Annotated in this window: 778 protein-coding genes, 11 pseudogenes and 2 riboswitches (1 of these 791 cut by a window edge); of the genes and pseudogenes, 402 read left to right on the top strand and 387 right to left on the bottom strand. The window is 61.0% G+C overall.

Translation table 11 applies throughout. The features are described from left to right. The 9 genes in view from KUA23_RS14200 to KUA23_RS14160 are tightly spaced (at most 17 nt apart) and all read left to right on the top strand, a layout consistent with a single transcriptional unit that may run on beyond the window. On the top strand, window positions 1-83 hold the final stretch of the coding sequence (locus KUA23_RS14200; protein WP_080758240.1) for an integrative conjugative element protein, RAQPRD family. Its footprint begins 253 nt before the window's first position; 83 of the gene's 336 nt are visible here — the last part of the coding sequence; its start codon lies beyond the left edge, outside the window; the stop codon is at window positions 81-83. After that, window positions 80-319, top strand: coding sequence for a TIGR03758 family integrating conjugative element protein (locus KUA23_RS14195; RefSeq protein ID WP_034103319.1), 240 nt, complete (start codon window positions 80-82; stop codon window positions 317-319). Before KUA23_RS14200 ends, KUA23_RS14195 begins: the two co-directional genes overlap by 4 nt. A gap of 17 nt (window positions 320-336) precedes the next feature. Continuing rightward, window positions 337-708 carry a TIGR03745 family integrating conjugative element membrane protein gene (locus tag KUA23_RS14190; protein WP_034103321.1) on the top strand — a complete coding sequence of 124 codons (372 nt, stop codon included), beginning with the start codon at window positions 337-339 and terminating at the stop codon, window positions 706-708. Window positions 709-715: 7 nt separating this feature from the next. Then, on the top strand, window positions 716-1129 hold the full coding sequence (locus tag KUA23_RS14185; protein WP_034103322.1) for a TIGR03750 family conjugal transfer protein: 414 nt from the start codon (window positions 716-718) through the stop codon (window positions 1127-1129). Beyond that, window positions 1126-1767: a PFL_4703 family integrating conjugative element protein gene (locus tag KUA23_RS14180; RefSeq protein ID WP_034103324.1), complete on the top strand. Its 642-nt coding sequence runs from the start codon at window positions 1126-1128 to the stop codon at window positions 1765-1767. Before KUA23_RS14185 ends, KUA23_RS14180 begins: the two co-directional genes overlap by 4 nt. Next, on the top strand, window positions 1764-2576 hold the full coding sequence (locus KUA23_RS14175; RefSeq protein WP_252994185.1) for a TIGR03749 family integrating conjugative element protein: 813 nt from the start codon (window positions 1764-1766) through the stop codon (window positions 2574-2576). Before KUA23_RS14180 ends, KUA23_RS14175 begins: the two co-directional genes overlap by 4 nt. Beyond that, window positions 2566-4083 (top strand): TIGR03752 family integrating conjugative element protein, encoded by a 1518-nt coding sequence (locus KUA23_RS14170; protein ID WP_252994184.1) that lies wholly within the window; start codon window positions 2566-2568, stop codon window positions 4081-4083. Before KUA23_RS14175 ends, KUA23_RS14170 begins: the two co-directional genes overlap by 11 nt. Then, complete coding sequence (locus tag KUA23_RS14165; RefSeq protein ID WP_213569591.1) at window positions 4046-4462, top strand: TIGR03751 family conjugal transfer lipoprotein; 417 nt, start codon at window positions 4046-4048, stop codon at window positions 4460-4462. Before KUA23_RS14170 ends, KUA23_RS14165 begins: the two co-directional genes overlap by 38 nt. Then, window positions 4462-7221, top strand: coding sequence for a conjugative transfer ATPase (locus KUA23_RS14160; RefSeq protein WP_252994183.1), 2760 nt, complete (start codon window positions 4462-4464; stop codon window positions 7219-7221). The genes KUA23_RS14165 and KUA23_RS14160 overlap by 1 nt, the downstream gene beginning before the upstream one ends. A gap of 209 nt (window positions 7222-7430) precedes the next feature. Here the strand turns inward: KUA23_RS14160 and KUA23_RS14155 are convergent, their stop codons facing one another. Then, window positions 7431-8774 (bottom strand): hypothetical protein, encoded by a 1344-nt coding sequence (locus KUA23_RS14155; RefSeq protein WP_252994182.1) that lies wholly within the window; start codon window positions 8772-8774, stop codon window positions 7431-7433. A 168-nt stretch (window positions 8775-8942) separates the two neighbouring features. After that, window positions 8943-9215 carry a LasR-specific antiactivator QslA gene (locus KUA23_RS14150; RefSeq protein WP_034103336.1) on the bottom strand — a complete coding sequence of 91 codons (273 nt, stop codon included), beginning with the start codon at window positions 9213-9215 and terminating at the stop codon, window positions 8943-8945. A gap of 157 nt (window positions 9216-9372) precedes the next feature. Between KUA23_RS14150 and KUA23_RS14145 the strand changes: the two genes are divergently transcribed. From KUA23_RS14145 to KUA23_RS14125, 5 genes are all read left to right on the top strand, one after another. Next, on the top strand, window positions 9373-9627 hold the full coding sequence (locus KUA23_RS14145) for a helix-turn-helix domain-containing protein (protein WP_003235912.1): 255 nt from the start codon (window positions 9373-9375) through the stop codon (window positions 9625-9627). 115 nt (window positions 9628-9742) lie between these two features. Continuing rightward, the gene (locus KUA23_RS14140) at window positions 9743-10699 is read left to right on the top strand and encodes a TIGR03756 family integrating conjugative element protein (protein WP_034103339.1); all 957 of its coding nucleotides are present in this window, start codon (window positions 9743-9745) and stop codon (window positions 10697-10699) included. Next, window positions 10696-12078, top strand: a complete 1383-nt coding sequence (locus KUA23_RS14135) for an integrating conjugative element protein (RefSeq protein ID WP_252994181.1) — start codon at window positions 10696-10698, stop codon at window positions 12076-12078. Before KUA23_RS14140 ends, KUA23_RS14135 begins: the two co-directional genes overlap by 4 nt. Window positions 12079-12081: 3 nt before the next feature. Then, on the top strand, window positions 12082-12390 hold the full coding sequence (locus tag KUA23_RS14130) for a hypothetical protein (RefSeq protein ID WP_034103343.1): 309 nt from the start codon (window positions 12082-12084) through the stop codon (window positions 12388-12390). 10 nt (window positions 12391-12400) lie between these two features. Then, the gene (locus tag KUA23_RS14125; RefSeq protein WP_252994180.1) at window positions 12401-13939 is read left to right on the top strand and encodes a conjugal transfer protein TraG N-terminal domain-containing protein; all 1539 of its coding nucleotides are present in this window, start codon (window positions 12401-12403) and stop codon (window positions 13937-13939) included. Window positions 13940-13955: 16 nt separating this feature from the next. Here KUA23_RS14125 and KUA23_RS14120 read toward each other — a convergent pair whose 3' ends face one another. Further along, window positions 13956-14339 (bottom strand): DUF3742 family protein, encoded by a 384-nt coding sequence (locus KUA23_RS14120; protein WP_080758241.1) that lies wholly within the window; start codon window positions 14337-14339, stop codon window positions 13956-13958. Between the two features lie 453 nt (window positions 14340-14792). Here KUA23_RS14120 and KUA23_RS14115 point away from each other — a divergent pair, with 453 nt between their 5' ends. Further along, a complete protein-coding gene (locus KUA23_RS14115) occupies window positions 14793-15122 on the top strand; it encodes a hypothetical protein (protein WP_034103347.1) in 330 nt (109 codons plus the stop codon). Between the two features lie 133 nt (window positions 15123-15255). After that, window positions 15256-16218 carry an ArdC family protein gene (locus KUA23_RS14110; protein ID WP_213569586.1) on the top strand — a complete coding sequence of 321 codons (963 nt, stop codon included), beginning with the start codon at window positions 15256-15258 and terminating at the stop codon, window positions 16216-16218. Window positions 16219-16352: 134 nt separating this feature from the next. Here KUA23_RS14110 and KUA23_RS14105 read toward each other — a convergent pair whose 3' ends face one another. After that, entirely contained in the window at window positions 16353-16547 is a 195-nt protein-coding gene (locus KUA23_RS14105; RefSeq protein WP_025214500.1) for a DUF7740 domain-containing protein, read from the bottom strand. Window positions 16548-16780: 233 nt separating this feature from the next. Between KUA23_RS14105 and mobH the strand changes: the two genes are divergently transcribed. From mobH to KUA23_RS14045, 13 genes and pseudogenes are all read left to right on the top strand, one after another. Continuing rightward, window positions 16781-18505 carry a MobH family relaxase gene (mobH, locus tag KUA23_RS14100; protein WP_346356408.1) on the top strand — a complete coding sequence of 575 codons (1725 nt, stop codon included), beginning with the start codon at window positions 16781-16783 and terminating at the stop codon, window positions 18503-18505. 292 nt (window positions 18506-18797) lie between these two features. Beyond that, entirely contained in the window at window positions 18798-19448 is a 651-nt protein-coding gene (locus tag KUA23_RS14095) for a hypothetical protein (RefSeq protein WP_213569584.1), read from the top strand. Next, a complete protein-coding gene (locus KUA23_RS14090; protein WP_252994178.1) occupies window positions 19445-19828 on the top strand; it encodes a hypothetical protein in 384 nt (127 codons plus the stop codon). The genes KUA23_RS14095 and KUA23_RS14090 overlap by 4 nt, the downstream gene beginning before the upstream one ends. 132 nt (window positions 19829-19960) lie before the next feature. After that, entirely contained in the window at window positions 19961-21385 is a 1425-nt protein-coding gene (locus KUA23_RS14085; RefSeq protein ID WP_252994177.1) for a hypothetical protein, read from the top strand. Beyond that, window positions 21375-22460, top strand: coding sequence for a hypothetical protein (locus KUA23_RS14080; protein WP_252994176.1), 1086 nt, complete (start codon window positions 21375-21377; stop codon window positions 22458-22460). Before KUA23_RS14085 ends, KUA23_RS14080 begins: the two co-directional genes overlap by 11 nt. A 52-nt stretch (window positions 22461-22512) precedes the next feature. Continuing rightward, window positions 22513-23349, top strand: coding sequence for a hypothetical protein (locus KUA23_RS14075; RefSeq protein WP_252994175.1), 837 nt, complete (start codon window positions 22513-22515; stop codon window positions 23347-23349). 325 nt (window positions 23350-23674) lie between these two features. After that, window positions 23675-24007: an IS66-like element accessory protein TnpA gene (tnpA, locus tag KUA23_RS14070; protein WP_252994174.1), complete on the top strand. Its 333-nt coding sequence runs from the start codon at window positions 23675-23677 to the stop codon at window positions 24005-24007. After that, window positions 24004-24339 carry an IS66 family insertion sequence element accessory protein TnpB gene (gene tnpB / locus KUA23_RS14065; protein WP_004409766.1) on the top strand — a complete coding sequence of 112 codons (336 nt, stop codon included), beginning with the start codon at window positions 24004-24006 and terminating at the stop codon, window positions 24337-24339. The genes tnpA and tnpB overlap by 4 nt, the downstream gene beginning before the upstream one ends. Before the next feature lie 83 nt (window positions 24340-24422). Beyond that, window positions 24423-25949 (top strand): IS66-like element ISPsy43 family transposase, encoded by a 1527-nt coding sequence (locus tag KUA23_RS14060; protein WP_252994173.1) that lies wholly within the window; start codon window positions 24423-24425, stop codon window positions 25947-25949. A 286-nt stretch (window positions 25950-26235) separates the two neighbouring features. Beyond that, window positions 26236-27396: pseudogene (locus KUA23_RS30310) on the top strand (HAMP domain-containing protein); the annotation flags it as partial. Then, entirely contained in the window at window positions 27397-28272 is an 876-nt protein-coding gene (locus tag KUA23_RS30305; RefSeq protein ID WP_370661146.1) for a methyl-accepting chemotaxis protein, read from the top strand. It abuts the pseudogene before it with no gap. Window positions 28273-28680: 408 nt separating this feature from the next. Beyond that, window positions 28681-31656 carry a TrlF family AAA-like ATPase gene (locus KUA23_RS14050; RefSeq protein ID WP_346356411.1) on the top strand — a complete coding sequence of 992 codons (2976 nt, stop codon included), beginning with the start codon at window positions 28681-28683 and terminating at the stop codon, window positions 31654-31656. A 153-nt stretch (window positions 31657-31809) separates the two neighbouring features. After that, complete coding sequence (locus KUA23_RS14045) at window positions 31810-33411, top strand: hypothetical protein (RefSeq protein ID WP_252994171.1); 1602 nt, start codon at window positions 31810-31812, stop codon at window positions 33409-33411. Between the two features lie 13 nt (window positions 33412-33424). On the opposite strand, the gene KUA23_RS14040 is transcribed toward KUA23_RS14045, so the two are convergent. Beyond that, window positions 33425-33877, bottom strand: a complete 453-nt coding sequence (locus tag KUA23_RS14040) for a DUF3800 domain-containing protein (RefSeq protein WP_252994170.1) — start codon at window positions 33875-33877, stop codon at window positions 33425-33427. Between the two features lie 57 nt (window positions 33878-33934). Between KUA23_RS14040 and KUA23_RS14035 the strand changes: the two genes are divergently transcribed. From KUA23_RS14035 to KUA23_RS14010, 6 genes and pseudogenes are all read left to right on the top strand, one after another. Further along, window positions 33935-34144, top strand: a complete 210-nt coding sequence (locus KUA23_RS14035; RefSeq protein WP_213569578.1) for a hypothetical protein — start codon at window positions 33935-33937, stop codon at window positions 34142-34144. 51 nt (window positions 34145-34195) lie between these two features. Then, window positions 34196-35650, top strand: a complete 1455-nt coding sequence (locus tag KUA23_RS14030) for a hypothetical protein (RefSeq protein ID WP_346356407.1) — start codon at window positions 34196-34198, stop codon at window positions 35648-35650. Then, complete coding sequence (locus tag KUA23_RS14025) at window positions 35640-35954, top strand: hypothetical protein (RefSeq protein WP_252994168.1); 315 nt, start codon at window positions 35640-35642, stop codon at window positions 35952-35954. Before KUA23_RS14030 ends, KUA23_RS14025 begins: the two co-directional genes overlap by 11 nt. A gap of 21 nt (window positions 35955-35975) precedes the next feature. Then, window positions 35976-36563, top strand: a pseudogene (locus KUA23_RS14020) (phage exclusion protein Lit family protein); the annotation flags it as partial. Between the two features lie 18 nt (window positions 36564-36581). Continuing rightward, window positions 36582-37085: a GIY-YIG nuclease family protein gene (locus KUA23_RS14015; protein ID WP_252994167.1), complete on the top strand. Its 504-nt coding sequence runs from the start codon at window positions 36582-36584 to the stop codon at window positions 37083-37085. A gap of 3 nt (window positions 37086-37088) precedes the next feature. After that, window positions 37089-37607, top strand: a complete 519-nt coding sequence (locus KUA23_RS14010) for a hypothetical protein (RefSeq protein ID WP_213569574.1) — start codon at window positions 37089-37091, stop codon at window positions 37605-37607. 122 nt (window positions 37608-37729) lie between these two features. On the opposite strand, the gene KUA23_RS14005 is transcribed toward KUA23_RS14010, so the two are convergent. The 3 genes and pseudogenes from KUA23_RS14005 to KUA23_RS13995 form a co-directional block, all read right to left on the bottom strand. Continuing rightward, a complete protein-coding gene (locus KUA23_RS14005) occupies window positions 37730-37951 on the bottom strand; it encodes a DUF2274 domain-containing protein (protein WP_252994166.1) in 222 nt (73 codons plus the stop codon). A 32-nt stretch (window positions 37952-37983) separates the two neighbouring features. Further along, a pseudogene (locus KUA23_RS14000) lies at window positions 37984-38354 on the bottom strand (TraB/TrbI/VirB10 family type IV secretion system protein); the annotation flags it as partial. Window positions 38355-39247: 893 nt separating this feature from the next. Then, complete coding sequence (locus KUA23_RS13995) at window positions 39248-39829, bottom strand: hypothetical protein (RefSeq protein ID WP_139372222.1); 582 nt, start codon at window positions 39827-39829, stop codon at window positions 39248-39250. 485 nt (window positions 39830-40314) lie between these two features. Between KUA23_RS13995 and KUA23_RS13990 the strand changes: the two genes are divergently transcribed. Next, window positions 40315-40527, top strand: a complete 213-nt coding sequence (locus tag KUA23_RS13990; protein ID WP_078828273.1) for a hypothetical protein — start codon at window positions 40315-40317, stop codon at window positions 40525-40527. A gap of 495 nt (window positions 40528-41022) precedes the next feature. Here KUA23_RS13990 and KUA23_RS13985 read toward each other — a convergent pair whose 3' ends face one another. Next, window positions 41023-41970 carry a hypothetical protein gene (locus KUA23_RS13985; RefSeq protein WP_078828272.1) on the bottom strand — a complete coding sequence of 316 codons (948 nt, stop codon included), beginning with the start codon at window positions 41968-41970 and terminating at the stop codon, window positions 41023-41025. Between the two features lie 772 nt (window positions 41971-42742). Between KUA23_RS13985 and KUA23_RS13980 the strand changes: the two genes are divergently transcribed. The 26 genes from KUA23_RS13980 (at window position 42743) to KUA23_RS13855 (ending at window position 59090) form a co-directional block, all read left to right on the top strand. Next, on the top strand, window positions 42743-43405 hold the full coding sequence (locus KUA23_RS13980) for a site-specific integrase (protein ID WP_252994165.1): 663 nt from the start codon (window positions 42743-42745) through the stop codon (window positions 43403-43405). A gap of 105 nt (window positions 43406-43510) precedes the next feature. Beyond that, window positions 43511-44350 (top strand): abortive infection family protein, encoded by an 840-nt coding sequence (locus tag KUA23_RS13975; RefSeq protein ID WP_252994164.1) that lies wholly within the window; start codon window positions 43511-43513, stop codon window positions 44348-44350. Window positions 44351-44590: 240 nt separating this feature from the next. Next, on the top strand, window positions 44591-45565 hold the full coding sequence (locus KUA23_RS13970) for a toxin-antitoxin system YwqK family antitoxin (RefSeq protein WP_252994163.1): 975 nt from the start codon (window positions 44591-44593) through the stop codon (window positions 45563-45565). Between the two features lie 98 nt (window positions 45566-45663). Further along, complete coding sequence (locus KUA23_RS13965) at window positions 45664-46050, top strand: hypothetical protein (RefSeq protein ID WP_252994162.1); 387 nt, start codon at window positions 45664-45666, stop codon at window positions 46048-46050. Window positions 46051-46063: 13 nt separating this feature from the next. Next, a complete protein-coding gene (locus KUA23_RS13960) occupies window positions 46064-46708 on the top strand; it encodes a hypothetical protein (protein WP_252994161.1) in 645 nt (214 codons plus the stop codon). 76 nt (window positions 46709-46784) lie between these two features. Next, on the top strand, window positions 46785-46961 hold the full coding sequence (locus KUA23_RS13955; RefSeq protein WP_252994160.1) for a hypothetical protein: 177 nt from the start codon (window positions 46785-46787) through the stop codon (window positions 46959-46961). An 87-nt stretch (window positions 46962-47048) separates the two neighbouring features. Next, window positions 47049-47495, top strand: coding sequence for a MarR family winged helix-turn-helix transcriptional regulator (locus tag KUA23_RS13950; RefSeq protein ID WP_078828265.1), 447 nt, complete (start codon window positions 47049-47051; stop codon window positions 47493-47495). Window positions 47496-47565: 70 nt separating this feature from the next. Beyond that, on the top strand, window positions 47566-48762 hold the full coding sequence (locus tag KUA23_RS13945; protein ID WP_078828264.1) for an FAD-dependent monooxygenase: 1197 nt from the start codon (window positions 47566-47568) through the stop codon (window positions 48760-48762). A 288-nt stretch (window positions 48763-49050) separates the two neighbouring features. After that, window positions 49051-49257 carry a helix-turn-helix domain-containing protein gene (locus KUA23_RS13940; RefSeq protein WP_256997325.1) on the top strand — a complete coding sequence of 69 codons (207 nt, stop codon included), beginning with the start codon at window positions 49051-49053 and terminating at the stop codon, window positions 49255-49257. Between the two features lie 172 nt (window positions 49258-49429). After that, entirely contained in the window at window positions 49430-50473 is a 1044-nt protein-coding gene (locus KUA23_RS13935) for a hypothetical protein (RefSeq protein WP_078828262.1), read from the top strand. A 29-nt stretch (window positions 50474-50502) separates the two neighbouring features. Continuing rightward, window positions 50503-50976 (top strand): hypothetical protein, encoded by a 474-nt coding sequence (locus tag KUA23_RS13930; RefSeq protein ID WP_139372220.1) that lies wholly within the window; start codon window positions 50503-50505, stop codon window positions 50974-50976. An 88-nt stretch (window positions 50977-51064) separates the two neighbouring features. Beyond that, complete coding sequence (locus KUA23_RS13925) at window positions 51065-51505, top strand: VOC family protein (RefSeq protein WP_078828261.1); 441 nt, start codon at window positions 51065-51067, stop codon at window positions 51503-51505. A 156-nt stretch (window positions 51506-51661) separates the two neighbouring features. Then, a complete protein-coding gene (locus KUA23_RS13920) occupies window positions 51662-51889 on the top strand; it encodes a hypothetical protein (protein WP_078828260.1) in 228 nt (75 codons plus the stop codon). 419 nt (window positions 51890-52308) lie between these two features. Beyond that, window positions 52309-52743, top strand: a complete 435-nt coding sequence (locus KUA23_RS13915) for a hypothetical protein (RefSeq protein ID WP_078828259.1) — start codon at window positions 52309-52311, stop codon at window positions 52741-52743. A 27-nt stretch (window positions 52744-52770) separates the two neighbouring features. Next, window positions 52771-52911, top strand: coding sequence for a hypothetical protein (locus KUA23_RS13910; protein ID WP_176152410.1), 141 nt, complete (start codon window positions 52771-52773; stop codon window positions 52909-52911). 110 nt (window positions 52912-53021) lie between these two features. Then, entirely contained in the window at window positions 53022-53426 is a 405-nt protein-coding gene (locus tag KUA23_RS13905) for a hypothetical protein (protein WP_078828258.1), read from the top strand. A gap of 497 nt (window positions 53427-53923) precedes the next feature. Continuing rightward, window positions 53924-54226, top strand: a complete 303-nt coding sequence (locus KUA23_RS13900) for a hypothetical protein (RefSeq protein ID WP_078828257.1) — start codon at window positions 53924-53926, stop codon at window positions 54224-54226. Between the two features lie 16 nt (window positions 54227-54242). After that, entirely contained in the window at window positions 54243-54434 is a 192-nt protein-coding gene (locus KUA23_RS13895; RefSeq protein ID WP_078828256.1) for a hypothetical protein, read from the top strand. Between the two features lie 98 nt (window positions 54435-54532). Further along, entirely contained in the window at window positions 54533-54859 is a 327-nt protein-coding gene (locus KUA23_RS13890) for a hypothetical protein (RefSeq protein ID WP_024669702.1), read from the top strand. A 25-nt stretch (window positions 54860-54884) separates the two neighbouring features. After that, window positions 54885-55565, top strand: a complete 681-nt coding sequence (locus KUA23_RS13885; protein WP_078828255.1) for an AbiV family abortive infection protein — start codon at window positions 54885-54887, stop codon at window positions 55563-55565. 278 nt (window positions 55566-55843) lie between these two features. Beyond that, complete coding sequence (locus tag KUA23_RS13880; RefSeq protein WP_078828254.1) at window positions 55844-56296, top strand: GIY-YIG nuclease family protein; 453 nt, start codon at window positions 55844-55846, stop codon at window positions 56294-56296. 15 nt (window positions 56297-56311) lie between these two features. Further along, on the top strand, window positions 56312-56884 hold the full coding sequence (locus tag KUA23_RS13875) for a hypothetical protein (RefSeq protein WP_078828253.1): 573 nt from the start codon (window positions 56312-56314) through the stop codon (window positions 56882-56884). Window positions 56885-56979: 95 nt separating this feature from the next. Further along, window positions 56980-57309 carry a hypothetical protein gene (locus KUA23_RS13870; protein WP_078828252.1) on the top strand — a complete coding sequence of 110 codons (330 nt, stop codon included), beginning with the start codon at window positions 56980-56982 and terminating at the stop codon, window positions 57307-57309. A 176-nt stretch (window positions 57310-57485) separates the two neighbouring features. Then, on the top strand, window positions 57486-57704 hold the full coding sequence (locus KUA23_RS13865; RefSeq protein ID WP_078828251.1) for a hypothetical protein: 219 nt from the start codon (window positions 57486-57488) through the stop codon (window positions 57702-57704). 189 nt (window positions 57705-57893) lie between these two features. Continuing rightward, a complete protein-coding gene (locus tag KUA23_RS13860) occupies window positions 57894-58526 on the top strand; it encodes a hypothetical protein (protein WP_078828250.1) in 633 nt (210 codons plus the stop codon). Window positions 58527-58583: 57 nt separating this feature from the next. Next, on the top strand, window positions 58584-59090 hold the full coding sequence (locus tag KUA23_RS13855; RefSeq protein WP_078828249.1) for a hypothetical protein: 507 nt from the start codon (window positions 58584-58586) through the stop codon (window positions 59088-59090). An 80-nt stretch (window positions 59091-59170) separates the two neighbouring features. On the opposite strand, the gene KUA23_RS13850 is transcribed toward KUA23_RS13855, so the two are convergent. From KUA23_RS13850 to KUA23_RS13840, 3 genes and pseudogenes are all read right to left on the bottom strand, one after another. Continuing rightward, window positions 59171-59422 carry a hypothetical protein gene (locus KUA23_RS13850; RefSeq protein ID WP_012724084.1) on the bottom strand — a complete coding sequence of 84 codons (252 nt, stop codon included), beginning with the start codon at window positions 59420-59422 and terminating at the stop codon, window positions 59171-59173. 700 nt (window positions 59423-60122) lie between these two features. After that, window positions 60123-60454: pseudogene (locus tag KUA23_RS13845) on the bottom strand (DUF6124 family protein). Between the two features lie 601 nt (window positions 60455-61055). After that, a complete protein-coding gene (locus KUA23_RS13840) occupies window positions 61056-61352 on the bottom strand; it encodes a DUF7660 family protein (protein WP_078828247.1) in 297 nt (98 codons plus the stop codon). A 166-nt stretch (window positions 61353-61518) separates the two neighbouring features. Here KUA23_RS13840 and KUA23_RS13835 point away from each other — a divergent pair, with 166 nt between their 5' ends. Continuing rightward, a complete protein-coding gene (locus KUA23_RS13835; RefSeq protein WP_078828246.1) occupies window positions 61519-62955 on the top strand; it encodes an IS1182 family transposase in 1437 nt (478 codons plus the stop codon). 346 nt (window positions 62956-63301) lie between these two features. Here the strand turns inward: KUA23_RS13835 and KUA23_RS13830 are convergent, their stop codons facing one another. Further along, window positions 63302-65311 carry an AAA family ATPase gene (locus KUA23_RS13830; RefSeq protein WP_078828318.1) on the bottom strand — a complete coding sequence of 670 codons (2010 nt, stop codon included), beginning with the start codon at window positions 65309-65311 and terminating at the stop codon, window positions 63302-63304. A gap of 250 nt (window positions 65312-65561) precedes the next feature. Between KUA23_RS13830 and KUA23_RS13825 the strand changes: the two genes are divergently transcribed. The 3 genes from KUA23_RS13825 (at window position 65562) to KUA23_RS13815 (ending at window position 66628) form a co-directional block, all read left to right on the top strand. Further along, a complete protein-coding gene (locus KUA23_RS13825) occupies window positions 65562-65777 on the top strand; it encodes a death domain-containing protein (RefSeq protein WP_078828245.1) in 216 nt (71 codons plus the stop codon). A gap of 201 nt (window positions 65778-65978) precedes the next feature. Continuing rightward, the gene (locus tag KUA23_RS13820) at window positions 65979-66269 is read left to right on the top strand and encodes a type II toxin-antitoxin system ParD family antitoxin (protein ID WP_078828243.1); all 291 of its coding nucleotides are present in this window, start codon (window positions 65979-65981) and stop codon (window positions 66267-66269) included. 2 nt (window positions 66270-66271) lie between these two features. Next, window positions 66272-66628, top strand: coding sequence for a type II toxin-antitoxin system RelE/ParE family toxin (locus KUA23_RS13815; RefSeq protein WP_029290773.1), 357 nt, complete (start codon window positions 66272-66274; stop codon window positions 66626-66628). Window positions 66629-67387: 759 nt separating this feature from the next. Here KUA23_RS13815 and KUA23_RS13810 read toward each other — a convergent pair. Together KUA23_RS13810 and KUA23_RS13805 are read right to left on the bottom strand one after the other, a co-directional pair. Next, window positions 67388-69835 (bottom strand): NERD domain-containing protein/DEAD/DEAH box helicase, encoded by a 2448-nt coding sequence (locus KUA23_RS13810; protein WP_078048400.1) that lies wholly within the window; start codon window positions 69833-69835, stop codon window positions 67388-67390. A gap of 238 nt (window positions 69836-70073) precedes the next feature. Further along, window positions 70074-74081: an nSTAND3 domain-containing NTPase gene (locus KUA23_RS13805; protein ID WP_252994159.1), complete on the bottom strand. Its 4008-nt coding sequence runs from the start codon at window positions 74079-74081 to the stop codon at window positions 70074-70076. 400 nt (window positions 74082-74481) lie between these two features. Between KUA23_RS13805 and istA the strand changes: the two are divergent. Further along, window positions 74482-75980 (top strand): annotated as a pseudogene (gene istA, locus KUA23_RS13800) (IS21 family transposase). After that, the gene (istB, locus tag KUA23_RS13795; protein ID WP_252994158.1) at window positions 75973-76776 is read left to right on the top strand and encodes an IS21-like element ISPsy20 family helper ATPase IstB; all 804 of its coding nucleotides are present in this window, start codon (window positions 75973-75975) and stop codon (window positions 76774-76776) included. The pseudogene istA and the gene istB overlap by 8 nt, the downstream one beginning before the upstream one ends. Window positions 76777-76922: 146 nt before the next feature. Here the strand turns inward: istB and KUA23_RS13790 are convergent, their stop codons facing one another. Genes KUA23_RS13790 through KUA23_RS13775 form a run of 4 tightly spaced genes read right to left on the bottom strand, consistent with a single transcriptional unit; the run spans window position 76923 to window position 94229 of the window. Further along, the gene (locus tag KUA23_RS13790; protein ID WP_252994157.1) at window positions 76923-77288 is read right to left on the bottom strand and encodes a hypothetical protein; all 366 of its coding nucleotides are present in this window, start codon (window positions 77286-77288) and stop codon (window positions 76923-76925) included. 24 nt (window positions 77289-77312) lie between these two features. Then, window positions 77313-77522 (bottom strand): hypothetical protein, encoded by a 210-nt coding sequence (locus KUA23_RS13785; protein WP_223204516.1) that lies wholly within the window; start codon window positions 77520-77522, stop codon window positions 77313-77315. A gap of 3 nt (window positions 77523-77525) precedes the next feature. Continuing rightward, window positions 77526-92474, bottom strand: a complete 14949-nt coding sequence (locus tag KUA23_RS13780; RefSeq protein WP_346356406.1) for a two-partner secretion domain-containing protein — start codon at window positions 92472-92474, stop codon at window positions 77526-77528. Between the two features lie 33 nt (window positions 92475-92507). Continuing rightward, the gene (locus tag KUA23_RS13775) at window positions 92508-94229 is read right to left on the bottom strand and encodes a ShlB/FhaC/HecB family hemolysin secretion/activation protein (protein WP_306428788.1); all 1722 of its coding nucleotides are present in this window, start codon (window positions 94227-94229) and stop codon (window positions 92508-92510) included. Between the two features lie 442 nt (window positions 94230-94671). On the opposite strand from KUA23_RS13775, the gene KUA23_RS13770 reads away from it, so the two are divergent. Then, the gene (locus tag KUA23_RS13770) at window positions 94672-95088 is read left to right on the top strand and encodes a VOC family protein (protein ID WP_252994153.1); all 417 of its coding nucleotides are present in this window, start codon (window positions 94672-94674) and stop codon (window positions 95086-95088) included. A 125-nt stretch (window positions 95089-95213) separates the two neighbouring features. Here KUA23_RS13770 and KUA23_RS13765 read toward each other — a convergent pair whose 3' ends face one another. Further along, window positions 95214-95675 (bottom strand): anti-virulence regulator CigR family protein, encoded by a 462-nt coding sequence (locus KUA23_RS13765; protein WP_252994152.1) that lies wholly within the window; start codon window positions 95673-95675, stop codon window positions 95214-95216. A 239-nt stretch (window positions 95676-95914) separates the two neighbouring features. Here KUA23_RS13765 and KUA23_RS13760 point away from each other — a divergent pair, with 239 nt between their 5' ends. From KUA23_RS13760 to KUA23_RS13720, 9 genes are all read left to right on the top strand, one after another. Next, complete coding sequence (locus KUA23_RS13760; protein WP_252994151.1) at window positions 95915-98335, top strand: TonB-dependent receptor plug domain-containing protein; 2421 nt, start codon at window positions 95915-95917, stop codon at window positions 98333-98335. A 62-nt stretch (window positions 98336-98397) separates the two neighbouring features. Further along, complete coding sequence (locus KUA23_RS13755; protein WP_252994278.1) at window positions 98398-100008, top strand: ABC transporter substrate-binding protein; 1611 nt, start codon at window positions 98398-98400, stop codon at window positions 100006-100008. Further along, window positions 100005-100955 carry an ABC transporter permease gene (locus tag KUA23_RS13750; RefSeq protein WP_252994150.1) on the top strand — a complete coding sequence of 317 codons (951 nt, stop codon included), beginning with the start codon at window positions 100005-100007 and terminating at the stop codon, window positions 100953-100955. Before KUA23_RS13755 ends, KUA23_RS13750 begins: the two co-directional genes overlap by 4 nt. Before the next feature lie 3 nt (window positions 100956-100958). Further along, window positions 100959-101858 carry an ABC transporter permease gene (locus KUA23_RS13745; protein WP_100490721.1) on the top strand — a complete coding sequence of 300 codons (900 nt, stop codon included), beginning with the start codon at window positions 100959-100961 and terminating at the stop codon, window positions 101856-101858. Beyond that, complete coding sequence (locus tag KUA23_RS13740; RefSeq protein ID WP_252994149.1) at window positions 101855-103477, top strand: dipeptide ABC transporter ATP-binding protein; 1623 nt, start codon at window positions 101855-101857, stop codon at window positions 103475-103477. The genes KUA23_RS13745 and KUA23_RS13740 overlap by 4 nt, the downstream gene beginning before the upstream one ends. A 116-nt stretch (window positions 103478-103593) precedes the next feature. Continuing rightward, on the top strand, window positions 103594-105000 hold the full coding sequence (locus KUA23_RS13735) for a hypothetical protein (RefSeq protein ID WP_252994148.1): 1407 nt from the start codon (window positions 103594-103596) through the stop codon (window positions 104998-105000). A 204-nt stretch (window positions 105001-105204) separates the two neighbouring features. Then, window positions 105205-106446, top strand: a complete 1242-nt coding sequence (gene mexE / locus KUA23_RS13730) for a multidrug efflux RND transporter periplasmic adaptor subunit MexE (protein WP_252994147.1) — start codon at window positions 105205-105207, stop codon at window positions 106444-106446. Between the two features lie 15 nt (window positions 106447-106461). Next, window positions 106462-109641, top strand: coding sequence for an efflux RND transporter permease subunit (locus KUA23_RS13725; RefSeq protein ID WP_252994146.1), 3180 nt, complete (start codon window positions 106462-106464; stop codon window positions 109639-109641). Continuing rightward, window positions 109638-111053: an efflux transporter outer membrane subunit gene (locus KUA23_RS13720; RefSeq protein ID WP_252994145.1), complete on the top strand. Its 1416-nt coding sequence runs from the start codon at window positions 109638-109640 to the stop codon at window positions 111051-111053. Before KUA23_RS13725 ends, KUA23_RS13720 begins: the two co-directional genes overlap by 4 nt. Window positions 111054-111249: 196 nt before the next feature. Here the strand turns inward: KUA23_RS13720 and KUA23_RS13715 are convergent, their stop codons facing one another. Further along, window positions 111250-114765: a hypothetical protein gene (locus tag KUA23_RS13715; RefSeq protein ID WP_252994144.1), complete on the bottom strand. Its 3516-nt coding sequence runs from the start codon at window positions 114763-114765 to the stop codon at window positions 111250-111252. Between the two features lie 196 nt (window positions 114766-114961). Continuing rightward, complete coding sequence (locus KUA23_RS13710) at window positions 114962-115978, bottom strand: AraC family transcriptional regulator (RefSeq protein WP_078048382.1); 1017 nt, start codon at window positions 115976-115978, stop codon at window positions 114962-114964. Between the two features lie 130 nt (window positions 115979-116108). On the opposite strand from KUA23_RS13710, the gene KUA23_RS13705 reads away from it, so the two are divergent. The 5 genes from KUA23_RS13705 to efeO (KUA23_RS13685) all read left to right on the top strand — a co-directional run bounded on the left by KUA23_RS13705 (window position 116109) and on the right by efeO (KUA23_RS13685) (window position 121834). Continuing rightward, the gene (locus KUA23_RS13705) at window positions 116109-117503 is read left to right on the top strand and encodes a J domain-containing protein (protein ID WP_252994143.1); all 1395 of its coding nucleotides are present in this window, start codon (window positions 116109-116111) and stop codon (window positions 117501-117503) included. 106 nt (window positions 117504-117609) lie between these two features. Beyond that, on the top strand, window positions 117610-118455 hold the full coding sequence (efeU, locus tag KUA23_RS13700) for an iron uptake transporter permease EfeU (protein ID WP_252994142.1): 846 nt from the start codon (window positions 117610-117612) through the stop codon (window positions 118453-118455). A gap of 10 nt (window positions 118456-118465) precedes the next feature. Further along, window positions 118466-119668 carry an iron uptake system protein EfeO gene (gene efeO, locus KUA23_RS13695; protein ID WP_252994141.1) on the top strand — a complete coding sequence of 401 codons (1203 nt, stop codon included), beginning with the start codon at window positions 118466-118468 and terminating at the stop codon, window positions 119666-119668. Between the two features lie 14 nt (window positions 119669-119682). Then, a complete protein-coding gene (gene efeB, locus KUA23_RS13690) occupies window positions 119683-120987 on the top strand; it encodes an iron uptake transporter deferrochelatase/peroxidase subunit (protein WP_078050918.1) in 1305 nt (434 codons plus the stop codon). Between the two features lie 28 nt (window positions 120988-121015). Then, window positions 121016-121834, top strand: coding sequence for an iron uptake system protein EfeO (gene efeO, locus KUA23_RS13685; protein WP_078048378.1), 819 nt, complete (start codon window positions 121016-121018; stop codon window positions 121832-121834). A 62-nt stretch (window positions 121835-121896) separates the two neighbouring features. On the opposite strand, the gene pssA is transcribed toward efeO (KUA23_RS13685), so the two are convergent. Beyond that, the gene (pssA, locus tag KUA23_RS13680; RefSeq protein WP_252994140.1) at window positions 121897-123240 is read right to left on the bottom strand and encodes a CDP-diacylglycerol--serine O-phosphatidyltransferase; all 1344 of its coding nucleotides are present in this window, start codon (window positions 123238-123240) and stop codon (window positions 121897-121899) included. Window positions 123241-123365: 125 nt separating this feature from the next. On the opposite strand from pssA, the gene KUA23_RS13675 reads away from it, so the two are divergent. Beyond that, window positions 123366-123929, top strand: coding sequence for a TetR/AcrR family transcriptional regulator (locus KUA23_RS13675; protein ID WP_078048376.1), 564 nt, complete (start codon window positions 123366-123368; stop codon window positions 123927-123929). Window positions 123930-123983: 54 nt separating this feature from the next. Further along, on the top strand, window positions 123984-124463 hold the full coding sequence (locus KUA23_RS13670; RefSeq protein WP_078048375.1) for a nuclear transport factor 2 family protein: 480 nt from the start codon (window positions 123984-123986) through the stop codon (window positions 124461-124463). A gap of 71 nt (window positions 124464-124534) precedes the next feature. Here the strand turns inward: KUA23_RS13670 and KUA23_RS13665 are convergent, their stop codons facing one another. Both KUA23_RS13665 and KUA23_RS13660 read right to left on the bottom strand, forming a co-directional pair. Beyond that, complete coding sequence (locus KUA23_RS13665) at window positions 124535-125692, bottom strand: PQQ-dependent sugar dehydrogenase (RefSeq protein ID WP_100490732.1); 1158 nt, start codon at window positions 125690-125692, stop codon at window positions 124535-124537. Between the two features lie 12 nt (window positions 125693-125704). Then, complete coding sequence (locus KUA23_RS13660) at window positions 125705-126019, bottom strand: hypothetical protein (RefSeq protein ID WP_078048373.1); 315 nt, start codon at window positions 126017-126019, stop codon at window positions 125705-125707. A gap of 186 nt (window positions 126020-126205) precedes the next feature. Between KUA23_RS13660 and ku the strand changes: the two genes are divergently transcribed. Together ku and ligD are read left to right on the top strand one after the other, a co-directional pair. Then, window positions 126206-127039: a non-homologous end joining protein Ku gene (ku, locus tag KUA23_RS13655; RefSeq protein WP_252994139.1), complete on the top strand. Its 834-nt coding sequence runs from the start codon at window positions 126206-126208 to the stop codon at window positions 127037-127039. 3 nt (window positions 127040-127042) lie between these two features. Further along, window positions 127043-129529: a DNA ligase D gene (gene ligD, locus KUA23_RS13650; protein ID WP_252994138.1), complete on the top strand. Its 2487-nt coding sequence runs from the start codon at window positions 127043-127045 to the stop codon at window positions 129527-129529. Between the two features lie 15 nt (window positions 129530-129544). Here ligD and lpxO read toward each other — a convergent pair whose 3' ends face one another. Continuing rightward, complete coding sequence (lpxO, locus tag KUA23_RS13645) at window positions 129545-130444, bottom strand: lipid A hydroxylase LpxO (RefSeq protein WP_252994137.1); 900 nt, start codon at window positions 130442-130444, stop codon at window positions 129545-129547. A gap of 258 nt (window positions 130445-130702) precedes the next feature. Continuing rightward, complete coding sequence (locus KUA23_RS13640; protein WP_252994136.1) at window positions 130703-132046, bottom strand: LPS O-antigen chain length determinant protein WzzB; 1344 nt, start codon at window positions 132044-132046, stop codon at window positions 130703-130705. 282 nt (window positions 132047-132328) lie between these two features. Here KUA23_RS13640 and KUA23_RS13635 point away from each other — a divergent pair, with 282 nt between their 5' ends. Beyond that, window positions 132329-132718, top strand: coding sequence for a TIGR03067 domain-containing protein (locus KUA23_RS13635; RefSeq protein WP_252994277.1), 390 nt, complete (start codon window positions 132329-132331; stop codon window positions 132716-132718). 31 nt (window positions 132719-132749) lie between these two features. On the opposite strand, the gene KUA23_RS13630 is transcribed toward KUA23_RS13635, so the two are convergent. After that, window positions 132750-133562 carry a class I SAM-dependent methyltransferase gene (locus KUA23_RS13630; protein WP_252994135.1) on the bottom strand — a complete coding sequence of 271 codons (813 nt, stop codon included), beginning with the start codon at window positions 133560-133562 and terminating at the stop codon, window positions 132750-132752. A 154-nt stretch (window positions 133563-133716) separates the two neighbouring features. Here KUA23_RS13630 and KUA23_RS13625 point away from each other — a divergent pair, with 154 nt between their 5' ends. The 3 genes from KUA23_RS13625 to KUA23_RS13615 all read left to right on the top strand — a co-directional run bounded on the left by KUA23_RS13625 (window position 133717) and on the right by KUA23_RS13615 (window position 138083). Next, on the top strand, window positions 133717-134955 hold the full coding sequence (locus KUA23_RS13625) for an MFS transporter (RefSeq protein ID WP_099491278.1): 1239 nt from the start codon (window positions 133717-133719) through the stop codon (window positions 134953-134955). Between the two features lie 142 nt (window positions 134956-135097). Then, window positions 135098-136684 (top strand): ABC-F family ATPase, encoded by a 1587-nt coding sequence (locus KUA23_RS13620; protein ID WP_028616043.1) that lies wholly within the window; start codon window positions 135098-135100, stop codon window positions 136682-136684. A 223-nt stretch (window positions 136685-136907) separates the two neighbouring features. After that, window positions 136908-138083, top strand: coding sequence for an MFS transporter (locus tag KUA23_RS13615; protein ID WP_078048296.1), 1176 nt, complete (start codon window positions 136908-136910; stop codon window positions 138081-138083). On the opposite strand, the gene KUA23_RS13610 is transcribed toward KUA23_RS13615, so the two are convergent. Both KUA23_RS13610 and KUA23_RS13605 read right to left on the bottom strand, forming a co-directional pair. Then, window positions 138077-139114 carry an alpha/beta hydrolase family protein gene (locus KUA23_RS13610; protein WP_078048295.1) on the bottom strand — a complete coding sequence of 346 codons (1038 nt, stop codon included), beginning with the start codon at window positions 139112-139114 and terminating at the stop codon, window positions 138077-138079. The genes KUA23_RS13615 and KUA23_RS13610 overlap by 7 nt on opposite strands. Before the next feature lie 207 nt (window positions 139115-139321). After that, a complete protein-coding gene (locus tag KUA23_RS13605) occupies window positions 139322-139933 on the bottom strand; it encodes an FMN-dependent NADH-azoreductase (protein WP_252994134.1) in 612 nt (203 codons plus the stop codon). Between the two features lie 86 nt (window positions 139934-140019). Between KUA23_RS13605 and KUA23_RS13600 the strand changes: the two genes are divergently transcribed. After that, window positions 140020-140175, top strand: a complete 156-nt coding sequence (locus KUA23_RS13600; protein ID WP_252994133.1) for a hypothetical protein — start codon at window positions 140020-140022, stop codon at window positions 140173-140175. On the opposite strand, the gene KUA23_RS13595 is transcribed toward KUA23_RS13600, so the two are convergent. Then, window positions 140157-141083, bottom strand: a complete 927-nt coding sequence (locus KUA23_RS13595) for an AraC family transcriptional regulator (protein WP_078048293.1) — start codon at window positions 141081-141083, stop codon at window positions 140157-140159. The genes KUA23_RS13600 and KUA23_RS13595 overlap by 19 nt on opposite strands. Window positions 141084-141240: 157 nt before the next feature. Here KUA23_RS13595 and KUA23_RS13590 point away from each other — a divergent pair, with 157 nt between their 5' ends. The 3 genes from KUA23_RS13590 to KUA23_RS13580 all read left to right on the top strand — a co-directional run bounded on the left by KUA23_RS13590 (window position 141241) and on the right by KUA23_RS13580 (window position 143994). Further along, entirely contained in the window at window positions 141241-142620 is a 1380-nt protein-coding gene (locus KUA23_RS13590; RefSeq protein WP_214498215.1) for an NAD-dependent succinate-semialdehyde dehydrogenase, read from the top strand. A gap of 112 nt (window positions 142621-142732) precedes the next feature. After that, window positions 142733-143641 (top strand): LysR substrate-binding domain-containing protein, encoded by a 909-nt coding sequence (locus KUA23_RS13585; RefSeq protein WP_078050915.1) that lies wholly within the window; start codon window positions 142733-142735, stop codon window positions 143639-143641. Further along, on the top strand, window positions 143638-143994 hold the full coding sequence (locus KUA23_RS13580; protein WP_099491236.1) for an MmcQ/YjbR family DNA-binding protein: 357 nt from the start codon (window positions 143638-143640) through the stop codon (window positions 143992-143994). Before KUA23_RS13585 ends, KUA23_RS13580 begins: the two co-directional genes overlap by 4 nt. Before the next feature lie 774 nt (window positions 143995-144768). On the opposite strand, the gene KUA23_RS13575 is transcribed toward KUA23_RS13580, so the two are convergent. Both KUA23_RS13575 and KUA23_RS13570 read right to left on the bottom strand, forming a co-directional pair. Beyond that, window positions 144769-145152, bottom strand: coding sequence for a DUF1294 domain-containing protein (locus KUA23_RS13575; RefSeq protein ID WP_078048290.1), 384 nt, complete (start codon window positions 145150-145152; stop codon window positions 144769-144771). After that, on the bottom strand, window positions 145149-145979 hold the full coding sequence (locus KUA23_RS13570) for an undecaprenyl-diphosphate phosphatase (protein ID WP_078050914.1): 831 nt from the start codon (window positions 145977-145979) through the stop codon (window positions 145149-145151). Before KUA23_RS13570 ends, KUA23_RS13575 begins: the two co-directional genes overlap by 4 nt. Window positions 145980-146199: 220 nt before the next feature. Here KUA23_RS13570 and KUA23_RS13565 point away from each other — a divergent pair, with 220 nt between their 5' ends. The 4 genes from KUA23_RS13565 (at window position 146200) to KUA23_RS13550 (ending at window position 150639) form a co-directional block, all read left to right on the top strand. Next, on the top strand, window positions 146200-147834 hold the full coding sequence (locus tag KUA23_RS13565) for a methyl-accepting chemotaxis protein (RefSeq protein WP_252994130.1): 1635 nt from the start codon (window positions 146200-146202) through the stop codon (window positions 147832-147834). Window positions 147835-147982: 148 nt separating this feature from the next. Beyond that, a complete protein-coding gene (gene pnuC, locus KUA23_RS13560; protein WP_252994129.1) occupies window positions 147983-148546 on the top strand; it encodes a nicotinamide riboside transporter PnuC in 564 nt (187 codons plus the stop codon). Continuing rightward, window positions 148543-149064, top strand: coding sequence for an AAA family ATPase (locus KUA23_RS13555; protein WP_100490833.1), 522 nt, complete (start codon window positions 148543-148545; stop codon window positions 149062-149064). The genes pnuC and KUA23_RS13555 overlap by 4 nt, the downstream gene beginning before the upstream one ends. Before the next feature lie 69 nt (window positions 149065-149133). Continuing rightward, entirely contained in the window at window positions 149134-150639 is a 1506-nt protein-coding gene (locus KUA23_RS13550; protein WP_252994128.1) for an FAD-dependent oxidoreductase, read from the top strand. Here the strand turns inward: KUA23_RS13550 and KUA23_RS13545 are convergent. Together KUA23_RS13545 and ggt are read right to left on the bottom strand one after the other, a co-directional pair. Further along, complete coding sequence (locus KUA23_RS13545; protein WP_252994127.1) at window positions 150636-151430, bottom strand: exodeoxyribonuclease III; 795 nt, start codon at window positions 151428-151430, stop codon at window positions 150636-150638. The two genes, KUA23_RS13550 and KUA23_RS13545, sit on opposite strands and share 4 nt — an antisense overlap. A gap of 123 nt (window positions 151431-151553) precedes the next feature. Then, a complete protein-coding gene (ggt, locus tag KUA23_RS13540) occupies window positions 151554-153278 on the bottom strand; it encodes a gamma-glutamyltransferase (RefSeq protein ID WP_252994126.1) in 1725 nt (574 codons plus the stop codon). A gap of 161 nt (window positions 153279-153439) precedes the next feature. Here ggt and KUA23_RS13535 point away from each other — a divergent pair, with 161 nt between their 5' ends. Continuing rightward, complete coding sequence (locus KUA23_RS13535; protein ID WP_078048283.1) at window positions 153440-154087, top strand: TetR/AcrR family transcriptional regulator; 648 nt, start codon at window positions 153440-153442, stop codon at window positions 154085-154087. A 121-nt stretch (window positions 154088-154208) separates the two neighbouring features. Here KUA23_RS13535 and KUA23_RS13530 read toward each other — a convergent pair whose 3' ends face one another. From KUA23_RS13530 to KUA23_RS13515, 4 genes are all read right to left on the bottom strand, one after another. Next, complete coding sequence (locus tag KUA23_RS13530) at window positions 154209-157736, bottom strand: molybdopterin cofactor-binding domain-containing protein (protein WP_252994125.1); 3528 nt, start codon at window positions 157734-157736, stop codon at window positions 154209-154211. Window positions 157737-157741: 5 nt separating this feature from the next. After that, complete coding sequence (locus KUA23_RS13525) at window positions 157742-158224, bottom strand: (2Fe-2S)-binding protein (RefSeq protein WP_252994124.1); 483 nt, start codon at window positions 158222-158224, stop codon at window positions 157742-157744. A gap of 288 nt (window positions 158225-158512) precedes the next feature. Then, window positions 158513-158947 carry a MarR family winged helix-turn-helix transcriptional regulator gene (locus KUA23_RS13520; RefSeq protein WP_034108832.1) on the bottom strand — a complete coding sequence of 145 codons (435 nt, stop codon included), beginning with the start codon at window positions 158945-158947 and terminating at the stop codon, window positions 158513-158515. 103 nt (window positions 158948-159050) lie between these two features. After that, on the bottom strand, window positions 159051-160103 hold the full coding sequence (locus tag KUA23_RS13515; protein WP_100490837.1) for a 2,5-dihydroxypyridine 5,6-dioxygenase: 1053 nt from the start codon (window positions 160101-160103) through the stop codon (window positions 159051-159053). 307 nt (window positions 160104-160410) lie between these two features. On the opposite strand from KUA23_RS13515, the gene KUA23_RS13510 reads away from it, so the two are divergent. The 6 genes from KUA23_RS13510 to KUA23_RS13485 all read left to right on the top strand — a co-directional run bounded on the left by KUA23_RS13510 (window position 160411) and on the right by KUA23_RS13485 (window position 166557). Continuing rightward, complete coding sequence (locus KUA23_RS13510) at window positions 160411-161544, top strand: FAD-dependent monooxygenase (RefSeq protein ID WP_252994123.1); 1134 nt, start codon at window positions 160411-160413, stop codon at window positions 161542-161544. Continuing rightward, the gene (locus KUA23_RS13505; protein ID WP_078048280.1) at window positions 161541-162338 is read left to right on the top strand and encodes an alpha/beta fold hydrolase; all 798 of its coding nucleotides are present in this window, start codon (window positions 161541-161543) and stop codon (window positions 162336-162338) included. The genes KUA23_RS13510 and KUA23_RS13505 overlap by 4 nt, the downstream gene beginning before the upstream one ends. A gap of 14 nt (window positions 162339-162352) precedes the next feature. Continuing rightward, window positions 162353-163105: a maleate cis-trans isomerase family protein gene (locus KUA23_RS13500; RefSeq protein ID WP_010210656.1), complete on the top strand. Its 753-nt coding sequence runs from the start codon at window positions 162353-162355 to the stop codon at window positions 163103-163105. 83 nt (window positions 163106-163188) lie between these two features. After that, window positions 163189-163821, top strand: a complete 633-nt coding sequence (locus KUA23_RS13495) for an N-carbamoylsarcosine amidohydrolase (protein WP_252994122.1) — start codon at window positions 163189-163191, stop codon at window positions 163819-163821. 320 nt (window positions 163822-164141) lie between these two features. Then, entirely contained in the window at window positions 164142-165452 is a 1311-nt protein-coding gene (locus KUA23_RS13490; protein ID WP_078048278.1) for an MFS transporter, read from the top strand. A gap of 28 nt (window positions 165453-165480) precedes the next feature. Beyond that, window positions 165481-166557, top strand: coding sequence for a nucleoside hydrolase (locus KUA23_RS13485; RefSeq protein ID WP_252994121.1), 1077 nt, complete (start codon window positions 165481-165483; stop codon window positions 166555-166557). A 70-nt stretch (window positions 166558-166627) separates the two neighbouring features. Here KUA23_RS13485 and pdxR (KUA23_RS13480) read toward each other — a convergent pair whose 3' ends face one another. Continuing rightward, window positions 166628-168004 carry a MocR-like pyridoxine biosynthesis transcription factor PdxR gene (pdxR, locus tag KUA23_RS13480; protein ID WP_346356405.1) on the bottom strand — a complete coding sequence of 459 codons (1377 nt, stop codon included), beginning with the start codon at window positions 168002-168004 and terminating at the stop codon, window positions 166628-166630. Between the two features lie 131 nt (window positions 168005-168135). Between pdxR (KUA23_RS13480) and KUA23_RS13475 the strand changes: the two genes are divergently transcribed. Genes KUA23_RS13475 through KUA23_RS13460 form a run of 4 tightly spaced genes read left to right on the top strand, consistent with a single transcriptional unit; the run spans window position 168136 to window position 170840 of the window. After that, entirely contained in the window at window positions 168136-168612 is a 477-nt protein-coding gene (locus KUA23_RS13475) for a carboxymuconolactone decarboxylase family protein (RefSeq protein ID WP_252994120.1), read from the top strand. Beyond that, a complete protein-coding gene (locus KUA23_RS13470; RefSeq protein WP_252994119.1) occupies window positions 168605-169045 on the top strand; it encodes a GNAT family N-acetyltransferase in 441 nt (146 codons plus the stop codon). The genes KUA23_RS13475 and KUA23_RS13470 overlap by 8 nt, the downstream gene beginning before the upstream one ends. Next, window positions 169042-169635, top strand: coding sequence for an FMN-dependent NADH-azoreductase (locus KUA23_RS13465; protein WP_252994118.1), 594 nt, complete (start codon window positions 169042-169044; stop codon window positions 169633-169635). The genes KUA23_RS13470 and KUA23_RS13465 overlap by 4 nt, the downstream gene beginning before the upstream one ends. A 59-nt stretch (window positions 169636-169694) precedes the next feature. Beyond that, the gene (locus KUA23_RS13460) at window positions 169695-170840 is read left to right on the top strand and encodes a MalY/PatB family protein (RefSeq protein WP_252994117.1); all 1146 of its coding nucleotides are present in this window, start codon (window positions 169695-169697) and stop codon (window positions 170838-170840) included. A 60-nt stretch (window positions 170841-170900) separates the two neighbouring features. Here KUA23_RS13460 and KUA23_RS13455 read toward each other — a convergent pair whose 3' ends face one another. Further along, a complete protein-coding gene (locus KUA23_RS13455) occupies window positions 170901-175172 on the bottom strand; it encodes a hypothetical protein (protein ID WP_346356404.1) in 4272 nt (1423 codons plus the stop codon). A 345-nt stretch (window positions 175173-175517) separates the two neighbouring features. On the opposite strand from KUA23_RS13455, the gene KUA23_RS13450 reads away from it, so the two are divergent. Next, window positions 175518-178868, top strand: coding sequence for a hypothetical protein (locus KUA23_RS13450; RefSeq protein WP_252994114.1), 3351 nt, complete (start codon window positions 175518-175520; stop codon window positions 178866-178868). Window positions 178869-178986: 118 nt separating this feature from the next. Here KUA23_RS13450 and KUA23_RS13445 read toward each other — a convergent pair whose 3' ends face one another. Beyond that, a complete protein-coding gene (locus tag KUA23_RS13445) occupies window positions 178987-179202 on the bottom strand; it encodes a TOBE domain-containing protein (RefSeq protein WP_003173733.1) in 216 nt (71 codons plus the stop codon). 318 nt (window positions 179203-179520) lie between these two features. Here KUA23_RS13445 and KUA23_RS13440 point away from each other — a divergent pair, with 318 nt between their 5' ends. From KUA23_RS13440 to KUA23_RS13430, 3 genes are read left to right on the top strand one after another with little or no spacing between them, the layout of a single operon-like run. After that, window positions 179521-180477 carry an aliphatic sulfonate ABC transporter substrate-binding protein gene (locus tag KUA23_RS13440; protein WP_078048269.1) on the top strand — a complete coding sequence of 319 codons (957 nt, stop codon included), beginning with the start codon at window positions 179521-179523 and terminating at the stop codon, window positions 180475-180477. Window positions 180478-180487: 10 nt separating this feature from the next. Then, window positions 180488-181309: an ABC transporter permease gene (locus tag KUA23_RS13435; protein WP_078048268.1), complete on the top strand. Its 822-nt coding sequence runs from the start codon at window positions 180488-180490 to the stop codon at window positions 181307-181309. After that, entirely contained in the window at window positions 181306-182022 is a 717-nt protein-coding gene (locus tag KUA23_RS13430) for an ABC transporter ATP-binding protein (protein ID WP_078048267.1), read from the top strand. The genes KUA23_RS13435 and KUA23_RS13430 overlap by 4 nt, the downstream gene beginning before the upstream one ends. A gap of 83 nt (window positions 182023-182105) precedes the next feature. Here KUA23_RS13430 and KUA23_RS13425 read toward each other — a convergent pair whose 3' ends face one another. From KUA23_RS13425 to KUA23_RS13410, 4 genes are all read right to left on the bottom strand, one after another. Beyond that, window positions 182106-183032 (bottom strand): FecR domain-containing protein, encoded by a 927-nt coding sequence (locus tag KUA23_RS13425; RefSeq protein ID WP_252994113.1) that lies wholly within the window; start codon window positions 183030-183032, stop codon window positions 182106-182108. After that, a complete protein-coding gene (locus KUA23_RS13420; protein WP_252994112.1) occupies window positions 183029-183547 on the bottom strand; it encodes a sigma-70 family RNA polymerase sigma factor in 519 nt (172 codons plus the stop codon). The genes KUA23_RS13425 and KUA23_RS13420 overlap by 4 nt, the downstream gene beginning before the upstream one ends. A gap of 92 nt (window positions 183548-183639) precedes the next feature. Then, on the bottom strand, window positions 183640-184257 hold the full coding sequence (locus KUA23_RS13415; protein ID WP_078048264.1) for an LbetaH domain-containing protein: 618 nt from the start codon (window positions 184255-184257) through the stop codon (window positions 183640-183642). Window positions 184258-184299: 42 nt separating this feature from the next. Further along, window positions 184300-185376: a sigma-54 interaction domain-containing protein gene (locus KUA23_RS13410; protein WP_078048263.1), complete on the bottom strand. Its 1077-nt coding sequence runs from the start codon at window positions 185374-185376 to the stop codon at window positions 184300-184302. A gap of 403 nt (window positions 185377-185779) precedes the next feature. On the opposite strand from KUA23_RS13410, the gene KUA23_RS13405 reads away from it, so the two are divergent. From KUA23_RS13405 to KUA23_RS13375, 7 genes and pseudogenes are all read left to right on the top strand, one after another. Continuing rightward, a complete protein-coding gene (locus tag KUA23_RS13405) occupies window positions 185780-186847 on the top strand; it encodes an ABC transporter substrate-binding protein (protein ID WP_078048262.1) in 1068 nt (355 codons plus the stop codon). A 14-nt stretch (window positions 186848-186861) separates the two neighbouring features. Next, entirely contained in the window at window positions 186862-188088 is a 1227-nt protein-coding gene (locus KUA23_RS13400; protein ID WP_100490854.1) for an alpha/beta hydrolase family protein, read from the top strand. A 12-nt stretch (window positions 188089-188100) separates the two neighbouring features. Then, complete coding sequence (locus KUA23_RS13395; protein WP_100490855.1) at window positions 188101-189306, top strand: LLM class flavin-dependent oxidoreductase; 1206 nt, start codon at window positions 188101-188103, stop codon at window positions 189304-189306. Window positions 189307-189310: 4 nt separating this feature from the next. After that, a complete protein-coding gene (locus KUA23_RS13390; protein WP_100490856.1) occupies window positions 189311-190867 on the top strand; it encodes an ABC transporter substrate-binding protein in 1557 nt (518 codons plus the stop codon). Between the two features lie 153 nt (window positions 190868-191020). Further along, window positions 191021-193582, top strand: a complete 2562-nt coding sequence (locus KUA23_RS13385) for a TonB-dependent receptor plug domain-containing protein (RefSeq protein ID WP_252994110.1) — start codon at window positions 191021-191023, stop codon at window positions 193580-193582. Window positions 193583-193601: 19 nt separating this feature from the next. Further along, window positions 193602-194687 carry an LLM class flavin-dependent oxidoreductase gene (locus KUA23_RS13380; RefSeq protein WP_252994109.1) on the top strand — a complete coding sequence of 362 codons (1086 nt, stop codon included), beginning with the start codon at window positions 193602-193604 and terminating at the stop codon, window positions 194685-194687. A 200-nt stretch (window positions 194688-194887) separates the two neighbouring features. Beyond that, window positions 194888-195010, top strand: a pseudogene (locus KUA23_RS13375) (REP-associated tyrosine transposase); the annotation flags it as partial. 83 nt (window positions 195011-195093) lie between these two features. On the opposite strand, the gene KUA23_RS13370 reads toward KUA23_RS13375, so the two are convergent. From KUA23_RS13370 to KUA23_RS13340, 7 genes are all read right to left on the bottom strand, one after another. Beyond that, on the bottom strand, window positions 195094-196872 hold the full coding sequence (locus KUA23_RS13370) for a dipeptide ABC transporter ATP-binding protein (protein ID WP_078048256.1): 1779 nt from the start codon (window positions 196870-196872) through the stop codon (window positions 195094-195096). After that, window positions 196869-197678: an ABC transporter permease gene (locus KUA23_RS13365; protein ID WP_078048255.1), complete on the bottom strand. Its 810-nt coding sequence runs from the start codon at window positions 197676-197678 to the stop codon at window positions 196869-196871. Before KUA23_RS13365 ends, KUA23_RS13370 begins: the two co-directional genes overlap by 4 nt. After that, the gene (locus KUA23_RS13360) at window positions 197675-198733 is read right to left on the bottom strand and encodes an ABC transporter permease (RefSeq protein WP_078048254.1); all 1059 of its coding nucleotides are present in this window, start codon (window positions 198731-198733) and stop codon (window positions 197675-197677) included. The genes KUA23_RS13365 and KUA23_RS13360 overlap by 4 nt, the downstream gene beginning before the upstream one ends. Further along, on the bottom strand, window positions 198726-200282 hold the full coding sequence (locus KUA23_RS13355; RefSeq protein ID WP_252994108.1) for an ABC transporter substrate-binding protein: 1557 nt from the start codon (window positions 200280-200282) through the stop codon (window positions 198726-198728). Before KUA23_RS13355 ends, KUA23_RS13360 begins: the two co-directional genes overlap by 8 nt. 3 nt (window positions 200283-200285) lie before the next feature. After that, a complete protein-coding gene (locus tag KUA23_RS13350) occupies window positions 200286-201473 on the bottom strand; it encodes an LLM class flavin-dependent oxidoreductase (RefSeq protein ID WP_252994107.1) in 1188 nt (395 codons plus the stop codon). Window positions 201474-201610: 137 nt separating this feature from the next. Further along, a complete protein-coding gene (locus tag KUA23_RS13345) occupies window positions 201611-202342 on the bottom strand; it encodes a class II aldolase/adducin family protein (protein WP_078048251.1) in 732 nt (243 codons plus the stop codon). Window positions 202343-202357: 15 nt separating this feature from the next. Continuing rightward, window positions 202358-203401: an ABC transporter substrate-binding protein gene (locus KUA23_RS13340; RefSeq protein ID WP_252994106.1), complete on the bottom strand. Its 1044-nt coding sequence runs from the start codon at window positions 203399-203401 to the stop codon at window positions 202358-202360. 360 nt (window positions 203402-203761) lie between these two features. On the opposite strand from KUA23_RS13340, the gene KUA23_RS13335 reads away from it, so the two are divergent. The 13 genes from KUA23_RS13335 to KUA23_RS13275 all read left to right on the top strand — a co-directional run bounded on the left by KUA23_RS13335 (window position 203762) and on the right by KUA23_RS13275 (window position 221658). Continuing rightward, on the top strand, window positions 203762-204994 hold the full coding sequence (locus tag KUA23_RS13335; protein WP_252994105.1) for an acyl-CoA dehydrogenase family protein: 1233 nt from the start codon (window positions 203762-203764) through the stop codon (window positions 204992-204994). Between the two features lie 76 nt (window positions 204995-205070). After that, window positions 205071-206837: an ABC transporter ATP-binding protein gene (locus KUA23_RS13330; RefSeq protein WP_214498192.1), complete on the top strand. Its 1767-nt coding sequence runs from the start codon at window positions 205071-205073 to the stop codon at window positions 206835-206837. Beyond that, on the top strand, window positions 206830-208674 hold the full coding sequence (locus KUA23_RS13325; protein WP_252994104.1) for an ABC transporter ATP-binding protein: 1845 nt from the start codon (window positions 206830-206832) through the stop codon (window positions 208672-208674). The genes KUA23_RS13330 and KUA23_RS13325 overlap by 8 nt, the downstream gene beginning before the upstream one ends. A gap of 503 nt (window positions 208675-209177) precedes the next feature. Beyond that, window positions 209178-210329: an LLM class flavin-dependent oxidoreductase gene (locus tag KUA23_RS13320; RefSeq protein WP_100490863.1), complete on the top strand. Its 1152-nt coding sequence runs from the start codon at window positions 209178-209180 to the stop codon at window positions 210327-210329. 19 nt (window positions 210330-210348) lie between these two features. Then, window positions 210349-211398 (top strand): ABC transporter substrate-binding protein, encoded by a 1050-nt coding sequence (locus tag KUA23_RS13315; RefSeq protein WP_078048244.1) that lies wholly within the window; start codon window positions 210349-210351, stop codon window positions 211396-211398. A 107-nt stretch (window positions 211399-211505) separates the two neighbouring features. Then, entirely contained in the window at window positions 211506-212564 is a 1059-nt protein-coding gene (locus KUA23_RS13310; protein ID WP_078048243.1) for an ABC transporter substrate-binding protein, read from the top strand. Window positions 212565-212886: 322 nt separating this feature from the next. Continuing rightward, on the top strand, window positions 212887-215127 hold the full coding sequence (locus tag KUA23_RS13305; protein ID WP_078048242.1) for a TonB-dependent receptor: 2241 nt from the start codon (window positions 212887-212889) through the stop codon (window positions 215125-215127). Between the two features lie 133 nt (window positions 215128-215260). Continuing rightward, complete coding sequence (locus KUA23_RS13300; protein ID WP_252994103.1) at window positions 215261-217726, top strand: TonB-dependent receptor plug domain-containing protein; 2466 nt, start codon at window positions 215261-215263, stop codon at window positions 217724-217726. A 203-nt stretch (window positions 217727-217929) separates the two neighbouring features. Continuing rightward, complete coding sequence (locus KUA23_RS13295; RefSeq protein WP_252994102.1) at window positions 217930-218682, top strand: ABC transporter permease; 753 nt, start codon at window positions 217930-217932, stop codon at window positions 218680-218682. A gap of 10 nt (window positions 218683-218692) precedes the next feature. Then, entirely contained in the window at window positions 218693-219454 is a 762-nt protein-coding gene (locus KUA23_RS13290) for an ABC transporter permease (RefSeq protein WP_252994101.1), read from the top strand. A gap of 11 nt (window positions 219455-219465) precedes the next feature. Continuing rightward, the gene (locus tag KUA23_RS13285; protein WP_252994100.1) at window positions 219466-220245 is read left to right on the top strand and encodes an ABC transporter ATP-binding protein; all 780 of its coding nucleotides are present in this window, start codon (window positions 219466-219468) and stop codon (window positions 220243-220245) included. Window positions 220246-220315: 70 nt separating this feature from the next. Next, on the top strand, window positions 220316-221281 hold the full coding sequence (locus tag KUA23_RS13280) for a threo-3-hydroxy-L-aspartate ammonia-lyase (RefSeq protein ID WP_252994099.1): 966 nt from the start codon (window positions 220316-220318) through the stop codon (window positions 221279-221281). Then, window positions 221278-221658, top strand: coding sequence for a RidA family protein (locus KUA23_RS13275; RefSeq protein WP_078048236.1), 381 nt, complete (start codon window positions 221278-221280; stop codon window positions 221656-221658). Before KUA23_RS13280 ends, KUA23_RS13275 begins: the two co-directional genes overlap by 4 nt. Here the strand turns inward: KUA23_RS13275 and KUA23_RS13270 are convergent. Continuing rightward, entirely contained in the window at window positions 221646-222272 is a 627-nt protein-coding gene (locus tag KUA23_RS13270; RefSeq protein WP_099491264.1) for a helix-turn-helix transcriptional regulator, read from the bottom strand. The genes KUA23_RS13275 and KUA23_RS13270 overlap by 13 nt on opposite strands. Before the next feature lie 70 nt (window positions 222273-222342). Between KUA23_RS13270 and KUA23_RS13265 the strand changes: the two genes are divergently transcribed. Further along, window positions 222343-223440, top strand: coding sequence for a DSD1 family PLP-dependent enzyme (locus KUA23_RS13265; RefSeq protein WP_252994098.1), 1098 nt, complete (start codon window positions 222343-222345; stop codon window positions 223438-223440). A gap of 210 nt (window positions 223441-223650) precedes the next feature. Here KUA23_RS13265 and KUA23_RS13260 read toward each other — a convergent pair whose 3' ends face one another. The 7 genes from KUA23_RS13260 to KUA23_RS13230 form a co-directional block, all read right to left on the bottom strand. Beyond that, window positions 223651-225264 (bottom strand): GMC family oxidoreductase, encoded by a 1614-nt coding sequence (locus tag KUA23_RS13260; RefSeq protein ID WP_078048233.1) that lies wholly within the window; start codon window positions 225262-225264, stop codon window positions 223651-223653. A gap of 27 nt (window positions 225265-225291) precedes the next feature. Beyond that, a complete protein-coding gene (locus KUA23_RS13255; RefSeq protein WP_078048232.1) occupies window positions 225292-226509 on the bottom strand; it encodes a mandelate racemase/muconate lactonizing enzyme family protein in 1218 nt (405 codons plus the stop codon). A gap of 1 nt (window position 226510) precedes the next feature. After that, window positions 226511-227821: an MFS transporter gene (locus KUA23_RS13250; protein ID WP_252994097.1), complete on the bottom strand. Its 1311-nt coding sequence runs from the start codon at window positions 227819-227821 to the stop codon at window positions 226511-226513. A 76-nt stretch (window positions 227822-227897) separates the two neighbouring features. Next, window positions 227898-229322, bottom strand: a complete 1425-nt coding sequence (gene aldA / locus KUA23_RS13245; protein WP_252994096.1) for an aldehyde dehydrogenase — start codon at window positions 229320-229322, stop codon at window positions 227898-227900. A gap of 122 nt (window positions 229323-229444) precedes the next feature. After that, complete coding sequence (locus tag KUA23_RS13240; protein ID WP_078048230.1) at window positions 229445-230890, bottom strand: mechanosensitive ion channel domain-containing protein; 1446 nt, start codon at window positions 230888-230890, stop codon at window positions 229445-229447. A 166-nt stretch (window positions 230891-231056) separates the two neighbouring features. After that, entirely contained in the window at window positions 231057-231923 is an 867-nt protein-coding gene (locus KUA23_RS13235; protein WP_078048229.1) for a pirin family protein, read from the bottom strand. Between the two features lie 76 nt (window positions 231924-231999). Then, window positions 232000-233205, bottom strand: a complete 1206-nt coding sequence (locus tag KUA23_RS13230) for a multidrug effflux MFS transporter (protein ID WP_078048228.1) — start codon at window positions 233203-233205, stop codon at window positions 232000-232002. 103 nt (window positions 233206-233308) lie between these two features. On the opposite strand from KUA23_RS13230, the gene KUA23_RS13225 reads away from it, so the two are divergent. The 4 genes from KUA23_RS13225 (at window position 233309) to KUA23_RS13210 (ending at window position 242794) form a co-directional block, all read left to right on the top strand. Next, entirely contained in the window at window positions 233309-234415 is a 1107-nt protein-coding gene (locus KUA23_RS13225) for an efflux RND transporter periplasmic adaptor subunit (protein WP_252994095.1), read from the top strand. Between the two features lie 2 nt (window positions 234416-234417). Further along, window positions 234418-237501 carry an efflux RND transporter permease subunit gene (locus tag KUA23_RS13220; RefSeq protein WP_099491274.1) on the top strand — a complete coding sequence of 1028 codons (3084 nt, stop codon included), beginning with the start codon at window positions 234418-234420 and terminating at the stop codon, window positions 237499-237501. 131 nt (window positions 237502-237632) lie between these two features. Continuing rightward, entirely contained in the window at window positions 237633-242435 is a 4803-nt protein-coding gene (locus KUA23_RS13215; protein WP_252994275.1) for an RHS repeat-associated core domain-containing protein, read from the top strand. Beyond that, window positions 242432-242794, top strand: a complete 363-nt coding sequence (locus tag KUA23_RS13210) for a hypothetical protein (protein ID WP_214497692.1) — start codon at window positions 242432-242434, stop codon at window positions 242792-242794. Before KUA23_RS13215 ends, KUA23_RS13210 begins: the two co-directional genes overlap by 4 nt. A 213-nt stretch (window positions 242795-243007) precedes the next feature. On the opposite strand, the gene KUA23_RS13205 is transcribed toward KUA23_RS13210, so the two are convergent. The 3 genes from KUA23_RS13205 to KUA23_RS13195 all read right to left on the bottom strand — a co-directional run bounded on the left by KUA23_RS13205 (window position 243008) and on the right by KUA23_RS13195 (window position 246058). Beyond that, window positions 243008-244237 (bottom strand): M20/M25/M40 family metallo-hydrolase, encoded by a 1230-nt coding sequence (locus tag KUA23_RS13205; protein WP_252994094.1) that lies wholly within the window; start codon window positions 244235-244237, stop codon window positions 243008-243010. Between the two features lie 47 nt (window positions 244238-244284). Next, window positions 244285-245343 carry a diguanylate cyclase gene (locus tag KUA23_RS13200; protein ID WP_100490876.1) on the bottom strand — a complete coding sequence of 353 codons (1059 nt, stop codon included), beginning with the start codon at window positions 245341-245343 and terminating at the stop codon, window positions 244285-244287. An 82-nt stretch (window positions 245344-245425) separates the two neighbouring features. After that, a complete protein-coding gene (locus tag KUA23_RS13195) occupies window positions 245426-246058 on the bottom strand; it encodes a LysE family translocator (RefSeq protein WP_252994093.1) in 633 nt (210 codons plus the stop codon). Window positions 246059-246181: 123 nt separating this feature from the next. Here KUA23_RS13195 and KUA23_RS13190 point away from each other — a divergent pair, with 123 nt between their 5' ends. Next, window positions 246182-247594 (top strand): aminotransferase-like domain-containing protein, encoded by a 1413-nt coding sequence (locus KUA23_RS13190; protein WP_078048219.1) that lies wholly within the window; start codon window positions 246182-246184, stop codon window positions 247592-247594. A 67-nt stretch (window positions 247595-247661) separates the two neighbouring features. Here the strand turns inward: KUA23_RS13190 and KUA23_RS13185 are convergent. Further along, window positions 247662-247987, bottom strand: a pseudogene (locus KUA23_RS13185) (sigma 54-interacting transcriptional regulator); the annotation flags it as partial. 249 nt (window positions 247988-248236) lie between these two features. On the opposite strand from KUA23_RS13185, the gene KUA23_RS13180 reads away from it, so the two are divergent. Further along, complete coding sequence (locus KUA23_RS13180; RefSeq protein WP_078048218.1) at window positions 248237-248977, top strand: response regulator; 741 nt, start codon at window positions 248237-248239, stop codon at window positions 248975-248977. Beyond that, the gene (locus KUA23_RS13175; protein ID WP_099493821.1) at window positions 248974-250278 is read left to right on the top strand and encodes an ATP-binding protein; all 1305 of its coding nucleotides are present in this window, start codon (window positions 248974-248976) and stop codon (window positions 250276-250278) included. The genes KUA23_RS13180 and KUA23_RS13175 overlap by 4 nt, the downstream gene beginning before the upstream one ends. 467 nt (window positions 250279-250745) lie before the next feature. Here KUA23_RS13175 and KUA23_RS13170 read toward each other — a convergent pair whose 3' ends face one another. Next, window positions 250746-251675 carry a LysR substrate-binding domain-containing protein gene (locus KUA23_RS13170; protein WP_078048216.1) on the bottom strand — a complete coding sequence of 310 codons (930 nt, stop codon included), beginning with the start codon at window positions 251673-251675 and terminating at the stop codon, window positions 250746-250748. Between the two features lie 235 nt (window positions 251676-251910). Here KUA23_RS13170 and KUA23_RS13165 point away from each other — a divergent pair, with 235 nt between their 5' ends. The 6 genes from KUA23_RS13165 (at window position 251911) to KUA23_RS13140 (ending at window position 259291) form a co-directional block, all read left to right on the top strand. Then, on the top strand, window positions 251911-253554 hold the full coding sequence (locus KUA23_RS13165; protein WP_252994092.1) for an ABC transporter substrate-binding protein: 1644 nt from the start codon (window positions 251911-251913) through the stop codon (window positions 253552-253554). 43 nt (window positions 253555-253597) lie between these two features. Then, window positions 253598-254551, top strand: coding sequence for an ABC transporter permease (locus KUA23_RS13160; RefSeq protein WP_099493384.1), 954 nt, complete (start codon window positions 253598-253600; stop codon window positions 254549-254551). Continuing rightward, window positions 254548-255384 (top strand): ABC transporter permease, encoded by an 837-nt coding sequence (locus KUA23_RS13155; RefSeq protein WP_078048214.1) that lies wholly within the window; start codon window positions 254548-254550, stop codon window positions 255382-255384. Before KUA23_RS13160 ends, KUA23_RS13155 begins: the two co-directional genes overlap by 4 nt. Before the next feature lie 2 nt (window positions 255385-255386). Continuing rightward, window positions 255387-257027 carry a dipeptide ABC transporter ATP-binding protein gene (locus KUA23_RS13150; RefSeq protein WP_252994091.1) on the top strand — a complete coding sequence of 547 codons (1641 nt, stop codon included), beginning with the start codon at window positions 255387-255389 and terminating at the stop codon, window positions 257025-257027. Window positions 257028-257112: 85 nt separating this feature from the next. Next, window positions 257113-258282 carry a hypothetical protein gene (locus tag KUA23_RS13145; protein ID WP_078048212.1) on the top strand — a complete coding sequence of 390 codons (1170 nt, stop codon included), beginning with the start codon at window positions 257113-257115 and terminating at the stop codon, window positions 258280-258282. 133 nt (window positions 258283-258415) lie between these two features. Beyond that, on the top strand, window positions 258416-259291 hold the full coding sequence (locus KUA23_RS13140) for a LysR substrate-binding domain-containing protein (RefSeq protein WP_252994090.1): 876 nt from the start codon (window positions 258416-258418) through the stop codon (window positions 259289-259291). On the opposite strand, the gene KUA23_RS13135 is transcribed toward KUA23_RS13140, so the two are convergent. The 4 genes from KUA23_RS13135 to fae all read right to left on the bottom strand — a co-directional run bounded on the left by KUA23_RS13135 (window position 259238) and on the right by fae (window position 263817). Then, on the bottom strand, window positions 259238-260614 hold the full coding sequence (locus KUA23_RS13135) for an MFS transporter (RefSeq protein ID WP_252994089.1): 1377 nt from the start codon (window positions 260612-260614) through the stop codon (window positions 259238-259240). The two genes, KUA23_RS13140 and KUA23_RS13135, sit on opposite strands and share 54 nt — an antisense overlap. A gap of 215 nt (window positions 260615-260829) precedes the next feature. Then, window positions 260830-262263, bottom strand: coding sequence for an NAD-dependent succinate-semialdehyde dehydrogenase (locus tag KUA23_RS13130; protein WP_214497680.1), 1434 nt, complete (start codon window positions 262261-262263; stop codon window positions 260830-260832). Then, a complete protein-coding gene (locus KUA23_RS13125) occupies window positions 262260-263294 on the bottom strand; it encodes an aldo/keto reductase (protein ID WP_252994088.1) in 1035 nt (344 codons plus the stop codon). The genes KUA23_RS13130 and KUA23_RS13125 overlap by 4 nt, the downstream gene beginning before the upstream one ends. 10 nt (window positions 263295-263304) lie before the next feature. Beyond that, window positions 263305-263817 carry a formaldehyde-activating enzyme gene (fae, locus tag KUA23_RS13120; RefSeq protein WP_099493383.1) on the bottom strand — a complete coding sequence of 171 codons (513 nt, stop codon included), beginning with the start codon at window positions 263815-263817 and terminating at the stop codon, window positions 263305-263307. A gap of 321 nt (window positions 263818-264138) precedes the next feature. On the opposite strand from fae, the gene KUA23_RS13115 reads away from it, so the two are divergent. Both KUA23_RS13115 and KUA23_RS13110 read left to right on the top strand, forming a co-directional pair. Next, window positions 264139-265389, top strand: a complete 1251-nt coding sequence (locus KUA23_RS13115; protein WP_005788524.1) for a ribonucleotide-diphosphate reductase subunit beta — start codon at window positions 264139-264141, stop codon at window positions 265387-265389. 150 nt (window positions 265390-265539) lie between these two features. Beyond that, window positions 265540-266028, top strand: coding sequence for a DUF1289 domain-containing protein (locus KUA23_RS13110; protein WP_078048206.1), 489 nt, complete (start codon window positions 265540-265542; stop codon window positions 266026-266028). 123 nt (window positions 266029-266151) lie between these two features. On the opposite strand, the gene mdeB is transcribed toward KUA23_RS13110, so the two are convergent. Beyond that, a complete protein-coding gene (gene mdeB, locus KUA23_RS13105; RefSeq protein ID WP_252994087.1) occupies window positions 266152-268818 on the bottom strand; it encodes an alpha-ketoglutarate dehydrogenase in 2667 nt (888 codons plus the stop codon). A 191-nt stretch (window positions 268819-269009) separates the two neighbouring features. Between mdeB and KUA23_RS13100 the strand changes: the two genes are divergently transcribed. The 3 genes from KUA23_RS13100 (at window position 269010) to KUA23_RS13090 (ending at window position 271753) form a co-directional block, all read left to right on the top strand. Continuing rightward, window positions 269010-269924, top strand: a complete 915-nt coding sequence (locus KUA23_RS13100) for a class I SAM-dependent methyltransferase (RefSeq protein WP_078048204.1) — start codon at window positions 269010-269012, stop codon at window positions 269922-269924. A gap of 149 nt (window positions 269925-270073) precedes the next feature. Then, the gene (gene pcsA, locus KUA23_RS13095) at window positions 270074-270790 is read left to right on the top strand and encodes a phosphatidylcholine synthase (protein ID WP_078048203.1); all 717 of its coding nucleotides are present in this window, start codon (window positions 270074-270076) and stop codon (window positions 270788-270790) included. 183 nt (window positions 270791-270973) lie between these two features. Further along, window positions 270974-271753, top strand: a complete 780-nt coding sequence (locus KUA23_RS13090) for a TSUP family transporter (RefSeq protein WP_078048202.1) — start codon at window positions 270974-270976, stop codon at window positions 271751-271753. Here the strand turns inward: KUA23_RS13090 and nudC are convergent. Further along, window positions 271721-272554, bottom strand: a complete 834-nt coding sequence (nudC, locus tag KUA23_RS13085; protein ID WP_078048201.1) for an NAD(+) diphosphatase — start codon at window positions 272552-272554, stop codon at window positions 271721-271723. The two genes, KUA23_RS13090 and nudC, sit on opposite strands and share 33 nt — an antisense overlap. A gap of 5 nt (window positions 272555-272559) precedes the next feature. Then, window positions 272560-273372, bottom strand: a complete 813-nt coding sequence (locus KUA23_RS13080) for a crotonase/enoyl-CoA hydratase family protein (protein ID WP_252994086.1) — start codon at window positions 273370-273372, stop codon at window positions 272560-272562. Between the two features lie 192 nt (window positions 273373-273564). On the opposite strand from KUA23_RS13080, the gene KUA23_RS13075 reads away from it, so the two are divergent. The 4 genes from KUA23_RS13075 to KUA23_RS13060 all read left to right on the top strand — a co-directional run bounded on the left by KUA23_RS13075 (window position 273565) and on the right by KUA23_RS13060 (window position 277423). Further along, window positions 273565-274821: a chloride channel protein gene (locus KUA23_RS13075; protein WP_252994085.1), complete on the top strand. Its 1257-nt coding sequence runs from the start codon at window positions 273565-273567 to the stop codon at window positions 274819-274821. Window positions 274822-274895: 74 nt separating this feature from the next. Next, entirely contained in the window at window positions 274896-275450 is a 555-nt protein-coding gene (locus tag KUA23_RS13070; protein WP_099492734.1) for a UPF0149 family protein, read from the top strand. A gap of 294 nt (window positions 275451-275744) precedes the next feature. Then, window positions 275745-277001 (top strand): 3-phosphoshikimate 1-carboxyvinyltransferase, encoded by a 1257-nt coding sequence (gene aroA, locus KUA23_RS13065; RefSeq protein WP_078048196.1) that lies wholly within the window; start codon window positions 275745-275747, stop codon window positions 276999-277001. A 32-nt stretch (window positions 277002-277033) separates the two neighbouring features. Further along, entirely contained in the window at window positions 277034-277423 is a 390-nt protein-coding gene (locus tag KUA23_RS13060) for a hypothetical protein (RefSeq protein WP_010210708.1), read from the top strand. Window position 277424: 1 nt separating this feature from the next. Here the strand turns inward: KUA23_RS13060 and KUA23_RS13055 are convergent, their stop codons facing one another. Then, entirely contained in the window at window positions 277425-278024 is a 600-nt protein-coding gene (locus tag KUA23_RS13055; protein WP_252994084.1) for an NAD(P)H-dependent oxidoreductase, read from the bottom strand. Between the two features lie 69 nt (window positions 278025-278093). Between KUA23_RS13055 and KUA23_RS13050 the strand changes: the two genes are divergently transcribed. Beyond that, window positions 278094-278690, top strand: a complete 597-nt coding sequence (locus KUA23_RS13050; protein ID WP_078048194.1) for a TetR/AcrR family transcriptional regulator — start codon at window positions 278094-278096, stop codon at window positions 278688-278690. A 108-nt stretch (window positions 278691-278798) separates the two neighbouring features. On the opposite strand, the gene KUA23_RS13045 is transcribed toward KUA23_RS13050, so the two are convergent. Both KUA23_RS13045 and KUA23_RS13040 read right to left on the bottom strand, forming a co-directional pair. Then, window positions 278799-279464: a GNAT family N-acetyltransferase gene (locus tag KUA23_RS13045; RefSeq protein ID WP_078048193.1), complete on the bottom strand. Its 666-nt coding sequence runs from the start codon at window positions 279462-279464 to the stop codon at window positions 278799-278801. Between the two features lie 21 nt (window positions 279465-279485). Then, the gene (locus KUA23_RS13040) at window positions 279486-280391 is read right to left on the bottom strand and encodes a LysR family transcriptional regulator (protein WP_252994083.1); all 906 of its coding nucleotides are present in this window, start codon (window positions 280389-280391) and stop codon (window positions 279486-279488) included. A gap of 112 nt (window positions 280392-280503) precedes the next feature. Between KUA23_RS13040 and KUA23_RS13035 the strand changes: the two genes are divergently transcribed. The 3 genes from KUA23_RS13035 to KUA23_RS13025 all read left to right on the top strand — a co-directional run bounded on the left by KUA23_RS13035 (window position 280504) and on the right by KUA23_RS13025 (window position 284984). Continuing rightward, window positions 280504-281706 (top strand): MFS transporter, encoded by a 1203-nt coding sequence (locus KUA23_RS13035; RefSeq protein ID WP_252994082.1) that lies wholly within the window; start codon window positions 280504-280506, stop codon window positions 281704-281706. A gap of 93 nt (window positions 281707-281799) precedes the next feature. Continuing rightward, a complete protein-coding gene (locus KUA23_RS13030) occupies window positions 281800-282651 on the top strand; it encodes a CAP domain-containing protein (protein WP_078048190.1) in 852 nt (283 codons plus the stop codon). 152 nt (window positions 282652-282803) lie between these two features. After that, a complete protein-coding gene (locus KUA23_RS13025) occupies window positions 282804-284984 on the top strand; it encodes a GAF domain-containing hybrid sensor histidine kinase/response regulator (RefSeq protein ID WP_252994081.1) in 2181 nt (726 codons plus the stop codon). 1 nt (window position 284985) lies between these two features. Here the strand turns inward: KUA23_RS13025 and KUA23_RS13020 are convergent, their stop codons facing one another. The 4 genes from KUA23_RS13020 to KUA23_RS13005 form a co-directional block, all read right to left on the bottom strand. Further along, on the bottom strand, window positions 284986-286113 hold the full coding sequence (locus KUA23_RS13020; RefSeq protein WP_252994080.1) for a GGDEF domain-containing protein: 1128 nt from the start codon (window positions 286111-286113) through the stop codon (window positions 284986-284988). A 90-nt stretch (window positions 286114-286203) separates the two neighbouring features. Then, window positions 286204-288441: a 1,4-alpha-glucan branching protein GlgB gene (gene glgB, locus KUA23_RS13015; RefSeq protein ID WP_252994079.1), complete on the bottom strand. Its 2238-nt coding sequence runs from the start codon at window positions 288439-288441 to the stop codon at window positions 286204-286206. After that, complete coding sequence (gene treS / locus KUA23_RS13010) at window positions 288438-291785, bottom strand: maltose alpha-D-glucosyltransferase (RefSeq protein ID WP_252994078.1); 3348 nt, start codon at window positions 291783-291785, stop codon at window positions 288438-288440. Before treS ends, glgB begins: the two co-directional genes overlap by 4 nt. A 134-nt stretch (window positions 291786-291919) precedes the next feature. Further along, a complete protein-coding gene (locus KUA23_RS13005) occupies window positions 291920-293908 on the bottom strand; it encodes an alpha-1,4-glucan--maltose-1-phosphate maltosyltransferase (protein WP_099492719.1) in 1989 nt (662 codons plus the stop codon). A gap of 205 nt (window positions 293909-294113) precedes the next feature. Between KUA23_RS13005 and KUA23_RS13000 the strand changes: the two genes are divergently transcribed. Continuing rightward, window positions 294114-294272, top strand: coding sequence for a hypothetical protein (locus KUA23_RS13000; RefSeq protein ID WP_170856115.1), 159 nt, complete (start codon window positions 294114-294116; stop codon window positions 294270-294272). A 179-nt stretch (window positions 294273-294451) separates the two neighbouring features. Further along, window positions 294452-295801 carry a M10 family metallopeptidase C-terminal domain-containing protein gene (locus tag KUA23_RS12995; RefSeq protein ID WP_346356403.1) on the top strand — a complete coding sequence of 450 codons (1350 nt, stop codon included), beginning with the start codon at window positions 294452-294454 and terminating at the stop codon, window positions 295799-295801. Window positions 295802-295810: 9 nt separating this feature from the next. Here the strand turns inward: KUA23_RS12995 and KUA23_RS12990 are convergent, their stop codons facing one another. Next, window positions 295811-296299, bottom strand: coding sequence for an MgtC/SapB family protein (locus tag KUA23_RS12990; protein WP_252994076.1), 489 nt, complete (start codon window positions 296297-296299; stop codon window positions 295811-295813). Window positions 296300-296420: 121 nt separating this feature from the next. Here KUA23_RS12990 and KUA23_RS12985 point away from each other — a divergent pair, with 121 nt between their 5' ends. The 3 genes from KUA23_RS12985 (at window position 296421) to mapR (ending at window position 299756) form a co-directional block, all read left to right on the top strand. Continuing rightward, window positions 296421-296660, top strand: coding sequence for a DUF3203 family protein (locus tag KUA23_RS12985; RefSeq protein ID WP_078048182.1), 240 nt, complete (start codon window positions 296421-296423; stop codon window positions 296658-296660). Window positions 296661-296844: 184 nt separating this feature from the next. Further along, window positions 296845-298254, top strand: coding sequence for a cytochrome c oxidase accessory protein CcoG (gene ccoG, locus KUA23_RS12980; protein ID WP_252994075.1), 1410 nt, complete (start codon window positions 296845-296847; stop codon window positions 298252-298254). Window positions 298255-298346: 92 nt separating this feature from the next. Continuing rightward, window positions 298347-299756: a GntR family transcriptional regulator MpaR gene (mapR, locus tag KUA23_RS12975; protein ID WP_078048180.1), complete on the top strand. Its 1410-nt coding sequence runs from the start codon at window positions 298347-298349 to the stop codon at window positions 299754-299756. A 101-nt stretch (window positions 299757-299857) separates the two neighbouring features. Here mapR and KUA23_RS12970 read toward each other — a convergent pair whose 3' ends face one another. The 7 genes from KUA23_RS12970 to tpx form a co-directional block, all read right to left on the bottom strand. Beyond that, window positions 299858-300604 carry an SDR family oxidoreductase gene (locus KUA23_RS12970; RefSeq protein WP_078048179.1) on the bottom strand — a complete coding sequence of 249 codons (747 nt, stop codon included), beginning with the start codon at window positions 300602-300604 and terminating at the stop codon, window positions 299858-299860. Between the two features lie 54 nt (window positions 300605-300658). Then, window positions 300659-302755, bottom strand: coding sequence for a putative bifunctional diguanylate cyclase/phosphodiesterase (locus KUA23_RS12965; protein ID WP_100490899.1), 2097 nt, complete (start codon window positions 302753-302755; stop codon window positions 300659-300661). Between the two features lie 275 nt (window positions 302756-303030). Continuing rightward, window positions 303031-304611: an efflux transporter outer membrane subunit gene (locus KUA23_RS12960; protein ID WP_252994074.1), complete on the bottom strand. Its 1581-nt coding sequence runs from the start codon at window positions 304609-304611 to the stop codon at window positions 303031-303033. Then, complete coding sequence (locus KUA23_RS12955) at window positions 304608-307715, bottom strand: efflux RND transporter permease subunit (protein ID WP_252994073.1); 3108 nt, start codon at window positions 307713-307715, stop codon at window positions 304608-304610. Before KUA23_RS12955 ends, KUA23_RS12960 begins: the two co-directional genes overlap by 4 nt. Continuing rightward, entirely contained in the window at window positions 307712-310813 is a 3102-nt protein-coding gene (locus KUA23_RS12950; RefSeq protein WP_078048176.1) for an MdtB/MuxB family multidrug efflux RND transporter permease subunit, read from the bottom strand. The genes KUA23_RS12955 and KUA23_RS12950 overlap by 4 nt, the downstream gene beginning before the upstream one ends. Continuing rightward, complete coding sequence (locus KUA23_RS12945) at window positions 310810-312114, bottom strand: MdtA/MuxA family multidrug efflux RND transporter periplasmic adaptor subunit (protein WP_034104732.1); 1305 nt, start codon at window positions 312112-312114, stop codon at window positions 310810-310812. Before KUA23_RS12945 ends, KUA23_RS12950 begins: the two co-directional genes overlap by 4 nt. Before the next feature lie 231 nt (window positions 312115-312345). After that, entirely contained in the window at window positions 312346-312846 is a 501-nt protein-coding gene (gene tpx / locus KUA23_RS12940) for a thiol peroxidase (protein ID WP_078048174.1), read from the bottom strand. A 158-nt stretch (window positions 312847-313004) separates the two neighbouring features. Between tpx and KUA23_RS12935 the strand changes: the two genes are divergently transcribed. The 11 genes from KUA23_RS12935 to KUA23_RS12885 all read left to right on the top strand — a co-directional run bounded on the left by KUA23_RS12935 (window position 313005) and on the right by KUA23_RS12885 (window position 324888). After that, window positions 313005-314294 carry a glycosyltransferase gene (locus KUA23_RS12935; protein WP_252994072.1) on the top strand — a complete coding sequence of 430 codons (1290 nt, stop codon included), beginning with the start codon at window positions 313005-313007 and terminating at the stop codon, window positions 314292-314294. A gap of 72 nt (window positions 314295-314366) precedes the next feature. Next, window positions 314367-315272, top strand: a complete 906-nt coding sequence (locus KUA23_RS12930; RefSeq protein ID WP_078048172.1) for an AraC family transcriptional regulator — start codon at window positions 314367-314369, stop codon at window positions 315270-315272. 355 nt (window positions 315273-315627) lie between these two features. Continuing rightward, window positions 315628-316911 (top strand): ABC transporter substrate-binding protein, encoded by a 1284-nt coding sequence (locus KUA23_RS12925; RefSeq protein ID WP_371857080.1) that lies wholly within the window; start codon window positions 315628-315630, stop codon window positions 316909-316911. Between the two features lie 160 nt (window positions 316912-317071). Next, window positions 317072-317998, top strand: coding sequence for a carbohydrate ABC transporter permease (locus tag KUA23_RS12920; protein WP_078048170.1), 927 nt, complete (start codon window positions 317072-317074; stop codon window positions 317996-317998). 10 nt (window positions 317999-318008) lie between these two features. After that, window positions 318009-318839 carry a carbohydrate ABC transporter permease gene (locus KUA23_RS12915; protein WP_003173672.1) on the top strand — a complete coding sequence of 277 codons (831 nt, stop codon included), beginning with the start codon at window positions 318009-318011 and terminating at the stop codon, window positions 318837-318839. Window positions 318840-318877: 38 nt separating this feature from the next. After that, complete coding sequence (locus tag KUA23_RS12910; RefSeq protein WP_078048169.1) at window positions 318878-319981, top strand: ABC transporter ATP-binding protein; 1104 nt, start codon at window positions 318878-318880, stop codon at window positions 319979-319981. Window positions 319982-319997: 16 nt separating this feature from the next. Further along, window positions 319998-321479, top strand: coding sequence for a mannitol dehydrogenase family protein (locus KUA23_RS12905; RefSeq protein WP_078048168.1), 1482 nt, complete (start codon window positions 319998-320000; stop codon window positions 321477-321479). Window positions 321480-321620: 141 nt separating this feature from the next. Then, window positions 321621-323102, top strand: coding sequence for a xylulokinase (gene xylB / locus KUA23_RS12900; protein WP_214497662.1), 1482 nt, complete (start codon window positions 321621-321623; stop codon window positions 323100-323102). 13 nt (window positions 323103-323115) lie between these two features. Beyond that, window positions 323116-324054: a carbohydrate kinase family protein gene (locus KUA23_RS12895; protein WP_099492699.1), complete on the top strand. Its 939-nt coding sequence runs from the start codon at window positions 323116-323118 to the stop codon at window positions 324052-324054. Between the two features lie 87 nt (window positions 324055-324141). Then, window positions 324142-324411 (top strand): DUF2790 domain-containing protein, encoded by a 270-nt coding sequence (locus tag KUA23_RS12890; RefSeq protein WP_092249050.1) that lies wholly within the window; start codon window positions 324142-324144, stop codon window positions 324409-324411. A 78-nt stretch (window positions 324412-324489) separates the two neighbouring features. Continuing rightward, a complete protein-coding gene (locus KUA23_RS12885; RefSeq protein ID WP_078048164.1) occupies window positions 324490-324888 on the top strand; it encodes a hypothetical protein in 399 nt (132 codons plus the stop codon). On the opposite strand, the gene KUA23_RS12880 is transcribed toward KUA23_RS12885, so the two are convergent. Together KUA23_RS12880 and ilvA are read right to left on the bottom strand one after the other, a co-directional pair. Further along, the gene (locus KUA23_RS12880; protein WP_078048163.1) at window positions 324885-325154 is read right to left on the bottom strand and encodes a DUF1652 domain-containing protein; all 270 of its coding nucleotides are present in this window, start codon (window positions 325152-325154) and stop codon (window positions 324885-324887) included. The genes KUA23_RS12885 and KUA23_RS12880 overlap by 4 nt on opposite strands. A 234-nt stretch (window positions 325155-325388) precedes the next feature. Continuing rightward, a complete protein-coding gene (gene ilvA, locus KUA23_RS12875) occupies window positions 325389-326411 on the bottom strand; it encodes a threonine ammonia-lyase, biosynthetic (RefSeq protein ID WP_099492698.1) in 1023 nt (340 codons plus the stop codon). Between the two features lie 273 nt (window positions 326412-326684). Here ilvA and KUA23_RS12870 point away from each other — a divergent pair, with 273 nt between their 5' ends. Further along, window positions 326685-326885 (top strand): ParD-like family protein, encoded by a 201-nt coding sequence (locus KUA23_RS12870; RefSeq protein ID WP_003190946.1) that lies wholly within the window; start codon window positions 326685-326687, stop codon window positions 326883-326885. After that, entirely contained in the window at window positions 326885-327640 is a 756-nt protein-coding gene (map, locus tag KUA23_RS12865; protein ID WP_078048161.1) for a type I methionyl aminopeptidase, read from the top strand. Before KUA23_RS12870 ends, map begins: the two co-directional genes overlap by 1 nt. Before the next feature lie 52 nt (window positions 327641-327692). Here the strand turns inward: map and KUA23_RS12860 are convergent, their stop codons facing one another. Beyond that, window positions 327693-328631, bottom strand: coding sequence for a magnesium transporter CorA family protein (locus KUA23_RS12860; protein WP_252994071.1), 939 nt, complete (start codon window positions 328629-328631; stop codon window positions 327693-327695). Window positions 328632-328638: 7 nt separating this feature from the next. After that, a complete protein-coding gene (locus KUA23_RS12855) occupies window positions 328639-330225 on the bottom strand; it encodes a RimK family ATP-grasp domain-containing protein (RefSeq protein ID WP_100490908.1) in 1587 nt (528 codons plus the stop codon). 94 nt (window positions 330226-330319) lie between these two features. Between KUA23_RS12855 and KUA23_RS12850 the strand changes: the two genes are divergently transcribed. Continuing rightward, a complete protein-coding gene (locus KUA23_RS12850; protein ID WP_252994070.1) occupies window positions 330320-331426 on the top strand; it encodes a GNAT family N-acetyltransferase/peptidase C39 family protein in 1107 nt (368 codons plus the stop codon). Here the strand turns inward: KUA23_RS12850 and sfnG are convergent. Continuing rightward, a complete protein-coding gene (gene sfnG / locus KUA23_RS12845; RefSeq protein ID WP_078048157.1) occupies window positions 331410-332495 on the bottom strand; it encodes a dimethylsulfone monooxygenase SfnG in 1086 nt (361 codons plus the stop codon). The two genes, KUA23_RS12850 and sfnG, sit on opposite strands and share 17 nt — an antisense overlap. 254 nt (window positions 332496-332749) lie before the next feature. Here sfnG and KUA23_RS12840 point away from each other — a divergent pair, with 254 nt between their 5' ends. After that, a complete protein-coding gene (locus KUA23_RS12840) occupies window positions 332750-333982 on the top strand; it encodes an acyl-CoA dehydrogenase family protein (RefSeq protein WP_252994069.1) in 1233 nt (410 codons plus the stop codon). A gap of 777 nt (window positions 333983-334759) precedes the next feature. On the opposite strand, the gene KUA23_RS12835 is transcribed toward KUA23_RS12840, so the two are convergent. Together KUA23_RS12835 and KUA23_RS12830 are read right to left on the bottom strand one after the other, a co-directional pair. Then, window positions 334760-335545 (bottom strand): sulfite exporter TauE/SafE family protein, encoded by a 786-nt coding sequence (locus KUA23_RS12835; protein ID WP_100490910.1) that lies wholly within the window; start codon window positions 335543-335545, stop codon window positions 334760-334762. Between the two features lie 91 nt (window positions 335546-335636). Continuing rightward, window positions 335637-336407, bottom strand: coding sequence for a class I SAM-dependent methyltransferase (locus tag KUA23_RS12830; RefSeq protein WP_252994068.1), 771 nt, complete (start codon window positions 336405-336407; stop codon window positions 335637-335639). Window positions 336408-336546: 139 nt separating this feature from the next. Between KUA23_RS12830 and KUA23_RS12825 the strand changes: the two genes are divergently transcribed. Genes KUA23_RS12825 through KUA23_RS12815 form a run of 3 tightly spaced genes read left to right on the top strand, consistent with a single transcriptional unit; the run spans window position 336547 to window position 338300 of the window. After that, entirely contained in the window at window positions 336547-337068 is a 522-nt protein-coding gene (locus KUA23_RS12825) for a DUF3455 domain-containing protein (protein ID WP_078048153.1), read from the top strand. A 51-nt stretch (window positions 337069-337119) separates the two neighbouring features. Further along, window positions 337120-337635, top strand: coding sequence for a sigma-70 family RNA polymerase sigma factor (locus KUA23_RS12820; RefSeq protein WP_252994067.1), 516 nt, complete (start codon window positions 337120-337122; stop codon window positions 337633-337635). Next, window positions 337632-338300 carry an anti-sigma factor gene (locus KUA23_RS12815; RefSeq protein ID WP_252994066.1) on the top strand — a complete coding sequence of 223 codons (669 nt, stop codon included), beginning with the start codon at window positions 337632-337634 and terminating at the stop codon, window positions 338298-338300. Before KUA23_RS12820 ends, KUA23_RS12815 begins: the two co-directional genes overlap by 4 nt. Here the strand turns inward: KUA23_RS12815 and KUA23_RS12810 are convergent, their stop codons facing one another. Together KUA23_RS12810 and KUA23_RS12805 are read right to left on the bottom strand one after the other, a co-directional pair. After that, a complete protein-coding gene (locus KUA23_RS12810; protein ID WP_078048150.1) occupies window positions 338301-339602 on the bottom strand; it encodes an ATP-binding protein in 1302 nt (433 codons plus the stop codon). A gap of 3 nt (window positions 339603-339605) precedes the next feature. Beyond that, complete coding sequence (locus tag KUA23_RS12805; RefSeq protein ID WP_078048149.1) at window positions 339606-340307, bottom strand: response regulator; 702 nt, start codon at window positions 340305-340307, stop codon at window positions 339606-339608. Window positions 340308-340623: 316 nt separating this feature from the next. Here KUA23_RS12805 and KUA23_RS12800 point away from each other — a divergent pair, with 316 nt between their 5' ends. From KUA23_RS12800 to KUA23_RS12750, 11 genes are all read left to right on the top strand, one after another. Further along, the gene (locus tag KUA23_RS12800; RefSeq protein ID WP_078048148.1) at window positions 340624-341781 is read left to right on the top strand and encodes an efflux RND transporter periplasmic adaptor subunit; all 1158 of its coding nucleotides are present in this window, start codon (window positions 340624-340626) and stop codon (window positions 341779-341781) included. 18 nt (window positions 341782-341799) lie between these two features. Then, window positions 341800-344892, top strand: coding sequence for an efflux RND transporter permease subunit (locus tag KUA23_RS12795; protein WP_078048147.1), 3093 nt, complete (start codon window positions 341800-341802; stop codon window positions 344890-344892). 130 nt (window positions 344893-345022) lie between these two features. After that, complete coding sequence (locus KUA23_RS12790) at window positions 345023-345418, top strand: hypothetical protein (RefSeq protein ID WP_100490913.1); 396 nt, start codon at window positions 345023-345025, stop codon at window positions 345416-345418. A gap of 127 nt (window positions 345419-345545) precedes the next feature. After that, window positions 345546-346187, top strand: coding sequence for a DUF1345 domain-containing protein (locus KUA23_RS12785; RefSeq protein ID WP_252994065.1), 642 nt, complete (start codon window positions 345546-345548; stop codon window positions 346185-346187). A 73-nt stretch (window positions 346188-346260) separates the two neighbouring features. After that, a complete protein-coding gene (locus KUA23_RS12780) occupies window positions 346261-347100 on the top strand; it encodes an AraC family transcriptional regulator (protein WP_252994064.1) in 840 nt (279 codons plus the stop codon). Window positions 347101-347154: 54 nt separating this feature from the next. Next, window positions 347155-347742, top strand: a complete 588-nt coding sequence (locus KUA23_RS12775) for a LysE family translocator (RefSeq protein ID WP_100490914.1) — start codon at window positions 347155-347157, stop codon at window positions 347740-347742. Window positions 347743-347850: 108 nt separating this feature from the next. Further along, the gene (locus KUA23_RS12770; protein ID WP_306428785.1) at window positions 347851-348864 is read left to right on the top strand and encodes a LacI family DNA-binding transcriptional regulator; all 1014 of its coding nucleotides are present in this window, start codon (window positions 347851-347853) and stop codon (window positions 348862-348864) included. A gap of 128 nt (window positions 348865-348992) precedes the next feature. Continuing rightward, window positions 348993-349775: a sugar phosphate isomerase/epimerase family protein gene (locus tag KUA23_RS12765; protein WP_252994062.1), complete on the top strand. Its 783-nt coding sequence runs from the start codon at window positions 348993-348995 to the stop codon at window positions 349773-349775. Further along, window positions 349768-350709, top strand: coding sequence for a sugar kinase (locus KUA23_RS12760; protein ID WP_252994061.1), 942 nt, complete (start codon window positions 349768-349770; stop codon window positions 350707-350709). The genes KUA23_RS12765 and KUA23_RS12760 overlap by 8 nt, the downstream gene beginning before the upstream one ends. Window positions 350710-350754: 45 nt before the next feature. Further along, entirely contained in the window at window positions 350755-352047 is a 1293-nt protein-coding gene (locus tag KUA23_RS12755) for an MFS transporter (protein WP_078048139.1), read from the top strand. Next, window positions 352044-353021, top strand: coding sequence for an NAD(P)-dependent oxidoreductase (locus tag KUA23_RS12750; RefSeq protein ID WP_252994060.1), 978 nt, complete (start codon window positions 352044-352046; stop codon window positions 353019-353021). Before KUA23_RS12755 ends, KUA23_RS12750 begins: the two co-directional genes overlap by 4 nt. A gap of 130 nt (window positions 353022-353151) precedes the next feature. Here KUA23_RS12750 and KUA23_RS12745 read toward each other — a convergent pair whose 3' ends face one another. Further along, window positions 353152-354777 carry a methyl-accepting chemotaxis protein gene (locus KUA23_RS12745; protein WP_078048137.1) on the bottom strand — a complete coding sequence of 542 codons (1626 nt, stop codon included), beginning with the start codon at window positions 354775-354777 and terminating at the stop codon, window positions 353152-353154. A gap of 236 nt (window positions 354778-355013) precedes the next feature. On the opposite strand from KUA23_RS12745, the gene KUA23_RS12740 reads away from it, so the two are divergent. Together KUA23_RS12740 and KUA23_RS12735 are read left to right on the top strand one after the other, a co-directional pair. Beyond that, window positions 355014-356441, top strand: a complete 1428-nt coding sequence (locus KUA23_RS12740; protein ID WP_252994059.1) for a nucleobase:cation symporter-2 family protein — start codon at window positions 355014-355016, stop codon at window positions 356439-356441. 13 nt (window positions 356442-356454) lie between these two features. Next, window positions 356455-356916 (top strand): LEA/WHy family protein, encoded by a 462-nt coding sequence (locus tag KUA23_RS12735; protein WP_033900377.1) that lies wholly within the window; start codon window positions 356455-356457, stop codon window positions 356914-356916. A gap of 46 nt (window positions 356917-356962) precedes the next feature. Here KUA23_RS12735 and KUA23_RS12730 read toward each other — a convergent pair whose 3' ends face one another. Further along, window positions 356963-357889 carry a carbon-nitrogen hydrolase family protein gene (locus KUA23_RS12730; protein WP_252994058.1) on the bottom strand — a complete coding sequence of 309 codons (927 nt, stop codon included), beginning with the start codon at window positions 357887-357889 and terminating at the stop codon, window positions 356963-356965. Window positions 357890-357971: 82 nt separating this feature from the next. On the opposite strand from KUA23_RS12730, the gene KUA23_RS12725 reads away from it, so the two are divergent. After that, complete coding sequence (locus tag KUA23_RS12725; protein ID WP_078048134.1) at window positions 357972-358865, top strand: LysR family transcriptional regulator; 894 nt, start codon at window positions 357972-357974, stop codon at window positions 358863-358865. Here KUA23_RS12725 and KUA23_RS12720 read toward each other — a convergent pair. Then, window positions 358858-359112 carry a hypothetical protein gene (locus tag KUA23_RS12720; protein ID WP_003190904.1) on the bottom strand — a complete coding sequence of 85 codons (255 nt, stop codon included), beginning with the start codon at window positions 359110-359112 and terminating at the stop codon, window positions 358858-358860. The two genes, KUA23_RS12725 and KUA23_RS12720, sit on opposite strands and share 8 nt — an antisense overlap. A 163-nt stretch (window positions 359113-359275) precedes the next feature. On the opposite strand from KUA23_RS12720, the gene KUA23_RS12715 reads away from it, so the two are divergent. Next, window positions 359276-359596: an ElaB/YgaM/YqjD family protein gene (locus KUA23_RS12715; protein ID WP_016979401.1), complete on the top strand. Its 321-nt coding sequence runs from the start codon at window positions 359276-359278 to the stop codon at window positions 359594-359596. 36 nt (window positions 359597-359632) lie between these two features. Here KUA23_RS12715 and KUA23_RS12710 read toward each other — a convergent pair whose 3' ends face one another. Both KUA23_RS12710 and KUA23_RS12705 read right to left on the bottom strand, forming a co-directional pair. Then, entirely contained in the window at window positions 359633-360670 is a 1038-nt protein-coding gene (locus KUA23_RS12710; RefSeq protein WP_252994057.1) for an Ldh family oxidoreductase, read from the bottom strand. 458 nt (window positions 360671-361128) lie between these two features. Then, window positions 361129-361398 (bottom strand): PepSY domain-containing protein, encoded by a 270-nt coding sequence (locus KUA23_RS12705; RefSeq protein WP_099492653.1) that lies wholly within the window; start codon window positions 361396-361398, stop codon window positions 361129-361131. Between the two features lie 151 nt (window positions 361399-361549). Here KUA23_RS12705 and KUA23_RS12700 point away from each other — a divergent pair, with 151 nt between their 5' ends. From KUA23_RS12700 to KUA23_RS12670, 7 genes are all read left to right on the top strand, one after another. Beyond that, window positions 361550-362548: a FecR family protein gene (locus tag KUA23_RS12700; protein ID WP_252994056.1), complete on the top strand. Its 999-nt coding sequence runs from the start codon at window positions 361550-361552 to the stop codon at window positions 362546-362548. Window positions 362549-362877: 329 nt separating this feature from the next. Continuing rightward, the gene (locus KUA23_RS12695; RefSeq protein WP_078048130.1) at window positions 362878-363327 is read left to right on the top strand and encodes a hypothetical protein; all 450 of its coding nucleotides are present in this window, start codon (window positions 362878-362880) and stop codon (window positions 363325-363327) included. Continuing rightward, on the top strand, window positions 363327-363878 hold the full coding sequence (locus tag KUA23_RS12690; protein WP_099492648.1) for an adhesin: 552 nt from the start codon (window positions 363327-363329) through the stop codon (window positions 363876-363878). The genes KUA23_RS12695 and KUA23_RS12690 overlap by 1 nt, the downstream gene beginning before the upstream one ends. Before the next feature lie 66 nt (window positions 363879-363944). Continuing rightward, window positions 363945-364688, top strand: a complete 744-nt coding sequence (locus KUA23_RS12685; RefSeq protein ID WP_252994055.1) for a hypothetical protein — start codon at window positions 363945-363947, stop codon at window positions 364686-364688. A 61-nt stretch (window positions 364689-364749) separates the two neighbouring features. After that, window positions 364750-365430, top strand: a complete 681-nt coding sequence (locus KUA23_RS12680) for a C39 family peptidase (RefSeq protein WP_078048127.1) — start codon at window positions 364750-364752, stop codon at window positions 365428-365430. A 38-nt stretch (window positions 365431-365468) separates the two neighbouring features. After that, complete coding sequence (locus KUA23_RS12675) at window positions 365469-366212, top strand: hypothetical protein (protein WP_078048126.1); 744 nt, start codon at window positions 365469-365471, stop codon at window positions 366210-366212. Window positions 366213-366261: 49 nt separating this feature from the next. Next, on the top strand, window positions 366262-367566 hold the full coding sequence (locus KUA23_RS12670; RefSeq protein WP_099492644.1) for a hypothetical protein: 1305 nt from the start codon (window positions 366262-366264) through the stop codon (window positions 367564-367566). Window positions 367567-367666: 100 nt separating this feature from the next. On the opposite strand, the gene KUA23_RS12665 is transcribed toward KUA23_RS12670, so the two are convergent. Then, window positions 367667-368992 carry a sigma-54 dependent transcriptional regulator gene (locus KUA23_RS12665; protein ID WP_078048124.1) on the bottom strand — a complete coding sequence of 442 codons (1326 nt, stop codon included), beginning with the start codon at window positions 368990-368992 and terminating at the stop codon, window positions 367667-367669. A gap of 342 nt (window positions 368993-369334) precedes the next feature. Between KUA23_RS12665 and KUA23_RS12660 the strand changes: the two genes are divergently transcribed. Continuing rightward, entirely contained in the window at window positions 369335-369595 is a 261-nt protein-coding gene (locus KUA23_RS12660) for a DUF1652 domain-containing protein (protein ID WP_078048123.1), read from the top strand. Window positions 369596-369661: 66 nt separating this feature from the next. On the opposite strand, the gene KUA23_RS12655 is transcribed toward KUA23_RS12660, so the two are convergent. Genes KUA23_RS12655 through gnd form a run of 3 tightly spaced genes read right to left on the bottom strand, consistent with a single transcriptional unit; the run spans window position 369662 to window position 372986 of the window. After that, window positions 369662-370486 carry an HAD family hydrolase gene (locus tag KUA23_RS12655; RefSeq protein WP_252994054.1) on the bottom strand — a complete coding sequence of 275 codons (825 nt, stop codon included), beginning with the start codon at window positions 370484-370486 and terminating at the stop codon, window positions 369662-369664. Beyond that, the gene (gene zwf / locus KUA23_RS12650) at window positions 370483-372006 is read right to left on the bottom strand and encodes a glucose-6-phosphate dehydrogenase (protein WP_078048121.1); all 1524 of its coding nucleotides are present in this window, start codon (window positions 372004-372006) and stop codon (window positions 370483-370485) included. The genes KUA23_RS12655 and zwf overlap by 4 nt, the downstream gene beginning before the upstream one ends. After that, window positions 372003-372986 (bottom strand): phosphogluconate dehydrogenase (NAD(+)-dependent, decarboxylating), encoded by a 984-nt coding sequence (gnd, locus tag KUA23_RS12645; RefSeq protein WP_034104618.1) that lies wholly within the window; start codon window positions 372984-372986, stop codon window positions 372003-372005. Before gnd ends, zwf begins: the two co-directional genes overlap by 4 nt. Window positions 372987-373256: 270 nt before the next feature. Between gnd and KUA23_RS12640 the strand changes: the two genes are divergently transcribed. The 4 genes from KUA23_RS12640 (at window position 373257) to KUA23_RS12625 (ending at window position 378062) form a co-directional block, all read left to right on the top strand. Then, window positions 373257-373436 carry a DUF6026 family protein gene (locus KUA23_RS12640; protein ID WP_143523178.1) on the top strand — a complete coding sequence of 60 codons (180 nt, stop codon included), beginning with the start codon at window positions 373257-373259 and terminating at the stop codon, window positions 373434-373436. Between the two features lie 159 nt (window positions 373437-373595). After that, window positions 373596-375353 (top strand): phosphoethanolamine transferase CptA, encoded by a 1758-nt coding sequence (locus KUA23_RS12635; protein WP_099492638.1) that lies wholly within the window; start codon window positions 373596-373598, stop codon window positions 375351-375353. A 114-nt stretch (window positions 375354-375467) separates the two neighbouring features. Next, window positions 375468-377696 carry a TonB-dependent siderophore receptor gene (locus tag KUA23_RS12630; RefSeq protein WP_346356402.1) on the top strand — a complete coding sequence of 743 codons (2229 nt, stop codon included), beginning with the start codon at window positions 375468-375470 and terminating at the stop codon, window positions 377694-377696. 144 nt (window positions 377697-377840) lie between these two features. Then, window positions 377841-378062 carry a hypothetical protein gene (locus KUA23_RS12625; protein WP_078048118.1) on the top strand — a complete coding sequence of 74 codons (222 nt, stop codon included), beginning with the start codon at window positions 377841-377843 and terminating at the stop codon, window positions 378060-378062. A gap of 109 nt (window positions 378063-378171) precedes the next feature. Here the strand turns inward: KUA23_RS12625 and KUA23_RS12620 are convergent, their stop codons facing one another. The 4 genes from KUA23_RS12620 to KUA23_RS12605 all read right to left on the bottom strand — a co-directional run bounded on the left by KUA23_RS12620 (window position 378172) and on the right by KUA23_RS12605 (window position 381059). Next, window positions 378172-378663 carry a GNAT family N-acetyltransferase gene (locus KUA23_RS12620; protein ID WP_099492636.1) on the bottom strand — a complete coding sequence of 164 codons (492 nt, stop codon included), beginning with the start codon at window positions 378661-378663 and terminating at the stop codon, window positions 378172-378174. Between the two features lie 172 nt (window positions 378664-378835). After that, window positions 378836-379939: a cell division protein ZapE gene (zapE, locus tag KUA23_RS12615; protein ID WP_252994053.1), complete on the bottom strand. Its 1104-nt coding sequence runs from the start codon at window positions 379937-379939 to the stop codon at window positions 378836-378838. Window positions 379940-379954: 15 nt separating this feature from the next. Further along, the gene (locus tag KUA23_RS12610) at window positions 379955-380290 is read right to left on the bottom strand and encodes a nuclear transport factor 2 family protein (protein WP_078048115.1); all 336 of its coding nucleotides are present in this window, start codon (window positions 380288-380290) and stop codon (window positions 379955-379957) included. 52 nt (window positions 380291-380342) lie between these two features. Beyond that, window positions 380343-381059, bottom strand: a complete 717-nt coding sequence (locus tag KUA23_RS12605) for a helix-turn-helix transcriptional regulator (protein WP_252994052.1) — start codon at window positions 381057-381059, stop codon at window positions 380343-380345. A gap of 160 nt (window positions 381060-381219) precedes the next feature. On the opposite strand from KUA23_RS12605, the gene KUA23_RS12600 reads away from it, so the two are divergent. Continuing rightward, window positions 381220-382266, top strand: a complete 1047-nt coding sequence (locus tag KUA23_RS12600; protein ID WP_214497640.1) for an aldo/keto reductase — start codon at window positions 381220-381222, stop codon at window positions 382264-382266. Window positions 382267-382320: 54 nt separating this feature from the next. Here the strand turns inward: KUA23_RS12600 and pepN are convergent, their stop codons facing one another. From pepN to KUA23_RS12570, 6 genes are read right to left on the bottom strand one after another with little or no spacing between them, the layout of a single operon-like run. Continuing rightward, window positions 382321-384978, bottom strand: coding sequence for an aminopeptidase N (pepN, locus tag KUA23_RS12595; protein WP_252994051.1), 2658 nt, complete (start codon window positions 384976-384978; stop codon window positions 382321-382323). 13 nt (window positions 384979-384991) lie between these two features. After that, the gene (locus tag KUA23_RS12590; protein ID WP_078048111.1) at window positions 384992-385822 is read right to left on the bottom strand and encodes a DUF2797 domain-containing protein; all 831 of its coding nucleotides are present in this window, start codon (window positions 385820-385822) and stop codon (window positions 384992-384994) included. Then, on the bottom strand, window positions 385819-386079 hold the full coding sequence (locus tag KUA23_RS12585; RefSeq protein WP_016972751.1) for a YeaC family protein: 261 nt from the start codon (window positions 386077-386079) through the stop codon (window positions 385819-385821). Before KUA23_RS12585 ends, KUA23_RS12590 begins: the two co-directional genes overlap by 4 nt. Window positions 386080-386093: 14 nt before the next feature. Continuing rightward, the gene (locus KUA23_RS12580; RefSeq protein WP_252994050.1) at window positions 386094-386963 is read right to left on the bottom strand and encodes a rhomboid family intramembrane serine protease; all 870 of its coding nucleotides are present in this window, start codon (window positions 386961-386963) and stop codon (window positions 386094-386096) included. Next, window positions 386960-387934: a metallophosphoesterase gene (locus KUA23_RS12575; RefSeq protein WP_177409511.1), complete on the bottom strand. Its 975-nt coding sequence runs from the start codon at window positions 387932-387934 to the stop codon at window positions 386960-386962. The genes KUA23_RS12580 and KUA23_RS12575 overlap by 4 nt, the downstream gene beginning before the upstream one ends. Next, window positions 387931-388821, bottom strand: coding sequence for an NAD(+) kinase (locus KUA23_RS12570; RefSeq protein ID WP_003217892.1), 891 nt, complete (start codon window positions 388819-388821; stop codon window positions 387931-387933). The genes KUA23_RS12575 and KUA23_RS12570 overlap by 4 nt, the downstream gene beginning before the upstream one ends. Window positions 388822-388966: 145 nt before the next feature. Between KUA23_RS12570 and KUA23_RS12565 the strand changes: the two genes are divergently transcribed. Next, window positions 388967-389914, top strand: a complete 948-nt coding sequence (locus tag KUA23_RS12565) for a DUF1853 family protein (RefSeq protein ID WP_100490928.1) — start codon at window positions 388967-388969, stop codon at window positions 389912-389914. On the opposite strand, the gene KUA23_RS12560 is transcribed toward KUA23_RS12565, so the two are convergent. From KUA23_RS12560 to cobW, 4 genes are all read right to left on the bottom strand, one after another. Next, window positions 389911-390510, bottom strand: a complete 600-nt coding sequence (locus tag KUA23_RS12560) for a vWA domain-containing protein (RefSeq protein WP_100492477.1) — start codon at window positions 390508-390510, stop codon at window positions 389911-389913. The genes KUA23_RS12565 and KUA23_RS12560 overlap by 4 nt on opposite strands. A 53-nt stretch (window positions 390511-390563) precedes the next feature. Beyond that, window positions 390564-391562 (bottom strand): magnesium chelatase ATPase subunit I, encoded by a 999-nt coding sequence (locus tag KUA23_RS12555; protein ID WP_252994049.1) that lies wholly within the window; start codon window positions 391560-391562, stop codon window positions 390564-390566. 187 nt (window positions 391563-391749) lie between these two features. Next, a complete protein-coding gene (gene cobN / locus KUA23_RS12550; protein ID WP_252994048.1) occupies window positions 391750-395511 on the bottom strand; it encodes a cobaltochelatase subunit CobN in 3762 nt (1253 codons plus the stop codon). Between the two features lie 3 nt (window positions 395512-395514). Next, window positions 395515-396576 (bottom strand): cobalamin biosynthesis protein CobW, encoded by a 1062-nt coding sequence (gene cobW, locus KUA23_RS12545; protein WP_078048105.1) that lies wholly within the window; start codon window positions 396574-396576, stop codon window positions 395515-395517. A gap of 93 nt (window positions 396577-396669) precedes the next feature. Continuing rightward, window positions 396670-396869, bottom strand: a riboswitch (cobalamin riboswitch). An 827-nt stretch (window positions 396870-397696) separates the two neighbouring features. Beyond that, window positions 397697-397901, top strand: a riboswitch (cobalamin riboswitch). Between the two features lie 96 nt (window positions 397902-397997). Between cobW and KUA23_RS12540 the strand changes: the two genes are divergently transcribed. The 4 genes from KUA23_RS12540 (at window position 397998) to cobM (ending at window position 400107) form a co-directional block, all read left to right on the top strand. Beyond that, window positions 397998-398186: a CbtB domain-containing protein gene (locus KUA23_RS12540; protein WP_012723860.1), complete on the top strand. Its 189-nt coding sequence runs from the start codon at window positions 397998-398000 to the stop codon at window positions 398184-398186. Window positions 398187-398197: 11 nt separating this feature from the next. After that, entirely contained in the window at window positions 398198-398902 is a 705-nt protein-coding gene (locus KUA23_RS12535; protein ID WP_252994047.1) for a CbtA family protein, read from the top strand. After that, window positions 398899-399291: a cobalamin biosynthesis protein gene (locus KUA23_RS12530; protein WP_214497630.1), complete on the top strand. Its 393-nt coding sequence runs from the start codon at window positions 398899-398901 to the stop codon at window positions 399289-399291. Before KUA23_RS12535 ends, KUA23_RS12530 begins: the two co-directional genes overlap by 4 nt. Before the next feature lie 69 nt (window positions 399292-399360). Next, complete coding sequence (gene cobM, locus KUA23_RS12525) at window positions 399361-400107, top strand: precorrin-4 C(11)-methyltransferase (protein WP_252994046.1); 747 nt, start codon at window positions 399361-399363, stop codon at window positions 400105-400107. A gap of 247 nt (window positions 400108-400354) precedes the next feature. On the opposite strand, the gene nfuA is transcribed toward cobM, so the two are convergent. The 3 genes from nfuA to KUA23_RS12510 form a co-directional block, all read right to left on the bottom strand. Then, window positions 400355-400939, bottom strand: a complete 585-nt coding sequence (gene nfuA / locus KUA23_RS12520) for a Fe-S biogenesis protein NfuA (protein ID WP_003173594.1) — start codon at window positions 400937-400939, stop codon at window positions 400355-400357. Window positions 400940-400998: 59 nt separating this feature from the next. Next, the gene (locus KUA23_RS12515) at window positions 400999-402021 is read right to left on the bottom strand and encodes an acyltransferase family protein (protein ID WP_252994045.1); all 1023 of its coding nucleotides are present in this window, start codon (window positions 402019-402021) and stop codon (window positions 400999-401001) included. A gap of 87 nt (window positions 402022-402108) precedes the next feature. After that, window positions 402109-404400 carry a fatty acid cis/trans isomerase gene (locus KUA23_RS12510; RefSeq protein ID WP_252994044.1) on the bottom strand — a complete coding sequence of 764 codons (2292 nt, stop codon included), beginning with the start codon at window positions 404398-404400 and terminating at the stop codon, window positions 402109-402111. Between the two features lie 166 nt (window positions 404401-404566). Here KUA23_RS12510 and metH point away from each other — a divergent pair, with 166 nt between their 5' ends. Beyond that, window positions 404567-408277, top strand: coding sequence for a methionine synthase (metH, locus tag KUA23_RS12505; RefSeq protein WP_252994043.1), 3711 nt, complete (start codon window positions 404567-404569; stop codon window positions 408275-408277). Window positions 408278-408281: 4 nt separating this feature from the next. Here metH and KUA23_RS12500 read toward each other — a convergent pair whose 3' ends face one another. Then, window positions 408282-408824: an NEL domain-containing protein gene (locus tag KUA23_RS12500; protein ID WP_252994042.1), complete on the bottom strand. Its 543-nt coding sequence runs from the start codon at window positions 408822-408824 to the stop codon at window positions 408282-408284. Between the two features lie 456 nt (window positions 408825-409280). Between KUA23_RS12500 and KUA23_RS12495 the strand changes: the two genes are divergently transcribed. The 4 genes from KUA23_RS12495 (at window position 409281) to KUA23_RS12480 (ending at window position 416853) form a co-directional block, all read left to right on the top strand. Next, entirely contained in the window at window positions 409281-413999 is a 4719-nt protein-coding gene (locus KUA23_RS12495; RefSeq protein ID WP_252994041.1) for a dermonecrotic toxin domain-containing protein, read from the top strand. 94 nt (window positions 414000-414093) lie between these two features. Then, complete coding sequence (locus KUA23_RS12490) at window positions 414094-414312, top strand: DUF2970 domain-containing protein (RefSeq protein WP_078048097.1); 219 nt, start codon at window positions 414094-414096, stop codon at window positions 414310-414312. A 404-nt stretch (window positions 414313-414716) separates the two neighbouring features. Further along, window positions 414717-416375, top strand: coding sequence for a nitrite/sulfite reductase (locus tag KUA23_RS12485; RefSeq protein ID WP_100490937.1), 1659 nt, complete (start codon window positions 414717-414719; stop codon window positions 416373-416375). Continuing rightward, entirely contained in the window at window positions 416359-416853 is a 495-nt protein-coding gene (locus KUA23_RS12480) for a DUF934 domain-containing protein (protein ID WP_048727764.1), read from the top strand. Before KUA23_RS12485 ends, KUA23_RS12480 begins: the two co-directional genes overlap by 17 nt. Window positions 416854-416893: 40 nt before the next feature. Here KUA23_RS12480 and KUA23_RS12475 read toward each other — a convergent pair whose 3' ends face one another. Then, a complete protein-coding gene (locus KUA23_RS12475; protein WP_252994040.1) occupies window positions 416894-417298 on the bottom strand; it encodes a MerR family transcriptional regulator in 405 nt (134 codons plus the stop codon). A 71-nt stretch (window positions 417299-417369) separates the two neighbouring features. Between KUA23_RS12475 and KUA23_RS12470 the strand changes: the two genes are divergently transcribed. Together KUA23_RS12470 and poxB are read left to right on the top strand one after the other, a co-directional pair. Next, entirely contained in the window at window positions 417370-418602 is a 1233-nt protein-coding gene (locus KUA23_RS12470) for an NADH:flavin oxidoreductase/NADH oxidase family protein (RefSeq protein WP_100490939.1), read from the top strand. 77 nt (window positions 418603-418679) lie between these two features. After that, window positions 418680-420404 carry a ubiquinone-dependent pyruvate dehydrogenase gene (poxB, locus tag KUA23_RS12465; protein ID WP_078048093.1) on the top strand — a complete coding sequence of 575 codons (1725 nt, stop codon included), beginning with the start codon at window positions 418680-418682 and terminating at the stop codon, window positions 420402-420404. 114 nt (window positions 420405-420518) lie between these two features. On the opposite strand, the gene KUA23_RS12460 is transcribed toward poxB, so the two are convergent. Then, window positions 420519-421076 carry an NADPH-dependent FMN reductase gene (locus KUA23_RS12460; RefSeq protein ID WP_252994039.1) on the bottom strand — a complete coding sequence of 186 codons (558 nt, stop codon included), beginning with the start codon at window positions 421074-421076 and terminating at the stop codon, window positions 420519-420521. A gap of 227 nt (window positions 421077-421303) precedes the next feature. Between KUA23_RS12460 and KUA23_RS12455 the strand changes: the two genes are divergently transcribed. Then, window positions 421304-421540, top strand: coding sequence for a hypothetical protein (locus KUA23_RS12455; protein WP_252994038.1), 237 nt, complete (start codon window positions 421304-421306; stop codon window positions 421538-421540). A gap of 61 nt (window positions 421541-421601) precedes the next feature. Here KUA23_RS12455 and KUA23_RS12450 read toward each other — a convergent pair whose 3' ends face one another. Beyond that, the gene (locus KUA23_RS12450; RefSeq protein WP_078048091.1) at window positions 421602-421943 is read right to left on the bottom strand and encodes a hypothetical protein; all 342 of its coding nucleotides are present in this window, start codon (window positions 421941-421943) and stop codon (window positions 421602-421604) included. Window positions 421944-422052: 109 nt separating this feature from the next. On the opposite strand from KUA23_RS12450, the gene KUA23_RS12445 reads away from it, so the two are divergent. Beyond that, window positions 422053-422961, top strand: a complete 909-nt coding sequence (locus tag KUA23_RS12445; RefSeq protein ID WP_078048090.1) for a LysR substrate-binding domain-containing protein — start codon at window positions 422053-422055, stop codon at window positions 422959-422961. 56 nt (window positions 422962-423017) lie between these two features. Here KUA23_RS12445 and KUA23_RS12440 read toward each other — a convergent pair whose 3' ends face one another. From KUA23_RS12440 to KUA23_RS12420, 5 genes are all read right to left on the bottom strand, one after another. Further along, window positions 423018-423599, bottom strand: a complete 582-nt coding sequence (locus tag KUA23_RS12440) for a GNAT family N-acetyltransferase (RefSeq protein ID WP_099493921.1) — start codon at window positions 423597-423599, stop codon at window positions 423018-423020. 8 nt (window positions 423600-423607) lie between these two features. Beyond that, window positions 423608-425863: an Orn/Lys/Arg family decarboxylase gene (locus KUA23_RS12435; protein WP_078048088.1), complete on the bottom strand. Its 2256-nt coding sequence runs from the start codon at window positions 425861-425863 to the stop codon at window positions 423608-423610. A 186-nt stretch (window positions 425864-426049) separates the two neighbouring features. After that, window positions 426050-426790, bottom strand: coding sequence for a DNA polymerase III subunit epsilon (dnaQ, locus tag KUA23_RS12430; protein ID WP_177409512.1), 741 nt, complete (start codon window positions 426788-426790; stop codon window positions 426050-426052). 81 nt (window positions 426791-426871) lie between these two features. Continuing rightward, window positions 426872-427324 (bottom strand): ribonuclease HI, encoded by a 453-nt coding sequence (rnhA, locus tag KUA23_RS12425; protein ID WP_003173571.1) that lies wholly within the window; start codon window positions 427322-427324, stop codon window positions 426872-426874. A gap of 30 nt (window positions 427325-427354) precedes the next feature. Next, window positions 427355-428113: a class I SAM-dependent methyltransferase gene (locus tag KUA23_RS12420; protein ID WP_078048086.1), complete on the bottom strand. Its 759-nt coding sequence runs from the start codon at window positions 428111-428113 to the stop codon at window positions 427355-427357. Window positions 428114-428178: 65 nt separating this feature from the next. On the opposite strand from KUA23_RS12420, the gene gloB reads away from it, so the two are divergent. The 11 genes from gloB to KUA23_RS12365 all read left to right on the top strand — a co-directional run bounded on the left by gloB (window position 428179) and on the right by KUA23_RS12365 (window position 443361). Continuing rightward, the gene (gene gloB, locus KUA23_RS12415) at window positions 428179-428946 is read left to right on the top strand and encodes a hydroxyacylglutathione hydrolase (RefSeq protein WP_214497622.1); all 768 of its coding nucleotides are present in this window, start codon (window positions 428179-428181) and stop codon (window positions 428944-428946) included. Window positions 428947-429044: 98 nt separating this feature from the next. Further along, window positions 429045-430460 (top strand): lytic transglycosylase domain-containing protein, encoded by a 1416-nt coding sequence (locus KUA23_RS12410; protein WP_100490943.1) that lies wholly within the window; start codon window positions 429045-429047, stop codon window positions 430458-430460. A gap of 294 nt (window positions 430461-430754) precedes the next feature. Further along, on the top strand, window positions 430755-432584 hold the full coding sequence (locus KUA23_RS12405) for an extracellular solute-binding protein (RefSeq protein WP_252994037.1): 1830 nt from the start codon (window positions 430755-430757) through the stop codon (window positions 432582-432584). Next, entirely contained in the window at window positions 432581-434419 is a 1839-nt protein-coding gene (locus KUA23_RS12400) for an extracellular solute-binding protein (RefSeq protein ID WP_099493926.1), read from the top strand. The genes KUA23_RS12405 and KUA23_RS12400 overlap by 4 nt, the downstream gene beginning before the upstream one ends. Beyond that, window positions 434420-435496 (top strand): microcin C ABC transporter permease YejB, encoded by a 1077-nt coding sequence (locus KUA23_RS12395; protein ID WP_252994036.1) that lies wholly within the window; start codon window positions 434420-434422, stop codon window positions 435494-435496. A gap of 1 nt (window position 435497) precedes the next feature. After that, complete coding sequence (locus KUA23_RS12390) at window positions 435498-436517, top strand: ABC transporter permease (protein ID WP_012723835.1); 1020 nt, start codon at window positions 435498-435500, stop codon at window positions 436515-436517. 1 nt (window position 436518) lies between these two features. Beyond that, entirely contained in the window at window positions 436519-438120 is a 1602-nt protein-coding gene (locus KUA23_RS12385; protein WP_214497619.1) for an ABC transporter ATP-binding protein, read from the top strand. A gap of 185 nt (window positions 438121-438305) precedes the next feature. Further along, window positions 438306-438827 carry a sigma-70 family RNA polymerase sigma factor gene (locus tag KUA23_RS12380; protein WP_078048079.1) on the top strand — a complete coding sequence of 174 codons (522 nt, stop codon included), beginning with the start codon at window positions 438306-438308 and terminating at the stop codon, window positions 438825-438827. Next, complete coding sequence (locus KUA23_RS12375; protein ID WP_252994035.1) at window positions 438824-439774, top strand: FecR domain-containing protein; 951 nt, start codon at window positions 438824-438826, stop codon at window positions 439772-439774. Before KUA23_RS12380 ends, KUA23_RS12375 begins: the two co-directional genes overlap by 4 nt. Before the next feature lie 97 nt (window positions 439775-439871). Further along, window positions 439872-442334 (top strand): TonB-dependent siderophore receptor, encoded by a 2463-nt coding sequence (locus KUA23_RS12370; RefSeq protein WP_252994034.1) that lies wholly within the window; start codon window positions 439872-439874, stop codon window positions 442332-442334. Between the two features lie 133 nt (window positions 442335-442467). Next, window positions 442468-443361 carry an AraC family transcriptional regulator gene (locus KUA23_RS12365; RefSeq protein WP_252994033.1) on the top strand — a complete coding sequence of 298 codons (894 nt, stop codon included), beginning with the start codon at window positions 442468-442470 and terminating at the stop codon, window positions 443359-443361. Here KUA23_RS12365 and KUA23_RS12360 read toward each other — a convergent pair. Next, window positions 443303-443890 (bottom strand): LysE family translocator, encoded by a 588-nt coding sequence (locus tag KUA23_RS12360; RefSeq protein WP_078048075.1) that lies wholly within the window; start codon window positions 443888-443890, stop codon window positions 443303-443305. The genes KUA23_RS12365 and KUA23_RS12360 overlap by 59 nt on opposite strands. 65 nt (window positions 443891-443955) lie before the next feature. Here KUA23_RS12360 and KUA23_RS12355 point away from each other — a divergent pair, with 65 nt between their 5' ends. The 3 genes from KUA23_RS12355 (at window position 443956) to KUA23_RS12345 (ending at window position 445904) form a co-directional block, all read left to right on the top strand. After that, window positions 443956-444294, top strand: a complete 339-nt coding sequence (locus KUA23_RS12355; RefSeq protein WP_252994032.1) for a Rossmann-fold NAD(P)-binding domain-containing protein — start codon at window positions 443956-443958, stop codon at window positions 444292-444294. 109 nt (window positions 444295-444403) lie between these two features. Further along, window positions 444404-445246, top strand: a complete 843-nt coding sequence (locus KUA23_RS12350) for an alpha/beta fold hydrolase (RefSeq protein ID WP_078048074.1) — start codon at window positions 444404-444406, stop codon at window positions 445244-445246. 64 nt (window positions 445247-445310) lie between these two features. Continuing rightward, window positions 445311-445904: a TetR/AcrR family transcriptional regulator gene (locus KUA23_RS12345; RefSeq protein ID WP_252994031.1), complete on the top strand. Its 594-nt coding sequence runs from the start codon at window positions 445311-445313 to the stop codon at window positions 445902-445904. Here KUA23_RS12345 and KUA23_RS12340 read toward each other — a convergent pair. Both KUA23_RS12340 and KUA23_RS12335 read right to left on the bottom strand, forming a co-directional pair. Then, window positions 445897-447585: a phospholipase D-like domain-containing protein gene (locus KUA23_RS12340; protein WP_252994030.1), complete on the bottom strand. Its 1689-nt coding sequence runs from the start codon at window positions 447583-447585 to the stop codon at window positions 445897-445899. The genes KUA23_RS12345 and KUA23_RS12340 overlap by 8 nt on opposite strands. A 53-nt stretch (window positions 447586-447638) precedes the next feature. Continuing rightward, on the bottom strand, window positions 447639-448073 hold the full coding sequence (locus tag KUA23_RS12335) for a winged helix-turn-helix transcriptional regulator (protein ID WP_078048071.1): 435 nt from the start codon (window positions 448071-448073) through the stop codon (window positions 447639-447641). Window positions 448074-448191: 118 nt separating this feature from the next. On the opposite strand from KUA23_RS12335, the gene KUA23_RS12330 reads away from it, so the two are divergent. After that, window positions 448192-448890, top strand: coding sequence for an SDR family oxidoreductase (locus KUA23_RS12330; protein WP_078048070.1), 699 nt, complete (start codon window positions 448192-448194; stop codon window positions 448888-448890). Here the strand turns inward: KUA23_RS12330 and KUA23_RS12325 are convergent. After that, window positions 448880-449752, bottom strand: coding sequence for an NAD(P)/FAD-dependent oxidoreductase (locus KUA23_RS12325; RefSeq protein ID WP_078048069.1), 873 nt, complete (start codon window positions 449750-449752; stop codon window positions 448880-448882). The genes KUA23_RS12330 and KUA23_RS12325 overlap by 11 nt on opposite strands. 144 nt (window positions 449753-449896) lie before the next feature. Between KUA23_RS12325 and KUA23_RS12320 the strand changes: the two genes are divergently transcribed. After that, complete coding sequence (locus tag KUA23_RS12320) at window positions 449897-450334, top strand: Rrf2 family transcriptional regulator (RefSeq protein WP_078048068.1); 438 nt, start codon at window positions 449897-449899, stop codon at window positions 450332-450334. On the opposite strand, the gene KUA23_RS12315 is transcribed toward KUA23_RS12320, so the two are convergent. Together KUA23_RS12315 and KUA23_RS12310 are read right to left on the bottom strand one after the other, a co-directional pair. After that, the gene (locus KUA23_RS12315; RefSeq protein ID WP_100490950.1) at window positions 450331-450960 is read right to left on the bottom strand and encodes a ribonuclease T2 family protein; all 630 of its coding nucleotides are present in this window, start codon (window positions 450958-450960) and stop codon (window positions 450331-450333) included. The two genes, KUA23_RS12320 and KUA23_RS12315, sit on opposite strands and share 4 nt — an antisense overlap. 37 nt (window positions 450961-450997) lie before the next feature. Continuing rightward, on the bottom strand, window positions 450998-451978 hold the full coding sequence (locus tag KUA23_RS12310; protein WP_099493936.1) for a Gfo/Idh/MocA family protein: 981 nt from the start codon (window positions 451976-451978) through the stop codon (window positions 450998-451000). A 127-nt stretch (window positions 451979-452105) separates the two neighbouring features. Between KUA23_RS12310 and KUA23_RS12305 the strand changes: the two genes are divergently transcribed. Next, window positions 452106-452468: an NUDIX hydrolase gene (locus KUA23_RS12305; protein WP_078048065.1), complete on the top strand. Its 363-nt coding sequence runs from the start codon at window positions 452106-452108 to the stop codon at window positions 452466-452468. Here the strand turns inward: KUA23_RS12305 and KUA23_RS12300 are convergent. The 5 genes from KUA23_RS12300 to KUA23_RS12280 all read right to left on the bottom strand — a co-directional run bounded on the left by KUA23_RS12300 (window position 452454) and on the right by KUA23_RS12280 (window position 455256). Next, on the bottom strand, window positions 452454-453167 hold the full coding sequence (locus KUA23_RS12300; protein WP_099493937.1) for a transporter substrate-binding domain-containing protein: 714 nt from the start codon (window positions 453165-453167) through the stop codon (window positions 452454-452456). The two genes, KUA23_RS12305 and KUA23_RS12300, sit on opposite strands and share 15 nt — an antisense overlap. 291 nt (window positions 453168-453458) lie before the next feature. Next, window positions 453459-453926 carry a periplasmic heavy metal sensor gene (locus KUA23_RS12295; protein ID WP_099493938.1) on the bottom strand — a complete coding sequence of 156 codons (468 nt, stop codon included), beginning with the start codon at window positions 453924-453926 and terminating at the stop codon, window positions 453459-453461. Further along, window positions 453923-454354, bottom strand: coding sequence for a hypothetical protein (locus tag KUA23_RS12290; protein ID WP_252994029.1), 432 nt, complete (start codon window positions 454352-454354; stop codon window positions 453923-453925). Before KUA23_RS12290 ends, KUA23_RS12295 begins: the two co-directional genes overlap by 4 nt. Beyond that, entirely contained in the window at window positions 454351-454929 is a 579-nt protein-coding gene (locus tag KUA23_RS12285) for an RNA polymerase sigma factor (RefSeq protein WP_099493940.1), read from the bottom strand. Before KUA23_RS12285 ends, KUA23_RS12290 begins: the two co-directional genes overlap by 4 nt. Window positions 454930-454944: 15 nt before the next feature. Continuing rightward, window positions 454945-455256, bottom strand: a complete 312-nt coding sequence (locus KUA23_RS12280; RefSeq protein ID WP_252994028.1) for a YXWGXW repeat-containing protein — start codon at window positions 455254-455256, stop codon at window positions 454945-454947. Between the two features lie 213 nt (window positions 455257-455469). Between KUA23_RS12280 and KUA23_RS12275 the strand changes: the two genes are divergently transcribed. Further along, window positions 455470-455610 carry a hypothetical protein gene (locus KUA23_RS12275; protein ID WP_177409459.1) on the top strand — a complete coding sequence of 47 codons (141 nt, stop codon included), beginning with the start codon at window positions 455470-455472 and terminating at the stop codon, window positions 455608-455610. On the opposite strand, the gene KUA23_RS12270 is transcribed toward KUA23_RS12275, so the two are convergent. Further along, window positions 455607-455855 (bottom strand): DUF1652 domain-containing protein, encoded by a 249-nt coding sequence (locus tag KUA23_RS12270; protein ID WP_078048059.1) that lies wholly within the window; start codon window positions 455853-455855, stop codon window positions 455607-455609. The genes KUA23_RS12275 and KUA23_RS12270 overlap by 4 nt on opposite strands. A 247-nt stretch (window positions 455856-456102) precedes the next feature. On the opposite strand from KUA23_RS12270, the gene KUA23_RS12265 reads away from it, so the two are divergent. Next, window positions 456103-457047 (top strand): GGDEF domain-containing protein, encoded by a 945-nt coding sequence (locus KUA23_RS12265; protein ID WP_100490953.1) that lies wholly within the window; start codon window positions 456103-456105, stop codon window positions 457045-457047. 258 nt (window positions 457048-457305) lie between these two features. Here KUA23_RS12265 and KUA23_RS12260 read toward each other — a convergent pair whose 3' ends face one another. The 5 genes from KUA23_RS12260 to KUA23_RS12240 form a co-directional block, all read right to left on the bottom strand. Further along, entirely contained in the window at window positions 457306-457566 is a 261-nt protein-coding gene (locus KUA23_RS12260; RefSeq protein WP_252994027.1) for a hypothetical protein, read from the bottom strand. A 4-nt stretch (window positions 457567-457570) separates the two neighbouring features. Next, complete coding sequence (locus KUA23_RS12255; RefSeq protein WP_252994026.1) at window positions 457571-458017, bottom strand: GNAT family N-acetyltransferase; 447 nt, start codon at window positions 458015-458017, stop codon at window positions 457571-457573. A 74-nt stretch (window positions 458018-458091) separates the two neighbouring features. Continuing rightward, the gene (locus KUA23_RS12250) at window positions 458092-459000 is read right to left on the bottom strand and encodes a helix-turn-helix transcriptional regulator (RefSeq protein WP_252994025.1); all 909 of its coding nucleotides are present in this window, start codon (window positions 458998-459000) and stop codon (window positions 458092-458094) included. Between the two features lie 36 nt (window positions 459001-459036). Further along, window positions 459037-459732 carry a fumarylacetoacetate hydrolase family protein gene (locus KUA23_RS12245; protein ID WP_100490955.1) on the bottom strand — a complete coding sequence of 232 codons (696 nt, stop codon included), beginning with the start codon at window positions 459730-459732 and terminating at the stop codon, window positions 459037-459039. Window positions 459733-459798: 66 nt separating this feature from the next. Continuing rightward, window positions 459799-460851, bottom strand: a complete 1053-nt coding sequence (locus KUA23_RS12240; protein ID WP_214497607.1) for an AbrB family transcriptional regulator — start codon at window positions 460849-460851, stop codon at window positions 459799-459801. A 109-nt stretch (window positions 460852-460960) separates the two neighbouring features. On the opposite strand from KUA23_RS12240, the gene KUA23_RS12235 reads away from it, so the two are divergent. Further along, window positions 460961-461860 carry a LysR family transcriptional regulator gene (locus KUA23_RS12235; RefSeq protein WP_078048052.1) on the top strand — a complete coding sequence of 300 codons (900 nt, stop codon included), beginning with the start codon at window positions 460961-460963 and terminating at the stop codon, window positions 461858-461860. 4 nt (window positions 461861-461864) lie between these two features. On the opposite strand, the gene KUA23_RS12230 is transcribed toward KUA23_RS12235, so the two are convergent. After that, complete coding sequence (locus KUA23_RS12230) at window positions 461865-462194, bottom strand: hypothetical protein (protein ID WP_034104451.1); 330 nt, start codon at window positions 462192-462194, stop codon at window positions 461865-461867. Between the two features lie 92 nt (window positions 462195-462286). After that, complete coding sequence (locus KUA23_RS12225) at window positions 462287-462727, bottom strand: carboxymuconolactone decarboxylase family protein (protein WP_100490957.1); 441 nt, start codon at window positions 462725-462727, stop codon at window positions 462287-462289. A 183-nt stretch (window positions 462728-462910) separates the two neighbouring features. Between KUA23_RS12225 and pdxR (KUA23_RS12220) the strand changes: the two genes are divergently transcribed. Next, a complete protein-coding gene (gene pdxR / locus KUA23_RS12220; RefSeq protein WP_252994024.1) occupies window positions 462911-464296 on the top strand; it encodes a MocR-like pyridoxine biosynthesis transcription factor PdxR in 1386 nt (461 codons plus the stop codon). Window positions 464297-464376: 80 nt separating this feature from the next. Next, window positions 464377-464958: an LOG family protein gene (locus KUA23_RS12215; RefSeq protein WP_252994023.1), complete on the top strand. Its 582-nt coding sequence runs from the start codon at window positions 464377-464379 to the stop codon at window positions 464956-464958. 59 nt (window positions 464959-465017) lie between these two features. Here KUA23_RS12215 and KUA23_RS12210 read toward each other — a convergent pair whose 3' ends face one another. Beyond that, window positions 465018-467522 (bottom strand): TonB-dependent siderophore receptor, encoded by a 2505-nt coding sequence (locus KUA23_RS12210; RefSeq protein ID WP_346356401.1) that lies wholly within the window; start codon window positions 467520-467522, stop codon window positions 465018-465020. Window positions 467523-467775: 253 nt separating this feature from the next. On the opposite strand from KUA23_RS12210, the gene KUA23_RS12205 reads away from it, so the two are divergent. The 6 genes from KUA23_RS12205 (at window position 467776) to KUA23_RS12185 (ending at window position 475179) form a co-directional block, all read left to right on the top strand. Then, window positions 467776-472539: an RHS repeat-associated core domain-containing protein gene (locus KUA23_RS12205; protein ID WP_252994022.1), complete on the top strand. Its 4764-nt coding sequence runs from the start codon at window positions 467776-467778 to the stop codon at window positions 472537-472539. 3 nt (window positions 472540-472542) lie between these two features. Beyond that, on the top strand, window positions 472543-472962 hold the full coding sequence (locus KUA23_RS12200; protein WP_252994021.1) for a hypothetical protein: 420 nt from the start codon (window positions 472543-472545) through the stop codon (window positions 472960-472962). Window positions 472963-473327: 365 nt separating this feature from the next. Further along, window positions 473328-473621 carry a hypothetical protein gene (locus KUA23_RS12195; RefSeq protein ID WP_252994020.1) on the top strand — a complete coding sequence of 98 codons (294 nt, stop codon included), beginning with the start codon at window positions 473328-473330 and terminating at the stop codon, window positions 473619-473621. 60 nt (window positions 473622-473681) lie between these two features. Further along, window positions 473682-474191: a DUF6896 domain-containing protein gene (locus KUA23_RS30300; RefSeq protein WP_428847433.1), complete on the top strand. Its 510-nt coding sequence runs from the start codon at window positions 473682-473684 to the stop codon at window positions 474189-474191. A 191-nt stretch (window positions 474192-474382) separates the two neighbouring features. Then, window positions 474383-474799, top strand: coding sequence for a hypothetical protein (locus KUA23_RS12190; protein ID WP_252994019.1), 417 nt, complete (start codon window positions 474383-474385; stop codon window positions 474797-474799). Then, window positions 474796-475179 (top strand): hypothetical protein, encoded by a 384-nt coding sequence (locus KUA23_RS12185; protein ID WP_252994018.1) that lies wholly within the window; start codon window positions 474796-474798, stop codon window positions 475177-475179. The genes KUA23_RS12190 and KUA23_RS12185 overlap by 4 nt, the downstream gene beginning before the upstream one ends. A 7-nt stretch (window positions 475180-475186) precedes the next feature. Here the strand turns inward: KUA23_RS12185 and KUA23_RS12180 are convergent, their stop codons facing one another. Next, window positions 475187-475624 carry a DUF3995 domain-containing protein gene (locus KUA23_RS12180; protein WP_078048046.1) on the bottom strand — a complete coding sequence of 146 codons (438 nt, stop codon included), beginning with the start codon at window positions 475622-475624 and terminating at the stop codon, window positions 475187-475189. A gap of 93 nt (window positions 475625-475717) precedes the next feature. Between KUA23_RS12180 and KUA23_RS12175 the strand changes: the two genes are divergently transcribed. Both KUA23_RS12175 and KUA23_RS12170 read left to right on the top strand, forming a co-directional pair. After that, the gene (locus KUA23_RS12175) at window positions 475718-476107 is read left to right on the top strand and encodes a DUF2946 family protein (RefSeq protein WP_252994017.1); all 390 of its coding nucleotides are present in this window, start codon (window positions 475718-475720) and stop codon (window positions 476105-476107) included. Between the two features lie 95 nt (window positions 476108-476202). Further along, window positions 476203-478329 carry a TonB-dependent receptor gene (locus KUA23_RS12170; protein WP_346356400.1) on the top strand — a complete coding sequence of 709 codons (2127 nt, stop codon included), beginning with the start codon at window positions 476203-476205 and terminating at the stop codon, window positions 478327-478329. Between the two features lie 129 nt (window positions 478330-478458). Here KUA23_RS12170 and KUA23_RS12165 read toward each other — a convergent pair whose 3' ends face one another. After that, on the bottom strand, window positions 478459-479475 hold the full coding sequence (locus tag KUA23_RS12165) for an ABC transporter substrate-binding protein (RefSeq protein ID WP_252994016.1): 1017 nt from the start codon (window positions 479473-479475) through the stop codon (window positions 478459-478461). A 133-nt stretch (window positions 479476-479608) separates the two neighbouring features. Continuing rightward, the gene (locus tag KUA23_RS12160) at window positions 479609-480058 is read right to left on the bottom strand and encodes a hypothetical protein (RefSeq protein ID WP_052211095.1); all 450 of its coding nucleotides are present in this window, start codon (window positions 480056-480058) and stop codon (window positions 479609-479611) included. Between the two features lie 418 nt (window positions 480059-480476). Between KUA23_RS12160 and KUA23_RS12155 the strand changes: the two genes are divergently transcribed. From KUA23_RS12155 to KUA23_RS12145, 3 genes are all read left to right on the top strand, one after another. Next, complete coding sequence (locus tag KUA23_RS12155; RefSeq protein WP_214497601.1) at window positions 480477-480752, top strand: hypothetical protein; 276 nt, start codon at window positions 480477-480479, stop codon at window positions 480750-480752. Window positions 480753-480862: 110 nt separating this feature from the next. Continuing rightward, the gene (locus KUA23_RS12150; RefSeq protein ID WP_078048040.1) at window positions 480863-481093 is read left to right on the top strand and encodes a hypothetical protein; all 231 of its coding nucleotides are present in this window, start codon (window positions 480863-480865) and stop codon (window positions 481091-481093) included. Window positions 481094-481160: 67 nt separating this feature from the next. Next, the gene (locus KUA23_RS12145; protein ID WP_028615869.1) at window positions 481161-481397 is read left to right on the top strand and encodes a DUF2789 domain-containing protein; all 237 of its coding nucleotides are present in this window, start codon (window positions 481161-481163) and stop codon (window positions 481395-481397) included. Between the two features lie 7 nt (window positions 481398-481404). On the opposite strand, the gene KUA23_RS12140 is transcribed toward KUA23_RS12145, so the two are convergent. The 13 genes from KUA23_RS12140 to KUA23_RS12080 all read right to left on the bottom strand — a co-directional run bounded on the left by KUA23_RS12140 (window position 481405) and on the right by KUA23_RS12080 (window position 497097). After that, window positions 481405-481608: a hypothetical protein gene (locus tag KUA23_RS12140; RefSeq protein ID WP_028615868.1), complete on the bottom strand. Its 204-nt coding sequence runs from the start codon at window positions 481606-481608 to the stop codon at window positions 481405-481407. 115 nt (window positions 481609-481723) lie between these two features. Beyond that, a complete protein-coding gene (locus KUA23_RS12135; RefSeq protein WP_428847459.1) occupies window positions 481724-482956 on the bottom strand; it encodes a methyl-accepting chemotaxis protein in 1233 nt (410 codons plus the stop codon). 545 nt (window positions 482957-483501) lie between these two features. After that, the gene (locus KUA23_RS12130; protein ID WP_010564800.1) at window positions 483502-483906 is read right to left on the bottom strand and encodes a TraR/DksA family transcriptional regulator; all 405 of its coding nucleotides are present in this window, start codon (window positions 483904-483906) and stop codon (window positions 483502-483504) included. Between the two features lie 338 nt (window positions 483907-484244). Beyond that, a complete protein-coding gene (locus tag KUA23_RS12125; RefSeq protein ID WP_252994014.1) occupies window positions 484245-485267 on the bottom strand; it encodes an ABC transporter permease in 1023 nt (340 codons plus the stop codon). A gap of 26 nt (window positions 485268-485293) precedes the next feature. Further along, window positions 485294-486847, bottom strand: coding sequence for a sugar ABC transporter ATP-binding protein (locus KUA23_RS12120; RefSeq protein WP_078048037.1), 1554 nt, complete (start codon window positions 486845-486847; stop codon window positions 485294-485296). A gap of 65 nt (window positions 486848-486912) precedes the next feature. After that, a complete protein-coding gene (locus KUA23_RS12115; protein ID WP_078048036.1) occupies window positions 486913-487842 on the bottom strand; it encodes a sugar ABC transporter substrate-binding protein in 930 nt (309 codons plus the stop codon). Window positions 487843-488194: 352 nt separating this feature from the next. Continuing rightward, window positions 488195-489223: a Gfo/Idh/MocA family protein gene (locus KUA23_RS12110; protein ID WP_252994013.1), complete on the bottom strand. Its 1029-nt coding sequence runs from the start codon at window positions 489221-489223 to the stop codon at window positions 488195-488197. A gap of 153 nt (window positions 489224-489376) precedes the next feature. Next, a complete protein-coding gene (iolG, locus tag KUA23_RS12105) occupies window positions 489377-490387 on the bottom strand; it encodes a bifunctional inositol 2-dehydrogenase/D-chiro-inositol 1-dehydrogenase (protein WP_078048034.1) in 1011 nt (336 codons plus the stop codon). An 18-nt stretch (window positions 490388-490405) separates the two neighbouring features. Continuing rightward, window positions 490406-492337, bottom strand: a complete 1932-nt coding sequence (iolD, locus tag KUA23_RS12100) for a 3D-(3,5/4)-trihydroxycyclohexane-1,2-dione acylhydrolase (decyclizing) (protein ID WP_252994012.1) — start codon at window positions 492335-492337, stop codon at window positions 490406-490408. A gap of 130 nt (window positions 492338-492467) precedes the next feature. After that, window positions 492468-493289 (bottom strand): TIM barrel protein, encoded by an 822-nt coding sequence (locus KUA23_RS12095; protein ID WP_099493440.1) that lies wholly within the window; start codon window positions 493287-493289, stop codon window positions 492468-492470. A 26-nt stretch (window positions 493290-493315) separates the two neighbouring features. Continuing rightward, window positions 493316-494104: a 5-deoxy-glucuronate isomerase gene (gene iolB, locus KUA23_RS12090; protein WP_078048031.1), complete on the bottom strand. Its 789-nt coding sequence runs from the start codon at window positions 494102-494104 to the stop codon at window positions 493316-493318. Further along, window positions 494101-494994, bottom strand: a complete 894-nt coding sequence (iolE, locus tag KUA23_RS12085; protein WP_214497597.1) for a myo-inosose-2 dehydratase — start codon at window positions 494992-494994, stop codon at window positions 494101-494103. Before iolE ends, iolB begins: the two co-directional genes overlap by 4 nt. 165 nt (window positions 494995-495159) lie before the next feature. Continuing rightward, complete coding sequence (locus KUA23_RS12080) at window positions 495160-497097, bottom strand: bifunctional 5-dehydro-2-deoxygluconokinase/5-dehydro-2-deoxyphosphogluconate aldolase (protein WP_252994011.1); 1938 nt, start codon at window positions 497095-497097, stop codon at window positions 495160-495162. Window positions 497098-497381: 284 nt separating this feature from the next. Here KUA23_RS12080 and KUA23_RS12075 point away from each other — a divergent pair, with 284 nt between their 5' ends. Continuing rightward, window positions 497382-498290 carry a MurR/RpiR family transcriptional regulator gene (locus KUA23_RS12075; RefSeq protein ID WP_012723775.1) on the top strand — a complete coding sequence of 303 codons (909 nt, stop codon included), beginning with the start codon at window positions 497382-497384 and terminating at the stop codon, window positions 498288-498290. A gap of 601 nt (window positions 498291-498891) precedes the next feature. Here the strand turns inward: KUA23_RS12075 and KUA23_RS12070 are convergent. Further along, window positions 498892-499797: a hypothetical protein gene (locus KUA23_RS12070; RefSeq protein ID WP_099493444.1), complete on the bottom strand. Its 906-nt coding sequence runs from the start codon at window positions 499795-499797 to the stop codon at window positions 498892-498894. Window positions 499798-500234: 437 nt separating this feature from the next. Between KUA23_RS12070 and KUA23_RS12065 the strand changes: the two genes are divergently transcribed. Both KUA23_RS12065 and KUA23_RS12060 read left to right on the top strand, forming a co-directional pair. Further along, window positions 500235-500918: a response regulator transcription factor gene (locus tag KUA23_RS12065; RefSeq protein WP_010564812.1), complete on the top strand. Its 684-nt coding sequence runs from the start codon at window positions 500235-500237 to the stop codon at window positions 500916-500918. Next, a complete protein-coding gene (locus KUA23_RS12060) occupies window positions 500896-502287 on the top strand; it encodes a sensor histidine kinase (RefSeq protein ID WP_252994010.1) in 1392 nt (463 codons plus the stop codon). The genes KUA23_RS12065 and KUA23_RS12060 overlap by 23 nt, the downstream gene beginning before the upstream one ends. 177 nt (window positions 502288-502464) lie before the next feature. On the opposite strand, the gene KUA23_RS12055 is transcribed toward KUA23_RS12060, so the two are convergent. From KUA23_RS12055 to KUA23_RS12045, 3 genes are read right to left on the bottom strand one after another with little or no spacing between them, the layout of a single operon-like run. After that, window positions 502465-502881, bottom strand: coding sequence for an SRPBCC family protein (locus tag KUA23_RS12055; protein ID WP_078048026.1), 417 nt, complete (start codon window positions 502879-502881; stop codon window positions 502465-502467). Between the two features lie 29 nt (window positions 502882-502910). Then, on the bottom strand, window positions 502911-503708 hold the full coding sequence (locus tag KUA23_RS12050; RefSeq protein WP_100490974.1) for an SDR family NAD(P)-dependent oxidoreductase: 798 nt from the start codon (window positions 503706-503708) through the stop codon (window positions 502911-502913). A 17-nt stretch (window positions 503709-503725) separates the two neighbouring features. Continuing rightward, on the bottom strand, window positions 503726-504730 hold the full coding sequence (locus KUA23_RS12045; protein ID WP_252994009.1) for an aldo/keto reductase: 1005 nt from the start codon (window positions 504728-504730) through the stop codon (window positions 503726-503728). 113 nt (window positions 504731-504843) lie between these two features. On the opposite strand from KUA23_RS12045, the gene KUA23_RS12040 reads away from it, so the two are divergent. Beyond that, a complete protein-coding gene (locus KUA23_RS12040; protein WP_100490976.1) occupies window positions 504844-505737 on the top strand; it encodes a LysR substrate-binding domain-containing protein in 894 nt (297 codons plus the stop codon). Between the two features lie 120 nt (window positions 505738-505857). On the opposite strand, the gene KUA23_RS12035 is transcribed toward KUA23_RS12040, so the two are convergent. Genes KUA23_RS12035 through KUA23_RS12025 form a run of 3 tightly spaced genes read right to left on the bottom strand, consistent with a single transcriptional unit; the run spans window position 505858 to window position 509617 of the window. Next, window positions 505858-507150, bottom strand: a complete 1293-nt coding sequence (locus tag KUA23_RS12035; RefSeq protein WP_100490977.1) for an NAD(P)/FAD-dependent oxidoreductase — start codon at window positions 507148-507150, stop codon at window positions 505858-505860. Further along, on the bottom strand, window positions 507147-508235 hold the full coding sequence (locus KUA23_RS12030) for a polyamine ABC transporter substrate-binding protein (RefSeq protein ID WP_078048021.1): 1089 nt from the start codon (window positions 508233-508235) through the stop codon (window positions 507147-507149). Before KUA23_RS12030 ends, KUA23_RS12035 begins: the two co-directional genes overlap by 4 nt. 23 nt (window positions 508236-508258) lie before the next feature. After that, entirely contained in the window at window positions 508259-509617 is a 1359-nt protein-coding gene (locus KUA23_RS12025) for a glutamine synthetase family protein (protein ID WP_078048020.1), read from the bottom strand. A gap of 139 nt (window positions 509618-509756) precedes the next feature. Between KUA23_RS12025 and KUA23_RS12020 the strand changes: the two genes are divergently transcribed. After that, window positions 509757-510653 carry a helix-turn-helix domain-containing protein gene (locus tag KUA23_RS12020; protein WP_100490978.1) on the top strand — a complete coding sequence of 299 codons (897 nt, stop codon included), beginning with the start codon at window positions 509757-509759 and terminating at the stop codon, window positions 510651-510653. A 54-nt stretch (window positions 510654-510707) separates the two neighbouring features. On the opposite strand, the gene KUA23_RS12015 is transcribed toward KUA23_RS12020, so the two are convergent. The 3 genes from KUA23_RS12015 to KUA23_RS12005 are packed head-to-tail and all read right to left on the bottom strand — an operon-like array spanning window position 510708 to window position 513831. Then, complete coding sequence (locus KUA23_RS12015) at window positions 510708-511811, bottom strand: acetoin dehydrogenase dihydrolipoyllysine-residue acetyltransferase subunit (protein WP_099493795.1); 1104 nt, start codon at window positions 511809-511811, stop codon at window positions 510708-510710. Beyond that, window positions 511808-512827, bottom strand: coding sequence for an alpha-ketoacid dehydrogenase subunit beta (locus tag KUA23_RS12010; RefSeq protein ID WP_252994008.1), 1020 nt, complete (start codon window positions 512825-512827; stop codon window positions 511808-511810). Before KUA23_RS12010 ends, KUA23_RS12015 begins: the two co-directional genes overlap by 4 nt. A gap of 23 nt (window positions 512828-512850) precedes the next feature. Further along, a complete protein-coding gene (locus KUA23_RS12005) occupies window positions 512851-513831 on the bottom strand; it encodes a thiamine pyrophosphate-dependent dehydrogenase E1 component subunit alpha (RefSeq protein ID WP_078048017.1) in 981 nt (326 codons plus the stop codon). 298 nt (window positions 513832-514129) lie between these two features. On the opposite strand from KUA23_RS12005, the gene KUA23_RS12000 reads away from it, so the two are divergent. Next, window positions 514130-515992 carry a sigma-54-dependent Fis family transcriptional regulator gene (locus tag KUA23_RS12000; RefSeq protein WP_099493796.1) on the top strand — a complete coding sequence of 621 codons (1863 nt, stop codon included), beginning with the start codon at window positions 514130-514132 and terminating at the stop codon, window positions 515990-515992. 121 nt (window positions 515993-516113) lie between these two features. Here KUA23_RS12000 and KUA23_RS11995 read toward each other — a convergent pair whose 3' ends face one another. Next, entirely contained in the window at window positions 516114-516893 is a 780-nt protein-coding gene (locus KUA23_RS11995; protein WP_252994007.1) for an acetoin reductase, read from the bottom strand. 184 nt (window positions 516894-517077) lie between these two features. Here KUA23_RS11995 and KUA23_RS11990 point away from each other — a divergent pair, with 184 nt between their 5' ends. Continuing rightward, window positions 517078-519231, top strand: coding sequence for a TonB-dependent siderophore receptor (locus KUA23_RS11990; protein ID WP_252994006.1), 2154 nt, complete (start codon window positions 517078-517080; stop codon window positions 519229-519231). A gap of 3 nt (window positions 519232-519234) precedes the next feature. Here KUA23_RS11990 and KUA23_RS11985 read toward each other — a convergent pair whose 3' ends face one another. Next, the gene (locus tag KUA23_RS11985) at window positions 519235-519672 is read right to left on the bottom strand and encodes a carboxymuconolactone decarboxylase family protein (RefSeq protein WP_078048013.1); all 438 of its coding nucleotides are present in this window, start codon (window positions 519670-519672) and stop codon (window positions 519235-519237) included. A gap of 382 nt (window positions 519673-520054) precedes the next feature. Beyond that, a complete protein-coding gene (locus KUA23_RS11980; RefSeq protein ID WP_099493800.1) occupies window positions 520055-520963 on the bottom strand; it encodes a LysR family transcriptional regulator in 909 nt (302 codons plus the stop codon). A gap of 204 nt (window positions 520964-521167) precedes the next feature. Between KUA23_RS11980 and KUA23_RS11975 the strand changes: the two genes are divergently transcribed. Further along, window positions 521168-521566: a helix-turn-helix domain-containing protein gene (locus KUA23_RS11975; RefSeq protein ID WP_099493801.1), complete on the top strand. Its 399-nt coding sequence runs from the start codon at window positions 521168-521170 to the stop codon at window positions 521564-521566. Between the two features lie 58 nt (window positions 521567-521624). Then, window positions 521625-524387, top strand: a complete 2763-nt coding sequence (locus KUA23_RS11970; RefSeq protein WP_252994005.1) for an ATP-binding protein — start codon at window positions 521625-521627, stop codon at window positions 524385-524387. On the opposite strand, the gene KUA23_RS11965 is transcribed toward KUA23_RS11970, so the two are convergent. Continuing rightward, window positions 524334-525857, bottom strand: coding sequence for an ATP-binding protein (locus KUA23_RS11965; RefSeq protein WP_346356399.1), 1524 nt, complete (start codon window positions 525855-525857; stop codon window positions 524334-524336). The genes KUA23_RS11970 and KUA23_RS11965 overlap by 54 nt on opposite strands. A 95-nt stretch (window positions 525858-525952) precedes the next feature. Then, window positions 525953-526903, bottom strand: coding sequence for a GlxA family transcriptional regulator (locus KUA23_RS11960; protein WP_078048008.1), 951 nt, complete (start codon window positions 526901-526903; stop codon window positions 525953-525955). Window positions 526904-527083: 180 nt separating this feature from the next. Here KUA23_RS11960 and KUA23_RS11955 point away from each other — a divergent pair, with 180 nt between their 5' ends. Next, on the top strand, window positions 527084-527806 hold the full coding sequence (locus KUA23_RS11955) for a pirin family protein (protein ID WP_078048007.1): 723 nt from the start codon (window positions 527084-527086) through the stop codon (window positions 527804-527806). Window positions 527807-527952: 146 nt separating this feature from the next. Then, window positions 527953-528417: a hypothetical protein gene (locus KUA23_RS11950; RefSeq protein ID WP_082224460.1), complete on the top strand. Its 465-nt coding sequence runs from the start codon at window positions 527953-527955 to the stop codon at window positions 528415-528417. A 170-nt stretch (window positions 528418-528587) separates the two neighbouring features. Here KUA23_RS11950 and KUA23_RS11945 read toward each other — a convergent pair whose 3' ends face one another. Then, window positions 528588-529547 (bottom strand): GlxA family transcriptional regulator, encoded by a 960-nt coding sequence (locus KUA23_RS11945; protein ID WP_078048005.1) that lies wholly within the window; start codon window positions 529545-529547, stop codon window positions 528588-528590. 108 nt (window positions 529548-529655) lie between these two features. Here KUA23_RS11945 and KUA23_RS11940 point away from each other — a divergent pair, with 108 nt between their 5' ends. The 5 genes from KUA23_RS11940 (at window position 529656) to KUA23_RS11920 (ending at window position 534240) form a co-directional block, all read left to right on the top strand. After that, window positions 529656-530192, top strand: a complete 537-nt coding sequence (locus KUA23_RS11940) for a thioesterase family protein (RefSeq protein WP_252994004.1) — start codon at window positions 529656-529658, stop codon at window positions 530190-530192. Window positions 530193-530495: 303 nt separating this feature from the next. Further along, the gene (locus KUA23_RS11935; protein ID WP_252994003.1) at window positions 530496-531224 is read left to right on the top strand and encodes a winged helix-turn-helix domain-containing protein; all 729 of its coding nucleotides are present in this window, start codon (window positions 530496-530498) and stop codon (window positions 531222-531224) included. After that, entirely contained in the window at window positions 531217-531912 is a 696-nt protein-coding gene (locus tag KUA23_RS11930; protein WP_214497586.1) for a YuxH family protein, read from the top strand. Before KUA23_RS11935 ends, KUA23_RS11930 begins: the two co-directional genes overlap by 8 nt. A 31-nt stretch (window positions 531913-531943) precedes the next feature. Continuing rightward, a complete protein-coding gene (locus tag KUA23_RS11925) occupies window positions 531944-532603 on the top strand; it encodes a winged helix-turn-helix domain-containing protein (protein WP_252994002.1) in 660 nt (219 codons plus the stop codon). A gap of 245 nt (window positions 532604-532848) precedes the next feature. Continuing rightward, window positions 532849-534240 carry an undecaprenyl-phosphate glucose phosphotransferase gene (locus tag KUA23_RS11920; RefSeq protein WP_252994001.1) on the top strand — a complete coding sequence of 464 codons (1392 nt, stop codon included), beginning with the start codon at window positions 532849-532851 and terminating at the stop codon, window positions 534238-534240. Window positions 534241-534279: 39 nt separating this feature from the next. Here KUA23_RS11920 and KUA23_RS11915 read toward each other — a convergent pair whose 3' ends face one another. The 20 genes from KUA23_RS11915 to KUA23_RS11820 all read right to left on the bottom strand — a co-directional run bounded on the left by KUA23_RS11915 (window position 534280) and on the right by KUA23_RS11820 (window position 556033). Continuing rightward, window positions 534280-536355 carry a YjbH domain-containing protein gene (locus tag KUA23_RS11915; RefSeq protein WP_346356398.1) on the bottom strand — a complete coding sequence of 692 codons (2076 nt, stop codon included), beginning with the start codon at window positions 536353-536355 and terminating at the stop codon, window positions 534280-534282. Further along, on the bottom strand, window positions 536352-537119 hold the full coding sequence (locus tag KUA23_RS11910; protein ID WP_214497583.1) for a capsule biosynthesis GfcC family protein: 768 nt from the start codon (window positions 537117-537119) through the stop codon (window positions 536352-536354). Before KUA23_RS11910 ends, KUA23_RS11915 begins: the two co-directional genes overlap by 4 nt. Further along, a complete protein-coding gene (locus KUA23_RS11905) occupies window positions 537116-537769 on the bottom strand; it encodes a YjbF family lipoprotein (RefSeq protein ID WP_428847430.1) in 654 nt (217 codons plus the stop codon). Before KUA23_RS11905 ends, KUA23_RS11910 begins: the two co-directional genes overlap by 4 nt. Before the next feature lie 12 nt (window positions 537770-537781). Beyond that, window positions 537782-538894 (bottom strand): polysaccharide biosynthesis/export family protein, encoded by a 1113-nt coding sequence (locus KUA23_RS11900; protein ID WP_058425522.1) that lies wholly within the window; start codon window positions 538892-538894, stop codon window positions 537782-537784. A gap of 87 nt (window positions 538895-538981) precedes the next feature. Further along, window positions 538982-539221, bottom strand: coding sequence for a hypothetical protein (locus KUA23_RS11895; RefSeq protein WP_058425523.1), 240 nt, complete (start codon window positions 539219-539221; stop codon window positions 538982-538984). Between the two features lie 180 nt (window positions 539222-539401). Next, window positions 539402-540811 (bottom strand): mannose-1-phosphate guanylyltransferase/mannose-6-phosphate isomerase, encoded by a 1410-nt coding sequence (locus KUA23_RS11890; protein ID WP_214497582.1) that lies wholly within the window; start codon window positions 540809-540811, stop codon window positions 539402-539404. 23 nt (window positions 540812-540834) lie between these two features. Next, window positions 540835-541293 carry a GDP-mannose mannosyl hydrolase gene (locus tag KUA23_RS11885; protein ID WP_252994000.1) on the bottom strand — a complete coding sequence of 153 codons (459 nt, stop codon included), beginning with the start codon at window positions 541291-541293 and terminating at the stop codon, window positions 540835-540837. Between the two features lie 5 nt (window positions 541294-541298). Beyond that, window positions 541299-542507 carry a glycosyltransferase WbuB gene (locus KUA23_RS11880; RefSeq protein WP_252993999.1) on the bottom strand — a complete coding sequence of 403 codons (1209 nt, stop codon included), beginning with the start codon at window positions 542505-542507 and terminating at the stop codon, window positions 541299-541301. Further along, a complete protein-coding gene (gene fcl, locus KUA23_RS11875; protein ID WP_252993998.1) occupies window positions 542507-543484 on the bottom strand; it encodes a GDP-L-fucose synthase in 978 nt (325 codons plus the stop codon). Before fcl ends, KUA23_RS11880 begins: the two co-directional genes overlap by 1 nt. 2 nt (window positions 543485-543486) lie before the next feature. Then, window positions 543487-544608, bottom strand: coding sequence for a GDP-mannose 4,6-dehydratase (gene gmd, locus KUA23_RS11870; protein WP_252993997.1), 1122 nt, complete (start codon window positions 544606-544608; stop codon window positions 543487-543489). 69 nt (window positions 544609-544677) lie between these two features. Continuing rightward, complete coding sequence (locus tag KUA23_RS11865) at window positions 544678-545613, bottom strand: glycosyltransferase family 2 protein (RefSeq protein WP_214497577.1); 936 nt, start codon at window positions 545611-545613, stop codon at window positions 544678-544680. Next, entirely contained in the window at window positions 545610-546179 is a 570-nt protein-coding gene (locus KUA23_RS11860; RefSeq protein WP_252993996.1) for an LbetaH domain-containing protein, read from the bottom strand. The genes KUA23_RS11865 and KUA23_RS11860 overlap by 4 nt, the downstream gene beginning before the upstream one ends. Further along, the gene (locus KUA23_RS11855; RefSeq protein ID WP_252993995.1) at window positions 546176-547321 is read right to left on the bottom strand and encodes a glycosyltransferase; all 1146 of its coding nucleotides are present in this window, start codon (window positions 547319-547321) and stop codon (window positions 546176-546178) included. Before KUA23_RS11855 ends, KUA23_RS11860 begins: the two co-directional genes overlap by 4 nt. Before the next feature lie 31 nt (window positions 547322-547352). Continuing rightward, the gene (locus tag KUA23_RS11850; RefSeq protein WP_214497574.1) at window positions 547353-548675 is read right to left on the bottom strand and encodes an O-antigen ligase family protein; all 1323 of its coding nucleotides are present in this window, start codon (window positions 548673-548675) and stop codon (window positions 547353-547355) included. After that, on the bottom strand, window positions 548653-549885 hold the full coding sequence (locus KUA23_RS11845) for a glycosyltransferase family 4 protein (protein ID WP_214497573.1): 1233 nt from the start codon (window positions 549883-549885) through the stop codon (window positions 548653-548655). Before KUA23_RS11845 ends, KUA23_RS11850 begins: the two co-directional genes overlap by 23 nt. 1 nt (window position 549886) lies before the next feature. After that, window positions 549887-550480: an acyltransferase gene (locus KUA23_RS11840; RefSeq protein WP_306428783.1), complete on the bottom strand. Its 594-nt coding sequence runs from the start codon at window positions 550478-550480 to the stop codon at window positions 549887-549889. Next, window positions 550470-551771, bottom strand: a complete 1302-nt coding sequence (locus tag KUA23_RS11835; protein ID WP_252993994.1) for a lipopolysaccharide biosynthesis protein — start codon at window positions 551769-551771, stop codon at window positions 550470-550472. Before KUA23_RS11835 ends, KUA23_RS11840 begins: the two co-directional genes overlap by 11 nt. 8 nt (window positions 551772-551779) lie before the next feature. Next, the gene (locus KUA23_RS11830; RefSeq protein WP_252993993.1) at window positions 551780-553117 is read right to left on the bottom strand and encodes a UDP-glucose dehydrogenase family protein; all 1338 of its coding nucleotides are present in this window, start codon (window positions 553115-553117) and stop codon (window positions 551780-551782) included. 73 nt (window positions 553118-553190) lie between these two features. Then, window positions 553191-555413, bottom strand: a complete 2223-nt coding sequence (locus KUA23_RS11825; RefSeq protein WP_252993992.1) for a polysaccharide biosynthesis tyrosine autokinase — start codon at window positions 555411-555413, stop codon at window positions 553191-553193. Between the two features lie 170 nt (window positions 555414-555583). Continuing rightward, window positions 555584-556033 (bottom strand): low molecular weight protein-tyrosine-phosphatase, encoded by a 450-nt coding sequence (locus tag KUA23_RS11820; protein ID WP_214497569.1) that lies wholly within the window; start codon window positions 556031-556033, stop codon window positions 555584-555586. 220 nt (window positions 556034-556253) lie between these two features. Here KUA23_RS11820 and KUA23_RS11815 point away from each other — a divergent pair, with 220 nt between their 5' ends. Both KUA23_RS11815 and KUA23_RS11810 read left to right on the top strand, forming a co-directional pair. After that, the gene (locus KUA23_RS11815) at window positions 556254-556562 is read left to right on the top strand and encodes a phosphomannomutase (RefSeq protein WP_250883603.1); all 309 of its coding nucleotides are present in this window, start codon (window positions 556254-556256) and stop codon (window positions 556560-556562) included. Beyond that, window positions 556559-556891, top strand: a complete 333-nt coding sequence (locus KUA23_RS11810; RefSeq protein WP_252993991.1) for a hypothetical protein — start codon at window positions 556559-556561, stop codon at window positions 556889-556891. Before KUA23_RS11815 ends, KUA23_RS11810 begins: the two co-directional genes overlap by 4 nt. Here KUA23_RS11810 and KUA23_RS11805 read toward each other — a convergent pair. Further along, on the bottom strand, window positions 556843-557499 hold the full coding sequence (locus KUA23_RS11805) for a hypothetical protein (RefSeq protein WP_252993990.1): 657 nt from the start codon (window positions 557497-557499) through the stop codon (window positions 556843-556845). The two genes, KUA23_RS11810 and KUA23_RS11805, sit on opposite strands and share 49 nt — an antisense overlap. Window positions 557500-557754: 255 nt before the next feature. On the opposite strand from KUA23_RS11805, the gene KUA23_RS11800 reads away from it, so the two are divergent. Beyond that, window positions 557755-558837, top strand: a complete 1083-nt coding sequence (locus KUA23_RS11800) for an LLM class flavin-dependent oxidoreductase (RefSeq protein WP_078048003.1) — start codon at window positions 557755-557757, stop codon at window positions 558835-558837. A 966-nt stretch (window positions 558838-559803) separates the two neighbouring features. Here the strand turns inward: KUA23_RS11800 and KUA23_RS11795 are convergent. Together KUA23_RS11795 and KUA23_RS11790 are read right to left on the bottom strand one after the other, a co-directional pair. Next, window positions 559804-560598, bottom strand: coding sequence for a class II aldolase/adducin family protein (locus KUA23_RS11795; RefSeq protein WP_078048002.1), 795 nt, complete (start codon window positions 560596-560598; stop codon window positions 559804-559806). A gap of 233 nt (window positions 560599-560831) precedes the next feature. Further along, entirely contained in the window at window positions 560832-561737 is a 906-nt protein-coding gene (locus KUA23_RS11790) for a LysR family transcriptional regulator (RefSeq protein WP_078048001.1), read from the bottom strand. A gap of 217 nt (window positions 561738-561954) precedes the next feature. Between KUA23_RS11790 and KUA23_RS11785 the strand changes: the two genes are divergently transcribed. The 7 genes from KUA23_RS11785 (at window position 561955) to KUA23_RS11755 (ending at window position 569689) form a co-directional block, all read left to right on the top strand. Beyond that, window positions 561955-562566 (top strand): cysteine dioxygenase family protein, encoded by a 612-nt coding sequence (locus tag KUA23_RS11785; protein ID WP_025856214.1) that lies wholly within the window; start codon window positions 561955-561957, stop codon window positions 562564-562566. Beyond that, a complete protein-coding gene (locus KUA23_RS11780) occupies window positions 562563-564146 on the top strand; it encodes a rhodanese-related sulfurtransferase (RefSeq protein WP_099493808.1) in 1584 nt (527 codons plus the stop codon). Before KUA23_RS11785 ends, KUA23_RS11780 begins: the two co-directional genes overlap by 4 nt. A 309-nt stretch (window positions 564147-564455) precedes the next feature. Then, the gene (locus KUA23_RS11775; protein ID WP_099493809.1) at window positions 564456-565433 is read left to right on the top strand and encodes an ABC transporter substrate-binding protein; all 978 of its coding nucleotides are present in this window, start codon (window positions 564456-564458) and stop codon (window positions 565431-565433) included. A gap of 13 nt (window positions 565434-565446) precedes the next feature. After that, window positions 565447-566811, top strand: a complete 1365-nt coding sequence (locus tag KUA23_RS11770) for an LLM class flavin-dependent oxidoreductase (protein ID WP_099493810.1) — start codon at window positions 565447-565449, stop codon at window positions 566809-566811. Beyond that, window positions 566808-567491 carry a peroxiredoxin-like family protein gene (locus tag KUA23_RS11765; protein ID WP_078047997.1) on the top strand — a complete coding sequence of 228 codons (684 nt, stop codon included), beginning with the start codon at window positions 566808-566810 and terminating at the stop codon, window positions 567489-567491. Before KUA23_RS11770 ends, KUA23_RS11765 begins: the two co-directional genes overlap by 4 nt. 78 nt (window positions 567492-567569) lie before the next feature. Then, a complete protein-coding gene (locus tag KUA23_RS11760; protein WP_252993989.1) occupies window positions 567570-568748 on the top strand; it encodes an acyl-CoA dehydrogenase family protein in 1179 nt (392 codons plus the stop codon). Next, on the top strand, window positions 568745-569689 hold the full coding sequence (locus tag KUA23_RS11755) for a D-isomer specific 2-hydroxyacid dehydrogenase family protein (RefSeq protein WP_214497564.1): 945 nt from the start codon (window positions 568745-568747) through the stop codon (window positions 569687-569689). The genes KUA23_RS11760 and KUA23_RS11755 overlap by 4 nt, the downstream gene beginning before the upstream one ends. Before the next feature lie 141 nt (window positions 569690-569830). Here the strand turns inward: KUA23_RS11755 and KUA23_RS11750 are convergent, their stop codons facing one another. The 5 genes from KUA23_RS11750 to KUA23_RS11730 form a co-directional block, all read right to left on the bottom strand. Further along, complete coding sequence (locus KUA23_RS11750; RefSeq protein WP_252993988.1) at window positions 569831-570598, bottom strand: energy transducer TonB; 768 nt, start codon at window positions 570596-570598, stop codon at window positions 569831-569833. Then, window positions 570595-571041: a protein TolR gene (tolR, locus tag KUA23_RS11745; protein ID WP_252993987.1), complete on the bottom strand. Its 447-nt coding sequence runs from the start codon at window positions 571039-571041 to the stop codon at window positions 570595-570597. Before tolR ends, KUA23_RS11750 begins: the two co-directional genes overlap by 4 nt. A 15-nt stretch (window positions 571042-571056) precedes the next feature. Continuing rightward, window positions 571057-571749, bottom strand: a complete 693-nt coding sequence (tolQ, locus tag KUA23_RS11740) for a protein TolQ (protein WP_252993986.1) — start codon at window positions 571747-571749, stop codon at window positions 571057-571059. Between the two features lie 46 nt (window positions 571750-571795). Continuing rightward, complete coding sequence (locus KUA23_RS11735) at window positions 571796-573661, bottom strand: phytase (RefSeq protein ID WP_252993985.1); 1866 nt, start codon at window positions 573659-573661, stop codon at window positions 571796-571798. A 142-nt stretch (window positions 573662-573803) separates the two neighbouring features. Further along, window positions 573804-576317 carry a TonB-dependent receptor gene (locus tag KUA23_RS11730; RefSeq protein WP_252993984.1) on the bottom strand — a complete coding sequence of 838 codons (2514 nt, stop codon included), beginning with the start codon at window positions 576315-576317 and terminating at the stop codon, window positions 573804-573806. A gap of 389 nt (window positions 576318-576706) precedes the next feature. On the opposite strand from KUA23_RS11730, the gene KUA23_RS11725 reads away from it, so the two are divergent. Both KUA23_RS11725 and KUA23_RS11720 read left to right on the top strand, forming a co-directional pair. Continuing rightward, complete coding sequence (locus KUA23_RS11725; protein WP_078047989.1) at window positions 576707-577621, top strand: GGDEF domain-containing protein; 915 nt, start codon at window positions 576707-576709, stop codon at window positions 577619-577621. A gap of 1 nt (window position 577622) precedes the next feature. Beyond that, a complete protein-coding gene (locus KUA23_RS11720; protein WP_099493818.1) occupies window positions 577623-578660 on the top strand; it encodes an AraC family transcriptional regulator in 1038 nt (345 codons plus the stop codon). Here the strand turns inward: KUA23_RS11720 and KUA23_RS11715 are convergent. The 5 genes from KUA23_RS11715 to KUA23_RS11695 form a co-directional block, all read right to left on the bottom strand. Then, on the bottom strand, window positions 578647-579528 hold the full coding sequence (locus tag KUA23_RS11715; protein ID WP_078047987.1) for a LysR family transcriptional regulator: 882 nt from the start codon (window positions 579526-579528) through the stop codon (window positions 578647-578649). The two genes, KUA23_RS11720 and KUA23_RS11715, sit on opposite strands and share 14 nt — an antisense overlap. Before the next feature lie 181 nt (window positions 579529-579709). Continuing rightward, window positions 579710-580327 carry an isochorismate family cysteine hydrolase YcaC gene (gene ycaC, locus KUA23_RS11710; protein ID WP_078047986.1) on the bottom strand — a complete coding sequence of 206 codons (618 nt, stop codon included), beginning with the start codon at window positions 580325-580327 and terminating at the stop codon, window positions 579710-579712. A 23-nt stretch (window positions 580328-580350) separates the two neighbouring features. After that, a complete protein-coding gene (locus KUA23_RS11705) occupies window positions 580351-582189 on the bottom strand; it encodes an amidohydrolase (protein WP_252993983.1) in 1839 nt (612 codons plus the stop codon). Beyond that, window positions 582186-582776: an antibiotic biosynthesis monooxygenase gene (locus KUA23_RS11700; protein WP_078047984.1), complete on the bottom strand. Its 591-nt coding sequence runs from the start codon at window positions 582774-582776 to the stop codon at window positions 582186-582188. The genes KUA23_RS11705 and KUA23_RS11700 overlap by 4 nt, the downstream gene beginning before the upstream one ends. A gap of 874 nt (window positions 582777-583650) precedes the next feature. Further along, window positions 583651-584121, bottom strand: coding sequence for an Lrp/AsnC family transcriptional regulator (locus tag KUA23_RS11695; RefSeq protein WP_078047982.1), 471 nt, complete (start codon window positions 584119-584121; stop codon window positions 583651-583653). Window positions 584122-584244: 123 nt separating this feature from the next. Between KUA23_RS11695 and KUA23_RS11690 the strand changes: the two genes are divergently transcribed. Together KUA23_RS11690 and KUA23_RS11685 are read left to right on the top strand one after the other, a co-directional pair. Beyond that, on the top strand, window positions 584245-585480 hold the full coding sequence (locus KUA23_RS11690) for a methionine gamma-lyase (RefSeq protein WP_252993982.1): 1236 nt from the start codon (window positions 584245-584247) through the stop codon (window positions 585478-585480). Between the two features lie 156 nt (window positions 585481-585636). Then, window positions 585637-586308, top strand: coding sequence for a response regulator transcription factor (locus KUA23_RS11685; protein WP_099492504.1), 672 nt, complete (start codon window positions 585637-585639; stop codon window positions 586306-586308). Between the two features lie 132 nt (window positions 586309-586440). Here the strand turns inward: KUA23_RS11685 and KUA23_RS11680 are convergent, their stop codons facing one another. From KUA23_RS11680 to pvdP, 5 genes are all read right to left on the bottom strand, one after another. Beyond that, window positions 586441-588399, bottom strand: a complete 1959-nt coding sequence (locus KUA23_RS11680; protein ID WP_078047980.1) for a MacB family efflux pump subunit — start codon at window positions 588397-588399, stop codon at window positions 586441-586443. Window positions 588400-588402: 3 nt separating this feature from the next. Beyond that, window positions 588403-589554 (bottom strand): macrolide transporter subunit MacA, encoded by a 1152-nt coding sequence (gene macA, locus KUA23_RS11675; protein WP_099492444.1) that lies wholly within the window; start codon window positions 589552-589554, stop codon window positions 588403-588405. Window positions 589555-590065: 511 nt separating this feature from the next. Then, window positions 590066-601360 (bottom strand): non-ribosomal peptide synthetase, encoded by an 11295-nt coding sequence (locus tag KUA23_RS11670; protein WP_252993981.1) that lies wholly within the window; start codon window positions 601358-601360, stop codon window positions 590066-590068. Further along, window positions 601357-614184 carry a non-ribosomal peptide synthetase gene (locus KUA23_RS11665; protein WP_252993980.1) on the bottom strand — a complete coding sequence of 4276 codons (12828 nt, stop codon included), beginning with the start codon at window positions 614182-614184 and terminating at the stop codon, window positions 601357-601359. The genes KUA23_RS11670 and KUA23_RS11665 overlap by 4 nt, the downstream gene beginning before the upstream one ends. Window positions 614185-614495: 311 nt before the next feature. After that, window positions 614496-616121, bottom strand: coding sequence for a pyoverdine maturation tyrosinase PvdP (pvdP, locus tag KUA23_RS11660; protein WP_214497552.1), 1626 nt, complete (start codon window positions 616119-616121; stop codon window positions 614496-614498). A gap of 142 nt (window positions 616122-616263) precedes the next feature. On the opposite strand from pvdP, the gene pvdM reads away from it, so the two are divergent. Genes pvdM through pvdO form a run of 3 tightly spaced genes read left to right on the top strand, consistent with a single transcriptional unit; the run spans window position 616264 to window position 619798 of the window. Further along, window positions 616264-617613 carry a pyoverdine-tailoring dipeptidase-like protein PvdM gene (pvdM, locus tag KUA23_RS11655; protein ID WP_252993979.1) on the top strand — a complete coding sequence of 450 codons (1350 nt, stop codon included), beginning with the start codon at window positions 616264-616266 and terminating at the stop codon, window positions 617611-617613. 18 nt (window positions 617614-617631) lie between these two features. Beyond that, the gene (gene pvdN, locus KUA23_RS11650; RefSeq protein ID WP_078047974.1) at window positions 617632-618903 is read left to right on the top strand and encodes a pyoverdine-tailoring periplasmic protein PvdN; all 1272 of its coding nucleotides are present in this window, start codon (window positions 617632-617634) and stop codon (window positions 618901-618903) included. A 34-nt stretch (window positions 618904-618937) separates the two neighbouring features. Continuing rightward, window positions 618938-619798 (top strand): dihydropyoverdine dehydrogenase, encoded by an 861-nt coding sequence (gene pvdO, locus KUA23_RS11645; protein WP_346356397.1) that lies wholly within the window; start codon window positions 618938-618940, stop codon window positions 619796-619798. A 123-nt stretch (window positions 619799-619921) separates the two neighbouring features. Here the strand turns inward: pvdO and KUA23_RS11640 are convergent, their stop codons facing one another. Further along, complete coding sequence (locus KUA23_RS11640) at window positions 619922-620752, bottom strand: formyl transferase (RefSeq protein ID WP_078047972.1); 831 nt, start codon at window positions 620750-620752, stop codon at window positions 619922-619924. Window positions 620753-620952: 200 nt separating this feature from the next. On the opposite strand from KUA23_RS11640, the gene KUA23_RS11635 reads away from it, so the two are divergent. Together KUA23_RS11635 and KUA23_RS11630 are read left to right on the top strand one after the other, a co-directional pair. Continuing rightward, complete coding sequence (locus KUA23_RS11635) at window positions 620953-622605, top strand: cyclic peptide export ABC transporter (RefSeq protein WP_099492452.1); 1653 nt, start codon at window positions 620953-620955, stop codon at window positions 622603-622605. A 154-nt stretch (window positions 622606-622759) separates the two neighbouring features. Then, entirely contained in the window at window positions 622760-625141 is a 2382-nt protein-coding gene (locus KUA23_RS11630; protein ID WP_306428782.1) for a TonB-dependent siderophore receptor, read from the top strand. A 138-nt stretch (window positions 625142-625279) separates the two neighbouring features. On the opposite strand, the gene KUA23_RS11625 is transcribed toward KUA23_RS11630, so the two are convergent. From KUA23_RS11625 to KUA23_RS11615, 3 genes are read right to left on the bottom strand one after another with little or no spacing between them, the layout of a single operon-like run. Continuing rightward, window positions 625280-635695, bottom strand: a complete 10416-nt coding sequence (locus tag KUA23_RS11625) for an amino acid adenylation domain-containing protein (protein WP_428847428.1) — start codon at window positions 635693-635695, stop codon at window positions 625280-625282. A gap of 10 nt (window positions 635696-635705) precedes the next feature. Then, window positions 635706-643487: a non-ribosomal peptide synthetase gene (locus KUA23_RS11620; protein WP_306428781.1), complete on the bottom strand. Its 7782-nt coding sequence runs from the start codon at window positions 643485-643487 to the stop codon at window positions 635706-635708. Between the two features lie 3 nt (window positions 643488-643490). Continuing rightward, window positions 643491-654491 carry a non-ribosomal peptide synthetase gene (locus KUA23_RS11615; RefSeq protein ID WP_252993977.1) on the bottom strand — a complete coding sequence of 3667 codons (11001 nt, stop codon included), beginning with the start codon at window positions 654489-654491 and terminating at the stop codon, window positions 643491-643493. 210 nt (window positions 654492-654701) lie between these two features. Between KUA23_RS11615 and KUA23_RS11610 the strand changes: the two genes are divergently transcribed. Continuing rightward, a complete protein-coding gene (locus KUA23_RS11610) occupies window positions 654702-654953 on the top strand; it encodes a type II toxin-antitoxin system HicA family toxin (protein ID WP_214497546.1) in 252 nt (83 codons plus the stop codon). Continuing rightward, complete coding sequence (locus KUA23_RS11605; protein WP_078047963.1) at window positions 654950-655315, top strand: type II toxin-antitoxin system HicB family antitoxin; 366 nt, start codon at window positions 654950-654952, stop codon at window positions 655313-655315. The genes KUA23_RS11610 and KUA23_RS11605 overlap by 4 nt, the downstream gene beginning before the upstream one ends. Here the strand turns inward: KUA23_RS11605 and KUA23_RS11600 are convergent, their stop codons facing one another. After that, window positions 655316-656488 (bottom strand): MFS transporter, encoded by a 1173-nt coding sequence (locus KUA23_RS11600; protein ID WP_252993976.1) that lies wholly within the window; start codon window positions 656486-656488, stop codon window positions 655316-655318. A 141-nt stretch (window positions 656489-656629) separates the two neighbouring features. Between KUA23_RS11600 and KUA23_RS11595 the strand changes: the two genes are divergently transcribed. Beyond that, window positions 656630-657217 (top strand): TetR/AcrR family transcriptional regulator, encoded by a 588-nt coding sequence (locus KUA23_RS11595; protein ID WP_252993975.1) that lies wholly within the window; start codon window positions 656630-656632, stop codon window positions 657215-657217. Here KUA23_RS11595 and KUA23_RS11590 read toward each other — a convergent pair. From KUA23_RS11590 to fmdA, 5 genes are read right to left on the bottom strand one after another with little or no spacing between them, the layout of a single operon-like run. Further along, on the bottom strand, window positions 657201-658556 hold the full coding sequence (locus KUA23_RS11590; RefSeq protein WP_252993974.1) for an MATE family efflux transporter: 1356 nt from the start codon (window positions 658554-658556) through the stop codon (window positions 657201-657203). The two genes, KUA23_RS11595 and KUA23_RS11590, sit on opposite strands and share 17 nt — an antisense overlap. A 37-nt stretch (window positions 658557-658593) precedes the next feature. Continuing rightward, window positions 658594-659577 carry an AAA family ATPase gene (locus KUA23_RS11585; RefSeq protein ID WP_214497544.1) on the bottom strand — a complete coding sequence of 328 codons (984 nt, stop codon included), beginning with the start codon at window positions 659575-659577 and terminating at the stop codon, window positions 658594-658596. A gap of 3 nt (window positions 659578-659580) precedes the next feature. Beyond that, complete coding sequence (locus KUA23_RS11580; RefSeq protein ID WP_078047958.1) at window positions 659581-660624, bottom strand: aliphatic amidase; 1044 nt, start codon at window positions 660622-660624, stop codon at window positions 659581-659583. 15 nt (window positions 660625-660639) lie between these two features. Further along, a complete protein-coding gene (locus tag KUA23_RS11575; RefSeq protein ID WP_078047957.1) occupies window positions 660640-660987 on the bottom strand; it encodes an FmdB family zinc ribbon protein in 348 nt (115 codons plus the stop codon). 2 nt (window positions 660988-660989) lie between these two features. Next, window positions 660990-662219, bottom strand: coding sequence for a formamidase (fmdA, locus tag KUA23_RS11570; RefSeq protein ID WP_025855695.1), 1230 nt, complete (start codon window positions 662217-662219; stop codon window positions 660990-660992). 234 nt (window positions 662220-662453) lie between these two features. Here fmdA and KUA23_RS30295 point away from each other — a divergent pair. Together KUA23_RS30295 and KUA23_RS30290 are read left to right on the top strand one after the other, a co-directional pair. Continuing rightward, window positions 662454-662969 (top strand): annotated as a pseudogene (locus KUA23_RS30295) (MCP four helix bundle domain-containing protein); the annotation flags it as partial. Window positions 662970-663035: 66 nt separating this feature from the next. Beyond that, the gene (locus KUA23_RS30290) at window positions 663036-664094 is read left to right on the top strand and encodes a methyl-accepting chemotaxis protein (protein WP_410896881.1); all 1059 of its coding nucleotides are present in this window, start codon (window positions 663036-663038) and stop codon (window positions 664092-664094) included. On the opposite strand, the gene KUA23_RS11560 is transcribed toward KUA23_RS30290, so the two are convergent. Continuing rightward, window positions 664091-664822 carry a GntR family transcriptional regulator gene (locus KUA23_RS11560; RefSeq protein WP_177409514.1) on the bottom strand — a complete coding sequence of 244 codons (732 nt, stop codon included), beginning with the start codon at window positions 664820-664822 and terminating at the stop codon, window positions 664091-664093. The two genes, KUA23_RS30290 and KUA23_RS11560, sit on opposite strands and share 4 nt — an antisense overlap. A 113-nt stretch (window positions 664823-664935) precedes the next feature. Here KUA23_RS11560 and KUA23_RS11555 point away from each other — a divergent pair, with 113 nt between their 5' ends. The 3 genes from KUA23_RS11555 to KUA23_RS11545 all read left to right on the top strand — a co-directional run bounded on the left by KUA23_RS11555 (window position 664936) and on the right by KUA23_RS11545 (window position 669160). Beyond that, the gene (locus KUA23_RS11555) at window positions 664936-666291 is read left to right on the top strand and encodes a class-II fumarase/aspartase family protein (protein ID WP_100491012.1); all 1356 of its coding nucleotides are present in this window, start codon (window positions 664936-664938) and stop codon (window positions 666289-666291) included. Between the two features lie 164 nt (window positions 666292-666455). Then, window positions 666456-667760, top strand: coding sequence for a cation:dicarboxylate symporter family transporter (locus tag KUA23_RS11550; RefSeq protein ID WP_252993973.1), 1305 nt, complete (start codon window positions 666456-666458; stop codon window positions 667758-667760). Between the two features lie 11 nt (window positions 667761-667771). Continuing rightward, a complete protein-coding gene (locus KUA23_RS11545) occupies window positions 667772-669160 on the top strand; it encodes a class II fumarate hydratase (protein WP_099492466.1) in 1389 nt (462 codons plus the stop codon). A gap of 98 nt (window positions 669161-669258) precedes the next feature. Here KUA23_RS11545 and KUA23_RS11540 read toward each other — a convergent pair whose 3' ends face one another. The 6 genes from KUA23_RS11540 to urtA form a co-directional block, all read right to left on the bottom strand. Beyond that, window positions 669259-670371, bottom strand: a complete 1113-nt coding sequence (locus KUA23_RS11540) for a hypothetical protein (RefSeq protein WP_252993972.1) — start codon at window positions 670369-670371, stop codon at window positions 669259-669261. A gap of 281 nt (window positions 670372-670652) precedes the next feature. Beyond that, entirely contained in the window at window positions 670653-671342 is a 690-nt protein-coding gene (gene urtE / locus KUA23_RS11535; RefSeq protein WP_078047950.1) for an urea ABC transporter ATP-binding subunit UrtE, read from the bottom strand. Window positions 671343-671352: 10 nt separating this feature from the next. Continuing rightward, entirely contained in the window at window positions 671353-672111 is a 759-nt protein-coding gene (gene urtD / locus KUA23_RS11530) for an urea ABC transporter ATP-binding protein UrtD (RefSeq protein WP_025855702.1), read from the bottom strand. Continuing rightward, on the bottom strand, window positions 672108-673271 hold the full coding sequence (gene urtC, locus KUA23_RS11525; protein WP_099492469.1) for an urea ABC transporter permease subunit UrtC: 1164 nt from the start codon (window positions 673269-673271) through the stop codon (window positions 672108-672110). The genes urtD and urtC overlap by 4 nt, the downstream gene beginning before the upstream one ends. A gap of 10 nt (window positions 673272-673281) precedes the next feature. After that, on the bottom strand, window positions 673282-674199 hold the full coding sequence (gene urtB, locus KUA23_RS11520; RefSeq protein WP_069023195.1) for an urea ABC transporter permease subunit UrtB: 918 nt from the start codon (window positions 674197-674199) through the stop codon (window positions 673282-673284). Window positions 674200-674371: 172 nt separating this feature from the next. Next, complete coding sequence (gene urtA / locus KUA23_RS11515; RefSeq protein ID WP_065906042.1) at window positions 674372-675580, bottom strand: urea ABC transporter substrate-binding protein; 1209 nt, start codon at window positions 675578-675580, stop codon at window positions 674372-674374. 302 nt (window positions 675581-675882) lie between these two features. Here urtA and KUA23_RS11510 point away from each other — a divergent pair, with 302 nt between their 5' ends. Then, window positions 675883-679266, top strand: a complete 3384-nt coding sequence (locus KUA23_RS11510; protein WP_346356396.1) for an ATP-binding protein — start codon at window positions 675883-675885, stop codon at window positions 679264-679266. Next, window positions 679241-679906 (top strand): response regulator, encoded by a 666-nt coding sequence (locus tag KUA23_RS11505; RefSeq protein WP_078047946.1) that lies wholly within the window; start codon window positions 679241-679243, stop codon window positions 679904-679906. Before KUA23_RS11510 ends, KUA23_RS11505 begins: the two co-directional genes overlap by 26 nt. Window positions 679907-680040: 134 nt before the next feature. Here the strand turns inward: KUA23_RS11505 and KUA23_RS11500 are convergent, their stop codons facing one another. After that, complete coding sequence (locus tag KUA23_RS11500; RefSeq protein WP_252993971.1) at window positions 680041-680871, bottom strand: IclR family transcriptional regulator; 831 nt, start codon at window positions 680869-680871, stop codon at window positions 680041-680043. Window positions 680872-681114: 243 nt separating this feature from the next. On the opposite strand from KUA23_RS11500, the gene KUA23_RS11495 reads away from it, so the two are divergent. The 7 genes from KUA23_RS11495 to KUA23_RS11465 are packed head-to-tail and all read left to right on the top strand — an operon-like array spanning window position 681115 to window position 687554. Next, on the top strand, window positions 681115-682143 hold the full coding sequence (locus tag KUA23_RS11495) for an ABC transporter ATP-binding protein (RefSeq protein WP_252993970.1): 1029 nt from the start codon (window positions 681115-681117) through the stop codon (window positions 682141-682143). Further along, window positions 682140-682985, top strand: a complete 846-nt coding sequence (locus KUA23_RS11490) for an ABC transporter permease (protein WP_069023183.1) — start codon at window positions 682140-682142, stop codon at window positions 682983-682985. Before KUA23_RS11495 ends, KUA23_RS11490 begins: the two co-directional genes overlap by 4 nt. Window positions 682986-682989: 4 nt before the next feature. Further along, the gene (locus KUA23_RS11485) at window positions 682990-683784 is read left to right on the top strand and encodes an ABC transporter permease (protein ID WP_078047942.1); all 795 of its coding nucleotides are present in this window, start codon (window positions 682990-682992) and stop codon (window positions 683782-683784) included. Beyond that, a complete protein-coding gene (locus KUA23_RS11480) occupies window positions 683784-684074 on the top strand; it encodes a (2Fe-2S)-binding protein (RefSeq protein ID WP_078047941.1) in 291 nt (96 codons plus the stop codon). Before KUA23_RS11485 ends, KUA23_RS11480 begins: the two co-directional genes overlap by 1 nt. Further along, a complete protein-coding gene (locus KUA23_RS11475; protein WP_252993969.1) occupies window positions 684071-685414 on the top strand; it encodes an FAD/NAD(P)-dependent oxidoreductase in 1344 nt (447 codons plus the stop codon). Before KUA23_RS11480 ends, KUA23_RS11475 begins: the two co-directional genes overlap by 4 nt. Further along, window positions 685411-686508, top strand: coding sequence for an NAD(P)/FAD-dependent oxidoreductase (locus KUA23_RS11470; RefSeq protein WP_252993968.1), 1098 nt, complete (start codon window positions 685411-685413; stop codon window positions 686506-686508). The genes KUA23_RS11475 and KUA23_RS11470 overlap by 4 nt, the downstream gene beginning before the upstream one ends. 14 nt (window positions 686509-686522) lie before the next feature. Further along, window positions 686523-687554 (top strand): ABC transporter substrate-binding protein, encoded by a 1032-nt coding sequence (locus KUA23_RS11465; RefSeq protein WP_078047938.1) that lies wholly within the window; start codon window positions 686523-686525, stop codon window positions 687552-687554. Here the strand turns inward: KUA23_RS11465 and nadE are convergent, their stop codons facing one another. Genes nadE through KUA23_RS11450 form a run of 3 tightly spaced genes read right to left on the bottom strand, consistent with a single transcriptional unit; the run spans window position 687555 to window position 690242 of the window. After that, window positions 687555-688364 carry an NAD(+) synthase gene (gene nadE, locus KUA23_RS11460; RefSeq protein ID WP_214497533.1) on the bottom strand — a complete coding sequence of 270 codons (810 nt, stop codon included), beginning with the start codon at window positions 688362-688364 and terminating at the stop codon, window positions 687555-687557. A 1-nt stretch (window position 688365) separates the two neighbouring features. Beyond that, entirely contained in the window at window positions 688366-689583 is a 1218-nt protein-coding gene (gene pncB / locus KUA23_RS11455; protein WP_099492477.1) for a nicotinate phosphoribosyltransferase, read from the bottom strand. An 11-nt stretch (window positions 689584-689594) separates the two neighbouring features. Beyond that, window positions 689595-690242: a nicotinamidase gene (locus tag KUA23_RS11450; RefSeq protein ID WP_252993967.1), complete on the bottom strand. Its 648-nt coding sequence runs from the start codon at window positions 690240-690242 to the stop codon at window positions 689595-689597. Window positions 690243-690388: 146 nt separating this feature from the next. Between KUA23_RS11450 and KUA23_RS11445 the strand changes: the two genes are divergently transcribed. Next, on the top strand, window positions 690389-691081 hold the full coding sequence (locus KUA23_RS11445; RefSeq protein WP_078047934.1) for an NUDIX hydrolase: 693 nt from the start codon (window positions 690389-690391) through the stop codon (window positions 691079-691081). A gap of 42 nt (window positions 691082-691123) precedes the next feature. Here the strand turns inward: KUA23_RS11445 and KUA23_RS11440 are convergent, their stop codons facing one another. Both KUA23_RS11440 and KUA23_RS11435 read right to left on the bottom strand, forming a co-directional pair. Beyond that, window positions 691124-691897 carry an L-iditol 2-dehydrogenase gene (locus KUA23_RS11440; protein ID WP_099492480.1) on the bottom strand — a complete coding sequence of 258 codons (774 nt, stop codon included), beginning with the start codon at window positions 691895-691897 and terminating at the stop codon, window positions 691124-691126. 18 nt (window positions 691898-691915) lie between these two features. After that, a complete protein-coding gene (locus KUA23_RS11435) occupies window positions 691916-693175 on the bottom strand; it encodes an ABC transporter substrate-binding protein (protein ID WP_371857082.1) in 1260 nt (419 codons plus the stop codon). A 260-nt stretch (window positions 693176-693435) separates the two neighbouring features. On the opposite strand from KUA23_RS11435, the gene KUA23_RS11430 reads away from it, so the two are divergent. The 3 genes from KUA23_RS11430 to KUA23_RS11420 all read left to right on the top strand — a co-directional run bounded on the left by KUA23_RS11430 (window position 693436) and on the right by KUA23_RS11420 (window position 696520). Next, on the top strand, window positions 693436-694374 hold the full coding sequence (locus tag KUA23_RS11430; protein ID WP_252993966.1) for an AraC family transcriptional regulator: 939 nt from the start codon (window positions 693436-693438) through the stop codon (window positions 694372-694374). A 155-nt stretch (window positions 694375-694529) separates the two neighbouring features. Then, window positions 694530-695477, top strand: a complete 948-nt coding sequence (locus KUA23_RS11425) for a nucleoside-specific channel-forming protein Tsx (protein WP_078047930.1) — start codon at window positions 694530-694532, stop codon at window positions 695475-695477. A 14-nt stretch (window positions 695478-695491) separates the two neighbouring features. After that, entirely contained in the window at window positions 695492-696520 is a 1029-nt protein-coding gene (locus KUA23_RS11420; RefSeq protein WP_078047929.1) for a purine-nucleoside phosphorylase, read from the top strand. Window positions 696521-696563: 43 nt separating this feature from the next. Here the strand turns inward: KUA23_RS11420 and KUA23_RS11415 are convergent, their stop codons facing one another. The 3 genes from KUA23_RS11415 to KUA23_RS11405 form a co-directional block, all read right to left on the bottom strand. Next, the gene (locus KUA23_RS11415; protein ID WP_252993965.1) at window positions 696564-697523 is read right to left on the bottom strand and encodes a quinone oxidoreductase family protein; all 960 of its coding nucleotides are present in this window, start codon (window positions 697521-697523) and stop codon (window positions 696564-696566) included. A gap of 30 nt (window positions 697524-697553) precedes the next feature. After that, window positions 697554-697727, bottom strand: a complete 174-nt coding sequence (locus KUA23_RS11410; protein ID WP_078047927.1) for a DUF1427 family protein — start codon at window positions 697725-697727, stop codon at window positions 697554-697556. An 89-nt stretch (window positions 697728-697816) separates the two neighbouring features. Further along, entirely contained in the window at window positions 697817-698581 is a 765-nt protein-coding gene (locus KUA23_RS11405) for an AraC family transcriptional regulator (RefSeq protein WP_100491024.1), read from the bottom strand. A gap of 116 nt (window positions 698582-698697) precedes the next feature. Between KUA23_RS11405 and KUA23_RS11400 the strand changes: the two genes are divergently transcribed. Together KUA23_RS11400 and KUA23_RS11395 are read left to right on the top strand one after the other, a co-directional pair. Continuing rightward, window positions 698698-698940 carry a DUF6555 family protein gene (locus KUA23_RS11400; RefSeq protein WP_069023127.1) on the top strand — a complete coding sequence of 81 codons (243 nt, stop codon included), beginning with the start codon at window positions 698698-698700 and terminating at the stop codon, window positions 698938-698940. 14 nt (window positions 698941-698954) lie between these two features. Continuing rightward, window positions 698955-699227 (top strand): hypothetical protein, encoded by a 273-nt coding sequence (locus tag KUA23_RS11395; RefSeq protein WP_025855728.1) that lies wholly within the window; start codon window positions 698955-698957, stop codon window positions 699225-699227. Window positions 699228-699551: 324 nt separating this feature from the next. On the opposite strand, the gene KUA23_RS11390 is transcribed toward KUA23_RS11395, so the two are convergent. From KUA23_RS11390 to KUA23_RS11380, 3 genes are all read right to left on the bottom strand, one after another. Then, entirely contained in the window at window positions 699552-699722 is a 171-nt protein-coding gene (locus KUA23_RS11390; protein WP_078047924.1) for a metallothionein, read from the bottom strand. A gap of 88 nt (window positions 699723-699810) precedes the next feature. Continuing rightward, the gene (locus tag KUA23_RS11385) at window positions 699811-700263 is read right to left on the bottom strand and encodes a DMT family transporter (protein ID WP_252993963.1); all 453 of its coding nucleotides are present in this window, start codon (window positions 700261-700263) and stop codon (window positions 699811-699813) included. A 4-nt stretch (window positions 700264-700267) separates the two neighbouring features. Beyond that, window positions 700268-700756 (bottom strand): DMT family transporter, encoded by a 489-nt coding sequence (locus tag KUA23_RS11380; protein WP_078047922.1) that lies wholly within the window; start codon window positions 700754-700756, stop codon window positions 700268-700270. A gap of 118 nt (window positions 700757-700874) precedes the next feature. Between KUA23_RS11380 and KUA23_RS11375 the strand changes: the two genes are divergently transcribed. Further along, complete coding sequence (locus KUA23_RS11375) at window positions 700875-701807, top strand: LysR family transcriptional regulator (protein ID WP_078047921.1); 933 nt, start codon at window positions 700875-700877, stop codon at window positions 701805-701807. A 222-nt stretch (window positions 701808-702029) separates the two neighbouring features. On the opposite strand, the gene KUA23_RS11370 is transcribed toward KUA23_RS11375, so the two are convergent. The 3 genes from KUA23_RS11370 to KUA23_RS11360 form a co-directional block, all read right to left on the bottom strand. Further along, the gene (locus tag KUA23_RS11370; protein WP_078047920.1) at window positions 702030-703352 is read right to left on the bottom strand and encodes an Nramp family divalent metal transporter; all 1323 of its coding nucleotides are present in this window, start codon (window positions 703350-703352) and stop codon (window positions 702030-702032) included. Window positions 703353-703393: 41 nt separating this feature from the next. Further along, on the bottom strand, window positions 703394-704947 hold the full coding sequence (locus KUA23_RS11365) for a DUF726 domain-containing protein (RefSeq protein WP_100491025.1): 1554 nt from the start codon (window positions 704945-704947) through the stop codon (window positions 703394-703396). A 103-nt stretch (window positions 704948-705050) separates the two neighbouring features. Continuing rightward, window positions 705051-705848, bottom strand: a complete 798-nt coding sequence (locus KUA23_RS11360) for an AraC family transcriptional regulator (protein ID WP_078047918.1) — start codon at window positions 705846-705848, stop codon at window positions 705051-705053. Window positions 705849-705955: 107 nt separating this feature from the next. Between KUA23_RS11360 and KUA23_RS11355 the strand changes: the two genes are divergently transcribed. The 5 genes from KUA23_RS11355 (at window position 705956) to KUA23_RS11335 (ending at window position 711171) form a co-directional block, all read left to right on the top strand. Further along, the gene (locus tag KUA23_RS11355) at window positions 705956-706741 is read left to right on the top strand and encodes a crotonase/enoyl-CoA hydratase family protein (RefSeq protein ID WP_078047917.1); all 786 of its coding nucleotides are present in this window, start codon (window positions 705956-705958) and stop codon (window positions 706739-706741) included. 80 nt (window positions 706742-706821) lie between these two features. Then, window positions 706822-707781, top strand: a complete 960-nt coding sequence (locus tag KUA23_RS11350) for a diiron oxygenase (protein ID WP_099492483.1) — start codon at window positions 706822-706824, stop codon at window positions 707779-707781. Between the two features lie 45 nt (window positions 707782-707826). Beyond that, window positions 707827-709731: an asparagine synthase (glutamine-hydrolyzing) gene (gene asnB, locus KUA23_RS11345; protein ID WP_099492484.1), complete on the top strand. Its 1905-nt coding sequence runs from the start codon at window positions 707827-707829 to the stop codon at window positions 709729-709731. A 53-nt stretch (window positions 709732-709784) separates the two neighbouring features. Beyond that, on the top strand, window positions 709785-710687 hold the full coding sequence (locus KUA23_RS11340; RefSeq protein ID WP_078047914.1) for an EamA family transporter: 903 nt from the start codon (window positions 709785-709787) through the stop codon (window positions 710685-710687). A gap of 82 nt (window positions 710688-710769) precedes the next feature. Continuing rightward, window positions 710770-711171, top strand: a complete 402-nt coding sequence (locus tag KUA23_RS11335) for a RidA family protein (RefSeq protein ID WP_100491029.1) — start codon at window positions 710770-710772, stop codon at window positions 711169-711171. Here the strand turns inward: KUA23_RS11335 and KUA23_RS11330 are convergent. Next, window positions 711161-712057: a LysR family transcriptional regulator gene (locus KUA23_RS11330; RefSeq protein ID WP_252993961.1), complete on the bottom strand. Its 897-nt coding sequence runs from the start codon at window positions 712055-712057 to the stop codon at window positions 711161-711163. The genes KUA23_RS11335 and KUA23_RS11330 overlap by 11 nt on opposite strands. A 32-nt stretch (window positions 712058-712089) precedes the next feature. Next, on the bottom strand, window positions 712090-712395 hold the full coding sequence (locus tag KUA23_RS11325; protein WP_122726305.1) for an XRE family transcriptional regulator: 306 nt from the start codon (window positions 712393-712395) through the stop codon (window positions 712090-712092). A gap of 186 nt (window positions 712396-712581) precedes the next feature. Here KUA23_RS11325 and KUA23_RS11320 point away from each other — a divergent pair, with 186 nt between their 5' ends. Both KUA23_RS11320 and KUA23_RS11315 read left to right on the top strand, forming a co-directional pair. Continuing rightward, on the top strand, window positions 712582-714390 hold the full coding sequence (locus tag KUA23_RS11320; RefSeq protein WP_078047910.1) for a monovalent cation:proton antiporter-2 (CPA2) family protein: 1809 nt from the start codon (window positions 712582-712584) through the stop codon (window positions 714388-714390). Window positions 714391-714462: 72 nt separating this feature from the next. Beyond that, window positions 714463-715017, top strand: a complete 555-nt coding sequence (locus KUA23_RS11315; RefSeq protein ID WP_252993960.1) for a DcrB/PsbP domain-containing protein — start codon at window positions 714463-714465, stop codon at window positions 715015-715017. A 132-nt stretch (window positions 715018-715149) separates the two neighbouring features. Here KUA23_RS11315 and KUA23_RS11310 read toward each other — a convergent pair whose 3' ends face one another. Genes KUA23_RS11310 through KUA23_RS11295 form a run of 4 tightly spaced genes read right to left on the bottom strand, consistent with a single transcriptional unit; the run spans window position 715150 to window position 717832 of the window. After that, on the bottom strand, window positions 715150-715869 hold the full coding sequence (locus KUA23_RS11310; RefSeq protein WP_252993959.1) for an alpha/beta hydrolase: 720 nt from the start codon (window positions 715867-715869) through the stop codon (window positions 715150-715152). Window positions 715870-715880: 11 nt separating this feature from the next. Beyond that, window positions 715881-716636 (bottom strand): precorrin-6A synthase (deacetylating), encoded by a 756-nt coding sequence (gene cobF / locus KUA23_RS11305; protein WP_252993958.1) that lies wholly within the window; start codon window positions 716634-716636, stop codon window positions 715881-715883. A gap of 45 nt (window positions 716637-716681) precedes the next feature. Next, the gene (locus KUA23_RS11300) at window positions 716682-717236 is read right to left on the bottom strand and encodes a histidine phosphatase family protein (RefSeq protein WP_214497522.1); all 555 of its coding nucleotides are present in this window, start codon (window positions 717234-717236) and stop codon (window positions 716682-716684) included. 47 nt (window positions 717237-717283) lie between these two features. Beyond that, entirely contained in the window at window positions 717284-717832 is a 549-nt protein-coding gene (locus KUA23_RS11295) for a DUF4865 family protein (RefSeq protein ID WP_252993957.1), read from the bottom strand. Between the two features lie 93 nt (window positions 717833-717925). Here KUA23_RS11295 and KUA23_RS11290 point away from each other — a divergent pair, with 93 nt between their 5' ends. Continuing rightward, window positions 717926-718798: a LysR family transcriptional regulator gene (locus tag KUA23_RS11290; RefSeq protein WP_252993956.1), complete on the top strand. Its 873-nt coding sequence runs from the start codon at window positions 717926-717928 to the stop codon at window positions 718796-718798. A gap of 286 nt (window positions 718799-719084) precedes the next feature. Here the strand turns inward: KUA23_RS11290 and KUA23_RS11285 are convergent, their stop codons facing one another. The 15 genes and pseudogenes from KUA23_RS11285 to KUA23_RS11215 all read right to left on the bottom strand — a co-directional run bounded on the left by KUA23_RS11285 (window position 719085) and on the right by KUA23_RS11215 (window position 734248). Further along, window positions 719085-720062: a LysR family transcriptional regulator gene (locus KUA23_RS11285; protein ID WP_252993955.1), complete on the bottom strand. Its 978-nt coding sequence runs from the start codon at window positions 720060-720062 to the stop codon at window positions 719085-719087. Between the two features lie 50 nt (window positions 720063-720112). After that, window positions 720113-721054: a peptidylprolyl isomerase gene (locus KUA23_RS11280; RefSeq protein ID WP_252993954.1), complete on the bottom strand. Its 942-nt coding sequence runs from the start codon at window positions 721052-721054 to the stop codon at window positions 720113-720115. Then, complete coding sequence (locus KUA23_RS11275) at window positions 721051-721503, bottom strand: YbjN domain-containing protein (protein WP_177409460.1); 453 nt, start codon at window positions 721501-721503, stop codon at window positions 721051-721053. The genes KUA23_RS11280 and KUA23_RS11275 overlap by 4 nt, the downstream gene beginning before the upstream one ends. A gap of 20 nt (window positions 721504-721523) precedes the next feature. Further along, complete coding sequence (locus KUA23_RS11270) at window positions 721524-722150, bottom strand: DNA repair protein (RefSeq protein WP_078047901.1); 627 nt, start codon at window positions 722148-722150, stop codon at window positions 721524-721526. Between the two features lie 18 nt (window positions 722151-722168). Beyond that, the gene (locus KUA23_RS11265; RefSeq protein ID WP_100491037.1) at window positions 722169-723869 is read right to left on the bottom strand and encodes a putative porin; all 1701 of its coding nucleotides are present in this window, start codon (window positions 723867-723869) and stop codon (window positions 722169-722171) included. A gap of 43 nt (window positions 723870-723912) precedes the next feature. Beyond that, window positions 723913-724617 carry an energy transducer TonB family protein gene (locus KUA23_RS11260; protein WP_252993953.1) on the bottom strand — a complete coding sequence of 235 codons (705 nt, stop codon included), beginning with the start codon at window positions 724615-724617 and terminating at the stop codon, window positions 723913-723915. A 3-nt stretch (window positions 724618-724620) separates the two neighbouring features. Further along, complete coding sequence (locus KUA23_RS11255; protein WP_252993952.1) at window positions 724621-725046, bottom strand: ExbD/TolR family protein; 426 nt, start codon at window positions 725044-725046, stop codon at window positions 724621-724623. Window positions 725047-725057: 11 nt separating this feature from the next. After that, on the bottom strand, window positions 725058-726857 hold the full coding sequence (locus KUA23_RS11250) for a DUF2341 domain-containing protein (protein WP_252993951.1): 1800 nt from the start codon (window positions 726855-726857) through the stop codon (window positions 725058-725060). A 24-nt stretch (window positions 726858-726881) separates the two neighbouring features. After that, window positions 726882-728465: a ShlB/FhaC/HecB family hemolysin secretion/activation protein gene (locus KUA23_RS11245; protein WP_078047897.1), complete on the bottom strand. Its 1584-nt coding sequence runs from the start codon at window positions 728463-728465 to the stop codon at window positions 726882-726884. A 59-nt stretch (window positions 728466-728524) separates the two neighbouring features. Next, entirely contained in the window at window positions 728525-729118 is a 594-nt protein-coding gene (locus tag KUA23_RS11240; protein WP_099492500.1) for a transposase, read from the bottom strand. A gap of 246 nt (window positions 729119-729364) precedes the next feature. Further along, window positions 729365-730571 (bottom strand): annotated as a pseudogene (locus KUA23_RS11235) (DSD1 family PLP-dependent enzyme). 56 nt (window positions 730572-730627) lie between these two features. Beyond that, window positions 730628-731959: a D-arabinono-1,4-lactone oxidase gene (locus tag KUA23_RS11230; protein ID WP_252994272.1), complete on the bottom strand. Its 1332-nt coding sequence runs from the start codon at window positions 731957-731959 to the stop codon at window positions 730628-730630. Window positions 731960-732032: 73 nt separating this feature from the next. Beyond that, window positions 732033-732389 carry a c-type cytochrome gene (locus KUA23_RS11225; RefSeq protein ID WP_078047893.1) on the bottom strand — a complete coding sequence of 119 codons (357 nt, stop codon included), beginning with the start codon at window positions 732387-732389 and terminating at the stop codon, window positions 732033-732035. A 145-nt stretch (window positions 732390-732534) separates the two neighbouring features. Next, window positions 732535-733287 carry an outer membrane beta-barrel protein gene (locus KUA23_RS11220; RefSeq protein WP_100491045.1) on the bottom strand — a complete coding sequence of 251 codons (753 nt, stop codon included), beginning with the start codon at window positions 733285-733287 and terminating at the stop codon, window positions 732535-732537. A gap of 133 nt (window positions 733288-733420) precedes the next feature. Further along, on the bottom strand, window positions 733421-734248 hold the full coding sequence (locus tag KUA23_RS11215) for an arylamine N-acetyltransferase family protein (protein ID WP_100491046.1): 828 nt from the start codon (window positions 734246-734248) through the stop codon (window positions 733421-733423). Between the two features lie 120 nt (window positions 734249-734368). Between KUA23_RS11215 and KUA23_RS11210 the strand changes: the two genes are divergently transcribed. After that, window positions 734369-734605, top strand: a complete 237-nt coding sequence (locus KUA23_RS11210) for a DUF6555 family protein (RefSeq protein WP_078047890.1) — start codon at window positions 734369-734371, stop codon at window positions 734603-734605. 516 nt (window positions 734606-735121) lie between these two features. Beyond that, window positions 735122-736105, top strand: a complete 984-nt coding sequence (locus tag KUA23_RS11205) for an LLM class oxidoreductase (protein WP_078047889.1) — start codon at window positions 735122-735124, stop codon at window positions 736103-736105. Window positions 736106-736520: 415 nt separating this feature from the next. Here the strand turns inward: KUA23_RS11205 and KUA23_RS11200 are convergent, their stop codons facing one another. The 6 genes from KUA23_RS11200 to KUA23_RS11170 all read right to left on the bottom strand — a co-directional run bounded on the left by KUA23_RS11200 (window position 736521) and on the right by KUA23_RS11170 (window position 743445). Continuing rightward, window positions 736521-736823, bottom strand: coding sequence for a putative quinol monooxygenase (locus KUA23_RS11200; RefSeq protein WP_078047888.1), 303 nt, complete (start codon window positions 736821-736823; stop codon window positions 736521-736523). Between the two features lie 228 nt (window positions 736824-737051). Next, entirely contained in the window at window positions 737052-738152 is a 1101-nt protein-coding gene (locus KUA23_RS11195; protein ID WP_252993950.1) for a low temperature requirement protein A, read from the bottom strand. Between the two features lie 98 nt (window positions 738153-738250). Further along, a complete protein-coding gene (locus KUA23_RS11190; RefSeq protein ID WP_078047886.1) occupies window positions 738251-738790 on the bottom strand; it encodes a DsbA family protein in 540 nt (179 codons plus the stop codon). Window positions 738791-738801: 11 nt separating this feature from the next. Beyond that, a complete protein-coding gene (locus KUA23_RS11185; RefSeq protein ID WP_252993949.1) occupies window positions 738802-739344 on the bottom strand; it encodes a redoxin domain-containing protein in 543 nt (180 codons plus the stop codon). Between the two features lie 512 nt (window positions 739345-739856). Then, the gene (locus KUA23_RS11175) at window positions 739857-742097 is read right to left on the bottom strand and encodes a putative bifunctional diguanylate cyclase/phosphodiesterase (RefSeq protein WP_252993948.1); all 2241 of its coding nucleotides are present in this window, start codon (window positions 742095-742097) and stop codon (window positions 739857-739859) included. A gap of 457 nt (window positions 742098-742554) precedes the next feature. Beyond that, window positions 742555-743445: a LysR substrate-binding domain-containing protein gene (locus tag KUA23_RS11170; RefSeq protein WP_252993947.1), complete on the bottom strand. Its 891-nt coding sequence runs from the start codon at window positions 743443-743445 to the stop codon at window positions 742555-742557. A gap of 104 nt (window positions 743446-743549) precedes the next feature. On the opposite strand from KUA23_RS11170, the gene KUA23_RS11165 reads away from it, so the two are divergent. Together KUA23_RS11165 and KUA23_RS11160 are read left to right on the top strand one after the other, a co-directional pair. After that, on the top strand, window positions 743550-744407 hold the full coding sequence (locus tag KUA23_RS11165) for an NAD(P)H-dependent oxidoreductase (protein WP_252993946.1): 858 nt from the start codon (window positions 743550-743552) through the stop codon (window positions 744405-744407). 109 nt (window positions 744408-744516) lie between these two features. Beyond that, window positions 744517-744693 carry a DUF1330 domain-containing protein gene (locus KUA23_RS11160; protein WP_252993945.1) on the top strand — a complete coding sequence of 59 codons (177 nt, stop codon included), beginning with the start codon at window positions 744517-744519 and terminating at the stop codon, window positions 744691-744693. A gap of 268 nt (window positions 744694-744961) precedes the next feature. Here KUA23_RS11160 and KUA23_RS11155 read toward each other — a convergent pair whose 3' ends face one another. Next, complete coding sequence (locus tag KUA23_RS11155) at window positions 744962-745327, bottom strand: hypothetical protein (protein WP_252993944.1); 366 nt, start codon at window positions 745325-745327, stop codon at window positions 744962-744964. A gap of 474 nt (window positions 745328-745801) precedes the next feature. Between KUA23_RS11155 and KUA23_RS11150 the strand changes: the two genes are divergently transcribed. Beyond that, window positions 745802-747559 (top strand): sensor domain-containing diguanylate cyclase, encoded by a 1758-nt coding sequence (locus tag KUA23_RS11150; protein WP_252993943.1) that lies wholly within the window; start codon window positions 745802-745804, stop codon window positions 747557-747559. A gap of 434 nt (window positions 747560-747993) precedes the next feature. Further along, window positions 747994-748425 (top strand): tetratricopeptide repeat protein, encoded by a 432-nt coding sequence (locus KUA23_RS11145; RefSeq protein WP_078047880.1) that lies wholly within the window; start codon window positions 747994-747996, stop codon window positions 748423-748425. 189 nt (window positions 748426-748614) lie between these two features. Here the strand turns inward: KUA23_RS11145 and KUA23_RS11140 are convergent, their stop codons facing one another. From KUA23_RS11140 to KUA23_RS11130, 3 genes are all read right to left on the bottom strand, one after another. Then, complete coding sequence (locus KUA23_RS11140) at window positions 748615-749346, bottom strand: hypothetical protein (RefSeq protein ID WP_078047879.1); 732 nt, start codon at window positions 749344-749346, stop codon at window positions 748615-748617. Window positions 749347-749566: 220 nt separating this feature from the next. Then, the gene (locus KUA23_RS11135) at window positions 749567-750208 is read right to left on the bottom strand and encodes an ankyrin repeat domain-containing protein (protein ID WP_157806790.1); all 642 of its coding nucleotides are present in this window, start codon (window positions 750206-750208) and stop codon (window positions 749567-749569) included. Window positions 750209-750708: 500 nt separating this feature from the next. Further along, window positions 750709-751119: a hypothetical protein gene (locus KUA23_RS11130; protein ID WP_252993942.1), complete on the bottom strand. Its 411-nt coding sequence runs from the start codon at window positions 751117-751119 to the stop codon at window positions 750709-750711. A 217-nt stretch (window positions 751120-751336) separates the two neighbouring features. Here KUA23_RS11130 and KUA23_RS11125 point away from each other — a divergent pair, with 217 nt between their 5' ends. Beyond that, window positions 751337-751783 (top strand): hypothetical protein, encoded by a 447-nt coding sequence (locus tag KUA23_RS11125; protein WP_078047876.1) that lies wholly within the window; start codon window positions 751337-751339, stop codon window positions 751781-751783. Window positions 751784-751948: 165 nt separating this feature from the next. Here the strand turns inward: KUA23_RS11125 and KUA23_RS11120 are convergent, their stop codons facing one another. Together KUA23_RS11120 and pdxR (KUA23_RS11115) are read right to left on the bottom strand one after the other, a co-directional pair. After that, the gene (locus KUA23_RS11120; protein WP_012724084.1) at window positions 751949-752200 is read right to left on the bottom strand and encodes a hypothetical protein; all 252 of its coding nucleotides are present in this window, start codon (window positions 752198-752200) and stop codon (window positions 751949-751951) included. Between the two features lie 339 nt (window positions 752201-752539). After that, window positions 752540-754057, bottom strand: coding sequence for a MocR-like pyridoxine biosynthesis transcription factor PdxR (gene pdxR / locus KUA23_RS11115; RefSeq protein ID WP_252993941.1), 1518 nt, complete (start codon window positions 754055-754057; stop codon window positions 752540-752542). A gap of 83 nt (window positions 754058-754140) precedes the next feature. On the opposite strand from pdxR (KUA23_RS11115), the gene KUA23_RS11110 reads away from it, so the two are divergent. From KUA23_RS11110 to KUA23_RS11100, 3 genes are all read left to right on the top strand, one after another. After that, window positions 754141-754803: an FMN-binding negative transcriptional regulator gene (locus KUA23_RS11110; protein WP_252993940.1), complete on the top strand. Its 663-nt coding sequence runs from the start codon at window positions 754141-754143 to the stop codon at window positions 754801-754803. Then, window positions 754788-755552 carry a sulfite exporter TauE/SafE family protein gene (locus tag KUA23_RS11105; RefSeq protein WP_099493897.1) on the top strand — a complete coding sequence of 255 codons (765 nt, stop codon included), beginning with the start codon at window positions 754788-754790 and terminating at the stop codon, window positions 755550-755552. Before KUA23_RS11110 ends, KUA23_RS11105 begins: the two co-directional genes overlap by 16 nt. Before the next feature lie 400 nt (window positions 755553-755952). Further along, window positions 755953-756456, top strand: coding sequence for a hypothetical protein (locus KUA23_RS11100; RefSeq protein WP_252993939.1), 504 nt, complete (start codon window positions 755953-755955; stop codon window positions 756454-756456). Window positions 756457-756938: 482 nt separating this feature from the next. On the opposite strand, the gene KUA23_RS11095 is transcribed toward KUA23_RS11100, so the two are convergent. Continuing rightward, window positions 756939-757139, bottom strand: a complete 201-nt coding sequence (locus KUA23_RS11095) for a DUF6021 family protein (protein ID WP_078047871.1) — start codon at window positions 757137-757139, stop codon at window positions 756939-756941. A 14-nt stretch (window positions 757140-757153) separates the two neighbouring features. Next, window positions 757154-757333, bottom strand: coding sequence for a hypothetical protein (locus KUA23_RS11090; protein WP_099493890.1), 180 nt, complete (start codon window positions 757331-757333; stop codon window positions 757154-757156). 113 nt (window positions 757334-757446) lie between these two features. Between KUA23_RS11090 and KUA23_RS11085 the strand changes: the two genes are divergently transcribed. Continuing rightward, window positions 757447-757968 carry a DUF3087 domain-containing protein gene (locus KUA23_RS11085; RefSeq protein ID WP_252993938.1) on the top strand — a complete coding sequence of 174 codons (522 nt, stop codon included), beginning with the start codon at window positions 757447-757449 and terminating at the stop codon, window positions 757966-757968. On the opposite strand, the gene KUA23_RS11080 is transcribed toward KUA23_RS11085, so the two are convergent. From KUA23_RS11080 to KUA23_RS11070, 3 genes are all read right to left on the bottom strand, one after another. Beyond that, entirely contained in the window at window positions 757965-758432 is a 468-nt protein-coding gene (locus KUA23_RS11080) for an MEKHLA domain-containing protein (protein ID WP_252993937.1), read from the bottom strand. The two genes, KUA23_RS11085 and KUA23_RS11080, sit on opposite strands and share 4 nt — an antisense overlap. A 16-nt stretch (window positions 758433-758448) precedes the next feature. Then, window positions 758449-759579: an MFS transporter gene (locus KUA23_RS11075; protein ID WP_252993936.1), complete on the bottom strand. Its 1131-nt coding sequence runs from the start codon at window positions 759577-759579 to the stop codon at window positions 758449-758451. A 70-nt stretch (window positions 759580-759649) separates the two neighbouring features. Then, window positions 759650-761014 carry an MFS transporter gene (locus KUA23_RS11070; RefSeq protein ID WP_099493888.1) on the bottom strand — a complete coding sequence of 455 codons (1365 nt, stop codon included), beginning with the start codon at window positions 761012-761014 and terminating at the stop codon, window positions 759650-759652. Window positions 761015-761216: 202 nt separating this feature from the next. Here KUA23_RS11070 and KUA23_RS11065 point away from each other — a divergent pair, with 202 nt between their 5' ends. Next, window positions 761217-761942 (top strand): carbonic anhydrase, encoded by a 726-nt coding sequence (locus tag KUA23_RS11065; RefSeq protein ID WP_078047866.1) that lies wholly within the window; start codon window positions 761217-761219, stop codon window positions 761940-761942. 3 nt (window positions 761943-761945) lie between these two features. On the opposite strand, the gene KUA23_RS11060 is transcribed toward KUA23_RS11065, so the two are convergent. The 7 genes from KUA23_RS11060 to KUA23_RS11030 are packed head-to-tail and all read right to left on the bottom strand — an operon-like array spanning window position 761946 to window position 765790. Next, a complete protein-coding gene (locus tag KUA23_RS11060) occupies window positions 761946-762395 on the bottom strand; it encodes an alpha/beta fold hydrolase (RefSeq protein WP_252993935.1) in 450 nt (149 codons plus the stop codon). Then, window positions 762388-763137: an HvfC/BufC N-terminal domain-containing protein gene (locus KUA23_RS11055; RefSeq protein WP_100491057.1), complete on the bottom strand. Its 750-nt coding sequence runs from the start codon at window positions 763135-763137 to the stop codon at window positions 762388-762390. Before KUA23_RS11055 ends, KUA23_RS11060 begins: the two co-directional genes overlap by 8 nt. After that, on the bottom strand, window positions 763134-763958 hold the full coding sequence (gene bufB, locus KUA23_RS11050; RefSeq protein ID WP_252993934.1) for an MNIO family bufferin maturase: 825 nt from the start codon (window positions 763956-763958) through the stop codon (window positions 763134-763136). The genes KUA23_RS11055 and bufB overlap by 4 nt, the downstream gene beginning before the upstream one ends. 55 nt (window positions 763959-764013) lie before the next feature. Continuing rightward, window positions 764014-764286: a BufA2 family periplasmic bufferin-type metallophore gene (gene bufA2 / locus KUA23_RS11045; RefSeq protein WP_016979675.1), complete on the bottom strand. Its 273-nt coding sequence runs from the start codon at window positions 764284-764286 to the stop codon at window positions 764014-764016. A 26-nt stretch (window positions 764287-764312) separates the two neighbouring features. Further along, entirely contained in the window at window positions 764313-765074 is a 762-nt protein-coding gene (locus KUA23_RS11040) for an alpha/beta fold hydrolase (protein WP_252993933.1), read from the bottom strand. Between the two features lie 18 nt (window positions 765075-765092). Continuing rightward, window positions 765093-765521, bottom strand: a complete 429-nt coding sequence (locus KUA23_RS11035; RefSeq protein WP_078047861.1) for a DoxX family protein — start codon at window positions 765519-765521, stop codon at window positions 765093-765095. After that, complete coding sequence (locus tag KUA23_RS11030; RefSeq protein ID WP_078047860.1) at window positions 765518-765790, bottom strand: BufA1 family periplasmic bufferin-type metallophore; 273 nt, start codon at window positions 765788-765790, stop codon at window positions 765518-765520. The genes KUA23_RS11035 and KUA23_RS11030 overlap by 4 nt, the downstream gene beginning before the upstream one ends. Window positions 765791-766398: 608 nt before the next feature. Here KUA23_RS11030 and KUA23_RS11025 point away from each other — a divergent pair. Continuing rightward, window positions 766399-769182, top strand: a complete 2784-nt coding sequence (locus tag KUA23_RS11025) for an ATP-binding protein (RefSeq protein WP_428847457.1) — start codon at window positions 766399-766401, stop codon at window positions 769180-769182. Window positions 769183-769470: 288 nt separating this feature from the next. On the opposite strand, the gene KUA23_RS11020 is transcribed toward KUA23_RS11025, so the two are convergent. Continuing rightward, the gene (locus KUA23_RS11020) at window positions 769471-769929 is read right to left on the bottom strand and encodes an REP-associated tyrosine transposase (protein ID WP_100491061.1); all 459 of its coding nucleotides are present in this window, start codon (window positions 769927-769929) and stop codon (window positions 769471-769473) included. 135 nt (window positions 769930-770064) lie between these two features. Here KUA23_RS11020 and KUA23_RS11015 point away from each other — a divergent pair, with 135 nt between their 5' ends. Further along, window positions 770065-770487: a hypothetical protein gene (locus KUA23_RS11015; protein WP_100491062.1), complete on the top strand. Its 423-nt coding sequence runs from the start codon at window positions 770065-770067 to the stop codon at window positions 770485-770487. Between the two features lie 31 nt (window positions 770488-770518). On the opposite strand, the gene KUA23_RS11010 is transcribed toward KUA23_RS11015, so the two are convergent. The 13 genes from KUA23_RS11010 to KUA23_RS10950 form a co-directional block, all read right to left on the bottom strand. After that, the gene (locus tag KUA23_RS11010; RefSeq protein ID WP_252993931.1) at window positions 770519-771565 is read right to left on the bottom strand and encodes an EscU/YscU/HrcU family type III secretion system export apparatus switch protein; all 1047 of its coding nucleotides are present in this window, start codon (window positions 771563-771565) and stop codon (window positions 770519-770521) included. Between the two features lie 3 nt (window positions 771566-771568). Continuing rightward, a complete protein-coding gene (sctT, locus tag KUA23_RS11005; protein WP_100491064.1) occupies window positions 771569-772381 on the bottom strand; it encodes a type III secretion system export apparatus subunit SctT in 813 nt (270 codons plus the stop codon). A gap of 6 nt (window positions 772382-772387) precedes the next feature. Further along, window positions 772388-772657 (bottom strand): EscS/YscS/HrcS family type III secretion system export apparatus protein, encoded by a 270-nt coding sequence (locus KUA23_RS11000; RefSeq protein ID WP_016969171.1) that lies wholly within the window; start codon window positions 772655-772657, stop codon window positions 772388-772390. A 10-nt stretch (window positions 772658-772667) separates the two neighbouring features. Then, window positions 772668-773321 carry a type III secretion system export apparatus subunit SctR gene (gene sctR, locus KUA23_RS10995; RefSeq protein ID WP_078047854.1) on the bottom strand — a complete coding sequence of 218 codons (654 nt, stop codon included), beginning with the start codon at window positions 773319-773321 and terminating at the stop codon, window positions 772668-772670. Beyond that, a complete protein-coding gene (gene sctQ / locus KUA23_RS10990; protein ID WP_252993930.1) occupies window positions 773318-774319 on the bottom strand; it encodes a type III secretion system cytoplasmic ring protein SctQ in 1002 nt (333 codons plus the stop codon). The genes sctR and sctQ overlap by 4 nt, the downstream gene beginning before the upstream one ends. Continuing rightward, window positions 774316-774762: a hypothetical protein gene (locus tag KUA23_RS10985; RefSeq protein ID WP_099493880.1), complete on the bottom strand. Its 447-nt coding sequence runs from the start codon at window positions 774760-774762 to the stop codon at window positions 774316-774318. The genes sctQ and KUA23_RS10985 overlap by 4 nt, the downstream gene beginning before the upstream one ends. A 444-nt stretch (window positions 774763-775206) precedes the next feature. Then, window positions 775207-776529 (bottom strand): FliI/YscN family ATPase, encoded by a 1323-nt coding sequence (locus KUA23_RS10980; RefSeq protein WP_252993929.1) that lies wholly within the window; start codon window positions 776527-776529, stop codon window positions 775207-775209. Further along, complete coding sequence (locus KUA23_RS10975; protein ID WP_078047850.1) at window positions 776526-777110, bottom strand: FliH/SctL family protein; 585 nt, start codon at window positions 777108-777110, stop codon at window positions 776526-776528. Before KUA23_RS10975 ends, KUA23_RS10980 begins: the two co-directional genes overlap by 4 nt. Beyond that, window positions 777107-777721 carry a type III secretion protein gene (locus tag KUA23_RS10970; protein ID WP_100491068.1) on the bottom strand — a complete coding sequence of 205 codons (615 nt, stop codon included), beginning with the start codon at window positions 777719-777721 and terminating at the stop codon, window positions 777107-777109. Before KUA23_RS10970 ends, KUA23_RS10975 begins: the two co-directional genes overlap by 4 nt. After that, window positions 777718-778500: a type III secretion system inner membrane ring lipoprotein SctJ gene (gene sctJ, locus KUA23_RS10965; protein ID WP_252993928.1), complete on the bottom strand. Its 783-nt coding sequence runs from the start codon at window positions 778498-778500 to the stop codon at window positions 777718-777720. The genes KUA23_RS10970 and sctJ overlap by 4 nt, the downstream gene beginning before the upstream one ends. A 4-nt stretch (window positions 778501-778504) precedes the next feature. After that, a complete protein-coding gene (locus tag KUA23_RS10960) occupies window positions 778505-778939 on the bottom strand; it encodes a hypothetical protein (protein ID WP_078047847.1) in 435 nt (144 codons plus the stop codon). A 9-nt stretch (window positions 778940-778948) separates the two neighbouring features. Next, complete coding sequence (locus KUA23_RS10955; protein WP_078047846.1) at window positions 778949-779182, bottom strand: hypothetical protein; 234 nt, start codon at window positions 779180-779182, stop codon at window positions 778949-778951. A 12-nt stretch (window positions 779183-779194) separates the two neighbouring features. Then, window positions 779195-779758 carry a type III secretion protein gene (locus KUA23_RS10950; RefSeq protein WP_078050899.1) on the bottom strand — a complete coding sequence of 188 codons (564 nt, stop codon included), beginning with the start codon at window positions 779756-779758 and terminating at the stop codon, window positions 779195-779197. Between the two features lie 48 nt (window positions 779759-779806). On the opposite strand from KUA23_RS10950, the gene KUA23_RS10945 reads away from it, so the two are divergent. Continuing rightward, complete coding sequence (locus KUA23_RS10945) at window positions 779807-780571, top strand: tetratricopeptide repeat protein (RefSeq protein WP_252993927.1); 765 nt, start codon at window positions 779807-779809, stop codon at window positions 780569-780571. 512 nt (window positions 780572-781083) lie between these two features. Here the strand turns inward: KUA23_RS10945 and KUA23_RS10940 are convergent. From KUA23_RS10940 to KUA23_RS10910, 7 genes are all read right to left on the bottom strand, one after another. Beyond that, entirely contained in the window at window positions 781084-781464 is a 381-nt protein-coding gene (locus KUA23_RS10940; protein ID WP_099493875.1) for a hypothetical protein, read from the bottom strand. 14 nt (window positions 781465-781478) lie between these two features. Then, window positions 781479-782759, bottom strand: a complete 1281-nt coding sequence (locus KUA23_RS10935; protein WP_252993926.1) for a type II and III secretion system protein family protein — start codon at window positions 782757-782759, stop codon at window positions 781479-781481. Next, window positions 782756-784891: a type III secretion system export apparatus subunit SctV gene (sctV, locus tag KUA23_RS10930; protein WP_214497495.1), complete on the bottom strand. Its 2136-nt coding sequence runs from the start codon at window positions 784889-784891 to the stop codon at window positions 782756-782758. Before sctV ends, KUA23_RS10935 begins: the two co-directional genes overlap by 4 nt. Next, window positions 784888-785223 carry a tetratricopeptide repeat protein gene (locus KUA23_RS10925; RefSeq protein ID WP_099493872.1) on the bottom strand — a complete coding sequence of 112 codons (336 nt, stop codon included), beginning with the start codon at window positions 785221-785223 and terminating at the stop codon, window positions 784888-784890. The genes sctV and KUA23_RS10925 overlap by 4 nt, the downstream gene beginning before the upstream one ends. After that, window positions 785223-785579, bottom strand: a complete 357-nt coding sequence (locus KUA23_RS10920; RefSeq protein WP_252993925.1) for a hypothetical protein — start codon at window positions 785577-785579, stop codon at window positions 785223-785225. Before KUA23_RS10920 ends, KUA23_RS10925 begins: the two co-directional genes overlap by 1 nt. Window positions 785580-785587: 8 nt before the next feature. Continuing rightward, a complete protein-coding gene (locus KUA23_RS10915; protein ID WP_099493870.1) occupies window positions 785588-786472 on the bottom strand; it encodes a SctD/MshK family protein in 885 nt (294 codons plus the stop codon). 103 nt (window positions 786473-786575) lie between these two features. Next, complete coding sequence (locus KUA23_RS10910) at window positions 786576-786737, bottom strand: hypothetical protein (protein ID WP_016969018.1); 162 nt, start codon at window positions 786735-786737, stop codon at window positions 786576-786578. Window positions 786738-787342: 605 nt separating this feature from the next. Here KUA23_RS10910 and KUA23_RS10905 point away from each other — a divergent pair. After that, window positions 787343-787804, top strand: a complete 462-nt coding sequence (locus tag KUA23_RS10905) for a winged helix-turn-helix domain-containing protein (RefSeq protein WP_306428792.1) — start codon at window positions 787343-787345, stop codon at window positions 787802-787804. A 161-nt stretch (window positions 787805-787965) separates the two neighbouring features. On the opposite strand, the gene KUA23_RS10900 is transcribed toward KUA23_RS10905, so the two are convergent. Beyond that, window positions 787966-788835 carry a Dyp-type peroxidase gene (locus tag KUA23_RS10900; protein ID WP_252993923.1) on the bottom strand — a complete coding sequence of 290 codons (870 nt, stop codon included), beginning with the start codon at window positions 788833-788835 and terminating at the stop codon, window positions 787966-787968. Window positions 788836-788973: 138 nt separating this feature from the next. Here KUA23_RS10900 and KUA23_RS10895 point away from each other — a divergent pair, with 138 nt between their 5' ends. Then, on the top strand, window positions 788974-790590 hold the full coding sequence (locus KUA23_RS10895) for an NADP-dependent glyceraldehyde-3-phosphate dehydrogenase (RefSeq protein ID WP_214497491.1): 1617 nt from the start codon (window positions 788974-788976) through the stop codon (window positions 790588-790590). A 156-nt stretch (window positions 790591-790746) separates the two neighbouring features. Continuing rightward, window positions 790747-791808 (top strand): FUSC family protein, encoded by a 1062-nt coding sequence (locus KUA23_RS10890; protein WP_078050896.1) that lies wholly within the window; start codon window positions 790747-790749, stop codon window positions 791806-791808. A 219-nt stretch (window positions 791809-792027) separates the two neighbouring features. Here the strand turns inward: KUA23_RS10890 and KUA23_RS10885 are convergent, their stop codons facing one another. Then, window positions 792028-792783, bottom strand: a complete 756-nt coding sequence (locus tag KUA23_RS10885) for a TetR/AcrR family transcriptional regulator (protein WP_078047836.1) — start codon at window positions 792781-792783, stop codon at window positions 792028-792030. Window positions 792784-793139: 356 nt separating this feature from the next. Between KUA23_RS10885 and KUA23_RS10880 the strand changes: the two genes are divergently transcribed. The 4 genes from KUA23_RS10880 to KUA23_RS10865 are packed head-to-tail and all read left to right on the top strand — an operon-like array spanning window position 793140 to window position 797769. Next, entirely contained in the window at window positions 793140-793847 is a 708-nt protein-coding gene (locus KUA23_RS10880; RefSeq protein ID WP_078047835.1) for an ABC transporter ATP-binding protein, read from the top strand. Beyond that, complete coding sequence (locus tag KUA23_RS10875; RefSeq protein ID WP_252993921.1) at window positions 793844-795061, top strand: ABC transporter permease; 1218 nt, start codon at window positions 793844-793846, stop codon at window positions 795059-795061. Before KUA23_RS10880 ends, KUA23_RS10875 begins: the two co-directional genes overlap by 4 nt. Further along, window positions 795054-796532, top strand: coding sequence for a TolC family protein (locus KUA23_RS10870; RefSeq protein WP_252993920.1), 1479 nt, complete (start codon window positions 795054-795056; stop codon window positions 796530-796532). The genes KUA23_RS10875 and KUA23_RS10870 overlap by 8 nt, the downstream gene beginning before the upstream one ends. Beyond that, a complete protein-coding gene (locus KUA23_RS10865) occupies window positions 796522-797769 on the top strand; it encodes an efflux RND transporter periplasmic adaptor subunit (RefSeq protein ID WP_252993919.1) in 1248 nt (415 codons plus the stop codon). The genes KUA23_RS10870 and KUA23_RS10865 overlap by 11 nt, the downstream gene beginning before the upstream one ends. Before the next feature lie 773 nt (window positions 797770-798542). Here the strand turns inward: KUA23_RS10865 and KUA23_RS10860 are convergent. Further along, window positions 798543-799511 (bottom strand): hypothetical protein, encoded by a 969-nt coding sequence (locus KUA23_RS10860; protein WP_252993918.1) that lies wholly within the window; start codon window positions 799509-799511, stop codon window positions 798543-798545. Window positions 799512-799684: 173 nt separating this feature from the next. On the opposite strand from KUA23_RS10860, the gene KUA23_RS10855 reads away from it, so the two are divergent. Further along, on the top strand, window positions 799685-801175 hold the full coding sequence (locus KUA23_RS10855; protein WP_078047831.1) for a PAS domain S-box protein: 1491 nt from the start codon (window positions 799685-799687) through the stop codon (window positions 801173-801175). 109 nt (window positions 801176-801284) lie between these two features. Then, window positions 801285-801557 (top strand): DUF1652 domain-containing protein, encoded by a 273-nt coding sequence (locus KUA23_RS10850; protein ID WP_078047830.1) that lies wholly within the window; start codon window positions 801285-801287, stop codon window positions 801555-801557. Here the strand turns inward: KUA23_RS10850 and KUA23_RS10845 are convergent. The 3 genes from KUA23_RS10845 to KUA23_RS10835 form a co-directional block, all read right to left on the bottom strand. Continuing rightward, on the bottom strand, window positions 801520-802713 hold the full coding sequence (locus KUA23_RS10845; protein ID WP_078047829.1) for an MFS transporter: 1194 nt from the start codon (window positions 802711-802713) through the stop codon (window positions 801520-801522). The two genes, KUA23_RS10850 and KUA23_RS10845, sit on opposite strands and share 38 nt — an antisense overlap. A 76-nt stretch (window positions 802714-802789) precedes the next feature. Further along, entirely contained in the window at window positions 802790-803098 is a 309-nt protein-coding gene (locus KUA23_RS10840; RefSeq protein ID WP_252993917.1) for an RcnB family protein, read from the bottom strand. A 140-nt stretch (window positions 803099-803238) separates the two neighbouring features. Next, window positions 803239-803655: a nuclear transport factor 2 family protein gene (locus tag KUA23_RS10835; RefSeq protein ID WP_252993916.1), complete on the bottom strand. Its 417-nt coding sequence runs from the start codon at window positions 803653-803655 to the stop codon at window positions 803239-803241. Between KUA23_RS10835 and KUA23_RS10830 the strand changes: the two genes are divergently transcribed. From KUA23_RS10830 to KUA23_RS10815, 4 genes are all read left to right on the top strand, one after another. Beyond that, entirely contained in the window at window positions 803654-804211 is a 558-nt protein-coding gene (locus KUA23_RS10830) for a helix-turn-helix domain-containing protein (RefSeq protein WP_252993915.1), read from the top strand. The genes KUA23_RS10835 and KUA23_RS10830 overlap by 2 nt on opposite strands. An 11-nt stretch (window positions 804212-804222) precedes the next feature. Next, window positions 804223-805569: a glutamine synthetase family protein gene (locus KUA23_RS10825; RefSeq protein WP_252993914.1), complete on the top strand. Its 1347-nt coding sequence runs from the start codon at window positions 804223-804225 to the stop codon at window positions 805567-805569. A gap of 17 nt (window positions 805570-805586) precedes the next feature. Beyond that, window positions 805587-806687 carry a DNA alkylation repair protein gene (locus KUA23_RS10820; protein ID WP_252993913.1) on the top strand — a complete coding sequence of 367 codons (1101 nt, stop codon included), beginning with the start codon at window positions 805587-805589 and terminating at the stop codon, window positions 806685-806687. A 147-nt stretch (window positions 806688-806834) separates the two neighbouring features. Beyond that, the gene (locus tag KUA23_RS10815; RefSeq protein ID WP_252993912.1) at window positions 806835-808694 is read left to right on the top strand and encodes a DUF3857 domain-containing transglutaminase family protein; all 1860 of its coding nucleotides are present in this window, start codon (window positions 806835-806837) and stop codon (window positions 808692-808694) included. A 24-nt stretch (window positions 808695-808718) separates the two neighbouring features. Here KUA23_RS10815 and KUA23_RS10810 read toward each other — a convergent pair whose 3' ends face one another. Then, complete coding sequence (locus tag KUA23_RS10810; protein WP_028619605.1) at window positions 808719-809609, bottom strand: LysR family transcriptional regulator; 891 nt, start codon at window positions 809607-809609, stop codon at window positions 808719-808721. A gap of 308 nt (window positions 809610-809917) precedes the next feature. Here KUA23_RS10810 and KUA23_RS10805 point away from each other — a divergent pair, with 308 nt between their 5' ends. The 6 genes from KUA23_RS10805 to KUA23_RS10780 all read left to right on the top strand — a co-directional run bounded on the left by KUA23_RS10805 (window position 809918) and on the right by KUA23_RS10780 (window position 817735). Continuing rightward, window positions 809918-811564: a GMC family oxidoreductase gene (locus KUA23_RS10805; RefSeq protein ID WP_252993911.1), complete on the top strand. Its 1647-nt coding sequence runs from the start codon at window positions 809918-809920 to the stop codon at window positions 811562-811564. A gap of 65 nt (window positions 811565-811629) precedes the next feature. Continuing rightward, a complete protein-coding gene (locus tag KUA23_RS10800) occupies window positions 811630-813255 on the top strand; it encodes an MFS transporter (protein WP_252993910.1) in 1626 nt (541 codons plus the stop codon). 227 nt (window positions 813256-813482) lie between these two features. After that, a complete protein-coding gene (locus KUA23_RS10795; protein WP_099492770.1) occupies window positions 813483-815432 on the top strand; it encodes a DNA topoisomerase III in 1950 nt (649 codons plus the stop codon). 131 nt (window positions 815433-815563) lie between these two features. Beyond that, window positions 815564-816004, top strand: coding sequence for a CBS domain-containing protein (locus KUA23_RS10790; protein ID WP_078047822.1), 441 nt, complete (start codon window positions 815564-815566; stop codon window positions 816002-816004). An 8-nt stretch (window positions 816005-816012) separates the two neighbouring features. Next, on the top strand, window positions 816013-816858 hold the full coding sequence (locus tag KUA23_RS10785; RefSeq protein ID WP_252993909.1) for an NAD-dependent protein deacetylase: 846 nt from the start codon (window positions 816013-816015) through the stop codon (window positions 816856-816858). Between the two features lie 547 nt (window positions 816859-817405). Continuing rightward, entirely contained in the window at window positions 817406-817735 is a 330-nt protein-coding gene (locus KUA23_RS10780; RefSeq protein ID WP_016977362.1) for a hypothetical protein, read from the top strand. A gap of 61 nt (window positions 817736-817796) precedes the next feature. Here KUA23_RS10780 and KUA23_RS10775 read toward each other — a convergent pair whose 3' ends face one another. Then, window positions 817797-818702, bottom strand: coding sequence for a LysR family transcriptional regulator (locus KUA23_RS10775; protein ID WP_078047820.1), 906 nt, complete (start codon window positions 818700-818702; stop codon window positions 817797-817799). Window positions 818703-818835: 133 nt separating this feature from the next. Here KUA23_RS10775 and KUA23_RS10770 point away from each other — a divergent pair, with 133 nt between their 5' ends. From KUA23_RS10770 to KUA23_RS10760, 3 genes are read left to right on the top strand one after another with little or no spacing between them, the layout of a single operon-like run. Next, the gene (locus KUA23_RS10770; protein WP_010211319.1) at window positions 818836-819534 is read left to right on the top strand and encodes a CoA transferase subunit A; all 699 of its coding nucleotides are present in this window, start codon (window positions 818836-818838) and stop codon (window positions 819532-819534) included. A 34-nt stretch (window positions 819535-819568) separates the two neighbouring features. Further along, complete coding sequence (locus KUA23_RS10765; RefSeq protein ID WP_078047819.1) at window positions 819569-820228, top strand: CoA transferase subunit B; 660 nt, start codon at window positions 819569-819571, stop codon at window positions 820226-820228. Between the two features lie 11 nt (window positions 820229-820239). Continuing rightward, window positions 820240-821421, top strand: a complete 1182-nt coding sequence (locus KUA23_RS10760; protein WP_100491088.1) for an acetyl-CoA C-acetyltransferase — start codon at window positions 820240-820242, stop codon at window positions 821419-821421. Between the two features lie 181 nt (window positions 821422-821602). On the opposite strand, the gene KUA23_RS10755 is transcribed toward KUA23_RS10760, so the two are convergent. Continuing rightward, window positions 821603-822061, bottom strand: coding sequence for a PaaI family thioesterase (locus KUA23_RS10755; protein WP_252993908.1), 459 nt, complete (start codon window positions 822059-822061; stop codon window positions 821603-821605). 149 nt (window positions 822062-822210) lie between these two features. On the opposite strand from KUA23_RS10755, the gene KUA23_RS10750 reads away from it, so the two are divergent. Then, a complete protein-coding gene (locus KUA23_RS10750) occupies window positions 822211-823074 on the top strand; it encodes a DUF4349 domain-containing protein (RefSeq protein WP_252993907.1) in 864 nt (287 codons plus the stop codon). A gap of 72 nt (window positions 823075-823146) precedes the next feature. On the opposite strand, the gene KUA23_RS10745 is transcribed toward KUA23_RS10750, so the two are convergent. The 4 genes from KUA23_RS10745 to KUA23_RS10730 form a co-directional block, all read right to left on the bottom strand. Further along, the gene (locus KUA23_RS10745; RefSeq protein ID WP_252993906.1) at window positions 823147-824232 is read right to left on the bottom strand and encodes a DUF1615 domain-containing protein; all 1086 of its coding nucleotides are present in this window, start codon (window positions 824230-824232) and stop codon (window positions 823147-823149) included. A gap of 285 nt (window positions 824233-824517) precedes the next feature. Next, window positions 824518-825492 carry a porphobilinogen synthase gene (gene hemB, locus KUA23_RS10740; protein ID WP_016977356.1) on the bottom strand — a complete coding sequence of 325 codons (975 nt, stop codon included), beginning with the start codon at window positions 825490-825492 and terminating at the stop codon, window positions 824518-824520. A gap of 124 nt (window positions 825493-825616) precedes the next feature. Beyond that, a complete protein-coding gene (locus KUA23_RS10735) occupies window positions 825617-826459 on the bottom strand; it encodes a PhzF family phenazine biosynthesis protein (RefSeq protein WP_252993905.1) in 843 nt (280 codons plus the stop codon). A 2-nt stretch (window positions 826460-826461) separates the two neighbouring features. Beyond that, a complete protein-coding gene (locus KUA23_RS10730) occupies window positions 826462-827160 on the bottom strand; it encodes a glutathione S-transferase N-terminal domain-containing protein (RefSeq protein WP_078047814.1) in 699 nt (232 codons plus the stop codon). Window positions 827161-827411: 251 nt separating this feature from the next. Here KUA23_RS10730 and KUA23_RS10725 point away from each other — a divergent pair, with 251 nt between their 5' ends. Further along, on the top strand, window positions 827412-828113 hold the full coding sequence (locus KUA23_RS10725; protein ID WP_078047813.1) for a histidine phosphatase family protein: 702 nt from the start codon (window positions 827412-827414) through the stop codon (window positions 828111-828113). An 857-nt stretch (window positions 828114-828970) separates the two neighbouring features. Here KUA23_RS10725 and KUA23_RS10720 read toward each other — a convergent pair. Both KUA23_RS10720 and KUA23_RS10715 read right to left on the bottom strand, forming a co-directional pair. Further along, window positions 828971-829723: a TerC family protein gene (locus KUA23_RS10720; protein ID WP_078047812.1), complete on the bottom strand. Its 753-nt coding sequence runs from the start codon at window positions 829721-829723 to the stop codon at window positions 828971-828973. 41 nt (window positions 829724-829764) lie between these two features. After that, on the bottom strand, window positions 829765-830016 hold the full coding sequence (locus KUA23_RS10715) for a hypothetical protein (protein WP_252993904.1): 252 nt from the start codon (window positions 830014-830016) through the stop codon (window positions 829765-829767). A 134-nt stretch (window positions 830017-830150) separates the two neighbouring features. On the opposite strand from KUA23_RS10715, the gene nhaR reads away from it, so the two are divergent. Further along, window positions 830151-831053, top strand: a complete 903-nt coding sequence (gene nhaR / locus KUA23_RS10710) for a transcriptional activator NhaR (protein ID WP_252993903.1) — start codon at window positions 830151-830153, stop codon at window positions 831051-831053. 4 nt (window positions 831054-831057) lie between these two features. Here nhaR and KUA23_RS10705 read toward each other — a convergent pair whose 3' ends face one another. Further along, entirely contained in the window at window positions 831058-832215 is a 1158-nt protein-coding gene (locus KUA23_RS10705) for an MFS transporter (protein ID WP_078047808.1), read from the bottom strand. Window positions 832216-832453: 238 nt separating this feature from the next. Between KUA23_RS10705 and sstT the strand changes: the two genes are divergently transcribed. Beyond that, window positions 832454-833674 carry a serine/threonine transporter SstT gene (sstT, locus tag KUA23_RS10700; RefSeq protein ID WP_078047807.1) on the top strand — a complete coding sequence of 407 codons (1221 nt, stop codon included), beginning with the start codon at window positions 832454-832456 and terminating at the stop codon, window positions 833672-833674. A 68-nt stretch (window positions 833675-833742) separates the two neighbouring features. Here sstT and KUA23_RS10695 read toward each other — a convergent pair whose 3' ends face one another. Continuing rightward, window positions 833743-834252, bottom strand: a complete 510-nt coding sequence (locus tag KUA23_RS10695; protein ID WP_078047806.1) for a DUF1993 domain-containing protein — start codon at window positions 834250-834252, stop codon at window positions 833743-833745. 115 nt (window positions 834253-834367) lie between these two features. On the opposite strand from KUA23_RS10695, the gene KUA23_RS10690 reads away from it, so the two are divergent. After that, on the top strand, window positions 834368-835015 hold the full coding sequence (locus KUA23_RS10690) for a YceH family protein (protein WP_252993902.1): 648 nt from the start codon (window positions 834368-834370) through the stop codon (window positions 835013-835015). A gap of 50 nt (window positions 835016-835065) precedes the next feature. Here KUA23_RS10690 and KUA23_RS10685 read toward each other — a convergent pair whose 3' ends face one another. The 8 genes from KUA23_RS10685 to pedF all read right to left on the bottom strand — a co-directional run bounded on the left by KUA23_RS10685 (window position 835066) and on the right by pedF (window position 843213). After that, window positions 835066-836529, bottom strand: coding sequence for a DASS family sodium-coupled anion symporter (locus KUA23_RS10685; RefSeq protein WP_214498446.1), 1464 nt, complete (start codon window positions 836527-836529; stop codon window positions 835066-835068). Between the two features lie 77 nt (window positions 836530-836606). After that, complete coding sequence (locus tag KUA23_RS10680; protein WP_078047803.1) at window positions 836607-837977, bottom strand: ATP-binding response regulator; 1371 nt, start codon at window positions 837975-837977, stop codon at window positions 836607-836609. Further along, on the bottom strand, window positions 837961-839124 hold the full coding sequence (gene ercA, locus KUA23_RS10675) for an alcohol dehydrogenase-like regulatory protein ErcA (protein WP_078047802.1): 1164 nt from the start codon (window positions 839122-839124) through the stop codon (window positions 837961-837963). The genes KUA23_RS10680 and ercA overlap by 17 nt, the downstream gene beginning before the upstream one ends. A 104-nt stretch (window positions 839125-839228) precedes the next feature. After that, window positions 839229-839300: a pyrroloquinoline quinone precursor peptide PqqA gene (gene pqqA / locus KUA23_RS10670; protein ID WP_010209364.1), complete on the bottom strand. Its 72-nt coding sequence runs from the start codon at window positions 839298-839300 to the stop codon at window positions 839229-839231. A gap of 234 nt (window positions 839301-839534) precedes the next feature. After that, window positions 839535-841055, bottom strand: coding sequence for an acetaldehyde dehydrogenase ExaC (gene exaC, locus KUA23_RS10665; RefSeq protein WP_252993901.1), 1521 nt, complete (start codon window positions 841053-841055; stop codon window positions 839535-839537). 14 nt (window positions 841056-841069) lie between these two features. Further along, complete coding sequence (locus KUA23_RS10660; RefSeq protein WP_252994271.1) at window positions 841070-842002, bottom strand: quinoprotein relay system zinc metallohydrolase 1; 933 nt, start codon at window positions 842000-842002, stop codon at window positions 841070-841072. Between the two features lie 2 nt (window positions 842003-842004). Then, on the bottom strand, window positions 842005-842748 hold the full coding sequence (locus KUA23_RS10655; RefSeq protein ID WP_078047800.1) for a quinoprotein dehydrogenase-associated SoxYZ-like carrier: 744 nt from the start codon (window positions 842746-842748) through the stop codon (window positions 842005-842007). Between the two features lie 3 nt (window positions 842749-842751). Beyond that, window positions 842752-843213, bottom strand: a complete 462-nt coding sequence (pedF, locus tag KUA23_RS10650; RefSeq protein ID WP_078047799.1) for a cytochrome c-550 PedF — start codon at window positions 843211-843213, stop codon at window positions 842752-842754. A 254-nt stretch (window positions 843214-843467) separates the two neighbouring features. Here pedF and exaA point away from each other — a divergent pair, with 254 nt between their 5' ends. Together exaA and KUA23_RS10640 are read left to right on the top strand one after the other, a co-directional pair. Continuing rightward, complete coding sequence (exaA, locus tag KUA23_RS10645) at window positions 843468-845363, top strand: quinoprotein ethanol dehydrogenase (protein WP_252993900.1); 1896 nt, start codon at window positions 843468-843470, stop codon at window positions 845361-845363. 57 nt (window positions 845364-845420) lie between these two features. Continuing rightward, complete coding sequence (locus KUA23_RS10640; RefSeq protein ID WP_252993899.1) at window positions 845421-846068, top strand: pentapeptide repeat-containing protein; 648 nt, start codon at window positions 845421-845423, stop codon at window positions 846066-846068. A 614-nt stretch (window positions 846069-846682) separates the two neighbouring features. Here KUA23_RS10640 and KUA23_RS10635 read toward each other — a convergent pair. Next, a complete protein-coding gene (locus tag KUA23_RS10635) occupies window positions 846683-847309 on the bottom strand; it encodes a response regulator (RefSeq protein WP_099494544.1) in 627 nt (208 codons plus the stop codon). Window positions 847310-847462: 153 nt separating this feature from the next. On the opposite strand from KUA23_RS10635, the gene KUA23_RS10630 reads away from it, so the two are divergent. Together KUA23_RS10630 and KUA23_RS10625 are read left to right on the top strand one after the other, a co-directional pair. Beyond that, window positions 847463-848002, top strand: coding sequence for a PQQ-dependent catabolism-associated CXXCW motif protein (locus tag KUA23_RS10630; protein WP_078047795.1), 540 nt, complete (start codon window positions 847463-847465; stop codon window positions 848000-848002). A gap of 27 nt (window positions 848003-848029) precedes the next feature. Continuing rightward, window positions 848030-848695, top strand: a complete 666-nt coding sequence (locus KUA23_RS10625; RefSeq protein WP_078047794.1) for a response regulator transcription factor — start codon at window positions 848030-848032, stop codon at window positions 848693-848695. Window positions 848696-848836: 141 nt separating this feature from the next. Here KUA23_RS10625 and KUA23_RS10620 read toward each other — a convergent pair whose 3' ends face one another. The 3 genes from KUA23_RS10620 to KUA23_RS10610 form a co-directional block, all read right to left on the bottom strand. Further along, entirely contained in the window at window positions 848837-850777 is a 1941-nt protein-coding gene (locus tag KUA23_RS10620) for a PAS domain-containing hybrid sensor histidine kinase/response regulator (RefSeq protein WP_078047793.1), read from the bottom strand. Further along, entirely contained in the window at window positions 850719-851864 is a 1146-nt protein-coding gene (gene nosP / locus KUA23_RS10615; RefSeq protein WP_100491097.1) for a nitric oxide-sensing protein NosP, read from the bottom strand. Before nosP ends, KUA23_RS10620 begins: the two co-directional genes overlap by 59 nt. 104 nt (window positions 851865-851968) lie before the next feature. Continuing rightward, the gene (locus KUA23_RS10610) at window positions 851969-852787 is read right to left on the bottom strand and encodes a shikimate 5-dehydrogenase (protein WP_078047791.1); all 819 of its coding nucleotides are present in this window, start codon (window positions 852785-852787) and stop codon (window positions 851969-851971) included. 156 nt (window positions 852788-852943) lie between these two features. On the opposite strand from KUA23_RS10610, the gene KUA23_RS10605 reads away from it, so the two are divergent. From KUA23_RS10605 to KUA23_RS10595, 3 genes are all read left to right on the top strand, one after another. Next, window positions 852944-853297, top strand: coding sequence for a hypothetical protein (locus tag KUA23_RS10605; RefSeq protein ID WP_068931763.1), 354 nt, complete (start codon window positions 852944-852946; stop codon window positions 853295-853297). Window positions 853298-853521: 224 nt separating this feature from the next. After that, complete coding sequence (locus tag KUA23_RS10600) at window positions 853522-853716, top strand: hypothetical protein (RefSeq protein ID WP_068931762.1); 195 nt, start codon at window positions 853522-853524, stop codon at window positions 853714-853716. A gap of 91 nt (window positions 853717-853807) precedes the next feature. Continuing rightward, window positions 853808-853990, top strand: a complete 183-nt coding sequence (locus KUA23_RS10595; protein ID WP_078047790.1) for a hypothetical protein — start codon at window positions 853808-853810, stop codon at window positions 853988-853990. A gap of 3 nt (window positions 853991-853993) precedes the next feature. Here KUA23_RS10595 and KUA23_RS10590 read toward each other — a convergent pair whose 3' ends face one another. After that, window positions 853994-855061 (bottom strand): AI-2E family transporter, encoded by a 1068-nt coding sequence (locus KUA23_RS10590; RefSeq protein WP_078047789.1) that lies wholly within the window; start codon window positions 855059-855061, stop codon window positions 853994-853996. Between the two features lie 226 nt (window positions 855062-855287). Between KUA23_RS10590 and KUA23_RS10585 the strand changes: the two genes are divergently transcribed. The 6 genes from KUA23_RS10585 (at window position 855288) to KUA23_RS10560 (ending at window position 860591) form a co-directional block, all read left to right on the top strand. Next, window positions 855288-856067, top strand: coding sequence for a creatininase family protein (locus KUA23_RS10585; RefSeq protein WP_099494540.1), 780 nt, complete (start codon window positions 855288-855290; stop codon window positions 856065-856067). A 79-nt stretch (window positions 856068-856146) separates the two neighbouring features. Next, window positions 856147-856518, top strand: a complete 372-nt coding sequence (locus tag KUA23_RS10580; RefSeq protein WP_099494538.1) for an RNA polymerase sigma factor — start codon at window positions 856147-856149, stop codon at window positions 856516-856518. Window positions 856519-856555: 37 nt separating this feature from the next. Continuing rightward, complete coding sequence (locus KUA23_RS10575) at window positions 856556-856972, top strand: Ohr family peroxiredoxin (RefSeq protein WP_252993898.1); 417 nt, start codon at window positions 856556-856558, stop codon at window positions 856970-856972. A gap of 96 nt (window positions 856973-857068) precedes the next feature. Then, window positions 857069-858502, top strand: coding sequence for a catalase (locus KUA23_RS10570; protein WP_214498436.1), 1434 nt, complete (start codon window positions 857069-857071; stop codon window positions 858500-858502). A 5-nt stretch (window positions 858503-858507) separates the two neighbouring features. Further along, window positions 858508-859248 carry a response regulator gene (locus KUA23_RS10565; protein WP_252993897.1) on the top strand — a complete coding sequence of 247 codons (741 nt, stop codon included), beginning with the start codon at window positions 858508-858510 and terminating at the stop codon, window positions 859246-859248. After that, window positions 859245-860591 carry a sensor histidine kinase gene (locus KUA23_RS10560; protein ID WP_252993896.1) on the top strand — a complete coding sequence of 449 codons (1347 nt, stop codon included), beginning with the start codon at window positions 859245-859247 and terminating at the stop codon, window positions 860589-860591. The genes KUA23_RS10565 and KUA23_RS10560 overlap by 4 nt, the downstream gene beginning before the upstream one ends. Here KUA23_RS10560 and KUA23_RS10555 read toward each other — a convergent pair. Further along, complete coding sequence (locus KUA23_RS10555; RefSeq protein WP_100491101.1) at window positions 860562-861377, bottom strand: AraC family transcriptional regulator; 816 nt, start codon at window positions 861375-861377, stop codon at window positions 860562-860564. The two genes, KUA23_RS10560 and KUA23_RS10555, sit on opposite strands and share 30 nt — an antisense overlap. Window positions 861378-861482: 105 nt before the next feature. Between KUA23_RS10555 and KUA23_RS10550 the strand changes: the two genes are divergently transcribed. Both KUA23_RS10550 and KUA23_RS10545 read left to right on the top strand, forming a co-directional pair. Then, window positions 861483-862697 (top strand): MFS transporter, encoded by a 1215-nt coding sequence (locus tag KUA23_RS10550; protein ID WP_252993895.1) that lies wholly within the window; start codon window positions 861483-861485, stop codon window positions 862695-862697. A 90-nt stretch (window positions 862698-862787) separates the two neighbouring features. After that, window positions 862788-865658: an ATP-binding protein gene (locus KUA23_RS10545; RefSeq protein WP_252993894.1), complete on the top strand. Its 2871-nt coding sequence runs from the start codon at window positions 862788-862790 to the stop codon at window positions 865656-865658. A gap of 7 nt (window positions 865659-865665) precedes the next feature. Here the strand turns inward: KUA23_RS10545 and KUA23_RS10540 are convergent, their stop codons facing one another. Then, entirely contained in the window at window positions 865666-866958 is a 1293-nt protein-coding gene (locus KUA23_RS10540; RefSeq protein WP_100491103.1) for an epoxide hydrolase family protein, read from the bottom strand. Between the two features lie 173 nt (window positions 866959-867131). Between KUA23_RS10540 and KUA23_RS10535 the strand changes: the two genes are divergently transcribed. Further along, window positions 867132-868358, top strand: a complete 1227-nt coding sequence (locus KUA23_RS10535) for an MFS transporter (RefSeq protein WP_100491104.1) — start codon at window positions 867132-867134, stop codon at window positions 868356-868358. On the opposite strand, the gene KUA23_RS10530 is transcribed toward KUA23_RS10535, so the two are convergent. Together KUA23_RS10530 and KUA23_RS10525 are read right to left on the bottom strand one after the other, a co-directional pair. Further along, window positions 868339-869298, bottom strand: coding sequence for a quinone oxidoreductase family protein (locus KUA23_RS10530; RefSeq protein WP_346356395.1), 960 nt, complete (start codon window positions 869296-869298; stop codon window positions 868339-868341). The genes KUA23_RS10535 and KUA23_RS10530 overlap by 20 nt on opposite strands. Window positions 869299-869458: 160 nt before the next feature. Then, window positions 869459-869875, bottom strand: coding sequence for an organic hydroperoxide resistance protein (locus tag KUA23_RS10525; protein ID WP_099494521.1), 417 nt, complete (start codon window positions 869873-869875; stop codon window positions 869459-869461). Window positions 869876-870072: 197 nt separating this feature from the next. Between KUA23_RS10525 and KUA23_RS10520 the strand changes: the two genes are divergently transcribed. The 3 genes from KUA23_RS10520 to KUA23_RS10510 are packed head-to-tail and all read left to right on the top strand — an operon-like array spanning window position 870073 to window position 872711. Beyond that, window positions 870073-871635, top strand: a complete 1563-nt coding sequence (locus KUA23_RS10520; RefSeq protein WP_252993893.1) for a PAS domain-containing sensor histidine kinase — start codon at window positions 870073-870075, stop codon at window positions 871633-871635. Then, window positions 871635-872006, top strand: coding sequence for a response regulator transcription factor (locus KUA23_RS10515; protein WP_099494518.1), 372 nt, complete (start codon window positions 871635-871637; stop codon window positions 872004-872006). Before KUA23_RS10520 ends, KUA23_RS10515 begins: the two co-directional genes overlap by 1 nt. Window positions 872007-872045: 39 nt before the next feature. Continuing rightward, a complete protein-coding gene (locus KUA23_RS10510; protein WP_099494517.1) occupies window positions 872046-872711 on the top strand; it encodes a response regulator transcription factor in 666 nt (221 codons plus the stop codon). Window position 872712: 1 nt separating this feature from the next. Here the strand turns inward: KUA23_RS10510 and KUA23_RS10505 are convergent, their stop codons facing one another. The 3 genes from KUA23_RS10505 to KUA23_RS10495 are packed head-to-tail and all read right to left on the bottom strand — an operon-like array spanning window position 872713 to window position 874471. Then, on the bottom strand, window positions 872713-873921 hold the full coding sequence (locus KUA23_RS10505; protein ID WP_252993892.1) for a cytochrome c biogenesis protein DipZ: 1209 nt from the start codon (window positions 873919-873921) through the stop codon (window positions 872713-872715). A 31-nt stretch (window positions 873922-873952) separates the two neighbouring features. Continuing rightward, the gene (locus KUA23_RS10500; protein WP_078047787.1) at window positions 873953-874165 is read right to left on the bottom strand and encodes a hypothetical protein; all 213 of its coding nucleotides are present in this window, start codon (window positions 874163-874165) and stop codon (window positions 873953-873955) included. Between the two features lie 42 nt (window positions 874166-874207). After that, window positions 874208-874471 carry a DUF2790 domain-containing protein gene (locus tag KUA23_RS10495; RefSeq protein WP_038845122.1) on the bottom strand — a complete coding sequence of 88 codons (264 nt, stop codon included), beginning with the start codon at window positions 874469-874471 and terminating at the stop codon, window positions 874208-874210. A gap of 224 nt (window positions 874472-874695) precedes the next feature. Between KUA23_RS10495 and trhP the strand changes: the two are divergent. Next, a pseudogene (gene trhP / locus KUA23_RS10490) lies at window positions 874696-876015 on the top strand (prephenate-dependent tRNA uridine(34) hydroxylase TrhP). Here trhP and KUA23_RS10485 read toward each other — a convergent pair. The 4 genes and pseudogenes from KUA23_RS10485 to KUA23_RS10475 form a co-directional block, all read right to left on the bottom strand. Beyond that, entirely contained in the window at window positions 876012-876173 is a 162-nt protein-coding gene (locus KUA23_RS10485; protein WP_256997324.1) for an aminotransferase class I/II-fold pyridoxal phosphate-dependent enzyme, read from the bottom strand. The pseudogene trhP and the gene KUA23_RS10485 overlap by 4 nt on opposite strands. A gap of 105 nt (window positions 876174-876278) precedes the next feature. Then, on the bottom strand, window positions 876279-877034 hold the full coding sequence (locus KUA23_RS30285; protein ID WP_371919457.1) for a methyl-accepting chemotaxis protein: 756 nt from the start codon (window positions 877032-877034) through the stop codon (window positions 876279-876281). Window positions 877035-877136: 102 nt separating this feature from the next. Beyond that, window positions 877137-877958, bottom strand: a pseudogene (locus tag KUA23_RS30280) (cache domain-containing protein); the annotation flags it as partial. Between the two features lie 137 nt (window positions 877959-878095). Further along, a complete protein-coding gene (locus tag KUA23_RS10475) occupies window positions 878096-879415 on the bottom strand; it encodes a Na+/H+ antiporter family protein (protein WP_178076901.1) in 1320 nt (439 codons plus the stop codon). Window positions 879416-879748: 333 nt separating this feature from the next. Between KUA23_RS10475 and KUA23_RS30485 the strand changes: the two genes are divergently transcribed. Further along, window positions 879749-881896: a methyl-accepting chemotaxis protein gene (locus KUA23_RS30485; protein ID WP_214498429.1), complete on the top strand. Its 2148-nt coding sequence runs from the start codon at window positions 879749-879751 to the stop codon at window positions 881894-881896. Window positions 881897-882541: 645 nt separating this feature from the next. Here KUA23_RS30485 and KUA23_RS10465 read toward each other — a convergent pair. The 4 genes from KUA23_RS10465 to KUA23_RS10450 are packed head-to-tail and all read right to left on the bottom strand — an operon-like array spanning window position 882542 to window position 885133. Beyond that, on the bottom strand, window positions 882542-883855 hold the full coding sequence (locus tag KUA23_RS10465) for a sensor histidine kinase (protein WP_099490963.1): 1314 nt from the start codon (window positions 883853-883855) through the stop codon (window positions 882542-882544). Then, entirely contained in the window at window positions 883852-884520 is a 669-nt protein-coding gene (locus KUA23_RS10460; protein WP_078047781.1) for a response regulator transcription factor, read from the bottom strand. The genes KUA23_RS10465 and KUA23_RS10460 overlap by 4 nt, the downstream gene beginning before the upstream one ends. Beyond that, a complete protein-coding gene (locus KUA23_RS10455; RefSeq protein WP_078047780.1) occupies window positions 884520-884831 on the bottom strand; it encodes a PepSY domain-containing protein in 312 nt (103 codons plus the stop codon). The genes KUA23_RS10460 and KUA23_RS10455 overlap by 1 nt, the downstream gene beginning before the upstream one ends. Further along, complete coding sequence (locus KUA23_RS10450; RefSeq protein WP_252993890.1) at window positions 884831-885133, bottom strand: PepSY domain-containing protein; 303 nt, start codon at window positions 885131-885133, stop codon at window positions 884831-884833. The genes KUA23_RS10455 and KUA23_RS10450 overlap by 1 nt, the downstream gene beginning before the upstream one ends. A 158-nt stretch (window positions 885134-885291) precedes the next feature. On the opposite strand from KUA23_RS10450, the gene KUA23_RS10445 reads away from it, so the two are divergent. The 7 genes from KUA23_RS10445 to codA all read left to right on the top strand — a co-directional run bounded on the left by KUA23_RS10445 (window position 885292) and on the right by codA (window position 892449). Beyond that, on the top strand, window positions 885292-886371 hold the full coding sequence (locus KUA23_RS10445; RefSeq protein ID WP_078047778.1) for a patatin-like phospholipase family protein: 1080 nt from the start codon (window positions 885292-885294) through the stop codon (window positions 886369-886371). Window positions 886372-887002: 631 nt separating this feature from the next. Further along, the gene (queD, locus tag KUA23_RS10440; protein ID WP_003190259.1) at window positions 887003-887359 is read left to right on the top strand and encodes a 6-carboxytetrahydropterin synthase QueD; all 357 of its coding nucleotides are present in this window, start codon (window positions 887003-887005) and stop codon (window positions 887357-887359) included. 92 nt (window positions 887360-887451) lie between these two features. Then, the gene (locus KUA23_RS10435; RefSeq protein WP_099493406.1) at window positions 887452-887892 is read left to right on the top strand and encodes a GNAT family N-acetyltransferase; all 441 of its coding nucleotides are present in this window, start codon (window positions 887452-887454) and stop codon (window positions 887890-887892) included. An 8-nt stretch (window positions 887893-887900) separates the two neighbouring features. Beyond that, complete coding sequence (locus KUA23_RS10430) at window positions 887901-888524, top strand: NUDIX hydrolase (protein ID WP_078047776.1); 624 nt, start codon at window positions 887901-887903, stop codon at window positions 888522-888524. Between the two features lie 191 nt (window positions 888525-888715). Beyond that, a complete protein-coding gene (gene codB / locus KUA23_RS10425) occupies window positions 888716-889984 on the top strand; it encodes a cytosine permease (protein ID WP_078047775.1) in 1269 nt (422 codons plus the stop codon). Beyond that, a complete protein-coding gene (locus KUA23_RS10420) occupies window positions 889981-891186 on the top strand; it encodes a PucR family transcriptional regulator (RefSeq protein WP_252993889.1) in 1206 nt (401 codons plus the stop codon). Before codB ends, KUA23_RS10420 begins: the two co-directional genes overlap by 4 nt. 27 nt (window positions 891187-891213) lie before the next feature. Then, window positions 891214-892449 (top strand): cytosine deaminase, encoded by a 1236-nt coding sequence (gene codA, locus KUA23_RS10415; protein WP_100491115.1) that lies wholly within the window; start codon window positions 891214-891216, stop codon window positions 892447-892449. Window positions 892450-892458: 9 nt separating this feature from the next. Here the strand turns inward: codA and KUA23_RS10410 are convergent, their stop codons facing one another. From KUA23_RS10410 to KUA23_RS10390, 5 genes are all read right to left on the bottom strand, one after another. After that, the gene (locus tag KUA23_RS10410; protein WP_252993888.1) at window positions 892459-894609 is read right to left on the bottom strand and encodes a lipase family protein; all 2151 of its coding nucleotides are present in this window, start codon (window positions 894607-894609) and stop codon (window positions 892459-892461) included. Between the two features lie 14 nt (window positions 894610-894623). Then, complete coding sequence (locus KUA23_RS10405) at window positions 894624-895403, bottom strand: hypothetical protein (RefSeq protein ID WP_078047771.1); 780 nt, start codon at window positions 895401-895403, stop codon at window positions 894624-894626. Further along, window positions 895396-896232, bottom strand: a complete 837-nt coding sequence (locus KUA23_RS10400) for a DUF4123 domain-containing protein (RefSeq protein ID WP_252993887.1) — start codon at window positions 896230-896232, stop codon at window positions 895396-895398. The genes KUA23_RS10405 and KUA23_RS10400 overlap by 8 nt, the downstream gene beginning before the upstream one ends. Further along, a complete protein-coding gene (locus KUA23_RS10395; protein WP_252993886.1) occupies window positions 896232-898250 on the bottom strand; it encodes a type VI secretion system Vgr family protein in 2019 nt (672 codons plus the stop codon). Before KUA23_RS10395 ends, KUA23_RS10400 begins: the two co-directional genes overlap by 1 nt. Before the next feature lie 301 nt (window positions 898251-898551). Next, window positions 898552-899538 (bottom strand): diaminopimelate epimerase, encoded by a 987-nt coding sequence (locus KUA23_RS10390; protein WP_252993885.1) that lies wholly within the window; start codon window positions 899536-899538, stop codon window positions 898552-898554. Window positions 899539-900191: 653 nt separating this feature from the next. Here KUA23_RS10390 and KUA23_RS10385 point away from each other — a divergent pair. After that, window positions 900192-901343: an MFS transporter gene (locus KUA23_RS10385; RefSeq protein WP_078047767.1), complete on the top strand. Its 1152-nt coding sequence runs from the start codon at window positions 900192-900194 to the stop codon at window positions 901341-901343. 3 nt (window positions 901344-901346) lie between these two features. Here KUA23_RS10385 and KUA23_RS10380 read toward each other — a convergent pair whose 3' ends face one another. The 16 genes from KUA23_RS10380 to KUA23_RS10305 all read right to left on the bottom strand — a co-directional run bounded on the left by KUA23_RS10380 (window position 901347) and on the right by KUA23_RS10305 (window position 916072). Beyond that, a complete protein-coding gene (locus KUA23_RS10380) occupies window positions 901347-901913 on the bottom strand; it encodes a type III secretion effector protein (protein ID WP_223204503.1) in 567 nt (188 codons plus the stop codon). Beyond that, a complete protein-coding gene (locus KUA23_RS10375) occupies window positions 901910-902257 on the bottom strand; it encodes a hypothetical protein (RefSeq protein ID WP_078047766.1) in 348 nt (115 codons plus the stop codon). The genes KUA23_RS10380 and KUA23_RS10375 overlap by 4 nt, the downstream gene beginning before the upstream one ends. Further along, a complete protein-coding gene (locus tag KUA23_RS10370; protein WP_252993884.1) occupies window positions 902254-902427 on the bottom strand; it encodes a hypothetical protein in 174 nt (57 codons plus the stop codon). The genes KUA23_RS10375 and KUA23_RS10370 overlap by 4 nt, the downstream gene beginning before the upstream one ends. A gap of 462 nt (window positions 902428-902889) precedes the next feature. Then, entirely contained in the window at window positions 902890-903876 is a 987-nt protein-coding gene (locus KUA23_RS10365) for a type III secretion effector protein (RefSeq protein ID WP_252993883.1), read from the bottom strand. 204 nt (window positions 903877-904080) lie between these two features. Beyond that, the gene (locus KUA23_RS10360) at window positions 904081-906486 is read right to left on the bottom strand and encodes a TonB-dependent siderophore receptor (RefSeq protein WP_078047764.1); all 2406 of its coding nucleotides are present in this window, start codon (window positions 906484-906486) and stop codon (window positions 904081-904083) included. A gap of 97 nt (window positions 906487-906583) precedes the next feature. Next, window positions 906584-907537: a FecR family protein gene (locus KUA23_RS10355; RefSeq protein WP_252993882.1), complete on the bottom strand. Its 954-nt coding sequence runs from the start codon at window positions 907535-907537 to the stop codon at window positions 906584-906586. A 26-nt stretch (window positions 907538-907563) separates the two neighbouring features. Continuing rightward, window positions 907564-908064 carry a sigma-70 family RNA polymerase sigma factor gene (locus KUA23_RS10350; protein WP_099493417.1) on the bottom strand — a complete coding sequence of 167 codons (501 nt, stop codon included), beginning with the start codon at window positions 908062-908064 and terminating at the stop codon, window positions 907564-907566. Window positions 908065-908155: 91 nt separating this feature from the next. Next, a complete protein-coding gene (locus KUA23_RS10345) occupies window positions 908156-908800 on the bottom strand; it encodes a CGNR zinc finger domain-containing protein (protein ID WP_346356394.1) in 645 nt (214 codons plus the stop codon). 96 nt (window positions 908801-908896) lie between these two features. Beyond that, window positions 908897-909511 carry an adenylyl-sulfate kinase gene (cysC, locus tag KUA23_RS10340; RefSeq protein ID WP_078047760.1) on the bottom strand — a complete coding sequence of 205 codons (615 nt, stop codon included), beginning with the start codon at window positions 909509-909511 and terminating at the stop codon, window positions 908897-908899. Further along, complete coding sequence (locus KUA23_RS10335) at window positions 909508-910737, bottom strand: MFS transporter (RefSeq protein ID WP_252993880.1); 1230 nt, start codon at window positions 910735-910737, stop codon at window positions 909508-909510. Before KUA23_RS10335 ends, cysC begins: the two co-directional genes overlap by 4 nt. Before the next feature lie 9 nt (window positions 910738-910746). After that, on the bottom strand, window positions 910747-911517 hold the full coding sequence (locus tag KUA23_RS10330) for a class I SAM-dependent methyltransferase (RefSeq protein ID WP_252993879.1): 771 nt from the start codon (window positions 911515-911517) through the stop codon (window positions 910747-910749). Window positions 911518-911524: 7 nt separating this feature from the next. Then, window positions 911525-912661: a Rossmann-fold NAD(P)-binding domain-containing protein gene (locus KUA23_RS10325; RefSeq protein ID WP_252993878.1), complete on the bottom strand. Its 1137-nt coding sequence runs from the start codon at window positions 912659-912661 to the stop codon at window positions 911525-911527. Next, entirely contained in the window at window positions 912658-913383 is a 726-nt protein-coding gene (locus KUA23_RS10320; protein WP_078047756.1) for an SDR family NAD(P)-dependent oxidoreductase, read from the bottom strand. Before KUA23_RS10320 ends, KUA23_RS10325 begins: the two co-directional genes overlap by 4 nt. A 10-nt stretch (window positions 913384-913393) precedes the next feature. Beyond that, a complete protein-coding gene (locus KUA23_RS10315; RefSeq protein ID WP_252993877.1) occupies window positions 913394-914122 on the bottom strand; it encodes a sulfotransferase-like domain-containing protein in 729 nt (242 codons plus the stop codon). Further along, window positions 914119-915342: a transaldolase family protein gene (locus KUA23_RS10310; protein WP_252993876.1), complete on the bottom strand. Its 1224-nt coding sequence runs from the start codon at window positions 915340-915342 to the stop codon at window positions 914119-914121. The genes KUA23_RS10315 and KUA23_RS10310 overlap by 4 nt, the downstream gene beginning before the upstream one ends. A 25-nt stretch (window positions 915343-915367) precedes the next feature. Next, window positions 915368-916072, bottom strand: a complete 705-nt coding sequence (locus KUA23_RS10305) for an HAD family hydrolase (RefSeq protein ID WP_078047753.1) — start codon at window positions 916070-916072, stop codon at window positions 915368-915370. Between the two features lie 254 nt (window positions 916073-916326). On the opposite strand from KUA23_RS10305, the gene KUA23_RS10300 reads away from it, so the two are divergent. From KUA23_RS10300 to KUA23_RS10285, 4 genes are all read left to right on the top strand, one after another. After that, on the top strand, window positions 916327-917127 hold the full coding sequence (locus tag KUA23_RS10300) for a glucose 1-dehydrogenase (RefSeq protein ID WP_078047752.1): 801 nt from the start codon (window positions 916327-916329) through the stop codon (window positions 917125-917127). Beyond that, on the top strand, window positions 917120-918946 hold the full coding sequence (locus KUA23_RS10295) for a glycoside hydrolase family 15 protein (protein WP_252993875.1): 1827 nt from the start codon (window positions 917120-917122) through the stop codon (window positions 918944-918946). The genes KUA23_RS10300 and KUA23_RS10295 overlap by 8 nt, the downstream gene beginning before the upstream one ends. Window positions 918947-918994: 48 nt before the next feature. Further along, entirely contained in the window at window positions 918995-919468 is a 474-nt protein-coding gene (locus KUA23_RS10290) for an isochorismatase family protein (RefSeq protein ID WP_078047750.1), read from the top strand. A 74-nt stretch (window positions 919469-919542) separates the two neighbouring features. Further along, window positions 919543-920457, top strand: a complete 915-nt coding sequence (locus tag KUA23_RS10285; protein ID WP_252993874.1) for an alpha/beta fold hydrolase — start codon at window positions 919543-919545, stop codon at window positions 920455-920457. On the opposite strand, the gene KUA23_RS10280 is transcribed toward KUA23_RS10285, so the two are convergent. Then, window positions 920391-921395, bottom strand: a complete 1005-nt coding sequence (locus KUA23_RS10280; protein ID WP_078047748.1) for a GlxA family transcriptional regulator — start codon at window positions 921393-921395, stop codon at window positions 920391-920393. The two genes, KUA23_RS10285 and KUA23_RS10280, sit on opposite strands and share 67 nt — an antisense overlap. 90 nt (window positions 921396-921485) lie before the next feature. Here KUA23_RS10280 and inhA point away from each other — a divergent pair, with 90 nt between their 5' ends. After that, complete coding sequence (gene inhA / locus KUA23_RS10275) at window positions 921486-922166, top strand: isonitrile hydratase (protein ID WP_252993873.1); 681 nt, start codon at window positions 921486-921488, stop codon at window positions 922164-922166. The last annotated feature ends 580 nt before the right edge of the window (window positions 922167-922746 follow it).

The following is a 922746-nucleotide window of genomic DNA, read 5'->3' as shown; positions in this document are numbered from 1 at the left end:
CTTCCCGCGCTCAGCCCCGCGACTCCATTGAATTGGTTGGTGATTACCGCCTTGACACTCCGTCAGCGGAGCCGCCGCCATGAGCATGACTGACGCTCAGAACTCCGCGTTCCAAAACGCATCCGGTTTCTCACCGCAGAGCAGTTCGACGCTGTGGCTGTCCATGGTCCTCGTTCTGGCTTTGCTGTGGTGTGCCTGGGTGATGTGGACGGCTTACCGGGGTTGGGCCGCAGGCAGCGTGCGATTCGGTGCCTTCGGTGGCAGCACTGCACGCGTGTTGCTCGCGCTGTTGGTTCTGATGTTCTTCACCCTTTCCTAAACCAGGAGATCGCCGTCATGCTCAAGTGCCTTGTCCCCCTGAAAAACAACCTGCGTGATAATGCCAGTCAGCGCTTGATTGGTCTGCTGCTGGTGCTCGGTCCAAGCCTGGCTTTTGCCGAGCTTCCTACCATGGAAGCCCCTTCACGTGGTGAAGGTTCTGGGTTGATCGAGACGATCAAAAACTACGCCTACGACGGCGGCATTCTCCTCGGCCTGCTGATCGCCCTGCTCGCTTTTCTCGGCGTAGCTTGGCACTCGCTGACCGTCTATGCCGACGTGCAGAACCAGCGCAAGACTTGGAAGGACTTGGGTGCGGTGGTCGGCATTGGAGCGCTGCTGGTGGTGATCATCATCTGGTTCCTGACCAAGGCTGCTGCGATTCTGTGAGGTCGACATGAACGACACTATCGAACGCCTTGCCGACGGCACCTTGGTTTTTCTGCCTGAGCGACTCAATCGTGATCCCGCCGTATTGCGCGGTTTGACCAATGATGAGATGTGGGTGGCGCTCGGTGTCGGCGCACTCGTCGGCTTTGTGCTGGGCGTTCCTCTGGCGATCGCCACCGCTTCCATTGCCACAGCGCCGACCGGCATGATCGCAGGCATGGCACTGGTTCTATTTGCCGGTGGCACGCTATTGCGCCGGGCCAAACGGGCTCGCCCCGAGACCTGGTTGTACCGCAAACTCGAATGGGTACTGGCTAGCCGTTGGCGCTTGGGTCGCGGCAGTTTGATCCTCCACTCCGGTGCCTGGACGGTCCGCCGTTCACGTCGGCTGCGTCCTGCCCTGTCCCGGTGGTTGCCATGAGCCGATTTCGGAACAAGGTGGACGCCCAACAGGCCCATATCTTCAGCCTGCGCCTGGCGGTGATTCTCCTCGCCCTGCTCTGTGCCGGGCTCTGGTACGGCTGGCGCTCGGCACCGACCGATCTGACCGTGCATGTACCACCAGATCTACGCTCGGGCAGTACCCGCAAATGGTGGGATATTCCCTCAGAGAATGTGTATGCCTTTGCCCTGTACATCTTTGGTCAGCTCAACCGCTGGCCCTCGGATGGTGAGAAGGACTATCGACGCGCCATCTATGGCTTGCAGTCTTATCTGACACCCTCCTGCAAGACCTTCCTTGATGGTGACTACGAATACCGCAAGGCCGCCGGCGAACTCCGCCAGCGGGTGCGTGGCGTCTACGAAATTCTGGGCCGAGGCTATAGCGAAGATCCAGAATTCAGGGTCAAGCAACTCGATCGCGATAGCTGGCTGGTCACTCTCGACCTCAACGCCGATGAGTACTACGCGGCCGAACCGGTGAAACGAGTGGTGGTGCGTTATCCCTTACGCGTGGTGCGTTTTGATCTCGACCCCGAACGTAATAAATGGGGGCTGGCACTGGACTGTTATCAGGGCACGCCGCAAAAAATCGCTGTGCCTGGAGGTGAGCCATGACGCGGATTTTTATTCTGGGACTCACCGCCACACTGATGCTGTGGGGAGTTGCAGCGCAGGCCGTCGAGTTGATGCACTGGGAACGCCTGCCCCTCGCGGTCCCGCTGGTTATCAATCAGGAGCGGGTGGTCTTTGTCGATGAGGATGTCCGAGTCGGCGTCCCCTCAACTCTGACCGGCAAGCTGCGCGTGCAATCTACCGGCGGCACGCTGTACCTGCGCGCGTCAGAAGCCATTGCACCTACCCGGTTACAACTGCAATCGGTCGCGACGGGCGAGATCATCCTATTGGACATTGCAGCCACGCCTGGCGACCAACCGCTGGAACCCGTGCGTATTATCAAGAATGCTCCGGTGCAGACTACCGAGACGGAATCCAGCACCGCCCCTGTTCCAGAACGTACGCCGATCCCTGTCGCGTTGACGCGCTACGCCGCGCAAAGCCTGTACGCGCCGCTGCGCACCGTAGAATCCCTACCCGGCGTACGCCGCGCCCCCCTCAAGCGGCGCACCGAACTACCGACCCTGCTGCCGACCGAAAACGTGTCCAGCACGCCCATCGCCGCCTGGCGACTAGGTGATTACTGGGTGACGGCGGTGAAGTTACGCAACCTTGGATCAGTGACGGTGCAACTCGATCCGCGTCAGCTTCAGGCAAAGTTGTTCGCCGCGTCCTTCCAGCATGCTTTCCTCGGGCCTGTCGGCAGCCCTGAAGACACCACGGTTGCCTACCTCGTCACCCACGGTGCCGGCCTCGAACACGCCGTGCCGCTCCCGCCCGTTGCACGAGGTGCTGACGATGAAAGCTAACGCCGTGCTCAAATGGTTGGTACCGGCTGTGCTGCTAGGCGTGGTGTTCATCATCCTGAAAACTTGGGTTGCGGGTGGTACCTCGCCTTCGTCAGACAGTCCGCCTGCTCAGGACAACCTCCAGTTATCCGCCGAGCAGGCCAAGTCGCTCGGTATTGCGGGTGATACCCCACGCGACACGGTTGCCACCTTGGTCGGCCAGGTGAAGGCCATGCGCAGCGACATGCTCGGCCTGAAAAAACACAACGATTCGCTGCAGACGGAGAACAACCGCCTTCGTGAGCGGGAAAATAGTGTCGATTCGCGCATCCAGACCGCGCTTGGCAGCGTAACCCAACAGGTCGACGAAGGCCGCCGACAAGCCAACGAGGCCCGACTCAAAGCGGAACAAGACAGTCGCCAGGCCCGTGGTCTGCTGACGCAGTTGCAGGAACAGCTGTCGGGGCTGACCGGCAAAGGCAAGGATATGCCGGTTGGATTGGGGCTTGAGCCGGGCGACGGGGCGCAGTTCGAAAGGCAGCACTCAGCCGATGATGCGCTGCAGTGGATTGAGCCCTCGGATGCTCCGTCCACCGATGCCCGAGGCAAAACCAAGACCGCGTCCGCCCTGAATCCGCCTACTGCCTTCAACTCACTGGAGGGTTTGAAGGACAACGCCATCGACCGCAGCCAGAAGCAGTTACGCGAGGTTGCCAAGAGTGAACGTGATCTAACACGCTCCGCTGATCGTACCGAAGGCGCGAAGCCGGTCTACACCATTCCCGAAAACGCGACATTGATGGGCTCAGTCGCCATGACCGCGCTGATCGGTCGGGTCCCGGTGGACGGCACCGTGAATGATCCCTACCCCTTTAAGGTGCTGGTCGGTCCGGAGAACCTGACAGCCAACGGCATCGACCTGCCGGACGTCGCAGGGGCCGTGATGAGCGGTACAGCCTCCGGCGACTGGACCCTGTCGTGCGTACGCGGACAGGTCGAGTCAATTACCTTTGTGTTTACCGACGGCAGTATCCGCACGGTGCCTCAGCCGAAGGCAGTCGCCAGCCGCAATGCATCCACCGCCCAGAGCTCGAACACCGACAAGATCCGTGGCGGGCTCGGTTACTTGTCCGATCCGTATGGCATTCCTTGCATCGCTGGCCAGCGCCGCTCGAACGCCCAGCAATACCTCGGCAGCCAGAGCCTGATCACTGCCGCCGGTGCCGGTGTCGCAGCGCTGCTCGGGGATGAGCGGAACAACAGCAGCGTGATCAGTTCGGGCGGCAGTACGCTAGGAGTCACCAGCAGCAGTGGCAATAGCGCACTGAATTCAATTCTCAGTGGTGGGGTCAGCGACATCCGCGAGTGGGTGAACAAACTGTATGGCGAAGCCTTTGCTGCCGTGTACGTGCCTCCGGCCGCCCAAGTCGCACTGCACCTCGATCATGAAATCACCATCGACTACGAGCCCAAGGGCCGGAGCGTTCGCCATGAAAAAGACCATGCCTCTCTGCCTGACCTTGATTAGCGTGTTTTGCTGGGTCCTGGCGGGGTGTTCCACCGACAAGGACACGCTGCTGCCCCATGGCGAGCAAACCATGTTGGGCATCTGGAACGGTGCCGGGTCGCAAGGCACTCAGCAGCAACTGTTGGATGCTCGGCAGCAGTTACGCCGTCCGTTGGCTCAAGCAGATTTTTCCGTTGCTCTCCAAGAACCGTATACGCGCACAGCGGAGAACGAGATTCGCAATCTGTTCCCTCGCTTGCCCAATCCCGATCTGGTGCTGTACGTATATCCGCACCTGAGTGGTACCGAGCAGGCGCCGATCCCAGGTTACTCGACCGTCTTTCCGTTCTACCAACGTGTGCAGTACGCATTGCCGGGTGAACGTCAGGAAGACTTGTAATGCGTAGCGACGATTCGGGTAACCGCACTGGCGCGTGGAAAGCCTGGCGCACCCCATTACGTCCTCGCGCCACGTTGGCCGATGACGCCGCACTCTATGCACACAACCCCAGCTTCACCGATCACCTGCCTTGGGTCGAATACCTCGATACCGAGCAGTGTTTTCTGCTTGATGACAATCGCTCAGTGGGCGCGGTGTTTGAGTTACTGCCCATCGGCACCGAAGGGCGCGAACCCGATTGGTTGATGGCCGCCCGCGATGCCCTTGAGGATGCCCTACAGGACAGTTTTGATGAGCTGGACCAAGCGCCTTGGGTGGCGCAGTTTTTCTGCCAGGATGACAACGACTTCACCCCCTACCTGACGCGTCTCACCGATTATATTCAGGACAGCGCCCGAGGCACGATCTTCACCGAGGCATACTTGGAACTCACTCGCCGTCATCTGAAGGCCATCGCCAAGCCCGGCGGGCTGTTCGAGGATAAGGTGGTGACGAGCCTGCCCTGGCGCGGCAATAACCGCCGGGTGCGCCTGGTGATCTATCGCTGGCTTGAGTCTGGCGCCGAGGAGACGGGACTCACCCCGGTGCAATCCCTGCAGCAGGCTTGCGAACGTATTGCGGCTTCGTTGCAGGCGTGCGGCGTGCAATCAGTACCAGTTGATGGCCACGGTTTGTATGCCTGGTTATTGCCCTGGTTCAATCCGACGCCCAGGCTCACCGATGAAGCGCCCGAGGATTTTTACAAACGTGTTGCCTATCCGGAGCCTGCTAATGGCGGGTCGCTGGAATTGCCCTTCGATCACGACTTCGCCGAACGGTTGTTCTTCAACGAACCGTGTTCGGATGTGCAACGAGGACTCTGGTACTTCGATGGGCAACCCCATCGGGTCATGGTGGTGGACAAACTGCGACGGGCACCGTCGATTGGTCAACTCACCGGAGAATCCCGTAAGGGTGATGCAGTCAATGCCCTGTTCGACCAGTTACCCGAAGGCACGGTGATGAGTCTGACCTTGGTGGTCAAGCCGCAGGATATGCTCGAAGACCAGTTAAACCGATTGGCGCGCAAAGCTATCGGTGAAAACCTGGCCTCGACCCAGACCCGTCAGGATGTCGAAGAGGCTCGTGCGATCATCGGTCGCCAGCACAAGCTGTACCGCGGCACGCTGGCGTTCTACGTGCGTGGTCACGATGAACAGCAACTGCACCAGCGCTCGGTCAGCCTGGCCAACGCGCTGTTGGGCGCGGGGCTGCAACCGGTACGCGAAGGCGATGAAGTCGCCGCCTGCAACAGCTACCTGCGTTGGTTGCCGATGGCCTATAACCCGGCCCGCGATACACGCAACTGGTACACCCGCCTGATGTTCGCCCAGCACCTGGCGAACCTCGTCCCGGTGTGGGGCCGAAGCACCGGTACCGGCCACCCGGGCATCACCCTGTTCAACCGCGGCGGCTCGCTATTGAGCTTCGACCCGTTATCACGCCTGGACCGGGCCATGAACGGGCATCTGCTGTTGTTCGGCCCGACCGGTGCCGGCAAGTCGGCCACCCTGGTCACCCTGCTGATGCAAGTCATGGCGGTGTACCGTCCTCGCCTGTTTATCGTCGAAGCCGGAAACTCATTTGGCTTACAAGGCGACTACTTCGCGACGCAGGGTTTGTCGGTCAACAAGGTCCAATTGAAACCTGGCGCCTTGGTCAGCCTCGCGCCTTTCGCTGATGCTTACCGTCTAGTCGAGCAGCCAGATCAGGTGGCGAGTCTGTCGATTGATGAGTGGGACGATGAGGTGGTAACCAGTCGCGAAGACCAGCGCGATGTTCTCGGGGAACTCGAAATCACCGCTCGGCTGATGATCACCGGCGGCGAGGCCAAAGAAGAAGCCCGCCTGAGTCGAGCCGATCGCAGCCTGATTCGGGAGTGCATTCTCGATGCGGCGCAGGCGTGTGTCGCGGCGGCTCGCCAGGTACTGACCCGCGACGTACGTGACGCCTTGCTGCGCACCGCCGCCGACTTGCACTTACCGGAGAAGCGTCGTGAACGGGCCCAGGAAATGGGCGAATCCATTGATCTGTTTTGTCAGGGATTCGAGGGCGATCTGTTCGATCGCGAGGGCACGCCTTGGCCCGAAAGCGATGTTACCGTTGTCGATCTGGCCACGTACGCTCGCGAAGGCTACGAAGCCCAGATGTCCATCAGCTACATCAGCCTGATGAACACCGTGAACAACCTTGCCGAGCGCGACCAGTACTTGGGCCGACCAATCATCATGGTCACCGACGAAGGCCATATCATCACCAAGAACCCGCTACTGGCGCCATTTGTGGTCAAAGGGACGAAAATGTGGCGCAAGCTCGGGGCCTGGTTCTGGCTGGCGACGCAAAACCTTGCCGACTTCCCCACTGCCGCGCAGACCATGCTCAACATGATCGAATGGTGGATTTGTTTGAACATGCCACCAGCGGAGATAGAGGAAATCGCCCGCTTCAGGAAGCTCACCCCGGCACAGAAAGCCTTGTTGCTCTCCGCCAGTAAGGAGCCCGGGAAATACACTGAGGGGGTCGTGCTGTCGAAAAAACTCGAAACGCTGTTTCGAGCCGTACCACCCAGCCTCTATCTCGCCTTGGCCATGACGGAACCCGAGGAAAAAGCCGAGCGCTGGACATTGATGCAGGAGAACGGCTGTTCAGAGTTGGAAGCGGCTTACCGGGTAGCTGAACGGATCGATAGAGCACGAGGAATAAAATCTACATCGAAATAGCTATTCAGTTACTGCTCTTTCAGAGATTTAACTCCGAAACTGCATCGCAGCTGACCAGGCGTTTGCACGACAACTGAAAAGCCGATTGTATTCGTATTCCACACTTAGCAGGCCGGTCTGTTACTGGCCATCGCGTGCGGGGCGTTTTCAGAATTTTTATTATCTGTCAGTTCAATATAAATTTTCCGCCGTTATTAATGAGACCCCGGCTACGCTCTTGCTTTCGCAGCCTTCTTCACTTCTGACTCCAAGCTGTTTATCAAATAACTCAGATCATGCTTCGAGATACGCTTCGGCCTGGCTATACGTACTGGATCATTAATTCGCATCTTTGTTTCATTCGAAAGTGCGCGATCTAGGCAAGTAGAAAACTCAATTTCATCGTCAAATATCGCTTCTACTTTTCGTGCCTCATCGTGAATCAAAAGCGCTCTTAGAGGACAGCTCTTAATGGCTTTTAACAAACCATCATCAAGCGTGGTTACAACAGGAATTATGAACTGATTACCCTTCCTTTCTGTCATCAGCGTTTCACAATGTCGAAACATATAAAGATCCCACGCAAGCGCAGAAATCCTGTTAGTCGAATCCGCGTTTGGGTTCCGCAACGCGGGCTCGTCAAAGATGGGCATTCTAGTCTGCTTATCAGCGAATCCGCTCAGAGCCTTCCAGCCAAAGTAAAGCTCCTTCAAGGGCATGGCGTCAAAATTATCAAGACAGAAATCCACTAAGCAGCGAATACCATCATCTACGCTTCGACCATTCCAGCACTCCAGCAGCGCACGTAACATTATCGATTGCATCATATCTCGCCGTTGGATGCAGGCCCATACATCCCGATTGGTCAGGAATGAATCCCACATTTCCTCAGCTGCGGATATGTAATCTTGAATCTGCTCAGCGTGCCCCTTTAGCACCCTTTCCCTGACCTCAGGGGCATGCATCATGGCATCAAACATCTTTGCAGCCGCAACTTTCTGGTACGGCCATGGATTATTAGGCTTTACCACTTCACGTAGGTTTTCCAACGATGCAAACATCCAATCGAAACCGCGTCCGCCCTGATCTTCAATAAACTGTAGGGTGGCACGCACCTTTTCGCGATGCTTCGAATTCTCATGACGAAAAAAGCCCGGTAATTCGGTAAGAAAATTTGTATCCAGTAATGAGAAGAATGGAAACTCCAACGGCGCACTACCGCTGCGCATTTGCTTCTCGATAGCATCGGAAAATGCAAAAATTCCCTTTCCAGCAAATAGAGGAACCACGGGCACATTCGGATTATCTGACCGGCCCAAACCTTGCAATGGAACCCCTCCCTCATCGCTCGCGAACAACACACGAATGCCGGAGAACGCTTCACGATCAGAAGCGACGATGTCTAAGAGGGAGTCACCTGGTGAGCGACAGAGGATGGCAGTTTTTACGCGGAGCATCTTTTTCATTTCAAAATGCAAATCGAGTTTGTTTACCATCGTGTTGTGCCCTCTTGAAGATATGCTGGTGCGGTTGCCGCGCGGAAAATAAGAGAAATCGGTGGATTGCTGGCACATATCGAGACTAATTGCGTAACCCCATGCCCACTCGCTTTCGTCGAGGGCACCGCGAGTCTCAGAGCAAACATCGGACAAAGACGCTGTACCTAAAAACCAGAAGTGATTTAGGACCGCATCCTGCTGGCCTATGCCAAGTGCTAGGACAGGCTAAATGCAATCGGGTAGTCAAGTCGATACAGGTATCCGTGTGCCGCGCTGAAGCCGCTGCTGAATCCTCAACAGAAACCCGGCTTCAAAGGCGTCCTGGCAGTCACCGATAGGAAAGGTTTTGCGCGCTTGCACCAGCTCCCACCACAGTGGGATCTCGCCGGGAGTATCGAGCCAAGCCTGGGCGCATTGCACGCCACGCTCGATCATCGGGGCAAATTCGTTGCCCCAAGGTGTCAGAAGACTCGGACAACCATCCGCCGCAGGAATTGAAACGTAATTTTCGTTCATAGACACCTTAGCTTTCGATTATTTATTAACGCTGGGTCTGTTCAAGCAGCATAGAAACAAAGCCATCAATTGGCTTGAGGATCAAAAAAGCGCCCAATCAGACCAATGTAGACTATATCCCGTGGATTGAGAGTCCCTCAAGGCGCAGTTTGCGCGCATGACTCAAGACTACGAACAGCTCCGTCTGCAACTGGCGGAAAATATCCGCTCGATGCGACGCGTGAAGAATCTCACCCAGGAGCAATTGGCGCTCATGGCCGAGGTGGATCGTACCTATGTGAGTCAAATCGAACGAGGGGTCGGCAACCCGTCGTTATTGGTCCTCTGCAAACTCGCCAACATTTTCGAGATCAAAACGGATCAATTGCTCATCGAGTCTGACGCGCTTGCTCGTAAGCTGAGCGCTGAATGACCCTCTGCTGATCTAGAAAATCGCTGTAAACCGACGATCCTGCGTTCGGCTTTCTCACTGACACCCTCCTTTCGATCATTGAACCTGTCCAGGCCATACACCCAGAGCCTGGATCATGTCTGCTGCCTGCCCGCATATTTCGCCCCAGAAGTTACATCCTTTAGTGCTGAGCATTCTGCTGGCATCGGGGCCAAGCGTAGCGCTGGATACTGGCAGCATTACCGCCTCCGTGCTCTCTCCGGACTGCCTCGAATACAAGGTCGTCGGCATCTGCTTTTGGTTGCTCTGCACCCCCTTCGGCTGCACCGTGAAAACCTCAACCAAAGTTCGTCATTTCCTTCCTGAGCTGGTGGTCTCCAGCTATGCCACCACCGGTGCCAATCCTTGGACCGAGATGGCCGCGCTCTCCTCTCCCATCAGCGGTGCGGAAGGAGGCGGTAACCTGATCACGCCGAACAACCAACGCGATAACCTGCCTCGTTTTAAAAACGTTGATGGCATTGGTCACCCCGGGGGCTGGGCCGCCACACAACTGGCCTCGCAATCCGGCTACGCCTGCGCCAGCGGCGCTACTGCGTTCATGCCCTACTACCTGAGCACTTTGGACTCACTGGCCTGGCGTCATGGCATCCCGGAAAGTCTTTACCCCGAGTCGCTCGTGCCCGGGATCCGTGAAATCGGTCGTCAGTTCGCAGGAAACATGTGGGGCAACGTCTATCCGCGGCAAGGATTTTTGGTGCAGCCCGACGATTTCAAAGCCGCTGCGGTGATGGCGCAGCGGGCGGGTGATGTGATTACCCGTAACGGACAGCCGCACGTGTATTTCCCGCTCATACCCGTACCACGCGATGGTTATTGGCCGCCTGGCCCAATCGTTGAAAACGACGCTTCGACCCACAAATGGCAATTGCTCTCCCCTCTGGTTCAACCCACATGTGCCACCTTCCCTAGCGATCCGGTGCAGAGCGCGGATGGCGGCTACTCCTGGTCGCTGTGGCGTCCCTATAGCTGCTGCAAGCGTGAGGGACAGACCTTCCTGTTCAGCATCGACTTCAAAGGTGGTACGTCATGAGTCGACTTCTCGTAGGATCATGGCTGGGCCCGATGAGTTTGTTGCTCTGCGGGCTGCTCGCCGTGGCCACGCATGCCCAGGCCGCCGAGGACGATTACCGTCTAGGCACTCAGGGCGAAGTGCTCGACGACCGGGTGATGTACACCATCGGTGGTGGCTCGGCAGCGGGCTCGCCGAGCTCGCTCTATCGCCCCAACGGACTCGGTGTCGGCGGGTCCTGGCAGGCGAACATGATGTGCGGAAACATGAGCCTCACCAACACCTTGCAAAACCAGTTGAACGGCGTCACCGAAGGGTTCCAGCAGATCATGGGCAGCATTGTGCAGAACGCGACCCAAGCGGTGATGTCGCTGCCTGCGTTGATCATCCAGCGCGCCAACCCCGGGCTTTATGAGTTGTTGAGTAACGGGGTGATGCAAGGGCGCATCGACTTCGACCGTTCCAAACTGACCTGCCAGGCCATGGCCGAGAAGATGGCTGACAAGGTCGGCCAAGCCGGCTGGGGCGCATTGGCCAAGAACCAGGAGATGCAGGGCAACCTCGAAAAAACCGGCGGTGATGCGGTGGCCGCGGTGAAAAACACCGAGGCCCGTAACGGCAATAATGGGGTGTCATGGGTCGGCGGGCAGAAGGCTGGAGGTAGCGGACAAACACCCATCCGGGCAACCTCCGATGTGGTGCGCGCGGGCTACAACCTGCTGCATAACCGGTCCGTGGACGACAGCGCCTCGATCAGTAGCAGTGATTGCCTGGGCGGCGCTATTTGCCAGGCATGGACCTCACCGCAAGAGGAATCCGAATGGGCTGTTCGAGTGTTGGGCGAGACCGAAGTCGCAACCTGCGACACCTGCGAGAGTCTGCGGGCTACCGCTGGCAGCGGACTGACGCCGCTGATCCAGGAGGCCTACGGTGAACATCTCAAGACCCTGCAAGGATTGCTGTCCGGGCCTCTGCCGCCTACCCCTGACAATCTGAGCAAAGCCTCCAGCCCGATGCTGCCAGTGACCCGTGGTGTGATCGAAGCCCTGCGCGACGATCCTGATCAGGAACTCCTGGCGCGGCGCCTGGCCAGTGAGACAGCCCTGTCCAGCGTACTCGACAAAGCGCTCCTGCTATTACGCACGCTGCTGGCAGGCAGCCACGAACCGAACATCACTTCCGCCGAACCGGCCCAAACGGCCTTGACGAAAAACATCGACACGCTGGAGCGTGAAATACGCCTACTGCAGACTGAGCTGCAGGTCCGACAAATGTTGGCTACCAATACCGCCAGCCTTGTACTCGATCGACATGCCGGAGGCGCCGATGCTTCGCGTACCGTCGAGCAAGGCGACCCTGAACTTGGCCGACTCAACGATGCTAACGCCAGGCGCAAGTGAGCCATGAAACGCCCGCAGCTATTCACTTTGCTTTCAGGTCTGGGAATTGCCACGGTGATGGTCCTGACCGCCGCACTGGTCGCCTGGATCGGCCGCACTGCGCTGGGCAGTTTCGAGATCTGGCAGCAAGCCTTGGAATCGATACGGCCTCACCTGCGGTGGTGGCGTGCCCTGCTCTACGGCGTCCTCTTAGCACTCTGGTGGGACCTGCTAAGGCGCTACCGAAATCGACCACAAGATCAACAGCGTGTGAAACGCATCGGAGTATTGGGACTCGTGCTTTCTATCTGCTTCGAGCTCACCCGATTGTGAGGTCATCACTATGCTCATGAGCACCAGCAGCTACCTGGAGTTTTACCTCTCCCTGCTGGCATGGATCATCAACAACGGTATCTGGAACGTCCTGTCCGATACTGGCCTGTTCGCCGCCCCCTTTGGTGCAATCATCTTGCAAGAATGGTTGTCGGCCCGTCAGCAAGGCGCGGATGAAGGCAACAAGGGATTGCTCTCTGTACCGCGGATCGAGAACCGGCTGTGGCTGGCTTACATCGTCGTCTTGTTCGGCTGCGCGCCGGTCTTTCCATTGAGCCTCACGTCAATGGCGTTCGATGACGCAGCGAGCCAACGCTGCGGTGTCAGTGTGGCCAAGCCAGCGGAAACCGCTTGGGGCACCACTTTCAACACCATCGGCGAACGCTCGGCCAACGTGCCGGTCTGGTGGTTTCTGGTGCATGCCTTAAACAAAGGAGTGACCGCGGCGGCTACCGCCTCCATTCCCTGCGCACCGGATATCCGGCAGATGCGCATGGAGATCGACAGTTCCCGCATCGACAGTCAGGTCCTGCTACAGGAAGTCGCTGACTTTACTCGCGACTGCTACGGCTATTCCCGCTCTCGGCTGTTCACCAATCGTCCGCAGCTGGACAAGGCGCAAAGTCATGATGCGTCCTGGATCGGCTCAAGCTATTTTCTCGACACTCCGGGCTATTACGACACCGATCGCTCACGGACATCGCGGGTCAGTTGGCCCTACGATGAAACCCGAGACATTTCCTTGCCACGGTTGGAGAATGGCGCGGGCTACCCCACTTGCAAACAGTGGTGGAGTGACAGCGGTGTCGGATTGCGCGAACGGTTGATCGAGCAAGTCGATCCTTCGCTGCTGACTCAGCTGAAAGGTTGGTTGACTGGCCGTTCGAGTAACGAGATTGAGGACGCCACCCTGCGCGAGCTGGTCAGCCCGCGCCAACAATCGATGTCCATGTCGCCCGGACAGGTGTACCAGGACTACGGCTCCAGTGCTCGCGGCGGGTCGATCAATCAGGGGCTCAACAACTTAGCCACCAACACTGGGCTAGCCCTTGGTTCGTTCAGCAACTTTCCGGCAATGAATGCGCTACGCGCCGCCCTGCCGATGGTGCAGGCTTTCCTGATCATGGGTGTCATCATCAGCTTGCCACTGATCCTGCTGGTCAGTACCTACCAGTTGAAGACTGTCATGACGGTGACGTTCGCGCTGTTCACGCTGCACATGCTGACCTTCTGGTGGGAGTTGGCCCGCTGGGTCGACTCCAGCATGCTCGACACTTTGTACAACCAAGTGTCGGCCTCCAATCAGGTGCTCTTGTCGCTGCCGACATCTGGCTTCATGGATGGGACCGTCACGGCACAGGTGATTGAGTATGTGATGGGGGCAATGTTCGTCGTCCTTCCAATGTTGTTTTTGGCTGCAATGAGCTGGGCAGGATATAGCGTTGGCTCAATCGCCGACGGCATGCTTAGCAAAGGAGCAGCTCAAGCGCAGGACGCTGGTGCAAGGGGCACTGGAGCTCTGATGTCTGCTGGAAAGGCCTTAAAGTAGGGAGTGAAGAGCTCGACTAAAGGTCTTTTAAATCAGGCTGACCGGGGGCGCGACCATACTCATACTCACCATATGGATCGCCATATGCTTTGTAACGGAGAGCATCCTTAGGTTTGATAGGTGTTCCATTCGCAATGGCCCAACACAAGGCGATAAGGATTATCACCGACACTGTGAGCCATAAGCTAACTAGAAGCAGTCCTGCAGCAACTGCCAACTTGAAGACTAAAAAACTCCCGCGAACAAGCAGCTTGCCTGCGGGCATACCTGCCGTCACCGCACGCTCCGCCGTGCGGGATTCAAATGCTTTAAACTTGCGATACTCGCGTTTTATCGACATGCCACAGGTATATGCCCATTGGTGGACGCGGGAAACCTCAACACGGTTTTGAGTCGGCATGGTCTCGACCTCTTCTGAGCGTCTTCATGGTTGAGAGAGGAGTAATAGCCTACTACCGAAAACCGTCCGTGCCTGACCGTTTATCAGTTTACCTAGCCGAAAAATCTTCACTGGAAGACAGAAGACGCAGCTCGTGCACCCGCGCCTCTATGGCCGTTGCCCCATCCATATCATCCAGCTACATAGAGGATACGGATCGCTGTTATCGACAGCACCTTCCCAGGTAGCCAGAGCCTTCAAAGCTACGTCACTCCGGTGATGGTTCCCCCCCAAGTGCGATTAGCGTTCGGTGGCTCGCACGATCACGTTTCACGGGTGATGAACGCCTACTGCTCTCCCGAGCGTATTTCGAGCTCGGCTCGTCCCAAACCCTCTTGCTTTTCTTCAACCCACTGCGGGGGAATTCTTTCCCCTATGGGACAGGTTTCTTCGCGCTATCAACGGAGGTACGCCATGTCCGACTCACTCACAAGCGAAGCACTGAACACTCTGCGCTTGCCCGTTGTGTTCACTCCAGACGCGTGGCAACAGGCAATATTGCTCGATGGTTCTAATCATCCTGAAAAACAGCAGCTCGACAGGCTGAGCAACGTCGTACGCGCAGCCTTCGAAGCTTACCTGGCCGATCCAAACGCACCCTACGTGGTGTTTGAGGTAGCCAAGTTCGTCTCAGCGAGTGATGCAGATCATGAACCATTGCTGCGACTAAGCCTCAGCCAGCTTCAGGCAGCAGACCAACCTAACGCCCTACTGATAGCGCTTGCGGAAGAGCAGCAACGCTGACCGCAAATGGCCAGACCCTACCACTGATCCACACTTAGACTGCGCGCAGTCCTGCATCCAATCCAACCAACACCCACCGGGGAACCCTCCCCGACGGGAAAGGCGTTCCTCCGTTTTCTCCGAGGAAAATGCCATGCGCAATATCTACCAAGACGTGACTGACAAGATCGTTACCGCGTTAGACCAAGGCGTAGCCCCCTGGATCAAACCCTGGTCCTCAAGTGGCCTAGCTGACGTCCGTCATCATCAACCCTACCCCATTAACGCCATCACACAGCGCCCCTATTCGGGCATCAATTTACCGTTGCTCTGGGCCGAGGCCAGGTTGCAGGGGTTCACTCAAGATCGCTGGTTGACCTTCAATCAAGCCAAAAAAGCCGGCGGGCACATCCGGAAGGGTGAGCACAGCACCCTGGCAGTGCTCTACAAACCGATGGAACGCGAGGAACAGACCGAATCAGGCCAACCCGTACTGGATGAGAACGGCCAGCCCAAGGTCGCTCACTTTGGCATTCTCAGGACGCATCTTCTGTTCAACATCGAGCAAACGGAAGGGCTCGAAACGCTCAACGAAACCGTGCTCGAGACGGAGCCGAGCGATCCCTTCTTCCCCAATGGCGCTGCAGAAAATCTGTTGTTACGTTCGGGCGCAAACATCATTCATCGATTTGCCGACGAAGCTTTTTACCACCCGATCAGGGATCTCATCCAACTGCCAACAAAAGCGCAATTTCATGATCAAGGTGGGTACTACGCCACCGCGCTTCACGAGCTGACGCACTGGACCGGACACCATTCTCGATTGCAGCGTGATGGCGTGACCTCACCTTGCCCATTCGGCTCGCCAGGCTATGCATTCGAAGAGTTGATCGCAGAAATGGGTGCTGCTTTTTTATGTGCTTATGCCGGCATTCAGGGAGAGCTGAGGCACGAGGGCTACATCGACTCCTGGCTCGGCCTGCTCAAGGCTGACAATCGCGCGATTTTCCGCGCCAGTGGCCAGGCCCGATGCGCTTCGGAGTATGTGCTCAACCTGGAGCAGCAACTGAGGCAGACGGTAATGGATGACTCGCGACGCATGAACGATGGAGCTTGATCGTCACCTCATCGCTGCAAACGCTTCATAGGGTCCAACACGAGTTGGACCCTTTTTCTATGCCCAGAAAAATCCCCACACTGCGGAGCCCTGACGCAAAGAACATGATGTAGTCCCGTAACCGCAGTACGCCGTTACGTATCCAGATTCTCCGCCAGGTAATCCACCAGTTCGAGTGGACTTCGGCTGTCGATCACCTTGTAGATCAGATCACGCTTGCTGCGCGGAAGCTTCTTGACCACGCTTTTCGCCGAGGCCCTGACGGCTTCGTCTGTTCCATGGATACGTGCTGCGAGCAGCAGCACGAGCGTGGCGTCAGTGAGGTTCATGGCAAGACCCAATAAAATTCGCACCGCAGTGTACCGACACTTTCCTTTTTCGCGCCAGCACGCGTACTCAGCAAAAAACGGCACCAGCATTAATCGATATTCCTATTGCCGCACAAACGGAAGCGCGCCAAAAGGATAGGCAAGGGTTGGAAGGGGAATGGGGATTCAAGGGTAAGAGCCCTACCCGAAAAGGCTAAAAGGCCACTGATTCCGCCATTTCCCGGGAGGCCGTGATGCTCAGTCTGTTTCGCCAAAAAAGGCAAAAACCTCCTCCGCCACCCACCGTAAACGTCGCCGAAGGCTACCTGCCCATCGAATCGCCCCAGAGCTTGTTAGCAGCCGAGCACCGCCGCCAGTTGCTTGATCGCATTTGGCAGTACACCGCCCTCTCCCATCAACAGTTCAGGCAGCTCTATTTAAATCCGATCCATCGCTACATCGAGCTGGTCCAACAACTCCCGGCCAGTGAGACGCACCATCATGCTTATCTCGGTGGCATGCTCGACCATGGCCTGGAGCTGGTCGCCTGTAGTCTGAAACTGCGTCAGTCGTATCTGCTGCCCACAGGTGCCGCCCCCGAAGACCAAGCCGCTCAGACCGACGTTTGGTCCGCTGGCATCGCCTACGGCGCCCTGCTGCATGACATTGGCAAGATTGCCGTGGACCTGTTGGTCGAACGCCAAGACGGTAGTGTCTGGCATCCTTGGCAGGGCCCCCTGAATCAGCCCTACCGTTTTCGCTACGTCAAGGGGCGCGACTACCACCTGCATGGCGCGGCCGCAGGCTTGCTCTACACCCAGATTCTCGACAGACCTATCATGGACTGGCTCAGCGGATTTCCATCACTGTGGGCCAGTCTGCTGTATGTCCTGGCAGGTCAGTACGAACGTGCCGGAGTGCTCGGTGAGTTGGTGATGCAGGCCGACCGCGTTTCCACCGCACAGAACATCGGTGGCAACCCGAGCAAGGCGCTGCAAGCGCCGAATCATTCGCTGCAACATCATTTGATCAGCGGACTGCGTCATCTGGTTCAGCACGAGTTGAAACTCAACCAGCCGGGTGCCGCGGGATGGCTCACTCAAGACGCCCTGTGGCTGGTCAGTAAGACAGTCACCGACAAGCTGCGAGCCTATCTGCTGTCGCAATCGATTGAGGGCATTCCCTCGTCCAATCTCGCGGTGTTTGACGAGCTGCAGTCACATGGATTGGTTGAGTCTACACCCGACGGCAAAGCCATTTGGACCGCGCTTGTCGCGCAAGACAACTGGCAGCAGAGTTTCACTTTTCTGCGCCTCCAACCCGCATTGATTTGGGGGAACGAAGACCGGCCCGAGACTTTCAGCGGAACGGTGAGCGTTGCAGTTTATGACCACTCGACTGACGCTCAGACATCAGCACCGACGCCCAAAGCTGTCAGTAAAGGATCAGGTCAAATCCCGTCGCAACCAGATCCCGGGCTCATGGGGGACGCCGACTATCTCGGAACACTGTTGGATATGTTCGAGTTGGAGGAGTCGGAAGTCAGTGACGCATCGTCAGAAAGCGCCCTCGAAGTATCAAGCCCGCCTTCGGACAACCCAGGCCAGGTCTTCCTGAATTGGGTCAAAGAAGGCATCCTGAGCCACACACTGATCATCAATGACAGCAAGGCCAAAATCCACACGGTGAGTGGCAGCGTATTACTGGTCACACCTGGCCTCTTCCAACGCTACGCGCAGGAGTTTCCTGGTATCTCACGGGGGGCCGATCTAGAAATTGAAGAATGGCGCTGGGTGCAGAAGCAGTTTGAGAAGCTGAAGGTTCACAAAAAGCGAGACAACGGTTTAAATATCTGGACATGCCAAGTGCAAGGCCCTAGGAAGAAAACAACCTTAAAGGGGTACTTGATTGAGAGTCCGAAGCATTTTTTTGAATTGATACCACCCGACAACCCTTTTCTTAAAATCGTAGAACATTAAATTTCCGCGGTACCACGGCGTTGTGCGCTTTCGGCCAAACGCAGCCTTTCACTCTTCAGCAGCGCCAAACCCATTCCAAAGCTACACTGACTTGGTCTCAGTTAGGCGACCGCTCGAATGTGTCGCTTCCCCCTATTGTGTGACCAAGGCCGCCAAGATCCCTCGTCGCAAGTGGCGGCCCAATGATGTTAATGTGCCTTAATGTCACTTTCAGCATAGGCAAGGAATCTCATGCTCAGTCACACATCAAGGCACCTTTCAAAGGGTGCAGAAACCATGGGGAAGTGAAATTTTGAGCTTACTCCCAGTAGCAAGCGATCGCCAAAGTGCGGTACGCCTTCTCGCCTGTATTGATGCCGCCTCCACCAATGTCACCAATGACGCTTGGGGAGCTGACGTAGTAGCAATTCTACGCGCGCAATCACGATTGCAAGCATTAGATTTCTGGATGCGCAATCCTGACTACCTTGCGAACGAATTGCTCATCGAGTTCGAGAGCACAAACGAACAATCCCTGCTAGATCTCGCCCAAAATATACTCGACTCGCGGGAACCGGATCTTCGTCGCCTACCTATGATTCGCTACCACTTTGGCGCATTTGAACCCCTGGACAATGCGCTATCAATCCTCTGTTCCGCAGGACTCGTACGCATCCGCCGACAGGGTGTCCCTGGGCATGTTCGAGAACATGTCTATTTGTTGACCGCCCAGGGACGGCAAGCGATGACAGATTTGGCGGAAAAGGCTGTAGAAATCTCTTGGTACAAGGAACGAGCCACGGTCGTTGCAAGAGTCGCTGGCGATACCGGGGGGAAAGCTCTGAAGGATCGTCAGTACCTTCAAGCCGAGTACGCCGACACTGAACTCAAGCACATCATCGCGCCCATAACGGATCGTGTTCGCAATCGCTTGAACGAAATTATGCAGGGACAAACCGCATGACCATGAGCTGGCTTGAAACTGTATCCAACCGTGCTGGTCTCTCCGTTGAGCAGGCCGAAGCCTCGTTGCATAGACGAGGCATCTCCGCAGACAGGGCCACTCGCCCGACGCCAACTCTGACTATCACTAGTGTCAAATTCCGGGGGAAAAAGCAAGGGAAGCTGACCGATCCGATTGACTTCAGTTGGTCGGACCTTTCCTCCGGCGTCTGGGCGGTTACTAGTCACGGAAACACAGGGAAATCCAACCTGGTTGGTAAGTCCAGCGTACTAGAAATTATTCTTTGGTGTTTGCGCGGCGAGCCTAAGGGCCTGCAGGACGACGTGCGCAGTTGGTTAGACTGGGTTCGGGTCAGTTTCAACCTGGATGAACGGCAGTAAGCCGTAGAATTTGATGTCACTAACAAGAAGCCAAACGGTGCACTCATAAAGTGCCGACCGGATGGAGCATTCGACGAGGTCGACCGGTTCAGCAGCGACGAGGGATTCGCTGCAGCGATGTCCAGATTCATGATGAACACCTTCGATCTAGACCCCATTCCCTCCAGACAGAAGAATGATGAAGGCGGCATCACCATCTCTCATGGATGGACCGCTCTTTCCGGCGGTCTCTATTTCGGCGGTGACCACAAGGTTCTGTTGGGAGATGTCGTCATGGGTGGTCTTCCCGCACGAATGCTCCAACTTTTTGTGGGCCTGCCATGGGCGAGTACCGTCATGCAGGCGGCAACCGTGAAGAAAGAACTGGAGCAACAGCTCGAACATGCCAGCCGCATCACGGCTGCCACCTCAGACCGTACAAGCCTGTCACGGGAAAGAATCGCCTCCGATCTAAAGATCGCGCGTGAGGTGCTTAAGTCAAACAGTTCAGAGTTGGTCACCGCGCAATCACTGGACAGACTTTCCGTCAAAATATCTGATCTATCCACACAGACACTTGCTCTTGAGCAAAGCCTCGTAAACGCGACGATAGAAATTTCAGCCCTTCAGAGCACCGCAGACGCCGATGAGCGTGCACTACGAAACCTACGAGAAAATCTGGTCACAACAGCATTTTTCAATGGCCTGTTACCTAGCTGTTGCCCCCGGTGTGAGACAGCCGTTCCCAAGGAGCGGATCCGCCGTGAAGGTGAAGATCAGAGCTGCTCTCTTTGCTCCGAGCCCATCATGCTGGATTCGGATGATCCCAGCGATGCAATTGAGGAAGCTAACGACCGCTTTGCTCTATCAAGCAACGCCCTGACCAATGCCAAGTCGTTGCTCAAACAGCTGGAGTTCAATCACAAGAAAGTCGAAACAGATTTGAAGAGCGCAAAAGGTGAGCTAGACGCAGCTACGAAAAGCAACGCATTCCAACAACGTCGTGATGCGGAATTGGTAATAGCACGTCTGGAAGGCGCACTTCAGGAGCACAACACTCCACCTGTCGGGCATCAACCTCCAGAAGACATAGTGCTGGTCAGCATCGCGCACGATGAAGCCAAGTTAGCCTTCGATGCCAGCAAAGGAGATCTCCTTGAAAAACTCAACCAAGAAATCCTTCGACTGGGAAATGCTTTCGGAGCGTTAGGCTTGGAACACATTCAACTCAGCTCAGAATCGCGGATGAGCGTTATCAAGGGTGGCCAAAAAACGTCATTCAGCAAATTAACGCCTGGCGAACGACTGAGGCTGCGTATCGCCACAGCCATCGCACTGCTGCGCATCGGTCAAGAGTGCGGAGTTGGTCGCCATCCGGGGCTACTGATCATCGATTCGCCCGGCGCAGAGGAAACCAGCGAAAGCGATCTCGCAAGCTTACTGCAGGAGCTGCGCAAGGTGGCAGATGAAACCGCTGGATTGCAGATACTGGTCGCCAGCGCCAATGCTCCTTCTGTTATCAGTGCATTGGGAGATGAGAGATGTCGTGTCGCCCCGGAAGGTGGTTATGTCTGGTAGTCACTTGGGCCACGCCACCGTATCAGTCCTAAGCCTCATCGAAGATCATCTTGAATCGGGGACTTCAATAACCGTTTCTTCTCTAGGAGGTGTAAGAGCCATTGAATCCGAAGCTGACATTGTGGCAAGAGCACCTTACCTGGATGTATTTGCCTGCTTAGCAAGCGAAGCCGAACTTCAGGATACAGAGGTGCTTGATGCACTACTGCTTCGTGGATTCGCCGAAACCGACAACGCCTGCTCATTTAGGGACGCCGCTAACACTGTTATCAGCAGCTCCTCTCTACGTGAGAGGATATCTGCTCGACTGACGAAAGCTTTGGAACTGCGGGTAGAGAACCGCTCCGAGCCAATGCAGAATCTTCTCGCTGCCTACGCGCTAGAGGCGCTATTTCGACTTGCATTGACAGGTGTCATAAGCAAATTTTCGCCCTTAAGAATTATGGCTAGTCTAGATTCCGATCCCGATGGAATCTTTGCGGCGCATGCAGCAAAGCTTACTGGGGCTGCCTTCCATGTATGGCGTGACGGTGAGTTACTTGCCACGCTAGATCGGTTACGCAATACGACAGAAGCCGAAGGGGAAGCCTCTTTTGAGCTTGGACTTGCCCACCTGTCACTAGCCTTAGATGCTGAATCTATCGACAAAGTGCTTTTGGAGTTGGAAACTGCATACACATTGCTCAAGCGAGCTCAACATACTGACGATGATCGCGCGGATGCGACCGCGTACTGCTTCGCCATTGATTTGGTTCGAGGCTTCTGGCGTGAGGCTTCTGAACTAGAACTACGCCCTTCCCTTCAGGGACTAACGAAAGCGGTCTCCGACCGAGCACGGCAACTCAATCGCTACCAGCTCCCAGATTGGTTAGAGACTCGAAGTGATCGTGATATCCAGTGGGCTAGACTGGTTATAGCCACACAGCGCGCGGCTTCGGATTTGCAGAAACCAAGCTGGCTAAAAGCTTGGTCAGTAATGGAACAGCTGTTGATCGTGTACGACGCAGACAGCTCATTCCAGACCCAAGGCGGTCTAGGCAGGCTACTCCAGCCCAATAGAAGCCAGTTTTGTTAGAGAACGTGGCCTCCTTGGGCATCTCGACGAACTGCTCAGTGAAAACAGCTGGATGCAGGTACACGCCGACACATCAAACTTGCTGCGAGCTCGCATCACCCAGCTGAAGGACGGCAGTGTGCCTGCGGGAAAGTCGTCAAGTGCCTCTCCTTATCCACAGCTGCTAAGGGCACTCAACTATGACAGGCTCCCTCCAGAAATTTCCGTTGCAGCGGCGGAAGCTCTGGAGCAAGCGCTATGTACGCGAATTGGGCGAGAACGTCGTATCGCGAACCCCATCGTCCAGAAGCTTCTTCGCGGTATGGCCATGGCACTTACTCAGTGCCTTGACTACGAAAATGAGGTTCGCGCAGATTTCGACGAGATGATGTTGCAAATCATCTTGTTCTGCCAAAGCAGACAAGATGCAGGAGTCAAAGAACTTGCTGACCGCGGAAATTACTTGCGTGACCCGGATGCTACCGAGTTCGACCTACAGAATGACCTGTGGCAATGGCTAGCCGGTAACTTTCCTTCCTGCGACCTGAAAACGGAGGTTGAAGGAGTCGCAACGGGCAGAGCCGATATCTATGCCGGCTTCGGTACCCATCGGCTCATAATTGAAATGAAGCGCCACCATGGCCATCTCGACAAGGATGCTGCTCGGAAATATTGCAACCAAGCTGGCGCTTATCAGAACACTAACGTGAAGTTGGGATTCCTGGGGACTTTGGAAATCGTGGAGCGTAGCGATCCGCCTGCCAGTCTTGAAGAGTGCGTCTGGTATGAGTCGTTTGTTCCCCATGGCAGCCAAGTGACGCGCCACCTTGTCATTTTCCGAGTACCAGGAAATCTGCGATCCCCGTCCTCGCTATCCCCAAAGACCAACAAACCAAAGAAGAAAGTCTAAGCCGTGCCCTGTGAACCTAAAGACCTAAGTGAAGAATAAGTAGGATGCAAAATTATCAAAATCATTATTACTTAAACAAGCCGTAAGCGAACAGCCAACACACCTTCCGAGTTCCCAAATTAAGGACGATCCGCACATGATGCAACAGGTGGACCATGCCAGCGGCATCGTGATGTCTGAATGACGGTTCGACTCGAGGCTGCGATGGAATGTGGAATCTTCGTAACCGTCCGGGCAACACACCTTCCTGACACCGTCGCTTGAGGCGATGGTGTCCACCCAAATATAGGTGGACACCATTTTTAGCCTTTTTAAGCGGACGCCCATGCCACAAGAACGCCGTTCCTATTCCAAGTCCTTCAAGGCCCAGGTCATTGCTGAGTGCGCCCAACCTGACACTTCAATTGCCAATGTCGCCTTGACCCACAACCTCAATGCAAACCTCGTCCATAAATGGATTCGGGTGCATGCACAGAAAAACCTGACACTTCAAACCGCCTTCATCCCGGTCAAGACATCGCCGCCGGTGCCGATGCATCAGGCCCTTCCTGCCACGATCCGAATCGAAGTGCCGCATTCAAAAGGCGTAGTCGTGGTGAGTTGGCCGGCAGAAAATGCAGCGGCGTGTTCTGCTTCCCTGCGAGACCTGCTGCGATGATCCGCATCGACTCCATCTGGCTTGCCACCGAGCCCATGGACATGCGCGCAGGCACTGAAACTGCGCTGGCGCGGGTCGTGGCGGTGTTCGGTGCGGCGAAGCCGCACTGTGCTTATCTGTTTGCCAACCGTCGTGCCAATCGCATGAAAGTGCTGGTGCATGATGGCTTGGGGATTTGGCTTGCTGCCCGGCGCTTGAATCAAGGACGTTTTTTTTGGCCGGGCGTGCGGCACGGCTCTGAAGTCGAGTTGGATGCAGAGCAACTTCAAGCCTTGGTGCTCGGCTTGCCTTGGCAACGCGTCGGTTCCGGAGCAGCCATCACGGTGCTCTAATTCGCCTGCCATGGCCTGCTTGCCAGCGCAATTGGCCCATCAGTCTATCGCCGCCACTAGCCCTCTCTGGCAAAATCGGCGGCATGACTTCGCATCCGAATCTCGATCAATTAAACCCTGAAGAACTGCGTGCCTTGGCGGCGCAGTTGATCCAGCGCGTCGAGACGATGGACAAGCAAATCACTCATCACAAATCGGTCAACGAGAAGCTGGCCCACGAGATCGCGCTGCTCAAACGCTTCAAGTTTACCAAGCGCAGCGAGCAGTTGAGCCCGGATCAAGCCAGCCTGCTCGACGACTTGATCGATACGGATATCGCCGCTATCGAAGCCGAGTTTGAGGCGCTGCAACCGGCACCTGTCGAAGCCAAAGTGCGCCAGCAACCCAAGCGCGCACCGCTGCCACCGCAGTTTCCTCGCACACTGATCCATCACGAACCGGACAACAGCCACTGCCAGTGCGGCTGCGCACTCAAGCGCATCGGCGAAGACGCCAGCGAAAAGCTCGACTACACGCCCGGCGTGTTCACAGTCGAACGCCACATCCGTGGAAAGTGGGCCTGCGAACAGTGCGAAACACTGATCCAGGCGCCGGTACCGGCGCACGTCATCGACAAAGGCGTCCCGACCGCAGGCCTGCTGGCCCACATCATGGTGGCCAAGTTTGCCGACCATCTGCCGCTGTATCGCCAAGAGAAAATCTTCGGCCGCGCCGGGCTGCCCATCGCCCGTTCGACCTTGGCGCAGTGGGTGGGCAACTGCGGCGTGCAATTACAGCCGCTGGTTGATGCGCTGCGCGAAGCCGTGCTGACGCACGACGTCGTTCACGCCGACGAGACGCCGGTACAAATGCTGACGCCTGGTGCGAAAAAAACTCATCGCGCTTACGTCTGGGCCTATGCCACCAGTCAGTTCTCCAACCTGGCGGCGGTCGTTTACGACTTCAGCCCGAGCCGCGCTGGCGAACATGCCCGAGCCTTCTTGGGCAGTTGGAACGGCAAGCTGGTCTGCGATGACTTTGCCGGCTACAAGGCAGGCTTTGAACTGGGCGTTACGGAGATCGGCTGCATGGCCCATGCCCGCCGGAAGTTCTTAGACTTGCACGCGACCAACAAGAGCCAGGTCGCCGAAAAAGCGCTGAACTACATCGCGGCCTTGTACGAAGCTGAACGAGAAGTCCGAGAGCTGGAGCCGGGTGATCGGCAGCGAATACGGCAGGAAAAAGCAGCGCCAATCGCCGACGCACTTCATACCTGGATGATCGCCCAAAGACAGCTTGTGCCTGAGGGTTCGGCCATCGCCAAGGCGCTGGATTACAGTCTCAAACGCTGGATAGCGCTGACGCGCTATCTCGATGACGGTGCCGTGCCCATCGATAATAACTGGTGCGAGAATCAAATCCGGCCGTGGGCTCTTGGGCGTTCGAACTGGCTGTTCGCGGGATCGTTACGCAGCGGTAAACGTGCAGCGGCGATCATGAGTTTGATCCAATCGGCGCGACTCAACGGCCATGATCCGTATGCTTATTTGAAGGACGTCCTCACGCGCCTGCCGACGCAGCGGGCAAGTGAGATTGCGGAGCTACTACCGCATAGGTGGCGACCGGTTTAGTTGCGCAAGACGGGATGCCCGGACGCACCTCCAACTGGTGCCATTACCGGTCTACTTAGCCTTTATGCTGGTTATCCATGCATTCCTCCCTACAGCTTCGCCCGGTTCAGCCGATAGTTTTCGTACCAAGAGAAACGCGGCAATTCGATCCTGTAACAAAGGAGAGTAAGCGGCTTTTGAGGAAGATCTCTTGGAATGCTTTCATTACCTCATACCCATAAATGAGAGATGGGCACTTTTTAACGCCTAAGAAAGCACTCACAGACCTTGAGTGATCGAGAACCCGATGAATTTATTAGCGCCTGCCCTGTTCGTTACCAACCGTGTTCGATTCCCCATGAAATTCGCAATTTTGGGATTTATTGTCCTGATTCCTCTGCTCCTGCTAGGCACCCGGGTGATGCTTTCACTGAACACGAGCATCACGGGCATCAAGCATGAACAGGTGGGTCAACAATACTTGTTGGACGTCACCCCTATCCTGCGTCTAACCATGATTCAGAGGGCGCTGACACACGGCATGCTCAGCGGTGACACCAACGCAGTAGCCAATGCAGCACGCAATGCTGAAAAGCTTAACGATGCCTATGCGACTCTTGCTGCGCAGGACGCAAAATTTAGCACCCAACTGGCAACGACAGACCGAGTTCAGACGTTGCGTACCGCTAGTGTGCAGCTGGTTGAACGCGCCAAAGCAGGCGAAGCACCTTTGGTGATCTTTTCCGCGTGGAACGACCAGTTAACCGACCTAATGAATTTCGTTTACTACATTACGGCCACTTCCGGCATGATTTTGGACGAAGAAGCAGGTTCGTTGTACCTCATCGATCTAAGCTCTATACGTCTGCCTCGGCAAATAAATCTGGTCGGACAGATTCGCGGTCTGGCCAGCGGTTTTAGCGCTGACCGTCCTCTGGACGACACCACTCGTATTTTTGCCCAGACTTTGTTGAAACATGAGCTGCTAATGCGTCAAGAGTTGCAGCAGAGCCTTTCCCTGCTTCGCCGAGAAGAGCCGAAATTATCTGGTGTAGTTCAGCCGTCTGTAACAACAGCCATTACCGACCTGGAAAATCTGCGTAAAGACCTGGTGGACTACCTTGATCCGAGCAAGCGCTCAAACGTGAATGCCAACACCTTGGGCGAGCGTGGAAACGCCGTCGTTGCTCAGTTTTACAAAGCTCAGGATCAGATGCAGGAATCGCTGCGAATTCGAATTGATGAGCGTCTGAATACACTGAGTAATGAGCGTACTTTCGGCACTGAGCTATTTATCGCCATTGCGATACTGCTGCTCTATGCGTTCGTCGGCATCTACAAGGCTCTGCGGATTGGGGTTGATGAGCTCCTAGCTGTGACGGCACGTATTGCTCAAGGCGATCTGAGCGCGCGCGTCCGAATCAACAGCCACGATGAAATCGGTGATGTAGGCGAGGGACTTAACCGCATGGTAACGGCCTTCTCTGGCTCACTGAGCCAGGTGGAGCGTAGCTCGCATTCAGTCTCAGATGCGGCAAAGCGACTAGAGATCTCCATAGGCCAAGCCAAAGCCTCAATGAACTCACAACAGGCTGAAACCGAGCAGGTTGCTACTGCCATCAACGAAATGACCGCGAGCGTTGCCGACGTGGCCCAGAATACCGAGGGCGCAGCACGTGCCGCTGAATCTGCAAGCAGTGCGTCTAACGACGGCTTGAAAGTTATGATTGAAACAAGTGCCGCTATTGAGGCGTTGGCCAACGAAGTGGAGCTCAGTGCAAGCAAAGTCGAAGCGTTAGCGACACACAGCAAAGAAATCGGTGGTGTCATCGAGGTCATCAGTACCATCGCGGATCAGACTAACCTGCTGGCCCTTAACGCGGCCATCGAGGCGGCGCGAGCTGGCGAGCAAGGCCGTGGTTTCGCGGTCGTGGCTGACGAAGTGCGGACTCTGGCCTCGCGCACACAAAACTCCACAGAAGAAATTCGACGGATCATCCAACAGTTGCAAGGCGCTACTGATGCCGCTGTTCAACAGATGAAAGCTGGGCAAACCCGAGCTAGGGAATGCATTCAGGCAGCGAGCCAAGCGTCTGGCAGCCTGAACCAGATCAATGAAGCAGTAGACGGAATTGTGGGCATGAACACTCAGATTGCAAGTGCGGCGGTGCAGCAACATTCGGTCTCAGAGGATATCAATCGCAACGTCATCGGCATTCGAAACAGCAGCTTAATCGTCATGGAAGGCGTAGAGGACAACGCCGTAACGGCTGACGAGCTTTCATTGCTCGCTAATGAACTTCGCAGCGTAGTCGGCAAGTTTAAGTTATCCAGCAACGCTTGAAAGGAATCTCAAGCGTTTCAATTGTTGATAGCACGAGAAAGTGCTTTGATCGGGTCTGACTGGGGTGATGATGCCCGGCAGTCCCTGATCGACATTGAGGGCTGAGCTTCATCGTTGCGCAATCTCGTAAAACAATAGAGCCAGCTACGCTAGATGACTTGCCCGGACGGTTACGAATCTTCGTGTACGCAGAATTGCTGAACTACTGCCGCGCCGACGTTGCAGATACCTCATCCCTCCTTCCAAAAGATCGACTTAGTTCTTGGAGAGCCGGCATTGCTGTGCCTAGCTAAGTGCTCATCCCTTCAGAAATCTTATAAAGTGTTAGAAATACGTCTGCTTCGGTCACGCCGAGCAGGTCTTCAAAGATGGTCATGAGGACGGTCTATGGCCGCCAAGGATGAGCAAATGATTGGTCGTGGGTCTGAATGGCGTCGCTGGGAACCGCACATCCATGCGCCGGGAACTGTCCTAAATAATCAGTTTGGCAGCGACTCCCCTTGGGATGTCTACCTCAAAAAACTTGAGACAGTCGCGCCGAAAATTGAGGCGCTGGCGGTGACTGACTATTATCTTACTGACACTTACGAAGAGGTGCTAAGGCAAAAGGCGGCTGGCCGTTTAAAAGATGTGCAGCTCATTTTTCCCAACGTCGAATTGCGTTTAGATGTCGCTGCAAAGTCTGGCTTCGTCAATTTGCATCTCCTAGTCAGCCCTGAAGACCCGAACCACGTCGCAGAACTGCACCGCATCCTTCAGCGCCTTCAGTTCCAGGCGCATGGCGATACCTTCAACTGCACTCGCCAAGATCTGATTTCGCTCGGGAAGAAAGCCGACACTAGCATTCTCGATGACCGTGCGGCGCTTTCGCACGGTGCCACGCAATTCAAGGTAAGTTTTGACCAGCTTCGCCGCGTTATGCGAGAGAGCGATTGGGCGAAGACCAACATCCTCATCGCGGTTGCAGGCGCGACGGGCGACGGAACTTCGGGGTTGCGCCAAGCCGCAGACGCAACCATGCGTCAGGAGATCGAAAAGTTCGCCCACATCATCTTCTCAAGTAGTACGGCACAGCGCGAGTTCTGGTCTGGTCGTAAGGGCGTGACGCTCGACCAGCTGAAGGAGCGATATGGCGGCTGCAAGCCCTGCCTCCACGGCAGCGACGCACACGACCAGAAAACCGTAGGCCAGCCGGTTGAAGAGCGTTATTCGTGGATCAAGGGTGGTCTAGAGTTCGATGCCCTACGCCAGGCTTGTATCGACCCCGAAGGTCGTGCTTATGTCGGCAGCGAATCGCCGTCCACAGCCATGCCTTCCCAAGTTATCTCGAACATAGCTATCGGAGACGCGAGTTGGGCAGCAACTCCGGACATACCACTTAATCCTGGGCTCATCGCAATCATCGGCGCGCGCGGCTCAGGCAAGACCGCGCTTGCTGACATGATTGCAGCCGGCTGTGACGCAATCACCCCAGGTAGCTGGAGTGCGAGCGCAAATATCAGCCCCTCATTTCTCGTCCGTGCCCGCCAGTTGCTTGGCCACGCGACTGCAACGCTGACATGGGGTGGAGGTGCTTCAGTCACACGCTTCCTCGACGGTCGCGATGCAAACGGTCATTTAGCCTTTCCCCGAGCGCGCTACTTGTCGCAGCAATTCGTAGAGGAGCTTTGCTCCTCTGCTGGCGTCTCCGATGGACTTATTGCGGAGATAGAGCGTGTGATCTTTGATGCCCACCCGCAGGATGATCTTGACGGCGCTATCGACTTTGCCGAATTAAGGGATTTTCGCACCGCCCGTTTCCAGCAGGCCAGAGAACGGGAGGCTGAGGCAATCGCCGATTTATCCGAGCGCATTGCCACGGAGATTGAAAAGGAAGCTGCTGTCACAGGCCTAGCGCTGCAAGTCACGCAAAAGACCGGCCAGATCAAAAGTTACAACGAAGATCTCGCCAAGCTTGTCGTAAAGGGAACTGAGGCGCAGGCCATTCGCCATACCCAGCTCGGACAGGCCGTGCAGACGCTGCGCGGCACGATCCAGGCCTACGGCAATCAGCGCCGGACATTCGTTGCTCTGCAGGATGAGGTCGTCAGCACTCGCAATACCAAGGCCCCCGAGCTGCTTCGCCAAGCCAAGGAGCGGCATGTTCTCAGCGGCCTCAATCAGGAGCAATGGGATGAATTTCTGCTGATCTATAAAGGCGATGTCGATACGAGTTTGACCAGCTATGTCACATGGTCCGATCTGCAAATTGCAGCGCTCACAGGTCCGACCACGCCGACCAGCGACCTGAACACGCCGTTCTTTCCAGATACTGCTGACCTCTCCAAATTAACCCTCAATACGCTGTTGGCTGAAATGGCCCGGCTGGAGGTCCTACTAAGCGCCGACAATATCATTCGCGGTCAGTACTCCACCCTGTCAAAGCGCATCGCCCAAGAGAACGCCGCGCTCATTACCCTTCAATCACGCCTAGCCGACGCTCAAGGCGCTGGCGCGCGTCGTAAGGAGCTCCAAAGCGAGCGCGATGAGGCTTATGGCCGAGTATTTCAGGCGATCATCAATGAGCAGAATTCGCTCTCCGATCTTTATGGACCGCTGATGGCGCGCTTGAATGCGTCCACCGGCACACTTCGCAAGCTCGGGTTCTCGGTTCGCCGCGTCGTCGACGTTGCCACCTGGGGAGCTGTGGCTGAAGAAGACCTTCTCGACCGACGGAAGGCCGGGCCATTCCAAGGCCGCGGTGCACTAATCGCTCTGGCGGACACAACCCTACGATCAGCATGGGAAACAGGGTCGGCTGCCGACGTACAGGCAGCGATGGCGAACTTCATTTCGCTATACATGCGCGACCTTCTGAGCCAGGCCCCTTTTGGCCAGAATCAACAAGTAGAGTTTCGTGGCTGGTTGAAGCAGTTCGCGCACTGGCTTTTCGCCACCGATCACATCTCGGTGCGATACGAAATAGTCTATGACGGAATGGATATCCGCAAACTGTCGCCTGGAACGCGGGGAATCGTACTTCTCCTTCTCTACTTGGCACTGGACGATGCTGACGATCGGCCACTTATCATCGATCAGCCAGAGGAGAACTTGGACCCCAAATCTGTGTTCGAGGAGTTGGTCGCCCTATTTATCGCGGCCAAGGCCAAACGCCAGGTAATCATGGTCACGCACAATGCCAACCTTGTCATCAACACCGATGCGGACCAAATCATTGTCGCCGACGCCGGACCGCATCCTGCTGGTGGGTTGCCCCCATTCAAATACACTTCTGGCGGCCTTGAGAACACTGCTATTCGCAAGGCGGTTTGCGACATTCTGGAGGGCGGCGAAGAGGCTTTCCGCGAACGCGCACGTCGATTGAGGGTTAGGCTGGATCGCTAACGGCTGCGGCATTGAGCTCTCGATGCGTAGATTGATTGTCCGATGTTTGGGAACAAACATCGGTTTTCCTCACCTTGATGCTTTGCACCGGTATGGACGCAAATTGCACCTGGGTGTAATCCCATCGACCAACGGAAGGATGCAACAGCTCCAATGACGGCCTCCGCTCCTATAGACACTACCGGCCTGCTCACCATATTGGGAGTCATCGCAGCCGTGTGGGCGCTCATCTCTCCCACTAACCGACTCCGGCTACGCTTCTGCACGACCTGGGTGGATTGGGTCGTGGGTGGAACAGTGCTTTTTCTTGTCCACTACTTGGTGTTCGCCCCGGCCTTGGTGCAACTTGGGCTGTACTACAGCTTGGGGCCTTGGAAATGGGGGCTCGACAGTTCCAGTGCGGTGTATCTGCTGCTGCTCTCGGTAGCGCTTTACTTCTTTTGGCGAACACGCTTTCCGATACTGGCCCGAGGGCGAGTTCACGTCTTTCGTGAGCTGATCGAAAATCTGCACCTGACGAAACGCTACGATGAGCTGGTGCTGCTGGTCGAACCCCAACTGCCGACACTCATTTCCCTGACCCAGCAACAGTCTTGGCTGGTGCGCTGGATCGAAAACCGGGGCAATTCCAAGAATGAACTGGCTGCGCTCCTGCGTGGGGAAGCCCCTAAATCCCCTTCAGCCTGGCGCAAACAGTGGCGCCGCGTGTTGCAAACATTGAAATCAAGATGCGCGGAGCGAGACCAGGCCAGCCTACAAGCCCGGGAGATCCTGTTGAATCTGCTCACCTCACCTGACTTGATCGTTCACTTGGCGCAGGCGCACCCACATTTCTGTCTAAAACTGCTGGAGACTGACGAAGCAATACGCTCCGACTTCGTAGCGCATTACATCGAAGCATTGCTGGACGCGCCGGGAAGCCGCCTCTATGTCGAGCTGAAAAACAATCAAAATCTTAATGGTGGAAGCCGCTTGTATTTGCCGGAAAGCAATCGGTTACTTCGCTTTTTCTTCGCTGACGCAGCCATGGCGGTGAAGAACGGCTTGGAGGCGGCAATAGGTGACTCAGTATGCCGCCGCTTGGATGAAGACCGGAATTTGGCCGGGAAGCTTAACCAGCCGCTAGGCTCCTACCAGCAGAGTGGGCGGTTTCGCTGTCCAATCAATTCCGGCATCACGCTCTTTGAGATCATGGTGCACGAAGGCATCCACCAGGGACTCCAAGACCATATGTGGCTGCACTATTTTGACGACTTCGCCGAAAATATCCTCAAGCAAATGTCCGGATCACGCGACGAAAATGCCTATCAGGAGTGGCCGACGCCCTTTCACTATATCCTCTATCGCCTCGTCAGCATCGCCACGGATTGGGCTGAGCAGTGCGCGCGGATGGATGACTCTGAAATCCCGCAGGCAACGCGTTCTGCCGGTAATTTTGATCGCCACTACATCTCCAAGGAGGCTACTAAGGTGCTTGGCGCAATGCTGCAAGACATCATTCCGAGTGAGAAACTATCTGCTTCCTTCAAGGCGTATCTGCTAGAAATCGCCATTCGCAACCATGTGCAACTCCAGGGCGATCCGAAGATGGCGGATGTTGCAGCGTCATTCCTGACCGCCGTGATCCAGGGGGCCAACTTGCCAACGAAGGCCGCCTACCGGCAAGAGCTTCGGAATGTATTCGGAAGTTTAGATCACGTTCTGAGGGGCAACGCATCCGCCTTCGAAACAGCGCTGGATGCCTCCCTGCCTTGACCCTCTACTGCGCTCAGGTGTCCGCCGCACGGGGGTGGGCCGGGCTGGTGGATGACACCAGAGTTGAATCACTCATTCGGCATGTCGGACGTTGGCTGTAGCTACTACTTGATTGAGGCCATAGCCTCTTCGCCCATCGCCCATCGCCCTCGTCGATGAGTCGCATCATGGCCTCGGGCAGTTCGCTCGACACGGGTGTGGCGGCGTCAGTGTCGCGAAAGTAGCGCATCACAGTGCTCGCAACGATGTCGGCCAGCTGCACGCCGATGGCCTCATGCGATTGCGCAAACTCGATGCTGGCTTCTTCCTCGAACCGGTAGTCAAACTGCGGGGTGTAGGGCAGATCCACGGAGCGGCTCAGGTTTTCGGCCGTCATTTTTCCCTCGCACAGAATCTTCTCCACCTCCAACTGCTGGACGTGTACCAAGCGGATGCCGGCCAAGCGCCTGCTGTAATAGCGACTCATCCTGGCATATATACTCGTGAATGACGTCAGGTTCGGAAACATCCAGACCTGTTTCGCATGTTTGCGGATATCTCTGGCGTGATCTGGTCACGGGTTGGCCTTGGCAACCTCTCGCGTCAGGTTCGGCCAATCACCTATATCCACAATCCCCTGGCACAGGCACCATTGACCGCGAATTGGGGCGTCTGGGGCCGTGAGCTCGTGACCATCCGCCAGATCGACAACTGGGAGTCCACCGACATCCTTGCCGCAGCGGAGTCCTTGTGAAGAGGGACTTGAATTCGCGCATCTGCTACATACAGGGCTAAGAGGCCGACCATGTCCGCAACAGGCGAAACTCGACTTTTCACCTTAATCAGCCAGCGCCAATTCGAGCTTTATGCCCTGTCGCTCGAGCACGGTCCCAATTTCGACCCCGCACATATTTTCAGTGCCTATCAGGCCAGAACTGGTGGCGTAACCGGCTGCATTCTTCTTGATCCGGACACAGGAGCTTTCGCATATCTGGCCATGCGCCGCCGCATCGACCACTGTTGGATCAAAGTAGATGAAAGCGGGCCCTACTCCACACCCGAGGCGGCACTAGACCGACTCACCGTCGCTATGCGTGCCAGTGATCCACCTGAACCATTGCCGCCAGGACTCAGGCGTCGCCCGCATTTGCTGAAACCGGGGCCGCGTGGGACGTCTCCTGAGTTCCAGCTGCTGACAACCACTATCAACCACCTGCCGGCGCTCATGGCGGTCGGCGAATGCTACCTCGCGCTTCCCAACCCCGACGCCAATTTCGTCTCGGATTTTCAAACCAACAACTTCGCGTCCCGCCTGTTCGAGCTCTACCTTTTCAGTTGCTTTCGTGAGCAGGGTTTGAACGTCCGACAAGACCATGTCTCTCCCGACTTCTTGATCGAGAAGGAAGGTAACGCATGTTGGATTGAGGCAGTTACAGCAAACTCCGAGCTTCCACGCGCCGGCGGCATCGGGAAATGGGTTCATGCCCCAAAGGATCGCATTGAACGGCTCACAGGCAACCCGGCGGAACGATTCGCAAAGACGCTGCGCGGCAAACTCCAGCGCAACTATCATGAACTGGACCATGTAAAAGGACAGCCGTTCGCCCTAGCGATCGCCGACTTCCATGATTTCGGCTCCATGGTTTGGAGCCGCGAGGCTCTTCCCACCTACCTTTACGGCTTACGCGCGGACGTCACCGGAGATGGCACTGATCGTCGCGCGATTGGAGTGCCGATCGCAAATCTGACGGGCCAACACAGCATTCCTGCTGGGCTCTTCCGCGACCCAAATTTCGCACACCTCTCGGCCGTCATCTTCAGTAATTCTGCAACGCTCGCCAAATTCAACCGCATGGGTTTCTTGGCAGGATGGCGACCGCCCGGGCTGACGATGATTAGGCGCGGCATTCTTTTCGACCGAACTCCGGGCGCATTAGAGCCTATCGATTTCAACCTTGCCGTCGACAGTGCCGAATACCAAGCACTCTGGCCGTGGGGCGAAGCTTGGTGTCAGGAACTGGAAGTGTTTCACAACCCATTGGCAACACATCCCATCCCGTTTGATCTCATCCCCGGCGCGACCCACTGGTTTGAACGCGATGGCGACATCGAATGCAGCACGATTTGGGCGAACTCAGTCATCTCATCGATCACTCATCTACAGATGGACGGCAAACCCGCTGTGACGAGCAAGCCGCGTGACCGTCGCCAACCACCTGCCCCCCACGAGCACAGAATAGACAACGACAATGACGAATGAGCCATCTGATCGGACGATCATCCTACATCTCCTCCGCGGCGCCGTGCCCGAACGAGCCGATGAAATCAGCGGTCTTTGGAGCCAATACGGCCATGTCGTCGAGGTCGCGCCAAGTAGAAAGGGGGTGACGATGAATGCCAACGGGAAACGTATCCAGTTCGACACTAAGACGATCGACTTGTTCTGGCTGCTTGGCTTCAGCTCGTGGCGGGCCATCGAAGTGTACGCACCAGCCTTAGTTGTCGCGACATCCAACGGGTTACCGCTCGACCAAGCCCTCAGTGTCGATGAAGAACGCGGCTAATATGAATTCGACTACAAGCAGCGCATCGCCGCCGCCCAATCGCTCATCACAGCCGAACAGACCTCAGACGTATCCTGGCCGGCGGACATCCCCCTGCCTAGCGCCGACCGTGATGGCCTGAACAACATTCAGCACATGGCGGCATTCGACCTTGTTGCGCTCGCCTTGGCCTTCGCCCTGCTACACGAATTCCAGCACGTCATGTTCTGCGCCGATAAATGCGCGCCCTCTACGCGACCTGAAGAGGAAATCGCCTGCGACACATATGCCCGAACTTTCATGACAAGCGAGCTCGCCGCCTATGCGAAGGTACACGGACACGATTTCGCCCAGGTCCAGAACAAGCGTGCGATGGGCATCACGCTCGCCGCCGTCATCGTTCATGCGATGACGCCGCCCCATGCACGTTGGGGCAATTGCGAATATCCGCCGATCACCGAACGGCTGACAGCAATGATCCGTGGCTACACTCTGCCAGCCGATTCATCATTCTGGGCCTTCACGGCCTGTGCCCTAATCGCGCTTATGCGGCAGGAAAACCTTCCGCTCGACATTGTCGCCTACTCGAACAAAGAAATGGTCGAAATGCTGCTCGACCGGCTCGGTTGAAGGCCTACGGGAAATAACTTGCCGGTCTATTTCATTGGCGAAGATGAAAACGGATGCTCTCCTATCAAGATCGGGGTGGCGAAGAACATCGAGGAGCGTAAGCGCAATCTCCAGACCGGTAACCCTCTTGATCTGAAACTGCTCGGATGGATCGAAGTAGCCGATGCCTTTCAGCTTGAACGCCAGCTTCATCAGCACTTCGAGTCGACCCATGTGCGCGGCGAGTGGTTCGCAATCGAGCCTGCAGATATCTTGCCCATTCTCATGCGCGCTGGCCTAGACGGATTTGTCGCCAAGAACGCTGATGCGTTCCAGGTCATTGGCTATGACCGTGACGCTGTGCCGGAGTATCTTGGGGTATGGGAATGGGGCGATCTTGAGATCCATGAATGCTGCCCCTACTGCGGCTGCCTGTGCGGCATGCACTTTCAAAATGCATCACAGATGCACCACTGTCTGAACTGCGACACGCTAACGGACTTTTCGGACTTGGACCCACGCAACGAATACTTGGACGACTGAGCCATGACTGACAAGGAACTTAGTGCAAGTGAACAATGGCTTGAAGCCCGAGCCCCCGGCTTTCGGCGCCTACCAGATCTTGATCGTCGCGTCATATTCGACTTCGCCTTTCTTTGGAGTCTTTTCGAGGCACAGATCATGGAGAACCACGCCCGGACTGATCGCATCCGCGATCGAATCGATGCCTGGTCTTTGGACGGAACGCTAGGAGCTGAGCTCTACGAGGGGGAGCTTGCCTATTTTCGGAACCGTTACTATGCCGACGGTGAATTGACTCACCATTTCCCTCACCTGAAACTCCGGCCCTCAGACCACCTTAGTCTCGTTCAGGAGGTTGTTGAAGGAGTGAACGACACCCCACGCGACCGAATGTTAGTTCTCCTGATGATCGTCTGGCGCCTACGCAACAATCTCTTCCATGGCGAAAAATGGGCCTATGAGCTTCGCGATCAGCGCGAGAACTTCAGTCATGCGAACAGCATTTTGATGCGAATACTCGAACGCCATGGCCGGCTCGGCTAACAGTCCAGCCGCCCTTGAGGACCGTTCCCTAGCCAAGTTGAACCGGTCCCTCGCGCTCAATCCAGGCTCCAGGATCCCCGAACGCGCAGTGTGGGACCGTAAGCCTAGTGTGTCCTACGCGGCTACTTCGGGTCGCCCTTCTTAAATCCTCTGTCCCATACCATAATGGCCTCCAGCATGTACGGAATGAGAGTCGCTGCATCGACGGTCTCGCCATACGCTTGACCGTGTAATGCCGCATAGCGGTCCAAGTCGGCTTTCAATCTCGCTGGGCACATGGTGGTCGGCTTGACGCTCTCGGTCCTGGAGAGCGGCCCCAGCCGCAGCTTGCGCGATGCGCTCATCTTGATATCCCCCGATCGAAGAACAGAAGCTGTTACGGCCCCAGAATCAGATCGCGAATGACGATGACGCGGACCGGCAATCTGGATGCTCAGTCAGCGTTGGCTGGATGTTGAGGTTGCGTCGGGTCATCTCCTGCCCCACCTCATTCACGCTGTCCTGTATGCTGTGACGCCCTGCGATGATGACGCGATCACCGTTTTGGCGATTCTCCGGTGCGGCCAACTCCGCACCGACACCCAGCAATGTCGTCAACGCAGCACCTGCAAAGATGCGATCCCAGAGCCAATCGACACCATCCTCAAGGCCAGCGTAACCAGCCGGATCAGTGCCCGCTAGGTTGTCGAGCGCGAGCGAAGAGGTGTCCGGCAAAATGATGCGACTCCATACCATCTGCACGCGGCTCGACCAACTCGGAATGTAGCGAGTCAGAAGGCACGATCACCAAGGCCGTGGCCATCCGCGCGACGAGCCGTAGTCCAAGCATGGCCTGATTCATTCTCACTCGACCGGCATGGCTGTCGTGGCAGTCGTAGCCGGTGCCATCACTGTCACGCGCGCGACGGACAGCGCGCCTAGCTACGGCTCACGTAGACCAGCCGCCTGGGTTTGCCGAGCAGCGATCAAGTTGAAAATGATAGATGCGCAAGGACGCTGTACGGTCCTAAAGTGCGCTTGACGCCCTGCCCTGGGCAACCAATCATCAGGCATGCTCCGAACAAGCCGAGACTGGCGTACACTGGAGGCCGCTGACGGCCACCCTGGTCCATGTCAGAAATCGCCATTCGCGATCGCTCGTACACCCTGTGCAATTGGGGGCATAACTGGGGGCATAACTGGGGGCATAATTCTATTTTTTCAATCTGAAACTACTGTTCTAGAGCCATGTCAAAATGTTCTTCGGAAGCTCTGTCAACATGGAGCAGCTATGACTGAGCTCTCGGCCGATTCTGTTGAAAAAGTCGGCTTCGAATTCCGCGCCAGAAAAGTACGCGCCTGAGATTGAAATCTGAATTTTTGGCAGAAGGTTCAGGACTCGGATTTCGCGTAGCAGCGTGCAACTGAGGTGTTTTCATCCCTCAATATTCGAGTGTTTCGGGAAAGCCGACTTTTTCAACACAATCGGCCAATTTCAGCCATTAGAGACCGGCAGTTAAGGGGGAGATTGTCGCCCCGTAAAAACAGGGCACGATCCTCCAAAAGCGGGCTTTGAACATTTATCAACACGTCACATCACGAGCCTCATTGGACTCAACTGTTACGTGACCATCCCCGCAGCTAATAGCGTCATTGATAGTTTACAGCTCAGGCATTTTCGGCAAAATCTTTGTTAATTTACCTACTTGTTTGTTCAAAAGTGGCTTGTTCAATCTCAAAATTAGAGATTCCACGTGACGGGGGTAATCTGAGTGATCCATTCCGCCCACGTCATAGGCCGAGATGTAACGAACCACAGATTTTCTATTCTCAGGCACAACAGCTGTCTTAGGGAAAGGCAAGTCTACCTCTCGGGCTATCGCGCTTGTGATCTCTTTCTTTAGAGAGGCGTTTGCCTTCCCAATATAAATCAAGTTGCAAAAACTATCATAAAAAGCATACACCCCCGGGTGATCAGCATGCCCGTTAAGCATTACATTGAGCTGAGGAGACAAACTTTCATTACAATCGTACTGGGCGTGCTCACAAACAACCTGAAACTCTGGTATCAGTGCCACTGCCATCACGTACCTCGCAGTGGAGACCCTCGCAACGACCACGTCGTCTACCCAATTTTTTATCTGCGCGTGAGTGTAGCCGGTAGCGATTGCGGCTTTTGGCATTTTCCCGCCAAAATAATTTTGAACAGCAAAACGAATCACAGCATTGCTATCATTTTTCATGTGAGCCTATGGTTTAAGGAGAATATTTTAAGGTTTTAAATAATCGAACCGGCTGAGTTCCAGACCAGGACTGCGGTTTAGCATGTCACTTAAAAGGCAGCCCTTCATTCTGGAGATACGCTACCTATGCTGACATGTAAAGCGTTCTTGTCAGCAATTGACTTCAGCGTGGTCCTTAAGCGCTAAGTACAAGTAGGCCTCTGCCGGGCGCCTCTGGAGGCGGCATGCCCGATGGCAACTATTCACCCCAAAGCAGATCTTTGTGAAGGGCTGATCTCTGCCGACTGCTGCCCTTCGCGGACGGCAGCTTATAATCGCATACGACCGAAACGATCCTCCCGACGATGGATTGGACATAGCCTTCTTTAATACCACCGCCAGCTCTGCCCACCAGGCATTGAGCTGCCGTTCTCGTAGCAATTTCTAAGCACGCATCAATTTGGTAAGCGCTGCTATGCTTAGGCCTTTTAGATGAGACAGCACACATGTCAGGGGAATACTCACTGCCGGATCTGCTTGAACGAATGTACGAGAATCAGCTCGCGTTAGAAGCTGCGCTGATGGAATTGACTCTCCAAAGCGAAAAGCAAGGCCTTGATGAGGTTGGCAATAACGTACGTGGTGCGCTGTTCTTGATCGGCGAAAACGCTGGGCACATCAAGCAGGGCCTGGCGAAGTTACGAACCAATCCTCTCTGACAAAGCACATCCCGATTGTGCTGGGGTATGAGACAGCTTTGGCGCTATAGCCCCGTGTTTGCTGTCTGTAACGCCTGTTCTTGCCTCCTCGCATAAACGCCTAATGGGCATTGAATGGCATGGTTTGCCCCATTTTTGCCCCATAGCCCCACCGGTGGTGCTGGCTATCCCATGAGTTCAAGGTCACGCCCGGCAAGCCAAACTATGGTCAATATTAATTCGTATAACGAACTGCTTTCGGCTAGAAGCGGTCAATCCCAAAGTAGCTGCCGTTCGTGATTTGCCAGCGGGTGTCAGCTATGCAGCGATAACTGCCGGCCATGTCTGTAAGTCGAAATACCGGTTTTAACCACATACCGGTCGTCTCGTGCAGCAAGGTAGTCGCCTGCTCGCCGACAGGTGTTAGGTATGTGGTTGTCGGCGACAAATCGGCAGCTGGCGATCTACAACGCCATATCCTGAGTAAGGTGTAGCTTGAAGTTGATGAGTTTGCCCTCATACCGCGCTTTTGGACAGATGCGCTCCGTGCGCTGGATCCAAATAGTAACTTTGAATTTTTGGGTGATGAACAATGAAATCCCACATCTCAGCATCAGATGGAAACGGCTCAAAACCATAAATTTCATCTAACTTTTTCACCACCTTTAAAAAATACAATGGTGTAGCATAGGCTCGAACACGTGGACGCTCATTAACACGGCGTTCTTGCTGAGACGCGATCATCCAAAACAATGGCCGCCACCAAGAATAAGAAAAGTCACAACGCAAGATGATTTCACGAGCGTTATCACGGCCAGTCAACATGGTAAAAAAATTAATAAGTTCGTCGAGTTTGTAGCGGTGGTGCTGCTCCTGAATGATGAATTCGTCATAGCTCTTGGAATATGTGACCTTTGACACTCTCTTCCAGCAACTTGATGGGAGAGAGAGTTGTTCTGCGACAAAAAAACGGCTCACTAAAAAATCAAAGTACTCCTTGCTGGCTACACATGGAATCAGTACGCTCATTGAAGAGTTTTTCACGTCCTGAAAATATTGGCTGCAGTACACCTGAAATAGATCTAGCACTGATCGCTCGTCCGCATGGATGGCAACTTTAAGACTGGCCCGAGCCATTTCACCGTTAGCCAAGGCTGTATCACTAATCGCACGCGCCGTGGCTGTGTTGGCTTCTGCTGTCTTCTTTAGATCATCTGCAGTCACACTCAATTCGCGCATTTGAAGATAAATCGTGATGAGTACGCCAGCACATGCTAGCCCCGCGAAAAGGGCATTAACGCTGCTGAAGGTATCTGCTAACGGTTGATTCGTCAGTTTTTTGATAAAGTCTGATGGATTGGAAACCCACCACCAGGCACCAATCCAGATACCAATTATAAGAGAAATTACCGCGATAACGGTAATTTTCCCAAGATTCAATGTTCTAAATTTCCGAGTTCTCATTATTCAACTCCATCAGGTGTTTACGCAAAAATCCTATACGACTCTCAGATACTACTATTTATCTCAAGCCGGCGATATTGCATAAATCCGATCAAACTCAAAAAGGAGCCAGCTTAGTTAGAGAACTTCGTCCGGTTAAAAATCACCTCAAGCACAGATCCTACCAAAAAGCCCACACCAAAATTCCATCTAGATGTTATGAGCCGATCTGACCTTCCGCATCGAGATCTAACGGCTTCAGCTGTTCCTGAGATTTCTACTGCGCTACTAGCGCTGCGCGTATTGCTCCCACCTCTTCCTCGGAGTGAAGTAGGTTGGGGATCCGTCGAGGTGCGCAGACGCCGGTCCACCGTATCCCTCTGACCCGAATTTCAGCTTTTGGACGAGGCTGTGTAAAAACAGTTTTGAGCGCGACCGCTACTCAAAACCGGACTGAAAATCGCGTTTCTACGCGAAATCCACATCTGCTGATGTGCCGATAAATTTCAGATTTAACGTAGGCGCGCACACTTCAATTTTGGCGAAGCGTTTTTACACACTCTGGGCCAAAAGCAGACCGCCGACACGGTTCTGGTTTAGCCCCATAGTCAATGCTTACAGCATGCGACTGCATATCTAAAGTCATTCTGGCTTATTGCTTACACCTATATCCCTATATGCCCCCTCTCATTTTCCGTGAACACCAGATACATCGAGCAGGCCGGGCTATCCCCGGCCTTTTTGTTGACGTACTATGTCAGGATTGATGGTAAATCAGCATTTAGAGTGAAGTATGCCCAAGGCGATCGTTATCGAAGATGAGCAGCTAGAACACGCTGTACGAGTCGCCAAAGTGAGCAGCCCGGAGAATGGCGGTCGTGATGCGGCGCTGCTGCTTACATGTTTTGGCACCGGCATGACCGTGACAGAGATCTGCCGCCTTCGCGTGAGCGACTACCTCACAGAATCTGGCACTGTGCTGATCGACTCCTTGGTGCGCGCAGAAATCGCCTACAACCATCGCTCCAGGCCGTTGTGCTGGACCAGCAAGAAGTTGACTAATGCCATAGACGCGCACCTTGCCGAACGCCTCGCACGTGGTCACGGCGTTTCAACCAGAGTGATGGCCTTTCGTGGACTTGATCCTGACTCGCCATTGTTCGTGTCCGGTCGCACTGGCGAGGGGTTGAAGATCAGCGCTCAGAAGCGTGACGGTAAAACGTACTACAGCGCGAACCAGCTCAGCCGACTCTATACACGCCTGTTCAGCACGGCCGGGATCGAGGGAGCCAGTGCACAGTCTGGACGCCGCACACTTGCGGTCAAGTTGAAACGCCGCGGCATCGACTTACGGCACATCAGCGAGATATTGGGCATCGAGAGTCTGGAAGCAGTCAAGAAGCTATGCGCAGGTGATCCAGCCCGTCTGGGCGACATAGTGCGGAGAATTATTTGATGTTGGTTCAAAGATTGACCCCGGAGGATTTCAAAGCCGAGTCCCTGCGCTGGAGATGGGGCGGCAAGAAATCGATCACCAACTGTATGGCCGAGTTCTCTGATTATGAATAAGTTTCCGGTACCCGCCTTCGTACTCGCCGCGGTCGCTGACGCGGTAGCAGAGGCCGAAACTCACGCAAGCTTAGATAGCTTGTTTATGTACGCAGAAGCACCTGGTGATCCTCCCGAGGGAAGCAAGCCGGTAAAGGCGCTTGACTGGTTGAGACGAATAAACAAGGAGAGTGGCGACCGCGCGCTTTCGATTATTGGGCGAATTGTCGAAAAATATCTGGATGCACCGGAACCCAGTTCCTCCTTTTGGCAACCCGAAGCTGCCGTTGAGGCGCATAAGTTGAGGGTAAAAAAAATCAAGGACGCTCTGGCCAGAGCTGGTTTCTCATATAGCTCTGGCGGAATTCTTAGCCATGGACAAGGTATTGCTACAAAATCTCTGGCAGAGCTCGTTAAGGCTCGGAACCTAGATGTGATTGATTTTGAATTCGACCGCGCTTTGAAAAATGTCGTGGCAAGCCCAAGAGAAGCAGTATCAGCGGCGTGCAACATATTAGAAACGATTTTCAAAATTTATATTGAGGAACATTCACACCTCTCAATGCCAGCCAAGCAGGACCTTCAATCAGTATGGAAGGTCGTCAAAGCAGATCTTGGACTAGACGCATCGATTGTAGAGGAGCGAGATCTTCAGGAAATTATCAGTGGGATCATGGCCACAGTGAATGGGATCGGCGCGCTGCGCACGCATGGAAGCTCAGCACATGGTCCTGTGAAGCGACCTTACAGACTAAAACCTAGACACGCCCGGTTAGCAGTGCATGCAGCACACACAATTGCCGCATTCGTTCTTGAAACCTGGGACGAGCGAGCCGCAAAGGTGGAGGACTGATTGTAATAGGCGGCGATGACTACCACGGCACGAAAGCGTGGGTCGCCATTGATCCTGATGCACCATAGGAAGCTTTTGACCATATCACCCAAAGCACTCGACCATGGCAACCGCCTTCAAATAGAAGCACCGCAAGAGCAGGCCACAATTGGTGAAAATTCAGGGTCGATGGGAAAAGTTTCGAACAGCTTTCACACATTTAGGCGTCAGCCCAGAAAGTCACGTAATAGGAGCAACATAATGAACGGAATAAAATTAGGGCTTTTTGCAGTATTTCTGGGCACCGCTCTTGTGGGATGCGGGAGTGATACCCTTGATTGGGATAACGCCCGCATATCTGGGGGCAAGATATATTCAGGCAAAGATAACAAGCCATTTTCTGGATACGTCACGAATGCTCCCATGAAGACACTTATTAATGGCCCAGAAACTGATCTGCTTGGCCTTCACTTCCGTAATGTAGAGCCAGCAAACCGCCAAGAAACCCTTCCTACTCCGTCTCTAATTTGCGACGTTGGCGCCAGTGAAGGCTTACGAGACGGAAAAATCGCTTGCAGGAGCAACTCCGGACTTGTGCGCTTGGAAGGCGAGTTTAATAAGGGTTTGGCATCGGGTAAATGGACTATCTACGACTCCAAGGGTCGGCTGAGCCTGTCCGCTGCCTTCAACGATGGCAAATTCGACGGGCGACTTGAAATTTATAACCCCAGCGGGCAAGGAAAGCTCCTGAGCCAAGGCTATAAAAAGGGCACATTAGACGGTACGGATGATCGCTGGCAGGGAAATGGTACCCAGGTATTTTCCACCGTATGGAACAACGGTAAAGAGAACGGTCTGCATCGTGAGTGGTGGGATTACGGAAAGCTTAAGATGGAGGTAACTTTCATTGATGGGAAACAAGATGGTCTTGCCACCTTCTTTAATGATGACAATAGCGTCAGCCGTACCGTTGCTCCTTTTCAAGGCGAGTATGCCAGAATAACCCGATATAATTCCACTGGAGAGACAGAACTGTATGACCTAGATAGGTCTGGCATTCAGCACCCTGTTGTACCATCAAGAAAATCTAACAATATTCAAAACATCGCCACTGCTGGAGACTGCTCTGACCAGTGGATGAATGCTTATCGTGAGGAAATGGGGGAAGAAGCGATGGTTAGGCACGACCAAATAGCTGAATGGGAACAGTGGTGCGCTGAAGGGAAAACGCCATGAAGTATCTTGAGGAACACTGAACCCTGCCGAATGCTGGGCTCAGGACGTAAGAAGTGCAGCTTTGACTGCTAATTAACCATTTTCGGTGAGACAGCACTATGCGGGCGATAGAAGAAATCATTGCTGAGTTCTTTCAAAGTTGGGACCAAAAATACGTCAGCGAGCCTGCTTTTGGAGCTTTACGCGAGCTGGCCAAGGATGGGCGCTTCGAGGAAATGACTGCCCTACTAGTTGCATGTGTTAATCAGCACGGGCGCGTTGCAATGGGCTTTGTGTTGACACATTTGCCAGGCGTTCTGCTCAGCAGTTACATCAATGAAAAAGCGGAAGTTTCAGCGCGGTTTATTGAGGAGTATTGGCGCGTCGAAGACGTGGCCAACACGATTAGAAATGCTGCATTGCGGGACGGTCAATTATCTGTTGTCGTTCCGAAAATCATCAGTGATCTTCGCGAAATAGCGGCATCGGCCTCCAACCCAAAATAGATCGGAAAAAGCGATGAAGAAACTGATGAAAGCTGACAATGCCCCTTCGCGCATTGACATCGATTTGAGCGAGCTAAAATGGCAAAAAAAGTTACCAGAGATTGACCTTGGGCTATCAGATTACCCGCCTCTCTTAAGCCATATCCTCGATGGCAATGAATACGGGCCGCTCCTTAACGGCTCCGACATCGCTAGACATAGAAATGATTGGCGTACATTCATCAGGGATATGGCCGCTTGTGTGCCTACAAACTCTGTGCTTCTAGATCGGTTTCATACCCAATGGCATGTCGGACACCACCACATCCGAGCACTTGTTGATGACGATGACCTGTTAATGGACATGCTCTGGAAGTGGTTACCTCGATACGACGGATCTGAGCTGCTCCTATATCGTGGAGAAAATTTAGATAGATTCGACCTCGGAAGAATTGGTACTGCTTGGAGTGATAAAGAGAGTGTAGCCAAGATGTTTGCCAGTGGGTTGAACGCTGAAGGGAGAGGCGGTGTGATCTTGGAAACAACTGGAACTGCGAAATCAATAATCGCCGGCCCATCAGCTCACAGCATCTATTTACAGGAGTATGAGTACACAATCGACAGGCGCAGATTGAGCACTATAAGTGTCAAATGCCATTTTTCCCCAAGACAAAGTTAGCCAGTGAACATCACCCACTTCAAAGCAATCAGCACGCTATGCTAGGTGCGGACAGGACGATAGGAAAAAGGCGCAGATGAAAGTCAAAGAGCTGATCCGACAGTTGAAGAAAATGGACCCGGATGCCGAGGTGGTGTTTCAAGACCACGATCACGGAGCCGATGAAATTAACGGTTCGGTTGACCATGTGAACGAGTCCAGCAGTGACGAGCTGATCGAGCGCATGGGTGGCCCAGTCGTCACCCTGTCCTAATCACGGAAAACGCTGATCGGGGGATGCCATTCGGATTAACTCAGCATCAGGCTAGTGATAGTCATCAATTTCCGACAAAATGCTGGCATGAACAATGACAAAGATATTCATCCCGACGCGGCTGTTGCTCCCAGCTACCTCGCGAAGCGAGCAGAACGCGTATTTCATCGCACGGTAGAAGCTACGTTAAGGTCACATGGGACATCGCTGACTTTAATCGGCCCGTTGCTATGGCTGTCTTGGCGCGGCCCTATGCTGCAGCGGGATCTCGTGAAGGCATCTGCAGTAAAACAGCCAGCCATGGTTGCGACGCTTGATAAGCTAGAAGCGGCCGGCCTGATTGAGAGGGCCGTTGTAGCGACAAACAAGCGAGCTGCGCTTGTAAGCATCACACCAAGCGGTCGGGATACTGCCGCTCTAGGACGGCATGTTTTGCTCGACACGAACGCACAAGGCGTTAATGGATTCACGCCTGAGGAAGCAGCGATGTTAGTGGCGTTACTCCAACGATTTATTGCAAATTTAGAAGGCTAGAATTAAATATCACGCGTGATGTTTTTTTGTATCATGCGTGATATTGTGTGCGGATTACAGGAGAATCTGCATGGCTAAAAAAATCCTCATCAGTGGAGCAAGCGTTGCTGGCAATACCGCAGCATGGTGGCTTTCCCAGTATGGCTTTGACGTTACTGTTATTGAAAAAGCTCCCGCATTTCGTGATGAAGGCCAAAACGTAGATGTCCGAGGAGCAGGTCGAGATGTGCTGCGAATGATGGGGCTTGAGCGGGCGGCATTAGCTCTTCGTACCTCTGAGGTAGGCACTGATTGGGTAGACGAAAACGACAATCCAATCGCGCGATTCACAGTCGATGATATTGGCGATGGTCCAACAGCTGAGTTGGAAATAATGCGTGGCGACATTGCTCGATTGATCTATGAGCCTGCGAGCAATCGATCAACCTATTTTTTCAATGAAACTATCAAGGCTGTTGAACAAGATGAAAGCGGTACCACCGTTCACTTCCAGAATCGCCCAAGTGCCCAATACGATGTTGTGATTGTGGCGGAGGGTGTAGGATCATCTACTCGCGAATTGATTTTCCCAGGAGAGAACAATCCGAAGTGGATGGACATGACTCTCGCCTATTTCGCAATACCCAAAGGTTCAGTCGATGGTGTATTCGCGCGGCAATACAATACTGTAGGTGGAATCGGAGCGACCTTAAAGCCAGGTCGTGAGGGCAATGTGCATGTATATATGGGTATGCAGAAAAAACCAGAGGGCGAAAATGACTGGCCTGTAGAGCTACAAAAAAAGTTCCTGCAAGAGAAGTTCTCCGACGCGGGATGGCACTTCCCGCGAATTCTTGACGGTATGAATAAGACTGACAACTTCTATTTTGATGTTCTTAGACAGGTAAGAATGCGTCGCTGGCACCACAATCGTGTGGTCCTTACCGGTGATTCTGCTTGGTGCGTTACCCCGTTGTCTGGCATAGGCACTACATTAGCTATAGTCGGCGGCTATGTATTGGCAGGTGAGTTAGCAAAAACAGATGATCTTCCCTCTGCACTTGCCTCTTATGAGCGCGTCATGCGGCCGTTTGTAAGAGAAGGGCAAGGCGTTCCTAAGATTCTGCCTCGCATGCTTTGGCCTCACTCTCGTACTGGACTTAAGCTGCTGAGAGGTCTAATCCGCATCGCGGGAAAACCGACGTTGCGTAAAGGTTTTTCCAATTTGTTGCTTCGAAATTCTAAAAAAATTGATCTTCCGTTGTATGTATCCAAAAGCACCGGCTGATATGAAATCTGTTTGGCAACTTCGCATGTTATTTTTTATATTAAAGGTCATGAAGCGTTAGCTAAAAAGCTCTGTTAATCAGCACAGGTATGCGGCCGGTAGTGGTTTGTCCGATTAACCCTGCATGTTGCTGCCGGAGCTAGATTGAGCCAGTTGCTGATATCTCGCTGACCCAAGCTCTTGTGATGTAAACGATCATTGGCTTTGGGTTATTAGCGAGCTGACGCAGGTCAGCGTCACGCCAGCAACAGGGTCAATTCGGCACCAACGGTCACATTGTCAGCGTTTGTGGCGGTGGTGGAGGCGCTCAGTTTTACCGAGGCCGCGAAAGTGATCGGACGCGACGCTACGATTGTTTCGCGTCGGGTCGGGCAGTTGGAAGACCGGCTAGGTATACGTTTGTTGTCCAGGACAACGCATCAGGTAATCCTAAGCCCGGCCCTCTCGCTGGGCCGAAGACGTAGAAGGGTGATGCTTTCGCTCGCCCAGGATTGAGCGATCACTATGGATGAAATTTCGCTGGAGCAAGACGGTGTCCTTCACACAGCAGCGCGACGGCAAAACGTACTACAGCGCGATCCTGCACGGCTTGGTGACATTGTGCGGAGAATTATTTAAAGGGCACCAAAGTGACACCAGACCAGTTCAAGGCGGAGTTTAGGAATTTATGAGTCGCGAGAATATTAAAATGAGCCGTCTTTGCAAATTTTTGCGTTTCGGATTCGCAACAGCTGGTTTCGTGTTGGCCTCATCTGCAATTGCAGAGCAGGCACAGCGCAGTGTCGTACCTATCCGCGAGGTCTTGATCGAGCCATCAGGCACGCCCCGCTACAGTTTAACTGTAACGATCAACGGAAGGCCGATTGAAGTGGGACTCGACACGGGATCGGTCGGACTGCGCATCTTGCCTGCGGCAACGCTGAGCGCGGGCGTCACGCAGGGCGTGCAACCGGCGATCTACAGCTATGGCAGTGGTGTACAGCTTGACGGCACCATCGCTTACACCGATATCCAGATCGGTACGGTAAAAGGCAAGATTGCGGTACAAGCTGTCGAACGGGTGTCCTGTGTAGCTGGCAAGAACTGCCCTGCAGCGACTCTGACAGCTGCTCAATATGGTCTGATGGGATCTGGACAAGCTGGGCAGGGGTTTCAAGCGATCATGGGAACCCGGCTCAATACCGGCAACGTCCCGAATCCACTGACTGCAATCGGCGTACACAGCTGGATCGTCCATCTGCCACAGCGCGGCGGGAGCAATGGGGAACTTATCCTCAATCCAGACCAAAATGATCTGGCAGGTTTCATAACTTTGCAAAGAGACACCAAAACGCCTGGCACTGTTGTCGCTTGTACCATGGTTGATCGACCAGGTGCGCTGCGTTTTTGTGGACCAACTTTGCTCGACACCGGTGCGCCCGGACTTGCAATACGGGGTGCTGAACGCCCTCCGGGTTGGCAGCCTGGAGCACAGGCACGCATCACGCTGATGAGTTCTGCAGGCGACGAGAATCCAAGCGTCGTATTTCTAGCTGGTGACAAACGCAACGGTGCTAAAACGCGCTTTGAACCTAGCAAGGGTAATGGCGTTTCCGTCAACGCAGGAACGTTGCCGTTCTATGCTTACGATGTGTTGTTCGATCAGGAACATGGTGAAATCGCCGTACGCCCGAATCGATTTGCCCAGGCTGTTCGGCCTGAATCTCGATAATTTCACTAAAATTCCCTCGGACAATTACTATGTTAAAACCACTCGGCATATTGATCGCTGCCACTGTCAGTTTATCCGCGACTGCATATGCCGGTAACACCCCACCGGTGGCCTCGGCAAGTCAACTTGAAGGTCGCTGGGAAGTCATCAGTGCTACCGTGGGCAATGGTCGCATACAGTCACTGTCCAACGATGATCCTTCTTTGATGGGCAAACGCTTGAGCATCACTGCCACCCGGTTATTCTGGGATCACGTTCAAAACGCGACCGATGCACCATGTGAAAAGCCGTCGATCAAACCAACGCGGCGCGACAACGATGCTGATGCTCGTGCGACCGTGCGCAAGGCCGGTGGGCCGGCACTGTCGGCTTTTTCTGTTGCATGTGAGAGCGGTAGCTGGGGACCGAATAAAGCACCGTCGCCGACGATTCTTGCCATGCCGGACGGATCCATTGCCATATGGTGGTTCGATAATGGCTTGTTGCGATTGCGTCGGATTTGATCGCCGCCGCTATGTGAGCTTGAGAGTTATCTAACCCTGGCTAACAGCTGAACCTTCAAACAACAGAAAATTTTTGAAAGGCGCTCGTATGAAACTCAACCATATTAATTTGTGCTCCAGCGATGTTACGGCTTTAAGCGCGTTTTTGAACCGATTCTTTGATTATGAAATCCTGCAGGCGGGCAAGGCACCTGCGCCAGCCGGATCGTCGAAGTCCGAATATGAGTACGCGATGCTCGAAGGTAGCGATCAGTCTTTTATTGTCATCACGGAAATATTGTCGCCAATTCAGCCAGCTTACCCTACAAACTTTCACTTCGGCATTATCATGGACACAGCCTTGAAGGTGCATGAAAAGCATCTTGAAATGAGCGAGGCAGGATTTCACCCAGAGGAAATCAGCAATGGTTTTGAAGTATTGGGTGTTCAATGGACAGCGTTCTATTGTCCGATAGGAGACGGGATGAAAATCGAAGTGAACCATCGGACAGGTCCGGCAGCCTTTCGCGGCAGCGTAACAGGGCATTGAAAAACACTCGCTGAATATGTGGATTCTATTCGAGGACGATGATCCGCATGTTCACTTCGCCCTCTGCTGTGACGGCGGGCCATCAGGTGTACCGCCCAGTCTGACCACGCAAGCCCGGTTCGCCGGGCGAATCCACCACATCGAAGGAATGACGACATGGCCACCGCAACCCCGGACAGCAAAATTGTCCACGCACTGGGCTTGATTGACGCCGCAGAACATCCGATGGAAGTGCGGTTTGCTACGGCGTATGCAACTGGTTATATCGAGGCGCTGTACGACGCCCAGCTGGTTGCTGCGCCGGCAGTGCAGTTGTATCGCGATGACGCACAGAAGCGCCGTGCTCGCCGGCTGACTGAGCTGGGTGTGGGAGACCAGGGCTGACCAGCCGTCACCCGTACCCAGGAAAACGCCGATGAAACATCGCTGCACCGCCAAGCTCCGCTAGTCGGGGCTAAGGCCGTAGGAGAGGCGCGGTTTTCGCGTCCGCGAAATGACCACGGGAAAGAGCATGACAGTAGAGACCATTCTGTATGTGTTTATTGGCCTACTTTTGGTGGCCGGTGTGTTCGATATCGGCTACCGCTTCGGTAAGCAACGGGGTTTGAAAGAGGCGCACACAAGCGCCTCGTGTCGCTTGGCTGTATTCGCCGGTGGGCCCAAGTCGGACCTGGAGCGGCTGGTATCAACTGATGGCCCCAGTAAGTAGGAAAACTCGCTGTACCATCAGCCCGCCATTGTCGCGGGCTTCGCCAGTAGGAGGCGGGCACTTCCGGCTCTCGGGATCGACCAGGGGGAAACACATGAAATCCAGTCTCGCTTTCGCAATACCACTATTCGCTCTGATGGTATCCGAGCAGTCGTTTGCTGAGGTAAAGCTCAGTTGTGACGCAATATGCGATACCGGGAATTACAGAGCTGCCTGCCTAATTAAGATCGAGAATGAGAAAGAGTTTAAGGAACTCTTCGAGATCAATAGAGGTGGTGGCCTTAACCTAAACACCCAGGTTTTATTAGTCGGCACAACTCCTTCACCAGAGATGTGTGACAGCGTTCTGTACCAGTCAGGTCAGTTTATCGATAGCAAATCTGTTCCGGTGATTGGCCCCGTCGCGGGTGTAATTGGTGGTACGGCTGGTTCAGTTTCGCCCGGCACCGTTTATCGCATCTGGGTGAAATATGCGCCGACGATGTCCCCTCCGAGAGTTTTAGACCCCAGTATAAAAACGAAGCTGTAATTACCAAAACATCTCGGAAAACTGACAATGCCACTGATTCAGATTGAGCAATATAACCCCGAGCTGATCGCGCAGGTGCGTAACCAGATCGAGCAGATGGTCGAGCGGATTCACAATTTGCCAAGCACGGTCATTGTCGTGGTAGCCGAGGAGTATGTTCGCGGCTAACCAAGACCACCGTGGCGGCGTCGTGCTGATATGGCAAGGCGCAGTGTATGGCTGGAAAACCGCATAGAGACGCCGATTTCGCGTCCACGATATAGCAAGGGCGATTCGATATGGCGTTAATCCAGTGGTGGACCAGCATATCTTCATCAGAACAAGCAGCTTGGATCCAAGCCGTAGGATCGGTAGCAGCAATCTGCGTAGCTGTGGCAATTCCCGCCATTACTAGCTTGAGCCAAAGACGGGCAAAGGCAGCTGACAATGCAGAAAAGGCGAAAAATGTAATCCTCAACTTCTACCCGTCGTTGCTCAGAATTAACCGATCATTAGACCGATTCATAGAAACAAGCGACTCCGCATATTCCGAGGATGATGGTGTCATCAACATCGATCCCGATGACGGCGATTTTCAAAAGCACATTCCAGATCTGTTGGCCGCAGCTTCTTCGCTCGCACAATTTTCCTCAGCCGTCGCTGGGCCTCTGAGGGAATTGTTGTATCGCTTGATAGACATGTAGCACTGGCTCGAATCCATTCCTGCAATCCAGCGTTCTGGGTCGCCAGGTTTCTACAGAAATAATCTGGATGGCATTCGCGAGCGAGCGATTGAGCTGAATGTGCTGACAGGCGAAGCGCTTGAAGCGTGCTCCACCTCGCTCCAGGAAAAACCGAATCATTGAGGAAAACGATATGTCTCAACCTCAGCATCCAAAACTCCCTGGCGATTGCACATATCTTGGTAGCAAGGGGCGATTCGATCTCTATTTCTGCTCCCAAGGGCTTCCAGCACCAATAGTGATCGCGCGCAGTAGCGTCAGGGATCAACAATGGCCGGTAGATCGTGGTTCGCGTTCGACGGTGTCGGAGCAAATCTTTATTTATGCCGTCGATCTGGCGCGTCAGCAAGGGCTACTGGAATTCGAGTAGGAAAGATCGCTGCACACCAGCGGTCCTTGATTGGGCCTTTGGCGGTACCAGGGCGCGGCTTCCGCGTCCGTGAATAAGGAACTCTGTGATGCCTTTGATCCAGATTGAGCAAGACAGCCCCGACACCATCGCGCGAGCCCGTCAATGCGTTGCCAAGATGGTCGACGAGGTGCGTCGCTATCGCCATGACTCCGCTCTTTGGTCGCCGTCGGCATCGAAGGTGACGGGCTATCTGACCGCGCTGGTTGAGCATGACTTGATTAGTTCCTCGATGACAGTGCAACTGACTCAGGAAAAGGATCAAGCCTTAAGCGATGCCCTCAAGGTTCCTAGCCAGTTACCGGAGGGCGGCGGTTTTCAGCAAGCAGTCAGTCCGCCGCCACGCTACTGAATTGCAGGAAAACGGCATGGACAAATACACCGAGCAAAACCTCGATTCGGAAATCAGCGTCAAGCTGACGCTGCGTGACCTCATTATTCTGAGCTGGGGGCATGAGTCTGTTTCGTTTGTGACTGGTAGCGAGGAAGAAACGGAGTTCCGCGACGCCGAGGCCAAGATTGACGCTACATTGGCTACCCTGCGCGCTAAACGCGCCTGACACAGGAAAGCGCGATACCGCCCAAGCCCAGCCCATGCTGGGCCGAGGCCATAGAGGAGCGCCGCTTTGGCGTCTACCCCATACGCGAAGGATTACTTATGGATTTCAAACTCACCTATTGGACGCGTCGGTGGTCAGCTAACACGACGCTCAAGGTACAAAAGATAGAAGCTGGATGGCACATTTCCCACGTCGCGATCTTTGGTGACGCTGATCGAGAAGGTGTGCCTTTCCTTGAATCGAACCTACATCAAGACCACGTGAAATTCCCCAACGACGTCGGTGCGTTCCTAGGCTTCGTATGGGAGCAGTTGGATGGCGGCGAAATCGACGAAGAACGTGCCCAGGAAATGATTCAGGAGATCGGCGACTGGATCACTGCCTGCGAGACCTCGCAGCCTGTTTGGAAGATCTGGAACAGCTAGGAATATCATGGATGACTGAATACCTATGAAGCAAACCAAACTGGAATCCTACAAAGGGCTTTTGGATTGCGCCCAGATCGCAGAAGGAATCAATGCGTCAAACGCCAATGCCCGCCGATTGGCGACTGATGCCCAGACCCTGTTGGACGCGGGAAGCTATGCTACCGCTGCATCCCTTGCTGCTCTTGCCATCGAAGAATCTGGAAAAGCTTCCATCCTCAGAGCTATCGTCTTAACGGTAGATGACAAAGCATTGAAGTTGGAGTGGAGAAGGTACCGATCCCACACAAGCAAGAACTGTCACTGGATTTTCGCTGATCTAGTAGCAAAGGGTGCGAAGCACCTTAGTGATCTACGTCCAATCTACGATGATGCCTCCGATCATCCGAATGTATTGGATCAAGTAAAACAGCTGGGCTTCTACACCGATTGCCTAGGTGCGGGAGCTCATTGGTCAGTCCCCGCCGATGTCATCGACGTAGAACTTGCCACTGCTCTGGTGAACTCCGCCAAACTTTTCAGTCAACGGTCGCCAGTAACCGAGCGCGAAATCCAGCTATGGGTTGAGCACTTGAAACCGGTTTGGAACAAAGACTTCCAGGGAATGAAGCAAGCCTTGGTTAACTGCTACAGTGCCATGCAGGTCGAAGGCTTCCAAGATGAAGGCCACAACAAGATGGAAGAATTCGTTTTAGGTCCAAGGTAAGGCGGAAAAAGGAGCAACACTGTATGGGAATGCCGAGCGAACCGCATCATGACGAATATGTTTTGAGCCTGGCACGGAAGTGTCCATTTCCAGAATGGCTTTTGCTGGAGCTACCAAATGGGAAATGGGGAGCATTCTGGCATGCAGGGCTAGAGGGAACTTGGGCTACGGCTGTTTGGGAAGGTGATTATTCAGCATGCGCCTTGGTCCATGCTGATCGATTCGAGGTGCTTCGCTATATGGAGAAGCATCAGTCCCACTAAGGTAGGAAAAGCCGAATGAGCGTTAAACAGTCACTCCGCGATTATGAAGCCGCCCTCCATGTCGCGCCGCGCAGAATCGTAGCGGAAGGCCAGAAATGGGCGAGCGACGTGCCACAGGATGCAGGTGTCTATGTTCTCTGGAGAGATGCCACCCCTCTCTACGTTGGAGAAACTTCATCTTTAAGGTCGCGAATGAGGGACTTGACTCGGGTCGAAAATCATACTTTCGCTCGGCTCACATGCAGGCAGTTCAGCATTGACGTTGGTGACCAGCCGGGATTGATCAGCATACTTTCGAAAACCTACATGCTTTCCTTCGTTTTGGTACCTTTTGGGCGAAAAGAAGTCGAGGAGTTTCTGATACTTCGGTGGCGTTCAACCCTTTTCAACAAGCCGACGACACGATTGATGAAGGGAACTCAATACGATTGGGTTTCTGAAATTGTACCCAGCCAAAAGGCTCTCTGAACTAAGAAAAAGACGATGCCCATCGAGCCTATTGAGCTTATTCAGCGAGTTGTCGCTCTTTCCCAGCATGAGGCGGCACACTGGATTATTGCGGTTGCGTTGGGTTTTGACGCGCAAGAAATCAAGTTGGAAATCCAATCGTTAGAAGCCCATAGGGGCAAAGCCAACACTACTTTTGATGCGCGGTTCGAGACGATCGAAGAGATGCGTGCTGTTGTACGGCGGCGAGCGCTAATCAAGCTAGCCGGAGCGATGGGTGAAGCCATAGATCGGGGGCAACAGAAAGTTAATGCCCAAGCAGCACAACTCATTCTTGAGGCCGGGGAAACAGGCGCCGGCCAGGATTATGCAATTACACGAGAGCTAACCGTTTTGCTCCACAATTCGTTGCCGTTCAGCCAAAGCTTTTCGTCCAGGGATTTGTTGATTGCGCTTCAGAATGAAGCATTCACTCTGGTCACCCTCAACATGAAACCAATATGCGATCTGGCAGATGCGCTGACCAAAAAGGTAATGACTGGGAAGGGGCTAGGGGAAGTCAGCAAGGCTGAGATTTATCAGCTCCCGCTCTACTGCCAATTGCCATAGAAAAAAAAGCGCCACCACCTTGCGGGCCATCACGAGATTCGTATAGTCGGAACGACCATCCCGACGTGCGGATGGCAACTCAACAGAGACAGCAAATGAAAAAAACCATCGACAACACCATTGCGGCGATCACGGACGGCCTGGAGAAATTCTCGGGTCCAACTGATCGCGCCGGCCACGCTATTGAGCGCGCCTACAAGCTGGATCAGGCAGACGTTCCCCATGACGCTATCGCTTCGATCCTGACCGCTAGCAGCAAGCGGTTGGGCAAGAACAACGAATACTCCGAGAGCGAGATTCCGACCATGGTCAAGCTGTACGACGACTGCCTGAGTGGTACTCCAATCTCGGACAAGACGACGCGTGCAGTTCTTCGCGATCAAGAAGAAGCTCATGGCTTTGACGGTAACCCTATGCCGGCTTGATTTATGCGCTGACGTGATGCGTGAGCTGGGGCACCCTCACGAATGCGTACGCGACCGATAGGGTCAAGAAGATCTAAGCCGAATTACAGGAAAAATAACTGCGCCTAAAAGCCCTCCTTACGGGCTTCGGCGGTTTAGGAGTGCGGTTTTCGCGCTCTCAAAAAAAGGGACGACACATGCCGAATGCACTAGAAAAGGCTCGCCAGTACATCAAATCAATCAAAACAGCGGTGGACGTCGAGAGCACTGAGGGTGCTTATAACACCGCGTGGGGTTATCAGCTTGCTCTCGGGGACTTTGATCTGATCACCCAAACTGAGAAAGACATGCTGGATCATGAAGCTAGTGACGCGAAAAAGGCGCGTTTGGCCGAGCTTAAAGCCGGGCGACGGTAACGAAGCCTTATCCTCGTGCAACCGACTGGAAAATCTTGAAAGACAACCCTTACGGTTGCTGCAACCACCTACGGTGGTCGCGGCAACTGGGTCGTCGCTCGCATCGATTCAGGTAAGGAAATGATCTTACCTGGAAGGGCATTGATCGTCCCTAATCATCACGATTGGTCGTAGGAAGGAAAAAACGACATGACCATCATAGTCAAAATGCAGCGCTGTATTACCCCACCCGTATTGCTCACGGCCATGGCTTTCTTGATGACCACAAACATTGCTGTTGCAGAACCAAATCTCTGGGTGTCTGCCGACCGAGTGTCGCGCCATACCTGTCCGTCCGTTAAATGCGGGGTTACCGGTCAGCTAATGTTTCGCGAGGGAGTAGAGGTTTTGGAGACGAAAGGCGCTTGGGTCCGCGTTACAAAGCCCTACTCAGGCTCTTGCTCAGGCGGTACCAGTGAATATGTGAAGAGTGGGAACTCCACGTGCGTTGCCAGCAACGGCATCGTAAACGGGATGTTCGCAGAGTGGGTACCAACAAAGTCACTTACAAAGGATAGGCCCGCCGATCCAGGTGAGGATGCCAGCGGTGACAACGCGTTGATCAAAAGCTCGGACGATTACCGTCTCTACCGTAATCAGTTCGCCAAAACAGCCCGTGAGCTCATAGATAATGGTACCTGCACTGCACGGGACTTTGAGGAAGTCGGAGGGTGGATGTCATCCCCCGCGCAAGGTCAAGGTATGTATTTCATGTACTGCGGTGGCATGACTAAAGCCAATCGACTGTACCTCGACGTGCGCTCGGGCAAGGTTAGTCGTTAGGCAACCCATGAGCGAATACCTCAACCCTCCCACCACCTGCGACAGCTTGGATGTCATATGAACGAGCACACTGTTTTCAAGTTTGCGGCAAACCTAGCGGACAGCATCACCCACCTTCGTAACGGTGGGCATAACCTTGCTGCTGTGATGCTGACCTACACAGCGATAGACCAGATGTCCTGGCTTTCAGTGGAGCCAGATAAGCATGGCCCGAGGGATTTCGCTGCCTGGGTGAACGATTACATGCTGTCAAAAAATCCTCTGCCCTGCACCGCTGATGAGCTTTGGGTTGCGCGTAACGGCATCTTGCACATGGGCACTGCCGAGGCGGCGGGTCATACGACAAACTCATCACTAAGAAAGCTCGTTTATGTAGCCGGGGATGCGAAGCTCACAGCGAAAAACCCGGCGGAATATGCCGTTATTAAGTTCGAGGATCTGTTCGGAAGCTTCCTAGCAGGCGTGATGTGGTTTACCTCCGACCTTCAAGCCAACACTGCCAAGCTTGAAGTGGCAAAGCGGAAAATGCGAAAGATGTTGAGAGACTTCGGGGCGGACAGCTGAACGACGGCAGCTTGTCGCTTGACGACTTTACGACCGCCTTTTGCGTGTAGAACGTGGCGAACGCCGGTAACGAGGAAAAGTCAGGCTACGGCCGTTCCAGCTGGGATCCAAAGATCATCGCCCTCAACATCATAGGTGCGCTGCTCGCAGCCACCGTCTTTGCAGCGGACATAGGAAAGCATACGGGTCGCGCCATCGCTGTGCGCCACCAACCAGTAGTAAGCATAACCATCATTCGAAAACTCGCTATCTGGCCAAACTTCGATACTGGGATGAAATGCGCTAAGGCGAGAGAACACTTCCGTCGATTTAATCATGGGTATGTCGGACATACTCTTTCCTGCGGTTAATTGTTTTGGGGTTCAAATTGGCCGAGTATTAAAAATATCACTAAAAGCCTGTCTCAGGTTGAACCCCTTCCGCGTGCTTCTTCTAGGTGCGCAAAATACTGGTCAGACATTAATTTTATGGCGCCGGCGGCACTTAGTTCGATCATGCACCGATAAGCGTCCGCTTTTGGCCGATTTCTGCCTGTAAGAAAGGTCAGCAGTCGACCCCAAGCTGACTGTGGCGATAGGTGGAGGTCGGCCCTAAACAGACATTCAAGAGGGGACATCATTGGGCTAGCTATGAAGCACCTCATAGGTCAATCCAGCCTCAAAATATGAAGCTCTCCATTCGAGAGATCCTGCATGTGACTCGCACAGCAAGCGAACGATACATCCAGCCTCCCCCATCGAAATCGCTTCCACCTCCGCGATATCTCCAGGAGCCGCCTCCCGGGAGTTCAGCCAATCAGAGAGCACTACCTTTGTTTGGTCAACCTCGATCAGCTTTATGATATTGCCTTTGGAAAGTGTCATGACGTCTCGCCTAACCTTGTGCCGATATCTGGTTTTTAAACGCGTTTGGAGATTTGCGGAAGGGCTGATTTTGGCCGCCAGCGGCCCTCCGCCGAACCTGAAAATCAGCGCGCCGTCCTCATGTAATGACGACGACTCGCTGATCTTCCGCGTTACAGACTTTAAAGTCTCAGTTTCCGGCTACAGCTGCTTCGCGCTCCATCAGCCTATCCATCAACAAAACCCCCAACTCACTCAACTGGTGAATCGCCAGCGCCACATCGCGCTGTTTCCCGGTCAGATCTTCCGACAGTCGAGCAGCAAGGCAGTGACTGAGGAAAAGGTTTCGTAGCTGTTGGTGATCAGGGTTTCGGTGCTGGCGTCGGCGGCGACGTTGAACAGGGTCGGTGGCGGAAGAGGTGGGGCGGTTTCTGGATTGAGGTAGTGGTCTATAGCGCGATGCGCGGCCTGATTGAGTTTCAGGTCTGGAGTACTTGGAGGGTTGGGCGTGACTTTGAACATGCTTGGAATTTCCCACTTTAGGGCCGCCACCTCTGAGCCACTAAACAAAGGGGTGGCAGCTGTGCGCAGGTTAGTAGACCGGGGATTCCAAGAAAGCCGGCGCGCCCGAGGACGCCCTGCACACAGCCACCATCAAGCGCGGACGGGACCGTCCGATAGATGAAGCTTATGCACTGACTGGAATAACCCCAGGCTACTAAACCCGATCACTGAGTTTTCAGCGACCGAGCCACCTTAGAGACGCCCACTCAAGCGCACAATCCGGCGGATTCTGACGCAAGCGTAGGCAATGGAGCAAGGCACTGTCGCCTCGGACTTTTCCGTTTCAGGGCTTGGTGTAGGACATGTACTCATTCTGCAAAACAATAGGGTCGACGCCCGTGCTTTGTGTCGTACGAATAGCGTGTAAATAAATCCGTCCCTTTAATCCCTCAATGGCTCGAAAGCGGTCATCCTCGACCGGCAGCCATCGACCCAGGCTGTGTGAAAACACCGCCGAGCAGTTCAAGACCTGCGGTTTAAAACAGTATGAGTCGATAGTGGACTTTCACGACCGGCAGCCTTCGTTCGGTCGTTGTCCTTCGAACAGCAATGGCTGGGCTCATTCATAAAATTTACCAGCCAGCAAAATGGCCGCACAGCGTTGCCATACGTTTGATCTACTGGCACTCACAGGGGAACTGCGTGAGCTGGCAGTCGCCCACGCTGCGGCAGCATCAAGAAAGGTATCAATAGAGCCGTTTTCCCACCCCAACGCCCCCGGTCCATAGGCAAACGACGGAGAGGTCTCCTCCAGCAAACGCTCCTCGGCGAAATCCATACCTAGAGCTTCAATGAAGCCGATGAATGATTGTTCGTCGTCTACGGTTTTCAGTAGCTCAGCAAGATTTATGGACATGGTGACCTTGGAGGTGCGTGATAGGTGATAGCGAAGGAGTAAATTCTCACTATGCTGCTATGCCACGAGATGAGGGGCAAGCTTACGTCCTCTTTGGGGCCAGGCTGTGAGAAAGGGCCAGTAATCGTCTAACCTTTTCATCGTCGAGATCGTAGCAGGGGCGATCATGAAGCGATTTATTGAAGGTGAGGCTCGGACGCAAGTCACCTTGCTGCCGGAGTGTCTGGACGATTACGTAGCCGAAGAAAATCCAGTGCGTGTGGTCGATGTTTTCGTTGATGAACTCGACCTGGGCGCACTTGGTTTTGAGGGCGTCGATCCTGCCGCAACGGGTCGTCCGGCCTGTCACCCAGCGGTGTTGCTGAAGATCTATATCTACGGCTATCTCAATCGGATTCAGTCCAGCCGCCGGCTTGAGCGTGAGGCTGAGCGCAACGTCGAGTTGATGTGGCTAACGGGGCGTTTGGCTCCGGACTTCAAAACCATTGCCGACTTTCGCAAAGACAACGGCAAAGCCATTCGCAGCGTATGCCGCCAGTTCGTAGTGCTTTGCCGCAACCTCAATCTCTTCTCCCAATCGATCATCGCCATCGACGGCAGCAAATTCAAAGCCGTCAACAACCGCGACCGTAACTTCACCCAGGGCAAAGTGAAGGCGCGCATGCAACAGATCGAGCAGAGCATTGATCGCTATCTGGCGGCGATGGATTCGGCGGATCGGGCAACGCCAGAAGTGGCCGAGGCCAAAGCCGAGCGACTGAAAGAAAAAATCGAAACGCTGAAACAGCAGATGCAGAAACTCAAGGAAATTGAGGCGCAGCTGCACGACAGTCCAGACCAGCAGATCTCTCTTACCGATCCAGATGCACGCTCAATGGCCACGAGCGGCCGAGGCACCGGAACGGTTGGCTACAACGTACAAACAGCTGTCGACGACAAACACCATCTGATCGTTGCCCATGAGGTGACCAACGTTGGTAATGATCGTGGGCAACTGAGCAATATGGCGAACCAAGCGCGTGAAGAAATCGAGGCTGAAACGCTAACGGTGGTGGCCGACCGAGGCTATTACAAAGGTCTGGAAATCCTTGCTTGCGAGCAAGCCGGCATCACTACCTTCGTACCGAAACCCCTCACATCTGGCAGCAAAGCCGAAGGCAGATTCGGCAAGCAGGATTTCATCTATCTTATTGCGTCGGACGAGTATCGATGCCCTGCGGGGCAGTTACTAACCAGGCGGCATTCGTCGATGGAAGACGGCATGTTATTGCATTGTTACTACTTCTCGGGCTGCCAGTCCTGCTCAATGCAAAAGCAATGTACGACGGGTAAGGAGCGCCGTGTGAAGCGCTGGGAACATGAGGCGGTAATCGACGCGATGCAGGTTCGGCTAGAACATGACCCGGGGAAGATGAAGGTTCGCCGCCAGACTGTTGAGCATCCTTTTGGAACGCTCAAATATTGGATGGGAGCCACCCACTTCCTGACCAAAACACTTCCGCGGGTAAGTACCGAAATGAGTCTTCATGTACTCGCCTACAACCTCAAACGAATGATGAGCATCTTCGGCATAGTAGGACTGCTTGAGGCGATCAGGACGTAAATCCAGCCACTTGCTCGCCCGTTAGTAGCCGTTTGGGCCGCTAACGCGGCCCAAACAGCATTACGAATGTCTATGTAGCTGACTAAGGCAATTCGCGCTTCCGTCTGCTGGTTGTCGCAGACAATGCTCGTAGTTCTCAACTTTCGACGTATTCAGTGCGTTTTCACACAGCCTGGACCCAAAGCGGACATCTGATTTCCCTCGTTTATCACTATGATGAGCCAAAGCTTCGCTACCGGAGTTAATGAGCTTTGGGCAACCTACTGCAAGTGACCATGGCCTGATAGCTCACATGGCATGAGGCCGGAACAGCAAGGTTTATGCTCTAGGTTGGCGACCAAAAAAATCAGCTCAATGCTTGGTTGATCGTCTCGAAAAGCTTCGAGAATCGCTGAATTACGTCTTTACTGATCTTCTTAGGCGGTACCGCCACATAAGCAGCAGCCACTGCAAAATGATTGTATCCAGGAGTTGGTCGAACGCTGACCTGACTGCTTATCAGCTGCTTCTCAATCCTTTGTACGATCCGATCTGCTTGCGGCAGATCCTCCAGTTTTAAGACTGTTCCAGCAAGAGCTTTGGAATAGACCTCGTTGAAATGTTCGAGATACGCTTTGGGGTCTAGGAGATCCTCGAGGTCGGTGGCAACAGCGACCGCTTCGTCCGCTCCTAGGTTTTTGAATTGTGAGAAATTAAAGACTTGTTTTTGATTTAGCAATTTTTGCTGCACCATGGCGTCGAGCTTCTGATCACTCTTGCCGCTGTAGTCATGCAGAACAGCAAATGCTAACCCATTACCTCCCAGGAGTGACACGAAGGTCGCTACGTTGCTCAAGCCCCCCACGGGGACGATCGTGATTTGGGGATCAAGTCCTACTCCTCCAGTCTCTTCGACGGCTCTAGACATCGCTTGGAGTACAGTGAGTTCCGAAATGCCCTCGACCAGCAAGTTTCGCTCGGCGATGAATAGGTTTTGAGCAATATTCCAACCTAGGGCGGCCTGCAGTGGGAAAATTGTCTTGGAATCCGACCCGGAAAGGTTAGAAGAAATCACTGTCCCTTGGCGTGGCTTGTCTTCCACTACCCTCACTTGGTACAGGCGATCTGAATTCACCATGAACGGTGAGTGAGTCGTGTAGATGACCTGGTGGGTCTCAGCAAGATCGTCGATGTAACGCAAAAAATCAGACTGAGCGAGGGCATGCAGAGCCAGGGCCGGCTCGTCCAGAAGCAGCACAAGATTTTTACTGGTTGTACTGCCGACCACGCTGAGTTGCTGCTGGACGCTGTCAAACCACACTAAAAAGCTAAAGAACCAGATGAAGCCTCGGCTGCGCTGATCGAATGGGGTGGTCACTCCACGATGTCTTTTGTTTTTGATCCGCAGGTAGAGGTTAGGCCCGTCGTTAAATGGGGCGGCATCTGACGCATCAGGCCGAATATCGATCTCGACTTCGAGGTCTTCGTTCTGCTTCCAGAATTCCAGAATCTGATCAGTTAGGTTGATCGATACCGATTCGATCTGTGCCTTCAGTTCTTCATAGGAGGTGCCATTCGAAAAGTCGTCCAGTTCAACTCCCGCCATGCGTAGTAGGGCGATCACTGCTTGATGCTTTGGCTCGATCTGCTTGTGGGCATTAGCCGGATCTTTGCTTGCGGCGGCTAAGCGATTCGCAAGATCTTTAAGATTGAGTTTTCCAGGCAGAAGGTCGTAGTCGCTGAAATAAAGAAAGCTAGGAATCTGGGGTGATAGCAACTGCCAAGCTTCGTAGGTACATACTGACGACCAGTCCGCACGGGCACCGCTCACACGGGTTTCGAGCCCTTGGACGAATTCTGTGTCAGCCTCGTTCGTCAGGCTGATGCCTTTCAGGCCTAATAGTGCTTCTCTCAGCGAAGTGGCTTTGCTGAGGACGGCTACTGCACCTTCGCTCAGCCCTACGGTAGTTGCCAAGTTTTTTAGTATTGGCGCTTCGGGAATGCTCAACCCAATTGAACTAGCATTTTTGTAGTTACGTGACACTGTGAATCTGAATCCGGCCTTTATGTCACAACCGATTTTGGCGTTGATTTCAGATGCCTCAGCGTCGTCGATTACGTAGGTTAAAATGACGGCGTCTTCAGGCGACTCCTCGTGGCGTCGCTTATATGTCAGCAGGTCTTTGCGTGGATAGTCTTCGGTGATGTCGAATTTCTCTTTGTCCAGCGCATCCTTGGCTTTATGTAAAGCTCTGAGAAAGACCGTCTTTCCGGCTTCATTCATCCCCACCAAGACAGTGACCTGGGGGTCGATCTCAGTTGTTTGCTGCTCATTGATTGAGCGGAAAGGGCCAACCTTTACAGATGTCAACAGCATGTCCGTTTGTCCTTGTTGATCGAACGCGAATGGGCACGAAGGTAAGCGAAAAGCCATCACGTCGTCTACGTAGACGTGGCTACTCTTAACGGCAGTCCGCTTTTGGCCGTCTGCTGCCTGTCGCATCGGCAGCTTTTGGCGAATGCTGACCCCTCACTCTAAGCCGTTTCATGCCCTTAACTCACGGGTGGCTCAGGACATCCGCCTCCCCCACTGCTACGCTTTCGGCTCCTTCATTGGAGTCGAAACGATGCCCACTGAATATTCACTGCCTGATGTCCTTGAGCGTCTGTACCAAAACCAGCTCGCCTTAGAAGCGGCAGTGATGGAGTTGACGTTATGGATTGAGCGCCAGGGTACGACGGACACAGGCGACAATGTCCGCGGCGCGCTACAAACGATTGGAGAGAACGCCGGACACATCAAACAAGGCTTTGCAAAACTGAAGGCCCGAGGCCCGCACTAATTAAGCTGTCCACGACGTCCCGCATGCGACAGCCTTGCTTGGACTATGTGCGCATACAGTCCGGGCCATCTGTCCGGCGCATAGGATGGCCCCACACTTTACAGTCCGTCAGATACAAATCCCAAACTATGTGCTGGCAGGTAAAATGGCATAATATGCCAATAGTCGAAAGGACCTGTATGTCCAGAGCTGGAGCTAATCATGGCGACGCGAAACGTTGTACTCACCCCTCACCAGGAACAGGTTATCCATGACCTGGTGCAGTCCGGCCGTTATCAGAATGCCAGCGAAGTGATGCGAGAAGGTTTGCGGCTATTGGAACAGCGCGTCGCCGAAGACACCGCCAAAATTGAGGCCCTGCGTCAGGCGACCTCTATCGGCATCATGGACCTTGAGCAAGGGCGCTTTACTAGGTTGAACGAAGGGGATCTGGAGCACTACCTCGAGGGCTTGAGCCTGGAGGCAACCCTACCCGCGCGCGAGAAACACTGAGCATGTCGCAGTATCGGATTTCCAACGCGGCGCGCGCCGACATTGTCGACATCCTCAGGCTCTCCCAGACGCAGTTCGGCGATCAAGCACGCCAGCGGTATCAGGCGCTAATCCTCGCCGCGCTGCAAGCGATTGCCGACACGCCTTATCGCATTGGCAGCTACGAACGCGGTGAGCTGGCACCGGGCCTTCGCAGCTATCACCTCATCTATTCACGCCAGCAGGCCAAACAGCCCCATGGGGCGGTCAAAAGCCCACGCCATATCGTGTTTTATCGTGTAGCAAGCGACGACGTGATCGAGGTCGTCCGACTCCTTCATGACGCCATGGAAGTGCAATTGCACTTGCCTAATGACTGATCCTGGCCCAAAGGCTTAGCTGTCCATGAACAGCGAAGGTAAGGCGCCCGCCTCAACATGCAACCTGAGCGCCTTCGCTGCCCGCCGACTCAGTGGCCAATTGAAGCGGGAAGTTATGGGCCCGACCGGATTATCGAGACCCACCACCAGAAGCACGATGCGCAACGTTGCCTGCCACTTTCAATACCGAACAACCGCTTCTTAAGCGCTTTCCGTGGCCAGGCGCCTGGCATTACGCTCCGGTTGTCGATGGACACGCGGATCGATCTCTCTGGCGACCGGCGCCATTGCAACATCTCGCAGAGCATGAGCATTTCACGCTGCCAATTTCAGGACAGGTGCTGAAAGGCGGCCCGGACAACTCCGATTAAGGATATCGACTCATCTAACGACCAAGAATTTTCCAGATTCGGGTTGGTCATCCAGTACACAAAGGCGCACTGAATGCCAGTCACGGCCACCCCGCTCCGGGTCAGAAATAGCCATTCGCGATCGCTCGCCCACCCTGTGCAATTGGGGGCAAAACTGGGGGCAAAATTTGTTTTTTTCAGGCTGTAAATACCGATCTAGAGCCCAGTCAAAATGTTTTTTGGCGATCCTGAGAGTCTCTAGGCGTCGTCGGGCAGGCTGTTCATCTGATCATTTTTGCCTTTCCACAAACCATGGAGCTCCATCCACTTCCAGTGGATTGGTACATTGGGGGCGCATCTGAGGGCATGCTTTGGATGGTTTGAAAAGGATGCCCCCACCTTTACGAGGCTATTGAGAATCGGTAAGCCGGTACTTTCCGGCCTCAATCTTCACCATGAGCTTCTGCCCACAGAGACTGCCTATCGCGCGGCCCGCAATGCTCTCGATGGAGTCATCTAAATCACTGGGTACCAACCCTTCCCGCAACCATTGTACTACTTGGGATTTGGTGGCAACGGTCGCCTCGTTGCGCATCCGAAACTCGACGATCGTAGTGGCGAGGAATAGGACAGGGACTTCAGTAATCCCACACACAGGGTCATTAGAGCGCGGAAATTCAAAATTGCCGACCAGTGCCGCCACCTTGATTAAAGATTGCCCGCGTTTCATTGATCGCGCAGTACCCAATTCAACCGCCTGCTGGGCGACCTCAAAAACCTTGGCCTCGTCCAATGGCTCCACGAGGCAAGTCAGACATGCGCCATACATGTTATGCGGTGTCATCGTATTGCATTCGGTGCAGGGCTTAAGATAGCCCTCTGTCAGTTCATTACGCACAACGTCGATTCCAGCTATGGGAAGACCTGTCGATAGCGATATCCACCAGCCCCAAAGCTGAACTCCGCGATTGCTCCACCTGCCGCCGCCTTCATATACCCACCGCCTCCATCGGCTTGCGTAAACAAATCCTTCGCCGAAGATTTCGTGTCTTCCGTACAAGTCGGCGTATTTTCGCATTCTGTTAACGATAAATCGTGGGGCCGGAGCACGGGCATCCTGATCGAGCACTGATTTTCGATCAATATTCTCCAAGCCTTTGCGCAGGAAATCTGATTTTACGCTGCTCTGACCCACAAGCAGTTCGATAGGTACGATGATATAGGCACGAGTGGTAGCTCGCCCGAGAGCGCAAGCCAATGTGATGTCATCCATTTCGAAGCCTGCTACGACGATGACGACTGGCGCCTCCATACCGCGATACGCCGAGATCGTGGAGCGTGGAACTTTGATCTCATCAAGCGACGAGGAGAACTGACTTAGCACGATCAAGTCCTCGTTCATCACACCTGATTTAGCAAGGCTCGCCATCATGGTCTGGATTGTCTTGGAGACATCCCAGCTAATGCTTCTGGACAAGTCCTCCACGGAGATCGGCCGAGGGCAATTCACCTCATGTCGTGGCGGTAGCATCTCCATCATCGTCTGAGTGATGCCTCCGGGATTCCGGTAGACCGTTGCCAAATAGAAGAATCGCTCGCCATAGGTATCCTCCAGAAATCGATAGGAACTGCCTTTTTCGATCCCGGGTAGGACCTGGAGCTCATCAGCAAAAACGAACTTGCGTGCGTTGGCGAAATGGTCGCGCAGCGCCAAGTGATCGGCCTCATTGAGCGCCTGGGCCTCATCGACGATCAACGCCGCGTACTGTTGATCTACCGACCCATGCAGGGCTAGGTGATGCTCGTCATAGTTGGGCTCGCCGGAGCTGTTTTCCCTGTTCCGCTTGCCCTGGGACTCGCAGTAGGAATGAAAGGTTTGAACAGTCACCGCCCGGCCAAACTGGCTCAATTGAGCGGCCACCTTATGCGTAATCTGGCGGTTCTTCAGAAGGAACAGTACCTTGAGGTCCCGAGCGACAAACTGCTCAGCAAGAGAACGCGCTATCAACGTCTTGCCGCTGCCCGAAAATCCCGCGATCAACCTTCGATCAGAGTCTACGCACAATGCCACCTGATTCGCCTGCTTTTTGTCTAATTGAAGCCACAACTCGCTGTCCGCAACAATTTTCCGGCCAAGAGCCCCGTCCCGTAATTCCCGCGGCCAGACGGAGTCGAGAAATTGTTTGATTTCATGGCTGAAATTATCCTTGATGTCGTAGTTCAGTGCGGACTTCCAGTGCGCCATCAATTGCACGATGCGCGAAGGCATGTCCTGACGGTGCTTTTGGAGGATTAGAATACCGTCGGGCAACTGCCGGTCGAGCGGCACGTATGCACTGGCGATTTGCGAGCTCTCCAGATCGAAGTCTGGAAAATGCACTGCATAACCGACTGGGCACTTCATCTGCCACGATTGCAACATATCGACGAGGACGAAAGCGTTGTCCTTGACCTGATTCAGAGGATCGATTTCATAACCGTGACGTTCGTGAATGAATCGAACGCCCGACGGCTGATACAAACCTGACTTCGTCTCTATGCAAAGCATACCCAGCTCCGCATGTAAGATTACGAAGTCCACCTCGCCAGACAGGTGCCTTCTCTCTAAGGAAACTCGCAGGTAGTCCTGCAGATCCTGCGAGTACACCCGCTTTGTCCGGCCGCGTAGCCAAGGTAGCGAATGGATGACGACAAACCCATCGTCAAGTGCCGCTAGTTCCTGAAAAAGCGTAAATTCGCCTTTGCTGCGGAATTCCGCATGATCGAGTGCTGGAAAGAATTTGGCCATGAATGGAAGAAACGCTATGTCAGTTGGGGCATAGTAAGGCACTGGATGCACCCGTGTCTTCTCATCCACCAACCTATCAATGGTACCGCTCCGATCAGCCCAGACCGGGCGGAAATTACCGAATCGATAGTCAAGTTGTACCCTACCCACCTAGGGGTTCATCGTTCGGGAAATGGATTCGCTATCGAGCACGTTGGTGACTGGTTGCAAATCGACAAGGCAACGTCGTAATCAAGGTTGTAACGGGTGGAGAAATCGATTCAGTGAACCGCTGAGCGGTCTAGCACCCGACACATTTGACGTAAGACTAATTTTCCTCAATACGATCCTTCAGCCACTCCCCTACCCGCTTGCGAATTCTGACATCGCCAAGGTCATCGAGCACGTTAGACGGTAAGAGTGTGCCGTCGTCATCAAGTAGTTTTCGAGCCGGGTGACCATCATCCAGTAGATCAAGAAGCCCCATAGCCACTGCAAGATCACGACTTTCCAGCTCGTAGACGCCCAGCAGCAGTAAGGCTCGGTGTGTCTGAGACTTCCCAATCTGCTCAAGGAAGGTGGCAGCCTCAGCGACAGGAAAATGCCGGCTCACCAAGGCCGTGAGTGAAGCAGCTAATGTTGCAGACACACTCATCAACCGCTTGGGGGTGATCTTACTCAGAATGTCTGCTTCAACAAAAGGCGCCAAAGCCAATGCCTCTGTGGCGTCGGCACGGGCCCACGGCAGTAGGTCCTTATTCTTCAATATGGCCCAAATCTGCTGGCGGATTTCGGCCTCACACAGGCTGGCAGCGGTTGTGAGTGCAATACGGCGCAAGGTGCGATCTTCGGTCGCTCTCGCCAAGTCGATAAGCTGCCTTCCATGCTCATAAGACAGCTCCCCGTACCCCTCAAGCGCATTCACTGCCTCGCGTGCAATCCGGTAAAAGGTTGGCTCGTCATAGGCTGCATTAGCTTCTGAGTAGCGATCTTTCGACATTGCCATCAAGACCGGTAAATGGTCTGCATGTGGTCGGTTGCTCAACTCGTTAACGAGTGCAAGGCGCACTCGGCTTCCTCGATCACTCTTCAGATCGAGAAACTGAAGGGGCAACGGATCCGGTAGCCTAGGTGCCAGGTATTCAAGTGCCGCACAGCGGGCGTCAGCACGGCGATGACTCAAGGCACGCCAGACGAGCGGCTCACTGTCTATTGCTATTGCCGCTTGCGCCGCTGCGAGTGCGCTCGCAGCCTCTATGCTTTCATCCAGCCAGCGCTCGATGTTACTCGTCGGCACACCGCCACTCGCAATCATGATCGGCACAATCCGAGCCAGAACGGTCAATGAACAATCTGACGCAGCAGACTCCAGCAAAGACAGCGCCGGACCTCCAACACCTTGTGAGGGGCCCGTAGCACAAAGAGCACCCAGGATTTCCGTGGCCTCAATAGGGAGAAAACGCAGGTCAAAAAGACTGCCCTCCTCCTCCTTCACCACCACGCTGAAGTCCACCAAAAGGTGAATGAGGGCCACCGGTGAACTCATGAGTGCCTTGAAGCATTCAACCAGGACTGCGGGAGCGACAGTGTAAGCACAGAGCATGAGCGAATTGCGAAGGTCTTCATCCTCAGGCAAGGAAAGCATTCGATCCAGCAACGGTTTTTCCAGCGAAGGGTACCAACGCTTGTGAGCAACTCTCCACGCGAGATCCTCACTGTTACTGCCCAAGGCAATGTTCAAAATGCTGAGTAGCTCATCCTCACCGGTTTTAAGCCTAGAGTCTTGAATGTTGCGCGCCCACTCGTTGACCAAGCTTTTGGCATGATGATGATTGGCAAGGTGCTGCCAGTATCCCGAGGAGCGCTTAGTTGAAACGTAAGTCGCAACAAGAATGCGTGAAGCCTCACCTTCATCATCTGGTCGAGAGTAGTACCATTCCTCATACGTAATGTCGTGCTCACCGTCTTCAATGGCTGTCCACTCTTTGACATTTCGCGGGTTTGGCAACCGTAACGCCTCAAGCTCTGCCAAGGCTTCGACTAACACGGCCTCGTATCCCGGCAAGTCCCTTATAGCTCCCGCGGCAATCACATGAGCATTTGAATGGAAGGGGGTACCGACTAGAGTATGCGCCACCTCGATAAAAGCCGGCGCCAACCCAGGGGCAATCCGATCAAGCTGAGGCACGAAGTGCCGACTGTACTCTCCGAAATCTTGTGACAAATACTTGCGCACGAAACGTTCCACGATCACCGCCGAGCGAGGATCGGCGCACACACGGTCGTACCACTTGTCGCTAAACGTTGGCGGCGCCCAACCATCAATGAAGAAGCCCCCGCCTCTCCTTCGCCCCTTGGTTATCCAGCGGGCAACCTCTGAAGGGATGGAGTCGACGGATCCGATATCAGCAGCGAGCTCTAGCAGAGGCATAAGCTCAGAGCGAGGATCGAAAAGCGACTCATCAAGCCATTCATCAATCGCGACTTGACTGGCATGATCCACTGCAAACACGTCATAACTGTCCGTCAGATCCTCACTGAAACTGAGCGCCTTACTCAAGACACGTGCAGCGGTCTCCAATCCCCAGTCACGCTGGTCGCCGGTCAATGAAACCAGGGCTGATAAAAGCGCATTGAGAGCGCTTTCACTGCAGGACCAGTTTTTTTTGAGAAACGTCGCAAAGCCTGCGCGAACGCTCGTATGGGAGAAGGTGACCTTACGGTTGGGCTGGCGTAAATGTCGAGCTGCAATCATCCGATCAACAGCACCGTCCAATTGCGCTCCCAAGGGAGGATCAATGCGGCGCAATCGGCGCAGGACAGCACTCAGTTGTTCTCGATCGAAATGACCACGCGCCGCCACCAGCCCCCACACCACAGCCGACAGCCCTATTTGGTCTACCGCTTTCAGGTACTTGACGACAACACCCTCGACCGCATCGCGATGAGCTAGGTCTAGTAGGCGGCTTAGAAAAGCATAATCCGGCTCGCCGGCCTCAGGACCTTCAGAGAGGTTTGTGAAAAACAGATCCAGCTCCAGTGGTGTCTCCAAGGCTGCGAGCACTTCGCGCTTGAATTCCAGAGCTTTGGGCTGCAGGGGCGTGGCGATCGCGGCCATGCGTTTCTCATAGATTTTAGCCAGTTGGCCGTCGCTGTAGTGATCAGCATTGAGTTCCATTGACCATAGTTTAAGACCCCGCTCCGCCTCAGCCTCCCTCATTACATCAGCACGTGACGTGACCACGTACTGGTTGCCAGCGCGTGCACCAGGTAGCAACTTGGGCAATTGCTCCGTCCAACTCTCAGAACCCGATCTGAGGCTGTACTGCCCCCAGGGGTCCTCCAGGTAAAATAATGTGGGACCTGAATTGACCAGGCGTCTTGTAACTGACGGACCTTCGGCAGGATTCACCGTGACGACATCAAGGCCTGGCGCCGCTAACCGGGCCCGCTCACACAGCGCAAGTGCAGCAAGTGTCTTGCCCGTCCCGGAAGGACCGGTAATGACAATGGCGCCTTGCTTACGAAAGTGGGACAGCATCGCCTCAAAATTAGAGGGTTCGACAAACGCGTCCAGCTCCGCCGCACTCGCCAGAAAGCCACCATGCTCACGTACGATGGCCAGTAGTTCATCGCGAGTCCAGACCCCAGGGCCTGTGCCACGCATGCGACGGAGTGACTCTGACCTCAGCTTCTCACGACACGCCTTCAGGCGAGAGTGAGGAATGCGCAGCAAGTCAGACAGGATCTCCCTGATCTTGAACTCTATGAGCTCGTTAGTAAGTCCTCCCCAGATGGCTACACGACCCTCTGGGGTCTTCGTCAGTGTCTGTCTGAGTGAGGGTGGAAACGAAGCCGGATCGGGTTTTTCCTCAAAATCCGAGACGAGCAGATCGCGAGTAACACCTGTCGCGTCTGCGTTGGTCACCAGCAGGAAATGGGTGTCGGGATCATCAAGGTGATGCTTGGCAGGCCGTCGTTTTTTACCGTGGTTGAGCAGGCTGGTGAAGTCCGCAACCGACCAAGGATCACCCGAACAAAACTTCACCTGCATGACCAACTTGTACCCGTTGGCCAAGGATGCCTTAGGGACTACCGGACTCGGTTCAAAGGGTTCTAAATCAGCCTCCAGATCCTCTTCATTGGCAGGTTCCAAAGTCAGGCTCGTGGCAGATTTAGTAATCAGCAGCAGCCGAAGAGCCGCCAGCTCCGATACATTGAGCTGATAGTCATAACCTGCTAGTGCAGCGACGGCTCCCGCCGAGGAGCTTGCGTTGCTGCCCGTGGCGGTATTGTTCGATGGCATGGCCTTGGCAGGATGGCTATCCAAGCTCATATAGTGTCCTTTAGTCGTTTATGGCTACGTCGTCCCTCTTCCGAGCTAAGCAGACAGCAATGAACTGCCGGCATCATCAAAGTGTTTGGCGACAACCGGTGAGGCGAAATATGGCCATTCAGTATCACAGGAATAACAATCTAACGGAACAAACCTGCTCACCATAAAGCTCTATACCAAGCCTGACCAAGGTCCCGCTGCCTGTACGGCAGTGAATTCTCAACAGATCCTTGCTGACATCAACAGTAATTTCTGAGCTGCCTATACGGCAGTGGTTCCCCACTCTGTTGCCGCTGACCGAAAGCTGACCCAGTAGAGGCTGTTCTGCCGACTGAAAACTGACCCAGGTGTTCAACTGCTTCTGCTCACTTTTCGAGCAGGAGAACACAGGGTGATCAGCATGGAAATGTTGGGAAAAATCCGGCGGATGTACTTCCGCGACAAGCTCTCGCTGCATCAGATAGCCAAGCGTACCGGGCTTTCTAGAAACACCATCCGAAATGGGTCAGAGCGCCCGAAGCCACTCAGCCGGCGTACCAACGGTGCGCAACCTTCAACAAACTCAGCCCTTTCCACGAGACGCTGGAACAGGCGCTCAAGGCCGATTCGTTCCGGCCAAAACACAACCGCAGGAGCGCTAAAGCGCTTTTCGAGCAGATCAAGGCCGAGGGTTACGACGGCGGCTACAGCCAGCTCACGGCGTTTGTAAGCTCTTGGCGAGGTGAGCAAGGCAAGTTTTTACGCGCTTTTGTGCCACTGACTTTTGCTCTGGGTGAGGCCTTTCAATTTGACTGGAGCGAAGAAGGTCTGCTATCGGCGGCCTGTTTCGACGCATCCAGGTCTCCCGCATGAAGCTGTGTGCCAGTCGTGCGTTCTGGTTGGTTGCTTATCCCAGCCAAGGGCACGAAATGTTGTTCGACGCTCATACACGCTCGTTTGAAGCGCTTGGCGGAGTGCCGCGTCGCGGCATTTACGACAACATGAAAACGGCTGTCGACAAGGTCAACAAAGGCAAAGGCCGCACGGTGAATGCCCGGTTTGCTGTCATGTGTGCCCACTACTTGTTCGATCCCGACTTCTGCAACGTAGCCTCCGGCTGGGAAAAAGGGCATCGTCGAAAAGAACGTACAGGACAGCCGGCGGCGTATCTGGCTCGATGCTCAAAACTGCATGTTCCACACCTTTGAAGAACTGAATATCTGGCTCGGTCAACGCTGCCGGAAACTCTGGAGCGAGCTGGTGCATCCGCAGTACAACGGGCTGACGGTGGCGGAGGTCTTGGAGCTGGAGCGGGTCGAAATGATGCCGATGCCGACAGCGTTTGATGGCTACGTCGAACGTACCGTGCGGGTCTCCAGCACCTGCCTGATTAGCGTGGCGCGAAATCGCTATTCAGTGCCATGTGAGCGCGTCGGCCAGTGGGTTAGCAGTCGTCTTTATCCATCCCGGATCGTGGTCATCGCCGATGAAACGGTGATTGCCAGTCACGAGCGCCTCTTTGATCGAGATCAGGCCAGTTTTGACTGGCAGCATTACATCCCGCTTATCGAACGCAAGCCCGGTGCACTGCGTAATGGCGCGCCATTTGCCGATCTACCGAAGCCGTTGCTGCTTCTCAAGCGGGGACTGAGGCGTCACACCAACGGTGATCGAATCATGATGCAGGTACTGGCTGCTGTGCCTATCGCCGGTCTCGAACCGGTGCTGGTGGCCGTGGAGCTGGTACTTGAATCGGGAAGTCTGAGCGCCGATCACATCCTCAATGTTCTTGCCCGCCTGACCTCCACGGCACCACCTCCCTGCGTAGAAACCAGCCTGCAACTCAAGGTGGCGCCTGTTGCCAATACGGCTCGCTACGACCGGCTCCGTACGACCGATGAGGAGAACCGCAATGCGTGACTTAATGACAGAACTCAAAGAACTGCGCCTGCACGGCATGGCCAGTGCTTGGGACGAACTGGTCTCTCAAGGAGCCGCCTCGACGGCTTCATCGAAATGGCTGCTGGAGCATCTGCTTCAACAGGAACAGGCGGATCGCGCGGTGCGCTCGGTGAACCACCAGATGAACATGGCAAAACTCCCCATGCACCGTGATTTAGCCGGCTTTGACTTCAGCGCTTCCAGCGCTGATGCCCGGTTGGTCAGCGATCTATCCAGCTTGGCATTCACTGAGACCGCGCAGAATGTCGTGTTCATTGGTGGGCCGGGAACTGGAAAAACACACCTGGCCAGTGCCTTGGCTGTATCCGGAATCACGACCCACAACAAACGCGTGCGCTTCTTTTCTACGGTGGATCTGGTGAATCTGCTGGAGCGTGAAAAGTACGATGGCAAGGCAGGACGGATCGCCCAGGGGCTGCTTCGCACAGACCTGGTGATACTTGATGAGCTGGGGTATTTGCCCTTCAGCCAGAGTGGCGGCGCTCTGTTATTTCACCTGCTGTCCAAACTGTACGAGCACACCAACGTGGTTATCACCACCAACCTCAGCTTCTCAGAATGGTCGAGCGTATTTGGTGATGCCAAGATGACTACGGCGTTGCTGGATCGGCTGACACACCACTGCCACATCGTCGAAACGGGCAACGAGTCTTACCGCCTTCAACACAGCACCTTGGCCGCCCAGACAAAGATCAAATCACGAGAACGAAAGCGCAAGGATGGAGATGATAACGAGGACGATCAGCCGTTTTGATCCGCGTCATAAGCGCCCTGCTGCATGCCTACATGTGGCGGGGCTTGATGCATCGTCAACCGGATCACGACTGCTAAGCTTATCCACAATTGCTGGGGCAAAAATCAGCAATCCGTCCTGGGTCATTTTTCAATCGGCAGGGTGGGTCAGTTTTCAATCAGCGCCGACATTTTGGGAACAAATCCTTTCTTGGGAATTGTAAATCGCTTTATCTCAGAGGCGCTAAGCAAATCATCAAACCCTCTAACTGTTGCTTTGACATCTATCCCTGCCTCCCTGGCCGCAGCAATACGAGTGTTGTCAATAGAGCTCAACTTCCCATCAGGCATCCTTACCACATCCACCGGATCGCCCTTCCACCCATTAGACTTCATACTTTTCACTAGATCGCTATAAGTGAAAGCTCCCCCATCTTTATCTGTCTTATTGAATGTAACGGTATTCTGCGAAAAACGAATATCGTCAGCCTTATGGGAAGTGGCATTAACTATTTTTTTTGCACCGACGGCCAAATAAAAGCCATGCTAATTAACTTACTAAACTATCCACTCCACCTCAAAATCAACTAGCTGAGCCTGAAGCCCTGCCTCATGCTCGAACCAGTAGTCAAACCCTTCAACATCACTTTTCTTCAAGTAAAGATAATACCCGCCAGTGTCGCCATCACGGTCGTCCGCAACAACAATTTCCCAACCAGAATATTCGCCAGTGATAACAATACCCTTCCGAACGATAGACATATCCATATCCTAGTCCGCATAGGGAACATGATTGTTAGAAATATATTTTCCAGTCACAGGGTCTTTAACTCCGAAATGTACATGCGGAACTCCCGGAGCGTGTGCTCCTGATATAGATCCTGAGTCGATACGGAACTCCTTAGTGCCATCAGCGCTGTGAAACACACCAGAGCCGGGCTTACCGATTTCCCTGTACTCGGGACCGAGATATTTTTGCCCTGCCGATAGAGCCTCATCGGTTGTGAGCGTCATAGAGCTCGTGAAATTTTTCTTACCAGATAGAGTTTCATTGATCACTTGATCTACACGCTGCCCAGCACCTGCTTCCAGTTGAATCTGTTTTTCAGCATTAACAAAAGTTTTCCAGTTTTCAGTAGGACCAGCTAGTGGAGTGCGTGGAGTAGCTGTTGCTTTTGCACCCCCGCCAAGTTCCGTTTCCGCTGCAGCTGTTTTCCCTGCAGTGCCCTCTGCCTTTGTGACCGCACCTGCACCGCCACTGAGAATAATGGGTGTGACTTCTTTAAGAAATCCCGACAACCAAATGTTACGCGCAATCACATAATCATGAAAGTTACTTTCTTGAAAGTCTTGAATAATGCTTTTTTCTTCTGGTCCAAGGTCTTTGTCGGAGGCGTATTGGTCCAGCGCTTTTGTAGCTCCATCGACTACCTCCAACTGTTCAAAACAGCCTGTCTCTCCGGCACATCCACCGAGTTTCGAGTTTGTCGTTTTGTCACTTATCGTCTTGTACTGCGCAGCAATATCGGTTCGGCACAATTTCGGATCTGCAGCGCTGCGACAGCCCTTCAAATCCTTGACCAAATCATCAACTTCATGGTGGTTTAGATAGTTGTATGCCGTCGCGCTTTTTGCGATATCCGCGCCCTTTTGTACATCCCCCCCGGTAGCGCTTGCCGCAGCGATCCCTACCAATTGCGATGCCACAAGCAACAAACCGGGGTTGTTGTTCACTGCTTTCGACAGTGTGGTGACCAGCGCTTCGTTGGCGCCCGCAGCAAGTGCCCCGGTTGCAAAGCTGCCGCCACCTGCCTGGCTCAACAACCCACCGACCAACGCATGCATCGCAATTTTTTCTCCTCCGGAATCTACCCACTCCTTGTCTTTGGCGTAATCGCCCACCGCGTTGAAAACAACCGCCTGCAATGTGCTTTGCAGTTGGGAGCCAAGGGCATTTTTCAGGTTATCCCCCAGACTCCCCCCTTTTATAGCGGTGCCAATCGCAGCCTGCGCGACCCCTTGAGCGCCGGAATAGGCAGCAAATTTTCCAATATCAGCTAAAGAGCCGAGGTCAAATCCCTTCGTAACTTTATTGAGGTTATCGCCCGTGACCCCAAACGCCGGATCCAGGACCCCTGCCGTAAACCCTGCCGCAAGAGCGCCAGTGAAATAACTTTTCAGTGCACTGCTGGACGTGATGTCCCCAAGCACCGCACCTAAATTGCCTCCGTTATTGATAAAGCTAATGGTAGCGTTGCTCGCAACGCTGGTTGCTACCGCAGTAAGCGCCACGTTGGCCCAGCCCGCAGCTACCGTTGAACCGGCTGCCGCGCCACCTGCAACAGCTGACGCGGATGCCGTACCCGCTGCCGCCATGGCGGTGCCTGAACCAATTTCAGCTCCCGCCCCAATCAACCCACTCGCAAGTCCCGCCGTGAAATAAGCCACCACAATTGCAATGACTAACTGCGCCCCGCCTCCTAACCCTGAATGGCTGTATTTGTAGGACTCGTGTATCTCTTTCACCAAACGCCAGTCCACATCCCCACGTTGTTCGGCTTCCTTGAGCCATGCCAGTTGGGGGTCAGCCTTCACCATCGCATCAATGGATTGGCTTACGGTCTGTTGGCTAACCTGCTTTACATCGATATGCAGACCTTCTACTGCCTGGATGACGATATCTCCCTTGGCAACCATCTGAGTCTGCCTGAAGGTTTCATCAGTGTTGCCCTTACCGCTCATGCTATTCCAGGCAAAGCTGTTTTTACTCTTGTCATGACTTTCCTGATGAAGGTCCTTCATCCCTTCAAAGCTGACTGCACCTCCACTGACGATCGTCAAATCTTCGCCACTGTCTAACCTGGCAACTTGAAACTTCTGATCGCTTACGCTTTTGATTGTAAGGTCACCACCGGACTTGATTTCACTGCCGACGTTGCTGACTTTGGTGAGTTCGTCACGTTGTGACTTCCCTGAGCCGAAGCCTCCTCCTCGCTTCATGTCGTACAGCGAGTAGTCGCGGTTTTCAGCGGACAGCAGTCCTATGTTGTTACCTGCGACCAGATAAGCCTCATCCCCAGCGCTGATACGACTGGCAATTAGCGCCAAGTCCTTACCTGCAATTAAAGTTACGTCACGACCGGCGCTTACCGTTGTACCGACTTGACTGACGTGATCTTCCTGACGTTTGGTGCTCGACGTTTTGCTGTAAGAGTGCTGTTCATCTGCACCTGCCGCCAGATACAGGTCGCCACCCGCGCTCATCGAGATATCACGCTTGGCCTCGATGTCGCTGGCGATCGCCGTGAAGTCACGCCCCGCGCTGACTTTCAGGTCACGCCCTACTTCTACGTCAGAACCGCTCTGAGTGATTTCCTCGGCACGATTACGCTTCCCGCCATTCATGGTGTCGTGCTGCTGCGCAGATATCAGGTTGACGTCACGCCCTGCAACGATCGTGGTGTCATTACCACTTTCCAGCACGCCGCCTTTGCTGGTGACATCGCGACCCGCGCCGAGGCTGAGGTCGTTCGCAGCCTCAATGCGCGCCGCACTGTCGATGTAATCAGTCTGTTTCGAAAAACCGACGTCATAACCCGCTCGGGTCACGCTGCGTTCGTTGATCACGTCGCCGTTGACGGCCGTCAACGACACATCGCGTCCGGCGATAATGCCGCCGGATTTATTGACAATGTTATTGCCCGCCAGCAGGTCCAGGCGGTTACCTGCTTCAATCAGGCCGCTGTTGATCAGGTCGTTGCCCGCGACGGCCGACAGGTTGTTACTCGCTCGCAGAGTACCGGCGTTCTCGAGGTTTTTACCGGCGATAAGGCTGACGTCCTGGCCCACAATCAATGCACCGTTAGGCGCCAATCGATTATCGGCCTGCGCCAGGTACACCACGGGCACCAGGACTTTTTCACCGTTGACCACCTGCTCTTCCAGCCACACGATGTCGTGGGTTAACGCGGCCACTTGCTGGCCCGTCAACGACACGCCTACCGACAGGTCCAGCGACTGTTTGCTGCGGATGGCGTTGTCCATCAGGTAACGGAATACCGCTTCGTCCGAGGTCTTACCGTCGATGAAGCGTTGGCCGGTGCGGTCGACAATGGCTTGCTGGATCAGTCGTTGTTCGTAGAGGCCATCGCCCAGACGCTTGGCACTGTCGTCGGGGTTGTAGCCCAGCCCTGCGAGCAGGTAATCCGAGCTCATGAACTGTTTGAGGTCGGTCAGTACCGGGTTCGTTTCGATCAGGTATTTATGCGGCTGCGAGACTACCTTGCTGCCCGGCAAGCCTTGCACGCGGTTGAGGGTTTGCCCGCTGACGGTCCCGGAAGCGCCCGCCGTTGTGGCCGCCAGAGGGGTGATGCCGGGCAGGTTGAAATCACCGGCCTGATTGGCGCTGACGCGGGTGTTTCGGTCCACGGTGGACACGCCCGGCACAACCAGGGTCGGCGTGCCTGCTGGCGTGGTCACGGCGGCGCTCGGATCGCGGTCGGAAGGGTTTAGACCCGCTAGATCAATACCGTTAACGGCGGGCGTACCCGCTTGATTGGCGGCAGTGATGCCGTCCAACCGCGTGATATCGGCGCCGGAAGTGCGGCCCGGAAGACCGGTAACGGTGTCGGCGCTGCCGGTGCCTGAGGCATTGATTGCACGGGCCTCGGCGGTGATGCCGCCAGCTTCACGCGACGCGACCGAGACTTGGCGGGTGCTGGTCGTGACCTGAGTCGCACCATCCAGCTGGAGCGTACGGCCTTGGCTTTCAGCAAGCGCCTGCTGACGCTGGGCCAGGCTTACATCGGCGCCGCCCATGGTCCAGCTTTGCGAGCCAGTGCCCGACTGAGCGGTTTGCTGGGTGGCGGTGCCTTGCCCGCTCACGCGGAACAGGCCGTTTTGGCCGCTGGGTAGGCTGAAGCCGGGCAGCGTCAGTGGGTCGACTTTGCGTTGGGCGAGGTCTGGCGGCAATTGGCGGTTGAGGTTGATGACCGTGGTATTGCCGGTGCCTGCGGCTTGGGTATTGGTGCTGCGTGGTGCGCCGGTGGCCGTGGTAACGAAAGAGCGTTCGACGCCGTTAGTGATTTTGTTGGTGGCGTTGATGGAAACGTTACCGCCAGCTTGAATGATCGCGGGTAAAAAAGTCGCCCCTGCGGCGGCAATTATCTTTTCAGCGAATGGGGTGGCACCGAGGATTTCTGCCGGTGCCTGGACGGTGACACCCGGTATGAAGTTGGCTTTAGGAACAGAAGCACCGACGCCCCCTTTCGGTCCGAAATTCAACTTGTAGGTCGCGATAGTCTGGTTGCGATCGGTGGGTTGTTTAAGCCCAACGATGGTTTCTTGCTCGGCGGCATTCCAGAAGTGAATAGTGCGGTTATACGTCGGATCATTGGCCGCGTTATAAGCGAATATTCTCGACCACAGCCCAACGCCGGGCTGCATATTTATATATTTAAGGCTTTGATAGCTCCCCAGCGAACTGGCGGTGTTATTAAAGTCAGCGACCGCAATATTGATGTCACCTACGGCAGAAACGGCCGAGTTAAAGTTTTCGAACTTATCGCCCAGCACGCTCAGCTTTTTGCCGGATACGATATTGGCGACCACCTGCTCCCCGGTGCTCTCGACATTAAAATTTTGCTGCCAGACAAGATGGGAGCTGAACACACCATTCTGCCCGGCAGAGTTGCAGCCAAAACACCGGACACCGATATTGGCAGAGACGGCGTTAGTGGTCTTAACACTAAAACTCTCCATCTTATTCGTCACAACCGCCGACTTCAGCGACATATCCCCCGTAGACTCAATCCGCCCCGACAGGTTATCCACCCGCGTCGCACGTTCAGCGCCGTTGTACCCGCCCACCTCAACCCCGACGAGGCTGTAGATATCGCTGTAGCGGTTGGTCAGTGTGCCCACTTGCAACTTCATGTCGCCGCCACTGAGCAGCAACGAGCCTTGATTCTGTCGAATGAGGTCATTGGTCAGGGTTTGTGCGTTGATCAGCAGGTTTTGCCCACTGGCCAGTGTGCCGAAGTTAGTCACATCACCTGCGTTGACGGTCAAGGCGCTGTTGGAGGTCAACCGTCCGCGGTTGGTCAACTGGCCGGCAGCGTTGATCGTGGTGGCACCGCCTGCAGCAATGCTCGCCAGTTCAGTGAGGGTCAGTTGCGCTGCCGACATATCCAGCGCTCCCACGCTGCTGACCTTGCCGTTGCCCTGATACGTGCCGGTCAACTGCAGCGCCATGCTGCCGTCACTGGCAATCAGCCCGTTGTTGGTCCAGTTGCCGCCCTTGCCTTCCAGGCGCGTGGACGCCAACAGTTGCCCGGTGTCGGTCTGGGTAAAGTTATTGACGTTGACGTTCAATCGCCCCGCCTGGATAACACTGCTGTTGCTCCAGGTGTCAGCGTTGAGCGTAAGGCCGCCCCGCGTGACGATGCTGCCACCGGCGCCGGTGACGTTTGGCAGGGAAATGTCGAAGTTGCCGTCGCCCACGTGCAGCAATCGCCCGTCGCTATTCAGGAAGCTGTTGGCCGCCAGGGTCAGGTCGGTGTTGGCGGTTTCCACCACACCGTTGCGGTTATTGAACAGGTTGCCGATCTGGAACAGCGTCTTGCCCCCGCCGCCCAGAGCGCGCAGTTTGCCAGCGCCGTTATCGACGCTGTCAGCCACCACACTCAAGGTGCTGTCGCTTTCAACCACGCCAGCGCGGTTAGTCAGCGCGCCCGTCGCGCTCAGGTCAATCACGCCACCGGCGATTTGCCCTGCGCTGTTGTCCAGCGTTTGCCCGGCCACCCGCACCAGACCTTTGGCATACACGCCGCCATTGGCATTGGCGAAAGCGCTGGCGTTGATCACGGCATCGCCTGTCTGCGCGGCGATGCGCCCGGTCTGGTTGTCGACGCGGTTGGCAATCAGGTTCAAACCTTGAGCCTGGATGATGCCGCCGCCGTTATTTAAACCGCCGGTCAGGCGCGCATCCAGCAGGCCTTTGAGGCTGGCCAGGGTGCCGCCGCGGTTATCGACATCCCCATTGATCCCCAGACCAAGCCCGGTCTGACCCTGCACATTGCCCTTGGCATTGTTCAAGCCTGCCGCGTTCAGTTGCACGTCGGCGTCCTGGCTGTAGATCAGGCCGTCCGTGTGGTTTTGCACAATGCCGGCGGTGGTGATCACCACGCGTTCCTTGCCAGCGATGGTGCCGCGCTCGCTGTTGTCCAGGCCGCCAGCGAGCAGCGTCAGCAGGCTCTGACTGATGATTTTGCCATCGGCATCGTTATAGACCTGGTTGGCACGCTGCAGCAGCAGCGGCCCGACGCTGGCGATTTTGCCGCCGCTGTTGTTGAGGTTGCCGAGCAAGTCGAGGGTCACCTGCCCGTTGCTGAGCAGGCTGCCGCCGTTGTTGGTCAGGTCGGTACCGGTGAAGGTGAAGGCCCGCTGGGCGTTGATGGTGCCCTGGTTGGCCAGCGTGGCGGCTTGCACACCCAGCGTGTCGCCGCTTTCAATCAGCCCGCCATCGCCGTTTACCAGCGCGCCGGTCACTGCCAATGTCTGCCCGGCGCCGCTGGAGAGCACGCCACTGCCGCGGTTATCCACGCTGGCAGCGCTGACATCCAGTCGACCTTGGCTGACCAACGCACCTTCGGTGTTGTTTTGCAGGGTGCCGCTCAAGCGCATATCAATCGAGCCGTTGCGGCTGACGAGCGTACCGTGGTCACGGTTGTCGAGGTTGCCGCCGCTTACGTTCAGGCCTTGCGCGCCAGACAGCAACCCCTTGGCGCTGTTGTTCAGGCTGGCGGCATTGACGCCCAGCGTCTGGCTGCTGATCAGCTTGCCGCCACTGTTGTCCAGGCTGCGCGCCGTCAGGGAAAAACCCTGCTGACTGGAGATTTCACCGTTGCTGTTATTAAGGTCACGGAGGTTGTTAAGGGTCAGGGGTCCGTTGGCGAGAATCAAGCCGTTACGGTTATCCAAATCACTGCCGTTGAGATCAAGGCTCATGCCCTGCTCACCGATAATCCGCCCCCCGGCCACGGCCAAGGCAGTCAGGCCCAGGGTCATCGCGCCTTTGGCCGAGACTTCGCCGCCGGTGCCGGTGTTGAGGCTGGCGGCCGTCAGGTTCAAGCTGCTCTGGCTGTTGATCAGGCCGCTGGCCGTGTTGTCCAGGGCCATGGCGTTGAGGGTGACGGCGCCGCCCAGCAAGCTGCCATTTTGGTTGTTCAGGTCGGCGCTGCGCACGTTCAGCGCTTGCGCCGCGTTGATCAAGCCTCGATCGCCGTTGCTCAGCAAGCCGTCACTGGTCAATCGCAGGTCGCCACGGCTGGTCAGGGTGCCGCCACGGTTGTCGACAGCCGCCGCGTGGGCGTCGAGGCTGGCGCTACCGAACAAACCTTTGACGTTGCTCAGGGCCTGATCGACGCGCACGATCAGGGCCTGATTGCTCAGCAGTTTGCCGTTGCTGTTGTCGAGGCTTTGCGCGGCCAAAGTGAAGGCCTGGCCGCTGGAGATTTCGCCGTTGTTGTTGGCAACCGTGGCAAGCCTATTGAGCAGCAACGGGCCGGCCGCATTGATCAAGCCGCCCTGGTTATCCAATTGACCGTTGTTCAGGTCAAGGCTCAGGCCTGCGTTGCTGAACAGTTTGCCGCCCTGCTGAGCCAAACCGCTGACGCTGGCGGTCAGGGCCTTGGCGCTGCCGATGCTGCCACCGTTGTTCAACTGCGCGGTGGTCAACGTCAGGGTATCGCCGCTGTTGAGACGACCGGCCTGGTTATTCAATTCGCCCGTGGTCAGCACCACCGGGCCTTTGCCGCTGATCACGCCCTGCTGGTTGCCCAGACTGGCGCTGCCCAGTGTCAGGCCGCCATCCGTCACCAACTTGCCTTGCTGGTTATTCAGCGTACCGCTGACGGCCACGCTCAAACCCTTGGCGCTGGACAGGCTGCCCTGGCTGTTGTTCAGGCTGCGCGCCTTTACATCCAATGCGCCTTCGCTGCTCAGCACGCCCTGGCTGTTATCCAGATCGCCTGCCAGCGCCAGCACCAGCGGTTGCTGGCTCAGCAGCTTGCCGCCGGTGTTGTCCAGCGAAGTGCCGGTAAGGTTCAGGCGTTGGCCATTCAATTCGCCGAGGGTGCGGTTGATCACCTGATCAACCGCAAGGCTCAAGGCTGCGCCTGCGAACACCACGCCTTTATCACTGTTATTCAACGACTGGCCGGTGACGGTCATATCGGCGTTACCCGTCAACTCGCCCGCGCGGTTGTCGATGCTGCCCACCTCGATGTTCAGCGCTTTTGTAGCGCCTGCCAGACCGTTGCGGTTATCCAGAGTGGCGCCACGCAGTTGCAGCGCATCGGTGCTGATCAGCTTGCCGTTGCGGTTGTCGAGTCGGTCAACGTTGACGGTGACCTGGGCCTTGCCGGCGATCTCGCCCGTGCGGTTATCCAGGGCTGCGCCGGTCAGCAGCAAGCTGCCGTCGGCAATCACACTGCCGCGCGTATTGTCGATCAGCTCGGAGGCGCTGAGCGTGACCTCGCCACGGCCGCTGAGCAGGCCGTCTGTGTTGTCCAGACGAGTACTGCGGGCGTCGAGGCTGGCCGCGTTGATATGACCTTTGACGTTGGCCAACAGCTGTTCCACCCGCAGGGTCAGCGCCTGGTTGCTGATCAGTTTGCCGTTGTTGTTCGTGAGGTTTTTGGCGGCCAGGGCAAATGCGTTCTGGCTGGAGATTTCGCCGTCGCTGTTATCGATACTGGCGACGTGGTTGAGCATCAGCAGCGGCGCGTTGATCAAACCGGCGTTGACCAGTTCGCCGTTATGCAAGTCGAGGATCAGCTGCGTGCTGCTTACCAGCTCCGCGCCGCCCAGTTGCGTGAGGCCGGTGAGGTTGGCATTCAGGATGCCGACGCTGGCGAGATGCCCGCTGTTGTTGAATTGGGTGGCTGTGAGGTCAAGCGTGTCGGCACTGATTACTCGACCACCGACGCCGTTATTGAACAGCCCGGTATTGAGCGTCGTGGCGCCCTGGCTCTTGAGCAGGCCTTGGCTGTTGTCGAGGCTGGCGCTTGTCAATGCGAGCGCTTGGGCACTCTCGACAGTGCCGCTGTTATTCAGCAGGTCGGTGGCGCTAGTGAGGGTCAGCGGCCCGGCGCTGGAAATGCCGCCGCCGGTATTGTCGATGCGCTGAGCTGCCAGCGTCAGGGCACCTTCGCTGCTGAGTTTGCCGCGCGTGTTGTCCAGGCCCGCCGAAAGCTGCACCGCCAGGGCGTGCTGCGCGCCAAAGGTGCCATCGGTGTTGTCCAGACGCGTGCCGGTAAAGCGTGCGTCCTGGGCGAAGACCAGACCTTTGGCCTGGTTGATCACCTCAGCCATCGCCAGTTCCAGCGCTGTGCCGGCAAGCAGTTTGCCGCCACTATTGTCGAGGTGTTGACCGCTGAGCGTGGTAGCTTGCTGGCTGGAGATTTCCCCGGCGCGGTTGTCGACGGTGTCGATCGTGAGTTTCAGCGCTTTTGTTGCCGCCAGCAGACCACCGTCGCGGTTATCCACGCTCTGGGCCTTAAGGGTGAGATCACCCTGGGCAACCAGTTGACCGTCCTGCTGGTTCAACACGCCGAGGGTAGCGTTCAGGTCATCCTGGCTGGCAATGCGGCCTTTGGCATTGTCGACGCTATCCACGGTCAGGCGCACCGGGCCGATAGCGCTGGCCAAGCCGTTCCCGTTATTTAGGGATTGGCCGGTGATGGTCAGCGCCTGCTTGCTGTTGAGCACGCCTGCGCGGTTGTCGAGTTGGCCGACTTGCAGGTTCACGTCCCGATTGGCACGCACCGCGCCGCCACGGTTATCCAGGCTGGCACTGCGCAAGGTCAGCAAGTTTTGACCGGACAAGCGGCCCGCGCGGTTGTCCACGCTACCCGCTTCAATCGCCATCACGCCCTTGGCGAGTACGGCGCCCTGGGACTGGTTGTCGAGCACACCGTCGACCTTCACAGTCAGGTCGCCGTCAGTCACCAGGCTGCCGGACTGGCTGTTGTCCAGGCTGGCCGAAGTAATATTCAAACGCTGGCCGGCACCCACGGTACCGCCCTGATTGAACAGCGCGCCGGTCGTCGTCAGGTCCAGGCTGATATCGCCCATCACTTGGCCGCCGTTGCGGTTATTCAAGGTCATCGCATTGACCACGCTGGCGCCGCCGCTGGACACCTCGCCGTGGTCATTGAGCAGGTCGGCGCCGAGTATCAGCGTCAGGTCTCTGGAGCTGCTGAACACGCCGCTGGTGTTGTCCAGTCGAGCCGCCTGGGCACTGAGGCCTGCAGCAGAAATCCGACCTTTGATATTGATCAGTGCCTGGTCGAGCGTGAGGCTCAGCGCCTGATCGCTGAGCAATGCGCCGTTGCTGTTATCCAGGCTTTGCGCAGCGACCGAGAAAGCGTGCTCGCTTGAGATTTCGCCGTTCTGGTTGGCGACCGTGGAGAGGTTCTTGAGCAGCAACTGCCCCGGCGCATGAATCAGCCCACCCGTGTTATTGAGGGCGCCATGGTTCATGTCCAGGCTCAAATCACTGAGGCTATAGAGCTGACCACCACCGCGCTGATCCAGGTCTGTAACGCTGACCGTCAGCGCCTGGTTACTGGCGATATGGCCGTCGAACCGGTTGTCCACCTGCCCTGCCGTCAGGTCCAGGCGATCGACGCCGGTCAGGCGCCCGCCGCTCCTATTATTCAGGGCGCCGGTGGTCACGCGCACGGCGCCGTCACCGGTCAGTTTGCCGCCACTGTTGTCGAGGCTGGCACTGGTAACCGTCAGCGCCATGGCGCTGAGCAGTTCACCGCTGCGGTTACTGAGGGCGCCGGAGGTGACCAGTTGCTGCGCCGCGCCACTGCTGATGCGGCCGCTGTCGTTGTTCAGTGTGGTGGTTTGCAGGGTCAGGGCGTTATCGCTACGCACGGTGCCCTGCCCGTTGTTGAGTTGCTCGAGGGTCAGGCTCAACGCGCCGTTGGCCAGCAGACGGCCGCCCGCGCTGTTGTCGAATTGTTTGCCAGTGAAGTTGAGGTCGGCAACGCTGGACACTGTGCCGCCACGGTTGTCCACGTTGTCGACAGTCACGGCCAGTGACTGACGGGCGTTGAGCACACCGTTTTCGCGGTTATCCAGCGTCGTGCCGCGCAGCTGCATAGGGCCCGCCGACACCACACTGCCGCCCCGGTTGTCCAACTGGCCGATCGAGAGGTCAAGGCGTTGACCACTGATCACGCGGCCGCCACGGTTGATGGCGATACCCGTATTGGAGACGGTCAGCAAACTGTCGCCCTGAAGCAGCCCAGCGCTGTTATCCAGTGTTTGGCTGTTGAGGGCGGTGGTAGCGCCGACGATTTTGCCGAGTCGATTGTCCAGCGCGGTGGCGACGAGCACCTTCACATCGTCACGCACCTTCAACTCGCCTTCGGCGTTGACCAGGCTGTCAGCCCGCAGGTCGAGCCCCGTCGAGGCGATCAAGCCCTTGGTGTTGTCCAGGGCTCGGGCGATACGCACGATCAGGCCTTGTTCACTGAGCAGTTTGCCACTGCGGTTGTCGAGGCTGTCGGCGGTTAAATCCAGCGCCTGGGCGCTGGAAATCTCGCCGCCCTGGTTGTCGACGCTGGCGAGGTTGCTCAGCAGCAGTGCACCCGGCGCATGAATCAAACCGCCTTGGTTGTTCAGGTGTCCGTGGTTCAGGTCCAGGCTGACGCCCGACTGGCTGTAGAGGCCGCCACCGTTGTGTTGGTCCAGGCCGCTGACGCTTGCCGTGAGTTGCAACTGGCTGCTGATACGCCCGCCATTGCTGTTAGCCACCTGGCCGGCCTTCAGGTTCAGGCTGGCGTCACTGCTGAGGGTGCCTGTGTCGTTGTTCAGCGCGCCGGACAGCGTGACAGCCAGTTGGCCCTTGGCGTTGAGGTTGCCCGTGGCGCTGTTATCAAGGCTGGCGGCGCTCACTTGCAAAAAGGTCCCGGCGCTGAACAGGCCGGCCCTGTTGAGCAGTTGTGCGGCAATGCGCGCCGTCAATTGCCCATCGCTGACCAGCTTGCCGCCGCCGTTGTCCAGGCTCGCCGCACTGATATCAAGACGCTGCCCTGCGCTGAACGTGCCCTGGCGGTTATCAATCGCTCCCAGGCTGGTGAGGTTGAGCGCGGTATCGCTTTGCAGCAGCCCTTGGCGATTGTCCAGCGACGCACTAGTGAGCGTCGCGGTACGCGCCAACAGCTTGCCGCTGCGGTTATCCAGGGCCCCGTCGATCTGTGCGATCAGGCCGTCACCGGCGCTCAACGTACCGCCTCGGTTATCCACGCTGCCCGCACGTAAATCCAAAGCGTTGGCCGATACCAGGCCCTGGGTGTTGTCGAGGGCACGGGCGATGCGCACGGTCAGCGCTTGCTCGCTTAGAAGCTTGGCACCGGCGTTGTTCAACGAATCAGCGGCCAGACTGAATGCCTGGCTGCTGGAGATTTCACCTGCCGTGTTGTCAACGCCTGCGAGGTTGCTCAGCAGCAGACGCCCCGGCGCATTGATCACGCCACCGCTGTTGTTCAGATGGCCACCGTTGAGGTCAAGGCTGACATCGCCCTGACCAAAAAGCCGGCCGTCATTGTGTTGATCAAGGCTTACGACATTGGCCGTGAGCGTCTGGCCGCTGCTGATGCGCCCGCCTGCGCTGTTGTCCACCTCACCGGCCTTCAGGCCAAAACGGGCCTCTGCACGCAAGGTGCCGTGCTGATTATTCAGCGGGCCATCCAGCTGCAGGTCGAGGTTATTGGCGACAACATTACCCTGGCGATTGTCCAGGCTGCCCAGGTTAAGGCGTGCATCGCCCTTGGCCGCAAACAGGCCTGTCTGGTTCAGCAACTGGCCGGCAATCTTCGCCGTCAATGCGCCGTCACTGGTGAGCTTGCCTTGTGTGTTGTCCAGGCTTGCAGCGGTGAGGGCCAGCGAGTTGCCTGCCGCCAACGTGCCGAGTGTGTTGGTGAGCGCGTCGCTGGTGATCGCGAGTGTGCGGTCGCCCTGGATCCTGCCGCTGCTGTTGTCCAGCGCGGCCGTTACCGACACCAGGTCAGTCGCCACCAGCTCGCCGTTGCGGTTATCCAGGCCAGACGCCGTCAGTTGGGTCGATTGGCGCGCAGCGATGCGACCGCCCTGGTTATTGACCTGGCCTGTCACGTTCAGGCTCAACGACTGCCCCGCCGACACCAGACCCGCCACGTTATCCAGCGCATTCAACTGCAACGTGACCTGCGCAAGGCTCGACAGCTCTCCCTGGCGGTTGATCAGTTGGCCGATGCCGGCCGTCAGGTTGCCGGTGCTGGTGATCAGGCCGCCCTGACTATTAAGCAGTTGAGTGGCGTTGATCCCGAGGTTGCCCGCGCTGAGGATGCGGCCCTGGTTCTGGTTATCCAGCCGCGTGGTATTCAGTTGCGCGTCACGCTGAGCACTCAAGGTGCCGCCCTGATTGGTCAACTCGCCGGTATTGAGCGTGAGGTCACGGCTGGCAATCACGGTCTTGCCGGTGTTATCGATGGCCTGCGCGCTCAGGCGCACGTCGCCCTGGGCGTTGCGGCTGTTATCGGCGTTGACGCCCGCTTCGATAATCCCGCTGTTGGTCAAGCGGCCACCGGCGTCCAGCGTGATGCTGTTTTTGGCCGCGAGGGTCTGGCTGTTGGTCAGGGCGCCTTGAGTGCTCACTGACAGATCGGAACCTGCGTAAACCGCGCCCTGCGTTTGCACACTGGCAGCTTTGACCGCAATCGCCGTGCCCGCCGAAGCCTGCCCCATCACCACATTGCCGGCGGTATCAATTTGAATGTCGCCGCCTGCAACCATGTCGCCCGACAACCGTACGCCCACGCCGGCCTCAGTGCCGATCAGCTTGACGGCGCCGACGTACATCCCGCCCAGCGCCGATGAGTCAATCGCGAGGTCCGGCGCCTGGCTGCCATCCGCCGCGCGGGCCGTGGCGTTGAGGGTGCGTGCGTCCACATCGTTGCGGCCCGCCACGATGGTGAGCTTCTTCGCCTGGATCTGCGCGTTGATCGTGGTGGCGCGGGTGATGATTTCGAACTGGTCGATGTTGCTGGCGTTCAGGCCTGCGCCTTCGATAGCGACGGTGCCCTGGTCAACCTGATAGCGGTTGATCTGGCCGTTTTCGATCACGGCCTTGCCGGTGGTCAGCGTTGCTTGCGGCGTGTTGATAAAGCCGCAACCGTTGCAACTGATGCCGTACGGGTTGGCCACGATCACATGGGCCGACTGCCCCGCCACTTCGGTGTAGCCGCGCAGTTGGCTGGGGCTGCCGCCGTTGACCTCATTGAGAATGATGTTGGCCGCGGTGCCGCGAAAATTCGGGTTGCCAACGATGATGCCGCCCAATTGGGTCGATTGGGTGCGATCCGTGGCGTTGTTGAGAATGACCCCGTTGGCGCCGACGTTGTAGTCATGAAACTGGTTGTGCGAAAGCCCGTTGGCGTTCGGTGCAGCAATATTGACGATCGGCACGCCATTGCCCGTCTGCCCGAGCGTGGTGCCCGGCGCGTTCACCACAATACCGTCCGCCTGCGCCAGCAACGGTTGCCAGAACATGGCGTTGGCCAAAATCAGCGCCACCCCGCGCTTGGGCAAGCCCAGGAAGGTAGAGCGGCTTTTCAGGGCCGCAGAAGGCTGGCGCACGAGGAAGGCAAACTGGCGAACATCCATGTCTTGTCTCTATGCCCGAAGGCGGTAATCAGGTTAAAGGAAAAAATCCAGGCGGAAATAGATCGGCGCTTCGCGTTCAGTGATCGCGTCCGGTCGTTCCAAAGAGTGTGCAAAGGTCACTGTCGCTGCGACGTTCTTGCCGCGTGCAAACAGGTCCAGGGAGTTACTGCTCATGCGCCCGTGCTGCTCGGCGTTGTAGCGGTCGTGGCTGATCACGCCGCGGTCGTAACCGAGGCTGGTGCCGTATTCGGACAACACCGGCTGCAGCCAGGCCCAGGTCACCGGGCGGCTCCAGCGCAGGTCGTTGCGCCAGTAACCGCCGCTGTCGCCGGAGAGCATCTGGTCCTTGTAACCGCGAATCGACGACTGCCCGCCCAGGCTCATGCGCTGCGGGCTGAACAGCACGTCTTCGCTGTGCTGGCCGGTCATCAAACTGCTGAAACTGAACGACTCACCCCACAGTTGGAACGGGTACAAGTAGCTCACCGTGGCGGTGTATTTGCGGTAGCGCGCATCCGGCTGGCCGGGGCCTGCGTGGCGATTGGCCTGGGCGTCGAAGGCGCCGATGCCGTCCTGCATACCCAGGTCAATGTTGAGAAATGAGCCGCCGATGCGTCGCCCGTGATTGATGCCGAACTGGGCTTCGCTGAGGCGGTTGCTGCTCAGGGCCAGCTTGCTGTCTTCGATGTAGTTGTTGGTGCGCAGGTAAGCCACGCCCGTGCTCAGCGACGTTTTACTCAAGGCGTCACGGTGTATGACGCGCTCCAGGCGCAACTGGTGGTTCTGGCTGTCACCGGTCTGCTTGAACTTGAAGTTGTTGGCTTCGGGCCGCGAGCGGTATTCGCTTTCGCTGTAGCTGTACGAGGCGGTCCACCAGCCAAACGGCAAGCTGTAATTGAGCATCGAGTTGCGTGAAGTTTTCTGGTGGTCGCTCACCGCATCGTGGCCACCGCGCAGTGAGAGTTGGTCAGCCAGACCCAGCGGGTTATCCCAATCGAGGTTGGCGCCCCACTGCTGCTCGCCCGTGCTGCGCTGGCCGCCGTTATTGCGCGAGAGCCCAACGCGCCAAGGCTTTTGCGCGGTGTTTTTGACCAACACATCGCTGCCGCCCACCGCTTTGCCTGGCGCCAGTTCCATCTGCGCCTGGTTCGATGGCAAACGGTTCAACTGGTCGACCATCTGCTCGATTTCACGCAGGTTGAGCAAGTCACCCGGCTTGCCCGGAAAACTCATCGCCAGTTGGCGGTCGGTAATGCCGCTGCCTTCGGCGCCCTTCAGCCCTTCCAGCTTGCCCTCGACCACCTGGATTTTAAGATTGCCGCTGGAGAGATCCTGTTGCGGCAGGTAGGCACGGCTGGTGACCAGGCCTTTGGCGAGGTAGCGGTCGGTGATGACCTTGAGCAGATCATTGAGCTGTGGTACGCCCAGGCACTGGCCAATGTAAGGCTTGAGCAAGTTGTCGCGCTCGCCTTCGGAGAGGGCGTCAGCGCCGGTGAGCTCGATGGTTTTGATCAGGAAGCAACGGGTGTCTGCCTGGGCTGTCGGTTTGTCGGAGGCAGCGGTTTTGCCGGGCAGATCCTTGAGTTCTTCGAGGCGGCGCTGCTGCTCTTCGAGCAGGCGATCCTGACGATCGCGGATCAGGTCGGTGACGCCTGGCGTATTCTGCAGGGGCGCGGCTTGGGCCATAACGTTTGTGCTCAGGCCAAAAAAAGCGGACAGCAGGCTGAGCCTGGTCCGACGTACCGAACGCCACATTTTTAGATCCCTCTAAATGGCCTTGTGCCACTATTTTTTCAGCGATCTTAGGGTGGCGTTTTGATGGCGTCAATTAAATGTACCAGTATGTTTCGGTTTTGATACCCGCTGCTCCTACCCAGCGCAAAAATACTAATTAATATCAACTGGTTAATGTTCTGCGTAGACGTTGTCGGAGCGCACCCTGAAACGATCTACCGCGCGTACCCTTTTTAAGTGTCGACGGGTTGATTCCGAACTGCTTGCGGAACGCCGTCGCAAAGTGGCTGGCGTTGGCGTATCCGAGGTCCGAGGTCCGAGGCGATGCGCATCACAGGCTCGTTGCCGGTCAGTGTGACTGACCCGGCAGGTGCATTTGGCAAGGCGAGGCAGAAATAAAACGAAGTGCGGCTACCCTGAACAATGTCCCATTCGACAACGGCAAGAATCAGGAGTGATGGAAATGCGCAGTTTTTCCCTTCAACGTATCGATCATGTTGTTTTGCGGGTCAAGGACATTGAGCGCAGCCTGGCGTTCTACACATCCGTGCTGGGGTGTGATGTCAAAAAACGCCGTGATGCCCTCGGCATGATTCACCTGAGCGCTGGCACATCCATGATTGACCTGGTTGATGTGAACGGGCCGATCGGGCGTCAGGGTGGGCAGCCGGCAGGCAAGCAAAGACACAATGTCGATCACGTTTGCCTGCGGGTCGAGCCGTTCGATGAACAGGCCATTCTCCAGCACCTGGCGGCGGCCGGGGTATCCGCTGAAGCGGCCGTGATGAGGTATGGCGCGGAGGGAACCGGGTTATCGATGTATCTCAATGACCCTGATGATAATCAGATCGAGTTGAAAGGCCCTGCGGTGCAGGCCTGATGGCTGGAAAGCGTCGAGCCTGAGTCATCATCCGACTGCGCCAGTGAACTTGTGCACGCACCCTTCCCGGTAAACTCAATCTGTTCGACCGCGTGCCAGTGCCCCCACCGTCAGGCTTCGGCGCCCTAATCGAAAGCCCCTTCGAGCACCTCATAAATAAGGCCGGAAGCAATAGCCACGAGGATCAGATCGCTGCCCGCCTGCCGCCATTCGTAGCCGTCATAATGCGGCAGCCTGCCCAGCAGGCGCCCATCGAGCTTCTTGGCAATGCCTGGAGGCAGCGGTTTGCCTCGCGCTAAATTCTTCTGTATGCCAGGCGGCAGTGATGGGCCTGGGCTCCAATAGTCACGATAGCCACCAAGCACCCCCAGGATGCTGCCACGGTCGATACTGGGGGCGTGCCCCCTATCATCGGCGTCTGCGCCTTTGCCCTTGTGGCCCTGGTTGCCATGTCCCTGGCCGCCTTGTGCGTTGCCCTTTGCGGAACCCTGGCCCTTGCCGTTGCCAGGGTCGGCCACCGCCGCTACTGGGCCCAGGACCAGAGCGAGGCAAGTAACAGCAACCGCCAGCGTGCGGGGTTTGAACATGATCGTCTTCTCCGTAAGGGAACGTCCCTTGGAATGTAGTCGACATTGGCGATAAGCAGCGCGCCTGTTTTTCACATAATAAAAATAGGTAATTTTATTTCAGATATAAATAATATTAACTGATAATTATCTTATTCCAAAAAAGACTTTCCACAAGGTTTTTTTATAGATATATCTTCATTTCACAGACCGACCCCATACCTGGCGGAGGACGCACCCACACCCTCCAGGTTACCTCCATGCCAGACATCGCCTTCCCCACGCACTTCAAGAAATTACCTCTTTCACTCCTGACCGGCTCCCTGCTCCTGACTGCTGCGCCCTCTTTTGCCGAAGACGCCAAGCTCGACACCGTCACGGTGATTTCAACCGGCCTGCGGGGCCAGCAGCGCACCGTGGCGGACAGTCCGGCGCCAATCGATGTGATCAACAGCGACCAGTTGCTCAAGACCGGTCGTGCCGAACTGTCCGAGGCGATTGCCAAGCTGCTGCCCTCGTTCAACTTCGGCACCAACATCGCCGGCTATAACTCGGTGGCCCGCCCGCTGAGCAACCGCAGCCTGGGGCCGGCCTACACCCTGGTGTTGGTCAACGGTAAACGCCGGCACAACGGCGCCACCGGCCAGCGCGGTTCCATCGATAACAGCGGCGCGAACGCGGTGGATATCGACTTGATTCCGGTGAGTGCCGTGGACCATATCGAGGTGCTCAAAGACAGCGCTGCCGCACAGTACGGTTCGGACGCGGTGGCGGGTGTGATCAACATTATTCTCAAGAACACCAAGAGTGGCGGCCACCTGGAAACCAGCTACGGCCAGCTGTATTCCGGCCAGGGCGAAACCATCAAGGTGGCGGGTGACCAGGGCTTTGAACTCGGCCAAGGCGGCTTCTTCCACTTTTCGGCCGATGCGCGCAAACGCGGCAGTGCCTCGTGGAACGACAAGGCCGACAGCACCGTGCGCGCCTTCGCCGACCCGGCCAAACAAGCGGCCTGGGACCGGGTGGCGATCAAGAACGGCGACCCGGACCTCAAGGCCTTCAACCTGGCCTACAACGCCGAACTGCCCCTGGAAGACTTGACGCTGTACTCCTTCTCTACCTATGGCGAGCGGGACGCCGAGGCCGCCAACTACTTCCGCTTGCCCACCGGCACGGCGGCAGTGCCTGAGGTGTTCCCCGACGGTTACTTCCCGCTCAACAACATCAAGGACCGTGACTACCAGTTCCTGTTCGGCGGCAAGGGCTTGGTTGCCGACTGGAACTGGGACCTGAGCACCACCTACGGGCGCAACAACGTGCACCACTCCAGCGACCTGAATATCAACCCGTCGCTGGGCACCGCTTCACCGACCAAGTTCGACAACCTGGCGACCTTCCGCTTCGAGCAGTGGGTCAACAACCTGGACTTCACCCGCCGCTACGACAGCCTGTTCAGCCTGACGGCGCCAGTGCAGGTATCGGCCGGCCTGGAGCATCGCTGGGAGCACTTCAGTACGTTCGCCGGCGACCCAGAGGCGTATATCACTGGCACCTACCCCGCCGCTTCCGGCGCGCAGGCTGCCGTGACGATTCGCCCCGAAGATGAAGTGAGCCTGATCCGTAACAACTACGCGGGTTACCTCGACCTGGGCTTCGACCTGACCGACCGTTGGTTCCTCGACATGGCTGGCCGGGTCGAGCATTACGACGATGACTCGGGTAATACCTTCGGCCTCAAAGTGAACTCACGCTACGAACTGACCGACACTGTGGCTGTGCGCGGCACCGTCGGCACCGGTTTCCGGGCGCCCTCCCTGACCCAGATCGGCTACACCGTGGCCGACAATCGGGTGGCGACCGATGTGAACGGCAATGTGGTGCCGGCCGTGACGCGCCTGACGCCGTCGGGCAGCAACCTGGCCAAGGCCCTTGGCGGCGATGACCTTAAGCCGGAGAAATCCCGCAACCTCGGGCTGGGCCTGACCTGGCAACCGGCGCCACGCACCAGCATCACCGCCGATGCCTATTTGATCGACATCGATGACCGCATTGCCCTGACCAGCAATATCTATGACCGTGGCAATGGCGCAATCAACGCCATTCTCGCCGCCCAGGGCGTGCCCACGGGTACCTGGGTCAACTATTACACCAACGCCTTCGATACGCGCACCAAGGGCCTGGATGTGGTGGCCGACCACACCACACCGCTGGATACCTGGGGCGATGTGCGCTGGAGCCTGGGCTTCAACTGGAACAAGACCACCATCGAAGGCACCCGCGACACGCCGAGTGCGCTGGCAGGTTCGGGCGTGACCCTGGTGGGCCGCGACCGCGAAGGTGACCTGACCGACGCATCACCCAAGACCAAATGGATCCTGGGCGCCAACTGGAAGGTCCAGGACCTGGCCGTCAACCTGCAGACCGCCCGTTACGGCGCGGTGAAGACCCTGGCCGTCAACCCGACGGGCGACCGTAGCTTCGGCGCCAAATGGATCACCGACCTGGACGTCAGTTACACCTTCGTCGACAGCCTCACCGTCAGCATCGGCGGCACCAACATTTTCGACGTACGCCCCGACAAACATGCCGTGTACAGCAACCTCGGCCTGGCGGCCTACGGCAACCCACCGTTCTACCCAGGCGGCGGCTATTGGTACACCAAGCTGGCGTACGACTTCTGATCCACACCTTGCATGCACCCGCAACGCCACATGAGGGCACCCCATTGAATACCTCCAACTTGATGAGCCGTCTGCTGGCCCCTTGCGCCTTGGCGCTGAGCCTCGCTGCTTGCTCGCCCGGGAATGACACCCAGGCCGGCAAGACTCTGAACATCGCGTTCTTTGGCGACAACACCACCCTGGTCAGTGTCGACCCGTTCCAGGTCTATTGGCTGGAACACCGGGTGCTGCTGCGCAATGTCGCCGAATCCCTGACCGACCAGGACCCGGAGACCGGCAAGATTATTCCCTGGCTGGCCAAAAGCTGGGAGGTCAGTGACGACGCGCTGACCTACACCTTCCACCTGCGCGATAACGTCACCTTCAGCAACGGCGAACGCTTCGATGCCAAGGCGGTGAAAACCGCGTTCGACAGTGACAAGGCACTGGCTACTGAACTGCCAGCGACCTTTGGCGCCACCTACCTGGCGGGCTTCGACCACGCCGAGGTGGTAGACGATTTCACCGTCAAGCTGGTGCTGTCCAAGCCCAACGCCGGCTTCCTGCAAGCCACGTCGACGACCAACCTGGCGATCCTCGCCCCCGCCTCCTACGCACTGACGGTGAAGGAGCGCTCACTGGGCAAGATCATCGGCACCGGGCCTTTTGTATTGGCCAGCTACACGCCGGAAGTCGGTGCGCACCTGACCAAGCGCAAGGGCTACGCCTGGGCCTCGGCCAATATGAAAAACCAGGGGGAAGCGCACCTGGATGCGGTGGACATCAGCTACATCCCCGAAGAAAGCGTGCGCAACGGTCTGTTCCTGCAAGGCAAGGCCGACATCCTGTGGCCACGCAACCCGTTCTCGGAAGTCGACCTGAAACTGTTCCAGTCCAAGGGTGCGACCATCCAGAGCCGCTCGCTGCCAGGGCCTGCGCTCAACCTGTACCCCAACACCCGTGGCGAGCGCATCCTCGCTGACCAGCACGTACGCCTGGCGGTGCAGAAGGCCCTCGACCGCAAGAGCTACGCGAGCACCGTCTACAACGGCGAGTTTCCGGTGGTGGACGGTATCTTCGATGTGACCACGCCTTACTTCAAAAGCCAGGGCAACAAGCTCGCCTATGACCCTGCGGGCGCTGAACACTTGCTGGACCAAGCCGGCTGGGCCAAGGGCACGGACGGTTACCGGCAAAAAAACGGCAAGCGCCTGACCCTCAGCTACAACATCAGCCCCGCCGAGACCGCTGGCGACGTCTTGATCCAGGACCAACTGCGCAAGGTCGGTATCGAATTGAAACTCAGCGTGGTCACTCGCGCCGAATGGGTCGCCAACAACTCTGCCGGCAATTACGACCTGACCATCAACTACATGACCCGCGCCGACCCGATCATCCTGCAGACCATCCTCGATCCGCGCAGCGCCAACAGCTCAACGGTGGCCACCAACACCTACGAACCGGCGGTGCTGGAAAAAGCCAAGGGCTTGTTCGATGCCGGTATCACCGCGACCCAAGGCCAACAACGCGCAGCGGCCTATGGTGACTTGCAGGACCTGCTGATCGATGAAAGCTCTGCCTTCCCGGTGTACGAGCGCGTGTGGCAGGCGGCGACGTCGCCCAAGGTGAAGAACTTCCGCTGGACCGCCGAGGGCTTCGCGCTGCTGGGTGATATCGAGATCGGCACGCCATGAGCCGTTACTTGATCGGTCGCGTTGGCCAAGCCCTGTTGGTGCTGTGGGGGGCGTACAGCATCACGTATTTCATCCTCTATCTGCTGCCGGGTGACACCTTGTCGATCATGCTCAGTGCGTCGGGCATGGAAGCCGACTCGCTGTCGGTGGAAGACCTGGCCAAGGCCCGGGCTTTCTACGGGCTGGACAAGGGCCTGTTCGAACAGTATTTCGACCTGCTGCTCGGCGCACTGCGCGGTGACTTCGGCCAGTCACTCTCGCTCAATCGCCCGGTCGCCGAGCTGCTCGCCGAACGCCTGCCGCAGACCTTGTCCCTGGCCGGCCTGGCCATCGTGCTGTCGCTGCTGGGCGGGATCGGCCTGGCCTACCTGACGGCCTATATCCGCTGGCAGCCGTTGAAGCAGGCCTTGGCGCGCCTGCCGTCGCTGGGGTTTTCGGTGCCGGTGTTCTGGATGGGATTGTTGCTGATCCAGGTGTTTGCGTTTGGCCTGGGCTGGTTTCCCGCCACTGGCAGCCGGGGTTTCGAAAGCCTGGTGCTGCCGGCCATCACCCTGGCAATTCCCAGTGCGGCGGTGTACGCCCAAGTGCTGCAACGCAGTTTCCAGGGGGTGTGGAGAGAGTCCTACATCGCCACGGCCTACGCCAAGGGCCTGAGCCGTGGCCAGGTGCAGGCACGGCATGCGTTCAAGAATGCCGCACTGCCGATCCTCACCCTGATCGGCTTGCAGGTGGGCAATACGGTGTCGGGCGCGGTGTTGGTGGAGACCATCTTTGCCCGCTCCGGCATTGGCCGCCTGGCCCAGGAAGCGGTATTGCGCCAGGACATACCGGTGGTGCTGGCAATCGTCGCGGTGTCGGCAGCGGCATTTGTACTGGTGAACCTGCTGGTCGACCTGCTCTATCCGTGGCTCGACCCGCGTATTTCTCACACGCCAAAGGTGTCCTAGACCATGACGATCCTTGAGCAGAACCTGGGCCGCAGCGCCCTCCCGGCCAGCCCGGCGCTGTGGCGCCGCCGCAGCCGCCTGCAACGCGCCACGGCGGTGGTGTTGCCGCTGCTGCGCAGGCCCGGTTTCAGCCTGGCGCTGCTGGTGGTGGTATTCGCGCTGGTGGCCGCCGTAGCCCCGCACCTGTTGAGCGGCTTCGACCCCTACGCCACGTCCCCCATCGACAAGCTCCGCGCGCCCAACCTGAGCCATTGGTTCGGCACCGATGAGCTGGGGCGCGACCTGTACACCCGCGTGGTGTTCGGCTCCAGCCTTTCGGTGCTGGCGGCGTTTCTCGCCGTGGGCATCGCCCTGCTCGGCGGCCTGGGCCTGGGCATCCTGTCGGGCTTCGCCGGTGGGCGCATTGATGCGGTGATCATGCGTTTTGTCGATGTGTTGCTCGCCCTGCCCGGCCTACTGCTGGCCCTGGCCATCGTGACGGCGATCGGCTTCGGCACCGTGCCGGTGGCTATCGCCGTGGGCATCGGCATCATTCCAGGGTTTGCGCGCACCACCCGCGCCGAAGTGCTGCGGGTCAAGACATTGCCCTACGTCGAGGCCGCGCGCCTGGGCGGTGCAAGCTGGGGCCGCACCTTGCTGCGGCACATCCTGCCCAACGCCTGGGGGCCAGTGGCGGTACTCGCGACCCTGGACTTTGGCGCGGCCATCCTGGCGACTGCGGGTCTGAGTTTCCTGGGGTTTGGCGCCGCGCCACCGGCAGCCGAATGGGGCACCTTGATCGCCAACGGACGGCACTTTCTGATCACTGCACCGTGGGTGTCGCTGCTGCCCGGCCTGTTTCTGGTGGCCGTGGTGTTCAGCCTCAACCATATCGCCCGCACCTTCGAGGAGATCCAGCGATGAACGCTTTAGTGGATGTTCGCCAACTCAGTGTCAGCTACCGCTCCGGCGGGCACGTCAATCAAGCGGTGCGCACGCTGTCGTTCGCTATCGCCCACGGCGAGACGGTGGCGATTGTCGGCGAGTCCGGCTCGGGCAAGTCGACCCTCGCCAATGCCATCCTCGGCCTGCTGCCAGACAATGCGCAGATCAGCACCGGCCAACTCTGGGTGGACGGCAACGACCTCACCCACGCCAACGAGCGCCAGAAACGCAGCCTGCGCGGGCGCACAGTGGGCCTGGTGCCCCAGGACCCGATGGTCAGCCTCAACCCGACCCTGCGTGTCGGCCAGCAGATTGCCGAGGCGCCGATCCTGGCCAAGGGCAAACGCTACCCCGCCGTGGATGCCGACATTGTCGAACTGCTGCAACAGGTGGGCATCGACAAGCCTCTGCTGCGCGCACGCCAGTACCCCCATGAACTCTCCGGCGGCATGCGCCAGCGCGTGCTGATCGCCATTGCCCTGGCCGGCAACCCACGCTTGATCATCGCCGACGAACCCACCAGTGCCCTCGACGTGACGGTGCAGCGCAAGATTCTCGACCACTTGCAACGCCTGGTCAGTGAGCGTGGGATTTCGCTGTTGATCATCACCCATGACCTGGGCGTGGCTGCCGACCGTGCCGATCGGATCCTGGTGATGCAGCAAGGCGAACTTGTCGAGCAGGGGCCGCCACGCCAGATCCTCAGCGCGCCGCAACACGACTACACCCGCGCGCTGATTGCCGCCGCGCCCGCGTTTGCCAAGCGCCGTGAGCCCTTGGTGCGCATTGACCCGGCGCAACCACCGATACTGAGCCTGCACAATGTGGGCAAGACGTTTGCGCTGCCCAAGGTCAAGGGGGAGGATTCGACGTTCGTTGCCCTCGAAGACCTCAACCTGCAGGTCTTTCCCGGCCAGACCCTGGCCATCGTGGGCGAGTCCGGATCGGGCAAGAGCACCGCGCTGCGTATCGCCCTCGGCCTGGAAAAACCCACACAGGGTCGGGTCTGGTTCGAGCAACGGGACGTCACCGACTTGAGCTGGCGCGACTTCCGCCCGCTGCGCCAGCGCCTGCAACTGGTGCAGCAAAACCCGTTTGCCGCCCTCGACCCACGCTTTACCGTGTTCGACAGCATTGTCGAGCCGCTGGTGTCATTCGGCGTGCTAAAGGGCCCGGCCCTGGAACAGGCCGCGCGGGAATTGATCAGTCGCGTGCACTTGCCCGTCAGCTACCTGGACCGGCTGCCGCGCGAATTGTCCGGCGGCCAATGCCAACGCGTCGCCATCGCCAGGGCACTGGCGTTGAAACCGGACCTGTTGCTGCTGGACGAGCCGGTCAGCGCGCTGGATGTGTCGGTGCAGGCGCACATTCTTGATCTTTTGGAAGAGCTGCAACGGGAGATGGGCATTGCCTATGTGCTGGTGTCCCACGACCTGTCGGTGGTGGCCAACTTCGCCCATGAAGTGCTGGTGCTGCGCAATGGCCGGGTGATTGAACAAGGCTCGGTGGAGCGGATATTCAATCAGCCGGCGAGTGACTACACGCGGGAATTGATTGCGGCCATTCCTGGTCGGCAGGTGACGGCGACGGCGGCATGATCACCCATTTTCAACTGCGACATCGCAATAAACTCGTCTCACAAGAGGAAAACCATGATTGAATCAGCTACAAAGCCGTGAAGGCCTTAAATTGAAGACACTTGACGGACTTAAATGTGAAAATTACTCCTATCTATGCGCCGGATTTCATGCTGATTTCGCTGCCCAACGAACTGGCGAACATCATAGGAGCGGGAGCCCAATTGGACTTGGAAAATCCAAAATTAAACTGTTTTCTCTTGCATGAGTGGCTTCATTACACCCACAACACCTCGACGATCAACGGAATGTATTGTTTTACCGCAATGATTATTCTCTGGTCTGATTTCCGCTGGAAACTCGACGCTACCGGGATATCGACGCCACTCGATACCCTTAGTTTGAACCATGCCAAGGCAGTTCGGCGCAACTACTCGCTGTTTCAAAATGGCCGCAGACCCCGAAGCAATCCCGTGGAGTTGACGCGATCGCGTAACGACTTTCAGGTTGTCAGCGCGAGGACGGTTGACGAACCTCTTCTGCAAAGCATGGATGATCACTCAGAAAAAGGCACCGTCATTAAATGTGACGTGATCCTAGGATCAGAGCCTGTGGCCTATGCGGCTGAAATAGGTGCGCTTGAGATTATCGAAGGTTTAGCCTATCTATGTGAAGAGCGCTATATGGCGATATTCAAGGATTGCCCACCCACCCCTCCTATCGCGCCTTACCAACTCATCTACAAATTGTCTCGCTACCTTGTTCCTAACATCTCCAGGGATGACGTTATTGCCTGTGCAATAACGGCTCTACAGAGCAGTGACGCACCCCAAGTATTTTTCAAGTTGATGTCTAGTCTGGGTAAAATCGACCCGTCAGTCAGGCGAAACGCATTGGCGGACTATCAGGTCAAAATTCTGGACGCCAATATCACTCAGATCCAAAACCTCGCCACCACAATGGAGGGTTACTTCCCCAAGCATGAGGAAATGGCGAGTGCAGTCAAATATATAGCCTCTCTAATGGAAAGGAATCTGCACAATCGGCGCGCCACGCCCTTTTTCGAGCTGGATGCGCTCGACCACCTGAAATCGACGTCGGAAGAAACTCGCGCGACAACATTGGGCCGAATCATCGCGGACCTGACGTGCTGCAGAATCCTAGCGGAGGGCCACGGAGACCTTGATCAGCCATGTCGCGATAAGATCGTCTTTTATGGCAACCCCCAAGACATGACTGATGAACGCAGCTTTGGCAGTCACAAACTTCATGCGGCATTTCATTATATGAAGTTGCATCTGAGTGAGGATGGCTTTATGGACACCCAAGCCGTTAAAGAACACGTTGACCCTGTTCGCAGGCGCTGTCCCTATTACACCGCATGTCACTTTGAGTTGCGAAAGCAGCAGCCGACGATGTGCAAGGAATCGCCTTGGGAGTCAATTTTAAGTCCGATGCCGGTGGGCCAGTCCTGTTGGTATCGGGAGGGCGTACAAGCTACCCGCCGCCCCGATAACGAAGGGCAGGTTTCGAGACCCGCATGAAGCGACTCAGGTTCCTTGCATGCTCAGCAACAGTCCTTTGCCATTAAGCTCATTGATAGCCCCCTAACGAAACCCCCATGCTAGAGGGCTAATCGCTCGCTTATATCATTCCGAATGATAGTTACCTTTGCTTCATTCGATTCGTGACATAGCACATCGCCGCGCATGATCCGCCCATCTCAAATACATTGGCGGATGCACCTCATGGAACAGTCACTCAAACATTTGCGCTTCCCTCTGGCGATTTTGGCCGTGGTCGTGATGAGCGCGTGCGGCAAGAGCCCGGAACAAGCGGCCGCCATGCCAGCTGCCAAAGTCAGCGTGGCCAAGGTGCTGGAACAACCGGTCAACGAGTGGGATGAGTTCACCGGTCGTTTGGAAGCCCCGGAAACCGTGCAGATCCGTCCGCGCGTGTCCGGCCAGATCGATCAGGTGGCCTTCACCGAAGGCGCCCTGGTGAAGAAAGGCGACCTGCTGTTCCAGATCGACCCGCGTCCGTTCCAGGCTGAAGTGCGCCGCCTTGAAGCCCAGTTGCAACAAACCCGCGCCGCGGCAACCCGCAGCGATAACGAAGCGCAACGTGGCGAGCGCCTGCGCCAGAGCAATGCGATCTCCGCCGAACTGGCCGACTCGCGCACCACGTCCGCCCAGGAAGCCCGCGCCGCCGTCGCCGGGATCCAGGCGCAGTTGGATCTGGCCAAGCTGAATCTGAGCTTTACCCGCGTGACCGCGCCGATCAGCGGCCGTGTCAGCCGTGCTGAAATCACCGCCGGCAACCTGGTGACCGCCGACGTCACCGCGCTGACCAGCGTGGTCTCCACCGACAAGGTCTACGCCTACTTCGACGCCGATGAGCGTGTGTTCCTCAAGTACACCGAACTGGCCCGACAAGGCCGTCGTGGTGCGACCACTCCGGTTTACCTGGGCCTGTCCAACGAGACCGGCAACCCGCACCTGGGCCAGATGAACTTTGTCGACAACCAGGTCAACCCAGCCACCGGCACCATCCGTGGTCGCGCCGTGTTCGACAACAGCAAGGGCGAATACACCCCTGGGCTGTATGCACGCCTGAAGCTGGTCGGCAGCGGCACCTACTCCGCCGTGTTGATCAACGACGAAGCTGTCGGCACCGACCTGGGCAAGAAGTTTGTGCTGGTGATGGACGGCGACAAGCCGGCCTATCGCGCGGTGGAACTGGGGCCGAAGATCGAAGGCTTGCGCATCGTGCGCAGCGGCCTGAACAAGGACGACACCATTATCGTCAAGGGCCTGCAGCGCGTGCGCCCTGGCTCGCCGGTCGCCCCGGAAACCATTCCGATGGCCAGCAAGGAAACCCTCGCCGCCTTGGCCCAACAACGACAAGCGCTTGAAGCCAGCAACCTGGAACAAGTGGCGCCGGATAAAGCCGCGCCCAAACTTGCCAGCGCTGCGACTCCACGCGGTTAAGGGATACGACTCAAGATGAATTTTTCCAAGTTCTTCATTTCGCGGCCGATCTTCGCAGCGGTGCTTTCGCTGCTGATCCTGATCGCCGGCGCGATCTCGCTGTTCCAATTGCCGATCAGCGAATACCCGGAAGTGGTGCCGCCGACCGTCGTGGTACGTGCCAACTTCCCGGGCGCCAACCCTAAAGTCATCGGTGAAACCGTGGCCGCGCCGCTGGAGCAGGCGATCACCGGCGTCGAGAACATGTTGTACATGTCCTCGCAGTCGACCGCCGACGGCAAGCTCACCCTGACCATCACCTTCGCCCTGGGCACCGACCTGGACAACGCGCAGGTGCAAGTGCAAAACCGCGTGACCCGGACTCAGCCGAAACTGCCTGAGGAAGTGACACGCATCGGTATCACCGTGGACAAGGCCTCCCCCGACCTGACCATGGTGGTGCACTTGACCTCCCCGGATCAGCGCTACGACATGCTGTACCTGTCCAACTATGCCTTGCTCAATGTGAAGGATGAGTTGGCGCGTCTGGGCGGTGTGGGTGACGTGCAACTGTTCGGCATGGGCGACTACTCGTTGCGTGTATGGTTGGACCCGAACAAGACCGCTTCGCGCAACCTGACGGCCACTGACGTGGTGACGGCAATCCGTGAGCAGAACCGTCAAGTCGCCGCCGGTGCCCTGGGTGCGCAACCAGCACCGACCGCCACTGCGTTCCAGTTGTCGGTGAACACCCAAGGTCGCCTGGTGACCGAGGAAGAGTTCGAGAACATCATTATTCGCTCCGGCGATCACGGTGAAATCACCCGCCTCAAAGACATCGCACGGGTGGAGCTGGGCTCCAGCCAATACGCCCTGCGTTCGTTGCTCAACAACCAGCCGGCCGTGGCGATTCCGATCTTCCAGCGCCCTGGCTCCAACGCCATCGAGATCTCCAACGAAGTACGCGGCAAGATGGAGGAGCTGAAAAAGAGCTTCCCGCAAGGCATGGACTACAGCATCGTCTATGACCCGACCATCTTCGTGCGCGGCTCCATCGAAGCGGTGGTGCACACGCTGTTCGAAGCGCTGATCCTGGTGGTATTGGTGGTGATCCTGTTCCTGCAGACCTGGCGCGCCTCGATCATTCCGTTGGTGGCGGTACCGGTATCGTTGATCGGTACGTTTGCGGTAATGCACCTGTTTGGCTTCTCGCTCAACGCGTTGTCCTTGTTCGGATTGGTACTGGCCATCGGTATCGTGGTGGACGACGCCATCGTGGTGGTGGAGAACGTCGAACGGAACATCGAACTGGGCCTGGAACCGTTCCCGGCTACTGAAAAGGCCATGAGCGAAGTGACCGGCCCGATCATCGCCACCGCGTTGGTGTTGTGTGCGGTGTTCGTACCTGCGGCCTTCATCAGCGGCTTGACCGGGCAGTTCTATAAGCAGTTCGCCTTGACCATTGCGATCTCCACGGTGATCTCGGCGTTCAACTCACTGACCCTGTCCCCTGCCCTGGCTGCCGTATTGCTCAAGGGCCACAACGCGCCGAAGGATGGTTTCTCCAAGTTCCTCGACAAGTTGCTGGGCGGCTGGTTGTTCAAACCGTTCAACCGCTTCTTTGACAAGGCCAGTCATGGTTATGTCGGCACCGTGCGCCGCGTGATCCGTGGCAGTGGTATCGCGCTGTTCCTGTACGCCGGCCTGATGGTCCTGACCTGGCTGGGCTTTGCCCACACGCCGACCGGTTTCGTACCGGCCCAGGACAAGCAATACCTGGTGGCCTTCGCCCAATTGCCGGACGCCGCGAGCCTGGATCGCACCGAAGACGTGATCAAGCGCATGTCCGACATCGCCCTGAAACAACCAGGCGTGGAAAGCGCCGTAGCGTTCCCGGGCCTGTCGATCAACGGTTTCACCAACAGCCCGAACAGCGGCATCGTGTTCGTGACCTTGAAACCGTTCGACGAGCGTAAGGACCCGAGCATGTCCGCCGGTGCGATTGCCGGTGCCTTGAATGGCAAGTACAGCAGCATCCAGGAAGCCTACATGGCGATCTTCCCACCGCCGCCGGTACAGGGCCTGGGCACGATTGGTGGTTTCCGCCTGCAGATCGAAGACCGCGGCAACCTGGGTTACGACGAGCTGTACAAAGAAGTGCAGAACATCATCACCAAGAGCCGCACCACGCCGGAACTGTTCGGCCTGTTCACCAGCTACACGGTCAACGTACCCCAGGTCGATGCTGCCATCGACCGCGAAAAGGCCAAGACCCACGGCGTGGCGATCAGCGACATCTTCGACACCCTGCAGATCTACCTGGGCTCGTTGTATGCCAACGACTTCAACCGCTTCGGCCGCACCTACCAGGTCAACGTGCAGGCTGAGCAGCAGTTCCGCCTGGACGAAGACCAGATCGGCCAGCTGAAAGTGCGCAACAACAAAGGCGAGATGATCCCGCTGGCGACCTTCATCAAGGTCAGCGACACCTCCGGGCCGGACCGCGTGATGCACTACAACGGCTTTATCACCGCTGAAATCAACGGCAACGCTGCACCCGGCTACAGCTCTGGCCAGGCTGAAGCGGCGATCGAGAAACTGCTGAAAGAGGAACTGCCCAACGGCATGACCTACGAGTGGACCGACCTGACTTATCAGCAAATCCTCTCGGGCAACACCGCACTGTTCGTGTTCCCGCTCTGCGTACTGCTGGCGTTCCTGGTACTGGCCGCCCAATACGAAAGCTGGAGCCTGCCATTGGCGGTGATCCTGATCGTACCGATGACGCTGCTGTCGGCGATTACCGGGGTGATCATCTCGGGCGGCGACAACAACATCTTCACCCAGATCGGCTTGATCGTACTGGTGGGCCTGGCGTGTAAGAACGCGATTCTGATCGTCGAGTTCGCCAAGGATAAACAGGCAGAAGGCCTCGACCCGCTCGCTGCGGTACTGGAAGCCTGCCGTCTGCGTCTGCGGCCGATCCTGATGACCTCGTTCGCCTTCATCATGGGTGTGGTGCCACTGGTGTTGTCCAGCGGTGCGGGTGCCGAGATGCGTCATGCCATGGGCGTGGCGGTGTTCTCCGGGATGATCGGTGTGACCTTCTTCGGTCTGTTGCTGACGCCAGTGTTCTACGTACTGATCCGTCGCTATGTGGAGCGCAGCGAAGCGCGCAAAGCGGCCAAGGCCTTGAAGCTGGAGACACAGCAATGAGCGTGAAAGTATTCCTGCCGAGCTTGCTGGTACTGGCGCTGAGCGCCTGTGCCGTAGGCCCGGACTACAAGACCCAAACCCCGGAGGCGGCCAACATCACGGCCGCTGCCGATGCCAAGAAGTATGACCATGCCAAGTTCGAAGGCATCTGGTGGCAGCAGTTCGAGGACCCGACCCTCAACCAGTTGGTGACCCAATCGCTGCAAGGTAACCGTGATCTGCGCGTCGCTTTTGCCCGCCTGCGGGCGGCCCGTGCGATCCGCGATGACGCCAGCAATGACGCCATGCCGACCATCACCAGCCGGGTCAGCAGTGACCAAGGCAAAGGCCAGATCCCAGGCCAGACCACTAGCCGCGTCAAGACCGAGCGTTACGACCTCGGCCTGGACATGGCCTGGGAGCTGGACCTGTTCGGCCGCATCCAGCGCAACCTGGAAGCCACCGACGCCGACCAGCAGGCTGCCGAGGCTGACTTGTACCAACTGCAAGTCACCATGATTGCCGAACTGGTGGACGCCTACGGCCAATTGCGGGGCGCGCAACTGCGTGAACGCATTGCCCTGGACAACCTGAAGAACCAGCAGGAATCGCGCACCATCACGGTCAGCCTGCGGGATGCCGGTGTGGGCGACCAACTCGACGTGGAGCGTGCCGACGCACGCCTCGCGGCAGTCGAAGCCAGCGTGCCGCAACTGCAAGCCGAACAAGTCCGTGAGCGTAACCGCATCGCCACCCTCCTCGGCCAGCGTCCCGACAAGCTGACCGTCGACCTGGGGCCGAAAGACCTGCCGGCGATCGCTAAGGCGTTGCCGATTGGCGACCCGGGGCAACTGCTGCAACGTCGCCCGGACATCCTCAGCGCCGAACGCAAACTGGCCGCCGCCACCGCGCGCATCGGCGTGGCAAAGGCCGACCTGTTCCCACGGGTCAGCCTCAGCGGCTTCCTCGGCTTCACCGCCGGGCGCGGTTCGCAGATCGGCTCGTCCGCCGCCAATGCCTGGGCCCTTGGCCCGAGCATCACCTGGGCCGCGTTTGACCTGGGCAGCGTGCGCGCCCGTTTGCGTGGCGCCGATGCCGAGGCGGATGGCGCCCTGGCAACCTACGAGCAGCAAGTGCTGTTGGCGCTGGAAGAGTCCGAAAACGCCTTCAGTGACTACGGCAAGCGCCAGCAGCGTTTGGTATCGCTGATCCGCCAAAGCGAATCCAGCCGCGCCGCCGCCGACCTGGCCGCAATCCGCTACCGCGAGGGCACTGTGGACTTCCTGGTATTGCTCGACGCCCAGCGTGAACGTTTGGCCGCCGAAGACTCCCAGGCCCAAGCCGAAGTAGACCTGTATCGCGGCATTGTTGCGATCTACAAGGCACTCGGTGGTGGCTGGCAGCCGGACACGGTGGTCGCCAGCGCCAAGTGATGTAAAGAGCTCCTTTGGTTGGTCGCATCCAGCCAATTTTTTGCCCCGTGGTCCATTCGGTCACGGGGTTTTTTTTGAAAGCTTTTATGTGATTCTTTCGAATAAAAATCCAACGCAGCAGTGCGTGGTGTATGCATAAAAAAAATAAAGACTGTTGAGCATCCGTGCTCGAAACATTACAAGCAACTCATGGAGTTCAAACGGTTACAGCAGTACCTTGCGAAGGAACACGTGGGGGTTGTTGGACGTACGCCTCAGTTCCGATTCCGGTATTTATCAACCCTGTGTTAGACAGCAGCCCTACCGTATCATTGGTTGTCCAGGGTTTAAATGAATTCCTGAAGTACCCATGATTACTCTTACCCGCACTAGACGCCAACGACCGGAAATTGGAAACACCTTTAGCCAAGGCTTTAGGCGCATGCGTGCCTATGCTTCTAACCCCGATAGATGTGAGACGGTACAACGCTTTACTCGTGTCTATAACAGCACCCGGTAAATTGAACATCGAGAGGGCGGCCCTACCATACTGCGCAAGTTTTGCCGCTGTCGTGGCAGCTTTTGCGGCTGCACCGACAGCACCGGCTACTACAAACAACGCCCCGAAAATTTCCAACCCGAGTCCGATTGCCCCCATCGCCATGCGTTTGGGATCGCCTGACGCGAGGTCTTCAATATTGGATTTGAAAGGAATTATCGTATTGATAATAAATGATTCGGCTGCTTCAAATCGCTTCTGAATGGCCTCATTCGTTGTTACCCCCCTGGCGCTTTCCAACATCAACTTACGATTCAGGAATAACTGATTTTCCTTGAAGGTCTTAATGAGTTCATCGGTTCTCTTGGATGAAAAGGTGTTCGGCACCTGGTTGGATTCGCTTCGATCTTGTTTATCTGCAGGAAAGTAGCTCAAGATGTCGAGGTCAGCCGGCAACTCCGGATAGCTATTTTTATAGACGCGCACCCACTTCTTATCATGGTCGGCCAGGGCTCTCATCGCCGGCAAGTACTCTGGACGCAGGACGTAGCCCTCTCCTGAGGGAAGCATTTCATAGCACTGATCGCCTGAAGTGTCCTTGGCATATATTAGAGGCCCCATTTTTTGTTGAGCCTGCGCTTGAGAGAGCTTGCTCCCGTCCGATAATTGGTAGGGGGATGCACCCACTACGAAGACCTCTCCGAACTCTAACCGGACTCTGTCTTCAAGAGGCATGTCGCTCATAATGACCCTGGCCGACTGAAGGACGAATTTTTCCAGGTGTTGGGTTCCGTCATTGAACACGTCATCGAACACGTCGCCTAAAGGCTCTAACTTTGACAACTGAGACTTTAGCGATTCGAACTTAAGCCGATCTGCGGCGCTGGCAAACTTCCATTGCACGGTGTCCACATTCTTTGCGGTCAGCACGCCCGACATATACAAATCCAAGATCGAGTGGGTGCCAACCGCATGCTCGGCCGTTGAGACGGATTTTCCATCAACAGTGGTTCCGTCCGGAACAAGTGGATGCAGAGCCTTAACTGCTTTTACGGTTTTATATATCAACGAGTCTGGTTCAGCATAGATGATGCGCTTACTGAAAAAATTCTCATTACCTGGAGACACTTTCTCTAACGCTTGCTTCGCCATTTCAGAACGGGAAATAACACCCATGCGAGCGCTATCCAGATCACTGTTCATCGCGCTGTAGTTTTCAAGACGCTGGTTGTAGCTTGTGAGTGCCCGCTTGACTGCTGATTCCGAGTAATCGTCCTCGGCGGTGACAACCCCCTGTGCAAGGGCCCAGTCATAAATAGGCCCCGCGCTCAGCGCGGTTTGCAATTCCTCATGGCTGCTGGTTATAGGCGTCAAGACACTGCGTGAGCTGACTTGCGCTACATCCATTTCCCGCGAACTGCCTTGAGAGGCCATTTCCACGAGGGCGGTCTGAATACGCAAGTTAACATGCGTCAAACTCCCCACCCGTTCCGCGCCAGCCCCCTTAACCAGGAACTCTGGAGCGACCGTCGCCAGCAAGGCATGCGTCATCAGTACAGCCTGCTCCATGGGGAGCTTTTTAGTGACACTTATGTGTTTTTCCAACTCATCCCGCACCTCAGACAGCTTTTTCCCCGCATTCGATGCTGAATACAGGTTGTAGCCCGCAATAAGATTACGTTTTTTACCCAGGTCTATATCAACGCGAAGCATATCGCGTAGCATCAGCAACTGTTGTCGATCACCGGGAGTGGCGTCCGCGATCGCGAAAGGGAGTTCGCCGTCAAACCGGGTGAGAATGGTTTGGCTACGTGCCAACCCTTCTCCTTGGCTTAACGCCTGGGCAATGAGTTTGTCGGCATTCTTACGTATTTGCTCCAAGGTTTTACCGGCCCACGGTTTAGGCGAGCAATCGAATAGGGTTAACTTTGCGTCCGGGTCATTGTCAGTCGCAGTACGGCGCACTCGGTGGCGATGGTCGGCGCTCGGCGTTTCGGAATCCGTCAGATATTCCCGGCCATAGCTGCCAAGTGAACTTCCAGGTGGGATTGGATTAAGTTTCCAGTTGATCAGGTTCCGCAGTTCCTTCACCGTGGGTGTGCTGGGAAAGTCGTCAAGTCCGGAAGCACGCAGCATCTGCACGGCGTCGGCCCTTGCTCCCGAGTTGATGATACCCCCGGTACTTTTGGCCTTTTCGATAGCGTTATCGAGCAGAGGGGCCAATACGGCATTGGCTCGAACTTGCGCGGTCACATTTTTCCACGTCCCGGATTTACCACGGCTCTTTATGAACAATTGGCCATCTACCAGGCGAGTGGGAGCATACCAATCCGCCTGGTGCGCTAGCAGAATAGAAGCCATCTGGGGAAGTTGCCTCAGCTTCTTCAATAGCTCGGGTTTTGACGAATTGGCAGAGGCAAGTGATGACCCCGGTACAATGTCCGACCGGATCGTCCCTAAATCGATTTTTTCATCGTCCGGTTTATCCTTGATAGCGCCAAGTAATGTTTTTATCAACGCGGATTCTTGCTCCGTGTCCTGATACTGGCGCAATGTTGATTGCTGAGCCATAGGTCCACGTGTGGGATTATCAGCAGCGTTTATGGCAGGGAAACCATCTCTCTTGAGTTCGCGGGCTTCGACAGTGTTGATCGGCCAGGTTCCTCCGTAGAATGCCATGACCTCTTTGGGTGAGAGTTTAGCGTTGCCATTACCAGCCAGGCCTGTACGTTGCGGGTCCAGCATGGCAGCACTCTCAATAGCTTGGCGTCCTAGCGGCCACCAACCCGACTTGTCTGACGGGGTAAACTTGACGGCGGTAAGTTTACCATCGACCCTTTTTTGTGCGGTGAGCGTGGAACCCCGAAGACGAAGTGAGTCAGGCACTAAGTTCTGCGCCTTTACCCAGGTCTGCAACGCCTCGGAGTTCCATGATTTATTGTAAAGTTTGAGCCACTGACCCACCGATGACTTATCCGACGGCCACGTCCACCATCCGATGTCTACGTGCGAATCTGCTACAGTTGCGGCCAGTTTATCGTCCTCTATTTTTGCCGCTTTAATGGCCTCGTCCACCCCCCCAGAGGAAGTTCGCGAAACAGGTTCATTAGCTGATACACCCGATTGGGCGGTCTCCTGCGGATCAGACAGCTCACGCCTGACTGTTTCATCTCGGCCGTTAGGAGAATAGTTAGGTCTCGACACGCCCCCAGTATTAACGGTTTGCACACTCATATAAGTACTCCAGTATTTAGGAGACTTCATTCTGTAAACCGCTACCTTTACATGATGTAGGAGTTGTCCTGAGCCATTCGGGCGTGTTTATCCATGTATTGCGGTTGCAAATTGAGCACGTTGCCGAGTGTTTCACTTTCGTTGGGAGGTGCGTGATTCCTATCGGATTAGTCGCATTGCCTTGTGGTACTCGGCCTCACTCAGCGCCATCCAAAATCAAGCTGCGATAGTGCCCAGGGTTGGAACCGGCCCACTTGCGGAAGGCCTTGTAAAAGGAGCTGGTATCGGCGAACCCAAGCCGCGCGGCGATCTCCGCAAAGCTGATCTGCGGTTCAGCCAGCCAGACAATGGCCAGTTCCTTGCGCACGCTGTCCTTGAGGCCTTGGTAGGTTTGCCCTTCTTCTGCCAATCGGCGCCGCAAGGTTGAGGCCGAGATGCACAGGCTGGCGGCGAGGCCTTCGGTTTCCTCCCAGGTGTCGGGGGCTCGCTGGCGCAGGTCATGCTTGATGCGAGTGGCGAGGCTGTCCGGGTCGCGGTATTTGACCAGGATGTTGGCCGGCGCATGGGCCAGGAAGCGCTTGAGTTCCTCTGTGCTGCGCTTGATCGGCAGGTCCAGGCAGTCGGCGGAGAAGATCATGCGGGTACGCGGCCGATCGAAACGCAGGTTGTCGGAAAACATCACCTGGTAGTCGTCGCAGAAGTCCGGTTTCGGACAACGCAGTTCAATCGCCAGGATCGGAATCCGCCGCCCCGCCAACCAGCACGCGACGCCGTGCACGATCATCCAGTAGGTAAAGTAGGTGAAGGCCCGATTGGGTTCGGACTCGGGTTCCAGCAATACGATCTCTGCCAAACTCTGTTGACGCACCAGTTCAGCGGGCATCCGCTCCAGCATCAGCGACAGGAACCCCAGGCCAATTTCCAGGCTGGTGGCCAGGGTGGGTTGCGCCATCGTGGCGCGACAGAGAAACGCCAGGCTGCCGGACTTGAGCTTGCGCGGGTCCATGCCAAAGAACTCATCGTCCATGCGCCGCGCCAGCAGACGCCATAGGCGCGCGTAGGTGGTGGCCGAGACCCGTGCATTGGGCTCGGCCAACAGTGCCGGATCAATCCCGGCTTTAAGCAGCACTTCGGCAGTGGCCGCCCCAGGGACGCAGCTTTGCAACAAGGCTTCGCGCACGAGGTGGAGGGAGATGGTGTCTTTTTCCGACATTGGCGCGGTCCGTGCCCTGGGTGGGGTGAAATGCCGCCATCTTAGGCAGTCACGCGATAAAAGAGTAGGCGCCGCGTAACAGGTCTCAGGTATTCTGCGCCCGGATTTTTACTGACAGGATGTTGAACCGATGAGTTGCTGGGAAGTACTTGGACTGACGCGCGACGCCGACACGCGCACAATCAAGCGCCAGTACGCGGTGTTGCTCAAGCAGCATCGCCCGGACGAAGACCCCAGCGGCTTCCAGCGCTTGCGTGAGGCCTATGAGCACGCCCTTGAGTGGCACCGCTTCGACGCGGCCGCTGATTCGCCGCAACCGGTGCCTGTCGATATCGTGCAACCGGCCACGCACGAAGCCGACACCCGTGGCGAACAGGCTCAAGCCCTGATCGCAGGCGCCACTGCCAGCGATCTCGCCAACCGCTACCGGCAGGCCATGGACAGTGACTGTGCCGATGCATTCGAGGCCCTGTTGCTGCAGCGCTGCCTGATATCGGCCGACCCGGCGTTCAGCGAATGGGCCGTCACCCACTTGCATTGGCTCAGCCCCTGGCAACGCGAAGTACCGAATTGCCTACCCGAGTACCGCCTCGGCGTGCTGTTGGAGCAGATGTTTACGCACGTCGAGCAGCGGTTGGTCGGGTTGCTTGATCAACAACAGGTCGAGGCGTTCAAGGCCGCATTGACCGAATTGAACCACACCGAATGGCTCAAGCCGCTGGCCCGTCACGCACGGATCAACGACCTGCTGGCCCGCACCCTGCTGGCGAGCCGGTTTTGGTCCGAGGCATTGTTCGACACCCTATGTGCCCAACAGGCCTGGTCCGACAAAGAGTTGGAAAACCCCTGCCCCGAACCCGAGTGGTCGCAACTCAAGGCGCGCAATGCACTCGAGCGCTTCAAGGCGCACACCTTCGCCCAGGCCAGCCTGGATTCGCGCGATGCGCAGTGTCGCGCCGCAAGGTTGTTGTTCGGCGACATGCCGCTGGAACAACGCCAGCGGTTCGCCCGACGCTTTGGCGAGCCCGACTGGAACGCCTGCCGTACGCTCAGCGAAACCCTCCTGAACCAATTCCCGTCACTCTGTGCCCTGACGCCCGGCGGTGACCCGTACTTCTGGCGCGACTGGGAACGTGCCACCCGCCCCTGGCCGATGTTCGTGGCACTGCTGGGCATGGCCGCCGGCTGGGCTGTGCGCGACCAGCAGGTGACCGACCACACGTTGATGGAAACCCTCGGCATGGCGCCGACCTGGGCGTTTCTTATTACGATACCGGCGCTGATGATCCTGGCAATCTGGCGCCCAGCCACTGATGGCTACGGCGAAATCGACGACCGACTCGCCCCGCTGTCACGCTGGCTGAGCTTTCGCCGACCGTCACCCTTGTTCATCCGCGAGATCTTGCCGTGCTGGCTGTTGGGTGCGCTGATCTGGGTCATCCTTGGCCCTTATGCCTTTATCGGCTATGGGGTGTCGCTGCAAGCCTTGGGGATCGCACAGCGTTTGTTCGGCCGGCGTGGCTGACGCGCGCCGTTCAGCCAGGGTTCAGCAAACGTCAAGATTGCTTGTTTAGTAATGAGTATCATTATGTTACAACTTAGGCTCCTATCTAGTTGTGATGCGGTGCCGAATGCTCGTTCCTTTTCTCATCATGCTGCGCGAAGGCATTGAAGCCGCATTGATCGTTGGCATTATCGCCAGCTACCTGCAACAGACCGGCCGCGGTCAATGGATGCCCGCCGTGTGGATTGGCGTTTTCCTCGCCGCCGCACTGGCCCTGCTGGTCGGTGGTGGCCTGGAACTGGTCAGCGCCGAGTTCCCGCAAAAACAACAGGAATTGTTCGAAGGCATCGTCGGCCTGGTCGCCGTGGGCATCCTCAGCTCCATGGTGTTCTGGATGCGCAAGGTGGCGCGCTCCATCAAGCATTCCCTGCATGAATCCCTCGATCACGCGTTGGCCGGTTCCAAGCACCAGGTCACCGCGCTGATCCTCATGGTGTTTTTCGCCGTGGCCCGCGAAGGCCTGGAAACCGTGTTCTTCCTGCTCGCGGTGTTCCAACAGAGTGAAGGCCCGGGCGCGCCGATTGGCGCCCTGCTCGGCTTGATCCTGGCGATCATCGTCGGTTTCCTGATCTACACCGGCAGCATGCGCCTGAACCTCGGTGCGTTTTTCCGCTGGACCGGCTTGTTTATCCTCGTGGTGGCCGCCGGCATCCTCGCCAATTCGGTACAGGCCCTCCACGAAGCCGGCGTGTGGAACCACTTGCAAACCGTGCTGTTCGACTTCAGCGCCGCGCTGCCCATGGACAGCCCGTTGGGCTCGGTGCTGGCCGGGATGTTCGGCTATCAGGAAGCGCCCACCCTCAGCACCCTCGGCGCCTACCTGATTTACCTGGTGGTGGCCCTGGTGATGTTCTTCCTGCCCTCCGTACCGTCCAAGCCTGCCGCCTCACCTTCTTCTGTTGCCAACCAGTAAGGACCGCCTCTTGTCCAACCCAACCCCTCAACCGTCCTCGCCACCCCGCGCCCTGCGATGGGCCGTGGCGGGCTCGGTGGTCGTGATGATCGCCGCCGGAGGCCTGTTCTATTACGCCTCGCAACTGGCGGCCAGCAAACGCCAGACCAACCACAATGAAATCGCCGTGACCATTCATGGCCACGCCTGTGAGCCGAATGAACTGACGGTCCCCGCCGGCCGTGCGAGCTTTCGCATCATCAACCGCTCGGACCGTGCAGTGGAATGGGAAATCCTCGACGGCGTGCTGGTGGTCGAAGAACGCGAGAACATCGCTCCCGGCCTGAGCCAAGTGATCAACGCCAACCTGTTGCCCGGTGACTATTCGATCACCTGCGGGCTGCTGAGCAACCCGCGTGGCACCTTGCACGTAACGCCCACCGCCGAGTCCGAGGCGCAGGCCAAGGCCAAACCGTCGATGGTGGCGTTTATCGGGCCACTGTCGGAGTTCCGCGTGTACCTGAGCAGCCAAGGCAGTGCATTGGTCAAGGCGGTTACCGCCTTGCAGCAGGCCATCGACAGCGGCGACCTGGCCCAGGCACAAGCGCTCTATGTGCCTGCGCGAGAGGCTTACCAGCGACTGGCCCCGGCGTCCCAGCGCCTGGCGGAGCTGGACAATGCCATCAACGCCCGCGCCGACTACTTTGAAAAACGCGAGCAGGACCCGGCCTTCAGCGGCTTCCACCGCCTGGAATACAGCCTGTTCCAGCAACGCAGCCTCGACGGCCTGGCGCCAATTGCGCAGCGCTTGCTGACCGACGTCACCACCCTCAAGCAACAATTGCTGGCCCAGTCGCTGCCGCCGGAGCAACTGGTGAGCATTGTGGTGCGCAACCTCAACAGCCTGGCCGATGTGCGCGCCATCAGCGGTGAAGAGGAACGCTACAGCCACGTCGACCTGAATGGTTTCGCTGCCAACCTGGAGGCCGCCCACAAAGTCGTCGACCTGATGCGCCCTTTGCTGACCAAGTCTGCCCCAGACCTGCTGCCTAAAGTCGACAGCGCTCTCACGGCCTTAGACAGCCAACTCAACGAATTGAAAGTCGACGGCCAGTACCGCCGCTACGACAGCGTAACCGCCGATCAGCGCAAGCAGATCGCCGACAAGGCCAAGGCTCTGGCCGCTGCACTCGATGGAATCGACCCCGCCCTTGGCCTTTCTGGCCTGCAGTGAAGACGACCGCACACATGAGTGATTCCGCACAATTTGACCTCCAACGCCGCCGTGTCCTGTTGGGCATGGCCGCCACTGGCGCTGCGATTGCTGGCAGCACCCTGACCTGCCCGGCCATGGCCGCCGCTGCCGAGCAAGTCACCACTGCGCCACGCAGCGACAAGACCCAGGACCACCACGATTTTTTCGGCAAGCACCAGAGCGGTATCGTCACCCCACGCCCAGCCTGCGGCATGCTCGTGGCATTCGATGTGCTGGCCAGCGACCGCGAAGACCTGGAGCGCCTGTTCCGCACCTTGAACGAGCGCATCGCCTTCCTGATGACCGGCGGCACCGTGCCGCAAGTCGACCCGAAGCTACCGCCCACCGACTCCGGCATCCTCGGCCCAGTGGTCACGCCAGACAACCTGACCATCACCGTGTCCGTCGGCGAATCGCTGTTCGATGAGCGCTTTGGTCTCACGGCAGTCAAGCCCAAACGCCTGAGCCGCATGGTCGGCTTCCCCAACGACGCGCTGGAACCGGCGCAGTGCCACGGCGACTTGAGCCTGCAATTCAGTTCCAACACCCCGGACACCAATATCCACGCGCTGCGTGACATCGTGAAAAACCTGCCCGACCTGTTGCTGGTGCGCTGGAAGCAGGAAGGCAGCGTGCCGCCACAGGCGCCGGCCAAACCTGGCGAGCCAGCCCAGAGCGCGCGCAACTTCCTTGGTTTCCGTGACGGCTCGGCCAACCCCAACTCCAACGACGCCAAGGCCATGGACCAGATTGTGTGGGTGCAGCCCGGCAGCGACGAACCGGCCTGGGCGGCCAACGGCAGCTACCAGGCCGTGCGCATCATCCGTAACTTCGTCGAGCGCTGGGACCGTACCCCGCTGCAAGAACAGGAGAGCATCATCGGCCGCATCAAGCCGACCGGTGCGCCCATGGACGGCGACAAAGAGACCCAGGTGCCCGACTACAGCAAGGACCCGGAAGGCAAGTTGACCAAGCTCGATGCCCACATCCGCCTGGCCAACCCGCGCACCCCGCAGACTCAGGCGAACCTGATCCTGCGCCGGCCGTTCAACTACTCCAACGGCGTCAACAAAAACGGTCAGCTGGACATGGGGCTGTTGTTCATCTGCTACCAGGCTGACCTGGAGAAAGGCTTTATCAGTGTGCAAACCCGGCTCAACGGCGAGCCCCTGGAGGAATACCTCAAGCCGGTTGGCGGCGGGTATTTCTTCACCTTGCCCGGCGTCACCGGGGCCCAGGATTTCATCGGGCGCACGCTACTCGCTGCAACGCACCCTCAAACCACTGCCAACACCTAATAAACATACCCAGAGCGGATACCGTCCCATGAAGAAGTCGACTATTGCGTTGTCGTTGTTAATGACCCTTTCGCCGTTGGCAGCGTTCGCCGCTACCGCGCCGCTGGACCTGGTTGGCCCGGTGTCGGACTACAAAATCTACGTCACCGAAGAAATCGGCGAGCTGGTCACCCAGACCCAAGCCTTCACTGACGCCATCAACAAAGGCGACCTGGCCACCGCCAAAAAACTCTACGCACCAACCCGCGTGCACTATGAGTCCATCGAGCCGATCGCCGAACTGTTCAGCGACCTCGATGCGTCCATCGACTCCCGTGTCGACGACCATGAAAAAGGCGTGACCGCCGAAGACTTCACCGGCTTCCATCGCATCGAATACGCGCTGTTCTCGCAGAACACCACCAAGGGCCTGGAAGCGCTGACCGCCAAGCTCAACACCGACGTCAACGACCTCAAGACCCGCGTCGATGGCCTGACCTTCCCACCCGAGAAAGTCGTGGGCGGTGCCGCAGCGCTGTTGGAAGAAGTCGCCGCCACCAAGATCTCCGGCGAAGAAGACCGCTACAGTCACACCGACCTGTATGACTTCCAGGGCAACATCGACGGCGCGAAGAAAATCGTCGACCTGTTCCGTGGCCAGATCGAGAAGCAAGACAAGGCCTTCCTGGCCAAGGTCGACAAGAACTTCGCCACCGTGGACAAGATCCTGGCCAAGTACAAGACCAAGGACGGCGGCTTCGAGACCTACGACAAGGTCAAGGAAAATGACCGCAAGGCCCTGGTGGGCCCGGTCAACACCTTGGCGGAAGACCTGTCGACCCTGCGTGGCAAGTTGGGCTTGAACTAAACCGTACGCCAAAAAAGACCCGGCCCTGTTGAAGGGGCCGGGTCTTTTTTTGCCGGAAGGTTTTACAGGATTCGGTACAGCAACCGCTCGATCCGCACACGGCTGACTCGCCGCAGAAACTTGCCGACCGCCTCCGGGTAGTCCGGCAGTGTCTGCAAGTCCTGGTAACGCTCGATACGCGTGGTGTGCTGGAAAATCTGCGCCAGCTCGGTCCGTCGCGGCTCAAGCCACTGGCCCTGGGGGTCGTCGATCAACAGGGCATTTTCCAAGTCAAGGCGGAACGCGCGCGGGTTGAGGTTGTTGCCGGTCAGCAAGGTGTAGCGCAGGTCGACCCACATGCCCTTGAGGTGGTAGGTGTTGTCACCGTCGCGCCACAGGTGCAGGTTCAACTGGCCGCTGTCGATCATCGGCTGATGGCGCTTGGCGAAGCGGCGCAGGCTGATTTCGTACAGGTACGGTAGCGCCGCAATGACCTTGAATGGCTCGCTCGGTGGGATGTAGAAGTCGTTGGCGGTCTTGTCACCGACGATGATGTCGATCTTCACCCCACGCGCCAACGCGCGGTTGATTTCCCGGGTGACCGGCAGCGGCAGGTTGAAGTACGGCGTGCAGATAGTCAGTTGGTGCTGGGCGCTGGCAATCAGTTCGAGGATCACCCGGTTCAGCGGGTTGTTCTTGCCAACCCCGAGCAACGGGCTGACCGACAGATGCCCGTTGGGCAATTGCCCCGTGGTGGTGTCGTAGGTCGCGTGTTTCAGGCGGCTGCGCAAGTCGCCGATATCGTTGCGCAAGCTGCGTGTGGTGGGCGGGTTGGGCAGGTCCAGGCGATTGACCGCCTTGGAGGCGACCAACCCGTGTTCCACCAGGTGCTGCATCGAATCCGCCAGGGCTTTGCTGTGGACCAGGTGATAACGGTCGAAACGGTACTTGTCGAACTTGTGCAGGTACACATTGTTCAGGCTCGCGCCGCTGTACAGCACGCTGTCGTCGATCACGAAGCCCTTGAGGTGCAGCACGCCGAACAGCTCGCGGGTTTGCACCGGCACGCCATACACCGGCACCTCGCTGCTGTGGCTTTGGGTCATGGCCTGGTACCAGGCGCTGTTGCCCGGTTGTTTGCCGGCGCCGATCAGGCCGCGCTGGGCGCGCAGCCAGTCGACCACCACCACGATGTCCAACTCCGGCCGCGCAGCCTTGGCTGCGTGCAGGGCGTCATAGATCTCCTGCCCCGCTTCGTCGTGCTGCAGATACAGCGCGACGATGTAGATACGCCGGGTGGCATGGGCGATTTTTTCCAGTAGGCAACGGCGGTATGCGTCGGCGCCGGACAACACCTCAAGGGCGTCTGGAGTAACGGGGAAACCGCGCAGTTTGGGCAACAGGGAGCGTTTGAAGAACGACGGCATAAGGCTCGCAGTGGGTCGAATCCAAAGAGTCCCCGAGCTTACACCATGGGGGTGCCCAGGTCTCGCTGTGGCGCATGGAAAAAATCTTATTGACCAAGAAGAACGATCGTTCTACTGTTGGCCACATGAACGATATTACTCAAAATGAAACCCGCGACATCATCCTCGATGTGACCGAAAAGTTGATCTATCGCCATGGCATCGCCGCCACCGGCATGGACCTTCTGGTGAAAACCGCCGGCGTCTCGAGAAAAAGCATTTACCGTTACTTCGCCAACAAAGACGACTTAGTGATTGCCGCCCTGCAACGCCGCGACGAGCGTTGGATGCAGTGGCTGCGCAATGAAGTGGAACGCAGTGAAGGCTCGGGCGAACGCTTGCTCGCGCTGTTCAGCGCGCTCAAGGCCTGGTTCGGCACCGCCGATTTTCGCGGTTGCGCCTTTATCAACACCAGTGGCGAAACCGGCGACCCGCAAGATCCGGTGCGCCTGCTGGCCAAGGCCCATAAACAGAAACTGTTCGAGTACGCACTTGAACTGTGTCAAGCACATGGCACCCCCGACCCCGAACGGCAGGCCGCGCAACTGCTGATCCTGATCGATGGCGCCATTACCGTTGCCCTGGTGATGGGTGATTCAACAGCCGCCGATAATGCGCAATGCATGGCGCGAACGTTATTGGGACTGTGACGCACAGGTCAGCGCAACTTTCGATTAAACCTTATTCCTTTGAGGAAATGCCCCATGTCATCTGCCGCTGAAACACGCCCGCCGCTGCCGCCGTTTACACGCGAGTCGGCCATCGAAAAAGTCCGCCTGGCCGAAGACGGCTGGAACTCCCGCGACCCCGAGCGGGTGTCCCTGGCCTATACCCTGGATACAAAATGGCGTAACCGCGCCGAATTCGCCTACAACCGTGAAGACGCCAAGGGCTTTCTTACCCGCAAATGGGCCAAGGAGCTGGATTATCGGTTGATCAAAGAGTTGTGGGCATTTACCGATAACCGCATCGCGGTGCGTTATGCCTACGAGTGGCACGACGACTCGGGCAACTGGTTCCGTTCCTATGGCAACGAGAACTGGGAGTTCGACGAGAACGGCCTGATGGCCAATCGGTTTGCCTGCATCAACGATCTGCCGATCAAAGCGAGTGAACGCAAGTTCCATTGGCCGCTGGGGCGACGCCCGGATGATCATCCGGGGCTGTCTGAACTAGGCCTGTAAACCTTGGCGGCGATGGCGCTGATGAAATCGCCATCGCCGCCAAGCCGGTTGCCTACGGCGGGCGTGGACCTTCAGTCCTGGTTCAGGCCGACCCGATACAGCACGCCATTGTCCTCGTCCGTCAGCACGTACAAGAAGCCATCCGGCCCCTGCCGCACGTCGCGAATCCGCGCTTTCAAACCACCGAGTAAACGCTCCTCGTGGATCACCTTGTCACCGTCGAACTGCAACCGGATCAGCTCCTGGTTGACCAGCGCGCCGATGAACACGTTGTGCTGCCAAGGCTTGAAGCGGTCTGCATCGTAAAACGCCATGCCGCTGATACCCGGTGATTTTTCCCAGACGTGATGCGGCGGCACCGTACCTTCTGCCGTCTTGCCCTTGGCTTCGGGAATCGGCGTCAGGGAATAGTTGATACCGTGGGTTGCCAGCGGCCAACCGTAGTTCTTGCCGCGCTCGATGATGTTGATCTCGTCACCGCCGCGCGGGCCGTGTTCGTTTTCCCAGATCGTGCCGCTCCAGGGATTCAAGGCCAGGCCTTGGGGATTGCGCTGGCCGTAGGACCAGATTTCCGGGCGCACCCCTGGTTGGCCGACGAAGGGGTTGTCATCCGGCACGCGGCCATCCGGGTAGATGCGCACGACCTTGCCTTGCAACTTGTCCAGGTCCTGGGCCGTCGGGCGGTCGTTGTTTTCTCCCAGGGTCACGAACAGGTAGCCATCACGGTCGAAGGCCAGGCGTGAGCCGAAGTGATTGCCGGTAGACAGCTTGGGCTCCTGGCGCAGGATCACCTTGAAGTCGGTCAGGCCACTGAGGTCAGCGGCCAGACGCCCACGCCCCACGGCAGTACCGGCCTTGCCGCCCTCGCCACCGCCCTCGGCGTAGGACAGGTAGACCAGGCGGTCCTGCTTGAAGTCCGGCGACAGCACCACATCCAGCAGACCGCCCTGCCCTTTGGCCCACACCTCAGGCACGCCCTTCAGTGGCGCCGAAAGCTTGCCGTCCGGGCTGACAAAACGCAGGTGGCCAGGGCGTTCGGTGACCAGGAAGCCTTGCTTGTCCGGCAGAAAAGCCACCGCCCAAGGGTGGTCAAGCCCTTTGGCGATCGGGGTCGCGGTGATGCTGCCTTGTTCACTGGGGAACTGCTGGGTGTCGGCAGCGAAAGCGGCCGTCATCGGCAGCAGCGTGGTTGCACAAAAGGCGGCGAGAAGGGTTTTGCGTAGCAACATAGGGCGGGATCCTTACCGGCGATTGCCGTTGGCATCATAGGTGGGGGATTTGGTTTGAGTCGCTGGGCGACTGGGGGCGGCATCGCGCTTGGGGTAACTATTGCCAATGCCACCGTTCTCCAGGGTTGGGGTGCGTGTGGTCGGCCCGGTCTGAATACCGCGAACGGCGGGCGCATTGGGCTGCGTGCCCTGCATGCTGTTCGGGTTGGCCCGGTGAATCGGGCTGTTATTGGAGTTGTTGTTGCCGGGCAGGTTTTGCGCAAGGGCCAGAGGCGCAAGGGCCAGACCCAACACCAGCGCAGCAACGTGACGCACACAGCTATTCATGACAAAGCCTCTCTGGGGGCCAAGGAGTACGTGCTTTCGATAACACGCTACGCCTTGGGTTCGGCTTTCGACACTAAATACTTTCTCATCAGGTGTAACACGATCTGTCCGCGCATCTGCCTGGGGAAACTTTTCACGCGGCGTCCGAGTCACCAGAACACAGCCTCTACTTAAGGAATCGCACATATGCCACGGTCAATCTGGAAAGGCGCCATCAGTTTTGGCCTGGTGCATATCCCGGTGTCGCTGGTCTCGGCCACGTCATCACAGGGCGTAGACTTCGACTGGCTGGACAAGCGCAGCATGGACCCGGTGGGCTACAAGCGCATCAACAAGACCACCGGCAAGGAAGTCACCAAAGAAAACATCGTCAAGGGCGTGGCTTTCGAGAAAGGTCGCTATGTGGTGCTCAGCGAAGAAGAAATCCGCTCAGCCCACCCCAAGTCGACCCAGACCATCGAGATCATCGCGTTTGTCGCCAGCGACCAGATCCCATTGCAGAATATCGACACCCCTTACTTTCTCGCCCCGGACAAGCGTGGGGGCAAGGTCTATGCCTTGCTAAGGGAAACCCTTAAAAAAACCGGCAAGGTTGCGCTGGCCAACGTGGTGCTGCACACCAAGCAGCACTTGGCGGCCTTGATGCCCCTGGACTCGGCGTTGGTACTGGTGATGCTGCGTTGGCCCGCCGAAGTGCGCAGCCTGGATGAACTGGAACTGGACAGCGACGTGACCAAACCCACCCTCGCCAAGGGTGAGTTGGACATGGCCAAGCGTCTGGTGGAAGACATGAGCGCCGATTGGCAGCCCGATGATTACCGCGACAGCTTCCAGGAAAAAATCATGGCGCTGGTGGCCAAGAAGGCCAAGGCTGGCAAGATCGAAGACGTGGAAACCAGCACAGACACTGAAGAGCGCAAGTCCGCCGACGTGATCGACCTGACGGAACTGCTTAAGCGCAGCCTGGCCGGCAAACCCGCCAAGAAGCCCGCGGCGAAAAAATCCACCAAGGCCTCTTAAGTCATGCCAAAGCCCCTTAGCGAGTACAACCGCAAGCGCGACTTCGGCGTTACCGGCGAGCCGGCAGGCAGTGCGCCCGCCGGCAAGCGCAAAGCATCGGCGCTGTCCTTTGTGATCCAGAAACATGACGCGCGCAACCTGCACTATGACTTTCGCCTGGAACTCGATGGCGTGTTGCTCAGTTGGGCGGTGCCTAAAGGCCCGAGCCTGGACCCGTCGCAGAAGCGCCTGGCCGTACACGTGGAGGATCACCCCCTCAGCTACGGCAGCTTCGAAGGCAGTATTCCGGCCGGCCAATATGGCGCGGGCGATGTCATCGTGTGGGACCGTGGCGTATGGCAACCCCATGACGACCCGCGCAAGGCCTACGCCGCTGGAAAACTCAAATTCACCTTGGTCGGTGAGAAACTTTCCGGCGACTGGACACTGGTGCGCACCCGCCTTAAAGGCAGCGGCGACAAGGAGCAGTGGCTGCTGATCAAGGAGAAAGACCCGCAGGCACGCCCGGCCGACGATTATGATATCGTCCAGGCCCAGCCGAACAGCGTGGTCAGCAACGCGTCGGTCGGCGCGCCCAAAGCCAAGCCCCCGGCGAAAACCAAGGCCAAGCCCAAAAAAGCCGCGACGTCCGCCCTCCCTGAGCAATTCGCACCGCAGTTGGCCACGCTGGTGGACCGCGCCCCCGAAGGCGACTGGCACTACGAGATCAAGTTCGACGGCTACCGTATGCTCGCACGCATACGCGATGGCGACGTGCGCCTGTTCACCCGCAACGGCCATGACTGGACCGAACGCCTGCCGCGCCAGGCCAAGGCCCTGCAAGCCCTGAAGCTCAAGGACAGTTGGCTCGACGGCGAGGTGGTCAGCCTCAACGGCGACGGCCTGCCGGACTTCCAGGCGCTGCAAAATGCTTTTGATATCGGCCGCAGCCTGGACATTGTCTATTACCTGTTCGATGCGCCCTTCCTCAATGGCCAGGATCAGCGCCAGGCACCGGTCGAAGATCGCCGTGCGGCACTCAAGGCAGCGTTGGCGGGCAGCAGAAGCAAGCTATTGCGGTTCTCGGAAGCGTTCACCGCCCACCATCGCGATATTTTTGAAAGTGCCTGTGACCTATCCCTGGAAGGCGTGATTGGCAAGCGCCTGGGCAGCCCTTACGTGTCCAGTCGCAGCGCCGATTGGATCAAGCTCAAATGCCGCCTGCGCCAGGAGTTCGTGATCGTCGGCTACACGCGGCCGCAGGGTTCGCGCAGTGGTTTCGGGGCGCTATTACTGGCGGTGAACGACAAGACAGGGCTGGTGTATGCCGGGCGTGTGGGCACGGGCTTTGATCAAGCGGCGCTGAAAGCCATCTATGCGCAACTCACGCCGCTGGAGCGCAAGGCATCGCCCCTGGAAAAACCATTGACCAGCGCCCAGGCCCGTGGTGTGCACTGGGTGGAGCCGACCTTGGTCGGCGAGGTGCAATTTGCCGAATGGACCCGCGAAGGCGTGGTGCGCCAGGCGGCATTCGTGGCGATGCGTACCGACAAACCCGCAGCCCAGATCATTCATGAGCAACCGCGTACGGCCAAATCCATGAAACCCGCAAAAAAACCCAGCGCCGGGGTGAACATCACACACCCCGATCGTGTGATCGACTCGCAAAGCGGCACGCAGAAGCAGCAACTGGCGCAGTTCTACGCGGGGATCAGCCGATGGATCCTGCCCTTCCTGCACCACCGCCCGGTTTCATTGCTCAGGGCGCCTGAAGGCATCGACGGCGAGCAGTTCTTCCAGAAACACTCTGAGCGTCTGGCCATTCCCAATATCAAGCAACTGGATCAGGCCCTCGACCCAGGGCATGCGCGCCTGATGGAAATCGACAGCGTCAAGGCGTTGATCGGGGCCGTGCAGATGGGCTCCGTGGAGTTTCACACCTGGGGCGCCACCTCGGACAAGATCGAAACCCCTGACTTGTTTGTGCTCGATCTCGACCCGGACCCGGCGCTGCCGTGGAAAGCCATGCTCGAAGCGGCGCAATTGACCCTCTCGGTATTGGATGAAATAGGCCTGCAAGCCTTCGTCAAGACCAGCGGCGGCAAGGGCTTGCACCTGGTCGTGCCACTGGCGCGCCGAGACAGCTGGGACACCGTCAAGGCCTTCGCCAAGGCCATCGCCCAGTTCATGACCGCACAATTACCGGAGCGTTTTACCGCGACCTCAGGCCCCAAGAACCGGGTCGGCAAGATATTCATCGACTATTTGCGTAATGCGCGGGGTGCCAGCACGGTGGCCGCGTATTCGGTACGGGCGCGGCCGGGCTTGCCGGTCTCGGTGCCGATCAGTCGTGAGGAATTGAAGGGGTTACGCAGTGCACAGCAGTGGACAGTCGCCAATCTGCAGCAGCGGTTGGACGGCCTGAAGGCTGATCCTTGGGACGGCTACGCCAATCGACAGAAAATCGGCAAGAAGATGTGGGAAAAACTGGGCGCCCATTCACCGGAGTGAAGGCGCCCGAAGCGGTCAGATCAGCAGGAAAATGGCCGCCAACACGGCGAAGATCGCCCACTTTTCCAGGTAGTAACGCGTGCGGTTGCGCTTTTTCAGCTCCTTGCCCCGCAAGCGGATCTTGTACAGGCGGGTAAAGGCACGATTGAGCCCGCCGGTCTTGTCGCCGGCATCGTTGGGCGAGCCGGCAGCTGCCATCACATTACGGCTGAACCAGCGATTGAAGGCCGCGGCCCAGCGGTACTTCATCGGGCGCTCGATGTCGCAGAACAGGATGATGCGGTTGTGCTGCGTGGTGTTCTCGGCGTAGTGGATGTAGGTCTCGTCGAACATCACCGGTTCGCCGTCACGCCAGTAATAGTTTTCGCCGTCCACGTTGATATAGCAGCCAGGATCGTTCGGGGTATCCAGGCCCAGGTGATAGCGGTATGAGCCGGCATACGGGTCACGGTGGCGCACCAGCTTGGAGCCCGGTGGCAGCTCGGCAAACATCGCGGCCTTGATCGAACCGATGCCCTGCACCAGCTCCGTGGTGCGCGGGCACAGCTTCATCGCCGACGGGTGGCTGTCGCCGTACCATTTCAGGTAGAAGCGTTTCCAGCCCGACTTGAAGAACGAGTTGAAACCCACATCGTTGTATTGGTCCGAGCGTTTGATCTCGCCCGCACGCATCAGGTTCTGGCCTTCCTGGCGGATTTCTTCCCAGTGTTCTTGCAGCGGGCTGAGGTCGGGGAATTCGCTGGGCGACAGGTACGGTCGGCTGGGCAGCTTGGAGAAGAGGTAGAGAAAGCAGTTGACCGGTGCCAGGAAGGTGGAATGGTCACTGAGCTGGCGGCCCAGCTTGTGTCGCACCCGGCCACGCAGGTGTACATACGCAATCGAGGCAAGGTAGAGAACAACAATGATGAGTTTCAAGGGATTTCGTCACACGTCAGAAGAGAACAGGCTGCTCCTGCGTGCCCACGACGGCCGAGGTTGGATAGCAGCACCTGAAATCACAATTCACACAATCGGCACGACCGGCTGAGTGACCATCCGGCGCGTGGCCCTTTGCAGTTATTTAGCCACAGGTTGTAACTAAAAGTTAACTAAGAATTGTGAAAAGCTGTCTTCTGACGGATGTTGCGAAGGCGCACAACCACGGGGCATGGACCGCCGTTGGGCGCGATGCTGTTACAGCAAAGGTTCATCGTCCTTGCGTTCTCGGCGGGAAAAACGCCCCTCTTCCAGCGGCGAGTAAGGTGCCGGTTGTCCACGATTCTGCACAACGTAGCGGATCAACGCGATGACCAGCCCCAGCACCAGCCCTGCAGTCAGGCTCAAGGCAACCACCAGCGCTTTCTTCGGCTTTATCGGCGCCAGCGGCTCCTGGGCGCGACGATCAATGGTCACCAGTTTGAGGTTGCTCATATCGATGTTCAAGTTGCGCAACCGCGCGACTTCGGCACGCAGCGGCTCGACATCCTGCAGGAAAATGTCCTCATTGTCGCGCCTGCGCATTACCTCGACCTTACGGTTCACCTCCAACATTTGCAATTCTTTGCCGATCTCGGCGACGCGGGCGTTGGTAAAATCGTCGTTGGTGCGTCGCTGGAGTGCGTCGCGCTCCGCTTCAAGCGCATTGGAACCCATGAAATACAGCGGGATTTTCTGGTTGTTGACTTCAGTACGCATGACCTGCCCGCTCCCACCGCGTGATGCATCCGCCATTGCCGACGGCGTCGTCGGGGTTTTGATTCCCAAGGACTTGGCAATGGCGATGGCCTCGGTCAGTTCTGCCAGCCGATCACTGCGCTCCATCTTCATCTGCAGACGCAGCGCACTGAGCTCATCTTGCAACTGGGCACGCTTGAGCCGGTCGCTTTCCAGCAGTGAGGCGATCTTCGACTCTTTCTCGTTCTCATAATTGGCGCGAGCGGCATCAATCTTGCCCTTGAGCTCGTTCAAGCGGTTATTGACGATCACCTTGAGGTCCGCGCCCACTTGCTCGCGCTCGGCGCCAATAGCGTAATCGACAAACCCGTTGAGAATCGCCACACCATCGACATCGGCCGGGTACTGCAACTCCAGGCGGATGTAACTGCTCAACGAGTCAGCCTTTTTGGGGTCAGGCAGAATGAGGTTGACCGCGTTGCGATTGAAGTCTTCGAAAGACTGCTCCAGGCTTTGGCCTGGTTTCTGAAATGCCTTGAACAATTGCTGGTGCGACTTGAAAAATTCCAGCCGTGTTTCGTAAGAGTCCAATTGCGCCCCCACCTTTGACAGCGCATCGGCGGGCGGTAGCTTATAAACCTCGGAACGGTTCAACGCGTCCAGCTCATTGAGCGCGGCAGGACGCAATACACTGCTGACCTCATAAGTCCGGGGCGCCAAAAACGCGTAACCTCCCCCCAAAACCCCCGCAATGATCGCACACCCAAGGACCAGTCTTTTTTGCCGCCAGATCGAATGAAAGAGGTGGTACAGGTCAATTTCATCTGATGAAGGAGTCACATGAAGCGGGACGTTTCGATTCAAAATTAGCTCACCTAAAAAATGACATTAAACGGCCATCACCGTAAATTTTTGGAAAGCCCGTTGAAGGGCCAGGGGCAACGCCCTGCGACACCGATGTAAAAGTCTTCGGAGCAATCTGACAACTTAGGGTAATGAAAAATCCCAACCCATTAAACTATGTTCGCCGCGCGTTGCGTAAATATTCCTACAGACATCAACGACTGGAAATATGCTTGTCATAAGAATAGACAACTTCAGTTGAATAATTGCCTTAAAACCGAAATAAACCCGAAAGGACTCTCTATGCCGATTACTCGCGATCCGGATTACCAACTGCTCCAAGGCGTCTGGGAGCAAATCGCCCTTGAAGACAACGGCGTGCCAAACCCCGTTGACGATGCCCATAGCGCGCCCGGTGCACTGACCACCATCAGCGGTGACCAATTTGAAGTGCTCACGGTCAATGGTGAAGTTCTCCTGGCTGGCCAGTTTTTCCTCGACAGCCGCACACTTCCTAAAAGCATCACTTGGATCGATTCCATCGGCGAAGATGCCGGCAAGCGATTGCCCGCAAGCTATCGCCTGGAAGGGGATGAATTCGTTTTTATCGCTGCAGATGAAGGCATGCCCAGGCCAATCATATTCAAAACCGGCCCAGGTCAAACCCTGCGTACTTTCGTGCGTCGCGCCTGACCAGCGCGTTTTTGCTTTTGGAAAAGCCCCCTCAATCAAGACGCCTGGTGACGGTCAAGGTAAAGCACATCGGCAACTGTGCAGGCTGGTGCTCGTACTGGTCGTACAGTTCTTCGCGGTTGGAATGGGGATATTCCTGCAGGTGGCCGATCTGCAACTGCGCGCCGATCGCGGCACTGACTATGTCGCCTAAGGTATGCACGTACCAATAGGAGGTCGGTCCAGCCACTTCACCCTGGCCTTCATAGACAATCGACTCCTGCAGCACGAATGGCTCGCGCCGAAAGTAGGAACTGGCCGGCAGGAATGGGTTTTGCGCCCGGGGATCGAACACTTCCAGGAACGGGTGGGTTTCATACATCACCAGCGTACCGCCTGGCTTCAAGGTGCTGGCCACGTGGCGCATGAATAACCCCACGTCCGGCATCCAGCCCAGCACGCCGATGGTCACCAGCGCGATGTCAAAGCGCTCATGCAACTGCGGCGGCAGGTGGTGGATATCACTTTCAATGAATTCAGGGCTGTGGGGCGAGACAGCCGCCAATTCGCGGGCCTGTTGGAGAAAAGCCCGGGATTGGTCCACCCCCACCACCGAGCGTGCGCCCAGGGCAAACAACGAGAGGGTTTCACGGCCATTGTTGCAACACAGTTGCACCACATCTTTACCGGCCACACCCACATCCTGCAGCAAGCCGGTCAGGGTCGGGTCCAGGCAGGAAAAATCAGCCGCACCCACGCCGTTGAGCAGCGCGTTCCAGGTGTCGGTGGTTTTGTGCAGGTTGGCGGATTGGTCCCAGGCGTCCTTGTTGCTGGCAACTGCCTGTTGAGCTGAGGGCATGTCCATTGCGTGTCCAGATATTCAATACAGCGGGGCTGAGAAAATAAGCCAAGTGTTCACGGATTAAAACCCCACAAGGCAGGCGAAACTTAACACAGGCCGCGTAGGTCATTAACGCATGCGTGTCCAGCCCTTGGACGCCGCCTGCGAAGCCTTTGCCGTGGCCAATCATTCCGACTTGCGCACTACCCTGTCCCTGGACAGCCTGAATTTCTTCCTGGCGGATGTGCGCGATGGCCTAGGCCCCTACCTCGCCATTTATTTGCTGGCCGTGCACAAATGGGACCCGGCCAGCATCGGCGTGGTCATGACACTGGCCGGTATCGCCGCCTTGCTTACCCAGGGTCCGGCGGGCGCACTGATCGACCGCACCCGCAGCAAGCGCGCCGTGATCGCGCTGGCCGCCATCGTAGTGACCGGCAGTTGCCTGCTGCTGCCCTTTGTCAGCTCATTCAGCCTGGTGGCATTGACCCAGGCCGCCAGCGCCGTCGCCGCCTCGGTGTTTGCACCGGCGATCAGCGCAATCTCCCTGGGGATTACCGGACCGCGTGCGTTCACGCGCCGCACCGGACGCAACGAAACCTTCAACCACGCCGGCAATGCCGTGGCGGCGCTGTTGGCCGGTGGCCTGGCCTACCTGTTCGGGCCAGTGGTGGTGTTCTACCTGATGGCCTTCATGGCGGCGGCCAGTATCATCGCGGTCAGTTGCGTGTCGGCTTCCGCGATCGACCATGACGTCGCACGCGGGTTCGACCCGGCGCATCACAGTGATCAGGAACAACCTTCCGGCATGCGGCTACTGCTGGCCAACCGCCCGCTGCTGCTGTTCGCGATCTGCTGCGCCCTGTTCCACCTGGCCAATGCGGCGATGCTGCCGTTGGTCAGCCAGAAGCTTTCGCAGATCAACCTGCAGATGGCCACGCCACTGACCTCGGCGTGCATCGTCGCCGCGCAGTTGGTGATGGTGCCGATGGCATGGCTGGTCGGGCTGAAAGCCGACATCTGGGGGCGCAAGCCCCTGCTGATGGCGGGCTTCATGATCCTGCCGCTGCGCGGGGTGCTCTATACCTTGTCCAGCGACCCTTACTGGCTGGTGGCCGTGCAAATGCTCGACGGCGTCGGCGCAGGGATCTTTGGCGCGCTGTTCCCGGTGATCGTCAAGGACCTGACCCAAGGCACCGGACGCTTCAACGTCAGCCTGGGCGCCCTCTCTACCGTCTTTGGCCTGGGCGCGGCGCTGAGCAGCAGCCTGGCGGGGTTCGTGGTGCAACAGGCCGGCTACAACGCCGCCTTCCTGACCCTGGCCGGCGTGGCTGCCCTGGCCCTGGCACTGTTGTGGCTGGCGATGCCGGAGACCTTGGAGAAACCTTCCTTCGCTCGACATACAACTGTCGCCTGACATATGCGACAATGCGCGCCAAATTCCAACACACATCCCCAATTTTCTGCTCAGCGACCGGGTTTCGCGCCTTGATGTCGCTGTTGACGCATGCCTGATGGCTCCTGTCGTCACGCTCGCAACCCATTGATAGGTAAAGTAATTGATCTCCACAGCTAACATCACCATGCAGTTCGGCGCCAAGCCGCTCTTCGAGAATGTCTCGGTCAAGTTCGGCGCCGGCAACCGTTATGGTTTGATCGGTGCCAACGGTTGCGGCAAGTCGACCTTCATGAAAATCCTCGGCGGTGACCTCGACCCGTCCGGCGGCCAGGTCATGCTGGAGCCGAACGTGCGCCTGGGTAAACTGCGCCAGGACCAGTTCGCCTACGAAGAATTCACCGTGCTCGACACCGTGATCATGGGCCACGAAGAACTGTGGAAGGTCAAGGCCGAGCGCGACCGCATCTACTCGCTGCCGGAAATGAGTGAAGAAGACGGCATGGCCGTGGCCGAGCTGGAAACCGAATTCGCCGAAATGGACGGCTACACCGCCGAATCCCGTGCCGGTGAACTGTTGCTGGGCCTGGGCATTCCCCTGGAACAGCATTTCGGCCCGATGAGCGAAGTGTCCCCAGGCTGGAAACTGCGCGTGCTGCTGGCCCAGGCGCTGTTCTCCGATCCTGAAGTGCTGTTGCTCGACGAACCGACCAACCACTTGGACATCAACACCATTCGCTGGCTGGAAAACATCCTGACCCAGCGTTCCAGCCTGATGATCATCATCTCTCACGACCGTCACTTCCTGAACAGCGTGTGCACCCACATGGCTGACCTGGACTACGGCGAGCTGCGCCTGTTCCCGGGCAACTACGACGAGTACATGACCGTGGCGACTCAGTCCCGCGAGCAACTGCTGTCGGACAACGCCAAGAAGAAGGCGCAGATCTCCGAACTGCAATCCTTCGTCAGCCGCTTCTCGGCCAACGCCTCGAAAGCCAAGCAGGCCACTTCCCGTGCCAAGGCGATCGACAAGATCCAGTTGGCCGAAGTCAAACCATCGAGCCGGGTGAGCCCGTTCATCCGTTTCGAGCAGAACAAAAAGCTGCACCGTCAGGCAGTCATGGTCGAAAAAATGGCCAAAGGCTTCGACGGCAAGCCGCTGTTCAAAGACTTCAGCTTCCAGGTTGAAGCCGGCGAGCGCGTGGCGATCATCGGCCCGAACGGTATCGGCAAGACCACCCTGCTGCGTACCCTGGTCAACGAACTGACCCCGGACGCCGGCAGCATCAAGTGGACCGACGCTGCAGAACTGGGCTACTACGCCCAGGACCATGCGCACGACTTCGAAGACGACGTGACCCTGTTCGACTGGATGGGCCAGTGGACCCAAGGCGAGCAAATGATCCGTGGCACCCTGGGTCGCATGCTGTTCTCCAACGACGAGATCCAGAAGTCGGTCAAGGTGATTTCCGGTGGTGAGCAAGGCCGCATGCTGTTCGGCAAGCTGATCCTGCAAAAGCCGAACGTGCTGATCATGGACGAACCGACCAACCACTTGGACATGGAATCCATCGAGGCGCTGAACCTGGCGCTGGAGAACTACCCAGGCACGCTGATCTTCGTCAGCCACGACCGTGAGTTCGTATCGTCTTTGGCCACCCGCATCATCGAGTTGAGCGCTACTGGCGTGATCGACTTCAGCGGCACCTATGACGACTACCTGCGCAGCCAGGGCGTGGTGTTCTAAGCACCGCGCGCCGAATAAAAAACCCCGTCCTACGACGGGGTTTTTTATTGGGAATGCATGCCCTGTAGGAGCCCGCTTGCGGGCGATGGCGTCGTTGAAATCGCCATCGCCCGCAAGCGGGCTCCTACAGTTTCAGGTCCATCCGGGTTTATCGTTAGGCAGCTTCCTTTTCTCTCCTCCCCTTGCCATGATGCCCTCACCGCCCGCCCGCGAACGAGTGCCCATGTCTGCCGCCGCCCCCAGTTCACTGTCGATCACCCTGCAGATCGTCTCCATCGTCTTCTATACCTTCATCGCGTTTATCTGCATCGGCCTGCCGATTGCGGTCATCCCAGGCTATGTGCATGAGCAACTGGGTTTCAGCGCGGTGGTAGCCGGGCTCACGATCGGGTCGCAATACCTCGCCACCCTGCTCAGCCGTCCCATGGCCGGGCGCATGTCCGACACGGTGGGTACCAAGCGCGCGATCGTGCTGGGGCTGGCCGGGATTCTGCTGAGTGGCGTGCTGACGTTTATCGCCACGCTGATGGACAGCCTGCCGTCGTTGAGCCTTGGCATCCTGATCGTCGCCCGGCTGTTGCTGGGCGTCGCCCAGGGGTTGATCGGCGTGGGCACCATCAGTTGGTGCATGGGCGCGGTCGGTGCCGAGCACACGGCGCGCTCGATTTCGTGGAACGGCATCGCCTCCTACGGCGCCATCGCCATTGGTGCGCCGTTGGGCGTGGTGATGGTGGCCGACTATGGCTACAACAGCCTGGGCATTGCGCTGTCGGTGTTGTCGGCATTGGGCCTGCTGCTGATCCGCAACAAGCCTTCGGTGCCGGTGGTGCGCGGGGAGCGCTTGCCGTTCTGGGCGGTGTTCGGGCGTATCGCGCCGTTCGGCGCCAGCCTATGCCTGGCCTCGATTGGCTACGGCACGCTCACCACTTTTATCACCCTTTACTACCTCAATCGCGGCTGGACCGGCGCGGCGTATTGCCTGACGGTGTTCGGCGTGTGCTTTATTCTGTCGCGGTTGGTGTTCATCTCCGCTATCAGCCGTTTCGGCGGCTTTCGCGCAGCGATTGCCTGCATGACCATCGAAACCCTGGGCCTGACCCTGCTCTGGCTGGCACCCTCGACGGGCGTGGCATTGATTGGTGCCGGGCTGACTGGCTTTGGCTTGTCGCTGGTGTACCCGGCCCTGGGTGTGGAGGCCATCAAGCAGGTGCCCAACAGCAGCCGTGGCGCAGGGCTCAGTGCGTATGCGGTGTTCTTTGACCTGGCCCTGGCGATTGCGGGACCTTTGATGGGCGCCGTGGCCCTGAACCTCGGCTACGGGTGGATCTTCTTCTGCGCGGCGCTGCTGTCGGTCACCGCCCTGGCCTTGACCCTGTCGCTCAAGCGTCGCGCTTACTGATCAGCCGTCTGCATACCGGCGCGGGTGGATTGGCCCAGGGTGTGGCTGAAAAAACGCCCCGCCTCGGAAATCAGATCACGGTGAATGCCTTCGCGGTCGACACCGTCAGCGTCGGTGCAGATCGCCGGCATCGCCGCCAGCTGATCGCTGTCGCACGGCGCCATGAACACGAAGTGCCCTGCTCCGGCCAGCAGCTTGAAGTCCGGCGGTTCCGGCAGCTTGCGCGCCAGGGCCGCCGCGTTCTTGTCCACCGCCACCAGCTTGTCGCCGTCGCCGCTGTAGAGCAGCACCGGCACATGCACGTCGGCCAGGGTGTGGCGACCGAACATCAGGCTCAGTGGCGCCATCAACATCAAGGCATGAATACGCGGGTCGGATTGCGGTTGCAGGTCGTCACGGTCCACCACCAGTTCGCCCTTGGTGGTGCAGGCGTCGCGGTCTTCCGGGCGCTCCTGGCAGTAACGGCGCAAGCGGTCGAAATCCGGCTTGGCACCGGCCAGGATCAATGCAGTCTCGCCGCCGGCTGAATAGCCGATAACCCCCACCTGGTCGACATTGACGAACGGCGATAGCATCGGATCGCCCAACGTGGCGGTGATTGCTTCGGAAATCTGGATAGGCCGTCCATACAGGTTGCTCACCGTGCCCAGTCGGCTGTGGTCCTTATAGTTGTCGCCAGGGTGCAGCACCGCCACCACGACGAAACCCTTGCGCGCCAGCGATGTGGCCAGGTCGTGCAAGGCCAGGGGCGTGCCTGTGTTGCCGTGGGACAACATCAGCATTGGGAAGCGGCCGATGGCGATCTTCGAATCTTCGGTGGCGGCGACGTGGTACGCGCCCAGTTGTGTGGTGTGCTCAAGGCCGGTGGACGGGTAAAAGGCCACGGCTTTCATCGGCTGCAGGTCCAGCGGATCAAGAAACGTCATGCGATGGAAGCCCACACTCCAATGCGGGTGCGGCGCGGGTGCAGCGTGCACTGAAATCAGGCTGCCGAGCAGGGAAAGAACCATAACAGCACAAAGACGCATCATGGGGATGTCCACCTTTGCTGCGTGAGAACCGACATATCGAAGAAACGTCCAGGTTGTTAAACCCATGCTTGCACAACCTGGGCCAAAGTAATGACAGCGCGTAAACGAAAAAACTCCGTACTCCGGTCGTTTTGAGGCGAGCAGAATACAGAGTTTAGGCGCCCGGCTTCAGATTGAAACCGAGGAAAGGCGAAATTTACACAAGCCTTACGCGGCGGCGAACAATTGTTCGTTGATCAGTACGTTGGCGTCGTTCAGGGCCTTGCTGCGCACTTCGTCACCGTAGGCCAGGCCTTCGGCACGCACGATTTCAATGTCGGTGATACCGAGGAAGCCGAACAGCAGCTTCAGGTAGCCTTCATGGGCGGCGCCGGACGCTTGACCGGCATGCAGGCCACCGGCCGTGGACACGATGATGACTTTCTTGTTGCCGCACAGGCCTTCGGGGCCGGCTTCGCTGTAGCGGAAGGTCTGGCCGGCGACGGCGATGCGATCGATCCAGGCTTTCAACTGGGTTGGAATAGTGAAGTTGTACATCGGCGCACCGACCACGACGGCATCGGCGGCGAGGAATTCAGCCAGCGACGATGCACTCAGTTCGGCTTCGTGTTTCTGCGCGGCATCACGCAGTTCGGCAGCGGTGCCCAGGGCGCCCAGGGTCGCACCGGAGAAGTGGTTGATGCCTTCGCTGGCCAGGTCGCGGTAAGTCACGTCCAGGCCCGGCTCCGCCGCTTGCCAGGCCTTGACCACAGCCGCGCTGAGCTGACGGGAGGCCGAGTTGTCGCCGAGGATGCTGGAATCGATATGCAACAGTTTCATGGGTGAACTCCAAGTGAGGATCGCGACGTGGCGATCAAGTGGAGTTGATCCTACAGATGATCCGAATAAACGATTAGAGGGCTCATATGCGACTGTTTGTCCCGCTGATGAGACAATCCAACCAGCTCTGGCTTTCAGTCGGCACCCGCTACTACAACAAGGCCAGGCTGGCGCTGAATGCGAGCACCTTCGGCGTCTCCACCGCCCATCTCGGGCACCCTGCTCAGTGGGACGACACGTAAATCGACGCCGACGTAGGCGCCGGCAATGCATAGGTGCGCTTCATCCACTGGATCTCCTCCTGGGGCGTGCGGCCAAAGAAGCGCTTGAACTCGCGACTGAACTGCGAAGCGCTTTCATAGCCGACCTTGGCACAGGCCGAGGCGGCGGTGATATCGCTGCGCAGCATCAGCAACCGTGCCTGGTGCAGGCGCGTGGACTTGAGGTACTGCATCGGCGAGGTGTCGGTGACCGTGCGAAAATGCGCGTGAAAACTCGGCACGCTCATCATCGCTTCCTTGGCCAGTTCCTCTACGTCCAGGTGCTGCTCATAGCACCCATGGATCTTGCGAATCGCCCGCGCCACCTTGCCGAACTGACCTTGGCGATTCAAAGCGGCGCGCATCGAACCGCCCTGCTCGCCCGTAATGATCCGGTAGTAGATTTCGCGCATCAGCGCCGGGCCGAGAATGTGCGCATCCATCGGCACGCTCATGGCCTCCAGGAAGCGCAACAACGACTCACTGAGCAAGTCATCCATGGGCGACGAATACATGCCCCGAGGCTTGGCTTCGACCAACGCCGGAAAGTCATCCAGCGCCACCATCAACTCTGCCGCAACGGTGAAGTCCAGGCGCAGGTACACCGCCAGCATCGGCTCGGCTTCGCTGGCGTCGGTCTCCATGGTGAAGGGCACCGGCACTGACACCACCAGATAGTGCTGGGCGTCATACAGGTAAATCTCATCCCCCAGGAAACCGCGCTTGCGCCCTTGGCAGACGATCACGATGCCAGGGTCGTACAGCACCGGCACGCGGTGCAGTGGGCGGTTGGACCGCAGGAAGCGCACGTCATCCAATGCGCTCAGGTTATAGCCTTCGACAGGCGCCAGGGTGCCCATCAGCTCGATGATTCTGTCTGTACGGTCCATGGTCGCGGGCCCTTGGGTAAAGCGCCACGGTACCGCGTGACCGGCACCGACGCTACGGACTTATAGGAATAGGCAATCAGCACATTGGAATGGATATTCGCTCGAACACCGCATGCCCGTAGCCTGAAACCGTACTTTCAGCCCTCGGAGATCCCCCATGCTTATCGTCTACAACCCTGCCACCGGTGAAGAAATCGGCCGTATCGCCAAGAACAGCGCAGACGAGGTCAAGGCCGCCGTCGACCGTGCCTGCGCCGCGTTCCCCGAATGGTCCTCCAGGCTCGCCAAGGAGCGCAGTGACCTCCTGCGCCGCTGGCACGACGCGGTGAAGGCTGACAAAGAGGCCTTCGCCGAACTGCTCTGCCGCGAAAACGGCAAATGCCTCAGTGAAGCCCGCGGCGAAATCGACTACGGCCTGGGCTTTATCGAGTGGTACGCCGAGGAAGCCAAGCGCGTCTACGGCGACACAATCCCTACCCACGACCGTAACGCGAATGTGGTGGTGACCAAGGAAGCCATCGGCCCGGTGGCCGCCATCACGCCCTGGAACTTCCCGTTCATGATGATCACCCGTAAGGTCGCCACTGCCCTGGCCGCCGGTTGCACCATGGTGATCAAACCCGCCGAAGACACCCCGCTCACCGCCCTCAAGCTGCTCGAATACGCCCGCCAGGCCGGCATCGCGGAAGGTGTGCTGGAGGTGGTGGTGGGCGATCCCAAGGAGATCGGCCTGATCCTCACGGGCGACCCGCGCATCCGCAAGATTTCCTTCACCGGCTCCACCGGCGTCGGCAAATTGCTGGCTGCACAATGCGCGGCGAGCATCAAGAAGATGACCCTGGAGCTGGGCGGCAACGCGCCATTTATCGTGTTCCAGGATGCCAACCTGGATGAGGCGGTGAAGGGACTGGTCAGCGCCAAGCTGCGCAACTCCGGCCAAGTGTGCATCTCACCGAACCGGATCTTTGTGCAGCACAGCATCCTTGAAGATTTCATCCAGCGCGTGAAGCAAGCCGTGGCCGAGATCGAAGTGGACCAGGGCCTGCGCGAAGGCTTCGTGGTCGGCCCGCTGGTCAATCAACTGGGTTTTGACAAAGTCGTGCGCCTGGTGGAAAACGCCAAGGCCGCCGGCGCCAAGGTCTTGATGGGGGGCAAGCCTCACGCCAAAGGCGGCCTGTTCTACGAGCCGACGGTGTTGACCGGCCTGCAGGACGATTCTCCGCTCGCGACCGAGGAGATCTTTGGGCCGGTGTTTGCGATCTATTCCTTCAAGGACGAAGACGAAGTGATCGCCCGTGCCAACCAGACCGAATACGGCTTGGTCGCCTATGCCTACACCAGCGCGCTGGGACGGTCGTTGCGCCTGTCGCGTCAATTGGAAGCCGGCATGGTGATTCTCAACTCAGGGTCGGTGGGCACTGCGTCGGTGCCGTTTGGTGGGATCAAGCAATCGGGTTATGGCCGTGAAGGCAGCTATTACGGGATCGAAGAGTACGTGCATGTGAAGTATGTGTTGATGGCGGGCGCGCAGTTCTAGGCAGTCCCGTCGGAAAAAAGCCAGCGCCCACAAAGTGCTGGCTTTTTTTCTGGTGGATTTGCACACGCCAGACGCGGATAGTTCGTCCCATTGACAGGACAATAGGTTGATCATGCAAGACCTTAACGACCTCTACTATTTCGCCAAAGTCGTCGAAGCCGGTGGCTTCGCTGCAGCCGGGCGCCTGCTGGGGATTCCCAAGTCGCGGCTGTCGCGGCGCATTGCCGAGCTCGAAGAACGTCTCGGTGCACGCCTGCTGCAACGTACTACCCGCCAGTTGACCCTCACCGCCGTCGGCGAGCGCTACCTGCGGCATTGCCAAGCGATGCTGCTGGAAGCGGAAATGGCCGATGAGGCGGTGGCCAGCATGTCCAGTGAACCCCGTGGACGACTGCGGGTGAGCTGCCCGGTGGGCATGGCCCAGCACATCCTGCCGGAGTTGGTCGCAGGTTTTCTCGCCGCCCACCCGCAGGTGCAGTTGGAGATGACCCTGGTCAACCGCCGTGTCGACCTGGTGGCCGAAGGCATTGATGTGGCGTTGCGGGTGCGCGAACTCGGCGATGAAGACCCGCTACTGGTCACCAAACGCCTGCGTCAGGCACAGACCGTACTGGTGGCCAGCCCCGCGCTGATGCTCGGTCGCCAGGTGGCAACCCTGGACGACCTCAAGCAATTGCCGATCCTCGGTGCGCTGGAGGCGGACCGCTTGGTGCATCAACGCATTCTCGATCCCCAGGGCAACGCTCACGACTTGGCAATGGAGGCCCGGCTGGGGATTGACGACTTTATCGTGCGCAAGGCCAGCGCCATCATGGGCCTGGGCTTTACCGTCTTGCCGATGATGTACTGTGAAGAAGAACTGGCCAGCGGCCGGTTGGTGCAATTGCTGCCGGAATGGTCCTTGCCGGGTGGCTGGCTGCAAGCGGTATACCCGCATCGCCGTGGCGTGTTGCCGGCCATTCGTGCCTGGATCGATTACCTGGAAGAAGGGTTCAAAGGGTGTGGAGACCGCCTGTTATGAAGATGACTGAAGCCCAAGTCGCGACGTTCTGCCTGAGCCTGCCGGGCGCGCGGGAAGACTACAAGTGGGGTGGTGTGCGGGTGTTTTCGATTGCGGGCAATAAGATGTTTGCGCTGCAGAATCTGCGCGGTGAGTCGTTGGCGTTCAAGGTAGACAAGGAGTTGTTCCTGGGGCATGTGGATCGCCCAGGTATTCACCCGGCGCCGTATCTGGCGCGGGCGCAGTGGGTGATTATGAATACGCCCTATCCGTTGGGGGCTGAGGAGTTGCGGGGTTTGTTGCGGCGGTCACATCAGTTGGTGGTAAGTAAGTTGCCTAAGCGTACGCAGGTTGGGTTGTTGCTGGAGGCGTAGGTATTTGGGTATGGCGAGGGGCCTGATAGCCGAGCATTCTCCAACTGCAGCCCCGCGCTCCAAATGTGGGAGCTGGCTTGCCTGCGAAGACGGCCTGACAGCCGACCACTCTCCAACTGTCGCCCTGCGATCCAAATGTGGGAGCTGGCTTGCCTGCGAAGACGGCCTAACTGCCGACCACTCTCCAACTGTCGCCCCACGATCCAAAAATGTGGGAGCTGGCTTGCCTGCGAAGGCGGCCTCACAGCCGACCACAATCTAACTGTCCCCCCGCGATCCAAATGTGGGAGCTGGCTTGCCTGCGAAAGCGGCCTGACAGCCGACCACACTCTAACTGTCACCCCACGATCCAAATGTGGGAGCTGGCTTGCCTGCGAAAGCGGCCTGACAGCCGACCTGGATGTTGGATCAGACCGAGTACATATCCGTTATTTGGGTAACGGCTGCTATGGGTTCCGCCCTTACGGCGGCTCACTTTGGAAAAGCCCCAAAGTAAGCAAAGGGCTCTTGCCCCAACACTCGGCACCTCGCTCACGCTCGGTGTGCCCGTAATCCGACAGGTATGTGGGGGGCCGCCGCCACGCGCCATCCATGGCGCGGGGCGGCTAAACCGGCATCCCTGCCGGTTTACCCCCCAAATCCCTGTCGAATTCCGGCCAGCGTGTTTGACGGGGCGCTTGAGATCAAAAGCAGGATCAAGAGCAACATCAACATCAACAGCGGCTCGCTTCGCATCGTGGTTAGCGTTGGGTGTTGTTAGAGCGTTGTGTAAGCCTATAGGACTGACCACAGCGTGCCGCCCAGGAACAGTTGGTCCAACCAGAACACTTGATGCAACAGCACGATCACCCAGAACAGCACTTGATAAGACACCTTCCGCGTCTTGTGCCGGAATACTTGCTGGGCGATCAGCGCGCCTGGCCAGCCGCCCGCGAGTTCGACGGCGTGGAGGATGTTTTCAGGGGTGCGCCAGCTGTCGCTGCGTGCCTTGCGTTTGTCGCTCCAGTAGAGGAAAAACGCGATGACGCTGACTACGCCATAGGCCGCCAGTGGGATGACGGTTTCGCCGCGTTGCCACGCCAGTACCGAGCCCAGTAATGGCGCTGCGCATAGCAGCAGAAAGATCGCCGCTTTCAGGCGTGGGTGTTGGAGGGTCATGCCTTGGCGGCCGCCCAGTCGATCCAGCCGAACTGCCAGGTGGCCAGGATCAGCAGGCCGAATGCGATGCGGTACCAGGCAAACGCGGCGTAGCTGTGGCTGGCAATGAATTTGAGCAGGCCCTTGACGGCAATCATCGCGAAGATGAAAGAGGTCACGAAGCCGATGGCGAACACCGGCAGGTCCGCGGGCTGGAACAGGTCACGGTACTTGTAGCCCGAATACACCGCCGCACCGACCATGGTCGGCATTGCCAGGAAGAACGAGAACTCGGTGGCGGTCTTGCGGGACAGGCCAAAGAGCAGGCCGCCGATGATGGTCGAGCCGGAGCGCGAGGTGCCCGGGATCATCGCCAGGCACTGGGCCAGGCCGACCTTGAGCGCGTCTTTCCAGGTGATGTCGTCGACGGTTTCGGCGTGTACTTCGTGCTGGCGGCGCTCGGCCCACAACATGATGATGCCGCCCACCACCAACGCCGTGGCCACGGTGATCGGGTTGAACAGGTAGTGGTGAATCAGGTCGGCGAATATCACCCCCAACACCACCGCCGGCAGGAAGGCGATCAACAGGTTGACGGTAAACCGCTGGGCCTTGCGCTGGGTCGGCAGCCCGCTGACCACTTCGAAAATCTTGCCGCGAAACTCCCACACCACCGCCAGGATCGCGCCCAGCTGGATGATGATGTTGAAGGCGTTGAAACGGTCGCCGGTAAAGTCGAGCAAGTCGGCAACGATGATCTGGTGGCCGGTACTGGAAATCGGCAAGAACTCGGTAAGCCCCTCCACAATGCCAAGAATCAATGCCTGAATGGCGGTCCAAAAATCCATGCTTCCCCCAAAGGTCATGCTCAACGGCATGCCTTATTAATCTTTTTTAGTGGTTCACTGACGACAGAGGCCGGTGCTGATTTTCAACGCCGGCCTGCAAAAATTTCGTGAAAAATCAGACGGTACTCAGGTTTTGCGATTACAGGCCGAAAGCCTATCAGACAAGTCGGAAAAGTCGATGCAGCCCCCACAATTATAAAAAGCACGGAGTGACAGGACGATGAACAGTTTGCGCAATATGTCGATCAGCCGGCGCCTGTGGCTGATCCTGATAGTCGCCGTGCTGATGCTGCTGGCCCTGGGTTTGCTGATGCTCAAGCAGATCCATGACGACCTGTACCAGGCCAAGCGCCAGCAGACCCAGCACGTGGTCCAGACCGCCAGCGGGATCCTGACGTTTTATCACAGCCTCGAAACCACCGGCGTGATGACCCGCGACGCCGCCCAGAAGCAAGCCTTGAGCGCGGTACGCGGCTTGCGCTACGACCATGACGACTATTTCTGGATCAACGACCTCACGCCCGTGATGATCATGCATCCGGCCAACCCCAAGCTCGATGGCCAGAACCTCTCGGCCATTCGCGACCCGGACGGGTTTGCCGTGTTCAATGAGTTCGTGATCCTGGCCAAGGCCAAGGGCGCCGGCATCGTCAATTATCGCTGGCCCAAGCCCGGGGCCGACGCGCCAGTGGCCAAAACCTCGTATATCCAGCTGTTCGAACCCTGGGGCTGGATTATCGGCTCCGGCGTGTATGTGGATGACGTGCAGTCCGAGTTCAGCGGCCAGGTGTGGAAAGCTTCGTTCATCGGCCTGGGGATCGCGCTGGTCATGGCACTGCTGGTGTCACTGATCGCGCGCAGTATCGTGCGGCCTTTGCAGGATGCGGTGAACGCCATGGGCAACATTGCCAGCGGCGAAAGCGACCTGACCCGCAGCCTCGACACCCATGGCCGGGACGAAGTCACCCAGCTGTCACAACACTTCAACAGCTTCACCGCCAAGCTGCGCCAGGTGGTGAGCCAATTGCAGGTGTGCGCCAACGCCCTGGGCCAGTCCTCGCAGGAGCTGGGCAACAACGCCACCCAGGCTCACGACCGCAGCCAGCAACAATCGCAGCAGATGGAGCTGGTGGCCACCGCCATCAATGAAGTCACCTACGGCGTGCAGGACGTGGCCAAGAACGCCGAACACGCCGCCAGCGAAATGCGCGACGCTCAGGCCCAGGCGCAACAAGGCCAGGTCAATATCGACGGCAGCCTGCAGCAGATCGACCAGCTCTCCGGCACCATCAACCAGGCGGTGGAGGTGATCCGCACCCTGTCCGCCGAAAGCACCCAGATCGGCAGCGTACTCGAAGTGATCCGCTCCATTGCCGACCAAACCAACCTGCTGGCCCTCAACGCCGCGATTGAAGCTGCCCGCGCCGGTGAACAAGGCCGTGGCTTTGCCGTGGTGGCCGATGAAGTGCGGCTTTTGGCCCAGCGCACGCAAAAATCCACTGCCGAGATCCAGGGCATGATCGAACGCCTGCAAGGCCACTCGGAAGCAGCAGTCAAGGTCATCAGCGACAGCCACAGTGCCTCGCAACTGACCATCGAACAGGCCGGCCAGGCCGGTGCCAGCCTGACTGCCATCGGCCAGGCCCTGCGCAACCTCAACGGCCTCAACGCCTCGATTGCCAGCGCCACCCTGCAACAGGCCCATGTGGTCGAAGACATCAACCAGAACGTCACCCAGGCCGCCGGTCTGTCCCACAGCACCGCGTTGGCGGCGGAACAGTCGAGCGTGGCAAGTGCGCATTTGCGCGGCCTGAGCGACCAACTCGACGGGCTCTTGCGCCAATTCAAAGTCTGACACGCCACTTGTAGGAGCCGGCTTGCCGGCGATAAAGCCCTTGAGACCCGCGCAAGACTCAAGGCCGCCATCGCGGGTAAGCCGGCTCCTACAAAGGATCATCTTTGGTTACAATCCCCGCCCTCTCCCACGCTCCCAAGGAACCCTCATGTCCGGGCTTGAACTGTTCGCCGCCGCCCTTGGGGTGATCGCCGTCTGGCTGACGGTCAAGCAGAACCCATGGTGCTGGCCCATCGGGCTGGTGATGGTGTTGCTGTACACCTGGGTGTTCTTTGACGTGAAACTCTATTCCGACATGCTCTTGCAGGTGGTCTATGCCGCGCTGCAGGTCTACGGTTGGTGGCAGTGGACCCGCGCCGGCGCGGTCAAGCAGGGCCGACAGGTGACCAGTCTGGGCGTGCCGGCCATCCTCGCCAGCCTGGCGGTGGGCGCCCTCGGCAGCCTGTTGCTTGGCGCCGCCATGGCGCACTGGACCGACGCCGCGCAACCCTGGCTCGACGCCGCCCTCACCGGTTTCAGCCTGGTGGCGCAAATGTGGATGGCGCAAAAGCGCGTTCAGTGCTGGCCGCTGTGGATTGCCGTGGATGTGATCTTCGTCGGGCTGTTCCTCTACAAAGGCCTCTACCTCACCGCCGCGCTCTACGCGCTGTTTACTGTGATTGCCGTGCAAGGTTGGCGTGAATGGCGCACTGACCCGGCGCTGCACGCATGAAGGTAGTGGTACTGGCCGGCCCGGAGTCCAGCGGTAAAAGCTGGCTGGCGGCGCAGCTGCAAGCGCAGTTCGGCGGGCTGATGGTGGGCGAATACGTGCGGTACTTCATCGATCACCATCAACGCGACACCACCCTGGCCGACATCCCGGACATCGCCCGTGGCCAACTGGCCTGGGAAGACGCCGCGCGCGCCAAGCAGCCGCAGTTGCTGATCCTCGACACGCACCTGCTGACCAACAGACTCTGGAGCCAAACCCTGTTCGGTGACTGCCCGGCCTGGCTCGACAGTGAACTGCTGGCACGTCACTACGACCTGCACCTGCTGCTATCGCCGGAGGATGTGGAGTGGACCGCCGACGGCCAACGCTGCCAACCGGAACTGGCGGACCGCCAGGCGTTTTTCCAGGCCAGCCTGGACTGGATGCGGCAGCACCACCAACCGTTCTTGGTGATCGGTGGAGATTGGGCACAGCGCCGGGTCATGGCCTTCGCCGCCGTGACGAAGTTATTGGCGTAGCGACCGACCATCGGGCCGACGCAGTTCATGGCCCTGCCCGTCAGTCAACCTTCTAAAGGAGACTGGCCCATGAATATGCGTATCGTTGCCCGCCTGATCAACCTGCCTGAAAACCGCGGTGTGCGTGTCGAGACCGCGACGCACCCCATGTTGCTGGTCCGCGTCGGCGACCAGGTCCGGGCCTTCCAGGCCGACTGCCCGCACGCGGGTGCACCGCTGGAGAAAGGCGTGATCTGCGCAGGCCGCATCGTGTGTCCCTGGCACAAGGCCGCGTTCGCCGTGGACAGCGGCGCCGTGCAGGAACCGCCGGCGCTGGTCGGGCTCAGGCAATACCCGGTGCAGGTTCACGATGGCGTGGTGAGTGTCGGTGACGAGCCCATCAGCGCCGAGCCCACGCAGCCGCGTGAGGACACGCGCTGTTTTGCCGTGATCGGTGCAGGCGCCGCCGGTGCCGCCGCCGTGGCCACCCTCAAACACCACGGGTTTGCCGGGCGCTTGCTGTGGATCGACCGCGAACAGCAGCCCGCCTACGATCGCACCGCCCTGAGCAAATTCGTGATTGCCGGTGAAATGGCCGCCGAGGACACCCCGCCCCTGCTGGACGAGAGCGCGAACATTCATGGCGAAGTGCTGCGCCTGGACGCCATCGGCAAGCGCATCGAATTGGCTGATGGCCGCCAGTTCGACTACGACGCCGCACTGGTCGCCACCGGTGGCAACGCACACCCCCTGGATATCCCAGGTGCCCAGCTCAATAACGTGTTCGTGCTGCGCAGCCGCGAAGACGCCGCGCGTATCAGCGCGGCCGCAGAACACGCCACCTGCGCGGTGATCATCGGTGACAGTTTTATCGGCCTGGAGGCGGCGTCGGCCCTGCGTCAACGCGGCCTGGTTGTGCAGGTGGTCAGCCGCCACACCATCCCGCTGGCAGCGCAACTGGGCAAGCGCATCGGCGGCGCCCTGCGCCAGTTGCACCAAGACCACGGCGTGATCTTTCACAGCAACACCGAGCCCGAACGCCTGGACGGGCATGGCGCCGTGAGTACGGTGCTGTTGAAAAACGGCAATCGCCTGGCGGCCGACCTGGTGTTGATGGGCGTCGGCGTAACACCCGCCACTGCCTTTATCGACGGCGTTACCAAAGCCGAGGACCAATCACTTGTCGTCGATGATCAACTGCTGGCTGCGCCGGGCCTGTGGGCCGCCGGCGACAACGTGACCTTCCCCTGGCAGCACCAACCCACGCGCATCGAACACTGGCGCCTGGCCCAACAGCTCGGCGTGCTGGCGGCGCGTACTATGCTCGGTGACACCCAGGTGTACGCCGACGTGCCGTTCTTCTGGACCTACCACTTCGACAAGACCTTCGAGGTGCTCGGCCACCCGCAGCACTGGAACCGACTGCACCTGGAGGGCGACCTGCAACGGCATGATTTCATCGCCCTGCTCTGCCATGACGATCAGGTGGAAGCGGTGATTGCCTGCGCACACCCGCAAGCGATGGCGCGCCTGTCACAACGCATGCAGCAGCCCCTGGGCAAGACCGAAGCCCTCGAACTGATCCGCAGCCATTAGCGTTTTTTACGTGTGCCCAGTTGAATCCACGTCGGCGCATGGTCGCTGGCGTGGGGCTCGTTGCGCACCCAGGCATCCACGCCGGCGTCTTTCAGATAAGGCGCGAGCGCCGGGTTGAGCAACAGGTGATCGATGCGCAGGCCTGAATTGGTTTGCCAGTGCTGACGGAAGTAATCCCAGAAGGTGTAGACGCGCGCCTCTGGGTAAAGGTGGCGCACCGAATCGGTCCACCCTTGGTCCAGCAGGCGCTGGTAAGCCTCGCGGCTTTGCGGTTGCAGCAAGGCATCCTTGAGCCAGGAACGCGGGTTGTAGATATCCCGGTCAGTGGGCACCACATTGAAATCCCCGGCCAGGAGCACCGGATGTTCACTGGCTTGCAGCACCTTTGCATAGGCAATCAAGCGTTCGAACCACGCCAATTTATACTCAAACTTCGGCCCGGGTTGCGGGTTGCCGTTAGGCAAATACAGGCAGCCGACCAGTACGCCATGCACGGCGGCCTCGATATAGCGGCTTTGCGTGTCGCTGTCATCACCGGGCAAACCGCGCCGGCTTTCCAGCGGCTGGGCATCCCGCGCCAGGATCGCTACGCCGTTCCAGGACGCTTGCCCCAGGCAGATCGCGCCATAGCCGGCGGCTTCGAAGTCGGCATAGGGGAATAGGCTCTCGGCGGCCTTTAGTTCCTGCAGGCACACCACATCGGGCTGTTCCCGCGCCAGCCATTGCAGCAGGTTCGGCAGCCGGGCACGAATGCCGTTGATATTGAAGGTGGCGATTTTCAGGGCTTTCATGGGGTCCGGTCCTTCCAGGGCTCTTGGGGTAGAGCCCTGGAGAGGAACGGATGTTCAATCCAACACACCACAACTGTTGGAGCGGGCTTACCCGCTCCCACCGTTTTTTTACTGCGTCAGGCCTTAATAGCCGAGCGACAGCCCGGTGTTGCGACGCGGATCATTCGCCCCATAGAAACGGTTGTTACCCACCGGCTTGCCACCCAGGGAGGGTGCGCCGACCAGGATCGCCGCCAAGTGGTTGGCGTCCTGTGGACCGGCGAACTTATGGCCCCAGCTTTCGAGGATCTTCTGGGTATCCGGGCTGACCGCGAAGGTCTCCAGGTTGGTGGTTTCCGGCATCCATTGCTGGTGGAAACGCGGCGCGTCCACGGCTTCCTGGATGTTCATTTTGTAGTCGATGACATTCAGGATCGTCAGCAAGGTAGCGGTGATGATGCGGCTGCCACCCGGCGTACCGACCACCATCACGGCCTTGCCGTCCTTGGTCACGATGGTCGGGCTCATCGACGACAGCGGCGCCTTGCCGGGTGCGATGGCGTTGGCTTCACCCTGGACCAGGCCGTACATGTTCGGCACGCCAACCTTGACGGTGAAGTCATCCATTTCATCGTTGAGGATCACCCCGGTCTTGCTCGCCATCACGCCCGCACCGAACCAGTCGTTGAGGGTGTAGGTGACCGACACCGCGTTGCCCCACTTGTCGACGATGGAATAGTGGGTGGTGTTATTGCCTTCATGGGGCGACACGCCCGGCTTGATCGCCTGGGAGTCACCGGTTTTTTGCGGTTCGATGGCATCGCGCAGTTTTGCCGCGTAGTTTTTATCCAGCAGGTGCTCGATCGGGTTCTTCACGAAGTCCGGGTCGCCGAGGTAGCTGTTGCGGTCCACGTAGGCGTGGCGCATGGCCTCGATCTGGTAGTGCAGGCCCTGGGCCGAGTGATAGCCGAGGTCGGCCATCGGGTAACCTTCGAGGATGTTCATGATCTGGCAGATCACCACGCCACCGGAGCTCGGAGGCGGTGCCGAGACCACGTGGTAGCCACGGTAATCGCACTCGATGGGCGCCAACTCGCGGGTCTTGTACTTGTCGAGGTCAGCCTGGGTGATGATGCCCTTGCCGGCCTGGCTGGAGTCCACCAGGGCCTTGGCCACCCAGCCTTTATAGAAACCGTCGCTGCCCTTGGCCGAGATTTCCTTGAGGGTCTTGGCCAGGTCTTTCTGCACCAGCTTCTGGCCCACCTGCATTGGCTGGCCGTTGTGCAGGAAGATGCCGCGCATGTCCTTGTCTTTTTCGAACTCGCCGGTAGCGGTGTGCAACAGGTCGATATCGCCCTGCTCCAGGGCAAAGCCGTTCTCGGCCAGTTTGATCGCCGGAGCGATGACCTGGGCGCGCTTGAGGGTGCCGTATTTGCTCAGGGCCAGTTCCATCCCCGACACGGTGCCCGGTACACCCACGGCCAGGTGGCCTTTGGCGCTGAGGCCTTCGATGACGTTACCGTCTTTATCCAGGTACATATTGGCGGTGGCCGCCAGCGGGGCTTTTTCGCGGAAATCGAGGAAGGTCTTGCGCCCGTCCGCCAGCTGCACGGTCATGAAACCGCCGCCGCCGAGGTTGCCTGCCGCCGGGTACACCACCGCCAGCGCATAGCCCACGGCCACGGCTGCATCGACCGCATTGCCGCCGGCCTTGAGCACATCCACGCCGACATGAGTTGCCAAATGCTGGGCCGTTACCACCATGCCATTTTCACCGGCCACCGGGGCCTGGGAAGCGGCTTGCACACCACTGACCGTCAACACCAGGGCTGTGGCAATCAAGGTACGGCTGAAGGGTTGGTATTTCATCCATGGCTACTCTAGTTATTAAGACGCACCAAAATAGCCCGACGCAGATTGAATCCCCAGCGCAATGGCGTTTTTATTACAGAACTTGTCGGTCACAGAACGGACCCGAAAAAGCCCATGCTATATTTCGCGCCCAGACTGTCTTGCAAGGCCCCTTTGACATGGCGATCAAGAAGACCGGCATCCGCGCCCAACAGGCCGACCAGACCCGCGCGCGCATCCTCCAGGCGGCGGTCAAGGTGTTCACCCGCGACGGTTATTCCGGCGGGCGCGTCGACACCATCTCCAAGGAAGCCGACTCCAACGACCGCATGCTTTATTACTATTTCGGCAGCAAGGAACACCTGTTCGTCTGCGTGCTGGAGCACACCTACGAGCAATTCAACAAAGCCGAAAGCAAGCTCAAGCTCAACCTCGACGCACCGGAGCAGGCCCTGCGTGACCTGGTGGCGTTTATCTGGAACTACTACGTCAAGCACCCGGAATTCGTGGCGATCCTGAGCATCGAGAACCTGCACCAGGGCAAACATGCCCAGCAGTCTGGGGAGATGCGCAGGTTGTCGGGGGAAGCCGTGGGCGTGCTTAAGCCGATCATCGAAGCCGGCCAGGCCCAGGGCGTGTTTCGCCAGGATGTGGACCTCAAGCACGTGTACCTGATGATTGCGTCGCTGTGCTACTTCTATAACTCCAACCGGCACACGCTGAGTTCGTTCCTTGGAGAAGACCTGGCGGACAAGGGGCAGCAGCAGGATTGGCTGGGGTTTATCAGTGATTTGGTGGTGCGTGGGGTATCTCCCATCCCCCTGTAGAAACGCAATCCAAATGTGGGAGCAGGCTTGCTCGCGAACGCGGAGTGCCAGTCGCTGCAGATGTTGACTGGACAACCGCATTCGCGAGCAAGCCCGCTCCCACAGTTTTTATCGCGCAGCGTCAGTGAGTACCGGGGTTGGCGCGCAGGTGGGCGACCTTCTGTTCCAAGCCACTCCACTGTGGCGCATTCGGCGCGAATTGCCCGCGCAGATAAGCCGCCAAATCCGCCACCTGGCTATTGGACAAACTGTCCTTGAAGCCCGGCATATACCCCAGGTCCTTGGTCGCCGGGTTGCTGATGCCTTGCAGAATTACCTTGATCAAATTATCCGGCTGATCGCTGTGCACATTGGTGTTGGTCGCCAACGACGGGCTTACCCCAAACAATTTCGGCCCCAGGCCGTCGGCATGGCAGGCCTTGCATGAGCCTTCGAACACCCGTCGGCCATTGGGATTTGGCACGGTGACGGCAGCGGCCACCTGGGCCTCGGCCGCCGCTTCGCCGTTAAGCGACGCCAGGTACACCGCCATGGCGCGGATATCCGCCTTGGGCAGTTTCGACAACTCGCTGACCACCGGCCCCATCGGGCCTGCCGCTACGCCGTGGGCATCGGAATAGCCGGTGCTCAGGTAAGTAAACAGTTGATCTTCGGTCCACGGCGTCGGCGCCTTCGACAGCCCCGTCAACGCCGGTGCCTCCCAGCCATCGACCCTGCCGCCCGCCAAAAATGCCTTGCCGCCCTTCTCCGCACCCAGCAGGTTGCGTGGCGAATGGCACGCGGCGCAGTGACCCAGGCCATTGACCAGGTAATTCCCACGGTTCCATTGCTCGCCGCGCTCAGGCTGCGGCGTGATTTCACCGCGCCGAAGATTCAGGGCGTTCCACCCCGCCATCAACGGCCGGATATTGAACGGAAAGCGCATGGCATTTGGCGTCGGCGCCTGACTCACCGGCGCCTGGGACATCAGGTAGGCATACAGCGCCTGCATGTCCGCCTCATTGATGTTGCGAAACGCCGTGTAGGGAAACGCCGGGTACAGGTTGCGCCCGTCACGGCCAATACCGTCGCGCATCGCCCGCTCGAAGGCCGGGTACGACCAGGCGCCGATCCCGGTCTTCACGTCCGGGGTGATGTTGCTGCTGCACAGCGTGCCGAACGGCGTTTCCATGGCCAGCCCACCGGCATTGGTCGCACCACCGGGCGCCGTGTGGCACACCGCGCAATCCCCCGCCGCCGCCAGTAAACGCCCGCGCTCCAGGGTGGCCTTGGACCAAGTGCCGGCGCTGGGCGGAGCAATTGGAGCGATTTCAGGGTGGAACGGCCAGGCTGTCGCCAGCACCGCGCCCAAGGTGGCGAACAGCGCGCCGAACCACCACTTCCTGCGTTTTTGCGGCGACTTGGCCGGTTCACCCAGGGTCGCGGCATTCAGTGCCGCCAGCACGCGCTCCGGGGTGATCGGCAATTCGCGAAACCGAATGCCGGTGGCGTCGTAGATGGCATTGGCGATTGCCGCCGCGCTGGGCACCGAGGCCGACTCACCGGCACCCATCGGCGGCTGGTCCTGGCGCGGCATCATCATCACGTCGATCTTCGGCACTTCGGGGAAGGTCAGGATCGGATAGCCGCCCCACTCCTTGCTCGCCACCGTCGACTCTTCAAAGGTCACCCGCTCCTTCAGCACACGGCTGGTGGACTGGATCACGTTGCCGTGGATCTGGTGCTGCACCCCGGCCGGGTTGATCATCATCCCCGAATCGTGGCCGATCACCACGCGCGTCACCGACACATCGCCGGTCTGCTTGTCGATGGCCACATCCGCCACCCACGCAGCCCAGGCCGCGCCGAACCCCGGGAACTTGCTGTGGATGTAGCGCGCGTAGGCAAAGCCACGGCCACGCAGCAGATGGTCCTCGTTGGCGATTTGCATCGGCGCGGTGCGCGGTGCCCAGTTGGCGCGTTCGGCGGTGGATTTCACCAGGTCGATGGCGCGTTCGTCCTTGAGGTAACGCAGGCGGTATTCCACCGGGTCGACGCCGGCGGCGAACGCCAGCTCGTCAATATAGGATTCGTGGGCAAAGGTGTTGGGCAGGGCCGATACGCCACGCATCCACGAGGCACGCACGATGGGTGCCATGTCGTTAATGGTCACGCGCAGGTTGTCGATGTCGTAGGGCGGGATGGACGTGCGGTCGCCCATCTCGAACATCGCCGCCACCGGCTCGACGCGGCCGGTCAGCAACAGCGCCAGGGTCGGCGCGCCGTTGGAAGGGTAACTGGTTTCAAAGTCATAGGCGGCGATACTGCCATCGGCGTTGAGGCCGCCGTCCACCTCCATCAATTGCGCGGTCCCCTTGGGCTCCCACAGATGCTCCTGCTCGCGGGTCAGCTGCACACGCACCGGCTTGCCGACCGCGCGGGACAACAGCAAGGCATCGGCGCATACATCGTCGGCGCAATTGCGCCCATAACAGCCGGCAGCCTCCATGCGGATCACATCGATCAGGCCTTCTTCGCATTCCAGCAACCACGCCAGGTCGGCGCGCAACAGGTGCGGGTTCTGGCTGCCCGACCACACCCGGCTGCCGGCCGGCGAGTAATCCGCCACGCTGCAGGACGGACCGATCGAGCCATGCATCTGGTAGGGCCACAGGTAACTGCGGGGCATGCGCTGGGAGGCATTGGCCAGGGCTGCATCCACGTCGCCCTGGTCGAGGACGGTGCGGCGCACGCGGGGGTTGTCGCGGATGGCCTGCTCGACATCGCTCATGTCCGGCAAGGCGTTGTTCCAGGGTTTCCACCGCACCTGCAGGTCGGCGGCCGCCTTGATCGCCTGCTCTTCCCGCAACGCCACCACCCCGACGAAATCGCGGATCACCACCACTGCGACCACGCCAGGGATGTGTGCGATGGACGCCTCATCCACACTCAGCAAGCTATTGCCGACAAACTCCCCGCAATCAAGCCCGGCATACGGCGGGCGAACCACCCGGCCATGGAGCATGCCCGGCACACGCATGTCATGTACGTAAGTCAGCTCACCGGTGGCCTTGCCGGGGATATCCACGCGTGCGGCGCCCTTGCCTACCAGGCGGTAGTCCTCGACGGATTTCAACGGGGCATCGCCGCTGATGCGCAGTTGGTCGTGCTGGCCGCTGACCAGTTCGCTGTAGGTGGTGGTGCGCCCGTCAGCGGCCTGGATTACGCCGGCGTCTACCTTGAGACTGCCGGTGCTCACGCCCCAGCGCCCCGCCGCCCGCGCCAGTAGAAACCGCCGCGCCTCGGCTGCCGCATTGCGCAGGGGCACTGCGGAGATCTGCAACGTGGCGCTGGCAATGGTCGCGCCCTGGTTGGGTACGCGCTCAGTGTCGCCGAGCACCATCTTGACCTGGTCCATCGCCAGGTCCAGCTCTTCGGCGACGATCTGCGCCAACGCGGTGCGAATGCCGGTGCCCAGGTCCACATGGCCATTGAACGCATACACCAGGCCGTCGTCGTTCACCGCAATGAACAGCCCCAGTTCCTTGGGTTTCACGGTGGGTGTGCCGCCCTTGGCCACCGGCCCCGAGGGCGGCAGCACGTCATCGACGATCAACAGGACGCCGGCCTTGGCCAGCCACTGGTCACGGGAAAGCGGTGTGTCGGTCATGGTCATCAATCCACAGTCATCAGGCGGGCGGCACGCAGCACGGCGCGCAGGATTTCAATATGGGTGCCGCAGCGGCAGAGGTTGCCCGACAGCGCGTTGCGTACCTCGGCTTCGCTGGGGTTAGGGTTACGGTCGAGCAAGGCCTTGGTGGTCATGATCATGCCGTTGAGGCAGTAGCCACATTGCGCGGCCTGCTCGTCGATAAAGGCTTGTTGCACCAGGTGCGGCGCATGGCGCGTGCCCAGACCTTCCAGGGTGACAATCTCGCGGCCTGCGGCACCCGACAACGGAAACACACAGGAACGGGCCGCCACCCCATCGATGATCACGGTGCACGCACCGCACTCCCCGAGGCCGCAGCCATATTTGGGGCCATTGAGTTCCAGGTCATTGCGCAGCACCAGCAACAGCGGCGTGTCCGCCATGGCGCTGACTTCGCTTTTTTGCCCGTTGACCTCAAGCGTTACCGTGATGTGCTGGCTGATCATTTGCTTCGCCCGTAACAGTTGGTGAAGTGGTCACTACATGAAACAGTCAAAAAAAAGCGTCGCGGACCTGGGGTCTCACGACACACTTGACGAATGAAGTGACTACTACATGAACTCAAAGCAAAAGCGGTGCCAGAAGGCGGATAGATACCCTGTGGTGAGCGGGCTTGCCCCGCGCTGGGTGGCGCAGCCGCCCCAATAATGCCACCGAGTTCTTCCAGATGAATGGCGGTGTCTGGTTTCAGGGCCGCTTCACGCCCCAGCGCGGGGCAAGCCCGCTCACCACAATTATTCCTGCGGGTCGTCGATCATCTTGCGCAGCAAGAACAGCACTGCCACCCGTTCGGCGGGGTTGAGGTTGCTCATGGTCAATTCGCTGATCTGCGCGGCGCGCGGCGCAGTCTGGGCGACCAGTTCGGCGCCTTCCGGGGACAAGTCCACCACCACTTTGCGCTTGTCCTGCGGGTCCGGTTCCAGGCTGATCAGTTCCTTGGCCTTGAGCCGTTCGACGATGCCGCGAATGGTCGCCTGGTCCACGGCCGTCGCCTTGACCAGCTCGGTCAGCGAACTTGCACCGTGATCGCGCAGCGCGCACAGGGTCACGAACTGCACGGCGGTGAGCTGGGAATCGCCGACATTCTGCTGAAAGATCGCCAAGTGGCGCTGGTAGGCCTTGCGCAGCAGGTGGCCAACTTGTTCAGAAAAGACGTAGGAATCAGGCACGGCGGAGCTCGAAAAATGGCTGGCGATGGGGAGGCATGATAACGGGATGTGCCGCAAACACCTACCGATGTAGGAGCCGGCGTGCCGGCTCCTAGAGGGGCGTTCAGCGGGCCAGGGAGGCTGCCGGGGCGACGACGTCACCGGCGATGACCACGGCTTCGTCATCCAGGTACACATCGCAATTGCGCAGCGGGATATCCATGTGGCACGGCGTCTTGCGTGTCCCGCCCACTTCGGTATTCGGCCCGGTGGAGAACAGGAAGTTGCCATAGAACGCCCGCGCGTCCATGCACATGCCATCGTTCTTGTCGTGCAGGCCCATCGCCGTCCACTGCGCCCGTGGCTGCAGGCCCCAGCCGATATGGGAGATGCCGTACACCTCGGGGTCGTTGAAGTACTTCATGTAGTCACGCAGGTATTCGGCCTCGAATCCCCCGTGGATCTTGGTGATGAAGCCCTTTTCGATCTCCAGGGTGATCTTCTCGCGGGTGTAGGTCTTGAACGGCAGCAGGATGTCGCCGATGTCCAGCACCAGCACGCCTTCGGCGGTTTCTTCGTTGGGCCAGGAGAACAGGAAGCCGCTCGGCCAATGGTCCCAGCGCCCCGGCTCGTCGGCAAAGCCGTATTCGGTCACCGACGGGTATTGCCCCAGGGCAGCGCGGAAGTCACTGCCGGCGCGGGATTTCACGTGGATTGAGCGTGCCTTTTTCAGCAACTGCTCGGCCGCCAGCACGCGCACTTTGTCTTCTTCGGTGGGCAGCATGCGCGCCAGCACTTCGGGCGGCTCCACGGCCAGCAGGATGCGCGTGCCAGTCTTGAGGATCTGCTCCTGCTCCGGCGAGTGCAGCAGCATCATGGTGTCGACGATCAGGTCGGCGGCTTCCAGTGCGCGTTGCGCCGCGATATTGCCGGTAAGCGCGGTGTCGCCGCAGTAGGCGGTCATGTCGTTGCCCATCGCCCTGGGATGGTTGAACGACGGCAACTCCACCGCATACACCTTGGCCCCCAGGCGCTGCGCAGCATCCATCGCAGCACGCACGGTGCGCGGGTCGGAGTAATGGCTCTTGAGCACGGCAACGCTCTGGGTCGGGTCGACCTTGGACAGCGTCAACACGTGTTCAAACATCTGGGTCAGTTCGCAATCGCTTACCGGCATTTTCCTGTCTCCTGTGGGCCTGCACCAAGTTCAAGCACTGCGCTTCACTCTAGTGCATTTTTATAGCGTACACGTCATTTAATAACGATAAGACCCGAATTGCAGACAGACTGCAAGCGGCGCGCCAAAACGTTACCTATCGAAACAATCCCCGTATTTATTGGCTACATCACGTTACACGGGATAACTATGACCAAAAAATAATTTTGCAGAGACAGGCTTCCCATTTCAAAAAATGAGCGTATACACTTTAAAAACCTTGCGGACAGACGCCGCCGAAAATCAAAAAGAGAGAGGAACACGCCCCATGGGAAGCACTCAGAAAATCGCCATCGTCGGCGCCGGCCTTGGCGGTGCCGCCGCTGCCACCCTTTTGCAGCAAGCTGGTTTCGACGTGGATGTGTATGAGCAGGCGCCGGAGTTTTCCCGCTTGGGTGCCGGGATCCACATGGGTCCCAACATCATGAAAATCTTCCGCCGCATGGGCATCGAAAAACAGCTGGACCTGATGGGCTCGCACCCCGAGCACTGGTTCAGCCGTTGCGGCGAAACCGGCGACTACCTCTCGCGCATCCCGCTCACCGGCTACGGCGCGTCCTACATCACCGTGCACCGTGGCGACCTGCATGCGCTGCAGATGTCTACCCTCAAGCCCGGCACCCTGCACTTCAACAAGCGCCTGGAAACCCTCGAGGAAACCGACACCCAGGTGCGCCTGACCTTCGCCGACGGCCAGGTGACCTACGCCGACATCGTGATCGGTGCCGACGGCATCAATTCCAAGATCCGCGAAGAACTGCTCGGCGTGGAAAAACCGCTGTACAGCGGCTGGGTCGCACACCGTGCGCTGATCCGTGGCGACCAGTTGGCCAAGTACGACCTGAAGTTCGAAGACTGCATCAAATGGTGGACCGAAGACCGCCACATGATGGTCTATTACACCACCGGCAAGCGCGACGAGTACTACTACGTGACCGGCGTTCCCCATGCCGAATGGGACTTCCAGGGCGCGTTCGTCGACAGCAGCCGCGAAGAGATGTTCGACGCCTTCAAGGGCTACCACCCCACCGTCCAGGCCCTGATCGAGTCCACCGAAAGCGTGACCAAATGGCCGCTGCGCAACCGCAACCCGTTGCCACTGTGGAGCTGTGGGCGCCTGGTGCTGCTCGGCGACGCCTGCCACCCGATGAAGCCCCACATGGCCCAGGGTGCCGGCATGGCCATCGAAGACGCGGCGATGCTCACCCGCTGCCTGCAGGAAACCGGCATCAGCGACTACCGCACCGCGTTCCAGCTCTACGAAGCCAACCGCAAGGAACGTGCATCACGGGTACAAGCGGTGTCCAACGCCAACACCTGGCTGCGCACCCAGGAAGACCCGGCCTGGGTCTACGGTTATGACCTGTACGCGCAGGAACTCAAATCGGGGGTGGCCGCGTGAGCACCTTCCTCTACGGCGGCAACGTGCAGGCCAATGGCATTCGCCAGCACTACCTGCGTTACGGCGGCAAGGGCCCGGCGCTGATCCTGATCCCCGGCATCACCAGCCCGGCGATCACCTGGGGCTTCGTGGCCGAGCGCCTGGGCGCGCAGTTCGACACCTACGTGCTCGATGTGCGTGGTCGCGGCCTCTCGTCTACCGGCCCCGAGCTGGACTACAGCGCGGACACCTGCGCCGCAGACATCGGTGCCTTTGCCGATGCACTCAACCTGCACAGCTACCACTTGATGGGCCACTCCATGGGCGCGCGCTTTGCCGTGCGCAGCGCGGTGCTGCACCCCCAGGGCGTCAACCGCGTGGTGCTGATCGACCCGCCGGTGTCCGGCCCGGGCCGACGCGAATACCCGAGCAAGCTGCCGTGGTATGTCGATTCGATCCGCCAATCCCTGGTGGGCATGGACGCCGAGGCGATGCGCGCCTTCTGCGCCACCTGGACCGACGAACAACTGCAACTGCGCGCCGAATGGCTGCACACCTGCTATGAGCCCGCCATCGTGCGCGCCTTCAATGACTTCCACACGGTGGACTTCCACCACGACCTGCCCCACCTCAAGGCCCCTGCCCTGTTGATGGTGGCCGGGCGCGGCGGCGTGATCCTCGATGAAGACATTGCCGAAATCCAGGACCTGCAACCGGCCATCCAGGTGGCCCGCGTTCCGAATGCCGGGCACATGATTCCGTGGGATGACTTCGACGGTTTCTTCCACGCCCTTGGCGACTTCCTCGAACAATAACCATGGAGACCACCATGCAGAAGCCTTACCGCATCGGCCAGATCGTGCCCAGTTCCAACACCACCATGGAAACCGAGATCCCGGCGATGCTCACCGCACGCCAGGCGATCCGCCCCGAGCGTTTTACCTTTCACTCCAGCCGCATGCGCATGAAGCAAGTGCGCAAGGAAGAACTGGCGGCCATGGACGGCGAGTCCGACCGTTGTGCCGTCGAGCTGTCCGACGCCAAGGTCGATGTGCTGGGTTATGCGTGCCTGGTGGCGATCATGGCCATGGGCCTGGGTTATCACCGCAACTCCGAACAACGCCTGCGCAAAGCCACCGCCGACAACGACGCCAACGCCCCGGTGATCACCAGCGCCGGCGCCTTGATCGAAGGCCTGAAAGTGATGGGCGCCAAGCGCATCGCGATTGTTGCGCCGTACATGAAACCGCTGACCGAACTGGTGGTGAACTACATCCGCGAAGAAGGCTTCGAGGTGGTGGACTGGCGTGCGCTGGAGATCCCGGACAACCTCGAAGTGGCCCGCCACGATCCAGCCAACCTGCCGGCTATCGTCGCCGGCATGAACCTGGAAGGTGTCGATGTGATCGTGCTGTCCGCCTGCGTGCAGATGCAATCGCTGCCAGTGGTGGCCAAGGTCGAGGCGCAAACCGGCAAACCGGTGCTCACCGCCGCCATCGCCACTACCTACGCGATGCTCAAGGCCCTGGACCTGGAACCTATCGTTCCCGGTGCTGGCGCCCTGCTTTCCGGCGCTTATTAACGGGAGCGGAGAGTTCCTTTGTGGTGAGCGGGCTTGCCGCAAAAAAAGCGCGCTCACGACAGACATGAATGAGGGGTTGAACGATGAGTGAACAATCCGCCGACGCCAACTACCAAGGCGTATGGGGCAACCGCATCGGCTTCGGCAAGAAAGCCGCACTGCTGATGATCGACTTCATGCAGGGCTACACCACCGAAGGCGCGCCGCTGTTTGCGCCGGGTGTGGTCACGGCTGTAGCTGAAAGCGTCGAGCTGCTGGCCACCGCACGCAAGCACGGGATTGCGGTGGTGCACACCAATATCCGCTACCATCCCGGCCATTTCGTCGATGGCGGGATCTGGGTCAAGAAGGCCCCGGTGATGAAAGACATGATCGAAGGCAACCCACTGGCGGCGTTCTGCGCCGACGTGTTGCCCCAGGCCGATGAAGTGGTGATCACCAAACAGTACGCCAGTGCGTTCTTCGGCAGCAGCCTGGCGCCGATGCTGCATGCCCAGGGCATCGACACCGTGGTACTGGCCGGTTGTTCCACCAGCGGCTGCATCCGCGCCACGGCGGTGGATGCGGTGCAACACGGGTTTCGCACCATCGTCGTGCGCGAATGCGTCGGCGACCGGCACCCGGCCCCCCATGAAGCCAACCTGTTCGATATCGACAGCAAGTATGGCGACGTAGTGAGCAAGCAGGAGGCGATGCGCAAATTCAAGGAGCAATAAGACGGTACTGAGAACCGCGCCATAGAGTGCGGTCTTGAACAAACTGAGGCCCGGCCTTGGAACACATTCAAATGTGGAAACCGATCCCTGTGGGAGCCGGGCTTGCCCGCGATGCAGACGCTGCGGTGTAACAGTGACACCGCGCCGATGCCATCGCAGGCAAGCCAGCTCCCACATATGCCCGGCGTCCATATGGATCGTGTCCAGGCGCCGCTCTCAGTCTTCTGACACTGCCTTTGGAAGTCGCTTCTACAGCACTCCGAAGTGCTGGAACAAAAGCGGCTGTATAAAAACCATAAGTCACCGCCAGGAGACACCCAATGCCCATTGCGAATGCAGCGCCCGCGACCACCGTCGCCGACCCGGTCAACACGCTTTACCACAAGATCACTTGGAAACTGATTCCGTTCCTGTGCTTCTGCTACCTGGCCGCCTACCTCGACCGCATCAACATCGGCTTCGCCAAACTGCAAATGCTCGACCAACTGCAGTTCAGCGAAACCGCGTTCGGCCTCGGTGCCGGCCTGTTTTTTGTCGGTTACATCCTGTTCGAAGTGCCGAGCAACCTGGTGCTGGAACGGGTCGGCGCGAAAATCTGGATCGCGCGCATCATGATCACCTGGGGCCTGCTCTCGGCCTGCACCATGCTGGTCACCTCCACCACCCAGTTCTACATCCTGCGTTTTCTGCTCGGCGCGGCCGAGGCGGGCTTTCTGCCGGGCGTGCTGTACTACCTGACCACCTGGTTCCCCACCCATCGGCGCGGGCGCATCATCGCGCTGTTCATGATCGGCCTGCCGCTGTCCAGCGTGATCGGCGGCCCGCTGTCCGGCTGGATCATGGGCCACTTCGACCACATGGGCGGGCTGCGCGGCTGGCAGTGGCTGTTCCTGATCGAAGCGGTACCCAGCGTATTGCTGGGCGTGCTGACCTTCTGGGCACTGCCCAACACCTACCAGCAAGCCAAATGGTTGTCGGCTGAGGAAAAGGCCCTGCTGGAAACCGAACTGCGCAAGGATGACGCCGACGGCGCCGGCAGCAAGCACAGCTTCCGTGACGGGTTCTTCAACCTCAAAGTGTGGATGCTCGGCGGTATCGACTTCTCGATCCTGCTCAGCGCCTATGCCATGGGCTTCTGGATGCCGACCTTCATCCGCAACGCCGGGGTCACCGACACCTTCCATATCGGCGTGCTCACTGCACTACCAAGCGTCGCCGCCCTGCTCGGCATGCTGCTGATCGGTGCCAGTTCCGACAAGCACCGCGAACGCCGCTGGCACATCATCGTGCCGTTTTTCATCGGTGCGGCGGCGATGGCCACCAGCACCTTCTTCACCCATAACGTAGCGGCCACCGTGGCGCTGTTCGCGATTGCCTCGGCGGCGATCATCGGCGCGGTGCCGGTGTTCTTCAGCCTGCCGGCGACCTTTCTCAAAGGCACTGCGGCGGCCACCGGCTTTGCCCTGGCCTGCTCGGTGGCGAATATCGCAGGCCTGGTGAGCAACTCGTTGATGGGCGTTGCGATCGACGTCACGGGCAGCAGTGCCGGTGCCTTGTGGTTTTTCGCTGGCTGCCTGATTCTCAGCAGCTTCCTGGTCATCGCCTTGCCGGCGAAACTGGTGAACCGTTGATAACAACAACTTTTTCGGATGAATCACCATGCAAGGCTTCTTGAAACGCTGTGCGTTGCTTGTGGCGGTCGGCCTGTGTGCCGGCACCGCGCAGGCCGCGGAAAAAGTCATCTTCGACACCGACTTCAATGTGCTCAACGATGACGGCCAAGCCTTCATCATGCTCGCCCAGTTGCACGCGCAAAAACGCATCGAGCTGCTGGGCATGACCCTGGTCAGTGGCAACGCCTGGGTCGACCAGGAACAGGTCGATGCCCTCAAGGCCGTGGAACGCATGGGCGTGGAGAAAGAGGTCGGCGTCTATTCCGGCGCCGCCTACCCGCTGCTGCACGACTACGCCACCTATGAGGCGGAAAAGGCCCTGTTCGGTTCCGGTTGGCCAGGGGCGTTCAAGAACCCGCGTCCTACCTCGCCCGCGCAGTTGGTCACGCCACCGGATGGCCTGGCCACGCACACGAAACTGCGCAGCGAGACGGCCGCGCAGTTCATTGTGCAAAGCGTGCGCGCCAACCCGCACCAGGTGACGATCCTTGCCGTCGGCCCGCTGACCAACGTCGCCCTGGCGATTCGCTCGGCGCCGGATATCGTGCCGCTGATCAAGCGCATCGTGTACATGGGTGGCGCCCTGGAGATTCCGGGCAACACCACGCCGGCGGCGGAATTCAATTGGTGGTTCGACCCGGAGGCCGCGAAGATCGTGTTGCGCGCGCCGATCGAACACGTGATTTTCCCCAACGATGTGTGCGAGAAAGTCACCTTCGACAAGGCGGTGTACCAACGCGTGATCGCCCAGAAAGGCCCGATTGCCGACCTGTACACGCATGAGTTCGGGCCGTTGTTCGACAAGGACCCTAGCTACCACAGCTTTACCTGGGACAGCTTGCCGGCGCTGTACCTGGTCAACCCAGAGATTGTCACGCAATCGCGCGATTTGTGGGTGGGTGTAGACGCCACCTTCGGCGCCGACTACGGCCGCGCACTGGGCTACCAGAAAGGCGCCCCGGTAGGCACGCAGAAGGCCAAGGTGGTGTTCGGTGTGGACCAGAAGAAATTCTGGGATGGCTACGTCAACCTCGTGACCCTGCCGACGCCGGTCAAGCACTGACCGGCCCGGCGCTCCCACCTTGCGTGGGAGCGCATTCTTTTTCAGTTGCTCAGCGTTGAGTACATATCCGTTATTGGTCAACGGTTATGCACTTATCAATCACATCACGCAAAACCATGGCGACCACAACCGCGTCAGACGCCGAAGCCACATTGGTAAACCCCATCAACACCCCCTGCCCCCGCCCAGCCTCAAGCGTCCAGGAAGACAGTGCCTGCACCGCCAACCCCGCTCCACCAGCGGCCTCAGCCACGACAAGGTCCGGCACATCCACCACCAACCGCGCCAGCAAATTAATCCCCCCCGCCTGCTCATCCACCCGCAGATACCCGGCACAATGCACGCGCAACGCCTCCACCAGATATGCCCTGCGCTGCGCATACAACTGGCGCATCTTCTTCAAATGCCGGGTGAAATGCCCCTGCTCGAGAAAATCCGCCGCCGTCAATTGCAACAACTGCGCCCCACGCTGCTGCAACGCCTCGGCCGCACGCTCAAACGCCGACACCAACGACACAGGCACCACCAGATACCCCAAGCGCAACCCCGGGAACAGCATCTTGCTGAAGCTTCCGGCATAGATTACTCGGTCATCCGTATCCTGGCTCTTGAGCGCCGCCAACGGCTGCCCGCGATAGCGAAATTCACTGTCATAGTCATCCTCTACCACCCAACTGCCCTGCTCTCGCGCCCATTCCAGCAAGGCCTGCCGCCGCAGCGGGCTCAACGCCACACCCAAGGGGCTCTGGTGCGCCGGGGTGACTATCGCCAGTCGCGCCCCACGCCCCCGTGCAATGCCCTGCGCGACATCCAGCCCATCGCGATCCACCGGCACCGGCACCAGTTCCACACCGCGATGCCTCAACAACTGCCGCGCATGCAAGTACCCGGGGTCTTCGAACCAGCAGCGCTGCCCCGCCATCGCAAGCGTTTCGCAGACCAGGGTGAGGCCGCCCGCATACCCGGCACACACAAACACCTGCTGGGGCGTGCACTCCACGCCGCGATACAACGCCAGGTAGCTGGCAATCGCCACACGCAGCGCCTGGGTGCCGCGCACGTCGCCCATCGCCAGGCTGTCCGCATCGGTGCGGCGCACTTGCTGGGTCACCAGGCGTGCCCACAATTTGCGCGGGAACGCATCCAGGGCGGGCAGGCCCATTTGCAACGGCCGAGGGCCTGAAGTCACCGGCAGCGCAACCGGCATGGGTTTCACCGACACCTGCGGCAGCGCCTCGGCAATCACGGTCCCCGCTTGCCCGCGCGCCTCGAAGAAACCTTCGCTGACCAGCAGTTGATACGCCGCCTCCACCGTGCCCCGCGCCACCTTGAGCTCCTGGGCCAGCGCCCGCACCGAGGGCACGCGCTCGCCGGCGCGCAATTGGCCCTGGTCGATGGCCTGGCGAAAACGCCGGTAGATTTCCTGGTATTTGGGCAGTGACGACATCGCAAGTGGCTCGGCGGGAAGACAGGCCGAAGTCTGATCATGTCCCAACCCACTTGTCCAATCATGCCCCTGTCAGGCCATCCGGCCAGCCACGAAAATGGCGCATCTCTTCACCGCAATAAGGATCGCCCATGAAACACCGTCTCGACTACGCCCTGGCCGCCCCCGCCGGTTATAAAGCCCTGGGCTCGGTGCACAGCTATATCCACGGCTGCGGCCTGGAAAAAGAACTGATCGACCTGGTGTACCTGCGGGTCTCGCAACTCAACGGCTGCGCCTATTGCCTGGACAGCCATTCCCGCGACCTGCTCAAGCTGGGCGTGAGCCTGGAAAAAATCATGTTGCTGGCCGCCTGGCGTGAGGGACTGCCACTCTACACCCCGCGTGAGCAGGCAGCCCTGGCCTGGGCCGAGGTGGTAACGCCGGTCGCGCAAACCCAGGTGCCGGATGCGGATTACGCACAGGTCGCGGCGGTGTTCAGCGACAAGGAAGTCGCCGACCTGACCCTGGCCATCGGCTTGATGAACGCCCTCAATCGTGTCGCCATCAGCTTTCGCAAAGTGCCGGCGGCAATCAAGGCTCACCTGGAGAACCACAGCCATGAATGAACACGTCGAGTTCGTCCAGATGGAAACCGAGGCCGATTGCGTCGCCAGCTTTGCAGTGATGCAGCAGCTGCGCCCGCACCTCACCGACGCCACGGCGTTCGCCGAGCAAGTCCAGCGCCAACGGCAAAACGGCTATCGCCTGCTCGCCGCGCGGGAACACGGCCAGGTGATCGGCCTGGCCGGCTACCGGTTGACCGAAAACACCCTGTATGGCCGCTTTATCTACATCGATGACCTGGTGGTAGACGCCACGTTGCAGCGGCGCCGCCTCGGTGAACGACTGCTTGACCACGTGCGTGACGAAACCCGCGCCCACGGCTATCGCTGGCTGGTGCTGGACACCGGCATGCACATGGCCCTGGCCCAACGCTTCTATTTCCGCCAGGGCCTGTTGCCCCTGGGCATGCACTTTTCCCAGGACCTCAGCCAATGACCCGCGCCCTGCTCCTCGGTTTCAGCCCCCACGGTAAAGCCGCGCAGACCTTCAAACTGGCCCGTGCCCTGCTGCGCGACCTGGTACCGGACGCCGAGGTGACCGAGCGTGACTACGGCACCCAGGCACTGCCGCCCTTGACCCGTGAATATGCCAACGCGCTGACCACCCCCGGCGCAATCACCAGCAGCGCCACGGCTCTCTCGGAACAGTTGATCGTGGAACTGGAAGCCTGCGACCTGCTGATTCTGTGCACCCCGGTGCACAATTTCACCGTGCCGGCGGCGCTCAAGGCCTGGATCGACCACGTGGTGCGCATCCAGCGCAGCTTTACGGTGAATGCGCAATTGGCCAAGGTCGGCTTGCTGGAGGACCGGCGAACCTTTGTGCTGGTCAGCTCGGGTAACGCCCGCAAAGGCCATGAACCGGACTTCCTTACCCCGTACATGACCGCGATCCTGGCGACGGTGGGTATTGAGTCGGTAGATTTTGTGTACCTGCCGGCCATGGTGCGCGGTGAAGAAGCGGTGAATCGCGCGCTGGAACAGGCCCATCGGCAACTGTCGCTCGCAATCAGCTCTGGCCTATAAAAATAATGGCGCTAGAATCAGCGCCATTCCTGCGCCTGACGCCCTGATACGAGCCCCCCATGAGCTTTGATTTCGACACGATCCACCCACGCCTCGGCACCGGCAGCACCAAGTGGAACCGCTACCCGCAAGACGTTTTGCCGATGTGGATCGCCGACATGGACATCGCCGCCCCACCCGCCGTGCTGAAGGCCCTGCACGCACGCCTCGACCAACAGGTGCTGGGCTACAGCGTCGCGGGGCCGGATGTGCGCGAGGCGATCATTGCCGACCTGTGGAACAAGTACGCCTGGCGCGTGCAGCCGGATGAGTTGCTGTTCCTGCCGGGCGTAGAACCGGGCTTCAACATGGCGCTGCACGCGTTTGTGCAGCCGGGCCAGCCGGTGGTGTTGCAAACCCCTAACTACCGGCCAATCCGCCTGGCGCCGGCACACTGGAACCTGCCGCGCATCGAAGTGCCCTTCGAGCTGCTCAACGGTGAGTACGTCACGCCGATGCCGGCCCTGCGCCAGGCACTGAACGGCGCCGGCGCGCTGCTGCTGAGCAACCCGCACAACCCCGTGGGCAAAGTCTTCCCCCGTGAAGAACTGCTGGCCGTGGCCAATGCCTGCCTGGAACACGGTGCGTTGATCATCTCCGACGAAATCCACGCCGAGCTGTGCTTCGACGGCCGCCGTCATATCCCCACCGCCAGTCTCAGCCCCGAGATCGCCCAGCGCACCATCACGCTGATGTCGGCGAGCAAGGCCTATAACGTCGCCGGCCTGAAGACCTGCTTCGCCGTGGTGCAGAACGCCGAGATCCGCGAGCGCTTCAACCAGGCCCGGTGCGGCATGGTCGACAGCGTCAGCCCCCTGGGCCTGGAAGCCACCCGCGCCGCCTACAGCGAATGCACTGACTGGCTCGAGGCACTGGTGCAGTACCTGCAAGCCAACCGCGACTACCTGCTCGACGCCGTGCAAACCCGCCTGCCCGGCGTGGTCATGCAAGCGCCGCAAGGCACCTACCTGGCTTGGCTGGACTGCAGCGCCCTGGGCCTGGATGACCCGCAGCAGTTTTTCCTCGAACAGGCCAAGGTCGGCTTGAGCGCGGGTATCGAATTCGGCGACGACAGCCAACAGTTCGTGCGCCTGAACTTCGGCTGCCCACGGGCGATGCTGGAAGAAGGCCTGCAACGCATGGAGCGCAGTCTGCAAAAACGCTGAAATTGACTGGCACTGTGTCCCGGTGCCAGTCAATCCAGGCTGTTGCTACTATCTGGTGACTCAGGCTTGGGACTTGGGACCTTCGACTTTAACACTGCTGACCTGCGCAACACGTGTGCCTGAACCCGGCTGGCGTGGCGCGTTGATTGCCATCATCACACCGTCATTGGTGATAAATGCCAACCGTGCCTTGTCACTCGTTGAATCGTTGGAGAAAGCATTCTGGATCAGCAGTTGACGTTCGCTTCCAGGTTCATCCCCCTTCAAATTTACAGTCAGGTCCCCCGAGGGGGAAACGCGCCACCCCGACACCTGTGCCGCGCTGTAGTCAAGCCTGATGATACTGTTGTTCGGGTCCTTGATGGTCACCCCCTTATCGCCTTTATTGACGATGTAGGTATTGGGGCCACCCTCTCCGACAACGGTAGCGCCGCCATTGATCACGACAACGTTGGAGCCCTTGCCGGTCAGAACCACGTCTTTCTTGCCGTTCAGGGTAAACAGATTGCTATGGTCATCGCCCACGATATAACTTTCGCCATTTTCAACCGTGGCGGCATTTGAAAAATCATGAAAATAGGCGATGGGAGAAGTACCTTCTGTTTTCGAGTCTGGCGTACTGACTGAAATCATTCCGGTCTTGAAGTCAATGACATGCCCTGAGTAGCTGGCAGTTTTAGTGTCGTTGCCTTCGGTGTAAGTGGTACTCAAACTGCCGGAAAATACCAATGTGTTACGGCCCCCGCCGCCCCAGAGCTCAGTGGCTTTTTTACTGAAACCTTTATTGTTCTGGGTAGCCCAGACCTGCTCTGCTTGCTGTCGGGTCTGACGGGCATCAGCGTTGAAGAGAAACGTATCATCAACCTCTCCCCCACTGATCAGTTTTTTCCCTCCCCCCAACAAAAAGTAGTTGGGTTTTCTGAATATTCCTGCCACCTCGTCATCGCCATCGCCCAAGTCCCAAAGCGTGGCCTTTCCTGACCCCTGTGCACCTTCCACAGGCTTGATCGACATGCCGTTCCAGGAATCGGCAGGTGCATTAATACGATCATTGCCACCCTTGATGCTGACGGACGGGACCTTCCCATCCACTTTGATCAGGTTCAGCAAATAGGTGATCGGCGCCCACCAGTGCTGGCCTGTCAAGCCCACCTTCCCCGGCACTTGCGTAACGACTACGTCTGCAGAGCCAAATACAACACGTTCAAAATGGTCTTTGCTCGGGCCGTCCAAGAATGCTTGATGGTATTCCCTCTTCTGCGTGTCGTACTCCTTGGCATATTTCGCTTCCAGATAAGGCTTTACGACATCAAATTCCGGGGCAAACCCCAGGAATGCCTTTAGGCCGACTTCGAACTTTTTCGAACCGGGCAACGGCGTGTACTCATTGATGTCCTCCACACTCCGCACGGCCGAGTAAATCGCTTGCACGCTCATCAATATTGCCGCCGCTGCAAGCCCCGCCGGCCCGGCAGCACTGGCGCCGGCCAGAAATGCGGCGCCCAAGCCTATCGAAGTCACCGCATTGGTGACCGCGAGTGCGCCGTTGACATAGTGATCCTGTGCTTCTTTACCGTTACTGCCAGCCGCTTTCTTAAACGATTCGACGGCATTGTAGATATCAAAAGGAACACTGATAGCGGTGCCGGCAATACCCGCGACCTTTCCAATCATCTTGCCTATAGTGGAGGACTGAAAGCCCATTATCGTCGGCGTCATCTTTGTGACTGCAGACTGCGCCATTTTGTTGAGGCCAACCTCCACCCCCATCCCGACATAGTCAGACGCTACAGCGCTCACGGCGATGCCCCCCGCCGTCGTATCGCCGCGTTGGAAACTCTCTATGGAACTGCGCAGCCCCTGAAATGTGCTGAACGCCTGGAAGCCGAGGCCAGCGACTTTGGTTTTACCCCCCGGAGTACTGGACGTTTGTGCCGTGGAGAAAAAATCTGCAGGCAGCGGTTTACCGCCGCGCTCCAATTCACGCATCGCAGCAGCCTGTTGTGATGTGTCACGCAGAGACTTCTGGAACGACTCAGGGACAAGACTGCCGTCGCCGCGGGTCGCCAAAGGCCCAGCGACGGGACTGCGTTGGGCCGCAATTGCACTGATGATCTGTGTCGCGCGCGCCCCGACCTCAGTCGATGAAGATTTCAAAAAAGTCAGGAGACGGTTGTAGTCGATCTCCACGTCGCCGCTGATACTTCCCTGGGCATCCGTGGGCACTGTGTCTATAAGTGCCTTGCCCTTGAGGTGCACGCCCATTTTGTAGAGTTCGACCCGACTGACGCTCATTTCCCCGATTCGCAAGGGGGCGCGGGCGTCATCAAGTGCTTGCAGGCGTTTTACTTCAGACTCGTCAATCGCCCCCACCGCTATGGTCGGTGATGTGCCCGTTTCGACCGGCAGATTCGGCTCGCTCGGTGGCTGCGTGGTGGCGGGGGGTGGGGCGTTACCTGCTGGAGCGAAAAGCCTGTTGAGTGCGGCATCGGTTTCGACATCGAGCTTTCCATCGTATAAGCGCGCAGTGAAAGACTCCTCGATAAAATCTCCTGGACTTCTGGTTGCGCGTGCGCTGACTTTGTCGCCGCCGTCGCGAAAGGGTTCCTTGTTGTTAACCACCTCAAGGAATCCTTGGGAGTCTGCTTTGTAATAGTCCAACATCCCCAGCTTTCCCGCGATCAGCGCAGCTTGTCTGGCTTGAACCTGGCCTTGCTGGCCAATTCGATCAGCAACCGTGGCGTCATTTGCAGAGGCTGGCGCAAAAAAATCATCACCGATGATCAACGTCGGCGGGGTATTAAAGTACAGCCGTGTTTGCGGTTGGTCGCGAGGGTTGGCAATAATCACCCTGACTTTGTTCCCGATAGCCTGCGCTGTGGCCGGGGCCTTCTGCGAGAGTTTCTTCAACGCCTCGTCCACGGCATCTCTCACCCGTGCAGCCCTGTCTGGGTCCCCACCACCATTGCTCTTTATATCAACGGTCTTACCCTGAATAGTTTCACTTTGAAAATGCGTCGGCTGACCGACTTTATCCTCAGCCAACCAGGCACGGTCTTTTTCCATCCGCTCAAAGACGTAGGGGTACTCAACGGGTGCAGCCGCGTCATTGATCGCATTTGTCAGGCGCTGCGCCAGTGCTTCCATGACCGGTATGAGTTTTGACGTTGGGTGACTGGCGATGAATAGTTTGATCAATTCCAGCACGCTCATTGCCTGGTGATACTGCGGCATACCTTTGCTGGCCTGCATTTTTTCCAGCCCCACTACCACCCGGTCATAATCTTCCATTGCGGTCTTTTCGGGGATATGAGTCTGAAGATGGGCGTCTTCTAACGTCGGCAACCTTGAAGCATTGAGCACGTTGACAGTGTCCAGCCCACTCAAAGGACGGTCGTACATGAACTTGATATCATTGGATGCGCCGGATATCTGCGGAATGTAATCACGATTAAACACACTGATAAGATATTTCGGCTCACCCGGGAAGCCTTTCAAGGGTTGAATGAAATGTTTCAGAGCGGGGTCGGTAAATATCTTCGCCAGTACATTTTTAAACAGTTGCTCAGACACCGACTCAGTAAAACCCGTATTAGGATCACTGAAGTAATACGTCCGCCCCCCCTTTGGGTCAACGATAACGCCAGCGGTCAGACGATGGCCCTCACTGCTGATCAAGAGCGTTTTTGTGGCAGGAGAATTGAGCAACTGGGGGGCGATATCTGTGTAGGGCGCAACCTTCACGGTGGCGGGATCATGCGCAATCCCACGATTTTTTACACGGGCCTGTACCTCGGTAATTCTCTGGAAAAACGCCTGGGACTCCGGTGTATCCGGATTGGCAACCGCGTAGTAGAGGTTACTCAGAAAAGTCTCGTGTTTCCCTTCTGCCACCGCCAGGGAAAATAAATGTGAAAACCCGGCACACTCTCCTTCCGCTAGCTGGTTGACCATGGACAGATAGTAACTTTGTGGCGCAGGAGTGACCTTTACTCCATGGGTTGAGATTACCTTCGTGAAGGTACTCAACAGGCTTTGAGTACGGTTGATAACCCGCTGTTCAGCCAAGCGCTGCAACGCGCCCATTTGCTCCGGGCTTAGTGTGTTATCCACCGCAAGCCTCATGAGCGCCACATCGCTCATTGCTCTGGAATAACCCGGCAATGCCACTGAAGCAGGCGCGTTATAACCTCGCGAGTATTCAGCACGGGTGAACTCATGTTTAGCGAATGTAACTTTTGCTTGAAACAATTCGGGAACATCCGCATCCGGAATGCCGTTGGCGTGGGTATGTCGATCATCCCTGGAAGCACCCGACACATCCCGGCGCATGCGACTGTGGTCGGGTGTTTCTTTGTATAGGGCGCGGGGAACGTCACTATCAGGCAGATTGGCAGGCTGAGTAGTCGGCAAGGCGATGGAGGATGGTATTCGCACGGTAAGTCTCACGGTCGTGTTATGAGGTTTGCCATCCCTGTAGTAAATGTTCCTGACGCTGGCCAACCTATCGACCTGGCAACATTGCGCCCATCAGAGTTTTCCGCTCACGCCTTACAGTGGTGTGTACATTTATGTCGCCGGCAGACTCAATTCACAACTTTTCGCAACGAGCGCCGAACCCCTGCTGTTACTGTTTTTGCCGACCGCCGCAATCGGCAACAGCAGGAGTTCCATGGCATGACGACCCAGCCCCTCGATCGCTCGTCCGACCCCAAAGCCCTTCCCCGCACGCCACCCAAGTCCGGCGCGCCGTTTCACGTGCTGCTCAAGAACAGCGCCAATAACAAGAAGGTCGAGGCCCACGACAAGACACCGTCCGGGCTGGATGCGAGCAAAAAGGACGGCTATGAGCTGGCCGCCAAGGATGCGACTCCACCGCCGGCCCTGGCTGACTACAAGGCCATCGGCCCACCCGATGAGGTCGGCTCCGGGTTGATTCGCTATGAGACCCAGGACGGCAAGAAAGTCATCGTCAGCGAGCACGACAGCCCCGAGCTGTTCAAGCAGGTCAGCCAGGACTTCAAGTCGCTCTCCGGCGTGGTCGCCAGCCAGAACGCTGGCTACCAGAGCCTCGGTGCCGACGGCAGCGCGCCGGCGAAACTCGCCGATTACAAATCCCTCGGCCCACCGGATGAAACCGGCCCGGGCGTGATCCGCTACGAAACCCAGGACGGCACCAAGGTCGTTATCAGCCAGCGCGACAACCCCGAGGCGTTCCAGAAGGCCAAGGAAGCCTATGAAAGCTTCACCGGCCTGGCGACCAGTGAAGACGCCGGCTACAAGCGCGCCAGTGACAATGAGGTGTGGCCACCCTACGGCGGCACCGCCGTTGGCCCTGTCGATGAAGTCGGCCCAGGCTTGATCCGCTTTGAAAGCAACGGCCAGAAGATGGTCGTGGCCCGCGATGACAACCCCAAGCTATTCGACTACCTGGCGGGCCTGCACGCGGTCTATACCGACCCCGGCAAGAAAGCCATGGTGGAAGGCGAACTCAATAACGGCGCGGTGCTGGCGGATGCCAACACCCCGGTGCCGGGCCTGAACGACTACAAGAACTTCAGTTGGAACAACGACCAGAAAGACCACATCCTCACCTACGAGCTGCATGACGGCACCAAGGTGGTGGTGTCGTCCGACGTCAGCCCCGAGCTGTTCAAAAGCGTCGCCACCGCCAACGAGACCTGGGCAAAAATCCACACCAGCGAGAGCGAAGGCTACAAGCTGGCCGGGCCGAACGACTTCCTGAAGAACACCGACATCACCTTCGGCTCCCCGGATGAGCTGGGCGATGGCCTGATCCGCTACGAAACCAGCGAAGGCAAGGTGATCGTCTCCAAGGAACTCAGCCCGCAGCTCTACGACGATGTGGCCGCCAAGTGGGAAGCTTCCAGCGCCAGTTCGGTGGACGACACCCGCGCCAAGCACAACCTGCCCAAGTCCGATGAGCTGGATGTGCTGAACATGGACACCGGCGTGCACGCCGATGAAAAGGATGACAAGTCGCCGACCCTCAGCGTCAGCGAACTGGCCACCACCCAATTGATCGACACCTACCGTGCGGGCGTGAAGGACGGCTCGATACCCAAGGACGACCCACGGGCCAAGCTGGTACGTGCCCTCGAAGCCCAAGCCGCCTACCAGAACGGCCATGGCATCACCGGCTACGAGGAAGCCAAGCGCCCGTTCAACACCACCTGGCGTGAGTTCGATGACAAGCAGACCGAGCTGACCTCGGCCGACATGCACGACATCATCGACGGCAAGGCCGTGCAAAAGCAGATCGGTGAACTGTTCAACGACCCTACCGTGCAGGCCGACTACAAGTCGAAGATGGACGAGGCGCTCAACAAACTGCCGAACAAGGACGAGATCAAGCAGAAGCTGCTGGACCTCACCTCCAACCCGGAATACGTGCTGTACCTCAAGGACCTGCAGAGCCAGGGCAAGACCTACGAGGCGCAGAAAGACCTGAGCGACACCCTCACCTCCTTGCAGCTGTTCGACCCGGAGGCGGCGAGCAAGGCGGCGCAGAATATCCAGGCCGACGGCCTGACCACTGACCTCAATGCGATCCTGGCGGACCCGAGCAAGATCTCCGACGAGAACAAGGAGTTGGCCACCAAGGACTTGTTCGGCCTGCTCAAAGGCGTGCTCAAGGGCAACGTCCTGGACTTGCCGCGTCGCACGCAGGAAACCCTGGAAAAATTCCTCAACGAAGGCCTGCAAGGCAAGGAAAAATCCGCCGCCGTCACCAAGGCCCTTGAAGAGCTGGGCGACGTGTACAAGAAAAACGGCGTGATCAGTGAAACCGACTTGAAAACCGCATTGAGCAAACCCTACATCCCCGTGGCGGATCGCGGCATGCTCGGCGAGGTGTTCAACACCCTCAACAGCAAGGGCATCCTCGGCTCGCTGGGTGCCGGTGTAAGCCTGTTTTCCGGGATTTACCAGCTGGTCGGCAAAGGCGGCAAGCTCGGTGAAACGCCAGCCCAGCGCATGACCATTGCCAAGGACTTCCTGAGTTTTGCCGGCGGCTCCAGCCACTTCGTGCGCCTGGGCGACAAAATTGGCGAGAGCCTGGGCAAAGGCGGCCTGGTGGACTTCCTTGGGCTGGACAAGACCCTGCCGGAAATCTGGGGCAAGACCGGCATGCAGGAGCCGAATTTCGAGTTCCGCGTCAGTGAATTGCCGTCTGAAGTCAAATCCAAGATCGCCACCGCGCTCGACGCCGTGCCGGACAGCCAATATGACGGCATCTCAACGCTGTTCGGCGACGGCGACAAGGCCGTCACTGAGGCCACCGAAGGCTTGGCCACGCACCTGGATGACGGCCTCGCTGCTGCGGGTGCGGCCAAGCTGGGCGCGTCCAAATCGGCGAAGATCGCCGGTTCCGTGATCAAGGTGCTCGGCCCGGCCACGGACATTGCCGGGGGGTTTGCCGACATCGTGTTGGGTGCGCTGGCGATCAAGAGCGGCGTGAAAGACAAGGACCCCTTAGCCCAGGCGGCCGGTGGCCTGCAAGTGGCCGGCGGCGCGTTCGGCGCCTCTGCCGGGGTGCTGGGGGCGGCAGCGCTGTTTGGCGCGGGCACGGCGGCGGCACTCACCGGGCCGTTGTTCCTGGTGGGCGTGGTGCTGGCGGTGGTGGGCGGGATCATCGGCTACTTTGTCGACCACAACAAAAAGCAGAAGGCCACCGAGAAGGAAAACGACTGGTACCGCGACCTGGCGGGCGACGGTCTGTTGCAGGACAACTGGGCCGACAAGGTTGAATACGCCCACTACGAGATCCACCATTACGGTGGCCGTGACGCGCCGACCGATGACAGCATCTTCCGCTTCCAGCAATCGGAGTGGGAACACTTTGACGAAACGCCGCAAAAAGGCGGCTCGTCGAGCAATCGCCTGGACGGGGGCTTGCACAAGGACTACAAGGATCCGAACGAGAAACCCAAGAACCTGCCCAGCGATGCCCCGCCGGAAAGACCGCAGCCCCATCCACCCGGCGGTTCAGGCCCGAAAATCGCCTGAGTGTACGCAAAGCAAAATGTGGGAGCGGGCTTGCTCGCGAATGCGGAGTGTCAGTCGATACATTCATCACTGATATGGCGCTTTCGCGAGCAAGCCCGCTCCCACATTGGGATTGGGTTCACAGCTTGGCGATGGACACTTCGGTGGACTTCACAAAGGCAATCACTTCACTGCCCACTTTCAATTCCAGGTCACGCACCGAGCGGGTGGTGATCACCGAAGTAACGATGCCGGACGCGGTCTGTACGTCGATTTCCGACACCACTTCCCCCAGTAGGATCTCCTTGATCACGCCCTTGAACTGGTTGCGCACGTTGATCGCTTTAATGGTCATGTCGGCTTTCCTTTTGGCTGTTGGGTCAATCCGCACGAATGCGCAGGCCCTCAAAATGCGCCATCGACAAAGATATTAAAAGGAATATATAACTCTTTATTTATTCGATACAGATATATGCAAGCTGTTGCACCACCGACAGTTGATCAACAATTTGCCCGTTCCCGCTACAGCCTTATCCTCCGCAAGCCCAGCAAACACGCGTCCGACAGAGATGGCACAGAGACTGCATATTCCTGAAAAGCATGATGGAACATGCCGATTCATTTTTCTGAATATAAGAAAAACCTTCTCTCAACGCCTTGCCGGAGCTGTTCCATGAAACCCTTCACCCAACGCTTACTCGGCGCCTGCGCGCTCGCCCTGTGCCTGCAACCCCTGGCCCATGCCGCCGAAACCGATCCCGCCGAAGTTAATCTGGACTATGCCTACTACTCGCCCGTCAGCTTGGTGCTCAAGCATTTTGGCTGGCTGGAACAAGCCTTGCCGCAATCCAAGGTGGGCTGGGTATTGAGCCAGGGCAGCAACCGTTCCCTGGAATACCTCAACAGTGGCGGTGTGGATTTTGCCTCGTCCGCCAGCCTCTCCGCCGTACTGAGCCGCGCCAATGGCAGCCCGATCAAGTCGGTGTATGTCTACAGCCGCGCCGAATGGACCGCCCTGGTGGTGCGCAAGGACTCGCCGTTCAAGAGCGTCACCGACCTGAAAGGCAAGAAGATCGCCGCCACCAAAGGCACCGACCCTTACCTGTTCACCCTGCGCAGCCTGCAAAAGGCCGGGCTGAAAAAGGACGATGTGGAACTGGTGCACCTGCAGCACCCGGATGGCCGCACCGCCCTGGAGAAAGGTGACGTAGACGCCTGGGCCGGCCTCGACCCGCACATGGCCGCCAGCGAAATCCAGGCCGGTTCGCGCCTGCTGTACCGCAACAAGGATTTCAACAGCTACGGCGTGGTCAGCGTCACCGAGAAGTTCGCCAAAGCGCATCCGCAGACCATCACCAAAGTGCTTGGCGCGTATGAAAAGGCTCGGGATTGGGCGGTGAAACACCCGGATGAATTCGCCAAGCTGCTGGCCGACGAGTCTGGCCTGCCGCTGGAAGTGGCCAAGCTGCAACTCTCGCGTACCGACCTGAGCACACCGTTCTTGAGCAGCAAGGATGTAGTGTCGTCCAAAGCGGCGGCACCGATCCTGGTGTCCGAAGAGTTAGTGCGCAAAGGCGTGAATGTGGACCAGGTGATCGACCAGTTGATCGACACCTCGTTCGGCCATTAAGGAGCGCGTGATGACCAGCAAAACCCAAGCATTGCCCCTGGCAACACCCGTGACGATCAACCGCAGTGCCTGGCCGAGGCGGCTCAAGGGCCTGGTGTTGCCGGTGCTGATCCTGCTGGTGCTGGAGGTGGTGGTTCGGGTGGGCTGGCTGCCGTCGTATCAGATGCCGGCGCCCAGTGAGATCGCCGTGACCCTCACGGATCTCGCTGAAGGGGCGTTGTGGAAACACATCAGTGCCAGTCTCGGCCGCGTGCTGCTGGGCTTCGCCATCGGCGCCAGCCTGGCGTTGGTATTTGCTGCCTGGGTCGGCTTGAGCCGTGAGGCCGAAGCCTATCTGGAACCGACCTTCGCCGGGCTGCGCTCGATTCCGAGCCTGGCCTGGGTGCCGCTGTTGCTGCTGTGGCTGGGCATCGACGAGACGTCGAAGATCGTGCTGATTGCCATCGGCGCGTTTTTCCCGGTGTACCTCAATGGTGTCGCCGCCATTCGTGATATCGACCGCAAGCTGGTGGAAGTCGGGCAAATGTACGGCTTCAGTCGCTGGCGCCTGGTGCGGCGCATCCTGTTGCCGGCCGCCCTGCCCGGCCTGTTTACCGGGTTGCGCAGCGGCTTGAGCCTGGCGTGGATGTTTCTGGTGGCGGCAGAGTTGATCGCGGCCACCAAGGGCCTGGGTTACTTGCTCAGCGATGGGCGTGAAACTTCACGGCCGGACATCGTGCTGGCGGCGATCATCGTGTTGGCACTGCTGGGCAAAGTCAGTGATGGCCTGCTCGCCGCGCTGGAGAAACGCTGCCTGGCCTGGCGAGACACGTTCCAGGGAGCAGCACAATGAGCACACGACCGCTGTTGGACATTCACGTCGCGCGCAAAAGCTTCGCCAGCACCACCGTGCTGAAAGACGTGCGCCTGGCCCTGCAACCTCGTGAAGCCGTGAGCCTGCTGGGCCCCAGTGGTTGTGGCAAAAGCACCTTGCTGCGCATCGTCGCCGGCCTGGAAAAAGACTTCCAGGGCGAACTGCGCAGCCCCGATGGCGAAGTCGCCTTTGTGTTCCAGGAACCCCGGCTGATGCCCTGGCTCACGGTGGAACAGAACATCGGTTTCAGCGATGACAAGCACTACGACAAGGCCTGGGTTACGCAACTGATCGACGAAGTCGGCCTCAAGGGGTTTGCCCAGGCGTTGCCCAAGGCGTTGTCCGGCGGCATGGCGCAACGGGTGGCCATCGCACGGGGCCTGTATTCACGCCCGCAGGTGTTGCTGCTGGATGAACCCTTCAGCGCGGTGGATGCCTTTACCCGCATGAAGCTGCAGGACCTGCTGCTGCAATTGGCCGAACACCATGCCATCGCCCTACTGTTGGTGACCCATGATGTGGACGAGGCGCTGTACCTGAGTGACCGGGTGCTGGTGATGGACAACCGGCCGAGCAGTATTCGCCAGGCGCTTGCGGTGGATTTGCCCCATCCCAGGGACCGGCGTGATCCGCTGCTGGCGCAGCTCAAGGCGCTGTCCTTGACCGAGCTGCAGCGCGCCCACGTTATCTGACCCCACCCTTGTAGGAGCCCGGCTTGCCGGCGATGGCGACCTTGAGGGCGCCATCGCCGGCGAGCCGGGCTCCTGCGGGGGGATCAGGTCAGGGATTTACGCGGTGTGAGGGTGACCCAATAGCGCGTGCGTGCGTGCAATTCCAGCCCTAGGGTCGAGGCCAGCAGGTTGAGGATGCGGTCAGTGTCGTCCAGGCGAAAACTGCCGGTAACCCGCAGGCTTTCCAGGCTCGGCTCCCAACGCAACACACCCGGCCGATAACGCTCCAGCTCTCGCAGGAAGTCACCCAGCGCCTGGTTCTGCGCGGTCAGCACCCCGTCGCGCCAGCCCAGTTGCAATACATCAAACGGCGCCCAGGCACCCAGGCCATCGGCTTTCAGCGGCGCTTGCTGCCCACCCTGCAGCGTTGCCCTGTGTCCGTTCAGGTCGCGCACCTGGACCGCGCCCTTGAGCACCGACACCAGGCAGCCGCTGGCCTGTTGGCGTACGCACACTTCGGCTTGGCTGACGCTCAACTCGCCATAGCGGGTCTGTACGGTCATGGCCGTGCCCCCCGGTAGATTCAGCGCCAGCTCCCCGTCCACCAGGGTGATGCGCCGCTGCGCCAGGTCCATATCCACCGCTGTCGCGGTATTGAGTTGCAGGCTACCGCCGTCGGCCAATGGCATGCGTTTGCGCTCGCCGGTGGCGGTGTGCAGGTCGGCGCGCCATGCCTCGATGGGCAATTGACGGCTGACCAGCCAGGCGGTCGGCACCAGTGCCGCGATACCCAAGGCACGCTTGAGCACGGCGCGGCGCCCAGGTTGCGGACGGTCGAGGCTGGCCATCGCCAGGGCCTGGGGCAAGTCGCTTAAACGCTGGCGCAAGGTCTGGGCTTTTTGCCAGGTCTGTTCATGCTGGGGATGGCTGTCGCGCCAGTGCTGCAACGCGGCGTGATCGCGCTCGGTGGCTGCGCCGGACTCCAGCAGCGCCAGCCACTGCGCGGCGGCACGGGCAACGTCGCGACTCACAGGTCCACCAGCAGGCAATGCTCGTAGGCCTGAGCCATGTAGCGTTTGACCGTGCGCTCGGACACGTCCAGGCGTTCGGCGATCTGCCGATAGCCCAGGCCTTCCAGTTGGCTCCACAGGAACGCGCGGCGCACCAGCACCGGCAGGCCATCGAGCAACTCGTCCAAGGCTTGCAGGGTTTCCAGCACCTGCCAGCGCTGCTCGGGCGACGGCACGCAGGCTTCCGGCAGGTTGGCCAAGGCATTCAGGTAGGCCTGCTCAAGGCTACGGCGCTGATGGAAATTCACCAGCAGGCGCTTGCCGACGGTCACCAGATAAGCGCGCGGCTCCTGCATCTGCGCGATCGGCTGGGCGCTGGCGAGCACCCGCAAGAATGTATCCTGGCTCAGGTCCGCAGCATCCCAGGCATTGCCCAGGCGCCGACGCAGCCAGCTCTCCAGCCAGCTACGGTGGTCGCGATACAGGCTCGACAGCGTGAGTTCGGGGGCGTGGGTCGGAACAACAGCATCATTCATGGCTAGCGACCTGCGCGGCGCGAGTGAGTCTCAAATGAGATTCATTCTATTTAATATCGTGCCGACACACCATGCCCTTTTCAACATTGCGTTTATACGCAGGCTTCTCCATCAAACACCTGCCCGCGTCCCACCACACTCCCCGGCGTGAGCACCGCCCCCGGCGCCAGTACCGCATTGGCGCCGATACGGCACTGGTCACCGAGCAACGCGCCAAATTTGTCGCAACCGGTGCGCTGCAAGGTGCCGTCGACCCGCACTCGCACTTCCTTGTCATCGCGCTCATTGCGGTAGTTGGCGACGATGCTCCCCGCCTCCAGGTTGATCCCGTGCCCCAGCACGGAATCACCGACAAAATTGAAGTGCGCCAGCTTGCTGCCGCTGAACATGAAGGAGGTTTTCAATTCGGCACCGGGGCCGATGATGCAATGCTCATCCAGCCAGCATCCGCCCCGCAACAGCGAACCGCTGGCGATAAAGCAATGCGCGCCGATGATCAGGGGCGGCTTGAGCAACGCACCTGCCTCCACGGTGGCAGTACGGTGTATGGCGATTTCATCCTGGATGACGTACTCGTCGGCGGGCAGTTCAGCCAACAACTGGCGAACGACCGCAGGCGCCTGGGTGGCCAGTGCCCAGGGCGTCAGCGCAGCCCAGGGCGCCAGCACCGAATCGGAAAAATAGGCGATGTAGTCAGCAAGTCGGATCAACGTCGAACCCTCCAGCGGTCAGGGAAGTTCGAAAACCTAGCATTACTGGCCGTCGAGTAACACCGGCTTGCCCAGTTCGCCGATTTTTTCCAGGCGCGCGCGCACGATATTGCGGCTGATATTCAGCAAGCGGCCGGTCTGCAGCTGATTGCCGTGGCAGTAGCGATAAGCCGCGCGAAAAATCGTCTCTTCGATGTGTTCGTAGAGGTCGGGAATGTTCTGCTCGAACAGAGCATTGAGCGCGCTTTCCAGGTCCACGGGCCCGCTCAGGGCCGGCGGCGCGTGGTTGGCTTCGTCCTGGCGAATGCCCGAGGAACGCATGTCCACCAGGTGCAAATCCGCCGGCTGCACGCGCTGGTTGCGGCACACCAGCAAGGCGTGGTGAATCGCGTTTTCCAGCTCACGGATGTTGCCCGGCCAACTGTGTTCGAGCATCTTGCGCTCGGCTTCCAGACTCAGGCTCGCACGGTTGTAGCCCAGGCGTTGGCAGTGTTCTTCGAGGAAGAACTCGGCCAGCGGCAGGATATCCCCCGGACGTTCACGCAGCGGTGGCAGGCGGATGGTGGCGACGTGCAAACGGTAGAACAAGTCCTCACGAAAATGCCCGGCCACCACCGCGTCGGCCAGGTTGACGTTGGTGGCCGCCACCAGCCGCACGTTGATCGGAATCGGCGTGCGCGAACCCAGGCGCACCACTTCACGTTCCTGCAGCACGCGCAGCAATTTGACCTGCATGTTCAGCGGCAAATCACCGATCTCATCAAGGAACAACGTGCCGCCATTGGCCGCTTCGAACCAACCAGCCTTGTGGGTGGTGGCGCCGGTAAACGCGCCCTTTTCATGGCCGAACAGTTCGCTTTCCACCAGGGTTTCGGCAAACGCACCGCAGTTGACTGCGACAAAGGGTTCACGGCCACGACGGCTCAGATTGTGGATATGCCGCGCGACCAATTCCTTGCCGGTGCCCGTCTCACCGATGATCAAGGTGTTGGCTTCACTGGGCGCCAGGCGCTCGATGCGCGCGAGTAATTCCTGTGAGCGCGGGTCCTTGAAGACTAGCACGGTGGCACGCACCGACTTGGTCAATTCGCGGGCGTTGGGATGGGTGATCAGCGACATGGTGCATTCCTGGCAGTAAAAGCGCGTGCTCAATAGTGCATGAAGTTTTCTATACCATTTAATTATTAATTAATATTTATATATTCTCTGATCGAATATACCAACACCCCGCCCATGGACTGCTGCTGGAGCAGCAATCGGCCAGCACTTGCGTGTTTGCACATCAGCAGCCGGGGTGAGGCGGCATCCGCGCAGCTACCGCTGAAACCCTTGCAGCATGCGGCCTAGAGCGATTTTCCCAGCGACTGGCATGCAATCTGCTCTCTTCCTGCCAACACAATTCCCGTGTAGGAGCCGGCTTGCCGGCGAGAGCGTTTTTTCAGGCGCTGCAAGGCTTAACGGTCTCATCGCCGGCAAGCCGGCTCCTACAGGGGGGTTGTCCATTCAGGTAGGGAGAACGCCCATGAAAAACCTTTGGCGCAAGACCGTCGCGGCGCTGTTCGGGGTGCTGGCATTCAGCACGGTCCACGCTGAGCCGGCCTCGGTAAAAATCGCCATCGTCGCCTTTACCCAAGGCGGCAAGCCGGTATTCGGCGGCATCGCCGGGCGGGTGATCGAAGAGGGATGGCTGGAAGCGCAATTGCGCGAGCGCGGCGTAAAGCTTGAGTGGATCGCCCTGCCCCACGCCGGCGCCGGTCCGCAGATCAACGAAGGTTTCAGCAACAACAGCCTGGACTTCGCCGTACGCGGCGACTTGCCCTCGGTGATCGCCGGGGCCGGTGGCGTGCCGGGCAAGCTGATCGTGCCCGGCGGCAGCGGCAACAACATCTACCTGGTGGTGCCCGAAAGTTCCAGCGCCAAGACCATCGAAGACCTCAAGGGTAAGCGCCTGGCGCTGCACCGGGGGCGACCATGGGAGTTTGCGTTCAGTAACTTCCTGGCCAGCAAGGGCTTGAAGCTCGACGACTTCAAGATCGCCAACCTCAACCCGCAGGTCGGCGCGGCGGCGGTGTCGGCCGGCAAGGTCGATGCGGCCGTGCTGCTCAGCGAAGCCTATGCCCTGGAAGACAAAGGCGTGGGCAAGATCATCTGGTCGACCAAGCAAGGCAGCAATGACTGGCGCCTGGTCTCCGATTTATGGGGCACCGACACCTTCGTCCAGCAGCACCCGGACATCACTCAATTACTCGCAACCGCTTGGGTCAAGGCCGCCTGGTGGATTTCCCAAGCACAGAACCAGGATGCCTATTACCAGCTGTCCTCCCGCGCCGGTACCGCCGAAAGCGTGCTGCGCCGCGACGACCAGAACGACCCAGTGGCCTGGAAAGAACGCTGGGCGCCAAAAAGCGATGCGCAACTCAAGGCCCACTACCAGGCGCTGACCGCCTACGCCCTGGCCAACCACCTGATTCGCGATACCTACGACATCGGCCCGTCTCTGGCCACCGGCTTCACTAACCAGGCCCTGATCGACCTGAAACTCACCGACTACTGGCCGGCCCTGCGCGGCCAGGTCAGCACTAATCCTTGATAGGGAAATGATTGATGAAACTGCCACACTCCTTCGCGTTCGGTCTCAGCGTACTGGCCTTGTCCATGAGCGTCTTTGCCGCCGATGTGCATGCACCGAAACCCGACCCGCTGCAAGGTGACGGCCGCGTCTCGGCGTTCTACACCTGGGAAAAAGCCATCCCGGCCACACCCGGCAAACTGCTGCGCAGCGAGCCGCTGGACAAGACCCTGAGCCTGGCAAATGCCGCCAGCGCCCAACGCATCCTCTACACTTCCACCGATGGCATCGATAACAAGACGCCGATCGTGGTCTCCGGCGCGCTGTTCCTGCCCAAGGGCAAGGCGCCTGCGGGGGGTTGGCCGGTGGCGAGCTGGGGCCATGGCACCGTCGGCGTGGCGGACGTGTGCGCGCCGTCCTGGCAAGGCCGTTCCTACCGCGATGTGGCTTACCTCAATCGCTGGCTGGAAGAAGGCTTTGCGGTGGTCGCCACCGACTATCAAGGCCTTGGTGTCCCCGGCGGCCACCCATTGCTGAACAGCCGCATGGCCGCCTACGGCATTCTCGATGCCGCCAAGGCCGTGGTCGCGGGTGTCCCCGGCCTGGCCGACAAAGTGCTGATCGTCGGCCAGTCCCAGGGCGGTGCCGGTGCCTTTGCGGCAGCTGCCTATGCCGCTACCTACGCCCCCGACCTCGGCGTCAAGGGCAGCATCGGCACGGGCGTGATCTACACCCTCGACTACGCGAAAAACCCCAGCGAAGAGGTGCGCAACAAGGTCGACCCGACCCTGGCCTACGGTTTCTACACCCTGCTCGCGGCCCAGCAATACGACCCGAGCATCAACCCGGCGGACTTCTACACCGACAAGGCTCTGCCGATCTTCGAACAGGCTCGCACCAGTTGCCTGTTTGCCCTCGAAGGCGACGTCGAAGGCCTGGGCCTGAGCATCGCCAACACCAAGAAAGACTATAAGGGCAAGCAGCTCGCACCCTGGTTGGCGCAGGTTTCGTACCCGACCCTGAAGACCTCCAAGCCGATCTTCATCGGCACCGGCGCCGATGACACCACCCCCGCCGCCGCCACCCAGGTCAAGTTGATGCAGGACGCGTGCAACGCAGGTTCCGTGGTCGAAGGCCACCTGTACAAAGGCCTGGGCCACAGTGCCACGGTCAATGCGTCGCTCAAGGACTCGATACCGTTCGCCCACAAGGTCATCAACGACCAGCCGATCACCCCGGTCTGCGCCCCGACCGCCCAGTAAGCAGGAGGCTTCATGAGCATTGAATTCTTCACTCGCCTGCCATTGCACGGTGAAACCCAGTTCCTGCCCGGCGACCCACGCAACCGCGGCGACTGGCATCGCGGCGGCGCCAACAGCACCGGCGCGGTCTCCGGGTTCAGTGTGGGCGACCACTTCACCTACATCGACTACCTGGGCCAGATTGCCAAGGCGGCTGAGATCAACGGGTTTGGCGGTGCGTTGATGGTCAACGCGCCCACCGGCGAAGAGCCGTGGACGGTCTGCTCGCTGCTGGCCCGCGAGACACGCACCCTGCAGTTCGTCACCGCGTTCCAGCCCTACCACTACACCCCGTGGGTGTCGGTGCAACAAGCGGCCACCTACCAGCGCGCCACTGGTAATCGCCTGGTGTGGAACATCATCAACGGCGGTTCGGATGCGATCCAGCGCCAGGTCGGCGACTACAGCGACCATGACGAGCGCTATGCACGCGCCACCGAGTTCATGGACGTGGTCAAGGGCTATTGGCACAACGAGACCTTCCACTACGACGGCACCTTCTACAAAGCTGACGGCGGTGGCCTGCGTGGCCCGTTGAAAAAGGCCCAGTTGCCGCTGATCTGCACCGCCGGCTCCTCGATTGCCGCGCGGGAGTTTGCCGCCAAGCACGCGGACTTCTACCTGATGCGCGCCGAGCACCCGGATGAAATCGCCGCGCTGATCGCCGACCTGCGCCAACGCGCACTCAAATGGGGGCGGACCGACATCCGCTTCGGCCTGTCGATCGACGTGATCACCCGCGAAACCGAAGAACTGGCGCGCACCGAGGCCAAGCGTTTCTTCGACGAAGGCATCGCCCGTGGCGCGGTCAAGGCCGTGGCCGCCCATGCCGGGCTGCGCACTGCGCGCAAGCTGAGCTACGAGCATGGCTTTGCCGACAAGAACGAGGCCCAGGGGTTTGATGACTTCTTCATTCACCCGAATGTGTGGACCGGCTTCGGTTACATCGGCATCCCTCCGGGCTGTGCACTGGTGGGCAGCTACGAAAACGTGGTGGCGCGGATTCGCGAGTACAACAGCATCGGCATCGATCTGTTCTTCCTCGCCGGCTACCCGCACCTGGAAGAAGCCTATCGCCTCGGCGAGCACATCCTGCCGCACTTTCGCAGCGAGCGCGCCGAATTGAGCCGCGCACAGGAACCGCTGCGTGAACTGCACTCGGCCAACGGTGGAGCCTGATGCGATGACCCTACTCTTGAGCCGCCGGGACTTTCTCGGCTACAGCGCAACGGTCGGCGGCGGCCTGCTGCTGGCCGGTTGCGGCCCCAGCGACGCGCCTGCCGTGGTGGCCGGCGACGACCGACCACGTTATGGCGGGCGGCTACGCCTGGGCATTCTCGATGGCAACCAGAGCGGCAACCTGGACGCGCACAAACCGGTGGGCAGCGGCATCGTTCGCGGCTTTGCGCTGTACAGCAAATTATGGGAGTGGGACGAGCAGATGCAACCGCGCCTGGCCCTGGCTGAACTGGCCGAGCCGAACGCCGATGCGAGTGCCTGGACCTTGCGCTTGCGTCCGGGCCTGGAGTTCCACAATGGCAAGACCATCGACGCCGACGATTTGATCTTCTCGATCCGTCGCCTCACCGACCCGCAACTGGCCTCGCCCTATGCCGCGCTGTTGCACTGGGTCGACCGCGACAACCTGGTCAAGCTCGACAACCGCACCGTGCGCCTGAGCTTCCGAGAAGGTCGCAGCTACATGCCGCTGGCGGAAACCTGGGTCAACTTCGGCGGCATCGTGCCGGTGGACTACCACCCGGTCACCAACCCGGTGGGCGCCGGTCCCTATAAGTTGAAAAGCTTCACCCCCGGCCAGCGTTCGCTGTTCACCCGCTTCGAAAACTACTACAAGGACGGCAAGCCCTACGCCGATGAGCTGGAAATCATCGACTTCAAGGACCAGGTCTCGCGCCTCGCCGCCCTGCGTGCCGGGCAGATCGACATGGCCAATGTGCTGCCCACCGAGCAACTGCCGATCCTGCAAAAAGACCCGCGCCTGCAGGTGATCAAGTCCGTGACGGGCAACTGGCTGTCCTTCGACATGAACCTGGACAAGCCACCCTTCAACGACCCACGGGTGCGCGAAGCGTTTCGCCTGCTGGCCGACCGTGAGGAACTGGTGCGTCGTGCACTGAACGGCCAGGGCCGGGTCGCCAACGACTTGTATGCGCCAAGCGACCCGACGTTCAACCACAGCCTCGGCCCACGCCCCTACGACCCGCAACGCGCGGCGCAACTGTTGAAGGAAGCCGGCCAGGAAAACCTTGAGGTGGAACTGATCACCACCCCCGGCCCCGGCCTGAGTTCCGCGCTGGTGCTGGCCGAGCAAGCCAAGCGCATTGGTGTGACCCTGAAGGTCAAGCAAGTGGACCTGGCGACGTTCCAGGGGCCACTGAAAAACGACTGGACCCTGAGCACCGGCGGCAGCATCGGCGCGCCGTTCCTGGCCAGTGCGATCCACACCGATGCGCCCTTTGCGGTATCGAACAAGACCCACTTCAACGACCCGCAGTTCAGCGAGCTGTTCCTGGCGGCCATGGCCCAGCCCGACCTGGAAAAACGCAAGGTCCTGGTGCACCAGGTGCAGCAGATCCAGTACGAACGCGGCGGCATGTTGATCTGGGGCTACGCCGACCTGCTCGACAGCGTGTCCACCCGCGTCGGCGGTGCGCAGTCGGAAGCGTCATTGTTCAGCACCTGGCGCTTCGAGAAGCTCTGGCTCAAAGACACCGCCTGACCCAATGAAACCGCACCCCCCTCTGTAGGAGCCCGGCTTGCCGGCGATGGGGCCCTCAAGCCCTGCGCCGATCAAACGGACGCCATCGCCGGCAAGCCGGCTCCTACAAAAGATCGTGCGCCCTTCACTCATTTTTTATGGGGCATTTCTGCCATGCACGCTATCGCCTTGCGTTTACCCCTGCTGCTGGCCGCAACCCTGCCGCTGCAGGCTTTTGCCGCCGACACCCAACTGCAGACCGTTACCGTGCAGGCCAGCAGCAGCGAGTCGGATGACGACGCCCTGCCCACCCGTCCACCGACCTCGGTGTATGGCGGCACCGAGACCAAGGTGCTCGACACCCCGCGCTCAGTGGTACAGATCAACGCCGAACAGTTGGCCAACGGCTCGATCCACAGTGCCGACGACCTGGTCAAGTATGCACCGGGGATCACCCGTGGCGGCGGCCAGAATGCCGGGATCGCCCCGCAGTTCCGTGCCCAGGGGTCGGAAATTTTCCAGGACGGCCAGCGCGGTTATGCCGTACGTCACCCCGCCAACTTCAATGCCTATGAAGGCGCCGATATCGTTGCCGGGCCGTCCTCGGTGACCTACGGCTCGGTGTCCGGCAGCGGCGGCTACGTCAACTACCTGAGCAAAAAGCCCAACTTCAATGAGTTCAAGACCAAGCTCAGCGGCGAACTGGGCTCATGGGTACCGGACGGCACATCGCGCAACTCCAACAAGTTCAGTATCGACAACACCGGCCCCTTGACTGACAACCTGGCCTATCGCCTGAGCATCACCAAGCAGCGCCAGCAAGACTTCTACGACAACGTCGACAACAACTTCGACGCGTTCTACGGCGCCCTGGCCTGGCGCAACGACAATGTGCGCGTGGACTGGAACGCCAGCTACGACAACTACTACGACTACAACATCACCCACGGCTGGAACCGCGCCACCCAGGACCTGGTAGACCACGGCAAGTACTACGCCGGCCGTGCCACGCCGATCATCCAGAATGGCAACACCCTGTGGTCGCCGGTACTGGCCTCCGGCGCCGCCGATGCCCCCACCCTTGGCTGGGTGCAACGCCAGCGCAATGCCCAGGGCCAGTACAGCGTGGTCGACGGCAGCTTCCAGACCGCTTCCCCCAATACCCAGGCCAACCCCGGCAGCCTGCGCGGTTGGGTGTATGACCCGACGCTGGCAGGCAATGGCGAGCAGTCCTTGTCCTCCCAGGCCGGGCAGCGCAAGGAAGATGAAAGCAGCTCGCGGCGCTTTACCACGCAGCTGCGCATCGAAGCCGACCTGTCGCCCACCATCACCGTGGCCAACAGCACGTTCTATGAACGTTCCAAGGACATTACCGATGCCGTGGGTGCCTTCCAGGTGCAATCGAAGGACACGATTTTCGATAACCGTTTCGAGTTCCGCTCGCGCAATGAAACCCGGCTGGGCGGCTGGACCCTGCGCGATGACAGCAACACCGGCCTGATCTACCGCCGCGAATTCAACCAGTCGATTGCCGCCAACAATAGCTTCGGTTCCACCATCAACGCCTACGACCTGACCCAGAATCCTTCCGGCAAAAACCCCGGCGACCTGTTGGGCCTCGACGGCAGCAACCCGGCCGGTGGCAACGGCGCGTGGATCGGCCAGCCCGGCGTGCCGCAATATTCCAACTACTACGGCTGGCTGAACCTGCCGCCGATGTACGCGGCCGGGCATGGGCTGTATGCCGAATCCCTGGCGCCCTACACCGCTGAAAGCACCTGGACCACCAAGACCCTGTTCAGCCAGCACAACCTCAAGTACGGCGATTATGTCGGCCTGAACATCGGCGCCAGTCGCAGCTGGATCGACGCCGAGATCCATAACCCTTTCACCCTCGCAGGCGGCAATCGGCGCCAGGACAGCGACAACTATCGGTTGTTTGCCTTCCAGGTCAGCCCCTACGTAAAACCCACTGAAAACACCACGCTGTACTACACCTTCGATCGCTCGCTGGCGGTCAATACCGGGTTCTTCTCCAACGGCCTGGGCTGGGGCAGTGGCGCCGGCGCCAACCAGCTCAACCCGCTGGCGTTCCAGAGCCTGAGCGTGTTGCATGAGGTCGGGGTTAAGGTCGAAGCGGTGCCCAACCAGCTGTTCATGACCTTGGCGGCGTTCAAGCAAGCCCGGGACCAGGCGCCCGACAGCAATAACAATATTGCGCGGCTGCAGATCAAGGGCGTGGAAGCCACCGTGCGCTATCAACCGGATGACCACCTGCGCAGCGGCCTCAACCTGTCCAGGCTCAGCGCCTACAACGAGTTCACCTCCCAGGCCGGGTTTGCGTCCGCCGGGTTCATCCCCGACAACGGCACGGTGTTTGGCGATAACAACAGCCTCAACCAGCGGCCTTCCGGACGCTATGACGCGGTGCAGATTCCCGAGTACACCGCCAGCGGCTATGTCGACTACCGCTTCGATTCCGGCTTTGGCGCCGAACTCTCCGGCTGGTGGACCAGCAGCTGGTACCTGAACCTGAGCAAGACGGTAAAGATCCCCAACGAGTACAACCTCGACCTCGCCCTGTACTACCGCCAGCCGCAGTGGAGCACCACGTTGCGGGTGCTCAACCTGACCAACGAACTCAACTTCGTCAGCGGCCTGGCCGGGTCCACCAACACCTTTTTGCAACCCATGCCTGGCCGCACCTTGCTGGCCCAGGTCGACTATCAATTCTGATCCACCCCAGGAGCGTCCCATGTCCATTGAATTTGTCGGCATGATTTTCCCCCGCCAGTGGTCTGAAACCCGTGGCATGCGCAGCCCGGATTTTGACCTCGACTTTATCTGCCATCATGCCCGCGCCCATGAGCATGCCGGCTTCGACCGCGTACTGATCGCCAGCGGCCCGGGCAGCGCCGACAGCCTGCAGATCGCGGCCTACGCGGCGGCGCATACCGAGCGCCTGGGGTTCATGATTGCCCACCGCCCTGGCCTCACCGCGCCCACCGTTGCCGCCCGAGCCTTCGCCACGCTGGACCACACCACCGGTGGCGGGCGCATCCGCCTGCACGCAATCACCGGGATTACCGCCGAGCCGCAGGAAGGCGACTTCCTGCTGGACAAGACCGAGCGCTACCAACGCACCGATGAGTACCTGGAGATCGTGCGGCGCACCTGGACCGCCGACGAGCCGTTCGATTTCGAGGGCAAGTACTTCAACATCAAAGGCGCATTTTCACCGGTCAAGCCGTTGCAACAGCCGCACATCCCGATTTCGTTTGGCGGGTCTTCGGACATCGCCTACCAGATCGCGGTCAAGCACGCGGATTTGTATGCGCTGTGGGGCGAGCCGTTGAGTGGCGTGGCGGAGCAGATTGCCAAGCTCAAGGCCGCCGCTGCGGCAGCGGGCGTTGAAGCGCCACGGGTGAGTTTGTCGGTGCGTTTGATCCTGGGCGCCACTGAGGAACTGGCCTGGCAACGTGCCGAACAGATCCTGGAACAGATCAAGGCCAACCCACAGTTTGCCGCCGGCAGCCCCTGGCAGAAACCCATCAAGGGCACCGGCTCGGAACGCCTGCTGGCCGCCGCAGCCTTGGGCGACCGGCACGACCGCGCGCTATGGATGCCCACCGCCACCGCCGTAGGCGCCTACGGCGACACCACCGCCCTGGTCGGCACCCCGGAAACCGTCGCGCAGGCGTTGTTGGATTATGTGGACCTGGGCGTGACCACGTTCTTGAACCGGGGGTATGACCCGTTGTACGACACGGTGGATTATGGACGGTGGATCATCCCGGCGGTGCGTGAAGAAGCGCGTCGCAGGCAGGCACGCGTTGCGTAGCGGCGCATGACGCCATCGCCGGCAAGCCGGCTCCTACAGTGGATCCTGTGTACCGATGTTTATGCGTACGACACACACCTGTAGGAGCCGGCTTGCCGGCGATAGCGTCCATCAGACACATCCAGCGCCAAAGTCTCACCTCAAATCCCCTGCCGCCGCACTATCCTTACCTGCCTGTATTCATATCAGGAGGACAAGGATTGTCCACACGCCCCCACGCTAAACACCTTCGCACTGGCCGTTACTCCGAAAGTGGTCAGATCTACATGCTCACCGCTGTCACCCAACACCGCGAGCCTGTCTTTGCAGACTGGCAAGCCGGCTTCTACATTGGATCGCGCGTACATGTGTACGACACACGCCTGTAGGAGCCGGCATGCCGGCGATCACCGCGCAGCGGTGCCCGTCACCCCAACGACGGCGAATGCTCCAGCAACGTGCGGGTATACGCCGCCTGCGGCTGGTCCAATACCTCATCCACCGCGCCCTGCTCCACTACCCTGCCCACCTTCAACACCAGCACTCGGTCCGCAATGGCGCGGACGACGCCGAGGTCGTGGGTTACGAACAACAAGGTCAGCCCTTCGCGCTGCAATTGGCGCAGCAGGTCGAGGATCGATGCCTGCACCGACACGTCCAGTGCCGAGGTGATTTCATCGCAGATCAGCAGCCTGGGTTCGCACAGCAGCGCACGGGCGATGGCCACGCGCTGGCGTTCGCCACCCGATAGGCTGTGGGGGTAAAGATCGGCCACCGAGGCCGGCAGCGACACGCGCTTGAGCACCGCCTCGACCCGCTGCCGCGCCGCAACGCCTTTGACCGCGAAGAAGTGTTCCAAGGGCGAGCTCAGCGTCTGGTACACGGTTTGACGCGGGTTCAACGCGCGATACGGATTCTGGAAGATGTATTGGATCTGGTGACGCAACCCCGCATCGCGCTGGCGTGCCTGCAACGGCAGTGGGCGGCCAGCGTAGTGCAATTCACCCAGGGCATTTTCCCCCAGGCCGGCGACGGCCCGTGCAAGGCTGGTCTTGCCGGAGCCGGACTCGCCCACCAACGCCAGGCACTCCCCCGGCTGCACCTGCAATGCAATGTCGAACAGCACCTGCCGGTCGTAGGCTACGTTCAAGCCGCGGATGGACAGCAACGGTGCTTCGGCCTGCGCGGTAACAGCCGCAATCGGTGTCAACGCGATTGCCTGCAACGGCTGGTCATGGGGGACGAGACACGCCACCGCATGGCCGGCCCCCCGGGCCTGCAACGCCGGCTCCCGCAGCGCGCACACTGAGGCAAACCGCTCGCAGCGTGGCCCGAAACTGCACCCCTGTGGCCGTTGCCCCGGTGCCGGCGCGTGCCCGGCAATCGCTTTCAACGCACGACGTCCCGCCACATCCGGGATCGCCGCCAGCAACCCTCGGGTATAGGGATGGGACGGCCGGCTGAACAGCGCATCGCGGCTGGCAGTTTCCACAATGCGCCCGGCATACATCACCATCACCCGGTCCACCAGGTCCTTGATCACCGCCAGGTCGTGGGACACATACACCGCCGCCACACCCTGGCTTTTACACAGGCGCCGCAGCGTGGCGAGGATATGCGCCTGGGTGCTGACATCCAGCGCGGTGGTCGGCTCATCCAGCACAATCAGGCGCGGGCGCAGCACGAAGGCCAGCGCCAGCATCACCCGCTGTTGCTGGCCCCCGGAGAGTTGATGGGGAAAGCGCCGCAGGAACTCCGGATCGTCCGGCAGACCGACGTCTCGCAGCGTTTCATTGATACGTTGCTGCTGAGCCGCACGATCCAGGCCCGACGGATGCACCGCCAGGGTCTCGCGCAACAGGTGACCGATGCGCAGCGCCGGATTCAGCGCGGTGGCCGGGTCCTGGGCGACATAGCCGATCAGGCTGCCACGCGCCCGGCGCAAGGCTTCGCCCTCCAGGCTCAACAGCGCCTGGCCGTCGACCTGCACCTGGCCGCCAACAATCCGCGCGCCGCGCCGCGCATGGGCGAGCAAGGCGGTGGCCAGCGTGGTCTTGCCCGACCCCGATTCGCCGACCAAACCGAGGATCTCCCCGGCCTGCAGGCTGAACGAGATGCCCGACACCACATCCACCTGCCCCGGCAACTCCACGCGCAGGTCATGCACCTGCAGGACCCCGGTGTCGATTTCGGTGATTGCGTTCATGGCTGCTTTTCTCCCATCCGTGCGCTGCGCCGGCCGATGCCTTCGGCAAGGATATTGGTGCCGTAGGCAAATACCCCGATCAGCACCGCCGGGGCCAGCACCGCCCAGGGCTGCACCAGCAGGCCGGCCTGGTTTTCATTGATCATCAGGCCCCAGTCCGCCGTGGGTGGCGCCACGCCATAACCGAGAAAACTCAAGCCCGACAGCATGCCCACGCCCCAGGTCAGCATGTTGCCGAAGTGCACCAGCAACGGCGTGAGGATATTCGGCAGGATCTCCTTGAACAGGATGCGCCAGCGCGGGTAACCCATCATCTGCGCCGCCTCGACGAACTCCTGTCCCGCCACCGCCACCGCACTGGCACGCGCCAGGCGGATCACCCCGGGAATGAACGCGATGGACACGGTCAACACAATCAGCCATGGCGCGCGGCCCAGCATCGACACGATCAGCAGCACCAGGATCAGGTCGGGAAACGCCAGGGACACGTCCGCCGACCAGGTAATCAACTGGTCCAGGCGCCGCCGCGACAAGCCCGCCAGCAGGCCCAACGTGCTGCCGACCGCCAGCGCGATACCCGCGGCGGCCACCGACATCCACAACACCGACAAGCCGCCATTGAGCAACCGCGACAGCACATCATGCCCAAGAAAATCAAACCCCAGCCAGGCAGCCCCGGCAGGCGCGCCATACACCGGGCCGACCATGTCCGTTGAACCATGGGGCGCAAGCCAAGGGCCGAACAACGCGAAGGCAACCACCAGCAATGTGGTCAGTGCGCCTTTACGGATTTGCGGCTCGTTCATGCATCACCTCGGGAACGGCGCCACCACGGCGTGATGCCCCGGCGGTTGCGTTGAATCAGCGTGACCCGGCGCGCGGTGCGCAGCTTGGGTGTGAGCAATACAGTGAGCAGGTCGGCGAGCAGGTTGACCAGCACCACCGCCAGGGTGATCACCAGCACAATCGCCTGGATCATCGGCAGATCGCGCATCTGGATCGCCGCGTTCAGCGCCGTGCCAATGCCGGGGTAACTGAAGATCACCTCGGCCAAGACCGCGCCGCCAATTAGCGTGCGCAGGGTCAGCGCCACACCCTGGATCGCCGGCACCAGCGCGTTGGGCAAGGTGTGCAGCCACACAATGCGCCGGTGCGGAATGCCGCGCAGGCGAGCGGCGATCACGTAATCGGATTCCAACGCCTCGATCATCGCCGCCCGCACCATCCGCGTTAGATAAGGCAATGCGGTGAGGCTCAGGGCCAACACCGGCAGGATCAGAAACTTGAGCTGGCGCAGCAGCGACTGGTCCGGGTCGAGGATCGACACCGCCGGCAAGAAGTCCATGTGCGGCATGGAAAACAGCAGCACCAGGCCTATCGCCAACAGAAAGCCCGGCGTGGCCTTGAGAAAGATCAACAGCGACAGGCTCCAGCGATCCAGGCGACTGTCCCGGCGCAACGCCAGCGCGACACCCAGCGCCAGCGCCACCGGCACCACCACCGCGATCACGCCGGCCAGCAATGCCAGGGTGTAGCCGAAGCGGTCCCACAGGATATGACTGACGGGCGCATTCGAATCCAGCGACACACCGAGGTCGCCACGCAAGACGGCGCCCCCCCAGCGCAGGTATTGCCACAGGATCGGCTGGTCCAGCCCCAATTGATGCTGCAGGGTAAGGATGCTGTCCAGCGGCGCATCCGGGCCGAGGATCACTCGCGCCGGGTCCGAAGGCAGTGCCTGGGTGGCGATGAATACCACCAGGCTGATGACCCAGGCGGTCAGCAGACCGTAGCCCAGGCGCCCGATAAACCACGACAGCCACGCCGGCGTGCGTGGGGTTTTGCATTGCGGCTCAGACATGGTTCAACCACAACTCGTCAAAACGCCAGGAGGCGAAGGTGGTTTGTTCAGGATTCAGGCCGCCGACCTTCACGGAAGCCGCGTCCAGGACATCGCTGAAACCCCAGATCAACAGGCCGCCGCGTTCGTGCTGGATCTGCTGGGCCTCATGCACCAGGCTTTTGCGCCGCTCAAGATCGGGTTGGGCCAGGGCCTGGCGATACAGGCTGTCGAAGCGCTCATCGTGGAAATTGCTGCGGTTGTAGATCGCCAGCGGCGCGTCGTTGTGCAGCGCCGAAGCCAGGAAGCCTCGGGCAGGTGTCGAGCCTGGCGACAGTTGCCATTGCTCTCGCTGCGGGCCATTGAACACGGCGCCGTCGACCTGGGTCACACGCACCTCCACACCGGCCTTTTTCGCCTGCTGCGCCAATACCAGCGCGGCATTCACACCTGGCCCTGGGGTGGTGGTCAGCTCCACGCGCAAATCGGTGTGCCCGGCCTGGCGCAACAACACGCGCGCCTGGTCCAGGTCGTACGGGCGCTGGGCGATGGCGTGGTTGTAGGTGGGGTCATGGGGCGAATACAGGTCGTTGGCGAGGCGGCCAAAGCCATTCAGGCCACGGTCCACCAGTTCCTGCCGGTCGGCCAGCAGGCGGAAGGCCTGGCGCACGCGCACGTCATCGAACGGCGGCTTGGCCAGGTTGAGGTTGAAACCGGTAAACGAGGTGCTCGGCGAGACGCACAACGACAGGCGTGAATCGGCCTTGAGCAACGCGCTGTGCTCGGCCTGCACGCCACTTGCCACGTCGATCTGCCCGGCGCGCAAGGCCGCCACGCGGGAGACCTGGTCCTTGAACTCGATGATTTCCAGCTCATCGGCATACGGCTGGCCGGGTTTGTAGTAGTTCTCGAACCGCGTGTACAGCGAGCGCTGGCCGGGTACAAAGCGCTTGAGCTTGTAGGGGCCGGCGCCCACCGGATTGGTGATCGGGTCGTAGTCGGTGGGCACGATGCCGCCGAAGCTGATCAGGGTTTCATCCAGCGGGAAGAAGCTCTGGCCTTGCTTGAAACGGATCTCGATGGTGCGTTCGTCCAGCTTGCGCAAGGCATTGCGGTCGATGGCGCCGACCAGCCCGGCAAAGGGTGAAGCCAGCTTGGGATCGGTGAGGCGCAAGAGTGAGAACAGCATGTCGTCGGCGCCGATGGTCTTGCCATGATGAAACTCCAGGCCCGGCTTGATGCGAATGGTCCAGGCGCTGGCGTCGGCGTTCGGCTCGGCAAACTCGGCCAGCGCCAGGCGCGTGCTGACGTCGGTGTTCCATTCCCAGAACTTGCTGTACAGCGCCCAGCCACGGATGATCCCGCCGCCCACCGGTTTGTGCGCGTCGAGGTTGCCAGACTGGTCGCCGTCGATAATGCCGATGCGCAGGCGCCCGCCCCTCACGGGTTTACCCGGCAAGGCCGTCGCGCCTTGGGTGGCCGCACCGCTGTCGCAGCCGCCCAGCAGCAAACCGCCGCCGACCACCAGGCTGTTGCCGAGGAACACTCGGCGGGAAAATCCGTCACTCATCACTCAAGCCTCTTCGCGCTGTGCAGCCTTGTGGGTCACGCCCAGGCGCGGTACGTCGAAACCGTGGTCCAGGTCCAGCAGTGGGAACAGCAGGTCGGCCACGCGGTGGGCTTCATCGATCAGCGGGAAGCCGGAGAGGATGAACGCCGAGGTGCCCTGGGCTTCATATTCGCGGATGCGCTCGGCGACCTGCTCGGCACTGCCCACCAGGTAGGTGCCAGCGGCCGGGCCGAGGATGTTGAAGCCGAACAGGCTCGGGCCGAGCCACACGTTGGGGTAGATCTCCAGTTCGCGCGCTGTGGGCAGGCGCCCGGCTCGAAGGGTCTCGACATTGCGCTGGGTTTGCGGGTCGTCGCTGTGGAAATCCTCGAAGCTCACGCCCGCTGGCAACTGGCGCTCAATGGCGTTGCGCGCGGTCTGCAGCGAAGTGCGTTGCAGCAGTTTCTCGGCGTGGGCCCAGGCTTCCTCCTCGGTCTCGCGCACGATGATCTGCAGGCGGGTGCCGAAGGTCAGTTCGCGGCCAATCTTGGCAGCTTCGGCGGCAACCTTGCGGAACTTGTCGCCAAGTTTCGGCGGGGTATTGGCGAAGCTCAGGTACACGTCCAGCAACTGCACCGAGTGCTCGACGCCAGGCCCCGATGTGCCGGCGCCCCACAAGGGAATCCCGGGTTTCTGGTAAGGCGGATGCCAACCGCCAAGGGGATGGCTGGCCGCGCCGGGCGAACGCGGGGCAAGCTTGACGTACTGGCCGTCATAACCGCGCGTGTCGCCGGCGTAGAAGCCCTGGAATGCGCGCCAGTATTCGAGGCTGAACGCATAACGCTCGTCGTGGGGGTAATGCACCCCCAGGGTGGCCAGGCCGGCGTCGTTGCCGTTGACCACGTTGAACAGCAGGCGGCCGTTGGAGAACTGGTCAACCGTGAGTGCCCACTTGGCCAGTACCGCCGGCGACAGCTCGCCCGGGTGTTGCGCCACCAGGAAGCGCAGGCGCTCGGTGGCGTCGATCAGCGAAGCGGCCACGGCCAGGCTTTCATTCGGGCTGGAGCCGAGCAACGAGCCGTAGTAGCCGAGGCGATCGCTGGCCACCGCGAGTTGCTTGAGGTGTTGAAAGTCGGTTTTCCAGCGGCCTTCGGGTTCCCATGGATAAGGTCCGTCAGGCGTAGTGAGGTACCAGAGAATTTTTACAGCCATGACAAACATCCTTGAATATATCGCCATCCCTGTAGGAGCCGGCTTGCCGGCGATAGCGGTGCATCAGGCAACATCAATGTTGGATGTACCGCCGCCATCGCCGGCAAGCCGGCTCCTACAAGGGGTTCGCGGTGTGTTTAGTTTTTGCGGTCGATAGCGGGTACAAGGCCCAGCGCGGTGGCCTGCTCGAACAACCCGCTCATCTTCCACTGCTGGGTCAGTACGCCCGGTCCGTAAGCGCGGGAGCCACCCAGCGCATCCGCGAGCAACTGCAGCTGTGCGCCCTCCTCCAGCAACAGGATGAATTCCGCGGTGGCGCGCAGCCCTTGCTTGCCCCATACAGTGGAGCCGCCGTTGGCTTCAAGGATTGCCAGGTTGAAGGGGTTCTCGGCGATCTTGTCGAGGATGAAGTCCACTTCCTGCTGGCGGCGGTCGATGTACACCGGCAGTTCCCGCGCCAACTGGTAGCGCTGCACCGGTACGTAGTGGAACGGCAAGGTGCGATGGGTCTGGGCCCAGGCGCCCAGGTACGGCGAGTGCACATGGGACACGGTGGTCACGTCGGCGTGCTGCTGGAACAGCTTGGTGTAGCGCCCCAGGCCCCCCTTGCCCTTGCCGAGGATGACGTTGCCGGCAAAGTCGGTCACCGTGGCTTGCAGCGGTTTGCGGTAGTTCCACGGGCCGCCGTAGTTCACCGACACCAGCAACTCCTGGCCGGGGACGCGCTCGATAAAGCCAACGGTGCCGTTGGCGGTAATGGTGTTGGTTTCACGGAATACGGTGAAAGCCTCTTCGGCCTCCAGCAGCACTTTGTCGACAAAGGCCTGCAGTTCGAGGCTGATGGGTTGAGCGTGGACAATGGCAGTCATGGGAGTTCTCCAGGTTCAGGCGCGGCGTTTGGCCAACAGTTCATGGGCGGCTTGCAGGGGGCGCGGATCGACCCAGTCGGCGATGGAAAAATCGCGCTCCAGGAAGCCGTGCAGGTAAAGAAATTCTTTTTGGGTGCCGAGGAAATCCAGGCGCTGGGCGGACAGGTCCGGCGCCAGGGTGGTGTGGAAATCCCCTCGATAGGCTTCGGCCACCCCGGCGCTGCCGGCGCGGGTTTCTTCTTCGAGGATGGCGTTGAGGCCGTCGCGATTGTTCGCCGCCCACTCGGCCGCACTGAGGGTTTGCGCGAGAAAGCGCACCACCAGGTCAAAGTGGTTGTCCAGCAGGCTCTGGTGCACGGTGATCGGCCGTGGCGTGCCGTTGTTGATGCGATAGCGCGGCTCGGCGATCAGGTCCAGGTCGATGCCCACCACCAGCCCCAGGCGCCGCGCGGCGTCCGCTGCCGACGCGCCCTTGACGTACACCGCGTCCACCTCGCCGCGCACCAGGTAATCCAGGCCCGACCACAGGCGTTGCAGGCCCTGTTGCGGGTCCGGGGCTTGGGACTGGTCCTGCAAGGCCACTTCCACCAGCTCGACATCGTCGAACCCAAGACCCGCCAGGCTCAGCGCGCCCTTGTAGCCGTGCAAACTCATGGCGCGAGCGATGCTGCCGGGGCGGCTGTCACCCCAGGCCGGCAGGGCCAGGCGCTTGCCTTTCAAGTCTTCGGGGCGGGTGATGCCGGAGTCCGGACGCACAAGGATGGTTTGCCATTCTTCGATCCAGGTCAGGCCGATCAGCCGGCTTGGCGCACCGGCAGCGCGGGCGGCCAGGGCGGGGACGTTGCCGCCTTCGCGAAACAGCCCCGGCAGGTCGTGATCGTAGTGATGACGGCCCAGCTGGCGAGCCTCCTGCAACGTCGACACGGGCAAGCCGTCCGGCGCGAACTCTTCGGTCAACCACCCCAGCTTGTAGGCGATGCCGGATGCCGTCGGCACCGGGCAGCGGGTAAACCAGATCTGCTCAAGCTCAGGCGTGGGCAGGACAGCGGATAGGGTCATGGGGAGCTCCATTGAATTGGGCAAGTCAGTGGAGGGAGGTATTGCAGAGGCCGTGCCAATCGGCGCGCCCCCCGGTTTACAAGGGTATTGGTGCTTGCTGGAGCAGGCGACTGCTGACCTGCCAACAGCACTGTTGCTGCGCCAGCAGCCACTTGCTCGAGCTGCTTCTCCAGCAGCACCCCAGCCTGCGCAGCCCCTGTACAGCATGGCTTTTCACATTGGCTTGGAACTTGCTCAAGCCCATTCCAACACCGCAACCCCTTGTAGGAGCCCGGCTTGCCGGCGATGGCGTTCTTGAAAACGCCATCGCCGGCAAGCCGGGCTCCTACAGGATGCGAACCAAAACAGAAGGATGAATGCATGACTACGTTTGAACAGGCGCCTATACGCCAACTGCACAGTGAAGCCGATGCCATCGCCGCGGCCAAGGAGATCGCGGTGGAGATCGCCGCCATCGCCGCCGACCCGGAGCAAAACGGCCAGCTGCCGTGGCGCCAGGCACAGCTGTTATCCGAAAGCGGCATCACCGCTATCGGCGTGCCGAAAGCCTTTGGCGGGCTGGGAGCTTCAGTGCAGACCATCGTCGAGACCGTACGGATTATCTCGGTGGCCGATGGTGGCGTCGGCCAACTGCTGCAGATCCACAACGTGATGCTGCGTGGGATTTTCAACGGCTACCCAGACGCGGTGCGTGATCGACTGGTCAGTGATGTGCTGGCCGGCAAGCGCTTCGGCAACGCCCTGGCCGAAGTCGGCGGCAAGAATAAGTTCGCGCTCAAGACCCGCGTCGAACGCCGCGAGGACGGCGCGCTGGTGCTCAATGGCAGCAAGTTCTACTCCACCGGTTCTTACCTGGCCGAATGGATCTCGCTCACCGCTGCCTCGGACGACGGCGGTGCGGGTGTATTGCTCAACCGCGATACCCCAGGCCTCACGCTGGTGGATGACTGGGCCGCTTTCGGCCAGAAGAACTCGATCAGCGGCACGGTGAATTTTGACAATATCGTGCTGGATGAAGACTACGTATCGCGTCGCAAAGGCCCAATGAAACGTACCGGGCTGACGTTCCCGCAGATCCTCCACGCCGCCATCGACACCGGCATCGCCGCCGGCGCCTTGGCCGCCGCCGTCGACTACCTCAAGCACAACGCACGGCCGTGGGTGGAAAGTGGCGTCGACCATGCCAACGAAGAGCCTCATATCATCAAGCAGATCGGCGAATACGCAGTGGCCCTGCGTGCTGCCGAATCGCTGCTGCGCGACGCCGCGCGGGTGTTTGATGCCCATGAGTTGGACCCGGAGAACAAAGAACTGCAGGACGCGTTGATCCTCTCGGTCGCCACCGCGCGTGCGCATTCCGACAGCGCTTCGCTGGAGATTTCCAGCGATATCTTCTCGTTGCTGGGGGCCAGTTCGTCGCTGAGCAAATGGAACCTGGACCGCTTCTGGCGCAATGCGCGGGTGCACACCACCCATGACCCGATCCGCTGGCGTTTGCACCACGTGGGCAACTACTACCTCAACGGGGTGGACCCAGGCGAATACACCGCGATCCTGAATGCCAAGGAAACCCAAGGCGCCACCCGCACATAAAACCCTAACGGTAGGAGCCCGGCGTGCCGGGCTCCTACCGGTTCGGCATCCTCCCGTTTATGCCTACGAGCTTTTCATGATTGAACAACACCCTCTTTTACGCAGCCTGGCGATCTACCGGGAAATGCCCTGGCGGTTCGCGCTGGTGGCGGCGCTGTACGTGGCGATCAACCTGGGGCTGGTCTGGCAGCAATGGCTGATCGGCCACGCCGTGAATGACATGAGTGCCGGCCGCGCAGTCGTCCATGCGCCTGACGGCAGCCTGGATGCCAGCCTCGGCTGGTACTGGCTGGCGCTGATGCTCGCCGTGGCGGTGGGACGCGGCGTACTGCAATACATCGCCAGTGTGCTGTCGCTGGTGATCAGCCAGGCGCTGCTGACGCGCCTGCGCGAACGCATTCTGGCCCAGGTGCAAAGCCTGCACCTGGGGTATCACTGGCAGCACGGCATGGGCGAGATGATCACGCGCACCACCCGCGACGCCGACAAGGTTCGCGACGCCTTGATCACCTTCTGGCGGCAACTGGTGGAAACCCCGCTGGTGGTGCTCGCCACCGTCGGCCTGTTGGGCTGGTATGACCCACTGCTGGGGCTGGTGCCCTTGCTGCTGACAGTCACCGGGCTGTGGATTTTCGTGCGCCAGACCGAGCGCCTGGTCAGCCTGGACCGTGCGGTCGGCAGCGCCTATGACCGCGTCAACCAAGACCTCAGCGAAGGCATCGGCGGCGTGCGTGTGATCAAGTCTTTTGGCCTGGAACAGCAGCGGATCCAGGGCTTTGCTGATCAGGTCACGGTATTCGCTTCGTTGGCCCGCCAGGCCCTGGCGTATTCCAGCTCGCGCATTCCGCTGCCTCAGGCCGTAGTTGCCCTGGGCCATGTGTGGATCCTGGTGTACGGCGCGCACCTGGTCGCCGCCGGGCAACTGGGGATTGGCGAACTGGTCACCTCGCTGCTGATCGCCACCACGCTGGTGTTTCGGATCGAAGGTATCGGCCGGGTCATGCAGACTTTTGCCGATGCGCGGGCGAGTGCCGAACGTATCTGGCAACTGCTCGATGCGCCCTCGGCGATCCTCAGCGGCAATGGCGCCCTGCCCGCTGGCCCGCTGGGGCTCAAGCTGGAGCATGTCAGCGTGACGGCTCCGGGGGGTGGCCGCGACATTCTGCATGACTGCTCGCTGACCTTGCAGCCCGGTGAAATCGTCGCACTGGTCGGCGCCACCGGCACTGGCAAAAGCCTGTTGGCCAGCCTGTTGCCGCGCCTCAGCGATGTGACCGCCGGGCGCTTGTTGCTGGGTTCGGATGCCAACGGCTGGCAGGACATCCGCGACCTGCAGCTCGGCCCGCTACGCCAACGCGTGCACGTGGTACCCCAGGAAAGTTTCCTGTTCGCCGGCACCCTCGCCGCCAACCTGCGCCTGACCGCCCCCGCAGCTACAGACGAACAGTTGCGTGCAGCCTTGCACCTGGCCGCTGCCGAAGACGTGTTGCAGCGCCTGCCCCAGGGCCTGGAAACCCCGTTGGGCGACCGTGGCGTGACCTTGTCCGGCGGCCAGCGCCAACGCCTGTGCCTGGCCCGCGCGCTGCTGGGCACCCCGGACATCCTGTGCCTGGATGACGCCACCAGCGCCCTTGACGCGATCAGCGAACGCCAGGTGCTGAATAACTTGCGGCAACTGCACGGCACCACAGTGTTGGTGATCTCCAGCAAGCTCTCGACCATTCTGTTGGCCGACCGCGTGCTAGTGCTGGACGACGGCAGGATCAACGCTCACGGCCGTCACACCGACCTGCAATCCACCCATGCGCATTACCGCGACCTGCTGGGGATCGACCATGGCTAACCCACTGCCAGGCAAAGCCTTGAGCGATATCGAAATCGAAGAAATGCTGGCCAAGAAAGCCCTGGACCGCAGCATGTTCAAGCGGCTGCTGCCCTTGCTACGGCCAATCCGTCGGCAGATTGTGGCGGTGATCGGCATCGAAATCCTGCTGGTCTTTACCGTGTTCCTGCGGCCGTGGTTCGTGCGTGAGCTGCTGGATCGGGGGCTGATTCAACAGGCCGACCACTGGCTGCTGGACGAGCGCCTGGTGCTGTGGCTGGGCCTCGGCCTCGCAGCGAGTTGGCTGGTGCGCTTCCTGCTGGCCGGCGTTTCGCAATTCGTGGCAGGCGGCGCGGCGATCCGCGTGCTGAACGCCCTGCGCGTGCAGGTGTTCGCCCATGTGCAAAGCCTGAGCGTGGGCTACTTCGACCAGACCCGCGCCGGGCGCATCATTTCCCGGGTCGACCGCGACGTTGACGCACTGGAACCGCTGGTGATCCAGGGCCCACCGGAACTGCTCGGCGCCCTGCTGCGCTGCGGCCTGGCCGCCGTGATGCTGTGGCGCATCGATCCACGGTTCTTCTTGAGCCTGGTAGCAACAGTGCCGCTGCTGGTGCTCGCCACCTGGAGCTTCAAGCGTATCTCCCAGCGCAACTGGGCCAAGGTCGCGGAAAACCGCAGTCGCTTTACCGCCCACCTGGTGGAAAGCGTCAGCGGCGCGCGCCTGCTGCAACAGTGCGCCCAGGAAGCACCGAACCTGCGGCGTTATCGCGTGCTGCTGGATGACTTCAACCAGGCGCTGATTCGCGGCAGCCTGCGCTCGTCGTGGTTTGCCCCGTTCACGGCACTGCTCAGCTCGGCGGGGATTGCAGTGTTGCTACTGGTGGGCGCGTACGGGCTGGCAGCGGGCGAAGTGAGTGTCGGCCAGGTCGCGGAAAGCCTGTTCTATGTGTTTCTGTTCCTGGGGCCGTTGCAGGAACTGTCGGACCTGTTCGAGTGCTACGCCACCGGCTCGGCGTCGGCGCAGCGGATTTTCCTGCTGCTCGATACCACCCCGCAGATTATCGACCGTCCCCAGCCACGTCTCTTGGAACGTGCACGGGGCGAGGTGCATTTTGACCACGTGGGCTTCAGCTACGGGCAAGCGCCGGTTATCAACGGCCTCAATCTGCATATTCCGGCGGGAGAAGTGCTGGCGATTGTCGGGCCCTCTGGCCATGGCAAAAGCACCCTGGTGCAGTTGCTCACGCGCTTCTACGAAGCCCAGTCCGGCGCGGTGCGACTTGACGGCATCGACGTGCGCGACCTGGCCCAGCACACCCTGCGCCGCCATGTTGGCGTGGTGTTGCAGGACAACGTGCTGTTCAGCGGCAGCATCCTCGACAACCTGCGCCTGGCCGCGCCGTTGGCCGACGACGCGACCTTGATCGCCGCTGCCCGTGAGTTGGGTGCGGATGAAGTGCTGGAGCGTTTGCCCCATCAGTACTGCACCGAAGTCGGTCCTTTGGGGGCGCATTTGAGCCACGGCCAGCGGCAACTGGTGTGCCTGGTGCGGGCGTACCTGGCGGACCCGGCGGTGCTGGTGCTGGATGAGGCGACATCGGCGGTGGATATTCATACCGAGCGCCGGATTCAGCGGGCGCTGCGACGGCTGTGCGAGGGGCGGACGGCGATCATCATCGCGCATCGATTGGCGACGATTCGCGATGCGGATCGGATTGCGGTGGTCAGGCATGGTCAGGTGGTGGAGCTTGGGCCGCATGCGGGGCTTATTGCTCAGGGGGGTGCGTATGCGGCGTTGTATCAGACGTATTTGCGCAGTGCCCATGTACGTGAGGGGGATGTGGTGGTTCTTTAGGTGATGGGGTGGATTGGAGTACATATCCGTTTTTTTGGTGATGGCGTCTTATGGTTCCGCTCTCACCCCGGCCAGCGTGTTTAACGGGGCGGCCTAGTAGCCGACCGATATTGAAAGCCGATCTCGGTCAACCTGTAGGAGCCGGCTTGCCGGCGATGGCATCACCTGGGTGAGCCTGCTGTACCGAGTCGCCTGCATCGCCGGCAAGCCAGCTCCTACACGTATCTGCCTTTGATCCAACCACTCACTTTTGATCGTAGGCGCCCCGTTAAACACGCTGGGCGGAACCCATACCCGCCGTTACCCAGATAACGGATATGTGCCCCACCCCCTGCTGCCCCCCAAACACCCACTGCTGCAAAGGTGCTGCTACAGCAGCACCCTCCCTCCAGAACCACCACCAACCCCCTGCAACCATTGCCCCCAACCCCAATGGCATGCCCGTTGCACGCATCCCTTCAATCAGGTCCAAGCCCCCTGCACGACTCAAATCAGGAGCACCCATGAGCACTGAATTCTTCTGGCGCCTACCCCTGGGCACCGACGGCCCGCAGCTGACCACCGACAAACACAACCGCGGCAACCCCAACTACCGCCCCGGCCACATCGCCCCAGGTCGCCTGCCCAACGGTGAACCCGACGACTTCACCTACATCGATTACATCGCCCAAGTCGCCAAGGCCGCCGAACTCGCCGGTTTCGAAGGCGCCCTGCTGCCCACCGGCCCCGAGCCGTGGATCGCCGCCGCCGCGCTCGCCCGGGAAACCCGGCGCATCAAGTTCCTGATCGCCTTCCAGGCCACCTGGACCCTGCCCGCCTACGCCGCACAACAGGCCGCGATCCTGCAGAACCTCAGCCGTGGCCGCCTGGAGTGGAACATCATCACCGGCGGCAACCCCGCCAGCCAACGCGCCAATGGCGACTTTCTCGAACATGACCTGCGCTACAAGCGCACCGGCGAGTTCCTCGACATCATCCAGGGCCTCTGGGAAAACGAAAAATTCTCCTACGACGGCGATATCTACCAACTGGAAAACGGTGCCCTGCCCGTCGGCCTGCACAATGAGCGCAAGCCCGGCGTGTATTTCTCCGGTTTCTCCGAGGCCGCCCTGGGCGTGGCCGCCCGGCATGCCGATGTGTACCTGAATTGGGCCGAACCCATCGACAAGCTCAAGCCGCATATCGACCGGGTACGCGAACTGGCTGACAAGCAAGGCCGCACCGTGCGCTTCGGACTGCGCGTCGACCTGTTCGCCCGCGAGACCGAAGAGCTGGCCTGGAAAGACCTGCGTCGCCAGTTCGACAAACTCGACGGCAAGACCAGCGCGGTCGCCAAGGGTTTTACCAATGGCTCGGATTCAGTGGGGGCTGCGCGGCAAACCGCTTATCACCAGAACGTCGACCGCTTTGATGACCTGATCATCGGCCCCAACCTGTGGGCCGGTTTTGCCAAGGCCAAGCCGGGTCCGACCGTCGGCCTGGTGGGCAGCCACGAAAACATCGCCGAGCGCCTGGTGGAATACCGCGACGCTGGTTTCTCGACCTTTATCCTCGCCGGTAACCCGCACCTGGAAGAAGCCCTGCGCATTGGCCAGGAAGTCTTGCCGCTGGTGCACCAACGCCCGGCGATCCAACCCTTGAAAGCCAGCGCCTGACTGCTGGGGAGACTCCTTGATGACACAACCTCTCGACACGCTCTGGTACACCCGCTGCCCCGTTCCCACTGGCCTGGGCATTGCCGTGCAGAAAGGCTGGCTGCAAGACACCGTCGGTGCCCTGGGTACCGAGGTGCAGTCGCTGCGCGAATCGAATGACAAGGCGGTGCGCGAGTCGCACTTCGACCACACCCTGCAGAACTCCGTGCGCCATGGCGGCAATATCCCGGCGATCTGGGCCCGCGCCCAGGGCCGTGAAACCCGCGTGATCGGCCTGTCCTGGGCGGATGAAGTGCAACTGATCCTGACCCGCCAGGACAGCGGCATCAGGACCGTCAAGGACCTGAAGGGCCGTACCTTCGGCCTGCCGGACTGGGCCGGCGCGCAGATCGATTTCACCCGCGCCCAGGCTTTGCGCGGCCTGGAGAATGCGCTGTCGCTGGAAGGCTTGAAAGTGGGCGATGTGAAACTCAAGAACTTCAGCTATGGCGGCACCTTCAGCGACAGCGCGGTGCGCAATGTGGCCGGCACACCGGTCAATGCACAGGTGACTGAACGCAACCTGGAGCTGATCGGCCTGCTGCGCGGCGAAGTCGATGCGATCTTCCTCAAGGGCGCCAGCGCGGCGCAGCACGCCCATGATTTCGGCCTGCACACGGTGATCGACACCGGCGCTCACCCCGACCCGCTGATCCGCAGCAACAATGGCACGCCGCGCACACTGGCAGTGGACCTGAACCTGCTGGACAAGCATTTCGACGTGGCCACCGGCATCCTCGATTCAGTGCTGCGCGCCGAGCAATGGGCCCACACCCACCCGGAAGACACCCGCCGCTACCTGGCCCGGGAAACCAACAGCAGCGAATACTGGGTGACCGCCGCCTATGGCGACGATGCACACCTGCGCCTGCGTACCGAACTGGATGAACAGGCGATCGTGGCATTGCAGGACTTCACCGACTTCCTGCACCGCTGGCGCTTTATCCCGCAAACCTTCGATGTGCGCGAATGGATCGATGCACGGCCGCTGAATGCGCTGCTCGACAACAAGACCGCACTCGCCGGCTAACCCGCCCCCTGTCGGAGCCGGCGTGCCGGCGATAGCGTGTTCAAGACCGCCATCGCCGGCACGCCGGGCGCCTACAGACGGCTTCATGGATTTGAACGAAGAATTTTATGAGCAAACCACTCGATACTCTCTGGTACACCCACAGCCCGGTCCCCACCGGGCTTGGCATCGCGGTGCAATCCGGGCGACTGGCCGAAGCCTTCCTGCCTTACGGCACCAATATCCAATCGCTGCGCGAATCCACCGAGCGGGAAGTACGCGAAGCCCACTATGACCATCACCTGCAGAATTCGGTGCGCCACGGCGGCAATATCCCGGCAATCTGGGCCTATGCCAGCGGTGTCGAAACCCGCGTGCTGGGGCTGTCGTGGAGCGATGAAGTGCAACTGATCCTGACCACCGCCGAAAGCGGTGTGAAGAGCGTGCGCGACCTGAAAAACCGGCGCTTCGGCCTGCCGAAATGGGCCAACGTGCAGATCGACTTCACCCGCGCCCAGGCCCTGCGCGGGCTGGAAAACGCGCTCAAGCTCGAAGGCCTGGAAGTCGCCGATGTGGAACTGGTGGACTACCCCTACGGCGGCACCTACAGCGACAACCAGACCTCCTACGTGTATGGCCCGGAGGTCAGCCTGGGCGTGAGCCGTTTCAGCCGGCGCAACAACGAACTGATCGGCCTGTTGCGCGGCGACATCGACGCGATCTTCCTCAAGGGTGCGCATGCCGTGCACCTGGCCAACGAGTTCGGCCTGCATGTGGTGGTCGACACCGGCTCCCACCCGGACCCGCTGATCCGCTCCAACAATGGCACGCCGCGCACCCTCACGGTGGACACCCACCTGCTGACGGAGCATTTCGACGCCAGCGTGAAGATCGTCGACACCGTGCTGCGCACCGAGCAATGGGCCTGGGCCAACCCGGACGAGACCCGGCGCTTCCTCGCCAAGGAACTCAATACCAGCGAGTACTGGGTCACGGCGGCGTATGGCGAAGATGCCCACAGGCGTCTGCGCACCACCCTCGACTCACGCTCGATTGATGCACTGCAGGATTTCACCGACTTCCTGTTCCGCTGGCACTTCATCCCCCGACGCTTCGATGTACGCGACTGGATCGACTTCAGCGTGCTGGAAAAAGTCATCGGCTCCACCTCCCGCGTTGCCGTTTAACCCTGGCATCACACACCCCCCTTGTAGGAGCCCGGCTGGCCGGCGATGGCGTTTTCGAGACCGCCAACGCCGGCCAGCCGGGTGCCTGCCATGTTGGCCAGGCAACACCTCCCCTGCTGCTCCAGCAGCACCCTCCAAGCACTTTTTGCTGATTGCTCCACAGGCCTGTTCAAAGGCCTTTTGTCGGCGGGTTATTTTCGCCACAGCGTATTTTAAAATCATTTAGTTTCAATGGCTTGCAAGCTTGTATCAACCCTGAAATCCCGTTGGCACGATCTCTGCTCTACCGCCTTCAAGGACACATTTTCCGGGGGAGACTGCAATGCATAACATCAATCCAATCACCAAGGGCTTGTGGCTCGCTTTGCTGGTTGCCGGTGGCGCCCAAGCCGCTGACGAAGACACCAGCAAAACCGAGCCGTCACTCAAGACCGTGACCGTCACCGCACAACACCGCGAGCAAACCCTTCAAGAGGTTCCGGTGGCGGTTTCGGCGGTCCAGGGCACAAATATCGTCGCCGATGGCGTGCGCAACATGGGCGATATCACCACCTTCATTCCCAACGCCTCGGCCAAGAACCCTGACGGCGACGGCCGCCCGCGCTGGTACATCCGTGGCCTGGGCACCGGCGATACCGGCGCCGCCACGGTTTACCCAGTGGGCATCTATGCCGATGACGTGTACCTGAACGCGCCGATTGCCGGTGGCGGTCCGCTCTGGGACCTGGAGCGCATCGAAATCCTGCGCGGCCCGCAAGGCACGCTGTATGGCAAGAACACCACGGCTGGCGCGGTGAATATCATCTCGAAGAAGCCGACTTTCGACACCGACGGCTTCGGCACGATTGGCTTTGGCAGCAAGAACGAACGCATCCTCAGCGGCGCCTTGGGTGGCGCGCTGGTGGATGAAAAACTCGCGGCGCGAATCTCGCTGTATTCCGAGGAACGCGATGGTTTCCAGAAAAACCTGGTGGACGATCACACCTACGGCGATGTGAACAAGAAGGCCGTGCGCCTGCAGTTTTTTGCCCAGCTCAACGACGACCTGGATGCGCTGTGGAAGATCCACAGCCGCGAGTTCAAAGGTGATGGCGCCAATGGCGCGCTGACTCTGGGACGCTATTACAACGTGGGCTACCAGCGCCCGCTGGGCCGTAATATCGCGTTGAACGTCAAGGACGATTCCAAGCTCGACCACGACGGCACGTCGCTGACCCTCAATTGGCACCTGGGCGACTACACGCTGACGTCCATCAGTGCCTATGACTACATTCGCGGCCAGTCCAGCAGCGATGCCGACTACACGCCGTACGAGGTCAACGGCACCTCCACCGCCGACAACAAATACACCCAGTACTCCCAGGAAATCCGCCTGGCCTCGCCCCAGCAGGAAACCCTGCGCTGGCTGGCGGGTGCTCACTATTTCCACGAAGACCTGGACAGCACTGCCGGGCGCTTCATCCAGCCAGGCCCGACACCCAATGGCACCGGCTCCAACCAGATCAACGGCGCCACGGATTTCCGTGACCTGAGCTACGACCATAAGACCGACAGCTACGCGTTGTTCGGCAACCTGACCTACGACTTCACTGACAATTTCAGCGTCACCGGTGGCCTGCGCTGGACCCAGGAAAAGAAAGACATCGACCTCAGCCTCACCCAGCTGACCCGCGCCACCGCCAACGGCCCGTTGATCCCGCTGGGCGGCGTCGGTACCAACGGCAACCGTCAGGAAGACAAGACTTGGGAAGCCTGGACCTACGACCTGACCCCGGAATACCGTATCAACGACAACGTGCGTGTGTTCTTCCGCTACGCCCATGGCTTCCGTTCGGGCGGGTTCAACACCGGGCTGTCCACCAGCCTGTCGCAGTTGACCACGGTGGACCCGGAGCAACTCGATGCCTATGAGTTCGGGGTGAAATCCGAGTGGTTCAACCATCGCCTGACCGCCAACGCGAACATCTTCTACTACGATTATTCCGACATTCAGGTGAACCTGCTGACGGTCAACAACGGTGTGCTGACCACCGCGTTGACCAATGGCGCCAAGGGCAAGGTCAAGGGCGCCGAACTGGAGCTTGAAGGCCAGCCGACCGACTACCTGCACCTGCGCGCAGCGATCTCGTTCCTCGACACCGAATACACCGATTTCAAGAACACCAACCCCAGCACCGGTGCGGTTACCGGTGACTACAGCGGCAACAGCTTCGTGCGTTCGCCGCGCAACGTGGTGTCCCTGGGTGGCGACTACACCATCCCATTGGAAATCGGCGGCAAGCTGGTGGCCGGTGCGGACGTTAGCTTTCGCGACAAGGAATACTTCCTTGCCGACCGCCAGAGCAGCGCCGACAAGGACCTGAGCCAACCGCACTACACCTTGGCCAACAGTCGCCTGACCTGGTACAGCCCGGATGAAAAACTCAGCGTCACCGGTTTCGTCAATAACCTCACCGACCGCCGCTACCAGGTGCATGGCCGGCCAAACGGTGGCCTGGGCCAATACGTGATCACCTACGGCGACCCACGCACCGTGGGCCTGAGCGTGACCAGCCGCTTCTAACCTCTAATCCCCACCCACTGTAGGCGTCCGGCTTGCCGGCGATGAGGCACTGAATTCATACATCGCCCATCCGGACGCCATCGCCGGCAAACCGGGCGCCTGCACGTTTGGTGGTTTCTGAAAGGACCTAGTTATGTTCCAACGCACTCCGTTGGCCGGCGCTATCGCGCTGGTCTTGGGCAGCCTTGCCGTGCCTGCCTTTGGCGCAGACGACAACCAGCCCACCGCCAAAAACGATCACCTCGACACCGTGGTGGTCCTCGGCACCCGTCGCAGCGACCTGACCGCCTTGCAAAGCGCGGCACCGGTGGACGTGCTCTCCGGCGAGCAATTGCAGCAGACCGGCGCCACCGACCTGTCCGGCGCCCTCACCGCGCTGTCACCGTCGTTCAACTTCCCGCAGTCGCCCCAGGGAGCGTTTGCTGGCTCCATCGCCCAGGGCGCCTCGTTGCGCGGCCTGGCCTCTGACCAGGTGCTGGTGCTGGTCAACGGCAAGCGCCGCCACAGCAGCGCCAACATCACCCGCCAAAGCCTGGTGAACGGGCGTGGTGCCGCGGCGGTGGATTTAAGCTTGATCCCACTCAGCGCCATCCAGCGCGTCGAGATCCTGCGCGACGGCGCCGCCGCGCAATATGGCTCCGACGCCATCGCCGGGGTGATCAACATTGTGCTCAAGGAAAACGACGACGGCGGTAACCTCGGCTACCGCTTAGGCGGCTATGACAAAGGCGATGGCATCCAGCGCAAACTCAGCGGCTGGAAAGGTTTCGCGCTGCCCAACGACGGTTTCCTCACCCTCAGTTTCGATGCCGGCAGCCAGGACCCGGCCAGCGACACCAACCCCGACAACCGGATCTTTTACCCCGGCGACACCAGCGTGAACACGCCGCGCGAGCAGAACAACCGCTACCGCACCTGGCGCTGGGGCGCGGGCAATGTCTCGGACCAATACAACGTCGTGGCCAACAGCGAAATTGGCATTGGCGAGGGGCTGACCGCCTACGGGTTTGCCACCTACGCCCACAAGAATACCGACGCCGAAGGTTTCTTCGACCCGCCCACGACCCTGCGCAACAACTACGGCAGCAATGCGTTGGCGCGCTACCCGGACGGCCGCTTGCCGATCACCCGCTACGGGCTGGAAGACTATGCCGTCACCGGCGGCTTGCGCTTCGAGAACGAGCAACTGGGCAAATTCGACCTGGCGTTGAACCATGGCAACAACACGCTCAAGTCCAACGACCGCAACGCGATCAACCCCAGCTACGGCGCCAACAGCCCGTCGAGCATCTACACCGGCAAACGCGAAAATGACCAGACCAACCTGACCCTCGACTGGGTGCGCGACTTCCCCACCGACCTGCTGTTCAAGCCGCTGACCCTGTCAGCCGGCCTGGCCTGGCGCAAGGAGAACTACCAGTTGAGCGCGGGCGAAGCCGCCGGTTGGCAGAACGGGCCGCTGTTCAACACGGTTGACCCGATCACCGGACGACGTGTGCCCGGCTACTACTCGGGCATCACCCAAGTGGACGCGGCGTCCCTGGACCGCAAGGTGCTGGGCGCCTACATCGATGTGGAAGGCCAGATCACCGAGAAATTCCAGGCCGGCGTGGCCGTGCGCACCGAGCACTATTCGGACTTCGGCGACACCACCAACGGCAAGCTGTCGCTGCGTTATGACTTCACCCCGCAGATCGCCGCGCGGGCCACGGCCAGCACCGGCTATCGCGCGCCATCGCTGGTGCAGAGCGGCATGTCGTCGTTCAGTGTGCAGGTAGTGGAGCAGCCGCCAGGCAGCGGCAACTACGTCGAGGTGCAGCAACGCACGCTGCGCGCCAACAGCCCGGAAGCCCAGGCACTCGGTGGCAAGGCGCTCAAGCCGGAGGAATCGACCAACTATTCCCTGGGACTGGTGTGGCGCCCGCTGGAAAACGCCTCGGTGACGGTGGACGCCTATCGCATCAACATCGACAACCGCATCACCCTCTCTGACCAGTTGCCTGCCAGCGTGGTCACGCCGATCTTCGCCGGCACGCCCTACGCCAACATCCAAAGCGCGGCGTTCTACACCAACGTCGCCGACACCCGCACCGATGGCATCGAGTTGACCGGCAACTACCAGTGGGACCTGCAGCGCTGGGGCCGCCTGAACCTGAGCAGTGGCTTTGCCAAGAACAACACCACCATCACCGGCCTGCGGGATGTGGGCAACATCAAGGGCTCGCAAATTGTCGGGCGCAACACCCAGGGGCTGATCGAGGATGGCACGCCGGACTCCAAGCTGACCCTGAGCGCCAACTGGCTGTATGAAAACTGGGGCGTCACCGTGGCCCAGCGCCGGTATGGCGAATGGAAAAGCCTCAACGCCACCAACCCCAGCCTGGACCAGACCTACAGCCCGCAATGGGTCACCGACCTGGACGTGTCATACACCTTCTACAAGGGCGTGAAGGTGTCGGTGGGCGCGATCAACCTGTTCGACACGCATCCGGACAAGGCCGATGGCGCGCAGTTGTACGGCGTGCCGAAGTACTCGATCACCAGCCCGGAGGGTGCGCAGGGGGCGTTCTACTACACCAGTGTGAGCTACGACTTCTGAGGGGATTGCTGAATGAGTGCTGCTGTAGCAGCACCCATTCACCATTTCTGTGATTCCCCCTGTAGGAGCCCGGCTTGCCGGCGATGGCGTCCTCTGTTTATGCACGCGTCTCAAGGGCCTCATCGCCGGCAAGCCGGGCTCCTACGGTTTGTGGCACATGTCTTGCGATAGCTGCCAGGTACTTAGCCCAATTAAGACCTGCCATGCGCCTCCTTCGACTACTCTCCTGGCTTATCTCGCCCCTCGCCCTGCTCGCCACCTGGGCGCTGGTGGCCCATCTCGGCATCTTCCCGCGCAACCTGCTGGTGCCTCCGGCCCAGGTGTTGCAAACCTTTGAAGAGCTGCTCGCCAGCGGCGAACTGCTCGACCACCTGGGCAATAGCCTGTCGCGCCTCGGGCTGGGGTTTGGCATCGGCTCGTTGTGTGGCCTGGCGTTCGGCGTGCTGATGGCCACGTCAAAGAGCGTCGAGGTGTATTGCGGTCCGCTGTTCCATACCTTGCGGCAGATCCCCAGCATCGCGCTGATCCCGATGTTCGTGCTGCTGTTCGGCATCGATGAAACCTTCAAGATCATCATCGTCGCCAAGACCGCGTTCTTCCCGGTGGCCCTGGCGGCGGGTGAAGGTGTGCGTGGCATCCCGCGCAGTTATTTCGAAGTGGCCGACGTTTACCGCCTGCGCTGGCCGACCTTTGTGCGCCTGGTGGCGCTGCCCGCCGCCGCGCCGCCGATCATCACCGGTTTTCGCATCAGCCTGACCCGCGCCTGGGTGGTGCTGGTCGCCACCGAACTGCTGGCGGCCGACAGCGGCCTGGGCCAGATGATCGAGATGGCCCGGCAGATGCTGCGTATCGATGTGGTGATGGTTGGCGTGGTGGTCACGGGCGTGATCGGCTTTGCCCTCGACTACGGGTTTCGTCGCCTCGAACAACACCTCTTCCGCTGGCAGACCCGCTAGGAGCCTTGCGATGTTGTCTCTATTGAAAAAAGCCCGGGGCCTGTTGCTGCCGTTGCTGCTGGTGCTTGCCTGGGAATACGCCTCGCGCCAGGACGCCGCCGGCGCTTACGCCTTTGTACCATTGTCGGCGATTGGCACCGCGTTGCTGGAAATGCTCGGCAACGGCGAACTCCTGGTCAACCTGCTCGCCAGCCTGGCGCGCACCAGCAGCGGCCTGGTGCTGGGCATCCTGTTCGGCGTGACGCTGGGGGTGCTGATGGCGCTGTCCAGCGTGGCGAACCGCCTGATTGGCCCACTGTTCCACTCGATTCGCCAGGTGCCGATGCTCGGCTGGATCCCGTTGATTGCCATGTGGTTCGGCAATGGCGAGTTTTCCAAGGTGTTGATCGTCACCCTTGCGGCGTTTTACCCGATGGTGCTCAACACCTACCAGGGCTTCAGCCATGTGGAGCGGCGCTACCGTGAAGTCGGCCAGGTGCTGGCGCTGACGCCCCTGCAGCAGTTCACCCAGGTACTGCTGCCGGCAGCGCTGCCGAGTATCGCCACCGGGGTGTTGCATGCGCTGGCATTTGCCTGGGTCACGGCCATCGGCAGTGAACTGTTCCTGTCTTCCGGGGCGGGACTGGGCAACCTGATGATGAACGCCGAAGCCGGCTCGCGTATGGAGGTGATCGTGCTCAGCGTGCTGTGCATCGGTTTGCTCGGTTACCTGATGACCCTGTTGTTCACCCGTTTGAGCCGCCACTTGCTGCGCTGGCGCAACCTCCGTTGAAAGGCCCCGCTATGAATGCAATCGCTTACCCCACTCATGTGCACACCGGCGCCCTGCAGATCAGGGGCCTGAGCAAGGCTTACCGGATCGAAGGCCGCGACCTGCCGGTATTGCAGAATATTCACCTGGATGTGCGCCCTGGCGAGTTTGTCAGCATCGTGGGCGCCAGCGGCTGCGGAAAATCCACCTTGCTGCGCCTGATTGTCGGGCTGGAGGCCGAGTACGAGGGCGACATTCTGCTGGACGGCAAACGCATCGCGGCCACCAGCCTGGAACGTGGCATCGTATTCCAGGACCATCGCCTGTTCCCGTGGATGACCGTCAGCCAGAACATCGCCCTGGCGCTTAAAAACCACACGCTGCCCCAGGCCGAGAAGGATCGCCAGGTGGTCGAACATATCGCATTGGTCAACCTCAGCGGCTTTGAGCATGCCTACCCGCACCAGCTCTCCGGCGGCATGGCACAACGCGCAGCCATTGCCAGGGCGCTGATCAACAAACCCAAGGTGCTGTTACTGGATGAGCCGCTGGGCGCCCTGGACGCCTTGACCCGCGTGCACCTACAACGCGAGCTGCAGCGCATCTGGGTGCAGCAGCGGTGCACGGTGATCATGGTCACTCACGATATCGAAGAGGCGCTGTACCTCGGTGACCGGGTGATTGTGATGGACGCGCACCCCGGGCGGATCAAGCATGAAATCCGCGTCGACCTGCCCCACCCTCGGGACCGCGCCTCGCCGGTATTGCAGGGCTACAAAGAGCAATTGCTTGAAGAACTGGTGGGTCACTGAACCCAGGCAGACCTTTACAACTTGTCTTGTTATGGATATTTTATCCAGAACAAGACAACGAGGTCCGCCCATGCCATCGCCCGTTTACCCAGACGTCATCGACGCCGCGCAACGCCTGGAAGGCATTGCCCACCCGACGCCGGTGTTCACGTCGCGCATCCTCGACGCGCTGACCGGCGCCCAGGTATTCATCAAATGTGAAAACCTGCAACGCACCGGTTCATTCAAATTCCGCGGTGCCTTCAACGCGTTGTCGCGTTTCGACGAGCAGCAGCGCAAGGCCGGGGTGGTAGCGTTTTCGTCCGGCAACCATGCCCAGGGTATTGCGCTGGCGGCGCAATTGCTGGGCATACCGGCGACCATCGTGATGCCCACCGATGCGCCGGCTGCCAAGGTCGCCGCCACCCGTGACTATGGCGCCCGCGTGGTGCTGTATGACCGCTTTACCGAAGACCGCGAGCAAATCGGCCGCGACCTGGCCACTGAACACGGCCTGACGCTGATCCCACCCTACGACCATCCGCACATCCTCGCCGGGCAAGGCACGGCCGCCAAGGAGTTGCTGGAATTCACCGGTGCGCTGGATGCCTTGTTCGTCGGTCTAGGCGGTGGCGGCATGCTCTCGGGCACTGCGCTGAGCACCCGTGCCCTGGCACCCGACTGCCTGCTCTACGGCGTGGAGCCGCAAGCCGGCAATGACGGCCAGCGCTCATTTCGCAGCGGCAGCATCGTACACATCGAAACACCCGCCACCATCGCCGACGGCGCCCAGACCCAACACTTGGGCAATTACACCTTCCCCATCATCCGCGACAAGGTCAACGACATCCTCACCGTGTCGGACGCCGAGCTGGTGGCGGCGATGAAGTTCTTCATGCAACGCATGAAGATGGTGGTGGAACCCACCGGCTGCCTGGGCCTGGCGGCGCTGCTCAACGAAGGAGAACGGTTCAAGGGCCAGCGGGTGGGGATTATCGTCACCGGCGGCAACGTCGATATCGCCAAGTACGCCGCGCTGCTCAGCGAGGCCTCATGAACATCATCCAGACTGCGGCTGCCGCACCACCTGCCGGGCACTATTCCCAGGCGATCGGCCATGCCGGCACGCTGTATATCTCCGGGCAATTGCCGGTGAGCCCGGATGGGCGGCATAACCTGGCGGCGCCGTTTGCCGAACAGGCGCAGGTCGCGCTGAATAATCTGTTGGAAATCCTGCGGGCCGCAGGCGGCAGGCCGGAGGACTTGGTGAAGGTCACGGTGTACGTCGCAGGTGTCGAGCACTGGCCCGCATTCGATGCGGTGTACGCCGCCGCACTGGGCAGCCACCGCCCTGCCCGCGCGGTGGTGCCGGTGCCCGAGTTGCACCACGGCTATCGGGTGGAGATTGAGGCGGTGGCGCGCTACTTGGCGTAGGTGTAGACCGCCGCACGCGATACACCCAGGTGCGAGGCCACGGTTTCCATGGCCCGGCGAATATCCAGGCAGCCGGAGTCTTTCAATTCCTGCATGAGCACACGCCGATCCGCCGTTTTCAGGGCGCGCGGCGTGGTCGCCAGGCGTGCGGCGAACTGGTCGATACGGGCGCGGATCACGTCGGCGCCCGAAGGGTCCAGGGACTCGATGAGCTTGTCGCCGCTGACCGAGCCGAACTGCTCCAGCAGGCCCTGCAAGCCCCGGAACAATGAAAGATCGACGTTCATGCACAACGCCGCGACGTACTCGCCGCCGGCGCCCTTGATGCCGATCGACGTGCTCTTGACCTGGCGACCGTCACTGAACTGGTTCTGGTAATTGGCGATGACTTGCGGGTAATCCGGGTCGGCAATCCGCGCCAGGCCCAGTTCGGTGGTCGGGTCACCCGCGGTGCGTCCGGACAGGTTGTTATGGATGGCCAGGATCGAGTGCTGGGGGTCGCGCAAGTCGTGCAGCACCACTTCGCAGAAGGGGCTGAAGGTCTTGCTCAGGCCCTCGGCGATCTGTTCGAGCTGGCTGATCAAATGAGTATCGTTGGGAGAGGTGTTTTTCATGCAAGACAACATATCCAGTCCTGGACAGGGCGTCAATTTCAGCACTGTCCCCTCTTGTGGAGCCGCAACCTTGGACACGCCTGCCGCACTGATTGATACCGTGAAAATGCAGCGCAATATCCAGCGCATGCAACAGCGTGCCAATGCCCTGGGCGTGCAGTTGCGCCCCCATGTCAAAACCCACAAGTGCGCCGAAGTGGTGGCCGCCCAAATCGCCGCGGGCGCCAGCGGCATCACGGTGTCGACGCTGAAAGAAGCCGAGTATTTTTTTGACCTGGGTATCACTGACATCCTCTATGCCGTGGCCATGGCCCCGCACAAACTGCCCCAGGCCCTGGCGCTGCGTCGCCGGGGTTGCGCCCTGACGCTGATCACCGACAGCCTCGCCGGCGCCCAGGCCATTGTCGATTTCGGTCGGGCGCATGGCGAAACCTTTGCGGTGATGATCGAGATTGATTGCGACGGCCATCGGTCCGGGGTCAAGCCACAGGATCCACGCCTGCTGGAAATTGCCCGACTGCTGGGCGACAGCCTGGTCGGGGTGCTCACCCATGCCGGTGAGAGCTACGGGCTGGATACGCCAGAAGCCCTGCAAGCCATCGCCGAACTGGAGCGCGCACGCTGCGTTGAAGCCGCCGAGTGTATTCGCGCAGCCGGGATGGCGTGCGCCCAGGTCAGCGTCGGCTCCACGCCTACCGCGCTGTCGGCGGTGAGCCTGGAAGGCGTGACCGAGCTGCGTGCCGGCGTGTATGCGTTCTTCGATTTGGTGATGCACAACATCGGCGTATGCCGCCTCGACGAACTGGCCTTGAGCGTGCTGACTACCGTAATCGGCCATCAGCCGGAAAAAGGCTGGATCATCACGGATGCCGGCTGGATGGCCATGAGCCGGGATCGCGGTACGCAAGCGCAGAAAAAGGACTTCGGCTACGGCCAGCTCTGTGATGAGCGCGGAACGCCGATCCAGGGGTTGCTGTTGAACAGCGCCAATCAGGAGCATGGCGTGGCGCACGTCCAGGACCAGGATGTGGTCGCGCAATATCCCTTGGGTACACGGCTGCGCATCCTGCCCAACCATGCGTGCGCCACCGGAACCCAGTTTGGGCATTACCACGCGTTTTTAGACAATGGCGATCTACAGGTATGGGAACGCCTGCGCGGCTGGTGACCCACTTTGACGTGGAGTATCAGGGCAAGCGCGGCGGTGTTGGGGTTTTTTGCCGGCAAGCCGGCTCCTACAGGGTGCGGGTTTCAGGTCTGAATGCGCGGGATCAGGCCCGGCAATTTCTGTAGGCGCCCGGCTTGCCGGCGATGGCGTGCGCAAGGTCAGCGCAGAAATCGAAGGCGCCATCGCCGGCAGGCCAGGCTCCTACAAGGGTCAGTGGGCATCCTCCAGGATCAGGTCGGCGCCCTTCTCTGCCACCATCAATACTGCCGCATGGGTATTACCCGAGGTTACGTTGGGGAAGATCGATGCATCGACGATGCGCAGCCCCGCCAGCCCGTGCACCTTCAGGCGCTTGTCCACCACCGATACCTGCGGATCCGAGCCCATGGCGCAGGAGCCGCACAGGTGGTAGATCGAGCCGCTGTTCTCGCGGAAGTATTGCAGCATCTGCTCATCGGTCTGCACCGCTTTGCCGGGCAATACCTCATCGACCGTGATGCTCTTGAGCGCCGGAGCCTGCATGATCTTGCGCATCAGCCGGCTGCCCTGGATCACCTCGTCGATGTCCTTCTGGGTGCTGAGGTAGTTGGGGTCGATCAAGGCCGCGTCCCGTGGGTTCTTCGAGGCAATACGGATGGTGCCGCGGCTGGTCGGCCGGCATGGGTTGAAGCACAGCAGGAAGCCGGAATACGGCTCGGGCTTGAGGCTGGCCTTGTTGTTTTTCGGGATCTGGTACGACAGCGGGTTGAAGTACAGCTGCAGGTTCGGGTCCTTCTGCTCATCGTTGCCGCGAAAGAACCCACCGGCCTGGTTGACGCTCATCGCCAGCGCGCCCTTGCGGGTCAGCAGGTACTTGAGGCCGAGTTTCAGTTGGCCGAACAACGAACTGAGCTCGTCATTCAACGTCGGGATATTGGCCTTGTAGTAGTAACTGGCGCACAGGTGGTCCTGCAGGTTTTCCCCCACGGCCGGCAAGTGCTTGACCAGCGGGATGTTGTGCTCGGCCAACAGCTTCTGGTCGGCCACACCGGACAGTTGCAGGATCTTCGGCGTGTCGACCGCGCCGGCACACAGGATCACTTCCTTGCGCGCGGTGAAGGTACGGGCCACGCCGTGTTGGGTGACGGCAATGCCGGTGGCACGCTGCTGGTCGTCGAACAGCACGCGGTCCACCAAGGCGTGCAGCGCCACCGTCAGGTTCGGGCGCCCCAGCGCCGGGTGCAGGTGCGCAAAGCTGCTGGAGCAGCGTTCGCCATTGCGGGTGTTGACGTCATACAGGCCCGCGCCTTCGAAGTTCGGGCCGTTGAAGTCATCGCTGTGGGCATAGCCCAGTTGCTCGCAGCCCTTGAGGAACACGTCGCAGATCGGGTGGGTCTGGCCCTTCATCGGCGTAATGCTGATGGGGCCGCTGCCGCCGTGGTACTCGGTGTCGCCCAGCGGGTGGTTCTCCAGCTTGCGGAAGTACGGCAGCACGTCCTTGAAACCCCAGCCGTCGTTGCCATTGGCGGCCCAGTCATTGAAGTCATGGGCCTGGCCGCGTACGTAGATCATCGCGTTGATCGAGCCCGAGCCGCCCTGCACTTTGCCGCGTGGCGCGTAGATCTTGCGGCCAGCCAACTGTTTTTGCGGCTGGCTGTAGTACATCCAGTTGAAGGTCGGGTTGTAATACATCTTGGCGAAACCGACCGGGATCTTGAACCACCAGGAACTGTCCTTGCCACCGGCTTCCAGCAACAACACGGAGTGTTCGCCCGAGGCGGACAACCGGTTGGCGAGGATGCAGCCTGCGGCGCCAGCGCCGGCGATGATGTAGTCATATGTCATTCACGGTTACCGCATCAGTCGTTTTTTTTAGCCCTTGGCGGGCGAAGTGTCTTTCACGTCAGCCGGGGTCGGCGCCATTTGCAGGTGCAGGCGCTCACCGGTGTACGGCGTGTGCTTGCGCACCACGTCCATGTTCAGTTCCACGCCCAGGCCTGGCTCGGTGGACGGGATGATGTAGCCGTCCTCCCAGTGCAGCGGCTTGGTCAGGACTTCGGCATGGAAACCGCCCCAGGTCATGATGCTTTCCTGGATCAGGAAGTTCGGCGTGCAGGTGGCCAGCTGGAAACTCGCCGCCGCGCCAATCGGCCCGTTGTACAAGTGCGGCGCGATTTGCGCGTAGTAGGCCTCGGCCATGCTCGCGATCTTCTTGGCCTCCAGCAGCCCGCCACAGCGTGCCACGTTCATCTGCAGGATCGACGCACCGCCCGCCTGCAGCAGCTTGAAGAACTCATACTTGGTGGTCAGGCGTTCGCCGGTGGCAATCGGGATGCTGGTCTTGGCCGCGACCTGGGCCATGGCGTCTTCCTGGCCGGGCGGCACGGGCTCTTCGAACCACAGCGGGTCGTACTTCTCCAAGCGCTTGGCCAGGCGGATCGCCGACGACGGCACCATCTGCCCATGGGTGCCGAACAGCAGGTCGCACTTGTCGCCCACCGCTTCGCGGATCTTGCGGCAGAACGTCTCGCAGCGCTCCAGCACTTCCAGCGAGATCTGGTGGCCGGAATACGCGGTGTACGGGCCTGCCGGGTCGAACTTCACGGCGGTGAAGCCTTTGTTCATGTTCTCGATGGCGCACTCGGCGGCCAGGTCCGGGTCGTCGTAGTCGTACTCGCCCTTGCTGTTGACCGGGTACAGGTAGGTGTAGGAACGCAGGCGCTCGTTGACCTTGCCGCCGAGCAGCTCGTAGACGGGCTTGTTGGCGGCCTTGCCGATAATGTCCCAGCAGGCCATTTCCAGGCCGCTGACCACGCCCATCATGGTCAGGTCCGGGCGTTGAGTGAAGCCGCTCGAATACGCCTGGCGAAAGAAACGCTCGATATGGTGCGGGTCGTGGTTGAGCAGGTAACGCTCGAACACGTCCTCGATGATCGGCAGCATGGCCTTGGGGCCGAAGGTGGCAGCGTAGATCTCGCCGACGCCTTCGATGCCGCAGTCGGTCTTGAGTTTGACGAACAGCCAGTACATGCCACCGATATGGGGTGGCGGAACAGCGACGATATGGGTTTCAAGGGCGACGATTTTCATCTCAGGCACCTGTCTGGTTGAATTTTTTACGATTGATTCGGGCGCGCAGGGTCAAGGCCGCAAGGGTGCCGAGCACGCCGATAAAGGCGATGTAGCCGAAATACAGGTTGTAGCCGGCCTTGCCTGGGTAGGTGTCGGTCAGGTAGCCGTTGATCAGCGGGATAAAGGTGTCGGGCAGGTAACCCACCACCGAGACAATGCCGATGGCCAGGCCGGTGATACGCAGCGGGATGTCGCAGCTGTCGAGGATCGCCCAGTACAGGCCACGGATCGCGTAGGTCATCAGGCCGATGAAGATCACTGTACCGATCAGCAGGCCCAGGCTGTTGAGTGCCGGGAACACGATCAGCCCGACCATGGCCAGGGTCACCAGCACCAGTGCGACGATCAACACCGAGATGTTCGAGAACTTATCCCCCAGCCAGCCGCCGCCGATGCCGCCGATGGGGCGCATCCACAGCTTGATGGTGGTGATGGTGCCAGCCATCACGGCGGTCATGCCGCTACCCTGCAGGTAATCGGAGAAGCTGTAGGTGGCCCAGAACATGTGGTAACCGCAGAACACGATGGCGGTCACCAGCCACAGCTCGGGGATTTTCACCAGGGTGGTCAGGTCGGCGACCAGGTTGAACTTGCCCTTCTCCACCACCGCCGTCTCGGCCATGGACTTGGGGTCCTTGAGCAGCACCAGCACGCAGCCGATGGCGATGCACACGAAGGAGTACAGGTAGACCACGTGCTTGAAGCCTTCGGCAGCCGTCTGGCTGCGGGTCTCGGTGGCGTAGGCGAACAGCCCCAGGGCCACGGTGGCCAACAGCGCCTCGACCAGCCCGCGACCGCCATCGAGGATGCCAAAGAAACGGCCTTGCTCGCTGTGGTGGGCGATCATCTTTACGCGCTTGAGCACCGAGGCCCAGAACGTCAGGCCGGTGGTCAGGCCCCAGCAGCCGAAGATAATCATCAGGCCGGTCATCGACGGCACGGTGGAATACCACAGGCCCAAGGCGCCGGTGGCGACCAGCGAGAAGAAGATCAGGAAGCGCGGCGGCAAGCGGTCCGCCAGCCAACCGCTGGGCAGGTAACTGAGCAGGAAGATCGTGCCGAGCATGGAGTACAGGTAGCCCAGCTCGCTGTGGTTGATGTGGAACACGTCGAGCATGGTGGTCTGGTAGACCTGGCGCAGGTAGAGGATCGGGTAGATCGCCCCGGCGGCCAGCACCAGCAACATCAATTGGAAATAGCGACTGGCTGTGTCGCTGTTTGCCGCAGGCACGGCAGCGGGAACCTGGGCAACGGGTGCAGGCTTGGACATCATTCGGACCTCAGGCACCCGATGCACGGGTGCCCCGATAATTGTTTTTATTAAGGGTGTTGCGGGTATTCGTGGATCAGTACTTCATGACCACCAGGCGGGTCTGGGTGAACTCAAGCATCCCGTGCTTACCGTCATCGCCGCCCAGCCCTGAGCGTTTCCAGCCGGCATGGAAGCCCTGGTAAGGGTCCGCCGGGGTGCGGTTGACGTACAACTCGCCAGCTTCGATGGCATTCGCCACTTTCATCGCCGTGCGGTAGTTCTCGGTGTAGAGCACCGACGACAGGCCGAACTGGTGGTCGTTGGCCATGGCCAGTGCTTCGTCGATGTCGCGGTACTTGAGCACCGGCAGCACCGGGCCGAAGATTTCTTCCTGGATGATTTCCATGTCCTGGCGGCAACCGCTCAGCAGGGTCGGCGGGTAGAAATGTCCCGGGCCTTCGGGCAGCACGCCACCTGCTTCCAGTACAGCACCAGCGGCCAGGGCGCGCTCGACCATGGCATGGATATGCTGTTGCGCGCTGGCATTGACCAGGGGGCCCATCAGGCTTTCGTCGCTGGCGCGATCACCGAACTTCACCGCGCTGATCTTGCTTTTCAGCAGCGCCAGGAACGGCGCGTAGACGCTTTCATGCACATATACCCGCTCCACCGCCGTGCACAGTTGGCCGCAGTGGGTGGTCTTGGAGGCGACGATGGCGCTGGCGGCCTGTTCCAGGTTGGCATCCGCCTCGATGATCGCCGGGGTCTTGCCGCCCAATTCCAGGGACGGCTTGGCGATATTGGCCTTGCAGTAGTCCAGCACGATGCGCCCGGCATTCACGCTACCGGTGAGGGTAATCAGGCCGACGGCCTTGTGAGTGCAGACGCTGGCGGCGGTGGCGTGGTCCATGGTCAGGATGTTGATCACGCCGGCTGGCACCCCGGCCTGGACCACGGCCTTGGCGATTTCAAACGCCGACAGCGGCGTGTTGTTGCTTGGCCGCACCACCACGGTGTTACCTGCGATCAGCGCCGGGGCGATCTTGCGCAGCAGGGTGTAGACCGGGTAATTGAACGGGATCAGGCAGGCCACGACGCCAATCGGCTCGCGTTGCAGGAACAGGTTTTCGTCCGGGGTATCGCTGGGGATGATCTCGCCTTCGATCCGACGCGCCCATTCGGCGTGGTAGCGGGTGATCTGTGCGGCGTAGCGCGCCTCGTTGCTGGCATCGCTGACACTCTTGCCGGATTCGCTGGCCAACGCGGTGCCAATGGCTTCGGCGCAGGCATCCAGCGCATCGGCGAATGCACGCAGGTGCTCGGCGCGTTCGATACTGGTGAGTTTGCCCCAGGTTTTCTGGGCAATGGCGGCGGCGTCGACGGCGGCAACCGCTTCATCCGGCGTGGCGGCGCTGACGTGGCCCACCAAGGCTTCGGTGGCGGGGTTGTAGACCGCGATCAGTGCATCACTGGCAGGTTCGACAAATTGACCGTTGAAAAAATTGCGCTCGAGTTGCATGTGGTTTGCCCAACGTTGTTGTTATCCGAGTGACCTGCAGTTTTGTCATCGGCCAGCCGTTGGACAAACGATTTATTGCGTGGGGTAACGTGCGAAAAACGCAGGTTAGTCGGCTTCAGCCCTCAACGACCGCGCTGGCGCAGCCACTGCAGGAAGCCCTTCTTCACCGGCACCACCGGTGCTTCCTGGGTCAACGCCTGCGCGGCGTGCAGGCGGAAATCCAGCAAACTCTTCATGGCTTCGCTGATGTCGTGCCGCGCATCCAGGCACGGCTTCAAGTATTCCTTCTCGATGCGGTACAGGGAACAGAACGTCTTCGCGGTGAAATCCGCCAGCGCCGCCTGGTCCGACAGAATGCCCGCCTCGCCGATCACCTCTCCCGGCCCCATGCGCCCGGCCTCGAACGTGTGCCCGCCCTTGGTCAGCATCACCGAGACCACACCGGACTCAACAATGAACAAATGATCGCTGACCTCCCCCGCCGGCAGGATCATCTCGCCCGCGCGGTAGGTGTGCAGGGTCATGTTCTGGCTGAAGGTGTCTTTTTCTTCCTGGCGCAGCGTGGAGAAAATCGACGACCGCTCCAGCAACGCGCGCGCGGCAGACATGCTCGGTGGCGCACTGCTTTCAGTCGCTGACAGCAAGCCGACGCCCGCCGCTTGCAGGTGACGGAAGGCCAGGTCGTACAGCTGGTTGCGCACCTCACGCTTGAGGGTCATGGCTGGCACGAACCCGCTGATTTCATACTCGACGCCGCCACTGGCCGAGGTCTTGAACGCCACGCTGGGTGCCGGCTTGGCCAGCAGCGGCCGACACCCTTGCATCGCCCGTTCCAAGGCCTCGATAACTGTCTGTGGCCGCGCGTGGGGGCTGACCTGCAGGCTGACCGTCAGGCCGAACATATCTGCCGGGCGCGAGAAGTTGACGATCTTGGCCTTGGCCGCCAGGGAATTGGGGATCACCGCCATGCTGCCCTGGGAGGTTTGCAGGCGCGTGGCGCGCCAGTCGATGTCCGTCACCCGGCCTTCGGTGCCATCGATGGAGATCCAGTCATCGAGCTGATAGGGCTTGGTGGTATTAAGCACGATCCCGGAAAATACGTCGCTCAGGGTGCTTTGCAGCGCCAGGCCGACGATGATCGCCACCGCGCCGGAGGTGGCGAGCACGCCTTTGACCGGCAAGTCGAGCACATAGGCCATGGCGGCAATGATCGCGATCAGGAAGATCACCGCCCCCATCAGGTCCTGCAATAACCGCCCGGTGTGCCCGACCCGCTGCATCATTACCGCACCCAGCAATACCGTCAGCGTTCGCGCCGCGAACAGCCACCAGCCGATCTGCAACGCCGTCGCCGCCAGGTGCAAGGCGGTGTTGTCCGCATAGGGCGCGAGTTGCATGGGGTTCATGCCGTCGTTGAACAGCACGGCACTGAACACGGCAAAGATCACCAACCGCGCGGCCAGCTTCCAATTGGCGAGGTTGACGGAAATAAGACGCCACACGGCGATGTCGATAAAAATCAGCGCCAGGGCGCACAACATCGGGTGATCAGCGATAAGTGAGGGCATCCAGGCGACTCCAGGGGCAATGACGGGAAGATCGCATGAAATGAGAACGCTGGAAACAAAATGTGGGAGCTGGCTTGCCTGCGATGCAGGCGCCTCGGTGTATGCGTTACACCGCGCTGATGCTATCGCCGGCAAGCCAGCTCCCACAGGGTTTTGCAGCGGGTCGTCAGGCGTGCATCTGCCCGAACTTGCCCGAGTGGAAATCGGCAAACGCCTGATGAATCTCCTGCTCGGTGTTCATCACGAACGGCCCATGCCCAACGATAGGCTCGTCGATCGGCTCACCACTGAGCAGCAACACCTTGGCGTCATCATTGGCTTCCAGTGTGAGCTGGCGGCCATCACGCTCGAACAACGCCAATTGGCCTTGGCGCGCGACTTCCTCGCCATTGACCAGCACCGTGCCGCGCAGGATCACCAGGGCGGTGTTGCGCCCCTCGTGCAGGTCCAGGGTGACGGGCTTGCCGGCGTTGAGGCGCAGGTCCCACACGTCGATGGGCGTAAACGTTCGGGCCGGGCCCCGGGTACCGGCGAACTCGCCGGCAATCAGCCGCAGTTGCCCGGCGTCGTTGGCCAAGGGCAATACCGGGATGTCGCCGTCGACGATCGTCTGGTAGCCGGCGTCGGCCATTTTGTCCTTGGCCGGCAGGTTGACCCACAGTTGCACCATCTCCAGCGCCCCACCGCTGCGGGCGAAGGCTGCGGAATGGAACTCCTCGTGGAGGATGCCCTTGGCGGCGGTCATCCATTGCACGTCGCCAGGACCGATGGTGCCGCCGGCGCCGGTGGAGTCGCGGTGTTCGACTTCACCGTCGTAGACGATGGTCACGGTTTCAAAGCCGCGATGAGGGTGTTGGCCAACGCCGCGACGTTGTTCGGTCGGGGTGAAATCCGCCGGGCCTGCGTGGTCCAGCAACAGGAATGGACTGATGTGCTTGCCCATGGCGTCGTAGGAAAACAGCGTGCGCACCGGGAAGCCATCGCCGACCCAGTGGGCGCGGGGGCTGGTGTAGATGCCGATAAGCTTTTTCATGGTGTACCTCCAAAGTGCGTACACCATAAGGCGGTCGGCCGGTGAGCACTAGCCGGCAAAAGCAGCCTGGATCGTCCTACGTATAGGACAATCCCTTGACCTGACGCTGACGCAACAGGTGAAACGCCACAAACGCCGTCACCGCAAAGCAGGCCTGGATAATAATCATCGGCGCGGCGCTGCCATCGCGCAATTGGCTCAGCAACACACCGCTGCAAGTCGCACCGAACATCTGCGCAAAGCCCATCAACCCAGCCGCCAGACCGGCGCGGTGCGCATTGGGCATGACCCCGCCGGTGACCGAGCCGGGCAAGACCAGCCCGCCGCCGAGGGTGACCAGGGCGATCGGGATATCCAGGCCGAGTACCGACAGGCCGAACAGCTCAAAGATGACCACGGCGGACACCCCGCCAATGGCCACCATCGTCACGCCCATCGCCACAATCCGCTGCGGGCCCAGGCGCAGGATAGTGCGCCGGGTGTAGGTGGAACCGACGATCAGCATCGACACAATCAGGCCGAAATTGATGCCGTACTCAAGGCTGGTGAAGCCCAGCAGGTTGATGAACACCGCCGACGAACCGGCGATCACTGCAAACATGGCGCCATAGGTGCACGCCAGGGCCACGGCGAACGCGCGGTATTGGCGGCCCTTGAGCAGGTCCAGGTATTGGCCGCCAAGGGTGCGCCAGTGACCGGCCTTGGGATCGAGGTAATGGTTGCTCTCGCGAAAGAACAGCAACGCCAGCAGCAGCACCACACTGCCAATCGCCAGCGCCAGGAGGATCGGCGCACGCCAGCCCAGCAGTTTGATCAGCAAGCCGCCGACCATCGGCGCCACCACGATGGCGTAAAGCATGCCGATCATGGTCAGCGCCAGCGCCGGCCCCGCTTCGGCCTTCCACACGTCCCGTACCACCGTGCGCGCCAATACCAGCGCGGCGCAGGCGCCCAGGCCTTGCAACACGCGCGCTGCAATGAACTGGTGGATGTCCTGCACCAGCAGCATCGACAACGTCGCCAGCACATACAGCGCGAGGCCGCCGATGAGCACCGGGCGTCGGCCAACGCGATCCGACAGCGGGCCGAACAGCAACTGCCCGAGGCCGAACGCCGCCACAAACGCCGATAGCGCCATAAGGGCCGATCCCGCCGGCGCGGCCAGTGCCTGCTCGATGGCGCCGAGACCGGGGATGATCAATTGGGTCGAGACCTCACCCAGTGCCGTCAGGGCCACCAGTAAACACAACAGGCTTCGCGATGGGACCGGGGCGTTTGTCATGGGGAACATCCGGGGGGCTGGATTAATTTATATTTCGACCATAATATGCGTAAAAAATTATGTCCATAATTTTTTGCCCAATGGTTACCCCCCGGAGCCCGCCATGCACCCTTCTCCCTTGCGTCTTCTCACGCCCCTGGCTTTGTTGATCATCCTCAATGGTTGCAACAGCAAGGCCGACACCGCCGCCGATGTGCCCCTGCCGCGCCCGGTCCTTGCCGCCAAAGTCGAAGCCGCCGGCACCCAGCAAAGTGCCTATACCGGCGTGGTCGCTGCGCGTACCGAAAGCGACTTGGGCTTTCGGGTCAGCGGCAAGGTCATCGAACGTAAAGTCGACACCGGCCAGCACGTGTCCCGTGGCGACACCTTGCTGGTGCTCGACATCGGCGACTTCGAACTGGCACTGCGCTCAGCCAAGAACCGCGTCAACGCCGCCCAGGCGCAACTGCGCCAGCGCCGTGACGACGAAAATCGCTACCAGCGCCTGGCCAACACCGGCGCCGTGTCGCGGCAGATCTTCGACCAGTCGGCCACCAACCTGCGCGTCGCCGAAGCCGAACTGGCCTCGGCGCAATCCGACGCCAGCCAGATCGAAAACCGCCGCACCTATTCGATCCTCAAGGCCGATGGCGACGGCATCATCACCGACGTACGCGCAGACCGTGGCCAGGTGGTTGCCGAAGGGCAGATCGTCGCCCGCCTGGCCCATGACGGCGCCCGCGAAGCCATCGTCAACCTGCCGGAAAACCAACGCGACCTGGCGTCGCAAAAAGCCCTGGCCTTCCCCTTCGGCGCCCCGGACCAGGCGGTGGCCGCCACCCTGCGCGAGCTGTCCGCCAGCGCCGACCCGACCACCCGCACCTACCGCGCCCGCTACGTGTTGCATGGCGCGGTCGACCGTTTCGCCCTCGGCTCGACCATCACCGTGCGCCTGCAAGGCAACGGCCAGGCGCAGCAGACCCGAGTGCCCATCGGCGCCTTGCAGGATGCGGGACAAGGTACCGGCGTCTGGCTGATCGGCGCGGACGACAAGGTCAGTTTCGCCCCGGTGAAAGTTGCCAGCCTCGGCCAGGAAGACGCCTTGCTCGACAGCGGCGTAAGCCCCGGCCAGGTGATCGTGGCCCTCGGCGCACACCTGTTGCACAGCGGTGATGCGGTGCGCCTGCTGCCCGCGCAAGCACTGGCCCTCAACCGCAAACAGGACAATTGAGCATGCGCGGTATCAACCTCTCTGAACTGGCGGTCAAGCATCGCGCGGTCACGTTGTTCCTGATCATTGCAATCCTTGCCGCCGGGATCTTCTCGTTCGGCAAACTCGGGCGGGCCGAAGACCCGTCCTTTACCGTCAAGGTGATGACCATCACCGCCGCCTGGCCCGGCGCCACCGCCCAGGAAATGCAGGAACAGGTGGCCGACCGCCTGGAAAAACGTCTGCAGGAGCTGGACTACTACGACCGCGTCGAGACCATCGCCCAGCCGGGCTTCGTGTCGATGCGCATGACCTACAAGGAGTCCACGCGCCCCAGCGAAATCCAGGACCTGTTCTACCAGACCCGCAAAAAACTCAGCGACGAAGCCGCCAAACTGCCCAAGGGGGTGGTCGGGCCGTTCTTCAACGATGAATATTCCGATGTGTATTTCGCCCTGTACGCCCTGGAGGCCGAACACTTGCCGCATCGGCAACAAGTGCAGATGGCCGAAGCGCTGCGCCAGGACTTCCTCAACCTGCCGGGGGTGAAGAAGGTCAATATCCTTGGCGAGCAGGCCCAGCGCGTGTTTGTCGAGTTTTCCTATGAGCGCCTGGCGACCCTGGGCATCAAGCCGGACCAGATCTTTGCCGCCCTCGCCGCACAGAATGCCGTGGCGCCGTCGGGCTTTGTCGAGACCGCCGGAGCTCGCGCCTACATCCGTATCGACGGCGCGTTCGACAGCCTGTCGCTGATTGAGAACGTGCCGCTGGAAGTCAATGGCCGCGTGTTGCGCATCGCCGATGTGGCCACCGTCAGCCGGGGTTATGAAGACCCGCCGAGCTACCGCATCCGTCACCAGGGCGACCCGGCGTTGATGCTCGGCGTGATCATGGAGAAACACTGGAACGGCCTCGACTTGGACAAGAGCCTCAAGGCCCAGGAAGCCAGGATCCAGGCGGACCTGCCGCTGGGCGTGAACTTCGCCAAGGTCTCCGACCAGGCGAAAAACATCAGCCTGGCGGTGAACGAGTTCATGCTTAAGTTCTTCGTCGCCCTGGCGGTGGTGATGGTGATCAGCCTGTTGGCCCTGGGTTTTCGCGTTGGGCTGGTGGTGGCCGCTGCGGTGCCGCTGACCTTGTCGGTGGTGTTTGTAATCATGCTGCTCACCGGGCGTGAATTCGACCGCATTACCTTGGGCGCGCTGATCATATCCCTGGGCTTGCTGGTGGATGACGCGATTATCGCCATCGAGATGATGGTGGTGAAGCTGGAGGAAGGCTTCGACCGCATCCACGCGGCCACCTTCGCCTGGAGCTCCACGGCGGCGCCGATGCTCACCGGCACGCTGGTCACCATCATCGGCTTTCTGCCGGTGGGTTTTGCACGGTCCGGAGCGGGTGAATATGCCGGCAATATCTTCTGGATCGTCGGTTTTGCGCTGATTTCATCGTGGCTGGTGGCCGTGGTCTTCACGCCGTACCTGGGTGTGAAACTGCTGCCACAGATCAAGCCGGTCCCCGGCGGCCATGATGCGATCTACGCCGGGCGCTACTACCAGAAACTGCGCACGCTGGTCGAAGCTTGCGTGCGCAAGCGTTGGCTGGTGACCGGGTTGGTGGTGGCCGCGTTTGTACTGTGTGGGTTGGGCATGGGCGTGGTGAAGAAGCAGTTCTTCCCCAACTCCGACCGTTCCGAGCTGATTCTTGAGGTGTACATGCCGCCCGGCAGCGCCTTCAAAAGCACTGAGGCGGTGGCCGCGCAACTGGAAAAAGCGCTGCTGCAGGAGCCGCAAACCACCCTGGTCGACACCTATGTGGGCGGCGGTGCGCCGCGCTTTTTCCTGTCGCTGAACCCCGAACTGCCAGACCCGGCGTTCGCCAAACTGATCGTGCAAACCCCGGACTCCCACGCTCGCGACGCGTTGAAACTGCGCATGCGTGAACGCATCGCCGCCGGTGAGTTTCCTTCGGCGCGGGTGCGCGTGACGCAACTGCTGTTCGGTCCGCCCGTGCCGTTCCCGGTGGTGTTCCGCGTTTCTGGCCCGAATGTGGATGTGCTGCGCAGCGTGTCCGAAGACGTGCGCAAAGTCGTCGCCGCCAACACGCTGACCAAGGATGCCTTCCTCGATTGGGGCGAGCGCACCAGCGCTTATCGCCTGGTGCTGGATCAAGATCGCCTGCGCTTGCTGGGCTTCACCCCCAATGAGGTGAAGTCGCAGCTTAATGCCCTGCTCAGCGGCAACCCGATCACCGAAGTGCGCGAGGGCAACCGTACCGTCTCTGTGGTCGCCCGCGCCCAGGGTAGCCAGCGCGAGGACCTCGGCAACCTCAATAACATGACCCTCACCAACAGTGCCGGCACCTCCGTGCCGCTGGCCCAGGTCGGGCATTTCCAGGCGGTAATGGAAGAACCGATCCTCAAGCGCCGCAATCGTGCGACCACCGTGGAAGTGCGCGCCGACATCATCGACGGCGTGCAACCGCCCGACGTGGAGATGGCCGTGTTCAAGGACCTGCAACCGCTGATCGCCAAGCTGCCCGCCGGGTACCAGATCGACATCGGCGGCCCGGTGGAAGAAAGCGCCAAGGCCAACGTCGCCCTGGCGGCACTGTTCCCGATCATGATCTTGCTGACCCTGACGGTGATCATGTTCCAGGTGCGCTCGTTCGGCGTGATGTTCATGGTCTTTGCCACTGCACCGCTGGGGTTGATCGGCGCGGTGCCGACCTTGTTGCTGTTCAACCAGCCATTCGGGTTCAACGCGATCCTGGGCTTGATCGGCATTGGCGGAATACTGATGCGCAACACGCTGATCTTCACCGACCAGATCCGACAGAACCAGGACCACGGCATGGCGATCCGCGAGGCGATCATTGAAGCCACGGTGCGGCGTGCGCGGCCGGTGATCCTGACCGCGTTGGCGGCGGCACTGGCGTTCATTCCGTTGACGCTGTCGGTGTTCTGGTCGTCCCTGGCCTATGTGCTGATTGGCGGCGTGCTGGTGGGCACGGTGTTGACGCTGTTGTTCCTGCCCGCGCTGTGCAGCCTGGTGCTGGGGCGGGAGAAGACAAAAGTTGTCGAAACTTCCCACGTAGCGGCCGGATAAGCTCTACTCCCCTCCCCTGAAAAGGTCCGCAAAGTCCCTCGCCTGACTACACAGCGCGAGGGATTGCAGATGGATTTTCTGATTGGAGCGGGTTCTTGAACCCGGCCATTGGCAGGCTGGCCCTGACCCCAATGGATGTGAAGACGGTCGATGTCGAGAGCGTCTTTCGCGATTTCCGGGAATGCCTGAACACCTTTGATGACTGGGCGGAAAGCTTCTGGAGCTTTTCCGCGCTGGATATCGAACAGGTCTTCAAGGTGGGGGATGAAGTGGCGCTAGTAGCGCCGATCAACCGCTCCCTGTTCCCGAGCAGCACCGTCGCGACTTGCCAGGCCAACGGCAAGCTGACCCTGGTGCACATGTTCCAAAGCACGCAATTTGTACCCATCGGCAACACGCCGGTGGTGTTGCAGCGCGTCGACCTCAACGGCGGCCCACTGGGCGAGCCGATCCACAAGACCATCGGCCCGAGCGGCATTCTCGACATCGACGAGTGTGAGCGCGACCAGCGCTACCAGGTCAATTTCTACCCCAATGTTTCCAAGGACCACATCAAGGCGCTGTATGCCTCTTATCAATCGGTGATTGATGCATTGGAAGTGCGCCTGCGCGAAGAGTGGGAGAGCACCTTCAAGGCCCAGTGGAAGGACTACACAGACGCCAATCCACTTGATCAGCGCAGGATGCTGGAGAAGGCGTTTCTTTACGGAATGGGTAAGGCGCTTTACAGCGTTTGGGACAATTTCACGCAATTGTTCGACCTGCTGGCGGATATCCAGACCCACAGTGAGACGTTGCTGCGGTACATCTCCCAGACCGAATTGGATGAACTGCTGAAACTCGGCAAAGACTCGATTGCCCGCGGCCTGCTGGTACTCAGCGATGAGCCGCTGATGTTTATTTATGTGTCGGCGATTTCCAGCTGGATACGGATGTTGCCGCCGCAAGAAATGAACGAGGTGATGGGGGAAATCACCGGCGAGGTGTTGATCGGCCTGTTGCTGATAAGGGCCATGGGGGCAATGGGTGTGACGGTGCGCCTGGGTGCCCAGGTGATGAGTCATATCAAGTCTGGCCGGGCACGCCAGTGGTTGGAGAAGCTGGCCGATCACCTGGTCGGACCTCGGTTGGAAGCGCATGTCGAAGCGGCCAAACCGTTGTTGCTGGGGAGCGCGGGGACACCGATCAAGGTGATTCCGGATGCGCCGTTGAAGGCTGGGGATCAGTTGGTTTCCAACCCGGTGCCGATGGTTCGGGACAAGACCACGCAACGGACGGTATTGGTGCGGCAAGAGCCCGTGGATGACTTGCCGGCTGTTGCTAAGAATCCGGCTGGGGATGCGGCCGCCTCTTCCGACAAGACAGCCACCAACGGCTGCCCAGTGTCGATGGTCACGGGCGAAGAATTGCTGACCCTCACCGATGGGGTGCTGGACGGCATTTTGCCGTTTGAGTGGACCCGGTTGTACCGCACCAGTGCAGTGGAAATGGACTGCGGGCTGGGGTTTGGCTGGAGTCACTCGCTGGCCCATCGGCTGAGTATTTCCGGTGATTCGGTGGTGTGGACCGATCATGAAAATCGCTCGACCACCCTGCCCTTGCCCACGGTTTCACGCCCTGCAATCACCAATAGCCTGGCTGAAGCGGCGATCTATCTCGGGTCGTTGCCCGATGAACTGGTGCTGGCTCAGGCGTCACGTTTCTACCACTTCCGCGACGGTGTGCTGACAGCGATCAGCGACGCGTATGACAACCGGCTGCGTATTGCCCGGGATTTTCTGGGGCGCATTGAACGCCTGGATAACGGCGTGGGGCGCTCGCTGTTGTTGCGCTACGCATCGGGCCGGATTGTGGCGGTGGACTACCAAATTCAACGCATCGTGGACGAGGGTCCGTATGTTTGGGTGACGGAACAGACGGTTGTTTCCTACGCCTATGACGACCTTGGCCGACTGATTTCAGCGACTAACGCTGTCGGCGAAAGCGAGGTTTATCGGTACGACGATCAGCACGTCATTCTTGAGCGCGGCCTGGCCGGTGGGGCGAGTTTCTACTGGGAGTGGGAACGGGCTGGCAAGGCGGCGCGGTGTGTTCGGCATTGGGCGAGCTTTTCGCAGATGGACACGCGCTATGCCTGGGACGACAACGGGCAGGTCACGGTGTTTAACGCCGATGGCAGCCAGGAAGTCTACGTGCATGACCAGCGCGCACGGCTGGTGCAGCGGGTGGATCCGGACGGGGCCGAGCACTTCAAGTCCTACGATGACAACGGGCGGCTGACGGTTGAGCAGGATCCGCTGGGCGCGATCACGGCGTACCAGTACGACGAAGCCGGACGTTTGGTGGCGTTGTTTCCGGGGGACGATGAGCCAACGACCTACGAGCATGACAACGGGTTCGTACGGGTTGTGCGCCGGGGTGAAGCGGTTTGGAAGTATGAGCGCAATGACCGGGGCGATGTTGTTCGCAAGGTCGATCCTGACGGCAATTCGACTGAGTACAGCTACAACAAACGAGGACAACTGACGCAGGTTTTGCTGCCCGATCACAGCTGTCATCGGCTGGTTTGGAATGAGCGTGGGCAGTTGCTTGAGGAGCAGTTGCCGAATGGGGGATTCAAGCGCTATCGCTATGACGATCTTGGACGGCGAGTAGCGCGTGAGGACGAGCATGGAGCGCTGACCCAGTATCAATGGGACGCAGCAGGCCGCTTGCTTAAACTGACTCAGCCCGGCGGTGCCACACGGGAATACAGCTACAACGCGTACGGAAAAATCACCGCCGAACGGGATGAACTCGGCCACGTCACCCGCTACGAATACGCCGACGGCCTGCACCTGATCAGCCGCCGCATCAATGCCGATGGCAGCCAGGTCAAATACCGTTACGACAACGCGCGTTTGTTGCTGACCGAGATCGAAAACGAGGTTGGCGAAACCTACCGACTCCAGTATCACGCCAATGGCCTGATCCAACAGGAAACCGGGTTTGACGGTCAGCGCACGGCTTACGTCTACGACCTCAACGGCAACCTGCAGGAAAAGACCGAACACGGCGATGACGGCAGTCAGCTCGTTACCCGCTACGAGCGCGACCATGCCGGTCGGCTCGTAAGAAAAACCCTGCCTGATGGCAACAAGGTTGATTACGCCTACGACCGCCAGGGCAATCTCCTAAGCGTCGAAGACGGCCACTGGGCCCTGGCCTACGAATACGACGCTCAAAACCGCCTCACCGCCGAACACCAAGGCTGGGGCACCCTGCGCTACGGCTACGACGCCTGCGGCCACCTGCAAAACCTGCGCCTGCCGGACAACAACCGCCTCACCTTTAATCACGACAAAGGCGGTCACCTCGCCACCGTCGAACTGAACGGCGCAGTACTCACCTCGCACCTCTTTACTGCGGGTCGCGAACAGCAACGCCAACAAGGCCAACTGCTCAGCCACTACCAACACGACCACCAGGGACGCCTGTTCACCCAGAGCATCAACGACGCCGAAGGCCCGCTATACCGCCGTCATTACGACTACGACAAATCCGGCAACCTCACCCGTCTGCTCGACACCCGCAAAGGCGATCACCGCTACCACTACGACCCCCTAAGCCGCCTCACCCGCGCCGACCACTCCCAAGACGAGCAAGAACGCTTCGGCCACGACCCCGCCGGCAACCTGCTCATGCAAAACCGCCCCGGCCCCGACATCATCGCCGGCAACCGCCTGATGATCCAGGGCGACCACCACTACGACTACGACGCCTTCGGCAACCTCATCCGCGAACGACGCGGCAAAGGCCATCAACTCGTCACCGAATACCGTTACGACTGCCAGCATCGGCTGATCGGCGTTAAAACGCCCAATGGCCAGACCGCTAGCTATCGCTACGACCCATTTGGCCGCCGCATCAGCAAAACCGTTGATGACATAACGACCGAGTTCTTCTGGCAGGGCGACAAACTCATCGCCGAGCACCACGCGAACCGCCACCGCAGCTACCTCTACGAACCCGACAGCTTCCGCCCGCTGGCCCTGCTGGAAGGCTTCGGCCCAAAGGAAACCAAGCCCTACCACTACCAACTCGACCACCTCGGCACCCCACAGGAACTCACCGCCCCGGATGGCGAAATCGTCTGGTCCGCGCATTACCGCGCGTATGGCGAAATCAGCCGTCTCGACATAGGAAAAGTCGACAACCCGCTGCGCTTCCAGGGCCAGTATTTTGATAAAGAAAGCGGGCTGCATTACAACCGTCATCGCTACTACAATCCGGATGTTGGTCGTTACCTCACGCCAGACCCGGTGAAATTGGCGGGTGGGATCAACGCCTACCAGTACGCGCCCAACCCTACGGGGTGGATAGATCCGCTAGGCTTGAGTACATGCCCAGGCGGAGATGGTTGCAAGCAAGGCGCCATTTCTCAAAGCTCTGCGCTAAACGTCAATGACGGAGAGCCTGCTTTACCACAACTAACGCGCGCTGAGCGTCAAACAAGAATTGATGAGTTGGCTGAGTCAAACATTCATCGACGATTAGCGGAGCTTGAGACATCAATTCCAGGAGCACACTTCTTGGAAAAACATGGGGCTCAAACCTCATTGGCGTCCCAACTTGAGCGGGTAACAACGGCTAGAAATCCGACTACTGGCGAGATCGAGATCTTTGACAGAGGAAGAAGAGCAGGCACACCAAGACCACCAAGTGCTGCCACGCACTTTCTTAGTCACAGAGATCAATTTAATGCAATTGAGCGAGCTATTCTGATATTTAAACTCAATGGCCGAGCAGAAACCTCAAGACCTATGGATATGGGGAAAATTATCGGCGAAGGATATAAAAGAGAAGGACTAGAATATGGAAAGCAAACTAAAGCAGTTGTGCATTTAAACACAGATGGAAAACCAATCACAGCCTATACGGAATTCGACAGATGAAAAGAAAACCAGACCTTGCGATATTGCAAGGCTTATTATTTACTTACAGCACAGAAAACACCAAAGATCTAGAAAGAGAAGAAGTCATAACTTCAAAAAATGTAAATAGCAAAGCTGAACTTTCAGAGCTATTCGACATTTTAACCAAACCGGAATTCCTCTCATACAAGGAGGATGAGCAGGTTTGGTTTATAGAAACCATTGAGCATTACCTATCGAAAGAGGAAGATTTTGAATCTATCTTTTATCTATTTGACACATACTTCGAAGACGAGATAACTAACAAAAGAGCATTCATGGCAGTACTGCTTGAACGTCTCAAGAGTTACCGAAACGAGACAGAATTACATAAAAAATAACGTAGGAACTGAATAGTATTACCACAAATAGCAAGCATTGAAGACCATTCAACTTAGTACCACCCCTCGCTTGCTCGCGTTGGGCCGCGAAGCGGCCCCAATCCAGGCGATGGGTGTTCTCAGGTGAACCGGCATTGTCTGATTTTGGGGCTGCTGCGCAGCCCAACGCAGGGCAAGCCTGCTCACTACAAAAGGGTGTCATTCAGCGGAAAATCACCGTTTCGAAAGCTCCATAATCATCCGACTCAACAAATAAACCCGCGGCGCGACGCTCTCCACCTCCGCATATTCCTCCGGGGTATGAATATTCCCGCCAACAATCCCGAACCCATCCAACGTCGGCGTCCCTACCCCGGCTGACAAACTCGCATCCGCCGCGCCACCGCTGCCTTCAATCGTCAACGTCTTACCCAATTCACCATAAATGCCCTGGGCAATCGCGACCAATTTGTCCGACTCCGGCGTCTGTGGCATCGGTGGCAGACCGCGCTGCAGGGAGGTCTTCACTTCTGTCTCGGGGATCAGTTTATTGGCCGATACGCGGGCCAGGTCTTTCTCGATGCGGTCAAATTCTTCTGGCAAGGCCGCGCGTACGTCGGCCTTGGCGGTGGCTTGGTCGGGGATGACGTTGGTGCGGTCGCCGGCCTTGATGACGGTGAAGTTGATGGTGGTTTTCTTCTCTTCGTCGCCCAGTTTGCCCAGTTGCAGGATCTGGTGCGCCGCTTCCATGGCGGCGTTGCGGCCGAGTTCCGGGGCGACGCCGGCGTGGGCGGCTTTGCCTTTGACCTCGACCACGGCGGTGGCGCTGCCTTTGCGCCATACCACCAGGCCGTCGGCGGGGCGGCCGGGTTCGAGGTTGAGGGTGACGTCGTGGGCCTTGGCAGTTTTGCGGATCAGTTCGGAGGCGGCGTCGGAGCCGGTTTCTTCGCTGGCGTCGAGCAGGAAGGTGATCTGCGCGTAGTCCTTGAAGCCCTGGTCCTTGAGGACTTTGAGCGCGTAGATGCCGGCGACGATGCCGCCCTTGTCATCCATCACGCCCGGGCCATAGGCGCGACCGTCCTTGATATGGAACGGGCGCTCGGCGGCCGAGCCTTCCTTGAACACCGTGTCCATGTGCGCCATCAGCAGGATCCTGGCCTTGCCGGTGCCTTTGAGGGTGGCCACCACGTGACTGTTGTTGGCCGCTTTGTCCGGCACCAGCTCGATGGAGAAGCCCAGCTGTTTCAGCTCATCGACGGCAATGTCGCGCACTTGCGTCAGGCCCGGCTCATAGCCAGAACCCGAGTCGATATTCACCAGGCGCTCCAGCAGTTTCAGGGCGTCGGCCTTGTACTGTTCGGATTGTGCCTGGATCTGTTTATGGGGTTCGGCGCTGTAGGCCGGCACGGCGAAGGACACGGCCAGGGTGGCGGCCAGGAGGGTGCGGGAGAAGGTGAAGAGCATGAACCGATCCTTGATTGTTGTTGGAGGGGCTGCCACACCCTACCCCACTAGATCGATCGCAACCAACTCCCCTGCACGGAACTCACACGGTTTCGCCCGCTGCTCTTGGCCTCGTACAAGGCCTGGTCGGCGTCGTTCAACCAGCTTGTCGAATCTGCATGGTTCGGTTGATACGGCGCCAGGCCGATGCTCAGGCTGACGCGTAAGGTCGGGTCCTGGGCGTAGGCCAGGGCGTTGAAGCGGTCGCGCAACGCATCCATCACTTCGGTGGCTCGGTTGAGGGCCATGTCCGGCAGGATCACGCAGAACTCGTCGCCACCGTAACGCCCGGCCAGGTCGGTGGCGCGCAGGTTCTGGCGCAGCACTTTGCTCAGTTGGCGCAGGACAATATCGCCGGTGACATGGCCGTAAGTGTCGTTGATGACCTTGAAGTGATCGATGTCGATCAACGCGATGGCGGCGCCGGCCGAGCCACGGCGGCAGCGCTGGAACTCGATTTCCAGGTGGTCCTTCCAGGCACCGTGATTGAGCAGGCCGGACAGGCTGTCGGTGCGGCTCAGCGCCAACAGCTCGCGCTTGTGTCGCGCCAGGGTCACCGCCTGGCGGTAGCAGATCCAGCCCAGGGCCAGCGGATACAGCATCAGGATCGGCAAGCAGGCGTAGAGCTGCGCCTGGGTAGTCACGGCAATGAATGCTGGGGCGAACACCAACAATGCCGCGCCGATGCCCAGCGCCTGCGCCACCCACCCCGCCAGCATGAAGCGCGGGCCGCCGATGGCCACGTTGTTCATGGTCATCATCGACAAGGTGGTCACGCTCGGCAGCGGGTTGAAGTGCATGGCGCCGACCCAGAACCCGCCGCAAAACGAGTCGAACAGCAGGTTGCGCCGTTCGCTGCGCAGGGCGTTGGCGCTGCGCAGGGACAGTTGATAAGCCAGGTGCGGCCAGGCAAACGCGTTGATCAGCATCCACGCCCACACCCACCAGGCGGGGTCCAGGGGATACATCCCGAACACCACGCAGACACATCCAAGCGTCAACCCGAGGGTGCGGGATTTATACAGCCGTGAAGCGAGCGGAAGTCCGTTTCCTTCTGCAGCTGACATGGCGGAGTGAGATCCTGTGTGAATGCCTGGAGTCTATCAGGGAGCCGGCAATTCGCCACTACCGCTCATGCGTTCAAAACGCTCAGTGTGCAAAGCCCCGCGCCAGCATCAACGCCACGCCCAGCAGCATCACGGCGGTGATGCGCTGCAACAGCACACGGCGCTTGGGGTCTTCCAGCACGTGCTTGATGCGCTGGCCGAAATAGCAATACAGGCAGCCGCTGGCGAACTGCAGCACCAGGAAGGTCAGCCCGAGGATGGCGACGTCCAGTCTCGAACCGTGCTCACCGGTCCCGGCAAACTGGGGGAATACCGCGCTGAACATGATGAGGGTCTTGGGGTTGGAAAACCCCGTCAGCAAGCCCTTGCCAAACAAGCTGCGCGACGCTTCCACATGGCCGATCCGTTCGATCACTACGCCGCTGCTGGTCCACTGTTTGTAGGCAAGGTGGAGGATGTACGCGACGCCGATCACCTGGATGGCCTGGGTGATACCAGGGTGGCCCTTGATCAGCTCGGAAAAGCCCACGGCAAAGATCAGGATCGAAATCAGGTACGACACACTGGCGCCGATCTGCGCGGGAATCGAGCTGCGCAGGCCGTCGCGCAGGCCCAGGCTCAACAGCAGCAGGGTCATGGGGCCGGGGCTGAACGTCATGGTGGCGCAAAACAACAGAAAGTAGAGGAACGAAGAGAGGGTTAACGCACTTGTCATGGCCGAAGACCTGGGGAAGAGAGCGGGCAGTCTAGGCACTTGGCATTGCGCGGGGCAGGTAAAGTGAGGCCTAATCCGCCCGAACTTCACCGGTAAAATCACCTGTAAAGATAAGGAAGTCCCATGTTCGTATCGGCCATCGCCTTTGTGGCGGGTACCCCCAAGGTGCAACAGATTGTCGAGGCATTCAGCCAGGCCATCGAAAACGGCGAATGGGCTGCGGGCAGCAAGTTGCCGTCGGTGCGCGAACTGACCGAGGTGCTGGGCGTAAGCAAGTTCACCCTGAATGAAGCCCTCGACCGCCTGCGCGGGCGCCACCTGCTCACCTCCAGCCAGGGCCGTGGTTACTTCGTGGCTATCGATCGCACCCATACGGCCACCACGAACTGGGTGGATTTACTGCCCCAGGACTTGCTCAGCGTACTGCGGCGCCCGCTCGCGACGATCTCCGGCGACCTGCGCCCCGGCAGCGGCCACTTGCCCGAGGCCTGGCTGGACAGTGACGCCATTCGCCAAGCCATGCGCAGCGTGGTGCGCGCGCCGTCATTGCGCATCGCCGGGCTCGGTACACCGGCCGGGCTGCTGCCGTTGCGCCAGGCCCTGCAACAAAAGCTGCACGGCGAAGGCCTGTCGGTGCCGGTGGAGCAGATCATCACCACCCCCAACACCGTGCAAGGCCTGGACATGCTCATGCGCCTGCTGGCACGGCCTGGCGACACGGTGCTGCTGGATGCGCCGTGTTATTTCAACTTCCACGCCAACCTGGCCCTGCACGGGGTCAAGGTGGTGACAATCCAGCGCCGTCCCGACGGGTTTGACTTCACGGCCCTCGAACAGCTATTGGCCGAACACCGGCCCAGCCTGTATCTCACCACCAGCGTCCTGCAGAACCCGACTGGCCATTCCTTCAGCCCGGGCCAGGCGTTTCGACTGTTGCAACTGACCCAGCGCTACGCGTGCCACATCGTCGAGGACGACCTCTATGGCGACCTGCACCCCAACCCAGCACCACGCCTGGCCGCCCTCGCCGGCCTTGACCAGGTCACCTACCTGTCGGGGTTTTCCAAGATTCTCAGCGCCAACGCGCGCGTCAGCTATGTGGTGGCCGCGCCGCAACTGGCGGCCAACCTCACCAACATGAAGCTGATGAGCGGCGGCTTGACCTCGGAATTGTTCGAACAGATCGTCTACCGAATGCTCAGCGAAGGCAGCTACGCCAAGCATCGCAAGCGTACGGTGCAACGTTTGATGGAGGCCGGTGGGCGCGTCGAGCAATGGCTCAAGCGGTGCGGCTGCGAACTGCCGCTGGGCTATGAGGGCGGGATGTTCATCTGGGCGCGCTTGCCGCCGGGAGTGAGCGGTGAATTGCTCGCCCAGGCGGCGTTGAAACAGGGCATGGTGCTGGCGCCGGGCGTGCTGTTCGGCAACGACCCGGGGCATCGTGATTCGATGCGTTTCAATGTGGCCCACAGCGATGAGCCGCAGGTGCAACAGGTGTTTGAGTCGCTGCTGCTCAGGGCTTCGCACGCCCCTTGAGCATGCCGTGATTGACCAGCAACGTGCGCATGGCGTTGCGGGTGATCCCCAGCAGATCCGACGTGCGCAGGTCGATGTTGGTGGCGGTCACCAGGCGGATATTGATCTTGATCGGCTTGCGCGAGCCTACGCCCACCACCTCCTGTTCCTGCAACACTCGCAGCAACTTCACCTGCAGGGGCAATGGCAGGTCGCCGATTTCATCCAGGAACAACGTGCCACCATCGGCTTCTTCAAACCAGCCGATACGCCGCCCCGACGCTCCCGAGAACGTTGCAGCGAGCGCGGGTCGGAAAATACCAGGGCCTTGGCGCGGATCGACAGCGGGTCTTTTTCACCCTGGGGCAAGGTCAGGATCGGCGTGGGCTGCCCGTGGGGATGGTTCGTGAACAATTTCCCGGCGGCGAGATAGACAAAGTAGCGGCGACGTTACCCAGCGACACATATAACTAGAAATATTAAAAATTCATTAGTACATAACCGTTTATCGGCAACCCTGCGGAATAGAGCCTGTCGTGCCGGCAATTTTGCTTCGTCGTGTATCTCCTTATCACCAGATACACTGCAATACAAAGGGCACAAGGCAAGGCCGTCGCCAGTGGCTAGACTGCGGCCCAATCCGTATTTAACGAGGAAGGCAGCATGGATCATGTCGATCACATCCTGATCGTCGATGACGACCGGGAGATCCGCGAGCTGGTAGGCAACTACCTGAAGAAGAATGGCATGCGCACCACGGTGGTTGCCGACGGCCGCCAGATGCGCAGCTTCCTCGACACCACCCCGGTGGACCTGATCGTGCTGGATATCATGATGCCCGGCGATGACGGTCTGCAGCTGTGCCGCGAGCTGCGGGTGGGCAAGCACAAAGCCACGCCGGTATTGATGCTCACCGCACGCAATGATGAAACCGACCGCATCATCGGCCTGGAAATGGGCGCCGACGATTACCTGGTCAAACCCTTCGCCGCCCGCGAACTGTTGGCGCGTATCAACGCGGTGCTGCGCCGCACGCGGATGCTGCCGCCAAACCTGGTGGTGAGCGAGACCGGCCGGCTGATCCGCTTCGGCCGCTGGCGCCTGGACACCACCGCCCGCCACCTGCTCGATGCAGACGACACCCTGGTGGCCCTGAGCGGCGCCGAATACCGCCTGCTGCGGGTGTTCCTCGACCACCCCCAGCGCGTGCTCAACCGCGACCAATTGCTCAACCTGACCCAAGGCCGCGATGCCGATTTGTTCGACCGCTCCATCGACCTGTTGGTGAGCCGTCTGCGCCAACGCCTGCTGGATGACGCCCGCGAACCCGCGTATATCAAGACCGTGCGCAGCGAGGGCTATGTGTTCTCCCTGCCGGTGGAAATCCTCGGGGCCGAGCAATGAGCTTCAGATTAGGTTGGCCGCGCACCCTTGCATCGCAGTTGACGCTGATCTTCCTGATCAGCCTGGTGTGCGCCCATGGGCTGTCGTTCAGTGCGCAGTTCTACGAGCGCTACATCAGCGCGCGTACCGCCATGCTCGGCAACCTGGAAAACGACGTAGCCACCTCGGTGGCGATCCTCGACCGACTGCCCGCCAACGAACGCGCCAGCTGGCTGCCGCGCCTCGACCGGCAGAACTACCGCTACCTGCTCAATGCCGGCGAAACCGGCGAGCCGATGCGCAGCGACGACATGCCCATGGCCGCCACGTCGATCGCGGATGCGCTGGGCGAGCACTACGCGCTGACCTTTCGCGACATTCCCGGTATGCAGAAGCACTTCCAGGCACACCTGACCCTGGCCGATGGCAGCCCGATCACCCTCGACGTACGTCCCGCCGCCCTGCCCGTCGCGTACTGGCTGCCGGTGGTGCTGGTGCTGCAACTGGCGCTGCTGCTGGGCTGCACCTGGTTCGCCGTGCGCCTGGCCATCCGCCCACTGACCCGCCTGGCCCGCGCCGTGGAAACCCTCGACCCCAATGCCCACCCCACGCCGCTGGACGAAAAAGGCCCCACCGAAGTGGCCCACGCCGCCGTCGCGTTCAACGCCATGCAACAGCGCATCGCCGAATACCTCAAGGAACGCATGCAGATCCTGGCGGCGATTTCCCATGACCTGCAAACCCCGATCACCCGCATGAAACTGCGCGCCGAACTCATGGACGACTGCGCCGAACGCGACAAACTCTGGAGCGACCTGGGCGAGATGGAACACCTGGTGCGCGAAGGCGTGGCCTACGCGCGCAGCGTCCACGGCGCCACCGAAGCCAGCCACCGCCTCAACCTCGACGCCTTCCTCGACAGCCTGGTGTTCGACTACCAGGACATGCACAAACAGGTCAGCCTCAGCGGCAAAAGCGCCGTGGTAATCGACACCCGCCCCCACGCCCTGCGGCGGGTGCTGGTCAACCTGGTGGACAACGCCCTCAAATTCGCCGGTGCCGCACAATTGGAAGTCGGCTCGACGGCCGAGGGCGAACTGTCAATCAAGGTCCTGGACAACGGCCCCGGCATTGCCGAGGACGAACTGGTGCAGGTCATGCAACCGTTCTACCGCGTGGAAAGCTCACGTAACCGCGGCACCGGCGGCACCGGCCTGGGCCTGGCAATCGCGCAACAACTGGCCGTGGCCATCGGAGGTTCCCTAACCTTGAGCAACCGCGCAGAAGGCGGATTGTGCGCACAGATCAAGATCAAGTTGTGACGTTGCAACCCTTAAAAACCCACGTAGGAACCCGCTTGCCGGCGATACAGACACCGTTGTAATCAGCCAGACCGAATCGATGCCATCGCCGGCAAGCCGGCCTACAAAACCGCCTACCCACCGCGTACCCACGATGCGAAGCGCGCCGCTCTTGATCTTGATCTGGCTTTTGATCTTAGGCGCCCCGTCAAACACGCTGGCCGGAATTCGACAGGGATTTGGGGGGTAAACCGGCAGGGATGCCGGTTTAGCCGCCCCGCGCCATGGATGGCGCGTGGCGGCGGCCCCCCAAATCACTGTCGGATTACGGGCACACCGAGCCTAAGCGAGGTGCCGAGTGTTGGGGCAAGAGCCCTTTGCTTACTTTGGGGCTTTTCCAAAGTGAGCCGCCGTAAGGGCGGAACCATAAGCAGCCGTTACCCAAATAACGGATATGTACTCAATCACTACCAACACCCCACCCCCCATCAGCTAACCGCCGTAGAAGGCTCCAACTGCCGCTGCGCCAACCAAATCTCCTCCTGCAACCACTGCCCAAACACCTGCAACTGCGGCATATCCGTCTGCTCCGGCCGGGTCACCAACCAATACGACTGATGCCCCTCCACATGCACATTCAGCACCTGAGTCAACTGCCCAGCCGCCAACTCCGCCGCCACCATATGCCAGTCGGCAATCGTAATCCCCAACCCATCGGTAGCCGCGCGTATCGCCAGGTCCAACAAATCGAATTCATACCCCCCCTGCGTGTCCACGCCCTGAATACGCGCCGCGTCCAGCCAGTGCTTCCAAGTGAGATAACGCTGGTCCTCACTGGCCAACACATGCAGCAACGTCATGCGATTGAGGTCCACCCCATCACTGCACTCACGGGCATACAGCGACGGCGCACACACCGCAATGTGCCGCTCCTGAATCAACAGAGAACTGTCCAACCCATCCCACTCACCATTGCCAAAACGAATCGCGCAATCGAGGGTGCTGGTCTGCGCCAAGCTGTCCTGCAGGCACGTGGTGATGCTCAACTCCAGCTCGGGATGAGCCTCGCGCAGACGCCCCAGGCGCGGCATCAACCAGCGGCTGGTGAAGGTCGGTGGTGCGTTGATGTGCAGGCGGTTGGAGTGGGTTTTCTGCTGGATACTGCGCACCGTCAGCTCGATCTTGTCGAACGATTGGTGCAGTGCGCGCAGCAATACGCGACCGGCGCTGGTCAGTTCCAGGTGGTGGTGGCGCCGCTCCAGCAGGTGCTCGCCCAGCTGTTCTTCCAGCTGCCGCACTTGGCGGCTGACCGCACTCTGGGTCACGTTCAACAGCTCGGCAGCCCGGGTAAAACTGCCGGTACTGCCGGCCACTTCGAAGGCCTTGAGGGCATTGAGACCGGGCATTTTGCGTTTCATGAAGGGCACTCGAAGACGGCTGACGAGGTGCCAAGCATCCCATGAGCCAGAGGGAATTTCCTAGCCAACATGATTTTTTGTATCAACCGGCGCGTCTATCTCGACGCCTTGCACCCATGGCGCGGACTAACATGCGTTTAACGAACGTTTAACCCCTGAATTTATCGTTTGTCGATCTTTGCGCGGATGACAAAACTGCGGCCATCTCTAATAAAAACAACATGAGAGCAGCCCCATGTCCGACTCCAACGTTCTTGCGACCCTGGACGGTAACGCGCCGCACCCCGCCGTCGACGCCTTGTGCACCCAGGTGCAACGCGGCGAGATCAACCGTCGCCAATTCCTGCGCACCGCCGCCCTGCTCGGCATCACCGTGGCCAGTGCCTCCAGCTTCATCGGCTCGGCCCTGCTGGGCAACGACGCCCAGGCTGCCGATGGCACGCCGGCCCGACAAGGTGGCAGCCTGCGGTTTGCCTGCGCCATCCAGGAAATCCAGGACCCGATGCTGATCACCTGGATTGAAGCCTCGAACCTGCTGCGCAACTCGCTGGAGTACCTGACCTGGGTCGATGCCGATAACATCACCCACCCTTACCTCGCCGAAAGCTGGAGCCCTTCCGAGGACCTCACCACCTGGACCTTCAACCTGCGCCAGGACGTGAAGTGGAGCAACGGCGACAGCTTCAACGTCGACGACGTGCAGCACAATATCCAACGCTGGATCGCCGCCGATTCCAAGTCGGTCAACCGCACCGCGTTCCAGGACATCAAGGCCTTCGAGAAAGTCAGCGACTACCAGTTCCGCCTGCACCTCAAGCGGCCGATCCTGGCGATCCCGGAGATGCTCAACGCCTTCACCTGCGCCCTCGTGCACCGCAGCTTCAAGGCCGGCGATGACTGGGCCAAGAACCCGCTGGCCACCGGGCCGTTCACGCTGGTGTCGTTTGCGGTGAACAAGCAGGCCACCTTCGCCAAGCGCGCCGATTACTGGGGCAAGCCCGCCAACCTCGACGAACTGCGCTACATCGACATGGGCACCGACGTGTCCACTCACCTCGCCGCCCTGCAAGCCGGGCAGGTCGACGTGCTGTACCGCGTGACCGTGGCCGAACTCGACCTGGCCAAGCGCCTGCCCGGCGCGCAACTGCTGAGCTGTAAATCGGCGCAGACCGTGGTGATGCGCATGGCCTGCGACCAAAAGCCGTTTACCGATGTGCGGGTGCGCAAAGCCGTGGTGCTGTGCGCCGACAACGCCCAGATGCTCAAGGTCGCCTATCGCGGCATGGGCACCCTGGGTGAAGACCATCACGTGGCGCCGTCCCACCCCGAATACTTCCCCCTGCCCAAGCGCGAGCGCGATGTGGCGGCGGCGAAAAAACTGCTGGTCGAGGCCGGCTTTGCCAATGGCCTGGACATTGACCTGATCGTCGGCAACACCCAGGGCCGTTATGAGCAGGACTGCGCGCAGATCCTGCAACAGAACTGCCTGGAAGCCGGCATCCGCATCAACCTCAAGGTCGTTCCCGCCGCGCAGTACTGGCCAATCTGGGACAAGGCCGCGTTCAGCCTCACCTACTGGGCCCATCGCCCGCTCGGGGTGATGTCCCTCGAACTGGCCTATCGCGGCGGCGGTGCCTGGAACGAAAGCCATTACAGCGACCCGGCCTTCGACGCGGCCCTGGACAAGGCCATGGGCATCATCGACCCGAAACAACGTGCGCAGGCCATGCAAAGCGTCGAGCAGATCCTGCAGGACGCGTGCGTGATCGTGCAGCCGTTCTGGGGCGACAAGTTCACCGCCGTGAGCAAAAAGGTGCAGGGCTTCCAGGTGCACCCTTCCGACTTCTATCCCATGGGCAATGTCTGGCTGAGCGCCTGATTTATAAGCGCTGTGACCCCTTCCCTGTCGGAGCATGCACCTGATGGCTCATTTTCTATTGCGCAAACTGCTGATGCTGCTGGCGACCCTGCTGTCGGTGTCGCTGATTGTGTTCCTGGCGCTGGAGCTGAATATCGAGGACGTAGCAATCAACGTCCTCGGCCCCTACTCCGCCGCCGACCAACGCGCGGCGTGGCTGCTGGAACACGGCTACAACCAACCTTTCGTGTGGCGCTACCTGGTGTGGCTCAAGGACTTCGTAAGCGGCGACTGGGGTACCTCGGTGTACTTCCGTGAACCGGTGCTCAAGCTGTTGCTGCCCAACCTGTGGCAAACCTTGACCCTGGCCGGCCTGGCCCTGCTGGTGATGGTTCCGGTAGCGCTGACCCTGGGCGTCCTCGCGGGGATTCGCCAGGGCTCGCCGGTCGACCGGCTGGTGTCGTTCCTGTCGATCGTCACCACCTCGATCCCGGACTTCGCCAGCGCGGTGTTCGTCTCGGCGATCTTTGTGTTCTGGCTCAACTGGCTGCCCGGTGTCAGCAGCATGAGCGACGGTTTCAGCGCGGTGGAACTGGTGCTGCCGCTGATGGTGCTGTGCCTGTTCGGCATCGGCTATCTGGCGCGTATCACTCGCGCCTCGATGGTCGAGGTGATGCAGGCGCCGTACATCCGTACCGCGCGACTCAAGGGCGCGTCCACCCCGCGCATCGTGTTGCGCCATGCGCTGCGCAACGTGCTGATCGCGCCGGTCACGGTGATCATGCTGTACATCCCGTGGCTGTTGTCGAACGTGATCGTGGTGGAGGTGTTTTTCGCCTACAAGGGCTTCGGCTCGCTGCTCTACACCGCGTCGCTGAACCACGATGTCTACCTGATCGAAGCCTGCGCGATGATCAGCGGCGTGGTGGTCGGTATCAGCAAGATCTTCTCGGACCTGGCCTACACCTGGCTCAACCCGCGCATCACCCTGCGCAGTCTCGGCGGAGGCCGCCAATGAACCTGCTCAACGCTTTTAAGCATCCCCTGGCCCTGCTCGGCTTGCTGCTGGTCGGCGGTTGGGTGCTGGTCGCCCTCTGCGCGCCATGGCTGGCGCCCCATGACCCACTGGAAAGCTTCACCCCGCTGCTCTCGCCGATGACCGCCGGGGAAGACGGCGCCCGCTTCCTGCTCGGCACCGACATGATCGGCCGCGACATCCTCTCGCGCCTGATCTGGGGCACGCGCACGGTGCTGTTCTGGTCGATCCTCGCCACCCTCACCGCCTTTGCCGTCGGCATCGCCATGGGCCTGTGCGCCGGTTACTTCAATGGCTGGGTCGACGCAGTGCTGTCCTACGTGGCCGACACCGTGCTGTCGTTCCCGGTGCTGGTGCTGTACATCGTGATCATCATCGCCCTCGGTGCGTCGGCGCTGAATATCCTGATTGCGGTGACCTTCACCAGCGCCCCGGCGATCTTCCGCATCATGCGTGCATTGACCATCGACCTACGCTCGCGCGACTACGTGCTCAGCGCCATCACCCAGGGTGAAGGCTCGCTGCGCATCATGCTGGTGGAGATCCTGCCCAACTGTGGCGGCCCGCTGATCGTCGATTTCTGCCTGCGTATCGGCTACACCGCGATCATGATCGGCGCCCTGGGTTTCCTCGGCCTCGGCCTGCCGCCGCCCACCCCGGACTGGGGCGGCATGATCAACGACGGCCGCGCCATGGCCATTTCCTTTCCGCATTTGGTGATCTTCCCGTGCATCGCCATCTCCACCCTGATGCTCGGCCTGAGCCTGCTCGCCGACGGGCTGGATGAACACGCGCAGCAAGGCGCAAGGAGTTGAACATGAGCCGCCATCAAACCGTGTTGCGGGTCGATAACCTCTCGGTCGAACTGCCAATCGGCGCCGACCGCCGCCACGCCGTGCAGGGCATCAGCCTGGAGGTGCGCAAGGGTGAAATCCTGTGTGTGATCGGCGAGTCCGGCTCGGGCAAATCCGTGCTGTCGGCGGCGATCATGGGCGATTACGCCAAAGGCCTGCGGCATGCCGGGGGCGTGATCGACTTTCTCGGCGAGGATATCTGCACCCTGGACGACGCCCGCCTGCGCGCCCTGCGTGGCAACCGCATCGCGATGATCTTCCAGGAACCCATGGCGGCGCTGAACCCGGCGATTCGCATTGGCAAGCAGGTCGAAGAAATCTTCGACATCCATGCCCCGCAGATGCCCGCCGCCGAGCGCCGTGAACGCATGCTCGCGCTGCTGGAATCCACCCAGCTGCCGGACCCGCCACGCATTGCCAACAGCTTTCCCCATCAGTTGTCCGGCGGCCAATGCCAGCGGGTGGTGATCGCCATGGCGTTGGCGATGAACCCGGACTTGCTGATCGCCGACGAGCCCACCACGGCCCTCGACGTCACCACCCAGGCCCAGGTGCTGAAACTGGTGCGTGACCTGCGTGGACGCGGCCAGCACGGCATTCTGTTTATCACCCATGACTTTGGCGTGGTGGCGCAGATTGCCGACCGTATCGCGGTGATGGAAGGCGGCCGCCTGGTGGAAATCGGCGAGCGTGACCAGGTGCTGAACGCGCCGGGCCATGCCTACACCCGCAAACTCATTGCAGCAGTGCCGGCGCTGCACCCCGAACTGCATGTGCCGAGCGTCGATGGCGAAATGGCCTTGCGCATCGAGCACCTGACCAAGACCTACACCGTCGGCGGCCGCTCGGTGGCGGCGCTGCGCAATGTGTCGCTGAACCTGCCACGGGGCAAGACCCTGGCAATTGTCGGTGAGTCCGGCTCGGGCAAGAGCACGCTGGTCAAGGCGGCGATCCGCCTGGTGGACAGCGACAGCGGCCATGTGTGGGTTGGCGATACCGACTTCCTGGCCCTCAGCGGCGCCGCGCTGGCGGCCAATCGGCGGCGGATCCAGATGATTTTCCAAGACCCGTATGGCTCGTTGAATCCACGCCACCGCGTCGGCGACATCATTGCCCGCGCGGCGCAATTGCGTGGGTTGTCGGCCAAGGACGCCTGGGCCGAGGCCGGCGACTTGCTCGAACAAGTCGGGCTCAAGCGCGACGCTCTGCAGCGCAAGCCCCGGCAGTTTTCCGGTGGCCAGCGCCAACGCATCGGTATTGCCCGCGCCCTGGCGATGCGCCCGCAAGTGCTGATTGCCGATGAGAGCGTCTCGGCGCTGGATGTGTCAGTGCAAAAACAGGTACTGGAATTGCTCGCCGAGCTGCAGCAGCAACTGAACCTGAGCATCCTGTTCATCACCCATGACCTGCGGGTGGCCGCGCAGATCAGCGACCACATCGCGGTCATGCGCCAAGGCGAAGTGGTGGAGTACGGCACCGCCGAGCAGGTACTGCTGCGTCCGCACAATGCCTACACCCAGGCACTGCTGGCGGCGGCGCCGGGTGCGTCCGACCTGCCCGCTGCCGGGCCGCCCTTGCGGCTGATCCGCCCCGCCACGCACTGAGCCCAACCCTTTTCCCCGCGTCGCAGCGTTCGCTGCGGCAACGGGCTGCTGTTGCCCCAAAAAAACTAAAAACGAGAGTAAAACCATGCGACCAACGATGCGCTACTTCACCCTCATCCCCGTGCTCGGCGCCTTGGCGAGCCCGGCCATGGCCGTGCAGGTCACCGACAACCTCGACCTCGGCGGCGCCATCCGTGCGCGCTGGGACTACGACCCGGACCGCGATATCCAGAAGTTCGGCCTGGACACCGTATTCCTCAGCGCCAAGTACAACTCCGACAGCTGGATCGGCGAGGCGCAGTACCGTTTCTACGGGCGTTCGTACCCTTACCAGTACACCAAGAACTACGGCGATATCCAGTTCGCCAAGTTCGCCTGGGTCGGCTACAAGTTCAACCCCGAGCAACAAGTGCAGGTGGGTTTGAACACGGTGCCATTCGGCTTGCAGCCCTACTTCGGCAGCACCTTCTACGAAACCCTGGGCAACGTGATCGGCCTGGAAGACGTGCAGCAGGTCGGCGCAAAGTACGTGCAGCAGACCGGCGACTGGAATATCCAGGCCGGCTATTACCTGCGCCCGGCCTGGCAAGGCAAGGGCACCAGTAAGGGCGTGACCTATTCCAGCGTGGTCTCCGGCGCCGACAGCTATGTGGCCGACGGCAGCGACAACCAGGAACGCAACACGGTGGTGCTGCGCGTGGCCAAGGCCCTGGACCTGGGCGACTGGAAGTCCGAAGTGGGCCTGTCGGGCCTGACCTCGACCCTGGAAAACAAAGACACCGGCAACGACGGCCGCCGCAACGCCGTGGCCATCCACTACCTGGGCAAAAACGGTCCGTGGGGCCTGCAATTGCAGGCGGCACGCCAACAGATGTCGCCGCGCAATGCCGGCACTGACGAAGTGGTGACCCTGGGCGGCTATGACGGCACCTTCAACGTCGCCAGTCGCGGCAACCTCTATGTGGCCGACTTGAGCTACGACGTGGGCGGCAAATACCTGTGGGATCAGGTCAGCGGTGTGAAGCTGTATGCCAACTACAGCGCCTTTGATAAATCTGCCGATGAGTTCAAGACGTCGCAGCGGGTGATCCTCGGCACGTCGTTCTCGTTCAGCAAGTTGTGGATCGCCACCGAGTGGTTGATCGGCAAGAACGACCCGTACATTGGTGGCAGCAGCTATACCCAGAGCCTGGGGGCTGGGGGTAGCAACCAGTGGGAGAATCAGCTGTACATGAACATTGGGTATTACTTCTAACAGGCGTCTTTAGTTCTGACGCTTTCGCGGGCAAGCCCGCTCCCACAGTTTGGATGCATTCCCCTGTGGGAGCGGGCTTGCCCGCGAAGAAGCCAGCACCAACACTCTAAAAATACAGTGTGGAACCCAAACCATGCGCCACCTCCCTGCCCTCACCATGCTGCGCGTCTTCGAAGAGGTCGCCCGCCACCGCAGCTTCAGCCAGGCTGCCGTGGGCCTCAACGTGACCCAGGGTGCGGTCAGCCGGCAGATCAAGCAACTGGAAGACTACCTCGGCGTTGCGCTCTTCATCCGCACCCCTCAAGGGCTGTCCCTCACCGAAGCCGGCTTCGCCCTCTCCCCGCACTTGAGCGACGCCTTCGACCACATCGAGCGCGCCCTGCAAGCCGTGCGCGTGCCCAACCTGCGCCAGCGCCTGCGCGTGGTCGCGCCGCCGACCTGGGCCACGCGCTGGTTATCCGCGCACTTGCGGCGTTTCTGCGAGCGTTATCCGGACATCAACCTCAGCGTCACCCACCAGGCGACCCACGACAGCCTCGCGGAAATCGACTGCCAGATCCGCTTCGGCCTGGCACCGGCGGCCCAGTGCAGCAGCGAACTGCTGGTGATGGAACGCCACATCGCCGTGGCCAGCCCGGAGTTGTTCACCGACGGCCAGCCGCCGGACCTGCGGCGCTCCCCGTTGCTGCACATCCTGCACGACGGCAAACGCTTGAAGGTCTGGGAGAACTGGTTGGCGGCCATGGGCCGGGAGGATATCGATGCCGACCAGGGCCTGGAATTCAGCACCCTTGACCAAGTGATCCATACCGCCCTGGCAGGCGGTGGCTTGGCGGTGATCGACCGGCAGATGATCGAACGGGAATTGGCCAACGGCAGTTTGTTGCCGATCACCCCCGTGGAGGTGATCGGCCCCTATGGCTATTGGCTGGATGTGGCGACGGACAAACAGGGTTTATCCAAGGTGCGGTTGTTTACGCAGTGGCTGGGCCAGGTCAGCAACCCCTGACACCGGGGGCGCCTCGGCCTTGCACGCCTGGCTCAAGGTCAACGCCTTGGTTTCTGGCGCCCAGGCCCAGGAAATGATCGCGCCAAATACCAGGATCGCCGCGAGAATGCCCATGGTCGGGCTCAAGCCGATCCCGGCCACACTCACCGGCAACAGGAAGGTGCTGATCGCCGAGCCCAGGCGACTGACCGCCGTGGCCAGGCCGATGCCACTGGCGCGCACTTCGGTTGGGAAGCTTTCTGCCGGGAATACCCCCACCAGATTGCTCACCGCCGACAGCACCAAGGTAAAGATGCCGAAGGTCAGCACCATCAACCACGCCAGGCTCCCCGGCAACACCGCCAACAGAAACAATGCCGCCGCAAGGATGATGAACGCGTTGATCAAGAAGCCCCGGCGCGAGAACTTCACCGTGCACCAGATACCAATCAGCGCACCGACAATCAGCAGCAGGTTAAGCAGCAACTCGGTGCCAAAGCCCTGGGACAGCCCCATCTTCTGCAGGATCGACGGCAGGAAGGTATAGATCGCGAAATACGGCATGACGATGCACACGAAGAACAAACAATTGAACGCGGTACGCTTGCGGTATTCACGGCTGAACAGCACGCCGTAGCCAGAGCGGGCCTGGGTCGACGGTTCTTCATCCAGCACCACGTGCTCGCCAAGGTGTTTCTTGACGATGGCGCGGGCCTCGGCGATGCGCCCACGGTTGACCAGCCAGCGCGGCGATTCCGGGGTGCCGATGCGCGCGATCAGGATCAAGCCGGCGGGTATTGCCGACGACGCCAGCATCCAGCGCCAGGCATCGTCGCCCAGGCTGAGCATGGCGGTGCCGACAAAGGTCGCGGCCACATAGCCGAAGGTCCAGATCACGCTGAACGAACCGAGCAGCACGCCGCGGTGTTTCTTCGGTGAAAACTCGGCCAGCATGGCGTGGCCGACGCTGAAGTCGCCACCCAGGCCAATGCCGATGAGGATGCGGCAAAGCAGCAGGCCCATGGCCGTTTCGGCGTAGAACTGCATGACCGAGGCCACGGTGATCAGCACAAAGCTGACCAGGAAGATTTTTTGCCGACCGAGGGTGTCGGAGATCCAGCCAAAAAACAGACTGCCCAGGAACAGGCCGATCATGGCCGAGGCGCCGATCAGGCCTTGCCAGAAGGCATCGAGTTGCATCTGTGGGCTCAGTAGGGTGAAGGCGATACCGATCAGGCCGAGGATATAGCCGTCGGTGAAATGCGCGCCGAAGGTCAGGCCGGCGATTTTCAGGTGAAAACGGCCGATCGGCAGGTCGTCGATTTTGATCGATTGAGCAGTCATGGTGTTCTCCTATTGTTGTTCTTGACGGAGTAACGAAAAGCGAACTTTTGTAGCGAGCGGGATGTTGTGGTGAGCGGGCTTGCCCCGCGCTGGGCCGCGCAGCAGCCCCAAAACCTGCCAATGAAGCCTGGCTGGATGACTGAGTTGTCTGAATGAGGGCCGCTTCGCGCCCCTGCGCGGGGCAAGCCCGCTCACCACAGCAAAATCACAGCGGATTAGAGGCCGCCCATCAGCAGGTACTTGATCTCCAGGTAGTCATCCAATCCGTACTTGGAGCCTTCGCGGCCCAGGCCGGATTCCTTGATGCCGCCAAACGGCGCGACTTCGGTGGAGATGATCCCTTCGTTGATACCGACCATGCCGGCTTCCAGGCCTTCGGCCATGCGCCACACGCGGCCGATGTCGCGGCTGTAGAAGTAGGCGGACAAACCGAACGGCGTGTCATTGGCGCGTTGCAGCACGTCGGCTTCGTCCTTGAACCGGAAGCACGCGGCCACCGGGCCAAAGGTTTCTTCCTGGGCGATGAGCATGTCGCCGTGGGCCTCGGTGAGGATGGTCGGTTCGAAGAAGGTGCCGCCCAAGGCATGGCGACGGCCGCCGCACAGCAGCTTCGCGCCCTTCTCCAGGGCATCACCGACATGGGCTTCGACCTTGGCCAGGGCGGCGGCGTTGATCAGTGGGCCTTGCTCGGTGTCGCCGTCCAGGGCGCTGCCGACCCGCATGGCGCCCACTGCCTCTGCCAGTTTGCGGGTGAAGGCCTCGTACACGTCGTCCTGGATAAAGAAGCGGTTGACGCACACACAAGTCTGCCCGGTGTTGCGGAATTTGGAGGCCATGGCGCCTTTGACGGCGGCGTCGAGGTCGGCGTCGTCAAACACGATAAACGGCGCGTTGCCGCCCAGCTCCAGGGAGACCTTTTTCAGCGTGTCGGCCGCCTGGCGCATCAGCAGCTTGCCGGTGCGGGTGGAACCGGTGAACGACAGCTTGCGCACCACGCTGGAGGCTTGCAGCGCACCGCCAATCGCCACGGCGTCGCCGGAGACGATGTTGAAGACGCCGGCCGGAATTCCCGCCTGTTCGGCCAGCACCGCCAGGGCAAACGCCGACAAGGGCGTCTCTTCCGATGGCTTGAGGATCATGGTGCACCCCGCCGCCAGCGCCGGGCCGACCTTGCGGGTGACCATGGCCAGGGGGAAGTTCCACGGTGTGATCGCCGCGACCACACCGATGGCTTCCTTGACCACGATGATGCGTGCATCCGCCTTGTGGCTCGGGATCACGTCACCATAGGCGCGCTTGGCTTCTTCGCCGAACCACTCCAGGAAGCTCGCGGCGTAGACCACTTCGCCCATGGCCTCGGCCAGCGGCTTGCCCTGTTCCAGGCTGAGCAGGTGCGCCAGGTCCTGCTGGTTGCTGAGCATCAGCTCGCTCCAGCGCTTGAGGCGCTGGCTGCGTTCCTTGGCGGTGAGCTTGCGCCAGGCCGGCAACGCGCGGTTGGCGGCGTCGATGGCCAGGTTGGTTTCTTCGGCGGTGGCGCGCTGTACCTCAGTAATCAGCGCGCCATTGGCCGGGTTAAGCACCGGGTAGGTCGGCCCACCGCTCGACCATTGGCCATCGATGTAGTTGCCATTGCGGATCAGCGGGTTCATGCCACGGCCTCGATCAGGTTGAAACGGTCCAGGCCCGGGCGGGCCGCACGCAGGATGCGCTTGCCGGCGGTGTAGTCGTTGATCACATCGCACGGGGTGTAGTTGCGTTCCAGCTCGTGCAGCTCCTCGGCATCCAGTTGGGTGTCGAGGGCTGCCAGGGCGCTGTCGAATTGCTCGGTGGTGTCGGCACCGACCAGCATCACATCGACGCCTGGGTGGTTGGCGACCCAGGCCTGGGCGATCTGTGCGTTGGAGACGCCACGGCCGCGGGCCACGCGTTGCACCGAGTGGGCGATGTCGAACGAGGCCTGGTCGCTGTACATCTGCTGGGTGAAGAAGTCGGTCTGGTTGCGGGTCGATTGCACCTCGCCGGTAAGCAAGCCACGGGCCAGCGGGCTGAACACCGAGACGCCCAGGCCCTGGTCGCGGCAGAACGGGATCATCTCGCGCTCTTCTTCGCGGTAGGCGCAATTCAGTTGCAGCTGCATATTGATCGGCTTGACCCAGCCATTGCGCTCGCAGGCCATGAGGATTTTCGCCAACTGGCCGGTGAGCATGGTCGACACGCCGATGTAGCGCGCCTTGCCGGAACGCACGATGTCGTTCAATGCGCTCATGGTTTCTTCCACGGGGGTGTTCACGTCGAAGTAATGCAACATGAACACGTCGACGTAATCCATGCCCAGGCGGCTCAGGGACGCGTCGATGCTGTCCATGATGTGCTTGCGCGAATGCCCGCTGGCGTTGATACCGCTGCGGGTGCCGTAGCCGACCTTGGTGGTGACCACGATGTCGTCACGCCGCGCCACGCGCTTGAGGATGCGCCCTACCACTTCCTCGCCGACGCCGGCGGAATAGAAGTCGGCCAGGTCGATGAAGTTGACACCGTTGTCCAGCGCGTGGGCGACGATGGGCTCACTTTGCTTTTCGTCGAAGATCCACGGTTTCCAATCCGGGGTGCCCATGTTCATGGTGCCCAGGCACAGGCGCGAGACTTGCAGGCCGGAATTGCCCAAACGAACGTATTGCATGGGAATCTCCTCAGGCCTTGGGCGTGTAGAAAGGGTTGCTGATGTGGTTGACCACATCCGCCAGTTGCGCGGTGAACGGCGTGCCGGTCAGGGCGGCACGGATCGCGGTGCGGCAGGCGTTGTAGTTGTTCAGGTAGACGGCGTCGAGGTCATCGCAGGCGGGGTTGACCCAGTTGGCGGTGACAATGGCCCACTCGTCTTCGGCCTCGGCCGGCAAGGTGCCGTCGAGCAAGGCTTCAAGCACCGCCTTGGCGATGCCGGCCTGGGACGCGCCCCAGGTGGCGTTGCCGTGCAGGTCGCTGCTGATTGCGGCCTTGTTGACATACAGGGTCATGGGCTTGACCGGGATGTTCGGCTGGGCAATTACCATGAACGGGCAATGTCCCTGGCTGGGGGAAGCGAGGCTGTTGGCGAACGCCTGGCCGGCCGGGCCGTTGCGTGGACCGATCAGGATGTTGATATGGGCCGCGTTGACGCCCGGGCCTTCGAAACCTTCGCCGATGTAGAGATCCAGTGTTTTCATTGCGCAAACGCTCTTTGTTGTTATGGGGAGCTGGTTGGCAAATTTTTAGCACTGGCGCTGAGGGCGGGCGTAACCATTAAAAGTCATGGGGCTGTGAGTTTTGCTCATACCCCTGCGACATCGGCGGCGGTCTTGTGCGTTGACCATCGTAGTTACACACCATATAGTGTGCCAACAAACAGAACAGACCACTACATAGTGTGCAGAATCGATATTTACCGACCACACTACGCGCAGTATTTCAATGCCTAGTAGCCTGCAAATTGCATATTTTTGGACGGGTTCACACGCCGTCAGAACAGACCAGGAAGGAGTATTTCAATGCTGAGTTGGGATGAAGTCGACAACGAAGACACCGGTGCAGCGGTGATCAAGGGCGCCAACGCCGGCCACGCCAGTGAAGCCAACATGGACCGTCTCGACGGTGCCGGCGCCGCCGCTGCGCTGGAAGCCCGTAACGTGACCGCCAACGACTCCGCCGCGATCATCCGCGCCAAGGCCGCCCTCGACAAACTCGACGTCGCCGAAGGCCTCGCCGAGCTGGAAGGCTCCGCCGCCCGTGTCGCCGTTGACGAAAAGCGCATGATCAACTGCCGCGCCGACCTCAACCAGCTCGTACCCTTCAAGTACGACTGGGCCTGGCAAAAGTACCTCGACGGCTGCGCCAACCACTGGATGCCGCAAGAGGTCAACATGACCGCCGACATCGCGCTGTGGAAAAACCCCGAAGGCCTGACCGACGACGAACGTCGCATCGTCATGCGCAACCTCGGCTTCTTCTCCACCGCCGACTCCCTGGTCGCCAATAACCTGGTGCTGGCCGTGTACCGCCTGATCACCAACCCGGAGTGCCGCCAGTACATCCTGCGCCAGGCCTTCGAGGAAGCGATCCACACCCACGCCTACCAGTACTGCATCGAATCGTTGGCCATGGATGAAGGCGAGATCTTCAACATGTACCACGAGATCCCATCGGTCGCCAAAAAGGCCGCCTGGGGCCTGAAGTACACCCGTTCGATCTCCGATCCGAAGTTCGAAACCGGCACCGTCGAGACCGACAAAGAGCTGCTGCGCAACCTGGTCGCCTACTACTGCGTCCTGGAAGGCATCTTCTTCTACTGCGGCTTCACCCAGATCCTGTCCATGGGCCGTCGCAACAAAATGACCGGCGTCGCCGAGCAGTTCCAGTACATCCTGCGTGACGAGTCGATGCACCTGAACTTCGGTATCGACGTGATCAACCAGATCAAGATCGAAAACCCACACCTGTGGGATGCCGAGATGAAGGAAGAAGCGACCCAGATGATCCTGCAAGGGACTCAACTGGAGATCGAATACGCGCGCGACACCATGCCGCGCGGCGTGCTGGGGATGAACGCGGCGATGATGGAGGATTACCTCAAGTTCATCGCCAACCGTCGTCTGTCGCAGATTGGCTTGAAGGAAGAGTATCCGGGGACGACTAACCCGTTCCCGTGGATGAGCGAGATCATGGACTTGAAGAAAGAGAAAAACTTCTTCGAAACCCGTGTAATCGAATACCAGACTGGCGGCGCGCTGAGCTGGGATTAATCAACGACACAGACCTAACTGTGGGAGCGGGCTTGCTCGCGAAAGCGGTGTATCAGTTACCAGATTTATCAACTGACACTCTGCATTCGCGAGCAAGCCCGCTCCCACATTGGGTCTGCGGTGTTTTACAGACTTTGCAAATTGCCACTTATGCCCAATCAAACCATCAAAACCCCCTGCGTCGGCCTGTGCTCCACCGTTTACGGGGACCTGGTCTGTCGGGGTTGCAAGCGTTACCACCACGAAGTGATCCAGTGGAACGGCTACAACGCCGAGGAAAAACAGGCAGTGTGGCTGCGCCTGGAGCACTTGCTGGTGCAGGTGATGGCCAGCAAGCTGGAGGTGTTTGACGCGCACCTGCTGCGCCAGCAACTGGAAAATCGCAAGATCCGCTTTATGCCGCACCAGTCCCCGTATTGCTGGGCCTACCAGTTAATCGCACGGGGCGCGCGGGTGATCTCCAAGCTGGATGCGTATGGGCTGGCATTGCTGCCGGAGTTTCGTGAGCGCAGCCTGGCGGATTTGCGTGATGCGATTGACCGGGAGTTCTTCCTCTTGTCCGAAGCGCATTACGAACGGTACATCGCCCCCGGCTTCCTGAAGGAAGCGTTCGGGCCCGCCCTGATCGCCACTGTCTAAAAACACCACAAGCTCCATGTGGGAGCGGGCTTGCTCGCGAAATCAGTGAGCCCGTCAATACATCTGTTGCCTGAGCCACTGCATTCGCGAGCAAGCCCGCTCCCACATTTGGATGTGCGCCAGTCAGCGCGTCCAGGAGGCTTCGCGTTCTGCTTGCAGGCCATAGCGTTCGATCGCCTGTTGGCACACCTGCGGCGGCAGGCTGCCCTGCTCCACCAGCGCCGTCAGCGCTGCCAGCACCAGGTGATGGCGATCCACCTCGAAGAAATCCCGCAACGCCGCCCGCGTATCACTGCGGCCAAAACCATCGGTGCCCAGTACCGTGTAGCGCGAATCCAGGTACGAGCCGATCATCTGCGGCACTGCCCGCACATAGTCGGACACCGCCACCACCGGCGCGCCGCTGGGCAGGCACTCATTCACATGACTAACCCGTGCGACCGCCTGCGGATGCAAGCGATTCCACCGCTCCACCTCCCGTGCGTCCCGTGCCAGTTCGCTGAAACTGGTGACACTGAACACCTCGCTCGCCACCTGCCAGTCCTCCGCCAGCAACTGCGCAGCTGCCTGGGCCTCACGCACCAGCGTGCCGGAACCCAGCAGGCGCACCTGGGCGTCGGCGGTGCCTTGCAGGCGGTACATGCCTTTGATGATCGCTGCTTCAACCCCGTCTGGCAGGCTGGGCTGCGGGTAGTTTTCGTTCATCAGCGTCACGTAGTAAAACTCGTCCACATCATGCTCCAGCATCTGGCGCATGCCGTGGTCGAGGATCACCGCGAATTCCCCGGCGAACGCCGGGTCGTAGGCGCGGCAATTGGGCACGGTGGCGGCGGTGAGATGGCTGCTGCCGTCCTGATGCTGCAAGCCTTCGCCGCCCAGGGTGGTGCGCCCGGCGGTGGCGCCGAGCAGGAAGCCACGGGCGCGCTGGTCGGCGGCGGCCCAGATCAGGTCGCCCACGCGCTGGAAGCCGAACATCGAGTAATAGATGTAGAACGGCAACATGCGTAGGCCATGCACCGAGTAACTGGTGGCCGCCGCAACCCAGGAGCTGATGGCGCTGGCTTCGCTGATACCCTCCTCCAGGATTTGCCCGTCGGTGGCTTCGCGGTAGCTGAGGATCGAGCCGATGTCTTCCGGCTCGTAACGCTGGCCGACGCTGGAATAAATGCCGATCTGCTTGAACAGGTTGGCCATGCCAAAGGTGCGCGCTTCATCGGCGACGATGGGCACGATGCGCGGGCCCAGGGCTTTGTCCTTGAGCAGGTTGGTGAGCATGCGCACAAAGGCCATGGTGGTGGACATTTCCTTGCCGTCGGCGGCGGTGGCAAAACCGGCGTAGCCCGACACCGCCGGCACACTCACGGGCGCGGCGACCGGGCTGCGGCTGGGCACATAGCCGCCCAACGCCTGGCGCCGCTGGTGCAGGTAGCGTAATTCCAGGCTGTCCGGCGCGGGTTTGAAGAAGTTCAGGGATTCGGTCTGTTCATCGCTCAGCGGCAATTGGAAGCGATTGCGGAAGGCGATCAACGCGTCGCGGTCGAGTTTCTTCTGCTGGTGGGTGGTCATCTTGCCCTGCCCGGCTTCGCCCATGCCGAAACCCTTTTTGGTCTGGGCCAGGATCACCGTGGGCTTGCCCTTGACCCGACGCGCCGCGTGATAGGCCGCGTGGATCTTGACCATGTCGTGGCCGCCACGCTTGAGGCGGTCGATCTGCTCATCGCTCATGCCCTCGACCAGCCGGGCCAGCGATTCACTCTGGCCGAAGAAGTGCTGGCGGTTGTAGGCGCCGTCCTTGGCGGCGAAGGTCTGGAATTGGCCGTCGACGGTGTTGGACAACGTCTCGGCCAGCACGCCGTCCGTGTCCTTGGCCAGCAAGGCGTCCCAGTCCGAGCCCCAGACCAGCTTGATCACGTTCCAGCCCGCGCCGGCAAACAAGGCTTCCAGTTCATCGATGATGCGCCCGTTGCCACGCACCGGGCCGTCAAGGCGTTGCAGGTTGCAGTTGACCACCCAAGTGAGGTTGTCCAGGCCTTCGCGGGCGGCCAGGGTCAGGGCTGACATGCTTTCCGGTTCGTCCATCTCGCCGTCGCCGAATACGCCCCAGACGTGGCGGTCGGTGGTGTCCTGCAAGCCGCGATGCTGCAGGTAGCGCATGAAGCGCGCCTGGAAAATCGAACTGATCGGACCAATGCCCATGGACCCGGTGGGGAACTGCCAGAAGTCCGGCATCAGCCATGGGTGCGGGTAGCTCGACAGGCCACGTGCGCCGACGGCCGGCCCACCGATCTCCTGGCGGTAGTGGGCCAGGTCGTTTTCGCTCAAGCGCCCCTCAAGAAACGCACGGGCATAAATGCCGGGGGCGGAATGCGGCTGGTAGAACACCAGGTCGCCGCCAAACCCATCGTGCCGGGCACGAAAAAAGTGGTTGAAGCCCACTTCGAACAAATCCGCCGCGCTGGCATAACTGGCGATATGCCCACCGAGTTCACCGTAGGCCTGGTTGGCGCGCACCACCATGGCCAGCGCATTCCAGCGTACCAGCGAGGCCAGGCGCTCTTCGGTGGCGAGGTCGCCGGGGAACGCCGGTTGCTGCTCCACGCTGATGCTATTGATGTACGGCGTGCCGTGGCGCGGTTTCCAGTCGATGTGCGCAGCGCTGGCGTCTTCGGCCAGCAGGTCGAGGATCTGTCGCGCCCGCGCCGGGCCGGCATTGGCGACCAGCGATGCCAGGGCGTCGCGCCATTCATCCAGTTCTTGCTGATCAGTCACTGCACGTGTGAAACCGTTCATGGGCACCTCCGGGCTTTTTTTCCAGTTTATGTCGGTGCCTGAGGATTTTTTGCCTGTTATCCGGCGCCACAAGCTGAATTTTGAGCATGAATCACTGCCATTCGGCCTTTTCCCAGCACGTTGTGCTCAAGCACCCGTTCCTCTCGCAATTGTGTTTAAAATGCCGCCCGCTCAATGACTGACGTTTAACGATGACCCCAGACGCACTCGCCACCCTGCACGCCCACTTGTTCACCGCCCTGGCGACCCCGCCGACGGAAACCCGGCGCCTGTTCCACGGCCGTGGCCGTTGCTGGCCGGGCCTGGAGCAACTCACGGTGGACTGGTTGCAAGGCGTGTTGCTGGTGTCGTTGTTCAAGGAGCCGGACGCTGCAGCGCTGGAGGCCTTGAAACAGCTGCTGCAGACACACTTCGGCGGTTATACCGTCGCACTGCAGCACCGCTACCTGCCACAAAGCACCACCGAGTGGCTGGCGGGCAGTGCTGTCGACGAACTGACGATCACCGAAGGCGGCCTGCGCTACCTGATCGATCTGGGCAAAAAACAGAATAGCGGGCTGTTCCTCGACATGCGCTACGGCCGCAACTGGGTGCGCGAGCAGGCCAAGGGCCAGCGCGTGCTCAATTTGTTTGCCTACACCTGCGGTTTTTCCGTGGCCGCTATCGAAGGCGGCGCCGAGCATGTGGTGAACCTGGACATGGCCCGTGGTGCCCTGAGCCGTGGCCGCGACAACCATCGGCTCAACGGTCATGACCTGGGCAGGGTCAGCTTCCTGGGCCACGACCTGTTCAAGTCCTGGGCCAAGGTGACCAACAGCGGCCCCTATGACCTGGTAATCATCGACCCGCCCTCGTTCCAGAAAGGCAGCTTCCTGCTGACCAAGGACTACCAGCGTGTGCTGCGCCGCCTCCCGGACTTGCTCACGCCACAGGGCACCGTGCTGGCGTGCATGAACGACCCGGCCTTCGGCGAAGACTTCCTGATCGACGGCGTGACCCGCGAGGCACCCGGCCTGCGCTTCGTGGAGCGCCTGCAAAATCCGCCGGAATTCCCGGATATCGACCCACAAAGTGGCTTGAAGGCACTGGTGTTCCGCCAGGGCTGATGCCGAAACGTCCTACGCTTGCTACGCTAAGTGATACACCGGGGTGGTGAACCTTCTTACCCGCTTCCCGGTCGATACCTGCATTCCCCGGCCAGACTCGACGGCGTCACGTTGTCGGCTGCCCTGTTTCACCTTTTGGAGAACCGCCCGTGATATCGACCCTGCATGTAGCCAGACTCAAAGCCTGGGGCGCCCACGGCTTTACCGCCACCGGTGTGGTATTGGCCTTCCTGGCCACCCTGGCGCTGCTGGAAAACTCACCCAAGGCCTGCCTGCTGTGGCTGGGCCTGGCGCTGGTGGTGGACGGTGTCGACGGCTCACTGGCGCGACGAGTGAATGTCAGCACGGTATTGCCAAGCTTTGACGGCTCGGTGCTGGACCTGGTGATCGATTACCTCACCTACGTGTTCATTCCCGCACTGTTCATCTATCGCTACATCGACCTGCCGGACTTCACCCACCTGTTCACCGTGTCGGTGATCCTGGTGTCGTCGCTGTTCTGCTTCTGCAATGTGAACATGAAGAGCAAGGACAACTACTTCGTCGGCTTCCCCGCCGCGTGGAACGTGGTTGCGCTGTGCGTCTACATCATCCAGCCGGAAGCCTGGGTAACCCTGCTCACCGTGATTGGCCTGGCGCTGCTGACCGTGACGCCGATGAAGTTCCTGCACCCGTTCCGGGTGAAGCGCTTCATGCCGATCAATATCGCCGTGACCACTATCTGGTTGCTGTGCAGCTTCTTGATGGTGGTGGATTACCCGAACACCAACCCGTGGACCTTTGGGTTGTGGTCGTTGATGTCGGCGTACTTCCTGGGGATTTGTATCTGGCGCACGGCGCTGGAGTGGCTGGGAACACACAAATGACTCGGTGAACACTCTTCAAATGTGGGAGGGGGCTTGCCCCCGATAGCGGTGGGTCAGCTAAAGATGAGTCAGCTGGGGCACTGCCATCGGGGGCAAGCCCCCTCCCACATTTGGATTTGCAGACTCCCCGCGAGTAAGATGGCGGCCTTTCGCTTAGCGCCCCGCCAATAATAAGCCCAACCCATGCCCTTCGAACTCAGCGTAGACCTCACCACCCTCGCCATCCTGGCGGTTGTTGCTTTTATCGCCGGTTTTATCGACGCCATTGCCGGCGGCGGTGGCCTACTCACCACGCCTGCCCTGCTCACCGCCGGCATGCCACCGCACCTGGTGCTGGGCACCAACAAGCTCAGTTCCACGTTCGGCTCGGCGACCGCCAGCTTTACCTTCTATCGCCGCAAGCTGTTCCACCCACGCCAGTGGGTGCACGCCATCGTCGGCACGCTGATTGGCGCCCTCACGGGGGCGGTGGTCGCCCACTACCTGCCGGCTGAAACCCTGAACAAGATGCTACCGGTGATCGTGTTCGGCTGCGGCCTTTACCTCTTGTTCGGCGGCACGCCCAAGGCGCCGCTGGACGCCGACGCGCCGATCAAGACGAAGTGGCAGTCCACCCAGGGCTTCGGCCTGGGCTTCTACGATGGCGTGGCGGGCCCGGGCACCGGGGCGTTCTGGACGGTCAGCACGATGCTGTTGCACCCCATCGACCTGGTGAAGGCCAGCGGCGTGGCGCGCAGCATGAACTTCGTCAGCAACGCGGCGGCGCTGTCGGTGTTTATCTTCAACGGTTCGGTGGACTGGATCGTCGGCCTGGCCATGGGCGTGTCGGTGATGTGTGGCGCGTTCTTTGGCGCACGCAGCGCGATCAGCGGCGGCGCCAAATTCATTCGCCCGGTGTTTATCACCGTGGTCCTCGGCCTGACGGTGCGCCTAGCCTGGCAGCACTGGTTCAGCGTGGCCTAGGCGACGGGCCAGGTAGAGGTCGATCAGGTAACGCGCAATCGAGCGTGACGCCGGCAGCGGCGGCAAGTCGTGGATGTTGAACCACTGCGCGTCCTCGATCTCATCGGCCTGGGGCACGATGTCGCCACCGGCGTACTCGGCATGGAAGCCGAGCATCATCGAATGGGGGAACGGCCAGCACTGGCTGCCCATGTACTGGATATTCTTGACCTCCACCTGCACTTCCTCGCGAACCTCGCGGATCAGGCAGTCCTCGGCCGACTCTCCCGGCTCGGCAAACCCCGCCAGCGTGCTGTACACCCCCGTGACAAAGCGTGGCGAACGCGCCAGCAGGATCTCGTCGCCGCGGGTCACCAGCACGATCATGCTCGGTGAAATCCGCGGGTAGCTGCGCAAGTCGCAGGCCTGGCAATGCATCGCGCGTTCGCGCGGCACCTGGACCATGGCCTGGCCGCAACTGCCACAAAACCTGTGTTCCCGCGCCCAGGTGCCGATCTGCGCGGCATAACCCAGCACTTTGTACAGGGTGTGGTCGCCTTGCAGCATGAAGCCCCGCAGGCCCTGCCAACTGCAGCCTGGCACGTCCCCGGCGCTATCGAGTTCCAGCAGGTACACCGGCTCGCCGTCGAGGTGGCCGATGCCGTGTTCGGCAAACACCGACAGGTCCTGGCGCTTGAGCCATTCCCGAGGGAACAAGGGGCCGTTGGTGTCATGCAAAAAGCCGTCGCGGCTGCGGGCAACGGCCCAGCCACCGGGGGTGTCGTTGTCCAGCAGCGTTGTGGTAATCCAGCCTGGGGTCATGTCAGTCAATCCACGAATTCGGGTTTCTGCTTAATCATGTGGGCCGCGATGGCCACGCGCAGGTCGTTGGATTGCAACATAGCCGAGTTCCAGGTGGCAACGTATTCCAAGCCGTCATTGATCGTATGGTCACGCATGTAGCTGATCATGGCCTTGGTGCCGGTGACCGCAATCGGCGACTTGGCGGCGATTTCATGGGCGATTTCCATGACGCCGGCCAACAGGCTGTCCTGATCGGGATAGACGCGATTGACCAGGCCGATGCTGCGCGCTTCCTCGGCGCCGAACTGGCGGCCGGTATAGGCCAGCTCGCGCAGCATGCCGTCGCCGATGATGCGCGGCAGGCGCTGCAGGGTGCCGACGTCGGCCGCCATGCCGATGTCGATTTCCTTGATCGAGAATTGCGCGCCCTCGGCGGCGTAGCGCATGTCACAGGCGCTGATCAGGTCGATGGCGCCGCCGATGCAATAGCCCTGGATTGCCGCCAGCACCGGCTTGCGGCAGTTGTCGACGGCATTGAACGAGGCTTGCAGCTCGAGGATTTTACGGCGCAACAGACGCGCATTGCGGCCCACATCCTTGCCGAACTCATTGGCGACCGAGGCCAGCATCATCAGGTCGATGCCGGAGGAAAAATGTTTGCCCGCACCGCTGAGCACCACGGCGCGTACGGCGTCGGTGTCTTCGATCCATTGGAAGATGTCGATGATCTCGGTCCAGAACGCCGCGTTCATTGCGTTGATCTTTTCCGGGCGATTGATCTGCACATGGGCAACGTTGCCGGTGAGTTCGACGACGAAAGCTTGGTATTCGGACATGGCAGTGATCCCTGACTGGCGAGTGATAAAGGCCAGACTATAACAAGGGTGCGCGACGGCACATCAGCCAAAAACGGGACGGGCAAACGTAATGAAATGTTGTAGGCGCGGGGTTCAGGGTAGGCCGATACATTTCATCCAGAAGCCACGAATGATCGGTTATACACTCTGGGCCACAGCCTGGAGCCGCTTATGCCGTCCACGTTCCGTTCATCCTTGATGCTGGCCCTGGTGGTCGTGTTCACCGGCATTGGCGCCGGCCTCGGCGCAATGCTGCTGGCGCTGCTGCTGCACGGCGTTCAGCACTTGGCCTACGGCTATAGCCTCGACAGCCTGGTCAGCCATGAAACCTTCCTGTGGGGCGTGACCGCCGCCGCGCCCGAACGACGCTTGGCGGTGCTGGTAGTGTGCGGCCTGGTGGCCGGCCTGGGCTGGTGGGCGGTGTACCGTTATGGCCGCCCGCTGGTAAGCATCAAGCAAGCCGTGTCGGAAAAGATGCCGATCATGCCGCCCAAGACCACCCTCGCCCACGCCTTGCTGCAGATCATCACCGTGGCCCTTGGCTCGCCCCTGGGCCGCGAAGTGGCGCCACGGGAGGTCGGCGCATTGGCGGGCAGTTGGCTGTCCCGGCGCGCCCGATTGACCCCGGAACAGCACCGCTTGATCGTCGCCTGCGGTGCCGGCGCAGGCCTCGCGGCGGTGTACAACGTGCCGTTGGGCGGCGCAGTGTTTGTGCTGGAAGTGCTGGTGGGCGCGTTCAGTTGGCCAGCGGCGCTGATTGCACTGGCCACCTCGGCGATTGGCGCGTCGGTGGCGTGGATCGGCCTGGGGGCGGAATCGCAATACGTTGTGCCGCATTTTGTGCTGAGCCCGGCGTTGATCACCTGGGCGGTGGTGTGCGGCCCAGTATTTGGGTTGGCCGCCTATGGTTTTACCCGCCTGACCGGCGCCGCGCGGGCCAATGCCGCACGCGGGTGGCGCCTGCCGGTGCTGGCGTTGATCAACTTCAGCGTGATCGGCGGCCTGGCGATGCTGTTGCCGCAGATCCTCGGCAATGGCAAAGGCCCGGCGCAACTGGGGTTCGACAACGAACTGAGCATCGGCCTGGCGGCGCTGCTGTTGGTGGTCAAGGTGCTGATCACCACCAGCAGCCTGCGCGCCGGCGCCGAAGGCGGGCTACTCACCCCCGGCCTGGCCAATGGCGCGCTGCTGGCAATCATCCTCGGCGGCGCCTGGAGCCTGGCCTGGCCCGGCGTGCCGCTGGGCGCCTTTGCGATCATCGGCGCGGCGGCCTTCCTTGCCGCCAGCATGAGCATGCCGCTGACCGCGATTGTGCTGGTGGCGGAGTTCACCCGCATTGACCATGACTTCCTGGTGCCGATCATCCTCGCAGTGGTCGGTGCCGTCTGTGTGAGCAAGCTGTGCCAGCGCTGGGAAAACGCTGGATAAAACCCCGCACACGCGCCATCCTTCGCGCTTTAAGCCGCCCCCTCTGCGGCGCTCGACGTTTAAAGGATATGCCCATGCACGCCCACCCCCTCACCCCCGCCGAATTCGAATTTATCGAAAACACCCTGCTCAAGTACGGCGACGACCATTCGGTGCTGAACCTGGCCGAACTCGACGGCTACTTCACCGCGCTGGTGTCCAGCCCGGTCCAGGTGGACGTGGCAGAGTGGTTCCCGGCCATCTGGGGCGGCCAGAACCCCGAGTGGGACAACATGGACGAAGCCCAGGGTTTCCTCGAACTGTGCGTGCGCCACCTCAACACCCTGGCAGGCCAACTGGCCACCGACGCCCAGGCCTTCAAGGCCCGTTTCGATGAAACCGAACACCAGGGCCGGGACGTCACCCTGGCCGAAGAATGGTGCTTCGGCTACATCCGCGGCGCCGCCATTGGCAACTGGCCGGAACTGCCGCCTGAACAGGCCGCACTGCTGGAAAAAATCTCCTGGTGCGCCGAACAGGACAACTTCGAACTGCCCGCCGACCTGGACGTGCAAGCACACCAGCAGCGCGTCAGCGAACTCGAACCGGCAGCGCGGGCGCTACATGATTATTGGTTGGCAAAGCGATAAAGGCTGCGGGACGTACCGGCTTTTGCCCGAACCACTCAGGCCGGCTGTCAGACCTGAGTGCTGTAGATCTTGATCTGAGGCGCCCCATCAAACAAACACGCTGGCCGGAATTTGACAGCGACCCGAAGACCGCCATCGCAGGCAAGCCAGCTCCCACATTCAGATCGACGTACACCCAGTAAATATCAGCGACAACGCCCCCAAGCTCGACAAGCACCACATCTATACCCGATCATTCGAGTCCGCCCGTCGGCCACTCCATACCACCTTGCCTTGAATCAGGAGCCTTGTACCTTGAGTTCGCAGAAAACCGTGACCGTGACACCGCCCAACGCCCCCCTCAACGGCAAGGTCGCACCCCCAGGCTCCAAATCCATCACCAACCGCGCCCTGCTGCTGGCAGCCCTGGCCAAGGGCACCAGCCGCCTCAGCGGCGCCCTGAAGAGCGATGACACCCGCCACATGTCAGTGGCCCTGCGCCAAATGGGCGTCACCATCGACGAACCCGACGACACCACCTTCGTCGTCACCGGCCAAGGCAAACTGCAACTGCCACCGCAGCCACTGTTCCTCGGCAATGCCGGCACTGCCATGCGCTTCCTCACCGCCGCCGTGGCCACCGTCGAAGGCACCGTGGTGCTCGACGGCGACGACTACATGCAAAAACGCCCGATCGGCCCACTGCTGGCAACCCTCGGCCAAAACGGCATCCAGGTCGACAGCCCGACCGGCTGCCCCCCCGTCACCGTGCACGGCGTGGGCAAGATCAAGGCCAAGCGCTTCGAGATCGACGGTGGCCTTTCCAGCCAATACGTATCGGCCCTGCTGATGCTCGCGGCCTGCGGCGAAGCGCCGATTGAAGTGGCGCTGACCGGCAAGGACATCGGCGCCCGTGGCTACGTGGACCTGACCCTGGACTGCATGCGCGCCTTCGGTGCCCAGGTGGAAGCCGTCAACGACACCACCTGGCGCGTGGCCCCGACCGGCTACACTGCCCACGATTACCTGATCGAGCCCGACGCCTCCGCCGCCACCTACCTGTGGGCTGCCGAAGTGCTGACCGGTGGGCGCATCGACATCGGCGTGGCTGCGCAAGACTTCACCCAGCCCGACGCCAAGGCCCAGGCCGTGATCGCGCAGTTCCCGAACATGCAAGCCACGGTCATCGGCTCGCAGATGCAGGACGCCATCCCGACCCTGGCAGTGCTCGCCGCGTTCAACAACACCCCGGTGCGCTTCACCGAGTTGGCCAACCTGCGGGTCAAGGAATGTGACCGTGTACAGGCCCTGCATGACGGCCTGAACGAAATCCGCCCAGGCCTGGCGACCATCGAAGGCGACGACCTGCTGGTGGCCAGCGATCCGGCCCTGGCGGGTACGTCGTGCAACGCGCTGATCGACACCCATGCCGACCACCGCATCGCCATGTGCTTTGCGCTGGCGGGGCTGAAAGTCGCGGGCATCCGCATTCAAGACCCGGACTGCGTGGCCAAGACCTATCCTGAATACTGGAAGGCCCTGGGCAGTCTCGGGGTTCAGTTGAGCTACTAAGGGCTCGGCGTCGGAATGGGGAGGCAACGCACATGACAATTCGCCAACCCTGCCCACCCGGCGCCTGTGTCTGTGACCGCGAGCAACTGCTGCAAGCACCCGGCGCCGACCTGCGTATCCTCAACCTCACGCGCCAGGAAGAGAAAAAACTGCTCGACCGGCTTGAAGACCTCAAGAGCCTGCAAGACCTGGAACACATGCAGCAGCGGATGTACGAGCTCCTGGGCATCCGCGTGCATGTCGCCCCCGGACACACCGAGGTCAAGAGCATGCGCGGCATCCAGATCGTGATCGACGAGCTGCCAGGCATGTGCCGCAAGACCCGCCAATCCATCCCGGCCGCCATCCGCCGGGGTATGGAGAAACGTCCGGAAATTGCCTACCGCCTGCTGGACGCCCACGACCTGTTTCGCGAAGGTTGAATCAACCGGCGACGGTTTCGGTGTCGAACACCGCCTCGCCCACGGCCCTGGCCTTGTCCAGATGCGCCTGCACCCCGCCGCTTTCCGACTCCAGCAACAACGCCGACGTCACCACCTGCGCGCCACAGTAATCGAAGATCCCGTAGTCAATTTGCGTGCGCATTGCCTTGGCGTAGCCGTGTCGATCAAACGCATCGTCGTCCGCTGCGCCCAGGGCCAGCAGATGCACCTGCAGGTGCCGCAGCTTTTTCACCACTGGAGTGTCGGGGCCGTAGTCGATGGCCCAGCCGTTGACGAAGACGCGGTCGATCCAGCCCTTGAGCAGGCCCGGCAACGACCACCAGTAAATCGGGAACGCCAGCACCAGCGCATCGGCGCGGTCGATGCGGGCCTGTTCGGCCAACACGTCGACCGGTGGCGTGGCGCGGGTGCGATGCACCAAGTGGTCGGCGGCGGTGTAGCGCGGGTCGAAACCTTCGGCGGCAATGTCGGCGATTTCGTAGGTGTGGCCCGATGCAGTGAGGCCGGCGGCCACCTGCGCTACCACACTGTGGGTGAGGGATTTTGGGTCGTGGTGAGCAACAACGATAAGTGCATGCATGACATTGACTCCCTTTGGGGTTAGCCTAGGCTCAAGTTACGATTAGTAAGTTACTTTTGGTATATAAGCATGTCAAGCAGCGAATCCCCTGCCCCCCGTCGTCGCCTGTCCCGTGAAGATCGCCTGCGCCAACTCTTGGAGGTGGCCTGGCAACTGGTGCGTGATGAAGGCACCGAAGCCCTGACCCTTGGCCGCCTGGCAGAGTTGGCGGGCGTGACCAAGCCGGTGGTGTACGACCATTTCGTCACGCGAGCCGGTTTGCTGGCAGCGTTGTACGAGGACTTCGATGCCCGCCAGGATCAGGTCTTCGCCAACGCCATCGCAGCCAGTGGCGACACCCTGGACGAGCGTGCCTGGGTGATCGCCGAGTCCTATGTGGATTGCGTGTTATTGCAGGGTCGGGAAATCCCGGGGGTGATTGCGGCGCTCAGCAGTTCGCCGGAACTGGAAGCGCTCAAGCGCCAGTACGAGGCGATCTTCCTCGACAAGTGCCGCGACGCGCTGTCGCCTTTTGGCCACATTACCCAGGCCGGTTTAAGGGCGATGCTGGGGGCGGCGGAAGCCTTGTCCCAGGCCGCAGCCAGCGGAGAGATCAGCCGTGAGGAGGCGCAGCAGGAGCTGCTCGCAACCATCCTGGCGATGGTCAATCGCGGCGCGTTCAAATAATCACTGGCAGGTGAGGAATAAACCGGCGCGACCGGTTTTACCAGAGTACGGCAAGCAATGGGCCCGCTCACCACAAGAGCTCACTCACCCCTAAAGAAAGAACGCCGCCTAACGCCCGGCTACAAAAAGCTGCACCTTGCGGGTCAGTTGATCGAGGTGTCGATCGCGTTGTTTCTCTGCATCAATCATGGCGCGCTTGCCGTGCTTTTGCAGCAGGTAGGTATGAATCTGCTGCACTTCCAGTGAGCGGTAGATCGACGCCACATCCAACACGCCCATCAGGCCGTCAGTGCCGTAGTCCCGCGTATTCATCAACACCTGCGTGCCCCGCCCGCCGCGCACCTGGAAGCCCATGCCTTCAAATGCCGGCACCTTCTCCACCGAGCACGCCAATTCCGCATGGGGATAACGGCCCAGCACGTCGCGCATCATTGCGCGCGCCACACCCTGGCGCCGGTAGCCGACTTGCACGGCCATGAACGCAACGCCGCAGGCTTCTGGATCATCCTTCACGGGCAGGTAGAGGCAAAAGCCGATGAGTTTTTCCTCTTCCATCGCCACGACCAACTCGACCGCAATGCCCTTGGAACCGTCCAGCGCTTCCAGGTACAGGTGCACCTCAAAGCCAGTGGCGTACTGGTAGATGTTGTACAGCAGGTTGCTCGGCGGCAGCGCCACACTGCTGATGTCGGTGAGGTTGTCCACCACCAGTTGCAGGATCTGGCCGTTGATAGGCTCCGGGCACGGTGTGGTGTAGCGGGTAAGGCTGTACATGCAAATTCCTGGGGTTCAGCGTCAAGGCAGCGCCGATTGTACCTGCTCGACGCACACCTCGCGCAAACACGCGCGCAACCAACGATGGGCCAGGTCGGCATCCAGCCGCGGGTGCCACAGCATCGCCACGGTAAAGGTCGGCAATGTCAGCGGCAGCGCAAAGCAGTGCAGGCCATCACGCGCATGGGCGATGTAGCGCTCGGGCACGCTGGCGATCAGGTCGGTGGTGCGCGCCAGGGCGATCGCCGTGGCGAAACCCGCGACGATGGTGCTGATCTGTCGCGTGAGGCCCTGTTTTTCGAGGGCATCGTCGATCTGGCCACGGTCCTGGCCACGGCGCGACACGTAAACATGCTGGCCTTGGGCAAAGCGTCGCGCGTCGACGTCGCCCTGGCTCAAGGGATGGCCGCTGCGTACCACGCCCACCAAGCGGTCACGAAACAGCGCCTGGGTCAGCACTTCCGGGCTGGCAGTGGGATCGACGACGCCGGTTTCCAGGTCGACGCTGCCTTCGCGCAGCAGGGTGCTGTGCTTGTCGGTCTTGTTGATGAAGCGCAGGCGCACGCCCGGCGCTTCCCGGGCAATCCGCGCCAACAGTGCCGGGGCGAAATGCTCGACGAATTCTTCGCTGGTACGCAGGGTAAAGGTGCGCTCGACCCGGGCCATGTCCAGCGACTGCATCGGCCGCAACACGGCGTTGGCGTCCTGCACCAGCCGGCTGACCTGTTCACGCAACGCCACTGCCTTGGGCGTGGGCACCAGGCCACGGCCGGCGCGTACCAGCAGCGGGTCGCCGGTGGTTTCACGCAAACGCGCCAAAGCACGGCTCATCGCCGAAGGGCTCAGGCGCAGGCGTTTGGCCGCGCCCGCCACGCTGCCTTCGGCGAGTAAAACATCCAGGGTGGTCAGCAAGTTGAGATCGGGCATCGGCATTCCTTATCAGGCGTTACACGCATGCATTCAGTGCAACCCATGCGTCTACCGCCATAGTAGGCGACGCCTTAGAGTTGTGACAGTTGCCTTCATCCAAGGATTTCCCATGCTCACTCCCTCACGCGGCAGCCTTGTCGGCCTGTCCCTGTCCATGTTGCTCGCCTCCCTGGGCACCAGCATCGCCAATGTCGGCCTGCCCAGCCTGGCGCAGGCGTTCGAGGCCTCGTTTCACGCCGTGCAGTGGGTGGTGTTGGCCTATTTGCTGGCAATCACTGCGGTGATTGTGAGTGCCGGAAGCCTGGGCGACCACCTGGGTCGCCGGCGGTTGCTGATGGCGGGCTTGCTGCTGTTCACCGTAGCGTGCGGATTGTGCGGCGTGGCGCCGGCGCTTGAATGGCTGATTGCCGCGCGCATCCTGCAAGGCCTGGGCGCGGCCGTCATGATGGCCATGGCGTTGGGTATGGTCGGTGATACGGTTGCCAAGGAACGTACCGGCCGGGTCATGGGCTTGCTGGGTACGATGTCGGCGGTTGGCACCGCGATGGGGCCGAGCCTGGGGGGCGTGTTGCTGAGCCTGTGGGGCTGGCGCGCGATTTTCCTGGTCGGCGTACCGCTCGGCTCGGTGGCCGTCGCCCTCGCCTACCATTATTTGCCGGTTGATCGCCCCCGCGCGCCAGCGTCCACAGGGCCGGGTTTCTGGTCATCCTTGCAGGTGCCAGCGTTGCGCGCGGGCCTGGCCATGAGTGCCTTGGTGGCCGCGGTGATCATGGCCACCTTTGTGGTCGGGCCGTTCTATCTGTCCCGCGGCCTGGGCCTCGACCCCGAGTGGATGGGCCTGGCGATGGCGCTCGGCCCCTGTGTCGCGGCGTGCGCTGGCGTACCGGCCGGTCGCCTCACCGACCGCTTCGGCAGCCAGCGCATGACCCTCGCCGGGCTGGCGCTGCTGGCCTGCGGTGCGCTGCTGTTGTCGCTGGCGTCAGGGTTGGTCGCCTACCTGACCTCGCTGGTCATCTTGACGACGGGTTACAGCCTGTTCCAGGCCGCGAACAACACGGCGGTCATGAGCGATGTGGACGGCTCTCGTCGAGGCACCGTCTCGGGGTTGCTGAACCTGTCGCGCAACCTCGGGCTGATCTTCGGCGCGTCCGTGCTGGGTGCGGTCTTTGCCTGGGCCAGCCCGGATGTGACCCGCGCCCTGCCGCAATCCGTGGCCTTTGGCCTGCATGTAACCTTCAGCGTGGCGCTGGGGTTGATCCTGCTGGCCAGTGTGATGGCATGGCGCCGCTTTGGCGCTTGTAACAAGCTTTAGAACACCCATTGAGGCAAAAAAACAAAAAAGGCGTTGCGCCAGACCGGGTTACATCGCGCATCATGGGCACTTTCAAGCTCAAGGGTAACGTCCATGCGCGTTCTGTCATTGATGATGGGTCTTACGACGCTGGCCGCCACTACGGTGTTCTGCGCCAGCGCGATGGCGAATGAAGAAAGTCAGTTGGTACAACAGATCAACCAATACCGCAGCCAGGTGCAACGCTGCGGCGACCAGGGTTCCCAGGAACTGCCGCCGCTGGCCAGTGATACGCGGCTGGTGCTGCCGGCCAACAATGTGGGCGACCTGCAGCAAGCGCTGGCGCGTGCCGCGTACCCGATGGTCAACGTGCAGGCCATCAGCTTGTCCGGGCCCAAGGATGCCCAGGCAGCCATGAAGGCAGTGCGCGAAAGCTTCTGCCGGGTGGTGCTGGACCCGCAATTCGTCGATATCGGCGTCAGCAACAGCGGCCAGGACTGGCGCATCGTGCTCGCCCGCCCACTGCTCACCAGCGGCCTGGGCGACTGGCAGACCGAAGGCAAGCAGGTGCTGAACCTGATCAACACCGCGCGCTCGCAACCGCGCCAATGCGGCACCCAGGCCTTTACCGCGACCACACCCTTGTCTTGGAACGAAGACCTGGCAGGCGCCGCGAACAGCCACACGCGCAACATGGCCAACGGTAATTTCTTCGACCACCTCGACCATGATGGCCGTACCCCTGGGGACCGTGCCGAACTGGCCGGGTACATCGCGAAGAACATCGGCGAAAACATCGCTGCCGGCCTGGATACCCCGCGCAAAGTCGTGGATGGCTGGCTGGCCAGCCCCGGCCATTGCGCCAACCTGATGAACCCGCAATTTCGCGAGCTGGGTGCAGCGTACGCCATGGACCCGAAGAGTGATGCAGGGATCTATTGGACGGGGGTTTTCGGCGCGCAGTAAGTCAATGTGCAGGCTCATCAAACGGTTGCAGCATCAAATCGCCATCTCATGGATAATGCCGCTGAACTTGGCAGCGGTCATTCCGGTCTGTTGATTGTTAACCTGACCCTTTCAGGCGTTCGACAGACCGTGGCAAACAAGGTGTTCTCGCAATGATGAATTGGCTGCAAAGCAGCAGCGACATGGCTGAGCGGGTGCGCCAGCATGATTGGGCGAGCACGCCCCTGGGGCCGCTGGAGCAGTGGCCGGATGTGCTCAAGACCACCGTGGCGCTGTGCTTTGCCTCAAGCTTCCCGCAAGCCATCGTGTGGGGGCCGCAGTTGACCATGCTGTACAACGACGCCTTTATTCCGATCCTGGGCGACAAACCCTATGCGCTGGGCCGCCCATTCAGCGAGGTGTGGCAAGAGGTCTGGGCAGACGTCAGCCCCATCGCCAAGGCGGCGTACGAGGGGCATGCCACCTATATCGAGAACTTCCCCCTACTGATCGAGCGCGGCAACGGTCCCGAACAGGCGTACTTCACCTTTTGCTACAGCCCGATCCGCGACCCTCTCGGCAAGGTCGTGGGCATGCTCGACACCGTCACCGAAACCACCGCCACCGTGTTCCTCGCCCGCCGCCTGGCCGTGCTGGATGCCGTCGGCAGTGCGGTGGCCAACGCCACCGACGCCGAAACCATCATGTCCACCACCACCCGCTTGCTGGCTGAGCATTTGCAGGTGTCCAATTGCGCCTACGCGGACATGGACGCCGACGAAGACGGCTTCACCATTCGCGGCAATTGGGCCGCACCGGGCTCGCCCAGCATCGTGGGGCGCTACAGCCTCGCCTCGTTCGGCGCACGGGCCGTGCGCCAGTTGCGCGCCGGTGAGCCGCTGGTGGTGGAGGACAACCGGATGGAATTCGCGCCGGAGGATGCCGCCAGCTATCAGGCCCTGGGCGCCCTGGCGACGGTGTGTTTCCCATTGATCAAGGACGGCCGCCTGACCGCCTTGATGGCGGTGCATCACAAGACCGCGCGCGTCTGGTCACCCTACGACCTGGCGCTGGTGGGCGAAGTCACCGAACGCTCCTGGGCCCATATCGAGCGGGTACGCGCCGACGCCGCCGTGCGCGAAGGCCTGGCCGCGTTCACCGAGCTGAACGCCACCCTCGAACAGCGCGTGCTGGAGCGCACCACCGCCCTCACCCAGGCCGAGGCCGCGTTGCACCAGTCACAGAAACTCGAAGCCATCGGCCAACTGACCGGCGGCGTCGCCCATGACTTCAACAACCTGCTGACCATCATTCGCTCCTCGGTGGACTTTCTGCGCCAACCCGGGCTTTCCGAAGAGCGGCGCCAACGCTACATGGGCGCTGTATCCGACACGGTCGAGCGCGCCAGCAAACTCACCAGCCAACTGCTCGCCTTCGCCCGGCGCCAACCGCTCAACCCGGAAGTCTTCGATGTGGGCGAGCGGGTCAAGAACATCGGCGAAATGCTCGAAAGCGTCACCGGCGCACGCATCCACGTGCAGGTGCAATTGCCCGAACACCCTTGCCATGTGCGGGTGGATGCCAGCCAGTTTGAAACCGCGCTGATCAATATCGCCCTGAATGCCCGGGATGCAATGGAGGGGCAAGGCACCCTGACCCTGCGCGTGGTCAAGGTGGACGCCATGCCACGGATCCGGGGTGATGGTGAGGCCCGCCAGCCTTTTGTGAGCATTTCCCTGGCCGATACCGGCAGCGGTATCCCTGGGGATGCTGTGGAGCGCATTTTCGAGCCATTCTTTACCACCAAGGCCGTAGGCAAAGGCACCGGGCTGGGGCTGTCCCAGGTATTCGGCTTTGCCAAGCAGTCCGGCGGCAACGTAGATGTGGCCAGCAACCCAGGGCAAGGCTCGGTATTTACACTGTATCTGCCAGAAGCGGCACCCCAGGCGATGCCCTCCGAGCAACCGCAGGACGACGCTCTGCCCACACACGATGCCGCGCAACGTCATATCCTGATCGTCGAAGACAACCTTGAGGTAGGCCGCTTCGCCACTCAGATCCTCCAGGACCTGGGCTACCAGACCACTTGGGCCACCGACGCCGAACAGGCACTCGCCCTGGCCGGCGCGGACGCCTTGGCGTTCGATGGGATTTTCTCGGACGTCGTAATGCCCGGCATGACCGGCGTCACCATGGCCAAGTTGCTGCGCCAACGGCGCCCGGACTTGCCGGTGGTGCTCACCTCGGGCTACAGCGAAGAATTGGCCGACAGTGGTTATGAAGGGTTTGAGTTCCTGCCCAAGCCCTACTCCGCCGATCAGGTTGCGCGGGCGTTGGCCAGGGCGATGGCCTGAGTTACTCCGCCACCGCCACCTGATTGCGCCCCTGGGCCTTGGCGCGGTACAGCGCTTTGTCGGCGGTATTCATCAGGCCATGCAGGTCTTGATCCTGGGTATGGGTGGATGCCACACCCAGGCTGGCCGACAACCCATGCACCGGCTCCGATGCCAGCCCCGAGATCGCCTTGACCAACTGTTCGGCGATCGCCCGTGCCGTGTCCAGTGAGGTGTTGGGCAGCAACACCGCAAACTCTTCGCCACCCAGGCGCCCGTAGACATCGGCCTGGCGGAACGAGGCGCTGATCACCCCGCCTATCTGGCGCAACACCTGGTCGCCGGCCTGGTGGCCGTAGGTGTCGTTGATTTGCTTGAAGTGGTCCATGTCCATCATCAATGCGCACAGCGGCTGACGGTTGTGACGGCATTGTTCGTAGAGCACCTGGGCACGTTCGAAAAACGCACGGCGGTTCATCAGGCCGGTGAGTTCGTCGGTCTGTGCGGCGCGGGTTGAAATAGTGTGGGCCCGTTCCATTTGCCGGGTCAGGCGAAAGGCCTTTTCCAAGGCATCCGACAGTTTGCGTGTAGCGCTGACCACAAAGGTGGAAAACACCAGCACCGCAATGGCGACGCCCACTTGCAGGGAAGAAGGCTGGAACAGCAGCCACAGCGTACACGGCAGCAGCACCAACGCCATGGAGGCCAGGGTCATGTAGCGGTAAGCCGAATAACACGACACCGCGCTGACCGACATGCCCACGGTAAACAACATCACCAGTACTTGGGAAAGGCGATCATCGGTAGGCATCACCGCCAGGGCGCCAGCGCCCCAGATCCCGGCCGACAGCACCAGCGTGAGCCAGTAGCGGCGCTCCCAACGATCGGGCGTGCGCTCAGCGTTGGGGCAGCGAAACCACTCCATGAACATCTGGACGCGCAGCAGCGACGACACCGCCAGCACCACCAGCCAGACCAGGATGACCTGATGGTCAAACCGGTCCCAACACAGCCAACAGAGCATCAAGGCCGCCAGGTAACTGCCGAAAATCGCGGCAAATGATTGCCTGAACAGCTGGTGCAAACGATCAGTGCGCACCTGCTCTTCTATAATGCAATCCTGGTCCTGCCCACGCCCAAGGCCATTCATGAAATCCGCCTGATTCGACTGCCACTACAAAGGCGCCATTGTGGCACCCTGCCACCAGCGTGGACAACAGAATCCAGCACGGTAGAGCCTTTAAAGCGATTCCGGCCGCAGAATCAGCACGCCCAGTGGCGGCAGATTCAACGACAGTGACACCGGCTGTCCATGCTTGGGTTCATCCTGGGTAAACACCTCGCCCCCATTGCCGTAATTGGATCCTGCGTACATATCCGCGTCGCTGTTGATCACTTCACTCCAACGCCCACCAAACGGCACGCCGACGGCGTAACCCTCACGCGGCACCGGGGTGAAGTTGGCCACCACCAGCACAGGCTTGCCATCCTTGCTCCAGCGCAGCCAGGCATAGACGCTGTTGATCGCATCGTCGCCGATCAGCCACTGGAAGCCCTGGGGCGCATCGTCCAGCTCGTGCAGGGCCGGCTCTTCGCGGTACAAGCGATTCAAGTCGCCCACCAACTTCTGCACGCCTTTGTGTTCGGCGTACTGCAGCAGGTACCAGTCCAGTTGCTGGTCGTGGTTCCACTCGCGCCATTGGCCAAATTCGCAGCCCATGAACAGCAGTTTCTTGCCAGGGTGCATCCACATGAACGCCAGGTAGGCGCGCAAGTTGGCAAACTTCTGCCAGCGGTCGCCGGGCATCTTGTCGATCAGCGAGTGCTTGCCGTGCACCACTTCGTCGTGGGAGATGGGCAGGATGAAACGTTCGGACCAGGCATACACCAGGCCAAAGCTCAGTTCGTTGTGATGGTGGGCGCGGTAGACCGGGTCCTGCTGGATGTAATGCAGGGAATCGTGCATCCAGCCCATGTTCCATTTGTAGTTGAAGCCCAGGCCGCCCTGTTGGGTCGGCTGGCTCACGCCTGGCCAGGCCGTGGATTCTTCGGCGATCACCAACGCGCCGGGGGCTTCCAGAGCCACCACGTCGTTCAAATGGCGCAGAAAGTCGATGGCCTCCAGGTTCTCGCGGCCGCCATGGCGGTTGGGCACCCATTCGCCGGCCTTGCGCGAATAATCGCGATAGAGCATCGAGGCCACGGCATCCACGCGCAATCCGTCGATGTGGAAGTGTTTAAGCCAATGCAGCGCCGAGGCGAGCATGAAGCCGTGCACTTCGGTGCGGCCCAGGTTGTAGATCAGCGTGTCCCAATCCTGATGAAACCCTTCCAGCGGGTTGGCGTATTCGTACAGCGCAGTGCCGTCGAATTGCGCCAGGCCGTGGGTATCGGTGGGGAAATGCGCCGGTACCCAGTCGAGGATCACGCCGATATCCGCCTGGTGCAGGGCATTGACGAAATAGGCGAAATCTTCCGGCGAACCAAACCGCGCCGTCGGCGCGAATTGCGACAGTGCCTGATAGCCCCAGGAGCCGCCGAACGGATGTTCCATGATCGGCATCAGCTCGATGTGGGTGAAACCCAGTTGCTGCACATAGGGAATCAGGCGCTCGGCCAGTTCACGCCAGTTGTACTGGCGGGCCACCTCGCCCGCCTCGTCCAACTCGCATTGCCAGGAGCCCACGTGCAGCTCGTAGATCGACAGCGGCGCCGTGGTCTTTTGCTTGTCGACCCGCGATTGCATCCACGCCTGGTCTTGCCAGTCCACCTGCAATGGCTGGGCAACCTTGGACGCGGTGTCTGGCGGCAGCTGGGTGGCCAGGGCCATCGGGTCGGCCTTGAGCGGCAGGATCCCGTTGGCGCCGAGAATCTCGTACTTGTAGGCCGCACCCGGCTGCAGACGTGGGATAAAGATCTCCCACACGCCGGATGGATGGCGCAGGCGCATCGGGTGACGGCGACCGTCCCAGATATTGAAGTCGCCCACCACCGACACGCGCCGCGCATTCGGTGCCCACACGGCGAAACGCACACCCTCGATGCCATCGACACGGGTCACCTGGGCCCCCAGGCAACTGCTGAGGTCGCGGTGATTGCCTTCGGCGAACAGGTACAGGTCCATTTCCCCCAGCAACAGTTGCTGGAAGCTGTAAGGGTCTTCGGTGATCTGTTCACCGCCGGCCCACTGGATTTTCAACAGGTACGGCTGCCGGGTCTTGAACTGCCCGACAAACAACCCCGGGACCTGGCTCGCGTCCAGGCTGCCGATCGGCTCGCCGCTGTCGCGCGCCAGCACCTGGACGCTCAAGGCCTCCGGCAGGAACGCGCGGATAAACTGACCGCCGTGATCATCATCGTGCGGCCCGAGAATCGAGAACGGGTCGTGGTGCTCGGCGCGTACCAGCGCTTCGACGTCCTTGGACGCCGGCAATGCAGTCAACTTCGGTTGCAGCGGTTCTTTATTTGTAAAGCTCATGACGTCTCCCCACCGCGTGCAGTTTTCGATATAGGTGCAAGCCCGCTCAACAGTCCGTGCAACCCTTGCAGGGGCACCGGCAACCAGGTCGGGCGGTTTTCCGCTTCGTAGGCCACTTCATACGCGGCCTTCTCCAGGCTGAACAACGTCAGCGCTGCGTCCTGGCCTTTGGCATCCTGCCAGTCATGCGCCAGTGTAGACGTAGCGGACTGATAAGCCTGGATAAAGGCCTGGCGTGCTTCTTTGAGGTAACGGTCAGTCACGCGTTTGCGCGCCTGGTCCGCTTCGGGCGAATGGTCCACCCCTTGTACATTCAAAGCCATGGCTGCCGCGTAGTCGAAGGAGCGCAACACGCCGCTCACATCTTTATACGGGCTGTGCTTGCCGCGTCGTTCGTGCAGTGGGCGCGCCGGCTCACCTTCAAAGTCGATCAGGTAGGCATCGCCCTTCACCACCAGCACCTGGCCCAGGTGCAAATCACCGTGGACCCGAATACGCAACCCGCCGGCCGTGGCTTTCGCCAAGGCCTGCACATGGCTGGCGATGGCTTTTTTCTGCGCCAGCAATTCACTGACCAGCGCTTGATCCGAGGGGTTCAACTGGCTTTGATGAAGTTTGAGCAGTTGCAACGCGCGGTCCAGCTGCGCGCCGACATCCTTGGCCCAGGCCTGGGTGTCCTTGGCCGTGGTGGCTTCGGGCTTGAAGTCCTTGTTGGTGGTTTTCGCGCCGAGTACCAGGTGCATTTCACCCAGGCGTTGGCCGAGCAACCCGGCAAAATCCGCCAGCTCGCCCAAGGCGTTGTAGTGCTGCTCCTGTTCGGACATGGCTTCGGCCAGTTCGTCGCGAATCGCGCGTTCCAGGTTGTTTTGGGTCCAGCCCCAAGCGTCGCCCTGGTTGCTCAAATAGCCTTGGGCAATCATCAGCAGGTTGTCCTGGCCTCCAGCGTCGTGGCGAATCATCGAGCCCAGCAACGGCGAGATATTCGGGTAGCCGGCTTCGGTCAGGTAGGCGCTCATTTCCAGTTCCGGGTGCACGCCGGAGGCGACTTTGCGGATCAGCTTGAGCACCAGGCTCTCGCCCACCACCACCGAGCTGTTGGACTGCTCGGCCGACAGGTAGCGCACTTCGGACTCATCCGTCAGTTGCAGCTTGGCCAGGTGCGGCGTGGCGGCAAAGCGCAGTTCGCCTTCGTTGGTGTTGAGCACGGTACCCGCCTGCAAACCCTGGATGACGGCGCGGATAAAGTGTTCGAGGCTGAAGGCATCGGTTACCAACCCCACCTGACGCACTCGGCGTACACGGGCCAGGGCCAATTGCTGCGGCAAGGCGCTGGTGAACTGGTCTTCACCGAGAAAGCCAAACGGCAACTGATAACGGCTGACCTGGCCACCGGCTGTCACTTCCAGTTCGCTGAGCAAGACCGGGTGCTGCGGGTCGCCAAAGCGCACACCGTAGGCGATGCGCACACTGTCGATGGCCGTGTCCTTGCCCGCGAACCAGCGGCGCTTGGGCAGCCAGGCCGGCAGTGCGGTCTGTTCCAGGGAGGCGCGGCAAGGTTCTTCGAGCAATTCTTCCATGCGCTTTTTCAATACCAGGGTGGTGAAGTCCGGCATGCTCTGGGCCGGTTCCACATGCCAGCTGGGCATCTGGTTTTCCGGGGCGAGCACGAACCAATAAAAACCGTAAGGCGCAAGGGTCAGCAGGAAATTCAGCTGGCCGATGGGCGGGAAGGCATTCCCGCCGAGCATCTCCACCGGCACCATGCCGGCAAACGCCGACAGGTCCAGCTCGGCAGCCTGGGCGCTGCGCGACACGTTGGCGACGCAGAGGATGATCTCGTTGCGCCCGTCTTCACCGGTGAACTCACGGGTGTAGGCCAGGATGCGGCGGTTGCTCGGCGAGAGCATTTTCAGGCTGCCGCGCCCAAATGCCTTGGATTGCTTGCGCACTGCGAGCATGCGCCGGGTCCAGTTCAGCAACGAATGCGGGTCCTGGGCCTGGGTCTCGACATTCACCGACTGGTAGCCGTATTGCGGGTCCATGATCGGCGGCAACACCAGGCTGGCCGGGTCAGCGCGGGAGAAGCCGCCGTTGCGGTCGATGGACCACTGCATCGGCGTACGCACGCCGTCGCGGTCACCGAGGTAGATGTTATCGCCCATGCCGATTTCATCACCGTAATACAGGGTCGGCGTGCCAGGCATCGACAAGAGCAGGCTGTTGAGCAACTCGACACGCCGGCGATCACGCTCCATCAGCGGCGCCAGGCGGCGGCGAATGCCGAGATTGATGCGCGCGCGCCGGTCGGCGGCGTAGTAGTTCCACAGGTAGTCGCGTTCTTTGTCGGTGACCATTTCCAGGGTCAGTTCATCGTGGTTGCGCAGGAAAATCGCCCATTGGCAATTGGCGGGAATCTCCGGGGTCTGGCGCAGGATGTCGGTGATCGGGAAGCGATCTTCCTGGGCCAGGGCCATGTACATGCGCGGCATCAGCGGAAAGTGGAAGGCCATGTGGCATTCATCGCCGTCGTCGCCCTTTTTGTCACCGAAATATAACTGGGTGTCTTCCGGCCACTGGTTGGCTTCGGCCAGCAGCATGCGGTCGGGGTAATGGGCGTCGATCTCGGCACGGATCTGCTTGAGCACGTCGTGGGTCTCAGGCAGGTTTTCGTTATTGGTGCCATCACGCTCGATCAGATACGGGATGGCGTCCAGGCGCAGGCCGTCGATGCCCATGTCCAGCCAGTAACGCATCACCGACAGCACGGCTTTCATTACCTGCGGGTTGTCGAAATTGAGATCGGGCTGGTGAGCGTAGAAACGGTGCCAGAAATATTGGCCGGCGACCGGGTCCCAGGTCCAGTTGGACTTCTCGGTGTCGAGGAAGATGATGCGGGTGCCGTCGTATTTCTGGTCGTCATCCGACCACACGTAGAAGTCCCGCGCCGCCGAGCCGGGCTTGGCCTTGCGCGCCCGTTGGAACCAGGGGTGCTGGTCGGAGGTGTGGTTGATCACCAATTCGGTGATCACCCGCAGCCCGCGCTTGTGCGCCTCGGCGATGAAGCGCTTGGCGTCGGCCATGGTCCCGTAGTCGCTGTGCACGCCACGGTATTCGGCGATGTCATAGCCATCGTCGCGGCGGGGCGAGGGGTAGAACGGCAGCAACCAGATGGTGTTCACACCCAGGTCGGCGATGTAGTCGAGCTTGGCGATCAGGCCAGGGAAGTCACCGATGCCGTCGTTGTTGGAGTCGAAATAGGATTTGACGTGGACTTGATAGATCACCGCGTCCTTGTACCAGAGCGGGTCTTTGATGAACGTGGCAGCGTTGGGTTTCTTCGCCATTGGAAACTCCGGGAAAATTCGAACGGGAGAAACGCGGTCACTGTAGGAGCCGGCTTGCCGGCAATGGCGTACTTGAGCCATGCAGCGATGCCAGGGGCCTTATCGCCGGCAAGCCGGCTCCTACAGGTCCGGTTTCAAGAAGTGGTGATACGCCAGATCCCAAACGGCATCTGCGGCTCCAGCCGCGTCCACTGGCTTTTGCCATACCAGGTCCAGCGATGGCCGTTCATCAAGTCTTCGCCCTGGGTCTCGGCGTCGTCCGGCAGGCCCAACTCCCACAGTGGCAGCTCGAAATGGGCTTCTTGGGCATTGAAGGGATCAAGGTTCACTGCAACCAGGATGAAGTTGCTGCCATCCTCGCTGCGCTTGCCGAAATACAGGATGTTGTCGTTCCAGGCGTTATAGAGGGTGAGCCCCAGGTGCGTCTGCAACGCCGGGTTTTGCCGGCGAATGCGGTTGAGCTGGGCGATCTCGGCAATGATATTGCCCGGCGCGGTGAAGTCCCGAGGGCGGATCTCGTACTTCTCCGAGTCCAGGTATTCCTCTTTGCCCGGCACCGGCGCCGCTTCGCACAACTCGAACCCTGAATACATGCCCCACAGGCCTGAGCCCATGGTCGCCAGCGCGGCGCGGATCAGAAAGCCCGGACGGCCGGATTCATGCAAAAACGGCGGATTGATATCCGGCGTATTGACGAAAAAGTTCGGCCGGTAGCATTCGCGCCACGGCGATTGGTTCAGTTGCGTCAGGTATTCGCTCAGCTCGGCCTTGGTATTGCGCCAAGTGAAATAGGTGTAGCTCTGGGAATAGCCGACCTTGCCCAAGCGCGCCATCATCGCCGGCGTGGTGAATGCCTCGGCGAGGAATATCACGTCGGGGTACTTGGCGCGCACATCGCTGATCAGCCATTGCCAGAACGGCAGCGGCTTGGTGTGGGGGTTGTCGACACGAAAGGTTTTCACGCCCTCTTCCACCCAGCCCACCACGATATCGCGCAGCTCGGTCCACAGGCCCGGAATGGCGTCCGCCGCGTAAAAGTCGACGTTAACGATGTCCTGATACTTCTTCGGCGGGTTTTCCGCGTACTTAATCGTGCCGTCCGGACGCCAGTTGAACCAGCCTGGATGCTCCTTGAGCCACGGGTGGTCTTGAGAACACTGGATGGCAAAATCCAGGGCGATTTCCAGGCCATGCTCGGCGGCGGCCTGCACCAGGCGCCGAAAGTCATCGCGGCTGCCCAACTGCGGGTGGATGGCCTCATGCCCGCCCTCTTCGCTGCCAATCGCGTAGGGGCTGCCTGGATCATCGGGCCCGGCGGTCAGCGAGTTGTTCTTGCCTTTGCGGTGGCTGCGGCCGATCGGATGGATCGGTGGGAAGTACAGCACGTCAAAGCCCATGTCATGGATCATCGACAGGCGCGAGTGCACGTCATTAAAGGTGCCGTGGCGCGCGGGATCGTCGGTGATCGAGCGCGGGAACAGCTCGTACCAACTGGCAAACAGCGCCGCTTCGCGCTCCACATCGATGGGGTACACCGTGCTGATGCTTAGATAAGCGCGATGATCGGCCTGGGTCATCAAGTGTGCACTGTCTTCGTGCATGAACAGCGCGACCTGCTCGGTTTCCAGCAGGCCGGACAGTTCGTGGTGCAGCAGCATCAGGCGATCGCGCAGTTCATTGTCACTGCGCTCGGCGGCCTGCAGCACCAGGCTGCGGCCTTCCTGCAGTTCCAGGCTGACCGGCACGCCGGCCTCATGTTTTTTGCGCAGTTCGTAGCAGAAGCTGGCGAAGGTATCGATCCAGGCTTCGATGCAGTATTCGTGGGGGCCTTGCTGGGTGACGGTAAACGCACCCTCCCAGCCATTGTTGCCCACATCGGTCATCACCACGCTGTGCCAGCTTTCGTCCTGCAGCGGGCGCCAGCGGATCAGCACGGCGAGCTTGTCATGGCCGTCGGCGAACACTTTGCTGGTGACATTCACCCGTTGGCCAACCACGGCCTTGACGGCGAATTCGCCGCCGTCGATCACGGGGGTAGTGCTTTCGATCGCGATCCTGGGCAGCAACAGCGCCTGGGACAGCGGCAATATGGAGGTGTCTGGAACCTGTGTTTCAGCAGTCATCGAGCATCTTCCCCTTACGCCCTGTGGACGCTCTTTGCTTGATCCGGATTCTTCAGGCAGCCGCATTCTTCCTGAGCATGGCCGTAATAGGTCCGAGCCTGTGCCGTCGACAAAAGTTCAGGTGGATATGCCGCCATTGGGCGGGGAATCAATTTGCCCACGCGACTGTCCACCGATAGAGCAAAGCACAAAGGAGGCCACACTGATGAATATCCCGATCCCGGCTGAAACACCGGACCCGAATATCGACAACCCCACCCTGCCGCCCACCGAACCGGAGCCGATTCCGGAAAAGGAACCGCCGGAACACCAGCCGCCTCCCGTGGAGGAGCCGCCGACAACTATGCCGCCCGTGATCGTGTAACGCTCCGCTGGCGCAGGGTGCAGCGACGTCCTACAACCACGAAGTAAGACTTCCTTCGATACATGAAGAAAGTGCTTAGGGCGTCGCGAACTCGACGTTAATAATCTCGTGTGCCTGGCAACCTTGACTACACGAGCGCAATTATGTCGGTCAGCAGATCTACACCCCACGGCAGCAACATGTACCAACAAGTCGAGCAGTTCAAACACCGAGATGATCGCGGAGGAGGCAAAACAGCCGATGGGCTTCCCTCCAAGACCACTCACGAAGCATCTACGCAGCTTCTAAGGTCAAAAACCGGCTGGCATGACGTGAATGGCGACGGGAAAACCGATGTTTCCTATTCTTACCCCACCCCTGGCCCTGAAAAAGATAAAAATAAACCAGGACACCACGGTTTCTCGCCAATAACGGACCGGCAGAAAAAAATCACCCGCGAAGCGATGACGTCCTGGGAAGATGTGGCCAACGTAAAGTTCGTCGAGCGGCCATTCGACCAGCACAGCGAAGGACACATTCACTTAAAAAATGCTGAGACCTATACAGATCTAAAAGGTCGATCCTCCCATATAGACCCGAACGTTACACGCTCCCCCCAGGACCCACGCAGTACCACCCTCTATACGCCTGCCAGCACGTTCAAATCCCCTCGTCATGGCTTGGCCACCATGACCCACGAGATCGGTCATTCGCTGGGGCTGGACCATCCAGGTGACTACAACGCTAAGCACAACGCGGGTAAATGGGGTTATGCCGAAGATAGAAAGACCCATAGCATCATGAGCTACCGACACCATGGTTCCCCACCCGCAGGTCCGCAGCTGGACGATATCACTGCCGCTCAACGGCAATATGGTGCCAACTATGAAACACGCAAAGGTGATACCACCTATGGTTTCAACTCGAATGCGGATCGAGCTTACCTTAGGCTCAAGAGCGATAAAGATGAGCTAAGGGCATCCATTTGGGATGGTGGTGGTAACGACACACTGGATCTTTCCGGCTACAAGAACAGCCAAAAAATCAGCCTGGTCCCCGGCACTTTCAGCAATGTCGATGGCCGCGATAGAAACGTCTCTATCGCCCACGGCACCATTATCGAAAATGCGATAGGTGGCGAAGGCAATGACCTGATGATAGGCAATGACGCTAATAACGAGCTTAAGGGTGGCGACGGCAGAGACGTTATTTATGGCGGCAACGGCGCAGATAAGCTGTGGGGTGGAAACGGTGCCGATACTTTTGTCTACGGTAGCTCGACTGAGTCAAATAGCCTTGATGGCACTGACAAGATCATGGACTTCGAGAGCGGCAAGGACAGAATCGATGTGTCGGGTGTACGCAGTAAAATCGGTCCTGAACCCTTGCGATTCGTCGACGCTGACGATGGGGTGATGGAGGCCGGCGACGCCAGCATTTCCTATGACCCACAAGAAAATATCAGCACGCTGCGGGTCTTTGATGGAGAAGGTCCAGGGTTGGAAATTGAAGTCCATGGGCGCCTGAAACCGAGTGATATTGTGCAGTAGAACTGAACGCTACTTCTCCAACGCCCGTACGATCTTTGGCATCACACTGAACACCGCCAAGGCCAGCAACGTACTCAGTACCGCTGTCGATTCCCGGCCCAACCCGGCCGAGACCCCAATCGCAGCGGTCATCCACAAGCCGGCGGCGGTGGTCAGGCCTTTGACATGGCCTTCTTCGTCGTCCTTGCCTTTGATGATGGTGCCGGCGCCCAGGAAACCGATCCCGGCAATCACGCCTTGCACCACCCGGCTCATGGCGTCCGCCTGGTTACCAGACATCTGCGGCACCATCACAAACAGCGCGGCGCCCAACGCCACCAGCATATGAGTGCGCACCCCTGCTGCCTTGCCCTTGCTCTCGCGTTCAAACCCGAGGATGCCGCCCAGGATCGCGGCGATCAGCAAGCGCACCGTGATCTGGGTGAGCTGCCTGGCGTCGCCGATATCGGCAAACTCAGCCTGCAGGGTTTGCAACACTTCATGCCACCAGGCGTCCATGGATGCCGTCCTTTATCATTGTTGGTAAAGGATTGACAGCGGCGACCGCCAGTCAGTTGCCTGGAACCCCTACACATCGGTACGCCCTAACCTTACATAGCTCACAGATAAGGAGAACGGCATGCCCATTCGTATCGAAAACCAGCTGTGCTACTTCATGCTCGACGACAACGGGCAGGAACAGAGCGTGCCTGCGACCCGGGTCAATATCGTGACCGACACCGACAAATCCATGTCGTATGTGGAATTGGCGGCCGAGCGCATCTATATCACTGAAACCGAGGCCGACGCCCTGACCGTTGCCGGGGCCCATGATGGGCGCCAGCATGTAAAGGCCGAAGAACCTGGTTCGCTGATTTGATTGATCTGTATCAGCACGCCCGGAATAACACTGCACCTCAATAGCCACGGGGTGCAGCACATTGTCGCAGCGCCCCGCCCGCACGCCATCTGATCCGCTTTTTATCGCCATACCTGAGTCTGTTATGCAAACAGCCCCACGCGCATAGTTCATGCGCCTGATGGAGGCTGATGAGCGAACGACCATGAGCGAAAGAATCCCAACCGTGGACACCTTTGAGCCCATACACCCAAAGAAGGTGAAGGCCAAATCCAGCGACAACCTGATTCATACCCGCAGTTTCACCGGCCTGTTCCGCACCTTGCGCGTGGGCGGTGCAGGCTTTCTGTTCCTGGCGTTTTTCGGCACCGTGTGGCTGAACTGGGGCGGTCGGCAAGCAGTGCTGTGGGACCTGGCTGAAAGCAAATTCCACATCTTTGGTGCCACGTTTTGGCCCCAGGACTTCATCCTGCTGTCAGCGCTGCTGATCATTTGCGCGTTCGGCCTGTTTGCAATCACGGTGTTTGCCGGTCGCGTGTGGTGCGGCTACACCTGCCCGCAAAGCTCGTTTACCTGGCTGTTCATGTGGTGCGAGAAGGTCACCGAGGGCGAGCGCAACCAGCGCATCAAACTGCAAGCGGCGCCCTGGAGCCTGAACAAAGTGGCGCGGCGCTCGGCCAAGCACACGCTGTGGTTGGGTATCAGCGTGCTGACCGGGCTGACCTTTGTCGGCTACTTCACGCCGATCCGCCCCCTGGCCGCCGAGTTGCTGACCTGGCAAATGGGCGGCGTCAGCCTGTTCTGGATGCTGTTCTTCACCGGCGCCACCTACATCAATGCCGGCTGGTTGCGCGAAGCGGTGTGCATGCACATGTGCCCCTATGCGCGGTTCCAGAGCGTGATGTTCGACAAGGACACCCTGACCATTTCCTACGACGTGGCCCGCGGCGAACACCGTGGCCCGCGCAAACGTGAGGTCAACCCCGCCGACGTCGGCCTGGGCGATTGCATTGACTGCCAGTTGTGCGTACAGGTGTGCCCCACCGGTATCGACATCCGCGACGGCCTGCAAATGGAGTGCATCGGCTGCGCGGCGTGCATCGACGCTTGCGATTCGATCATGGACAAAATGGGCTACCCGCGTGGGTTGGTGAGCTACACCAGCGAACATCAACTGCAAGGCGGCAAGACTCACCTGCTACGGCCGCGTCTGATCGGCTACAGTGCAGTGCTGTTGGTGATGATCGCGGCCCTGGTGGTGGCCTTGGTGGAACGGCCAATGGTGTCGCTGGACGTGACCAAGGACCGTGGCATGTTCCGCGAGAACGCCCAGGGCCAGATCGAAAACATCTACAGCCTCAAGGTGATCAACAAGACCCAGCAACGCCAGGACTATCGCCTGGAGCTGGTCGACGCCGATGGCTTCCAGTTGCAAGGCAAGACCGAGATCAGCCTGGCGCCGGGAGAAATCAGCGACGTGCCGGTGTCGGTGGCGCTGCTGGCGGATAAACCGGTGAGCACTTCGCAGACCCTACGCTTCAAGGTCTCGGATGTGCGCGAGCCATGGATCTACAGCGCCGCCGATAGCCGCTTCGTGGCGCCGCTGAACCGCTGAAATCTGTCTGAATATGTGGAGATCCAAATGTGGGAGCGGGCTTGCTCCCACATTTTAATCGCTGCCAAGTCTGAAAAACTGTTAAGGCCCCCATGAAACGCTACGAAAAATTCGCCGATGACATCGCAGAACTGATCCGCACCGGCGTCCTCGGCCCCGGCCAGCGGGTGCCCTCGGTGCGCTATGCCAGCCAGACTTACGGCGTCAGCCCGTCCACGGTATTCCAGGCCTACTACCTGCTGGAGCGCCGTGGCCTGATCCGTGCGCGGCCGCGCTCCGGCTACTTCGTCAACACCCATGCGCCCAGCCCGTTTTCCGAGCCGGTGGTGAGCGAACAGGTGCATGAGTCCACCGAGGTGGATGTCAGCGAACTGGTGTTCTCGGTGCTCGACTCGATCAAGGACCCCAACACCGTGCCCTTCGGTTCGGCATTCCCCAGTCCCATGTTGTTCCCGCTGCCTCGCCTGGCGCGCTCCCTGGCCAGCGCCAGCCGAGAGATGGACCCGCGCCTGGTGGTCACCGACATGTCGCCGGGCAACCCGCAACTGCGTCGGCAAATCGCCCTGCGCTACATGGTCGGCGGGCTGATGTTGCCCATGGAGGAACTGCTGATCACCAATGGCGCCCTGGAGGCCTTGAACCTGTGCCTGCAAGCCGTCACCGAGCCGGGTGACCTGGTGGCCATCGAGGCGCCGGCGTTCTATGCCTGCCTGCAAGTACTGGAACGCCTGAAGCTCAAGGCCGTGGAAATCCCCGTGCACCCGCGCGACGGCATCGACCTCAATGCCCTGGCGCAAACCCTGGAGCGCTACCCGATCAAAGCCTGCTGGACCATGACCAGCTTCCAGAACCCGATGGGCGCGACCCTGCCGGAAGCCAAGAAACAGGCGCTGGTAGAACTGCTACGTGGCCATCAGGTGCCACTGATCGAAGACGACGTGTACGCCGAGCTGTACTACGGCCAACAGGCACCCAAGCCGGCCAAGGCCTTCGACACCGAGGGTCTGGTGATGCATTGCGGCTCCTTCGCCAAGAGCCTCGCCCCCGGCTACCGCGTGGGCTGGGTCGCGGCCGGGCGTTTTGCGCAGAAGGTCGAACGCCTGAAATTAATGACCTCGCTGTGCCCGTCCATGCCGGCCCAGGCAGCGATCGCCGATTACCTGCAGCACGGCGGCTATGACCGGCACCTGCGCAAATTGCGCTATGCCCTGGAAGAACAGCAAAGCGCCATGCTGGCCGCCATCGCGCGCTACTTCCCGGCACAGACGCGGGTGAGCCAACCGGCCGGCGGGTACTTCCTGTGGCTGGAACTGCCGGAGCAGACGGATTCATTGAAGCTGTTCCAGATGGCCTTGGCACAAGGCATCAGCATTGCGCCGGGGCCGATCTTCTCGGCGACCCAGCGCTTTCGCAACTGCATTCGCTTGAACTACGGCAGCCCGTGGACCGAGGCGTCGGAAAAGGCCATGGAGACGTTGGGGCGGATTGTGCGTTCGTTTTGAGCCAAGGGTCGCCTGCACTGGCGCCATCGCGGGCAAGCCCGGCTCCCACAGGGTACGCCTTCCATGTGGGAGTCGGGCTTGCCCGCGATGGCGTCAGTCGGTCAACGACCGCCCCCAAGGTCCAGAAACGTCCCGGTGGCATACGACGCCTTATCCGAGAGCAACCAGATAATCGCTTCCGCCACTTCATCCGGACGCCCGCCCCTGGCCATGGGGATGCCGGACTCGAGCTTGCTGACCCGGTCCGGGTCGCCGCTCAGGGCATGGAAGTCGGTGAAGATGTAGCCAGGCCGCACCGCATTGACGCGAATGCCTTCACCGGCGACTTCTTTGGACAAACCCAGGGTGAACGTATCGAGCGCCCCCTTGGACGCGGCATAGTCGACGTACTCGCCCGGCGACCCCAGGCGCGCGGCCACCGAAGACACATTGACGATGCTGCCGCCCTGCCCGCCATGCTTGGGCGACATGCGCAGCACAGCGTGCTTGGCGCATAGGATCGGCCCGAGCACATTGGTCTTCATGACTTTAAGGATGCGGAACTCGGACATCTCATCAACGCGGGACTTTTGCCCTACCGTGCCCGCATTGTTGACCAGTGCCGTGACACGGCCCAACTCGGCGTCCACACGGTTGAACAGCGTGATCACTTCATCTTCGATGCTCACGTCCGCACGCACGGCAATGGCCTGGGCGCCCAGCGCGCGCACCTGTTCCAGTACGCGATGGGCCGCCTCTTCGTCGGACTGGTAGTTGATGCAGATGCGATAGCCCTGGCGAGCGGCCAGCAATGCCGTCTCGGCGCCAATCCCACGACTGCCCCCGGTGATGATGAGGACTTTGTCCATGCGCGCGGTCTCCTGATTCAACCTGATGTTTAGGGTTGGATCCAAGAATAACCGTCACGCACGGCTTTTGTCAGGCGCTACCGCGTCTTCGGCGCGCTGGATATCCGCCATGAACCCATCCGCCGGCAGCGGATGGCCGAGCAGATAACCCTGCAAGGAGTTACACCCCAGCCGCGTGAGGAAACTCTGCTGCACATCGGTTTCCACACCTTCGGCGACAATGCGCAGCCCCAGGGCCTGGCCGAGGGCGACGATCGCGGAAACGATGGCCGCGTCGTCGCTGTCGTGTTCCAGGTCGCGCACGAAGCCTCGGTCGATCTTCAGCTCGTTGGCCGGCAAGCGCTTGAGGTACATCAGGCTGGAATACCCGGTGCCGAAGTCATCGATGGACAAGTCGACGCCCATGTCCGACAGTTGCTGCAATACCGTCATGCTTGCGTCGGCATCGCTCATGGCGGTGGTTTCGGTGATCTCCAGGGTCAGGCTGTTGGCCGGCAACTGGTGACGCTCCAGCGCTGCAGCCACACTCTTGACCAGCCCGGCGTGGCAGAACTGCAGCGCGGACAGGTTCACGGCGATGCGCCAGTCTTCGTAGCCCTGGGCGTACCACAGGCTCATCTGTCGGCATGCTTCGTTGAGGACCCATTCGCCGATGGGAATGATCAGACCGGTCTTTTCCGCCAACTCGATAAACATCCCCGGCAGCAGCACGCCCTGTTGTGGGTGCTCCCAACGCAGCAGGGCTTCGGCACCCACCGGGATCCCGCTGACCGCGTCAAACTTGGGCTGGTAGTACAGGCGGAATTGCTCCTGCTCTACCGCGTTGCGCAGGTCTTGCAACAGTTGCAATTGCTTGCGCGCATTGGTGTTCATCGACGCATCGAAAAAGCTGTAGCCGTTCTTGCCCACGCCCTTGGCGTGGTACATCGCGGCGTCGGCGTTCATCAGCAGTTCCTGGGGGTTGTTGCCATTGCCCGGGAACATGGCGATACCGACACTGGCGGAGATCTTCAGCTCATGTTCGGCCACCTGGAACGCGCGGTTGATCAGCACCACCTGGCGCTCGGCAAGGCCAAGGGCGTCATCCGGCTGGGTCAGTTGCACCAGCAATACAAACTCATCACCGCCAATGCGCGCCAGGGTGTCGTGACTGCGCAAATCTTCGCGCAGGCGCTGGCCGACTTCGCGCAGCAACTGGTCACCCATATGGTGGCCAAACGCATCGTTGACGGGCTTGAAACCGTCCAGGTCGATAAACATCAGTGCGAAACAGCCGCCCTGCTCTTTCACCGCTTGCATGGCTTGCTGAATACGGTCAGCGAGCAGCGTGCGATTGGGCAGACCGGTCAGCATGTCGTGCAGCGCCAGGTGGGTGAGTTCCTGGTTGGCTTGGGTCAGGGAATCGGCGAGCACCGCCGTGCGCGCTTCCAGGCGCGCATCAAGCAGCGAGGTCAGCAGAGCGATGGCCAACACGGCGAGGGTGGTCACCAGCACCAGGTTATCCAGGCCCTTGCCGCTCAGCCCGTTCAACGCCGCACCGCAGAAACTTTCATCGGCAAAACGCGCTGCCGCCATGCCGGTGTAGTGCATGCCGACGATGGCAAAGCCCATCACCACCGCAGCGCCGCCGCGTGCCAGACGCACGTACGGGGTATTGCGACGCAGGTTGAAAGCGATCCACAGCGCCGCGCCGCACGCCCCCACCGCGATCAGCAATGACGCGCCAAACAAGGTCGGGTCGTAGTCGATACCGGGTGTCATGCGCATCGCGGCCATGCCGGTGTAGTGCATGCACGCAATGCCAGTGCCCATGATCAGCGCGCCCAAGGCCAGTTGCCAGGCGGGCAAGCGTGGCTGGCTCACCAGCCACAAGGCAAAGCCGCTGGACAGCACTGCGATCAACAGCGACAGCGCGGTGATACCCAGGTCGAACCCCAGGGCAAACGGCAAGCGCAACGCCAGCATGCCGATGAAGTGCATGGACCACACCCCTACGCCCATCGCCATGGCGCCGCCGGTTATCCATAAATAGACAGCGCGGCCCTTGGCAGTGGCGATGCGGCCGGACAGGTCCAGCGCGGTGTAGGAAGCCAGGATCGCGACGAACAGCGAGATCACGACCAGTGAGGGTGAATAACTACCGATGAGCATGGGACTTCTCGTGCGCAACGGGCCTGAGACGCCCGTGCCAGGTGGCAAAGCGGGCGATTGTAGCGAGAATAATTCTTGCGCAGTTGATTAATTATCAGAGCGCCATTAGTGGCATTTTGACGCCAATCTACCGACTAAAGAACGCCGCGGATTGCGCGGCTATTCCGGTTTTTCTGTAGGCGTGGCTTGCCGGCGATACAGGCGCCTCGGTACTCAGAACGACCGAATTGACGCCATCGCCGGCAAGCCGGCTCCAGGCGCCTGGCCGTTGGGCATCAGTCCTTTTCGGCGATTGGGGTCTGCCCGTCCCAGCCGCCGCCCAATGCGGCGATCAGTTGCACGCTCGCCACCAGGCGCGTCTGCAGCAAGGTCAATACGGTGCGTTCGTTGCTCAGCGCCGTGGCTTGCACGGTGACCACGTCCAGGTAGGCAATCAGGCCGGCCTTGTACTGGTTCTGGGTCAGGCGCAGCGACTCACGCGCGGCCTCCAGCGCTTCGTTGCTGACCACCGCCTCGTCCTCCAGCACCTTGAGCTGCACCATGTAGTTTTCCACTTCACGGAAACCGTCCAGCACGGTCTGGCGGTACTTGGCCACCGTCTCGTCATAGGAGGCCACGGTACGGTCGACTTCCGCCGAGCGCTGGCCGCCATCGAACAGGGTCATGGCCAGCTTCGGCCCCACCGACCAGAAGCGGTTCGGCAGGCTGATCCAGTCGGCGTAGGTGCTGCTGGAATAACCCCCGGCCAGGCTCAGGCTCAGGTCCGGGTAGTAGGCAGCCTTCGCCACGCCGATATTGGCGTTGGCAGCGATCACCGAGCGTTCCGCCGAGGCGATGTCCGGACGGCGCTCCAGCAGCTGCGAGGGCAGGCTCACCGGGATCTGCGGCAACGCGGGGATGTCCTTGCTCACCGCCAGGTTGAAGTTGGCCGGTGCCTCGCCGATCAACACCGCAATCGCGTTTTCCAGTTGGGCGCGCTGCCAGATCAGGTCGATCAGGCTGGCCTGGGTGGTCTTCAGCTGGGTTTGCGCCTGGGCCACCGCGTCCTTGCCGGAAACCCCGGCACGGTATTGGTTTTCGGTCATTTGCAGGGAACGCTGGTAGGTCTCCAGCGTGGCTTGCAGCAAGCGCGTCTGTTCGTCCATGACGCGCAGTTGCAGGTAGCTTTGCACCAACTCCGACTGTTGGCTCAGGCGCATCGCCGCCAGGTCCGCCGAGCTGGCTTCGGCGCTGGCCTCATTGGCTTCGAGGCCTCGGCGCAACTTGCCCCAGATGTCGGCTTCCCAGCTCACGCCCAACTGCGCATTGAGGGTGTCGCGGATACCGCTGCTGGAACTGCTGAGGCTGGCGTTACTGCTGCCGGTGCCCTGGCTGGCGCGGGTTTTCCCGACGCTCAGGTCGACGGTGGGGTAAAACGCCCCGCGTGAACTGCGCACCAAGGCCTGGGCCTGGCGAAAACGCGCTTCGGCCTGGGCCACGGTCTGGTTGGAGGTGTTCAGGCGCGTTACCAGGTCGTTGAGTTGGCGGTCGCCGTATAATTCCCACCAGGCGCCACGGGCCAGGGAGTCGCTGGGGGTGGCCTGGCGCCAGCCCTGGGCTTCCTTGAATTGCGCCGGCTCGATGACTTCTGGCCGGTGGTAGTCCGGGCCAACGGCGCAGGCGCTGAGCAACAACGCCAACCCCACTGTAGGTGCGAACTTGCTCGCGAAGGTCGTCAACGATAACGCGCCCAGCCGGGAGGTACGCGGTGCCTGGGCGTTTATCGCCGGCAAGCCGGCTCCTACAGGAGAATGCGGTACGCCGGGCGTCGTTGAATCGCGCGGACGTGGTGCATTGGCGTGAGTTGAATCGGTCATAGCGCAGTGTCCAGGGCAGCATCGGTACGCACGCCGCGCCATTTGTTGAAGCGATGGCGCGCGCGGTCGAGATAGAGGTAGACCACCGGGGTGGTGTAAAGGGTCAGGATCTGGCTGAACACCAGGCCGCCGATAATCGTCAGGCCCAGGGGGCGGCGCATTTCCGCGCCGTCGCCCGCGCCCAGCAGCAACGGCAAGGCGCCGAGGATCGCCGCCAGGGTGGTCATCAGGATCGGGCGCAAGCGCAACAGGCAGGCGCTGCGGATCGATTCCAGCGGGCCCAGGCCGTCGTTGCGCTCCAACTGCAACGCCAGGTCGATCATCAGGATCGCGTTCTTCTTCACCACCCCGATCAACAGGAACAGGCCCAGCAAGGAGATCAGGCTGAACTCGCCCCCCGTCAGGTAGATGGCGAGCATGGCGCCGACCCCCGCCGAAGGCAGGGTCGAGAGGATCGTCAGCGGGTGAATGTAGCTTTCATACAAGATGCCGAGCACCAAGTACACCGCCACCAGCGCGCCCAGGATCATGAACGGCTGGCCCTTCTGCGTGGCCGCGAAGGCATCGGCGGTGCCGGCCATCTTGGCGATCACGTCCTCCGGCAAGCCAACCTTGGCAATCGCCCGCTCGATGGCGGCCGTGCCCTGCTCCACCGTCACACCGGGCGCCATGTCGAAGGCGATGTTTTCCGAAGCGAACTGGCCTTCGTGGCTCACGCGGTCGTCGGCCAGGCTGTTCTCATAATGAGCGATGGTCGACAACGGCACCCGCGCACCCTCGGCAGTGATCACCTGCATCTGGTTGAGGGTAATCGGGTCCTGGGCGTACTTGGGATTGACCTCCATCACCACCTGGTACTGGTTGAGGCTGTCGTAGATGGTCGAAATCTGCCGCTGGCTGTAGGCGTTGTTGAGCACCGCCGTGACCATGTCCATGTCGATGCCCAGGCGCTTGGCCTGGTCGCGGTCGACCACCAGCGTGACTTGCGCCGCGCCCCGGCCCTCGCGGGCGTCGATGGCGGTCAGCTCCGGCAGTTCACGCAAGGCCGCCACGACTTTGGGGTACCACAGGCGCAGTGCCGCCAGATCGCCGCTTTGCAGGATGTAGGAGTACTGCGCGCTGGTCTGGTCGCGGCTGCCGCCAAATTGCAGGTCCTGGTCGGCCATCAGGAACAGCCGACCGCCCGGTACGAGCGGCACGTCCTTGCGCAGGCGCTCGATCACCGCCTGGGCAGAAATCTTGCGCTCACTGATGGGCTTGAGGCGTACCAGCATCACCGCGTTGTTGGTGCCGTTGTTGCCGCCGATAAAACCGGCCACGCTGAGCACCGCCGGGTCCTTGAGCACCGCCTTGCGGAAGGTTTCCATCTTCGGCTGCATCACACTGAACGACAGGCCGTCGTCACCGCGTACAAAACCGATCAACTGGCCGGTGTCCTGCTGCGGCATGAAGGTCTTTGGCACCACCACGTACAGCGCCACATTCATGCCGATGGTCAGCAACAGGCTGAGCAGGGTCAGCCGACGATGGCGCAACACCCAGTCCAGGCTGGTGGCGTAGCCGGCGACCATGCGGTCGTTGATCTTCTGGCTCCAGCGCTGCAGACCGGTCATCTGGGTTTTGACATGGGGCTTGAGCCAACGCGCGCAGAGCATCGGGGTGAGGGTCAGCGAGACAATCAGCGACACAATGATCGCGGCCGACAGGGTGATGGAAAACTCGCGGAACAGGTTGGTGACAATCCCGCCCATGAACAGGATGGACAGGAACACCGCCACCAGCGACACGTTCATCGACAGCAAGGTAAAGCCGACTTCCTGGGCGCCCAGGTACGCGGCCTTCATCGGGGGCACGCCTTCGTCGATGTGCCGGGAGATGTTTTCCAGCACCACGATGGCATCGTCCACCACCAGGCCGGTGGCCAGGATCAAGGCCATCAGCGAAAAGTTGTTCAGCGAGAACCCGTACAGGTACATCACCGCAAAGGTGCCGACCAGCGACACCGGCACCGCCAGGGTCGGGATCAGCGAGGCGCGGAAGTTACCGAGGAACAGGTACACCACCAGGATCACCAGGCCCACGGCGATCAGCAGGGTCATCTCGGCTTCGTGCAAGGTCGCGGTGATCACCGGCGAGCGGTCCATGGCCAGGCTCAGCTTGACGCTGGACGGCAGCACCGCCTGCAACGCCGGCAACTGCGCCTTGATCTGCCGGACGGTCTCGATGATGTTGGCGCCGGACTGGCGGTTGATCACCAGCAAGACCGCCGAATCATTGTTGAAGAAGCCGCTGTTGTAACGGTCTTCCACGCCGTCACTGATCTTGGCCACGTCGCCCAGGCGCAGGGCCGCGCCGTTCTGGTAGCGGATCAGTAACGGCTCGTAGTCCTTGGCCTTTTCCAACTGGTCATTGGCCTGTATCTGCCAGTTGCGCTGGCTGTCTTCCAGGGAGCCTTTGGGCCGGCGCTGGTTGGCGTTGGCAATGGTGTTACGCACGTCGTCGAGGGCCACGCCGTACTGGTCGAGGGCCTTGGGTTCCAGTTCGATGCGCACCGCTGGCAGGGAGCTGCCGCCGATCTGCACCTCGCCCACACCGGGCACTTGCGAGAGGCTTTGCGACAGAATGGTCGAGGCCAGGTCGTACAGCTGGCCCTTTTGCAGCACGTCCGAGGTCAGCGACAGCACCATGATCGGCGCCTGGGACGGGTTGATCTTTTTGTAGGTGGGCATGCTGCGCATACCGCTGGGCAACAGGTTGCGCGAGGCGTTGATCGCCGCCTGCACTTCCCGCGCCGCGCCGTTGATATCGCGGTCGGAATCGAACGCGAGGATCACTCGGGTCGAGCCCTGGCTCGACGAACTGCTCATGGTGGTGATGCCGGCAATCGCGCCAAACGAGCGCTCCAGCGGCGTGGCCACGGTAGACGCCATCACCTCGGGGCTGGCGCCGGGCAAGCTGGCCGACACCACGATCACCGGGAAGTCGATCTGCGGCAGCGGCGACACCGGCAGCAGGTTGAAGCTGACACCGCCCAGCAAGAGGATCGCCAGGCTCAGCAGCATGGTCGCGACCGGCCGGCGAATGAAAGGTCCGGACAGGTTCATGACTCAACCGGCTCCAGGCTTTGCGGCTCTTTGCGCCAGCGGCGGCCAAGGCGATCGAAATACAGGTAGATCACCGGTGTGGTGAACAGCGTCAACACCTGGCTCACCAGCAGGCCACCGACCATCACCAGGCCCAGCGGCTGACGCAATTCCGCGCCGGAACCGGTGGCCAGCATCAACGGCACCGCGCCGAACAACGCCGCCAGGGTGGTCATCAGGATCGGCCGGAACCGCAACAGCGCCGCCTGGTAGATGGCGGTCTGCGGGTCGAGGCCCTGGTTGCGCTCGGCGTCGAGGGCGAAGTCGATCATCATGATCGCGTTCTTCTTGACGATACCGATCAGCAGAATGATGCCGATGATCGCGATCATGCCCAGGTCATTGCCACTGAGCAGCAAGGCCAGCAAGGCTCCCACCGCTGCCGACGGCAAGGTCGAGAGAATGGTGATCGGGTGGATATAGCTCTCGTAGAGCACGCCGAGCACGATGTACATGGTGACCACCGCCGCCAGGATCAGCAGCAAGGTGCTCGACAGCGACGCTTCGAACGCCTGGGCCGCGCCCTGGAACTGGGTCTGCACGCCCACCGGCATGCCGATGTCTTTCTGGGTCTGGTTGATCAGCTCCACGCCTTTGCCCAGCGCAACGCCGGGCGCCAGGTTGAATGACATCATCACTGCCGGGAACTGGCCGATATGCGCAATCGCCAACTGGGCCTGGCGCTGCTCAACATGGGCCAGGCTGGACAGGCGCACCTGGCCGCCGTCGGTGGTCTTCACGTGGATCTGGTTCAGTGCCTCCGGGCCAAGGGTTTCGCCGGACTGAGCCTGCAACACCACGCGGTACTGGCTGGCCTGGGTGTAGATGGTGGAAATCTGCCGCTGGCCGAAGGCGTCATACAGCGCGTCGGTGATGGTCGATACGCTGACGCCCAGGCGCGAGGCGGCATCGCGGTCGATCACCAGGTACACCTGCAGGCCTTTGTCCTGCAGGTCGCTGGCGACGTCGGTAAGTTCGGGCAACTGGCTCAGCGCGTGGACCAGTTTTTCGCTCCACAGCGCCAACAGCTCGGCGTCCGGCGACGACATGCTGAACTGGTACTGGGTGCGGCTGACGCGGTCTTCGATGGTCAGGTCCTGCACCGGCTGCATGAACAGACGGATGCCCACCAGCTTGTCGATTTCCGGTTGCAGGCGGGTGATCACCTGGGCGGCGCTTAGGTCGCGCTGGCCGTGGGCCTTGAGGTTGATCAGCAGGCGCCCGCTGTTGAGGGTGGCGTTGTCGCCGTCCACACCAATATAGGACGACAGGCTTTCCACGGCAGGATCGGCCAGGATGATCTTGGCCAACTGTTGCTGGCGCTGACTCATGGCCGCGAAGGAAATCGACTGCGGCGCTTCGGAAATGCCCTGGATCACGCCGGTGTCCTGCACCGGGAAGAAGCCCTTGGGCACCACCAGGTAGAGGAATACGGTCAGGCCCAGAGTAGCGATGGCCACCAACAGGGTCAGCGGCTGGTGCTTGAGCACCCACTGCAGCATGCTGCCGTAACGTGCGATCAACCAATCGATCCAGGCGCCACTGGCCTTGTAGAAGCGGCTCTGCTCTTGCTCCTTGGGTTCACGCTTGAGCAAGCGCGCGCACATCATCGGCGTGAGGGTCAGGGACACCACCAGGGAAATCAGGATCGCCACTGCCAGGGTGATGGCGAATTCGCGGAACAGGCGCCCCACTACGTCGGCCATGAACAACAGCGGAATCAGTACCGCGATCAGCGACAAGGTCAGGGAAATCAGGGTGAAGCCGATCTGCTTGGCGCCCTTGAGCGCGGCGGCCAACGGGGTCTCGCCTTCCTCGATATAACGGGAGATGTTCTCCAGCATCACGATGGCGTCGTCCACCACGAAGCCAGTGGCGATGGTCAGGGCCATCAGCGTCAGGTTGTTGATGGAGAAACCGGCCAGGTACATCACGCCAAAGGTGCCCACCAGCGACAGCGGCACGGCGATGGACGGGATAATCGTGGCGCTGACCCGGCGCAGGAACAGGAACGTCACCATCACCACCAGGGCAATGGCGATGAGCAATTCGTGCTGAACGTCTTTCACCGAGGCGCGGATAGTCTGGGTGCGGTCGGTGAGCACCGTCACGTCGAGGCCGGCCGGCAGGTTATCGGTGATGCTCGGCAACAGCGCCTTGATGCGGTCCACCACCTCGATCACGTTGGCCCCCGGCTGGCGCTGGATGTTCAGCAGCACGGCCTGGTTTTCATTGGCCCAGGCGGCAAGGCGTTCGTTTTCGGCGCCGTCGACGATCTGTGCCACGTCCTTGAGGCGCAGCGGCGCGCCATTGTTGTAGGCCAGGATCAACTCGGCGTATTGCTGGGGCGACACTAACTGGTCGTTAGCGTCGAGCATCGACACGCGGGTGGGGCCGTCGAAGTTGCCCTTGGGCTGGTTGACGTTGGAGGCGGCGATCAGGGTGCGCACGTCCGACAGGTTCAGGCCGTTGGCCGCCAGGGCCTCGGGGTTGACCTTGATGCGCACGGCCTGGCGCTGGCCGCCGGCGATGCTGACCATGCCGACGCCGCTGATTTGCGCGATTTTCTGCGCCATGCGCGTGTCGACCAGGTCGTTGAGCTTGGGCAGCAGCATGGTCTTGGAGGTGATCGCCAGGGTCAGCACCGGGGTATCGGCCGGGTTGACCTTGTTGTACACCGGCGGTGCCGGCAAATCCTTGGGCAACAGGTTGGTGGCGGCGTTGATCGCGGCCTGCACCTGTTGCTCGGCGACATCCATATTGATGTCGAGGTTGAATCGCAGGGTCAGCACCGACGCACCGCCGGAGCTGGTGGACGCCATTTGCGTGAGGCCGGGCATTTGCCCGAACTGGCGTTCCAGGGGCGCGGTGACCGCACTGGTCATCACGTCCGGGCTGGCGCCGGGGTACAGCGTCATTACCCGGATGGTCGGGTAATCCACCTGGGGCAAGGCCGACACCGGCAACAAGCGGTACGCGATGATGCCGGCCAGCACAATGGCCAGCATGCTCAGCGTGGTGGCGACCGGGCGAAGGATAAACAGCCGCGACAGGTTCATGAACCGACCTTTTGCGCCTTGCCGGCGGTGGTGCCGGTCTCCCCTTTAGCCGCAGGCTTGCCTTGCAGGTGTTCGGTCGGGGTGGTCGGTACTTCGCTGCTGTCGTTGACCACTTCGATCTCGCTGCCGTCCTTGAGGCGGTCGGTGCCTTCCAGCACCACGCGGTCGCCGGCCTTGAGGCCTTCTTTGATCACGGTGTTGTCGCCATCGGTGTCACCCACCACGAGGGGCTGCACCTTGACCTTCTTGTCGCCGTCCAGCACGTAGACAAAGGTGCCGGTGTTGCCGAACTGGATCGCCGCCGACGGCGCCAGCACCACGTTGTGCAGGGTGTCGGCCAGCAGGTGCACATTGACGAACTGGTTGGGGAACAGCGCCTGGTCCTTGTTATCAAAACGCGCCTTGAATTTCAGGGTACCGGTTGTCACGTCGATCTGGTTGTCCAGGCTCTGCAGCACGCCGGTAGCCTGCTGCTTCACGTCGCCACGGTCCCAGGCTTCCACGGGCAGCTTGTTGCCAGCGTGGTAGCGGGCGAGCACGGTTTCCAGGGTGTTCTCCGGCAAGGTGAAGGCCACGCTGATTGGCTGGGTCTGGGTGATCACGGCGAGGAACGTGGTGTCGTTGGCTGCCACCAGGTTGCCCACGTCTACTTGGCGCAGGCCGACGCGGCCACTGATCGGCGCGCGGATCTTGGTGAATTCAAGGTTGAGCTTGGCGTCATCCACCGCGCCCTGATTGGTCTTGACCGTGCCCTGGTACTGCAAGACCAGTGCTTCGGCGGTGTCCAGGGTCTGCTTGGCGATACTGTCCTGGGCATACAGGTCGCGATAACGCTGGACATCGACCTGGGCGTTCTTCAGCTGGGCCTGGTTCTGCATCAGCGTGCCCTGGGCCTGGAGCAAGGCGTTCTGGTAGCTGCGCGGGTCGATCTCGGCGAGCAGGTCGCCGGCCTTGACCATCTGGCCTTCTTCAAAGGCGATCTTTACCAGCTCACCGCCCACCCGGCTGCGCACATTGATGGTGTTGAGCGCTGTCACTGTCCCCAGCGCCTTGTAGTACACCGGGAATTCCCCCAGTACCGCCGGGGCCACGCGCACTGGCACCGGGCCCGTGGAGCCACCAAAGCCCGGGCGCATCATCCCCGACTTGCCAGCATGCCCGGCGGGCTTCTGCTCAGTGCCATCCTTGTGGCTGCCGGGCCAGAATTTCCAGCACAGGCCGGCGATAACCAGCAGCACGAGCAGGCCGAACAGCCAGCGGCGGGACTTACGGGGGGAGGATTGCATGGATTGATCAACCATTGGGCGCGAGAGCTTCTTCTTTGGGAGGCTGAAAGATAAGCACTGGGGCGCATTAAGAAAAGCGCCTTTACCGGCTATTTACCTTGGGCTTACAACTTTTAACTTCTGACCTTAGTTCATCGGCTATTTCGCTAAGCCGCTGACCGACAAATAAAAACGGCCTGGACTAGGCCAGGCCGCAATCATGCATCAAGCGTGTTACTGCAAAACGACAGTAACGTACCGAAACAGTTACTTCAAAACAGCCAGGGCTGCTTCGTAGTTCGGCTCTTGGCCGATCTCGCTAACCAGTTCGCTGTGCAGCACATTGTCATTTTCGTCCAGCACGACAACGGCGCGTGCGGTCAGGCCTTTGAGCGGGCCATCAGCAATCGAAACACCGTAGTCCACCGCGAAATCCGAATCACGGAAGTCGGACAGGTTCTTCACGTTTTCCAGACCTTCGGAGCCACAGAAACGGGCTTGGGCGAATGGCAGGTCGGTGGAGATGCACAGTACGACAGCGTTGTTCAGCTCGTTGGCCTGGGCATTGAACTTGCGGACCGAGGTCGCGCAGGTCGGGGTGTCGACGCTTGGGAAGATGTTCAGCACTTTGCGCTTGCCTGCGAAGGTCGCCAGGGTCGCGTCCGACAGATCGCCGGCAGTCAGGGTGAAATCAGGGGCTTGGGTGCCGGTTTTCGGCAATTCGCCTTCAACCTGGACAGGGTTACCACGAAGGGTGACTTGAGCCATGAACGGAATCCTTATGCTGATTTGGGTTTAACGAATTCGAGAGGCCGAAGTTAACCACAAAGTACGTTCGCTACCTACCGCCAAACATAAATTGTCATGTCGCGGGTTATGGTTTAATTGCGCGCTTTGCGCCCTGCCCCTCAAGGAAAACGATGTCGATGAATGCCCCTGTCACCAAAGTCTTGGTCATTGGTTACGTCTGGCCGGAGCCCCGTTCCTCGGCCGCAGGCGGGCATATGATGCAAATCCTTGAGAGTTTTCTTACACAAGGTTGGGACATCACCTTCAGCAGCCCAGCGACCATTGGCGAACACAAGGCCGATTTGCCTGCGCTGGGTATCGCCGAATGCGCCATCGAGCTGAATAACAGCAGTTTCGATGATTTTATTCGCGAACTCGCCCCGGATATCGTGCTGTTCGACCGCTTCATGATGGAGGAACAGTTTGGCTGGCGCGTCGAAAAATGCTGCCCCGACGCCCTGCGCGTGCTGGAAACCTCCGACCTGCAGAGCCTGCGCGGCGCGCGTCACCAGCGTCTAAAGGATCACCTGAAGGCGCACCCCGACAGCGACGACTTCAGCGCCCTGTTTTCACCGACGTTGCAGGAAGAGTTCCGACTGATGGCCGAGACCGACCTGGCCAAGCGCGAAATCGCGGCGATTTACCGCTGTGATATCAGCCTGATGATTTCCGACGTGGAAATCCGCCTGCTCACCGAGCACTTCAAGGTGCCAGCCGCCCTGCTCCACTGGTGCCCGCTGATGCTGGAGCCGCCGACCGAGCCCTTCGCACCCTTTGAAGACCGCGCGCACTTTCTCAGCATCGGCAACTTTCGCCACGCGCCCAACTGGGACGCGGTGCTCTGGATGAAAAACAGCCTGTGGCCGCTGATCCGCCAGCAATTGCCGGGAGCGCAGTTGCACATCTATGGCGCCTACACGCCGCCCAAAGCCACCGCCTTGCATAACCCGGCGCAGGGTTTTCATGTGATGAACTGGGCCGAAGACGCCTTGCAGGTGATGACCGCCGCGCGTATCTGCCTGGCGCCCCTGCGATTGGGTGCCGGCATCAAGGGCAAGCTGGCCGATGCAATGCTCTGCGGTACGCCAAACGTCACCACGCCGATGGGCGCCGAAGCCATGGGTGACGAGCAGCCATGGCCTGGCGTGGTAGAACACAGCGCCCCTGCCCTCGCGGCGGCGGCGGTAGCCTTGTATCAGGACCGTGAACGCTGGACCCAGGCCCAGGAAGACGGTCGCCAACTATTGGCGCGGCGTTATGACCAGAAGGTCCACGGCCCGGCGTTGGTGGCGTGCCTGGAGCAGTGCCGCAGCCACCTCACGGCCCATCGCCGGGACAACTTCACCGGCAGCATGCTGCGCCACCACGCGCATAAAAGTACCCAGTACATGTCGCAGTGGATCGAGGCGAAAAACCGCAACGTCTAGACAGCGGCGCTGGCGAGGTTGCGCGCGAGGAGGCATTATCCTACGCAGCAACCACAATAAAGCGACGGCAGCATGACCCGAGCAACGCGTATCACCGACCCTTCCTACGAACTGATGGACGACCATAACGGCTTGTCCATCATCTATCGCCAGCACGGTTTCCCCTGCCCGCTGGTGCGCTGGCACTTTCACAAGGAATACGAGTTGCACCTGATCGTCGCCAGTTCCGGCAAGGTGTTCATCGGCGATTATATCGGCAACTTCTACCCGGAAAGCCTGTTCCTCACCGGCCCCAACTTGCCCCACAACTGGATCAGCCAGGTGGAGGAAGACGAGGTGGTGCCCAAACGCGACATGCTGGTGAACTTCACCGATGAACTGTTCGAGCAAGGCAGCCACATCTTCGCTGAACTCAGGAGCCTGGCGCCGTTGCTGGAGCGCGCGCAGTACGGCATCGAGTTCCGCTGCAAAAAAACCATCGCCCAGGCCATGACCTTGATGCAACGCATAGAGGACGCCCAGGGCATGGCGCGCCTGGGGCACTTCTTTATCCTGCTGGACGTGTTGAGCGCCTGTGAGGACTACCAACTGCTGTCCGGTGTGACCACACCGCAACTGGCCGATGAACACAGCATCGACCGTACCAACCGCGCGGTGGATTACATCTTTGCCCACTATGCGCGGGAGTTGCCGCTCGAAGAAGTGGCAGAATACTTGGGCATGAAGCCCACTTACTTCTCTCGCGTGTTCAAACAGGCCACCGGGCGCACCTTCATCGAGTTCGTCAATCGGCTGCGTATCAGCAAATCCTGCGAATTGTTGGCCGATGGGGATAAAGCCGTGACGGATGTGTGCTTCGAGTCGGGCTTCAACAACATTTCCAACTTCAATCGACGTTTCCAGCAGCTTAAAGGCATGACCCCTTCCCACTACCGGCGCCTGGCGGTGCAGCGGCTTACCGAACAGAACCTGGCTTGAACTCAATGCCCGACGCTTTACCGTAGGAGCCGGCTTGCCGGCGAACCCCCTGTAGACGCCGCGCTTATCCCGGTTTTGCGCGTTATCGTTGACCACCATCGCGCAAGCCGGCTCCTGCAGGGGGCACACCGGGCGAATCGTTTCAGCCATCGCCAGCACGAGTGCAAAAAAGTATCAGTCCCAGTGCGCCCAAGGATTTGTCACAACCCCATTTCAAGGCTGTAATCAACGCACACTCTTCCTGACGACCTGTAGGAAGACACAACAACAATAACTGTCCTTCTGTAGCCCCCTGGGCGCGGAAATGGAGTGCGCGATGAAGTTCACAGCAAAAGCACTGCTTGTTTCGACCTGCATGACCACCTGCATGACCCTCAGCGCCGTCAGCTTTGGCGCGCAAACCCTGACCATTGCCACCGTCAACAACAGCGACATGATCCGCATGCAAAAGCTCTCGAAAACCTTCGAGGCCGAGCATCCGGAGATCAAGCTGAACTGGGTGGTGCTCGAAGAAAACGTACTGCGCCAGCGCCTGACCACCGACATCGCCACCCAGGGCGGGCAGTTCGATGTGTTGACCATCGGCATGTACGAAGCTGCACTCTGGGGTGCAAAGGGTTGGCTGGAGCCGATGAAGGACCTGCCGGCGTCCTACGACCTTGACGATGTATTCCCTTCGGTGCGTGACGGTTTGTCCGTCAAGGGTTCGCTGTACGCCCTGCCGTTCTACGCCGAAAGCTCGATCACCTATTACCGCACCGACCTGTTCAAGGACGCCGGGCTGACCATGCCCGAGCACCCGACCTGGACACAGATCGGCGAATTCGCCAGCAAACTCACCGACAAGAGCAAAGAGCAGTACGGCCTGTGCCTGCGCGGCAAAGCCGGCTGGGGCGAGAACATGGCGCTGATCACCACCCTGGCCAACGGCTACGGTGCGCGTTGGTTCGACGAGAAGTGGCAACCTGAATTCAACGGCCCTGAATGGAAGGATGCGCTGAACTTCTACGTCGACAACATGAAGAAGTCCGGCCCGCCGGGTGCTTCCAGCAACGGTTTCAACGAAAACCTGGCGCTGTTCAACAGCGGCAAGTGCGCCATCTGGGTCGATGCCAGCGTGGCCGGCTCGTTCGTCACCGACAAGACCCAGAGTAAAGTGGCTGACCACGTCGGCTTCACCTTTGCCCCTCACGAAAAGACCGACAAAGGGACGTCGTGGCTGTACTCCTGGAGCCTGGCGATCCCGACCAGTTCCAAGGCCAAGGACGCCGCCAAGGTCTTCACCAGTTGGGCCACTTCCAAGGAATATGGCGCCCTGGTTGCCAAGACCGACGGCGTTGCCAACGTACCGCCAGGCACGCGCAAGTCGACCTACAGCGACGAGTACATGAAGGCCGCGCCGTTTGCCAAGGTGACCCTCGAATCGCTGAAAGTCGCGGACCCGACCAAACCGACGCTCAAACCGGTGCCGTATATCGGTATCCAGTTGGTGACCATCCCTGAATTCCAGGCGATCGGCACCCAGGTCGGCAAGTTCTTCTCCGGCGCGCTGACCGGTCAGCAGACGGTGGATGCTGCATTGACCGCCGCGCAGACCACCACCGAGCGTGAAATGAAGCGGGCGGGTTATCCCAAATAAAGTGGGTACACCACTGTAAAGGTGGGAGCGGGCTTGCTCGCGAATGCAGTCTTCCAGTTGATGTATCCGTGACTGACGCACCGCATTCGCGAGCAAGCCCGCTCCCACACTGACCGCGCTTCGACTCTAGTTCTGCATGTACCTGACTGGTTCTGATCCTATGAATACCAACACTGCCCAAGTGCAAACCGCCGTGTCGGCCAAACCAGGCAAAAACCGCCTGGCCAACCCCGGCTGGTTCCTTGTCAGCCCCTCGGTCGCCTTGCTGCTGCTGTGGATGATCGTGCCGCTGGGCATGACCCTGTACTTTTCGCTGATCCGCTACAACCTGCTCTACCCCGGTGAAAACCAGTTCGTGGGGCTGGAGAACTTCACGTATTTCGTGACCGACTCGGGCTTCTTGCCCGGCGCCACCAATACCCTGTTGCTGGTGGGCAGCGTGCTGCTGATCAGCGTGGTGTTCGGCGTGTTGATCAGCGCCCTGCTTGAAGCCAGCGAGTTCTTCGGTCGCGGGCTCGTGCGGGTGTTGTTGATCTCGCCGTTCTTCATCATGCCCACCGTCGGTGCGCTGATCTGGAAGAACCTGATTTTCCACCCGGTGTCGGGGATCCTCGCCGCGGTGTGGAAGCTGTTCGGCGCCGAGCCGGTGGACTGGCTGGCGCACTATCCGTTGCTGTCGATCATCATCATTGTGTCCTGGCAATGGTTGCCCTTTGCGATCCTGCTGCTGATGACCGCCATGCAGTCCCTCGACCAGGAACAAAAGGAAGCCGCGCGCCTGGACGGTGCCGGTGCCATCGCGATCTTCTGGCACCTGACCCTGCCCCACCTGGCCCGCCCGATTGCCGTGGTGGTGATGATCGAGACGATCTTCCTGCTCTCGGTGTTTGCCGAAATCTTCACCACCACCAACGGTGGCCCCGGTTACGCGTCCACCAACCTCGCCTACCTGATCTACAACCAGGCGCTGGTGCAGTTCGACGTGGGCATGGCTTCGGCTGGCGGCTTGATTGCCGTAGTCATCGCCAATATCGCGGCGATCATCCTGGTGCGGATGATCGGCAAAAACCTGACTGACAAGCCTTGAGGGCCGCGCCATGACGCTTCAACAATCCCGCCGCCTGCAAAGCCTGTTGCTCGGCACCCTGGCCTGGGCCATCGCGATCCTGATCTTCTTCCCGATCTTCTGGATGGTGCTGACCAGCTTCAAGACCGAAATCGACGCGTTCGCCACGCCGCCGCAGTTCATCTTTACGCCGACGCTGGAGAACTACCTGCACATCAACGAGCGCAGCAACTACTTCAGTTATGCGTGGAACTCGGTGCTGATCTCCTTCAGCGCCACCGCCCTGTGCCTGCTGATCTCGGTGCCCGCCGCCTACTCCATGGCGTTCTACGAAACCCAGCGCACCAAGGGCACGCTGCTGTGGATGCTGTCCACCAAGATGCTGCCGCCGGTGGGCGTGTTGATGCCGATCTACCTGTTGGCCAAGAGCTTTGGCCTGCTGGATACGCGCATTGCGCTGATCATCATCTACACCCTGATCAACCTGCCGATTGTGGTCTGGATGGTGTACACCTACTTCAAGGACATCCCCAAGGACATCCTCGAAGCCGCGCGCCTGGACGGTGCCACGCTGTGGCAGGAAATGGTCCGCGTGCTGCTGCCGATCGCCAAGGGTGGCCTGGCCTCTACCGTGTTGCTGTCGCTGATCCTGTGCTGGAACGAGGCGTTCTGGTCGCTGAACCTCACCTCGTCCGCCGCCGCGCCATTGACGGCGCTGATCGCCTCCTACTCCAGCCCCGAAGGGTTGTTCTGGGCCAAATTGTCTGCCGTCTCGACCCTGGCCTGCGCGCCGATCCTGATCTTTGGCTGGATCAGCCAGAAACAGCTGGTGCGCGGTTTGTCCTTCGGCGCCGTGAAATAACGGCCTTTTAATAAAAATTCAACGCGGAGGCCCATCCCATGGCCAACCTGAAAATCAAGAATCTGCAAAAAGGCTTCGAAGGCTTCTCGATCATCAAGGGCATCGACCTGGAAGTGAACGACAAGGAATTCGTGGTGTTCGTCGGGCCGTCGGGCTGCGGTAAATCCACGCTGCTGCGCCTGATCGCCGGCCTGGAAGAAGTCACCGAAGGCACCATCGAACTGGACGGTCGCGACATCACCGAAGTGACCCCGGCCAAGCGCGACCTGGCAATGGTGTTCCAGACCTACGCGCTGTACCCGCACATGAGCGTGCGCAAGAACATGTCGTTTGCCCTGGACCTGGCCGGTGTCGACAAAAAGCTGGTGGAAAGCAAGGTCAGCGAAGCGGCGCGCATCCTCGAGCTGGGCCCGCTGCTGGAGCGCAAGCCCAAGCAACTGTCTGGCGGCCAGCGTCAGCGTGTGGCCATCGGCCGTGCGATTGTGCGCAACCCGAAGATCTTCCTGTTCGACGAACCACTGTCCAACCTCGACGCCGCCCTGCGCGTGCAAATGCGCCTGGAGCTGGCGCGCCTGCATAAAGAGCTGCAAGCGACCATGATCTACGTAACCCACGACCAGGTTGAAGCCATGACCCTGGCCGACAAGGTCGTGGTGCTCAACAGTGGCCGTATCGAGCAGGTCGGCTCGCCGCTGGAGCTGTATCACCAGCCGGCCAACCTGTTTGTGGCCGGCTTCCTGGGCACGCCGAAGATGGGTTTCCTCAAGGGCAAAGTCACCCGTGTTGAAAGCCAAGGCTGCGAAGTGCAGTTGGACGCTGGCACGTTGATCAACCTGCCGCTGAGTGGCGCCACCTTGAGCGTGGGCAGTGCAGTGACCCTGGGCATTCGTCCGGAACATCTGGAAATTGCTTCCCCGGGCCAAACCACCCTGACCGTCACCGCCGACGTCGGCGAGCGCCTGGGCAGCGACACTTTCTGCCACGTCATCACCGCCAACGGCGAGCCGCTGACCATGCGGATTCGCGGCGACATGGCCAGCCAGTATGGCGAGACGCTGCACCTGCACCTGGACCCGGCGCACTGCCACCTGTTCGACACCGACGGTGTAGCCGTGGCCCGCCCACTGCGCGCCGCCGCCTGATTTCGCGAGAGTCGTGATGAAACTGAATAAGCAGAACCTCACCCAGTTGGCACCGCACGTGAAACTGCCGGCCTACGCCATTGCCAGCACCACCCAGGGCATCGCCCATATTGGCGTCGGCGGTTTCCATCGCGCGCACCAGGCGTATTACACCGATGCGTTGATGAATACCGGCGAAGGCCTGGACTGGAGCATCTGCGGCGTCGGCCTGCGGGCCGAGGACCGCAAGGCCCGTGACGACCTGGCCGGCCAGGACTACCTGTTCACCCTGTATGAACTGGGCGATACCGACGACACCGAAGTGCGCGTGATCGGCTCGATCAGTGACATGCTGCTGGCCGAAGACGGCGCACAGGCGCTGATCGATAAACTCGCCAACCCGGCGATCCGTATCGTCTCGCTGACCATCACCGAAGGCGGCTACTGCATCGATGACAGCAACGGCGAGTTCATGGCCCACCTGCCGCAGATCCAGCACGACCTGGCGCATCCGAGCGCACCGAAAACCGTGTTCGGTTTTATCTGCGCCGCGCTGACCAAACGCCGTGCTGCCGGCACCCCGGCATTTACCGTGATGTCCTGCGATAACTTGCCGCATAACGGCGCCGTGACGCGCAAGGCCCTGCTGGCCTTCGCCGCCCTGCACAATGCCGAGCTGCATGACTGGATCAAGGCCAACGTCAGCTTCCCGAATGCCATGGTCGACCGCATCACACCGATGACCAGCACCGCCCACCGCCTGCAACTACACGACGATCACGGCATCGACGACGCCTGGCCGGTGGTCTGTGAACCCTTTGTGCAATGGGTGCTGGAAGACAAGTTCGTCAACGGTCGCCCAGCCTGGGAAAAGGTCGGCGTGCAGTTCACCGATGACGTCACGCCCTATGAAGAAATGAAGATCGGCCTGCTCAACGGCAGCCACCTGGCGCTGACCTACCTGGGCTTTCTCAAGGGTTATCGGTTTGTGCACGAAACCATGAATGACCCGGTGTTCGTGGCCTACATGCGCGCCTACATGGACCTGGACGTCACGCCAAACCTGGCGCCGGTGCCGGGCATCGATTTGACCGAGTACAAGCAGACCCTGGTGGACCGCTTCTCCAACCAGGCGATTGCCGATCAGTTGGAGCGCGTGTGCTCGGATGGCTCGTCGAAGTTTCCCAAGTTCACCGTGCCGACCATCAATCGCCTGATTGCCGATGGCCGCGAGACCGAGCGTGCGGCGTTGGTAGTAGCGGCGTGGGCGTTGTACCTCAAGGGTGTGGACGAGAATAGCGTGAGCTACAAGATTCCCGATCCGCGTGCAGAGTTTTGCCAAGGGCTGGTGAGTGATGAGGCGTTGATCAGCAAACGGCTGCTGGGGGTGGAAGAGATTTTTGGGACGGCTATTCCCAATTCGCCTGAGTTTGTGGCAGCGTTCGAGCGGTGCTATGCAAGCCTGCGTGACACTGGAGTCACCGCAACCCTGCAGAACCTCCTGAAGAAACCGAATTAACACTGTGGGAGCGGGCTTGCTCGCGAATGCGGTCTGTCAGAGACAAATGTATCGACTGAAACACCGCATTCGCGAGCAAGCCCGCTCCCACTTTTTGATCGGGTTAACACTCCAAAAAATAAGACTGCTGAGCACCCCATCATGACCCAGCAAAACCTGTTTCTCGGCATCGACTGCGGCACCCAAGGTACCAAGGCCATCGTCCTCGACGCCTCCAGCGGCAAGGTACTGGGCCTCGGCGCGGCTGCGCACACCTTGATCAGCGGCGCCAATGGGCGGCGCGAGCAGCACACCCAAGAGTGGCTGGACGCCTTTACCGAAGCCACCCACCGCGCCCTGCAACAGGCCGGCGTGGACGGCCAGGATATCCTCGGTATTGGCGTGTCCGGTCAACAACACGGCCTGGTGCTGCTCGATGACCAGGGCCAGGTGCTGCGCCCGGCCAAACTGTGGTGCGACACCGAAACCGCCCCCGAGAACGACCGCCTGCTGGCGTACCTGGGCGGCGAGAGTGGCTCGCTGGAGCGCCTGGGCGTCGCCATTGCACCGGGCTACACCGTGTCGAAACTGCTGTGGACCCGCGAGCAGCACCCGGACATCTTCGCGCGCATCGCGCATATCCTGCTGCCCCACGATTACCTCAACTATTGGCTCACCGGTCGCGCCGTCGCCGAGTATGGCGATGCGTCGGGCACCGGCTACTTCAACGTGCGCAGCCGTGAGTGGGATGTGGCGCTGCTCCAGCACATCGACCCGAGCGGTCGCCTGGAACGGGCCTTGCCGCCATTGATCGAGGCCGATCAGGCAGTCGGCACGATCCTGCCCGCCATCGCCGAACGCCTGGGCATCAACCCCAACGCCATCGTCTCCAGCGGCGGCGGCGACAACATGATGGGCGCCATCGGCACCGGCAACATTGCCCCCGGTGTGATCACCATGAGCCTGGGTTCGTCGGGCACCGTGTATGCGTTTGCCGACCAACCCAACGTCAGCCCACAGGCCTCGGTCGCGACCTTCTGCTCGTCCAGCAGCGGCTGGCTGCCACTGATTTGCACCATGAACCTGACCAACGCCACCGGGGTTATCCGTGAGCTGTTCGACCTCGACTTGGCCGCGTTCAACGCCCTGGTCGAGCAAGCGCCCATCGGCGCCGACGGCGTGAGCATGCTGCCGTTCCTCAACGGCGAGCGCGTGCCCGCCCTGCCCCACGCCACCGGCAGCCTGCACGGCCTGACCATGACCAACCTGACCCGCGCCAACCTGTGCCGCGCGGTGGTCGAAGGCACCACCTTTGGCCTGCGCTACGGCCTCGACCTGCTGCGCCAGACCGGCCTGCAAAGCCAGAGCATCCGCCTGATCGGCGGCGGTTCGAAAAGCCCGGTCTGGCGGCAGATGGTGGCCGATATCATGAACACCGAAGTGATTTGCACCGAACAAAGCGAAGCCGCGGCCCTGGGCGCGGCGATCCAGGCGGCCTGGAGCCAGTCCGGCGAACCCCTGGCCAGCCTGTGCGACAAATGCGTGAGCGTCGACCCGGCCAGCCGTACGCTGCCGGTGGCGGCCAGCGTCAGCGCCTATCAACAGGCTTACGAGCGCTATCAACAGCACGTGGCAACCCTTTAAAGAGCGAACGACTATGTATCTGGTGTGTGGTGAAGCGCTGTTTGATTTTTTCAGCGAGGAGGATGCCAGCGGGCAGGCGTCCAAGGTCAATTACAAGGCGATTGCCGGCGGCTCGCCGTTCAACGTCGCCGTAGGCTTGCGCCGCCTGGGCATCGAGGCCGGATTGTTCGGCGGGGTGTCCACCGACTTCCTTGGCCGTCGCTTGTTGCAGGTGCTCAAGGATGAAGGCGTGAGCGAGCAGTTCCTGGTGGAGTTCGCCGCACCGACCACCCTGTCGATGGTCGCCGTGGGTGCCGATGGCTCACCGCAGTACAACTTCCGAGGCGAAGGCTGCGCCGACCGCCTGCTGGAAGTCGCCCACCTGCCCGCGTTGGGGGCTGACATTCGCGGCCTGCATATCGGCTCGTTTTCCCTGGTGGTGCAGCCGATTGGCGACACCCTGCTGAACCTGGTGAAGCGCGAAAGCGGCAAACGCCTGATCAGCCTCGACCCCAACGTGCGCCTCAACCCGCAGCCGGATATCCAGCTGTGGCGCGACCGCGTGGCGGAACTGGTCAAGCATGCCGACCTGATCAAGGTCAGCGACGAAGACCTGCACCTGCTCTACCCTGACCAGTCGCCGGAAAGCGTGCTGCAAGGCTGGCTGCAACACCGTTGCCAACTGGTATTCCTGACCCGTGGCGGCGACGGTGCCAGTGTGTTCAGCCGCCAGCACGGTAACTGGTCGCAACCGGCAGTCAAGGTGGTGATGGCCGACACGGTGGGGGCCGGCGACACCTTCCAGGCCGCGCTGATTGCCTGGCTGACCGAGCAGCAGCTTGACTCGGTAGAGGGCCTGCAACAGCTCACGCGGGCACAGATCGACGCCATGCTGGGCTTTGCCATTCGCGCCGCGGCGTTGACCTGCGGCAAGACCGGGCCGGACCTGCCGCATCGCCACCAGCTTGGATGAAGCTTTTGTCAGCCAGGCAAACATTAATCAATGGTTAATCCCGCAAGCCGAGAGTGAAGTTGTACCCACTTGTTGCGGAGAAACACCATGAAACTGCGCACGTTGATGCTCGGTGCCACCCTTGCACTGGCGGCTGCGTCTGGCCTGGCCCAGGCCGACGATCAAACAGCCGCCGTCAAACCCGTGCCTTACCACTACGGCCTGCCGATGAATATCGACAAGGTGCTGGCCATGAACGAAACCCCGACCGATGAGTGCAAGGTCATCAAGGCGGATATCAAGTTCCTGGATAAAGCAGGCAAGGTGGAAGACGTGAGCTACCGGAAAATGTCCGAAGCCTGCGACTTCCAGAACTGAGGCGTTGAAACAATAGAGCCAGGCCCGCACAAATAGGCGTACGCTTGCGGGCTTGTCATAAGGCTGAAAGGATTCGCCATGCTCTTGAATTTCCGTACCCTCGCCACCTTCACCGCCCTGCTGTGCTTCGCCCTCGCACTGGTCTGGGGCCTGCGACCCGACCTGCTGCTGTGGTTGTGGAGCGTGGAGTATTCCAACGCCACCGGGATGGTGTCGCGCCGCAACGCCGCGCTCTTCCTGGGTATCGGCATCATGTTCTACCGCGCCCGTCACGCGCCCCCTTCGGACACGCGCCGCGCCCTGACCACCGGGTTTATCACCGGGTGCCTGGTGCTGGCGGTATTGGGGTTTGGTGAGTGGATCAATGGCAATGCGGGGCCAGGCATCCTGCTGGCGGTGGCAACAGAGACCGTATTGGGCCTGGCGTTTATCCAGGCCCACAGGTCTTCTGTCCCTCACACTCAAGCGTCAAGCTAATAGAGGCTGCGCCCTCCCGCTCGTTGCAGGGCGGGTGCATGGGTGTGCTTGAGGTCTTCGCGCAACGCGGCGATCAGGTTGCAAATCGCTCGACTGCTGTCGAGTTTGTCCGCGTTGATACCTTTGACTTCCAAATCCACCCGGTCACGGTCGCGGTCGTCATAGACCTTGATCGTCAGCGAGGCATCTTCGGCTTTGGTGCATTCGCACCGTTTAGGCAGGAAACTTCCTTCAATGATGCTGCGAAGCTCTAGTTCCGAAAGCATGGTCAACCTCTCCTTTTCTGAGACTGCCAACAGAGTGTTATGAACCTGGCAGGCGCGTGCCCGCCACGTCTCGCCGACCCTGGCAGACGCTTGTAACTCCCAAGCCTACTCGGCAAAAACGGCCCTCGTTGTAACCTTTCCTCATAAGCACTGTGCGTTGTTATAGGGGTTGAACAGTGTCAATTGAATCGTCGTCGAACCGCTGCGATTAATCGTTTAACCCTGGGCTTCAAGTTAAACGGCGCCCTGGGCAGCCACCCTTTCGGCAACATGTCGCAAACTATCGAAGTTGATGTTCGCCCCGGAATTGATCGCCACCAGGGTCTGCCCGCGCAATGGGTGACGGGCCACGTAGTGGCGGATGCCCGCGACCGCCAGCGCACCGGAAGGCTCGGTGATGGAGCGCGTGTCGTCGTAGATCAACTTGATGGCGCTGCACAGTTCGTCGTTACTGACGGTGATGACTTCATCCACCCAGTCGCGGCAGATCTCGAAGCCATACGCGCCGACCTGCGCCACCGCCGTGCCGTCGGCAAACCCGTCGACGCTGGGCAGCACCACCCGTTCACCGGCCTGCAGTGCCGCCAACAGGCAGCTGGAACCTTCGGGCTCGACGCCAATGATGCGCACCTCGGGACGCAGGTATTTGACGTAGGCGGCGACGCCGGCGATCAGGCCACCACCGCCCACCGGCACGAAGATCGCGTCCAGCGGCCCTTGCTGCTGGCGCAGGATTTCCATGGCGACGGTGCCTTGGCCGGCGATCACGTCCGGGTCATCAAAGGGCGAAACGAAGGTACACCCGGACGACTCGGCCAACTGCAGCGCGTGGGCCAGGGCAAACGGGAAGCTCGCGCCGTGCAGCACCGCGTGCGCGCCGCGTGAACGCACGCCCAGCACCTTGAGTTCCGGGGTGCTGGCGGGCATTACAATGCGCGCCTCGATCCCCAGTTCCCGTGCCGCCAGGGCCACGCCCTGGGCGTGGTTACCCGCCGACGCGGTCACCACGCCACGGGCTTTTTGCTCAGGCGTAAGCTGCACCAGCTTGTTGTAGGCACCGCGAATCTTGAAGGAAAAGGTCGGTTGCAGGTCTTCGCGCTTGAGCAACACCTGGTTGCCCAGCAGTGCCGACAGGGCCGGGGCCGCCTGCAACGGCGTGCGCACCGCCAGGTCGTATACCGGGGCGGCAAGAATCTTCTTCACGTAATGTTCAAGCAGTCCCGGGTCGGCGGTGTGAGGCGCGGTGCAGGTGCTCATGGGTGTCTCCTGGCTTTTTGTCAAAAACCCTGGAGACGGAAAAACGAAACCCGCCTCTAGGGCGGGTTTGGGTACAGCCGTGTGCTATCCCGCCAAATGAGGAATGGCGGTAATAATGCTTGGCTGGCTGCGAAAGGCTTGAAATGTCATGTGACGAAACTAACCGGCGGCCTGCGGGCAAGTCAATGGCCAAGCGCCATTTGGCGGCCAGGGGTTTACTATTGATATACGAAACATATACGCTTTGTATATTGCTACCACACAGTGAACACCATGGGCATCGTCAAGATCACCGACCAACTGCACGAACAACTGCGCCTGGCCAGCGCCGCGATGGACCGTTCCATCAACGCCCAGGCCGAATTCTGGATCAAGATCGGGCTGCTCGCCGAACTCAATCCGCACCTGCCCTACAACGAGCTGATCAACAAACTGTTGCTGGACAAGCCCGACCTGATCCGGGGGCGCAGTTGATGATCAAGACTGCCGCACAACTGGCGGTGATGCGTGAATCCGGACGCCTGCTGGCCCAGGTTTTCACCCTGCTCGACGGTTTTGTCGCCGCCGGCCGCTCCACCCTCGAGCTGGACGCCGCCGTCGAAGCCTTCATCCGCAACGACCTCAAGGCCCGCCCCGCCAGCCTGGGGCAATACGACTACCCCTTCTCCATCAACACCTCGATCAACGAGGTGGTGTGCCACGGCATGCCCAGCGCCAAGGACATCCTCAAGGACGGCGACATCATCAACATCGACATCACCTTGGAAAAAGGCGGCTACATCGCCGATTCCAGCAAGATGTACATGATCGGCACCGTCGCCCCCAAGGCCCGGCGCCTGGTGGAGATGACTTTCGAAGCGATGTGGGCCGGCATCCGCCAGGTCAAGCCGGGTGCGCGCCTGGGTGATATCGGCCACGCTATCCAGAGCCATGCGCAAGCCAACGGCTACAGCGTGGTGCGCGAGTATTGCGGCCACGGCATTGGCCGACAGATGCATGAAGAGCCACAGGTCTTGCACTTTGGCCGTCCCGGCACCGGGTTGGAACTGCGTGAAGGCATGGTGTTTACCGTGGAGCCGATGCTCAACCAAGGCAGCTCGAAAGTACGCAGCCTCAAGGATGGCTGGACGGTGGTCACCAAGGACAACAGCCTGTCGGCGCAGTGGGAACATACCGTGGCGGTGACGGCGGATGGGTTCGAGGTCTTGACCTTGCAACCCGGCGCCTGAACGACACACCCCCTGTAGGAGCCGGCTTGCCGGCTCCTACAAGGACCGGTGTTCACACCACATTGGCGCCGCCCGCTATTCGCTTGAGCCCCACCACCATCAACCCCGCCCCAAGCCCCATCGCCAGCAGGAACAACGGATACGACACCCACCACGGCGTCCCCGCCGTCATCATGCTGAACTCCGACATGCCACCAATGCTCGCAATCAAGTTCAGCGGCAGGAACGCCACGTTGATCAACGTCAGCTTGCGCAACAGGTTGTTCATGCTGTTGTTCATCAGGTTGCCACGCGCATCGATCAACCCGGAAAACACGTTGGAATAGATCTCCGCCTGCTTGTAGCACTGGTGGTTCTCGATGATCAGGTCATCGATCAGGCCAAGCGTCTCTGCGCTGAAATGCTCCTTCTCGGCATGGTTGCGCAACCGCGACAGCACCGCGCCGTTGCTGTGCAGCGCGTTGATGTAATAGATCAGGCTTTCGCTGAGGCTGAACATCTGCATCAGGTGGTGGTTGCTCATGGACGCATTGAACTGCTGCTGCAACTCCCGCGCGACCAGCTTGATCACTTTGAGGTGGCCCAGGTAGTGATGGATGTTGTTGAGCAGCAGGTCGAGCAGTACGTCCAGCGGCGTGTGCAGCGGGCGGCGCTGACCCAGGCCGGTCAGCGGGGTTTCGTCGGTGGCGATCACCAGCAGGCGGCTGGGCGAAAACAGCAGGCCGCAGGACGACACCTCGAACACCAGGTTGCCGCCTCCGGAGTAGTTCTCCGGGCGTTTCCAGATCAGGAACAGATTGTCGGGGTGAAACTCGATACGCGAAACTTCATCAGGGTCCAGCGCCGAAGCCAGGGCGTGTTCGTCCAGCTTGTGATGGTCACGCAGCCACTCGCGCTCGGCCAGGTCAGGGTTGTTGAACAACAGGATCGGGGCATCGTCATGCTCTCCGCTGCGCAGCTTGCCATCGGCCAGTTCAAAGCGCTGGATCATCGCCGGCTCACCAGACCTGGCCCTGGCGCTTCAACTCCAGGCGCCGCACGAATTCTTCCAGCACCAAGCCGTAGAGGTCGTCCTGCAAATAGGCGTCCTCAATGCCCGCGTCCAGGTTGGGGTTGTCGTTGACCTCGATGACCACCACCTTGTCGCCGGACTGCTTGAGGTCGACGCCGTAGAGGCCATCACCGATCAGGTTGGCGGTCTTCACGGCCAGCTCTACCACGGCCTTGGGTGCTTCGTGGACCGCGAGGGTGCGGCACTCGCCGTTGATGTCCTGGCCGATGGCCTTGTGGTTGTAGATCTGCCAATGGCCCTTGGACATAAAGTACTGGCAAGCAAAGATCGGCTTGCGGTTGAGTACGCCGATACGCCAGTCGTACTCGGTGTAGAAGAATTCCTGCGCCAGCAGCAACACCGAATGCTCGAACAACTCGGCAGTCGCCTTGAGCAAGGCTTCCTGACTTTCCACCTTGATCACCCCACGGGAAAAGCAACCGTCGGGGATCTTCAGCACCAGCGGGAACCCCAGGCGCTCGCCGACCCGCTCGAAGTCTTCCGGTCGCTCCTTGTACAGGATCTCGGTGGCGGGCATGCCCAGTTGATGGCTGTTGAGCAGGTCGGTGAGGTACACCTTATTGGTACAGCGCAGGATCGACGCCGGGTCGTCCATCACCACCAGGCCTTCGCTTTCGGCTTTCTTGGCGAAGCGGTAAGTGTGGTTGTCGACGCTGGTGGTCTCGCGGATCAGCAAGGCGTCGTATTCGGCCAGGCGCGAATAGTCCTTGCGCTCGATCAACTCCACATCGATGCCCAGGCCCTTGCCCACGCGGATGAAATTCTCCAACGCCTTGGCATTCGACGGCGGCAATTGTTCCTGGGGATCGTGCAGGATGGCCAGGTCGTAACGGGCCAGGCGCCGTGAACGTGGCTGGCGCCAGATCTTGCGGCTGAAGTTGTCGAGGGCGTGGGCGAATTGATCTTCCTGATCATCGCGCAACTTGTGCAACACACCGGACTTGACCCCTTCGATATGCCAGCCGTTATTCTTTTTAAAATCAACTAACAGGATGGGGCACGGGAACGCCTCAAACAATTGACGGGCCAGATCCTGCAACGGTTCTATATTGGTCCGGCCAAAGTAAAGTGTCAGGGTAAAGCCTTCGGTATTGCTGTAAAGATGATGACTCAGGGCTTTATCAAGGGTCTTGTCCAGGTCGTCCAACGCGAGGCCGTACAGCGACTTCCTGGTCAGTTCGCTGATGGTACGCACCGACGGAATCACCTTGTGCCCACGGGCTTCGGCGAGCAGCGAGCAGTAATAACCGTGCCCCAGGTACTTGTAGCTGCGGCACAGGTTGATCACCTGGACACGCTTGCCGGTCTCGTTTTCCCGGGTCTGTTCCAGGTACTCCTGGGCGGTGACGATGTCTTCGCTGGGGAAGTAGGAGGCCCAATCTTCCTTGCGCTCGACAATGATCACTACTTGACTGGCTCCTTTGAGGGGGGCGGGAAAATAACCTTTATTAGTTATTGTCGCCGCGAGCGTTTGCTCGGATACTTCACGCCAATGACCTTGTACCGCCGACATAATATTTGATCCGCTTTAGAGAACTCGACCTTTTCTATTAAGCACGATCTTTTAGAGAAGTCCCGTTTCGTTACGCAACTTTTACGGCGGTCATATGGCTCTTTGCTTTCGCGTTGCAACCCCCTGCGATGTGCCCGAATTGGTGGCACTGGAACAACACTGTTTCACCACCGACCGGCTGTCTACGCGCAGTTTCCAGTGGATGATCAGCCGCGCCCACGGCCACTTGCTGGTGGCGGAAAATGACGGGCAGTTGCTTGGCTACGCACTGGTGCTGTTCCATCGGGGCACCTCGCTGGCGCGCCTGTACTCCATCGCCATCGCCGCGCACGCGCGCGGCCTGGGGCTGGGGCTGGGCAAACAGTTGCTCGCCCGCATCGAAGCCATTGCCGTGGACCACGACTGCGCCTACCTGCGCCTGGAAGTGCGCACCGATAACCCCGGCGCCCTTGCCTTGTATGAGCGCAATGGCTACCGGCGCTTCGCCCTCATCAACGACTACTACGAAGACCACACCGCCGCCCTGCGCCTGGAGAAACGCATCGTCCAGCATCAGGATGCGCGCCCGCAAAGCGTGCCGTATTACCAGCAGACCACCGACTTCACCTGTGGCGCCGCCTGCCTGCTGATGGCCATGGGCGCACTGGTGCCTGCGCGCGTGGCGCAACGGCGTGAAGAGCTGCAGATCTGGCGCGAAGCGACCACCGTGTTCATGACGGCCGGCCATGGCGGCTGCAGCCCCCAAGGGCTGGCGCTCGCGGCCTGGCGCCGGGGCTTCGCGGTGCGCATGCAGGTGAATGTGCGCGGGCCGCTGTTTCTGGACGGTGTGCGTGATGCACATAAAAAGGACGTCATGCGCCTGGTACACGAGGCGTTCGAAGAGGAATTGGCCGGCAGTTGTGTCGAGCAAGTATTCGGCGGCGCGCTGGACTTGCCTCAGGTACTGCGCGACGGCGGCCAGCCGCTGGTATTGATCAGCAGCTACCGCCTCACCCGCTCCAAGTCACCGCACTGGGTGATGGTCACCGATTGCGACGAAGACTTCGTCTACCTTCACGACCCGGACGTGGACCATAGCCAGCACCGCCAACCCCTGGACTGCCAGCATTTGCCGGTCAGCCATGGGGAGTTCGAGCGCATGTGCCGGTTTGGCAACAACAAACTGCGCGCGGCGGTGGTGGTCTTCAAGCCACCTGCTTGATCGCGGCCTTGGCTTCCAGTTCGCGCACCAGCGGCAACACGCGTTTGCCGAAGTATTCGACTTCTTCCTGGAAGTGCAGGAAACCCGCGAGCACCAGGTCCACCCCCACCGCCTTCAGCGCGACAATGCGCTCGGCGATCTGCTGCGGTGTGCCGATCAAGTTGGTCTTGAAGCCATCGTTGTACTGCACCAGGTCTTCAAAGCTGGACTTGGCCCAGTTGCCCTCGCCTTCCGGTGAGGCCTTGCCGGCCTGCTTGGCCGCATCACCAAAGGCATTCACGGCTTCCGGGTCGGCCTTGTCGATGATCTCTGCCAACACGGCGCGAGCTTCTTCCTCGGTGTCGCGGGCAATCACGAAAGCGTTGACGCCGACCTTGACCGAATGGTTATTGGCTGCCGCCTTGGCGCGAATATCATCGACCTGGGCCTTGATGCCTTCCGGGGTGTTGCCGTTGGTGAAGTACCAGTCCGACACCCGTGCGGCCATGTCCCGTGCCGCCCGTGAACTGCCGCCCTGAAACACTTCCGGCTGGCCCAGAGGCTTAGGCTTGAGGGTGTAATGGTTGAAACGGTAGAAATCGCCCTTGAAGGTGAAGTCGTCCTGGGTCCAGATGCCTTTGAGGGCGCGGATGAATTCTTCGGAACGGCGATAGCGCTCGTCATGCTCCAGCCAATGTTCGCCGATGGCCTGGAATTCGCCCTTGAACCAGCCGCTGACGATATTCACCGCGATGCGGCCGTTGGTGAGCTGGTCGATGGTCGCCAGTTGCTTGGCTGCGAGCGCCGGTTGCCATGGGCCAGGCAGTATCGCAGCGATCACCTTGAGGGTGGTGGTCGCCGCCAGCAGCGCATGGCTGAACGCCACGGACTCATGCTGGTTTTCGGCGCCGTAGCCGGCGGTGAAGCGGATCTGGGTGAGGCCGTATTCAAAGCCCGCGGCTTCGGCCAGTTGCGCCAGTTTGCGGTTGTAGTCGATGCCCCAGTGGGTGCGTTGCTCGATCTTGCTGACCACCAGCCCACCGCTGACGTTGGGCACCCAATAGGCAAATTTCACGGCTTGCTGACTCATCGAACAGTACCTCGCACAAAGGGATGTACCTAGTGCTTGAGCAGCAAGCGTGCCAGGCCCGGGAAACGCCCGTGCCTGGGGCGCAGGAAGCAAGGCCGGGTGCCGACGCCGATGTCGCAGACTGTGCTGGTTTGTCGATCAGCTGTTGCCAGGGCAACAGTGGCTGGCGACTTTGCCCCGCAAATACGGGCGCCGACACCCGGCACGGACTGTGCAATCTACCCTGTATTGATCACTGCCCAGGAACCTTGCCCATGACCGAACAACACGTTATCAACCCGCTGTCCACCGGCGTCGACTACCCGACCTTGGCCACACGCTTCCGGCCGATTTTCCAGCGCATCGCAGAAGGCGCCGTAGAGCGTGAACACACACGCACCCTGCCCTACGCACCGATCCAGTGGCTGAAAGAGGCCGGCTTTGGCGCGGTGCGCGTACCGGTGGAATACGGCGGTGGCGGCGCCTCCCTGCCGCAGTTGTTCGAGCTGCTGATCGAACTGGCCGAAGCCGACTCCAACGTGCCCCAGGCCCTGCGTGGGCACTTTGCCTTTGCCGAAGACCGCCTGAATGCACCGCCCAGCGCCGGCCGCGACCTGTGGTTCAAGCGTTTCGTGGCCGGCGATATCGTCGGCTGCGCCTGGACCGAAATCGGCAATGTGGCCATCGGCGACGTGGTCACCCAGGTCAGCCCCGACGGCGACCGCTGGAAGCTCAACGGCGAAAAGTTCTACAGCACCGGCAGTATATTCGCCGACTGGATCGACGTGTACGCCCAGCGCAGCGACACCGGCGCGGACGTGATCGCCGCCACCCGCGCCCGCCAGCCTGGGGTGGTGCACAGCGACGACTGGGACGGCTTTGGTCAGCGCACTACGGGCAGCGGCACGTCGCGTTTTACCGATGCGGTGGTAGAGGCGGACAACGTCATCGACTTTTCTACCCGGTTCAAATACCAGACCGCGTTTTACCAGTTGGTGCTACTGGCCAGCCTGGCCGGTATCGGCCGCGCGGCGCTGCGTGACGTGGCGCATCAGGTGCGCAGCCGCAAGCGTATCTACAGCCATGGCAATGCGGCCCATGTCAGCCAGGATTCGCAGATTCAACAGGTGGTGGGCGAAGTGGCTGCCCTGGTGTACGCCGCCGAGGCCAGCGCGCTGAAAGCGACGCTGCCGGCGCAACGGGCCTATGTGGCGCGGTTTGGTGGGGATGAGGAGGTGGAGCGTGAGGCCAACGTGGCGGCTGAGATTGAGTCGGCTAAGGCGCAGGTGGTGGTGTCGGAGTTGGTCCAGCGTGCGACCAGTGAGTTGTTTAATGCATTGGGGGCTTCGGATGTGCGTCAGGGTAAGGCGCTGGATCGGCATTGGCGTAATGCACGGACGGTGTCGTCGCATAATCCGGTGATTTACAAGGCGCGGATTGTGGGGGATTGGGTGGTGAATGGGGTTGAGCCGCCGTTTGTTTGGCAGATTGGGAATGGGCGGGGTTGAGCCTGGGTTTTGAGGGTATATCCGTTGCTGCGGTAACGGCTGCTATGGGTTCCGCCCTTACGGCGGGTCACTTTGGAAAAGCCCCAAAGTAACCAAAGGGCTCTTGCCCCAACACTCGGCACCTCGCCTAGGCTCGGTGTGCCCGTAATCCGACAGGTATTCAGGGGGCCGCCGCCACGCGCCATCCATGGCGCGGGGCGGCTAAACCGGCATCCCTGCCGGTTTACCCCCCAAATCCCTGCCGAATTCCGGCCAGCGTGTTTGACGGGGCGCCTAAGATCAAAATCAAAAGCAAGAGCACAGCGGCCTGACAGCCGGCTTGAGTGGTGTAGAGCAAAGGCAAAGGCCAACGCGGTCCACTGTAGGAGCCGGCTTGCCGGCGATGGTCGTTAACGATGATGGGGGTACATCTGGATAAACACGGCGATCTCACGTTTTTCGCCGGCAAGCCGGCTCCTACAATGGACCGCGTATCCACGGTGCGAAGCGAGTCGCTCTTGATCTTGATCTGAGGCGCCCCGTCAAACACGCTGGCCGAACGCAGGCTTTGGAGCGTGGGTAACCCGGCAGGACGCCGGGTTAGCCGCGCTGGGCCAAGGATGGCCCATCGCGGCGGCCCACGCTCCAAAGCCGGAGTGAGGGCACACCGAGCCTAAGCGAGGTGCCGAGTGTTGGGGCAAGAGCCTTTTGGTTACTTTTGGGCTCTTTTCAAAAGTGACCCGCCGTAAGGGCGGAACCAATACCAGCCATCACCCAAACAACGGATATGCCCCCAAATCAAAACGCCAGCTTATAACCAATGGCCATCAACATGACCGCCAAACAAGGCCGCAACACCCCATCTGGCAGCTTGCCAGTCATATGACTGCCAAGGTAGATCCCCGGCAACGACCCCATCAACAGAAACCCGAGCAAATGCCAGTCCATGTTCCCCATGCTGGCATGCCCCAGCCCCGCCACCAGGGTCAGCGGCACAGCATGCGCGATCTCAGTCCCCACCAACCGCCGCGTAGCCAGGAACGGATACAAAATAAACAACGCCACCGTCCCCAACGCCCCCGCGCCAATGGAGGTCAGGGCCACCATAGTTCCGAGGATCGCCCCTGTCACCACCGTGAGCGCATTCAGATTGCGCGGGCTCATGTGATAGTCATCACCCGCATGTCGCTGGGCAAACGCCAACAGGCTTTTCTTGAACAGAATCGCCAAGGCCGTCAGCAGCAACACCACACCGAGCGCCTGCTTGATCACCGCGTTCATGGCACTGGGGTCGGTATGCAAGCTGGCCAGGAACCAAAGGGTCAGCAACACCGCAGGCACGCTGCCCAAGGTCAACCATCCAGTGATGGTCCAGTCGATATTCTTGTTCTTGCTGTGCACCAGCACACCACCGGACTTGGTGATGGCCGCGTACAACAAGTCGGTGCCCACCGCCGTGGCAGGGTTGATGCCGAACCACAGCAGGATCGGGGTCATCAACGAGCCCCCACCCACACCGGTCATGCCCACGATAAAACCGACGATCAGGCCAGCAACCACAAACCCAACATTACCCACATCCATTACAGCTACCTGCGGCCTTATAAATTTCTGGCCGCAGGATAGCGATTTTTCTTATAACGACTTATATCAATATGATCTGACTTTATGCCTTTTAGCTCAGACGTTGACAGACGTACGCTTGGGTTTGATACGGAAAGGCCACGGTGTCGCGCCCCTTCAGTGAAGGATGCGTGTCGATCAGCGCCTGCAATTGCGCGGTCACCACAGCCTTGGACGCCTCCGGCAGCGCGGCAATAAAGCTCACGGAGAGAAAGCGATCCATGATCACCTCCTGAGGGCTGCCCACATGGCTGTAGGGAAAACAGGTCACTTCGGGCTCGGAAAAGTACTCGCCGGTGAAGGCTTCACGCCAACGCCCGGTATGAAAACGCGGGGTATCGCCCTCGTAGGGGGTGATGATGTCGGTGATGGCCGCGACCCAATCCACCGATTCATCCCGCACGTTCCACACCAGGCCAAGGCGGCCTTGGGGCTTGAGCACGCGGTGGATCTCCGCCAGGGCCGCCTCGGTGGAAAACCAATGGAATGCCTGGGCGCACACCACCGCGTCTGCGCTGGCGGAGGGCAATGGGATGGACTCAGCAGTGCCATTGACCAGGCGCACATCGGGCAGCAGTTTGGTCAACTGCGCGCCCATGGCCGCCACGGGCTCGACGGCAGTCAAAGTCGGTGCCAGGGTGCTGAGCAAACGGGTGAACTTGCCGGTGCCGGCGCCCAGGTCGATCACGCTTGACTGGGCATCGATGCGCAATGTCTCGGCCAGCCAGCCTGTGAGTTGCCTAGGATAGTCCGGCCGGCCTTGGGCGTAGGTGACGGCCTGGGTAGAGAAACCTTGTTGAGCAGACGTGTGTACACCAGTCATTGCCAATCTCTCCTCGGGTATAGCGGGGGGCACAGTGTGCGCCCTCCGGACTTTTTTTTCTAATCGCTGCATCCAATCGTGCGTGCCGTGGGTAGTCCTTTCAGTCACCCCGCTGTTCTACTGAAATGGAGAAGTACCCATGAACGCTAAAGCACTGTTCTGCCTCACCGCCCTGCTCGCTGCGGCACCGGCCGCCTTTGCCCAGACCGGCTTGCCCGACAGCATCAAGGTGCCGGACGGCCACAAGGTCGCGCTGGAAACCACCGGCGTCGGCGAAATCACCTATGAGTGCCGTGACAAGGCCAACGCCGCCGGCCAGACCGAGTGGACCTTTGTCGGACCCAAGGCGGTATTGAATGACCGCAGCGGCAAGCAAGTGGGCACCTACTTCGGCCCACCGGCTACGTGGCAGGCCAAGGACGGTTCAAAAATCACCGGCACCCAGTTGGCCGTGGCCCCCTCGGGCGCGGGCAACTTGCCGTATCAATTGGTCAAGGCCAACCCCGCTGAAGGCAACGGCGCGATGAGCGGCGTGAGTTACATCCAGCGCGTGGCCCTCAAGGGCGGCGTGGCGCCGAGCAGCGAGTGCACCGCAGCCAACAAAGGCAAGCAGGAAGTGGTGAAGTACCAGGCGGATTACATTTTCTGGGCGGCCAACTGAGTAAAGTCGTCTACGCTGCCCCCCATGCCGATCGTTGGGGGGTAGCCATCCGTGTTTGATTACGAAGCCTGTCTGCAGGCTTGCGCCCGTGGCGATCAACGCGCCTTGCGCCAGTTGTATGAGCAGGAAAGCAGCCATCTGCTCGGCGTGGTGTTGCGCATCGCCAGGGACAAATCCCTGGCCGAAGACATCGTGCATGATGCGTTTATCAAGATCTGGCGAGGCGCCGGCAGTTTTGACCCCAGTCGCGGCTCGGCCCGTGGCTGGGTGTTCAGCGTGACCCGCCACCTGGCGCTCAACGTGGTGCGTAACCATTACCGCGAAGTGCCTTTGGGCGACGAACACGAGCAAGTCGCCGCAACCGAAACCTTTGAATTCAGCGCGCGCTCGGGACAGGTCCACACCTGCCTGGAGCAACTCGACCCGGCCCGTCGCACGTGCATCCTGCATGCCTATGTCGACGGTTATTCCCACAGTGAAATCGCCCAGAAACTCGACACCCCGTTGGGGACCGTCAAGGCCTGGATCAAACGTAGCCTCGCCGCGCTGCGGGAGTGCATGGCATGAACGACCCACTGGACGAACTCGCCAGCGAATACGTGCTGGGCACCTTGCCCGGCGAACAACGCGCCGACGTCGAACAACGCCTCAAGCACGATGCTGAACTACGCGCTGCGGTGGACGCCTGGGAGCAACGCCTGTTGCCGCTGACCGCCTTGGCGGAACCCGTACCGCCCTCCTCTGAGCTGTGGCGGCGTATCGAACGTAACATCGCCAGTGCTCGCACGCACTGGTGGGACCTGCTGGCCGTGTGGCGCGGCCTGGCCGGTGCGGGGCTTTTGACCACGCTGGTACTGGCCGGGTTGCTACTGACCCGCCCGCCCACTGCCGCCCCAAGCTTCGTGGTCGTGCTGGTCGCGCCGCAAAGCCAGGCACCGGGCTGGGTGATCCAGGCCAGTAATGATCAGCAGATTCAGCTGATCCCGTTGGGCGTGATGGAAGTGCCATCCGACAAGGCCCTGCAGTTCTGGACCAAGGGCGACGGCTGGCAAGGCCCGGTGTCCCTGGGCCTGGTCAAGCCGGGCCAGACGCTGTCGGTGCCGCTGGACAAGCTACCGCCGCTGACACAAAACCAACTGTTCGAGCTGACCCTGGAAGACCCACGTGGCTCGCCGACCGGCAAGCCCACCGGGCCGATCCAGGCCATCGGCCGCGCCGTCAAGGTGCTTTGATCAGGCGACGCTGGGCAACCACACGCGGAACCGCGCGCCGCCCAAGGGCGAGGCCAACGCCGTCAAGGTGCCGCCCTGGGCTTCCAGGGCGCGCCGGCTGATGGCCAGCCCCAGGCCGAAACCGCCGGTGGCGCGGTCGCGGCTGCGGTCCAGGCGGTAGAACGGCTCGAAGATGCGTTCGCGCTGGTCCAGCGGAATGCCAATGCCGTCATCGTCCACCCAGATTTCACAACCCTTGGCACACACCTTCACGCCGACCTGGATGCGCTTGTCGCAGTAGCGCGTGGCATTGCGCAGCAGGTTCTGCAAGGCACGGGCGGTGAGGCGCGGGTCGAGGCTGAAGCGCTCCACGGCGCAATCGAGCGCTACGTCGATGACGATCTCGGGGTTTTCCAATTCGTCATCGACGCTGCCGAGCACGCTGTCGATAAACTCGTCGAGCATCACCTCGACCCGCTCGGGCAATTGCGCCGGGTTTTGCAGGCGGCTATAGGACAGCAACTCCAGCACCAGCTCATCCAGCTCACGAATATGCGCCACCAGGCTTTGCAGGCGCTCGCGGCTGGCTTCGGGCAAGTCTTCAGAGAGCGCCAGGGCCAGGCCAAAATCCAGGCGAGTGAGCGGCGTGCGCAGTTCGTGGGAGACGGCATTGAGCAGGTCGCGCTGCTGATTGAGCAGGTGTTCGATGTCGTCGGCCATGGTGTCGAACACCGAGGCCAGGCTGCCGATGCTGGAGCTGGCCGGAATGCGCGTGCGCTCGGCCAGGTTGCCCTGGCCCAGTTGCCCGGCGGTGCTTTTCAGGCGTTCCAGGTCACGCCAATGCGGGCGCAGCCACACCAGCAGGCAGGCCAGCAGCGCGGCGACGATCAGCACGTTGATCGCCCAGTACAGCACGTTCATGTCCATCGGATCGGGCGGCACCGTCAGCTTGACCACGAATTGCTCGTTGATCGGCGAACTGATTTCCTCCATCCAGCCCCACTCTCCCAGGCGCACCACCGGTTTGCCCTGCTCCAGCAGCTGTTCTTCCATGGGCGTGTAGCTGGCGTCCTGGCGCAGCAGCAATTGCACTTTCAGCGGTGCGAAGTCACGGCCCAGTTGCTCGGTCACCTGTGACCAGCGTTCCACCGGCGCGCGCAGGTATTGCTTGACGATCAGCTTCTGCTGGCCGCGTGTCTGCTCGATGTTGTAGTCCATGTAGCGGTGTTCGAACAGCTGGATCACCAACGAGGGGATCAGGTAGATCGCCGCACTGTAGGTGACGATGGTGATCAGGTAGAGGCGCAGCAAGACACGAAACATGGGTCAGCATTCCCACTCGGAACGGCTGAACAAGTAGCCCTTGCCCCACACCGTCTTGATCTTGCGTGCTTCACCGGCGTTGTCGTCGAACTTGCGGCGCAGCTTGGAGATGGCCACGTCCACCGAACGGTCGGTGCCATTGAACTCGATACCCCGCAGGCGTTGCAGGATCTGGTCGCGGCTGAGCACTTCGCCGGCATGCCGGGCCAGCACCACCAGCAGGTTGTATTCGCCGCTGGACAGCTCCACCGCCTGCTCGCGCCAGGCCACGGTGCGCTCCGACAAGTCGATGCACAGGTTGCCCATGATGATCTGGTCGTTCGCCACCTGGGGCTCGGACAGGCTGCTGCGGCGCAACAGCGTACGCACACGGGCGAGCAGCACGCGCGGCTCGCAGGGTTTGGTCACGTAGTCGTCGGCGCCCATCTCCAGGCCCAGTACCTGGTCGTGACTGTCGTCGCGGGCGGTGAGCATCAGGATCGGTAGCCCTGCCGAGTCGGCACGCAGCAGGCGGCAGACTTGCAGGCCGTCAAGGCCTGGCAGCATCAGGTCGAGGATCACCAGGTCCGGCGGGTTCAGACGCGCGCGTTCACGGACGTGGTCGCCACGGCTGAGCACGCTGACGTGGTAGCCATTGCGCTCCAGGTAGCTGGCAATCAGCTCGGAGAGTGCGGCGTCGTCTTCCACCAGGAGGATGTTGGGCATGGTGTTTCCAAATAAGCAGTGATGGGCGGTACACAAATCCAATGTGGGCGCTGCTTGTGTGGGAGCTGGCTTGCCTGCGATACAGACACTGCGGTCTATCAGGTAGACCGAGGTGATGCTATCGCAGGCAAGCCAGCTCCCACACAAGCCGGTTGCCACATGTTGAATCGTTGGCGCTTGCAGGATTGTGCAAGGATATACGCCCTCTGCCGACTATGGGTCGCACCTTACATTTCTTCACAGACAAGCTACACAGCTTCACAGCACCTCGGCGCGGGTGACTTTAGGATGCGCCAGTCAATATTGGGATAAGAGCATGTCGAAGAATCTGTTTGCGCCGTTTTGCCTGCTGGCCCTCACCCTTGCCCTGAGCGCGTGCGACAAGTCCGCCGCCGAGGCACCGGAAATGCCGCTGGCCAAAGTGCGCATCGAAACCCTGGCCGCCAAACCCCTGTCCATCACCAGCGAACTGAGCGGGCGCATCGCCGCGCCGCGCATTGCCGAGGTGCGTGCACGGGTCGCCGGCGTCGTCATGCAACGGGTGTTCAAGGAAGGCCACGACGTGAAACAGGGCGACGTGCTGTTTCGCATCGACCCCGCGCCGTTCAAGGCCGACCTCGACAGCGCCCAGGCCAACCTGAGCAAGGCCGAGGCCAATGCCTTCCAGGCGCGCCTGCAAGAACAGCGCTACAGCCAATTAGTGGAAGGCAATGCCATCAGCGGCCAGGACTACGACAACGCCCGCGCCGCCGTGCGCCAGACCAACGCCGAAGTCGCCGCCAACAAGGCCGCCGTCGAGCGCGCGAAACTGAACCTGGGCTACGCCACCGTCACCGCACCGATTTCCGGGCGCATTGGCCGTGCGCTGGTGACCGAAGGCGCGCTGGTCGGCCAGAACGAAGCCACGCCGCTGGCGATCATCCAGCAACTGGACCCGATTCACGCCGACCTGACCCAGTCCACCCGTGAGCTGAATGACCTGCGCCGCGCCTTCCGCGCCGGCAGCTTGAAGCAGGTCGGCCAGGACCAGGCCAAGGCCACGTTGATCGAGGACGACGGCAGCCTCTACCCGTTGCCGGGCAAATTGCTCTTCGCCGAGATCAGCGTCGACCCCGGCACCGGCCAGATCATCCTGCGCAGCGAATTTCCCAACCCCGACCTCGACCTGCTGCCCGGCAGCTTTGTGCGGGTGCGCCTGGAGCAAGCCGTCGACAAGCAAGGCATCAGCGTGCCGCAACGCGCCATCACCCGTGACAGCGCCGGTATCCCGATGGTGTTGTTGCTGGACGCCGAGCAGACCGTGAGCCAGCAGCCGGTGGAACTGGGTGCAGTGATCGAAGACCGCTGGATCGTCAGCAGTGGCCTCAAGCCCGGCGACCGTATTGTCGTCGAGGGCCTGCAACACGCGCGCCCCGGTGAAAAAGTCGAAGTGGACGATAGCCCCGCGCCGAATGCCCAGGCCTCTGTCCGCTAAGGAAAGGAATCAAACACCATGCCGCAGTTCTTTATCGACCGCCCAATCTTCGCCTGGGTGGTGGCCCTGTTTATCCTGCTGGCGGGCGCCCTCGCCATCCCGCAGTTGCCGGTGGCCCAGTACCCCAACGTCGCGCCGCCGAAAGTCGAAATCTATGCCGTCTACCCCGGCGCTTCGGCGCAGACGTTGGACGAAAGCGTGGTCAGCCTGATCGAGCAGGAGCTCAACGGCGCCGACCACCTGCTGTACTTCGAATCCCAGAGCAGCCTGGGCTCAGCCACCATTACCGCCACGTTCCAACCGGGGACCAACCCGGAAATGGCCCAGGTGGACGTGCAAAACCGCCTCAAGGCCGTGGAGCCGCGCCTACCCCAGGCCGTGACCCAGCAAGGATTGCAGGTGGAAAAAGTGTCCGCCGGCTTCCTGCTGCTGGTCACCCTCACTTCCAACGACGGCAAACTCGATGACGTGGCGCTGAGTGATTACCTGGCGCGCAACGTGATGAACGAACTCAAGCGCCTCGACGGTGTGGGCAAAGCTCAGCTGTACGGTGCCGAGCGCGCCATGCGCATCTGGATCGACCCGCAGAAATTGATCGGCTTCAACCTGACGCCGGCCGATGTGAACGCCGCGATCAGCGCGCAGAACGCCCAGGTCTCGGCGGGCAGCATCGGTGATTTGCCGGGCACCAACACCCAGGAAATCACCGCCGCGATCCTGGTCAAGGGCCAGCTTTCAACGCCAGCCGAATTTGCCGACATCGTGCTCAAGGCCAACCCCGACGGCTCGACCGTGCGCATCGGCGATGTGGCGCGGGTGGAAGTCGGCAGCCAGGAATACCAGTTCTCCACCCGCCTGAACGGCAAGCCGTCCACCGCCGTCAGCGTGCAGTTGTCGCCCGGCGCCAATGCGCTGAGTACCGCCACCCTGGTGCGGGCAAAGATGGACGAGCTGTCGCGCTACTTCCCGGCCAACGTGGAGTACAAGATCCCGTATGACACCTCGCCGTTCGTCAAAGTCTCGATCACCAAGGTGGTCTACACCCTGCTCGAAGCGATGGCGCTGGTGTTTGCGGTGATGTTCCTGTTCCTGCAGAACGTGCGCTACACCCTGATCCCGACGCTGGTGGTGCCGATTGCGTTGATGGGCACTTTCGCCACCATGTTGTTGCTGGGCTTCTCCATCAACGTGTTGACCATGTTCGGCATGGTGCTGGCGATCGGCATCCTGGTGGACGACGCCATTGTGGTGGTGGAGAACGTCGAACGCATCATGGCCACCGAGGGTCTGTCGCCCAAGGAAGCGACGAAAAAAGCCATGGGCCAGATCACCGGGGCCATCATCGGCATCACGTTGGTACTGGTGGCGGTGTTCCTGCCGATGGCGTTCATGGCCGGTTCCGTGGGGGTTATCTATCAGCAGTTTTCGTTGTCGATGGCCACCTCGATCCTGTTCTCGGCGTTCCTCGCCCTGACCTTGACCCCGGCCCTGTGCGCCACCTTGCTCAAGCCGATCGCCAAAGGCGAACACCATGCCAAGGGCGGTTTCTTTGGCTGGTTCAACCAGCGCTTTGAAAGCCTCACCGACCGTTATGAAGGCTGGGTGGCGTATGCCCTCAAGCGCAGCGGCCGCTACCTGTTGATTTACCTGGTGCTGCTGGTGGGCCTGGGCTGGATGTTCAGCCGCCTGCCCTCCTCGTTCCTGCCGGTGGAGGACCAGGGCTACACCATCACCGATATCCAGCTGCCACCCGGCGCGAGCAAGAACCGCACGGTGCAGGTGGCCGAGCAGATCGAAGCGCATAACGCCGAAGAGCCTGGGGTGGGTGATACCACCATGATCATGGGCTTCAGTTTCTCCGGTTCGGGGCAAAACGCGGCTCTGGCATTCACCACACTCAAGGATTGGTCGGAACGCGGCAGCGATGATTCCGCCGCCTCGATTGCCGACCGCGCCAACATGGCGTTCAGCGAACTCAAGGACGCGATTGCTTATGCGATCCTGCCACCGCCCGTGGATGGCCTGGGCACGTCCAGCGGCTTCGAGTTCCGCCTGCAGGACCGTGGTGGCGTCGGCCATGCCGCGTTGATGGCAGCCCGTACCGAGTTGCTGGCTGCCGCCGAGAAAAGCCCGATCCTCGCCAACGTGCGTGAAAGCGCGCTGGCCGAAGCGCCGCAAGTGCAGCTGGAAGTCGATCGCAAGCAGGCCAATGCGCTAGGCGTGTCATTTGCCGATGTGGGCAATGTGCTCTCCTCGGCCATCGGTTCGGCCTACATCAACGACTTCCCCAACCAGGGACGCATGCAGCGCGTGGTGGTGCAGGCCGAAGGCGACCAACGCAGCCAAGTGGCGGACTTGATGAAGATCAATGTGCGCAACAACGCCGGCAAGATGGTGCCACTGTCGGCCTTTGTCGAAGCCAAATGGACCCAGGGCCCGACCCAGCTGACGCGCTATAACGGCTACCCGGCCATCGCGATTTCCGGCGAAGCGGCACCGGGCCACAGTACCGGCGAGGCCATGGACGAGATCCAGCGCCTGGTCAGCCAATTGCCCGCCGGTCTGGGCCAGGAATGGACCGGCCTGTCGTTGCAGGAACGCCTGTCCGGTTCGCAGGCACCGTTGTTGCTGGGCTTGTCGTTGTTGATCGTGTTCCTGTGCCTGGCGGCGTTGTATGAAAGCTGGTCGATCCCGACCTCGGTGCTGCTGGTGGTGCCGCTGGGCGTACTCGGTGCGGTACTGGCTGTGTCTTTGCGCGGCATGCCCAACGATGTGTTCTTCAAGGTCGGTTTGATCACCATCATCGGCCTCTCGGCGAAGAACGCGATCCTGATCATCGAGTTCGCCAAGGACCTGTACGACCAGGGCGAAGACCTGATCACCGCCACCTTGAAGGCCGCGCGGTTGCGCCTGCGGCCGATCATCATGACGTCCCTGGCGTTTATCCTCGGCGTGGTGCCGTTGGCGATTGCCACCGGGGCCAGCTCGGCAAGCCAACAGGCAATTGGTACCGGCGTGATCGGCGGGATGATCACCGCGACACTGGCGGTGGTGTTTGTGCCGGTGTTTTTTGTGGTGGTGATGAAGTTGGTTAAAAAGCGCCGCGACTGATCGACGTCAACCGACGCAAGCCCACTGAAAAGAGCCCTTACAAACTGTCAATGTTGACAGTTTCGCAGGGTTCTTTTTCGTTTTAGTGTGCCTTTGTTCAATCCGAACGATCAGTAAAGAGAAGCTTCCCATGAGCGAACACTCAGGCTTACTGCTTTCCAACGGGTACCTGGCGGTAGGCATTGGAAACAGTTTTTTTGTCAGCGAAGACTTAACAGTAATCCATACGAGCCAATTGCTGCGTATTGAGGCGCCGGGCACTGGAAACTCAGCCGGAAAATTCATCATCACGGTCAATAACCCGGGGAATGGTGGAACAGCCATACCGGTTGGTCCTGGCAACCCTTCGCAGCTCACCTACGAACGGTACGGCTATCCTACCCGCCATGCCGGTAGCGGAAGCATAACCTTCGTGTGGGACCCTACACGTAAAACGCTTGATGCGACGTTTGAAGCCGTCTTGGTTCCTGTCGCGCAGTACCCCGCAGTCAAACTCACGGACGGCGCTATCCGTTACTTTGAATAAGCACGGCTGTAACCGCCATGTTTGATGGCCAGGACGTGCAACTGACAAAAAGGAGTGTTCGACGCAGTCAGTCAGGGACTAAAGAATGCGCTATGGTGCTCGCAGAGACATTTCATTGTGAGCCGCCATGCCGTTCCTCGCCCGCACCCACCCTCGCCTCTCCGCCGCCGCCGTGCTCGGCCTTGCCGTCGGTATCCTGGTCCCCGCCGACGGCCTCATCAGCAAAATCCTCATCGGCTGGAATGCCGGGGTCTGGACCTACCTGGTGCTGATGCTGTGGCTGACCCGCCGCGCCAAAGCCGAAGACGTCAAACGCATCGCCGAGATCGAAGACGAAAACGCCGGCCTGGTGCTGTTCACGGTGTGCATTGCCGCCATTGCCAGTTTGGCGACCATCACCTTCGAACTGGTGGGCAGCAAAGACCTGGCCACCTCGGAACGCCTGCTGCACTACGGTTTCACCGGGCTGACAGTGATCGGTTCGTGGTTGCTGATCGGGGTGATCTTCAGCGTGCATTACGCGCGCCTTTATTACACCTGGGACGGCAAGGAGCCGGCGCTGCGCTTTGCCGAAGGTTTGCAGACCCCCAACTATTGGGACTTCCTGTACTTTTCCTTCACCATCGGCGTGGCGGTGCAGACCTCTGATGTCGGGGTTGCCACCCGAGGCATGCGCAAGGTAGTGCTGGGTCAATCATTGATCGGGTTTCTGTTCAACACGGCAATCCTGGGGTTCTCGATCAATATCGCCGCTGGCTTGTTCGGTTGAGGCTGCACAAACCTTCTAGACGCTTATGCTCAGCTGGGCGCTAATTACCTCACCTATTCCGCCTCGGTGTTTTATGGCCGCGCACAATTGGATCGACCTGTCCCAGGACGCCGACACCGGCATCGAGACCCTGCGCGCGCATTTCGAAGGCCATGCGTACGACCCGCATTGGCACGACAGCTACCTGATCGGCGTCACCGAGCAAGGCGTGCAGCAATTCAACTGCCGCCGCACTCGCCACCACAGTGTGCCCGGCCAGGTGTTCCTGGTGGAGCCCGGGGAACTGCATGATGGCGATGCGCCCACTGCCGACGGCTTCACTTACCACATGCTCTATCTCGACCCGCAGTGGTTGGCGCGGGAGGTGAGCGCGGTGTTTGAAGAGGCACCACTCGATAGCCAACTGAGTTTCGCCAATACCTTGACCAGCGACCCGCGCCTGGCCATCGCCACCACTCAAGCTTTCCAGACCCTGCACAGCGGCGAACTGCGCATCGTACGTCAGCGGGCCATGGACCAATTGCTGGAGCGCCTCACCGGCCAACTCTATTGGCGCACCCGCTACCGCGAAGACCCGCGTCTGCCTCTGGTGGCCCACAAGGCACGCGAATACCTGCACGCCCATCTGCATATTGATGTGGGCATGGACGAACTGGCCGTGGCCTGTGGCGTCGACCGTTTCCGCCTGACCCGTGCGTTCAAGAGCGCATTTGGCCTGCCCCCTCACGCCTATCTGGTGCAACTGCGTCTGGCCCGCGCCCGTCATTTTCTGACCAGGGGCGAACAACCGGCGGACGTCGCGATTGCCCTGGGCTTTGCCGACCAGAGCCACTTGGGGCGTTGGTTTGTACGCGCCTACGGCCTCACACCTGCGGCCTACCGCAAGCGCTGCTCAAATCTTCCAGACAGGTAGCAAGCGGGCTTGTGAAGATCGACTCCATCGATTGGTTTATTGGAGTCTGCCGTCATGTTGCCGTTTATGTTGTTCGCCTTTGTGGCGTCGATCACCCCCGGCCCCACCAACATCCTGGTGCTGAGTAACAGCGCACGTCATGGCTTCAAGGCGGCCTTGCCGATCATTCTGGGTGCCTGCGCAGGTGCTGCGGGCCTGGTGTTGGTGGTGGGCAGCGGGTTTGGCCAGTCGTTGGTGCATGTGCCCAAGGTGCAAATGGCCATGCAATGGATCGGCATCGCCTGGTTGAGTTACCTGGCCTGGCAGATCTTCAGCGCGCCCGCCCAAGCCATCCACGTGCAAGCCAGCGAAAAGCCCCTTGGCCTGATCGGCGCCGCCAGCCTGCAGTTGATCAACCCGAAAACCTGGATGATGGCCCTGGCGGTGGTCAGCGTATTCGCTGACAACGGTGCTGAGCGCCAGAGCCAAGTGGTGTACCTGTCCCTAGTATTTTTCCTGATATCGCTGCCGTGCCTGGGCACTTGGGCGTTGCTGGGCGTGGGGTCGGCACGGCTGTTTCGTTCGGCCAGGGCGATGCAACGTTTCAACCGGGGCATGGCGCTGTTGCTGCTGGTGGCGACTTGGCTGAGTGTGGTGATTTGACGCACCGGCCATCCGACTTTGTCCGACAACAGCTTGACGACTTTCCTCATTTGATGGTTTCCTGAAACCGGTTTCAGTCATTCCAATAAAAACAGAAGGTCGATGACCGTGAACACTTTTTCCGCCGCCCAGCGCAGCCGCGTGACCATGCTCGACGTGGCTCAACACGCCGGCGTCTCCAAAGCCAGCGTCTCGCGCTTTATCGGCGACGACCGTGCCCTGCTCTCCGATGCCATCGCCCTGCGTATCGAGCAAGCCATCGAGCACCTCGGCTACCGCCCCAACCAGATGGCCCGTGGCCTGAAACGTGGGCGCACGCGCCTGATCGGCATGCTGGTGGCCGATATCCGCAACCCCTATTCCATTGCCGTGATGCACGGTGTCGAAACCGCTTGCCGTCAACACGGCTACAGCCTGGTGGTATGCAACACCGACCGTGACGACGAGCAAGAACGCCAGCACTTGGCAGCGTTGCGTTCGTACAACATCGAAGGGTTGATCGTGAACACCCTCGGCCATCACCTCGACCAACTGCTGGAACTGCAGCGGGAAATGCCCCTGGTGCTGGTGGACCGCAAGGTCGAGCCGTTGCACAGCGACCTGGTCGGCCTGGACAACCCGGCGGCGGTGCGTATGGCGGTGGAGCACCTGGAGCAACAGGGTTATCGCGATGTGCTGATGGTGAGCGAAGCCACCGATGGCACCAGTTCGCGCTTGGAGCGCCTGAGCAGTTTCAAGACTGAAATCGCTAGCCGCCCGGCATTGGCCGGCGCTGTGTTGGAGTTGGATGAAACGCTGCAAAAACACCTGAAAGCCTTTCTCGCAAAACCTGGCCCCAAGGCGCTGTTCTGCGCCAACGGTGTCGCGGCATTGGCCTGCACCCGCGCACTGAAAAACCTGGGCTGCAACCTGTTTGATGACATCGGCCTGATCGCCCTAGATGACCTGGAGTGGTATCCGCTGGTAGGCACGGGCATCACCGCCCTCGCCCAGCCCACCGAAGCCATCGGCGCCAGCGCATTCGACTGCCTGCTCAAGCGCCTGCGCGGCGATACCGAGCCGACCCGCACCCTGGACTTCCTGCCACAACTGATCATCCGAGGCTCCACAAACCCCTTGTAGAAACCGGCTTGCCGGCGATGAGGCCCTTGAGGCAAGCGTCCATTTCAAGGACGCCATCGCCGGCAAGCCGGCTCCTACAGGTTTTGGTTTACGTATAAAAATGAAACCGGTTTCAGAGGTAAACGACAATGCATAAGTACCCCGTCTCCATCAGCCTTTCCAGTTACGGCGCCGACCTTGTCCGCCAACAGGGCCAGTTGAGTTTTGTCGCGCTGCTGACGGCCGCCGGCGCCCAACGTATCGAATGGCGTGAAGAATTGCTGACCACCGAGCAACCCCACGAACTGGCCCAGGCTGCTGTCGAGCATGGCCTGGAGTCGGTGTTCTCATCGCCCCTGGAACTGTGGGTCGCCGGCCGCGCCCAAGCGAATACCGAACTCGCGGCCACCCTGGATCGGGCGCAGGCGTTTGGCGCACGCTGGCTCAAGGTGTCCCTCGGTTACTTCACCGATACCAACGACCTGGAAAGCCTGCATGCCCTGCTCAACCGCCACCCGGTCCGCTTGCTGGTGGAAAACGACCAGACCCTGCACGGCGGCCGTATCGAACCCATGCAGCGCTTCTTCACCGAAGTGGAACGCCTGGGCCTGCCGGTGAAGATGACCTTCGACATCGGCAACTGGCAATGGCAAGACCAATCCGCTCTAACCGCCGCACGCCTGCTGGGCCGGCATGTGGATTACCTGCACTGCAAGGCGGTCGCGCGGCGTGCCGACGGCAAGCTGGTCGCCCTGCCGCCTGGCGCCACCGACCTGCATCTGTGGGAACAACTGCTCAAGCACATGACTCCAGGTATTAGCCGGGCCGTGGAATTCCCGCTGCAAGGCGATGACCTGGTCGCGGTCACCGCGCAGCAGGTCGCCACCCTCGCCCTGCTGGGCCAACCTCGTGCGGAGCATGCGCATGTCTGAGATCGATATCCTCTCGTTTGGTGAAACCATGGCGATGTTTGTCGCCGAACAGACCGGCGACTTGGCCCAGGTGGCTCAGTTCCATAAACGGATTGCGGGTGCCGACAGCAATGTCGCCATCGGCCTGTCGCGCCTGGGTTTCAACGTCGCCTGGCTGAGCCGAGTGGGCAATGATTCGCTCGGGCGCTTTGTGGTCGACACCTTGACCCAGGAGGGCCTGGATTGCCGACATGTGGCGGTCGATCCGGCACACCCCACCGGTTTTCAATTCAAGTCTCGTGAAGAAGCGGGCGATGATCCCCAGGTGGAGTACTTCCGCAAGGGTTCGGCGGCCAGTCAGTTGTCTATCGCCGCCATCAGCCCTGCCCTGCTGCAAGCTCGCCATCTGCATGCCACCGGCATTCCGCCCGCATTGTCCGAGGCGACGCGCGAGTTGTCCGTCGAGCTGATGACGCAGATGCGCAAGGCCGGGCGCAGCGTGTCGTTCGACCCCAACCTGCGCCCCTCGCTGTGGTCCAACCCACAGACGATGATCCGCGAAATCAACGCCCTCGCCGGCCTGGCCGATTGGGTCCTGCCGGGCCTGGGCGAAGGTCGCTTGCTCACCGGCTTCGATGACCCGGCCGACATCGCCGCGTTTTACCTCGACCAGGGCGCCGAAGCCGTGGCGATCAAGCTTGGCCCCGACGGCGCTTACTACCGCACCCACATGGACCAAGGCTTTGTCGCCGCGGTGCGCGTGGACAACGTGGTGGACACGGTCGGCGCCGGTGACGGTTTTGCCGTGGGCATGATCAGCGCCCTGCTGGAGAACCTCAGCTTCCGCGAGGCGGTACAGCGCGGCAACTGGATCGGCAGCCGCGCCGTGCAGAGCCGTGGCGACATGGAAGGCCTGCCCACCCGTTCAGAGTTACCCAGTCGATCCGTTGCCTAACCCATTACCTGTTGCCACAACTACAACAAGCTCAGGAGCAACCCCATGGACACCGTGAAACTCGCCACCCGCCGTTGGTGGTACATCATGCCCATCGTTTTTATCACCTACAGCCTGGCGTATCTGGACCGCGCCAACTACGGCTTCGCCGCTGCCTCCGGGATGGCCGAAGACCTGATGATCACCCCCGGCATGTCGTCATTGCTGGGGGCGCTGTTTTTCCTTGGTTACTTTTTCTTTCAGGTGCCGGGGGCGATCTACGCGCAGAAACGCAGTGTCAAGAAGCTGATCTTCGTCAGCCTGATCCTGTGGGGCGGCCTCGCCACCCTCACCGGCGTGGTGTCCAACGCCTACATGCTGATCGTGATTCGCTTCATGCTCGGCGTGGTCGAAGCGGCGGTGATGCCGGCGATGCTGGTGTACCTGTGCCACTGGTTCACGCGTGCCGAACGCTCGCGCGCCAATACCTTCCTGATCCTCGGCAACCCGGTGACCATGCTGTGGATGTCGGTGGTGTCGGGCTATCTGGTGCAGCATTTCAGCTGGCGCTGGATGTTTATCATCGAAGGCTTGCCGGCGGTGCTGTGGGCGTTTATCTGGTGGAAGCTGGCCGATGAGCGTCCAAAGGATGCCAAGTGGCTGAGCGACTCTGAGAAACAGGACCTGGAAACCGCGCTGGCCGCCGAGCAAGTCGGGATCAAGGCGGTGAAGAACTACGCCGAGGCGTTCCGTTCGCCCAAAGTGATCATCCTGGCCCTGCAATTTTTCTGCTGGAGCATTGGCGTGTACGGCTTTGTGCTGTGGCTGCCGTCGATCCTCAAGCAAGGCTTGCAGATGGACATGGTCGAGGCCGGCTGGTTGTCGGCGCTGCCTTACCTGGCAGCGGTGATTGGCATGCTGGTGGTGTCGTGGGGCTCGGACAAGCTGCAAAAGCGCAAGCGTTTCGTATGGCCGCCGCTGCTGATTGCCTCGATTGCTTTCTACGCGTCCTACGTGCTCGGCGCCGAACACTTCTGGTGGTCCTACACCTTGCTGGTGATTGCCGGGGCCTGCATGTACGCGCCCTACGGCCCGTTTTTCGCGATTGTCCCGGAGATCCTGCCGGCCAATGTCGCCGGGGGCGCCATGGCGCTGATCAACAGCATGGGAGCTCTGGGTTCATTCGGCGGCTCGTACCTGGTGGGCTATCTCAATAGCAGCACCGGTTCGCCCGGCGCTTCGTACCTGCTGATGAGCGGCGCGTTGCTGCTGTCGGTGGTACTGACGATTTTCCTCAAGCCCGGCGCCAGTGACCGCACGCCGGCGCCCAATCTAGAATTGAAGGTAAAAGCCGCATGAAAAAGTCTGTCGTGTTGTACAAGAAACTCTCCGCGCCGCTGATGGCCCGCCTGCATGAACAGGCCGAGGTCACGCTGATCGAAGCCCTGGACGACACCGGCCTGGCCAAGCTGCGCGACGCCCTGCCCACGGCCCAGGGTCTGCTAGGTGCCAGCCTGCGCCTGGATGCCAAATTGCTGGAACTTGCGCCCAAACTGGAGGCCGTGGCCAGCGTGTCCGTGGGGGTCGACAACTACGACATCGACTACCTGACTGGGCGCGGTATCCTGCTCAGCAACACCCCCGACGTGCTCACCGAAACCACCGCCGACACGGGCTTTGCCTTAATCCTGGCCACCGCCCGCCGCGTGGTCGAGCTGGCCGACATGGTGCGCGCTGGTCAATGGAACAAGAACATTGGCCCGGCGCATTTCGGCAGCGATGTGCATGGCAAGACCCTCGGCATTATCGGCATGGGCCGTATCGGTGAAGCCCTGGCCCAGCGCGGGCACTTTGGTTTTGGCATGCCGGTGATCTACCACAGCCATTCGCCCAAGCCGGCGGTGGAGGCCCGTTTCGGCGCGCAGTACCGCAGCTTGAATGACTTGCTGCAACAAGCCGATTTTGTCTGCCTGACCCTGCCACTCACCGCCGAAACCGAGAAGCTGATCGGCGCTGAACAATTCGCACGGATGGGCCCGGAAACGATCTTCATCAATATTTCGCGGGGCAAGGTGGTGGACGAAGCTGCGCTGGTGGAGGCGCTGCAACAGCGCACCATCCGGGCGGCGGGGTTGGATGTGTTCGAGAAGGAGCCGTTGGATCACCACTCACCGTTGTTGCGCCTGAACAACGTGGTGGCCACGCCGCATATCGGCTCGGCGACCCATGAGACGCGGGAAGCGATGGCCCAGTGTGCGGTGGACAATCTGTTGCAGGCATTGGCCGGTGAACGACCGAAGAACCTGGTCAACGCCGACGCCTGGAACCGCTGATTCCTGACACACCATAAACCAATGTGGGAGCGGGCTTGCTCGCGAATGCAGTGGATCAGTCAAGAAGTCTATCGACTGACACACCGCATTCGCGAGCAAGCCCGCTCCCACATGTTGACCTCATTTCAGGTCAGATAACGAAACGCGCCACCATCCCATTCAAGTCCACCGCCAGGCGCGACAGTTCATGGCTGGCTGCGCTGGTCTGGTTGGCACCCGCCGCCGACTGGGTCGCCAGGTCGCGGATGTTGACCAGGTTGCGGTCCACTTCGCGGGACACCTGGGCCTGTTCTTCCGAAGCGCTGGCAATCACCAGGTTGCGTTCATTGATCAGGCCGATGGACTGCGTGATCTGCTCCAGCGCCACGCCGGCGGCGCGGGCCATTTCCAGGGTGGTCTGGGTGCGTTGGTTGCTCTGCTGCATCGATTGCACAGCTTCACCGGTGCCGTTCTGGATGCCGGCGACCATTTTCTCGATTTCCTGAGTCGACTGCGCGGTGCGATGGGCCAGCGCTCGCACTTCGTCGGCCACCACCGCAAAGCCACGGCCGGCTTCACCGGCACGCGCGGCTTCGATGGCGGCGTTGAGCGCCAGCAGGTTGGTTTGTTCGGCAATCGCGCGGATCACGTCCAGTACCTTGCCAATGTCGCGCCCCTGCGTGGCCAGGCCTTCGATCATTGCGGCGGTGTTTTGCACGTCCTGGGTCATGGTCTGGATCGCACCGACGGTTTCCATCACGCGGTCGCGGCCTTCGCGCGCGGCTTGGTTGGACTGCCCGGACGCTTCGGAGGTCGACACCGCGTTACGCGCCACCTCTTCCACCGCCGCCGTCATTTCATTGACCGCCGTCGCCGCCTGGTCGATTTCATTGTTCTGTTGTTGCAAGCCTTTGGAGGCTTCTTCGGTCACCGCGCTCAACTCTTCCGCTGCTGAGGCAAGCTGCGTCGCCGAGCCGGCAATGTGCTGGATGGTCTGGCGCAGATTAGCCTGCATGGTCGACAAGGCGCTGAGCAAACGCGCAGGTTCGTCCTTGCCATCGTCTTCGATCAGTTTGCTGAGGTTGCCACCGGCAATGGTTTCAGCGACTTCCACGGCCTTGCGCAGCGGCGTGACGATACTGCGGGTGAGCAGCCAGGCCAGCAATACGGTGAGCAATGCGGCGGCGACCGACACGCCGATCACACCGGTGATAGCGCCCTGGTAGCTTTGCCCGGCTTCATTGTCGGCTTGCTTGGCGTCGGCCGCGTTGATGGCGATCAGTTTGTTCAACTGCTCACCCATCTGGTCGGTACCGTCCTTGATGCGGCTGTTGATCAGGGCACGCATTTCATCGACCTTGCCCTGTTTGGACAGCGCCAGCATGTCGGCCTGGGCCTTGAAGTAGTTATCCAGGGTGGTCACGAACGTCTTGTACAACGCCGCTTCCTCTGGGCCCGCAGGCAGCGCCGCGTAGCTGGCCTGGGCGCTCTTGACCTTGTCGGCGAGCACGCCCATGCGGGTTTCGGCTTCCTGCAGGCTGGCGGGTTCGCGGTTGACAAGCACCCGGAAAGACAAGATGCGCAGGCGCAGCACGTTTTCTGTGATAACGGCCAGTGACGTCACGCTGGGCAGTTGGGTCAGGCTCATCTCCACCGAAGACTGGCGGATCTGCGTCATGCGATTGACTGCAAACACCCCCAGTACAACCACTAATAACGCAATGAACGCAAAACCGAGAAACGCTCGAGGAGCAATATTTAATTGGCGGAGGGACATAAGGGGGATGCTCTCAGAAATAGTGTTTGCGAGCGTCCCTGCTGCGAAACGATCTGTCAGCGTCAACGCGCTGCTCGGACCTTGGCCACCACTGTTGTCATTGATTTGTGGGCCTATCCTCGGTATCGGCAGGGTCAAAGGCTTCCCACAGGGCATTCATAAATATTTTTTTACACTTCTGACGATCGGCCGTTTCTGGCATCCTGCGCCTCCATTTTCTGACCCGAGCCCGTATTTTGTCTGACGCTCAAGCCCCCCGCCCGCGCTATAAATCCGACCTGATCTACGGCCTGGAAGATCGCCCGCACTTCACCGCGGCGGTTTTTGCCGCGTTGCAGCACGTGTTGGCGAGTTTCGTCGGCATCATCACCCCCACGTTGATTGTCGGCGGTGTGCTGGGCCTGGAAAGCGAAGTGCCGTACCTGGTGAGCATGGCGCTGTTTGTGTCGGGGCTCGGCACCTTTGTGCAGGCGCGCACATTCGGCCCGATCGGTTCGGGGCTGTTGTGCCTGCAGGGCACCAGTTTTTCCTTTATCAGCGTGATTCTCAGCGCGGGGTTCATGGTCAAGGCCCGGGGCGGCGGCACCGATGAGATCCTCTCGACGATCTTTGGCATCTGCTTTTTCGCGGCGTTTATCGAAGTGGTGCTCAGTCAGTTCATCGGCAAGCTGCGCAAGCTGATCACCCCGGTGGTCACCGGCACCATCATCACGTTGATGGGCTTGTCATTGATCAAGGTGGCCGTCACCGACATGGCCGGCGGCTTTGGTGCCAGCGACCTTGGCGCCGCCGGTAATATGGGCCTGGCTGCGCTGGTGCTGCTGACCATCGTGGTACTTAACCGCTTCAACAACCCGTTCCTGCGCCTGGGCTCGATTGTGATCGGCCTGACCCTGGGCTTCGTGGTGGCCTGGCTGATGGGCCGTGTCGACATGGCGGCGTTGCCCCAAGTGCCCTTGATCAGCGTACCGGTGCCGTTCAAGTACGGTTTCTCGTTCGATTGGGTGGCGTTTATCCCGGTGGCGGTGATCTTCCTGATTTCGCCCCTGGAAGCGGCAGGTGACCTGACGGCCAACTCGATGATTTCCCAGCAGCCGGTCAAGGGCCCGCTGTATATCAAGCGCATCAAGTCCGGCCTGCTGGCCGACGGCCTCAACTCGGCAATGGCCGCGACTTTCAACAGCCTGCCGATGGTGACCTTCGCCCAGAACAACGGTGTGATCCAGTTGACCGGCGTGGCCAGCCGCTACGTGGCGTACTTTATCGCCGGGCTGCTGGTGCTGCTGGGGCTGTTCCCGATGATCGGCGCGGTGCTGCAACTGATGCCCAAGCCGGTACTGGGCGGCGCGACCTTGATCATGTTCGGCACTGTAGCCGTGGCCGGGATCAAGATCCTCGCCGAAGCCGGGCTGCACCGACGCAATGTGCTGATCGTGGCGATCTCCCTCGGCATGGGCCTGGGCGTTGCCGCCGTGCCGGAAGTACTGCGCGACCTGCCAAAGGCGCTGCATAACATCTTTGAATCGCCGATCACCGTGGGCGCGTTCTGTGCAATCCTGCTGAACATTTTCCTGCCGGAAGAGTTCATAGAACTGGAAGAAGATGAATTTGATCCGGAGTCCTCTACCCTCAAAGTGATGCAGGACCCGGACGTCACCCAATAGGAGCACTGTTTACATGCGCAAGCTCATGGTTCTATCGCTGTTGCTGCTGACCCTGAGCGCCTGCGCCCTGTTTCCCAACCGCGACCCGGTGAACATCAACGTGGTGGGCATCGAGCCCTTGCAAAGCCAGGACCTGGAAGTGCGCTTCGCCGTGAAGCTGCGGGTGCAGAACCCCAATGAAACGGCGATCGACTACAACGGCGTGGCCCTGGACCTGGAGGTCAATGGCCGGCCGTTGGCCTCTGGGGTGAGTGATCAAAGCGGATCCATCCCCCGTTTTTCCGAGACCGTGCTGATGGTGCCGGTGAGTGTTTCGGCATTTTCTGTGTTGCGTCAGACCTTGGGCCTGAGCCAGACCCAGAGCCTGAACAACCTGCCTTACGTGCTGCGGGGCAAACTGGCGGGCGGGCTGTTCGGCACCATGCGCTTTGTGGACCGTGGCACGCTGGACTTGCCGAATACCGCCACCTGGTAATTGACGCGGCTCACGTGTGGCAAGCCCGCTCGCCACAGGATTGTGCTCAATCCGTCAGGTAGCGCACGCCGGGCTTGGCCCGTTCGTCCACCGTCAACTCGAACACATCTGGCCGGGCATAGTGCCCCACCACGTCATAGTCATACCGCGCGCGTACCAAGTCATCCGTATTGATTTGCGCCGTCAGCAAGCCGGTATCTCCCAGCAGCGGCCCGGCGAGAATGTCGCCCATCGGCCCGACAATCACACTGCCGCCCGCGATCAACGGGCGGTCTGAAGGCCAGTTGGCTACTTCGATGCCCAACGCCTCAGGCGAGGCCTGCACCTGGCAGGCACTCACCACAAAGCAACGCCCTTCGTGAGCCACATGACGCATGCTCGCCTGCCACATCTCGCGCTCATCCACCGTCGGCGCGCACCACACCTCCACACCCTTGGCATACATCGCCGTGCGCAGCAGCGGCATCATGTTTTCCCAGCACACTGCGCCGCCGACACGGCCCACCGCGGTGTCGATCACCGGCAGGGTCGAGCCGTCGCCCTTGCCCCAGATCAGCCGTTCGGTACCGGTGGGCATCAGCTTGCGGTGCTTGGCCACCAGACCGCCCGCTGGTTCGAAATACAGCACGGTGCAATACAGGGTGCTGCCACTGCGCTCGATCACACCGAGCACCAGGCTGGCACCGGTGCGTGCGGACAGGCCGGCCAACATCTCGGTTTCCGCGCCCGGTACATCGATGGCATTGGCAAAATAACGGGCGAAGGCTTCGCGGCCTTCCGGCAGGCGATACCCCAACTGCGTGCCGAAGGCCTCACCTTTGGGATAGCCACCCAGCAACGCTTCGGGCATTACCACCAATTGCGCGCCGCTGCGCAGGATCTCGTCCTCATAACTGAGGATTTGCGCCAGGGTTTCACCCTTGCCGCCGGGCAAGGAGCCGATTTGCAGAGCTGCCACAGTAGAAACAGGCATCACGATCACTCCAGATAAGGGGGGTTGCCCATTCTCCCGCCAGCCTCGATCATGAATAAAGCCCACTTCAGTGCTGAATGATATGAGTCAAATGAATATCGCCCAGGTCGATCTCAACCTGCTGAAAACCTTTGAAGCCCTGCATGATGAGTCCAGCGCCAGCCGCGCGGCGTTACGCCTGGGCGTGACGCAATCGGCGATCAGCGCCGGTCTGCGGCGCTTGCGCGAGGTGTATGGCGATCAGTTGTTCGTGCGCACCGGGCGCGGCCTGGCGCCGACATTGCGGGCCAATCAGTTGAAGCCGGTGATCAGTGAGGCGCTGGACCGCTGCCGGCAAAGCCTGGCGTTGGTCAACCCGGATAACCAGCAGTACCAGGGTCGGTCGGTGGTGCTGGGTTTATCCGATGATTTCGAGATTGCCTATGGTCGCCGGCTGATCGTTGAAATCGCCCGGCGAGCGCCGAAGTTGCGGGTGATCTTCCGTCAGACCCACAGCCAGATTGTCGCCGGCGCCTTGCTTGAGCGCACGCTGGACCTGGCGATCACCGCTGGCGGGTTCGCACACAGTCGGTTGAGCCGCCAAGTGCTGGGGGAAGGTGATTATCGTTGCTTGGTGGATTCAGACCAGGCACGCATCAGTCTCGATGAGTTCGTCGCACGCGACCATGTCTTGGTGTCTTCAGGCGGGTTTATCGGGATTACCGACGAAGGCTTGGCCGCGCAAGGGCTGAGCCGCCACGTGTGCGCGTCGACCAGCCACTTTGCCGCACTGCCTTTTTTGCTCAAGGGCAGCCAGGCGGTGGCGACCATTCCTGGGCACGCAGCGCAGGCCATCGCTGACATGACCGGCCTGCGTGTACTGCCTTGCCCGCTGCCCCTGCCACGCTACCCGGTGGAGCTGGGCTGGAGGACCCAGGCGCAGCTTGATCCGATGTTGCTGAAAGTCCGTGAGGCGATTGTGGCGAGCTTTATTTAGCCGCTGCCATCAACTTGTTGACTTCACTGCGCACCATGTTGGAGAACTCCGGGGGCGACATGCCGTCGAGTTCCGCGCGCACCCACTCGGCCCACTTGCCCTTGCGCTTGGCGCGCTCACCGAACAAGCGTGCCGCTTCGCCCTTGGCCTTGCCCAGGTTGGTTTGCCACAGGTCATAAAGACGGGACTTTTCATCTTCCAGCTCGGCGCGTTCGGCGAGGGTCTTGTTGGCCAGATTGAAGCTCATGTTGAATTACCTGCTGCACAAATAGACGACATCTTACACTGTAGGTCGAAATTTCCTGATTCGGATTTTGCTCCAGGCGCGGCGACGGCAAAAAAACTGCAACTTTTGCCACACGCCGATACTCCATTGTTCACTGTCACATTCACTCGCAAGGAGTCAAACAATGGCCCGCAAAACCGCTGCTCAAGCCGTCGAAGACCAGATCAAGGACCAAGCCTTCAGCGAACTCACCGCGCTGATCGAAGAATCGGACAAACTGCTCAAAAGCAGCGCTTCCCTGGTCGGCGAAGAAGGTGAAACCCTGCGCGAGCAGGTCGCCATCAAACTCAAGCAAGCGCTGGATTCCGTGTCCAACGTTCGTGAACGCAGCAAGCCGGTGGTAGACGCCACCGAGACCTACATCGGTGGCCATCCATGGCAGACCGTCGCGATCTCCGCAGGTTTCGGCCTGGTCGTTGGCCTGCTGCTGGGTCGCCGTAACTGATCGAACCGGGCTGCGCCAGCACTGGCGCAGCCTGTCTTATTGCTCGACCAACTTACGCAGCCCTGCCAGTTCCTGCGCATCCACTTGGATGCCCTGCTCGTCCGAACGCACCCGCGTGCGATGACGTCGATCCCCCGGTAACCGTCGCAACCCCGCCGCATGCATCTGCCGCACCAGTTCCTGGCTGCGCTCGGCAAAGCTTTGCCCGGCGGTTTTGCTCGGGTCGATCACGATCAACAGCTGGCCGGTCCATGGCGTGCGCGCGCCGGGGTGGTCTGCCCAGTTGAATTCAAAGGAGAAGTTGCCACCGGTCAATGCCGCCGCCAGCAGCTCAACCATCATCGACAACGCCGAACCTTTGTGCCCGCCAAACGGCAGCAACGCGCCACCTTCCAGAATGGCCTTGGGGTCGCGGGTCGGCTGCCCCAGGCTGTCGACGCCCATGCCCGGCGGCAGCAATTCACCCTTGCGCGCGGCGATTTGCACGTCGCCATGGGCAATGGCGCTGGTGGCCAGGTCGAACACGATGGGCATGCCGTCGGCGCGGGGTGCCGCGAAGGCGATGGGGTTAGTGCCGAACAGCGGGCGGTCGGCGCCGTGGGGCACCACGCAGGTCATGCTGTTGACGACACTCAGGGCCACCAAGCCTTCTTCGGCGAAGGGCTCGACGTCCGGCCACAGGGCCGCGAAGTGGTGGGAGTTATGAATCGCCAGCAACGCAATGCCGGCACTGCGCGCCTTCTGCACCAGCAATGGCCGCGCCGCTTCAAGCGCAGGCTGGGCGAAGCCATTGGCGGCATCCACCCGCACGAAACCCGACGCCACATCGCTGACCCTGGGCTCGGCCTTGCCATCGACCCAGCCGCTGGCCAGCGTGCTGAGGTAACCCGGAATGCGGAAAATGCCATGGCTGTGGGCACCATCGCGCTCAGCGCTGGCGCAGTTGTGCGCCAGGATCTGGGCAACCGTCGCCGACGTGCCGTGACTGACAAATATCGAGTGCAGCAACGCCACCAATTCAGCAAAGCCGATTGCAGTGACAGGGCTTTCACCAGAAAAAGACTGGGCAGGCATCTGAAGCTCCGATTTTATGATTGGAAGGGGCAAACAGCGTGAATCCAGCCCGCTGATTAAACAACGCAGCCTGCTGCCACTGTCAATCGGTGATTGCCGCGTATCAGCTATGTACCCCCTGGATCGAGCTTGTCGCACTTAGCCTGTGGGTCCTTTCTCGACGTTAAGGACGCACACCATGGCTCGGGCTACACCGCCGTATTTTTTTGATGAGTTTTTGTTGCCGGTGCGCAGGAACGAGCCATCGCCACGCGACGCGCCCTGGAAGACGATACTGGCCGCCCAACGGCAAAGTCAGGGCCAAGACGCTGGACGATGCACGGCAGATCTTCATGAGCAACGAAGACAAACGCATGGACATCATCTTGGCGAACGCAGATTCCGTGACCTACCTGATCACGCAATTGCGACGAGAACTGGATGAGGGCGCCTGAACGGCGCCCTCGGAACCCGAGTGATCAGTCTTTCTGGTCACGCAGGATATTGCCCGATGCGCCATCGATACGCGCCTCATAAACGGTGCCATCGGACTTGCGGCCTTTGACTTCCCAGTAACCGTTGTCATCAGCCTCGGCGGCGTAAACCTCGACGTAACCGGCCTTGGTCTTGGCCACCTCAATCGCCTTTTCGATGGTGATCCAGCCCGCGCCCGGTTTATCGGCCAGGGCGGCGCCCGCACTCATCAACGCAGAGGTTGCACACAGGGCGATTAATGTTTTCTTCAGCATTTTCGTACTCCATTGGGATTGACTGATATATGTCCTGAATTTTTTAGGTCGCCCCAAACGAGAATAAGTTCCAATTGATGTGCAATCGCCATGATGGCTGTTCTCGCCGCCTGCCCTGGGAGGTTAGAATGTGGGAAATCAGGATGAGTTAATGAGCGAAAAGTCCCTCTCGGAAGCCGAATATGACGCCATCACCGACGCCGCCGCGCATTGGTGCATGCGCCTGCACGCGGGCGATTGCACGGCCGGTGAACGTCAGGCTTTTGCGCAATGGCATGATTCCCACCCGCTGCACGCGTTTGAATACGCCGCGATGCTGGAGATCTGGGACGTCGCCGACCACCTGCCGCGCCATCAACCCACGCCGGTGGTAGCGCCCTTCAAGAAGCCGCGCAGTCGCCTGCGCACCTACGCGGTCGCGGCAGCGATCTGCCTGGCCGCCCTGCCCATCGCCGCGTTCACTGGCTGGGAAGCGGGCTGGCTGCCCAGTTCTTATGAGCGCTTCGAGGCTGCCAGCGGTTTGCGCCAGGTTACGCTCGGCGATGGCAGCCAGGTGGAACTCAACCTGGGCACTGAGTTGGTCTACAGCCATTACAAAGACCAGCGCCGCGTGACCCTGAAGAAAGGCGAAGCGTTCTTCAAAGTCAGCCATGACGCGACCCACCCGTTTATCGTGCACGCCGGCGAAGGTCAGGTGCGGGTCACGGGCACCCAGTTCAACGTGTGGAAGTATGAAGACCAGGTGCGCGTGATACTGCTCGAAGGGTCGGTGCAGATCGCCAGCGACAGGGTGCATGGCAGTGTGCCGCTCACCCCCGGCATGCAAGCCAGCTACCAACAGGGTGACGCCACGCCACGCGTCCAGGCGATCAACCCCAACGACACCGCGCTTGCCTGGCGCCAGGGCAAGCTGATTCTCGACAACCTGGCCCTGGCCGACGCGCTGCCGCTGATCAACCGCTACCTGAGCAAACCGGTGATGCTGGCCGACGCCAACACCGGCACGATTCGCATCGGCGGTATCTACAACATCAACGAGGTCAGCAACCTCGTGCCCTCCCTGCCCAAGGTCCTGCCGGTCTACCTGACCCAGAACCAAGACGGCAACCCCGTACTCAACGCCATTCCGCGTAAAACCCCAAAAGGCTGAGCCCTCGCCAGCAGGCACGGGCTTTTGCATGCCCGAAGTGTCCGAATTTTTTACACCTGCCTGCCCTGTACCGCCCATGGTGAGCGCGTTCATCGTTTTGTCATGCGCGGTGTTTCAACGTTGATACAGCGAGGTGAAGCGGTTGTGCAATGGCGCGGCAGGCGTGGCTTGAGGGCGTGTTGTCTCACTGCTGATACAGGGCTGCCATCACTTTGCCGTGTGTTAATTCCAACCGATTGAATAGCAACGAAAAATCAAAAGCGGCACGGCTTCTGCTCTCTCCTTGACAACGCTGTTTAGGGTCAGCGTGAAGAATAAGGAATGCCGCCGTGATCACACTCACTCAAGGTTCGATGAACGTACTGCTGGCCAGCTGTGTACTCAGCGCCAGCATCAGTTTTCCGACCCTGGCGGGTGACGGCGTGATCGTGACAGGCCGCGACGTACAGGGTCACATGTACGGTCGACCTGCATTCGGTAAAGACCCCTACCCCACCACTGCTAACGCCAATCCGAGTCGCGAGATTCTGAGTTCCACGGGAGAACTCAGTGACATGGACATCCGTGGCATCAGCAGTGGCTCGAGTATCACTCGCTCTGTCCTTCCAAACGGCACTATTCCTGGACTGAACAACACCCAGGGCAGTGTGTCGACACTCGGTTCCGGCACAGCCGTCGGCCATGGTGCCGGTGCCGCCATGGGCGGGCAGATCAGTGACTCGATCCAGCGTGGCATGGCGCCCTTGAACGGTATCGGCAGCATGATGGGGGGCAAATAATGAAACCTTCCCTGCTCCTTCTCGCCCTGCTGGGCAGCGCCTCGGTCATGGCTGACAACACCGCCGTGATGAACAACAGCGGCCAAGCCTACAACGGCAACTTGATGATCAACCAAGCAGCCGGCAACCAGCAGCAGACCGCCAATAACCGCGCCGTTGCGCTCGGTGGCCAGGCGACGACCAGCAATATCCAGCGGATGGACGGCAAGGTCGACCCCTCCCTGAACGCCAAGGCGGCGATCGAAGGTACTTCTTTTACCAATGGCAACGGCATGTTGGGCATCAACCAATCGGCCGGGGCCAATAACCAATCAGTCAATGCGGTGCGGATCAGCGTCAATCCTGGCCCGCAAAGCATCGACGACAGCGTCCTGTTGCAACAGAACACGACGACGCTGGCAACCGACTCAGGGCTCACCCCCACCACTGGCAGCCGCCAGGTCGTGACAAGCGACCAGGCCTTCACCGGCAGCCGAGGAGTGATTCAGGTGAACCAGAGTGCTGGGGTGGGGAACCGAGTGGCTAACACCCTGGGCATCACTATCAAGTAACCGCTTGGTAGCACGCGTAGACCGTACCAACACTTAACCAACTAATTAGAAGCAAGGAGAAACACCATGAAACCTCAAATGGCCCTGAAACCAATGGTTTTCGCTCTCGCCGCACTCATGGCTGCTGCTGCTCAAGCAGGTGGCTGGCACCCAGCGCCTCAAGCTACCGGCGTGGTTGCCTCCGTAGTGACTGATGTTCAAAACAGCGCGGGCAACAAATTCGACGACACCAAGACTGAAAACAACGCCTCTGCCGATGGCTCGGTAACTGGCAACAGCGGTAACACCGGTGTGAACGTTCAAGCCGGCAGTGGCAACCAAGCCGACAACTCCGGTGCCATCTCCAGCGCCAAAGGCGACTTCGCAACCGTGTTTGCCGTGGTCGATGTAAATCAAAACAGCGGGCTGAACAACTTCGTCAACAAAGGCACTCAAAACAACGCCTCCCTGGACAACTCGGCTAACGGTAACTCCGGCAACCTGGGCTACAACGGCCAGGCCGGTCAAGGCAACCAAGGCAAAAACAACCTGGCAATCACCACGGCTGATGGCAAAAACATCGCAGCCGCCGCCAACACCGAGCAAAACTCGCTCGCCAACAACTACCTCAACACCGCTGCTACCAGCCACGGTTATGGTTATGGCAGCAAACCTCAGTATGTATCGAACAACTCCAGCCTCGACAACTCGGTTAACCGCAACTCTGGCAACGTAGGTGTGAACCTGCAATCCGGTGCCGGTAACCAAGGCAGCAACAGCCTGTCGATCGGCCAGGGTTGCAGCGTCTGCGCCAGCGGCGTGCGCTTCTGATCCAACGGGGCCTTGGCAACAAGGCCCTTTTTTATTCCAGTGTCCAGCAGGTCAGACGATCATGCGCCTCGCGACCCTCACCCTCCTGATGTTGCTCACCGGCCCTACCTGGGCAGGCACCATGGCGATCTCTGCCATGCCTGGCGGTGCAGTCATCTACAAGAAGGTCGAGAGTATCCGTGAACGCCGGTTCGCCAACCTGGTGGAACAGAAAACCGATTTCAGCTGCGGTGCTGCGGCACTCGCCACCATTCTGCGCCAGGGCTATTGGCTCGACGTCGACGAAGACCATGTGATCAAAGGCATGCTGGTCAATGCAGACCAGGACCTGGTACGCACCCAGGGTTTTTCCATGCTGGACATGAAGCGCTACCTCGAAAGCATCGGCATGCGTGCCCGGGGCTACAAGATCGGGCCGGAAACCCTGGCGACGGTGAAAATCCCCGTGGTGGTGCTGCTGGAGATTCGTGGCTACAAGCACTTCGTGGTCTTGCAGCGCGCGGACAAGGACTGGGTCTACATTGGCGACCCGGTGCTCGGCCACAAGCGCTACTCACATGATGACTTCGTCAATGGCTGGAATGGCATCGTCTTTGCCGTGCTGGGTGAAGGTTACGACAAGGCCAACGCCTTGCTCGACCCGCCCCTGCCCCTGACCGCCAAGAACCAGTTGAATGAGTTCAGGCCGGTTGGCGATGCCGAGCTGATGGATTTCGGTTTCATCCAGAGCGACTTCTTCTAAGAAGCGCAATAAGGGGCAGGACGCTCCAGGAGCAGAAGATGAACACTCCCCGTTGGCTGACGGTCTTGTGTCTGGCAGCCTCAATGCCCGCTTATGCTTCGTCGGGGTTCAAACCGATCGAACTCAAGGACTCGGAAATGGCCGAACTGCGCGGCCGCTATGTGATGCCGGGGCGAATCATCAGCTTCGGTATTGTCATGAGCAGTACGTGGACCAATGCCGTGGGCGACACCATCACCGGCAAGGCCAGCATGCAAGTCGACTCGTCCACCATCACCCCGCAGTTCTACGTACAGACCACCGGCTCGACAGGTAACGGAACAAACCCCAACACGGGCACGGGTAATGTCAGCGGAGGGGCCGGCCTGGGCACCGGTTCGGGCGTGACCCAAAGCGTGCGCACCGCCGGCGACGGCAACACCGCCTATAACAATGTCGGCATCAACGTCACCGAGAACGGCTTTGCCCCTTCCAACGTCGTGCAATCCGGGCATGTGCTGGTGGCCGGCGGCACCGTGACCGGCGATAGCGCGGCAGGCCGCGTGAGTGTGTCGGCCAACAATGGCGGCTTGCAGATGGCGATCCAGGGCAACCATAACCAAGGCAATAGTCTCCAGCAGATTGGCGGCGGCCAAGTACTGCAAGGCACTGTATTGACGGGTGATAGAAACTTCGTCAGCAACATGACCCAGCTCAATGTGGTGATGAACAACGGTTTGAACAACCCGGCACTCAATTGCAATCTTGATCAACTCAAAGGCCTACGCACTCTCGGTTATTGAACTACGCTGACCCTCGACACTTACGCATTAGAAAAGGACGGCTTATTTCATGCATCGATCGTTATCGCTACGTGCGGTGGTCTGTTTAAGTACGCTCTTGCCCGGATCCATGTTGTATGCCGCGCCAGATGCCGATATCGAAACCCTCAAACGAGAACTTCTGGAACTCAAGCAGCGGTACGAAGTGCAGCAAAAAGCCTTGGCGGTGTTGGAACAACGTGTGCGCCAGGTCGAAGATACGCCGTCGACACCAGCGCCCAAGCGCCTGGCGAAGTCCCCTGCAGACTTCCAGAAGGCCAGCGGTGCCACCGTGGCAGGCACTGGCGCTGCGGCCGCATCCGGTGGAGCGGGCGGCGGGGGCAGTTCTTATGGCCAGTCCCTCAAGGACGATTCGGCGCCCGCGCAAAGCGTGAGCAACCTCTATAACGAAGCCAGTGGCTTTTTTGGCAACGGCAAGTTCAGCTTTGAAACCGGCATTACCTACGCGCGCTATGACGCGCGCCAACTCACGCTTAACGGCTTCCTGGCGCTCGACTCGATCTTCCTTGGCAATATCAACCTGGACCGAATCAAATCGGATAACTGGACCCTGGACCTGACCGGCCGCTATAACCTCGACAACCGCTGGCAGTTCGACGTGAACGTGCCGGTGGTGTACCGCGAATCAACCTACCAGTCCGGTGGTGCTGGCAACAATGGCAACGCCACGTCTGAGGAGTCGGTAACCCGCGACCCCACCATTGGCGACGTCAACTTCGGCTTGGCCTACAAGTTCCTGGACGAAACCCCTACCCTGCCCGATGCCGTGGTGTCGTTGCGCGTAAAAGCGCCTACGGGCAAAGAACCGTTTGGCATCAAACTGGTACGCTCCACTGCCAACGACAACCTGTATGTGCCGGAAAACCTGCCGACGGGTAACGGCGTCTGGTCTATCACTCCGGGCATCTCGCTGGTCAAGACCTTCGACCCGGCCGTGTTGTTTGGCTCGTTCTCCTACACCCACAACTTCGAAGAGTCGTTTGACGACATCAGCAGTGACGTCAACCAGAAAGTCGGCGGCAAAGTCAGCCTGGGTGACAGCTTCCAGTTTGGCGTCGGCGTAGCCTTCGCGCTGAACGAAAAAATGAGTATGTCGTTCTCGGTCTCAGACCTCGTGCAGCGCAAGAGCAAGCTCAAGCCCAACGGTGGGGACTGGCAATCGGTGGTGTCCAGCGATGCGAACGCCGGCTACTTCAACGTGGGGATGACCATTGCCGCGTCGGATAACCTGACGATCGTGCCGAACCTGGCGATCGGCATGACGGATGATGCGCCTGACTTCACGTTTAGTCTGAAATTCCCGTACTACTTCTAGTGGTGTGTTCGAGGGCCCCTCAAGACCACCATTGCCGACAGCCGAAAGGAAAAGCCCCGCAACGATAAGGGTCGTTGCGGGGCTTTTCGGTTTACCCGCCCTAGCGGATCTGGTGTTTGTGCAGCAACCGGTAGAACGTGGGCCGGGAGACCCCCAGCACGCGGGCCGCGACACTCAGGTTGTCGCTGTGCCGGTTGAGCACGTCGCACAGCGCCTGGCGTTCGGCGCGGTGTTTATAGTCTTCCAGTGTAGCCATCGGCGGCGAAATTGCCTGTTGCCCAGGCAATCCCAGATCAACGGCTTCTATCTGGCGCCCTTCGGCCAGTACCAGGCCCCGGCGCACACGGTTGGCCAGCTCGCGGACATTGCCCGGCCAGGCGTGTTTGCCCATCGCGACCAGCGCCTCGTCACTGAAGCTGCGCGGGCGCCGGCCGGTTTCCTGGCTGTAGAAACGTGAAAAGTGGTTGGCCAGCATCGCCACGTCTCCATGGCGCTCACGCAGCGGCGCGGTGACCACTTGCAAGACGTTGAGGCGGTAGTACAAGTCTTCGCGAAAGGTGCCCTTCTCGACTGCGGCCTCAAGGTCCACGTGAGTCGCCGCCAACACCCGTACATCCACCGGAATCGGCTGGCTGCCACCCACGCGCTCGATCTGTTTCTCCTGCAGGAACCGCAGCAGGTTGGCTTGCAGTTCCATCGGCAAATCGCCGATCTCGTCGAGAAACAGCGTGCCGCCGTTGGCCGCTTCAATACGCCCGACCTTGCGCTGATGGGCGCCAGTAAACGCGCCCTTTTCATGGCCGAACAGTTCGGATTGGATCAAATGCTCCGGAATCGCCCCGCAATTGATCGCCACAAACGGCTTGGCGTGGCGTTGGGATTGGCGATGCAGGGTCTTGGCGACCAATTCTTTACCGGTGCCGCTGTCACCGCGGATCAATACCGGGGACTCGGTGGGCGCCAGTTTGGCCAGCAATTTGCGTAATTCGCGGATTGGCCGGCTGTCTCCCAGCAACTCATGCTCGGGCTCATCCACGGGGGTGTGGCCCTTGCCCCGCAGGCGCGCCATGCCGAAGGCGCGGCCCAGGGTGACCTGCACGCGAGCCACATCGAACGGCAAGGTATGGAAGTCGAAAAACCACTCACAGACGAAGTCGCCCACATTTTGCAGGCGTAACACATCCTGGCTGAGGACGGCGATCCACTCGGTACCGCTACGGCCGATCAGTTCCTTGACCGCCTCGGGGCGCTCCAGATGGTAAGGCTGCAAGCGCAGCAACCCCACGTCGCAGGAGCGCTCGCCCACTGCCTCAAGGGCACAGCTGTCCACCTCCCACCCAGCGGTGCGCAAACCGGGCAATAGCCCGTGGCAGTCGTCACAGGGGTCGACCACGAGCAAGCGACGCTGCACAGGTGTAACAACCATGACTATTCCTTGGCGTCAAAATTGTTAAAGTTATTTAGAAACAACGGTTTGTGAAGCCTGGCGGTAACACTAGCAAGGTCTTGACGCGGCCCTTGTACCGTTTCGCGATAAGTCTGGGCAAAAAGCCACCTCGCCACGCTTAGCGCAAAAAAGTTCAGGGTTGCCGAAACTTTCAATCAGCTTTCAAAACAGCCGCTTACATGACGTTAATCACTAAACATCGAAAATAGTTGCTCTAACATGTGACCCGTACCCCGCCATCGTGCATCAGTACAAGTAACCCGCCGCACGGTCAGCCCAACCGCCGGCACTCACTTGAATGGGCAATGAGAGAGAACCCACATGAACGCCCCGCTCCGCATCAACGAAGCTCTTTTGATCGCAGACCGTGCCTTCCAGCCCTTTCAGTGCGTGGCCTGGCACGATGGCAATGGCGCCCTCAGCCTGAGCGTCATCGACCGCACCAATACCCGTATCGGCAGCAAACAATTGTCGTCGAGCACCTATAGCGACCCGGCGCAGTTGGAAAACTTGCTGTTGCAAGCCCGCGCCGAACTCGACAAAGATGGCCACCAGTTGCAATCCTGGGCAATGCCGAAGTAAGTCGGCACTGTAACTTGCGCGCCGTGGATTAATGGCGCGCAAGTTCAGTGTTAGAGCGTCAGTTGCTTATTGGGCGGCGAGGATAAACCGTTCAATGGCTTGCGCCGCGCCATCCTCGATGTTGCTGCCGGTCACCACACTGGCCTGGCGCTTGACGGCTTCTTCCGCCTGCCCCATCGCAATCGAAAACCCCGCCACGTGAAACATCGCCGGGTCATTGCCGCCATCACCGATCGCTGCCGTCTGCTCAATAGGCACACCCAGGTGCGCGGCCAAGGTCTTCAAGGCCTCGCCCTTGTTGGCCAGCATCGCCGTAACGTCCAGATACACTGGCTGTGAACGCGACACATGGGCCAACCCCTGCACCTTAGGCTGCAATTGCGCCTCCAGTTCCACCAGCAACTGCGTGTTGTTACTGGCGGCGACGATTTTGTCGACCCGGTCCAAGTAAGGTTCGAAACTCTCCACCACGACCGGTCCGTAACCCAGGCCATCAGCCTCGCGCTGCACCATGGGCCCCGGCGGATCACGGCGCAGCCAGTCGCCATCGGCAAACACCCACACTTCCACGTCCGGCTCGCCCGAGAACAACGCCAGCGTCACCAGTGCCGCTTCCGCCGGCAGATGATGGGCAACCAGGATGCTGCCATCCGGGTTAATCAGGGTGCCACCGTTAAAGCCCGCCACCGGCACATCGATACCGAAGGCTTCGATCAGTTGCAACATAGCCTTGGGCGGTCGCCCGCTGGCCAAGCTGAAAAACACCCCGCTGTCGCGCAGCGCACGCACCGCGTCGGCAGTGCGTTGGCTGAGGCTGTGATCCGGATGCAGCAAGGTGCCATCCACGTCACTGAGGATAAATCGGATGGGATGAATCGCTGCGTCACTCATCCGAGGCTATGCCAGGTACGGCCATCACGGGCCAGCAAGGCATCGGCGGCTGCCGGACCATCTTCACCCGCCTTATAGGCCTGGATGCCATCGTCTTCCTTCCAGGCATCGAGGAACGGCTGCACCGCACGCCAGCCGTTTTCGATGTTGTCGGCGCGCTGGAACAAGGTCTGGTCGCCGGTCATGCAGTCGTAGATCAGGGTTTCGTACCCGGTCGATGGCTGCATCTCGAAGAAGTCCTTGTAGGCAAAGCCGAGTTGGATATTCGCCATGTCCAGGGTCGGCCCGGGCTTTTTCGCCAGCAGGTCGAACCACATGCCCTCGTTGGGCTGGATCTGGATTTTCAGGTAGGTGGGCTTGAGCTCGTCCACCTCGGTGTCGCGAAACTGCGCATAGGGCGCCGGCTTGAAGCAGATGACGATCTCGGTGTCGCGCACGCTCATGCGTTTGCCGGTGCGCAGGTAGAACGGCACGCCGACCCAGCGCCAGTTGTCGATCATCACCTTGAGGGCGACAAAGGTCTCGGTGCTGCTGTCAGGCGCCACATTGGCTTCTTCGCGATAGCCCGGCAGTTGCTTGCCGCCGATTTCTCCGGCGGTGTACTGCCCGCGCACCGAGTTGGCCCGCGCATCTTCCAGCGACCAGGGGCGTACCGCACCAATCACCTTGGCTTTTTCACCGCGCACAGCGTCGGCACCAAAGGCCGCGGGCGGCTCCATGGCCACCATCGCCAGCAACTGGAACAGGTGGTTGGGCACCATGTCGCGCAGGGTGCCGGTTTTTTCGAAGAAATTGCCCCGGGTTTCAACGCCGACGGTTTCGGCGGCGGTGATTTGCACGTGGTCGATGTAATGGTTGTTCCAGAACGCTTCGAACAGCACGTTGGAGAAACGGCTGATCAGGATGTTCTGCACCGTTTCCTTGCCCAGGTAATGGTCGATGCGATAGATCTGCTTCTCGCTCATCACCTTGAGCAGGCTGGCGTTCAGCGCCTCGGCGGTGGCCAGGTCGGAGCCGAAGGGCTTCTCGATGACCACGCGACGGAAGCTGTCGTCGGTTTCCGTCAGCAGGCCGGCACTGCCCAGGCGCTGCACCACTTCGCTGAAGAAGCGCGGTGCGGTGGCCAGGTAGAACACCGCGTTGCCGGTGCCACTGTCGGCGATCTTCTTGCCGATGTCGGCATAGGTGCTGTCGTCGAGAAAATCGCCCTCGACGTAGCTGATACCCTTGGCCAATTGCGCCCACAGCTCAGGGTCCAGGGCATTATCGGCGTTGCCCTTGACCTTGCTCGCGGCCTCGGTGCGAATGAAGTCCTCGAGCTTCTTGGCGAAGTCGGCATCGCTGATGGCGTTGTGGTCAACGCCGACAATGCGCAAACCGTCGCCCAGCAAGCCGTCACGGCTGAGGTTGTACAGCGCCGGCATGAGCAGGCGCTTTACAAGATCACCATGGGCACCAAACAGAAACAGGGTGGTGGGCGGAGCGGGTTCGGCCTTGGGTTTCTTGCCGTTGGCGGTCATTTTTTGGAAGTCTCCACGTGACCACCAAAGCCGAAGCGCATGGCAGAGAGCATTTTGTCACCGTAGGTGCTTTGCTGGCGCGAGCGGAAGCGGGCGAACAGCGAAGTGGACAGCACCGGTACCGGCACGGCTTGTTCCATGGCGGCTTCGATGGTCCAGCGGCCTTCGCCACTGTCGGCGACCGAGCCGGAGTAACCGTCGAGTTTCGGGTCGGTGGCCAGGGCGTCGGCAGTCAGGTCCAGCAACCAGGACGAGACCACGCTGCCACGGCGCCAGACTTCGGCGATGTCAGCCACGTTGAGGTCGAAGCGCTGGTCTTCCGGCAGGTTTTCCGAGTTCTTGGTCTTGAGGATGTCAAAACCTTCGGCGAACGCCTGCATCATGCCGTACTCGATGCCGTTATGGATCATCTTGACGAAGTGCCCGGAACCCGCAGGGCCGGCGTGGATGTAGCCCTGCTCGGCACGCGGGTCGGCGCTGGCGGAACGGTCCTTGGTGCGCGGGATGCTGCCCAGGCCAGGGGCCAGGCTCTTGAAGATCGGATCAAGGCGCTGCACGGTCTCGGCATCGCCACCGATCATCATGCAGTAGCCACGTTCCAGGCCCCAGACGCCGCCGGAGGTGCCGACGTCGACATAGTGCAGGCCTTTTTCAGCCAGGGCCTTGGCCCGGCGAACGTCGTCCTTATAGTTGGTGTTGCCGCCGTCGATGATTGCATCACCGTCTTCCAGCAGCGTGCTCAATTCGTTGATGGTGTCTTCGGTGGGCGCGCCCGCTGGCAACATGACCCACACGGTGCGCGGCTTTTGCAGCCCGGCAACCAGGGCCTTGAGGTCGGCGACGCCGGTGGCGCCCTCTTCGCTCAGGCCTTTTACAAATGCTTCGTTACGGTCGTAGACAACGGTGGTATGCCCATTGAGCATCAGGCGCCGTGCAATATTCCCGCCCATGCGGCCTAGTCCGATAATCCCCAGTTGCATGTGCTGATGCTCCTAACTACTAAAAAATGTGTGACATAGTTTATAGCGCAATGAGGCTAATGAGGGTTAGTCCAGCGCGGTTACGTGTAGTTTCATGGAAAAAAGTTGCCATCGTTTCACCATCACGGCACAGAAAGTCACACGACCATCAAAAATAAAAAAGTTCCCTTGCCCGCAAAAAGAATTCAGAATTACCTCCGACTGCTGCCGAGAACCTCGACTCAAGCGTTCTGGCACACCGCGATACACCGGCTATTTGCGAGGTAAGCAATGAGCACTGCACAGATGAACCGTCCGCCACAGACCCTCTACGTCACTATCCGTCGTGACGAGCTGCGCCAGTTGAAAGACGAACGCGAACAGTTGCAGCAGGAAGTCATGCGCCTGCGCTCGCACATCATCCAAGCCCAGCTGGACCAGCCTACCGGCGCCCAGCCTGCACTCTGCTAAGCCTGGTCATCACTTTGTAAGATAACGTCTACACAAATCTCACAAAGTTTTCACACGCCCCTCCCGATACTCCCGCCCGAAGGGCCACCCCATGCAAGGGTGGCCTCTGTTGCGCGCAGTCCTGCGTGTCGACTGAAAATTACCGGGTTGGAGCGCTGGATGGCGATGTTCGAACGCAGCACCAAGTCTGCGAAAGGCTTTGATTGGGCTGGCCTTGGCTGGCTATTCCTGTTTTTCTGGTATTTCTCGGGTATTACCCAACTGCTGATCCAGCTCAGCGGCACGGCCGGTTTCAGTGGTTTTCGCCAAGCGTTCTTCATGAGCGCGATCTGGCTGGCGCCGCTGCTGATATTTCCCCGTCGTACACGTTTGATCGCCGCCTTGCTCGGTGTGGTCTTGTGGGCCTGCTCCATGGCCAGCCTGGGATATTTCTTTATATACCAGCAGGAATTTTCCCAAAGCGTCATCTTCATCATGTTCGAGTCGAACATCTCCGAGGCAGGTGAGTACGCCACACAATACTTCGCCTGGTGGATTGTGCTGGCGTTCATTGCCCACACCGCCGTCGCCATTTTCCTCTGGACCCGCGTACGCCCCGTTTACCTGCCGCGTGGCCAGGCACTGCTGGCGGCGACCGCGATCCTGGTGGGCATCATTGGCTACCCGTTGGTCAAGCAGATCGCCCGCAGCGATACCCTCGACGATGCCCTGGATCGCTTCGAATCGCGCATCGAGCCCGCCGTGCCGTGGCAGATGATCGTCGCCTACCGCCGCTACACCGAGCAACTGGACAACATGCAAGGCATGCTCGACAGCGCCAGCCAGATTCCGCCATTGACCAACCTCAAGGACACCATGGCCGGCCAACCGTCGACCCTGGTGCTGGTGATCGGCGAGTCCACCAACCGCCAGCGCATGAGCCTCTATGGCTACCCGCGCAACACCACGCCAGAGCTGGACAAGCTGCGCGACCAACTGGCGGTGTTCGACAACGTCATCACCCCGCGCCCCTACACCATCGAAGCACTGCAACAGGTACTGACCTTCGCCGACGAAGAAAACCCGGACCTGTACCTCAAGACCCCTTCGATTGTCAGCGTGATGAAACAGGCGGGCTACAAGACCTACTGGATCACCAACCAGCAGACCATGACCAAGCGCAACACCATGCTCACGACCTTTTCCGAACAGGCCGACGAGCAGGTGTACCTGAATAACAACCGCAACCAGAACGCCCGCCAATACGACGGTGATGTGCTGGCACCGTTTTCCAAGGCCCTGGCCGACCCGGCGGAACGCAAATTCATTGTGGTGCACCTGTTGGGCACCCACATGAGCTACCAGTACCGCTACCCGCCGACCTTCGACAAATTCACCGACCGCCAGGGCGTCCCGGCGGGTGTGAGCGACGATCAACTGCCTACCTACAACAGCTACGACAACGCCGTGCTGTACAACGACTTCGTGGTGTCGAGCCTGATCAAGGACTACGCCAAGACCGACCCGAATGGCTTCCTGCTGTACCTGTCAGACCATGGCGAAGACGTGTTCGACTCGGCGGGCCACAGCACGTTGGGTCGCAATGAAGCCAACCCGACGGCGCCGATGTACACCATCCCGTTCATGGCCTACGCCTCGCCGAAATGGCGTGAAACCCACGACTGGAGCTTTGCGGGCGACTTGCAGCGGCCTTACAGCAGCTCGCAGTTGATTCACACCTGGGCGGACCTCGCCGGCTTGAGTTTCAACGAGCTGGACCGTACAAAAAGCCTGGTAAGCGACAACTTCAGGCCGCGCCCGCAGATGATCGGCAACCCCTACCTACGCCAGCAGAAGCCGCTGATCGACTTCAGCCTGATCAAGCCCAAGAAGGTCAACCCGACCGATGTGGTGCTTCAGGAACCGCCCGCTCTGTAATAGAAAGATAACAATCATTCTCGTTTAAGCCTAAAGTTCCCCTTCTCCTTTCGTCTTTGAGCCATGGCCTTTTCTTACTGAGAAGGCCGCAAAGACGACAAGGAGTCTTCCGCGATGTTCGCGCCCTTTACCCGTTCCATGACCCTCAGCCTCGGCCTGTTAAGCGTGGTCGCCAGCCCGGAGCTGCTGGCTGAAACCGTCCCCGAAAACAAAACCCTCGAACTCGGCGCCACCAGCATCACCGCCGAAGGCCTGGGTGCTACCACCGAGCACACCGGGGCCTACACCACCGGTTCCATGAGCACCGCCACCCGCCTGAACCTGTCGGTCAAGGAAACCCCGCAATCGATCTCGGTGATCACTCGCCAGCAGATGGATGATTTCAATCTCAACACATTGACCGATGCGCTGCGCCAGACCACTGGGGTGACAGTCCAGCACTTGGATTCGGACCGTGCCGGCTACTCATCGCGGGGCTACTCCATCAACAATTTCCAAGTGGATGGCATGCTCAATACCTTTGGGCGCATGAAGTCCGACTCCGACACCATCATCTACGACCGTATCGAGGTGGTACGCGGCGCGACCGGCCTGACCACCGGTGCGGGCGACCCCTCGGCCACGGTCAACATGATCCGCAAGCGCCCGACTTCGCAGTGGCAAGCCAAAGCGGGCGTCAGCGGCGCCAGCCATGACAACTACTACAGCTACCTGGATGTGGGCGGCCCACTGGCCTTTGATGGGCGCCTGCGCGGACGTACCGTGATGGCTTACCGCGACAGCCAATCCTTTCGCGATAATTACGCCCTGCAAAGGGAAGTCGGCTACGGCATTCTCGAGGCCGATCTGACAGACGATACCGTGGTAGCCGTAGGCTTCGATTATCAGAACAAACATGTGCAGGGCACCTCATGGGGCACACTGCCCTATTGGAACAGCGATGGCAGTAAGGCTCGCCTGTCGCGCTCCGCCAATATGGCCACCGACTGGAGTTCCTGGCCGCTCAAGGACAAGACCACCTTTGCCTCCCTTGACCACAAACTGTCCGAGAACTGGCGCCTGAAAGCCGCCTATACCCACCGGCAGAGCGATACCGACGGCAAGGTGTATTACGGCGGCGCGGGTTTCCCGAATCCGGACGGTAGCGGCATGACCGCCTGGACCAACCAAATGGTCGGTACCTCGAAGATGGATGCCGTGGACTTCAACCTCGCCGGCGCCTACTCACTGCTGGGACGCGAGCATGAATTGATGTTGGGGTATGGGGAGTCGCAGCAAAGGGATTCTTCACCCTACCAGCGTTACAGCACACCCGAAGGCTACGAAACCATCCCTGATTGGCAACACATGGGCGGGATCGTCAAGTTCCCCGACCGCACTACCGGGCTCAAGGGCCCACACTCACGCAAACAACAGAAGGCCGGTTACCTGGCCACTCGACTGAACCTGACCGACAGGCTGCACGCGGTACTGGGCAGCCGCTATGGCAGTTGGGAAATCGAAAGTACCCCGGCTGAATACGACGCCAATAATCAACGCGTCCCCGAACCCAAAACCCGCCAGACCCACAACGACATGTGGACGCCCTACGCCGGGCTGCTCTACGACCTGACGCCGGAATACACGGTGTATGCCAGCTACACCGATATCTTCAACCCGCAGGACGAACGCGACGCCAGCAAGAAGTACTTGGAGCCGGTGGTGGGCAGCAACTATGAACTCGGCCTCAAGGGCAGCCTGCTGAACGAGCGGTTGAACCTGGCCACTGCGTTTTTCTGGAGCACCCAGGATAACGTAGCTGAACTCGACAACACCGCCCCACCAGACCCGGTCACCCGCGAGCAGTTCTACAAATCCGGTGGCAAAGGCAACAAGGTGCAGGGCTTTGAAGTCGAGGTGTCAGGCGAAGTGATGCCCGACTGGAACCTCACCGCTGGGTACACCTATACCCACTCGCTCAACGGCGATAAGCAACGCAACAACACCGATCAGCCGATGAACTTGCTGAAGATGTCGACAGCCTATCGCCTGCCCGGTGAATGGCGCGGGTTGACGGTGGGGGGTGCTGTCAATTGGCAGAGCGACTTCTACGCATTTGCCGGGCGTCCAACGGGTGGCCGCGATCAAGACGGCGACCTCATCACGACACCGACCAAGATCACCCAACAGGCCTATACCGTCGTCAACCTGATGTCGCGCTACCAGTTCGACGAACATGTCTCGGCGTCGGTCAACGTCAACAATCTATTTGATAAAAAATATTACGAACGCGTCGGTTTTTATAATGGCGTGTATTGGGGCGACCCGCGCTCGATCACCTTGGCACTCGACTGGAAGATGTAAGAATTTATAACCCGAAGTTAACGAAATTGTTAACTTCGGGATTTTTTAGCGTTAATTCCTACTTAATAAACCCACCCCACACTCGCCCCATGAATCTGATCAAGGACAGAGCGGATACCGATCACTCTTAATGGGAACACTGCCATGAAACTCTCGACCTTGATGCTTGCCAGCCTGATGACCCTGACGTCTGCCGCCGCCTTTGCCGAAGGCGGTTCCGAGCGTTCGAAGGAGTTCTACAACAACTTCACGTTCATGCAGCAAAAGACTCACGGCACGGCTGAACAAACAGCTCAGGCTGATGGCAAGAACGTCAAGAAAGAGGCGGCCGATCAATCCACCGCTGAGCAACAACCGAATACTTGATTCAACGGCATACCTGATTTAACCGCACTCCCCCTTACCATCCCGCTCCTTTGGCTAGGGTCTACTTGGCGCCATTTAATACATGGCGCCTTTTTTTGCCTGTTATTTATTAAAGCGGTTTATTCCAGAACAACATGCGTCCGTGGGCGGGATCAAATACCGAGTCATCAAACCCAAACTTGCGATACGCCGATTGCGCCACGGCATTTCCCTCCAGCACCTCCAGGGTGATCTTGCAGCAGCCGCGCTGGCGGGCGATCTCCTCGACCTTCTGCAGCATTTTCTGGCTCAGCCCCAAACCACGAAACGAGTCCATCACCACCACATCGTGGACGTTGACCAGCGGACGGCAGGCAAATGTGGAGAACCCTTCAAAGCAATTCACCAAGCCCGCCGGTTCACCGCCGACAAACGCCAGCACGCTGAACGCATGGGGACGCTTGGCCAGCTCGCCCGGCAGTTGCTCCAGCAGGTCAGCGGGCAGGCTGTGGCCACCGCCCATGGGGTCTTCAGCATAGTGGTTGAGCACACGGCCAATCGCTTCGGCATGCACGGGGTTGGTGTAGCTGGCTTGCAGCACCAGGATATCTGGGGTGTCCATGTCCATCCTCGATCACAACTAAAAGGGAATCGGCTCCCTGTGTGGGGCACGATTGTAAGCATGGAGCAGGTGTCAGATGAAGGAGATTAACTACAAAAATGCGCCTGAAAACGCGAAGGTTCAGCGGGTGTAAAAGCGCAATCAGGCGATTCCTGGATTTTTTCGCACAGACTCAGCCGAAACGCTGCAACTGCATTTCCTGCAGCCGGCTCAGCGTCCTGCGGAAGGGAAATTCCAGGTAGCCTTCGGTATAGAGACACTCCAGCGCCACCTTGGCCTCGATGAACAGCGGCACTCTTCGGTCGTAGCATTCGTCCACCAAGGCGATAAACCGGCGCACGCTGTCATCGTGCACCGACAACTGCGGCAATTCACGATCACCAGCCACCACGCGCTGCGCGCCGTCTTCGGTGCCACGGGCAATCCGGCCAGGGCGTTTTTGCGCGCTGAGGTTGGGCACTTCACCCAGCAGGATCGCCTTGAAGCGATCGCACAGCAGCATGAAGTCCATCGCCGCCAGGGGTGGCTCGCACAAGTCGGCGTAGCGGCACCAGAGCACCGTGTCGCTGGCCTGCACGGCGATGATGGAACGATGCCCCACCACCACCGGCCCGCTGCAGGTTGGCTGGCTTTCAGCTAATTGCGCGAACACGCCGGCCAGTGCCTCGGGCTGGTTGACCCAGTAACGCTGAATGCCTACCCCCGGGTGCAACCGGTGGTCCTCTACGCCATCCACCGCGACCACGTGCATATGCTGCTTTATCGCCGCTATCCCCGGTAAAAAGCGCTCGCGGTTGAAGCCCTCGGCGTACAGTTGGTCAGGCGGCTGGTTGGACGTGCAGACCATCACCACACCTTCCTCGAACATCACCTGGAACAGGCGCCCAAGGATGATCGCGTCGCCGATGTCATTGACGAACAACTCATCGAAGCACAGCACGCGCACTTCCTGGCTCAGCTCCCGCGCCAGGGCCTGCAAGGGGTCCTGGATGCCCGTCAGCTGGAACAGGCGCTGGTGCACCCAACCCATAAAGTGATGAAAGTGCTGGCGCCGCGCAGGCACCCGCAGGCTCTGGTAGAACTGGTCCATCAGCCAAGTCTTGCCACGCCCCACGGGGCCCCACAGGTAAACGCCGGTGATCGGCGCATGGCCGTGATGCAGGGCTTGGTGGCAGTCTTGCAAGGCGTCCACGGCGCGGCGCTGGGCGTCATCGGCGACGAAACCCTGTTGAGCGATGGCGTGTTGATAGGCAGCGAGGGGCGAGTCGAAAGTCATGCCCGCGATTATGACCTACAGGGAAATATCCAGCCGTGAAATCTTGCCCTGTTCGTTCAACCGAAAGGTGTAGCGCAGCTCCAAGGGGCTGCCCGGGAAATTGCCGGACACGCTGTTGCTGACCAGCACCTTGCCGGTACGGTGTTGCACCTTGAGCACTTCGACCCGCGGCTGATAACGACGCCCGGTGTCTTCCATCCAGCGCGCAATCGCGGCAGTGCCGACCTGGTGCTGGCCCTCATCGAACACGTTGGCATCCTCGGCAAAGCACTGGGCCACAGCCGAGGTGTCGAGGGTGTTGGCCGCCGCGATATAGGCCGCGATGGCCGGTGCCAACTCAGGAATAGACATGGCACAGCTCCTTTCTTGGTGATTTGTGAGGCCATGCTAAGCCAGTGTTGTGTCAGTTTTTGTCAGGAGTAAAAGGCCCGGATACATTTTGCTCCAGCAGCTTGCGCCAGGCCCGCAGCCAGTCACTGCGGCGCCCCGGATAACGCTCGCCGAGCGCTTGGGCACTCGCCACGCGGTCGGTGCGGAAAGTGCGGTAGGCGCCGCGCAGCTCACACCAGGCCACGACTACCCGCACCTCATTCAAGAAACCCAGGGCCAGGGGCCAGATCAGGCGCTGGCTCTGGGTCTGGCTGGCGTCCGCATAGTCGATATGCAGCTTGGCCTGGCTGCGAATAGCCTCGCGAAACACGTTGAGGGGGACGCGGTTTTCCGGGTAACCGAACCCAGGCGGGCCGGGCAACAGCGTAGGGTTGCGCAAGGCTTCCTGGGCGGCCGGGTCGAGTACGTCGGCGATCTTCGCCAGGGCATTGGCGGCGGCGCGGCTGAGCACCTCATCGCCGCGCTGGTCCACGTAGCGCAAGCCGAGCACGATGGCTTCGGTTTCCTCGGCGTTGAGCATCAAGGGCGGCAGAAACAAGCCACTGCGCAACACATACCCTACCCCCGCCTCGCCAAAGATAGGCGCACCCAGGGCGGTCAATTCGGCGATATCACGGTACAGCGTACGCTCGGACACCTCCAACTGCGCCGCCAGCACGGCAGCGGTCACCGGTCGTTTCTTGCCCCGTAGGGCCTGCAGCAAAGTCAGTAGACGAGTGGTACGCGACACAAGAATGCCCGCCGAGAAGGAAAAAGTGACGCAGCTTAGCAGAGCCTCCTGTCAGAAAACGTCAGCAGTAAAAAAGCCCCTTGACCGAATACATTACCGAGATCATATTAAATACATGTTACTAAACATGTAAGAAAATCACTGCCTCAGGAGTCCTTGTATGCGCAATAAAGTCTTTGGCCGCCGCAGCGGTCTGCAGGTATCTGAACTGGCCTTGGGCACCGGTAATTTCGGCACGGGCTGGGGCCATGGCGCCGAGCGCGATGAGGCCAAACAGATCTTCGACGGCTACCTTGAGGCCGGAGGCAACTTCCTCGATACCGCCAACGGCTATCAGTTCGGCCAGGCGGAAAAGCTGCTGGGCGAATTTATCGCCTCCGAGCGCGACAACCTGGTCGTGGCCACCAAGTACACCCTGCGCACCCAACCGTCCGATGAAGGCACGATCAGGCTCGGCAACAACCGCAAGAACCTGGTCCGCTCGGTGGAAGAAAGCCTCAAGCGCCTGAACACCGACCGCATCGACCTGCTCTGGGCGCACATGAGCGACAACGTCACGCCCATGGAAGAGATCCTGCGCGGCCTCGATGACTTGGTCCGCGCCGGCAAGATCCACTATGCCGGCCTGTCCAATTTCCCCGCCTGGCGGATTGCCCGCGCCGACCTGTTGGCCGAAGTGCGCAGCTTTGCGCCCATCATCGGCATCCAGGTGGAATACAGCCTGGTCGAGCGCACTGCCGACCGCGAACTGCTGCCGATGGCCGAAGCCCTGGGCCTGGCCGCCACGCTGTGGTCGCCCCTGGGCGGCGGCTTCCTGACCGGCAAGTACCGCAACACCCAAGACGACAACCGCGCCAACAAACTCGGGATCCTGGTGCACGCCGAGCACAGCGCCCGCGAAACCGCGGTGCTCGACGCGCTGCTGGCGGTCGCTGGTGAAGTCGACGCCACCCCCACCCATGTTGCCATCGCCTGGTTGCGGGAAAAGGCACGGCGCTCGACCACGGCGCTGATCCCGATTCTCGGCTCGCGCACCCGCGCGCAACTGGACAGCACCCTCGGCGCCCTCGACGTGCAACTGTCGGCCGAGCAGGTCACCCGCCTCGACACCGCCAGCGCCATACCGCTGGGTGTGCCGCACGGGATCATCGCCGAGCGTTTCCCCCTTGATAACGGCCTCGACACCCCTCGCCCGCCCGTTATCTGAGGCGAAAAAAAAACGGCCTGTTAGACAGGCCGTTTTTTTATTCAACGTGGCAGCTTAAGCCAGGCTTTTGCTGACCACCTCAAACACGTCACTCGACAACTCACCGGACGCCAGGATGCGCTCCAGCTCCGCCTTCATCAGCGCCTGACGCGCGCTGTCGTATTTGCGCCAGCGGGTCAGCGGCGCCAGTTGGCGCGAAGCGATCTGTGGGTTGAAGCCATTGAGCTGAATCACCAAGTCCGCCAGGAAGCGATAACCCGAGCCGTCCGCCGCATGGAAGTTGATCAGGTTCTGCCCGGCAAAGGCGCCGATCAAGGCACGCACCTTGTTCGGGTTCTTCAGTGTGAACGCTGGGTGCTCCATCAACGCCTTGACCCGCGCCAAACCGCCCGGCAACGTGCTGCCAGCCTGCACGCTGAACCACTGGTCCATCACCAGCGGGTTGTCCTTGAAGTTTTCCGCAAACACCGCCAGCGCCTTGGCCTTCTCTGCTTCGAATGGCGAATTCACCAGCACCGCCAGCGCGGTCAGGCGCTCGGTCATGTTGTCGCTGGTGTCGAACTGTTCGATGGTCGCCGCCAGCACTTGCGGCTTGCCGCTGAGCATCAGGTACGACAGCGCAATGTTCTGCAACGCGCGACGGGCAAAGTGCTCGGCGGCCGCCACGTATGGCGTTTGCTTGGACAGTTCGCGATTGGCCTGGTAGCGCAGCCAGAGGGCTTCATGCAGGTTGTCCGCCAGTTGCTTGCGTGCGAATTCACGGGCGGCGTGGATGGCATCCACATCCGCCACGTCGCTGATTTCGGTCAGGTAGGCCTCACCCGGCAACGACAGCATTTCTGCCACCATCGCCTGGTCCAGGCTTTCGTCGCTCAACACACTGCGCAGCGCAGTGATCAAGCGCTGATCCATGTGCAAGGCCTGGCCCTGTTGATGCTGGGCGATCAACTCCTGCAACACCTGCACCGACAACTGCTGGCCGGCATCCCAGCGGTTGAAGCCGTCGCTGTCATGCTGCATGAGGAACATCAGTTGGTCGCGGGTGTACGGGAAGCTCAGCTTGACCGGCGCCGAGAACCCACGCAGCAGCGAAGGCAACGGCTGCTCGGCGATATCAACGAAGGTAAAGGTCTGCTCGGCCTCGGTCACCGAGATCACGCGCGACGTGGCGCCTGCGGCCACTTCACCGGCCAGGCGCAAGGCAATACCAGCGCCCTTGGCGTCCAGCAAGCCCAGTTCCACCGGGATCACGAACGGCAGTTTTTCCACCTTGTCCGGGGTTTCCGGGCAGCTTTGACGGAAGGTCAGGCTGTAGGTCCTGGCCGCGGCATCGTAGGACTCGCTCACCGCCAGACGCGGCGTGCCGGCCTGGCTGTACCAGCGTTTGAACTGGGTCAGGTCGGCGCCGTTGGCGTCTTCCATGGCCTTGATGAAATCGTCGCAGGTCACGGCCTGGCCGTCGTGACGTTCGAAGTACAGGTCGCTGCCTTTGCGGAAGCCCTCGGCGCCGAGCAAGGTGTGGATCATGCCGACCACTTCCGAGCCCTTTTCGTACACGGTCAGGGTGTAGAAGTTGGAGATCTCGATAAAGCTGTCTGGGCGCACCGCGTGGGCCATCGGGCCGGCGTCTTCGGCGAACTGGTGGGTACGCAGGTACGCCACGTCCTGGATGCGCTTGACCGTGGCCGAGTTCATGTCGGCCGAGAAACCCGAATCACGGAACACGGTGAAGCCTTCCTTGAGCGACAGCTGGAACCAGTCGCGGCAGGTCACGCGGTTGCCCGACCAGTTGTGGAAGTATTCGTGGGCAACAATCGCCTCGACCCGCTGGTGCGCGGCGTCTGTCGCGGTTTCGGCGCGGGCCAGCACGGCACTGGAGTTGAAGATGTTCAGGCCCTTGTTTTCCATGGCGCCCATGTTGAAATCATTCACCGCCACGATCATGAAGATGTCGAGGTCGTACTCGCGACCGTAGGTTTCTTCGTCCCAGCGCATGGATTTTTTCAGGCTGGTCATGGCGTGCTGGCACTTGTCGATGTTTTCCGGCTCGACGTAGATGCGCAGCGCGACCTCGCGGTTGGTCATGGTGGTGAAGGTGTCTTCGACACACCACAAATCACCCGCAACCAGCGCAAACAGGTACGCCGGCTTTTTGAACGGGTCTTCCCAGGTTGCCCAGTGACGGCCATCTTCGCCGGGGCCGCTGGCGATCGGGTTGCCGTTGGACAACAGGATCGGGTAGCGGTGTTGCTCGGCGATCACCGTGGTGGTGAAGGTGCTCATCACGTCCGGGCGGTCGAGGTAATAGGTGATCTTGCGGAAGCCTTCAGCCTCGCACTGGGTGCAGAACATGGTGCCGGACTTGTACAGGCCTTCCAGGGCGGTGTTGGTTTCCGGGTGGATTTTTACCGTGGTATCCAGGGTAAAAGTCTCGCTCTTCGGATGCACCGTCAGGTGACTGTCGGTCAGTTGATAATCATCGGCCGTCAGTTCCTGATCGGCCAGGTTCACACTCAACAGCTCCAACTGCTGGCCGTCCAGCACCAGCGGCGGCAAACCGGCGCCGCGCTCAGGGTTGCGGCGCATCACCAGTTGCGCGTGAACCAGGCTGTGGTCCTCGAACAACTCGAAGGTCAGGTGCGTCTCTTCGATCAGGTAGTCCGGCGCCTGATAGTCCTTCAGGTAGATCATCTTCGGTTGTTCGGTGCGCATGGGTGGCATCCTTCTACTGATGCACGGCGAGCTGGTAGGCCGTGTACTTACGAATGTTGATAACGCCGGTGTCGAAGATCAGGTATTGGCCCTTGATCCCCAGCAGCGTGCCTTCGGCAATCGGGTTCTTGTCCAGGTTGAAGCTGACGATCTTGGTCGGATACTGCTCGACCGGATAGCGGATTTCGATCGGCTCAATGTCGGCAATCGTTTGGATGGCCTGCAGGCCAAAGCGTTCCTGCAGACTCACCAGGCCTTCGGCGCAGGAGGCGAACAGCTCGTCACGCACCTGCTTGAGGTCGACGGACTGGGCGTCGCCCTTGAGCAGCGCGCGCCAGTTGGTCTTGTCGGCCACCTGGCTGCGGAACAGGTCCTCGACGAAGCCGGATTGCTGGCGGGTCGCCACGCGCATGATCGGCAGCGCCTGGCTCGCGCCTTGGTCGAGCCAGCGAGTCGGCAACTGGGTGGCGCGGGTGATGCCGACCTTGATCCCCGACGAATTCGCCAGGTACACCACATGGTCGGTCATGCAGAATTGCTCGCCCCAGCCCGGATCGCGGCAGGTGCCGGCGTCGTAGTGGCAACGCTCGGGGCTCATGATGCACAGGTCACACTGGGCCAGCTTGGTCATGCACGGGTAGCAGTACCCCTGGCTGAAGCTGGTCTTGGTCTTGCGGCCGCAATGGCTGCAATGGATGGCACCGAGGTATTCCAGGCGCACGTGAGTGCCGATCAACGGGTTGACCGGCACCTCGGCATCGCCCAGGCGAAACGCGTATTGAACGGTCGGCTCACCGAGTTGCGCCGACATTTTGCTGACTGCACCACGACCAATTTCAATCAATGGATCGCATCCGACTTGAACAGGATATTCGGTACTGGCGCGGACTTGGATGCGCATTCCTGCGGGCCCATGTAGCCGGTGCGCTGGTCTTCCGGCAGGTTCTGGATTTCCCAGGCGATCACCGCTTGCAGGGACAGCTCGCGCTGTTCGGCAGTGAGCTTGCGGCCATCGGACCACTTGCCGATTTCCACGGCGAGCTTGAGGCTCTCGTAGATGTCCGGAGTGATGTTTTCAATCATTTCAGCAAAAGAGGACATAAGGCTCTTCCTTATCAAAGAGAGGCTTTGCGGCGGCTGTACAGCCCACCCAGCAAACCCGTCAGGCAACCGATAACCAGGCCGCCGACATGGGCAGCATTGGCGATTTCGCCGAAACCGATCATCGAGACCAGCCCCGACAGGCAGAGCAGCAACCACACCAGCATCATCACCAGCACCCCACGGGGCAGGCGATAGGCCGGATTAGGCGACAGCAGTTGAAAAATCCAGCAATGCCCGAGCAGGCCATACAGCACGCCGGACAACCCACCGAACAGGCCGGGGCCGCCATAAACATATTGAGCGTAGTTGGACACCAGGCTGAACAACAGCGTCAGGCCCAGCAAGTTGATGCTGCCCTGGCGCGCTTCGATGCGCCGGCCCAGTTCCCAGTACCACATGCCATTCATGGCGAGGTGCAGGATGCCAAAGTGGATCAGCATCGGCGTGACCAGCCGCCACCACTGCCCCGCCGCCAGGCTGTCGGCCAGCGGTGTGAACTGGATGTACTCGCCGACGATGCGGAACTGCAGGAACGTCAGCCAACTCATGGCTTGCAGGTTTTCACCGAGCAAGGTCACGGCGCCGACGATGATGCTTGCCAGCAGCACCAACGCGGTTAACGGGCTGTGCCGCAGTTGCTGGAGAAACCCAGGGCGCTTGATCGGCGCCTGCTCGGGAATGTCCAGTTGCTGGTCCGGGTCACCCGCAGGAAAGCGTTGGTAAAGCACGCGCACGTCGTCGCTGATGTTCTCGGGCACCCACAACACCTGCTCACCCGCCTCTTCGCTGACACGATGGGGCACTTGCATGCGTTGCAGCAACTGGACAAAGCCGCCCAGGTCGACGCTCAAGGGCAGGCGTAATACCGCCACAGCACTCATTTGATAACCTCGGGTCGCTCTACGTCGACCCATACGAATTTATTCGGATCCAGGCGGGTTTCCTGATCCAGGCGATAAGCCACCAGCTTGCCGTACAGCACGGCGCTGTAGTCCAGGCACGCCAGGTTCTCGCGGATCGGCGCCGGTTTGCCGCTGCGCCAGTAATGGCCGACGAACAACAACGGTTCGTCGACGCCGTAGCGCAGCAGGGAATTCTTTTCGGTGGACGACAACGGCGTACGCGCCACTGGCTCCGGCAAGGCGTCGGGCTGGAACACGATATCGCCGTAGGTCTTGGGGTCGTCTTCCCAGAACTTGGTGCGAAAGAACGAGCGCGTCAGGCCATCGCCACCGGTCAGCGTAAGGCCGTGCGGCAGGCGCATGTCGGTACCGCGCAGCAGGCGGTCGAAGGCGTTGCAGGCAAAACTGCCCGGCACGGCGGCGGCCTGCAGGAAGTGCTGGTCGATGCAACCGTCCGGGAAGGTCGCGCGCAGCGGCTGGATAAAGCCGTCGTCCCAGCACGCATGCACCACGCGGAAGCGCCCAGCGTCGACGAACAGCGGCATGTCATAGAACCAGCCGAGGAAGTCATGCCAGTCCGCCGGGTGGTGTTCGAACTGGGTCAGGGTCTCCTGGATCAACCGTGCATGCCGTGGGTTGTGCTCGCGCACGAACTGCTTGCCACTGCCCGGCGGCGCCGGTGTGGTCCAACCCAGGGCGTTGAACTCGTGGTTGCCCATGATGCACAGCGCCTGGCCAGCCTCGGTCATGTCGTGGACGATATGCAGCGCCTCGCGGATGCGTGGGCCGCGGTCAATGATATCGCCGAGGAACACCGCCATGCGCGACGGATGACGCCAGGTGCCGCCCTGCTTGTGGTAGCCCAGCAGGTCGAGCAAGTGCTCAAGGGTGTGGGCGCAACCGTGCACGTCACCAATCAGGTCGTAGCTACGCGCGGGATCGAGCATCAGTCGCCTCCACCCCCCAAGCGGCTGCCCCAGCCCAGCTTGGTGCGGCACACTTCGTAGTAGTTGTGGTCCAGCGGGTGGATCAACCGCAACTTCTGTGCCTTCTTGCTCACGGTGATGGTGTCACCGGGGGCGCAGGTGAAATGGTTCTGACCGTCGCAGGACACCTGCGGGTAGATCTGCATGTCTTTGGAGACCACGATTTTCAGCTCACTGTTGCCGTCGACCACGATGGGCCTGCTCGACAACATATGGGGATACATCGGCACGATCACAATGGCATCCAGCTTGGGATGCATGATCGGCCCACCTGCCGACAGCGCGTAGGCCGTGGAGCCGGTGGGCGTGGCAACGATCAGGCCGTCGGCCTTCTGGCTGCACACGAATTGGCCGTCTATATAGAGTTCGAACTCGATCATCCGCGTCGACTTGCCGGGGTGCAGCACCACATCATTCAAGGCATCGCCCTGGCCGATGGCTTCGCCGTGGCGGCGCACTTCGGCTTGCAGCAGGAAGCGGTTTTCCACCAGGTAATGGCCGTCGAGCACCTTGGCGACTTCGACTTCCAACTCATCGGGACGGATATCGGTGAGGAAACCCAGGCTACCCCGGTTGATCCCCAGCACCGGTACGTTGTGCCGCGCCAGGGCACGGGCGGCGCCGAGCAGGCTGCCGTCGCCGCCGACCACGATGACCATGTCGCAGACTTCGCCTAGCATCTTGCGCGACGAGGTTTGCAAGCCGTGGCCCGGCAGGATTTCAGCGATGGTGTCTTCGAGGATCACATGCAGGTGGCGTTCCAGCAGGAACTTTTTCAGCCGGCGGACGGTGTCCAACACCTGGGTACTGCCCAGGCGACCGATAATGCCGATATTGCGAAATTGCTCCATGGGGCTCCTGCGGGATGTGGGGTGTGGCAAAAAAGAACGATTATGGGCGAAAGGCCGTCCCAGGCAAAATCCTTTGTCGCCGTGAAACCTTGATGACAAGGGTTCTCATCCACCCGCACGACACTGAAAAGGCTATGCTCGGACCATGACTGTGTTCCCGGATCTGCACAACCTGCCCCGCCAGCTGCGCCACCCCGAAGTGCGCGACCTGGCGTGGGTAATGCTCGCCCCGCCGATGCTCGCGCAAACACCGTGGCCGCAGCGCCACCCGCTGGCCGGCAGTGACTGGGTGCAGGCGCCGCACCTGCTGGAGCGCTGGCTGCGCCAGCTCGATCAGGACAGCAGCGCCTTGCAGCAGTGGCTGAACCAGTCACGCACCCGGCGCCTGGGCCTGTATTACGAGCGCCTGTGGCAGTTCGCCGTACAGCATGCGCCGGGCGTGGAACTGTTGGCGGCCAACCTGCCGATCCGCCGCGCCGGGCATACCCTCGGCGAGCTGGACATGCTGCTGCGCGACCGTGACGGCGTGCATCATCTGGAGCTGGCAATCAAACTGTACCTCGGCCCGCAGGACGGTAACGGTGAGGACACCGCGCAATGGCTGGGGCCGGGTTGTCATGACCGACTGGACCGCAAGCTGGCGCACCTGGCCCAGCATCAGTTGCCGATATCGGCGCGGGCGGAAAGCCAGGAGGCCCTGGCGGCACTGGATATCCAGCATTTCGATGCGCATTTGTGGCTGGGCGGCTATCTGTTGTACCCCTGGCCTGGCGAGGCCCAAGCCCCCATGGGTGCCCATCCACAGCATTTACGTGGGCGCTGGTTGCATCAGCGTGATTGGCCAGCGTTTGTCAGCCAAAGTCCGCCCGGCCGCTGGCAGCCCCTGCCCAGGCATGCGTGGTTGGCGCCGGCGCATTACCCGACGGATGAAGTCTGGAGTGAAGAACAGATGAGGGGCTGGCTGGCGCAGCTGGATCCCATGGCGCCGGCGCAGTTGTTGGTGCGGATGGTTCAAGTCGATCAGGATTGGGAGGAAGCCGAGCGGCTGTTCCTGGTGGCGGACCTTTGGCCCAACGTGCCGGGCAATAGCTAATCGTCAATATGCCGATGGTCCAGCTGCAACCCCACCGCCAACTCCCGAGCCCGACCCAACCTGATGGGCCCGCGCTCGATATCCACCAACAGCCCCGGACACTCCAGCAACGGCAACCCGGCGATGTCCTTGAGTCGCCCGTCAGTGATCACCAGCAGCCGCTGTTGTTCAGCCGGATACCGCTTGCGGCGCAGCGTCAACCACGCCCCGGCCTCGGTCAACGCCGCGAGCAACGGCGTACCACCGCCCGCGCCCAATTGATCCAGCCAGTCCGCCAAGCCCTTCGCCGCCTTCAACCCCTGTACCTGCCATTTGGGCGAGTGCCCGCTGGCCGTCAACAACGCCATCCGCGCCCGCTGGCGGTAAGCGTCATCGAACAATTGCGCCAACAAACCCTTGGCATCGGTGAGCGCACGATGCCGCCGGGTGGATGCCGACGCATCGACAATCACCAACCAGAGCTCATGGGCCGAACGACTGCGCAGGTGATAAAGCAGATCCTCACGGGCTTGCGGCCGGCCACCGAGCAAGGTGCCGGGCCAATTGATCGTCCCCTGCTTCGCGCTGCGCGCCTTACCGTGCCTGCCGCTGTCCAGTCGCCCTGCCTTGGGGCGGGCATCCGTCCCCGTGTCAGGCCGGGGGCGAATGCCTAGGGCTTTTTTGGCCAGGTGGGGACTTCCCGGCGCGCCCCCGTGGGCAGGGCCGGAGCGGGCATGTCGCCCCACTGGCCTTGGCCTGGCGAAGCGTCGGAAGATTTGGGCGACTGCCCTTCACTGGGCGGGTTGGACGATGGGGCTTGTTCCTGGCGACGATGGCGCAGGGCAAACTCGGCCACCGCCTCGATATCTTCCTCGGCGATCGCACTGGCGCCACGCCAGGCGGCATGGGCCCGAGCGCCGCGCAACCAGACCAAGTCCGCACGCAAACCGTCGACGCCCGCCGCGAAGCACCGTTCGGTGATCCTTGCCAGCGCCTCGTCGTCCAGCGCGATAGTGTCCAGTTGTGCCCGCGCCTGAATGCAGCGTTCGCGCAACGCCGCCTGCGACGTTTCCCATTGCGCGCAGAACGCCGCCGGGTCGCTGTCGAAATCCAGACGCCGACGAATAATCTGCCCACGCTCGGCGGGCAAGGTCTGCCCGCTCAACGCCACGTTGAAACCGAAACGGTCGAGCAGTTGCGGACGCAACTCGCCCTCCTCCGGGTTCATGGTGCCGATCAGCACGAACCGCGCCGAATGGCGATGGGAAATGCCGTCACGCTCGATCAGATTGGTGCCGCTGGCGGCCACGTCCAGCAGCAAATCCACCAAATGATCGGGTAGCAGGTTGACTTCATCGACGTACAGCACGCCGCCATCCGCCTTGGCCAATACGCCGGGCGAAAACTGCGCCCGGCCCTCGCCCAATGCAGCATCCAGGTCCAGCGTGCCGACAAGGCGCTCTTCAGTCGCGCCCAGGGGCAAAGTCACGAATTGACCACTGGCCAGCAGGTCCGCCAAACCACGCGCCAAAGTCGACTTGGCCATGCCGCGCGGGCCTTCGATCAGCACACCGCCGATCTTCGGGTCGATGGCGGTCAGGCACAGCGCCAGTTTCAGGTCATCGGCGCCGACTACGGCGGACAGCGGAAAATGGGGAATATCAGTCATACGATCCCTCTTCAAATTCTGCGACACAAGCAACCACACTGTACTGAGCGGGCTTGCCCCGCGCTGGGCTGCGTAGCAGCCTCAATAAAGCTAAACGGATTCTTCCTGGCAAAACGCGGTGTCCGGTTTTTGGGGCCGCTTCGCAGTCCAGCGCGGGGCAAGCCCGCTCACCACAACAAGCTTGCCTTCAGCCATCCTCTTCGATATCCAGCAACAGGTTTTCCAACGCCTCGCGGTACGCCCCCGGTTCCTGCCACATGCCACGCTGCTGGGCTTCTAGCATGCGCTCGGTCATGTCGCGCAGCGCGTCGGGGTTGTGCTGTTGCACAAAGGCCCGGGTATCGGGGTCGAGCAGATAGGCGTCGGCCAACAGCGCATATTGGTGGTCGTCTATCAGCGCGGTGGTGGCGTCGAAGGCGAACAGGTTGTCCACGGTCGCCGCCATCTCAAACGCACCTTTATAACCATGGCGCTTCACGCCTTCGATCCACTTGGGGTTAGCGGCGCGGGAACGGATCACCCGGTTCAGCTCTTCCTTCAGGGTGCGGATCTTCGGCAGGTCGGGCTGGCTGTGGTCGCCATGATAGCTGGCAGCCTTATCGCCGCTCAGGGTTTCCACGGCAGCAAGCATGCCGCCCTGGAATTGGTAGTAATCATTGGAATCGAGCAGGTCGTGCTCGCGGTTGTCCTGGTTCTGCAACACAGCCTGCACCTGGCTCAGACGCTGGGCGAATTGCTCGCGGGCGGCGGTGCCTTCGTCGGAACCGCCATAGGCGTAGCCGCCCCAGTTCAGGTAGACCTCGGCCAAGTCTTCGCGGCTTTGCCACAGGCGACCGTCGACCGCGCCCTGCACGCCCGCGCCATAGGCGCCGGGCTTGGCGCCGAAGATGCGCCAACCGGCCTGTTTCGCAGCGGCCTCGTCGTCCAGGCCGGACTTGAGCAACGCCTCGCGCTCACTGCGCACCTTGGCCGCCAGCGGGTTCATGTCGTCCGGCTCGTCGAGCGCGGCCACTGCTTGCACGGCGGCATCGAACAGGCGGATCAGGTTGGCGAAGGCATCCCGGAAAAAGCCCGACACCCGCAGCGTCACGTCTACGCGCGGCCGGTCGAGCAGGCTGACCGGCAGGATTTCAAAGTCATCCACCCGCTGGCTGCCCGTCGCCCACACCGGGCGCACGCCCATCAGCGCCATGGCCTGGGCGATATCATCGCCGCCGGTGCGCATGGTGGCGGTGCCCCATACCGACAGGCCAAGTTGGCGCAGGTGGTCGCCGTGGTCTTGCAGGTGTCGCTCAAGAATCAGGTTGGCCGACTGGAAACCGATGCGCCACGCGGTGGTGGTGGGCAGGTTGCGCACGTCGACGCTGAAAAAGTTGCGCCCGGTCGGCAGCACATCCAGACGCCCGCGACTCGGCGCACCGCTAGGGCCAGCGGGCACAAAACGGCCGCTCAAGGCATCGAGCAGCCCACGCATTTCCGCCGGACCACAGGCGTCCAGGCGTGGCGCCACGACGATACGCAGGCTTTCGATCACGGCTTTCACATCCTCCCAGCCGGGCTCTTCCAACTGCTCAAGCGGCCCTTCCAGCGCCTGCTCGATCAACCGCGCGGCGTACAGCTCCAGGCGTTCGCGGGTATCGCCGGCGGTGCGCCACAACTGCCCGTCGATCTTCTGCAGCACCAACGGGCGCCGTCCTGTCCACGGCTCGGCCAGGGCGCAATCGAGGGGGTCAAAGCCCAGGTCGAAGGCCTTGGCCAGCACCCGCAGCAAGCTCGACTGCGGGCCACGGCCATCGCCCCGCGGGATGCGCAGCAATGCCAGCAGGGTGTCGATACGCAAACGCCCCTCGGGCGACTCGCCAAAGATATGCAGGCCGTCGCGGATTTGCGACTCCTTCAAGTCGCACAGGTAAGTGTCCAGGCGCGGCAGCCACACGGCGGCATCGGCGTCGCTTTCCAGCTCCAGTTCCTGGTCGATACGGGTTTCGCGCACCAACTTGAGGATGTCTTTCTGCAATTCCAGAGCGCGGCGCGGATCCAGCAACTGGGCGTCGTAATATTCGTCCGCCAACAGCTCCAGGTCACGCAGCGGGCCATAGGTCTCGGCACGGGTCAGCGGTGGCATCAAGTGATCGATGATCACCGCCTGGGTGCGTCGCTTGGCCTGGGCGCCCTCGCCCGGGTCGTTGACGATAAAGGGATAGATATTCGGCAGCGGCCCCAGCAGCGCGTCGGGCCAGCAGTTTTCCGACAGCCCCACGCCTTTGCCGGGCAGCCATTCGAGGTTGCCGTGCTTGCCCACATGGATCACGCCATGGGCGCCGTAGGTGTGGCGCAGCCAAAAGTAGAACGCCAGGTACGCGTGGGGCGGCACCAGGTCCGGGTCGTGGTACACCGCGCTGGCGTCCACCTGATAACCCCGGGCCGGCTGGATACCGACAAAGGTCAGGCCCAGGCGCAGGCCAGCGATCATCATGCGGCCATCACGGAACATCGGATCGTTTTGTGGCGTGCCCCAGCGTTCCAGTACGGCCTGCCGATTGGCTTGGGGCAGGCGAGCGAACATCGCCGCGTAGTCGTCCAGGCCCAGGCTTTGATGGCACGGGCGCAGGTCGAGGCTGTCGAGGTCGTTGGTGACGCCGCCGAGCAGGTCGTGGATCAGCGCCGTGCCACTGTCGGGCAAGGTCTCCGGCAGCGGATAGCCTTCAGCCTGAAGGGCACGCAAAATATTCAGTGCGGCCGCTGGGGTATCGAGGCCCACGCCATTGCCAATCCGACCGTCGCGGGTCGGGTAGTTGGCAAGGATCAGCGCGATGCGCTTGTGCGCATTCGGCACTCGCGCCAACTCGACCCAGCGTCGTGCCAGTTCCGCGACAAAATCCATGCGCTCGGGCGCGGCGCGGTAGCACACCACATCCGACTGGCTGCGCTCGCTGCGCCAGGCCAGGTCCTTGAAGCTGATTGGCCGGCTGATGATCCGTCCATCCAGCTCCGGCAGGGCGATGTGCATGGCCAAGTCACGCGGGCCGAGGCCTTGCTCGCTGGCTTCCCAGCCAGGTTGGTTGTCCTGGGCGCAAATGGCCTGGATCACCGGGATATTGCGGCGAAACGGCCGCAAGTGCGGCGCTTCGGGGCTGGACTGGGCGAAGCCGGTGGTGTTCAGGATCACCGCCGCACCCACCTCATCCAGCCAGTCCTCGACCACCGCCAGGCAGCCGGGCTCTTTCAAACTGGCCACCGCCATCGGCAACGGGTTAAGCCCCGCGGCCTGCAAGCGCTGGCAGAACACGTCGATAAAACCGGTATTGGCCGCCTGCAAATGGGAGCGATAGAACAGCACCGCCGCCACCGGCCAGTCGGCGTGCCAGTCGGCCTGCCAATCATTCAGGCGGGCGTTAGCGTGGCGCGGATGATAAATCGCCGTGCGCGGCAGGGTCTGCGGCTCCGCCCAGGCGTAGTCACGGCCCAGGTAGGCACTGGCCAGGCAGCGATAAAAATCCAGCGCATTGCCTAGGCCGCCCTGGCGCAGGAAGTGCCAGAGGCGATCACGCGCTTCGGCGCCGACGGTGCTCAACCCGCTGAGCTCCGGGTCCGGGCGATCATCCCCCGGCACCAGAATCAGCTGCACGCCACGCTCGGCCAACTCCACCAGGCGCTCGATGCCGTAGCGCCAATAACCGATGCCACCATGCAGCGAAATCAGGATGACCTTGGCATGGCGCAGCACCTCATCGACATACAGGTCGACCGAGGCATGGTTCTGCACCTGCATCGGGTTGGCCAGGCGAAAGCTGGGGTAGTCGTCGGGTAACTGCTGGGCCGCTTCGGCCAGCAGCGCCAGGCTGGAATCACCGCTGCACAGGATCACCAGTTCAGCGGGGGTCTGGCCAAGGTCGGCAATATTGTCGTCCGAGACGAAACCACCGGGCTGGGTCCTGAGCAGGTGCATGGGTTAAACGCTGAGGGCGGCGCGCAGTTGCGCTTCAAGGCCGGCCGCATCGAGGTCCTGACCGATCAGCACCAGGCGCGTGATGCGCGGCTCGTCAGCGCTCCAGGCACGGTCGAAGTGCTTGTCGAAACGCGTGCCCACGCCCTGGATCAGCAGGCGCATCGGCTTGTTCGGGATGGCGGCGAAGCCTTTGACGCGCAAGATGCCGTGCTGCACCACCAGTTGCGTCAGGGCGTCGAGCAGCAGCGCTTCGTCGGCTTGCGGCAGGTCGATGGAGATGGAATCGAAGGCGTCGTGATCGTGATCGTCTTCACCTTCGTGATGATGATCGTGATGGCTGTGGCGACCGTCGATGTGTTCTTCGGAGCCTGCACCCAGGCCGATCAACACGTCCAGCGGCAGGCGACCGCTGCTGGCTTCAATGATCTTCACCGCGGGTGGCAGTTCTTCGGCGACTTCCAGGCGCACGCGAGCCAGGTCTTCGGGGCTGATCAAGTCGCTCTTGTTGAGGATCACCAGGTCGGCGCTGGCCAGTTGGTCGGCGAACAGCTCGTGCAGGGGTGATTCGTGGTCCAGGTTCGGGTCAAGTTTGCGCTGGGCATCAACCTGGTCCGGGAACGCCGCGAAGGTGCCTGCGGCCACGGCCGGGCTGTCGACCACGGTGATCACCGCGTCAACGGTGCAGGCACTGCGGATTTCCGGCCACTGGAAGGCTTGTACCAACGGTTTTGGCAGGGCCAGGCCGGAGGTTTCGATGAGGATATGGTCGAGGTCACCACGACGGGCGACCAATTCGCGCATCACCGGGAAGAATTCTTCCTGCACGGTGCAGCACAGGCAGCCGTTGGCCAGCTCATAGACGCGGCCGTTGGCTTCTTCTTCGGTGCAACCGATGGAGCACTGCTTGAGGATTTCACCGTCGATGCCCAACTCGCCGAATTCATTGACGATCACCGCGATACGGCGGCCCTGGGCGTTGTCGAGCATATGGCGCAGCAAGGTGGTCTTGCCCGAGCCGAGGAAGCCGGTAACGATGGTGACGGGGAGTTTGGCCAGTGTTTTCATCGGATGCCCTTGGGGGCGGGCATACGGGACGATAGGCCCTGCGACGGCACGCAGCAGCGGATTTCGTCACCGGATCACCCCGCCCGGTTGAATTGGAAAATCGGTTGCGAGGCAGGTCTCCTGGCTTGGGGCTTGCGGGTCTTGCGACCGGCGCTGGCTGCGCCTTCCCGCTGTAATGGCAGTGGCGTGGCAGTCAGATGAACCCTTTACAGTTGCGGGGGCAGCCGCGGCTTGGACCGCGTTCCCTTCTTAGCTTCGGCCTGGGCTGAAGAACCTCGAGGGTGCAAGGCTACGCAGTGCTTGGGGGATGGTCAATGATGGGGTTTGGGTTGGGGTACATATCCGTTGCTGCGGTAATGGCCGCTTATGGTTCCGCCCTTACGGCGGGTCACTTTGCAAAAGCGGCAAAGTAACCAAAGCGCTCTTGCCCCAACACTCGGTACCTCGCCTAGGCTCGGTATGCCCGTAATCCGACAGTGATTTGGGGGGCCGCCGCCACGCGCCATCCATGGCGCGGGGCGGCTAAACCGGCATCCCTGCCGGTTTACCCCCCAAATCCCTGCCGAATTCCGGCCAGCGTGTTTGACGGGGCGCCTAAGATCAAAATCAAAAGCACAGCGGCCTGACAGCCGGCTTGAGTGGTGTAAAGCAAAGGCAAAATCAAACGCGGTCTTGTAGGAGCCGGCTTGCCGGCGATGGTCTTCAACGATGACGCGGGGAATCAGACAAAACGCGGCGGTCTCACGTTTTTCGCCGGCAAGCCGGCTCCTACAGAAAACGAAAAGCGTATCTACGATGCGAAGCGAGTCGCTCTTGATCTGAGGCGCCCCGTCAAACACGCTGGCCGAACGCAGGCTTGAATCCGTGGGTAACCCGGCAGGACGCCGGGTTAGCCGCGCTGGGCCAAGGATGGCCCAGCGCGGCGGCCCACGGATTCAAGCCGGAGTGAGGGCACACCGAGCCTAGGCGAGGTGCCGAGTGTTGGGGCGAAGGCCTTTTGGTTACTTTTGGGCCTTTCCAAAAGTGACCCGCTGTAAGAGCGGAACCATAAGCCGCCGTTACCTAAACAACGGATATGCCCCCAACAACCCAATTGACTCCCCTCCCACCCCCATGCTCTCCTACACATCTTGTTTCGGGTGCCCCTCACAGGGTGAAACGGGAAACCGGTGCGTCATAGCGATATGACCAGTCCGGTGCTGCCCCCGCAACGGTAAGCGAGCGAAGTGTCAGATCCACTGTGCCTCCAAGGCATGGGAAGGCGACGCTTAATAGGCGCAATGCCCCTCGCAAGCCCGGAGACCGGCCCGAAAAAATCAGATAACAAACCCGCGGTGGGCGGGCGCTGTTTAAACCCTGCGTGCCCGGCTCGCGGGGTTTTCATGCGCTCGTTTCACCCTGACACCTGAAAGGGACGCGCCATGTCGATCATCAGCAGCACCTCGCACTCCGCCAGCAGCACCTCGACCCTGAGCCAACGCTTGACCGCCGCCATCGGCGCGTCGATCCTCGGCGCGTGCCTGGTGTACTTCGCCGGTTTCTCGCACATCGAAGCCGTGCACAACGCCGCCCACGATACCCGCCACAGCGCCGCGTTCCCGTGCCACTGAGACCTGCCGACATGATCAAGCGTATCGCGCAAACCGCAGGTTTCACCGGTCTTCTGGCCGCCCTGCTGCTGACCCTGTTGCAAAGCTTCTGGGTCGCCCCGCTGATTCTGCAAGCGGAAACCTACGAACATGCCCCTGCCGCCACCGAAGTGGCCCATGCACACACCGAGGGTGGCGCCGCCCACACCCACGACGCCGAAGCCTGGGAACCCGAAGATGGCTGGCAACGCGTGCTGTCCACCACCGGCGGCAACTTGGTAGTCGCGGTCGGGTTTGCGTTGATGCTGGCCGGCCTGTACACCCTGCGTGCGCCGACCCGTACGGCGCAAGGCCTGCTCTGGGGCCTGGCGGGTTACGCAACCTTTGTGCTGGCGCCAACCTTGGGCCTGCCGCCAGAGCTGCCAGGCACCGCCGCGGCTGACCTGGCGCAACGGCAGATCTGGTGGATCGGCACTGCCGCGTCGACCGCCGCCGGTATCGCGCTGATTGTGTTCGGTCGCAACTGGCTGCTCAAAGCGCTGGGCGTGGCGATCCTGGTGGTGCCGCACATGATCGGTGCTCCACAGCCAGAAGTACACTCGATGCTGGCCCCGGAAGCCCTGGAAGCCCAGTTCAAGATCGCTTCGCAATTGACCAACGTCGCATTCTGGCTGGCCCTGGGCCTGATCAGTGCGTGGCTGTTCCGCCGCAACCGTGACGATCAATACGCGGCATGATCCTGGTGGTCGGCCTGGGCTGCCAGCGCGGTTGTGATGTTCACGCCTTGCAGGCCCTGTTTGATGCGGCCCTCGCCGAGGGCGATATCGAGCGCCAGCGCATCACCGCGCTGGCCAGTATCGATCGCAAACAGGATGAACCAGGCCTGCTGGCGCTGGCCAAAGCACTGGACCTGCCGTTGCAGTGTTTCAGCGCCGAGCAACTGGCGGTTTTCGAAAATCGCCTGAGCCACAAATCCGAGGTGGTTTTTGCCCATACCGGCTGTTACGGCATCGCTGAAAGCGCCGCCTTGGCCCTGGCTGAACACCTCGGTCACGCCCCTGCCCGCCTGCTGATCACCCGCAGAAAAAACGCCCAAGCGACCTTTGCATTGGCGTGCGCCGGCTAAAATCCCGATAATCGCCCGCCCAGATCATGAATAACATTCATGCTCGCCCGTTTTTCGACAGGAATTACCATGACCGTCTACTTCATCGGCGCAGGCCCCGGCGACCCGGAATTGATCACCGTCAAAGGCCAGCGGCTGATCCGCAGTTGCCCGGTGATCATCTACGCCGGTTCACTGGTGCCAGCGGCAGTGCTGGAAGGTCATCAGGCCGAAACCCTGGTCAATAGCGCCGAATTGCATCTGGAGCAGATCATCGACCTGATCACGGCCGCCCACGCAAAAGGGCAGGATGTGGCCCGCGTGCACTCCGGTGACCCGAGCCTGTATGGGGCAATTGGTGAACAGATCCGACACTTGCGCGAACTAGGCATTCCGTTCCAGATCATCCCAGGGGTCACTGCCGTGGCAGCCTGTGCGGCGCTGCTGGAAACGGAATTGACCCTGCCCGACATCGCCCAGAGCGTGATCCTGACCCGCTACGCGGATAAAACCAGCATGCCGGCCGGTGAAGACTTCGACAGCCTGGCCCGGCATGCCACAACCATGGCGATCCACCTGGGGGTCAACCACCTGGATAAAATCGTTGCCGAACTGCTGCCGCACTATGGCGCGGATTGTCCGATTGCCGTGGTGCATCGCGCGACCTGGCCGGATCAGGATTGGGCAGTCGGCACCCTCGATGACATTGCCGAGAAAGTGGCGGCAAAAGGGTTTCGACGTACGGCATTGATTGTGGTGGGTCGGGTGCTGGCCAATGATAGTTTCAGTGAGTCTTCGTTGTATCGGGCCGGGCATGCACACCTCTATCGGCCATGATAAACAACCTCACAAAAGATTCACAAACAACTGATATATATGAATAAAACTATAATTTAAGAGCTGACTTGCGCACGATCGCGGCGTATCTGCTGCCGAATCTGTTGACTGACACGCAGCTATCGCCGGCAAGCCGGCTCCTACAGTTAATCTTCGGCGTTAGATAGACGGCGTAAGACGCTGAATTTTAAGCATAAAAAACGGCGCTCACGGGGCGCCGTTTTTTTGTTTGCAGTGAACATCTTACTCAGTAGTAGGCGTTTTCTTTCTGCGTGTGGTCGGTCACGTCACGTACACCCTTGAGCTCCGGAATGCGCTCAAGCAAGGTGCGCTCGATGCCTTCACGCAAAGTCACGTCCGCCTGGCCACAGCCCTGGCAGCCGCCGCCGAACTTGAGCACGGCAATGCCGTCTTCGACCACGTCGATCAGACTGACCTGACCACCGTGGCTGGCCAGCCCAGGGTTGATCTCGGTTTGCAGGTAATAGTTGATGCGCTCGTTGACCGGGCTGTCAGCGTTGACGTTCGGCACCTTGGCGTTTGGCGCCTTGATGGTCAACTGGCCGCCCATGCGGTCGGTGGCGTAGTCGACCACAGCGTCGTCAAGGAAGGCTTCGCTGAAGGCATCGATGTACGCGGTGAAGCTTTTGAGCCCCAGGGCGGTGTCTTCAGGCTTCTCTTCCCCTGGCTTGCAGTAGGCAATGCACGTCTCAGCGTATTGGGTGCCGGGCTGGGTGATAAAGACGCGGATGCCGATACCTGGGGTGTTCTGCTTGGACAGCAGATCAGCCAGGTAATCGTGGGCGGCGTCTGTAATGGTTATGGCAGTCATGGAAACTCCTCACAGGCTTGCCGGCAGTTTACGCCAAAATATTACGTTGGTACAAAGTCCTAGTATTTTTGTCGGGAAAGGACAATCGGAGCCTCCACGCCAAACCAACGCTTGAGCCTGAGGTATGTACCCTTTTCCAGCCAGTGATAGCTGTAAAAGGCGCCAGATGCGGTCAGTACGATGCAAACAGGCAATATCAAGTAGGGGCTGATTCCAGTGTGTCCGACAACCCATCGTCCAGCACACAGCACCAGGTCGTGGAGCAAATACACCGAATAGGAACAATCACCGAGCATCTTCATAAAGCGAGAGCCTTGAAAGAAAGGCTCCAGCATCACAAAACTCATCACCAACATCGCGCTGGGCACCCCCCACTCCAGCACGCGCGGTATATCGGCCCCCTGGTAAATCGCCGCACAAGCCACCACGATTCCCAACAACGGTAGCCATGCCCTGGCCCGAAACAGGCCGCGGCGGTACAGCATGCCGATCACAACGCCCATCAGGAATTCAAAAACCATGTCCTGACGATAAAAGTCGCTGGTCAAGTCGAGCACAGGACCGATGTAGCACACGAGAAACAGTAGCACCGCCACCACCCACAACCGATATGACGGGGGAACCATTAAGGCGATGGCAAACAGGGCATAGAACAGCATCTCGAAGTTCAGGGTCCAGCCGACATTCAGCAGCGGGTAGACCCCATAGCCCCCTGGGTTTTCAGCGCAGAGAAACAACAGCGACATGAGCGCATGACCCAGTTCGAGATGATCATCTGGAAACATCGAGGGGACGACCGCGATGACTACAGCCGTGACCAGGGTATAGAACCAGTACGCTGGAACTATCCTGGCCACTCGCATCAGTATGAATTGCCTGGGTGTCACTGACTTGTCAGCGGTCGCCAGGAAAATCACAAGGCCGCTGATGACAAAGAATACGTCGACCCCTATACCGCCCTTATCGGCGAACACGAACTCCAGAGGGTTATGTGCCTCATAATCGAAAAACGTCCCCATGAAGTGATGCCCCACCACCACCCACGCCGCCAGCGCCCGTAGCGCCTGTACTGAAATCAACATGATCGGAATACCTGTTCCACTCCCGCAAGATAGATATCCGACCGCTTCAGCACCCGCTCAGAGAGATGACTGGATCACTGCCCTTAGTTATAGGTTTTCATAGCGGTTCATGTCCAATACCCCTTCTTCCACCGGCACGGTTTCGCGGATGTACTGCGATAAATCGTGAAAGTACTGCCAGAACAACGGATGACTGCGTCGCACTCCCCAGCGATCCACAATCTTCTCGAAACGCTTGGCATCCTTGGCCTGCTCCATTTCAGCCACGAACTCAGGCACTTCCTGGGCCGGAATATTGAACATGAAGTTCGGGTAGCTACTCAGCACACCCGGATAAATCGTCACCGTATCCAGCCCTGGCTGGTAGCGGTAAGCCTCACCCAAGAGAAACGCCACATTACTGTGGGCGCGGTTGCGCAACATGCTGTAGACCACGCGTTTGCCGTTGGCGGTTTCAACCCGCAGCATGGTCGCTTCAGGCAATTGATCGATCACCTTGAGCCCAGCAGCCGGTCGTGAGGTCAAGCGACTAAGCGCCTGCTCCGCATCCTGCAAGGCCGGATCAACACCGTCACGCGAGCAATAAGCACCGCTACAGCGATTGATCGGATCCGGACTGGCGTTCAAATCGCCGTAACGGCTGAGCAACTGATTGGCAAAATCGCGCTTCGGATCGTTTTCGTCCAGGTGCAGCCCAGTAGGTTTGTCGTCATCGATAGCCTCGTAATCCAGCCACAACTTGAGCTTGCCACTGTTCTGGTACCAGTCATCCATAAAACCTTCGCGCGAATCGGCCGGCATCAAGCGTAGAAAGTTCTGCTCGGCGCCATTGCGGATCAAGTCGAAGTACAACCGGGTCTGGGCCTGGTGCGACACGTTGCCAAACACATCAAAATTCACCGCCAACTGGTAATACGTGCGCTCCAGCAACGGGTAGTCAAACAGCCACATCGTCTGCGGCACCTCGCCAATCAGCCCTTTGGTCACCGAGGCGCTGTCGAAGTGGCGGAAAATGCTCAGCAAGGCATTGTCATTGCCCGCCCACAGGCTCGACCAACTCGGTGGCGGCAGGTCGGCGTAACTGTCACGGCGCAGGGCCTCGTATTCATTGCGTTTGTCGCGGTAGGCCAGCCACAGGCTGAGCACACTGCCGACGTCATCGTTTTGCCCCGGCATGGCCAGCAAGGGCGTGGCCTGGCCGCGATAGCGCGCGTCGGTGATGTACAGGTCGTGGTCCGGGTCCTGGAACAGGGTCCAGAAGTTATCGCGGATCACGTCCGTGGCGATCTGCCCACGGCACACCGGCCCGCGAATAAAGGTGCGCACAAAGTACTCGGCGTTATCCAACATGAACTGGTAACGCGCCTTGGCCGGGATGGCCTCGAAGGTTTCGAAGGGGTTGGCGCGCCGGCCAGGGCCGTAACCCGGCAAGGCGTTGACCTGCCAGTTACCGGCGTAGAACAGCGCTTTGACGCGCGCCATCTTGTCGGCACTGAATGGGTACGTAATGTGGGTCTTATGCACAATCACGCCCTGCACCGGCCATAGGCGGTAGTACACCTGGGTGCCCGGATCATCATTGGGACGGCGCGTGGCGATCAGGTCGATGGGTTGGCCGCTCGGCGTACGCGAACGCACCCACTGGAAGAAATGCCCCGGCTCGCCATTCTCGAAGTAAATGTGGGCAAGGAACAAATGCTCGAACAACCAGCGCGCCACCAGGCTTTCGCGGGCGCCGGGCTGGTTGAACAGGTTCTCCCACTGCTGCACTTGCAGGGCTTCCCGGGCGCTGGGGGCCAGGCCTTGTTCATCGATTGGCGCACCCGACGCGAGCCAGCGTTGCAGGGTCTGGTACTGCTGGTCGGTCAGTCCCGTTACCGCCAGCGGCATGCCTTCCTTGGGATGGGCACCCGCGTAGGCATTGAACTCGCCGGGCATGGCGCACATGTTTTCGCGGTTCAGGCCCAGCACAATGTCGTCGGGCAACTTGGCATTGGGTTGCAGCGGTGCGTTGTGGCCCAGTTCCAGCATGCGCGCCATCAGGGCGGCCTGGCTGCCTTGGGCGTCCAGTACCGAATAGAAGCCTTTCTGCTGCCAGGCTTGCTTGCCAAAAGCGTCATAAAACAAGCGGGTGGTCGGCGTGGCCTGGCTGCGTTCGCCGTCGTACACCGGCATTTTGCTGGCACCGCGCGCCGCGCCCTCGGCACTGCCCAGGTTGAGCTGGCAGGCGGAGTCGTAGCAGGCGTGGCAGGCCACGCATTTTTCGGTGAAGATCGGTTGAATGTCGCGGGTATACGAAATCGCCGGGGCGGGTCCGTCAGCCTGTGCGAGGCAGGCGACCAGTGCCAGGACGGCGCTGGTGATGAGGCGAAGTGACATGTATCCGGTCCCGATTCAATGCGTGCGCTGAAAAATTGCCGGTGATTCTACCGGGCCATCCCCCACAACAACATGAACGATATTCATGCAAAACCTGCGCATGCTCTAAATCGGCACAGGTTTGCTATGATCCACGCCCTCCGTAATGCCTGACCAGAGTAGTCCCATGTCCGATCGTAGCGTTCGTCTGCAAGCCCTTCATCAAGCCCTCAAGGAACGTATCCTGATCCTCGACGGCGGTATGGGCACGATGATCCAGAGCTATAAACTGGAAGAGCAGGACTACCGTGGCAAACGCTTCGCCGACTGGCCAAGCGACGTCAAGGGTAACAACGACCTGCTGGTGATCACTCGTCCGGACGTGATCGGCGGCATCGAAAAAGCCTACCTGGATGCCGGCGCCGACATCCTCGAAACCAACACCTTCAACGCCACGCGCATCTCCATGGCCGATTACGGCATGGAAGAACTGGCCTATGAACTAAACGTAGAAGGCGCACGCCTGGCGCGCAAGATCGCCGACGCCAAGACCGCCGAAAACCCGGCCAAGCCGCGTTTCGTCGCCGGCGTGCTCGGCCCGACCAGCCGAACCTGCTCGCTGTCGCCCGACGTGAACAACCCCGGCTACCGCAACGTGACCTTCGATGAGCTGGTGGAAAACTACACCGAAGCCACCAAAGGTTTGATCGAGGGCGGCGCCGACCTGATCCTGATCGAGACCATCTTCGACACCCTCAACGCCAAGGCCGCGATCTTCGCCGTGCAAGGGGTGTTCGAAGCGCTGAACATCGAACTGCCGATCATGATCTCCGGCACCATCACCGACGCCTCCGGCCGTACGCTGTCGGGCCAGACCACCGAAGCGTTCTGGAACTCCGTGGCCCACGCCAAGCCGATTTCGGTGGGCCTCAACTGCGCCCTGGGCGCCAGCGAGCTGCGGCCGTACCTGGAAGAGTTGTCGAACAAGGCCAACACCCACGTTTCTGCGCACCCGAACGCCGGCCTGCCCAACGAATTCGGTGAATACGATGAGCTGCCGTCACAAACCGCCAAGGTCATCGAAGAGTTTGCCCAGAGCGGCTTTCTCAACATTGTCGGCGGTTGCTGCGGTACCACGCCGGGCCACATCGAGGCCATCGCCAAGGCCGTGGCCGGTTACGCGCCGCGCCAAATCCCGGATATCCCGAAGGCTTGCCGCCTGTCGGGCCTGGAACCCTTCACCATCGATCGCAGCTCGTTGTTCGTCAACGTCGGTGAGCGCACCAACATCACCGGCTCGGCCAAGTTCGCCCGCCTGATCCGCGAGGACAACTACACCGAAGCCCTGGAAGTCGCCTTGCAGCAGGTGGAAGCCGGCGCCCAGGTGATCGACATCAACATGGACGAGGGCATGCTCGATTCGAAGAAGGCCATGGTGACCTTCCTCAATCTGATTGCCGGCGAACCTGATATCTCCCGCGTACCGATCATGATCGACTCCTCCAAGTGGGACGTGATCGAAGCTGGCCTGAAGTGCATCCAGGGCAAGGGCATCGTCAACTCCATCAGCATGAAGGAAGGCGTCGAACAGTTCATCCACCACGCCAAGCTGTGCAAGCGCTACGGCGCTGCGGTGGTGGTAATGGCGTTCGACGAAGCCGGCCAGGCCGACACCGAGGCGCGCAAGAAAGAAATCTGCAAACGCTCCTACGACATCCTGGTCAACGAAGTGGGCTTCCCACCGGAAGACATCATCTTCGACCCGAACATCTTCGCGGTCGCCACTGGTATCGAGGAGCACAACAACTACGCCGTCGACTTCATCAATGCCTGCGCCTATATCCGTGACGAACTGCCGTATGCGCTGACCTCCGGCGGCGTGTCCAACGTGTCGTTCTCGTTCCGGGGCAACAACCCGGTGCGCGAGGCGATCCACTCGGTGTTCCTGCTGTATGCGATCCGCAACGGCTTGACCATGGGTATCGTCAACGCTGGCCAGTTGGAGATCTACGACCAGATCCCGACCGAGCTGCGCGACGCCGTGGAAGACGTGGTGCTCAACCGCACCCCGGAAGGCACCGATGCCCTCCTCGCCATTGCCGACAAGTACAAGGGTGACGGCAGCGTCAAGGAAGCCGAGACCGAGGAATGGCGTGGCTGGGACGTCAACAAGCGCCTTGAACACGCACTGGTCAAAGGCATCACCACCCACATCGTTGAAGACACCGAGGAATCGCGCCTGTCGTTCGCGCGCCCGATCGAAGTGATCGAAGGCCCGCTGATGTCCGGCATGAACATCGTCGGCGACTTGTTCGGCGCCGGCAAAATGTTCCTGCCCCAAGTGGTGAAATCCGCCCGAGTGATGAAACAAGCCGTGGCCCACTTGATCCCGTTCATTGAGCTGGAAAAAGGCGACAAGCCGGAAGCCAAGGGCAAGATCCTGATGGCCACGGTGAAGGGCGACGTACACGACATCGGCAAGAATATTGTCGGCGTGGTACTGGGTTGCAACGGCTATGACATCGTCGACTTGGGCGTAATGGTGCCGGCGGAGAAGATCCTGCAGGTGGCCAAGGAGCAGAAGTGCGACATCATCGGGTTGTCCGGCCTGATCACGCCGTCCCTCGACGAGATGGTGCATGTGGCCCGCGAGATGCAGCGCCAGGATTTCTACCTGCCGCTGATGATCGGTGGCGCCACCACGTCCAAGGCGCACACGGCGGTGAAGATCGAGCCCAAGTACAGCAATGATGCCGTGGTGTATGTCACCGACGCCTCGCGCGCGGTGGGCGTGGCCACGCAACTGCTGTCCAAGGAGCTCAAGGCCGGTTTTGTCGAGCGTACCCGCGAAGAGTACGTGGAAGTGCGTGAGCGCACCTCCAACCGCAGCGCGCGCACCGAGCGCCTGAGCTACCCGGCGGCCATCGCCAAGAAGCCGCAGTTCGACTGGAGCACCTACACCCCGGTGGTGCCGACCTTTACCGGCGCCAAGGTGCTGGACAATATCGACCTCAAGGTGTTGGCCGAATACATCGACTGGACGCCGTTCTTTATCTCCTGGGACCTGGCCGGCAAGTTCCCGCGCATCCTCGAAGACGAAGTGGTCGGTGAAGCCGCCACCGCGCTGTACGCCGATGCCCAGGAAATGCTCAAGAAGCTGATCGACGAAAAGCTCATCAGCGCCCGTGCCGTGTTCGGCTTCTGGCCGACCAACCAGGTGCAGGACGATGACCTGGAAGTCTACGGCGACGATGGCCAGCCGATTGCGCGGCTGCATCACCTGCGCCAGCAGATCATCAAGACCGACGGCAAGCCGAACTTCTCCCTGGCGGACTTCGTCGCGCCCAAGGACAGCGGCGTAACCGACTACATCGGTGGCTTCATCACCACCGCCGGCATCGGCGCCGAAGAAGTCGCCAAGGCCTACCAGGACGCCGGCGACGACTACAACTCGATCATGGTCAAGGCCCTGGCCGACCGCCTGGCCGAGGCCTGCGCCGAGTGGCTGCACCAACAGGTGCGTAAAGAACACTGGGGCTACGCCAAGGACGAGCAACTGGACAACGAGGCGCTGATCAAGGAGCAGTACAGCGGCATCCGCCCTGCCCCAGGCTACCCGGCGTGCCCGGATCACACCGAGAAAGCCCAGTTGTTCCAACTGCTCGACCCCGAGGCCCGCGAAATGCACGCCGGTCGCAGTGGCGTGTTCCTCACCGAACACTACGCGATGTTCCCGGCAGCAGCGGTCAGCGGCTGGTACTTCGCCCACCCGCAGGCGCAGTATTTTGCCGTGGGCAAGGTCGACAAGGACCAGGTGACCAGCTACACCGCGCGCAAAGGCCAGGACCTCAGCGTGACCGAGCGGTGGCTGGCGCCGAACCTGGGGTATGACAACTGATCGGCTAACTACCCAGCGCGGCGATTTCCCGCGCTGACAGTTCATTCACCAATGCCTGCTGCTCGGCCTCGTTGGCCTTATCCAGGACGCCAATTTCCTGGAAGTACTCCGGGCTAAACCCGGGGTATTGATCTTCCAATGCCGAGGCCTTGTCTTGACGGATGTGTTGCCGCGTCGCGAAGTCGTCGGGATATTTCTCCTGCAAGTACTCTTTCCAGTACGGGCGCGCAGTCAGTTGCTCGCAGAATGCAGGTGTCTGCTCCAGTTCAAGAATCTTTTGATAGGCCACGTCCAGGTCCGTTGTTTTCACCCCAGACAGATGTTCATAAATCATGCCTTGGGGCTGCCTCGGTAGTTCCAGCCGCTGGGCTAAGCCGACGCGGTAGGCCAGGCGAATTTCCGCAGGGTCGATGTGGGGGTGGAGCCGAGTGCGTTCGAGGGCGATCGCTTCCAACTGAGCCAGACGGAATAACCCCCTGGACAGTTTCAGCAGGGCGCGGCACTTGTGAGTGGGGTCCACCTCGCGCAGGGCATTGAACTCATACACCTCGACCTCCAGCAATATACGGCCGTCCCCAGTAAACTGACTCAGCAACCCATTTAACTCTGTGGCTGTCAGTTTGGCGCTTGCCAGTTTCAGGCGACGTATTTGCGTAAACAGACTCCTGATGCATTAAGAATAAGCTTCAGAAAACCACCCCCGATGCACTTCAAAGCGGTGCACTGTTGTCACGGGCTAAGCACCCAGGGCCCGTTGCGGTAGCGCCTTACCGCATTCACTGCAAAAAAATACGATTTCCTGTCGCAGACCGATTATCGATCTGCTGACCCGGCAGCCAAGCAATACCGGGATCTACAGGAAAAAGGATTTAGCCATGCCCACCCCCACCCTCCCCCATCACCCGCTGCTTCCAGCCAGATACCCGCCCAGGCAATCCATAAGCGCTTCTCCTCCCGCCCCTCTTTGTTCTCGGTAGTATTCAATACCCTGCGCGACCGTATCATGGAGCGTTACCGGACTCTGGAACTGGACCTTCTCACGACCAGGCTGGCGAGCCCTACGCCCTCCGGCAGTTATACCTACCCACTGCTGATAAACATCGCTATCGCGCATGTCGTGAACCCGCAACTGCTGGATTTGCGCTCGCGCCGGGAGCTGCCCTTTTACCTTACGCAGCAAATACCCACGACCCTCGAGCGTTCTGCCCCCCCTCCAATTGATATGCAGGTCATTGCGCAAATCATCGACGAGTTGCCCGAATCGCTCTACCTCTATTTCCAGCAAGCCCTGGCCGACTATTGGAGCGCAATCGACAGCCATGGACAAAGCCGCTGGCAATGGCTGGGCGAATTTCTCAACGGCCAGATGACTGCCACAGCAGCAGGCCACTCAGGCCTGACCGACCTACAACGGGACATGCTGACCGTCACTGCCACCTGGCCAGAACTTCTGGAGCGTCTGCCGCGTTCCACGCCCATCACCTATGTCTATTTCATTGAAACCACGCTATCCAAAGATGGGAAAGAAGAATGCCTGCTCACGCCCGACCTGTTGCTGGTTCGCGACAAGCAGGTGCTGCTGTACAGCGTGGCCGGCGTCGTCGAGCCGTTTGATTCGATTGACGCCTTTGGTGAAAGCTGGGGCAGTCGAATGCAGCGCCAGTTCCAGTGCGACAGCGTGACCTGGCGACGCAACGAGCCTGAAGGCAATGTATTTGAACGCCAGGCCGGACTTATCCTCAATCAGCAACTGGAAGACCTGGCGGCGCTGTCATTCCAGGGTCAAAGTGAAGAGGCACTGACCCTCACTCTGGATACGCTCACGGATCCAGCCTTGCATTTCACCACTGTGCCTGTGCCGCCTGCCACGCAGCTGCAAACGATCAACGATCAGCTTCCCGAACACCTCGCGCAAGCGACTGCCGATGACCGCTTTGCCTACCTGCGCCACTTGCAGGATATGGCGCTAGTGGTGAAACAGAAGCAGGGCCGTTCGTTCAACGAGGGTATTGAGACTATCCACGGCTTCAGCCGCGACGCACTGCGCAAACAAATGCAGGCCGATCATGCTGATTTTGATCCCGACGATGTGATATTGGACTTTGCAGTGGCCGCAGGCTACCCAGGCGGTTCTGGCTTTATCGAGCATGTACAGATGTCACTGACGGAGCTGGCCGTGAAGAACCTCGCCGGTAAGCCCAAAGGAACGCTTACGCTCTCTGCGAAAGGCACCAAGGCTCTGCCGGACTGGCTCAACGAGACCTACTTGCTGGGTAGCGCCGGCTTGATCCAGCGCGTCGACATCGGCACCCACTATCCACAGAAGATCAAGGAGATGTTGCTGTCTGACACCGCCGAAGCACGCCGCCGGGAGCGGTTGTTTACCCGCGAGCTCAAGGTCAAGCTGCCGATACAGGCATTGGAGTATGCGATCAGGCAGCAATACGGCGTGACCACCACCGGCTATCGGTATGTAAAAGCATTGATGGGCTATACACCCGCCGACAGAGTCGTCGACGGTCAGGAGATCGTCCTGCGCCCCCTGGGCCTGTGCCGAAAAGCCGGTGCCCCACCCGATATCGTTAACAATTTCTTCGTGATCGAGCCCCGCGACAGTCATCAAGGCCCGCATCTGCTGTATCGCCCGTTATACGACGAAGCCCTTCATCAATACTCGACGCGTCAGGCCTTGCTGGACGCACTCGCCAGCCCAGGCGCCTTGCAAACCAGCGTACTGACCTGGCTGAGCGACAAAGCGCGTGCGGTCTACGACCACGGCGGGATCAAGGAGCCGCACATCATCAGATTCCTGCCCGGAGATGAGTTCGTTACCCGCGAAAAGCCTGCCCCCGCGACGCTGTCCATCGATGAAGGGGCGCAAGAATGGTTACAGTCGCAAGTCAACGGTAAGTTGCTCAACCATTTGTTCGGCAGTACCGCCCGCGCCCTGGTTGACGTGGCGGATAAAGCGTCTGTGTCCAACAGCGAAAGCCGCTGGGCCGTCATGATGGAGGGGGCCTGGCTGTTGTTTAACACCCTGCTGTTACCGCTGGCGCGGGGGGCCTTAATGTTGGCGGGTTGGTTCCTGGTACTGGTCAGCAGCCTGCAAGAGGACTTGGAGGGCCTTGACAGCGATGAACCCACCCGCCGCGAGTTGGCACTGATCGACCTGCTACTTAATATCGCAATGGTGCTGATGCATGGCACCACCCCCTCTGAAAGAGCCGCAAAACCTTTGCCGAAGCTGGAGGAACACGATCACCTTCTGCACCTTAAGCCGTTGCGCCGTATTGCAGGCATGCCCGCTCAACCGGGAGTCGCTCAGGTTCGACAGGGCACCGTGGCGTTGCCGGGAGAGCCTCCAGCGAGAGGCCATACCGCATTGGAATTCACCCGCTCGATTGCCAGCCCCAAGGCGGGCGCCAACTTGCTGAAAGCTTTGCTCGCCGTGCATGTGCCGTGGCCATCGTCCTTGCCGCCGCCAGAAACGAGTGGCCGCCTCAAGGGGCTATACCGTATCGGCGATGCCTGGCACGCCAGTGTCGGCGGCCTGCTGTTCCAAGTCAGCGTGGTGCCGGGTTTCGGCGATGTTTACCTGGTTGACCCACAGCGTACACACCATCCGGGCTTCAAACTGACCCGCGACGACCTGGGAAAATGGCGGCTGGACCGTCAGGCACGGTTGGAGGGTGGCATGCCTAGAGGGCGAATAACGGAATGGAAGACAAAACGCCAAGAAAATCTGGATCAACTGCGTTCGGAATTGCAAACCTTTAGTCTAGATGCGGCACAAAAGTATGCCACGACCCAACAGCTTTATGACGCAGCGCGCACTGCCGGGGCTCAAATGAAAACCAGCATGCGCTTAGTGCGAGAGGATTTGGAAAGGTACAAGAATCCCCAACTACTTCCCGAACTGATTCCCAGAATCAGAGAACGCCATCTACAAAGGCAACAGGACATGAGACTTGCCCAACGCCACTGGGCAGTCACAGTCGATATCTATAAGGAAAAGGCGGCTTTATTTGCAATGGAGTGCATGCAGATTTCAGAAAAGGCCAGCAAACTAATAGACATGGACAGGACGGCCGTGGACTATAAAGACATACAAGATCGGATGATTGAGTATAATTTCCAGTTTAACGTGTCATCTTATGACTTCGATAATGACTACATCAATCTCACCTTAAGCAGCCCGATGGGGGAAAGCTATCCTGAATACTTGCTCCGCATCGATAGCGAACTGCTCAAAAGGGATACAGATAGCTACGATGATTTAATCGAAAGCGCGACGCTACGATTGGAGTGTTTCGAGGGCATGTTAATAAGCGCAGAAATAATCGAATACACGCTGGAGGACTCAGGGCCGCTGCGTGAGAGATTTGAGAGTTATTTGCCAACGTCGTATGACATGTCCAAAGCGCGCGTAATATTTTACCAATTTTTAACGCTGAATGAGTTGATCATCAATCGTGCGATTGAAACGGACATTCCCGCGGAGCGACACTTCGGCAGCGAACTTATGGACCGCAATGCCGCCGTCAAAATCCTCACTTATTATAAGGAAGTCAATTCGGTCAGCGGCTATTCACCGTCCGATCAAATTGCCATGCTCGGCAATTTGCTTCACATGCTTGAGCGAATGGGAAATGCAGTTAACTCGTTAGCTGAAATGAAATCCCGGTTGCTGCGCGAGCAGTATCGAGCGCCGCTTCTGGATCTCTTCAGCGAGATGCGTTCGAACGCAGAAAAACAGTTAGCCGATTTGATCCGGGCTGAAGAAGCAATTGCCCCCTTGCCAGAGCCCAAAAAAGCCAAACGCCCCAAAAACGCCAACCGCAGAGTAATCAAAACCCGCGACAATCAACACCTGATTGGTGAGTTACGCCCCAGTCAGCCTGACGCACCCGGCAATTTTGTCGATATCAAAGACCCTATCACCGACCAACCCATTGCCACCTACCACGAACACGCCAGTGAAGGGGTATGGGTCAAGGTTGTCACGGCCGCGCCGGTCGAACCGCCCAAACCAAAGGTCACACGTTCGTTGAAAAAGATAACAGGCGATGCACGCATCCTGATCGCTCAAAAAGCGGGGATTGAGCACACGATACGCGCCCAACAGAAAAAGCTGGAAACCCCCTCGGAACGCGAAGACGTAACCCCACTGGACTGGGACGACATGCTGACCCAGCACGCGAACAAGATGGACGCATTGGCCGATGAAATTCAACGCGAACACAGCACCGCCTCAAAGGCCACTGAACTGATCAACGATTACCGTGCCGAGTCGAATGCCTTAAAAACGTTGGCCGTTGAGGCGCGCAGTAAAGGCTACCTGAAGCAGCGTCCTCAAGCGTTCAAAGTTGACTACCTGTGGAAGAACAAGTGTGTCGATATAAACTTGTCTAAACGTCGCGTCCCACTGAAGGCGGGCGACTTCCTCGACGAATATACCGTGCGCGATAAAAGTAAAATTGCGCAAGGCAAACCGTACGAGGAAACCATTTTGTGGTACGCCCACTTCCATTACCCCTCCGTCGACACCCCCGTCCAGCAAAGTACCTTCGGCCATTTGAAGACCGTAGAGGATCGGCCCTACACACTCAAAGAATTGATCGAACGGGCGCGAGCGAATAACCGTGAAGTGATTTACCTGGAAAGAGCCGTGATCAAAGCGCCGCTGGATAACGATTTGTTTTTCAAGCTGGCGCAATTATAGAGGCTAAGTTGGGGCGCGCTTCGTGGGTGAACGATGAGGTGCTGGATGACAGATTGTCTATGCTCTGTAGCATGATCTTGCTGACGAGGGCTGTATGGACGATCCAATCGACAACAAACCGCCGAGCTTCTGGCAGATGCTCCACAGCGTCATGGCCGCCGCGTTTGGCGTGCAAAGCGGCAAGAACCGCGCACGGGATTTCACCCACGGCAAGCCCAGCCACTTTGTGATCCTGGGAATTTTGTTTACGGCGGTGTTTGCGCTGACGCTGTTTGGCATCGTGCAACTGGTATTGCACTTGGCCGGCGTGTAAACCCAACCTGACTGTAGGCGCTGGCAAGCCAGCGCCTACAGGGGTCCGTCTCTATGACTACTGGTGGCTGACCCAGAACACGGCAGTCCCAACCACCAGGATTATCAAGAACAGAATGGCCCAGGCGTCCACGGTACTGTCGGGTTTACGGGCTTTTGTCGAATTGCTCATCGCATCGCCTCTTGTCGGTTTTATAGGTGATAACGTTCAGACACGATCACAGTAAAGTCGACGATTGCCCGCATGACAAATGTGGGTATCGCGATAACCGTTCTCATTAGTCAATTTGGTTATTTGCATATACTCAAACATCACTTTTGCGCATAAACGCAAACTGGTATCGTGCGCCGGCTCCGTTGGGAGTGCGCGGCCGTGCGCGCAGATTTGCCGAGAACAGGACCTATATGTACGTATACGACGAATACGATCAGCGCATCATCGAGGACCGCGTCAAGCAGTTCCGTGATCAGACCCGACGCTACCTAGCAGGTGAACTGAGCGAAGAAGAGTTCCGCCCTCTGCGCCTGCAAAATGGCCTTTATGTTCAGCGCTTTGCGCCGATGCTGCGGGTGGCCGTGCCCTATGGCCAACTGACTTCGCGCCAGATGCGCATGATGGCCAAGATTGCCCGCGACTTCGACAAAGGCTATGCCCACATCAGTACCCGCCAGAACATACAGTTCAACTGGCCGGCGCTGGAAGATGTGCCGGACATCCTGGCTGAACTGGCCACCGTGCAGATGCACGCCATTCAGACCAGCGGCAACTGCCTGCGCAACGTGACCACCGACCAATTCGCCGGTGTTGCCGCCGACGAGCTGATCGACCCACGCCCCTGGTGCGAAATCATCCGTCAGTGGACCACCTTCCACCCTGAGTTCGCCTACTTGCCGCGCAAGTTCAAGATCGCCGTCAATGGCTCGACCTCGGACCGCGCCGCCATCGAAGTGCACGATATCGGCCTGGAGCCGGTGCACAACGCCGCCGGCGAGCTGGGCTTTCGCGTACTGGTAGGTGGCGGCCTCGGCCGTACGCCGGTGGTCGGTGCCTTTATCAATGAGTTCCTGCCGTGGCAGGACCTGTTGAGCTACCTCGACGCCATCCTGCGGGTCTACAACCGCTATGGCCGTCGTGACAACAAATACAAGGCCCGGATCAAGATCCTGGTCAAAGCGCTGACCCCTGAGGTGTTTGCCCAGAAGGTCGACGCCGAGATGGAACACCTGCGCGGCGGCCAGACCACCCTGACCGAAGCCGAAGTGCACCGCGTCGCCAAACACTTCGTCGACCCTGAGTACAAGGCCCTGGGCAATCAGGACGCCGAGTTGGCAGCGCTGGATAAAGAGCACCCGGGTTTCGCTCGCTGGCGTGGCCGCAACACCCTGGCGCACAAGAAGCCGGGTTATGTCGCGGTGACCCTGTCGCTGAAACCTACCGGTGTTGCACCGGGCGATATCACCGACAAGCAGCTGGACGCCGTCGCCGACCTGGCCGACCGCTATAGCTTCGGTCAACTGCGCACTTCCCACGAGCAGAACATCATTCTCGCGGACGTTGAGCAGAGCCAACTGTTCACCCTGTGGGGCGAGTTGCGCGAAGGCGGATTCGCCACGCCAAACATCGGCCTGCTGACCGACATCATCTGCTGCCCGGGCGGCGATTTCTGCTCCCTGGCCAACGCCAAGTCGATCCCGATCGCCGAATCGATCCAGCGCCGTTTCGACGACCTGGATTATCTGTTCGACATCGGCGAGCTGGACTTGAACATCTCCGGTTGCATGAACGCCTGTGGTCACCACCACGTCGGCCACATCGGCATCCTGGGCGTGGACAAGAAAGGCGAAGAATTTTACCAAGTGTCCCTGGGTGGCAGCGCCAGCCGCGATGCGAGCCTGGGCAAGATCCTTGGCCCGTCCTTTGCCCAGGAAGCCATGCCCGAGGTGATCGGCAAGCTGATCGATGTGTACATCGAACAGCGCACCGAAGATGAGCGTTTCATCGACACCTACCAGCGCATCGGCATCGACCTGTTCAAGGAGCGCGTCTATGCAGCGAATCATTAAGAACAACGAAGTCCTCGATGAAACCTGGCACCTGCTGCCCAAGGACGCGAGCTTCGACGGCATCTCCAACTGCGACGACCTGATCGTGCCGTTGGCCCTGTGGCGCGAACACGGCCACGCCCTCAAGGCCCGCGACGGCGGCCTGGGCGTGTGGCTGGACGCCGATGAAGAAGCCGAAGAGATCGGTGACGACGTGGAACACTTCCAGGTCATCGCCCTGAACTTCCCGGCCTTCACCGACGGCCGCAACTACTCCAACGCACGCCTACTACGTGACCGTTACGGTTACAAAGGCGAGCTGCGCGCGATTGGCGACGTGCTGCGCGACCAGTTGTTCTACCTGCGCCGCTGCGGCTTCGATGCCTTCGCCCTGCGCGCCGACAAAGACCCGTACGAAGCGCTGGAAAGCCTCAAGGACTTCTCGGTGACGTATCAGGCCGCCACGGATGAACCACTGCCGCTGTTCCGTCGTCGCTGAGTATTGCCGTATGAAAAAGCCCTGGCATGCCAGGGCTTTTTTACGGCTCGAGTTTGATCGACGCCAGCACCTGCTTTTGCCCCATGCTGCAGGGCACACCTTCCGGCTGCGCCCGTACCGCTTCGATCACTCCCAGCAATTGCGCCTTGCTGTGGGCCAACTGCGCTTGCATCTCTTCGATCTGCGCGACCTTGCGCTCCAATGCCTCGATCAACTCTTCGCGTTTGTGCTCGCCCGGCGCCGGCATCAGTGCCTTGAGTTCCTGCAAGGTAAAGCCTGCCTGTTGCGCGCTCTGGATCAGTTGCAGGGTTTGCAGAGCCTCCGGCGCATATCGTCGGTAACCATTGGCCTGGCGCCCCACCTGGCTGATCAGCCCCTCGGCCTCATAAAAGCGGATCCGCGAAGCCGCTAACCCACTCTGCTTTGCCAGCTCACCAATATTCATCACCGCCCCTGCTTGACATTAAAGTTAACTTTAAGCTTAGCCTGAGGCCTCCCCCGCTCAGGAGTCAACCCATGTCACCCTTTGAAGCCCTGCCATTGCCCAATGGTCAAGTCCTCTCCAACCGCATCGCCAAGGCCGCGATGGAAGAAAATATGGCCGATGGCAATCAGGCGCCGTCGCGCGAATTGAAGCAGTTGTACAAGGCCTGGGCGCAGGGCGAGCCCGGCTTGTTGATCACCGGCAACGTGATGGTCGACCGCCGCGCCATGACCGGCCCCGGCGGCGTGGCGCTTGAGGATGAGCAGCACCTGGCGAGCTTTCGCGAGTGGGCCGACGTGGCGCGCGACAACGGCGTGCACTTCTGGGTACAACTCAGCCACCCAGGTCGCCAGACGCCGGCCAACCTGCGCCAGCAGGCCATTGCACCGTCCGCCGTGGCGCTCGACCTGGGCGGTTTTTCGAAGATGTTTGCCACGCCCAAGGCCATGACCGAAGACGACATCCAGGACGTGATCCAGCGCTTCGCCACCAGCGCACGCCTGGCCGAGCAAGCCGGGTTTACCGGCGTGCAGATCCACGGTGCCCATGGCTACTTGCTCAGCCAGTTCCTTTCACCGCTGAGCAATCAGCGCACCGACCGCTGGGGCGGTTCCCTGGAGAACCGCGCGCGGCTGTTGCTGGAAGTGATTCGTGCAGTGCGCGCTAACGTCAGCCCGTCGTTTTGTGTCGCCGTCAAACTAAACTCTGCCGACTTCCAACGGGGCGGCTTTGCAGAAGCCGACGCACTCGCCGTGGTCGAAATGCTCAACCCGTTGCCCATCGACCTGCTGGAGTTATCCGGTGGCAGTTACGAAGCGCCGGCCATGCAAGGTGAAGCACGTGACGGTCGCACCCTGGCACGTGAGGCGTACTTCCTGGAGTTCGCCAGCCAACTGGCGACCATCGCCAAGATGCCGGTGATGGTCACGGGTGGCATTCGCCGCCTGCCCATCGTGCAACAGGTGCTGGACAGCGGCGTCGCCATGGCCGGGATCGCCACGGCCCTGACCCTGGAGCCGCAACTGATCCAGCACTGGCGTGAAGGCCGCGACCCCAACCCGCAACTCAAGCCCATCGACTGGAAGCGCAAACCCCTGGCCTCCCTCGCCATCCTCGCGGTGGTGCGCTACCAGATGCGCCGCCTCAGCCGCGGCCATTTGCCCAAAGCCAATGTTGCGCCGTGCATGGCGTTGGTGCGTGACCAATGGTTTCTGGCGCGGCGTACCCGGCAGTACCGGGCAGCCATGACGCAATCTTCACATTAAAGGATGAACATCCGCCGTGATCGAACTGTCCCCTATTGATCAGCAGTTTTTAACCTCACTGACGATTGGAGTTCTTCATGGCGAAAATCAACCTGGCCCAGCAATTGGCGACCACCCTTGAACAGGCGGGCATCAAGCGCATCTGGGGCCTGACCGGCGACAGCCTCAATGGCCTCACCGACGCCCTGCGCACCATGGACAGCATCGAGTGGATGCATGTGCGTCACGAAGAAGTGGCGGCATTCGCTGCGGGTGCCGAGGCGGCCGCCACGGGTGAGTTGACTGTGTGCGCCGGCAGTTGCGGGCCAGGCAACCTGCACTTGATCAATGGCCTGTTCGACTGCCATCGCAACCATGTGCCGGTGCTGGCGATTGCCGCGCAGATCCCGTCTTCGGAGATCGGCCTCAACTACTTCCAGGAAACCCATCCACAGGAACTGTTCAAGGAGTGCAGCCACTTTATCGAGCTGGTGACCAACCCCGAGCAGATGCCTCATGTACTGCACCGCGCCATGCGCTCGGCGATCCTCAATCGTGGTGTGGCGGTGGTGGTGATTCCGGGCGACGTGTCGCTGCTGGAAGTCGAGGACAAGCTCAAGCCCTGGCCAGCCCTGCACGCACCGCGCACGCTGCCCGCCGACCCGGACCTGCAACGCCTCACCGAGATCCTTGAAAGCAGTCAGAAAGTCACCCTGCTGTGCGGCAGCGGTTGCGCCGGCGCCCATGATCAAGTGGTGGCCCTGGCCGACACCCTCGGCGCTCCCGTGGTCCACGCCCTGCGCGGCAAAGAACATGTGGAGTGGGACAATCCGTTCGACGTGGGCATGACCGGCCTGATCGGCTTCAGCTCCGGGTACCACGCCATGCTCGACTGCGACACGTTGATCATGCTCGGCACAGACTTTCCCTACCGCCAGTTTTACCCCACCGACGCCAAGATCATCCAGGTTGATCGCAACCCCCAGGCCCTGGGCCGTCGCGCCACGCTGGACCTGGGCATTGCCGCGGATGTCAGTGAAACCATCGGCGCCCTGTTGCCGCGCTTGACGCGCAAGACCGATCGCAGCTTTCTCGAAACCTCCTTGAAGCATTACGAAAAGGCCCGTCAAGGGCTGGACGACCTGGCTCAACCATCGAAGGCCAATCGGCCGATCCACCCGCAGTACGTCGCGCGCCTGCTCAGCGAGTTGGCGGATGACGATGCCATCTTCACCGCTGACGTAGGTTCGCCGACCGTGTGGGCGGCGCGCTATTTGAAGATGAATGGCAAGCGTCGCCTGATCGGTTCGTTCAACCACGGTTCGATGGCCAACGCCATGCCCCAAGCGATTGGTGCGCAGGCGGCTTTCCCGGATCGCCAGGTGATCTCGATGTCCGGTGACGGCGGCTTTGCCATGTTGATGGGGGATTTCATCTCACTGGCGCAGCTGAATCTGCCGGTGAAAGTCATCGTGTTCGATAACTCGTCGCTGGGTTTCGTCGCCATGGAAATGAAAGCCGCAGGTTACCTGGATGCTGGCACCGAGCTGAAAAACCCGGACTTCGCCGCCATGTCCAACGCCATGGGTATCCTCGGCATCCGCGTGGAGCAATCCGAAGACCTGGAACCGGCCCTGCGCCGCGCCCTGGCCCATGACGGCCCGGTGCTGGTAGACGTGGTCACCGCCACCCAGGAACTGGTGATGCCGCCGACCATCAAGCTGGAGCAGGCCAAGGGGTTCAGCCTGTACATGCTCAAGGCGGTGATGAGCGGCCGTGGCGATGAAGTGATCGAACTGGCGCGCACCAACTGGTTGCGCTGAACCCAATGTGGGAGCGGGCTTGCTCGCTAATGCAAGCTGTCAGTTGATAAATACATCGACTGACGCTCCGCTTTCGCGAGCAAGCCCGCTCCCACAATTTGATCTCGTTGCAAATCAAGCGTGCTGTTTTCCCACCCATTTACCGTAGGCATCAATGAACGCCTGCAGAAACGGCTTGGTCTTTTCCGACACCTTGCCGGCGTCGTCAAACACGTTGCCCGCGCCCCCCAGGTAAGCTTCTGGCTGCTGCATACACCACACATCAAGGAACACCAGGGACTGGCGCAGGTGATGGTTGGCGCCAAACCCACCAATCGCACCCGGCGACACGCTGATGATCGCGCCTGGCTTGCCGCTCCAGGCGCTCTTGCCATAGGGACGTGACCCGACGTCGATGGCGTTCTTCAGCGGCGCCGGGACAGAGCGGTTGTATTCCGGGGTCACGAACAACACCGCGTCGGATGAGCTCACGTGTTGACGGAAAGTACTGTAGGCTGCCGGCGGTGTCGCACCGTCAATGTCTTCGTTGTAGAGCGGCAAGTCGCCAATTTCCACAATGCTCAACTTCAGGTTGGCAGGGGCCAATTCGGCCAATGCCAGCGCGACCTTGCGGTTGATCGAGTCTTTTCTCAAGCTGCCAACCAGGACGGCTACGGTGTAGACCTTGCTCATTGGGGTTTCCCGACGTCTGACTAAAGGAGCTTGTAGTTATAGAGTCTTCGCGGCGTGTTCACCAGCGGGTTTTGATAATCCCCAGGCTGTTTGCTTCGCAGCGTGATGCGTAGGAATCATCTGAAAAGATCAGCGAATAGTATTTTTATTCCGTAAGTAAACTACCCCGCTCCATGACGGTCTACAGAACCGCAAATCGAGTGTTTATCTCCAGAGGTTCTAAACAGATGGCAGCAGTACTAGTCGGACAGTTTCATGCCAGAGACGCAGAAGGACGCGTGTATTCGGTGCATGAGTTCCAGGAATCCAACCCGGCGCAAGGCGACCTGGCTGGCTCGGCACCTACCATCACCTACAAGCTGGCCATTGGCGATCGTGTAGAGAAACTGGAAGGCGACGAATTCAAGTTGATCCAATCGGGCACTATTCTTGTGCGCGAGTCGCAAACCACTATCGCGTCATAAGATCCCGCCCTATCCACCTGCTCAGTCCTGGCCATTGATGGCGTTGACTGGGCTGGGGTGATCACGGCCGGCGAATCTCGGTGACTTCAATCACCGGCTCCCCTTCTGTCTTCTTCAGCGTCACCATCAACCGCCCCCGCTCGCCTTCGACGGCATACATCGAACGTTGGTAGCCCACGGTGTTATAGCCGGGATGCGCAACCACCTGCCTGACCAATTCAAGCCCCAGCACCGCGCCCACTTGTTCGACGACCTGTTCCTGGGAACGGATAAACGCTTCAAGTGCCAGGTTTTCCGGCGGGGTTTCGTTTTGCGTGTTGACGAGATAAGCAGCCACGCACCCCACGGTCACCAGGACCAGCAGTTGCTTGGCCGTTACCCCGAGGATCGAGGGTAGAGGCATATGAGACCAGACCTGTTTTTGTTGTTAACGCCGGTAGCCGGCTTTGGTCGTTGATGATCAGCGCAGCCATTCTATTGAATCCCCGGGCCGCTGCACATAGACTCCGGCGATGCGTTTACGTCATATCGAAGTGATTCAGGCCATCTTGCAGACCGGACACCCAGGCCTGGCCGCCGAGTGGTTGCAACTCCCTGTGGGCGATGTGGAGGCGGCGCTCAAGGAGGCCGAGGCGCAATTGGGTTTTATGTTGTTCGCCAGCGTGCGCGGGCGCCTGCAGGCCACCCGGGAAACCCTGGAGTTGCAGGCAGAAATCGCCCATGTGTACGAGGCACTGGAGCCGGTGCAACGCCTGGCCAGCCGTTTGAAAAACCATCATGCCCCGACCCTGCGCGCGCTCTGTACGCCGCCCCTGGCCAATCAACTGTTGCCGCAAAGCATCGCAGTGCTGCGCCGACGCTTCCAGGACACCCCCTGCAACCTGTCCAGCCAACCGACCCGCGAGATCGTCAGGAGCCTGCTGCTGCACGAAGCCGATGTGGGATTGAGCCTGCATGACCCGGAACACCCGCAGATCCACAGCCGTGTGCTGGCCCAGGGCAAACTGCAACTGCTGGCGCCCCATGGCTGGCTCAAGCCCAAGCAGAAGTACATTGCACTGCAGGACCTGGCGGGCCAATCGATGATCGGCCTGGAGGGCCAGGACCCGCTCAGCCGCCTGCTGGACGCCAAGCTGCAAGCCTTGCGCCCGCTGCCGGTGGTGCAAACGCGCGTGCAGACCTATCAGATGATGCGCAGCATGGTAGAGGCGGGAGAAGGCCTGGCGGTGGTCGACCCGTTCACCGCGTTTGGCGCGCGCGAGGCCGGGCTGGATGCGTGCCCGGTGTCGCCGCCGATCATGGTCAGCCTGTATGCGCTGACCCTCAAGGACGGCGCGACCTCCCCGGCGTTGAATGCGTTGCTGGAGATCGTGACGCAGAAGGCTGAAGGGCTGTTGGCCAGCGACTCAAGACCGTTGTAGGCCCTGCGTTATCGTGGACGACTGTCGCGGGCAAGCCGGCGCCTGCAGGTTACCCGTCAGGTCGCATCGACTTCTGTCTTGAACATCCGATACCAGAAAATCGCCACTTCGCGGGTCTGCGGATCGATGCCGCGATAGCGCAGGTGGTCGATGCCGCCCATCACGTAGCCGCAACGCTCGTACAAGCGACAGGCGCCGAGGTTGTTGTTCTGAGTTTCGAGCATCATGCCGGGCAGGTTTTTCTTGCGGCTCCAGAACTGCGCCACATCCAGCAACGCCTTGGCCACCCCATGACGCCGGGCGGGCAAGGCGACGGCCAATTCATCGACATGGGCAAAACCGTTCCAATTGGTGCTGACCACGATATGCCCCACCGGGCGGTCGTCCAGGTAAGCCATGAAGATCGCGCTGTCGGGTGCGTCGCGAAAACTGGCGAACTCCTCCGGGTCAATGCCATAGCACTTGCGGTACGGCAGGATGCGCTCCACAGGCCATTGGTCGACCCGCTTGCCCATCTGCGGCTCACCGTAGGCACTGACCTCAAAGCTGAAGTCATTACCCCACACGTAGGCATCAAAGCCTTCGTCGGCGACCCGTACACTGAGCCCCGGGTACTTCGGGTTCATTACAGCTTGCATAAACATCCTTAACCCTTGATGCAATCGACAGTGTAACAACGACCACTGCCGTCATCTTCGTGTTGCAACCCATGAACATCGGCGACAAAACCGGGAAAACTGCTATCGAAGGTCCTGGCGAAGGCCAGGTAATCGATGATCGAGCGCGTCGACTCGGTAAAGCGTTCGCCCGGCATGATCAGTGGAATGCCCGGCGGATAAGGCACCAGCATCACGGCTGCGATGCGCCCTGGCAAGGCGTCGATGGAGACCGCCTCCACTTCACCCCTGACCAACTGATCGTAGGCGTCGGCGGGTTTCATCGCGATTTCCGGCAAAACGGTGTACATCCGTTTGAGGTGCTTGGCGGTGGCGTTGCTACGGTAACAGCTATGCAATTGATCGCACAGGTCGCGCAGGCCCAGGCCTTGATAGCGCGTCGGGCCCTGGGCGAACACCGATGGCAGGCAACTGGCCAGGCTGACATTGGCGTCGTAGCTGCGCTTGAACTCCAGCAACTCGGTGAGCAAGGTACTCCATTTACCTTTGGTAATGCCCATGGAGAACAGTACGAGGAAGGAGTACAGCCCAGTCTTTTCCACCACCAGGCCACGCTCCCAAAGGAACTTGCTGACCACCGCCGCCGGAATCCCGCAATCACTCAGGGCCCCGCCCGCGTTGAGACCGGGCATCACCAGTGTCACCTTGATCGGGTCCAGCAGCACGTAGTCCTCGGCGACATCACCAAAGCCATGCCAGTCGTCCTGCGGGTGCAACAGCCAATCGGCGGTGACAACCCGGTCGATACCCGCCACCGACGGCGGCTGCCAGATGGAAAACCACCAATCCTCGGCGGCGATGTGCTGGCGCAGGTTGGCCAGGGCACGGCGGAAGCTCAGGGCCTCGTCGAACATTTCCTGCAACAGCGAGCGCCCGGCCGGGCCTTCCATCATCGCCGAGGCCACATCCAGCGAGGCAATGATGCTGTATTGCGGCGATGTCGAAATATGCATCATGAATGCTTCGTTGAAGCGGTCACGGTCCAGTTGCCGCGCGCCGCCGTCCTGCACATGGATCATCGAGGCCTGGCTGAACGCCGCCAACAGCTTGTGGGTAGAGTGGGTGGTGAACACCAGCGGGCTGTCCGGCGTGCGCGAAGTGCCCATGCCGTAGCGGCCGGCGAAGAACTCATGAAACGCCGCGTAGGCGTACCAGGCTTCGTCAAAGTGCAGGACCTCAACGCTATTGCCCAACTGCTGCTTGATCAACTCGGCGTTGTAGCACAGGCCGTCATAGGTGGAGTTGGTGACCACCGCCATCTTCACCTTGGGCGGACGACCACGGGTCAGCGGGCTGGCGTCGATCTTGGCGCGGATCGCGTCAGGGCTGAATTCGCTCAGGGGAATCGGGCCGATGATCCCCAGCTCGTTGCGTTCCGGGCACAGGTACAACGGAATGGCGCCAGTCATGATGATCGAGTGCAGCACCGACTTGTGACAGTTGCGGTCCACCAGCACCAGGTCATCGCGCCCGACCATGGAATGCCACACGATTTTGTTGGCGGTGGAGGTGCCATTGATGACGAAGAAAGTGTGGTCAGCGCCAAAGTTGCGCGCCGCGCGGGCCTCGGCTTCGGCCAGCGGCCCGGTGTGGTCGAGCAGCGAACCCAGCTCGGGCACCGACACCGACAAGTCCGAACGCAGGGTATTTTCACCGAAGAACTGATGGAACGCCTGCCCTACCGGGCTCTTGCGGTAGGCCACGCCGCCGCCATGGCCGGGGGTGTGCCAGGAGTAATTCGAATCCGCGGTGTGCTGCACCAGCGCCTTGAAGAACGGCGGCAACAGGCCATCCAGGTAAGTACGGGCCGCGCGAGCGACTTGCCGGGCCAGAAACGGCACGGTGTCTTCGAACAGGTACAGGATGCCACGCAGTTGGTTGAGCTCGCTCATGGCGTCCGCCGGCGCATTTTCCAGGGTGACTTGCTCGCCCAGCGCGAAGATCGGCAAATTGGGCGCCCGCAGCCGCGCAAGCCGGATCAACTCGACCATATTCTGCAACAGATGGGTATTCTCGCCGGCGCCTTCGGCGGCGATCAGCATGCACGCCAGGCCGTGATGGGTAGAAGCCACCAGCCTGCCTTCGGCGTAGTCCACTGCGGAAAAGATACTGAAGCCCTCTTGCTCCAACTCTCGGGCGATGCCTCGGACCCGGTCACCGGCAACGGTGTCGGCCTTGATGTCGCGGTGCACTATAAGGACGGGGAACTTCAGGTCTTTATACATCAGCGCTTGTAGTCCTGAGGGCTATGCACTCAAGGGTAGAAGCTGGAAGCGGATGTGGCGAATGAAGATTTCGAACAGGCAACACACCCTCTGTAGGCGCCGGCTTGCCGGCGATGGCGGCCCCGAACCTATCGCAAGGTTCAAGGGCTTCATCGTCGGCAAGTCGGCTCCTACAGGGAGGATGGGTTATTGCTGGGTCAGTTGGGTCCACAGCGCCGGCGCACCCGCCGACTTGGCGATCGCTTCCAGCCGTGCCAGGTGCTCGGCCAGGTCCTGCTCACTGGCGCGAATAATCGGCGTGGGCTTGCGATCAGCCGGCAGGCGGCGGATTTCCGAAGGTCGGTTACCCGAGCCTTCCGCCGAGCCGCTGCCATCGCTGGCATTACCCGCCAGGGACAGGCTGGTCTGCCCGCCGGTCATGGTCAGGTAGACGTCGGCGAGAATCTCGGAGTCGAGCAAGGCGCCGTGGAGTTCACGGCCGGAGTTGTCGACGCCATAACGTTTGCACAAGGCATCCAGGCTGTTGCGCTGGCCCGGGTGACGCTCACGGGCCATCATCAAGGTGTCGAGGATCGAGCAGTGCTGGGAAATGTCTGCGCGATCGGTTTGCCCCATCAGGGCAAATTCGTTGTTGATGAAGCCGACGTCGAACGCCGCGTTATGGATGATCAGCTGGGCGCCGTTGATGAATTCGAAGAACTCATCGGCGACTTCGGCAAAACGCGGCTTGCCCTTGAGGAATTCGTCAGTGATACCGTGGACGCCGATCGCGCCCTCGTCACTGTCGCGGTCCGGTTGCAGGTAGACGTGGAAGTGACGACCGGTGAGACGACGACCCATCAGTTCGACACAGCCGATTTCAATGATCCGGTGGCCGTCGGTCACCGGCATGCCGGTGGTTTCGGTATCGAGTACAACAGATCGGATGGCCATCAGGGTTCAGCTCTCAACGGTGTGGTGTGCGGTGTGTGTGAATCAAGGCGCGCGATATTAACACGTGAGTCGCCATCAGCTCTGCTTGTAGCCGCGCACTTCGTCCACGCCTCGGTTGGCCAACTGGTCGGCGCGTTCGTTGCCGGGGTGGCCGATGTGGCCGCGCACCCATTTCCAGGTGATGTCGTGGCGATTGCATTGTTCATCGAGCAGTTGCCACAGGTCGGCATTTTTCACCGGCTCCTTGGCGGCGGTCTTCCAGCCGCGCTTCTTCCAGTTGACCATCCACTCGTTGATGCCCTTCATCACGTATTGCGAGTCGGTCACCAGCAGCACGTTGCAGCGGCGCTTGAGTTCTTCGAGGCCGCGAATGGCGCCCATCAGCTCCATGCGATTGTTGGTGGTATTGGCTTCACCGCCCCACAACTCTTTCTCCACGCCTTTGCACACCAGCAACGCGCCCCAGCCGCCAGGGCCCGGATTGCCTTTGCAGGCGCCATCGGTGAAGAGTTCTACGCTATCGGTCATCGGTCACTCGGTATTCATTCAAGAAGAGGGTCATGCATCGCTTTGCTTGCGGTTGACCTTGGCCATCGGCATGGGCACCAGCTTGCCCATCGGCTCGCGGCGCACCTGCTGCACCGGCCGCAGCCCAACCACGATCTTGCGTGCCACCAGCAGATAGAAGCCGCCACCGCCCAATTGCCAGGCACCTGCGCGGCGCTCCCAGCCGGCCAGGCGGCTTTGCCACTTGGTTGACGCAAGCGGCGGACGATAGCACCCGAAGCGGCGTTTCTCCAGCGCGAAGCCCAGCAGGTTCAGCCAGTCGCCCACCCGTTGCGGCGAGATACAGCGTGCCTGGCGCAGGCCGTCGTGGGCGAACACATGGCGCAGGCCCCAACTGCTCCAGGGGTTGATCCCCACAATCAGCAAATGGCCCCCTGGCCGTACGCTGCTCGCGGCTTCGCGCAGCAAGCCATGGGGCGACAGGCAGAAATCCAGGCCATGCTGCAACACCACCACGTCAGCGGCGTGTTCGCTGAGCGGCCAGGCCTGCTCCTCACAGACAATCTCCACCCCCGGCAACGGTGCCCCCAGGCGCACATTGCGCTGCACCTGCGGCGCGGACGGCGGCGTTTCGGCCGAAGGACCGTAATGCACCAGGTAGCCACCAAAGAAACGGCCCAACTCGTCTTCGAGCATGCGCCGTTCTTCGTCCAGCAGAAATTGCCCGATGGGACCGGACAGCCATTCGCGGGCTGCACCGATCAAGGCCAGCCACTCAGGATCGGCCTGGGCGAACGCTTTATCAGTCATTGCATTCTCCAACTCGCCTAGACGTTCTAAGATGCACCAATGTGTTCAGCTTGGCGAATCGAAGAATGATACAGATCAGTGCCCTGCCCGCCTTCACCGATAACTACATATGGTTGTTACAGGACCCAAGCACCCGACGCTGCGCCGTGGTCGACCCTGGCGACGCCGCCCCCGTGCTGGCCTGGCTCGAGCAGAACCCTGGCTGGAGCCTCAGCGACATCCTGATCACCCACCACCACCATGATCATGTCGGCGGCGTCGAACAACTCAAAGGCGCAACCGATGCCAAGGTGTACGGCCCGGCCAACGAGAAGATCCCGGCACGGGACGTGGCGCTCAACGACAACGACCGCATCACCGTGCTCGGCTGGGACTTTGACATCTATACAGTGCCCGGCCACACCCTGGGCCATATCGCCTTTTATCACCCGGGCGTGCTGTTGTGTGGCGATACCCTGTTCGCCGCCGGTTGCGGGCGCTTGTTCGAAGGCACGCCAGAACAGATGTACACCTCCCTTGAGCGTCTGGCCGCCCTGCCCGCTGACACGCGGGTGTACTGCACCCACGAATACACCCAAAGTAACCTCAAATTCGCCCAGGCGGTGGAACCGGACAATGCCGATATCGCCGAACGGGTGGAAACTGTCCGCCAACTTCGGGCCCGTGGCGAGATCACGCTGCCTTCCAATCTGGCCCTGGAAAAACGCACCAACCCTTTTTTGCGCACCGCTGAAACATCCGTTAAACAAAAAGCGGACGAACGGAATGGCCGCGACAACCGCTCTGGGGCCGAGGTGTTTGCTAGCTTGAGGGCTTGGAAAGATAAGTTCTAACGGGATGCAATCTGATACGTAATTTCTGAATGGTTGACCGGAACCAATCGGGTTTCTAGAATCGCCCGACATTTTTGCCCGGAACTTACTTCCAGCCAATGTCGTCATCTATTCGTAAATCCAACCATTCAGACGCATTGACCCGCCTGGCTCAAGCTGTGGCGGTGGCTGTGTCCGCCACACTGGCGGGCTGCCAATCCAGCAATTTCACCGCACAATCCACCGTGCAACCCAAGCCTAACCTCAGCGCCAAGATCAAACAGAAACCCGTCATCTGGCTGTCGGAAAAGCCAACTCCCGAGGCCCCCCAGGACGTCTGGGAGCGCATGCGACGTGGCTTTCAATTGCAGGACGGCGTAGGCGTCAACCCGCGCATCGAGCAACAGCGCCTGTGGTTCGCCAGCAACCCGTCCTTTCTGGAGAATGCCGGGGAACGCGGCAGTCTCTACATTCATTACATCGTCGAACGCCTTGAAGAACGCAACATGCCCCTGGAGCTGGCACTCCTGCCAGTGATTGAAAGTGCCTACAACCCGATGGCCTATTCGCGCAGCGATGCGGTCGGCTTGTGGCAATTCATTCCCTCTACCGGGCGCTACTTCAACCTGCGCCAGACCCGCGCCTACGATGGCCGCCGTGACATCACCGCCTCCACCACCGCCGCACTCGACTACCTGACCCGCCTGCACGACATGTTCAACGGTGACTGGCTGCTGGCCCTGGCCGCCTACAACGCTGGCGAAGGCACGGTGAGCCGGGCAATCGAACGCAACGAGAAGCTCGGCCTGCCGACCGACTACTGGAACCTGCCGCTGCCCCAGGAAACCAAGGACTACGTGCCCAAGTTCCTGGCGCTGTCCCAGGTGGTGCTGGCGCCCGAGGCCTATGGCGTCAACCTCAACCCGATTGCCAACACACCGTACTTCGAAGTGGTTGAAGTCAAGCAAAGCATGGACCTGTCCCGGGTTGCCGCGCTGGCCGAAATCGACGAAGACGAACTGTTCCAGCTCAACCCGGCCCTGAAGCAACGCACCACCCTGGACGGCCCTCAGCATTTGCTGGTGCCAAGCTCCAAGGCGCAATTGCTCACCAGCACCCTTTCGACGATGAAGCCGGAAGAATTGCTGGCGATGCGCCCTAAAAAGCAGGTGTTCGACGAAGTCGAGACCGCGCGCGTGGCCGGGCGTACCCGCAGCTACAAGGTGCGCAGTGGCGACAACCTCACGCTGATCGCCAAGGCCAACAAGGTCGATGTGCATGACCTGCAGCGCTGGAACAAGCTCAACGGCCAGGCCCTCAAGGTCGGCCAGACCCTGGTGATGCAGGACACGCGCAAGCTGGTGGCCAAGGCCGACAGCAAGAAGCCGGTGCAATACAAGGTCAAGAAAGGCGACTCGCTGTACATCGTCGCCAAGCGCTTCAACGTTGAGATGCAACATCTCAAGCGCTGGAACCCGCGTACTGGCCAGGCGCTCAAGCCGGGGCAGATGCTGGTGGTTTCCGGGCCACGCTGACTGACAAACAAAGCTTGTTTGTGTGAGCGGGCTTTGTGGTGAGCGGGCTTGCCCCGCGCTGGGCTGCGCAGCAGCCCTAAAACCATGCAATGCATTTTGTCTGGAACAATGCGTATAGCCAACGGGGCTGCTGCGCAGCTCTGCGCGGGGCAGGCCCGCTCACCACAGCAAGCCCGCTCACCACGCAAGCCAGCGCCACATGGAATCTCCGTCAGCCGACCGGCTTTTTCCAACCGGAACAAGCTGTTACTGTACCGATCATAAAGCCCAAGCCGCCTGGATCGGATCCCTGACTTGAAGCGTCCCCTCCTTCTACTAATAAGTCTGGCCTTGAGCTTTGCTGCGAACGCGACGATTACCGAAAGCCACGGTTATGCACAGTTCGGCAGCCTCAAGTACCCGGCCAAATTCACCCACTTCGATTGGGTAAACCCTGCAGCGCCGAAAGGCGGGACATTGCGGGTCATGGCCTTTGGCACCTTCGACACCCTCAACCCCTACACCTTCAAGGGCTCCAGCCCGGTTTCCACGCCCAACTTCCTGCAATACGGCGTCAATGAGCTGAACGAGCCGTTGATGGTCGGCACCGGCCTGTACGCGCCTTCCGGCGATGAACCCACCTCCAGCTATGGGTTGATCGCCCAGTCGGTGGAATACAGCGAGGACCGCAGCTGGGTGGTGTTCAACCTGCGCCCGGAAGCGCGCTTTCACGATGGCAAGCCGATCACCGCCTATGACGTGGAGTTTTCCTATCGCACCCTGCTGACCGAAGGCCACCCGCAGTACCGCACCAACCTGCAGGAAGTGGCACGGGTGGATATCCTCAACCGGCACCGCATCCGCTTTGTGTTCAAGCGCGCCGGCAACCCGTTGCTGATCCTGCGCCTGGGCGAGTTGCCGGTATTGCCCCAACACTATTGGAAAAACCGCGATTTCAAGGCCACCACTTTTGAACCGCCACTGGGCAGCGGGCCGTACCGCATCAGCAAAGTCACGCCTGGCCGGCAACTGGTGTTCGAACGGGTCAAGGATTACTGGGGCAAGGACCTGCCGGTCAATCAGGGTTTCTATAACTACGACAAGGTCGAGGTGGAGTTCTACCGCGACAGCGACGTGGCCTTCGAAGCCTTCAAGGCCGGCGAGTTCGATATCTACATAGAGCACCAGGCCAAGAACTGGGCCAATGGCTACAACTTCCCCGCGGTGAACCGTGGCGACGTGATCAAGGCGCAGATCGCCCACCAGATCCCGACCCAGAGCCAGGGCCTGTTCATGAACACCCGGCGGCCCACCTTCAGCCAGACCAAGGTGCGTGAAGCCCTGGGGCTGATGTTCGACTTCGAATGGACCAACCGCACCCTGTTCAGCAGCGCCTACAAGCGCACCTTGAGCTACTACCCCAACAGCGAATTCGCCGCGACCGGTGTGCCCACCGGCCATGAGTGGCTGATGCTCTCGCCCTACCGCGAGCAGTTGCCGGCCAACCTGTTTACCCAGCCGTTCAGCCTGCCCCAGACCGACGGGCGTGGCATCCCCCGCGAAACCCTGCGCCGTGCGCTGGCGCTGCTCAGCGACGCCGGCTGGAAGCTTTCCGGCCAGCGCCTGCTCAACAAGGACGGCCAACCGCTACGGTTCGAGATTCTGCTGGTCAACCCGAACCTGGAGCGCATCCTGCAGCCCTACGTCGAGAACCTGATCAGCATCGGCATCGACGCGCGCCTGCGTACCGTCGACCGCGCCCAGTACAAGCAACGCCTGGATCAATTCGACTTCGACATGATCCTGATCACCCTCAACCAGACCCTGAGCCCGGGCCTTGAGCAGTGGCAGTATTTCCACTCCAGCCAGGCCGCGATCAAGGGCAGCAAGAACTTCGCAGGCATCGCCAACCCGGTTGTCGATCACCTGCTGGAACACCTGCTGGCTGCCAAGACCCGCGAGGAACAACTGGCCGCCGGCCGTGCCCTGGACCGGGTGCTGCTGTGGCAGCACTACAGCATTCCCAACTGGTACCTCAACTATCATCGCTTGGCGTACCGCAACCGGTTCGCCTTTGTCACCACGCCGCCTTACAGCCTGGGCCTGAGCGCATGGTGGCTGAAAGCTTCGGAGAAAGCCCAATGATGTCTTTGCGTACTGCCCTGCTCGGTGGCCTGCTGCTGTGCACCGTGGCCCAAGCCGCCCCGCAACATGCGTTGACGCTCTACAACGAGCCGCCGAAATACCCCGCCGACTTCAAGCACTTCGACTATGTCAACCCGGATGCGCCCAAGGGCGGCACGTTCCGAGAGTCGGCCATGGGTGGTTTCGACAGCCTCAACCCCTACATCAGCAAGGGCGTACCGGCCGACAACCTCGGCCTGATCTACGACACCCTGGCCATGCAGAGCCTGGATGAACCCATCACCGAGTACGGACTGGTCGCTGGCAAGATCGAAAAAGCCCCGGACAACAGCTGGGTGCGCTTCTACCTGCGCCCCGAAGCACGCTTCCACGACGGCCACCCGATCCGCGCCGAAGATGTGGTGTTTACCTTCCAGGAACTGATCAAGGAAGGCTCGCCGATCTACCGCACCTATTACGCCGACGTCGACGAAGTGGTCGCCGAGGACCCGCTGAAGGTGCTGTTCAAGTTCAAGCGCACCAATAACCGCGAATTGCCGCTGATCCTCGGCCAACTGCCGGTATTGCCCAAGCATTGGTGGGCGACCCGCGACTTCGCCAAGGGCAACCTTGAAGTGCCGCTGGGCAGCGGGCCGTACAAGGTCGCCGAGGTCAAGGCCGGGCGCATGATCCGCTACGAGCGGGTCAAGGACTACTGGGCCAAGGACCTGCCGGTCGCCAAGGGTTTCTACAACTTCGATAACCGCATCACCGACTATTACCGCGACAGCACCGTGTCCCTGGAAGCCTTGAAGGCCGGGCAGTTCGACTACTGGCTGGAATTCAGCGCCAAGAACTGGGCCAACGCCTACAACATCCCGGCGGTGGCCCAGGGTCGCCTGATCAAGGAAGAAATCCCCAACGGCAACCCCACCGGCATGCAGGGCTTCGTGTTCAACATGCGCAAACCGATGTTCCAGGACGTGCGGGTGCGCAAGGCCATCAGCCTGTTGCTGGATTTCGAGTGGAGCAACAAGCAGCTGTTCAACGGTGCCTACACCCGCACCCGCAGTTACTTCGAAAACTCGGAGATGGCCGCCACCGGCCTGCCAGGTCCAGATGAGCTGAAAATCCTCGAGCCCCTGCGCGACAAGATCCCGCCCGAAGTCTTCACCCAGGCGTTCGAACCGGCCAAGACCGACGGCAGCGGCATGATCCGCACCCAGCAACGCGAAGCCTACCAACTGCTGCAGGAAGCCGGCTGGCGCATCGTCGACGACAAGATGGTCGACACCACTGGCAAGCCGGTGAAAATCGAGTTCCTGCTGGCCCAGACCGAGTTCGAACGCATCCTGCTGCCGTTCAAGCGCAACCTGGCTGACCTGGGGATCGACCTGGTGATCCGCCGGGTGGACGTCTCGCAGTTCGTCAACCGCATTCGCTCGCGGGACTTCGACATGCTGGTGGGCAGCTTCCCGCAGTCCACCTCGCCGGGCAATGAACAACGGGAGTTCTGGAAGTCTTCCAGCGCCGACAAACCTGGCAGCCGCAACTACATGGGCCTCAAGGACCCGGCCATCGACCAGTTGGTGGAAGAGCTGATCGACGCCGATTCGCGCAAAAGCCTGGTGGCGCATGCCAAGGCCCTGGACCGCGTGTTGCAGTTCGGCTACTACGTGATCCCGAACTGGCACATCAAGACCTTCCGCGTCGCGTACTGGGACCACCTGGGCCACCCCAAAGTCCCGCCGCGCTACGACGTCGGCACGGCCACCTGGTGGGCCAAACCCGACGCCAAGCCTGCCATTCCCCTAGACACGAGCACGCACGCCGATCCGGCGAGCGGAGGCGATTAAATGCTGGCCTATATCTTTCGCCGCCTGTTACTGATCATCCCCACGCTGTTCGGGATCCTGCTGATCAACTTCGTCATCATCCAGGCCGCCCCCGGGGGCCCGGTGGAACAGATGATCGCCAAGCTCGAAGGCTTTGAAGGCGCCACCAGCCGCATTGCCGGCGGCGGTGCCGAGGTGTCGGTGGCCGGTTCCAGCAGCTACCGAGGCGCCCAGGGCCTGGACCCGGCGCTGATCAAAGAAATCGAGAAGATGTACGGCTTCGACAAATCGGCGCCGGAACGCCTGTGGATCATGGTCAAGAACTACGCCCAGCTGGATTTCGGCGACAGCTTCTTTCGTGACGCCAAGGTCATCGACCTGATCAAGGAAAAGATGCCGGTGTCCATCTCCCTCGGGTTATGGAGCACGCTGATCATGTACCTGGTGTCCATCCCCCTGGGGATCGCCAAGGCCAGGCGGCACGGCAGCCATTTCGATGTGTGGACCAGTTCGGCGATCATCGTTGGCTACGCGATCCCGGCGTTCCTGTTTGCGATCCTGTTGATCGTGGTGTTTGCCGGTGGCAGTTACCTGGACTGGTTCCCCCTGCGCGGGCTCACGTCGAACAACTTCGACGAGCTGAGCTGGGGCGGCAAGGTCCTCGATTACTTCTGGCACCTGGCGCTGCCCATCACGGCCTTGGTGATCGGCAACTTTGCCACCATGACCCTGCTGACCAAGAACAGCTTTCTCGACGAGATCAACAAGCAGTACGTGATCACCGCCAAGGCCAAGGGCCTGACCAACCACCGCGTGCTGTACGGCCATGTGTTCCGCAATGCGATGTTGCTGGTAATCGCCGGCTTCCCTTCGGCGTTTATCGGCATTTTCTTCACCGGTTCGTTGCTGGTGGAGGTGATCTTTTCCCTCGACGGCCTGGGCCTGATGAGCTTTGAAGCGGCGATCAACCGCGACTACCCGGTGGTGTTCGGCACGTTGTTCATCTTCACCCTGCTGGGGCTGATTGTGAAACTGATCGGCGACCTCACCTACACCTTGGTCGATCCGCGTATCGACTTTGCCAGCCGGGAGCATTGAGATGAATCTATCCCCCCTCAATCGCCGCCGGTTCGAACGGTTCAAGGCCAACAAACGTGGCTGGTGGTCGCTGTGGCTGTTCCTGATCCTGTTTGTGCTGAGCCTGGGCGCCGAGCTGATCGCCAACGACAAGCCCCTGGCGGTGCACTACGACGGTGGCTGGTACTTCCCGGCGCTCAAGCGCTACCCGGAGACCACCTTTGGCGGCGAGTTCCCGCTGGAGGCCAACTACAAGAGCCCGTATATCCAGGAACTGCTCAAGGCCAAAGACGCCTGGACCTTATGGGCGCCGATCCCGTTCAGCTACCAGAGCATCAACTACGACCTCAAGGTGCCCGCCCCGGCGCCGCCCTCTTCCGTGAACCTGCTGGGCACCGACGACCAAGGCCGCGACGTACTGGCGCGGGTCATCTACGGCTTCCGTGTGTCGGTGCTGTTTGCCCTGACGCTGACAGTGCTCAGCTCGATCATCGGCGTGATCGCCGGGGCCTTGCAGGGCTTCTATGGCGGCTGGGTCGACCTGGCGGGGCAGCGGTTCCTGGAAATATGGTCCGGGTTGCCGGTGTTGTACTTGCTGATCATTCTCGCCAGTTTCGTGCAGCCCAACTTCTGGTGGCTGCTGGGGATCATGCTGCTGTTTTCGTGGATGAGCCTGGTGGACGTGGTACGCGCCGAGTTCCTGCGCGGACGCAACCTGGAATACGTGCGCGCCGCCAGGGCCCTGGGCATGCAGAACGGCGCGATCATGTTCCGCCACATTTTGCCGAATGCGATGGTGTCGACCATGACCTTCATGCCGTTCATCCTCACCGGCGCCATCGGCACCCTCACCGCCCTGGACTTCCTCGGCTTTGGTTTGCCGGCTGGCTCGCCATCGCTGGGTGAACTGGTGGCCCAAGGCAAATCCAATCTGCAAGCGCCGTGGCTGGGCATGAGTGCCTTTGCCGTGCTGGCGATCATGTTGAGTTTGCTGGTGTTTATCGGCGAGTCCGCTCGCGATGCCTTCGACCCGAGGAAATGAGATGAATCAGGACAATCTGATCGAAATCCGCGACCTCTCCGTCGAGTTTGTCACGGGCGACCATCACCACCGTGTGGTGAACAACGTCAGCTTCGACATCAAGCGCGGCGAAACCATCGCGCTGGTGGGCGAAAGCGGCTCGGGCAAATCGGTGACGGCCCACTCGATCCTGCGCCTGCTGCCCTACCCGCTGGCGCGGCACCCCTCCGGCACCATCAACTATGCCGGGCAGGACCTGCTCACGCTGAAAGAAAAAACCATCCGCCACATTCGCGGCAACCGCATTGCGATGATCTTCCAGGAGCCGATGACCTCCTTGAACCCGCTGCACAACATCGAGAAGCAGATCAATGAAGTGCTGGGCCTGCACAAGGGGCTCACCGGCAAGGTCGCCACCCAGCGCACCCTGGAGTTGCTGGAACTGGTGGGCATTCCCGAACCGCACAAGCGCCTCAAGGCCCTGCCCCATGAGTTGTCCGGCGGCCAGCGCCAGCGGGTGATGATCGCCATGGCATTGGCCAATGAGCCAGAACTGCTGATTGCCGATGAGCCGACCACGGCGCTGGATGTGACGGTGCAACTGAAGATCCTGGAATTGCTCAAGGAGTTGCAGGCGCGCCTGGGCATGGCGCTGCTGTTGATCAGCCATGACCTTAACCTGGTGCGGCGCATCGCCCACCGCGTGTGCGTGATGCAGAAGGGTTGCATCGTCGAACAGGCGGACTGCGAGACGCTGTTCCAGTCGCCCCAGCATCCCTACACCCAGGAACTGCTTGCGGCCGAGCCCAGTGGCGGGCCCGCCAACAACGCGGTGGGCGCGCCGCTTTTGGAAGTCGATGACCTCAAGGTGTGGTTCCCGATCAAAAAAGGCTTTTTGCGCAACACCGTCGACTACGTCAAGGCGGTGGACGGTATCAACTTCAGCCTGCCCCAGGGGCAGACCCTGGGCATCGTTGGCGAAAGCGGCTCGGGCAAATCCACCCTGGGCCTGGCGATTTTGCGGTTGATCGCCAGCAAGGGCGGGATCCGCTTCGAAGGCCAGCAACTGGACAAGCTGACCCAGCAGCAGGTGCGCCCGCTGCGCCGGGAAATGCAGGTGGTGTTCCAGGACCCGTTCGGCAGCCTGAGCCCGCGCATGTGCGTCAGCGAGATCGTCGGTGAAGGCCTGCGCATCCACAAGATGGGTACACCGGCCGAGCAGGAAGTCGCGATTATCGCAGCACTCAAGGAGGTGGGCCTGGACCCGGAATCCCGGCACCGCTACCCCCACGAATTCTCCGGCGGCCAGCGCCAACGCATCGCCATCGCCCGCGCACTGGTGCTCAAGCCACGCCTGATCCTGCTCGACGAACCCACCTCGGCCCTCGACCGTACGGTGCAACGCCAGGTGGTGGAACTGCTACGCAGCCTGCAGGCCAAGTACAACCTGACGTACCTGTTTATCAGCCATGACTTGGCGGTGGTCAAAGCCTTGAGTCACCAGTTGATGGTGGTCAAACATGGGCAGGTGGTGGAGCAAGGCGATGCCCAGGCGATTTTCGCCGATCCGCAGCATGCCTACACCCGTCAGCTGCTGGAGGCCGCGTTCCTCGTACCCGCCTGACCCAAAATGCGGGAGCTGGCTCGCCTGCGTTAGCGGCGGGCCACCCTATACATTCATCGACTGATGCGCCGCCATCGCGGGCAAGCCCGCTCCCCCATAACAGCCATTCAATATCATTTGCGCGCACGCGCCCCCTTTGCTTTAATCGCGACCAATTCTTATTTACGCCAATCCTTTTGCGCTGGATGGAAATCGTGTCGACCTCTTTCACCCACCTCTACGGCACCCACCACAGCTGGCTGCTCGGCCTGTTACGGCGCCGCTTGAACGACCGTTGGGATGCCGCCGACCTGGCCCACGACACGTTTATCCGTATCCTCAACCGGCCTCCGGTCGAGACCGATCACCTGCGCCAGCGCTCCTACCTGGCCACCATCGCCCGTGGCTTGTGCATCGACCACTGGCGCCGCCGTCAGCTCGAAAAAGCCTGGCTGGAGAGCCTGGCCCTGTGCCCGGAAGCCATCCAACCTTCACCGGAACAACGCGCAATCATCGTCGAGACCCTCTACGAAGTAGACGCCATGCTCGCGCGCCTGCCGAAGAAAGTCAGCGAAGCCTTCCTGCTCGCCCAGTTGCACGGCCAACCCTACAAACAGATCGCCGAGCACCTGGGCGTGGGTGAACGCATGGTCAAGAAATACATGGCCCAGGCCCTGCTGCACTGCGCCATCCTTGAAGCCGAACTCGACGGGATGCTGGTGCAATGAACACTTCCGGCACCCTCAGCCATGCCAGCCTGGAGCAGGCGGCGCACTGGTACGTGCGCCTGCAGGACCCGGCCAGCAACCAGGAACACCAGCGTTGGCAAGCCTGGGTGGCACAGAACCCCGAGCACCTGGCGGCCTGGCAGTATGTAGAGCGGGTCAGCCAACGCTTTGCGCCCTTGATGGAACAACCCCAAGGCGCCAGCCGGGCGTTGCGCAGTTCGCGGCGCCAGGCCCTCAAGACGCTGTTGGTGCTGTGTGCCGGTTCGACACTGGCCTGGGGCACCTGGCGCACGACCGCCCTGCCTCGACTGGTAGGCGGCTGGCGTGCGGACTACGCCACCGGCAGCGGCGAGACGCGCGATGCGCTGCTGGCCGACGGCAGCCATGTGTGGCTGAACGCCTTGAGTGCGTTGGATGTGCGTTTTGATGGGCTACAACGGTTGTTGCAGTTGCGCTTTGGCGAAGTGCTGATCGACACGGCCAAGGACGCCAGCCGGCCATTCCTGGTGGACACCGAACACGGGCGTATGCAGGCGCTGGGGACACGATTCAGTGTGCTGCACGGCGAGCATCACACCCAGCTCAACGTCTTCGAAGGGCGGGTGCAGGTCACCACGCACGACGCGCAGGCGCGCATCCTCGAAGCCGGCCAACAGGTGTCCTTTACGCGCGACGGCTTCGCCCCTACTGCACCGGCCTCCCCGGCCCGTGAAGCCTGGAGCCGTGGCGTACTGTTGGCGGACAACCTCCCGCTGGGCCAATTGATCGCCGAACTCAACCGCTATCGCCCCGGCCACCTGGGCTGCGACCCGGCTGTGGCGCAACTGCCGGTGATGGGTTCATTCCCGCTGATCGACAGCGATCACGCCCTGCACCTGTTGCAAGCGGCGCTGCCGATTCGCGTCGACAAGCCGATGCCCTGGTGGGTCACTGTCGGGCCAAAGTAAAAAAACGCTGAATGTCAGTTCCCTTTTCCCACACTCGTTCGGTTAACCCTGCAGACGCTCTATTTCGCCGATCGATTTGATCCAAAGGGAACCCTTCATGTCGCAACCTGCTCGTTTTGCGCTGCGCCCATTGGCGCTGGCCACGTCGCTGTTTTGCCTCGGCGCGCCGGCGGCCTACGCCGCCGAATCAGCCGCCACCCAGGAAGCCACTCGCAACTACCGGATCGCCGCCGGCTCCCTGGTCAGTGTGTTGAACAGCTTTGCCGAGCAGTCCGGCCTTTTCATCGCAGGCCACAACAACCTCGCCGCCGGTAAAACCAGCCCCGGCCTGAATGGCAGCTACACCCCCGCCAGCGGTTTGCAGCGCCTGTTGCAAGGCAGTGGCTTGCAGGCCGTCGCCCAGGGCAACAACAGCTACGTGCTGGAGCCGATTCCAGCCAACAGCGGCGCCCTGGAACTGGGCGCCACCACGATCTCCGGCCAGGGCCTGGGCGCGACCACCGAAGACACGCATTCGTACACCACCGGTTCCATGGCGTCGGCCACCGGCCTGCCGCTGTCGATGCGCGAAACCCCGCAATCGGTCACGGTGATCACCCGCCAGCAGATGGACGACCAGGGCTCCACGAACATCGCCGACACCCTGCGCCGCGCCCCTGGCGTCAGCGTGCAGAACTACGACAGCGAGCGCTGGGAGTTCTCCAGCCGGGGCTTGCCGATCACCAATTTCCAGTATGACGGCGTCAACTCCACCTACGACGGCGTGTATGACTACGGCACCACCAGCACCGACATGGCGGTGTATGACCACCTGGAAATCATCAAGGGCTCGGCCGGCCTGCTGAGCGGCTCCGGCGACCCGTCGGCCACCGTCAACCTGATCCGCAAGAAACCCACGGCGGCGTTCAAGGCCTCGGTGACCCAGACCTTCGGTTCCTGGGACAACTACCGCACCGAAGGCGACCTCTCCGGCCCGCTGACCGAGTCCGGCAATGTGCGCGGGCGTTTTGTCGGCGTGTACCAGGACCGCCAGTCGTACCTGGACCACTACCAGCACACCAAGGACATCGCCTACGGCATCCTCGAAGCCGACTTGACGCCCGACACCCTGCTGACCTTCGGCATCGACCAGCAGGACACGCGCTCACGCGGCGCCAGTTGGACCGGTTTCCCGATGTATTTCAGCGACGGTTCGCGCACCCACTTCTCGCGTTCGTTCAACCCAGCCGCCGACTGGAGCCGCCGCGATTTCACCAACCAGACGCTCTTCGCCTCGGTGCAGCAGAAGCTGGCGAATGACTGGTCGCTCAAGGTCAGCCTCGACCGCAAGCGCAGCCAGCACGACACCCTGCTCGCGTCCGCCAGCGGTGGCAACCCGGACCCGGTCAGCGGCGAGAACATGTACATGTTCATGGGCAAGTACAAGGGCGACCAGGTGCAGAACACCCTGGACGTCAACCTCAGCGGGCCGTTCAGCCTGTTTGGCCGCGAGCACGAGTTGATCATGGGCTTCATGGCCACCCGCTCTAAACAGGACGTGCCGGTGTACGGCTCGATCTACCCACCGGTGGGCGGCAGTATCTTCGACTGGCACGGCGAATACGCCAAGCCGGACATCCCGCGCAGCGGCCAGAACGATATCGTGCAGCGCCAGACCGGGGCGTACCTGGCCACGCGCCTGAAACCCACCGATGATTTGTCGGTGATCCTCGGCACCCGCGTGAGCACGTTCAGCGGCACCGACACCACCGACTTCTACGACCCGACCAAGGCCGACAACCGCACCACCTACCACCAGAGCGGCGTGGTCACGCCGTACGCCGGCATCGTCTATGACCTCAACGACACCTGGTCGGTGTACACCAGCTACACCCAGATCTACCGCCCGCAAACCAGCAAGGACGCCGACCGCAAACTGCTTGATCCGATCGAAGGCGATACCTACGAAGCCGGGATCAAGGCCGCGTTCTACGACGGCCGCCTCAACGCCAGCTTTGCAGCGTTTCGCATTGAGCAGGACAATGTTGCCGAGTACGTCTCGGGCTTCGAGACCGACTCGGTGTACCGCGCCATCGCCGGCGCCACCACCAAGGGCTTCGAAGCGGAGTTGTCGGGTGAAGTGCTGGACGGCTGGAACGTCTCCGCCGGCTACACTTACCAACACACCCGCGACGCCAATGACGGCTACGTCTACAGCTCGGTGCTGCAAACCACCACGCCACGGCAAGTGGTGCGCCTGTTCAGCACTTACCGCCTGCCCGGCGCCCTCGAGAACGTCACCGTCGGCGGCGGCGTGAACTGGCAGAGCGAATTCTTCGGCAATGTGTTCCAGCCGGACCCGAATGACACGGTCAACTTCGGCCACAACTCACGCATCACCCAGGACAGCTACTACCTGGTGGACCTGATGGCGCGCTACCGCTTCAACGACCACCTGAGCACCACGCTCAACGTGAAGAACCTGTTCGACAAAACGTACTACACGGGCCTGGGCAACTTCGGCACCGGTTTCTACGGCGAACCGCGTAGCCTGCAATTGGCGACCAAGTGGGACTTCTAGGCTCGAACGCTAACCGGTGGCAAGGGAGCTTGCTCTCTTGCCAAACGTGCAGCAGCCGCGCTTAAGCACCTGAAACTTGTGGCAGCCTGTGCAATGATCCTCCTTCGATCTCTCAAGGGACGGAACCGCCACCATGCTGCCGAACACCCCCATGCATCCCGCGCACGCGCCGCAGTTCTGGCGCGACGAGCGCCTGCCGTTCATCGAAGCGCGCACCATCGCCGACGGACGCAAGGTCACCTACGGTCGGCACGCCCACGAACACTTCTCCATCGGTGCGGTGACCCTGGGGCGCAGCTATTACCACTACGGCGCGCAGACCTTCCAGATCAGCGCCGGCACCGTGGTGTTGATGAACCCAGGCGATGTGCACGCCTGCAACCCCATCGATAACGAGCACTGGTCTTATCAGATGCTGTACCTCGATACGCCCTGGCTGACCGACCTGCAATACCAACTGGGGTTCAGCACCGACCAGGGCTATCGAGCGTTCAACACCCCTTACACGTGCGACCCCGTGTTGTATCGCGGGCTGTTGGCGCTCTACCGCACACTGGTGGACACGCAAGCTGAACACCTGCAAAAGCAAAGTGCGCTGGTGAGTTACTTTAGTGAAGTGCAACAGCGCCTCAACCCCTCCGACACGCCGCCACGTGAGGTCAACCACAAGCTGGAACGCGCCGCCGAGTTCATCCGCGCCCATTGCACCCAGGCGTTGAAACTCGAAGATATCTGCCTGGCTGCCGAGTTATCGCCGTCCTACCTGATTCGCGCGTTCAAGCAGTATTACGGGCTGACGCCCCATGCGTTCCTGGTGAACCAGCGTATCCAGTTTGCCCGCGCCCAGTTGCGTAACGGCGAGCTGATCGCCGAGGTCGCCCTGGCCGCCGGCTTTGCCGACCAGGCGCATTTCCAGCGCGCGTTCAAGCTGCACTTCGCCGCCACGCCCGGGCAGTACCGCGACCTGCTCAAGCCATCAGCAAATAACCCACACTGGCCACCAGCAACGCGGCCATTGAGCGGTTGAACACACGCACGCCCTGGGGGTTGCCCAGGTAGCGGCGCAGAAACGTCCCGGCATAGGCCCAGCACGCCACCGACAGGTAGCAGATCACCAGGTAGAGGCTCGCGAACAGCCACACTTGCTGCGCATCACCGTCGGCCACAAACAGCCCCATCCCCGCGACGCAGGCCAGCCATGCCTTGGGGTTGAGCCATTGCATGACTGCGCCATACAGCATCGACGGCGCGGTGGCGGTGCCATCGGCATCCAGCCGGCCATCGTCCACTGCCAGCTTCCAGGCCATGTACAGCAGGAAGACCACCCCGCCCCACTGGATCAACTGAGTCAGGATCGGCCAGCGCAGCAGCACTTCATGCAAGCCCAGGCCGATCAATACCAGCAACAAGGTAAAACCCGCCGCCGCGCCAAACACGTGTTTCTGGCTCGCCACAAAACCGAAGCGCGCCCCTGAACTCAGGGCGACCACATTCACAGGTCCCGGTGTGATGGAGGTGGCCAACGCAAACGCAGCCATGGAAACGATCAAGCTCATTGCAATTCCTTCTTATTCGAACGAGTGACGATGGGCCCACGGTAAAGCGCATCAAGAGCGGGGTATTGAACAAAATAACCCTCGTCGAATTATTTTGTAGACGATCGCCGCAATTCCCGTGGATGGCCGACATGTCCCAGCGGCAGCCTGACCATCTAGACGAAGCGGCCATCCAGGTGCCCACCCGCAATATCCCCGATTGGCTGCTGCGCCTGCTGGCACGTTTCGATCCGCTCCTGCGCGGCCTGCCCCCCAACCTCGGCCGCCAACATCGCCACACAGCCGAAAAAGCCCGCGTCATGCTCGGCTGGCACACACGCCCGGCCCGCGAAACGCTGATCGATTGTGCCAACAGCCTGATTGCCCACAAGGTGCTTTTAGACGCTTTTATTCCATTGATATAACTGCATTTTTTTCTTTCGAACGGCAGGTTTTGATAGGCAAAAATGCGTATTTGCCGGGCCGCAGCCGATGCTAGAGTTCAGCCCCCCTCAACACAAAAAAGGAACCGCTATGTCACGTCGCCTGTTGGCAGCCGCCTGCCTGATGCTGTGTTTTTCTGCGGCCCAAGCCGCTGAACGCTGGGAAACCCTGCCGCCAACGCCCGCCCCCGTGGCTGGCGCCAAGGGCGGCTACGCCGCCGTCAACGGCATCAAGGTCTATTACACCCGCACCGGCCATGGCTCGCCGGTGGTGCTGCTGCACGGTGGTTTGTCCAACTCCGATTACTGGGGCAACCAGGTCAAGGCGCTGGCCGCCAAGCACACGGTGATCAGTATCGACAGCCGTGGCCACGGGCGCAGCTCGCGGGACGACAAACCCTACGGCTACGACCTGATGGCCGACGACGTGGTCGCCGTGCTCGACAGCCTGAAAATCCCCCGCGCCGATATCGTCGGCTGGAGCGACGGCGCCATCATCGGCATCGACCTGGCCCTGCGTCACCCGGACCGTATCGGCAAAGTGTTCGCCTTCGCCGCCAACACCCAGACTGCCGGGGTGAAGGATGGCGTCGAGAAGAACCCGACCTTCGCGGCCTTCATCGAACGCGCGGGCAAGGAGTACGGCAAGCTGTCGCCAACGCCGAAAGAGTACGACGCGTTTGTCGAACAGATCAGCCACATGTGGGCCAGCCAACCGAACTGGACCGACGCGCAACTGCAAAGCATCAAGACGCCGATCCTGATTGCCGATGGCGACCATGACGAGGCGATCAAGCGCGAACACACCGAGTACATGGCCGCGACCATTCCCGGTGCGGGCCTGTTGATCCTGCCCAATACCAGCCACTTTGCCTTCCTGCAGGACCCGGCGTTGTTCAATGCGGCATTGCTGGGCTTCCTCGACGGCAAATAGACCCTGTACCCTGTCGGCGCGCATCACCTGCGCGCCCACCGTTTCCAGCCACGTCAGGACGCCAATGCCCAACCCCATTCCACGACGGCGCAACGCCGCCGTCACGCGCGAAGCCATCTTGCTCTCCGCGCGCAAAGCGTTCGCCCAATCGGGCTATGACGGCGCCGGCGTAGGTGAAATCGCCGCCGGCGCGGGGGTGACCGCGATGCTGGTCAACCGCTACTTCGGCTCCAAGGAGCAGCTGTTTGCCGAAGTGATCGCCGACACCATGGCCACCCCTATCATCCTCACCGAAGGCAACCTCCCTTCGCAAAACCTCGGACGCACCCTCGCCACCGCATTGGTCAGCATCACCGAAGCCGGCAGCACGCCGCTGGAAGGTTTCCTGATCATGCTGCACTCGGCTTCCAGCAAACGCGCCGCCATCATCGGCCGCGAACAGGTAGAAAAAGGTCACCAGGCGACCATGGCCGCCGCCCTCAAGGGCGCTCACCACGAGGAGCGCGCGGCGCTGGTGATGGCGTTGGTTTCCGGGTTCCAGATGATGCGCCAAATGCTCGAACTGTCGGCACTGGCCAAGGCCGATCCCCAGGTGTTGGTCGACCTGCTGACGCCGCTGTTCCAGCAGTTGGTGGATGGCCAACCCGAGCCTATTTGACGAACAACTCGCGGTCCCGCGCCTTCACATGACCGGGTCGGTAGTAGGCGTCAAACCAGGTTTTTTGCCCCGCTGCCGGTGGCTTGGCCAGGCGCAGGGTCTGCAGCGCACCGGGCTGGCTGGCATTGACGCGAAAGTGGAAGTGGTCAAATAGGCGCAACGCCTCGATGGCATACACCACGGCGACCTTGCGGTCTTCAATGCGGATCAGGTGGTCGCCGTTGTTCTTCTCCCCGCCCCCGGCCAGGTTGGATGACCCGGTGTACACCGTGGGGTTGGCGCCGTTGAAGTCGGTGACCACAAACTTGTTGTGCACCATGTTCCCCGCATTGCCCGACCATTCCGACCTGAACGGCGCCGGCGCGTTACTCGCCAGGTAAGCGAACGGCAGCAGCCCCACCGAGCCGTCCGGCTTGCGCACCGCCAGCTTGCCGGTGCGCTGGGCCACGCCATAGGAGAACAGCGCGCGCCGCATCAACTCATCCAGCGCGGTGCGCACTTTGCCGTTGATCAGGCTGAGGAACACGATGGAATACAGCACCGAGCTGGTGGCGTTTTCGATGCTAGTGGCGATGGGGTCCAGGGACAGTGCGCTGTCAGCATGGGGTGCAAAGCACAACGACACTTTGGAGCCCGGCTCGTCGCGCACCACCCACCACTTTTGCGCGAGCGGATGCTGGCGGAACATCGCGGGCGAATGCCAGTAAACATCGAATACCTCTGCAAACTTGCCCGCGACCCTTTCATCGTCGAACAACAGCACGTTATTGGCCTGGATATACAAACCACGCAGGGCAAAGTTGGTGGAGCCGCCCAGCACGCGGATCGCCTTGCCGGCGCGGCGCACAATCAGCACCTTATTGTGCTGCTGGCTGGAAAAATGCAAGCGTTTGACCTGCGCCCCGGCTGCGCTCAAGCGCGTGGCGCTGAGGTTTTCACAGCTGTCGGCGGCGCCCTGGTCGCCATGGTCATCGATGATTGCGCGCAGGCGCGGGCCGAGGTGTTCCAGGCGGCGCAGGAGGTCGGGCTCCTTGCTTTCGTAGATCAGTGCATCAAGGGTCAGCTCGGGATCGTTGGCCACTTGATCCAGCACCTGCAGAATCAACTGCCGTGCCTCGAACCCCAGCCATTGGTAATTGCGTTCGAACGGCGCCATGTCCAACGCCAGGTAGGCGCTGGGTGCAGAGCGAGCCGGCGGCAGGATACGTGTTTCATTATCGAAACGGTCGCCGTACGCCTGGGACGACGCAAAACCTCGGGTGAAGCCGATATTCACGAACTGGTTGAGGGTTTGCGCTTCGAGGCTGACCTGCCCCTCCACGCCCACACCCTTGCTCAGCACGCCGTCGGCGCGCATGTAGCAGGCGGTGACCCGGTAGCGGTAATAGCCCGGCAGGATCTCGCTGGGCACATGGATCCAGCGGAATTTCTGGAACGGCGCCTCGGTGGACGGAAAAATACGCGGGCGCTCGGGCGTGGGTGGGTAGTCGAAGTGCAACCGGTTGTGCAGCACGCCCCAGTGCGTACTGCCGGGGTAACGCACTTCGATGCTGAAGCCGACAAAATCGACGGTGGCGAGGTCGGGGGCCAGGTCGAATGCCAGCAGTGCAGCGCCCTCTCCTCGGTACAGCTTGAAGGTCAACCCTTGGAATGTTGTCTTGCTCTCGAAATCGGCGCTCAAGTGATGTCCCTTCCAATGGGAGACGTTCCTTAGAGTCTAGCGCCTGTGCGGCATCAAGCCAGTGGCGATTGCGTGACGATATCGCCGATGCCCAACACCCGCCCATCCTCGGCAACGATCTGCACGTTACGCAGCGGCTTGAGCGAGCGCGCATCCAGCACCTGGGCGCTGACATGCTCGGCCTCAGTGAAGGCTTGGCCCCATTGCGCCAGCGTCACCAGCACCGGCATGAGCGCGCGGCCTTTGTCAGTGAGCTGGTATTCGCTGCGCGCGCCGACTTCGCTGGTGTGCAACAGGCCCTGCTCGACCATGTCCTTGAGCCGTGTGGCGAGGATGTTTTTTGCCACGCCCAAGTGCTTCTGGAAATCACCGAAGCGCGTCACCCCGGCGAAGGCGTCGCGAATGATCAGCAACGTCCACCAGTCACCCACCACGTCCAAGGCGCGAGCCACCGGGCAGCCGTCGCCTTCCAGGCATTTGCGTTTCATCGTCGGCCCTCCAGGCAGGCGTAAAATTAGGTTGCATTATAGGACCAACAGGCTCAGGATAAAAACGGTTTCATTATTAAACCAAATTCATCCCTTATTTCGCAGGCTGGAGCGCATCATGGACATTCGTGGAAAAGTAGTACTGGTCACCGGCGCCAATCGCGGCCTGGGCAAAGCCTTCGTCAACGCCTTGCTGGAAGGCGGTGCAGCCAAGGTCTATGCCGGCGCGCGTGACCCCAACAGCGTCGACATCCCCGGCAGCACCCCGATTGCACTGGACATCACCGACCCGGCCAGCGTGCAGCGTGCCGCCGAGCACTGCACGGATGTCGACGTGGTGATCAACAACGCGGGGTTCCTGAAGTACGGCTCGTTGCTGGCCGAAGACAGCGTCGAGAACCTGCAGCAGCACTTTGACGTGAACACCTTTGGCACCCTGCGCGTCAGCCGTGCCTTTGCGCCGATCCTGGCCAAGCAAGGCGGCGGCGCGTTGATCAACGTGCTGTCGGTATTGAGCTGGCTGAGCCCTCCCGGCACCGGTGGCTACAGCACCTCCAAGTCGGCCCAGTGGGGCCTCACCAACGGCCTGCGAGGCGAGTTGCGCGAGCAGAACACCCTGGTCATCGGCGTGCACCCGGCCTACATCGACACCGACATGGTCGCCGATGTGCAAGCCCCCAAAAGCACGCCGCAGGAAGTCGTCGCCCTCACCCTGCAAGCCCTGAGCGAAGACCGCGAAGAAGTGCTGATCACCGACATGACCCATGCGGTGAAAGCCTCGTTGTCCACTGCCAGCCCGGTCTACCTCAACCACTGATCAAGGAAAAATGCGCGCCCACCCCGGCGCGCACGCCCTCGGCCACGGCCAGCGCCACGGAACCCGCGGCGAGGGAGGCATCGCCACAGGCAAACACACCAGGCACGGAGGTCTGGCGCATGTCATTGGTGAGCAGGTAACGGCCAGTGGGGCCGTCGGCCAACTCACACCCCAACTGTGCAGCCAATGGACTGATGTGCGTGCGAGACATCGTGAAGAGACCGTCGAGATTGAACACCCGGCCATCGTCCAATTCCAGGTCGGCACGCGCACCGCAAATCCTTCGTACCGCCCCGCTTTCCACACGCACCCCACGACGGTCCAACTGCGCCTGCTGTTCGGCATCCGGGGTAAACACGCCATTGGTAAACAAGGTGGTGGTGCCCCAGTCCGGCAGCATCAGCGCGTGGTGCATGGCCAGCGGTGAGGTCGCGAGTACCCCGATGCGGCCTTGATCCAGCTCATAACCATGGCAGTAAGGGCAGTGGAATACGTGCTTGCCCCAGCGTTCTTCCAGGCCTTCGATGTCGGGCAGCACGTCGACCACACCCGTGGCGAGGATCAAGCGCTTGCCTTCAAAGGTACCGTTATGTTCGGTGCGCACGCTGAAGCCTTCGGCCTCAACCACGCGGTCCTGCACCCACGTGACCGTCGCGTACTCCATCAGCTGGCTACGACCTTCGGCGGCGATGATCGCTGGCGTCTGCCCGTCCTGACCGAGAAACCCGTGGGACGTGGCTGCAAAGCGGTTGCGCCGCTGCCCGGCATCGATCACCAGCACCTGGCGCCGCGCCCGTGCCAATTGCAGGCCGGCGGACAGGCCAGCGTAGCTGCCGCCCACGATGATTACGTCGTACATCATGAAAATGACCCCATGCGGTGTGCCCCCGGTTATCCAGGCGCTTTCACGACACACCATAAGTTACGTAAAAATACGCCGTCAAGAGTCTCGCAACTTTTCAGGTTGCGAAGGATACTGTGCGCTGAATTGACCCGAGGTCCCTTGATGAGAAACGACACCCGTCTTTCGCGCATGCTGCATGTGCTGATCCATATGGGTCGCCATGAAGAGCGCGCCACGTCGGAAACCATCGCGCAGATGCTGGGCACCAACCCGGTGGTGGTGCGGCGCACACTCGGGCTGCTCAAGGAAAAGGGCTACGTCCGCTCGGAAAAAGGCCATCAAGGTGGCTGGAGCCTGGGCAAGCCGTTGAGTGAAATCACCTTGCTGGAGATTCACAACGCCTTGGGCACGCCGTCGATATTTGCCATCGGCCTGTCCACTGACCACCCGGAATGCCTGGTGGAACAAGCGGTGAACGCCGCGCTGACGGACGCCTTCGAGCAAGCCCAGGCGCTGCTGTTGAAGCGCCTGGGCGAGGTCACGTTGGCGCAATTGGCCGAAGATTTTGACGAGCGCTATCGCGTGGCGATGCTGCCTTAGCGCTGGGCGGGGATGCGGATATCGCCGTCGCGGCACTGGGTTTTTACGCTACGCGGGCAACCGGCGAACGCCAGGTCCTTGGTCAGGCACACCCGCACCTCCGACAGCACCTTGCCTTTGCAGATCACCGCCAGCCCATGGTTGCCCATGCGCGGGTTGCTCTCGCGAAACAACGCCTCGATCTCACTGGCCTGCAGCGACGGCGGCGTATTGAACGGCTGCAACGGCTGCGGAATAGTCACCACGCCCAATGCCTGGTCGGTTTTTTCCAGGTAGGCCAACGGCTCCAGCCCCGTGCACGTGCCGTGCTTGGCCCATTCGTGCTTGAGCAGCGACCGGGTCGGGAAAAGGGCCGCGCCCTTCTCGATCGCTTCGTGAGTCAACTGCGCTTGGGGTGCGCATGAGGCCGGCCACCCTCCCCGTGCGTACTGCGGCCACAAGCCGTGCAATACAAAACCGTAGCCCTTGCCCGAGCACTGTTCATTGTCCGGGTGCGTCAGGCAAAAGGTCGGCGACCACGACAGCGACAACACATAAAAATCAAACTCCCCCGGCGTACCTTGGGTACGCGGGGCCGCCCCTGCACTTGTGGCCAGTACCAGCCACAACGCCATCCAGTATTTCATCCGTCCGTTCCTTCCAAAAACAACAACCCTATCGCGCTTACCCCGGATGATTGGGGTTACGTTGTAGCACCTTGTCGAGGATGCGATCGGTCTTCAGCGCCTCGATGCCCAGTGACGGGTGCTCGGCATCGCCGCGAATATGCGCGTTCATCGCCAGCACGTGATGCCATTGGATATGCGCATGGCACGGCACTTCCAGCACCTCGTTGGTTTCACCTTCAAGGTGCAGGGGCTGGTCTTCGAAGACCGAGAAGCGGATGCGCCCACGGCTGCCGATCAGCTCCACCTGGTCTTCACGGCGGTCTGCGACGAAATTCCAGCAGCCCATGCCGAGTGCGCCCGAACTGAAGGTCCAGCACGCCGTCACGGCGTCCTCGGCCGCATAGCGCTCGGCTTGTCGCGCAGTAAAGCCCGAGACTTCGATGATGTCGCCGGCCAGGTACTGGAACAGGTCGAACCCATGGCTGGCCAGGTCGGCAAAGTAGCCACCGCCGGCAATGGCCGGGTCGGTGCGCCAGTTGGCGGCGCTGGCATCGTCGGCGCCCGGTGGTTTGCACAGGGTCCAGGTCAGATGGCGCAGCTCACCAATCCGCCCGTCCCGCAGCCAATCACGCACTTGCTGGAAGCGCGGCAGCGAACGCCGGTAGTAGGAGACAAACAGATGCAACCCGGCGCGCTCGAAGGTGCGCTGCATCAAAGCGCTTTGCTCGGCATTGAGGGACATGGGCTTCTCGACGCAGCAATGCTTGCCGGCCGCCGCGACCATCAGGCTGTATTCGAGGTGACTGTCCGGCGGCGTAGCGATGTACACCGCGTCCACCTCGGGGTCGTTGATCAGTGCCTGGGCGTCGGTGTAGAAGCGCGCGATGCCGTGGCGTGCCGCATAATCGCGCACCGCCTCTTCACGGCGTCCCATCACGGCCACCAACGCCGAACCTGGCGCTTTGTAGAAAGCGGGTCCACTCTTCAATTCAGTGACACTGCCACAGCCGATCATGCCCCAGCGTACGGTGCTCATCTGCTCTCCTCGTCCGTTTTGATCAATCGGGCAGTATCCACATCCCCACACGTCAGCGCCATAACCACTTAGCATGACAATTGCATTACACTTTTATGACACTCATCCCACTGCGGGGGCACAGACGATGAAAATTAGGGCCACGGTCATTTGCGAACACGAGGGGCATATCCTCTTCGTGCGCAAGGCCAGATCAAAATGGGCGCTGCCGGGGGGCAAGGTCGAACGCAACGAGCGTCCGGTCGGCGCGGCGGCCCGCGAGCTGGAAGAAGAGACCGGGTTGAACGTGGACGGCTTGCTGTACCTGCAGGAGCTCAAGGCGCGCGACACCGTGCACCACGTGTTCGAAGCTTCGGTGGTAAACCTCGCCGATGCAAAACCTTGCAATGAAATAATCGATTGCCAGTGGCATCCCTATGGCGCCATGGACGACCTGGACACCACCGACGCCACCCGGCACATCGTCAAATCCTTCCTACGTCGCCTGTAATTCAGCGCTCTGCCCGCTGGCCTCGAGACCTCGCTTTACCCCACCATTCTCTTTCTGCCGTTCGACAAAGGATCTGACGAACGCGGCAGCGGCTGCATGTGCCACCGGTACTGCCATGGCTTGGCGGATGGTCATGAAGTCATCCTCGACCAGGCGCCATTGTGCGCTCACCCGGGTGCGCAGAAAGTCCCGCACCCCCGCCGCCGCATCCAGCCCTTGCGCGATAAACCAGTCCACCGCGGCCGCCGACGTGGGCGCCCGTACCAACTCGGCGTGCGCCACCGTACGGCTCAGGTACAGGTCGTAGGCTGCGCCTTGGCCGACGGCGATGCGTCGACCCGCTGCATCCAATTGGGCGACGTGGGTAAAGGGCGAATCCGTCGCCACCAGGTAGGTGCCCTTGATCGCCACGTAGGGTGCGCTGAACGCGATCTCCTGCTCACGCACCGGCTCGATGGCCAGGAACGCCACGCGCCAGGCATCCTCGGCCAGCGCAGCAAAGACCTTGCCCGCCGCCTCGAAGGTGATCAGCGCCAACTCGACACCCAGCTCTTCAGCCAAGGCCTTGGCCAACGCCACTGAGACCCCCTGTGGCTCACCGCCCGCGCCGCGTTGCGCCAGCACCGGGTTGCCGAAGTTGATGGCAGCACGCAGCACGCCATCGGGGGCCAATTGTTGCAGTACAGCGGGATCAATCATCGAGCGCTCCTGGGCGGGTTCGTTGCACGGTCTTGCGGATCACAAACGGCAGCACGCCGCCGTGCTCAAGGTACCCAAGCGCTTGCAACACGTCGAGGTGCAAGGCCGTCCAAATGCAGAGTTGCGAAGCAGCCCTGAATCCACTTGGCCGCATCACCGAGGCGCTAGCATCGCCGGCAAGCCAGTGCCTACACGTACCTGCTTATGATCCAACCACACAGGCCGGCGTGCTCTTGCTTTTTGGTATTGATCTTAGGCGCCCCGTCAAACACGCTGGCCGTAATCCTGTACTCAAGACCGAGGCTTCTTCCCTCCTTCCTGCCCCCGCAAATACAACGCCTCCACCAACCTCTGCCGTTCTTCCCGAGGCAACGTCGCGGCAAACTGCGCCAACGTTGAATCCACCAACGCCCGCAACGCCATATCCGCCTCCCGCGCCTTGGCCAACTCCGTCACCAACACATCCCGGTCCAACGTCGGCGCCTCCAGTTGCTTGATCACCCCCAACCGCGCTTCCCGCCCCGCCATCACCAACGGCTGACTGTCCGCACGGTTCTGCCGCAGCAATGCGCGCAATTCCTTGCGCCGTTCCGGGGGCAACTTGACCATCGCCTGCCGCAACCCATGCTGGTTGACCACCGCCTCCACCGGCTTGGCACTCGCCACCCAGTGGTACCACCCACCGCCCACCCCGCCGATCAAAAACACATTGAGCAGCACCGAGACAAGCAACCACGGTTTCAGGGATTGGGCGCTCATTGCTCGGTGTCCTCGGCGTTGACGGAAAAGATGACCTGCGCATCGCCCTGATCAAACACACTGGGCAACACCTCGGCGGACACCATCGGCAGCGGCACGCTCATGGACGCCACCAGCATGCCGGTGACGATGCCGGCAATGCCCACCCCCACCAGCCCCGCAGGCGACAACCAACCGGCATAACGCGACCAGAACGACGCGCGACGCGGCGCAGACTGGCGAATCTTCCGGGTCAGTGCCGGGTCGAGAAAGGCCAGTTGATGGCTGTCCAGTTGGGCATCCAGCCAGCCAGCGGCGTGCACTGCGTCGCGCGCACTGGCATTACCGCTGTCGAGCAGCGCCTGGGCGGCGCCTTGCTCTGCCAATGGCCAGCGCTGTAGATTGGCCCCGTAGGCGTCGGCCAGATAAGCAAATCGTTCAGGTGTCATGATGTTCCCCTTCCTGGGCGGGCAAGCCCGGGTGTGTCGGCAAGTTGACTGCGCAACTGGCGCCGGGCCCGCGACAGCAGGCTCTCCAGTGCCTCGACGCTGATATTCATCAGGGCCGCGGCGTCGATGTTCGACAGCTCCTGGTAGTACTGCAACACAATCGCTTCACGCTGCCGCTCGGGCAACGCCGCCAACGCGGCGGCCATGCGAGCGCTGCGGTCGGCGGCTTCCAACTGTTCGTCCAGGGACGGCGTGGTGTCGACCAACGCCGCCGTGTCGTCGTCGCTCAACGGGCGCTCCTTGCGCCGGCGCAAGCGGTCATGGCACAGGTTGAGCGCGACCCGGTGCAGCCAGGTGTCGAAGCGCGCCTCGCCACTGCGCCAGCTGGCCGCGTGGCGCCAGATGCGCAGGAAGCTTTCCTGGGCCACGTCCTTGGCCTCATCGGCATCCCCCAGGATCCGGCTGGCAAGCGCCAGCAGACGCGGCAGTTTGCGCGTCACCATTTCGTTGACGGCCGCAGGCTCGTTGTTGCTGATACGTGCAAGCAGTTCAACGTCCGGATCAGTGTCTTTCAATCGGGCAATTCTCGGTCAGCGGATCCAATGCCCTTCACGCCAGTACCAATTGGGGCCATGGGCCTCCCAGTGGCCGGGCTCCCAGCGCGCGTTGCGCATCACCGGTTGCCAATGACCAGGCTCCCAGGCGTAGCCACGCCCTTCCCAGCGCCAGTGCCCGCGGTCCCAGACGTAACCGGGGCGCTCCACAGGGATCACTTCCACGCGTTGCGGCGGTGGCGCCTGGCGGATGATGATTTCGGTCTGGGCAAACACAAGGGTGCTGACAAACGCGGCGAGGGCCAGCGGAGCAAGCAAGGCAAAACGCAATTTGGCCAGGGGTCTCATGGCAACTCCTTCATGCAACGGGCGACAGTGCAGGTTGCTGATGGGTTGAACGGCGGGTGGTGAAAAATCCGTCGCAGAACGCGCGGATTATTTACGGGAGCAGTATTGCCCAGGGGATGGCGGGGCTTGATGAAATGTTTGAAAGCTTGGCGACGGATTTACCCACGTGGCGGCGTTGAAGGATTAACGCTGATCAACCCAAGAGGAAACACCATGTACCGCCGACTTTACATGCTGGTTGCCGCACTGCTGATTGTCAGCCTGAGCGGCTGCGTGATCGTGCCGGAACACCGCCATTGCTGCTGGCGTTATTACGGCGCCCTCGATGCGCCGAGCCACACCGTCAACGGCTAGCCCACCGCCGCAAACCCACGGCGCCCAGCCTTGATCTCGGTGCGCAACTCGCCAATCAGGTTTGAGATGGAACGGATGCTGTCCAAACCGTTGGGGGACACACCCGTCAGTAACAGCTCGACCCGGCCGGACACCGGTTCGAAGATATTGATGCGCAACGAGCCGTCGCTGTTGAGCGTGCAGTCGCACGTCAGCGGCAGGAACCCCGACGCCATGATGCGGTTGAATTCAACGATTGAAATCATGATAAGTCCCCTTCCCTGGGCCTCACCCGGTAGTTGTGATGGAGACAGAGTAGATGAGGTTTTACGGGGCATGTAGCGATTCATGCGAAAGTGTTAGCCAGGCCTCATTTCGCCTTGGAAACGTCGAATCGCTGACGCCAGAAAACCTGCCTTTGGACCTCTCGTCTGCTGTTGCGGCGAGCACTTGACTCGACGCCAGGATCGAAAGAGGCTCTTGGCTTTTCGCCATCATCCTGAGCAGCCCACCATGAGCATCGACCCCCCGAGCCAGCCCGACAGCGATGTGTACAAGACCTTGCTGGAGTCGACCAAGGCCATCCCCTGGCGCATCGATTGGCCGACCATGACCTTCAGCTACATCGGCCCGCAGATCGAGACATTGCTCGGCTGGGCGCCGCAAAGCTGGGTCAGCGTGGACGATTGGGTCGAGCGCATGCACCCCGACGACCGCGACTATGTGGTGAACTTCTGCGTGTCGCAATCGCGCGCCGGGGTGGACCATGAGGCGGACTACCGGGCGCTGACGGTGAATGGCGACTACGTATGGATTCGCGATGTGGTGCACGTGGTGCGCAAGGACGGTGAGGTCGAGGCCTTGATCGGCTTCATGTTCGATATCAGCGAGCGCAAGAAGACCGAAGAACACCTGGTGCGCCTGCAAAAACAACTTGAGGAATACTCCTACCAGGATGGCCTGACCGGCATCGCCAACCGGCGCATGTTCGACACCGTACTGGAACGCGAATGGGCCAGCGCCCAGCGCAGCCAGTTGCCGCTGTCGTTGATCATTCTGGATATCGATTTTTTCAAGCAGTACAACGACCACTACGGCCATATCAAGGGCGACGAATGCTTGCGGCACGTGGCGAACACCCTGTCCCAGGCGGCCAACCGGCCACGGGATTTCATTGCACGTATCGGCGGTGAGGAATTTGTGTGGTTGTTGCCGGAAACCGATGCGCAATCAGCCAGGCAAGTGGCGCAACGCTGTCTGCATCTGGTCCGTCAGCAACAGATCGAGCACGGCTATTCGACGGTGTCGAACCTGCTCACCCTGAGCCTCGGCGTCGGCACGCGCATCGTCAAACCTGATACGCCGATGCTGGAGTTTGTCGAAGAGGTCGACAAATTGCTGTACCAGGCCAAACGCACTGGGCGAATGCGTGCAGCATTCGCCGACGGCGAAGTGTGACGCAGAGGTCAAATCGCAGGCAAAAAAAATCCCAAGTAGCTGATGGAAACTTGGGATTTAAAAATGCATAAACCGTGGGAGGTGAACGCCCGGCTATAGTATCGAGTGATAAAAGCCGTCACAAGATTAATTTAATCCTTTCGTCGGATTAAAAGCGCTGTAAGTCATTCAATAACCACACCTTTTTTAAGGTGGGCAGGTATATAAGTGCCACTTTTTGGTGCAACTACCGGTGATATTTCCACTTATTAAAAAGGGTTATTGCGTTGTCGCACTTCTTGATACACGCCCCTTTAAATGCGTGCAGGTGTCTTCGGCTTCAATGCTGTGCGGCAGTACCGAACGCGCCACACTTTCCACCTGCCTGCACAGTGCCAGGCGCTCATTGGCCGCGTCCCGCTCGCGGTCAACCTCGGCATTGAGCCAAACAAAATAGACACCCAGCAACACCGCAACGCACAGCACGCCGACGACGAAGTAGCGAAAGCTGTTGGAGGACGGCGACTCGGGCGCGTTCATGACGTTACGGCGCCCTGCTCTTCTCGTAACGCACGTCGCCACCCTCGACCTGGCCGACCACCGCCCAGCCCAGCCGCTGATAGAACCCGTTGGCCCGTATGCCGTCGCGTCCGTCAGTGATCAGAAACAGCCGCTCATGGTGCTCAAACAGCGCGGCCTCGGCCACCGCCATCAATTGACGGCCCAGGCCCAGGTTCTCGTGGGTCGGCAACACAAACATCGCGAACACCTCGCCCCCGGCGAGGTCGACCATGCTGAACCCCGCGGGCTGGCCATCCACTTCTGCGATCCATACGCAAGGCGCCGCGCGGATGCTGTCGGCCAGCGCCTGTGGCGTGATGCCCAGGTCGGCCATTTGCTCGACACTCAAATGGTTTTGCACCACCGAGGTGCGAATGGCAAAAAGCGTGTTGACGTCGTCCTGTGTCGCTGTGCGGATCAGGGTTTGCATACTGGCCTCCCGGATGAAGGACGCAATTGTATGCAAATAGAAACACAGTGAATGTCGTGGATTTGTAAAACGCCCTACGGAGCCTCGCCATGCTGCTGGCGACGGAACTGCCCAGGCGTCACTCCATGGGCCTTGCGGAAACACCGGGAAAAGTACGCCTCATCGGTAAAACCGCAGCGGTGCGCGATGGCGCCAATCAGCTGCGCACTGTTGAGCAACAAGGTACGCGCCAACTGCATGCGCCGGTCGAGCACCAGTTGCGAGAAGGGTTTGCCGGTTTCCTTGCGCAATAGGTGGGTGAGGTAATTGGGGGACAGGAATGCGGCGGCGGCCGCGTCGGTCAGGTTGAGCGTCGGCTCATGCAGGTGCTCGCGGATATACCCCTGCACGCGCGCCAGTGCATCCTTGCGCCCACGCTGGGTGGCATTGTTGGCGGCGAAGGCTTGCAGGGGCTCGGCGTACTGTTCGCAGACCAGGCCAACCAGTTGAAACAGGTAGCCCTTGAGGCGCTCACGGGCGCCGAAGGTACGCTGGGCATCCAGTTCACGCATGTGGGTGAGCCAGGTTTGCACCTGCTCGAACGCCGTGTCATCGAGGATGAAATCCAACTGTTCCTGGAAACGAAACGGCGACAGCTCAGGCGCCTGGCCGATGGGGATGTCTTCCAGGTCCAAGGGGTCGCAGGTCAGCTGCGGCAGGAAAAACGCCTGGCTGAAGTTGATCAACATGAACTCGCCATCCGCGGGATGGGGAATCACATGCAAGCGATGAGGCAGGATAAACGCCAGGGCCTTGCGCGGAAACGGCCGCACTGCGCCACCGATATGCTGCACGGTGTCGCCGCCGAGGTTGATCTGGATCTGGAAGTACTCATGGCGATGGGGATGGGTCAGCGCCGCCCTGCCGCGTTTGTCGCGGATGTAGAAGTCGGGGCGGTCGCTGCGCTGTTCCATGCCATAGGTGGTGACGCGGGTGCCTGGCATAACGGTCTCTCGTGTGGCCTGGGCACCACTGTAGCCTCAACCCTGGCCGAGGGTGAAACGCAACTCGCCGATGCCATCGATGCCGGCGGTGACCACGTCGCCCGGCTGCAACGCGCCAACGCCTGCGGGTGTGCCGGTGAAGATCAGGTCGCCGGCCTTGAGCGCGACGGACCGCGAGGCATGGCTGATCACGTCACTGACAGACCAGATCAGGTCGGCCAGGTCGCCCACCTGACGCTGTTCGCCATTGACCTTGAGCCAGATCTTGCCGCTGGACGGGTGCCCGACCGCGCTAACCGGACGCAGTGCCGTGGTGGGCGCAGACTCGTCAAAGGCCTTGGCCCACTCCCACGGACGCGCGTGTTTTTTCGCCTGGGCTTGCAGGTCGCGGCGGGTCAGGTCGATGCCGAGGCCATACCCCCAGACGTGGGAAAGCGCCTGGTCCGGGCTGATATCCACGCCGTCCTTGCCGATCGCCACCACCAGTTCCACCTCGTGGTGCAGGTCGGCAGTCAACGGCGGGTAGGCAATCACCCCGTGCGCCGGCACCACCGCATCTGCAGGTTTCATGAAGAAGAATGGCGGCTCGCGGTCCGGGTCATGCCCCATCTCGCGTGCATGTTCGCTGTAGTTGCGGCCCACGCAGAACACACGGCGCAGCGGGAAGCGCGCCTCGCTGCCTTCTACCGCGAGGGATGGGATTGGCGCGGGGGTGAATACGTAATCAGTCATGGCCTGTGCCTCTTCGTTTACTTGGCGCCAGTATGGCCAGGGTCGCCGGGGCAAAGTTGGACAGGCTTACGCAGATTTTGCACTGACCGGTGCTTGCACCTGCGGCTGCGGGTTGAGCAGGCGATAGAGTGGCAGGCAGGCCGCCTGGATCAGCAGCATGCGGATCACTTGCATCGCCGTCACCAGGGTCACCGCCAGCCCCAGGGCTTCGGCGGTCAGGCTCATTTCCGGCGCACTGCCAGGCATCATGCCCAGGGCCAGCGACAGCCAGGGTATGCCCAACCCGGCGCCAAGCGCCCAGGCAACCACGGCGGTGGTGACCACCGACACGACCAATAACAGCATCACCTTGGCCAGCAGCCCTGGTGCGCGGCGAAAGAAACTGCGGTCAAACGCGACGCCCAATGCACAGCCGATCAACAACTGCCCGCTGCCACTGAGCCAGCCCGGCATGCTCATCGACAGATGATTGCAGCCCACTCCCACCGCGCAGATCAGGAACGGTCCGAACGTCCACGGGTTGGGCAGCTTGCACTGCTTGAAACCCAGGGCCGCCAGCCAGCCCATCGCCAGAATGAAGATCAGCCACGGCCAGATCACCGGCAAGGGCACAGGGGCAGCCACGGCGGGCATGCCAAAGGTGGCGACGGCAGGGACTGTCAGCAGGATCAGCAGCAGCCGGATGCTGTGGGCGGCGGCGATAAAGCTGGTGTCTGCCTGGCGTTGGCGGCCCAGGTGCACCATTTCGCTGGAGTTGGCGGGCATCAGGGCAAAAAACGCCGTGCCAAACCCCACGCCCCAGCGATGCAGGACCAGCACCGAACACAGCGCAAGCACCAGCGTCAGCAACACGGCCGTGACGATCAGCCCGAGGTGGGCCGCCACCTGCTGCATTACCGGCAAGGTGAAATGACAGCCAATGGCGACCGCCACAATCAGTTGCCCGGCTTGGCGGCCATGGGGAACTTCCGGCACCAGGCTGCCGGCGCAGCGCGTCAGCATCACCGCCACCAGCGAGCCGATCACCCAGGGCAAGGGCCACCCCGCCCAACTGGCAAGGCTGCCGCCCAAAGCACCGACGATCAGGGTGACAAGCCAATAAGGTCGAAAGTTGTGCATGGTGTGGCACTCGGCGTGGAGAAGAATGCCGACAGGTTATAGACTCGCCTTCATCACAGAAAATATCCATTTGTGAAACCAGTCATCACAGTTTGTTATGCGAGCCCGTATGAACCTGAAAGCGTTGGAGTACTGCGTCGAGATCGCCCGTCAAGGCAGCTTTACCAAGGCCGCCCACGCGTTGCACGTGGCACAGCCGGCGCTGAGCATGGCGGTGAGCCGGCTGGAAGACGAATTGGGAGTAGCGCTGTTCAACCGCGCCACGCGGCAGATCAGCGTGACCGCCGAAGGCCAGTTGTTCCTGGCGCGTGCCGAAGCGTGCCTGGAAGGACTGGCCGGCGCCCGACGTGAATTGCAGGACCTTACCCAACTGCACAGCGGCGAGATCCGCGTCGGCGTGCCGCCCATGTATGGCATCCGCCATATTCCCGAACTGCTGATGCAATTTCGCACGCGTTACCCAGGCATTGCCATGCATGTGGTGGAAGGCAGTGCCGATGACATCAGCGAACGCCTGGCTACGCGGGACATCGACGTGGCGCTGCTGGAGTCGCGGCGGGTTGATCCGGCGTGGGAATCGGTGTTGCTGGGCAGCGATGAGATGGTGCTGTGCATGGCCGAACAGCATCCGCTGGCGGGCGCGCCATCCATTTCGGCGCAACGCCTGCAGGGTGAACCGATGCTGGTGTTCGACAACACCTTCCTGCAACGCCATCTGCTGGATGCGTTTTGCAGCAACGCTCGCGTGCGTTTCACCATCGCCCTGGAGAGCAACTTTGTGCCACTGGTGATTACCGCGACGCGCAGCGGGATGGGCGTGTCGACCCTGCTGCGTTCGGTTCAGGAGCAGGAGCCGGGGTTGGTCGGCGTGTCATTCGAGCCGGCGCAGTTCATGCACTTCAACCTGTGCTGGCGCGCCAGTGAATACCTGTCCCAGGCCAATCGGCGGTTCATTGAAACGGCAAAGCAGTATTTCCAGGAGGACGCCAGCTCGCCGCTGTCGCGCTAAGGGGTTATTTGCGTGCGACCTTGTAGCGCACGCAATCCTGATAGAACCCCTGGCGAATCGCCTCGGGCTTGAGCCGTGAGCGGCTGTCGTAGGTTTGTTCGGTGATGCCCATGGCCATCATGCGCATCCACGATTTGTTGAATTTCATGGTCTGGATCTTCTGCCGCGCCGCGTACAACGACACTCCAGATAACTTGAGTTCCTGGGCCCTGGCGGCAGTGCCGGCGCCCCAACTGCACATGTACTTGTCACCCTCGCGCAGCTCCCGTGCCTGCACGGCAGCCGCGCCGCCGGCCAGGGAGCAGGCGATCAGCATGATTCCAACAGTGCGCATTTGCATCCTCACCTAACCACCTGAAAATAAAAGCGATTCTGGCGAGGATTTTGTTACAAAGGGGCCATTAAATTGCCTTATTGCGCAATGTTTCAGTGGGCCGCAGCAGGCGTGGTGCGAAAGGTGACGCCCAGGCGGTTGAAGGCGTTCATCAACGCGATGCCATACGTGAGGTCGGCCAGTTCCTTGGCGCTGAACTCGGCGGCGGCCGCTGCGTAATCCGCGTCCGACACATCGCTGCGGGTCACGGCTTCGGCAAAGGCCAGGGCGATGCGCTCACGGGGCGTGAATACATTGCGGGCATCGTGCCACACCGGCACCAATACCAGCTTGTCCACGGCCAGGCCTTGCTTGAGCAGGTCACGCGAGTGCATGTCGATGCAGAATGCGCAGCCGTTTATCTGCGACACGCGCAGGTAGACCAGGTCGATCAGCGCTTTGGGCAAGCCGCTGTTTTGCAGGTAGACATAAACGCCGCCGAAAGCCTTGTAACCTTCCGGGGATGCTTGGGTGTAGTCGAGGCGAGTGGTCATGATGAATCCTGTTTAGGTTGAGTGAAGGCACCATGTTGCCGCGCCATGGCCCACCCCTGAAGGGCCATGAACAGCCATGGCGACTGGACCATGATGGCCCAGTCAACACATCCGGTTATGGCACTTGGGCATAGGTCATGAAGCGACTACAGTGAGGGCAGCCGCGACCTGGAGATCGTTTCAATGCATACCTTGCCACCCCCAGACCCTGGCTCGACCGAGCCGATCTACCGCCAGTTGTATTGGCGGTTTCGCCGCGCGATTGCCGAGGGGTTGCTCAAGCCGGGCGAGCGCGTCCCGGCCGCACGGGCGCTGGCCAAGGAACTGGGCGTGGCGCGGGGCACCATCGACAACGCCTACGCCTTGCTGACCGCCGAGGGTTACTTCGAACCCCGTGGCCAGGCAGGCACGGTGGTTGCCCACGGCATTGCCAGCGCCCAGCCCACGCCGGTGGTCATCACGCCCTACAAGGCCGTACGGCAACAGGCGCAGGTCCTGCCCTTCCAGATGGGCCTGCCGGCCCTGGACGCCTTCCCCCGCAAGATCTGGTCGAAAATCGCCGCGCGCTGCGTGCGTGCCACGCAACTGGCGGACATGGCCAACCCGCCAATCGGCGGCCTGCCCGCGCTGCGCACCGCGATCGCCAGCTACCTGCAAGTGGCCCGGGGCATTCACTGCGCTCCGGAGCAGATCTTTGTCACCTCGGGCTACCGCAACACCCTGAGCCTGATCACCCATGCCTTGCTCAAACCCGGCGACGAGGTGCTGGTCGAAGACCCCGGCTACCCGCCGACGCGTCCGCTGCTGTCGTTCTTGCAAATCAACACGACCCCCGTTCCGGTGGACCAGGATGGCCTGTGCGTGTCCCCCACCAGCACCGCACGCGCAGTGATTGTCACGCCGGCCCATCAAAGCCCGCTGTGCGCTTCCCTGTCGCTGCCGCACCGCCTGGCCCTGCTGGACTGGGCCCGACGCGAACACGCCTGGATCATCGAGGACGACTATGACGGCGAATACCGCTATGTCAGCCGCCCGTTGCCTGCCCTCAAGAGCCTGGACCGCGATGGCCGGGTGCTCTACGCCGGCACCTTCAGCAAAGTGCTGTTCCCCGGCATCCGTCTGGCCTATCTGGTGGTGCCTGCGGCCCAAGTGGCGCGTTTCGAACAGGTCAGCCAAAGCTTCCTCGGCCATTGCCCGGAACTGACGCAGGCAATCGTCGCCAGCTTTATCGCCGAAGGGCATTTCGCCCGGCATATCCAACGCATGCGCAAGCTGTATAGCGAACGGCGCGAGGCAACTGCCAACGGCTTGCGCAAGGCAATGGGCGAACATGTTTCCATCGATGCGCAGCCTGGCGGCATGCACCTAATCCTACGACTCAAGGCGCCGCAATCAGACCGCCTGCTGGTGCAGAAACTGGCGGACGAGGGTATCTACGCGGAGGCATTGAGCGAGTGGGGTGTGGTGCAGCAGACCGGTCCCGGCTTGCTGCTGGGCTTTGCCAATATCGACTCCCAGGCCCGCGCTGAAGCCTTGGGGCGGCGCATCCTGGCATGCCTGATGGCCTAGTTGCCCGGGCATTTCTTGGCGCTGTCCGTGACAGCAACCAAGCATGAAACTGCCACGCCCTCCCCCAACCAGGAGTTCCGATGCGCAGTATCACGGTTTTTTGCGGTTCCAATGTCGGCGCAAGCCCCCAGTACGCCGAGGACGCCAAGGCCCTGGGTCGAGAAATCGCCCGGCGTGGCATTCGACTGGTCTACGGCGGCAGCGCCAAGGGCTTGATGGGTGTGATTGCCGACAGTGCGCTGGCCGAAGGTGGCGAAGTGATCGGCATCATCACCCGATTGCTGCATGACCTTGGGCACCTGCAACCGGGGCTCAGCGCCTATGAAACCCTGCCGGACATGCGCAGCCGCAAAGCGCGCATGAGCGAACTGGCCGATGGTTTCATCGCCCTGCCCGGTGGCCTCGGCACCTTCGAAGAAGTGTTGGAAGCGATGACCTTGACGCAATTGGGCGAGCACCACAAAGGCGTGGCCTGCCTGAATACCGCCAATTTCTTTGCACCGCTGCGCAGCGTGTTCGCACATGCCGTCAGGGAAGGTTTCATGAAGGCCGAACACGGCCAAATGCTGATCGTCGAAGACAACCCCGGCGCCCTGCTCGATGCCCTTGGGCAGTGGCAGGCGCCGGTGGTCAACAAATGGATTGAGCCCGCTAAGCGCTAGCCCGTTTCGGCCTTGGCGATGCTGCTCCCGAATCCTTGCGCCAAGGCCTTTTTCTTACCTCACCACTGGTAGGTGGCGCTCGCCTGCACGGTGCGCTGCGAGCCATACCAGCACCACGAATAGGAGTAGCAGGACGCGACATACTCTTTGTTCGCCAGGTTGGTGGCGTTGAGCGCCAGGCGCAGGTTGTCCTTCAGGCTAGTAATGTTCGGGATGTCATAGTGCACGGCGGCATCGAACAAGGTGTAGCCCGGCACCTTGAGGGTGTTGGCGGTGTCCCCCCAAGAAGACCCGACGTAACGCGCACCCGCGCCGGCGCCGAAGCCCTTGAGGGTGCCGTCGTGGAAGGTGTAGTCGGCCCACGCCGAGGCCGTATGGCGCGGCACACCGTAGGTGGTGGTGCCTTCGGCGGCAATGGCCGGGCCTACGCCGATATCGCTGATGGGCGCATAACGCACGGTGTTGTTCGACTTGCTGATGCGGTTGTCCAGGTAGGCATAGGCCGCAGTGATGTCCAGGTTATCGTTGAGGCTGGCCTTGCCCTCCAGCTCAAAACCACGGGACTGCACTTCGCCGTCCTGGCTCTGGCAGCGCCCGGTGCCACACAAATGGGTGGGGTCCGGGTCGGTGGTCAGCACGTTGGTCTGGCGCAGGTCGAAGATCGCCGCCGTGATAAAGCTGTTGCTGCCCGGCGGTTGGTATTTGATACCGATTTCATACTGCTTGCCTTCGGTCGGCTTGAACACCGAGCCACCGTAACCGGTACCCGACTGCGGATTGAACGACTCCGCGTAACTGGCATACGGCGCCAGGCCATTATCGAAGAGGTAGACCAGGCCGATACGGCCAGTGAACGCCTTGCTGTCCAGGGATGACTCGGACTTGGCACCGGTACGAAGGGTCTTGGTGCTGCTGTCGGTGCTGGCCCAGTCATAGCGCCCGCCCAGCAACAGCACCCATTTGTCCCACTTCATCTGTTCTTGCAGGTACACGCCGGTCTGCTCGCTGCGCGAGGTGCCGTCGGTGGTGTAGGCCGGCACCGGCACCGCCGCGCCGTAGACCGGGTTGAAAATATCCAGAGACGGGCCGGCGGTGTACACGCCGGAACCCGACTTGGTGTCGGTACTGGTGTTCTGATAGTCGAGGCCCATCAACAAGGTGTGCTGCAAGGGGCCGGTGTCGAATTTGGCCTGCAGCTGGTTGTCGAGGGTGTAGGCATCCAGGTCGACATCGCTGGCGATGGTCGAACGGCGGATAGTGCGGTAATCCGTCAGCAGGTAATTGCTGTAGAGGCTGCGGTACTGTCCTTCGCTGCGCAGGTAACGCGCGTTCTGGCGTACGGTCCACACGTCATCGAAATGATGCTCGAACGCCCAGCCGATGGAGTAGTACTCGCGGTCGCTCTTCTCGAAGTTCTTTTCGCCGTCGTAGAAATCCACATCGATGTTGTGCCCGGTCGGGCTGTGCAGCACCGAGCCCCAGGCCGGCACCGAGCCGTAGGACGCGCCTTTGGGGTCCTTCTGGAAATGCCCGAGCAGGGTCAGCGAGGTGGCGTCGTCCGGGCGCCAGGTGAACGCGCTGGACAGCGACTGACGGCGCGTCTCGGTGTGCTCCACCTGGCCATCGGCATCGTCGAAAAGCCCGGCCACACGGTAGGAATACACCCCCTGATCATCCAGCGGGCCGCTCAAGTCAAAGGTGGTGCGCTTCTTGTTGAAGGTGCCGTATTCCACACCCACTTCATGAAACGGTGTGTCCAGCGGGCGTTTGCTGACCATGTTGATCACCCCGCTCGGCGTGCCCTGCCCGTACAGCACCGATGCCGGGCCGCGCAGCACTTCCACGCGCTCCAGGTCGAAGGCGTCTTTCTGCGGCAAGGCGTCACGGCTCGATGGCATGCGCAGGCCGTCAAGGTAGGTGGCCGGGGAGAAACCACGGATGGTCAACTGGTCGAGACGCGACGCGGTGGCGCCACGGGTTTCCGGGATGACGGCGGCGCTGTAGCGCAGGATCTGGTTGAGGCTCTCGGCGTTCTGCGCGCGCATCTGGTCTTTGGTGACGATGGAAATCGACTGCGGGGTTTCGATCAGCGCGGTATCGGTCTTGGTGCCCGACAAACTGCGCGTGGCCACATAGCCGGCCACCGGCCCGGTCGGGCTTTCGCTCTGGTACGCGCCGCTGATGGTGGTGGCCTGCAGCTCCATGGCACCGCCGTTGTCCGGGATGGCTTCCAGGCGATAGCGGTCGGCGGAAATCTTCAAGGCTTGCAGGCCACTGCCGGCGAGCAGTTGATTCAGTGCCACGTCGGTGGCGTATTGTCCTTTTAAACCCTTGCTGCGCTTGCCACGGGTCAGACTTGCATCGAAGGCCAGCACCAAGCCTGCCTGCTCGGCCAGGCTATTGAGCGCTTGGCTCAAATCTCCGGCGGGAACTGAAAAACTGCGCTCGGCGCTGCTGGTGCTTTCTTCGGCAAAGGAGCTCTGGACGGTCAGCAACGGCACAGCGGCAAAAGCCATCGCCACTGACAAAGCCAGTGGATGCAAGGGACGAGCAAGGCGCGACATGGGAAATCCTGCGTAAGGGAGGTTCTATTAACCATGACGGCCACGTCGGGAAATCGGGCAAGGATGCGAGCGATTTTTATTTGAGAAGCGATGACGCAATCAGGTTTGTCGCTTTTTCGTGTAGCCCTTTGGGTGGGTTTCTCGCGGTTTTTCCCTCTGGGTAGTCGGCGTTTTCTGATTTTCTCAACCGCTCATCCAGACGCTTTTTGCTGCGGCATGCTCCGACGCCTTGCCCTCTGCCCGGACGTCACGGATGACCCACGCTGCCCACATTGCCCTGATCGAACATGAACTGAATGGCTTTCACCAGAGCCTGGTGATTTATCGCCAGCAAATGGGCACTTGGTATTCGCGCGCGCTGGATTCAGTCAGCCATGGGCTGGACATGCCTTCGCTGCTGGGGATGGACCGGGTGTTGCGGGTGGGGGATTCACAGCGCTCGGTGAGCATGGCAGATGCTGATTTCTCGACCGTGAGCCAGTGCCCAATGGGCGGCGAACTGAAGATCGAGAGCCTGTTCGAGTCGGTGTATGACGTGCCGATCGGCAATATCCCGGTGGAGGTCATCGGCCTGGATGACGGCAGTTCCACCGTGATCATGCTGGATGAACAGGGTAAGGGTTCGCACCACTGCGCGGCGGGTGGGCGCTACCAGGTGCGGGTGCAGGGTGGCGTGTCCGAGGAACAGGTCGAGGCCCTGTTTACCTCTTACGCCGGGCTGACCGGCGACCTGGAGCGGTGGCTTCGGGAGCAATGGTCTGGCTTTAAACCCCAGTGGAAACACTCGACCGCCAGTGCAATTGGCAGCGGCCTGTTGGCGGGCAGTTGGGCGGCGATTCGCGACGTGTGGGACAGCATCAAGCTGGTGCAGGCGATTCTTGAAGACCCGCTGAAGTTCGTCGAACAGTTGGGCACCGAAGCAGCCAAGTTGGCGCAGCTCGCGACCGATGCACCCAAGGTCATGGAGCAGGCCATGTTGCTGGCCAGTGACGAGGCCGCGCTGTACCTGATGTTGCGCACGGCGATGATCTGGTTGGATGCATTGCCACCCAGCGAAATAGCGAAAGTGGCGGCTGGGTTTGTGGTGTCGCTGCTGATCGACCTAGTGATTGGCGTGGTGTTGACCATCGCCTTGCCGGCGGCGGGTGTGGCGTATTTGAGTCTGCGGCTGGTCAAGTATGGGGCGCAGATTCTTGATGCGGCGGTGGGCTTTGTTAAGGGGCTTTTGGCAATCCTGACGAAGTTCATGCAGGCCGTGGATCGCTATAAGGCGGTCGCGGTCCGCGGGGTGGTCGGCGGGCTCAAGCAAGGCACGATGCAGATGCGCTGGAAGGCGCGGCAGAACGCGGTGCTGAAGCAGAAAGAGCCTGTGGATGACGTGCCGGCTGTTGCGAAGAACCCGGCTGGGGATGCGGCCGCGCCTTCGGACAAGACCGCCACCAACGGCTGCCCGGTGTCGATGGTCACGGGCGAAGAACTGCTGACCCTCACCGATGGGGCGTTGGACGGCATTTTGCCGTTTGAGTGGACCCGGTTGTACCGCACCAGCGCGGTAGAAATGGATTGCGGGCTGGGGTTTGGCTGGAGCCACTCGCTGGCCCATCGGCTGAGTGTTTCCGGTGATTCGGTGGTGTGGACCGATCATGAAAATCGCTCGACCACCCTGCCCTTGCCTTCCGTTTCTCGTCCCGCAATCACCAATAGCCTGGCTGAAGCGGCGATCTATTTGGGGTCGTTGCCCGATGAACTGGTGCTGGCTCAGGCGTCACGCTTCTACCACTTCCGCGACGGTGTGCTGACAGCGATCAGCGACGCGTATGACAACCGGCTGCGTATTGCCCGGGATTTTCTGGGGCGCATTGAACGCCTGGATAACGGCGTGGGGCGCTCGCTGTTGTTGCGCTACGCATCGGGCCGGATTGTGGCGGTGGACTACCAAATTCAACGCATCGTGGACGAGGGTCCGTATGTTTGGGTGACGGAACAGACGGTTGTTTCCTACGCCTATGACGACCTTGGCCGACTGATTTCAGCGACTAACGCTGTCGGCGAAAGCGAGGTTTATCGGTACGACGATCAGCACGTCATTCTTGAACGCGGCTTGGCCGGTGGGGCGAGTTTCTACTGGGAGTGGGAACGGGCTGGCAAGGCGGCGCGGTGTGTTCGGCATTGGGCGAGCTTTTCGCAGATGGACACGCGCTATGCCTGGGACGACAACGGGCAGGTCACGGTGTTTAACGCCGATGGCAGCCAGGAAGTCTACGTGCATGACCAGCGCGCACGGCTGGTGCAGCGGGTGGATCCGGACGGGGCCGAGCACTTCAAGTCCTACGATGACAACGGGCGGCTGACGGTTGAGCAGGATCCGCTGGGCGCGATCACGGCGTATCAGTACGACGAAGCCGGACGTTTGGTGGCGTTGTTTCCGGGGGACGATGAGCCAACGACCTACGAGCATGACAACGGGTTCGTACGGGTTGTAAGGCGGGGTCAGGCGGTTTGGAAGTATGAGCGCAATGATCAAGGCGATGTAACGCGCAAGACCGATCCTGACGGTCATGTGACTGACTACAGCTACAACAAATACGGGCAGTTGGTTGGGGTTTGGTACCCGGATCATAGCTGTCAGCGGCTGGTGTGGAATGAGCGTGGGCAGTTGCTTGAAGAGCAATTGCCCAATGGTGGGATCAAGCGTTATCGCTATGACGATCTTGGGCGAAAAATCTCCCAAGAAGATGAGCACGGGGCGCTCACACAATTTGAGTGGAACGACGTTGGGCGATTAGTCCAAATCGTCTTGCCGAGCGGTGATACGCGTAAATATACCTACAACGCGTACGGAAAAATCACCTCCGAACGGGATGAACTCGGCCACGTCACCCGCTACGAATACGCCGACGGCTTGCACCTGATCAGCCGGCGCATCAACGCTGATGGCAGCCAGGTCAAATACCGTTACGACAATGTGCGGTTATTGCTGACCGAAATTGAAAACGAGGTTGGCGAAACCTACCGACTCCAGTACCACAGCAACGGCCTGATCCAGCAGGAAACCGGGTTTGACGGGCAGCGCACGGCTTACGTCTACGACCTCAATGGCAACCTGCAGGAAAAGACCGAACACGGTGATGACGGTAGTCAGTTGGTTACCCGCTACGAGCGCGACCATGCCGGTCGACTCGTAAGAAAAACCCTACCTGATGGCAACAAGGTTGATTACGCCTACGACCGCCAGGGCAATCTCCTAAGCGTCGAAGATGGCCATTGGGCCCTGGCCTACGAATACGACGCTCAAAACCGCCTCACCGCCGAACACCAAGGCTGGGGCACCCTGCGCTACGGCTACGACGCCTGCGGCCAACTGCAAAACCTACGCCTGCCGGACAATAACCGCCTCACGTTCAACCACACCAAAGGTGGCCATCTCGCCACCGTCGAACTGAACGGTGAAGTCCTTACTTCTCATCTATTCAAAGCCGGCCAGGAACACCAACGCCAACAAGGCCAACTGATCAGCCATTACCACTACGACGACCAGCAGCGCCTACACGCTCACGCCGTCAGCCAGCAGGCTTACACCCTCTACCAACGCCACTACGACTACGACAAATCCGGCAACCTCACCCGCCTGCTCGACACCCGCAAAGGCGATCACCGCTACCACTACGACCCCCTAAGCCGCCTCACCCGCGCCGACCACACCCAAGACGAGCAAGAACGCTTCGGCCACGACCCCGCCGGCAACCTGCTCATGCAAAACCGCCCCGGCCCCGACATCGTCGCCGGCAACCGCCTGATGATCCAGGGCGACCACCACTACGACTACGACGCCTTCGGCAACCTCATCCGCGAACGACGCGGCAAAGGCCATCAACTCGTCACCGAATACCGTTACGACTGCCAGCATCGGCTGATCGGCGTTAAGACGCCCAACGGCCAAACCGCCAGCTACCGCTACGACCCATTTGGCCGCCGCATCAGCAAAACCGTTGATGACATAACGACCGAGTTCTTCTGGCAGGGCGACAAACTCATCGCCGAGCACCACGCGAACCGCCACCGCAGCTACCTCTACGAACCGGACAGCTTCCGCCCGCTGGCCCTGCTGGAAGGCTTCGGCCCAAAGGAAACCAAGGCCTACCACTACCAACTCGACCACCTCGGCACCCCACAGGAACTCACCGCCCCCGATGGCGAAATCGTATGGTCCGCGCATTACCGCGCGTACGGCGAAATCAGCCGTCTCGACATAGGAAAAGTCGACAACCCGCTGCGATTTCAGGGACAGTATTTCGATCAAGAAAGCGGGCTGCATTACAACCGCCATCGCTACTACAATCCGGATGTTGGTCGGTACCTGACGCCGGACCCGGTGAAGTTGGCAGGTGGGATCAACGGATATCAGTACGTACCCAACCCTACTGGATGGATAGACCCCCTAGGACTGAGTTCTTGTCCTCACGCTGATAATTGCAAGTCAACTATTAAATCGCCAAATCCATTTGATGACGCTAAAGTTGACCATGGTGAGCCATTCACTCCCTACTCTGCGCGTACAGAAACGCAGGCGCGCATTGAGGAGCTCACCGAAGCCAATGCGAAGCGTCGAATTTTGGAATACGAATCGAAGTACGACATGCATATGGTCGGCAAGCACGGACCAGCGGTAGACAGCACGAAAATAAGGAGGCGATCAGTCGACGGAAGAGACCCCATAACAGACATACTTCCGAACAACGGGAAGGGAGTTCCAAGTTCGCAGTTTAATAGCTGGAAGCTTCAACTTCAGGCTTGGACGAAAGCTACGTCTCGTACTGAAAGAGGGCTACCACGCTACACTGGCGTCGATGACAAGAAAAACGATATCGTGCGCTTAGAACTACCAGGGGCAGGACGTGGCTACAGACCAAATAAGAAAGATCCGAACAATCCAACTTTCAACCCTTCAATGAATGGTGCAGAAATGAAATTCCGTGAAGATGGTACGCCTTTTACTCTATTCCCCATTAAGGAGTGAAAAATGCTATTTCATCCTTCTTCCGAGCACATACCTTTCGACGCCAGCTTGAGTTATTTCGTAGGGATTTTCGACATTTATGATAGGGAGGAAACTAAGGGAAAAGCGCTCGCCCGTTTCAACCCTAACGAAAATAGAGACAGAGAAACTCTCATACTTGAATACTGCCTGGACCCCTTTAACAAGCTTTCATATCGCCACAGATATAAATTAATAGAAAATTTACTTGATGCATTAAACACTGAATCATTTAACTTCCACTCTTTCTTTGAAGACGACCCAGAGTCGTATTCGAAAATGGCCTGGGACGAAACAGAAATAGCCGACCCCCGAGGCTTCTTCGCCGACATCTATCGACTCGCCAACGAGGTCTGGAAAGAAGACCTTCAAAAAGCCAGCCTCGAAGACCAGTCAACTTGGTGACACCAACACCACTCTCAAAGGCAACACCGTCCCCCTGTGGTGAGCGAGCTTGCTCGCGTTGGGCCGCGAAGCAGCCCCGGGCAGTCAGTGGGTACTTCAGGTCAATCAGCATGTCTGTTTTGAGGCTGCTGCGTAGCCCGACGCAGGGCAAGCATGCTCACCACAAAACAAAAAAGTGCTCAGCAGAAATGAGGGAGTACACAAACTGAAAATTTCCCTCTCACTATGAGCACCGCTTCGAAGGCTCAATATCATCCGGCTGAGCAGATAAACCCGCGCGCCACACTCTCCACCCCCGAATACTCCTCCGAGGTAGGAATATTCCCCCTGCAATGCTAAATCCTACTTTCTTAGGAGAAAGTGAAATGCTGGATGCAAACAAAAGAATAACAATCTCCGGAGAGGACGCCTTGAATGCGTTGACAGAGATCGAACTCATACTGGTTTCACTACGAAAAATAGGCACTTACTATATTGACAAGTCTTCTGAGGAGTATCAGCGTGCCACCACTGATTTTATTGACAACGCTCGAATCACATCAAGACTCGCTAAGGTGAGAGGACTAATCACCGCAGGATTTGATACAACTTTGGGAGACGACGACATGGATGACTTAGAGCGCCACATACAAGGTTTAAAATTCTGGAAGCCCGCATAACACTAAAGATTAAGATTTACTTATGCCAGGCAATACGAAAAAGGTTCGGCAAAAAAATAAATGCTCACCCCCCATCCAACTAAGTCAATCCCTCAGCCTGGAAACACTAGCACAGTGCAAACCCATACATTAGAAACCCTGATATCGGAATATCTGAACCATGTGTATGAAGCAACGGAACTACTCGAACGATACTTCGGAACCAAAAACATTCTGAGGTTATGGCGTTCCGGAAAAATTCCACAACGAGGCTCTGTCACCAAAGACGTGACTTACGAATTGCACGGCATTGGCTGTTGCGTTTACCTATCTAATCTATACATCGATTTTGATTACGGGCCTGATGACAGGGTCGACGGATTTGATATTTGGCGATTATATAATTACGCTTGTGAGCTACCGCATAAATACAAACAATACACCGACGAAGGGTACCTAGAGCATGAGTTCCTCGAGTACCTGAAATTGGGAAAAGCCAAAAAAATCCCCGGTTCAACGTCCAACCTGTACTTCATACAGCATGAACTTGATTGCCCAGCGAAAAATCATAAAACAAATGTATGTGAGTGAGAATGGCTCACCGAGTAGAGAACGCAATGATTGAACATCCACCTCCGCGCATAGAGAAAACCAACAGAAATACAGACACATTTAAGTGGTGCCTACATGAATGTTTTGCCTGACAAAAAAAAGAGAGACCTCATTAACTTTTTTAAGGCAACTCAGAAACCAATACTTAAAACCTAAAGTTTTCCAATGACATGAATTATTACGACAAAGAAGTCACGACCGACTTAAACGCGTTCAACATAAAATTCGCCATCCTGCCTGAGGCTGATCACACATCATTGGTTAACACAATCAATGACATCGTGCCGTTTTCGGTGAGTAAAGTTGCTTGGGAAAAATTAGAAACGAGTATGAACCTTGGACGTTCATCATCAGACTTAGCGATATCACACCTAGCTGAGGAAGTTCAGAAGCTCACTAGCGAGAATCCGATTTTCATTGGCGACTCAGCCTGTGACGAGGCTTACTCCGTAAGCCTAAAGCACATAGAGAAAGCGCTTAGGATTTTCTCAACAATTCCTCAATACACCTACATCGTCTCGAGATCATTGACGTGGATTGCTTGCATGTCATTTGAAGGAGACTTGGATATCGCGAGGCTTTTATGAAGATAAAAATAAACCAGACACATGAAGACCATAACAAGGTAATCGTGAAATTTTATTCAACGAACGGAAATGGCATTGCCTTTTGGAACGGCACAGCACCTAATATTGGCGACACTCCGGATGTAGAGATGGATATAGATGAAGTCCTTTGCTGGCATAAGAACATTATCCCTTCTCCACCCAAAACACCACTGATCACTTTCTCCAAAAATACAACCCAAATAATCGCCAGACTAATCCATGACCTTGACAACGATCACGCCGTTTTAAAACTAGGCCAGGCGATAATTCTCATTGACATTGAAGAGCAGCACCCTCAACAATCAGATTTTGTTCAAGTAACCACAACTAAACTCCACCTATACCCCACAAACACTTAAGGCCTGTTCACCCCCACGCCACCACCAACAACCCCACCCCCAACACCAAACACAACGGCGAGTAAAAATACGTATCCAACCTCGCAAACCTCGACCCACCGACCTTCTTGAAAAACCCCACCAACTCCGAATCCCCAATCGCCCTGGCAAACATCACCACCGCAATCGCGCTGATCCCCCACTGCAAGGCCCCGTGAGACACCGCCGAGAAATACAGCCCCGCCCGCAGGCAAACCAGCAGGGCAATGGCCACCAGCCCCATCGCGACCAGGAAGGTCCCGAGCGCCGAGGGCTTGAACGCGGGCTTTGGCCCGCTGGCGAATTCGCCGGGCAGTTGGGGGATGGCGGCGAGGCTGCCGAGTTTGCCGCCGGCGGCCCAGTACAGGTGGACCATGCTGATGCAGGTAAAAACCCCGACAATCCATCGTGCGACAACAAAGCTCATGGCTGGCTCTCCCTGAAAAGGTGCGAAACAGGATAGTCGCCCTGAGATTTTTTGCAGGCATTTCGTCGGCGGCTGATGGTAAAGTGCCGCCCCATGAAAATCGCCCGTGCCGACCGCTCGCTCATTGCCTGGATGCTCTACAGCTGCGTCCTGTTCAATGTGTTCGCCTGCAGTATCGGTCATGGGCAGATGGTCGGGATGCAGCTCAATGGCATCGGCGGTCAGTTTTGTACGGTGGACCCGCGTACCCAGGCGCCCAAGCCGTCCAACTCCACTGAAGAGAATTTGCCTACGCTGTCCAAGGCGTTTGGTTGCCCGCTGTGTTCCACCGGTGGCATGGGCCCGGCCCTGAGTTCCAGCCTGAATGTGGCCGTATTGCCACAACCCCACGCCCCACCGCCAGCCATTGTCCTGGCTGCTGACATCCCTGCCCGCTTCACCTGGCCCGCGGCTAATCCACGCGCGCCACCTGCGTTCGCCTGATTCCTTCGCGTTTTGATCTGCACTGAGCACCGTTTCCGCAAGGAAGTACGGGCGGCTGTGCGTTGTTTTCAAGCCAAGTTTTTCAGGATTCAACCATGAAACATCTACCTCTGTTGGCAGGCCTGTTCGGCTGCCTGCCTGTCTGCGCCTGGGCCCTTGAGTTGGCCCCAACGACCATTGATGGCGAACAAGCCGCCGAACCCGGCCTGGCCCTGGACCAATCCAGTGGCATGGCATCGCGGTTGGGCTTGAGCGTGCGGGAAACCCCGGCGTCGGTGGCCATCGCCAATCGCAATGATATCGAGCGCCATGGCGCCAAGACCTTCCGCGACGCGGCCAATACCCTGCCCGGCGTCAACGCCAGCGCCCCACCGGGGTTTGGCGGGTTTGTCTCCTTCCGTGGCTTTACCAGCAGCCAGATCACCCAGATGTTCAACGGCATCAACGTCGCGACCGGCCTGGCCCGTCCCGTGGATGCGTGGATCTATGACCGGGTGGAACTGGTGGGCGGCCCCTCCTCGCTGATCAACGGTGCAGGCTCCGTGGGCGGTTCGCTCAACTACGTGACCAAGCTGGCGACCCGTGAGGAACAGGCGGCCGAAGGCCAACTCACCTATGGTAGCTACGACACTGCCGGCATGGCTTTCGGGGTCAATCATGCCCTGACCGAACCCGGTGCCGAGGTGCAGCATTACGCCCGCCTGGATGTCAGCCGCAACACCAACCACAGTTACATCGACCGTGATCAGCGCGAGGCCTGGAGCCTGGCGTTTTCCCTGCTCAGCGACCTCACCCCCAACCTGTCCCACACCCTGGCGCTGGAATACCAGGACGAGCACGAAGACAGTCCCTACTGGGGCACGCCGGTGCTCAACCCCAAGGCGGGCGAACTGAAGATCGACAAGCACAACCGCTTCAACAACTACAACGTCGCCGACGGCCGCTACGAGCAGCGCACGATCTGGGCGCGTTCGATCATCGACTATCGTCTCAACGACAGCACCACGCTGAAAAACACCCTCTATCACCTGGACAGCCAACGCGATTACCGCAACCTGGAAACCTACCAGTACAACGCCGACAACAGCGCGGTGAACCGCTCGACGGCTTACCAAGTGCGTCATCAGGGCGAGCAGAACGGCAACCAGTTCGAGTTGCGACACGACGACCGTATTTTTGGCCTGTCGACCACCTGGTCTGGCGGTTTCGAGTACAAGGTCAACAGCACCACCAACACCCCGCTGAATGTGCCCGGCAACAGCACGGTAGACCCGAACAACTTCGACCCCGGCCACTTCTACGACATCCCGCGAACCCGAGAGAAGTTCGGCAAGGACAAGACCAACGAAGTCACCACCAAGGCGCTGTTCGTGGAGAATCGTCTGGGCCTCACTGACAAACTCTCGCTGCTGACCGGCCTGCGTTATGACGCCATTGACCTGGACGTCACCAACCACCGCGCGATAACCGCTACCAACCCTCGCCACTTCAAGCGCAGCTGGGACCCGGTGACTGGCCGCGTGGGCCTGACCTATCAGTTCATCCCATCGGCCAATGTGTATGTGCAATACAGCACTGCCGCCGAGCAACCGACTACCACGACGCAAGTGTTCGATGTCTCGACCGGCAAACAGTGGGAAGTGGGCAGCAAGTTCGACTACCTGGACGGCCGTGGATCGGCCACCGTTGCCGCGTACAAGATCGAGCGCAAGGACTTTGCCGTCACCGACCCGCAGGATCCGACCAACAGCATTCCGGTCGGCGCGCAATCATCCAAGGGTATCGAGTTGGCCAGCTCGCTGCGCATCACGCCCAAGCTACTGGCAGAGGGCAACTTCGCCTGGGTCGATGCCGAGTACGATGACTTCAACGAGAAAATCGCCAGTGGCGCAGTGGTTTCGCGCAAGGGCAACACGCCCACTAACGTGCCCAAGCGCGTGGGCAACCTGTGGCTGACGTATGACTTTGCCGAGGACTGGCAAGGGGGGGTGGATGCGCGGTATGTCGCCGAGGTGTACGCGGATAATGCCAACACCCAGACAGTGCCGGCCTACACGCTGTTCGGAACGTTCCTGCGCTATAAGGTCGACTCGCGCACCTCGGTGACGGGCCGGGTGCGCAACCTGACGAATGAAGTGTATGCCGAGTTCGCGCATGTATCGCCGGCCTATTACCTGGGCTCGCCACGAACCTTTGAGGTGGCGGTACAAACCCGGTTCTGACATTCAAACACAAACCACTGTAGGAGCTGGCTTGCCAGCGATGGCATCACCTGGGTACACCTGAGGTACCGAGTCGCCTGCATCGCCGGCAAGCCAGCTCCCACATTCACCAGGCCGTGAGGTCCGAGCTTATTTCAGGCTGGCCTCAACCTTCTGTGCCACATCCTCGGTCAACCACGCCTTCCACACCTCGGGATGTTCCTTGAGAAACGCCTGGGCCACTTCCCGAGGGGCGGTGTGATTTTCGCTCATGGTCGCCAGGGCTTTATTCAGCGGGTCAATCGGAAATTCGACCTTCTCGAAGAACTGGGCGATCTGCGGGTGTTCCTTCTGGAACGGCGTAGAAACGCCGATGCTCAACTTGGACGCCAACGATCGCGTCGGCTTCGGATCAGGGTTATCCGCATCCGTGAGGGTCTTCCATGCCTCGGCATCGAACGGTGGTTCTTCCAGCTGGATCAACTTGTAGCGCCCCATCAGCGGCGTCGGCGACCAGTAGTAGAACAACACCGGCTTGCCCCGGCGGATCGATGAGGCAATCTCGGCATCCAGTGCCGCGCCCGAGCCACTGCGGAAGTTCACGTAGCTGTCATCCAAGCCATAGGCCTTGAGCTTCTGCTTGTTGACCACTTCCGAGGTCCAGCCGATCGGGCTGTTGAGGAAGCGCCCCTTGCCTGGGGATTCCGGGTCCTTGAACACGTCTTTGTAGCGCGCCAGGTCCTTCACGCTCTTGAGCTCGGGGGCGAGGGGCTTGATGCCTTTGGCCGGGTCACCCTTGACCACGTATTCCGGCACCCACCAGCCTTCGGTTGCACCCTTGACCGTATCGCCCAGGCCCACCACCTTGCCTTCGGCCTCAGCCTTGACCCACACCGGACTGCGGCCGGCCCACTCTTCGCCGATCACCTGGATGTCGTTCTTCGCCAAGGCGGTTTCCAGGGTGATGGTGGTACCCGGCAACGTGTCGGTGGGCAGCTCGAAACCCTTCTCGACAATCACCCGCAGCACTTCGGTGATCAGGCTGCCGCTTTCCCAGTTCAGGTCGGCAAAATGTATCGGTGCCTGGGCGGCGTTAACCGGCAGCGTCGCCACTGAAAGCCCCAGTGTCGTCAGGGACGCAGCCAATAGTGTTCTCAATCCTTTCATGCCTTCGCACCTCGCGATATCGCAGCCAATGGCGGACGGCTTTGCTGCGTATGCGCGAAGCCTCTGAATAGTTAAGTCAACTCAACTGTAGTAGAGGTTCCGGGAGATAGCGGGTGATCGCGGTTTTTGCTGATTACTCGCTGGCCTTGAACGTGACCAGTTCACCCTTTCGCCATTTGGCGGCCTTGCCGGTCACGGCTTTCAGGGTTTTGGTCAGGCCTTCTTGCAACTGCTCGTTGGCGGCGAACACCAGCATCACGCTGTGGCCTTCCTTGAACACAATGCCCTGGCCTTCGGTCGAGGACACAAAGGCGTAGTCGCCCAGGCCATAGACGGTCAACTTGATGTCGCGGAACTTCAACTCGAACTTGCCGCCTTCACGACTGGGCAATACCGCCGCGCGGAAATGGTCGCCGACTTTGAGTTCAAGGCGAGGCTTGTCGTCCACCACCAGCGCCGCTTCAGTGTCGATTTCGGCAATGTAGATGCCTTCCGGCGTCTGTTCGGTAATGTAAACAAAACGGGATTGAAACTGTTTGACCAACTTTGCGCGCAAATCACCCAGCACGAACAACGCGTGCATATCCAGATTACTGACTGCCAAGGAAACGCCCCCACATCGAAAAGAGCGCCGTCCGCCAGAGCGGGCAGCACAAAAAAACGGCCGTTACGGCACGATCACACAACGCATTGTTTGAAAAAAACTGAAGAAAATCCCGCTGTCGCGCCATAAGACTAGTACAGACGTACGCGATGGACCTTTGTAAAGGTCATCAGGCATCACAGGAGATCACAGGTTCAACGGCCCGAGAATACGGGCTGACCAACTTCAGAGAAAAACCCAATTAAAAATGCAGTTTTCCGACATGCCAACACAAAAAGACACACCTGCCACGGAACTGGGTGTTGACCGCCGACGACAATACTAAAACAGCAGCACAGAGCAAAACCACCCACAGCGTTGCAATCACATTACCCGGATCGACCGAAAGGAGCAGGCCATGCAACGATCAACCTACAGCGCTATGTCTTCGTACACCCGTCCATCCCGTCAGGACGAAGCCCAATACTACCGCTTGAATGGCTCTGATGGGTACTCGGATTCGGTTCTTTACCAAGTCGTGCCTGCCGGTAGAAACTTCTTCCACATCCGCGAAGTGCTCAGCGGCCGAATCAAAGGCTTTCGCAGCGACCATGTCAAGGCCTGCGAGCTGGCCAAGAAACTTGAAGCAATGCTGCAGACAGCCCACGGAGCAATCGTTTCGTCAGGCCATTAACTTAACTGCGCCGCCGACCCGCAACAACTGCCATACTGGCCCGTCCACTGAAGTTTGTGCCCGCCGGGCCAGGTTTCACCAGTGCAGTTATCTCCAAGGGAAGGCTCTACGTGACGGAATTTGATATCGGCGAATTTTTCATCCATGGCGACGCGAGAGAAGTAGACGGCGAATTCCAAGCTGTGATCGTAATGCGGGCCAAGCCACCGCTGACCACTGTCACCACCCACCAGGTGGAAAAAGACCGCTGGTTCAAAACTGTCGACGCGGCTGCCATCGCCGCCAAGGACGCCGCCAAGGCGTTAAAGACTGCCGTGGACGCCGGGGCCCTGAATTCCTGAGATCCGATAGAACTCTGCTGCGCCACAACCCTCCCATGCATAACGACCACCCTGCATGGAGAACCAAATGGACGCGCCAATCCCCACCCTTGAAACCCTGTTTGAACAATTGGGCCTGGATTCAACCCCAGACGCCATCGATGCGTTTATCGTTGCCCATCCATTGCCTGAAGACGTGAAGCTCATCGATGCACCGTTCTGGTCGGCGCAACAAGCGAGTTTTCTCAAGGAAGAGCTTCGCGACGATGCCGAATGGGCGATTGCCGTGGATGAACTGAACCAGCGCCTGCATCAAGCGAACTGAGTCGGCGTCAATGCAGGCTGTCTGACTGCTCCAGGCGCAACAGCGCCTGCCAGGCAGCCCTGCACTCCTCCGCTTCATCGCGACTGGCGAACGCCGTGCCGCGCTGCTCACCGTTGAGCAACACCACCCAGCAAGCCTTCTGACCCAGCGCACGCAAGGTTTCGGGAACGCCACTGCCAATCATCACGGCGACATCGACTTTGTTTTGCATGAAGCTTCTCCGCAGCATTAGTTAGCTGGCTAACAATGTTGGCCATGCTACGGTTTTCCTCCAGTTGGAAAAAGCTATCCCCGGAATAGCTCCATTGCATAAACAGCAATAATCCCTATCGTCCGCCTTTTGCTACCTCGGGTTTATAGCCCAGGCGCAAGCCGCCCCAATGCCGGCCCTTGACCATGATCGGCACCGACAGGTCGTGCATCAGTTCGCCGGTGTCACGGGTATAGGTCTGCAGCAGAACGGCCTGTTGGTGGCTGCCACAGCGGATCCCGGTGCGGTCTTCAAACTTGCGCTTGGTGCGGTTCTGCACGGCATCCACCTGCGCATCACCGGTCAGCGCGTGGGAGAACGCCTTGTTGTGCGTCGGCACATAGCCCTGGGGCGTGCAGGCGATGGCAAACACCAACCCTTCATGCCGTGGCAACAGTGCCTCCTGGATCGCCGGCAGCACCTGGTCGGTGTAGCCGTCAAAGCGGGTGTGGTATTTGCTCGGGCTGGTATTGGCGATCGGCGTGTAGCTGCGGTCGAACAGGTCGTCCAGGCTGATGCGGTTCTGCTGCACATCGGCTTCGAACTGCGCGGCAATCCGGCTTGCGCCTTCACGCGCCAGGTCGTAGATGCGCTGGTGGTAGTCATCCAGCCCGACTTCGGCCAGGCGCTCGCTGATGGTTTCGGCCTGGCCTTCCATCTGCACGGCAGCCTCAGCCAGTTGACGGGTTTGCTGATCGCTGACGGCCAGGTCGCTGCGCATCTGCTCCACGGCATGGAACAGGCTGTCGAGTTGCGTGCGATTGGTGTCGGTGCCCTGGGCGATTTCATTAACCTGGCCCTCCACATCCGCCGCCAGGCTGGCGATATTTTGCAGTTGCTCGCCAGCGTGCTCCACCTGCTCGACGCCGGTGTGCAGGTCGGCCGAGAGCTGGCGAATCTGTTCCACCACCTGGGCAGTGCGTTGCTGGATATCCGCGACCATCACGCCCACTTCATCAGTGGCCGTGGCTGTTCGCCCGGCGAGCCCGCGCACTTCATCGGCGACCACCGCGAACCCGCGCCCGTGTTCACCGGCCCGTGCGGCTTCAATGGCCGCGTTGAGCGCCAGCAAATTGGTCTGGCTGGCGATGGACTGGATCACCAGAGTCACCCGCTGGATTTCCTCACTGCGCTGACTCAAGGCTTCGATCAGTTCACGACTGGCATTCGCGCGCTGGCTGAGCTGGTGCATACGCGTGATCGATTGGGCCAGCACCTCGCGGCCTTCAGTGCTGCGCCGGTGGGCCTGGCTGGCAGCGCCTAGCGCTTCGCGACTGAGTTGAGAGGTGATCTTTTCGGTGCCGATCATCACCTCGGCACTGCTGACAATCTGCTTGGCGGCGCTCAACTGTGATTGCAACCGGGCAGCCAGCTGCTTGACCGAATAGGCCACGCCGGCGGCGGACAATGCGTTATGGCTGGTGGTGTAGGACAGGTCGCGCGTCAGCTCGCCAATGGCATCGACGCCTTCGGAGGAGGCAATAACCGGCGTGCGACTTTTCAGCCGAGGCAGCCAGATCACCAGCAGCGCCAGTGGCAAGCAGACGTAGAGTGGCAGGCTGGCAAGCGCCAGGCCCAGCAGTACCAACACCAGGGCGGTGCTCTGCAAGAACGGCGTGAGCCAGCCGGGCAACCCGCGCACCACCGGTTGCGGTGGCACAGCTGCGCCCATCAGAGATCCGTCTCCAGCCATCGTCGTTACCCCACTGCTTGTCATTATTGTTCCTGCATTAAACGCCACTATCAGGCCATTATCCATGGGCCTTTAGTGGGGTAGCTTGCAGCAGATCAATAGACGGGGTGTAACGGGTCTTTCCCTGGGGAACCGCGTGGCGATCCCCCAGCTTCACCGCATCAGGCTTGGCGCTGGTGCTTGTCGATCTGCTCGTGGCGCTCTTGCGCTTCGATGCAGTACTTGGTGGTCGGGCTGATCAGCAGGCGCTTGAGGCCGATAGGCTCGCCGCTGTCATCGCACCAGCCAAAGGAATCTTCCTTGATGCGTTCCAGTGCACGCTCAAGCTGCGGCAGCATGCGCTGGTCGCGGTCGATTGCGTTGACCAGCCAGGTACGCTCTTCTTCAACGGAAGCGGCGTCAGCCGGATCGGCCGGGGTGTCCAGGCTTTCAATGGCGATACGGTTCTGTTCAATGCGCTCGTGGTGTTCCACTTTCATGTCTTGCAGCAACTGCTCGAAAAAAGCGTGCTGTTCGGCATTCATGTAGTCATCCGCCGGCATGGCCAGCAACTTTTCCTTTGTCATTGATTTCTCTATAAAAAATACGTGCATTAAGGCGAATAAGGGAGCGTTCCGGCCGACCTCTGCAGGTCTCGGAAAGGCGCCGTCCATTCCAAGCGCCACCCGGCACTCAATTTACGAGGGGCGGCAGTCTAAGGCCGACTTGAGGGCGCAGCAACTGAAATGACAGGCATTTTTTCCCAGATAACCCCAAAAGGCACCAGGACGGGCTTGGCGAATGGTTATCGGAGTGCGTTTATAGCAGGAAAGTTCGTGAAGCAGCTATAAGCCGCAAGCGGCAAGCGACAAGCTGCAAACATCAGCATGCTTGCAGCTTGAGGCTTGAGGCTTGCCGCTGCGCCTCAGCGCTTGAGCTTGCGCTTGTTGCGGTACTGGTCGATCACCACCGCCACCACAATGATCAGGCCCTTGATGATGTCCTGGATGTACGCATCCACACCGACAAAGGTAAACCCGCTGGCCATCACCCCAAGGATCAGCGCGCCGATCACGGTGCCGGTGATGCGCCCTACCCCGCCCGCCAGGCTGGTACCGCCGATCACTGCCGCAGCAATCGCATCCAGCTCATAAGACATGCCCATGCCGGCCTGGCCGGTGGCGGCACGTGCCGAGGCCACCACACCCGCCAGGCCAGCCAAGAGACCGGCGATGCTGTACACGATGATCAAGTGGCGCTTGACGTTGATCCCCGAGGTACGCGCCGCCTGCATGTTGCCGCCGATGGCGTAGGTGTACTTGCCATACTTGGTGTAGCGCAGCGCGATATGGAAGATCACCGCCACCACCAGGAAGATGATCACCGGCATCGCGCCATGGCCGATGGCCGTGTACGAGTCCGAGAGCATGCTCACCGGCTGGCCTTCGGTGTAGTAACGCGCCAGGCCACGGGCCGAGACCATCATGCCCAGGGTCGCAATGAACGGCGGAATGCCGGTGACGGCGATGATGCTGCCGTTGATCGCCCCCGCCAGCAGCCCGACGCCCAGCCCCATCGCCACCGGGATCCACACCGGCAAGTCGGTCAGGCTCGGGAATACCGCACGGGAAAAGTCGGAAGTCTGGGCCAAACTCGCAGCGATCATCGCCGACAGCGCCAGCACCGAACCGGAGGACAGATCGATCCCCGTGGTGATGATGACCTGGGTCACGCCGATTGCCAGCAGACCAATGATCGACACTTGCAGAATCATCAGCACCAGGCGCTGGGCGTTCATCAGGAAACTCTGGTCCCGCACGATCCAGCCAAACAGCTCGAAGACCAGGCCGATGCCGATCAGCACCAAAAAGATGCTCAGCTCGGTGGGCATGCGTCGACGACTTTTGGTTGGCACCGTCGCAGGCTTGTTATCCGTTATTGCGTTCATAACCCATCACCTTCTTATTCTGTACGTCAGTGGACTGCGGTCATCCCGGAGGCCAACTGCATGACTTTTTCCTGGGTCGCTTCGCTGCGGTCCAGGGTGCCCATCAATTCGCCTTCGTGCATCACCATGACCCGGTCGCTCATGCCCAGCACTTCGGGCAATTCGGAAGAAATCATGATCACCGCCATGCCTTCGCTGGCCAGGAACGAGATCAAGCGATAGATCTCGGCCTTGGCGCCCACGTCGATGCCCCGCGTGGGTTCATCAAGGATCAGCAGGCGCGGGTTGGTCATCAGCCAGCGTGCCAGCAAGGCCTTCTGCTGGTTGCCGCCGGACAAGGTGTCGATGCACTGCTCAAGGGACGGGGTTTTCACCCGCAGCTTCTTGCACATGTCTTCGCACAGCGCACGCAGGGCTTTCTGCTGGATAAAGCCGTTGCCCGAGTAATGCGGCAGCACGGCCATTTCCATGTTTTCCAGGACCGACAGGCACGGGAACAGGCCACTGAGCTTGCGGTCCTCAGTCAGCAGGGCAAACCCTTTCTCGATGGCCATGTGCGGGTCGCTGATACGCACCGCTTTACCGTCCAGTTCAATCTGCCCGCCGTCGCTTGGGGTGATGCCAAACAGGGTCTCCGCCACATTGGTGCGGCCCGAGCCCATCAGCCCGGCGATGCCAAGGATCTCGCCAGCGTGCAGGTCGAAGGAGACGTCCTTGAACACCCCGTCCAGGCGCAGGTCGCGGACCGACAGCAGCAGGTCGCCGATGGGCGTCTCGCGCACCGGGAACAGCTGGCTCAGCTCACGGCCGACCATCATCGAGATCAGGCTGTCGCTGTTCATGCTGTCGGCGCGTTGCAGGCCGATGTAGTGGCCGTCGCGGAACACCGCCACTTCATCGGCGATGGCGAACACTTCGTTCATTTTATGCGTGATGTAGACGATGCCTTTGCCCTGGGACTTGAGGTCGGCAATGATCGAAAACAGGTGGGCCACTTCCTTCTCGGTAATGGCGGACGTCGGCTCATCCATGATCAGGATGTCGGAGTCGTAGGACACGGCCTTGGCAATCTCGACCATCTGCCGCTCGGCGATGCTCAGGTTACCCACGTGTTCCTCGGGGTCCAGGTTGATGCGCAGGCGCGCCAGCAATTCGGCCGTGCAGCGGTGCATTTCGCGGTGATTGACCATGTGCAGGCTGTTGAGTTGCTCGCGGCCGATCCAGATGTTCTCGGCGATGCTCATGTGCGGCATCAGGTTGAGTTCCTGGTGGATCATCGCGATCCCGGCCTTCTGGGCCGCCAGGGGCGTTTCAAACACAATCGGCTTGCCGCGCAGGCGAATCTCGCCAGCGTCGGGCTGGTAGATGCCGGCGATGATTTTCATCAGCGTCGACTTGCCCGCACCGTTCTCGCCCATCAGCGCCAGCACTGTGCCGGGGCGTACCCGCAGTTGCACGTCGGCCAGGGCCACGACGCCGGGGAAGCCTTTGCTGATGTTGACGATTTCCAACAGGTAGGGTTCGTCCAGCGGCAACGGCTGGATGCCGGGGGGCTGTGAGACAGCGGCTTGAGCGAGCATAAGGAGGTACTCCATCGGCAAGGCGGGCACGACCGCCCTGCCGGCTTATTGTTGTTATGTAGGGGCTACTTGAAGTCTTTGACGTTGTCCGGGGTGATCAGCTGGAACGGGATCACTACGTTCTGCTCGATAGGCTCGTTCTTGGCCATCTTGCGCGCCGTCTCGACCGACTTGTCCGCCTGGCCCTTGGCGTCCTGGAAGGCCGACACGGTCATGTCACCCTTGGTGATTGCGTTCAGGCCGTCCGGCGTGCCGTCGACACCGGCGATCAACACGCCCTTCTTGCCCGCCGATTTCAGCGCCATGGCGGCACCGATCGCCATCTCGTCGTTGTTCGACAGCACCGCCTGGAAGTCGCGGCCCTGGGTCAGCCAGTCGTTGACCAGGGTCATGCCCTTGTCACGCAGCCAGATACCGGTCTGCTCCTGCTCGATCTTGATGCCTGGGTACTTAGTCAGGACTTCCTTCACACCCTTGGTACGGTTGGTGGTGGAGTTGTTTGCCAAGTCACCCAGCAGGATCACGATGTTGCCTTTGCCGCCAAGCTTTTCGGCGATGTACTGCATCTGCAGCTTGCCGGCCTCGACGTCATCGGAGGTCACCGCCGCGACGCCTGGTGCCAGTGTCGGGCTGTCAGGACGACGGTTGACGAACACCAGCGGGATTTTCGCTGCGGTGGCGGCCTTGATGATGTTGGCCGTCGACGCGGTATCCACCGGGTTGACGATGATCGCGTCGACTTTCTGGCTGATAAAGTTTTCGACCTGGCTCAGTTGCTTGACCACATCGGCGCGGGCGTCCTCGAACTGCAGCTGCACGCCATCGCCCTTGGGATAGGATTTGGCTTGCTTGTCCATGTCTTCGCGCAGGTAGGTGAGGAAGGTGTCATCGAAGGCGGACATGCTCACGCCTATCTTCAGGTCGGCAGCCGAGGCAACACCGCTGGCGAGCAGCATGGACAAGGCCAGCGCGGTAAAACGGATCGGGGTCTTCATGAACGGTCTGTCTCCACTTTCTTGTTGGTTTTTTGGACGTTGCGTTTATCAGAGCTCAGCAGGCAGCCGGACCACCGGTGCGCCTGGAATACAGCAGACCAGCGCGCCTTGGTTTTCGACGCACAGCACATTAAGGAAGGAGAAGTAGAATGGCCGGGCGCGGGGCAGACCGCGTGGCGTGTGGGCAGGGCGTAAAACTCGCAGTACAGCGTTGAAGATTTTCATCTGACGGTACCTGGTTGTTTTTGATCTTGTTTTTGTTGAGCCGTGCGGATCGAGTCCGAACGTACTTTATGCAACCTGGAAAAGACTTTATTGGAAAATAATTTCCATATCAACCTGTTTTAGAATTTTATTCTATTTTTGTTGAAACCACCTGCTGGCGCTCGGCGCTCAGGCGTGCGGCGTCCAATATACGGGTGGTTTCCAGCGCGTCATAGGCGTCCACCGGCAACGGCCCCTGCCCTTGCACCGCCAGTTGCAACTGCCGATAGAACTGCGTCCAGCAGCCCTTTTCCGAAGGTACTCGCTCACGCTCAGAACCTTGTTCGAACCAGCCCCAGCGTCGATGCTCTTCGGCACCCCAGTGCTCGCCTTCGGTTTTCGGCGACTTGCCGGCCATTAACGCCTCTTCCTGACCGTCCAGGCCTTCGACGGTGTAACAGCCTGCGCTGCCACTGACGCGAAAACGCGGTGCCTGGCTGTTTTGCAAGGCGTTGCCCCACAGATGGGAGATCACGCCGTTGGCATGAGTCAGGGAGACAAAGAAGCCGTGATCCACCGTGGGGTGTTCGGCGGTGTAATGCAGCTGGGCGAACACTCGATCTACCGGGCCGAACAGTTGCAACGCCTGGTCGACCAAATGGCTGCCCAAGTCGCGCAGCCAGCCACCACCGCTGGCGTTACCTACGGCTTGCGGGCTGTAGCGTTCCACGCGGGATTCAAAGCGGCTGATTTTGCCCAGGGCACCGGCGTCGATGAGCTTGCGCAGGGTCAGGTAGTCCGAATCCCAGCGCCGGTTCTGATACACGCTGAGCAGCGTGCCCTGGCGCTCGGCCGCAGTGATCAGCGCCTGGGCCTGTTCGGCGTTGGCGGCGAAGGGTTTGTCGCTGACCACGGTAACGCCGTGTTCGATGGCTTCCAGCACCAGGGCCGGGCGGCCTTTGAGGGTGGTGGAAATAACCAAGGCGTCGACACCCGCCTCGACGATCTGGCCGATGGAATCGAAAGCCTTGAGACCAGGATGGTCAGTCGCCAACTGCTGGCGGCGTTCAAGTGAGCGAGTAACGACGCCAACAAACGTGGCGCCGGGCAGTGTAGCAATCAGCGGCGCATGAAAGAAGCGCCCTCCATGGCCATAGCCAACCAGTCCAATTCGCATACATACACTCCTAATTTAAACTGGAAACCCAATTCAACTGTGGGAGCTGGCTTGCCTGCGATAGCAGTGTGTCAGGCAATGAATCTGACACTGATGAACCGCCATCGCAGGCAAGCCAGCTCCCACAGTTTTTAACCGGGTTTCTTCAGTGAATCAGCCGTAGAAGTGCGGGCGATCCGGCAGGCTCACCTTCACAATCTGCTCACTGTTCTGCGCCTCGATGCACGCATCCGCCGCCACTGCCGCCGCAAAACCATCCCACGCCGACGGCCCGCCGACCTGGCCGGCGCGAACGCTGTCGATAAACGCCTGCAACTCCACGTCATAGGCCCCGATAAACCGGTCCTTCCAATCCATCAGAATCGCGTTGGACAGCTTCGCCCCGCTGCGCAATTGCACCTGGGACGGCTCCGGCAGCTTGGCGATGCCGGTCTCCCCCACCACTTCGCACTGGATGTCATAGCCGTACTGGCAGTTCACAAACACTTCCACATCGATGCGCGTGCCCTTGGCGGTTTCCAGCAGCACGATCTGCGGGTCACGCAGGTGCGCCAGGGCCTTGCTGGATTTGCGCGGGAACACCACTTGCACCGACACGTAGTCATCGTTGAGCAGCCAACGCAACACATCCAGCTCGTGGATCAGGGTGTCGGTGATCGCCATGTCGGTCTTGTAGTTCTCACCTACCGTGGGGTTGCGGTGCGCGCAATGCAGCATCAACGGCTCGCCGATCTGGCCACTGTCGATCACGGCCTTGAGGGCGCGATAGCCTTCGTCATACGGACGCATGAAGCCGACTTGCACCAGGCGCTTGCCGTAGGCCACCTCGGCATCGACGATCTTGCGGCAGCCCTCGGCAGTGACCGCCAGGGGTTTCTCGCAGAACACCGGTTTGCCGGCGGCGATGGCGGCGAGCACAAACTCTTCGTGGCTCGGGCCCCAGGAGGTCACCAGGATCGCTTGCACCTGCGGCGAGTTGATCAACGCATGGCCGTCGGGGTACACCTCGGCGTCCAGTTTCAAGTCCGCCACCACCTTGGCGGCCTGTTCAAGGTTGATGTCGGTCACGGCGACGACCTGGCTGTTGAGCAGGGTCTGGCTGCAACGACGAATATGGTCCCGGCCAATGGCGCCCGTACCAATCACTCCAAGCTTCAAAGACATACAACACTCCTCTTGTTATTAGTACTGCCGGGCCTTCGCCAGGTGTTCGTTGAGTTTTTTCGCGGCGGCATTCGTGCGTTCGCTGGTGGACACCTGCGCCACGCCTACCCGCCACCACGACAGGTAGCCGTGGACCATAGTCTTGGGCAGCACCTTGATATCGATCAGCGTCGAAACCGTTTGAGTACGCGCATCCGCCAGCGCCGCTTCGAGTTGCTCCACGGTGCTGACCTTGTAGGTCTTGCAGCCATAGGCCGCCGCGCTCATGGCAAAGTCCACCGGCACCAGGCCGCCGTCGAGCTTGCCGCTCTCGGGGTTGCGGAAGCGGAACTCGGTGCCGAAGCTGTCCATGCCATTGCCGATCTGCAGGTTGTTGATGCAGCCGAACGCCATGTTGTCGAGCAGTACCACGTTGATCTTGCGCCGCTCCTGGACCGAGGTGGCCAGCTCCGAGTGCAGCATCATGTAGGAGCCGTCGCCGACCAAGGCGTAGACCTCTTTGCTCGGCTCGGCGAGTTTCACGCCCAGGGCGGCGTTGATCTCGTAGCCCATGCACGAATAGCCGTACTCGACGTGGTAGGTGTTCACGCCCTTGCTGCGCCAGGCGCGCTGCAGGTCGCCGGGCAGGCTGCCGGCGGCGGCGACGATGATGGCGTCGTCGGCCAGGGTTTCATTCAATACACCCAGCACGCGGCTTTGGGTCAGGCACGAACCGGTCAACTCGATAAATTCACGCAGCACCGCGCGGTCCAGGTGGTCGTCGACCTCAGGCACAAAACCGTCGCCGGCATATTCCACGTGGTGTACGCGGTCCACTTCGGCCTCCAACTGCGCCTTGGCCTCACTAATCTGCGCGCCCCAACCGGAACGGTAATCGCCGAGGGCATCTGCCAGTGCCTTCAAGGCGACCTGCGCGTCGGCCAGCACCTGCACACCGTCCAGTTTCAGGGCGTCACAGGGGTTGATATTGAGGTTGAGAAACTTCACGTCTGCGTGCTTGAACAGCGATTTGGACGAGGTGGTGAAGTCGGTGTAGCGCGTGCCGATCCCAATGATCAGGTCCGCTTCGGGCGCCAGCAGATTCGCCGCCAGGCAGCCGGTTTCACCGATCCCGCCGACGTTCAGCGGATGGCTGGAAACCACGGCGCTCTTGCCCGCCTGGGTTTCCGCGAAGGGAATATCAAACCGCTCGGCAAAGGCTTGCAACGCGGCATTGGCGCCGGAGTACTTCACCCCACCACCGCAGATAATCAGCGGCTTGCGCTTGCCGCGGAACGCCGCCATTGCATCACCGATCATCGCGGCGGTCGCCGGGCGACGCTCGATGCGGTGCACGCGTTTCTGCAGAAAATAATCCGGATAATCCCAGGCCTCGGCCTGCACATCCTGGGGCAATGCCAGGGTCACGGCGCCGGTTTCGGCCGGGTCGGTGAGCACGCGCATGGCGTGGATCGCGGCGGTCATCAACTGTTCGGGGCGGTTGATGCGGTCCCAGTACTTGCTGACTGAGCGGAAGGCATCGTTGGTGCTGATGCTCAGGTCATGGAACTGTTCGATCTGTTGCAGCACCGGGTCGGGCTGGCGGCTGGCGTAGACATCACCGGGCAACAGCAACAACGGGATGCGGTTAGCCGTGGCGGTCGCAGCGGCGGTGAGCATGTTGGCGGCGCCCGGGCCTACGGAGGCGGTGCACGCGTAGATCTTGCGGCGCAGGTGCTGCTTGGCGAAACCGATGGCCGCATGGGCCATGCCCTGCTCGTTGCGCCCCTGGTGCACCACCAGGTCACCACTGTCCTGCTCCAGGGCCTGGCCCAGGCCCAGCACATTGCCGTGGCCGAAAATAGTGAACACTCCGGCGACAAACTTACTCTGCACGCCATCGACTTCGATGTATTGGTTATCCAGGAACTTCACCAGGGCCTGGGCCATGGTCAATCGTGTTGTGGTCATCACTTGCACCTTGTGTGAATACAACTCCAGTGTGGGAGCTGGCTTGCCTGCGATAGCGGTGGGTCAGGCAGTGAATTCATATCTGATCGATCGCTATCGCCGGCAAGCCAGCGCCTACCTTTGGTTTGCGTTATGCCAGGGACTTTTCCAGGTGGGCAATGCTCGCGCCCAACGCTTGCTGGATATCGGCCAGGCCGTGCACGCTCTCGGCAAACGGCTCAAATGACAGGTAGCCGCTGTAGCCGGTGCTAAGCAAGGTGTCGATCTGCGCCGCGTTGCCGAGGATGTCACCCTCGCCCACCAGCACGCGGTGGCCGTCGCGAATCGCGTTCAGCGGCGCCTCGGCATCTTCCACGCCGGAGATGTGCACCAGTCCAGTCAGTTCCGGGAAGAACTCATGCTCGCTGGCCAGGTGATGATGGAAGGTGTCGTGCACCAGGCGGAACACATCCAGGCCACCAATGGACTTGATCGCCTCCACCGCCACGCGCTTGCGGCGCAGGGCACACTCTTCAAAACCCAGGGGCTCGATAAAGCCGAGAACCCCGTACTCGCGCAGGATCGGCGCCAATTCGCTCAAGGCCGTGCGCAACCCGGCCGCGCGCTGGGCTTCGCTGCGCGTGTCGCCCGGCTCATTGAACGGGCACATCACCAGGCCCTGTGCGCCGCATTCACGGGCATAGGTCGCCAGTTTGATCGCCTGGGCCCGGCGTTCGTCGTTCCACACATCAAAGGGGTACAGCGCGTTGATCGACAGCACGGTGATGCCCTGCACCGCGCACAGTTCGCGCACGCGGCTGGCCGGGGTACCGAATTCGATTTGTTTGTCCGCCAGGTCGTTGCGGATCTCGATCGCATCGCACTTGAGCGTGGCGGCCAACTGAATGAAATCCGGCAGGGACAAATGGGGGGCGACCATGCGGTTAAGGGCAAAACGTAGAGGCGACTTCATTGTTGTTCTCCGTCCAAAACCGCTGATTAGAGGTCCAGCAGCCAGCTGTGCTGCGGGTCGTTGTGGAAGTGCCAGGCGCGCTTGGGGCCGGCCATGACATTGAGGTAATAGGACTCGTAGCCATACGGGACGCTGACCGGGTGATACCCCTTGGGCACCACCACCAGGTCGCTGTTTTCCACAGCCATGGCCTGGTCGATGCTGCGGTCGTCGGTGTACACCCGCTGGAACACAAAGCCCTGGGGTGGGTTGATCTGGTGGTAGTAGGTCTCTTCAAGGAAGCTCTGGTGCGGCAGGTCGTCGGTGTCGTGCTTATGCGGCGGGTAGCTCGACGAATGCCCGGACGGCGTACGCACCTCCACCACCAGCAGCGAATGGGCCGGCTCGCTGTCGGGCAGGATGTCGCACACGTAGCGGGTGTTGGCACCTTTGCCACGCACGCTGCGCTTGCAGTTTTCCGGACGGATCAGGCGTGGCTCGTAGCCCTCGCCGCCCGGGGCGGCGCACACGGCAATCTGCACATCGCTCAAGGCTGTGACCTGGGCATCGGTGCCCGGCGGCAGGTAGGCGGCGAAGGGGGATTTTTCTTCAAACACCGAATGGCGATCCCCGAGGTTCTGCCAGTTGAAGCCTTCGCCTTCGATGTTCACCCGCCCACTGAGCAGCACCAGGCACAGCTCCTGGTCGCCGGCGCTGACCGGCAGGGTTTCGCCCAGGCTCAGGCGGTAGGCGGCAAAGCCCACGTACTCCAGGCGCCCGGCTTCGAGGGCGACCATGGTTTTCCCGCGTTTGCTGCTTTTGACCAACAAGCTCATTGTCCGGCCCTCTCATTCAGAAGCGCACGTAAGGTGTCGTAGCCTTTTTTCGCATAGATATAGCTGGGGGCCACGGCGGGGTCCTGCTCGGCCTCCACCACCAGCCAGCCTTGGTACTGGGCGGCCAGCAGCACATCGAGCAATTCGGCGAAGTCGATATCACCGTCGCCGGGCACGGTGAAGGTGCCGTTGACGATACAGTCGGGAAAGCTCCACATCTGGTTGCGCGCCAGTTGCACCACCGGTTTGCGCACGTCCTTGAAGTGCACGTGGCAAATGCGGTCGATGTGTTTGCGCAGCACCTCGATAGGTTCGCCGCCGCCCATGTAGCAGTGACCCGAGTCAAACAGCAGGCCAACTTCAGGACCGGTGCGGCGCATCAGTTGGTCAATGTCTTCCGGGGATTCGACATAGGCGCCCATGTGGTGGTGGTACGCCAGGCGCACGCCCTGGGACAGCGTGAAGCGCGCCAGTTCAGTGAGCTTGTCGGCGTAGTCCTGCCAGGCTTGTTCGCTGTGAAAACGTGGGCGTTCGATCAGGCGAATGCGCGAGCCCTGGATCGAATCGGCCACCTCGCCGTAGACCAGCACCGTCGCGCCGTTCTGCTTGAGCAACTCGACATGCGCGGCGATGGCCTCGATCTCCTCAGCCACCGAGCGCCGGGCCAGGCGGCTGGAGTACCAGCCGGAAACCAGCGCCAACTCATAAGGGCGCAATACGTCGCCGACGCCCTTGGCGTCCTTGGGGAACTTGCCGTTGAGTTCAAAACCTTCGTAGCCGATTTCCTTGCCTTCGCTCAGGGCGGTGCTCAAGGGTGTTTCACCGCCCAGGGCCGGCAGGTCGTCGTTGCTCCAGGAGATCGGGTTGATGCCAATTCGGATTGCGGGCATGGCTGCACCTTTTATTGTTTTTCAAAGTTGCATGAGAGCTGCTTTATGTGGGAGCGGGCGTGCTCGCGAATGCGGTGTATCAGTTGAAGAATTTGTAGCTGATGCACCGCATTCGCGAGCAAGCCCGCTCCCACATTTGATTGCATTCCCTATCTGGAGCTGTGCTTAGGTCCGAGCACTGCGCCAGGCGTTAATGAGCTGTTCGAAGGTGGCCTGGACTTGCTGGATCAAGGTCTCGTCATCAATCTCCCCGGCCATCCACGCGCGGCTCGGTTCCTGGAAGATCGTGCGGCCCACGGCAAAGCCACGGCAGGTGGTGCTCTGGCTGGCCTGCTGGAAACCGTCGGCGAGAAATTCCGCCGACGCATTCAGGCCCAACAACACCACGCCACGGCAGTACGGATCGCGCTCCTGGATCAGTTCGTCGAGCTTTTTCCAGTCTTCGGCCGATTGCGCCTCGATCTTCCACCACGCCGGGTAGATACCCAGGTTGTACAGGCGCTTGAGGCTGCGGTAGAGCACATCCGGGTAGGTGGACGGGTGATCCTTGGGCGGGATGACTTCCAGCAGCAGTTCATGGCCGCTGACAATCGACGCCTCATATACCGCCTTGAGTTGTGCCTCTTGCTCCAGGCGCAGCATCGGCTCGTCATCCGGGTGAAATTGCACCAGGCATTTGATGATTTGCTCCTGGGGCCAGGCAATCAGGTTGCTGCCCACCGAGCGACCGTGTTCGAACGCCAGCGGCCGAGAGTTCTGCACCTCGACCGGGCGTGCGATCCACCAACCGCGACCGCTGGCGGCGTTGAGCGCGTCCTGGCCGAAGCGTTGGTCGGCCAGTAGACCGACATCGGCTTCTACACCTTGCTCGGCGAGTTTTTTCTCGACGCGTTCGATGGCCTGGATAAACAGTTGCTTGGCATCGCTGATGCGCGCCGGGTCCTGGCCGCCCTTCTGCGCCAGGTCCACCAGTTGCCAGCGGTGGTCGAAGGCAAACACGAATAGCTGCTTCCAGGCCTTGCGCGGCACTGTCACGCGGTGCAGGCGTTGCAGGGTCACGTCCTGGTCCGGACGGGTAATCGGCACCGGGCTGTTGAACAGGTACTCCAGCTCCGCGGGTGTCGGCATGGCCGGAGCACACGCATGGCGCGACACGACCAGGCCGCCACAGGCATTGGCCAACTGGCTGCAGCGCTCATCGCTGGCGTCATTGATCCAACCACTGAGGAACCCCGACATGAACGCATCGCCGGCCCCCAGCACATTGAGCACTTCCACGCGCACACCGGGGTAGATGGCGCCGTCTTCCAGGCGTGCGGGGATGGCGCCGTGAATCACCGTGCAGCCCTGCGGGCCGAGCTTGACCACCAGGGTCGCCGGGGTCAGCTCACGCACGTTACGCAGCGCGCTGAGCAAATCTTCACTGCCCCCCGCGATCAGGAATTCTTCTTCGGTGCCGACGATCAGGTCGAAGCGCGGCAGGATTTTCTGCACGTGCTGGCTGACATTCTGATCGGCCACAAAGCGGGTTTCGCCGTCGGCCTTGCCTGCCAGGCCCCACAGCACTGGGCGGTAGTCGATATCCAGCACGCACTTGACGTTGTGCTTGGCCGCGTAATCCAGTGCCTGGATGCTGGCCTTGTACACGCCGTCGGTGGAGAAATGCGTGCCGGTGATCAGCAGCGCCTTGCTGGAGGCGATAAAGGCTTCGCTGATGTCTTCGGCGCGCAGGGCCATGTCGGCGCAGTTTTCGCGGTAGAACACCAGGGGGAAGGTTTCGCGGTCCTTGAGGCCGAGCAACACCAGGGCGGTGAGGCGTTCCGGGTCGACCTTGATGCCGCTGACATCGCAGCCTTCGCGGGCCAGGGACTCCACCAGGAAACGCCCCATGTGGTCGTCGCCCACCCGGCTCAGCATCGCCGACTTGAGCCCAAGCCGTGCGGTGCCAAAGGCGATGTTGGCGGAGGACCCGCCGAGGTACTTGGCGAAGCTGGACACGTCCTCAAGCCGCGCACCCACTTGCTGTGCATAGAGGTCGACGCCCAGGCGCCCGAGGCAAATCAGATCCAATTGACGCCCACTGGCAAAACGAGTCTGGCCCATGCTGGCTCCTGTTATTTTTATCAGCCTGCGTTGTGCCGCCGTGGCGATGGCAAACGCTCTTGGTGGGAGCAGACTAGAACGTCCGGCGACGCCAATCAATATTTATTCCAGATATTTTTTCATTGGAATATTTTTTCCATTAAGCTTGTACAACGGCACTCCCAACGCAGTGCATCGTTTCAGCAGGCCACGCCGGCCGTGATGCCGGGGTATTTTTTTGCGCCTACCCTGTAGACTTGCGCCACCCATCAGCGCAACAGACAACAACGCCAGAAGGATTGCCCATGTCCCGCACCGATCCCGAGACCACCCTGGAAGACTCTATCGCCAGCCCTCCGATCAATGCCGAGCGCCTGTTGCAGCTGATCACCGACGAATACGAAAGCCTGCCGCGCCAGCTCAAGCGCATCGCCAGCTACATGAGCCAGCAGAGCGACCGGATCATGGTCGACCGCATCAGCGACATCGCCCGCGAGTGCGAAGTGCACCCGTCGGCCATCGTGCGCTTCTCGCAACGCTTCGGGTTCAGCGGGTTTAGTGAGATGCAGGCGCTGTTCCGCGAGGCCTACACCCACAAGACCACGCCGGTGCAGAACTACCAGCAACGCATCCGCAGCATGATCGCCAACAAATCGCAGAAGGCCAGCGGGGGTGACCTGGCGCGCGAATGCGTCAACGCGACCTTGTCCGGCATCGAGCGTCTGGGGCTGGAGTTGGATGATGTCGCGTTCGACAAAGCCGTGGACCTGGTGGTGAATGCCGACAATATCTACGTAGTCGGCGTGCGCCGCTCTTTTGCGGTGGCCGATTACCTGGTCTACAACCTGCAGCACACCAACAAGCGCATCCACCTGATTTCAGGCCTGGGCGGCAGCTACCGCGAGCAGATGCGCAGCGTGCGCGCCAATGACCTGGTGATCGCCATCAGCTTTACGCCCTACGGCAAAGAGACCCAGCACTGCCTGCGCATCGCCCAGCACCACCAGGCCAAGACCCTGATCATCACCGACAGTAACCTGTCGCCACTGGCCAAGCGGGCGAACGCCGTGCTGTTGGTGAATGAGGGGTCGTCGTTTGCGTTTCGTTCGTTGAGCGCCACGCTGTGCTTGTGCCAGGCGTTGTTTATTGCGGTGGCGTATCGGTTGGAATTGAAGGTGGATGAGATTCATGAGCAGGTTGGATTTGATGACTGAGCATGAGCCTCTGAAGGTCCCCACATTTATTGCTCAGCGTTAGGGGTTGGGAATACGCTGCCGGGATAGGCCTGAACGTGCGCTGCTGCAACGGGGCTTCCATCTGACGGCCACCGCGTACGCCCTGGTGTTCGCCGCTACCATCAGCGGCTACATGCTCGGCGCGAACCTGTTTCGCCGCTTGGTATGCTGGGCAACCGCCTGCGGTGATCATTGGCTACACCGCGCTGACCCTGGCACAGATCCGCTATCACGGCCGCGTGCTGGCCAAATGGTTAATAACGGCTTAGCCGCACCTCTCGGATGTGCAGGTGATTATCCGCACACCGCGTAAGGGCCTGACGAACATCTGGCCCCTCCGACTGGCCAAAAGCTGGCTGACCCTGCACAAAACCAAATGTGGGAGCGGGCTTGCCCGCGAAAGCGCCGTATCAGCCAACTCATGAGTCGCTGATACACGCCTTTCGCAAACAAACCCACTCCCACATTTTCTACCGATTAAGACGTGCTATCAGTGCATAAAGATCGCAATCAAAATGATCACCGGAATAGGCACACCGAGGAACCAAAGCAGTAATGAGCGCATGATGTTCTCCTTGAATTAACGTACGAAGTGTTCGGTTTCGACATACACCACGGCATCGCGACGGCGACCGCCAAAGGTGGCTGCGAAGCTGGCGAAGAATGCACCGATCAACAGCGCGACAAAGGTCCACAGCGAGGTATAGGCAGCGACTTTTGCGGCGGTGTCAGCGGCTTGCTTGGCTTTGAGCTTGGCGTCTTCAACAGCTTTACGGGCATCGCCATAGACCTTGTCGATACGCGCTTCGGCGTCCGCCTGGCTGAGGTTGGTGCGCTGGCTGATCAACTGGGCCAGGTAGGCACGGTCTTCAGGGGCCAGTTGGCCATCGTTGCTCAGGGTGCGGGTAAAGATGCGGGCAACCACGCCATGGGCGGCGTCATCACTGACGGCAACCGGGCGATCATCACGGAACAGGCTGTCGACGTAATAGTCGAAATCGCCACCGTTGACGCCCTTGGCTGCACTGCCAGCGGCTTGAGTGATACCGCTGGCCGCGCCGGCGGCAACACTGGCACCCGCTTTCACACCACCGCTGACAACACTGCTGACCGAGCCCACCACCAGCACCGCGGTGATCAGCGTGGCAACCGCCCAGGCCAGGAAGCCATGGGCAGTGTCGCGGAAGTACACCTCATCACCGTGCATGTTGGCCCACTTCACCCGCAACCGGCCGGCGATATAACCGCCCAGCCCGGACGCGACGATCTGGGTAAACGCCAGCCAGACAATCGTGGAAATGCCAAGGCCCTTGGCACTGATACCGCTGTCAGCCCACGGCGACACCGCCGAAAAGCCCAGGCCGAAACCCAGCAATACCAGGATCAGCGACAGCGCGGCCGCGGCGGCAGCCCCGGCAAAAATCGCCCCCCAGGAAACCCCGGAGAGCGAGCTCGATTCTTGCAGCGTGGATGAGGATGTGATCATTGTTGTTTTGCTCCAAGGCAGAAAAATAGTGTTACAAGTCTCAAAAGGGACAGTGCAGGCACCATGCCAGTCGGCGCAAAATTTAAAGTCCTTATATTTCAATAATTTAAGTAAATTGAACTAACCTACACCATGCAACTTGCAAGAAATCACCGCAAAAGGCGGGCGTAATGCAATCTCACGCCAGCCACCAACCTGCAGGGGCCGGTATGCCGGTGCTAGCGCCATTCCAACCGACCCGATAGTTGGCCGATAGACCGCGATCGCCGGCAAGCCGTCTCCTACAATGACCTGTGCCAATGGATGAAATCTGTGTCAGTTTTGCCAACATGAAGTTTTATTTAGGAAGCGTTCAGCCATTTCTTGGCAAAATACCCCTACTTCTGTAGGCGCCGGCTTGCCGGCGAATGCGGTCTTCCAGTGTGAAAGGTAATCCCATGACCCGTATTTTGACCATCGAGGATGACGCCGTAACGGCCCGCGAGATCGTCGCCGAGCTGAGTAGCCATGGACTGGACGTAGACTGGGTAGACAACGGCCGCGAAGGCCTGGTCCGCGCCGTGAGCGGGGACTACGACTTGATCACCCTCGACCGCATGCTGCCGGAACTCGATGGCCTCGCCATCGTCACGACACTGCGCACCATTGGCGTCTCCACGCCGATCCTGATGATCAGCGCCCTCTCCGACGTTGACGAGCGCGTGCGCGGCCTGCGCGCCGGTGGTGACGATTACCTCACCAAGCCGTTCGCCTCGGACGAGATGGCGGCCCGCGTCGAAGTGCTGCTACGGCGCAAAAGCACGGTCAAGGAATTCGAAACCGCCCTGCGTGTCGCCGACCTGGAGCTGAACCTGATCAGCCGCGAAGCCAGTCGCGCCGATCAGCCCCTGAGCCTGCTGCCCACCGAATACAAGCTGCTGGAATTCCTGATGCGCAACACCGGGCAGATCCTGTCACGCATGATGATCTTCGAGGAGGTCTGGGGTTATCACTTCGACCCGGGCACCAACCTGATCGACGTGCACATCGGTCGCCTGCGCAAAAAGATCGACCCACCGGGCCTCACGCCGCTGATCCGCACGGTACGAGGTTCCGGTTATGTCATTGCTGAACCCCTCTAAAGGCTGGCGCTCCTCCAGCAGTCGCCTGCTGGCGTTGTACAGTTCGCTGTTCGTGGCCTGGAGCTGCATCCTCATGGGGGTGCTGTATTACGAGGTGTCCGGTTACCTGGGCGACCTGTCGCGCCATTCCCTGATGCAACGCCAGCACCTGTTCCAGCGCTTCGACGGCGAGGAACTGGTGGAAGCCCTGACCACCAGCATGACCTTCGACATGAAGGGCGTGGACGCCTACGGGCTGTTCGATGAGCAGTTCCGCCCGCTCAGTGGGCCGATCCGCGCGATTCCGCCGGACCTGCCCCTGGACGGCAAGATCCACGCCCTGGCCAATTGCGTGGAATCCAACGACCCCAAATTGCCCAAGGACAGCTGCGACGCCGTGGCCACCCACACCGAAGACGGCCGCTGGCTGGTGCTGGTGCGCGCCAACGGTTCGCTGTTTGGCGTGACCCGGATCATCTGGCATGCCCTGCTGTGGGCGTTGTCCTTGACGATTATCCCTGGCGCTGCCGGCTGGCATTTATTGCGTCGACGCCCGTTGCGACGAATTCGCGGGATCCAGGCCAGCGCCGAAGCCATCGTTGCCGGCGACTTGACCCACCGCCTGCCGCTATCGAACCGACGCGACGAACTGGACATGCTCGCGGCCATCGTCAACGCCATGCTCGACCGCATCGAGAAGCTGATGAACGAGGTCAAGGGCGTGTGCGACAACATCGCCCACGACCTGCGCACCCCGCTGACACGCTTGCGCGCGCAGTTGTACCGGATCAAGCAGGAGGCCGAGGCGGAGTCGGACTACGCGGTGAAACTGGATGACGCGATTGCCGAAACCGATACGCTGATGGCGCGCTTTCGCGGGCTGTTGCGTATCTCCGAACTGGAAGACCACCAGCGTCGATCAGGCTTCCTGGTGATGGACCCGTTGCCACTGTTGCGCGAACTGCACGACTTCTACCTGCCCCTGGCCGAAGAAGGCGAATTGCAGCTGCGGCTCGAAACCCCGGAATCCCTGCCGTGGATCACCGGCGACCGCGCCCTGTTGTTCGAAGCCCTGTCCAACCTGCTGAGCAACTCGATCAAGTTCTCCCCACCGGGCGGCGAGGTGATTCTGCGTGGGGTCAATGACGCCGGCAGCACACGCATCGAAGTGCACGACTCCGGACCGGGCATCCCGGCGGCGGAACGTGACGCAGTGTTCCAGCGCTTCTATCGCGTGGATGAAAGCGACCAGCAAGGCGGGTTCGGGTTGGGCTTGTCGATTGTGGCGGCGATCATCAACTTGCATGGGTTCAAGTTGGAAGTGGGTACCAGTGAACAAGGCGGTGCCAGATTAGTCCTGGAATGCCGCCAGCAGCTCATGCCCGAATAGCTTGCGCTGTTGAGATTTACTTCGGTGAGCAGGCTCGCTGTGGTGAGCGGGCTTGCTGTGGTGAGCGAGCTTGCTCGCGCTGGAGTGCGTAGCGCTCCCAAGATTTTTGGGGCTGCTGCGCAACCCAGCGCGGGGCAAACCCGCTCACCACAAAACCCAGTCACCACAGGTTCAGTTTCAGTCTGGGAAATTGGCCCGCAACGCCTCAAGCCCACCGCTGTAGACACCGGCAAACAATTCCTCCACCGCCGCATCCGTAGTCCCCGTCGCCGGCGTGAACACACCCGACCAGGTCACTTTCGCCGACGTTTCGGTCAAGGCCTCAACCTGCAATGTCGCCAGGTAAGCACTCACCGGGAACGGTGACTGCTCGATGGTGTAGCTGTAGGTGCGCCCAACGTTATCAAAGCTCTGCAACCGCTCCACCACCACGCCACCGTCGGCGGTTTGCAGGTGACGCACGCGGCCGCCATCGCTTGGCTCGCTCTTGACGATAAACGGCAGCCAGTCCGGCAGGCTGTTGAAGCCACCGACCAATTGCCAGACCTGATCGGCCGAGACCGGGATTTCAATTACAGAAGACGCTGTTGCCACGTTAATTACTCCAGAAAATAGAAAACAATTCAGATGGCCATGCTGTCGACAACACCGCCGTCGACCCGCAATGCAGCACCTGTGGTTGCAGAAGACAGGGGTGAAGCAATGTACGCCACCAGGTTGGCGACTTCATCTACATTCGCCGCGCGCTGGATGATCGACGTCGGCCGCGCATTACGCACAAACACATCCGCCTCGTCCCGCGCACTGCGCCCGGATTTTTGTGTCGCGTCCTTGAGCATCTGCTCCAGGCCGTCCGTAAAGGTCGGGCCAGGCAACACCGCGTTTACCGTCACACCGGTGCCCGCCAGGCGCTTGGCCAGGCCATGGGACACCGCCAGATTGGCGCTCTTGGTCACGCCGTAATTGATCATGTCCGCCGGTGTCGCCACGCCGGACTCCGACGACAGAAAGATCACCCGCCCCCAACCCTGCCCGACCATGCCCGGCACGTAATGCCGCGCCAGGCGTACACCGGAGATCACATTGACCTCATAAAAGCGTGTCCATTCGCTGTCCGGGGCCTCGAAGAAATCCACATCGTTGAAGATGCCCAGGTTGTTGACCAGGATGTCGGCACGCGGTTCGGCGGCGAAGAGTTTTTCTGCGCCCTCGGCTGTGCCAAGGTCAGCCACCAGCCCACGCAGGTCCGCATCGGGGACGGCCTGGCGGATGCTCGCCAGTGCGTCATCGACCTTGCCGGCCTCACGCCCGATTACCACCACAGTAGCGCCGGATGCCGCGAGTGCCTGGCTGATGCCCAGGCCTATGCCAGCCGTGCTGCCGCTGACGATGGCCACTTTGCCGCTTACATCGATTTTCATGGGTTGAACTCCTGAAGTTAAAGCGGCAGTGGTGCACGGTCCGAAATCAATCGGCCATCGCGCAGGGCCTGCCAGAAGGCTGCCGGGATCTTCTCTGACAACGCCGCAACGTCTTCGGCAATCCGCCCCGGACGACTGGCGCCTGGGATCACCGCAGCCACGGCCGGATGCGCCAGGGAGAATTGCAGCGCGGCGGCCTTTACGCTCACGCCAAACGCCTGGGCAATCGCCTTGATCTGCTCAACCTTGCTGATGATCGCCGGGCTGGCTGGCTGGTACTCAAAGTGCGCGCCACCGGCGAGGATGCCGGAGCTGTAGGGGCCACCGACGACGATCTCGACGTTCTGTGCCAGGGCCGCATCCATCAAGCGTTGCAGGGCGCGGTCGTGGTCCAGCAAAGTGTAGCGGCCGGCCAGCAAAAAGCCGTCGGGTTGCGCTTCAGTCAGGTCCAGGGTCAGCTCGCACGGCTCGACGCGGTTCACACCCAGGCCCCAGGCCTTGATCACGCCCTCTTCGCGCAAGCGAGTCAGCACTTTGAACGCACCGGTACGGGCCTGGTTGAAGTACTCCAGCCACTGGTCGCCGTAGAAGTCCTGGGCGATGTCATGGATCCACACGATGTCGAGGCGATCGGTGTTCAGGCGGGCCAGGCTGTCTTCAATCGAGCGCATCGTCGCGTCGGCGCTGTAGTCGTTGACCATCTTGTTCGGGCGACCGTGTTCGAACACACCGCTTTTTTCGCCGAGGTCACGGGGGCTTGCTTCGATTTCGTCGAGAATCACCCGGCCGACCTTGGTGCTGAGCACGAAGTCGTCGCGGTTGTACTGCGACAGGGCTTGGCCCAGGCGGATTTCAGAGAGGCCCGAGCCGTAGAACGGCGCGGTGTCGAAATAGCGCACGCCGGCGCTCCAGGCAGCCTCCACGGTGGCCTGGGCCTCGTCTTCAGGAATGGCGCGGAACATGTTGCCCAGCGGTGCGGTGCCAAAGCCGAGTTGGCCGGGAAGTTTATCTTTCAAGCTCATGGTGGATCCTCAATGGGTGCAGGGGTCGCTGTGACCGTTGAGCAGATCCTAGATTGCAGAGATCGGACCGTCCAAGACATACTGCGACCCACTTGAGTCCTCGTAGGTCTAACATGATCGATCTCCGCCAACTGCGCTACTTCGAAGTAGTCGCCGAAGAAGAACACGTCGGCCGTGCAGCCGAACGCCTGCACATCTCGCAGTCGCCGCTGAGCCGGCAGATCGCCCAGCTTGAAGAACGCCTGGGCCTGACCCTGTTTGAACGCAGCCAGCAACGCATCCGCCTGACCCGCGACGGCCAGACTTTCCTGGCTGAAACCAGGGCCTTGCTGACCCACGCCAATCGCCTGGAATCCCTGGGCAAGCGCCTGGGCCGTGGTGAAGAAGGTGGCCTGTGCATCGGCTATATCGAAAACGCCATGCATGCCGGTGTATTGCCCAATGCCCTGCGCATCCTGCGCGACGACCGCCCCACCGTGCATATCAAGCTGTATAACCTGCCGTCGCTGGAACAACTCGAAGGCCTGCGCCAACGCAGCCTGGACATCGCCCTGGTCGGCGAACCACCGGCTGCCGACGACCCGGACCTGATCGCACGGCAAGTGCTGGACGAGCCCATGCTGCTGGCGTTGCCCGAGCACCATCCATTGGCCCATCAAAGCGAGTTGTTGCCCGAGCACCTGGCCGGCCAGGAGTGGATCGGCGTGCAACGCAAACCTGGCGCCAACCCCGCCGACGACTTTGTGGCCGCCTGCATTCGCGCCGGCTTCACCCCGCAGATCCCCATGGAAGCCGGTGAACCGTTTACCGCGTTGGGCCTGGTGGCTTCGGGGTTGGGCGTGGCGATGGTACAAAAAGGCCTGAGCCGCAATGCCCCACCCGGTGTGGTGTTGCGGGAGTTGCCGTGGCTGAGCTACACCACACCATTGTGGGCAGCGTGGCATCGGATCAACCTGCGGCCACTGGTGGAAACCTTCCGCAAAGTGCTAACCGAACCCAAGGCCTGACGCCGTTCAAAACTGTGGGAGCGGGCTTGCTCGCGAATGCGGTGGATCAGTCAGTGCATGTGTCACTGAAAGATCGCTTTCGCGAGCAAGCCCGCTCCCACATTAGGATGGTGGTGTCGGTTAGATCACCTCCCGCAGGCGATACCACAACATCCCCAACGCCAGCAGCGGCGAACGCAACGCCTTGCCGCCGGGAAAGGTCATGTGTGGCACCTGGCTGAAAATATCCAGGCCCGTGCTGTGGCCGGCGTGGATACCTTCGGCCAGCAACTTTGCGCACCAGTGGGTCACGTTCAACCCATGCCCGGAATAGCCCTGGGCATAAAACACATTCGGGTATTGCTTCAAGCGCCCCACCTGCGGAAAGCGGTTGGCGGTAATGCCGATCTTGCCGCCCCACTGAAACTCAATGGCGGTATGGGCCAGTTGCGGGAACACCTTGAGCATTTTCGGCTGCATATAGGCGGCGATGTCCACCGGATCGCGCCCGGAGTAATGGCAGGCGCCGCCGAATAGCAGGCGGCGGTCAGCGGACAATCGATAGTAATCCAGGCCGACTTTCTGGTCGCACAGCGCAAGGTTCTGCGGGATCAACTGGTTGGCCACGTCTTCCGACAACGGCTCGGTGGCGATGATGTAGCTGCCCGCCGGGAGCACCTTGCCGCTCAAGCGCGGTTCCAGTTCCTCCAGGTGCGCATTGCAGGCCAGCACCAGGCTGGCGGCGCGCACCGTACCGCCGGCGCAACGGACTTGAACCGTGTCGCCGTGGAGCAGTTCCAGCACCTCGGTGTGCTCGAAGATCCGCACCCCAAGGGACTCGGCCAGCCGCGCCTCACCCAGTACCAGGTTCAGCGGATGCAAATGCCCGGAGCCCATGTCCACCAGCCCCCCGGCATACACGGTCGAACCGACCACCTGTTGCAGGTCCTGCGCACCGACCAGGCGGGTTTCATGGGTGTACCCCAGTTGCGCCAAGTGCGCCTGCTCGTCCTTGAACGCCGCGAACTGCGCCGGCGTATTCGCCAACTCACAAAAGCCCCAGCGCAAGTCGCAGTCGATGCTGTGCTCGCGAATGCGCTCGCCCACCAGCGCCACCGACTCGATGCCAGCGCGTTCCAGGTAGCGCACGCCCTCCTCGCCCACGTATTTGGCAAACCCCGACACGTCATGGCCGATGCCGCGAATCAGTTGCCCGCCGTTGCGCCCGCTGGCGCCCCAGCCGATGCGCCGGGCCTCCAGCAGGATCACCGAGAGCCCACGTTGGGCCAGTTCGATGGCGGTGTTGACGCCGGTGAACCCGCCGCCGATCACACACACGTCGGCAGTCAGGTCGGCGCCCAGTGCCGGGCGCTCCACCAGGGCGTTGGCCGTGGCCCGGTAGTAGGACCGGGCGTGGTCAGTCGATTGAATCATTTGTTGGTCTTCACTTTGCTCCAGGCGCGGGTCATCAGGCGCATGGTCGCCGGGGTCGGCGTGGTGGAAATATAGAGTTTGTCGAGTACTTCCTGCGGCGGGTACACCTCGGGGTTGTTCACCAGTTCCGGGTCCATGAAGGCCTTGGCGGCGGGGTTGGCGTTGGCATAACCCACCGAGGCGCTGACCTTGGCGATCACTTCAGGGTCGAGCAGATAGTTAATGAAGGCGTGGGCTTCTTTCGGGTTGCTCGCGTCGGCGGGAATCGCCAGCAGGTCGAACCACAGGTTGGAGCCTTCCTTGGGAATCGAATAAGCGATGTTCACGCCGTTCTTGGCTTCCTTGGCGCGGTTGGCGGCCTGGAACACGTCGCCGGAATAACCGAATGCCACGCAGATATCACCGTTGGCCAAATCCGAGATGTACTTGGAGGAATGGAAGTAGGTGATGTACGGCCGCAGCGTCAGCAGCTTGGCTTCGGCCTGCTTGTAGTCCTCGGGATTCTCGCTGCGCGGGTCCTTGCCCATGTAGTTGAGGATCGCCGGGAACAGCTCATCCGCCGAATCGAGAAAGGCCACGCCGCACTGGTTGAGCTTCTTGATGTTCTCGGGCTCGAACAGCACCGCCCACGAATCGATGTGGTCGATGCCCAGCACCTGCTTGACCTTGTCGACGTTGTAGCCGATGCCATTGGTGCCCCACAGGTAGGGCACCGAGTGCGCATTACCTGGGTCGTTTTTCTCCAGCAGCTTGAGCAGCTTGGGGTCGAGGTTCTTGAAGTTGGGCAACTGCGCACGGTCGAGTTTGAGGAACGCACCGGCCTTTACCTGGCGTGCCAGGAAGTGGTTGGACGGCACTACCACGTCATAGCCGGTGCGCCCGGCAAGCAACTTGCCCTCCAGGGTTTCATTGGAATCGAACACGTCGTAGATCGGCTTGATCCCGGTCTTGGCCTGGAAGTCGGCCAGGGTGGTCTCGCCGATGTAGTCGGTCCAGTTGTAGACGCTGACCGTCGGCGCTGCCTGGCTGGTGCTGCTGAACGCGGCCACCAGGGCCAGCGGGAGAAGCTGTTTCACAAGACGCATATCGACACCCCTTTATTGGTTTTTTAGACGCTCAACAGCAGGAACTCACGTTCCCAGGAACTGATCACCCGCTTGAAATTCTCGTGCTCGGCGCGTTTGACCGCGACGTAGCCACGCACGAATTTATCGCCCAGGTACTGCTTGACCGTGTCGCAGTCCTCCATGCGTGCCAGCGCATCTTCGAGGGTGAATGGCAGGCGCAGGTTGCGGCGCTCGTAGGCGCGGCCCTCCACCGGTGCGCTCGGTTCGATCTGCTCGACCATGCCCAGGTAGCCACACAACAGACTAGCGGCAATCGCCAGGTAGGGATTGGCATCGGCGCCGGGCAGGCGGTTTTCCACACGCATGGCGTCGGGGCTGGAGGTGGGTACGCGCAGGCCGACAGTGCGGTTTTCTTCGCCCCACTCCACGTTCACCGGTGCCGAGGTATCCGGCAAAAAGCGGCGGAACGAGTTCACGTTGGGCGCGAACATCGGCAGCAGCTTGGGGATGTACTTCTGCAGGCCGCCGATATGGTGCAGGAACAATTGGCTCTTGTTGCCCTCGGCGTCGACGAACACCGGCTTGCCGGTGGCGATGTCGACCACGCTCTGGTGCAGGTGCATGGCGCTGCCCGGCTCGTCGGCCACGGGTTTGGCCATGAAGGTCGCGGCCACGTTGTGCTTGAGCGCGGCCTCGCGCAGGGTGCGCTTGAACACGGTGATCTGGTCGGCCAGGTCGAGGGCGTCACCGTGGCGGAAGTTGATTTCCATCTGCGCCGGGCCGTCTTCGTGGATCAGCGTATCGAGGTCCAGGCCCTGGGCTTCGCACCAGTCGTAGACGTCTTCGAACAACGGGTCGAATTCGTTGGCCGCGTCGATGGAAAACGACTGGCGCCCGGTCTCGGCGCGGCCGGAGCGACCAATCGGTGTTTTCAGCGGCAGGTCCGGGTCTTCGCAGCGCTGGGTCAGGTAGAACTCCATTTCCGGCGCGACAATCGGCTGCCAGCCTTTGTCGGTGTAGAGCTGCAGGACTTTCTTCAGCACGTTGCGCGGCGACAGCTCGATGGGGTTGCCCTGCTTGTCGAAGGTGTCGTGGATCACAATCGCGGTGGGCTCGATGGCCCATGGCACCACGTAGGTGGCGTTGGACACCGGGCGGCAGATCATGTCGATGTCGGCCGGGTCGAGCAGGTCGTAGTAGATATCGTCGTCGACAAAGTCCCCGGTTACCGTTTGCAGCAGCACACTTTCCGGCAGGCGCATGCCTCGCTCATGCAGGAACTTGTTGGTGGGCGCAATCTTGCCGCGTGCGATGCCAGTCAAATCACTGATCACGCATTCGACTTCGGTAATCTTGTGTTCTTTCAGCCAGGCGGACAGCTGATCGAAGGGGGCGTTCATAAGGACCTCGTCATGGGTGGGGGGCATGCGCCGGCTTGTACTCCTGGCGCATTGAGGTCTATCTTGAGGCCGCCGCACGGCAGCATCTATCCACTTTGCACGACCCACAACGCACCAATAGAGTGCGCCCAGGTTTCCCATGACACAGGCAACAGCTTTGCGCGTACAGGCCTTCACCACCGGTGATGTGGCCGCCCAATGCAGTGCGACCCCCGGCTGGGTGCAGCAGTACCAGCAGATGTCTCCCGGGCATTTTGCCGGGCAAATCCGCTACCTCGACCTGCAAGGTGTGGAGGTGTACGAAGAGTGCATGAACACCCGCGTGGAGCAGCATTTCAACGCGCCTGCCGGCGCTCTGGCGTTCTGTTTCGACGGCAGCGACAACGCGCTATACCTGCTCAATGGCGAAAGCCGCAACACCTGGATCACCCCGGAAAACTACCGTGAAGTGGCGGTGGTGTTCGGGCCGCAGTTCGTGCAGCGCCACGGCCTGGATGTGGCGAAACTCGAAGGTTTGTTCATGGCGCCGCTGACCTGCCAGCAGAACGCGCTGTTCAGCCGTTGGTTGAGTGGCACCCTCACCCGCCTGTCCGCCGAGATCGACCCCGCCAGCCGCGACGCCCTCACCCAGCAACTGCTCGACGATTGCCTGTTTATCCTCGACAACGCCTGCGTGTGCCTGGACCGTCACTCGTTGCAGCGGCGCAGTGAAGAGCGCCGGTTGATGGCGCGCATCGGCGAATGGGCAGCAGACGCGCCGGACGAAACGGTCAACCTGCTGGAACTGGCGCAGATCGCCGGGGTGCCGTTGCGCCAATTGCAACAGGGGTTCAAGACCTACACCGGGATGAGCCCGGCGCAGTGGTTGCGCTTGCGCAGGTTGAATGGGGCGCGGCGGGAGTTGCTCAATTCAACCGGGACCACCGTGGCCGAGGTGGCGATGAATTGGTCGTTCTGGCATTTGGGGCGGTTTTCCAGCAGCTACCGCGCCCTGTTCAAAGAGCTTCCAAGCGAAACCCTGAAGCGTTGCGTTTGAAACCCAATCCAAATGGTGGGAAGGGGCTTACCCCCCCCCACATTGGGCTGTATTTCAAGGTTGGGACTTGAGAAAAGCGGCCATCACCTGGTTGACCCGCTCCGCCGCCTCCAACTGCACCATATGCCCCTGCCCCGGCAGAATTTCCACCTGGGCATCCAACCCCTCGGCATGCCGGGCGGGGATGATCGCATCGTCACTGCCCCAGATCACCAGGCTCGGCTGCCGGCCCACGCGATGACGTAAGTCCAGCTTCTGTCGTCCGCCCTCGAACAACGCGGTATTGAGCTGCTGCAGCGCCTTGTCCACCCCTTCCAGGCGCTTGAACTTGAGCATGTCCTCCAGCATCTGCCGCGTCACCAGCGCGGGGTCGCTGAACAGTTGGGTCAGTGGCGGCTTGAGGGCATTGCGGTTGCTGGCGTCGGCAAACCCTTGCAAGTAATCGCCGTTGATCTCCTGGCCGAGGCCGGCGCTGGCGATCAGGGTCAATGAGGCAACACGCGCGTGCGCCTGGTCGGCAACGGTCAGTGCGACCAGCCCACCCATGGAATGCCCGGCCAGGTGTACGCGGTCGAGCCTGAGGTGATCGAGCAAGGCCAGCACCGCAAGGCTCAGTTCCTCGGCATCGCCGCTACGCAGTTGCTTGCCCGACTCGCCATGCCCTGGCAGGTCCAGGGCGATTACCCGGCGTTCGGCGGCCAATACCGGTTGATTGAACAGCCAGTTGTTCAGATCCCCCCCGAATCCGTGAATCAGTACCAACGGCGTGCCACCCTCGCCCAGCTCGAGATAGCGCAACAGAAGCCCGCCTATCTCGACTTTCTGCGCACTCGGTCCCGAAGCTTCGGTTTCGGCACTGCTGGAGACAAACCCGGCATTGAAGCTGTCGATCACCGCATCGATTTCCTCTTCGGTGGCTTCGCCCTCCACCACAATCCCCAGCAACGCGCCCACCGGCAGGGTTTCGTCGCTCAGTGCCAACACACGGCGCAGCACGCCATTGAACGGCGCCTCGACACTGCTGGAGAGCTTATCGGTCTCCACGTCCAACACTTCTTCGCCCTTCTCCACCCGGTCGCCGGGTTGCTTGAGCCAGACATCGATGCGCCCCTCGGTCATCGACAGCCCCCACTTGGGCATGGTCAAGGTATGGATCATGCGGCATTCCTCTTGTCGGCGATCTTCAGCACCGCGGCTTCGATCTTCGCGGCGTTGGGGATGTACAGGTCTTCCAGCGCATCGGAGAACGGCACCGGCGTGTGCGGCGCGGTGACCATTTCGATTGGCGCGCGCAGGAAAGAAAAACCCTGCTGGGCGACCAATGCACTGATATCGGTGGCAATCGAGCAGCGCGGGTTGGACTCGTCGATCACCACCAGGCGCCCGGTCTTTTCCACGCTTTCGAGGATGCTGTCGGCATCCAACGGACTGGTGGTGCGCAGGTCCAGCACCTCGCAATCGATGCCTTGTCGCGCCAGGCTGGTCGCGGCTTCCAGGGTGATGTGCACCATTCGCCCGTAGGTCACCAGGGTCACATCCCTGCCCTCGCGGACAAAATTGGCTTCACCGAAAGGCACGGTGTACAGCTCTTCGGGCACTTCGCCCTGCAGGCTGTAGAGCATCTTGTGCTCGAGGAAGATCACCGGGTCATTGTCGCGGATCGCCTGGATCAACATGCCCTTGGCGTCATAGGGCGTGGCTGGGCACACCACCTTGAGGCCGGGAATATGTGTCCACATCGAGGTGAGCATCTGCGAATGCTGGGCGGCCGCCCGCAGCCCGGCGCCGTACATGGCGCGCACTACCAGCGGCGTGGTGGTCTTGCCGCCGAACATGTAGCGGAACTTGGCGGCCTGGTTGAGCAACTGGTCGAGGCAGCAGCCGATAAAGTCGACGAACATCAGTTCGCACACCGGGCGCATGCCACGGGTGGCAGCGCCGACGGCCATGCCCACGTAGCCGACTTCGGACAGCGGCGCATCGAGCACGCGGTCGGGAAACTCCGGGTACAGGCCCTTGGTCACGCCAAGCACACCGCCCCAGGCGTCCTGCTCGCCAGGGGAACCGGTGCCGCCGGACACGTCCTGGCCGATGATGAACACGCTCTGGTCGCGGCGCATTTCCTGGGCCAGGGCTTCGTTGATTGCCTGCTGGTAGCTGATTTTGCGAGCCATGAAATTCTCTCCACGAATTGTTGTTATGAGTGGTAGGCGACGTAGACATCGCTGAGCAGGTCGGCGGCCTGGGGCTTGGGATCCGACTTGGCCAGGCGCACGGCGTCGTCGATGAGCTGGGCGACCTCGCCATCGATGCGCTCGAATTGCGCTGCGTCCAGCCAGCCTTCAGTGCTGCAACGCTGGCGGAACAGCGCCAGGCAATCGGCGTGTTCCCGCAGGTTCTTCACTTCATCGGGGCCGCGATAGGTTTGTGCATCGCCTTCGAAATGGCCGTAGAAGCGGCTCAATTTCACTTCGACCAAGGTTGGCCCGTCGCCCTTGCGCGCACGTTCCACGGCAACACCAAGCGCTGCGTGCACGGCGAAGAAATCATTGCCATCGACAATCACCCCCGGCATGCCAAACCCCACGGCACGCTCGGCGATGTCCTTGCACGCTACCGACCAACCGGATCCGGTGGCCTCGGCATAGCCGTTGTTTTCCGCAACGAACAGGCACGGCAGTTTCATGATCGAGGCCAGGTTCATCGCTTCGAACACCGCACCTTCGTTGGAGCCACCGTCGCCAAAAAACGCCACGGCCACGCCCTGGCTGCCCTTGAGCCTGGAGGCCAGCGCCGCACCGGCCGCCAACGGCGCACCCGCGCCGACAATGCCGTTGGCGCCGAGCATGCCCTTCTCCTGGTCGGCAATGTGCATGGAGCCGCCTTTACCGCCACACACACCGGTTTTCTTGCCGTAGATCTCGGCCATCATGCCGAACACATCCACGCCCTTGGCGATGCAATGGCCGTGGCCACGGTGGTTGGAGGCGATGCAATCTTCATCGTTGAGGTGAGCCATGACTCCGGCGGCACTGGCTTCCTGGCCGGCGTAGAGGTGCACGAAACCGGGGATCTCGCCGGTGGCGAATTCCACGTGCAGGCGTTCTTCGAAATCACGGATGGTGCGCATCACGGTGTAGGCATGCAGCAGTTGATCGGTGGACAGGTGAGTGGACATCTTGTTGTTCTCCAGGTTGTCTCGGCACACAGAAGGCTGATCGTGGTCAGCTACAGGGCCTTCAGCACAGCCTGTGCCAAGGCGGTAAAAAACCTGGCATAACCTTGATCCAGAGCGGTTGTCGCAACCCGGCCGGGATCGCAGAATGAGACGCGGCATTGCGACTCGAAGGCGGCATCTCAGCCGGTTTGAGACGCTGCGTCTCATGCCGGGCTGTTGGTCAGGCCGCGCTTGTCGCGCCCGACGCATGCGCGCTTAATGGCGGGCATAACAACAAAGACCGAGAACCGGAGGCCTTATGCTCGCCGCGAACTCCAGGGAGCACGTCGACTGCGTCAGTCGCGTGGTCCGCAATGCCGACCGCCTGCCCCAGGCGCCGGTGCCGTCGCTGATCTTCGATTCGTGGCGGCGCTCCATGGAGCAACACCACCTGGACCCCGGCTCCCTGCAGGGGCCACGCATCCTCAGCGAACCCTTGCTCAAGGAATGCCGCGAACGCGCCGAACTGTTCATGCGCATTGCCGGCGAAGCCGTCGGGCAACTGCATCACCGTGTGCGCCAGGCCGACTACTGCGTGATGCTCACCGATGCCCAGGGCCAGACCATCGACCACCGCGTGGACGCCTCGATCCGCAGCGATTGCCGCAAGGCTGGCCTGTACCTCGGCACCTGCTGGTCGGAAGCCGAAGAAGGCACCTGCGGCGTGGCCACCGTGCTCACCAGTCAATCGGCGGTGACGGTGCACAAACGCGACCACTTCCGTGCAGCCTTCATCGGCCTGACCTGCTCCGCCGCGCCGATCTTCGATCCCCAGGGCAACCTGCTGGGAGTGATGGACGCCTCGGCGCTCAAATCGCCGGATGACCGCCGCAGCCAGCACCTGATACGCCAGTTGGTGGCGCACAGTGCCGAGGCCATCGAGAACGCCTTCTTCATGCACAGCGCCCAGCAGCACTGGGTGCTGCAAGCCCACAGCACACCGGGTTATGTGGACAGCCAGCCCGACCTGCTGCTGGCCTGGGACCAGGACGGCCGCCTGCTGGCCTTGAACAGCAAGGCGCGCCAGGCCTTGCGCCGGCGCTTTGGCCAGGTGCCGGCGCACATCGGCGAGGTGTTCGACCTGAGCGCCTTGCGCGCCGTCACCGACCAGTCCACCCAGCAACTGCATTGGCTGGGAGAACCGGGTGCGCTGCACGTGCGGGTCAACGCGCCCCGACGCAAACAGGCGCGAGCGCCGCTGGTGCCCTTGGTGGATGCCCGTGTCGAAGAACACCTGCGCCTGGCCGTGCGGGTCAAGGACCGCAACCTGCCGGTACTGGTGCAAGGCGAAACCGGCGCCGGCAAGGAAGTCTTCGCCCGCCAACTGCACGAGCGCAGCGCCCGGCGCGGTGGGCCGTTCGTGGCGGTGAACTGCGCGGCGATTCCGGAAAACCTGATTGAGAGCGAGCTGTTCGGCTATGTGGCCGGCGCCTTTACCGGCGCCGCCAGCAAAGGCATGCCCGGGCTGCTGGTGCGGGCCGATGGCGGCACCTTGTTCCTCGATGAAATCGGCGACATGCCTCTGGCCCTGCAGACGCGCCTGCTGAGGGTGCTGGCCGAAGGTGAAGTGGCACCGTTGGGCGCGGCGAAAACCCGTACCGTCGATATCCAGGTGATTTGCGCCAGTCACCGCGATTTGTCGGTGTTGGTCAATGAGGGCCGCTTTCGCGAGGACCTGTACTTTCGCCTCGGCTGCGCGCGCTTCTGCCTGCCGCCGCTGCGCGAGCGCACCGACAAACTGGCGCTGATCAACCGTTTGCTGGAACAGGAAGCGCGCAACAGCGGTATCACGGTGGGTATCGGCCAGGCGGCATTGGAGTTGCTGTTGGGGTACGCGTGGCCGGGCAATGTGCGGCAACTGCGATATGTGCTGGCGTATGCCTGTGCGGTGTGTGAGGGCGGGACGGTGCAGGTGGCGGATTTGCCGGTGGAAGTGCGTGGGGAACGGGTACTGGAGATGGTTGAAGCGAGCGTGAGCCCCGAGCGCCAGGTGGTGCTGGATGCGCTGATTCGCCATCGCTGGAAGCCGTTACCGACCGCGCAGGCGCTGGGGATTTCCCGTGCAACGCTGTACCGCCGCGTCACCCAACTGGGCATCGACATGCCCAACAAAACCCGCTGATACAACGGGGTCAATACGGTGGGAGGGGGCTTGCCTCGATGGCGGTGGATCAGTCAATACTTCCAGCGCTGACACACTGCTATCGGGGGCAAGCCCCCTCCCACATTGGACTGAGTACCTGTCAGCGGTAGACAAGGCCACCGTCGATCAGCGGCGATTGCCCGGTCATGTAGTCCGCATCCGGCCCGGCCAGGTACGCGACCAGCCCCGCCACATCCTCCGGCGTCTGCGCCCGGCCCAAGGCGATGCCATCCACATACTTCTTGTAGGTCGCACCGACTTCGGCGCCGGTGATCTCGGCCATGCGCTTGTCGATCTCGACCCACATATCGGTGCCCACCACGCCCGGACAGTAGGCGTTTACGGTAATCCCGGCGCTCGCCAACTCCTTGGCTGCCGCCTGGGTCAAGGCACGCACGGCAAACTTGGTGGCCGAGTACACCCCCAGCAGTGCAAAACCTTCATGGCCGGCGATGGAGCAGGCGTTGATGATCTTGCCCTTCTGCTTGAGCGCCTTGAATTTCTTGCCAGCGGCCTGGATGCCCCACAACACGCCCTGCACGTTGATGCCCAGGGTGCGCTCGACCTGTTCCGGGCTGACGTCCAACAGCGAATCGATCTGCGCCACACCGGCATTGTTGACGATGATGTGGAAGCCACCCAGGGTCAGGTGCGCATGCTCCACCGCCGCCACCACCTGTTCGCGCTTGGCCACGTCAGCGACGAACACAGAGGCCTTGCGGTCCAGCGCGACGACTTCGGCGGCCACGGCTTCGAGCTTGGCGCCATTGATGTCCACCAGGGCGATATCGGCACCGTCCTGTGCCAGGCGCAAGGCGATGGCCCGGCCAACGCCCTGCCCAGCGCCGGTCACCAGCGCGACTTTTCCAGCAATACTCATGGCGTTCTCCTGCAATTGATGAGGGAAGCCTTGTCTATCGCAGGTGCGCTGCGGGCTGTCGAGGTGCACATGGATTGGCATGCGGCCTGAGACGGGATGTCTCAAGGTGCGAATCATTCTTGTAAAAGTGCGCACTTATGCCTAGCTTATGCGCCCCCCGCCCGCGCTTTAAGGCCTTGCCCCCATGGTTTTGCGTTTTCGTCCCGTCGTCACCTCACGTTTCGCCCTCGGTCTGCTGCTCAGCGGCGGCATCGGTCACAGCCTGGCGGCAGACCTTGAACTGCCGGCGGTGAAGGTCCAGGGCCAGGATGCATCCGGCTACCGCAGCGACACCGCCTCGGTGAGCGGCGTCGACGAAGCACCACTGCTCGACACCCCGGCCTCGATCACGGTGATCAACGCCGCACTGATCAAGGACCAGCAGGCGCGCCTGCTCAGTGAAGTGCTGCGCAACGACGCCTCGGTGGGAGACAGCTATGCGCCCATCGGCTACTACGAAAACTTTGTGGTGCGCGGCTTTTCGCTGAATGCGGCGAGCAGCTACAAGATCAATGGACGCACCATCACCGGCGAGCAGAACGTTGCCCTGGAAAACAAGCAGCAGGTGGAAGTGCTCAAGGGCCTGGCGGGCCTGCAGAGCGGGATCTCCGAGCCGAGCGGCGTGATCAACTACGTGACCAAGCGCCCGGAAGATGTGCGCTCGGTAACGGTCTCCACCGATGATCGCGGCAGCGGCTATATCGCCACCGACGTCGGCGGCTGGTTTGGCAGCGAGCAACAGTTCGGCCTGCGCGCCAACGTGGCCCATGAAGACCTCAATTCCTATGTGGAGCACGCCAATGGCCAGCGCGATTTTGTGTCCCTGGCCTTTGACTGGAACATCAGCCCCGATGCCGTATTGCAACTGGACGCCGAATACCAGGACAAGCAACAACGCTCGGTGCCGGGCTACCAATTGCTGGGCGGCACCGAGGTGCCACACGGGGCCTCACCGAAGAAACTGCTGGGGCACCAGAGCGGGTCCAGGCAAGTGGGTATCGACTCGCTGAACCTCAACGGCAAGTTTGAATACCGCTTCAATGATCAGTGGAAAGGCAGCGTGAGTGCAGCGCGCAGCAAGGTGGTGATCGATGACTACAGTTCGTTTGCCTATGGTTGCTTCTACGTGACCGATTGCGGCACCGCCTTCTTCAGCCCCACCGGCGACTATGACGTCTACGACTACCGCAGCCCCGACGACACCCGCCGCGACGACGAAGTGCAGGCAGCCATGACCGGGCTGTTCAACACGGGCAGCCTGGGCCATGAGCTGACCTTTGGCACCAGCGCTTTTCGCCGAGTGGTCGACAAGCGCAAGTCGGTCAACGAATACATCGGCAGCACCAACATCAACGTCGACGCCCCAACCTTCACCCCCACCGACAAGCCGCTGAACGACAGCCATCGCAACCTCGACAGTCGCCAGTACGGCCTGTTCGTCACCGACCGCATCCGCCTCAACGAGCAATGGCAAACCATCCTCGGTGGCCGCGAAGTGCGCCTGGACGAAAAAGCCTTCGACGGCACCTCTGGCGCCCAGGTACGCCACACCCAGCAATACGTGTTCCTGCCGCAGGCGTCGTTGATCTATAAGCCGGTCGAAAATATCTCGCTCTACACCAGCTACAACAAAGGCCTGTCCCTGGGCGGCCAGGCGCCGTGGACAACCACCAACGACGGCGAAACCCTGGCGCCCACCACCTCACGTCAAATCGAAGCCGGGGTGAAATACGACTGGCGCCGCATCAGCTTCGCCGCCGCCGTGTTCCAGACCCGCCAGGCGTACCAGTACGCCAAACCGAATACCGCTGGCACATTCGACTATGTGCAACAGGGCGAGCAGAAAAACACCGGTCTGGAACTGTCGGCCAACGGCTGGGCCACCGAGCGTCTGCAAATCGCCACCAGCGTCGCGGCGATTCGCGCACGCGTGACCGGCAGTGGTACCGCGGACTACGAAGGTCACCAGGCGATCAACGTGCCCAAATTGCGCGCCAGCCTGTACGCCGACTACGCGTTGCCGTGGGTGAATGGCCTGGCGGTGCTGGGCGGCGTGCAATACAGCGCCAAGAAGTACGCCAACCGCAGCGGCAATGTGGAGGTGGGGGATTACGCGGTGGTGAACGTGGGCAGCCGCTACACCACCCAGGTGAACGGCTATGAGACGGTGTTTCGCCTGAGCGTCGACAACCTGTTCGACAAGCGCTACTGGCGCGACGCGGGCGAATACATGGGCGATGACTACCTGTTTCAGGGCGCGCCATTGACGGCGCGCCTGAGTGCCTCGGTGAATTTCTGAGGCTTACTTCGGCATCTTGCGGAAACCCACGGCCAGGCGGTTCCAGCTGTTGATGGTGGCGATTGCCACGCTGAGGTCGACCTGCTCCTGGGCGCTGAATTCGGCGGCCAGTGCGTTGAAGTCTTCGTCGGGCGCGTGGGTGTGGCTGATCAGGGTCAGGCTTTCGGCCCAAGCCAGTGCAGCACGTTCACGTGGGGTGAAGAACGGTGTTTCGCGCCAGGCTGACACGGTGTACAGGCGGCGTTCGGTCTCGCCGCCTTTGCGGGCGTCGGCAGTGTGCATGTCGAGGCAGAAGGCGCAGCCGTTGATCTGCGATACCCGCAGGCGTACCAGTTCCAGCAGTGGCAGCTCGATGGAGAGTTTGCCGACGGCGGCTTCCAGGGCGAGCATGGCTTTCATGGCGTCTGGGGAGGCGGTGTAGAAATCAGTACGGGTTTGCATGGTGATGCTCCAAGGCAGTGGGGATTGATGGCTAGGTTAGTCATCGGCGCTTGGAGGAGGAATATCCAATTTGGGCTAAGAATGGGTGACCAATTGGATTGGGCTGGTTGGGTACATATCCGTTATTTGGGGGGCTGCCTAAGATCAAAGCACGGCGGCCTGAGTGATTGAATCAAAGGCAGATACCTGTAGGAGCTGGCTTGCCGGCGATACAGGCGACTCGGTACAGCAGGCACACCCGGGTGATGCCATCGCCGGCAAGCCGGCTCCTACAGGTTGACCGAGGTCGACAGTATGCAACCGGTCGGCTCTAAGGCCGCGTTAAACACGCTGCCCGAACGCAGGCTTGAATCCGTGGGTAACCTGGGTTAGCTGCCCCCAATCAAACCACCCGAGCCATATGCTCCCCAATCCGAGCCCTCAACCACCGCTCCGCCGGATCATTGTCATGCACCCCACTCCACACCATCGACAACTGCGCCTCCTCAATCGCAAACGGCGGATCCTCCGCCCGTAACGAAGTGCCCTCCGTCAACGCACACGCCGCATAATCCGGCACCGTCGCAATAATCTGCGTGCCTGCCAACAACGCCCGCAACCCACTGAACTGCGGCACCGCCAACACCACCCGGCGTGCCCGGCCAATCCGGGCCAGGTCCAGATCGATGTTGCCACTCAGGTCCCCCGAAAACGACACCATCGCATGGGGCCGCTCACAGTAGTCATCCAGCGTCAGCGGCTCGGTGCCGTCGTCCCCACGCAAGACCTTGCACGGAATGTCCCGCAACTTCTTGCGCTTGGCATTCGCCGGCAACTCAGTGGTATAGCTCACCCCGACCGTAATTTCACCACTGGCCAGCAGCGACGACATCAACAGGTAATTGGCCCGACGCACCACCACGATGATCCCCGGTGCCTCTTCGCGCAGTTGGCTGAGCAACGGTGGGAACAGGCCAAATTCAGCGTCGTCCGAAAGGCCAATGCGAAACACCGCGCAACTGGTGGAAGGGTCGAAATCCTTGGCACGGCTGACCGCACCGGAAATGGTGTCCATGGCCGGTTGCAACTCCTTGAGTATCGCCACCGCGCGTGGCGTGGGCTCCATGCCGCGCCCATTACGCAGCAGCAGCGGGTCGTCGAACAGGTCGCGCAGGCGGCCCAATGCCGCACTCACCGCCGGTTGGCCCATGAAGAGCTTTTCGGCGACCCGGGTCAGGTTCTTCTCGAACATCAGCGCTTCGAAAATCACCAACAAGTTCATGTCGACGCGGCGCAGGTCGTTGCGGTTCATGGCGGTATCCAAACAGTAGGCAAGCCCACAGATAAGCACGCCAGACCCTGGCCGGATTGCACGTCTGTGCTGTCTTTTCCACGCCGGCACCTGGCGAAATTAACAACGATTAACTCGTCAGCCGGACGGTCCGGCAACAAGATTAGCCACGTCTACACTGCATCCATTCACCGGGAACGCTCCCATCGACTGCGGATATTTGTCATGGCCCGACTTGAGCAATATGCCCCTCGTTTGTCCGCCACCGGTGGCCTATGCCCCCGGCGCGAGCGTATCGCCAAGCAACTGATCCTGGCCAACCTGGGCGAAAGCCTGGTGATTGCCGACCTGGCCCAGGCCTGCGCGTTGTCGCGCAGCCATTTTTCCCGTGCGTTCAAGTGCACCACCGGGCTGTCGCCGCAGGAGTGGATCCGCCAACAGCGCATCCAGCGGGCCAAGGAACTGATCGCCAGTTCCACCCTGAGCCTGACGCAAATCAGCCTGGAATGCGGGTTTTGCGACCAGGCGCACTTCTGCCATATGTTCACCCGCAGCGAAGGCGTCAACCCCATGACCTGGCGAAATCACCACTCGCGCCAAAAGCCCCAAGTGATCGCGGCCTAGTGGTCGGTGCGTACCTGGAATATGCTGGCCGCTCCCCTTTTCCCGAGCATGGCCTCCCATGAGTGACCCCGACGACCAGGCCGTGCATTTCGGTCCCTACCGCATCCACCCGCGCCAACGCCTGGTGCTGGAGGCCGGTCGTCCGTTGCGCCTGGGGCGGCGCGCCGTGGATATCCTGCTGATCCTGCTCGAACAGGCCGGCAATGTGGTGAGCAAACAGGAACTGATCGCCCGGGTGTGGCCCAAAAGCGTGGTGGAAGACGGCAACCTGCGGGTGCATATGGCCGCGTTGCGCAAGGCGCTGGGCGATGGCCAGGCCGGGCAGCGCTATATCGTCACTGTCGCCCAGCGCGGCTACAGTTTTGTTGCGCCACTGAGCATCGAACCGATGACGCTACCCACCGAGGGCGCCCCCCAAGGCACGTGCCACAACCTGCCGCTGCGCCGTACCCGGATGCTCGGCCGCCAGGCCCTGATCGACAGCCTGGTGCAGCAACTGCCCGAACAGCGCTTTATCACCCTCACCGGCGCCGGCGGAATCGGCAAGACCACTGTCGCGCTGCGGGTGGCAGAACTGCTGATCGGGCATTACCGCGACGGCATTCGCCTGCTGGACCTGGCGCCGCTGAGCGCGCCGTCGATGATCCTGCCCAATCTGGCCGCCCTGCTCGACCTCACCCACACCGAGCATGAGCCCCTGGTCACGTTTGCCCGCAGCCTGCAGGAACGCCAGGTGCTGCTGGTGATCGACAACTGCGAGCACCTGTTGGACGACATCGCCCTGATCAGCGAAACCCTGCTGCGCCACGCGCCGAGGCTGCACATCCTGGCGACCAGCCGCGAGGCATTACGTGCCGAAGGTGAGTACGTGCAGCGCCTGGAACCGCTGGCCTGCCCGCCCGCCAGCGGCAACCGCGCCCAGGCGTTGGGCTACCCTGCCCTGCAATTGCTGATCGAGCGGGCCATGTCTCACCAGGACAGCTTTGAACTGAGCGACGCCGAACTGCCGCTGGCGATCGATATCTGCCAGCGCCTGGACGGCATTCCCCTGGCCATCGAGTTGGTGGCGGCGCAGATCGAGCGCTTCGGCCTGCCGGGGCTGCTGGTGCAAATGGAAGACAACTTCCGCTTGCTGACCCGTGGCCGGCGCAGTGCCCTGCCCCGCCATCAAACCCTGCGGGCCACGCTGGACTGGAGCTTTGAGCTGCTCACCGCCTGCGAGCAGATCTGCCTGCGCCGCCTGGCGGTGTTTCGCGGGGGTTTCAGCCTGGCCAGCGCGGCGGCGGTGATTGCCGGGGAACAGGTCGCGCCGACCGAGGTGCTGGGCTCGATCACGCAATTGGTCGCCAAGTCGTTGCTCAATGTGGAAGCCGGTGATGACGAGATGGTCTACCGCCTGCTGGACGTCACCCGCACCTACGCCCTGGAAAAGCTCAGCGTCGCCCGCGAACTGGACGCCACTCGCGAGCGTCACGCCGAGCGCTGCCTGGCGCTGATGGAACAGGCGCGCGACGATTGGGAGTTGGTCGCCACCCAATCCTGGATCGACCGTTACGCGCCGCTGCGTGAAGATGTCCGCTCGGCCCTCGACTGGGGGCTCGCGCAAGGCGGCGAACACCTGCTGGCGGTCCGCTTGACGGTCAGCGCAATGCCGCTGTGGCAAGAGTTGTCGTTGCTCAGGGAACACCGTTTATACGTGGACAAGGCGCTGGCGTTGATGGACCAGGCTATCTCGCCCTGCCCCCGCTTGACGATGCAATTGCAATTGGCGCTGGGCAGCCTGTCCTATCACGCCATGGGCGGTGCCCCGCAGACCATCGCCGCGTTCGTCAGTGCGCGGCGCTTGGCCGAGGCGCGCGAGGACGTCGCGGGGCAGTTGCGTGCGGTCTCCGGGCATATGGCGGTGAACCTGTGCGCTGGCCAGTATCGCCAAGCGCTGGCGCAAAGCGTGCAGTTTGATCGCCTGGACCCACGCACCGACCCGCAACTGGACATCAGTGCCCAGCGCCTGCGCGTACTGGCCCAGCATTACAACGGCAACCAGGCACTCGCCCGGCACAATGCCGAGCAAGTGATCCAACGCATGGCGCACAGCGGCCACCTCAACCGGTTTGCCCACGGCATCGGTGTGCAATACGACCAGAGCGTCGCCTCGCTCACGGTGCTGGCGCGCATCCTGTGGCTGCAAGGCTTTCCCGAGCAGGCCTGGCGCACCGCCAGCCAGGCGCTGGAATTGGCGCAGCAGATCAACCATGGCACCTCCATCTGCTACACCCTCGCGCTGGCGGGCGTGGTCATCGCCCGTTACAACGGTGACGAAGACAGCGCCCAGACCTTGCAGGCGTTGCTGTTGGAACATGCCCACAAGCATTCGGTGCAGCTATTCCAGACCTGGGCAGGCCACTATGCGGGCATCCTTGGGCACAAGGACCTGCAAGGCCTGGGGTTGATCGAAGACATCCTGGTCACACTGGGCTCCCACGCGGTGGACGCGCCAGGTTTCGAACGGGCCCGTGCGGGCGACGCGGGCTGGTGCACCGCGGAAATCCTGCGGGTACGCGCCGACACCCTGACCGATGAGCGCGCAGCCGAAGCGCTGTTGCTGGAGGCCCTGGGCCTGGCGCACCAGCAAGGCGCGCTGGCCTGGGAATTGCGCTGTGCGACGTCATTGGCAGGTTTATGGCAGTCCCAAGGCCGCCTGCTGGCAGCGCGGGACTTGCTGGGCTCGATTTACGCGCGGTACACCGAAGGTTTTGCCACCCAGGACCTAGTCCGTGTACGCCGCCTGCTCGACGAGTTGCAGGACAAACGGCCGGCCTGAAAACGGCACCAGGTAATGCCCATAGCCCTGCTGCAAGCGCGCCACCTGCACCGGGTCACGCAGCTGCGCCAGGGCATAGCAGCGCACGCAGTTGAGCAGGCGGTAGCGTGCAAGGCCCGGTCCGGGCTCAAGGCTTAGCAGCGAGGTATTCACCAGGCGCCCGAGCAGATAGGCCAGGTCGGCGTGTTCCAATTCAGTCCCGCTGACCAGCTCGCTCAAGGTGGGCAAGGTCACGGCCATCTTGAATAAACTCAACTGCAGGAACAGCCAACGCTCCGGCAGGCTCAGGCGCTGGTAGGTCCAGTCCAGGGCGGCCGTCAGGGATCGATGGCGTTCCACCGCCGTGCGCCGACCGCGGGTCAGCACGTGCAGGCCCTTGCTCAGTTGCTGTTGCAAGCCGCGCACGCCAAGGGCATCGACTTGGGCGGCCGCCAGTTCAAGGGCCAAGGGAATGCCATCAAGGCGCCGGCAAATATCGCGCAGCGGCGCCAGGTCCTGGGGCCGCAGCACGAACCCCTGCTGACCCGCCCTTGCCCGCGCCACAAACAACTGCACCGCCGGATACGCCAACGCCTGCTCAACGCTGCCCAGCGCCGACGGCGCAGGCACCGCCAGCCGGGGTACGTGTTGCACCCACTCACCCGCGACCTGCAGGGCTTCACGGCTGCTGACCAGTACGCTGACCTGCGGCGCTTTTTCGCGCAGCACGGCCACCAGGTGCCGGCAGGCGCCGAGCAGCAGGTCGGCACCATCCAGTACCAGCAGGAGCTGGCGGGACGCCAATTGCCGGCCCAGCTCAGTGGCACTGGCGATGGGCTCCAGGTGCAAGGCCGTGGCCAGGTGGCGCAGCATGGCCACTGGCGCCTCGACAGTAGCCAGGTCGACCCACCACACGCCATCCCGGTAGCGCGGCAACACGCGTTCGGCCAACGCCAGGGCGAGGGTGCTCTTGCCCACGCCAGCGCAGCCAGTGAGGGTCATCAGCTGTTGCCCGGACAAACGCCGCACCAACACACCCAGCAGCGCGTCGCAGCCCATCACCGCGCTGAGCCGTGCGCTGAGGTTGTGCCGGGGCTGCGTGGCGGGCAGCCCCCCCTGCAGCTTGGCCGCGAAACAATAGCCACGCTGGGGATCGTTGAGGATATAGCGCTGCCCATCGAGGGCACGGCGCAGCGCAGCGATGTGCACGCGCAGGTTGTTTTCTTCCACCACACTGTGCGGCCAGACCCGCTCGATCAGGGTCGCCTTACTGATGAATTGCCCAGGCGTTTCGAGCAGCACCGTGAGGATATCCAGCGCACGTCCACCCAAAGGCACCGGCCAGCCAGACTTGCTGACCAGCCGTTGTTGCCGGTGAAAGACATAAGCGCCGAAGCGCAGCGTGCCATCAACGTCAATCGCCTGAGGGTTATTCATGCGTGTAAAAGCGCTGAAACGCCCGGCCTTGGGCGTCTGCGCATCCTTTTCCATGGGCCTGACGCTATCTTGCCACCTGGGGATGACAGGACAATGCTGGCACGGGGAGCGACACGGACATTCGGGTGCCCGAGACGGACATTCTGTCGTTAACTGAACTGTTGTCGGTATTGAGTCGGGTTGAGGCCCAGTTTCTCGCTGAACAAAAAGCGCATATGCCGCACGCTGCCAAAACCTGCGTGGAACGCCACGGTCTTGAGCGGCAGGTCGGTGGTTTCGAGCAACTGCCGGGCGCGGTCGATGCGCGCGCCTTGCAGGAACGCCATGGGCGTCATCTGCACCTCTTTGGCGAACAGCCGCGCAAAATGCCGTGCGCTCATGCCGGCCAACGCGGCCATGGACTCGATGGTGAAGGGTTCGCACAGATGTTCGAGCACATGGTTCTGCACACGGGTGATCGCCGTTTCCTGGGGGGCAACCGCCGCTGTCATTGGGCTGAACTGGGCCTGCCCGCCCTGACGCTTCATCACCACCAGCAACACCTTGGCCACGTCCACCGCGACTTGCTTGCCGTGGTCCTGGGCCACCACCGACAGCGCCAGGTCGATACCGGCCGTGACGCCACCCGAGGTGATCAACCGCCCGTCCTGCAGGTAGATGCGGTCGGTCTCGACAATGGCCTTGGGAAACGCCTTGATCAACCGCTCGGTGTAGTGCCAGTGGGTGGTCACGCGGTGATTGTCCAGCAGGCCGGCATGCCCCAGCACGAACGCCCCGGTGCAGATAGAACCGAAGCGCCGCGCCCGTGGGGCTGCCGCCTTGAGCCAGGGCAACAACGCGGGGTGGCATTCGTTATAGGCCCCGGGACCACCAGGTACCAGCAGCAGGTCGTAGGCGTCCTGGGCCTGGTCCAGCAACAGGTCGGCCTGTACCGCCACGCCATTGGAAGCGCGCAGCGGGCCGGGCTCGGTGCCGAGGGTGAGGATCCGGTAATGCTCCGCCGCCGGCAGGTAGCGGTTGGCAATCGAAAACACTTCGAGCGGCCCAGCCATGTCGAGCAGGAGGAAGTCCGGAAACAGCGCCATGGCCACGGTTTTCATATCGGGGAAGGTCCATCGAGAAGGAATGCGGCAGGCATTATGGCACGTCCGCGACTGTCAACTTAAAGGGGACAGTTATTCAGATTTCATATTCTTAATGAATTTTCCAGTAACCATTAACCTTCTTCTCAACGCAGGAGCCCTGCATTTCGCAGCCCGCTCCCACTTGAGGACAAGACCATGCTGACCCTTCGCAAAGCTTCCGAACGCGGCGCCGCCAATCACGGTTGGTTGAAGTCGTTCCACACCTTCTCGTTCGCCAACTACTGGAACCCCAATGAACAGGGGTTTTCCGACCTGCTGGTGATCAATGACGACCGCGTCGCGGCCGGCAAAGGCTTTGGCCAGCACCCGCACCGCGACATGGAGATCTTCTCCTATGTGCTCGAAGGCGCCTTGGAACACAAGGACACCCTGGGCACTGGCTCAGTGATCCGCCCTGGCGATGTGCAACTGATGAGCGCCGGCAGCGGCGTGGCCCACAGCGAGTTCAACCACAGCCAGACCCGTGGCGTGCATTTCCTGCAAATCTGGATCGTGCCAGCCGTGGCCGGCGCTGAGCCGCGCTATCAGCAAGAGCACTTCACTGACGCGCAGAAACGTGGGCGCTTGCAGTTGATCATCTCGCCGGATGGCCACGACGGCTCACTCAGCGTGCGCCAGGACGCCCGGGTGTATGCCGGCCTGTTCAACGGTGACGAAGCCGCCACCCTGGACCTGCCGCCCGATCGCCATGTGTACATCCATGTGGCCCGGGGCAGCGTTGAAATCAACGGCCAACGCTTGCAGGAAGGCGACGGCGCCCGCGTGCGGGATGAGCAACAGATCCGCCTGGGCCACGGTGACGATGCCGAGGTGCTGGTGTTCGACCTGCGCCCACAGGAACTGCCGCAGATGCCATGACTGCCCCGGCGATGGCTCGCCACAACGAGCCATCGCTGGCGTCGATAGTCACCATCAGCCCAATGAAGTTCTCTTAAAAAATGCAACGCGTAACATCAAACCCATACCAGCAACAACCCAAACTAAAACACTCGGAGCACACTCTCATGAAACGCCAAATCTTGCTTAGCCTTGCTTTCTCGGTACTCGCTGCAAATGCTTTTGCCCATCCTGTCGTCGCTGAAGGCGGTTCGGATCGCCTGATCGAAAGTCGCGTCGCAGAGGGTGGCTCGGACCGCCTGCAAGGTAACCGCGTTGCCGAAAATGGTTCGGACCGCCTGCTGGAACGCCGTGTTGCCGAAGGTGGCGCTGATCGCCTGCAGGAACGTGGTCTGGCCGAAGGCGGTGCTGATCGCCTGCAGGAACGTGGCCTGGCTGAAGGCGGTGCTGATCGTCTGCAGGAACGTGGTCTGGCCGAAGGCGGTGCTGATCGTCTGCAAGAACGTGGTCTGGCCGAAGGCGGTGCTGATCGTCTGCAGGAACGTGGCCTGGCCGAAGGCGGTGCTGATCGTCTGCAGGAACGTGGCCTGGCCGAAGGCGGTGCTGATCGCCTGCAAGGCAACAACGCATAACCCCGCGCTGCTTGCGGGAACCCCAAACCGGCCTGATCAGCCGGTTTTTTTTCGCCTGTGGTTAATGCAGCTCGCGGTCTACCCACAGCACCGCCTTGCCGATCAGCTGCCGCGCTTCGATGCGTACATGCACCTGCTGCACGATTTCCAGCGTGTGTTACACCGCTGAATCAAACCGCACGGGCGAGGAATTTCTTGCGATACGCCGCCGGCAACAGGCCCACGCGTTGCTGGAACAGGCGGCGGAATGAATTACTGTCTTCGTAGCCGACCGCGTAGGTGATGCTTTCCAAGGTCATGCGGGTTGACTCAAGCATGTGCTTGGCCCGTTCCAGGCGCAGGGTTTGCAGGTAGGCAATCGGCGTGTAATCGGTGGCCTCCTTGAAGCGCCGCTTGAAGTTGCGCACGCCAAAACCGAAACGCCGGGCCACCTCATCAATCACCAGCGCCTCGGCAAAATGCTGCTCCAGCCAATGCTGCACCCGCAGGATCTCGCCGTCACCATGGTTTTTGGGCAGCGACCACATGGCGTACACCGACTGCTCGCTGCGCACAGTATCGATCAGCAGGTATTTGCCGCAGGTGTGGGCCAGTTCCGGCGCGCCAAAACGGCGGATCAGGTGCAACACCAAGTCCATCGCCGCACTCGCGCCGCCACTGGTGATCACGCGGTTTTCTTCGCAGAGAATCTGCCCATCATCCAGGCTCACGTCCGCATAGCGGCGTCGAAACAGCTCGGCAAACGCCCAATGGGTCGTGGCGCGCAGGCCTTGCAGCACACCGGACTCCGCCAACAGAAAGGCCGCCGTGCACATCGAAGCCAGGACTGCGCCGTGTGCATGCTGTTCACGCAACCAGGGGGCGTAGGCAGGAAAGGCCGGCAAGGCCTCTTTCAAGGTGAACAGAAAGCCTGGGATCAGTACCAGGTCGGTCTGGGCGACCTGCGCCACCGAGCGATCCACCTGCAAACGCTGGCCGCCCCAGGCCTCCACCGGCTGGCCGTCCAGGGAAGCGACCACGATGTCGAAGGGTGGCGTGTCGGCAAACAGGTTGGCCGCGTTCAGCATCTCCAGCGCCAGGGTGGCGCTGGCAGCGGAGCAACGGTCAGCCAGGAGCAAGGTAATGTGCATGAAAGGAACTCGCTTGCGCTTTTCGCATGTAATAAGTCATTTGCGCACCTACCTTAGCTGATTCCAGCTCTTTACAGTGCAGCCACTGATCAACTGCCTGGCGCTTTTATGAATCTCTGGTTTCGCTTGCTCTTAATGCTGTCCCGGCGCCCCTGGCGCAAGCCTGCCCATGGCCTGGCAACCACGGTAGTGCGCATGCGCGTCTGGCCGCTGGACCTGGATATCAACCGGCACGTCACCAACGGCCGCTACTTTTCCCTGGCCGACATTGCACGGATGGATTTCGTGCTGCGCACCGGCGCCTTTCGCGTGGCATTGCGCAACAAGGCGCTGCCCATCGTGGGCGATACCTGGGGCAAGTTCCGTCGTGAATTGAAACTGTTCGAAGTGTTCGAGGTGCACACCCGCATGCTCGGCTGGGACGACAAGTGGAGCCTCATGGAGCACCGCTTTGTCAGTAAGGGCCGGGTGGTCGGCGTGGTGGTGATGCGCGGGCTGTTCCGGTCGGCCAAGGGCACCCTGCCGCCGGGCGACTTTGTGAAGGAACTGGGCCTGGATGAGACCTCGCCACCGATGCCGCAATGGCTCAGCGACTGGGCGAAAAACTGCGATGACATGAGTGTGCAATTGCGGGGGGAGCAGTAGATTTGAATGCAGGCGCGTGGCGCGCGCCTCTGCCTTCCCTCCTTAGCGATGCAAGGGTTTCCCCGATTCAGCAAAAAAACCGTTTGGGCTAAAATACTTATCGCACATTAAGAGTTTGCACTAGCATATGTGTACGCCCGTGCAAAACCCCTCGCAATAACCGCGCACTACCCCATTCCTTTCTGAAAAACAAAGTGGCGAATGTTAAAATTTGTCACGTTTTACCGTATTCAATTCGATTAGTATCTAAACGCTAGCAGCGATTGAACTGACGGCCTTGCATGCCGGAAAAGGGAGTAGGTGATGCATTTTTCCAACGTCCTCGCTATTGCACGGACTCCATCTAAATCGGAGGATTTTCGAGAGCTTATAGTTCGCACTGTAGCGGATGATTTGAAAGTCGATACACGTTACTACGAACAATTCGTTGACACCCAGGAAAGCCACGCAAGCTACCGCGCCATCATCATAGAAATCGACACCCCCGCGGCGAGCAATCAAACCCTGGACATAATAAGAAAAACCCGAAACAGCCACCCCAACTGCACCATATTTGTCGTCGTCACATTCGCCTCCAGTTTGAGCAAGACCAAATACTATCTGGCTGGCGCGGATTACTGCATCAAAGTGGCAGAGGCGTCCCCTGAAAAAAAGTTAAGCCTGTTCGATGCTTTTCTCAGTGAAGGTGAACGACTGAATCGTTGTGGCCTGGTGCTCGATCAGGATCGCATGTGCCTTTATGGTAACGGCAAGAAACTTGAAATATCCTTCGTCGAAATGAAAGTTCTAGACGCGCTTATACAGCGCCGACTGCTCAGTCACAATGAAATTGCCGAAGTCATGGGCCTTAATACCAAGTACTACGACTCGCGTGCCCTGGAAAAGTCCATCAGCCGACTGCGCAGTAAAATCAAGGCGCACTACGGTGACAACATTATTCAGAATATCCGTGGTTATGGGTACAAACTCAGCCGGGGAGTTATATGTGCCAGCCATTTTCAAACCGCCAAGGAAAGACCCCATCGTGAATAGCGAAAAGGTAGCCCCTGCCGATGCTGTGGACTTCAGGCTTGCCAGGCAAGCCATCGTTGATCGCAGCCATGCACTTTGGGGCAGCGAAGTCAGCGTCGGCTCACTGCAGGATCACCAAGTACCCGACAGCGCCTACCACAAGGCGCTGCAACGTATCAGCGCACCACACAAAGCCTGCAACTCCGTTGTCAGCCGCAAGTTACTGCGGATCGATCAAGCCGCCTTGATGAATGAAGATCTCCACAAGAGCATTGTTCAGACCGCCCAGTCACTGGAAAAACGCAGACAGCCCTTTACGCTCAGTATTACCAATCCTCTGGATGCCCTGCCCGGCCCTGTCGAACGCCGAGCGATGGTGCGTCAGTTATATAAGTTAAAAGACCAGTGCGCTGTCACCCTGGCCTACAACAATTACAGACTCGATACAAAACCAGCAGACCTGCTGATCGACCTCAAGCTTTACGACTACGTGAAAATGCCTTTTCCGGACTCCGCCCTGCGGCTGAGCCTGAATACGCGTTCCGGTCTGTTCGATCGGCTGTACGACCGCATGCTAGAGCTGATCAGTGCAACCCGGGTGTGCTTCATCGCCGACACCGTGGAATTTGCCGACAGCGCCATGCTGGCTAAAAACCTGCCGTTCGAATACTTTCAGGGCGGTTACTACTCCCCTGCCGACTGCTTATAAAAACCGCACTTTCATACTAACGGTGGACACTATGAGTTCCCTCAAGAAACACGCCTTCACCCCCACACTTGCGGCCATCGCACTGCGAGACTTTACGCCCAATGCCGAATTTTTTCATTACGACTTGAATACATTCGCGCCAATAGAAACAGACCCTAAAATCCGTGCAAACAACCCTCAACACTGCAACTCCGATGACAACCGTCGCCTGACAACCTATGTCATTACCCACACACTTGGCTTACCCTCACACTCTTTTAACGCCGTGCGACAAGAATCCAGACTACCCATGCCAGCGGGTCACGACAGCACGCCCAATAGCCCCACTCAGCCTACTGATATAACCTCTGAGCGAACTCAACTTTATCCTCGGGATTTCTGGCTATTGACACAACATGACCGCACCCTGGTCAAAGGCGGCTTACGTATTTCGCTGACAACCATTGAATCGGCGTTGATTAAAAAGATGCTGCACCATGAAGAGCGTGTTGTCAGCAAAGAGGAGCTGATCCGTAATATCGGACGCGAACCTGATCTATATCGCGGGTTGGAAATGTGCCTGAGCCGGCTCCAAGAAAAGTTCAAGCGTGTCAACGATGGCGAACGCTTGTTTCGTGCGGTGAGAAACCGTGGCTATTGTCTTACGCAAAAAATCAAGAAGCCCTTGGAACTCACTCAGTCACGCCGTTAAAACAAAAAAAGAACGGATACTTTGATACCCACCCTGCCTATTAATACACACTTTTTTACCTGCCCTTTTATAACACCCTCACACTAAGACGCCGCTGCCCCTGTTATAAGTCGTCAGCCAATGCCTCCTGCCGTTCATTACTATCCGTGGGTACGCGCGTCCGCGTGCCTATCTTTTAGTGCGGGTATTCCACCGCGTGATTAGACCCTGCCACCACCTGCGTGGTCACCACCGGGAGCAGAACTATGCTGAATAACACTAGAATGCATCGCAACCTGACCCCCAAGGGTTTGACGTTCTGGGGTCAGTGGATGCTTGCCTCGGGTTTGGTCGTTGCACTGTTATTTATGTTGGTCGTGTTCAGGACCGGCCAACTTGAGTACAACTACCGTGTGCTTGCGGCGTTTACCATACTGGCTTCATTACCGGCGTACAGTCTGTGTGATGTCTACAGCAAGAAAGATGACTATGGCGTAGGCTTGGGACGGCTGTTCATGGGATGGTTACTCACCGCTTTAATAGTGTTCGCGGTGGGTATCGCCTGCAATGCCACCTCATTGTTTCCATTGGATATCTTGTTGCTCTGGGCGGCGGTTAGTTACCCTCTGCTGGCCCTGTGTTATATCCCGCTGCACAGCCTGTCCCGGTATTACCATCGCCAACTTCACCAACGGCATAAGTCACTGATAGTGGGCACCGGCAAACTTGCCGTCGACCTGGCGAACACCCTGTCTCGCCAAAAGCGCTCACCGTTGGTGGGGCTCGTCGGCAGCCATGCCGAGGCCGCGCCGGATGCACAGGCGCAGATCCTTGGCGAGCTGCCGCAATTGCCGCAACTGATCCGCCAGCATGGCATTCGCCGCCTGTACATCACCCACTCGTTGCAGGACGCCACCCACATCGAGTCGTTGTACCTCAACCTGCTGGAGATCAGCGTGGATGTGATCTGGGTGCCCGACCTCAACAACATGCTGCTGCTCAACCATTGCGTCGCCGAAGTGGACGGGCTGCCAGCGATCTTCCTCAATGAAAGCCCGCTGACCAGCCGCCCCACAGCCGCCCTGAGCAAAGCGTTGCTGGACAAGAGCATCGCGCTACTGGCCATCCTGGTGCTGAGCCCGGTGCTCCTGGCGTTTGCCCTGCTGATCAAGCTCACCTCCCCCGGCCCGGTGATCTTCAAACAGGACCGCCACGGCTGGAATGGCCAGGTGATCAAGGTGTGGAAGTTCCGCTCGATGCGCGTGCATGACGACCACGAGGTACGCCAGGCCAGCCGCAACGATTCGCGCATCACCCCGGTCGGCCGGTTTATCCGCCGCACCTCTATCGATGAATTGCCGCAATTGTTCAACGTGTTGCAAGGGCATATGGCCCTGGTCGGTCCACGCCCCCACGCCATCGCACACAACGACTATTACTCGGGCAAGATTCACGCGTACATGGCGCGCCATCGCATCAAGCCCGGCATCACCGGGCTGGCGCAGATCAATGGATGCCGGGGTGAGACCGAGACACTGGAGAAGATGCAAAAACGCGTCGACATCGACCTGCGCTACATCAACACCTGGTCGTTGTGGCTGGATATCAAGATCCTGCTGAAGACACCGTTTACGCTGCTGTCCAAGGACATCTACTAACCCCCTGTACCTGTAGGAGCAAGTTCGCTCCTACAGGCCTTACTCAGTGATCTTGTCGATATTCTTGTAGAACAATGCACTGTCGCGCCCATCCGTCATCGAATGCAGCGAATACGCGCGATTCAGGCGCGCGCCGCCATCGCGGGTCAGCGGTGCCCACACCAGGTTGGCGCGGCGCATCGTCGACAGGCTCATCAACTCATCAAACGGAATGGACAGGTAGAGGCCCTTGTCGAAGGCGCCTTCGCCAAACTCTTGCTTGGACACGTTGGTGCGAGTGATCCACGCACCAATCCGCACGCCATTGTTGAACTCCCGCGAAAGATCCAGCGTTGCACCCCAGTCCCGAGCCAGGTAGCGACCGACACTCAAGGCCCCCTGCAGGTTGAATGGCAGGTCGGTATACCCGATGATATGCCCGGTCACCGTGCGATAGTCACGCAGGCTCAAATCCTGCTCGAAACCGCGCTGACGCACATAGTTCACATCGGCACCCACCGCCCAGCCCTGGCCCATCGGCCTGTACAGCACTTCACTGCCCACACCGGCATACATCGATTCCAGCAAACCACCGTAGACCATGCCGTACAGGTCCTGGTCCAGGCGCTGCGCATGGTTGAGCTGGAAGGTCGTCAGGGTCACGTCGGCGCTGGTCATGTACTTGCGCAGGTCGGTGCGAACCCGCGGCAAGCCCGTGGGCGCGTCGTAGTTGAACCCATCGTAGTTGTTCAGCAGGTTGACGCTGAGCAAACCACTCCACCAGGTGTTGCGGGTAAAGCGGTACTCGGCATCGAGGTCGGCGGAAACCTGGTAGAGCAAACCATCCGGCCCACCGACGTTCTGCTTGTAGCCCAGGCCCAGCCCATAGCTGAGGGGCTTCGGCGTTTGGGTGTAGAGCACGGTCTGCGTGCGCTCGCTGGCACGATTGACCTCGACCTGGCGGTGCAGGTCCTGCAGGGCTTCGCGCTGGTTGACCACCTCGCGAAAGGTCTTGCGCGGCACGCTGGTTTCCTCGATCGGCATGGCATAGCGTTCGCTGACCAGGGTGAACCAGTCGATCTGGTCATTCACGCTGTTGTCCAGAATACGACTGGCGCGCCCCACCGCCTTGGCGCTGTAGAAATAGCGCTGCTGTTCGCCATACACCAGCAACTCCGGACCACGCTGGGTAATGCGTTGCACATTGTAGCCGGCGTTATCGTGCAGGCGCAGGGACACGGCGGCCCAATCCACCTGGTCCGGCGGTGTGGTTGGTGGCTTCGCCGGCAACGGGGGGGCCGGTGGGTCATAGGTCTTGGCCGGTGCCTTGCGGCTGACAAAATTGGTGTGCAGCGTAATGCCGAACATCGCGGTATTGCCCCGCTCCCACGCAGCGCTCACATCGACCGCATCGGCGAGCTTGTAGACCAGGCCCAGGTTGACCGGTGAAGCCTGGCGAAAGCTGTTGCTGCGTGGTTCATTTTTGTAGTCGTTGCCTTCCACTTCAAGCTTGAGGCTCAACGGCGCCCAGGGCGTCTGGTAGCCAATACCGCCAAACAGCGCGGGCCGGCCACGGAAATAGCCGTTGGAAAAACTGCCGGATCCTTCAGCGGTGGGACGCTCGTTGAATCGATCATCCAGCACGCCTAGCGGGTTGCCTAAGTCACCACGGCTGCCCAGGTAACCCCAGGCGATACCAGCGCTGAAATCCACGTCGCCATACCGCTTGTTGGCCACCAGGTATTCACTGGAAAACAGCCCGGTGCCGCCCAGGTCCATGAACCCCAGCGCCACTTCCGGCAACCAGTGGGTTTCCTGGTTCAAGCGCACCTTGGCGTCGACGGCCTTGTCCTTGTAACTCTGGCCGCCGCTGAACGACTCAGCGCCATAGGGCCGGTTAGTGATCGCGGTGTAGCGGAACGTGCCTTCCAGCCAGTCCAGTGGTTGCGCAGAAAAACTGTAGCGGCTGTAGGGCTCGGTGCGGTTGGCGTTCACGCTGAGTTCGCCGGCGGGCGCCATGCGGGCGGTAGGCGTCTGCAGCAGCCCCACGCCGCCGAAATCGCTTTGGGTGTAACGGGGATCACCATGCACGACGCCACAAGGCACCAGCAGCACGGCCGCAATACATAATTTCAAGGCGTGACCTCGGCCAGGGGTTGGGTGGCGAGAAACTCGGCCAGTTGCTGATTCAGGTCAGGGGTGGGCGCGCTCAGGTCGTCACTGCGGATCGGCACCAGCAGCGTGGCGCCGGGCGCTGGGGGGGCGCCCTCTTCGCGGTTCCAGGGCGCAATGCCCAGGCGCGAGACCTTCCCGTCAGGCTGGATCACCCACAAATAATCAGCATCCGCCTCCATCAGTGGCGGGCACGCGGTGAGGTAATCACGGGCTGCCCGCAGCGGCTCGAACGCCAGGCTGCACGCCGCAGCGACAGCCCCCACCACGCGCACCTGCGTGGGCCGTGGCGGGTATACCAGGCGGTCGCCATCGCTGAGCGGCAGGTTCGGCGCAAAGCCGACTTCCACCGCCACCGGGTCCAGCACCGCCACCTGGCGGCCAGTGACAGGTAAGGGCTGCACCTGCCGATACAAGCGTTCGGCACTATGAGCCCGGCCTTCAAGCCCTTCAGCCAACGCGGCCTGGTGCAGGGTTTGCAAATCAAACAGCACGCCGGCCTTGAGCCGCGCCTGGCGTTCCAGCAAGGGTTGATGCAACCAGGCTGCTCCCAGCCAATAACCCTGGGCATCCGGTTGCGACGGAATGATCGCGTCCAGCAAACGTGCATCGGGTGGCAGCGCGATAGGACCTGGGGTGCGCACCTGGCCGCTGACGGTCACGGCGGCCTGGCTCGTACTGACGCAACTCCAGAACAGCAGCAGCGCCGTGAGTATTCGACCGATCATCGGGCGTCCTTGCGAGTGGGTTGCAGCTGGGTGATGGTCAGGGTCAGGTCGGGCGTGAGGTGCTGTTCGCTCTGCACGATAAAGCCGTCGACGGGGTCGACCCAGTAACGGTTGCGCGCCTGAAAGCCGCTGGCCTCGACGTCTTCGTCCACCCGCAACAAGGCGTAGGGCTTGCCGAGGATCTCGACCGTTTCGATGCCCTTGCGGGTCATACGGCTGGTAAGCGGGATGCCCATGCGATAGCCGTCCACCCCATCGATCTGCCGCGTGCTGCGGTAGCCATCCGGCATACGGTGCAAGCCTTGCTGGAAAGGCGACTGGCCCTGCCAGTGCGTGCCATTGAGGTCCACGCCCAGGCCGACCGTGCGCACCACCAGACCATTACGCACCAACAGCACCTGCTTGCCGGAAGCCACCCAGAACTGCAGGTCGCCACGCTGGCGAATCAGCGCCATCACCCCTTCGCTGGACACCGTGGTGACCTTGATCTGGGCAAACGGCACCGCATCCACCTGGGCCTGGGTCAGTGCCAGTGGCGCCGGCCCGCCCACGGCCGCCTTGAAGGTATCGAGGGAGGCGGTCATCAGTGGATTGCAGCCAGCCAACAGCCACGCCAACCCCATATAAGCAGCGATTTTATGAGTGTTCACGCAGGTTCCACCCTATCGGCTGCTGGCTTCGCTCAGGTTGTTCTGGGTGGACGCGCCGATGCCGACGATTGTGGCCGAAGGGATCAACTGGCTGATGAAGCGGTTCCAGCGCGTGATATTCGCCGGGCCGACAAACACCACATCCTGGGGCTGCACATCAAAGCGCGTGGCCAGGGCCATGGCCGAAGGGGACGCAGCTTCCAGCTGGAACACCTTGGCCGGCTCGTTGGCGATGTTCTGCGCGCCGCGAATCACATAGATCGCGTCCGCGTTGGAGGTGTTCTGATTGACCCCACCCACCGAGCCGAGCACGTCGGAGAGGTTCATGCTGCGGGTCTTGAAGGTCAGGGCACGGGGCTGCATGACTTCGCCCATCACATAGATGCGCTTGCGGTCATTGTAGGCCAGGTACAACTGGTCGCCGTCCTTGAGGTAGATGTCGTTCAGGCGCGACTGCGCCAGGTTGAGCGTGTCGAGGTCCAGGGTGTAGCGCTTGCCGCCGCGGCTGAGCGTGAGGTTGGACAGATCGGCATTGAGCGGGTCGATCCCGGCGGCGCCCATGGCTTCCATCACGTTCAACGGGATGGTGGTGATCGGCACCGGCCCGGCCTTGGCCACCGCGCCGGTGATCACCACGCGCTGGCTGGCGAAGCGCAGTACGCTGACGTCCACCTGGGGGCTATCGATGTATTGGCGCAGCTTGTCGGTGATCTCACTGCGCAGCGCTTCAATGGATCGACCCTTGGCAACCAACTCACCCACGTAGGGGTAGAACAGGTTGCCCTCGGGGCTGACCAAGCGGCCGTTGGCGTCGATCTGTTGTTGCGGGCCGGACGGTGCCGTGAGTTCAGGGTGATCCCATACAGTGATATACAACGCGTCATTGGCGCCGATCAAATACGGGCCCGGCTTATAACTCAATAGTTCCGCAGGAATGGAATAAGGCACTTGGCTGGCCGCGTCCATGGCAAGTAACTTTGGTGTGATCGGAATCAAATCCACCCGGCTGTTTTGCGCGCCGCCACTTTCAGTCAACGCCGCCGTGTCCATGTATTGGCCCGGTGCGAACATGCAGCCCTGTAACAATGCAGCGGCCACGGCCGCCACAGAAAAAATACGCATCATAGTGCTCGGACACTCGCGATAAACGACAAGAAAAAAAGACTACTCGGGTGGGGAATCCAAGCAGTCTGAAAAGCGGAAGGTGGTGGATCAGTTGCCGGTGCCGGTGGTTCCGGTCGTACCGGTGGTCCCGGTGGTGGTGCCGCCGTTGGAACTGCCGCCGCTGTTGGACGCAGCCGCCACGCCGGCAACAATGGCGCTGGCGACCAGCAGGGTTTCCCCGACTGTCACCGAACCCGCGACCTTGGTACTGAGCCCTAACGGCAACTCGTCGGCCAACACCGTCGTACTCATGACACTGAGCACAATAACCGCCAGTGCTTTTCTCATAACAGACTCCTTATCGTCAGTGAGTAGCCGGGCCGATAGTGCCATCCAACTAAACAGCGCACCAGACGGGTAACTTCCAGGTGCATTAGTTGAAAATAACGTTTTACCGGCAAAGTGCCCGGCCCTCACTGCATTGCCGATGTTTGAAGTTATTCGGAACGTTATTAATTGTCGGAAACTTCAGGCCCTGCCGTACTTGTCTTCAAACCGGACAATGTCGTCTTCGCCCAGATAAGACCCCGACTGCACTTCGATCAACTCCAAAGGAATCACCCCAGGATTCTCCAGCGCATGCACCTGGCCGATGGGGATATAGGTCGACTGGTTTTCCGCGACCAGGTAGGTCTGCTCGCCATTGGTGACCCGGGCCGTGCCGCTGACCACGATCCAGTGTTCGGCGCGGTGGTGATGCATCTGCACCGACAATTTGGCTCCCGGCTTCACGGTGATGCGTTTGACCTGATACCGCGCGCCGCTGTCCACCGAGTCATACATGCCCCACGGCCGATACACCTCTCGGTGGTTGAGGTGCTCGTGCCGCCCGGCCTGCTTAAGCTGATCGACGATCCCCTTGACCTGCTGCACCTGCTCCTTGTGAGCCACCAGCACGGCGTCCTTGGTCTCGACGATGATCAAGTCGTGCACCCCGACGGTGGCGACCAGGCGGCTGTCGGCGTGCACATAGCTATCGCGGGTATCGAGCAGCAACCCATCACCGCGCAGCACATTGCCGCCGGCGTCTTTTGCACTGGCCTCCCACAGGGCCGACCACGAGCCGATATCGCTCCAGCCGGCGTGCAAGGGCACCATCACCGCGTCATCGGTTTTTTCCATCACGGCGTAGTCGATGGAGTCGTCCGGACAGGTGGCGAAGGTTGCCGCATGCACGCGGGTAAACGGCAGGTCCTGGCTACCGCCCTCCAGCGCCACGCGGCAGGCTTCGAGCATGGCCGGCTGGAAGCGTTCGAGTTCTGCCAAGTAGCGGCTGGCGCGGAACATGAACATGCCGCTGTTCCAGGCGTAATAACCGCTCGCCACATACTGCGCGGCCGTGGCGGCGTCCGGCTTCTCGACAAAGCGCTTGACCCGGTAACTGCCCTCGCCCACCGCCGTGCCCTGCTCGATGTAGCCATAGCCGGTATGCGCGCAGGTCGGGGTGATGCCGAAGGTCACCAGCTTGCCGGCCCTGGCCAGGGGCAGCGCCACTTCGAGGCTGGCATGGAACGCGGGCACATCTTCGATCAAATGGTCGGCGGCCAGCACCAGCAGGATCGGGTCCTGGTCCTCGGCAACCGCCTTGCACGCCGCCAGGGCGATGGCCGGCGCGGTGTTGCGCCCAACCGGCTCCAGCAGGATGCTCGCCTGCTCCATGCCGAGCTGGCGCAACTGCTCGGCCACTAGGAAACGATGCTGCTCGTTACAGATCAACTGCGGCAAGGCGACATTGGCGCCCTCCAGGCGCTGGATGGTCTGCTGCAGCATCGACAGGTGCGCATCGGTCAGGCGCAGGAACTGCTTGGGGTTCAGTTGCCGCGACAGCGGCCACAGGCGCGACCCCGAACCGCCCGCCATGATCACGGGTAACAACATAAATGCATCCTCGAGGCAGAGCGTCAAAAATAGGCGCGGCTGTTTTCATGCACGCGCGGGCTGAAGCGCAGTTCATCCTGTGGCCACCAACGGTACTGCTGATGTTGCTCGGTGGGCAGCAAGAGAATCTGCCCATCTTCCAGGTCCAGGCAATAACCGAGCACCACATAGTGGGTATCCGGCCCGCTGCCGGCATTGGCGAACACGCCGTCATCGTAGAAGTGCTCGTACACCCCGAGCAGACGCGCATTGGCGCGTTCAAACGTGCGTCCCAGCTCTTCGCCGGTGATGCGCCGGAACGCGCTGTCGAGGCTTTCGTTCTTGCGGATACGCCCCCCGGGCACGAACCAGAAACCAAAGGCTGGCCGGTTGACGCGCAAACCGAGCAAGACTTCGCCACGGCTGTTTCTCACCGCTAGGTCAATCGCCACCAACGGCGTCGAAGCCACGACCGTTTGGAAGGTCGGTAAATCAAGCCACATATCCATCAAACCTGTGCCAGAAAACGTTGCAGAATGCGTTCCTTGTCGAGGAACTCCTTGGCGTAATTCAACGCCACCTCATTACGCGTCGGCATTGCCAGTGCCCGCTCGATACCCGTGCTCAGTGCCGTGACCGATTCCGGCTCGATCAACACCGCAATGCCCTGATGTTCCTCGCACAGGCGGCCGAGGGTGGTATCGGGGTCGGCGGTGATAATTGCGTTGCCGCCCACGGCCAGAATGTTGGTGAGTTTGGACGGCAACACCGCATCTGCAACGCCGCGCTTCTGGATCACCAGGTGCACGTCGGCCGAGGCCAGCAGCGCCGGCAAGTCCTCGTAGGCCTGCAACGGCGCGAACAGCACATTGCGCAGCCCGTCACGCTGTACACGTTCGAGCAGACGCGCCTTGCCGGTGCCCTGGCCGACGATCAGGAACACCCACTCCGTGCGCTGGGCATGGGCCTGGGCGGCATCGAGGATCAGCTCCAGGCCTTGCTTCTCGCCGAGGTTGCCGGAGTACAACAACACCTTGGTTCCCGGCGGCACGCCCAGGCGTTGCAGCAACGCGCGGTCGCGCGGCACATCGCGAAAGCGTGCGGTCTCCGACCAGTTCGGAAAGAACATCAGCCGCTGGCTGTACACGCCCTTGCCCCGTGCCTTGTGGAGCATGCCGCTGGAAATCGTCGAGACCCGATCAAAGCGCCGCAGCAGCCAGCGCTCCACACCCAACGCCAGGCGCCGCAACAGCGAACCGCCGCCAATGCCCAGGCCGAGCATCGCATCCACTTCATAGTCCTGGACATGCAACACCGACCGCGCGCCACTGAGCTTGGCCAACAGCAACGCCTGGGGCGCACAGAACAGCGTGGGCACCACCAGGATCACCAGGTCCGGCTTCCAGCGCAGTTGCCCCAGCACCGCCACACACGAGCTGGCGGAAAAACTCATCAGGTGCAGCAGACGCGTCATCGCCGTGGGCTGGCGCGGTACGTAAAGCGGACAACGGATCACCGTCACGCCGGCATCCAGCTCGGTACGAAAACGCCACGGCGAATAGCCCTCGCCCACCTGCCACTGCGGGTAATACGGCGGCGCCGTGACTACGCGGACCTGATGACCTTGCGCCGCCAGCCAGCGCGCCTGTTCACCGCTGTACTTGCCGATACCGGTCAGCTCCGGGCTGTAATTGATGCCGTACAAAAGCACTTTCATCACTGGCCCCGAGGCTGTTCGAGCGCCGCGAGATAGGCGTTGTAGGCGTCACGCAAGCCCTCCTCCAGCGGCACGTAGGCTTCCCAGCCAAGGGCGTTGATACGGCTGACATCGAGCAACTTGCGCGGCGCACCGTCGGGTTTGTCGGTGTCGAAACGCAGGCGCCCCTGGAAGCCGGTGACCCGCACCAGCGCCTCGGCCAACTCGGCGATGGTGCAATCCACGCCGGTGCCTACGTTCAGGTGCGAGCGCATCGGCTGGGTCTGTTCGCGGTAGCGCGCCGCATCGAGTTCCATCACATGCACGCTGGCCGCCGCCATCTCATCCACGTGCAAGAATTCCCGTCGCGGTCGGCCACTGCCCCAGATCACCACCTCGTCATCGCCGCGCTGGGTCGCTTCGTGGAAGCGCCGTAACAAGGCGGCGATCACATGGCTGTTTTGCGGATGGTAGTTATCGCCCGGCCCATACAGATTGGTCGGCATCACACTGCGGTAATCGCGGCCGTGCTGGCGGTTGTAGCTTTCGCACAGCTTGATCCCGGCGATCTTGGCCACGGCGTAGGGCTCGTTGGTGGGTTCCAGTGCACCGTCCAGCAACACCGCTTCGATCATCGGTTGCGGCGCATGCACCGGATAGATGCATGACGAGCCGAGGAACAACAGTTGCTGCACGTCATGGCTGTGGGCAGCGTGGATCACATTGGCCTGGATCATCAGGTTCTGGTAGATGAAGTCGGCCGGGTATGTGGCGTTGGCATGAATCCCACCCACCTTGGCGGCCGCCAGGTACACCTGGTCGATACGGTGCCTGGCGAAGTACGCCTGCACGGCCGCCGGGTCGAGCAGGTCCAGTTCATCGCGGCCCGCCGTGAGTATCTGCGTATAGCCCAACGCCCAGAGGCGCCGCACGATGGCCGAACCGACCATGCCGCGATGGCCGGCGACAAAAATCCGCGCATCAAGATCACGTGCCATGTTCAGTTCTCCACCGCAATCGGTGCGTCATGCCCGTGCAGGCGCAGCAAGGCGTGGCGCTGGGCGATCTTGAGGTCTTCGCGGACCATCTCCGCACACATCGCCTGCGCACTGATTTCAGGCACCCAACCGAGCACGCGCTTGGCCTTGAACGGGTCGCCCAGCAGCGTCTCCACCTCGGCCGGGCGGAAGTAACGCGGGTCCACCCGGACAATCACGTCGCCCACCAGAATGCCCGGCGCCAGGTCGCCGTCGATGTGCTCGACCACCGCCACCTCCTCCACGCCTTCACCCACAAAGCGCAGGCGTAGCCCAAGCTCCGCCGCCGACCAGCGAATGAAGTCACGCACCGAATACTGCACACCGGTGGCGATCACGAAATCTTGCGGGCTGTCCTGCTGCAACATCATCCACTGCATGCGCACATAGTCCTTGGCATGCCCCCAGTCGCGCAGGGCATCCATGTTGCCCATGTACAGGCACGGCTCCAGGCCCAGCGCGATGTTGGTCAGGGCGCGGGTGATCTTGCGCGTCACGAAGGTTTCCCCGCGGCGTGGCGACTCGTGGTTGAACAGGATGCCGTTGCACGCATACAGGCCGTAGGCTTCACGGAAGTTCACGGTGATCCAGTAGGCGTACAACTTGGCTACCGCATAGGGCGAGCGCGGGTAGAACGGCGTGGTTTCCTTCTGCGGGGTTTCCTGCACCAAGCCATACAACTCGGAGGTCGAGGCCTGGTAGAAGCGGGTCTTTTTTTCCAGGCCCAACAGGCGGATCGCTTCAAGAATACGCAAGGTGCCCAGGGCGTCCACATCGGCGGTGTATTCCGGTGAATCGAAGCTCACCGCCACATGGGATTGCGCTCCGAGGTTGTAGATTTCGTCGGGCTGGACCTGCTGGATGATGCGCGTCAAGTTCGACGAGTCCGCCAGGTCGCCGTAGTGTAGGATCAGGTTTTTATGCAGGGCCTGCGGGTCCTGGTAAATATGATCGATGCGCTGGGTATTGAACGACGACGAACGGCGCTTGAGGCCGTGCACCGTATAGCCTTTTTCCAGCAGCAGCTCCGCCAGGTACGAGCCATCCTGGCCGGTAATACCGGTGATAAGCGCAACTTTGTTCATGTCTGTCTCCCGATTGATAGGCGAGCGAAGGCCGACACCCAAACTTGGGTGTTTGTTAAAAACGGTCAGTTACTTCTGTTTGGGCAGGTTCAAGTTATGGCCGGTCAACTTTGAGAGTTCCCGGACAATGGCTTCCTTATCGTTTAAATGGGCAATTGCGGTTTCCAGCTCCAGCACCTTGGCGCCCACCAGGAAGCGGTACCAATAGCCCTGGAGCAGGTGATAGACCAGGCCGCTGCGGCCATCGAGAAACCCCAGCTGGATGATGTAGCGCCACAAGAAATAGGCGGTCGAACTCAGGGTGAACGGCACGCGGTTATAGAGGCGGTTCTTGATCAGGCGCTTGGCCTTGGCCTGGAACGAACTCTGCCCCGTGTGCAGTTCATCGCGGATCGCAAACAACCCCAGCCGCGTGTTGAGCACTTCAATCGCTTCGCGGGTGGCGTACTGGTTGTGCTTGTGGGTGAAGAAGGTCAAGTCATGCAAGTTATGGTCGGCGAACCCACCTTCCAGAGTGATGGTGCGACCCTCGGCCACCGAGATGTGCTCGTCCATCCAGCGGTCTTCCATGCGCCCGAACCCGGTGCGCCACAGCCGTAGCATCCGCAACGGGTAACGCCCGCCATGCCGCACCCAGCGCCCCATGAAAATGTGCTTGCGCTTGAAGTTGATGCCGGTGATATCGCTGGCCAACGTCGGCAAGCGTGCGTTGATCTCGGCAGCGAGATCGGCCTCGATGATCTCGTCGGCATCCAGGCGCAGCGTCCAGTTGCCGGTGATCGGCAGGTTGTCCAGCGCCCACTGGAACTGCTTGGCCTGGTTGACGAACGGGTGCTGCACCACCCACGCGCCATGGGCACGGGCGATGTCGCAGGTGCTGTCGGTGGAGAATGAGTCCACCACCAGCACTTCGTCGCTGAAAGCCCGCACCGAGTCGATGGCCCGGGCGATGTGCAGGCTTTCGTTGTAGGTGAGGATGATCACGGTGATGGTTTCGCGCTTCATGGCGTGGGCTCCTGCACATGCTGGGTACGCAGGCCGATATGGCGGGACGGATGCCCGGCATGCACGGTCCACGGCTGCGCGATGCTCTTGATCACCAGGGTGCGGGCCCCCACCACCACGCCGTCAGCCACACTGACGCCTGGGGTGATGAACGCCTCGGCACACACCCACACGTGCTCCCCCAGCACGATGGGTTTTGCATACAGCTGGAAGTTCTTGCTGTTGTAGTCGTGGGAGCCGCCGCACAAATGCGCGCCCTGGGAAACCACGCTGTAGCGCCCAATGCGGATCAACGCCATGCTGTACAACGTGGTGCCATCGGCAATGCCGACATGGTCACCCAGCTCCAGGTTCCAGGGCGCCCAGACCTTGGCCCGTGGATACACGTGCACCCCCTTGCCCAACCGCGCACCGAACAGCCGCAGCAGAAAGGCCCTCCACGCATGGAACGGGCGCGGGCTGGTGCGGAACAGCGCCACGTACACCATGTTCCAGAGCTGGCGGCGCAGCCGATGGCCCAATGAGAACGAGGCTGAACGGTGCGGGTCATTGCCTTGAAGAATCACGGGAAGCACTCCCGCACAATCTCCAGCAAGCGCTGCGCACCGCGACGGATATGAAAGCGTTCGGCAAAGCACGCCCTGGCCCGCTCGGACATTTGCGTGTAAGCGGGCGCATCCAGCTGCAACCAGCGTTGCAGGTTGTGCAGGGCGCCGTCGGCGGTGTCGTCACTGACAAAGCCCACGCGATCCTTGTCGATTTCACGCCAGATATTGACCTTGTTGCTGATCAGCACGGGCTTGCCGCACGCCAGCGCTTCCGCCACCACCACGCCGAAATTTTCCTGGTGCGAAGGCAGGCAAAACACTTCGGCGGCGTAAAACGCGCCCCACTTTGCAGTCCCCTGCAACATGCCGGGCCAGCTGATGCGATGGGCAATGCCCGACTTTTCGGCCTGATCCTGCAGCGCCTGTACCCAACCGCCCTGATCGGGGCCGGCCATGACCAGGTGCAGCCGCTCGTCTTGCCCGGCGACCTGGGCAAATGCCTGCAGCAGGTGGTCGCACCCCTTCTTCTTATGGATGCGACTCAGGAACAGCACTACCCGCTTGCCCTTGAGTTCCGGGTGACCGGTGATGAAGTCCCGCGCCAGGCGCGCCCCATCGGCCGGTGGGCTGGCAGTGCCATACGCCGTGATCGTTTCATGGGCGCGATACAGCCAGAACGACTCACGCGCGCGGATTTGCTCTTCTTCACTGGTAAACACCACGCGCCGCGCATCCCTCAGCACCCGGTATTCGCCCCATGGCCAGTAGAGCCATTTCTTCAGATGCTTGAGCGGGTATTCGTGCTTGAACCAGGGATCCAGCATGCCGTGGGTATACACGATGTAAGGTCGTCCCAACTTGTTCAGCACCTGGCGGGCGACAAACCCGTGGTACTGCCACAAGCCGTTGATAATGAAAAAATCATAGTGCCGGGCGTGCTGCTCCAGCCATTCGCGGATGTTGCCGTTCAAGCCGTAGCCGAATCGGCTTGGCCCCATGAAATGCACGGTGCCGGGATAGTCCACCGCGAACTCGGCATCCAGCGTCAGGACATCCACGCGATGCCCCTCCTGGGCGAGCACCGTGTCGATTTCCCGGGCCGCGTTGATCGGGCCGCCTTTTTCCGGTCTGACCGAAGAGATGATTCTTAGTAACTTCACGTGCTGTCGTCCGCTGATGCATTAAGTAGGTTCAGGTTTTCTTGCAGGCCGCGAGAATCAGGCAGGCATACAGCACGCCAAACGCCAGGAATGTGCCCTGCATGGTCATGACCCCGTTGAACAGGATCGGCGCCAGGAAACCGCACAGCAGCAACGGCACCCCGGTGCCTTGCCTGACCAGCGCCGTGTAGGACTTGAGCAGTAACCAAAGCAGCACGAAGATCCTGAACAGGATGAACATCAGCCCGGCGGGCAGGCCCATTTCCAGCACGATGCGTGACCATTCATCTTCGGCCAGTAAAAAACCTGCGCCCTGCTCCCGCCCTGCGCGCAGGATCGTCGAGGCGGCGTTGGTGCCCGAACCTATCCCGTGGCCCCACAACGGCGCGTCATCGACCACACGCGTGAACGCATACAGGCTGGAGAACGCGCGAGTGACCGGCGAGCCTTCACTGGCCACGGCGCTGCGGTTGCGCTCCACCAGCACCTGGTAGCTGTCGGTGGACATGAAGATCAGCAGGCTGACAAACAACGCGGCCGCCAGGAAAAACAACGACAACAGGTTGCGTTGCGATTTCTTGATCAAGGCGACCATCAACGCCGCCAGCAGCACAATCGCAGCGTACGCATAGATCGCCCTGGACCCCGTGAGAAAACACATCACCGCCACCGCAGCCGCCGACACGCCAAACAGCCCATAGCGCCGGGCGAACACGGCACGGAACAAGGCCTTGTCAAACACCGCCGCGACCAGGAATGCAAAGCAGGCCGACACGTACACCACATGCCCGGCCGTGAACGTGAAGGTGCCGTAGGGCCGCACGACACCGTCGGCAATCATGAAAATGAAGTCATCATCACCAATGCCTTTGTTCACATACGCCTGGGGTCCGGACGAATACTGCAGCACCACCAGCACGCTGATCGGGATCGCCGCGAACAGCGTGATACGGGCGAACCGATAGACATCCGTCAACCTGAGCGTCTTGCCAGCGACAAATATCAACGGGAAATACAGCAGGTAGTTGCGCACGCCGTAGCCGTAGATGACGAAGCCTTCAGGGCTGCTCAACAGAAACGCGGCCACCAGCAGGAAGAACACCATGACCAGCACGACAAAGTAGGCCGACACCAGGTTTTTCGAGAAAAAACCGAACCGGTAGGCGCACCAGTAGATGTAAAGGACGATCGGGTCCTTGATGAAATAGATGACCGAACTGAGGCTCGGCATCACCCACTTGCGCAAGACCCCTTCGAACAGGATGAACAGGTAGATAAGCACGAAGGCGCTGACCACCCGCGTGCGGTAGCGCTCATGCAGGCTGACCCTGTCAGGAATGGCCAAGGATTGCATCCATCACCTCCCTGGCGTAGCTGTCCCAGGTGGTTCCACCGGCAGACAACACAGCGTTGTGCTGCAACGCCCTGAGCTTGTCCTTGTCTTCGGCCAGCTCAACCAGACGGCTGGCGATCGCTTCGGCAGAACGGATCGGCACCACATAACCGTTGAAACCCTCGACGACCAGGTCGGCCGCACCGCAGTTCTGCGACACGATCACCGCTGTGCCCGTGGACAAGGCTTCACCTACCACCAGGCCAAACGCCTCGGCGACCGACGGCAGCACCAGCACATCGGCCTCCAGCAAGTGGCGGATAACGTCATCGTGGGACGCGGAACTGAACCACTGGTACTTTTTCAGCTCGGCATTGAGCACGGGGTTGCGACCGTTGGCGTAGTCGCCACCGATCACCGTGACGTCCAGGGCAACGCTGCTCGCCGCAAGATTCAACGCGTCGAAAAAGTACGAAATGCCCTTTTGCTGGGTCAGCGCGCCGACATAAATCACTTTCAGTCGTGCACCTGGCCGGGCGCTTGCTTCATGACGCACCATCGGCGCCGGCGCGCCATAGGGCGTGATCGCAACCTTGCCTGGCGCAACGCCGTGCTCACCCAGGGTGCGCTTGGCAAAGGTACTCGCCACTATGATCCGGTCTGCCAAGGCCAACTCGGCCGTCTGTTTGCGCATGGTGTCATCGCTGATATCGGGAATGCTGGCACGCCAGGCAGGGTTGGCCTCGCGCTCATGCTCAAGCATCCTGCAGGCGTAGGCGATGGAGCCGAAGGCCGCCTCATAATTGAGGGTGATGTCGCCGATGTCGCGGGCGGCGCTGAACAAGCCCAGGCACTTGCCGTCATAGCCGTACACCTGGCTGGGTTTGCGCGGGGTGTTGTAGAGGAAACCGGCGCTGGCCTGGTCAATGTGGTTGTAGACGTTTTCCGGGCAGAAGATGCCGGTGTTGCGGCGTGTCAGGCGATACCACTTCAGTTTGTCGCAGATCACACGCGGCACGTCATAACGCGGGTAACTATGCAGCAACGCGCCATCGACCTGATCGAACGTACGCCGCAGGCACTCCTTGCCCACCACCGGCAGACGGCAGAGGAACGACCCCTTATGCAGTGCCAGCGAGGTATGGAACGAGTGCAGCAACTGCCGTTGATTCAACGCGCGCAGCAACGCGCGGACATTCTGATTACCAACGGGATGAGCGACCAGAATCATCTTATTTACCCATCCAGGCTTCGACGACGGCACTTGAGCGGACCGGGCTGTAGGTAAACGCATGCGCACCACGCGACCTGATGACCCGTGCCGGATTGCCCGCTACCACGCTGTACGGCGCCACATTGCGCCCAACCACACTGCCGGCACCGACGACGGCACCTTCACCGATCGTCACGCCCGGCAGGATGATCGCGTCGGTGGCGACCCAGGCGTAGTCGCCGATCACCACCGGGGCGACTTTCAAGCGCCAGGCAGGATCATCCAGGCCATGGGTACCCGTGAGAATACGCACGCCTTCATTGATCGCCACATGGGCGCCCACACGGACGGCGGCGTGCAATTGGATAAAGGTGCGCTTGCCGATAAAGCTGCCGGTGCCCACGCTGAAACACGCGATGGAGCCTTCGAATTCCACGGCATTGATCATCACCAGCGGAGCCAGGCTGGCCCCCTGTCGGCGCAACGTGCGCTGGCGGCGATCGGCCTTGAGCAAGCGGCCCAGCAACAGCACGCGCTTGGCCAGGTACTTGAGCCCCTCAGGCGTCAGCAGGCTGACTTTCAATCGATGGCGGATCAGGTGATTAATCAGCACGGGCCATCCTCAGTTCAAGACGATGGAAACCGCGCCTGGCAAAGCAGAACAGGACGACTTCGGTGGCCACCAACACATAGCAGACACCGAGCAGGCCATAGTCCGGTGCCAGGTAGAACACCGCCAGACTGCTGGCGACCGATACCAGCATGAACACCACGGCAAACGACGAATAGGATGCGGTGGCCATCAGCGCCACCCAATACACCTGCCAGGCCACGTGGGTCAGCGCACCGATGATCAGCACCAGCATGATGCTGGAGGAATAATCGTCTTTGCGGCCCGACCACACATCAAAGATCGTCCCGCCGAATATCACCATCAGCGCGCCTAGCACACAGGCGATGGGCAGCGAGAACCGCAAGGCATAGCGGATCATTTTGCGGACCAGTTGGTTGTCACCGATGGAGAACGCATATGAAATCTCCGGCCATAGGGATTGGTTCACCACGGTCGAGAACTGCACCAACACCCTGGAAATCGTGCGGTACAAACCGAATATCGCCGCGTGCGCCGGAGACAGCAGCACCGACAACAGAATGATCAGCCCCTGCACGTTCAACGCCAGGCCAATCGGAAAGGCCAGCGAAGCCAGTGACGGTTTGATCAACGTCACAAATGCCCGCCTGCCGATCGCAGAAACGTTGAAACACAAGGCAATCCCCAACCGGTTGGCGATCAGGTTCTTGCTGACGATGCCCGTCGCGCGCACGGCCAACAGCACCAGGCTGGTGGCGACCAGGCTGTGGCTCAGGTAAGCGCACAGCAACGCAGCCGACCATTCCAGCATGCGGATGACGTTCATGATGAATGCCGACAACGGCAAGGCCTTATTGGCCCGGTAGCGGATCGAAATCATGTTGGTAAACAGGCAAAGCAGCGAGTAGCCGGTCAACGCCGAGAGAATCAGCACCCCGTCGCCGCTCTTGATCGACTGGAGGTTGAGCAAGCTGAACAGGTCAAACAACGCCAGGGCGCCCAGGGTCAGCAACAGCACACTGAGTCCCGCCAGGGATAGAAACGCAAAGCTGGTGCTGTACACCGCACTCGCGACCTGCAACCGTCCGCGCTCGTGCCAGATCACGACCTTGCTCGATGCCGCCGTGGTCACACCCAGGTCAGACAGCGCCAGGTAGGTCGGAATCGCAGACAGCACCACCCATTCGCTGTAGGCGCCAAAGCCCCAACTGGCAATCAGCACCGGCACACTCACCACCTGGATCAGCAGGTTTACCACCTGGCCAAACGAATTGGCGCCAATGCCGCTGACGATTCTTTTAAGCACACTCATGGGAAGACCTATACCGGGTTGAGAGGTCGCCCAACGGATACGTAGTGAATACCTTTCTTCTGCACACTGACGGGGTCGAACAGGTTGCGTCCGTCAAAGATCAGCGGTTGCTTGAGCTGCTGTTTGATCACCGTGAAGTCCGGTGCCTTGAAGACCTGCCACTCCGTGACGATCAGCAAGGCATCGGCGCCTTTCAGGCAGGCTTCCTTGGTACCGCACAGGCGCAGGTCTTCGCGGTCGCCATAGAGACGCTGGGTTTCTTCCATCGATTCCGGATCAAAGGCCTGCACGTTTGCCCCGGCACGCCACAAGGCCTCCATCAACACGCGGCTAGGGGCTTCGCGCATGTCATCGGTATTGGGTTTGAAACTGAGCCCCCAGAGCGCGAAAGTCTTGCCCGCCAGTTGCGCGTTGAAGTGCGCGGACAGTTTGTTGAATAGGCTGTTTTTCTGTTCGGCATTGCGTCGCTCCACGGCCTTGAGCAGCGTGGCATCGAAGTCGAGGGTCTCGGCGGTCTGGATCAAGGCCTGGACATCCTTGGGGAAACACGACCCGCCATACCCCACGCCTGCGTACAGAAAGTGATAGCCGATACGCGGGTCGGACCCGATGCCCTGACGCACCATCTCGATGTCGGCCCCCAGTCTCTCGGCCAGGTTGGCCATTTCGTTCATGAAGCTGATCTTGGTGGCGAGCAGGCAATTGGCAGCATATTTGGTCAACTCGGCGCTGCGCACATCCATCACGATGATTTTTTCGTGGTTGCGGTTGAACGGCGCGTAAAGCTCGCGCATCACCGCCTCCGCATGCCGGCTGGCGGTGCCGATGACAATGCGGTCCGGCCGGATGCAATCAGCCACCGCAGAGCCTTCCTTGAGAAACTCCGGGTTGGACACCATGTCGAAGGCCAGGTCGGTGCGCTCACGCAGCGCGAGCATGGCAGCCACCCGTGCACTGACCTTGTCGGCGGTGCCCACGGGAACGGTGGATTTGTCGATGATGGTCAGCGGGGCCAGCATGTGCTGTCCAATGGTCTCGGCCACCGCCAGCACGTACTTCAAGTCGGCCGAGCCGTCTTCATCTGGCGGTGTCCCCACCGCGATAAACTGCACTTCACCATGCTTGACTGCAGCCACGGCGTCGGTGGTGAAATTCAAGCGGCCGGCCGCATGATTTTCCCTGACAAGAGCTTCCAGGCCTGGCTCGTAGATCGGGATATGCCCCTGTTTGAGACGCTCAACCCGCTGCGCATCAATATCGACACACAGCACATCGTGGCCGACTTCGGCAAGAACGGCGCCCTGGACCAGCCCTACATAACCAATGCCAAAAACTGTGACTTTCATAGCGTTTCTCGTTGAACCTGCGGCCAGTGGTAGACGTGCTGCGCGTTGGACTTCAAATGCCTGGCGTCCAGGATCAAACGCTGTCTGACGTGTACTCGTAGTGGTAATAGCTGTAGGCGCCGTATCCGTATTTGGCGGATGAGCGCTTCTCGATACCGTTGAAAATCGCGCCTTTGAGTTCAATGCCGTTCTGTTGATAGCGACGCATCGTCAGCTCCACCTCGCGCACAGAGTTCAATTCGAAACGGGCCACGATCAGATTGGTGCCGGACTGGCGCCCGACGATGGTTGCATCGGTGACCGCCAGAAATGGCGGTGTATCCAGAATCACCAGGTCGTACAGCGCGCTGACCTGGTCCAGGAATTCGCTGAAGTTGGCGTGCATCAGCAGTTCCGATGGGTTCGGCGGGATCCGCCCACGGCTGAGGACGTGAAGGTTCTCGACCTCCGTGGTATGGATCGCTGTGCCGAGCTCGCAGTGTTTGGCGAGCAGGTCGGAAAGACCGTTTTCTGCCGCAACACCAAAGACTTTGTGCAAGTAACCCTTGCGCATGTCCACGTCCACCAACAACACACGCTGCCCCGAATGCGCGACCACAGCGGCCAGGTTCGCCGAGACGAATGTCTTGCCCACCTGCGGGCTCGGCCCGGAGATCATCAAGCGGTTGTTGCCCGCTTCCAACATGGCGAAATGCAGACTCGTGCGCAGGCTGCGCAGCCCTTCAATGGCCAGGTCCGTTGGGTTGCTGAGGGCCAGCAACTGTGTGGAGCCCACCTTGTTGCTGCGAAAGAGCTTCTGGTCCATGTCCTTCTGGATGGCACTGAACGGAATGGCCGCATACACCGGCAAGCCGAGTTTTTCCAACTCGTTGGGGTTGGACACGCCCCGATTGAGCGCCTTGCGAAACAGCACCAGCGCGACTGCCACAAAGGCACCGAGCAGCGTGGCGATCACAACAATCAACGCTTTCTGCGGCCTGACCGGGTTCCTCAGGTCGACATCGGCGGTATCGATCAAGCGCACGTTACCGACCGTGCCGGCGCGCATCACGTCCAACTCCTGATACTTGTTGAGCAGTTGCGTGTAGATCTCGGTGCTGACTTTCAGGTCGCGCGTCAGGCTCAACAACTCTTGCTGGGTGGTCGGCAGGCTTTCGACCTTCTTGGCCAGCTCGCTCTGGCGGGCCGTGAGTTCTGCCAGTTGCGTCAGGAGCGCGCGGTACACCGGGTGCTGGGGGGTGAACTTTCGCTCGATCTCGGCCTGCTGCATCTTGAGCTCGGAAATGCTCGCATCCAGCGCCACGATCTGGTCAAGAATGGCCTTGGCCTCAAGGCTGATGTCGATGGTTTTGTTGCGGATCTGAAACTGGTTCAGCGCCGTCTCAGCCTGCTCGACATCCTTGCGCACCTGGGGCAATTGGTCTTTGAGGAACGCCAGGCTCTGGGCCGCCTCGGCGGAGGTGCGCTCAATGTTCTGGCGTACATAGATACGGGCGACCTCATTGAGTACCTGAATGGCCGCCTCGGGCCGCGTGCTTTCCAGCGCCAGGCCAATGATCCCCGACTCCTTGCCGCGCTCCGCCACATCCAGCAGCTTCTGATAGCGCAGAATGCTGGTGAGGCGTGGCCAACGCACAACGCTGAATTGCGCGCCAGGGTTGGCATCCAGCGTTTCGACCTGCAGCTGGAGGCCACTGCTTTCATAGAAGCGACCCACCTGCCCCGTCAGCAAAACGTTTTGGTCCTGGTCCGACAGGGTAAAGGTGCTGCCACTACCGGCAGTCAAGGTCAGTTCCTGGCCCAGCAAGTCGGCCGGAAGGCGTAACCGCGAAAACGTCAGGGCCTCGCCACCCCAACCGTAACTGTCGAGGCCGAGCCAGGGGCTCGCCACCTCATGGGCCCGCGTCGGCTTGAAGCGACGCGCCATGAAATCACCGATCAACGGGAAGCGCCTGGGCTTCACCTCAAGATCCAAGTTCAGGTTATCGACGGCAGTGCCAACGGTGATCCGTGAGCGGATCAACTCGACCTCCGTGACCGTGGGCGACTCCTTGCCGAGCAGACTGCCGACATCGGAGAAGCCGAGCATGTCGCCTTTTTTCGGTTCGACCTGAATCAGTGCGGTGGCTTGATAGACCGGAGGCGTCAACACGGCATAAGCCACACCCAGCGCCATAAAGACGATACTGATGCCACCGATCAGCCACTTGTGATCGAGCAATGTGCCCAACAACATCATGAAATCCAGATCAGTTTCTTCGCTGTTATGCGACGCTGTTGCGGGTGTTGATTGCATAAGTCAGTTCTTTTTTCCAACCAATAGTCAAGGAATGGCACAGGGTGCAAGACGCCCGGTTCCATGCACGTTTAACGGCTTCACCCAATACCCATACGCTGGCTCGTGGCCGACAACACACGCTTTCACACGGTTAACGCAGAACTTATCAAGTGTGCGACATGACAACTTCAACCCACTTGACCGACCAACTTTTGCGCCCACGCCTGAGCCGCTTGTTCTATTAACGCATAGGCATGAACAAAGGCTGGTTTGCCTTGACGATAAGGGTCCATGATCTCGCGGTTGTATTGCCATTTACCCAGCAGGAACACTTTGCCCCGTGCTTCAGGGGCGAGGCTGAGTACCCCGCCGATATGCCGTTGCTCCATCACTAATACAAGATCCGCGTCACTCACCGCAGCGCTTGTCAGTTGACGTGCCCTGTGTGAAACCGGTGCATGCCCATGCTCTTCCAGCACCTGCAGAGCCGTGGGCTCCAGCGGGCTGTCACGCAATGCGGCCAACCCCGCAGAACTCACTTCTATCGCGGAGTGTGCCAGCGCATTGCGCAATAATTGTTCTGCCGTGGGGCTGCGACAAATATTGCCGACACACACAATCAAAATCCTATTGAACAAGGCAACCTCCCACGCGCCGACTGTATTAACCCGGTAGTAAAAGGGATGACCTTACTTCAAGCAGCGAGGCGATTATGGTCACAACCTCGGCACTTCGACCACCTGCCGAGGCAGACTAAAAATAACAACACCCGGCATAACCGACTAAAAATAACATTCCAATACTTTTGCCCTCCCACAGAATAAAGTGCCGCCTGACCGCAACAACCAAGAGACGGCCATGAACATGTCAAAGTTATTGGTAGAGCGTATTGGCCTATTTCCTTCTTCGGGAAATATTCATGTCGAAGTGAATAACTCGACCCGCGTCGTCGAGCGCATGCAGGTGTTATACCGCGACAATTCCCTGGACAGCGATGAGTCCTGTTCTGGACTGTCGATGGTGTTCGCCGATTGGCGTTTCAAGTTGCAGGTGAGTGATGCACTGTCGGTGTGCCTGTGCGTGGAAAGTCGCGGTGACAGCCAGTTCATGCTGGTCAAGACCGCCGAGTTGCTGGCGAACATCTGCGGCACCGAGAAGCGGCCATGAGCCTGTTGGATGATGTGATACGTAGCTATGCGCTGAGAAAACTCACCGGGATGTTCGAAGGTTTCGCCGAGCCGCCAGTGGGTACGCAATACCGGCGCAATACCCAGGCCATCGGCCGTTGGCTTGAGCAGTTGCACGGCAGCTCACCGCAGCAGATCACCCATACGCTGCTAAAGCAGATGAACGAGGCGCGGCGGCGCGGCGACATGCGGCGTTTCAATGCGCAGACGGTGTTGCTGGAACTGATGGTGGACAGCCACCGGGCGCTGGACCTGGTGACTTACTCGGCCTTTGTGTGTGCCGCATCCAGCCGCCAGGAAGGCGTTTGATGGGCGTGTTCAGCACCCGACAACGTGATCGCGACACGGTTGAGCAGCAACTCGGCGTTGTATTTTGGCACCAGCGCGCAGACCAGTAACACCACCAGTCCGCCGCCGATAAACGAGGGGGACACCTTGATGTCGGCGCGTTCAATTCGCCACAGAAAAGCAATCGCCGCCACCGCGCCCAGCGTCGCACCGGCCAAGGCTTCGTTCAGCGGATGGATGTAAGGCGCGACGCAATAAGCACTGAACCAGGCGCTCGCCAATAACCCTGCCCCGGCTGCCGGCCAACGGAGTACCGGATTGAACTGGCGCGCCAACAGGCTGAGTCCCACGGTCAGCATCAGGCAGGTATTCATGGCATGTCCGCTTAATACGGCAATACCCAAAGGCTCGAACGATAAGCCCCAGCCTTTGAACAGCAACTTGCTGAAGGCAACAATCGAATAGGTCACGCCAACAGTGATTACCCAGGCGCGCAGTGCCCAAGGGTTGGAATACCTCAGCCACACCGCAATGATGATGGCGGCCGGAATCATGACGGTGATACCGCCATAGTGCGCAAGTTCTGCCCGCATACATCCCCAACCTGGCGTGCCCGTTTCGGCGCCCATCAGACCTCAGCGCAGGGGAAAACACAACGTTATCTCCGGTCAGCCTTGGGCAACCCGGCGCCAGCTGAAGGCGATAAAAATGCAAATTACTGATACACCAACAAAGCAAAGATTCGATATTTTAATAATTAGGTTAGAACCAATCGGCATTTTACAGCCCTGCCCCCTGCCCCTATTTTGAACGCGAATAACCGACCCCTTGCCCGGTGGAGGTGACCATCCCGCACAAGATCACGCCCACGATAAGGACAGACCATGAGCATCGAATTCATCGGCTACATCGGCGGCCACCACGCCTCCGAAATCCATCCACGCAGTGGCCCTACCCTGCAACCCGACTACGTCGAGACCGTGGCCCGCGCCCACGAAGATGCCGGCTTCGACCGTGCGCTGGTAGCCTTCCACTCCAACAGCCCGGACAGCACATTGATCGCCTCCCACGCTGCCAGCGTGACCAAAAAGCTGCAATTCCTCATCGCCCACCGACCCGGCTTCACCCAGCCCACCCTGGCTGCCCGCCAGTTCGCTACCCTGGACGTGTTCAACGGTGGACGCACGGCCGTGCACATCATCACCGGCGGCGACGACCGCGAACTGCGCGCCGATGGCAGCCACATCGGCAAGGACGAACGCTACGCCCGCACCGACGAATACCTGAGCGTGGTGCGCCAGGAATGGACCCGCGAACAGCCCTTCGACTTCAAGGGCACCTACTACCAGGTCGAAGGCGCGCACTCCACGGTGAAATCGCCGCAGCAGCCCCATATCCCGCTGTACTTCGGCGGCTCCTCTACAGCGGCGATTGAAGTGGCCGGCAAACACGCTGATGTGTATGCACTGTGGGGCGAAACCTACGAGCAAGTGCGCGAGATCGTGACCCAGGTCCGCGCCGAAGCGGCCAAGCATGGGCGCACGATTCGCTTCAGCCTGTCGCTTCGGCCGATCCTCGCCGAAACCGAAGAACTGGCATGGGCGCGGGCCGACAAGATCCTGCAGCAAGCCACCGAACTGGCCGAGAAAAATGGCTTTGTGCGGCGTGAACCGCCGAATGAAGGCTCACGCCGGTTACTGGCAGCGGCGGCGCAAGGGTCACGTTTGGATAAGCGTTTGTGGACAGGGATCGCGGCGTTACTGGGCGCCCAGGGCAACTCCACCTCGCTGGTCGGCACAGCCGAGCAAGTTGCGCAAGCGCTGCTGGACTACTACGACCTGGGCATCACCACCTTCCTGATCCGTGGCTTTGACCCCCTGAATGATGCCATCGACTACGGCAAGCGTTTGATCCCCCTCACCCGCCAGCTCGTCGCTGAACGCGAGCAAGCCAAACAGGTCGCTTAAGACAAAGCACACCCCATGTAGGAGCTGGCTTGCCGGCGATGGCATCGATTCGGTCTGCCTGATTACAACGGTGCCTGCATCGCCGGCAAGCCAGCTCCTACAAAACCGCGTACCCACCGCGTACCCACAATGCGAAGCGAGCCGCTCTTGCTCTTGCTTTTGCTCTTGCTTTTGCTCTTGCTTTTGCTCTTGCTTTTGCTCTTGCTTTTGCTCTTGCTCTTAGGCGCCCCGTCAAACACGCTGGCCGGAATTCGATAGGGATTTGGGGGGTAAACCGGCAGGGATGCCGGTTTAGCCGCCCCGCGCCATGGATGGCGCGTGGCGGCGGCCCCCCAAATACCTGTCGGATTACGGGCACACCGAGCCTAGGCGAGGTGCCGAGTGTTGGGGCGAAGGCCTTTTGCTTACTTTTGGGCCTTTCCAAAAGTGAGCCGCTGTAAGAGCGGAACCATAAGCGGCCGTTACCTAAATAACGGATATGTACCTGGTCTGATCCAACATTCTGGTCGGCTGTCAGGCCGCCTTCGCGAGCAAGCCCGCTCCCACATTTGGATCGCGGGGCAACAGTCAGAGCGTGGTCGGCTGTTAGGCCGTCTTCGCAGGCAAGCCAGCTCCCACATTTGGATCGTGGGGTGGCAGTTAGATTGCTGTCGGCTGTTAGGCCGTCTTCGCAGGCAAGCCAGCTCCCACATTTTTGAATCGCGGGATGACAGTTAGATTGTGGTCGGCTGTCAGGCCGCCTTCGCAGGCAAGCCAGCTCCCACATTTGGATCGTGGGGTGGCAGTTAGATTGCTGTCGGCTGCCAGGCCGCCTTCGCAGGCAAGCCAGCTCCCACATTTGGATCGTGGGGTGGCAGTTAGATTGCTGTCGGCTGTCAGGCCGTCTTCGCAGGCAAGCCAACTCCCACATTTGGATCGCAGGGCTACAGTTAGACTGTGGTCGACTTCCCACAGGTAACGCCCGACTCAATTCTTGTAGTCGATATCACTGCGCTCCAACTGCCGAATCAACGCATTCCAATGCCGCGCCACGCCCGGCCCTTCCCCACTGGCAAACACCTTGGCCTGCTGCTCAACCTTCTCCACCACCTCCCTCGGCGGAAAGATCAACTCCGCATTCCCCGCCGCCTGCGCCGCCACCTGGATATTGCACGCACGCTCCAACTGCTGCAGTTGCTGAAACGCATGCTCAACACTCACACCCGCCGTCAACAAGCCATGGTTGCGCAAGATCATCACACTCTTGTCACCCAAGTCCGCAACCAGCCGCTCACGCTCGTCCAGGTCCAGGGCCACGCCTTCATACCCGTGGTACGCCACCCGCCCGGAGAAGCCAATGGAATGCTGGGAGATCGGCAGCAGGCCGTCTTTTTGCGCCGACACCGCAATGCCGTCACGTGTGTGGGTGTGCAACACCGCTTGCAGGTCGTGGCGCGCGCCGTGGATGGCGCTGTGGATCACGTAGCCGGCGTAGTTAATACCCAGGCCAGTGGGATCGTCGACGATGGTGCCGTCGAGGTCGACCTTGACCAGGTTGGACGCGCTGATTTCATCGAACAGCAGCCCAAAGGCATTGATCAGGAAATGCTCCTCCGGGCCTGGCACGCGGGCGGAGAAGTGGGTGTAGATGTGATCGGTCCACTTGTACAAGGCCGCCAGGCGATAGGCGGCGGCCAATTTGACGCGCACTTCCCATTCTTCCGGAGTGACGCGTTGGCGAACGTTGTTGGAAACACTGGAAATCGAGGTGACGCTGCTCATGGCAAAACTTCCTGGATGGCCTTAAGGACTTCCAGGCAAGCCTATGGGATGCAAAAAGATAATAAAAAGCACATTTTAATCTAAGCTAATTATTATTTTTTTTCATAACCACCACAGCACCGCATTCGCCTGTAGGAGTCCGGTTTGCCGGCGATGGCGCCCTTGAGCCCTGCACGTATCTCGGGGGCCTCATCGCCGGCAAGCCGGCGCCTACAAAGAGAGGGAATCCAGAGTCAGGCGGCGTTGCGGATCTTGTGCAGGGAGTTCGCGACCAGCTTGCCAAATGCATCCACCGGCCCTTGCAGGTTGCCCAGGAAGTGCGGGTAGATCAGCCACAGGTCCATCACCGGCTTGAAGTCCTTGAGCGGCATCACCGCCAAGTGCTCGCGGTGGGCGCTGCGCTCCAGTAACGGCCGTGGCACCAGGCCCAGGCCCAGGCCGTCCGCCACCAGGCCCAATTGCAACTCGGTGCCGAAGGTTTCCAGGTTCACCCGCAGGGCCAGGCCCTGATCGGACAAAGTCCGCTGCAAGCCCGCACGGAAGCCGCAACCATCCGGGTTGAGGATCCAACCGTTCTGGTACACATCCGCCAGCTTGCACGGCTTCTTCGGCAACTGCGCCTTGGCGCACACCACCACCAGTTCCATCTTGCCGATGGACTCACCGACGATGTTGTCCGGGAAGATCTTGCCCGCCGGGAACAACGCCGCCGCTGCATCCAGCTCGCCGCGCTCGATCTTGCCGACCAATTGGCTGCCCCAGCCGGTGGCGACCTGGGCCCGCAGCTCGGGGTATTCGGTGCGCAAGTGCTTGAGCGCGTCCAGCAGCACCACATCGCCGATGGTCTGCGGCACGCCCAGGCGCAGCAGGCCGGTGGGCGGTGCGTCGGTGGCCACCAGCTCGCGCAGGGCATCCATCTCGCGCAGGATCAGCCGGCACTGTTCGTAGACACGGGTGCCGATCAGCGTAGGCTTGAGGGGCTTGGTATTGCGGTCGAACAGCTCCACACCCAGCGCCTGCTCGAAGTTCTGCACGCGGCGGGTGATGGCCGGCTGGGTCAGTTGCAACGACTCGGCGGCATGGCTGATGGACTGGCAACGAATCACTTCGACAAAGGCATCGATATCGTCAATTTTCATTTGGGCCGCACATAGAGAACAGTCATTAAGATGTGTGTGAAGCATAGTTGCACGAACGCGGCCTGGATAGCCCGCGCTGTAATCGATAACGTCTAACGCTATTCAGACCGGTTCTAAATTACCTTCGGCTATAAGCTAATCATTAAAAAATAGCATATTAAATATAAACATTATGCTTAGATAAACCCATCACCACCGACCACACGATGGAATTGTCATGACCCAGGCCCGACACCCCGAGAGACTCAGAGCCTTCATAGGCGCCCTGGCGGAATTGATCGACGGCAATCCACGCGAAGGCGACCTGCTGCACCGTGGCGGCAAGCTACTGGCACAGTTGGTCAGCCATGATGACTGGCTCCCCGATGAATACGCCCAACCCGACCCCGAGCGCTACCAGCAGTTCTTGCTGCATGCCGATTCGCGCCAGCGCTTCAGCATCGTCAGTTTTGTGTGGGGGCCGGGGCAAAGCACACCGATCCACGACCACCGGGTATGGGGACTGATTGGGATGTTACGCGGCTCAGAGTTCTCCCAAGGGTTCGAACGCGCCCCCGACGGCAGCCTGATTGCCGAAGGCAAGCCGATCCAGTTGGTGCCGGGTCAGGTGGAAGCCGTGTCGCCCAAGGTCGGTGACATCCATCAGGTGAGCAATGCCCACAGCGACCAGGTGTCCATCAGCATCCATGTGTACGGCGCCAATATCGGTGCGGTGCGCCGCGCGGTGTACCAGCCCGACGGCAGCGAGAAACTGTTTATCTCCGGTTATTCCAACGCCTTCCTCCCGAACATCTGGGATTTGTCCAAAGAAAAGAGCCCTGCCCTATGACCACCGTATCCACCCGCAGCTTCGCCCAGATTCGCCAGGCCTTGTTGGACCATGCAGAAGTCGCCCTGGTCGACGTGCGTGAAGAGGCGCCCTTCGCCGAGTCCCACCCGCTGTTTGCCGCGAATATCCCGTTGTCCAAGCTGGAACTGGAGGTGTATTCGCGCATTCCACGGCGCGATACCCAAGTCACCGTCTACGACAACGGCGAAGGCTTGGCGGCCCGTGCGGCCGAGCGCTTGGCTGCGCTGGGCTACACCGAGGTCAGCCTGCTCGAAGGTGGCCTTGAAGGATGGCGCAAGGCCGGTGGCGAGTTGTTCATCGACGTCAACGTACCGAGCAAGGCGTTTGGCGAACTGGTGGAAAGCGAGCGGCACACGCCATCCCTGGCCGCCGAAGAAGTCCAGGCCCTGCTCGACAGCCAGGCCGATGTAGTGGTGCTCGATGCGCGGCGTTTCGACGAATACCAGACCATGAGCATTCCCACCGGCATCAGCGTGCCGGGGGCCGAACTGGTGTTGCGCGCCCGCGAACTGGCGCCGGACCCGGCCACCCGCATCATCGTCAACTGCGCCGGGCGCACCCGCAGCATTATCGGCACCCAGTCGCTGATCAATGCCGGCGTGGCCAACCCGGTCTCGGCCCTGCGCAACGGCACCATCGGCTGGACCCTGGCCGGGCAGAAACTTGCCCATGGCCAAGCGCGGCGCTTTGCACCGACCTCGGAAGAACACCGCCAGGTCGCCGCCGTGGATGCGCGTCGCGTCGCCGACAAGGCTCGCGTGGGCCGTGCCACCCTGGCCGACCTGCAGGCCTGGCAGCAGGAAAAAACCCGCACCACCTACCTGTTCGATGTGCGCACTCCGGAAGAATTCGAAGCCGGCCACCTGCCCGGCGCGCGCTCCACACCGGGCGGGCAACTGGTGCAGGAAACCGACCATGTCGCCAGCGTGCGCGGGGCACGGCTGGTGTTGGCGGACGACGACGGCGTGCGCGCGAACATGTCCGCCTCCTGGCTGGCTCAACTAGGCTGGGAAGTGCATGTGCTGGATGACCTGCAACCGGCGCACTTTACCGAGCAAGGTGCCTGGGTCGCGCCGGTGCCGACACCGCCCCAGGCCGAACTGATCAGCCCCCATACCCTCGCCGAATGGCAGGCCCATGGCGATACCGTGGTGCTGGACTTCACTGCCAGCGCCAATTACGTGAAGCGCCATATCCCCGGTGCCTGGTGGGCGCTGCGTGCGCAACTGCCCCAAGCCCTGGCCAAGGTGCCCGCCGCCCAGCGCTACGTGCTGACCTGCGGCAGCAGCCAACTGGCGCGCCTGGCGGTGGCCGAAGTCGAAGCCATCACCGGCAAGCAAGTGTTTCTGCTGCAGGACGGCACTGCCGGCTGGATCAACGCGCAGTTACCGTTGGAAGAAGGTGAAACCCACCTGGCTTCGCCGCGCATCGACCGCTACCGTCGCCCGTACGAAGGCACCGACAATCCCAAGGAAGCCATGCAGGCCTATCTGGATTGGGAATTCGGCCTGGTCGACCAATTGGCCCGCGACGGCACCCACGGTTTCTATGTGATCTGACTCACCCACCTGCCTGCGCCCGCGCCGGGTGCAGGCCCACTCCGACAAGGGATCTGCACAGCCGCCCTGAGCCTGTTCGCAGTGAGCATTGGCGCATGGATGGCCTCTTTGCCTTGGGCGGCGGCGCCCCATTCAAATGCAATTACAGAATAATCAATTCATAGATCATCAAATATTTTAATAATTAACATATAACCAAAAAGAACTTCACAGCGAGTTTTTATGGGCATAACGTTAACCCACTCACCGACCCCTTCTCCAGGCGGAGGTAACCGAACCCCATTTTGATCTGCCTGGAGCCTGCATCCCATGGTCTTTACCACCCCTTTCAAACGCCTGCTCCTGGGCACCGCTCTCGCCCTTGGCCTGACTGGCGGGGCCCACGCCGCCGACTTGCAACCGCTGCGGGTGGCCAACCAGAAATCTACAATCAAGGCGCTGCTGGAAGTCTCCGGCGAAACCAAAAACGTGCCCTACGAAATCCAGTGGTCGGAATTCCCCTCCGCCTCGCCCTTGGGTGAAGCGCTGAATGCCGGCGCCGTGGACATCGGTGCCCTGGGGGATGCGCCCTACGTGTTTGCCCTCGGTGCCGGCGCATCGCTCAAGGTGGTCAGCATCATTCACGCCGAGGGGCGCAACACCACCGCGCTGCTGGTGCCCAAAGACTCGCCGATCAAGACCGTCGCCGACCTCAAGGGCAAGAAAATCGTCACCGGCCGCGGCTCCATCGGCCATTACCTGGCGATCAAGGCCCTGGCCACGGCCGGCCTGACCACCAAGGACGTGCAGTTCATTTTCCTGCTGCCAAGCGAGTCGCGCCTGGTGCTGGATAACGGCACCGTCGACGCCTGGGCCACCTGGGACCCGTACACCACGGTGGTCACCTCACAAAGCCAGGCCCGCGTGCTGATCAGCGGCAACACGCTGCTGAGCAACCACCTCTACCTCGCCGCCACCCGCCAGGCCATTGCCGACAAGCGCCCGCAACTGGACGACTTTGTCGCCCGCGTCGACCGCGCCTACGCCTGGGCCAACACACACCCCAACGAATACGCAGCCGCCCAGGCCAAGATCACCGGCCTGCCGCTGCAAGTGCACGAGGAAGTGGCCAAGGACACCCACTTGACCCCGGTCGCCATCGACGACTCGGTGATCAGCGGCCTGCAAGTAACCGCCGACACCTACCAAAAGGAAGGCCTGCTGACCCGGCACATCGACGTGTCACAGGGCTTCGACAAGAGCTTCAACGCCAAGCGTGTCCAACTTTCCCAGCAAGCCTCGCGCTAACCAGGAGCAGAACATGAGCAAGCCACAGCAAGCAAAACCCCGCCATTTGAAACTGGGCGCCATGGTCCACGGCGTCGGCCACGGCTGGGGCGAATGGCGCCACCCGAACGCCCAACCGAATGCCAGCACCAGCTTCGGGTTCTACAAGCAGCAGACTGAATTGGCCGAAGCCGCTAAGTTCGACTTCGTGTTCATCGCCGACAGCCTGCACATTCATGCCAAGTCCAGCCCGCACTACCTCAACCGATTCGAGCCACTGACCATCCTGTCCGCACTCGCGGCGATCACCACGAATATTGGTTTGGTCGCCACCGTGACCGTCAGCTACACCGAGCCCTACCAAGTGGCGCGCCAATTCGCATCCCTGGACCATATCAGCGGTGGCCGTGCCGGTTGGAACGTCGTCACCTCGTGGCTGAGCGGCACCGCCGACAACTTCAGCAAGGCCGAGCACCCGCCCCACGCCGTGCGTTATCGCATCGCCAAGGAACACGTGAGCACCGTCCAGGGCCTGTGGGATTCGTGGGAAGACGATGCCTTTACCTACGACAAACAGTCAGGCGAGTTTTTCGCCCCGGGCAAGCTGCATGCACTCAACCACAAGGGCGATTTCTTCTCGGTGAAAGGCCCGCTGAACATCGCGCGTTCGCGCCAGGGCCAACCGGTGATTTTCCAGGCCGGCACCTCGGAGGACGGGCGCAACTTTGCCGCGCAGAACTCCGATGCGATCTTTGTGCACGTGGACAGCCTCGAAGAAGGCCTGGCCTATTCCCAGGACCTGAAACGCCGCGCCAAAGGCTTTGGCCGTGACCCGCACAGCCTGTCGATCCTGCCGGGCATTCGCCCGATTGTCGGCCGCGACCAGGCCGAAGTGGAAAGCCGCTATCAGCAGGCCGTAGAGCTGGTCACCGTGGAAGATGCCATCGTCGCCCTCGGCCGTCCGTTCAACGATCACGACTTCAGCCAATACCCACTGGACGAGCCTTTCCCGGAGCTGGGTGACCTCGGTTCCAATAGCCAGAAAGGCGGCTCCGACCGCATCAAGCAGCTGGCCAGGGACGAAGGCCTGACCCTGCGTGAAGTGGCCTTGCGGTTCTCGCGGCCAAAACGTGATTTCGTCGGCACCCCGGAGCAAGTCGCCGACGCGATCCAGACCTGGTTCGAGACCGGCGCCAGCGATGGTTTCATCATCAACTCGGTGCTGCCGGATGGCTTGCAGTACTTCACCGAACTGGTGGTGCCGGTGCTGCAACAGCGCGGCTTGTTCCGCACTGAATACAGCGGCCATACCCTGCGCGACAACCTCGGCCTGGACGTTCCGGCCAACCGCTACAGTGTCGCCGCCCAGGTTGAAGAAAAACAGGAGGCGCTGGCATGAGTGAATCCCTCAACCGGCAGTTGGCCGAACTGCACGCCGAGCGTGTCGCCACCTGGGCGCCGGCAGCGCTGCAGGTCAATATCGACCAACGCCAGCGTCTGGTGGCTCAAGCGCGGCCAGATGACTACGTGCAGGTCGGCGATGAACTCGACCCGTTCACCCTGCTGAATGTGGAAGGCGGTGAACTCAATCGCGAGCTGCTGCTGGCGGACGGTCCGGCGGTGCTGATTTTCTTCCGGTTTGCCGGCTGCCCGGCGTGCAACATCGCCCTGCCCTATTACGAACGCCAACTCTACCCACGCCTGCGCGAACTCGGGGTGCCTCTGGTGGCGGTAAGCCCGCAAGTGCCTGAACGCCTGGTGGAGATCAAGACCCGCCACACCCTGCAACTGCTGGTGGCCAGTGACCCCGATAACAACCTCGGGCGCCGCCTGGGCATTCTCTACAGCTTCGACGAAGCGTCGCGCAATGCCGCGTTGGCCAAGGGCAATCACATCGGTGAAACCACCGGCACCGGCACCTGGGAATTGCCGCAACCGACGGTGGTGGTGATTGCCAGGGACGGCACGGTGGCGTTTGTGCAAGTGAGCCCGGATTGGTTGGTGCGCACCGAAGCGGAGCCGGTGTTGCAGGTGGTGGAGCAACTGCTGGGCCAACAGCCCGTAAGACTGGCCATCTAAACGCCTATCCCCTGTAGGAGCCGGCTTGCCGGCTCCTACAGAGGGCGGGTGTCTACCTATCGACCGAGTGAAACAACCATGAGCCAATCCTCACAACCTTCCTTGCGCTCCGTGGAAGTCGCCAATTTCGAAGCCCTGCTCGAACGCCTCAGCGCCGAGCTGGCCAGCACCGCGCACGTCTATGACGAGAGCGGCGCCTTCCCCCACGCCAACTTCAAATTGCTGCACGAACACGGCCTGGTCGCCCTCACCGTGCCCAAAGCCTTGGGCGGCGGCGGTGCCAGCCTGCCCCAGGCGCGCAAGGCGATCAGTGCGATCGCCAAGGGCGAGCCGTCCACCGCACTGATCCTGGTGATGCAATACCTGCAACACACACGCCTGCAAGACAGCAAGACCTGGCCGGCGCACTTGCGCACGCGAGTGGCCGAAGACGCGGTGCGCAACGGCGGGTTGATCAACGCGCTGCGCGTGGAGCCCGACCTGGGCACCCCGGCCCGTGGCGGGCTGCCGGCGACCATCGCCGTGCGTACCGCCGAAGGCTGGCGCATCAGCGGGCGCAAGATCTACTCCACCGGCAGCCACGGCCTGAGCTGGTTCAGCGTGTGGGGCCGCAGTGATGACGCCGACCCGTTGGTCGGTGCCTGGCTGGTCCCAAAAGACAGCCCCGGCGTGACCATCATCGACACCTGGGACCACCTGGGCATGCGCGCCACCTGCAGCCATGAGGTGGTGCTCGACAACGTGCTGGTGCCACTCGACCACGCCGTCAGCGTCAGCCCGTGGAGCGCGCCGTCGCCGGAGCTGGATAGCGAGGGCTTCCTGTGGATGTCGGTGTTGCTGTCCTCGGTGTATGACGCCGTGGCCCAGGCGGCGCGGGACTGGCTGGTGAACTGGCTGGAAGAGCGCAAGCCGTCCAACCTCGGCGCAGCGCTGTCGACGCTGCCGCGCTTCCAGGAAACCGTCGGCCATATCGACACCCTGCTGTTTGCCAACCGCAGCCTGCTCGATGCCGCCGCCGAAGGCCACACCCCGGCGGCCAATGCTGCGCAACTCAAGTACCTGGTGACCCACAACGCCATCCGCGCCGTGGAGCTGGCCATCGAGGCCTCGGGTAACCCGGGCCTGTCGCGCCACAGCCCATTGCAACGGCATTACCGCGACGTGCTGTGCAGTCGCGTGCATACCCCGCAGAACGACGCCGTGCTGCAAGGCGTCGGCAAGACGGTGTTCGCCCAACGCCAGAAGGAACGCCCATGAGTCAGGTGATTATTGCCAGCCAGCTGGACGAAGATTACAACGACGTGCTCCGCCAGCGCCTGGCCTCCAGCCACCCCGCCGCCCAAGTGATCGGCGTGCCCGCGGGCGTGCCCAGCGACCTGCCGCCCCAGGCGAATATCCTGTTGCTGCGCCCGATCAACGTACGTGGCTACAGCGCCCCGGACACGCCGCCACCGGGCTGGCCCTACGGCGCGCAGTGGGTGCACCTGGTATCGTCGGGCATCGATTTCTACCCGCAATGGCTGTTCAACGGCCCGCCGGTGACCACCTCCCGTGGCAGTGCCGCTGACAACCTGGCCGAGTTTGCCTTGGCCGCGATCTTTGCCGCCGCCAAGCATTTGCCGGACATCTGGGTAAAGGATTCGCAGTGGAATTTCACCGCGTTGCGCCCGCTGAAGGGCACCACATTGGGCATCCTGGGGTTTGGTGCGATAGGCGAACGTCTCGCGCAAAAAGCCCTGGCCCTGGGGATCAAGGTCGTAGCGTTGCGCCAAAGCCAGGTGCCGTTCAGCGCGGGCGTGGACGCCGCCAAAGACATCCACGACCTGTTCGCCCGCGCCGATCACCTGGTGGTGGCGGCACCGCTGACCGAGTCCACGCGGCAGCTCATCAACCGTGACGTGCTGGGCAGCGCCAAGCCGGGGCTGCACCTGATCAATATTGCGCGGGGTGGGTTGCTGGATCAGGAGGCGCTGCTGGAAGCGCTGGACAATGGGCGGATAGGGCTGGCATCGCTGGATGTGACCGAGCCGGAGCCGTTGCCGGACGGGCATCCGCTGTATACCCATCCAAGGGTGAGGTTATCGCCGCATACGTCGGCGATTTCGACAAATAGCCGGAATGAGATTGCGGATACGTTTTTGGCGAACCTGGAGCGCTACGTGGCGGGTCAAGCGCTGAATAACTTAGCTTACGTCTAACGCAAATCAAAATGTGGGAGCGGGCTTGCTCGCGAATGCGGTGGTTCAGTCAAAGGTGTATCGACTGACACTCTGTATTCGCGAGCAAGTCGAATCGTCGCACCGCCGCTCCCACATGGGACCTGTGTTGACTGGGAGAAATCATTTGATGCGGTAGTGGAACGTATTGCGCACGGCCGGCACCGGCACGGGTTTTCCATCGACGATCCTCGGCTGGTAGCGGAAGGTATTCGCCGCCGCCAGTGAAGGCCGCATGAACAGTGGATGGCAGCCGTCCAGCACCTTGGGATTTTCTACACGCCCTTGGGTGTTGACGGTGTACTCCACTGAACAATCGCCTTCGATGTTTTTGTCCAGGGCACGCTCCGGATAGTCCGGCGCCTCTTTGCTCAAGGGTTGGTACTGACGGCTGTCGAAGGCCGGCGCGGCGGTCGGTGCTGCAGGGCGCGTACGTTCAGCGGCGAGGCGCTCCTGGGCCAGACGCTGCTGCTCCAGCTCGCGGTTGCGCTGTTCAGTGGCCAGGCGCTCCTGTTGCTGCTCCAGCTTCTTTTCCTCGACCCGCTTGCGCGCCAATGCGGCTTTTTCCAGTTTTTGTGCCTGGATCTTTGGATCGATCACCGGTTTCGCCGGCACGGGAGCGACCACAGGCTCCGGCGCAGGCGCTGCGACGGCCGCCGGCTCAGGCACGGGAGCGGGAGCGGGCGTCGGCGGCACCATCACCAACTGGGTATGCATCACCCTCGGCGTTTCCACCTGCGGCTTATCTGTCGACCCACCCAGCATCAACACCGCCAGCACGCCTACATGCAGCGCCACCGCGAGGCTGGCCGCCACGCTGTTTCTCCAGAACCCGGAAGGCTCCCCAGGCCCCACTGCGAGCAGCGGACTGTGCATGATCATTGCCGTCATTGCGGGGCCTCGGTCACCAACCCCAGGTTGCTCACGCCACCCTTTTGCAGCACCGCCATGGCAGCCACGACCCGGCCGTAGCCGGCGTTGTCGTCAGCGCGGATATACACCTGGGTGTCACGGCGCGCCGCAACCACCTGCATGACCTTGGCGCCCATTTCATCCAGGGTCACGGCGCTGTCAGTCTGGTTGCGGGTGTCGAGTTCACCGCCGAGGTTCCAGTAGTAGCCGCCGTCAGCCTTCACCGACAGTGTGAGGATTTGCTGGCGCGTGTCGGTGGCCAGTGCCTCGGCGGCGACTTTGGGCAGCTCGATTTTTACGCCTTGGGTCAGCATCGGCGCGGTGACCATGAAGATCACCAGCAGCACCAGCATCACGTCGATGTAGGGCACCACGTTCATCTCGGCCTTGGGCCCGTGCTTGCGTTGCGGCCTGGTCAACATCGGTTTGCTCCTTGTTCAGGCGGCCACGGCCAGGTTGATCGGCGTGCCGCGCAAGGTGCGGTGCAGGCGCACTTGCAGTTCGTTGCCGAAGGCGTAGTAGCGGGTGAGCAAGGTTTGTCCGCGTGCGGCGAAGCGGTTGTAGGCGATCACTGCCGGGATCGCGGCAAACAGGCCGATGGCCGTGGCGATCAATGCTTCGGCGATGCCCGGCGCCACGGTGGACAGCGTGGCCTGCTGTACCTGGGACAGGCCGATAAAGGAATTCATGATCCCCCACACAGTGCCGAACAGGCCGATGTAGGGGCTCACCGACCCCACGGTCGCAAGGAATTGCAGGCCTTTTTCCAGCTCGATTTCCTGCTCGGTGATCGCCACCTGCAACGCACGCTCCACGCCCTCCAGCACGGCCGGACCATGGCCGTGCAGGTGCTGGTATTCCTGCACGCCGGCGATGAAGATCGGTGCAATCCCACCCTCGCCGGCCTGCACGGTGTCGCGGTACAGCGGCTGCAAGTCGGGCGCCGCACGAAAGCGCTGCACAAAGCCGTTCAACTGCCGCTCCAGGCGCCGCAGCACACTGCCGCGCTGGATGATCAGGTACCAACTGAGCAAGGACGCCAGCAGCAACGTGATCATTACCGCCTTGACCAACAGGCTGGCGTCGCTGATCAAACCCCAGATCGTCATATGTTCCATCGTCGCGTGCATGGTTAAGCTCCTATTCGATTAAAAAGTGATGACCGGGTGATGACGCCTACGGCAATTTCAATGCGCGGGTCACCTCGGCCCACGGCACGAACTTGAAATTCTGGGTCTGCTCGGGCATGCGCTTGCGGCCGTCCTGCACCACCAGCATGCCTTGGCTCCAGGGCCCGCCCAGGTTGATGGCGGTGACTTCCAGGCCATCGGTTTCCGAAGCCCCATCGATACCGGCGGCGGCATTCAGGCCGACGCGGAAGGCACCGTGGGTAGCAAAGGGTGGCTCTGCATCCACGACCAGGTAGCTGTCGTTGCCCTGGCTGGAGATCACCAGGTAGTCGCGTTTTTCGCTCTGGTACAACGCTAGGCCCTCGACATCCGCATGCAACTGCGGGCCGACCTTGATCACGCTGGTGAGCGTGGCCGGTTGGTCGGCACGCGCATCCACCGCCCAGACGCCGACGTCTTCTTCGCCAATGAACAGGCGCTGGCGCTGGTCGTCGGCCACGCAGCCCTCGGGTTGGCTGTCGACCTTGAACTGGCGTACCAGCTCGCCCTGCACACGGCCGTCCGGTGCGCTCAGGCGGTATTGCAGGAAGGTGCCGTCCTTGCCATTGGCGATCGCGTAGATCTCGCCGCTGGCGGGTTGGAACAGGCAGATACCGTAGATGTCCTTGAGCGGCGTCGGCACTTCACCGGCCTCGCGCAGCTCACCGCTCTGACGGTCGATGCTGAACAGGCTCAGGCTGTTGTGATCGCGGTTGCTCGCCACAGCCAGGTCGACGGTGGTTGCGCCGAGCTTGAAGTTGGGGCGTACGTCGACGTTGTTGAGGCGGCCGACCGCCAGTTCCTGCAACAGCTTGCCGTCGAGGTCATAGGCCAGCAGGCCCTGCTTCTTGTTGGTCCCGAGCACGCGGCTTTTTTCTGGCTGCGTGGGGTGAATCCAGATCGCCGGGTCATCCGCCGCATCGCCCTGGCGACCGACCGGGTCGGTCTGGCGCAGCGCAGCGACTTCCGGCACTACCGGCTCGGCGGCCACAGGCGTTGCTTTCCAGTCAAGTTTGCCCTGGTAGAGCCTGCCGGTGTCGTCATCCCGCACCAGCACGTGCTGGCCGCTGACGCTCAGTTGCTCTGGTTCTTTCAAGCCCGGCAGCGTCAGGCTGCCCTGTTCAACCCAGCGCTCGCCGGTTTGCTGAAACAGATGCAGTTGAGCCTTCTTAGGATCCAGCGTCACCACCCCGCCCGGCACCAGCGCCATGGCGCCAGCCTCGCGCTTGGGGTTGTCGAACAGCGCCACCGGGGTGCGTTTCACGTCCGCCTCAGGGTGCGCCGGGTAGGCCCACCAGCCGACGTTTTCTTCATTCACCACCAGTTGTTGGCTGGCGTCATCCACCTGGCAGAACTGCGCCGACGGCGGCAGCGGCAAGCCGCGTACACGTTGAGGGTCGCGCAGCAAGGTCGCGCCGTTACCCACCAGCCATTGCTCGCCCTTGCCCTCTTCGCCCACCAGGAACACAAACAGGTTTGATGCCCCGTCGCGATACAGGCACAGGCCGTTCACCGGGTAGTCGCGGGTGGGCAAGTACAGGGGCTGGCCAAAGGTCTTGGTGGACGCATCGAGGCTGATCAGCAGCGCCTGTTGGCGGTCGTTGTCGAGGCTGGCCACGAGCGTCTGGGCACCGGCAGCACGGGTGTCGAGGCTGCTGAAGTTGCCTTTGAAGCGGGCCAGTTCCGCGCCTTTGCTGTCGAGCAGTTGCAGGCCGTCGCGGGTACTGGCGGCCAGGCGCTGGGTGCCGCCAGGTAGGAAGGCCACCGCTTCGGCATTCAGGTTTGGCGCCCAAGGGACCAGCGCCAGGTCGGCGGCCATGGCTTGACCACAGGTTGCTAGAGCGAGCAGCAAATACAACTTGGAAATTCTCATGAACAAACAAATCCTTCAAAAACGATGGAGATCTACTGTGGGAGCTGGCTTGCCTGCGACGGCATCGACGGGGTCTGCCTGAAACAACGAGGTGTCTGCATCGCAGGCAAGCCAGCTCCCACATTCAAATCGGGGTTGGTGCTTAGAAATGGGTGAAGGTCAGGCCCAGCTTGTAGGTGGGGCCGTACTCTTCGTACTGGCCGTTGTAGCTGCGGTGGCCGGTGTAGACGAAGTACGACTCATCGGTGAGGTTCTGCGCTTCGAAGCTGACTTGCAGGTTCTTGGTCAGCGAGTAGCGCGCGCTGAAGTCGACGAAGGTCTGCGCGTCGACGTGCAGGTCGTGGGCTTTGTCGTTGATCGAGGCCAACTCGTAGAGGTAGGCCGATTTGTAGTTGGCCGACAGGCGCAGGCTGAGCTTGTCGTCTTCCCAGCCCAGCATCAGGTTGCCGACGGTGTCGGACTGGTTGGGCAGGCTGATAGTGCGCTTGCGGTTGGTCCCGCTGGTGCCGTCGAAGCCTTCGATATCGGCGCTGGAGCGGCTGAAGGTGGTGTTGGCACCGATCAGCAGGCCGTTCCACGGTGCCGGCAGCCAGTCGAACTTCTGTGAGTAGGCCAGTTCCAGGCCGTAGAGCTTGGCGCTGTCGCCGTTGGCGTAGGTATGCGCCTCGGCGAAATTGGTCCAGGCGCCAGTGCCCGCCAGGTCGGTGTTGTAGACGAAGTTCTTGATGTCCTTGTAGAACACGAACGCCGAGACGGTGCCGGCGCGGCCCATGAAGTGCTCGATGCCCAGGTCCAGGTTGCTCGACTCCAGGGGCTTGAGGTCCGGGTTGCCGAAGGTGGCCTCGTCATCGTCGATCACGAAACCCGGTGCCAATTGGCCAAAGGTCGGGCGCACCACGGACTTGGTCCAGGCCGCGCGCACCTGGGTGTTCTTGTCGATCTGGTAGCGCGCATGCAGGCCCGGGAGCCAGTGGTGATAGCGGCGCTTGGTGTCGGTCGGCGTGAACACGCCATCGGTGGCGCCAGTGCCCTTGGCTTCAAACTCGGTGCCTTCGTAACGCAGGCCGGCGATAAAGCGCCAGTCATCGATATCGATGGTGTTCATCAGGTAGCCGGCGTTGATGTCTTCACGAATGGTGAAATCGTTGACCCGGGATTCGGTCTCGTCATAGAAGTCCGCCGGGTTGAGGCTGCCGATCAACTGCTTGATGGCGCTGGGGCTGATACCGGGGCCGTAGTTGCCGAGGCGATAGTCGACGCTGCCCTTCTGGAATTGGGTGAGGTTGAGCTGGTCGTCGCTGAAGCCAAGGGTGTCGAAGTCTTTGTAGACCCAGGCTTCCAGGTCGTTGTCCTTATTGCGGCGGCTGACCTTGCCGCCGAACTTCACTTGGGAGGCATAGCCGCTCAGGTCGTAGTCGCGGGCCAGGTCCAGGCGCAGGTTTTTCTCGGTGTCCTGGGTGTTCTGTTTTTCCCAGTCAACTTTGTCGAGGGTAAAATTGCGCGCGTCGTAGAAGCCGCTGCCGATGATCGGGCGTGGCTTGTTTTTGTCATAAAAGCCGCTGTTGGCAAAGTCGCCACCGTCGAAGGTCGCGCCGGCGATGTGCGCCGGGCTGTCTTCGCTGGATTGGCTGTAGCCGGCCTGGCCGCTCAGGGTCCACAGGCCGAGCATGCGTTCGCCACCGAACACGTAGGATTGGATCTCCTGGGTTTCTTCACGGTTTTTCAGCTTGCGCTTGGCTTCGGCATCGCCCAGCTCGCCGGCGGCCTGTGGGTCGGCAAATTCGAGGCTGGCGGCGTTGCGGGTTTCGGTGTCTTTGTAGCGGCTGTAGAGGGTGCGCAGGTAGTAGCTGCTGAGGTCATCCGGCTTGTAGTCGAAGTTCAGGCCGCCGCCGGCACGTTCGCGGCTGATGTCGTAGTCGCGCTGTTCGAATTCGTTGAGCTTGGCGCCGTCGGTGAAGTCCCAGGCGCCACCGGTCTCGACGTTGTCCGAGCCGAAGTCACGCTTCTGCCAGCTCAGCGCCGCTGCCACGCCGAAGTTGTCGATGCCATCGCCGAGGCTGAAACGGTTACTGGCAGCGCCGGAGAATTTCGGGCTGGTCTGGCGGGTGTTCTTGTCGTAGCTGGCTTCGGTGCTGCCGGTGTAGAACAGCCCCTTGTGGTCGAAGGCCGACAGGCTTTGCACATCGACCGTGCCGCCAAGGGAGTTGGCGTCCATGTCCGGGGTGAGGGTCTTGATCACGGAGAGCGACTGCACCAGCTCCGAGGGCAGCACATCCAGCGCCACGGCGCGCCGCGCGCTCTCCGGGGCCGGCACCAGGGTGCCGTTGATGGTCACGCTGTTGAGGTCCGGCCCCAGGCCACGCACGCTGACGAAGCGCCCTTCCCCCTGGTCGCGTTCCACACTGATGCCCGGCAGGCGCTGCACCGCTTCGGCGACGTTTTCATCCGGCAACTGGGCGACACCGTCGGCATGCACCACGCTCTTGATGCTGTCGGACGACCGCTGCTCCTTCAACGCCTGATCGATGGCCGCGGCCTGGCCGACCACTTCGACGTGCTCGGTATTGGCCACTTCGGCCGCGTTGAGTCGCTCGCTGGCAATCGCCAGGGCCAAGGCAGTAAGCGTGAAGCTGACGAGCCCGGTGCGCTTGTACATGCAATCCTCCCCAAGAATCCGTTGGCGCCAGGCAAGAGGCCCGGCAACTGGGAGGGCACGCTAGGGGTGAGGGATGACGGTTCTGTGACAGGGGTTGGCGCAAAACCACGTAAACCGCGGTTTTTAGTTTGTTCCGGCAAGCAAATGAGCTGAAATGACCTCGATCAAAATGTGGGAGCGGGCTTGCTCGCGAATGCGGTATTGCAGCTAGCACATGTGTGGCTGATCCACCGTATTCGCGAGCAAGCCCGCTCCCACATTTGTTTTGTGTTTGGCAGGAGATTGTGTGTATGGCATGAGCTGATTCGACCCCTCCCCACCGTCACGCAACCGTCACATCCATCTGCTGTGCTGGCGCCCATCGCTTATTTGCCCAAGGACTCGCGGCCATGTTTTCCGTGCTCAAGCCACATCGCTGGAAACTCTCCCTGTTGCTGATCGCCGCCAACCTCGGGCTGATCCTGCACCTGGCCTGCGGCGAGTTGAAAAGCGTCAGCGAATGGGTGTGGCTGGACATCTTCGGCGAAGGCGGCTCTGCCCTGCTCGCCCTGGTCTGGCTGGGCCTGGTGCTGAAAAGCCGCCCCGCCGGGCGCGTCACCAACTACCTGGCGCTGGGCCTGTCGTGCATCTTTTTCTCCTGGTGGATCGATAGCCTCGATGAGTTCATCCGCCTGCCCGACAGCATCACCTGGGACCACTGGCTGGAGTCGGGGCCGATGCCGGTGGGCATGATCCTTCTGACCATCGGTATCTACCACTGGCACCGCGAACAACTGGCGATCAGCGCGCAGATGGAAAAACGCGAGCGGTCGTTCCGCGAGCATCGGCTGTTCGACAAACTCACGCCCCTGGCCGGCGCCGACTACCTCAAGCGCCAGTTGGCCGACAGCCTGCAAGACAGCCACGACCAGCAGCAACCGCTGTCGCTGCTGGCCCTGGACCTGGACAACTTCGCGGCCATCAACCAGGCCTACGGGCATGCCGAGGGCGACGCGGTGTTGCAGGCCCTCAGCCATTTGCTGCTGCTCAACCTGCGCCGCCAGGACCTGCTGTGTCGCCTGGCCGGTGACCGTTTTGTGGTGCTGTTGCCCAACACCGGCGAGCGCCAGGCCAAGGAACTCGCACTGGAGTTGCAACAGGCGGTACGCGGCCTGGCGCACAAAACCCGGCTGCACGGTGAGCGCCTGCAACTGGCGGCGACCACTGCCGTGGTCATGGCCCTGAACGAGCCACCCCACGACTTGCTCAAGCGCCTCAACCTGGCCCTGGCCAGGGCCAAGCAACCCTTGGCGAAAAGTGCCTGACATGTCGGTTAAAACAAGCTGGTACGAAGCCGACAGCCGCTTCATCCCCGGGCACTACCAGCCCGCCACGCTGATCGACCTGGCCTTGTCCCGGGACATCGACAGCCATCGCCTGCTTCGTGGCACCGGGTTGTTTCATGAAGACATCCTCGCCGGCACTGCGCGGTTGAGCCCGCAGCAGTTTTTCGGGTTGATCGGCAACAGCCGCAAGTGGCTCGATGCCGATGACAGCAGCTTCCTGTTCGGCCAGCGGCTGTTGCCAGGCTATTACGGCGCGGCCAGCCATGCCCTGGGCCATGCGCAGAACCTGCACCAGGCCTTGGAGATCCTGATCCAGCAACAGGTGCTGCTGAGCCCGTTGGTCACCCTGCAACTGGAGTTGGATGAGCACCACGCCTACCTGTACTGGCTGGACAGTTGCGGCGCCGGCGAGCACTGGCGCTTCTTGCTGGAAGCCAGCATGACCTCGCTGGTTGCCATGAGCCAATGGCTGAGCGGCGAACGCCTGCCGTGGGTGTGCAGTTTCAGCCACGCCGAACCGCGGTATGTCGAGCAGTATTGGGTGCACTTGGGCGAAGGCACCCGTTTCGATCGACCGCTGGACATGATGAGCCTCCCGCGTGAATACCTGACGCGTACCTGGCCAGGCGCCTCGGCCACCGCCGGCCAGGTCGCGCGCCAGCAGGCCCGCGAGCAGATCGACCAACTGGGTTTCGCTGGCAGCTTTCTCGACTGCCTCTATGACTACCTGCGCGAGCAGGTGCGCCAACCCCCAAGCCTGGAACAGGCCGCGCACGCCTTCGCCATGAGCCCGGCGACGCTCAAGCGCAAGTTGCACAAGCACGACACCGGGTTCCAACAACAGGTGGACCGTGTGCGCAAGCAGGTGGCGCTGCACCTGTACCAGGTCAAGGGCTACAGCAATGATGAGGTGGCGGCGTACCTGAACTTCAACGATGCGGCGAACTTTCGACGCTCGTTCAAACGCTGGACCGGCAGCACCCCCAACCTGATCCGCCAGCTGTTCAACAGCCGCTAGCCAGGCGTTCGCGCAGGAACTCCACCAGCGCCTGCACCGGCCGCGAGCTTTGCCGGTGTTGCGGGTACACCGCCGAGAGCGTCAGGGCCTCGGGGGCGAATTCGTCGAGGACCGTAACCAGGCGGCCGTCCTTCAGCGCTTCGCCGACGATAAAGGTCGGCAGGTAGGTCACGCCCAGGCCGGCGATGGCGGTGTCGCGCAGCAGGTCGCCGTTGTTCACGCGCATGCGTCCGCTGACGTTCAGCGCCTGCAACTTACCCTTGAAGCGCCATTGCACCTGGCGGCCATGGCCGTAGGGCAGGCAATCGTGCGCGGCAAGGTCATCGGGTTTTTGCGGCGTACCGCGCAGGGCCAGGTAATCGGGGCTGGCGCAGTACACCCGGGGAATGCTGGCGATACGGCGGGCAATCAGGGTGGAATCTTCCAGGGTGCCGATGCGCAGCACCAGGTCATAACCTTCGCCGATCAGGTCCACGGGGCGGTCGCTCAAATCGACCTCCACCGCCACCTGGGGATGGCGCTGCAAGAACAGCGGCAACAGGCAACCCAGGTGAGCCATGGCAAACGACAACGGCGCACTCAGGCGAATGGTGCCACGGGGTTCGCTGTTCTGCCCGGCGATGCCCTGCTCCACTTGCTCGACTTCACTGAGCAGGCGCAAGGCGGATTCGTAGTAACTCTGACCGAGAGGCGTGACATCCAGACGGCGCGTGGAACGGTTGAGCAGGCGCACGCCCAGGCGCTCTTCCAGTTGGATCAGGCGGCGGCTGACGAACTGCTTGGACAGGCCCAGCTGTTCAGCGGCGGCGGTGAAGCTGCCGGACTCCATGACCTGGCAGAACAGGCGCATGTCTTCGAAGGGGTTCATTGTCGCTTCTCGGTGGACATTTGCGGTTTTTATAACGGGTATGTCGCTACACCACAAATCAAATGTGGGAGCTGGCTTGCCTGCGATGGCGGTGTGTCAGCCAACATTGCTGTCAACTGACACACCGCCATCGCGGGCAAGCCCGGCTCCCACAGGGTTCAGCGGTGTTCTGTGGCGCAGCTTACTTGGCGGTGAAGGCCGAGTAGCTGTTCATCAGGTTGCGGTAGTTGGGGATGCGTGGCGACAGCAGGTTGGCCAGGCCTTCCATGTCGTTGCGCCAGTCTACTTGCAGCTCGCAGGCCACGGAGAACCAGTTCACCAGTTGGGCACCGGCCGCTGTCATGCGCGCCCAGGCGGCCTGTTGCACGGTTTCGTTGAAGGTGCCGGAGGCGTCGGTGACCACGAACACTTCGAAGCCTTCATCGAGGGCGCACAGGGTCGGGAACGCAACGCACACATCCGTCACCACGCCGGCAATGATGATCTGCTTGCGGCCGGTGGCCTTGACCGCCTTGACGAAATCCTCGTTGTCCCAGGCGTTGATCTGGCCAGGACGCGGGATGTATGGCGCGTCCGGGAACAGTTCTTTCAGCTCGGGCACCAGTGGGCCGTTAGGGCCGCTTTCAAAACTGGTGGTGAGGATGGTCGGCAGGTTGAAGAACTTGGCGACGTCAGCCAGGGCCAACACGTTGTTCTTGAATTCGTTCGGGGAGAAGTCCTGGACCAGCGAAATCAGGCCGGTCTGGTGATCGACCAACAGGACAACGGCGTCATCTTTGTTCAAGCGCGAGTAAGGCATGGGGTAACTCCTTTGGGGTTTGATTAGAAGGCAAAGCACGAGCAGCCAAACGCACCCCAGAAACCCTGGAAGTCGCTGACTGGCACGCTGGAAAGACGCGCCTTTTCATGGCTGTGGGAATGCACGCCGCAGGGGCCACTGCATTGGTGAACCTGCGCCTGCAACGGCGAACTTGGGCGCCAGTGCCCTGGCACCTTGACCACTGGCGACCAGTCCGGCAGCACCGGGACGCGGGGAGGCGCGTAATCTTCGAAATCGCCGGCACCGTAGACCACCTTGCCGCCGACCACAGTCAGTACCGATTCAATCCACTTGATCGCTTCTTCATCGACGCTGAAGAAGTCTGCCGACAGGGCCGCCACGTCCGCCAACTGCCCGACCTTGATCTGGCCTTTCTTGCCCTGTTCGGATGAGAACCAGGCGCTGCCATGGGTAAACAATTCCAGCGCGGTAAGGCGCGGCAAGCCTTCGGCATGCAGCTCCAGGCCGCCGACGGTACGGCCACTGACCATCCAGTACAGCGAAGTCCATGGGTTGTAGCTGGACACGCGGGTCGCATCGGTGCCCGCCCCGACCGGCACGCCTTCGGCAAGCATGCGCTTGATCGGCGGCGTGGCCTCGGCGGCCTTGGCGCCGTAACGCTCGACGAAGTATTCGCCCTGGAACGCCATGCGGTCCTGGATCGCGATACCACCGCCGAGGGCGCGTACACGCTCGATGTTTTTTGGGGTGATGGTTTCGGCGTGGTCGAAGAACCATGGCAGGCCATTGAACGGAATGTCGCGGTTGACCTTCTCGAACACGTCGAGCATGCGCGAGATGGACTCGTCATACGTGGCGTGCAGGCGGAACGGCCAACGCTGCTCCACCAGGTGGCGCACCACCGGCTCCAGTTCCTGCTCCATGGTCAGCGGCAGGTCCGGGCGTGGCTCGGGGAAGTCCTCGAAGTCCGCCGCCGAGAACACCAGCATCTCGCCGGCGCCGTTGTGGCGCAGGTAGTCATCGCCCTGGTGCAGGGTGACGCTGCCAGTCCAGTTCTTGAAATCGCTGAGTTCTTCCTTGGGCTTCTGGGTGAACAGGTTGTAGGCGATGCGCACCGTCAACTGTTCGTCCTTGGCCAGTTGCTCGATCACCGCGTAGTCATCGGGGTAGTTCTGGAAACCGCCGCCGGCGTCGATGGCGCTGGTGAGCCCCAGGCGATTGAGTTCGCGCATGAACTGGCGGGTCGAGTTGACCTGGTATTCCAGCGGCAGTTTCGGGCCCTTGGCCAGGGTCGAATACAGGATCATCGCATTCGGGCGCGCCACCAGCATGCCGGTGGGGTTGCCGTTGCTGTCGCGCACGATCTCGCCGCCCGGCGGGTTCGGCGTGTCCTTGGTGTAGCCGGCCACGCGCAGGGCGGCACGGTTGAGCAAGGCGCGGTCGTACAGGTGCAATACGAACACTGGCGTATCGGGCGCGGCCTGGTTTAACTCTTCCAGGGTCGGCATGCGTTTTTCGGCGAACTGGAATTCGTTCCAGCCACCCACCACGCGTACCCATTGCGGGGTGGGCGTGCGGTCGGCCTGGTCCTTGAGCATGCGCAGGGCATCGGCCAGGGACGGCACACCTTCCCAACGCAGTTCGAGGTTGTAGTTCAACCCACCACGGATCAGGTGCAGGTGGGAGTCATTGAGGCCGGGGATGACGGTGCGGCCCTTGAGGTCGATGACCTGGGTGCCACTGCCACGCAGGGCCATGGCTTCACCGTCGGTGCCCACGGCGACAAAGCGCCCCTCGCGGATCGCGACAGCGGTGGCACGCGGGTTTTCACGGTCCACGGTGTGGAACTGGCCATTGAACAAAATCAGATCGGCGTTCATAGGGTTTCCTTTACAGAGGCTTCAAGCCAGGGAGCGAACAGGCGGGTGGCCGCCGGCATCAACAGGTAGACCACCAGTAGGACGATGGTCAGGGTCACCAGGAACGTGGCGACCACGTAGTTGGAGAGAAACGGGTGCAGGCGCAGCACCGGGCCCCACACGATGGGCACCAGCAGGGTCAGCGGCAGGATCACGCACAGGGTGACGACCGCCTGCTTCCAGCGCGGTGGCTTGGCGGCGTTTGGGGTTTCGGGGTTGAACCAGAATTCGTTGACCGCGCCGATTTCGGTGTTGTCGCCCTCGGCGAGCATCGGGGTGGCTTCGGCAATCAGGGTTTTGCGCTCGGGGGAGTCGAGCCAGGTTTCCAGGTCATCGGTGGAGCGGTAGCGCAACACACAGGTGAACAGCGCCAGGTTGCCTTGTTTGCCGCGCACTACGTCGACACCGAGGTGGCCAGGGCGCGCGCCGGCGATGCGTACGATGCGGCGCAGCCAGGCTTCGTAGTCGGCCTCCAGGCCGGGTTTGATGAGGTGCTTGACCACCAGAGTGACGACTTCGTCGGGGCCGGGTTTTGTTGCTGGGTCCATGGGGTGTCCCTCTGCCTTGAAGATTCAGCGATGAGGGAGTTTGCGGGGGGATGGGGTGGGGAAAATTGGATGTACGTGCTGTATCGGGGGGGCGTGTTTTGTTGAGTACATATCCGTTATTTGGGTAACGGCTACCTATGGTTCCGCCCTTACGGCGGGTCACTTTGGAAAAGCCCCAAAGTAACCAAAGGGCTCTTGCCCCAACACTCGGCACCTCGCTTAGGCTCGGTGTGCCCGTAATCCGACAGGTATTTGGGGGCCGCCGCCACGCGCCATCCATGGCGCGGGGCGGCTAAACCGGCATCCCTGCCGGTTTACCCCCCAAATCCCTGTCGAATTCCGGCCAGCGTGTTTAACGGGGCGCCTAAGATCAAAATCAAAAGCAAAAGCACAGCGGCCTGACAGCCGGCTTGAGTGGTGTGAAGCAAAGGCAAAAGCAAACGCGGTCCTGTAGGAGCCGGCTTGCCGGCGATGGTCGTTAACGATGACGCGGGGGAACCAAGCAAAACGCGGCGCTCTCACGTTTTTCGCCGGCAAGCCGGCTCCTACAATGGACCGCGTATCCACGATGCGAAGCGAGTCGCTCTTGATCTTAGGCGCCCCGTCAAACACGCTGGCCGAACGCAGGCTTGAATCCGTGGGTAACCCGGCAGGACGCCGGGTTAGCCGCCCCGCGCCATGGATGGCGCGTGGCGGCGGCCCACGGATTCAAGCCGGAGTGAGGGCACACCGAGCCTAAGCGAGGTGCCGAGTGTTGGGGCGAGGACCTTTTGGTTACTTTTGGGTCCTTCCAAAAGTGACCCGCTGTAAGAGCGGAACCATAGGTAGCCGTTACCGAAGCAACGGATATGTACACAACACAACACACCCCCCATCACCCCGGCAACGGAATCACCCTCAAAGCCCTCACCGACTTATAAGAAAAACTCGAATAAATCTCCTTAACGCAAGGCAACGTCTGCAACACCTCCCGCGCAAACTCCCCAAACGACTCCAAATCCCTAGCCACCACTTCCAACAAAAAATCATACCGCCCCGACACGTTATGACACGCCACAATCTCCGGAATCTCCAACAACCGCCGCTCAAACGCCCGGGCAATTTCTTGGGTATGACTCTCCATCATGATGCTGACAAACGCCGTCACCCCATACCCCAACGCCTTGGGCGAGAGGATCGCCTGATACCCACTGATCACCCCACTCTCTTCCAGGTTGCGCACCCGCCGCCAACACGGCGAGGTGGTCAGGGAAACGCGGTCGGCCAACTCGGCCACGGTGAGCCGGGCATTGCCCTGCAACGCGTTTAAAAGTGCTTTATCGGTACGGTCGAGACTGACGGGCATAACGTGCCTCTGATTGTTATTTTTCGAGGTTTTTCATCCCAGGACGCAGGAATTAGCAGCAAACATTGCAAAGTTCATCTCTGGTTATGAGCATAGCATTGTAGGAAATAAGGAGCGTCCGACATGAACAATAAACACAACACATTCGGCTTTTCCACCCGCGCCATCCACCACGGCTACGACCCCAAGGACCACCACGGCGCGCTCGTTCCGCCGATCTACCTATCTGCCACCTTTGCGTTCCCCACCGCCGAATACGGCGCCGCATGCTTTGCCGGCGAAGCCGACGGGCACTTCTACACACGGATCTCCAACCCGACGCTGGCGCTGCTGGAATCGCGCATGGCGACCCTGGAAAACGGTGAGGCCGCAGTGGCGTTCAGTTCTGGCATGGGCGCGATCGCCGCGACGTTCTGGACCCTGCTGCGCCCCGGCGATGAAGTGATCGTCAGCCAGACGCTGTACGGGTGCACCTTCGCCCTGCTGCACCATGGCATCGGTGAATTCGGCATCAAGGTGCGGCATGTCGACCTCACGGACCTGGCGGCCCTGCAAGCCGCGCTCAGCCCCGCCACCCGCATGATCTATTGCGAGACCCCGGCCAACCCCACCCTGCAGCTGGTGGACATCGCCGCCGTGGCCGCCCTCGCCCACCAACAGCCGAATGTCACCGTGGTGGTCGACAACACCTACTGCACACCCTACCTGCAACGCCCGCTGGACCTGGGTGCCGACGTGGTGGTGCATTCGGCCACCAAATACCTCAGCGGCCACGGCGATATCACGGCCGGCATCGCCGTGAGCAGCCAGGCCCTGGCCCAGCGGATTCGCCTGCAAGGCCTCAAGGACTTGACCGGCGCGGTGATGTCGCCCCAGGACGCCTCGCTGTTGATGCGTGGTCTCAAGACCCTGGCCCTGCGCATGGACCGCCATTGCAGCAATGCCCAGGCGGTGGCCGAAGCCTTGCAGGCGCACCCGGCCGTGGAGTGGGTGACGTACCCCGGGCTACGCTCGTTCCCTCAATACGAACTGGCGACGCGGCAAATGAAATTGCCTGGGGGCATGATCGCGTTTGAACTCAAAGGCGGAATCGACACCGGCCGGCGCTTCATGAATGCCCTCAAGCTGTTCACCCGCGCCGTCAGCCTGGGCGATGCCGAGTCACTCGCCCAACACCCGGCGAGCATGACCCATTCCACCTACACCCCGGAGCAACGGGCGGCACACGGCATCAGCGAAGGGTTGGTGCGCTTGTCGGTGGGCCTGGAAGATATCGCCGACCTGCTGGCGGATGTGCAGCAGGCGCTGGCCAAGTGCAGCCGTACCCTGACGTGTCCTTCTAAGCTTGTGAGCTTTTAATCTGATTTTTTCGGATTGGATCCCCTTCCCGCCGCCAGGCTGTACTAGCATAGGTTCCGGCGGGAAGGACTATTACGCTAGGTTATTCGCATTGGCTTGCACTTTTAATCCCCGCCGCTATGAAGCCGAATACCTGCACGCCTCATGGACGAATTGATGAACGCACAGTTGTTCCCTCATATTGGCAAGGTCATCGCCAGCACCGGCAGCCGCCATTTTCCACGCATGCTGCATGACCTCATCCTCACTCAACTGGCCGTGGATGCCACCCATATCACGCAATTGCAGATCAGCGCCGACGGGCACACTCGTCGCAAGATCAGCCCGATCTATACCGACTCGGTCGCGACCCTCGACGAAGAACAACCCGCAGCAGAACTGCACCTCACCCGGCGCCGGGATGACGTGCGCTATGTGCTGTCGGTGTACCGCACACACCAGTCCGAGAGTTTTTCGCCGCAGGAACGCAGCATGCTGCAGGACTTCTCCACCTTGCTGTTGCCCATGGTCGAAAAGCACATCGCCGCGATCCAACCGTGCCGTCAGGACAGCGACGCGGTGGTGCCGGAAAACCAGGGCCTCGAAACCCTGCGCAGGCGCATCGAAGAACGGTTGGTACAGTCGGGGTTGACCCTCTCCAACCGTGAGCTTGAGGTGTGCGTGGGCCTGCTCGCCGGGCGGACCGCGCCGGAGTTGGCGGAGCAGTTGGCCTTGAAGGTCAACACCATCGAGAGCTACCTGAAGCGCGCGTCGATCAAACTGGGGATCAGCGGGCGGCATTCGTTGTTGCGATGGATGTATGCCACTGAGGACAACACAGGCTTTTAAGACATACCTGTTCAAAATGTGGGAGCGGGCTTGCTCGCGAATGCAGTGTGTCAGTCAACGGATTCATTGGCTGAACTACCGCATTCGCGAGCAAGCCCGCTCCCACATTTAATCTCTATTGGCTGACAAACCTCAATCTCTGGCAAGCGCCTCGATCGGGTCCAGCCGCGCCGCATTCCTGGCCGGCACAAAGCCAAACACAATGCCGATCAACGTCGAACAGGCAAACGCCGTGATGATCGAGCCCAGGGAAAACACCATTTCCCATTCCTTCACGAACAACGAAAACAGAAAGCCCAGGGCATAGGACAGCGAGATCCCGATCAGCCCGCCGATCAGGCACACCATCACTGCTTCCACCAGGAACTGCTGGCGAATGTCCGACTGGCGCGCGCCGACCGCCATGCGAATGCCGATCTCGCGGGTACGCTCGGTGACAGACACCAACATGATATTCATCACCCCGATACCGCCCACCAGCAGCGAAATCACGGCGATCAACGACAGCAACAGCGCCAGGGAGCGGCTGGTTTTCTGCACGGTCTGCATGATGCTGTCGAGGTTGTTGGTGAAGAAGTCCTTGGTACCGTGGCGTTGCAGCATCAGCTTGTTGACGTTGTCTTCCACCACCTTGCTCGGCTGGCCGTCCTTGATGCGCACGGTGATGCTGTCCAGGTGGCGCTGCCCAAGCAAACGCCCCGCCGCCGTCTCATAGGGCACCCATACGTTCAACGCCTTGCTGGCGGCGAACATATTCTTGTTGTCGGCAGTCACCCCGATCACCGTGCACGGCAGGTTGCCCACCAGGATCACCTGGCCCAGCGGGTCGACGTTTGGGCCGAACAAGCGGTGCCGGGTGTTGTGGTCGATCACCACTACCTGGGCCTGGCGCCGTGCGTCGCTTTCGCTGAAGGCGATACCGGCTTCGAGCTTGAGGCCCTTGACCTTGAAATAGCGCTCGCTCACGCCATTTACCTGGGCGTCCAGGTCGATATTGCCAAAACGCAGCAACAGGTTGCGGCCCACCACCGGCGTGGCGCTGTCGACGTAATACAGCTGGTTCAACGCGTCCACATCCGACGGCATCAACGTCTCGATGGCCGAAGCACGGCTGTCGCCAAAACTGGTGCCGGAAAAGATATCGATGGTGTTGCTGCCGATCGCCTGGATGTCCTTGAGCACATAGCGCTTGGCGCCTTCACCGATGGCCGAGATCGACACCACCGAGGTGATACCGATGACGATACCGAGCATGGTCAGCAATGTGCGCATGCGATGGGACACCAGCGCAACCCAGGCCATGTTGAAGGCCTCCTTGAACAACCCCAGGCTTGCCACCAGGCGCCGGGCGCCACTGCGCTTGGGCTCTATCGGGGTTTCGCTGGGCAGTTCCAGGCCGACACTGTCGTTGGCCTTGTCGCTGACAATCTCGCCATCACTGACCTCGACAATGCGCTGGGCATTCGCCGCGACCTTGGGGTCGTGGGTGACAATAATCACCGTGTGCCCGGCCGCGTGCAGCTCGGCGAGGATGCGCATTACCTCCTTGCCGCTGTGGGTGTCGAGGGCGCCGGTAGGTTCGTCGGCGAGGATCACTTCGCCGCCGTTCATCAACGCGCGGGCGATACTCACCCGTTGCTGCTGCCCCCCCGAGAGCTGGCTGGGACGGTGGGTGGTGTGACCCGCCAGACCCAGGCGCGCAAGCAACTCCCGCGCCCGGCTGTGACGCGCGGTTTCCGGTGTGCCGGCATAAATCGCCGGCATTTCCACGTTGTGCAAGGCGCTCAAGTGCGCCAGCAAATGGTAGCGCTGGAAGATGAACCCGAAGTAATCGCGGCGCAGTTCCGCCAACTGCTCATCACCCAATGAACGGGTTTCGATGCCGTTGATTTTATAGCTGCCGGCGCTGGCGTAATCCAGGCCGCCGAGGATGTTCATCAGGGTCGATTTACCGGACCCCGAGGCGCCAATGATCGCGACCATTTCCCCGGCATGAATTGTCAGGTCGATGCCCTTGAGCGCGATGAATTCACGCTCGCCGGCCATGAAGCTACGGGTGATGCCCTTGAGTTCCAACAGTGGCTGGGTCATGCGTCAATTCCCCGCCACGGCTGGCGTGGCGTCGCCGATCACCACCTTGTCGCCTTCGGCCAGGCCGTCGAGGATCTGCACCTTGACGTTGTTGTTGATCCCGGTCTTCACCGCCCGCGACACCGCCTTGCCCTTGGCATCCAGCACCCGCAGCGAGTAGCTGCCGTCGTTGTTGCGTGCACCCAGCGCCGCCACTGGCACCATCAACGCAGCCTGGGCCGTGTCGAGCACGATACGCACCTGGGCGGTCATGGCGATGCGCAGGCGGTGATCGGGGTTGGGCACATCGAACAGCGCGTTGTAGAACACCGCCGTGTTCTGCTTGGGCGTGCCGGCGGTCTGGGTTTCGAGAAAGTTTTGCGGTGCCGGTTCGGTGCCGCGCAGCTTGGCGTAGTAGCGTTTGTCGGCCTCGCCGAGGATGGTGAAGTAGACCTGCTGGCCGGGGCTGATATGAATCACATCGGCCTCGGAGACCTGGGCCTTGACGGTCATGGTGTCCAGGTCCGCCAGCTTGAGCAGCACGGGCGCCAGTTGATTGGCGATCACGGTCTGGCCTTCCTGGGTGACGATGCCTACCACATCGCCGTCGATGGGCGCGACGATGCGGGTGTAGGCCAGGTTGACCTTAGCGGTGTCGATCTGGATATGGGCGCTTTTGATCTGGGCGTCCAGGGACAAGAGGTTGGCTTGTTGCACTTGGAAGGTGGACTCGGCGTCTTCGAAATCCTGGCGCGACACTGATTCGTCATCCTGCAGGCCCTTGTAGCGTTCGTACACTGACTTGGCTTGCTTGAGTTGGGCCGCTGTGGCGCGGCGTTGGGCCTGGAGGTTTTCTTCGTCGACCTGGGCTTTGCGCAGGGTGTTTTGCAGGATCAGCGGGTCGATTTCGGCGAGCCACTGGCCCTTCTTGACCTTGTCACCGACCTTGACCTTGAGGGATTTCAATTGGCCGGAGACTTGGGCGCCCACGTCGACCTGTTTGATGCCTTCGAGCAGGCCTGTGGCGAGGACGGCGTTTTCGATGTCACCGCGTTCGGCGGTGGCGGTCAGGTATTGGGGGGCGTCGGCGGGAGCTTGGATCGTGTAGATGATCAGGCCTATGGCGATGGCCAGTGTGGCGAGCATTCCTAGTTTGCTTAAGGTTGACTTTTCCATGGGTGACCTTTGATCGTGTACATATCCGTTATTTGGGTAACGGCCGCTTATGGTTCCGCCCTTACGGCGGCTCACTTTTGAAAAGCCCAAAAGTAAGCAAAAGGCTCTTGCCCCAACACCCGGCACCTCGCTTAGGCTCGGTGTGCCCGTAATCCGACAGTGATTTGGGGGGCGCCTAAGATCAAAATCAAAAACAGAGCCAGAGCCGTTTGATATCTGCCTGATTTAGGAGATCTAAATTGTGGGAGCGGGCTTGCTCGCGAAAGCGGTGGATCAGTTAGAGATGTAATTGCTGACGCACCGCCTTCGCGAGCAAGCCCGCTCCCACATTTGGACCGAGACCAGCTTCCAGAAGCCGGTCGGCTACCAGGCCGCCGCGCTTTTGCTTTTGATCTTCGGCGCCCCGTAAAACCACGCTGGCCGTTTGGGTCCTTCCAAAAGTGACCCGCTGTAAGAGCGGAACCATAAGCCGCCGTTACCGAAGAAACGGATATGTACCCAAACAACCCGCTCAAGACACCACCTCCCCAACAACAACCCCATCCACCCACCAACGCGCCAACCCAACCACATTGGGCGCCTTGAGCAACGTAAAGTGATTCCCCCCGCCATACCCAACCTGCAACCCACTCCCCTGCCGTCGCCACCCCTCAATCATCAACCCTTGCTCCCGCTGATTCCCCGCCGCGTCCAGCGCCGGATCCTCAGCCAACACCAACCGCACCACGCCCTTGAACCGCGCACCAGGCCGATACTCTGTACGCAACGCCGCCGCATAAGTGCGCGCCGGCCCCTCCATCGCATCCACCGCAGAACGTCCCGGCAACAACCCGACACCGACCATGCCCGCGTGCAACTGGCGCCGCTGCGCCACCTCATCACACGCGGCAAAATCCCCCGGATCAATCCCCAGCGATTTCCCAGCCGACAACTGCATCGCCTCAATCAAGCGCATCAACGCCGCTGTCGTGGTGTACACCTTCCCAGCCCCGCCAGGCGCCTCACTGTCGATCACCGTCAACGACGCCACCTCGCGCCCGGCCGCCTGCAACCGCAACGCCATCTCCAGCGCAACCCAGCCACCAAACGAGTGCCCGACCAGGTGCACCGGCCCCTGCGGGCACTCTTGCTCCAGCGCCGCCAAGTAACACCGCGCTGCCGCTTCCACCTGGCTATGGGGCACCGCTTCACCGTCCAGCCCACGCGGCTGCAAGCCAAACAGCGGCCACTCGCGGCCCAGCGCTTCACCCAGGCCTACAAACCCGGTGACGCTGTCCCCCGCCCCTGGCACGCAGAACACCGGCGCGTACCCGGCCCGACCACTCTGAATGCGCAGCAAGGGTTGATGCGGCTCCTGAACCTGCGCCGCACTCGTTGCCAACGCCTCGCTCAGTGCCTGGCCCAATGCCTGGATATGCGGCGCCTGCATCATGCTCTGGTGATCCCCCGGCACCTGCACCCGGCGCAACTGCCCCGGCGCCAGGGCATCGCTCCAGCCCAGGGATTCACTGCGCCGTGACAACTCGGTCGGGCGCTCGCTCGCACTGAACAGATGCACCGCCACCGGCAACGGAAACAGGCTGTAGTGCGCCAATGCATGGCCGTGGCCGACTTCGCGCTCGATGTAGTTCAAGAGGTCCGCGTCCGTAGCCGTCGCCATTTGCGCGTGCAGCACACCTTCATCGCGACAACGTTGCAGCAGGCGCGCAAAGTCCAGCTGTCCAAGCTGCGCCTCCAATTGCCCAAGCCTCGCCAGTTCATCCACACCTCCCTGTGCTGTCCAATACGCCGTGCACTGCAACAGCAGGTGCCGCTTGAGTGCATCCGGCCCGTTCCAGCGCGCCTTGCCCTGGTCGGTCATGCGCGGCACATAGCTGTCGATCAGGCCGAGGAACTCCACCGCTTCATCCTGTCCCAGCAGTTGCATCGCCACTTCATAGGCCAGCACGCCGCCAAACGACCAGCCGGCAAGGCGATAAGGTCCATGGGGTTGAAGGCCGCGAATCAACCCGACCAGTCGCGCTGCCAGGCCTTCCATTGTGTTCAGGTGCGGTTCCCCCAGGGCCACGCCCGGCAGGCCGTAGATTGGGTAGTCACCGGGCAGGTGCTGGCCCAGCGCCGGGAAGTAAACATCCATGCCACTGAACTCGTGCACCAGGAACAGCGGCGCCTGCGCACCACTGCCGCGCACCGTGATCACCGAGGTGTCACGCACCGGCGCGTCGGTACGCTGGCGCAGCATCGCGGCCACCGAGGCCACGCTGGCATGCTGAAACAGCTCGGCCAGCGACACCTGCAACCCGGCGTCCTCCATCAGGCTGACCAGCCGGATCGCCAGCAATGAATGCCCACCCAATTCAAAGAAACTGTCATGCCGACCTACCTGTTCCAGCTTCAGCACCTCGGCCCACAACCCTGCCAGGCGCTGCTCCAGGGCATCGGTCGGCGCTTCGAAATCGCGGCGGCTCAACGCCTCCAGGGCCGGCACCGGCAAGGCTTTGCGGTCGACCTTGCCGTTGGCCGTCAACGGCAGCTGCGCCAGTGGCACAAAGGCCGACGGCAGCATGTACTCCGGCAACTGGCCTTGCAGGTAGGCGTGCACGCTATCGATATCGACGGGTTCATCGGCCCAGGTGAAATACGCCACCAGGCGCTTGTCTCCCGGTGCGTCCTCGCGCGCCAGCACCACCACCTCCTGGATACCCGCAAAGGTGGCCAGTCGCGCTTCGATCTCGCCCAGTTCGATACGGAAGCCACGGATCTTCACCTGATCGTCATTGCGCCCGATGCATTCCAACAGGCCGTCCGCCGTCCAGTGGCCGAGGTCGCCGGTGCGGTACATCAAGGCGCCGGCGTTGAACGGGTCCTGCACAAACTTTTCAGCCGTCAGGTCAGGGCGGTTCAGGTACCCCAGGGCCACGCCGTCCCCACCGATGCAGATTTCACCGGTCACGCCCAAGGGCACCGGCTGCAACTGGGCATCCAGCACATGGACCTGGGTGTTGCCGATCGGCCGACCAATCGGCACGCTTTGTGCCGCCTGTGCGAGCGAGCGAACTTCATAGGTGGTGGCGTAAGTGGTGGTTTCGGTCGGCCCGTAGCAATGCACCAGGCGCAACGCCGGCGCGCGCGCCAACAAGCTGCGGAATGCCGCCGGGTCGGCACGCTCGCCGCCGCACAGCAGAATGCGCAAGCCGGCCAGGGCCTGGGGAATCAGTTGCACGTATTGGTTGAACAACGCCGTGGTGACGAACAGCACCGTTGCATCCGCCAGGGCCAGACCAAAGGCGGCCGGGTCGAGCAACGTGGCGTGGTCGATCACCTGCACCTGGCCACCGTTTAGCAACGCGCCCCACACGTCCATGGTGCTGGCGTCGAACGCCGGGTTGGAGGCGAAGGCCACACGGTCGCTGGCGTTGAAGTCGGCGTAGCCGTTGTTGAGCACCAGGCGCGTGATGCCGCGATGCGGCACCAACACGCCCTTGGGCGTGCCGGTGGAGCCGGAGGTGTACATGATGTACGCCACGCTGTCGGAGGACTGCGACAGGTCCGGGTTGTGGCTGGGTTGCGGGTCGAGGACCACAGTGTCCAGGTCCAGGCGCTGCGCCGGGTAGTCAACGGGCGTATCACTGCGGGTCAACAGCCAGGCCGCACCGCTGTCGTGCAGCATGAACCCCTGGCGCTCGGCGGGGGCGTTGATATCCAGCGGCACATACGCGGCAGCGCACTTGAGCACGGCCAATTGGCTGATCAACAAGTCCAGCGAGCGCGGCAGCAGGATCGCCACGCTGTCGGCAGGCCGCACCCCGAGGCCAAGAAGGTGATGGGCCAAGCGATTGGCGCGGCTGTTGAGTTCGCCATAACTCAAGGACTGCTCGCCATGCCGGGCCGCCAACGCAGCGGGACGTGCCTGGGCCTGGGCCTCGAACAGGCGCTGCACGGTGTGCTCGCGCGGGAAAGGCCGCGTGGTGGCATTGAAATCCAGCAGCTGCTGGCATTCGGCGGCTGGCAGGATCGGCAAGTGGCTGATGCCCACCGCATTGCCCTGTTCCAGCGCTTGCACCACCTGTTCCACGGCAATCTGCAGGTAGCCACACAACCGCCGCGCGCCCTGCCCCACTATTTTCAGGGAGAACCCCTCCCCCAGGTCATCCACGCTCACCGACAGCCCGTAGTTGCTGTGTTCCTCGGCCTTGAGCAACCGAATGCCCTGCCACGCCTCGGCCGCCGCCTGAGGCGCACTGTGGCGATAATTGAACAAGGTATCGAACAGCGGCGTCGTCACCGGCACACCGCTGCAACGCTGGGCCAACGCCAGTGGCGCCTGCTCATGGCTGAGCAATTGGCTGAGGCGTGTGTGGGTCGCCCGCAGGGCGTCGCGCACCGAGTGTTCACCCAGGTGGACCCGCAGCGGCAAGGTATTGATGAACACACCCATGGCCCGCTCGGCACCTTCACCGCCTTGCAGGCGGCCAAGCATCACGCTGCCGAACACGACCTGATCGCGCCCCGAGACCTTGCCCAGTACCTGGGCCCAGGCCAGGTGCATCAGGCTTGCGGCGCTCACACCGGCCTGGCGTGCCCTGTTGCGCAGGCGCTGGCTCAAGGCCGGGTCGAGAGCGCGTTGCACCTGTTCCGCGCGGCCCAGGCTGTCGAGCTGGGTCGGCTCATCGATGTCACCGAGCATCTCGCGGAAGAATGCCTCGTGATCGTCCGCCCCCAGGCGGGTCTGGGCCACGTAGTTGCGATACGGCACCGCCGCACCCAATGTGTGTTGCGTGCCCGACAGGTACGCCTGCATGTCGTGTTGCAGGATCTCCAACGCAACGTGGTCCATCACCAGGTGATGAAACAGCAACGTGGCATTGTCGTCGGTGACCACCAGGCGCATCAACGGCGCCTGGGACAGGTCGAGACGTTCCGGCACCGACCCGTGTTCGACACGCAGCGAAGCTTCGCGCCACACCACCTGCACCGGCTCTTCCAGGCCGTCCCAATGGAACGACGAACGCAGTACGTCGTGACGCTGGATCACGGCCTGCAAGGCCAAGGTAAAGGCCTCCCTGCGCTGGCGACTGTCGAACGCAAACTGCGCACGCAGCACATAGTCGTCACCGGTCTGCACCGCGCGGTGGTGATACAGCATGCCGGCCTGCAACGGCGCCAGCGGGTAGATATCCTGCACATTCGCCGCGCCACCCGGGATGCAGGCGACGATACGTGCAATGGCCGGCTGATCCAGCTGGATCAACGGCAACATGTCCGGGGTGATATAGGCGCAATCGGCCGCGATGCCGTTGACTGGCACCGCCACTTCACGGCCCCCACCCAGCGCCGTCGCCAAGGCCGACAAGGTGGGCTGACCAAACAATACCTTCACATCCGCCGACAACCCCAGGCGACGCATGCGCCCCATCAGGCTTACCGCGAGCAACGAGTGGCCGCCCAGTTCGAAGAAGTTGTCGTGACGGCCCACGCGCTCCACGTTGAGCAACTCGGCCCACAGGCTGGCCAGGGCAATTTCGGTATCGCCCTGGGGCGCTTCATACTCACGCACCACCACCGCATCCAGGCCTGGCGCGGGCAGGGCCTTGCGATCGAGCTTGCCGTTGGGGCTCAGGGGCAAGGTGTCGAGGTGCACGAAAATGGCTGGCGCCATGAATTCCGGCAGATGCTGCAGCAACTGCGCACGCAACGCGTCGATTTCGCTGAACGTGCCGGTGTAGTAAGCGATCAACCGATTGTCGCGGGCGATCACCGCGGCTTCATTGACCGACGGACAGTCGGTGAGGCGTGCCTGGATTTCCCCCAGCTCGATACGCAAGCCACGGATCTTGACCTGGTCGTCATTGCGCCCCAGGTACTCAAGCGTGCCGTCGGGCAGGTAGCGGCCAACATCTCCGGTGCGGTACATACGGCCGTCGGTGAACGGGTCCTTGAGGAAGCGCTCGGCGGTCAGCTCCGACCGGTTCAGGTAACCACGCGCCACTTGCACGCCGCCGATGAACAGCTCGCCGACCACGCCCAAGGGCACTGGCTGCAACTGGGCATCGAGCACGTACATGCGGGTATTGGCGATGGGTTTGCCAATCGGTGTGTTGTCCGGCGTCACCGGGCCGGCGCAGTTCCAGGCCGTCACATCGACGGCCGCTTCGGTCGGGCCATACAGGTTGTGCAATTGGCTACCCGGCAGCTGTTGCTTGAAGCGCCGCACCAGGCTGCCCGGCAAGGCTTCACCGCTGCACATCACATGCACCAGACCGGCCGCCTGGCTCACGTCACCATGGGCCAGGAACACGTCCAGCATCGACGGCACGAAGTGCAGCGTGGTGATCTGCTCGGCCGCGATCACGTCGCACAGGTACGCCGGGTCTTTATGGCCGCCAGGGCGCGCCATTACCAGGCAAGCGCCGGTGAACAGCGGCCAGAAGAATTCCCACACCGACACATCGAAGCTGAACGGGGTTTTCTGCAATACCCGGTCATGGGCCTGCAGGCCATAGGCGTCCTGCATCCACAGCAGGCGATTGACCACGCCAGGGTGGTCATTGATCACGCCCTTGGGCTGGCCGGTGGAGCCGGAGGTGTAGATCACATAGGCGCTGACCCCGGCCACTTGGGGGTTGTCGACGGGTTGGTGCTGCCAGGCCGGCTGGTCCAGGTCGATCACCGGCACGTTGCCTAGCAACCCACGCGTGGCACCTTGGGCCAGCACCGCCACAGGCGCGCTGTCTTCCAGCATGTAGGCGATACGCTCCAGCGGGTACGCCGGGTCCAGCGGCACATAGGCGGCGCCGGCCTTGAGGATCGCGTACAGGCCAATGACCATTTCCAGGCTCCGTTCGACGCAGATCGCCACCCGCGAATCCGCTTGAACGCCCATTTCCATCAGGTGATGCGCCAGCTGGTTGGCCCGCGCATTCAGCTCGGCATAGGTCAGTACCCGATCACCCGCCTTGACGGCGGCAGCCTGCGGCGAACGCGCCACCTGCCCTTCGAACAGACCGTGCAAGGTCTGGTCGAGGTTGTAATCGACCTCGGTGGCATTGAAGTCGAACAGCAGGTGTTGGCGTTCGCGTTCATCCACCAGCGGTACATGCGCCAGCACGGCCTGGTCGTTATCGACCATGGCCTGCAACAGGCGAGTGAAGTAGCCGACATAACGCTGCACCGTCGACTCATCAAACAGCGCCACCGCGTACTCCAACGCGCCAATGAGGGTGCCCTGCACTTCTGCCAGGTCCAGGGACAGGTCGAACTTGGCAAAGTGGCTGTTCTCGACAATGCCTTCCAAGGCCAGGTCGCCCAGGGCCAAAGTTGGCGCGCTGCTGTCCTGCCAAGTCAGCAGGGTCTGGAACAGCGGGCTGTGGGCCAGGCTGCGCGGCGGGCGGGTGACTTCCACCACTTGCTCGAACGGCAGGTCCTGATGGGCCTGGGCTTGCAGGGCCTGGGCCTTGACCCGCGCCAGCAATGCCTCGGTAGTGAGCTCGCCAGCGGTATCGACACGCACTGCCAGGGTGTTGACGAACAGGCCGATCAGGCCTTCCACCTCGCTGCGCGTGCGATTGGCCACGGGTGAACCGATCACCACCTCCTGCTGCCCGGACAACCGCGCAAGCAACGAGGCCCAGGCGCTCATCAAGGTCATGTACAGCGTGGTGCCGTGGCGTTGGCTGAGCGCCTTGAGCCCGGCGGTGAGGCGCTCGTCCAGGCGTATCTCGACACTGCTGCCGGCGTAGTCCTGCTGCGCCGGTCGCGGCCGGTCGGTGGGCAAGGTGAGCAAGGCCGGCGCCCCCGCCAGCGCCTGCTGCCAATAGGCGCTCTGGCGGTGCAGCACTTCACCGCTGAGCCACAGGCGCTGCCACACGGCGAAGTCGCCGTACTGGATCGGCAGCGGCGGCAACGGGTCTGCCTGGCCGTGGCTGAACGCCTGGTACAGCGCCATCAGTTCACGGGTGAGCACGCCCATGGACCAGCCATCGGAGACGATGTGGTGCAGGGTCAGCAGCAACACATGGTGATCGTCGGCCATGACCACCAAGCGCCCGCGCAGCAACGGGCCGCGCTCCAGGTCGAAGGGGGCCGAGGCTTCGCCGTGGATCAAAGCGTCCAGCGCCTGCTGGGGTTGCGGATGGCGCCGCAGGTCCTGCACTTGCAGGGGCAGCACGTCTTCGGCGGGCACGATCAAGACTTGGGCGTCATCGCCGTGCTGGGCAAAGCGGCTGCGCAGGGTTTCGTGGCGCGCGACGATACGGGCCAAGGCCCGTTGCAGCGCCTCGACATGCAACTGCCCGCGCAGACGCAGGCCAATGGGAATGTTGTAGGCGGTGTTGGCTCCTTCCATCAGCGCCAGGAACCACAGGCGCTGCTGGGCAAAAGACAGCGGCACCTGTTCATCGCGATTGGCCGGGAGGATATCCGGCAAGGTGCTGCGACCGGACCGGGCCAGCACCTCGGCGACGGCGGCCAGTTCGGCATTCGCGAACAAGTCGCCGAGCAGCAACTCGACACCCAGGCGCTGGCGAATCTGCGAGACCATGCGCATGGCCAGCAACGAGTGCCCGCCCAGTTCGAAGAAATGGTCGCGACGCCCCACACGCTCCACGTGCAGCACATCGGCCCAGATCTGCGCCAGCACGCTTTCGATTTCACCTTCCGGGGCCACGTACTCGCGGGTGAACACTGCGGCCATGTCCGGCGCCGGCAGGGCCTTGCGGTCGAGCTTGCCGTTGGCGGTCAGGGGCAGCGTGTCCAATTTGACGTAGGCGACCGGCACCATGTAGTCCGGCAGGTGCGCCACCAGGTGGGCGCGGATATCGCCCACGGCCAACGGGTCGAGCTGGCGGTTTTCGGTGAAATACGCCACCAGCCGCTCTTCACGCACCAGCACCACGGCTTCCTGGATGCCTGCCAACTGGTTGAGCTGGGTTTCGATTTCGCCCAGCTCGATGCGCATGCCGCGAATCTTCACCTGGTCGTCATTGCGGCCCAGGTACTCGAGGTTGCCGTCCGGCAACCAGCGCGCCAAGTCACCGGTGCGGTACATACGCCCGGCGTTGAACGGGTCACGCAGGAAGCGTTCGGCGGTCAACTCGGGGCGATTGAGGTAGCCGCGCGCCACGCCTTTGCCGCCGACGTACAACTCCCCCGCCACGCCCAGCGGCACCGGCCGCTGCTGCTCGTCCAGCAGGTACACGCTGGCATTGGCGACAGGTTTGCCGATGTGCAACGGCTGGCCGGCCTCGACCTTGCCTGAAGTGGCGACCACTGTGGCTTCAGTGGGGCCGTAGTTGTTGATCAGGTCAAAGCGCTGCGCCCGGCCAAACTGGCGCAGGCGATCACCGCCGATCAACAGAGTGCGCAGCGTCGGGTGTTCGATCTGCTGGCTGAACGCGTACTCGGCCACCGGGGTGGGCAGGAAGCACACGTCCAACGGCTGCGCGCACCACCAGGCCAGCAGTGCGTCGACATCCTCGGCGCCGTCCCGGGCCGGCGGCAGGTGCAGGGTCGCGCCCACGCAAAGCGCCGGCCAGACTTCCCAGGCCATCGCGTCAAAACCGAACCCGGCGACGCTGGCGGTGTGGCGCCCGGCACACAGGTCAAAGGTGCTGCAATGCCAGTCCACCAGGTTGGCGACGGTGTGGTGTTCCACCATCACGCCTTTGGGCAGGCCGGTGGAGCCGGAGGTGTAGATCACATACGCAAGGTTGGACGGCGTGACCGCCACCTTGGGGTTGCTCGCCGAATGGTGCTGCCAGGTGAAGCGGTCGAGGTTGATCACTGGCACCTCAAGGGCCGGCAGGCGCTCCAGCAAGGCCTGCTGGGTCAACACCGCCACCGGTCCGCTGTCGCCGAGCAGGTAGTTGAGGCGCTCGGCCGGGTGGGACGGGTCTACCGGCACATAACACGCACCAGCCTTGAGCACCGCCAACAGGCCGGCCAGGGTGTCCAGGCCACGGCGGGCGACGACGGCGACGCGGTCGTCGGGCTTGACCCCCAGCGCCAGCAAGTGATGGGCCAGCAGGTTGGCTTGCTGGTTGAGTTCGGCATAGGTGAGCTGGCGGCCCTGATACACGGCGGCAACGGCGTCGGGCGTGAGCGCGGCCTGGGCCTCGATGCGCCCGTGCAGGGTGGTGCCTTGGGGGAAATCCGTGTGGGTCGCGTTAAAGTGCTCCAACAGCAACTGCTGTTCGTCCGCAGGCACCACCGACAGTTGGTTAAGCGCGGTGTCGGGCGCTTGCTCCAAGCCGGTCAGCAGGTTTTCCAGGGCGGTTTGCAGGTAGGTGCAGACGCGCTGCGGATCGACCTGGTGGGTGGCGAGCAGACGCAGGATAAACCCTTCGCCCAGGTCATCGACACTCAGGGTCAGCGGGTAGTTGGTGCGCTCATCCGAACGCAATGTCTCGATGCCCTGCCACGCCGCCACGGCTTCGCTGCTAGTACCTGTGCCGCTATGGCGATAGTTGAGCAACGCACTGAACAACGGCGTCGGCGCCACCACCCCGCTGCAGCGTTGCGCCAACGCCAGGGGCGCGTGTTCGTGGCGCAACAGCCCGGTGAGGCGCGCATGGGTAGCCTTGACCGCGCTGCGCAGGTCGCCTTCGCCCACGTCCACGCGAAACGGCAAGGTGTTGATGAAAATCCCCAAGGCGCGGTCCGTGGCATGCCCACCTTGCAGGCGGCCCATCAGCACAGTGCCGAACACCACCTGGGACTTGCCGGCCAGCACACTCAGCACCTGGGCCCAGCCCAGATGGAACAGGCTGGCGACGCTGACCCCGAGCACGCGGGCCTGGGCGCGCAGGCGCTGGTTGAGCGCATCCGCCAACGGCCAGTCGCGTTCAGTGATGCCACGGCCATCGCCTTGCACATCCTGCAAGCCGAAGGGCAAGGTCGGCTCGACCACATCACCCAGCATCTGCTGGAAAAACGCCTCATGCTGCTGCTCACTGACACCCAGGCGCGCCGCCGCCACGTAGTTGCGAAACGGCACTGCCTGGCCCAGTTGCCCGGCGTGCCCGTGCATAAACGCCTGCATTTCATGGCGCACCACTTCCAGCGCGCTGTGGTCCAGGGCCATGTGATGGAACAGCAGCATCGCGACGATGCGCCCCTGCGCCGGGTCCTTCGCCCAGGCCAGGCGCAGCAGCGGCGCCTGGGTCACGTCCAGGCGGTAATGGCGGGCGTCGAAACGTGCGTGCAACTGGGCGGCAATATCGCCGTCGGCCGGGTCCAGCGCAAGGGCCTGCACCGGCAGGCGCGCCGTGCGCCATACCACTTGCGACGGTTGCCGCAGCCCTTCCCAGACCACGCCGGTGCGCAGGATGTCGTGCCGGTCCATCACCCCTTGCAACGCCAGGGCAAACGCGTCGAAACGCTCGACACTGTCGAAGGCGAACTGCGACTGCATCACATAGGGGTCGCCCTGCTCAGTGCTGACGTGGTGAAACAGGATGCCTTCCTGCAGCGGCGCCAGCGGGTAGATGTCCTGGATATTTGCCACGCCGCCGTCGACGGTGGCGACGATACGGTCGATTTCCTCCTGGCTCAGATCAGACAGGGTCAGCATGGCCGGGGTGATGTGTTGCGCACCGGCCGGGATGCCATTGGCCGGTACTTCGTTGGCGGCCGAATATTCACCGGCCTTGATCAGTTCGATCAGCGCCGGCTTGTGCTCGCGCAAGGCGGCGAGGATCAACGGGTCGCTCAGCGCGTGTTTGTTGCCTTGTACCGACAACTGCTCACCCTTGAGCGTGAGCTGCACGTCCTTGGTTTTCAGCGTCGCCAGCAGTTCAAGAATGCTCACAGGACGATCTCCATTCGTTCAGTCATTGCGGCGTAGCCGGCCAGGGTCGGCTGTTCAAACAACGCGCGCACATCGGCTTCCATGCCTTCCTGGCGCAAGCGCCCGATCAAGCTCACGGCGAGCAGCGAGTGCCCGCCCAGTTCAAAGAAATTGTCCTGGCGCCCTACCCGTTCTACGTTGAGCAGTTCGGCCCATAGCTGCGCCAGCAGGATTTCGGTATCGCCCACCGGGGCTTCGTACTCGCGTACGGTCAGCGCCTCGCTGCCCGGCGCCGGCAGTGCCTTGCGGTCGAGCTTGCCGTTGGGGCTCAAGGGCAGCGCGTCCAAGTGCACGAACAGGGCGGGCACCATAAAGTCCGGCAGGTGCTGCAACAGGTGCTCGCGCAGCTCGGTGGCCCGGACGCCGGTGTAGTAGGCGACGAGCCGATCATCGCGGGCCACCACTGCGGCTTCATTGACCTGGGGATGTTCAAGCAGGCGCGCCTGGATCTCGCCCAGCTCGATACGCAGGCCACGGATTTTCACCTGGTCGTCGTTGCGGCCCAGGTACTCGATATTGCCGTCGGGCAGGTAACGCCCAAGGTCGCCGGTGCGATACAGGCGCCCATCAGTGAACGGGTCCTTGAGGAAACGTTCGGCGGTCAACTCGGGACGATTGAGGTAGCCCCGCGCCACCTGCACGCCGCCGATGAACAACTCGCCCACCACGCCCAGGGGCACCGGCTGCATTTGCCCATCCAACACGTACATGCGGGTGTTGGCGATGGGTTTGCCAATCGGCGTGTTGTCCGGCACGTCCGGGCGCGCGCAGTTCCAGGCGGTCACATCGACGGCGGCTTCGGTCGGGCCGTACAGGTTGTACAGGCCGATGCCCGGCAGTTGCTGCTTGAAGCGCCTCACAAGACTGCCCGGCAACGCTTCGCCGCTGCACATCACCCGTTGCAGGCCGGCCGCCTGGCTGACATCGCCGTGGGCCAGGAATACGTCGAGCATCGACGGTACAAAATGCAACGTGGTGATCTGTTCAGCGGCGATCACCTCGCACAGATAGGCCGGGTCTTTATGCCCGCCAGGACGCGCCATGATCAGGCAGGCACCCGTGAACAGCGGCCAGAAGAACTCCCACACCGACACGTCGAAGCTGAACGGGGTTTTCTGCAATACCCGGTCGTGGGACTTGAGGGCGTACGCGTCCTGCATCCACAACAAGCGGTTGACCACGCCGGGATGGTCGTTGATCACGCCCTTGGGCTGGCCGGTGGAGCCAGAGGTGTAGATCACGTAGGCGCTGAGGGCCTGTGCGCGGGGATTGTCGATGGCGTGGTGTTGCCAGGTCGGGCGGTCCAGATCGATCACCGGCGCGTCGCCCAGCAAACCACGCGTAGCGCCTTGGGCCAGCACCGCCACAGGCGCGCTGTCTTCCAGCATGTAGGCGATACGTTCCAGCGGATACGCCGGGTCCAGCGGCACATAGGCCGCACCGGCCTTGAGGATCGCGTACAGGCCGACCACCATGTCCAGGCCACGCTCCACGCAGATCGCCACCCGCGAATCGGCTTGAACGCCCATTTCGATCAGGTGATGCGCCAATTGGTTGGCTTGCGCATTCAGTTCGGCGTAGGTCAATGCCAGGTCGCCTGCCTTGACGGCGATGGCGTCCGGTGTGCGCGTCACTTGCGCTTCAAACAGGCCGTGCAAGGTCTGATCGAGGTCGTAAGCCACCTCGGTGGCGTTGAAGCCGGACAGCAGTTGCTGACGTTCCTGCGCCTCCAGCACCGGCAGGCGGTTGACGGCCAACTGCGGCGCCTGCTCCAGCGCCTCGACCAACCCTTGCAAGGTCACCTGCAGATAACCGCACATGCGTTGCGCGCCAATCGACTTGGCGGTCATGGCAGTGAGGCGGAAGCCGTCGCCCTGATCGTCCACGTTCAAGGTCAACGGGTAGTTGGTGCGTTCCTCGCTGGCCAGGGTCTGGATGCCCTCCCAGGCCCGGGAGACCGGCGCCTGCTGGCTGTCACTGTGGCGGTAGTTGAGCATGGCGCTGAACAACGGCTGTGGCGCGGCGACACCGCTGCAACGCTGGGCCAGCGCCAAGGACGCATGCTCGTGCCCGAGCAACGCGGTCAACCGCGCATGGGTCTGCTTGACCGCCATGCGCACACCGCTGCCATCGGTGTCCACGCGCAACGGCAAGGTGTTGATGAACATGCCGAGGGCGCGGTCACTGCCTTTGCCGCCTTGCATGCGCCCCAACAGCACGGTGCCGAACACCACGTGTTCCTGGCCGGACGTGCTGGCGAGCACCCGCGCCCAGGCCAGGTGGAACAGGCTCGCGGCGCTGACGCCCAGCAAGCGCGCCTGGGCCCGCAGGCGTTGGTTGAGCGCCGGCGCCAGGCTGAGCTGAACCTCCTCGATGGCATTGCCGTCGCCGCGCACATCCTGCAAGCCAAACGGCAGGGTCGGCTCGCTGATGTCGCCGAGCATCCCCCGGAAGAAGGCTTCATGCGCCTGTTCGCTGACGCCCAGCCGCGCTTGGGCCACGTAGTTGCGGTACGGCGTGGCATCACCCGTGGGCTGTGGCAGCCCGAGCAGGCTGGCCTGCATTTCGTGACGCACGCCGTCGAGGGCGGTGTGGTCGAGGACAATGTGGTGGAACAGCAGGATCGCGACCACGCGCTGATTGACCGGGTCCGGCGCGTACACCAGGCGTATCAGCGGCGCCTGGTGCATCGGCACGCGGTACTGACGTGGGTCGAAGCGCTGGTGCAGGTGCTCGAGGGCATCGGCCTGCACCACCAATTCAGCCTTGCGCCACACCACCTGCAGCGGTTGGGCCAGGCCTTCCCAGACCACGGCGGTGCGCAGGATATCGTGACGGTTGATCACCTGTTGCAGCGCCTGGGCAAACGCGTCCAGGCGTTCGAGGCTGTCGAACGCCAGGTGCGATTGCAGCAGGTACGGGTCGCCCTGCCCCGCGCTGATGTGGTGGTAGAGAATACCTTCCTGCAACGGCGCCAACGGGTAGATATCCTGCACATTGGCCGCGCCACCGGGCACCAGGGCGACGACGTGATCAATCGTCGATTGGTCGAGGTCCACCAGTGTCAGCAGGTCGGGCGTAATGCGCTGGCACTCGGCAGGAATACGATTGGCCGGCACCTGTACATCCTGGCCACTGCCCACCGCAGCCGCCAGCGCCGCCAGGGTCGGCTGGCTGAACAGCACGCGCACATCGGCACTCAGGCCGACCTGGCGCATGCGTTCGATCAGGCCGACGGCCAGCAACGAATGGCCGCCCAGTTCGAAGAAGTGGTCATGGCGCCCGACCGGCTCGACGTTCAGCACCTCGGCCCATATCCGCGCCAAGGTCGTTTCAACCTCGCCCTGCGGCGCTTCGTATTCACGCGTCAACAATGCCGTTTGATCGGGTTCGGGCAAGGCTTTGCGGTCCAGCTTGCCGTTGGCCGTCAGCGGCAATGCGTGCAGCTTTACATAAGCAACCGGCACCAATGCCTCGGGCAACTGGGCTTGCAGTTGCGCGCGCAGGGTGTCGATATCCAATGGTTGCTGTTCGGTGAACCAGGCAATCAAGCGCCCTTCGCGCACCAGTACCACCGCCTCACCGACGCCGTCCAGTGCGGCCAGGCGGCTTTCGATTTCCCCCAGTTCAACCCGTACGCCACGCACTTTCACCTGGTCGTCGTTACGGCCCAGGAATTCGATATGGCCATCGGGCAACCAGCGCGCCAGGTCGCCGGTGCGGTACATGCGCCCGGCGTTGAACGGGTCTTGCAGGAAGCGTTCGGCGCTCAGGTCGGGCCGGTTCAGGTAACCGCGCGCTACACCGCTGCCGCCGACATACAGCTCGCCCGTCACCCCCACCGGCACCGGACGCAAGTGCGCGTCCAGCAGGTAGACGCTGGCATTGGCGATCGGCCGACCGATATGCAGCACCTGCCCGGCGCGCACGCGGCCGGAGGTGGCAACCACCGTGGCTTCGGTGGGGCCGTAGTTGTTGATCACCGCAAAGCGCCGCTCCTGGGTGAACTGGCGTAGGCGGTCGCCGCCGATCAGCAGGATGCGCAAGGTGGGGTGTTGCAGGTGCTGGCTGAAGGCGTACTCGGCCACCGGCGTTGGCAGGAAGCTGACGTCCAGCGGTTGCGCCAGCCACCAGGCGAGCAGTTCATCAATGTTTTCATTACCGACGCTGGCAGGCGGCAGGTGCAGGGTGGCGCCGACGCACAGCGCCGGCCAGACCTCCCAGGCCATCGCATCAAAACCGAAACCGGCGACGCTGCTGGTGTGCCCCGTGGCATCCAGGCCAAAGGCCTCGCAGTGCCAGTGCACCAGGTTTTCCACGGTATGGTGTTCGACCATCACGCCCTTGGGCTCGCCAGTGGACCCGGAGGTGTAGATCACGTAGGCCAGGTGCGCCGGGGTCAGGGCGCTGAGCTGCGGGTTGCTGACGGCGTGCTGTTGCAGGCTCGGGTCATGCAGATCCACAGTGGCGACGGTACCCAGCAGCTCGCGGGTGCTGGCTTCGGCCAACACCGCCACGGGTGCGCTGTCGTGCAGCAGGTAGGCAATACGCTCGGCGGGATACGCCGGGTCGATGGGCACGTAACCGGCACCGGCCTTGAGGATGCCCAGCAAGCCCACCAGCATCTGCGGGCCGCGACGGCAGCACAGGGCGACACGGTCGTCGGGCCGCACGCCGAGGTCCAGCAGGTGATGGGCCAGTTGGTTGGCGCGTCGGTTGAGTTGTTCATAGGTCAGCGCCTCACCGTCTTGCAGCACCGCTACAGCCTGGGGTTGGCGTTCGGCCTGGACCTCAAAGGCACCGTGGACGGTCTGCCCGTGCGGGAAATCCTCGCGGGTGGCGTTGAAGTCGCGCAGCAGGGTTTCACGCTCCGCCGCCGGCAGAATCGGCAGTTGGTTGAGCACCGTCTGCGGCGCGCTTTCCAAGGCGGCCACCAACTGTTCCACGGCGCTGTGCATATAGGCGCACAGGCGCTGGGCGCCGATCTGCGGCAGCGCCAACACGGTCAGGCCGAAGCCCTCACCCAAATCGTCCACGCTCAGGGTCAAGGGGTAGTTGCTGCGTTCTTCACCGCCGAGCAATTGCACGCCTTCCCAGATGCCATGGCCATCGCGGGCCATTTCGTCGGGGTCGCTGTGGCGGTAGTTAAGTAACGCACTGAACAGCGGCGATGTGCTCGCCACGCCGCTGCAACGCTGGGCCAGCGCCAGGGACGCGTGTTCATGGCCGAGCAAGGCACTCAAGCGCCCGTGGGTAGCCTTGACCGCCACGCCAGCAGTCGCCGCCACGTCGACCCGCAGTGGCAGGGTATTGATGAACATGCCCAGCGCGCGGTCCGCACCGTCACCGGCCTGCAGGCGGCCCATCAATACGGTGCCGAACACCACGTCATCACGCCCTGACACCAGCCCCAGCACCTGCGCCCACGCCAGGTGCATCAGGCTGGCCGCGCTCACGCCCAACTGCCGCGCCTGTTCGCGCACACGCTGAGCGAGCGCCGGGTCAACCGGCTGTTCGGCCTCTTCGATATCGCGCCCATCGCCCTGCACGTCCTGCACACCGAACGGCAAGGTCGGCTCATCCACATCCGCGAGCATGTCGCGGAAAAAGGCCTCGTGCTCCGCCACGCTGACACCCAGGCGCGCCTGGGCCACGTAGTTGCGAAACGGCGCCGCTGCCGGCAAGCCCTGGGCCTGCTCGAACATGAACGCGCGCATCTCCTGGCCCACCACGGCCATGGCGGTGTGGTCCAGCGCCAGGTGGTGGAACAGCAGGATCGCGGCGATTCGATCATGCTGCGGGTCTTGGGCATACACCATGCGCAGCAACGGCGCCTGGGTGATGTCCAGGCGGTAATGGCGCGCATCGAAGCGCGCGTGCAGCTGCTCGATGATGCCGCCGTCCGCCGGGTCCAGGGCGACCTCTTGAACGACCAGCTGCGCCTCGCGCCACACCACTTGCACCGGGCTGTCCAGGCCTTCCCAGACGACAGCGGTACGCAGGATGTCGTGGCGAGCGACCACCTGTTGCAGCGCGCCCATGAACGCGCGCAGCCGCTCCAGGCTGTCGAACGCCATGCGCGATTGCAGCAGGTACGGATCACCCTGCTCGGCGCTGATGTGATGGTACAGAATGCCTTCCTGCAACGGCGCCAGCGGGTAGATATCCTGCACGTTCGCCGCACCACCCGGCACGTTCGCGACGATACGCTCGATGGCCGTCGGGTCGAGCTGCACCAATGTCAGCATCGACGGCGTGATGTGCGTGCACCCCGTGGGAATACCATTGGTCGGCACCACGACTTCCCGCCCGCTGCCCACTGCGGCGGCCAATGCCGCCAGGCTTGGCTGGCTGAACAGCACGCGTACGTCACAGCTCAGGCCGACCTGGCGCATGCGCTCGATCAGGCTGACCGCCAGCAATGAATGCCCGCCAAGTTCGAAGAAATGATCGTGCCGCCCGACCCGCTCCAGCTTGAGCACGTCCTCCCAGATCTGCGCCAGTTGGGTTTCCACCTCGCCTTCCGGCGCTTCGAAACCACGGCTGAGCAATGCGCTCTGGTCCGGCACCGGCAGGCCCTTGCGGTCGAGCTTGCCGTTGGCGGTGAGCGGCAACAGTGCCAGCCACACATACGCCGACGGCACCATATAGTCCGGCAGTTGACCCTGCAGATGGGCACGCAGGGCTTCAATATCCAGCGCCGCACTGGCGGTGTAATAGGCAACCAGGCGTTTGTCACCGGGCTCGTCCTCGCGGGCCAGCACCACGGTGTCTTTCACGCCTGGGAAGCTGGCCAGGCAGGTTTCGATCTCGCCGGGCTCGATACGGAAACCGCGGATCTTCACCTGCAGGTCATTGCGCCCCTGGTACAGCAAGGTGCCGTCGGCCTGCCAGCAGGCCAGGTCACCGGTGCGGTACAGCACGCCGTCGCCGAACGGGTTGGGGATGAATTTCTCGGCGGTCAGTTGTGGCTGGTTCAAATAGCCCTTGGCCACGCCCGCACCGCCGATGTACAGCTCGCCGACCACACCCAGCGGTACCGGTTGCTGGCGCGCGTCCAGCACGTAGGCCTGGGCATTGGCGATCGGCCGGCCGATGGGAATGCCGCCCTCACCGACCTGGGTGATCTCAAAGGTGGTGGAAAACGTGGTGGCTTCGGTGGGCCCGTAGCCGTTGAGCAGGTGTTGGGGTTTGCCGTGTTCAAGCACCCGGCCGATCACCTGCGGGTCGAGCACGTCCCCACCGACGATCAGGTAGCGCAATTGGCGGAACACCGGCATCAGCGCGTCGGCGTACTGGTGGAACAGCCCGGCAGTCATCCACAGCACGCTGACGGATTGCTCCTGCAACAACGCCGCGAACGCCGCCTGGGACAACAGCACCGCGTGCTCGACCACCACCACACAACCGCCATTGAGCAACGGCGCCCACACATCCAGGGTGCTGGCGTCGAACGCCGGGTTGGAGGCGAAGGCCACACGGTCGTGCGCGTTGAACTCGGCATAACCGTTATTGAGCACCAGGCGCGAGATAGCACGGTGCGGCACTTGCACCCCCTTGGGCGCCCCGGTGGAGCCGGAGGTGTAGAGGATGTAGGCGACGCTTTCGGCCGACTGGGGCAACTCGGGGTTGCGCGGCGACAACGCGTCCAGGTTCAGGTCGGCCAGGCCAGTGAGCACCCGGTGGGCACCACTGTCCTGCACGATGAACGCCTGGCGCTCGACCGGCGCATTGACGTCCAGCGGCACATACACTGCCCCGCACTTGAGGATCGCCAGTTGGCAGACCAGCAGGTCGAGCGAACGCGGCAGCGCAATTGCCACGCTTTCGCCCGGTTGCACGCCCTGGTTGAGCAGATGATGGGCCAGGCGATTGGCGCGACGGTTGAGGTCGCGGTAACTCAAGGACAGGTTCCCCTGCACCGCAGCTACCGCTTGCGGACGGGCCAGCGCCTGCGCTTCGAAAAGTTGATGCACGGTGAGGTGCGCCGGGAATTCACGGGCGGTGGCGTTGAAGTCCACCAGTAACTGGTGGCGCTCGGCGGCCGGCAGGATCGAGACAGCCTGCAAGGGTGTGGTGGGCGCTTGTTGCAGCGCCGTCACCAGGTGGCGCAACGCGGTGAGCATGTAGTCGCCGACTCGCTGCACATCCAGGCTCGCCACGCCTTGCACGGTGAGGGCAAAGCCTGTGCCCAGGTCATCGACGTTGAGCACCAGCGGGTAATTGCTGCGCTCTTCGGAACTGAGAATCTGGATGCCGGAGGCTGCAAACGGGCTGTCGCCCGGTGCTTGCCCCGGTGCACTGTGGCGATAGTTGAGCAAGGTGCTGAACAACGGCAGCGAACCCGGCACGCCGCTGCATCGCTGGGCCAGGGACAACGACGCGTGCTCATGCCCGAGCAACTGCGCCAGGCGCGCATGGGTGGCGCGCACGCCGGCCTGAACGCCGACGGAGCCGAGGCTGACGCGCAGCGGCAAGGTGTTGATAAACATCCCCAGCGCCCGGTCGGCGCCTTCGCCGCCCTGCATGCGCCCCAGCAACACCGTGCCGAACACCACCGCCTGCTGGCCGGAGACCTGCCCCAGCACCTGCGCCCAGGCCAGGTGCACCAGGCTCGCGGTACTCACGCCAAGCTGCCGCGCCTGTTCGCGCAGGCCCAGGCTCAGTGCCGGTTCCAGGGGCAGGTGAGCTTCAAGGATGCCGCTGCCGTCGCCATTCACGTCCTGCAAACCGAAGGCCAGGGTCGGTTCGTCGATATCGCCGAGCACCTCGCTGAAGAACGCTTCGTGCTGCGCCTGGCTGACGCCAAGCCGCGCCTGGGCCACATAGTTGCGGTACTGCACGGCGTCGGGCAGTTGCGCGCTGTTGCCGGACAGGCTCGCGCTCATCTCTTGCACCAGCACCTGCAGGGCCGTGTGGTCCAGCAGGATATGGTGCAGCAGCAGAATGCCGACGAAACGCCCCTGTTCCTCGGTGTAGGCAAAACGCAGCAGTGAGGCACGGGTCAGGTCGAGGCGAAAGTGGCGGGGGTCGAAGCGTTGCTGCAGGCGCGCAAAGGGCTCGTCGATACGCTCGACAGCCAGCGCGGCCTGGCGCAACACCACCTGCACCGGTTCGTTGAGGCCTTCCCAGAGGATCGCGGTGCGCAGGATGTCATTGCGTTCGATCACGCTGTGCAGCGCCTGGATAAACGCATCCACCGCCGCCTGGTCGTTAAAGCTGAACTGCACCTGCAACACGTAGGGGTCGCCCTCGGTGGTTGCCAGGTGATGGTAAAGAATGCCGGCCTGCAACGGCGCCAGGCCGTAGATGTCCTGTACGTTGCTGATGCCGCCGGGCACTTGCTGGATGATGTGGTCAAGGGCCGCCTGGTCCAGTTCCACCAGGGGAATCATGTCCGGGGTGATGTGCGTGGTGGCGTGGGTTATCAGGTTGGCCGGCACCTGCACTTCCTGTTGCCCGCCCACCGCCGCAGCCAGCGCCGCCAGGGTTGGCTGGCCGAACAGCACGCGCACGTCGGCGCTGAGGTCGACCTGGCGCATCCGTTCGATCAGCTTGACCGCCAAGAGGGAATGGCCGCCCAGTTCGAAGAAGTTGTCGTCACGCCCCACGTGGTCGAGCTTGAGCAGGTCTTGCCAGATCGTGGCGATGGCGGTTTCCACCGCGCCTTGGGGGGCTTCGTAGCTTCGGCGGGCCAGCGCAGCGGCGTCCGGTGCGGGCAGTGCCTTGCGGTCAAGCTTGCCGTTGGTGGTCAGCGGCAGTTTTTCCAGCAGTACGAAGGCGCTGGGCACCATGTGTTCGGCCAGGCTCAGCAGCAGGTGGTCGCGCAGGTCGGCGGCACGCAGCTCGCCGTCGGCAATCACGTAGGCCACCAGGCGCTTGTCGCCCGGCTCGTCTTCACGGGCGATCACCACGGCGTCACGCACGCCCTCGGCGCTGGCCAGCCGCGCTTCGATCTCGCCCAGCTCGATGCGGAAACCGCGAATCTTCACCTGGTCATCGTTGCGGCCCAGGTATTCGACGCTGCCATCGGCCCGCAGGCGGCCGAGGTCACCGGTCTTGTACATGCGCAGGCCGGTGGCCGGGTCGGGCAGGAAGCGCTCGGCGGTCAGCGCGTCCCGGTTGAGGTAACCCCGCGCCACACCGGCGCCGCCCACGTACAACTCGCCGACCACACCCAGCGGCAAGGGCTCGCGGCGTGCGTCGAGCACATACAACTGCAAATCGGGAATGCGCACGCCAATCGGGCTGACACCGACCAACTGCGCATCCGCCGCTTCCAGGGCGCGGTAGGTCACGTGCACGGTGGTTTCGGTGATGCCGTACATGTTCACCAATTGCGTCCCGGCGTTGATCGCTCGGGCGTACCACGGCTTGAGCATGCCCGGCTCCAGTGCCTCGCCGCCGAAGATCACCTGGCGCAGGGAATGGGACTGCGGGTTCTGGCCTTGTGCAGCGATCAATTGGCGGAACGCGCTGGGCGTCTGGTTGAGGATGCTCACGCCCGCTTCGCAGAGCAGCGTGTAGCACTCGTCCGGCGAGCGGCTGACCAGTTGCGGCACGATCAGTAACTGGCCGCCATGCATCAGCGCGCCCCAGATTTCCCACACCGAAAAGTCGAACGCGAAAGAATGGAACAGCGCCCAGACGTCGTTGCGGTTGAAGCCGAACCAGTGCTCGGTCGCCGTGAACAAGCGCGCGACCTGGCGGTGTTCGATCATCACCCCCTTGGGCTCGCCCGTGGAGCCAGAGGTGTAGATCACGTAGGCCAGGTGAGCCGGGCTGAGGCTGACCCGAGGATTGACGAGGGATTCGCCGCGCAACCCGTTGAGGTCGACCTGCGGCAGGTCGCCGACCAGGTGGCGGGTATTGACCTGCACCAGCACGGCCACGGGTTCGCTGTCGGCCAGGGTGTAGGCAATGCGCTCCAGCGGGTAGGCCGGGTCGATCGGCACGTAGCCGGCGCCGGCCTTGAGGATGCCGAGCAGGCCGATGATCATCTCCGGGCCACGTTCCACGCAGATGGCCACGCGGTCATCGGGGCGGATGCCCTGGGCCAGCAGGCGGTGGGCGACCTGGTTGGCGCGTTCGTTGAGTTGGCGGTAGCTCACGCGCTGGTTGTCGAAGCGCAAGGCAATGGCGTCGGGCTGGGCAGCGGCGTGGGTTTCGACGTGTTGATGGATCAGGGCCGTGTCGGCGTAGTGCGCGGGGGTTTCATTGAGGCGGTGCAACAGGGTGTGGCGTTCGGCGTCGGGCAGGATATTCAGGCCGCTGAGCGGCATATCCGGTCGTTGTTCCAGGGCATTGGCCAGGCTTTCCAGGCCGGTGTGCAGGTAGGTGGCGACACGTGCAGCACCGATGGATGCGTCAACCATCACCGTCAGGGCGAAATCTTCACCCAGGTCATCGACGTTGACCGTCAGCGGGTAGTTGGTGCGCTCCTCGGCGCCGAGCACGCGAATGCCCTCGGCCACCTCGATCACCTCGGCCATGTCCGTGGCGGCGCTGTGGCGGTAGTTGAGCATGGCGCTGAACAGCGGCGTCGGCGCGGCGACACCACTGCAACGCTGGGCCAGCGCCAGGGACGCATGTTCGTGGTTGAGCAAGGTGGTCAGGCGTTCGTGGGTAGCCTTGACCCCGGCGCGCACGCCCTGCTCGCCCACATCCACGCGCAAGGGCAAGGTGTTGATGAACATGCCCAAGGCCCGTTCACCGCCCTCGCCCGCCCCCATGCGACCGAGCATCACGGTGCCGAACACCACGGCATCACGGCCGGAGACCACACCCAGCACGCGGGCCAGCGCCAAGTGCATCATGCTTGCCACGCTGACACCAAGGGGCCGCGCCAGGGTGCGCAGGCGGCGGCTCAGCGCGCTGTCGACGGCGACACGTGCCTCGTCAATGCCCAGCCCGTCACCCTGTACGTCCTGCAACCCGAAAGGCAGCGTCGGCTCATCGATGTCTGCCAGCATCTCGCGGAAAAAGGCCTCATGCGCCTGTTCGCTGACGCCGTGGCGCACCTGGGCGATATAGCTGCGAAACGGCACCGGCTCACCCGCCAGGGCCTGCTCGCCAGCCAGGTACAGCTGGATTTCATGGCGCACCACATCCAGGGCAGTGTGGTCGAGAATGGTGTGGTGAAACAGCAGGGTCGCCGCCACACGCCCAGTGAGTGCGTCCTCGGCAAACACCAGGCGCAGCAGCGGCGCCTGGCCCAGGTCCATGCGGTAGTTGCGGGCATCGATCTCCACGGCTTCGCACACCAGGCTCGCCTTGCGCCACACCACCTGCAGCGGCTCGTCGAGGCGCTCCCAGACCATGGAGGTACGCAGGATGTCGTGGCGATCGATCACCCATTGCAAGGCTTCGGCAAACGCGTGCAACCGTGCGCGGCTGTCAAACTCGAACTGCGCGTGCAACACGTAGGGGTCGCCCTGCTCCGCTGACAGGTGGTGGTAAAGCATGCCCTCCTGCAGCGGCGCCAGCGGGTAAATGTCTTGCACATTCGCCGCGCCCCCAGGGATGGCGGCGACGATACGGTCGATGGCCGCCTGGTCGAGGTTGACCAGCGCGAGCATGTCCGGCGTGATGCGATAGGCCGGGCTGAGCCAGTCACCGCCATGCTCGGCAACCAACGCCAGCAGCCGGGGCTTGTGGGCGATCAATTGATCCCACAGCGCATCCTCCAATGCCTCGTCGTCACCGAGGATGATCAGGTCGCCTTCTTCCAGTTGCAGACGGATCGCATGGGTGGAAATCGCTGCCAATAATTCGCTGAACTGCATGGGGTAACCTGCCTGATAAGTCACGGTGGAGAAGAAAGTCCGTTTTCAGCTGCCGCTTGAATCGGGTGCTGGGCGCCCCGCATCCAAAAAAATAGCGGGCGCAGCCGGGGGCCTGGAGAGGCTTCCGGCAGGCTTGGAAAATTAAGGGATTTGACAGGCGGGGGGTGACATGGGAAGCGGGGACAAGGAGGATCTGGGTTGGTTCAATCGCAATTGCGCAACGCCGTATTCCTTTGGTGAGTGGGCTTGTTGTGGTGAGTGGGCTCACCACAGCAAGTCACACTCGCCATAACACGCGCCCGGTTTCAAAATCAGGAGGTTTTCAACTTCAGGTGCCGCGCATACCAAGGCCGTTTCGGTACGCGCTTGAACAGTCCCTGCAACCTACCTTCGTCTTCGCCGAAGGTAATGCGCAGCGCCAGCTTCATGGTCTCCGGGTCCATCTCCATCGACCGGCCCATCTGCAAGCCCGGCGTGGTGCTGCAGCCATGGGTGTCCGGGCCGAGCCAGGGGTCGCCTACCTCCACCCAGCGCCCCGGCGCGAACCAGGCGACGCCGTTGACCTGCATGCGCTGGACTTCGCCCGGATTGAAGCGCTCATGGGCACGGAACCAGTCTTCAATGCGGTCGTCGATCCAGCCGTGGAAGTGCCAGAACACCGGGTTGACGTGGGAGGAAAACGGGTCGCCAAGGAAGTCGTTTTCCGCCGCGTACCAGCGTGGGGCGAAGTCCGACGGGTCGCGGGCCATGGGCACCGGTGCGCCGTTGGACGGGTCGCGCGGCACCGAGGCCCAGCGCATGTGCAGCCAGTCGTGCAGGCCCAGTTCCATCTCGGAGCCCAACTGCCCCAGGGTGAATTTGGCCAGGTAGCGCGGGTCGCGGTATTGGGACTCCCACACCTGAAAGTTGCTGTGGTAAGTCTCGGCAGCCTTGATGTCGCTGACCCACTGGGTGTACTCGCTGTCATCGGGTGCCTGCCAGGTGGGCGGCAGCGCGAAGCCGTCGTGGTTGTCGAAGTAACGCAGAAAGCCCAGGCGATCGCGTTCCAGGGCCGGTTGTGGCTCGGGGAATTGCGGCCACGAGGGCAGGTCCTGCATGGAGCGCGCGGTGCCGAGCATGTGGCGGTGCATGAAGAAGAAGTCGATACCCGAGCCGTTACGGTCCTTGCGTTTACCCCGGGCATCGCGTTCCTGGCCGCGTGGGCCGGGTTGCCAGCCAATACCACGCAGGGCGTCGCGTTTTTCCTCGGAGAGTTTGTGCCACTGGTCACGGGTGGCGTGCCACAGTTGGTGAAACAGGCGGTGTTCGGGGGAAATCAGCCAGGCCAGCAGGGTCGGGTTGAGGCCGATGCGCTGCCGGGCTTCGGGGAACCACTGCTTGTGGGCGATGAAGCGATTATCGCGCTCAACCCATGCAAGTGGCCGATCCAGGTCGAGGATCTGCCCACTGAGGGTGCTGCTGCCGGCGTTGGCAAAGGCCGCCCAGACCTCATCAAGGGTCATCTTGAATTCATAGGCGGGTGTACCGTCGACCGAATCACGGTCGATCAGGCGCCAGTAGAGCACAGCGCTCTCCCCCGTCAGCAGGTCACCCAGCACACGGTAACGCGGCTCGCCTTCGGCGCGCAGGTGGGCGGAGGTGTCCAGGTAACCGCGCAAACCGCGCCCACGGGGCGCGATGTCGAGCAGCAGTTGCAAATCTTGCAGTGGTAGCCCTTTGAGGCCGGCGTCGCGACCTTCCAGGCGCAGGTCCCAGACCCCACGCAGCGTGTTCGCCAGGTGCTGGCCGGCGGTGTCGGCCAGGTCCACCGTGGCTTCGCCGGGGGTGATGGGGAATTCTTCTTCGCGCGTCAACTCGCGATGGGCATAGAAGGCTGCCGGCACAGCGGCACCTGTCAGTGCCAGGCCTGCGATGAACCCACGTCGAGAGATGGTCATTGTCTACCTTAGGAAACGGCTTTATCAGAGCTAGAACGTTTGCACGCCGGGGAAATTTACCGGCGTGCCCTGCCCGCCTAAATTTCCCCGCCCATCACTCGTTCTTCCCTGATAGCGAAGGCCTCAACTGACTGAGATGGCAATGACAAAACCACGTTCGAAAAAGGCGCTGTATATCGGCTTGCCGCTGGCACTGGCCATCGGTGCCGGAGCCGGTTTCCTGGTCTGGGATCACTGGTTCAAGGGCAATGCCGGTTACCCGCTGGCGGTGATCAAGCAGGCCAATGAAATGCAGGATCGGTTGCTGTCGTTCGACAGCCATATCACCGTGCCCGTGGATTTCGGCACCGCCGGCAACGAGGCGGACAAGGACGGCGAAGGCCAGTTCGACCTGGCCAAGGCGGCACGCGGGCGCTTGTCCGGCGCAGCGTTGACCATCTTCGGCTGGCCGGAAATCTGGAACGGCCCCAACGCCCCGCACAAACCCACCGACGGTTTTGTCGACGCCGCGCGCAACGAACAGGAAGTGCGCTACAAGATCATCAGCGGCATGGTGCGCGACTACCCCAATCAGGTCGCCATCGCCTACACCCCGGATGATTTCCGGCGCCTGCATGGCGAAGGCAAGTTCGCAATCTTCATCAGCATGCTCAACGCCTACCCGCTGGGCAACGACCTGAACCTGCTGGACCTGTGGGCGGCGCGCGGCATGCGCATGTTCGGTTTCAGCTATGTGGGCAATAACGCCTGGTCGGACTCGTCGCGCCCGCTGCCGTTTTTCAATGACTCCACCGACGCCCTTGATGGCCTGTCGGACATCGGCAAACAAGCGGTGCACCGCCTCAATGACCTGGGGGTGATCATCGATGTGTCGCAAATGTCGACCAAGGCGCTGGAGCAAGTGGCGCAATTGAGCCGCACGCCGATGGTGGCGTCCCATTCGGCGCCGCGCGCGTCGGTGGATATCCCGCGCAACCTGAGCGACAAAGAGCTGCAACTGATCAAGAACAGCGGCGGCGTGGTGCAGATCGTGGGGTTCTCCGCTTACCTGCGCCCGCTGAGCCAGCCGACCCAGGACAAGCTCAACGCCCTGCGCGCACGTTTCGACCTGCCGCCCCTGCCCAACCTCGCCGTGGCTTTGATGCCGGGCGACGCGATCATCGCCGCCTGGCCCGAACACAAGTTCGGCGAGTATGCCAGCGCGCTGTACGGCATTCTCGATGAGGAACCCAAGGCCACGCTCAAGGACCTGGGGGATGCCATCGACTACACCGTGCGCAAGATCGGCATCGACCATGTCGGCCTGTCTTCGGACTTCAACGATGGCGGCGGTGTCCAGGGCTGGAACAACGTCGGCGAAATACGCAACGTCACTGCCGAACTGATCCAGCGCGGCTACTCCGAAGCCGACATCGCCAAGCTGTGGGGAGGCAACTTCCTGCGGGTGTGGGACCAGGTACAAAAAGCCGCCAAGCCGTTGGCCAACCGCTAATCATCCAGAAGCCAGTCCATGACCGACCGCCGTACGTTCCTCAAGCAGGCTGGTGTATTTGCCGCCAGCCTGCCACTGGGCGCTGCCCTGCTTCCGCAGGCCTTCGCCGCCAACACAACCGATGACCCATGGACGGGGCTCAAGCAACTGTTCAACCAGGACCCAGACTACCTGCACTTCTCCAACTTCCTGGTGGCCACGCACCCCAAGCCGGTGCGCGCGGCCATTGAGCGCTACCGCGCGCAGATCGATCGCAACCCTGGCCTGGCCATGGACTGGGACCGGCAGGAAACCTGGAAACGCGAAGGCCAGGTACGCGAGTGGGCCGGCCGCTACCTGAACGCCACGCCGCCGCAGATCGCCCTCACCGGCAGCACCTCCGAAGGGTTGGCGATGATTTATGGCGGGATCAAGGTGCGGCCCGACCAGGAGATCCTCACCACGGTCCACGAACACTACGCCACCGAGTTCAGCCTGGACTTCCGGGTGCGCAAGGAGCAGACCCAAGTCCGCAAGATTCGCCTGTTCGAGAACGCCCACCGCGTGTCCGTCGACGAGGTGCTGGGCAACATCCAGCGCAACATCCGCCCCAACACCCGGGTACTCGGCATGACCTGGGTGCAGTCCGGCAGCGGCGTGAAACTGCCCATCGGCGAGATCGGCAAGCTGGTGGAAGAACACAACCGCAACCGTGACGACAAGGACCGTATCCTTTACGTGGTCGACGGCGTGCATGGCTTTGGCGTGGAAAACCTCGATTTCCCGGACATGCACTGCGACTTTTTCATCGCCGGCACCCACAAGTGGATGTTCGGCCCGCGCGGCACCGGACTGGTGTGCGCCCGCGACCCGCAAAACAAGTACGTGACCCCCATGGTGCCGACCTTCTCCGAAGACAAGGACTTCGCCACCATCATGACCCCAGGCGGCTACCACGCCTTCGAGCATCGCTGGGCGGCGGACGAAGCCTTCAAGTTGCACCTGCAGCTGGGCAAGGCGCCGGTGCAGGCGCGCATCCATGCGTTGAACACCGAACTGAAAGATCAGCTGCTGGCACACCCGCAGATCGAACTGGTCACACCACGCAGCCCCGAGCTGTCGGCCGGCTTTACCTTCTTCAGGGTCAAGGGCCAGGACAGTGACGCCGTGGCCGCCTACATGATGAAAAACCGCGTGGTGATCGATGCGGTAGACCGTGATGTCGGCCCAGTGATCCGCACCGCGCCTGGGCTGCTCAATTCTTCCGCAGAGATCCAGCGCTTCATGACGTTGCTGGGCCAGCGGGTGTAACGCACACCTTTTCCACGTTGAATGAGAGGACTCCATGAACAAACCCCTCACGGCATTGGCACTGACCGCCCTGTGCGGCGCCTTGTTGCCAAGCCTCGCCCAGGCCGCCGCGCCACAACCCGGCAAAGTGTTCAAGGACTGCAAGGACTGCCCGGAAATGGTGGTGCTGCCCGCCGGCACCTTCACCATGGGCACACCCGAGGGTGAAGTCGGCCGCGAGCCGGATGAAGGCCCGATGCATGAGGTGACCTTTGCCAAGCCGTTCGCCATGAGCCGCTTCCACATCACCGCCGGCGAATGGGACAGTTATGTGCGCCAGACCGGGGTGAAGATCGCCGATGGCGACACCCGCCCCGGCCGCGAATGCATCGCCAGCAAGCCGCGCTACCCCCAGGGCCCACGCCAGCCGGCGGTGTGCATGGACATGGACGACATCAAGCAGTACGTGGCCTGGTTGTCGAAAAAAACCGGCCAGCAGTACCACATGGTCAGCGAGGCCCAACGCGAATACGCCGCGCGTGCCGGGTCTACCGGGCCATTCCCCTTCCCGTTCGATGAGGGCAAGGACTACAGCATCGCCCAGCATGCCAACACCTATGGCCCGGCCGATGGGTACAGCTATTCGTCGCCGGTCGGCAGCTACCCGCCGAATGCCTTTGGCATGTACGACATGCACGGCAACGTCTACGAGCGCGTGGCCGACTGCGAACACCCCAACTACGTCGGCGCGCCTACCGACGGCAGTGCGTGGATGGAGCCGAACTGCGAGGGCTACATGATTCGCGGCAATGACTGGGGTGAAGCGCCGGTGTTCTCGCGCTCGGGCAACCGCAACACCATCTACCCGCAGACGCGGGGGGATTGGATTGGGTTCCGCGTAGTGCGCGACCTGTAACACCCAGGAGATCTAATGTGGGAGCGGGCTTGCTCGCGAATGCGGTGTGTCAGTCGACATATTCATTGACTGACACACCGCATTCGCGAGCAAGCCCGCTCCCACATTCTTAACCGTGCCCGCTTAGATTCCCTTCTGCGCCAGCAACGCCAACCCTTCATGCAACGCCGGGAACAGGCTGTTGTTGAAGTTGTTCCAGCGCAGTTCGAGGATGGTGTCGTCCGGCGAGATCTCGGTCTTGAGCACGTCGTGGAACACTTCGCCCGAATCGATGCCGTTGTCCACGTAGTGGAACGAGGCGCCGGTGAGGTACAGCGGTTCCGAAGGCGTCGTGGCCTTGGTGGCCCAGTCCGTGACCGTCAGCCCACGCGCGCCGTACAGGGCGTTCCAGGTTGCATAGGCGCCCCGGCGCTCGTAAGGCGACTCGATGCGGGTAATGCCCGGGTGGATGTTCATGATGCGACGGGCAAACGGCGCTCCGGGGCGTACCAGCTCGTCGAGGATCACCAGCAGGCCGTCCAGCACCACGATATCGGCCTTCAATTCCACCAGCGTGTCGTGCAGACGGCGTTCGAAGTCCTGCTTGCCGGCGATGTGTTCCGCGCTGCCCCGTGGCAGGCGCCGATAAGTGGACGGCACGCTCAGCAGCAAATCATTGACCAGGCGCCCCTGCACCCGCAGGTCGGCCGGGTACAGCCACTGGCGCCCCGGCTGGTAGGCAAAACCGTAGTCACGGACCAATTGCTGGTCACGCGGGTTCTGCTCGTCATCGTCGTACACCACCCCCACCAGGTTGTACGCATCGCCGAGCGGCGTGTCGTTCAGCGCCCCCGCCAGGGATTCCAGCACCGACATCATGTAGCGCTCGTGGTCCTTGTACGCCACCGGCTGCCCGGCCTTGTCGGCCGCGGCATTGCGCAGGGACCATACGTACACCAGATTCTTTTTCGTCATTGTCTCGCTCTCGCTGGATAGATCAGGCACGCGCCAATACGCGTGCGCCTACACCACAAGAACGAACCAGGCCCCGCCCAATTTATCCATCACCGCCACCGCCGGGCACGCCGAGCTAAATAGTCGCGCCAATCCTTCGTTTGTCATGGGTAAGGGTCTGTGTGCCCAGCCCCCTCTTTTTCATTTTCCGGGAAGTATTTATGACCGACCCCAAGCGCGGCGCCTTCAACGGTTTGCTCGCATTGCTCAGGCCCTTTCGCACCATTGTGATCGTCTCCGTCACCCTGGGCATGGCCGGCGGCCTGGCCATCACGTTGTTGCTGGCAACCATCAATAACGCCCTGCACTCGTCCACCGGGATGACGCAGGGGGTGATCCTGACGTTTGCGGCGTTGTGCGTGTTGGCACTGACCAGTTCGATCGTCTCCGATATCGGCACCAACTATGTGGGCCAGCGGATTATCGCCGCGCTGCGCAAGGACCTCGGTGAAAAGGTGCTGTCAGCGCCCATCGAGCAGATTGAGCGGTATCGCTCCCACCGGTTGATTCCGGTGCTGACCCACGACGTCGACACCATCAGCGATTTTTCCTTTGCGTTCACCCCGTTGGCCATCGCCACCACCGTCACCCTCGGGTGCCTGGGCTACCTGGCGTACCTGTCGGTGCCGATGTTCCTGATGATGATCGTGGCCATCGCCATCGGCAGCAGCGTGCAATTTGTTGCCGGGCACAAGGGCATCCGCGGTTTCGACGAAGCCCGCGACCAGGAAGACGAACTGCAACGCTACTACTCCGCGATCGCCTCGGGCGCCAAGGAACTGCGCATCCACCGCCCACGCCGCTATCGCATGAACACCCACCGCATCCAGGAAACCGCCGACCGCATCAGCGATATCCAGGTGCGCTCGGTGAACATCTATATCGTCGCCAAGACCTTTGGCTCGATGCTGTTCTTCGTGGTCATTGGCCTGGCCCTCGCCATGCAGGCCTACAACCCCAACCCCGACCCGGCGGTGATCACCGGCTTCGTGCTGGTATTGCTGTACATGAAAGGCCCGCTGGAGCATGTGGTGGGTTACTTGCCGATCATCGGCAAGGCGCGGATTGCCTTTGCGCGCATTACCGAGCTGTCCGACCGCTTCTCATCCCCCGAGCCGCACTTGCTGATGGATGGCAGCGAAGCCCCGACGCCGGTGGTCAACAGCCTGGAATTGCGCGGCGTGACGTACAGCCCGCCGCCGGTGGAAGGCAGCCAGCCGTTCCACCTGGGACCGATCAACCTGAGCATCAAGCAGGGCGATATCGTATTTATCGTCGGCGAAAACGGCTGCGGCAAGACCACCCTGATCAAGCTGTTGCTGGGCCTGTATCAACCCCACGCCGGCGAAATCCGCCTCAACGGCGAAACCGTGACCGACCCGGCACGCGACGACTACCGCCAGCTGTTCACCACGGTTTTCGCCGATTACTACCTGTTCGATGACCTGGTCCAAGGCAGCGCCACACAATCGCTGGACAGTGCCGCCAAGTACCTGGAACGCCTGGAAATCGCGCACAAGGTCAGCGTCAAGGACGGCGTGTTCAGCACCACCGACCTCTCCACTGGCCAGCGCAAACGCCTGGCCCTGGTGAATGCCTGGCTGGAGGAACGCCCGGTACTGGTGTTCGACGAATGGGCCGCCGACCAGGACCCGGCCTTCCGCCGCGTCTTCTACACCGAGCTGCTGCCGGACCTCAAGCGCCTGGGCAAGACCATCATCGTGATCAGTCATGACGACCGCTATTTCGATATTGCCGACCAGTTGGTGCGCCTGAGTGCGGGCCAGGTGGTGTATGAAATGGAACCCGCGTGAATTTCTTTTCCGGTTTCTTCAGGTAGGAACGTCTCACTAGTGGTAATGAGAACCAACCCCAACAAATACTTATAATCTGCCCACTTAATACCTAGAAGAGAATTCACCCATGCCAGCAACATTTGGTCTGAGTCCCTTGAGCAAGGCACTCTCCATGCGCCGCCTCTTGAACACCCGCGTACTACCAGGCGCTATAGCCGTTGCGCTGACGCTGCCAGTGGCAGGTTATGTTCAGGCGCAGGAGATCGAGCTGAATGTCCCTGCACAGTCGCTGGGTAGCGCTCTTCAAGAATTTGGTAAGCAGGCCAACCTGCAAGTGCTGTACAGCCCGACCGACGTCGAAGGCAAACGCAGCCACAAGGTCAAGGGCAAGTTGCAGCCTGGCCAGGCCATGACCACGCTGCTCACCGGCACCGGCGTGGACTTCGACCTGCAGGGCAACACAATGACACTGACTGCCGGCCGCTCGTCCGCCCTGGAGCTGGGCGCCACCCAGGTGACCGCCAACCAGCTCGGCACCATTACCGAAGGTTCGGGTTCCTATACGCCCGGGACCATCGCGACCGCGACCCGCATGGTGCTGACGCCACGGGAGACGCCGCAATCGATCTCGGTGGTGACCCGCCAGGCCATGGATGACTTCAACCTCAAGTCGATCGACGACGTGATGCGCCATACCCCCGGCATCACTGTTGCCGCGTATGACAGCGAACGCACCAGCTACTTCTCCCGTGGCTTTGCCATCCAGAACTTCCAGTACGATGGCATTCCCATCCTGCAAGACGCCCAGTATTCGTCCGGCCACACCCTGACCGATACAGTGATCTACGACCGCGTCGAAATCCTCAAGGGCGCGACCGGCCTGCTGACCGGCGCCGGTGGCCCTGGCGGCACCATCAACATGGTCCGCAAGAAGCCGACCTCGGAATTCAAGGGCTACATCGACCTGGGCGCCGGTTCCTGGGACAACTACCGCTCGGAAGTGGATGTGAGCGGTCCGCTCACCGAATCCGGCAACGTGCGCGGCCGTGCAGTGGCGGCCTACCAGGACAAACACACGTTCCTCGATCACTACCAGCGCAAGACCAACGTGTACTACGGCATCCTGGAATTCGATCTGGCGCCGGACACTCTGCTGACCGTCGGCGGTGACTACCAGGACAGCGACCCACAAGGTTCCAGCTGGTCAGGGGCGGCGTCGCTGTATGACTCCGAGGGCAACCGCATCAGCACCTCGCGTTCGTTCAACAACGGCGCCAAGTACAGCAAGTGGGCCCAGTACACCCGTACCGGCTTCGCGACCCTGGAACATACGTTCGATAACGGCTGGGTTGGCAAGGCGCAGTACAACCACCAGATCAACGGCTACAAGGCACCGTTGTCCGCCCTGTTAGCACCGAACGCAGCCACCGGCAAGGCTTCGCTGCTTACGCGTACCTACAACGGCGAGACCACCAGCGACACCGGCGACCTGTACGCCACCGGGCCGTTCAGCCTGTTCGGCCGCGAGCATGAACTGGTGGTCGGCGCCTCGGTCTCGCGCTCCCGCTGGCTAGGCCGCGACTACACCAACGCCACCAACTACAACAACAGCCACGATTACTTCGATTGGGACGGCGACGCCCCCAAACCTGACCGTGGCCCGCAGACCAAGCGCAACGACGAGCTGACTCGCCAGAGCGCCCAGTACATCACCGGCCGCTTCAGCCTGGCCGATGACTGGCACTTGATCTTGGGTACCCGAGTCAACAACTACGAGGTCAGCGGCACCAGCCAGGTCAAGGACACCGGCAAGGTCGTGCCTTACGCCGGGCTAACCTACGACTTCACCGAGAACCTCTCGGCCTATGCCAGCTTCACCGAGATCTACCTGCCTCAGGACGACTACCGCGACCGCAATAACAAGCCGATCGAACCGGATGAAGGCAAGAACTATGAGGTCGGCTTCAAGGGCGAGTTCTTCGATGGCCGCCTCAACGCCAGCCTCGCCTACTTCGAAGTACACGAGAAAAACCGTGCCATCGACGACAATGACTACATACCCGACAGCTACCCTGGTCTTGACTACGCGTCCAAGGGCACCGAGGCCAAGACCAAGGGCTATGAAGCGGAAGTCTCCGGCGAGCTGGCCCCCGGCTGGCAGTTGCAGGCGGGCTACACGCACAAGATCATGCGCGACAAAGACGGTGAAAAACTTTCGACCTGGGAACCGGAAGACCAAGTCAACATCTACACCAGCTACAAGCTGACCGGCGCCCTCGACAAGCTGACCCTGGGCAGCGGCGTGCGCTGGCAGGGTACGGGTTGGAAGGTGCTGACCAACAACTACGCCACCGGCAGCCAGGATAAACTCTCCCAGGATCCCCTGTGGCTTGTGGACCTGATGGCCCGTTACCAGGTCACCGAGAACGTATCGGCCAGCCTCAATGTCAACAACATCTTCGACAAGAAGTACTACACCAACATCGGCTTCTACAATTCGGTCTACTACGGTGACCCACGTAACATCATGCTCAGTACCCGCTGGAACTTCTGATGCATAGACGCTAGCCGTTCCAACCAAGCCCCTGGCCATGCGCAATGACCAGGGGCTTTTTAGTGCGCGCCTGCCCGTACACCCGGCACAAAAAAGCCCCTGGCCGTAGAGGCCAGGGGCTTGGGTTGCTGCCGACCGTTACTTCATCGCATCGGCGAAGCTCTGCACAAACGCAGCGTTATCGATGATGCGATCGTGGGTGGAGTCGATCAGCACCGACTGTTGGACACACCCCTGGCCCACCACCTGCTCCATGGTCGCTTCAATCAATTGGCGATGCTGGCCTGCACGGCTGCCGGCGGCCCACCAGCAGCGGATCGGCGCCTTGAGCGGTTTGAAGTCGGCGTCCTTGAGCCGCTGGCCCAGGGTGCGGTCCAGTTCCCAGGAGATCTGCGCTTCATCCCCTTCAAGCAAGCTTGCCTTGATTTCCCGGAACGTCTCGCCTAACGCCTCTTCAGCCCAGGCGCCCAGTGCCTGCCATTGCTGCGCTTCATCACTGAAGAATGCCTGGCTGTCCAACCAGGCGGTGCGGATCTGCTGGCTCGACGCCGGGAACATCACCTGCAACAGTTCAACGCGGCGCTGGTTGACCGACAGATCATCGTCATCCGCAATCACCGCTGCGTCCCAGTAAGCCTTGAGCCAGTACGGTGGCGAGGCATCGATCCAGCCGACCACTTCCACCTCACGCCCGGCTTGCTCCAAGGCATAGGCGACTTCCATGGCCAGGTTACCGCCCATGGACCAGCCCGCGAGACGATAGCGCCCCTCGGGCAACGCATCGAGCAATTGCCCGGTGTAGTCCTCGACCATCGCTTGCCAGCTCGGTACGGCGCTGCCCTCCTCGGCCAACGCGCGGCAGATCACGCCCATCACCGGCAGCCGCTCGCGCAGTGCCAGGCCGATTGCCTTGTAGCAATGCACCGAGCCGTAGCTTGGGTGGAACAGGAACAGCGGCGTGCCTTCTGTCTGGCTGTTGAGCTTGACGATCAGCGACTGCCCCGCGCCGTTGCCCAGGCAATTCACCTGCCCAGCGACCGTGGGGTTAAGCATCAATTGGCTAACCGACAGCGTCTTGCCGGTGGCCTTGCGGATGCGTTCCTTGAGCATCAACACCAGCAGCGAGTGACCGCCCAGTTCAAAGAAGTTGTCATCCAGGCCAACGCGCTCGACATCCAGCACCTCGCCCCAGATCGTTGCAAGGCGCTGTTCCTGCTCGGTGTGTGGCGCGCGGAACACCTGCTGGTGCTGAGACGCGTCGGGCTTGGGCAAGGCCTTGCGGTCCAGTTTGCCGTTCGGGCTCAGGGGCATCTGTTCCAGCAACACCCACTGCGCCGGAATCATGTAATCGGGTAAATGCGCCGCAAGGTGCGCACTGAGCGGTTCGCGCCAGTGCTCACCGGGCGCTTGCAGCACCAGGTAGCCGACCAGATGCTTGTCATCGACCACCTGCACCGACGCCTCTTGGACTTCAGCGGTTTCGAGGATCCGCGCTTCGATTTCACCCAATTCAATACGCAGGCCACGCAACTTGACCTGGTGATCCAGGCGTCCGAGGTATTCGATCACACCGTCGGCGCGCTGGCGCACACGGTCACCCGTGCGGTACAAGCGCGCCCCCGAATCGAACGGCGAGGCAGTGAAACGTTCAGCGGTCAGCGCGGGACGGCGGTGGTAGCCGCGCGCCAGGCCCAGGCCGCCCAAGTACAACTCGCCCGCCACGCCGACGGGCACCGCTTGCAACTGGGCATCCAACACGTAGGTCTGCAGATTGGCGATCGGCTGGCCGATGGGTACCGTGTCGCGTTGTTCATCGACGCAGGTCCAGTGGGTCACGTCGATGGCGGCCTCCGTCGGCCCGTACAGGTTGTACAGGCTGGCCGCAGGCAATTTGGCAAAGACCTGTTGCTGCGCGTCCACCGGCAACGCTTCACCGCTGCACACAATGCGGCGCAAGCTCTGGCAACTGGAGACTGCCGCATCCTGCATGAACGCCTGCAGCATCGATGGCACAAAGTGCAGCGTCGTCACCTGTTCGGCGTTGATCAGCGCCACCATCCTCGCCGGATCACGGTGATCCCCCGGCGCCGCGACCACCAGGCGCGCACCGGTCATCAACGGCCAGAAGAACTCCCAAACCGACACGTCGAAGCTGAACGGTGTCTTCTGCAACACCGTATCGCGAGGGGTCAAGTGGTAGGCCTCTTGCATCCAGCACAAGCGGTTGGTCAACGCCGAATGGCGGTTGCCCGCGCCCTTGGGCTGGCCGGTGGAGCCGGAGGTGTAGATCACATACGCGAGGCTCTCGCCGTCCAGCGCAAGGCCGGGATTGGTGTCAGGGAAGTCTTCGAACCCGGAGTCGCCCAGCAACAGGTATTCGATGCCTTCGGCACGCGGTAGTTGTTCCAGCAGGTGGGACTGGGTCAACAGCAGCTTCACGCCGCTGTCTTCAAGCATGTACGCCAGGCGCTCAGGCGGGTAATCCGGGTCCAGCGGCACATAGGCACCGCCGGCCTTGAGCACGGCGAGCAGGCCGACCACCATCTCGATGGAACGCTCCACGACCAATCCGACCAACACGTCCGGCCCGACGCCAGCCTGGATCAAGTGATGGGCAAGACGGTTGGCGCGCCGGTTCAAGTCGGCATAGCTCAGGCGCTGCGCGGCGAAGACCAGTGCGGGGGCATCCGGCGTCTGCGCAACCTGCGCTTCGATCAATTGATGCACCGGCTGTTGCGGATAGTCGCGCGCCGTGGCATTCCATTGCCTTACGAGGGTCTGCTGTTCGACAGGCTCCAGCAGCGGCAACTGGCTGACCCGCTGTTGCGGATCATCCAGCATGCCCCACAACAGGTTCTGCCAATGGGCCAGCATGCGCTCGAGAACGGCGGGCGCAAACAGGTCGGTCGCGTACGTCAGGGTGGCGTGGATACCCTCCGCCGAAGCCTGGGTGTCCAGGCTCAGGTCGAACTGCGCGGTCTGGCTGCCCCAATCCAGCACTTCTACGCGCAAGTCCGGCAGTGACTGCCCCGACGTCATCAACCCCGCCTCACTCTGGTGGTTGAACATCACCTGGAACAGCGGGTTATGGCTGAGGCTGCGCTCTGGTTGCAGGGCCTCCACCAACTGCTCGAACGGCAGGTCCTGATGGCTCTGGGCGTCCAGGCTGCGGCGCTTGACCTGCTGCAACAATTGGCCGACGGAAAGCTGCCCATCGATATCCGCCTTGAATACCTGAGTGTTGACGAAGAACCCGACAAGACGTTCCACCTCAACCCGGCTGCGGTTGGCGATTGGCACACCGACGCGGATGTCCTGCTGGCCACTGTAGCGGTACAGCAGACTCTGGAAAGACGCCAGCAACACCATGAACAACGTGACGCCTTCACGCTGCGCCAGAGCATTGAGCCCGGCCGCCAGCGCGGGCGGCAATTCAAGTTGCAGGCTGGCGCCACGGTAGCTTTGCAGCGCCGGCCGCGCGTTCGCAGTGGGCAGTTCCAGCACCGGCTGTTCGCCGCCTAACAGTTGCTGCCAATACGCCAATTGACGTTCGCGCTCGCCCGCCGCCATCCACTGGCGCTGCCAGTGCGCGTAATCGGCGTATTGCAGCGCCAGTTCCGGCAACTGCGGCGTCTGGCCCTGGCTGTAGGCGGCGTATAGCTGTACCAACTCATCGACCATCACTTGCATCGACCAGCCGTCTGTCACGATGTGATGCTGCACCAGCACCAGTACATGTTCAACGTCAGTCAGACGCAGCAAGGTGACGCGCAGCAGGGGGCCACTCTGCAAGTCGAAGGGCCGGGCAATCTCGGCTTCGACCTGCTGTTGAAGATGGGCGGCGTCGGCATCTGCCCGTGCAATCACCAGCGCAGTGGCTGGGCGAATCACTTGAACCGCACGCTCGCCGTCCTGGAAGACCTGGGTACGCAAGCTCTCATGACGCAGCACCAGTGCGTCAAAGCTGCTCTGCAAGGCCTGTTGGTCCAAGTGCCCGTTAAGGCGTAACACGCTGGGAATATGGTAAGCCGCGCTGTGCGGGTCCAGTTGCCAAAGGAACCACTGGCGTTCCTGAGCAAACGACAGCGCCAACGGCTGGTCACGCCCGACCGCCAGCATCGGCGGCGCCAGCGTCTGGTCCGCAGCCTGCAAGGCCAACACAAAGCCTTCCAACTGCGGCGCCTCGAACAAAGTGCGCAAGGCGACCTCTCGTCCAAGCAGCTGACGCACACGCGAGATCACCTGCATGGCCAGCAACGAATGCCCGCCAAGCTCGAAGAAGTGATCGTTCAGGCCGATGCGCTCGGCCCCCAACACCTGCGCCCAGATCGCCGCGACCTGCTGCTGCAACGGCGTTACCGGCTCAACCCAGACGCCTTGCGACTGCCCGGTGTCCGGCTGCGGCAGGCTCTTGCGGTCGAGCTTGCCGTTGGGGGTCAGCGGCATCTGCGCCAGGAACATGAAGTGCGCGGGCACCATGTAATCCGGCAGATGGGTTTTCAGCGCACGGCGCAAGGTTTCGCGCAATTGGGTTTCATTGGCGAGCGAACCCTCGGCCGGCACGACATACGCCACCAGTTGTTTGCCGGTCGGACCGTCCTGGGCGACCACCACGGTTTCGCCAACGTTGTCCTGCTCACGCAGGCGCGCTTCGATCTCGCCCAGTTCGATGCGGAAACCACGGATCTTCACCTGATGGTCGACACGCCCGAGGTAATCCACCACGCCATCCGGACGGCCACGGGTCAGGTCGCCGCTGCGATACACGCGGCTGCCAGGTTTGCCGAATGGGTCCGGCACGAAACGCTCGGCGGTCAGTGCTGGGCGCTCAAGATATCCACGGGCCACGCCCTCGCCGCCCAGGTACAACTCGCCAGCTACGCCGATGGGTTGCAGGTTGAGTTGCGAGTCCAGCACGTAGCCGCTGCGGTTGCCCAACAGCGTGCCGATGGGCGCGTAGACGGCACCGCATGGATCGCCACGGCGAGCCTTCCACAGCAACGGCGTGACCACGGTTTCAGTCGGGCCGTAACCGTTGAACAGGTAAGTCGGCTTGAGTGCGCGCCAGGCCAGGTCGTAGCTGGCCTGGGCTACCGCATCACCGCCAAAGCAGTACACACGCACTTTGGGTGGGTTGCCGTCACGCTCGGCATGCTCAGCCAACTGTTGCAGGTACACCGGCGGGAACACCGCCATGGTCACATTGTGGCGGTGCATTTGTGCGTAGGTGTATTCGGGCAGCCACAGGCTGTCGTCACGGATCAACACGCTGGCACCGTTGATCAGCGGATGCATCCAGCCTTCGTGGGAGCCGTCGAAGGCGAACGACATGAAGTGCAGTTCACAGTCAGACGGGCTGGTTTCATAGCGCTCGCCAGTGGCGATGATGTGCGCCACCAACGGGCCATGGGACACCGCCACGCCCTTGGGCATGCCGGTGGAGCCGGAGGTGTAGATCACGTAGGCCAGGTTATCGCCGTCCAATGCCACTTCTGGCGCCGTGTCGGCGTAATCCGCCCAGTCATCGGTGCGATCAATCGCCAGGGTGTCCAAGCCCTCGGGAATCGGCAGTTGCTGCAACGCACGGCTATGGGTCAGCAACAATTGCGCACGGCTGTCTTGCATCATGTACAGCAGGCGGTCACGCGGGTATTCGATGTCCAGCGGCACATACACGCCACCGGCTTTCATCACCGCAAGGAACGCCACCAGGCTTTCGGCGCTGCGTGGCATGGCGATCGCCACGCGCACTTCCGGGCCGACGCCGCGGGCGATCAAGGCGTGGGCCAGGCGATTGGCCTGGCTGTCCAGCTCGCCATAGCTCAGGGTTTGCGCGTCGAATTTGACGGCGATCGCCTGAGGGTTTTCCCTGGCGCGATCAGCCACCAACTCATGCACAAGACGCTCGGCCGAGAAGCCTGCATCTGCCTGGTTCCACAGTTGAAGAATGTGTTGCTGCTCATCAAAGTCAAGCAGATTCAGGTGCGCGATGGTTTGCTCTTGATCGGCAACCATCGCCTGCAACAGGTTCTGCCAATGCCGCGCCATGCGTTCGATAGTCGACGCTTCGAACAGGTCGGTGGCATACCCCAGCGACGCCCAGAGCCCGTCGGGACTTTGCTGGACATCCAGGTCAAGGTCGAAATGGGCGGTACGCCGGTCCCACGCCAAGCCTTCGATGCGCAACTGCGCCAGCGCCTGGGGTTCATCACCGGTGCGACCTTCGGCCTGGTAGTTGAACATCACCTGGAACAGCGGGTTGAGACTCAGGCTACGCTCGGGCTGCAAGGCTTCGACCAGTTGCTCGAACGGCAGGTCCTGGTGCGCCTGGGCTTCCAGCGCGCGCTGCTTGACCTGGGCCAGTAACTGGGCAACGGTGGTTTGCCCATCGATATCGGCCTTGAGCACCTGGGTATTGACGAAAAAGCCGATCAGCCGCTCGGTCTCGACCCGGTTGCGGTTGGCGATCGGCACACCGACCCGAATGTCCTGCTGGCCGCTGTAGCGGTGCAACAAGGTCTGGAACGAGGCCAGCAGCAACATGAACAGGGTCACGCCCTGCGCCTGGGCCAAGGCCTTGAGCTCGGCGGCCAGGGTGGTCGGCAGCGCTACGTCCAGGCGCGCGCCGCGATGGCTCTGTTGTGCCGGGCGCTGATGGTCGAACGGCAATTCCAGCACGGGTTGTTCACCGCCGAGCAGGTCACGCCAGTAATCGAGCTGGCGGGCCTTTTCCCCAGCCTCCATCCAGGTGCGTTGCCACACGGCATAGTCGGCGTACTGGATCGGCATACCCGGCAGGTCTGGCGTCCGGCCCTGACTGAATGCGGCATACAACTGCACCCACTCATCGACCATCACTTGCATCGACCAACCATCGGACACAATGTGATGCTGCACCAGCACCAACACATGGTCGTCTTCGGCCAGGCGCAGGAGGGTCACGCGCAACAACGGCCCCTCTTGCAAATCGAATGGCCGGGCGATCTCGGCCTCGACCTGGGCCTGTAGGTCGGTCTCGTTGACCTCGCCCAACCTGATCGGCAAGGCGGCGTCAGTTCGAATCACTTGCCGCGCGCCCTCCGGCTGCACTTGCACATGGGTTCGCAGGCTTTCATGGCGCGCCACCAGGGCCTCGAAACTGCGTTGCAGCGCCGAGACATCCAAAGCCCCCTTGAGGCGCAAGGCGCTGGGGATATGGTACGCAGCGCTGTCCGGGTCCAACTGCCAGAGAAACCACTGGCGCTCCTGGGCGTAAGACAGCGGCAGTGGGTGTTCGCGGCCGACCGCCAGCAGCGGCGGCGCCTGCTCACCTTCCGGCGCCTCCAGTGCCTGCAGTGTGGCGGCAAAACCTTCAAGGCGCGGTTGCTCGAACATCAGTTTCAGCGGGACTTCACGCCCCAATGCATGACGCAGGCGCGACACCACCTGCATCGCCAACAACGAATGCCCGCCCATCTCAAAGAAGTGATCAGTCAGCCCTACCCGCTCGGCGCCGAGAATATCGGCCCACACTGCAGCGACTTGCTGCTCCAGTTCGGTGACCGGCGCGACCCACACCTGCTGCGATTGGCTGGCATCCGGCTTGGGCAGTGCCTGGCGGTCCAGCTTGCCATTCGGGTTCAGCGGCATGCGTTCAAGGAAGATCAGGTGCGCAGGCACCATGTAATCCGGTAATTGTTCACGCAGGATCGACTTGAGTGCTTCGGCGTTGTTTTGCTCGGCAACCAAATAAGCAACGAGCTGGTTGTCGGCCGCCAACACCAGCGTCTCACGCACGCCCGCCTGGGCCAGCAACAGCGCTTCGATTTCACCCAGCTCGATGCGGAAACCGCGGATTTTCACTTGATGGTCGACCCGGCCGACGTACTCGATTACACCGTCAGCGCGGTAGCGTGCCAGGTCGCCGGTACGGTACAGACGCTCGCCGGCCTCACCGAAAGGGTCCGGCACAAAACGCTCAGCCGTCAGCAACGCACGGTTCAGATAGGCACGCGCCAGGCCACAGCGGCTGCCGATATACAACTCGCCCACGGCGCCCAACGGTGCCAGGTTCAGATCGCGACCCAGTACATACAACGCGCGACCTGGCAGCGAGCGGCCAATCGGGCTGGCGGTGGCGCCGATCAGTTCGGTGCCCGCCGTGCAGTCCAGCACGCTCGACACCACGGTGGCTTCGGTCGGGCCATAGGTGTTGAGCAAACGCACATGGCCGAGCCCGGCGTTCAACCACTGTGCCGGACCGTCCAGCGGCATGGCTTCGCCGCCGATGTGGATCTGGCGAAGCGCGCCGTAGGAGCGCGGGCCGGCGGCCAGGCAGTCGAGCAGGAACAGGTTCCAATAGGCGGTCGGCAAGTCGGCCAGGGTAATGCCCTGGGCGATGATTTCATCGTACAACCGCGCGCTGTCCCACAACTCCGGACCGCGCAGCACCACGGTGGCGCCGTGGGTCAATGCCGGGTACAGCTGCTCGACGAAACCGTCGAAGTTGAGGGTCGCGAATTGAAGCACGCGATCGTCACGGGTCAACCGTGAATAACCCGCGGCAATGCTGGAAAACTCGGTGAGTGCCGCATGGTTGATCGCCACGCCCTTGGGCTTGCCGGTGGAGCCCGAGGTGTAGATTACGTAGGCCAGGTTTTGCGGCGAGACCGCTACCTGCGGGTCGCGCTCAGGGCACAGCGCCAGGCGCGCATCCGCCAGGTCCAGCGTCGCCATGCCTTCGGGCAATGGCATCGACACATGGGCCTGGGTCAGCACCAGGCGCACGCCGCTGTCTTCGAGCATATGCAGCAGGCGTTCACGCGGGTATTGCGGGTCCAGCGGCACGTAGGCGCCGCCGGCCTTGAGCACCGCCAGCAGGCTCACCACCATATCGAACGAGCGCTCGACCGCCACGCCCACCAACACTTCCGGGCCAATGCCCAGACTGATCAAGTGATGGGCTAGACGGTTTGCCTGACGGTTCAGCTCAGCGTAACTGATGGACTGATCGTCCAGGCACAAGGCAACCGCGTCGGGATGCTGCTGAACCTGGGCTTCAAACAATCCCTGTACACCCACAAGGTCCTCAAACGCCGCCGCGCTGTGGTTCCAGTCTTGCAACAACCGGCGTTGCTCGTCGTCGACCAGCATCGCGAGTTGCGCAATGCGATTGCCGGCGCGCCCGACCACTGAACGCAACAACGTTTGCCAATGCTCAGCCATGCGCTGCACGGTCGCCACGTCGAACAGGTCAGTGGCATAGGTCAGCGACGCCCAAATGCCTTCGGGCGATTCCTGGGTATCCAGGCTCAGGTCGAACTGCGCACTCAGGCTGTCCCACTCCAGGGTTTCCACCGCCAGCCCCGGCAACTGCTGCTCACCACGTACCCGACGGCCTTCGGTCTGATGGTTGAACATCACTTGGAACAGTGGGTTGTGGCTCAGGCTGCGCTCGGGCTGCAAGGCCTCCACCAACTGTTCGAACGGCAGGTCCTGATGACTCTGGGCCTCCAGCGCACGCTGCTTGACCTGGGCCAGCAACTGGCTGAAGGTCATTTGCCCGTCGATGTCGGCCTTGAGTACCTGGGTGTTGACGAAAAAGCCGATCAACCGCTCGGTTTCCGAACGATTGCGGTTGGCAATCGGCACGCCAACGCGGATGTCCGACTGCCCGCTGTAGCGATACAACAGGGTCTGGAACGACGCCAGCAACAACATGAACAGCGTCACGCCTTCGCGCTGGGCCAACGCCTTGAGGCCGGTGACCAGTGCCGCGTCCAGGCCAATGTCCAGGCGCGCACCGCGATAGCTCTGCACGGCCGGACGCGGATGATCAAGCGGCAACTCCAACACTGGCTGCTCGCCGCCTAACCGCTCGCACCAATAACCGAGCTGACGCTCTTTTTCGCCGGCTTCCATCCAACTGCGCTGCCACAAGGCGTAGTCCGGGTATTGAATCGGCAAGTCCGGCAGGCGCAGGTCTTGGCCCTGGCTGTAGGCGACGTACAACTGCACCAGTTCGTCGACCATCACCTGCATCGACCAACCATCGGAGACGATGTGGTGCAACACCAGCACCAACACGTGATCATCGGGCGCCACCTGCAGCAACTTGACCCGCAGCAGCGGGCCTTGTTGCAGGTCAAACGGCCGGGCGACCTCCGCTTGCACCTGGGCTTCAAGCTGCGCGGCGTCACCCGTTTCGAGGGGGATATCCAGCTGCAATTCAGGCCTGACCACTTGCAGCACTTGGTCAAGATCCTCATGCAAGTAGGTGCGCAGGCTTTCGTGGCGGGCGATCAGGCTGTCGAAGCTGCGTTGCAAGGCCGCCCGGTCAAGGCGGCCTTTCAACCGCAGGGCGCGCGGCAGGTGGTAGGCCGGGCTCTGCGGCTCCAACTGCCACAAAAACCACTGCCGCTCCTGAGCATAAGAGAGCCGAAGGGGCTCACCTTCCTGACGCTTGAAAACCGGGGCAATCTCAAACAGGTTGATGCCTTGCTGCTTGAGCATTACCGCCAGCGCTTTCTTTTGTTGCGCCGAAAGTGACCCTACCGACTCGATTAATGCTTGCACGCCACGCCCCTCAGGAAATCAATTTATCCAAATCTTCTGCTGATAGACGTTTGAGGGCCTCCAAGGATTTAGCCAATGCGTCCTGCACCGGCGAATTATTTGTCTGCTGGGCGGCGACATGGGCACTGAACTCGGCCAGGGTCGGCGTGGTGAAAATCGATTTGACGTCGAATTCGGCGTGCAACTGCTCGCGGAGGCGCACCACCACCTGGGTTGCCAGCAGGGAATGCCCGCCCAGCTCGAAGAAGTTGTCGTGCAGGCCCACCCGCTCCACGTCCAGCACTTCGGACCAGATCGCGGCAATCTGTTGCTCCAGTTCGCTGTTCGGGGCGACGTACTCGCGGGCTTGCAGGCTGGCGTCGGCTTTCGGCAGGGCTTTGCGGTCCAGCTTGCCGTTGGGGCTCAGGGGCATCTGCTCCAACACCATCCACTGGGCCGGGACCATGTAGTCCGGCAGCTGTTGCGCCAGATGGGCGCTTAGCACATCGCGCCAGTCGTCATCGGCGTTTTGCAGCACCAGGTAGCCCACCAGGAATTTGCCATCCTCCGCCAGTACGGCGGCCTCACGCACCCAGTCGTGTTCCAGCAGGCGCGCTTCGATTTCGCCCAACTCGATGCGCAGGCCACGCAGCTTGACCTGATGGTCGATACGCCCGGCGTACTCGATCACACCGTCTTCGCGGTAACGCGCCAAGTCGCCCGTTCGGTACAGGCGCTCGCCCTTGACGAACGGGTGGGCAACAAAACGCTCGGCAGTCAGTGCCGGACGACAATGGTAACCCCGCGCCAGGCCGATGCCGCCCAGGTACAACTCGCCCAGCACGCCGACCGGCACCGGCTCGAAGTTGCTGTCGAGGATGTAGCACCCGAGGTTGGCAATCGGGCGACCAATCGGCACTGCATCGCGGCCTTCATCGACACAGGTCCAGTGGGTCACGTCGATGGCGGCTTCGGTCGGGCCGTACAGGTTGTAGAGCCCGGCCTGGGGCAGCTTGGCGAAAACCTGCTGTTGGGCGTCCACCGGCAGGGCCTCGCCGCTGCACACGATGCGGTGCAGGGTGTGACAGGTGGCAACCGTCGGGTCTTGCAGGAAGGCCTGCAACATCGACGGCACAAAGTGCAGCGTGGTGACCTGTTCTGTATTGATCAGCTTGATCAACTTGGCCGGGTCCCGGTGATCGCCCGGCGCCGCAACCACCAGGCGTGAGCCAGTCATCAGCGGCCAGAAGAACTCCCACACCGATACGTCGAAGCTGAACGGGGTCTTTTGCAACACGGTATCGCTGACATCCAGGCCATAAGCCTCCTGCATCCAGTGCAGGCGGTTGGCCAGGGCCGAATGACGGTTGCCGGCGCCTTTGGGTTGGCCGGTGGAGCCTGAGGTGTAGATCACGTAGGCGAGATTTTCGCCGTGCACCACAATTTCAGGATTGGCGTCGCTGTAGCCTTCGAACGTGGCTTCACCCAGCACCAGGCTATTCAAGCCTTGCGGAATCGGCAGTTGCTCAAGCAGATGCGCCTGGGTCAGCAGCAGTTTCACGCCGCTGTCGTCGAGCATGTACGCCAAGCGATCACGCGGGTATTCCGGGTCCAGCGGCACATAGGCGCCACCGGCCTTGAGCACCGCAAGCAGGCCTACCACCATTTCAATCGAACGCTCTACCGCCAGGCCCACCAGCACGTCCGGGCCCACACCGGCCTCGATCAATCGATGAGCCAGGCGATTGGCACGCCGGTTCAGCTCGTCATAGCTCAAGTGCTGCTCGGCAAACACCAGCGCCGCAGCGTCTGGCGTGCGCGCCACCTGTTGTTCAATCAGTTGATGCACACAGTGCTGTAACGGGTAGTCCTGCGCCGTGGCGTTCCAGTCAACGACCACTTGTTGACGTTCCGCCAGCTCCAACATTGCCAGGTCGCTCAGGCGTTGTTGGGCGCCGTCGAGCATGGCTTGCAGCAGGTTGACCAGATGGCGGCCATAGGTTTGCACTGTGACTGCGCTGAAATGCGCACGCGCAAAGCTGAATTGCACCGACAGCGTGTCACCGACATCCACCAGCACCGTCAGCGGAAAGTTGGTTTGTTCGCGAGAATCCGGCAGGCCGAAACGGATGCCACTGCCACCGCCCTGCTCCAGGGCCTTGGATACCGGATAGTTTTCAAACACCAGGATGTTGTCGAACAAAGCTTCACCGCCCTGCCCGGCCCAGCGCTGGATATCGTACAGCCCGGTGTGTTCATGCTCACGCAATGCCAGGTTCTGCGCCTGCACCGCTTGCAGCCAGTCGGCCACGGTCTGCTGGGCGTCCACCGCGCAGATCACCGGCAGGGTGTTGATGAACAGCCCGATCTGCTGCTCCACCCCCGCCAACTCTGCCGGACGCCCGGCCACGGTGGCACCGAAGGACACCACCGACTGCCCGCTATGGCGCTGCAACAGGACCAGCCACGCCGCCTGGATCAGGGTGTTGAGCGTGACCTTGTGATTGCGCGCGAAGGCTTCAAGCCGTTCAGTCAGTGCGCGATCCAGGCTGAGCTGATGCTCGCCATGCCCGTCCGCCGCCGTCGGCTGGCTGCTGCCCAGGCGCGTGGGTGCTTGCAGAACGCTCAGTTGTTCGCGCCAGAAGGTTTCAGTCGCTGCGGCATCACGCTGCTGCAGCCAGCCGATGTAGTCGCGATAACGCCCGGCCGCTTCAGGCACTGCGACACCGGCATAACGTTGCAGCACTTCGCCGAACAGCCGCGAATTGCTCCACCCATCCATCAAGATGTGATGGCTGGTGTAGATCAGTTCATGGCGTTGCTCATCGGTGCGCACCAGTACCAGGCGCACCAGGGGCGCCTTGGCCAGATCGAAGCCCTGGCGGCGCTGGGCCTCCTGAAGGTTCTGCAATTCCAGTTCGCGCTCCGGCATGGCGCGCCAATCGAGGTGTTCGATCGGCAACCGAGCCTCGCGATAGACCACTTGGCACGGCCATTCGAGCTGGCCCTCCCAAAAGAACCCGCTGCGCAGTACATCGTGGGCTTGCACCGTGGCATCCCAAGCTTGCTGGAACCGCGCCACGTCCAGGCCATCGGCCGTCACGCGGATCTGGTTGATGTAGTCGCCGGCAGTCTGTTCATACAGGGTGTGGAACAACATGCCCTGCTGCATCGGCGACAGGGTGTAGATGTCTTCAACGGCATCGGCGGCCAACGGCAAGGATTCCAACTGCTGCTGGTTCAGGCGCGACAACGGGAAGTCGGACGCCGTCACGCCGTTGTTGCCAGGCGTGCAGCAGTGTTCAACCAATGCGGTCAGTTCGCGGGTGAAGGCCTGGCTCAAGGCTTCGATCTGCGGTGCGTCGAACATCAGTGGGCTGAAGGTCCAACCCATTTGCAGTTCGCCGCCGTACACCTGGCCGTTGAGGGTCAACCAGTTGCCCAGTGGCGCATCCGGGCTCTGTTCGGCGCCAGCGTTTTCCGAAGCTGGTGTGAACAGGCCGTCCGGCTGGTCAAAGCTGCCGTCGAACTGGCCTAGGTAGTTGAAGGTAATACGCGGCACCGGCAACTCACTGAATGCCTGGCGCGTGGCGTCGTCGCCAAGGTAGCGCAGTGCGCCAAAACCCAGGCCTTTGTCGGGCACGGCACGCAGTTGTTCCTTGACCTGTTTGATCGAGGCGGCCAGGGATTCGGCCGGGGTCAGGCGCACCGGGAACAGGCTGGTGAACCAGCCCAGGGTGCGGGTCAGGTCGATGTCGTCGAACAGGTCTTCACGGCCATGGCCTTCCATCTGGATCAGGCTGGAGGCTTGCCCGGTCCATTGGCAGATGACGCGTGCCAAGGCGGTCAGCAGCAGGTCGTTGATCTGAGTGCGATACGCCGTGGGCGCCTGTTGCAGCAATTGCCGGGTGTGTTCGGCGTCCAGTTGGCTGACCACCGTCTGGGCCAGACGGCCGGGACGTGCGCCTTGCGGATCGCGGCAGGGCAAATCGGCAGGCACGCCTTGCAGCTGTTGCAGCCAGAAGGCTTTTTCCGGCTCGATCGATTCGCTGCGGGCATGCGCCTGCAAACGCTCGGCCCAGGCCTTGAACGAAGACGTTTTGGCCGGCAATTTCTGCTGGCGATACAGGCTTTGCAGGTCCTCGAGGAATACCCGCCAGGAGACACCGTCCACCACCAGGTGGTGCATGACCAACAGCAGGCGCTGGGAACCGTCAGCCATTTCTGCGAGTACCGCACGCAATAATGGGCCTTGTTGCAGGTCGAGGCTGCGCTGGGCGCGTTCGCACAGGGCGTGCAGTTCGGCGGCGTCCTGCACACTGGCCTGCCATAGCAGCGTTGCAGGTTGCGCATCATGCCGCGCAGTCCAGCCTTCGGCTTGCTGGCTGAAACTCAGGCGCAGCACGTCGTGGTGCAGGGTGAGCGCTTGCAGTGCAGCTTCCAATGGCTCGGCCAGCAGAGGCTGGTGTGGTGTCAGCAGCAAGGACTGGTTCCAGTGGTAACGGTCCGGCAGGTCCATGTCGAAGAACAATTGCTGGAACGGCAGCAACGGCGTCGCACCCTGCACCGGGCCCTGGTCGATCACCTGAGCCGTCTGCAACTGCGCCACGCGGGCCAAGCTGCGCACCGTCTGGTGCTGGAACAATGCCTTGGCAGTGAAATGGATACCGGCGGCACGGGCGCGGCTGACCACTTGAATGGAGATGATCGAATCACCGCCACGCTCGAAGAAGTTGTCGTTCAACCCCACTTGCTCGACGCCCAGCACCTCGGCCCAGATTGCGGCGATCTGCTGCTCCAGCCCACTCTGCGGCGCTTCGTAGTGGTGGGTGGCTTCGGGCTTGGGCAGGGCCTTGCGGTCCAGCTTGCCGTTGGGGCTCAGCGGCATCTGCTCCAGCAGCATCCACTGGGCCGGCACCATGTAATCCGGCAGGTGTTGGCCCAGGTGGGCGCTCAGCACATCGCGCCAGTCATCACCGGCGTTGTGCAGCACCAGGTAGCCCACCAGGTACTTGCCGTCGACCGCCAGCACGGCGGCCTCACGCACCCAGTCGTGCTCCAGCAGGCGCGCTTCGATTTCACCCAGTTCGATGCGCAGGCCACGCAGCTTGACCTGGTGGTCGATACGCCCGGCGTATTCGATCACGCCGTTGTCGCGGTAGCGCGCCAGGTCGCCGGTGCGGTACAGGCGTTCGCCACTGACAAACGGATGCGCGATAAAACGTTCGGCCGTCAGGGGAGGACGGCGGTGATAACCACGGGCCAGGCCAACGCCGCCCAGGTACAGCTCGCCCAGCACGCCGACCGGCACCGGTTCGAAGTTGCTGTCGAGGATGTAGCACCCGAGGTTGGCAATCGGACGGCCGATCGGCACCGCGTCGCGGCCTTCGTCGATGCAGGTCCAGTGGGTCACGTCGATGGCGGCTTCGGTCGGGCCGTACAGGTTGTAGAGCCCGGCTTGCGGCAGTTTGGCGAAGACCTGCTGCTGGGCGTCCATCGGCAGGGCTTCGCCACTGCAGACAATACGTTGCAGGCTTTGGCAGCTCGACACCGCCGGATCCTGCAGGAACGCCTGCAACATCGATGGCACAAAGTGCAGCGTGGTGACCTGTTCTGTATTGATCAGCTTGACCAACTTGGCCGGATCCCGGTGATCGCCCGGCGCCGCAACCACCAGGCGTGAGCCAGTCATCAGCGGCCAGAAGAACTCCCACACCGACACGTCGAAGCTGAACGGCGTCTTCTGCAACACGGTGTCGCTGACGTCCAGTCCATAGGCTTCTTGCATCCATTGCAGGCGGTTCAGCAACGCCGAGTGGCGGTTGCCCGCTCCCTTCGGCTGGCCGGTGGAGCCGGAGGTGTAGATCACGTAGGCAAGGTTCTCGCCGTCCAGCGCGATGCCAGGGTTGGCGTCGCTGTAGGCCTCAAAGGCCGACTCGCCCAGCACCAGGCTGTCCAGGCCATCCGGGATCGGCAACTGTTCACGCAAATGCGCCTGGGTCAGCAGCAGTTTCACGCCACTGTCGTCGAGCATGTAGGCCAGGCGCTCACGCGGGTATTCCGGGTCCAGCGGCACGTAGGCACCCCCGGCCTTGAGCACCGCCAGCAGGCCCACGACCATCTCGACGGAACGCTCCAGCGCCAGGCCTACCAGCACGTCCGGGCCTACCCCGGCTTCGATCAGGCGATGGGCAAGACGGTTGGCGCGGCTATTGAGCTCGGCATAGCTCAGGGTCGCCTCGTTGAAGCGCAACGCCGGCGCATCCGGTTGTGCCAGCGCCTGGGCCTCGAACAACTGATGCACCCACTGCCCTTGTGGGTAGTCACGCTCGGTGGCGTTCCACTCAGAGAGAATCTGCTCGCGCTCATGGGCGTTGAGTGTCGCCAGGTCCTGCAAAGGCAACGCGGTGTTCGCCACGGCAGCGCGCAACAGGCTCAGCCAGTGCTCGGCCATGCGCGCCACGGTGGCGGCATTGAACAGGTCGGTGGCGTAAGTCAGGGAGGCCCAGATCGCGTCGCCGCTCTCCTGGGTGTCCAGGCTCAGGTCGAACTGGGCGCTGCGGGTGTCCCATTCGAGGTTGGCCACGCGCAAGCCCGGCAGCGCGTGCGCTGCTGCTTGAGTGCTGGCCTGATGATTGAACATCACTTGGAACAGTGGGTTGTGGCTCAGGCTGCGTTCCGGTTGCAGCGCTTCCACCAGTTGCTCGAAGGGCAAGTCCTGATGGGCCTGGGCCTCCAGCGCACGGCGCTTGGTGTGTTGCAGCAACTGGGCGAAGCTCATCTGGCCGTCGAGGTCGGCCTTGAGCACTTGAGTATTGACGAAAAAACCAATCAGCGACTCGGTCTCGACGCGGTTGCGGTTGGCAATTGGCACGCCGACGCGGATGTCCGGCTGGCCGCTGTAGCGATAAAGAAAAGCCTGGAACGAGGCCAGCAGCAGCATGAACATCGTCACGCCTTCACGCTGGGCCAGGGCTTTCAACCCCGCAACCAGTGCCGGCTCCAGCGCGATGTCCTGGCGCGCGCCGCGAAAGCTCTGTTGCGCCGGGCGCGGCCGGTCTAAGGGCAACTCCAGCACCGGCTGCGCGCCACTGAGCAGTTCGCGCCAGTACGCCAGCTGACGGGCCTTCTCCCCCGCTTCCATCCAGCTGCGTTGCCACAGCGCATAGTCGGCGTACTGGATCGGCAGCGGCGCCAAGGCACAATCCTGGCCCTGACTGTAGGCAGCGTAGAGTTGCATCAGCTCCTGCACCATCACGCCCATCGACCAACCATCGGAGACGATATGGTGCTGCACCAGTACCAGCACGTGTTCTTCTGCATTCACTGCGAGCAAGCTGACCCGCAACAAAGGGCCTTGCTGCAAGTCGAAGGGACGGGCGATTTCAGCTTCGACGCGGGCCTTGAGGTGTGCTTCGTCGACCGCGCTTTCGGCGATCTCGATCACGCTGTGGCCCAGCACCTCCTGGGCACGCTCATCGGCGTCCAGGTGCAGGCGCGTGCGCAGGCTTTCATGGCGTGCCACCAGGGTGTCGAAACTGCGTTGCAGGGCGGCCTTGTCCAACTGGCCGCTCAGGCGCAAGGCGCCGGGGACGTGATAGGCGTCGCTGTCCGGGTCCAACTGCCAGAGAAACCACTGGCGCTCCTGGGCGTAGGACAGCGGCAGCTTCTGGCCGTCCTCGCGGATCGAGGCAATCGGTAGCTGGGCGAAGCTCATGCCCCGGCTTTGCAGGCGCTGGTAAAACTGCTGGCGCTGTTCCAGAGGCAGGCGAAGAAAGCGCGAAACCAGATCGATATTAGGGTTGGAAAGCATGGTTCAAATCGCCTCTAGTTCGCTCAAAAAGTCACGAAGATCATCAAAATCTTCCGCGCTGCCGGCGCGGAAAGTGGCGGCGGCCTGGACATAGGCGCGCAGCGTTTCGGTCTGGAACACTTCCACCAGTGGCACCTCCAGGCCCAGTTCGGCCTGGACCCGCGAGGTGATCTGGATCGCCAGCAGGGAATGGCCACCCACTTCAAAGAAGTTGTCGTTCAGGCCCACTTGCGGCAGGCGCAGCACGTCAGCCCAGATCGCCGCGACCTGCTGTTCCAGCTCGGTTTCGGGGGCCACATAGGCCTGTTGCAACAGGCTGGCGTCCGGCTCGGGCAAGCCCTTGCGGTCGAGTTTGCCGTTGGGGGTCAGCGGCATCTGCGCCAGGAACATGAAATGCGTCGGCACCATGTAATCCGGCAGGCGGGTTTTCAGGGCGCGGCGCAGGCTGTCGCGGAACTCGGCCTGGTCGGCCAGGTTGGCCTCTGCCGGCACCACATAGGCCACCAGCTGCTTGCCGGTCGGGCCGTCCTGGGCGACCACCACGGTTTCACCGACGTTGTCCTGCTCACGCAGACGCGCTTCGATTTCGCCCAGCTCGATACGGAAACCACGGATTTTCACCTGATGGTCGACACGGCCGAGGTAGTCCACCACACCATTCGGGCGGCCACGGGTCAGGTCGCCGCTGCGGTACACGCGACTACCCGGTTTGCCGAATGGGTCCGGCACGAAGCGTTCGGCAGTCAGTGCTGGGCGCTCAAGATAACCACGGGCTACGCCTTCGCCGCCCAGGTACAGCTCGCCGGCTACGCCGATGGGTTGCAGGTTGAGTTGCGCGTCTAATACGTAGCCGGTGCGGTTGCCCAGCAGTGTGCCAATCGGTGCATAGACGGCGCCGCACGGGTCGCCCTTGCGCGCTTTCCACAGCAGTGGCGTGACCACGGTTTCCGTCGGGCCGTAGCCGTTGAACAGGTAGGTCGGCTTGAGTGCGCGCCAGGCCAGGTCATAGCTGGCCTGGGCGACGGCATCACCGCCAAAGCAGTACACACGCACCTTCGGCGGGTTGCCGTCACGCTCGGCATGCTCGGCCAGCTGTTGCAGGTACACCGGCGGGAACACCGCCATGGTGACGTTATGGCGATGCATTTGCTGGTAGGTGTATTCAGGCAGCCACAGGCTGTCGTCGCGGATCAGCACGCTGGCGCCATTGATCAACGGGTGCATCCAGCCTTCGTGGGAGCCGTCGAAGGCAAAGGACATGAAGTGCAGTTCGCAATCGGCGGGCGAGGTTTCATAACGCTCGCCGGTGGCGATGATATGGGCTACCAGTGGTCCGTGAGCAACGGCGACACCCTTGGGCATGCCCGTCGAACCAGAGGTGTAGATCACGTAGGCGAGGTTATCGCCGTCCAATTCGATTTGCGGAACCGTGTCACTGTGATCGGCCCATTCCTCGGTGCGATCAATCGCCAGGCTATCGAGGCCGTCGGGGATCGGCAGTTGCTGCAACGCGCTGGTGTGGGTCAGCAGCAACTTCGCACGGCTGTCCTGCATCATGTACAGCAGGCGATCACGCGGGTATTCGATATCCAGCGGCACATACACGCCACCGGCCTTCATCACCGCGAGGAACGCCACCATGATTTCGGCGCTGCGCGGCATGGCGATGGCCACGCGTACTTCCGGGCCGACGCCACGGGCGATCAGCGCATGGGCCAGGCGGTTGGCCTGGCGGTCCAGTTCGCCGTAAGTCAGGGTTTGTGCGTCGAATTTCACTGCCACGGCATCGGGGGTTTCGCGGGCGCGGTCGGCGAACAACTGGTGCACCAGCAGCGTGGCGGGGAAGCCGGCGTCGGTCTGGTTCCACAGCTGCAGGATGTGCTGTTGCTCATCCTGGCCCAGCAGGTTGAGTTGGCTGATGGGTTGCTGTTGGTCGGCAACCATTGCCTGCAACAGGTTTTGCCAGTGGCCGGCCATGCGTTCGATGGTCGCCGGGGCGAACAGGTCGGTGGCGTAGCTCAGGGAGGCGCCGAGTTGGCTCTGGGACTCCTCGATATCCAGCGTCAGGTCGAAATGCGCGGCCGTTTCATCCCAGCTCACCGGGCTCATGTCCAGCTGTGCCAGGCGCTGTAAATGCTGGCCGGACAGGCTGATGTGATGGTTGAACGCCACCTGGAACAACGGGCTCAAGCTCAGGCTGCGTTCAGGTTGCAGCGCTTCGACCAATTGCTCGAATGGCAGGTCTTGATGGGCTTGGGCTTCGAGCGCGCGCTGTTTGACCTGGGCCAGCAACTGGCGGACGGTGGTATGCCCGTCGATCTCGGCCTTGAGCACCTGGGTGTTGACGAAGAAGCCGATCAGCCGCTCGGTCTCGACCCGGTTACGGTTGGCGATCGGCACGCCCACGCGGATATCCTGCTGGCCGCTGTAGCGATGCAACAACGCCTGGTAGGAGGCCAGCAACAGCATGAACAGCGTCACCCCTTCGCGCTGGGCCAGTACCTTGAGGCTATCGATCAGTGGCGTCGGCAGCGCAATATTCAACCGCGCACCGCGATGGGTCGGCACCGCCGGGCGCTGTTGATCGAAAGGCAACTCCAGTACCGGTTGCTCGCCGCCAAGCAGTTCACGCCAGTAGTCAAGTTGACGGGCCTTCTCCCCCGCCTCCATCCACGCGCGCTGCCACTGGGCATAGTCGGCGTACTGGATCGGCATGGCCGGCAATTGCAGAGGCTGGCCCTGGCTATAGGCGGCGTAGAGCTGTACCAGTTCGTCGACCATCACTTGCATGGACCAACCGTCGGAGATGATGTGATGTTGCACCAGCACCAGCACATGCTCGTCTTCCGCCAGTCGCAGGAGATTCACACGCATCAGCGGCCCCTGGCGCAAATCGAACGGTTGGGCCACCAGCGCTTCTACCCTGGATTTGAGCTGCACTTCGTCGGTGAATTCCGACGCCAGTTCGATCCGCGCCTGTGGGCTGACCACTTGCACCGTACGGTCTGCCTCTTGCTGCAAGTGCGTGCGTAGGCTGTCGTGGCGCGCCACCAGGGTATCGAAGGCACGTTGCAGGGCGGAACGGTCCAGCGGGCCTTTCAAGCGCAGCGCACTGGGCACGTGATAGGCCGAACTGTGCGGGTCCAACTGCCAGAGGAACCACTGGCGTTCCTGGGCATAGGACAGCAACAGCGGCTGATCGCGATTCGCCGCCACCATCGCCGGCGCCGAAGTGCTGACGTCGGCCAGACTGCTGACAAAATCTCCAAGTGTGGGTTGTTCAAACAGCGTCCTGAGCGACACTTCGATACCCAGCCCATGACGCACTCGGGACACCACCTGTGTGGCAAGCAACGAATGCCCGCCCATTTCGAAGAAGTGATCGTTGAGCCCGACCCGCTCGGCGCCCAACACCTGGGCCCAGATAGCCGCGACGCGTTGTTGCGTCTCGGTGACCGGTGCAATCCAATCGGCCAGGGGTTGGCTGAGATCCGGCTTGGGCAGCGCGGCACGGTCCAGCTTGCCGTTGGGGCTCAGGGGCAGGCGCTCCAGCAGGAGCACATGCGCTGGCACCATGTAGTCCGGCAGCTCTTCGCGCAATGCGGCCTTGAGCGCCGCGCGCAACTCGGTCTGCTGGGTGTCGGACAGCGCCTGGCTGGCCACGATGTAGCCGACCAACTGGTTGTCCGCGGCGATCACCAACGCCTCGCGCACACTCGCCTGGGCCAACAGGCGCGCTTCGATTTCGCTCAGTTCGATGCGGAAACCACGCACCTTGACCTGGTGGTCGATCCGCCCCACGTACTCGATCATCCCATCGGCGCGATAACGTGCCAGGTCACCGGTGCGGTACAGGCGGCCGACACCGTCGCGGCAGAACGGGTCGGGAATGAAGCGATGGGCCGTCAGGTCCGGACGATTGAAGTACCCTCGCGCCAGCAACGGCCCGCCGATCACCAATTCGCCCGCGACGCCTACCGGCACCGGGTTGAGGTGGGCATCCAGCAGGTAGATGGCACGACCGTCCAGCACTCGGCCAATCGGCATCATCGACGGCAAGGCTTCACGACCATCGACATAGGCGGCGCAGTCCAGGGCGGTGGCAGTCACCGTAGCCTCGGTGGGCCCATAGGTGTTGAGCAGGCGCACATGCTGCAAACCCGCTGCGCGCCAGGCACTGAGGCCTTCCGGCGGCATGGCTTCACCGCCGATGTGCAGTTGGCGCAAGCGCCCGTAGCCACGCGGGCCCAGGTCTGCAAAATCACGCACCAGCGACAGCCAATAGGCCGTGGTCAGGTCGACCACGGAGATGTCGTGCTCAAGCAGTTGCTGGTAGAAGGTGTCGCTGTCCCACAGTTCGCCGCCGCGTACCACCACCGCCGCACCGCAGCACAGCGCCGGGTAGAGCTGTTCGACAAAACCATCGAAGTTGAACGTGCCGAATTGCAACACTCGATCATGGGCGTGCAGCGCAAACAGTTCGGTGAACACTTCCACATGCCGCGCCAGTGACGCCAGGTCGATGCCCACGCCTTTTGGCCTGCCGGTCGAGCCGGAGGTGAACATGACGTAGGCCAGGTTGCCCGGCTGCGCCCTCGACACGGGGTTTTCGGCGCTGTAATCGGCCAACCAGCCGGCGTCGGTTTCCAGGCAGACAAGGGTCAGGCTTGCGTTGATCGGCAAATGCTCCACCAACGGCTGCTGGGTCAGCAGCAATTGCAGGCCGCTGTCCTCGATCATGCAGTGAAGGCGTTCGGCGGGGTATTTCGGGTCCAGTGGCACGTAAGCGCCGCCGGCCTTGAGTACGGCCAGCAAGCCGACGATCATCTCCAGGGAGCGGTCCACCGCAACGCCCACAAGGGTATCGGCGCTGACACCCAACTCGATCAGGCGATGGGCCAGGCGATTGGCGCGCACATTGAGCTCGGCGTAGGTCATGCGCTGCTGATCCAGGATCAGTGCGATGTTTTCCGGGTGCAACGCCGCTTGTTGTTCGAAGCGCTGCAGTACGCTGGCCTGGGCGGGTCGAGTGACACCCTTGGGGTTCCAGTCTTGCAGCATGCGGGTGTATTCATGGTCCAGTAGCAACGGGACGGCGCCCACGGCTTGCCCAGGCGCATTGATAAATTGCTGCAGCAAGCCCTGCAGGTAGGCGCCGATGTGCTGCACGGTGTCAGCGGCGAAATCCGCTTGCAGGTATTCCAGGTGCAGGCTCAGTTGTTCGCCGCCGTGTACGGTAAGGGTCAACGGGTAGTTGGTGCGTTCCTGATGGCTGACCCCACTGAAACGCAGGCCGCCCTCCCCCGACTGCTCCAGGCTCTTGGCCACCGGGAAGTTTTCGAACACCACCAGCGTGTCAAATAACGCCTCACCGGCTGAACCGGCCCAGCGCTGGATATCAAACAGCGGCGTGTGTTCGTGTTCGCGCATTTCCAGGTTCAGTGCCTGTACGCTTTGCACCCAGGCGCTGACGCTTTGCGCCGGGCTGGGGGTGGCAATCAGCGGCAAAGTGTTGATGAACAGGCCGACTTGCTGCTCGACATTCGCCAGCTCTGCCGGGCGCCCGGACACCGTCACCCCACAGGCGACGCTGGACTGGCCAGTGTAGCGCTGCAGCAGCAACAGCCACGCCGATTGCACCAGGGTATTGAGCGTCACTTGATGGGCACGCGCGAAATCGCTCAGGCGCTGCGTCTGAACCGCATCCAGCTCGTAAAGGAGTTCACCGTATTCAGCACCACTGTGCCCTGTACGCTTGGCGACACTGCGCGCCAGGTGCGTGGGTTCATCCAATTGCCCCAGGCACTGGCGCCAGAACGCTTCGCCCACCGCAGGGTCCTGCTGTTGCAGCCACGCGATATGCTGGGAAAACGCCGCGCCCACCGGCGGCAGCGCCTGGCCTTTGCAAGCCTGCAGTACTTCATTGAGGACCAGGGCGTTGCTCCAGCCATCCATCAGGATGTGATGACTGGTATAGATCAAGTGCCAGCGGTCTTCCCCGATACGTACCAGCGCCACCCGTAGCAACGGCGGACGCGCCAGCTCGAAGCCCTCACGGTGGTGCTCGGCGGCGAGGCTGTCGAGGGCAGCGGCAAGGTCCTGACGCTCGCGCCAGTCGTATTCAGAGAACGGCAAGCTGACCTGGCGATGCACTACTTGCAGGGCCTGGCCCTGGTCGTCCTGCCAGACAAACCCTGTGCGCAGCATGTCATGCCGTGCCAGCACCTGCTCCCAGGCGCGCTGGAAAACCGCCACGTCCAAACCCTGTACATCGGCGCGCAGTTGGCTGACGTAGATGTCATCCTCGTCCTGCTGGTAGAGGCTATGGAACAGCATGCCCTGTTGCATCGGCGACAGCGGATACAGGTCTTGTACCTCCCGCGCGGGCAGTGCCAGGTCGTCCAGCTGGGATTGGGTCAGTTGCGCCAAGATCACGTCGGCCGGTGTCAGGCCTCCCTGTGTCGGGTCGACGCAATGTGCGATCAGCGCCAGCAGTTCCTGCTGGAAATCATCCGCCAGGCGCTGGACCGTCGCCACCTCGAACATCTCGCGGCTGAAACCCCATTGCAGCGCCAGCTCACCGCCATACACCTGCCCTTCCACCGTCAGCCAGTTGGCCAGCGGCGCCTGGGGGTCCTGGGCCTGCCCACTGCCCTGGGTGGCTGGAACAAACAGTGCCGACTCGTTGAACTGGCGGTCGAACTGGCCCAGGTAGTTGAAGGTGATGCGCGGCGCGGCCAGGGTCGACAACGCTTCACGGGTGTCAGGCGTGCCGAGGTAACGCAACAGGCCGTAGCCAATGCCTTTGTTCGGCACGGCGCGCAGTTGCTCCTTCACCGACTTGATCGCGGCCGACAGTTCGCTCTCGGCGTGCAGGCGCACCGGGAACAGGCTGGTGAACCAGCCGACGGTGCGGCTCAGGTCGACCGTGTCGAACAGGTCTTCGCGGCCATGGCCTTCCAGCTGGATCAGCGCGGCGGGCTGCTCGCTCCAGCGGCTGATAACCCGCGCCAGCGCGGTCAGCAGCAGGTCGTTGACCTGGGTGCGGTAGGCCGCCGGGGCGTCTTGAAGCAGTTGACGGGTGTGTTCGGTGCTCAGGCGGATTTCGAGTTTGCTGCCCAGGCGGTTCTGCAGGCCGCCCTGGGGGTTGTCGCAGGGCAGATCGGCGCTCGCCGTCTGGGCCTGCCAGTACGGCAGTTGCTCACCCAGCGTTTGCGCGTGGGCCTGCAACTGCTGCGCCCACGCTTGGTAGGCGCTGGTCTTGGCCGGCAACGCGGCGTTGCGGTAGGCCTGTTGCAGGTCTTCGAGCAGGATGCGCCACGACACGCCGTCCACTGCCAAGTGATGCACCACCAACAGCAGGCGCTGGGTGCCATCGGCCATGCCGGCCAGGACCGCACGCAGCAGCGGGCCTTGTTCAAGATCGAGGCTGCGTTGGGCCTCGTCGCAGAGTGCCGCCAGCCCAGCCTCGTCGGCGACCTGGGACTGCCACAACGAAGCGCTGGCCACCGGCTCGCCATGAGCCTGCTGCCAAGCACCGGCCTCTTGCACAAAGCGCAGGCGCAGGGCGTCGTGGTGGTTGATCAACCGGGTCAGGGCGACCTCAAGGCGCACGGGGTCGAGGGTTTCACGCGGGGCCAGCAACAGCGACTGGTTCCAGTGCTGACGCGCCGGGATCGCCTGCTCGAAAAAGCGGTGTTGCACGGGCGTGAGGCTCACCTCGCCGGTGACCGGCCCCTGGTCGATGACCGTTGCCTGTTCGAAGCTCGCCACCAATGCCAGGCTGCGCACGCTCTGGTACTGGAACAGGTCCCGTGGGCTGAGACGAATGCCTGCCTGGCGCGCACGGCTGACCACTTGAATGGAGATGATCGAATCACCACCCAGCTCGAAAAAGTTGTCGTCCAGGCCGACCTGCTCCACACCGAGCACGTCGCTCCAGATCGCCGCCACGGCTTTCTGCACATCGTTTTCCGGTGCGGCATAGGCCTGCTGTGGCGCGGCATCCGGCAATGGCAGGGCCTTGCGGTCGAGCTTGCCGTTGGCGGTCACCGGCAGCTTGGCCAGGGGCACCATATGGGTCGGCACCATGTATTCCGGCAGGCTGCTGAGCAGCCAGGCCTTGAGGTCGGTCGGCGCCTGGTCTTCCAGCACCAGGTAGGCCACCAGTTGCTTGCCGCCTTGCACCAGCACCACGGCTTCGCGCACCGAGGGGTGTTGCATCAGGCGCGTCTCGATCTCGCCCAGTTCGATACGCAGGCCGCGCAGCTTGACCTGGTGATCGAGGCGCCCCAGGTATTCGATCACGCCGTCGGCACGCTGGCGCACGCGGTCGCCCGTGCGATACAGGCGCGCGCCGTCGCCGAAGGGGCTTGGCACAAAACGCTCGGCGGTGAGTGCCGGGCGCCGATGGTAACTGCGGGCCAGGCCGGTGCCGCCCAGGTACAGCTCGCCACTGACGCCCGCGGGCACCGGGTTGAGCTGGGCGTCGAGCACGTAGGTGCCGAGGTTGGCGATGGGCCGGCCGATGGGCACGCTGTCGCCACCGTCGTCGACGCAGGTCCAGTGGGTCACGTCGATGGCCGCTTCGGTGGGGCCGTAGAGGTTGAACAGTCCGGCCTGTGGCAACTTGGCGAACACCTGCAACTGCGCATCCAGCGGCAAGGCTTCGCCGCTGCAGACGATACGCTGCAGACTGCCGCAGGCCTGCACACCCGGCTCATGGATAAACGCCTGGAGCATCGACGGCACGAAGTGCAAGGTGGTGATGCCGTGCCGCCCGATGGTGTCGATCAGGCGCGCGGGTTCGCGGTGTTCACCCGGTGCCGCCACCACCAGGCGTGCACCGGTCATCAGCGGCCAGAAGAACTCCCACACCGAAACGTCAAAGCTGAACGGGGTTTTCTGCAGCACCGCATCGCTGGCGTCCAGGTCGTAGGCTTGTTGCATCCAGCACAGGCGGTTGACCAACGCACGATGACTGTTACCGGCGCCCTTGGGCTTACCGGTGGAGCCGGAGGTGTAGATCACGTAGGCGAGATTCAGTGCATGCACCGCCACGGCGGGTGATTCGCTGCTGTAGCCGTCGAGCCACAGCGCAGGCTGGTCCAGGGCAATCACTCGGGCACTGGCGGCGGGCAGCAATGGCAGCAGGCGCTGCTGGCTGAGCAGCAACCCGATGCCACTGTCTTCGATCATGTAGGCCAAGCGTTCCTGGGGGTACTCGGGGTCCAACGGCACGTAGGCGCCGCCCGCCTTGAGAATGGCCAACAGGCCGACCACCATCTCGACGGAACGCTCGACGCAGATCCCCACCAACACATCCGGGCCAACGCCCTGTTCGCGCAAGGCATGGGCCAGTTGGTTGGCGCGCGCGTCCAGTTGGGCGTAGGTCAGCGTGGTCGCATCGAACACCAGCGCCGGCGCATGCGGGGTGGCCTGCACCTGGTCTTCGATCAGGTGGTGAATGCCGCGTGCGCTCGGGTACGCCTCGGCGGTCTGGTTCCAGGCGTGGACCAGCACGTGCTGCTCATCCGCAGCCAGCATCGGTAACTCGCCAATGCGCTGCTCGCCTTCGCCGACCATGGCCTGCAACAGGCGTGTCCAGTGCAGGGCCATGCGCGCGATGGTCGGCGCGTCGAACAGGTCATTGGCGTAGGTCAGCGCAGCGTGCAGGGTGCCGGATTTTTCATAGGTGTCGAGGGTCAGGTCGAACTGAGTCGTGCGGCCTTGCCATTCCACCAGCGCCAGCTCCAGGCCGGAGGCAGTGCTGACGCTGGCAATGTCGGCCACCACCGGTTGGTGGTTGTACATGACTTGGAACAGCGGTGTATGGCTGAGGCTGCGCTCGATCTTGAGGGCTTCCACCAGGCGTTCGAAGGGCAATTCCTGATGAGCCTGGGCACCCAGCGCGTGCTCCTTGATGCCTTGCAGCAGCTCAGTGATACGGGTTTGCCCGGTCAGCTCGGTGCGCAGCACCTGGGTGTTGACGAAAAAACCGATCAGCCCTTCGACTTCGGTGCGGTTGCGGTTGGCGATCGGCACGCCGACGCGGATATCGCCCTGCCCGGTGTAGCGATGCAGCAGCACATTGAAGGCGCCGAGCAACAGCATGAACAAGGTAACGTTGTGCTTTTGCGCGCAGGTGCGCAGTTGCGCGGCCAACTGCGGGTCGATCGCGAAGGTGTGTCGCGTGCCTTGGTAGCTCGGCATGGCCGGGCGCGGGCGGTCGGTGGGCAGCTCCAGCACCGGGTGCTCATCACCCAGGCGCGCCTGCCAGTATTCCAGCTGACGTGCCTGCTCCCCGGCTTCCAGCCAGCGGCGCTGCCACAGCGCGTAGTCGCTGTACTGGATCGGCAGTGCCGGCAATTGCGGGGCCTGGTTGCGCTCATGGGCGTCGTAGCAACGGATGAATTCGTCGATCAGCACATTCATCGACCAGCCGTCGGAGACGATATGGTGCAGGGTCAGTAGCAGCACGTGCTCCCGGGCGTCGAGCTTGAGCAGTTGCACGCGCAGCAATGGGCCGTTTTCCAGGTCGAACGGCAGCAGCGATTGACGAGTCGCGGCTTGGTTGACGGCCTGTTCACGCTCGGCGGGGGCCAGATGGCTCAGGTCGAGTTGCTCGATAGTCAACGACGTGTCTGCGGCCACCTGCAACAGGCGCTCATCCGCCTGGCGCTGGAACACCGTGCGCAGGGTTTCGTGGCGTGCAACCAGGCTGGCAAACGCCTGCTCCAGCGCACCAAGGTTCAGCTCGCCCTTGAGCCGTACGGCGCCGGGCAAGTTATAGGCCCCACTGGCCGGGTCCAACTGCCATAGAAACCACATGCGCTGCTGTGCATAGGACAGCGCCTGGCGATCCTCCGCTTCCACCCCTGCCGGAATCGGAAACCGGGAAAAATCCACCCCTTCTTTCTGCAAGGCCTGCAGGAACAATTGGCGTTTTTCCAGGGGCAACCCGATAAACCGGCGAGCAAGTTTCAAGGAGTCTTCAGCATTCATTTCTTGGAGTCCGGAGCAATAGGCGGGAAGCACAAAGGCACGTCGTCCCTATAAAACGAACCGCAGAGGGAAAAATTAGCGAGGGCATGGGAGGTACGGCGCGAGGTGTCATCAAGGGTTACATCAATCTCAGCAAGCCCAGCGAAAGACGAGCTAGCATTGACGAACACCACTTTTTGCAACTACATTTAGTTACACGCAGGGAACGCCGTGTCCAAAAATGAAAAGCTGCTCGCCAAACTGCTCAACGAGCACACGGCATTTACCTGGCCCGAACGCGTGACACTGCTGCGCCGGCTGGGCTACACACAGATTGAAGGGGCTGGAAGCCGCGTCAAATTCGACATCGGTGACCCCAGTGCAATGATTACCTTGCACAAGCCTCACCCGGGCAACGAACTGAAACACTACATTCGGCGCCAGATCATCGAGCAATTGAAATCAGGAGAACTGATTCAGTGAACAATCAACTGCAACACAAAGGCTACATCGGCTCTATCGAAGCCAGCCTCGAAGACAACTGCCTGTTCGGCAAGATTCTGTTCATCAAGGCGCTGGTGAGCTACGAAGGAAAAACCGTCGCCGAGCTGGACGGCGCGTTCCGGGAGGCGGTGGACGACTACCTCGCCACCTGCCAGGCCCTGGGGCAAACACCGGAAAAACCCTGCAAGGGTTCATTCAACGTACGCGTCGGCCATGACTTGCACTTGGCGGCAGCCCTGGCGGCGACCCGCAAAAAAGTGACCCTCAATGACCTGACACGCCAGGCCTTGAATGAGTTTTTACAACATCATGGCAACGACCCGTGCCCTGCGGTTAGCTGATCACCCCAACCGCCGATAACCCAACACTGCCGCCCCCAGCACCACCGCCCCCGCCGCCAACGCCACGTAGAACCCGCTGGTGGCGCCGAAGTGGTCGATCATCCAACCGGAACTCGCGGCGCCGATGGCCACGCCGATGCTGAGGCCGGTGATCAGCCAGGTCATGCCTTCGGTCAGGCGACTGGCGGGCACGATCTGCTCCACCAGGGCCATGGACACGATCAGCGTGGGGGCGAAGAACAGCCCGGAGATAAAGATCGCCACCGCCAGCCCGGGAATATTGCTCACCAGCAGCAGCGGCAAGGTAGTCAGCGCCGTAGCCACGCCGCAGTACAGGAACTGCCGGGGCAGCGGCGCCTTGAGCTTGAGCGTGCCGAACGCCAGCCCCGCCAGGCACGAGCCGATGGCATACACCGACAGCACGATGCTCGCCGCCGCCGGCTGGCCCTGGTGCTGGGCAAAGGCGACGCTGACCACGTCCACCACTCCGACGATCACGCCCATGGCCAGCAGCAGGATCATCAGGATCAGCACCGGGGGTGAAGCGATCAGCCAGCGGCCGTGATGGTCCAGATGTGCATGGACAGGAGGCTCGGTCGCGCGCTGCAGTACAAAGGTGGTGACGCCCACCGCCAGCAACAGCGCCGCCACCAAGGGCCCCGCTTCCGGGAACAGCACCACGCTCAGCCCCACCGAGATCGGCGGGCCGATGATAAAGCACACCTCGTCCAACACCGATTCCAGCGCAAAGGCGGTCTGCAGCTTGGGCTGGCCTCGGTAGACCTCGGTCCAGCGCGCCCGCACCATGGCCGACATGTTGGGCATGCAACCGGCCAGGGCCGCGAACAGAAACAGCGTCCAGTTCGGCGCCTGCAAGCGGGTACACAGCAGCAACATCAACAACGCCCCGCCGCCGATCAGCGCGGCAATCGGCAGCACCCGGCCCTGGCTGTAGCGGTCCACCAGGCGTGAAACCTGCGGCGCGCAAAACGCCGTGGCCAGGGCAAACACCGCCGCTACCGAGCCCGCCAGGCCGTAGCCGCCGTGCACCTGCGCCAGCATGGTGATCAGGCCAATCCCGGTCATCGACACGGGCATGCGCGCCAGCATGCCCGCCAGTACAAAGGCCCGGGCACCGGGGGCCTGGAACAACTCGGCGTAGGGGTTTGCCATCCTGCTTGACCTCTTCCTGAACGCCCGGGAGCTTGCTATCTGCAAGCATCAAGGCAAAATAAATACGGTGCGTATGTGACAAATCATGCTTAACATACGCGACGTATGTCAATCTTACACTTGCCCATTGTGAGCTTTACCATGAGCCGAGCCCGTGCCGAAATGATCGAAGACACCCGCGCCCGGCTGATCGCCAGCGCCCGCCAGGCCTTCGCCACCCAAGGTTATGCGAACACATCGATGGACGATTTTACCGCCCGCGCCGGCCTGACGCGCGGAGCGTTGTATCACCACTTTGGTGACAAGAAAGGGCTGTTAGCCGCCGTGGTTTCCCAGCTCGACAGTGAGATGGACAGCCGTTTGCAGCGCATTTCAGATGAAGCGGCAGACCCTTGGAGCGGCTTTTGCGAACGTTGCCGCGCTTATTTGCGCATGGCCCAGGACGGGGAAATCCAGCGCATTGTGTTGCAGGATGCGCCGGCCGTATTGGGCGATACCGGCTCCCAGCACCATTGTGTCGAGTCGATGCAGCATCGGTTGGAAGCCCTGATGCAGGCCGGTGTCATACACCCCGCCCCGAGCGCCGCCCTGGCGCAATTGATCAACGGCAGCCTGGTCAATACCGCCCTGTGGATCGCCCGGGAAGAGCACCCGGACGAGCGGTTGGAGCAAGGCTTGCAAGGCCTGGAGCTGTTGTTGCGTGGCCTGAGCCTTACACCAACCGCTTGATCTGCTTGTGACGCCACACCAAACGGTAATACGCCGTCTGCAATAGCAGCATGGCCAGGTAGGTCACCGGAAAGGCTATCCACACCCCTTCCAGGCCGAAGTGGGCGTTAAGCAGGTACGCCATCGGCAGCTCGACGCACAGCACGCAGAAGATCGAGATGATCACCGGCATCAGCACCACGCCGCTGGCGCGCATGATCCCGCCGATCACGGCCTGGAAGCCGAAGACCAAAATACTCCACAACATGATGTGCAACAGGTGTTCGGCATTGACCCGTGCCGCGTCATCGGTGATGAACAGGCCGAGCAGCCAGTGGGACAGGACATAACCCAGCACAATCAGGCCACCGGTCAGGCAGGTATTGATCAGCAGGCCGGTGCGCAGGATCGGGCCGATGCGCTCCAGACGCCCGGCGCCAATCGCCTGGGCGCCGAGGATCGAGGCGGTGATGGCAATCGACAGCGCCGGGAACTGCACGTAGTTGACGATCTGCGTCACTGCGCCATAGGCCGCCGTGGCCTGGGAGCCATGGCCGTTGACCAGGGCGAGAATGACCAACTCCGACAGCGACAGCACCACCATCTGCAAGCCGGTAGGCAAGCCGATGCGCAGGACTTTGCCGAGAATCACGGGGTCCAGGCGCAAGGCCGCGAGCAGTTCACGGTCCGGCGCCATCACATGGTTTTTATGCCGAAGGCGCAAGATCAAAAACAGCATGGCCGACGCGTTGCCCACCAACCCTGCATACACCGCACTCTGGATACCCATGGGAGGCAAGCCGACCCAGCCGCGAATCAGCGCCGGGGTCAGCAGCAGGCCGACCAGGGTCGAGACCATCAATGCCAGCAACGGTGAGATCGTATCGCTGACGCCGCGCAGTAACTGGGTGTAGAGGATGAACACCAGCAGCAACGGCATGATCAGCATCATCTTCTGGGCATAGCCGACCGCATCATCGAGCACGTCCACCGGCGTGCCCAACGCCTGCAACGCCGGACGCGCAAACAGGCTGCCCAACACTGCGGCAATCAGGCCGACCAGTGCGCCGAGGGTCAGGGTCGCACCGGTAATCACCTTGACCATCCCCGTTTCCTGCGCGCCCCAGGCCTGGCCGATCAGCACCGAGGCGCCCGCCCCCAGGCCGATCACCAGGGCAATGAAGAAAAACACGATGGGAAACATGCCCGACACCGCCGCCAGCGCCTGGGTGCCGAGCATCTGCCCGACATAGATGCCGTTGAGCGTGCCGGAAAAACTTTGCAGGAAGTTGGACAGCACCATGGGTGCGAGAAAGATCAGGTAGATCTGCCACAGCGGTCGTTGCAAGGGGCTTTGCATGAAAAACGGGGCCTCGGAAAACTAAAGCGTCCGAGGGTTATACCGGAAGTGGATCCCATCTTCCTGTGCTTTCGGGTTCAACCACCAGACAAGCGTCGCGCACCGTCGCACTCAGGTGCCGGGCATGACCTTGCAACAGGCATTCGGCAATCGCCGGTTCCAGTTCGACGCGCAAGCGTCTGGTCAGCGCCCTCGCGCCGAATCGCGCGTCGTGTTGACGACACAGCCAGGCGCGCGCCTGCTCATCCAGCACCAATGAACGTTGATGCGCCGCCAGGCGCTGGTTGAGCTTGGCAAGTTCCACCTCCAGCAGTGCTTCCAGCCACCGCGCGTCGATAGGCTCGAACATCAGGATGCGATCGATGCGGTTGAGAAACTCCGGTTCGAAGTGCCCATGCAGCGCCTCCTCCAGCACCTGCGCCTCGCCCCGCACAAACACGCGCAGCAGCCGCCGCCAGCCCTGGGCAAACCGCAGGCGATGCCGGCGCGCCTGTTGCGCGCCGATATTGCTGGTCATGAAGATCAGGCTGTTGCGAAAGTCCAGCGTACGCGTGCCACCGGCCAGGGTCAGTTGACCGTTTTCCAGAATGCCCAAGAGGCTGCGTACCACTTCCTGGCTGGCTTTTTCCAGTTCATCGAACAGCACGATCCCCGGCCGGCTATAGGTGCCCTGGATCAACTCGCTGTTAAACAGGCTGATGCCCTCCTTGCTGCCCACATACCCGGGCGGTGCACCGGTCAGCGCGGCGGCGTAATGCTCCTGGGCCAGGGTGTGCATGTCGATGCGGCAGAAACCATCGGCGCGACCGTGCAGCGCCTGGGCCAGCAGGCGCACGATTTCGGTCTTGCCGACCCCGGTCGGGCCCATGAAGAGGTTGACGCTCAGCGGGCGGTCACGTTCGCCGATATCGGCCTTGACCACCTTGAGCAGGCCTTCCACCTGGGCCAACGCCGCGTCCTGGCCGACGATCCGGCTGCGCAGCAAGGCCATGACCTGGGCGGGATCAAAGGTAAAGCGCATGCCCTACCCCGCCGTCTTTGCTTGACCACCATGGGGCAATTGCCCCACCGGGCACTCCGCGACGCCAACCGTGTTGCGGGTGATCTTCTCGACGTTTTCCTGGGCTTTCTGTGCATCCAGGACCCAGGTGCGGTAGAACTCGAACGGACAATCCGCCACGCCCTTGTCGCCATCCCCCGAGGCGTGCATGCCGGTGTAGCCCCGGTGCAGCAGCTTGAACAGATGGTTCTGCGACTGGTCATTGGCCCGCGCATCGCGGATCTGCGACACCGACAACTGCGCGTACTGGATGCCCATCTCCTCCTCGCCACACTCACCCAGGGTGCGCCCGTCAAAGCCGATGATCGCCGAGTGGCCGAAGTACGAATACACGCCGTCGAACCCGGCCGCATTGGCCACCGCCACATAGCAGTTATTGGCCCAGGCCATGCTCTTGGACATCTGCACCTGCTGCTCCTTGGCCGGGTACATGTAGCCCTGGCAACGCACGATCAACTCAGCGCCCTTCATCGCGCAGTCGCGCCAGATCTCCGGGTAGTTGCCGTCGTCGCAGATGATCAGGCTGATCTTCATGCCCTTGGGCCCATCGCACACGTAGGTGCGGTCCCCCGGATACCAACCCTCGATGGGGCACCAGGGAATGCACTTGCGATAGCGCTGCACGATCTCGCCAAGATTATTGATCAGCACCAGCGTGTTATAGGGCGCCTTGTGCGGATGTTCTTCGTGGCGCTCGCCGGTCAGGGAGAACACACCCCAGGTATCCGCCTGGCGGCAGGCCGCCGAGAAAATCGCGGTTTCTTCGCCGGGAATGCTTGCGGCGGTCGCCATCATTTCGTCGTGGTCATACAGGATGCCCATGGTGCTGTATTCCGGGAACACCACCAGGTCCATGCCGGGCAGGCCTTGTTTCATGCCGACAATGATCTCGGCGATCTTCTTCGCGTTGTCGATGACCTCGGCCTTGCTGTGCAGGCGCGGCATCTTGTAGTTCACCACCGCAACACCGACGGTGTCCGGGCTGCTGGAAATGTCGCCATGGCGCATTGCAACGCTCCTGTTCTAGTGACTGATCATCCACGGCCGTGGGCCGGTGCGGGTCTTGAGCCCCAAGGGGTTGGCCTTGCTGGGCTCGACCTGCTTGCGGGTACCGCAGCAACTGCAACCGGCCGGGTGTTTGCGGCTGTCCTGGTATTCGCCAACGGTCTGCGGCGCATGGGCGCTGCGCTCGTTACCGGCGATGGCCTTGCGCTGGTGGGCCGACAAGGTTTGCAGCGCCGGGGCCGACACCCGCAACTGCCCACCCGGCCCTTCGCAATAAGGGCACTGGCTGGGTTCGTTGCGCTGGGCAATCGGGCGCAACATCGTGAAGGTGCCGCAGGTGTCGCAGGCGTATTCGTAGGTCGGCATGGCTACAGGTCCGGGGCGATGGGCAGGTCGATGCTGCCATCGAGGAACTGGGTCGGGCCATTCGCGTTGGGGTTGATATCAAACTCGAAGATTTCCGTCGGCAGCCACAAGGTCGCGCAGGCATTCGGGATGTCCACCACGCCGCTGATATGCCCTTGCACCGGTGCCGAGCCGAGCAGCGCATAGCCCTGGGCCGGCGAGTAGCCGAATTTGGTCAGGTAGTTGATCGCATTCAGGCATGCCTGGCGGTAGGCGACGTTGACGTCCAGATAGTGCTGCTGGCCCTGTTCGTCCACGGAGATGCCTTCGAAGATCAGGTAGTTTTTGTAATTCGGCGTGATCGGGCTCGGCTTGAATACCGGGTTCTTGATCCCGTACTTGGCCATGCCACCCTTGATCAGCTCGACCTTCATGTGCACCCAGCCGGCCATCTCGATGGCGCCGCAGAAGGTGATTTCGCCGTCACCCTGGCTGAAGTGCAGGTCCCCTACCGACAGCCCGGCACCCTTGACGTAGACCGGGAAGAAGATCTTCGACCCCCGGGACAGGTCCTTGATATCGCAGTTACCGCCATGCTCGCGCGGCGGTACTGTGCGTGCGCCGGTCGCCGCGGCATCGTCACGCGCCTGGCCGGTGAGCTTGCCCATGTGGGCGGTGGCGGCCAGCGGTGCGTTGGCCAGGGGCGGAACGCGGGTGGGGTTGGTGTCGATCAGTTCCTGTTCGCGACGGTTCCAGTCGGCGAGCATCACCGGGTCGGGCAGGCAGCCAATCAGGCCGGGATGGATCAGCCCGGCAAAGTTCACCCCGGGAATGTGCCGCGAACTTGTGAACATGCCTTTGAAATCCCAGATGGCTTTTTGTGCGCTGGGGAAGTGATCGGTGAGAAAGCCACCGCCGTTCTGCCGCGAAAAGAACCCGTTAAAGCCCCACTGGGAGTCGGCCTTGGCGCCGATGTCCAGCAAGTCCACCACCAGCAGGTCCCCCGGTTCGGCGCCGTGTACCCCCACCGGGCCGGACAGGTAATGCACGGTCGACAGGTCCACATCGCGTACATCGCTGGCGTCGTCGTTGTTCTTGATCGCGCCGGCGGTCCAGTCGTAGGTCTCGAGGATGAAGTCATCGCCCGGCTTGACCCAACAGGCCATCGGGATATCCGGGTGCCAGCGGTTATGGATCTGCTCGTTCTCGGTGACAGGCTGGTTGAGGTCGACTTTGATCAGCGTTTCAGTCATGGACTGGCTCCTGGACGGATGACGGGGTGCGTGCGATCCAGTCTCGGGCGGCCAGGGAAAACGGGAAATACGTTGGATGACGTATGAACGACGGTGTCGCGGTTTTATTCCATCAATTCGCTCGATGACAGTTTCAGTATTTACTGATTGGACGCCTGGCAGGCGGGTGGTTAGATTCCACGGCGAAGATAGCTTTTAGCCATCACTCCTAACCCCTTGAATATCGAGCTTTCCATGAAAAAACCTGTGTCGTTGGCGATGCGTATCGGATTGGGCTTCGCGTCCACCCTGTCGTTGCTGGTGCTGATCACTGCCGTCGGTATTCAACGCGTGGGTTTTATCGACAGCACGCTCAAGGATGTCGGTGAAAAAGCCGCCGTGGTCCAGCGCTACGCGATCAACTTCCGAGGCAGCGTGCACAACCGCGCCATCGCCATTCGCGACGCGGTATTGGTCAAGGATGAACCGGCGCTCAACCGCCACCTGGCCGAGATCGACCAGCTCAAGCGCGATTACCAGGACTCCGCCGTGATGATGGATCGCCTGTTCGCCAACACCGCCGCCAGCGCCGAGGAAACCCGCCTGCTGGGCGATATCAAGGCCATCGAGACCCAGGCCCTGGCCTCCACCGAGCGGGTGATCAACCTGCGTCGCAGCAATGACATCGCCGGCGCCCAGGACCTGCTGCTGGCCCAGGCCTCGGCCCACTACACCGAGTGGCTCAAACGCGTGAATGCACTGATCGACTTCGAAGAAGCGCAAATCAAGCAACGCCTGGACACCGTCCAATCGGCTGCCAGCAACTTTGCGGTGCTGATGGTGCTGGCCAGCGCCGTCGCGATTCTCTTGAGCGTGCTGGTGTCATTGCTGATTATCCGCAAGGTCAAGTCCACCCTGGGCGCAGAACCGGAGGACGTCGCCGAGGCGATCCGCCGCCTGGCCAATGGCGAACTGAACCAGCGCATCGAAACCCGCTACCCTGACAGCGTAATGGGCATCCTGAAAAACGCCCTGGCGCGCCTGAGCGACACCATCAGTGAAGTGCGCTCGGCAGCCCAGGCCCTGCGCCATTCTTCGGTCACCCTGTTGTCGGTGGCCAGCGATAACCGCCAGCAGATCAACTTGCAGACCAGCGAAGCCCAACATGTGGCAGCCGCGATTACGCAAATGGCCGCCTCGGTCAGCGAGGTCTCGGGCTATGCCTCCGCCGCATCCAAGGCGACTATCCTGGCCGACGCCGAAGTGGACAGTGGCCACCGCCTGGTGGGCGAAGTGACCGTGGCCATCGAGGAACTGGCGACGATCCTCGACCAGGCCACCAGCCGGGTCAACCAGGTGTCCAGCGACAGTGAAAACATCGAAACCGTGATCGAAGTGATCAACGCCATCGCCGCCCAGACCAACCTGCTGGCGCTGAACGCCGCGATTGAGGCCGCGCGTGCCGGTGAACATGGTCGCGGATTTGCGGTGGTAGCCGATGAAGTCCGCTCCCTGGCGACGCGCACCCAGGAGTCCACCCAGGAAATCCGCGACATGATCGGCAAGTTGCAGAGCGGCACCCAGCACGCCGCCGACATCATGCAACGCAGCCGCAGCCTGGCCCAGGTCACCGTGACGCAGACCCGCGACTCCCAGTTGGCGCTGGGCAAGATCAGCCAGGAAGTCGGCGCGATCAATGCCATGAACGCGCAGATCGCCAGTGCTTCGGTGCAGCAAAGCGCGGCCGCCGAAGAGGTGGCGCAGAACGTCACGCGTATCCACGGCTCCACCGTGCAATCGGCCGCCGGCTCCGAGCAGGTGGAAAACGCCAATCACGAACTGGCGGAGCTGGCGGATCGCCTGAGCACCCAGGTGGCGTTTTTCAACGTGGCCTAGAGTTTGTCGCGCTTCATCTGCATGGTCAGGGTGAAACGGTCTGCCGGGTAGACCGTTTCCGACACCGCAATCACCCCACCGGCCTCGTCACGGTACTGGCGGATGATGTTGAGCCCCAGCGCGCCGCCCTGCGCCTTGAGGCTGGCAGCCAATTCGGCCGACAGTTGCACCGGGCGCACCTGCTGGTCCACCACATCGATATGCCGCGAGAACGCCTTGCCGATCAGCGCGGCGATCAGTTCGTCCGGGTGCTTGCGTGCAGCGGGAATCACCTCGGCAAAGGCCTGCTCGGCGTACACGTCGGTCCAGCACAACGGCGCGTTGCCGGCGCTGGCATCAACCTTGATGCTCGACACGCAGAAGTAATGCCCGCCCGGCTCCAGCCCCAGGCGCCGGGCCAGGGCGATATCGGCGACGAACTCGCGCACCGCCTGGATATCACGGATATGGGTTTCGGCCACTTGCACCAGGTCGGCCACCGATGCCATCGCCTGGGAATACCCGCCCTGGGGTGAAGCGGCTTCGACCCGCGTGCCCACGCGCTTGCGCCGCGAGACCATGCCCTGGCCCTGCAACTGGTCGATGGCCGCGCGCACAGTGTGCCGGCTCACCGCATACAGCGAGCAGAGCTCGAATTCCGTCGGCAACAACGACCCTACCGGGTAATGGCCGCTGCCTATCTGGTCGATCAAGTCCTTGGCAACCGCCGCATAACGCCTCTGGCTCACGCTTTCCATTTTTACCCTCGTTGTCGAGTTGACAGTGTATCAGCACAGGCGTATTCATAATGTACGGACATATTAAATATGTATGGTTTAAAAATAACAATTAGGATTTTCCCATGTCGAGTACCGTTTTTGATTCCGCCCTGTTCCGCGACATGTTCGGCACCGCCGAAATGCGCGGCGTGTTCTCCGATAAAGCCCTGATCGAACGCTACATCGAAGTGGAAGTGGCCCTGGCCCGCGCTGAAGCGCGTTGCGGCGTGATCCCGGCGGACGCCGCCGAGCAGATCGCCGCGCTGTCGCAGTACGAGGCGCTGGACCTGGCGCTGATGCAACACGAGACCGAGATCGTCGGCTACCCGATCCTGCCGCTGGTGGAGCAACTGTCGAACATCTGCGGCGAAGCCGGCCGCTATGTGCATTGGGGCGCGACCACCCAGGACATCATGGACACCGCCGTGGTCCTGCAAGTACGCGCCGCGCTGGCCATCGTCGAGCGAGACATCCAGACCGTGCGCGGCCTGCTCGCCGGCCTGGCCGAGCGCTATCGCGACACGCCCATGGCCGGTCGCACGCACTTGCAGCACGCGCTGCCGATCACCTTCGGCTACAAGTGCGCGGTGTGGCTGAGCATGTTCGACCGCCACGCCGAGCGCCTGGTGCAACTGCGGCCACGCGTTGAGATCGGCCAGTTCGCCGGGGCCGCCGGCACCCTTGCTTCCCTGGGCGACAAGGGCCTGGAGGTGCAGGAAGCGTTGATGGCCGAACTCGGCCTGGGCGTACCGCAAGCCACCTGGCATGTGGCCCGCGATGGGCTGGCCGAGACCCTGAACTTTCTCGGCCTGGTCACCGGTTCCCTGGGCAAGATCGCCCTCGACATCATGATGATGATGACCAGCGAGCTGGGCGAAGTGTATGAACCTTTCGTCAAGGGCCGTGGCGCCAGCAGCACCATGCCGCAGAAGCGCAACCCGATTTCCTGCGAGCTGATGTATGCCGCCGCCAAGGGCGTGCGCCAACACGCCGGGCTGATGCTCGACGCGATGATCCAGGATTTCGAACGCTCTACCGGCCCGTGGCAGGCGGAGTGGATCGCCATCCCCGAAGCCTTCGCCCTCAGCGCCGCGTCCCTGGGCCAGGCAACCTTCATGCTCGCCGGCCTGGAAGTGCGCCCCGAACGCATGCGCAAAAACCTCGACATGACCCAGGGCTTGATCGTCGCCGAAGCCGTAATGATGGGACTCGCCCCGGCCCTCGGCCGCCAAGTGGCCCATGACGTGGTGTATGCCGCCTGCCGCATGGCCAATGACCAGGGCACCAGCCTGCTCGACGCCCTGCTCGCCCAGGGTGAAGCCACTGCGCAACTGGACCTGGCCGACCTGCAGCGCCTGACCGACCCGGCAAACTACCTGGGGCTGGCGCCGCAGATGGTGGATATCGCGCTGGCACGCCCCGGCCCAGTCAAACGCTGATCCCAAATCCAATGGAGATCTAACTGTGGGAGCGGGCTTGCTCGCGAAAGCGGTCTGTCGGTTGATGAATGGGTTGACTGATGCACCGCATTCGCGAGCAAGCCCGCTCCCACACAGGGATCTCCAGCGTCACACCGAACCATAACAACAATGAGATCACAGACATGTCATCCACCCCCCAAAAAAAACCGCTCTACAAGGACCTGACCTTTCAGGTCGTCGCCGCCATGTTCCTCGGCATTGCCTTCGGCTTTCTCGCCCCGGAGCTGGCCGCCAGTTTCAAGATCCTCGGCGACATTTTCCTCAAGCTGATCAAGACCGCTGTCGCGCCGCTGGTGTTTTTCACCGTGGTCCACGGCATCGCTTCAGCCGGTGATATCAAACGCGTCGGCAAAGTCGGCCTGCGCGCCTTGATCTATTTCGAAGTGGTCTCCACCATCGCCCTGGCCATCGGCCTGTTGTGGGGCAACCTGCTGCAGATCGGCTCCGGCATGCACGACGCCCACCCGAGCAGCGCCACCGCGGCCGCCGCGAGTGCCGCCGTGGCCAAGGGGCATGCGCCCGCGTCGACCATGGACTTTATCTACGGCATCTTCCCGGACAATTTCGTCGGTGCCTTCGCCGGCGGCCAGTTGCTGCAAGTGCTGGTGATCTCGGTGCTGTTCGGCTTCGCTCTGCTGGCGTTGAAGCCCGAGCGCCGCGAAGTGATCGAAGACGGCCTGAACCGCATCTCCGAGTGCTTCTTCGAGTTCATCAACCTGATCATGAAGTTCGCGCCCCTGGGTGCCTTCGGTTCGGTGGCTTACGCCGTGGGCAGCAACGGCACGGCGGTGCTGATGTCCCTGGCCAACCTGGTGTTGATGTTCTACGTCGGCATCGCGTTCTTCATCTTTGTGGTGCTGGGCGCCGTGTGCCGGTTGAGCGGCTTCAGCCTGTGGCGCTTCCTCACTTACATCAAGGATGAAATCTTCATCGTGCTCGGCACCGCCTCGTCGGAAAGCGCCCTGCCGCGCCTGCTGCAAAAACTCGAAAAATTCGGCTGTTCCAAGCAAAGCGTCGGCCTGGTACTGCCCACCGGCTATGCGTTCAACCTCGACGGCACCTCGATCTACATGTCGCTGTGCGTGTTGTTTATCGCCAATGCCTACGGGGTGCCGCTGAGCTGGGAACAACAATTGGGCATCATCGCGATCATGCTGGTGACGTCCAAGGGCGCGGCGGCGGTGTCGGGTGGCAGCTTCGTGGTATTCGCCGCGACGGTTACCGCCATCGGCGTGCTGCCGGCAGAAGGCCTGGCGCTGCTGTTTGGCGTGTACCGCTTCATGTCGATGGCCATCGCCACCTGCAACACCATCGGCAACAGCGTGGCGACGGTGGTGGTGTCGAAATGGTCCGGCGAGTTCTCCCAGCAAACCGCCCAGGATGAATACCAACGCGTACTCGGGCGTGCCGCCGGCGCTGCGCTTTAAGGGGCTCCTTGATGACCACTCTGCGAATCGAACACGACGCGTTCGGCCCGGTGTCCATACCGGTCGACCGTTACTGGGGCGCGCAAACCCAGCGGGCATTGGAGGTGTTCGGCGGCAAACAGCCGTTCCCTGCCAGCCTGATCCGCGCCTTTGGCCAGCAAAAACGTGCGTGTGCCCGCGCTAATGCACGCCTTGGCGCCCTGGCGCCGGCCCTGGCGCATGCGATCGACCAGGCCGCCGAAGAGTTGGCCAGGGGCGACCTTGACCACCACTTCCCGCTGTCGATCTGGCAAACCGGCTCCGGCACCCAGACCAACATGAACGCCAACGAGGTGATCGCCAACCGCGCTAACCTCGCGCTTGGCGGCGGACTGGGCAGCAAGTCGCCGGTGCACCCCAACGACCATGTGAACCGCTCGCAGTCGTCCAACGACAGCTTCCCCACGGTGATGCACCTGACCACCGTGCTGGAACTGCGTGGCCGCCTGCTGCCTGCCCTCAGCCAACTGGCCGACGCACTGACCGCCAAGGCCGATGCCTGGCAGGAGGTGCTGAAAATCGGTCGTACCCACTTGATGGATGCGGTGCCCATGAGCCAAGGCCAGGCCTTCGGCGCATTTGCCCACCAGATCCAGCACGGCATCGCACGCATCGAAGCCTGTATGCCGCGCCTGCTTCTGCTGCCCCAGGGCGGCACGGCGGTGGGCACAGGACTGAATACACCGACAGGTTTCGACCTGGCGTTCTGCGAGGAAATCAGCCACCTCACGGGCATTACGTTCGAAACCAACCCTTGCAAGTTCGAAGGCATGGGCACCCACGACGCACTGGTAGAGGCCTCCGGTGCGCTGAATGTGCTGGCGGTGTCACTGACCAAGATCGCCAATGACATCCGCCTGCTCGGCTCGGGCCCGCGCTGCGGCCTGGGCGAATTGATCGTGCCCGACGATGGCCTGACCTCCTCGATCATGCCCGGCAAACGCAACCCGACCATCGCCGAGGTGCTGGTGCAGGCGGCGATGCAGGTGATGGGCAACCACACCACCATTACCCTGGCGGGGGCCTCCAGCACCTTCGAATTGAACGTGGCCAAACCGGTGCTGATCCACAACCTGCTGCACTCGATCGATGTGCTCAGCGACTGCGTCAGTCTGTTCACCCACAAGCTGCTGGACGGCCTGGAGGTGAACCGCCCGCAACTGGCGCGCAACGTTGAACATTCATTATTGATGGCGACGGTGCTGAACCCAGTGCTGGGTTATGACCGCGTGGCGCAGATCACCCGCAAGGCGGCGGATGAAGGTTTGTCGCCGAAGGAGGCGGCGGTACGGTTGGGGCTGATCACCGCCGAAGACTACGAGCAACGGGTGCGGCCGGAAAGGATGATCAACCCTGGCTGATCAATGCACGCTGCGCTGTTGAGGCGTGAGCACGACCGGTGAGCCGGTGGTCTCAAATTAACGGTGCAGACCATGGCCTGGGCTGCACCGGAGCACACTCACCCCCTCGACGAGTGCGCTTTTTTTTCTGCAATCACGTAGTCGACATTGACCCTATCAAACCTTTGATCTTCGTCGCCCCTGCGGCCATTGCCCTTAGTGCCAATATCCAGTTCTTTCATCAGGCCCGGACGATGGAGCAATGCAGCCGCGAGTCGAGTTCGATCCGTGGGCGGGGACTCTGCAGCCGCTTTTTCCAGACTGTCGAAGCTGATGTAGTCGTCTCTACCCCAGTACTGTTTGAACTTTCCTTTCACCGCTTCAAGCAATTCCACATCATTCATTTGTTCATAGTTTGGCTCAGCCTTCTGACTGGACAGCCTTTCAATGGTGTCGCGCCCAATAAGGCCGTCAGATTTGTCAACATCGTGGTCGGAATCCAGTTTTCTATTCAATTCCGGTCGACTGAGGATTTCCCTACCCAGGAGGGTCACCCGGTCATCTACCGGATTGCCAGTCAAAGGCCGACCTGCGACTTCACGAAGCGAGTTCTGAGTTATCTTGCTGTGCTCGTTGGGTTTGAAGTAATCAAAATTATTGCCCAGCTCCGTCGCCAGATCCGAGTGTTTGGCGCACTTGAAGTCATTAGCGAGCGCGTTATTCTGTGGACTCATGCGGCCGTCATACGACGGCTCATACGCACCCCTGGAGAACGGCTGACCGATTGCACGGTTGTCGAATACCGGGTGACGAGTGTAGGCCCCGCTCTCACCATATCCATTTTCAACACGATGGCGCTGCATGCCACCGGAATACCGCTCATAGCCGCCCCGTGCGCCAGCGTTATACGCCATCGGTTCGTTCTGTAAGCGAGAGGACTCGTCCGCTTCGTACATGTCGACCGCTGCATGAGCATCTCCCAGGCTGATCAGCCCGTCTTGATGACCGCCATGGTTGACGCCATCGAGCAAGCTACTCATTCCAGGCCGGCTGAGTATCTCCCTGGCCAGTCGGGTCATCGGGTCGTCTACCGGGTTGCCGGTCAAAGGGCGGTTGGCAGCGTGCTGAAGAACGTCCCGCGTGACGAATCCGGACTCTCCCTGAAAATAAGGGTAGGCACCGGCAAATTCCCGCGCCACCACTGAATGGGGGGCTCCGCGATAGTCCATCATGGGTGGGTTCATACTAGGCTGATTAGCAAACCCGGTCCTACCGAACGCGAGGGGAGATTGCGGGTAGTGAACCGGCGTCGGTTGACCGAACGGAGTATTTATCATCGCAACACCTCAAATAGTTAATGCATGGAACGTGACCAACGCCTGAACCGGCATTTGATCAGCCTCCATCTGTGGCAATAGGCGAAGAAATGGTTCCGTTACGTGCAGGTCACTGCGACTCTGACAGGCAGGAAAACTTACCCGTACATCGCTTCAGCCGATAAGAACCGGCACGATTAAACCGATAAATACCGACTGATCGTTGCTTCATCCACTCGATCCCGGGTTTCCTCAATCACAAATCGCCCTTTCTCGATCACCAGGAAACGATCGGCAATTTCCAGGGTGAACGACAGCACCTGCTCGGAGACCACGATGGTCAAGTCGCGCAGGTTGCGAATTTCCTTCAGCGTGCGCGCGATGTCCTTGATGATCGAGGGCTGGATGCCCTCGGTCGGTTCATCCAGCAACAGCACCTTGGGGTTGGTGGCCAACGCCCGGGCAATCGCCAACTGCTGTTGCTGCCCGCCAGACAGGTTGCCGCCCTTGCGCGATTGCATGTCGTAGAGCACCGGGAACAGCGCGTACAGGTCCTCGGGCACCTTGCCTCGCGCCGACGCCGGCAGGCCAGTCTGGATGTTTTCCAGCACCGTCATGCTCGGGAAAATCATGCGGCCCTGGGGCACATAGGCGATACCACGCTCCACCCGCTCATGGGTTTCCAGCGTCGACACATCGTGCCCGTCCACACTCACCTGGCCTTTCCACTGCGGGAGGATGCCCATCAGGCTCTTGAACAAGGTGGTCTTGCCCATGCCATTGCGGCCCATCACCGCGACGATCTCGCGCTTGGCGACGTTCAGGTCCAGGTCGTGAAGGATCTGGCTCTGCCCGTAGCCGCAGGACAACTGGTCGATCTTGAACATGCGCAGCTCCTCAGTGGCCCAAATACACTTCGATGACTTTCGGGTTGCTTTGCACCGACTCCATGCTGCCCTCGGCCAGCACCTTGCCCTGGTGCAGCACCGTGACCTTGTGGGCGATGCTTTTGACGAACTCCATGTCGTGCTCGATCACCAGCACCGAACGGCCCTGGCTGATGCGGTTGAGCAGCTCGGCGGTTTGCGCGCGCTCGTTGACGCTCATGCCCGCCACCGGTTCATCCAACATCAATAACTCGGGGTCCTGCATCAGCAGCATGCCAATCTCCAGCCACTGCTTCTGCCCGTGGGACAGCAGGTCGGCCTGTTGTTGCAGCAGGTCGCCGAGGAAGATCTCCCGCGCCACCTCCTCCACCCGTGCGATCACCTGGGCGTTGCGCTTGAAGAACAACGCACCCCATACCTTGCGCCCGGCCGGGTAAGACATCTCCAGGTTCTCGAACACCGTGAGGTTTTCGTAGATCGACGGGTTCTGGAACTTGCGGCCCACACCGGCACGCACGATGTTGTACTCGCGCATCTTGGTCAGTTCCTGGCCGTCGAACTGGATGCTGCCGCTGGTGGCGCGGGTCTTGCCGCAGATCAGGTCAAGCACGGTGGTCTTGCCGGCGCCATTGGGACCGATCACCACGCGCACTTCATTGCGGTCGATATACAGGTTGAGGTTATCGACCGCCTTGAAGCCGTCGAACGACACGGTGAGGCCTTCGATGGCCAGCACCGGTTTTTTCATTTCAAAGCCGACGGCGGTCATGGCTGGGTCTCCAGGATCTTGCTGTTGGCCTTGGGTTTAACCGGCGGTTTCGCCGGGGCTGCCGCCAGGGGTTTGCGCCGCAGCACTTTGGCCAGCGCCTGGCGCCCATGGCTGTCCCACAAACCAGCCAGGCCGTTGGGGAAGTACATCACCACCGCAATGAACAGCCCGCCCATCAGGTACAACCACAACTCGGGGAAAGACTCGGAAAAGTAGGTCTTGCCGTAGTTCACCAGCAGCGCGCCATACACCGCGCCGAGCAGCGACATGCGCCCGCCCACCGCCGCAAAGATCACCATCTCGATCGACGGCACGATGCCCACGAACGACGGCGACATAAAGCCCACCTGCAAGGCAAACATCGCCCCGCCAATCGCCGAGAACGCGGCGGCCACGCAGAACACGAAGATCTTGAAGCTGGCCACGTCATACCCGGAAAAACGCACGCGTTCTTCCTTGTCGCGCATCGCCATCAACAACCGGCCAAGCTTGGACGCGAGGATGAACCGGCCAATGAAGATGCAGCCGAACAGCAACCCGGCGTTGATGAAGTACAGGATCATCTTTGCGCTGTCGGTGCGCAGGTCCCAGCCAAGCAGGGTCTTGAGGTCGGTGATGCCGTTGACGCCACCGGTCAGGCCTTGCTGGCCGACGATCAGCACCGTAAGGATCAGCGCAATCGCCTGGGTGACGATGGAGAAATACACATCGCCCACGCGCCGCTTGAACAGCGCCATGCCGATGATGAACGCGAGCAGCACCGGCACCGCGATCACCGCCACCAGGGTAAAGCTGAAGCTGTGGAACGGTTGCCACAACCACGGCAGTTCGGTGATCTGGTTCCAGTCCATGAAGTCCGGAATGCCCGGTGTGGACTGGATCTTGGTGCTCTGCGGGTCCGAGGCCTCAAGCTTGAGGAACATCGCCATGCAGTAGCCACCCACCCCGAAGAACACACCCTGCCCCAGACTGAGAATGCCGCCATAGCCCCAGCACAACACCAGGCCGACCGCGACAAACGCGTAGGTCAGGTATTTGCCGACCATGTTCAGGCGGAACGCATCCAGGGTCAGGGGGAATACCACCAGGATCAACAGCGCCAGCAACACGATGCCGATCAGGTTTTGCTGGCCGCCCAGCAGCTTGTCTAGAGCCTTCATCCGGTCGCCTCTACTTGCGCACTTTGATGGAAAACAACCCTTGCGGGCGCAGCATCAGGATCAGAATCACCGAGGACAAGGTGAGTACCTTGGCCATCGAGCCACTGAGGAAAAACTCCGACAGCGATTGGGTCTGGGCAATCACAAAGGCCGATGCGATGGTGCCGAACAGGCTTTGCGCGCCGCCGAACACCACCACCAGGAAGGTGTCGACGATGTACTGCGAACCCGCCGTCGGCCCGGTGGAACCGATGGTGGTGAACGCCGCACCGGCCACCCCGGCGACGCCGCAACCGAGGGCGAAGGTCATGCGGTCGACCTTGCGTGTATTGATGCCCACCGCACGGCTCATCAAGCGGTTCTGCACCGTAGCGCGCACCTGCAGGCCCCAGCGCGAGCGGTAGAGCATCAGGAAGATTGCCGCAGTGAGCAGCAAGGTCAGGGCCATCATGAACAGGCCGTTGCGCGGAATCTCGATGGCATCGGTGAAATTCACCGATCCCATCAGCCAGGCCGGCGGTTCGGCGCTGACTTCGCGGGCGCCGAACACCGAACGGAAGGTCTGCTGCATCACCAGCGACAAGCCCCAGGTGGCGAGCAAGGTGTCCAGCGGGCGCTTGTACAAGCGGCTGATCATCGCCCATTCCACCAGCCAGCCGATGGCGCCGGCGACGAGGAATGACAGGGCAATGGCGAAGAAGAAGTAATAGGGTTGGAAGCTCGGTGCAAAGTGCGCCGTGAGGCTGGAACACACGTAGGTGGTGTAGGCGCCGATGGTCAGGAACTCACCATGGGCCATGTTGATCACGCCCATCTGGCCAAAGATAATCGCCAGCCCCAATGCCATCAGCAACAGCACGCAGAACACGGACAAGCCGTTGAACCCCTGCATCGCCGCGATGGCTCCAAATTCCGATAGCCATTCCATGATGATGGTCTCCTGAGAGCCAGGTTGAATTGCAATCTGCTTTAAGTGGGAGCTGGCTTGCCTGCGATGGCATCACCTCGGTTCAACTGCAAAACCGAGTCGCCTGCATCGCAGGCAAGCCAGCTCCCACACAAAGCCAGTTCCCACCGTTGGATCAATGCCAGACCTTGGGTTATTGGTAGCCTTTAGGGAACGGGTTCGGCTCGATCAAATCCGACTCGTAGATCACCTTGAACTGGCCGTTGGGCTGCACCTCACCAATGCGCGACTTGCTCCACAGGTGATGGTTCTCGTGGATCTTCACGTAGCCTTCCGGCGCGGTTTTGAGCTCGATGCCAGGCGATGCGGCCACGACTTTATCCACGTCGAAACTGCCCGCTTTCTCCACCGCTGCTTTCCATAGCCAAGGGCCGAGGTAGGCCGCCTGGGTCACGTCGCCGATCACGGCGTCCTTGCCATATTTGGCCTTGAAGGCCTCGACGAAGGCTTTGTTGTTCGGGTTGTCCAGGCTCTGGAAGTACTTCATCGAGGCATAGAAACCGGCCATGTTTTCACCGCCGATGCCGAGCAGTTCGTCCTCGGTCACCGACAGGGTCAACAAGGTCTGCTTGGACGAGTTCACGCCCGCCGCGTTGAGTTGCTTGTAGAACGCCACGTTGGAGCCGCCCACCACCGCCGCGAACACCACGTCAGGCTTTTTCAGCTTGACCTTGTTGATCAGCGAGCCGAACTGGGTGTTGCCCAACGGGTAGTAGTCTTCGCCGACCACAGTGCCGTGCAGGACGTTTTCGATGTGCTTGCGCGCAATCTTCATCGAGGTGCGCGGCCAGATGTAGTCGGAACCGACCAGGTAGAAGGTCTTGGCGCCCTTGGTCTTGGCGATCCAGTCGAGGCTGGCGAGGATCTGCTGGGTGGCTTCCTGGCCGGTGTAGATCACGTTTTTCGACTGTTCCAGGCCTTCATAGAAGGTCGGGTAGTAGAGCAGGCCATTTTCTTTCTCGAAGATCGGCAGCACGGCTTTGCGCGAGGCCGACGTCCAGCAGCCGAACACGGCGGCAACCTTGTCGTTGACCAGCAGTTTCTTGGCTTTTTCGGCGAAGGTCGGCCAGTCGGACGCACCGTCTTCCTGGATCACCTTGATCTGCCGTCCCAGGATCCCGCCCGAAGCGTTGATCTGTTCGATGGCCAGGCGTTCGGCCTGGATCGAGCCGGTTTCGGAAATCGCCATGGTGCCGGTGGCCGAGTGCAACTGGCCGACGGTGACCTCCGTCGGGGTCACGGCCAGGCCTTCGTTATCGGCCAGCACGCCCTGGCTGAACAGTGCGGCCGCCAGCAATGACAAGGCCAACAGCGGTTTGGAGCGGATCAATCGTGGTGCCATGGGGCGACTCCTCTGCAATGAGGGGTCCAGCATGGCGGCAGTGAGCCAGCGCGGGTATACGCAGCCTGACGTAACGGCGTACGTCATTTGACGTATGCCGCTGCGCACCATTTTCGCGCAGGATCCCGCCCGCCCTGACAGCACCGATCAATGTGGGAGCTGGCTTGCCTGCGATGGCGGTGTATCAATCGACTTCCCCATGCCTGACCCACCGCCATCGCAGGCAAGCCAGCTCCCACATTTTGAATCGGGGGCACGGAACTTGCTCATCCACCTTGCCCACCTCCCGGAGCCATCCCACCGTGCATCCTCCTTCCGGCACCCAGCGCATCGTCAAGATCCGCCGCGACTACAACACCTGGGTCGCCGACGAGACCATGGAAGACTACGCCCTGCGCTACACCCCCAAGTCCTTTCGCAAGTGGTCGGAGCTGCGCATTGCCAACACGGCCCTGGGCGCAGTGTCGTTCCTGGCGCTGGAAGCCATCGGCGGCGTGTTGGCCTTGAGCTACGGGTTCACCAACACCTTCTGGGCGATCCTCGCCATCAGCCTGGTGATCTTTTTCACCGGCCTGCCCATCAGCTATTACGCGGCGCGCTACGGCGTGGACATGGACCTGCTGACCCGCGGCGCCGGCTTCGGCTACATCGGCTCCACCATCACCTCGCTGATCTACGCCAGCTTCACCTTCCTGTTCTTTGCCTTGGAAGCGGCGATCATGGCCCTGGCCCTGGAGCTGTATTTTCATATCCCGCTGGCCTTCGCCTATGTGATTTGCTCGCTGTTGGTGATCCCGCTGGTGGCCTACGGCGTGACCCTGATCAGCCGCCTGCAACTGTGGACGCAACCGCTGTGGCTGCTGTTGCTGGTGCTGCCGTACGGCTTTGTGGCGTGGAAAAACCCCGGCGCCTTCAGCGACTGGACCAGCTTTATCGGGCGCAGCGGTGATGGCGGCGGCTTCAACCTGTTGGCGTTCTGCGCGGCCTGCACCGTGGCGCTGTCGCTGGTGACGCAGATCGGCGAACAGGTGGACTACTTGCGCTTCCTGCCGGAAAAAACCGTCGCCAACCGCAAGCGCTGGTGGGCCGCCCTGCTCTGCGCCGGCCCTGGCTGGATCATCCCCGGCGCCTTGAAGATGTTCGCCGGCGCATTCCTGGCGTTTCTCGCGCTGCAACATGAGATCCCCATGGAACGCGCCGCCGAGCCGACCCAGATGTACCTGGTCGCCTTCCGCTACGTGTTCAGCTCGCCAGAATGGGCACTCGGCGCCATGGTGCTGTTCGTGATCATCTCGCAGATGAAAATCAACCTGACCAATGCCTACGCCGGCTCGCTGGCCTGGTCGAATTTTTTTGCCCGCGTGACTCACAGCCACCCCGGCCGGGTGGTGTGGCTGGTGTTCAACGTGGCCATCGCGTTGATGCTGATGGAGTTAGGCGTGTTCGACGTGATCGACCAAGTGCTCGGGCTCTACGCCAATATCGCGATTGCCTGGATCGGCACGTTGGTGGCGGACCTGGTGATCAACAAGCCGTTGGGCCTGTCGCCCAAGCACATCGAGTTCAAGCGCGCGCACCTCTACGACATCAACCCGGTGGGCGTCGGCTCGATGCTGATTGCGTCGCTGCTGTCGATCCTTGCCCATTTCGGCCTGTTCGGCGCCCTGGCCCAGGCGGCGCCGCCCTTCGTGGCCCTGGGCACGGCCTTGGTGATGGCACCGCTGCTGGCCTGGCTGACCCAGGGTAAGTACTACATCGCCCGCACCAGTGACGTGCAATTGATCCACCCGATTGCCCCGGCAACCCACGCGGTGTGCGGCTTGTGCAGCAACCCGTTCGAGACCGCGGACATGGCGTTCTGCCCGGCCTACAGCACGCCGATCTGCTCGCTGTGTTGTTCGCTGGATGCGCGTTGCGGTGACCGGTGCAAACCCCACGCCCGCCTGGTCACCCAGTTCGAAGGTGTGTTGCGCTGGTTGCTGCCCAATACGATGATGCCGCGCCTGCACACGCGCCTGGCCCATTACCTGGGGTTGTTGCTGGCGCTGGTGTTGATGCTTGCCGGCGCATTGGCCTTGATCTATGTGCAGGCGGCCCAGGGTTTGCCCCATTCGGAAACCCTGTACCAGGCATTCTTCAAGGCGTTCCTGACCCTCTCGGTACTGGCCGCCGTGCTCGCCTGGTGGGTGGTGCTGACCCGCGAAAGCCGTGGCGTGGCCCAGGAGGAATCCGACCGCCAGACCCTGCTGCTGATGCAGGAAATCGACGCCCACAGCCTCACCGACCAGGCCCTGCAGCAAGCCAAGGAAGCTTCCGAGGCGGCGAATGCCGCCAAGAGCCGCTACGTCACCGGGCTGTCCCATGAACTGCGCACGCCGCTGAACAGCATCTTAGGCTTCACCCAGATCCTGCAGCGCGACAGCGCCATGCCCGAGCAGCACCAGGATGCACTCGCGACCATCCTGCGCAGTGGCTCGCACTTGGTCTCGTTGATCGATGGCTTGCTGGATGTGGCCAAGATCGAAGCTGGCAAATTGCGCCTGGAACTGACTGAAATCCCCTTCCCCGAGCTGCTCCATGACCTGGAACAGATGTTCACCCCGCAAGCCCAGGACAAGGGCCTGCGCTTTCGCCTGGATTGCGTGGGCAAGATCCCGGCGGTGGTGCGCGGCGATGAAAAACGCGTACGCCAGATCCTGATCAACCTACTGGGCAACGCGGTGAACTTCACCGACAGCGGCGAGGTGCGCCTGCGGGTCAGTTATATGCGCGAGACCGCCAACTTCGAGATTATCGACACCGGCATCGGCATTGATCCGGGGCAGTTGGAGCGGATATTCCAGCCGTTCGAACGTGGCGACCTGATGCGCCAGGACAACGGCGTGGGCCTGGGCCTGACCATCACGCGCATGCTCACCTCATTGATGGGCGGCGAGCTGCGGGTGACCAGCGAGCTGGACAAGGGCACCTGCTTCCAGGTGCGGCTGTTCTTGTCCCAGGTGCGCGCGCCGCAGGCGGTGGTGCATGTGGAACACGACATCATCGGCTATCAGGGAGCGCGGCGACGCATCCTGGTGGTGGATGACCATGTGGACCATCGCAAGGTGCTCAGCGGCATGCTCACGCCCCTGGGGTTCGAAGTGATCCAGGCCAGCAATGGCCAGGACGCGATCCGCCAGGTGGCATTGCTGGCGCCGGACCTGATCCTGATGGACCTGTCGATGCCGACCCTGGATGGCTACGAAACCAGCCGCCTGATCCGGCGTAATGCGCTGTCCACGGCGCCGATTATCGTGATTTCGGCCAATGCCTTTACCGACGACCGCGAACGCAGCATTGCCGCCGCGTGCAACGACTACCTGGCCAAGCCCGTGCGCACGCCGGAACTGCTTGGGCGTTTGCAACAGCACCTGGACCTGCACTGGCTGCGGCGCACCAAGAGCCGGGTGCCGCCACCGCCACCCAGCGTGTTGCCCAGCCCGGAAGACCTGGCGACCCTCGCCGAACTCAGCGCTATCGGCTACGTGCGCGGCCTGCACGAAAAACTCGACACGATCCTTGCGCACCACCCCGATACCGAGCCTTTCATCAGCAAGGTGCGTGGTTTGCTCAAGGGTTTCCGCCTGGATGAACTCAACCGAACCCTCAAGGAGGCCGAAGATGAATGCTCTCACCCGCAGCACTGAACCCGGCGTCGTGCTGATCGTGGACGACACCCCGGACAACCTGGCGATGCTCTCCGATGCCCTCGACGACGCCGGCTACATGGTGTTGGTGGCCCTTGACGGGCTCAGTGCGTTGAACCGCGTGCAACGCCGGCGCCCGGACCTGATCCTGTTGGACGCGATGATGCCCGGCCTGGACGGCTTCGAAACCTGCCGTCGGCTCAAGGCGCAACCCGCCAGTGCGGATATCCCGGTGGTGTTCATGACCGGGCTGACCGACACCAAGCACGTGGTGCAGGGCTTTGAAGTGGGGGGCAGTGACTACGTGACCAAGCCGATCCAGACCGACGAGGTACTGGCGCGGGTGGCGGCGCATTTGCGCACCTCGCGCATTTTGCTCTCGGCGCGGGAGGCGCAGCAGCCGAGTGTGCTGACGCTCGAAGATGCACCGGCCCAACGCCTGCTGTCGGCCCGGTTCCAACTGACCGAGCGCGAGGTAGAAGTGCTGCGCTGGGTGGCCTGCGGGAAGACCAATCGGGATATCGGCGATATTCTGGGGTTGAGCCCGAGGACGGTGAACAAGCACCTGGAGCATGTGTATGTGAAGCTCGGCGTGGAAACCCGCACAGCGGCCACCTCTGTCGCCCTAGCTGCCATCTAAATGTGTGTGGGGCTTGTGTGGGAGCGGGCTTGCTCGCGAATACGGAGTATCCGTTGACATATCCTTGGCTGACCCACCGCATTCGCGAGCAAGCCCGCTCCCACCTTTTTTGATCTTTATCGTGGCTGAAATCGTCACCCGCCAAAGGTGTGTGAGGGCCGCCTCAACGTCGGATCAAACGGATTGATGCGTGGCCCGATCGCCGCTGCCTCGCGCTTGAGCAACTCCACCACCATGGGCAACCGGCTCGGCCCCAGGCGGTCGCTGATGGTCGCCACACTCAACGCCGCCACCGCGTGCCCGTCGCGGTTGAGGATCGGCACCGCCAACCCGGCCATGCCTTCCAGCACCCCAGTATTGCGGGCCGCATACCCAAGGTTGCGCACGTTGTGCACTTCCGAGCGCAACAGCACTTCGTCATACAGGTGGAAGTCCTTGAGCCGTGGCAGGTTGTAGCGGATCACCGTTTCACGCTCTTCCTCTGGCAAGAACGCCAGGATCGCCAGGCTGCCCTGCCCCACGCCCAACGCCACGCGCCCGCCGATATCGCCGGTGAAGGTGCGGATCGGGTACGGGCCTTCACTGCGGTCCAGGCAGATCGCGTCGAAGCCACTGCGCGCCAGCAGGAACAGCGAATCCCCCAATGAAGCACTCAGGCGCAGCATGCTCGGCCGCACCAGGTCGCGCAGGTTGCCGGTCTTGCCCGCATTCGCCGCCAGGGCGAAAAACTCCAGGCTGAGGCGATAGCGCTTGCTGCGTGCGTCCTGCTCGACCATGCCTTCGTCAATCAGGCTGCGCAGCAGCCGGTGCGTGGTGGGTTGGGACAGGCCCACCTGTTGCGCAAGCTGCGTAACGCGTTCGCCACCCTCCGGCACTTCACCCAGGGTTCGCAGCAGCGCGAACAGACGAGAGACCGCGCCCGCCCCGACTTCCCTACTGCTTTCATTTCGATCAGTGGAATCCATAACAACCAATCCCTTTGTAAATTCCGGTGAGTGAATAAATTTGAAAATAATAGTCCGTTCAGTGAAATTCCATCTTCCGCCCATCCTAGTCTTCGTCCTAATCTGCGTCCACAGGGGCGAAATGAACAACAACCGGCAGCCGACTTGAGATCGAGCGCCAACGCACCCGCAACACCCTTTTCGCATCTGCCCAAAACAAAAAAGCGCGTTTCGACGCGACTCAAAAAAAGGTGGAACGCAGACATGGCATTTCTCCAACTCAACGCCTTGAGCAAACGCTACGGCGCCGTCGATGCGGTGGTCGCCACCGACCTTGCGGTGGAAAAAGGCGAATTCGTTTCCCTGCTCGGCCCTTCGGGTTGCGGCAAGACCACCACCCTGCAAATGATCGCTGGCTTCGTCGATGTCAGCGGCGGGCAGATCCTGCTCGACGGCCGCGACATCACCCACGCCAAACCCGCCAGCCGTGGCCTGGGCGTGGTGTTCCAGAGCTACGCGCTGTTTCCGCACATGAGCGTGCGCGACAACGTCGCCTTCGGCCTGAAGATGCGTAAAGTGCCGGCCAGCGAGATCGCCAGCAAGGTCAAGACCGTGCTCGACTTGGTGCGCCTGGCACCGCACGCCGACCGTTACCCACGGGAGCTGTCCGGCGGTCAGCGCCAGCGCGTGGCCCTGGCCCGCGCCTTGGTGATCGAACCGCCGGTGTTGCTGCTCGATGAACCGCTGTCCAACCTCGACGCCAACCTGCGCGAAGAAATGCAGTTCGAGATCCGCCGCATCCAGTGCGCCGTCGGAATCACCACCTTGATGGTCACCCACGACCAGGCTGAGGCGCTGTCGATCAGCGACCGCGTGGTGGTGATGCAGGCCGGGCGCGTGACCCAGATCGACGCGCCCTACAAGCTCTACGAGCACCCACGTACGCGCTTCATCTCGGACTTTGTCGGCAAGGCCAACCTGCTGCCGGGTGACTACGACCCGCTGGGAAGCCCGCAAGTACGCCACGAAAGCGGCGACGGCGAACTGACCCTGAGCCTGCGCCCGGAAAAGATCCAATTGGTGGACGCAGGCACAGGTCGCCTGCAAGGCCAGGTCATCAATCGCTACTTCTTTGGCAGCCAGTGGCTGTACCACATCGACACCGCCCTCGGCGAAGTCACCGTGGTGCGCAGCAACGACGGCAACGCGCCGCTGCGTTGCGGCACAGCGGTGGGCCTGGACTGGCACGCCAGCCTGTTGCGTGTGTTGGCCGCGGATGAGGTGCACCCATGAGCCGCGGCTACCTGCTCTCGCTGCCGGCGCTGGTGTTGTTTGCCGGGCTGCTGATCCTGCCGCTGGGCCTGACGCTGGTGCTGTCGTTCAACGTGTTCGACTACCAGGTGGGCGTGAAGGCCGATGAGTGGACCTTCGCGCATTACCTGTCGCTGTTCAGTGATTCGTACTTCTACGAAATCTTCTGGCGCACCTTTTGGATCAGCGCGCTGGTCACGCTGTTATGCGTGGTGATCGGCGTGCCCGAGGCCTATATTCTCAGCCGCATGGGCACGCCGTGGCGTTCGATCTTCCTGATCCTGATCCTTACGCCACTGCTGATTTCGGTGGTGGTGCGCGCCTTTGGTTGGAGCCTGTTGCTTGGCGCGGACGGGTTGGTGAACCAGGTCATCCAGTTCCTTGGCGGGCGCCCGGTGAAGCTGCTGTACACGCCGTTCGCGGTGATCATCGCCCTGGTGCACGTGATGCTGCCGTTCATGATCATCCCGGTGTGGACCTCCCTGCAGAAGCTCGACCCGTCGGCTGAACAGGCGGCGTTGTCCCTGGGCGCCAGCCAGGCCACGGTGATGCGCAAGATCGTGTTGCCGCAGGTCATGCCCGGCGTGCTGTCCGGCACCCTGATCGTGTTCGGCCTGGCCGCCAGTTCCTTTGCAATCCCCGGCCTGCTCGGCGGGCGTCGCCTGAAAATGGTCGCCACGGTGGTGTACGACCAGTACCTCTCGGAACTCAACTGGCCCATGGGCGCGACCATCGCGGTGGTGCTGCTGTTGGTCAATCTGCTGATCATGCTGAGCTGGAACCGCATGGTCGAAGGCCGCTACAAAAAGTCCCTGGGGGTTTAAGCGCATGTCCAGAAACGGTCCTTTGGCCCTCGGCTTCCACGCGTTGGTGGTGCTGTTCATGATGGCGCCGCTGGTGGTGGTGTGCCTGGTGGCGTTCACGCCCGAAAATACCTTGAGCCTGCCCACCTCGGGCTTCTCGCTGCGCTGGTTTCGCGCGGTGTTCGAGCGTGCGGATTTTATCCAGGCGTTCTATAACAGCCTGGTCCTGGCCTTCACCGCCGCGACCCTGGCCACCTTGATCGCCGTGCCGGCGGCCTTGGCGATCAGCCGGTACACGTTCCCGGGGCGCAATTTTTTCAGCGCCTTGTTCCTGTCACCCATCATCATCCCGCACCTGGTACTGGGCGTGGCCATGCTGCGCTTGTTCGCGCTGATGGGCGTCAACGGCAGCTTTACCTGGCTGATGCTGGCCCACGTGGTGATCATCACGCCGTATGTGCTGCGCCTGGTATTGGCGGCGGCCATCGGTATTGATCGCAGCGCCGAGCAAGCCGCCGAGTCGCTGGGTGCGAGCCGCTTCACGCTGTTTCGCCAGATCACCCTACCGATGATCCTGCCCGGTGTCGCCGGCGGTTGGTTGCTCGCCTTCATCAACAGTTTCGATGAGGTGACGCTGTCGATCTTTGTCAGTTCGCCGGCCACGCAAACCCTGCCGGTGCGCATGTACGTGTACGCCACCGAGTCCATCGACCCGATGATGGCGGCGGTGTCGGCGCTGGTGATTGCACTGACGGCGGCGACCATGATTTTGCTCGACCGGGTCTACGGCCTCGACCGCGTGCTGGTGGGGAAACATTGATGGCCTTGTTCAAACGCTTGGCCGAGACCGAACGCCCTGCCCTGGCCTTTACCCTGGACGGCCAGCCTGCCAGCGGCTTGCTGGGTGACACAGTGCTGACCGCCGTGCTGACCTGCGCCGAACACCTGCGCGGCAGTGATTTCAGCGCCGAGCGCCGCGCCGGTTTCTGCCTGATGGGCGCGTGCCAGGATTGCTGGGTGCGCCTTGCAGACGGACGCCGCGTGCGTGCCTGCTCGACGCTGCTGGAAGAAGGCCAGGCGATCAGCCGCGATCCGGGGCGCCAGCCATGAAGCCGGTGGTGATTGTGGGCGCCGGCCCGGCCGGCATCAGCGCGGCGCGCACCTTGCTCGACCACGGCATCACACCGTGCCTGGTGGACGAGAGCCTGCGCGGCGGCGGGCAGATTTATCGGCGCCAACCACAAGGTTTCCAACGCACGGCCAGGCAACTCTACGGATTTGAAGCAAGCAAGGCCGACGCTGTGCACCGCACGATGGATGAGCTGGCTGCGCTGATCGACTACCGGCCGCAAACCCTGGTGTGGAATGCCGAGGACGGCCGCCTGGACCTGCTCAACAACGGGCGCGCCGAGAGCCTCGAGTACGCGCAGATCATCGTTGCCACGGGCGCCACCGACCGTATCCTGCCGGTGCCGGGCTGGACCTTGCCCGGTGTCTACAGCCTCGGCGCGGCGCAGATCGCTCTGAAATACCAGGGCTGCGCCATCGGGGAGCGCGTGGCGTTCTGTGGCACTGGGCCGTTGTTGTACCTGGTCGCCTATCAGTACGCCAAAGCCGGGGCCAAGGTCGTCGCGGTGCTCGACAGCGCACCGTTCAGCGCGCAGTGTCGCGCGCTGCCGGCACTGCTCGGGCAACCGGCGACCTTGGCCAAGGGCTTGTATTACCGCGCCTGGCTGACGGCCCATGGGGTTGCCGTGCATCAAGGCGCCACGCTCACGCAGATCGAAGGCGAACAGCGGGTCAGCGGTATTCGCTGGGGCGAACACAGCCTGGAATGCGACGCCGTGGGCTTTGCCCATGCCCTGCGCAGCGAGACGCAACTGGCGGACCTGCTCGGTTGCGCATTCGCCTGGAACGCATTGAACCGCGCCTGGCTTCCGCAACGCGACAACGCCGGGCGCAGCAGTGTCAGCGGTGTGTACCTGGCCGGTGACGGCGCCGGGATCATGGGCGCGGACGCCGCGCAGATGGCCGGCGAGCGCGCCGCGCTGGCGGTTTTGGAAGACTCGGGCATTGCCATTGATCACCGCCGCCCTGCCGTGTTGGAGCAGCAACTGGCCGGCATCCAGCGCTTTCGCCAGGGCCTGGAAACCGCGTTCCCCTTCCCTGAGCAGTGGGCTGCACAGGCACCGGATACGCTGATGGTGTGCCGCTGCGAAGAAGTCAGCGCCGGCGAAATACGCGCAGTGGTGGATGAAGGCCACTGGGAGATCAATCGGGTCAAGGCCCACTGCCGCGTCGGCATGGGCCGCTGCCAGGGGCGCATGTGCGGGCTGGCGGCGGCGGAAATTGTCGCTGAGCGCAGTGGCCGGCGCATTGAAAACGTCGGCCGCTTGCGTGGCCAGGCGCCGATCAAGCCACTGCCATTTGGCGTGGAGGCGCAGCCATGATCGACGTCATCGTACTGGGCGGTGGGATTGTCGGCGCGTCGGCAGCCTTGATGCTCGCGCGGAAAGGCCAGCGCGTGGCCCTGGTGGAGCGGGATTTCTGTGGCTCGCATTCCAGTGGCGTGAATTATGGCGGTGTGCGCCGCCAGGGCCGGCCTTTGCATCAGTTGCCGCTGTCGCAACGCGCCCATCAACTGTGGGCCGACTTGCCGGGCCTGATCGGCATCGACGGCGAATACGTGCGCTCCGGGCATTTGAAGCTGGCGCGCAGCCATGCTGATTTCGCCGCGTTGCAGGCGTATGCCGAGCAGACCCGTGGCTTTGGCCTGGGCTTGCAGTTGCTCGACTACACCGAGCTGCGCGCACGCTTCCCCTGGGTGGGCGACATTGCGGTGGGCGCCTCGTTGTGTCCGCAAGACGGCCACGCCAACCCGCGCCTGGTATCGCCCGCCTTCGCACGTGCCGCGCAACGCCTTGGCGCATCGGTGTACGAGCAAGCCGAGGTGATTGGCATAGAACATGACGGCCAGCAGTTCCAGGTGCATTGCGCCAACGGCCTGCACCTGCAAGCGCCGTGGTTGCTCAACTGTGCCGGCGCCTGGGCCGGCACTGTCGCTGCGCAGTTTGGCGAAGCAGTGCCAATCACCTCGGCGCACCCGGCGATGCTGGTCACCGAGCCGCTGCCGGTGGTGATGAATGTGAGTACCGGCGTTGAAGGCGGCGGGATTTATGCACGCCAGGTCGCCCGGGGCAATTGCATCCTCGGCGGCGGTCGCGGCTTTGCCCTTGGCCCGCTGACCGCGCGACCGGGGCAAGCCGCCGTGCTGGAGATCCTGCGCAATGCCGGCGAGCTGTACCCGTTCCTCAAGGGTGCCCAGGCGATTCGTACCTGGAGCGGCACCGAAGGTTATCTACCCGATCACGAACCGGTGATCGGCCCCAGCAGCACCCAACCTGGCCTGCTCCACGGTTTCGGCTTTGCCGGTGCCGGGTTCCAGCTCGGTCCCGCGGTCGGTGAAGCCCTGGCAGAGATCGTCTGCGACGGAGCCAGCCGCCAACCCATCGAAGCGTTTTCCATCCGTCGTTTCCAAGCCTGAGAGGAAAAACATCCATGAACCCACGTATTGCGCTGTCCTGCTTGTCCCTCGCCCTGCTCGCCTCCACCGCGCATGCCGCGCCCACGCTGTACCTGGGCATGAACGGCGGCACCATGGAACGGGTGTACGCCGACAAGGTGCTGCCCGCGTTCGAGAAGGCCAACAACGTCAAGGTCGTGATTGTGCCCGGCACGTCGTCGGACATCCTTGCCAAGGTCCAGGCCAACAAAGACAACCCACAGATGCACGTGATGTTCCTCGACGACGGCATCATGTACCGCGCCATCTCCATGGGCCTGTGCGACAAGCTGACGCCGAGCCCGACCCTGGAGCAGATCCCGGCCAAGGCCAGAATCAAGGACGAAGCCGTGGCCGTGACCCTCGGCGTCACCGGCCTGGGCTACAACGCCAAGATGTTCAAGGAAAAAGGCTGGGCGGCGCCCACCTCGTGGATGGACCTGGCCGACCCGCGCTTCAAGGAGAAAGTGGTGTTCCAGTCCCTGGCTTCATCCACCTTCGGCCTGCACGGTTTCCTGATGTTCAACCGTATCCAGGGTGGCGATGAAACCAACGTCGAGCCCGGCTTCAAGGCCTGGCCGAAAACCGTCGGCCCCAACGTGCTGGAATACATCGCCAGCTCGGCGAAAATATCCGAAATGGTGCAGACCGACGAAGCCGCGATTTTCCCGCTCACCCCGACCCAGGTCGCCACCCAGAAACTGCTTGGCGTGCCCATGGAATATGCGCAACCCAAGGAGGGTGCGGTGGTGCTGAACGTGGCTGAGTGTGTGATCGCGCGCAACGACCAGCCGGAACTGGCGCAGAAGCTCGCCGCGTTTTTGCTGACCGCCGAAGCCCAGGCCCCTGCGCTGGAAGAAGGCGATCAGATCCCGTCTAACCCGACCACGCCGACCACCGACAAGACCCGTGCGCGGGTGGAAGCGATGCAGGGTTACTTGCAGACGGCGATTTCGATTGACTGGGACCAGGTCAACCAGGCGCGGCCGGAGTGGAATGCGCGGTGGAGTCGGTCGATCGAGCGTTAATCAAAGGGGCGCAATCGGCAGCGCGCGTTTGTGCGCTGTTTTGCTGTACGCGCCCTCGACAATCGTCCTCACCCGCTCGCTCACCGGTTCGCCCATCAGGTAGGCGTCGATCTCTGCGTATGTGCAACCGTAGGCGTGCTCGTCCAGCTTGCCCGGTACCAGTTCTTCCAGATCGGCCGTCGGGTGTTTGTGCACCAGGTTGTCCGGTGCGCCGAGGGCCGTGGCGAGCAGGCGCACTTGGGTTTTGGTCAGGCCGGACAGCGGGGCCAGGTCGCAGGCGCCGTCACCGAACTTGGTGAAAAACCCCATCAACGCCTCGGCGCCGTGGTCAGTGCCGACCACCAGGCCATTGTGCAGGTTGGCCACGGCGTATTGCGCGATCATGCGCGTGCGGGCCTTGACGTTGCCCTTGATGAAATCGACATGCTCGGCGCTGGCTTCGGCGGCGGCCAGGCTGGCCATCAGACCGTCGACGCTGGCGGCGATGTTGAGGGTGTCGATGTGGTCCGCGGTGATGAAGTTCAGGGAGGCCTGGGCGTCGCTTTCATCAGCCTGGGTCTTGTAGGGCAGGCGCATGGCGATGAAGCGTGCGGCGTAACCCTCGCTGCGCAGTTGCTCGGCCGCCAATTGGCACAGGCGGCCGGCGGTGAGGGAGTCGACGCCGCCACTGATGCCCAACACCAGGGCCTTGCAGCCCGAGTGGCGCAAGGTGGTCTTGATGAAGTCGATGCGCCGTTGGATTTCCTCGGGCTCGCCGCCTTGGGTCAACGCGCGATTGATGTTCAGTTCCCGTGCGATACGTTCTTGCATGTCACACCTCCACACTGCCAACGTTGAACACTTGTGCTGCGTACTGCAAAAACGAAGCGTCTTCGCAGACATTTTTCACCGGGTCATCGGAGAATTTCACCACTGGCTCACCGTGCACCCGCACCAGCTTCATCACGATGCTCAGCGGTTCCACGCCTTCCACATCGCAGGCCAGGCTGGTGCCCATGCCGAACCCGAACCGCGCCTTGCCGCGCACGTGGCGCAGGATCGGCAGGCATTTTTCAAAGTTCAGGCCGTCGGAGAACATCAGGTCCTTGGTCATCGGGTCGATGCCCAACTGCTTGTAGCGGGCCAGTACCTTATCGGCCCAGGCGATGGGGTCACCAGAATCCTGGCGCAACCCGTCGTACAGCTTGGCGAAGTACAGGTCGAAGTCCTTGAGGAAAAAATCGGTGCTGATGCAGTCGGTCAGGGCGATGCCAAGGCGACCGCGGTACTCGCGCACCCAGTTTTCCAGGGCGGCGTTCTGACTCTCGCGCAGCCGCCCCAGTTGCTGGTGCACCATCAGCCACTGGTGGGCCATGGTGCCGATCAACGGCAGGTCGAATTCGTAGGCCAAGTGCGCGTTGCTGGTGCCGACGAACTGGCCGGGGAAGTCGCGGCGCATGATATCGACCACTTCGCGCTGGGCCTTGAACGACAAGCGCCGACGGGTGGAGAAGTCGGAGACGCGCAGGTCGGCCAGCTCATCGCGGCTGAGGTTTTTCTCTAGCCAGTCGAATTTCTGGTAGAGCTTGCGAGTGACGTCTTCGAGGGTGACGTCGGGGTATTTGTCGCGGTTGCGCAGCTCGCTGACCAGGGCCAAAACCGGCTGTTCGAACATGATGCAGTGCAGCATCGGGCCGACTACGCGGATGTTCAGTTGGCCGTCGACTTCACTGACATGGATATAGCGCAGGTTGAAGCGGAACAGGCCGAGGAAGCGCTCGTAGTCCGGGGTGAGGTATTCGCGAAAGCGTGGGTTGAACAGAAAGCGCAGTTCGCCTTCGCGCATGTGCAGGCCGGCCATTTTTTCCAGCTCGGCGCGCAGTTCGGGAATCAGGTGGCCGAGTTTTTCCTTCGAACGGACGATGAAGTTGTACTCGACGTCGACGTTCGGGTGCTGGTGCAACACGGCCTGCATCATGGTGAAGGTGTAGTAGTCGGTGTCGAGCAAACCCTGGATCACCGGGGTCTCGTAGTCGTATGCACTTTCCATGGTATTTCTCCTTAACGCGTGGCCATCGCGGCCAGTTCTTCGCGGGTGCTGCTGATGACAGCACCGGCCTTGAGCAACTCATTGACCGCTTGCACACCGCCCTCCTCGCTGATGCCTCGGCACGCCGGCAGGTGCAGGACCACTTCCAGGCCGGCCTTGAGCAGTTGCAAGGCGGTGGTCTTGACGCAGTAGTCCAGCGCCAGCCCGCCAACGATCACGCGGCTGACGCCCTGGGCCTTGAGGTATTCGATGACGCCGGTGGACAGTTTGTCGTGCAGGTCGTGGTAGCAGGCACCGTAGGGGTGCAGGTCGGGTTCGACGCCTTTCCAGATGAAGTAGTCGTAGTCATAGGGCGTGGGCAGCGCGTCCAGCAGGGTGAAGCCCTCGGTGCCGGGGACGCAGTGGCTCACCCAGGTCACATCGGCGTGGGCCAGGCCGGTGGGTTGCAGCATGTCGCTGTGCTGTGCCACCACCCAGGGCGCGTGTGGGGTGTGGGCGTCCTTGCTGCCGACGCGGTGGCCGGCGAGGCTGGCCATGTAGTTGAGTTCGGCACCGATCTGGTCACCGCCGGCCACAGGCAACTCGTTGGGGCACAGTGGCGTGAAGCTCTTCTGGGCGTCGACGTCGAATGAGGCAATGGTAGTTTTCGCAAGGGTCATGATGGTTCTCCTGTGGCCTGGAAACAAAAGTACACGTCATGTACTTTCATTGCAAGAAACATTTAGTTATCTATCCTAGTGCCGGTACATGACATATCTGTTCGATCCGTTAGACTGTGCCCTACTGTTATTCGCAAGGACCTCACATGCCGCTTAGCGCCTACCTCCACACCGTCGACCTGTGCGTCCTGTATTACTGCCGCAGCACGGGCGAACTCAAGCTGCTGCTGAACAAACGCGACGCCGAGCCATTCGCCGGGCACTGGGCGTTGCCGGGTGTGGTGGTGAACGGCGGCGTGCAAGATCTGCGCCTCCAGGATGCGGTGGAACGCTTGCGGGCGAGTGACAAGGTGGGGTTTGAATTGGCCTGGAGCGAGCAAGTGGGCACCGTGGGTGATGCGTTCCGCGACCCGCGTTGCTGGTCGTCGTCCACGTACTACCTGGCGATCGTGGCGCAGGAGGTGACGCTCGGCGAGCATCAAGCCTGGTATTCACTGAATGCCGTGGCTGACGGCAGCATCAAGCTGCCGTTCGATCACAACATGATCGTGGCATCGGTGCAGGAACGGCTGTTCTCCAAGTCGCTGTACAGCAGCTTGCCGCTGATGTTCCTGGGCGATGAGTTCAGTGCCCCGCAAGCCACCACGATTTTTTCCCTGGTGCTGGCTCGCCCGGTGCTGAAGACCAGTATCCGCCAGCGCTTGTTGAAGCTCACGGAGGCAGGGTATTTGCGCGAGACCGGGCGCAAGAAACAAGGTGAAGGCGGCAGGCCCCAGGCGACGGTGGAGAACCTGAAACCCGGGGACATTTACTTCTTCGATCGCAGCTTTGCCGAATAACCCACGCTTGCAGGAGCCCGGCTTGCCGGGCGCCTACAAGGGTCAGTTCATCCAGTTGCCGCCGTCGACGTTGTAGGTCTGGGCCACCACATAGTCGGCCTCCTTCGAAGCCAGGAAGATCGCCATCCCGGTCAGGTCCTGCGCCGTGCCCATCCGCCCAAAGGGCACTTCCTCCCCTACCCGCTTCTTCTTCTCGCCCGGCGCCAACCCTTCATGCCTGGCAAACAACGCATCGACCCCGTCCCAGTGCTCGCCATCCACCACACCGGGTGCGATGGCGTTGACGTTGATGCCTTGCTTGATCAGGTTCAGCCCCGCCGATTGAGTCAGGCTGATCACCGCCGCCTTGGTCGCGCAGTAGATCGCCACCAACGGCTCGCCCCGGCGTCCGGCCTGGCTGGCCATGTTGATGATCTTGCCGCCATGGCCCTGGCTGATCATCTGCCGCGCGGCGGCCTGCAGGGTGAACAGCGTGCCGGCGACATTGATCGAGAACAGCCGCTCGTAACTGTCGCGGGTAATATCGACGATGGGCGCCAGGTCAAACAGCGCAGCATTGTTGATGAGGATATCCAGCTTGCCGGCCTGTGCCACCACGGCCGCGATCGCGGCGTCGATGGAAGCCTGGTCGGTGACATCCATTGCCACTGCATAGGCTTGCGGGCCTAGTTCGGCGGCCGTCGCCTGGGCGCGTTGCAGGTTGATATCGGCGATGGCCACCGTCGCACCTTCAGCAATATAGGCCTGGGCAAAGGCGCGGCCGATACCGCGCGCCGATCCGGTGATGAGCGCGCTTTTACCTTCGAGTCGTTTCATTGAGGTGTCCTGTAAAAACTATTTCGGGTAGCCGGCGCGTTTCATCTCGCGCTCGGTGCTGGACTGCGCTTGCAGCAAGGCCTGGTCGACCGACATGCCACCGGTCAGCGCGGCCGAGAACAGCTTGCCCACCGAGGTGCCGATGGCCTGGAACTCAGGGATGGTCACATACTGGATGCCCACGTACGGCACTGGCTTGGCCGAAGGGTGCGCGGGGTCGGCGTGCTTCATCATCGCCAGGGTTACCTGGGCAAACGGCGCGGCCTTCAGGTACGCCTCGCTATAGGTGGACTGGCGCGTGCCAGGCGGTACGTTGGTGATGCCTTCTTTGTCGGCGACCAGTTGGATATAGGCCTTGGAGGTCGCCCAACTGATAAACGCCTTGGCGGCGTCCTTGTGCCGGGAGGTGGCCGGGATCGCCAGGGACCAGGCGTAGAGCCACGAGGAACCTTTGTCGGTGACTTCGGTGGGGGCGGCGGCAAAGCCTACGCTGTCAGCGACCTTGCTTTGGCTTTTATCAGTGGTGAAGGAGCCCGCCACGCTGGCATCGACCCAGATCGCGCATTTACCGCTGTTGAACAGCGCCAGGGTTTCATTGAAGCCGTTGCTGGACACACCCGGCGGGCCATATTGCTTGAGGGTGTTGACGTAGAAGTTGGCAGCAGCTGTCCATTCGGGGCTGGTCAGCTCCGGCTTCCACTGCTCGTCGAACCAGCGCGCACCAAAGGCGTTGGCCATGGTGCTCAACAAAGCGATGTTTTCGCCCCAGCCGGCCTTGCCACGCAGGCACATGCCATATTGGTCCTTGTCTTTGGCGGTGAGCTTGGACGCGAACTCGCCAAGCTGGGTCCAGGTGGGGTGCGCCGGCATGCTCAGCCCCGCCTGCTTGAACAGGTCGGTGCGGTAGTAGGTGACGGTGCTCTCGCCATAGAACGGCAGGGCGTACAGGGTGTTGTCGACTGACAGGCCCTGACGCACCGAGGGGAAAATATCCTCGACGTCATAGTCCGCTGGCAGTTGGGTCAACGGCTCCAGCCAGTGCTTGGCGCCCCACAGTGGGGTTTCGTAGGTGCCGATGGTCAGCACATCGAACTGCCCGCCCTGGGTGGCAATATCGGTGGTGAGGCGCTGGCGCAGCACGTTTTCTTCCAGCACCACCCAATTGAGCTTGATGTCTGGGTGCTGCTCTTCGAACACCTTGGACAGGCGCTGCATGCGGATCATGTCGCTGTTGTTGACTGTGGCGATGGTGACGGTGTCGGCGGCATGGCTGGGCATGGCCAATGCCAGGCCGGAAAGCAGGAACAACGCTTGCGGGAGCTTGAACATAGCGGTTTCCACCTGTTGTTTTTGTTGTTGAGCGCCGATTACAGCAGCTTGGCCAGCCCCTCACAAACGCCAGGCGGATGCTCGACTGGTACTTTTTTAACCGGCAACCGGCAGTTAAAAAAGTATCAGTGCCGGGCAAAACCGGGGGTAGCGCCCAAGTCGTCAACCCGCGTATTTTGAGGCCTTCCATAAATAAAAGAGGCATCACCATGCCCATCAGCCGCGCCCAGTTGTTCGAGCACCGCCCAGCCGAACTCGAAGTGATCCTGCCCGAACCGGACCATTGCTTTCGTTGGTTCGAGCACGACTACCCCTACGATTTGGCGCGCTGGAACTACCACCCTGAGTTTGAAATCCACCTGATCCGCCAAGGCAGCGGCAAGCTGGTGGCCGGCGACTATATCGGTGCGTTCAATGCCGGGCATGTGGCGCTGATCGGCCCCGACCTGCCCCACGACTGGATTGGCGAGTTGGCCCCCGGCGAATACCTGACTGGCCGCGACGTGGTGCTGCAATTCGACGGCGCCGCCCTGCTCGCCCTGCGCAAGACACTGCCGGAACTCGGCGACCTGCAGCCATTGTTCGAACAGGCCCGGCGTGGCCTGGAATTCACCGGCGATACCGCGTTGCAGGCCGCGCACTTGATGGAAGCCATCGGCAGCGCCTATGGCCTGCAACGCTTGATCCTGTTCCTGCAACTGCTCGACAGCCTGAAAAACGCCCCGCCGCCGCAGGTCAAGGCCCTGGCCAGCCCCTGCTACGCGCCGACCCTGGACGCCCGCAGCGCCGAACGCATCAACAAGGCGTTCGACTATTTGATGCGCGAACTGACCGGCGATGTGCGCCTGTCGGTCATTGCCCAGCAGCTGGAAATGAGCGAGCCGGGCTTCTCACGCTTCTTCAAGCGCAACACCGGCCACGGCTTCATCGACCTGATGCGCAAGTTTCGTGTGCAACGCGCCTGCCGGCTGTTGCTGCAAAGTGATATGTCAGTGGCGGACATCTGCTTTGAAGTGGGCTACGCCAACCTGTCCAATTTCAACCGGCATTTTCGAATCGAAATGCACCAGACGCCGAGCGACTACCGGCGGGAAACAGCCATGCACCTGTTCCAGCGCATCGAAAAAATGACACCCAGTCAATTTTGACCAAAAGGTCGACTAATTCCGCTTTTTTTCATGCTGATCAATCGATTGAGCAAAGTTGGTACAGCCTGTGCAAACGTTTGCGGTACGAACTTGGCAACCAAGTTCACCTCAACCCGAAGAATCGGGTCTAAACCGCGTACGAATAGGGATTTTCAATGCACCCCACCTCAAGGCGTCCTACCCCCTTTGGTGTTTCTTTGCTACTGGCTGCCGTTACGGGACTACTCAGTGCGTCTATTTTGGCGCAGGAAAAACCCGTCGATGACTCAGCACAGGGCGAAACGCTCAGCCCTGAAGCCAGCCCGGCGAAAAAAGGCGTGTACCTGTCGGACTGGTTCAACCAGGACCTGACATTGATCGGCAGCAAAGACATCAGCTTCGGCCCCAAGCCGCAGGATGATGTCTACCTGGAGTACGAGTACTTCGGCCGCAAAGGGCCGTTCGAGTTGTACGGCTACATCGACGTGCCGAAGATCCTCACCATCGGTAACAGTAATGACAAAGGCGTGTGGGACCACGGTTCGCCGGTGTTCATGGAGCATGAACCGCGCATTTCCATCGACTACCTGGCGGGCCGCAGCCTGGCCTTCGGACCGTTCAAGGAATGGTACGTGGCGTTCGACTGGATCTACGACCACGGCAGCAACAAGGAAAACCGCGCCAACACCCTGTACAGCGGCCTCGGCACCGACATCGACACCCACTCGCGGGTCAACCTGTCGGCCAACTTCTACGGGCGTTACCAGTGGGAAAACTATGGCGCCAGCAATGAATACTCCTGGGACGGTTACCGTGCGCAAATGAAGTACATCGTGCCCATCGGCAAGTTCGACAACGGTGCCTCACTGACCTACATCGGCTTCACCAATTACGATTTCGGTTCGGACCTGCACAAGGACAACCCAGCGCGCACCGCCAACTCCCTGGTGGCCACCAACGTGCTGCTGTATTCGTTCACCCACCTGCGTTTCACCCTGGTCGGCCGGTACTTCCATAACGGCGGCAACTGGGAAGATGGCAGCGAGTTGAATTTCGGCGAAGGCAACTTCCGCGCCCGTTCTGATGGCTGGGGTTACTACGCCGGCGTGGGCTATCAATTCTAATCAAGGAGTTTTAGATGAAAGCGTTCAAACGTCTCTCAATGGCCGTCGGCCTGGCCCTGCTACCCCACGTGGTGCTGGCGGATGCGCCTGCGCCGATCAAACCCAAGGTCATGCTGATCACCATGTTCGCCCCGGAGGCACAAACCTGGATCGACCGCCTGGCACTCAAGCAGGAAGTGCGCGTGCCGGGACTATCCGCCGAATACCCGGTAATCCGCTGCAACACCCAGGACGTGTGCCTGCTGGTAACCGGCATGGGCCAGACCAATGCCGCGGCCTCCACCCTCGCCCTGGCCTTGTCGCCCAAGTTCGACCTGCGCCAGAGCTATTTCCTGATCGCCGGGATTGCCGGTATCAGCCCCAAGCATGGCACCATCGGCACCGCCGCCTGGGCGCATTACCTGGTGGAGTTCGGCACTCAGTGGGAGCTGGATTCACGGGATGCCCCCAAGGATTGGCCGACCGGCTATATCGGCATCAACACCAAGGGCCCCAACGAAAAACCTCCGTTGGACTACAAGACCGAAGTGTTTGAGCTGAACCCCAAGTTGCAGGCCAAGGCCTTCGCCTTGTCGCAGAAAGTCGAGCTGACCGAAAGCAAGGAATCCAGCGCCTGGCGCAAACACTACCCTGCCGCCCCAGCCAACCAGCCGCCGCAAGTCACCCGCTGTGACACCCTCGCGGGCAACACTTGGTTCTCCGGCACGCGCTTGAGTGAGCGCGCCGAAGTCTGGACCAAGTTGCTGACCGACAACAAAGGCGAGTACTGCACCACTCAGCAGGAAGACAATTCCACCTATGAAGCCCTGCTACGCGCCAGCCGCGAAGGCCTGGTGGATATCCAACGCCTGGCAGTGGTGCGCGCAGGGTCGGACTTCGACCGCCCTTACCCTGGCTACAGTGAAGTGGACAACCTGCTGAAATACGCCGATCAAGGCGGCTTTGTGCCGGCGCTGGAGAACCTGTACCGCACTGGCAACCCGCTGGTGCAGGCGATCCTGAAGAACTGGTCCGCATGGGAAAAAGGCGTTCCCGAAGCCTGATGATTCTGTAGGCGCCGGCTTGCCGGCGCCTACAGGGGCTGTGTCAGGGCACGAAGATGATTTTGTCGGCGCTGCCCTGGTTCACTTCTTCATAACACTGCACGCCATTTGCCAACGCGACTTCACGCAGGCCCGTGGGCAACGGCAGCAGGCCTTCATCAAAGAAGCGCCCGAACTGCTCCAGCATCACCGCGCATTGCTCGCAGTTGTAGAGCAACGAATTGATCCCCACCACCGAGCCGCCCTTGCGGTACAAGGCCAGGGCCGGCAGTTGCACATGGCCGTCCACCGGTGCCGCGATGATTGCAATGCGACCGAACGGCGCCAGGCCTGCCACAGCCGCCGGCAGCCAGAAACCGGTGGTGTCGAAGATCACGTCGGCGCCGCCCGTGAACACGGCATTCACCTGCGAGCCCAGTTCTTCCGGACTGCCCAGGGCAATCGCCTCAAAGCCCTGCCCCTGCAAGGCTGCAACCTGCTCCGGTCGACGCACCGCAGCCAGCACCTGGGCCCCGCGAATCTTCGCCAAAGCCAATGCCGCGCTACCCACGGCACCATTGGCGCCAATCACCAGCAACCGGGTGCCTTTGCCCACACCGCTGCGCTCCAGCGCGTCCCAGGCGGTGGTGTACGGCACGCCGAGGCTGGCGGCCTGGGCGAAACTCAGGTGGGTGGGTTTGTGCGCCACGCCCTTGGCCGAGACGGTGAGGTACTGGGCATGGGAACCGTCGGCAAAGAACCCCAGGTCGCGGCCTGTGCCCCAGACGTCCTGGCCTACCCATTCTTTTGGCCCCTCCACGACGACGCCGGCGAAGTCGCGACCGGGAATGCGTGGCAAGGTGGTGTAGGGAAAACGGCCGAGCACGTTTTTGACGTCGCTGGGGTTGAGGCCCGCGGCCTTGATCTGTACCAGCACTTCACCCTCGGCCGGTACCGGTGTGGCGACGTCGACTACGCTGAGGGCGGCGAGATCGCCGGTAGCGGTAAATTGCAGTGCTTTCATGGCCAATATCCATCGAAGAGTAAAAAGGGATCAAGACAACCAGGTGCTCACCCACAGCCGGCCCATGGGCCAGAGCTTTTCGCCCAGCAGCATGCCCATCAGGCCGATCAAGGCGATGGCCGGGGGGGCTGGCGAGCGGAAATCCAGGGCGCCGTAGATCACGCCGACAAACAGGCCGATGGCGAGGGAAATCAGGTAGTTCATGAGGTGAGCGCCGTGTAGGTGGTTGCGCTCAGTGTAGAGAGCCGAATCCTGAAGCATCGGCCAAGTACTTCAGGATTTCGGCCAAACCCTCAACCCACGTAGTGCGAAGGCGCCACGCCGAGTTCGCGGCGGAACATGTCGCTGAAACTGCTGGGTGAGTAGCCGAGGGACCGGGCAATGCCGCTGACAGACTGGCCCTGGATCAACTCCGCCACCGCCGTGGCCAGTTGCACCTGGCGGCGCCACTCGGCAAAGCCCATGCCCAGGTGGTTCTGGAACAGCCGCGCCAGGGTGCGCACACTGGCACCGGCGGTTTCGGCATGCTGTTCGAACGGGACCTCCAGGGACGGCGCGGCCATGACCGCCTGGCAGGCATTGATCAGGCGGCGGTCTGCCTCCACCGGCATGGCAATGCGGATTTGCGAGCGGCGCGCCCGTTGCAGCTCCAGCAGGGCCAGGCTGACCACTGCATCGTAGTAATCCGCCTCACCGTTGTCGCCCTCGTCCACCAGCGTGACGATCAACTCCCGCAACAACCCACCGACTTCGATCACCTGCACCTGGCTGTCCAGCGTCGCCGCCAGCGCCGGGCGCAGGTAGATATTGCGCATCTGCAAATCCGACACCACACGAATCCCATGCTCCACACCTGGCGGCAGCCATACGGCGCGCTGCGGCGGCACCACCAGCGCTTCACGCGGGGTCTCGACCCACATCACGCCGCTCATGGCGTAGAGCAACTGGCCCCAGTCGTGGCTGTGGGGTTCAACGTACAGCCCACGCGGGTAGGTGCGCGCCAGGGGCTGCACGGGAACGGCGTGATCACTGAGGTCGGGGGGCGCAGCCTGGGCCATGGGGTGCACATCAATCAGGGGTGAGCCGCCATGGTAATGACCACCTCTCGACAATCCGAGTGAATTTTTACAGCCGCAGGTGATCACTTGCTTATACCGGGAGGGTCAATGGACCAATGAATAACGCAAAGCTGTTTGTGATCGATTACACCCTGCATGGCGAACCCAAGTCGTTCATCATTCGATTGGAGAAACTGGATGCTGCCGAAGCCTGGCACTGGGCGAGTTGTGACGCCGGCGTGGGCCGTATCGGCCGCTTTGCCCGCGAGCAAGTGAAAAAGACCAGCCAACAGCAGGCGGAAAAATTCGGCATCACCAACGTGCAATGGCGCCGCTCGGATGCGCGCGCCCAGGCTTGATCAGGGAGAGAACCATGGATTTACCGGTACGGGTCAATGGCAAGGCGCGCATTGACTACACCCAGGACACTCTATTCGGACCCATGGCCAAACATGTCGAATGCCAGGTGAGTTTGCAGCAACAACCTGGCTGGACAGTGCTGAAGGTGTTCCAGCCTTTACCGGACGACCTGCACGCGGCACACACTGTGGTGTTTGCGCTGGAGGGGCGGCGCACCAGCGCCATCGTGAAGGACCGTCAGCGTTTGTCAGACCATAGCCTGCGGCTTGAACTGGAAACTCAGTAGCCCACGGAACACGGATACCTTTGCGAGCTTGCTGCCGCTGGCGGCCTGACAGCTATCTACCTGTAATCCCGCGATCCACATGTGGGAGCTGGCTTGCCTGCGAAAGCGTCCTGACAGCCGACCACTCTCCAACTGTCACCCCCCGATCCAAATGTGGGAGCTGGCTTGCCTGCGAAGACGGCCTAACAGCGGACCACAATCTAACTGTCACCCCGCGATCCAAATGTGGGAGCTGGCTTGCCTGCGATGCAGGCACCTCGGTACATCAGGCACACCCAGTCGACGCCATCGCAGGCAAGCCAGCTCCTACATTCTTGACCGCACTCAGCCCTTGGCTGACTTCGCGCATTCGCAGCCGGTGGCCGATGCACACGGTTCACCATGGGCATGGTGCTCAGCACAGCCCTGGCAGCAATAGCCCTTGCCGTCCTTCATTATCGCATCGGCTCCCAGCACGCACTTGCAGTGTGGGCAGGCACAGGTTTTATCTGGCATGTCAGACTCCTTCTTCATGGTCGTCCCAGTGCGGCGGGCGCCGGCACCTTAAGCAGTGACTGTGGCCCGCCGTCGATGGTTCAAACCATCAGTCGGTGCGGGTATTGCTGCGGTACATGAACACCAGCGCCAACGCCAGGCAGGCCATCGCCACGATCCGGCTGCCCGACAATTCGATGGCCGGGTTGCCCAGCCAGCCGAAGTTGTCGATCAGCATGCCCATGCCCAGTTGGCCGACGATCACCGCGACGGTCGCGACGGCCGTGCCGACCACCGGCACCGCGCCGACCATCACCATCATGTACACCACGCCGAACAACGCGCCGGTGAGTTGCCATTTCGGTACCTGCAGCAGGCTCACTGCCTGGGCGGGCTCAAAGAACAGGATCAGCAGCGAGGTGACAATCGCCCCCACCACAAAGGTCACCAGGCTGCCACGCAACACACCCACGGTCTGACCCAGGCGACCATTGATAGCCGCCTGCACACTCAACACCGCACCGGCGGCAACCACAGCGACCAATAACAAAATCAGATTCATCGCCTTAACCCCGTGCAATCAGAACAAGTGCCACCACAATCAACGCCAGGGCAATCCAGCGTTCACCATTGACCCGCTTGCGCGCTGTGCCGAACCAGCCGAAATGGTCGATCAACACACTCTTGCCGACCTGACCGGACAAAATCGCGATCATGGTCATCGCAATGCCGATATGCGGCGTGGCGAGCGTGAGCACCACCACGTAGATCGGCCCCAGGAAACCGCCGATCAACTGCCAGCGCGGCAGCTCGGACAGTGCCGGGCCCTTTTGCGGGCCACTGAACAGCAGCAGCAGATACAGGATCGCCGAGCCCACCCCGAAAATGCTCAGGGTTGCCCACAGATGGCCGACCTGCACCCCCAGCGGTCCGAGTAACCCCGCCTCCACCGACAGGCCCATGCCGGCCAGGATCACCAGCGGCAGCAACAGCAGCCGCAGGGCATTTTTCTTCGGCTTGGCGTGCGCCACGCCCTCAACAGCACTTGCTTGCATACATCACCTGCACATCAACAAAGGATTGGATGACGCGCATTATCCGGTGGCCGTCCTGTGCGATAAATGGGAGCATGCCGACAACACCTTTGCGCAAAACGCACAACCTGGAGGCATGATGCAAGGCTTGAATGAACTGAGCTTCAAAGCGCTGCGCCTGTTTGTCGCCGTGCTGGATTTCGGCAGCTTTTCCGAAGTGGCCCGCCGTGAGGGCCTCGCGCCCTCCTCCATCTCCCGCCAGATACAGTTGATGGAACAGGCCCTCGGCCAACAGTTGCTGTACCGCCACACCCGCGCGGTCAGCCCTACCGAGGCCGGACGCCTGCTCGGGCGGCACGCGCGGTTGATGCTCGAACAACTCGAAGCCGCCGGCCAAGCCCTGCAGGAACAGGAAAGCGAACCCAGCGGCCTGGTGCGCATCAATGCGCCGATGGTCTTCGGCCAGCGCCACATTTCCCCATGGTTGGGCGAGTTGTGCCGGCGCTACCCGAAGCTGCAACTGGATATCCAGCAGACCGACACCTACGTCGACCCACTACAAGATGGCACCGACCTGCTGTTCCGCATCGGCGTGCTCAACGACTCCAGCATGCAGGCACGCATCTTCGCGCCCCAGCGCTTTCGGATTGCCGCCAGCCCTGCCTACCTGGCCCGGCACGGCACGCCCCAACACCCCGACGAGCTGAGCAACCACCAGTGCCTGGCCTACAAAGGCATCACCGGCCAGCAACGCTGGTTCTTCCGCAAGGGCCAGGGCGACTGGACACCCTATAGCGTCAAGGGCCCGATCACCGGCAACCACGCCGACACCCTGACCCACGCAGCCGAGCAGGGGCTGGGGCTGGTGGTGTTTCCTTCCTGGTTGATCGGCGAAGGCCTGCGTGCAGGCACTTTGCACGCGGTGCTGACGGAGTATGAAGTGGCGACGACCCTGGAGCCGCAGCAGATTGCGGCGTTGTGGCCTGGAAGCCGGCGTTTGTCGCTGAAAGTGCGGACGGTGATTGATTACTTCGTGGAGTGTTTTGGGGGGGTGCCGTATTGGGATCGGTGACCTGTAGAGGCGCACCACTGAGGGCATTTCCTACCTCAAAAAGTAGGTAGGATCTGATTTTGCCGGCCACTATTTTTGGCCAAAGCGTAGTGCGGCAGACTTGGGCAACTTCCGCGATGGGACAACGTTCATGAATACGACATGCGCAGGAACTACGGTGACGTTAGATCAAGCACACGCTGGACACATTCGAACTCAGGTCCTCTTGTTCAACCTGAACTATCAACCCAACACCCACTGCCCAATCAACCAGGCATTTGCCCCGCTGATCACTGCAAACAGGAACCACGCCAGCAACCGGGTGGGCAGGCGATTCACGAACGGCCCCATCAGCTGTTTGTCGCCGGTCATGCGGATCAATGGATACAGCGCAAACGGCAACTGCAGGCTGAGAACCACCTGGCTAAGGATCAGCAGCTTGCCAATGGCATCGTCGCCCATCAGCCATACGCCCAGGAACGCCGGGATCAGCGCCAGTCCGCGCGTGATCAGGCGCCGTTGCCAGCAGGGAATGCGCAGGTTGAGGTAACCCTCCATGATCACTTGCCCGGCGATGGTGCCGGTAAAGGTGGAGCTTTGCCCGGAGGCCAGCAAGGCGATGCCGAACAGGATGCTGGCGAACGCGCCGCCCACCAGAGGATCGAGCAGGTGGTAGGCGTCCTGGATTTCCACCACGTCAGTGTGGCCCGTCTTGTGGAAAGCGGCGGCGGCGAGTACCAGGATCGCCGCATTGACCAGCAAAGCCAGGGCCAGTGAGCCGATGGTGTCGATACGCGCCAGCTTGACCGCGTCCTGTTTACTGGCGAGGTCCTTGCCGATCAGGCGGGTTTGCACGATGGAGCTGTGCAGGTAGAGGTTATGGGGCATTACCGTGGCCCCGAGAATACCGATGGCCAGGTACAGCGGCGCAGCATCGCTGATGGCCGACAACGATGGGGTGAAACCACTGAACACGTCGGGCCAGTAAGGTTTGATCAGGACCAGTTCGATGAAGAAACACACGCCGATGGTCGCCACCAGCGCCAGCATGATCGCTTCAAGGCGGCGGAAACCGCGGTTCTGCAGGGCCAGGATCAACAAGGTATCGAAGGCAGTGATGACAATGCCGGTGGTCAGTGACACCCCCAGCAGCAGGTGAAAGGCCAGGGCACAGCCGAGTACTTCGGCGAGGTCGGTGGCAATAATGGAGATTTCCGCAAGCACCCACTGGGTGCGTGCGGATCGCTTGCTGTAGCGCTCACGGCACAGTTGCGCCAGGTCTTTTCCGGTGGCAATGCCCAACCGCGAGCACAGGCACTGCACCGCCATCCCCGCCAGGCTGGCCAGCAACACCACGAACAGCAGGTTGTAACCGTAGCGTGAGCCCGCCTCGATGGCCGTGGCCCAGTTGCCTGGGTCCATGTAGCCAATGGAGATCAGCAAGCCTGGGCCGGCGAACATCAGCGCGCGCTTGAAGAACGAAGCCTTGGGGTCAACGGCGACGGAACCGGCGACTTCCGGCGGGCAAAAGGGGGCGGTAGCGATTTTTGGCAGGCTGAATTTCACGCGGTATCCCAGGCAAACACACTTGATAGAGACGCAGCTTATCAGTCGGATGCGACCGTGCGCATCACCGTCTCCCGCGGCAAGTCGAACGCTTCGACCACTTGCACCACCAGGTCCATCTCCTGGTTCAGCGCTTCACGCTCCATGCGCTGGCGAATCACACCTATCACCAGCACCGCCAGAGTGGTAATTGAATACGCCGGGCCGGAAAACGCGCGTACCCCGCTCACCAGCAGCATCGCTGCGGCCAGTGCCTGGCCCACCACCGGGATGGCCGTGGCCGCGCCACGACGCAGGATAAACCCGGTCAACCCGGCGAGCGCCGTGCCGCTCAACGCGGTGGTCGCCGATCGGCCGACATCGAAACGGTTGAACAAGCCCTGCTCCTTTTGCGCGGCGGCCTTGAGTTCGGCGTCGAACACCTGGCGGTCAGCATTGCTGAGTTTGTCCTTGTACTGCTCGATGAGCTTTTCGGCGACCTGGGCTTCAAGGTCGGCCAATTCGACAGTATTGAGCGGCTCATCGAACTTGATCCCCAGCCGCTGCACCACATCTTCGGCGATCTGGCGATAACTCACGCCGTGGCCACGGGCCAGGTTCATAAAGGTATCGCCGCCCATGCGCTGCAACTCGATGGCCAGCTTGAGCGGCTCGCGCACTGTGGCGTCGATAGTCGCACTGCGCTTTTGCGCCATCAGTTCAGCGAGAAACTTCAACTCCTCGGGCCGCGCCTGCACCAGCGCCGGAAACAGCTCCGTGTCCTCTTCGGCAAAACGCACCTGCGGGCTGCGCTGGTCGGAGCGGATCATGCCGCGCCGCTCGTGCAACAGGTCGGTGTACTGCACCACCGTCTGCAACTGCGGCCAGTAGGCGGCATGATCGAAGGTCGCCAAATGCACGTTGGTGACCTTGGCCTTGAGCGCCGGCGTCACCGGGATCGCATAGCGGCCGATGCAACGCTCGGTATCCGGTTTCAGGGCCAGCGCCCAGTCTTTGCTGGAGTGGCAATTGATCACGCGCCCGTTGAGCGGCGCCGATACATCATCCCAAGGGCTCGACGTGCAGATCGCCCCACCCATCAACAGCAGATTGTCCAACGGCAGTTCACGGGCGGTCTCGGGATTGGCGAGCAGGCTCTTGACCAGAATGCGTGCGCCAAGGGAATGGCCAATCAGGTTGATACGCCGGACTGCCAGGGACTCGCCGTGCAGGTAATTGGCCAATTCGGGCAGCAAGCTCCTGGCGACCTCGTCCACCCGTGCCTCGACGCTTTTGTAGTGATCGAGGAAGTACGCGATTGCCTTGCCCACCCCGACAGTCGCCGCGCCCAGGCTGCCGCCGCCAAGCATTGCGCCGATCACATCCTTGAACGGTGCAAACAGGTTCTCCAGGAAATGCCCCGCCGGCCAGAACAACATCAGGTTGGTGGAGCCCTCGATGCCCGCCAACTGCGCCTTGAAGCTGCCCAATTGTTGCCGGTTGAAGAACGCCGAATAACCGTGGACATAGAGATTAAGCACATCGCCCTGGGGCTCGCCGCACAGTAGGAACGTGGGCTTGCGGGTGCGGTGCATTTCATCCCACTGGTGCTGCATGGGGCGGTGACTCCTGGTGACAAGGGACGGCGATAGTAACAAAGGGCGCGGCTCAACGTCGTACCGCTGGGGCAAAAGGCACCACGTTGGCCACCTCTTCCTTTCAGAAGATGGAAGCCGCCTTGGACTTGGCCAGGTATCGCGCCGGTGAATCGCCCAGGTTACGGCGAAACACCGAGGTAAACGCGCTGGAGCTGCTGAAACCCAACTCGAACGCCACATCGGTGATGGACGAGCCGTGGCTGAGCCGCGCCGTCGCCTCCAGCAGGCACACCTGCTGGCGCCACGACACAAAGGTCATGCCCGTGCATTCACGAAAGTTACGGGTAAAGGTGCGCCGGCTCATGCTCGACCAGTCCGCCATCTCGCCGATGGAGATTTTCTGTGTGGGCGCTTCAAGAAAGCGCTGACAAGAACGGGCCAGCCGCGATTCCGAAGGCAGCGGCGCGCTCAACGGCAGCTCGGGCATGGTGCCGATTTCGTCGATCAGCAAGGTCAGCACGCAACGATCGCGCACGCTGGGCGAGGCCGATGGCCCAATCGCCAGCGCCGCCTCCAATAGATGGCGCAACAGCGGCGAGACGCCAAACACCTGGCAATAGTCCTGCAACCCGGCGCGTCGAGCCGCGTCGTCATCCAGGTAGGTATTGAGCATCACCACATCGCCGCGCATGTGCATTTCGTGCGACACCCCGCCCGGCACCCAGATCGCCCGCTGGGGCGGCACCACCCAATTACCCAGGTCGGTGAACATTTTCAACGCGCCTGTCGAGGCGTAGGCGAACTGCCCGCGCCGATGGGTATGCCTGGGAAACACAGTGCCAGACGGGTATTCGCGCAGCGTCACCACCGCTTCGGGGCTATCGGGTTCATAGGGCGAAAAAGTGAAGGTCGGCGGCATGGCCCGATTTTGTCAAAGTATGACCTGACATAGCAAGCGGGCCATTAATCTGCCACCTAGAATCGTCGCTCCCCAAGTTGGGTTCATATCGAAGGGATATTCGGAAAATGAGTGTCAAAAACTACTTGGACGTAAGCGTAGACGGCGCCGTTCTGATGGTGGGACTCAATCGCCCGCAGAAGCGAAACGCCATGTCTCTGGAAGTCATGCACGAACTGCGCGATACCTTCACCAACATACCCGAAGGTATTGGCGCCGCCGTGCTCTACAGCACCAGCCAGCATTTCTGCACGGGGTTGGACCTGTCGGAAATCCGCGATCAATCGGTCATCGACAACGTCCAGGCCTTCCGCGAATGGCACAAGACCTTCGAACTGATCCAGTTCGGCAAGGTGCCCGTGGTCGCGGCCATTACCGGTGCCGCCATCGGTGGCGGTCTGGAAATCGCCACCGCCTGCAGCCTGCGCGTGGTGGATGACAGCGCCTTCTTCTCGCTGCCCGAAGCCATGCGCGGCTTGTATGTCGGCGTCGGCGCCTCGGTGCGTTTCCCGCGCATCGCCGGTATTGCCCTGATGACCGACATGATGCTCACCGGCCGCACGCTCTACGCCAAGGAAAGCTATGAACGCGGCGTGGCGCAGTACCTGGTGCCAGTCGGCCAGGCGGTACTCAAGGCCACCGAGCTGGCGCACAAGATCGCCGGCAACCTGCCCATGACCAACTACGCGGTAACCCACGTGCTGCCGCGCATTGTCGATCAAAGCCAGCAGGACGGCCTAATGACGGAAGCCTTGATTGCTGCCGTGGTGTCTTCGGACATCCGCACACAGGATCGCCTGGCGGACTTCCTGGATCGCAAGAAGGACAAGATCCAGACCGCGCCAGCGGTGTAACTCCCGGTCGTGAACGTTGCCGGGCGCACCTCGGCAAACCATGGATGGCCTTCACAACTCACTATCAACCCGGTGAAACCATGTTTCAGCACAGCACTCAAGACGATCTTTATCGCAGCAATGACGCGACCGATGAACGATTGATCAAAATCGAACGCAGCTGGCATAAACGCGCACAGATCAAGCTCGATTCCCAACGTCCGGATATCCAGCTGGACCTGCAAGCGCCGGACTTTCTCGAGGCCCTGTTACCTTTCGCCCATGACCCGCATTACCAGGATTACCCCCATGCCCTGAAGCTGCTGATCCTGTCGGCCGGCTGGGTCATCTACAACCAGAAAACCATCGCCATCGAAACCGAGATCATCTGCCCGTCCTGCATCGACCTGCTGCAGTTGGGCTCGCGCCTCAGCTCCGCCAGCGCCGCGACGATTTCCGAAACCCTGGCGGATGAGGCTTATCACACGCTGTTTTCGATCAACATGTGTGAGCTGGCAATTACCCAGCGCGGCATGCGCATCAAATGGCCGGAGCTGGAATTGACCCGCCACCTGAGCCAGGCCCAGGCCACCCTGTCGGAGGCAGACTTCAAGGTCTACCGCCTGGCCTTTTCGCTGGTCTCGGAAACCTTTATCAGCGACTACCTGGCCGACCTCAGCGACGCGCCGGACATCCAGCCGGTGTTCCGTCACGTGGTGGCCCTGCACAAAAAAGACGAGCTGGTGCACAAGCACATCTTCCCGCTGTTCGTGCAGCAGGTGGTCGGTGACTTCACCCCGCAGCAAACCGCCTTGTTCACCCGCGGCATCGCCAACTCGATCCGGATCTTCCCGATGCGCGAGATTTCGGCGTGGCGAATCATCCTGCCGCAACTGCTCGAAGTGTTCGGCGACCAATCGCTGCTGCTACCGACTCAATTCACCGAGACCGGCGAAGCGGACTACTCGGCCATGCCCGAGATCCTCAGCTCCATTGGCATACACCCCGAAGCGGTGCTGCCTGAGCTGCCAGTGATGAGCGAACCGGCCATTACCGTTTGAACCCAGCGTGCTGCTGACCTTCACAATTTCATAAGAGTAAATGTCATGTGTGGATACATTGGCGTCTTTGCCAAACAACCTCGTGCGTTCAACCCCAATATGTTCGATGCCGCCCTGCGTGCGATCCATCACCGTGGCCCGGACAGCTCCAGCCAGTGGTTCGACCCCAAGGGCCAGGCCGCCTTTGGTTATGTGCGCCTGGGCCTGGTCGGCCTGGGCAACGGCACCCAGCCGATCGTCGCCGACGAAGGCGACCTGGTGATGATGGTCAACGGCGAGTTCTATGACTATCAACGCATTCGCGCCGAGCTGGAGGGCTACGGTTGCCGCTTCAAGACCTCGTCCGACAGCGAAATCGCCATGCACCTGTACCGCCGCCATGGCGTCCGCGGCCTCAAGCAACTGCGCGGCGAGTTCACCATCCTGATCTTTGATCGCCTGCGCAAAAAGCTGTTTGCGGTGCGTGACCGAGTGGGCGTCAAGCCGCTGTACTACACCGAGCATGAAGGCGCCTGGTACTTCGCGTCCGAAATCAAAGCCTTGCTCGCCGCCGGCGTGCCCGCACAGTGGGACCACGAAGCCTACGCCAATCGCGGTTTCATCCTGCGCGACCGGACTGTGTTCAACAATATTCGCAGCGTGAAACCAGGTTGCTGGATCATCGCCGATGAAAGCGGCCTGCAAACCGAACAGTATTGGGACTGGGACTTCCCGGATGCCCAAGCCACCGAGCAGCGCAGTGAAGCCGAGATGATCGAGTCCCTGCGCAACACCATCGAAGAATCCGTGCGCCTGCGCCTGCATGCCGATGTACCGGTCGGTGTGTGCCTGAGTGGCGGTCTCGACTCGTCGGCCATGCTCGGCATCGCCACCGAGCTGACCGGCCAGCCATTGCAGGCGTTCCACTTGTCGTTCGAAGGCGAGCAGGCCTACGACGAACGCCAGTACGCCGAAGTGGCCGCACGGCATAACCGTGCCCACCTCAACGTGCTGTCGGTGAACTCCTCCGACATGGCGGACAACTTCGAAAATGCCCTGTGGCACGCCGAAATGCCCTTCGCCAACGCTCACAGCGTGGCCAAGTACCTGCTGTGCAAATACGTGCAGAACCAGGGCATGCGCGCCGTACTCACTGGTGAAGGTGCCGACGAAGTCTTCGGCGGCTACCCGCACTATCGTCGCGACATGGTGCTGTACAACCACGAAAACCAGGATCCGACGGCCATCGCCGAACTCACCCGGCGCCTGCACGCCAGCGAAGATCGCTACCTGCCCGGTGCAAAGAACGATGTGAAATGGGTGCAGGACGAACTGGGCCACGGCGTGTCCTGGCTGCAAACCCAATCGGCGTTGTTCGGCCCCCTGGCGCAGCTGTACAACGATGACTTCCGTGAGCGCTTCAGCAATACCGATGCCTATCGCGAGTTCTACGATCGCCTGAGCCCACGGGCGCTCAACGGTTGGGAACCGGTCAACCGTTCGCTGTATATGGTGGCCAAGTCCAGCCTGCCCAACGTGGTGCTCACCTCCCTGGGCGACCGCATGGAAATGGCCGGCAGCCTGGAAGGCCGTCCGCCGCTGCTGGATCACCAGGTGATCGAGGCGGCGTGCCGCTTGCCGGTGAACATGAAAGTGCGCGGCGCCACCGAAAAATACGCCCTGCGCGAGGCCATGCGCCCGTATGTGCCGCAAGCCGTGCTGGACCGCAAGAAACAATACTTCCGCGCGCCACCGGCGTCCGAGAGCCCGCAATCGAAGCTGTATGAAATGATCAACGACGTATTGAGCGGCCCGGCATTGAGCAACGTGCCGTTCTTCGATCCACGTAAAGTACGCGCCTTGCTGGCAACCCTGCCAAGCTTGTCCACCGCCCAACGCGCTTCGGCAGACAACCTGCTGATGGAAATCGCCGGGCTGTGCCTGATGCAAAAACGGTTCGCCTTGAACTGACTTCCCGGCGGCGCACCGCGTTTGCGGTGTGCCGCCTGACCCAAGGAGGGTCCATGCTGAAAAAACATTTATCACTTGCCGTGCTCGTCACCCTGGTGTGGGGGGTCAACTTCCCTATCACCAAATTGGGCCTGCGTGCCATCGACCCGTTTGTGCTCACGGGTATCCGCTTCGCCCTCGCCGCCTTGCCGCTGGTGTTCTTTATCAAGCGCCCCGCCGTCAAGTTCAGCTACGTGGCCGCCTACGGCTTCATCTTCGGGTTGGGCATGTGGGGCGTGATCAACTACGGCATCCAGGTGGGGGTGAGCCCCGGTATTGCTTCATTGATCATTCAACTCAGCGTGTTCTTCACCATGGGCTGGGGCTTTGTGCTGTTCAAAGAGAAAATCCGTGGCGCGCAGATGGTCGGCGCCGTGTTGGCCTTGGTCGGCCTGGCAGGGATCATCTCCACCCAGGAAGGCAACCACGCCGTGCTGGGGGTCATGTTGATCGTTCTCAGCGCGGTGGCCTGGAGCGTGGGCAACGTCATCATCAAGAAATCCGGGGTCAAGGAGATCTTCTCGTTCATGGTCTGGGCCAGCCTGATCCCGCCGATCCCGCTGTTCCTCACAGCCTGGTTGATGCACGGCGGCGCCGCCTTCGAGGGCTTGCAAACCAGCCTCGACCTCACGGCGGTCCTGTCGATCCTGTTCCAAGTGTACCTGGCGACGCACTTTGCCTACTGGGGCTGGAACTCGCTGCTCAAGCTGTACCCGGTGTCTACCGTGGCGCCGCTGTCACTGCTGATTCCGGTGTTCGGCATCACCAGCTCGATGCTGATGCTCGATGAGCGCATTTCTACGCCCAACCTGATCTCCATCGGCATCATCATCGCGGGGCTGGCTGTGGGCCTGTACCGCAAGCCGGTCAACCTGGCGCCTGCCGAACCGCAACCGATTGTCCATATGGATAGATAGTCATGGCATAAATTCGGGATTTTGTTCGCGTATTGGCTGCTTTAACTTGGGTCCGGTCTTGTACTGAACGTGAGGAAACACCATGAGCACGCCCGAATTTTTTGTCACTCCAGGCTACGGCGATTACATGCGCGAGCACCTGCATTACTCGCAAGCAGTAAAAGTCGGTAATCGCGTGGAAACCTCAGGCCAGGGCGGCTGGGACGATGAGTTCCAGATTCCCACCGACCTGGCCGAGGAAATCGCCCAGGCGTTCCATAACCTGGAACGCACCCTGGCCACCGCCGGTGCACGTTGGGAGCACGTGATTCACGTCAACTCCTACCACGTCGGTGGCTTCCCCCCCGAAGTCAACGAAGCGATGGTCAAGCACTACCGCCAGTACATGCCCCACCATGCGCCGATCTGGACGCAAGTCGGTGTCGAATCCTTGGGTTTGCCGACCATGCGCGTGGAAATCCGCGTGACCGCGATTATTCCCTGACCCCGAACGTGCGTATCACCCATTCGACAAACACCTTGAGCCGCGCGCTCTGGTGACGATTGGGTGGATAGAGGATGTGCAGCGGCGTGGCTGGACGCGACCACTGTGGCAGCACACTGACCAATTGGCCATTGTCCACGTAGTACTGAACGATGGCTTTGAAATGCTGCCCGACGCCCAAGCCGGCGAGCAGCATTTCCTTGAGGCCGTTGCCTTCGTTGGTGGAGTAGGCGCAATCGCCCACTTCGATGCGCCTGTCACCCTGCTCGAAAATCAGTGGCTCCGCCTTACCGGAGCCGGCAAAAAAATAGCCGGCCTTGAGGTGGTTGAGCGCCAGATCCTCCGGGGAAAGCGGCACACCTCGGCGCTCCAGGTAATCAGGGGCCGCACAGGTCAAATACTCCAGGTCGGTCACCTTGCGCCCGATCATCGCCATGTCATCCAGCTTGCCGGCGCGGATCACGCAGTCCACCCCTTCCCCCACAATATTCACCGAACGATCACTGATACCCAAGGCAATGGTGATATCGGGATACTCGCGATGAAAATCCACCAGCGCCGGAATCAGCAGGCAATTGGCAAACGACGCCGGCGCATCCACCCGCAGATGCCCGCCGGGCTTGAGGACTTGCCCACGGATGGCGCTATCCACTTCGTCCAATTCTGCGACCAGGCGCCGGGCATGTTGGTAATACTCCAACCCCTCGGACGTTGGCGCCAGAGCCCGTGTGGTGCGGTGCATCAGCTTGATGCCGAGGTGCTTCTCAAGGTCGGTGATCAGCTTGCTCACGGTGGAGCGCGGCAGCGCCAACTGGTCGGATGCACGACTGAATGAGCGGGTTTCGACGACGCGAACAAAGGCACGCATGGCGAGAAGTTGGTTCACAAGGATGACCTTCTGGATAGCTGCAACCGCTTTCAGCAGGCGAAATTGTCGATCTTGACCTGACCATCGGGAAACGTGGCAATAATCTCCAACTCGCCGCCCATCGCGCGGATATAGTCGCGCAACGTGCTGATGTACATGTCGGTGCGCCGCTCCATCTTGGAGACGGCCGCCTGGTTGATGTTCAGTGCTTTAGCCAGGCTCGCCTGGCTTAACTGCTGGGCTTTGCGCAGCTCATGCAGTGGCATTTCCTGCAGATGCTGCTGAAACAACAGCTTGGCTTCGGCACGGGATTGCGGCGTCATGCGCGCTTGCAGTTCAGCGAATTTCTTAGCCATGGTGACGGCCCTCCCAACCAGAATTCGACCTCACAAAATATTCCACCAAAGGAATAAAAAATTCAACCTGTCAAAAAGCGTTTCACCTGAGTCTCTTCCCATCCCGCTCAAAAACACAATTTTCGAAATGTAAAAAGCGCTCTAATACACCCCTATTGATTGGTTTTAGAGATCCTGGAGTTCGCAATGCCCCATGAAGGCAACCTGTTACAAGCAGCGGTGGTGTTCCTTCTCGCCGCCGTGCTGACCGTGCCCCTGGCCAAGCGCCTGCAACTGGGCGCGGTGCTGGGCTATCTGTTCGCCGGTGTGATCATCGGCCCGTCGGTGCTGGGCCTGATCGGCAACCCGCAGAGCGTCGCGCAGTTCTCCGAGCTGGGCGTGGTGTTGCTGTTGTTCATCATCGGCCTGGAACTGTCGCCCAAGCGGTTGTGGGTGATGCGCAAGGCGGTCTTCGGCGTCGGTCTGGCGCAGGTGCTGCTGACGGGCTTGGTGATGGGCGTGGTGGCGCTGTGGCTGTTTGGCCAGTCGTGGAACAGTGCGATCGTGCTCGGTCTGGGCCTGGCGCTGTCGTCCACCGCGTTTGGCCTGCAAAGCCTGGCCGAGCGCAAGGAGCTGAACCAACCCCACGGCCGCCTGGCGTTTGCCATCCTGCTGTTTCAGGACATCGCCGCGATCCCACTGATCGCCATGGTGCCACTGCTGGCCGGCAGCGATCACCCGACCACCGAAGCCCAGGGCTTGCAGCATGTGTTGCAGATTCTCGGCAGCATCGCGGTGGTGATCATCGGCGGACGCTACCTGTTGCGGCCGGTGTTTCGCATCGTTGCCAAGACCGGCCTGCGCGAAGTCTCTACCGCCACCGCGCTGCTGGTGGTGATCGGTACGGCGTGGTTGATGGAGCTGGTCGGCGTGTCCATGGCCCTCGGTGCCTTCCTGGCGGGCCTGCTGCTGGCGGACTCGGAGTACCGCCACGAACTGGAATCCCAGATCGAACCGTTCAAGGGTCTGCTGCTGGGCCTGTTCTTTATCAGCGTGGGCATGGGCGCCAACCTCAGCCTGCTGATCAGCTCGCCGCTGGTGGTGATCGGCCTGACGCTGCTGCTGATCGGCCTGAAACTGCCGCTGCTGTATGCCGTGGGCCGCATGGTCGGTGATCTCAATCGCGAAAGCGCCCTGCGCCTGGGCGTGGTGCTGGCGGCGGGCGGTGAGTTCGCCTTCGTGGTGTTCAAGATCGGCCGCGACCAGGGCCTGTTCGAACCACACCTCTACGACATCCTGGTGCTGACCATCACCCTGTCCATGGCGGTGACACCGTTATTGCTGCTGGTGTGCCCGAAGCTGTTCAAGCCAAAGGTCAAGCCGGTGGAAGTGCCGGAGGAATACCGCACCATTGAAAGCGACGCCCCGCGCGTGGTCATCGCCGGCATGGGCCGTATGGGCCAGATCGTGGCGCGGATCCTGCGCGCGCAGAACATTTCGTTTATCGCCCTGGACACGTCGGTGGAAACCATCGAACTGACCCGCAGCTTCGGCGGCATGCCGGTGTTCTACGGCGACCCGCAACGCCCCGAGATCCTGCACGCGGCCAAAGTCGACCAGGCGGAGTTCTTCGTGATCGCCATGGACGACCCGGAGATCAACATCAAGACCGCCGAGCTGGTGCGCAACCTCTACCCGCACATGAAAATCATCGCCCGCGCACGTAACCGCCAACACGTGCACCGCCTGGTGGACCTGGACGCCTCGCCGATTCGCGAGACGTTCTATTCCAGCCTGGAAATGAGCCGCCGCACCCTGGTGGGCCTGGGTTTGAGCCAGGCCCAGGCCGATGCACGCATCACTCGTTTCAAGAACCACGACCTGCAAGTACTGGCTGCGCAGCACGCGGTATACGACGACGCGGCGAAGGTGATGCAAACCGCCCAGGAAGCGCGGGCAGAACTGGCGCGGCTGTTTGAGATGGATCGACTTGAGGAAGAGTCCGACAAGGTGTGAGGCTGCAGGTGAACGATTTTGCGAAATTTCTGACAGAATACGCCGCAATTTCCTTCATCCCTGGAGCGCTTCATGGCCACTTTCACCAAGACCGCCGTCCTGCTGGCCCTCGCGCTGACCGCCGGCAGTGTATTCGCCGCATCCAAGCCGTCCACGCAAACCATCTCCACCTTGGGCGGCAAGTTCACCTTCAACCTGCCCAAGGCCTATGCCGCCGACACCCTGCCAGCCGGCAAGGCCGAAGATGGCACTGCCGAGACCCAAGGCACGATGTACGCCAACCAGACCACGAAAAGTGTGGTGATCGTCGCCGAAACCGTGCGCAACGATGGGTTAACCATCGGCGATAACGACGCGACATTCCTCGATGGCGCCGTGGCCGGCTTCATCAAGGACCAGAGCGCAGCGCTGCCTGACTTCAAGAAACAGGGCGAGAAGAAACTGACCTTCAAGGGCCTGGGCCTGCGCCAGGTGGACAGCACCGCCACCCAAGGCGGCGGCAAGACGCTGAACTCCACGTTCCTGGGCGGTTCGGGCAACCACCTGCTGGTGATCCAGGCGATCTCGCGGGCGGATGATGCGAAGGGGCATGCGGCGTTGGTGAAGCAGATTACCGGCGGGAAATAACCTGATCTCCCAAGCAACTCAACTCTAATGTGGGAGCTGGCTTGCCTGCGATAGCGGTGCATCAGTCAATAGGGTTGTCGACTGATCAATCGCTATCGCAGGCAAGCCAGCTCCCACCTATTTTGACCGCGTTCAGTTCAGGCTTTTTTCCAGCCAGGCTTTCAGGTCCTGCACTTCTGTTTCGCTGATAGTGTGGTTCATCCCCGGATACCCGTGAAACTCCGGCTTCAACCCCAACCCCGTCAACACCTCATTCGCCCGCGTCCCCGACACATAGGGCAGTGCCTGGTCCAAGGTGCCATGGCCAATAAAAATCGCCAATTTGCCCAATGACGCATCCGGCTTCAGTTCAGCCTTGAGCACCGGCAACACGCTGCCACTCAACGCCGCAATCCCACGCAGCAACTCGGGCCGGCGCAAGCCCACCTCATAGGACATGATCGCGCCCTGGCTGAACCCCACCAGGAACACTCGGTCAGGTTGAGTGTGGTACTTGGCGGTGGCTTTGCCGATGAAGTCTTCGATCAGCTTGGCACTGCGTTGCAGGTCGGCGGTCTCGCCATCGTAGTCGCCGTCACCGGGGGTCTTGGTAAACCAACGATAGCCGTGCGGGTCCACCGGCATCGGCGCACGGGCCGACAGGTACGTCCACGTCGACGGCAGCGCATCCTTGATGCCGAACAGGTCTTCTTCATTGCTGCCAAACCCGTGCAGGAAAATCACCAGCGGCTGGTTGCGCGCGTCGCCCTGGGTTTGTTCCAGGTACGACAGCGGTAAATCGGTGTGCAGCGTATCGTCGGCATGGACGACGCCGGCCACCAGGGTCAGCGCCAGGGCAAACATTTTGAGCATGGGACGTTACCTCAGGGTTTGCGAAGCAGATAAGTGTCCATGATCCAGCCATTCTCCAGGCGCGCCGCCTTGCGCACCTGCTCGATTTGTTCAGCCACCTCACTCACTTTGCCGCTGATAAGGATCTCGTCCGGGGTGCCCAAGTAGGCGCCCCAGTAGATATCCAGGTTCTGATCCGCCACGGTGCGGTAGGAGTCTTCGGCGTCCAGCATCACCACCAGGGTGTCGGCATCGCTGGCCTGCCCTGCCGCCAGGCGGCGCCCGGTGGTGATCTCGACCGACTTGCCGATGCGGTTCAGCGGCACTTTGTGCTGGGCAGCCAGGGCCTGCACGCTGGTGATTCCGGGGATCACCTCAAACTCAAAGGAGCAGCGGCCACTGGCCAGGATCGCCTGCAAGATACGAATGGTGCTGTCGTACAGCGCAGGGTCGCCCCATGCCAGGAAAGCGCCCACTTCACCGTCAGCCATTTCCTCGTTGATCATGCGCTCGAAGGTCAGTTGCTTGTCGCGGTTCAGGTCCTGTACGGCAGTGGTGTAATCGATGTCGCCACGCACCCGCTCGGGGCACTCGGCCTCGACGAAGCGGTAGCCGGGCTCGGTGATGTAGGTCTCGCAGATCTCGCGGCGCAGGTCGATCAACTTGTCTTTGCTCTGGCCCTTGTCCATCAGGAAAAACACGTCGGTGCGGTTGAGCGCCTTCACGGCCTGCATCGTGATGTAGTCAGGGTTGCCGGCGCCAATGCCGATGATCAGGATGCGTTTCATGGATTGCTCTCATTGCGGGGCGTGGATTTTGCCATGTTCATGGGGCTAGGCGTGAGTTTCCAGGCGCAAGCGCCAGAGGTTGTTGAAACGCAACTCAGTGGCGGACAGCGGTTCGACATCGATCCGGTAGAACATCGACAGCGGGAAGTGCATGGCGTGCCACATCGCGGCGCGGATCACAAACGGATGGGTAATAGCCACGACATGGCCGGGCTGTGATTCGAGGGTTTTCATCCACTCCCCCACCCGCAGGCAGATCTGCTCCACCGACTCGCCACCATGGGGCGCGCAAGTAAAGTCAGTGAGCCAAGTGTTCAACTCGTCACTCTCCAACTGGCCGATGTCCTGGCCCTTCCACTGCCCGAAATCACCATCGCGCAACGCGATCTCGATCACCCCGTCATCGCCGAACAAGCCTGCCGTCTGCCGTGCCCTGGCCTCAGGCCCACACACGAGTCGCCGGGTTTTCTTGTACCGATCAGCCAGCGACAACGCCTTGCCTTGCCAGTCCATCACCACGGCCTCGTCATCGGGAAAACGCCCCTGTTTTTGCAGGGGCGTGACGGCGTGGCAGATGAGCGTCAAACGAGTGGTGTGCATCGCAGAGTGCTTGAGACCAAAAGGATAAGGGTTCAAGACTGGCGCAGTTAGCGCAGGGACGCAACGCCCTGTGCCAGATAGAGCACGTGATAGCCGTTACCTTGGCGTTCTGTATCCAGTGCCTCGGCCGACACAGTAATACGCACCAGCCGCCACGCTTGCACATCCAGCGCCAGCAACACTGCAAAGGTGTCGCCGCGGTCGGCCAGTTGTTGATTGCGCTGTTTCTCCTCGGCCAACACCGCCGCCCTGTCTGCCTCCGGCGCCAGCGGCCACTCCTCGCGATACAAACTCAACGCGCCTTGCGCCGGGCCACGTTGCACATCCAGCGGCAACCAGCTCTCGATATGCGGCCGTCCAAAGCTGTCGAGCACCTTCTGAAAACGTTCGCCAAGTAAAAAGTCAGCGGCCTGCAACGGATCGGCCCACAGGTACACCGACGCATACACATTGCCCCCGCTCTCCTGGGCGATAAACGCCTTGAACAGCAACCCTTCGGTGTCGTCCCAGAGCGGCCCCAATTGCGCGGCGCGCCGGCGGATCACGCCCATGTCGTAGTCAGCAGGCAAGCGGTGAGAATATTGTTTGGCAAACATACGAGAACTCCTGTGCAAGATGAGGGTTCAGCTTGCGCAGCGGCGATGATTTCAACAAGATATCAGCGGATATAGGTGCGATAAGGATTCAATATGGCTGACGTGCTCAAACCGCTGGATATCGACACTGTCCAGGCTTTCGTACTGGTGGCCGATTTCGCCAGTTTCACCCGCGCTGCCGAAGCCCTCGACACCTCGCAGGCGGCGATCAGCCTCAAGCTCAAACGCCTGGAAGAACGCGTCGGCTATCGCCTGCTTGAACGCACGCCCCGGCATGTGCGGCTGTCGCCCCAGGGCGAACAATTCATTGTCGCCGCCCGCGCCCTGCTCAATGCCCATGAACGCGCCTTGGCCGATATGGGCAGCCACGCATTGCGACGCTTGGTGATCGGCATCAGTGACCACGTGGCCGGCCCCGACCTGCCGACCTGGCTCAGCCGCCTGGCCGCCTATGACACTTTAGTGATCCTCGAAGTGCGCATCGCTTCCTCCCGCGACCTGGTCGCCGCCTTTGATCGCAATGAGCTGGACGCGATCATCGTGCGCAACGAAGGCGACCGCCGAGACGGTGAAGTCCTGGCGGTGGAACGCTTCGGCTGGTTCGCCGCCCCCACCTGGCAACACAGCCCCGGCACGCCGCTGCGCATGGCCACCATGGCCGCGCCCTGCGGCGTTCGCCACTTGGCCACACGCGCACTGGATGAGGCACGCATCGACTGGACCGAAGTGTTCGTTGGCGGCGGTGTCATGGCCGTGGGCGCCGCCGTCAGCGCCGGATTGGGCGTCGCCGCGCTCGCCCATCGCGTTGCGCCGGCAGGTGCGGTGGAAGTGAGTGAGCAATACGGGTTGCCCGCCTTGCCCGTGAGTGAGGTGGTACTTCACAGCCGCATCACCGATGGCCGCTCCAAGGAAACACTACGCGCACTGAGCGCCACCTTCCGCGGCGCGCTACGCAACCCCGTGTAGACACCGGCCTGTCGGCGATGGGCGCCCGACAGTTTTTCGCCGGCAAGCCGGCTCCACAGAGAACAAAAAGCGTATCTACGATGCGAAGCGAGTCGCTTTTGATCTTGATCTGAGGCGGCCCCCCAAATACCTGTCGGATTACGGGCACACCGAGCCTAAGCGAGGTGCCGAGTGTTGGGGCAAGAGCCTTTTGGTTACTTTTGGGCTCTTTTCAAAAGTGACCCGCTGTAAGAGCGGAACCATTGGCGGCCATCCCCCAAACAACGGATATGTACCCAATCAACCATCACTCAAACCACTCCCGCCTCCCCTCAAACGCCCCCACAATCAACTCCACAACCCCCCGCACCGCCTCACCCTCCCCAACCTGCGCATTCACCGCCAACCACACCTGCCGCTGCATACACTCATCCAACAACCCCGGCAACGCCACCAGCCCCCGGTCAAAACTGCTCATGTAATGCGGCAGCAACCCAATGCACGCCCCACAACGAATCATCTCCAGCATCAGCGAATAAGCATGCACCTGCACCACCGCCGCCAAGCGTTGCTGCACCACCTGGTTCCACGCCTGCAAAGCCGCCACCTGCGCATCAGGCTGCCACTGCACCAACATGTAGTCGTCAAGGTCCTCCACACTGTCCGGCCGTGTCGTCAACCGCGAATACCGCTTGGCGATATGCGGCAAATACTGCAAACGCGCCAAGGCCCTCGGCGGCTCAGTGGCAAAGCTCGGACCAGGCACAGGCCCTTCCGCGTCCGACAGCCACAGCACCACGTCCACATCCACCGCCTGCAATGACAGCTGGCTGTCGATCGAAATGATCTCCAGACGCACACTGGCATTGCGGCGCAGCAAGGCGATCAGATCGCGCCCAAGAATGTCATGCAAGATCGGCTCAGCCACCGCCAGCCGAATCAACGGTTGCTCCGTCACCGGCAAGCGTCGCTCCTGGGCCAGGGCAATCAGCTGCGCCTGCAACTGCTGGCCATCGCGACTGAGCACCAGCCCATTGCCCTGATAGCTGAACAGCGAATGACGCACGTGTTCTTCAAGCTGCGCCAAACGCTTGCGCAACAGCGTCGCCTTGATATTCAAACTGCGCGCCGCCTGCATGAAACAACCGCAGCGCGCACTCACCAGAAAGTAGCGCGCCACCTCCGGGTCGATCTCATGGGCCAGGGCCAGCCAACTGCTACGGCCCTCGGCGGGTGCGCGATAAGCGGAGGGGCCCTGGGGGGCAGACGGTTCTAGAAATGCCATGGGAGACTCCCTGTCTTGTCAGTCTGTGCATCCAATGCGGTTGACCTGTGTTACTCCAGCACCTTGTTCAGCTCGGTGCCGTCGATGCTCAGGGTAGCAGTGTTGAGCATGCCTTCGAGGTAGGCTTTGGCGATCTGCTCCTGACGCTGGGCACGCAGGGCCTGGGTCAGGCGCTCACGCAGTTCGTCGAGGGTCGCAGTACGCGCCGGTTGCTGGCCGGTGAGCTTGAGCACATGGAACCCCGCCGCGCTCTGCACCACGTCCGACACGGCACCGACCTTGAGACGTGACACCGCGCCGCGCACTTCCGGCACCAGTTGCTGCAACGGCTGCATGCCCGAGTCGCCGCCGCGCGTGGCGGAGTCGGCGTCCTGGGAATACTGGGTGGCCAGGGCGGCGAAATCACCCGGTGCGGCCTGGGCACGACGGCTCAGCTCCTGGGCCTGGCGGCGCACGTTATCGACGGTTTGCGGGTCATTGGTCGCCAGGAAAATCTGGCTCACGCGATACAACGGCGGCGTTACCCACTGGGCCTTGCCACTGTCGTAGGCCTGCTGCAACTCCGCCGCGCTGGGGTAATCGGCCGGCACCTGGCTGACCGAGAGCATGTAGTCGCGAAACACGATCTGCTCAGTGGCCGCACGGGTCTGCTGCTCCACGTCGGGGCGCTGGCGCCAGCCCTGGGCATCGGCTTGTTCCAGCACAGCCTTTTGCGCCAGGCGTGAGCGAATCCAGGTTTCCAGCGCGCCACGGTTGCCGCGCAATTGCTCACGGGATTCGGCAGGCAGGCTGGCCAGCACGGTTTTCAGCTCCGTCAGGTCGATCTGCTGATTGCCCAGGCGGGCCACCGCCGGCCCAGCCGATACAGGGCTGATCACCGGTGCCGGTTGCTGCGCCGCCACCGGGTCGCTGCCCGGTCGCAGGCTCAAGCCCACCGCCACCACCAGTAAAGCCAGCGCACCCGCGCCGACCATCAGGGTTGGTTTCTTCACAATACCGGTGCCTCGGTTTCAGCCTGCAACTGCGCGGCCTGCTGGCTGTACTCACGCAGGTAGACGATAAATTCCTGCAACAGGCGGTCCCACAACTCCAGCTGGCTACGCAGGTGCGTAGCGCCCACGCCCGCCACCACCACGTCCATTTCCATCAACAGGAATTCGCCCTGCACCGACAACCGCGCAAAACGTCGCGATGCGTTCCACACCTGGGCCAGACCTTCGGGCAATTCACCCTGGACCCGCAGCGCGCAACTGTAAGTGAAATCCACATAGTTGCCCTGCTCCGCTGCCGGGTTGCCGAAGCGCACGGCAAAGCCGATGCCCTGGCTGGCGCTGAGCAATTGCACGATGCCATTTTGTTCAGTCTGGTTGACCCGGTAGCCGGCTTCCTGCAGCAGCTCGGTAAGGCTCTGGGTGGTGACGCTGGTGATCAATTCGCTCATGGTGATTTCTTCCCTGTCTATCAATGATTGGCGGTTGCCTGGGGCGCATCGAAACGGCTCTTGTACAAATCGTCGCCAAAGCCCTGGGCGAGTTCCTCGAACTTCACCCGTGCGCTGCTGGCGAACGGCTGGCGAATGCTCATCACCTCGGCCACATCGATTTTTTCGTAGGCCGCGAGCAGCTGCTGGGCCACGCCGTACATCTGTTGATTCTTGACTGAACATTGCTGCACTTGTGTGTCACGTTCGCTCAAGGACGCCTGCAAACGGGCGCGCTCGGCCTCTTTGCCCTTGGCCAGCACCAGCAATTCGTCATAGGCCTTCTTGAACTTGCCGATCTGCTCGTTGCTGGCCGCCACCTGGGCTTGTGCCTGGCTGTGCAGGCTCTGTTGCTGGCCAGCCATTTGTTCGGCCACGCCACGCGCCTGGGCGAGTTCGGCCGTCAACTGCTTGATTTGCGCCTGGGCCTGCTTGGCCTGGTTTTCGGCGGCAATGCGCGCCGCGCTGGCCTGGGCCTGCTCGCTTTGCAGCGCCTGCAATTGCTGGGTGGTGCTGCGCAATTGCGTACGCAGGCGCTCTTCCATGCCCTCGGCCGACGCGCCGGTGGTGATCAGCAGCAGTAACAGCCCGCAGATTCGCGTGTTCATGTGGCATCTCCCTGCGCATCAAAAGCGCGTGTTGAGTTCCAGTTGCATCACATCGACTTCGAACGGCGCGCCATACACTTCGGAGGCGCTCAACCAGCGCGCACTGGCGTAGATGTTCTTTTCGATGCCGTAGTTGGCGCCAATGAAGTAACCCTTGGCGTTGGTCCCGCCCAAGTGGAACGACGAATCGTTGAAGCCGTCGGGCAAGGCGTCGGGCTGGATGTACTTGTAGCCAGCCAGCACGTTCCAGTCGCCGCGCTTGCGCATCTCCAGCGCAGTGCCGAGGGTGAACGAGACCATCAGCGCATTGCCGCCACTTTCAAACTGGCCCTTGCTGTTGATGTTGTTGACGATCTCGCCCTCGCTGCGCTTGAGCATCTCGCCCTTGTCGTAGGCCAGGTTGTGGATGAAGTTGCCTTGGGTGCGCAGCTTGAAGTCGCTGGGCAACTCGGCATCCCAGGCCAGGTTCAGGTCGAGCACATCGAACTTGGACGCCAGGCCCACGAACTGGGGCTGTGGGGTCAGGCCAGGCGTGGCCGGGTTGGGGGTGATGTCACGCAGCAGGAACACGCTGTTGCCCTTCTGCATGAAGGCCAGGCGCGAACCGTCGCTGTCGCAGGCGGGCTGCCCGGCCCAGGGTTCACAGGCACCGGAGCGCTTACCTTCGATGTCGTCAAAGTGGTAGTACGCCACCGCGCCCTTGAGGCTGTTTTCGCGGTTGATCTTCCAGTTGGCGCCGATCTGCCCGCCAAACAGCCACTTGGTTTCGCTGTCTTCCTTGTCAAAGCCGTTGCTGCTGGCCGAGTCGGAGGTGTACTCCACCGGGAACGCGCCGAGGGTGCCGAACAGGCCCCACTCGCTGTTCAGGGCATGGTTGAAATTGGCGGCGATACCGTCGAAGTTCAGGTCGCCCGAATACATCATGTCGGTGGAATAGAACGGGTTGGCGAAGCGCCCGGCGGTGAGGGTCACGTCCGGGGTGGCCTTCCAGCTCAGGTAGCCCTGGTCGAGCCAGATGTCCTTCTTGCCAAACCCGCCGCCCAGGGTCTGGGTGGTGGACACCGGGTTGTTGTCGGAGCCGGTGCCGACGCGAATACCGGCGGTCCATTCCGGCGACAGCACCGCTTTCATGCCCAGGCGCGCACGCAGGCGGAACAGGTTTTCGCGGTCCTTGGTGGTATTGAGCAGCGGCGGCAGCTTGGTGTTGGTGTCTTTGTTGGTGTCGTACGGGCCGCTTTCATTGAGCTTGGCGTAGTCGACGATCTCGTTGCTGTTGTTGCCCGAAAAGTAGCGTGATTCATCCCGCAGGCGGATATCACCATCAAAGCTGATGCGCGAGACCCAGTCTGGGAAAGTATTGGGCTGGGCCCAGTTTTCCTGCTTGGCGGTGGCCATGACCTCGGCCTTGACCTGGTCGCGAATCTGATCCTTGACCGCCTGCGGCACGTACTGCACGCGCACATCGCCGGGCGCGGCGGTCGGGCCGGCGGCAACCACCGGCGCCGCATTCGCCTGGCGTGCCTGCTGGGCTTCCTTTTCGGCCTGGGCGATCAGCCCATTGGCGGTGTCCTGGGTCAGCACGCCTTGCTGCACCAACAGGCGGATCAGGTTGATCGTGACGTTTTCCGAGGGCGCGACCGGCGCTGCAGCCGCCTGGCCGACCAGGGTCGCGATGACCATGCCAACCGCCAGGGTCAGTCGATTCACGGGGGAAATCATGTGTACGCAACTCCTGTAAAAAACCGTAGATAAGAGGTTTCGATCAATCCGGGCGCCGGCCCTTGAGGGACAGGCGCATGGGCAGCGTCAACGACGCCGGCGGCTTCTGGGTGGCACGCGGCGCCTGTATCAAGGCGAGCATCTGCGCATCGGTCTCGGCATCGCCGCTGGACTTGGCCACCAGCGCTTTGGTGACTTGGCCATCGGCGCCCAGCCACAGGTCTATCTGTATCGAGAACGCCTTCTTGCGCAGCTCAGGGTCTTCGCGCATCAGCCGTTGATAAGTGCCGGCCAGGTACTGCTTGTAAGTGCCAGTCCCCAGCCCGCCGCCGCCACTGCCGGCCATGCCGCCGCCTTTACCGGCGCCGATGTTGAAGCCGTCAGTGCCAGACTGGGCGTCGCCGTCGATCTGCATCGGGTTGGCCAGGTCCTCGTTAGGCGACGGTGGCGCTTCCTCGGCCGGCTTGACCTCTTCGGGTTCCGGGCTGGGCACCGGCTCCGGGACTTTTTCTTCGACCTGGGGCTCGGGCTCCTTGGGCTTTTCCGGCGGCGGCGGTGGCGGTGGTGGCAGCGGGATAATCGTCGGCACCTTCGGCGTTTCGCGGCGCACGCCACTCATGTCATTGGCCCACTGCCACAAGAACCAGGCCGCCACGGCGCCCAGCAACAGGCCGGCGCCCCACTTCAACGGGCGCAAGGGCGGTGTCTTTTTCACTGGCAAGGGTGCGATCGGGATCTGTGCGGTCATGGCTCAGCCCTGGCTCGGTTTGCCAGTGACCAGCCCGACCTGGGACAGCTCCAGCCGGCGCAGCAGGTCAAGCACTTCGATCACCTTCTGGTACTGCACCATCGCGTCGCCGCGCACGATCACCGGGAAGTCCGGGTTCAGCGCTTTCTCGATGCGCAGGCGCTCTTCCAGCTCGCCGAGGGTCACCGGGTAGGCGTCGAGGAACACCTGGCCGCCGTCATTCACCGAGATGGCCTTGGTCTTGGCCTCCGACAACGACACCGAAGCACTGGCCTTGGGCAGGTGAATCTGGATGCCCGACACCTGGGCGGTGGCGGTGAGGATAAACATCACCAGCACCACCATGAGCACGTCCACCAGGGGCGTGATGTTGATGCTGTCGACGGCCGCGTCATCGTCATCGTCGTGGGCGGCATTTACGGAAGCCATGGCGATTCTCCTCAGGCCGGAACAGCCGCGTGATGGTCACGACGGTGCGCCGCTTCACTGGATTGGCTCTCGCCGTGCATCTCCGCCAGGCGGGTGATGAACTCGTCGACAAACACACGCATGTCCGCGCTGACTTCCTTGTTGCGCGTGATCAACCGGTTGTAGCCAAACAGCGCCGGGATCGCGACAAACAGGCCCATGGCGGTCGCCAGCAACGCCGCCGCCATACCGGGGGCGATGGCGTTGATGTTTACGTCACCGGCCATCGCCGTGCCGAGGAACACCACCATGATCCCCAGCACCGTACCGAGCAGGCCGATGTACGGGCCGCCGGCAATGGCGTTGGACAAGGTCGAGAGCTTGGCGCTGAGCGCCTGGTTTTCGCGGGTGCGCACGCCGTCCATGGAACAGCGGATGGCTTCGATGGTGGCGGCCGAGACCGACGAGGTGTCGGCACCCTGGGCACGCCGGGTACGGATCTCCTTGACCGCCACCAGGTACAGGCGCCACAGCGAAGAATGGGCCAGGCGTTCGCCGAGCTGGGCGTCGTCGGCGTACATCTCCAGGCGCGTGCCGATCTGCGCGAAGTGCTCGCGGAAGATCTCGTTGGCACCGCTCACCCGGCTGACCTGGCGGTTCTTGCGCAGCATGATGACCCACGACTGGAACATCATCGCCACCAGCACCAGGATGATCACCCAGGCGTCCACCGGCACGGCGTTGAGCAGGAAGCCCAGGCTGCCGAAACCAAAGCCGGACTGTTCTTCGTCCACCCCGTAGGCCACCAGTTTCGACTCGGCGCCCTGGGCGCTGGCATCGGCCAGTAACAGAGCAGCCGGGCGCGCCACCTTGGACAGGCGCAGCTCATCAATGGCCCCTGCGAATGGCTGGCGCGTGCTGCCGGCTTCCGGCAAGTCGGCGCCGAGGGCCAGCTGGGAATTGAACGCCGGCAAGGCGACCGCCAGGGTCGCGGTTTCACGGCCATTCACATACAGCGTGACCTTGTCACCCTCGGCAGTGAACGCCAGGTGCTGCCATTGGCCGGGGTTCAGCGGTTGGGTCGACACCGCGCGCTGACCGTCGATCTCTACAAACGGCATGCCCTGGTTCAAGCCCAGCAGCAGGCTATGGGTGCCATCCCGACGCGCCAGGACGACTTGCTCGCCACTGGCCTGGTCCAGGCGCAACCAGGCGCTGAAGGTGAACGCAGCGCCTGCCGCGTGTTGCAGCGAGGGGCTGGCCGGCAACATCAGCGGTTGGCCACTGAACTGCAAGGCACGGCCGATCACGCCATCGATGGCTGCGCCGGTGGCGTTCAACGCCGTGTTGGCATAGGCCGTGGTGTCCCGGGCCGGCGTGCCATTGGCGCCGTCAAAATGGTAAAGCGCGGTGTAGTTCGGGTCGAACGTCAGCTGGCCGTTGGCGGTGGCCGGGGCCTTCTGGTTGCCGTAGTACATCCACAGGTCCTGGCGCTGGCCGCCTTCAACCTTGGGCACATCGACCCAGATCAGCGCCATGCCCATCAGCGGGTCGAAGCTTTCGATCTGGTGGTTGAACACGGTCTTGTCGTCGGCACTCACAAAGCGCAGATCGGCGCCGTCCTCCTTGACCCCGTCAAAGGTGAAGTTGCCGGTGTGCAGGCGCACCAGCAGCGCGGTGCGGCCCAGGGCCTGGTTGATCGCGGCGCCTTGGGCGGTGGTGTCCACCGAAATCTGTTTGCGATAGTGCCAGTCGTCCTGCCACCAGGCATGGGCAGTGGCCGGGAGCGCGAAGCCCAGGCAGATCAACAGGCTCAGGAATAGGCGTTGCATGGGTGAAGTCTCCGGAAGAAAAAGTCAGAAAGTCGCCTGCACACTGAAGTGCAGCCGCGAGTCCTGTTTCTGGGTGTTCGGTCCATCGAGCAGCGGGTAGCCCCAATCCAGGCTGCCGGACAACCATTTGCTCAAACTGGCGCGGGTGCCCAGGCCAACACTGGCCAGGCTGTATTCGTCTTCTTGCTCGGGCAGCGGATCGTGCAGGCGCATGCGCGCACCTTCGGCGAACGCATAGAAACGCCACTCCTGCACATAGCTGCCAAGGAACTTGGCCAGGGACGGTGTGCGCAATTCCTGGGAGAGCAAATACCCCTCGTCCCCGGTGCGCTCGGCTGCCAGGTAACCGCGCACCGACGTGGCGCCACCGGCGGAATACTGCTCGTTGGAAACCAGGGGGCCAGAGGCGAGCTGGAAACCGCCCTTGGTCGCCGACTGCCAATCGTTGGCGAAGGTATAGGTGTAATTCAGGTCGCCCTTGAGCACGGCAAAACTGGCGCTGGCCTTGTAGCGCTTGTACTCGAATTCCTCGGCGTCACTGCCGTAGCCGAAGAACGCGCGGGTGCCCACCACCAGGTTCAGGCCCAGGCCCAATTGCGACTGTTCGGTGTAGCGGAAGCCGTTGTAGCCCAAGGTGAACGGCGCGTATTTGAGCGGCACCTGGTCGCTGCTGGCGCCGAATTTCATCTGCTCGTCGAAGTCCTTGAAGTCGACGCCGAACGAGAATGAGTTGGCCCAGTTGCCCGCCGCCGGCAGGTTGTAGATGGCCGACACCCCGTAGGAATGGCCCTTGCCCAACACATTGCTGCCGCCGATGGTGGCGATGTTGCTGTCGGACTGGTAACCCGAGAACTGCAAGGTCCAACGCTCGTTCAGCGGCGCCGTGTAGGAACCGGACCAGACCTTGGCATTCTCGGTGTCCTGGGGCGCAGTGAAAAAGGTCAGGGAAATGCTGTGGCCCAGTTGCCAAAGGTTGTCATAGCCTAGGGTCGCCACCGAGCGCAGTTTTTCGGTGTCGGCGCTGTAGTCGTTGTTCAGGCCAAGGCTGGCGTGCCAGGGGTTCTGGTCTTCCACCTGCAGGTCCACATCCATGGTGCCCGGGCGTTGACCCTCGCGAACCAGCGGCGTGACCTGGCGCCCGGCACTCCGGTTGAGGCCGGCCAATTGGGTCTGCACCGTAGCAAAGTCCGGCACGGCGCCCTCCTCCAGGGCCGGCACTTGCTCGCGGATTTCCACCGGTGAATAGTGCTTGGCGCCCACCACGCGCACGCGGCCGACCTTGGTTTCGCTGACCTGCAGGTAGACGATACCGTCATCGACCTTCTGCTCCGGCAGCTCGACAAACACCGACTGGTAGCCGCGCGACTGGTAGATCTTCTGCAGCGCATCGCGGGCGCCTTCGATATCGCCCAGGGTCTTTTGCGGCCCCAGGAACGGATACACCGCTTCCTCGATCGTCGCCGCATCGAGCACGGTGTTGCCGCGCACGAAGTACTCGTTGACATCGACCTTGCGCGCCGCCGCGTCTTCCTCGGCCAACACCGGTTGCGCCAGGCTCCCCAGCGTCACGCAACACAGCGCCAGCGTTAATTTGAACAGATGCTCCACACCGCCCCCTGACTGTCTGATTTTTTGCGCCGCCGCCGATTGCCCGGCGTGCGGCTGGCTCAATTGCTGGTGATCGACGTGCTGCCGTGGCGTGCCAGCCAGGTGTGCAACAGGGCGAAGTTCAGTGAGAACTCCGGCATGTGCAGCAAGGCGCCACAAAACACGTCACCGATGATTTTCTGGATGAGTTGCACCGCACGCGGGTTGTTGAGCAGCGTGGCGATGTCGCGGGTCAATGCATGGATGCTCCAGACCTTCTGGTTGAGGTCCAGGCCGACGAACCAGCGGAACAGCAGGTTGTAGTTGAGCTGTTCATGCAGTTGCTGCTCGCTGGGTACCGAATACAGGAGTTGCAGCAGCAGGATCTGCAGCACGGTCTGTGGGGCGATCGACATCGCGGGTTCGGCGGTGAGCCAGTCACGGTGCTGGTCGAGGACTTCGTCGATCCGCGGGCGCAGCAATACCAGGGAATGGCTGGCAGGGATGTAGCTGGAGACTTCCTTGCGGGTGCCCTGCCAGTCGTCCTGGGAGACGATCCAGACCCAGGGTGCGCCGTAGCGATAGACCGACACCGGCTTCTTGCGCGCGGCTTCGACGATCTTCGACAGGCGCTGGTCGAGCTCCTGCATGCCGACTTTCGAGTAACGTTCCATAGTTCCCATCGCCCCACTCCTGGCATCCTGCTTGCGGCTGAAAAGCCCACCTTTCTGGTGGGCTCAAGCGCGTTACACAGGAGAGACGGGAATGGCCAAGGGCTACCGAACTTTTGTCATGAAAGCTTCATTTTGGATTGGGTGGGGGGCAATTTCTGGTGGGGTGTATAGCCGTTATTCGGGTGATGGCTGCTATGGCTTCCGCCCTTACCAGCCATTACCGCAGCAACGGATATCCGCCAATCGTCACGAATAAACCGGCCAAACTTCAACAACCTTACCCCCCCGTACCCCCAGCAAATCCCCAAACTGCAACAACACAAACTCACTCTGCGTCGGCCGTAAAAACACCTGGTCATCCACGTTCAACCCCACAGCCGGCGACCCATTGACCATCTCCTGATTAGAACTACGCCCATACAACTCATTGCTCTTTAACCCACCCGGCGACTCGAACTCCGCCAACCAATTCCCTCCATAAATAAAGTAAGTCCCCCGCTGGTTCGGATCCCACCACGAAAACACCCGCGACTTGCCATCCAATGCCGGAATATCCACCGCCCCCGTGCTTTTCAACACTGGCGTGGCGATAAACACCGCTGGCACATGCTCGCTCAAGGAAGGCAAATCATAATGGGTGGGCTTGAGCAACGCGGTCCCCACCGACACCTCCGTGCTCAGCCGCTCCTGCTCGTGAATCCGATAACTCGGGCTCCCCGCCGTATTCAACGTAAGCCCCTCCCCCCCCCCCAGCAACGTGCTGCCGAGTAAAATCCACATAGCCGGAGTAGCGCCGCATCACTTGCTCGAACAACGTTTGGGGCGAACCCAGAATGCCCGGCACGCCCATCCCCACGAACGGGTCATAGCCCATGAACCCCGCAAACACCAAATGCCGAGGGTTGGCGCTGATCAGCGTGAGCATCTGCCCAAGCACCGCGTTATCACTGACACCGCCTCGATGCAGCCCCACATCCAGCTCGATGTTGACGCGCAACCGCACGCCCAAGCCTTGGGCCAACGCCAGGTAGTGCTGCAAGCGCTCGGGCGTGTCCAACAACCACTGCAATTGCCGCGACGGGTCGAACGGCCCCTTGTGGGTCTGATAAAACAGCTCGGCCGAACGCACCGGCAGCGGCTTGCCCATCAAAATATCCGCCTCGGGGAACACCTGGGCATCATGGTTCAGGAACGGCTGGTGAAACGACATCAGCCGCTGCGTGCCCGCACGCTTCGCGATGTAGGCCAGCAACCCTGGTGATGGCAGGGATTTCTCCACCAGGCGCAGGTGTTTGCCGCCACGCTTGACCGACTGCATGACCACATCGATGTTGTGATCCAGCCGATCCAGGTCGATCAGCATCACCGGGCGCATCGGCCCATGGGCCTTGAGTTCGGCGTTGAGGGTGCGGAAGTAATCGTTGTAGGGGCTGCCCCGGTCACTCGGGCGCAGCCACCAGGCGCCGGCGGCCAGCAAGGCGCCTGTGCCGAGTACAAAATGTCGACGGTTCATCGGGCCACTCCCAGGATGGATGACAGGTGCGCGTTGAGGAATTTGCCACTCGGGTCCAACTCACGGCGCACGCGGGTGAACTCGTCCCAACGCGGGTACAGCGGCTGCAGGGTGCGCGCGTTGAGGGTGTGCAATTTGCCCCAGTGCGGGCGGCCGGCGTATTTCCAGAAGATCGGCTCCACGGCGGCGAAAAAGTTGTGATGGTCCATGGCGTAGTGCTGGTGCACGGAGATCGAGCAACTGTCGCGGCCTTCGAACATGCTCAGGGGAATGTCATCGGCCTTGACGTAGCGGTACTCGATGGGAAACCAGGTGCGCAGGTCCTTGTCGTTGATCAGCTTGAGGATCTCGCGCAGGCACGCCGGCCCATGCTCGGCAGGCACCGAATATTCCATCTCGTTGAAACGCACATTACGCACGTTGCCGTACACCTCGAAGGACTCGGCCACGCGGTCCTCGAAGCTGGCAAAAAAGCGCAAGCTGTTGAGCAAGGTGCGACGTGTGCCGGGGAAGTCGCTGGCATATTTGTCGAGCTTCTCGATGATCGTCACGAACGCATTGCCGCCCGCCTCCGCCGGGTCGATGGGGGGTGTTGCTGGATCGTTGGTTTCATTGAGGGCAATCGACAGCGCGTAGTCGGAGTGGGTGACCACCAGCATTTCCCAGTGCTGGTTCTCCCGCGTGTTTTTATCCACGTCTTCCAGCAGCTCTTCGGTCTTGGCGATCCACTGGCGTTCGCGCAGGCGATAGGGCGTGCGGTTCTGCGAGCGAATGCGGGTGGCTACGCCCAGCGCGCCGAGGGACACGCGGGCGGCGCTGAACACCTCCGGATGGCGCTGGGCATCGCAGTCCAGCACGTCACCCTGGGCGGTCACCAGTTGCAGCCCGGTGACGCAACCGGAATACGAGGTGAAGCCCACGCCGGTGCCGTGGGTCGAGGTGGAAATCGCCCCGGCCAGGGTCTGGTAATCGATATCCGCCATGTTCGGCAGCGCTTGGCCCACCGCCTTGAGCGCCGGGCCCATGCGCGACATCGGCGTGCCGGCGGCGAAGGTGGCCTGCAAGGTTGCCGGGTCGTGATCGAGCAGCCCATTGAAGTAGCTCAGTGACAGCAAGGTGCCATCAGTCGGCACCAGGGCGCTGAAGGAATGCGCCGAACCGACCGGCCGCACCTGCCCCGGCGCCTGGCGAATCACCTGCACCAGTTCGTCCAGGTCTTTCGGCGCCAGGCGTGCCAATGGCAAACAGGTCTGCGCCCCCGACCAGTTGCGCCACGGAATCAGGCGAGGTGCCCGCGCCAATTGGGCCAGCACCGGGTTGCTGGCCAGCGCCATGAAAGCCCCGGCCATGCCGGCGCGCTGCAAGAGTTGCCGCCGTGAAAGCGCCATTCACCACCCCGTCTTATTGTTGGATTTGAACACCGGCCATAAAGCCGATCAGCGCCACAAACTGTGCCTCGGAACACTGCATGCACAGGCCCATCGGCGGCATGCCGTTGTAGCCGTTGATGCTGTGGTCCAGCAGCGTGTCGACGCCTTGGGCGATACGCGGGCTCCACGCCGCGCGGTCACCGGTCAGCGGCGCGCCGGACGCCGGGTTGGCGTGGCACAGCTTGCAACTGCTGTCATAGACCTGGGCCAGCGCCGGGTCGGCGGGCATGGCAGTCGCCGCAGTGGCGCGTTCGGGCGGGGGGCGGGGTTTATCATCACAGGCCGTGAGCAGGCCGAATACAACCAACAGCGAGGCGATGCGGGGCATGGCCACCCTCTCTTCTTATGATGTGGAAAGCGGTTTCCACACTAAGGCAGCGGCACGGCGGCGTTGAGGGTTTTGGCGGACACAAAGGGGGGCTGTTGCGGACAGTTGAACGTGGGCGTTGGCCGCCCACGTCCTGGCGAGGGGCTTAGAAGGCGATACCGACCTTGAACCCGTACTCGTCACGCTTGAGCTTGGTGTTGTCGGCCACGTCGGAGTCACCGTCAAGCTTGTACTCGGTGCGGGTGTAGTACAGGCCCGCGACGACCGGCAGGTCACCCTTCTGGTTCATCAGCAGGCTGACTTCAGCGTAGGGGTTGGTGCGGTCCTTGAGGTCCACGGTGTCGCTGCCAAAGTCATCGACCTTGAGCTTGGTGCGGCCATCGATGGTACGACGGGCGCCGGCTTCGACACGCAGGGTCATATCATCGAACTGGTGGTTGTAGCCCAGGGCCGCCTTGGCGAACGGCGACTTGTTGGTGAGCTTCACGTCGAGGTCATTGATCTCCGGCTCGTAGCGCGTCCAGCTGTAGCCACCGCCCACGATCACGTCGACAAAATTGCGCGCATCCAGCGCGGCACGCCAGCCGAGGTCCAGATCGGCCTGGCCTTCCTTGAGTTTGTTGTCGCTCTTTTCGCCGTACTTGGCTTCGATACCGGCTTGGTAGATAAAGCCGGATTCGGCAGTGAGCTTGTTGCCGAAGTTGTAGAACAGGCCGGCTTCGGGCATGTGGCTCTTGTCGCTCTCGCTGCCGCCTTCAAATTTGAAATCGTTGTAGCTGCCCAGGATCCCGAAGGTAGAAATCGGGTCAGTGGACGGTGCGGCGAACACCGCGGCAGGCGCAGCGACCAGCGCCAGCAGCGAGGTACCCTTGAGGAATTTTCCGAATAGCTTGGACATCGTTTTACATCTCCTTGTCTGGTGAGCAAATTATTCAGGAACCGCTTCGAACCCCTTCTCGCGCGAAAGGTTCGAATTAATTTGCACCGATTTGAAGGTAAAACGGTTCAGCGAAGGCTCTAGATCAATATTCTCATGAATTAGCCATTACAAGGCCATCAAGCGTTTGGCGCAGCGTCGTGTCGACAGGTACCCGAATGCCAAAGGTCTCGGTCAGCAACTCCAACAGTTCATCGGCACTGCCGAGGGTGTGTTTTTCACTCGGCCGATCCAGGAAATGCACGGCGTAGTTGGCGTTGTTCAAGGTATGGCGCTTGCCCGGCGCCAAGCGTGCGACTTTCAGCTGGCCCACGAAGGGCGAATCCGGGTGCGTGGAGACGTACCAGTTGCCGATCTCATAGTCGATGGCCGCCTGCGCTTGCAGGTCGAACACATACAACCCACGCCACTCCTCCCCCACCTGTGCCCACAGCGTGTAATTGCCCTGCCCGTCGAAGGTCAGGCGATAAGGCTCATGCGCCGTGGCCTGCACTGCTTCGGTGTCCAGCTGCAATGGGCTGCTGGGTACCATGCCGCCAAAACCGACATCACTGATATAGCGCACCCCGTCCAGGGTCACCAGGCTCAAGCGATGGGTACGCGCCGTGTGCGCATCCGGCGGCCCACCCATCACCACCCGCCCGGTAATGCCGCGCGCATCGAAGCCGAGCGCCTGCAACAGCGCCAAAAACATCTGGTTCAACTCATAGCAATAACCGCCCCGGCCGTCCAACAGCACCTTTTGCTCGACGCTGGGCAAGTCGATAGGCACCGGCACGCGCATCAAGGTCGACAGGCTTTCGAAGGCAAAGGTGCACACATGGCGCAACTGCAGCGCCTGCAGGGTTTGCAGGGTCGGCGCGGGCGGCGTGTCATAGCCCAGGCGTTGCAAATAGAGGCGGCTATGGGTCAGCAAAGACATGGCGCAATCCTTGGACGCGAGGGGATGGCGACACTATGCCGCGCCAGCACGCAGATTGTCATTTTGAATGAACCTTTTTGAACACTCCCGTATCCATCTATAACAACACAGGGAGGCAACATGAGTACCGCAAAAATCTACACCATCCACTACCAGCTGCATGGCAAACCGAAGTCCTTTGTGGTGCGTGCCGAAGTGATGAACAACGCCGAAGCCTGGCACTGGGCGGCGGTCGATGCCGACATCGCGCACGTGAGTCGCGTGGGGCGCGTGGGCCATGAACAGGTGAAGAAAACGACGCGGCCTTGGGCGGAGAAGTATGGGATTACGGACGTGACTTGGGTTGCGCCGAAGTGAAGGGAAAAGCCCCGCCGTGTCAGGCGGGGCTTTTGCGAGTGACTTGCCTTTTTTGGGCTTACGTAGGTCGAGGGCTGGGAGTTTGGGCCATTGCCTGGAAGCCGCCATCCACGAAGGACTGCTTCCGGCCAATAGCGGCCGTTCTGGAATGGCAGGAAACGACCGATAACTGCCTTCGATACGCGACTTTCGCCCGTCAGCGGCTCGATTGTAAGAATATGGCGGAGAGCTGCAAAACCGCCTACGCTTATAGAATGATTCCTCGAACGCCTTGCCCATCTGGTGGTATAGAGCCGAGAGATCTGACTTCCTTTGACCGTCCGCTTAACACCTACCCGGACCAACCCGCGCCTATCGCCAGCAACTGCCCCCTGAGTCCGGTCCACACAACCAGCAGTACGGCGCAACGGGTAAAAGCCAGACCCAGTACCCCCACCTGCCGTTCAAAAGCGACCGATGCCGCAGCACCTCTGGAAACGGGGGCGCTGTTCACGTTCTGTCATGAGGTCAATCCGTATGTATCGGCCGAGCACGATTCCTTACCAGCAGCATCGAGGGTTCAGCCGAACCTTCACTCAGGGGCATTTGAGCCTTGGATTATTCTTTCCCATGGAGGCGTTCGACGGGGACACTCCGAGCATGCTCAACCAGGTCACACTGGCTAAAAAAGCCGAGGCGCTGGGCTTCTGCGCGCTCTGGTTTCGCGACGTGCCGCTTCGCGACCCTGGCTTCGGGGATGTCGGCCAAGTCTTCGACCCCTGGGTTTACCTGGGTTATATGGCCGCCCATACCTCGGAGATTGCACTTGGCACCGCCTCCATCGCCATCCCGCTGCACCATCCCCTGCACACGGCCAAGGCGTCAGCCAGCGTCGATCAGTTGAGCACTGGTCGCTTGATTCTGGGGGTTGCTTCGGGAGATCGGCCAGTGGAGTTTTCGGCGTTTGGCGTCGATCCCGAAAGGCGTGGAGAGATCTTTCGAGAACACTACGAAGTGATTCGCCGCGCCCACAGCACCAGTTTTGAGCCCATCCACTGGAGCACTGGTGAAATGCAAGGCGCAGACCTGATTCCGAAACCTACCACCCAATTCATTCCAATGCTCGTGACCGGCAACAGTCGCCAGTCACTGGATTGGATCGCGCGTGAGAGCAACGGATGGATCAACTATCCACGCATTCCGAACATGCAGCGGCTGGTCGTGGAAGATTGGCGACTGGAGGTCACGAAACAATGTGGTTCTGTGTATAAGCCCTTTACTCAGTCGCTGTACATCGATCTCGATGAGAATCCGTCAACGCCACCCACACGTATCCATTTGGGGTTCAGACTTGGACGTTACCATCTACGATTTTTGCTGGAGTCGCTTGAGGAAATCGGCGTGGACCACGTCATTCTCAATCTCAAATACGGCAAGCGCCCTGCGGTGGAAGTTATTGAGGAATTGGGTACGCACATCGTTGCGCAGTTCGGAGTGCAGCCGCGTCAGGCAGCTCATTGAACATCGGTCACTGCTACGCCGACGAATGCTCACTTGACGAAACCATTAGGTGTCACGGCGCGGATGACCTACGGTTCTATATCAATGATGGAGATCTTCGCGCCATGAGCGACCGGTGCCCGGCAAACAATCTACCCTACTCATCCTGAACACGTGATGAGCACATTGCCTTGCAGATTCTGTGCGGCTTCCACGCCGTCCATGGACACGATTTGCGCGCATATCCTTTCACTTATACCGAACGCGCAAGCATGGCATGAATCCTGGACACAGCACTTTAGCCATGACATTTATCTTCAATACAAGTGTTTTAATTGATCACCGCCCGGGACAGCGGCAGGCCCAGGCGATCCTGATTTTCATACAAGACATCGTGAGCCTCCCCGAACTGAATGAAACTTCCTGTTGGATTTGCTTAACCGGGCAGCTTGGCTGCAAGGACGTCAACCTTCTCGATTGATGGCGGTTCGGCAAACAGCTCGGCAGCGTTTGCCATAAGCGCCGCCGCGACCTTGCCCGAAAGATGAGCCTGCCGGCCCGCATCATCCGGGAATGCGTCAAAGATGCCAAAGGTGGACGGCCCCAAGCGGATTCCAAACCAGGCTGTAGTGGCTGGCTCCTCCTCCACTAACGGAAGGCCGCCCAAAAGAAAGCTTTCTACATCCTTTTCTTTCCCGGGTTTTGCTTCCAGGCGAACGAACAACGCTACTTTGACCATGATGTGGCTCCTGTTGTTACGATGCGGCTGGCGCTATCAGATCGCGATAGCTAAGAGGGGTATCCGAGACTCTTAACTATGGTCGACGATACCAGGATTACAAACCCAAATAGACCAAGGGTAGCGGCGAGTAGCGCACGGGCAGTGAGAACGACGTAGTGGGCAGCATATAACCGCAAGTCAGCCGCTTGCTCACTTGGTCCCACCCTCTGGTCTGATAATAATGATTCAACGATATCTGAAATTTAGAAAAACATAAGAGATCATGGTTGCTGTCAGGCCGACCAATATGTACTCGACGCGGGGTAAAAACACGACTAACCCGCCCAAAGAAAACACTATCAACGTGTTTTGTAGTATGTATTTCCTTATTCTACTCACGGCTATGAAATAGCCATATTGCTTACCTAGGAAAAACAAGGCCATGCCGGTGATCGACATAATCTGGAAATCGCGTATCGCAATGTCGTTCAGGATCGCATGCCTAATCAAATTCGCCAGAAGTGCCAGCCCCATAAAAAGAAAAAGGTGCGAGTAGATTAAGGCGTGCCCACTCATACTGCTTTGATGTTTGTTCAATAAGTAAAAACTATCAAAATAGATCCACCAGATACTGCAAATCATGATAAATCCGGTGATGGCCGCCATCACATTATAATAACCCCATTGAATGTTAGACAAGCCTCCGGAAAGGCTAATAATTGACTCCCCCAATAAGATTAGGGTGAGTAGACCTATGCGCTCAACCAAATGTTCCGTGTGTGCTGGCAACGGCTTTAGTTTAGTCCAGAAAAACACAGGAAACAGAATATCAAGAACAATCCCAATATAAGCAACAAGATAACGCAAGGGCGGGTCAAAAATAACGGATGAAAGACTAATAACTGCGCTAACTAATAGGGCGAAACCAAGCCTTGAGGAAAGTTCGCCGCGAGAATCGAGTTTACTAATGGATGAAATGTACATAACACTGATGATCGCTCGTATACCAAAATAGCAGGCAATAATAAGCGGGTAGTTAACTTCCAGGTCTTCCCCAATCCGTGCCGATAGCACAATGAGCAGGAGCATTATGAATAATGTTGCCAAACGGTGAAGATTACTGTCTGTATCGAACCTGTTGGAGTAAATCGTGTGACTGGACCAGACCCACCACAACGGTACAAAAAGCAGTAAGAATGTCCATAATTGCTTATGTTCAAAGTGGCCGTCATGAACATGTCCGAGAGTGTGCGTAACCTGGCCTATCGTAACAACGAAAGTCAGGTCAAAAAACAACTCCAACCATGTGGCGTGTCGATTTTCTTCATAATACTTCAAAGATTTCATTAGTTGCCGGCTCCGTGTCCACCTCTTTAATGTAAAAGGAAGCTAACGTTGGTTTTTCCTCGGCTCCGATGTGGGTGATGTTAAGCCGATTTGGCTCTCTAGCGATTTCGTCCACGCACTAACAAAAGTTCAATCATCTGACTCATCCCGATGAACTCTGGAACTCCGTCATAGCGAAGCCCGTCAATGTAAAACGCTGGGGTGCCATTCACGCCGCTGCGTACACCGCCATTGAAATCGGCTTGTATTTTGGGAATGTAAGTATCCTCTTGCATTGCAAGATCGAATTCCTCCTTGGGAAGGCCGTGTTTGAGAACGATGGCGCGATACAGCGGCAGGCCCAATCGATCCTGATTTTCGTACAATTCGTCGTGGGCCTCCCAGAAGAATCCTCGACTCCCGGCATACTCAGCGGTGACCGCTGCACCCAATGCATGGGGGTGAGCGGTGGTCAGAGGGAAGTTACGGAACACAAACAGCAAGTCATCGCGAAAATGCTGTTGCAGATTCTTGACCATCCAATAAGCTTCACCGCAATAGGGACATTCATAGTCGCCAAATTCCACCAAGGTGACCTTGGCATGCGCACTTCCCTGGCGATGGTCGTTGGCACTTACCGGGACTTTGAGAGTGGCCATGTAATCACCTGTTAATTTTTGGTTGGCGTGCTTTGTGGCGAATTCACCAGAGCATCCAGCGCATCCAGAATGCCGTCCGCCCCAGGGTTGATTGCCATTGGTGAGACGTAGCTCCAGGCGACCACCCCCTCCTTGTCAATCACGAACAGTGCCCTCTTACAAACTCCGAGCTGGGACTCGTACGCTCCATACTGTCGTGCCACCGCCCCTTTGGGCTCGAAATCGGCCAGCAGGCAGAAGTGGAAATTTCGATCTTTGGCAAAGGCCTGATGACACCAGGCGCTGTCAACCGAGATACCCAATAGCACCGCACCATATTCTCTGAAGGTGGGTAACAACTGGTTGTACAAGGTCAGTTGGTCACCACACACCGAAGTCCAGTCAGCGGGATAAAACGCCAGTATCACGGGATTTCCCTTTAGCTCACGCAGCGACAACTGTTGATCAGGGGTTGCGTGAAGAGTGAAGTCGGGCGCGACAGTGCCGGCCGGCAGCGGACCCTGAACCAGGTCGCCATTGGTTTTTTGTGCATCATCTAACTCTGAAGTATTCATTGCTTGAACCTTGATAGATGGGTGGTTGGGACGTGCTCAGTGGGATACGACGTGCCCGGCGGGATAACTCCATCCACCATCAAGGGGAAAAAAAAGACAACGCTGCCTCGATCTCAGCCTGAGCCTGAGTAATTTCGGCAGCGAAACGTTTACGTTCCGCATCAAGGAACACAAGAAGATCCGCCGTGTAATCGCGGAATTGGATTAGGCCAGGTTGGCAGGGGAATGGTCGGATTCGCTCTGGCTCACCAATGACTATAGTCGTTGATGACGCTTACCGTAGTAACTGAACGAATTTTCTGTACCCTCCAGTGCCAACAACAGTCACGCGCTTAATGCGTCCACGGCCAGGCGTGTTGAGCAGAGCTTGGGTCTAAAGCGCTCAGTTTCCCAAACGCTTCTGGACCCGGCAAAAGATCTGAAGCGCTCAACAGGAACGCTCCAGGACCGAAGTGGCAACTGAAGTGTGGTTCAGGGCAACCGGACTCGTTCGAATCTGAAGATTCGCCTTTTCAAACTTCGGAACAGACAAGATCGGGCGTCAGGGACCGGGACGCGCGAAGGCTTAGGAAGGCTTCGAGGTCAGCATAGGGCATCGGTTTAGCAAAGTAATACCCCTGAAAAACATCGCAGCGACCGCCCTTGAGAAAATCCACTTGAGACTTGGTTTCCACACCTTCGGCGACCACCGTCAGGCTGAGGTGATGGGCCATGGAAATAATGCCTTGGGTGATCGCGGCATCGTGATGGTCGGTAGCGATATCCCGGATGAAAGAACGGTCAATCTTGATTTTGTCGATGGGTAAGCGCTTGAGGTAGCTGAGGCTGGAATAACCGGTGCCGAAATCATCGAGCGCAATGCGTACACCTAGAGCCTTGAGCTGGTGCAACGTGTCGATCGCCTGCTCAACGTTATGCAACAGGAGCGACTCGGTAATCTCCAGTTCCAACTGCCCGGCGCTAAGTTCGTACCTGTTCAGCACTGCCTGTATACACTCGACGAACTGCCCACGCTGGAAATGCATCGGCGAAATATTCACGGCCATCGAGATGCCTGTGATGCCCTGCTCGCCCAGTTGACGCAACTGCGCGCAGGCCGTATCGAGTACCCAAAGGCTCAGCGGGATGATCTGACCACTGTCTTCAGCCACTGTTACAAACACCGCTGGTGAGATAAATCCTTTTTCCGGATGCTCCCAGCGCAGCAAGGCTTCGATCCCGACCACCTGCCCCGTGCGTGCGTCTATCTGCGGTTGATAATGCAGCTGGAAGGATTGAGTTTCGATAGCCTTTTGCAAGTCATTGCGCAGGCTCGCGTGCTCGCAAACACGTTGATTGAGCTCGCTGGTGTACCACTGAAAGTTGTTGCGCCCTTGCTGCTTGGCTTTGTACATGGCCATGTCAGCCTGCTGGATCAGTTGCATCGGCTGCTCAATGTGACCATCGCTCAGGGTGATGCCGACACTTGCACTCACATGCAGGTCAATGCCCTGGATGCAGTAGGGTCTGGCAATGCTGGCCATCAAGCGCTCGGCGACTGGCACTGCGTCCTCGTCACGCAGCAGGTCCGGCAGCAGCACAATGAATTCGTCACCGCCCATGCGCACGATGGTGTCACCGGGACGAACTTGCTGGGTCATGCGTTGCGACACTTCGATCAGCACCTGATCGCCGAAGTAATGCCCGATCGAATCGTTGATGGATTTGAATCCATCCAGATCAATGCACATTACCGCCAGACGCCGATTACGCCGACGACTGATGTGGCAATCCCGAACAAGTCGCTCTTCAAGCGAAACACGGTTAAGCAAACCGGTCAGCCGGTCATGGCTGGCATTGAAGCTCAATTCGCGTTCGAAATTTTTCTGTGCGCTGATGTCCCGGGCAATGCCGAATACTCCCACAATCTCTCCGTTGACCATGATGGGCAGGTTGGAGATATCCATGGTCAACAGTTGCTCACTTTCGTCGCGAAGCTGTGCCTCGAAGCGCTGAGGCGATCCGGCACGGGCTGCGCAAAAATGCTGACTAACCCGTTGCAGATCCTCATCGAGAACCAGATGGGAAAAGTGATGACCAATGAAATTGACGGCCGTGTGCGGTTTCAGCTTCAGGCCTGCAGGATTGACGCTCTGGATGTTGCCGGCCAGATCGAGGGCGAACACCGGGTTGGGGTTATAGGTGAACAATGAACGAAAACGTTGTTCGCTCTCCTCCAATCGCCGACCGTCACGCTCATGACGGATCGCAATGACTGCCAGTTGCGCGGCAAACACCAGCTGTTGAATCTGCACCTCGTCCGGCGCATGGATACTCTTTTGGTACAGGGCAAATGTCCCCAACACCGTTCCTTCATGGGAGAGCAAAGGGACTGACCAGCAGGAACGCAGGTCATGCCCCAGCGCCAGGCTGCGGAAACGTTCCCAGTTCGGGTCCCGTGCGATGTCTTCGGTGACTACAAGCTCGCGCCGGAACGCTGCTGTGCCGCAGGTCCCTTCCTGCGGACCAATAGCCATTCCATCTATCGCCTCGCTGTACTCGGCCGGCAGACCTGGTGCCGCGCCGTTGAGTAAGTGCTTGCCCTCTGCATCCGCCAGCAGGATAGAGCAGTAGGTTTCGGGAGTCTGTGTGTCGAGCATCTGGCAGATGGCGCAGAGTACATCGCCCAGATGCTGATCGGTCGCGATCATGCCGAGAATGTCACGTTGCGATTGGGGGAAGGTCTTGCTCTGAAAGCTTGGACGAGTATTCATGGTGATTCCTGAAGACTCTCGATTCGTCCGGTCTTCAGAGAGCCAGAAACAGTAGCGGGCCGATCACTGTCCACTTGTGCGTCGGATATACACTCTATAGAGCGTCGCCCCGTTAAAAACAGACTCAGATCTAACAAAAAAAGCAGGATCACATTGTTGCCGTCTGGCTGACTTCGCTGTCTCGACTTTTGGAAATCCGCCCTTTTACGGACGTTCACGACACCGCAGGTGGCCACATCGAACGCTGCGATTTTCAAGCCTGATTGTTCACCCGTGGCTACGGCGTGGGCGATGCCAAGACGACGCCGCACCCTAGCGATTTCGTCCGCGCCCTACGGACCGCTCTACTGGAGTCCCGTCATACTCCCTATGGCCGAAAGCAGTCATTTGTGGACGGCAGCTATCGGCCAGAAGCGGACTTTCGTGTGCAACCTTTTCGGCCGAAAGCGGGCTTCGATTACCCTTCGTCACCACTGCAATGAGCAGCGGCGGTCAACCAATCCCGGAATTGCCGTGCAGCCGCAGTGAGAGGCCGATCTTTACTTGTGACCAGGTAATATCCCTTTCCAGTATGCAGTTTGTGTGGAAATAGCTGGACTAGGTTGTTTTTATTCAAATCTTCCTCGACAAGCCATGGACTGGTCAGCACCAAACCCTGACTTCGTCTAGCCGCATCAATGGCCGTTTCCGACTGGTCGAAACGTAGATGGCTTGTCATGCCATCGAAGGAAAGGCCCACCTGTGCGAGCCATCGCGACCAATTTGCGTGCGAGGTCGTTATTAGCAGAGTCGCCCGCGTCATATCCTCCACATTTACCGCTTGGAGCCAATCCCGATAAGCGGGGCTGCAATACACGCTCACTTCGTCAGGCAGCAGCAACAGAACATTCAAATTACTATCTTGGCCGTCGAAGTATCGGACGGCCAGATCGTATGTGTGGGAATTGAAATCCACGTTGTCTGCTGAAGCGCTGAGATGAAGGCTCAGGCCAGGATATCGACCCGTCAGCAAGGGCATGCGTCTTGCGAACCAAGTGTTGGCGAACGCTGGCGGCATGCTCAAACGCACCTGCGATTCGACACGACGCTGTAGCGTTGCATTGGCTTGGTCAATTTGCTGCAGCGCAGGCTTTATCTGTTCCCAATAGAGCGTCGCATATTCGGTTGGTTGCAATTTGCGCACGATGCGTGCGAACAAAGGAACGCCCAGCCAATCCTCAAGTTTACGAATCTGCTGGCTCACGGCACCCGGTGTGACAAACAGTTGCTGAGCAGCCAGCGCTGCGCTACCCGTTTGCATAACAGCGTCAAAGCAGGCAATGGCCTTGAGCGGAGTGTCAGATCGCATAGATTAGTAATTCTCTCTTATAGAGATAAAACAGATGGTTTGTACGGCATAAGCGACGCCCTGACAATCACATCGTCAATCGTACAGCCATGCAGGTGCCAAACATGAACATTCTGATCATCCACGCACATCCCGAGCCCAAGTCATTCAACGCCGCCATGACACAGACCGCTGTGCGCACTTTTGAAGCGCTGGGGCATAACGTCCAGGTCAGCGACTTGTATGCCATGGGTTGGAACGCCACGCTTCACCCGGACGAGTTCGGCGATCGTGCTGATGCAAACTATTTTGATCCGTCCAGTGAACAAGAGCATGCGCAGGCCAATGCGACAGTGTGCCGCGAGGTCGAGCGTGAGCAATCCAAAGTTGCCGAGGCAGACCTGGTAATTTTTCAGTTCCCCATGTGGTGGTTTTCCATGCCAGCAATACTCAAAGGATGGGTCGATCGGGTCTTCAGCCGTGGTTTCGCGTATTCGTCTGGCCGAAAGTATGAAACCGGACACCTCAAAGGCAAACGCGCGATGCTAAGCCTTACCACAGGTACGGCCAGCACACTGTATGAGCCAAACGGCGTTGATGGGGATCTGCACCATATTCTGTGGCCCATTCATAACGGGATTCTTGCCTACACCGGTTTTACTGTACTGCCACCTTTTGCCGCATGGATGCCGGCGCGAGTGAGTCAGTTGCAGCGCGAACAGTACCTTCAGGACTACGTTAAGCATCTGTCTAATCTGGACGAACTCCAACCCTTGTTCTTTCATCCCCGTCGAGATTACGACGAGCATCAACAACTCAAGCCAGGGGTCGTCGCTCGATCCGGTGTTCAGTGGAACCCACGCGCAAAACAGACCTTCGAGGGGGCGGCAAACAGTTTTGCACAGCGCCGTATTCAAGATGAAAAGAACTCACAAACTGCACGCTTCAACCAGATTAACGCCTCACTGGAGAATCCACAGTGAAAGGCTCTTGGATCATTCTTGGAACGGATGTAATCGACGCTGATGCATAAAAAAATAAAGCCAGCTTTGGGCGCCGATTTGTAAGAAGTACGGCGCCAGCGTCAGGCTTTTGGATCCAGGCGCGCTGCCAGAGTCAATGACCAGCAAACGTGTATTGGTTGTTGAGTTCTCGAGTTATGAACAGGCCAAGGCCTGCAATATTGACCCTTATTACGCTAAAGCCAAGTCGGTTGCGTTTCTCGCTTATAAGCGAGAAATGATAATTATCGAAGGTAACTTGGCATAAATTTTTGCGGGGCTGTTACATGAGAAAGCCAGTTGATGGCATGGCCACAGGAATCATGGTTTTGCTGTGTTTGGTCTGGGGAGCGCAACAGGTCGCAATGAAGGCAATTGCTGAGGATGTGTCACTCATGGTGCAGGTCTCATTACGGTCTGGAGTCGCGGCACTTCTGGTATGGATCGCAGGCCGGTGGATATTTCGCGAAGCTTGGCTGCCGACCCATAGCAGTCATCTGAACCGCATTGATCGACAGAAATGTCCACCGCCAATCCTAAAATCGTGAGGGTGGCTCATTTCCGGTCTTGATATTCGAAAAGACCTCATCTGGATCTGCCTGACACCAATATCTGAACAGAAGGCGAGGTTCGGTATTTCCGAAATATTGATCAACGGTGCTGTCGGGCGGCACGGTCAATTTAGGTGCTGGCCATTGCTGCGCTAAAACACCTATTGGTTTGTCAGACGACCAAATAATCCAAGTAGCCTTGCCTCCATAGATACCCGGTAAGTAGCCGGCATCTTGTATCACTTCGATTAAGGAGCGCAGCGTTGCTGATGGATCGAGTCTGATCGACGTCGCATGGCTTCCCAGATCATCTCCTGCATGAACGCTATCTCGATCAATGGCAACTTCCAACGTGACTACTCCTTTTTTGCAGCTGTGCTGCCACTAGATCGTCCAGCGTAGAGACATCAACGGCTACCTGTCCACAGTCTGCTTTTGGCCGGTTGCTGCCCTTTGTGGCAAACCGAATTCGGCCAATAGACGCCCCTCGTAGTCGACTCGGCCCCTTGCCTCCAGCAGCAGCCAGCCAAATCGTAAACATAAGTCTGTAATCAGCAGCTGGCTCGTTATGGCACGAGTCGGGTTAACGGGGGTAGGTGAACCTGAGCTATTTATTCACCACATGGGGCTGGTCATCGCCAGCCAATACCGGTGACTCGAGTCCGTCCCCTTTCGATTCCACTGAGACAACGGTAGTGGCTGCCAGCCAATTCGTCACGGCTTAACGAAATGATGACGGCAGAAAGCTATTATTGTTAAGTTTTTCAACCCCAAGCCGATAATCGCCAGGAGGCACAACTCGCACCCCGGAGTGGAGAAATCCGAATGTTGTCCAGCAGATCCAAGTCGTCAGAAGGTTCCCGAGACGAGCGCTTCGACGGCCTGCTCCATATGGTCAGGCGGCAGTTCGGTGTTGTGGCCGTCCTGCTAACAACCGGCGCCCAGGACCTCCAGCGTTTTTGCGCTGGCGCCGGCCCAATTGCGCGCGACACACTGCCAGACCTCCACATGCCGCTTCCCTCCAATGCCAATGCCCATACATTGCTGCTTGTGCCCGATATCAGCCGCGACGAACATCTGCGCAATCACCAGCTGACAAAAACGTTTCCCGCGCTGCGCTTTCTCGCCGTCTGCCCCCTACAGGCTCCAGATGGAGGGCAGCTCGGCCTGCTCTATCTGCTTCACGACCAACCCCGCGAGCTGGATTCCGAGCAACAGAAAGGTTTGCAGGAGTTCGCTCAATTGGCGGCAGGGGCGCTTCTGCTAAAGGAGTCGGATCGAGCAGAGTTTGAGCTTCCGAGCGAAAGCGAGCGACGTAAGACGCTGGCCATCGCCACTAGCGGGACTGGTGTCTGGGACCGAAACATGCTCACAGGCAAAGTCAACTATTCCGATAGTTGGAAGGCCTTGCTGGGGTACAACAACAACGAGATCGGCGACGACGTCGCGGAGGCATACACCCGCATCCATCCCGCCGACTTCGCCTACGTGCTGGCTGTCTACCAGGAGGCCATCGACGGGCGCACCGAGATTTTCGAAGTGGAGCACCGACTACGCTGCCGGGACGGCAGTTACAAGTGGGTCTGCAGTCGCGGCAAGGTGGTGGAATATGACGGCGCCGGCAACGCCGTGCGCATGGTCGGAGCCACCACCGACGTCACTGCCATGTACGCCCTGTCGGAACAGATACAGCTGAACGCCGCGCTGCTGACCGACCTGACCAACGAAATCCCCGGCATGGTTTTCCAGAGTCTGCGGCATGTGAATGGACAGTATAGCTTTTCCTTTGTCAGCATAGGGGTCTGCGACATTTACGGAGTGAAGCCGGAGCAACTGATGCAGGATGCCGACATGCTGCACATGATCATCCATCCGGACGATCTGGCTGCTTACCTCGGCTCCCTGGAGGCGTCTGCGAGGGATCTCAAACCTTGGAGCCTAGAATACCGGGTACTGCTGCCCGGTGGGGGCGCCGCTTGGCGTCAGGGTGCTGCGCGTCCCAGGGCATTGGCGGACGGCAGTGTGCTCTGGCACGGCATCATCACCGATGTCACCGAGCGCAAGCTAATCGAAGCAGAACTGCAGGTGCTCGCCAGCACGGATTCCTTGACGCAACTCTCCAATCGTCGTCATTTCATGCAGCACCTCGAAAGCGAGTTGGCGCGGGTGCAGCGCTCTGCCAGCTATCCCGCGGTAATCCTGATGTTCGACCTTGACCACTTCAAAGCCATTAATGATCGCTGGGGCCATTCGGTAGGTGATCTCGCGCTTCAGCACTTCTCGGCCATTCTCTGCACACAGCTGCGCAGAACCGATGCCGCCGGTCGCATGGGCGGCGAAGAGTTCGCAGTGGTGTTGAGCAATGCTTGCGTCGACGAAGCCAAAATCTTCGCCCAACGAGTCCAGGATGAGCTGGCCATTACGCCATTAGGCCACGGAGACGAATGTCTAACACTGGCGGTCAGCATAGGTATCGCCGCCCTCCATTCAACCGATGTCAGCGCTGAGGCCAGCCTGTCACGCAGCGATAAGGCGCTCTATCGCGCAAAGCGTGCTGGGCGCAACCGCATCGAGTGTTATTGAAATGTCGGGAGGGATTCAGACCTCAAAACAGCGACACACTAAGACGTATCGAGCCACCACCGCGCCGCCTGCACAAACGATACTCATCATTTCAGCATGATTGGAAAAGCATCTAGTCTGTAGCGTTCCAGCGATCGTATGCTTTTGGCCGACTGCTGCCGGTCATGAACGAAAAACATCAGCCTTTTCGGTGATGAATTGGGACTGCTAATCCTGTAGGCCATGTACTACTTGCCCTACAGAGCCGACCCGATAGCTGCGTACCAATTTTGTGCCGACATGAGTCCATGCAGCGACGCGCTGCCCCTCACGACAGGCGGCCATCGGCCGTTAGCTGGCCTGTATATCGTCGTGATTTTTACGATTGTTTATCGCCCAGCCTGGTTGCAAAATCGGCGGCTCACGCGGTTGAGCCTTATAGACAGGGAGTTCAGATGGAAACTTTCGAATTGGATGACTTGACCCATGAGCAGATCAAGGCGTTTTGCCAATTGGGTGATGAACATCTGGAAGGCGGTGATTTCAAGGCTGCCCTCGGTGAGTACAGCCTAGCGTGGGAGTTGATACCAGAACCCAAAAATAACTGGGAAGCGGCGACATGGGTGCTTGCCGCAATCGGCGATGCCTGTTTTCGGGGAGGATTCTTTACCTCCGCAAAAGAGGCCCTTGAGTATGCGATGACTTGTCCCGATGCAGTCGGCAATCCATTTTTGCATTTGCGTTTGGGCCAAGCACTGTACGAGAAAGAGGAAACTGATCGAGCCGCCGATGAGCTTATGCGAGCATACATGGCGGCTGGAGATGAGATTTTTGACAACGATGACCCCAAGTATTTCGCGTTCCTAAAAACGCGGGCCGTGATTTAAAAATCGGAATAGCCGATAGCAACAGCTCGACGGCGGCAGTAGTTGGCCGACAGTGGCCGCCCATGACAGACTGCTTCCGGCAAGTCTTTGATCGTTGGCACCCCATTATCTGACCCAATTTTCGATGTTGATAATTGACTAATTTTCGCCTAAAAATCCTTCTGGTTTAGGTCGTAGTTGTTGATACGACTACCACCGCCTCCACCACGCCTTCTGAGCAACCAGCTTAGGCGCTAGCAAGGCGATCTGAGAGCGTGCAATCTTTATCGGAGCGACCTCCATACCATCGAAGCTACCTAGACCCAGAGGGGGACTTTCTGCTTTTAGAAAGCGAGTGGTTTCTGATGAAGCCACCGCATGCAGTAACGACGAAGGCGCTATATTCCGACTCAATACGTGAATGCCACTCTCTGGGTCATGCAGACCACTCACGTCGGTGCCTTCAACGCCATCTATCAGAAGCGGCTGGATCATGACCGTCCCAAGCTCATAGGTGATATCCAGATCACCGCAAACGCAACGCAGCCTTTGCAGTTCACCATTCGACGATACGCACACAAAATCCAGCCCGTCGTCATCCGTGCAAAAGCTGCAAACGTATAACTGAAGGCTCTTGCTTAGCGCTAAATTCACATTAAGGAAAGCTCTCTTGAAGTAGTCTGCTAGCTGAGCATCCTTAAGCAATTTGTATATCCGCGATAGAGCTGCCAATTCTTGAGGGAGCTCAAGCGGTACATCCTTGATCGGGGGCATAGACGTAAAGGGCCATTTCCGTTCTTCGCCAGCCTTGAACGTGTCTAAGTAGAACGACGTGGCGCTTTCATCCTGGTGCAATGACCACCCAATGCTCATCGGCAAGGTAGAAAGTAGTTCTAGCTCCGGCATCACATTCATCGCATGAGCAACGACAAGGTACCCCATTGTTTAGGTCCTTCAGGTATAGGGCTGAATCGCCCCAAGCATAGTCGATACTTGAGTGTGTGCTATTGGCCGGTAGCGTACGGTAGGCGCTACGGCGCAGGCGCACCATTTCGCTAACGTGGGCAGTTGCGAGGCGCCCAGGTTAGCCTACCCATTACAATCAAGTCATCGCGTCTAGGCGATACGACGTTAGGCAGCCCGCTAAATAAAGTCCAGAACCCTAGCTCTTCAAGTACTCATCCATATCCAGCTCGGGAAACTTGCGCGTCATGAACTGCAGAGCATCCGGATCCCGGTTGTCCCGATAACGTCGTACGGCATTCAGGACATCGATTCCGCTCCACATCTCGGTCCATAGGATTTCGGGTTGGTGGCGCAGCAACACCTTCAGTGCTTCCAGAGAAGTACTGCCCAAATCGGTCACATATCTTGCCGCTGAATGCCCTTGACAGTCGACAGCATGAATATCGGCTCCCGCCTGCAACAGGCGCTCCATGATCTCGGGGTGACGTCTGTTGGTCGCCCACATCAAGGGCGTCAGTCCACGAAAAATCGGGTCCTTGATGGGCTCGTCCGGATGCTTACCAGCCGATAACAGTGCTTCGACCACCATCAGGTCACCATTCATCGCTGCTTTCGCCAACGTGCCATCCTCGGCATACATACCGCCACGTCGCACTAGCTCCACAGCCAAGGCGGATTGCTTGTAGCCAATTGCACAACTGAGAGCGGTTTCTCCCCATTCGCCACGCAGATAACGCAACCTCCACGGCCGCGCCAATTGCAATGCAGCTTGGTCATTGCCAAGTTCGATCTCTTGAAAAAGTCGAGAGCGAATGGTTCGGCGAAACCAATGGTTCAAATGGTAAGAATTACAGTGTTCTGGAACAGTGAAAACGAAAGTTCTCCACCCAGGAATCCGTATAACGAAAACACTTGGCATCATGCACCCGGCGCTAAAATAGATAGCCAGATGCTATCACTGCACGTTTCAATCCAGAATCCTCAGCTTTTGCTTGTACTCCTGAAACGCCTTATTTGTGCCGTCGCGGCCGACGCAATGACGCATTACCAAAAAGCGCAGGCCGATAGCAGCACCAGCGAATTCATCTGAGAATCTCGGCAGTTAGGCCAAATGGGAAATTGGTTGGTACGAAATTGGTACTAAGATCGTTGGCTTAGGATGAAGTCCTTGTAAACGTTGGGCCAGGGGAGGAGTCAGCCCAATCCATCACCGAAAAGGCTGATGTTTTTCGCTCGTGACCGGCACGAGTCGACCCAATGGGGACACCAGTTTCCGGAAGAAATCGGCGAAAAGCGGCTTCCGATCAACAATGGAATCTCAGCTTCTGTGATTCACACCTACAAGCCGCATAGGAGTTCGCGCCTCACCTGAAGAGCAATTGCTGCGAAGCCCTTTCCAGTACCGCGCTTGTGGGGCGCGTAGTCCTGATTAGCAGAAACATCCTCCCATTGACTCACCGATTCCACGTACCTATGAGTGTCATCGGTATCAATTTCAAACTCTATGAACCGCTCTGCGTGAGTGAGCAAAAGACCATAAAGGCTGGGCATACCGGGAAAGTCGACTTCAAGATCCAGTACTACGGTTTCTGACCATCTAATGCCTTTCGACTCGCCATAGTTTTTTAAGGCTAGGGGAATCCCTCTGGCCAACCAATCTTTGGCGGTTACCATGAGTCGGTGGGCCACAAGAGCATTTTGCTCTTGCACGTTCAGTTGCCGCTTTTTTAACAGACGGTCAATGTCCACTTCAATCTCCTAAAAAATCGTCGCTTCCAGAATGACGATGACCTATCAAACGCGCAACGACTCAGGCGATTCCCACCTTCACGCTGCCACCCGGTACGCGCGGGGCGTAGCGACGTTACGATGCCTTTACCGAAAGACGTCTTTCGACCCAAAGCGGATAGTGCCTGTAGCTGAAGTTGACCGACCATAAGTCCGTATTGCAGCATGGAATTGAAGTGTGGCGCCGCTGATCGGCCACTCTGTAAGCGCGACCTTCGCACCTAACCGGAAGAAGCTCATGATCATGGTGTTATCGAAAGTCGAACTCAAGGAACTTTCCGTGAAAGCGGAAGCAGAGGGTTTAACGCTGAGTGATCTAGCCCCCATTTGCGAAAGGTTCGGCGTTGCACCGCATGATGTTCTGAACGGACTGTCCGTCGCGGTTGCGGAAGGCTATCTCCAAGGATCTCTACCCTATGATTTTTGCGAGGGCGTTATGAACGGGATCATAAATGCTGTGGTTGAAGTAGGCATGACTAACAATATGCCTCAGCCCGCTTTCTCGCTTTACCAAGCATTCGATCAAGGTGAATGGTTCCGCAGTAACGACCCACCGGAAACTGACCCCAGTGAGAAATACACGAAGTATGTGGTCGGGGAAATAATGCGTACCCTGAGAGACTAGCTTTCACAGATAGAGACGTTTCCGCTTTTCGGCCGGAAGGTAGTGGATCGAACGCCGCCTTTGGCCGACTGCTGCCCGTCACCATCGGCAGAAATCGGCCAAAAGCAGTCCCTAACACCTGAGAATTAAGCCAAGCCGCGAAGCGGTGTCGGCTTGAATGAATTGTCAGGCCACGGCCGTTCCAGCTGGGATCCAAAGATCATCGCCCTCAACATCATAGGTGCGCTGCTCGCAGCCACCGTCTTTGCAGCGGACATAGGAAAGCATACGGGTCGCGCCATCGCTGTGCGCCACCAACCAGTAGTAAGCATAACCATCATTCGAAAACTCGCTATCTGGCCAAACTTCGATACTGGGATGAAATGCACTAAGGCGAGAGAACACTTCCGTCGATTTAATCATGGGTATGTCGGACATACTCTTTCCTGCGGTTAATTGTTTTGGGATTCAAATTGGCCGAGTATTAAAAACATCACTAAAAGCCTGCCTCAGGTTGAACCCCTTCCGCGTGCTTCTTCTAGGTGCGCAAAATACTGGTCAGACATTAATTTTATTGCGCCGGAGGCACTTAGTTCGATCATGCGCCGATAAGCGTCCGCTTTTGGCCGATTTCTACCGATGGTGACGGGCAGCAATCGGCCAATAGCGGCCCTTCCGCCCAGAACCAGTTTCACTCTTAGCAGCCACTCAAGCCGACCACTTTTTCTAATTCGCCTTATCTCTACCTATTAAATTAGCTCCTGTTCGAGCCGCACCTTAGATGACATGGTCATCTACTGATTCGGACCGAGTTCCAAGCTCTTTAACCTCCCGAACCACCGTACCAAGAATGCCGATCCCTTCATGAATCTGCTGCGTTGTCAGGCCGGCATAGCCCAAAATGAGCCCTGCCGATCGCTCGTATTCTACCGACGCGGGTTCGGCAAACAGCGGCGAAAGCGGATATACGCCAACCCCGCGTTCGAGCGCTATCGCCTGCAACGTCGGCTCATCCTGAGCGCGAAGCGCGGGTAGCGTTAATACGCCGTGCAAGCCCGCCGCCATGCCGGTCAGTTGCCCATATTCCGCCAGATGTTGTTCAAAAGCCTCCAGTAATGCCCTTCGCCGCAGTTCATTCTCCCGCCGCAGGCGGCGAACGTGACGCTCATAGGTTCCACTTTCGATCAATGAGGCGAGCACGTTTTGCTCCCAGCGCGGTGAGTGTCGATCGGTCAGCCGTTTTGCTTCACGGAAAACGTGAACCAACTCGCGTGGAAGAACCAGATAACCCAACCTGAGTTGCGGTGAGAGTGCCTTGGAGAACGTTCCGACATAAATGACGCGAGCATCTGCGTCCATGGATTGCAGTGCGTCGATAGGCCGCTGGCCATAGCGAAACTCGCCGCCGTAATCGTCCTCAATGATCCACGCGCGATGTCGCCTCGCCCAACTCAGCAGTTCGAGGCGACGTGCGACAGGAAGCACCGCCCCCATGGGAAACTGGTGCGACGGAGTGACAAAGGCCAGACGCACGCGATCACCTTCCGGCAGAGCATTTGTATCCAGTCCAGAGGCATCGACGGGGATGGGCAACGCCGTCGCGCCCGTGGCCTCAAAGCAATATCTGGCCATTCGGTAGCCAGGCTCTTCGAAGACAAATGCATCTTGCGGGTTCAGCAAAAGCCGGGCGCACAGGTCAAGTCCTTGCTGCGAGCCATGCACTACGAGTATTTGATCCGCATCACACGCCAGACCGCGTGCGCGTCGCAGATAACCTTGCAGCGCATTGCGCAAGCGCTCTTCCCCTTCGGGGTGGCCGTAAGCGAGGCTCGGTTGACGCTTGACTAGTTCGGAACGGTAGGCGCGCTGCCAACCCAGCGCCGGAAAATCCCTGGAAGCGACCGAGCCGTACCTGAAATCGATGCGGGCTTGTGGTGACGCCATGTTGTACGGCGTCATGATGGCCACTCGTTGCCCGTAAAGGGAAAGCACTGGCGGCAGTTCCTTTTGCTGCGCCGAGTCCCCTTGGGCATAACCGGATTGGGTGCTGATTATGCTCGCCACCGTGGCGGCTTTGCCCACTGATGTCAGTACAAAGCCTTCGGCCGCCAGTTGCTCGTAAGCCGCCGTTACCGTGGTTCGCGACACGCCGAGTTCGGCCGCGACTGCCCGCGTCGACATGAGCCTCGTGCCGGCGGCAAGCGTGCCGTCTTCTATCTGCGCGCGCAGCCTGGCATAGATCCGACGTTGCGCGCCGCGGGAAGATGCACCCGGATTGGCTGAAAACTGGCCCATGGAAAAACCTCGAAACTGGCACTTTCGATGATGCAGGTCGTGGTCGACATTATGGACTCCCAACAATCCGTAGTGAAATCCCCATGTACATTCCCGAACACTTCGCAGAGCACCGCCCGGAACAGTTGCACCGAATTATCCGCGACAATCCGCTGGGCATCCTCGTGACTGAGGGTGAATCCGGCATGGATGCGGACCACATTCCCTTCGAACTCGATACCGGCCACGGAACATACGGGCTGCTGACCGCTCATGTGGCCCGCGCCAATCCTGTGTGGCAACGTTGCGCCGGCGGAACGCCTGTCATGGTGATCTTCAGGGGGGCAGAAGGCTACATTTCGCCCAACTGGTATGCGTCCAAGCACGAGACGCATCGCCAGGTTCCCACATGGAACTATGAGGTGGTGCATGTGCATGGCGTCATGCGCGTGATGTCGGAAGAAAAGCTCCTGCGTCGCACCCTGGCCCTGCTGACTCGCCACCAGGAGTCCAAAGAGATCAAGCCCTGGAAGATGGGCGATGCGCCGCGTGAATACCTGGACGAGATGGTGTCGAGAGTCGTCGGTATCGAGATCGAAATGCAGTGCGTTGAATGCAAGCGCAAGCTCAATCAAAACAAGTCGCACGCCGATCGCTTGTCTGTGATCGCGCACTTGCGCGAGCGCGGGCACGTTGAGCTTTCTTCGATAATGCTGGCCAACCTTGAGCAGCCGGATCAGGGGGTAGCACCGTGGACCTTGAGTTGACCACCACCACGATTCTGGTGACCTTCGCCGGAGTTTTTTTGATCTGCTTTATGAAAGGTGCCTTCGGTGGAGGCTTCTCCATTGTCGGCATTCCGCTGCTGTCGCTGGTGATGGATCCGCTCACAGCCGGCGGTCTGCTAGCGCCGTTGTTTATCGCGATGGACCTGTTCGGCCTGCGTTACTGGAAGCCATCCACTTGGTCCAAACCCGACTTGATGCTGTTGTTACCAGGTCTGATTGTCGGCATCGGTGTCGGCTATCTACTCTTTCGCGTCATGGATCACCGCGCAGTCGCCTTAGTGATGGCAGCGATTACCCTAATTTTTGTCGGCCTCTGGTTCAAGACCGGCGGGGAAATCAGGGTCAGCCAGCGCTCATCGCTCAAGGCGGTGTCCGCAGGCGTCACCTCTGGGATCACGACTATGGTCGCACATTCTGGTGGGCCACCATTAGCGATGTACCTGTTGCCACTCGGTCTAAGCAAGAAAACCTATGCCGGCACCACCAGCATGTTCTTTACCGTAGGCAATCTGCTCAAGGCCGTGCCTTGGCTGCTGTTAGCCAGGCCCACCGGTAACGTGCTAAGCCTGATGGTCATCTGCCTGTTAGCAGTTCCAAGTGGTGTCTGGCTGGGCTGGCGATTGCACACCAAGCTGGATCAACGCCAGATGTACCTTGCCTGCTACTGCCTGCTCGTAGTCACCGCGGTGAAACTTCTGTGGGATGGCATAAGTGGCTATATCGTCTGAAAATGCCTCACCACTATGAGGCCTAACGTTACGGCCATTACCCAACTGATTGAATCGCCCCTGATTTCATAGGCGCGTTCAATTGTCTGACTTTTGCCAATTAGCCAGTTCTGAAGGACGGAAGCGGGTTTGAAGCCACCTGACCCGACCGGCGGCTTCTGGCCGATTGACGCCTGTCGTGAGGAGCATGGCGTCACTGCTTGGAAGTAGTGTTGGTACGAAAATGGTACGCAGCTTTCAGGCTGGCTCTGTAGAGTAAGGAATACGTGGCCTACAGGATTAGTAATTCCAATCCATCACCGAAAAGGCTGATTTTTTTCGATCATGGCCGGCAGCAGTCGGCCGATTGTGTTGAAAAAGTCAGCTTCGAATTCCACGCCAGAAAAGTACGCGCCTGAGATTGAAATCTGAATTTTTTGCAGAAGTTTCAGTACTCGGATTTCACGTAGCAGCGGGCAACAGAGGTGTGTTCATCCATCAATATTCGAGTATTTTGGGAACACCGACTTTTTCAACACGATCGGCCGATTGCAACCATTCGCCTAATTCCGCTCCCGACCCAGAACAGCTCATCACCAATGACCGCATCCAAAACATCGCCTTGTCATCAGGCAACAAGCCCGTCCCCCCGATGATCAGCAATTACCTAATCACGAACCCGATGCTCCGTATAAACCTGAAGCCTACAGCCTGGAACCTCATTGGGCGTCATTGTCGTGTACTGAACAGTATCCACATCAATAACCTTGTAGGAGTAGACATTGTATTTCTTGGCACCTACGGCATCGAACAGCACATGATTTTTCCGAGTGATCCAATATCCTCCGCGCTTGTGTATCTTGAGCGTCCTGGCCGGATCCCTAAAAAACAACGTTCCAAAACGTCCGTCGGCTGTCATCAATGACGTCCAGGCAAGGTACGGGCATTCGGCAGTGGGATTGCGCTCACCTTGCCATCTACCGACTAGGGCCGGGTCCTGTGCAGCACAACCTGTCAGACCTGCCAGGACAAGCCCAATCACAGTATTTCGTATCACTCTTGCGGGTTCCGTCTTGAATTTCGCGGTTGCGAAAAAAGCACCTTAGTACTGCCACAGGCCCAATCATGAAGTGGTTGTGCGTTGCCACTTTCAGTATTCAGTTAGTATTTGAATGCGGTCCAGTACATCGTCCATCGCACCCTCGGGCACGCACTCTACGCGCTTGATGCTTCGGGGCTCAAGGTTGACTGCGCGGGCCTGAGCGCACAGCTACCACACGCACTTGAAACCAAGCTTTTTGACCACGCAAAAAAAAACGCCAACCGATGTCAGCGTTTAATAACACATGCTCAAGTCGAGCGCTCACGCTCGCAGAACCGAAACGCTTAACGCGTCCCCTACCCCGCCTACGGCTTCAAATCACCCAACGGATCATAGGCCGGCTTCTTTTCATCCTTGTCTTTCTTTTCCTTATCCAGCGGCGCAATCGCCGGGCCGATGGGATCGACTTGCGGGTCCGCCACGTCGGGCGAATCCGGGTCGAAACCCAATTCGTCCTTGCCACTTGCATGCTCGCCTGAAGACGGGCCTTTCGGCGTATTACTCACGGCGTTCTCCTTTTTCAAAGTGGGCGGGCTTTGTCGTGCAGGTTTTCCAGGTCTTCCTCGACGCGCTCTACATCCTCATTGTCGTCGCGCTCTTTCGGGTCGTTGGGACGCAACGCATCGTTGTCGCGCTCCTCTTCGCCGGGTGTGCGGTCAGGGTTCGGGGTGCCGGGGGGTGGTTGGTTGTAGTCAGACATGATGGTTCACCTCATAGGGTCTACACAGGTTTAGAGAAACCGCCCTGCGCCATCGTTCAACTTGTTTGCCCAGGCGTGAGATGATGCGGGCCCCTTCTGGAGACATGAACCGGATGTTCGAGCTCAAACCCTGCGACCCTGTGACCTTCCGCCAACAGACCCGGCGCAGCACGCTGATGGTCGCGGTGCTGTTCCTGGCCCTGGCCATGTTGCTGTCGACCCTGGCGGTGATGCTGTTCGGCGAGCCTGGCGGTGACAATTTCCGCTTCAATGTCGGTGGCGTGTTCGCCGGGGTGCTGATCACGCTGGCCCTGGTGCGTGGCCCGTTCTGGACCCAGCCGTGGCTGGCGCCGGCGGTGTATGGCTGGCAACTCAAGCGCTGCCTGATGAGCGTGACCAACGTGATGCACAAGGTCACCGAGCGGGTCCAGGCCAATGACCCGACGGCAATCAAGGTGCTGCGCTTCTATCACTTGGGCCTGACGCAGATGCATGAGTTGGATGCCAATTCCAGCGCCCAGGTGCAGTTGGTTGCAGAGGTCGAGGCGCACAAGGCCAAGATGCAGGCGCTGGGGATCGATACCGAGCAAACCCGGTTCGACCCCGCCTGGCTGGATGCCTTTAAGACCGCTTAAGCCAACACGCCGATGCGCTGTGCGTCGGGCCAGAACAAGGCCGCCTGGCCGCACGCTTGGCCGGCGTCATCGAGCAGGGTCCACACCACGCCGGCGTGGATCATGAACGGCTGGTCGTGCGCATCCACGCGCCAGCCGCTGTAGCCTTGGGCGATGCCATTGGCGGTGACTTGCTCCAGCAGCACCTGACGCGCGGCGCGGTCGAGTGCCGAAGCGCTGTAGCGTGAGGGCATGCCGATGAAGGTGTCGCGCGGGTATTTGATGCACTGCAGGGCGCAGTCATTCACGTAGGTAAAGCGCGGGTCGGCGCCGCCGTCATGGGCCAGCAGGCTGTAGGGCGCGTCGCTGTGCAGCCAGGCCAGGCGCTGTTGCGGGTCCAGATGCTCGGGGGCCGGCAGTCCCTGGCCGGTCCAGTGTCGATACGCCGCATCCAGCAGGCTTACGAAGTTTTCTTGAAGGGACACACACAACCTCACCGTGTCAGTTGGAAGTTTTTGCCCGCCAGCAGAACACCGCGCTTACCGCGATCGCCGCGCCCGCCAGGCCAAACACCCAGGGGGCCGAGGCAATCGGCAGCAGCAGGCCGGCCAGCAATGGCCCGAGGCCGGCGCCGATATCCCGCCAGACGGCATTCGAAGCCAGGGCCGAGACGCGCATCGAGCCGGGATTGCGCTCGGCCACCAGGGTGGTCACCAGCGGCAGTTGCAGCGCGCGCAGCACCAGCACCGCCGCCGCGCCGACGATCACCCAGTAACTGCCAAACGCGGTCAGGGCCAGGGCACTCAGGAACGAAAACAGCAGCAGCATCGACGTGGCGCCAAAGCGCTGGGCCGCGCGCCCGCCCAAGGGGCTCAGGAGCATTTCCGAGGCGTAACGCAGCGCCATCAGGCCTCCGGCGATCAGTACTGCATCGCCGCCCAGCAGCTTTTGCGCTTGGATCGACAGGCCGAAGATAAACAGCCCATCCAGCGCCACCCCCTCGATAAACGACCACACCGCAACGCTGTCCGGCCACTTGAAGCGCCGCCCCGGCGTGGTGTGCAAGTCATGCCCCACCGTAGGCAAGCCGCGCGCCATCCACAAGCCCACCAGGCAGCACCCGGCCAGAATCAGAAAGATCGGACGCGGCCCGGCCCACAGGGTCAACCAGCCGCCCAGCGGCAGCGCCAGCATCGGCCCGAGGGCGATCAGCGCGCGGGAACGCCCGGCCCGGCGTGCGGCACCGGCCGGCTCCGAAGTGGCCAGCACTTGGGTGGACAGGTTCAACGCGGCAAAGCACAGGCCCCACACCAGGCGCAGGCAGAGCAAGGCGGCGAAGCCGGACAACACCGAATTGCCCAAGGCGCACAGGGTCGCGGCGCCAGCGGCGATCATGCAGGTCAGGCGGTCGCCGTTGCGTGAGTAGAAATTGAGGACATGCCGGTAGCCGAAAATCCGCACCAGGCGGTTGGCCGCCAGTAACACACCGGCCTGGGCCAGGGTGATGCCGAAGGCTTGGGATTCCATTGGTAGCAGCAGGTAGAGCAACACGTCACTGGGCAAGCATAAAGCCAGGGTCAGCGCGGCGCGGCGGGAGTGTGTATCAGCGGTGCGGAGGGCCAGGCTGGACATAAATCTGAAACATCCCGAAATACTCAGGTCGCCACGGTAGCCTTCCACACCGATGTTTTACAACGCCCAATCACGGCTTTTTACCGTAGGGCAACAAACGCAAGCCACTGGCCACTGCGCCAACCAGAGCAAAGCCGCAGCCCAGCCACAGCGCATAGTGCGGCCCATTGCCCAAGGACAGGTGGAAACACAAGGCCACCAGCGACGCCCCCAGTGTTTGCCCCAGCAACCGCGAAATCGCCACGATGCCACTCGCCCCGCCACTGCGGGCCAACGGCGCGCTGGTCATCAAAGCCTTGAGGTTGGGCGACTGGAAGAACCCGAAACCGGCACCACACAGCGCCATGCGCCAGCCGATATCAAACGCCGAGGCGCCGTTGCCCAGGGTGGCTAACGCGGCCATGCCCACGCTGAGCATTAACAAGCCGATGCCACACAGCAGCCCCAGCGACACCCGGTCGGCCAAGCGCCCGGCCACCAATGCCATCACCGCCACCACGGCCGGCCACGGCGTCATCAGGAAACCGGTTTCCACCTGGCTATGCCCCAGCACCGCCTGCAGTAAAAACGGCAGCGACACAAAGGCCAGGCCCTGGGCGCTGAACGCACAAATAGCGGTCAAGGACGACAAGGCAAATACCGGGCGCTTGAACAGGTCCAGCGCCAGCATCGGCGCCGGGTGCCCGGCCTGGCGCCGCAACAGCAAGGCGCCGCACACCAGCGCCACGGCGATCAGGCCCAACGTCAGCGCACCTTGGGCACCATGCACCGCCGTGCCCAGGCCCAGCACCAACAAGGCAAACAACCCGGCACACAACAACGCTGCGAATCGGTCAAAGGCATGCCCGGTCATGGGCAACGTTGGCAATGAACGCAGGCCCAGCACCAAGGCCAGCAAGCCCAGCGGCACGTTGATCAGGTACAGCCAATGCCAGGTCGCCACCGACAGAATCGCCGAGGCCGCCGTGGGCCCCAAGGTAAACGCCAGCCCCACCACCAGTGAGTTGTAGCCCAGGCCCCGCCCGAGCATTTTCGACGGGTAGATATGCCGCAACAACGCCGTGTTCACGCTCATGATCGCCGCCGCCCCGAGCCCCTGCGCCACGCGCGCGGCCGTCAGGGTGACCAGCGAACCCGCCAGCCCGCAAAACAGTGACGACACAATAAACAGCAGCAACCCGCCGAGATACACCCGTCGATGCCCCAGCACATCACTGAGCGACGCAAACGGCAGCACCGTGGCGATAATCGCCAACTGGTAGGCATTGACCACCCAGATCACCGAGGCGGAATCGGTGCCAATCCCCTCCGCCAGGGTCGGCAAGGCCGTGTTGACGATGGCCGTGTCCAGGGTCGCCATGCCAATCCCCAGGGAGATCGCGAGCACGGCCGGCAGGCGTTTATTGAGGGGCAACCCATCGGCAACAGAAGACATGAACAATCCGCGCAGGTGACAAAGGCCCCTAGATTACGGGCAGACCGTTTTTTTTTCAGTGACCGATGGCCTGGCTGTCAGAATTTTCATGTTGATGGCCACGCGATTCCCGCCAAAAAAACGGACAGTGCCTACATTTCCCCCCCGACCATTCTTTGCACCCTTGGCGTTTCTTCTCTTAACGAACCGGAGAACGCCGCCCATGCACAAGCAGCCACCCCTGACCCACGACCGTCGACAATTCCTACGCCTGGCTACGGTCGGCGCTGGCGCCCTGATGCTCACGAGCGCGTTACCCGCAGCGCTCGCACACGCCTCGCCGACACCGAAAGCGGCCAATAACCTCAACCCACAACAAGCCCTGGCCAGGTTGATGGAAGGCAACGGTCGCTATGCCGAAGGCGTCACCAAGCGCCATGAATTCATGAGCGAGCGCGAGGCGTTGGAGGGCGGGCAGAATCCGTTCGTGGCGGTCCTGAGCTGCGCTGACTCACGCATTACGCCGGAATACGCGTTCGATACCGGCCTCGGCGACCTGTTTGCCGTACGGGTGGCGGGTAACTTCGTGACCGACGACGGGCTCGCCAGCCTCGAATATGCGGTGGCGGTGCTCGGCACGCCGTTGATCATGGTGCTCGGGCACGACAGCTGCGGCGCCCTTGCCGCCGGGGTGAAAGCCACCACGGACAACGCCACGTTCCCCGGCAAGATCCAGGGCCTGGCCGACGCGTTCAAGCCGTCGGTGCGCAAGGTCTTGAAAGCGCCTGGCGATCTGCTTGCGAACGCCATTGCGCAAAATGTCAGCGACACGGTAGCGCGGCTCAAGGCCGAGTCGACGCTGCTGGCGGACGCCCTGGCCGCTGGCAAACTGCACATTGTCGGCGGTATCTACAGGTTGCACAGTGGCCGGGTCGAGTTGATCGGCTGACCCTCAACGCCAGTGCCCGGTGCTGGCCATTAACCCCACGGCTTGCGCAAAACCCGCCTGGGGTGCGATGTTCAGCGTGACCAGTCCGACACAGCGGCTCGGCTTCAACGTCGCGGCCCGCGCAGCGATCCGTGCGCCCTGCTCCGCGCCGGCGAATACCGCTTCGGGGATGTGCAGCGCATTCATCAGGTCGAGCACATCCTGGCCAAGTACAGCGTCGTCTGCCGTGCGCAGGTACGGGACGATCACCCGAAACCCCTGGGCCGCCAGCGGCGCCGTCACCTCGGAGAACGCACTGACATCCGCCCCCAGCAACATGATCGCCCGGCCCTCCTCTGGCCCAAACTGTTCATAACGGATCTCCTGGTCATCGGTGCTCACCTGTTGCACCGCCAACACCGGGGCGGCCATGACCACCGCCGCCAGCAGCAAAAAACCACGACGATCAAACATGACTCACCCCCACAATCAATTCACTGCCCAGCCAACCGGCCAGGTATTCACCGGCCTGCATCACGCCGGCCTCTTCGCCAAGACGTTGCACCAACCACTCGCACAGCCCGGCGAAACGGCCGTCGGCCTGCACGTGCTGCAACGCTTGAAGTTCTTGCACATCCACCTGGCGCAGTCGCGAGGTGAATTGACGCCGCCATACCAGCAAGCCGCCCGCCTGCTCCAGCATTACCGCCTCGGGCGCGGGCGCGTCCTGCCACAATGCCGACCAGATGGCTTCGGCATTGGTGCTCAGGCCATGGCAGCGCAGCGACGGTGTCAGGTGCAGCACCGCCGTGTCCCAGTCCAGCTCGGCCAACGTCTCCAGCGCCAGAGGCTGCGCATCGGCGGCCACAAAGGCGTCGTTGAGGGCGGCCTCGATCCAGGCCAGCTCATGCACATCCGGATTGCGCGGGAACACGGCTTTCAGGGTGGCGTAGAACCCCTCGGGGTACGCGTCCAGGGTCCAGGCATGGGGTGGATGGTTGTCGATATGGGTGATGCTCGCGGCCAGGAAGGCGTCCTCGCCCAGCCAGCGGCGCAGATTGGGAAACGCTTGTTCCAGGCAACCCACCAACTGCGCGCGGTAGTTGTTCTGGTACACCGCCAGGCCGGCGTGATGATTGCCCAGCGACTGCGCGGATTCATCCGACGCGCTCACCAACCAGTCGCGAAAGGTCTGCTGCAGTTGCGCCAGGTTCATCGCTGCGCCCCCAACGTGCGGGCCATGGCCAACTCCTGGAGCAACTCGGCGAGCGGCGGGATTTCATCGTCGCGCTCGATCATGGTCGCCACCGGGCCCAGCCGGGTCATGGCCTGGGCATACAGTTCCCAGACGCCGGTGCACACCGGGCTGTCATGGCTGTCGATCAAGATGTCGCGGCCCTGGCTGTGACCGGCCAGGTGCACCTGGCGCACACGTTCGGCGGGAATACCCTTGAGAAACGCCAGGGCGTCGAAGCCGTGGTTGCTGGCGCTGACGAACACGTTGTTGACGTCCAGCAGCAATTCGCAGCCGGTGCGCTGGGCCATGGCCGCGATAAATTCCCACTCGGTCATGGAAGCGCCTTCAAACGCCAGGTAGCTGGAGGGGTTTTCAAACAGCATCGTGCGGCCGAGCACCTCCTGGGCCTGATGGATATTGGCGCAGACTCGGTCCAATGCTTCGTCGGTGTAGGGCACGGGCAACAAATCATGGGCATTGAAGCCACCACTGCGCGACCAGCTCAGGTGGTCGGAGACAAACAGCGGCTGGACCTCGTCCACCAGCGACTTGAGGCGCTGCAGATAGTCGGTGTCCAACCCCTCGGCCGTGCCGATGGACAGGGACACCCCATGCAGCGCCACCGTGTAGCGCTCGCGCACCTGGCGCAGGATATGCCGGGGCTGGCCGCCCGCGACCATAAAGTTTTCGGAGATCACTTCGACAAAATCCACGGGCACCGAGGTCTCCAGGAAGTCGCAGTAGTGCTCCTTGCGCAGCCCCAGGCCGTAGCCTGAGAAGTGTGGGTTGGATGTCGACATGGCGGATCTCCGCTAAGAATAAGTGGCGAGCCCGCATGGGGGCTCGCCGGGTGGATTACTTCGGTTCAGTCAGGGTGCCACCGGCCTTCAGGCACTCGGACGGGGTCTTGACGATCACGCCTTCGCCCTTGCAGCTGTTGAGGCCCTTGCAGTCGTTCTTGGCGGTGGCGCACAGGCTGGTGCCTTTGCAGGTGTTGACGCCGTAGCAGCGGCCGGGTTTTTCCTGCTGGTCGGCGGCGCTGGCAGCGGTGGCAAACGAGGCGGATGCCATGGCGATCAGGGCAGCAGCGGCAGCGAGGCTCAAGCGGGATTTGAGTGCAGTGTTCATGGGTGTTTCTCCGGGGTTGGGGTGAATTACTTGATAACGGAAGCAGCGTCTTCGATGACCTTCGCCACAGCCTCAGGCTGGGAGATGTACACCGAGTGGCTGGCCTTGATTTCGGTGACCTTGGAACCGGCGCGCTTGTACATCCAGCGCTGCAGGTCCGGGCTCAGGGCGCGGTCTTCGGTGGAGACCACCGCGTAGGTCGGTTTTTTGTGCCAGGCCGCGGCCCACACGGTGCCGCCGAACAAAGCGGTAGTCGCGGGCACTTGGGAGGCGGCCATGAAGTCGGTGCGGTTGGTGGTCAGGTCGGCGGCAAAGTCGGCGTTGAATTTAGTGCGGTCGAAGAACAGATGACCGTCGCGGCTGGCCTTGATGTCATCGCTGGGCGCCGGCATCGAGCCGATCAACTGGGCCATGTTCTCGCCCACTTCCGGCTGCAGCGCCGAGACGTAGACCAGCGACTTGACCTTGTCGCGGTCGCCGGCAATCGAGATCACCCCGCCACCGGAACTGTGGCCCACCAGCACCACTGGGCCGACTTGCTGCTCCAGCACTTCGCGCGCCTCGGCCACATCGGCGGCCAGGCTCTCGTGGCCCTGGTGCACCACCGTGACCTTGTAGCCCTTGTGAATCAGGATGTCGTGCACCACGCGCCAGCCGGAACCGTCGACAAACGAACCGGGCACGATCACCACGCTTTTACCGGTGCCGGGCTGCGGGGCATCCGCCGCCTGGGCCAGCATCGGAACCGCCAGGGTCATGGCAATGGCCAGGGAAGAAAGCATACGCATTGGAAATCTCCATCAAAGTTATGAACGTTTGCCTGAGATCAGGCGGTCCAGCGACCAGGCCCCACCGCCATACGCCAGCAGCGGCAACAACAGGCCCGCCCAGGTCAGGTGCACCGGCCAGGCATCGGGGTACACAAACACCTCGATCACCAGGGTCATGCCCAGCAGCGCAGCGGCCGCCGGACGGGTCAGCAGGCCCAGCACCAGCAACAGCGGGAACAGGTGCTCGGCGTAGGTCGCCAGGTGTGCCGCCCAGTCCGGCGGGATCAGCGGCAAGGCGTACTCCGAACGGAACAGCGTGTAGGTCGACGGCTTGAGTTCAAGCAACCCGGTGACCTTGGTGCGCCCCGACAGAAAGAACACCGCCGCGACCGCCACCCGGGCCACCAGCAACAGCAGGGCTTCGGGGAGCAGGCGCTGGATCAGCGCCGGGGCCGCTCGGCTCATGGCTGCTCCGTCAGGCTGCCAAAGCCTTTGGGCGTCTTGATTTGGGTGCAGGTGCCTTTGTCCACCAACACCCAGGCATTGCCCTGGTAGTCGGTGGTGGCGGTGCCGGCGCACGAAGTGCCTTTGCCCGCGGCGCAATCGTTGGCACCGGCGAGGGACACGCCGAAGCATTTTTCCTGGGGCTTGGGCTCATCGGCGTGGGCCACGGCCGCAAAGGCGCTGATAGACAGGGCGAGGGTTGCCGCGAGGGCTGCGTAAGGACGCTTCATGGGGTGAGTCTCCTGGCTTGACTGAGTGTGGCCAGGGCGCCTTGGGGTCGGTGACCGCCTGCGCCAGCTGGTGGACAGAGTTAAAGCCAGGCGTGTATCCGCTCTGTGTCGCGAACGCGATAGAACGTCATGCCGGTGTATCAGGAGGGTGCGGGGATACAGTTCGATACACAGTCAATAAAACAGTGCCAAAACCCTGGCGCTTTATTCGGCATCCCGAACGACACAATTAGAAATATTCGCCTTTCCGAACGAAGGCCATTGCGTGTCGCCGACGACCGCAAAAATCACCATAAATTTCATGCGGTTGTTGTCATGTTTGTTACATGCCAACTGGCATACATTCTGCTTTATCCCTATTTCTAGTAATAAAATGTTTCAGCCCTGAGACAGTCTCATCCTCTGAAACATGCTGCGCGACCCACCCATAAAAACGACAACGCCCCAAAGGAGGGCGACCTTCCGACCTTTTGATCGACATCAACTTTCCAAAACTGCTGCTGCACATCTGTACCCCAAAAAGGGCGAATGGCCTGATCGCCAATAACAAGCCCGACTATAAAAAGGATGATTTGATGAGCTCGAGCAAGCACCACGCAGTGTCCTTCATGGATGCAGACCACCCCGCGCCGGCCACCCCCGACAGCACCATTGGCTTTGGTCCCTTTCTATTACTGGCCAGGCAGCATGTGTTGCTGCGCAATGGCGAGCCAGTGACCCTGGGCAGCCGCGCGCTCTACCTGTTGATTGCCCTGGTGACCCGTGCCGGCGAACTGCTGGAAAAGTCCGAACTGATCTCCTTCGCCTGGCCCAAGGTGGTGGTGGAGGAATGCAACCTGCGCGCGCAGATCGTCGCGCTGCGCCGTGCCTTGGGCGACGATGGCAACTTCAGCTATATCGTCACCGTGCCGGGCCGCGGCTATCGTTTTGTCGCACCGGTCACGGTGCAGGCGGCGGGTGAAGAGCAGTTGCCGGTGCCGTCCGTGCGGGCTGATGAGCCCTGCCTGGCGGCGCCCACGGTGGAGGTGATCGGCCGTGACGCGTTGACCGCCAGCCTGGCCGACCAGGTCATGAGCCAGCGCTTCGTGACCCTCACCGGCCCCGGTGGGATCGGCAAGACCACCGTGGCCCTGGCCGTGGCACAACGCCTGGCCGCTGAACTCAACCTGGGCAGTTGTTTTGTCGACCTCGCCCCGGCCACCAGTGGGCAATGGGTAGCCGGCATGCTCGCCAGCGCCCTGGGCATCCAGACTGTCAGCGCAGACCCACTGCACTGCGTGGCCGCCAACCTGGCCAACCGCCGCGTGCTGCTGGTGCTGGACAACTGCGAGCACGTACTGCCCGCCACCGCCACCGCCGTGGAAACCCTGCTGCGCAGCGCGCCCCACTGCTGTGTGCTGACCACCAGCCGCGAGCCGCTGCGCGCCGAGGGCGAACGGGTGCACGACCTGGCGCCGCTGGAGGTCCCCGACGCGCACGCCCACCTCAGCGCCAGCCAAGCCCTGGCCTGGTCCGGCGTGCGCCTGTTTGTGGAACGCGTACGCGCCCTCGACCCCGGCTTTGTGTTCAACGATGAAGACGTTGCAGCCGTCAGCGCAATTTGCCGCAAACTCGACAGCAACGCGCTGGCCATCGAGATCGCCGCCGCACGGGTGCGCACCTTTGGTATCCAGGACCTGGTGGGCCTGCTCGACGGCAGCTTCCGCCTGCAGATGACCGGCCGGCGCACCGCCCTCGCCCGCCATCGCTCCCTCAGCGCGACCCTGGATTGGACCTACGCCATGCTCAGTGGCGACGAGCAGACGCTGCTGCGCCAACTGGCGGTGTTCACCGGTTCTTTCACCCTGGACGCGGTCAAGGCGATGACCGCCAGCAGCCGCCTCGACCCGCGCAACGCCCTGCCCCTGCTCGAAAGCCTGATGGACAAGTCGCTGCTGATCGCCAGCGAAGCCTGCGTGCCCAAGCGCTATCGCCTGCTGGAAACCACCCGCGCCTACGCCCTGGAAAAACTCAACGAACAGGGTGAAACCACCGCCACCTGCCAACGTCACGCACGCTATGCGCTGGGGGTTTTGCAAGAAGCCGGGAAGACCCTGGACGGATTGTCCCCGGCCACGTGGCTGGCGCTCTACGGGCCGGAGATCAACACCATTCGTGCCGCGCTCGACTGGGCTTATTCGGCCACCGGCGACCTCTCCCTGGGCATCGACCTGACCTTGGGCGGCGTGCCGTTGTGGCTGCGGTTGTCGCTGGTCAGCGAGTGCCGTACCTGGGTCGACAAGGGCCTGGCCAGTGGTGCCCTTATCCCGCTGCCCTTGCGCCAACGCATGTTGCTGCAGACCGCGCTGGCCAGTGTCTTGATGCTCACCTACGGCACCGGCACAGCAATGCGCGAAGCCTGGCGCCAGGTGTGTGAAGACGCCCGCGACCTGGGCGATGCGGACCACAAATTGCGCGCACTCTGGGGCCTGTGGACCGACCGCTGTGGCTGCAACCAATACACCGAAGCCCTGGAGTTGGCCGAGCGCTACATCGCCCTGAACAGCAGCGGCAGCCACCAACTGCTCGGCAAGCGCATGCGCGCCGTGGCGCTGTTCCACATGGGCGACCTGCTGGGCGCACGGTTGAATATCGACGAAGCGCTCGGCTCACCGTCGGCGCCGCGCTCGCACATCATCGATGTGCACTTCGACCAACGCATTGCCGCCCGCTGCCTCAAGGCCAAGGTGCAGTTGCTCGAAGGGGATGTCGACCCGGCGCTGCGCCTGATCGGCAGCTGCGTGGATGAAGCCATCTCCCTCGATCACCCCGCGACCCTCTGGTACACCCTGTGCCTGGGCGCAATCCCGTTGGCGCTGCTGGCGTCCAACCTGCCGAAAGCGCGCTACTACCTGGGCCTGTTGCAAGACAGCACCACCGGCCAGGACCTGCATATCTGGCGGCAATTTCGCCTGTGTTTCGAGAGCATCCTGCTGATCCGCGAGGGTTCGCCGGAAGCCGGCGTGCCGCAACTGGGCGAAGCGCTGCATCACCTGCAAGGCCAGGGCGACAGCCAGCTCTACAGCCTGCTGCGCTGCGAATACGCCCTCGGCCTGGCGCGCCTGGGCCTGGAGAAACTCGCCCTGGAAGTGCTGGAAGACACCCTGCAACTGGCCCTCGGCCGCCATGAACGCTGGTTCGCGCCACAGATGCTGCGAATCAAGGCGCAACTGACCCTGCGCCAGGCTCACTACGGCTCGGTGGACAAGGCCAAAGTACTGCTGCGCCAAGCGTGGGTTGACGCGCAATTGTCGGGCGCGCACTTCTGGCGGGCCCAGATCGCAACCGACCTGGCCCGCCTCCAGGAACCCAAACTGCGCATCGCCTCCCTGCCCCGCTTCCAGCACCGGTAGGGACGTCCATTGGGAATGCCTGGCTGTGGTGAGCGGGCTCGCTGTGGCGAAGGGGCTTGCTGTGGTGGGCAAGCTTGCTGTGGTAAGCGGGCTTGCTGTGGTGAGCGGGCTTGCCCCGCGCTGGGCTGCGAAGCGGCCCCAACACAGGCACCGCGTTCTTTCAGCCAGAACCCGATTGGCTGTTTTAGGGCCGCTTCGCAGCCCAGCGCGGGGCAAGCCCGCTCACCACAATTACAAGCCAAAGCCACCGGCCGCTCACCACAATTACAAGCCACAATTTGAATTCAATCAAAGCCAAACCGTATCCCACAGCGAATAATCTCCTACCCGCTCAACCAACCCGGCTCGCAATGGATTGGCGATGATGTACCTGGCCATTTTCCGAACATCGTCCTCCACGCGCACCGCCCTATCGTGATAACCGGGCTGCCAGACACGTTCTTTGCTTTGACGACGACGGTTGATGGTCAGCGTGCTACGTGACTTGATACGCCGCATTACATCGGCCAAGGTCTTTTGCTTCAGTTCGAATAGCCAGTGGATATGGTCAGGCATGATCACCCAGGCCACGGAGTCGATCAGGCCCAATTCATGGGCGTGCCGCAATTCGGCAACCAGCAAGCGCCCCAGGAACACGTCAGTGAATAGACGTTGGCGGTTGTGAACGACGATGGTGATGAGGTAACTGCGCCCGTGCTCCGAATATCGTCCGTGGCGCAGGCGGTGGGATTGAGGGGCTAGGCGCAAATCCGTTGTCGATGGCTATGGCGGTGAATACCATCACGTAGGAGCTGATTGAGCCCAGCCGTGGGAAATGGAACTGAGGAAGGAGCTCTGGACACTCATGATCGACTCCCATCCGATCACAGAAGGACCCTGCTTATGTTTCCATTTCTTGCTGCAATCATCCCCGCCTTGGTGGGTGCTGCCAAAGCAGTCGCTGTCGGTGCCGTCACCGGTGTGGCAACTGCCGGCGCCGCCTACGGCACAAGTAAAGCGATTGAGGCCATCGCTGGCGACAAGGCGGCTACGCCCACATCCGATGGGCAAACAGACCCCGCGCCCATCAAAAACCCGGCGACATCCCTTGAGCCGTCCTGGAAAGCCTTGCAAAACGATGTGCCCGAACATCTGCGCCCCCTGGAAAAACCTGCCGTAAAAGAGGCAACACCTGTCGATTTACCTCTGCCGTCAGTCGATGAACACCCCCAAAAGGCGTCAGCTGTCATAGGCGCAGCAAACCCGGTTGCGCCTGCCTTACTTGCTCTCACCGCGGTCCCGACGTCTGGCGCGATGCGCGTTTAGCCTGCTTGATGGCTATGACAACACCCTTGCCTCAGATAAGGCGGGCCGCCACCAGCCAGTCCGCCACGGCCTGGAATGAGGCATCCGGCACCGGGTCGCCGGGCACGGTCTTGCGCGCAATGTCAGCAGCCAGGGCCTTGTCCGGCGCGTGGGGAATGCCCAGGTCGTACGCCTCCTGCAACATCAACAACGCCTCCTCCGGCGATGCCCGGCACACGATCACCGGCACCGGGGTTTCCCCGCGCACGTAACGCACGCCAATCACCCAGCCGTCGGTGGTGCCGATCATCATCGAGGCGCGGTTCAGACCCAGCTTGGTGGCCAGCGCCTGCATTTCATTGCGCTGGCGCCGGCGTTCGCTCTTGATCAGCGGGTCGCCGTCGATGTCCTTGCGTTCGCGCTTGGTTTCGCTGCGGGTCATCTTCATGTCGCGGCCGAACAGCCAGCGCTGCATCATCACGTCCACCGCGCCCACCACAATGAAGGCGCAGAGCACGGTGAACACCAGCGGCTTGAGCACCAGGAAAAACGTCGACTCCATGCACTCCGCCCCACAGCGCGACGATTCCATCAGCGCCTGCAACGCGTGCTTGCCGACCACGTAGAACGCAATCGCCAACACATGCACCTTGATCAGGCCCTTGATGAACTCCACCAGGTTGCGCAGGGCAAAGATCTTCTTCAGGCCCTCTGCCGGGTTGATGCGCTTGAACTCAGGTTTGATCGGGTCCACCGAGAACACAAAGCCGCGCATGGTGATGATATTGGTCAGGATCACCACGCCGGTGGTCACCGCCATCACCGGCAGGGTGATGCCGATCACCAGTTGCTCGGCGTGGTCGAGCACCCGGGGCCAAACGGTGGCGAACGGTTCGATGTAGATCCGCGCGGTCAGGTCGATCAGTGCGGTGACCTGGGCCTTGGCGCGCGGCGCGAGGATCGAGATGCACAGGGTGCAGAACAGGATAACCATGCCCGACACCAGGTCCTGGCTCTTGGCGACCTGGCCTTTCTTGCGCGCGTCCTGGAGCTTCTTGTCCGTCGCCGGCTGGGATTTCTCTTCACTGGTATCGGCCATGGGCTACTCCATGCCGGCCAGGGCCTTGAGCAGTTCGACGGTGCCGCGAAACTCCGCCAGTTGGTCGAGCATCATCGGGATCAGGAAGCCGATGTAGATCACCATCAGGATCGTGAAAAACAGGTTCTTCACCGGCAGCGACAGGTCGAAGATGTGCAGGTTCGGCGCCATGCGCGACAGGTAGGCGAGCATCAGGTCGGTAACCAGCAGCGCAATCAGCAACGGCGAGACCATCAGCACGCCAACACGCATGATCTGGTCGAGGATCGACAACACCGCCAGCAACGCCGAGCTGGCGAAGACCGGCGTAAACGAGGTGACCGGCCAGAGCTGGTAGCTGTGGTAATAACCGTCGACCATCAGGATGAACCCGCCGGACATGAAGAACAGCGTGATCAGCATCACCGTGAGCAGCGTCGCCATCACGCTCGATTCCCCGGACGACAACGGGTCCACCAGTTGCGCCATGGTCGAGCCGCGTTGCAGGTCGATCAACTCCCCCGCCACCTCGGCCGCCCAGAACGGAATGCCAAACAGCAGGCCGATAAGAATGCCGATCAGGAATTCCTTGATCAGCAACCCGGCGATAAACACGCTGCCGTGCTCCGGCATTGACGTCAGCGCTTCGAACACCGGGAAGAACATCGGGATGGAAATCGCCACCGCCACGCAGCCGCGGATCATCCCGGTGAGGCCCAAGCGGTTGAACGCCGGGGTGATCACCACCACGCCCATGGCACGGCAGGCAGCGAGCGAGGCGGCGCTGATCACCGGGTAGGCGACTTCCAGGAACTGCGCGGTCAGGCTGGCATCCATGGGCGGTCAGCGCGTCCACATCGGAAAATTGTCCAGCACCTGGCCGCCCAGCTCCGCCACTTGCCCGGCGAGTACCGGGCCCAGGAAGACGATGGTCAGCAGCACCGCCACCAGCTTCACCACCTGGGGCAGGGTCTGGTCCTGGATCTGCGTCAGCGCCTGGAACAAGCCCACGCTCAAGCCCACGATAATCGCCACCCCCAACGCCGGCGCGGAGAGCATCAGCACGGTCATCAGTGCCTGTTTCATCAATGACAGGAATACGTCCTGGCCCATGGGTCGTGCCTCAGCCGTAACTCAGAATCAAACCGTGCATCAGGCGCGACCAGCCGCTCAGGGACACGAATAAAAAGATCTTCAGCGGAATGGAGATCAGGTTCGGCGAGACCATCGACATGCCCATCGCCATCAGCACGTTGGACACCAGCAGGTCCACCACCAGGAACGGGATATAGAGCAAAAAGCCGATCTCGAACGCACGGGTCAGCTCCGAGCTGACAAACGCCGGAATCAGCACCACCAGGTCATCGTCACGCAGGTCGGCCCGCGCTTGCGGCGACCAGATGGTCTCGGTGGCCTGCACGAAAAAACCACGCTCGGACTCATTGGCGAACCGCGCCAAATGCGCCTGCAACGGCGGGCGCAGGGCGTCCCCCAGGTCCTTGAGTTGCTCCACATGCTCGATGTTGAGGTCGCGGCCCTCCACCTGCCGGTACATGTCGCCAATCAACGGCGTGGTCACGTACACCGAGAGGATCAGCGCAATGCCGTACAGCACCAGGTTCGGCGGGGTCTGTTGCACGCCGAGGGCGTTGCGGATCAGGAACAGCACCACCGAGATCTTCATGAACCCGGTGAGCGTCACCACCGCCAACGGGATCAACCCGATCGTCGCAACGACCAGGATGATCTCGATCAGGTTCGGCTGATAACCGGTCATGGGGTGGCGAAACTCAGCAGGCGCACGCCCAAGCCGTCACCGATTTTCACCAGTTGGCCCTGGCCGACGCGGCGGCCGTTGACCATCAGATCGACGCTGTCCACGCCCGGCGTGTTGAGCTGCAACAGGCTGCCCGCGCCCAGTTCACGCAACTGCGCCAGGGTCAGTTCCAGGCTGCCCACCTGGCACACCAGTTTCAACGGCAAGTCATCCAGCGCCGTGGCGGCATCAACATCGGTCATGGTGTTCTCCGGTTCCAGAAAGGGGGCTTTCAAGGCTTCCTGCAGGCGCAGGACTTCACCCTGGTATTGGCAGCGGGCCTGCAAGCGGCCGTCGAGGTCCAGTAGCAGGCCGGGGCCTTGCTCCAGCATCAGCACATCGCCGGGGCGCAGGCTGCGCAGCTCGCCGAGGTTCAACCATTGCCGCCCCGCCACCACCGCCAGGGTCTGGCGCAGGGCCGGCAACGGGTCGGGCGCGATCGGTGCGTATTGCGCCAGCAACTGCGCCACCAGCACGGCGGCGCCTTCGCTCAGGTCCAGTTGGACGCTCACCGCCGGCTGGCTGCCGAAGCTCAGCTCCAGCGCGACTTGCATGGCAAACACCGCCTGGCCGTCAGCGGCGTCGAGCAACTGCACCGGATGGCCGAGCAACGGTTCCAAGGCCTCGATCAGGTCGAGCACCGCCAACTCCAGCAACAACGAACGCGGCAACGCCGGCAGTTGCTTCACATCGAACGGCAACGCCAGCGGTAGCAACAATTGCTCCAGCGCAGCGGCGGGCAAACGCAGCCGCGCCGGAGCGCGACCGAGCGCCAGCAACACCTCATGCGGTGCCACAAGCACCTGGGGCTCGGCGGCCCAGGACACACGCAAGTCCTGCCCGGCACAACGGCCCTGCCAGGGACGACGGCGGCGATGCACCTGGTTATGCAGGGCCAGCAACGCCGGGTCGTAGTGGGTCAACCACGGCGACAGCGGGTCGGCAAGGGCTGTGATCATGTGCCGGTGCCTTCATCACGCAACTCATCCACCCGACGCTCATCGCTCTCACGGCCTTCCAGCAGGCTTTGCCAGGCATCCGACTGACGCTGGCGGCTCAAGCGTTCCTGACGGAACAAGTCACGCTCACGCTCCTGGCTTTCCAGGGTAATGGACACATGGGTCACATCGTTTTCCAATTGCTGCTGGTCATCCGACAAACCGCGCAAACGGTCCTGAGCAGCCTGCCAACTCGCCACCGACAACCCCTCGGTGAGCGACGCATACACCTGGCGCGCCTCCTCGGCAATGGCTTCCCGGTGCAAACGCAACTGCTCCTTGGCGTCGGTCAACACACCGTGCGTCTGCTCACAGCGCTGCTGCTGCGCAGCCAGTTGGCTCGCGGCCCTTTGCTCACGCAAGACCCGCAAGGATTGCAGGGTGCGCAGTTGTTCGGTTTTCATTCGGTTGTCTCCATTTTCATGCCAAACCACATCAAGTAACCCATGAAGCTCCTACACGTACCCACGATGCGAAGCGAGCCGCTCTTGATCTTGCTCTTGCCTTTGATCTTGCTGTTGATCTGAGGCGCCCCGTAAAACCACGCTGGCCGAACGCAGGCTTGAATCCGTGGGTAACCCGGCAGGACGCCGGGTTAGCCGCCCCGCGCCATGGATGGCGCGTGGCGGCGGCCCACGGATTCAAGCCGGAGTGAGGGCATGCCGAGCCTAAGCGAGGCACCGAGTGGTGGGGCGAGGACCTTTTGGTTACTTTTGGGTCCTTCCAAAAGTGACCCGCTGTAAGAGCGGAACCATAAGTCGCCGTTACCGCAGCAATGGATATGTACACCCACAGACCGCCATCTCCGGCAAGCCAGCTCCTACAACTACCGGCGAATGCATCCAGCTTCATGCCAGTACCTGCCGCATGCGTACCAACGTCTGTTCAAGGCTGCTCGGTTCATCAGCGTTCTGACGCAAGAAGGCTTCGATGGCCGCGTGACGGTTGATCGCTTCGTCCGCCAGCGGGTCGCTGCCAGCGGAGTATTCGCCCACCCGAATCAGCATCTCGATCTCGCCATACCGCGCCATCAACTCACGAATCCGCATGGCCAAACGCTTATGCTCCTCACCCGCCACCTGCTCCATCAACCGGCTACGACTGCGCAACACATCCACCGCCGGAAAGTAATTACGCTGAGCCAGCTCGGCACTCAACGCGATATGCCCATCAAGAATCGAACGAGCCTCCTCCGCCACCGGATCACTGGCCGCATCGCCCTCGGTGAGCACCGTGTACAACGCGGTAATACTCCCGGTCGGCCCCGGCCCCGCACGCTCCAGCAGACGCGGCAAAGCCGAGAAAAACGACGGCGGATAACCCCGCCGAGTCGGCGGCTCACCCACAGCCAGGCCGATCTCACGCTGCGCACGGGCAAAGCGAGTCAGGCTGTCCATCAACAGCAACACAGTACGACCCTGGTCACGGTGGTATTCAGCCAGAGTGGTAGCGACAAACGCCGCACGTACCCGCTCGGCCGCCGGACGATCCGACGTCGCGACCACCGCCACCGTGCGCGCACGGGCCTGGGTATCCAGTTGCACATCGAGCAGCTCGCGCACCTCCCTGCCCCGCTCGCCAATCAGCCCGATCACGATCACATCCGCTTCGCTGTTGCGAATGATGCTGGCCAACAACGACGACTTGCCCACGCCGGGCTCACCAAAAATCCCCATGCGCTGGCCCTGGGCCAAGGTCAACAAGCCATCGATGGAGCGAATGCCCAGGGCCATCGAGCGCACGATCAGTTGCCGGGAAAACGGTGCCGGCGGTTCGGCATGCAGCGGGTAATGCTGCAAGGCCACGGTCGGTGGAAGGCCGTCGCCATCGAGGAAATCTCCCATGGGGCTGATCACCCGCCCCAACTGCGCATCACCGACCGCCACGCCCAGGGTCTCGCCAGTGGCGGTGATCTGGGTGCGCGTGGACAGCCCCTCCATGGAGCCAATGGGCGACAGGATCGCCTCGTCACCATCAAAACCTATCACCTCGGCACTCAGGCTGCGTGCGCTGCCGGGTTCGCGCAGTTGGCACAATTCGCCAATGCTCGCGCCCGCCACACTGGCCCGCAGCAGCACACCACGAATGCTCAGCACCGTGCCGTGCATGGGCCGCAGACGCGCCTGGGCCAGGCGTGCGCTGAGTCGAGGCAGCAACTGCTCAAGGTTCATGCCACGCCCTCTTCGGCGAAAGGCAACAAGCTGCGACGCAGGTTGTGCAATTGGGCTTCAAGGCCCAACTCCACGGAACCGGCCGGGCTGTTCAGGCGTGCTTGGCCGGCGTGCAACTGTTCATCGGCGTCCACCGCAATCGCCAGCCCTTCCAGCGTAAGGCGCTGGCGCAATGCATCGACTTCCGCCGGCGGCACCCACAGGGTCAGGGCCTGGTCCTGGCGAAACGCACTCAAGGCCTGGCGGGTACTGCGCACCACGCGATCGGCGTTATCCAGTTCGCCCAGCACTTCGCGCACGATGCCCAGGGCCAGGTCGGCCAGGGACCCTTCCAGGCTGCTCAAGTAGTGCTGCACCTGGGACTGGGTCTGCAGCAGCAACTGCGCCACCTGTTCGGCGCCTTCCTGCCGAGCACTTTCAAAGCCCTCGGCGCGGGCGCTGCTCAGCCATTGCTCGCTGTCGGTCTTGATCTGTTCGGCCTGTGCCTTGGCCGCTTGCAGGAAGGCAAAACCGTCGCTCCACAACGCGGCCTCTTCGGCACGCAGGATGCGGGCGGTGGGACGACTCGGCAATTCACTCATGGCGTAATCTCCTCGGCCAGCAGGCACGCGGCAGCGGCCTGGACGATCTCCAGGTCGCGGGGCACCCTGGCGCCGTCACCCTGGGGAAAGGCAAACCGCAAACGCAACCAGCCCTGCCAGTCGGCATGTTGGGCGTGCAACCACGCGGCGACACAGCCCTGGCCGTCGCGGTCAATGGCCTCGACCAATTCAGCGGGATCACGCAGCAGATCCGCCGCGCCGCCCAGTTGGCGCAAGGCCAGGGCGGCCACGAAGACTTCGGCGCCGAGGCCTTCGCGCAGCTCATTGACCACCTCGCGACGGATCTCCCGGCTCAGGGTCGAGGCATGCCAGATCGCCCCGCACTGCCTCGGCAAGCGGGCGAACTGCGCCGGCGACAGCAGCAACACCGGCAAGTCCGCCGCCACAGGTGGGATCAATTGATCCATGGGCGCCAATTGGTAATGGCTGACCAGCAGCTGTTCCAGTCGCTGGCGAAAGCGCGGCTGGCCCTGCATCGCCTGCAGCACCGCTTCCGGCAACTCATCGGCAAAACACCCGCCCAGGCTGGCCCCACGCACGAACTGCAAGGGCTCGGCCACCAGCCCCTGCCAACGCTCGAACAAACTCATTCACCCTCCTTGAGCACATACAGCGCCTGGGACTGGCGGCGCACCCATTGCTGGCGGGCCAGCACGCCCAGCGCACCGAGTGCGATCAGGAGCAGCGCACCGAACATCAAGCGTGCCTGTGGCAGGTTATCTTCCAGCAGCCACAGGCCCAGGAAGCGCGCCAGCCGTGGTTGCGCCGGGTTTTGGCTGATGGCGACAGCGGCCTTGATCGCGGTCACCGAGACACCGTCGTAGCTGAGCCCGGAGATGCCGTTGGCCACCAGGGTCTTGATCTGTGGGATCAGCGTGTTGATGTCGGTGCCCGGGTCGTAACGCACCAGCACCGAGGCCGACGACGGCGAGATCACGCGCCTGAGCAAGTCGTTGTCCGGCAGCACCACGTGCACACGGGCGGCAACGATGCCGTCGATCTGCGACACCGAGTGGGACAGTTCTTCGCTCAACGCATAGATCATCTGCGCCCGCTCCTGCACGGGGGACGACACCAGGCCATTGCCCTTGAACACCTCGCCCATGTTAGAAAAACTCTGCTGCGGCAGGCCGGCGTTATCAAGCAGGGTCATGGCTTCGGCAAAGCGCGATTCGTCGACCACCACCTTGAGCTGGCCATTGTCCTGGGCCTTGCGTTCCGCCGGGATGCCACCGCGCAGCAGCACCGCGACCATCGCGTTGGCGTCACGCTCGCTGAGGTTGGTGTAGAGGTCGGTGTTGCACGCTTGCAGCAGGCTGGCGAGCAGGCCGATCAGCAACAGGCGCAGGGCGCGGTTTGGGCTTGGCATACGGTTATTGACCCTTGAGCAAGGTGTTGGCGGACCCGGAAATCTGCGTCGCGCCGCGCACCACCATCTGGGTTTCGATGGAGTAGTCGAACATCTTGCCCAGGGAGTGGACGATCTGGTCGACCTGTTGCTCGCCGACTTTTTTCCCCGGCTCTGCCGATGGCGAGGCACTGGCTGTGCGGATCTCTGCCTGGGCTGGCGGCGGTGCCGACGGGTTATTGGTGAGCAGGTCGGCACGCTCGGAAAAAGCCCGTGTGCGATCGATGAAACTGTTCATCCGCTCCATCAGGCCCGAGCCGATCTGGTGCGGGCTGGCGCCTTCGGGCATGCCCTTGGCGGTGTTGGCCATGTGCTCGAACAGGTTCTGCGAGGCCCCAGCGGGCCCCGCGCCGGCAGACGGCGGCAACGCCGAAGCGCCGGCGGCGAGACTGATAGTCATAGGGGCTTCCTATTCTTCGTCGTCATCGGACATGGCGTCGTTCAGCAGTTCCTGCATCTTGGGCATGATGATGAACTGGCCGCCGTAGGTGACCGCCTGGGTGATGAACGAATCGGTGAGCTCGGCGTCGGTCGGCTCGGCAGGTTTGTCGGCGGCCTTGGCGTTATCCACCGCAGCATTGAACTTGGCTTCAGGGCTGGCGCCACCAGGGGCGAGATTGCTGTCTACGGCCGTTACGGACATGGTGCTGCTCCTTTACTGGGTTGGGGTTTCGGTACTGACTTGGGCGCCACGGAACACCCGCACGCCCCGCTCGCGCGCCACCGGGGTGGCCACGGCCTTGGGGTGCAGGTGGTCGACATGCTGTTGCACCAGCGCCAGGTACGGCGGTGGTCCGGACACGAACACTTCGTCGCCCTCGGGGCCGTTGCGCATGGACAGCTGCTGGCCGAACACATCGAGGGTGTTGAGGTAGGCCTGCAACTGGTCCAGGTCCAGGGCGCTGGCCTTGAACAGCTTGGTGCTGATTTCATCGCTGGCGTTGAGGTACAGCAGGTTGCCGTCGAAGTACCAGGTGAGGCCGTTGGTGCTGCACAGGGCCTGCAGGAACTCCCCGGCGGTGGCCGCGCGAAGGGTGCTGCGGGCCTTGCCGCGGACCTTGTCGGAGAGCACCAGCGGCACCTCGAGGTTGTGGCCGAATTCTTCCAGGGCGCTGCGTACATCCTGGTCGACCAGCACGTAGGCGTACGGCTGGGAGAACCACGCGGGCTCTTCGGCGGCGCGGGCCAAACTGCTGCTGAACAGGCATAGGACAGCCAGCAAAAATATGCTTACATGGCGTCCGCCTTCGCCAGACGAGTTGTGACGATGCCCAAGAATTTCCTGCTCGCCAGTACCCTGTTGCTGGCCGCCTGCTCCAGCAAGCCCGCGACCGATTCCGACAAGTCCTTGCAACTGGCCGATGACCTGAGCAAACGCGGCGACTATGCCAGTGCGGCGGCGCTGTACGAGCGTGCGGCGCAGCAACCTGGCGCCGGTATCGAGCTGTGGCTCAAGCTCGGCCAGGCCAGGCTCGACGCCAAGGACGCGGCGGGCGCCGAGCGTGCCTACCAGCAGGCCCTGGGTTTCGACGCGCGCAATGCCGACGCCCTGCTCGGCCTGGGTACCGCGCAATTGCAGTTGGGCAAGACTCAGCGTGCGGTCACCGCCCTGGGCCAGGCCGCCGAGATCAGCCACTTGCCGGTTGCCTACACCCGCCTGGGTGTCGCGCAGATCCTCAATGGCCAGGCCGGTGCAGCGCAAAGCGCGTTCGCCAAGAGCCTGAGCCTCAAGCCCGACGACCTCGACAACCGTTGCAACCTGGCCCTGGCGTACGCGCTGGGTGGGCAGTCGCAACAGGCGTTGGACACCATCGCCTCGGTCACCCAATCGCCCCGCGCCTTGCCTCGGCATCAACGCAATGTGCTGTTGGTGATGGTGCTGGCCGGTCATGAGCAGCGGGTTGCCACACTGCCGCTGGATGACATTCCGGCTGCCGAGCGTGAGCGGTTGGTGGCGGAAGCGAAACGCATCAAAGCCATCAGCGACCCGGTGGCGCAAGCAAAAGAGCTGGGGTTGGTAGCCCCCAACTGACACAACACAAGACTGCTTTTGATCTGCTTTTGATTTCAAGCGCTCCATAAAACCACGCTGGCCGAAGTGAGGGCATGCCGAGCCTAGGCGAGGTGCAGAGTGGTGGGACGAGGACCTTTTGGTTACTTTTGGCTGGGCCGGCTTCCGGTCCTTCCAAAAGTGACCCACTGTAAGAGCGGAACCATAAGCGGCCGTTACCGCAGCAATGGATACGTACTCCAGCCCAAAATCTCTAGCGCCAGACACAAAGCTTTCGCGAGCAAGCCCGCTCCCACAGTTGGGATGTGGGGTGTCAGGTAGATTTGGGTTGGCTGGGAGGCCGTCATCGCAGGCAAGCCAGCTCCCACAGTTGGGATGTGGGGTGTCAGGTAGGTTTGGGTTGGCCGGGAGGCCGCTATCGCTGGCAAGCCAGCTCCCACAGTTGGTATGTGGGGTGTCAGGTAGATTGGGGTTGGCTGGGAGGCCGCTATCGCTGGCAAGCCAGTTCCTGCATGGGATCAGCGTACAAGCGGTCATTGTTGGCCCCCCGCTGCGCCAGCCTTGGCTTCTTGTTGGTCTTTGCGGCGCTGTAGCTGTTCGCGGTCGAAGCCTTCGATGTAGACCTGGGCGGCGCGGCCTACGGGGGCGGCCATGGCCGGGCCGGTCGGGCGGCCTTGGGTCAGGTCCTGCTTGCGCTCGACCATCTGCATCAGGTTCAAGTTATTCGCGCAGCCCAACGCCAGGGTCGGCTTGAAGTCTTCGCCCAGGCCGATGGTGTCGGTGGCCGGCGGTTGCTGACACTGGGTCGGCAGGCCATCCGCGCGGTATTCGGACGAGTAATAAGTCGGCGCCAAATGGGTCTGGCAACCCATCAGTGCCAGGGGCAACAGCATCAACACTCGCAAAGCAGTCATGGCAGGCCCCCTGATCAATTCATGTAGAAACCGAACGCCCCGCCGCTGCGCGGTCCGGTGGCCGCTGCGGTAGCCGGTTGTGCGTCCAGGGGCGTGGCGAGGGTGCGACCGCGCACCGGCTCAACCAGATAGGGCGTGATAAGGATCACCAACTCGGTTTCATTGCGCTGGAAGCGCTTGGAGCGGAACAGGTTGCCGAGGATCGGCAGGTCCCCCAGCAGCGGCAGTTTCTCGATGTCCTGGCTGCTTTCGCGCTGGAACAGGCCGGCGATGGCGAAGGTCTGCCCACTGCCGACTTCCACCCGCGTGTCGGCGCGGCGCACGCTGAAGGACGGCACGTGGAAGTTGCCGAAATCCACGGTGCCGCCGCTGACCACACTGCTGACTTCCGGGCGTACTTGCAGGGCGATGCGGCCGTTGGGCAGCAGGGTCGGATTGAACAGCAGCGACACACCGAACGACTTGTATTCGATGCCCACCAGGTCACGGTTGACCGGCACCGGGATCGCCACTTCGCCACCCGCGAGGAAGCTGGCGGTCTGGCCGGTCATGGCGGTGATATTCGGCTCGGCGAGAATCTGCAGCACGCCGTTGGCCTGCAAGGCGTCGAGCATGCCGTCGATGTTCACATTGCCCGAGCCGGCGCCCGCCGCCGCCAAGCCCCCCGCCGACGCCGCTGCCAATGGGCCACCGGTGATCAGGCCGAACGAGAAGGTGCCGTTATTGAACATCGCGTTCCAGTTCACGCCGTAGTGCAGCAACTCCGAGCGGGACACTTCGGCAAACCGCACCCGCAGGTTTACCTGGGCAGCCCCCGCGTACTCGGCGGTGTTGATCGCGCTCTGGAAGCCTTGGCCCTGTGGGTTGAGCAACGCGTTAAGGTCCGTCGCTTCCGCCACCGAACCCAGCGTGCCCTTGGCGATCAAGCGGTTGCCGGCGCCGCTGACCTGCGCGCCACTGCCGGGGTGCAAGGCCTGCATGGGGGTGGTCACCGCCTGGCTGCCACTGCTGACGGCCAGGGTCAGGCTCGCCAGTTGCTTGCCGTCGCTGCCGAGGGCGATCAGGCTGGTATTGCCCGGTGCCTTGCCGAAGATATAGATCGTGCCGGGTGACACCACTTGCAGGTCGGCCACATTCGGTTCGGCCACCAGCACCGAATCCACGGGCGCGACAAAGTGCAGAATGCGCCCCTCCCCTGAGGACAGGGCGATCGAGCCACCGGCGCCGGCAGCGATTTCCTGAGCCTGGCTCACACACGCAACAACACTCAGCAACAGCACGCAAAAACGCATCATGAGGCAGACGCCAGGGCAGTGACGGAAGCCGCGGCAGGCGCGCGGCGGTTGGAAATCTCGGTGAGGCTGATGGTCACCAGCGCTTGCAGGTTGTACTCAGTGGCCAGCTCGCGGAACGACAGCACCGCCAGCTCCAACTCACCGCGCAAGACCAGGCGACGCAGGCTGCGGCGCAGTTCCGGGTGCACCAGCAACACCGCGCTGTTGACCTCGCGGGTGTTTTCGCAGGCCTGGCGCAACTGCGCGAGCAAGGCGCGGCTGACTTCTTCGGGGATCAGGTCGCGCTGCGGTTCCTGACGACGCAGGGAACCGCGCAACTGGTCTTCCAGGCCTGGCGCCAGCACCAGCGCGCCGATCACCCGATTGCGGTCGGCGTACTGATGGCTGATCTGCCGCGCCAACGCCGCGCGCAAGTGTTCGGCCAGGCGCCCGGCGTCGGTTTCGCGGGCGCCCCACTCCACCATGGCTTCGAGCAAGGCGCGCTGGTTGCGGATCGACACCCCTTCGCTGACCAGCAAGCGCAGGGTTTCAGCCACCCGCTGCAGCGGCACCAGGCGCAGGGCTTCCTTGACCAGTTCGCTGTACGTGGCCTCGGTGCGCTCCAGTAACAGGCGGGTTTCCTGGATGCCGAGGAAGTCGGCGGCGTAGCGGCGCAGGCTGCGTTCCAACACACCGCGCAGGACTTCGTCGGGCAGCAGGAAACCGATGCCGGCGTTGCGCAACGTGTCTTCATGCTGACGCTCGATCCAGTGGGCGCTGCGGCCATTGAGCGGTGAATCGGCCTGTACCGTGGTGATGTCGAGCAATTGCACGTGCACGGGGTCGTCCTGCAACAGCAGGCAGTTGATCGGCAATTCGCCTTCGCTCACCGGCACGCCTTCCAGGGACACGCGAAAACTGCCTGGGCTGGCCTTGGCTTCCATGTAGATGCCCGGCACCGGCATGTCCACGCCGAGGTCGGTGCGCAGGTCGTGGCACAACGCTTCGACGCGCTGGCGCAGCAACTGGCGCGGCGCGCTCTGGGACACGCCGCTGCCGAGGGTCAGCACTACGCGGGTATCAGGCGGCAGGTTGTCGTCCAGCTCGGCGTGCACCTCGACCGCTGGCTCCGGTGCCTCGACCAGCACCTCACCTTCATCAGTCCCACGGTTATGCCGGCGATACATCATGAATGCCGCGCCGCCAAACACCAGGGACAAGCCGAGGAACACCCAAGTCGGGAAACCTGGCAACAGGCTCACGCCAATCATGATCAACGCGGTCAAGCCCAGCGCGCGGTAGCTGGCGCCCAGTTGCTTGATGATTTCGCTGCCCAGGTCGCCGGCTTCGCCGTCGCTGTTGACGCGGGTGACCACGGTGCCCGCCGCCACGGAAATCAGCAGCGCCGGAATCTGGGCGATCAGGCCGTCACCCACGGTCAGCAACGAGTAGGTGTGCACCGCCACGCCGAATGGCATGTCGCGCTCGATCATGCCGATCAGCATGCCGCCGAGCAGGTTGACGGCAAGGATCACCAAACCGGCGATGGCGTCGCCTTTGACAAACTTCATGGCGCCGTCCATCGCGCCGAACATCTGGCTTTCACGCTCCAGGCGCGAGCGGCGGCGGCGTGCTTCGGGCTGGTCGATATCGCCGTTGCGCAGGTCGTTGTCGATGCTCATCTGCTTGCCGGGCATTGCGTCCAGGGTGAAGCGCGCGGCCACTTCCGCCACACGCTCGGCGCCCTTGGTGATGACCACGAACTGCGCCACGGTGATGATCAGGAACACCACCATGCCCACCACCACTTGGCCGGCGATCACGAAGTCGCCGAAGGCCTTGACGATATGGCCGGCGTCGCCATGCAGCAGGATCAAGCGCGTGGTGGTGATCGACAGGGACAGACGAAACAGCGTGCTGAGCAGGATCAGCGGCGGCAACGCGGAAAACTCCACGGAATGGCCGATGTAGAACGCGACGATCAGGATCAGGATGCTCAGGGCAATGTTGAGGCCGATCAGCGCATCCACCAGATAGGTAGGCAGTGGGATGATCATCATCACAATCGCCATCAGCATAAAGGCGACGATGATCACGTCAGTGCGCTGTGCAGCCAGGCGCGCCAGGTTGTTCAGGCGGTTGAGTGCACTCATGCGCCGGCCCTGCGTGCGGCCAGGTAGCGCTTGAAGCATTGGCGTGCTTCGTCCTTGCGTTCGCCGTACCACAGGGCACGGGCGCGTAGCAGCATCAGGCTGGCGGACTCGCCTTCGAGCGCCACCAAGCGGTCCAGGGCGCCAAGGGCGCGGACCGGGTCGCCGCTGTCGGTGAAGGCCAGCACCAGCGAGCGCAGCAGCACGCCGTCGTTAGGCGCGACGTTGACGGCGATCAGCAACATCACCAGGGCGCGCTGGGACTGGCCGTTGCGCCGGTACAGTTCGCCAATGCCCTTGAGCAGTTGCACGGCGTCGTCGTTATCGCGGGCCATCAGGCGTGTACCTCCGAGCGTTGCTGTGCGAGGGTGCGGCGCATCTCGATTTCTTCGCTGATCAGTTCGACGGCCAGCGCCTTGATGTGGGGCTCGACGTCCAGGCTTGGCAGGATGTGTTCCATCACGTGCTCCAGCAGTTCCAGGGAACGGGCACTGCCGAACAGCAGCGAGTCGACGCCGGCGGCGCTGGTGAGTGCTTCCAGATCGCTGCGCAGGGAGCGGCGGGTTTGGGTCTTGCGGGTCTTGAGCACCGCTTCGAACGCGGTGGCCTGACGCGAGTTGACCGGGCGCACGGCTTCGACTGGCGCGCTGCGTACGTCACTGGGGATGAGCGGGCGGGGTTCGACTTTCATGCGTGAGCTCATAGGGTGAAGGTGAAGCGCTCCGCGCCACGGGCGAGGATGACTTGGTTGTTTTCGATGCGCTCCAGCACCCAGTTGTCTGCCAGCGCCGCGCCGGGGTACAGGCGCTTGCCGCTGTCGTTGATCACGTAGGGGTGGGGGCCGAACCATACGGCTTGGAAGCGCACCCGCGGGGCGGCTGCATCGGCGCGCACGGCGACGCGCGGGTTGAGCACGATCTGCTGGCCGTAACGCTGGTCGAAGGCTTGCTGCAAGGCCAACCACTGCGGTTTTTGCGACTGTTCGAAGGTGCCGGTGGCGCTGAGCTGGCCGTTGCTGTTGCTGACCTTCACGGTGTCCAGGTGGGCGGCTTGCAGTTGCTGTTCCAACCAGGCCTTGGCTTGCTCGCGGGAGGCTTTTTTCACTGGCGCAACCTCGGCGGCGGCGGTTGCGGGCAGCAGGGGCGCTTCGCTACGCACTGCCAGCGCACCGGCACAGATAAACAGCAGGACGAACGCGACAACCCAGGGGGTCAATTTGCGTGGCGCGTCCGACGGTTTTTCAGCACCGCCAGGCAAGGCCAGGCTCACACCCGCCGTGCCGATACGCAGCTGCAGTGGCAACCGCGCGCGATGGCCGCTGCCGTGGGGGATTCGCACATTGCCGGCGATCAGTACGTCGCCGCCCAACGCTTCAACGGCCACCTGGCCGCCCTCAAAACGCAGGCGCAAATGCAGGCCGGCAATGCCGGGATCGCTGAGCACCAAATCAGCCGCCAGGTCGGCGCCGATGGTGTAGACAGGCTGGTCGAGCACCAGGGAACTGCCCTGATGCAAACCGCCGGTCACCGTCAGGGTCGGTGCGCCAGTAGCGGCGACCGGACCCAGGGAAATCAGGGCTGTCATAGTCGGGTTTGCCCCCTTGAGCCTGTGCAACGGGGTCAAGAATCAGGATAAAAACGGGACTTGGGAGGTAAACGGGCAGCGCCGGCGCCGCCCGTTTGGCGAATCAGTTCTGCGGACGCTGTTTGGTGGCGTCGAGCTCCGCTTTTTTCGCGGTGCTGATTTCGGTGATCTTGGCCGACTTCTCGATAGCCATGTTGAAGGTCGCTTCCATCTTCGCGATAGCGTCGTCGGCGCCGCCTGCTTTTACTGGTGGGACATCAGCCATGTTCATCTCCTTGCATCGATAGGGAAGTTATTTCAGTTGCGCAACAGCACGCTGAAAGTATGCAAACCGGTGAATGCCCAAAACGTCAGACAGTGAGCCTTCGAACCGCCGTTGGTTTGCATGGGATCCATACTACTCACGATCAAAACGCCTTCGCTGTGAAAGCTTGTGAAACGTCTCACGCAGGCGCTGTGAAAGGTTTGGCTCAACCTGGCGTTGAGAAAAACTCATCGCCGGCGAGGCATGGAACTTTCATTAAAAAATAAAAACACGCTACAGGCCGCTGTTTACGGGCACTTACACGCCCTCACCCGAACAGAAGTGAACAACAAGAGGTAATAAATACGACCGGCAAAGCAAGGCGTGGCGTTTATTTTCGCGACGACTTCACATTTTTCGCTAATAGCCTTTTGCCAAACTTTATAGATATTTCGATTTGTAACAGAAGCGACTTAATCATCACGTTTGATAACTCGTCCCAAGCAGCCTACTTGCTTGGCGAATAACTTTCCCCCGCGCCTGTTAGTGCAACTGCACTAATAACCAAAGGACTCGTGTGCAGGCGGGCTTACTCTGAAAAAACTTCCAGGTGATCTATGACCGACATGAATTATTCATCCAGAACTCTCCTCGAAGACGACGGTTGCACAGAGATTCACTTCGGCCCTTATCGACTGCTGCCCAAGCGCCATCAACTGCTCAAGCATGGTCAGCCGGTGAACCTGGGCAACCGCGCCCTGACCCTGCTGATCGCCCTCGCCTCACGGCCCGGCGAACTGCTGCAGAAAACCGAACTGCTCGACATCGCCTGGCCTAAGTTGGTGGTGGAGGAATGCAACCTGCGCACGCAGATAAAAACACTGCGCCGCACCCTGGGCGACGATGAGTCGTTCTATATCGCCACGGCGCCGGGGTTGGGTTATCGCTTTGTCGCGCCGACCTGGTTCGAACGCACGCCAAAGGCGCTGGTGAAAGAACCGGTGGTGTTGGGCGTGTATGCCTGCCGCCATTGCCGCGGCGCCGGGAGGGTGCCGCTGTTTGCACAGATGGGTATAGAGAACAGATGATGGCCTGATCTTCGGCCCCGATCTCAAACCCTGTCGATGGGCGGTGGCGGCGAGCGCGTAACCTGCGGCGTGATCTAGCCCACCACTACACCACCGCCTGTAGGAGCCGCTGGCAAGCCGGCTCCTACAGTTTGAATTGACAGCGCGGCGAAAGTTTGGACTTACACCGAGGCAAAAACCGCGCTCAGATCCAAATGCCCATCCTTGATCGGCGGACACCAGTAATACCCCCCCGTCAACGGCGTACTCACGCGATACAACCCATCGACAATCCCATCCTCCAACCCACTCATCCGCCGCAACTGGGCTTCAAACGCATCGAACGAATGCCCGAACGCAAGAAACATCAACCCGGCCTGGCCGTTCTCGGCCCACGGCATCGAGCGACGGACCACGAAGGCTTCGGGCGTGAAACTCTCCTGCGCGGTGCGCTTGGTGTGAGCCGACTCGGGAGCGTCCTCCAACTCTTCATTATCACCATGCCGGCGGCCAATAATGTGATCGCGCTCTTGCGCAGGCAACGCCGCAAACCCATCCAGGTCGTGCTGCCACTGCTGGATCGCGGCAAAGCTGGCGCCGCTGTCGGTCAACGCGGCTTCAACCGCGGCGTCGTCGTGGGGGTTTTCGGTGCCGTCTTCGTAATCGGTCAAGTCAAAACCGGTCTTGTAGCGAAAGCCTTCGGTCGATTGCACCAGGCGAAAGCCCGGGGCCAGGGCCTTTTCCACGGCGCGGCTGCGCAACAGCAATTCACCGCGATCCTCGCCATGCAGCCACACCCACAAGGCCTGCTGGGTCGATGGGTTATGCGCGCCCGGCCCGCAGACCGTGGGGAATGTGCGCAGGCCATCAATGCGGGCGCCCAGTGCGCTGACCAGCGGCTCGCCAAAACCGACCACTGCCGCCGAATCGGCCAACGGCACCAGCGCATCCAGCGCGGCGGGCACGGCTGCCAGGGCCTCCACGGCAAAAAACAGATGGCGTGCCTGCAACGGCACCGGTGCGGCAAGAATGCCCGGCTGGTAGTGACTCATGTGAACTCCTTCAAGAAAGCCGCGCAGTTTAACCTTCAGGCGCAGCGTAGCGAACAAGAAAGCGCGCAAGCCTTGCCATAGAGCCTGTTGTTGGGTGACTCTCTAGTCATGTTTTGCAACTATTCCAGGGGTAGCGACATGACCACCAGCAACCTGCTCGCCCAGCTGTTTCCCGCCTCCGCCGCAGCGATTCCCGAACAATTCCAGCTCGGCACGCCCATTGAACAGCGTGATTACCTGGTCGACGGCCAGTTGCGGGTATGGAATGGCCCTTTGGCCAAAGTGCAAAGCCCGGTGCAACTGGGCGACGAGCGCGTGCACATCGGCAGCACACCGCTGCTGGATGCCGACACCGCTCTTACCGCCCTCGACGCCGCCGTGCGCGCCTATGACCGTGGCCAGGGTGAATGGCCAACCCTGCGCGTGGCCGATCGCATCCAACATGTCGAAGCGTTCCTGCGGCGCATGCGTGAGCAACGCGATGCGGTGGTCAAGTTGCTGATGTGGGAGATCGGCAAGAACCTCAAGGATTCGCAGAAAGAGTTCGACCGCACCTGCGACTACATCACCGACACCATCAATGCCCTCAAAGAGCTGGACCGCCGCTCCAGCCGCTTCGAGCTGGAGCAGGACACCCTCGGCCAGATCCGCCGCGTACCGCTGGGCGTGGCATTGTGCATGGGCCCCTACAACTACCCGCTGAACGAAACCTTCACCACGCTGATCCCGGCGCTGATCATGGGCAACACCGTGGTGTTCAAGCCGGCCAAGCTCGGCGTGCTGCTGATCCGCCCGTTGCTGGAAGCCTTCCGCGACAGCTTTCCGGCCGGGGTGATCAACGTGATCTACGGCAGCGGCCGCGAAACCGTCAGCGCGCTGATGGCCAGCGGCAAGATCGATATCTTTGCGTTTATCGGCACCAACAAGGCCGCCAGCGATTTGAAAAAGCTGCACCCGAAACCACACCGCCTACGTGCGGCGCTGGGCCTGGATGCGAAAAACCCCGGCATCGTGCTGCCGGAGGTGGACCTCGACAATGCGGTCAGTGAAGCAGTCACCGGCGCCCTGTCGTTCAACGGCCAGCGTTGCACCGCGTTGAAAATCCTGTTCGTGCATGAAGACGTCGTCGACAGCTTTATCGACAAATTCAATAAGAAGGTGGCCACGCTCAAACCCGGCATGCCGTGGGAAGACGGTGTGGCGCTGACGCCATTGCCTGAAGTGGGCAAGGTCGATTACCTCAACAGCCTGGTTGCCGATGCCGCGCAACACGGTGCCAAGGTGGTGAATGAGCACGGTGGTGAAAGCCGCGGGTCGTTCTTCTACCCGGCGGTGCTGTACCCGGTGAACCCGCAAATGCGCGTGTACCACGAGGAACAATTCGGCCCGGTGGTGCCAATCGTGCCTTACCGTGACCTGGAGACGGTCATCGAGTACGTGCTGGACTCGGATTTTGGCCAGCAACTGAGCCTCTTCGGCACCAACGCCGTGGAAGTCGGGCGCCTGGTGGACGCCTTCGCCAACCAGGTCGGGCGTATCAACATCAATGCCCAGTGCCAGCGCGGCCCGGACACCTTTCCGTTCAACGGGCGCAAGAACTCGGCCGAGGGCACGCTGTCGGTACATGACGCGTTGCGCGTGTTCTCGATCCGCACGCTGGTGGCGACCAAGTTCCAGGAAAGCAACAAGGCGCTGGTCAGCGACATCCTGCGCAACCGTGACTCGAGCTTCCTGACCACCGACTACATTTTCTAAGAACGGCGCCAAACACATTGTGGGAGCGGGCTTGCTCGCGAATGCGGTGTACCAGCAGCGGATGTATTGGCTGACCCACCGTATTCGCGAGCGAGCCCGCTCCCACATTTGATCGCGCACATTCATACAATCGAGGCCACTTTAATACCGATGAATCTGCACCTACCTCTGTTTGCCCGGCGCCTGCTACGCCCCTTGCTCGACCCCTACCGCCGCTATCGCCATGCCAAGTTGATTCACGCCGTGCGCGTGTCCATCGGTTTGCTGGCGACGATCCTGCTGACCACCGGCATCAACCTGCCCCACGGTGAGTGGGCGTCGGTGACCATGTTGATCGTGATAGGCGGGTTGCAGCACCACGGCAATATCGGCAAGAAAGCCGTGGAGCGCGCCTACGGTACCTTGATCGGCGCCAGCGTCGGTTTGCTGCTGGTGGTGCAACAGGCTTACTTCGGCCAGCCGTTCCTGACCTACCTGTTGATGTCGGCGGTGTGCGGGTTCTTTTCCTACCACGCCATCGGCAAAGGCGGCTACATCGCGCTGCTGTCAGCGATCACGGTGTTTATCGTTGCCGGGCACGGCGACAACCCGATCTCGGACGGCCTGTGGCGCACCGTCGACATCCTGATCGGCATCGTCCTGGCCTTGGCCTTCTCCTTCGCCCTGCCGCTGTATGCGGTGTACTCGTGGCGCTACAACCTGGCCAGCGCTTTGCGCGACTGCGCGGCGATCTACAGCCGGATCATCAATGGCCAGTCGGTCACCGATGACGAACACCTGAAACTGCTCAACCGCTTGAATGCGGCGATGTTGCAACTGCGCTCATTGATGCCGTCGGTGTCCAAGGAAGTTCGCATTTCGATGACGGAGCTGGACGCGATCCAGCGCCACCTGCGCATGTGTATCAGCACCCTGGAGATTCTTGGCAATACCCGCCCCGATCCACGGGATGAGCAGGCGATGGCGCGAATGCAAGTGATGTTGAGGGCCGAGCATCGGCAGATTCGCGTGCAACTGGTGGGAATGGCACGGGCGTTGAAGTCGGGTGTGACGGAGCGGTTGGAGCGGCCCAGTCACATCAACGGCACCGAACCTACGCTGGATGCGCCGGTGTACAGCGCGCTGGACGGATACCGGTTGTTGACGGTGCAACTGGCAGCAAACGTGGATGCGATGCGCCAGCGCCTGGCGAAAAGCGCCGGGCATTGGAAGATCTAGAAAGGTGGGCCGTTGGGGTTTTTACCAAGAAAAATACTTTCACACTTTCCCTTACATATTTTTCACGTTTTATTCACATCCCGAGACGTAGGGTGAAGCCTCATCCGTTACAAATGTTGCACATCAAGCCCGCCGCCCCAGCGGGCTTTTTTTTGCCTGATTTTCGCTCAGCCACTCCCACCGTCGCTGTAGGCGTCGGCAAGCCGGCGCCTACAGGTATCAGCGTGCGGCTTTGCTGGCAGGAGCCGCCTGCTCGCGAATGGCGCGCTGGGTATCCAGCACCCTCGCCAGCGCGTTTTCGGCTTCCGGGCTTTGCTGCGGCACGCGAATCGCCGCCGACACCAGAGTGATCAACTTGGCCATCACCTCCGCATCCGTGGCCGGGCGGCCCAGGCTCATGGAGTTCATCAGCAGGCGCAGTTCAGTGCCGGCCATCACCCCGGAAATCGCCTTGAGGGCAAATTGCAGGCGCACCCCCAGTTCATTGCGCGGCAGGTCCGGCAGGGCCAGGGCGAAGGCTTCGAAGAAGCGCTGGAACACCGGCTGGTAATGCACCTTGAGGTATTCCTGGATAAACGGCGAGGTGTCGCTGTACACCCGCCCCAGGAAACGGATGAACGAGCGCCCTTCCCCACTGGCGCTGGCCGGGTCGCTGCGCTCCAGGCCCATGGCCGGGGCGAACAGCACGCCAAGCAAGGTGTCGCAGTCCAACGGGCCATCGGACTCGGCCTCGCAGCGGGCCAACAGTTCCAGGCGCTGCTCGTTGAGCGGCTCCAGGCGCTGCTTGAGCAGGGTTTGCATCAGGGAATCCTTGTCCCCGAAGTGGTAGTTCACCGCCGCCAGGTTGACCTGGGCACGCTCGGTAATCTGCCGCAACAAAACCGCGTCGTATCCGTACTTTATGAAGAGAGCCTCTGTCGCATCCAGCAGTCGAGTCTTGGTAATGTTTGGAGCGCTGACTTTCTTCGCGACCATAGAAGTTCCACGTGGGAAATATTGTTTTAAAAAATAATTTGATTTTTTATACCGGGGCCTTCGTCCGAAAGCAAGTAGTGACACACCGCCATATGATCGAAAGCCTTTGCAGCCGGGCGCGCTGAGGCTAGTCGAAAGGTTTGTGAGTGGCCTGCTGGCGCGTTGAAGAAATCGTTTCAAAGGATGAAACCGCTCTATATCCATGGCTGGCGAAGGCGCTGGAACACGGTTAGTATTCAAACAATATTTTAAAAACAAGAAATAAAACCAGTCCGTGACGCTTACCAGGTGGCTCCCGAAATTGTAAAAAGGCTTTTCCGGGGCAGCACGGCACCGTCGAGACTGAAGGCGTAGTCATGATGACAGATACCCCCGCGCACCCAGGCTTGATTTCACTGCAAGGCATCGGCAAAAGCTATCAGCTGGCCGGGCAACACCTGTCCATTCTTAATGATGTCTGCCTGTCCATCGCCAGCGGCGACAGCTGCGGCATCCTCGGCGCGTCCGGGTCCGGCAAAAGTACCCTGCTCAATATCCTTGGCCTGCTCGACCTGCCCAACTGCGGCCAGTACCACTTTGCCGGCCACGATATTTTCAATGCCACGCCCGACCAACTGGCGGCGATCCGCAACCAGCAAATCGGCTTCGTGTTCCAGAGTTTCAACCTGCTGCCACGCCTCAGCGCCTTGGATAACGTCGCCCTGCCCTTGAGCTATCGCGGCGTATCGCGGCATGAATCCGTGGAACAAGCCTTGCGCATGCTTGAGCAAGTCGGCCTGGCCGACCGCGCCCACCATCGCCCCGCCGATCTCTCTGGTGGCCAACGCCAACGCGTGGCCATCGCGCGGGCATTGGTGGGCAAGCCCTCGGTGATCCTGGCGGATGAGCCCACCGGCAACCTCGACAGCACCACGGCCCAGGAGATCATGGACCTGTTGCTGGGGCTGAACCGCGAGCAACAGGTCACGCTGATCATCGTCACCCACGACCCGCACATTGCCGAGCGCCTGGAACGCAAGATCCTGGTGCGCAACGGTGTGGTGCAAGAGGCCGGTTGCCTATGACCCAGCAGGTAAACAACCGCCTGCGGGTCGAACAGAGCCTCAGCCAACTGCTGCATGAAGCGTTCATCAGCCTGCGCACCCTGGGCAAGCGCTCGATCCTGGCATTGCTGGGGATCGTGATCGGCAGTTCGTCGGTGGTGGCGCTGATCAATATCGGCCACAACGCGGCGGTGGATGCCGCGATGATCTTCAAGGACATGGGCACCGACACCCTGATCGCCCAGTTCCCGCCCAAAGGCGGCAGCAGTGCCCCGATGCCCGCTCGCCTCGATCTGGACGCGGTACGCCAGACCGTGCCGGGCATTGCCCATATCGGCGCCCTCACGTTATTCAGCGGGCCTATCGTGTTTCATGGCCGGACCGTCAACGCCAACTTTGTCGGCAGCACGCCAGACATCAAGGACGCCATGCGCCTGGCGGTGCACAAGGGGCGTTTCCTATCGAGCTTCGATGCCAACGAAACCTACGGCGTGATCGGCGATCAGTTGGCCCAGGCCTTGGGAGCGCCAGGCGACCCGCTGCAACTGGGCGACCGCGTGCGCATCAACGACTACCTGTTCCTGATCGTCGGCATCCTACGCAACCAGCCCCGAGCGATGCTGATGCCGGTGCAGGCCAACGAGTCGCTGTTCATCCCCGCCGAAGGCATGCGCCGTATCTATGCCACGCCGCAAATCGGCAACGTGATCATCCGCGCCACACCCGGCCAGGACATGGAACGAATTGCCAAGGACGCAGCCGCCGCCTTGAGTCCTCAGCTTCCCGAACACGATGCGGACATCCAGGTGCCCCAGCAAATGATCGACGGCATGACCCGGCAAAGTCGCACCTTCGCCTATCTGCTGCTGGCCCTCGGCGCGATCTCCCTGGTGGGTGGCGGCGTGGGGGTGATGAACGTGATGCTGATGAACGTGTCGGAGCGGCGTCGCGAGATCGGTATCCGCATGGCACTGGGCGCGCGCCAGCGGGATATCCGCAACCTGTTCCTGCTCGAAGCCGTGACCCTCACCGCCGTTGGCGCACTGTGCGGCGCGGTCCTGGGCATGACCGCCGCCTGGCTGTATGCCTGGCTGTCGGGCTGGGAGTTTGCCCTGGCCGTCGCCGCCTTGCCGCTGGGGGTGGGCAGTACGTTGCTGGTCGGGCTGTTCTTCGGCATCTACCCGGCGGTCTCGGCCTCACGGCTGCAGCCGGTGGAGGCCCTGCGCGATGAGTAGGTGGCTGCTGTGGCTTGTGCTGGTCAGCCTACCGGGCATGGCCGCCGACGTGGTGATCAAACCGTCGGCGCCGAGCACCACGCGCAGCGGCTACGACCGCAGTGTCTCGCTGAATGCCCAGGTCACCACCCTGACGCTCGGCGATGCGGTGTACCTGGGCCTGCGCAACAACCCGGCGATCCGCAGCGCGTACCTGCAACGGGTGGCGCAGAAATTCGACCTGCGCGTGGCCGAAGATGTGTTCAACCCCAAGCTCACCCTCAACAGTTACTACCGCAGCACCCGTGGCTCCGCCGACAACGCGCGCAATGCCAACGTGGCGCCGGCCACCAGCCTGCTTGGCGAGTACGGCACGCGCCTGAGCATGGCCTGGACCCAGCAACTGAACACCGCCGACCGCGCCGGCCGCTACCGCAGCGACGGCCTGGACCTGGCTATCATCCAACCGCTGCTGCGCGGTGCCGGCTGGGATGCCACCACCGCGCCGCTGCGCCTGTCGCGGCTGTCGGAGCAGGCCAACCGCCTGAACCTCAAGGCCACCGTGGCACAGACCATCAGCCAGATCATCGCCACCTACCGCGAACTGCTGCGCGCCCAGGAGCAACTGAGCATCGTGCAGGATGCCCTCAAGCGTTCCGGCACCTTGTTGGAAGTGAACAAGGCGCTGATCAGTGCCGGGCGCATGGCCGAATTCGAAATCGTCCAGACCGAAGCCGATATCGCCACCCAGCAACTGGGTGTCGAAGAAGCGCAGAACCAACTGGACACCAGCCGCCTGGCCCTGCTGCGCCTGCTGGCCCTGGACCTGTCCACGCCGATCCGCGCCACCGAAGCCCTGGAGGCCAGGCCCATGCAGATCGACAAGCGCCAGGCCTTCAACCTCGCGCAGACCCAGCAACCGGAGTATCTCGCCGCCTTGCTCGGCAGCCAGCAGGCTGACCTTAACCTGGTGATCGCCAAGGACTCCGGCCGCTGGCAGGTGGACCTGGTGGCCGGCGCCAACCAGATACGTGACGCCTACGACAACGATGCCGGCCGCTCCAACAATCGCACCTGGGACAGCTACGCTGGGGTGCAGGTGCAAATTCCCATCGGCGATATCAGCACGCGCCAGGCCGAAGTGCGCGCGCGGGTGAATGTGGAGGACCAGGAGATCCGCATCACCGACGCGCGCCAGGAACTGGAACGCAGCGTCAACGACGTGGTGCGCGACCTCGGCACCCGCTGGCGCCAATATGAAATCTCCCAGCGCGCGGTTGAATTGTCGCGGCGCAAGATCGAGATCGAGCGGGAAAAACTCAGTGCCGGGCGCTCCACCAACTTCCAGGTGCTGAGCTACGAGACCGACCTGCGCAACGCCGAAAACGCGCAGCTCAATGCGCTGATTGCTTATTTGAACGCCCAGACCCAGCTCGACTTGACCCTGGGCATGACGCTGGAAAGTTGGGAAATCGCCCTCAATGACTACTAATCAGAAACGCCTGCTGGGTGCTGTGTTGATCGTGCTACTGGGCGGTGCAGGCCTGGCCCTGCGCAGCCCGGCTTCAGACCCGGCCAGCGCCACCGATCAGTGGCTGGCCGTCAAGCCCGACGCGCTGGTGCACCAGATCGGCCTAGTGGGCAAGATCGAGCCCGACACCACCATCACCCTCACTGCCCCCTTCGACGGCAATGTGCAAGCCAACCTGGTGGAGCAAGGCCAGCGCGTCGAAGCCGGCCAGGTGCTGTTGCGCATGGACCCGGCGACCCTGGAGGTGCAACTGCGCGACGCCCTCTCCACCCAGCTCAAGGCCCGGCGCACCGTGCAAGAGATGCAGGACTGGGACAGCAGCCCCGCTGTCAGCCGCGCCCGCCGCAGCCTGCGCACGGCTGAAATGACCGCTGGCAACACCCAGCGCAAACTCACCGAAAGCGAAAACCTGTTCAAGCGCGGCATCATCCCGCGCAATGAACTGGACGACCTCAAGCAACAGACCCAGCAGCAACAGCTCGACCTTGCCTCCGCCCGCAGCGAACTGCAGCAGGCCATCGACCAGGGCAAGGGCGAATACCGCCAGATCGCCGATATGGAGTTGACCAACGCCACGGTGAAATACGAAGCCCTGCACAGGTTGCTCGAAGGCCAGGAAGTGAAAGCGCCATTCTCCGGGATCGTGGTGCCGCCGCCCGGTAATACGTCACCCCAGGGCGGCGGCAACAACAATGCCCCGGTGCAGGCTGGCAGCAAGGTCAGCCAGGGTCAGGTACTGTTCGGCCTGGCTAATATCGAACGGCTGAAAATCGTCGCCAAGGTGTCGGAGTTGGATATTAACCAGCTGCACCAGGGCCAGGCCGTGGAAGTGCTGGGGGATGGTTTTGATGGCGAGCGGCTGACCGGTTCGGTGAGCGTGGTGAGTGGCTTGGCGATTGCCAATGACAGCCAGGGCAGCGCGCAGTTTCCAGTGACCTTGTCGATCCCCAGGCTCACGCCGCAGCAGTTGCAGCGGGTGCGGCTGGGGATGAGCGCGCGGTTGACCATTGTGACGTACAACAATGCGCAGGCGATTGTGATTCCGAGCCAGGCGATTCGGGCGGATAAGACGGTCGAATACCGCGAGGCGATGGATAAGCCGGTGGAGCGGGTGAAGGTGACCACGGGGCAAGCGACGGCCCAAGGCGTGGAAGTGTTCGGCCTTAAACCGGGTTTCGTGAAGACAAATCCCTTGTAGGAGCCGGCTTGCTGGAAATGACGGCCTGACAGCCGACCACTCTCCAACTGTTGCCCCGCGATCCAAATGTGGGAGCTGGCTTGCCTGCGAAAGCGGCCTGGCAGCCACCACTCTCCAACTGTCGCCCCGCGATCCAAATGTGGGAGCTGGCTTGCCTGCGAAGGCGGCCTGGCAGCCACCACTCTCCAACTGTCGCCCCGCGATCCAAATGTGGGAGCTGGCTTGCCTGCGAAAGCGGCCTGGCAGCCACCACTCTCCAACTGTTGCCCCGCGATCCAAATGTGGGAGCTGGCTTGCCTGCGAAGGCGGCCTGGCAGCCGACCTGGATGTTGGATCTGACCGGGTACATATCCGTTATTTGGGTAACGGCTGCTATGGGTTCCGCCCTTACGGCGGCTCACTTTGGAAAAGCCCCAAAGTAAGCAAAGGGCTCTTGCCCCAACACTCGGCACCTCGCCTAGGCTCGGTGTGCCCGTAATCCGACAGGGATTTGGGGGCCGCCGCCACGCGCCATCCATGGCGCGGGGCGGCTAAACCGGCATCCCTGCCGGTTTACCCCCCAAATCCCTGTCGAATTCCGGCCAGCGTGTTTGACGGGGCGCCTAAGATCAAAAGCCAGATCAAAAGCCAGATCAAAAGCTAGATCAAAAGCTAGATCAAAAGCTAGATCAAAATCACGATCACGCATCGCCAGGCATTGCCGGTGGGTATTGGAATGCTGACACTCGCATGTTAGCTGCCAGTGAAAAGCAGCGTCCCTGCTGCACGCATTGTTAAGCCAACGGCACTCGGCGCGTGGTCAGGGCCATGCGCCCCACCAGGAAGCTCAAGGCCGCGCCCAACAACAGCATGGCCAAGGTGCTCCAGGCCGCACGGGAGAGCTGTTTGGCCGCGACTTCGCCGGCTTTACGGGCTTTCTGCTCGGCCTGTTGCTTCAGTTCGTCAACTTTTTGCATGGCCTGCTGATAGGCCTGGGCGTAGTTGTCGACGATCTGGGTCGCTTCTTCCTTGCTCTTGCCGGTGCGGGCCGCAACGATATTGACCAATGCGTCTTTGTCCGCTGCATTCAGCGCGGGCTCACCGGAAGCCTTGACGCGTTCGAACCATTGCTTCAACGCATCGCCAGCCTGGGCAGGGTTGCTGGCTGCGGCGGTCGCCGACTGCTTGCCATCGGCGGCGGCCTGGTCGGTTTTCTGTTCAACGTTGGCCGGGTCCAGTTCAGGCTTGCCACTTTGCTTGAGCAAGGTGTCCAACTCGCCTTGCAGGCTGTTCCAGTCCAATTGGATGCCCTGCTCGTTCAACTGCTGCTTGACGCTGTCGCCAATGCCCGGTGCTACCGCAGCAATGCCGCTGCCGGCAGCCGACAGACCTTTACCTACCACATTGCCGGCGGTGCCGACGACACTGGCGGCCAAGCCCGCCAGCAGCCAGGTGGTGAGCAGCGTGGTGAGGGTCCAGGTCAGGACGCCGTGCAGGCCGCCGCGATCAGGGGCCGTGCGACCGGCTACAAAGGCGCCGAGGCCAACAGCGACCAGGGTCGAGACAAACAGCCAGATCCCGGCGCCCGTGCCAAACCCACTCAAAGGGTTGCCGGCTTGCATGGGGTCGACGGCGCTGGCGCCGATGGCGGTGCCCAACACACTCAGCACCAGGTAACTCACCAGGGCAATTGCACTCCCGGCCAGTACCGCACTCCAGGACACGCGAAACGGCGAACGGTTGGTTTCATAGACAGGGGTCATGATTGATCCTTTTTGCGTTATTGACCGCCTCAGTCTGGCGAGCCAAGTACCGCTCGTCCCCACGCAAATGCACCGGGCTGCATAGTGCATTTGCACCCCATCCCGGGCAATTGGTCTGCACTATCCTGAAGCCCCGGTGTCGTAATTCCACGCGTCCAAAACCCGGAGAAACCATGACCCAGGATGTCCTCGCCAAAGAAACCAACCGCCGCCAACTGCAGCAGATTGTCTCCGGGGTATCCGACGGCATCATCCTCGCGGAAGTCGACCAAACCATCCTCTGGGCCAACGAAGCTGCGCTGAACATGCACGGCATCGATGACGTCGCTGCACTGGGTGCCAATACCCAGGCCTACGCCAAACGATTTGCCCTGCGCTATCGTAACAACCACCCGGTGCTGTTGGAGAACTACCCCCTCGCCCGCGTCGCCGCTGGCGAAGAGTTCAGTGACGTGGTGGTGGAGGTTTCCCCCACCGACGACGCCGACAGAACCTGGGTGCATCGCCTGCGCAGCCTGGTGATCAGTGACTCCCACGGTGAACCGGAATTGCTGGTGCTGATCCTCAGTGACGCCACCGAGTGGGCCAGCGCCGAACAGCGCTTCGAAAAAACCTTCAACGCCAACCCGGCGCCGGCGGTGATCTGTCGCCTGAGCGACTTGCGTTACATCAAGGTGAACCAGGGCTTTCTGGAGATGACCGGCTACAACCGCGACCAGGTCATCGGCAAGTCGGTGTACGAGCTGGATGTGCTGGAACAGGCCGAGCGCAAGGACCTGGCCATCCAGCGGTTGGGCGAAGGCGCGACCATCCCGCAAATGCAGGCCGAACTGAAACTGCCCGAGGGCGGCAGCAAACTGGTGATCGTCGCGGGGCAACCGCTGGACATGAACGAAGAGGACTGCATGCTGTTCTCCTTCATGGACCTGGAGCCGCGCCGAAAGGCGGAAATCGCCCTGCGCCAGAGCGAGGAGCGCTTCGCTAAATCGTTCCGCCTGACGCCGGTGCCCACCCTGGTGTGCAGCGCCGCCAACCGCCAGGTGGTGGACATCAACGAAGCCTTCATGAGCATCACCGGCTATACCAGCGAGGAGCTGATCGGTAAATCCATCGAAGACATCGACTTTATCGACAGCCCGCAGGCGTCCGCGCAGTTGTTCGCCAACCTGGAAAAGGCCGGCAACCTCGACGGCCAGGACCTCAAGGTGCGCAAGAAAGGCAACGAGGTGATCGACTGCGTGGTCTCCGCCGACACAGTGATCATCCAAGACGTGCCCTGCTATCTGCTGGTGATGATGAACATCACCGAACGCAAACGCTCGGAGCTGGAACTGGTGGCGGCCATCGAAGAAGTGATGCAGGACGCCTCCTGGTTCAGCCAGACCCTCATCGAAAAACTGGCCAACGCCAAGAGCGTCAACAGCCCCAGCCAACCCAATATCGCCTTCACCGACCTCACCGCCCGAGAGCGCGATGTGCTGGGTCTGATCTGCGAAGGCCTGGCTGACAAGGAGATCGCTTCGCGCTTGAAACTGGCGCCCAACACGGTGCGTAACCACGTGGCCACGGTGTATTCCAAACTGGGTGTGCACAGCCGCAGCGCAGCAATCGTCTGGGCCCGTGAACGCGGGCTGTTTGCCGGTGAACTGCGGGTTAAAAAGTAGCCCTCGCCAGTGCAAATGCACTAGTGCGGCTAGTGCGAATTCGCCTTATTGCTGCGAAGGCCAAGCAATACCCTTCAGGGGTCGAACTTTACGCCCTGAAGGAACCCGCATGTTTACCCTCTCCCAACTGCGAAACTGCATCGAAGAAGGCTTGTCGCCACTGACTTGTGAGTTCACGTTGTGCCGGGACGCGTCCCTGACCCTCAAGGTCTACGACGCCGAAACCGGCCGTGTCGACCTGGTGGTGACCGGGATCAGCACCAACCGACTGCAGACCCCGCAAGAAGTGGAAAAGATGGTGGAAGAGTTGCGCTACGAATTGCAAAGCAACAACGTGGGCAAGCTCACGCTGGATGACTTGCCTTCAACGACGCACCAATGAAATAGAACACCCCGCCGGCCACAATAAACGCCCCCAGCATCAGGAACATATAGGGGGCCGGCAGGCTCGCCAGCACCAGCCCACACAACACCGGCCCCAAGGCGGCACCCAGATTGGACAGGTTCTGCGCCCCGTAGTACATGCCGCGCAAGTGGTCCGGGGCGATCCGATCAATGAACATGTACTCGGCCGGGAACACGATGATCTCCCCTACGGTGAATACCGCCATCGCCAGCACCCACCACAGCACGCTGGTGGACAAGGCAAAGCCGATCACCCCCAGCATGAACATGCCCAGGCCCGCGATCAGCCACTGGCCCAGGTAACGATGCGAGATGCGCCGCCCGATCACGTATTGCAAGGCAATCACCAACACCGCGTTGGTGGTCAGCACCGCGCTGACAACGGTGTAGGTGTAGTCGGCGGTGGTAGTCGTCACCAGGTACTGCGACAGCCACGCAGTGAATTGGCCAAACACCACGGCACTGAGTACACCTCCCAGGGTGAAGCAGACCAGGCGGCGGTCGCGCAGCAATACGCGGCCGACGGCCAGGAATGGCGCAGGCTTTTGCAAGGCCTCGACGGTGGTCAGCCGACGGTCGCCCCAACGCCAGTACAGCAGGAAAAACCCCACCCCCAGCAGCGCCGACAACACAAACGGCAAACTGATATCCAACTTGGCCACCATCGCCCCGAACGCCGGCCCAACCGCATAGCCGATATTGGTAAGGGTGTACTTGATGGAGAAGACTTCGCTGCGCGCACCTTCGGGCAACAGGCTGGCAAAGCCGGCTTTGACGGCGATATCGATCACCGCGTACGCGAGGTTGATCAGGATCAGGCAGGCATAGAACACCCAGAAATGCTGCACCAGCACCGTGCCGATAAAGCCCAGTACAAACAGCGCACTCAGCCCCAGCAACAACCGGTAGCTGTTGATGCGGTCGACAAGGAAACCGCCATACACGCTGAGCAACGAGCCGACGATCAGCGAGCTACCGATGACCAGGCCAACCTGGGTAATGTCGAGGGCAAAGCGGTGGGTAAGGTAAATCACCAGGTAGGGAAAGGTGATGGCCTTGGCCAGCGTCAGCATAAGCGTGGCCGAAAGCAGCAGGTTTACGGTGCGGGGGTAGTTTCTTATTGTGGCAAGCATCCTGCTCTCGATCGTTGAAGGTAACGCGGCCTGTATGGCCGGTTACCTTAACCCAGGGCAGGCACTACCGACACGGTCATTTCTTGACGGGGGTGATCTCGAGAATGGTGCCGTTGGTGGTCTTGAGCAGCACGAATTTATCGCCTACCCGCGTCCATTGGCTGTCTTCCTCAGGCTGCTTGAGGCCGCGCTTTTTCCAGTCGCTGACGGCCGATTCCTTGCGCATCAGCATGTCCGGCGCACGGTCACCCTCTTTCAGGTCACGGGTGTTGATGTTCGAAGGTTGCACGGTTTCCTGGGGGGTGTCACCGGCCTGCACGATAAAGCTGGCGGTGGACAAGCTTGTGGCGACCAGCAGGCTGGCAATCAGGGATCTGGCTTTCATGGGTGCTCCTTCAATGAATGATGCGTACCCAGGTTCGGACCGCTGCGATGCGTGATCATTCCATCGGGCCTCTCACTGCCCCAATGGGTTGGGGCCGCTTCGCGGCCCGGCGGGAACAAGCCCCCTCGCCACCGCAATGGCTAATCAACTGCCAAGGGTGTGCCTTGATGGAACACCATCTGCCACTGCCCTTCTTCTGCCCGCCATACCGAACTGCGCAACGAGGTCCCGACTCCGCTCCGGTGACAGCGATAGGTGACCAACGCTACATGCTCGCTCAGCATTTTCACCACGAACTCGGTCATGCTCCGCGCAGAAAACACCTCGTCCTGCAGCCCGTCGATCACCTCGGCCTTGCTGCCCCACACATGGCCGCTGGCGCCGAACTCAACAAAATCATCGGCCAGCAATCTTGCCAACTGCCTCGTATCCGAACGGGTCGCGCTTTGCTGTAGCGCCTGTTCCAGCCCGAACAAGTGCGCGTGTAAATCCATGCTCATTGCCTCCATGAAATAAATCCTGTAATTTTTCATGAAATTAATCGAAATAAATTTCATGACCCCACAAGAAGAACTCGCCACCCTCGCCGCACTCATCCACGACCTGCGCAAGCACAAGAAGCTCACCCTCGCGCAGTTGGCGCAAAAAATCGAGCGTTCGGTGGGCTTCCTGTCCCAGGTCGAGCGCGGTTTGTCCCGCCCAACCGTGGCGGATTTGACCGCCATCAGCCACGCCCTCGACGTGCCCACCACCTATTTCTATAGCCAGCCCAAGCCCAAGGCCGTGAACTGGATCACCCGCCCCAACGAGCGGCGCACGGTGTATTACGCCAATGGCATCACCGACATTCTCGTCTCACCGAGCATGAACGGCGCCTTTTCGATGCTCGACAGCCTGTTGGCCCCCGGTGCCAACAGTGGCGAACAAACCATGAGTGATCGCGCCGAGCAGGCCGGTTTTGTGCTGGAGGGCGAGTTGACCCTGTGGGTCGAGGGTGAGGCCGACTCGGTCACCCTCGGCCCCGGCGACAGCTTTCATCTGGCCAGCTTCGCCCATTGCCGCTACGCCAACCTGACCGACCTGCCCGCCCGCGTGCTGTGGGTTTACAACTAGGAGCAACACCCGTGAAAAGCCATGCCTCCACGTTACTGGCCGAAGTACGGACCTTTCGCCAGAACCATCCCGACGTGCGTTATGTCGACCTGATCGCCCTGGACATTCCCGGGCACTTCTACGGCAAGCGCTACCCCATCGAGATGCTGGAAAAAGTCGCCGCCGGCAGCCCCTTGAAGCTGCCGCAGAATGCCGTGCTGCTGGGGGCTCAGGGCGGGTTGTTCAAGATTGGCGACTACTGCTTCAACGACGGCGACCCGGACGCCAACCGGCGCCTGGTACCGGGCACGCTCAAGCCGGTGAATTGGGAATCGCAGCCTTTGAGCCAGATGCTGATCACTTCGGACGGCACCGAAGCCCCCATCGAGTTCGAACCCCGCGAAGTCCTGGCCAAAGTGCTGGAGCGCCTGCAGCACAAGGGCATTCACCCGGTGGTGGCGTTTGAGCTGGAGTTCTACCTGTTCGACAAAAAACTCGACAACGGCCTGCCGCAATTCGCCCGCGACCCGTTGAGCGATGACGCCGATGACCAGCCCAACCTGCATATCGAACGGCTGTCGCGCTTCGGCGATGTGCTGGACGACATGGCGCAAACCGCCAAGGATCAAGGCATCGATATCACGGTGATCACCGCCGAAATCGGCCCAGGCCAGTTCGAGATCAACTTCGGCCACCTCGACGACGGCATGCGCGCCGCCGACTGGGCCGCCCTGTTCTGCCGCAGCACCCGTGGCGTGGCGCTCAAGCACGGTTACCGCGCCAGCTTCATGGCCAAGCCTTACCTGCAATTCCCTGGCAGCGGCATGCATGTGCATGTGAGCCTGTATGACGGCGCGGGCAATAACCTGCTGGCGGCGCACCAGCAGCACCCACTGCGGCACGCTGTGGCCGGCTGCCTGGAATTGTTGCCCCATTGCATGCCGATCTTCTCGCCCAACCACAACGCCTTCCGCCGCCTGGGCGGTACGGTGAATGCCGCCACCCGCGCCAGCTGGGGCTTCGAAGACCGCGACGCGTGCGTGCGCATTCCCGAGTCCGACCCGCGCAACCTGCGCATCGAGCATCGCCTGGCCAGTGCCGATGCCAACCCCTACCTGGTGCTGGCCGCGATCCTGGTCGGCCTGGAGCATGGCCTGGAAGCCAAGCGCGAACCCATCGCCCCGCTGAACGAGGACCGCAGCAGCGGCACCGACTTCCCCCTGGAAATGCTCGACGCCGTACGTGCCATGCAGCATCACGCGGTATTGCGCGATAAGCTGGGGGCTGAATTTGTCGACGTGTATTGCGAGAACAAGCGCCAGGATCACCTGGCCTTTCAACAAGAGATCAATGCGCGGGAATACCGCTGGTTTCTTTAACCGCCCAGGAATTATCGATGACCGAACAAGCTGCCCCGGCGCTGAAGGAAATCTTCAATGTCGAACGCCTGCACCATATCGCCACCGAGATGACGGCGGTGTACCCGGCGTTCGACGCCAAGGGCTTCCTCAAGCACGCCAAGGCCGGGTTGGCCGAGTTGTCGGTGATGCAGCGCATGGCGCGGGTCAGCGAGAGCCTGCATGCGGTGATCCCGCTGGATTACCCGCAAACCCTAAAGGTGCTTTACGCGTTGGCCCCACGCTTGAACAGCGCGTTCGTCAGCCTGTTCCTGCCGCATTTCGTGGCAAGTTACGGGTTGCACGACTTCAAGCGCTCCATGGCTGCTCTTAAATACTTCACCACCTTTGGTTCCTCCGAATTCGCCATCCGCCACTTTCTGCTGCACGACTTCCCGCGCACGCTGGCGGTGATGCAAGCCTGGTCGCTGGATGACAACGAACACGTGCGTCGCCTCGCCAGCGAAGGCTCGCGGCCGCGCTTGCCCTGGTCATTCCGCCTGGCCGACGTGCAGGCCAACCCCGAGCTGTGTGCGTCGATCCTCGACAACCTCAAGGCCGACAACAGCCTCTACGTACGCAAGTCCGTGGCCAACCACCTCAACGACATCACCAAGGACCACCCGGACTGGGTGCTCAGCCTGATCGAAGGCTGGAACCTGGAGAACCCTCACACCGCCTGGATCGCCCGCCAAGCCCTGCGCAGCCTGATCAAGCAAGGCAATACACGCGCGCTGACGATCATGGGTGCGGGCGCCAAGGCCGAGGTGAAGATCCACCACCTACAGGTCACGCCGTCGGTGATCAACCTGGGCGACCGCATCAACCTGTCGTTCAGCCTGGAGTCCACCGCCACTACCCCACAGAAACTGGTGGTGGACTACGCCATCGACTACGTGAAAAGCGCCGGTCACAGTGCCGCAAAGGTGTTCAAACTCAAGGCGTTTACCCTCGGCGCTGGCGAACTTCACAGCATCCGACGTGAGCAACATATCCGCGAGTTGACCACGCGTAAGCATTACCCCGGCAAGCATGTCGTCCATGTGTTGATCAACGGCGAGAGGCTTGCCAGCGCCGACTTCGAACTGCGAAACGACTGACACAAATCAAAGAAAAGGCTCTAGGACGGGCCTTTCAGCCATATAAATTGTCGAACAATCCTGGCTTTCCCAGTTGCGATCCATTATCATCCAGCGCCTTCTCGCTACCCACCGGGTAGCTGTTTCAATGTGTCACCCGAGGCGCCCATGTACCGTTTTTCGTTTCACCGCCCCCTGATTGCCATCAGCCTGGGGCTTGTTGCTCCTGGCGTATTTGCCGCGCTGCAACCCCTGGCCGAAGCACCACTGGCCAGCGACACCGAGCTGCACTGCCACTTCAACCGCGACGCCAGTACCGACTGCACCACCACCTACCGCTATACGATCCTCAAACCGAGCGGCCGCGAAATGCTCTCGCGCATCGACTTCGATTATTCCGAAGGCGACACCTTTGAAGTGATCAGCGCGCAGTCCACCCAGCCCGGCGCCAAGCCAGTGGCGCTGGATGCTACGCAGATCGACACCCGCACCGCGCCCAATCCGGACCAGGGCTTCAGCCGCGACAAACAGACCTCGCTGGCCTTCCCCAACCTGCGCGTCGGCACGCAGATTCGCTACACCGTACGCGAGCACCACGCCGCCAAACCCTTGATGACCCAGTTTCACTACGTGCTCAAATTCGGCGCCAGCCCGGCGCGGCGCGACCGGTTCAAGGCGCGCTTTACTGCCGAGCGCCCCATCCACTGGCGCAGCGAACTGTTCGAGGGTTTCAGCGTAACGCCGTCGCAGAATGGCAAGACCCTGGACGTGGTGCAAAAGGCCCCGACCTACCTCAACTACATCAACGAAGCCCCCAACGCCGCGTTGCTGCGCATCCCGCGTATCGAGGTAGGCAGTGCTCTGGAGCGCCAGGCGTACTTCGGGGCGTTCGCGCAGCGCTACAACCAGATCCTCGGTGCCAACCTGCCCCCACAAGGTGCTGCTGCCGTGGTTGCCGTGCGCGGTTTGGCGCCGGCCGAACAGGTCGCGGCATTGATGCAGCACATCAACGATCACTATCGCTACCTGGGTGATTGGCGGGCGACAGAGCGCGGCTACGTGCCCTTCAACCTCGCTGAAATCGAACAACACGGTTATGGCGACTGCAAGGACCTGGCAATCCTGCTGACCGCCTTGCTCAAGGCCACTGGCATCAAGGCCGAGACCGCCTGGGTCAGCCGGGGCGATGTGGTCGAGTCGCTACTGATCCCCGGCACCGAGGCGCCGAACCACGCCATCGTGCGCGCCGAAGTGGACGGCCAGGTGTGGTGGCTCGACCCGACCAACCCGGTGTTCGCCCCCGGCCAGGTCATGCCCGATATCCAGGACCGCTGGGTGCTGGTCAACGACGCCCAGGGTCAGGTGCGCGAGGAACATATCCCGCTGGAACGCCCCGAAACCACCCTGCGCCTGGACAAACAGGTGCACTACGACAAACAAGGCAATGGCGCGACCCAGGCCACGATCACCTTCAATCGCCTGCCGCTGATGCAACTGAGCGTCGCCGACCGCCAGCAAGGCAGCACCGCCACCGACCAGGACATCTGCGCCAACTTCGGCAACGAGATCAGCGACTGCCAGATCACTCGCCCGGCCACCGGCTTTGTGGTGCATGACGGCTATACCGTCACGGCCAAAATGAATGATCAGCGTGCGCTGGAAAAGCTGGCGAATGACTACGTATATAGCGATGAATCGCTCAAGGGTCGTTGGGATGGTTTTATCAACTACCGCCGCCAAGGGCAGCAGGCCGAGCTTGATCTGGGCAACCCGCAAACCCATGACTACAGCATCACCCTGAGCGGCGGGCGGATGGAAAAAACCATCCCGGGTTGCCAGGTACGTTCGCCTTGGTATGACTTGGACCTGCAGGGTTCGCAGGAGAATGGCGGGCTGCGTTATCACTATCGCCTGAGCCAGAAGGTGCGTTGGTTGAGCCGTGATGAGATTGTCAGTAAGGCGTTCGGGAAAATGATTGAGGATGCACGGGCTTGCGCGGAGCAGGTGCATCAGGTGGTGAAACTCTAACCCCTCTGTTGGGCAGGCCTGGCATCAGGCCTCGCCCAACAACAACCCCTGCTCCCGCGCACACAACTCCACCACGTAATCCCACAACACTCGCAGCCGCACCGATTTGTGCAACTCCCTGCGCGAGCTGATCCAGTAACTGCGCTGGATCCCCTCCCCCGGCAGCAACGGCACCAGTTCCGGGTCGCCGGCCGCCATGAAGCACGGCAACACCGCGATCCCCAACCCGGAGCGCGCGGCTTGGTGCTGGGCAATCACGCTGGTGCTGTGGAACACCACCTTGGGGTTGCGGCAGAAGCTGCTGAGGAATTTGAGTTCCTGGCTGAACAGCAAGTCGTCCACGTAATCGATCCACGCGTGCGCGGCGAGGTCTTCGCGCTTTTCGATCGGTGGGTTGCGGTCCAGATAGGCACGGCTGGCGTAGAGGGCCAGGCGGTAGTCGGTGAGTTTGCGGGTGACCAGTTGATCGACGCTGGGGCGTTCGAGGTGGATGCTGATCTCCGCTTCGCGGTTGAGAATGCTGACAAAGCGTGGCACCGCCACCAATTCCACTTCCAACCCGGGGTAGCGATCAAATAGCCCACCCATACGACTGGCCAGGAACATCACGCCCAAGCCTTCGGCCACGCCGAGGCGGATCTTGCCCAAGGGCGCGGCGGAGTGGGTCAGTTCGTCTTCGGCCAACAGCGCGACGTTTTCCATGGCTTCGGCGTGCTTGAGCAGCGCTTCGCCGGCCGGCGTCAGTTCGTAGCCCTGGGCATGCTGCACGAACAGCGCGGTGCCGAGGCTTTTCTCGATCGCCTCGATATGCCGGGCCACGGTGGCATGCGTGGTTTTCAGACGTTGCGCGGCGGTGAGCAAGCGGCCGCTGCGCTGCAGCTCCAGAAAATACCGCAGGTCGTTCCAGTCGAACATGACGCCTCCCTAACTTGGACATAAATACTGTCTAAAGCTGTACCCGGTACCTGTGGTGAGCGAGCTTGCTCGCGCTGGGCTGCGCAGCAGCCCCAAAACCGGAAGCCTCGTTGCATCTGAAAAACCGCGTTTGCATGCAGAAGGGGCCGCTTCGCGCCCCAGCGCGAGCAAGCTCGCTCACTACATTGAGCAAAGCCCCAAGGGTCATGCTGTTTAAAAACGCACAGCAGCTGGGTAAAAACTAACATTTTTAAGACGAAAACTAACAACTAGGATGGAGCCAATAAGAAAAACAAGCGAGGCCTCAGATGCCCATTGCTACTGCTGAATTCGATTACATCGTCGTAGGTGCCGGCCCCGCAGGCTGCCTGCTGGCCAATCGACTGTCCGCCAACCCTGCCCATCGCGTGCTGCTGCTTGAAGCCGGCGGCCGTGACAACTACCCCTGGATCCACATTCCCGTCGGCTACCTGTTCTGCATCGGCAACCCGCGCACCGACTGGTGCTTCAAGACCGAAGCCCAGGAAGGCCTGCAAGGCCGTGCGCTGAGTTACCCACGGGGCAAGGTGCTGGGCGGCTGCTCCTCCATCAACGGCATGATCTACATGCGCGGCCAGGCCCAGGATTACGACGGCTGGGCCGCAGAAGGCAACGCGGGTTGGGCCTGGAAAGACGTGCTGCCGCTGTTCAAGCAGAGCGAAAACCATTTTGCCGGCGGCTCGGAATTCCACAGCGATGGCGGTGAATGGCGCGTCGAACAGCAGCGCCTGCACTGGCCGATCCTCGATGCTTTCCGTGATGCGGCGGCGCAAAGTGGTATTGCCAACATCAATGACTTCAACCAGGGCGACAACGAAGGCTGCGGCTACTTCCAGGTCAACCAGAAGGCCGGGGTGCGCTGGAATGCGGCCAAGGCGTTCCTCAAGCCGGTCCGTCAACGCCCCAACCTGACAGTATTGACCGAAGTGGAGGTCGACCGCGTACTGCTGGAAAACGGCCGCGCCTCCCAGGTAATCGGACGCCAGCAGGGCCAGCAACTGAGTTGGAAGGCACGCAAGGAGATCGTCCTGTGCGCCGGCTCCGTGGGGTCGCCAGGCATCTTGCAGCGTTCGGGAATCGGTCCGTCCAGTGTGCTCAAACCCTTGGGCATCGACGTACTGCATGAACTGCCGGGCGTTGGTGGCAACTTGCAGGACCACCTGCAACTGCGGCTGATCTACAAACTGGAAAACGCCCGCACCCTCAACCAGATCGCCGGCACGCTATGGGGCAAGATGGGCATGGGCCTGCGCTACCTGTATGACCGCAGCGGCCCATTGTCGATGGCGCCCAGCCAGCTCGGCGCATTTGCCCGCTCGGGTCCGGAACAGACCTCGGCCAACCTCGAATACCACGTGCAGCCGCTGTCACTTGAGCGTTTCGGCGAACCGCTGCACGCATTCCCGGCGTTTACCGCATCGGTCTGCGACTTGCGCCCGCAAAGTCGCGGACGCATCGACATTCGCTCGGCCAACCCGGCGGATGCACCGCTGATCCGCCCCAATTACCTCAGCCATCCGGAAGATTTGCGGGTGGCCGCTGATGCGATCCGCCTGACACGCCGTATCGTCGCCGCCCCGGCGCTGAGCCAGTTCAAGCCAGTGGAATACCTGCCAGGCGATTCGCTGCAAACCGAAGACGAATTGCATGAAGCCGCCGCGCGTATCGGTACTACTATCTTTCATCCGGTTGGCACATGCCGCATGGGCAGCGATAAAGACGCGGTGGTGGATGCGCAACTGCGGGTGCATGGCGTGCCTGGCTTGCGCATTGCCGATGCCTCTGTCATGCCGCGCATCACGTCCGGCAACACCTGTTCACCTACGCTGATGATCGCGGAGAAGGCCGCGCAGCTGATCCTTTCGCCGAATACAAGGAGTCTCGCCCCGGAGAAAGAACTGGTTCATGCAATCTGAATAGCGGCGCCAGACCTGGCGCCGACAGTGGAACAACAATAAATAATCACTGTGAGGGCTACCCGATGTCAGAACATGCTCAACCCCTGGGTTCGGCGGTCAACACCGTCATCACCCGCAACGACTCAAAGAAGGTCATCTTCGCCTCGTCCCTGGGGACGGTGTTCGAGTGGTATGACTTTTTCCTCTACGGCGCCCTGGCGGCGGTGATCAGCAAGCAGTTCTTTGCCGGGGTCAACGACACCACGGCGTTCATCTTTGCCTTGATGGCCTTTGCGGCCGGCTTTGTAGTGCGGCCGTTCGGCGCGCTGGTGTTTGGCCGGCTGGGCGACATGATCGGGCGCAAATACACCTTCCTCGTCACTATCATCTTGATGGGCGTGGCGACTTTCTGTGTCGGGCTGTTGCCGACCTACGCCAGCATCGGCATTGCCGCGCCGATCATCCTGATCGTGCTGCGCATGCTGCAAGGCCTGGCGCTGGGCGGTGAATACGGCGGCGCGGCCACCTATGTGGCGGAGCATGCGCCAGCGGGCAAGCGTGGGTTCCACACCAGTTGGATTCAGTCCACCGCGACCCTCGGCCTGCTGCTGTCGTTGCTGGTGGTGCTGGCCTGCCGTTACTTCACCGGTGACCAGTTCGAAGTCTGGGGCTGGCGCATTCCGTTCCTGTTCTCCATCGTGCTGCTGGGTATTTCCACCTGGATTCGCATGAGCCTGCATGAGTCGCCGGCGTTCCTGAAAATGAAAGAGGAAGGCAAGTCCAGCAAGTCGCCGATCCGCGATTCGTTTGGTAAATGGGAAAACCTCAAGATCGTGCTGATCGCCCTGTTCAGCATCAACGGCGGCCAGGCGGTGACCTTCTACGCGGCGCAGTTCTATGTGCTGTTCTTCCTCACCCAGTTCCTGAAAATGGACCCGGCCCTCGCCAACATGCTGCTGATCATCAGCGTGGTCATTGGCGCGCCGTTCTTCATCTTCTTCGGCTGGCTGTCGGACAAGGTGGGCCGCAAGCCGGTGCTGATGCTCGGCCTGCTGCTGGCGACCGCGCTGTACTTCCCGATCTTCAAGAGCCTGGCGCACTACACCAACCCGGCGATGGACCAAGCCAGTCACCAGGCCCCGATCACCGTATTGGCCGACCCGGCGACCTGCACCTTCCAGTTCGACCCGGTGGGCAAGGCCAAATTCGACAGCCCGTGCGACAAGGTCAAGACCTTCCTGGTCAAGCAAGGCCTGCCTTACAGCAGCGCCTCCGCACCGGCCGGCAGCCCGGTGCAAGTGAGTGTGGGCGACGTGCGTATCGACGGGTTCGACGAAAAAGCCCTGCGTGGCGCCGTGACCCTGGCCGGCTACCCGTCTTCGGCGGATGTGGCGCAGGTCAACAAGACCATGGTGGTGGTGCTGATCGTGGCGCTGATCCTGATTGCCGCCATGTGCTACGGCCCGCTGGCGGCGCTGATGGTCGAACTGTTCCCGACGCGCATCCGCTACACCTCGATGTCCCTGCCCTACCACATCGGTAACGGCTGGTTTGGCGGGTTCCTGCCGACCGTGTCGTTTGCCCTGGTGGTGTACACCGGCGATATCTTCTACGGCCTGTGGTACCCGGTGGTAGTGACCGGGGTAAGCCTGATCGTGGGGATGTTCTGCCTGAAAGAAACACGGCACGTGGATATCGATAACAACTGACCCGGTCTCCTGAACACTGGAGATCCCCTGTGGGAGCGGGCTTGCCCGCGAAGGCGGTGGATCAGTCACAGATGAGTTGACTGACCCACCGCCTTCGCGAGCGAGCCCGCTCCCACAGTCATTTTGTGGCGCCACACAAATTGCTGTACATCCATACAGATAATGGTTGATCAAAGCCGTCCAACTGAGCATCCTGCAAGGCATCAACCCGATCTGATGTGATGACCATGCGGCTGTACCTCTGTGAAAAACCCTCCCAGGCCAAAGATATCGCGGCCGTGCTCGGTGCCAGCCGCCGTGGCGACGGGTGCTGGCTGGGCAACGGGGTCACGGTCACCTGGTGCATCGGCCACCTGCTCGAAACCGCCCCACCCGACGCCTACGACGCCAAGTACAAACGCTGGGTGCTGGCCGACCTGCCCATCGTCCCGGAAAAATGGAAGATGCGCGTCAAGCCCAAGACCGCCAGCCAGTTCAAGGCGGTCAAGCGTTTGCTGGGAGAAGCCCAAGAATTGGTGATCGCCACCGACGCCGATCGCGAAGGCGAGATGATCGCCCGCGAGCTGGTGGAACATTGCCGCTATCGCGGGCCGATCCAGCGTCTGTGGCTGTCGGCCCTCGACGACGCCTCCATTCGCAAGGCCCTGGCGGCCCTCAAGCCCGGCGCCGAGACCTTCAGCCTGTATCACTCGGCCCTGGGCCGTTCCCGCGCCGACTGGCTTATCGGCATGAACATGAGTCGTTTGTTTACCTTGTTGGGGCGCCAATCCGGTTACCAAGGCGTCTTGCCCGTGGGACGGGTGCAAACGCCTACCTTGCGCCTGGTGGTGGACCGCGACCGCAGCATTGCCGATTTTGTGCCGGTGGCGTACTGGGCGATCGATGTCGACTTGCGCCACGAACGCATGACGTTCACCGCCCAGTGGCGCGCGGCCGAGGATGCCTGTGATGACCAGGGCCGGTGCCTCAACCCGCAACTGGCACGAGACGCAGCCGATGCCATGGCCAATGCCGCCACCGCACGGCTGGTGAAACTGCGTACCGAGCGCATGCGCGAAGTCGCTCCCCTGCCCTTTGACCTGGGCACCCTGCAGGAAATCTGCTCGAAGAAACTGGGGCTCGGCGCGCAGGAAACCCTGGATATCGCCCAATCGCTGTATGAAACCCACAAAGCCATCACCTACCCGCGCAGCGATTGCGGCTACCTGCCACTGAGCCAGCACAGTGACGCGCCGACGATTCTTGCTGCGCTGGGGCGCGCTGATGCAGCCGTAAACGAGCTGATGCCACATATCGACCCGCAACGCCGCTCACGGGCGTGGAACGATGCCAAGGTCAGCGCCCACCACGGCATCATCCCTACCGGCGCCGGCAAGGATGTCGGGCAACTCACCGGTAAGCATCGTGCGGTCTACACCCTGATTCGTGCGCGCTACCTGGCGCAATTCCTGCCCAACCATGAATACGATCGCACCCAGGCAGATTTTGAGTGTGCAGGCCAAGCGTTACGCGCGGTGGGCAAGGTAGTGATCGAGCCAGGCTGGAAACGCGCCTTGCCCGAAGCCCTGGCGCCGGCCAAGGGGCGCGAAGCCCCCGCCCCCCAGGCGCTGCCGACATTAGCGCAGGGCCAGGACTACGCGGTGGCCAAGGTCAACCTCAAGGACCTGTGGACCCAACCGCCCAAGCCCTTTACCGAAGGCGACCTGATCAAGGCCATGAAGAACGTCGCCAAGCTGGTGGAAGACCCGCTGCTCAAGCAAAAGCTCAAGGACACCACCGGCATCGGCACCGAAGCCACTCGCGCCGGCATTATCCAGGGCCTGCTGGACCGTGGTTACTTGGTAAAGAACGGCAAGGCACTGTCGGCCACACCGGCGGCATTCAGCCTGATCGACGCGGTGCCCCGTGCCATCGCCGACCCCGGTACCACCGCAATCTGGGAGCAGGCCCTGGACATGGTGCAAAGTGGCGAAATGAGCCTGGAAGAATTCGTCGCCAAACAGGCGGCCTGGATGAGCAAGCAAGTGGCGCGCTGCAATGGCATGCGCATGACCATCACCGGCCCCGCCAGCCCGGCAGGTCGAGGTGCCACGCCGTGGAAAAACAAACGTAAAAGCGCGCCACGCAAAACGGCAGCCAGCCCCAAGCGCGCTAAAAAGCCGACAAATGCTGGGTAAGCGGCGAAAAAATCCGGCGAATGACGTTTTTCGACGGGTTTAACGCCGCTTTGGACCTTGCCCCAGCGTGGGCCGTCTAGGATTCTGTAAGGGGACCCTGACTCACCAACAACAATACCGGAGTGGCCGCCATGAAAACCGTTGCACAAGTGCTCAAAGCCAAGGACCAGAAAAACCAGGACGTCCATACCATCAAGCACGACCATACCGTGTTTGAAGCACTGGTCCGGATGTCGGAGAAAAACGTCGGGGCCTTGCCGGTCGTCCAGGATGGCGTGGTGGTGGGCATCATCAGCGAACGAGATTACGCACGCAAAATCATGCTCAAGGGGCTGTCATCAGTCACCACCAAGGTCCATGAGGTAATGAGCTCTCCAGTCATCACCGTCGACACCCATAAAAAAGTCGATGAGTGCATGAACATCATGACCGACAGTCACCTGCGCCACCTGCCCGTGGTCGAAGACGGCAAACTGCTGGGCCTGCTGTCCATCGGCGACCTGGTGAAAGAAGCCATTGCCGACCAGGCAGACCTGATCAAACAACTGGAGCAGTACATCCGCGGCGAATAGGGGAACCCATGCTCGATACGCTGGAACATCAAGAAGACCACCTCGACACCCTGCAACGGGCCATGGCCGGACGGCGCTTCGTGGTGCTGACCGGTGCGGGGATCAGCACATCCTCGGGCATTCCCGATTACCGCGACAGTGAAGGCGTGCGTCGTGGCAAGGCGCCAATGATGTACCAGGAATTCCTCGCCACCCCGCAGGCACGGCGCCGTTACTGGGCCCGGGCAATGCTGGGGTGGCCGAGGGTACGCATCGCGCAACCGAACCCGGCGCACCTGGCGCTGGCGACGTTGCAACAACGTGGGCGTATCAGCGGGCTGATCACGCAAAACGTCGACACCCTGCATGACCAGGCCGGCAGCCATGATGTGATCGAACTGCACGGCAGCCTGCACCGGGTGCTGTGCCTGGACTGCCAACTGCGCAGCGAGCGCGGTGTGATCCAGCGGCAGATGGAAATCGACAACCCCTACCTGGCGCAGGTGCATGCGGTGCAGGCACCGGATGGCGATACCTTGCTCGACCCTGCGTTTGAAGAACATTTTCAGGTTCCCCGCTGCCCCCATTGCAATGGCGAGCGCTTGAAGCCCGACGTAGTGTTTTTTGGCGAGAACGTAGCGCCGGCGACAGCCGCCTGGGCAATGAACGCGGTTGAGCATGCCGAGGGGTTGCTGGTGGTGGGCTCATCGCTGATGGCTTATTCGGCGTTTCGCCTGTGCAAAGCCATGGTCGAACGGGGCAAGCCCGTGATTGCCATCAACCTGGGCAAGACCCGCGGGGATGAGCTGTTGCAAGTGAAGATCGAGGCGTCGTGCGAGCGACTGTTGCCGCTGTTGACCGATCGTTTGCAATAACCCATTCACCACGGGTCAAAAACCGTTATCGCCGGCAAGCCGACTCCTACAGTGTTTTGTGTTGAATTCATCCTCTCGGTTCTACGACTCACCCCTCCAGAAAATGACGCCCAAGTCACGTTTTCCCGCATTCTCCCGTCCCCACGGCAATTTATGTAGTGAGCAAAAATAATCACTACATAACCGTTGACGTAACGTTTTTGTCCTTGCATTATCGAGACGTCTCCCGGATCGGGAGCGTTGGCAACAAGCGTTTTGAACAAGCTCGTCTGACCGCCGAGCTGTTTTTTCCGGATGTGCACTGCCCACAAGGCGGATTGATGAAGCTGACCGGCCCGAAGGGCTCGGTACAAGGCGCTCAAATGCGGCTTGTCTTCGTTATGAAAGCATTGCGTAGCAGTTCATCAGCAAGACTACATGCATCAGGTTCAAGACCCTGCCCGTACTCGGCAGACAGTCGCTGACGCCCGGTTTTCGCAACCGGAGACAACTAAAGATGTTTTAACGAACCAACTGATAGATCGCCAACTGGTCAAGGGGCTTACACATGAATCTGAACAACCAACCAACTATCGATGAATTGGCTGAGATGTTCGCAGCGCAGAAAGACACACTCGACGACCATATCCTGTGGATTGGCAAATCGGGCGAAGTCCAAATTGACTGCCTGGCGCCCCACACCGAAGAAGCCGAGTTCGACCGCAATAACCGCGAACTGGCGGCGCGCCTGAAGATGTACCGCCGCGGCCAGGGTTATGTCGGCAAGAAAGCGGCGGCCGATCGCAACTTTATCGAGCAAGTCTTCCACACACTTAATACCGAATGGCAGAACCTCAAGGGCCAATCGCATGTTAAGGTGATTGATAGATACTGCTGATAACACAGCATTAAATACTTAAGCCCGCTTGTTCATTCAAGCGGGCTTTTTAATGCCTGAGTTATAACAATGCCGGAAACCGCCCTTTTGCCGCTTCATCCCGGAAAATATCAAACAATACTTGCGCCGCTGCCGAGAGTTCATGCCCTGGCTTGGTCAGCACACCAATCGGCCGTTCGATCACCGGATCGCTCAAGGTAATGCAATGGGCGCCCGCCTCCTCCATTTGGCGTGCGCACAACGCCGGCACCGCGCTGACGCCCAAACCACTCGCGACCATCTTGCCCACTGTCGCCAGCTGATGGCTTTCCAGGGCGACCGGTAACTTCATCTGTAAAGCGCCCAAGTGTTCTTCCAGCATCACCCGTACTGTCGACGGTCGTTGCAACGTGATAAATGGCTGCTCCAGCAAGGTTATCCAATCGATTTCGGCGCAGGCAGCCAAGGGCGAATCACCCGGCACCACGGCGATGAAGCGATCGAGGTACAACGGCGTAAACGCCAGTGATGAACCTTCAGCAGGCTCAAACGCTACGCCCAGTTCCACCTGCCGGTCGCGCACCATCTCCAGCACTTGCTCGTTGATCAAGTCATGCACCGTGACATTCACCTGCGGGTACCGGGCGCGGAATATCTTCAGGATCGGTGGCAACAGGTTGCCCGCAAACGAGGGCATCGCCGCCACCGTGACCCGCCCACGCTGCAGGGTGAAGCGCTGGCGCAGTTCGTCCTCGGCGTTGTCCCAATCGGCAATCAACCGGCGAGCCAGGGGCAGCAGGGATTCACCTTCAGGGGTCAGCGCGACATTGCGCGTATTGCGGCTGAACAGGCGCCCGCCCAGGCCTTCTTCCAGGCCCTTGATGGTCAGGCTCAGCGCCGACTGGGAAAGGTGCAGGCGCTCACAGGCGGCGGCAAAACTCAGGCTTTGGGCCACGGCGAGAAACGCCCGCATCTGTTTAACTGTCATGGCGCGTCTCCAAACGGTTGGGCAACTATGCTGTTTTTTAAATCAATCAACCTTAAAAAACAACTTAACAAATCAATCCGTCGGAGCAACACTCGGTTCATTGGCTGGCCCACAAACAATAAAAGAGGTGCATATGGCAGGTTTCGATAAACGCGTGGCGTCCTATGAAGAAGCGCTGGCAGGCCTGGAAGATGGCATGACCGTGCTTTCCGGTGGCTTTGGCCTGTGCGGTATTCCGGAAAACCTCATCGCCGAGATCAAGCGCAAAGGCACCCGCGACCTGACCGTGGTATCCAACAACTGCGGCGTCGACGGCTTTGGCCTGGGCGTGCTGCTCGAAGAGAAGCAGATCAGCAAGGTGATCGCGTCCTACGTCGGCGAAAACGCGCTGTTCGAGAAGCAGTTGCTCAGCGGCGAAATCGAAGTGGTGCTGACCCCCCAAGGCACCCTGGCCGAAAAAATGCGCGCAGGCGGCGCCGGCATCCCGGCTTTCTTTACCGCCACCGGCGTCGGCACCCCAGTCGCCGAAGGCAAGGAGACCCGCGAATTCAACGGTCGCCCGTACCTGATGGAAGAATCCATTACCGGCGACTTCGCCATTGTCAAAGGCTGGAAAGCCGACCACTTCGGCAACGTCATCTACCGCCACACCGCCCAGAACTTCAACCCGCTGGCCGCCACCGCCGGCAAGATCACCGTGGTCGAAGTCGAGGAAATCGTCGAACCGGGCGAGCTGGACCCGGCGCAGATCCACACCCCTGGCATCTACGTCGACCGGATCATCTGCGGCACGTTCGAGAAGCGCATCGAACAGCGCACCGTGCGCAAATAATCCGCCCCCAGCCCGAACAATAAGGACTCATAAAATGGCTCTTACCCGCGAACAAATGGCTCAACGCGTCGCCCGCGAAATGCAGGACGGTTACTACGTCAACCTGGGCATCGGCATTCCGACCCTGGTGGCCAACTACATCCCCGAAGGCATGGAAGTGATGCTGCAATCGGAAAACGGCCTGCTTGGCATGGGACCATTCCCGACCGAAGAGACAATTGATGCCGACATGATCAACGCCGGCAAGCAGACCGTGACCGCACGTATCGGTGCGTCGATCTTCTCTTCCGCCGAGTCCTTCGCGATGATCCGTGGTGGCCACGTCGACCTCACCGTACTCGGCGCATTCGAAGTCGACGTGCAAGGCAACATTGCCTCTTGGATGATCCCCGGCAAGCTGGTCAAAGGCATGGGCGGCGCCATGGACCTGGTGGCCGGTGCAGAAAACATCATCGTGATCATGACCCACGCCTCCAAGGACGGTGAGTCCAAACTGCTCAGCCAGTGCAGCCTGCCGCTGACCGGCGCCAACTGCATCAAGCGTGTATTGACCGACCTGGCGTACCTGGAAATCGAAAATGGCGCTTTTGTCCTCAAGGAACGCGCACCTGGCGTCAGCGTTGAAGAGATTGTGAGCAAGACCGCCGGTAAACTGATCGTCCCGGACCACGTTCCAGAAATGCACTTCCAGTGAGGACAGATTCCATGCAAGACGTCGTGATTGTTGCTGCCACCCGCACCGCCGTGGGCAGCTTCCAGGGTTCGCTGGCGAACATTCCGGCACCGGAACTGGGCGCCGCCGTGATCCGTCGCCTGTTGGAACAGACCGGCCTGGACCCCGCCGAAGTGGATGAAGTGATCCTCGGCCAAGTGCTCACCGCAGGCAGCGGCCAGAACCCGGCGCGCCAGGCTTCGATCCTTGCCGGCCTGCCTCATGCTGTGCCGAGCCTGACCTTGAACAAAGTCTGCGGCTCGGGCCTCAAGGCCCTGCACCTGGGCGCCCAGGCCATCCGTTGCGGTGACGCCGAGGTGATCATCGCCGGCGGCATGGAGAACATGAGCCTGGCTCCGTATGTGCTGCCCGCCGCGCGCACCGGTTTGCGCATGGGCCACGCCAAAATGGTCGACAGCATGATCACCGACGGTCTGTGGGATGCGTTCAACGATTACCACATGGGCATCACCGCCGAGAACCTGGTGGACAAGTACGGCATCAGCCGTGAAGCCCAGGATGCGTTCGCTGCGGCGTCTCAGCAAAAAGCCGCTGCTGCTATTGAAGCAGGCCGCTTTGTCGATGAGATCACCCCGATCCTGATTCCCCAGCGTAAAGGCGATCCTGTGGCCTTCGCTGTGGATGAACAGCCTCGCGCCGGCACCACTGCCGAGTCATTGGCCAAGCTCAAACCGGCGTTCAAGAAAGACGGCAGCGTCACCGCCGGCAACGCTTCCAGCCTCAACGACGGCGCCGCTGCGGTGCTGCTGATGAGTGCCGACAAGGCCAAGACCCTCGGTTTGCCAGTGCTGGCACGTATCGCCAGCTATGCCAACGCCGGCGTCGACCCCGCCATCATGGGCATTGGCCCGGTCTCGGCCACCCGCCGGTGCCTGGACAAAGCCGGTTGGAGCCTGGGCGACCTGGACCTGATCGAAGCCAACGAAGCCTTCGCCGCGCAATCCCTGGCAGTGGGCAAAGAGCTGGAATGGGACGCCGATAAGGTCAACGTCAACGGCGGCGCCATCGCCATTGGCCACCCGATTGGTGCCTCAGGCTGCCGCGTGCTGGTGACGCTGCTGCATGAAATGATCAAACGCGATGCCAAGAAAGGCCTGGCGACCCTGTGCATCGGTGGCGGCCAGGGTGTAGCCCTCGCCCTCGAACGCAACTGATTCAAAGAGCAACACGGAAAAGGCCTGGTTCCACGAAAACCAGGCCTTTTCTTAATGGGTTCTATCTGAAAAACGCAGTTCAAATGTGGGAGCGGGCTTGCTCGCGAACGCAGTGTGTCAGTCACCAGATTCATGGTTGACTCACCGCTTTCGCGAGCAAGCCCGCTCCCACATTTGATCTTTATTGCCTGTCGGATTGGGGCACCGCAAACACCGCATTCGCCCGCGCCACCACCTTCTCCCCCACCTTCTCCCCCACCTTCTCCCCCACCTTCTCCCCCACCTGCAAGCTCACCGTGGCAAACGCCATCTGCCGCCCCCGCTTGTGATGCTCCAACCGCACTACAATCCACTCCCCGACCTGCACCGCCCCCAGGTAATCCAAGGTCATGCTCGCAGTAATCAACGGCAGTGGCGGCTCGCTGGAAAAGGCCATCGCGTAACCCATGCCGATGTCCGCCAGGGTCGCCAACACGCCCCCATGCACGGTGCCGCGTCCATTGGCGTGGCGATTGTCGGCACGCAGGCCGATCTCCAGTTGCAGGCCCTCCCCTCGGCAATAGGCCGGGCCGAGCAGATCCAGCAATGGACTGCTGCGGGGCAATGAAACAAAACCTTCAGGTACGGCGTGAGTGATCATGGCGGATTCTTCCCTGGAGTGAAGGTTGAGATGTACGCCTGGCCGCAAGCAGCAGCCATTACCATCTACCGCGCAAATCCCCCGCGATGCTTTGCGTTAATCCACCAGACCCGCTTTAATCGCCGCATCAACTCCCTCAAGGAACTGCAATGCGCCACCCGGACGGCAAATCCCTCGCACTTCGTGCCCCTCTTTTGACACTGCTGGCCGGCTTGGCCCTGGTTGGCTGCTCGCCCAGTGACCACTCGCCCGCACGGGTGATCAACGGCGAACAAAGCCGTGCCGGCGCGCAATTGGCCTACGAACACGAACTGAGCCTGGCCCTTCCCGGCGCCTTGCTTTCACCGCGCATGCAGGCCACTCGCGAAGCCTGCGAAACCGCGCGTTTTGGTGCCTGCAATATTCTCGGCATCACCGAAAACGACAGCGGCGGCCAGATCATCCTGCGCATCGCGCCGACCGGCGTGGAGCCGATGGTCACGATGGCCGCTGAAGGTGGCAAACTCGGCCAGCGCATCACCACCGCCGAAGACCTGGCCGATGCCGTTGCCGATGTGCGCCGTCGCCAGGACCGTCTGCAAGCCCAGCAGCAACGCCTCGACGAACTGGCCAAACGCAAGGACATCACCGTCAGTGACCTGATTGCCTTAAGCAAGGAACAGGCGGGCATTGAAAACGAGCTGCAGGAACTGGCACAGGTTGCCGCCGGCCAGCAACGCCGCCTCGATACCAATCGTGTGACCCTGAACTTCCGCTCCTCCGATGGTGCAAACCAGCAGTCGAGGTTCAGCCGCATGTTCAGCAGCTTGGGCGACAACCTGGTGGACGGCACTGCCGACGCCCTGGAGCGGTCGGCCTATGTACTGCCGTTCGTGATCCTGGCGTTTCCGGTGGTGTGGTTGTGGGTGTGGCTGTGGCGCCGCTTTGTTGTGAAGAGCCGCCCTGTGGTGAGCGGGCTTGCCCCGCGCTGGGGTGCGAAGCCCCCCCAGAATGAGCCGCAGAGTGACACCTGAAAGTCCTCAGTGTCTTTGATTGGGGCTGCTACGCACCCCAGCGCGGGACAAGCCCGCTCACCACAAAGCTGATCAGCGCTTCATGCACCGCTGATAACGCTCATCCACCTGCTTGGCGAACCACGCCGTGGTGAGGTTGCGAGTGATCTTGGGGCTCTTGAGCACGATGCCCGGCAGGATCGCCCGTGGCATCGGTTTGCCCGCGGCCTTGTCGGCCAGGGCAAACACGCGCTTGTAGAGGGTGGTGTCCTCGAAATCCAGTTGCTCGCCCTGCTCCAGTTGACTGCGGATGCTGGGGTTGCGCATATCCAGCTTCCCGCCCAATGAACGCACTGCCAATTCGGTGGTGCCGGGGAGCAATGAACCGTAGCGAATCAAATCCCCATCCAGCGCCAACTCGGTGCCCGAGGCGCGGCTGACAGCCGCCTGGAACGCGGCATTGCGGCTGGCGTACCAACCGGCATTGAAGTCGGCAAAGCGGTACAGCGGCTGGTCATAGTTCACCGGGTAACCGAGCAAATGCGCAATGCCGAAGTACATGCCGCCACGCCGGGTGAATACCTCGCGGCGAATACTGCCGTCCACCGTATAGGGATAACCCCGTGCCTGTTTCTGCGCAAAGTCGATACTCACCTGCATCGGGCCGGCGGTGTGCACCGGGTTGAACCCGCCAAACAGTGTGTTGCCCAGGGGCACCATGCTGATGAAGTCGTCGAAGATGCCGCTCAGGTCCTTCTCCGTGCGCGCCGCGCTCAGGCGGTCGGCGTAGGTCTTGCCGGTGGGCGAGCGCAGTTGCAGCGCGCTGCGCACGACAAAGGCCGGTACGTGGATTTTCCCGGCGCGCCGCAGGATCTCGTCCTGGGCGATCTTGCCCATGTTCGGCACAGGCGGGTCGACCTGGTAGGTGGACTCCTGCTCGGTGACCGCCAGCACGGCACAGATATTTTCCGTGCTGGGGTAGATTTTCTGGGTGTCGAAGGCGGTGTAGATGTCCTGGGCCCAGCCATTGCGGTCCGGCACCTTGGCCGGCAGCAGGCGCACAATCTGCGCCTTCACCTCGGCCTCGCTGCGTTCCGGCTGTTGCGGGTTGCGTGTGGTAGAGCAACCGGCCAGTACCAGTAAAGTGGCAAGGCACAGGATCAGTCGGCTTGGGTACATGGAGCTTCCTTGGGTGGCGACGGCCGGGGCATTGCAGATATCGACCGGTAAGTCTAACCAGGGTTCGCCCACCTTGCGCGCTCGCCAGTAACCCGCAAAACGCAGAACTGGTTGCGCCGCAGCTTTGCGACAACCTTTGCGGGGTTGGAATTGAACCTGACGTTCACACAGCGCTGACACCCCACAAAACCGTAGGAGCTGGCTTGCCGGCACAGGCACCTCGGTGTTTAGTAACACCGAGGTGATGCTATCGCCGGCAAGCCAGCTCCTACAGTGGAGGCACGTTTAGATGCCGGCCAATGCCAAATCCATCGCGAAGTAGGTGAAGATCAAATCCGCACCCGCGCGCTTGATCGAGCCCAAGGTCTCGCGCACCACGCGGTCTTCATCAATCGCGCCGGCCTGGGCGCCGAATTTGATCATCGCGTACTCGCCGCTCACCTGATACGCCGCCACCGGCAGGCGCGAGGCTTCGCGGATGTCGCGGATGATGTCGAGGTAGGCGCCGGCGGGCTTGACCATCAGTGCATCCGCGCCCTCCTGCTCGTCCAGCAGCGATTCACGCACGGCTTCGCGGCGGTTCATCGGGTTCATCTGGTAGCTTTTGCGGTCGCCCTTGAGCGCGCTGCCACCGGCTTCGCGGAACGGGCCGTAGAGGGCCGAGGCGAACTTGGTGGAATACGCCATGATCGGGATATGGGTGAAACCGGCATCGTCCAGGGCACGGCGAATCGCCTGGACCTGGCCGTCCATCGCCGCCGACGGGGCGATGACGTCGGCACCGGCACGGGCCGCCGCCACGGCCTGCTTGCCGAGGTTGACCAGGGTCGCGTCGTTGTCGACATGGGCACCGTGCATCACGCCGCAGTGGCCGTGATCGGTGTATTCGCAGAAGCAGGTGTCGGACATCACGATCATCTCAGGCACGGCGTCCTTGATGATCGAGGACATGCGCGAGACCAGGCCGCGTTCTTTCCAGGTGTCGCTGCCGCTGGCGTCCAGGTGGTGGGACACGCCAAAGGTCATCACCGACTTGATACCGGCACGGGCGTAGCGCTCGATCTCGCCGGCCAGTTTCTTCTCTGGGATGCGCAACACGCCCGGCATGCTGGTGATCGGCACGAAGTCGTCGATTTCTTCTTCGACGAAGATCGGCAACACCAAGTCGTTGAGGGTGAATTCGCTTTCCTGGAACAAGCCCCGTAGCTCCGGGGAGCGGCGCAGGCGGCGTGGGCGGGCTTGGGGGAACTGGCTGGTCATGGCAATCCTGAAAAAAATGGCAGAAAACGAAAATAGTGGGGCGAAAGCTTATGCCCCCAGGCCCTCGCAGCACAAACGCCGAGGGGCCAACAGTGTATTGCGCAGGCCGTAACAATTTATTGATCTAGAGCTGTACACGCCCGTCGATGCACACCGCCACGGCACCACCGACCCAGATTTCATCGCCCTGGCGCTCAACGTGAATCCGCCCCGCACGCCCAATGGCCGTGCCTTGGCTGACCACGTAGCGCTCGGGCGCCAGGCCCTCGCCGAGCAACCATTGCGCAAGCCCGGCGTTCAAGCTGCCGGTGGCCGGGTCTTCCTGGGCACCGTCGCCTGCAATAAAGGCGCGCACCTCAAATTGCGTGTCCACCTCGTCGCGGGTGGGTTCGCAAGGGGCGATCACGCCCACGGCCAGGCCGAGCAGTTGCGCGTAATCCGGCTGCAGGTCCAGCACTTGGTTGCGCTCGGCCAGCATCACTGCCAGCCAGCCCGCGCCGTTATCCACCCACTGGCTGCGCACAATCGCGTCGGGCGCCAACCCCAGCGCCAAGCGCACGCGCTCTATCACAGCGGCTTCCACCGGGCCGGAGCGCATCAACGGTGGCGCGATAAACGCCAGCTCCTCACCTTGACGGCGGATACGCACCAGGCCGATTTCGCACTCCTGGATGATCTCCTCGCCTTTCGGGATACCGCCTGCCTGCAGCCACGCGTGGCAACTGCCCAGCGTAGGGTGCCCGGCGAACGGCAATTCCTTCAAGGTGGTGAAAATGCGCACCCGGTAGTCAGCCCTGGGATCGCGGGGTGTGAGCAAGAACGTGGTTTCGCTGAGGTTGGTCCAGTTGGCAAAATCCGCCATCTGCTGGTCGCTCAGGCTGTCGGCACCGAACACCACTGCCAGCGGGTTGCCCTTGAGCGGCACGCAGCTGAATACGTCGAGCTGCTTGAAATCGAAAGTCGGCATGTTCAACCCGGAATATTCAGGCCACGGATCACCGCCGGCCGTGCGACGAAACCGTCCAGCGCGCGCAGTACATTGGGGAAATCAGCGATACCCACGAGGTCACCGGATTCGTAGAAGCCGATCAGGTTGCGGATCCACGGGAATGTCGCGATGTCGGCGATGCTGTACTCATCGCCCATGATCCAGGTACGGCCCAGCAGGCGTTTTTCCAGCACGTCCAGTAGGCGGCGGGATTCGGCGGCGTAGCGGTCGCGGGGGCGCTTGTCTTCGTAGGCCTTGCCGGCGAATTTGTTGAAGAACCCCAGTTGGCCAAACATCGGGCCGATACCGCCCATCTGGAACATCAGCCACTGGATCGTTTCATAGCGCGTGGCCGGGTCTTCGGAGAGCAACTGGCTGGTTTTCTCCGCCAGATAGATCAGGATCGCGCCAGACTCGAACAACGCCAGCGGCTGGCCGCTGGGGCCATTGGGGTCAATGATCGCGGGAATCTTGTTGTTCGGGTTCAGGGACAGGAACTCGGGCGATAGCTGGTCCTGGGTCTCGAAGCTGACCTTGTGCGCTTCATAGGGCAGGCCCAGTTCTTCAAGCATGATCGACACTTTTACCCCGTTGGGGGTAGGCAGCGAGTACAGTTGCAGGCGCTCAGGGTGCTGGGCGGGCCATTTGCTGTTGATCGGGAATGCAGCGAGTGGGTTCATCGGGAAATCCCTGTGCAGAAAGGCCCCATGATAGTCATCCCGGCGATGTCCTGCATGGGTCATCAATACGCAACAAGCGCTGGCTATTCTCCCGCGTGGGCGAACCAATAAGCCCTTGCGCACTCTTAAGTGCGCTCAATCGGTGAACGGAGACACCTCGCCATATCGACAGGGAACACCGCAGGACGCTTTTAGCGTCACTGGGGCCGGGCTTGTCCGCCCTCACCCGATGCACTGAAGACTCGACACTTATGACAATCAAGCCTCTGTGCCTTGCGCTGCGCCTGAAACGATATTCATACATCATGTTGCCGCTGCTGCTGGTCGGCGGCGCCATCGGCCTCACCCTGGAGTCGCGCATCAGCCGTGCCGAACAGGTGGACGGCGTGCAAACCCTGGTGTTCCTGCGCCACGCGGAAAAACCCGCTGGCGGCCTGGGCCAACTCAATTGCCAGGGCCTCAACCGTGCAATGAACCTGGCCACGGTGCTGCCGGAAAAATTCGGCAAGGCCGATTTCGTCTTCGCCGCCAACCCGACCCGCAATGTGGAAGAAGGCGAGTTGGACAATTCCTACAGCTACATCCGCCCCTTGATGACCATCAGCCCCAGCGCAATTAAGTTGGGCCTGCCGGTGAACATCAAGTTTTCGGCCAACGACACGAGTGACCTCGCCGACGAGTTGGTGGAAGACAAGTACCATAACGCCACGATCTATACCGCCTGGTCACACGGTTACCTGCCTGAGTTGATCAACAAGGTGGCGAGTGAAGCTTCGGGGGAAAAGCACACGATTACCGAAGATTGGTCCGGTAGCGACTACGACACGCTGTACGTGTTGACGCTGACCTGGCATAACGGCAAGGCTTCGCTGCTGAGCCGCAATTACAAGCAAGGCTTGAACAATGGCGATGAGAGCTGCCCGGATCCTACACAGGTGAGCGCAGATTCCTGACGGCGCAAGGCCGGTTGGGTTTCTGGGAGTTTAGGTAGTTGGGTACGGTGCTGGGGCTGTGGTGAGGGAGCTTGCTCCCGCTGGGGGACTACAGCTATCTGACTGTAACCCTGCGATCTAAAAATGTGGGAGCTGGCTTGCCTGCGAAGACGGCCTGACAGCCGACCACGCTCTAACTGCCACCCCACGCTCCAAATGTGGGAGCTGGCTTGCCTGCGAAGACGGCCTCACAGCCGACCACGCTCTAACTGCCACCCCACGATCCAAATGTGGGAGCTGGCTTGCCTGCGAAGGCGGCCTAACAGCCGACCACGCTCTAACTGCCACCCCACGATCCAAATGTGGGAGCTGGCTTGCCTGCGAAGACGGCCTGACAGCCGACCACAAACTAACTGTCGCCCCGCGATCCAAATGTGGGAGCTGGCTTGCCTGCGAAGACGGCCTCACAGCCGACCAGGATGTTGGATCAGACCGAGTACATATCCGTTACTTGGGTAATGGCTGCTAATGGTTCCGCCCTTACGGCGGGTCACTTTGGAAAAGCCCCAAAGTAACCAAAGGGCTCTTGCCCCAACACTCGGCACCTCGCCTAGGCTCGGTGTGCCCGTAATCCGACAGGTATTTGGGGGGCCGCCGCCACGCGCCATCCATGGCGCGGGGCGGCTAAACCGGCATCCCTGCCGGTTTACCCCCCAAATCCCTGTCGAATTCCGGCCAGCGTGTTTGACGGGGCGCCTTAGATCAAAAGCGGATCAAAAGCGAATCAAGAGCAGGATCAAGAGCAAGATCAAGATCAAGAGCGGCTCGCTTCGCATCGTGGTTGGCGGTGGGAGCGGAGCGAGCCTGTGTTTCTGCTGTTATTGCCGGGCAGCCAGCAAGCGCTTGTGGCGGTTGCGGCGGGCGATGTTCAAGCATTCGATGGCCGCCGAGAATGCCATGGCTGCGTATACGTAGCCTTTAGGCACGTGGGCGCCGAAGCCTTCGGCGATCAATGTCATACCGATCATGATCAGGAAGCCCAGGGCCAGCATGACTACGGTCGGGTTGTCATTGATGAACTTGGCCAACGGCTCGGCCGCCACCAGCATCACGATGACCGAGGTCACTACGGCAATGATCATGATCGGCAAGTGCTCGGTCATGCCCACGGCGGTGATGATGCTGTCGATGGAGAACACCAGGTCGAGCAACAGGATCTGGCCGATGGCCGCGGCAAAACCGATCGCCACGACGTTGCTGGTGCTGGTTTCCTTCTCTTCCGGCTCCGGGTCCATGCTGTGGTGGATCTCGGTAGTCGCCTTCCACACCAGGAACAGGCCACCGGCGATGAGGATCATGTCCTTCCACGAGAAGCCCTGGCCGAACACTTCGAACACCGGCGTCGTCAGTTGCACGATAAATGCGATGGTGCTCAACAGGCCCAGGCGCAATACCAACGCCATGCTGATACCGATGCGTCGTGCCTTGGCCCGATGCTTCTCCGGCAATTTGTTGGTGAGGATCGAGATGAAGATCAGGTTATCGATGCCCAGCACGATCTCCATGACGATCAAGGTTGCCAGGGCAACCCAGGCGGTGGGGCTGGCGGCCAGTTGTAAAAGGTAGTCCATAGGTCAGTCCTGACGTTGTACGGGAAATGAGGGGCGGGTCATTAAGCTTCGTTGCAGTTCGATTCGGCTTCTTTCTCTTCCTGGTCATCCTTCTTCTGCGGGGTGATCAGGCCGTTTGTCGCTTCACTCAATGCCTGTTCGGCGGCTTTGTGGGTGTCATCGATCGCTTGCTTGGCCGACTCGGTGGCCTTGCCCAGCACCTGCTGCGCGCTTTTCTCGACCTGATCGCAACCGCCGATCACTACCAATGAAAGCGCAAGCAACGCTGCCGCGCCCAGGGAATTGAGTTTCATGATGTCTTCCTCGTTAGAACCATTGGGTCCAAATAGTGGCCCCGCGATAGCGAGGCATTCTATGCAGGCGGACAGTTCAGGAAAATTCGTATTTTTCTCGCGTATACTTCGGTTTTCACGAAGTGATGACCACTATGCTCAATTACCGACAACTGCACTACTTCTGGGTGGTGGCCAAGACCGGCAGCATCGTGCGCGCCTGTGAGCAACTCAACCTCACGCCCCAGACCATCAGCGGGCAGATCAGCCTGCTGGAAGAGACCTATTGCGTGGCGCTATTCCAGCGCGTCGGCCGCCAGTTGGAACTGACCGAAGCCGGTCGCCAGGCCCTGCCCTACGCCGAACAGATGTTCCAGACCGGTAATGAATTGGAGGCGATGCTGCGCGCGCAACCCGACGAACAGCAGATCCTGTTCCGCGTCGGCGTGGCGGATGTGGTGCCCAAGTCCATCGTCTACCGGCTGATCGCGCCGACCATGGAGTTGAGCGAGCCGATCCGCATCACCTGCCGCGAAGACAAACTCGAACGCCTGCTGGCCGACCTGGCGATCCAGCGCCTGGACCTGGTGATTTCCGACAGCCCCATGCCCACGCACCTGGACATCAAGGGCTACAGCCAGAAACTGGGGGAATGTGGCATCAGTTTTTTCGCCACCCAGGCGTTGGCTGACGCCTACGGGGGTGACTTCCCACAGTGCCTGCACGGCGCACCGTTGTTGATTCCCGGCGCGGAAACCGTGGTGCGCAGCCGGTTGCAGCGCTGGTTTGCCGAGCAGCAGATCCAACCGAAGATTATCGGCGAGTTCGATGACAGCGCCTTGATGCAGGCTTTCGGTCAATCCGGCAGCGGGATCTTCATCGCCCCCAGCGTGATTGCCGATGAGGTGGTGCGCCAGTACGGCGTGGCGCTGATTGGCCAGACCGTGGCCGTGACCGAGTCGTTCTACGCGATCTCGGTGGAGCGCAAGGTCAAGCACCCCGGTATCGTGGCGATTACCGAAGGCGCGCGACGGGAGTTGTTTACCACCCTGCCCTGACGGTTCAAGCCTGGGAGGCAACCGGTTGCTTGGCAGTCATCAGCCACAACGCCAGCAAGATCGACACCAGGATAAACCCGGATGCCGCAAAGCCCAGGCTGCCCAGGCCGAGGGTGTCGATCACATGGCCGCCGACCATCGCCCCCAGGCCAATCCCCAGGTTGGCGCCGGCAATATTCAGCGACGCGGCAAACGCCGGCGCATGGGGCGCGGCCTTCATCAGGCGCACATGGCTGACCAGGAACATGGCCGCCTGGGTCACGCCCCACACGGCCATCGCCGCCGCCAGGCCGACGGTGGAGTGAATCGCCGGTACCAGCGCAACCATGCCGGCGATCATGAAGCCGCAGAACACCATGGAAGCGATCAACGGGTGGCGATCCACCGCACGCCCGCCCAGCGAGTTGCCGATGAGCCCGACCGCACCAAAGCCCATCAGGCACCAGCCCACCAACGTACCGTCGAAACCGGCCAGGCGCTCAAGGATGTCCGCCAGGTAGGTGTAGGCCGTGAACATGCCGCTGAACACCAGGATCGACAGCAGGATATGGCCCTGCATCAGCGGGTTGCGCAGGATCTTGAATTGCGAGCGCAACGTCACCTCATCGTTCTTCGGCTTTGTCACCGGCAGGTAGATAAACAGCAGCAAGGCCTTGGCCACCGCCACGACCGCGAGGATCGCAAACGCAGTACGCCAGCCGAACATATCGGAAATCAGCGTGCCCACCGGAATGCCGAACACCGTGGCGCAGACGATCCCGAAGCCGATCTTTTCGATGGCGCGCCCGGCGTATTCGGGGCCGACGATGTCCACCGCGGTCTCACTGGCCAAGGCCCAGAACACTGGCAAGCCCAGGGCCGGGATCAACCGCGCCAGCGCCATCACCCAGATATTCGGTGCCAGCGCCGCCACTGTATTGGCCACGCCAAACATGATCAGGATGCTGATAAATAGCCGCTTGCGTGGGAAACGCGCGCAATACGCCGTGAGAAACGGACCAAAGGCCGCCACGGTAAATGCGAACAAGGTCACCAGCAGCCCGGCCTGGGACACGCTCACGTTCAAGTCGCGGGCAATGGACGGCAGCAGGCCGACAATCACGAATTCTGTGGTCAGCACGGTAAAGCCGGCGGCCGACAGCAGCAGGATGGGAAACAACATGAAAACTCCAGAAACGACGACATCAACGACAGCCCGAAGGGCCCGCTGACAGAGAGGAAAGATGAGAGGAAGGAATCTTAACAGAGTATGTCTGGATTTGGCCAAGGCCAGCGGGCCGGGATGACGCAATGCCGCACCGTCAGGATATGTTCATACAGCATGCTAGACTTCGCGATCCGCGTCCTACAGCCGTTTCTGCGTGCGCTGCTGTGCCTTCAAAAAACTAGAGACAATGTTTATGACTGCTGCCCCTTCCCTCCTGCAACGACTGGCGCGTGTCAGCCTGGTCACGCAAATCATTATCGGCCTGACGGCTGGCATTCTACTGGCCATGCTGTTGCCCGAGGCGGCCAGGGCCACCGGGTTTATCGGCAAGGTATTCGTCGCTGCGCTCAAGGCCGTGGCGCCGATCCTGGTGTTTGTGCTGGTGATGGCGTCGATCGCCAACCACAAGCACGGCCAGGAAACCCATATCAAACCGATCCTGTTCCTGTACTTGCTGGGCACCTTTGCCGCTGCCGTGGTCGCGGTAATTGCGAGCATGTGGTTTCCCTCTTCGCTGGTGCTGGCGACCCACGATGCGACAGTGAGCGCCCCGGGCGGCATTGGTGAAGTGCTGCAAAGCCTGCTGCTGAGCGTGGTGGACAACCCGGTCAGCGCACTGATGAATGCCAACTTCATTGGCATCCTGGCCTGGGCCATCGGCATGGGGGTTGCCATCCGGCATGCCGGCGAAACCACCCGCACCGTGATCGACGACCTGTCCAACGGCGTCACGCTGATCGTGCGCGTGGTAATCCGCTTTGCGCCGCTGGGCATTTTCGGCCTGGTGGCCTCCACCCTGGCCACCTCCGGTTTCGGCGCCCTGCTCGGCTACGCTCACCTGCTGCTGGTGCTGATCGGCTGCATGCTGTTCGTCGCGCTGGTGATCAACCCGGCCATCGTGTTCTGGAAACTGCGCCGCAACCCGTACCCACTGGTGCTGATGTGCCTGCGCGAAAGCGGGATCACCGCGTTCTTCACCCGCAGTTCGGCGGCGAACATTCCGGTCAACCTGGCACTGAGCAAACGCCTGGGCCTGCACGAAGACACCTACTCGGTGTCGATCCCGCTCGGTGCCACCATCAATATGGCCGGCGCGGCGATCACCATCACCGTGCTGACCCTGGCCGCCGTGCACACTGTGGGCATCGCCGTCGACCTGCCCACGGCGGTGCTGCTCAGCGTGGTCGCGGCCATTTGCGCCTGCGGTGCTTCTGGCGTGGCGGGCGGTTCGTTGCTGTTGATTCCGCTGGCGTGCAGCCTGTTTGGCATTCCCAGCGAGATTGCCATGCAGGTGGTGGCGGTCGGTTTCATCATTGGCGTGCTGCAGGATTCGGCGGAAACCGCGTTGAATTCATCCACCGATGTGCTGTTCACCGCCGCCGCTTGCCTGGGCAAGGAAGAACAGCCGGCTTAACCGCCAGGCGAAAAAAAGCCCGGGGTCGTTCACTGAAGAACGCCCCGGGCTTTTTTGTGGCTGGGTGCTTAGAAAGCGCCCATGTAGTCGCGCTTGCCCACTTCCACACCGTTATGGCGCAGCAAGGCGTAAGCCGTGGTGACGTGGAAGAAGAACTGCGGCAGGCCGTAGGTCAGCAGGTAGGACTGGCCGCTGAAGCGCTTTTCTTTCGGCGTGCCAGGACGGGTGATGATCTCGATGCCTTCCTTGCCGTCGATCTGCGCAGGCGTAACGGTGTCGATAAAGGCCAGGACCTTGGCGATCAGCGCCTGCAGGTCGGCGAAGGTAACTTCGGTGTCTTCGTATTTCGGTACTTCGATCTCGGCCAGGCGTGCGGAAACGCCCTTGGCGAAGTCAACGGCGATCTGCACCTGGCGCACCAGTTGGAACATGTCCGGGAACAGGCGAGCCTGCAGCAAGGCGTTCGGCTCGATGTTCTTGGCGGTAGCGTGGGCTTCGGCCTTGGTCAACACGCCGCTCAGGGCGGTGAGCATTTGCTTGAAGACCGGGATGGAAGCGGCGTACAGGGAAATAGTCATGGCAGTCTCATGGTTATGGCACGGTTTGAACCAGCGGCGATTATAGACATGCCCGCAGCTTGTCTTTTATTTTTTCCGGCTTACGCTAGGCACTTCACTGCATAGGGAAAGCGCGATGACCGCCGAGCACGACACCGACACCCCTGAGCCGCGCCTGAACAGCACGGAAATCCGCATCCTGGGCTGCCTCATCGAAAAACAGGCGACCAACCCGGAAACCTACCCCCTGACCCTCAACGCCCTGGTGCTGGCCTGCAATCAGAAGACCAGCCGCGAGCCAGTGATGAACCTCAGCCAGGGCCAAGTCGGTCAGAGCCTGCGCGTGCTTGAAGGCCAAGGCTTTACCCGCCTGGTGATGGGCAGCCGTGCCGACCGCTGGGAGCATCGCGTGGACAAGGCACTGGAATTGGTGCCGGCCCAGGTGATCCTGACCGGGCTGCTGTTCTTGCGGGGGCCGCAGACCGTCAATGAACTGCTGACCCGCAGCGGGCGTATGCACGACTTCGAAGACGCCGAGCAGGTCGTGCACCAGCTCGAGCGCCTGATTGCGCGGGGGCTGGCATTACTGGTGCCGCGTCAGGCGGGCCAGCGGGAAGACCGATATACCCATGCGCTGGGTGATCCGGCGGACATCGATGCGATTCTGGCCGCGCGCGGCAGTCCGGTAGAGCGCGGGGCGGCGGTGTCCGTCGACCGGCTGGAAGAACTGGAAGCGCGGATCGCAGCGCTGGAGGAACGCCTGGCCCGGTTGGAACAGGCCTGACGCATGTGCGCACCCGGGCACCTGCGCGTGCCCGGGTGCGCCTGGCGGGGTCACACCCAACCGAGCCAGCTCCAATAGGTCGCCGCGAACACCAGCATCAAGGCATACCCCACCAGCGTCACCAGAATCCCCACCTTGGCAAACTGCCGCGCCGTGAACGTGCCCGTTCCCAGGCACACCATGTTCTGTGGCGCATTGATCGGCAGGATAAACCCGTAGCTCATCACAAACCCCAAGAGCATGGTCATGCCCAGGCGGCTGAATTCACCCGGCAAGGTCTGCAACACCGCAATCAGGATCGGCAGCAACGCCGAGGTCAGTGCGGTGGCGCTGGCAAAGCCCAGGTGGATCAGGATCAAGAACGCACCAAGAATCGCAAACACACCCAACGGCCCGACCTGATCCAACCCCGTGTGCGCCACCACGGTAGCCCCCAGCCATTGCCCGGCCTGGGTGGTCAGCAGCGCCGTACCCAGGCTGATGCCCACTCCGAACACAATCACCGTGCCCCACGGAATACGCGACTGCACATCCTTCCAGGTCATCACGCCGATCCCCGGCAACAACAAAAACACCAAGCCGGCGTAAGTGGTCGAGGTGGTGTCGAAACTGTGCAAGCGCCCTTCCGTAGCCCAGGCCAGCAGCAACAACACGGAAACGCTCAGCAAGCGTTTCTGTGGCCCGGTCATCGGGCCGATTTCCACCAGCGACTGCGCCACCGCTTCCTTGCCACCGGGAATGCTGTCGGTCTCTGGCGGCAGCAACTTGAGGACCAGAAACAGCAGCACCGCCGACATGATCAACGCCCACGGCGCGCCCGCGATCAGCCAGTCGATCCACGACACGCGCTGGCCGAGCATCTTGTCCATGAAGCCGACCGTCAGCAGGTTCTGCGCGGCGGCGGTCTGGATCCCGACGTTCCAGATGCTGGTGCCCTGGGCCACGACGATCATGATGCCGGCGGCGATGTTCGAGCGCTTGTCCACGCCGAATGCAGCAATCACCCCCATCATGATCGGCACCACACAGGCACTGCGCGCGGTGGCGCTGGGCACCACCAGGCTGAGCAGAATCGTCACCGCAATCGCCCCCAGCAGGATGCGCCGGGTGCTGGTGCCGACACGGCTCAGGGTGACCAGGGCGATACGCCGGTCCAGTCCGGTGTGGGTCATGGCCGCCGCGATAAACAGTGCCCCCGCCACCAACGCCAGCGCCGGGTTGGAGAACCCGGTGAGCGCCATGCTGATTGCCGGGCTGGTGCCGATCACATGCGTGGGGTCTTGCAGCGACGGCGCGGTGCCAAGCAGAAAGGCCATCAGCGAAGTGATCATGATCGCGCTGGCCTCATAGGACACCGCCTCGGTGATCCACACCACCACGGCAAACGCGAGGATCGCCAGCATGCGGTGCCCGGCCACCGGCAAGTCGGCGGGCAGCGGCAACAACAACACCCCGGCCATCACCAGCACGGCGATCACCAGGCCCAGGGGGAGTTTGAAAGATGCCGCGCTCATGGGGTGCTCCAAGGCTCTAGATCAGGCCTTGAGCATGAGGCAAAGCGCCGCGCGGCGTGTTGACAGGTGTCAACGCCCTAGGCCAATAACTGGCTGAGCACCGCGCGTAACTTGCCGGGCTTGACCGGCTTGTTCAACAAGGGCGCTTCCAGCCGGCGAAGGGCGCGTCGGCATTGGTCGGTACGGTCTGCCGTGATGATCACGGCCGGGATTTTCTGCTCGAAATGCTCGCGCAGGTGCTTGACCACCGCGCAGCCCACCACCCCGTGGTCCAAGTGATAGTCCGCCAGGATCAGCTCCGGCGCCCGGCCCTGCAGCGCCAGCAACGCACCCGCCTGGTCAGTGGCGGTGACCACTTCACACCCCCACTGCCCGAGCAGCGCGCGCATGCTTTCGAGGATGCTCACCTCATTATCGATCACCAGCAAACGCCGCCCCGGCAAGGGGTTGCCGGTGGTCGGCTGCACCGGCAACTGGCTGATCGGCAGGGGCATGTCGGCACTCAACGGTACCTCGATACTGAACATTGAACCGCGCCCCGGCCAGGAGCGCACGGCAATCGGGTACCGCAAAATCTCGGCGATACGCTCCACAATCGCCAAGCCCAACCCTACGCCCTTGCGGTCCGCCGCGCGGCCGACGTCGAGCTGGTTGAACTCGAGGAAAATCGCCTGCAGCCGGTCCGCCGCAATCCCGCGCCCGGTGTCCCACACTTCCAGGCGCAGGCAATCGCCCCGCTTGCGCGCGCCCAGCAGGATGCAACCTTCGTCGGTATAGCGGCAGGCGTTGCTGAGGAAATTACGCAGGATCCGCGTCAGCAGCCGCAAGTCGGTGCTGATCGCATAAGGCCCGGTGTGCACCCGCAGGTTCAAGCCCGCCGCCTGGGCCACCGATTGAAATTCCGAGACCAGCGGTGCGAACAGCTCGTCGAGGCGATACAGCGCCACATCCGGCTTGACTGCGGCCTGGTCGAGTCGTGAGATGTCCAGCAAGTCGGTGAGCAAATCCTCGGCGCCTTCCAGCGCCTGGTGCGTGCGTTCCACCAGCACCTGCTCGACGCTAGGCAACTGGCGCTCACGCAGGGTGGCGATCAACAGCCGTGCGGCGTTGAGCGGCTGCAACAGGTCATGGCTGGCGGCGGCCAGGTATTTGTCTTTGCTGCGGTTGGCCGCCTGGGCGGCGTCGCGGGCGTCGCGCAGGTCCTGTTCGATCTGCTCGCGCTGGGCAATCTGCTGTTGCAGGTTGTGGTTGGCTTCCAGCAACTCGTCGGTGCGCGCGGCGACGCGTTGTTCCAGCTCGTCGTTGAGGCGGATATAACGCTTGCGCTCGGCCTCCAGCTCATCCAGCCGGGCGGTGAGTTCCGGGTAGTGGCTCTTGCGTGCCGAATGGTTGCCCAGCCCCAAGAGCCCGGCAAGGGCACGTTGCTGGTCGTCAGAGAGCTTCGCCATAGACGACCTCGACGTCACGCTGGCTGGACTCACGCGGGTTGGTGAGGATGCACGGGTCGTGCATCGCATGCTGGGACAGGAACGGAATATCCGCCACGCGCACGCCGTGAAGGCCGAGGGTTTCGTTGAAGCCGATCGCGTGCTTGAGCGCGATCAGATGGTCCACCAGCCGCGCGCAGATTTGTCGATGGTTGAGGCCCCGGCAGTCGATGCCGAACGTCTCGGCAATCACCTTGAAACGCTCCGGCGCCGAGCTGTAGTTGAACGCCACCACATGCTCGACCAGCACCGCGTTGCACAGCCCGTGGGGCAAGTCGAGGAAGCCCCCCAGGCTGTGGGACATGGCGTGCACCGCGCCCAGGATCGCATTGGAAAACGCCAGCCCGGCCTGCATGCTGCCCAGCATGATTTTCTCACGCAGGGCGATGTCGCTGGGGTTGGCGATCATCTGCACCAGGTTGCCGTTGATCAACCGCATCGCCTCCAGCGCATGGGGGTCCGTCAGCGGGCCATGACCGGTGGAAACGAACGCTTCGATGGCATGCACCAACGCGTCGATGCCGGTGCAGGCGGACAGGAACGGGTCCATGCTGGCGGTGGTTTCCGGGTCGATCAGCGACACATCCGGCACCACGGCCTTGCTGACGATGGAGAACTTCATGCGCTCCTGCTGATTGGAGATGATCACGAACTGCGAGACATCCGCCGAGGTGCCGGCGGTGGTCGGAATCAGGATCAATGGCGGGCTGGGCACGCGAAGGGTGTCGACACCTTCGAATTCGAGGATGCTGCGCCCGTGGGCCACCACAATGCCGATGGCCTTGCCGCAATCCATGGGGCTACCGCCGCCGATGGCGACGATCACGTCGCAGTGGTTTTCGCGGTACACCTCGGCACCGAGCATCACTTCTTCGACACGCGGGTTGGGGGACACGGCGGTGTACAGGCAGTAGTCGATGCCGATGGCTTGCAGGCTGGCTTCCACATCGGCGACCCAACCGGCGGCGATCACACCGGGGTCGCTGACCACCAGCACCTTGCGCGCGCCGAAGGTCTTGGCGTAGTTGCCAACGTTGTGCCGGCAACCGGCACCAAAGATGATTTCAGGCGAGACGAATTTACGCAGAAGGCTCAGATTAGGGCTCATTGGAAAGCCTGTTTTTATTATTTTGGAAGAATGCGCTCCACACTAACCCATCCGGCTGCGAATGCAATCAGACCAAAGAGGCATCCTTCCGACAGCACCCGCAGTCAGCGGCTAGCGAAGTACATCGTGACTTCGAAGCCGATACGCAGGTCGGTAAACGCAGGTTTGGTCCACATGGGGGCAGTCCTCTTGTTGGGCCGGAGGGTTCCGGTATAGGCATTAATGCATGTGAGGTTGAGAGGGCGAATACTACTTTCGAAGTAGCGAAGACACTGCATTAGTCGCGAATGTACAGAAGTCAAAATGTGGGAGCGGGCTTGCTCGCGAATAGGGTGTGTCAGCCACATATAGGTTGACTGATCCACCGCTTTCGCGAGCAAGCCCGCTCCCACAGTTTTGACCGCGTTGAATCAGAAGAAGCCCAGCGGGTTGATGTCGTAGCTCACCAGCAGGTTTTTGGTCTGCTGATAATGGTCGAGCATCATCTTGTGGTTCTCACGCCCGACGCCCGACTTCTTGTAACCGCCAAAGGCTGCATGCGCGGGGTACAGGTGATAGCAATTGGTCCACACCCGTCCCGCCTTGATCGCCCGGCCCATGCGGTAGGCGCGGTTGATGTCGCGGGTCCACAGGCCGGCACCCAGGCCGAACTCGCTGTCGTTGGCAATCGCCAGGGCTTCGGCTTCGTCCTTGAAGGTGGTCACGCCCACCACCGGCCCGAAGATTTCTTCTTGGAACACGCGCATCTTGTTGTGCCCCTTGAGCAGGGTCGGCTGGATGTAATAGCCGCTGGAGAGGTCTCCTTCCAAACGCTCGGCCGCGCCACCGGTGAGCAGCACCGCGCCCTCCTCCTGGGCGATCTTCAGGTAGGAGAGGATCTTGTCGTATTGCTGCTCGGACGCCTGGGCGCCCACCATGGTCTCGGTGTCCAGCGGGTTGCCGCGCTTGATCTTGACGATCTTTTTCATCACCTCGGCCATGAACGCATCGTAGATCGACTCCTGCACCAGCGCGCGTGATGGGCAGGTGCACACTTCGCCCTGGTTGAAGAACGCCAGTACCAGGCCTTCGGCGGCTTTTTCGATGAATTGCGGCTCGGCCTGCATGATGTCTTCAAAGAAGATATTCGGCGACTTGCCGCCCAGCTCCACGGTGGACGGAATGATGTTCTCGGCGGCCGCATGCATGATGTGCGCGCCCACCGGGGTGGAGCCGGTAAAGGCGATTTTGGCGATGCGCTTGCTGGTGGCCAGCGCCTCCCCCGCTTCGCGACCAAAGCCGTGCACGATGTTCAGCACGCCAGGCGGCAGCAGGTCGCCGATCAGCTCGGCAAACACCATGATCGACAGCGGCGTCTGCTCGGCTGGCTTGAGCACGATGCAGTTACCGGCGGCTAAGGCCGGTGCGAGTTTCCACGCGGCCATCAGCAGCGGGAAGTTCCACGGGATGATTTGCCCAACCACGCCCAAGGGCTCGTGGAAGTGGTAGGCGGCGGTCAGCTCGTTGATCTCGGCGGCGCCGCCTTCCTGGGCCCGGATGCAGCCAGCGAAGTAACGGAAATGGTCAGCGGCCAGGGGCACGTCGGCGTTGAGGGTTTCGCGCACGGCCTTGCCGTTGTCCCAGGTCTCGGCCACGGCCAGTGCTTCGAGGTGCTGTTCGATGCGGTCGGCGATTTTCAGCAGCACCAGGGAACGGTCCTGGGCCGAGGTCTTGCCCCAGGCATCGGCAGCCGCGTGCGCGGCGTCGAGGGCCTTGTCGATATCGGCGGCGCTGGAGCGCGGGAATTCGGCAATCACTTCGCCAGTTACCGGCGAAGTATTGGTGAAGTACTCACCCTTGATCGGCGCGACAAACTCACCGCCGATGTAATTGCCGTAGCGCGGCTTGAAGCTGACGATGGCGCCGGGGGTGCCAGGTTGGGCGTAGATCATGGTAAGGCCTCTGCTTATTGTTGGGTGTTGATGGGCTGCATCTGGGTGCGTTCGTAGTGGGGGTACAGGTGGGTCACGCTGCGGATCAGCTCATAGCGACTGAGACTGATGGCGGCGAAACGCTCGGGAATCGGGCTGCGGATCAGCTCCGACATGTCGCTGCCCTGTGCGGCGGCGTCGCGCAGCAATTGGTCGAGCCAGGTGAGGTAGTCGCGCATCTGCTCGAAGGGTTTGGCGTCGGTCGCGATAGGGCCGTGGCCGGGTACGATCAGCGTCCAGGGCAAACCTTGCAGAGTGGCGATATCCGCCAGCCAGATCAGCAGCCCCGGTGAATGAGGCGTGGTGAGCGCACGTTGGTAAAACACCAGGTCACCGGCAAACAGCACGCCGGTCTTCTGGTCGAAGATCGCTAGGTCGGCACCGGTATGGCCGCGCAGCTGCAGCAGTTGCAGGTCGTGGCTGCCGAAGCTTTTCACGCCGGGTTGCAGGGTCTGGTTGGGCATTACCACTTCGGTACCGCGCATCCAGTCGCCGACCATGCGGTACAGGTTCTCGGCCATGCTGTCGCCCTGCTCATGCAGCAACACGGTGGTGCCGGCCAGGGCACCGATGGGCACGTCCTTGAAGGCTTGGTTGCCCAGTGCATGGTCGGGGTGGTGGTGAGTCAGCAACACCTGGATCACCGGTTTGTCGGTGACGCGGGCGATGGCCTGGCGCAGGGCTTCGCCGTAGCGCCTGGACGGCCCGGTGTCGATCACCACCACGCCGGCTTCGGTGACGATGAACCCGACATTGACGACGTTGCCGCCGTTGGCCTTGGCGAAATTGTCGGTGCTGCCTTCCAGCAACCAGGTGTTGTCGGCGATCAAACGGGGTGCGAGGGCGTAATCCAGCTCCGCCAGCGCCGGCAGGCTGAAGAGCACCAGCCACAACAGAATCCAGCGCAGGTTCATGGGATGGCCGCCTCGAACTGGCTGCCGCTGGTGTCGCGCAGGGTCAGGCGCGTGGCGCCTGCACCTTCGATATCAAAGGCCAGGTTGGGGTTTTCGCTGACCGCAGGAAACAGCTCCAGGCGCGCCAATAGCCGGTTGTCGTCACCGCGCAGCTCGGCCTGGTGGATAAAGAATTCGGGAATGCCGCTGACCATGCCGTTGTCCATCGGGTGGGCAACTTGCAGCTTCACGCGGCTGAACTCGGCGCGCGGGTAACGGCCGCCCAGCACTTCGCCCAGGTGCTCCTCCCAACCCGGTTGGGTGCGTACCACGCTGGGCGCCGTGCAACCGCCGCCGGCGGCATCGATCAGCGTCGAGCCGACATGCCACATGCCATCCCTGGTCAACACCGCTGCACGCAACGGCGTGGCCTGCTCGATGCGAATCCGGATCGACAGCCACGGCAGCACGCGTTCCAGCGGCTGGAAATCGACGATCTGCGGCAGCGGGTTCAGCTCGGCCCAGGCAAGGATCCTGACCACGTCACCCTTGAACGCGCGGGCGTCGATCTCCAGCGGCACCTGGCGCGCATCCTCGGCGAACGGTGGCGCCAAGAGCTTCACCCGCTCGTCGAACACGAACGCTGCATTGTCGAGAAAACGCTGGTGATAGTAGGCCCACATCACCGAAGGCACCGGGTCCACGGGCGCGCCCCAGGCCAGCACCGGCCAGCAGCAGATCCACCACCCACGCAGGCGCATGGCTTACTCCTCGACGTGCACGCTGTCGAGGTAGGTGCGCACCGCCCACAGGGCTTCCTGGCTCAGGTAGTCGGCCATTTTCGGCATGTACACCCGGCCATCGCGCACGGCGCCGTGGCGCACGCGCTCCACGAACCATTCATCGCCGGCGTCACCGGCGTCGAGCATGCGCAGGTCGGGGGCGATGCCACCGGACTTGGCTTCCAGGCCATGGCAGGCGGCGCAGTTCTGGTTATAGGCAGAGGCACCGACTTCCACCGCCTTGTCGTGCTCCGGGGTGGTGCGATAGGGGTTGGTGGCAGCCCAGCCATCGGCGTCCAGCGGTACGCCGGCCTCCTTGATCGGGGTAAGGCCTTTGGTTTCCACGGCGGTGGGTGTCACGTTGCCGTGGGCCCAGACGGAACCGGCACTGAGCGCGCCGGCAAACAGGCAGGCGGTGATCAAGGCGTTGCGTTTTGTTGTCATTATTTTTTCCCTCAGGATTGCACGCAAAACCTCTTCGCAGAGGCTATGGCAACCATCTTAGGAAGCCCCCGGCGGCACCCGTATGCTGCTTTGGTGGGCGGGTTCTCATCCGTTGGTAGCAGGCCTTGTGGGGCACTGCTAAATCAGAGGCGGTTCGGGAAATTGTCCCGGCAACACCGGGACTTTTTCCGTATTCGCCGCCGCATCCAGGCAGCAACCTGTGCAGGCCAAAACCTCCACTGGGAACTGCAACCATGACAATAAGATCGCTACCCGCCCTCTCACCTTTGAGCCTTGCCGTGCAAGCCTTTCTGCTGGTGGGCAGCCTGTCCCTCAGTGCTGCAAGCTATGCCGCTGCCGACCCCGCAGCGAAGCAGACACGCAATGTCAGCTGGGAAGACATCGCCAACGACCACCTGACCACCAAGGACGTGCTGCAATACGGCATGGGCACCAACGCCCAGCGTTGGAGCCCACTGGCGCAGGTCAACGACAAGAACGTGTTCAAGCTCACGCCGGCCTGGTCGTACTCGTTCGGCGATGAGAAGCAGCGCGGCCAGGAATCCCAGGCCATCGTCAGCGACGGCGTGGTCTACGTCACCGGCTCCTATTCCCGCGTGTTCGCCCTTGATGCGAAGACCGGCAAGCGCCTGTGGACCTACAACCACCGCCTGCCCGACAACATTCGCCCGTGCTGCGACGTGGTCAACCGTGGCGCGGCGATCTTTGGCGACAAGATCTACTTCGGCACCCTCGACGCGCGCCTGATCGCCCTCGACAAAAACACCGGCAAAGTGGTGTGGAACAAAAAATTCGGTGACCACGCCGCCGGCTACACCATGACCGGCGCCCCAGTGCTGATCAAAGACAAAGTCAGCGGCAAGGTGCTGCTGATCCACGGCAGCTCCGGCGATGAATTCGGCGTGGTCGGCCAGCTGTATGCGCGCGACCCGGACACCGGCGAAGAAGTCTGGATGCGCCCGTTCGTGGAAGGCCACATGGGCCGCCTGAATGGCAAGGACAGCACCCCGACCGGCGACGTCAAAGCGCCGTCGTGGCCGGATGACCCGACCACCGAAACCGGCAAGGTCGAGGCCTGGAGCCACGGCGGCGGCGCGCCTTGGCAGAGTGCGAGCTTCGATGTCGAGACCAACACCATCATCGTTGGCGCCGGCAACCCCGGCCCATGGAACACCTGGGCGCGCACCTCCAAGGACGGCAACCCCCACGATTTCGACAGCCTCTACACCTCCGGCCAGGTCGGCGTCGACCCCAGCACCGGCGAAGTAAAATGGTTCTACCAGCACACCCCGAACGACGCTTGGGACTTCTCCGGCAACAACGAACTGGTACTGTTCGACTACAAGGACAAGGACGGCAAGGTCATCAAGGCCACCGGCCATGCCGACCGCAACGGCTTCTTCTATGTGGTGGACCGCAACAACGGCAAGCTGCAGAACGCCTTCCCGTTTGTCGACAACATCACCTGGGCCAGCCACATCGACCTGAAGACCGGCCGCCCCGTGGAAAACGAAGGCCAGCGTCCGGCCAAGCCGTTGCCGGGTGAAACCAAGGGCAAGCCGGTGGAAGTCTCGCCGCCGTTCCTGGGGGGCAAGAACTGGAACCCCATGGCCTACAGCCAGGACACCGGCCTGTTCTATATCCCTGGCAACCAGTGGAAAGAGGAATACTGGACCGAAGAGGTCAACTACAAGAAGGGCTCGGCGTACCTGGGCATGGGGTTCCGCATCAAGCGCATGTATGACGACCACGTCGGCACCCTGCGTGCGATGAACCCGACCACTGGGAAGGTGGTGTGGGAACACAAGGAACACCTGCCCTTGTGGGCCGGCGTGCTGGCGACCAAGGGCAATCTGGTGTTCACCGGCACTGGCGATGGCTTCTTCAAGGCCTTCGATGCGAAAACCGGCAAGGAGCTGTGGAAGTTCCAGACCGGCAGCGGCATCGTCTCGCCGCCGATCACTTGGGAGCAGGATGGCGAGCAGTACATCGGCGTCACTGTCGGCTATGGCGGCGCAGTGCCGCTGTGGGGCGGCGACATGGCTGAGCTGACCAAGCCAGTGGCACAGGGTGGGTCGTTCTGGGTGTTCAAGATCCCGAGCTGGGATCAGAAAACCGCTCAGAAGTAACCTTCGGCCGGGGGAATCCATAGGCTCTCCCGGCCTTCCTTCTTTAGAGGCCCCGCCATGAAACTCTTGCCTTTACTGCTCCTGCTGAGCCTGCCCCTGGCCCACGCCGACGATGGCGACGACGCCCCCCTCGTCATCAACGGCTGCACCCTCGCCGAACACAGCCAATGCCCCGGCGCCAACCTCAAGGGCGCCAACCTGAGTAACCAGAACCTGAGCAAAATGAACCTGGCCGGCGCCGACCTGCGCGATGCGGATTTGCGCCACGCCAACCTCGACCTGGCCAACCTGGAGAAAGCCCAGTTGCAAGGCGCCAATTTCACCCGCGCCAGCCTGCAACAGGCCAACCTGCGTCTGGCCGACTTTACCGGCGCCACGCTGATGGCCGTGCAAGGCTGGGGGATGTTTGCCCAGGGCGCGCAATTTGAAAACGCCAACCTGAGCGCCGCCTACCTCCAATTTGCAAGGCTATCGGGCGCGAAGATGCACAAGGTCAACCTAAGGGCGGCCGACCTGGAAATGACCTGGCTGAGCAAGGCCGATCTGCAAGGCGCCGACCTCAGCGATGCCAACCTGCAAGAAGCCAAATTTGGTGAAAGCAACCTGGAAAAAGCCACTCTCAGCGGCAGCCGCCAGCACTATGCGAATTTCCAGGATGCGAACATGGAAGGCTGCAAGGACTGCCCTACCACCTGGGATCGCTAGACACACCTCACTCTGTAGCTGGCTTGCCGGCGATGAGGATCTGTGGGGAGTGAGCTTGTTCCCGCTGGCGGCGTGGCATCTGGCCGCAATCTAACTGATACCCCAGCGATCCAAATGTGGGAGCTGGCTTGCCTGCGAAGGCGGCCTGACAGCCGACCTGGATGTTGGATCAGACTGGGTACATATCCGTTGTTTGGGTAACGGCCGCCTATGGTTCCGCTCTTACAGCGGCTCACTTTTGGAAAGGCCCAAAAGTAAGCAAAAGGCCTTCGCCCCAACACTCGGCACCTCGCCTAGGCTCGGTGTGCCCGTAATCCGACAGGTATTTGGGGGCCGCCGCCACGCGCCATCCATGGCGCGGGGCGGCTAAACCGGCATCCCTGCCGGTTTACCCCCCAAATCCCTGCCGAATTCCGGCCAGCGTGTTTGACGGGGCGCCTAGGATCAAGATCAAAAGCAAGAGCACGGCGGCCTGGCAGCCGGCCTGAGTGGTCGAAGCAAAAGCAGGACGTGTAGGAGCTGGCTTGCCGGCGATGCAGGCAACTCGGTACAGCAGACAGACGCCGGTGACGCCATCTCCGGCAAGCCGGCTCCTACAGGTAATGGGGGTGGGTTCAGCCCGCCACGCGCACCACCCCCATGTCGATACCCAGGTGCACCAGTTCGGCATGGGAACTCACCTGCAACTTGCTTTTGAGCAAGGTCAGGTGGTTGGACACGGTCTTGCTGCTGATACTCAGCTGCGCCGCAATCGAACGAGCCGGGGTGCCCTTGGCGAGCATCAGAAAAATCTCCAGCTCACGCTGGGTCATGCTCTGCAAGCGCCGGTCCGTGGGGTGATAGGCCAGCTGCGTGGCCAGGTCCTGTTCGATATAGGTGTGGCCGTCAAGAATGCGCTCAACCGCTTCAAGCATCACCGCAGGCGAAGCGCTCTTGGTGAGATATCCCGAAGCGCCCGCGTCCAAAGCCTGGCGCACCAGAGGCAGCTCGGCATGCTGGCTGAAAAACAGCACGCGCAGTTGTGGCAGGCGCTGGCGCAGGCGTCGTGTGGTTTCCAGGCCGCTGATGCCCGGCAAGCCGAAGCCGATGATCACCAGGTTGGGCACCGCTTCGTGCACCCGCGCCAGGGCTTCCTCGCCACTCGCCGCTTCGCGCACTACCACGCCCGGCAGTCCGTCGCGCAACAGCCCGGCATAACCCAGGCGGACCACGGCGTGATCATCGACCAGCAGGATATTCATAGTGCCTCCAATGGCTGCGCATCACCCCATGCTAGAGCCCCTGCACCCACCACGACCTACTACTTTGGTACTGCTTTTCCTGTCTATCGTCGCATTCCCAAGGCAGCGGGACTCACGTGTAATGGGTGCATAACGATAAGGATCGGACCCGCCATGCTGCCCGCTCGACTGCCACTTGCGGCACTGTTGTGCCTGTTCTTCACGCCCGTACAGGCCGACGCCCCACTGTTTTCCCCCGATGGCTACCGCGTCAGCCTGTACCGCAGCCCTACGCCCGCTCAACTGCCCGGTGCGACCATCGTCGACACCCCTGCCCTGCAAGCCCTGCTGACCCAGACACCCGCACCCGTGCTGGTCGATGTGTACCGTCGCCAATGGCTGCAAGGCCGCTTCATCGAGGACCAGCCCCATGCCAACCTGCCCGGCAGCCACTGGCTGGCCAATACCGGCGACGGCGACCTCACGCCCGAATGGCAAGGCTATTTCGCACGACACCTGTACACCTTCACCGGTGGCAACCTCGCACGCCCGCTGGTGTTCTACTGCCGCGCCGATTGCTGGCTGAGTTGGAACGCGGTAAAACGAGCCGCCAACCTGGGCTATACCTCTGTGTATTGGTACCGCGATGGCTTGGACGCATGGGAAGCGGCAAACCTGCCAGTGATGGCTGCGACACCCGAACCCTTTGAATAAAAAACCACAACAAGAAGGTGAACGGCCATGTACAAAATTCTGATTGCCGACGATCACCCGCTGTTTCGCGAGGCGATCCATAACGTCATCAGCGACGGTTTCCCCGGCAGCGACGTGATGGAAACCGCCGACCTGGACAGCGCCCTCGCCTTGACCCAGGAACACGACGACCTCGACCTGATCCTGCTGGACTTGAACATGCCCGGCATGCATGGCCTCAACGGCTTGATCAACCTGCGCAACGAGTCACCGACCATCCCGGTGGTGATCGTCTCGGCCGAGCAAGACAAGCAGATCGTGCTGCAAGCCATCACCTACGGCGCCGTGGGTTTTATCACCAAGTCGTCACCCCGCCTGCAAATGACCGAAGCGATCCAGCAGATTCTCAACGGCAACGTGTACCTGCCGCCGGACATCATCCGCACCCAGCGCAACAGCGGGCAGCGCCGCATGAACGACAGCCCCGGGTTTGCGCCAGAACTGCTGCAAGCGCTGACGCGCAAGCAGTTGCTGGTACTGGAACGGATGACCAAGGGCGAGTCGAACAAGCAGATCGCCTACACGCTGGAGATTGCCGAGACCACGGTGAAGGCGCATGTGTCGGCGATTCTGCGCAAACTGAATGTGCACAATCGGGTGCAGGCGATTCTCAGCGCTGGGGATATCGATTTCGGCTCGTACCTGCGCCGCTGAAACGTCAAGACGACGAGGTCGAGGTGGGAGCTGGCTTGCCTGCGAAAGCGCTGGGTCAGTTTGCACAGCCGTAACTGATACACCGCTTTCGCAGGCAAGCCAGCTCTCACATTTGATCTGCGTGCGCAGGTGTTTCAGTGTTTATTTTCCAAGCAGATGACTCATGGCGGTCTTGAGCTTCATCGGCCGCACCGGCTTGTGCATCAACGTGTGCCCCAATTCGCGTATCTGCAGCTTCAACTCATTGCTGTAGTTGGCGGTGATCATCAGTGCCGGCACCGCACTGCCGCGCCGGGCGTTGATGCGGGCCACGGCGTCCACACCGTTCTGGTCGTCGTCCAGGTGGTAGTCGGCAATCAGCAAGTCCGCCTCGGCATGGTAGTTGTCTACCTGCCGCGCCAGGTCCTGCTCCGACAGCGCGGTGATCACCCGGCAGCCCCAGCCTTCGAGCAAGGTGCGCATACCGGCGCAAATCGCGGCGTCGTTATCCAACACCCACACGCGCGCGCCTTGCAAGCGCTCCAGCATCGGCTCGCTCATGCACAGCGTCGGCAATGACTTTGGCGCAGTGGCACTCAGCGGCACTTCCACCGAAAACATCGAGCCCTTGCCCGGCCAGGACCTGACGCTGATGCGATGGCCCAGTATGCCGGCGATTTTCTCCACGATCGCCAGGCCCAACCCGAGCCCACGGTCCTGGTCCGGACGCTGGATATCGCCGCGTTTGAACTCCTGGAAAATCTCTTCAAGCCGGTCCTCGGCAATGCCCATACCGCTGTCCCACACTTGGATCAGCAAGCGCTGCTGCTGGCGTCGGCAACCCAGCACCACGCGCCCTGAGTAGGTGTAGCGAATGGCATTGCTCAACAGGTTGCGCAGGATCCGCGCGAGCAACTGGATATCGCTGCGCACCAATGCCGAACAACCGACAAAGTGCAGCTCAAGCCCTTCGCTGCGCGCCAGTTCGGTGTATTCGGCAGCCAGGTTGTCGAGCAATTCGCTCAGTGCAAACGGGGCGATATCAGCCTTGATCACCCCGGCATCCAGCTTGGAAATATCCACCAGCGTGCCCAGCAGGTTTTCCACGTCTTCCAGGGAGTTGCTCACATTGCGCACCAGGGTTTCGCTGGGGCGCTCCAGCAATGCGCTGGTGAACAGGCGCGCGGCATTCAGCGGTTGCAAGAGGTCGTGGCTGACCGCCGCAAGGAATTTGGTCTTCGATAGGTTGGCCTGCTCCGCTTCCAGCTTGGCTTCGCGCAGACGGGTTTCCATGCGCCGGCGCTCGTCGATCTCCTTGAGCAACTGGTCGTTGAGCGACGTGAGTTCCGAGGTGCGCTGGGCCACGCGTTGCTCCAGGTGCTGATAGGCCTGATGCAGGGCCTCGGCGGTGCGGCGCCGTTCAGTGATGTCGCGGATCAACACGAAGATCCCCACCACTTCGCCACTGGCGAGCATATTCGGCACATAGGAGCGCAGCATGTAGCGCTCCTGGTTGTTGATGTTGGTTTCGGCGAACTCGAAAGTCACGCTCTCGCCGGCCAGCGCGCGGGCGACGTAGGCGTCCAGGCGCTGGCAATGTTGCTCGCTGTGCACTTGGCGCAGGCTCTGGCCGAGCATCATGCCGCGCGGCCAGCAGTACCATTCTTCATAGACCTTGTTGGTGAATTCGTAGACCAGGTCGGCATTCAGGTAGCCGATCAGCGCCGGTACGTTGTCGGTGATCAGGCGGATCCAGCGTTCGCTCTCCTGGGCTTTCTGCGCCGCCACCTGCTCGCCGCGCAAGGCTTCGGCCCGCAGCCGCGCGTTGATCAGCAGGTGGTTGCTGGCCTTGAGCTCGGCCATCGCCTGGTTCAAAGCGTCGGTGCGTTCGCGCACTTGCTCGGCCAGCACCACCGAATGCTGGAAGGTGGTGTAGGGGTTGTTGCCCTGGGTCATGCCGGACTCGATGCGCTCGATCAGCGCCGCGTTGATCCGGGCCAGCTTGTGGTTGTCCTGTTGCAGCCGGGCCAACTGGGCGAGCAGTTCAGCGTCGGCCTCGGGCAATGGCGACCCCGGTGAAGGTCTGGTTGATGTGCATGCCATTGAACTGTTCTCCGTAGGTGTTGAAGCCCATCACCCGCTGATCGCGCAAATAACCGCCGATCTGTTCCAGGTCGCCGGCGTCTTCCAGTTCCAGGCGGCGCAAAAAGCAATCGCAGCCGATGGTCAGCAACAGGTCGCCGAGGCGCGCCTGAAGGCCACCGAACAGGGTTTGCAGGTTGGGCAGGATCGGCCCCGGTTTCATGACCGTCAGCACGATGCCGTTTTCCACCGCGCAGTAGAAACTCAGGCTCAGGTCGTCGTGCACCTGCTGGATCGAGCGCAGGTAGTATTGGTCGTGGATGCGCACGGCCAGTGGGTGGGCGGCGAAGGTGCGGTGGTCGAGATCGGCCACGGCCACGCCGATGTGCCGTGCGTACTCTTCGGCGGCGGGCTCGGCGTTGAGTTCGAAGACTCGGCGCGAGGGACTGTCAGCGCCGGTGACCACCAGTTTTTCCGTGCGCGGCAGGATGTGGTGGGTGGTGAACACCTCGAAATCCAGCCAGGTATTGACCAGCACCACCACCGCCGCGCCACTGTGGAACACGCCATTGAAGTACACGTGGGTGTGGGTGAGGAAGTTGTCATCACCCGCCGAACCGCCGAAGTGGGGAATATCCCCCAGGGCCGCGCTGAGGGCCGCCAGCACCATTTCCTCACGGCTGGACAGGCCATCGAGCAATGTCAGCGCAAAGGTGTTGCCCTTGATCGGCGCCAGGGTATTGCTGCGGCAGCCGCCGACCAGGCGCTCGACCATGTCCTGGGCGTTGATCAGGCTGAAATGCTCCACCTGGTCGATGAGTTCAGTGGCGATGGAAAAGTGCGCATGGTTGAAGCCCACCGCCGTGATGCAGTTACGGCCATAGCCTTGAGGGGTGATTTCGCCGGCGCTGGTGCAACCGACCACGCGCACGCTGCCAAAGCACTGTTGCAGCGCTTGACCCAGGGCCTGCAGGTCATAGGACGCCGAGCAGAAAAACAGCACAAACCCCAGGTATGGGTGCAGCAGTTGCCGCGCCAGCTCTTCGGCGGCCTGCCCGGCATCCGTGGCCTGGGACATGGCACTGACTACGCCTTCACTGTTGTGCATCGTTGGCTCCCCCCTCTGAGGCACCAGTGTACGAAGGGCCAGGAGGGAGACCTATGCTACTTGGGTACTGGGTCGGGGATGCGTTGGGATGAAACCCCTACTCCTCAGGCTCGGGCAAAGGCCACGGCTTTCTCGAACTGCTCGGGAGTCGGACGCACGCCGGTATAGAGCACGAACTGTTCCAGGGCCTGGATGGCGATCACCTCCAGGCCCGTGATCACCCGCTTGCCTTTGGCACGGCCACGCACGATCAGCGGTGTTTCGCTGGGGATCGCTACCACATCGAACACAGTCTCGGCAGAATCCACCGCGTCGGCATCAAACGCGAGCGCATCCGCCTCGGCGCCACCGGTCATGCCAATGGGGGTGACGTTGATCAGCATCTGTGGGCGCAGGTCGCCCAGTTCGGCCTGCCACGCATAGCCCAGGTTTTGCGCCAGGGCCCGGCCTGCCGCCGCGTTGCGCGCCACTATGACGCCATTGGCGTAGCCGCCATCCCGCAAGGCACTGGCCACGGCCTTGGCCATGCCGCCGCTGCCCCGCAGGGCGAAGGTCGAGTCTTTCGGCACCGCGTGCTTTTTCAGCAGTTGTTCAATGGCGATGTAGTCGGTGTTGTAGGCCTTGAGGTGCCCGTCGGTGTTGACGATGGTGTTCAGGGAGTCGATGGCCTGGACTGAATCGTCGAGTTCGTCCACCAAGGCAATGGCAGCCTCCTTGAACGGCATGGAAACCCCGCAACCGCGTACGCCCAGCGCGCGGATACCACCGATCGCGCCGGGCAAATCCTGGCTGCTGAAGGCTTTATAGTAGAAGTTCAGACCCAGCTGTTCGTACAGGTGGTTATGAAAACGCAGGCCAAAATTCCCCGGGCGCGCCGACAGAGACATGCACAGTTGGGTGTCTTTGTTGGGGTGCATCTGCATGGGTAGCTCCTTTGAGTAAGCAAATCGGTACAGACCTTACACAACCTTTACCTAGCGGCTGTGCTGTTTTTTAGAAATACGTTGTCTTAAAAGTATCCCCGCGACATTACTTGAGTCTATTGATGACAGACCACAAGCGCTGGGGCTAACCGAGGAATGACCATGATTCGTACAATCCCCAAGATCGCCTTGCTTGTTGGCGCACTCGCTATGGCAGGCCAAGCCTCCGCCCACGGTGGTGGTTGGGGTGGCCCGGCTGTATTGGGTGCTTTAGTCGGCGCCGCAGTCGTGGGCTCCGTGGTTGCCAGCCAGCCGCGTGAGGTCTATGTGCAGCAGCCGGTGTATGTGCAACCGCAGCCGGTGTATGCCGCGCCGCCGCCGGTCTACTACGCACCGCCGCCACCGGTGTATGTGCAACAGCAGGTTTATTATCGCCCGGCGCCGGTCTATTACGGCCCACCCCGTGGCTACTACGGCCCTCCCCACGGCTACTACCGTCGCGGCTGGTAACGACTCATCTGGAAACAGGCCCCGCAGGTTGCGGGGCCTTTTTTTGCCTGAAAAGTCCGGATTTACAGCGCCAAGGTCGCTTTGAGGACACTGATAGAGCTGAAATCGCACATCATCAACACCAATGTCTACTTGCCCGAACAGGCCTCGCGCTGTCATGTTTGTGTCACGACATACTTCCACTATCGATTCTGTCCACCCAATAACAACAAGGACGACTGACCATGCCCACGCAAAACCCGCACCGCACCGCCGGCCTTTGTACGTCCAGCAAGGTCTACAACGCCCTCACCGAGCTCAAGCACCTGGAAGGCCACCGCAGCGCCAAGTTCCTCGCGCTGCTGGCAGAAAACCTGGTGCGCAAGGGTTTGGTCAGCGAGCAGGAAGTGGTGAACATGCTCGATCAGGTGGTGGACTGACGCCTCGCGTCGATGTCGACTATCAAGACAGGTGATTTTTCCTACGCAGGCCCAACCCGTAAGGTGACCCCCATAGCAATTGGAGGTCCTTATGCCCACTGTTCAGATCATGTCCGTCATCGGCAGCGCCGTCCCCGCCCGCCTTCGGGAGTCGGGTTTACTCGCCTGCTGGTACCTGGTGCGCGATGGCGAAGCCATCAGCGGCCCGCTCACGTCCTTGTCGGCCGCTGAAAAACAACTGCAACAGGCCTCGAACTTCAGGCTGCATGCCTGAGGTTCAGGGTAATGGCAACTTGACTCGCGGCTTGCTCTCCACGAACAGCGCCCAACTGGACATGAACAACGCCGCCACCAGTGGCCCGATCACGAAACCGTTCAAGCCAAACACCGACAGACCGCCCAGGGTCGAGATCAGGATCAGGTAGTCGGGCATCTTGGTGTCCTTGCCCACCAAAATCGGGCGCAGCACGTTGTCCACCAGGCCGATCACAAACACGCCAAACAGCGCCAGCACCACGCCCTGCCAGATCGAACCGCTCAACAGGAAGTAGGCGGCCACTGGCCCCCACACGATCCCCGCGCCCACCGCCGGCAGCAATGACAGAAATGCCATCAGCACCGCCCAGAGCAACGCACTGGGGATATCCAGGAACCAGAAGATCAATCCGCCCAGCGCGCCCTGGGTCACGGCCACCAGCACATTGCCCTTGACCGTGGCACGCACCACCCGGTTGAACTTGAGCTGCAACCGGCGCTTCTGCGGCTCGGCCAACGGCACCGCCGTGCGCACCTTGCGCACCAGTTCCGGGCCATCGCGCAGCAAGAAGAACAGCAAATACAGCATGATGAAAAAGCTCACCAGGAAATCAAACGTGCCCTGCCCGAAGCTGAACGCCTGGGTTGCAAAGAACTGGCTGCCCTGCATGGCGCTCTTGACGATTTTCTCGCGCAAACCTTCCAGGTTGCCCATGCCAAAGCGGTCCAGCAGGTGCTGGAAGTACGGCGGCAACACATTCTTGAATTGCTCGATATACCCCGCCACGTCCAGCTTGCCGCTTTCGACATTCTTATAAAGCGTCGCGCCCTCTTGCACCAGCAAGGCGCTGGTGATGATCACCGGCAGGATCGCAATGACCAGGCAGGCGCTCAAGGTGGCCAGGGAGGTGAAGTTGCGGTTCCAGCCAAAGCGCAGCTGCAGGCGACGCTGCATAGGGGCAAAGATGATGCCGAGGATCACCGCCCAGAACACCGCGCCATAGAACGGCAGCAGTATCCAGATAAAGGCGACGGTCACCAGGCCCAGCAGCAACAGCAGGGTTTTGAATTGCAGGTTGGTTTGATTCATGTCCGGTCCATGTCAGAAAAGCAGAGGGCCCATGTAGGCCCTGTTGCTTAGTCCGCAGCGAAACCTGGGAGTGCCCTCGGTTATTGAACAAGCATAGACCCGCCCACAGCGCGTGGATCGACACCATCGTGCAATGTTCGCTGCCCCTGCCCCGTGATGAGATTGGCGTGCACTTGCAATACTCCATCACGCTCCCACCGGGGCTCTGTCAAACAGAGAGGCCATCATGCTTTTACACATGTCCACCTGGGCTGAAATCGAGCAATTTCTTGAACGCAGCCGCACCATTGTGATTCCCATCGGCTCCAACGAGCAGCACGGGCCCATTGGCCTGCTAGGCACCGACTGGATGTGTCCGCAGATCATTGCCCACCAGGCACAAGAAACGTCGGATATCCTGATCGCCCCCACCTTCAATATCGGTATGGCCCAGCATCACCTGGGCTTTGCCGGCACCATCACGTTACGCCCGTCGACGTTTATCGCGGCCATTGAGGACTGGGTGCTTTCCCTGGTTGCCCACGGCTTCGAGAAGATCCTCTTCCTCAATGGCCATGGCGGCAACATTGCCTCGATCGAAGCGGCATTTTCGCAACTGTATGCCCGCGCCAGTTTTGCCAGGCAATCCGCCGGGTTCGCCTTGAAACTGAGCAACTGGTGGGACCTGGAAGGCGTTGGCGCACTGGCCAACCGACAGTTCCCCACCGGCCACGGGATCCACGCCACGCCGTCGGAGATTGCGGTGACTCAATGGGCCTACCCGGACGCGATCAAGTCGGCGACCTATTCGCCGCAAATCGCCAATTCCGGGCCGATTCGCGAGGCCCATGACTTCCGCGCACGCTTCCCGGACGGCCGCATGGGCTCGGACCCGGGCCAAGCGACGCCGAAAAAAGGCGGTGAGCTAGTCAGGCTGGCGGCCGAAAGCCTGGTACGCGAGCTGGAGGCATTCAGCCACGAATCAACTCCGCTCGGCCCGGTCAGCGCCTCGACTAACAACTGCTAACACCGCCTAACTGGTGGCCAACGCGGCCAGGCATCACTCTTGAATCTCATCACCGTCAGCATTCAAGAGGGATGCAACCATGACCGAAGGTTATCGCGGCAATTGCCTGTGCAAGGTGGGCCGTCTCGGCAATGAAAGGCTGTGCACATTGATGGAGCATGTGCTCAACGGTGACCGAGGCGCCGTGTGGCGACTGTGGGACAACGTCACACCGTTGTTGGTGGCTTTTTATGAGGGCCAGGCACAGGCCGGGCGGATTCGCCATGAAAACATCCAATACCTGGTACGTGAAGCCTTCCTGGCCGTGCTGGAAAATGCCGCAGGCTACGACGCTGCCACGCCGTTCCGAGCCTGGTTGCTGGAGATCGCCCGTACGACGCTGTTGGGATATCTGCCGTCCACCAGCGTCACCCCTCTGCTGAATTCGCCATCTATCCAGTGGGCAATTTGACTTTCCCACTGCCGTCGATTCTTCCCAGGAAATGCCCATGCTGAGCATCGAAAAAATTCTGTATTCCGGCCACACCTCTACCACAGGCGGTCGAGAGGGCGCAGGGCGTAGCGTGGATGGCCGGCTGGGTATCAAGCTCTCCCCGCCCGGTGCTCCGGGGAGCGGCACCAACCCCGAGCAACTGTTTGCGGTGTGCTGGTCGGCATCGCTCCTGGCCGCGCTGCGCCATGCCTGCAATGCCCGAAAAATCCTGTTTCCGGCCACGGCGGCGATTGATGCCCAAGTCGACCTGCTGCACGGCGCACAGGGTTTTTTCTTGCAGGCGCACCTCAGCGTTTCGTTGCCCGAGATAGAACCCGAGGTAGCCAGGCAATTGATTGAAGCGGCCCACCAGAACTGCCCCTATTCGAAAGCCACACGCCGCAACATCGACGTCAGCTTCACCCTGAACTGAGGTTCAGTGACTCGATACCTACGTGCAATCGCGGTGCCCTGAGGGGTCTGGTTTGATGCTCCCTGACACAACAATCAGAAACAAGGGGACTTGAGCATGAAAAAACTGACGACAGCCGCTGGCGCACCCGTGGTCGACAACAACCATTCGCAGACCGCCGGCCCCCGCGGCCCCGTGTTGTTGCAGGACGTCTGGCTGCTGGAAAAACTGGCGCACTTCGACCGTGAAGTCATCCCCGAGCGCCGCATGCACGCCAAGGGCTCCGGCGCGTTCGGCCGGTTTACCGTCACCCAAGACATCACCCGGTTCACCAAGGCCGACCTGTTTTCCCACGTGGGCAAGACCACGGATATCTTCGTGCGTTTTTCCACCGTGGCCGGCGAGCGCGGCGCTGCCGATGCCGAGCGGGACATCCGTGGTTTCGCCATCAAGTTCTACACCGAGCAAGGCAACTGGGACCTGGTGGGCAACAACACCCCGGTGTTTTTCCTGCGCGACCCGTTGAAATTTCCCGACCTCAACCACGCCGTCAAACGTGACCCTCGCACCCACATGCGTAGCGCGCGCAACAACTGGGATTTCTGGACCCTGCTGCCCGAAGCCCTGCACCAGGTCACGATTGTGATGAGCGACCGAGGGTTGCCGCAGTCCTATCGACACATGCATGGTTTTGGCAGCCACACCTTCAGCTTTATCAGCCCGGCCAACGAGCGTTTCTGGGTGAAATTCACCTGGAAAACCGCGCAAGGCATCCACAACCTCACCGACGAGCAGGCCAGCCAAGTGGTCGGCGACGACCGTGAAAGCGCCCAGCGCGACCTGTACACCAGCATCGAAGAGGGCCGCTTCCCGCAATGGACGCTCCACGTGCAAATCATGCCGGAGGCGGATGCCGGCACTTATGCGATCAACCCGTTCGACCTGACCAAAGTCTGGCCGCATCAGGACTATCCGCTGATCGAAGTGGGTGTCCTGGAGCTCAATCGCAACCCCGACAACTACTTCGCCGACGTCGAACAAGCCGCTTTCAACCCCGCCAACGTGGTGCCGGGCATCAGCTTTTCGCCGGATAAGATGCTGCAGGCGCGCCTGTTCGCCTATGGCGACGCGCAGCGCTACCGCGTCGGCGTGAACCATCATCAGATCCCGGTGAACGCCCCGCGTTGCCCGGTCAACAGCTACCACCGCGACGGGCAGATGCGCACCGACGGCAATGCCGGCAGCACCCTCGGCTACGAACCCAACAGCCACGCGCAATGGGTGGAGCAACCCGACTTTCGCGAACCACCGCTGGCCCTGGAAGGCAGCGCTGCGCATTGGAACCACCGGGAAGACACGGACTATTTTTCCCAACCCGGCGCACTGTTCCGCTTGATGAGCGCCACCCAGCAACAGGCCTTGTTCGACAACACCGCGCGTTCCATCCAGGGCGCCAGCCCCCAAGCCAAAGCGCGCCATATCCAGCACTGCACGCAAGCCGATCCTACCTATGGCGCGGGTGTTGCCCGCGCCATCGAACTCTTAGGGTGAGCCAGATGGACCATATCGATCACATTATGATTGTCGACGACGATCGTGAGATCCGCGAACTCGTCGGCAATTACCTGAAGAAAAACGGCTTGCGCACCACGGTGGCCTCGGACGGTCGGCAAATGCGCGCCTTGCTCGATGCCACGGCGGTGGACCTGATCGTGCTCGACATCATGATGCCGGGCGACGGTGGGCTGGTGCTGTGCCGCGAGCTGCGTGCGGGCAAACACAAAGCCACGCCGATCCTGATGCTGACCGCACGCAACGACGAAACCGACCGCATCATCGGCCTGGAAATGGGCGCCGATGATTACTTGGTCAAACCCTTCGCCGCCCGCGAGCTGCTGGCGCGCATCAACGCCATATTGCGCCGCACCCGCTCACTGCCGCCCAACCTGATCGTCAGCGAAGCCAGCCGCCTGGTGGCCTTCGGCAAATGGCGGCTGGACACCACCGCACGCCACCTGATGGACGCCCAGGGCACCATCGTCAACCTGAGCGGCGGCGAATACCGCCTGTTGCGGGTCTTTGTCGACCACCCCCAGCGTGTACTGAGCCGCGATCAATTGCTCAATCTCACCCAGGGCCGCGATGCCGACCTGTTCGACCGCTCCATCGACTTGCTGGTCAGCCGCCTGCGCCAGCGCCTGCTGGATGACGCGCGCGACCCGGCCTACGTCAAGACAGTGCGCAGCGAAGGCTATGTGTTCACCTACCCGGTGGAAATCCTGGGAGAAGCCTCGTGAAACGGCTGCGCTGGCCGCGCTCCCTGGCCTCGCGCCTGACGCTGATCTTTCTGACCAGCCTGGTGATCGCCCACGGGCTTTCCTTCGGGCTGCAGTTTTATGAGCGTTACCAAAGCGCCATGTCGCTGATGCTGGGCAATTTCGAACAGGACATCAGCACCTCGGTAGCCATGCTCGAACGCCTGCCCGCAGAAGAGCGTCAAGCCTGGCTGCCTCGCTTCGAACATGCCACCTATCGCTACCAACTGGATGAAGGCCAGCCTGGCCAGCCGATGGACATGACCACCGCGCCCGCCTCGGTGCACTCGATGGTGGCCACCCTGGGCCAGGACTACAGCCTGACCTTCAATATCATCCCCGACAAACGCCCGCATTATCAGGCGCACTTGCGCCTGCGCGATGGCACGCCGCTGACCATTGATGTGCGCCCACAAGTCTCACCGCTGTCGCCCTGGCTGCCGCTGTTACTGGGGGTGCAGCTGTTGCTGCTGCTCGGCTGCACCCTGCTGGCCGTGCGCACCGCGACTGAGCCGCTGACACGCCTGGCCAATGCGGTCGACCGCCTGGACCCCAACGGCGGCGGCGCGCGCCTGGATGAGAACGGCCCCACCGAGGTGGCCTACGCGGCCGTGGCCTTCAATACCCTGCAGGAACGCATCGCCACCCACATCAAGGAACGCATGCAACTGCTCGCGGCTATTTCCCACGACCTGCAAACCCCGATCACGCGTATGAAACTGCGTGCCGAGCTCATGGAGGAGTCGGTGGAGCGGGAAAAACTCTGGAATGACCTCAGTGAAATGCAGCACCTGGTCCAGGAAGGCCTGGCCTATGCACGCAGCATGGACGGCACCATCGAGGCCAGTCGCCGGGTCGACCTGCATTCGTTTCTCGACAGCCTGGTGTTCGACTATCAGGACGTCGGCAAACAGGTGGTGCTCACCGCGCCCACCAGCACCGTGATCGACACCCGCCCCCACGCACTGCGTCGGGTGCTGGTGAACCTGGTGGACAACGCGTTGAAGTTCGGCAGCGACGTCACGGTCAACGTCGAGCACCACGCCGATGCGCATCTGTCGATCCAGATCCTTGACCGTGGCCCCGGCATTCCCGAGGCGCAACTGCCCGACGTGGTCAAGCCGTTCTATCGCGTCGAAAGCTCGCGCAACCGCACCACCGGCGGCACCGGGCTGGGCCTGGCCATTGCGCAGCAGCTGGCGCACACCCTGCAAGGCGGTCTGACCCTTTACAACCGCGAGGGCGGCGGGTTGTGCGCGCAGTTGCTGCTGCCTCGCTGCCAGTCACCCATGCCGTCAGTCGCGGACCAGAAAGTCGCGCGGTGAAACGCCGATCGCGCGGCGAAACATCGCACTGAAGGCACTGGCGCTCACATACCCCAGGTCCTGGGCGATCCGGCCGATGGGCTCGCCATTCTCCAGCCGTTCCAGGGCACAGGCCAGGCGCACCTGCTGCACCCACTGGCGGTAGGTCAGGCCGGTTTCCTTGAGAAACAAGCGGATCAGCGTGCGTGAACTGGCGCCGACCTGGTCAGCCCAATACGCCACCGTGTGGGTTTGCCCAGGTGTTTCAAGTATCGCGCGGCACACCATCAGCAGTCGGCGGTCGAGCGGCCACGGGATCTGCAACGGCAAGGTGCGCGCGGCGGCCAGCTCGCTGAGGATCAGCGCCACCACGTGACTATTGCGGCCTTCAAGTTCGTACTCGATCGGCTCATTGGCCAGCACCAGAATCAGCTCACGCAACAGCAGCGATACATCGACGATCCGGCACCGGTCACCGAAACCGGCGGCCGCGTCGGCCTGGATATAGATCGAGCGCATCTGCACCGGCGTCAGCATCAGTTGATCGTGTTCTTCTTCGGCGGGAATCCACAGTGCCCGTTTGGGTGGCAAGAACCACAGGCTGCCCTGGGCAACGGCGCGCATCACCCCACTGACCGCATACAGCAACTGGCCGTGGCGATGGGTGTGCGGCGCGTTATAGGCACCGGCCGCCTGGTTGCGCACAAGGGCCATGAGCACACGGGGCACGTCCTGGTAATCCAGGTAGTCCTCGCTGCGTCCGTTCATTTCGACGGGTTTACCGACGGCGCGGGCATCTTGCTTCATGGTGGGCTCATCGCATTGTCACTTTGTCGATATAAGCTGGCATTTGTCGATTCTTGCACATTGCTACGATCGGTTCGACTTCCACGACCCGAAGAGCCCGTCGACATGACCTCCACTGACAAGCACAGCCTGGCAGCCGTCCTCGGCCTGTTGGTGCTGTCCATCGCCCTGCGCCCCGCCATCGTGTCCATCGGGCCGATCCTGCTGTTGATCCAGGACCAGTATGGGTTGAGCTTTACCCAGGCGGCGCTGCTGACGTCGATCCCGGACGTGTGCATGGGTGTGCTCGCCCTGCTTGCGCCAGGCTTGAGCCGACGCTTTGGGTCGGACCGCTGCATGATTGCGGCCCTGGTGCTGATCGGTGCCGCGTGTCTGCTGCGGGCGGTCTCGCCGAATGCCGCGCTGCTGCTGCTGAACACCTTTGTGATCAGTGTCGGCATCGCCATCGCCGGCGCGTTGATGGGGGGCTGGATCAAAACCCACTTTGCACACCGTCCGGCGTTTTTCATGGGTATTTATGCCGCAGGCTTGAGTGTCGGGGCCACCCTTTCTGCGCTGTTCACCGCGCCCATCACCGAACTCGCCCACAGCTGGCGTGTAGGCGCCGGTGCATGGAGCCTGTTGAGCGTCACGGCGGTGATCAGCTGGGTGTGGATGGCCCGGCGTTTCGCGGCCGGTGCGCCTCGGCTGGCGCCAGCACCGGCCCGGTCGATCCGACTGCCGTGGCGCAATCCCCAGGCGTGGCTGGTGGCGCTGTACTTCGGTGCCAGCCAGTTTGTGGTCTATGCCCTGTTCGCCTGGCTGGCACCGTCCTCCACGGAAACGGCCGTCACCCACCTGTCCGCCGGCACCTTGCTGGGGCTGTTCACCGCTGTATTCGCGGTTGCCAGCGTCGGCGCCGGCCTGATCCCCGGCAAGGCCCATGACCGTCGCGGCCTGCTGGCCGTCTGCACATTGATCGCGCTGTTGGGCACCGCAGGCATGGCGTTTGCGCCGACGGCGTGGCCAACCCTTTACGTGTTGCTGGTGGCGATCGGCCTGGGCATGGCGTTCACCGTGGGCATGACGCTGCCACTGGACAATGCCAGCAGCCCTGCACAAGCCGGTGCCTGGACGGTATTCATGCTGTTTATCGGCTATCTGGTGGCCGCCTTGGGCCCGCTGTGTTTCGGTGCATTGCGCGACCACAGCGGCAACTACAGCCTAGCCTACGCCATGCTGTTTGCCGTGCTGGTCTTCATGCTGTGCCTGACGCCGATGCTCAAACCGGCCCAGACCAACGCCCTCGCGCCGCACGCGGCCGAGGCTGTACGGACTTGAACCAACGTTGGGATCTCCTATCATGCTCAGACCGAAACAGGGTTCCAACCCCCTTGAATACACCTTCCTCTTTTCGAGAGCGCGATAACCGTGGAGTCCGCCCCTGACGACCTGCATGAGGCCGCGAGCCTGGACTTTGCCTTCGGCCCTTTTCGCGTGGTTCCGGGCAAACGCTTGCTCACGAAAGATGGCGCGGCATTGGATATCGGCGGTCGTGCCCTCGACCTGCTGATCGCCCTGCTCGAACGCCCAGGACGCGTGGTGTCCAAACGTGAACTGATCAGCCTGGTGTGGCCCGACATCATCGTCGAAGAAGGCAGCCTGCGTTTTCACATGACCGGGCTGCGCCGCATTCTGGGCGATGGCGAAGACGGTGCACGCTATATCAACACCCAAGTCGGCGTTGGCTACGCGTTCGTCGCGCCGATGGAGCGCGCGGCGCGCCCTTTGCCTGCCCCGTACAGCCACCCTCGAGTGGCCAATGGCGTCGGCCGCCTGCCGCCGCGCCCCAGCCTGATCGGGCGCCACGCCGATGTGGCGCTGGTGATGGAGCGGCTGCGACAACCCAAGCTGTTCACCATCGTCGGCCCAGGCGGCGTGGGCAAGACCAGCCTGGCCGTGGAAACCGGCCACTGCCGCGCAGAGAAAGACGCCGTGCACTTCGTCGACCTGGCCCAGGTCGAGGATCCGGACTTGGTGCCCATCGCCCTCGCCAGCGCACTGGGCATTGCGGTGCAGGCCGAAGAACCGATGCAGGTGTTGCTCGCCCACCTGCGTGCGCAACGGTTGCTGCTGATCATCGACAATTGCGAACACCTGATCGATGCGGTCTGCGCCCTCGTTGAACAGATCCAGGATGCGGCCCCGGGCGTGGCCCTTCTCGCCACCAGTCGCGAACCGCTGCGGGCGCGCGGCGAGCACGTGTATCGGCTCGACCCGCTGGCCTTTCCCAGCGAGTTGCAGGACTTGAGCGTTGAACAACTGCTGGGATTTCCCGCCGTGCAACTGTTTGTCGAGCGCGTGTACGCCAGCAATGCCGCACTGGCCCTGGCACCCGGCGATGCACGTCTGATTGCCGACATGTGCCAACGCCTGGAAGGCATGGCGCTGCCCATCGAATTGGCGGCAGTGCGCGTGGCGGTGCATGGCGTACACGCCACTCACGCCCTGCTCGGCGAGCGCTTTTCCCTGGGATGGGCCGGTCGCCGGACCGCGCTGCCACGGCATCAGACGCTGCGCGCAATGCTGGACTGGAGTTACGACCTGCTCTCGGCCAATGAACGCCTGGTGTTCGAGCGGCTGGCGGCATTTGTCGGACCGTTTGCCCTGGAGGCGGCCTCGCACATTGCCGCCGACGACTGGATCGACCCCGTCAGCGTGGCCGCGACCCTGGATGAGCTGGCCGCCAAGGGCCTGGTCACCGTGAACCGCAGCAACGCCACGGCCTCTTACCGCTTGCTGGAAATGACCCGCGCCTATGCGCGGGAAAAACTCCAGGTGCGGGGCCCATCCGAGGTGCACGCCCTGGCCTTCAGGCATGCGGCGTACCATATGGAGCAGCTCAAGCACCTGGGCGACACCCCTCACGCGATCTTCGCCAGCGCCACGCGGCTGGGTTGCCAGTTGGGCAATATCCGCAGCGCGCTGGAGTGGAGCTTCGGCCCTCAGGGCGACCCCGGCCTGGCACTGCCGCTGGCGGCGGCGAGTGCACAACTGTTCCTGCATTTTTCCCTGTTGGTGGAATGCCGCACCTGGTGCACCCGCGCCACTGAGTTGCTGGAACTCGGCTACTTCGGCACGCCCACCGAAATGGAACTGCAAGCCGCCCTGGGCCTGGTGCTGATGTTCACCAAGGGCAACAGCGCCGCCGCAGAAAAAGCCCTGTTACGCGCCCTGGACATTGCCGTGAGCCTTGGCGAGCACCGCTCGCAACTGCGCCTGCTGGGGCGTTTACAGATTTTCTACGAACGCATTGGTGACTTTAAGGCGTCCCTGGCCTGGGCCGAACGCGCCGTGGAGATCAGCGCAGTGATCGCCAAGCCGGAAGCCATCGCGGTGGCCGCCTCCCTTGCGGGCATCTGTTATCACTTGCTGGGGGACCAGGCGTTGGCGCGCCACGCGTTGGAACACTCCCTGCGCAACAGTGTGCCGTCGCAGCGCAGTCTGACCATTCACTACGGCTTCGACCATCGCAACCGCACCGGCCTGGCCCTGGCGCGCACCCTGTGGCTGATGGGCTTTCCCGACCAGGCCAGGCGAGGCGCCCAGCAGGTCGAAACCGAAGCCGCCGCGCTGGACCATGCAACCACCTATTGCATCGCGCTGGTCTGGACCCTGCAGATTTACATCTGGACCGGTGACCTGCACACCGCCGCCGAGCGCCTGCACACCTTCAAGTCCATTGCCGAAGCCAACGCCTTCGGCCCCTATATCGCCGCAGCCATGGGCTTTGGCGCGGCGGTCGCCATCCGCGCAGGCCAGCCCGGCAATGCCGTCGCCGTCCTTGAGGAAACCCTGGCCCGCCTGCACGGCATGCGCTACGAATTGCTGACAACCTCCTTCGAGATCGCCCTGGCCGAGGGCTTGATCCTGGAAGGGCAATTTGAAAAGGCCCTGGTACAAGTGAAGGCGACCATCGAACACTGTCGACACAGCGGCGATGCCTTCCCCCTGCCGGAACTGCTGCGCCTCCAGGCCAGCATTCATAAGGCACAAGTGCCCGGCGACAACAAACGGCCTGAGACACTGCTGGAAGAATCCTTGAGCCTGAGTCAGCAGCAAGGCTCACGCAGCTGGGCGTTGCGCAGTGCCATCGACCTGGCCGCGCTGTGGCAGGCGCAAGGTCGTGGCAGTGAGGCCCAGCGTTTGCTGGGCCAACACCGCGAGCAGTTTTCGGAAGGCTTTGATACCCAGGACCTGCGCCTGCTACAGGCGCGCCTGGACGATGCTCAACGTACCTGAAAAAGCCTCAGGGCTTGGCCAAAGGGCGCAATGGGCGGAAGGCCTCGCGCAGTTCCTCGCTGAACAGTTGCGGCTGTTCCCAGGCGGCGAAATGCCCGCCCTTGCTGACCTGGCTGTAGTAGGACAACGAGGGATAGGCGCGCTGGGCCCAGGTTTTCGGGGCCTGGTAGATCTCGCGGGGGAACGCGGTAATGGTAACCGGAACCTTGATGGTGTCGGTCTTCTGCGCTGCGGCGCTGAAGTTATTGTTGTTGTTCTCCCAGTAGAAACGCGAAGACGCCGCACCGCTGTTGGTCAGCCAATACAGGCTGATGTCGTCGAGCATTTCGTCACGACTGAGCACACGCTCGGGCTTGCCATCACTGTCGGTCCAGGCGGCGAATTTCTCGTACATCCAGGCGGCCGTACCGGCCGGCGAGTCGGCCAGCAGATAGCCGATGGTTTGCGGGCGAGTGACCATCATCGCGCCGTACGCCGCGTTGCGCCCAAAGAAGGTACTCAGCGCGTTGTAGGCCGTGCGCTCAGGTTCGGTGAGGTTGGCGGGCGCCGGTTCGCCACTGTTGATCGGCTTGACCAGTTCAGGCGGCACGGTGGCCGGCATGTTCAGGTGAATGCCGAGCAAACCGGGGGGCGCCAGGCGGCCCAGCGCGTCGGAGATCACCGAGCCATGGTCGCCCCCCTGGGACACGTAATGCTGGTAGCCCAGGCGTTTCATCAGCACATCCCAGGCCTTGGCGACCCGGTCCGGGCCCCATCCCAGTTCGGTGGGCTTGCCGGAAAAACCGTGGCCTGGGATCGATGGGATCACCACGTCGAACGAATCTTCGATGCGGCCACCGTAGGCGACCGGGTCGGTCAGCGGGCCGATGGTTTTGAGGAATTCAAATTGAGAACCCGGCCACCCGTGGGTAAGAATCAACGGCAGCGCGTTCGGATTGCGCGAGCGCACATGAATGAATTGGATGTCGACCCCGTCAATGGTGGTCATGAACTCAGGCAGCGCATTGAGCTTGGCCTCGGCCTTGCGCCAGTCGTAACCATTGCCCCAGTACTTGACCAGTGCCTGTACCTGCGCCAATTGCACGCCCTGGGAGGTGTCGTTGACGGTTTCCTTATCCGGCCAGCGGGCGGCGGCGATGCGTTTATGCAGGTCGGTCAGTTGGGTTTCATCAACGTGAATGCGGTAAGGACGGATGGCGTCGGTGGCCGCCCACGCGGCCTGGCTGCCGGCGAGCAGCGCCAGGCCGAGCAACGAGGCCCGGCAGCGAAGCCGCAGGTAATGGGACGAAGCTGCAAGCATGATGAATCTCCTGTCGTGGCACTGCGCCCTCGTGGCCCGTGCAAGACCGATCAGACCATCGGCGTTTGCCGCGGACGATTGCACGTAGGTGTCGGTCGATACCTTTGTATGACTTGCCAGCAGAAGCGCCCGATGCTGCCATCCACCCTCGATAAATAAAGGACCCAAAACCAATGAGTGGGCAGGCAATCAGTTCGGCTACACCGGGCATTCCGACGTGGCGCGCTGCGTGGATCGTGGTGGGGCTGTGCTTGCTGTTCAATGTGATCGACGGCCTGGACGCCATGGCCATGGCGTTCACGGCCAGCCGCGTGGCCGCGCAGTGGTCATTGAGCGCGGCGCAAATCGGCCTGCTGCTCAGCGCCAGCCTGGTGGGCATGGCCTGCGGCTCGTTGGGGGCTGCGCCGATGGCCAACCGGCATGGACGCCGCCGGGTGTTGCTGGCGAGCCTGATGCTCAGCGGCATGACCATGGTGCTGTGTTTCTGGAGCCAGGGTTATTGCACTTTGCTGTGCCTGCGCTTGCTCACGGGTATCGGCGTGGGCGCGGTGTTGGTGGGCGCCAATGTCCTGACCCACGACCATGCACCGCCCACCCGTCGCAGCCTGGCAATTGCCTTGCAATCGGTGGCCTTTGCGCTGGGCGCCACCTTGGGTGGGGTGCTGGCCCATCTGCTTAATGACGGCCTCGGTTGGCGTTATGTGTTCCTGGCAGGGGGCGGCCTGACGCTGTTGGTCGGCGTGGCCGGCGTGCTGTGGTTGCGCGAGTCTGCGTCGCAGGTAGCGCTGGCGGCCGAGCGGCCAGGCCAAGGTTATCGCGGTCTGTTCAGCCACGGACGCTGGGCATCGACCTGCACCTTGGCCTGCGTATGCTTTTTGCTGATGTTCGGGTTTTATTTTGTGATGAACTGGACCCCCATGCTGCTGACCCATAGCGGTTTTTCCGCACGCCACGGCATCACCGGCGGCATGTTGCTCACGGTTGGCGGCATGTTCGGTGCACTGCTGTTGGGCTTGGGTGCAATTCGCTGGGGCTGCAACCGGTTGCTGTGCATGTGCCTGCTGCTCAATGCCGTGCTGATGCTGCTGATGGTGACGGCCACGCGCATACCGCTGCTGGCGATTGCCACGGGGTTCACGGCCGGCCTGTTGCTCTATGCCGCCATTGCAGCGCTGTTTGTGCTCGCGCCCCAGACGTTCGACAGCTCCGAACGTACGCGCGGCGTGGGCCTGGTGCTGGCCGCGGGAAGGCTGGGGGCCATTGTGTCGCCCACGTTCGCCGGTGTACTGCTCGACGCCCAGTGGCGTCCCCAGGATCTGTTTACCTTCTATGCGGGCAGCCAATTGCTGGCTGCCCTGCTGATCTGGCGCAGGCGCCGGCCTAGGCTTGAGGCAGGATAATCAGCTTGCCTGTGCTGCGGCGTGACTCGATATCCCGATGTGCCTGGTGCGCCTGCGCCAATGAATAATGCTGGCCGATGTTCACCTTGAGCCTTCCAGTACTTACCCAGGCGAACAACTGCTGCGCGCGGGCCAGCAGGGTCTCGCGGTTACGCACATGATGCATCACCACCGGGTAGGTCAGCTTGACGCTGCGCTGGATGGAAAAGATATCGATCGGCGCAATCGGGTCCATGAACGGGCCGAAAAGGGCCAAGGTGCCGAAGTAATCCAGCAGATTGAGTGACTCGTTGAAACCTTCATTGCCGGTGCCGTCATACACCACATTTACCGCGTGCTTGCCCACCAGGCGTTCGACCTGACCGGCGATATGCCCGGCGTGCCCGATCACCACGTAATCGGCGCCAGCCGCCAATACGCTGTCAACCTTGTCGGCATGGGAAACCCGGCCAATCGCCTGGCCGCCGAGCAGCTTGACCATCTGCGTCAGCATCAGCCCTACTCCCCCCGCCGCAGCGTGGATGAATGCCACGTCACCCTTCTGGATCGCGTGCACGTCAAACACCAGGTTGCTCGCGGTGAGGCCTTGCATCATCAGGCCGGCGGCGGTTTCGAAGCCGATGTCATCGGGCAACGGCACCAATTGGCTGACCGGGGCGATGACCTGTTGCGCATAGCTGCCAGGGACGTAATACCAGGCCACCCGATCACCGGGTGTTACCTCAGTCACCTCCGGCCCGACGGCCAGCACCACGCCTGCGCCCTCTGCGCCCAGCGTCAGCGGCAACGGGCTGGCGGCGCCGAGACCTCGGCGCGCGCCGGTATCCATGAAATTCACCCCGGCGGCCATGACCTGAACCAGTGCCTGCCCAGGCCCTGGCCGGGCCAGTGAAACCTCTTGCACGGCCAAGACTTCGGGGCCGCCAAATGCGTTGATCATCACTGCTTTCATCGTGTTCACAGCCTTCAACATCCGTCAGCGTCGGATGACGCCAAACCTGCCGCCATGCTGTGCAGCACGTGTATCTGCGGCATGTCGGCAAAGCAGCAGGTTTGAATGACTGTGTAACGTCAGTCACGCTGGATACAGTGGCTTACGTTCACACCAGGTTGAGCACCACATCGATGTTGCCACGCACCGCCTTAGAGTACGGGCATGTCTGGTGGGCACCTTCAATCAGCGCCAGCGCCACATTCCGCTCCAAGCCCGGCAGGCTGACGTTCAAGCGTGCCCGCAGGAAGTAAGCGTCGCCCTCCATGCACAGGTCGACTTCAGCATCGATGGCCACGTCAGCCGGCAACTCGACCTTCAACTTGCGCGCCGCCAACCCCAGGGCGCCGTTGAAACAGGCCGACCAGCCGGCCGCGAACAGTTGCTCGGGGTTGGTACCGCTGCCTTTGGAGCCCGGCGGGGAATGGAGGATGTCCAGGCGCCCGTCGTCGCTGCGCGAGGTGCCCCCGTCGCGGGCACCGGTGGTGTGGACTTTGGCGGTGTAGAGTACTTGTTTGGCGGTCATGGCAGAGCTCCGGGAAATTGAGGAAAGCGCACTCGGGATGCGCGACTCAATCAAAACAGCATTCGTGCCCGCCATCGATAACACGATGGTATCGTTTGCCTGCCCGCCAGCGTGGGCATGCGACACCTAAGTATGATGGGCGAACAGCCGCCCACAGGGCATTCTCTGCGCACGGCGCCTGTCACTAGAGAACCGGTATGTCGAATGAATTCGATCGCGTCGTCGATGCACTGCCTGGGGTGGCCTTCACCGCCGTGGCGGACGGCAGCGTCGACTACGTCAACCAAGGCTGGTGCGCCTACACCGGACACAGTGCCAGCGCAGCCATCGGCTGCGGCTGGCAGGCGGCCGTGCACCCGGACGACCTGCAGACCACGCTCAACGCCTGGCGCGAGGCGGTACGCAGTGGCGAGCCCTATCGCAAGGAACTGCGCCTGCGCCAGGCGGACGGTGCCTACCGCTGGTTTGTCAGTGACGGCAAGCCGATGCGCGACAGCCAGGGCCGGATCCTCCGCTGGTGGGTGATCAGCGTGGACATCAACGAGCAAAAGCGCGACAAAGCCTTGATCGCCCACGCACTGGCCGAAGTCAGCGCCTCGGAAGACCGCCTCAGCAACATCATCAACGCCATTCCCGGATTTGTCTGGAGTGCGGCGCCCGACGGCAGTGTCGGCTTCGTCAACCAGCGCTGGTGCGACTACACCGGCATGAGCCTGGACGAAGCGCGCGGCGATGGCTGGGCGCGCTCGGTCCACCCCGACGACGCCGAGCAACTGGCACAGTATTGGGGTGCCCTGCTGCAGTCGGGCGAAGCCGGAGAGTACGAGGCGCGGTTGCGCCGCTTCGACGGCGACTACCGCTGGTTCCTGGTGCGCGCGGTACCGCAACGTGATGCGTGGGGCGTGGTGCTGCGCTGGTACGGCGAGAACACCGATATCGAAGACCGCAAGCGCGCCGAAATGCTCGCGGCGAGCATCGCCATCGAACGCCGGTTATCGGAAGAAACCCTGAGCAAGGTGCGCGCGGAGCTGGCGCACCTGACACGTGTGGCGAGCCTGAGCACCGTCACCGCCTCGATTGCCCACGAAGTCAATCAGCCGCTGGCCGGCATCATCACCAATGCCAGCACCTGCCTGCGCATGTTGGGCGCCGACCCGCCGAATGTCACCGGTGCCCTGGAGACCGCGCGGCGTACCATTCGCGATGGTAACCGCGCCGCCGAGGTGATCAACCGCCTGCGTGCGCTCTTTTCGAAGAAATGCATCACCCTCGAACCAGTCGATTTGAACGAGGCGGCACAGGAGGTCATCGCCATGCTGCTGGGCGAATTGCAGCGCAATGACGTGAAGCTGATCCCGGAATTTGCCGACGCGCTGCCCACCGTCAACGCCGACCGCGTGCAACTGCAACAAGTGATCCTCAACCTGATCCTCAATGCCACCGAGGCGATGAACACCATGACGGGTCGTTCGCGGTACCTGCATGTCACCACCGGGCTGGATGAACAACAGAGCGTCTACCTTGCCGTGAAGGACAACGGCAATGGTTTCGACCCGCAGGATGCCGAGCGCCTGTTCCAGGCGTTCTACACCACCAAGGCCACCGGCATGGGCATTGGGCTGTCCATCAGTCGCTCCATTATCGAGCGCCATGATGGCGTGTTGTGGGCCACCGCCCATGACGGCCCCGGGGCCACTTTCCGATTTGCCCTGCCGCGCATGACCGACCAGGACGCCGACTTGACCAAGGAGGGAATCTGATGGAACAGCCTGTTCTTATAGCGGTTGTCGATGATGACGAATCGGTGCGCGAATCCCTGCCGGACCTGCTCCGGGAGTTCGGTTTTGCGGTCGAAGCGTTTTCCTCGGCGCCAGCGTTCCTGGCATCGCCCCATGTGACGGGCACGCGCTGCCTGATCCTGGATGTGGCGATGCCAGGCATGTCCGGCCCGGAACTGCACGCCACCCTCCAACTGCGCGGCCATGGCATTCCGGTGATCTTTATCACTGCCCATGGCGATGCCGGCGACCGGCTCAAACTGATGCGCACCGGCGTGGTGGACTGCCTGATGAAGCCGTTCAGCGAAGCGCAATTGCTCAAAGCGCTGAGCGCGGCCTTTCCAGTCCTCTGAACCGCTCCAGCAGGGAGCTATCTTGAAGGAGCTATCATGATGTATTCGACTCACCCCATCGCCCATGCACGCAGAGCCGCGCCGATGACCGACACCCAGCCGATCGTATTCGTTGTCGATGACGATGTTTCTGTGCGCGAATCCCTGGAGCTGTTGATCCGGTTCGCCCAGTGGCAGCCCCGGCTGTTCGAATCGGCCCAGGCGTTTCTGAGCCAGCCGCGTGCAGACGTGCCCACCTGCCTGGTGCTGGACATCAACCTGCCCGACCTCAACGGCCTGGACCTGCAAGCCGCTATCGCCAACGAACGCCCGGACACGCCGATCATTTTCATCACCGGCTACGGCGACATCCCTCTGACGGTGCGCGCCATGAAGGCGGGGGCGGTGGAGTTCCTGACCAAGCCGTTCAATGATGACGTGCTTTTGACCGCGATTGCCGGTGCCCTCGAAAAGAGCCGCACCCTGCTGGACCAACAGGATCAATTGCGCGTCCTGCGGGCGGCCTACGCCACCCTGACGCCACGGGAGCAGGAAGTGATGACAAGGGTCGTCGCGGGGCATATGAACAAAGTCATTGCCTGCGACCTGGCGATCAGCGAGATCACGGTCAAGGCCCATCGGGGCAAGGCAATGCGCAAAATGAAGGCCCGCTCGTTGGCGGACCTGGTCAAGATGGCGGCTTTGCTGGCAAAGCCGCTGCATTGAGTCACTGAGGGGCCTTGGCCTCGTTCAACAGCGTCTGGATCATCTGCTCCTGCGCGTCATAACGACCTTCGCCAAAATGGGTGTAACGCACCTGCCCCTTGGCGTCGATCAGGTAATGGGCGGGCCAGTACTGGTTGTCGAAATTGCGCCAGATCGCATAGTTGTTGTCGATGGCCACCGGGTAGGTGATACCCAGCTTGCGCACCTGGTCCTTGACGTTGCCGATGATGCGCTCATAACCGTATTCCGGGGTGTGGACGCCGATCACCACCAAACCGTCCTTCTCGTATTTCTTCGCCCATTGCTTCACATACGGCAGGGTGTGCTGACAGTTGATGCAGTCGTAGGTCCAAAAATCCACCAGCACCACTTTACCTTTCAAGGATTCGCGGGTGAGTTCGGGTGAGTTGAGCCACTCGACCGCACCGGCCAGCGATGGCATGGCGCCCTTGGTATTGTCCCGCGCCGGGTCGGCCTTGACCTTGCTCACCACGTAATCCACCACTTTGGGCACGTTTTCCAGCACGCCTTTTTCCAGGCTGCTGACCCCTTCGGACGATGTGCCGGCGAGCAGGGTCTTGTCCGCTCCGGTGGAAATCACCACCGCCGCCGCCAGTACCGCCACCCCGGCACCACGGCGCAGCCAACCGGTCACTGGAATAGAGGCCTTGAGTCGATTGACCAGGCCACGCCCGGCAAAAATCAGCGCACCCAGGGACAAGGCGCTGCCCAGGCCGTAGGCCACCAGCAACAGGCTGGTCTGCGCATTGGCGCCTTGCAGCATTGCGCTGGTCAGGATCACACCCAGGATCGGCCCTGCGCAGGGCGCCCACAGCAGGCCTGTGGCGACGCCGATCATCACTGACTTCAGCGGACCGGACAGCGTGCGGCTGTCAGGATCGATACGGTTGCCCAACAACACGAAGGGGCGCGCCAGCCAGCCACCGACCCGCGCCGAGATCAGCGACAGCGCAAACAGCCCCATCACGATCAGCGCCAGGTGGCGGCCGGTGTTATTGGCCTGTATCACCCACTCCGTGCTGACCACCGCCAGGCTGGACACCAGCGCGAAGGTCAGGACCATGCCGCCGAGGGTCAACAGGATCGAACGGCGGGTGCGGTCGACGCCGGCGAACAGAAACGGCACCACCGGCAGGATACAGGGGCTGAGGACGGTCAGGATGCCGCCCAGGAATGCGATGAGTAGCATGGTGTTTACCTTATCGAGTGGGGAGACGGCGTCACGCTGTCTGGTGGTCCAGCGCCTGGCCGAGCGGTGTGCGGCGGCTGCCGTCCTCTACCAGCAGGTCATGGCCGGCGGCGTGTTGCACCGGCGTCAGTTGGAAGCAGGTGCTGGCGGCGCAGCTGCTTTTCTCCACGGCGGCGTTGGCGTGCACGGCAGTGCCGGCAAGGGCAAAGGCGGTGGCGGTCAAAAAGCGGGTCAGCGGGTTCATGGCGGTCTTCCTGTGGCAAACAATGGGAGGGGACAGCGGGACTCAGTTATCGCCGACGCAACCGTCGCCGAACTTGAGGTAATCCAGCACCTGGGTCTTGTCGTGGGAGTCCAGGTAGGTCATGCGCGCATTCACCACGCCGCAGGTGGACTTGGAGTCCTGGCTCATCGATACCACTTGCTTGATGTCCAGGTGCGTGCCGTAGTTGTAGGTCTGAGCGGTAACGGCGGCTTCGGCGCGGGCCGACAAGGTGCAGATGTTCAGGGCGGCAAACAGGCAGGCGGCGTAGATGGCTTTGGTGTTCATGGTGGTTGACTCCAGGTTCTCAGGGTTGGAGGCGGTGTGCCTCGTTGGAATCAATTAAAAGCCCCTGAGGTATCGCGCCTGTGTCGGAAAACCGCGCGGATAAATCGATACGTATCCACAGCCCCTGCCGATACACAGCGATACAAAAAGCCCAAAGGACGACCTGGATCAATAAACCGCCCTCGCCGCTCGGCTACCTTCGCGACCTTTTGCGACCTGTGCCCATGCCTCCCATCCTCGCCCCCGAACTGCTCGCCCCCGCCGGCACCCTGAAAAACATGCGCTACGCCTTCGCCTATGGTGCCGATGCGGTGTACGCCGGCCAGCCGCGCTACAGCCTGCGGGTGCGCAACAACGCGTTCGACCATGCCAACCTGGCCCTGGGTATCCAGGAGGCCCACGCCTTGGGCAAGCGTTTCTACGTGGTGGTCAACATCGCGCCGCACAACGCCAAGTTGAAGACCTTCCTCAAGGACCTGGCCCCGGTGATCGCCATGGGCCCGGATGCGCTGATCATGTCCGACCCGGGGCTGATCATGCTGGTACGCAGGCACTTCCCGCAGATGCCTATCCACCTCTCGGTACAGGCCAATACGGTGAACTGGGCCAGCGTGGAGTTCTGGCAGCAGCAAGGGATCTGCCGGGTGATCCTGTCGCGGGAGTTGTCCCTGGAAGAAATCGACGAGATCCGCCAGCAAGTGCCCGCCATGGAACTGGAAGTATTTGTACACGGCGCCTTGTGCATGGCCTATTCCGGGCGCTGCCTGCTCTCGGGCTATATGAACAAGCGCGATGCGAACCAGGGCGCCTGCACCAACGCCTGTCGCTGGAAGTACCAGGCGACGCCGGCGGTGGAAAACGCCACGGGGGATATCGTCCAAGCGTTCCAGCCGGAACCGACCCTGGGCATCGGAGCGCCCACCGACCAGGTGTTCCTGCTGCAAGAAGCCAACCGCCTCGATGAACAGATGCCCGCCTTCGAAGACGAGCACGGCACCTACATCATGAACGCCAAGGACCTGCGCGCGGTGCAGCACGTGGAGCGCCTGACCCACATGGGCGTGCATTCGCTGAAGATCGAAGGCCGCACCAAATCGCACTTCTATTGCGCGCGCACCACCCAGGTGTATCGCCAGGCCATCGACGATGCGGTGGCCGGCCGCGCCTTCGACCGCACCCTGATGACCGACCTCGAATCCCTGGCCCAGCGCGGCTACACCGAGGGCTTCCTGCGCCGGCATGTGCACGATGAATACCAGAACTACCAGAACGGCAGTTCGGTGTCGGAACGCCAGCAATTCGTCGGCTAGCTGACCGGCGAGCGCCGGGGCGAACTGGCCGAGGTGAAGGTGAAGAACCGTTTCGCCGTGGGCAATCACCTGGAATTGATGACCCCCGCCGGCAACTTTCACTTTGACCTGGCCACCTTGCACGACGCCAAGGGCGAGACCATTGACGTGGCGCCGGGGGACGGGCACACCGTGTATGTGCCGCTCCCGGCCGAGCTGGACCTGCGCTTTGGCCTGCTAATGCGCGACGTCTAACGGGTAGCCGCGCAGGACCTGTGGATCGCCGCGCAAGCCTGGCGCAACGACGCCTCATCCAGGGCGTAGGCGATCCGCAGGTAAGGCGCCAGCCCGAACGCGCTGCCGTGCACCACGGCCACATTGGCCTCGTCGAGCAGGCCGTGTGCCTTGGACACACCGTTCATCGTCAGTACCCGAGGCGCCAGGCGCGGTTCGACAAGGGGCTGTGATCGGTATATTCGTATTAACGTTAGGCCAACATACGTCCATGCTATGGTTGATCAGATCCGGAACTGGCCGACCAACTGTCCCAGGCGCTGACCCAAGTCCGCCAGGCTGCGGGAGGTCTGGGCACCCAATTGGGTCTCATCGGCGACGCTGTCCACCGCCACGGCAATCTGGTGCACGCTGCGGTTGATCTCTTCGGCCACGGCGGTCTGCTCTTCGGCGGCGCTGGCGATCTGGGCGTTCATCGAATTGATGGTGCCGATCAACTGCGCCATGGTGTCCAGGGACGCCCCGGCTTCGTTGGCCTGGGCCGAGGTGCCGTCGCCGGCGTCGCTGGAGCGGCGCATGGCATCCACGGCGGCTTCGGTGCCTTTTTGCAGGCGGTCGATCATGCCCTGGATTTCCTGGGTGCTGGTTTGGGTGCGGCTGGCCAGGGCGCGCACTTCATCCGCCACTACCGCGAAACCACGTCCGGCCTCCCCTGCCCGCGCGGCTTCGATGGCGGCGTTGAGCGCCAGCAGGTTGGTCTGTTCGGCAATGGAGCGGATCACGCTGAGCACACTGACGATGGAGGACACGTCCTGCTGCAAGCTGTCGAGGGACACGCCACTGCTGCGGATGTCGTTCACCAGCGCATGGATCTGCGCGATGCTGCCGTCCACCACGCGCTTGGCGGCCTGGCCTTCGGCGTCGGTTTGCTGGGCCGCCACCGACGCGCCTTGGGCACTGCGCGCCACTTCCTGGGCGGCGGAGGACATCTGGTTGATCGCGGTGGCGACCTGGTCGGTTTCGTGGCGCTGACGCTCCATGGCCTGCTCGGAGCGCTGGGCCTGGTCGGAGACCTGGCTGACCAGGCCGGTGAGTTGGGTGGTCATTTCGGTGATCTGGCGCACCAGCCCGTGGATCTTGTCGACAAAACGGTTGAACGCGCCGGCAAGGTCGCCGAGTTCGTCCTGGCTGGTGATGGCCAGGCGGCGGGTCAAGTCGCCTTCGCCGGCGGCGATGTCGTCGAGGTTGGCTTTCATCAGGTGCAACGGACGCAAAATGGTATTGGCCAGCAGTATGCCGACGGCGGCGATCACCAACAGCACCACCACGGCCACCCCGAGGATGCTCAGCAGCACGCCTTCCATACGTTTTTGCACCTTGGCTTCGACCACCGCCACCTGGGCTTCGATGCCATCCAGGTTCACCGAGGTACCGATGACCATGTCCCACTTCGGCAGGTATTCGGTGTAGCCCATCTTGGGCACCAATTCGGTCTGGCCCGGCTGGGTCGAGCTGTATTGCAGGTAGTGGGTGCCGTCCTTGCCGACCTTGACCAGGTCACGGTTGACGTACACGCCGTTGGGGTCGCGGTTGTCCTTGAAGCTCTTGCCGACGCCATCGGGGCTGTTGCCCTTGAACAGGCGGATGGTCTCGGAGTCGTAGCCGAAGAAGTAGCCGTCCTTGCCGTAGCTGGTGTTGGACAGCAGTTTGACCACCTGGGCGCGCGCGGCGGTGTCACCGGGTGCGGCCGCGTCGTAGAGCGGCTTGATAGTGGTCATGGCCACTTCGACGTAGCTTTGCAAGGTGGCCTTGGCGTCATTGAGCAGGCGCTGGCGGGTTTCTTCCACCTCATTGCGGGCCTGGCCCTGCAGGATCCACACGGTGGTCAGGCTGATGACCACGGCAAACAGCAGCACCGGCACTACGGCGAGGGACAGGACTTTGGCCTTGAGGCTCAGACGCATGGCTTTTCTCTCTCTTATTAGTGGCGACCTGAGAGTTTATCGGCCAGTTGCCAAATACCTGTAGGAGCCGGCTTGCCGGCGTCAGCGGTCTCACGGGCGCCATCGCCGGCAAGCCGGCTCCTACAGTGCGCGGGGTGTCAGAGGGTCATGGCGGCCAGCCAGCCGAATGCCAGCAGCGGGAGGTTGTAATGCAGGAACGTCGGTACCACGGTGTCCCAGATATGGTGGTGCTGGCCGTCGATATTCAGGCCGGAGGTTGGACCAAGGGTCGAGTCCGAGGCGGGCGAGCCGGCGTCGCCCAAGGCACCGGCCGTGCCGACGATGCACACAATGGCCAGCGGGCTGAAGCCCAGTTGCACACACAGCGGCACAAAGATCGCGGCCAGGATCGGCACCGTGGAAAACGATGAGCCGATGCCCATGGTCACCAGCAGCCCCACCAACAGCATCAGCAGCGCCCCTACCCCACGGCTATGGCCGATAAAGGCCGCCGAGGTTTCCACCAGCGAGCGCACATCGCCGGTGGCCTTGAGCACTTCGGCAAACCCTGACGAGGCGATCATGATGAAGCCGATCATCGCCATCATCTTCATGCCTTCTGTGAACAGGTCGTCGGTGTCGCGCCAGCGCACGATGCCCGACACCGAGAAGATCAGGAACCCGGCCAGGGCGCCGATGATCATCGAGTCCAACCACAACTGAATGATGAACGCGGAGGCAATCGCCAGGCCGGCCACCAGCAGGGTCAGCGGGTTGTACTGCACGGCCACCTGTTCGACCCGCTCGATTTTCTCCAAGTCGTACACGCGTTTCTTGCGGTAGCTGATAAAGACCGCCACCAGCAGGCCGACCACCATGCCCAGCGCCGGCAGGCTCATGGCGTGGGTGACGTTGACCTGGCTGATGTCCACGCCGCTCTTGGCCACGTTGGCCAACAGGATCTGGTTGAGGAAGATATTGCCGAAGCCCACCGGCAGGAACATGTACGGCGTGATCAGGCCGAAGGTCATCACGCAGGCGATCAGGCGGCGGTCCAGTTGCAGCTTGGTCAGCACGTACAGCAGCGGCGGCACCAGCAACGGAATGAACGCGATATGGATCGGCAGGATGTTCTGCGAAGCAATCGCGACCACCCACAGCAGGCCGATCAGCAGCCATTTGACGTGGCTGCCGCCAGTGGCTTCCTGGCGGTCCACCAGCAGCAGGGCCTTATCGGCCAGCGCGTGGGCCAGGCCGGACTTGGCAATCGCCACGGCGAACGCGCCGAGCAAGGCGTAGGACAACGCCACCGTCGCCCCCCCGCCCAAGCCGCCGTTGAAGGCTTTGAGCGTGGCCTCGATACCCAGGCCACCGCTAAGGCCGCCCACCAGGGCGCCGACGATGATGGCGATGACCACATGCACGCGGGACAGGCTCAGCACCAGCATGGTGCCGACCGCGGCAATGACTGCGTTAATCATGGTTACCTCAAGCAGAAACATAAAAAACAGGCATGCCCGCGCCCAGGCGGCCATCGGGTGGCAACCAGCGTGCAGGCTTGAAGGAGGTCTTATTAGAGGGCGGGCACTTTGCCGGACGCAGGTTCACATGTCAAAAAACGAACCTTGTAGTGAGCGCGCTTGCTCGCGCTGGGCTGCGCAGCGGCGCCAAAATCAAGGGGAGCGCTGCGCACTCCAGCGCGAGTCAGCTCGCTCACCACAAAAGCAGGTTTAAATTGATCGTTTGAATAAAGAAAACCCCAAAACCGCCGATAACAGAGCCTCTATGTGTTTTCAGGTAAGGATGTACCGATGTCGCTTAGGCAGCTCTCCATTCAATGGAAAATCACCCTGCTCGCCGGCCTGTGCCTGCTGGGAATCGTGACCCTGCTGGTGGGTCTGTCGTTGTATCGCATGGAGCAGAGTTCACAGCAGGTCAAGGCCTCCAGCATGCAGATGCTGGATGAAGCCGCCCAGGCGCGGATCGAGGCCCAGGGTGAAGTGCAGGCGCTGGGCATCCGCCGCCAGTTCATGGACGCCTATCAGTACGGCCATGGCTTTTCGCGCCAGGTGCTGTTCTTGCGCGAGCAGGCCGAGAAGCGCTTTCTCGACGCCTTCGACACCCGCGAAGACCTGACCCGACAGGTCAAGGCCGCGTTACAGGCCAACCCGGATTTGCTCGGCCTGTCCCTGGTGTTCGAAGCCAATGCCCTGGATGGCAAGGACGAGTTGTTCGCGGGCCAGGCGGAGCTGGGCAGTAACGACAAAGGTCGCTTCGCCCTGTACTGGTCGCAACCGACGCCGGGCACGCTGACCTCGATGGCGCTGCCCGAAAGCGACATGTCCGACACCAGCCTCAGCCCCAGTGGCGAAAAGGCCAACGCCTGGTTCACCTGCCCGCGCAGCACCTTCAAGCCGTGCGTGATCGAGCCCTACTTTTACACGATCAACGGGCAAAACGTGCTGATGACCAGCATCGTCTTCCCGCTGATGGTAAACGGCAAAGTCATTGCCTCGCTGTCGGTGGACATCAACCTCAACAGCCTGCAGGCGGTGAGCCAACAGGCCAGCCACAAACTGTATGACGGCCAAACCCAGGTCAGCATCCTCAGCCCCACGGGCCTTCTCGCCGGCTACAGCGCGGACGCCAGCAAGCTGAGCCAGCGCCTGGATCAGGTCGACACCGCCAACGGCGCGCAGTTGATCAGCGCCCTGGCCGGCAGTACACAGATCCGCAGCCTGCGCACCGACCATCAGCTCAAGGTACTGGCGCCGTTCGCGCCAATCCCGGAGGGCAAGCCCTGGGGCGTGTTGCTGGATGTACCAGAGAGCGTCCTGGTCGCACCCGCCGAAGCACTGAAAACCCAACTGGATGCCGACAATGCCAAGGGCACCCTGCTGGAACTGAGCCTGGGCCTGATTGCCGCCGTGGTCGGCCTGATCCTGGTGTGGCTGATGGCGCGCAGCGTGACGCGGCCGATCCTCGGCGTGGCGGACATGCTCGAAGACATCGCCAGCGGTGAAGGCGACCTGACCCGCCGCCTGGCCTACGACAAAAAAGACGAGCTGGGCCAGTTGGCCGGCTGGTTCAACCGCTTCCTCGACAAGCTGCAACCGATCATCGCCGAGGTTAAACGCTCGGTGCAGGACGCCCGTGGCACTGCCGACCAATCTGCCGCCATTGCGACTGAAACCAGCGCGGGCATGGAACGGCAATATCGCCAGGTCGATCAGGTGGCCACCGCCTCCCATGAAATGAGCGCCACCGCCCAAGACGTGGCCCGCAGTGCCGCACAGGCGGCGCAAGCCGCACGGGATGCCGACCAGGCCACCCGCGACGGCCTCACAGTGATCGACCGCACTACCCGCAACATCGGCGAGCTGGCAGCGGACATGAGCACGGCCATGACCCAGGTGGAAGGGTTGGCTGCCAACAGCGAGAAAATCGGCTCGGTGCTGGAAGTGATTCGCGGCATCGCCGAGCAAACCAACCTGTTGGCGCTCAACGCCGCCATCGAAGCCGCCCGCGCCGGTGAAGCGGGCCGTGGCTTTGCGGTGGTAGCCGATGAAGTGCGCAACCTGGCGCGGCGCACCCAGGAGTCGGTGGAAGAAACCCGCCTGGTGATCGAGCAATTGCAGAGCGGCACCGAAGAAGTGGTCGGCGCCATGGGCAACAGCTATCGCCAGGCCCAGGGCAGCGTCGAACAGGTTGGCCAGGCCGTGACCGCCCTGCGCCAGATCGGCGACGCGGTGACAGTCATCAGCGACATGAACCTGCAAATCGCCAGCGCCGCCGAAGAGCAAAGCGCAGTGGCCGAGGAGATCAACAGCAACGTGGCGACCATTCGCGACGTGACCGAGTCGCTGTCCGAGCAAGCGAATGAATCAGCGCGGGTGAGCCAGGCGTTGAATAGCCTGGCGAATCAGCAGCAGGGATTGATGGACCAGTTCCGCGTGTAAAAACGCACACCTGTCGGAGCCGGCTTGCTGGTGATGGGGCCTTCAAGGCCCCATCGCCGCATAGGTACCTACACAACGTTGCACCCCCATCGCTAACCACGATGCGAAGCGAGCCGCTTTTGATCGTGATCTTGATCTGGCTTTTGATCTAGCTTTTGACCTTAGGCGCCCCGTCAAACACGCTGGCCGGAATTCGACAGGGATTTGGGGGGTAAACCGGCAGGGATGCCGGTTTAGCCGCCCCGCGCCATGGATGGCGCGTGGCGGCGGCCCCCCAAATACCTGGCGGATTACGGGCACACCGAGCCTAGGCGAGGTGCCGAGTGTTGGGGCAAGAGCCCTTTGGTTACTTTGGGGATCTTTTCCAAAGTGACCCGCCGTAAGGGCGGAACCCATAGCAGCCGTTACCCAAATAACGGATATGTACTCGATCAGATCCAACATCCAGGTCGGCTGTCAGGACGCCTTCGCAGGCAAGCCAGCTCCCACATTTGGATCGCGGGGTGACAGTTAGATTGTGGTCGGCTGTCAGGCCGCTTTCGCAGGCAAGCCAGCTCCCACATTTTTGGATCGCGGGGTGACAGTGAGATAGCGGTCGGCTGTCAGGCCGCCATCGCCGTCGAGCCGCCCCCCACAGGTTTTGCATCATCGCTTGGGCAATTCAATCAGCACGTTGAGGCCACCCAACTCACTTTCCTGCAACTGCAACACCCCGCCCCATACCTCGACAATATCCCGCACGATCCCCAACCCCAGACCATGCCCGTCAATCTGCTCATCCAGGCGCGCGCCACGGCTGAATACCTGGTCGCGCTGACTTTCAGGAATGCCAGGGCCATCGTCTTCCACCGCCAACAGGTAGCTGCGCTCAGTCTCGGTGACGGTCAGGCGCACATCGGCATCCGCCCATTTACAGGCGTTATCCAAAAGATTACCGAGCAGTTCCAGCAAATCCTCTCGGTCCCAAGGCAGTTGCAGGCCGGGAGCGACGTGGTAGCTCAGGTCCAGGTGTTCACCGTGGATCATGTTCAGGGTAGCGAGCAGGCCGGGCAGTTCTTTTTCGCAGTCGAACAATGCGCCCGGCAAGGTTTCCCCGGCCAGGCGGGCGCGGTTGAGCTCGCGGTTGAGGCGTTGCTGCACTTGCTCCAGTTGATCGCGCAGCAGTGTGCTGAGCTCGGGGCGATCCTTGAGTGCTTCGCTCGACGCCGCGCTCAACAGCACCGCCAATGGGGTCTTGAGCGCATGGCCGAGGTTGCCCAGGGCATTGCGCGAACGCTTGAGGCTGTCTTCGGTGTGGGCCAGCAGGTGGTTGATCTGCGCCACCAGCGGCTCCAGCTCCAGGGGCACCTGGGTGTCCAGTTGCGAACGCTGGCCCTGTTGCAACTGGGCGATCTGGTTGCGCGCAGTTTCCAGCGGGCGCAGGGCGCGGCGCACGGTGACACGTTGCAGGACCAGCACCAGCAACAGCGCCGCCAGCCCCAGCACCAGGCCGATCTGGCGCATCAGGCGGAAGCTTTCGCGCACCGGGGTGTAGTCCTGGGCCACGCTGATGGAAATCGGCTGGCCGAAACGCTTGTAGTCCGAACGCAGCACCAGCAGTTGCTGGCCTTCGGGCCCCAATTGCAGGTTGCCCTTCAGGCCGACCTCGGGCAGGCGTGGCAGCTCCTGGTCCCACAACGAGCGCGAGCGCCAGTGGGTGTCGGCAAAATCGATGCGGAAGTAGTGCCCGGAAAATGGCCGCTGGTAAGCCGGCGACAGGCGCTGCTCATCCAGCTGCACGCCGTTGGGCCCGCGCACCAGCGCCACCAGCAGGTTTTCGGCGTCATTGCGCAAGCCGGCTTCCAGGTAGCGCTGCAGACCGGCTTCGAACAGCCACAGGCTGGTTTGCGCCAACACCACGCCGACGATCACCATCACGCTGATCAGCCCCAGGCTCAGGCGTCGCTGGATCGACCTCATGCAGGGCTGGCGCCAAACCGGTAACCCTGGCCGCGCCGGGTCTCGATCACGCTGCGGCCCAACTTGCGACGCAGGTGGTTGACGTGGACTTCCAGCACATTGGAGTCGCGCTCGGTCTCGCCGTCGTACAGGTGCTCGGCCAAGTGGCTTTTTGACAGGATTTGTTCGGGGTGCAGCATGAAATAGCGCAACAGGCGGAATTCGGCGGCGGTCAGCTGGATCTCCGCGCCGTCGCGCAGCACGCACTGGCGACCCTCATCCAGGTGCAGGCCGGCGGCTTGCAACGTGGGCTGGTTTGCCTGGCCGTGGGAACGGCGCAACAGCGCCTGGATGCGCAGGTGCAGCTCCTCGGGGTGAAAGGGTTTGGCCAGGTAATCGTCGGCGCCGGCCTTGAGCCCTTCGATGCGCTCGGCCCAGGAATCGCGGGCGGTCAGCACCAGGACCGGCGTGGTCAGCGCAGCAGCGCGCCATTGCGCCAGCACCTCAAGCCCAGGCAGGCCCGGCAGGCCGAGGTCGAGGATGATCAGGTCGTAGGGCTCGCTTCGGCCCTGGTACACGGCGTCTCGCCCGTCGGCCAGCCAATCGACGGCATAGCCCTGGCGCTGCAGACCGGCCAGCAGTTCATCGACCAGGGGTACGTTGTCTTCCACCAAAAGCAGGCGCATCAGTCTTCCTCATCTTTGATCAACACACCGGTGGTCGCGTCCAGCTTGATCTCGCGCACCACGCCTTCGGTGGTCACCAGTTCCACTTCATAGGCATATTGGCCGTGCTTCTTTTCCAACTCGGCCTCCAGCAGGCGCGAGCCGGGATAGCGCGCCATGGCCTGCTGCAACAGTTGCTCCAGCGGCAGGATCACCCCCTGCTGGCGCAATGCCAAGGCTTCATCCTGGTTGAGGTCGCGGGCCGCCAGGCTGGAGCAAAATGCCATGAGCACCAGCGCCACGCGACTGCCGGCGCGTAAATTTACCTTCATTACGTATCCTGATGATTCTTGAGAACCTGCCCGGTGAGCGCGTCCAATTCAACATCCCATTCGATGCCGTGGGCATCTTCCAATTCGACCTCGTAGACGTACTTGCCGTAGGCCTCGTCCAGGTCGGTATCCAGCAGTGTCGAACCGGGGTGCAGGGCCAGGGCCGCAGCTTCCAGTTGGTCAAAGGCGACAATAGTAACAGTGGCCGGCACTATCAGTGGTTTGTCGGAGTCCACGGCTCGGGCCTGGGTCGCCGTGAGGGCGATGATACCGGTGGCGACCAGAGCAGTGAGGCGCTTCATGATATGTCTCCGTTACAGGATGTTTTCCTACGCCAGCCACCGTACGCCCTGCAACTTAACTGAAACTGAATTGCCACCATGGCAATTTCCGCCAAGGCCTTTTCCCCACTGCCCACGAGATTTTCTATAATGCCCCGCTCGCTCGACCAGAGACCGGTATGACAGCCATCCACATCAAGTTTCCCGCCCTTACCCTCAAGGCCGGCAGACGCGCCTTTGCGCGCATTCGTGAGCAAGGCCTCAAGCCTGCCGATGTCGGCATCCTGCCCGGCGCGGCCGGTGGCCCCAAGGCGCTGGGCATCCAGGGCCTGGACTTGGCACTGTTCGGCGACTGGCTACCCCGCGCGCCACGGGAACGGGCGCTGATCGGCGCGTCCATCGGCTCCTGGCGGTTTGCGAGTGCCTGCCTGCCCGACCCGGTGCAAGGCCTGCTGGACCTCGGCCGCTTGTACAACGAACAACGCTTTGCCAAAGGCGTGACCATGGCCGAGGTCAGCCAGAGCTGCCAGCGCATGCTCGACGACCTGCTGGCCGGCCGCGATGCACGGGTGCTGGACAACCCGGACTACCGCCTCAATATCATGGTGGTCAAGAGCCATGGCCTGCTTGCCGATGACCACCGTGGACGCCTCGGGCTGGGCCTGTCGTCGGTGATCGCCGACAACCTGCGAGGCCGCGCGCGGCTGTCGCGGCATTTCGAACGCCTGATCATCCACGACCCACGCCAGGCGCCGCCCGTGCATCCGTTAAAGGACTTCCCTTCACGCTTCCTGCCCCTGGCACTGGGCAACCTGCGCCAGGCACTGCTGGCGTCGGGCTCGATCCCCATGGTCATGCAAGGCGTGCGCGACCTGCCGGGCGCCGGTGCCGGTACCTACCGCGATGGCGGCCTGCTGGATTACCACCTCGACCTGCCCTACCACGGCGATGACATCGTGCTGTACCCCCACTTCACCGACCGAGTCATCCCCGGCTGGTTCGACAAAGGCCTGCCGTGGCGGCGCAGCAACCAACAGGGCCTGCAGGACGTGTTACTGCTGGCGCCGTCCAAGGACTACCTGGCCCGCCTGCCTCACGGCAAACTCCCAGACCGCAGCGACTTCAAGCGCTTCATGGGCGACGACCCCAGCCGCAACAAATACTGGCAGACCGCGATGAGCGAAAGCCAACGGCTGGGAGACGAATTCCTGGCATTGGCCGATAACGGCCGCTTGGGCGAGCGCCTACAGCCCCTGTAGCCGCCACCTCCCCACTAACCACGATGCGAAGCGAGCCGCTCGTGATCTAGCTTTTGATCTTGATCTCGCTTTTGATCTTGATCTCGCTTTTGATCTCAGGCGCCCCGTCAAACACGCTGGCCGGAATTCGACAGGGATTTGGGGCGAAGGCCTTTTGCTTACTTTTGGGCCTTTCCAAAAGTGAGCCGCTGTAAGAGCGGAACCATAAGCGGCCGTTACCGCAGCAACGGATATGTACCCCGCCAGATCCCACATCCAGGTCGGCTGTCAGGCCGCCTTCGCAGGCAAGCCAGCTCCCACATTTGGATCGCGGGGTGGCAGTTAGAGAGTGGTCGGCTGTCAGGCCGTCTTCGCAGGCAAGCCAGCTCCCACATTTGGATCGCGGGGTGACAGTTGGAGAGTGGTCGGCTGTCAGGCCGCCTTTGCAGGCAAGCCAGCTCCCACATTTTTGGGTCGCGGGGGGACAGTTGGAGAGTGGTCGGCTGTCAGGCCGCCTTTGCAGGCAAGCCCCCTCGCCACCTGCCATCTACATTCGCCCGCAAGCCGCCCCCTACAGAGGGACGGTATGCGCAGCAACGAATCAAGCTGTTAAACTCGCCGCCTGCCAGACATCGACCGAGCTGAAAACACTGTGGAAATCTTCAAGGAATTTACATTCGAATCCGCCCACCGCCTGCCCCACGTACCGGAAGGCCACAAATGCGGGCGCCTGCACGGGCATTCGTTCAAGGTGGCAATCCACCTGAGCGGCGACCTGGATCCCCATACCGGCTGGATTCGCGACTTCTCGGAGATCAAGGCGATTTTCAAGCCGCTCTATGAACGTCTCGACCACAACTACCTCAATGACATCCCAGGCCTGGAAAACCCCACCAGCGAAGTGCTGGCCAAGTGGATCTGGAATGAGTTGAAACCCCTGCTGCCCGAGCTCAGTGCGATCCGCATCCACGAGACCTGCACCAGCGGCTGCATCTATCGCGGCGAATAAGCCGGCGCGATGAAAAAACCACCCTTGCGGTGGTTTTTTTGTGCCTGGCTCCCTTACAGTCATAGCTCCCTACCCACAAGGAGCCCGCTGCAATGATGCGCCCCGCCACGAGCCATGATGTTGCTGCTATCGAGGCTATCGTCCAGGCAGCCTACGCGCCATACATCGAACGGATCGGCCGCAAGCCCGGGCCGATGCTGGAGGATTATCACCAGCAAGTGGAAGCCGGTGGCGTGCATGTGCTGGAGCATGGCGGGCGGGTCCGGGGGTTTATTGTCCTGCGGGACACAGACGGCGCGCTGTTGCTGGATAACCTCGCCGTCGCCCCGGACGCCCAGGGCCTGGGCTTCGGTCGGTTGCTGATGGATTTCGCCGAACAACGGGCGCTCGGCGCTGGCTTCGCCGCCATCCGCCTGTACACCAACGAAGCCATGACCGAGAACATCACGCTGTACACCCGGCGTGGCTATGTCGAGACCCACCGCGCCGAAGAACACGGCCTGCGTCGGGTGTACATGATCAAGTACCTGTAGGAGTAACCATGGAAAACACCTGGCTGGCCCAGGCCAAACGCTTGCAGGCATTGGCCTCCACGGGCTTGCACTTTTGCACCGATGATTTCGAACGTGAGCGCCTGGAAGAAATTGCCGAGATTGCCCACAGCATGCTCGCGCAATTGGGCAATGTGCCCTTGGAGCGTATCACCGGGTTGGTCACCGACTTTGCCCAGCGCTATTCGACGCCGATGATCGACGTGCGCGGTGCGGTCATTGAGGGCGACCGGATTCTGCTGGTGCGCGAATTGACCGATGGCTGCTGGGCGTTGCCGGGCGGGTATGCCGACATCGGCTTGTCTGCGGCGGAAAATATCGTCAAGGAGATTCGCGAGGAAGCCGGGCTGACGGTGACAGCGCGGGCGTTGTACAGCGTCACGCACAAGGCCAAGGGCTTGTATCGGCCGGACGTGCGGGACTTCTACAAGCTGTACTTCCTGTGTGAACCGGTGGATCAGTCGGCGCCGATGGCGGGTTTCGAGACCACTGAAGTGGGCTTTTTCCGCCTCGATGAGCTGCCGCCGCTGTCCCGTGGGCGCACCATCGAAAGTGATCTGGAGGCTGCATTCGCCTTCCATCGTGGCGAGACGACCTCCACGCTGTTCGACTGATCCATTTTGTATCACCGCTGCACCGCTTTCGTGCCCGATTGGGCACTGCGAACACCTCTGCCGCCATTTCCCCTCTGTTTGGCCATGAATACTGTGCACGGTGCACAGCGCTGACCGTGCGCGCGTCACTGCTGTCGGCTTGGCACGCGCGGTGCAATAGGCCTGCGTCACTCATTCAGGGAGCAAGGCACATGACGCAGCAAGAACCGGGCAACGATTACCCCCTCAGCGAAGTCCCGATGCATGCGCGCAAGGGCCTGGCGTCGACCGCCATGGTGCTGCTCGGCTTTACGTTTTTCACCGCAACCATGTTTGCCGGCGGCAAGCTGGGGGTGGCGTTCAGTTTCACCGACATGCTCGGCGTCGTGGCCTTGGGCAACCTGCTGCTGGGTATCTACGCCGCAGGCCTGGGTTACATCGCGTTCAAGAGCGGGCTGAATTCGGTGCTGATGGGCCGATTCTGCTTCGGTGAAGTGGGCAGCAAGCTCAGCGACTTGATCCTTGGCTTTACCCAGATCGGCTGGTACGCCTGGGGTACCGCCACGGCCGCCGTGGTCTTGGGCAAGTACTTCGAGCTGGGCCAGGGCAGCGTGCTGGCGTTGATGGTGCTGTTCGGCCTGGTGTTCTGCGCCACGGCCTACATCGGCTATCGTGGGTTGGAGATTTTGTCCTATATCGCGGTGCCAGCAATGGGCATCCTGTTGTTTCTGTCGATGTGGGTCGCCACGGTGAAGGTCGGCGGGCTGGACGGATTGCTCGCCGTGGTGCCGACCGGTGAGTTGGACGTGTCGACGGCGATCACCCTGGTGTTTGGCACCTTTGTCAGTGGCGCGACCCAGGCCACCAACTGGACGCGCTTTTCGCGCTCGGCCAAGGTTGCGGTGCTGGCCAGCCTGATCGGTTTCTTTATCGGCAACGGCTTGATGGTGCTGATCGGCGCTTACGGTGCCATCGTCTATCAACAACCGGACGTGGTCGAAGTGTTGCTGCTGCAAGGCTTTGCCATGGCGGCGATGGCCATGTTGCTGCTCAACATCTGGAGCACCCAGGACAACACCATCTACAACTTCGCGGTGGCCGGCTGCAACCTGCTGCGCACCAAGCGGCGCAAGACCGTGACCCTGGCCGGTGCGGTGATCGGCACCCTGCTGGCGTTACTCGGCATGTACGACATGCTGGTGCCGTACCTGATTCTGCTAGGCACGGTGATCCCACCGATTGGCGGGGTGATCATGGCTGACTTCTTCTACCGCTATCGCGGCCACTATCCACGCCTGGCCGATGCACGCCTGCCAGCGTTCAACTGGACAGGGCTGGTGGCCTATGCGGTGGGCACGGTGCTGGCGTTCAACTCGCCCTGGGTCGCGCCGTTGGTGGGCATTGTTGCCGCATCGCTGACCTACATCGTGCTCACCGCTGTACTGCGGGTGCGTGTGCCCTTGGCTGACGCCCAGGCATGAACCTGACCATTGCCGAGGTGCTGGCCCTGCCGGGCCTGGAGTCCATGTGCCTGCGCGCCGGTGCGGCAGGCCTGGAGAATGGCGTGCGCTGGCCCTACGTGGCGGAAAACAGCGGGATTGCCGAGTGGGTGCTGGGCGGCGAACTGGTGTTCGTCACCGGGATCAATCACCCGCGGGATGAGGCCAACTTGTTGCAACTGCTGGACGAGGCCTGTCAGCGCCAGGTGGCCGGGTTGGTGATTCTCACGGGGCCGGCGTATATCCAGGCGATCCCCCAGCGCTTGCTCCAGGCCGCCGAGGCCGCTGGCATGCAGCTGATCGAGCAGCCTTATTCGCTGAAGATGGTGCTGGTGACCCAGGCCATTGGCTCGGCGCTGATCCAGTCCGAGCACTTGGGGCGCTCGCGGCACGATGTGCTGGAGCGTTTGCTGACTGGCGATTACCAATCCCTGGATTTGCTGCTGCACCGTGGCGTGCAATTGGGCCTGATGCTGGCCGGCCACTGGCAGGTTGTGCAGCTGCAATTGGAAGGCAGCGAGTTGCTGTTTGCCCAGAGCGATGCCGCGTATGTCGAGGCGCAACTGGCCCGACAGCATGACGCTATCAGCCGGCGTTTGCGCCAGTTGTCGGCTGGGCTGCCGGTACTTGGACGGGCCGGGCAATGGACGCTGCTGCTGCCGGCGCCGGATGCTGTCGCCGCCTTGGCCAATCGCCAGCAATTGGCCGGTTGGCTCAACCCGCTGAACCTGCGCCTGGCGCCACTCAAATTGTTTATCGGCCTCAGCGCCGCCGCGCACCCACCGGCCCGCCTGGCCCAGGCGCAGGATGAAGCGCGCCAGGCACTGGCGGCTGCGCGGCGGTTCAGCGAGCGTGCCGGGCTGTGCGTGTACGACGAACTGGGCGTGCTCAAATTGCTCAGCGGCGTGCGCGATCGCGCCCTGCTCGATCACTTCCTTAACGAACGCCTCGGCCCGTTGCTGCGCCACGACGCGCACCACGGCCCCAGCCTGATGCCCACCCTGGAAGCCTGGTTTCACGAGAATGGTAACCTTGTGGCCGCCGCACAGCGGTTGGCCGTGCACCGCAACACCCTGACGCACCGTGTCCAGCGCATCGAAGCCCTGTGTGGCCTGACGCTGGATAACGCTTATGATCGCCTGGACATCGGTATCGCGCTGATGATCTGGCGACTGTCTGCCTGATTGTTTTTAGCCAAGAGGAACTTGCCCATGCACATCATCAACGCCCGCCTGCGCAACCGTGAAGGCCTGCATGATCTGCACCTGGAACATGGCCGGATCGCCAGCATCACCACGCAAACGGGGTCACCGATTGCGGCGGCCGACGATCTGGACGCCGCCGGCAACCTGGTAATTGCGCCCTTCGTCGAACCCCATATCCATCTCGACGCCACGTTGACCGCCGGCGAGCCGCGCTGGAACATGAGCGGCACCCTGTTCGAAGGCATCGAGTGCTGGGGCGAACGCAAGGCCACCATCACCCAGGAAGACACCAAGACCCGCGCCAAGAAGACGATCCAGGCCCTCGCCGCCCACGGGATCCAGCATGTGCGCACCCATGTCGACGTCACCGACCCGGACCTCACGGCGCTCAAGGCCATGCTGGAGGTCCGCCAGGAAAGTACGCATCTGATCGACCTGCAAATCGTTGCGTTCCCCCAGGAAGGCATCGAGTCCTACCGCAACGGCCGCGAACTGATGGAAGAGGCCATTCGCCTGGGCGCCGACGTGATCGGCGGCATTCCTCACTTTGAATACACCCGCGACCAGGGCGTGAGTTCGGTGAAGTTCCTGATGGACCTGGCCGAACGCACCGGCTGCCTGGTAGACGTGCACTGCGACGAAACCGACGACCCGCATTCGCGCTTCCTCGAAGTCTTGGCCGAAGAGGCTCGCAGCCGTGGCATGGGCGCACGCGTCACCGCCAGCCACACCACCGCCATGGGCTCCTATGACAATGCCTACTGCGCCAAACTCTTTCGCCTGCTGGGGCACTCCGGTATCAGCTTCGTCTCCTGCCCCACCGAGAGCATTCACCTGCAAGGCCGCTTCGACACCTTCCCAAAACGCCGTGGCGTCACCCGGGTCAACGAACTGCTGGAGGCCGGCATGAACGTGTGCTTCGGCCAGGACTCCATCGTCGATCCCTGGTACCCCCTGGGCAACGGCAACATCCTACGGGTGCTCGAAGCCGGTTTGCACATCTGCCACATGCTCGGCTACCGCAACCTGCAGAATGCCCTCGACCTGGTCACCGACAACAGCGCCAAGGCCATGGCCCTGGGTGACCGCTACGGCCTGGAGCCTGGACGACCTGCCAACCTGTTGATCCTCTCGGCGGACAGCGACTACGAGGTGATCCGCAGCCAGGGCCTGCCGCTGTATTCGATCCGTGACGGCAAGGTGTTGATGAAGCGCCAGCCAGCCCAGGTTGAGTTCGTTTAGAGGCCTGGTTCAGACGATCGCGTCGATATCCAGCGTCTGCGCCCTCCCCCATTCGTGTGGCAGGTCGGGAGGGATGCTGGCGACCTGGGCCGGCTCACGGTTTTCACGGTGGCTGAACCAACGCTTGAGGCTCGATTGCAAGTTGGCATTGTGGGCGTGACTGCCATAGACGTCTCGGGCTTCCAGACGGCGCCAACGCAGGCTTGCAAGGCGTTCGCGACTGGTGTGCAAGCGGTCGATCTCGGCGTTCAAGGCTTCGTTGTGCTCGTAGCCACGATCGTTGGCCGGCCTCAGGCGGGACAGTTCACGGCGCTTGTTGCGCAGTTGCTGGCGCATGGTCTCGAGGGCACCGTCGACCAGTTCGAACTCCCTCGGCGTTATCAGGGGCCCGCTGCTTTCCAGGGTTTGTTGCCAACGCCGGAGGGTCGCCCAGGCGGCCGGGATGTAGCTGGCGGTCATGAAGTGCTGGTTGGCCTGGAATAGCTGCCGGAGCAGGTTGTCACGATTGGGCATGTCGCCGTGGAGTTGCAACGCTCGGTTGCAGCCGGCTTCTTGGATGGATTCACAACCCGGCTTCCACATCACCGAGGAATACGTGCCATCGGCGAGCACGATCGGCATGAAGTGTTGCTGTTCGCCATGGTGCTGGTAAGGGTTGCCGCCGAAACGTACCAGGCCGGCGGCAAACAGCAGTCCACCCGGCGCGGGGGCGCTGAACAGTGTGACGGCGCCTGGGACCCAGAGTTTGGCGGTGGTGTTCATCCACGGGGCGGGCACGCTGGGGACGGGGTCGTTGTGGTTGACGATGCGGTGGTGGACCAGGGTTGAGGCGCCGAGGGTAAATTCGGCGTCGGCGGCGCGAGGGGCGCCGTAGGTGTAGAGGAGGATATTGTAGTTATGATCGGGAATGCGACGTAGCGCTTCTGCCAACAACAACGCAATTGCGCCGCCCAGGCTATGGCCGCAGATAACGATTCGTTGGCCTATATGAAACTGAGTGAGGTAGTGCAGCACGAAATCACGCATCGCCCGGTAAGCCTGATAGAAGCCTTCGTGTGCCTTGCCGACACCCTCGGCGAAAGCCACCTGATGGGCGTTTGCATCCCGTAGCCCATCGGCAGCGCTGGCGGTACCTCGCACAGCAATCAGGATCACCTCATCGTGATGACTGATAAAGGCCTGCGTATCAGTACCAAACTCTTCATCATCAAAAAAATGCAAACTCGCTGGGTGCTCCTGCTTCTCACCTAAGTCCGGTCGATTTTTTGGATACAACTCAGGATCGAAAGGCAAAATTTCGAAGCGTCGGGAATACGGGACCTCTTCGTAGATCGGATAGAAACGTTGCTGTTGCTCCGAATCGACTCGCCAGGCCTCGTGATAACCCGAGAGTTTTTCAGCAAAAAAATGACCGACGCTGGGGTCGAGTGGAAAACGAACCTCCTCTTGAGGCTGTTGAGGTGGCTCCTGGCCGAAATTGCAGTAACTCAAGGTGGCCATCAACGCAAGCTGATACAGGTTCAAGGCACAGAAGTTGTCTTCGGTTGAAAGCAATGGACGCAACGCCCGCAGTGGCCGAACCTCCAGAACCGTATGGTTGTTGGGGAACAACGCGATTCCCGCCAAACAAGATTGGGGTGGCCCGAAGCCAAGGTCCGCCAGCATCTTCAACGCGTGCCGCTGGGGTTGATGAGTTCGCTGCGCAATCGGTGGCAAGTGGGCGACATGACGGACCAGATCGCGAACTTCAACTTGATAAAATCGGCCGGTTGTTTGTTGAACCTGATCATCTTCGGTACGCCGACCGTCGGAGCGAGCAAATCGAGTCCGTTCAGCACGAATTTGAAGCTCGGTGATAGGAAGCTTGTAGGCTGGGCGCGACATCAACCGCCGATACAACGGCTCTGTTCCTGAGTACAGGTCGTCAAAAACAAGCACTACAGGGCCGCAGTAAATATCTCTCAACTCGGCGAATCCGTCTCCATTCAGCCGACCTTTGTATTGTTGTCCCGCACTATCGTGAAGGGTGTAAGGCAGACCACCGTAGGCCGTCCCAACGCCGAGTTCATCCACCAGGCAAAAACTCACCCAATGCCCGCGCAATGCACAGGCCGGCTTGTCATCACTGAAAAAAGGTTGCTTCCGTGCTTCCAGGGTCATGAAATTGTTCCTTGTTACTTGCACGATGGATAGACATCACAGATGCGACCATCCGGCATTTTTACAGGCTTGAATTCGGTGGCATTACCGTCGCAAAACGCATACAGGTCTTCAAAACTTTTGCCTTTGCAACGCTTCCATCCGCCAGGAACGGCCACCCACGTATCGTCAAAATAGGGTGCTTCCTCATCAGTCACTACAAGCGTCGTCCTGAGGGTCTTTCCCCGTAACTGATCTCGCTGCACTACGACGCCTGTTTGTTGTTCTTGCGGCTGACTCGCCAGCCCAAAAGCGCTGCATGTAAGCAACTTAATGATTGCGTGCTGTGGGCCCACAGTCCGAAACCTCCACTGACATCGTCGGTGTAGTTCCTGAACTCCCGTCTCTGGCATCCCCGGTACATCAGGGTCCGAATAATCTCGAACCGAGAAACTTGAATTATCTCCTCCAACGTCTGAATCTCGGGGCCCCCACTTCGCATACGTTCTAAAATCCACACTGCGCAAAACCGTAGGGCACCCTTCAATGACCTCACTCAGCGGTAGCTCAAAACTCACGCGCTCAGCCACCGGTTTGTAACGCGCAATAAAGATCTTCCTCTCGGGTCGCTTACCTCGACGCCTAGGCAACGTGCAGGTTTCCCCCGTCGCGGGCCCATAGTTGGCGCCACCGATGAAGCGAAATTCCGCCGGCAAATCCACCTCCAATGTAAACCGCTCAACTGGCGTCCTCGCGCACCCCGTCAGCCCCACCAACCCCAATGCAATCCACACACCCCACCTTCGCCTACTCATCCTTTCCCCTCATTGATGTCCACTGCGCTACCACCCGTTCATAGTGGTCGCCTGGTGCTTCCCCCACCAATGGCTGCCACCGAATGACAGTGCTGCGCGTGGCCTCTTCCAACCGTCTAACCACCAGAAACTCGAGCTGTTCCGGCCCCCGCCATTGCCAGGCGCGGGCCTGCTCAAGTACCTGCACCAGCCAGATCCTTGGATCCTGAAACTCCGCCAGCGCGACCAGGTCTTCGCTGTGCTCGGTCAACAGGTAACGCAGGATATTGGCGTGCAGAATGGCCGCTGCGTTGGGGTTGGGCGTGTCCAGCCAGGGCGCGGGGGCCGGCACCGGGTACTCGCCGGGAGCTGGATTGTCAGCCGTGCGCCAGCGGCCCTTGTGCCAGTAGCACACGCTGATCAATGGTCCGAGAAAGGCCGGCCAGTGCTCCGGATCCAGGTGGGCCAGCGCACGCGCCAGGGTGCGGTTGTCGTGAAAACGGTACATCGACTGGACGCCTTCCGAGCCCACCAGCAGCCTGTCACGCCAGTGTCGAGTCACGGCCGCCAGATCCTCGTTGGGCAGACTGCCCAGCCATCCCCAATTCGTCTCTGGCTGTTGCAGAAGGCCGAGTAATTCGGGCTCATTGATCTGTTCCAGCAACAGGATCACCGGGCCTTGTGCTTGTAACTCCGCCACGGCGGTCTCGGCATAAAGGCTGCAATACGTTGGCAAGTCGCGTACCGCCAGCAGCGACTGACGCGCAACATTTTGCCCCTCAAGGATCAGGCACAGTCGCTGCCCTGCCTGTTGCTGTTGGTCCATCCATTGGCCTGGCATGTTCGGCATCACGCGGCCCTCCCTGTCAGGTCACACAGGCCTTCGCGGCAGCGCTCGCATACCGCGCAGTAATCGGCGCCCAGCCGCCTGGCCAGGTTCATGATGGTGACCTGCACCGTGGAGATCTTTGGCCAGTCAGCCGGCACGGAGGCGTTCGCCATTTGGGCGATGGCCGGCGAACCACCCAGGGTGATGGGACGACTGCTGAAAATGCCGCCCGCCTGGATGACGAGGTGCTCGCCACCCGCCTTGAGGCTTAGTTGCGCCCCGGCGTCGATCACCAGGCTGGCACCGGACTTGAGGTGAAGCTGCTGCCCCGCCTCGACGAACAGGGTCCGGCCAACGCGCGTCCGGCTGTCGTCTTGTACGTCGAGGTGGTCGCTCGCTTTGAGTACGACGCGACGATTACCGCCGACCTCGCGATGTTCTTCGCTGCCCAGGTGCGTCGTGCTCATCCCCTGGATGACTTCCCGCCGCTCACCCGCCACTTCCAAGCGGCTGTCATGACCAACCTGCTGCTCCAGGTCCCGTTGCGCACGCAGGTGAATCAGCTCCTCGCCACGGCGGTCTTCCAGGTACAGCTCGTTGCCCCCTGCGCCGCCGAGGGTGCTGCGGCTGCGCAGGACACTGCGGGTCTTGTGTTGTGGCAAGGCATAGGCGGGCCTGTGCGACGCATTCGGCAGGCAGCCGTTGATCAACGGCCGGTCCGGGTCGCCTTCCAGGAAGGTCACCAGCACTTCCATGCCCACTCTCGGGATCATCATTGCGCCGAACCCATCACCGGCCCATCCGGATGCAACCCGAACCCAGCAACTGCTTTTATCATCCGCCTTGTCCAGGCGGTCCCAGTGGAAACGCACCTTCACCCGGCCATAGGCATCACAATGCACGTCCTCACCCGGCGGCCCCGTGACGGTTGCAGTCTGACTGCCATTGATAGTCGGCTTGGGGTGCTTGAGGGGCGGTCGATGCACCGCTTGCCAAGGCGTCGCGGTAAAGCGATTGCGGTACTTAAGGCCTGCATCGGTCGCCGGTGTTGCCTCTTCCAGCACTTGCGGCTGATAGCCCTCGTGACGCACCGACGTGATGAGCCACAAGTCGTTGCAAGACGGATCGGGGTGATCGCGCAATTCAAGGAAATGCCCACTGCGCAGCGCGGGTTGATCACTCCTGCCCAATGCCCGAAGACGGTCGCGCTGGTGACGTTCCAACCCCCGCCGTGCCAATCGCTTGCCCCGTGAATGAGTGGTGAAGCCTGCAGGGTAGCGATAGTCCTCAAGCACTTGCGCAGCATCAGAGCCGGCGGCGTCCTGCAGGCGCAACGAAGGGTGTTCGAAGTCATGGTCGCGGCGCACCGTCATCTGGCTGCGTGTGCCCAGTCGCACATCGAAACGCTGGATAACCTGGGTATCGGCCGATGGCCCGCCCGCAGTGCAATAGCGCTGCACGGGCAAGCGGTGAAACACCGTCTGGTCGTCACCGAATACCAACATGTGGGCGTTCGCGCTGTGACGAAAATGGTAGTGAATGCCCTCCTCTTCACACAGCCGCTGGATAAAGTGCAGGTCGCTTTCCGCGTACTGCACACAGAATGTGCGCGGCGGGTAAACCACGGGGCCCAACTCGAACACGTAGGCGTCTGCCAGGATGCCGTGTTGCTCAAGGACTGCCGCGATGATCTGTGGCACGCTGCGCTGCTGGAAGATTCGCTGGTCGCGTCGGTGTGCAAGGCAAGCCAGGCGGGGCGCCAAGGTCAGGTGATAGCGCGTGACACGCCGGCCGGGGCCATCGCGGCCGATGGCGTAAACCTGTCCATGCAGGCCGCCATTCGCCTCACCGAAGTCCAGGTACGCGGGTTGGTGGAGCAACGCTTGCAGGTCAAGGGCAGGGTCTTCACTCACCACCTGCACCCGCATGGAAAACGGCTGGTCAAGGAACTCGCTGCCTTTGAATGCCAGCACTTGGAAGTCAATGTTGATACTTGTAAGTGTCAGTTTGAAACGTGACGAAACAAACGCGTTAACCATCCTTTGTTACCCGCCGCTAATGAATGATCACCCTGGAATACTCTTTCTCGTTAAAGAACACGTCACCGAGAAAAAGCGCCTCAACGCTTCAAAGCTTAGCGATTACGGGCGGAAATCGACCGCTTTAAAATAAAAAAGAAGTTTCGTACAGCGAAGCTGGAAGTGTCTTTTACAAAATAATAAAACGAGTCAATGTGCCACTTCTTAATAACAAGAAATGCCCTACATTAATGTTCGCAAGAGCAACTAACTAAAAGAGAAACAGCTGACACCCCATCACGGCGTCAACTGTTCAACAGGCTTATGCTTGCAACCGTGCAGTACCGAACAGGCTGACGCTCAGCACCGTATCGCCCTGAGTGTGCAAGCGTACCGGCGCAATGCCACCCGGCATCACCACCGCGACTTCACCGCTCTCGACCCAGCCCGCACGCCAGGCCGCGCATGCCACCGCACTGGCGCTGGTTCCGGAAGACGCCGTGGGCCCCTCTCCGCGCTCGAACACCCGTGCAATGACGCGGTTGCCGGGCTGGCGCGCCGCCCATTGCAAGTTGACTCCCGCGCCACATGGCTGGCCGCCACCGACCGGGGGCGCAAAGGCGATCGCCTTCAAGGGGTCGAACAGCGCTGGCTGCAGCATCTGGGCGTTGTCTGGCAACGCTGATATTTGCGGGACCAACGTCACACAATGCGGATTACCTACCCGAACAAATTGACTGGTCGCCCACTGAGGGTTGATCGCCGCCAGCGCACTGACATGGCTCAGTTCGGCCCGGTCCAGAAACACCTGGCCAACCGCCTGCGCACCCACCGCCGTCGGACCAAACGCCGGCGCACCCAGCTCAAGCCAGAACCCCGCGACCCGTTCACGAACGGCGGGCTCCATCCGCGTGGCGACTGGCGATAGCGTATCCGTTTGGTCGTGATGGACCCGCAACTCACAGGCCGCGTCCATCAGGCCCTGGTCGGTGAGGGCTTGGGCGAAAATCGTCAAGCCATTGCCACTGCGCTCGGCCAGGGAGCCGTCGGTGTTGACGATCAGCAGGTCGAACGGTGGCTCGGCCTGGAACGGCCCGACCAGCAGGCCATCACAGCGGTGAGCCTTGCCACCGGCCGGGCGTGATGCAGAGTCCCACTCACATTCAGAGGCGATGGCCGATGCTGTCCAATGGTTGCGAGTGCCCGCCGCCAAGTCAGCGCGCTCGGGTATATCAATGCCCTTGTCTCTCAAAGAGGTCGGGCTGACCACGCCATAGATATTGCCGCGGGCGTCGTAGAAGAGGGTCATGAGTCATCCACCTGACAATGCGTTGATGATCGAAATCAAAAAAGGGTGTTCGACTGTATGGGATTTCGGCACCACACATCCTACGCAACACTACACTCTCAGTTCCCCTGGATGGACGTTTTCATCAGGCCGAAGTCCGTGTGCAGTCGAGCAAACGCCGTCCTCTCCCGTTGGAGGATGCAACCATGAAGACTCTCGTTTCAAAAAGCGCCTGTTGAAGTGCTGTACGAAGAGGGCGCAAGACATTCATCGGGCTGGTACCCGGTGGAGGTGAACAACTGGAGAGTTACAAGGGCACAGAAACCAATCCCCGAGAGATGCTGCTGGTACGGGAGGCAAACATCCAAGTCGTTGAGGTCACCGCCTATAGACCGATGCCTGACTGACGCGGTTTCAGAAGCGGCCTGGAAGGTGGTAATCCACCGCGAGAACCCTGGGGTTCAAACGCTCCCGCTGGGATTACGCACCTTCCAGACCGCCTCCTACAACTTGGTACTGCCTATGTGGCCGCAAACCGCCCTGGCGTTCCACGTTGTAAAAATAAAATTAAGGGCAGCCGGAATCCCAAGGGAACCCGGCTCGCACACCAAGGCCTGATGTGCAAGGATGTCGCGCCGGACATCGTTCGTTGAACGCAAAACCAAGGATTTTTCATGACTGCCATCCCCACCTCAGCGCCCGTGGTTCCCGGGCGGCTGGAGCAAATGTCGACCCGTATCGCTTTTTTCATTGCCGGGTTCGGCATCGCGGCTTGGGCGCCGTTGGTGCCCTATGCCAAGGCCCGTGCCGGGCTGAGTGAAGGCACGCTGGGCCTGTTGCTGCTGTGCCTTGGCGTCGGTTCGATCATCGCCATGCCCGCAGCAGGTGCATTGGCTTCGCGTTTCGGCTGCCGACGCGTATTGAGCGCCGGGACAATCATGATCTGCCTGGCATTGCCGATACTGGCGACGGTCAGTTCGATTCCCTTACTGATGGCCGGCTTGTTCCTGTTTGGCGCCGGCCTGGGAACGGTGGATTCCACAGTCAACCTGCAGGCAGTAATCGTTGAACGCGCCAGCGGTAAAACCATGATGTCGGGATTTCACGGGCTGTTCAGCCTCGGGGGGATTGTCGGGGCGGCGGGCGTCTCGGGCTTGCTGGGCCTGGGCTTGTCGCCACTGCAGGCGACCCTGGTGGTGATCGTCATCACGCTGGCGGCGCTGCTCAAGGCTGCACCGCACCTGTTGCCGTATGGCAGTGAAAGCTCTGGCCCGGCGTTTGCCGTGCCCCACGGTGTGGTGCTGTTTATCGGTTGCCTGTGCTTTATCGTGTTTCTGGCCGAAGGGGCGGTGCTCGACTGGAGCGCCGTGTTCCTCAGTGCCGAGCGCGGCCTGGATGAAGCTTATGCAGGCCTGGGTTATGCAGCATTCGCCCTGACCATGACCGCGGGACGCTTGACCGGCGATGCCATTGTGCGGCGCCTGGGTGCCACGCGCGTCATCGTGATAGGTGGTGCGTTGGCCACCGCAGGCATGTTGCTGGCAACCTTGTTTCCTGCGTGGGAAACCGCGTTGCTCGGCTATGCGCTGGTCGGCGCCGGCTGTTCGAATATCGTACCGGTGCTGTACACCGCCGTCGGCAAGCAAACTGTCATGCCGGAACACATCGCGGTGCCAGCCATCACCACCTTGGGTTACGCCGGCATTCTTGCCGGCCCCGCCTTGATTGGCTTTATCGCCCATGGCAGCAGCCTGAGCACCGCCTTTGTGCTGATCGCTGTGCTGCTGGCGGCGGTGGCCATCAGCGGCAAAATCCTCAGGGTGTGAACGTCAGCGTGCTTTGCGAGCCCTGTACCGCTCCCGCCAGAGTTCAAGGCTCTTGTTACTGAGGTAGCCTTCGTAATGAGGCGGACCGAACAATCGCGGGCTGTTGACACGCTCCAATGAGGTCAGCAGTCCCGGCCGCTCGATGATGTTCTTCGCTGTGTAGACGCAGAGTTCACTGTACTTGGGCTTGGGCATGCCGGTAGACAGTTCCAGTACAGGTGCGCCTTTGCGATCAACCTCGTAGGGGTCCTGCATGACCTTCATGAGCGTTTCAATGGCGAGGTACTGGTACGGTTCGAAAAGGAATGTGCGGTCCTTGGTCGGATCCCTCAGTTGCTCAAACAGCTTTTGCAAAGCTTGGACGACACAGTCGTTGTCTTGGGCATGGAAGGGGTCCTGGCTGAATTCGCTTGGCGAGCTGTTGCCCTTTAACGCAGCGGCGGCGGCCCTGAGGCTGTCTCGCGTGATATCACCGTCGCGGTTCATGATCGCGTCAATCAGTGCTGGACGCTTGAGCATTTCGCGGACGACGCTGACGACTCTATTCAGCTCTTCGCTTTTCCCCATCATTCAGCGGCCACCCGACGCAATACCGAGTACGTCAATCGCCCCTCTTTCAGATACGCATGCAGCGAACCGTAGTCTCTTTTCAACGCATCCACCAACTCACCATCGGACCATGTTGCATCGGGTTCGCTAATGCTCGGGCGTGCCGTGGGCGCATTCTGCAGCTTCAAGTGACTCAGCCCGGGTTGCGCCATTCGCGACATCCGTGGCCTGTGCGTCACGTCTGCCTGCGCAGCATAGACCTCATTCCAGGTGTTAGGCTGGGCGGTCGGTTGTGGCGTAGTTGATCGCTCAGTTGCGAAATCCAGGGCCGGCGGGCCGAGTCTTGATACACCCTCGATAGTCATTCATTTTCTCCAACTTTTTCAAAACACACCGGTCCGGTGAATGCCACCGCAATCGCCGAAATCATCGAATGAATTCCAGGCAAACGGGTACCAGATGTGTGGCTGGATAAATAGGGCAGTTCCGTCAGATCGGTAATTACCCATGACAGCATGTAAACCGATGCCGCCATCCGGAATCAATTCCACCGCTGTCGACGCAACCAGGTCTTCAAGCCGTCGAAGACCCCGGCGCGCCCTAGCGCTTTGGAATCATCCACCGGGTACAGTCCAGACTCGACCAAGCTACGGGAAAAGTCATCGGCGACCGGTGTCTGGAATGTGCTCTGGCCAGCGAAGGCCTTCATTCGGCGGGTTTCGACGTCATGTGTATACGGATTCTCCTGCGAATCCTGCATAGCGACGCCCCGCCCTGCTGCCGGAGGAGCCGGCTCATGGCTATTGCTTTTGAACGCCTGGCCGCCAAGGTGCGGGCACTTGAAGGAGGTTGAAGTCATTGGTTAGCTCTCACGCTTTGTCTGAAGAGTGACCGTTGTGATCAAAGCTGCTGGCTGGGAGGAAAGTGGCACATTGACGCACACCGTTTGCATGCAATGGAGGTGGCGCCATAGCAGGTTACGGCGCCTGAACAGTGATCAGCGAGACGCCAGTAAAAGCGCCAGGAGACTGATTCGGCCATCACGGTCTTGACTCGCGAGGTTGTCCAATTTCGTTACTAAATCGCTGCGCTTGAGCATTTCCTGCGCCAACTGGATCAGATGGTCCTTCTCAGAATCCCCCGTCAGCGTGCTGGCAGCCAACTGTTTGAGGTCGTTGACCTGCAGGGACAGGTCCCACTGGCTGCCCCGCAATTCTTTGAAATGCTCGAGCAGCTCTTGGACCACGTCTTTGTCGCTGTGGTATTTGAAATAGTTGTCCCCGTTGATGACCAGGCGCAGATTTTCTCGGTCGATCAAACCATCCAGTGCACCGGTGGAGCTGTGACGGTCGATGGCATTCATCAGCTCCGGACGTCGCAGCATTTCCTTGGCCAGGCGAATGTTCTCGTTCATGACGGGATCACTGGAGCACTTTTTATTCGCCATCTCATGAATACTGTCAGCGCTGATATAACCTGGGTTCTTGGGGTCCCGAAAGGCCCTGAAGTTGTCCAGCAACTGCTGCGCCAACTGTTCGTTGTTCTTCAAGGAGTACTGGGTGTCAACGCCGCCTGGCGGGGTCGGGAACGGCCTGCCGACCGTGGGAGTAGGTCGCGGTGGTGGGCTGCTCTCACTAGGATTCGGCCTGGGTGGCGGTTTACTACCACACCCTGGGTGCATCGGTGGCCGGAAACCACTAAACAAACTGGTTATCCAGTCTTTGAGACCATTCAGGAAACTGTGCAGCATGGACACCTTGTTCTGACCCGGCATTTGACGTTCCACGGGTGCATGAGGATCACTAAACACGGGCCCGGACTTTTGCTCATGGGAGTGAAAACTGACAGTTACGGTGGCATGGTCCTTGAAGGAAAGCCCAGCAGGCGCCGGGCCGTCGGGTTTGACCAAAGGCTTGTCGTCTGCCAACGCTCGGTTGGGCGTGGTTGAAGCAGGTACGGATGCATCGTGGGTCGATATCGACATGAGTTTCTCCAATACAGTGAGCGTGACCTTCAGACTGAGGCGCCAACGTAGCGTCGAAGCCCATCAGGTATGCCCCTGTGTGGAGCTTGCGTCGGAATCAGTTCCGGAGCAGACCGCCGAACGCGCTGTAGAGGTGTAGGAAACGGGCAAAAAAAATCGCAGCCCTGAAGGGGGCTGCGACTTTTCCTGACACCGTGGCGTGGATCAGAACCCGACGCTGGCCTGCACGAAGAATGTACGTGGCTCGCCGAGGTACAGCCCGGCATTGTTGTCGCTGGAACGGGTGTAGTGCTGTTGATCGAAAACGTTTTTCACGCCGACACCCAGTTTCAGGTTGGACAACTGCTCGCCAAAGTCATAGCCGCTGCGCACGTTGACCGAGACGTAGCCAGGAATATCGCCAAATTGACCATCGGCGGTGCCTTGGGTGATGTAGGTACTCGTGGTGCCGGGCGCACGCTGGCCGGACTGGGCGTACACATCCAGGTTATGGGTCCAGCGGTTAACGTCGTAACGCAGCCCGAGGGTGGCGACTTCACGGGAATACAGCGGCAGGTCGCGGCCCTTGAACGGCACGTCGCCTTCGGAGGTGGCCTTGGTGTAGGTGAAGCCGGCGTTGGCGGTCAGGCCATCCAGGCGTGGGTCCAGGTTCGACAGGTCGTAGTGGGCCGAGGCTTCGATACCGGTGTGCTTGGTCGCGCCGAGGTTGGTCCAGCCCACGTCGTTGCTGACGTATTGCAGTTCATCCGAGAAGTCGATGTAGAAGAACGTCAGCTCACCGCCCCAGACATTGTCGTTGTAGCGCGTCCCCACCTCGTAGGTCTTGGCTTTTTCCGGGTTCAGGCCATTGGCGGTCTGGTCGCCTGTGCCGCCCTGGCCCAACTGGAAGTATTGCAGGCTGCCAAACGAGGTTTCGTAATTGGCGAACAGTTTCCAGGCATCAGAGACGTGATACATCACGCTCAGGGCCGGCAGCGGTTCGTTGTTGTGGATTTCGCGGCGTTTTTCCTGGGTGCGCGTGCCGTTCAAGGCAACCACCGGGCGGTCGTGCCATTCTGTACGAATGTCCTCGAAGCGGATACCGGGCGTAATGGTCCACTTGCCGATATCGACTTTGTTATCGATATAGAACGCGTTGGCCTCGGTCCCCCCGGTGCGGTCCTGGTAGACGTGACCATCGCTCTGCCCACCCGGGGTCGGCACATTGTTGACCAGGTTCAGGCTGGTGGCCTGCTCATGCATGCCTTCCTTGAGGTAGCGATAGCCCAGGCTGACTTCCTGGGTACTCGGGCCCACGTCGAACACATGGGACACCCGCGGCTCGATGCCAAAGGTGTAGTAGGTGCGCGGGTAAGAGCCGATCGTCTTGAGGTCACGGTTGGCGATGTTACTGCCACGGAAACTGTCGGAGTAGTAGGTCAGCACTTCGGCCTGTGTGCGGTCGTCGATCTGGCGGATGTACTTGAAGGACACGTCCTTGCGGCGCCCGCTGAAGTTGTCCCAGTCACGCACCGATTGGTACGGGTTGGCGTCGAACTGCTTCTGGGTCAGGCCACCGGGCATGTCGGCGCTGGCGTCGTAGTAGTGGAAGTTCAGCGAGAAGTCGTCTTGGTCGGTCGGTGCCCAGTGGGTCTTGAAGATCACGTCGTCGATGTCGTTGGAGTTGTTGCTGTTGCGGTAACCGTTGCCGTTGACGCCGGAGTACAGCAAGGCAGCGCCGATGCCGTTGTCGGCGGTGCCGCCGATAAAGGCGTTATCGACGTGCTTCCAGCCACCGTGGGCGGAGGTTTGCAGGGTCGTGCCGACTTCGCCGGAGAATTTCTCGGGGATGGCGCGGGTCACGAAGTTGATCACACCACCGACGTTTTGTGGCCCATAACGCACGGAACCGGCACCGCGTACCACGTCGATGCTGTCCAGGTTACCGGCGGAAATCGGTGCCATCGACAATTGTGGTTGGCCGTAGGGCGCAAACGCCGCCGGTACGCCATCGATCAGCACGGTGGAGCGTGGCGACAAGCGCGACGTCAGGCCACGTACGCCGACGTTGAGGGAAATATCGCTGCCGCCCGTACCGTTGGATTCCTGCACTTGCACACCCGGCACACGCCGGAGCACATCACCGACGTTCATTGCGCCCTGCTCCACCATGGCTTCGCGACGGATCACCGTGCGCGCGCCGGGGTGGTTCTGCACCACTTCAGCGTTGGCATCGCCGAGCCAGTCGCCGACCACCTTGATGTCGGTGGCGCCCAGTTCCAGGGGCGAGCCGGCTTCACCGGTGCCGCCGCTCAGCGGGCGCAGGGTCACGGAACCGGCATCGATCTGGTAGTCCAGGCCACTGCCTTGCAGCAACTGGCGCAGGGCTTGTTCTGGCGAAAGGTTGCCGTCTACCGCAGGGGCTTGCTTGCCGGCGACCATGTCAGGGCTGAAGAACACTTGCAGGGAAGTCTGCTGGCCCAATTGACTGAGGGCCGCGCCCAAAGGCTGGGCCTGGATGTGAATGGCCTCGGCGGCGTAGGCCACGGGCAGCGCGGCACTCACCGCAAGCGCCAGGGCGAGCGGCGCCCAGCGGGAGATTTTATTGTTGTTAACGGCAAGTTTTTTCACGTCGAACCTAGTCCTGTGATCGCAAAAGTGTGCGGCTGTTAATGCAAACCAGTTGCAGTTGCAGGAGAAGACGAAGAACTCGAAAAAAACCTGAATGTCAGCGTGAAATTATTTCCTGGCTGCCGTCCGGCAAGGTGCGCACGGCGACCGGCAGGATGTGCGGCAACGCCTTGAGCAAGGCATCGGTATCGTTGGCCTTGAACACGCTGGTCAGGCGCAGGTTGCCCACCGACGGCGTGCTGACCCGCAGCGGTTGCTCGCGATACCGCGAGACTTCCCGGGCCACTTCGCCCAACGATGCGTTGTTGAAGACCAGCTTGCCCGTGCGCCAGGCGGTCAACTCTTCGGTGTTCACACCGTAGGCCGCCGCCACCAGGCCCTTGTTGTCGACATGGGTCCCAAGGCCTGCGGTGAGCGTCACCACTTTGTCCGGGGAACGGCCTTGCACCTTCACGGTACCGGCCTCGACCATGACGCGGGTCTGGTCGTCATCACGACGCACATCGAACCGCGTGCCGGTGACTGTCACCTGCCCTGCCCCGGCGGCCACGACAAAAGGCCGGCTGGTGTCGTGCTCGACACTGAACATCGCTTCGCCCTGCTTGAGCTCCACGCCACGCCGGCCTTTTTCAAAGTGCACCGCGACAATGCTGCGGCTGTTGAGGTCCATCACCGAGCCATCGGGCAATGCCACCTGGCGATGCTCGCCCAGGCGCGTGCTGAACTCGGCACTGTAGGGCTTGGGATGATCAAGCCCGCTGAACAGGCCCAGCCCCAGGGCAATGGCCACCACGCTGGCAGCCACTGCATAACGCAACACAGCCCGACGTCTGGGGCGCTCTACCGGCGCTTCACACAGTGCCTGCAGGCGCGCCTTGGGCAGCAGGTCGGTGGCACTCCACAGGCCTTGCAGCACGTCGAACTCATATTGGTGGTCGGCATGCTCAAGGCGCCATGCGTCGAAGCGCTGGCGCTCGGCAACGCTCAACTCGGCGTCTTGCAGGCGCACAAACCATTGCGCGGCTTCGTCTCGGGCACGGTTATCCATCATGGAAGGTCCTGTTTCATGGCGGGCGGTCATGGCGCCATCGCGTCCAGGCGGTCGCGCAGATGCCGCAGGGTGCGGATCATATACTTTTCCACCATGTTTTTAGACAGCCCCAGGCGTGCAGCGATTTCCTGCTGGGTCAGGCCCTCGATTTTCTGCCAGATGAAAATCTTGCGGCAGTTGAGTGGCAGTTCGGCCAGGGCCCGCTCGATAGAGTCCGCCAACTGGATCGCGTGCATGAAGTGCTCCGGGTCGCCACTGTGGGGCGAACGCTGATCAAAGGCTTCCAGCGTGATCGCTTCCCGACGGTCTTCGCGTCGATAAGCGTCCACTGCGATATTGCGCGCCGTTTGATGCAGATAGGCACGCGGTTGCTCTACTTCAGAGGAGGTTGACTCCAGCACTCGCACAAAGGTGTCGTGGGCCAGGTCTTCGGCCTGCTGACGGTTTCTCAGGCGGCGCGTCCAGGTCCCGATCAACTCTTCGTAGTGTTCGAAAAAGCCTGTTCTGCGGGGCGGCTGAGGGATCATCGCGGGAGCACTGGGGAGGCGGGGCGTGAATAGTAATGCTTCCTATTAAGTGGAGCAATTGCTACCCGTCGTACGCGGCACCGCGTTGAATCTATTGCGGGCTCGCCACCTGCTTGAGACGGCTGAGCTTCTCCCGGCTGCCACACACGCTCATCTGGCACCACTTGCGCTGTTTATTCTTGGAGATGTCGAGGAACACCCAATCGCAGTCCGTGGCGCCACAACTGCGCAACGCGTGCAGATCACCGGATACCAGTAATTGCGTGGCCTCTATCGCCAGGCGCCCCAGTACCATGGCCGTCAGCTCTTGCGTAGTGGTGCAGGGCATCCACCCCCAGGCAGGCTTGCCTTCGACAGAACGCAGCACCCGACGGGCAACGCCCTGCTGGAAAGTCTCGTTGACCTGTTGCAAGGCGCCATCGGGCGCAGCACCTTGCAACGACAACGGGTAGAAAACGGCGTACAGGCATTCCCTGAACGCGATGATCGCGTCAAGGTTCGGCTGGTACGCCATCGATGGCTCAAACACCATCGGCTTATAGTCGTCAAACTCCCGGGGGGAGATCAGCGCGGCATGCAACGCCCATTCAAAGAAGAACTGAAAACTGGTGAGCCGTTCTTCCATGACCTTGAGCGCCGTGCCGGGACGACGGCCGTTGGTGGTATTGATAAAGTCCAATACCCGGGCCCCACCAATCAGACGGATCGATTTTGCAGTGCCCGTAAAATGTGTCATGCCTGCTCCTGAAAAAACGCGTTCTCCGTGCGATGGCGCAGATTACCTTGTTTTTTCGCGTTGCAAACACTGCCCCCACGACGCAAAGACAGACGGCTAGTTGCGATCGTCGTTATGCGCCACCCAGTCAAGAATCGTTGCGACCGACTCTTCCACTGAAAGCGCCTGGGTATTCAGGTGCACTTCCGGAAACACCGGCACGTCATAGCGGGAGTCGATACCAGTGAAGTTCTTGATCAACCCCGCGCGGGCTTTTTTATACAGGCCCTTGGGGTCGCGTTGTTCGGCGGTTGCCAAGGGCGCGTCCACGTGCACTTCGACAAAAAACTCATTGCCGATGATCGAGCGCGCGTAGTGGCGGCTGGCCGACGACGGTGAGATCAGCGCCACGATCACGATCAGCCCCGCCTCCAGCATCAATCGCGCGACCTCGGCGACCCGCCGGATATTCTCGTCACGGTCGCTGTCGGTAAAACCCAGGTCCCGGCACAGCCCGCCACGTACCGAGTCGCCATCAATAATCGCGGTGATCCGCCCCTGTTCCTGCAGGGCGAGGTCCAGCGCATCGGCGATGGTCGACTTGCCGGACGCGGAGATGCCGGTCATCCAGATCACCGCCGGCTTGTGCTGTATCCGCGCGTGTTCGCCACGCCGGTGGCTGAACGCAAACGCGTGCAGATTCTGGTTTGGACGCTCAGGAAAATAACTCATGACCGCTCACCCTCCCTCACTGGAACAGGCTGTTTACCCAACATGAACACCATCACGCATTGCACGAACAGCAACAGCGCAACCACCCAGTAGACCGTCGAGAACGACCCGGTCAGGTCCTTGGAAAAACCGCCAAGGAAGTTGCCGCACACGCCACCCAGGCCGATCAACACGTTGGCAATGCCGAAGGCCTGGGTCAGCCGGCTGACCGGCACGATCTGCCCGATGTAACTGGGGACCAACCCGAAGATGGGGTAGAACGCCAACGCAAACAAAAACGCGGCCAGGTAGAACAGCGCAAGGCTGTTGAAACTGAACACCAGCGTGGCAGCCAGCCCCGCGCTCAGGAAACACATCGCCAGCGACGCCCGCACGCCCACCTTGTCGGCAATCCATCCCACCAGGAACCCCGACGCCATGCCCACGGCGCCGATAGTGGTCCACACAAAGCCGGCATCCCGTACCGACACGCCCAATTCATCGCGAAGGAACGGCGCCAGGTAAGTCTGGAACGGCAGCAGCGCCATGCCATTGAGAAAAGCGATGACCCAGGTCAGGTACAACGAGCGGCTGAGCCAAGGTTGGTGGCTGTCCGACGCACTGGCGCGCTCCCCGGCGAACCCGGTGTCCTGGCTTGCCGACAGGTTGCGCAACAGAAACCAGGCCACCACGCACAGGGCTACCGAGATCAGCCCGGCGGTGAGCCAGATCGAGCGCCAGCCGCCATTCAAGGTCAGGAACGACACCAGCAAGCCATTGATGAACACGCCATAGCTGGTGCCGCTGGAGATCAGCCCCATGACCCGCGAGCGATTGCCCGGGCTGAAACCCTTGGTGACGATCTCCGCCAATGGGATATACACCGACGCGGAGCAGCCGCCGAGCAGGATCAACAAGGCGCCCGACAACCAGATACTGTGACTGATGCTCAGGCCCAGCAACGCCAGGGAGGTCATCACGGTGGAGACCAGGCTGATTTTCCAGCCCTCGAAATATCGGCTGATGACACTGGTGACCGATGAAAACAGCAGGAAGCCGATCTGCGCGCCGCCGGTGATCAGGCCCACCGTGGTGTAGTCGAAGCCGATGTCGCGGCGCATGTCCACCACCAGGTTGGCGAACAGGTAAACCCCGAAGCCATAGGTACTGGCCACGAACCCGGTGAGGACGATCGCCAGCACGACGCTGTCCAGTGGGCGGGCATTGCTCTGTACGAGTGTGCTCATCTAGCCTCCTTATTCGGCGCGCGCAGTGTGGATGACGAAATCACAATCCATCATGTCGTAGTCACGTTCGAAATCACCGTAGCTCTCATGGTCGGTAAATCCGGACTTGAGTACTTCTCCCTTCAACTCCCCCGGCAACAGCGGATAAACCTGCAGCCTGTACTGCTCCTGGTTATCGAAGGAATAGATGAACTCACACAGGTGCTCATCGACCTGTCCCAGGCTCACCGAAGCGTTCGTACCGCAGTAGTAGTAATGGCCGCTGGCTTTGAATTTGCCGGCACGGATGGCGAAGAAATTGCGCTGGTCCACAATCAGCAGGCCGCCCGGCTTGAGCAAGGCCCTGAATTTCGCCAGCACCTGCAGCCGGTCGTGCGCGGCGAACACATGGCACAGCGAACTGCCCAGGCACACCACCGCATCGAACTGGCCAAGCTCCTGGGCGTCCAGTGAGTGCCAGTCCCGATAATGGGACTGGATGTCCAGGCCATGTTTGCGAAAGTTCGCCCGCGCCTTGGTCAACATGGTGCTGCTGCCATCGGTGGCGACCACATCAAACCCCGCCTGCTTGAGCTGCACAGCATGAAAGCCACTGCCCGTCGAAACGTCGATCACCGACTTCACGCCGTGGCGTCGCAGCAAGTGTTCAAAGAAGCCGTCCTCCCCTATCTTGCGTTTTTCCCAATCAATCAACTCATCCCAACGCTCGACAAAATCCGCCGAATACTGCGTGGCATAACTGGCAACTTCGTTGTGCTTGCGCCCCGACATCTGATTCATCACACACCTACCAGGTTGAATTTTTGAAGGACAAGTATTTGCTCGCCAACTCGCGGGCAAACTCGGCGGACTGCTCGATGGACATGGTGTGCTTGGCATAGCCCAGCATCGATTGCATGACGGCCATGCACTGCGGGTTGTAGGTGACCGAACCATCGCAGTGGATTTCGTCGATGCCGTCCTGGCTCTGGCAGATGGTATTGAGGCGCACCGCATCGTCCTGGGGGCAGGCCTCGGAGAACTGCACCTCGATCCGTCCATCGTGCAGCCGCACCGGGTACCCGCCCGGCAGCCCGAGAGGACCCGGCGCATGCACCAGCACCGGCGTGGGCGAGAACAGCCCTTCGATGACCGTGACCGCAGAACACGCGGTGAGAAACTGCCCGTCCACCCCGCCCAGGCGGCGGTACTCGGACTTCACCGTTGAGAAAATCGCCTCGGCCGGCAGGCGCGCCACGTCCGGTCGGTCGCGCACCTCGTGCAACAGGCGATAGCTGGCACGTGGAGGCAGACCACCGCGCGGCACGTAGTGGCTGAAGTAATGCTGGGCATAAAGCTGCACCTGCACATCGGCGGGCGCACATTCCATCAGACGGGCAATGGACAGACGCACCGCCGGGACCAGATTGGCCACGTTGCCCACGCCGATGTCCGGCGCCAGGCCGATGCGCGCCAGGATCGGATTGACCGCATCCGGGAACGCTGCATTGACGGTCTTCGTCGTGATGCCGGAGGCTTTTACCGCTTGCATCAGGCAGTGCATCAACGTCAGGTGCATGGGCAGCCAGGGGCCGAACTGGGCCTGGTCGAGCTTTTCGAATGACAGCTTGGGCAACCCGGTGATGACCCGCCATGACTGCAGCGACGCGCAGTTCACCAGCATGTCCGGCGCCTCTTCGCGCAGCAGCTGCGCGACCTTGCCGATGTCCGTGAGGTCGGCAATCACCGGCTTGATCGCGATGAATTGCCCCAGCTGCGCACACGACAGCGCCACCAGGTTGCACAACCGCAGCGTCACCTCTTCATTGCGGCCAAGCACCACAAACTCGAAGGCGTTTTTTGGCCCCAGAATCTTGAGGATCTGCAGGCACAGGTTGCCGGCGCCCACCAGCAGCAGCTTTTTCTTGCGCATGGAATGGCTCACCGTGGGTAGGCTCCGTTGTCGACCGGAATTACCCGGCCGGTGATGTGACGCATGGCATCGCCGACCAGCAGCAAGATGACCTCGGCCACCCCACTGGGCAGGATCGGGTCCTTGAGGACCTCCTGGCGGGCGTACTCGGCACGGCGATATTCGGGGATGGTGCCGTAGATGGCGGTTTCGTGGATCAGCGCCGGGGACACCACGTTCACCCGCACGAACGGGGCGAAGTTCCAGGCGTTGGCCTTGGTCAGGCCGATCACCGCCGCCTTGGTGGCACCGTAGAGGGCGTCGCAGCTGCCCACCTCACCGGCCACCGAAGCGATGTTGACGATGCTGCGTGGGGCTTCGTGCTGCATTTCCCGCTCGGCGAAGTCCTTGGAGAGATAGACCAGGGCCTTGAGGTTGACGGTGAGGATCTCGTCTATCTGCTCATCGGAATAGGCATAGACACTTTTGCCGTGATAAATACCGGCGTTATTGACTAACCCATAAATAGTCGCATGGCGTTCATACAGGGCCGGAATAAAACCCTTGATAACGGCCATATCGGAAAAGTCGGCAACCTGCGCGTCGAATACATCGGGGCCATAAAGTCCCTGCAACACTTCAAGCCCCTCGGCATCCTTGTCCGCACCAATAACGAAGTAGCCCTGCTGTATCGCCATTTCAACAGTTGCCCGACCAATTCCGTTGGCCGCTCCGGTCACAATCAGCTTCTTCATACAACAATCCTTATTGACAAAACTCATTCATGCGCGCGTAAAAGGTCCGATGGTATTCATACATCGCTTTTAACTTCGGAAACTGTTCGAATGCCTGCACATCAACCGGTTGATTATCCGGCGACACAATACGCTCACTGTTTTCTGCCGCCACGTGCCAACTGCGCCAGGTTTTCCATTGTTGTGGACATTCACGTTTCCATGTCATGGCCTGTGGCAAAAACTCAATACTCAGGTGATCGCAGAGTTTGCGAATAACTCGCTCCGGGTCGGCCGCCAGATCATCGGCATTAATCACATAAGGCACTTTTCCGGTTAGTTTGGTGACCACACAAAATATGTCATACAGCGCTTTATGCCCAATGGCCTGCAACGGCATATCGGGGTGCACCCGATGATGGGAAATAATACTGCTGGCGGGTTCGCGAATCAGAAAGACATTGTCCTGTTGCGCAAGAAAGTCGACATCCACTTTCAAGTCATCCAGGCAGTGGTAGCACATATCTTTGTGAAACACGTTAGTGCGCTCGCGGGCCTTGAGAAGATGCTCTTTTATACCCTCGTAAGTCGTGGGCAAACTGTGATCCCACTCATCCGAAGGAATCGCCGAGTCCTCGGAAAAGGCCATGTGCGCAAAGGGTTCATGAAAGACCTCGAAGTCCCCCCGCTCGATAAACACACGCTCCAGCACGGTGGAGCGCGAACGTGGATGGGCCCATAACCCGATCATACGGTTCATGCGATCACCCCGAATTCGGCGGCGAGCAACGCATTGAGTGCGCGCTTGAAGGGTTTGGTCACCGGGCAAAGCCGAACGCAGTAGTCGGCCAGGCGTCGGTGCGCACTGTTGGCCTCGTTGCAGGCGTTGATGAAGGCTTCGTGGTTGCCGAAGTCATACGGCTCGATGCTGTCGACAAAGTAGGCTTCGTAGAAATACGGGATGCGAATCAGCTTGGCGAAGGTTGCCGCCGGCGGCTTCTGCGGCTGCACGGCGGGCGCCACCGGTTTGCCGTGGCTTTCGCGCTCGATCAGAAACTCCACCACCTCCGGGGTCAGCGTGTAGCAGGTCGCCGTCTGCCCGGTTTTTTCCAGGTGCCAGCAGTGCTTGTTGCCCCGCTCGTCCACGTCGACCTTTATGCTCGAGAGCAGGGTTTTGACCGGCACGGTCGAGGCCGCCACCAGCGCCTGGATCTGCTCGTAGATCATCAGTTCGGCCCAGCGCAGCTCCTCGGCGCTCAATGCCAGGCCGCGTTCCGCCGCTTGCAGCGTGAATTCAGGCTGGCAGGCGAAGCGCCCAATCATGAAGGTAATGACGTAGTTGCAGTGGCTGGTGTCGATCCCGTTGCTGCGCGCGGTCGCCCTGCCGCGCTCGATGGCCTGGATACCCGTCTGGAACTGGGCGACCGTGAAGCAGAACGTGATATTCACCGACCCGCCCTGGGCCACCAGTTGTTCAACGGTTGCCATGCCTTCCAGGCTGCCCGGCACCTTGACCATCACGTTCGGCGCCAGGCGCTGCAGCTCCAGGCCCCTGGCGGTCATGCGCTCGGTGCAGCGCACGTCCACCGGGTCGACTTGCGCGGAAATCCAACCTTCGGCTTGGGCCGATTGAACCCAGCGCGGCTTGAGCGTCGCAGCCCCTTCAAGGATGACCTCGTTGTACAGCTGCTTGCGCAACTCAGCTGGAGACAGGCTGGCCAGGTTGAAGCGTGAAGACCAATACTCGCGCTTTTCGAGGATTACGGCCGTCACCAACCGAGGGTTGGTGGTCACGCTGCACAAGCCCCAAGGCGCTGAGAATTCATCCGGCATCAAGGCTTCTATATAAGTGGCCGCCGCCGGGTACTTTTCCAGCAGGTGTTGTTTGTAGGGCAGGTACACGGCAGGCGATGAATCCCACCAAACTTGCGAGCTTTGATCGTTGCGTTTAAGCCGCTCCGGGTAACCAAGTGTGTTCACGACGCCTCCTCCCTGAGTAATGAGATCAATTAAAAATGGCCAGTAATTCACGTATATCGGTAATGGGCACTGCGCCGGCAGCGGCCAACTGCGAATGCCGATGGGCCGGGCCAAAACCGATGACACTTATATGAGCGGCAACCGCCGCCTGAATGCCGGTGACACTGTCTTCAACCACCACGGCATCACTGACATCAACACCGTACGTGTCACAGGCGGTCAGAAACACCAAGGGATCCGGTTTCCAACGGCCCAACTCATAACAACTGAATATTCGCCCTTCGAAATAAGGAAGCAGCCCGGTCATACGCAAACAGTGTTCGATCTTATTGCGCGGCGCACTCGAGGCAACGCAATAAGGAACAGCCAGGCCTTCCAGTACTTCAATCATTCCCTCTGTGGCTTTTAAACTGAGTGTCAGCGCTTCCCATGCCTGCTGGCGAAAGTGCTGTTCAAACTCAGCCTCCAGGCTGATATTTAAAAGCTGTTCAGCCTCACGCAAACAATCGGCAATCTTGCGTCCACGAAAGTGCTCAATAAAACGGGTGACATCAAGCATCGTCTCGCGCTGAGCAAGCGCATTAAGCATGGCGATCAACACAGACAGGGTTATCTCTTCACTTTGCACGAGTACACCGTCGCAATCGAAGATGACTAACTTAGGCACGCCAACTAAGGCCGCTGTTTTTACCTGACCTGGTAGTTCCCCTATATCGGCCGAATGGCACATAGATATCTCTTATAGGTGGCCCCGCGATGACTTCCGAACTACCAACGGAGCGGGTTGAGGTGTGCCTATAAGACACGCGACGAAAAAGCCTGTCAAACGCTTTTGAGCGGTTTTTTAGTATCTTATGGTTATTTTTTATAGTTCTGTTATTCCATTTTTCACCATGGTTGTAGTCGCTAAATTCACACGGATGAACTTCCCTTGCGCGCCGTCAGTCAGCTACTTGAACTCACGAATTTTAAGGTCGGTGAGCAATGCGTATCTCGTTGGAGAAACAAGTGGCCCTGGTGACAGGCGCCAGTTCCGGAATCGGCGCCGGCGCGGCCAAGGCCTTGGCGCAAGCCGGAGCGTCCGTGGTGCTGAATTACAACAGCCAGGCCGCCCCGGCCGAGGCGTTGGCCGAACAGATCAATGCCGAGGGTGGCCGAGCGATTGCCATCGGCGCCAACGTATCAATAGAAGAAGACGTGGAACGGCTGTTTGCCCAGACCCTGGATGCCTTCGGCCACTTGGACATCCTGGTGGCCAACTCCGGTATGCAGAAGGACGCCAACCTGGTGGACATGAGTCTCGAGGACTGGAATACGGTGATTGGCGTCAACCTCACTGGCCAGTTCTTGTGCGCCCGTGCGGCCGTGCGCATTTTCAACCGCCAGGGCGTGCGCGAAGGCGTGTCGCGGGCTGCCGGCAAAATCATTCATATGAGCTCGGTGCACCAGTTGATCCCCTGGGCCGGGCACGTGAATTACGCGGCATCCAAGGGCGGCGTGGAAATGTTGATGCGAACCCTCGCCCAGGAAGTCAGCGAACAGCGCATCCGCATCAACGGCATTGCGCCGGGGGCGATCCGTACGGCGATTAACCGGGCGGCCACCGAAGGTGCGGCGGAACAGGAACTGCTCAAGCTGATCCCCTACGGTCGCGTAGGCGATGTGGAAGATGTGGCCAACGCCGTTGTGTGGCTGGCCAGTGATGCGTCCGACTATGTCGTCGGCAGCACGCTTTTTATTGACGGCGGCATGAGCCTATATCCGGAGTTTCGTGGCAATGGTTGATTTGAAGAACGAAAAACAGAGCGCCATCGATGCACACGGCATTATTGGCGATATGCGCAGTGCCGCCTTGGTGAATGACAAAGGCAGTATCGACTTTTTCTGCTGGCCGGAATTCGACAGCCCGTCGATCTTCTGCGCACTGCTGGACAGCCCCGACGCCGGGATCTTCCAGCTCACCCCGGACCTGCCCAACGCGCGCCGCGAACAGATTTACCTGCCCGACACCAACGTGCTGCAGACCCGTTGGCTCAGCGACGACGCCGTGGTCGAGATCACCGACCTGCTGGTCATCAGCGAAGAAATCGATGACTTGCCCCTGCTGATCCGCCGCGTGCGGGTGGTCAGTGGCAAGGCCACGCTTCATCTGCGCTGCGCGGTGCGGCATGACTACGCCCGCACGCCGACGCACGCCGACATGGATAACGGCTCCGTTGTATTCAGTGCCGACGGCCAACCCGGCCTGCGCCTGTCCGGCAGCCACACGCTGCAAATCGAGGACAACGCCGCCGTGGCCAGTTTTGCCCTGGGCCAGGAAGAAGGTGCCGAGTTCGTCCTCGGCGGCCAGGAGGATGAACGCGTGGACTGCGGCTGCACCGACCTGGCGCTGGCCCATACCTTGAAGTTCTGGCGCGGCTGGATCGCGCAGTCGAATTACCGCGGACGCTGGCGTGAAATGGTCAACCGCTCGGCGCTGGCCCTCAAGCTGTTGACCTCGCGCAAACACGGCGCAATCATCGCCGCCGCCACCTTCGGCCTGCCCGAAACGCCCGGTGGCGAGCGCAACTGGGACTACCGCTACACCTGGATCCGCGATGCATCGTTCACCGTCTACGCCTTCATGCGCCTGGGCTTTATCGAAGAAGCCAACGCCTATATGCGCTGGCTCAAAGGCCGGGTCAGCGACTGCTGCAGCCAGCCGACCAAGATCAATATCCTGTACGGCATCGACGGCCGCCAGGAATTGCCGGAGGCCGAACTCGATCACTTCAGCGGCCACGGCGGCGCCAAGCCGGTACGCATCGGCAACGAGGCGTTCGACCAGATCCAGTTGGACATCTACGGCGAGCTGATGGACGCGGTGTACTTGGTCAACAAGTACGGGGAAGCCATCTCCCACGAAGGCTGGAAACACACCGTGGAAGTCGCCGACCAGGTTTGCGAGATCTGGAATACCCAAGATGTGGGCATCTGGGAAATGCGCGGCGAGCAGCATCACTTCCTGCACTCGAGGCTGATGTGCTGGGTGGCGCTGGACCGTGCCATCCGCCTGGCGTCCAAACGGTCGCTGCCGGCGCCATTCGCGCGCTGGGACCAGACCCGCCAAGCGATCTACGCCGATATCTGGAGCAACTTCTGGAACGAGGAACGCGGGCATTTCGTGCAGCACACCGGTAGCACCGCGCTCGACGGCTCGATGTTACTGATGCCGTTGGTGCGGTTCGTCGCGGCGACCGATCCGCGCTGGCTCTCGACCTTGGAAGCCATCCAGAAAAGCCTGGTACGCGACGGCATGGTCTACCGCTATCGCAACGACGACAGCCAGATCGACGGCCTGCAAGGCACCGAAGGCGCGTTCGCGGCCTGCTCCTTCTGGTATGTCGAATGCCTGGCCCGCGCCGGCCAAGTGGAAAAAGCTCACCTGGAATTCGAACAACTGCTGCGCTACGCCAACCCCCTGGGTTTGTACGCAGAGGAATTCGACAGCCAGGCCCGCCACTTGGGCAACACGCCCCAGGCCTTGAGCCACCTGGCGTTGATCAGCGCGGCGACGTTCCTGGACCGCAAGCTCAGCGGCGAGAAAACCACCTGGCAACCCTGAGGAGGCGTGTGCACAATGGGCAGCCCCTCGACCACGGACAGGAACGCCATGCGCCAGGTACTGCTGATCATCGACGTGCAACCCTCCTTCAACCCGCCTGCGTGGCTGGTGGACGGCATCAACTCCCTGCTGGGTCGCATGCCGTCAGTCGCCACCGTGGAGCGCCATGACGAAAGCGTCACCCCCTTCGTCCGGCAACTCGGCTGGCAGCCGGCGCCGAATGACCAGAGCCTGATTGCAGCCGACCGCATCTTCATCAAGCACGGCTACGCGCCGACACCCGAGACCGTTGCCTACCTCAAAAGCCTCGGGCCAGAGCGCGTACTGGTGTGCGGCATCCAGACCGAAACCTGCGTGCTGGCGGCAGGGTTTGCGTTGTTTGATGCGGGGCTGCAGCCAACCTTGATCAGCGACCTGACAGTGGGCTCGTCACTGGACCGGTCGGGGCAACTGGGGGTGGATTTGTGGCGGCATCACTTCAAGCACGTGGCAAGCCGCGCCGACCTCGGCCTGGACAAGTAACCCCACTGCCTTCAATCCCACCCCATCCCGTCACGCCCTTCGACTAGAGTTCCAGCACCTGACAGGAGCCCACCATGACCACCGCCTTCCCCCTGCACTTCGTGCGCACCTCCATGCTCGACGTGGCTTATGAAGCCCACGGCCCCGTCGACGGTACGCCTGTGATCCTGCTGCATGGCTTCCCCTATGACCCGCGCGGCTATGATGAGATCGCGCCGGTACTGGCCGCGCGCGGGTGCCGGGTGTTGGTGCCGTACCTGCGCGGTTATGGCCCGACGCGCTTTATCAATGCGCAGGTGATGCGTTCCGGGCAGCAGGCGGCGTTGGCCAAGGACTTGCTGGATTTCATGGACGCGCTGCACATTCCCCAGGCGACCCTCGCGGGCTATGACTGGGGTGGGCGTGCCGCGTGTATCGTCGCAGCGCTGTGGCCCGAGCGGGTGCGCGGGTTGGTGACCGCGGATGGCTACAACATCCAGGACATTGCCAAATCCCTCAAGCCACGGGCGCCTGTCACGGAGCATCGCTTGTGGTACCAGTTCTACTTCCATACCCAGCGCGGCGTGGACGGCTTGACCGCCAACCGGCGTGAACTGTGCAAGCTGTTGTGGGCACTGTGGTCGCCGTCCTGGGCCGAGGGGCCGAGCCTGTATGACCAGACGGCGCCGTCGTTCGATAACCCGGATTTTGTCGAGGTGGTGATTCACTCGTATCGCCATCGTTTCATGTACGCGCCCGGCGACCCGGCGCTGGAATCCATTGAAGCCGCGCTGGCCCTGCAACCGGCAATTTCAGTGCCGAGCATTTCGTTGTGCGGCGCCGATGATGGCGTGGGTCCGCCGCCCGACGTGGATGACGACATCGAGCATTTCAGCGGGTTTTACCGGCGCCAAGTGCTGCCGGGCGTGGGCCACAATATGCCTCAGGAAGCGCCGCAGGCCACACTTGATGCGCTGCTGGAACTGCTTGGCGAAAATCGCTCGCGGTAGGCCTGGGGCGTGACGTCCAGCGCGCGCAGAAAGCTGCGTCGCAAGGTCTCTTCACAGCCAAACCCGCATTGCACAGCAATACGTTTGATCGACGCCGTGCTGTCCGCCAGTTGGCGGCGCGCGGTTTCAACCCGGATCAACTCGACGGCGCGTGCCGGGGTCTGGCCGGTTTCGGCGCGGTAGTGGCGCACGAAGCTGCGCTCGCTCATGCCGGCCTGGGCGGCCAGGGTGGGGATGTTCAGGTCGAGGGTCAGGTTTTCGGCCATCCAGGCGTGGAGTTCGGCGAAGCGGCTGTCGTCTTTTTGCAGGGACAAGGTCACGCTGAATTGCGATTGGCCGCCGGGGCGCTTGAGGAACACCACCAGGTGCCGCGCCACTTCCAGGGCAACGGCGCGACCCAGGTCTTCCTCCACCAGCGCCAGGCACAGGTCGATACCAGCGGTGACACCGGCGGACGTCCAGACGGCGCCCTGCTGGATGAAAATCGGGTTGGACTCCACCGTCAGCGACGGAAATTTGCGCGCCAGCTCTTCGCAACGGGTCCAGTGAGTGGCCACGCGACAACCGTCGAGCATGCCGCTGGCGGCCAGCAGGAACGCGCCGGTGCACACTGACGTCATGCGCCGGGTGTGCCTGGCTTTCTCGCGCACCCAGTCCACCAGCGCCGGGTCTTCGGCAGCACCGTACACACCCCAACCGCCGGCAATCACCAATGTGTCGCACGGCGCGTCCGCAGCGGGCAACGGCTCGGCCACCAGGGCCAGGCCGGCGGAGGTCCTCACCGGCTCCGCTTGAGCGGCGATCACCGAGACCGCGTAAGGCAAGGGTTCACCGCGCTGGCGCGCCAGGTCATTGGTGGAGGCGAACACCTGCAGCGGCCCGGTCACATCAAGCACCTGGGCGTTATCGAAAGCGAGGACGTGAACGATTCGAGGCATGATTGGCGTGATTCGTGGGTTCAATGGCGTATTCGCCAAAGCCTAGGCCTCTAGAGTGAAGCCGTCCACCCCTTTCACGGAGCTTCATTCATGACCTTGCAGATCGGCTTTCTGTTGTTCCCCGGCATCCAGCAGCTGGACCTCACGGGCCCCTACGACGTGCTGGGTTCACTGCCAGAGGTGAAACTGCACCTGGTGTGGAAAGACCTGGAACGCGTCACCTCCAGCACTGGCCTGGTGTTCACCCCGACCATGACCTACGCCGACTGCCCGCGCCTGGATGTGATCTGCGTACCCGGCGGTTCCGGCGTGGGCGCACTGATGGAAGACCCGCAGACCCTGGACTTCCTCAAGGCCCAGGCACAGACCGCGCGCTACGTGACCTCGGTGTGCACCGGCGCGCTGGTGCTGGGTGCGGCCGGTTTGCTACGTGGACGCAAGGCGACGACACACTGGGCCTACCACGACCTGCTCGCCCCGCTCGGCGCCATCCCCGTTCAGGAACGCGTGGTCCGTGACGGCAACCTGCTGACCGGCGGCGGCATCACCGCCGGCATCGACTTCGCCCTCACCCTGGCGGCCGAGTTGTACAGCGAAGCGGCGGCGCAACTGGTGCAGTTGCAGATTGAATACGCCCCCGCGCCCCCCTTCGACTCCGGCCGCCCGGACACCGCGCCCCAGCACGTACTGGAAGAAGCCAACAAACGCACCGCCGAATCGCGCAGAGTGCGCGGCGAAATCGTCGCACGCGCGGCTGCTCGGTTGGGCTGATTCTGCAAAGCACCTGCCGGCGTTAGACACGCATCCCCCAAGCTAACCACGATGCGAAGCGAGCCGCTCTTGATCTTGATCTTGATCTTGATCTTGATCTTGATCTTGATCTTGACTTGCTTTTGATCTCAGGCGCCCCGTCAAACACGCTGGCCGGAATTCGACAGGGATTTGGGGGGTAAACCGGCAGGGATGCCGGTTTAGCCGCCCCGCGACATGGATGGCGCGTGGCGGCGGCCCCCCAAATACCTGTCGGATTACGGGCACACCGAGCCTAGGCGAGGTGCCGAGTGTTGGGGCAAGAGCGTTTTGCTTACTTTTGCGCTTTTCAAAAGTGAGCCGCCGTAAGGGCGGAACCATTAGCGGCCGTTACCCAAAGAACGGATATGTACTCAGACTGATCCAACATTCTGGTCGGCTATCAGGCCGCCTTCGCGAGCAAGCCCGCTCCCACATTTGGATCGCGGGGCGACAGTCAGAGAGTGGTCGGCTGTTAGGCTGCTTTCGCAGGCAAGCCAGCTCCCACATTTGGATCGCGGGGTGACAGTTAGAGAGCGGTCGGCTGTTAGGCTGCTTTCGC

Origin of the sequence: Pseudomonas pergaminensis (assembly GCF_024112395.2) — a bacterium.
GTDB lineage: Bacteria > Pseudomonadota > Gammaproteobacteria > Pseudomonadales > Pseudomonadaceae > Aquipseudomonas > Aquipseudomonas pergaminensis.
This window is presented reverse-complemented; position numbering and strand designations above follow the sequence as displayed.

Excerpts from the sequence above, each read along its gene's own strand:
- KUA23_RS13485 (WP_252994121.1), top strand. The coding sequence starts at position 165,481 with ATGCAAGGCTTCTTGAAACGCTGTGCGTTGCTTGTGGCGGTCGGCCTG.
- KUA23_RS10555 (WP_100491101.1), bottom strand. The coding sequence starts at position 861,377 with ATGAAGCAAGATGCCCGCGCCGTCGGTAAACCCGTCGAAATGAACGGA.
- KUA23_RS11780 (WP_099493808.1), top strand. The coding sequence starts at position 562,563 with ATGACCACCGTATCCACCCGCAGCTTCGCCCAGATTCGCCAGGCCTTG.
- KUA23_RS11240 (WP_099492500.1), bottom strand. The coding sequence starts at position 729,118 with ATGGAACGTTACTCGAAAGTCGGCATGCAGGAGCTCGACCAGCGCCTG.
- KUA23_RS12480 (WP_048727764.1), top strand. The coding sequence starts at position 416,359 with ATGCAGCGAATCATTAAGAACAACGAAGTCCTCGATGAAACCTGGCAC.
- KUA23_RS13605 (WP_252994134.1), bottom strand. The coding sequence starts at position 139,933 with ATGAAACTGTTGCATATCGATTCCAGCATCCTCGGCGACAACTCGGCC.
- KUA23_RS11590 (WP_252993974.1), bottom strand. The coding sequence starts at position 658,556 with ATGCAAAGCCCCTTGCAACGACCGCTGTGGCAGATCTACCTGATCTTT.
- KUA23_RS13595 (WP_078048293.1), bottom strand. The coding sequence starts at position 141,083 with ATGGACCGTACAGACAGAATCATCGAGCTGATGGGCACCCTGGCGCCT.
- KUA23_RS13990 (WP_078828273.1), top strand. The coding sequence starts at position 40,315 with ATGTCAGGGGAATACTCACTGCCGGATCTGCTTGAACGAATGTACGAG.
- ccoG (WP_252994075.1), top strand. The coding sequence starts at position 296,845 with ATGAGCGAAAGAATCCCAACCGTGGACACCTTTGAGCCCATACACCCA.
- KUA23_RS13750 (WP_252994150.1), top strand. The coding sequence starts at position 100,005 with ATGAGCCGTTACTTGATCGGTCGCGTTGGCCAAGCCCTGTTGGTGCTG.
- KUA23_RS11815 (WP_250883603.1), top strand. The coding sequence starts at position 556,254 with ATGAACATGTCAAAGTTATTGGTAGAGCGTATTGGCCTATTTCCTTCT.
- KUA23_RS13050 (WP_078048194.1), top strand. The coding sequence starts at position 278,094 with ATGTCAAGCAGCGAATCCCCTGCCCCCCGTCGTCGCCTGTCCCGTGAA.
- KUA23_RS13770 (WP_252994153.1), top strand. The coding sequence starts at position 94,672 with ATGCGCAGTTTTTCCCTTCAACGTATCGATCATGTTGTTTTGCGGGTC.
- KUA23_RS13965 (WP_252994162.1), top strand. The coding sequence starts at position 45,664 with ATGCGGGCGATAGAAGAAATCATTGCTGAGTTCTTTCAAAGTTGGGAC.
- KUA23_RS13815 (WP_029290773.1), top strand. The coding sequence starts at position 66,272 with ATGTCGCAGTATCGGATTTCCAACGCGGCGCGCGCCGACATTGTCGAC.
- KUA23_RS11970 (WP_252994005.1), top strand. The coding sequence starts at position 521,625 with ATGAGTGACCCCGACGACCAGGCCGTGCATTTCGGTCCCTACCGCATC.
- KUA23_RS12905 (WP_078048168.1), top strand. The coding sequence starts at position 319,998 with ATGAAACTGAATAAGCAGAACCTCACCCAGTTGGCACCGCACGTGAAA.
- KUA23_RS10970 (WP_100491068.1), bottom strand. The coding sequence starts at position 777,721 with ATGAGTTTGTTCGAGCGTTGGCAGGGGCTGGTGGCCGAGCCCTTGCAG.
- KUA23_RS12035 (WP_100490977.1), bottom strand. The coding sequence starts at position 507,150 with ATGATTCAATCGACTGACCACGCCCGGTCCTACTACCGGGCCACGGCC.
- KUA23_RS13550 (WP_252994128.1), top strand. The coding sequence starts at position 149,134 with ATGAATATGCGTATCGTTGCCCGCCTGATCAACCTGCCTGAAAACCGC.
- KUA23_RS10385 (WP_078047767.1), top strand. The coding sequence starts at position 900,192 with ATGACTGCCATCCCCACCTCAGCGCCCGTGGTTCCCGGGCGGCTGGAG.
- KUA23_RS11620 (WP_306428781.1), bottom strand. The coding sequence starts at position 643,487 with ATGCTTTCCAACCCTAATATCGATCTGGTTTCGCGCTTTCTTCGCCTG.
- sfnG (WP_078048157.1), bottom strand. The coding sequence starts at position 332,495 with ATGAGTCAGCAAGCCGTGAAATTTGCCTATTGGGTGCCCAACGTCAGC.
- KUA23_RS10590 (WP_078047789.1), bottom strand. The coding sequence starts at position 855,061 with ATGAATCAAACCAACCTGCAATTCAAAACCCTGCTGTTGCTGCTGGGC.
- KUA23_RS12225 (WP_100490957.1), bottom strand. The coding sequence starts at position 462,727 with ATGACCACTCGCCTCGACTACACCCAAGCATCCCCGGAAGGTTACAAG.
- KUA23_RS13780 (WP_346356406.1), bottom strand. The coding sequence starts at position 92,474 with ATGGATGTTCGCCAGTTTGCCTTCCTCGTGCGCCAGCCTTCTGCGGCC.
- ercA (WP_078047802.1), bottom strand. The coding sequence starts at position 839,124 with ATGAGCCCTAATCTGAGCCTTCTGCGTAAATTCGTCTCGCCTGAAATC.
- KUA23_RS11000 (WP_016969171.1), bottom strand. The coding sequence starts at position 772,657 with ATGGGCCAGGACGTATTCCTGTCATTGATGAAACAGGCACTGATGACC.
- KUA23_RS10680 (WP_078047803.1), bottom strand. The coding sequence starts at position 837,977 with ATGGCGAAGCTCTCTGACGACCAGCAACGTGCCCTTGCCGGGCTCTTG.
- inhA (WP_252993873.1), top strand. The coding sequence starts at position 921,486 with ATGACCTTGCAGATCGGCTTTCTGTTGTTCCCCGGCATCCAGCAGCTG.
- KUA23_RS13755 (WP_252994278.1), top strand. The coding sequence starts at position 98,398 with ATGAGCCGTCTGCTGGCCCCTTGCGCCTTGGCGCTGAGCCTCGCTGCT.
- KUA23_RS11505 (WP_078047946.1), top strand. The coding sequence starts at position 679,241 with ATGAATGCTCTCACCCGCAGCACTGAACCCGGCGTCGTGCTGATCGTG.
- KUA23_RS12960 (WP_252994074.1), bottom strand. The coding sequence starts at position 304,611 with ATGACCGATTCAACTCACGCCAATGCACCACGTCCGCGCGATTCAACG.
- KUA23_RS12020 (WP_100490978.1), top strand. The coding sequence starts at position 509,757 with ATGACACAGGCAACAGCTTTGCGCGTACAGGCCTTCACCACCGGTGAT.
- iolG (WP_078048034.1), bottom strand. The coding sequence starts at position 490,387 with ATGTCTTTGAAGCTTGGAGTGATTGGTACGGGCGCCATTGGCCGGGAC.
- KUA23_RS12245 (WP_100490955.1), bottom strand. The coding sequence starts at position 459,732 with ATGACTGATTACGTATTCACCCCCGCGCCAATCCCATCCCTCGCGGTA.
- KUA23_RS10725 (WP_078047813.1), top strand. The coding sequence starts at position 827,412 with ATGACAATCAAGCCTCTGTGCCTTGCGCTGCGCCTGAAACGATATTCA.
- iolB (WP_078048031.1), bottom strand. The coding sequence starts at position 494,104 with ATGAGCTTGTTGGTCAAAAGCAGCAAACGCGGGAAAACCATGGTCGCC.
- KUA23_RS13225 (WP_252994095.1), top strand. The coding sequence starts at position 233,309 with ATGCACCCTTCTCCCTTGCGTCTTCTCACGCCCCTGGCTTTGTTGATC.
- KUA23_RS13600 (WP_252994133.1), top strand. The coding sequence starts at position 140,020 with ATGCGACTGTTTGTCCCGCTGATGAGACAATCCAACCAGCTCTGGCTT.
- KUA23_RS13955 (WP_252994160.1), top strand. The coding sequence starts at position 46,785 with ATGAAAGTCAAAGAGCTGATCCGACAGTTGAAGAAAATGGACCCGGAT.
- KUA23_RS12410 (WP_100490943.1), top strand. The coding sequence starts at position 429,045 with ATGTCGTCATCTATTCGTAAATCCAACCATTCAGACGCATTGACCCGC.
- KUA23_RS12115 (WP_078048036.1), bottom strand. The coding sequence starts at position 487,842 with ATGAAGACCCCGATCCGTTTTACCGCGCTGGCCTTGTCCATGCTGCTC.
- KUA23_RS13635 (WP_252994277.1), top strand. The coding sequence starts at position 132,329 with ATGCCGATTACTCGCGATCCGGATTACCAACTGCTCCAAGGCGTCTGG.
- pdxR (WP_252993941.1), bottom strand. The coding sequence starts at position 754,057 with ATGGGCCAGTTTTCAGCCAATCCGGGTGCATCTTCCCGCGGCGCGCAA.
- KUA23_RS10420 (WP_252993889.1), top strand. The coding sequence starts at position 889,981 with ATGAACCTGACCATTGCCGAGGTGCTGGCCCTGCCGGGCCTGGAGTCC.
- KUA23_RS10515 (WP_099494518.1), top strand. The coding sequence starts at position 871,635 with ATGGAACAGCCTGTTCTTATAGCGGTTGTCGATGATGACGAATCGGTG.
- KUA23_RS12435 (WP_078048088.1), bottom strand. The coding sequence starts at position 425,863 with ATGTATAAAGACCTGAAGTTCCCCGTCCTTATAGTGCACCGCGACATC.
- KUA23_RS12250 (WP_252994025.1), bottom strand. The coding sequence starts at position 459,000 with ATGCCAGGCACCCGCGTCACCACCTATGGCATGGAACAGCGCAGCGAC.
- KUA23_RS12705 (WP_099492653.1), bottom strand. The coding sequence starts at position 361,398 with ATGCTGAAGAAAACATTAATCGCCCTGTGTGCAACCTCTGCGTTGATG.
- KUA23_RS11355 (WP_078047917.1), top strand. The coding sequence starts at position 705,956 with ATGAGTGTCAAAAACTACTTGGACGTAAGCGTAGACGGCGCCGTTCTG.
- tpx (WP_078048174.1), bottom strand. The coding sequence starts at position 312,846 with ATGGCTCAAGTCACCCTTCGTGGTAACCCTGTCCAGGTTGAAGGCGAA.
- KUA23_RS10355 (WP_252993882.1), bottom strand. The coding sequence starts at position 907,537 with ATGATGGATAACCGTGCCCGAGACGAAGCCGCGCAATGGTTTGTGCGC.
- KUA23_RS13850 (WP_012724084.1), bottom strand. The coding sequence starts at position 59,422 with ATGTCCGACATACCCATGATTAAATCGACGGAAGTGTTCTCTCGCCTT.
- KUA23_RS14030 (WP_346356407.1), top strand. The coding sequence starts at position 34,196 with ATGTCCGCAACAGGCGAAACTCGACTTTTCACCTTAATCAGCCAGCGC.
- KUA23_RS10730 (WP_078047814.1), bottom strand. The coding sequence starts at position 827,160 with ATGAACCCACTCGCTGCATTCCCGATCAACAGCAAATGGCCCGCCCAG.
- KUA23_RS12490 (WP_078048097.1), top strand. The coding sequence starts at position 414,094 with ATGGACGATCCAATCGACAACAAACCGCCGAGCTTCTGGCAGATGCTC.
- KUA23_RS11725 (WP_078047989.1), top strand. The coding sequence starts at position 576,707 with ATGTTTTCCGTGCTCAAGCCACATCGCTGGAAACTCTCCCTGTTGCTG.
- KUA23_RS11910 (WP_214497583.1), bottom strand. The coding sequence starts at position 537,119 with ATGATCGGTCGAATACTCACGGCGCTGCTGCTGTTCTGGAGTTGCGTC.
- KUA23_RS11925 (WP_252994002.1), top strand. The coding sequence starts at position 531,944 with ATGAGTTCCCTCAAGAAACACGCCTTCACCCCCACACTTGCGGCCATC.
- KUA23_RS12630 (WP_346356402.1), top strand. The coding sequence starts at position 375,468 with ATGTTCGCGCCCTTTACCCGTTCCATGACCCTCAGCCTCGGCCTGTTA.
- KUA23_RS11265 (WP_100491037.1), bottom strand. The coding sequence starts at position 723,869 with ATGATTTCCCCCGTGAATCGACTGACCCTGGCGGTTGGCATGGTCATC.
- pvdN (WP_078047974.1), top strand. The coding sequence starts at position 617,632 with ATGACCGACCGCCGTACGTTCCTCAAGCAGGCTGGTGTATTTGCCGCC.
- KUA23_RS13030 (WP_078048190.1), top strand. The coding sequence starts at position 281,800 with ATGCGCGTTCTGTCATTGATGATGGGTCTTACGACGCTGGCCGCCACT.
- KUA23_RS14025 (WP_252994168.1), top strand. The coding sequence starts at position 35,640 with ATGACGAATGAGCCATCTGATCGGACGATCATCCTACATCTCCTCCGC.
- poxB (WP_078048093.1), top strand. The coding sequence starts at position 418,680 with ATGGCGAAAATCAACCTGGCCCAGCAATTGGCGACCACCCTTGAACAG.
- KUA23_RS10880 (WP_078047835.1), top strand. The coding sequence starts at position 793,140 with ATGATGACAGATACCCCCGCGCACCCAGGCTTGATTTCACTGCAAGGC.
- KUA23_RS13610 (WP_078048295.1), bottom strand. The coding sequence starts at position 139,114 with ATGATGCGTCTTTGTGCTGTTATGGTTCTTTCCCTGCTCGGCAGCCTG.
- cysC (WP_078047760.1), bottom strand. The coding sequence starts at position 909,511 with ATGAGTTATTTTCCTGAGCGTCCAAACCAGAATCTGCACGCGTTTGCG.
- cobM (WP_252994046.1), top strand. The coding sequence starts at position 399,361 with ATGACCGTCTACTTCATCGGCGCAGGCCCCGGCGACCCGGAATTGATC.
- KUA23_RS10885 (WP_078047836.1), bottom strand. The coding sequence starts at position 792,783 with ATGGTCGCGAAGAAAGTCAGCGCTCCAAACATTACCAAGACTCGACTG.
- KUA23_RS13905 (WP_078828258.1), top strand. The coding sequence starts at position 53,022 with ATGGCGTTAATCCAGTGGTGGACCAGCATATCTTCATCAGAACAAGCA.
- KUA23_RS13555 (WP_100490833.1), top strand. The coding sequence starts at position 148,543 with ATGAAGGTAGTGGTACTGGCCGGCCCGGAGTCCAGCGGTAAAAGCTGG.
- KUA23_RS14170 (WP_252994184.1), top strand. The coding sequence starts at position 2,566 with ATGAAAGCTAACGCCGTGCTCAAATGGTTGGTACCGGCTGTGCTGCTA.
- KUA23_RS10705 (WP_078047808.1), bottom strand. The coding sequence starts at position 832,215 with ATGTTGTTTCCCATCCTGCTGCTGTCGGCCGCCGGCTTTACCGTGCTG.
- KUA23_RS13335 (WP_252994105.1), top strand. The coding sequence starts at position 203,762 with ATGACTACGTTTGAACAGGCGCCTATACGCCAACTGCACAGTGAAGCC.
- KUA23_RS12675 (WP_078048126.1), top strand. The coding sequence starts at position 365,469 with ATGAACACTCCCCGTTGGCTGACGGTCTTGTGTCTGGCAGCCTCAATG.
- KUA23_RS11635 (WP_099492452.1), top strand. The coding sequence starts at position 620,953 with ATGACCGACCCCAAGCGCGGCGCCTTCAACGGTTTGCTCGCATTGCTC.
- KUA23_RS13275 (WP_078048236.1), top strand. The coding sequence starts at position 221,278 with ATGAACATCATCCAGACTGCGGCTGCCGCACCACCTGCCGGGCACTAT.
- codA (WP_100491115.1), top strand. The coding sequence starts at position 891,214 with ATGCACATCATCAACGCCCGCCTGCGCAACCGTGAAGGCCTGCATGAT.
- KUA23_RS10460 (WP_078047781.1), bottom strand. The coding sequence starts at position 884,520 with ATGCGCCTGCTTTTGGTGGAAGACAACGTACCCCTGGTCGATGAACTG.
- KUA23_RS13345 (WP_078048251.1), bottom strand. The coding sequence starts at position 202,342 with ATGACTGCCATTGTCCACGCTCAACCCATCAGCCTCGAACTGCAGGCC.
- KUA23_RS12720 (WP_003190904.1), bottom strand. The coding sequence starts at position 359,112 with ATGAGCTTCAATCTGGCCAACAAGACCCTCGCCGAACGCGCCGAGCTG.
- KUA23_RS11350 (WP_099492483.1), top strand. The coding sequence starts at position 706,822 with ATGTTTCAGCACAGCACTCAAGACGATCTTTATCGCAGCAATGACGCG.
- KUA23_RS12945 (WP_034104732.1), bottom strand. The coding sequence starts at position 312,114 with ATGGTTGATCAATCCATGCAATCCTCCCCCCGTAAGTCCCGCCGCTGG.
- aldA (WP_252994096.1), bottom strand. The coding sequence starts at position 229,322 with ATGCAACTCGAGCGCAATTTTTTCAACGGTCAATTTGTCGAACCTGCC.
- pssA (WP_252994140.1), bottom strand. The coding sequence starts at position 123,240 with ATGCCGTCGTTCTTCAAACGCTCCCTGTTGCCCAAACTGCGCGGTTTC.
- KUA23_RS13745 (WP_100490721.1), top strand. The coding sequence starts at position 100,959 with ATGACGATCCTTGAGCAGAACCTGGGCCGCAGCGCCCTCCCGGCCAGC.
- KUA23_RS13360 (WP_078048254.1), bottom strand. The coding sequence starts at position 198,733 with ATGTCTGAGCCGCAATGCAAAACCCCACGCACGCCGGCGTGGCTGTCG.
- KUA23_RS11975 (WP_099493801.1), top strand. The coding sequence starts at position 521,168 with ATGGCCCGACTTGAGCAATATGCCCCTCGTTTGTCCGCCACCGGTGGC.
- KUA23_RS12370 (WP_252994034.1), top strand. The coding sequence starts at position 439,872 with ATGTCGCAACCTGCTCGTTTTGCGCTGCGCCCATTGGCGCTGGCCACG.
- KUA23_RS13410 (WP_078048263.1), bottom strand. The coding sequence starts at position 185,376 with ATGTCGCTGATCACCCATCCCAACGCCCGCGAATTGACCAAGTCGGTG.
- KUA23_RS12065 (WP_010564812.1), top strand. The coding sequence starts at position 500,235 with ATGACCCGTATTTTGACCATCGAGGATGACGCCGTAACGGCCCGCGAG.
- KUA23_RS30305 (WP_370661146.1), top strand. The coding sequence starts at position 27,397 with ATGGTAACGGCCTTCTCTGGCTCACTGAGCCAGGTGGAGCGTAGCTCG.
- KUA23_RS12175 (WP_252994017.1), top strand. The coding sequence starts at position 475,718 with ATGAAAATCGCCCGTGCCGACCGCTCGCTCATTGCCTGGATGCTCTAC.
- KUA23_RS13630 (WP_252994135.1), bottom strand. The coding sequence starts at position 133,562 with ATGGACATGCCCTCAGCTCAACAGGCAGTTGCCAGCAACAAGGACGCC.
- KUA23_RS12300 (WP_099493937.1), bottom strand. The coding sequence starts at position 453,167 with ATGATTGATCCCGCTGTACTGCAACAATTGGCCCCCGATGGCGTGCTG.
- KUA23_RS13215 (WP_252994275.1), top strand. The coding sequence starts at position 237,633 with ATGGATGTGAAGACGGTCGATGTCGAGAGCGTCTTTCGCGATTTCCGG.
- KUA23_RS11090 (WP_099493890.1), bottom strand. The coding sequence starts at position 757,333 with ATGTCTGACTACAACCAACCACCCCCCGGCACCCCGAACCCTGACCGC.
- KUA23_RS12210 (WP_346356401.1), bottom strand. The coding sequence starts at position 467,522 with ATGTCGCGCCTTGCTCGTCCCTTGCATCCACTGGCTTTGTCAGTGGCG.
- KUA23_RS12915 (WP_003173672.1), top strand. The coding sequence starts at position 318,009 with ATGACGCTTCAACAATCCCGCCGCCTGCAAAGCCTGTTGCTCGGCACC.
- KUA23_RS11275 (WP_177409460.1), bottom strand. The coding sequence starts at position 721,503 with ATGAGCGAATTGATCACCAGCGTCACCACCCAGAGCCTTACCGAGCTG.
- KUA23_RS12880 (WP_078048163.1), bottom strand. The coding sequence starts at position 325,154 with ATGCTTTCGGAACTAGAGCTTCGCAGCATCATTGAAGGAAGTTTCCTG.
- KUA23_RS12255 (WP_252994026.1), bottom strand. The coding sequence starts at position 458,017 with ATGCAAACCCTGATCCGCACAGCGACACAGGACGACGTCAACACGCTT.
- KUA23_RS13535 (WP_078048283.1), top strand. The coding sequence starts at position 153,440 with ATGGCGATCAAGAAGACCGGCATCCGCGCCCAACAGGCCGACCAGACC.
- KUA23_RS12170 (WP_346356400.1), top strand. The coding sequence starts at position 476,203 with ATGAAACATCTACCTCTGTTGGCAGGCCTGTTCGGCTGCCTGCCTGTC.
- KUA23_RS14140 (WP_034103339.1), top strand. The coding sequence starts at position 9,743 with ATGTCTGCTGCCTGCCCGCATATTTCGCCCCAGAAGTTACATCCTTTA.
- KUA23_RS12080 (WP_252994011.1), bottom strand. The coding sequence starts at position 497,097 with ATGGGCCAGACTCGTTTTGCCAGTGGGCGTCAATTGGATCTGATTTGC.
- KUA23_RS13765 (WP_252994152.1), bottom strand. The coding sequence starts at position 95,675 with ATGTTCAAACCCCGCACGCTGGCGGTTGCTGTTACTTGCCTCGCTCTG.
- KUA23_RS11375 (WP_078047921.1), top strand. The coding sequence starts at position 700,875 with ATGCAAGGCTTGAATGAACTGAGCTTCAAAGCGCTGCGCCTGTTTGTC.
- KUA23_RS12260 (WP_252994027.1), bottom strand. The coding sequence starts at position 457,566 with ATGAACGCGCCCGAGTCGCCGTCCTCCAACAGCTTTCGCTACTTCGTC.
- KUA23_RS13565 (WP_252994130.1), top strand. The coding sequence starts at position 146,200 with ATGAACAGTTTGCGCAATATGTCGATCAGCCGGCGCCTGTGGCTGATC.
- KUA23_RS11695 (WP_078047982.1), bottom strand. The coding sequence starts at position 584,121 with ATGCCCGTCAGTCTCGACCGTACCGATAAAGCACTTTTAAACGCGTTG.
- pdxR (WP_346356405.1), bottom strand. The coding sequence starts at position 168,004 with ATGTCGTCACTGCCCAAATACCAGGAAATCTACCGGCGTTTTCGCCAG.
- KUA23_RS11730 (WP_252993984.1), bottom strand. The coding sequence starts at position 576,317 with ATGTACAAGCGCACCGGGCTCGTCAGCTTCACGCTTACTGCCTTGGCC.
- KUA23_RS10345 (WP_346356394.1), bottom strand. The coding sequence starts at position 908,800 with ATGACACATTTTACGGGCACTGCAAAATCGATCCGTCTGATTGGTGGG.
- KUA23_RS10575 (WP_252993898.1), top strand. The coding sequence starts at position 856,556 with ATGCTGAGCATCGAAAAAATTCTGTATTCCGGCCACACCTCTACCACA.
- KUA23_RS12925 (WP_371857080.1), top strand. The coding sequence starts at position 315,628 with ATGACCACCTGCATGACCCTCAGCGCCGTCAGCTTTGGCGCGCAAACC.
- sstT (WP_078047807.1), top strand. The coding sequence starts at position 832,454 with ATGACTGCTGCCCCTTCCCTCCTGCAACGACTGGCGCGTGTCAGCCTG.
- KUA23_RS10750 (WP_252993907.1), top strand. The coding sequence starts at position 822,211 with ATGCGCCACCCGGACGGCAAATCCCTCGCACTTCGTGCCCCTCTTTTG.
- KUA23_RS14165 (WP_213569591.1), top strand. The coding sequence starts at position 4,046 with ATGAAAAAGACCATGCCTCTCTGCCTGACCTTGATTAGCGTGTTTTGC.
- fae (WP_099493383.1), bottom strand. The coding sequence starts at position 263,817 with ATGAAAACACTGGATCTCTACATCGGCGAAGGTTTCGAAGGCCCGGGC.
- KUA23_RS13820 (WP_078828243.1), top strand. The coding sequence starts at position 65,979 with ATGGCGACGCGAAACGTTGTACTCACCCCTCACCAGGAACAGGTTATC.
- KUA23_RS12120 (WP_078048037.1), bottom strand. The coding sequence starts at position 486,847 with ATGCTCGCTCAAGCCGCTGTCTCACAGCCCCCCGGCATCCAGCCGTTG.
- KUA23_RS11685 (WP_099492504.1), top strand. The coding sequence starts at position 585,637 with ATGAACGCACAGTTGTTCCCTCATATTGGCAAGGTCATCGCCAGCACC.
- KUA23_RS13380 (WP_252994109.1), top strand. The coding sequence starts at position 193,602 with ATGTCCATTGAATTTGTCGGCATGATTTTCCCCCGCCAGTGGTCTGAA.
- KUA23_RS10585 (WP_099494540.1), top strand. The coding sequence starts at position 855,288 with ATGCTTTTACACATGTCCACCTGGGCTGAAATCGAGCAATTTCTTGAA.
- KUA23_RS11270 (WP_078047901.1), bottom strand. The coding sequence starts at position 722,150 with ATGAACACGCGAATCTGCGGGCTGTTACTGCTGCTGATCACCACCGGC.
- KUA23_RS10610 (WP_078047791.1), bottom strand. The coding sequence starts at position 852,787 with ATGCAGATGCACCCCAACAAAGACACCCAACTGTGCATGTCTCTGTCG.
- KUA23_RS13310 (WP_078048243.1), top strand. The coding sequence starts at position 211,506 with ATGAGCAAACCACTCGATACTCTCTGGTACACCCACAGCCCGGTCCCC.
- KUA23_RS10405 (WP_078047771.1), bottom strand. The coding sequence starts at position 895,403 with ATGAGTAGGCGAAGGTGGGGTGTGTGGATTGCATTGGGGTTGGTGGGG.
- KUA23_RS10775 (WP_078047820.1), bottom strand. The coding sequence starts at position 818,702 with ATGACAGTTAAACAGATGCGGGCGTTTCTCGCCGTGGCCCAAAGCCTG.
- KUA23_RS11220 (WP_100491045.1), bottom strand. The coding sequence starts at position 733,287 with ATGTCCAAGCTATTCGGAAAATTCCTCAAGGGTACCTCGCTGCTGGCG.
- KUA23_RS11935 (WP_252994003.1), top strand. The coding sequence starts at position 530,496 with ATGCATTTTTCCAACGTCCTCGCTATTGCACGGACTCCATCTAAATCG.
- KUA23_RS12420 (WP_078048086.1), bottom strand. The coding sequence starts at position 428,113 with ATGACTGATAAAGCGTTCGCCCAGGCCGATCCTGAGTGGCTGGCCTTG.
- pncB (WP_099492477.1), bottom strand. The coding sequence starts at position 689,583 with ATGGAAAGTGCATACGACTACGAGACCCCGGTGATCCAGGGTTTGCTC.
- KUA23_RS12555 (WP_252994049.1), bottom strand. The coding sequence starts at position 391,562 with ATGACTGATATTCCCCATTTTCCGCTGTCCGCCGTAGTCGGCGCCGAT.
- KUA23_RS13875 (WP_078828253.1), top strand. The coding sequence starts at position 56,312 with ATGCCCATCGAGCCTATTGAGCTTATTCAGCGAGTTGTCGCTCTTTCC.
- KUA23_RS10375 (WP_078047766.1), bottom strand. The coding sequence starts at position 902,257 with ATGACTATCGAGGGTGTATCAAGACTCGGCCCGCCGGCCCTGGATTTC.
- KUA23_RS11680 (WP_078047980.1), bottom strand. The coding sequence starts at position 588,399 with ATGACCCAGCCACTGTTGGAACTCAAGGGCATCACCCGTAGCTTCATG.
- KUA23_RS12730 (WP_252994058.1), bottom strand. The coding sequence starts at position 357,889 with ATGCCTGTTTCTACTGTGGCAGCTCTGCAAATCGGCTCCTTGCCCGGC.
- KUA23_RS10800 (WP_252993910.1), top strand. The coding sequence starts at position 811,630 with ATGTCAGAACATGCTCAACCCCTGGGTTCGGCGGTCAACACCGTCATC.
- KUA23_RS10295 (WP_252993875.1), top strand. The coding sequence starts at position 917,120 with ATGGTTGATTTGAAGAACGAAAAACAGAGCGCCATCGATGCACACGGC.
- nhaR (WP_252993903.1), top strand. The coding sequence starts at position 830,151 with ATGCTCAATTACCGACAACTGCACTACTTCTGGGTGGTGGCCAAGACC.
- KUA23_RS13285 (WP_252994100.1), top strand. The coding sequence starts at position 219,466 with ATGAATGCAATCGCTTACCCCACTCATGTGCACACCGGCGCCCTGCAG.
- KUA23_RS10520 (WP_252993893.1), top strand. The coding sequence starts at position 870,073 with ATGTCGAATGAATTCGATCGCGTCGTCGATGCACTGCCTGGGGTGGCC.
- KUA23_RS13420 (WP_252994112.1), bottom strand. The coding sequence starts at position 183,547 with ATGAATGATGCTGTTGTTCCGACCCACGCCCCCGAACTCACGCTGTCG.
- KUA23_RS11735 (WP_252993985.1), bottom strand. The coding sequence starts at position 573,661 with ATGAGAATTTCCAAGTTGTATTTGCTGCTCGCTCTAGCAACCTGTGGT.
- KUA23_RS11850 (WP_214497574.1), bottom strand. The coding sequence starts at position 548,675 with ATGCAATCCTTGGCCATTCCTGACAGGGTCAGCCTGCATGAGCGCTAC.
- KUA23_RS10540 (WP_100491103.1), bottom strand. The coding sequence starts at position 866,958 with ATGCTTGCAGCTTCGTCCCATTACCTGCGGCTTCGCTGCCGGGCCTCG.
- KUA23_RS13320 (WP_100490863.1), top strand. The coding sequence starts at position 209,178 with ATGAGCACTGAATTCTTCTGGCGCCTACCCCTGGGCACCGACGGCCCG.
- KUA23_RS12625 (WP_078048118.1), top strand. The coding sequence starts at position 377,841 with ATGAAACTCTCGACCTTGATGCTTGCCAGCCTGATGACCCTGACGTCT.
- KUA23_RS10620 (WP_078047793.1), bottom strand. The coding sequence starts at position 850,777 with ATGGCATGCACATCAACCAGACCTTCACCGGGGTCGCCATTGCCCGAG.
- KUA23_RS14160 (WP_252994183.1), top strand. The coding sequence starts at position 4,462 with ATGCGTAGCGACGATTCGGGTAACCGCACTGGCGCGTGGAAAGCCTGG.
- KUA23_RS30285 (WP_371919457.1), bottom strand. The coding sequence starts at position 877,034 with ATGGAGCGTCAGCGCCACGAAACCGACCAGGTCGCCACCGCGATCAAC.
- KUA23_RS13515 (WP_100490837.1), bottom strand. The coding sequence starts at position 160,103 with ATGCCGGTAAGCGATTGCGAACTGACCCAGATGTTTGAACACGTGTTG.
- KUA23_RS12565 (WP_100490928.1), top strand. The coding sequence starts at position 388,967 with ATGACTGTGTTCCCGGATCTGCACAACCTGCCCCGCCAGCTGCGCCAC.
- KUA23_RS12920 (WP_078048170.1), top strand. The coding sequence starts at position 317,072 with ATGAATACCAACACTGCCCAAGTGCAAACCGCCGTGTCGGCCAAACCA.
- KUA23_RS13825 (WP_078828245.1), top strand. The coding sequence starts at position 65,562 with ATGCCCACTGAATATTCACTGCCTGATGTCCTTGAGCGTCTGTACCAA.
- KUA23_RS10495 (WP_038845122.1), bottom strand. The coding sequence starts at position 874,471 with ATGAACACCAAAGCCATCTACGCCGCCTGCCTGTTTGCCGCCCTGAAC.
- KUA23_RS14090 (WP_252994178.1), top strand. The coding sequence starts at position 19,445 with ATGACCATGAGCTGGCTTGAAACTGTATCCAACCGTGCTGGTCTCTCC.
- KUA23_RS10595 (WP_078047790.1), top strand. The coding sequence starts at position 853,808 with ATGCCCACTGTTCAGATCATGTCCGTCATCGGCAGCGCCGTCCCCGCC.
- KUA23_RS13280 (WP_252994099.1), top strand. The coding sequence starts at position 220,316 with ATGCCATCGCCCGTTTACCCAGACGTCATCGACGCCGCGCAACGCCTG.
- KUA23_RS12890 (WP_092249050.1), top strand. The coding sequence starts at position 324,142 with ATGAAACTGCGCACGTTGATGCTCGGTGCCACCCTTGCACTGGCGGCT.
- KUA23_RS14005 (WP_252994166.1), bottom strand. The coding sequence starts at position 37,951 with ATGAGCGCATCGCGCAAGCTGCGGCTGGGGCCGCTCTCCAGGACCGAG.
- KUA23_RS12025 (WP_078048020.1), bottom strand. The coding sequence starts at position 509,617 with ATGAACGCCCCCTTCGATCAGCTGTCCGCCTGGCTGAAAGAACACAAG.
- KUA23_RS13140 (WP_252994090.1), top strand. The coding sequence starts at position 258,416 with ATGCGCCACCTCCCTGCCCTCACCATGCTGCGCGTCTTCGAAGAGGTC.
- KUA23_RS11065 (WP_078047866.1), top strand. The coding sequence starts at position 761,217 with ATGCACAAGCAGCCACCCCTGACCCACGACCGTCGACAATTCCTACGC.
- KUA23_RS14150 (WP_034103336.1), bottom strand. The coding sequence starts at position 9,215 with ATGAACGAAAATTACGTTTCAATTCCTGCGGCGGATGGTTGTCCGAGT.
- KUA23_RS11200 (WP_078047888.1), bottom strand. The coding sequence starts at position 736,823 with ATGGTCAAAGTAGCGTTGTTCGTTCGCCTGGAAGCAAAACCCGGGAAA.
- KUA23_RS10760 (WP_100491088.1), top strand. The coding sequence starts at position 820,240 with ATGCAAGACGTCGTGATTGTTGCTGCCACCCGCACCGCCGTGGGCAGC.
- sctV (WP_214497495.1), bottom strand. The coding sequence starts at position 784,891 with ATGAGTGCACTCAACCGCCTGAACAACCTGGCGCGCCTGGCTGCACAG.
- KUA23_RS10690 (WP_252993902.1), top strand. The coding sequence starts at position 834,368 with ATGACCGCCGAGCACGACACCGACACCCCTGAGCCGCGCCTGAACAGC.
- KUA23_RS12660 (WP_078048123.1), top strand. The coding sequence starts at position 369,335 with ATGAACGCCCCGCTCCGCATCAACGAAGCTCTTTTGATCGCAGACCGT.
- KUA23_RS12165 (WP_252994016.1), bottom strand. The coding sequence starts at position 479,475 with ATGAAAGGATTGAGAACACTATTGGCTGCGTCCCTGACGACACTGGGG.
- KUA23_RS10870 (WP_252993920.1), top strand. The coding sequence starts at position 795,054 with ATGAGTAGGTGGCTGCTGTGGCTTGTGCTGGTCAGCCTACCGGGCATG.
- fcl (WP_252993998.1), bottom strand. The coding sequence starts at position 543,484 with ATGGCACGTGATCTTGATGCGCGGATTTTTGTCGCCGGCCATCGCGGC.
- KUA23_RS14175 (WP_252994185.1), top strand. The coding sequence starts at position 1,764 with ATGACGCGGATTTTTATTCTGGGACTCACCGCCACACTGATGCTGTGG.
- rnhA (WP_003173571.1), bottom strand. The coding sequence starts at position 427,324 with ATGACCGATAGCGTAGAACTCTTCACCGATGGCGCCTGCAAAGGCAAT.
- KUA23_RS13260 (WP_078048233.1), bottom strand. The coding sequence starts at position 225,264 with ATGACATATGACTACATCATCGCCGGCGCTGGCGCCGCAGGCTGCATC.
- KUA23_RS10900 (WP_252993923.1), bottom strand. The coding sequence starts at position 788,835 with ATGAGTCACTACCAGCCGGGCATTCTTGCCGCACCGGTGCCGTTGCAG.
- KUA23_RS13580 (WP_099491236.1), top strand. The coding sequence starts at position 143,638 with ATGAAGATGACTGAAGCCCAAGTCGCGACGTTCTGCCTGAGCCTGCCG.
- KUA23_RS11960 (WP_078048008.1), bottom strand. The coding sequence starts at position 526,903 with ATGAAAACCGTGGCCATGGCGCTGTTTCCGGACTTCCTCCTGCTCGAC.
- KUA23_RS12395 (WP_252994036.1), top strand. The coding sequence starts at position 434,420 with ATGCTGGCCTATATCTTTCGCCGCCTGTTACTGATCATCCCCACGCTG.
- KUA23_RS11795 (WP_078048002.1), bottom strand. The coding sequence starts at position 560,598 with ATGAGCAGCGTCACCTCGATTTCCAGTGTTTCCAACAACGTTCGCCAA.
- KUA23_RS13900 (WP_078828257.1), top strand. The coding sequence starts at position 53,924 with ATGCCTTTGATCCAGATTGAGCAAGACAGCCCCGACACCATCGCGCGA.
- KUA23_RS14075 (WP_252994175.1), top strand. The coding sequence starts at position 22,513 with ATGCAGGTACACGCCGACACATCAAACTTGCTGCGAGCTCGCATCACC.
- KUA23_RS13570 (WP_078050914.1), bottom strand. The coding sequence starts at position 145,979 with ATGGATTTTTGGACCGCCATTCAGGCATTGATTCTTGGCATTGTGGAG.
- KUA23_RS13470 (WP_252994119.1), top strand. The coding sequence starts at position 168,605 with ATGAATGAACACGTCGAGTTCGTCCAGATGGAAACCGAGGCCGATTGC.
- macA (WP_099492444.1), bottom strand. The coding sequence starts at position 589,554 with ATGGAAAAGTCAACCTTAAGCAAACTAGGAATGCTCGCCACACTGGCC.
- KUA23_RS11490 (WP_069023183.1), top strand. The coding sequence starts at position 682,140 with ATGAGCCGCGGCTACCTGCTCTCGCTGCCGGCGCTGGTGTTGTTTGCC.
- KUA23_RS12710 (WP_252994057.1), bottom strand. The coding sequence starts at position 360,670 with ATGCCTGCCCAGTCTTTTTCTGGTGAAAGCCCTGTCACTGCAATCGGC.
- KUA23_RS11075 (WP_252993936.1), bottom strand. The coding sequence starts at position 759,579 with ATGTCCAGCCTGGCCCTCCGCACCGCTGATACACACTCCCGCCGCGCC.
- KUA23_RS10955 (WP_078047846.1), bottom strand. The coding sequence starts at position 779,182 with ATGTCCGTAACGGCCGTAGACAGCAATCTCGCCCCTGGTGGCGCCAGC.
- KUA23_RS13575 (WP_078048290.1), bottom strand. The coding sequence starts at position 145,152 with ATGACCCTCCAACACCCACGCCTGAAAGCGGCGATCTTTCTGCTGCTA.
- KUA23_RS12495 (WP_252994041.1), top strand. The coding sequence starts at position 409,281 with ATGGAGCGTTACCGGACTCTGGAACTGGACCTTCTCACGACCAGGCTG.
- KUA23_RS13830 (WP_078828318.1), bottom strand. The coding sequence starts at position 65,311 with ATGCTGTTGACATCTGTAAAGGTTGGCCCTTTCCGCTCAATCAATGAG.
- KUA23_RS13305 (WP_078048242.1), top strand. The coding sequence starts at position 212,887 with ATGCATAACATCAATCCAATCACCAAGGGCTTGTGGCTCGCTTTGCTG.
- KUA23_RS11595 (WP_252993975.1), top strand. The coding sequence starts at position 656,630 with ATGAGCCGAGCCCGTGCCGAAATGATCGAAGACACCCGCGCCCGGCTG.
- KUA23_RS11750 (WP_252993988.1), bottom strand. The coding sequence starts at position 570,598 with ATGACGGCAATGATCATGCACAGTCCGCTGCTCGCAGTGGGGCCTGGG.
- KUA23_RS13270 (WP_099491264.1), bottom strand. The coding sequence starts at position 222,272 with ATGAAAAACACCTCTCCCAACGATACTCATTTGATCAGCCAGCTCGAA.
- KUA23_RS12995 (WP_346356403.1), top strand. The coding sequence starts at position 294,452 with ATGTACCAACAAGTCGAGCAGTTCAAACACCGAGATGATCGCGGAGGA.
- KUA23_RS11715 (WP_078047987.1), bottom strand. The coding sequence starts at position 579,528 with ATGAACCCCTTCGAAGACATGCGCCTGTTCTGCCAGGTCATGGAGTCC.
- KUA23_RS10695 (WP_078047806.1), bottom strand. The coding sequence starts at position 834,252 with ATGACTATTTCCCTGTACGCCGCTTCCATCCCGGTCTTCAAGCAAATG.
- KUA23_RS10845 (WP_078047829.1), bottom strand. The coding sequence starts at position 802,713 with ATGCTTGCCACAATAAGAAACTACCCCCGCACCGTAAACCTGCTGCTT.
- KUA23_RS12990 (WP_252994076.1), bottom strand. The coding sequence starts at position 296,299 with ATGGACGCCTGGTGGCATGAAGTGTTGCAAACCCTGCAGGCTGAGTTT.
- KUA23_RS11640 (WP_078047972.1), bottom strand. The coding sequence starts at position 620,752 with ATGACGAAAAAGAATCTGGTGTACGTATGGTCCCTGCGCAATGCCGCG.
- KUA23_RS11880 (WP_252993999.1), bottom strand. The coding sequence starts at position 542,507 with ATGAAAGTGCTTTTGTACGGCATCAATTACAGCCCGGAGCTGACCGGT.
- KUA23_RS11825 (WP_252993992.1), bottom strand. The coding sequence starts at position 555,413 with ATGCAATCAACACCCGCAACAGCGTCGCATAACAGCGAAGAAACTGAT.
- ggt (WP_252994126.1), bottom strand. The coding sequence starts at position 153,278 with ATGAAATACCAACCCTTCAGCCGTACCTTGATTGCCACAGCCCTGGTG.
- KUA23_RS10715 (WP_252993904.1), bottom strand. The coding sequence starts at position 830,016 with ATGAAACTCAATTCCCTGGGCGCGGCAGCGTTGCTTGCGCTTTCATTG.
- mapR (WP_078048180.1), top strand. The coding sequence starts at position 298,347 with ATGAAACGCTACGAAAAATTCGCCGATGACATCGCAGAACTGATCCGC.
- istB (WP_252994158.1), top strand. The coding sequence starts at position 75,973 with ATGCGTGACTTAATGACAGAACTCAAAGAACTGCGCCTGCACGGCATG.
- KUA23_RS13315 (WP_078048244.1), top strand. The coding sequence starts at position 210,349 with ATGACACAACCTCTCGACACGCTCTGGTACACCCGCTGCCCCGTTCCC.
- KUA23_RS10500 (WP_078047787.1), bottom strand. The coding sequence starts at position 874,165 with ATGAACCCGCTGACCCGCTTTTTGACCGCCACCGCCTTTGCCCTTGCC.
- urtC (WP_099492469.1), bottom strand. The coding sequence starts at position 673,271 with ATGAAGGCTCTAGACAAGCTGCTGGGCGGCCAGCAAAACCTGATCGGC.
- KUA23_RS13860 (WP_078828250.1), top strand. The coding sequence starts at position 57,894 with ATGACCATCATAGTCAAAATGCAGCGCTGTATTACCCCACCCGTATTG.
- KUA23_RS13385 (WP_252994110.1), top strand. The coding sequence starts at position 191,021 with ATGCACGCTATCGCCTTGCGTTTACCCCTGCTGCTGGCCGCAACCCTG.
- KUA23_RS13585 (WP_078050915.1), top strand. The coding sequence starts at position 142,733 with ATGCAAGACCTTAACGACCTCTACTATTTCGCCAAAGTCGTCGAAGCC.
- KUA23_RS10960 (WP_078047847.1), bottom strand. The coding sequence starts at position 778,939 with ATGACTATCAGTCTCGCCGCCGGCGCTTCGGCGTTGCCGCCGTCTGCC.
- exaA (WP_252993900.1), top strand. The coding sequence starts at position 843,468 with ATGACAATAAGATCGCTACCCGCCCTCTCACCTTTGAGCCTTGCCGTG.
- KUA23_RS12275 (WP_177409459.1), top strand. The coding sequence starts at position 455,470 with ATGTACCGCCGACTTTACATGCTGGTTGCCGCACTGCTGATTGTCAGC.
- KUA23_RS10980 (WP_252993929.1), bottom strand. The coding sequence starts at position 776,529 with ATGAACCTTGAGCAGTTGCTGCCTCGACTCAGCGCACGCCTGGCCCAG.
- KUA23_RS12600 (WP_214497640.1), top strand. The coding sequence starts at position 381,220 with ATGCGCAATAAAGTCTTTGGCCGCCGCAGCGGTCTGCAGGTATCTGAA.
- KUA23_RS11845 (WP_214497573.1), bottom strand. The coding sequence starts at position 549,885 with ATGATTCTGGTCGCTCATCCCGTTGGTAATCAGAATGTCCGCGCGTTG.
- KUA23_RS11225 (WP_078047893.1), bottom strand. The coding sequence starts at position 732,389 with ATGCCCCGCATCGCCTCGCTGTTGGTTGTATTCGGCCTGCTCACGGCC.
- KUA23_RS11120 (WP_012724084.1), bottom strand. The coding sequence starts at position 752,200 with ATGTCCGACATACCCATGATTAAATCGACGGAAGTGTTCTCTCGCCTT.
- mobH (WP_346356408.1), top strand. The coding sequence starts at position 16,781 with ATGCTCAGTCTGTTTCGCCAAAAAAGGCAAAAACCTCCTCCGCCACCC.
- KUA23_RS11955 (WP_078048007.1), top strand. The coding sequence starts at position 527,084 with ATGCTGACCCTTCGCAAAGCTTCCGAACGCGGCGCCGCCAATCACGGT.
- KUA23_RS12780 (WP_252994064.1), top strand. The coding sequence starts at position 346,261 with ATGGCCGCGCACAATTGGATCGACCTGTCCCAGGACGCCGACACCGGC.
- KUA23_RS13250 (WP_252994097.1), bottom strand. The coding sequence starts at position 227,821 with ATGTCCAAGCCTGCACCCGTTGCCCAGGTTCCCGCTGCCGTGCCTGCG.
- KUA23_RS11395 (WP_025855728.1), top strand. The coding sequence starts at position 698,955 with ATGGATTTACCGGTACGGGTCAATGGCAAGGCGCGCATTGACTACACC.
- KUA23_RS11900 (WP_058425522.1), bottom strand. The coding sequence starts at position 538,894 with ATGATGCGTATTTTTTCTGTGGCGGCCGTGGCCGCTGCATTGTTACAG.
- gmd (WP_252993997.1), bottom strand. The coding sequence starts at position 544,608 with ATGAACAAAGTTGCGCTTATCACCGGTATTACCGGCCAGGATGGCTCG.
- KUA23_RS11945 (WP_078048005.1), bottom strand. The coding sequence starts at position 529,547 with ATGCACATTACCTTGCTCCTGGCTGACCGTTGCTCCGCTGCCAGCGCC.
- KUA23_RS13025 (WP_252994081.1), top strand. The coding sequence starts at position 282,804 with ATGATGAATTGGCTGCAAAGCAGCAGCGACATGGCTGAGCGGGTGCGC.
- KUA23_RS11965 (WP_346356399.1), bottom strand. The coding sequence starts at position 525,857 with ATGGAAAAGGATGCGCAGACGCCCAAGGCCGGGCGTTTCAGCGCTTTT.
- KUA23_RS10335 (WP_252993880.1), bottom strand. The coding sequence starts at position 910,737 with ATGAGCACACTCGTACAGAGCAATGCCCGCCCACTGGACAGCGTCGTG.
- KUA23_RS13855 (WP_078828249.1), top strand. The coding sequence starts at position 58,584 with ATGAACGAGCACACTGTTTTCAAGTTTGCGGCAAACCTAGCGGACAGC.
- efeU (WP_252994142.1), top strand. The coding sequence starts at position 117,610 with ATGCTCGTTCCTTTTCTCATCATGCTGCGCGAAGGCATTGAAGCCGCA.
- KUA23_RS11215 (WP_100491046.1), bottom strand. The coding sequence starts at position 734,248 with ATGTCTTTGCTGACCCATAGCCGCCTCTATTTGCAACGCCTGGGCTAT.
- KUA23_RS12885 (WP_078048164.1), top strand. The coding sequence starts at position 324,490 with ATGCTCTTGAATTTCCGTACCCTCGCCACCTTCACCGCCCTGCTGTGC.
- KUA23_RS10835 (WP_252993916.1), bottom strand. The coding sequence starts at position 803,655 with ATGAAATTTATTTCGATTAATTTCATGAAAAATTACAGGATTTATTTC.
- KUA23_RS13240 (WP_078048230.1), bottom strand. The coding sequence starts at position 230,890 with ATGCCCTCACTTATCGCTGATCACCCGATGTTGTGCGCCCTGGCGCTG.
- sctQ (WP_252993930.1), bottom strand. The coding sequence starts at position 774,319 with ATGATCACAGCCCTTGCCGACCCGCTGTCGCCGTGGTTGACCCACTAC.
- KUA23_RS10820 (WP_252993913.1), top strand. The coding sequence starts at position 805,587 with ATGACCGAACAAGCTGCCCCGGCGCTGAAGGAAATCTTCAATGTCGAA.
- KUA23_RS11830 (WP_252993993.1), bottom strand. The coding sequence starts at position 553,117 with ATGAAAGTCACAGTTTTTGGCATTGGTTATGTAGGGCTGGTCCAGGGC.
- KUA23_RS10400 (WP_252993887.1), bottom strand. The coding sequence starts at position 896,232 with ATGCCGAACATGCCAGGCCAATGGATGGACCAACAGCAACAGGCAGGG.
- KUA23_RS10790 (WP_078047822.1), top strand. The coding sequence starts at position 815,564 with ATGAAAACCGTTGCACAAGTGCTCAAAGCCAAGGACCAGAAAAACCAG.
- KUA23_RS10580 (WP_099494538.1), top strand. The coding sequence starts at position 856,147 with ATGACCGAAGGTTATCGCGGCAATTGCCTGTGCAAGGTGGGCCGTCTC.
- KUA23_RS12700 (WP_252994056.1), top strand. The coding sequence starts at position 361,550 with ATGAGCGAAAAGTCCCTCTCGGAAGCCGAATATGACGCCATCACCGAC.
- KUA23_RS10655 (WP_078047800.1), bottom strand. The coding sequence starts at position 842,748 with ATGCGCCTGCGTGGGTGGTGGATCTGCTGCTGGCCGGTGCTGGCCTGG.
- KUA23_RS13915 (WP_078828259.1), top strand. The coding sequence starts at position 52,309 with ATGAAATCCAGTCTCGCTTTCGCAATACCACTATTCGCTCTGATGGTA.
- KUA23_RS13255 (WP_078048232.1), bottom strand. The coding sequence starts at position 226,509 with ATGAAAATCGTCGCCCTTGAAACCCATATCGTCGCTGTTCCGCCACCC.
- KUA23_RS13455 (WP_346356404.1), bottom strand. The coding sequence starts at position 175,172 with ATGCGCCGGGATGTGTCGGGTGCTTCCAGGGATGATCGACATACCCAC.
- KUA23_RS11940 (WP_252994004.1), top strand. The coding sequence starts at position 529,656 with ATGAATCTCTGGTTTCGCTTGCTCTTAATGCTGTCCCGGCGCCCCTGG.
- KUA23_RS12010 (WP_252994008.1), bottom strand. The coding sequence starts at position 512,827 with ATGGCTCGCAAAATCAGCTACCAGCAGGCAATCAACGAAGCCCTGGCC.
- KUA23_RS11810 (WP_252993991.1), top strand. The coding sequence starts at position 556,559 with ATGAGCCTGTTGGATGATGTGATACGTAGCTATGCGCTGAGAAAACTC.
- KUA23_RS13945 (WP_078828264.1), top strand. The coding sequence starts at position 47,566 with ATGGCTAAAAAAATCCTCATCAGTGGAGCAAGCGTTGCTGGCAATACC.
- KUA23_RS12570 (WP_003217892.1), bottom strand. The coding sequence starts at position 388,821 with ATGGAGCAATTTCGCAATATCGGCATTATCGGTCGCCTGGGCAGTACC.
- KUA23_RS13190 (WP_078048219.1), top strand. The coding sequence starts at position 246,182 with ATGTTCGTATCGGCCATCGCCTTTGTGGCGGGTACCCCCAAGGTGCAA.
- nfuA (WP_003173594.1), bottom strand. The coding sequence starts at position 400,939 with ATGACTGCCATAACCATTACAGACGCCGCCCACGATTACCTGGCTGAT.
- KUA23_RS14040 (WP_252994170.1), bottom strand. The coding sequence starts at position 33,877 with ATGAGTCGCTATTACAGCAGGCGCTTGGCCGGCATCCGCTTGGTACAC.
- KUA23_RS12760 (WP_252994061.1), top strand. The coding sequence starts at position 349,768 with ATGTCTGAGATCGATATCCTCTCGTTTGGTGAAACCATGGCGATGTTT.
- KUA23_RS13165 (WP_252994092.1), top strand. The coding sequence starts at position 251,911 with ATGTCCGACTCCAACGTTCTTGCGACCCTGGACGGTAACGCGCCGCAC.
- KUA23_RS10865 (WP_252993919.1), top strand. The coding sequence starts at position 796,522 with ATGACTACTAATCAGAAACGCCTGCTGGGTGCTGTGTTGATCGTGCTA.
- KUA23_RS30485 (WP_214498429.1), top strand. The coding sequence starts at position 879,749 with ATGTCGCTTAGGCAGCTCTCCATTCAATGGAAAATCACCCTGCTCGCC.
- KUA23_RS12790 (WP_100490913.1), top strand. The coding sequence starts at position 345,023 with ATGAGCGAACACTCAGGCTTACTGCTTTCCAACGGGTACCTGGCGGTA.
- KUA23_RS10350 (WP_099493417.1), bottom strand. The coding sequence starts at position 908,064 with ATGATCCCTCAGCCGCCCCGCAGAACAGGCTTTTTCGAACACTACGAA.
- KUA23_RS13720 (WP_252994145.1), top strand. The coding sequence starts at position 109,638 with ATGAGCGTGAAAGTATTCCTGCCGAGCTTGCTGGTACTGGCGCTGAGC.
- KUA23_RS12040 (WP_100490976.1), top strand. The coding sequence starts at position 504,844 with ATGATCGATCTCCGCCAACTGCGCTACTTCGAAGTAGTCGCCGAAGAA.
- KUA23_RS10915 (WP_099493870.1), bottom strand. The coding sequence starts at position 786,472 with ATGACAGCCCTGATTTCCCTGGGTCCGGTCGCCGCTACTGGCGCACCG.
- KUA23_RS13340 (WP_252994106.1), bottom strand. The coding sequence starts at position 203,401 with ATGACCCTATCCGCTGTCCTGCCCACGCCTGAGCTTGAGCAGATCTGG.
- KUA23_RS12455 (WP_252994038.1), top strand. The coding sequence starts at position 421,304 with ATGGCAGCAGTACTAGTCGGACAGTTTCATGCCAGAGACGCAGAAGGA.
- KUA23_RS11885 (WP_252994000.1), bottom strand. The coding sequence starts at position 541,293 with ATGTGGCTTGATTTACCGACCTTCCAAACGGTCGTGGCTTCGACGCCG.
- KUA23_RS11630 (WP_306428782.1), top strand. The coding sequence starts at position 622,760 with ATGCGCCGCCTCTTGAACACCCGCGTACTACCAGGCGCTATAGCCGTT.
- KUA23_RS10850 (WP_078047830.1), top strand. The coding sequence starts at position 801,285 with ATGTTTACCCTCTCCCAACTGCGAAACTGCATCGAAGAAGGCTTGTCG.
- mdeB (WP_252994087.1), bottom strand. The coding sequence starts at position 268,818 with ATGAACGGTTTCACACGTGCAGTGACTGATCAGCAAGAACTGGATGAA.
- KUA23_RS10525 (WP_099494521.1), bottom strand. The coding sequence starts at position 869,875 with ATGACCGCCAAACAAGTACTCTACACCGCCAAAGTCCACACCACCGGT.
- efeO (WP_078048378.1), top strand. The coding sequence starts at position 121,016 with ATGAAGAAGTCGACTATTGCGTTGTCGTTGTTAATGACCCTTTCGCCG.
- KUA23_RS12015 (WP_099493795.1), bottom strand. The coding sequence starts at position 511,811 with ATGATCCATACCTTGACCATGCCCAAGTGGGGGCTGTCGATGACCGAG.
- KUA23_RS10305 (WP_078047753.1), bottom strand. The coding sequence starts at position 916,072 with ATGTGCCATTCGGCCGATATAGGGGAACTACCAGGTCAGGTAAAAACA.
- KUA23_RS10830 (WP_252993915.1), top strand. The coding sequence starts at position 803,654 with ATGACCCCACAAGAAGAACTCGCCACCCTCGCCGCACTCATCCACGAC.
- KUA23_RS10640 (WP_252993899.1), top strand. The coding sequence starts at position 845,421 with ATGAAACTCTTGCCTTTACTGCTCCTGCTGAGCCTGCCCCTGGCCCAC.
- KUA23_RS13080 (WP_252994086.1), bottom strand. The coding sequence starts at position 273,372 with ATGTCCGAATACCAAGCTTTCGTCGTCGAACTCACCGGCAACGTTGCC.
- KUA23_RS13090 (WP_078048202.1), top strand. The coding sequence starts at position 270,974 with ATGCCCTTCGAACTCAGCGTAGACCTCACCACCCTCGCCATCCTGGCG.
- KUA23_RS11150 (WP_252993943.1), top strand. The coding sequence starts at position 745,802 with ATGTTGTCCAGCAGATCCAAGTCGTCAGAAGGTTCCCGAGACGAGCGC.
- KUA23_RS12935 (WP_252994072.1), top strand. The coding sequence starts at position 313,005 with ATGAATGCCCCTGTCACCAAAGTCTTGGTCATTGGTTACGTCTGGCCG.
- KUA23_RS14185 (WP_034103322.1), top strand. The coding sequence starts at position 716 with ATGAACGACACTATCGAACGCCTTGCCGACGGCACCTTGGTTTTTCTG.
- KUA23_RS13180 (WP_078048218.1), top strand. The coding sequence starts at position 248,237 with ATGGATCATGTCGATCACATCCTGATCGTCGATGACGACCGGGAGATC.
- KUA23_RS11700 (WP_078047984.1), bottom strand. The coding sequence starts at position 582,776 with ATGGACCCAGCAACAAAACCCGGCCCCGACGAAGTCGTCACTCTGGTG.
- treS (WP_252994078.1), bottom strand. The coding sequence starts at position 291,785 with ATGGCGAAGAAACCCAACGCTGCCACGTTCATCAAAGACCCGCTCTGG.
- KUA23_RS12155 (WP_214497601.1), top strand. The coding sequence starts at position 480,477 with ATGCAACGATCAACCTACAGCGCTATGTCTTCGTACACCCGTCCATCC.
- KUA23_RS12045 (WP_252994009.1), bottom strand. The coding sequence starts at position 504,730 with ATGAGCTTGAAAGATAAACTTCCCGGCCAACTCGGCTTTGGCACCGCA.
- pepN (WP_252994051.1), bottom strand. The coding sequence starts at position 384,978 with ATGCGCACCGAACAACCGAAGATGATCTACCTGAAGGACTATCAGGCG.
- KUA23_RS12460 (WP_252994039.1), bottom strand. The coding sequence starts at position 421,076 with ATGAGCAAGGTCTACACCGTAGCCGTCCTGGTTGGCAGCTTGAGAAAA.
- KUA23_RS13430 (WP_078048267.1), top strand. The coding sequence starts at position 181,306 with ATGAGCACACGACCGCTGTTGGACATTCACGTCGCGCGCAAAAGCTTC.
- KUA23_RS10795 (WP_099492770.1), top strand. The coding sequence starts at position 813,483 with ATGCGGCTGTACCTCTGTGAAAAACCCTCCCAGGCCAAAGATATCGCG.
- KUA23_RS12320 (WP_078048068.1), top strand. The coding sequence starts at position 449,897 with ATGAGAAACGACACCCGTCTTTCGCGCATGCTGCATGTGCTGATCCAT.
- KUA23_RS11400 (WP_069023127.1), top strand. The coding sequence starts at position 698,698 with ATGAATAACGCAAAGCTGTTTGTGATCGATTACACCCTGCATGGCGAA.
- KUA23_RS11805 (WP_252993990.1), bottom strand. The coding sequence starts at position 557,499 with ATGGGCGCCGAAACGGGCACGCCAGGTTGGGGATGTATGCGGGCAGAA.
- KUA23_RS12800 (WP_078048148.1), top strand. The coding sequence starts at position 340,624 with ATGTCGAAGAATCTGTTTGCGCCGTTTTGCCTGCTGGCCCTCACCCTT.
- tolQ (WP_252993986.1), bottom strand. The coding sequence starts at position 571,749 with ATGCACGCGACGATGGAACATATGACGATCTGGGGTTTGATCAGCGAC.
- KUA23_RS11035 (WP_078047861.1), bottom strand. The coding sequence starts at position 765,521 with ATGAGCCGAGCGGCCCCGGCGCTGATCCAGCGCCTGCTCCCCGAAGCC.
- KUA23_RS14060 (WP_252994173.1), top strand. The coding sequence starts at position 24,423 with ATGACTTCGCATCCGAATCTCGATCAATTAAACCCTGAAGAACTGCGT.
- KUA23_RS12185 (WP_252994018.1), top strand. The coding sequence starts at position 474,796 with ATGAAGATAAAAATAAACCAGACACATGAAGACCATAACAAGGTAATC.
- KUA23_RS12140 (WP_028615868.1), bottom strand. The coding sequence starts at position 481,608 with ATGCAAAACAAAGTCGATGTCGCCGTGATGATTGGCAGTGGCGTTCCC.
- KUA23_RS10810 (WP_028619605.1), bottom strand. The coding sequence starts at position 809,609 with ATGTTCGACTGGAACGACCTGCGGTATTTTCTGGAGCTGCAGCGCAGC.
- KUA23_RS12000 (WP_099493796.1), top strand. The coding sequence starts at position 514,130 with ATGCTCGCCGCGAACTCCAGGGAGCACGTCGACTGCGTCAGTCGCGTG.
- KUA23_RS13670 (WP_078048375.1), top strand. The coding sequence starts at position 123,984 with ATGTCATCTGCCGCTGAAACACGCCCGCCGCTGCCGCCGTTTACACGC.
- KUA23_RS10895 (WP_214497491.1), top strand. The coding sequence starts at position 788,974 with ATGACCACCAGCAACCTGCTCGCCCAGCTGTTTCCCGCCTCCGCCGCA.
- KUA23_RS13135 (WP_252994089.1), bottom strand. The coding sequence starts at position 260,614 with ATGACTGCTCAATCGATCAAAATCGACGACCTGCCGATCGGCCGTTTT.
- KUA23_RS13590 (WP_214498215.1), top strand. The coding sequence starts at position 141,241 with ATGCTTATCGTCTACAACCCTGCCACCGGTGAAGAAATCGGCCGTATC.
- KUA23_RS11195 (WP_252993950.1), bottom strand. The coding sequence starts at position 738,152 with ATGAAATCTTTGAAGTATTATGAAGAAAATCGACACGCCACATGGTTG.
- urtE (WP_078047950.1), bottom strand. The coding sequence starts at position 671,342 with ATGTTCAAGATCGACCAGTTGTCCTGCGGCTACGGGCAGAGCCAGATC.
- KUA23_RS12385 (WP_214497619.1), top strand. The coding sequence starts at position 436,519 with ATGAATCAGGACAATCTGATCGAAATCCGCGACCTCTCCGTCGAGTTT.
- KUA23_RS12515 (WP_252994045.1), bottom strand. The coding sequence starts at position 402,021 with ATGTTGATTTCAGTACAGGCGCTACGGGCGCTGGCGGCGTGGGTGGTG.
- KUA23_RS12750 (WP_252994060.1), top strand. The coding sequence starts at position 352,044 with ATGAAAAAGTCTGTCGTGTTGTACAAGAAACTCTCCGCGCCGCTGATG.
- KUA23_RS12585 (WP_016972751.1), bottom strand. The coding sequence starts at position 386,079 with ATGTCCTCTTTTGCTGAAATGATTGAAAACATCACTCCGGACATCTAC.
- KUA23_RS11765 (WP_078047997.1), top strand. The coding sequence starts at position 566,808 with ATGAGTGAATCCCTCAACCGGCAGTTGGCCGAACTGCACGCCGAGCGT.
- KUA23_RS11250 (WP_252993951.1), bottom strand. The coding sequence starts at position 726,857 with ATGCAACGCCTATTCCTGAGCCTGTTGATCTGCCTGGGCTTCGCGCTC.
- KUA23_RS12850 (WP_252994070.1), top strand. The coding sequence starts at position 330,320 with ATGGCTCTTTGCTTTCGCGTTGCAACCCCCTGCGATGTGCCCGAATTG.
- gloB (WP_214497622.1), top strand. The coding sequence starts at position 428,179 with ATGATACAGATCAGTGCCCTGCCCGCCTTCACCGATAACTACATATGG.
- KUA23_RS11705 (WP_252993983.1), bottom strand. The coding sequence starts at position 582,189 with ATGAACGCCGATCTGATTTTGTTCAATGGCCAGTTCCACACCGTGGAC.
- KUA23_RS12745 (WP_078048137.1), bottom strand. The coding sequence starts at position 354,777 with ATGTCCCTCCGCCAATTAAATATTGCTCCTCGAGCGTTTCTCGGTTTT.
- sctJ (WP_252993928.1), bottom strand. The coding sequence starts at position 778,500 with ATGCCAAGCCCAAACCGCGCCCTGCGCCTGTTGCTGATCGGCCTGCTC.
- KUA23_RS10625 (WP_078047794.1), top strand. The coding sequence starts at position 848,030 with ATGTACAAAATTCTGATTGCCGACGATCACCCGCTGTTTCGCGAGGCG.
- KUA23_RS10815 (WP_252993912.1), top strand. The coding sequence starts at position 806,835 with ATGTACCGTTTTTCGTTTCACCGCCCCCTGATTGCCATCAGCCTGGGG.
- KUA23_RS12665 (WP_078048124.1), bottom strand. The coding sequence starts at position 368,992 with ATGGTTGTTACACCTGTGCAGCGTCGCTTGCTCGTGGTCGACCCCTGT.
- ilvA (WP_099492698.1), bottom strand. The coding sequence starts at position 326,411 with ATGAGCACCTGCACCGCGCCTCACACCGCCGACCCGGGACTGCTTGAA.
- KUA23_RS13785 (WP_223204516.1), bottom strand. The coding sequence starts at position 77,522 with ATGGATATGTCTATCGTTCGGAAGGGTATTGTTATCACTGGCGAATAT.
- KUA23_RS14155 (WP_252994182.1), bottom strand. The coding sequence starts at position 8,774 with ATGTGCCAGCAATCCACCGATTTCTCTTATTTTCCGCGCGGCAACCGC.
- pnuC (WP_252994129.1), top strand. The coding sequence starts at position 147,983 with ATGTCCGGGCTTGAACTGTTCGCCGCCGCCCTTGGGGTGATCGCCGTC.
- KUA23_RS10450 (WP_252993890.1), bottom strand. The coding sequence starts at position 885,133 with ATGAAGCGCCTCACTGCTCTGGTCGCCACCGGTATCATCGCCCTCACG.
- KUA23_RS11425 (WP_078047930.1), top strand. The coding sequence starts at position 694,530 with ATGCACCCCACCTCAAGGCGTCCTACCCCCTTTGGTGTTTCTTTGCTA.
- KUA23_RS12400 (WP_099493926.1), top strand. The coding sequence starts at position 432,581 with ATGATGTCTTTGCGTACTGCCCTGCTCGGTGGCCTGCTGCTGTGCACC.
- KUA23_RS11755 (WP_214497564.1), top strand. The coding sequence starts at position 568,745 with ATGAGTCAGGTGATTATTGCCAGCCAGCTGGACGAAGATTACAACGAC.
- KUA23_RS14080 (WP_252994176.1), top strand. The coding sequence starts at position 21,375 with ATGTCTGGTAGTCACTTGGGCCACGCCACCGTATCAGTCCTAAGCCTC.
- KUA23_RS13950 (WP_078828265.1), top strand. The coding sequence starts at position 47,049 with ATGAACAATGACAAAGATATTCATCCCGACGCGGCTGTTGCTCCCAGC.
- KUA23_RS12690 (WP_099492648.1), top strand. The coding sequence starts at position 363,327 with ATGAAACCTTCCCTGCTCCTTCTCGCCCTGCTGGGCAGCGCCTCGGTC.
- KUA23_RS10975 (WP_078047850.1), bottom strand. The coding sequence starts at position 777,110 with ATGAGTGAATTGCCGAGTCGTCCCACCGCCCGCATCCTGCGTGCCGAA.
- KUA23_RS12610 (WP_078048115.1), bottom strand. The coding sequence starts at position 380,290 with ATGTCTATTCCTGAGTTGGCACCGGCCATCGCGGCCTATATCGCGGCG.
- KUA23_RS11430 (WP_252993966.1), top strand. The coding sequence starts at position 693,436 with ATGCCCATCAGCCGCGCCCAGTTGTTCGAGCACCGCCCAGCCGAACTC.
- mexE (WP_252994147.1), top strand. The coding sequence starts at position 105,205 with ATGGAACAGTCACTCAAACATTTGCGCTTCCCTCTGGCGATTTTGGCC.
- KUA23_RS13835 (WP_078828246.1), top strand. The coding sequence starts at position 61,519 with ATGAAGCGATTTATTGAAGGTGAGGCTCGGACGCAAGTCACCTTGCTG.
- KUA23_RS12095 (WP_099493440.1), bottom strand. The coding sequence starts at position 493,289 with ATGAAGTCGCCTCTACGTTTTGCCCTTAACCGCATGGTCGCCCCCCAT.
- KUA23_RS12380 (WP_078048079.1), top strand. The coding sequence starts at position 438,306 with ATGGAAATCGTGTCGACCTCTTTCACCCACCTCTACGGCACCCACCAC.
- KUA23_RS13490 (WP_078048278.1), top strand. The coding sequence starts at position 164,142 with ATGCCCATTGCGAATGCAGCGCCCGCGACCACCGTCGCCGACCCGGTC.
- KUA23_RS12540 (WP_012723860.1), top strand. The coding sequence starts at position 397,998 with ATGTCGATCATCAGCAGCACCTCGCACTCCGCCAGCAGCACCTCGACC.
- KUA23_RS10635 (WP_099494544.1), bottom strand. The coding sequence starts at position 847,309 with ATGAATATCCTGCTGGTCGATGATCACGCCGTGGTCCGCCTGGGTTAT.
- KUA23_RS11790 (WP_078048001.1), bottom strand. The coding sequence starts at position 561,737 with ATGAAAATTGACGATATCGATGCCTTTGTCGAAGTGATTCGTTGCCAG.
- KUA23_RS10365 (WP_252993883.1), bottom strand. The coding sequence starts at position 903,876 with ATGTCGATATCGACCCACGATGCATCCGTACCTGCTTCAACCACGCCC.
- KUA23_RS11775 (WP_099493809.1), top strand. The coding sequence starts at position 564,456 with ATGGTCTTTACCACCCCTTTCAAACGCCTGCTCCTGGGCACCGCTCTC.
- KUA23_RS14115 (WP_034103347.1), top strand. The coding sequence starts at position 14,793 with ATGTCCGACTCACTCACAAGCGAAGCACTGAACACTCTGCGCTTGCCC.
- KUA23_RS13935 (WP_078828262.1), top strand. The coding sequence starts at position 49,430 with ATGAGTCGCGAGAATATTAAAATGAGCCGTCTTTGCAAATTTTTGCGT.
- KUA23_RS14130 (WP_034103343.1), top strand. The coding sequence starts at position 12,082 with ATGAAACGCCCGCAGCTATTCACTTTGCTTTCAGGTCTGGGAATTGCC.
- KUA23_RS11335 (WP_100491029.1), top strand. The coding sequence starts at position 710,770 with ATGAGCACGCCCGAATTTTTTGTCACTCCAGGCTACGGCGATTACATG.
- KUA23_RS13775 (WP_306428788.1), bottom strand. The coding sequence starts at position 94,229 with ATGTGGCGTTCGGTACGTCGGACCAGGCTCAGCCTGCTGTCCGCTTTT.
- KUA23_RS10445 (WP_078047778.1), top strand. The coding sequence starts at position 885,292 with ATGACAGCCATCCACATCAAGTTTCCCGCCCTTACCCTCAAGGCCGGC.
- KUA23_RS10875 (WP_252993921.1), top strand. The coding sequence starts at position 793,844 with ATGACCCAGCAGGTAAACAACCGCCTGCGGGTCGAACAGAGCCTCAGC.
- KUA23_RS30300 (WP_428847433.1), top strand. The coding sequence starts at position 473,682 with ATGCTCACCCCCCATCCAACTAAGTCAATCCCTCAGCCTGGAAACACT.
- KUA23_RS13040 (WP_252994083.1), bottom strand. The coding sequence starts at position 280,391 with ATGCCCGATCTCAACTTGCTGACCACCCTGGATGTTTTACTCGCCGAA.
- KUA23_RS10940 (WP_099493875.1), bottom strand. The coding sequence starts at position 781,464 with ATGACTGCTTTGCGAGTGTTGATGCTGTTGCCCCTGGCACTGATGGGT.
- bufA2 (WP_016979675.1), bottom strand. The coding sequence starts at position 764,286 with ATGAACACTGCACTCAAATCCCGCTTGAGCCTCGCTGCCGCTGCTGCC.
- KUA23_RS11550 (WP_252993973.1), top strand. The coding sequence starts at position 666,456 with ATGTCATCCACCCCCCAAAAAAAACCGCTCTACAAGGACCTGACCTTT.
- ycaC (WP_078047986.1), bottom strand. The coding sequence starts at position 580,327 with ATGCCTTACTCGCGCTTGAACAAAGATGACGCCGTTGTCCTGTTGGTC.
- KUA23_RS13460 (WP_252994117.1), top strand. The coding sequence starts at position 169,695 with ATGAGCTTTGATTTCGACACGATCCACCCACGCCTCGGCACCGGCAGC.
- KUA23_RS11380 (WP_078047922.1), bottom strand. The coding sequence starts at position 700,756 with ATGCAAGCAAGTGCTGTTGAGGGCGTGGCGCACGCCAAGCCGAAGAAA.
- KUA23_RS14045 (WP_252994171.1), top strand. The coding sequence starts at position 31,810 with ATGACGGCCTCCGCTCCTATAGACACTACCGGCCTGCTCACCATATTG.
- KUA23_RS11205 (WP_078047889.1), top strand. The coding sequence starts at position 735,122 with ATGTATCGGCCGAGCACGATTCCTTACCAGCAGCATCGAGGGTTCAGC.
- nadE (WP_214497533.1), bottom strand. The coding sequence starts at position 688,364 with ATGCAAGAACGTATCGCACGGGAACTGAACATCAATCGCGCGTTGACC.
- KUA23_RS11600 (WP_252993976.1), bottom strand. The coding sequence starts at position 656,488 with ATGGCAAACCCCTACGCCGAGTTGTTCCAGGCCCCCGGTGCCCGGGCC.
- KUA23_RS10685 (WP_214498446.1), bottom strand. The coding sequence starts at position 836,529 with ATGAGCGCGGCATCTTTCAAACTCCCCCTGGGCCTGGTGATCGCCGTG.
- tnpB (WP_004409766.1), top strand. The coding sequence starts at position 24,004 with ATGATCCGCATCGACTCCATCTGGCTTGCCACCGAGCCCATGGACATG.
- KUA23_RS11585 (WP_214497544.1), bottom strand. The coding sequence starts at position 659,577 with ATGCGCTTTACCTTTGATCCCGCCCAGGTCATGGCCTTGCTGCGCAGC.
- KUA23_RS12145 (WP_028615869.1), top strand. The coding sequence starts at position 481,161 with ATGGACGCGCCAATCCCCACCCTTGAAACCCTGTTTGAACAATTGGGC.
- pvdO (WP_346356397.1), top strand. The coding sequence starts at position 618,938 with ATGAACAAACCCCTCACGGCATTGGCACTGACCGCCCTGTGCGGCGCC.
- KUA23_RS11500 (WP_252993971.1), bottom strand. The coding sequence starts at position 680,871 with ATGGATTCCACTGATCGAAATGAAAGCAGTAGGGAAGTCGGGGCGGGC.
- KUA23_RS13530 (WP_252994125.1), bottom strand. The coding sequence starts at position 157,736 with ATGACCGACACACCGCTTTCCCGTGACCAGTGGCTGGCCAAGGCCGGC.
- KUA23_RS12110 (WP_252994013.1), bottom strand. The coding sequence starts at position 489,223 with ATGCGAATTGGACTGGTTGGCTATGGCCATGGAGGGCGCTTCTTTCAT.
- KUA23_RS10435 (WP_099493406.1), top strand. The coding sequence starts at position 887,452 with ATGATGCGCCCCGCCACGAGCCATGATGTTGCTGCTATCGAGGCTATC.
- KUA23_RS11300 (WP_214497522.1), bottom strand. The coding sequence starts at position 717,236 with ATGCACACCACTCGTTTGACGCTCATCTGCCACGCCGTCACGCCCCTG.
- KUA23_RS11175 (WP_252993948.1), bottom strand. The coding sequence starts at position 742,097 with ATGAATACTCGTCCAAGCTTTCAGAGCAAGACCTTCCCCCAATCGCAA.
- KUA23_RS10455 (WP_078047780.1), bottom strand. The coding sequence starts at position 884,831 with ATGAAGGTAAATTTACGCGCCGGCAGTCGCGTGGCGCTGGTGCTCATG.
- ligD (WP_252994138.1), top strand. The coding sequence starts at position 127,043 with ATGCCAAAGCCCCTTAGCGAGTACAACCGCAAGCGCGACTTCGGCGTT.
- KUA23_RS14180 (WP_034103324.1), top strand. The coding sequence starts at position 1,126 with ATGAGCCGATTTCGGAACAAGGTGGACGCCCAACAGGCCCATATCTTC.
- KUA23_RS10605 (WP_068931763.1), top strand. The coding sequence starts at position 852,944 with ATGACCATGATTCGTACAATCCCCAAGATCGCCTTGCTTGTTGGCGCA.
- KUA23_RS13500 (WP_010210656.1), top strand. The coding sequence starts at position 162,353 with ATGCAGAAGCCTTACCGCATCGGCCAGATCGTGCCCAGTTCCAACACC.
- KUA23_RS13440 (WP_078048269.1), top strand. The coding sequence starts at position 179,521 with ATGAAACCCTTCACCCAACGCTTACTCGGCGCCTGCGCGCTCGCCCTG.
- urtB (WP_069023195.1), bottom strand. The coding sequence starts at position 674,199 with ATGGAATGGCTATCGGAATTTGGAGCCATCGCGGCGATGCAGGGGTTC.
- KUA23_RS13465 (WP_252994118.1), top strand. The coding sequence starts at position 169,042 with ATGACCCGCGCCCTGCTCCTCGGTTTCAGCCCCCACGGTAAAGCCGCG.
- KUA23_RS14135 (WP_252994181.1), top strand. The coding sequence starts at position 10,696 with ATGAGTCGACTTCTCGTAGGATCATGGCTGGGCCCGATGAGTTTGTTG.
- glgB (WP_252994079.1), bottom strand. The coding sequence starts at position 288,441 with ATGAGCTTTACAAATAAAGAACCGCTGCAACCGAAGTTGACTGCATTG.
- KUA23_RS13150 (WP_252994091.1), top strand. The coding sequence starts at position 255,387 with ATGAGCCGCCATCAAACCGTGTTGCGGGTCGATAACCTCTCGGTCGAA.
- KUA23_RS11390 (WP_078047924.1), bottom strand. The coding sequence starts at position 699,722 with ATGCCAGATAAAACCTGTGCCTGCCCACACTGCAAGTGCGTGCTGGGA.
- KUA23_RS12265 (WP_100490953.1), top strand. The coding sequence starts at position 456,103 with ATGAGCATCGACCCCCCGAGCCAGCCCGACAGCGATGTGTACAAGACC.
- KUA23_RS12135 (WP_428847459.1), bottom strand. The coding sequence starts at position 482,956 with ATGATCGGCACCGAAAAGATCACCTCTCAACTCAGTCGCGAAGCGCTA.
- KUA23_RS12910 (WP_078048169.1), top strand. The coding sequence starts at position 318,878 with ATGGCCAACCTGAAAATCAAGAATCTGCAAAAAGGCTTCGAAGGCTTC.
- KUA23_RS13330 (WP_214498192.1), top strand. The coding sequence starts at position 205,071 with ATGATTGAACAACACCCTCTTTTACGCAGCCTGGCGATCTACCGGGAA.
- KUA23_RS13895 (WP_078828256.1), top strand. The coding sequence starts at position 54,243 with ATGGACAAATACACCGAGCAAAACCTCGATTCGGAAATCAGCGTCAAG.
- KUA23_RS11895 (WP_058425523.1), bottom strand. The coding sequence starts at position 539,221 with ATGAGAAAAGCACTGGCGGTTATTGTGCTCAGTGTCATGAGTACGACG.
- KUA23_RS10785 (WP_252993909.1), top strand. The coding sequence starts at position 816,013 with ATGCTCGATACGCTGGAACATCAAGAAGACCACCTCGACACCCTGCAA.
- tolR (WP_252993987.1), bottom strand. The coding sequence starts at position 571,041 with ATGTTGACCAGGCCGCAACGCAAGCACGGGCCCAAGGCCGAGATGAAC.
- KUA23_RS14035 (WP_213569578.1), top strand. The coding sequence starts at position 33,935 with ATGTTTGCGGATATCTCTGGCGTGATCTGGTCACGGGTTGGCCTTGGC.
- KUA23_RS10565 (WP_252993897.1), top strand. The coding sequence starts at position 858,508 with ATGGACCATATCGATCACATTATGATTGTCGACGACGATCGTGAGATC.
- pedF (WP_078047799.1), bottom strand. The coding sequence starts at position 843,213 with ATGACAACAAAACGCAACGCCTTGATCACCGCCTGCCTGTTTGCCGGC.
- KUA23_RS13300 (WP_252994103.1), top strand. The coding sequence starts at position 215,261 with ATGTTCCAACGCACTCCGTTGGCCGGCGCTATCGCGCTGGTCTTGGGC.
- KUA23_RS12580 (WP_252994050.1), bottom strand. The coding sequence starts at position 386,963 with ATGAGTGCTGTGGCGGTATTACGCCTGCCCTTGAGCGTCGACCTGGGC.
- KUA23_RS13985 (WP_078828272.1), bottom strand. The coding sequence starts at position 41,970 with ATGAGAACTCGGAAATTTAGAACATTGAATCTTGGGAAAATTACCGTT.
- KUA23_RS11060 (WP_252993935.1), bottom strand. The coding sequence starts at position 762,395 with ATGTTTGATCGTCGTGGTTTTTTGCTGCTGGCGGCGGTGGTCATGGCC.
- KUA23_RS13195 (WP_252994093.1), bottom strand. The coding sequence starts at position 246,058 with ATGACAAGTGCGTTAACCCTCTCTTCGTTCCTCTACTTTCTGTTGTTT.
- KUA23_RS13365 (WP_078048255.1), bottom strand. The coding sequence starts at position 197,678 with ATGAACGAGCCGCAAATCCGTAAAGGCGCACTGACCACATTGCTGGTG.
- KUA23_RS12235 (WP_078048052.1), top strand. The coding sequence starts at position 460,961 with ATGAACCTGAAAGCGTTGGAGTACTGCGTCGAGATCGCCCGTCAAGGC.
- KUA23_RS14110 (WP_213569586.1), top strand. The coding sequence starts at position 15,256 with ATGCGCAATATCTACCAAGACGTGACTGACAAGATCGTTACCGCGTTA.
- nosP (WP_100491097.1), bottom strand. The coding sequence starts at position 851,864 with ATGCACAACAGTGAAGGCGTAGTCAGTGCCATGTCCCAGGCCACGGAT.
- KUA23_RS11575 (WP_078047957.1), bottom strand. The coding sequence starts at position 660,987 with ATGCCGACCTACGAATACGCCTGCGACACCTGCGGCACCTTCACGATG.
- KUA23_RS11785 (WP_025856214.1), top strand. The coding sequence starts at position 561,955 with ATGACCCAGGCCCGACACCCCGAGAGACTCAGAGCCTTCATAGGCGCC.
- KUA23_RS11450 (WP_252993967.1), bottom strand. The coding sequence starts at position 690,242 with ATGACCCTTGCGAAAACTACCATTGCCTCATTCGACGTCGACGCCCAG.
- KUA23_RS13930 (WP_139372220.1), top strand. The coding sequence starts at position 50,503 with ATGTTAAAACCACTCGGCATATTGATCGCTGCCACTGTCAGTTTATCC.
- cobF (WP_252993958.1), bottom strand. The coding sequence starts at position 716,636 with ATGAAACGCATCCTGATCATCGGCATTGGCGCCGGCAACCCTGACTAC.
- KUA23_RS13370 (WP_078048256.1), bottom strand. The coding sequence starts at position 196,872 with ATGAACGCAATCACCGAAATCGACACCGGGGTCCTGCAGGTGCATGAC.
- KUA23_RS13200 (WP_100490876.1), bottom strand. The coding sequence starts at position 245,343 with ATGTCAGCTGCAGAAGGAAACGGACTTCCGCTCGCTTCACGGCTGTAT.
- sctT (WP_100491064.1), bottom strand. The coding sequence starts at position 772,381 with ATGGATGCCAGCCTGACCGCGCAGTTCCTGGAAGTCGCCTACCCGGTG.
- KUA23_RS12475 (WP_252994040.1), bottom strand. The coding sequence starts at position 417,298 with ATGAATATTGGTGAGCTGGCAAAGCAGAGTGGGTTAGCGGCTTCGCGG.
- cobN (WP_252994048.1), bottom strand. The coding sequence starts at position 395,511 with ATGCACCTGCTCAGGACCCAGCCCGGTGGTTTCGTCTCGGACGACAAT.
- KUA23_RS13235 (WP_078048229.1), bottom strand. The coding sequence starts at position 231,923 with ATGAAAAAGCTTATCGGCATCTACACCAGCCCCCGCGCCCACTGGGTC.
- KUA23_RS10805 (WP_252993911.1), top strand. The coding sequence starts at position 809,918 with ATGCCCATTGCTACTGCTGAATTCGATTACATCGTCGTAGGTGCCGGC.
- fmdA (WP_025855695.1), bottom strand. The coding sequence starts at position 662,219 with ATGACTGAAACGCTGATCAAAGTCGACCTCAACCAGCCTGTCACCGAG.
- iolE (WP_214497597.1), bottom strand. The coding sequence starts at position 494,994 with ATGCCCGCAATCCGAATTGGCATCAACCCGATCTCCTGGAGCAACGAC.
- KUA23_RS13395 (WP_100490855.1), top strand. The coding sequence starts at position 188,101 with ATGAGCATTGAATTCTTCACTCGCCTGCCATTGCACGGTGAAACCCAG.
- KUA23_RS12125 (WP_252994014.1), bottom strand. The coding sequence starts at position 485,267 with ATGAACGCAATAACGGATAACAAGCCTGCGACGGTGCCAACCAAAAGT.
- KUA23_RS11255 (WP_252993952.1), bottom strand. The coding sequence starts at position 725,046 with ATGGCTTCCGTAAATGCCGCCCACGACGATGACGATGACGCGGCCGTC.
- metH (WP_252994043.1), top strand. The coding sequence starts at position 404,567 with ATGTCCGATCGTAGCGTTCGTCTGCAAGCCCTTCATCAAGCCCTCAAG.
- KUA23_RS13840 (WP_078828247.1), bottom strand. The coding sequence starts at position 61,352 with ATGTCCATAAATCTTGCTGAGCTACTGAAAACCGTAGACGACGAACAA.
- KUA23_RS11835 (WP_252993994.1), bottom strand. The coding sequence starts at position 551,771 with ATGAGTGTGCTTAAAAGAATCGTCAGCGGCATTGGCGCCAATTCGTTT.
- KUA23_RS13170 (WP_078048216.1), bottom strand. The coding sequence starts at position 251,675 with ATGAAACGCAAAATGCCCGGTCTCAATGCCCTCAAGGCCTTCGAAGTG.
- KUA23_RS13035 (WP_252994082.1), top strand. The coding sequence starts at position 280,504 with ATGCTCACTCCCTCACGCGGCAGCCTTGTCGGCCTGTCCCTGTCCATG.
- KUA23_RS14010 (WP_213569574.1), top strand. The coding sequence starts at position 37,089 with ATGACTGACAAGGAACTTAGTGCAAGTGAACAATGGCTTGAAGCCCGA.
- KUA23_RS12240 (WP_214497607.1), bottom strand. The coding sequence starts at position 460,851 with ATGCACAACTTTCGACCTTATTGGCTTGTCACCCTGATCGTCGGTGCT.
- KUA23_RS12895 (WP_099492699.1), top strand. The coding sequence starts at position 323,116 with ATGTATCTGGTGTGTGGTGAAGCGCTGTTTGATTTTTTCAGCGAGGAG.
- KUA23_RS11040 (WP_252993933.1), bottom strand. The coding sequence starts at position 765,074 with ATGCGTATGCTTTCTTCCCTGGCCATTGCCATGACCCTGGCGGTTCCG.
- codB (WP_078047775.1), top strand. The coding sequence starts at position 888,716 with ATGACGCAGCAAGAACCGGGCAACGATTACCCCCTCAGCGAAGTCCCG.
- KUA23_RS14125 (WP_252994180.1), top strand. The coding sequence starts at position 12,401 with ATGCTCATGAGCACCAGCAGCTACCTGGAGTTTTACCTCTCCCTGCTG.
- KUA23_RS12755 (WP_078048139.1), top strand. The coding sequence starts at position 350,755 with ATGGACACCGTGAAACTCGCCACCCGCCGTTGGTGGTACATCATGCCC.
- KUA23_RS10300 (WP_078047752.1), top strand. The coding sequence starts at position 916,327 with ATGCGTATCTCGTTGGAGAAACAAGTGGCCCTGGTGACAGGCGCCAGT.
- KUA23_RS12870 (WP_003190946.1), top strand. The coding sequence starts at position 326,685 with ATGGGCATCGTCAAGATCACCGACCAACTGCACGAACAACTGCGCCTG.
- urtD (WP_025855702.1), bottom strand. The coding sequence starts at position 672,111 with ATGACCGCCGTCGGCTTTGAAATGAAAAAACCGGTGCTGGCCATCGAA.
- KUA23_RS11665 (WP_252993980.1), bottom strand. The coding sequence starts at position 614,184 with ATGCAGTTCAGCGAATTATTGGCAGCGATTTCCACCCATGCGATCCGT.
- pdxR (WP_252994024.1), top strand. The coding sequence starts at position 462,911 with ATGCATACCTTGCCACCCCCAGACCCTGGCTCGACCGAGCCGATCTAC.
- KUA23_RS14105 (WP_025214500.1), bottom strand. The coding sequence starts at position 16,547 with ATGAACCTCACTGACGCCACGCTCGTGCTGCTGCTCGCAGCACGTATC.
- KUA23_RS10735 (WP_252993905.1), bottom strand. The coding sequence starts at position 826,459 with ATGCCGACTTTCGATTTCAAGCAGCTCGACGTATTCAGCTGCGTGCCG.
- KUA23_RS12350 (WP_078048074.1), top strand. The coding sequence starts at position 444,404 with ATGTCACGTCGCCTGTTGGCAGCCGCCTGCCTGATGCTGTGTTTTTCT.
- KUA23_RS14195 (WP_034103319.1), top strand. The coding sequence starts at position 80 with ATGAGCATGACTGACGCTCAGAACTCCGCGTTCCAAAACGCATCCGGT.
- KUA23_RS13060 (WP_010210708.1), top strand. The coding sequence starts at position 277,034 with ATGACAATTCGCCAACCCTGCCCACCCGGCGCCTGTGTCTGTGACCGC.
- KUA23_RS13210 (WP_214497692.1), top strand. The coding sequence starts at position 242,432 with ATGAAAAGAAAACCAGACCTTGCGATATTGCAAGGCTTATTATTTACT.
- KUA23_RS11615 (WP_252993977.1), bottom strand. The coding sequence starts at position 654,491 with ATGAATGCTGAAGACTCCTTGAAACTTGCTCGCCGGTTTATCGGGTTG.
- KUA23_RS13445 (WP_003173733.1), bottom strand. The coding sequence starts at position 179,202 with ATGACCATTAAAGCGATCAACGTGCGCAACCAGTTCAAGGGCGTGATC.
- KUA23_RS11310 (WP_252993959.1), bottom strand. The coding sequence starts at position 715,869 with ATGCTCAAAATGTTTGCCCTGGCGCTGACCCTGGTGGCCGGCGTCGTC.
- KUA23_RS13075 (WP_252994085.1), top strand. The coding sequence starts at position 273,565 with ATGCCGTCCACGTTCCGTTCATCCTTGATGCTGGCCCTGGTGGTCGTG.
- KUA23_RS11865 (WP_214497577.1), bottom strand. The coding sequence starts at position 545,613 with ATGAAGCGCGAAACCATCACCGTGATCATCCTCACCTACAACGAAAGC.
- KUA23_RS11295 (WP_252993957.1), bottom strand. The coding sequence starts at position 717,832 with ATGTTTGCCAAACAATATTCTCACCGCTTGCCTGCTGACTACGACATG.
- KUA23_RS12200 (WP_252994021.1), top strand. The coding sequence starts at position 472,543 with ATGCTATTTCATCCTTCTTCCGAGCACATACCTTTCGACGCCAGCTTG.
- KUA23_RS10935 (WP_252993926.1), bottom strand. The coding sequence starts at position 782,759 with ATGATGCGTTTTTGCGTGCTGTTGCTGAGTGTTGTTGCGTGTGTGAGC.
- KUA23_RS12635 (WP_099492638.1), top strand. The coding sequence starts at position 373,596 with ATGGCGATGTTCGAACGCAGCACCAAGTCTGCGAAAGGCTTTGATTGG.
- KUA23_RS11110 (WP_252993940.1), top strand. The coding sequence starts at position 754,141 with ATGTACATTCCCGAACACTTCGCAGAGCACCGCCCGGAACAGTTGCAC.
- KUA23_RS10370 (WP_252993884.1), bottom strand. The coding sequence starts at position 902,427 with ATGGCGGCATCGGTTTACATGCTGTCATGGGTAATTACCGATCTGACG.
- KUA23_RS11770 (WP_099493810.1), top strand. The coding sequence starts at position 565,447 with ATGAGCAAGCCACAGCAAGCAAAACCCCGCCATTTGAAACTGGGCGCC.
- KUA23_RS12310 (WP_099493936.1), bottom strand. The coding sequence starts at position 451,978 with ATGAGCACCGTACGCTGGGGCATGATCGGCTGTGGCAGTGTCACTGAA.
- KUA23_RS12360 (WP_078048075.1), bottom strand. The coding sequence starts at position 443,890 with ATGAGCTTGATCGTTTCCATGGCTGCGTTTGCGTTGGCCACCTCCATC.
- KUA23_RS13525 (WP_252994124.1), bottom strand. The coding sequence starts at position 158,224 with ATGATCAGCCAGCACATCACGGTAACGCTTGAGGTCAACGGGCAAAAA.
- pvdP (WP_214497552.1), bottom strand. The coding sequence starts at position 616,121 with ATGACCATCTCTCGACGTGGGTTCATCGCAGGCCTGGCACTGACAGGT.
- KUA23_RS11165 (WP_252993946.1), top strand. The coding sequence starts at position 743,550 with ATGAACATTCTGATCATCCACGCACATCCCGAGCCCAAGTCATTCAAC.
- KUA23_RS13865 (WP_078828251.1), top strand. The coding sequence starts at position 57,486 with ATGCCGAATGCACTAGAAAAGGCTCGCCAGTACATCAAATCAATCAAA.
- KUA23_RS13715 (WP_252994144.1), bottom strand. The coding sequence starts at position 114,765 with ATGAGTGTGCAAACCGTTAATACTGGGGGCGTGTCGAGACCTAACTAT.
- KUA23_RS10905 (WP_306428792.1), top strand. The coding sequence starts at position 787,343 with ATGAATTATTCATCCAGAACTCTCCTCGAAGACGACGGTTGCACAGAG.
- KUA23_RS12970 (WP_078048179.1), bottom strand. The coding sequence starts at position 300,604 with ATGGACAAAGTCCTCATCATCACCGGGGGCAGTCGTGGGATTGGCGCC.
- KUA23_RS12795 (WP_078048147.1), top strand. The coding sequence starts at position 341,800 with ATGCCGCAGTTCTTTATCGACCGCCCAATCTTCGCCTGGGTGGTGGCC.
- KUA23_RS11555 (WP_100491012.1), top strand. The coding sequence starts at position 664,936 with ATGTCGAGTACCGTTTTTGATTCCGCCCTGTTCCGCGACATGTTCGGC.
- KUA23_RS11320 (WP_078047910.1), top strand. The coding sequence starts at position 712,582 with ATGCCCCATGAAGGCAACCTGTTACAAGCAGCGGTGGTGTTCCTTCTC.
- KUA23_RS12655 (WP_252994054.1), bottom strand. The coding sequence starts at position 370,486 with ATGAGTGACGCAGCGATTCATCCCATCCGATTTATCCTCAGTGACGTG.
- KUA23_RS12270 (WP_078048059.1), bottom strand. The coding sequence starts at position 455,855 with ATGATTTCAATCGTTGAATTCAACCGCATCATGGCGTCGGGGTTCCTG.
- KUA23_RS10600 (WP_068931762.1), top strand. The coding sequence starts at position 853,522 with ATGCCCACGCAAAACCCGCACCGCACCGCCGGCCTTTGTACGTCCAGC.
- KUA23_RS13435 (WP_078048268.1), top strand. The coding sequence starts at position 180,488 with ATGACCAGCAAAACCCAAGCATTGCCCCTGGCAACACCCGTGACGATC.
- KUA23_RS13155 (WP_078048214.1), top strand. The coding sequence starts at position 254,548 with ATGAACCTGCTCAACGCTTTTAAGCATCCCCTGGCCCTGCTCGGCTTG.
- gnd (WP_034104618.1), bottom strand. The coding sequence starts at position 372,986 with ATGCAACTGGGGATTATCGGACTAGGCCGCATGGGCGGGAATATTGCA.
- KUA23_RS13925 (WP_078828261.1), top strand. The coding sequence starts at position 51,065 with ATGAAACTCAACCATATTAATTTGTGCTCCAGCGATGTTACGGCTTTA.
- KUA23_RS10855 (WP_078047831.1), top strand. The coding sequence starts at position 799,685 with ATGACCCAGGATGTCCTCGCCAAAGAAACCAACCGCCGCCAACTGCAG.
- KUA23_RS11420 (WP_078047929.1), top strand. The coding sequence starts at position 695,492 with ATGAAAGCGTTCAAACGTCTCTCAATGGCCGTCGGCCTGGCCCTGCTA.
- KUA23_RS11470 (WP_252993968.1), top strand. The coding sequence starts at position 685,411 with ATGATCGACGTCATCGTACTGGGCGGTGGGATTGTCGGCGCGTCGGCA.
- KUA23_RS13045 (WP_078048193.1), bottom strand. The coding sequence starts at position 279,464 with ATGTACAGCCTTACCCGCTACACCACACCGTGCCCGGAGCCTATCAAC.
- KUA23_RS12535 (WP_252994047.1), top strand. The coding sequence starts at position 398,198 with ATGATCAAGCGTATCGCGCAAACCGCAGGTTTCACCGGTCTTCTGGCC.
- KUA23_RS11070 (WP_099493888.1), bottom strand. The coding sequence starts at position 761,014 with ATGTCTTCTGTTGCCGATGGGTTGCCCCTCAATAAACGCCTGCCGGCC.
- KUA23_RS11030 (WP_078047860.1), bottom strand. The coding sequence starts at position 765,790 with ATGAAGCGTCCTTACGCAGCCCTCGCGGCAACCCTCGCCCTGTCTATC.
- KUA23_RS11545 (WP_099492466.1), top strand. The coding sequence starts at position 667,772 with ATGACCACTCTGCGAATCGAACACGACGCGTTCGGCCCGGTGTCCATA.
- KUA23_RS12485 (WP_100490937.1), top strand. The coding sequence starts at position 414,717 with ATGTACGTATACGACGAATACGATCAGCGCATCATCGAGGACCGCGTC.
- KUA23_RS10570 (WP_214498436.1), top strand. The coding sequence starts at position 857,069 with ATGAAAAAACTGACGACAGCCGCTGGCGCACCCGTGGTCGACAACAAC.
- KUA23_RS13325 (WP_252994104.1), top strand. The coding sequence starts at position 206,830 with ATGGCTAACCCACTGCCAGGCAAAGCCTTGAGCGATATCGAAATCGAA.
- exaC (WP_252993901.1), bottom strand. The coding sequence starts at position 841,055 with ATGATCTACGCCCAACCTGGCACCCCCGGCGCCATCGTCAGCTTCAAG.
- KUA23_RS13110 (WP_078048206.1), top strand. The coding sequence starts at position 265,540 with ATGCCCAATCAAACCATCAAAACCCCCTGCGTCGGCCTGTGCTCCACC.
- KUA23_RS10330 (WP_252993879.1), bottom strand. The coding sequence starts at position 911,517 with ATGAATCAGATGTCGGGGCGCAAGCACAACGAAGTTGCCAGTTATGCC.
- KUA23_RS10985 (WP_099493880.1), bottom strand. The coding sequence starts at position 774,762 with ATGAAAACCGAACAACTGCGCACCCTGCAATCCTTGCGGGTCTTGCGT.
- KUA23_RS11285 (WP_252993955.1), bottom strand. The coding sequence starts at position 720,062 with ATGGCATTTCTAGAACCGTCTGCCCCCCAGGGCCCCTCCGCTTATCGC.
- KUA23_RS12215 (WP_252994023.1), top strand. The coding sequence starts at position 464,377 with ATGCGCAGTATCACGGTTTTTTGCGGTTCCAATGTCGGCGCAAGCCCC.
- KUA23_RS12805 (WP_078048149.1), bottom strand. The coding sequence starts at position 340,307 with ATGCCCAACATCCTCCTGGTGGAAGACGACGCCGCACTCTCCGAGCTG.
- KUA23_RS12640 (WP_143523178.1), top strand. The coding sequence starts at position 373,257 with ATGAGCACTGCACAGATGAACCGTCCGCCACAGACCCTCTACGTCACT.
- KUA23_RS10530 (WP_346356395.1), bottom strand. The coding sequence starts at position 869,298 with ATGATCAACGCATTTGGCGGCCCCGAAGTCTTGGCCGTGCAAGAGGTT.
- KUA23_RS10920 (WP_252993925.1), bottom strand. The coding sequence starts at position 785,579 with ATGAAAGTCGAACCCCGCCCGCTCATCCCCAGTGACGTACGCAGCGCG.
- KUA23_RS11025 (WP_428847457.1), top strand. The coding sequence starts at position 766,399 with ATGGATGCAGACCACCCCGCGCCGGCCACCCCCGACAGCACCATTGGC.
- KUA23_RS11055 (WP_100491057.1), bottom strand. The coding sequence starts at position 763,137 with ATGAACCTGGCGCAACTGCAGCAGACCTTTCGCGACTGGTTGGTGAGC.
- KUA23_RS11435 (WP_371857082.1), bottom strand. The coding sequence starts at position 693,175 with ATGCCCAGCCATGCCGCCGACACCGTCACCATCGCCACAGTCAACAAC.
- KUA23_RS11085 (WP_252993938.1), top strand. The coding sequence starts at position 757,447 with ATGTTCGAGCTCAAACCCTGCGACCCTGTGACCTTCCGCCAACAGACC.
- KUA23_RS13510 (WP_252994123.1), top strand. The coding sequence starts at position 160,411 with ATGGGAAGCACTCAGAAAATCGCCATCGTCGGCGCCGGCCTTGGCGGT.
- KUA23_RS11340 (WP_078047914.1), top strand. The coding sequence starts at position 709,785 with ATGCTGAAAAAACATTTATCACTTGCCGTGCTCGTCACCCTGGTGTGG.
- KUA23_RS12130 (WP_010564800.1), bottom strand. The coding sequence starts at position 483,906 with ATGACAAAGGAAAAGTTGCTGGCCATGCCGGCGGATGACTACATGAAT.
- map (WP_078048161.1), top strand. The coding sequence starts at position 326,885 with ATGATCAAGACTGCCGCACAACTGGCGGTGATGCGTGAATCCGGACGC.
- zapE (WP_252994053.1), bottom strand. The coding sequence starts at position 379,939 with ATGACTTTCGACTCGCCCCTCGCTGCCTATCAACACGCCATCGCTCAA.
- KUA23_RS11540 (WP_252993972.1), bottom strand. The coding sequence starts at position 670,371 with ATGATGGACTATCGCGGAGCCCCCCATTCAGTGGTGGCGCGGGAATTT.
- zwf (WP_078048121.1), bottom strand. The coding sequence starts at position 372,006 with ATGACCGCCAACGGCAAGAAACCCAAGGCCGAACCCGCTCCGCCCACC.
- KUA23_RS13960 (WP_252994161.1), top strand. The coding sequence starts at position 46,064 with ATGAAGAAACTGATGAAAGCTGACAATGCCCCTTCGCGCATTGACATC.
- nudC (WP_078048201.1), bottom strand. The coding sequence starts at position 272,554 with ATGACCCCAGGCTGGATTACCACAACGCTGCTGGACAACGACACCCCC.
- KUA23_RS30290 (WP_410896881.1), top strand. The coding sequence starts at position 663,036 with ATGGTGCTGGCCAGCGCCGTCGCGATTCTCTTGAGCGTGCTGGTGTCA.
- KUA23_RS12775 (WP_100490914.1), top strand. The coding sequence starts at position 347,155 with ATGTTGCCGTTTATGTTGTTCGCCTTTGTGGCGTCGATCACCCCCGGC.
- KUA23_RS10290 (WP_078047750.1), top strand. The coding sequence starts at position 918,995 with ATGCGCCAGGTACTGCTGATCATCGACGTGCAACCCTCCTTCAACCCG.
- KUA23_RS10770 (WP_010211319.1), top strand. The coding sequence starts at position 818,836 with ATGGCAGGTTTCGATAAACGCGTGGCGTCCTATGAAGAAGCGCTGGCA.
- KUA23_RS11015 (WP_100491062.1), top strand. The coding sequence starts at position 770,065 with ATGTTTCCATTTCTTGCTGCAATCATCCCCGCCTTGGTGGGTGCTGCC.
- KUA23_RS12785 (WP_252994065.1), top strand. The coding sequence starts at position 345,546 with ATGCCGTTCCTCGCCCGCACCCACCCTCGCCTCTCCGCCGCCGCCGTG.
- KUA23_RS10505 (WP_252993892.1), bottom strand. The coding sequence starts at position 873,921 with ATGCTACTCATCGCATTCCTGGGCGGCATCCTGACCGTCCTCAGCCCC.
- KUA23_RS12230 (WP_034104451.1), bottom strand. The coding sequence starts at position 462,194 with ATGCGCACTGTTGGAATCATGCTGATCGCCTGCTCCCTGGCCGGCGGC.
- KUA23_RS11920 (WP_252994001.1), top strand. The coding sequence starts at position 532,849 with ATGCTGAATAACACTAGAATGCATCGCAACCTGACCCCCAAGGGTTTG.
- KUA23_RS13350 (WP_252994107.1), bottom strand. The coding sequence starts at position 201,473 with ATGGCTGTAAAAATTCTCTGGTACCTCACTACGCCTGACGGACCTTAT.
- cobW (WP_078048105.1), bottom strand. The coding sequence starts at position 396,576 with ATGAAAACACTGGCCAAACTCCCCGTCACCATCGTTACCGGCTTCCTC.
- KUA23_RS13160 (WP_099493384.1), top strand. The coding sequence starts at position 253,598 with ATGGCTCATTTTCTATTGCGCAAACTGCTGATGCTGCTGGCGACCCTG.
- xylB (WP_214497662.1), top strand. The coding sequence starts at position 321,621 with ATGACCCAGCAAAACCTGTTTCTCGGCATCGACTGCGGCACCCAAGGT.
- KUA23_RS11170 (WP_252993947.1), bottom strand. The coding sequence starts at position 743,445 with ATGCGATCTGACACTCCGCTCAAGGCCATTGCCTGCTTTGACGCTGTT.
- KUA23_RS11315 (WP_252993960.1), top strand. The coding sequence starts at position 714,463 with ATGGCCACTTTCACCAAGACCGCCGTCCTGCTGGCCCTCGCGCTGACC.
- KUA23_RS12830 (WP_252994068.1), bottom strand. The coding sequence starts at position 336,407 with ATGACTGGTGTACACACGTCTGCTCAACAAGGTTTCTCTACCCAGGCC.
- KUA23_RS13665 (WP_100490732.1), bottom strand. The coding sequence starts at position 125,692 with ATGTTGCTACGCAAAACCCTTCTCGCCGCCTTTTGTGCAACCACGCTG.
- KUA23_RS12160 (WP_052211095.1), bottom strand. The coding sequence starts at position 480,058 with ATGCACGCGTTGTTCGTGCTGGGTGATTTGCGCGCAAAGTTGGTCAAA.
- KUA23_RS12330 (WP_078048070.1), top strand. The coding sequence starts at position 448,192 with ATGGACATTCGTGGAAAAGTAGTACTGGTCACCGGCGCCAATCGCGGC.
- KUA23_RS10755 (WP_252993908.1), bottom strand. The coding sequence starts at position 822,061 with ATGATCACTCACGCCGTACCTGAAGGTTTTGTTTCATTGCCCCGCAGC.
- KUA23_RS10550 (WP_252993895.1), top strand. The coding sequence starts at position 861,483 with ATGACCTCCACTGACAAGCACAGCCTGGCAGCCGTCCTCGGCCTGTTG.
- KUA23_RS12195 (WP_252994020.1), top strand. The coding sequence starts at position 473,328 with ATGCTGGATGCAAACAAAAGAATAACAATCTCCGGAGAGGACGCCTTG.
- KUA23_RS12060 (WP_252994010.1), top strand. The coding sequence starts at position 500,896 with ATGTCATTGCTGAACCCCTCTAAAGGCTGGCGCTCCTCCAGCAGTCGC.
- KUA23_RS12335 (WP_078048071.1), bottom strand. The coding sequence starts at position 448,073 with ATGAAACGCAAATGCCTGGAAGGCGACGGCTGCCCGGTGGCTCGCGCC.
- KUA23_RS10430 (WP_078047776.1), top strand. The coding sequence starts at position 887,901 with ATGGAAAACACCTGGCTGGCCCAGGCCAAACGCTTGCAGGCATTGGCC.
- KUA23_RS10535 (WP_100491104.1), top strand. The coding sequence starts at position 867,132 with ATGAGTGGGCAGGCAATCAGTTCGGCTACACCGGGCATTCCGACGTGG.
- KUA23_RS12825 (WP_078048153.1), top strand. The coding sequence starts at position 336,547 with ATGAACGCTAAAGCACTGTTCTGCCTCACCGCCCTGCTCGCTGCGGCA.
- KUA23_RS11145 (WP_078047880.1), top strand. The coding sequence starts at position 747,994 with ATGGAAACTTTCGAATTGGATGACTTGACCCATGAGCAGATCAAGGCG.
- KUA23_RS12205 (WP_252994022.1), top strand. The coding sequence starts at position 467,776 with ATGACCCACGCTGCCCACATTGCCCTGATCGAACATGAACTGAATGGC.
- KUA23_RS11890 (WP_214497582.1), bottom strand. The coding sequence starts at position 540,811 with ATGTTGTTACCCGTGATCATGGCGGGCGGTTCGGGGTCGCGCCTGTGG.
- KUA23_RS13205 (WP_252994094.1), bottom strand. The coding sequence starts at position 244,237 with ATGCTCTTCACCTTCTCCCGCACCCTCCTGGCCGCCACCCTGGCCGTG.
- KUA23_RS13070 (WP_099492734.1), top strand. The coding sequence starts at position 274,896 with ATGCACGCCCACCCCCTCACCCCCGCCGAATTCGAATTTATCGAAAAC.
- KUA23_RS12365 (WP_252994033.1), top strand. The coding sequence starts at position 442,468 with ATGCTGCCGAACACCCCCATGCATCCCGCGCACGCGCCGCAGTTCTGG.
- KUA23_RS11480 (WP_078047941.1), top strand. The coding sequence starts at position 683,784 with ATGGCCTTGTTCAAACGCTTGGCCGAGACCGAACGCCCTGCCCTGGCC.
- KUA23_RS12070 (WP_099493444.1), bottom strand. The coding sequence starts at position 499,797 with ATGATCACATCCTCATCCACGCTGCAAGAATCGAGCTCGCTCTCCGGG.
- KUA23_RS12305 (WP_078048065.1), top strand. The coding sequence starts at position 452,106 with ATGAAAATTAGGGCCACGGTCATTTGCGAACACGAGGGGCATATCCTC.
- KUA23_RS13000 (WP_170856115.1), top strand. The coding sequence starts at position 294,114 with ATGAATATCCCGATCCCGGCTGAAACACCGGACCCGAATATCGACAAC.
- KUA23_RS11290 (WP_252993956.1), top strand. The coding sequence starts at position 717,926 with ATGGCTGACGTGCTCAAACCGCTGGATATCGACACTGTCCAGGCTTTC.
- KUA23_RS12725 (WP_078048134.1), top strand. The coding sequence starts at position 357,972 with ATGAGTCAAATGAATATCGCCCAGGTCGATCTCAACCTGCTGAAAACC.
- KUA23_RS12860 (WP_252994071.1), bottom strand. The coding sequence starts at position 328,631 with ATGATCCAGCGCTTTGAACTGGCCGATGGCAAGCTGCGCAGCGGAGAG.
- KUA23_RS11690 (WP_252993982.1), top strand. The coding sequence starts at position 584,245 with ATGAACAATAAACACAACACATTCGGCTTTTCCACCCGCGCCATCCAC.
- KUA23_RS12280 (WP_252994028.1), bottom strand. The coding sequence starts at position 455,256 with ATGAGACCCCTGGCCAAATTGCGTTTTGCCTTGCTTGCTCCGCTGGCC.
- KUA23_RS11475 (WP_252993969.1), top strand. The coding sequence starts at position 684,071 with ATGAAGCCGGTGGTGATTGTGGGCGCCGGCCCGGCCGGCATCAGCGCG.
- KUA23_RS11140 (WP_078047879.1), bottom strand. The coding sequence starts at position 749,346 with ATGGGGTACCTTGTCGTTGCTCATGCGATGAATGTGATGCCGGAGCTA.
- KUA23_RS10280 (WP_078047748.1), bottom strand. The coding sequence starts at position 921,395 with ATGCCTCGAATCGTTCACGTCCTCGCTTTCGATAACGCCCAGGTGCTT.
- KUA23_RS10315 (WP_252993877.1), bottom strand. The coding sequence starts at position 914,122 with ATGAACCGTATGATCGGGTTATGGGCCCATCCACGTTCGCGCTCCACC.
- KUA23_RS12325 (WP_078048069.1), bottom strand. The coding sequence starts at position 449,752 with ATGATGTACGACGTAATCATCGTGGGCGGCAGCTACGCTGGCCTGTCC.
- KUA23_RS12955 (WP_252994073.1), bottom strand. The coding sequence starts at position 307,715 with ATGAACCTGTCCGGACCTTTCATTCGCCGGCCGGTCGCGACCATGCTG.
- KUA23_RS11415 (WP_252993965.1), bottom strand. The coding sequence starts at position 697,523 with ATGAAAGCACTGCAATTTACCGCTACCGGCGATCTCGCCGCCCTCAGC.
- KUA23_RS11185 (WP_252993949.1), bottom strand. The coding sequence starts at position 739,344 with ATGAATACTTCAGAGTTAGATGATGCACAAAAAACCAATGGCGACCTG.
- KUA23_RS10745 (WP_252993906.1), bottom strand. The coding sequence starts at position 824,232 with ATGTACCCAAGCCGACTGATCCTGTGCCTTGCCACTTTACTGGTACTG.
- KUA23_RS11445 (WP_078047934.1), top strand. The coding sequence starts at position 690,389 with ATGCCGCTTAGCGCCTACCTCCACACCGTCGACCTGTGCGTCCTGTAT.
- KUA23_RS12470 (WP_100490939.1), top strand. The coding sequence starts at position 417,370 with ATGTCACCCTTTGAAGCCCTGCCATTGCCCAATGGTCAAGTCCTCTCC.
- KUA23_RS12315 (WP_100490950.1), bottom strand. The coding sequence starts at position 450,960 with ATGAAATACTGGATGGCGTTGTGGCTGGTACTGGCCACAAGTGCAGGG.
- KUA23_RS13295 (WP_252994102.1), top strand. The coding sequence starts at position 217,930 with ATGCGCCTCCTTCGACTACTCTCCTGGCTTATCTCGCCCCTCGCCCTG.
- KUA23_RS11385 (WP_252993963.1), bottom strand. The coding sequence starts at position 700,263 with ATGAATCTGATTTTGTTATTGGTCGCTGTGGTTGCCGCCGGTGCGGTG.
- KUA23_RS10395 (WP_252993886.1), bottom strand. The coding sequence starts at position 898,250 with ATGGTTAACGCGTTTGTTTCGTCACGTTTCAAACTGACACTTACAAGT.
- KUA23_RS13885 (WP_078828255.1), top strand. The coding sequence starts at position 54,885 with ATGAAGCAAACCAAACTGGAATCCTACAAAGGGCTTTTGGATTGCGCC.
- KUA23_RS12510 (WP_252994044.1), bottom strand. The coding sequence starts at position 404,400 with ATGTCACTTCGCCTCATCACCAGCGCCGTCCTGGCACTGGTCGCCTGC.
- KUA23_RS13145 (WP_078048212.1), top strand. The coding sequence starts at position 257,113 with ATGCGACCAACGATGCGCTACTTCACCCTCATCCCCGTGCTCGGCGCC.
- KUA23_RS12685 (WP_252994055.1), top strand. The coding sequence starts at position 363,945 with ATGAAACCTCAAATGGCCCTGAAACCAATGGTTTTCGCTCTCGCCGCA.
- KUA23_RS13130 (WP_214497680.1), bottom strand. The coding sequence starts at position 262,263 with ATGAACCCGCTGATCCGCAATGGCAACTACATCGATGGCCAATGGTCG.
- KUA23_RS10465 (WP_099490963.1), bottom strand. The coding sequence starts at position 883,855 with ATGAGGTCGATCCAGCGACGCCTGAGCCTGGGGCTGATCAGCGTGATG.
- KUA23_RS12075 (WP_012723775.1), top strand. The coding sequence starts at position 497,382 with ATGTCCCGCACCGATCCCGAGACCACCCTGGAAGACTCTATCGCCAGC.
- KUA23_RS10840 (WP_252993917.1), bottom strand. The coding sequence starts at position 803,098 with ATGAAAGCCAGATCCCTGATTGCCAGCCTGCTGGTCGCCACAAGCTTG.
- KUA23_RS10925 (WP_099493872.1), bottom strand. The coding sequence starts at position 785,223 with ATGGCCCGCGATAACGACGACGCCGTGCAACTGCTCAAGGGCATTGGC.
- KUA23_RS10910 (WP_016969018.1), bottom strand. The coding sequence starts at position 786,737 with ATGGCTGATGTCCCACCAGTAAAAGCAGGCGGCGCCGACGACGCTATC.
- KUA23_RS12815 (WP_252994066.1), top strand. The coding sequence starts at position 337,632 with ATGAACGACCCACTGGACGAACTCGCCAGCGAATACGTGCTGGGCACC.
- KUA23_RS13805 (WP_252994159.1), bottom strand. The coding sequence starts at position 74,081 with ATGAGCTTGGATAGCCATCCTGCCAAGGCCATGCCATCGAACAATACC.
- KUA23_RS12450 (WP_078048091.1), bottom strand. The coding sequence starts at position 421,943 with ATGCCTCTACCCTCGATCCTCGGGGTAACGGCCAAGCAACTGCTGGTC.
- bufB (WP_252993934.1), bottom strand. The coding sequence starts at position 763,958 with ATGTCGACATCCAACCCACACTTCTCAGGCTACGGCCTGGGGCTGCGC.
- KUA23_RS14145 (WP_003235912.1), top strand. The coding sequence starts at position 9,373 with ATGACTCAAGACTACGAACAGCTCCGTCTGCAACTGGCGGAAAATATC.
- KUA23_RS11465 (WP_078047938.1), top strand. The coding sequence starts at position 686,523 with ATGAACCCACGTATTGCGCTGTCCTGCTTGTCCCTCGCCCTGCTCGCC.
- KUA23_RS10410 (WP_252993888.1), bottom strand. The coding sequence starts at position 894,609 with ATGACCCTGGAAGCACGGAAGCAACCTTTTTTCAGTGATGACAAGCCG.
- KUA23_RS13230 (WP_078048228.1), bottom strand. The coding sequence starts at position 233,205 with ATGACAAACGCCCCGGTCCCATCGCGAAGCCTGTTGTGTTTACTGGTG.
- KUA23_RS13880 (WP_078828254.1), top strand. The coding sequence starts at position 55,844 with ATGAGCGTTAAACAGTCACTCCGCGATTATGAAGCCGCCCTCCATGTC.
- KUA23_RS11405 (WP_100491024.1), bottom strand. The coding sequence starts at position 698,581 with ATGGCCCAGGCTGCGCCCCCCGACCTCAGTGATCACGCCGTTCCCGTG.
- KUA23_RS12840 (WP_252994069.1), top strand. The coding sequence starts at position 332,750 with ATGACCGAACAACACGTTATCAACCCGCTGTCCACCGGCGTCGACTAC.
- KUA23_RS13870 (WP_078828252.1), top strand. The coding sequence starts at position 56,980 with ATGAAAAAAACCATCGACAACACCATTGCGGCGATCACGGACGGCCTG.
- KUA23_RS11325 (WP_122726305.1), bottom strand. The coding sequence starts at position 712,395 with ATGGCTAAGAAATTCGCTGAACTGCAAGCGCGCATGACGCCGCAATCC.
- KUA23_RS12005 (WP_078048017.1), bottom strand. The coding sequence starts at position 513,831 with ATGTCCACTCACCTGTCCACCGATCAACTGCTGCATGCCTACACCGTG.
- KUA23_RS12030 (WP_078048021.1), bottom strand. The coding sequence starts at position 508,235 with ATGCGTCTTGTGAAACAGCTTCTCCCGCTGGCCCTGGTGGCCGCGTTC.
- KUA23_RS10860 (WP_252993918.1), bottom strand. The coding sequence starts at position 799,511 with ATGACCCCTGTCTATGAAACCAACCGTTCGCCGTTTCGCGTGTCCTGG.
- KUA23_RS12765 (WP_252994062.1), top strand. The coding sequence starts at position 348,993 with ATGCATAAGTACCCCGTCTCCATCAGCCTTTCCAGTTACGGCGCCGAC.
- KUA23_RS10390 (WP_252993885.1), bottom strand. The coding sequence starts at position 899,538 with ATGACCCTCTTCTACGACGCCCGCGGCAATATCTATGGCGTGGTCAGC.
- KUA23_RS13220 (WP_099491274.1), top strand. The coding sequence starts at position 234,418 with ATGCGCGGTATCAACCTCTCTGAACTGGCGGTCAAGCATCGCGCGGTC.
- KUA23_RS10320 (WP_078047756.1), bottom strand. The coding sequence starts at position 913,383 with ATGAAGAAGCTGATTGTGACCGGAGCGGCCAACGGAATTGGTCGGGCA.
- KUA23_RS13740 (WP_252994149.1), top strand. The coding sequence starts at position 101,855 with ATGAACGCTTTAGTGGATGTTCGCCAACTCAGTGTCAGCTACCGCTCC.
- KUA23_RS13675 (WP_078048376.1), top strand. The coding sequence starts at position 123,366 with ATGAACGATATTACTCAAAATGAAACCCGCGACATCATCCTCGATGTG.
- KUA23_RS11485 (WP_078047942.1), top strand. The coding sequence starts at position 682,990 with ATGTCCAGAAACGGTCCTTTGGCCCTCGGCTTCCACGCGTTGGTGGTG.
- KUA23_RS13910 (WP_176152410.1), top strand. The coding sequence starts at position 52,771 with ATGCCACTGATTCAGATTGAGCAATATAACCCCGAGCTGATCGCGCAG.
- KUA23_RS13725 (WP_252994146.1), top strand. The coding sequence starts at position 106,462 with ATGAATTTTTCCAAGTTCTTCATTTCGCGGCCGATCTTCGCAGCGGTG.
- KUA23_RS10780 (WP_016977362.1), top strand. The coding sequence starts at position 817,406 with ATGAATCTGAACAACCAACCAACTATCGATGAATTGGCTGAGATGTTC.
- KUA23_RS13995 (WP_139372222.1), bottom strand. The coding sequence starts at position 39,829 with ATGAAAAATGATAGCAATGCTGTGATTCGTTTTGCTGTTCAAAATTAT.
- KUA23_RS13290 (WP_252994101.1), top strand. The coding sequence starts at position 218,693 with ATGTTGTCTCTATTGAAAAAAGCCCGGGGCCTGTTGCTGCCGTTGCTG.
- KUA23_RS11800 (WP_078048003.1), top strand. The coding sequence starts at position 557,755 with ATGAGCATCGAATTCATCGGCTACATCGGCGGCCACCACGCCTCCGAA.
- KUA23_RS14085 (WP_252994177.1), top strand. The coding sequence starts at position 19,961 with ATGAACACCTTCGATCTAGACCCCATTCCCTCCAGACAGAAGAATGAT.
- KUA23_RS13475 (WP_252994120.1), top strand. The coding sequence starts at position 168,136 with ATGAAACACCGTCTCGACTACGCCCTGGCCGCCCCCGCCGGTTATAAA.
- KUA23_RS12290 (WP_252994029.1), bottom strand. The coding sequence starts at position 454,354 with ATGACACCTGAACGATTTGCTTATCTGGCCGACGCCTACGGGGCCAAT.
- KUA23_RS11360 (WP_078047918.1), bottom strand. The coding sequence starts at position 705,848 with ATGCCGCCGACCTTCACTTTTTCGCCCTATGAACCCGATAGCCCCGAA.
- KUA23_RS10720 (WP_078047812.1), bottom strand. The coding sequence starts at position 829,723 with ATGGACTACCTTTTACAACTGGCCGCCAGCCCCACCGCCTGGGTTGCC.
- KUA23_RS12965 (WP_100490899.1), bottom strand. The coding sequence starts at position 302,755 with ATGCTCATCGGTAGTTATTCACCCTCACTGGTCGTGATCTCGCTGTTC.
- KUA23_RS11365 (WP_100491025.1), bottom strand. The coding sequence starts at position 704,947 with ATGCAGCACCAGTGGGATGAAATGCACCGCACCCGCAAGCCCACGTTC.
- pvdM (WP_252993979.1), top strand. The coding sequence starts at position 616,264 with ATGACAAAACCACGTTCGAAAAAGGCGCTGTATATCGGCTTGCCGCTG.
- KUA23_RS12375 (WP_252994035.1), top strand. The coding sequence starts at position 438,824 with ATGAACACTTCCGGCACCCTCAGCCATGCCAGCCTGGAGCAGGCGGCG.
- KUA23_RS11210 (WP_078047890.1), top strand. The coding sequence starts at position 734,369 with ATGAGTACCGCAAAAATCTACACCATCCACTACCAGCTGCATGGCAAA.
- KUA23_RS12835 (WP_100490910.1), bottom strand. The coding sequence starts at position 335,545 with ATGGATGTGGGTAATGTTGGGTTTGTGGTTGCTGGCCTGATCGTCGGT.
- KUA23_RS11950 (WP_082224460.1), top strand. The coding sequence starts at position 527,953 with ATGAAACGCCAAATCTTGCTTAGCCTTGCTTTCTCGGTACTCGCTGCA.
- KUA23_RS13545 (WP_252994127.1), bottom strand. The coding sequence starts at position 151,430 with ATGAAAGCCCTGAAAATCGCCACCTTCAATATCAACGGCATTCGTGCC.
- KUA23_RS11580 (WP_078047958.1), bottom strand. The coding sequence starts at position 660,624 with ATGCGCCATGGCGACATTTCCAGCAGCCCGGACACCGTCGGTGTTGCG.
- urtA (WP_065906042.1), bottom strand. The coding sequence starts at position 675,580 with ATGGCACCACGATTGATCCGCTCCAAACCGCTGTTGGCCTTGTCATTG.
- KUA23_RS10285 (WP_252993874.1), top strand. The coding sequence starts at position 919,543 with ATGACCACCGCCTTCCCCCTGCACTTCGTGCGCACCTCCATGCTCGAC.
- KUA23_RS13115 (WP_005788524.1), top strand. The coding sequence starts at position 264,139 with ATGCTGAGTTGGGATGAAGTCGACAACGAAGACACCGGTGCAGCGGTG.
- KUA23_RS12680 (WP_078048127.1), top strand. The coding sequence starts at position 364,750 with ATGCGCCTCGCGACCCTCACCCTCCTGATGTTGCTCACCGGCCCTACC.
- KUA23_RS13005 (WP_099492719.1), bottom strand. The coding sequence starts at position 293,908 with ATGACTGCTGAAACACAGGTTCCAGACACCTCCATATTGCCGCTGTCC.
- sctR (WP_078047854.1), bottom strand. The coding sequence starts at position 773,321 with ATGACCGGTTATCAGCCGAACCTGATCGAGATCATCCTGGTCGTTGCG.
- KUA23_RS13405 (WP_078048262.1), top strand. The coding sequence starts at position 185,780 with ATGAAAAACCTTTGGCGCAAGACCGTCGCGGCGCTGTTCGGGGTGCTG.
- KUA23_RS11985 (WP_078048013.1), bottom strand. The coding sequence starts at position 519,672 with ATGCAAACCCGTACTGATTTCTACACCGCCTCCCCAGACGCCATGAAA.
- KUA23_RS12620 (WP_099492636.1), bottom strand. The coding sequence starts at position 378,663 with ATGGACACCCCAGATATCCTGGTGCTGCAAGCCAGCTACACCAACCCC.
- KUA23_RS11980 (WP_099493800.1), bottom strand. The coding sequence starts at position 520,963 with ATGAACCGCAACGACCTGCGCCGCGTCGACATGAACTTGTTGGTGATT.
- KUA23_RS11190 (WP_078047886.1), bottom strand. The coding sequence starts at position 738,790 with ATGGCCACTCTCAAAGTCCCGGTAAGTGCCAACGACCATCGCCAGGGA.
- KUA23_RS11995 (WP_252994007.1), bottom strand. The coding sequence starts at position 516,893 with ATGAGTATTGCTGGAAAAGTCGCGCTGGTGACCGGCGCTGGGCAGGGC.
- KUA23_RS12530 (WP_214497630.1), top strand. The coding sequence starts at position 398,899 with ATGATCCTGGTGGTCGGCCTGGGCTGCCAGCGCGGTTGTGATGTTCAC.
- KUA23_RS13710 (WP_078048382.1), bottom strand. The coding sequence starts at position 115,978 with ATGTCGGAAAAAGACACCATCTCCCTCCACCTCGTGCGCGAAGCCTTG.
- KUA23_RS11260 (WP_252993953.1), bottom strand. The coding sequence starts at position 724,617 with ATGACCGCACAGATCCCGATCGCACCCTTGCCAGTGAAAAAGACACCG.
- KUA23_RS11440 (WP_099492480.1), bottom strand. The coding sequence starts at position 691,897 with ATGAAACGACTCGAAGGTAAAAGCGCGCTCATCACCGGATCGGCGCGC.
- KUA23_RS13660 (WP_078048373.1), bottom strand. The coding sequence starts at position 126,019 with ATGAATAGCTGTGTGCGTCACGTTGCTGCGCTGGTGTTGGGTCTGGCC.
- KUA23_RS14120 (WP_080758241.1), bottom strand. The coding sequence starts at position 14,339 with ATGCCGACTCAAAACCGTGTTGAGGTTTCCCGCGTCCACCAATGGGCA.
- KUA23_RS12390 (WP_012723835.1), top strand. The coding sequence starts at position 435,498 with ATGAATCTATCCCCCCTCAATCGCCGCCGGTTCGAACGGTTCAAGGCC.
- iolD (WP_252994012.1), bottom strand. The coding sequence starts at position 492,337 with ATGACCACAACACGATTGACCATGGCCCAGGCCCTGGTGAAGTTCCTG.
- KUA23_RS13020 (WP_252994080.1), bottom strand. The coding sequence starts at position 286,113 with ATGAATGGCCTTGGGCGTGGGCAGGACCAGGATTGCATTATAGAAGAG.
- KUA23_RS12930 (WP_078048172.1), top strand. The coding sequence starts at position 314,367 with ATGACCCGAGCAACGCGTATCACCGACCCTTCCTACGAACTGATGGAC.
- KUA23_RS14190 (WP_034103321.1), top strand. The coding sequence starts at position 337 with ATGCTCAAGTGCCTTGTCCCCCTGAAAAACAACCTGCGTGATAATGCC.
- KUA23_RS11010 (WP_252993931.1), bottom strand. The coding sequence starts at position 771,565 with ATGGCCGATACCAGTGAAGAGAAATCCCAGCCGGCGACGGACAAGAAG.
- KUA23_RS13760 (WP_252994151.1), top strand. The coding sequence starts at position 95,915 with ATGCCAGACATCGCCTTCCCCACGCACTTCAAGAAATTACCTCTTTCA.
- KUA23_RS12190 (WP_252994019.1), top strand. The coding sequence starts at position 474,383 with ATGAATTATTACGACAAAGAAGTCACGACCGACTTAAACGCGTTCAAC.
- KUA23_RS12855 (WP_100490908.1), bottom strand. The coding sequence starts at position 330,225 with ATGTCGGCGGTACAAGGTCATTGGCGTGAAGTATCCGAGCAAACGCTC.
- KUA23_RS12440 (WP_099493921.1), bottom strand. The coding sequence starts at position 423,599 with ATGCAAGCTGTAATGAACCCGAAGTACCCGGGGCTCAGTGTACGGGTC.
- KUA23_RS13355 (WP_252994108.1), bottom strand. The coding sequence starts at position 200,282 with ATGAGTGACGGATTTTCCCGCCGAGTGTTCCTCGGCAACAGCCTGGTG.
- KUA23_RS12950 (WP_078048176.1), bottom strand. The coding sequence starts at position 310,813 with ATGAACCTGTCGCGGCTGTTTATCCTTCGCCCGGTCGCCACCACGCTG.
- KUA23_RS13495 (WP_252994122.1), top strand. The coding sequence starts at position 163,189 with ATGAGTGAACAATCCGCCGACGCCAACTACCAAGGCGTATGGGGCAAC.
- KUA23_RS11720 (WP_099493818.1), top strand. The coding sequence starts at position 577,623 with ATGTCGGTTAAAACAAGCTGGTACGAAGCCGACAGCCGCTTCATCCCC.
- KUA23_RS12445 (WP_078048090.1), top strand. The coding sequence starts at position 422,053 with ATGCGTTTACGTCATATCGAAGTGATTCAGGCCATCTTGCAGACCGGA.
- KUA23_RS13975 (WP_252994164.1), top strand. The coding sequence starts at position 43,511 with ATGAATAAGTTTCCGGTACCCGCCTTCGTACTCGCCGCGGTCGCTGAC.
- KUA23_RS10380 (WP_223204503.1), bottom strand. The coding sequence starts at position 901,913 with ATGATGGGGAAAAGCGAAGAGCTGAATAGAGTCGTCAGCGTCGTCCGC.
- ku (WP_252994139.1), top strand. The coding sequence starts at position 126,206 with ATGCCACGGTCAATCTGGAAAGGCGCCATCAGTTTTGGCCTGGTGCAT.
- tnpA (WP_252994174.1), top strand. The coding sequence starts at position 23,675 with ATGCCACAAGAACGCCGTTCCTATTCCAAGTCCTTCAAGGCCCAGGTC.
- KUA23_RS13175 (WP_099493821.1), top strand. The coding sequence starts at position 248,974 with ATGAGCTTCAGATTAGGTTGGCCGCGCACCCTTGCATCGCAGTTGACG.
- KUA23_RS12345 (WP_252994031.1), top strand. The coding sequence starts at position 445,311 with ATGCCCAACCCCATTCCACGACGGCGCAACGCCGCCGTCACGCGCGAA.
- KUA23_RS12810 (WP_078048150.1), bottom strand. The coding sequence starts at position 339,602 with ATGTTTCGTGTCTTGCTGCGCCTCTACCTGATCACCATCGTCACCTAC.
- KUA23_RS13615 (WP_078048296.1), top strand. The coding sequence starts at position 136,908 with ATGTCTGCCGCCGCCCCCAGTTCACTGTCGATCACCCTGCAGATCGTC.
- KUA23_RS13980 (WP_252994165.1), top strand. The coding sequence starts at position 42,743 with ATGCCCAAGGCGATCGTTATCGAAGATGAGCAGCTAGAACACGCTGTA.
- KUA23_RS12735 (WP_033900377.1), top strand. The coding sequence starts at position 356,455 with ATGCGCAAGCTCATGGTTCTATCGCTGTTGCTGCTGACCCTGAGCGCC.
- KUA23_RS13055 (WP_252994084.1), bottom strand. The coding sequence starts at position 278,024 with ATGCATGCACTTATCGTTGTTGCTCACCACGACCCAAAATCCCTCACC.
- KUA23_RS12295 (WP_099493938.1), bottom strand. The coding sequence starts at position 453,926 with ATGAGCGCCCAATCCCTGAAACCGTGGTTGCTTGTCTCGGTGCTGCTC.
- KUA23_RS13400 (WP_100490854.1), top strand. The coding sequence starts at position 186,862 with ATGAAACTGCCACACTCCTTCGCGTTCGGTCTCAGCGTACTGGCCTTG.
- KUA23_RS13970 (WP_252994163.1), top strand. The coding sequence starts at position 44,591 with ATGAACGGAATAAAATTAGGGCTTTTTGCAGTATTTCTGGGCACCGCT.
- KUA23_RS10945 (WP_252993927.1), top strand. The coding sequence starts at position 779,807 with ATGCCCAAGAATTTCCTGCTCGCCAGTACCCTGTTGCTGGCCGCCTGC.
- KUA23_RS10630 (WP_078047795.1), top strand. The coding sequence starts at position 847,463 with ATGCTGCCCGCTCGACTGCCACTTGCGGCACTGTTGTGCCTGTTCTTC.
- KUA23_RS12715 (WP_016979401.1), top strand. The coding sequence starts at position 359,276 with ATGGCCCGCAAAACCGCTGCTCAAGCCGTCGAAGACCAGATCAAGGAC.
- KUA23_RS12670 (WP_099492644.1), top strand. The coding sequence starts at position 366,262 with ATGCATCGATCGTTATCGCTACGTGCGGTGGTCTGTTTAAGTACGCTC.
- KUA23_RS12180 (WP_078048046.1), bottom strand. The coding sequence starts at position 475,624 with ATGAGCTTTGTTGTCGCACGATGGATTGTCGGGGTTTTTACCTGCATC.
- KUA23_RS11495 (WP_252993970.1), top strand. The coding sequence starts at position 681,115 with ATGGCATTTCTCCAACTCAACGCCTTGAGCAAACGCTACGGCGCCGTC.
- KUA23_RS13890 (WP_024669702.1), top strand. The coding sequence starts at position 54,533 with ATGGATTTCAAACTCACCTATTGGACGCGTCGGTGGTCAGCTAACACG.
- KUA23_RS11990 (WP_252994006.1), top strand. The coding sequence starts at position 517,078 with ATGGTTTTGCGTTTTCGTCCCGTCGTCACCTCACGTTTCGCCCTCGGT.
- hemB (WP_016977356.1), bottom strand. The coding sequence starts at position 825,492 with ATGACCAGCCAGTTCCCCCAAGCCCGCCCACGCCGCCTGCGCCGCTCC.
- KUA23_RS13390 (WP_100490856.1), top strand. The coding sequence starts at position 189,311 with ATGACCCTACTCTTGAGCCGCCGGGACTTTCTCGGCTACAGCGCAACG.
- KUA23_RS11760 (WP_252993989.1), top strand. The coding sequence starts at position 567,570 with ATGAGCCAATCCTCACAACCTTCCTTGCGCTCCGTGGAAGTCGCCAAT.
- KUA23_RS13705 (WP_252994143.1), top strand. The coding sequence starts at position 116,109 with ATGAGTTGCTGGGAAGTACTTGGACTGACGCGCGACGCCGACACGCGC.
- KUA23_RS13450 (WP_252994114.1), top strand. The coding sequence starts at position 175,518 with ATGACGACCCAGCCCCTCGATCGCTCGTCCGACCCCAAAGCCCTTCCC.
- KUA23_RS14050 (WP_346356411.1), top strand. The coding sequence starts at position 28,681 with ATGATTGGTCGTGGGTCTGAATGGCGTCGCTGGGAACCGCACATCCAT.
- efeB (WP_078050918.1), top strand. The coding sequence starts at position 119,683 with ATGAGTGATTCCGCACAATTTGACCTCCAACGCCGCCGTGTCCTGTTG.
- KUA23_RS10510 (WP_099494517.1), top strand. The coding sequence starts at position 872,046 with ATGTATTCGACTCACCCCATCGCCCATGCACGCAGAGCCGCGCCGATG.
- KUA23_RS13125 (WP_252994088.1), bottom strand. The coding sequence starts at position 263,294 with ATGCAATACGTTCGTTTGGGCAATTCCGGCCTGCAAGTCTCGCGCCTG.
- KUA23_RS12050 (WP_100490974.1), bottom strand. The coding sequence starts at position 503,708 with ATGAAAATCGATGTAAGCGGCAAAGTGGCCATCGTCAGCGGCAGCACG.
- asnB (WP_099492484.1), top strand. The coding sequence starts at position 707,827 with ATGTGTGGATACATTGGCGTCTTTGCCAAACAACCTCGTGCGTTCAAC.
- KUA23_RS13920 (WP_078828260.1), top strand. The coding sequence starts at position 51,662 with ATGGCCACCGCAACCCCGGACAGCAAAATTGTCCACGCACTGGGCTTG.
- KUA23_RS10765 (WP_078047819.1), top strand. The coding sequence starts at position 819,569 with ATGGCTCTTACCCGCGAACAAATGGCTCAACGCGTCGCCCGCGAAATG.
- KUA23_RS12985 (WP_078048182.1), top strand. The coding sequence starts at position 296,421 with ATGCCCATTCGTATCGAAAACCAGCTGTGCTACTTCATGCTCGACGAC.
- KUA23_RS11410 (WP_078047927.1), bottom strand. The coding sequence starts at position 697,727 with ATGAACTACCTGATTTCCCTCGCCATCGGCCTGTTTGTCGGCGTGATC.
- KUA23_RS13100 (WP_078048204.1), top strand. The coding sequence starts at position 269,010 with ATGACCCCAGACGCACTCGCCACCCTGCACGCCCACTTGTTCACCGCC.